Origin of the sequence: Pseudobacter ginsenosidimutans (assembly GCF_007970185.1) — a bacterium.
Lineage (GTDB): Bacteria > Bacteroidota > Bacteroidia > Chitinophagales > Chitinophagaceae > Pseudobacter > Pseudobacter ginsenosidimutans.
Genome location: NZ_CP042431.1, coordinates 5,190,433 through 6,113,178 on the forward strand (window position 1 = coordinate 5,190,433; position 922,746 = coordinate 6,113,178).

733 protein-coding genes, 5 tRNA genes, 5 pseudogenes and 1 riboswitch (2 of these 744 cut by a window edge) are annotated in these 922,746 nt (G+C 46.7%); of the genes and pseudogenes, 409 read left to right on the forward strand and 334 right to left on the reverse strand.

From position 1 onward, the window contains the following. Positions 1-74, reverse strand: the start of a protein-coding gene (locus FSB84_RS20440) for a MoxR family ATPase (protein WP_130539735.1). Its footprint begins 1,474 nt before the window's first position; only the first 74 of its 1,548 coding nucleotides appear in the window; the start codon lies at positions 72-74; its stop codon lies off the left edge, out of view. Next, entirely contained in the window at positions 74-1,183 is a 1,110-nt protein-coding gene (locus FSB84_RS20445) for a vWA domain-containing protein (protein WP_225979839.1), read from the reverse strand. The genes FSB84_RS20440 and FSB84_RS20445 overlap by 1 nt, the downstream gene beginning before the upstream one ends. A gap of 254 nt (positions 1,184-1,437) precedes the next feature. On the opposite strand from FSB84_RS20445, the gene FSB84_RS20450 reads away from it, so the two are divergent. Next, complete coding sequence (locus tag FSB84_RS20450; RefSeq protein WP_130539736.1) at positions 1,438-2,271, forward strand: hypothetical protein; 834 nt, start codon at positions 1,438-1,440, stop codon at positions 2,269-2,271. A gap of 230 nt (positions 2,272-2,501) precedes the next feature. On the opposite strand, the gene FSB84_RS20455 is transcribed toward FSB84_RS20450, so the two are convergent. The 4 genes from FSB84_RS20455 to FSB84_RS20470 all read right to left on the reverse strand — a co-directional run bounded on the left by FSB84_RS20455 (position 2,502) and on the right by FSB84_RS20470 (position 8,800). Beyond that, a complete protein-coding gene (locus FSB84_RS20455; RefSeq protein ID WP_130539737.1) occupies positions 2,502-5,888 on the reverse strand; it encodes a glycosyltransferase family 117 protein in 3,387 nt (1,128 codons plus the stop codon). Between the two features lie 634 nt (positions 5,889-6,522). Next, positions 6,523-7,338, reverse strand: a complete 816-nt coding sequence (locus FSB84_RS20460; protein WP_130539738.1) for an SAM hydrolase/SAM-dependent halogenase family protein — start codon at positions 7,336-7,338, stop codon at positions 6,523-6,525. Positions 7,339-7,353: 15 nt separating this feature from the next. Then, positions 7,354-8,160, reverse strand: a complete 807-nt coding sequence (locus tag FSB84_RS20465) for an SDR family oxidoreductase (protein WP_130539739.1) — start codon at positions 8,158-8,160, stop codon at positions 7,354-7,356. Positions 8,161-8,251: 91 nt separating this feature from the next. Further along, positions 8,252-8,800, reverse strand: a complete 549-nt coding sequence (locus FSB84_RS20470) for an HdeD family acid-resistance protein (protein ID WP_130539740.1) — start codon at positions 8,798-8,800, stop codon at positions 8,252-8,254. A gap of 480 nt (positions 8,801-9,280) precedes the next feature. Between FSB84_RS20470 and FSB84_RS20475 the strand changes: the two genes are divergently transcribed. The 5 genes from FSB84_RS20475 (at position 9,281) to FSB84_RS20495 (ending at position 23,990) form a co-directional block, all read left to right on the forward strand. Then, the gene (locus tag FSB84_RS20475; RefSeq protein ID WP_130539741.1) at positions 9,281-11,635 is read left to right on the forward strand and encodes a CBM96 family carbohydrate-binding protein; all 2,355 of its coding nucleotides are present in this window, start codon (positions 9,281-9,283) and stop codon (positions 11,633-11,635) included. 38 nt (positions 11,636-11,673) lie between these two features. Next, a complete protein-coding gene (locus tag FSB84_RS20480) occupies positions 11,674-14,991 on the forward strand; it encodes a CBM96 family carbohydrate-binding protein (RefSeq protein WP_130539742.1) in 3,318 nt (1,105 codons plus the stop codon). A 70-nt stretch (positions 14,992-15,061) separates the two neighbouring features. Further along, complete coding sequence (locus FSB84_RS20485) at positions 15,062-19,717, forward strand: CBM96 family carbohydrate-binding protein (RefSeq protein ID WP_158644027.1); 4,656 nt, start codon at positions 15,062-15,064, stop codon at positions 19,715-19,717. Between the two features lie 75 nt (positions 19,718-19,792). After that, entirely contained in the window at positions 19,793-22,720 is a 2,928-nt protein-coding gene (locus tag FSB84_RS20490; RefSeq protein WP_130539744.1) for a cellulase family glycosylhydrolase, read from the forward strand. Positions 22,721-23,186: 466 nt separating this feature from the next. Beyond that, on the forward strand, positions 23,187-23,990 hold the full coding sequence (locus tag FSB84_RS20495; protein ID WP_130539745.1) for a hypothetical protein: 804 nt from the start codon (positions 23,187-23,189) through the stop codon (positions 23,988-23,990). A 2-nt stretch (positions 23,991-23,992) separates the two neighbouring features. Here the strand turns inward: FSB84_RS20495 and FSB84_RS20500 are convergent, their stop codons facing one another. Next, the gene (locus FSB84_RS20500; protein WP_130539746.1) at positions 23,993-25,231 is read right to left on the reverse strand and encodes an NAD(P)/FAD-dependent oxidoreductase; all 1,239 of its coding nucleotides are present in this window, start codon (positions 25,229-25,231) and stop codon (positions 23,993-23,995) included. 116 nt (positions 25,232-25,347) lie between these two features. Between FSB84_RS20500 and FSB84_RS20505 the strand changes: the two genes are divergently transcribed. Further along, on the forward strand, positions 25,348-27,051 hold the full coding sequence (locus FSB84_RS20505; RefSeq protein ID WP_130539747.1) for a glycoside hydrolase family 28 protein: 1,704 nt from the start codon (positions 25,348-25,350) through the stop codon (positions 27,049-27,051). Between the two features lie 96 nt (positions 27,052-27,147). Here FSB84_RS20505 and FSB84_RS20510 read toward each other — a convergent pair whose 3' ends face one another. The 7 genes from FSB84_RS20510 to FSB84_RS20540 form a co-directional block, all read right to left on the reverse strand. Beyond that, positions 27,148-28,521: a TlpA family protein disulfide reductase gene (locus FSB84_RS20510; protein WP_130539748.1), complete on the reverse strand. Its 1,374-nt coding sequence runs from the start codon at positions 28,519-28,521 to the stop codon at positions 27,148-27,150. Between the two features lie 79 nt (positions 28,522-28,600). Then, on the reverse strand, positions 28,601-30,037 hold the full coding sequence (locus FSB84_RS20515; protein ID WP_130539749.1) for a PKD-like family lipoprotein: 1,437 nt from the start codon (positions 30,035-30,037) through the stop codon (positions 28,601-28,603). A gap of 29 nt (positions 30,038-30,066) precedes the next feature. Further along, positions 30,067-30,831, reverse strand: a complete 765-nt coding sequence (locus FSB84_RS20520) for a DUF4843 domain-containing protein (RefSeq protein WP_130539750.1) — start codon at positions 30,829-30,831, stop codon at positions 30,067-30,069. 18 nt (positions 30,832-30,849) lie between these two features. Next, positions 30,850-32,295 (reverse strand): RagB/SusD family nutrient uptake outer membrane protein, encoded by a 1,446-nt coding sequence (locus FSB84_RS20525; protein ID WP_130539751.1) that lies wholly within the window; start codon positions 32,293-32,295, stop codon positions 30,850-30,852. 21 nt (positions 32,296-32,316) lie between these two features. Beyond that, positions 32,317-35,763 (reverse strand): SusC/RagA family TonB-linked outer membrane protein, encoded by a 3,447-nt coding sequence (locus FSB84_RS20530; protein ID WP_158644028.1) that lies wholly within the window; start codon positions 35,761-35,763, stop codon positions 32,317-32,319. A 212-nt stretch (positions 35,764-35,975) separates the two neighbouring features. After that, positions 35,976-36,974: a FecR family protein gene (locus FSB84_RS20535; protein ID WP_158644029.1), complete on the reverse strand. Its 999-nt coding sequence runs from the start codon at positions 36,972-36,974 to the stop codon at positions 35,976-35,978. 129 nt (positions 36,975-37,103) lie between these two features. Next, positions 37,104-37,688, reverse strand: coding sequence for an RNA polymerase sigma-70 factor (locus FSB84_RS20540; RefSeq protein WP_158644030.1), 585 nt, complete (start codon positions 37,686-37,688; stop codon positions 37,104-37,106). A 236-nt stretch (positions 37,689-37,924) separates the two neighbouring features. On the opposite strand from FSB84_RS20540, the gene FSB84_RS20545 reads away from it, so the two are divergent. Beyond that, on the forward strand, positions 37,925-38,155 hold the full coding sequence (locus FSB84_RS20545) for a hypothetical protein (RefSeq protein WP_130539755.1): 231 nt from the start codon (positions 37,925-37,927) through the stop codon (positions 38,153-38,155). 274 nt (positions 38,156-38,429) lie between these two features. Here the strand turns inward: FSB84_RS20545 and FSB84_RS20550 are convergent, their stop codons facing one another. Continuing rightward, positions 38,430-38,966, reverse strand: coding sequence for a pyridoxamine 5'-phosphate oxidase family protein (locus tag FSB84_RS20550; RefSeq protein WP_130539756.1), 537 nt, complete (start codon positions 38,964-38,966; stop codon positions 38,430-38,432). Between the two features lie 281 nt (positions 38,967-39,247). On the opposite strand from FSB84_RS20550, the gene FSB84_RS20555 reads away from it, so the two are divergent. Together FSB84_RS20555 and FSB84_RS20560 are read left to right on the forward strand one after the other, a co-directional pair. Further along, positions 39,248-40,624, forward strand: a complete 1,377-nt coding sequence (locus FSB84_RS20555) for a S41 family peptidase (protein WP_158644031.1) — start codon at positions 39,248-39,250, stop codon at positions 40,622-40,624. A 22-nt stretch (positions 40,625-40,646) separates the two neighbouring features. Further along, entirely contained in the window at positions 40,647-40,892 is a 246-nt protein-coding gene (locus tag FSB84_RS20560; protein WP_130539758.1) for a hypothetical protein, read from the forward strand. A gap of 61 nt (positions 40,893-40,953) precedes the next feature. Here the strand turns inward: FSB84_RS20560 and FSB84_RS31190 are convergent. Next, positions 40,954-41,796, reverse strand: a pseudogene (locus FSB84_RS31190) (TonB-dependent receptor domain-containing protein); the annotation flags it as partial. A gap of 1,250 nt (positions 41,797-43,046) precedes the next feature. Next, positions 43,047-43,724, reverse strand: a pseudogene (locus FSB84_RS31195) (carboxypeptidase regulatory-like domain-containing protein); the annotation flags it as partial. A gap of 347 nt (positions 43,725-44,071) precedes the next feature. On the opposite strand from FSB84_RS31195, the gene FSB84_RS20570 reads away from it, so the two are divergent. The 11 genes from FSB84_RS20570 to FSB84_RS20620 all read left to right on the forward strand — a co-directional run bounded on the left by FSB84_RS20570 (position 44,072) and on the right by FSB84_RS20620 (position 60,735). Continuing rightward, the gene (locus FSB84_RS20570) at positions 44,072-44,344 is read left to right on the forward strand and encodes a DUF4242 domain-containing protein (protein ID WP_130539760.1); all 273 of its coding nucleotides are present in this window, start codon (positions 44,072-44,074) and stop codon (positions 44,342-44,344) included. Positions 44,345-44,518: 174 nt separating this feature from the next. Beyond that, entirely contained in the window at positions 44,519-45,202 is a 684-nt protein-coding gene (locus FSB84_RS20575) for an RNA polymerase sigma factor (RefSeq protein ID WP_130539761.1), read from the forward strand. 67 nt (positions 45,203-45,269) lie between these two features. Then, positions 45,270-46,484 carry a FecR family protein gene (locus FSB84_RS20580; protein WP_130539762.1) on the forward strand — a complete coding sequence of 405 codons (1,215 nt, stop codon included), beginning with the start codon at positions 45,270-45,272 and terminating at the stop codon, positions 46,482-46,484. A 274-nt stretch (positions 46,485-46,758) separates the two neighbouring features. Then, positions 46,759-50,169 (forward strand): SusC/RagA family TonB-linked outer membrane protein, encoded by a 3,411-nt coding sequence (locus FSB84_RS20585; protein WP_158644032.1) that lies wholly within the window; start codon positions 46,759-46,761, stop codon positions 50,167-50,169. Positions 50,170-50,179: 10 nt separating this feature from the next. Continuing rightward, on the forward strand, positions 50,180-51,625 hold the full coding sequence (locus tag FSB84_RS20590; protein ID WP_158644033.1) for a RagB/SusD family nutrient uptake outer membrane protein: 1,446 nt from the start codon (positions 50,180-50,182) through the stop codon (positions 51,623-51,625). A gap of 41 nt (positions 51,626-51,666) precedes the next feature. After that, positions 51,667-52,461, forward strand: a complete 795-nt coding sequence (locus FSB84_RS20595) for a DUF4397 domain-containing protein (protein WP_130539765.1) — start codon at positions 51,667-51,669, stop codon at positions 52,459-52,461. Between the two features lie 41 nt (positions 52,462-52,502). Further along, the gene (locus FSB84_RS20600) at positions 52,503-53,423 is read left to right on the forward strand and encodes an ABC transporter ATP-binding protein (RefSeq protein ID WP_130539766.1); all 921 of its coding nucleotides are present in this window, start codon (positions 52,503-52,505) and stop codon (positions 53,421-53,423) included. Between the two features lie 11 nt (positions 53,424-53,434). Continuing rightward, a complete protein-coding gene (locus FSB84_RS20605) occupies positions 53,435-55,756 on the forward strand; it encodes an ABC transporter permease subunit (RefSeq protein ID WP_130539767.1) in 2,322 nt (773 codons plus the stop codon). 31 nt (positions 55,757-55,787) lie between these two features. Beyond that, a complete protein-coding gene (locus FSB84_RS20610; protein WP_225979841.1) occupies positions 55,788-57,071 on the forward strand; it encodes a MutS-related protein in 1,284 nt (427 codons plus the stop codon). Between the two features lie 199 nt (positions 57,072-57,270). Then, entirely contained in the window at positions 57,271-58,383 is a 1,113-nt protein-coding gene (locus tag FSB84_RS20615; RefSeq protein WP_158644034.1) for a MutS-related protein, read from the forward strand. Between the two features lie 42 nt (positions 58,384-58,425). Beyond that, positions 58,426-60,735: an ABC transporter permease subunit gene (locus FSB84_RS20620; RefSeq protein ID WP_130539769.1), complete on the forward strand. Its 2,310-nt coding sequence runs from the start codon at positions 58,426-58,428 to the stop codon at positions 60,733-60,735. A 184-nt stretch (positions 60,736-60,919) separates the two neighbouring features. On the opposite strand, the gene FSB84_RS20625 is transcribed toward FSB84_RS20620, so the two are convergent. The 4 genes from FSB84_RS20625 to FSB84_RS20640 form a co-directional block, all read right to left on the reverse strand. Next, positions 60,920-62,365 carry an efflux transporter outer membrane subunit gene (locus FSB84_RS20625; protein ID WP_130539770.1) on the reverse strand — a complete coding sequence of 482 codons (1,446 nt, stop codon included), beginning with the start codon at positions 62,363-62,365 and terminating at the stop codon, positions 60,920-60,922. Between the two features lie 14 nt (positions 62,366-62,379). Further along, a complete protein-coding gene (locus FSB84_RS20630) occupies positions 62,380-65,535 on the reverse strand; it encodes an efflux RND transporter permease subunit (RefSeq protein WP_130539771.1) in 3,156 nt (1,051 codons plus the stop codon). 91 nt (positions 65,536-65,626) lie between these two features. After that, positions 65,627-66,838 carry an efflux RND transporter periplasmic adaptor subunit gene (locus FSB84_RS20635; RefSeq protein ID WP_130539772.1) on the reverse strand — a complete coding sequence of 404 codons (1,212 nt, stop codon included), beginning with the start codon at positions 66,836-66,838 and terminating at the stop codon, positions 65,627-65,629. A gap of 197 nt (positions 66,839-67,035) precedes the next feature. Then, positions 67,036-67,635, reverse strand: coding sequence for a TetR/AcrR family transcriptional regulator (locus tag FSB84_RS20640; protein ID WP_130539773.1), 600 nt, complete (start codon positions 67,633-67,635; stop codon positions 67,036-67,038). Between the two features lie 208 nt (positions 67,636-67,843). Between FSB84_RS20640 and FSB84_RS20645 the strand changes: the two genes are divergently transcribed. Continuing rightward, the gene (locus FSB84_RS20645; RefSeq protein WP_225979842.1) at positions 67,844-69,214 is read left to right on the forward strand and encodes an MATE family efflux transporter; all 1,371 of its coding nucleotides are present in this window, start codon (positions 67,844-67,846) and stop codon (positions 69,212-69,214) included. Here the strand turns inward: FSB84_RS20645 and FSB84_RS20650 are convergent. Next, positions 69,211-70,206 carry a phosphotransferase enzyme family protein gene (locus tag FSB84_RS20650; protein ID WP_130539774.1) on the reverse strand — a complete coding sequence of 332 codons (996 nt, stop codon included), beginning with the start codon at positions 70,204-70,206 and terminating at the stop codon, positions 69,211-69,213. The two genes, FSB84_RS20645 and FSB84_RS20650, sit on opposite strands and share 4 nt — an antisense overlap. A gap of 356 nt (positions 70,207-70,562) precedes the next feature. On the opposite strand from FSB84_RS20650, the gene FSB84_RS20655 reads away from it, so the two are divergent. The 11 genes from FSB84_RS20655 (at position 70,563) to FSB84_RS20705 (ending at position 87,333) form a co-directional block, all read left to right on the forward strand. Next, positions 70,563-71,192 carry a YceI family protein gene (locus FSB84_RS20655; protein ID WP_130539775.1) on the forward strand — a complete coding sequence of 210 codons (630 nt, stop codon included), beginning with the start codon at positions 70,563-70,565 and terminating at the stop codon, positions 71,190-71,192. Positions 71,193-71,333: 141 nt separating this feature from the next. Then, on the forward strand, positions 71,334-72,068 hold the full coding sequence (locus FSB84_RS20660; RefSeq protein WP_130539776.1) for a GntR family transcriptional regulator: 735 nt from the start codon (positions 71,334-71,336) through the stop codon (positions 72,066-72,068). 102 nt (positions 72,069-72,170) lie between these two features. Then, entirely contained in the window at positions 72,171-75,305 is a 3,135-nt protein-coding gene (locus tag FSB84_RS20665) for a SusC/RagA family TonB-linked outer membrane protein (RefSeq protein WP_130539777.1), read from the forward strand. 19 nt (positions 75,306-75,324) lie between these two features. After that, positions 75,325-76,803, forward strand: a complete 1,479-nt coding sequence (locus tag FSB84_RS20670; RefSeq protein WP_130539778.1) for a RagB/SusD family nutrient uptake outer membrane protein — start codon at positions 75,325-75,327, stop codon at positions 76,801-76,803. A 45-nt stretch (positions 76,804-76,848) separates the two neighbouring features. Further along, on the forward strand, positions 76,849-78,627 hold the full coding sequence (locus FSB84_RS20675) for a class I mannose-6-phosphate isomerase (RefSeq protein WP_130539779.1): 1,779 nt from the start codon (positions 76,849-76,851) through the stop codon (positions 78,625-78,627). A gap of 12 nt (positions 78,628-78,639) precedes the next feature. Beyond that, positions 78,640-80,004, forward strand: a complete 1,365-nt coding sequence (locus tag FSB84_RS20680) for a sugar porter family MFS transporter (protein ID WP_130539780.1) — start codon at positions 78,640-78,642, stop codon at positions 80,002-80,004. Between the two features lie 40 nt (positions 80,005-80,044). Beyond that, positions 80,045-80,833 (forward strand): hypothetical protein, encoded by a 789-nt coding sequence (locus tag FSB84_RS20685; RefSeq protein ID WP_130539781.1) that lies wholly within the window; start codon positions 80,045-80,047, stop codon positions 80,831-80,833. Positions 80,834-80,845: 12 nt separating this feature from the next. After that, the gene (locus FSB84_RS20690) at positions 80,846-82,078 is read left to right on the forward strand and encodes a DUF4185 domain-containing protein (RefSeq protein ID WP_130539782.1); all 1,233 of its coding nucleotides are present in this window, start codon (positions 80,846-80,848) and stop codon (positions 82,076-82,078) included. A gap of 1 nt (position 82,079) precedes the next feature. Further along, complete coding sequence (locus FSB84_RS20695) at positions 82,080-83,585, forward strand: sialate O-acetylesterase (RefSeq protein ID WP_130539783.1); 1,506 nt, start codon at positions 82,080-82,082, stop codon at positions 83,583-83,585. Between the two features lie 15 nt (positions 83,586-83,600). After that, a complete protein-coding gene (locus tag FSB84_RS20700; RefSeq protein ID WP_130539784.1) occupies positions 83,601-86,309 on the forward strand; it encodes a GH92 family glycosyl hydrolase in 2,709 nt (902 codons plus the stop codon). Between the two features lie 169 nt (positions 86,310-86,478). After that, complete coding sequence (locus FSB84_RS20705; protein WP_130539785.1) at positions 86,479-87,333, forward strand: ROK family protein; 855 nt, start codon at positions 86,479-86,481, stop codon at positions 87,331-87,333. 1 nt (position 87,334) lies between these two features. Here the strand turns inward: FSB84_RS20705 and FSB84_RS20710 are convergent, their stop codons facing one another. The 4 genes from FSB84_RS20710 to FSB84_RS20725 form a co-directional block, all read right to left on the reverse strand. Further along, positions 87,335-88,303 (reverse strand): Kelch repeat-containing protein, encoded by a 969-nt coding sequence (locus tag FSB84_RS20710; protein ID WP_130539786.1) that lies wholly within the window; start codon positions 88,301-88,303, stop codon positions 87,335-87,337. A 135-nt stretch (positions 88,304-88,438) separates the two neighbouring features. Then, positions 88,439-88,915 carry a Kelch repeat-containing protein gene (locus FSB84_RS20715; RefSeq protein ID WP_147122288.1) on the reverse strand — a complete coding sequence of 159 codons (477 nt, stop codon included), beginning with the start codon at positions 88,913-88,915 and terminating at the stop codon, positions 88,439-88,441. Further along, positions 88,912-89,382 (reverse strand): kelch repeat-containing protein, encoded by a 471-nt coding sequence (locus FSB84_RS20720; RefSeq protein WP_147122290.1) that lies wholly within the window; start codon positions 89,380-89,382, stop codon positions 88,912-88,914. Before FSB84_RS20720 ends, FSB84_RS20715 begins: the two co-directional genes overlap by 4 nt. 95 nt (positions 89,383-89,477) lie before the next feature. Further along, complete coding sequence (locus FSB84_RS20725) at positions 89,478-91,772, reverse strand: FUSC family membrane protein (RefSeq protein ID WP_130539788.1); 2,295 nt, start codon at positions 91,770-91,772, stop codon at positions 89,478-89,480. A gap of 210 nt (positions 91,773-91,982) precedes the next feature. Here FSB84_RS20725 and FSB84_RS20730 point away from each other — a divergent pair. Continuing rightward, a tRNA-Lys gene (locus FSB84_RS20730) sits at positions 91,983-92,055 on the forward strand. 83 nt (positions 92,056-92,138) lie between these two features. Here the strand turns inward: FSB84_RS20730 and FSB84_RS20735 are convergent. Both FSB84_RS20735 and FSB84_RS20740 read right to left on the reverse strand, forming a co-directional pair. Continuing rightward, the gene (locus FSB84_RS20735; RefSeq protein WP_130539789.1) at positions 92,139-92,957 is read right to left on the reverse strand and encodes a DUF4249 family protein; all 819 of its coding nucleotides are present in this window, start codon (positions 92,955-92,957) and stop codon (positions 92,139-92,141) included. Between the two features lie 513 nt (positions 92,958-93,470). Continuing rightward, entirely contained in the window at positions 93,471-95,345 is a 1,875-nt protein-coding gene (locus tag FSB84_RS20740) for a TonB-dependent receptor (RefSeq protein ID WP_225979843.1), read from the reverse strand. A 247-nt stretch (positions 95,346-95,592) separates the two neighbouring features. Between FSB84_RS20740 and FSB84_RS31200 the strand changes: the two genes are divergently transcribed. The 10 genes from FSB84_RS31200 to FSB84_RS20785 all read left to right on the forward strand — a co-directional run bounded on the left by FSB84_RS31200 (position 95,593) and on the right by FSB84_RS20785 (position 104,063). After that, the gene (locus FSB84_RS31200; RefSeq protein ID WP_225979844.1) at positions 95,593-96,114 is read left to right on the forward strand and encodes a LytS family sensor histidine kinase; all 522 of its coding nucleotides are present in this window, start codon (positions 95,593-95,595) and stop codon (positions 96,112-96,114) included. Then, on the forward strand, positions 96,108-96,602 hold the full coding sequence (locus FSB84_RS31205) for a sensor histidine kinase (protein ID WP_262713765.1): 495 nt from the start codon (positions 96,108-96,110) through the stop codon (positions 96,600-96,602). Before FSB84_RS31200 ends, FSB84_RS31205 begins: the two co-directional genes overlap by 7 nt. A gap of 3 nt (positions 96,603-96,605) precedes the next feature. Beyond that, positions 96,606-97,328, forward strand: coding sequence for a LytR/AlgR family response regulator transcription factor (locus tag FSB84_RS20750; RefSeq protein WP_130539791.1), 723 nt, complete (start codon positions 96,606-96,608; stop codon positions 97,326-97,328). 128 nt (positions 97,329-97,456) lie between these two features. Continuing rightward, complete coding sequence (locus FSB84_RS20755; RefSeq protein ID WP_130539792.1) at positions 97,457-98,596, forward strand: hypothetical protein; 1,140 nt, start codon at positions 97,457-97,459, stop codon at positions 98,594-98,596. Between the two features lies 1 nt (position 98,597). Continuing rightward, positions 98,598-99,587, forward strand: coding sequence for a hypothetical protein (locus tag FSB84_RS20760; protein WP_130539793.1), 990 nt, complete (start codon positions 98,598-98,600; stop codon positions 99,585-99,587). A 22-nt stretch (positions 99,588-99,609) separates the two neighbouring features. Next, on the forward strand, positions 99,610-100,038 hold the full coding sequence (locus FSB84_RS20765; RefSeq protein WP_130539794.1) for a hypothetical protein: 429 nt from the start codon (positions 99,610-99,612) through the stop codon (positions 100,036-100,038). Positions 100,039-100,076: 38 nt separating this feature from the next. Further along, complete coding sequence (locus FSB84_RS20770) at positions 100,077-101,258, forward strand: ankyrin repeat domain-containing protein (RefSeq protein WP_130539795.1); 1,182 nt, start codon at positions 100,077-100,079, stop codon at positions 101,256-101,258. 9 nt (positions 101,259-101,267) lie between these two features. After that, positions 101,268-102,470, forward strand: a complete 1,203-nt coding sequence (locus tag FSB84_RS20775) for an ankyrin repeat domain-containing protein (RefSeq protein ID WP_207234199.1) — start codon at positions 101,268-101,270, stop codon at positions 102,468-102,470. 67 nt (positions 102,471-102,537) lie between these two features. Next, complete coding sequence (locus FSB84_RS20780; protein WP_158644035.1) at positions 102,538-103,320, forward strand: LytTR family DNA-binding domain-containing protein; 783 nt, start codon at positions 102,538-102,540, stop codon at positions 103,318-103,320. A gap of 293 nt (positions 103,321-103,613) precedes the next feature. After that, complete coding sequence (locus tag FSB84_RS20785; protein ID WP_207234200.1) at positions 103,614-104,063, forward strand: dioxygenase family protein; 450 nt, start codon at positions 103,614-103,616, stop codon at positions 104,061-104,063. 38 nt (positions 104,064-104,101) lie between these two features. Here FSB84_RS20785 and FSB84_RS20790 read toward each other — a convergent pair whose 3' ends face one another. Beyond that, on the reverse strand, positions 104,102-104,857 hold the full coding sequence (locus tag FSB84_RS20790) for a LytR/AlgR family response regulator transcription factor (RefSeq protein WP_158644036.1): 756 nt from the start codon (positions 104,855-104,857) through the stop codon (positions 104,102-104,104). 12 nt (positions 104,858-104,869) lie between these two features. Further along, positions 104,870-106,966, reverse strand: coding sequence for a histidine kinase (locus tag FSB84_RS20795; protein ID WP_130539800.1), 2,097 nt, complete (start codon positions 106,964-106,966; stop codon positions 104,870-104,872). Positions 106,967-107,161: 195 nt separating this feature from the next. Between FSB84_RS20795 and FSB84_RS20800 the strand changes: the two genes are divergently transcribed. The 8 genes from FSB84_RS20800 (at position 107,162) to FSB84_RS20835 (ending at position 114,112) form a co-directional block, all read left to right on the forward strand. Beyond that, a complete protein-coding gene (locus FSB84_RS20800) occupies positions 107,162-108,097 on the forward strand; it encodes a hypothetical protein (RefSeq protein ID WP_130539801.1) in 936 nt (311 codons plus the stop codon). Between the two features lie 22 nt (positions 108,098-108,119). Then, a complete protein-coding gene (locus FSB84_RS20805) occupies positions 108,120-108,839 on the forward strand; it encodes a hypothetical protein (protein WP_130539802.1) in 720 nt (239 codons plus the stop codon). Between the two features lie 11 nt (positions 108,840-108,850). After that, a complete protein-coding gene (locus FSB84_RS20810) occupies positions 108,851-109,690 on the forward strand; it encodes a hypothetical protein (protein ID WP_130539803.1) in 840 nt (279 codons plus the stop codon). A gap of 10 nt (positions 109,691-109,700) precedes the next feature. Beyond that, complete coding sequence (locus FSB84_RS20815; RefSeq protein ID WP_130539804.1) at positions 109,701-110,456, forward strand: hypothetical protein; 756 nt, start codon at positions 109,701-109,703, stop codon at positions 110,454-110,456. Between the two features lie 55 nt (positions 110,457-110,511). Next, a complete protein-coding gene (locus FSB84_RS20820) occupies positions 110,512-111,351 on the forward strand; it encodes a hypothetical protein (protein ID WP_130539805.1) in 840 nt (279 codons plus the stop codon). Further along, positions 111,348-112,169, forward strand: a complete 822-nt coding sequence (locus FSB84_RS20825) for an FAD-dependent oxidoreductase (RefSeq protein WP_158644037.1) — start codon at positions 111,348-111,350, stop codon at positions 112,167-112,169. The genes FSB84_RS20820 and FSB84_RS20825 overlap by 4 nt, the downstream gene beginning before the upstream one ends. Before the next feature lie 125 nt (positions 112,170-112,294). Further along, positions 112,295-113,263, forward strand: a complete 969-nt coding sequence (locus FSB84_RS20830; protein ID WP_130539807.1) for a hypothetical protein — start codon at positions 112,295-112,297, stop codon at positions 113,261-113,263. Between the two features lie 15 nt (positions 113,264-113,278). Then, positions 113,279-114,112, forward strand: a complete 834-nt coding sequence (locus tag FSB84_RS20835; RefSeq protein ID WP_130539808.1) for a hypothetical protein — start codon at positions 113,279-113,281, stop codon at positions 114,110-114,112. Between the two features lie 29 nt (positions 114,113-114,141). Here the strand turns inward: FSB84_RS20835 and FSB84_RS20840 are convergent, their stop codons facing one another. The 11 genes from FSB84_RS20840 to FSB84_RS20885 form a co-directional block, all read right to left on the reverse strand. Then, the gene (locus tag FSB84_RS20840) at positions 114,142-115,458 is read right to left on the reverse strand and encodes a MutS-related protein (RefSeq protein ID WP_130539809.1); all 1,317 of its coding nucleotides are present in this window, start codon (positions 115,456-115,458) and stop codon (positions 114,142-114,144) included. Between the two features lie 205 nt (positions 115,459-115,663). Continuing rightward, entirely contained in the window at positions 115,664-116,968 is a 1,305-nt protein-coding gene (locus tag FSB84_RS20845) for a MutS-related protein (RefSeq protein WP_130539810.1), read from the reverse strand. Positions 116,969-116,974: 6 nt separating this feature from the next. Next, positions 116,975-119,314: a Gldg family protein gene (locus FSB84_RS20850; protein WP_130539811.1), complete on the reverse strand. Its 2,340-nt coding sequence runs from the start codon at positions 119,312-119,314 to the stop codon at positions 116,975-116,977. Between the two features lie 13 nt (positions 119,315-119,327). Further along, positions 119,328-121,667 carry an ABC transporter permease subunit gene (locus FSB84_RS20855; RefSeq protein WP_130539812.1) on the reverse strand — a complete coding sequence of 780 codons (2,340 nt, stop codon included), beginning with the start codon at positions 121,665-121,667 and terminating at the stop codon, positions 119,328-119,330. A 21-nt stretch (positions 121,668-121,688) separates the two neighbouring features. Continuing rightward, on the reverse strand, positions 121,689-122,606 hold the full coding sequence (locus FSB84_RS20860) for an ABC transporter ATP-binding protein (protein ID WP_130539813.1): 918 nt from the start codon (positions 122,604-122,606) through the stop codon (positions 121,689-121,691). 105 nt (positions 122,607-122,711) lie between these two features. Continuing rightward, positions 122,712-123,458 carry an RNA polymerase sigma factor gene (locus FSB84_RS20865; protein ID WP_158644038.1) on the reverse strand — a complete coding sequence of 249 codons (747 nt, stop codon included), beginning with the start codon at positions 123,456-123,458 and terminating at the stop codon, positions 122,712-122,714. Between the two features lie 10 nt (positions 123,459-123,468). Beyond that, a complete protein-coding gene (locus tag FSB84_RS30705; RefSeq protein ID WP_158644039.1) occupies positions 123,469-124,434 on the reverse strand; it encodes a hypothetical protein in 966 nt (321 codons plus the stop codon). Between the two features lie 34 nt (positions 124,435-124,468). Next, positions 124,469-125,983 carry a RagB/SusD family nutrient uptake outer membrane protein gene (locus FSB84_RS20870; protein WP_158644040.1) on the reverse strand — a complete coding sequence of 505 codons (1,515 nt, stop codon included), beginning with the start codon at positions 125,981-125,983 and terminating at the stop codon, positions 124,469-124,471. A gap of 10 nt (positions 125,984-125,993) precedes the next feature. After that, positions 125,994-129,626, reverse strand: coding sequence for a SusC/RagA family TonB-linked outer membrane protein (locus FSB84_RS20875; protein ID WP_130539816.1), 3,633 nt, complete (start codon positions 129,624-129,626; stop codon positions 125,994-125,996). A gap of 150 nt (positions 129,627-129,776) precedes the next feature. Further along, positions 129,777-131,009: a FecR family protein gene (locus tag FSB84_RS20880; RefSeq protein ID WP_130539817.1), complete on the reverse strand. Its 1,233-nt coding sequence runs from the start codon at positions 131,007-131,009 to the stop codon at positions 129,777-129,779. A 51-nt stretch (positions 131,010-131,060) separates the two neighbouring features. After that, a complete protein-coding gene (locus tag FSB84_RS20885; protein WP_130539818.1) occupies positions 131,061-131,657 on the reverse strand; it encodes an RNA polymerase sigma factor in 597 nt (198 codons plus the stop codon). Between the two features lie 141 nt (positions 131,658-131,798). Between FSB84_RS20885 and FSB84_RS20890 the strand changes: the two genes are divergently transcribed. The 4 genes from FSB84_RS20890 to FSB84_RS20905 are packed head-to-tail and all read left to right on the forward strand — an operon-like array spanning position 131,799 to position 135,220. Further along, a complete protein-coding gene (locus FSB84_RS20890) occupies positions 131,799-132,938 on the forward strand; it encodes a serine hydrolase domain-containing protein (RefSeq protein WP_130539819.1) in 1,140 nt (379 codons plus the stop codon). 57 nt (positions 132,939-132,995) lie between these two features. Continuing rightward, on the forward strand, positions 132,996-133,526 hold the full coding sequence (locus FSB84_RS20895) for a hypothetical protein (protein WP_130539820.1): 531 nt from the start codon (positions 132,996-132,998) through the stop codon (positions 133,524-133,526). Positions 133,527-133,560: 34 nt separating this feature from the next. After that, on the forward strand, positions 133,561-134,643 hold the full coding sequence (locus FSB84_RS20900) for a transglutaminase domain-containing protein (RefSeq protein WP_130539821.1): 1,083 nt from the start codon (positions 133,561-133,563) through the stop codon (positions 134,641-134,643). After that, the gene (locus FSB84_RS20905; protein ID WP_130539822.1) at positions 134,633-135,220 is read left to right on the forward strand and encodes a hypothetical protein; all 588 of its coding nucleotides are present in this window, start codon (positions 134,633-134,635) and stop codon (positions 135,218-135,220) included. Before FSB84_RS20900 ends, FSB84_RS20905 begins: the two co-directional genes overlap by 11 nt. Here the strand turns inward: FSB84_RS20905 and FSB84_RS20910 are convergent. Both FSB84_RS20910 and FSB84_RS20915 read right to left on the reverse strand, forming a co-directional pair. Then, on the reverse strand, positions 135,180-136,067 hold the full coding sequence (locus FSB84_RS20910) for an alpha/beta fold hydrolase (RefSeq protein ID WP_158644041.1): 888 nt from the start codon (positions 136,065-136,067) through the stop codon (positions 135,180-135,182). The two genes, FSB84_RS20905 and FSB84_RS20910, sit on opposite strands and share 41 nt — an antisense overlap. 114 nt (positions 136,068-136,181) lie before the next feature. Next, on the reverse strand, positions 136,182-140,387 hold the full coding sequence (locus FSB84_RS20915) for a hybrid sensor histidine kinase/response regulator transcription factor (RefSeq protein WP_130539824.1): 4,206 nt from the start codon (positions 140,385-140,387) through the stop codon (positions 136,182-136,184). Positions 140,388-140,601: 214 nt separating this feature from the next. On the opposite strand from FSB84_RS20915, the gene FSB84_RS20920 reads away from it, so the two are divergent. From FSB84_RS20920 to FSB84_RS20975, 13 genes are all read left to right on the forward strand, one after another. Further along, on the forward strand, positions 140,602-143,568 hold the full coding sequence (locus FSB84_RS20920) for a SusC/RagA family TonB-linked outer membrane protein (RefSeq protein ID WP_130539825.1): 2,967 nt from the start codon (positions 140,602-140,604) through the stop codon (positions 143,566-143,568). Positions 143,569-143,580: 12 nt separating this feature from the next. Then, complete coding sequence (locus tag FSB84_RS20925) at positions 143,581-145,170, forward strand: RagB/SusD family nutrient uptake outer membrane protein (protein ID WP_130539826.1); 1,590 nt, start codon at positions 143,581-143,583, stop codon at positions 145,168-145,170. 45 nt (positions 145,171-145,215) lie between these two features. Beyond that, positions 145,216-146,244 (forward strand): DUF5111 domain-containing protein, encoded by a 1,029-nt coding sequence (locus FSB84_RS20930; protein WP_147122294.1) that lies wholly within the window; start codon positions 145,216-145,218, stop codon positions 146,242-146,244. 8 nt (positions 146,245-146,252) lie between these two features. Next, positions 146,253-147,404, forward strand: a complete 1,152-nt coding sequence (locus tag FSB84_RS20935) for a glycoside hydrolase family 53 protein (protein WP_130539828.1) — start codon at positions 146,253-146,255, stop codon at positions 147,402-147,404. Positions 147,405-147,434: 30 nt separating this feature from the next. Further along, positions 147,435-149,417: a glycoside hydrolase family 2 protein gene (locus FSB84_RS20940; protein ID WP_147122296.1), complete on the forward strand. Its 1,983-nt coding sequence runs from the start codon at positions 147,435-147,437 to the stop codon at positions 149,415-149,417. A gap of 29 nt (positions 149,418-149,446) precedes the next feature. After that, positions 149,447-149,731: a hypothetical protein gene (locus FSB84_RS20945; protein WP_147122297.1), complete on the forward strand. Its 285-nt coding sequence runs from the start codon at positions 149,447-149,449 to the stop codon at positions 149,729-149,731. 59 nt (positions 149,732-149,790) lie between these two features. Next, positions 149,791-152,307 (forward strand): glycoside hydrolase 5 family protein, encoded by a 2,517-nt coding sequence (locus FSB84_RS20950; RefSeq protein ID WP_130539830.1) that lies wholly within the window; start codon positions 149,791-149,793, stop codon positions 152,305-152,307. A 273-nt stretch (positions 152,308-152,580) separates the two neighbouring features. Further along, a complete protein-coding gene (locus FSB84_RS20955) occupies positions 152,581-153,006 on the forward strand; it encodes a hypothetical protein (protein ID WP_130539831.1) in 426 nt (141 codons plus the stop codon). A 753-nt stretch (positions 153,007-153,759) separates the two neighbouring features. After that, a complete protein-coding gene (locus FSB84_RS31210; RefSeq protein ID WP_225979845.1) occupies positions 153,760-154,209 on the forward strand; it encodes a carboxypeptidase-like regulatory domain-containing protein in 450 nt (149 codons plus the stop codon). After that, complete coding sequence (locus FSB84_RS20960; RefSeq protein WP_225979846.1) at positions 154,172-156,925, forward strand: SusC/RagA family TonB-linked outer membrane protein; 2,754 nt, start codon at positions 154,172-154,174, stop codon at positions 156,923-156,925. Before FSB84_RS31210 ends, FSB84_RS20960 begins: the two co-directional genes overlap by 38 nt. 18 nt (positions 156,926-156,943) lie before the next feature. Beyond that, positions 156,944-158,737, forward strand: a complete 1,794-nt coding sequence (locus tag FSB84_RS20965; protein WP_130539833.1) for a RagB/SusD family nutrient uptake outer membrane protein — start codon at positions 156,944-156,946, stop codon at positions 158,735-158,737. 19 nt (positions 158,738-158,756) lie between these two features. Further along, entirely contained in the window at positions 158,757-159,665 is a 909-nt protein-coding gene (locus FSB84_RS20970; RefSeq protein WP_130539834.1) for a hypothetical protein, read from the forward strand. A 21-nt stretch (positions 159,666-159,686) separates the two neighbouring features. Then, the gene (locus FSB84_RS20975; protein ID WP_130539835.1) at positions 159,687-160,802 is read left to right on the forward strand and encodes a glycosyl hydrolase family 18 protein; all 1,116 of its coding nucleotides are present in this window, start codon (positions 159,687-159,689) and stop codon (positions 160,800-160,802) included. 1 nt (position 160,803) lies between these two features. Here the strand turns inward: FSB84_RS20975 and FSB84_RS20980 are convergent, their stop codons facing one another. Beyond that, positions 160,804-161,547, reverse strand: coding sequence for a DeoR/GlpR family DNA-binding transcription regulator (locus FSB84_RS20980; RefSeq protein WP_130539836.1), 744 nt, complete (start codon positions 161,545-161,547; stop codon positions 160,804-160,806). A 113-nt stretch (positions 161,548-161,660) separates the two neighbouring features. Here FSB84_RS20980 and FSB84_RS20985 point away from each other — a divergent pair, with 113 nt between their 5' ends. The 15 genes from FSB84_RS20985 to FSB84_RS21055 all read left to right on the forward strand — a co-directional run bounded on the left by FSB84_RS20985 (position 161,661) and on the right by FSB84_RS21055 (position 182,680). Continuing rightward, the gene (locus tag FSB84_RS20985) at positions 161,661-163,448 is read left to right on the forward strand and encodes a glycoside hydrolase family 9 protein (RefSeq protein WP_225979847.1); all 1,788 of its coding nucleotides are present in this window, start codon (positions 161,661-161,663) and stop codon (positions 163,446-163,448) included. Positions 163,449-163,486: 38 nt separating this feature from the next. Further along, positions 163,487-164,431 carry an ROK family protein gene (locus FSB84_RS20990; RefSeq protein WP_130539837.1) on the forward strand — a complete coding sequence of 315 codons (945 nt, stop codon included), beginning with the start codon at positions 163,487-163,489 and terminating at the stop codon, positions 164,429-164,431. Positions 164,432-164,442: 11 nt separating this feature from the next. Next, positions 164,443-165,600 (forward strand): MFS transporter, encoded by a 1,158-nt coding sequence (locus tag FSB84_RS20995; protein WP_158644042.1) that lies wholly within the window; start codon positions 164,443-164,445, stop codon positions 165,598-165,600. A gap of 6 nt (positions 165,601-165,606) precedes the next feature. Next, positions 165,607-166,368, forward strand: coding sequence for a sugar isomerase domain-containing protein (locus FSB84_RS21000; RefSeq protein WP_130539839.1), 762 nt, complete (start codon positions 165,607-165,609; stop codon positions 166,366-166,368). 11 nt (positions 166,369-166,379) lie between these two features. Continuing rightward, on the forward strand, positions 166,380-167,486 hold the full coding sequence (gene nagA / locus FSB84_RS21005) for an N-acetylglucosamine-6-phosphate deacetylase (protein ID WP_130539840.1): 1,107 nt from the start codon (positions 166,380-166,382) through the stop codon (positions 167,484-167,486). Positions 167,487-167,583: 97 nt separating this feature from the next. Continuing rightward, positions 167,584-168,150 carry an RNA polymerase sigma factor gene (locus FSB84_RS21010; RefSeq protein ID WP_130539841.1) on the forward strand — a complete coding sequence of 189 codons (567 nt, stop codon included), beginning with the start codon at positions 167,584-167,586 and terminating at the stop codon, positions 168,148-168,150. A 106-nt stretch (positions 168,151-168,256) separates the two neighbouring features. Continuing rightward, on the forward strand, positions 168,257-169,417 hold the full coding sequence (locus FSB84_RS21015; RefSeq protein WP_147122299.1) for a FecR family protein: 1,161 nt from the start codon (positions 168,257-168,259) through the stop codon (positions 169,415-169,417). Positions 169,418-169,601: 184 nt separating this feature from the next. After that, positions 169,602-173,174 carry a SusC/RagA family TonB-linked outer membrane protein gene (locus tag FSB84_RS21020; protein WP_158644043.1) on the forward strand — a complete coding sequence of 1,191 codons (3,573 nt, stop codon included), beginning with the start codon at positions 169,602-169,604 and terminating at the stop codon, positions 173,172-173,174. A 41-nt stretch (positions 173,175-173,215) separates the two neighbouring features. Next, positions 173,216-174,733 carry a RagB/SusD family nutrient uptake outer membrane protein gene (locus FSB84_RS21025; RefSeq protein ID WP_158644044.1) on the forward strand — a complete coding sequence of 506 codons (1,518 nt, stop codon included), beginning with the start codon at positions 173,216-173,218 and terminating at the stop codon, positions 174,731-174,733. 26 nt (positions 174,734-174,759) lie between these two features. Then, positions 174,760-175,668 carry a hypothetical protein gene (locus FSB84_RS21030; protein ID WP_130539845.1) on the forward strand — a complete coding sequence of 303 codons (909 nt, stop codon included), beginning with the start codon at positions 174,760-174,762 and terminating at the stop codon, positions 175,666-175,668. Between the two features lie 38 nt (positions 175,669-175,706). Further along, the gene (locus FSB84_RS21035; RefSeq protein ID WP_130539846.1) at positions 175,707-178,337 is read left to right on the forward strand and encodes a zinc-dependent metalloprotease; all 2,631 of its coding nucleotides are present in this window, start codon (positions 175,707-175,709) and stop codon (positions 178,335-178,337) included. A gap of 40 nt (positions 178,338-178,377) precedes the next feature. After that, on the forward strand, positions 178,378-180,018 hold the full coding sequence (locus FSB84_RS21040) for a S8 family serine peptidase (protein WP_130539847.1): 1,641 nt from the start codon (positions 178,378-178,380) through the stop codon (positions 180,016-180,018). 231 nt (positions 180,019-180,249) lie between these two features. Beyond that, positions 180,250-181,242 (forward strand): 2-hydroxyacid dehydrogenase, encoded by a 993-nt coding sequence (locus tag FSB84_RS21045; protein WP_130539848.1) that lies wholly within the window; start codon positions 180,250-180,252, stop codon positions 181,240-181,242. A gap of 5 nt (positions 181,243-181,247) precedes the next feature. Next, positions 181,248-181,634 (forward strand): barstar family protein, encoded by a 387-nt coding sequence (locus tag FSB84_RS21050; RefSeq protein ID WP_130539849.1) that lies wholly within the window; start codon positions 181,248-181,250, stop codon positions 181,632-181,634. A gap of 224 nt (positions 181,635-181,858) precedes the next feature. After that, a complete protein-coding gene (locus tag FSB84_RS21055) occupies positions 181,859-182,680 on the forward strand; it encodes an alpha/beta fold hydrolase (protein ID WP_130539850.1) in 822 nt (273 codons plus the stop codon). Positions 182,681-182,750: 70 nt separating this feature from the next. Here the strand turns inward: FSB84_RS21055 and katG are convergent, their stop codons facing one another. The 3 genes from katG to FSB84_RS21070 all read right to left on the reverse strand — a co-directional run bounded on the left by katG (position 182,751) and on the right by FSB84_RS21070 (position 186,407). After that, positions 182,751-185,018: a catalase/peroxidase HPI gene (katG, locus tag FSB84_RS21060; protein WP_130539851.1), complete on the reverse strand. Its 2,268-nt coding sequence runs from the start codon at positions 185,016-185,018 to the stop codon at positions 182,751-182,753. Positions 185,019-185,261: 243 nt separating this feature from the next. Then, entirely contained in the window at positions 185,262-185,759 is a 498-nt protein-coding gene (locus FSB84_RS21065; protein WP_130539852.1) for a YdeI/OmpD-associated family protein, read from the reverse strand. Between the two features lie 18 nt (positions 185,760-185,777). After that, a complete protein-coding gene (locus tag FSB84_RS21070) occupies positions 185,778-186,407 on the reverse strand; it encodes a hypothetical protein (protein WP_130539853.1) in 630 nt (209 codons plus the stop codon). Positions 186,408-186,564: 157 nt separating this feature from the next. Here FSB84_RS21070 and FSB84_RS21075 point away from each other — a divergent pair, with 157 nt between their 5' ends. Further along, complete coding sequence (locus FSB84_RS21075; protein WP_130539854.1) at positions 186,565-188,172, forward strand: hypothetical protein; 1,608 nt, start codon at positions 186,565-186,567, stop codon at positions 188,170-188,172. 113 nt (positions 188,173-188,285) lie between these two features. Beyond that, a tRNA-Lys gene (locus tag FSB84_RS21080) sits at positions 188,286-188,358 on the forward strand. Positions 188,359-188,820: 462 nt separating this feature from the next. Here FSB84_RS21080 and FSB84_RS21085 read toward each other — a convergent pair. After that, positions 188,821-189,345 carry a hypothetical protein gene (locus FSB84_RS21085; protein ID WP_130539855.1) on the reverse strand — a complete coding sequence of 175 codons (525 nt, stop codon included), beginning with the start codon at positions 189,343-189,345 and terminating at the stop codon, positions 188,821-188,823. A 120-nt stretch (positions 189,346-189,465) separates the two neighbouring features. Next, positions 189,466-190,212, reverse strand: a complete 747-nt coding sequence (locus FSB84_RS21090) for a glycoside hydrolase family 11 protein (protein WP_130539856.1) — start codon at positions 190,210-190,212, stop codon at positions 189,466-189,468. Positions 190,213-190,633: 421 nt separating this feature from the next. Here FSB84_RS21090 and FSB84_RS21095 point away from each other — a divergent pair, with 421 nt between their 5' ends. The 3 genes from FSB84_RS21095 to FSB84_RS21105 all read left to right on the forward strand — a co-directional run bounded on the left by FSB84_RS21095 (position 190,634) and on the right by FSB84_RS21105 (position 193,513). Then, on the forward strand, positions 190,634-191,011 hold the full coding sequence (locus FSB84_RS21095) for a 5-carboxymethyl-2-hydroxymuconate Delta-isomerase (protein ID WP_130539857.1): 378 nt from the start codon (positions 190,634-190,636) through the stop codon (positions 191,009-191,011). Positions 191,012-191,135: 124 nt separating this feature from the next. Continuing rightward, positions 191,136-192,407: a hypothetical protein gene (locus FSB84_RS21100; RefSeq protein ID WP_130539858.1), complete on the forward strand. Its 1,272-nt coding sequence runs from the start codon at positions 191,136-191,138 to the stop codon at positions 192,405-192,407. Between the two features lie 50 nt (positions 192,408-192,457). Then, positions 192,458-193,513 carry a hypothetical protein gene (locus tag FSB84_RS21105; RefSeq protein ID WP_130539859.1) on the forward strand — a complete coding sequence of 352 codons (1,056 nt, stop codon included), beginning with the start codon at positions 192,458-192,460 and terminating at the stop codon, positions 193,511-193,513. A 64-nt stretch (positions 193,514-193,577) separates the two neighbouring features. On the opposite strand, the gene FSB84_RS21110 is transcribed toward FSB84_RS21105, so the two are convergent. The 5 genes from FSB84_RS21110 to FSB84_RS21130 form a co-directional block, all read right to left on the reverse strand. After that, positions 193,578-193,985: a hypothetical protein gene (locus FSB84_RS21110; protein ID WP_130539860.1), complete on the reverse strand. Its 408-nt coding sequence runs from the start codon at positions 193,983-193,985 to the stop codon at positions 193,578-193,580. Positions 193,986-194,067: 82 nt separating this feature from the next. Continuing rightward, positions 194,068-194,325 carry a glycosyl hydrolase family 18 protein gene (locus tag FSB84_RS21115; RefSeq protein ID WP_130539861.1) on the reverse strand — a complete coding sequence of 86 codons (258 nt, stop codon included), beginning with the start codon at positions 194,323-194,325 and terminating at the stop codon, positions 194,068-194,070. Further along, entirely contained in the window at positions 194,322-194,654 is a 333-nt protein-coding gene (locus FSB84_RS21120) for a glycosyl hydrolase family 18 protein (protein ID WP_130539862.1), read from the reverse strand. The genes FSB84_RS21115 and FSB84_RS21120 overlap by 4 nt, the downstream gene beginning before the upstream one ends. Then, entirely contained in the window at positions 194,630-194,818 is a 189-nt protein-coding gene (locus FSB84_RS21125) for a hypothetical protein (RefSeq protein WP_130539863.1), read from the reverse strand. Before FSB84_RS21125 ends, FSB84_RS21120 begins: the two co-directional genes overlap by 25 nt. Before the next feature lie 120 nt (positions 194,819-194,938). Continuing rightward, complete coding sequence (locus FSB84_RS21130) at positions 194,939-195,682, reverse strand: SDR family oxidoreductase (protein ID WP_130539864.1); 744 nt, start codon at positions 195,680-195,682, stop codon at positions 194,939-194,941. 75 nt (positions 195,683-195,757) lie between these two features. On the opposite strand from FSB84_RS21130, the gene FSB84_RS21135 reads away from it, so the two are divergent. Then, positions 195,758-196,102 carry a winged helix-turn-helix transcriptional regulator gene (locus FSB84_RS21135; protein WP_130539865.1) on the forward strand — a complete coding sequence of 115 codons (345 nt, stop codon included), beginning with the start codon at positions 195,758-195,760 and terminating at the stop codon, positions 196,100-196,102. A gap of 5 nt (positions 196,103-196,107) precedes the next feature. Continuing rightward, positions 196,108-196,788 carry a class I SAM-dependent methyltransferase gene (locus FSB84_RS21140; protein ID WP_130539866.1) on the forward strand — a complete coding sequence of 227 codons (681 nt, stop codon included), beginning with the start codon at positions 196,108-196,110 and terminating at the stop codon, positions 196,786-196,788. Here the strand turns inward: FSB84_RS21140 and FSB84_RS21145 are convergent. After that, positions 196,782-197,714, reverse strand: coding sequence for an AraC family transcriptional regulator (locus tag FSB84_RS21145; protein ID WP_130539867.1), 933 nt, complete (start codon positions 197,712-197,714; stop codon positions 196,782-196,784). The genes FSB84_RS21140 and FSB84_RS21145 overlap by 7 nt on opposite strands. A 152-nt stretch (positions 197,715-197,866) precedes the next feature. Between FSB84_RS21145 and FSB84_RS21150 the strand changes: the two genes are divergently transcribed. Both FSB84_RS21150 and FSB84_RS31720 read left to right on the forward strand, forming a co-directional pair. Next, a complete protein-coding gene (locus FSB84_RS21150; RefSeq protein ID WP_130539868.1) occupies positions 197,867-199,399 on the forward strand; it encodes an aldehyde dehydrogenase family protein in 1,533 nt (510 codons plus the stop codon). An 87-nt stretch (positions 199,400-199,486) separates the two neighbouring features. Further along, positions 199,487-199,792, forward strand: coding sequence for a DUF779 domain-containing protein (locus tag FSB84_RS31720; RefSeq protein ID WP_147122481.1), 306 nt, complete (start codon positions 199,487-199,489; stop codon positions 199,790-199,792). Positions 199,793-199,898: 106 nt separating this feature from the next. Here the strand turns inward: FSB84_RS31720 and FSB84_RS21160 are convergent, their stop codons facing one another. Beyond that, on the reverse strand, positions 199,899-201,167 hold the full coding sequence (locus tag FSB84_RS21160) for a T9SS type A sorting domain-containing protein (RefSeq protein WP_130539870.1): 1,269 nt from the start codon (positions 201,165-201,167) through the stop codon (positions 199,899-199,901). Positions 201,168-201,913: 746 nt separating this feature from the next. Here FSB84_RS21160 and FSB84_RS21165 point away from each other — a divergent pair. After that, complete coding sequence (locus FSB84_RS21165) at positions 201,914-202,348, forward strand: hypothetical protein (protein ID WP_130539871.1); 435 nt, start codon at positions 201,914-201,916, stop codon at positions 202,346-202,348. A gap of 2 nt (positions 202,349-202,350) precedes the next feature. Here FSB84_RS21165 and FSB84_RS21170 read toward each other — a convergent pair whose 3' ends face one another. From FSB84_RS21170 to FSB84_RS21185, 4 genes are read right to left on the reverse strand one after another with little or no spacing between them, the layout of a single operon-like run. Beyond that, positions 202,351-203,490 (reverse strand): FAD-dependent oxidoreductase, encoded by a 1,140-nt coding sequence (locus FSB84_RS21170; protein ID WP_130539872.1) that lies wholly within the window; start codon positions 203,488-203,490, stop codon positions 202,351-202,353. 9 nt (positions 203,491-203,499) lie between these two features. Next, entirely contained in the window at positions 203,500-204,246 is a 747-nt protein-coding gene (locus tag FSB84_RS21175; RefSeq protein WP_130539873.1) for a helix-turn-helix domain-containing protein, read from the reverse strand. A gap of 10 nt (positions 204,247-204,256) precedes the next feature. Further along, the gene (locus FSB84_RS21180; protein ID WP_130539874.1) at positions 204,257-205,177 is read right to left on the reverse strand and encodes a phosphotransferase family protein; all 921 of its coding nucleotides are present in this window, start codon (positions 205,175-205,177) and stop codon (positions 204,257-204,259) included. Positions 205,178-205,192: 15 nt separating this feature from the next. Beyond that, on the reverse strand, positions 205,193-206,395 hold the full coding sequence (locus FSB84_RS21185; RefSeq protein WP_130539875.1) for an MFS transporter: 1,203 nt from the start codon (positions 206,393-206,395) through the stop codon (positions 205,193-205,195). Positions 206,396-206,619: 224 nt separating this feature from the next. Here FSB84_RS21185 and FSB84_RS30710 point away from each other — a divergent pair, with 224 nt between their 5' ends. From FSB84_RS30710 to FSB84_RS21230, 10 genes are all read left to right on the forward strand, one after another. Beyond that, entirely contained in the window at positions 206,620-206,796 is a 177-nt protein-coding gene (locus FSB84_RS30710) for a hypothetical protein (RefSeq protein ID WP_158644045.1), read from the forward strand. 148 nt (positions 206,797-206,944) lie between these two features. Beyond that, entirely contained in the window at positions 206,945-207,934 is a 990-nt protein-coding gene (locus FSB84_RS21190; protein ID WP_130539876.1) for an Ig-like domain-containing protein, read from the forward strand. A 189-nt stretch (positions 207,935-208,123) separates the two neighbouring features. Beyond that, on the forward strand, positions 208,124-209,191 hold the full coding sequence (locus tag FSB84_RS21195) for a right-handed parallel beta-helix repeat-containing protein (protein WP_130539877.1): 1,068 nt from the start codon (positions 208,124-208,126) through the stop codon (positions 209,189-209,191). A 22-nt stretch (positions 209,192-209,213) separates the two neighbouring features. Then, positions 209,214-214,823 (forward strand): CARDB domain-containing protein, encoded by a 5,610-nt coding sequence (locus tag FSB84_RS21200; protein WP_130539878.1) that lies wholly within the window; start codon positions 209,214-209,216, stop codon positions 214,821-214,823. Continuing rightward, entirely contained in the window at positions 214,820-215,968 is a 1,149-nt protein-coding gene (locus FSB84_RS21205; RefSeq protein WP_130539879.1) for a hypothetical protein, read from the forward strand. Before FSB84_RS21200 ends, FSB84_RS21205 begins: the two co-directional genes overlap by 4 nt. A gap of 250 nt (positions 215,969-216,218) precedes the next feature. Then, a complete protein-coding gene (locus tag FSB84_RS31725) occupies positions 216,219-218,726 on the forward strand; it encodes a MopE-related protein (protein ID WP_158644046.1) in 2,508 nt (835 codons plus the stop codon). 99 nt (positions 218,727-218,825) lie between these two features. Next, on the forward strand, positions 218,826-219,413 hold the full coding sequence (locus tag FSB84_RS21215) for a hypothetical protein (RefSeq protein WP_130539881.1): 588 nt from the start codon (positions 218,826-218,828) through the stop codon (positions 219,411-219,413). 82 nt (positions 219,414-219,495) lie between these two features. After that, entirely contained in the window at positions 219,496-221,619 is a 2,124-nt protein-coding gene (locus FSB84_RS21220) for a carboxy terminal-processing peptidase (protein ID WP_130539882.1), read from the forward strand. A gap of 19 nt (positions 221,620-221,638) precedes the next feature. Further along, positions 221,639-222,781 (forward strand): AhpC/TSA family protein, encoded by a 1,143-nt coding sequence (locus FSB84_RS21225; protein ID WP_130539883.1) that lies wholly within the window; start codon positions 221,639-221,641, stop codon positions 222,779-222,781. A 20-nt stretch (positions 222,782-222,801) separates the two neighbouring features. After that, the gene (locus FSB84_RS21230; protein WP_130539884.1) at positions 222,802-223,794 is read left to right on the forward strand and encodes a TlpA disulfide reductase family protein; all 993 of its coding nucleotides are present in this window, start codon (positions 222,802-222,804) and stop codon (positions 223,792-223,794) included. A gap of 271 nt (positions 223,795-224,065) precedes the next feature. On the opposite strand, the gene FSB84_RS21235 is transcribed toward FSB84_RS21230, so the two are convergent. Next, positions 224,066-224,476 (reverse strand): hypothetical protein, encoded by a 411-nt coding sequence (locus FSB84_RS21235; RefSeq protein ID WP_130539885.1) that lies wholly within the window; start codon positions 224,474-224,476, stop codon positions 224,066-224,068. A gap of 158 nt (positions 224,477-224,634) precedes the next feature. Between FSB84_RS21235 and FSB84_RS21240 the strand changes: the two genes are divergently transcribed. From FSB84_RS21240 to FSB84_RS21360, 25 genes are all read left to right on the forward strand, one after another. After that, positions 224,635-226,635: a sensor histidine kinase gene (locus tag FSB84_RS21240; protein ID WP_130539886.1), complete on the forward strand. Its 2,001-nt coding sequence runs from the start codon at positions 224,635-224,637 to the stop codon at positions 226,633-226,635. Beyond that, complete coding sequence (locus FSB84_RS21245; protein WP_130539887.1) at positions 226,622-227,263, forward strand: response regulator transcription factor; 642 nt, start codon at positions 226,622-226,624, stop codon at positions 227,261-227,263. The genes FSB84_RS21240 and FSB84_RS21245 overlap by 14 nt, the downstream gene beginning before the upstream one ends. Positions 227,264-227,715: 452 nt before the next feature. Beyond that, complete coding sequence (locus FSB84_RS21250) at positions 227,716-230,922, forward strand: SusC/RagA family TonB-linked outer membrane protein (protein WP_130539888.1); 3,207 nt, start codon at positions 227,716-227,718, stop codon at positions 230,920-230,922. Between the two features lie 19 nt (positions 230,923-230,941). Then, a complete protein-coding gene (locus FSB84_RS21255) occupies positions 230,942-232,513 on the forward strand; it encodes a RagB/SusD family nutrient uptake outer membrane protein (protein WP_130539889.1) in 1,572 nt (523 codons plus the stop codon). Positions 232,514-232,543: 30 nt separating this feature from the next. Further along, positions 232,544-234,115, forward strand: coding sequence for a hypothetical protein (locus FSB84_RS21260; RefSeq protein ID WP_130539890.1), 1,572 nt, complete (start codon positions 232,544-232,546; stop codon positions 234,113-234,115). A gap of 10 nt (positions 234,116-234,125) precedes the next feature. Continuing rightward, positions 234,126-234,848 carry a FadR/GntR family transcriptional regulator gene (locus tag FSB84_RS21265; RefSeq protein WP_130539891.1) on the forward strand — a complete coding sequence of 241 codons (723 nt, stop codon included), beginning with the start codon at positions 234,126-234,128 and terminating at the stop codon, positions 234,846-234,848. Positions 234,849-234,866: 18 nt separating this feature from the next. Next, positions 234,867-237,200: a polysaccharide lyase 6 family protein gene (locus FSB84_RS21270; RefSeq protein WP_207234202.1), complete on the forward strand. Its 2,334-nt coding sequence runs from the start codon at positions 234,867-234,869 to the stop codon at positions 237,198-237,200. Positions 237,201-237,214: 14 nt separating this feature from the next. Beyond that, entirely contained in the window at positions 237,215-239,338 is a 2,124-nt protein-coding gene (locus FSB84_RS21275) for a heparinase II/III domain-containing protein (RefSeq protein ID WP_225979849.1), read from the forward strand. Between the two features lie 11 nt (positions 239,339-239,349). Beyond that, entirely contained in the window at positions 239,350-239,688 is a 339-nt protein-coding gene (locus FSB84_RS21280; RefSeq protein ID WP_130539893.1) for a cupin domain-containing protein, read from the forward strand. Positions 239,689-239,710: 22 nt separating this feature from the next. Continuing rightward, a complete protein-coding gene (locus FSB84_RS21285) occupies positions 239,711-240,607 on the forward strand; it encodes an alpha/beta hydrolase (protein ID WP_130539894.1) in 897 nt (298 codons plus the stop codon). A 292-nt stretch (positions 240,608-240,899) separates the two neighbouring features. Next, positions 240,900-242,237, forward strand: coding sequence for an MFS transporter (locus FSB84_RS21290; protein ID WP_130539895.1), 1,338 nt, complete (start codon positions 240,900-240,902; stop codon positions 242,235-242,237). Beyond that, positions 242,234-242,986: an SDR family NAD(P)-dependent oxidoreductase gene (locus tag FSB84_RS21295; RefSeq protein WP_130539896.1), complete on the forward strand. Its 753-nt coding sequence runs from the start codon at positions 242,234-242,236 to the stop codon at positions 242,984-242,986. The genes FSB84_RS21290 and FSB84_RS21295 overlap by 4 nt, the downstream gene beginning before the upstream one ends. 167 nt (positions 242,987-243,153) lie before the next feature. After that, a complete protein-coding gene (locus FSB84_RS21300; RefSeq protein ID WP_130539897.1) occupies positions 243,154-243,906 on the forward strand; it encodes a class I SAM-dependent methyltransferase in 753 nt (250 codons plus the stop codon). 138 nt (positions 243,907-244,044) lie between these two features. Next, complete coding sequence (locus FSB84_RS21305; protein ID WP_130539898.1) at positions 244,045-244,677, forward strand: RNA polymerase sigma-70 factor; 633 nt, start codon at positions 244,045-244,047, stop codon at positions 244,675-244,677. A gap of 57 nt (positions 244,678-244,734) precedes the next feature. Continuing rightward, positions 244,735-245,913 carry a FecR family protein gene (locus FSB84_RS21310; protein WP_130539899.1) on the forward strand — a complete coding sequence of 393 codons (1,179 nt, stop codon included), beginning with the start codon at positions 244,735-244,737 and terminating at the stop codon, positions 245,911-245,913. Between the two features lie 90 nt (positions 245,914-246,003). Further along, positions 246,004-249,600, forward strand: a complete 3,597-nt coding sequence (locus tag FSB84_RS21315) for a SusC/RagA family TonB-linked outer membrane protein (RefSeq protein ID WP_130539900.1) — start codon at positions 246,004-246,006, stop codon at positions 249,598-249,600. 22 nt (positions 249,601-249,622) lie between these two features. After that, positions 249,623-251,110, forward strand: a complete 1,488-nt coding sequence (locus FSB84_RS21320) for a RagB/SusD family nutrient uptake outer membrane protein (RefSeq protein WP_130539901.1) — start codon at positions 249,623-249,625, stop codon at positions 251,108-251,110. 21 nt (positions 251,111-251,131) lie between these two features. Continuing rightward, on the forward strand, positions 251,132-251,983 hold the full coding sequence (locus FSB84_RS21325) for a putative zinc-binding metallopeptidase (protein WP_130539902.1): 852 nt from the start codon (positions 251,132-251,134) through the stop codon (positions 251,981-251,983). Between the two features lie 33 nt (positions 251,984-252,016). Beyond that, positions 252,017-252,499: an NDR1/HIN1-like protein gene (locus FSB84_RS21330; protein WP_130539903.1), complete on the forward strand. Its 483-nt coding sequence runs from the start codon at positions 252,017-252,019 to the stop codon at positions 252,497-252,499. 124 nt (positions 252,500-252,623) lie between these two features. Next, entirely contained in the window at positions 252,624-253,355 is a 732-nt protein-coding gene (locus FSB84_RS21335) for a porin family protein (RefSeq protein ID WP_130539904.1), read from the forward strand. After that, on the forward strand, positions 253,352-254,497 hold the full coding sequence (locus tag FSB84_RS21340; RefSeq protein ID WP_130539905.1) for a S41 family peptidase: 1,146 nt from the start codon (positions 253,352-253,354) through the stop codon (positions 254,495-254,497). Before FSB84_RS21335 ends, FSB84_RS21340 begins: the two co-directional genes overlap by 4 nt. 95 nt (positions 254,498-254,592) lie before the next feature. After that, a complete protein-coding gene (locus FSB84_RS21345; RefSeq protein ID WP_130539906.1) occupies positions 254,593-255,165 on the forward strand; it encodes a hypothetical protein in 573 nt (190 codons plus the stop codon). Positions 255,166-255,167: 2 nt separating this feature from the next. Continuing rightward, a complete protein-coding gene (locus FSB84_RS21350; RefSeq protein ID WP_130539907.1) occupies positions 255,168-255,452 on the forward strand; it encodes a winged helix-turn-helix domain-containing protein in 285 nt (94 codons plus the stop codon). A 110-nt stretch (positions 255,453-255,562) separates the two neighbouring features. Further along, positions 255,563-256,234 carry a hypothetical protein gene (locus tag FSB84_RS21355; protein ID WP_130539908.1) on the forward strand — a complete coding sequence of 224 codons (672 nt, stop codon included), beginning with the start codon at positions 255,563-255,565 and terminating at the stop codon, positions 256,232-256,234. 131 nt (positions 256,235-256,365) lie between these two features. Continuing rightward, on the forward strand, positions 256,366-256,686 hold the full coding sequence (locus tag FSB84_RS21360; protein WP_130539909.1) for a hypothetical protein: 321 nt from the start codon (positions 256,366-256,368) through the stop codon (positions 256,684-256,686). Here the strand turns inward: FSB84_RS21360 and FSB84_RS21365 are convergent, their stop codons facing one another. Then, positions 256,687-257,142 (reverse strand): DoxX family protein, encoded by a 456-nt coding sequence (locus FSB84_RS21365; protein ID WP_130539910.1) that lies wholly within the window; start codon positions 257,140-257,142, stop codon positions 256,687-256,689. Positions 257,143-257,267: 125 nt separating this feature from the next. Continuing rightward, positions 257,268-259,478, reverse strand: coding sequence for a TonB-dependent receptor (locus tag FSB84_RS21370; protein WP_130539911.1), 2,211 nt, complete (start codon positions 259,476-259,478; stop codon positions 257,268-257,270). 158 nt (positions 259,479-259,636) lie between these two features. Here FSB84_RS21370 and FSB84_RS21375 point away from each other — a divergent pair, with 158 nt between their 5' ends. Further along, on the forward strand, positions 259,637-260,875 hold the full coding sequence (locus FSB84_RS21375; RefSeq protein ID WP_130539912.1) for an exo-beta-N-acetylmuramidase NamZ family protein: 1,239 nt from the start codon (positions 259,637-259,639) through the stop codon (positions 260,873-260,875). Positions 260,876-261,005: 130 nt separating this feature from the next. Here the strand turns inward: FSB84_RS21375 and FSB84_RS21380 are convergent, their stop codons facing one another. After that, positions 261,006-262,457 carry an AMP-binding protein gene (locus FSB84_RS21380; RefSeq protein ID WP_130539913.1) on the reverse strand — a complete coding sequence of 484 codons (1,452 nt, stop codon included), beginning with the start codon at positions 262,455-262,457 and terminating at the stop codon, positions 261,006-261,008. Positions 262,458-262,535: 78 nt separating this feature from the next. Next, entirely contained in the window at positions 262,536-263,366 is an 831-nt protein-coding gene (locus FSB84_RS21385) for a polysaccharide deacetylase family protein (protein ID WP_207234203.1), read from the reverse strand. 31 nt (positions 263,367-263,397) lie between these two features. Here FSB84_RS21385 and FSB84_RS21390 point away from each other — a divergent pair, with 31 nt between their 5' ends. Next, positions 263,398-263,958, forward strand: coding sequence for a GNAT family N-acetyltransferase (locus tag FSB84_RS21390; RefSeq protein ID WP_130539914.1), 561 nt, complete (start codon positions 263,398-263,400; stop codon positions 263,956-263,958). Between the two features lie 364 nt (positions 263,959-264,322). Here the strand turns inward: FSB84_RS21390 and FSB84_RS21395 are convergent, their stop codons facing one another. Continuing rightward, positions 264,323-264,697, reverse strand: coding sequence for a DUF488 domain-containing protein (locus FSB84_RS21395; RefSeq protein WP_207234204.1), 375 nt, complete (start codon positions 264,695-264,697; stop codon positions 264,323-264,325). Between the two features lie 287 nt (positions 264,698-264,984). Between FSB84_RS21395 and FSB84_RS21400 the strand changes: the two genes are divergently transcribed. The 4 genes from FSB84_RS21400 (at position 264,985) to FSB84_RS21415 (ending at position 272,594) form a co-directional block, all read left to right on the forward strand. Next, positions 264,985-266,211: an ROK family protein gene (locus tag FSB84_RS21400; protein ID WP_130539915.1), complete on the forward strand. Its 1,227-nt coding sequence runs from the start codon at positions 264,985-264,987 to the stop codon at positions 266,209-266,211. A 206-nt stretch (positions 266,212-266,417) separates the two neighbouring features. Beyond that, positions 266,418-269,573, forward strand: a complete 3,156-nt coding sequence (locus FSB84_RS21405) for a SusC/RagA family TonB-linked outer membrane protein (protein WP_130539916.1) — start codon at positions 266,418-266,420, stop codon at positions 269,571-269,573. 19 nt (positions 269,574-269,592) lie between these two features. Then, positions 269,593-271,194, forward strand: coding sequence for a SusD/RagB family nutrient-binding outer membrane lipoprotein (locus tag FSB84_RS21410; protein ID WP_130539917.1), 1,602 nt, complete (start codon positions 269,593-269,595; stop codon positions 271,192-271,194). A gap of 65 nt (positions 271,195-271,259) precedes the next feature. Continuing rightward, positions 271,260-272,594, forward strand: a complete 1,335-nt coding sequence (locus FSB84_RS21415; protein WP_158644048.1) for an aryl-sulfate sulfotransferase — start codon at positions 271,260-271,262, stop codon at positions 272,592-272,594. Positions 272,595-272,674: 80 nt separating this feature from the next. Here FSB84_RS21415 and FSB84_RS21420 read toward each other — a convergent pair whose 3' ends face one another. Further along, a complete protein-coding gene (locus tag FSB84_RS21420; protein ID WP_130539919.1) occupies positions 272,675-274,300 on the reverse strand; it encodes a tetratricopeptide repeat protein in 1,626 nt (541 codons plus the stop codon). Between the two features lie 184 nt (positions 274,301-274,484). On the opposite strand from FSB84_RS21420, the gene FSB84_RS21425 reads away from it, so the two are divergent. The 3 genes from FSB84_RS21425 to FSB84_RS21435 all read left to right on the forward strand — a co-directional run bounded on the left by FSB84_RS21425 (position 274,485) and on the right by FSB84_RS21435 (position 277,341). Beyond that, complete coding sequence (locus FSB84_RS21425; protein WP_130539920.1) at positions 274,485-275,180, forward strand: response regulator transcription factor; 696 nt, start codon at positions 274,485-274,487, stop codon at positions 275,178-275,180. Beyond that, positions 275,177-276,556: a sensor histidine kinase gene (locus FSB84_RS21430; protein WP_225979850.1), complete on the forward strand. Its 1,380-nt coding sequence runs from the start codon at positions 275,177-275,179 to the stop codon at positions 276,554-276,556. Before FSB84_RS21425 ends, FSB84_RS21430 begins: the two co-directional genes overlap by 4 nt. A gap of 95 nt (positions 276,557-276,651) precedes the next feature. Beyond that, a complete protein-coding gene (locus FSB84_RS21435; RefSeq protein ID WP_130539921.1) occupies positions 276,652-277,341 on the forward strand; it encodes a cell division ATP-binding protein FtsE in 690 nt (229 codons plus the stop codon). A 476-nt stretch (positions 277,342-277,817) separates the two neighbouring features. On the opposite strand, the gene FSB84_RS21440 is transcribed toward FSB84_RS21435, so the two are convergent. From FSB84_RS21440 to FSB84_RS21450, 3 genes are read right to left on the reverse strand one after another with little or no spacing between them, the layout of a single operon-like run. Then, complete coding sequence (locus FSB84_RS21440; protein ID WP_130539922.1) at positions 277,818-278,960, reverse strand: glycosyltransferase family 4 protein; 1,143 nt, start codon at positions 278,958-278,960, stop codon at positions 277,818-277,820. Between the two features lie 5 nt (positions 278,961-278,965). Beyond that, on the reverse strand, positions 278,966-280,051 hold the full coding sequence (locus FSB84_RS21445; protein ID WP_225979851.1) for a glycosyltransferase family 4 protein: 1,086 nt from the start codon (positions 280,049-280,051) through the stop codon (positions 278,966-278,968). A gap of 13 nt (positions 280,052-280,064) precedes the next feature. Continuing rightward, positions 280,065-281,072 (reverse strand): Gfo/Idh/MocA family protein, encoded by a 1,008-nt coding sequence (locus FSB84_RS21450; protein WP_130539923.1) that lies wholly within the window; start codon positions 281,070-281,072, stop codon positions 280,065-280,067. 133 nt (positions 281,073-281,205) lie between these two features. On the opposite strand from FSB84_RS21450, the gene rpsO reads away from it, so the two are divergent. Then, a complete protein-coding gene (rpsO, locus tag FSB84_RS21455; RefSeq protein ID WP_130539924.1) occupies positions 281,206-281,478 on the forward strand; it encodes a 30S ribosomal protein S15 in 273 nt (90 codons plus the stop codon). Positions 281,479-281,644: 166 nt separating this feature from the next. Next, entirely contained in the window at positions 281,645-283,801 is a 2,157-nt protein-coding gene (pnp, locus tag FSB84_RS21460; RefSeq protein WP_130539925.1) for a polyribonucleotide nucleotidyltransferase, read from the forward strand. Positions 283,802-283,882: 81 nt separating this feature from the next. On the opposite strand, the gene FSB84_RS21465 is transcribed toward pnp, so the two are convergent. From FSB84_RS21465 to FSB84_RS21490, 6 genes are all read right to left on the reverse strand, one after another. Next, positions 283,883-284,353 (reverse strand): protein-disulfide reductase DsbD domain-containing protein, encoded by a 471-nt coding sequence (locus tag FSB84_RS21465; protein WP_130539926.1) that lies wholly within the window; start codon positions 284,351-284,353, stop codon positions 283,883-283,885. Between the two features lie 13 nt (positions 284,354-284,366). Next, the gene (locus FSB84_RS21470; RefSeq protein WP_130539927.1) at positions 284,367-285,809 is read right to left on the reverse strand and encodes an FG-GAP repeat domain-containing protein; all 1,443 of its coding nucleotides are present in this window, start codon (positions 285,807-285,809) and stop codon (positions 284,367-284,369) included. A gap of 4 nt (positions 285,810-285,813) precedes the next feature. Further along, on the reverse strand, positions 285,814-287,199 hold the full coding sequence (locus FSB84_RS21475; protein ID WP_158644049.1) for a RagB/SusD family nutrient uptake outer membrane protein: 1,386 nt from the start codon (positions 287,197-287,199) through the stop codon (positions 285,814-285,816). Between the two features lie 25 nt (positions 287,200-287,224). Continuing rightward, the gene (locus tag FSB84_RS21480; protein ID WP_158644050.1) at positions 287,225-290,593 is read right to left on the reverse strand and encodes a SusC/RagA family TonB-linked outer membrane protein; all 3,369 of its coding nucleotides are present in this window, start codon (positions 290,591-290,593) and stop codon (positions 287,225-287,227) included. Between the two features lie 204 nt (positions 290,594-290,797). Then, positions 290,798-291,973, reverse strand: a complete 1,176-nt coding sequence (locus FSB84_RS21485) for a FecR family protein (protein ID WP_130539930.1) — start codon at positions 291,971-291,973, stop codon at positions 290,798-290,800. A 67-nt stretch (positions 291,974-292,040) separates the two neighbouring features. Beyond that, positions 292,041-292,616 (reverse strand): RNA polymerase sigma factor, encoded by a 576-nt coding sequence (locus FSB84_RS21490; protein ID WP_130539931.1) that lies wholly within the window; start codon positions 292,614-292,616, stop codon positions 292,041-292,043. A gap of 169 nt (positions 292,617-292,785) precedes the next feature. On the opposite strand from FSB84_RS21490, the gene prmA reads away from it, so the two are divergent. The 5 genes from prmA (at position 292,786) to FSB84_RS21515 (ending at position 299,302) form a co-directional block, all read left to right on the forward strand. After that, positions 292,786-293,601, forward strand: a complete 816-nt coding sequence (gene prmA, locus FSB84_RS21495; protein ID WP_130539932.1) for a 50S ribosomal protein L11 methyltransferase — start codon at positions 292,786-292,788, stop codon at positions 293,599-293,601. Between the two features lie 96 nt (positions 293,602-293,697). Further along, positions 293,698-294,363, forward strand: coding sequence for a glycerol-3-phosphate 1-O-acyltransferase PlsY (gene plsY, locus FSB84_RS21500; RefSeq protein WP_130539933.1), 666 nt, complete (start codon positions 293,698-293,700; stop codon positions 294,361-294,363). A 130-nt stretch (positions 294,364-294,493) separates the two neighbouring features. Beyond that, a complete protein-coding gene (locus tag FSB84_RS21505; protein ID WP_130539934.1) occupies positions 294,494-295,303 on the forward strand; it encodes a M48 family metallopeptidase in 810 nt (269 codons plus the stop codon). Positions 295,304-295,457: 154 nt separating this feature from the next. Beyond that, positions 295,458-295,922, forward strand: a complete 465-nt coding sequence (locus FSB84_RS21510; RefSeq protein ID WP_192909881.1) for a hypothetical protein — start codon at positions 295,458-295,460, stop codon at positions 295,920-295,922. Positions 295,923-296,101: 179 nt separating this feature from the next. Further along, positions 296,102-299,302: a choice-of-anchor tandem repeat GloVer-containing protein gene (locus tag FSB84_RS21515; RefSeq protein WP_130539935.1), complete on the forward strand. Its 3,201-nt coding sequence runs from the start codon at positions 296,102-296,104 to the stop codon at positions 299,300-299,302. Positions 299,303-299,376: 74 nt separating this feature from the next. Here FSB84_RS21515 and dnaG read toward each other — a convergent pair whose 3' ends face one another. Further along, positions 299,377-301,476 carry a DNA primase gene (gene dnaG / locus FSB84_RS21520; protein ID WP_225979852.1) on the reverse strand — a complete coding sequence of 700 codons (2,100 nt, stop codon included), beginning with the start codon at positions 301,474-301,476 and terminating at the stop codon, positions 299,377-299,379. Positions 301,477-301,705: 229 nt separating this feature from the next. On the opposite strand from dnaG, the gene FSB84_RS21525 reads away from it, so the two are divergent. After that, the gene (locus FSB84_RS21525; RefSeq protein WP_130539936.1) at positions 301,706-302,086 is read left to right on the forward strand and encodes a hypothetical protein; all 381 of its coding nucleotides are present in this window, start codon (positions 301,706-301,708) and stop codon (positions 302,084-302,086) included. Positions 302,087-302,209: 123 nt separating this feature from the next. Further along, positions 302,210-304,342 carry an elongation factor G gene (locus FSB84_RS21530; RefSeq protein ID WP_130539937.1) on the forward strand — a complete coding sequence of 711 codons (2,133 nt, stop codon included), beginning with the start codon at positions 302,210-302,212 and terminating at the stop codon, positions 304,340-304,342. Between the two features lie 149 nt (positions 304,343-304,491). Here the strand turns inward: FSB84_RS21530 and nhaA are convergent, their stop codons facing one another. From nhaA to FSB84_RS21555, 5 genes are all read right to left on the reverse strand, one after another. Continuing rightward, positions 304,492-305,688: a Na+/H+ antiporter NhaA gene (gene nhaA / locus FSB84_RS21535; protein ID WP_207234205.1), complete on the reverse strand. Its 1,197-nt coding sequence runs from the start codon at positions 305,686-305,688 to the stop codon at positions 304,492-304,494. 6 nt (positions 305,689-305,694) lie between these two features. Further along, a complete protein-coding gene (locus FSB84_RS21540; RefSeq protein WP_130539938.1) occupies positions 305,695-307,332 on the reverse strand; it encodes a sensor histidine kinase in 1,638 nt (545 codons plus the stop codon). 148 nt (positions 307,333-307,480) lie between these two features. Next, on the reverse strand, positions 307,481-308,143 hold the full coding sequence (locus FSB84_RS21545; protein ID WP_130539939.1) for a gluconate 2-dehydrogenase subunit 3 family protein: 663 nt from the start codon (positions 308,141-308,143) through the stop codon (positions 307,481-307,483). Positions 308,144-308,179: 36 nt separating this feature from the next. After that, positions 308,180-309,925, reverse strand: a complete 1,746-nt coding sequence (locus tag FSB84_RS21550) for a GMC family oxidoreductase (protein WP_130539940.1) — start codon at positions 309,923-309,925, stop codon at positions 308,180-308,182. Positions 309,926-310,174: 249 nt separating this feature from the next. Further along, on the reverse strand, positions 310,175-310,378 hold the full coding sequence (locus FSB84_RS21555; RefSeq protein ID WP_130539941.1) for a dodecin family protein: 204 nt from the start codon (positions 310,376-310,378) through the stop codon (positions 310,175-310,177). Between the two features lie 174 nt (positions 310,379-310,552). Between FSB84_RS21555 and FSB84_RS21560 the strand changes: the two genes are divergently transcribed. Continuing rightward, on the forward strand, positions 310,553-310,807 hold the full coding sequence (locus FSB84_RS21560) for a hypothetical protein (protein WP_130539942.1): 255 nt from the start codon (positions 310,553-310,555) through the stop codon (positions 310,805-310,807). Between the two features lie 13 nt (positions 310,808-310,820). On the opposite strand, the gene FSB84_RS21565 is transcribed toward FSB84_RS21560, so the two are convergent. Further along, entirely contained in the window at positions 310,821-311,099 is a 279-nt protein-coding gene (locus FSB84_RS21565) for a hypothetical protein (RefSeq protein ID WP_130539943.1), read from the reverse strand. Positions 311,100-311,296: 197 nt separating this feature from the next. On the opposite strand from FSB84_RS21565, the gene FSB84_RS21570 reads away from it, so the two are divergent. Continuing rightward, positions 311,297-312,019: a YgaP-like transmembrane domain gene (locus FSB84_RS21570; RefSeq protein WP_130539944.1), complete on the forward strand. Its 723-nt coding sequence runs from the start codon at positions 311,297-311,299 to the stop codon at positions 312,017-312,019. Between the two features lie 19 nt (positions 312,020-312,038). Here the strand turns inward: FSB84_RS21570 and FSB84_RS21575 are convergent, their stop codons facing one another. Continuing rightward, positions 312,039-313,070, reverse strand: a complete 1,032-nt coding sequence (locus FSB84_RS21575; protein WP_130539945.1) for a S41 family peptidase — start codon at positions 313,068-313,070, stop codon at positions 312,039-312,041. A 69-nt stretch (positions 313,071-313,139) separates the two neighbouring features. Next, entirely contained in the window at positions 313,140-314,033 is an 894-nt protein-coding gene (locus FSB84_RS21580) for a hypothetical protein (RefSeq protein WP_130539946.1), read from the reverse strand. Between the two features lie 161 nt (positions 314,034-314,194). On the opposite strand from FSB84_RS21580, the gene FSB84_RS21585 reads away from it, so the two are divergent. The 5 genes from FSB84_RS21585 (at position 314,195) to FSB84_RS21605 (ending at position 318,389) form a co-directional block, all read left to right on the forward strand. Beyond that, complete coding sequence (locus FSB84_RS21585; protein ID WP_130539947.1) at positions 314,195-314,707, forward strand: GNAT family N-acetyltransferase; 513 nt, start codon at positions 314,195-314,197, stop codon at positions 314,705-314,707. A 94-nt stretch (positions 314,708-314,801) separates the two neighbouring features. Then, positions 314,802-315,986 (forward strand): acetyl-CoA C-acyltransferase, encoded by a 1,185-nt coding sequence (locus FSB84_RS21590; protein ID WP_130539948.1) that lies wholly within the window; start codon positions 314,802-314,804, stop codon positions 315,984-315,986. Positions 315,987-316,391: 405 nt separating this feature from the next. Continuing rightward, positions 316,392-317,390, forward strand: coding sequence for a GlxA family transcriptional regulator (locus tag FSB84_RS21595; RefSeq protein WP_130539949.1), 999 nt, complete (start codon positions 316,392-316,394; stop codon positions 317,388-317,390). Positions 317,391-317,436: 46 nt separating this feature from the next. Then, positions 317,437-317,853 (forward strand): DoxX family protein, encoded by a 417-nt coding sequence (locus FSB84_RS21600; protein WP_130539950.1) that lies wholly within the window; start codon positions 317,437-317,439, stop codon positions 317,851-317,853. A gap of 17 nt (positions 317,854-317,870) precedes the next feature. Continuing rightward, a complete protein-coding gene (locus FSB84_RS21605) occupies positions 317,871-318,389 on the forward strand; it encodes a GNAT family N-acetyltransferase (protein ID WP_158644051.1) in 519 nt (172 codons plus the stop codon). Between the two features lie 110 nt (positions 318,390-318,499). Here FSB84_RS21605 and FSB84_RS21610 read toward each other — a convergent pair whose 3' ends face one another. The 4 genes from FSB84_RS21610 to FSB84_RS21625 all read right to left on the reverse strand — a co-directional run bounded on the left by FSB84_RS21610 (position 318,500) and on the right by FSB84_RS21625 (position 322,263). Then, positions 318,500-318,988, reverse strand: coding sequence for a lipocalin family protein (locus FSB84_RS21610; RefSeq protein WP_130539952.1), 489 nt, complete (start codon positions 318,986-318,988; stop codon positions 318,500-318,502). Positions 318,989-319,376: 388 nt separating this feature from the next. Continuing rightward, a complete protein-coding gene (locus FSB84_RS21615; RefSeq protein WP_130539953.1) occupies positions 319,377-320,087 on the reverse strand; it encodes a LytR/AlgR family response regulator transcription factor in 711 nt (236 codons plus the stop codon). A 14-nt stretch (positions 320,088-320,101) separates the two neighbouring features. Next, positions 320,102-321,124, reverse strand: coding sequence for a sensor histidine kinase (locus FSB84_RS21620; RefSeq protein WP_130539954.1), 1,023 nt, complete (start codon positions 321,122-321,124; stop codon positions 320,102-320,104). Next, entirely contained in the window at positions 321,124-322,263 is a 1,140-nt protein-coding gene (locus FSB84_RS21625) for an acyltransferase family protein (protein ID WP_130539955.1), read from the reverse strand. The genes FSB84_RS21620 and FSB84_RS21625 overlap by 1 nt, the downstream gene beginning before the upstream one ends. Before the next feature lie 160 nt (positions 322,264-322,423). On the opposite strand from FSB84_RS21625, the gene FSB84_RS21630 reads away from it, so the two are divergent. Both FSB84_RS21630 and FSB84_RS21635 read left to right on the forward strand, forming a co-directional pair. Beyond that, positions 322,424-323,410, forward strand: a complete 987-nt coding sequence (locus FSB84_RS21630) for a pyruvate dehydrogenase complex E1 component subunit beta (RefSeq protein WP_130539956.1) — start codon at positions 322,424-322,426, stop codon at positions 323,408-323,410. A gap of 109 nt (positions 323,411-323,519) precedes the next feature. Then, positions 323,520-323,720 carry a hypothetical protein gene (locus tag FSB84_RS21635; RefSeq protein WP_130539957.1) on the forward strand — a complete coding sequence of 67 codons (201 nt, stop codon included), beginning with the start codon at positions 323,520-323,522 and terminating at the stop codon, positions 323,718-323,720. A gap of 4 nt (positions 323,721-323,724) precedes the next feature. On the opposite strand, the gene FSB84_RS21640 is transcribed toward FSB84_RS21635, so the two are convergent. Both FSB84_RS21640 and FSB84_RS21645 read right to left on the reverse strand, forming a co-directional pair. Continuing rightward, a complete protein-coding gene (locus FSB84_RS21640; protein ID WP_130539958.1) occupies positions 323,725-324,555 on the reverse strand; it encodes a HEPN domain-containing protein in 831 nt (276 codons plus the stop codon). A gap of 6 nt (positions 324,556-324,561) precedes the next feature. Beyond that, entirely contained in the window at positions 324,562-324,813 is a 252-nt protein-coding gene (locus FSB84_RS21645; protein WP_130539959.1) for a hypothetical protein, read from the reverse strand. 209 nt (positions 324,814-325,022) lie between these two features. Between FSB84_RS21645 and FSB84_RS21650 the strand changes: the two genes are divergently transcribed. After that, positions 325,023-325,451 carry a helix-turn-helix transcriptional regulator gene (locus FSB84_RS21650; RefSeq protein ID WP_130539960.1) on the forward strand — a complete coding sequence of 143 codons (429 nt, stop codon included), beginning with the start codon at positions 325,023-325,025 and terminating at the stop codon, positions 325,449-325,451. A 558-nt stretch (positions 325,452-326,009) separates the two neighbouring features. Here FSB84_RS21650 and FSB84_RS21655 read toward each other — a convergent pair. From FSB84_RS21655 to FSB84_RS21675, 5 genes are all read right to left on the reverse strand, one after another. After that, positions 326,010-326,897 carry a hypothetical protein gene (locus tag FSB84_RS21655; RefSeq protein WP_130539961.1) on the reverse strand — a complete coding sequence of 296 codons (888 nt, stop codon included), beginning with the start codon at positions 326,895-326,897 and terminating at the stop codon, positions 326,010-326,012. 246 nt (positions 326,898-327,143) lie between these two features. Further along, positions 327,144-327,326 (reverse strand): hypothetical protein, encoded by a 183-nt coding sequence (locus FSB84_RS21660; protein ID WP_130539962.1) that lies wholly within the window; start codon positions 327,324-327,326, stop codon positions 327,144-327,146. Continuing rightward, positions 327,316-327,900, reverse strand: coding sequence for a zeta toxin family protein (locus tag FSB84_RS21665; RefSeq protein WP_130539963.1), 585 nt, complete (start codon positions 327,898-327,900; stop codon positions 327,316-327,318). Before FSB84_RS21665 ends, FSB84_RS21660 begins: the two co-directional genes overlap by 11 nt. 221 nt (positions 327,901-328,121) lie before the next feature. Continuing rightward, the gene (locus FSB84_RS21670) at positions 328,122-328,430 is read right to left on the reverse strand and encodes a hypothetical protein (RefSeq protein ID WP_127129858.1); all 309 of its coding nucleotides are present in this window, start codon (positions 328,428-328,430) and stop codon (positions 328,122-328,124) included. Between the two features lie 369 nt (positions 328,431-328,799). Further along, positions 328,800-329,582 carry a DUF4846 domain-containing protein gene (locus FSB84_RS21675; RefSeq protein ID WP_130539964.1) on the reverse strand — a complete coding sequence of 261 codons (783 nt, stop codon included), beginning with the start codon at positions 329,580-329,582 and terminating at the stop codon, positions 328,800-328,802. 75 nt (positions 329,583-329,657) lie between these two features. On the opposite strand from FSB84_RS21675, the gene FSB84_RS21680 reads away from it, so the two are divergent. The 3 genes from FSB84_RS21680 (at position 329,658) to FSB84_RS31220 (ending at position 331,529) form a co-directional block, all read left to right on the forward strand. Then, the gene (locus FSB84_RS21680) at positions 329,658-330,821 is read left to right on the forward strand and encodes a sigma-54-dependent transcriptional regulator (RefSeq protein ID WP_130539965.1); all 1,164 of its coding nucleotides are present in this window, start codon (positions 329,658-329,660) and stop codon (positions 330,819-330,821) included. Positions 330,822-330,918: 97 nt separating this feature from the next. Next, positions 330,919-331,107, forward strand: a complete 189-nt coding sequence (locus tag FSB84_RS31730) for a KilA-N domain-containing protein (protein WP_225980114.1) — start codon at positions 330,919-330,921, stop codon at positions 331,105-331,107. Positions 331,108-331,157: 50 nt separating this feature from the next. Further along, positions 331,158-331,529 (forward strand): hypothetical protein, encoded by a 372-nt coding sequence (locus FSB84_RS31220; RefSeq protein WP_207234207.1) that lies wholly within the window; start codon positions 331,158-331,160, stop codon positions 331,527-331,529. A gap of 30 nt (positions 331,530-331,559) precedes the next feature. Here the strand turns inward: FSB84_RS31220 and FSB84_RS21690 are convergent, their stop codons facing one another. Continuing rightward, a complete protein-coding gene (locus tag FSB84_RS21690; RefSeq protein ID WP_130539966.1) occupies positions 331,560-332,435 on the reverse strand; it encodes a MerR family transcriptional regulator in 876 nt (291 codons plus the stop codon). Positions 332,436-332,661: 226 nt separating this feature from the next. Here FSB84_RS21690 and lepB point away from each other — a divergent pair, with 226 nt between their 5' ends. After that, positions 332,662-334,167, forward strand: a complete 1,506-nt coding sequence (gene lepB / locus FSB84_RS21695) for a signal peptidase I (protein ID WP_130539967.1) — start codon at positions 332,662-332,664, stop codon at positions 334,165-334,167. A gap of 1 nt (position 334,168) precedes the next feature. Continuing rightward, positions 334,169-334,654 (forward strand): cytidine deaminase, encoded by a 486-nt coding sequence (locus tag FSB84_RS21700; protein WP_130539968.1) that lies wholly within the window; start codon positions 334,169-334,171, stop codon positions 334,652-334,654. A 24-nt stretch (positions 334,655-334,678) separates the two neighbouring features. On the opposite strand, the gene FSB84_RS21705 is transcribed toward FSB84_RS21700, so the two are convergent. The 7 genes from FSB84_RS21705 to FSB84_RS21725 form a co-directional block, all read right to left on the reverse strand. Beyond that, positions 334,679-335,065: a hypothetical protein gene (locus FSB84_RS21705; RefSeq protein WP_130539969.1), complete on the reverse strand. Its 387-nt coding sequence runs from the start codon at positions 335,063-335,065 to the stop codon at positions 334,679-334,681. Between the two features lie 108 nt (positions 335,066-335,173). Then, on the reverse strand, positions 335,174-335,326 hold the full coding sequence (locus FSB84_RS30715) for a hypothetical protein (RefSeq protein WP_158644052.1): 153 nt from the start codon (positions 335,324-335,326) through the stop codon (positions 335,174-335,176). Next, the gene (locus FSB84_RS30720) at positions 335,326-335,484 is read right to left on the reverse strand and encodes a hypothetical protein (protein WP_158644053.1); all 159 of its coding nucleotides are present in this window, start codon (positions 335,482-335,484) and stop codon (positions 335,326-335,328) included. The genes FSB84_RS30715 and FSB84_RS30720 overlap by 1 nt, the downstream gene beginning before the upstream one ends. A 16-nt stretch (positions 335,485-335,500) precedes the next feature. Continuing rightward, positions 335,501-336,565: a ferredoxin--NADP reductase gene (locus tag FSB84_RS21710; protein WP_130539970.1), complete on the reverse strand. Its 1,065-nt coding sequence runs from the start codon at positions 336,563-336,565 to the stop codon at positions 335,501-335,503. Between the two features lie 2 nt (positions 336,566-336,567). Continuing rightward, a complete protein-coding gene (locus FSB84_RS21715) occupies positions 336,568-337,569 on the reverse strand; it encodes a YhdH/YhfP family quinone oxidoreductase (RefSeq protein WP_130539971.1) in 1,002 nt (333 codons plus the stop codon). Positions 337,570-337,637: 68 nt separating this feature from the next. Then, complete coding sequence (locus FSB84_RS21720) at positions 337,638-338,141, reverse strand: methylated-DNA--[protein]-cysteine S-methyltransferase (RefSeq protein WP_130539972.1); 504 nt, start codon at positions 338,139-338,141, stop codon at positions 337,638-337,640. Between the two features lie 61 nt (positions 338,142-338,202). Continuing rightward, positions 338,203-338,487, reverse strand: a complete 285-nt coding sequence (locus FSB84_RS21725) for a tRNA-binding protein (protein WP_225979853.1) — start codon at positions 338,485-338,487, stop codon at positions 338,203-338,205. 29 nt (positions 338,488-338,516) lie between these two features. Between FSB84_RS21725 and FSB84_RS21730 the strand changes: the two genes are divergently transcribed. The 3 genes from FSB84_RS21730 to FSB84_RS21740 all read left to right on the forward strand — a co-directional run bounded on the left by FSB84_RS21730 (position 338,517) and on the right by FSB84_RS21740 (position 342,023). After that, positions 338,517-338,927, forward strand: coding sequence for an OsmC family protein (locus FSB84_RS21730; RefSeq protein WP_130539974.1), 411 nt, complete (start codon positions 338,517-338,519; stop codon positions 338,925-338,927). Positions 338,928-339,164: 237 nt separating this feature from the next. Beyond that, positions 339,165-340,604 carry a Gfo/Idh/MocA family protein gene (locus tag FSB84_RS21735; RefSeq protein WP_130539975.1) on the forward strand — a complete coding sequence of 480 codons (1,440 nt, stop codon included), beginning with the start codon at positions 339,165-339,167 and terminating at the stop codon, positions 340,602-340,604. Positions 340,605-340,763: 159 nt separating this feature from the next. After that, positions 340,764-342,023, forward strand: a complete 1,260-nt coding sequence (locus tag FSB84_RS21740; RefSeq protein ID WP_130539976.1) for a hypothetical protein — start codon at positions 340,764-340,766, stop codon at positions 342,021-342,023. A 77-nt stretch (positions 342,024-342,100) separates the two neighbouring features. On the opposite strand, the gene FSB84_RS21745 is transcribed toward FSB84_RS21740, so the two are convergent. The 6 genes from FSB84_RS21745 to FSB84_RS21770 all read right to left on the reverse strand — a co-directional run bounded on the left by FSB84_RS21745 (position 342,101) and on the right by FSB84_RS21770 (position 349,193). Beyond that, positions 342,101-342,571, reverse strand: coding sequence for a Dps family protein (locus FSB84_RS21745; RefSeq protein ID WP_130539977.1), 471 nt, complete (start codon positions 342,569-342,571; stop codon positions 342,101-342,103). 179 nt (positions 342,572-342,750) lie between these two features. After that, complete coding sequence (locus FSB84_RS21750) at positions 342,751-343,686, reverse strand: transglutaminase-like domain-containing protein (protein WP_130539978.1); 936 nt, start codon at positions 343,684-343,686, stop codon at positions 342,751-342,753. A 119-nt stretch (positions 343,687-343,805) separates the two neighbouring features. Then, entirely contained in the window at positions 343,806-344,351 is a 546-nt protein-coding gene (locus tag FSB84_RS21755; RefSeq protein ID WP_130539979.1) for a YcxB family protein, read from the reverse strand. Beyond that, on the reverse strand, positions 344,351-346,930 hold the full coding sequence (topA, locus tag FSB84_RS21760; protein ID WP_130539980.1) for a type I DNA topoisomerase: 2,580 nt from the start codon (positions 346,928-346,930) through the stop codon (positions 344,351-344,353). Before topA ends, FSB84_RS21755 begins: the two co-directional genes overlap by 1 nt. Before the next feature lie 276 nt (positions 346,931-347,206). Further along, positions 347,207-348,955: a carboxypeptidase-like regulatory domain-containing protein gene (locus FSB84_RS21765; RefSeq protein WP_130539981.1), complete on the reverse strand. Its 1,749-nt coding sequence runs from the start codon at positions 348,953-348,955 to the stop codon at positions 347,207-347,209. 13 nt (positions 348,956-348,968) lie between these two features. Next, positions 348,969-349,193, reverse strand: coding sequence for a hypothetical protein (locus FSB84_RS21770; protein WP_147122302.1), 225 nt, complete (start codon positions 349,191-349,193; stop codon positions 348,969-348,971). Between the two features lie 28 nt (positions 349,194-349,221). On the opposite strand from FSB84_RS21770, the gene pxpB reads away from it, so the two are divergent. The 6 genes from pxpB (at position 349,222) to FSB84_RS21800 (ending at position 354,865) form a co-directional block, all read left to right on the forward strand. After that, positions 349,222-349,848 carry a 5-oxoprolinase subunit PxpB gene (pxpB, locus tag FSB84_RS21775; RefSeq protein ID WP_242626709.1) on the forward strand — a complete coding sequence of 209 codons (627 nt, stop codon included), beginning with the start codon at positions 349,222-349,224 and terminating at the stop codon, positions 349,846-349,848. Between the two features lie 63 nt (positions 349,849-349,911). Continuing rightward, a complete protein-coding gene (locus FSB84_RS21780; protein ID WP_130539983.1) occupies positions 349,912-350,904 on the forward strand; it encodes a 5-oxoprolinase subunit C family protein in 993 nt (330 codons plus the stop codon). After that, positions 350,898-351,668, forward strand: coding sequence for a 5-oxoprolinase subunit PxpA (locus FSB84_RS21785; protein ID WP_130539984.1), 771 nt, complete (start codon positions 350,898-350,900; stop codon positions 351,666-351,668). Before FSB84_RS21780 ends, FSB84_RS21785 begins: the two co-directional genes overlap by 7 nt. A gap of 4 nt (positions 351,669-351,672) precedes the next feature. After that, a complete protein-coding gene (locus FSB84_RS21790; RefSeq protein WP_225979854.1) occupies positions 351,673-352,881 on the forward strand; it encodes an NRAMP family divalent metal transporter in 1,209 nt (402 codons plus the stop codon). Positions 352,882-352,973: 92 nt separating this feature from the next. Beyond that, positions 352,974-353,450 (forward strand): hypothetical protein, encoded by a 477-nt coding sequence (locus FSB84_RS21795; RefSeq protein WP_130539985.1) that lies wholly within the window; start codon positions 352,974-352,976, stop codon positions 353,448-353,450. A gap of 152 nt (positions 353,451-353,602) precedes the next feature. Further along, the gene (locus FSB84_RS21800) at positions 353,603-354,865 is read left to right on the forward strand and encodes a DUF4407 domain-containing protein (protein ID WP_130539986.1); all 1,263 of its coding nucleotides are present in this window, start codon (positions 353,603-353,605) and stop codon (positions 354,863-354,865) included. 12 nt (positions 354,866-354,877) lie between these two features. Here the strand turns inward: FSB84_RS21800 and FSB84_RS30835 are convergent, their stop codons facing one another. The 10 genes from FSB84_RS30835 to FSB84_RS21850 all read right to left on the reverse strand — a co-directional run bounded on the left by FSB84_RS30835 (position 354,878) and on the right by FSB84_RS21850 (position 365,367). Beyond that, a complete protein-coding gene (locus FSB84_RS30835) occupies positions 354,878-355,363 on the reverse strand; it encodes a hypothetical protein (RefSeq protein ID WP_165434887.1) in 486 nt (161 codons plus the stop codon). Positions 355,364-355,469: 106 nt separating this feature from the next. Next, a complete protein-coding gene (locus FSB84_RS21810; protein ID WP_225979855.1) occupies positions 355,470-356,084 on the reverse strand; it encodes an SGNH/GDSL hydrolase family protein in 615 nt (204 codons plus the stop codon). A 283-nt stretch (positions 356,085-356,367) separates the two neighbouring features. Continuing rightward, positions 356,368-359,025: an outer membrane beta-barrel protein gene (locus tag FSB84_RS21815; RefSeq protein WP_225979856.1), complete on the reverse strand. Its 2,658-nt coding sequence runs from the start codon at positions 359,023-359,025 to the stop codon at positions 356,368-356,370. A gap of 83 nt (positions 359,026-359,108) precedes the next feature. After that, entirely contained in the window at positions 359,109-359,675 is a 567-nt protein-coding gene (locus tag FSB84_RS21820; RefSeq protein WP_130539988.1) for a DUF445 domain-containing protein, read from the reverse strand. A 62-nt stretch (positions 359,676-359,737) separates the two neighbouring features. Further along, positions 359,738-359,811 (reverse strand) — tRNA-His (locus FSB84_RS21825). A gap of 203 nt (positions 359,812-360,014) precedes the next feature. Next, a complete protein-coding gene (locus FSB84_RS21830) occupies positions 360,015-361,043 on the reverse strand; it encodes a DUF5018 domain-containing protein (protein ID WP_130539989.1) in 1,029 nt (342 codons plus the stop codon). 22 nt (positions 361,044-361,065) lie between these two features. Beyond that, positions 361,066-361,809, reverse strand: a complete 744-nt coding sequence (locus FSB84_RS21835; protein WP_130539990.1) for a hypothetical protein — start codon at positions 361,807-361,809, stop codon at positions 361,066-361,068. Between the two features lie 9 nt (positions 361,810-361,818). Further along, positions 361,819-362,610, reverse strand: coding sequence for an HmuY family protein (locus tag FSB84_RS21840; protein ID WP_130539991.1), 792 nt, complete (start codon positions 362,608-362,610; stop codon positions 361,819-361,821). A 16-nt stretch (positions 362,611-362,626) separates the two neighbouring features. After that, a complete protein-coding gene (locus FSB84_RS21845) occupies positions 362,627-363,340 on the reverse strand; it encodes an HmuY family protein (protein ID WP_225979857.1) in 714 nt (237 codons plus the stop codon). Next, on the reverse strand, positions 363,337-365,367 hold the full coding sequence (locus FSB84_RS21850) for a TonB-dependent receptor plug domain-containing protein (RefSeq protein WP_158644054.1): 2,031 nt from the start codon (positions 365,365-365,367) through the stop codon (positions 363,337-363,339). Before FSB84_RS21850 ends, FSB84_RS21845 begins: the two co-directional genes overlap by 4 nt. A 337-nt stretch (positions 365,368-365,704) precedes the next feature. Between FSB84_RS21850 and FSB84_RS21855 the strand changes: the two genes are divergently transcribed. Beyond that, on the forward strand, positions 365,705-366,706 hold the full coding sequence (locus FSB84_RS21855; RefSeq protein WP_130539993.1) for a helix-turn-helix transcriptional regulator: 1,002 nt from the start codon (positions 365,705-365,707) through the stop codon (positions 366,704-366,706). A 64-nt stretch (positions 366,707-366,770) separates the two neighbouring features. Here FSB84_RS21855 and FSB84_RS21860 read toward each other — a convergent pair whose 3' ends face one another. Together FSB84_RS21860 and FSB84_RS21865 are read right to left on the reverse strand one after the other, a co-directional pair. Continuing rightward, on the reverse strand, positions 366,771-366,899 hold the full coding sequence (locus FSB84_RS21860; RefSeq protein ID WP_207234208.1) for an alanyl-tRNA synthetase: 129 nt from the start codon (positions 366,897-366,899) through the stop codon (positions 366,771-366,773). A 2-nt stretch (positions 366,900-366,901) separates the two neighbouring features. Further along, a complete protein-coding gene (locus tag FSB84_RS21865; RefSeq protein ID WP_130539995.1) occupies positions 366,902-367,231 on the reverse strand; it encodes an antibiotic biosynthesis monooxygenase family protein in 330 nt (109 codons plus the stop codon). A gap of 298 nt (positions 367,232-367,529) precedes the next feature. Here FSB84_RS21865 and FSB84_RS31735 point away from each other — a divergent pair, with 298 nt between their 5' ends. The 7 genes from FSB84_RS31735 (at position 367,530) to FSB84_RS21900 (ending at position 373,843) form a co-directional block, all read left to right on the forward strand. After that, positions 367,530-367,829: a type II toxin-antitoxin system RelE/ParE family toxin gene (locus FSB84_RS31735; protein WP_130539996.1), complete on the forward strand. Its 300-nt coding sequence runs from the start codon at positions 367,530-367,532 to the stop codon at positions 367,827-367,829. Next, complete coding sequence (locus FSB84_RS21875; protein ID WP_207234209.1) at positions 367,826-368,137, forward strand: HigA family addiction module antitoxin; 312 nt, start codon at positions 367,826-367,828, stop codon at positions 368,135-368,137. The genes FSB84_RS31735 and FSB84_RS21875 overlap by 4 nt, the downstream gene beginning before the upstream one ends. A gap of 98 nt (positions 368,138-368,235) precedes the next feature. Next, a complete protein-coding gene (locus FSB84_RS21880) occupies positions 368,236-370,380 on the forward strand; it encodes a carboxy terminal-processing peptidase (protein WP_130539997.1) in 2,145 nt (714 codons plus the stop codon). Positions 370,381-370,401: 21 nt separating this feature from the next. Further along, entirely contained in the window at positions 370,402-370,923 is a 522-nt protein-coding gene (locus FSB84_RS21885) for a KdsC family phosphatase (protein WP_130539998.1), read from the forward strand. A 22-nt stretch (positions 370,924-370,945) separates the two neighbouring features. Further along, a complete protein-coding gene (locus FSB84_RS21890; protein WP_130539999.1) occupies positions 370,946-371,890 on the forward strand; it encodes a geranylgeranylglycerol-phosphate geranylgeranyltransferase in 945 nt (314 codons plus the stop codon). Further along, on the forward strand, positions 371,890-372,474 hold the full coding sequence (locus FSB84_RS21895) for a Maf family protein (protein WP_130540000.1): 585 nt from the start codon (positions 371,890-371,892) through the stop codon (positions 372,472-372,474). The genes FSB84_RS21890 and FSB84_RS21895 overlap by 1 nt, the downstream gene beginning before the upstream one ends. Before the next feature lie 94 nt (positions 372,475-372,568). Beyond that, entirely contained in the window at positions 372,569-373,843 is a 1,275-nt protein-coding gene (locus FSB84_RS21900; RefSeq protein WP_130540001.1) for a DUF2851 family protein, read from the forward strand. Here FSB84_RS21900 and FSB84_RS21905 read toward each other — a convergent pair. Further along, entirely contained in the window at positions 373,818-374,240 is a 423-nt protein-coding gene (locus FSB84_RS21905) for an OsmC family protein (RefSeq protein WP_130540002.1), read from the reverse strand. The two genes, FSB84_RS21900 and FSB84_RS21905, sit on opposite strands and share 26 nt — an antisense overlap. A gap of 49 nt (positions 374,241-374,289) precedes the next feature. Between FSB84_RS21905 and FSB84_RS21910 the strand changes: the two genes are divergently transcribed. The 3 genes from FSB84_RS21910 (at position 374,290) to FSB84_RS21920 (ending at position 377,102) form a co-directional block, all read left to right on the forward strand. Continuing rightward, positions 374,290-375,096 (forward strand): hypothetical protein, encoded by an 807-nt coding sequence (locus FSB84_RS21910; protein WP_130540003.1) that lies wholly within the window; start codon positions 374,290-374,292, stop codon positions 375,094-375,096. A gap of 87 nt (positions 375,097-375,183) precedes the next feature. Further along, the gene (lipA, locus tag FSB84_RS21915; RefSeq protein ID WP_130540004.1) at positions 375,184-376,119 is read left to right on the forward strand and encodes a lipoyl synthase; all 936 of its coding nucleotides are present in this window, start codon (positions 375,184-375,186) and stop codon (positions 376,117-376,119) included. 11 nt (positions 376,120-376,130) lie between these two features. Beyond that, on the forward strand, positions 376,131-377,102 hold the full coding sequence (locus FSB84_RS21920; RefSeq protein WP_158644055.1) for a phosphodiester glycosidase family protein: 972 nt from the start codon (positions 376,131-376,133) through the stop codon (positions 377,100-377,102). On the opposite strand, the gene FSB84_RS21925 is transcribed toward FSB84_RS21920, so the two are convergent. Both FSB84_RS21925 and FSB84_RS21930 read right to left on the reverse strand, forming a co-directional pair. Beyond that, entirely contained in the window at positions 377,099-378,073 is a 975-nt protein-coding gene (locus FSB84_RS21925) for an ROK family protein (protein WP_130540006.1), read from the reverse strand. The two genes, FSB84_RS21920 and FSB84_RS21925, sit on opposite strands and share 4 nt — an antisense overlap. A gap of 76 nt (positions 378,074-378,149) precedes the next feature. Next, positions 378,150-379,787 (reverse strand): MFS transporter, encoded by a 1,638-nt coding sequence (locus FSB84_RS21930; protein WP_130540007.1) that lies wholly within the window; start codon positions 379,785-379,787, stop codon positions 378,150-378,152. A 192-nt stretch (positions 379,788-379,979) separates the two neighbouring features. On the opposite strand from FSB84_RS21930, the gene FSB84_RS21935 reads away from it, so the two are divergent. Continuing rightward, a complete protein-coding gene (locus FSB84_RS21935) occupies positions 379,980-381,392 on the forward strand; it encodes a glycogen synthase (RefSeq protein ID WP_130540008.1) in 1,413 nt (470 codons plus the stop codon). 10 nt (positions 381,393-381,402) lie between these two features. After that, complete coding sequence (locus tag FSB84_RS21940) at positions 381,403-382,677, forward strand: glucose-1-phosphate adenylyltransferase (RefSeq protein WP_130540009.1); 1,275 nt, start codon at positions 381,403-381,405, stop codon at positions 382,675-382,677. Positions 382,678-382,925: 248 nt separating this feature from the next. Here FSB84_RS21940 and FSB84_RS21945 read toward each other — a convergent pair whose 3' ends face one another. Genes FSB84_RS21945 through FSB84_RS21980 form a run of 8 tightly spaced genes read right to left on the reverse strand, consistent with a single transcriptional unit; the run spans position 382,926 to position 392,984 of the window. Then, on the reverse strand, positions 382,926-384,173 hold the full coding sequence (locus FSB84_RS21945) for a TlpA family protein disulfide reductase (RefSeq protein ID WP_130540010.1): 1,248 nt from the start codon (positions 384,171-384,173) through the stop codon (positions 382,926-382,928). Between the two features lie 45 nt (positions 384,174-384,218). Further along, positions 384,219-384,659, reverse strand: a complete 441-nt coding sequence (locus FSB84_RS21950; RefSeq protein WP_130540011.1) for a hypothetical protein — start codon at positions 384,657-384,659, stop codon at positions 384,219-384,221. Positions 384,660-384,662: 3 nt separating this feature from the next. Then, positions 384,663-386,114: an FG-GAP repeat domain-containing protein gene (locus FSB84_RS21955; protein ID WP_130540012.1), complete on the reverse strand. Its 1,452-nt coding sequence runs from the start codon at positions 386,112-386,114 to the stop codon at positions 384,663-384,665. Positions 386,115-386,156: 42 nt separating this feature from the next. Beyond that, positions 386,157-387,542, reverse strand: coding sequence for a RagB/SusD family nutrient uptake outer membrane protein (locus FSB84_RS21960; protein WP_130540013.1), 1,386 nt, complete (start codon positions 387,540-387,542; stop codon positions 386,157-386,159). A 10-nt stretch (positions 387,543-387,552) separates the two neighbouring features. Then, entirely contained in the window at positions 387,553-390,828 is a 3,276-nt protein-coding gene (locus FSB84_RS21965; protein WP_207234210.1) for a SusC/RagA family TonB-linked outer membrane protein, read from the reverse strand. A gap of 17 nt (positions 390,829-390,845) precedes the next feature. Further along, entirely contained in the window at positions 390,846-391,100 is a 255-nt protein-coding gene (locus FSB84_RS21970; protein WP_130540014.1) for a hypothetical protein, read from the reverse strand. A 57-nt stretch (positions 391,101-391,157) separates the two neighbouring features. Then, positions 391,158-392,333 (reverse strand): FecR family protein, encoded by a 1,176-nt coding sequence (locus tag FSB84_RS21975; RefSeq protein WP_130540015.1) that lies wholly within the window; start codon positions 392,331-392,333, stop codon positions 391,158-391,160. A 54-nt stretch (positions 392,334-392,387) separates the two neighbouring features. Beyond that, a complete protein-coding gene (locus FSB84_RS21980) occupies positions 392,388-392,984 on the reverse strand; it encodes an RNA polymerase sigma factor (protein ID WP_130540016.1) in 597 nt (198 codons plus the stop codon). A 130-nt stretch (positions 392,985-393,114) separates the two neighbouring features. Here FSB84_RS21980 and FSB84_RS21985 point away from each other — a divergent pair, with 130 nt between their 5' ends. From FSB84_RS21985 to FSB84_RS22000, 4 genes are read left to right on the forward strand one after another with little or no spacing between them, the layout of a single operon-like run. Next, positions 393,115-394,491, forward strand: a complete 1,377-nt coding sequence (locus tag FSB84_RS21985) for an MFS transporter (RefSeq protein WP_207234211.1) — start codon at positions 393,115-393,117, stop codon at positions 394,489-394,491. Beyond that, the gene (locus tag FSB84_RS21990; RefSeq protein WP_130540017.1) at positions 394,488-396,338 is read left to right on the forward strand and encodes a glycoside hydrolase family 13 protein; all 1,851 of its coding nucleotides are present in this window, start codon (positions 394,488-394,490) and stop codon (positions 396,336-396,338) included. Before FSB84_RS21985 ends, FSB84_RS21990 begins: the two co-directional genes overlap by 4 nt. Positions 396,339-396,358: 20 nt before the next feature. Next, entirely contained in the window at positions 396,359-398,308 is a 1,950-nt protein-coding gene (gene glgB, locus FSB84_RS21995) for a 1,4-alpha-glucan branching protein GlgB (RefSeq protein WP_130540018.1), read from the forward strand. Between the two features lie 52 nt (positions 398,309-398,360). Beyond that, positions 398,361-399,389: a tetratricopeptide repeat protein gene (locus FSB84_RS22000; RefSeq protein WP_130540019.1), complete on the forward strand. Its 1,029-nt coding sequence runs from the start codon at positions 398,361-398,363 to the stop codon at positions 399,387-399,389. A 5-nt stretch (positions 399,390-399,394) separates the two neighbouring features. Here the strand turns inward: FSB84_RS22000 and FSB84_RS22005 are convergent, their stop codons facing one another. From FSB84_RS22005 to FSB84_RS22030, 6 genes are all read right to left on the reverse strand, one after another. Continuing rightward, positions 399,395-400,405, reverse strand: a complete 1,011-nt coding sequence (locus tag FSB84_RS22005; RefSeq protein ID WP_158644056.1) for a DUF4249 family protein — start codon at positions 400,403-400,405, stop codon at positions 399,395-399,397. Between the two features lie 32 nt (positions 400,406-400,437). Then, positions 400,438-402,972, reverse strand: coding sequence for a TonB-dependent receptor (locus FSB84_RS22010; RefSeq protein ID WP_158644057.1), 2,535 nt, complete (start codon positions 402,970-402,972; stop codon positions 400,438-400,440). A gap of 109 nt (positions 402,973-403,081) precedes the next feature. Next, positions 403,082-404,047: a FecR family protein gene (locus FSB84_RS22015; RefSeq protein WP_130540022.1), complete on the reverse strand. Its 966-nt coding sequence runs from the start codon at positions 404,045-404,047 to the stop codon at positions 403,082-403,084. A 20-nt stretch (positions 404,048-404,067) separates the two neighbouring features. Continuing rightward, the gene (locus FSB84_RS22020; RefSeq protein WP_130540023.1) at positions 404,068-404,658 is read right to left on the reverse strand and encodes an RNA polymerase sigma-70 factor; all 591 of its coding nucleotides are present in this window, start codon (positions 404,656-404,658) and stop codon (positions 404,068-404,070) included. A gap of 99 nt (positions 404,659-404,757) precedes the next feature. Further along, on the reverse strand, positions 404,758-407,193 hold the full coding sequence (locus tag FSB84_RS22025) for a T9SS type A sorting domain-containing protein (RefSeq protein ID WP_130540024.1): 2,436 nt from the start codon (positions 407,191-407,193) through the stop codon (positions 404,758-404,760). 206 nt (positions 407,194-407,399) lie between these two features. Further along, on the reverse strand, positions 407,400-408,914 hold the full coding sequence (locus FSB84_RS22030; RefSeq protein WP_130540025.1) for an NAD(P)H-hydrate dehydratase: 1,515 nt from the start codon (positions 408,912-408,914) through the stop codon (positions 407,400-407,402). Positions 408,915-409,085: 171 nt separating this feature from the next. On the opposite strand from FSB84_RS22030, the gene FSB84_RS22035 reads away from it, so the two are divergent. Continuing rightward, the gene (locus FSB84_RS22035) at positions 409,086-410,483 is read left to right on the forward strand and encodes a Fic family protein (RefSeq protein WP_207234212.1); all 1,398 of its coding nucleotides are present in this window, start codon (positions 409,086-409,088) and stop codon (positions 410,481-410,483) included. 6 nt (positions 410,484-410,489) lie between these two features. On the opposite strand, the gene FSB84_RS22040 is transcribed toward FSB84_RS22035, so the two are convergent. Further along, positions 410,490-411,794 (reverse strand): serine hydrolase domain-containing protein, encoded by a 1,305-nt coding sequence (locus FSB84_RS22040; RefSeq protein WP_158644058.1) that lies wholly within the window; start codon positions 411,792-411,794, stop codon positions 410,490-410,492. 182 nt (positions 411,795-411,976) lie between these two features. Here FSB84_RS22040 and serA point away from each other — a divergent pair, with 182 nt between their 5' ends. The 11 genes from serA (at position 411,977) to FSB84_RS22095 (ending at position 425,838) form a co-directional block, all read left to right on the forward strand. Then, the gene (gene serA / locus FSB84_RS22045) at positions 411,977-413,215 is read left to right on the forward strand and encodes a phosphoglycerate dehydrogenase (protein WP_130540027.1); all 1,239 of its coding nucleotides are present in this window, start codon (positions 411,977-411,979) and stop codon (positions 413,213-413,215) included. A gap of 9 nt (positions 413,216-413,224) precedes the next feature. Then, the gene (locus FSB84_RS22050) at positions 413,225-414,559 is read left to right on the forward strand and encodes an ATP-binding protein (protein WP_130540028.1); all 1,335 of its coding nucleotides are present in this window, start codon (positions 413,225-413,227) and stop codon (positions 414,557-414,559) included. Between the two features lie 2 nt (positions 414,560-414,561). Continuing rightward, on the forward strand, positions 414,562-415,821 hold the full coding sequence (locus tag FSB84_RS22055; RefSeq protein WP_130540029.1) for a tetratricopeptide repeat protein: 1,260 nt from the start codon (positions 414,562-414,564) through the stop codon (positions 415,819-415,821). A gap of 204 nt (positions 415,822-416,025) precedes the next feature. After that, positions 416,026-417,351, forward strand: a complete 1,326-nt coding sequence (locus FSB84_RS22060; protein ID WP_130540030.1) for an NAD(P)/FAD-dependent oxidoreductase — start codon at positions 416,026-416,028, stop codon at positions 417,349-417,351. Continuing rightward, on the forward strand, positions 417,302-418,024 hold the full coding sequence (locus FSB84_RS22065) for a YqjF family protein (protein ID WP_130540031.1): 723 nt from the start codon (positions 417,302-417,304) through the stop codon (positions 418,022-418,024). The genes FSB84_RS22060 and FSB84_RS22065 overlap by 50 nt, the downstream gene beginning before the upstream one ends. Before the next feature lie 149 nt (positions 418,025-418,173). Further along, positions 418,174-418,386, forward strand: coding sequence for a hypothetical protein (locus tag FSB84_RS22070; protein ID WP_130540032.1), 213 nt, complete (start codon positions 418,174-418,176; stop codon positions 418,384-418,386). Positions 418,387-418,492: 106 nt separating this feature from the next. Further along, the gene (locus tag FSB84_RS22075) at positions 418,493-419,074 is read left to right on the forward strand and encodes an RNA polymerase sigma factor (protein WP_130540033.1); all 582 of its coding nucleotides are present in this window, start codon (positions 418,493-418,495) and stop codon (positions 419,072-419,074) included. Positions 419,075-419,159: 85 nt separating this feature from the next. Continuing rightward, positions 419,160-420,371 carry a FecR family protein gene (locus tag FSB84_RS22080; RefSeq protein ID WP_130540034.1) on the forward strand — a complete coding sequence of 404 codons (1,212 nt, stop codon included), beginning with the start codon at positions 419,160-419,162 and terminating at the stop codon, positions 420,369-420,371. Between the two features lie 212 nt (positions 420,372-420,583). Then, positions 420,584-423,823: a SusC/RagA family TonB-linked outer membrane protein gene (locus tag FSB84_RS22085; protein WP_158644059.1), complete on the forward strand. Its 3,240-nt coding sequence runs from the start codon at positions 420,584-420,586 to the stop codon at positions 423,821-423,823. Positions 423,824-423,844: 21 nt separating this feature from the next. Next, complete coding sequence (locus FSB84_RS22090; RefSeq protein ID WP_130540036.1) at positions 423,845-425,305, forward strand: RagB/SusD family nutrient uptake outer membrane protein; 1,461 nt, start codon at positions 423,845-423,847, stop codon at positions 425,303-425,305. 170 nt (positions 425,306-425,475) lie between these two features. Next, on the forward strand, positions 425,476-425,838 hold the full coding sequence (locus tag FSB84_RS22095) for a hypothetical protein (protein ID WP_130540037.1): 363 nt from the start codon (positions 425,476-425,478) through the stop codon (positions 425,836-425,838). 46 nt (positions 425,839-425,884) lie between these two features. Here the strand turns inward: FSB84_RS22095 and FSB84_RS22100 are convergent, their stop codons facing one another. After that, complete coding sequence (locus FSB84_RS22100) at positions 425,885-426,502, reverse strand: hypothetical protein (protein WP_130540038.1); 618 nt, start codon at positions 426,500-426,502, stop codon at positions 425,885-425,887. 379 nt (positions 426,503-426,881) lie between these two features. Here FSB84_RS22100 and rpmI point away from each other — a divergent pair, with 379 nt between their 5' ends. The 3 genes from rpmI to FSB84_RS22115 all read left to right on the forward strand — a co-directional run bounded on the left by rpmI (position 426,882) and on the right by FSB84_RS22115 (position 429,016). Next, positions 426,882-427,079, forward strand: a complete 198-nt coding sequence (gene rpmI, locus FSB84_RS22105; RefSeq protein ID WP_127129738.1) for a 50S ribosomal protein L35 — start codon at positions 426,882-426,884, stop codon at positions 427,077-427,079. 43 nt (positions 427,080-427,122) lie between these two features. Beyond that, positions 427,123-427,467 carry a 50S ribosomal protein L20 gene (gene rplT, locus FSB84_RS22110; protein WP_130540039.1) on the forward strand — a complete coding sequence of 115 codons (345 nt, stop codon included), beginning with the start codon at positions 427,123-427,125 and terminating at the stop codon, positions 427,465-427,467. A gap of 154 nt (positions 427,468-427,621) precedes the next feature. Beyond that, entirely contained in the window at positions 427,622-429,016 is a 1,395-nt protein-coding gene (locus tag FSB84_RS22115) for a type III PLP-dependent enzyme domain-containing protein (RefSeq protein WP_130540040.1), read from the forward strand. A gap of 107 nt (positions 429,017-429,123) precedes the next feature. On the opposite strand, the gene FSB84_RS22120 is transcribed toward FSB84_RS22115, so the two are convergent. After that, positions 429,124-429,606 carry a hypothetical protein gene (locus tag FSB84_RS22120; RefSeq protein WP_130540041.1) on the reverse strand — a complete coding sequence of 161 codons (483 nt, stop codon included), beginning with the start codon at positions 429,604-429,606 and terminating at the stop codon, positions 429,124-429,126. Positions 429,607-429,666: 60 nt separating this feature from the next. Between FSB84_RS22120 and FSB84_RS22125 the strand changes: the two genes are divergently transcribed. Continuing rightward, complete coding sequence (locus FSB84_RS22125) at positions 429,667-430,122, forward strand: nuclear transport factor 2 family protein (protein WP_130540042.1); 456 nt, start codon at positions 429,667-429,669, stop codon at positions 430,120-430,122. Positions 430,123-430,157: 35 nt separating this feature from the next. On the opposite strand, the gene FSB84_RS22130 is transcribed toward FSB84_RS22125, so the two are convergent. Further along, positions 430,158-431,450, reverse strand: a complete 1,293-nt coding sequence (locus FSB84_RS22130; RefSeq protein ID WP_225979858.1) for a hypothetical protein — start codon at positions 431,448-431,450, stop codon at positions 430,158-430,160. 170 nt (positions 431,451-431,620) lie between these two features. Further along, positions 431,621-432,040, reverse strand: a complete 420-nt coding sequence (locus tag FSB84_RS22135; protein WP_130540043.1) for an Hsp20/alpha crystallin family protein — start codon at positions 432,038-432,040, stop codon at positions 431,621-431,623. 241 nt (positions 432,041-432,281) lie between these two features. On the opposite strand from FSB84_RS22135, the gene FSB84_RS22140 reads away from it, so the two are divergent. The 13 genes from FSB84_RS22140 (at position 432,282) to tpiA (ending at position 449,040) form a co-directional block, all read left to right on the forward strand. Further along, a complete protein-coding gene (locus FSB84_RS22140) occupies positions 432,282-432,695 on the forward strand; it encodes a BrxA/BrxB family bacilliredoxin (protein WP_130540044.1) in 414 nt (137 codons plus the stop codon). Between the two features lie 125 nt (positions 432,696-432,820). Beyond that, positions 432,821-434,119 (forward strand): prolipoprotein diacylglyceryl transferase, encoded by a 1,299-nt coding sequence (locus FSB84_RS22145; protein ID WP_130540045.1) that lies wholly within the window; start codon positions 432,821-432,823, stop codon positions 434,117-434,119. A 910-nt stretch (positions 434,120-435,029) separates the two neighbouring features. Next, positions 435,030-437,516: a TonB-dependent receptor domain-containing protein gene (locus FSB84_RS22150; RefSeq protein WP_130540046.1), complete on the forward strand. Its 2,487-nt coding sequence runs from the start codon at positions 435,030-435,032 to the stop codon at positions 437,514-437,516. A 381-nt stretch (positions 437,517-437,897) separates the two neighbouring features. Further along, the gene (locus FSB84_RS22155) at positions 437,898-438,464 is read left to right on the forward strand and encodes an RNA polymerase sigma factor (RefSeq protein WP_158644060.1); all 567 of its coding nucleotides are present in this window, start codon (positions 437,898-437,900) and stop codon (positions 438,462-438,464) included. A gap of 68 nt (positions 438,465-438,532) precedes the next feature. Continuing rightward, the gene (locus tag FSB84_RS22160) at positions 438,533-439,723 is read left to right on the forward strand and encodes a FecR family protein (protein ID WP_130540048.1); all 1,191 of its coding nucleotides are present in this window, start codon (positions 438,533-438,535) and stop codon (positions 439,721-439,723) included. Between the two features lie 145 nt (positions 439,724-439,868). Further along, the gene (locus FSB84_RS22165; protein ID WP_158644061.1) at positions 439,869-442,007 is read left to right on the forward strand and encodes a SusC/RagA family TonB-linked outer membrane protein; all 2,139 of its coding nucleotides are present in this window, start codon (positions 439,869-439,871) and stop codon (positions 442,005-442,007) included. Further along, complete coding sequence (locus FSB84_RS22170) at positions 441,947-443,314, forward strand: TonB-dependent receptor domain-containing protein (RefSeq protein ID WP_225979859.1); 1,368 nt, start codon at positions 441,947-441,949, stop codon at positions 443,312-443,314. Before FSB84_RS22165 ends, FSB84_RS22170 begins: the two co-directional genes overlap by 61 nt. A gap of 18 nt (positions 443,315-443,332) precedes the next feature. Further along, entirely contained in the window at positions 443,333-444,733 is a 1,401-nt protein-coding gene (locus FSB84_RS22175; RefSeq protein WP_130540050.1) for a RagB/SusD family nutrient uptake outer membrane protein, read from the forward strand. 16 nt (positions 444,734-444,749) lie between these two features. Next, positions 444,750-445,862 carry a TlpA disulfide reductase family protein gene (locus FSB84_RS22180; RefSeq protein WP_130540051.1) on the forward strand — a complete coding sequence of 371 codons (1,113 nt, stop codon included), beginning with the start codon at positions 444,750-444,752 and terminating at the stop codon, positions 445,860-445,862. A 31-nt stretch (positions 445,863-445,893) separates the two neighbouring features. Next, positions 445,894-446,385, forward strand: a complete 492-nt coding sequence (locus FSB84_RS22185) for a YajQ family cyclic di-GMP-binding protein (protein ID WP_130540052.1) — start codon at positions 445,894-445,896, stop codon at positions 446,383-446,385. Between the two features lie 419 nt (positions 446,386-446,804). Next, positions 446,805-447,056 carry a type B 50S ribosomal protein L31 gene (locus FSB84_RS22190; protein WP_130540053.1) on the forward strand — a complete coding sequence of 84 codons (252 nt, stop codon included), beginning with the start codon at positions 446,805-446,807 and terminating at the stop codon, positions 447,054-447,056. Between the two features lie 144 nt (positions 447,057-447,200). Further along, complete coding sequence (locus tag FSB84_RS22195; protein WP_130540054.1) at positions 447,201-448,247, forward strand: putative sugar nucleotidyl transferase; 1,047 nt, start codon at positions 447,201-447,203, stop codon at positions 448,245-448,247. 31 nt (positions 448,248-448,278) lie between these two features. Further along, positions 448,279-449,040: a triose-phosphate isomerase gene (gene tpiA / locus FSB84_RS22200; RefSeq protein ID WP_130540055.1), complete on the forward strand. Its 762-nt coding sequence runs from the start codon at positions 448,279-448,281 to the stop codon at positions 449,038-449,040. On the opposite strand, the gene FSB84_RS22205 is transcribed toward tpiA, so the two are convergent. Continuing rightward, entirely contained in the window at positions 449,024-450,166 is a 1,143-nt protein-coding gene (locus tag FSB84_RS22205) for a glycosyltransferase family protein (RefSeq protein ID WP_130540056.1), read from the reverse strand. The two genes, tpiA and FSB84_RS22205, sit on opposite strands and share 17 nt — an antisense overlap. A gap of 144 nt (positions 450,167-450,310) precedes the next feature. Between FSB84_RS22205 and FSB84_RS22210 the strand changes: the two genes are divergently transcribed. After that, positions 450,311-451,780: an oligosaccharide flippase family protein gene (locus FSB84_RS22210; protein ID WP_158644062.1), complete on the forward strand. Its 1,470-nt coding sequence runs from the start codon at positions 450,311-450,313 to the stop codon at positions 451,778-451,780. A gap of 50 nt (positions 451,781-451,830) precedes the next feature. Here FSB84_RS22210 and FSB84_RS22215 read toward each other — a convergent pair whose 3' ends face one another. Both FSB84_RS22215 and FSB84_RS22220 read right to left on the reverse strand, forming a co-directional pair. Then, positions 451,831-452,088, reverse strand: a complete 258-nt coding sequence (locus tag FSB84_RS22215; protein WP_130540058.1) for an acyl-CoA-binding protein — start codon at positions 452,086-452,088, stop codon at positions 451,831-451,833. 46 nt (positions 452,089-452,134) lie between these two features. Continuing rightward, positions 452,135-453,142, reverse strand: coding sequence for a DUF2279 domain-containing protein (locus tag FSB84_RS22220; protein WP_130540059.1), 1,008 nt, complete (start codon positions 453,140-453,142; stop codon positions 452,135-452,137). Positions 453,143-453,242: 100 nt separating this feature from the next. On the opposite strand from FSB84_RS22220, the gene FSB84_RS22225 reads away from it, so the two are divergent. The 3 genes from FSB84_RS22225 to FSB84_RS22235 all read left to right on the forward strand — a co-directional run bounded on the left by FSB84_RS22225 (position 453,243) and on the right by FSB84_RS22235 (position 455,859). Beyond that, positions 453,243-454,967, forward strand: coding sequence for a phospho-sugar mutase (locus FSB84_RS22225; RefSeq protein WP_130540060.1), 1,725 nt, complete (start codon positions 453,243-453,245; stop codon positions 454,965-454,967). Between the two features lie 24 nt (positions 454,968-454,991). Beyond that, positions 454,992-455,549, forward strand: coding sequence for an OmpH family outer membrane protein (locus FSB84_RS22230; RefSeq protein WP_130540061.1), 558 nt, complete (start codon positions 454,992-454,994; stop codon positions 455,547-455,549). 115 nt (positions 455,550-455,664) lie between these two features. Further along, on the forward strand, positions 455,665-455,859 hold the full coding sequence (locus tag FSB84_RS22235; RefSeq protein WP_130540062.1) for a hypothetical protein: 195 nt from the start codon (positions 455,665-455,667) through the stop codon (positions 455,857-455,859). Between the two features lie 174 nt (positions 455,860-456,033). Here the strand turns inward: FSB84_RS22235 and FSB84_RS22240 are convergent, their stop codons facing one another. Together FSB84_RS22240 and FSB84_RS22245 are read right to left on the reverse strand one after the other, a co-directional pair. Next, the gene (locus FSB84_RS22240; RefSeq protein ID WP_130540063.1) at positions 456,034-457,227 is read right to left on the reverse strand and encodes a Gfo/Idh/MocA family protein; all 1,194 of its coding nucleotides are present in this window, start codon (positions 457,225-457,227) and stop codon (positions 456,034-456,036) included. Positions 457,228-457,262: 35 nt separating this feature from the next. Next, the gene (locus FSB84_RS22245) at positions 457,263-458,465 is read right to left on the reverse strand and encodes a nucleoside permease (RefSeq protein WP_130540064.1); all 1,203 of its coding nucleotides are present in this window, start codon (positions 458,463-458,465) and stop codon (positions 457,263-457,265) included. A 220-nt stretch (positions 458,466-458,685) separates the two neighbouring features. Here FSB84_RS22245 and FSB84_RS22250 point away from each other — a divergent pair, with 220 nt between their 5' ends. The 4 genes from FSB84_RS22250 (at position 458,686) to FSB84_RS22265 (ending at position 463,065) form a co-directional block, all read left to right on the forward strand. Then, entirely contained in the window at positions 458,686-459,171 is a 486-nt protein-coding gene (locus FSB84_RS22250) for a MarR family winged helix-turn-helix transcriptional regulator (protein WP_130540065.1), read from the forward strand. Between the two features lie 18 nt (positions 459,172-459,189). Continuing rightward, positions 459,190-460,764, forward strand: coding sequence for a histidine ammonia-lyase (hutH, locus tag FSB84_RS22255; RefSeq protein ID WP_130540066.1), 1,575 nt, complete (start codon positions 459,190-459,192; stop codon positions 460,762-460,764). Between the two features lie 11 nt (positions 460,765-460,775). Continuing rightward, positions 460,776-462,443, forward strand: coding sequence for a urocanate hydratase (gene hutU, locus FSB84_RS22260; protein ID WP_130540067.1), 1,668 nt, complete (start codon positions 460,776-460,778; stop codon positions 462,441-462,443). A 139-nt stretch (positions 462,444-462,582) separates the two neighbouring features. Then, positions 462,583-463,065, forward strand: a complete 483-nt coding sequence (locus tag FSB84_RS22265) for a hypothetical protein (protein ID WP_130540068.1) — start codon at positions 462,583-462,585, stop codon at positions 463,063-463,065. A gap of 15 nt (positions 463,066-463,080) precedes the next feature. On the opposite strand, the gene FSB84_RS22270 is transcribed toward FSB84_RS22265, so the two are convergent. Further along, positions 463,081-463,839 (reverse strand): hypothetical protein, encoded by a 759-nt coding sequence (locus FSB84_RS22270; RefSeq protein ID WP_130540069.1) that lies wholly within the window; start codon positions 463,837-463,839, stop codon positions 463,081-463,083. 382 nt (positions 463,840-464,221) lie between these two features. Here FSB84_RS22270 and FSB84_RS22275 point away from each other — a divergent pair, with 382 nt between their 5' ends. The 7 genes from FSB84_RS22275 (at position 464,222) to FSB84_RS22305 (ending at position 475,457) form a co-directional block, all read left to right on the forward strand. Beyond that, complete coding sequence (locus FSB84_RS22275; protein ID WP_130540070.1) at positions 464,222-466,456, forward strand: bifunctional alpha,alpha-trehalose-phosphate synthase (UDP-forming)/trehalose-phosphatase; 2,235 nt, start codon at positions 464,222-464,224, stop codon at positions 466,454-466,456. After that, positions 466,443-468,224 (forward strand): glycoside hydrolase family 15 protein, encoded by a 1,782-nt coding sequence (locus tag FSB84_RS22280; protein WP_130540071.1) that lies wholly within the window; start codon positions 466,443-466,445, stop codon positions 468,222-468,224. The genes FSB84_RS22275 and FSB84_RS22280 overlap by 14 nt, the downstream gene beginning before the upstream one ends. Positions 468,225-468,270: 46 nt before the next feature. Then, entirely contained in the window at positions 468,271-469,515 is a 1,245-nt protein-coding gene (gene hutI, locus FSB84_RS22285) for an imidazolonepropionase (protein ID WP_130540072.1), read from the forward strand. Between the two features lie 14 nt (positions 469,516-469,529). After that, positions 469,530-471,548 carry a site-specific recombinase gene (locus tag FSB84_RS22290; RefSeq protein ID WP_130540073.1) on the forward strand — a complete coding sequence of 673 codons (2,019 nt, stop codon included), beginning with the start codon at positions 469,530-469,532 and terminating at the stop codon, positions 471,546-471,548. Between the two features lie 27 nt (positions 471,549-471,575). After that, the gene (locus FSB84_RS22295) at positions 471,576-472,616 is read left to right on the forward strand and encodes a formimidoylglutamase (RefSeq protein WP_130540074.1); all 1,041 of its coding nucleotides are present in this window, start codon (positions 471,576-471,578) and stop codon (positions 472,614-472,616) included. Between the two features lie 321 nt (positions 472,617-472,937). Beyond that, positions 472,938-474,068 (forward strand): 4-hydroxyphenylpyruvate dioxygenase, encoded by a 1,131-nt coding sequence (gene hppD, locus FSB84_RS22300; RefSeq protein WP_130540075.1) that lies wholly within the window; start codon positions 472,938-472,940, stop codon positions 474,066-474,068. 225 nt (positions 474,069-474,293) lie between these two features. Then, positions 474,294-475,457 (forward strand): L,D-transpeptidase family protein, encoded by a 1,164-nt coding sequence (locus FSB84_RS22305; protein WP_130540076.1) that lies wholly within the window; start codon positions 474,294-474,296, stop codon positions 475,455-475,457. An 83-nt stretch (positions 475,458-475,540) separates the two neighbouring features. On the opposite strand, the gene FSB84_RS30840 is transcribed toward FSB84_RS22305, so the two are convergent. Further along, positions 475,541-475,696: a hypothetical protein gene (locus tag FSB84_RS30840; protein WP_165434889.1), complete on the reverse strand. Its 156-nt coding sequence runs from the start codon at positions 475,694-475,696 to the stop codon at positions 475,541-475,543. A 318-nt stretch (positions 475,697-476,014) separates the two neighbouring features. Here FSB84_RS30840 and FSB84_RS22310 point away from each other — a divergent pair, with 318 nt between their 5' ends. The 5 genes from FSB84_RS22310 to FSB84_RS22330 all read left to right on the forward strand — a co-directional run bounded on the left by FSB84_RS22310 (position 476,015) and on the right by FSB84_RS22330 (position 485,290). Beyond that, complete coding sequence (locus tag FSB84_RS22310; protein ID WP_130540077.1) at positions 476,015-478,708, forward strand: 4-alpha-glucanotransferase; 2,694 nt, start codon at positions 476,015-476,017, stop codon at positions 478,706-478,708. Positions 478,709-478,722: 14 nt separating this feature from the next. Beyond that, positions 478,723-479,733 carry a dipeptide epimerase gene (locus FSB84_RS22315; protein WP_130540078.1) on the forward strand — a complete coding sequence of 337 codons (1,011 nt, stop codon included), beginning with the start codon at positions 478,723-478,725 and terminating at the stop codon, positions 479,731-479,733. A gap of 127 nt (positions 479,734-479,860) precedes the next feature. Next, positions 479,861-482,137, forward strand: a complete 2,277-nt coding sequence (locus tag FSB84_RS22320; RefSeq protein ID WP_130540079.1) for a serine hydrolase — start codon at positions 479,861-479,863, stop codon at positions 482,135-482,137. A 48-nt stretch (positions 482,138-482,185) separates the two neighbouring features. Continuing rightward, the gene (locus FSB84_RS22325) at positions 482,186-484,696 is read left to right on the forward strand and encodes a mechanosensitive ion channel domain-containing protein (RefSeq protein WP_130540080.1); all 2,511 of its coding nucleotides are present in this window, start codon (positions 482,186-482,188) and stop codon (positions 484,694-484,696) included. A 93-nt stretch (positions 484,697-484,789) separates the two neighbouring features. After that, positions 484,790-485,290 (forward strand): GNAT family N-acetyltransferase, encoded by a 501-nt coding sequence (locus tag FSB84_RS22330; RefSeq protein WP_130540081.1) that lies wholly within the window; start codon positions 484,790-484,792, stop codon positions 485,288-485,290. 61 nt (positions 485,291-485,351) lie between these two features. Here the strand turns inward: FSB84_RS22330 and FSB84_RS22335 are convergent, their stop codons facing one another. From FSB84_RS22335 to FSB84_RS22355, 5 genes are all read right to left on the reverse strand, one after another. After that, positions 485,352-485,849 (reverse strand): MarR family winged helix-turn-helix transcriptional regulator, encoded by a 498-nt coding sequence (locus FSB84_RS22335; protein WP_130540082.1) that lies wholly within the window; start codon positions 485,847-485,849, stop codon positions 485,352-485,354. A 63-nt stretch (positions 485,850-485,912) separates the two neighbouring features. Continuing rightward, a complete protein-coding gene (locus FSB84_RS22340) occupies positions 485,913-486,362 on the reverse strand; it encodes a GNAT family N-acetyltransferase (RefSeq protein WP_130540083.1) in 450 nt (149 codons plus the stop codon). Positions 486,363-486,423: 61 nt separating this feature from the next. Further along, positions 486,424-486,879, reverse strand: a complete 456-nt coding sequence (locus FSB84_RS22345) for a hypothetical protein (RefSeq protein WP_130540084.1) — start codon at positions 486,877-486,879, stop codon at positions 486,424-486,426. A gap of 150 nt (positions 486,880-487,029) precedes the next feature. Continuing rightward, on the reverse strand, positions 487,030-489,150 hold the full coding sequence (locus FSB84_RS22350) for a zinc-dependent metalloprotease (protein WP_130540085.1): 2,121 nt from the start codon (positions 489,148-489,150) through the stop codon (positions 487,030-487,032). Between the two features lie 182 nt (positions 489,151-489,332). Next, complete coding sequence (locus tag FSB84_RS22355) at positions 489,333-489,887, reverse strand: dihydrofolate reductase family protein (protein ID WP_130540086.1); 555 nt, start codon at positions 489,885-489,887, stop codon at positions 489,333-489,335. A 164-nt stretch (positions 489,888-490,051) separates the two neighbouring features. Between FSB84_RS22355 and FSB84_RS22360 the strand changes: the two genes are divergently transcribed. The 5 genes from FSB84_RS22360 (at position 490,052) to FSB84_RS22380 (ending at position 493,619) form a co-directional block, all read left to right on the forward strand. Next, entirely contained in the window at positions 490,052-490,630 is a 579-nt protein-coding gene (locus FSB84_RS22360; RefSeq protein ID WP_130540087.1) for a pentapeptide repeat-containing protein, read from the forward strand. A 147-nt stretch (positions 490,631-490,777) separates the two neighbouring features. After that, positions 490,778-491,176: a lysozyme inhibitor LprI family protein gene (locus FSB84_RS22365; RefSeq protein WP_130540088.1), complete on the forward strand. Its 399-nt coding sequence runs from the start codon at positions 490,778-490,780 to the stop codon at positions 491,174-491,176. A gap of 34 nt (positions 491,177-491,210) precedes the next feature. Beyond that, on the forward strand, positions 491,211-492,575 hold the full coding sequence (locus FSB84_RS22370; protein ID WP_130540089.1) for a phosphatase PAP2 family protein: 1,365 nt from the start codon (positions 491,211-491,213) through the stop codon (positions 492,573-492,575). Positions 492,576-492,629: 54 nt separating this feature from the next. Next, positions 492,630-493,109 carry a YdeI/OmpD-associated family protein gene (locus FSB84_RS22375; RefSeq protein WP_130540090.1) on the forward strand — a complete coding sequence of 160 codons (480 nt, stop codon included), beginning with the start codon at positions 492,630-492,632 and terminating at the stop codon, positions 493,107-493,109. 9 nt (positions 493,110-493,118) lie between these two features. Beyond that, on the forward strand, positions 493,119-493,619 hold the full coding sequence (locus tag FSB84_RS22380) for a DUF2004 domain-containing protein (RefSeq protein WP_130540091.1): 501 nt from the start codon (positions 493,119-493,121) through the stop codon (positions 493,617-493,619). A gap of 59 nt (positions 493,620-493,678) precedes the next feature. On the opposite strand, the gene FSB84_RS22385 is transcribed toward FSB84_RS22380, so the two are convergent. After that, on the reverse strand, positions 493,679-495,538 hold the full coding sequence (locus FSB84_RS22385; RefSeq protein WP_130540092.1) for a tetratricopeptide repeat protein: 1,860 nt from the start codon (positions 495,536-495,538) through the stop codon (positions 493,679-493,681). A gap of 279 nt (positions 495,539-495,817) precedes the next feature. Here FSB84_RS22385 and FSB84_RS22390 point away from each other — a divergent pair, with 279 nt between their 5' ends. Further along, positions 495,818-497,686, forward strand: coding sequence for an outer membrane protein assembly factor BamB family protein (locus tag FSB84_RS22390; RefSeq protein ID WP_130540093.1), 1,869 nt, complete (start codon positions 495,818-495,820; stop codon positions 497,684-497,686). Between the two features lie 46 nt (positions 497,687-497,732). Here the strand turns inward: FSB84_RS22390 and FSB84_RS22395 are convergent, their stop codons facing one another. Beyond that, complete coding sequence (locus FSB84_RS22395) at positions 497,733-498,512, reverse strand: DUF3050 domain-containing protein (RefSeq protein ID WP_130540094.1); 780 nt, start codon at positions 498,510-498,512, stop codon at positions 497,733-497,735. Between the two features lie 143 nt (positions 498,513-498,655). Between FSB84_RS22395 and FSB84_RS22400 the strand changes: the two genes are divergently transcribed. Next, entirely contained in the window at positions 498,656-499,237 is a 582-nt protein-coding gene (locus FSB84_RS22400; RefSeq protein WP_130540095.1) for a YdeI/OmpD-associated family protein, read from the forward strand. A gap of 3 nt (positions 499,238-499,240) precedes the next feature. Here FSB84_RS22400 and FSB84_RS22405 read toward each other — a convergent pair whose 3' ends face one another. The 6 genes from FSB84_RS22405 to FSB84_RS22430 all read right to left on the reverse strand — a co-directional run bounded on the left by FSB84_RS22405 (position 499,241) and on the right by FSB84_RS22430 (position 504,734). Further along, positions 499,241-500,191, reverse strand: a complete 951-nt coding sequence (locus FSB84_RS22405) for a nitrilase family protein (RefSeq protein WP_130540096.1) — start codon at positions 500,189-500,191, stop codon at positions 499,241-499,243. A 67-nt stretch (positions 500,192-500,258) separates the two neighbouring features. After that, complete coding sequence (locus FSB84_RS22410; RefSeq protein ID WP_130540097.1) at positions 500,259-501,056, reverse strand: helix-turn-helix transcriptional regulator; 798 nt, start codon at positions 501,054-501,056, stop codon at positions 500,259-500,261. A 53-nt stretch (positions 501,057-501,109) separates the two neighbouring features. After that, positions 501,110-501,997 (reverse strand): NAD(P)-dependent oxidoreductase, encoded by an 888-nt coding sequence (locus FSB84_RS22415; RefSeq protein ID WP_130540098.1) that lies wholly within the window; start codon positions 501,995-501,997, stop codon positions 501,110-501,112. A gap of 119 nt (positions 501,998-502,116) precedes the next feature. Then, complete coding sequence (locus FSB84_RS22420; protein WP_130540099.1) at positions 502,117-502,755, reverse strand: M949_RS01915 family surface polysaccharide biosynthesis protein; 639 nt, start codon at positions 502,753-502,755, stop codon at positions 502,117-502,119. Between the two features lie 40 nt (positions 502,756-502,795). Continuing rightward, the gene (locus FSB84_RS22425) at positions 502,796-504,010 is read right to left on the reverse strand and encodes a hypothetical protein (RefSeq protein WP_130540100.1); all 1,215 of its coding nucleotides are present in this window, start codon (positions 504,008-504,010) and stop codon (positions 502,796-502,798) included. Between the two features lie 25 nt (positions 504,011-504,035). Further along, positions 504,036-504,734: a phytanoyl-CoA dioxygenase family protein gene (locus tag FSB84_RS22430; RefSeq protein WP_130540101.1), complete on the reverse strand. Its 699-nt coding sequence runs from the start codon at positions 504,732-504,734 to the stop codon at positions 504,036-504,038. A 443-nt stretch (positions 504,735-505,177) separates the two neighbouring features. On the opposite strand from FSB84_RS22430, the gene FSB84_RS22435 reads away from it, so the two are divergent. Both FSB84_RS22435 and FSB84_RS22440 read left to right on the forward strand, forming a co-directional pair. Then, on the forward strand, positions 505,178-505,360 hold the full coding sequence (locus tag FSB84_RS22435; RefSeq protein ID WP_130540102.1) for a hypothetical protein: 183 nt from the start codon (positions 505,178-505,180) through the stop codon (positions 505,358-505,360). Positions 505,361-505,378: 18 nt separating this feature from the next. Continuing rightward, on the forward strand, positions 505,379-505,795 hold the full coding sequence (locus FSB84_RS22440) for a hypothetical protein (protein WP_130540103.1): 417 nt from the start codon (positions 505,379-505,381) through the stop codon (positions 505,793-505,795). 14 nt (positions 505,796-505,809) lie between these two features. Here the strand turns inward: FSB84_RS22440 and FSB84_RS22445 are convergent, their stop codons facing one another. Then, positions 505,810-506,631 (reverse strand): AraC family transcriptional regulator, encoded by an 822-nt coding sequence (locus FSB84_RS22445; RefSeq protein WP_130540104.1) that lies wholly within the window; start codon positions 506,629-506,631, stop codon positions 505,810-505,812. Between the two features lie 116 nt (positions 506,632-506,747). Here FSB84_RS22445 and FSB84_RS22450 point away from each other — a divergent pair, with 116 nt between their 5' ends. Continuing rightward, positions 506,748-507,803, forward strand: coding sequence for an SDR family oxidoreductase (locus FSB84_RS22450; protein WP_130540105.1), 1,056 nt, complete (start codon positions 506,748-506,750; stop codon positions 507,801-507,803). 92 nt (positions 507,804-507,895) lie between these two features. Next, positions 507,896-508,291 carry a hypothetical protein gene (locus tag FSB84_RS22455; RefSeq protein ID WP_130540106.1) on the forward strand — a complete coding sequence of 132 codons (396 nt, stop codon included), beginning with the start codon at positions 507,896-507,898 and terminating at the stop codon, positions 508,289-508,291. Between the two features lie 109 nt (positions 508,292-508,400). Here the strand turns inward: FSB84_RS22455 and FSB84_RS22460 are convergent, their stop codons facing one another. After that, positions 508,401-509,072: a hypothetical protein gene (locus FSB84_RS22460; protein WP_130540107.1), complete on the reverse strand. Its 672-nt coding sequence runs from the start codon at positions 509,070-509,072 to the stop codon at positions 508,401-508,403. 325 nt (positions 509,073-509,397) lie between these two features. Between FSB84_RS22460 and FSB84_RS22465 the strand changes: the two genes are divergently transcribed. After that, positions 509,398-510,336, forward strand: coding sequence for a hypothetical protein (locus FSB84_RS22465; protein WP_130540108.1), 939 nt, complete (start codon positions 509,398-509,400; stop codon positions 510,334-510,336). A gap of 69 nt (positions 510,337-510,405) precedes the next feature. Here FSB84_RS22465 and FSB84_RS22470 read toward each other — a convergent pair whose 3' ends face one another. The 7 genes from FSB84_RS22470 to FSB84_RS22500 all read right to left on the reverse strand — a co-directional run bounded on the left by FSB84_RS22470 (position 510,406) and on the right by FSB84_RS22500 (position 522,814). Beyond that, entirely contained in the window at positions 510,406-512,622 is a 2,217-nt protein-coding gene (locus FSB84_RS22470; RefSeq protein ID WP_130540109.1) for an alpha-N-acetylglucosaminidase, read from the reverse strand. Between the two features lie 29 nt (positions 512,623-512,651). Further along, complete coding sequence (locus FSB84_RS22475) at positions 512,652-514,823, reverse strand: alpha-N-acetylglucosaminidase (protein WP_130540110.1); 2,172 nt, start codon at positions 514,821-514,823, stop codon at positions 512,652-512,654. A gap of 3 nt (positions 514,824-514,826) precedes the next feature. Beyond that, a complete protein-coding gene (locus FSB84_RS22480; RefSeq protein ID WP_130540111.1) occupies positions 514,827-515,612 on the reverse strand; it encodes an endonuclease/exonuclease/phosphatase family protein in 786 nt (261 codons plus the stop codon). 14 nt (positions 515,613-515,626) lie between these two features. Next, complete coding sequence (locus FSB84_RS22485) at positions 515,627-516,343, reverse strand: endonuclease/exonuclease/phosphatase family protein (RefSeq protein ID WP_158644064.1); 717 nt, start codon at positions 516,341-516,343, stop codon at positions 515,627-515,629. A gap of 116 nt (positions 516,344-516,459) precedes the next feature. After that, the gene (locus FSB84_RS22490; RefSeq protein WP_130540113.1) at positions 516,460-518,031 is read right to left on the reverse strand and encodes a DUF5689 domain-containing protein; all 1,572 of its coding nucleotides are present in this window, start codon (positions 518,029-518,031) and stop codon (positions 516,460-516,462) included. A gap of 38 nt (positions 518,032-518,069) precedes the next feature. Continuing rightward, complete coding sequence (locus FSB84_RS22495; RefSeq protein ID WP_130540114.1) at positions 518,070-519,623, reverse strand: SusD/RagB family nutrient-binding outer membrane lipoprotein; 1,554 nt, start codon at positions 519,621-519,623, stop codon at positions 518,070-518,072. 8 nt (positions 519,624-519,631) lie between these two features. Beyond that, positions 519,632-522,814, reverse strand: coding sequence for a SusC/RagA family TonB-linked outer membrane protein (locus FSB84_RS22500; RefSeq protein WP_225979860.1), 3,183 nt, complete (start codon positions 522,812-522,814; stop codon positions 519,632-519,634). A gap of 391 nt (positions 522,815-523,205) precedes the next feature. Here FSB84_RS22500 and FSB84_RS22505 point away from each other — a divergent pair, with 391 nt between their 5' ends. Beyond that, on the forward strand, positions 523,206-524,315 hold the full coding sequence (locus FSB84_RS22505) for an ROK family protein (protein WP_317132461.1): 1,110 nt from the start codon (positions 523,206-523,208) through the stop codon (positions 524,313-524,315). Between the two features lie 14 nt (positions 524,316-524,329). Here the strand turns inward: FSB84_RS22505 and FSB84_RS22510 are convergent, their stop codons facing one another. Then, positions 524,330-524,566 carry an RNA recognition motif domain-containing protein gene (locus FSB84_RS22510; RefSeq protein ID WP_158644065.1) on the reverse strand — a complete coding sequence of 79 codons (237 nt, stop codon included), beginning with the start codon at positions 524,564-524,566 and terminating at the stop codon, positions 524,330-524,332. A 273-nt stretch (positions 524,567-524,839) separates the two neighbouring features. On the opposite strand from FSB84_RS22510, the gene FSB84_RS22515 reads away from it, so the two are divergent. The 4 genes from FSB84_RS22515 to FSB84_RS22530 all read left to right on the forward strand — a co-directional run bounded on the left by FSB84_RS22515 (position 524,840) and on the right by FSB84_RS22530 (position 531,941). Beyond that, positions 524,840-525,364, forward strand: coding sequence for an RNA polymerase sigma factor (locus FSB84_RS22515; protein WP_130540118.1), 525 nt, complete (start codon positions 524,840-524,842; stop codon positions 525,362-525,364). An 81-nt stretch (positions 525,365-525,445) separates the two neighbouring features. After that, positions 525,446-526,663, forward strand: a complete 1,218-nt coding sequence (locus FSB84_RS22520; RefSeq protein WP_130540119.1) for a FecR family protein — start codon at positions 525,446-525,448, stop codon at positions 526,661-526,663. 146 nt (positions 526,664-526,809) lie between these two features. Further along, positions 526,810-530,397, forward strand: a complete 3,588-nt coding sequence (locus FSB84_RS22525) for a SusC/RagA family TonB-linked outer membrane protein (RefSeq protein ID WP_158644066.1) — start codon at positions 526,810-526,812, stop codon at positions 530,395-530,397. A gap of 11 nt (positions 530,398-530,408) precedes the next feature. Beyond that, positions 530,409-531,941 carry a RagB/SusD family nutrient uptake outer membrane protein gene (locus tag FSB84_RS22530; protein WP_130540121.1) on the forward strand — a complete coding sequence of 511 codons (1,533 nt, stop codon included), beginning with the start codon at positions 530,409-530,411 and terminating at the stop codon, positions 531,939-531,941. A gap of 55 nt (positions 531,942-531,996) precedes the next feature. Here the strand turns inward: FSB84_RS22530 and FSB84_RS22535 are convergent, their stop codons facing one another. The 3 genes from FSB84_RS22535 to FSB84_RS22545 are packed head-to-tail and all read right to left on the reverse strand — an operon-like array spanning position 531,997 to position 535,033. Then, positions 531,997-533,628, reverse strand: coding sequence for an ATP-binding protein (locus FSB84_RS22535; protein ID WP_130540122.1), 1,632 nt, complete (start codon positions 533,626-533,628; stop codon positions 531,997-531,999). 39 nt (positions 533,629-533,667) lie between these two features. Then, positions 533,668-534,024: a TfoX/Sxy family protein gene (locus FSB84_RS22540; RefSeq protein ID WP_130540123.1), complete on the reverse strand. Its 357-nt coding sequence runs from the start codon at positions 534,022-534,024 to the stop codon at positions 533,668-533,670. Positions 534,025-534,070: 46 nt separating this feature from the next. Beyond that, positions 534,071-535,033, reverse strand: a complete 963-nt coding sequence (locus FSB84_RS22545; protein WP_130540124.1) for a glycoside hydrolase family 5 protein — start codon at positions 535,031-535,033, stop codon at positions 534,071-534,073. 133 nt (positions 535,034-535,166) lie between these two features. Between FSB84_RS22545 and FSB84_RS22550 the strand changes: the two genes are divergently transcribed. The 11 genes from FSB84_RS22550 (at position 535,167) to FSB84_RS22600 (ending at position 551,617) form a co-directional block, all read left to right on the forward strand. Beyond that, a complete protein-coding gene (locus FSB84_RS22550) occupies positions 535,167-536,963 on the forward strand; it encodes a carboxypeptidase-like regulatory domain-containing protein (RefSeq protein WP_130540125.1) in 1,797 nt (598 codons plus the stop codon). A gap of 128 nt (positions 536,964-537,091) precedes the next feature. Continuing rightward, on the forward strand, positions 537,092-537,694 hold the full coding sequence (locus FSB84_RS22555) for an RNA polymerase sigma factor (protein WP_158644067.1): 603 nt from the start codon (positions 537,092-537,094) through the stop codon (positions 537,692-537,694). Positions 537,695-537,762: 68 nt separating this feature from the next. Continuing rightward, a complete protein-coding gene (locus FSB84_RS22560; RefSeq protein WP_130540127.1) occupies positions 537,763-538,974 on the forward strand; it encodes a FecR family protein in 1,212 nt (403 codons plus the stop codon). Between the two features lie 293 nt (positions 538,975-539,267). Continuing rightward, on the forward strand, positions 539,268-542,666 hold the full coding sequence (locus tag FSB84_RS22565; RefSeq protein WP_225979862.1) for a SusC/RagA family TonB-linked outer membrane protein: 3,399 nt from the start codon (positions 539,268-539,270) through the stop codon (positions 542,664-542,666). A 2-nt stretch (positions 542,667-542,668) separates the two neighbouring features. Further along, a complete protein-coding gene (locus tag FSB84_RS22570) occupies positions 542,669-544,186 on the forward strand; it encodes a RagB/SusD family nutrient uptake outer membrane protein (protein WP_225979863.1) in 1,518 nt (505 codons plus the stop codon). 11 nt (positions 544,187-544,197) lie between these two features. Beyond that, positions 544,198-545,025, forward strand: coding sequence for a DUF4843 domain-containing protein (locus FSB84_RS22575; protein WP_130540128.1), 828 nt, complete (start codon positions 544,198-544,200; stop codon positions 545,023-545,025). Positions 545,026-545,043: 18 nt separating this feature from the next. Then, positions 545,044-546,531, forward strand: coding sequence for a PKD-like family lipoprotein (locus FSB84_RS22580; RefSeq protein WP_130540129.1), 1,488 nt, complete (start codon positions 545,044-545,046; stop codon positions 546,529-546,531). Positions 546,532-546,563: 32 nt separating this feature from the next. Then, positions 546,564-547,433, forward strand: a complete 870-nt coding sequence (locus FSB84_RS22585) for a peroxiredoxin family protein (protein WP_130540130.1) — start codon at positions 546,564-546,566, stop codon at positions 547,431-547,433. A gap of 8 nt (positions 547,434-547,441) precedes the next feature. Then, positions 547,442-549,967, forward strand: a complete 2,526-nt coding sequence (locus FSB84_RS22590) for a zinc-dependent metalloprotease (protein WP_130540131.1) — start codon at positions 547,442-547,444, stop codon at positions 549,965-549,967. Between the two features lie 134 nt (positions 549,968-550,101). Further along, positions 550,102-550,344 (forward strand): RNA recognition motif domain-containing protein, encoded by a 243-nt coding sequence (locus FSB84_RS22595; RefSeq protein WP_130540132.1) that lies wholly within the window; start codon positions 550,102-550,104, stop codon positions 550,342-550,344. 19 nt (positions 550,345-550,363) lie between these two features. Beyond that, on the forward strand, positions 550,364-551,617 hold the full coding sequence (locus FSB84_RS22600) for a glycoside hydrolase family 130 protein (protein ID WP_130540133.1): 1,254 nt from the start codon (positions 550,364-550,366) through the stop codon (positions 551,615-551,617). Here the strand turns inward: FSB84_RS22600 and FSB84_RS22605 are convergent. The 4 genes from FSB84_RS22605 to FSB84_RS31225 all read right to left on the reverse strand — a co-directional run bounded on the left by FSB84_RS22605 (position 551,606) and on the right by FSB84_RS31225 (position 555,280). Beyond that, complete coding sequence (locus tag FSB84_RS22605) at positions 551,606-552,673, reverse strand: glycosyltransferase (RefSeq protein WP_225979864.1); 1,068 nt, start codon at positions 552,671-552,673, stop codon at positions 551,606-551,608. The genes FSB84_RS22600 and FSB84_RS22605 overlap by 12 nt on opposite strands. Before the next feature lie 44 nt (positions 552,674-552,717). Next, a complete protein-coding gene (locus tag FSB84_RS22610) occupies positions 552,718-553,920 on the reverse strand; it encodes a glycosyltransferase (protein WP_130540135.1) in 1,203 nt (400 codons plus the stop codon). 284 nt (positions 553,921-554,204) lie between these two features. Next, a complete protein-coding gene (locus FSB84_RS22615) occupies positions 554,205-554,954 on the reverse strand; it encodes a fatty acid desaturase family protein (protein ID WP_225980115.1) in 750 nt (249 codons plus the stop codon). Beyond that, on the reverse strand, positions 554,888-555,280 hold the full coding sequence (locus FSB84_RS31225) for a hypothetical protein (protein ID WP_225979865.1): 393 nt from the start codon (positions 555,278-555,280) through the stop codon (positions 554,888-554,890). The genes FSB84_RS22615 and FSB84_RS31225 overlap by 67 nt, the downstream gene beginning before the upstream one ends. A gap of 169 nt (positions 555,281-555,449) precedes the next feature. On the opposite strand from FSB84_RS31225, the gene FSB84_RS22620 reads away from it, so the two are divergent. Further along, positions 555,450-555,526: transfer RNA gene (locus tag FSB84_RS22620), tRNA-Pro, on the forward strand. 35 nt (positions 555,527-555,561) lie between these two features. Here the strand turns inward: FSB84_RS22620 and FSB84_RS31740 are convergent. Both FSB84_RS31740 and FSB84_RS22630 read right to left on the reverse strand, forming a co-directional pair. After that, positions 555,562-556,634, reverse strand: a pseudogene (locus FSB84_RS31740) (AI-2E family transporter). A gap of 70 nt (positions 556,635-556,704) precedes the next feature. Further along, positions 556,705-558,924 (reverse strand): DUF5723 family protein, encoded by a 2,220-nt coding sequence (locus FSB84_RS22630; protein ID WP_130540138.1) that lies wholly within the window; start codon positions 558,922-558,924, stop codon positions 556,705-556,707. Positions 558,925-558,976: 52 nt separating this feature from the next. Here FSB84_RS22630 and FSB84_RS22635 point away from each other — a divergent pair, with 52 nt between their 5' ends. After that, on the forward strand, positions 558,977-559,420 hold the full coding sequence (locus FSB84_RS22635) for a hypothetical protein (RefSeq protein ID WP_130540139.1): 444 nt from the start codon (positions 558,977-558,979) through the stop codon (positions 559,418-559,420). A gap of 33 nt (positions 559,421-559,453) precedes the next feature. Here FSB84_RS22635 and FSB84_RS22640 read toward each other — a convergent pair whose 3' ends face one another. Both FSB84_RS22640 and FSB84_RS22645 read right to left on the reverse strand, forming a co-directional pair. Continuing rightward, complete coding sequence (locus FSB84_RS22640; RefSeq protein WP_130540140.1) at positions 559,454-560,413, reverse strand: YybH family protein; 960 nt, start codon at positions 560,411-560,413, stop codon at positions 559,454-559,456. 100 nt (positions 560,414-560,513) lie between these two features. Further along, on the reverse strand, positions 560,514-560,795 hold the full coding sequence (locus FSB84_RS22645) for a glyceraldehyde-3-phosphate dehydrogenase (RefSeq protein WP_130540141.1): 282 nt from the start codon (positions 560,793-560,795) through the stop codon (positions 560,514-560,516). 63 nt (positions 560,796-560,858) lie between these two features. Between FSB84_RS22645 and FSB84_RS22650 the strand changes: the two genes are divergently transcribed. The 3 genes from FSB84_RS22650 (at position 560,859) to FSB84_RS22660 (ending at position 562,435) form a co-directional block, all read left to right on the forward strand. After that, entirely contained in the window at positions 560,859-561,419 is a 561-nt protein-coding gene (locus FSB84_RS22650) for a Crp/Fnr family transcriptional regulator (RefSeq protein ID WP_158644068.1), read from the forward strand. A 65-nt stretch (positions 561,420-561,484) separates the two neighbouring features. Next, the gene (locus tag FSB84_RS22655) at positions 561,485-561,940 is read left to right on the forward strand and encodes a hypothetical protein (protein ID WP_130540143.1); all 456 of its coding nucleotides are present in this window, start codon (positions 561,485-561,487) and stop codon (positions 561,938-561,940) included. A 90-nt stretch (positions 561,941-562,030) separates the two neighbouring features. Beyond that, positions 562,031-562,435: a DoxX family protein gene (locus tag FSB84_RS22660; RefSeq protein ID WP_130540144.1), complete on the forward strand. Its 405-nt coding sequence runs from the start codon at positions 562,031-562,033 to the stop codon at positions 562,433-562,435. On the opposite strand, the gene FSB84_RS22665 is transcribed toward FSB84_RS22660, so the two are convergent. The 21 genes from FSB84_RS22665 to FSB84_RS22765 all read right to left on the reverse strand — a co-directional run bounded on the left by FSB84_RS22665 (position 562,406) and on the right by FSB84_RS22765 (position 585,417). Then, complete coding sequence (locus tag FSB84_RS22665) at positions 562,406-562,819, reverse strand: hypothetical protein (protein WP_130540145.1); 414 nt, start codon at positions 562,817-562,819, stop codon at positions 562,406-562,408. The two genes, FSB84_RS22660 and FSB84_RS22665, sit on opposite strands and share 30 nt — an antisense overlap. A gap of 339 nt (positions 562,820-563,158) precedes the next feature. After that, complete coding sequence (locus FSB84_RS22670; protein WP_130540146.1) at positions 563,159-563,509, reverse strand: DUF2200 domain-containing protein; 351 nt, start codon at positions 563,507-563,509, stop codon at positions 563,159-563,161. Between the two features lie 437 nt (positions 563,510-563,946). After that, positions 563,947-564,717 (reverse strand): LytR/AlgR family response regulator transcription factor, encoded by a 771-nt coding sequence (locus FSB84_RS22675; protein ID WP_130540147.1) that lies wholly within the window; start codon positions 564,715-564,717, stop codon positions 563,947-563,949. Positions 564,718-564,740: 23 nt separating this feature from the next. After that, positions 564,741-567,761 carry a ligand-binding sensor domain-containing protein gene (locus FSB84_RS22680; RefSeq protein WP_130540148.1) on the reverse strand — a complete coding sequence of 1,007 codons (3,021 nt, stop codon included), beginning with the start codon at positions 567,759-567,761 and terminating at the stop codon, positions 564,741-564,743. A gap of 258 nt (positions 567,762-568,019) precedes the next feature. Beyond that, complete coding sequence (locus FSB84_RS22685) at positions 568,020-568,814, reverse strand: NADAR family protein (RefSeq protein ID WP_130540149.1); 795 nt, start codon at positions 568,812-568,814, stop codon at positions 568,020-568,022. Positions 568,815-568,920: 106 nt separating this feature from the next. Next, positions 568,921-569,376 (reverse strand): VOC family protein, encoded by a 456-nt coding sequence (locus FSB84_RS22690; RefSeq protein WP_225979866.1) that lies wholly within the window; start codon positions 569,374-569,376, stop codon positions 568,921-568,923. Next, the gene (locus FSB84_RS22695; RefSeq protein WP_225979867.1) at positions 569,366-570,250 is read right to left on the reverse strand and encodes an AraC family transcriptional regulator; all 885 of its coding nucleotides are present in this window, start codon (positions 570,248-570,250) and stop codon (positions 569,366-569,368) included. The genes FSB84_RS22690 and FSB84_RS22695 overlap by 11 nt, the downstream gene beginning before the upstream one ends. Then, a complete protein-coding gene (locus FSB84_RS22700; RefSeq protein ID WP_130540150.1) occupies positions 570,207-570,581 on the reverse strand; it encodes a rhodanese-like domain-containing protein in 375 nt (124 codons plus the stop codon). Before FSB84_RS22700 ends, FSB84_RS22695 begins: the two co-directional genes overlap by 44 nt. Positions 570,582-570,757: 176 nt before the next feature. After that, positions 570,758-571,858, reverse strand: a complete 1,101-nt coding sequence (locus tag FSB84_RS22705) for a DUF5074 domain-containing protein (RefSeq protein ID WP_130540151.1) — start codon at positions 571,856-571,858, stop codon at positions 570,758-570,760. 179 nt (positions 571,859-572,037) lie between these two features. Continuing rightward, positions 572,038-572,257: riboswitch (cobalamin riboswitch) on the reverse strand. A gap of 11 nt (positions 572,258-572,268) precedes the next feature. Continuing rightward, positions 572,269-572,958 (reverse strand): GNAT family N-acetyltransferase, encoded by a 690-nt coding sequence (locus FSB84_RS22710; RefSeq protein WP_130540152.1) that lies wholly within the window; start codon positions 572,956-572,958, stop codon positions 572,269-572,271. A 52-nt stretch (positions 572,959-573,010) separates the two neighbouring features. Then, positions 573,011-574,102 carry a serine hydrolase domain-containing protein gene (locus tag FSB84_RS22715; protein ID WP_130540153.1) on the reverse strand — a complete coding sequence of 364 codons (1,092 nt, stop codon included), beginning with the start codon at positions 574,100-574,102 and terminating at the stop codon, positions 573,011-573,013. 69 nt (positions 574,103-574,171) lie between these two features. Next, positions 574,172-575,086 carry a DinB family protein gene (locus FSB84_RS22720; protein WP_158644069.1) on the reverse strand — a complete coding sequence of 305 codons (915 nt, stop codon included), beginning with the start codon at positions 575,084-575,086 and terminating at the stop codon, positions 574,172-574,174. 414 nt (positions 575,087-575,500) lie between these two features. Next, positions 575,501-576,652 carry an MFS transporter gene (locus FSB84_RS22725; protein ID WP_130540155.1) on the reverse strand — a complete coding sequence of 384 codons (1,152 nt, stop codon included), beginning with the start codon at positions 576,650-576,652 and terminating at the stop codon, positions 575,501-575,503. Positions 576,653-576,757: 105 nt separating this feature from the next. After that, positions 576,758-577,324, reverse strand: a complete 567-nt coding sequence (locus FSB84_RS22730; protein WP_130540156.1) for a DUF3347 domain-containing protein — start codon at positions 577,322-577,324, stop codon at positions 576,758-576,760. Positions 577,325-577,354: 30 nt separating this feature from the next. Beyond that, positions 577,355-578,575 carry an efflux RND transporter periplasmic adaptor subunit gene (locus FSB84_RS22735; RefSeq protein ID WP_130540157.1) on the reverse strand — a complete coding sequence of 407 codons (1,221 nt, stop codon included), beginning with the start codon at positions 578,573-578,575 and terminating at the stop codon, positions 577,355-577,357. Between the two features lie 5 nt (positions 578,576-578,580). Then, a complete protein-coding gene (locus tag FSB84_RS22740; protein ID WP_130540158.1) occupies positions 578,581-579,771 on the reverse strand; it encodes an efflux RND transporter periplasmic adaptor subunit in 1,191 nt (396 codons plus the stop codon). Then, positions 579,749-581,002: a TolC family protein gene (locus FSB84_RS22745; protein ID WP_207234213.1), complete on the reverse strand. Its 1,254-nt coding sequence runs from the start codon at positions 581,000-581,002 to the stop codon at positions 579,749-579,751. The genes FSB84_RS22740 and FSB84_RS22745 overlap by 23 nt, the downstream gene beginning before the upstream one ends. After that, positions 580,986-582,917 carry an efflux RND transporter permease subunit gene (locus FSB84_RS31495; RefSeq protein ID WP_130540160.1) on the reverse strand — a complete coding sequence of 644 codons (1,932 nt, stop codon included), beginning with the start codon at positions 582,915-582,917 and terminating at the stop codon, positions 580,986-580,988. The genes FSB84_RS22745 and FSB84_RS31495 overlap by 17 nt, the downstream gene beginning before the upstream one ends. After that, entirely contained in the window at positions 582,914-584,209 is a 1,296-nt protein-coding gene (locus FSB84_RS31500) for an efflux RND transporter permease subunit (RefSeq protein ID WP_130540161.1), read from the reverse strand. Before FSB84_RS31500 ends, FSB84_RS31495 begins: the two co-directional genes overlap by 4 nt. A gap of 166 nt (positions 584,210-584,375) precedes the next feature. Continuing rightward, positions 584,376-584,783 carry an HYC_CC_PP family protein gene (locus tag FSB84_RS22760; RefSeq protein WP_130540162.1) on the reverse strand — a complete coding sequence of 136 codons (408 nt, stop codon included), beginning with the start codon at positions 584,781-584,783 and terminating at the stop codon, positions 584,376-584,378. Between the two features lie 85 nt (positions 584,784-584,868). Continuing rightward, positions 584,869-585,417: a DUF305 domain-containing protein gene (locus tag FSB84_RS22765; RefSeq protein ID WP_130540163.1), complete on the reverse strand. Its 549-nt coding sequence runs from the start codon at positions 585,415-585,417 to the stop codon at positions 584,869-584,871. A 195-nt stretch (positions 585,418-585,612) separates the two neighbouring features. On the opposite strand from FSB84_RS22765, the gene FSB84_RS22770 reads away from it, so the two are divergent. After that, positions 585,613-586,485, forward strand: coding sequence for a hypothetical protein (locus FSB84_RS22770; protein WP_130540164.1), 873 nt, complete (start codon positions 585,613-585,615; stop codon positions 586,483-586,485). Positions 586,486-586,545: 60 nt separating this feature from the next. On the opposite strand, the gene FSB84_RS22775 is transcribed toward FSB84_RS22770, so the two are convergent. Continuing rightward, on the reverse strand, positions 586,546-587,580 hold the full coding sequence (locus tag FSB84_RS22775) for an LLM class flavin-dependent oxidoreductase (protein ID WP_130540165.1): 1,035 nt from the start codon (positions 587,578-587,580) through the stop codon (positions 586,546-586,548). Between the two features lie 154 nt (positions 587,581-587,734). Here FSB84_RS22775 and FSB84_RS31505 point away from each other — a divergent pair, with 154 nt between their 5' ends. From FSB84_RS31505 to FSB84_RS22820, 10 genes are all read left to right on the forward strand, one after another. Beyond that, positions 587,735-587,869: a hypothetical protein gene (locus tag FSB84_RS31505; RefSeq protein WP_262713768.1), complete on the forward strand. Its 135-nt coding sequence runs from the start codon at positions 587,735-587,737 to the stop codon at positions 587,867-587,869. Next, positions 587,856-588,293, forward strand: a complete 438-nt coding sequence (locus tag FSB84_RS22780) for a hypothetical protein (RefSeq protein WP_130540166.1) — start codon at positions 587,856-587,858, stop codon at positions 588,291-588,293. The genes FSB84_RS31505 and FSB84_RS22780 overlap by 14 nt, the downstream gene beginning before the upstream one ends. Next, entirely contained in the window at positions 588,266-588,841 is a 576-nt protein-coding gene (locus tag FSB84_RS22785; protein WP_158644070.1) for an RNA polymerase sigma factor, read from the forward strand. The genes FSB84_RS22780 and FSB84_RS22785 overlap by 28 nt, the downstream gene beginning before the upstream one ends. 88 nt (positions 588,842-588,929) lie before the next feature. Continuing rightward, on the forward strand, positions 588,930-590,117 hold the full coding sequence (locus FSB84_RS22790) for a FecR family protein (protein ID WP_130540168.1): 1,188 nt from the start codon (positions 588,930-588,932) through the stop codon (positions 590,115-590,117). 219 nt (positions 590,118-590,336) lie between these two features. Then, entirely contained in the window at positions 590,337-593,729 is a 3,393-nt protein-coding gene (locus tag FSB84_RS22795; RefSeq protein ID WP_130540169.1) for a SusC/RagA family TonB-linked outer membrane protein, read from the forward strand. 12 nt (positions 593,730-593,741) lie between these two features. Beyond that, positions 593,742-594,917: a RagB/SusD family nutrient uptake outer membrane protein gene (locus FSB84_RS22800; RefSeq protein WP_147122308.1), complete on the forward strand. Its 1,176-nt coding sequence runs from the start codon at positions 593,742-593,744 to the stop codon at positions 594,915-594,917. Next, positions 594,863-595,150, forward strand: coding sequence for a RagB/SusD family nutrient uptake outer membrane protein (locus FSB84_RS22805; RefSeq protein ID WP_192909883.1), 288 nt, complete (start codon positions 594,863-594,865; stop codon positions 595,148-595,150). The genes FSB84_RS22800 and FSB84_RS22805 overlap by 55 nt, the downstream gene beginning before the upstream one ends. Positions 595,151-595,160: 10 nt before the next feature. After that, positions 595,161-595,850, forward strand: a complete 690-nt coding sequence (locus FSB84_RS22810) for a DUF4843 domain-containing protein (protein WP_158644071.1) — start codon at positions 595,161-595,163, stop codon at positions 595,848-595,850. An 18-nt stretch (positions 595,851-595,868) separates the two neighbouring features. After that, positions 595,869-597,317 (forward strand): PKD-like family lipoprotein, encoded by a 1,449-nt coding sequence (locus FSB84_RS22815; RefSeq protein WP_130540172.1) that lies wholly within the window; start codon positions 595,869-595,871, stop codon positions 597,315-597,317. Next, positions 597,317-599,362, forward strand: a complete 2,046-nt coding sequence (locus FSB84_RS22820) for a TlpA disulfide reductase family protein (protein WP_130540173.1) — start codon at positions 597,317-597,319, stop codon at positions 599,360-599,362. Before FSB84_RS22815 ends, FSB84_RS22820 begins: the two co-directional genes overlap by 1 nt. A gap of 169 nt (positions 599,363-599,531) precedes the next feature. On the opposite strand, the gene FSB84_RS22825 is transcribed toward FSB84_RS22820, so the two are convergent. Next, positions 599,532-600,584: a tetratricopeptide repeat protein gene (locus FSB84_RS22825; RefSeq protein WP_130540174.1), complete on the reverse strand. Its 1,053-nt coding sequence runs from the start codon at positions 600,582-600,584 to the stop codon at positions 599,532-599,534. Between the two features lie 171 nt (positions 600,585-600,755). Here FSB84_RS22825 and FSB84_RS22830 point away from each other — a divergent pair, with 171 nt between their 5' ends. Continuing rightward, entirely contained in the window at positions 600,756-601,319 is a 564-nt protein-coding gene (locus FSB84_RS22830) for a hypothetical protein (RefSeq protein ID WP_130540175.1), read from the forward strand. Between the two features lie 76 nt (positions 601,320-601,395). On the opposite strand, the gene FSB84_RS22835 is transcribed toward FSB84_RS22830, so the two are convergent. Then, positions 601,396-602,220, reverse strand: coding sequence for a hypothetical protein (locus FSB84_RS22835; protein ID WP_130540176.1), 825 nt, complete (start codon positions 602,218-602,220; stop codon positions 601,396-601,398). Positions 602,221-602,430: 210 nt separating this feature from the next. On the opposite strand from FSB84_RS22835, the gene FSB84_RS22840 reads away from it, so the two are divergent. Further along, positions 602,431-604,455 carry a tetratricopeptide repeat-containing sensor histidine kinase gene (locus FSB84_RS22840; RefSeq protein ID WP_130540177.1) on the forward strand — a complete coding sequence of 675 codons (2,025 nt, stop codon included), beginning with the start codon at positions 602,431-602,433 and terminating at the stop codon, positions 604,453-604,455. Here the strand turns inward: FSB84_RS22840 and FSB84_RS22845 are convergent. Further along, positions 604,448-605,341 carry a helix-turn-helix domain-containing protein gene (locus tag FSB84_RS22845; RefSeq protein ID WP_130540178.1) on the reverse strand — a complete coding sequence of 298 codons (894 nt, stop codon included), beginning with the start codon at positions 605,339-605,341 and terminating at the stop codon, positions 604,448-604,450. The two genes, FSB84_RS22840 and FSB84_RS22845, sit on opposite strands and share 8 nt — an antisense overlap. A 227-nt stretch (positions 605,342-605,568) precedes the next feature. Between FSB84_RS22845 and FSB84_RS22850 the strand changes: the two genes are divergently transcribed. The 4 genes from FSB84_RS22850 to FSB84_RS22865 are packed head-to-tail and all read left to right on the forward strand — an operon-like array spanning position 605,569 to position 612,761. Next, positions 605,569-608,745, forward strand: a complete 3,177-nt coding sequence (locus FSB84_RS22850) for a SusC/RagA family TonB-linked outer membrane protein (RefSeq protein ID WP_130540179.1) — start codon at positions 605,569-605,571, stop codon at positions 608,743-608,745. Positions 608,746-608,772: 27 nt separating this feature from the next. After that, positions 608,773-610,383, forward strand: coding sequence for a RagB/SusD family nutrient uptake outer membrane protein (locus FSB84_RS22855; protein WP_130540180.1), 1,611 nt, complete (start codon positions 608,773-608,775; stop codon positions 610,381-610,383). A gap of 24 nt (positions 610,384-610,407) precedes the next feature. Next, positions 610,408-611,532, forward strand: a complete 1,125-nt coding sequence (locus tag FSB84_RS22860; RefSeq protein ID WP_130540181.1) for a glycan-binding surface protein — start codon at positions 610,408-610,410, stop codon at positions 611,530-611,532. Between the two features lie 23 nt (positions 611,533-611,555). Next, positions 611,556-612,761 carry a glycoside hydrolase family 130 protein gene (locus FSB84_RS22865; protein ID WP_225979868.1) on the forward strand — a complete coding sequence of 402 codons (1,206 nt, stop codon included), beginning with the start codon at positions 611,556-611,558 and terminating at the stop codon, positions 612,759-612,761. A gap of 122 nt (positions 612,762-612,883) precedes the next feature. Here FSB84_RS22865 and FSB84_RS22870 read toward each other — a convergent pair whose 3' ends face one another. Next, entirely contained in the window at positions 612,884-614,128 is a 1,245-nt protein-coding gene (locus FSB84_RS22870) for an ROK family transcriptional regulator (RefSeq protein ID WP_130540183.1), read from the reverse strand. 265 nt (positions 614,129-614,393) lie between these two features. Between FSB84_RS22870 and FSB84_RS22875 the strand changes: the two genes are divergently transcribed. From FSB84_RS22875 to FSB84_RS22940, 14 genes and pseudogenes are all read left to right on the forward strand, one after another. Next, positions 614,394-615,644, forward strand: coding sequence for an AGE family epimerase/isomerase (locus FSB84_RS22875; RefSeq protein WP_225979869.1), 1,251 nt, complete (start codon positions 614,394-614,396; stop codon positions 615,642-615,644). Between the two features lie 71 nt (positions 615,645-615,715). Next, positions 615,716-616,932 (forward strand): annotated as a pseudogene (locus tag FSB84_RS22880) (alpha amylase family protein). A gap of 41 nt (positions 616,933-616,973) precedes the next feature. After that, a complete protein-coding gene (locus FSB84_RS22885) occupies positions 616,974-618,950 on the forward strand; it encodes an FAD-dependent oxidoreductase (protein ID WP_130540184.1) in 1,977 nt (658 codons plus the stop codon). A gap of 53 nt (positions 618,951-619,003) precedes the next feature. Further along, positions 619,004-622,168 carry a SusC/RagA family TonB-linked outer membrane protein gene (locus FSB84_RS22890; RefSeq protein ID WP_130540185.1) on the forward strand — a complete coding sequence of 1,055 codons (3,165 nt, stop codon included), beginning with the start codon at positions 619,004-619,006 and terminating at the stop codon, positions 622,166-622,168. A gap of 20 nt (positions 622,169-622,188) precedes the next feature. Further along, positions 622,189-623,784 carry a RagB/SusD family nutrient uptake outer membrane protein gene (locus FSB84_RS22895; RefSeq protein ID WP_130540186.1) on the forward strand — a complete coding sequence of 532 codons (1,596 nt, stop codon included), beginning with the start codon at positions 622,189-622,191 and terminating at the stop codon, positions 623,782-623,784. 30 nt (positions 623,785-623,814) lie between these two features. Then, positions 623,815-624,738, forward strand: a complete 924-nt coding sequence (locus FSB84_RS22900) for a DUF5017 domain-containing protein (RefSeq protein ID WP_130540187.1) — start codon at positions 623,815-623,817, stop codon at positions 624,736-624,738. A gap of 42 nt (positions 624,739-624,780) precedes the next feature. Beyond that, positions 624,781-626,175 (forward strand): DUF5009 domain-containing protein, encoded by a 1,395-nt coding sequence (locus FSB84_RS22905; protein WP_130540188.1) that lies wholly within the window; start codon positions 624,781-624,783, stop codon positions 626,173-626,175. A 4-nt stretch (positions 626,176-626,179) separates the two neighbouring features. Continuing rightward, positions 626,180-628,192, forward strand: coding sequence for a beta-N-acetylhexosaminidase (locus tag FSB84_RS22910; RefSeq protein WP_130540189.1), 2,013 nt, complete (start codon positions 626,180-626,182; stop codon positions 628,190-628,192). A gap of 40 nt (positions 628,193-628,232) precedes the next feature. Continuing rightward, entirely contained in the window at positions 628,233-630,134 is a 1,902-nt protein-coding gene (locus FSB84_RS22915; protein ID WP_130540190.1) for a sodium:solute symporter family protein, read from the forward strand. A 191-nt stretch (positions 630,135-630,325) separates the two neighbouring features. Continuing rightward, positions 630,326-631,009, forward strand: a complete 684-nt coding sequence (locus FSB84_RS22920; protein WP_130540191.1) for a GDSL-type esterase/lipase family protein — start codon at positions 630,326-630,328, stop codon at positions 631,007-631,009. A 6-nt stretch (positions 631,010-631,015) separates the two neighbouring features. Then, positions 631,016-631,741, forward strand: a complete 726-nt coding sequence (locus tag FSB84_RS22925; RefSeq protein ID WP_207234215.1) for a GDSL-type esterase/lipase family protein — start codon at positions 631,016-631,018, stop codon at positions 631,739-631,741. Between the two features lie 11 nt (positions 631,742-631,752). Beyond that, positions 631,753-632,691, forward strand: coding sequence for a DUF4434 domain-containing protein (locus FSB84_RS22930; protein ID WP_130540192.1), 939 nt, complete (start codon positions 631,753-631,755; stop codon positions 632,689-632,691). Positions 632,692-632,695: 4 nt separating this feature from the next. Further along, positions 632,696-633,580: an alpha/beta hydrolase gene (locus tag FSB84_RS22935; protein ID WP_130540193.1), complete on the forward strand. Its 885-nt coding sequence runs from the start codon at positions 632,696-632,698 to the stop codon at positions 633,578-633,580. A gap of 56 nt (positions 633,581-633,636) precedes the next feature. After that, on the forward strand, positions 633,637-634,815 hold the full coding sequence (locus tag FSB84_RS22940) for a copper amine oxidase (protein WP_130540194.1): 1,179 nt from the start codon (positions 633,637-633,639) through the stop codon (positions 634,813-634,815). A gap of 396 nt (positions 634,816-635,211) precedes the next feature. Here the strand turns inward: FSB84_RS22940 and FSB84_RS22945 are convergent, their stop codons facing one another. Further along, positions 635,212-638,070 carry an endopygalactorunase gene (locus FSB84_RS22945; RefSeq protein WP_130540195.1) on the reverse strand — a complete coding sequence of 953 codons (2,859 nt, stop codon included), beginning with the start codon at positions 638,068-638,070 and terminating at the stop codon, positions 635,212-635,214. Between the two features lie 473 nt (positions 638,071-638,543). On the opposite strand from FSB84_RS22945, the gene FSB84_RS22950 reads away from it, so the two are divergent. The 5 genes from FSB84_RS22950 to FSB84_RS22970 all read left to right on the forward strand — a co-directional run bounded on the left by FSB84_RS22950 (position 638,544) and on the right by FSB84_RS22970 (position 642,340). After that, the gene (locus tag FSB84_RS22950) at positions 638,544-639,932 is read left to right on the forward strand and encodes an RHS repeat domain-containing protein (RefSeq protein WP_130540196.1); all 1,389 of its coding nucleotides are present in this window, start codon (positions 638,544-638,546) and stop codon (positions 639,930-639,932) included. A gap of 10 nt (positions 639,933-639,942) precedes the next feature. Beyond that, on the forward strand, positions 639,943-640,266 hold the full coding sequence (locus FSB84_RS22955; protein WP_130540197.1) for a hypothetical protein: 324 nt from the start codon (positions 639,943-639,945) through the stop codon (positions 640,264-640,266). A 131-nt stretch (positions 640,267-640,397) separates the two neighbouring features. After that, positions 640,398-641,489, forward strand: coding sequence for an RHS repeat-associated core domain-containing protein (locus FSB84_RS22960; RefSeq protein ID WP_158644072.1), 1,092 nt, complete (start codon positions 640,398-640,400; stop codon positions 641,487-641,489). A 2-nt stretch (positions 641,490-641,491) separates the two neighbouring features. Beyond that, on the forward strand, positions 641,492-641,869 hold the full coding sequence (locus tag FSB84_RS22965; protein WP_130540199.1) for a hypothetical protein: 378 nt from the start codon (positions 641,492-641,494) through the stop codon (positions 641,867-641,869). 219 nt (positions 641,870-642,088) lie between these two features. Then, positions 642,089-642,340, forward strand: coding sequence for a hypothetical protein (locus FSB84_RS22970; protein WP_130540200.1), 252 nt, complete (start codon positions 642,089-642,091; stop codon positions 642,338-642,340). A gap of 112 nt (positions 642,341-642,452) precedes the next feature. Here FSB84_RS22970 and FSB84_RS22975 read toward each other — a convergent pair whose 3' ends face one another. After that, positions 642,453-642,986, reverse strand: coding sequence for an NUMOD4 domain-containing protein (locus FSB84_RS22975; protein WP_130540201.1), 534 nt, complete (start codon positions 642,984-642,986; stop codon positions 642,453-642,455). Between the two features lie 183 nt (positions 642,987-643,169). Then, positions 643,170-644,027 carry a hypothetical protein gene (locus FSB84_RS22980; RefSeq protein ID WP_130540202.1) on the reverse strand — a complete coding sequence of 286 codons (858 nt, stop codon included), beginning with the start codon at positions 644,025-644,027 and terminating at the stop codon, positions 643,170-643,172. Between the two features lie 415 nt (positions 644,028-644,442). On the opposite strand from FSB84_RS22980, the gene FSB84_RS22985 reads away from it, so the two are divergent. Then, positions 644,443-645,060 (forward strand): hypothetical protein, encoded by a 618-nt coding sequence (locus FSB84_RS22985; RefSeq protein WP_130540203.1) that lies wholly within the window; start codon positions 644,443-644,445, stop codon positions 645,058-645,060. A 7-nt stretch (positions 645,061-645,067) separates the two neighbouring features. Here FSB84_RS22985 and FSB84_RS31745 read toward each other — a convergent pair whose 3' ends face one another. The 3 genes from FSB84_RS31745 to FSB84_RS23000 all read right to left on the reverse strand — a co-directional run bounded on the left by FSB84_RS31745 (position 645,068) and on the right by FSB84_RS23000 (position 645,956). Next, complete coding sequence (locus tag FSB84_RS31745) at positions 645,068-645,277, reverse strand: helix-turn-helix domain-containing protein (protein WP_130540204.1); 210 nt, start codon at positions 645,275-645,277, stop codon at positions 645,068-645,070. Positions 645,278-645,361: 84 nt separating this feature from the next. Further along, positions 645,362-645,625 (reverse strand): helix-turn-helix transcriptional regulator, encoded by a 264-nt coding sequence (locus FSB84_RS22995; RefSeq protein WP_130540205.1) that lies wholly within the window; start codon positions 645,623-645,625, stop codon positions 645,362-645,364. A 40-nt stretch (positions 645,626-645,665) separates the two neighbouring features. Then, the gene (locus tag FSB84_RS23000) at positions 645,666-645,956 is read right to left on the reverse strand and encodes a hypothetical protein (protein ID WP_130540206.1); all 291 of its coding nucleotides are present in this window, start codon (positions 645,954-645,956) and stop codon (positions 645,666-645,668) included. A 145-nt stretch (positions 645,957-646,101) separates the two neighbouring features. On the opposite strand from FSB84_RS23000, the gene FSB84_RS23005 reads away from it, so the two are divergent. From FSB84_RS23005 to FSB84_RS23055, 11 genes are all read left to right on the forward strand, one after another. Continuing rightward, positions 646,102-646,464: a helix-turn-helix domain-containing protein gene (locus FSB84_RS23005; RefSeq protein ID WP_130540207.1), complete on the forward strand. Its 363-nt coding sequence runs from the start codon at positions 646,102-646,104 to the stop codon at positions 646,462-646,464. A 251-nt stretch (positions 646,465-646,715) separates the two neighbouring features. Next, entirely contained in the window at positions 646,716-647,063 is a 348-nt protein-coding gene (locus FSB84_RS23010) for a hypothetical protein (protein WP_130540208.1), read from the forward strand. Positions 647,064-647,120: 57 nt separating this feature from the next. Continuing rightward, the gene (locus tag FSB84_RS23015; protein ID WP_130540209.1) at positions 647,121-648,011 is read left to right on the forward strand and encodes an AAA family ATPase; all 891 of its coding nucleotides are present in this window, start codon (positions 647,121-647,123) and stop codon (positions 648,009-648,011) included. Continuing rightward, a complete protein-coding gene (locus FSB84_RS23020) occupies positions 647,992-648,981 on the forward strand; it encodes a DUF3871 family protein (protein WP_130540210.1) in 990 nt (329 codons plus the stop codon). Before FSB84_RS23015 ends, FSB84_RS23020 begins: the two co-directional genes overlap by 20 nt. Positions 648,982-649,019: 38 nt before the next feature. After that, positions 649,020-649,265, forward strand: coding sequence for a hypothetical protein (locus FSB84_RS23025; RefSeq protein WP_130540211.1), 246 nt, complete (start codon positions 649,020-649,022; stop codon positions 649,263-649,265). Then, positions 649,265-650,869 (forward strand): hypothetical protein, encoded by a 1,605-nt coding sequence (locus tag FSB84_RS23030; RefSeq protein WP_192909884.1) that lies wholly within the window; start codon positions 649,265-649,267, stop codon positions 650,867-650,869. The genes FSB84_RS23025 and FSB84_RS23030 overlap by 1 nt, the downstream gene beginning before the upstream one ends. Positions 650,870-650,921: 52 nt before the next feature. Further along, the gene (locus tag FSB84_RS23035; RefSeq protein ID WP_130540212.1) at positions 650,922-651,899 is read left to right on the forward strand and encodes a tyrosine-type recombinase/integrase; all 978 of its coding nucleotides are present in this window, start codon (positions 650,922-650,924) and stop codon (positions 651,897-651,899) included. Continuing rightward, the gene (locus tag FSB84_RS23040) at positions 651,886-652,752 is read left to right on the forward strand and encodes a tyrosine-type recombinase/integrase (protein ID WP_130540213.1); all 867 of its coding nucleotides are present in this window, start codon (positions 651,886-651,888) and stop codon (positions 652,750-652,752) included. Before FSB84_RS23035 ends, FSB84_RS23040 begins: the two co-directional genes overlap by 14 nt. 112 nt (positions 652,753-652,864) lie before the next feature. After that, positions 652,865-654,115, forward strand: coding sequence for an RHS repeat-associated core domain-containing protein (locus FSB84_RS23045; RefSeq protein WP_130540214.1), 1,251 nt, complete (start codon positions 652,865-652,867; stop codon positions 654,113-654,115). Positions 654,116-654,118: 3 nt separating this feature from the next. After that, complete coding sequence (locus FSB84_RS23050) at positions 654,119-654,511, forward strand: hypothetical protein (protein ID WP_130540215.1); 393 nt, start codon at positions 654,119-654,121, stop codon at positions 654,509-654,511. Between the two features lie 517 nt (positions 654,512-655,028). Continuing rightward, complete coding sequence (locus tag FSB84_RS23055; protein ID WP_130540216.1) at positions 655,029-655,532, forward strand: DUF6617 family protein; 504 nt, start codon at positions 655,029-655,031, stop codon at positions 655,530-655,532. A gap of 254 nt (positions 655,533-655,786) precedes the next feature. Here FSB84_RS23055 and FSB84_RS23060 read toward each other — a convergent pair whose 3' ends face one another. The 3 genes from FSB84_RS23060 to FSB84_RS23070 form a co-directional block, all read right to left on the reverse strand. Further along, positions 655,787-656,755, reverse strand: a complete 969-nt coding sequence (locus FSB84_RS23060) for an IS481 family transposase (protein ID WP_130540217.1) — start codon at positions 656,753-656,755, stop codon at positions 655,787-655,789. A 266-nt stretch (positions 656,756-657,021) separates the two neighbouring features. After that, positions 657,022-659,238 (reverse strand): DUF5723 family protein, encoded by a 2,217-nt coding sequence (locus FSB84_RS23065; protein WP_158644074.1) that lies wholly within the window; start codon positions 659,236-659,238, stop codon positions 657,022-657,024. A gap of 180 nt (positions 659,239-659,418) precedes the next feature. Then, complete coding sequence (locus FSB84_RS23070) at positions 659,419-660,309, reverse strand: LytR/AlgR family response regulator transcription factor (protein ID WP_130540219.1); 891 nt, start codon at positions 660,307-660,309, stop codon at positions 659,419-659,421. 335 nt (positions 660,310-660,644) lie between these two features. On the opposite strand from FSB84_RS23070, the gene FSB84_RS23075 reads away from it, so the two are divergent. From FSB84_RS23075 to FSB84_RS23120, 10 genes are all read left to right on the forward strand, one after another. Further along, positions 660,645-663,797 (forward strand): SusC/RagA family TonB-linked outer membrane protein, encoded by a 3,153-nt coding sequence (locus FSB84_RS23075; RefSeq protein WP_130540220.1) that lies wholly within the window; start codon positions 660,645-660,647, stop codon positions 663,795-663,797. 23 nt (positions 663,798-663,820) lie between these two features. Next, the gene (locus tag FSB84_RS23080) at positions 663,821-665,305 is read left to right on the forward strand and encodes a SusD/RagB family nutrient-binding outer membrane lipoprotein (protein WP_130540221.1); all 1,485 of its coding nucleotides are present in this window, start codon (positions 663,821-663,823) and stop codon (positions 665,303-665,305) included. Between the two features lie 26 nt (positions 665,306-665,331). Beyond that, a complete protein-coding gene (locus FSB84_RS23085) occupies positions 665,332-665,835 on the forward strand; it encodes a hypothetical protein (protein WP_130540222.1) in 504 nt (167 codons plus the stop codon). Positions 665,836-665,984: 149 nt separating this feature from the next. Beyond that, positions 665,985-667,373 (forward strand): Gfo/Idh/MocA family protein, encoded by a 1,389-nt coding sequence (locus FSB84_RS23090; RefSeq protein ID WP_130540223.1) that lies wholly within the window; start codon positions 665,985-665,987, stop codon positions 667,371-667,373. Positions 667,374-667,518: 145 nt separating this feature from the next. Continuing rightward, on the forward strand, positions 667,519-668,421 hold the full coding sequence (locus FSB84_RS23095; RefSeq protein WP_130540224.1) for a DnaJ C-terminal domain-containing protein: 903 nt from the start codon (positions 667,519-667,521) through the stop codon (positions 668,419-668,421). A 41-nt stretch (positions 668,422-668,462) separates the two neighbouring features. Continuing rightward, complete coding sequence (locus FSB84_RS23100) at positions 668,463-668,840, forward strand: hypothetical protein (protein WP_130540225.1); 378 nt, start codon at positions 668,463-668,465, stop codon at positions 668,838-668,840. A 9-nt stretch (positions 668,841-668,849) separates the two neighbouring features. Further along, positions 668,850-669,146, forward strand: coding sequence for a thioredoxin (gene trxA / locus FSB84_RS23105; protein WP_130540226.1), 297 nt, complete (start codon positions 668,850-668,852; stop codon positions 669,144-669,146). A gap of 86 nt (positions 669,147-669,232) precedes the next feature. Continuing rightward, positions 669,233-670,054: a hypothetical protein gene (locus FSB84_RS23110; RefSeq protein ID WP_130540227.1), complete on the forward strand. Its 822-nt coding sequence runs from the start codon at positions 669,233-669,235 to the stop codon at positions 670,052-670,054. Positions 670,055-670,056: 2 nt separating this feature from the next. Beyond that, entirely contained in the window at positions 670,057-670,401 is a 345-nt protein-coding gene (locus FSB84_RS23115; protein ID WP_130540228.1) for a hypothetical protein, read from the forward strand. 131 nt (positions 670,402-670,532) lie between these two features. After that, entirely contained in the window at positions 670,533-672,653 is a 2,121-nt protein-coding gene (locus tag FSB84_RS23120) for a copper-translocating P-type ATPase (RefSeq protein ID WP_130540229.1), read from the forward strand. Between the two features lie 8 nt (positions 672,654-672,661). On the opposite strand, the gene FSB84_RS23125 is transcribed toward FSB84_RS23120, so the two are convergent. Continuing rightward, positions 672,662-673,456 carry a polysaccharide deacetylase family protein gene (locus FSB84_RS23125; RefSeq protein ID WP_130540230.1) on the reverse strand — a complete coding sequence of 265 codons (795 nt, stop codon included), beginning with the start codon at positions 673,454-673,456 and terminating at the stop codon, positions 672,662-672,664. 1 nt (position 673,457) lies between these two features. Further along, positions 673,458-674,285, reverse strand: coding sequence for a glycosyltransferase family 2 protein (locus FSB84_RS23130; protein ID WP_130540231.1), 828 nt, complete (start codon positions 674,283-674,285; stop codon positions 673,458-673,460). Between the two features lie 166 nt (positions 674,286-674,451). On the opposite strand from FSB84_RS23130, the gene lepA reads away from it, so the two are divergent. The 12 genes from lepA (at position 674,452) to FSB84_RS23190 (ending at position 696,143) form a co-directional block, all read left to right on the forward strand. Continuing rightward, the gene (gene lepA / locus FSB84_RS23135; RefSeq protein ID WP_130540232.1) at positions 674,452-676,245 is read left to right on the forward strand and encodes a translation elongation factor 4; all 1,794 of its coding nucleotides are present in this window, start codon (positions 674,452-674,454) and stop codon (positions 676,243-676,245) included. Between the two features lie 206 nt (positions 676,246-676,451). Continuing rightward, positions 676,452-680,024, forward strand: coding sequence for a choice-of-anchor Q domain-containing protein (locus FSB84_RS23140; RefSeq protein ID WP_130540233.1), 3,573 nt, complete (start codon positions 676,452-676,454; stop codon positions 680,022-680,024). Positions 680,025-680,171: 147 nt separating this feature from the next. Next, the gene (locus FSB84_RS23145; RefSeq protein ID WP_130540234.1) at positions 680,172-680,762 is read left to right on the forward strand and encodes an RNA polymerase sigma factor; all 591 of its coding nucleotides are present in this window, start codon (positions 680,172-680,174) and stop codon (positions 680,760-680,762) included. A gap of 76 nt (positions 680,763-680,838) precedes the next feature. Next, positions 680,839-682,014 carry a FecR family protein gene (locus FSB84_RS23150; protein ID WP_130540235.1) on the forward strand — a complete coding sequence of 392 codons (1,176 nt, stop codon included), beginning with the start codon at positions 680,839-680,841 and terminating at the stop codon, positions 682,012-682,014. Positions 682,015-682,213: 199 nt separating this feature from the next. Then, positions 682,214-685,645 carry a SusC/RagA family TonB-linked outer membrane protein gene (locus FSB84_RS23155; RefSeq protein WP_158644076.1) on the forward strand — a complete coding sequence of 1,144 codons (3,432 nt, stop codon included), beginning with the start codon at positions 682,214-682,216 and terminating at the stop codon, positions 685,643-685,645. Between the two features lie 10 nt (positions 685,646-685,655). Beyond that, positions 685,656-687,107, forward strand: a complete 1,452-nt coding sequence (locus FSB84_RS23160; protein ID WP_130540237.1) for a RagB/SusD family nutrient uptake outer membrane protein — start codon at positions 685,656-685,658, stop codon at positions 687,105-687,107. A gap of 11 nt (positions 687,108-687,118) precedes the next feature. After that, positions 687,119-687,871 (forward strand): hypothetical protein, encoded by a 753-nt coding sequence (locus tag FSB84_RS23165; RefSeq protein WP_130540238.1) that lies wholly within the window; start codon positions 687,119-687,121, stop codon positions 687,869-687,871. 41 nt (positions 687,872-687,912) lie between these two features. Further along, positions 687,913-688,833, forward strand: a complete 921-nt coding sequence (locus FSB84_RS23170) for an ABC transporter ATP-binding protein (protein WP_207234216.1) — start codon at positions 687,913-687,915, stop codon at positions 688,831-688,833. Positions 688,834-688,844: 11 nt separating this feature from the next. Beyond that, a complete protein-coding gene (locus FSB84_RS23175; protein WP_130540240.1) occupies positions 688,845-691,166 on the forward strand; it encodes a Gldg family protein in 2,322 nt (773 codons plus the stop codon). Positions 691,167-691,192: 26 nt separating this feature from the next. Beyond that, the gene (locus FSB84_RS23180) at positions 691,193-692,482 is read left to right on the forward strand and encodes a MutS-related protein (protein ID WP_130540241.1); all 1,290 of its coding nucleotides are present in this window, start codon (positions 691,193-691,195) and stop codon (positions 692,480-692,482) included. Between the two features lie 5 nt (positions 692,483-692,487). Next, positions 692,488-693,804 carry a MutS-related protein gene (locus tag FSB84_RS23185; protein WP_130540242.1) on the forward strand — a complete coding sequence of 439 codons (1,317 nt, stop codon included), beginning with the start codon at positions 692,488-692,490 and terminating at the stop codon, positions 693,802-693,804. Positions 693,805-693,827: 23 nt separating this feature from the next. Beyond that, positions 693,828-696,143, forward strand: coding sequence for a Gldg family protein (locus FSB84_RS23190; protein ID WP_130540243.1), 2,316 nt, complete (start codon positions 693,828-693,830; stop codon positions 696,141-696,143). A 59-nt stretch (positions 696,144-696,202) separates the two neighbouring features. Here FSB84_RS23190 and FSB84_RS23195 read toward each other — a convergent pair whose 3' ends face one another. The 12 genes from FSB84_RS23195 to FSB84_RS23250 all read right to left on the reverse strand — a co-directional run bounded on the left by FSB84_RS23195 (position 696,203) and on the right by FSB84_RS23250 (position 707,155). Continuing rightward, complete coding sequence (locus FSB84_RS23195; RefSeq protein ID WP_130540244.1) at positions 696,203-696,808, reverse strand: hypothetical protein; 606 nt, start codon at positions 696,806-696,808, stop codon at positions 696,203-696,205. A gap of 81 nt (positions 696,809-696,889) precedes the next feature. Continuing rightward, complete coding sequence (locus tag FSB84_RS23200; RefSeq protein ID WP_130540245.1) at positions 696,890-697,918, reverse strand: hypothetical protein; 1,029 nt, start codon at positions 697,916-697,918, stop codon at positions 696,890-696,892. Positions 697,919-697,999: 81 nt separating this feature from the next. After that, the gene (locus tag FSB84_RS23205) at positions 698,000-698,548 is read right to left on the reverse strand and encodes a D-glycero-alpha-D-manno-heptose-1,7-bisphosphate 7-phosphatase (RefSeq protein ID WP_130540246.1); all 549 of its coding nucleotides are present in this window, start codon (positions 698,546-698,548) and stop codon (positions 698,000-698,002) included. 4 nt (positions 698,549-698,552) lie between these two features. Beyond that, on the reverse strand, positions 698,553-699,257 hold the full coding sequence (locus FSB84_RS23210; RefSeq protein ID WP_192909885.1) for a nucleotidyltransferase family protein: 705 nt from the start codon (positions 699,255-699,257) through the stop codon (positions 698,553-698,555). Position 699,258: 1 nt separating this feature from the next. Next, positions 699,259-699,834 (reverse strand): D-sedoheptulose-7-phosphate isomerase, encoded by a 576-nt coding sequence (locus FSB84_RS23215; RefSeq protein WP_130540247.1) that lies wholly within the window; start codon positions 699,832-699,834, stop codon positions 699,259-699,261. Between the two features lie 30 nt (positions 699,835-699,864). Further along, positions 699,865-700,887, reverse strand: a complete 1,023-nt coding sequence (locus FSB84_RS23220) for a GHMP family kinase ATP-binding protein (RefSeq protein ID WP_130540248.1) — start codon at positions 700,885-700,887, stop codon at positions 699,865-699,867. Positions 700,888-700,893: 6 nt separating this feature from the next. Further along, complete coding sequence (locus tag FSB84_RS23225) at positions 700,894-702,033, reverse strand: glycosyltransferase (protein WP_130540249.1); 1,140 nt, start codon at positions 702,031-702,033, stop codon at positions 700,894-700,896. Further along, positions 702,033-702,977: a glycosyltransferase family 2 protein gene (locus FSB84_RS23230; protein WP_130540250.1), complete on the reverse strand. Its 945-nt coding sequence runs from the start codon at positions 702,975-702,977 to the stop codon at positions 702,033-702,035. Before FSB84_RS23230 ends, FSB84_RS23225 begins: the two co-directional genes overlap by 1 nt. 7 nt (positions 702,978-702,984) lie before the next feature. Beyond that, a complete protein-coding gene (locus FSB84_RS23235) occupies positions 702,985-703,545 on the reverse strand; it encodes a DUF4199 domain-containing protein (RefSeq protein WP_158644077.1) in 561 nt (186 codons plus the stop codon). Between the two features lie 10 nt (positions 703,546-703,555). Continuing rightward, positions 703,556-704,827 (reverse strand): dihydroorotase, encoded by a 1,272-nt coding sequence (locus FSB84_RS23240; RefSeq protein WP_130540252.1) that lies wholly within the window; start codon positions 704,825-704,827, stop codon positions 703,556-703,558. 956 nt (positions 704,828-705,783) lie between these two features. Further along, positions 705,784-706,329, reverse strand: a complete 546-nt coding sequence (locus FSB84_RS23245) for a hypothetical protein (protein ID WP_130540253.1) — start codon at positions 706,327-706,329, stop codon at positions 705,784-705,786. A gap of 55 nt (positions 706,330-706,384) precedes the next feature. Further along, positions 706,385-707,155: an HNH endonuclease gene (locus FSB84_RS23250; RefSeq protein ID WP_158644078.1), complete on the reverse strand. Its 771-nt coding sequence runs from the start codon at positions 707,153-707,155 to the stop codon at positions 706,385-706,387. Positions 707,156-707,333: 178 nt separating this feature from the next. Between FSB84_RS23250 and FSB84_RS23255 the strand changes: the two genes are divergently transcribed. Then, positions 707,334-708,251 (forward strand): Dyp-type peroxidase, encoded by a 918-nt coding sequence (locus tag FSB84_RS23255; RefSeq protein WP_130540255.1) that lies wholly within the window; start codon positions 707,334-707,336, stop codon positions 708,249-708,251. 26 nt (positions 708,252-708,277) lie between these two features. On the opposite strand, the gene FSB84_RS23260 is transcribed toward FSB84_RS23255, so the two are convergent. From FSB84_RS23260 to FSB84_RS23370, 23 genes are all read right to left on the reverse strand, one after another. Beyond that, positions 708,278-709,597: a MutS-related protein gene (locus FSB84_RS23260; protein WP_130540256.1), complete on the reverse strand. Its 1,320-nt coding sequence runs from the start codon at positions 709,595-709,597 to the stop codon at positions 708,278-708,280. A 106-nt stretch (positions 709,598-709,703) separates the two neighbouring features. Beyond that, positions 709,704-711,047, reverse strand: coding sequence for a MutS-related protein (locus FSB84_RS23265; protein WP_130540257.1), 1,344 nt, complete (start codon positions 711,045-711,047; stop codon positions 709,704-709,706). A 6-nt stretch (positions 711,048-711,053) separates the two neighbouring features. Then, positions 711,054-713,393, reverse strand: a complete 2,340-nt coding sequence (locus FSB84_RS23270) for a Gldg family protein (RefSeq protein WP_130540258.1) — start codon at positions 713,391-713,393, stop codon at positions 711,054-711,056. A 13-nt stretch (positions 713,394-713,406) separates the two neighbouring features. Continuing rightward, entirely contained in the window at positions 713,407-715,407 is a 2,001-nt protein-coding gene (locus tag FSB84_RS23275) for a Gldg family protein (RefSeq protein ID WP_262713769.1), read from the reverse strand. Further along, positions 715,404-715,745 (reverse strand): hypothetical protein, encoded by a 342-nt coding sequence (locus FSB84_RS23280; protein WP_147122314.1) that lies wholly within the window; start codon positions 715,743-715,745, stop codon positions 715,404-715,406. Before FSB84_RS23280 ends, FSB84_RS23275 begins: the two co-directional genes overlap by 4 nt. A gap of 22 nt (positions 715,746-715,767) precedes the next feature. Next, positions 715,768-716,685, reverse strand: coding sequence for an ABC transporter ATP-binding protein (locus FSB84_RS23285; protein WP_225979870.1), 918 nt, complete (start codon positions 716,683-716,685; stop codon positions 715,768-715,770). Between the two features lie 106 nt (positions 716,686-716,791). Further along, positions 716,792-717,538, reverse strand: a complete 747-nt coding sequence (locus tag FSB84_RS23290) for an RNA polymerase sigma factor (RefSeq protein WP_130540260.1) — start codon at positions 717,536-717,538, stop codon at positions 716,792-716,794. 36 nt (positions 717,539-717,574) lie between these two features. Then, positions 717,575-718,540, reverse strand: coding sequence for a hypothetical protein (locus FSB84_RS23295; protein ID WP_130540261.1), 966 nt, complete (start codon positions 718,538-718,540; stop codon positions 717,575-717,577). A 34-nt stretch (positions 718,541-718,574) separates the two neighbouring features. Beyond that, the gene (locus FSB84_RS23300) at positions 718,575-720,083 is read right to left on the reverse strand and encodes a RagB/SusD family nutrient uptake outer membrane protein (protein ID WP_158644079.1); all 1,509 of its coding nucleotides are present in this window, start codon (positions 720,081-720,083) and stop codon (positions 718,575-718,577) included. A 10-nt stretch (positions 720,084-720,093) separates the two neighbouring features. After that, complete coding sequence (locus FSB84_RS23305) at positions 720,094-723,786, reverse strand: SusC/RagA family TonB-linked outer membrane protein (RefSeq protein WP_130540263.1); 3,693 nt, start codon at positions 723,784-723,786, stop codon at positions 720,094-720,096. A 95-nt stretch (positions 723,787-723,881) separates the two neighbouring features. After that, positions 723,882-725,105 carry a FecR family protein gene (locus tag FSB84_RS23310; RefSeq protein WP_130540264.1) on the reverse strand — a complete coding sequence of 408 codons (1,224 nt, stop codon included), beginning with the start codon at positions 725,103-725,105 and terminating at the stop codon, positions 723,882-723,884. A gap of 54 nt (positions 725,106-725,159) precedes the next feature. Further along, positions 725,160-725,729, reverse strand: a complete 570-nt coding sequence (locus FSB84_RS23315) for an RNA polymerase sigma-70 factor (RefSeq protein WP_130540265.1) — start codon at positions 725,727-725,729, stop codon at positions 725,160-725,162. 193 nt (positions 725,730-725,922) lie between these two features. Beyond that, complete coding sequence (locus FSB84_RS23320; RefSeq protein WP_130540266.1) at positions 725,923-727,239, reverse strand: MutS-related protein; 1,317 nt, start codon at positions 727,237-727,239, stop codon at positions 725,923-725,925. A 99-nt stretch (positions 727,240-727,338) separates the two neighbouring features. Next, positions 727,339-728,682, reverse strand: coding sequence for a MutS-related protein (locus FSB84_RS23325; protein WP_130540267.1), 1,344 nt, complete (start codon positions 728,680-728,682; stop codon positions 727,339-727,341). A gap of 6 nt (positions 728,683-728,688) precedes the next feature. After that, the gene (locus tag FSB84_RS23330; RefSeq protein WP_130540268.1) at positions 728,689-731,028 is read right to left on the reverse strand and encodes a Gldg family protein; all 2,340 of its coding nucleotides are present in this window, start codon (positions 731,026-731,028) and stop codon (positions 728,689-728,691) included. An 11-nt stretch (positions 731,029-731,039) separates the two neighbouring features. Further along, positions 731,040-733,379: a Gldg family protein gene (locus FSB84_RS23335; protein ID WP_130540269.1), complete on the reverse strand. Its 2,340-nt coding sequence runs from the start codon at positions 733,377-733,379 to the stop codon at positions 731,040-731,042. A 20-nt stretch (positions 733,380-733,399) separates the two neighbouring features. Next, the gene (locus FSB84_RS23340) at positions 733,400-734,320 is read right to left on the reverse strand and encodes an ABC transporter ATP-binding protein (protein WP_207234217.1); all 921 of its coding nucleotides are present in this window, start codon (positions 734,318-734,320) and stop codon (positions 733,400-733,402) included. A 97-nt stretch (positions 734,321-734,417) separates the two neighbouring features. Further along, complete coding sequence (locus FSB84_RS23345) at positions 734,418-735,110, reverse strand: RNA polymerase sigma factor (RefSeq protein WP_130540271.1); 693 nt, start codon at positions 735,108-735,110, stop codon at positions 734,418-734,420. Between the two features lie 36 nt (positions 735,111-735,146). Beyond that, positions 735,147-736,112 (reverse strand): hypothetical protein, encoded by a 966-nt coding sequence (locus tag FSB84_RS23350; protein WP_130540272.1) that lies wholly within the window; start codon positions 736,110-736,112, stop codon positions 735,147-735,149. 34 nt (positions 736,113-736,146) lie between these two features. After that, positions 736,147-737,655 carry a RagB/SusD family nutrient uptake outer membrane protein gene (locus FSB84_RS23355; RefSeq protein WP_158644080.1) on the reverse strand — a complete coding sequence of 503 codons (1,509 nt, stop codon included), beginning with the start codon at positions 737,653-737,655 and terminating at the stop codon, positions 736,147-736,149. Between the two features lie 10 nt (positions 737,656-737,665). Then, positions 737,666-741,328: a SusC/RagA family TonB-linked outer membrane protein gene (locus FSB84_RS23360; protein WP_130540274.1), complete on the reverse strand. Its 3,663-nt coding sequence runs from the start codon at positions 741,326-741,328 to the stop codon at positions 737,666-737,668. Positions 741,329-741,438: 110 nt separating this feature from the next. After that, a complete protein-coding gene (locus FSB84_RS23365) occupies positions 741,439-742,581 on the reverse strand; it encodes a FecR family protein (protein ID WP_130540275.1) in 1,143 nt (380 codons plus the stop codon). A 67-nt stretch (positions 742,582-742,648) separates the two neighbouring features. Beyond that, entirely contained in the window at positions 742,649-743,212 is a 564-nt protein-coding gene (locus FSB84_RS23370; protein WP_158644081.1) for an RNA polymerase sigma factor, read from the reverse strand. A 227-nt stretch (positions 743,213-743,439) separates the two neighbouring features. Between FSB84_RS23370 and FSB84_RS23375 the strand changes: the two genes are divergently transcribed. The 3 genes from FSB84_RS23375 (at position 743,440) to msrA (ending at position 746,502) form a co-directional block, all read left to right on the forward strand. Then, complete coding sequence (locus FSB84_RS23375; RefSeq protein WP_130540277.1) at positions 743,440-744,756, forward strand: DUF4407 domain-containing protein; 1,317 nt, start codon at positions 743,440-743,442, stop codon at positions 744,754-744,756. Beyond that, entirely contained in the window at positions 744,740-745,906 is a 1,167-nt protein-coding gene (locus FSB84_RS23380) for a hypothetical protein (protein WP_130540278.1), read from the forward strand. The genes FSB84_RS23375 and FSB84_RS23380 overlap by 17 nt, the downstream gene beginning before the upstream one ends. A 95-nt stretch (positions 745,907-746,001) precedes the next feature. After that, positions 746,002-746,502 carry a peptide-methionine (S)-S-oxide reductase MsrA gene (gene msrA, locus FSB84_RS23385; RefSeq protein ID WP_130540279.1) on the forward strand — a complete coding sequence of 167 codons (501 nt, stop codon included), beginning with the start codon at positions 746,002-746,004 and terminating at the stop codon, positions 746,500-746,502. Positions 746,503-746,587: 85 nt separating this feature from the next. Here msrA and FSB84_RS23390 read toward each other — a convergent pair whose 3' ends face one another. The 5 genes from FSB84_RS23390 to FSB84_RS23410 form a co-directional block, all read right to left on the reverse strand. After that, entirely contained in the window at positions 746,588-748,219 is a 1,632-nt protein-coding gene (locus tag FSB84_RS23390; RefSeq protein ID WP_225979871.1) for a DUF5689 domain-containing protein, read from the reverse strand. 24 nt (positions 748,220-748,243) lie between these two features. Next, positions 748,244-749,809: a SusD/RagB family nutrient-binding outer membrane lipoprotein gene (locus tag FSB84_RS23395; RefSeq protein WP_130540281.1), complete on the reverse strand. Its 1,566-nt coding sequence runs from the start codon at positions 749,807-749,809 to the stop codon at positions 748,244-748,246. Between the two features lie 38 nt (positions 749,810-749,847). Then, entirely contained in the window at positions 749,848-753,123 is a 3,276-nt protein-coding gene (locus FSB84_RS23400; protein WP_130540282.1) for a SusC/RagA family TonB-linked outer membrane protein, read from the reverse strand. An 85-nt stretch (positions 753,124-753,208) separates the two neighbouring features. Then, the gene (locus tag FSB84_RS23405; protein WP_130540283.1) at positions 753,209-754,255 is read right to left on the reverse strand and encodes a FecR family protein; all 1,047 of its coding nucleotides are present in this window, start codon (positions 754,253-754,255) and stop codon (positions 753,209-753,211) included. A 58-nt stretch (positions 754,256-754,313) separates the two neighbouring features. After that, entirely contained in the window at positions 754,314-754,868 is a 555-nt protein-coding gene (locus FSB84_RS23410; protein WP_130540284.1) for an RNA polymerase sigma factor, read from the reverse strand. A gap of 304 nt (positions 754,869-755,172) precedes the next feature. On the opposite strand from FSB84_RS23410, the gene FSB84_RS23415 reads away from it, so the two are divergent. The 7 genes from FSB84_RS23415 to FSB84_RS23445 all read left to right on the forward strand — a co-directional run bounded on the left by FSB84_RS23415 (position 755,173) and on the right by FSB84_RS23445 (position 760,499). Then, positions 755,173-755,607 (forward strand): DUF1810 domain-containing protein, encoded by a 435-nt coding sequence (locus tag FSB84_RS23415; RefSeq protein WP_130540285.1) that lies wholly within the window; start codon positions 755,173-755,175, stop codon positions 755,605-755,607. A 3-nt stretch (positions 755,608-755,610) separates the two neighbouring features. After that, positions 755,611-756,399, forward strand: coding sequence for a class I SAM-dependent methyltransferase (locus FSB84_RS23420; protein WP_130540286.1), 789 nt, complete (start codon positions 755,611-755,613; stop codon positions 756,397-756,399). Beyond that, complete coding sequence (locus FSB84_RS23425; RefSeq protein ID WP_130540287.1) at positions 756,396-757,322, forward strand: SLATT domain-containing protein; 927 nt, start codon at positions 756,396-756,398, stop codon at positions 757,320-757,322. Before FSB84_RS23420 ends, FSB84_RS23425 begins: the two co-directional genes overlap by 4 nt. Beyond that, positions 757,315-758,301 carry a hypothetical protein gene (locus FSB84_RS23430; RefSeq protein ID WP_130540288.1) on the forward strand — a complete coding sequence of 329 codons (987 nt, stop codon included), beginning with the start codon at positions 757,315-757,317 and terminating at the stop codon, positions 758,299-758,301. The genes FSB84_RS23425 and FSB84_RS23430 overlap by 8 nt, the downstream gene beginning before the upstream one ends. Before the next feature lie 4 nt (positions 758,302-758,305). After that, positions 758,306-758,863: a phospholipase D family protein gene (locus FSB84_RS23435; RefSeq protein WP_130540289.1), complete on the forward strand. Its 558-nt coding sequence runs from the start codon at positions 758,306-758,308 to the stop codon at positions 758,861-758,863. 18 nt (positions 758,864-758,881) lie between these two features. Further along, positions 758,882-759,685 (forward strand): hypothetical protein, encoded by an 804-nt coding sequence (locus FSB84_RS23440; protein ID WP_130540290.1) that lies wholly within the window; start codon positions 758,882-758,884, stop codon positions 759,683-759,685. 130 nt (positions 759,686-759,815) lie between these two features. Continuing rightward, positions 759,816-760,499 (forward strand): DUF2461 domain-containing protein, encoded by a 684-nt coding sequence (locus FSB84_RS23445; protein WP_130540291.1) that lies wholly within the window; start codon positions 759,816-759,818, stop codon positions 760,497-760,499. A 12-nt stretch (positions 760,500-760,511) separates the two neighbouring features. Here FSB84_RS23445 and FSB84_RS23450 read toward each other — a convergent pair whose 3' ends face one another. Then, positions 760,512-761,786: a restriction endonuclease gene (locus FSB84_RS23450; RefSeq protein ID WP_158644082.1), complete on the reverse strand. Its 1,275-nt coding sequence runs from the start codon at positions 761,784-761,786 to the stop codon at positions 760,512-760,514. Positions 761,787-761,889: 103 nt separating this feature from the next. Between FSB84_RS23450 and FSB84_RS23455 the strand changes: the two genes are divergently transcribed. Genes FSB84_RS23455 through FSB84_RS23470 form a run of 4 tightly spaced genes read left to right on the forward strand, consistent with a single transcriptional unit; the run spans position 761,890 to position 766,364 of the window. Next, on the forward strand, positions 761,890-762,474 hold the full coding sequence (locus tag FSB84_RS23455) for a Crp/Fnr family transcriptional regulator (protein ID WP_130540293.1): 585 nt from the start codon (positions 761,890-761,892) through the stop codon (positions 762,472-762,474). Positions 762,475-762,532: 58 nt separating this feature from the next. Further along, positions 762,533-763,333 (forward strand): DUF2306 domain-containing protein, encoded by an 801-nt coding sequence (locus tag FSB84_RS23460; RefSeq protein WP_130540294.1) that lies wholly within the window; start codon positions 762,533-762,535, stop codon positions 763,331-763,333. Positions 763,334-763,393: 60 nt separating this feature from the next. Further along, positions 763,394-765,961, forward strand: a complete 2,568-nt coding sequence (locus tag FSB84_RS23465; RefSeq protein ID WP_158644083.1) for a S8 family serine peptidase — start codon at positions 763,394-763,396, stop codon at positions 765,959-765,961. A 37-nt stretch (positions 765,962-765,998) separates the two neighbouring features. After that, a complete protein-coding gene (locus FSB84_RS23470; protein ID WP_147122316.1) occupies positions 765,999-766,364 on the forward strand; it encodes a hypothetical protein in 366 nt (121 codons plus the stop codon). 21 nt (positions 766,365-766,385) lie between these two features. On the opposite strand, the gene FSB84_RS23475 is transcribed toward FSB84_RS23470, so the two are convergent. The 5 genes from FSB84_RS23475 to FSB84_RS23495 all read right to left on the reverse strand — a co-directional run bounded on the left by FSB84_RS23475 (position 766,386) and on the right by FSB84_RS23495 (position 771,392). Beyond that, entirely contained in the window at positions 766,386-767,579 is a 1,194-nt protein-coding gene (locus FSB84_RS23475; protein ID WP_147122318.1) for a phospholipase C/P1 nuclease family protein, read from the reverse strand. Further along, entirely contained in the window at positions 767,543-768,676 is a 1,134-nt protein-coding gene (locus tag FSB84_RS23480) for a Nal1-like putative serine protease (RefSeq protein ID WP_147122320.1), read from the reverse strand. Before FSB84_RS23480 ends, FSB84_RS23475 begins: the two co-directional genes overlap by 37 nt. Before the next feature lie 148 nt (positions 768,677-768,824). Then, entirely contained in the window at positions 768,825-769,424 is a 600-nt protein-coding gene (locus FSB84_RS23485) for an RNA polymerase sigma factor (protein ID WP_130540298.1), read from the reverse strand. A 109-nt stretch (positions 769,425-769,533) separates the two neighbouring features. Continuing rightward, positions 769,534-770,274 carry a LytR/AlgR family response regulator transcription factor gene (locus FSB84_RS23490; RefSeq protein WP_225979872.1) on the reverse strand — a complete coding sequence of 247 codons (741 nt, stop codon included), beginning with the start codon at positions 770,272-770,274 and terminating at the stop codon, positions 769,534-769,536. Next, on the reverse strand, positions 770,271-771,392 hold the full coding sequence (locus FSB84_RS23495; RefSeq protein ID WP_130540299.1) for a sensor histidine kinase: 1,122 nt from the start codon (positions 771,390-771,392) through the stop codon (positions 770,271-770,273). Before FSB84_RS23495 ends, FSB84_RS23490 begins: the two co-directional genes overlap by 4 nt. Before the next feature lie 227 nt (positions 771,393-771,619). Here FSB84_RS23495 and FSB84_RS23500 point away from each other — a divergent pair, with 227 nt between their 5' ends. Continuing rightward, positions 771,620-772,126 (forward strand): hypothetical protein, encoded by a 507-nt coding sequence (locus tag FSB84_RS23500; RefSeq protein WP_158644084.1) that lies wholly within the window; start codon positions 771,620-771,622, stop codon positions 772,124-772,126. Positions 772,127-772,179: 53 nt separating this feature from the next. Then, on the forward strand, positions 772,180-772,782 hold the full coding sequence (locus FSB84_RS23505; RefSeq protein WP_147122325.1) for a TlpA family protein disulfide reductase: 603 nt from the start codon (positions 772,180-772,182) through the stop codon (positions 772,780-772,782). A gap of 64 nt (positions 772,783-772,846) precedes the next feature. Here the strand turns inward: FSB84_RS23505 and FSB84_RS23510 are convergent, their stop codons facing one another. Beyond that, positions 772,847-773,305, reverse strand: coding sequence for a hypothetical protein (locus tag FSB84_RS23510; protein WP_130540301.1), 459 nt, complete (start codon positions 773,303-773,305; stop codon positions 772,847-772,849). Positions 773,306-773,394: 89 nt separating this feature from the next. Between FSB84_RS23510 and FSB84_RS23515 the strand changes: the two genes are divergently transcribed. Together FSB84_RS23515 and FSB84_RS23520 are read left to right on the forward strand one after the other, a co-directional pair. Next, positions 773,395-774,051: a protein-L-isoaspartate(D-aspartate) O-methyltransferase gene (locus FSB84_RS23515; RefSeq protein ID WP_130540302.1), complete on the forward strand. Its 657-nt coding sequence runs from the start codon at positions 773,395-773,397 to the stop codon at positions 774,049-774,051. A gap of 17 nt (positions 774,052-774,068) precedes the next feature. Further along, entirely contained in the window at positions 774,069-774,839 is a 771-nt protein-coding gene (locus tag FSB84_RS23520) for a Rossmann-like and DUF2520 domain-containing protein (protein WP_130540303.1), read from the forward strand. 53 nt (positions 774,840-774,892) lie between these two features. Here the strand turns inward: FSB84_RS23520 and FSB84_RS23525 are convergent, their stop codons facing one another. The 8 genes from FSB84_RS23525 to ppk1 form a co-directional block, all read right to left on the reverse strand. Next, positions 774,893-775,672 carry a DinB family protein gene (locus tag FSB84_RS23525; RefSeq protein ID WP_158644085.1) on the reverse strand — a complete coding sequence of 260 codons (780 nt, stop codon included), beginning with the start codon at positions 775,670-775,672 and terminating at the stop codon, positions 774,893-774,895. 53 nt (positions 775,673-775,725) lie between these two features. After that, on the reverse strand, positions 775,726-778,674 hold the full coding sequence (locus tag FSB84_RS23530) for a hypothetical protein (RefSeq protein ID WP_130540305.1): 2,949 nt from the start codon (positions 778,672-778,674) through the stop codon (positions 775,726-775,728). Between the two features lie 129 nt (positions 778,675-778,803). Continuing rightward, positions 778,804-780,504: a S8 family peptidase gene (locus FSB84_RS23535; protein ID WP_130540306.1), complete on the reverse strand. Its 1,701-nt coding sequence runs from the start codon at positions 780,502-780,504 to the stop codon at positions 778,804-778,806. A 471-nt stretch (positions 780,505-780,975) separates the two neighbouring features. Further along, positions 780,976-782,544 (reverse strand): OmpA family protein, encoded by a 1,569-nt coding sequence (locus FSB84_RS23540; RefSeq protein ID WP_130540307.1) that lies wholly within the window; start codon positions 782,542-782,544, stop codon positions 780,976-780,978. 318 nt (positions 782,545-782,862) lie between these two features. Beyond that, complete coding sequence (amaB, locus tag FSB84_RS23545; protein WP_225979873.1) at positions 782,863-784,389, reverse strand: L-piperidine-6-carboxylate dehydrogenase; 1,527 nt, start codon at positions 784,387-784,389, stop codon at positions 782,863-782,865. A gap of 856 nt (positions 784,390-785,245) precedes the next feature. Then, a complete protein-coding gene (panB, locus tag FSB84_RS23550; protein ID WP_130540308.1) occupies positions 785,246-786,061 on the reverse strand; it encodes a 3-methyl-2-oxobutanoate hydroxymethyltransferase in 816 nt (271 codons plus the stop codon). 132 nt (positions 786,062-786,193) lie between these two features. Further along, positions 786,194-787,102, reverse strand: a complete 909-nt coding sequence (locus tag FSB84_RS23555) for a Ppx/GppA phosphatase family protein (RefSeq protein WP_130540309.1) — start codon at positions 787,100-787,102, stop codon at positions 786,194-786,196. Between the two features lie 6 nt (positions 787,103-787,108). Beyond that, complete coding sequence (gene ppk1 / locus FSB84_RS23560; RefSeq protein ID WP_130540310.1) at positions 787,109-789,226, reverse strand: polyphosphate kinase 1; 2,118 nt, start codon at positions 789,224-789,226, stop codon at positions 787,109-787,111. A 337-nt stretch (positions 789,227-789,563) separates the two neighbouring features. Between ppk1 and rpmB the strand changes: the two genes are divergently transcribed. The 7 genes from rpmB (at position 789,564) to FSB84_RS23595 (ending at position 794,051) form a co-directional block, all read left to right on the forward strand. Then, positions 789,564-789,800, forward strand: coding sequence for a 50S ribosomal protein L28 (rpmB, locus tag FSB84_RS23565; protein ID WP_127125003.1), 237 nt, complete (start codon positions 789,564-789,566; stop codon positions 789,798-789,800). Positions 789,801-789,829: 29 nt separating this feature from the next. Beyond that, positions 789,830-790,012 (forward strand): 50S ribosomal protein L33, encoded by a 183-nt coding sequence (gene rpmG / locus FSB84_RS23570; protein WP_127125004.1) that lies wholly within the window; start codon positions 789,830-789,832, stop codon positions 790,010-790,012. Positions 790,013-790,031: 19 nt separating this feature from the next. Beyond that, positions 790,032-790,205 carry a DUF4295 family protein gene (locus FSB84_RS23575; protein WP_127125005.1) on the forward strand — a complete coding sequence of 58 codons (174 nt, stop codon included), beginning with the start codon at positions 790,032-790,034 and terminating at the stop codon, positions 790,203-790,205. A gap of 80 nt (positions 790,206-790,285) precedes the next feature. After that, positions 790,286-791,251, forward strand: coding sequence for a signal recognition particle-docking protein FtsY (gene ftsY, locus FSB84_RS23580; RefSeq protein ID WP_130540311.1), 966 nt, complete (start codon positions 790,286-790,288; stop codon positions 791,249-791,251). A 389-nt stretch (positions 791,252-791,640) separates the two neighbouring features. Next, a complete protein-coding gene (locus FSB84_RS23585; RefSeq protein ID WP_130540312.1) occupies positions 791,641-792,054 on the forward strand; it encodes an EVE domain-containing protein in 414 nt (137 codons plus the stop codon). Positions 792,055-792,161: 107 nt separating this feature from the next. Continuing rightward, positions 792,162-793,136 carry a DUF4349 domain-containing protein gene (locus FSB84_RS23590; RefSeq protein ID WP_130540313.1) on the forward strand — a complete coding sequence of 325 codons (975 nt, stop codon included), beginning with the start codon at positions 792,162-792,164 and terminating at the stop codon, positions 793,134-793,136. Between the two features lie 225 nt (positions 793,137-793,361). After that, complete coding sequence (locus FSB84_RS23595; RefSeq protein ID WP_130540314.1) at positions 793,362-794,051, forward strand: SIR2 family NAD-dependent protein deacylase; 690 nt, start codon at positions 793,362-793,364, stop codon at positions 794,049-794,051. A gap of 228 nt (positions 794,052-794,279) precedes the next feature. On the opposite strand, the pseudogene FSB84_RS31750 reads toward FSB84_RS23595, so the two are convergent. The 3 genes and pseudogenes from FSB84_RS31750 to FSB84_RS23610 form a co-directional block, all read right to left on the reverse strand. Beyond that, a pseudogene (locus tag FSB84_RS31750) lies at positions 794,280-795,589 on the reverse strand (saccharopine dehydrogenase C-terminal domain-containing protein). Positions 795,590-795,689: 100 nt separating this feature from the next. Beyond that, entirely contained in the window at positions 795,690-796,001 is a 312-nt protein-coding gene (locus FSB84_RS23605) for a hypothetical protein (RefSeq protein WP_130540316.1), read from the reverse strand. A gap of 166 nt (positions 796,002-796,167) precedes the next feature. Next, complete coding sequence (locus tag FSB84_RS23610) at positions 796,168-797,781, reverse strand: DUF4339 domain-containing protein (RefSeq protein ID WP_130540317.1); 1,614 nt, start codon at positions 797,779-797,781, stop codon at positions 796,168-796,170. 391 nt (positions 797,782-798,172) lie between these two features. On the opposite strand from FSB84_RS23610, the gene gyrA reads away from it, so the two are divergent. Next, positions 798,173-800,806 carry a DNA gyrase subunit A gene (gyrA, locus tag FSB84_RS23615; protein WP_130540318.1) on the forward strand — a complete coding sequence of 878 codons (2,634 nt, stop codon included), beginning with the start codon at positions 798,173-798,175 and terminating at the stop codon, positions 800,804-800,806. 43 nt (positions 800,807-800,849) lie between these two features. Then, positions 800,850-802,232, forward strand: a complete 1,383-nt coding sequence (locus tag FSB84_RS23620; protein ID WP_130540319.1) for a tetratricopeptide repeat protein — start codon at positions 800,850-800,852, stop codon at positions 802,230-802,232. Between the two features lie 365 nt (positions 802,233-802,597). Here the strand turns inward: FSB84_RS23620 and FSB84_RS23625 are convergent, their stop codons facing one another. From FSB84_RS23625 to FSB84_RS23650, 6 genes are all read right to left on the reverse strand, one after another. After that, positions 802,598-803,881, reverse strand: a complete 1,284-nt coding sequence (locus FSB84_RS23625; protein WP_130540320.1) for an McrC family protein — start codon at positions 803,879-803,881, stop codon at positions 802,598-802,600. After that, positions 803,874-806,435 (reverse strand): McrB family protein, encoded by a 2,562-nt coding sequence (locus FSB84_RS23630; protein ID WP_130540321.1) that lies wholly within the window; start codon positions 806,433-806,435, stop codon positions 803,874-803,876. The genes FSB84_RS23625 and FSB84_RS23630 overlap by 8 nt, the downstream gene beginning before the upstream one ends. A 716-nt stretch (positions 806,436-807,151) precedes the next feature. Beyond that, positions 807,152-809,533, reverse strand: a complete 2,382-nt coding sequence (locus FSB84_RS23635; protein WP_207234219.1) for a TonB-dependent receptor — start codon at positions 809,531-809,533, stop codon at positions 807,152-807,154. Positions 809,534-809,770: 237 nt separating this feature from the next. Next, complete coding sequence (locus FSB84_RS23640) at positions 809,771-810,595, reverse strand: LytR/AlgR family response regulator transcription factor (protein ID WP_130540322.1); 825 nt, start codon at positions 810,593-810,595, stop codon at positions 809,771-809,773. Further along, the gene (locus tag FSB84_RS23645; RefSeq protein ID WP_158644086.1) at positions 810,588-811,562 is read right to left on the reverse strand and encodes a sensor histidine kinase; all 975 of its coding nucleotides are present in this window, start codon (positions 811,560-811,562) and stop codon (positions 810,588-810,590) included. Before FSB84_RS23645 ends, FSB84_RS23640 begins: the two co-directional genes overlap by 8 nt. Before the next feature lie 395 nt (positions 811,563-811,957). Beyond that, positions 811,958-812,557 (reverse strand): nitroreductase family protein, encoded by a 600-nt coding sequence (locus FSB84_RS23650; protein WP_225979874.1) that lies wholly within the window; start codon positions 812,555-812,557, stop codon positions 811,958-811,960. A 57-nt stretch (positions 812,558-812,614) separates the two neighbouring features. Between FSB84_RS23650 and FSB84_RS23655 the strand changes: the two genes are divergently transcribed. The 7 genes from FSB84_RS23655 to FSB84_RS23685 all read left to right on the forward strand — a co-directional run bounded on the left by FSB84_RS23655 (position 812,615) and on the right by FSB84_RS23685 (position 821,467). Then, positions 812,615-813,739, forward strand: coding sequence for a 5-(carboxyamino)imidazole ribonucleotide synthase (locus FSB84_RS23655; RefSeq protein ID WP_225979875.1), 1,125 nt, complete (start codon positions 812,615-812,617; stop codon positions 813,737-813,739). Positions 813,740-813,840: 101 nt separating this feature from the next. Beyond that, complete coding sequence (locus tag FSB84_RS23660; RefSeq protein WP_130540324.1) at positions 813,841-814,890, forward strand: efflux RND transporter periplasmic adaptor subunit; 1,050 nt, start codon at positions 813,841-813,843, stop codon at positions 814,888-814,890. A gap of 9 nt (positions 814,891-814,899) precedes the next feature. Next, positions 814,900-818,028 carry an efflux RND transporter permease subunit gene (locus FSB84_RS23665; protein WP_130540325.1) on the forward strand — a complete coding sequence of 1,043 codons (3,129 nt, stop codon included), beginning with the start codon at positions 814,900-814,902 and terminating at the stop codon, positions 818,026-818,028. 11 nt (positions 818,029-818,039) lie between these two features. Beyond that, positions 818,040-819,353, forward strand: a complete 1,314-nt coding sequence (locus tag FSB84_RS23670) for a TolC family protein (RefSeq protein WP_130540326.1) — start codon at positions 818,040-818,042, stop codon at positions 819,351-819,353. 113 nt (positions 819,354-819,466) lie between these two features. Then, complete coding sequence (gene purE / locus FSB84_RS23675; protein WP_394367085.1) at positions 819,467-819,928, forward strand: 5-(carboxyamino)imidazole ribonucleotide mutase; 462 nt, start codon at positions 819,467-819,469, stop codon at positions 819,926-819,928. A gap of 10 nt (positions 819,929-819,938) precedes the next feature. Further along, entirely contained in the window at positions 819,939-820,817 is an 879-nt protein-coding gene (locus tag FSB84_RS23680; protein ID WP_130540328.1) for a DUF6929 family protein, read from the forward strand. A 242-nt stretch (positions 820,818-821,059) separates the two neighbouring features. Next, entirely contained in the window at positions 821,060-821,467 is a 408-nt protein-coding gene (locus tag FSB84_RS23685) for a hypothetical protein (RefSeq protein ID WP_130540329.1), read from the forward strand. Positions 821,468-821,496: 29 nt separating this feature from the next. Here the strand turns inward: FSB84_RS23685 and bshC are convergent, their stop codons facing one another. The 4 genes from bshC to rimO form a co-directional block, all read right to left on the reverse strand. Further along, on the reverse strand, positions 821,497-823,092 hold the full coding sequence (bshC, locus tag FSB84_RS23690; RefSeq protein ID WP_130540330.1) for a bacillithiol biosynthesis cysteine-adding enzyme BshC: 1,596 nt from the start codon (positions 823,090-823,092) through the stop codon (positions 821,497-821,499). Between the two features lie 86 nt (positions 823,093-823,178). Beyond that, positions 823,179-824,426 (reverse strand): NAD(P)/FAD-dependent oxidoreductase, encoded by a 1,248-nt coding sequence (locus FSB84_RS23695; protein ID WP_130540331.1) that lies wholly within the window; start codon positions 824,424-824,426, stop codon positions 823,179-823,181. Between the two features lie 41 nt (positions 824,427-824,467). Further along, complete coding sequence (locus FSB84_RS23700) at positions 824,468-825,955, reverse strand: aldehyde dehydrogenase (NADP(+)) (RefSeq protein ID WP_130540332.1); 1,488 nt, start codon at positions 825,953-825,955, stop codon at positions 824,468-824,470. Between the two features lie 327 nt (positions 825,956-826,282). Then, positions 826,283-827,593 carry a 30S ribosomal protein S12 methylthiotransferase RimO gene (gene rimO / locus FSB84_RS23705; RefSeq protein ID WP_130540333.1) on the reverse strand — a complete coding sequence of 437 codons (1,311 nt, stop codon included), beginning with the start codon at positions 827,591-827,593 and terminating at the stop codon, positions 826,283-826,285. A 170-nt stretch (positions 827,594-827,763) separates the two neighbouring features. On the opposite strand from rimO, the gene FSB84_RS23710 reads away from it, so the two are divergent. The 3 genes from FSB84_RS23710 (at position 827,764) to FSB84_RS23720 (ending at position 829,550) form a co-directional block, all read left to right on the forward strand. Beyond that, positions 827,764-828,249 carry a hypothetical protein gene (locus FSB84_RS23710; RefSeq protein ID WP_130540334.1) on the forward strand — a complete coding sequence of 162 codons (486 nt, stop codon included), beginning with the start codon at positions 827,764-827,766 and terminating at the stop codon, positions 828,247-828,249. Positions 828,250-828,379: 130 nt separating this feature from the next. Next, positions 828,380-828,754 carry an SMI1/KNR4 family protein gene (locus FSB84_RS23715; protein WP_130540335.1) on the forward strand — a complete coding sequence of 125 codons (375 nt, stop codon included), beginning with the start codon at positions 828,380-828,382 and terminating at the stop codon, positions 828,752-828,754. Positions 828,755-828,854: 100 nt separating this feature from the next. Then, positions 828,855-829,550 carry a hypothetical protein gene (locus FSB84_RS23720; RefSeq protein ID WP_130540336.1) on the forward strand — a complete coding sequence of 232 codons (696 nt, stop codon included), beginning with the start codon at positions 828,855-828,857 and terminating at the stop codon, positions 829,548-829,550. 56 nt (positions 829,551-829,606) lie between these two features. Here FSB84_RS23720 and FSB84_RS23725 read toward each other — a convergent pair whose 3' ends face one another. Genes FSB84_RS23725 through FSB84_RS23740 form a run of 4 tightly spaced genes read right to left on the reverse strand, consistent with a single transcriptional unit; the run spans position 829,607 to position 836,629 of the window. Then, a complete protein-coding gene (locus FSB84_RS23725) occupies positions 829,607-830,788 on the reverse strand; it encodes a glycoside hydrolase family 130 protein (RefSeq protein ID WP_130540337.1) in 1,182 nt (393 codons plus the stop codon). A gap of 21 nt (positions 830,789-830,809) precedes the next feature. Then, positions 830,810-831,838, reverse strand: coding sequence for an IPT/TIG domain-containing protein (locus FSB84_RS23730; RefSeq protein ID WP_130540338.1), 1,029 nt, complete (start codon positions 831,836-831,838; stop codon positions 830,810-830,812). A 27-nt stretch (positions 831,839-831,865) separates the two neighbouring features. Continuing rightward, positions 831,866-833,497, reverse strand: a complete 1,632-nt coding sequence (locus FSB84_RS23735; protein ID WP_130540339.1) for a RagB/SusD family nutrient uptake outer membrane protein — start codon at positions 833,495-833,497, stop codon at positions 831,866-831,868. A gap of 12 nt (positions 833,498-833,509) precedes the next feature. After that, the gene (locus tag FSB84_RS23740) at positions 833,510-836,629 is read right to left on the reverse strand and encodes a SusC/RagA family TonB-linked outer membrane protein (RefSeq protein ID WP_130540340.1); all 3,120 of its coding nucleotides are present in this window, start codon (positions 836,627-836,629) and stop codon (positions 833,510-833,512) included. Positions 836,630-836,838: 209 nt separating this feature from the next. Here FSB84_RS23740 and FSB84_RS23745 point away from each other — a divergent pair, with 209 nt between their 5' ends. Next, positions 836,839-837,705: a helix-turn-helix domain-containing protein gene (locus FSB84_RS23745; RefSeq protein WP_130540341.1), complete on the forward strand. Its 867-nt coding sequence runs from the start codon at positions 836,839-836,841 to the stop codon at positions 837,703-837,705. A gap of 67 nt (positions 837,706-837,772) precedes the next feature. Here FSB84_RS23745 and FSB84_RS23750 read toward each other — a convergent pair whose 3' ends face one another. The 5 genes from FSB84_RS23750 to pdhA all read right to left on the reverse strand — a co-directional run bounded on the left by FSB84_RS23750 (position 837,773) and on the right by pdhA (position 843,429). After that, complete coding sequence (locus tag FSB84_RS23750) at positions 837,773-840,373, reverse strand: zinc-dependent metalloprotease (RefSeq protein ID WP_130540342.1); 2,601 nt, start codon at positions 840,371-840,373, stop codon at positions 837,773-837,775. A gap of 81 nt (positions 840,374-840,454) precedes the next feature. Further along, a complete protein-coding gene (locus FSB84_RS23755) occupies positions 840,455-841,174 on the reverse strand; it encodes a (Fe-S)-binding protein (RefSeq protein WP_130540343.1) in 720 nt (239 codons plus the stop codon). A gap of 1 nt (position 841,175) precedes the next feature. Then, on the reverse strand, positions 841,176-841,676 hold the full coding sequence (gene ribH, locus FSB84_RS23760) for a 6,7-dimethyl-8-ribityllumazine synthase (RefSeq protein WP_130540344.1): 501 nt from the start codon (positions 841,674-841,676) through the stop codon (positions 841,176-841,178). 11 nt (positions 841,677-841,687) lie between these two features. Next, positions 841,688-842,395, reverse strand: a complete 708-nt coding sequence (locus FSB84_RS23765; protein WP_130540345.1) for a tetratricopeptide repeat protein — start codon at positions 842,393-842,395, stop codon at positions 841,688-841,690. Positions 842,396-842,433: 38 nt separating this feature from the next. Next, complete coding sequence (gene pdhA, locus FSB84_RS23770) at positions 842,434-843,429, reverse strand: pyruvate dehydrogenase (acetyl-transferring) E1 component subunit alpha (RefSeq protein ID WP_130540346.1); 996 nt, start codon at positions 843,427-843,429, stop codon at positions 842,434-842,436. Between the two features lie 55 nt (positions 843,430-843,484). On the opposite strand from pdhA, the gene recF reads away from it, so the two are divergent. Then, positions 843,485-844,648, forward strand: coding sequence for a DNA replication/repair protein RecF (gene recF, locus FSB84_RS23775; protein WP_225979876.1), 1,164 nt, complete (start codon positions 843,485-843,487; stop codon positions 844,646-844,648). 31 nt (positions 844,649-844,679) lie between these two features. After that, a complete protein-coding gene (locus tag FSB84_RS23780; RefSeq protein WP_130540347.1) occupies positions 844,680-844,961 on the forward strand; it encodes a DUF721 domain-containing protein in 282 nt (93 codons plus the stop codon). Positions 844,962-845,065: 104 nt separating this feature from the next. Here the strand turns inward: FSB84_RS23780 and FSB84_RS23785 are convergent, their stop codons facing one another. From FSB84_RS23785 to FSB84_RS23800, 4 genes are read right to left on the reverse strand one after another with little or no spacing between them, the layout of a single operon-like run. Next, entirely contained in the window at positions 845,066-845,503 is a 438-nt protein-coding gene (locus FSB84_RS23785; RefSeq protein WP_130540348.1) for a hypothetical protein, read from the reverse strand. Between the two features lie 44 nt (positions 845,504-845,547). Beyond that, positions 845,548-846,597 (reverse strand): ABC transporter permease, encoded by a 1,050-nt coding sequence (locus FSB84_RS23790; RefSeq protein WP_130540349.1) that lies wholly within the window; start codon positions 846,595-846,597, stop codon positions 845,548-845,550. Between the two features lie 54 nt (positions 846,598-846,651). Then, complete coding sequence (locus tag FSB84_RS23795; protein WP_130540350.1) at positions 846,652-847,866, reverse strand: BT_3928 family protein; 1,215 nt, start codon at positions 847,864-847,866, stop codon at positions 846,652-846,654. Between the two features lie 42 nt (positions 847,867-847,908). Continuing rightward, a complete protein-coding gene (locus tag FSB84_RS23800) occupies positions 847,909-848,454 on the reverse strand; it encodes a DUF1599 domain-containing protein (protein ID WP_130540351.1) in 546 nt (181 codons plus the stop codon). Positions 848,455-848,504: 50 nt separating this feature from the next. Here FSB84_RS23800 and folP point away from each other — a divergent pair, with 50 nt between their 5' ends. Continuing rightward, positions 848,505-849,329: a dihydropteroate synthase gene (folP, locus tag FSB84_RS23805; RefSeq protein ID WP_130540352.1), complete on the forward strand. Its 825-nt coding sequence runs from the start codon at positions 848,505-848,507 to the stop codon at positions 849,327-849,329. 69 nt (positions 849,330-849,398) lie between these two features. On the opposite strand, the gene FSB84_RS23810 is transcribed toward folP, so the two are convergent. From FSB84_RS23810 to FSB84_RS23830, 5 genes are all read right to left on the reverse strand, one after another. Beyond that, positions 849,399-850,202, reverse strand: a complete 804-nt coding sequence (locus FSB84_RS23810; protein ID WP_147122328.1) for a T9SS type A sorting domain-containing protein — start codon at positions 850,200-850,202, stop codon at positions 849,399-849,401. Beyond that, complete coding sequence (locus FSB84_RS23815; RefSeq protein WP_147122330.1) at positions 850,178-853,984, reverse strand: FG-GAP-like repeat-containing protein; 3,807 nt, start codon at positions 853,982-853,984, stop codon at positions 850,178-850,180. Before FSB84_RS23815 ends, FSB84_RS23810 begins: the two co-directional genes overlap by 25 nt. A gap of 133 nt (positions 853,985-854,117) precedes the next feature. Then, on the reverse strand, positions 854,118-855,080 hold the full coding sequence (locus FSB84_RS23820) for an FKBP-type peptidyl-prolyl cis-trans isomerase (protein ID WP_130540354.1): 963 nt from the start codon (positions 855,078-855,080) through the stop codon (positions 854,118-854,120). 25 nt (positions 855,081-855,105) lie between these two features. Then, positions 855,106-856,143: a DHH family phosphoesterase gene (locus FSB84_RS23825; RefSeq protein WP_130540355.1), complete on the reverse strand. Its 1,038-nt coding sequence runs from the start codon at positions 856,141-856,143 to the stop codon at positions 855,106-855,108. Positions 856,144-856,239: 96 nt separating this feature from the next. Then, a complete protein-coding gene (locus tag FSB84_RS23830; RefSeq protein ID WP_130540356.1) occupies positions 856,240-857,169 on the reverse strand; it encodes a TraB/GumN family protein in 930 nt (309 codons plus the stop codon). Between the two features lie 119 nt (positions 857,170-857,288). On the opposite strand from FSB84_RS23830, the gene FSB84_RS30725 reads away from it, so the two are divergent. From FSB84_RS30725 to FSB84_RS23850, 5 genes are all read left to right on the forward strand, one after another. Continuing rightward, complete coding sequence (locus FSB84_RS30725) at positions 857,289-857,456, forward strand: hypothetical protein (RefSeq protein ID WP_158644087.1); 168 nt, start codon at positions 857,289-857,291, stop codon at positions 857,454-857,456. A gap of 9 nt (positions 857,457-857,465) precedes the next feature. Next, positions 857,466-857,711 carry a hypothetical protein gene (locus FSB84_RS23835; RefSeq protein ID WP_130540357.1) on the forward strand — a complete coding sequence of 82 codons (246 nt, stop codon included), beginning with the start codon at positions 857,466-857,468 and terminating at the stop codon, positions 857,709-857,711. A 237-nt stretch (positions 857,712-857,948) separates the two neighbouring features. Then, a complete protein-coding gene (locus FSB84_RS23840) occupies positions 857,949-861,218 on the forward strand; it encodes a SusC/RagA family TonB-linked outer membrane protein (RefSeq protein ID WP_130540358.1) in 3,270 nt (1,089 codons plus the stop codon). Between the two features lie 38 nt (positions 861,219-861,256). After that, positions 861,257-862,804 carry a RagB/SusD family nutrient uptake outer membrane protein gene (locus FSB84_RS23845; RefSeq protein ID WP_130540359.1) on the forward strand — a complete coding sequence of 516 codons (1,548 nt, stop codon included), beginning with the start codon at positions 861,257-861,259 and terminating at the stop codon, positions 862,802-862,804. Positions 862,805-862,977: 173 nt separating this feature from the next. After that, positions 862,978-863,051, forward strand: a tRNA-Pro gene (locus FSB84_RS23850). Between the two features lie 175 nt (positions 863,052-863,226). Here the strand turns inward: FSB84_RS23850 and FSB84_RS23855 are convergent. Next, a complete protein-coding gene (locus tag FSB84_RS23855; RefSeq protein ID WP_130540360.1) occupies positions 863,227-863,682 on the reverse strand; it encodes a carboxymuconolactone decarboxylase family protein in 456 nt (151 codons plus the stop codon). Between the two features lie 68 nt (positions 863,683-863,750). Beyond that, a complete protein-coding gene (locus FSB84_RS23860; RefSeq protein ID WP_130540361.1) occupies positions 863,751-864,326 on the reverse strand; it encodes a Crp/Fnr family transcriptional regulator in 576 nt (191 codons plus the stop codon). Between the two features lie 468 nt (positions 864,327-864,794). On the opposite strand from FSB84_RS23860, the gene FSB84_RS23865 reads away from it, so the two are divergent. Continuing rightward, positions 864,795-865,103: a hypothetical protein gene (locus FSB84_RS23865; RefSeq protein ID WP_130540362.1), complete on the forward strand. Its 309-nt coding sequence runs from the start codon at positions 864,795-864,797 to the stop codon at positions 865,101-865,103. A 123-nt stretch (positions 865,104-865,226) separates the two neighbouring features. Here the strand turns inward: FSB84_RS23865 and FSB84_RS23870 are convergent, their stop codons facing one another. The 5 genes from FSB84_RS23870 to FSB84_RS23890 all read right to left on the reverse strand — a co-directional run bounded on the left by FSB84_RS23870 (position 865,227) and on the right by FSB84_RS23890 (position 868,907). Beyond that, positions 865,227-865,898 carry a DUF5677 domain-containing protein gene (locus FSB84_RS23870; RefSeq protein WP_130540363.1) on the reverse strand — a complete coding sequence of 224 codons (672 nt, stop codon included), beginning with the start codon at positions 865,896-865,898 and terminating at the stop codon, positions 865,227-865,229. Positions 865,899-866,034: 136 nt separating this feature from the next. After that, a complete protein-coding gene (locus FSB84_RS23875) occupies positions 866,035-866,490 on the reverse strand; it encodes an energy transducer TonB (protein ID WP_130540364.1) in 456 nt (151 codons plus the stop codon). A 77-nt stretch (positions 866,491-866,567) separates the two neighbouring features. Beyond that, positions 866,568-867,140, reverse strand: a complete 573-nt coding sequence (locus FSB84_RS23880; RefSeq protein ID WP_130540365.1) for a hypothetical protein — start codon at positions 867,138-867,140, stop codon at positions 866,568-866,570. Positions 867,141-867,351: 211 nt separating this feature from the next. Next, positions 867,352-868,389: a hypothetical protein gene (locus FSB84_RS23885; RefSeq protein ID WP_130540366.1), complete on the reverse strand. Its 1,038-nt coding sequence runs from the start codon at positions 868,387-868,389 to the stop codon at positions 867,352-867,354. A 131-nt stretch (positions 868,390-868,520) separates the two neighbouring features. Then, positions 868,521-868,907: a helix-turn-helix domain-containing protein gene (locus FSB84_RS23890; protein ID WP_130540367.1), complete on the reverse strand. Its 387-nt coding sequence runs from the start codon at positions 868,905-868,907 to the stop codon at positions 868,521-868,523. A gap of 210 nt (positions 868,908-869,117) precedes the next feature. Between FSB84_RS23890 and FSB84_RS23895 the strand changes: the two genes are divergently transcribed. The 7 genes from FSB84_RS23895 to FSB84_RS23925 all read left to right on the forward strand — a co-directional run bounded on the left by FSB84_RS23895 (position 869,118) and on the right by FSB84_RS23925 (position 874,131). Beyond that, complete coding sequence (locus tag FSB84_RS23895; protein WP_130540368.1) at positions 869,118-869,393, forward strand: hypothetical protein; 276 nt, start codon at positions 869,118-869,120, stop codon at positions 869,391-869,393. A 118-nt stretch (positions 869,394-869,511) separates the two neighbouring features. Beyond that, positions 869,512-870,354, forward strand: coding sequence for a HEPN domain-containing protein (locus FSB84_RS23900; protein WP_130540369.1), 843 nt, complete (start codon positions 869,512-869,514; stop codon positions 870,352-870,354). Between the two features lie 342 nt (positions 870,355-870,696). Continuing rightward, positions 870,697-871,572, forward strand: coding sequence for an RteC domain-containing protein (locus FSB84_RS23905; protein WP_130540370.1), 876 nt, complete (start codon positions 870,697-870,699; stop codon positions 871,570-871,572). Positions 871,573-871,930: 358 nt separating this feature from the next. After that, positions 871,931-872,629, forward strand: a complete 699-nt coding sequence (locus tag FSB84_RS23910) for a hypothetical protein (protein WP_130540371.1) — start codon at positions 871,931-871,933, stop codon at positions 872,627-872,629. A gap of 71 nt (positions 872,630-872,700) precedes the next feature. Next, positions 872,701-872,913 (forward strand): hypothetical protein, encoded by a 213-nt coding sequence (locus FSB84_RS23915; protein WP_130540372.1) that lies wholly within the window; start codon positions 872,701-872,703, stop codon positions 872,911-872,913. Positions 872,914-872,917: 4 nt separating this feature from the next. Beyond that, on the forward strand, positions 872,918-873,493 hold the full coding sequence (locus FSB84_RS23920) for a hypothetical protein (RefSeq protein WP_130540373.1): 576 nt from the start codon (positions 872,918-872,920) through the stop codon (positions 873,491-873,493). Beyond that, positions 873,490-874,131, forward strand: a complete 642-nt coding sequence (locus tag FSB84_RS23925) for a glycoside hydrolase family 19 protein (RefSeq protein WP_130540374.1) — start codon at positions 873,490-873,492, stop codon at positions 874,129-874,131. Before FSB84_RS23920 ends, FSB84_RS23925 begins: the two co-directional genes overlap by 4 nt. A 95-nt stretch (positions 874,132-874,226) precedes the next feature. Here the strand turns inward: FSB84_RS23925 and FSB84_RS23930 are convergent, their stop codons facing one another. The 4 genes from FSB84_RS23930 to FSB84_RS23945 all read right to left on the reverse strand — a co-directional run bounded on the left by FSB84_RS23930 (position 874,227) and on the right by FSB84_RS23945 (position 877,004). Beyond that, complete coding sequence (locus tag FSB84_RS23930) at positions 874,227-875,441, reverse strand: IS256 family transposase (protein ID WP_130540375.1); 1,215 nt, start codon at positions 875,439-875,441, stop codon at positions 874,227-874,229. A 98-nt stretch (positions 875,442-875,539) separates the two neighbouring features. Then, positions 875,540-875,839 (reverse strand): type II toxin-antitoxin system RelE/ParE family toxin, encoded by a 300-nt coding sequence (locus FSB84_RS23935; RefSeq protein ID WP_130540376.1) that lies wholly within the window; start codon positions 875,837-875,839, stop codon positions 875,540-875,542. Then, positions 875,832-876,083: a type II toxin-antitoxin system ParD family antitoxin gene (locus tag FSB84_RS23940; RefSeq protein ID WP_130540377.1), complete on the reverse strand. Its 252-nt coding sequence runs from the start codon at positions 876,081-876,083 to the stop codon at positions 875,832-875,834. Before FSB84_RS23940 ends, FSB84_RS23935 begins: the two co-directional genes overlap by 8 nt. Positions 876,084-876,269: 186 nt before the next feature. Beyond that, positions 876,270-877,004: a protein phosphatase 2C domain-containing protein gene (locus tag FSB84_RS23945; RefSeq protein ID WP_130540378.1), complete on the reverse strand. Its 735-nt coding sequence runs from the start codon at positions 877,002-877,004 to the stop codon at positions 876,270-876,272. A gap of 507 nt (positions 877,005-877,511) precedes the next feature. Between FSB84_RS23945 and FSB84_RS23950 the strand changes: the two genes are divergently transcribed. After that, a complete protein-coding gene (locus FSB84_RS23950; protein WP_130540379.1) occupies positions 877,512-886,631 on the forward strand; it encodes a T9SS type A sorting domain-containing protein in 9,120 nt (3,039 codons plus the stop codon). Between the two features lie 113 nt (positions 886,632-886,744). On the opposite strand, the gene FSB84_RS23955 is transcribed toward FSB84_RS23950, so the two are convergent. Both FSB84_RS23955 and FSB84_RS23960 read right to left on the reverse strand, forming a co-directional pair. Next, positions 886,745-888,910, reverse strand: a complete 2,166-nt coding sequence (locus tag FSB84_RS23955) for an ATP-binding protein (protein ID WP_130540380.1) — start codon at positions 888,908-888,910, stop codon at positions 886,745-886,747. Continuing rightward, positions 888,891-889,622: a LytR/AlgR family response regulator transcription factor gene (locus FSB84_RS23960; RefSeq protein WP_130540381.1), complete on the reverse strand. Its 732-nt coding sequence runs from the start codon at positions 889,620-889,622 to the stop codon at positions 888,891-888,893. Before FSB84_RS23960 ends, FSB84_RS23955 begins: the two co-directional genes overlap by 20 nt. Before the next feature lie 156 nt (positions 889,623-889,778). Between FSB84_RS23960 and FSB84_RS23965 the strand changes: the two genes are divergently transcribed. The 4 genes from FSB84_RS23965 (at position 889,779) to FSB84_RS23980 (ending at position 893,724) form a co-directional block, all read left to right on the forward strand. Next, entirely contained in the window at positions 889,779-890,405 is a 627-nt protein-coding gene (locus FSB84_RS23965) for a hypothetical protein (RefSeq protein ID WP_130540382.1), read from the forward strand. 17 nt (positions 890,406-890,422) lie between these two features. Further along, a complete protein-coding gene (locus FSB84_RS23970) occupies positions 890,423-891,769 on the forward strand; it encodes an OmpA family protein (RefSeq protein WP_130540383.1) in 1,347 nt (448 codons plus the stop codon). 59 nt (positions 891,770-891,828) lie between these two features. Beyond that, positions 891,829-892,686, forward strand: a complete 858-nt coding sequence (locus tag FSB84_RS23975) for a hypothetical protein (RefSeq protein ID WP_130540384.1) — start codon at positions 891,829-891,831, stop codon at positions 892,684-892,686. 81 nt (positions 892,687-892,767) lie between these two features. After that, positions 892,768-893,724 carry a hypothetical protein gene (locus FSB84_RS23980; protein ID WP_130540385.1) on the forward strand — a complete coding sequence of 319 codons (957 nt, stop codon included), beginning with the start codon at positions 892,768-892,770 and terminating at the stop codon, positions 893,722-893,724. Between the two features lie 69 nt (positions 893,725-893,793). Here the strand turns inward: FSB84_RS23980 and FSB84_RS23985 are convergent, their stop codons facing one another. After that, positions 893,794-895,173, reverse strand: a complete 1,380-nt coding sequence (locus FSB84_RS23985; protein ID WP_130540386.1) for a T9SS type A sorting domain-containing protein — start codon at positions 895,171-895,173, stop codon at positions 893,794-893,796. Positions 895,174-895,210: 37 nt separating this feature from the next. Then, positions 895,211-898,108, reverse strand: a complete 2,898-nt coding sequence (locus FSB84_RS23990) for a beta strand repeat-containing protein (RefSeq protein ID WP_158644088.1) — start codon at positions 898,106-898,108, stop codon at positions 895,211-895,213. A gap of 272 nt (positions 898,109-898,380) precedes the next feature. Here FSB84_RS23990 and FSB84_RS23995 point away from each other — a divergent pair, with 272 nt between their 5' ends. Then, positions 898,381-900,162 carry a LuxR C-terminal-related transcriptional regulator gene (locus tag FSB84_RS23995; RefSeq protein WP_158644089.1) on the forward strand — a complete coding sequence of 594 codons (1,782 nt, stop codon included), beginning with the start codon at positions 898,381-898,383 and terminating at the stop codon, positions 900,160-900,162. A 28-nt stretch (positions 900,163-900,190) separates the two neighbouring features. On the opposite strand, the gene FSB84_RS24000 is transcribed toward FSB84_RS23995, so the two are convergent. From FSB84_RS24000 to FSB84_RS24015, 4 genes are all read right to left on the reverse strand, one after another. After that, positions 900,191-900,757: a hypothetical protein gene (locus FSB84_RS24000; protein ID WP_130540389.1), complete on the reverse strand. Its 567-nt coding sequence runs from the start codon at positions 900,755-900,757 to the stop codon at positions 900,191-900,193. Positions 900,758-900,864: 107 nt separating this feature from the next. After that, positions 900,865-904,845 (reverse strand): hybrid sensor histidine kinase/response regulator transcription factor, encoded by a 3,981-nt coding sequence (locus tag FSB84_RS24005; RefSeq protein WP_130540390.1) that lies wholly within the window; start codon positions 904,843-904,845, stop codon positions 900,865-900,867. A gap of 96 nt (positions 904,846-904,941) precedes the next feature. Beyond that, on the reverse strand, positions 904,942-905,445 hold the full coding sequence (locus FSB84_RS24010; protein WP_130540391.1) for an SRPBCC family protein: 504 nt from the start codon (positions 905,443-905,445) through the stop codon (positions 904,942-904,944). Then, positions 905,442-905,768: an ArsR/SmtB family transcription factor gene (locus tag FSB84_RS24015; protein ID WP_130540392.1), complete on the reverse strand. Its 327-nt coding sequence runs from the start codon at positions 905,766-905,768 to the stop codon at positions 905,442-905,444. The genes FSB84_RS24010 and FSB84_RS24015 overlap by 4 nt, the downstream gene beginning before the upstream one ends. A gap of 166 nt (positions 905,769-905,934) precedes the next feature. On the opposite strand from FSB84_RS24015, the gene FSB84_RS24020 reads away from it, so the two are divergent. From FSB84_RS24020 to FSB84_RS24040, 6 genes are all read left to right on the forward strand, one after another. Further along, entirely contained in the window at positions 905,935-907,098 is a 1,164-nt protein-coding gene (locus tag FSB84_RS24020) for a hypothetical protein (protein ID WP_130540393.1), read from the forward strand. Further along, on the forward strand, positions 907,088-908,461 hold the full coding sequence (locus FSB84_RS24025; protein ID WP_130540394.1) for a T9SS type A sorting domain-containing protein: 1,374 nt from the start codon (positions 907,088-907,090) through the stop codon (positions 908,459-908,461). Before FSB84_RS24020 ends, FSB84_RS24025 begins: the two co-directional genes overlap by 11 nt. A 30-nt stretch (positions 908,462-908,491) precedes the next feature. Next, on the forward strand, positions 908,492-908,653 hold the full coding sequence (locus FSB84_RS30730) for a hypothetical protein (protein ID WP_158644090.1): 162 nt from the start codon (positions 908,492-908,494) through the stop codon (positions 908,651-908,653). Positions 908,654-908,977: 324 nt separating this feature from the next. Beyond that, positions 908,978-910,024, forward strand: a complete 1,047-nt coding sequence (locus FSB84_RS24030) for a CshA/CshB family fibrillar adhesin-related protein (protein WP_147122332.1) — start codon at positions 908,978-908,980, stop codon at positions 910,022-910,024. 11 nt (positions 910,025-910,035) lie between these two features. Continuing rightward, on the forward strand, positions 910,036-911,400 hold the full coding sequence (locus tag FSB84_RS24035) for a gliding motility-associated C-terminal domain-containing protein (RefSeq protein WP_147122334.1): 1,365 nt from the start codon (positions 910,036-910,038) through the stop codon (positions 911,398-911,400). A 71-nt stretch (positions 911,401-911,471) separates the two neighbouring features. Continuing rightward, entirely contained in the window at positions 911,472-912,104 is a 633-nt protein-coding gene (locus FSB84_RS24040; RefSeq protein ID WP_130540396.1) for a histidine phosphatase family protein, read from the forward strand. A gap of 108 nt (positions 912,105-912,212) precedes the next feature. On the opposite strand, the gene FSB84_RS24045 is transcribed toward FSB84_RS24040, so the two are convergent. After that, positions 912,213-912,527 carry a hypothetical protein gene (locus tag FSB84_RS24045; RefSeq protein ID WP_130540397.1) on the reverse strand — a complete coding sequence of 105 codons (315 nt, stop codon included), beginning with the start codon at positions 912,525-912,527 and terminating at the stop codon, positions 912,213-912,215. Between the two features lie 106 nt (positions 912,528-912,633). Between FSB84_RS24045 and FSB84_RS24050 the strand changes: the two genes are divergently transcribed. After that, a complete protein-coding gene (locus FSB84_RS24050) occupies positions 912,634-914,358 on the forward strand; it encodes an amidohydrolase family protein (RefSeq protein WP_130540398.1) in 1,725 nt (574 codons plus the stop codon). An 80-nt stretch (positions 914,359-914,438) separates the two neighbouring features. On the opposite strand, the gene FSB84_RS24055 is transcribed toward FSB84_RS24050, so the two are convergent. The 6 genes from FSB84_RS24055 to FSB84_RS24080 all read right to left on the reverse strand — a co-directional run bounded on the left by FSB84_RS24055 (position 914,439) and on the right by FSB84_RS24080 (position 922,606). Beyond that, entirely contained in the window at positions 914,439-915,545 is a 1,107-nt protein-coding gene (locus tag FSB84_RS24055; protein WP_130540399.1) for a TlpA disulfide reductase family protein, read from the reverse strand. Between the two features lie 6 nt (positions 915,546-915,551). Continuing rightward, positions 915,552-916,046 carry a RagB/SusD family nutrient uptake outer membrane protein gene (locus tag FSB84_RS24060; RefSeq protein WP_158644091.1) on the reverse strand — a complete coding sequence of 165 codons (495 nt, stop codon included), beginning with the start codon at positions 916,044-916,046 and terminating at the stop codon, positions 915,552-915,554. Next, entirely contained in the window at positions 916,016-917,008 is a 993-nt protein-coding gene (locus FSB84_RS24065) for a RagB/SusD family nutrient uptake outer membrane protein (protein ID WP_158644092.1), read from the reverse strand. The genes FSB84_RS24060 and FSB84_RS24065 overlap by 31 nt, the downstream gene beginning before the upstream one ends. A gap of 37 nt (positions 917,009-917,045) precedes the next feature. Continuing rightward, a complete protein-coding gene (locus FSB84_RS24070; protein ID WP_130540401.1) occupies positions 917,046-920,582 on the reverse strand; it encodes a SusC/RagA family TonB-linked outer membrane protein in 3,537 nt (1,178 codons plus the stop codon). 152 nt (positions 920,583-920,734) lie between these two features. Beyond that, positions 920,735-921,916 carry a FecR family protein gene (locus tag FSB84_RS24075; RefSeq protein WP_130540402.1) on the reverse strand — a complete coding sequence of 394 codons (1,182 nt, stop codon included), beginning with the start codon at positions 921,914-921,916 and terminating at the stop codon, positions 920,735-920,737. 87 nt (positions 921,917-922,003) lie between these two features. Further along, the gene (locus tag FSB84_RS24080) at positions 922,004-922,606 is read right to left on the reverse strand and encodes an RNA polymerase sigma factor (RefSeq protein WP_130540403.1); all 603 of its coding nucleotides are present in this window, start codon (positions 922,604-922,606) and stop codon (positions 922,004-922,006) included. Positions 922,607-922,719: 113 nt separating this feature from the next. On the opposite strand from FSB84_RS24080, the gene FSB84_RS24085 reads away from it, so the two are divergent. Further along, on the forward strand, positions 922,720-922,746 hold the 5' portion of the coding sequence (locus FSB84_RS24085; RefSeq protein ID WP_130540404.1) for a FecR family protein. The gene runs 1,143 nt beyond the window's last position; only the first 27 of its 1,170 coding nucleotides appear in the window; it begins with the start codon at positions 922,720-922,722; the stop codon falls past the right edge of the window.

Below are 922,746 nucleotides of genomic sequence, written 5' to 3' on the forward strand. Positions count from 1 at the left end.
TTATACCCGCTCGATTTCAATTGTCCGAGAGTAGTAATGCTATTCCCGATCTTTGTTGTATTATTCTTTTTCATTAAAACACAGTCTTTCTTTTACCGCTCTCAAAGTCACGGAAGATAAAGGCACCCAATCTGTCGAGCGATGCAAAGAACGCCTTACCGCTGTTGGTTTCTGTAAATTCCTGTACAAAGCGCTGCAGATACGGATCTGTAGCGATCATGAAAGTGGTGATGGGTATTTTGAGTTTTTTACATTGTGCGGCCAGGTTGAGGCAGCGGCTGGTAATCTTTCTGTCCAGCCCGTAACTGTTCTTGTAGTAGCGTTTTCCACTTTTCAAACAGGTAGGCTTACCGTCTGTGATCATGAAGATCTGCTTGTTGGGGTTCTTCCTTCTGCGAAGCAGGTCCATGGCCAGTTCCAGCCCTGCCACGGTATTGGTGTGATAAGGTCCTACCTGAAGATAGGGAAGGTCTTTTATTTCCACAGGCCATGCGTCGTTACCGAACACAACGATGTCCAGTGTGTCCTTCGGATATTTTGTGGTGATGAGCTCGCTGAGCGCCATGGCCACTTTCTTGGCAGGCGTGATGCGGTCTTCACCGTAGAGGATCATGGAATGGGAGATATCGATCATCAGTACAGTTGAGGTCTGCGCCTTGAAATCCGTTTCGCGTATGGCCAGGTCATCTTCCTGCATATTGAATGCCTCGATGCCGTGGTTGATCTGCGCATTGCGGATACTGGTGGTGAAATCGATCTGCTCCAGCATATCCCCGAACTGAAAGGGCCTTGTTTCAGGATTCTGTTCATCGCCCTGACCGGGTTTGAAAGAATGATGATCGCCTGCCTTTGTTTTTTTGAGTTTGCCGAATATTTCTTCCAGCGAGCGTTTGCGGATGCCCTGTTCTGTTTTTGGGGTGATGGTGATCTCCCCGTTGACGGAATTCTCCTGGATATAGCCTTTGTTGCGAAGATCTTCAATGAAATCGCCCATGCCATACTCATTGTTGGTGAGCTCGTATTCTTTGTCCAGCTGGTTCATCCAGCTGAGGGCTTCGTTAACGTCTCCGTTGGTGTAGGTGAGCAGTTGCATGAATGCGTCCAGCAACTGGTCGAACTTACTTTTCCCGTTCTGATTGGGATCGAATTTATTGAACCTGAATCCTATCACTGCACTAATCATTTAAATGGTTACGATCACTTACCTCAATTTAAGGATATTTTGGGGTATGGGATGAGAATAGTACGAAACGTATCTATCTAATTACAAATCAGCGATGAATTTGTTTGACGGGGTATTATCCGGGCAATTGGAAACGAAATTCAGGCGCCGGGACTGCAAAAAGCGGCAACCGGGTATGGTGGCGGATCAGCAGGCCCTGCATTGGGGTTAATTTCAGGCAAATTGAGACATTAATCAAAAACCTTGAAATGATCATGAAAAAAATCATGTTGTACCTGTTGCTGTTGGTTTCTTCAGGTATGCTCCTCTCATTTTCGTATGTGTATTACCGTTTTAATGAAGTGCTGAAGAGTTTAGATCTTACCGATGAAAGAGCGCAGCGATATGTGCTGGAGAATTTGGAGAGCGGAGGTTTCAGCGCACCTGTAACAGCAGCGGCCATGGCCATTCCCGTGGGTAAGCGGGCGGATATCGTGAACAAACTGGGAGATTATGTGAAAGCATATGTGAACAGTCCTGCATTCAAAAAGCAATACCAGGAGAAAAGGGATGCCTGGAATATCAGGTCCTGGGACGATCTGATAGATGAGCAGATCCAGCAGGAATTGAAAGATATTGAGGAGGACCTGGAAAATGCGCCCTCCGTTATTGCCAATGCCAGCGCTGCCATGAAGCCTGTATATGAAAAAGGGTTGAAGGAAACAAAGGAGCGAAAGGCGGCGCTCATCGATCCCAAACATCCAAAGCATGCGCAATACCGCAGGGAATCGGAAGCAGACCTGATGGAACGGGAAGACAAGCAGGCATTCATGGAAAACTATAAAAATGAAATGGCCGACCTGGAGAAAAAGTTACCGGCAGACTTCAATGTATTGCTGAGAAAACGCCTCCGGGAGTTTTTGCAGGAGACCGCCAATATTCCCTGGGATGCAAAGCTGGAGAAGAAAGGACGTAAGATGGTTTTTACTGATCCGGAGCTGGAGAAAAAGAGCTTTGCCTGGAAGGCCCGTTTCCGTTCCGGGAAGGAAGTGGTAGAGGCTGCGAGGAGCTATGCGCAAAGCTGGCTGAAAGCATTGCCTGCGAAATAAGCTTGTTCATTGAGCAGAGGGTATCTGCCAACGCCTCTTTCACTACTAAACTACGCTTTTACCTGTGCGGTAGTACGCTTTTACTATAGCTGTCTAAGGCATCTCATACACTGGTCAGGCGTACTTTTCAGCAGTATCCAATACGCTCATAACGCTATTTGAATACTTATCTCCTAAAAAGAGGAACGGCCCGCGCTGGCGGACCGTTCCTCTTTTACATTTATTGAAACCTATGGTTTGGTTGTATCGATAACCGGTTTCTCAGGAGTGCTCAGGCTATCGGGTGCGAGTTCGGCGCTACCGCCTTTGCCGCCTGGTTTGAATTGCTTCTCCCATTCTCCGATCTGGTTCAGCATCTGGAATGAGGAGAGGATGTCATTGGCGAAATCGAATTGTTTGTCTGACAGGTTACCGCCTCTGCCATTCATGATAGCGGCTGCTTCCATGGCCAGTTTTTCGTTTGGCATTGCATCGCCGAGTGAGCGGTAGTAAGACATCTGCTGTTCCAGGTCACGTTTCAGTGATTTGGAAACTTTATCGGCCAGTGTCCAGTCTTCTGAGCGGAGGGCCGCCAGGAGGAAGGTCATGCTGACACGGTTGTGGAAATTGCCCCTGTTGCTGGTGAAGCCATAGGGAAGGTTTTCCTGCAATACGTTCTTGTCGTATTTGTTTAGAACATTGCGGGCAGAGTCTTTCTTCCCGTTTTCTGCGAGATGCAATCCGAGGAACGCATGTGCCTGACGGATGCTGTTGAGGTGTCTGCGGTTCTCTTCGTCGAAGTAAACACCGGGTCTTTCAGCACCGCCGTATACGAATTTCTCCATCACGTTCTTGTAGCTGTCGTCTACGCCTATCTGTGAGTTCTCGATGGGCACCAGTCTGTAGGAGAGGCCTTCCATGCGTGCATATTTTTCGAGGCCCAGGTCTTCCAGTTCCTGTGTGGAAGTGAAGTAGATGGGGCGTTTCCAGTTATTGGCAGCGATCAGCGCCAGTACAGCGAGATCATTCTTGTAGAGGTAGCTCTTCTTGATATCCAGTTTCAGTTCGCTCACGATGCTGTCGCCGGGATTGAGTTTGAGGGCTTTCCTTGCGGCTTCCACATCAACGGGGATGCTCACTTTATTGGAAGGAAGGATGTTGGCCCTGGACTCTTCGTCCATCTGCATGCTGGTGTTGGGAGCATCGCTGGCGGTAACATTCTTCAGTACTGTATAGAGATCATAGTATTGATTGGGATCATATCCTGTGAGGAGGTTGTTGTAACCACCGCGACGGAGATAGTCAGCCGTGAATGTGATATCGCGTTTGCTGCCCTGGATCTGGTCAGGTGTAAAGATCACATCCATTGCAGGGCTTTCGTTCACTTTATACCTGAGCTGGTTGATGTACCAGTCGGTACCCAGGAGGCTGTAGTTCACAACGCGGAGGTCTTTGCGGATGCCTTCCACTTCCTGTGTGTACCAGAGGGGATAGGTATCATTATCACCGAAGGAGATGAGAAGTGCATTGGGGGCGCAGCTTTCAAGGTAGTCTTTACCGAGATCGCGGGCCAGCACTTTCTTGCTGCGGTCGTGATCATCCCATTCCTGCGATGCCATCAATACGGGAACTGCCAGCAGTGTTGCACCGAAGGCAATATAACCGGCAACATCAGGCGAAAGGAATTTTTGCAGTTTTTCTTTCACCCAGAGAACGCCGAGACCGATCCACACAGCGAAAGCGTAGAATGATCCTACATATGCGTAATCACGCTCACGGGGCTGGTAGCCGCTCTGGTTGAGGTAGATCACGATGGCGAAACCGGTGAAGAAGAAAAGGAGGAAGTTCACCAGGAAATCCCTTCTGGTCTTGTTCAGCTGGAATATGAATCCAACCACACCCAGGAGGAAGGGCAGGAGGAAGAGTTTGTTATTGGCTTTGTTTTCGGAGCCTGCTGTTGCGGGCAGCACATCTGGCGTACTATGTCCGAAAAGCTTATCGATAAAGGTGATGCCACTGTTCCAGTTTCCGTCGCGGATATTGCCGAAGCCCTGGAGGTCGTTCTGTTTACCGGCGAAGTTCCACATGAAGTAGCGCCAGTACATCCAGCGGAACTGGTAATCCGCGAAGTAGCGGATATTGTTCCCGAAAGTGGGTTGCTGGCCTTCCATCATACCACCGAATGCGCGGTACACGTATTCCTGGTTACGTTCATTGCCGTTATCGTACATACGCGGGAAGATATGCGGTCCGATCTTGCTCACATCCCAGTCAGGATGTTGCTGCTGGAGTGCATCGAGATCGCGTTGCTCGGGTTGAGCGCCATAATCCTGTTTGCGATTCTTTCCAACCACTTCGTATTTATCTTCTCCTTTCGCATATTGGTCACCGGTAACTACATACGGCGGGCGGTATACGAAATCAGGACCATAAAGAATGGGCCAGTCGCCATACTGATCACGGCTCAGGTATCCTGTCAGACTCACCGGATTGTCTACATTATACATGTCAACTGATGGGTTGGCAGTAGAGCGAACCAGTGTGGTGAAATAAGTGGAGTAACCGAGGATCACGAAGATGGTGCTCCATACGCCGATCTTCAGGAAAGACCCGATACGTTCTTTATTGTAATAGCAAAGGGCTACCACGCCACCCAGCAGCAGGAGGAGGAGGAAGAAGGTTCCGCCGGATTTGATGAAGGGGAAGCAGAATAAAAGAATGATAGCGCAAAGCCATACGGGGAAGAGTGTGAATTTCCTGATGCTGGCATCGTTGAAACGCAGGCCTGCAATCAACAGCAGGGCCAGCAATGCGAAGTAAACGCCGAAGCCAACAAAGAACGGAGCTCCCATTTCATTCACGAAGAAGATATCGAAGGAGCCTGCGCCTCTGATAGACCATTGGATCACTACCACCTGAACGATACCTGTGAGAACACAGCCGATCAGGAAGGCGAAGAACGTGCCCCATTGGGAAACCTTATAGCGTTTGAAATAATAAACGAGAACGATGGCGGGGATGGTCAACAGGTTCAGCAAGTGAACGCCGATAGACAGACCCATCATGAAGAATATGAAGATGATCCATCGGTCTGCGCGTGAGAACTTGTGGCCATCGGTCTTGCTTTCGAGGTCCACTTCATGCTCCCATTTAAGGATGGCCCAGAAAACGATGGCAGTGAAGAAGGAGGAGAGGGCATATACCTCACCTTCCACAGCGCTGTACCAGAATGAATCGGAGAAAGTATAAGCGAGTGCGCCAACAACACCGGCAGCCATCACGATGAACAGCTGGCCTTTGTCCAGCAGCTCAGCGCCTTTCTGCACGATCTTACGAGCAAAGTGTGTGATGGTCCAGAAGAGGAAGAGGATGGTGAAACCACTGGCGATCGCATTCATGAAGTTCACGCCCCTTGCGGCAGATGTGGGGTCGTCGCCAAAAAGGATGATGAAGAATCTTCCCAGGAGCACAAAGAGGGGGGCGCCCGGTGGGTGGGGGATCTGTAATTTATAAGCACTGGAAACAAACTCACCGCAGTCCCAGAAACTGCCGGTAGCCTCCATGGTCATAATATACACAGTGCAGGCAATCAAACAGACTATCCAACCTACTATGTTATTTACCCGGTTGAAATTCATAATGGATTAATTTTTAAAAAACTTGGGCAAATATAGGGTTTCTCGCGTGCTGGCAAAATGGGGCTGGAAAACAAACCACCGCATTTGGATGTTTTTTGAGCTTTGGGTTGGTTGGGTTGGGCGGTGGTAACTGAGCCGGGCTTTTTCGCTTTTGTTTTCAAGGCGCATTTTGCCAGCATGCTCGAAACCATGGGCCCCCGAATGTGCAACAGGAGCTACCCCGAATGCGGCTTTGAAATGATCAGGTGATTGTTGAGATAAATTCCTGAATGCTTTGAAGTTCTTTTTAGTGGCACTTCACCGATGCCAACAGAAGCATCTCATATACCTCAAAAAAATATCTGTTGCCATTACTCCCGCTGACGCACTCTTACCCCATCTCTCCCCAACTATCAGACGGATGGTCTTCTTTGAATAGTAGCAGAACTCCTGCATACTTCAGGTGCCCTGGCGCAAACGGCGGTATGGAATCAGCGGCCTTGAAAACATAAGCGAAGGAGCCCGGCCCACCTGCCACCGCCCAATCTCACCAATCCACAGCTGAACAATAATCCTCCCGCGCTGGTTTGTTTTCCAGCCGCGTTCCATACCGCCTTTGCGCCCCCATTAAACCTAATTATCATCAGAGTGACTGCTATTCAAAGAAGATCCGGACGGTCTGATAAAACAGCCTGTTCTGCATGGAGGCGCTTTGCTCGGTGAATCCCTGAAGACCGAAGAGGCCGGCGGCATTGCCTTTGTTGATGGCGATCTCGAGATAGCCGGCAGAGTTGAAGATGGCGAGTTTTTCGCCTTCGGGCACGTCTGCGTAGGTTTCGCTGACGGTGGAGATCGTTTCGTTCCGTTTGAATACGATCTTGAAGCTGCGGCCGCGGCGCTGCATTTCAAATTGCTCGCGGGTCACATTAACGATGATGTTCTCGAAATTGTCGATGAAGATGATCTGTCCTTCTATCCAGTTCTCGCCGAGGAGTGGGCGCAGGTGATTTTTTTCGGTGAAGCTCACATCGGGGATACCGATATGCTGGAGGCTGGTGCCATTGAGCAGTTCCTGGATGGCTTCTCCCATTATGCGGGCGCAGTAGAGAGTGTTCTTGATGGCGGAACGGCTGAGCTGGAGGCCGATCACCATTTCGGGTTTGTCTTCCAGGATCATGGTGAGAAGGCCGTTGTCTGCACAGAGAATGTACTGGTCGTTGTGGTAGGCCAGCAGCAGTTGCTCGGGTTTCTTCTCAAAAAGGTTGACGAGCAGGATATGATAAGATAGAGGAGGGAAGTTTTTGATGGCATTACGGCAAACGTAGGCGGCCTGGGGAAGATTGAAAGGGGAGATGGTATGTGAAATATCCACCAGGTTGAACTGTGGGTTCACCTGTAACAGTTGTCCTTTCACCGCCCCCACGAGGTAATCCTGCTGACCTATATCAGATGTGAGGGTGATGATAGCCATTTACTGAGGGTAATTTTATTTGACCAGGTCTCCGTTTTTGTAAAAGAATTTATGCACCAGTTTGTCGGCCAGTGAAGGGAAGAAGCGATTCATGAACACGGTTCGTTTACCGGTTCCTGTGAGAACGAGTGTGCGCTTTCTTTTTTCAACGGCCCTGAGGATATGCTGGGCACATTCTTCGGCAGTCATCATCTTTCCTTCTTCCATGGAAGATTCGCCCTGGGGCTGACCGTCCTGGTTAAGGGCAACATGGCGTATGTTGGAGGCCGTGAAACCCGGACAAACCCACATCACGTGTACGCCTGTTTCCAGCATTTCGGTGCGAAGGGCTTCCATCCAGCCCTGGAGGGCGAATTTGGAAGCGGAGTAGCCGGTCCTGCCCGGGAGTCCGCGATAGCCGGCGATGGAGCTCACACCCACAATAGTGCCTTTCCGCTCCAGGAGGGAGGGCAATGCAAACTTGGTACAGTATACGGAGCCATAGAAATTGATGTCCATCACTTTCCTTAGCACGTCCAGGTCCATATCCTTGAACAGGGCCCGCATGCTGATGCCGGCATTATTGATGAGGATATCGATACCACCGAAGGTTTTGATGGTGGATTCGATAAAACGTTTGGCGTCGTTCTCTTTGGAGATATCGCAGGTCATGGTATGCAGCAATACATTGGTGTGCTGCATCTGGAGGGTATACAGTTTGTCGTGATTGCGGCCGCAGGTGGCTACGCGTGCGCCCTGATCGATGAATGCTTCTACCAGCGCTCTGCCTATTCCATCGCTACCGCCTGTGATGACTACTACCTTATCTTTAAAAAACGACATGACCTTTGTTTATATCACAAAAATAGGGAATGGATAGCAGATTGCCGCTATGAAAGTGTTGAATACCATAACGTGATCGTTCAGGGTATCTTTACCTGACCACCTGACCTTTCCGCTGTTTCAGTTTGATGCCAAGGTAGATGAGCATGATACCGAAGATCAGCGCGTAGATGCCGAAGATCATGGTGAGAGTGAGGGCTCCGGCGATGGGGTTCACCAGGATGAGGATGCCGAAGATCACGGTGAGCAGGCCGCCAACAATGTACCAGCCTTCGCCCCTGATCTCCTTGCGCAGCCTGATGGCGATCACGATCTCGATGATGCCCGCCACAATCACCCAGAAAGAGATAAGATAGAGCAGGGCCAGTGCAGTGGCGAATGGATTGTAAAATGTGATGATGCCTACCAGCAGGCTGAAGATGCCCGATGCCAGGTACCAGCCCCAGGCGTCAAGCGTTTTGCGGGCATTAATGGCTGCCACGATGCTGAAGATACCATCGATGAGCAGGTAAGCCCCCAGGAAAATGATGAGGGTGGTAAAAGTTACGCCCGGCATGAATAAGGCCATCAGGCCCAGGATCACGCCAAATATGCCCCTCAGCAGGAACAACCACCAGTATTCACTGAAAAATCGGTTCATGATTAATCCGTTTGATGATAGAATGGAATTGTTGAATGAGATCAACCGGAAGGGAATGGGGAAGAGGAACTTACAGGGCGAAGTGATGAATAAATTTACGGGTTGACCACGTAAATGCCAAATCCATTTAGTTTGTTTACTACTGGTACTGCGGCTTTCCACATATCCGCGTTGAGCATATCCCTCACCGTTAGTATCCCATCTATTTGCTAATATAGCTTAGTAGTCTGTTAATCTCTCTGACGCAGGTACAGGAATAAATTATTTATTTCACGTATACCGTTGCAGGTAATTTCTGTTCCGGACAACACTCCTCTGGTGTTATCTGCCCGGCTGTTCCATGAAGTTTATTGTGATTGGCGCATTTCCTGATGCACCCTGTTCCAGTAGCAACTCCCCGACTATTAAGCCTATTCCGTGGGCGCCTGCCATTATTGGCAGGAAGTGACGCCATGAATACTCACAATTAAACTTTATCAGATGAAACATCTTTACATTGCTGCTATTACACTATTGCTCACCGTTAGTACCACTGCATTAAAGGCACAGGTGACGCTTAGCGCCAACGGATCTGCGGATACGTATGCGCTCATCGAATCAAAAGGATTTGGTGTTGAGAATCCCGATTGCCAGCATACTACTTTCGGGCAGCACGTAACCCAGATCTTCGACAACACTCTCAACAAGTATGTTTTCGTTTTTCACAGTCATCATATCCTGGATAACGACCGCTGCACCAATGAAGACAGGGTGAGGATGGAGATCAAAGGCGGCAACGGCTCACCGGCTGACCTGCAGCATACCAGCGGGCAGACTGCTTATTATCGCTGGAAATTCAAGCTGGATGCAGGCTTCAAACCGAGCAGCCGATTTACGCATATCTTCCAGATCAAGGCCATAGATGGGGATGCGGGTGCTCCGCTGATCACCATCACACCCCGCGCAGGCAGCCCGGAAAAAATGCAGATCATCCATAGTTCAGGCTCCGGCTCAGGTGGACTGGGTACTGTGCACCAGGTTGACCTGGCTCCGTTCAAAGGAGAATGGGTGGAAGCCTATATGAAATATAAAAGCTCCGAAGGAAGCGGAGGTAGTTTCGAGATCACGTTGAAAAGACTTTCAGACGGAGTCACACTGCTCAGCTATAGCAATGCAAGCCTGGATATGTGGCGCGAAGGTGCTTCCTACAATCGTCCCAAATGGGGCGTATACCGCGGAAAGGATGCTGTGCTGCGCGATGAGCAGGTCCGCTTTGCTGATTTCTGTGTTACGGAAAGCAGTGCCAGCCTTTGTCCCAGCGATATCGGCAATACCAATCAGCCCCCTGTGGTCAGCATTTCTTCTCCTTCCAATAATGCCAGCTTTGCAGCACCGGCCAATATAACCATCAACGCAACAGCCGACGATAGCGATGGCAGTGTAAGCAATGTGGAATTCTTCAACGGAGCCACAAAGCTCGGAGAAGCTACATCATCTCCCTACACCTATACCTGGAACAATGTAGCCGCGGGTAGTTATGTGCTCACGGCAAAAGCAACCGATAATGGTAATGCCGTTACCACTTCCACAGCAGTGAACATCTCTGTAACGCCGCCTCCGGGTTGCGATCCGGTTACAGCCAGTGGTGATGACGGCAATGTGCCGGCAAATGTGTTGGACAATAACCTCAGCACAAGATGGTCTGCCAGCGGAGACGGACAATGGATCCAGTTCTGCCTGGGCAGTTCGCCAGTGTCCGTGTCGGGCGTTCAGATAGCTTTCTACAATGGCAATACGCGCACTTCCACTTTCGATGTACTGGTAGGCAATGATGGCATTAGCTGGACTACAGCAGCCTCCGGACGCGTGAGCAGCGGCACATCCACAGCGCTGGAAACTTTCAGCTTCACTCCGGTAACGGGTAAGTATGTACGAATTGTGGGCCATGGCAATAGTGTGAATGCCTGGAACAGTTATACCGAAGTAAAGATACAAACGGCAACAGGCGGCGGACAAACCTATACGCTCAATCCCGTGGCCGATGCCTATGTGCGCGATGGAAGCAATGCCTCCATTACACATGGCACTACAGACAGTACTTTGCTGATCACCAAGGTATCGCCATCAGGCCAGCTCAACAATGCACGGGAAGCTTATCTGCGCTTCAATCTTTCGCAGGTGAGCGGCACCGTTACAAGTGCAACGCTCCGCGTCTATGGCAAAATAGATGGCACTACAACTCCCAGTGTTCCTGTAGCTGTATTTCCCTGCTCCAATACCAGCTGGACGGAGAATGCGATCACCTGGAACAACAAACCTGCTGCAGGAAGCACAGGGCTGGACACCACTACTGTCACCAATACCGCCTATGTTTATTTCAACTGGGATATCACAAATTATGTTGCCACTGAACTGGCGGCCAGCCGCAGCAATATCTCCCTGGTATTGAAAAGCCTTGCCGCGCATGATCCACGCATCTTCTTCAATTCCTCAGAAGCTGCAGCCAATCCGCCGCAACTGGTGGTAACCGTTAGTGATGAGGAAGAAGCCCGCCAGGCTCCCAAAACACTCGTGATGCCGTTGGTGGAAAATCAACAAAGCCGTCAGGCCAGCATTCGCATGCTGCCCAATCCATTCAGGCAATCAGGCACTATTCAGTTCCATCTTCCTGAAGCCGGACAAACCAGCGTGGTGGTATATGATCTGATGGGAAGGGAAGTGGCAAAACTGGTGAATGCTCAATTACCGGCAGGTGATCATCGCGTGCCCTTCCATGCCAAAGGCAATAGCGGCGTGTTCATCCTGAAACTGGTGCACAATGGAAAAACTGTAACAGCTAAAATACAGCAGGATTAACCCTCCTGCTTTCTTCTCTTTCTAAAATAGAATGCCACATGAAAAAAACATCAGCCCGGTCTTTATTCAGTAAAAAGCTACAGTTCAGAAAGATGATACTGTTGCTGCTATGCATCACCGTTATGCTGGGTGCAAATGCCGCCACCATTACAGTGTCTTCTCTGAGTGCGCTTCAAACAGCTATCAACAATGCCAGTCCCGGTGATGTGATCATTCTCAGTAATGGTGTGTACACTACTACTGCGGATATCACCATCAGCAAGCAGGGAACGGCATCACAGCCCATCACCATCCAGGCCCAATCCATATTGGGTGCGGAGATCAAGGGCTCCTTCGGCTTTGCAGTGAACAGTCCTGCCCAGTATGTGATCATCAAAGGATTCAAATTCACACATGCTGCATCACAGGCCACCATGGCCAGCGGAACCAGTTTCATCCGCTGGACGCAAAACCTTTTCCAGAACACCGGCGATGGTGATTATCTCCTGCTCAATGGTAACGATCACCAGGTTGATTACAATACTTTCCAGAACAAGACAGGCCTGGGGAAATTCATCATTGTGAGAGGAACGGGCAGCCAGATCGCGCAACGCCTCTGGGTGCATCATAATTATTTCTCCAATCAGCCTCAGCAGTCGGGCAACGGAAATGAAACCATTCAATTCGGATTGAGTGGCTACAGCATGAGCAGCACCAACAGTATATTCGAATACAATCTATTCGAGAATTGCGCCGGCGAGAATGAGCTGCTTTCAGTGAAAGCTTCAAGGCTGGTGATCCGCTTCAATACCGTGCGGGATTGCCCGGCACAGCTTACGCTGCGTCATGGCAATTTCTGTGAAGTGTATGGCAACTATTTTATCAATACACCAGGTCTCCGCATTTTTGGCGATGACCATAAGATCTACAGCAATCACTATGAAAGCTGCAGTGTGGCTATCAATATAGGAAACGGCGATGGTGAAGTGGCGGATGGCGATGCATTAACGGTGCATGACAGACCTGATCGTTGTTTCATTGTGTACAATACACTTGTGAACAACACTGCCAATTACAGGATGGACGGAAGAACCAATGGATTGGGCGCTACCAATACAACATTCGCCAACAATATCATCCAGGGCGGAGGCGCTGCGGCCACCATCGGCGGGCCGAATACCGGTGCAGTGTGGAGTAATAATATTATCTACCAGACCAGTGGGGCAGGGGCGATGCCATCCGGTAGTTACACTACCGTGAATCCTTTGCTGGCCCGCGACGCCACGGGCACTTTCCATTTGCAAAGCGGAAGTCCTGCTATCAATGCAGGTACAGGATCTTATTCCTGGGCCAATAAGGATATGGATGGACAATCAAGAACAGGCAGTTTCGATATAGGCGCAGATGAAGTGTCTGCTGCCACTGTAACGGCGCAGATCTTATCGCCATCGATGGTGGGGCCGAATGCCGGTACGCCTCCTGTTGGTGGATGCGATCCGGTTTCTGCAAGTGGTGATGATGGTAATGTGGCAGGCAATGTACTGGACAATGATCTGAACACCCGCTGGTCTGCCAGCGGCGATGGCCAGTGGATCCAGTTCTGCCTGGGGGATACAGTTGCCGTTTCTGCTGTGAAGATCGCGTTCTACAATGGTAATGTACGTGCTTCCCTTTTCGATCTTCAGGTGAGCAATAACGGTAGCAGCTGGACCAATGTGGCTACCGGGCTTCAAAGCAGCGGTACTTCCACTGCGCTGGAAACATTTTCTTTCACTCAGGTACAAACGAAATACGTTCGCATACTCGGTCATGGTAATACTGTGAATGCCTGGAACAGTTATACCGAAGTGGTGATTGTTCAGCAAACCAATAATGCACCAACGGTGAGCATCAGCTCACCGGCCAATAATGCAGGCTTTACGGCGCCTGCAACTGTTGGGATCACTGCTGTTGCTGCGGACAGTGACGGCACCATCTCCAAAGTTGAATTCTTCAACGGTGCTACCAAACTGGGAGAAGCGCTCTCATCCCCCTATACATTCAACTGGAGCAATGTTGCTGCAGGAAATTATGTGCTTACTGCAAAAGCAACGGATAATGGAAATGCCAGCACCACCAGCGCTGCGGTGAATATCAGCGTGGCTGCGGCTCCGGCCTGCGCGCCGGTTTCCGCCAGCGCGGATGATGGCAATATCCCTGCCAATGTACTGGATAATGATCTGAACACCCGCTGGTCCGCCACTGGCGATGGTCAGTGGATCCAGTTCTGCCTGAATGATACGGTATCTGTTACAGGAGTACAGATCGCGTTCTTCAGTGGCGATGTTCGCACTTCCACTTTTGATGTGCTGGTAGGGAATAATGGATCAACCTGGACAACCGCTGCATCAGGTCGTGTCAGCAGCGGCACTTCAACGGCACTGGAAACATTCAGCTTCACTCCTGTAACAGGGAAGTATGTACGAATTGTGGGGCATGGTAACAGTGTGAATGCCTGGAACAGTTATACCGAAGTGAAAATACAAACAGGTAACGGCGGTGCACAAACGTTTACGCTTGCACCTGAAGCGGATGCTTATGTGCGCGATGGCACCAATGGCGATATCACCCATGGTACTACTGACGGCTCATTGCTGATCACAAAGCTGTCTCCGGCCGGTCAACTCAACAATGCCCGCGAATCATATCTCCGTTTTGACCTTACATCAGTGAGCGGCACTGTTTCATCAGCCACCCTGCGTGTGTACGGTAAGATCGATCTCACCACTGTTCCATCTGTGCCAATTGGTGTGTACGCTGTATCCAATACCACCTGGAATGAATCCACGCTTACCTGGAACAATAAACCCGCTTCAGGTACAGGGCTTGACACCAATACTGTTACCAATACAGCCTATGCATATATCACATTCGATGTAACCAGTTACGTGCAGAGTGAGCTGGCGGCATCGCGCATCAAACTCAGCTTTGCGATGAAAAGCCTTACGGCCCACGATCCGCGCGTGTTCTGGAATTCAAAGGAAGCTGGATCCAATCCACCTCAACTGGTGGTGCAAACAGCAGAAAGCCTGGTAACCAATGCTGCGCCAATATCATTGCAGGCAGAGCATAAACCGGAACTGCGTTCATCCATCTTCGCATATCCCAACCCGTTCCGCGCCAGCAGTAAGATCACATTCCGTGTGCAGCAATCGGGAAATACGGAACTCACGGTGTTCGATATCCAGGGAAGAAGGGTGGCTGTGCTGGTGAATGGTTATTTGTCGGCAGGTGAGCACAGAACACAATTCACACCTCCGGCAGGCGCCAAAGGTATTTACCTGTTACGGCTGGTGAATGGCGGTAAAGCTGTCACCCATCGCATCGTTCAGGAATAAGAAAACAAACCTGGCTTGTATGCCAATGGCATGCAGCTATATACAAGAGCTCCATTTAAACCTATCTTATATGAAAGAACAGAACCAACCAAAAACCTGGCGGCTGCTGATGCTTTGCTGCCTTGTATTCCTGATGTTGTTCCGGCACGCGCAGGCACAAACATTACCTTCCAACTTCACGCGCGTGCAGGTGGCCACAGGGCTTACCAGTCCAACTGCCATGGCATTCACACCGGATAATCGAATTCTTGTTTGTCAGAAAGGAGGACAGCTTCGGGTGATCAAGAACGGTAGCCTGCTGAGTACTCCGGCCATTTCACTCTCCGTGAATACCAGTGGCGAACGCGGCCTGATTGGTGTGGCCGTGGATCCCAATTTCGCTACCAACAATTATATCTATCTCCATTACACCCACACTTCTGGTCCACATAACAGGGTAAGCCGTTTCACGCTTGGTTCCAATGATCTCGCCACCGGCGAAACAGCCCTCCTTGATCTGCCAACGCTCAGCGGTATCTATCATAACGGGGGCGGACTTGCCTTCGGACTGGATGGAAAACTGTTTGTGGCAGTAGGAGAGAACCAGGTGGGATCGAATTCCCAGAACCTGGACAATTACCTCGGCAAGATCCTGCGCATCAATACAGACGGATCTGTGCCGGCTGGCAATCCATTCACCGGAAACGCAGCCCGGAGCCGCATCTGGGCATATGGTCTCCGTAATCCTTTCACCATTGCTGTAGATCCCGTGAGCGGAAGATTACTGGTGAACGATGTAGGTAATGCTACCTGGGAAGAGATCAACGATGCTACTTCAGGTGGACAGAATTTCGGATGGCCCACCAAAGAAGGCATGTGTACCAGCGGCTGTTCCGGCTTTGTGAATCCGCTGTATGTATATGCCACCAACCGGACCGATCCGCCACCTAACGGTCAGGGTTGTGCGATCAATGGCGGCACTTTCTTCAATGGCGCTATCAGTAATTATCCTTCCACCTATAACGGGAAATATTTTTTCCTGGATTATTGCGGCGCCTGGATCGATTATATCACACCTTCCGGCGGCGCCAGCAGAACGGGTTTTGCTTCAGGTTTGAGTGCAGACAATGCAGGTATCAAACAAGGGCCTGATGGTAACCTGTACTACCTGCGCATCGGCAATAATACATTGTACAAGATCGTATATGCCGGTGGAACCTCTGCACCGATTATCACTACACAGCCTGCCAATACAGTAGCGCCCGCAGGTGGCAATGCCAGTTTCTCTGTAACAGCCACCGGTAACCCGGCGCCCACTTATCAATGGCGCAAAGGCACTACCAATATTTCAGGTGCTACCAGCGCCACCTATACCATCAGCAATGTACAGGCCGGCAATGCCGGTACTTACAATGTTGTTGTAACCAATAGTGTGGGCAGTGTTACCAGTAACAATGCCACGCTCACGGTGAGTCAGCCACCCACCGCTACTATCACCAGTCCGGCAAACGGTACGCAGTTCAGGTCCGGTGACCAGATCAATTTCTCCGGTACGGGATCGGATCCGGAAGATGGCGCTATCCCGGTTGCGAAATACAAATGGTGGATAGCCTTCCACCATGCAACGCATACGCATCCTGGTCCACAAGTGCCCAATGGTGTGGCTGCTGCTTCCTTTGTGGCAGACCTTGCGGGTCATAATGAAACAAATATCTGGTATCGTATATACCTCTCCGTTGAGGATTCGCAGGGAGTGATCGATACGGCATATGTGGAAGTATTCCCCATTACTTCCAATCTTACACTGGCCACCAATCCGGCAGGCTTGCAGGTAACGCTGGATGCAGTACCATTCACAGCTCCCTACACAACAGAAGCTGTATCAGGAATGGCCAGGAGTATTTCAGCCGTTTCTCCGCAAACCCTGAATGGGGTCACTTATGTATATGATCACTGGAGCCAGGGTGGCAATGCATCGCAGACTGTAACGCTGGGTGATAACGATGTTACTTTAACGGCGCATTATCGCGTAGCGCCTGCACCTACCAATCTAACGCCCACGCATGATGCTTATGTAAGGGATGGAACCAATGCCGCCATTACACATGGCACCACGGATCCAACTTTGCTGATCACCAAAGTATCGCCGGCTGGTCAGGTGAATAATGCGCGCGAGACTTATCTTATGTTCGATGCTGCCAGCATTACGGGCAATATCGATAATGTTACACTCAAAGTTTATGGAAAAGTGGACGGCACAGCAGTTCCTTCAGTACTTACCGGAGTGTACTCCGTTGCCAATACTACCTGGACTGAAAGCGCCATCACCTGGAACAATAAACCCGCAACCGGTACAACAGAACTGGCTACAGCGGCGGTAGGCAATACAAACTACTCCTATATCAATTTCGATGTTACCAGTTATGTGAAGAGCGAGATCGCAGCAGGCAGAACCAAAGTGGCATTCGCCCTGAAGAGCCTTGTGGCTCACGATCCGCGCGTATTCTGGAATTCAAAAGAGTTCGGCAGCAATGCGCCGCAATTGAGTTTCATCACGCAGGGCGGTAACAGCAGTCCAACAGTGAGCATCACATCACCCGCCAGCGGAGCCAGTTTCACGGCGCCGGCCAGCATCACTATCAATGCTACTGCCAATGATGCCGATGGTAATGTGACCCTCGTGGAGTTCTTCAATGGCACTACCAAACTGGGAGAAGATAATACGGCTCCTTATACCTTCACCTGGAACAATGTGCCGCAGGGCGCTTACAGTCTCACGGCAAAAGCAACGGACGACAGCAGCGCTACTACCACCTCTCCTGTTGTAAGCATTACTGTAGGAGCTGCGCCTCCCTGCGATCCGGTAACAGCCAGCGGAGATGATGGCAATGTGGCTGCCAATGTACTGGACAATGACCTCAACACACGCTGGTCAGCCAGTGGAGATGGTCAATGGATCCAGTTCTGCCTGGGCAATATTGTGCCTGTATCAGGCGTACGCATCGCATTCTACAATGGCAATGTACGTGCTTCCCTTTTCGATATTCAGGTGAGCAATAACGGTAGTAGCTGGACAAATGTAGCAACAGGACTGCAAAGCAGCGGCACCAGCACAGCGCTGGAGACATTCAGCTTTGCAACTGTTCAAACGAAATATCTTCGCATCCTCGGTCATGGTAATACCGTGAACGCATGGAACAGTTATACGGAAGTGCAGATCGTGCAACAACAGAGCAATCTGCCTCCGACTGTAAGCATCACTTCTCCGGTCAACAATGCCAGCTTCACCGCGCCGGCTTCAGTTACTATCACAGCCAATGCGGCCGATAGCGATGGCACTGTTTCCAAAGTTGAATTCTTCAACGGCGCCACCAAACTGGGTGAAGCCACTGCGGTTCCCTATACTTATACCTGGAACAATGTAGCTGCCGGAAATTATGTGCTCACTGCAAAAGCAACGGATAACGGTACTGCCAGCACCACCAGTTCTCCAATTAATATCAGTGTGGCGGCAGCGCCTTCCTGCACGCCGGTTACAGCAAGTTCAGATGATGGCAATGTACCTGCAAATGTGCTGGACAATGATTTCAATACACGCTGGTCTGCCAGTGGTGACGGGCAATGGATCCAATTCTGTCTTGAAACTCCCGCTTCCGTTACCGGTGTGCAGATCGCATTCCATAGCGGTAATGTGCGCACCTCTACATTCGATGTGCTGGTGGGCAATGATGGCAGTAACTGGACCACCGCTGCCTCCGGCCGCGTAAGCAGCGGAACCAGCACTGCGCTGGAAACATTCACCTTCACACCGGTGAGTGGTAAATACGTTCGTATTGTTGGGCACGGTAACAGTGTGAATCTCTGGAACAGTTATACCGAAGTGAGGATCCAGACAGGATCCGGTTCCGGCGGCACTTTCACCCTGACCCCTGAAGCCGATGCCTACGTACGGGATGGCACAAACGCTGCTATCACCCATGGCACTACCGATCCAACATTGCTGATCACCAAACTATCGCCGTCAGGGCAGCTCAACAATGCACGTGAATCTTACCTGCGTTTCGATCTGTCCACCGTAAGTGGAAATGTGAACTCGGCTACACTTCGTGTTTATGGAAAACTGGACCTCACTACGGTGCCCAGTGTGCCTGTAACAGTGTATGCAGTAGCCAATACAACCTGGAGTGAATCTGCGCTTACCTGGAACAATAAACCTGCTACCGGTGCTGCGCTGGATACCAGCACAGTCACCAATGCAGCTTATGGCTATATCACCTGGGATGTAACCAGCTATGTGCAAAGCGAACTGGGTGCATCGCGCAGCAAGGTCAGCTTAGCGCTGAAGAGCCTGACTGCCCACGATCCGCGCGTGTTCTGGAATTCCAAAGAGTTTGGCAGCAACCCGCCGCGGTTGGTGGTGCAAACCAATACAGGTCAGCAAAGCCTGGTGAACCGTCCGCTTACCGTTGAAATGGATAAACCGGCAGTAGCTAAACTCAAGCTGGCTGCATTGCCCAATCCGTTCCGCGGCAACAGCACCATCACCTTCCACCTGGAAAAAGCATCACAGACCAATGTGACTGTGTTCGACATTACAGGAAGGAGAGTGGCTGTGCTGGTGAACAACAGGCTGAGTGCCGGAAATCACAGGGTGATCTTCAATTCAGGCGCCAATACAGCAGGAATATATATCGTACATGTGACTATCGATGGAAAAGTCACAACAAAGAAGCTGCTCAGAGAATAAGCAGTCAATCACAATAAGCAGGGCCTTTCCAGGTCCTGCTCTTTTGTTTTTATTAAACCTTCAATACACATCCTCATGAAAAAGTTTACACTGTTTTTCTATGGTTGCGTTATGCTGCTCCTGGCAGGCTTCCATAACGCAAAGGCGCAAACGCCCGTGCAACAGAATGGACAATTACAGGTGATCGGGTTGAAACTTTGTAACCAGTATGGCAATCCCATTCAGTTGCGTGGTATGAGCACGCATGGTCTGCAATGGTACGGGCTAGGCGATTGTATCACCGATGCATCGCTGGATGCGCTGGCCAATGATTGGGAGGCGGATATCCTCCGTATCTCGCTCTATGTACAGGAAGGCGGCTATGATACCGATCCTGCCGGCTTTACACAGATGGTGAGCACCATCATCGATAAGGTGACGGCCCGTGGCATGTATGCACTGGTAGACTGGCACCAGCTTACACCCGGTGACCCCAATGCCAATCTTGCCAAGGCAAAGACTTTCTTCACTGCCATTGCCAATGCACATAAGAACAAGAACAATATCCTGTATGATATCTGTAACGAGCCCAATAACGTGAGCTGGTCTGCTATCAGGAATTATGCCAATGAACTGATCCCTGTGATCCGCGCCATCGATGTAGATGCGCCCATCCTGATCGGTACTCATGGCTGGGCTTCTTTTGGTGTTTCATCCGGCGGCTCGGCGCAGGACATCCTCAATAATCCGGTGAACCATTCCAATATCATGTACACCTTTCACTTTTATGCAGCCAGTCATGGCACCAGTTACCTGAATGAATTGAGCTGGGCTGCAGACAGGATGCCGGTATTTGTAACGGAGTTCGGAACACAGGAAGCATCGGGTGATGGCGGAAACAATTTTATCAGGAGTCAGCAGTATCTCGATCTGATGCGGACAAAAAAGATCAGCTGGTGTAACTGGAATTATTCTGATGATAGCCGCAGCGGAGCGGTGTGGACTTCCGGCACCTGCTCGAATGGGCCGTGGACAGTTGCCCGCCTCAAACCTGCCGGCGCCTGGGTTCGCGAGCGTATCAAATCTCCGGCCGATGATTTCCCGGGTGGCAGTAATCCCAATCCCCCTTGTCTGCCTGTAGCTGCCAGTGGCGATGACGGCAATGTGCCGGCCAATGTGCTGGACAATGATCTGAATACAAGATGGTCTGCCAGTGGCGATGGTCAGTGGATCTCCTTCTGCCTGGGCGACACAGTGGGCGTGTCTGGTGTGCAGATCGCATTCTATAACGGTAACGTACGTGCGTCGTTATTCGATGTACAATACAGTCTCGATGGCAGCAGCTGGCTCAATGCCTCCGTTGGAAGACAAAGCAGTGGCGCCGGCACTGCACTGGAAACATTCAACTTTACTCCTGTGCAGGCAAAATGGATACGCATCCTGGGGCATGGCAATACCGTGAATGCCTGGAACAGCTACACGGAAGTGAAAGTGCAGCAACAACAGGGGAATATTGCTCCAACAGTGAGTATTACCTCGCCCGCCAATAATGCCAGCTTTACTGCGCCGGCATCGGTTGTGATCAATGCAAATGCTGCTGATGCAGATGGTACTGTTACCAAAGTGGAATTTTTCAATGGAGCTACTAAGCTGGGCGAAGCCAGTTCATCTCCCTATTCATATACATGGAATAATGTATCAGCAGGAAATTATCTGCTCACAGCAAAAGCAACTGATAACAGTAATGCCACCACTACTTCTGCAGCCGTGAATATCAGTGTGGCTGCGCCTCCATCCTGTTCGCCGGTTACGGCCAGTGCCGATGATGGTAATGTGCCTGCCAATGTGCTGGACAATGATCTCAATACACGCTGGTCTGCCAGTGGTGATGGACAATGGATCCAGTTCTGTCTGGGTACTGATCCTGTTTCAGTAACAGGCGTGCAGATCGCCTTCTACAATGGCAATGTTCGTGCTTCCACTTTTGATGTGCTGGTGGGTAATGATGGAAATACCTGGACTACCGCTGCCTCCGACCGTGTAAGCAGTGGAACCAGCACGGCGCTGGAAACATTCAGCTTTACACCTTTGAGTGGCAAATACGTTCGAATTGTTGGTCATGGTAACAGCGTGAATCTCTGGAACAGTTATACCGAAGTGAAGATACAGACAGGTTCAGGCAGTGGTGGTTCATTCACACTCATACCTGAAGCAGATGCTTACGTACGGGATGGCACAAACGCAGCCATCACGCATGGTACAACCGATCCAACATTACTGATCACGAAACTCTCACCTTCAGGGCAGCTCAACAATGCAAGGGAATCTTATCTGCGTTTCGATCTTTCTTCCGTTAATGGAAATGTCAGCTCGGCCACACTTCGTGTATATGGAAAGATCGATCTCACTACTGTGCCCAGTGTGCCCATTGGCGTGTATGCCGTGGCCAGCACAACCTGGAGTGAATCCGCGCTCACCTGGGACAATAAGCCGGTTTCTGGTGCAGGGCTGGATACAAATACGGTTACCAATTCAGCCTATGCGTATATTACGTTTGATGTTACCGGTTATGTGCAGAGCGAACTGGCTGCGTCTCGCAATAAAGTCAGCTTTGCGATGAAAAGCCTTACAGCTCACGATCCCCGCGTGTTCTGGAATTCCAAAGAGTTCGGCAGTAATCCGCCGCAACTGGTAGTGCAAACGAGCACCGGCCAGCAGGCAGTGGCGGATCGTCCGCTTACTGTTGAACTGGATGCGCCGGCAGCAGAGCGCTTGAGATTTGCTGTATTCCCGAATCCGTTCCGCGGCAACAGCACTATCACATTCCATCTCGATAAAGCCTCGCAAACCAATCTGACGGTGTACGATATCACCGGAAGGAGGGTAGCGGTGCTGGTGAACAAAGTATTGAGTGCAGGTAGTCACAAAGTAATGTTCAGTCCGGAAGCGAATGCACATGGCGTGTATATCCTTCGCATGGATATAGATGGAAAGACCTTTACGAAGAAGCTGGTAAAAGAATAATCGAATTGACTTTTGATAAGTAAAAGAGGGCCCGCAAGGGTCCTCTTTTTTACATTTCTACTTTTCCATTTTTTGCGTATATTTATTCAAGCGACAGCCTACACTACTATCCGGCCAGGCTGAGAGCCGGAAAAATTACCTCATAAAACTTACAGTGCTTGCTTTCTGATGGAGCAATCCCCCTTGCATCCGGGGAACCTCATGGATCCTCATATTACCATCTGAAGGCGCTTGGAGAAGCAGTGCTCCCGTATAGAGCGCTGGCTGCATCTCTGTTTACTGCATCCATTCAAATCCCTCTGCGTAACACGGGTTAAAGTCCCGAACGGCCTTGTATTGCTGCAACCTGCATGCGTTGCCTCCTGCTTTTGCTGCTGCAAATGCAACAGGAATTCCCATGCATTACCGGTGATGCATAGCTGCCCATCATGCAACTGATCATTTCACATTAACCTTAACCTAAGGAATGAAACCTTTTATCCTTGTTGCATTGCTGTGTGTATTATGCAGCAGCCAACCCTCACGCAATGATTTATCACCGGAAGATTTCGGAGCCTACCTGGTTACTGACCAGAATGGTAAACGGGAAATTGTAATCAGATCGAATTATTATGTAACCGAAGGTAAACCCGATGACCTCAAGGCCGCAAAACTCGGAATCGATTTCTGGAATAACCTGAGCGGTCAATTCATATTATTGGAAATGGACAGTACAGGTAAACTGACTGATGAATACCTGCCAATAAGATTTGAATTGAAAATTGAAACCTGCAATGACCCTTTGAGCACTCAAAAGCTCAATGACTCATTGGGACGAAACAAGATCCCCGGAGCTGTTATTCTCAATACATTTCTCCTGGTGGATACCATCGAAAATGATGTGGATGGCTGCAGGGTAAAAAATCCTGGTATTTCGGCAGGCCTCACCTGCAAAGCATCATTTACGAGGGTGAAATTACACTACAAGGACAGTGTAAAGGTGATTGCCCATGAAATCGGCCATACGCTTGGACTTCTGGATATGGAAAGGAAAGAAGCCCTGATGCACGAAGATACAAGCGGTGGAATTGAGTTGTACGAATTCGAGATACGGAAGATCCTGGATCACGCTTATGGTTTCAAGGCGAACTGGTTCCGGAATCACTTCGATCCTTCTATTCCCGAAGGAGATATTGTGCATATATCTGCAAGAGACCGGGACTGGCAGCCCTGCAGTTCTGAATTCCTGAAAAGCAAGCCGCAAAAGGATAAAAAAAGAAAACGGAAATAATACTACCGATTGAAAAGCAGTTTCAGATAGAAAACAGGACTGGCCAGTTTTTTTCTCACATCCACTTCATAGAACATGCAGGAAACCAGGTCCCTCAACTGCCTGTTCTTAGTGGCCATTTTCATCAGGAAATTGAACAGCCAACGGTATCTTACCAGTTTTTGCAAACGATGGCTCAGGCTCAATTCCGCGCCCAGCACACGATACACATGATCAGTGTAGGAAGCCAGGGCATCAGCGGAAAAATCATTTGCCTGAATGGCATCCCTGGCATGTTCTGCTGCGATCCTGCCTGTATACAATGCATTGCCGATGCCTTCACCTGTGAACGGATCTATCAGGTAAGCAGCATCTCCGGTGAGCAGGTATCGCTCCCCCGCGAGGGGACGGCGCTTGCTGCCTAACGGTAATCCATATCCTTCAATTGGGCTGATAGCGCTGGCATCCCTGAATCGCTCCTTCAGAACAGGATCTTCCTGTATAGTGGTCTGCAATAATTGTTTGAGGTTCACTTTCTTCTTTTTCACTGCGCTGCTGATCATATCCAGCCCTACATTGGCCTCTCCATTGGGCAGCGGGAATATCCAGAGATAGCCGGGCAATAAGGGTTTAAGGAAATGAAGCTCGATGAAATTATCCTTGTGCATGCCCGTTACATTCCTGTAATACGCTCTCACACCTGCGGCATGATGTGCAGGCTCGATAGTAAAATTGGCCACATGCCTGGTGAAGGATGAATGCGCTCCATTGGCCACAATCACCAGTTTCGCCTTGATATGCAATGAGCCTCCGGCTTCGGAGAGCAGGTAGCCATCATCTTCCAGTTTATACTGATCTATGGATACACCTTCAATGAAACTGATCTCGGGCCTTCTTTTGATCTCATCCACCAGGAACTGATCGAAGCTGATGCGCTTGCAAACGAAACCGATGGGCGCATCTTCCTCTGTGTTGTATTGGGGCTTGTAAGGAACGTCCATGCTTACACCACCCGGAGAAACGAATGTTACGCCCCAGCTATTGATCTTGTCTGTATACTGTTGCAATCTTTCTGCAATGGAAGGATCGATGCGGGTAAGTGCAGTGATCACTTTACCACTGAGGCCATCGCCACAGACTTTGTCGCGCGGGAAAAATGCCTTGTCCACTATCACAGAGTGAATGCCGTATTGTGCCAATTGCAATGCTGCTGCAGCCCCGGCAGGGCCTGCGCCGATAATACAAACTGTGGTTTCTGTCATCCGTCCGGGTGTAAGAACATTAAAAATATCCACCTCCGGCCGCTTTGCCAAAATAACTTATTGGAATGCCAGCATCAGGGGAATGAATTCATGTAGATTTATGAAAACCTGGAATCATGAAAAACGAAAATCCTGACCCGATCACACGCCGGCAATTGCTGGGAAAGATCACAGTTCCTGCATTGTCTCTGGCAGGGCTTTCTGCCATCAGCACATATGCCGTTGCCAATGAATACCCGCCGAAAACGCAGGCTGCATCTCATCTTCCCCCCACTGCATTTCCGGTTTACAATGTGCGTGACTATGGCGCCAAAGGAGACGGCACAACAAACGACAGCGCTGCCTTGCAGGCCGCCATCGATGCATGCCATCAGCAAAACGGCGGCATCGTGCTGGTGCCGGCAGGAGATTTCATGATCGGTACGGTGCAATTGAGATCTTTTGTGACCCTGCACCTGGCTCCCAAAGCCAGATTGCTGGGAAGTACATTGAAAAGCGATTACAAAGCGGGCGAAGGAATCCCTCCGGGTAACGGGAATATGGTATTGCTCTTTGCCGCCAATGCGGAAAGGATCAGCGTAGAAGGGCAGGGCGCCATCGATGGCAGTGGCGCAGCTTTCAACAATGGAAGGGGAGATGGCACCGGTCCTGGTGGAACACCCGGTAATATGGACCGCCCGCATTTACTGATCCTCTACAAATGCAAACATGTGCTGGTGCGCGATGCCTTTCTCACCAACAGCGCTTATCATTGCTTCCGCATTTTACATTGCAGCAACGTACAGATCCATGGTGTACGCATCCATAACCGGGTAAACCGCAATAACGACGGTTTCCATTTCAACGACTCTTCCTATGTACATATCTCCAACTGCGATATTGCCTGCCAGGACGATGCCTGCGCACTTTTCGGCAGCAACCAGTTTGTGACGGTCACCAATTGCACTTTCAGTACGCGCTGGTCCATCTTCCGCTTTGGTGGCGGCAAATCCCAGAATATCACCGTCACCAATTGCGTGATCATGGAGTCATATGGCTGCCCTGTCAAGATCAGTACGGGAAGAGGACAACTGGAGAATTTCATCTTTTCCAATATCATCATGCGGAATGTGACAGGTCCTATCGGCATCGGTTTCAGCGGAACGTCACGGAATAATAACAATAATAATACGCCGGCCTCTGAACCATCTTTTGTAAGGAATATCCAGTTCAGCAATATACAGGCAACAGTGGTCACCAGGCCGGTAGACCATCCTGAGATCCCGTTCGTGGTAAAGCCATTCCCGGGCGAAGACAATAGCTGCATCACATTAAATGCGATGAATGATGTATACCTGGAGAACATCCGGTTCTCGGACATACATATCAGTTATGCAGGCGGCGGAACGGCTGCGCAGGCTGCCAAAAGAGAGATCCCTGCTGTGGCTTCAGAGTATTTTGGCGTATGGGGAACGGAACCCTATGGCCCTCCGGCTTACGGACTTTATGCGAGGAATGTGAAAGGACTGACCATACAAAATGTACGTTTCGAATTTCAGCAAAAGGACCTCAGACCAGCTGTGGTGATGGATAATGTGCAGGATGCCTATATCAGCGGATTGCAGGTGATGGCGGATAAAGAGGGAGAATCCGTGTTGAGGCTGATCGATTGTAAAGAGATATTCCTTTCGGCTGCGCGCCTGCTGAATCCTGCGAAAGTATTCCTGCAGCTGGAAGGAAAGAATTGTGAAGCGATAACATTGCAGGGTGGTGAGTTGAGAAAGGCCGAAAAACAAATTGCCTTTACCCGTGGTGCTGATAAGAAAGCTATAACGGGCTGATCAAAAATCGGGGCCGCCTGTCCGGCACTGCTTCACAGGCAAGCCCCTTACTGAAACCAAAACTGCATCTGCTATGTAGCGGATGCAGTGGGATGATCACAAATATTGTTCAATCAGTTTTTTCAGATCGGGTGTGCTGGGGCGCGGTGCATCCACAGACACGATATTACCGGCTTTGTCGAACACCATGAAGCGGGGAATGCCAGGGATCTTGTAATAGCTGATCACTGATTTGCCGGAAGGATCATAGAGCTGAACGCCGTCCAGTTCCTTTTCTGCAACAAATTGTTTCCATTTTTCCTTATCAGCTTCCTTGTCTGTGCTGATGCTGACGAACACCACATCTTTACCTTTCATTTCTTCTGTGAGCGTTTTCAGATGAGGGATCTCGGCTTTGCAGGGACCGCACCAGGTAGCCCAAACATCTACAACCACTATCTTTCCTGCGAGTGATTTCAGGCTCACTTTTTTGTTGTTGATGTCAGCAAGATCGAAATTATAGCCAGGTGCGCCCTTCTGGTATTTCACCAGTTTTTCCATGGCTTCTTCTTTCATTGCCAATTGTCTTTCTGTTTTCAGGAACTGCCCATACTTGTCAACGTTAGTCAGCACTTCTTCAAATGAATTGGCGCGAACGAGTCGTCTGGCAACCAAATCACCTTTGAGGGTATCGTTGGTAACCTGTTCCAGCGTGAAGTCGAATATTTTTTCTCTTTCAGGCATCTGAGTGGCCTGTAACATTTTGAAGGTAGTGAAGCTGCTGATAAAATCCTGTCCTTCTCCAAGTGCGTAGATCCTTGTTGTGTTCAGGATACCGGACTTGCTGATATTTTGATAGTAGGCGGGGTATTCTGTTTTTTGGGGATGTATGGTCCTGGGTTGCAGGAGGAACATCACAGCCATCGATTGCATATCGGCATCAACAGTGAAGCGAAGCAGCTCATTGAACGATTTGTTCGGACTGCTGATCTTCTTTTTGAATGCTTCGGCTTTGGGCAGCATTGCTTCGAGCATGGGGAAGAAACTGCGATAAGTGCCGGTATCTGCCATGCGGCGGTATTGGGGATTGTCGTTGAACATTCCCCGGCTCATTGCGCGCAGGGGAGCGCGCAGTGTTTCCCATTCCAGCAGCAATTTACTTTCTGCAGAAGCATTGTTCACCTGGTAGCCGGAATCTGTTACCAGCAGGTTGAGCTTTGCTCCGGGCGACAGGTAAATGCGAAAACCACCTCTCTGGGGATCATTGCCGAGATAATAGAAGCCTGTTTTGGCTGCGGGCAATTGAAAGGCGAAATGATTGCCTGCGCTGAGTTTGGTTTTGGCGAACTCCTCGCGTTCTCCATCTTTTACTTCGTATAAGGATACGGCAACAGCTTTAGTCTTATTGTAAACTCCCTGCACAATAGCGGGTGCCTGCTGTGCTGCAGCCGCAAAGGGGAACAGCAAAGGCAGGAAAAAATGTTTTTTCATGAATGATGATCATTTTCTGAATGAGAGAAAAGCCGGCTACCTGAAAGCGGGTGCAGGTAGCCGGCATTGGTAAACAGGGTTAGGGTTGGGGTTTATAGGTTACATCATGGATCAATCCGAATCCGCCGAATGTTTGCCTGTAAGTGCCTCCGGTAAAGTCTCCTGTGGCTTCCACACCAAACAGGTATACTTTCCCTTCATTCCCTTCTTTGGTAGCAGCCATGAGCACACGGTTGTTATCGGGATCGGAAAAGTTCCTGGTATTCACATACCATTTGAGGCTTCTTATTTCCGTACCTGCCGGGAATGTATATACGAGGCGCTGAAGTCTTCCGGGAATATCCCAGATGTATAACTGGTTATTGTATGCGAAATAGATATGCGGCACCATGCGGGAACTGAGGTACCTGCTGGCTGACTGCAACGGCAGTCCTGCCGGTAAGGTATCAGCTGCTGTTCCCTTGCTGTTGGTGCCACCGGAAAGGCCAGTGCAAACGAAAAGGGAATCCTTTCCGTTGCTTTCAAATACAGAAACAAAAGTTTGCCCTGTGTTCATCCCTGCATAAAGCAATCGCTTCCCAACATTGTTGAGGTTCCATACATCTGTGGATTTGGCGCCGGCCACGGTCTGCAATGAGAAATCGCTGCCAGAGTGGTACCAGAACCTTTGTGCAATAGTATCGTAGAAAATGAAGCCCAATGGGTCTGATATCTGGTAGGGCGCCAGGTAATAATTGCCAACGGCAGCCACACCATATTTGTATGGAGCGGGCGTGATCAGGTTAACGCCGTATGCCCTTGTTTTGGTGAGGAAATGTTCCTCGCTGCCATTGGTATAAACAGCCAGAGGGGCTTCTTCAGCAGGAGGGATGAAGAACCAGTCCCTGAACCTGCTTTCGATAGAGAAATTGGTAACGCTGGCCTGTAACCCGCTGCCAGGCGTGAACAGGTACACCATCTGTGCAGTCTTTCTCTGGAATACAGTAATGGAGCCATTTCCCGGTGTAAGGAACTGGTTGTTGTTCGCTTTTGAAAAGATGTTGTGTATGATATCGTTGGTGGGCAGGATCATCGATATATCATTATGCCCGTCTTTTTCATTCATCACCAGCCAGCCCTGGTTGAAGGCGCTCATCACATTTACATAGAATTTCTTGTAAAGTGTCACGTTTGTTTTCTTATCAGTGATGAAGAGGTCCAGATCATAAGTGGCAGGAGCGTCACTGATCAGGGCGCGGAGATTGGCGCTATTGCCAACATGCCTGCGGTAGGGAGCTGTATTACCGGGATACAGAACCCAGTCGTAGGTGAGGCCTGCTGTATCAGGCAAGGACTGGCTCACTTCCAGGTCTACTTTCAGTGTATCCTGCACCATCACATAGAATGTGTCTGGCAGTGTCCGCTGGATGGATAGTTTATTGATTTCGTTATAGGAATAATTGCCTTTATCTTTTATACAACCCTGCATCAGCGCCAGCGTAAGGATGGCCATGCATAGGGAATAGAATGATTTCATACTGTTTGATTTAATCTGTAGTGAAAGGATCAGAACTCCACGATGTCTCCGTTCTCATCAAGCATGTGTCCATGTTCGGCTTCATATTCATTCAGCGCCTGGACCATGAGTTGCTGGTAGGCCACAAACTGGCCGTAGGGCAAACTGCCGGCGCCACCGCCTGAAGGGAAATCCCCGCGGCCGGTAACCTCAATGATAAACCGGTATTTCCTCTGGCTGTAATCTCCAAAGAAATAGACCAGCCATGAATCCCAGTTGGAAGGCTTGGTGAGAAAATCGTTGATCTTGACCAGCATGCGAACTGATCCTCCGGAAAGCTTCACTACTCCATCTGCGGATGGTGTGTTATAAAGACCTGGATCGAAATCTTCGGAAGGCACGATCTCCAGCATCAAACGTTTGTCTTTTGTTTTCATTTCAGCACTGCGCATTACCACCAATACGATGGAATCGTTATAATGTCCTGCGCGTATGGTAGAGGAGAGGATGGAGTAGTCTGTTCCTTCCACCGCATTGGTGCTGTCAGCAACAGGTTTGAGATTTATTTTCCTGTCCTTGTCAACTGAAAGCCCTGAAATGCGAACTGGTATTTTGATGGTGTCTTTCATTCGCGACGCCTGCATGATGGCGAAGGAATAGAGAACACTGTCTTTTTTGGGATCGTCGAACCTTTTATAAAAATAGACCATGGGCTTCTCTTCAAAAGAAATGAGCTCACTTTTCTTACAGGAAGAGAATGCTGCCAGTATCAGCACCGGAAGTATGATATATAATGAATGTTTTCTGCAAAACATATAACTCGGTTTTAGGAATTAATAATCTCCGTATTCTTTTTCCACTTCAGGAATAGGCAACAGGTAGTTGGCAGGCACCACGGTGAGGCTGCCGTTGGCAATGGTAGTGATCTTGCCGGCGTTCTTCCTTTTGAAATAATAGAAGTTCTGGCCTTCGGCATAACATTCTTTCTTGATCTCTTTCCTGAGCTCATTGTCGAGCGTAGTCACAGTCTGGTTCAATGGCAACTGGGAGATGCCGCGCGCCTGTCTGATCACATTGAGATAAGCTGTACCTTCTTCAGGAGTGGGCGCTGCTTCGGCAGCGATATAGTATATTTCGGAGATCCTGATCAATGGTATATGCGTACGCAGGTAATCGCTTTCAGGGTTGTTGGAAACGATATTGAACTGGCTGTACTTCATGGTAGCCCATGCTGAACCGGTGGCACCGAAGAGATAGTTGTAACGGATATCGGTACTGTTGCCGGCAGCCGTTTCATACATGGTTTTCAGGTGCGTTTCAGTGAGCGGAAGAATGGCGGGACCGCCTTGAATGTTGCCAAGAAAATGAGCGTCGGACAAAGACTTCAGGTTATTGATAAAAACGGCAAACAGATGTTCATTGGCGTAAGTATAGTCCCTGTTGTAGGTGGTGGACGCCTGGGGCAATGTTACGAAAGGGAAATGGGTGGCCTGGTTGCTGATCACTTCTCTGGCGGCGGTCAGCGCTGCGGGCTTATCTCCCTTGTACAGATGGATCCTCGCCTGCAATCCCTTCACCGCCCAGAAATTCATGTGATGGCGTGTGAATGATCTATAGGGATCGGCAAGGTCATAGGTCTTCACAATCGATTTGTCTTCCGCCAGTAATCCTTCTGCAATTGCCAGGTCGGCGAGACATTTTTCCATCACTTCTTTCACGGTAAGGGCAGGGAAGACCTTCACTTTAAAAAGTGTAACGTAGGGAATAGACTTTGCCTCGGGATTTAATGCAGGCGATGTACCGAACATCCTCAGCAGGTCAAAATGCAGGAAGGCGCGCATAGCCAGGGCTTCACCCTTCAGCTGATTTTTGTAACGGCCGCTGAACTTAATATTGGTTGAGTCCAGGTGTGATAAGATCTGGTTCACGTTTCCGATATTGGCATACATATCCTGCCAGATACTATCTACGTATTTCCTGGCAGAAGGATCGAGGAAATTCAACTTGACGGCCTGTGCGTAGTTGGCATCCGCTGTATTGATATTGTAGCATTGGCCTACCACATCCATGAAGCCGAAAGTGAGGTTCCTGCCATAGGTTCTGGCATCGCTGAGTTTTACGTATACGCCCAGCATGGCGTCCTTGAAGCCGGATTCGGTAGCAAACTGGTCACGTTCACTGATGGTGGTTTCCGGTTGTACGTCCAGCCATTTGTTACATCCCGTAATCAGCATCAGGGACAGGGCAGTAACAGTGTATATGATTTTGTTGAGTTTCATGCTTTGAAAAAATTGTCCGGTTTAGAAATTGGTAACCAGGTTGAAGGTGAACACTCTCGCGAAAGGATAGTCAAGTCCGCGTTCCATTTCAATACTGGACCAGCGTGTGATATTATTGGCGATGAGTGAAAGCCTGGTGGTTTTGAGCTTTGCCTTTTTACTGATATTGTCCGGCAGTTGATAGCTGGCGGAAATGGAACTCAGATTGATGAAATTGTTTTTTTGAAGGAACCTGCTGGTAACATAGGTTTTGGTAGTAACGGTATAGCCGTTTTCATCGCGCAGGCCTTTGTATTTGGTAATGTCTCCGGGATTTTTCCAGCGTTCATTCAATACCCTTTTGTCTGCCTGCCAGGTGAGGTTCAGGTTCTCAACACGATCAGCCAGTGTTTGGTTATAGATCTGCACATCTGTCTGGAAGCTGCAGGCAATGTTGAATGTGATATTCTTAAAGGAGACGCTGCTGCCGAAGTTTCCAAAAAGGCCGCCGCTTGGATCTCCGATGATCACTTTGTCCCTGGCATCCCATACATAGGTCAGTTTGTTATCGGCTGTCAGGAACATTTCGCGGCCGGTGCTGGGGTCGATACCGAGTGAACGTACACCCCAGATAGCATCGGGGCTATAGCCTTCCACATATTTGTTCTGAGGACGAACCTGTTTGAATTGTTCGCTGCCCGATGTTGGATTCCGGTCGTTCAGTTCATTCAGTTTCTTCAGCGAATTGGAGATGCTCAGGATCTTGGATTTGTTGGAATTGCCGTTCAGGAATATTGTCCAGTAGAAACTCTCTTTTGTTTTGTGGATGATATTGTACTTCACGGAGAACTCGTACCCGATATTCTGCAGACTGCCGATATTCTCTTTATAACTGGTAACACCAACCGAAGGTGGCGTATTCACGTCCAGCAGTAGCCTGTCTGTATTCGTAACGTAGAAATCGCCATTCACCTGCAACCTTTCATTGAACATGGTGAGGTCCATGCCGATATTCTTTTTCACGGCCTGCTGCCAGCTGAGGTCAGGGTTGCCATAGGTAGAGAGATTGGTACCGGGAACTCCATGGAAGCTGGTATTGGTGAAATAATTATAGGTAGTGATGGCCTGGTTGGTATTGAAACGGTCATCACCCGTTGTTCCGATAGAACCGCGGACCCTGAATTGATTTATTTGTGGCAGCCCGGTGAAGAATTCTTCCTTGTGCAGGTTCCAGGAACCGCCAAGGCTCCAGAAAGCGGCAAAGCGGTTGTTGCTGCCGAACTGCGAAGCTCCATCAAAACGGAGGCTGCCTTCCACTGCATAGCGCTGGTCCCAGGTGAAACTGAAGTTCTCTCCGAAAGAGACCCTCCTGGAAATATCCTTGTAACCTATCGGTTTTGTATTCTCCGGATAACCATTGCCGAAAAGGATATCGTCCAGTCTTTCATGCGGGAAACCGATCACTGTATATGATATTCCATTCCTGGTGGACTGGTTGATCTCAGTAAGTGCGGTATTGAAAATCTGACCACGACCTATCCGTTTACTGTAGTCGAATTTCAAACGGGTTTGCAGGTTGAAAAACTTAGTGTAGCTCTTGGTATAAGATCCTCGCCTGAGCGGATTGTTCTCGGTTACGAATGAGGTATGCTGTGCTGGCAGGAACTCATCATATTCTTCCGTTTGTTTGCTGATGCCAACACTGCCGGTGATCCTGAAACCGTTACCCACGTTCCATTCTATTTCTGTATTGTTGTTGATATTGTTGTATTCATTCTTGTCTATCACGTTGAGCGTTGAGTTGAACAGAGGATTGGTATAAGCTGTTCCTTCCTCAAACTGTTCCAGCACCTTTACGGGATTACCGGCATCATCGTATGGCGCCCAGTAAGGATTCTGTTTGCTGTAGTCACTGAAATTTCCATAAGGGGAGTTGTTCGCTTTTCCAAAACCGAGGCTCATAGCATTGCGGAAATTGAGACCGCGGTAACGATAGGAAAGCGTCATGTCGCCGGAATAAACATCACGGCTGCTTCCTTTCATTACACCTGCATCGCTTTTGTAATTGACGTTAAGCTGATAGCGCATGTACTGGTCGCCGCCACCGAGGTTCAGCGAGTGATTGCTGCCAACACCATTCCGGAGGGGGAGCGACATCCAGTCTGTATTCACTCCTTTTGCCACCAGTGATTCGCGGTAGGAGAGCAGTCTTCTCCAGTATGCATCCAGGTATGCGCCTGATCCTGTTTGTCCTTCATAGGTAGTGTAGATACCAGCTATCTTTTCCACTTCCAGTTTTTCTTTTGCATTCAGGAGATTGTATACGGAGAGGTCTGGTCCTGTGATGTTGAGGCTTCCGCTGTAGGATGCCTGCAGCTTTCCAGGCGCAGGTTGTTTGGTGTCTACGATGATAACGCCATTGGATGCGCGTGAACCATACATGCTGGTTGCAGCCGCATCCTTCAGAATGGTGTAGGAGGCAATACGGTTGATGTCCAGGTCATAGATCTTCTGCAGGCTTACTTCAAATCCGTCCAGGATGAAGATCGGTTGGTTTGGATTGGAACTATAGCTGGCCATGAAATCGGCGCCGGATTGAGGCACAGAAGAATTGCTCCCCAATGATTGTGAAAAGTTATTGGTGCCGCGGATACTGATATTCGGCAGTTGGTTGGGGTCACTTCCGAACTGGATATTGTCCGGGATCCTGATAGAAGGATCGAATATTTTGATGGCAGAAAGTGCATTGGTCATGCTCATGGCCCTGATCTGGTCACCGGTAATGGTGGTGGCTGCACCGGTGAAGCTTTCTTTCGGGCGTTTATAGATCCCCGTGGTGATCACTTCCGTCATGGCTTGTGCGCGGGGTTTCATGGAAATGAACATCTGACCGTCGAAATCGATACGCGCTTCCACGGGCTCATATCCAACCTGTGTAAAAGTGAGAAGAATTGCGCCTTTCGGTATTTTGATGGTGAAGTATCCGTCTGGGTCGGTCATGGTGCTGATGCGTCTGCCCTTTACCGTTACTGTGGCATTGGGAACAGGCTCGTTCAGTTTTTCTGAACTGGTGATCCGTCCTTTGACAGTGTAAACCGGCACCGTATCATAAAGGGGATAGAGAATGGTCACCAGTTTATTGTCCACTTCGGTGGCAACGGGCAGGAATGGAGTGGCCGGCCTGCGGACGAGCACGATATTGTTTCCACGCTGCACAAATGAAAGCCCCGCGGGCTCCAGAACATTTCCAAGCACCCTGAACAGGAATTCGTTCGTAGCTGTATAAGTGATGTTGGGGCTATTGGCCACATCATTACTTCGCCAGGTAAAATTCAACTTCGTGGTTCTCTCCAGTTCCCGCAATACCTTTTTCAGTGGCATATCCGAAAAACGGACAGTCACTTTCTCCCTGGTATTTTGCCCTGAACTGGTGCCGGCCAACGTCACCAGGCAGGTCAGGAACGCTACCGATAGCAAGGTTACACGCATAAGCAGTTTGGAATTGAAGCAGTTAATTTTGGACAAGGCAAATACCCTGTCCCGGCCTTTGCCGGAAACCAATAAAAGCATAGCTTTACTAAGTTTTGTTAATTCGAAATGGGGTTAATAAAACATCCACCGTTATCGGGTGCCACCGGTAGCGGTTTCTTTTTGGGATCAATCCCTTGTTTTGGTCATCAGTTGATTTGGTTTAATAGTTTTTATTTCTGTTTTATAATGTATTTGCCATTCTTCTTTTCAAAAGCTGCCCCAAGCGATAGACAGATATTATCCAAAGCATTTTCCAGTCCCGAGTTTTTATCGCAGGTGCTGCTCAGGCTCTCATTCAACAGGGCTTCGTCTTCCACTTCGATCTTCGTACTGAAATGACGCTCGAGGTCGAGCAGGATCTCCTTGAGCGACTGGTCCCTGTAATGCAGTTTGCCTGCTTTCCATTCCGCTACTTCATCTTCTTTCACCTGTTTCAGTTCGGCCTCTTCCTTTGCAACGGAAGGCACCATCACAGCCTGACCGGGCGTTAATGTGGCCATCACTTTGTTGGCCTTGCTCACCTGAACTTTTCCACGTTTCACTTCCACGCGTACATCGTGCTGATCAGGATAGGCGCGGATATTGAAAGCGGTGCCCAATACTTTGGTAACTACATTGCCTGTGTAGATCAGGAAAGGGATTTTCTCTGCATGCTTCACGTCGAAGTAGGCTTCTCCCTTGAGGTATACCACGCGGGTGGCGCCATCGAAAGAAGGAGGATAGGTGAGCTCACTGGCGGCATTGAGCCAGACCTGTGTGCCATCGGAAAGCACGAGATGTTTCTGTTCTTTCTTTTCAGTGGATTTGGTTACAGTCTGCGCCAGATGGGTTGTTTGCACATTGTCGCTTTGTTTCAGCAATGCCCATGTGAGCAGTGATGCTACCAGCAGGATGGCTGCTGCTGCGGCCAGCCGGAATGGACTGCGCACCAGGCGTTTCGGCTCGGGCTCGGTCTGTACCGGCTGTTCGGGCAACAGGCTGCCTGTTGCATCCACCCAGGTATGCGAGGGGAGGGTTTGCTCCACCTGTTTGTAAACTTTTTGCAGCATGGCACGCACTGACTCTTCCTGCTGATTGTTCTGCAGCAGGTCCATCAGCTCGTTGAACTCCTGTTGTGTACAGGTCCCATCCAGGAATTTCTGAAAAAGGATCTCGGTTCTGTTCGTCATATGCATGTGTGACGGACAGCTTACAAAAATCTACCAGTGGAATTGAAAAAAAATTTTGAATGACCAGAAATGATAACCGTATCCTGTTCAATACGGGCTGGAAACGGTACAGGCGTCAGCAGTTCAGAATTATGGAAGAATGGAAAGGAATCCGGAAATATTCCGCTTAACGTAGGACCCGATCTGTTTGATGGCTTCGGCCAGATGATTGCGCACAGTATTGGGAGAAAGCTGGAGCTTATCTGCAATCTCTTTTTGCTTCAGTCCCTCATCCTTGTTCATCAGGTACACGATGCGGCGCTGGGGAGGGAGTTGTTTGATGGCATCGCGGATGATACTATGGTATTCTTTTTTCTCCAGAAGCTGCTCTTCCCCGTTGTTGGCGCGCTGCAACTGTTCCCACAATGCCTGACGGTATTCCTTGCGGGTGGCGGTTGCGCGTAAGTGGTCGTAGACGCGGTTTTCAGTAAGCCTGTAAAGGAATGCATTGATGTTCTCGATATCCGGAAGTTTGCTGCGGATGATCCATAATTTCAGGAACACATCCTGAATGATATCCCTGGCTGTAGCATCGGAACGAAGGATCTTCATGATGAACACGTAGAGGCGTTGCTCATATTCACGGAATAGCTCCTGGAACAGTTGTTCCTGAAGATCCTCATGGTGACCCGGGTCGTTATTGGCATTAGGGGTGTTCACTTGCAGTCCGGCCAAAATACAATTTATTTCAATGTGATCATGAAAATTTAATATAGCGTAAGTGCTTTTCCAGGACATAAGAAATCTGTGCAGTCGTAATTAATTGATATTAAATATTGTAAAGGTTTAATATATTGCTATCCCTCCCTGGTCCCTGCTGACCGCCCCTTCCATCATGTTTTAGCTCGTCCTGTATTTCTATTTATCGCACCAGTAAATTCTTACTTTATGCTAAAACAATTCTATTTCGGTTGTGCCTTATTGTTATTTTCAGGATACAGGTGCAGTCGGCATCGCAGGAGAATGCAATGATCAGTGTGGTGAGCGCTTCCGGCTCGAGACTGTACACAGGAAAACATTCGCTTAATCCTGGCAGTAATATGATTGTGATCCCGGCGGGTTCTTATCCCAAAGGTTTGCAGGTTGTGACGCTGCAGAGAAGCGGGGGAGAATTGAAACGGGAAAAGATCTTACTGCGATAACCGGACACTCACCAGTCTTGGAATTTTAGCCCTGGCAGGGCTGAACCTATCCAATGGAGTTCTTTCCGGTTTTTCAGATCCTGGAGGAACGAGGTATTGTGATTGTTCCGGAAGATAATTGAAAAAGCCGTCCTGTAACGGACGGCGCCCTATGTAGATCGACCCCTGCTGAAATCAATGTTGATGATATAAAGATGTACTTTCCTGCCAGCTTTATGCAATCCGCTTATTTTCCGGTCAGTTCCGGTTATTGAACGGTAAAAACAGGACCGCTCTAGGTGCTGAGCTGTCCTTCAATGGAATCATCCAGGGTTTTGCCCATGATGGCGCCTGCCAGTCTTTTCGCGAAGCCTGCAAGCTGATTATGTTTGGTATCCCAGTAATAACCTTCATCGGGTTCAAATCTGATCACTGAAATACGGGGATCGTCTTTCCCTTCCGTGAACCAGGTTTTGAAAATAGGTTCCCAGAGCTCATCGATGAGTGCCTTGTCTGTACTGATGTATGCCTGACCATACAGCGTTACGAAATCTGAATAAGCGGATCCCTGGAACAGCAACTGAACCATTGGGTCTTCTTCGATCTGTTTATTCTTGTGGCTGTCGGTAGCACTGAGCAGCCAGCAGGTACCGTTTTCATCCACCTTCTGAACGGTCATCGGCCTGGGATTGAATGCGGAACCTGTTTTGATCCCGGTGCAGAAGAAACAGGTCTTCGCTTTTTCTATCAGCTCTTTGATCTTCTTTCCCGCTTCACGGCCCTGCAGGTCCTCATGATTATTTTCCTGTTGCTGGCGATTGATGCTGTCCATATGTTTTTTGAAGCAGGAGCAAAATTATCGTGCCAGGGAAATGGCTCCGGAAGGAATGCTCAGAAGACTGTCTCCCTGTGGAGTTTTGGAAGCGAATTCCCCATCAGCAAGAAAGGTAACTGTTGTATATTGTTATAAATATCGTTGAAGCTATGAGCGGAAATAAAGGATGGACCTATTTGATCGGGGGATGTTTGAGTATATGCTTCTTTGGGGCAGGATGTAATTCGGGTACACCAGAAAAAAAGATTGATAAGATATCTGCGGAAAATAAAGACAGTTTGCTTTCTGTAGAAGACATGAAGACAGACCTCGCCTTCCTCTGGACTGCTTTGCAGGAAATGCATCCGGGATTCGGAATCTATATCAGCGGAGACAGTCTTTTGGCAAAGTATGAAGATGCTGGTTCATCTCTGCGGGAACCAGGGACTGAAGATGATTTCATTTTACATGCATACCCTTTTTTGAGTGCGTTGGGTTGTGGCCATACCCAATTACTGCATTCGCTCAATTATCAACAGGCGCCTCAGCAAACAGCTTCCCTGCCTTTCGATGTATTGGTAAACAAACAAAATGCCTGGGTCACCAACAGCCGAATAAAGGAATTGACTACGGGCGATGAGATCATCAGTGTAAATGATATTCCCGTACCTGCGATCATTGAAGCAGGCAGTTCGCTTTATTGCGGAGATGGATATGTAAGCACATTTAAGGAACTGTTCCTGTCTGAGTATGGTGGATTCAGTGATGCCTGTGTGAAGCATTTTCATTTGAAGCCACCTTTCAGGGTTGTCATTTCCACTTCAGGCGGAATAACCAAAACAATAAGCGCAGGTGCGCCGGATACAAGTCTGGCAGAGAAGAAAAATGATCCTGAAAAATATGCCGGATGGGACAGGAGCGAAACCTCTGAAGGCACAGGTTTTTATATCCATAAGAACAATCGGATTGCGTTATTGGAAGTCAGGCAGCTTGTATACGGTGATACACTGGTCTATGAAAAATGCTTTGAAGAGATCTCGAAAAAGAATATCGGGAAACTGATACTGGATATGCGGCATAATGGAGGCGGCGATCTGCGCATCACCATTAAATTATTGTCCTACCTCATGAATGATGATTTCGGCATGATCAAAGACCTGTATTCACGAATTCCTGATCCTTCCTCCAGCGGGTTTGCAAGTTCGTTCGACAGTGGATTATCCAGGAATTTTGATCGCATCTGCATACCTGCACGGAAAGCAGGAGATGAATATCACAAGAATGCCAGTCCGGAATTCGGACAGGTGTTCAGTCCAATCGCAGCTGCAAAGACCAACCGGTTCAATGGGAAGTTGATAGTTCTCATTGATGGCGCCACTTTTTCTTCTGCTGCACTTTTTGTAGCTGCGCTTAAAGCCCAGCGCAACAATGTACAGTTTCTTGGAAGTGAAACTGCCGGTACAGAAGAGGGATGCAATGGTTTTGCCATGCAGATACTTACGCTGCCCAACACGGGGATCAGGGTACAATTTCCATTGTTGAGGGTGGAGTCTATGGCTAAGGCTCCGGTGCATGGAAGAGGTTTGATCCCGGACCATCCGGTAATATATACTCCGGCGGATATAGTGCAGGGAAATGATCCGGTGCTCAAAAAGGCAATGAATTTGATTAAGTGAAGTGAGGCGCATCAAAAGGATCATGGAGGAAGCTACCGGTTTCAAAACTGCTGATGGCATTGCTCCGGGAGTTTCACTGCCTGAAATAGAAAAGAAATATCAAATAAAACAGGTAGATGATCCTGTGGCAAGGAGCAAAGTATTACTGGTGTATGAGGGTATCAACAAAGGGATCATCTTTGATATCGATAGCATCAGTAAAACATGCAAGGCAATCTCAGTGCATAAAGCTGGCGATAGCGCATCCACTTATATCAACATGCATTAATGAAAGAGCTGCCAGCTTCCTCAGGTATGCGGTCTGCCGGCAGCTCCCGATTGAATGACTGCTATAAATTCAACTCCAGTCTCGCAAACACAAACCTGCCATTGTACCCGAACTGCGTAACCCTTCTGCTGTAGAGGAACTGACCATTAGTTGTGTTGTTGATGTTCTCTACTTTATCAGGATATACATCCAGGAGATTGTTGGAGCCGATACTGAGGCGCAGAGCGCGACTGATCCTGTAGCCGAGTGTAAGATCAGTGATCACCTTGCCGTCGTAGGTTTGGAAAAATAGCGGGTTATTGGTGGCTTCATCCACAGAGCCGAAATACACGTTGCGGAGGAAGACTGAAAATTTTCCGGTGGAGTAATTCAGAGACAGGTTCAGTTTTGTTCTCGGTACTGATTTTTCGAGATAGGTCCTGCTGGTCTGGCTGAAATAGATATTCTCTTTCCCTTTTAGTTTTTCCGATGCTTTGATGGGACCTACCTGGTGTGTGTTGGCCCAGGTGCCTGCCAGGTCTGCCCTGAGATTACCAGCTCCCAGTTTCATATTGTAAGTAAGTACAAGGTCCACACCTTTTGTTTCGCTGTTGATGGCATTGGCGAAGAAGGCCGCCTGGTTGGCATTGGCATTGCGCAGCAGCTCATAGATCTCGCGATCGATGGGAGAGGCGCCGGGCGCATTGCTTCCGGAGAAAAGATCGGTATAAACGATCCGGTCCGTGATGCGTGTGAAATAGCCGTCGATAGTAAGATTGAACCGGCCAAGTGTGCCCGTGAATCCTGCGCTGGCTGCAATGGATTTCTCAGGCTTGAGCTTTGGAATGCCCAGCAGTTCTGCAGGGCGGCTGTCGTTGGTGAAAGTGCCCACTTCGTAAGGAACACCATCCACAAAGAGTGTACTGGTATTGGAGTAGAAGCGCTGGTGTAAGGAAGGTGCCCGGAAGCCTGTGCTGACGGATCCCGGATACTCATGTTCCTGTTTAGCTTATACCTGGCCGTTAGTTTGCCATTGACGGTGCTTCCGAAATCATTGTAGTTTTCGAATCTGCCTGCAATGCCCATCAGGAATTTTTCCGTGAAACTGGCTTCCAGATCAACATACCCTGCGATGGCGCTACGTGTGGCATTCACGGCATTCTCAGGACGAAAACCGGGAAATACCTGCGCACCACCCGCACGTGCAGAGCCATCCGGACCGAATTTTGTATTGATATTTCCTTTCGGATCGGGAACGAGAATGTCTGAGCCATCCTGGCTCACGCCTATCTTTCGCGCGCGGCCATAATCAGTGTAAGAATTTTCTGCCCCTGCAATGAGCTGGTATCTTTCAAAGCGATGCTCGGCACCGAAGCCGATATCCAATCCTTCCAACACTTCGAAATGCCTGCTGAAATCCAGGTTGGTAGTGTTTTGTGTGAAAACCGGACCACCTGCGTTGAAGCGGGTGGGAGAAGCTTTTTCAAGCGATGCATTCAATGAATTTTCCACTCGGAAAATGAATTGGTTCTGTCCATAAGTATTGCTCACATCGGCCTTCCATTTCCCTACGTTTCCGCGGATACCGAATGCGAGTGATTTATCGTAAATATCGGAATGGATCTCGGGCAGAAATCCGAGCGGATAGATGTCGAGAATATTGCGGCTGTCCGATGGTAAACGATATACGCCTGCCGCTTGTCCGTTGCGATATCCGAGGCCTCCGAAAAAATAGAATTCTGCACCGCTTTCCATGGGGATATTCGCGTTGAGGAAGAGCTGACCGCTGCGAAGACGGCTCTGCCCCGCGCGCATGCGGATATCATCGCGGGTGATCTTGTTGGCGTTCAGGAAGCTGTCTGTTTTATCCACTGCACCAGGATAAGTGCGATAGATCGGGCCGATCCAGGGGCCGGAGCGATTGGTGTAATTCCTGTAATCATATGAGCCGCCGATATTGAGAAAGCCTCCGCGCTCACCCAGCGGGATACCATAGTTAAGACCTGTCTGAACCGTTTGGCCATCCAGGTTGTCGTCAGCTTTGGAAGTGTAATTTCCGCCAGTAGTAACGTTCACGTTCAACCGATTTACAGAGCTTTTCAAAATGATATTGATCACGCCTGCAATGGCATCGGAACCGTATTGCGCGGCAGCGCCATCGCGGAGGATCTCGATTCGGTCGATTGCTGAAGTAGGAATGGAGTTCATATCGGTGCCTACAGAGCCTCTGCCGAATGTGCCATTCACATTCACCAGTGCGGTGTTATGCCGCCGTTTGCCGTTGATCAGCACCAGCACCTGGTCCGGACCCAGCCCACGCAATGATGCGGGATCGATATGGTCTGTTCCATCAGCCACTGTTTGTGTGCCGGAAGAAAAGGAGGGAGCGATATAATTCAATAATTGGTTCACGCTTACCTGCGGCGCATCGCCGATGATACGTTTGATATCGATCACATCAACGGGAACGGGGGTGGCGGTTTGTGTACGGGGCAGGCTCCTGGAACCCAGTACCACCAGGGTGTTCAGCGTGGTACCGGCTTCGAGCGCGAACTCGAGACTGGCTGTCTGACCTGCGGTGATGGTCACGGATTTCGAGAGCAGGGTATAGCCCACAAAACTGGCAGATACATCATAGCTGCCCGCATTGAGCTCTGTACTGTAACGCCCGTTGGCGTTGGTATAACCACCACGGTTAACTGGACTGATCTGAATGCTGGCTCCTGCGAGCGGAGCTTTGCCGTCGGTTACGGATACCTGTAAGGTCCCTGTTTGGGCGCGGAGAGCAGTTACAAAGGAAAGCAATGCCAATAGGCAGGCGATTCGCCTGCAAGAGGGTAAAGTCTTTTGCATACGAAAGAGTTTTAGTTCAAAATAAAATTGCCAACCGGGGAACGGATTGTATGGCTGCGTTCATGAACGCGCAAGCAATTGATGAGAGGGTACAAGCTGTTGTAACAATCAGTCAGTGTTAATGAGAGCGATGCAGGAGGAAATGTAATATAAGCAATGAATTGCGAAATGTCAAGCAGGATGACTGCGGAAAGTCGCCAAAAAAAGAAACCTTAATCCTCTGTTACAGAATTATTGCGTAATTTCAGGGTACATTTTTTTACTACTCCACGGCCATTCGCACATCGCCAGATCCCACAGTTCCTGACAGGTGTCAGGTTATATCTTTCACAACAAAACTGAATACTATGCCTAAGTATGTTATCGAACGGGAAATATCCGGTGCTGGTAAATTGTCCGCAGAACAATTGAAGGCGATCTCACAAACATCCTGTGGTGTGCTGAGCAAAATGGGATCGCAGATCCAATGGGTAAACAGTTACGTAACGGGTGATAAGATCTACTGTGTTTACATCGCACCCGATGAAGAGATGATCCGCGAACATGCAAGGCTGGGAGGGTTTCCTGCTAACCGTGTCAGTGAGGTGGCTGCTGTGATTGATCCAACAACTGCAGAGTAAAGCATAACAATCTTGTTCAGATCAGTTTGCTGTCTTCAATGAAAACACCTGTGAACAGTAATGTTCACAGGCTGTTGCTTCTTTTTGCCAATCCTAAAATTCAGTAACCCCGCAACAGGCGTTCCCCAATTTTTCCGGGTAAAACCCCGGTAATGATGGTAAAAAAGTATATTCTTGCATTTATTACTCAACCCATGCAAGTTCGTCCCGGAAAACGCATCGTATGCTTCCGGATACTGGTGGATCATGACAGGAAGCGCTTCTACATATCAGCAATTGGATAACAAGGATCTCTTTGCCATGGTGGCAGCAGGTGATGAAGCTGCGTTCAGACAACTCTTCAATAAATTCCTCCCGGAAATTGGTTCGGCCATCAAAAGTGTTGTTCATTCCGAAACAGCAACAAAAGATATCATCCAGGAAGTATTCATTCAGATATGGATCTCCAGGGATAAACTCACAGCAGTGGACCTTCCCAGGAACTGGCTTTTCCAGGTTACCTATTTTTTATCCTACAAATGGCTCAGGAGTCAGAAGAACCAGGAAAAGCTGCAATCGGGATTGCAGCAGGTAAGCCATTCTGATAATTCCAATGCAGTGTGGGAACAACTTGATTTCAATGAAACCACCCGACTGATCAGGGAAGCAGTAGTGCTGCTGCCTGAAAAAGCGAAGAAGATCTATACACTCAGCCGGGAAAAAAATCTGAAGATCAGCGAGATCGCTGTAACCCTGGGCATCTCGGAACAGACTGTCAAGAACTCATTGACACGTTCCTTATCCAGCATCCGCGAACACCTGCTGGCACACGGAATTTCCATTCCAGTATTTATTCTCTGTTTTTTTTCAAACCAATAGGTACTATCCTTTTCCACAGGGTACGTATTAGTATAAACCTTTCCTCACTTTACTAAACTTTATTCTCTTGGAACACAGGATTGATCATTTATTGAATAAACTGTCGGAGAACTCGGCAACAGAGGCTGACTGGAACGAACTGTTAGATGCGATCCGGAATGATCATTCCGGAGAAGTGATCGCAGGCATTGAACAGTTTAAGAACAGGAAGGCAGATGTGAAAGGGTTTGATCCGGAAACGCCTGAATGGGACGATGTTTTCAAAAGGGCCGTGGCTGCAGACAAACCGGAACAGTCAGCAACCGGAAAACTGAGGCGCATCCATATCATGCGGTGGACGGCCGCTGCTGCCGTGGTACTGTTATCGTTGGTGTCGGTTCTTTATTTCCTGCTACCGGAAAATAAACAAGTGGCGCCGACAAACAAACAGATCACTATCATCAACCCTGGTTCTGAAGGCGCGGTTCTTACATTGGCAGATGGTGTACAAATGGTGATTGATACAACCCTGAATGGTGTTGTTGCTGCACAGAACGGAAGTGAGGTGGTGGTAGCTGACGGCGCTATGCGCTATCGCCCGCAGGAAGGGAAACAAGGACTGGTGGAATACAATACCATGACCACTCCAACAGGGAAACAATTCCAGTTCACGCTTCCCGACGGCACAAAGGTTTGGCTGAACGCAGCGAGTTCAATAAAATATCCTACGAGTTTCAAAGGAAACACAAGGGAAGTGGAAGTGAGTGGTGAAGCATATTTTGATGTAACACACAATGCAAAGCAGCCATTCATTGTGCAGGCAGGCAAGGATGCCAGGATAGAAGTGCTGGGAACATCCTTTAATGTGAACGCCTACCCGGATGAGCAGGATATCAGAACAACACTGGAAAGTGGACTGGTCATGATAAGGGCCACAGGCCATAACCGGTCTGCCAACACAATAAAAGAAACCCTCTTAAAACCAGGACAGCAGGCCGTTGTAGCGGTTCTGAGTAATGGCAGTAAAGAAAAAGGGATCACTATCAATACTGAAGTGAAGATAGAAAAAGTCACTGCTTGGAAAAAAGGTCTTTTCAATTTTGAAGGCTCCAGCCTGGTTGAAGTGATGAAGGAGCTGGAAAGATGGTACAATATCGAAGTTGTGTATGAAGGTGCACCGCCAACAATGAAGTTCTATGGGAAGATCGGTAAGCAACTTCCGCTGAACGATCTGCTGGAAGTGCTGGACAAATCGAAAGTAAAATTTATGATCGAAGGAAGAAAACTGATCGTTAAACCATAACCAATTCATTCAACAGACCAACGTTTTTCAATCATCTGTTTTTATGTAGGCATGATCAATAAAAAAACCGGAAGTGTTTGCTCCACTCCCGGCTACAGTTGAGTTGATCATAATCTGACTGGTATCATTTTAATTCACAACTAACTTACCCAAAGGTATGACAAAAACTGCTTTTGAGTGCGCTGACCATTTATTCCCTGAACTGAACCACCTTAAACATGGTAACCTGTCAGGTGGTATTAAATGGCGGCGGACCCTAACCAAAACTCTGGTCATGAAACTGGCTATTTTCTTACTGACTGCTGCACTCTTCCAGGCCCGGGGCAATTTGCTGGCCCAGAAAGTGACTATCTCCGGGAAGTCGATCACCCTGAAACAGGTATTCGATGCCATCGAGAAACAAACAGACTTTGTTGTTTTTTCCAATGAGAGTTTTCTGAAGAACACAAAACCTGTTTCCATTACCGTACATGATGTTTCTGTATCGGAACTGCTGGAGCTGGTATTGAAAGATCAGCCGGTGCAATTCTCCATCAAATACAATACGATATTTCTCAGTCCCAGGGCTGAATCGAAACCAGGGCCGGTTCCTGCGCTCCTTCAGTCTACAGCTCCTCCGTTGATCATTCAGGGAGCTTTGCGATCTGCTGAAGGAGAAATCTTATCCGGCGCTTCGGTGAGGGTGAAACAATCCGGACATGGTGCCATTACAGATAGCAAGGGGAGTTTCCAGTTGAAAACCGATGAGGAGTCGCCCGTTTTGCAGATCACGATGGTTGGTTATGAAATGGTGGAAGCGGTGCTCAAAAAAACAGCTTCAGGCTATGATGTGGCAAAGGTTACCGGTGGCATCTTCACCATTAACAACAATGCACCAGGCAATATCCAGATCAACATAGCGATGAAGAAGGCAGCCAGTATGCTTGATGAAACGCAGATCACGGCCTATGGAAAAACCAACAGGCGAATGGCAACGGGCAATATCGGTACTGTTACTGCTGAAGAGATCGAAAGACAGCCTGTAATGACAGCGCTCGAAGCCATCATCGGAAGAGTACCGGGAGTAGAGGTAAAACAAGTGTCGGGCAATAGTGCAGCTCCAATGTCTATTACGATCAGGGGAGGCAAATCTATCAACAGTTCGGCGAATAATGACCCTTTGTATGTAATCGATGGCATTCCAATGAATAACCTGAATGCAAATTTTTTGCTTGAAGGATCCGGTTTTAGTATAGGGTCAGTGCAGGGCGGAATGGTGAATACCCTCAGAGGTGAAAATATGCTGCTGGGTATCAATCCTGGAGATATCGAAAGCATCAGCATTCTCAAAGATGCGGATGCAACAGCTATTTATGGTTCAAGAGGTTCCAATGGCGTTATTCTGATCACTACTAAAAAAGCCAAACAGGGACCAACCCGCTTTGCATTAAGTGTGAATAATGGTACAAAATCGATTCAACGCTATCCAACGCTATTGCATACAGCAGAGTACCTGGCCATCAGAAGAGAAGCGTTCAGGAATGATGGGATCACGCCAACCAGGGACAATGCGCCTGATCTCACAATATGGGATCAGAACAAATATACCGACTGGCAGAAAACCATGGTCGGAACTGGCTCTATGACCACTATCAATGCTGATGTCAGCGGCGGTATGCGTCAAACCACTTACAGGCTTTCTGCCAGCTACACTACGCAGAAAGAGATCATGAACAATGGAGGCAAAAATCTGCGGGGTACGTTCATGTCTGCCATCAACCATACCAGCACTGATCAGAAATTTAATTTTACACTCAGCAATTCGCTGGCACTAACAGAAGTGAAAGCATATAATCTGAAAGACTTCGGCAACATGGCTCCCAATGCCCCGGATATTTATAATTCAAAAGGGGAGTTCAATTTTGAGCCATACAGAATCCAGGGCAGGTCTGATTTTGCTTTTAACGGATTGAAATCGCCCAGCGAAAGTCAAACATATTTCTCCAATAATACCATGTACCTGAGTTATGAAATTCTCCGCGGATTGAGTATTTCCACCAGGGCAGGATATCAGTTCTCCAATAACAGTAACGCTAATTACACCCCACCATCATCCATCGATCAAACCATCCAGCCTCAGCCTTTCTCGTCAATGGCATATTATGGCAGCTCTTCCATCAAAAACCTGCAGGTGGAACCACAATTGAAATACAGAACCAATGTTGGAAGAGGGGTGCTGGATGTTCAATTGATTGCCACCTGGCAATCTGCTCAAACACGCAGTACCACTATCATTGCACAGAATTTCCCCAACGATGCCATGCTGAAAAGCTATAACAATGCAGCCACTGTTGATCCAACTGATAATTATATTGCCTACAAATACCTTTCCGCAGCAGCTATTATCCGATATGAGTGGGACAGAAAATATATAGTAAACCTGAATGGCAGAAGAGATGGTTCATCGCGCTTTGGACCTGGTAAGCAATTCGGCAACTTTGGCTCCGTTGGATTGGCATGGATAGTTTCCGAAGAGAACTGGCTGAAAACATTGCTTCCTTCATGGATAAGCCTGCTCAAGTTAAGAGGAAGTTATGGAATCACCGGGAGTGACAGAATGAGAGACTATGAGTATTTGTCACGCTGGTCAAAGAACGCATCTTTGATTTCTTCAAGGTCTGTGTATCCATACGATGGCATAACATCCTTCCATGTGCTCACTCCTTTGAATCAGCAATTCCAATGGGAATCGAACAGGAAGTCAGAAATAGGAGCCAGTGTCAGTTTCCTGAAAGATAAAATGAACCTGGAAGTTGTGTATTACTCAGAACTATCCGGCAATCAGTTAACTACTTTACCTATTCCACGTATGTCGGGTTTTGAAAAAACAGCCAAAAACTGGCCCGCAGAAATACGCAATTCAGGTATTGAGATTTCAGCAAATGCCAGACTGCTGCAATCAAATAACTGGGGGCTTGATGTAGGATTTAATATCGGACGCAATAGAAATAAAGTGATCCATTTTCCTGATTTTGAAAACTCATCTTATTATGGACAGTTGAAAGTTGGCTATTCCACCTCCACTGTATTCGCTTTGCGGTACACTGGTATCGATCCGCTGACCGGCTCCTATACTTTTGAAGACTACAATAAAGACGGAGTAATCTATAAGGACGCAAACGCTTTCCCTACCAGTAATACAGATGATCGCTACCTGGCTATTGAAACCATGCCCAAATTTACAGGAGGCTTTTCCCTGAACCTTAGTTACAAAACTTTGAGGCTACACTCCAGTTTCGCGTTCAAAAACGGATTAAGGGTTGATCCGTATATAAATACTGTTCCCGGTGACATGACCAATTTTGTGTTAACCAATGAAATCAGGAACAACCATTGGAAAAATCCGGGCGATGCTGCCAGATATCCAAGGTATACCACCAGCAAATCAACACTTGGTCCTATCGAGTATTCCGACGCCAATTACACGAATGGCTCTTATGTACGACTGACCAACCTGAGCATTGCCTGGAGTATCCCATCTGAATGGATCAGCAAGATCAGGATTAAAAATGCAACCTTCTCGATTCAGGCTCAAAACCTGTTTGTACTGTCGCCCTATAAAGGACTGGATCCGGAAATATCAACTTTTTATATGACCACCCCGGTTCCCAGAACGATCACTACCAATCTTTCATTTAATTTTTAAAATGAAGATCATGCGAAACAAAAGCAACATATCAACCCTCTGCCTGATCGTATTATCGATGGCTATATCATCCTGTAATAAATTGCTGGAAGTACCGCCACCCATCAACAGCATTACCACGGAAGAAGTTTTTAGTAATAATGCACAGGCTGAATGGACATTGGCAGCCATCTATTCAAAAATGATCAATGGTTACAATACCAGCACTAGAAGCACTACCATTACAGAAGAAATATTTTCATCAGGATTAGCAACAATCCTGGGCGGACTTTCTGCTGATGAACTGACTTATCCTGTGGTGCTTGCCAACCCCAATTATATCGCTTTCAGCAACAAGCTCACAGTAGCCAACAGTGATAAAACGTCAAAGATCTGGAACTCTGCTTACCGGTTCATCTTCGATGCCAATGCTGCTATTGCAGGGCTGAGTGCAGCTACTGCCCTTACAGACAGTGTGAAAAAGCAATTGACCGGAGAAGCACTGGCGCTGCGGGCATTCTGTTATTTTTATCTGGTCAATTTCTTTGGTGATGTTCCTTTGATGTTGAATCCAGACTTCCACGAAGCACAGAATTTTGCCAGAACCCCTACCGCAAAAGTGTATACGCAGATAAAAAAAGACCTGGTGGATGCCAAGGCAATGCTGGCAGGTGATTATTCAGTCAGTAATAATGAAAGAATAAGAGCGAACAAATGGTTTGCAGAGGCAATGCTCGCAAGGGTGTATCTCTATACCGGAGAATACCAGCTGGCCATTAACAGCGCTACAGCAGTGATCAACCATACTTCATTATTTACCGTGGAGCAGGATCTCACCAAAACCTTTCTGCCCAATAACACTGAAGCCATTCTGCAACTCAAGCCGGCCAAAGAAAATACGGGTATCGTAAATGGAACTCCGGAAGGCTATACATTGTACACTGCTCCCGTGAACAATGGACCCTATAACCGGACTTTCGAGATCAGTACACAACTGGCAAATGCCTTTGAAGCAAATGACCTGCGGAAAACAACCTGGACTGTTCCTGCAGGTACAGCTTCGGTTTCTTCAAAATATACCCGGAACCAGCGTGTGCAATATTATAATGTGATCCGGTTAGCTGAATTACACCTGATCAGGGCGGAAGCCATTGCCCGTCATGTACCGGGCAACAAATCTGCTGCCATCGAAGATATCAATGTGCTCCGAAGAAGAGCAGGAGTAACCGAACTTGATGAACAGCTTACTGCAGAACAGGTGATCGATGCCGTTGCCCACGAACGACAGGTAGAATTATTCCTTGAGTGGGGCCATCGCTGGTTGGATCTCAAAAGAACAGGCAAGGCAGGCACTGTGCTGGGCGCAATTCCTGCGAAGCAGCCCTGGTGGGGAGATTATCAATTGCTGTATCCGATTCCGGCATACGAAATAAGAAACAACAGCCACCTGCAGCAAAACCCTGAATACAATCTCTAGGAACAAACACCGGAAATTAATTCATCTCACAAAATCACACTATGATCTCCACATATTGCAAGCGTAACCGGTCAGCTAATGGCCGGAACAGGATCTTTATTTTATTTCCTTTCCTGGCCATATTGCTCATCACCAGCTCCTGCAAAAAGAATCGGTTCGATGGAAATCCTGCCACCGTACAAGTTTTCAATGCGATGGATGATGGTATTTCTTTCTATACTTACCTGGGAAACAAGCGGCCTGCATTGTTTAAAACATCACTGGAGATCAGGAATAAAAGCTACGAACAGAAAAACAATCTCCTGTATATAAGTAGTTTTCCGCAACAGATCGATTTCTATGCGAAGCCTGACACGATGCCTCACGACCAGCCTGCACTGTCGATGCTGGCTGAGTTGAAAGACGGAGCAATGTATTCTCTGTTTATTCATGGAGAAAAATCAGCACCCGCATTTTCCCTGTTCCAGGATATTATCCCTGCCATCAACTGGCAGGACAGTACCTCCCATATTCGCATTGCCAACTTCAGTGAATCACAGGCGATCAGTGTGAACATAAAAGGGGAGGCCGAAGGAAGCCTGGTTCAAAACCTGCCCTATAAATCACTGTCGGATTTCATTGAACGCAGCGCAGGTAAATCTGTAGCAGGTTATGAGTTCGAGATCAGGAACCAGGCTACAGGTGAACTGCTTGCCAGTTATGCAACATCAGGTTTGTATCCGCTGGATGGTACACCTAATCTATGGCTCGGCAAATCGAATACACTTGTATTTACCGGTAAGTACGGAGCGGCCTATCCCAATCAGCAAACAATCACTCTTATGAACCACAGGTAACAAATACTCCTGGCGTTCAAAAAAAAATTACCAATAAACATATGAGCATCGTATTAAAAGTGGAGAAACTCTCCCACAGGTATGCTACTGCCTGGGCTATCCGTGATATCAATTTCGAGATCAGTCAAAATGGTGTGATCGGTTTGCTCGGCTCCAATGGAGCCGGCAAATCAACCACCATGAATATCATTTGTGGTGTACTGAATCAAACGGAAGGCGACGTATACATCAATGGCATCAACAAAAGAGAGCAACCCAAACTCGCTAAAAAACAGCTGGGTTTTCTGCCACAGACACCACCACTGTATACAGATTTTACCGTGAATGAATACCTTACCTACACGGCTGATCTGCGTTTTATCGAAAAGAAGCAGGTGAAACGTTCTGTTGACGAAGTGATGGACAGGGTAGGCATCACCCATTTCAGTTCGAGGCTCATCAAAAACCTGTCAGGTGGCTACAAACAAAGAGTGGGCATTGCACAGGCCATCATTCACAAACCCAGTATCGTGATACTTGATGAACCTACCACCGGCCTCGATCCCAACCAGATCATCGAAGCGAGAAAACTGATCAGGGAAATTTCTCAGGACCATACCATCTTATTGTCTTCCCACGTACTGTCTGAGATCAATTTGTTATGCCGGGATATTATTATGATCGAAGGAGGAAGAATGGTGTTCTCCGACTCCATGGAATCTTTCAACAATTATATTCAGCCCAGTGCCGTACTGGTTCGGATGGAGAATGCACCACCAGAGGCTGAATTGCTGAAAATTAACGGTGTCACAAAAGTGCAGTCGCTCTCCGACAAGCAATACAGGATCTATTTCAGTGGCAATAATTCAATTTCAGAATCCATCATCGCCGCAAGTATGCAGCAGAACTGGAAACTCACTGAGATCAATCTGGAAAGATCCATGCTGGATGATGTGTTCAAACAATTATCACAAAATTCCTAAAGCGGGCATCGATGAAAATAATATATAAGATTGCAAAAGCAGAGTTGAGAAACCTGTTCTATTCTCCTGTGGCCTGGTTTGTGATATTCCTGTTCTTCCTGACTGTATCTCTCATTTTTACCAAATCGCTGGATTTTATCAGCAATATGCAGGAAGCAATGTCTGACCTGGACAGCAACTGGTCTGGGATCGACTCCAGCATAAGCAGCATGCTGTTCGACAATATAACGGATACGGGCAATCAGTATTTTTATCTTTTCATTCCCTTACTCACCATGGGACTGATCAACCGGGAGATCAGCAATGGTACCATCAGGTTGCTGTATTCCTCTCCCGTTACCACCCGCGAAATTGTGTTGGGTAAATACCTGGGGATCGTACTCTTCAATATGTTGCTGATTGGTATTATCGCCATTTTCCTGCTGGCATCCACAACATTGATACCGGCGGCTGAATTCAAGCTGGCCCTGTCGATCATATTCATGTATTTCCTGATGGTGAATGCCATGGCAGCGATCGGTTTGTTCATATCCTGCTTAACGGGTTACCAGATTGTAGCTGCTATCATCACTTTTGCTGTATTCTATCTGCTGGCCAACATCTCCAACCTCTGGCAGCAATATGATCTGATCCGGGATATCACACATTACCTTGCCATCACCCGCAAAGGAAGCAATCTGCTGAAAGGGCTCATAACCAGCAGGGATATTATTTACTTTTTGATGGTGATCAGCCTCTTCCTGGGTTATACCATGATCAGGCTGAAAAATACACAGCAACCGCAAAGCTGGTCCATGAATGCATTCAGGTATGCATCACTCACGCTCATCGTTATTATTGTGGGGTACTTCACTTCCAGACCAGGTTATATCGCCTATTACGATGCCACCAACCGGCAAACCAATACACTCCACCCTGCTATTCAGGAAACCATCAAAGAAATGGACGGATCACCATTGACAGTTACACTGTATACGAATTTGCTGGATGGAAATGCAACAAGCCATGGACTGCCACAAAACCGGAATACATATATCTGGGAAGTCTGGGAACCCTATATCAGGTTCTATCCCAATATCAAATTCAGGTATGAATATTATTATGATGTAACGCAAAGGAACCATGATTTTTATACCAGGAAATATCCGGGTAAATCACTGGAGGAGATCGTAGCGATTGAAGCAGAAATGCTGGAGATCCGCCCGTCCATTTTCAAAACGCCGGAGGAGATGAGGAAAATAATCAACCTCATGCCCGAAGACGTGCATTTGGTGATGCAACTGGAGTATAAAGGGAAAAAAGAATTTCTGAGAACATACGAAGGGAACAGTCCCTGGCCATTACCAAACCATTTTGCGGCTACTTTCAAAAGACTGACCCGCCATAAAGAAGTTAAGATGGCATTTGTAACCGGGCATTATGAACGGAATATATTGAGCTGGGCAGGAAGAGAGTTTGGCTGGAATACCACCAGCAAGAAAGGGAAAAGGGCATTGATCAATGAAGGAGTGGATGCTGATACCATCTCGCTGCTCCATCAGGAAATACCATCCGGCATCGATGCATTGGTGGTAGCAGACCCTAAATCACCCTATAGTCAGGAAGAACAGCAAAAGCTCATTGACTATCTCAGGAAAGGTGGTAATGCTGTCTTCTTTACGGAAATAAAGAAGCAGTTCATACTGGCGCCCGTTCTTCAATCCATTGGCGTATATCCGGAAAACGGCGTCATTGTCAGACCAGACAAACATGAAATGCCGCATATTTTCCAAACGATGCTGACAGACAGTGGTAATTACCTCGCAAAGGAACTCGTTATGGAAAACTTCCAGCGTTACAGGAAGGGCGGCGCATATGTGATGAATGAGGGAGCGCTGAACCTCAGCTACCAGGAAATCGATGGCTTCAAAATAGAGCCCATCATCAGTAAGTCCGGCAACGATGGTACCTGGATCGAAAACGGATTGCTCACGGTAGATTCGGCCCCACCTGTATTCTCTCCGGTTGAAGGCGATATCAAAAAAAACGAGTATGTCATTGGCCTGAAACTTTCCCGGAAAATCGGCAATAAGGAACAAAGGATCATTGTAACCGGTGATGCGGATTTTATGACAAGTACCCGTGGACGCAAGGGCGGACATAATCTTGCCTTGTACAGCTGGCCGCTTTACAACCAATATCCCGTATATGGTAACCTCGCGGAACCTGAAGACAGGATGGTGAAAATTTCCAATCACAAAGCCAGGCTGCTCACCCTCATTGCAGCTTATGGATGCTCCGCGCTGTTACTGTTGTTCGCCATCGTATTACTGGTTCGCAGAAAAAGAAAGTAATCATCTAACAGTCACCTATAAATATTTCATCATGTTCCTCACGGATGATCAAACCATTGAAGACCTCCGGCTGTTTGCTAAAAGAGAAAGGACTGGTATCTATGATATCTACAACAATACTTCCACACGCGGTGGTGAAATATTGCTGGGCAATATGTTCAGAAATCCATTGTCCGATCTGCAGGCTATAACCAAACGCTCCACTGCCATTTCTGCGTTTGCCCGGCTGCAAACAGCTTTCCCATTCAATCCCGGCCTGCTGGATAGTGTGGAGAAATACATCTTGCAGGATGAAGTGAATCACACACAGAAAGGAGTACTGGGAGAAAAGGAGATCAGTGCCGGCGTAACGGCGCTGATCGAACTGCTGCATGCCATCAGAAATTTTCTGGAATCAGGCTCCATCGTTCAGGTGCCCATGCTGGATGAAGAAAGAAAAGAAACCTTACAAATACTGTTACACGCTTCCCTCGAACCGATATTCAGAGAGAAGCCCGGCCATAAACTGAGTTTCGGAGCATTGACCGCCTTCGATGTTTTGCTGCGCATGAAAGAGCGGGAGAAAGTAATGGAAGTGCTCAATTTCATTTATCTGCTGGATGTTTATATCTCTGTTGCACAGGTGGCCAATAAAAGGAAGTTCGTGTTTCCCGTGGCGTATTCCAAAGGCAGTAATGTTTTGAAAGTGGAGGGAGTGTATCATCCTGAACTAAAAAATCCTGTTGCGAACGACCTGCACATGCACACCGGAAAATCAGTAGTATTCCTCACAGGAGCGAATATGGCCGGTAAATCCACTTTCCTGCGTTCATTCAGTACTGCTGTGTATGTAGCGCATATGGGCTTTCCTGTAGCTGCTCAGCGTCTTGAGTTTTCAGTGATGGATGGCGTGCTAACCACCATCAACCTGCCCGATAATTTAGGCATTGGTGCTTCTCATTTTTATGCAGAAGTATTGCGGGTGAAGAAAGTTGCTACGGAACTGCATGCAGGAAAATCACTGTTTGTACTTTTCGATGAACTGTTCAGAGGCACCAACGTAAAAGATGCACACGAAGGAACCGTGGCGGTGACGAAAGCATTTGCCGGGAAAAAAGACAGCCTCTTTTTGATCTCATCGCATATCGTAGAAGCAGGAGATGAGCTGAAACAAAAAAACAATATCGGTTTTCATTTCCTCCCAACACGTATGAACGGAACTGTCCCCGAATATACATACACGTTGCAAGAAGGCATCACCGATGATCGCCACGGCATGATCATCATCCATAACGAAGGAATATTGGAAACATTAAAAAACGGACGCAAATCATGAGTTTTACTATAGACAGACAGTCGCAGGACGAATTAAACCTGATGGGAAAGTTCAGACAGGGGTCAGTGTACTTCCTGTTCAATCAGGTTAAATCACGCGGGGGGAACAGCTGCTCGAAAGACTGTACAAAAATCCGCTGACCAACGCGCAGGCTATCAACGAAAGAAGCAGCATTTTCTCTTTCTTTCAGAAGGCTGAATTGCAATGGCCATTTGATGCACAGCAAGTGCAGCAAATGCAGGAGTACACAGATGCCAGCAGTGGAAAAGGACAATTGTTCAATTACCTGCATATCATCGTCAGAAAATCATTGGCTGCGCTCACCCGTGATGAGCGATACAAAAAACTCATTCAGGGTTTACAGGCCACCATCGTTACCCTTAAGAAATGCCAGTCGATCGTGGAGTTGCTATATCAACAACCCGGGCCTTACCAGTCCAGAGCTGCTACGATGAGAACGGTGCTCAGCCAGGCAACTTTCACACAACTGATAGAAACAGATATTTATGCCGCGATCTCTGTAAAGAAACTTGCAGAGTACGATCATTTGCTGAAAAGCAAACTCAGCAATGATATACGTATACTGCTTCAGTTCATTGCGGAACTCGATGTCAATATTGCTGTTGGCCGGGTAGCTGCAAAAAATGGTCTTGCATGGGCGCATGCACAGCCTGAAGAAGCCAATATTTTCAATGCTACCAACCTCAGGCATCCCTGTATTGAGAAAGCGATCGGTAACGATATCGCCATGCAGGCAAAGAGCAATGTGGTTTTTCTCACCGGGGCCAATATGGCCGGTAAATCTACCTGGATGAAAACCATCGGCATCTCTGTGTACCTCGCCCATATCGGATTTCCGGTAGCGGCAGATACCATGGAGTTTTCTGTAAGAGAAGGCATTTATTCCAGTATCAACGTGGCGGATAATATCGCACTTGGCTACAGCCATTTTTATGCAGAAGTGGTGCGGGTGAAAAATGCTGCTGATGCTACAGCCACCGGAAAGCATCTGCTGCTGATGTTTGATGAATTGTTCAAAGGCACGAATGTGAAAGATGCATTCGATGGCACCCTGGCCGTAACAGAAGCTTTTGCTGAATACAGGAACTGTCTGTTCATCGTGAGTACGCATATCATTGAAGTGGGAGAGAAGCTGACAAACAAACCAAATATTCAATTCAAATTTATGCCCACTGTGCTGGAAGGAAGCGTACCACGATATACTTACCAACTCAAAGACGGTATCACAGAAGACAGACAGGGCATGATGATCATCAGCAATGAAGGTATCCTGCAGCTGATTGAAGGGTAAATGCCCATCCTCCATAAACTATCATAGTAATAAAAGAAAACAATGAAAATAATTTTCAAGATTGCCCGGGCGGAGCTGAGGAACCTGTTCTATTCTCCGATTGCATGGGTTACCCTCGTGGTGTTTTTTGTGATCAGCGGAATGCAATTCATCAACCCGCTGAGAACGATGGCTATCCAACAGGAATTGTTACAAGCCAACAGTCCCGGTTGGAACGGGTTCAGAGGCCCGCTGACCTTTGCTTTGTTCAACGATACCATCAAGCACATGTTGCAATATCTGTATTTCTTCCTGCCCCTGCTCACCATGGGAGTGATCAACCGGGAAGTGAATTCAGGCACCATGAAACTGTTGAATTCTTCTCCCGTAAGTATCCGGGAGATTGTGATGGGTAAATTTCTGGGACTCACCGGATTCAACCTCGCACTGATGTCGGTGATCGCTCTCATGCTGTTCACGGGTTACTTCACCATTCAGCATGCAGAGTTTGCGTGGTACTGTTCCATGTTGTTAGGGTTCTTTCTGCTCACCAGCACTTATATGGCCATCGGCCTGTATATTTCTACGCTTACCAGTTACCAGATCGTGGCGGGTATTGCTACTTTCTTCGCATTCATCATACTTGGAATGATGGGAAAAATCGGACAGGAATATGATCTCTTCAGAGATATCACCTGGTTCATTTCACTCGCAGGCAGAACCGATTTTATGTTCAACGGCCTCATCACTACCAGAGATCTGTTCTATTTTCTGCTGGTGATTGTGCTCTTCCTTGGATTGACCACACTTAAACTGAAAAGTTTGCAGGAGTCGAAAAAATGGACGGTTTCCTTTACGAGACACCTACTATTGATCCTGACAGTACTGACCCTGGGATATTTCAGTTCCAGACCTGGCCATATAGGCTATCTGGACGTTACCAGTAACAAATTGAATACGCTTGACTCCACCACTCAGGGTGTGTTGAAAGAACTCGACGGATCTCCTCTTACCGTAACCCTTTATGCAAATTTACTGGGACGCGGTTACGACGCAGGATCGCCGGCATCCAGGAATGCCTATATCTGGGGCTTCTGGGAAAAATACATCCGCTTCTATCCGAACATACAATTCAAATACGAATATTATTATGATATAAAAAAAGGAGATAGCGGTTTATTCAAAAGTTATCCGGGCAAAACAATCCATCAGATCGCCAAACAGGTAGCCAGGATGTTTAAGGTTGACCTGGCAGATTTAAAAAAACCAGGAGCCATCGACACCATGACAGATCTCAGCAGGGAAGATCAGTGGAAACTGATCATGGAGTTGGAGTACAAAGGGAATAAATCACTTTTGCGAATCTATGATATGCCGATCTGGCCAGATCCATCACATGTTTCAGCCAGCATCCGCAAACTGACCAGGAATAATATTCCCAAAGTGATGTTTACTACAGGTAATTGGGAACGCAGCCCCTGGAGAAATGGCGAAAGAGAATATGGATTGCATACCAATCTTCAGGCTAAGCGAGAAGCCATGACGAATATGGGCCTGGACGCCGATACCATTTCTTTATTGCGCCATGATATTCCAGCCAATACAAAATTACTGGCAGTTGCCGATCCCCGTTCGGCCCTCCAGCCATCGGAGCAAGAAAAAATCCTTCAATATATCGAGAATGGCGGTAATGCAATTTTTTACGGTGAAGCAGGAAAGCAGCAAATCCTTAACCCGATATTGAACACCATGGGTGTTACATTGGAGAATGGAAGACTGGTTAGGCCCCACCTTCACGCAGCATCGGATGCATTCAGGCTGATGCTGAACAAGGCCGGTGTTTACCTGGCCCAAACTTCCTATATGCAGTCGGCACAAAAATTCGGGGTAGAGAAAGCAGCTCCTAATGCTGTTTTTTCAGGATTTTGCGATATCAGTTTTAAGGACACGAATGGATTCAAAATAGAACCGATCATTCAAATGCCTGGTGCGAAAAATATCTGGATTGAAAATGGTTTATACGTAGCAGACTCGGCTAAACCAATTTTTTCCCCGGAAGAAGGTGATCTGCAAAAAGAAGTTTACACCATCGGTCTAAAACTGACCCGGATGATCAACAACAAAGAACAACGGATCATCGTAACAAGTGACGCCGATTTTATGACCGTAATTAACTCCATTGAATTGGGGTTGTACAGCTGGCTGGTGTATAATGAATACCCGGTGTACATTCCAAATATTTATCACAAAGACAGATGGCTGACCATCGGAAAAAATCCGGCTAAAGTACTATGGTACGTTTATGCGTATGGATTGCCTGGTTTGCTGTTACTCACAGGAACCATTTTGCTGATCAGAAGAAAAAGAAAGTAATAGCCATAAAAACCAATGCCTGACATGAAGCATGGAAACCCGCTCACTCCGGTGATTGCGGGTTTTTTTGTATCCTAATAAAATCCCCAAAAAATAAACCTAACTCAACAACTGAAAATTGAAAAAGGGTGCCTCAATTACTTTTGAGACACCCACTTCAACTTCAACCGATACCCATACATATTTATTTGTAACCCCCGCCCAGTGAACGGTAGAGCTCAACAACAACGCCGAGCTGGCTGCGCTGGATGGTGGCTACATTAAGCTCTGCCTGCAGTGCATTGGTCTGCGCGGTGATCACTTCAAGATAATTCGCCATGTCTGATTTGAACAGCAACTGTGCATTCTGCACAGCGGAACGCAATGTGTCTACCTGTGCATCGGCAATCACACGCTGTTCTTTGAGTTTCACAGTCCGGGTAAGTGCATTGCTCACTTCTGAAGTGGCCTGCAATACACTCTGACGGAAATTAGCTACTGCTTCATCACGCTGTGATTTAGCCACCTCATAGTTGGTCTTGAGATTGCGGCGATTGAAGATAGGCTGCAAAAGGGTTCCTGTTGCCAGTCCAAACAATGAATTGGGAACACTCCACCAGTTGCTGGCCTTGAATGATTCAAGACCGCCACCTGCTGTGATATTGAGCGCAGGATACATATTTGCCTGCTGCAATCCCACACGTGCATTCGCAACGGTGAGAGCCATTTCGCTGCTGCGAACATCGGGCCTGCGACTTACCATGGCAATGGGAAGACCGGCAGACAATTGTTCGCGCAGTGTTTGCTGGCTCAGCGTGCTTCTGCCTTCGATGGTGCCGGGATTTTGTCCGGTTAATAACTGCAATGCATTTTCCTGCAATACGATGCTCTCTTCCAGTTGCGGGATCAGCAGGGCAGTGGCCTGCCTTTGTGATTCCACCTGCTGAACGGCCAGTGTGGTAACGGAGCCGCCATCGCGGAGTGCGCGGGTGGCCAGCACCAGGCTGTCGTTCAGCAAAAGATTGTTCTTCGTGATCTCGAGCTGCTTATCCAGCATCAGGAGATTATAATAACCCTGAGCAATATCCGAAATGAGTTGTGTCTGAACAGCTTTCACTGCTTCCTGTTGCTGCAGGTAAGAAGCGATGGTCACTTCCTGCTGACGGCGGATCTTTCCCCAGATATCGGCTTCCCAGCTGAAGTTCAGCGATGTCACATAATTCTCCACATAAGATTTGCCGAGGAATGTGCCTACGCTGAGGCCGTTCAAACTATTGTCAGACGGACGGTTGATGCTTCCCTGGATCTGAAGGTTCACATCCGGTAGCTGAAGCAGCTTCGCCTGTCTTACCTGTTGTTGGGCCTGATCCATTCTTTTGATGGCGGCCTGCAGGTTATTGTTATACGTGATGCCTTTACTGATCAGGCCCTGAAGGGCCGGATCAGTAAAGAATTCTTTCCATTGTATATCCGCAATGCTGCTGGTATCTGCATAGCTCACTGCATTAGCGGAGTCCGCAGCAATGAACTGTTGCGGCAAAGGCAGTTCAGGACGCTGATAGTTCTTGCCCACTTTGCAGGCAGATAGGAATCCTGCAAAGGCCAGCGCCACAGCAATGCTTTTATATAATTTGGTGTTGATGGTTGTCATACTTCGATTATTAATTATTCAGCAACAAACACTTCTTTCTCTTCTTTCTTCCTGGATACTTTTTCCTGGAGGTACTGGAAAATAATGTACAGTACCGGTACGATGAATACGCCCAGGAGTACACCGGTAAGCATACCGCCTGCGGCGCCGAAGCTGATACTCCGGTTACCCTGTGCAGATGATCCTGTTGCGCGCATCAGCGGGGTGATACCCACAATGAAGGCGAAGGAGGTCATGAGGATGGGGCGTAAGCGCAGCTTTGCCGCTTCCAGTGCGGCATCCAGCCTGCTCATACCAGTTCGTCTCCGCTGTACCGCATATTCCACAATCAGGATGGCGTTCTTCGCCAGCAGACCGATCAGCATGATCAATCCTACCTGTACATAGATATTGTTATCGATACCTACCAGTTTGATGAAGAGGAACACTCCAAAGATCCCGAAGGGAATACTCAGGATAACGGCAAATGGAAGCAGGTAGCTTTCGTATTGCGCTGCCAGCAGGAAGTATACGAAGATCACGCAGAGGAGGAAGATCACTCCTGATTGTCCGCCTGCGGCGATCTCTTCTTTACTCATACCTGTCCACTCGTGTTTGAATCCGCGGGGCAGGAATTTTGCTGCCACTTCATCCACCGCCTTGATGGCATCACCGGTACTGTACCCGGGATTCGGCATACCGTTGATGGTAACGGCATTGAAAAGGTTGTTGCGTGTTACTGTTTCAGGGCCGTATGTTTTCCGGAGTGTTACCACTGTATTCAGCGGCACCATTTCTCCATAGCTGTTCTTGATATACATATTGCCCAGTGATTCAGGATTGGTGCGGTACTCCACATCGGCCTGCACCACTACACGGTAGAATTTACCGAAGCGGTTGAAGTCGGATGCGAAAGTACTGCCGTACATCACCTGCATGGTATTGAGGATATCACTAACGGAAACGCCTATCTGTTTTGCTTTGGCTTCATTGATGTCCACCATGTATTGCGGGTTACCGGCATTGAAGGTGGTGAAGGCCATCGCGATCTCAGGACGCTTCATCAGCTCGCCTGCAAAGGCCCAGGCCATGCCGCCGAGTTTGTCAACGGGTCCGTTGTTACGGTCCTGCAAAATGAACTCGAAACCTTCCACGTTACCGAAGCCCTGTACGGTGGGGAAGGCGAAGGTGAAGATGCTGGCTTCCTTGATGGCGCCCAGCGCACCCTGCAATGCTCCCATATTATCCGCGAGTTTCTTCACGGCTCCGCGGTCTGCAAACTTCTTCAGTCTCACAAATCCGATAGCGTAGTTGGAGCTGGCGGAGTTGCTCAGCAGGTTGAAGCCGGTAACGCTGAAATAGGCTTCAACGGACTCCATCTTGCTGATGATACCTTCGGCTTTCGTGATCACTTCCTTGGTACGGTCCAGTGATGAACCTGCCGGCAGTGTAACGTTGTAAAGGATGAACCCCTGGTCTTCTGCAGGGATAAAGCCTGTTGGTGTTGTCTTGGCCATCCAGTAGGTGGCGCCTGTTACCAGCAGCAGGCCGGTGATGGCGATCCATTTGAATTTTGCCAGGAATTTCACACTGCGTCCGTAGCGGTCCGTCATGGCATTGAAGCCGCGATTGAAACCGGTGAAGAAGCGCTGGGTGAATCCTTTCTTCGGCGCATGACCATGCTCGTCATTCAGATGCGGGTTCTTCAGGAAGAGCGCAGAGAGCGCAGGGCTCAGCGTCAACGCGTTCACCGCAGAGATCAGGATGGCGATGGCAAGCGTGAAGGCGAACTGCCTGTAGAACACGCCGGCAGGGCCCTGCATGAAACCAACGGGAATGAATACTGCAGCCATCACGAGCGTGATAGATATGATGGCGCCGGAGATCTCCTGCATCGATTTGATAGTGGCTTCACGCGCCGGCAATCTGCTATGTTCCATCTTCGTGTGCACCGCTTCCACCACCACGATGGCATCATCCACCACGATACCGATGGCGAGCACGAGTGCGAAAAGCGTCAGCAGGTTGATGCTGAAACCAAAGAGCTGCATGAAGAAGAAAGTACCGATAATGGCCACCGGCACTGCGATGGCAGGGATCAGCGTGGAGCGGAAATCCTGCAGGAAGATGAACACCACGATGAACACGAGGATAAAGGCTTCGATCAAAGTATGTTTTACCTGATCGATGGATTCATCCAGGTACTCTTTGGTAGAGTACATGTTCATGTAATGCACTCCTTTGGGGAAGAGCTCGGCATTCTTTTTCAATACATCGTTGATGGCGATCTGGATCTCGTTGGCATTGGAACCGGCGGTCTGGAAGATAGCGATACCAATGGCGGGATTGCCGCCCCATTTATTATCAACGGTGTAATTGAATGATCCGAATTCTACACGGGCCACATCTTTCAATCTCAGGATAGAGCCGTCTGCACTGGCTTTCAGCACCATGTTCTCATAGTCTTCGCCATGATTGCCCTTGCCTTTGTATTTGAGTACGTATTCGAAACTTTCAGTACTGTTCTGTCCGAATCGGCCGGGAGCTGCTTCCATATTCTGTTCCTGGATGGCGCGGAGCACATCCTGGGGAGAGAGATTATTGGCTGCGAGCCTGTCGGGTTTCAGCCAGATCCGCATGGCGTAGTCTTTGGAACCGAAGCTCATGGCCTGTCCTACGCCTGGCACACGCTGAATCTCGGGGATCAGGTTGATGCGGGCATAGTTCTGGAGGAAGGTCTCGTCGAAGAGACTATCGGTAGAGTAGAGGGCCGGCACCATGATCATGGAGTTCTGTTGCTTCTGGGTGCTGATACCGGCGGTAACCACTTCAGCAGGCAGGAGACTCACGGCCTTGGACACACGGTTTTGAACGTTCACCGCTGCAAGGTCTGGGTCAGTGCCCAGCTTGAAGAAAACGGAGAGCGTCATGGAACCGTCGTTGTTGGAGTTGGAGGTCATGTAGGTCATGTTCTCCACGCCGTTGACGGCTTCTTCGATAGGAGTGGCCACTGCCCGCGCTACCACTTCGGCATTGGCGCCGGGATAGTTGGCAGTAACGGTAACACTGGGCGGTGCGATGTCCGGGAACTGTGTTACCGGCAGGGTGGTCAGTGAGATGATCCCCAGCAGCACCAGTATGATGGATACAACCGTTGATAGTACCGGTCGTTCAATGAATTTCTTAAACATGGGAATATGATTTTGGTCTGCCGAACTTTTGTTCAGCTGATAAGTCTTGTTCTAAGCGTGCGTGATGCATGTAAACTGCTGTGCGTGCGGCTTACAGCGGTTTTGCCTTCAGCAGGCTGTCAGCGGAGATAGGCTGGGGCACAATGGTCATACCATCGCGGAGATTGCCTACTCCGGAGAACACGATCTTTTCACCGGCTGTGATACCGGACGACACGAAATAATAATTGGCTGTTTTGCCGGAGATAGCCAGCGGTTTGCTCACCACTTTATTGCTGTCTGCCAGTGCGAATACGAACACTTTGTCCTGGATCTCGAAAGTAGCTTCCTGCGGAACCACCAGTGCAGACTGTTCCAGCTGCGGGATGCGGACCCTTCCGGTATTGCCTGTGCGGAGCGTGCCGCCTGCATTGGGGAAGGAGGCGCGGAAACTGATAGCGCCCATCGTTCTGTCGAACTGACCGTCAACGGTGCTCAATCTTCCTTTCTGCGTATATACGCTACCGTCAGCCAGCAGCAATTCAACAGCAGGGACCTTTCTTACTTTTTCTTCCAGTGTATTGCCTGCGAACTGATTCTTGAATGCGATGAAATCAGGTTCGCTGAGAGAGAAGTAAGCATACATCTCGCTCACATCAGACAATACGGTGAGTGGCTGTGCTTCGCCTTTTCCAACCAGCGCTCCGGTCTTGAAAGGGATTCGGCCGATATATCCGCTCACCGGGGCTTTGATAAGAGTGTACCCGATATTGATCTGGGAGCTTCCCAAAACTGCTTTGGCCTGATCGGCTGCAGCAACGGCTGCATCGTAATTTGCCTGTGCGGTTTTGAGCTGCACTTCAGAGATCACTTTGGCGGCAACCAGTGGCGTGAGGCGGTCTACTTCCACTTTCGCGCGCTGGATATTAGCCTGTGCTGCACTGAGACTGGCTTTGGCATTGTTGGAAACCTCGCTGTATTCCCTGTCGTTGATCTTGAAGAGTGGTTGGCCCGCTCTCACGAAAGCGCCTTCGTCTACATAGATCTTTTCCAGGAAGCCTGCTACCTGCGGGCGGATCTCCACATTCACTTTGCCTTCCAGGGCAGCAGCATACTCACGGTAGGTGGTGGCTGGCGCGGTGGTAACGGCAACTACCGGTAATTCCGGTGGTGGCGGCGCGGCAAATCCCTGTCCGGGATTGGCAGATGAACCGCAAGCGGAAAATATAATGGAGGTGATGAGTACGCCGGCAATAAGGGCGTATGATTGGACAGTCAGAAACGGTTTCAAGGCTCGTCCATTGGTCTTCAGTAATGGTTGCATAACATGGTTGTTTTGGGGGAGAAAACTCCCCGCGTTTGTAATTACAATTTTCACGGATCTATTGTGTCTGTTCTGTTTTACTGTTCAGTGTTTACCGGAGGTTAAGTTTCCATTCAGGCAGGCGGATCGCGTCAGTTAATGTTGTAACGCTGCTATATTTCCTAACAGTGTTAGCGTTTTTGGCAAAAAAATTTCCGTTAAGGAGCCAGGTTTTTGATGAAGCCGTTGATGGCATCATCCAAAACCATTTTATTCAGTTCATCGCACATATCTGAAGTGCGCATCATTTTGATAGAGATGAGCCCATGCAGGATGGACCAGAACGTATGACTTTTGAGACAGGCATTGTCTTCACTCGCATTCTTTCCGAGGATGGCATTGATGGGTTGTATCATCAGTTCCCTGAAGCCCACTTTCTCGGGAAGGCATTTTTCCTGCTCGATGCAGGGGATGCCGAGATCGAACATCACCTGGTAGTATTCCTTATTGCGGAACGCGAAATTCCAATAGGCGTCTGCCATTGCTTTGATCTGGTCGGCAGGAGCGGTATGTTTGTTCCTGGCCTGGTCCATTTTCTTTGTCAGCAGTCTGAATCCATCCCGTGCAAACTCTAACAGGATATCTTCCTTGCTGCCAAAGTGATCATAGATGACCGGCACACTGTACTCGATGGCGTCGGCGATTTTACGGATGGAGAGTGATTGCCATCCCTCTTCCGTTACGATCCTCCATGCGGTAGCCAGAATGCTTGAGCGCACCTCGTCACGCTGCCGCAGCCGTCTTTCTGTTATGCCCATATTTGAATTTTACCTAACAGTGTTAGCAAAAGTAGTGATGTTTTGAATTCTACAAAAATATTCTCGAAGAAAAAATTATTAAGCCCCTGTAAAAGGCTACAGGAGCGGATTTTGAGGAGATGAAAGTTGAACCGCCGAAAAACCGGGGTCAAACAATTGGACATTTGTCCTGTTATTCCCCCTGAACAATTTTATTTTTGCCGATTCTATGAACAAAGAGCGTATTGGACTGAGAACAGAAGCGTCAGCTACTATCAAGCTCGCCATTCCCATCATTATCGGGGAACTGGCGCAGATGGCTTTGCATATTATAGACAGCGCCATGGTGGGTTCCATCGATTATCACCAGCTTGCCGCTGTAGCCCTGGTGATCAACACCATCAATATACCATTGGTGTTTGGGATCGGCATGACTATCGCCGTTTCGCAGATGGTGAGCATGGCCAATGGCAGGAATGATGACGGACAGGTTTCGCACTATCTCTTCAATGGATTTGTGCTCTGCTCCGTGATGGGCATCGTAATATCGCTGGCACTTTGTTTCGGTACAGGTATATTGTATCATCTGGGCCAGGACCCTGAAGTGGTGCATCATGCAGTTCCATTCATGAAACTCATGAGCCTTTCGATGATCCCCATGCTCATGTTCATGACCCTCAAACAGTTCACTGACGGTCTGGAATATACGAAAACAGCGATGGTGCTGTCGCTCATATCACTTCCTCTCAATGTATTCATCAACTGGCTGCTGGTTTACGGCAACTGGGGTGCACCCAGGCTGGAGCTGGTAGGAGCGGGATGGGGCACGCTGATCACACGTACACTGATGTTCTTTGTATTGTTGATAGTGGTGTTCCGTCATAAGATCTTCCAGCCCTATATTTCCGTTCGCAGTTCACAATGGAAAATTCGCCGCAAAACAATGGGCGAGTTATTGCATATCGGTACCGCCAGCAGTTTGCAGCTGGGCATGGAAGCCGGCGCCTTTGCGGTGAGTGGAATTATTATCGGTACTCTCGGCGCCGTAGCGCAGGCTGCACACCAGATTGCACTCAGTCTTGCCGCATTCACTTTCATGGTGAGCATGGGACTGGCGCAGGCAGGCAGTATCAGGGTGAGCAATTCTTTTGGCAGAAAGGACTGGGGCCTGATCAATCTTATAGGTAAAAGCACCATGATCACAGCCCTGATCTATGGCGTACTCTGCGCCATCATCTTCGCCAGTTTCCGTTTCCTGCTTCCGCAGTTGTTCAACGATAACACAGAAGTGATTGCGCTGGCTGCTACCTTGTTGCTCTTTGCAGCTGTGTTCCAGATCAGCGATGCCACACAGGCCATCAGTGCAGGACTACTTCGTGGTATCAAGGACGTTAAAACACCTACGCTGCTGATTGCAGTGGCTTACTGGGTGATCGGTATTCCGGTTGGCTGGTTCTTTGCATTCCAGCTGGATTTGGGAGCATCGGGTATGTGGCTGGGACTGATCACAGGGCTCACCTTTGCAGCAGGTTTCCTGGCTTTCCGTTTTTTGAAAATGGTGAAGAAGGAGAACAGGAGCCTGGTGCAGGCTTTGGATTAGAATAAGCCTTCTGTGAAGCTCAGGTAATACTCAATTTGTTTCATTCTTTCCCTCAGGAATCTTGGACCGAAATATACATTGGTATGGTCTTCAAAATTCTCATATTGGTATTTAAGATAAAAGAGAATGAACAGGAAACCGAGTTGTGGCAAGGCTTTCAGTTCATCCGGATGCAGCGCCCTGATTTTCGTGTATGCATCGATGAACAACAGAAGCCTTCTTTGAGCATCATCTTTATGCGGACTGAGGAGCGAAAGATAAATGCCATAGGAAGCGATATCATTCAGCAGCCAGCCATAGCCTGCAAAATCGAAATCGAATAAAGTGATAGTGCCTTGCTGATTGTGGTGCCAGTTCTTGGGCATGAAATCATAATGGCAATATCCTGTGCTGAATGTGGATGTGTTCAGTTTATCGAGTGTTTCAAGTTGTTTTGCGGCTGTTGTTTCCAATTGATGATAGATGTCCATCAGATTGAAATATGCATAGGCTGGCCTGATTGCGTGCAAAGGTTCATGCAATAGCGTATTGATCGTATATGCCTGCCTGTTATAAGACAGTACCAGTTTTTCTGTTTTTTGATGGAGCCGCGCCAGGTATTGGGCGGATTGGATGATCTGTTCATCGTTCTGTTCGATGATAGGAGAGCCCGGAGCAAACTGATACAGGATACCGTGACGAATACCTTCAATGGCCTGAAAGGATTGGAGTGTATTCCCGGACAGGTCGCTTACCGGAGAGGCCACCTGAATCTCGTTTTCTGTGAGATATTCCAGCAATGCTATTTCCCCCAGCAATTCTTCCTGGTTCCTGTGCTTGGAACGAAAGATCTTCAGGATAAATTCTCCTGCCTCCGATTGAACATGGTAGGTGTCGCTAACCCCGCGCAGTTTATAACGGCATTGCACAGCTGAAATGCCATACCGCTGTTCGATAAATGTGCCGAGTGCAGGAGCGGAAAGGGTAGAGTAGTGGGTTGGGAAGATGGTCATGTTGTATGATTGAAGGACTGGAAAAAGGGGATGCAATGTAAACCAATTTTTCTGGCGGAATTGCCCCGGTTAAGCCTGAATGAATCAATCAACTCGTTTTGCGTTGAATTTTCTCAGAGAATTCTAAAAAAAGTTTTTGGTCGATGTTTAGCGGTTTAATTTGTATTCAATTGATTAAGAAGGTATAATAGTGGTTTTTTCATTCTGCAAAACATCGAAAAAAATAAATACGATGTTTCAACAACAAAAACTGTTTGGCGTTTGTTTTGTTGTAAGTCATTCTTGGAATCGGTCTCTTTCACCCTTTGACGGAGCCCGGTTGCATTTTTTCAACATTCAATCTTAAAAAGGAAAACATGAAAAAACTTCTCTTTGTGCTGTTAGGCGGATCTGTATTCCTGACAAGCTGCGTTGACAACCCTGAAGGAAAAAAGGCTGAAACCACAGACAGCGTTTCAACCACTCAACCTGTTGCCGGTGCAGGTCTGGCTGTTGATCCTGCTGCGAGCAGCATCGCCTGGCTGGGTAACAAGGTAACGGGCAAGCACAATGGTACTATCAAGATCTCCGGTGGCACCCTGAATGTGCAGGACGGAAAACTGACTGGCGGCAAATTCACTATCGACATGAATTCTCTGTCGAATCTGGACATCACAGACACTGCTTACAAGGCTAAGCTGGAAGGTCACCTGAAGTCCCCCGACTTCTTCGATGTAGCAAAATATCCCGAAGCAAATTTCGAGATCACTTCTGTTACTGATTCCGGTTCCAACAAGCTGAAGATCTCTGGTAACCTCACACTGAAAGGTATCAGCAAGAACATCACATTCGATGCTGATGTTGTTGAAAGCACTCCAACTTCTTTCAAAGCGAAAGCTGATTTCAATATCAATCGTCACGACTGGGGCATTACCTATCCTGGTCAGAAAGACGATGCCATCAGCCAGGAGATCAACCTGAAAGTTGACCTGCAGGCGAAAGCATAAGGATCACAGATTACATGAGAATTTCTATACTGGGGCGCTGACCTGATGGTCGGCGCTTTTTTTTGTGCGCCAGGCAAAAAAAATTTGGCGTTTTCCCAAATCTCCCTAATTTAGTATGTACGAACATATAAACAAGCTCACATGGATAAGTTGGAAATTGATCATCAGAGTGCGCTTCCTTTACATGCCCAGGTGGAAGATCTGCTGCGTAGGCTGATTGCCAAGCCCGAGTACCAGAATGGCAAACTTTTACCCAACGAGATCAATATGGCCAAGAAGCTGGGCGTAAGCCGCAGCACCGTTCGCCAGGCCACCAATAAGCTGGTATATGAACGTTTACTGGTGAGAAAGAAAGGAGTAGGTACTTCCGTTGCCCGCAACAATATTTCCACCAAGCTCGACAAATGGAGCAGCTTCACACACGAAATGGACGAGAAGGGAATGACCTTCCGCAACTACAGTATCAAGGTCTCCAATGTAGTTCCGGACAAAGAGATCCAGCAACTGTTCAAACTCGCTCCGGGCGCTACTGTACTGAAGATGGAGCGTGTGAAGGGGCTCGACGGCGAACCTATTGTCCACTTCATTTCCTATTTCCATCCCCGTACCGGTCTTACCACAGACGACGATTTCAACAAACCATTATACGAGATGCTGGAGAACGATCATCATATTGTGGCCTCCGTATCCAAGGAAGGGATCAGCGCTATCCTTGCCGACAAACGGATCAGCAAGCTGCTGGCCGTTGAACCCGGCGCGCCCATCCTCTTCCGTAAACGTGTGGTATGTGATGCAGGCGACCGTCCCATCGAATATAATCTCGGCCATTACAGGGCCGACAGGTTCACGTATACTATCGACATAGAACGTCACTAATCTGGTTTTCTGAATCTTATCCACAGAACCTTAAAAAAATTTATGCCTTAATATGTACGAACATTCGGACATTTGATCCCTACACTCTTCAATGCTTATTTAATGAGAAAGTATTCATCTAACGACAAGCTTGCTGCCCTGTTCACCGCATTCTTCCTATGGTGCATCATCCCGGCCATCGCCCAGGATTCACCCGGAAAGGTAACAGGTAAAATCACCAGCGCCGCCGGCAGTCCTATCGAAGGAGCTACCATTACTGTGAAAGGCCTCACGCAGAGCGTGGCCTCCAACAAAACCGGTCAGTTCTCCATCACAGTGCCTGCAGGAAAAGATACCCTGGTGATCTCACACATCGGTTTTGTAACGCAGGAGATAGCACTGCGCAACAGGACCTCCCTCAACATTACTTTGACAGACGTAAATGCCGAGCTGGACCAGGTGGTGGTGATCGCTTACGGAACAGCCCGCAAGAGCGATCTCACCGGAGCCGTAGTGTCCGTGAAAGCGGATGAGCTCAAGGCAATCCCTGCAACCTCCTTCGACCAGGCCCTCCAGGGCCGCGCCGCAGGTGTGCAGGTAACCACACTTTCGGGTAAGCCTGGTGGTGAGCCATCCATCCGAATCCGCGGTACCAGCTCCATCAATGCCGCCAATGAACCACTCTATGTGGTAGATGGTATGCTGGTGAACAGCGATGGCGGAGATGTAAGTGGCGGTGTTACCCGCGGCCCCAGGCTCGGGCCATTATCGAGCATTAACCCGGGAGACATTGAATCGATCGAGATCCTCAAAGACGCTTCCGCCACCGCCATGTACGGCGCCCGCGGCGCCAACGGCGTAGTGCTCATCACCACCAAACGCGGTCGCGCAGGTCAGGGCCAGGTGAATATTGAAGCCTACCATGGTTATCAGAAGATCGCCAATCAGCTGGACCTGCTCAATGCAGAACAGTTCGCCAATTTCTACAACGAAGCCAGGATGAATGCCAACCAGATGCCAGTGTATGTGAACCCAAAGAACCTCGGCAGCGGCACCAATTGGCAGGATGAGCTCTTCCGCACAGCGCCCATCAGCAATCTCCAGGCTTCCGTCAGCGGAGGTGATGAAAAAACAAAATACAGCATCACGGGATCGCTGTTCTCTCAGGATGGTATTATCCTCAATTCTGATTTCAAACGTTATTCCTTCCGCGCCAACCTGGATCGGCAGATCAATGATAAACTCACGGTTGGGACCAGTCTCGCATACTCACGCGTGAACAGCAAAGGCGTACTCACCAACGACCAGCAGATAGTGCCGGGTGTTGTGCTCAGCGCTATTCAGTTCAATCCGGTTTTCCCTGTGTATGATCCCAACGGACCCGGAGGTTATACTTTTGAAAACAGGAGAGAAGATTTCTATTTGGGAAAGACCCTTGGCAATCCCATTGCCGAAGCAAAGGAATATATTTCCAATACGGCCATGTCGCGTTTTCTCGGTAATGCATACGTGAAATATGCTTTCAGCAAACAACTGGAATTCCGCAGCAGCTTTGGTGTTGATGCTTTCTCCAATGACGAAGGCAGCTTCGGTCCCAATTTCCTCAAACGTACACAGGCCAGTGAAGGCGAAGCTTCGCTTGCCAAATCGGATGGTATGACCTGGCTGAACGAGAATACGCTCACCTACAACAATACCTTCGCCGGCAAACACCGCGTGAATGCTTTGTTGGGTTATACGATGCAGCGATTCAATATGGACAGGCTGAATGTGATCTCTTTCGGATTTCCCAGCAACCACACGGGTTATCACGATATTTACGCCGGACAAAAACCGCAGAAGCCCGTCAATAGCGAAAGCAGTTGGAGCATGATCTCTTACCTGGGACGTCTGAACTATACTTTCAATAACAAATATCTTTTCACGCTCACAGGCCGTATAGATGGCAGCTCCAAATTCGGTATCAACAACAAATACGCTTTCTTCCCTTCAGGCGCTTTTGCATGGCGTGTGTCTGAAGAAGATTTCATGAAAGATAATGATCAGATCAGCGATCTGAAGCTGCGTACCAGTTATGGAGTGATCGGAAACCAATCGATCCCGCCTTATCAGTCGCTTGCTGTAGTGAGTACATTCGGAGAAGGCGTGTTCAACAGTAACCAGGGAAGTGAAGTGTATACCGGGCTCGAACCAAAGACTTATGTGAACCCAAATCTCAAATGGGAAACCACCCGTCAGTTCGATATCGGCTTCGATCTCGGTCTCTTTAACAATCGCGTGGCCATTACCGCGGATTTCTATCATAAGAAAACGAATGACCTGCTGCTGAATGCGCCGATTCCAACAACTTCCGGATTTGGATTTGCAGTGATGAATATCGGTAATATCGAGAACCATGGTTTCGATTTCGATATCCGTACAGAGAATATAAAAGGGGAATTCAGCTGGAACAGCGCCATCAATGTTTCCATCAACCGTAACAAGATCACCAACCTCAATTCAGAGAACGATATTCCGCTGATGGGTGGACTGATCCTCCGTCAGGGACTCTCTGTTGGCGCCTTCTACGGCTATATAGCTGATGGCATCTTCCAGACAGATGCAGAAGCTGCTTCCAGCCCTGTACTGGTAGGGCAGGAGCCAACAGGACCTAACGCTGCCTCACATGCGAAAGCAGGCGACCGCAAATACAAAGACCTGAATGGTGATAAGAAGATCGATGTGAATGACCGTGAGATCATCGGTTATGCCACACCGAAATTCACCTGGGGCTTCTCCAACAATTTCAGCTACCGCAACTGGAGCCTGGCTGTTTTCTTCCAGGGATCACAGGGCAACAAAATGGCCAACCTGAATAATCTCGATCTGCTCAATTTCAATGGTCAGACCAACCTGCTGGCAGAAGCTGCATTGAACAGGTGGACGCCCACCAATCCCAGTAACAAATATCCACGTGCGCTGGCGGCTGGTAGCCTGGATAATGGCCTCATCTCCACCAATATCGTGGAAGATGCTTCCTATATCCGCCTCAAGAATATTCAACTGGGCTATGAATTCAGCACCAGGTTGCTGAAAAAGATGCACCTGAAGAGACTGCGTTTGTATGCAAGCGCCACCAACCTCTTCACCATCACCGATTATTCAGGTTTTGATCCGGAAGCCAATGCCTTTGGTCAGTCTACCACATTAATGGGACTCGACCTGGGCGGTTATCCCCAGGCAAAGACCTTTCTCTTCGGCATCAACCTCGGGCTCTAAAAAAGTAAACTGCTGAAAAATGAAAACAAGAAAAACATCATTCGCCATAATGCTCGGTATCGGCTTACTGAGCCTGGGTTCCTGCTCCAAATTCCTGGAAGAGGATCCCAAACACCTGGTCAACATCAACAATTTCTATAAAACAGAACAGGATGCGATCTCCGCTGTGAATTCCATCTATGCTTATCTGAACTCCATCAATACGGGATCAACGGCAGGCGTGTATCACAGCACGTTCTGGGTAACAGCCGGACTGGCTTCCGATGAACTCATCAATAACCAGGTGGGCGCTCCGCAATTCGATCAGCTGGGCACATTCACGTATACTTCGCAGAATGTTGCATTGCAGGAGATCTGGGCGATGCATTACAAAACCATCACCCTGGCCAATATCGCCATCGAGCGCATACCCCTCATCGATATGAATACCAGTTTGCGCAGCCGACTGGTAGGCGAAGCAAAATTCCTGAGAGCGCTCATGTACTTCAACATGGTGCGTATGTTCAACAAGATCCCGCTGGTATTGAAAGAGGTGGAGCCACTGAGGCCAACCGTAGCGGAAGTGGCTGATATCTACGCACAGATCCACAATGACCTGAAAGCGGCTCAGACCGATCTGCCGCTCAGCTTCGAGCCAAAACAGGGCAGGGGCCGTGCTACTAAAGGCGCCGCCTATGCGCTGGATGCTAAAGTGTATCTCACCGAGAAGAACTGGCCCAAAGCTGCAGAACAGGCCAAAGTGGTGATCGATTCCAAACAATACGATCTCTGGGAAGATTTTGCCGACGCTTTCAAGCTCTCCAGCAGAGGTGGTAAAGAAGCCGTATTCTCCGTTGGATTCGGAGATGCAGGTGGACAGATCATTTTCTGGGAAGTAGGTCAATTCCTCGTTCGCCTCCTGCCTCCGGCACTTGGCGACGCTGGTGTGATCAACGCACAGGGATGGCAGATCCCAACACAGCAATTGTACGACAGCTATGATGTGGAGGATCGCAGAAGAGCTGTGACCTTCATCACCAGCGTTACAAAAACCGATGGCTCTGTAGTGACGATCCGCCCGTATATCCAGAAATACTGGGACAGGGTAGCCGAGCCCAAAGGCAATGAGAGCTCACAGGATTTCCCTGTGATCCGCTACTCTGATGTACTGTTGATGTACGCTGAAGCGATGAATGAAGACAATCACCCGGATGAAGCGCATGAGTATATCAATAAAGTGCGCAAGCGCGCCCGCTTTGATGGCACTACTTACAGGAATACCGTGCCTGATTATACAGGTCTGAATAAAGATGCTTTCCGTGCAGCTGTGCTGAAAGAAAGAAGACTGGAGCTGACTTGCGAAGGGCATCGCTGGTTCGACCTGGTGCGCACCAATACCCTGGAAACACTGGTTCCGCAAGCCAAGCCCGGCGTGGTTCCTGCAGCAAGAAATTATCTTTTCCCTATACCGCAGACAGAACGTGAACTCAATTCCAATCTGCCCAACAACGGATATTAGCGTAAAGACGAATCAAGATATTGTTTCACTATTAAAGACCGAGCATTGGAAATTTCAAATTTTGACAAGTACCCCGCCATCAATGTAGATGGTTACGAAGGATGGAGCGGCTGGTCATCCGTGATGACAGCCCTGGAGCAGCAGGCTATTGCTGCCGGAAAGAAACGCACTGTGATTGCCGTGGAATGTTATCATGGCGTGCAATTGACTGAAGTGGTAACGCAAATTCGTAAAGGACTCCCAACTGCCCGGATCTTTGAGACTTCATCCGCTCTGTTGCCAGAGCAAACCATCAATGAGATGGTATACCCCTATGTAACTGATGATCCTGTTTTCGGTTATATCTCTCCGTTGAAACTGGAACAGTTCTTCGATGCAAAACTCCTGACCGGGATGGAACAGGAAGTGGAAGCTGTAGCAGAAGGATTGGTGGTGGTGATCGGTATTGGCGCTACGCTCGCAGTTCCCAAACCGGATATGCTGGTGTATGCCGATATGCCCCGCTGGGAGATCCAGCTTCGCTTCCGTAGGAACGAAGTGGGCAACCTGGGTGTGACCAATTTCTCCGACAGTTTTGCTTACAAATACAAACGCTCCTTCTTTGTTGACTGGCGTGTATGCGACCGTCACAAGGTTGAGCTCATGGAACGCTGGGATTTTGCACTGGACACTGTTATTGCCGGTGAACCGAAGATGGTCCGCGGAGCCGCGCTGCTGGCTGCTTTCAAACAGGCCGTGCATCAGCCTTTCCGCGTAGTTCCTTATTTCGATCCCGGTCCCTGGGGAGGACAATGGCTCAAAAAAGTGATCGGCCTCGATCCCAACCAGGTGAATTTTGCCTGGGGCTTCGACTGTGTTCCGGAAGAGAACAGCCTGCTGCTGAAATTCGGAGATATGATCTTCGAAACGCCCAGCATCAATCTCGTGTTCAATCAGCCCCAGCAACTGCTCGGGAAAAAAGTGTACGAAGCATTCGGTGCAGAATTCCCTATCCGTTTCGATTTCCTGGATACGATGGAAGGCGGCAACCTCAGCCTCCAGGTGCATCCGCTGAAAGAATATATCCGCGAAAAATTCGGCATGGCCTATACGCAGGACGAGAGCTATTATTTTCTCGAAGCCAAAGACGACGCATTCGTATACCTGGGGCTGAAGGATAATGTAGTTCCGGAAAAAATGATCGATGCCCTGAAAGATGCACAGGACAATGGCTCAGACTTCGATGCCGAAGCCTATGTGCAGAAATGGCCGATCAAAAAACATGATCACGTGCTCATTCCTTCCGGCACCGTGCATTGCTCCGGATCAAACAGCGTTGTACTGGAGATCAGCGCCACACCGTACATTTTTACATTTAAATTGTGGGACTGGGGCCGTATGGGACTCGATGGAAAACCACGCCCTATTTCCCTGGAGCATGGCAAGAATGTGATCCAGTGGAACCGTACCACAGAATGGACGCGTGAGCATATCCTGGACAAAACGGAACTGATCACAGAAGGCGATGGCTGGAAAGAAGAACGGACAGGATTGGATGAATTCTCTTTTATTGAAACAAGAAGACACTGGTTCACAAAGAAAGTCACACATCATACCGAAGGAAGATTCAATGTGCTGAACCTGATAGAAGGCAGGGAAGCCATTGTGGAAAGTCCTTCCAATGCATTCAAACCATTTATTGTTCACTATGCTGAAACCTTTATTGTACCTGCCGATGCAGGTGAGTACACCATCAGGCCATATGGGAAAAGTGAAGGGCAGCAGTGCGCCACTATCAAAGCATATGTGCGCACAGAGCATCTTATTGATCACAGAATAAACTAACTACTAACGATTATGCACAAACAAGGATTACAATACGTTTACAAATGTACCTATGTGGCGGCAGTGGGAGGATTGCTGTTCGGTTACGACACAGCAGTGGTTGCAGGCGCCATCGGGTTCATTCAGCAGAAATACGGACTGTCGCCCGCCATGATGGGATGGGTGGCCAGTTGCGCGCTGGTAGGCTGTGTGATCGGAGCGATGTTTGCCGGAAGCCTGAGCGACCGCATTGGCAGGAAGAAAGTGCTGATGATCTCAGCCTTCGCTTTCGCCATCTCCTCCCTCGGTATCATGCTTCCCATGGGATTGAATTCATTCATTATTTTCAGGCTCATAGGAGGCGTCGGTATCGGCATCGCTTCCATGTTATCTCCATTGTATATTTCTGAGATCGCCCCGGCTAATATCCGCGGGCGACTCATTTCCATTTACCAGATGGGCATCGTACTCGGTATCCTGCTCATCTATTTCGTGAATGCCTGGATCGCAGGTATGCACGATGAATCCTGGAACGTGGATAGTGGCTGGAGATGGATGTTTGGCAGCGGATTACTGCCTTCCCTTTTATTCATTATTCTATTATTGAATGTGCCGGAAAGCCCGCGCTGGCTGGCGCAGCAGAACAGGCTTGACGAAGCCGAAGATGTACTCACCAAAGTGAACGGAGAGGAAAAAGCGAAAGAAGAACTGCAGTCCATTCGCGCCACCATGCAGGCAGATGCACAGCAGGCTGGCTTCGGATCCCTGCTGCAACCCGGCCTTCGTTATGTGCTGCTCATCGGGATCTTTCTCGCCATCCTTTCACAGGTTACAGGTATCAATGCCATTATGTACTACGCGCCGGAGATCTTCAAATCCAGTGGCGACGGTTCTTCCAGCGCCATGATGCAAACCGTGCTCGTTGGTGTGATCAATACCTTGTTTACGATTGTGGCTATCCGTTATGTAGACAAATGGGGCCGCAAAACCTTGCTGCTGATCGGCGCCGCAGGTATGACCATCTGCCTGGCGCTGGTGGGAGCAGCTTTTCATTTCGGGTTCAACCAGGGACCGATGATCCTGGTGGCCATCCTGGCATATATCGCATTCTTCGCCATTTCGCTCGGACCGCTCACGTTTGTGGTGGTAGCCGAGATCTTCCCCACTAATGTGCGCGGAAGAGCCATGTCCGTAGCCATTTTCTTTCTCTGGGTAGCGGTATTTGCCGTATCCCAGACCTTCCCGATGCTGCAGTCCTCCGTTGGTCCGGCCATTACTTTCTGGATCTATGGGGTAATGTCTGTGATCGCTTTCTTTTTCGTGTGGCGGCTGGTGCCTGAAACCAAAGAGAAATCGCTCGAAGAGATCGAGCAGTTCTGGAAAACCAAAGGCTTATAAACTAAACAACTGTTTTCTTAAAATATTAAATCTAACGATCATGCGCCTATACCCATTCACACTGCTGATAGCAGTCAGTCTGTTTGTTTTCACAGGCTGTGATAAAAATGATGCTGATCCAAACAGGCCGATACTGGATATCTCCACAGATTTCGTGAAGAACAAATCTGACCGCGATGTGGAAGTTGTACTGGAAATGACTGTTCCTGGTGGTATCAAAAATTTCCTGATCACCAAAGGAGTGAACCTGAAACCCGACGCCGATTTCGGAACGGATACCGTGGCGCCGGCTTCACTGGGTGATAATAAATTCAGGTACATTTTCCATTATACTTTGCAGAGACCTGAAATAGATAAACTGGTTGGTTTCAATTTCAAGCTCATCGACAATGCCGGAAGGATCGTGGAAAAAGATCTTACCGTGCATACCGAAGCCAACGGAGCCGAAACCATTTATAACAGAAGATGGAACCTGACCTCCACACTAAGGATCACGGCCACTCCAGCGGCAGAAGAGCTGGATCCCTGTTTGAAAGACAATATTTACTCTTTTGCGAAAGACAGCACCATGAGCGTTAACTACGGCCCATCCTGCGGATTCGACGGGCTTAATGTTCATGATAAATGGCAGCTGAGCGAAGATGAGAAAACTTTCACCTGGGAATATTTCAACCTGTTCAATCCCGCACAAAGAACAACCGAAGTGTTCAATGTCCGCAGTATTTCCAGCTCCCAGCTGGTGATGGACATTACCATCGATCTGTCGTGGCTCGGGCCTCCCTATACAGATAAGGAGCAATTCGTTTATACTTTCAAACCTGCACCTTAATACCTTACCGCTATGCAAAAAACAAAAAAACAAAACATATTGGCTGCATCCGCCTTCGCTTTCGCATCTCTCCTGATGGCCGGCTGCACCAGCAACACGGAAAAGCCTGCTGAAGAAAAGAAGCAGCTTAGCCTGGATTCTGTTTCCTTCACTGCTGAAGAAGCGCCAGAATGGAGCCGCTTGTTCAAACGCACTTTCGGTTGGTTCGGCGGTGATGGCATCTTTGCCGTAACCCGCAATGGCCGCGAGAATCCCAATTCTTCAGCCGGCAGTGAAACCATCATCTGGTTCAGCGATACCATGCTGGGAGAGATAGGAGAGGATGGAAAATTGAAACCTGGTTACGAAATGATCCACAATTCCATTTCCGTTTTGAAAGGATCAGAACCTGACAGCAACCGCATCAATTTCTACTGGCCGAAAGAAAGTGGAAAGAACAAATCGCTCTTTGTACCCAATACACCAGGCACCGGAGCTGATGAATATTACTGGATGGGAGATGGCTTCGTGAACCAGGCCAGGAACAATGATCTCTATATCTTCGGTTACCGCATCAAAGATACCCACGATGGTTCCCCTTTTCCATTTAAAGAAATGGGCAATACCCTGGTGGTATTACCAGGCAACAGTCAGCCCCCCTTCACTTCCCAAAGACAGATCGATATTCCATTTTTCCTGGGGAAAAAAGTAGACAGCACAGGTTCATTCGGCGCAGGAATTTTTGTGAATACGAAAGAAGCAGGCGCTACCGATCCTGATGGATATGTATATGTCTACGGCATCCGGGGAATGAAGAAGGAGCTGATGATCGCACGCGTGGAGCCCGCCTCCATAGAGGACTTCGGCCAATGGCGTTTCTTTGATGGTAATGGCTGGACCAATGATCTCACGAAGATCAAAACGGTTACAGACAGTCTCTCCAATGAGCTCGGCATGATGCGACTGAAAGATGGCCGCTATGCACTGGTATTCCAGGAAGAAGGACTGGGAAAATATGTGGCCATGCGTTTGTCCAATTCTCCCGTTGGTCCGTTCGGCAAAGTGATCAGGCTCTTCGATTGCAGCGCTTCTGTTGCAGAAGATAAGGACTTCTTTCCTTACAATGCCAAAGTGCATCCTGTGCTCTCGCAGCCCAATGAATTGCTGATCAGCTATAACGTAAACTCTTTCGATTTCTTCAACGACGTGAAAGAGCATCCGCAATTGTACCGTCCACGTTTCGTTCGCGTAAAAATAAACGAATAGCATGCGCGCTCTGATACTTTATACAGCATTCTCTGGCTGGGCTGTGTTTGGCGGCCCGGCCGCTTTTGCTGCACCGCCTTCGTTCACGCTGGCCAACACCATCCAGTCCAATATGGTGCTGCAACAGGCAAAGCCTTTTAATGTATGGGGTAATGCTGCTGCCGGTACAAAGGTAGAAGTGCAGGCAGATTGGATGCAGCAACCTGTTTCCACTACGGCTGCTCAACAGGAATGGTTAACCGAAATTCCAGTCCCTAAAGCAAAGCCCGGTGATTTTACGCCGCATACCATCCGCATTTCTTCGGGTAAGGATACTGTTTGGCTAAGGAATGTTCTGATCGGGGAAGTGTGGGTGTGCAGCGGACAAAGTAATATGGACATGGAATTGAAGCCATTCATTCCCTGGCTGCGTGGCGTGGTGAATTTTGAACAGGAGATACAGCATGCGGATTACCCGGCAATCCGATTATATAATGTGCGCACTGATTTTAGATCGAAGCCGGAGAATGATTGCATCAATGGTTCCTGGAAGATCTGTTCGCCCGCTAACGCAGCGGATTTTAGCGGTGTGGCTTATTTCTTTGGCCGCGAATTGTTCCAGCAATTGAATTTACCTGTAGGCCTTGTGGTGAGCAGCGTAGGCGGCTCCAGCTGTCAGGCATGGACCAGCAGGGAAACCATGGAAGCTGAACCTGAACTGAATCAAAAATTTTTATACCCTTACGATACCAGCGCCCGCGCAAAAGAGCCGCTGGACTCTGTGGTCACTTTCGAGAAAGTGGTTCGTCCCACATTGTTCTATAATGCCATGATCTACCCGCTGCGTCACCTGAGCATCAGTGGCTTTCTCTGGTACCAGGGAGAGAGTAATCGTTTTGAAAGAGAATCCTATACAAAGCTCACCAGCGCCATGATCAACAACTGGCGTGAATTGTTCAAACAGGGCGATCTGCCTTTCTATTATGTGCAGGTGGCTCCATTCAAATGGGAAGGTGATACTACCTGGACCAACTACTATGCTTATTTCCGGGAAGCGCAGGATAAGATCCGTGGCCAGCAAAAGAATACAGATATGGCTGTGATCCTTGATCTGGGTGAAGCTGATGATCTGCATCCGCGGAACAAACAACTGGTTGGTATCCGTTTGGCTAAAATGGCGCTGAACAATCAATACAGGAAGCCACGCGTACACCAGGGACCTGCTTACAAAAGTATGCGCGTGGAAGGAAATTGGGTGAAGATCTCGTTTGACACAAATGCGGGGCTTACTACCAATGATGCACAAGCGCCATTGCACTTTTATATTGCAGGAGTGGACAAACAATTTCTTCCCGCCAAAGCGGAGATTCACGGCAATGAAGTGTGGGTAAAGGCTGCGGCTGTTCCCAAACCCGTTGCTGTCAGGTATGCTTTTACCAATTACCCGGTAACCAATTTATGTAACAAGGAGGGATGGCCTGCTTATCCGTTTCGTACTGATAACTGGGCCGAGCAATCCAAACAATAAACTATTGCGTTGGCTATGAAAAAATATTTTCTGTTTTTTATTACAATTTTTTTGGTTGAGGTTCTGATGGCCGGCCCTGGCAATATCGCTCCGAACGCCACTGTTACGGTTTCCACTTCAAAGGATGCTGATTCCGGAGGAGGCAACGTAACAGATGGCCGGATCGGTATCGACGGCATTGGCGAATGGGCCTGTGAAGGTGTTACCACAGACTGGGGGTATATCCGTTTTCCCTGGGTGCAGCTTGAATGGAAAACACCACAGGTGATCAACCGCATAGTGTTGTATGATCGCGCTTCACTGAAGGAGCATATTGCCGGTGGCAGGCTGGAGTTCAGTGATGGTAGCCGGATCTGGGTGAACCAGTTGCCGAATGATGGAACCGGAAAGTCAATTTCTTTTCCGGACAAAACAGTTACCTGGGTAAAGTTTGTTGTTACCGATGGTAATGGCAGTGACCTTGGTTTCTCCGAAATTGAAGTATATGAATCTCCCGTACAAAGTAAAGACTATGTGAGCTGGGTGGATCCTTATATCGAAACCAACCGGGGGCGTTATATTTTCTTCATCACCGGCAACAGGCCCTTCGGTATGGTAGGCGCTGCTCCACACACACGCAATAAGAATCAAAATGGTGGTGGTTATAATTACAATGAAGATCATATCCTCGGATTTGGTCAGATCCATTGCTGGATGTTGTCAGGTGTTGATGTGATGCCGGTTGCTCCATCGGTGGATCCCACCAGGGGGCCATCTGCCTGGAAAGCCCGTTTCAATCATGATGATGAAATTGTGCAGCCAGGATATCAGCGCGTATTTCTCCATGAGCCGAAATCCTGGGTGGAACTGACTTCCACGGAGCGGGTGAGTTTTTACCGTTTCACCTGGACGCAGGATATGAAAGCGCGCATACTCACCAACCTGGGCACGCATGTAAGCAATGCCACGATGGCCAATGTAGATGTACGGAAAGTGAATGATCATGAGATTGAAGGCTCTTTCAGTTCTATCAAACGTTACTGGGGCGGACCAAAGGATGTGAAGATATTTTTCGTGATGCAATTTGATAAACCGATCGAAGAGCTCGATGGTTGGAATGGAAGCAAAGCTTCAAAAGGTATTAACACCATTCAAGGCGATAGTGCCGGATATGCTGCAGCTTTCAATTTGAAGGCCGGCGACCAGGTGAAGATGAAGATCGCTATCTCTTACACAACCATCGATAATGCCAGGAAAAATCTGAATGCGGAATGCAGCACCTGGGATTTCGATAAAGTGAAAAAAGAGTCACAGGAAATATGGAATGAATGGTTGGGTAAGATGGATGTACAGGGGGGAACTGTTGCACAAAAAGTAAAATTCTATACAGACCTCTGGCATGTATTGCTGGGCAGACATAAGATCAATGATGTTTCCGGTGATTATCCAGATCGAACAGAAGGTAAGCGCGACGGTACTTTCACCGATGCCGTGTTCAAAATAAAAACAGTTCCGAAGAATGCTGATGGCAGTCTGAAGTTCAATATGTACAATTCCGATGCCTGGTGGCTCACGCAATGGAACCTGAATGTATTGTGGGGACTGGCATGGCCTGAAGTGCAGGATGAAATGAGCGCCAGCATGATTGAATATGCGAATAATGGAGGACTCCTGCCAAGAGGTCCTTCAGGCGGTGGCTACTCTTATATCATGACCGGTAATCCCGCTGCCAGTCTGATTGTGAGCACCTGCATGAAAGGATTGCTCACCAAAGCTGCCCCTGCAAAAGCATACGAGATCATCAAACGAAACCAAATGCCCGGCGGTATGCTGGGTGGAGGCAGCGGTCCATTCAGCAGATCGCAGGACGTGGAGTTCTACATCAAAAAAGGATGGTGGCCCGGCAATGCAGGCATCACAATCGAAGCCGCATTCCAGGACTGGGGCGCCGCGCAGATGGCGCAAAAGCTTGGAAAGAAAAAAGACTATGCTTATTTCATGAAGCGTTCTGCCAGTTGGAAGAACTGCTTCGATACCACGCAGAAATTACTATTCCCGAAAGATGCGAATGGGAAATTCGTACACAGCAATCCGCTCAGTGGTGAAGGCTGGGTGGAAGCCAATGCCTGGCAGGGAAGTTTCGGTGTGTCGCATGATATTACAGGACTTGCAAAATTGATGGGTGGGGAAGATGTGTTGTGTGAGAAACTCAACTACGCATTTGAAAAAGCAGCTGCCAGTGATTTCGTATTTGCCTACAACGATGGTTATGTGAGTTATGCCAATCAGCCCGGATGCTCCAATGCCCATGTATTCAATCATGCAGGCCAGCCCTGGCTCAGTCAGTATTGGGTACGCAGGGTGAAGGAGCAGGCTTACGGAGGAATAACGCCAGACATGGGTTATGGCGGTCATGATGAAGACCAGGGGCAAATGGGCGGCGTGAGCGCGTTGATGGCAATCGGCCTATTCAGTCTTACAGGCAATGAAGCAATAACGCCAACTTATGATATTACTTCGCCCATCTTCGATAAGATCACTATCAGACTGGATAACCGTTATTACAAAGGCAAACAGTTCGTGATCAGAACGCATAACAACAGTGCTGCAAATTGCTATATCCAGCGCGCAACGCTGAACGGGGCAAACCAGCAGCTGGTCAGCTTTCCGCATGAGGCATTTGCCAATGGGGGAGAGCTGGAGATCTGGTTGGGAGATCAACCAAATAAGAATTGGGGTAAGTAGAAAAATAGAATATTGGAATACAGTTCGCCGGAAGCGAACAAATTAAAATCACTCGCCGGGAGGCAAGCGATTGGGCACTGCGAAAGTAAGAGCGGAGAGCCGCCAGCCACTCGCCTCCCGGTTAGTGGCAACTATTTCAGTAGCCTCCGGCTACGATTCAATTAAGAAAATGAAAGTCCTCGGAATAGATATCGGTGGTTCACATATCAGCACCTGTATAGTGGAGTTGAACAATGCCAGTTTTCTAAGGGAAACGGAAGTGCATGCAAAAGTTGATCCTTCAGGTTCTTCAGAAAACCTTATCAGCGCCTGGGCTGCTGTTATCAGGGAAAGTTTTGAAAAAGCGGGTGAGCCTGTGGGTTATATCGGAATCGCCATGCCCGGTCCATTCGATTATGAGAAAGGGATCAGCCTGGTAACCGGCCTTCACAAATTTGAGTCCTTATACGGGCTCAATGTAAAAGAATTGCTTGCTGGTTCTTTAGGGATAGATCCTGATAAGATCCGTTTCATCAACGATGCTTCCGCCTTCCTCCTGGGAGAAGTGAAAGGCGGCGCCGGCAAAGGATTCGCCAATGCCGCCGGCATCACACTGGGTACCGGTCTTGGTTCTGCCGGTTATTTCCTGCATACTTTGCAGGATGGCGATCTCTGGTGTACACCATTCAAGGCGTCAAGGGCAGAAGATTATCTCTGTAGCCGGTGGGTGGTGCAGGAATACAAAAGAATATCCGGAAAAACCATTTCCGGTGTAAAAGACCTGATGCATGATGATTACAGGGATGAATATGCGAAACAGGTATTCGATGTATTCGGGCAGCACCTGGGTGAGGTATTGCTGATGAAATATCCGCCTTCCATTCAGGATGTGGTGGTGATCGGTGGTAATATCGCAAAGGCATGGGATTGCTTCATACCAGCTGCACAGCAGTATCTTGCAGCACAGGGCGCAAGCATGAACCTGCAACCAGCCTTGCTGGGAGAGGATGCCGCTATCATGGGAGCCGCCTGTCTCTGGAGCTAGATCAGCCGGGAATGTATTCGTACAGTTTTCCCTTTGTGGTGAAACCGAAAACCTTGTTGTTGTACATGTGAAGGTAAGTGACAGGGCCCAATGCAGCCTGCTCCGGAACTTTGTTCATTTCTCTCCATTTGTTGGCAGCAGGATCAAACTCGAACAATTCTTTATGCTGACCCAATACATAACCTTTACCATTTTGTGTAAAGGTTATGGCATTTTCAGCCCTTTGCATTTCAACAGGGAACTGAGCGATCTTTGTTGTTTGCTGATCGGCAGGATTGTAAACGGCGCATTCTTTGGTGAACACACTGCCGGGCACATTATTATTGTATCCTGCTCCGAAATGAAGTTTGTTGTTGAGCAGGAAGGCGAATCCGCTACTGCCGCAATTGGCGCCAACCTGATTGAAGTTCTGACTCCATGATTCAGTAGCCAGATCAAACACATATACTCTTCGCTGAATGGTTTCGTTCCCCTGTCTTTCATCTATCTGTAAAGTGTTGTGCAGTTTTCCTTCATGGATGAAAGCGGTGCCATCGCCTCCGGCAACGGGACAATCAGGCAAACGACGCCAGGGATTGGAAGCTTCAGGATCGAATTCCCACCAGTCGCTGAGGAACTGGCCGGCTCCATATCTTCCATTACCGATATATGCTTTGTTATTGTGTACGGCTACAGCGCAGGCCCAGCGGGACTCAAATTCTGAGGGCAGTGTGAAACTACCTGTCCAGTCCTTACGCGAAAAATCATAGATATGCAAGTCTCCTTCAGTACTGCCGAAAAATGCTTTATCGTTGATCACGAAGCTCCATTTGGCTGTTCCGATATTCCTTTCCTTCCCGCTGTTGATGGTTTCCCAACGATCATGAGGAGGCGAAGGGTTTTCATTTTTATCTTTTTTACAATACGATCCGGTGATGGCGATCACCAGTGCGCAGAGTAGGATGCCAAGTTGATCAGGTAATTGTCTCATACAATCAGGTTATGCTTGATTAGGTGAATACCTGACAACAAAATTGGGCTAAGTGTTGGGTGGGTAAATGTTAAAACAGTCCGGAGTGTTGAAAACTCCGGACTGTATTGTAGTGTTTGTGGGTCCTGGTGTTGATCAGAGATACTCGAAAGCCGAGCCGGCCTGGGTAAATGAGATCACCCTGTTGCCCACCTGGAAACTGTAAAGGATCCCATGTCCTTCATCATCTTCGGGTAGATTGTTGTAGTGGGTCCAGCTGTTCAACGCCGGATCATATACGATCATCCTGGTTCCGACTACGCCGTACATTTTTTCTTTAAGGATAAAAGTATTCGGTCTTGCATTTTCAATGTAAGTAGTGGGCATATCAGCCAACCGTGTATGCGCACCGGTTCTGAGATTGTATTTGTAGAATGTTTTGGGATTTGGATCGGATGCGGTATAACCATAACCGCCACCGTAATAAACGTCTTCACCTTTTTGAAAGGTGATGCCATCGGTTCCTGCATAGCTGTTCAACTCGATGTTTGTGTTTTCCCAGGCGTTGCTTGCAAAGGAATATTTGTATATCCAGCGCTGGGATTGAGGATTGTGAGGAGTTGTAGCGCTCATGCCAACATAAAATTATTATTGTACACGTATATATTCCCGCCAGTGAGTGGAACAGGCAGGTCTGGTAGCCTTTTCCATTCTGAATTGGCCGGGTTGAATTCCCAAAAATCCCTGAGTTTACCACCCATGTTTTGTCCACCGGCGATGTACACTTTATTATTATGTTGCGCAAGCAGGCAATTGTAGCGTAACATGAAATCTGTGGGGAATGCTTTTTTTTCTTCTGTCCATTTTTTCTGTTGTACATCATAAACATGGAACCAGGGATCGAAAGCGGTCATATAGATCTTGTTATTGGCCTGAAAGCCCCAGGCGTCATCACCAAAGTCTTTCTGGTCTTTGCTCAGCACAACCCATTCATCCTTGGTGCCTGCAATGGGCTGGTCCTTGTTCTTGTCTTTCTTGCATTGTGTGGTAAGCACTGTTATGGATAACAGTATTGCTATACGGTTGAATAATGTTTTCATGGCGCAAGACTACAAATCAAATCCGCAATCAGGAAGCAGGCAACAAATCAATTGCTGATAATTAAGAATAGAATGATGGAATAATGGAATGAATATCAGGAAGGCTGTGGCTCAACCGCATCGCGCGTTCTGGCGAATTCGCGGAGCTTGTCCAGGATCTTCACCTGTTCTGCCGAGATGGTGCTGATCAGCTGGAACTGATCGGTGATGGCTTTGAGGTCGGAGAGAGTTTTGCGTACGGAATTCTGTTCTTCCTCTTCCAGTTGTTTGCCACTCATTTCATCTCTTCTGATCTCGAGCAATTCCAGTACTTTCTGGCGTATGGGATCTTCCATCAGCTTTTGTTCTGCAACGGAGCTGGTGCGATTGTCAAGGATGGCCGTTGCCAGTTCAAACTGCGCTTCCACCTGGTTTACGAGTGGCTGGAAATCCATCGATCCATATTGTTGTCCGGAGCGGTGTGCATAGTATGACAATGATGCGATACCAGAAGTAAGCAAATGGGATGTGGCAACAAACTGGTGATAGTTCTCCAGGTTGTATTGTTTGCTTTTCGGTTCGGACATCATACGCTGAAAGTGGTCTGACATATTTGCCAGCGCCACAAAAGCGCCTTTCCGCGCCACTTTATAATTGGTGATATCGAAACCATTGCCGGTAAAGGCTTTGGACACTGTGCTGAAATAAGACCTGTTGGCAACGATGGATTGTTCCAGGTAAGTAGCGATCTGTTCCTTCTCCCAAACGGGAAGCACAAACGAAGATGCCAGGAACGCGATCACGCAGCCGATGGCGGTATCTATCACGCGATCGTGCAATACCACGCCGAGGCCGCTGGGATTGAGAAAATGGAAGCTGATGATCACGTAAAGGGTGATGCCTGCAGAGCTGACGAGGTAATTCAGCTTCAGCATGCTGTAGGAAATGATCATTGCCAGCAGCATGATGATGAATAATATGGTAGTGTCTTCTGTGATGAAGATAGCTGCAAATCCAAGGAGGGCGCCGGTGATGGTGCCGATGATCCGTTGCCCGTTCCTTTTTTTCGAAATACTGTAAGCAGGTTTCAGGATAGTAGTGATGGTGAGGAGTATCCAGTAGCCATGTCCGAGCGGGAACAATAAAGAGATCACATAGCCGGCCACCAGCGCCAGCGTGAGGCGGGCCGCATGCCGGAAGGTGGATGATTCGAGCGACAGGTTATCGAAGAGCAGGTTTGGATCCAGGTCCTGTCGTGTAATGAAACGGTCCAGGTGCATTTCCCTTTTTGGTTGATTCTTCAATGCCTTGCTGATGGAGCGGTCGTAGCTTGTGTATTGCGACAACACTTTGATGCGCTCCGCAAGGTCCTGCAGGCTGAAAAGGATATGCCTGAGTTTGATGAACCCTTCTATATTGTCGGCATTGAGTTTTTTATTGCGCATGGAAAAGAAGGCATCCCTGGCATTCTCTATGAGGCGGTCGATGCGCTTTTCATTGCGGTAGGGAAGTCCGTCCTGGATGGCGAGGCCGATATCATTGAGTGTATCTGCCATTTCGAGTATGGTCCGGTGGTAGACCTGTAAGATCTCTTCCTGTTCAAATTCCTTGTGGAGGGCTTCATAATCCTGCTGGGTGGTCATGATCCGCTCAAAGAGATCGATACTGTCCAGGAACATCTGCATCAGTACGCGGCCTTTGCTGGTGGACTCACGTACAACACTACGCGCTTTGAAAAGCATCTCGCGCAGCTCATCCTGGTGCTGTTGGATGGCAATCTGGTGACGCATGAGGGATCGGTACAGTTCCTTGTATTGCGGATCTTTTTTGTAGAAGGCAGCCTTTACATCCAGGTAACGGGCGGTTTCCATCAGGCTTTCGCCGAGGAGCTGCTGAATGAGCTTGTAAGGACGCAATGTATGCAACAGGAGGCTGAGCACAGCATACCAGAGTCCACCGGCTGTGAACCAGCCTGCATTGATGAGAATATCCCTGAAATCGTTGCCGGCAGGAGAGAGGTGGGCATCGATATTGAAAATGAACACCAGTAAAGCGATAGAGCCAATGGAATTGGCGCGGTTCCCATAAACCCCCAGCAGAGAGAAGAACATGCTGAAAGCCACCAGCTCGATCCCGATCATCCAGGAATGCCCGCGACTAAGCCCGGCGATCATGGCCGCCACAAAATTGAAACCGATACTGAGGAAGATGGCATTGCGCCGGTGCTGGATAGGGCCGGGATTATCGGTGAAGCCGACACAGAGCGCGCCGAGCGGCACTGCCATCATCGATCCCAATAGCCCGTATTGATAGAGGATGAGCGCCGGAATTACTGCACCTGCTGTAATACGAACGCCTGCATACAGATATTGACTGCTGATAAATTTCCTGAACTCCTGTGCATAATCCATAACTCCAATTCAATACAAACTTACATTTAAATGGTTTTTAAATAGATGATCAATTGAGCCAGAAGCAGATGGTTTGAAAAAATCTTTAAAAAAAGGGATAAAAAATTTGGTGCAAAGTGTTTTTCACTTACTTTTGCACTCCCAACGACAAACGCACAAATGCATCAGAGGTCGTTTAAGATCAAAGAGTTGTGTGTTATGAAGGTGGAAGATTCCGTAGCTCAGTTGGTAGAGCAATACACTTTTAATGTATGGGTCCTGGGTTCGAGTCCCAGCGGGATCACAAAATGGGGCAAGTCTAAAATTTAGATTTGCCCCATTTTCTTTTATATGATTCAGTGTTTTTTTTACGGATATGCATTGACGTTACTGTATCGTATAACCCCTCACGTCCACTTCCGATAATCTGAAATATCCATAAGCGAAATTTGCAGGATGGGTCTGATTGATGATATTCCCTCTCACAGAACCTGGTGTTGTTTGAAAAGGACCGGTATCAGCCCCGGATGCTGCTAATAGTTTTCTGAAATAGTCATAATATCTTTTGGTAATGCCATACAGCCTGATGTTTATCTTATCTCCGGCCTTCAGGTCTTTGTCAGAAAAGTATTCCTGCATCAGGTTGCCCTGACTATTCCCGTCATCCTGTACTTTATAATCCGGAAATATTGATACAGGTGAAAGGATGCGGTGCAGATAATGGTTTTCCGCATTGCCATTATCCTGGTAGTAGTATGTGATTTCCACTTCATCTCCCCCAAATCCGCCGGTATTATTCTGTGCAATATTATTCTCAATATCGGGCACACCTGTACAGGTTTCTGTTGCGGTATACGTCTCCCCGTTCAATACCACTCTTAAAGTATAGGTTTGCCCGATAACCGGATGGAAATTGGAGCAGGTATATTCTCCTGTACCAGGATTTTCCATAAAACTAAAAACAGTATTTGCTGAATTTGTTATAACTATATCCGCTCCTGAAACCGTTGGAAATGTGGTACTGTAATATCCCGTTGTGGTGGAGAGTTTGATCTTCTGTTCATTGCCTGCTGTGCCCTTTATCCAATCGATCGATGCGTCAATTACCAGTTCAGGTGCTGCTGTTTCCAGGTCCACTTTCACTACTTTGGTGCAAGACAAGAGAAAACAGAAAGAAATGAGCAGGTACGCTGGTATGTTTTTCATTATTTTATTATTGGAATTAGAATCTGAAATTGTAGGTCACACCGGGAATGATTCCGAAAATGGATATCTTCTTTGCTTCACTCAATCCTGTTTCCCTGTTTTGTTCAAACATGATCGATGCGGCATTGTTTCTGCCGTAAACATTGTAAAGACTGAATACCCATTCGCTTTTCCACTTTTTTTTGCTGTCAGGTTTTGGTGTGAAGGTTGCCGACAGGTCCAGATGATGGTAAGCCGGAAGCGAATTGATATTTCGCTCTCCGTAATTCGCAATCGTAATGCCCTGATACTGGTATTTGCCGATGGGATAGGTAGCAGCTTTCCCGGATTGGTAGGTAAATATGCCGCCAAAACTCCATTTTTTTGTTAGCTGATATGCGGCCGTAAGTGAAAGGTTATGCGTTTTATCGTAATTGGCGCGATACCATTTGCCATTGTTAATGCCGGGCTCTCCTGCGCTTCTGCCCGGCGTGCGCTGCTCTGCTTTTGAAATAGTATAAGAAAGCCAGCCTGTCAGCTTGCCGGTATTTTCTTCAGCATCATCTCAAGCCCGTAAGCCCTTGCCTCCCCGTTTAGCAGTACCTGTTCTATGGCTTTGTGTGCAATCAATTCGGCGCCGTCGATGTAATCTGCTTTGTTCCTGGTCTTCTTGTAAAAAGCTTCTGTTTCCAATGAATATTTTCCATTGCGGAAATTCCTGAAATAGCCCAATGCAACCTGATCAAGGATTTCGGGTTTCAAATATTGGTCGCCCGGCGCCCAGATATCGAGTGGAGAAACGGAAGCTGTGTTGGAAATTAAATGGATATATTGGCTCATCCGGTTATAACTCGCCTTTACAGACTGGTTGTCATTTATTGTAAAAGAAACCGCCAGCCTGGGTTCCAGGTTTCCAAAACCAATTATCTTTTTATTTTTGTTGAAGCGTGTTATATCCACAGGCGTTCCTTCTTCATAGATTTGTAAGTCGGGATTGAATACAACCGCCTGATCATTGGCATAATTATTTACATTCTGTTCTCCCAATCGCAGGAAATTGCTGTATCGCAATCCATAATTCAGTGATATTCTATCTGTGAGTTTTTGCTCTGCACTCACATACAATGCATTCTCCCAGGCAATTTTTTTTTCTATCTGGTCGGGATTTACAGGCGATTTGGCATCCATAGGTTTTATGGTGCCGGGATTGAATTTATAGTAAATGGAATTGATACCGTAATTCAAAACCAGCCTTTCAGACAGATGATGACTGATATTGTACTTCAGATTATAATTGCGGATGTCTGATGCCCAGTCAATGCCAACATATTTTATCTTCAGGCCATAATCGTATTTGCTGTAAATGACAGATGCATTGGAAAAGAATTTCTCGGAAAAGTTATGATTCCATCGAAGATTAAAGAATGAGTTCCCATAATTGTTGCTGAAAAAGTTGCTGAAATCCATATTGTCTTTCCCAAAATATCCTGAAAGAAAGATCCTGTTATTTTCATTGATCTTATAATTCAGTTTAGCGTTCAGGTCATAAAAGGAAACAGAATTAGGATTGTCAGCCAGTTTCATCAACAAATGAGCATAAGAAGCACGGCCAGCAACCACAAACGAGCTTTTATCTTTTACAATTGGGCCTTCCGCCAGTAACCTGCCCGAAACTGCCCCTATTCCGCCTGTGATGTGATATTCTTTGTTGTTCCCTTCTTTTTGATAAATATCCAAAACAGAGGAAGTGCGTCCACCGAAATTAGCCGGTATTCCTCCTTTATACAATTTCAGATCTTTGATCACATCTGCATTGAAAACGGAGAAAAATCCAAACAGGTGAGAAATATTGTAAACAACGGCTTCATCCAACAATACCAGATTGCCATCAACCGGGCCACCCCTCACATTAAAGCCTGTTGATCCTTCCTGTGCATTGGAAACCCCCGGAAGCTGCAGGATAGTTTTCAAAATATCAACCTCGCCCATCACTGCCGGTAACTTTTTGATTGTGGAGATAGAGAGCTTATTCACGCTCATTTCCGGTTTCCGGATATTGATTACTGAACTGTTGTGTTTTATCACTACTTCATCTAAAGTCTTTACTTTCTCAGTCATCGAATAGTTTTTCCTGAGGTTCTCTGTCAGAAAGATATGTTCTTCGATATTTTCAAATCCTACACAACTGATAATGATTGTATATTTCCCTTTGGGGAGGGTGATAGAATACAGGCCATACGCATTGCTTACTGTTGAAACTTTTGCTTCAGGAATGAATATGCTTGCGCCGCTTATTGTTTCAGTATTTGTTTTTATGGAGATGGTTCCACTCAATGTGACTTTCTCCTGCGAATAGCCCCCAAATGAAATGCCCAAAAACAGCAGTGTATAAAGGATTTTGTATCTCATCTTTTAAAAATCGGGTTAACAATTACAATCTGGATACAAAGCTATCCCCTGGAATAACCGGCTTTTTTTAATTATAACAAATGCGGTATCTTTTATAGCAAAGTATGCCGGAGCACTACAAAACATGGTTCCTGTTTTATACGTTTTTCATAATGCTTCCTTATTTCGTATAAAAAGCACTCTGTTTCGTATAAAGCAGGTGATACCATTGCCTTAAATGTTAAGTTTGTTCTATACAATTTTATAAATGAATGATCTTACCCGTCAACAGCTAATCAGCGAAAACGTGCTTTTTCGTTTCCTGGTTTCACCGGACCACAGGGTATACCGGCATTTGCTGCTCATTGTTTCTATAGGTACCGTGTTGTACAACAGCCCTTCCGTAATTGCCAGCCCAACGACGATTTTTGTATATTTTATTGTATTGTTCTATGTGAATATGTATGTGCTTGTTCCAAAGTTTTTGTTCAGGAATAAGAATCTGGAATACTGCCTGGCTGTGATCAGCATCCTTATTCTGATGGCTGTCTGTGGCTATTTTTTCAATCCTTTTAACAGGGAAAACGAGCTGAACATTCCACTTTTTTCCTTCCTTACCCTGCTGTTGCTGGCGGCTTCCTCTTCCATAAAACTGTTTCAGGAGGGAATGATGGACAAGCAATTGATCCACGATCTGGAACAGTCTAGAACGTATGCAGAACTGGAGCAGTTGAAAAATCAGATCAATCCGCATTTTTGTTTAATATGCTTAACAATGCCAATGTGCTGACAAAGACTAATCCTGAAAAAGCATCGCAGGTGTTGATGAAGTTGAGTGATTTGCTTCGCTACCAGCTTTATGACAGTGCAAGGGATAAAGTGTTGTTAACTTCGGATATTCATTTCCTGGAAGATCTTTTGAATCTGGAAAAGGTAAGAAGGGATAGTTTTGATTTCCTGATCTCAAAAGAGGGAGATCTAAGCGGCGTGCAAATCCCTCCTTTATTGTTCATTTCGTTTGTGGAAAATGCTGTGAAGCACAATAATGATGCAACAAAATCATCTTATGTAAATCTCTATTTCGATGTTAGAAACAATGAGCTTTTCTTTAGATGCGTCAACTCCAGGCCAATGCTTAAGCCCGTTAATAATACAGGCGGATTGGGATTGACAAATATCAGGCGAAGGCTGGAGCTTCTGTTCCCGGCAACACATGATTTGCATATCGAAGATGACCCGGAAAGGTATAGCGTAACCTTAACCATAAAGCTGAATTAGATTATGAATTGCATTATCATAGATGATGAGCCATTGGCAAGGGAAGCCATAGGGATGTTGATCAGCCAGACTTATGATCTGCATCTGATCGGTTCGTTCAACAGCCCCGAAGCCGCTGCCGGTTTTTTGGAAAACAATACAGTAGAATTGATCTTTCTGGACATACAAATGCCAGGAATTAACGGGATTGAATTTGCCCGGACAATTCCGAAAGAAACATTTGTGATCTTTACAACCGCCTATTCAGAATTTGCTACGGACAGCTACGAAGTAGATGCTATTGACTACCTGATAAAACCTGTAAAGTCAGAACGGTTTCAAAAGGCTGTAGAAAAAGCCCATACCTATTCGAGATTGTTTAAGGCGGATTATGCCAATAACAATATCGAACAGGTTGCAGACGATTATTTCTTTGTGAAAGCAGACCGGAGAATGTTCAAAGTCTATTTCAATAATATACTTTTTATTCAGGGATTGAAAGATTATGTGGTGATACACAGCGAAAATCAGAAAGTGATTACGGCGATGAATATCAAAACCATCTGCGATCAATTGCCCAAAGACATGTTTGTAAGAGTTAGCAAATCCTATATCATCAATGTTAAGCATATCAGTTCCGTAGATAATAACACGGTATACATAGGTACAAACGAAATTCCTATCGGAAGTATTTACCGGGATTTCTTTTTCACCGGATTTGTAACAAAAAAGATAGTGAACAGGTAAATTGATAATTCATCAATGAATTTGTTAAATTAGGAGATTGTCTGACTGACCGGTCCGGTTGAGACACCTTCTTTTTATTCCACATTTGGAAATACATTGTATATTCATGTTCACCATTAAATCGATCAATGGAATCCGTTCACCTTGAAAGAATCAACGCCGATAAACAGCGCATCATAGACCAGATGTATGCAGAGCTTGAGAATACTCCGGTAGAGGATAGGTTTTATACATCCGGCAATATCGAATCCTGCTCCACTGATCTCGATACATACATCAAAAAGCTTTCGCAAAATCCGGACAGCAAAAGCATTTCAAAAAGTATCAAATGGATATTCCAGTCGCTGTCCACTTTCAATCAGGAAGACGAGAGCCCGGAATACTTATGGGGCTTTATCTACAATGGTTATACAAAGGAACTTACTGAATTTATCCTGCATAGTGCCTTTGCATTTGGCTTGCAGAAGGGAGAACCGAAAATGATCAGGCCGGCGAATATCCACCTCAAACATAATCCGCATTCAACTGACAGGTTCAGGGTTTATATCGGATCCACCTCAAATGATGGCATTGTCCTGGATTATAATGTGAGAAGCTCTCAATTCGAATACCTCGAAAATATATATGGAGAAAGCTATGGTCTCCCGGTTTTCGATCTTACTATCAATAAGGATCATTCAGAACTCTCATTCGATGTACTCGCTTCCGGTGTTTACGAAACCATAACATTGAAGGCACAGCAGCCAACAGACAGCGTTCTGTTCAATGCTGTCTATTCCCTTCATAATAGTGAACAACTGAAAAATGATCCGCCACCAGATCATTGCAGTCTGGAACTGGAGCTGACCAAAGGCGTGCTAACGAGGCTCACCACCATGAACTATGATACCAATAACCGTATCATCAATATGTTCACGGAAGGCACAGGAATAAAGGTATTTGTGCAGGAGCTCGACGCGAATGGCTGCTTCCGGAACAGTGATAACATGGCTTCGCATCCGGAGATCGTGGATGAAAAGTTCGTGATCGTAGATGCTGTTCCGAATTGGAAATATTATGAGATCGATGAACTGGTGATGCAACAGGATATCATCTCTGTTCGTACAAAAAAACAACGGTTCGAATACGAGAATGATGAACGAAAGAAAGTGATTGCCCATGAATCAGCTGGCAGAAATATCAGTTATCCCATCAAATCATATGATCTTATAAAAGCACTGCTCCATGAACTGCTTCTTTTGAGAAAACCTTTTAAATCGCGTTACTGACATGAAGCTGGAACTAAGAAAAGAATATACAATAGAGGATGCCGGATCAAAGCAGTTCCACCGGCTTGTTTTACTGGAAAGTGGCACCATCGTTGGATTCTTCGACAATGAAGATGCCTGTTCATTATTGTGGATCGATGAAAATGGAACAACGGAAACCGGAACAGGACTGATAGATTGCAATCCATTCGATACGCCTGCATTGTTCCATTTCCAGGGATATGCGGGCATCTATTCGTCGAATAATGACTATGTAGTATTATATCATGAGGAAGATAAATCCAATCCGGTAAAACTGCCGATCAGGAACAACCTGCCGCAGATCGGTTTCCCGCAATTCAGTAAGTCGTTATCCAATTATAAGTATGCCGGAAATTCTGATGATAATATCGTACCGATCCTGTTCACAGACTCCGGTCTGTTGCCTGTCTATATTGCCCAATTGCAGATCGATGTAGAGAACTCAGAAGCCAGCTGGCTGAATATTCAATATTGGGACAATAAAACTGGTATCGATTTGGAAGCTGCATCTTTCCAGAGGCCGGCCAGGCCTTTTGCCATATTACATGCGTTGCGAAAGCAGGAGTCCACCTATACCTTCGGTATCGGACACCGCGATAGTGGCTACCTGAAGTCCGGCATGGATTACTCAGACCTGGTAACTATCAATAACACCGGGGCCATCAACGATACGCTGTTTACATTGGGAAGATTGTATAAGGAAGATAAGAAAGGAGGGAAAGAATGTATCTTTTCCTCATCAGGCCGCTATGCAATACTGACACCCGTTTACAAGTCGGACGACTGGAAGAACAGGCAACGGCTTTTTGATCTGCAGACGCACGAACTGATAGAGGTTACATTGCCTGGGGAAGTTTCCGGTTTCAGGATCATAGATCATCACCATGATCAATTCCTGATGGCGGATAACTACATCAATCAAACCTTTGCCGGTACCGCTAATATTACTGTTTCGGGTGAATTACCCTGAGGCACACACTAAATAAATGAATATGTCTGATTTTAAAAACCTGCAATTGGAAGAAGAATTATTGAGGGGAAATTATACCTCCGCCATTACCGGAGATATTACTGTTCAGTTTGACCTGGAAGAAGAAGCGCCCGGATTGGATGATTTCAAGGCATTGGTGGAAGAAGCGAATGCATGGATCAAAACATTCACAAAGGAATCATTGGAAGAGCTGAAGCGTCAGGTGGCAGCAGAATTGACTGATTCGGCTTACGGTGGATCGGACTACCAGCCCACTGCTGAAGATTACAACAATCTTGCAGAAGAACTAACGCTTAAAGAGATCAGGTTTTATCCGGATGAAATGTATTCCCTCGTACTGGAAGCAAAAAAAGAATATCCGGATTCGCTGATCTATTGTCAGATTAGCACAGACTTTGATATAGAAGACCTGATCGTAAGCGAAAGCTGAATATTCTACCTTAGTTGAATCAAACCATATAAATAGCCATGACCGCTTTGTTGAATGCATTAAAGACCCGTGACCTGGATCTGGCAACCACCCTGGCCGGCCAGGGAGAGAAACTACCCGGCAACCTGCCTGATTATGAGATCCGCCAATTGTTCGGAAATCTACTGCAGGCTAAAGCCTTCCAGTTGCTGCTGGACCTGATCAGTAACGGATTGATCGAAACCGATATCTACGAATACGATAAACTGGAAAACGGTGTATTTGAAGTGCTGTTCCGATGGGTGAATGAAGAAGAGGACCGCCTGCAATTCCTGCGCGACTTCCTTTCCAGGCTGGATAATGTTGGCGATGCCGTGCAGGACAAAACCCTCCTGGATCTCGCTTTTGCACTGCAAGTGCCTGTGGCCGTTATACAGCTATTGGTCGATGCCGGCTGTGACCTTCGCCGCAGGAACAATGCCGAAGCCAATCATCTTTATAAAGTAGTGCAGGAATTCAGTATCAAAGAGGAACGGGGATTGCAATACATTAACTTCCTGTTGGACGGAGGGATCGATGTAAACGAAGGAAATGTTGTGGGTGAAACGCCCCTGCACCTGTCGATCAGTAAAAATAAAAAACCTTATATCCGTTTGTTGCTGGAGAAAGGCGCGGACCTTAACCAGCCGGACGCCAAAGGTGAAACGCCACTATACTGCGCCGTTGTACACCAGGTCTGCGATAAGGATACTTACAGGTCTCTCACTGCTTTTGCTTCGCCGGATTTCGAACGCACAACTAAGGATGGTGAAACCCTTTTGCTCGGCGCCGTGCGCATGCGACGCAGCGGAAATGAGGAAGAAACCGGTCTGCTGACTGCCCTGATTGAAGATGGCGCCGATCTGTACCAGACCTCTCCCCATTACGGAAAAGCCAAATCAGCGCTCGACTGGATCTGCGAAAAACCTTCCGGCCTGCTGAACGCTGCTCTCTCCGCCGGTGCTGCTGATGTACACCGCCGGAACGATGAAGGCAATACGCTTCTGCACCAGGTATGCGCCTACAACGTGAACTATGATCAGGAAGCCGCCAGGCAACTGTATCAAAAGGTAAAGCTCCTCATCGCTGCAGGCGCTGATCCCAATGCCACGAACGACCAGGATCAAACACCAATGATGCTGGCCGCACAAGACAATCTCAAAGTAAAAACAGTTGAACTATTGCTCAAACATAAAGTGTAAGCCATGTCGATGTCTTTTATCATAGCCTGCGAAAGCGGCAAACGAAAAATTGCTGAAATACTGCTCGCCAATAAAGAAGTGGATGTAACCTATACCGATGAAAAAGGCCGCACAGCCATCCATTATGCTGCACACCGCGGTTATCTCGATCTCGTGAAATTGCTGGCAGAAGCTGGCTCTGATATCGACTATGAAGATCATAGCGGCGAAACACCCTTGTATTTTGCGTGCCTGCAGAAACAGAAACAAACTGCCGTTTATCTCATCGATAAAGGTGCGCGCACTGATATAAACGACAACCTGGGCAACAGCCTCTTGCACCTCACTGCCCGAACCGGCCAAAACGAAGTGGTTGCCAGGCTGCTGGAACTTGGAATGGACGTGAACCTGGAGAATAATGAAGCTGAAACACCGCTCATGATTGCTGTTACTGCCCGTTCCAAAGAAATAGCAGATCTGCTTCTTCGCCAGGGCGCCAATGTGGATGCCACCAATAAAGCCGGTGATACACCACTGCTGATGGCCGTGCGTACAAAGAACCAGCCAATGGTTTCCTTCCTGCTGGAAAACGGCGCAAATATCAATCACGTAAACCATGCCGGTGAATCCGCACTGCTGATCGCCTGCTATGATACCAACCGCGCACTCACCAACCTGCTGGTGCAACATGGTGCGGATGTACTGGTCACTTCCAAAGAAGGATTGTCGCCCATCTGGTATGCCTGTGCCAAAAATCAGAAAGAGATCGTGGCCTTGTTCCTGGATAATGGTGTGAGCGCGGATTTCAGTCAACCCGTTTCCGGAAGTACAGAAAGTATGAATAGCTACCTAAGCTGGGTGGAAACTGCCAATAATCTTTCTATGGAGGCGAGCTTCAATTTCCATCACAGCTATAGCTATGGCGGCGAAAGCCTGTTGCATGTGGCCGCAAAGAACGGACACCTGAGCATGGTGAAACTGCTGCAGGAACGCGGGGCCAACGTGAACATACAGGATGAGTCCGGTAATACGGCTTTGCATTATGCCAGTTCCGCCGGAAAAAAGGATGTGGTAAAATACCTGCTTGAGCAAGGCGCGGATATTACTGTAGTAAATGCGAAAGAGCAGAAGGCGATCGATTACGCTACTATCAAGGGCCTGAATGAAATTGCCATCCTGCTGTTGGGGGCCGCAAAGCCGCAACAAACAACCACTCCCGATGTAAAGAGTTAAAACCAGTTCGATTCATATGGCCGGTACCATCACAAACAAACAAGGGGATCCAGGAGTTTCCGTTAGTATGCGAAAACTCCTTTTCGTACTTTCTAATCTATTCCTGTCTGTTGCAGGGCTGGCCATGTTGCAGGATTTTCTGGAATCAAAAAGGAATGGCTTCACTTTTTACTTCGATGAATCTCTCTTGTACAAAACGGTTTGGACCTTATTTATCCCAATACTGGCCTTTCTTTATCGCAGATTACAAAAAGCCTCATTGAAAACTGCAGCACAAACTGCCATTTTCATTGTTACGCCCATCCTGATTCATCTTTTCTGCCTGCCACTAATAGCTGTGATGTTCTCGGAGCTGTTTTATGGTGGCAGGTATGACCTGTACAAGTTTTTCAGCTATACGTTGATAAACCATCTCTCCGTCTTGTTCCTTGTTTATACGATCTTTGTGCTTGGTTTCAGCTATTGGCTGAAAACTCCCCTTAGAATAAACGAGGCACAAAACAATACCACTTTAGCCACCATCATCATCAATAACGGGAAAGATAATGTGGTGGTGAATATCGATGAGATCATACAAATCACTTCAGCTACTCCCTATATCTATATCCATCTTGAAAACAGAAAATACCTGCACCCGGAAACTTTGAGAGCTCTTTCTGAGCAACTGGACAGCAATGTATTTGTTCGTGTGCATAAATCCACCCTGGTGAACATCACAAAGGTCAGCTCTTTCAGATCAAGGCTAAACGGCGATTATGATCTGGAAATGACAACAGGGGAGCTTGTGAGGTTAAGCAGAACATATGCGGCTGGTTTCAAAAAAACGATCCGGGCCAGGTCATCAGGTTAGCCTGTAAACTCATCAGCTTACAATATCCGGCATTTTCCCCTCTTTCCGGAGCGATAGTTTTGTGATCATACAATTATTAAATACCACAAACTATGAATGTCAGGTCCATTACAATTCACTTGAACCTCTTGTTGGCTGTATGGTTATGCGCATCCTGCAATGCCCAGACCAGGCAGGCGACGGCAAGGTTGGTTGGAGGCAGCTGCGAAGGCTGCGAAGCAATTCGTGAATATGGGAACAAAAGACTTACTCCCGTTGACACTTTGCCTGAATTTGAAAACAATCAACCTCAAATGAAGATATCGGGGACCGTCTTCATGCAGGACGGGAAAACACCCGCAAAGGATGTTATCGTTTACATCTATCATACCAACCGGCAGGGTATTTATCAAACCAGGGGCAATGAAACGGGTTGGGCAAAAAGACATGGTTTTATCAGGGGATGGATTAAAACCGGAGAAGATGGTAGATATACTTTCTATACCTTCAGGCCGGCAACCTATCCGGACAGGAGTGAGCCCGGGCATATTCACGTTACCGTAAAAGAGCCTGATAAGAACGAATACTACATCGATGAATATCTGTTTGATGATGATCCGCTATTGACGCAAGCCAAAAGAGGCAAGCTTGAAAACCGGGCGGGATCAGGAATTGTGAAACCCAAACTCGTAAATGGAATGCTCATTATAGAAAGGGATCTGTTCCTGGGAAAGAATATTCCGGATTATCCAAACGGCAAATGAATCGTGTAAAGTGGATTCTGTATTGGATTGGTTGCTGACTATTTCCCATATTGAGCGAGAGCGCCGATAATAAGATCCTTTCTGCGCCGGGACACGATAATGCCGGTACCGTTATTCAGCCACAATATCCCTTCTTTATCCAGCCTTTCAATTTCACTGATATTAACCAGGTGGCTTTTATGTACACGTACAAACCCGTGATCGCTGAGGATATCTTCAAATTCTTTGAGTGTCCGCGAGATCAGCAATGGCTTCTTTTCTTTAAAATAGAAATGGGTGTAATTATTGATGCCTTCACATCGTACTATCTCAGCAGGGCTGCAAAAATAGTAGCCATCCTGTGTGCTAAGCGCCAGTTTAAAAGCAGCGGATGATTTTTCTTTCAAATTATTCATCAGGTTGTCCACAAGCTTCTGCCGGCCTGCGGCGTAATCATTGTTGCGTGCAATATGCCGGTTGATGGCATTTTGCAGTTCCTCGGCATCGATAGGTTTTAGCAGGTAATCCAATGCGCTGAAACGAATTGCTTTAATGGCATACTTGTCATAGGCCGTAGTGAAGATCACATCGATACCCGTACTGTCTATCCGGCTCAGCAGATCAAAACCGCTCATAGCGGGCATTTCAACATCCAGCAATAACAGTGAAGGCCGGTATCGTTCGATGAGGTCTACTGCTTCCTCGGGTGAATTGCTGGTAAGTACTTCCTTCTCGAATGAAGCGAGATGGTGTATCAGTACCTGCAAAATATTGGCTGCTGCCGGTTCATCATCCACTATCAGGATCTTTATCATCTGCATGCATTTTTATAAAGGAACTATTTCTATGATCACGGTGGTGCCTGTGGCAATGTTGTTGTCATCATACCGGTCTTCTATTCTTACGAATGCATCTTTTACCAGTCCTTCGCGGAGCATGGCCATTCTTTGTTCTGCAAGAATAGTGCCCTTCGATTCAAAATGCTCCGCGCCGATTTTGGCTGCTTTTATCTGTCCGGCGGCTATGCGCCCAATACCATTGTCGCTAATGGTACAGCGTATACTGTCGCCTGCTTCCTCAAAATGCACCAGCAGGCGCTTTTCTCCTTTCTTATTGGAAAGCCCGTGCCAGATGGCATTTTCGATATAGGGCTGAACCAGCAGTGTAGGGAACAGGATGGCATCCACATCCAGTTTCTCATCCACGGTGATGCTATAGTCAAAAGTATTTTTTAAGCGAAGGGCTTCCAGCGCCACGTATAGCCGGCATATTTCGATCTCCTTCTGCAAGGTGATGAAATTCTTATCGGCCATATCCAGTACCATGCGCAGCAGTCGCGAAAACTTACTGAGGTATTGCGATGACAGCAGATAGTCTTTGGTTACGATCAGGTCCTGAATGGCATTAAGGCAGTTGAAAATAAAATGGGGTTTCATTTGTGTCCGCAGGGCCTTTAATTCCAATTCATTTTTTACGCGCTCCAGTTCGCGTCGCTGCAGTTTGCGCCGGTAATAATAAACAAGGCCAAACAGCGTCATTAGTAAAAGGGTCCCTGAAATATAGAATAAACGCAGGCGTCTGGCTTCAGTTAATTGCAGCTCCTGGATGCGATTGTTTTTTTGCAGCAGAATAATTTGCTGGTTCTTTTTACCTGTTTGGTATTTGGCATCCGTTTCCGCCATGGTGCGCATGGCTTTCACGGTATTCAATGAATCCTGATGATCTTTGACCAGTGTATAATAATGCAGCGCTTCCGGGTAGCGCCCGCTTTCTTTGTACACCCGGTACAGGGACCCGTATAGTTTTATTTTCAGCTCCAGTGCAGTAGCAGGGGGCAATCCCTTTGCAACTGCCAGCAGTATCCCGTTTGCAGCCTGCCATTGCCTGCCGTCAATAAAAAAATCAGCCAGTGCCAGCTGGCTTTCTGTTACCAGGTTTGTCAGCTTGCTTTCATGTGCCAGGCGGAGGCTTTGCTGCAGGTATTGTTCGCCCTGCTTTCTGTTGCCGTTTGCTGCCAGTAATATGCCATAGCTTCTCGCTGCGAAGGAGCGGTGACGCCTGAAGACCCAGCCCGTATCTGTTCTTTCAAGCGCCAGCCGGAGATATTTGTAAGCAGAATCCAGCCTGCCCAGTTTTGCATAACAGTTACCCTTACCTGTATAGATTAATGGATTATGAGGTTTTCTTCTTTCAGGAACCATCGCTTCCAATTCATTATAATAAGCCAGGCTTTTGACAAAATCATTATGATCATATTGATAACTGGCCATACTGTATAACAATACCATGAACTGGAACCGGATTTTCTTTGATTCTTTGTCATCACCTTCCGGATTGAACCTGTTTTTGATGACGCTGTAAATATCCATTGACCTGGACAGGTATTGAAATTCCATTTCGGGATTTCCTTTTTCGTGATAACATAAGCGGAGCAACTGATACAAATCGAGCAGCGCAATGCTGTCTTTCAGTTCATTGGCCAGCAGAAAGGCCGGTGTGCTTAAATTGATAGCAGAGTCATATTGTTTTGAAGAGTACAAACTTTCAACCAGGTTATTCAATATATATGACTGAAGCTTTTTGTTGCCGGAAAGCTGTGCATGTTTGTCGGCAAGTACTTTATAATACTGCTGGCTGTCTTTTTGCGGAGAAGATTTGTATCGAAAATACAGATTTGCCATCCAGTAGAACCTGGATAGCATCGAATCATTCTTTTCAGCAGCAGCATCGCCGATGCCCTCCCTTACCAGCACGATGCCCTGTTCAAATTTACCGGTAGTGATCAGTTCGTTTGTCCTGATATATAAACTGTCCAGTTGTTTTATAGCAATACCGCCTTTTTTCTTGTCTTTACCGGATGGATGGCATCCAATAAAAAGAAGCAGGCATAATATCCATGGTATTATTCTGAAGCTGATTTTCATATAACCATTATCGTCATCATACAGGCATATTACAAAAGTACACAACTGCCTGTCAGAAAAGTTACCGTTTTCTCATTCCAGGTTACCGTTTCCTCATTGTGTGGCCGCTCCCCATCACCCGGCGCGGCCATTGCCTCATTGGCGCTGCTGCAACTGGTTGAGGCAGCTAGTTTTATTGTCGAAAACCATAAACATATGAAGGCGCACCAACCCTCTTTTCGATTGCTTAATGGATGCCTGCCGGTTATTATCCTGTTGCTGGCATCCTGCTCCAAACAAGATGGCTCCGGAGCACCCGATCCTGATTACGATGAACAACGAATCGCCACCATAACCATCAAAGACGAGGTACTGACGGCCACGTTTGCATACGACGACCAAAAACGCCTGAGCCGTATTGATTATAGTGATATGGGCAGCCCATCCCTGCGTTTTTCCTACAACGGGCAAACTATCACGGCCCGGTATTACAAGGGCGCTGCCCCCGATCCGCAGCGGGAGAAATACGTGTTCACCCTGCTCAACAATCATGTGGTAAACACCCGCATGACCCGACCCGACAACTCTTACTACGATACGTATTTCGAATATGATGCACAGAACAGAATGACGGAGATCGGTTTTCGTGCCGTATCGTCCAACGGAAGCATTGGCGCAACACTCGATTGCTATTATACTTACCCTGCCCAGGGCAATACGCAGGAACTGAAAATGTATGGACAATATCTGCTTAAGGAAACCGACACAATCACCCAAAGCAAAACCTGGCATACCGATAAACAATTTGTAAGTCTCAGCAATCTGGGCTTTGATTATTTTGGTAAAGCTCCTGCTGGTATTGCCTATGATATTGCAGGCATTCTGCCTGCAATAGAACCTTTCCCTTTTATCAGGAACACCAGGTTTATTGCTTCGTTCGATCAGGTGCCTTACCTGCTGCCTTCACCCACTGCGCTAAAAGTTTTGAAAGGACAAAAAAAATACCTGGATTACTCATCTGGCCCCTTCAATGTTCAGTGGGAATACAGCGGATGGGACTGGACTGATCCCGATAACAGCACAAGCCCTTACAAGTTCGATGAACTGGGCAGGCTTACCACATACTTCAATTACAATCTTACCTGGAAATAATGGCAACCACAATTTTAATATTATGAAAAAGAAAAAGCTGCTGAAGATACTATTACTGTGTTTGTACATCATCTCCTGCAAAAAAAATGAAGGAGGCCAGCCGAACATGCCTTTACGCGTAAAAGCTGAAACTGATGCCGGCGGAAGCATGCTGTATACTTACAATGCAGCCCACAATATTGTAAAAGCGGAATTTGACAATGGCTTTAAAAAACTGGAATATCTGTATGAGCCCGGGAAAATAATGCACACCATTGTTGAAGCCGATCATACATATATCATCCATTATTCGCTCAATGAAAAAGGATACGTTAGTAACCAGCAATTTGAAGGTGAAACTGAAAAGAGGTTTTACGAATATAACGGGAACGATTTCCTGATACGCACATTTAATGATCAAACACCCCGGTGGGAATCAAACTACCACTACAATGCTAGCACCGGACTGCTGGACAGTATTCGCAGTACAGTGGGGGATACCTGGAGCGGAACCAGTGTGTTCCTGTATTATACCGATAAGGCCAATAGTCTTGGCGATGAAAATTTCGGCCGGTATTTTTTCGGTAAATCATCTCAGCATCCCGTTAAATCCGTTGCCTCACGGCGGCCCGAGGGCAATCTGGTAAAAGTAAGCGTAACCAATTTTACCTATACCTACGATAGCAGGGGGAGGATCAGCAGCAGAGGCTTTACCACATCCGGCGGACAAAGCGGCAACACAACGTATACTTATTACGAGTAAAAAGAAACCGTATGAACACTACAATTACAAAGAAGACTTTTATACCGGTTGCTGCATGCATGTTGCTGGTGGCGGCTTCCTGCAAAAAAGAGAGCAACGACAGATCGAAAAAAGAAAACCGGATTGCAGCCATAAAGACTTCCACCTTCAATCATATTTATCAGTACGATGCACAAAACCGGCTGGCAGGAATCGATTATAGCGTATCGTCACGCATGAAGGCAAGCTATAACGCCTCCGGCATAGTGCTGCAGTGGTACGATGGCGCAGGTGATCCTACTGATCACAGAATTGAGATCAACCTGGTGGATGGCAGGGCCATCTCCGTAAAAGAGAACAATGCCACTTACAGGAACGATCATTTTTATACCTATGATAACGAAGGTAAAATGATACAGGCCCAGGTTACCAGGACTGCATTGGCCAATAACCAGGTGGAGAACAGGGGAGAAGCTACCATGAGCTGGGATGGGAATTTGCTGCAGCGCGTATTGCTGCAGGTAAGCAACCGCTTTGGTGAAAAAACGGACTCTATCATTAATGTTTTCACTTACTACAACGATAAGAAATTCATAACCTGGGACGATACAGGCTTTTCATATTTCGGGAAAATGCCCATTGGCGGCTTTCCCAACGGCTTCGGCTGGAGGCTGCCCATTAATTTCTTATCCGAAGATATCATGCCTTCTGCTGCGGCCATGAAAGGGGCTTCCCGGAAAAGTTATTATCGGAATGGCGGTGCATGGAGCCTTTCACAAGGCAGTAGCAATTATCCCGAAGACGACTACCTTCACGATGAACAAGGAAGGCTGAACAAATGGAGGACCGGGATAGAAATTACATGGAAATAAAATCTTGACCATGAAAGTGAAGACACAACTACTACTATCATCGATAGTAATGAACTGCCTGCTATTGGCAGCCTGTAAAAAAAACGGCAGTGGCTCCAATAACTGGCCGGCGCCGATGATAAAAACTGAAACGACCAATAATAACATCACGTCTTACCGGTACGATAAACAGGGACGTATTGTGGAACTGGTAAACGGCGACTGGGTAAGGGTCGACTATTCTTATACCAGGGATTCCCTTTTTTACAAAACAACGGAGATTGCCACCAACGCAGTTCAAAAAGTAGCTGCGAAGCTGGATCCCAATGGAATGCTGGCAGCCCAGGAAGGAACAGTACGTAAATACGACGACGATGGCCGGCCTGTAGAAGAATTGTCGCCTCCCAATAGTAACGGATGGCAAAAACGATACAAATATTACTACAACAGTGCCACCGGCTTATTGGACAGCACGCGGCAAACTGAAAGCAAATTGCTGCAGACCCGTTGGCTTCAGACTACAGTGTATACCTACTATCCCGATCAAAATAACACCATCGGCAATGAGAACAGGGGAATGGGTTTTATGGGTAAGAACAGCCCTCGTCCTGTAAAAATTTCAGAGATCTGGCGGCCAAAATCGGTTGACCCTTTCCGGGAGATCACCAATATCATGAAATTACAGTATGGCTATGATGAGCAGGGGCGCATTGTAGTAGAGGATCATACCGAAGACAGGGCCGATAATACTGTTGTGCAATGGCGAACGGTATACACCTATTATTGATGCGCTACCATTGAATTGATAATTACGACAACAGCTACACTAAAAATCAGTAAAAATGAAACAGATCGTCCTGTATAGTATAATATTGTTCACCATCCTTGCCTCCTGCAAAAAAAATAATGACCGCAACGGAAAAGAGAAAAAAATATCCGCTGCGGTGGTAAACAATATCAATAATGTATTCAGTTATGATGCGCAGGGGAGACTGCAACGTATCGACTATGGAGTAAGTCACTATTTACTGGTAGAGTACAAGGCAGCCGGCACCGTGCTGCAGTGGTATTTAGCGGATGGTACTCCTATTGCCACCAGGCGTTATGAGTTCAACTTGCTGGATGGCCGGATCGTTTCGGGTAAAGAAAGCAAGGCGAACAGCCGCATTGTTACCCATTCCTATGGATATGATAATGAAGGGCGGCTTACCGAACACTCAGCCCGGGATGTGTACGAGCCCACTAACGAGGAAGCGCACAGGGTAATATTCACTTACAGCTATACCGGCAACAATGCCGGTAAGATCACCTATCTGCATTTCGACCAGGGACTGCGGCGCGATTCGGCAGTAATAACACAGACCTATTACACAAATAAGAAATTATTTACCTGGCAGGCTGTCGGCTTTGGCTTTTTCGGGCAAACCGCTTCCGGCCTGCCACACCAGGGGCTGGGTATTTCATCGCCCATTACTATATTGCCCTTCCAGGCATACTATCCCTCCGTCAATGCGCTGAAAGAAACTACAAGGGACCAATATGAATGGAACATTGCTCAGAACAAATGGGTGTATAAAAATACAAGCGGCTACACGCTGCCTGAAACAGATTATGAATATAACGGAGAAGGTTACCTGATTTCTTTTAGTGGTGCGGAAAAAATTGAATGGAACCAAAAATGAAACAAGTGGCAGTTGTTGGCGCGGGTATCAGCGGACTGGTAACGGCAAATGCCATGCAGCAGCAGGGATACAAAGTAACCGTATTTGAAAAAGCCTCCACCATCGGTGAATCATGGGAGCGTGGAACTTACTATACTGGCGAAGTGGCACAGTCAGTAAGAAAAGACTATACCTTTTACGGTTCGGATATTCCTCCGCTCTCCGGCGAATGGCCCGATGGTGAAGAAATGCAGGAGTATCTTGAAGCTTATGCCTTAAAAACCGGGGTGCACCAACTCATTTCTTTTCAAACAAATGTTCAGAATGTCTATAGTAACGCCTCCGGATGGAAAATATCAGCCAGGAAGGATAAGGAAAACCAATACAGGGAACTGCAGTTTGATGCAGTGGTGATATGTACAGGGATGGAGTGGGGCAGTTTTAGCTATTGGCCTTTACATCGCAATATCGCTGTTGCCAATTCCGGAAGCATCGGCTTTGTTGGCATGAACGGAAGCCTTTTCTTTACACTTACTGCAATCATCGCGGCGCATTGGATGGCAGCTTACCTGAGCGGAGGCATACAATTATCCACCCATCAGTCAACCAGGTACCAACCCAAACAATACAATAAGAGGAGACAGGTTTCGCAACTCATACATTACCTGAACCAGCTCTTAAAGGATATGGGCGGTAAGCCACCGGCCAGCAGTAATCTCTTGTTTCGTCTGTTGGGCACTCCCTTCAAGCCCGGAATTTATGCTGCTCTGGCAAAGAAATTGACAAACAGCCATGCTTCTCTTTTTCACGGACCTTATTCACGCTCCTGCTTTTCCTGAACAGCACTATCGAATGGATACATTGAATAGACCAGCGCTACCGTTTTCTCATTCAGAAAACCACTCCCTCATTTGTTTGACAGGCTGATTGTAACCCGCTTTATTTTTAGACAAAATACCAGCCAATGATGAAACAAAGCTCCGTTATCAATTCATTTGTTTCTGCCGGTATCAGCCAATATCATATTGCCGTAATGACCATAGCAAATAACCATACAGGAAAAATGATGAAACCAATAGCTCTCATACCAGTTTTCGCTGCACTCTTTGCAGGCGCTTTTCTGTCTTGTAAAAAAGATAAGGACAATAACCCTCAACCTGGTTCATCTTACCGGATAAAAACAACATTGGACGGAGGGGACAAAAAGACATTTATATACGATAATGAAAACAGGCTTACGCGTATTGAATTTTCCGGGGGAACTTACCAGCTCGTGTATTCAGCTGTAGAGATCAAGGCGCAGACCTATTTTGCCAATGGCAATCCCGACCCCAATTGGAAATACCTGTTCTCCGTGAACAATAACCGGATCAATGGCGGATTCCGCTATCTTCCCAACGGAGCTGTAGGTCGTGATTACCGTTTTGAATATGATATCGATGGACGACTGCAATTAACCTTAATGCGTCTGTTCGACTTTACTGGTGATGTATCGGAGTCCCACCGTTATTATTTTTTGTACGATGCAGAGAATAATCTGCAACAGGTTGCCTACACCAGAGAGAACCGGAATGGCGCTGTCATGGAGAAAGCGGACTCTGTAGCTGCAATGATTAGTTATTATACCCGCAGGGATTTCATTCGATGGAAACAAACGGGCTTTGATTTCTTCGGGAAATCTACAGGCGGCATCCGGTTTACGGGTCTTGACATCATCCCATTTTCATTTTTATTCCAGGAAAATATTATTCTGTCTGAAAAAGCCATTCAGACAATCGGTACTAAAAAATTCAACTGGAACCAGGGAACTCATTCATGGAGTCCTGTATCGTCAAACAATCAAAACTATCCTGAATCAGATTATCAATATAACGATCAGGGACTTCCCGTAAAGTTCAAGAATATTTCCATAGAGTGGGAGTCCTACAAATAGATAAATAAGATGTGTATGAGAAAGATCATTTATTTCCTGTTATCATTTGTGATATTGGGATTGTTCAGCGAGTGCAAAAAGGGGAAACAATCCAAGCTGGAAAATCCCTTTGGGCTCCTGCAGTTAGGATCTGATACGAGTCTGCCTGATGGGCGCTATGTTATTCGTACGGCTAACGGATGTACAATACCTGCGGCTACCTTACGCTGCGATTATACATCAGACCGTGTGATCGGCATCAATGGCAGCCTGCCGGCAATCGATCATATCAGGCTTGAAGATATCGATTCAGCAGATGTCTGGTATGTCAAAAAGGTGAGGTACGTATCGCCCGACCCGGATTATGCATTGGCGTTTGGATACCGGATCTATCAACGTATGTCCGATGGCAGTTATCGATTTCTTTCGCTTTCTGCTACCGCCAGCACTTTACAGTGGACAGATGATGAAATCGGGGATACCTACACCGATGATCGTGCCAAAAGTGTAAAAGCAGCCGCACACTATTTAGAAAAATACCCGGCAGATCCGCCTGTTCCTACTTCTTTCGCCACCAGCAATGATACCCTCCCGGAAATAAAAACGAGATTCCTGTTCCAGCTATACGCATCGGAAAAAGAAAAGGGGGCTTTCTTTATTAAAACCGGCGGCATAAGTGCAACCACTGGAAGTACACCAGTTGCCCGATGGAACTTTTGCCTTGCTTGTATTGAAGATGATAAATGTGATCCAGGCAATCTGTATCCGCATTTCAGGGATGAAGATCCCCGCTGTCAAACATGGCGCGAAGGTGGTAACGATACACGCAGATGCTATATCAGGGAATATTATTTTCAAAAAGTATATTAAGATGTGGCGGAAAGCTTAGGATTGAAAAATCATCCTTCCAGCATTTCCAGTATTCCTTCATTCCTGATGATCATCATACCCTGACGATCTTCTGTAACGCCTTCCTGTAACCGGTAAGTATACCTGGGTTTCGAACCTTCCATGATGGTGGGCATGAATACGGAATGGATATTCCCTCTTTGCTTCAATGCCTCGCCCACTTCAATGATATGAGTGGATACAATGAACAGGCAGTCATTGTAATCCGCAAATCCTTCTGTTACTGCCAATGTTCCATCATAAGCATCTTTTACATTGGTGCCTTTGAACAGTTCATCGAACATCAGTAACAGGCGTTTTCCACTGGCGGCTGCATTGGCGGCCTGCTTTACGCGTACCACTTCTGCATAGAAATGGCTGTAGCCAAGTCCGATATTATCCGCCACATTGATAGACGAGTATAAGCCTTCCCTTACGGAAAAATCCATTCTTTCTGCGGCCACCGGGAATCCCATCTGTGCCAGGTAGAGGCCGATGCCGATCGATTTCATTAATGTACTCTTACCGGCCATATTTGCTCCGGTGAGAAAAATAACATTGTGCCTTTCGCTCATGAGAATATCATTGCCGATAGCTTTATCGATACAGGGATGCGCCAGGTTTGCAGCCCGCAGTATATTTTGTTCAGGAGCCAGTGCCTTTGCATAAGTGAATCCCTTCTTACGCGCAACACTGCTTACTGCGATATAGAGATCCAACTCATAGATGAACTGCAGCAGTTCTTCCATTTCAGCATGGAAGCGGCTTTTCAGCAGGTGGTCATATTGAGCAAGGGTAGTTACAGAAATATCGGTATAGATATCTGTAGTACGTAACTTCTCCAGTTGTTTATCAGAAAGCAGTTGGAGGAGTTGGTTGATACGATTGTGCAGCGGGCTTTGTAGTTTTTGTAATACTTCCAGTATCCCATGACAACGGTTCAACGTAACGATGGTGGCCTGCAATCCCTGCACAGATTTCTTGTACCGTTCATCGCGGGTAAGCTTGCTAAGTAATTTCTGTGTGAACATACTGCAGAGAATGGCAAATGCACGCTTTCCCGTTCCTGCATCGAGGTATTCCCGCATGATATTGAGTTGCTGCACATCGAAGGAAAAACCCAGGTTCGATTGCTGAAAGAACTGGAAGATACTACTGCGTTGATTGATACTGTCAGCATCGAGCAAAGGGTTGCGGAACATCTGATCCAGCATCTGTTCTCCGCCTCTCGTTTTTACCTCATTGAACAAGTGATATACCGAGCCCTGTCTGAATTTCCCCAACAGGTTCAGTTCTTCCACCGTTTGCTTATCTGTATAAAATTGCATTGTTGTTAAATTTATTCAGCGTGTGCCCAGTCGATCGCCTCCCGGCGAGGGACTTATATTGGGGGCTGACTAAAAAGGTTAACGAAGGCTCTGAGAATCGCGTAATCGAGCTTTTGTCTCCATCACCTACCCGGGTGAGGGGGCACCCTTTTTAGTCAGCCCCACTATGTCGCCGGAGGCGAGCGACTGGCGCCACGCCGATGTTTTATTGTACAGCCCGTTTACGGCCATGCTTCAGCGTCTCAAGGATGCCTTCATTGCGGATAATGATCATACCGTGGCGATCAGCGGTAATTCCTCGTTCTAACGTGTAAGTATATTCGGGAACATTGCCATTCATGCGTGTAGGCAGGTACTGAAAACCAATTGATGGGACCTGCTGTAAACGCTCACCGGCTTCCACAATATGGGAAGAGATGATGAACATACTATTCTTCTTTGCAGCAAAGGCCACCGTGATCTCCACCGTGGCTTCATGCGCATCTTTCACATTGGTGCCGCGGAACATTTCATCGAAAATGATAAACAGTGATTTGTTGGCCTGCAACTCTGCCGCCACTTTCTTCACCCGCAATACTTCTGCATAGAAATGGCTGGCGCCAATCCCTAAATTATCCGGTAAGTTGATGGTAGTGTAAATGCCATCCAGTACGGAGAACTCCATTTCTTCTGCCGCTACCGGAAAGCCGATATGCGCCACATATACTGCAGTACTCACGGATCGCAGGAAGGTGGATTTTCCCGCCATATTCGCTCCGGTGAGAAACACCACGTTATTTGCGGCATCCATGGTAAAATTATTACTCACGGGCTTCGCCAGCTCCGGGTGATACACACCTTTGAGCCGGAGAATGCTTGTGCCTTTTTCTAACGCTTTGGGAAATACGAATTTCCTTTCCTGTGCAACTCTGGCCACTGAGAGATAAACATCCAGCTGATAGATCTGCGCCAGCAGTTTTTCTATTTTATTTCGTTCCCGATGCCGGAACAGGAGATCGTAAGCCGTGATGGCTGCATAGCTCAATTTTGCTTTGCCCTGTTCCCGCATTACCGGTTCAAAAGCAGGGTCGAGGAGGAGGGAGGCAATCGCCTCCCTTTCCTTTGACCAGGATTTCATGGCTATGACCTCCTTTGAATCGATGAAAGTTTTGATCTGTTGCACCAGTGAAATCAGCGCCGTTACGCCATTGCTGATCTCTTTTTCACTCAACACCGCCTGTTGTGTGCCCTGCTTTTTCTGTTCATCGGCCGCCAGCAAATATTTCTCTGCCATATCGAACAAAGCTCCTTCAAAAGGAAAGCGCATATTCATCATCGAAAAATTGCGGATGATATCGCTTCTACGGTTGATCTCCTGTTGGTCACACAATGGTTTGGTGAACATTTCTTTCAATACTGCTTCTGCGCCGCGGGTATGTGAGTGATTGTAGAGATCGAATAATCCCTGGCTGTCCCGCTTCCCGAAGATCCGCAGATCTTCTATCGTTTGTTCATCGGTTTGTAAGTACATCTTTTATTATTTTCTTTTCCGGCGGATCAGGAGTACGGTGCCACCAATGAATATAAGGGCAGGTAAAACCCACACTAATGCAATTTTTTGATAGTAGGCGGTTCTTTCACCGATGGTCAGGAAGAGATCTTTTGGCTGCGGTCTTGGCATATAAACAGGGAACTGATCATACACCAACCAGCTATAGGATGACATCAGCATACCTGAATTGGCGGGAAGCATGCTGATTCGCAGGTTGTTGGCATAATCTGCGTCCCCGGCAATCATCACCCGTTGTTCTTTGCCATTAACGGTGCGCGTCAATTTTTGCAGGAGTTTAAACGATTGCCCGCTGATATCGCCTTCCATGGGATTGAAGGGAGGCAGAATGGAGTCGATCACAACAGGGCCGGCTTTCAGCCAGGTTTTATCAGCCAGCGTAACAGCCAGTGAATCTGCCCTGAATCCTTTTTCACCGGTAACAGTAATACCTGTGACGCCAGGCATCAGGATCTTAATGGTATCACCGCTTTTTAGATTTCTCGATGCGGCCATTGCTTCCGAAAGGCCACGGCAGGCCTTTGTCAATAAGGGAAGTACTTTGTCAGGTGTTTCGTTGAGGGTGGGTTCCAGTATTTGTCCATGCATCAACTGAACGCCGAGATGCGACAATAAGGGGTTAACAACATATTGTTTTCCTGGTTCACTGCTTACCATCAGATTGCCTCCCTTGTTGATATGGTCCTTTAATTTTTCCATCGCTATTGGGGGCAGGTCCATTTTGGGGTCGGCTAAAACCAGCGCAGTCAGATCATTTGGAATATCCTGCGAAGAAAGGTTGATGGTGTCTACATCATAACCGATATTCAGCAGGGACCCGCGGGAGCCTTTATACGCAGAATGAAGGGCATACTCACGTTCTCCGGTTTTAATAGTACTTCGTTCCAATCCGCCAGTTACAAATCCTACCTGCGGCATATCAGTACCTAACAAACGGTTAAACGCTGCTATCATGTTTGTTTCGTCCGGCCAGAAACGCGGATCATCGAAAGTGCGTACGAAAGCAGTGCGCCCTTTGTACTTCAGTTGCATCACCAGGCGGTACTCTTCGGGCTTGAGGTCAATCACCTGACGTATCTCATCAGGTGCTTTAAACATATCCAGGTTGGCGTCGATCACCATTGCTACCTCTGATGCTATCTCAGGCAACGGCTTACCCGGGAATGCCCTGTACAATGAACTATCGTCTTTTGCCGGATCATTGTCATAATAATACTCGTATTTAAATCGGATATCCGGTTTGAAACGGAGGTAACGCTCCCAGAGACCATCCAGATACAGGGAATTACGCGCTTCGGGCAGGCCTTCTCCGAGACCACCTCCCAATAAATTAGTGTAGAGTGTAACTTCGAGTGTACTGTCCTTACTGAACTCTCCTAAGGTGGCCTGTGTTTTCGGATGAATGGTGTGGATTTGCCCGGCAGTAGTATCCCAATAACCAGTCAAAGCAGGTCGGGAACTAACATAACCAATACATACTACCACTACGAACACCGCAAGATACCTGCTCATTTTGAGAAAGGAGGATTTGGATTCCCTGTTGTTTTGCAGCCTGATGAATGAGAAAGCGATAAACAGGAATGTAACCACTACAAAATAGATCACATCTTTTGTAACAATCAATCCGTTGGTCATTTTCTCTGTCCGGTTTTGCAGCGAGAGAAAGTAAGTAAGGTCGCGTACAAAATCGTACCGTTGCCATAAACTTCCAATATGAGTCAGTATGAATATCGCCACGAAAGTAGCGAGGGCAGATACGATCTGGTAAGCGCTTAAACAACTCATGAACATACCTATGGCTGAATAGGTACAGATCAACAGGTAAAAGCCCAGCCCTGCTGACAACAACATCCCATAATCTGCGTGTTTGATCTCTACAATACCGGCTACAAGAAAAATGGCAACGATCAGCAGCAACAACAGGTTGTACAGCATGATACCAATATATTTACCAAGGATCACTCTTCGTAAATTGATTGGGGAAGAGAAAAGCAGGGCAGTGGTGCCATTATTCACTTCCCGGCTGATCAAACCCATGGTAAGGATAGGAATAAACAGGTACAGGTTGCTGATGATATTATGGAAAAACGGTTTGGTATGAAAAATTTCTTTGGTAAGAGCGGTGGAAAATCCACCGAATGACGACGAATTGTTGATTGAGACTTCCTGGACAATGGCGAAATTATATACCGTGCCGCTAAAAAGAGCGGCACACTGCACCAGGAAGACGATGAGGAAAAACCAGGCAATAGGTGAGTAAAACAAGTATCGGAACTCGTTCTTTGCTATACTGAATATAACCTTCATGGCAACGATTTATTTATTTTCTTTTTCTTCTGATTAAAATAACAGTACCTGTTACCAGCACTACTGCAGGTAAAATCCACAGCAATAGCATTTTTTGAACATCTGCAGCAGTCGGGCTCAGCAGGAAGACAGTGTCCGGAGCCCGTGGGTAGGGAGTATACACTGGAAATCGGTTGTAGGAAAGCCAGCTATAAAGAGGATCAATAAGATTGTTCATTTGCCGAAAATTACTGAGGAAATCCGCGTCGCCGGCGATGATGATGCGCTGTTCTTTGTTATTGTGTTGTCTTGATAAAGCTATTGCAGTAGCGAAAGAGTTTGACTTGATATCGCCCTCTTGCGGATTGAAAACCGGCGTAATGGAATCTATCACCAGCTTGCCTGCTTTCAGCCATGCTCTTCCCGGGCTGGTCATATACAGGGGTTTAACGGTAAAGCTGCTACTGTCAGACCAGGGTATTCCTGTTGCTCCCTCAAAACCATTTCTTAAACTGTCTTTCCTGCTGCCGTGTTTCCAGATATATTTTCGCTTTACCAATTCGGTATGCTCTGCCAGATCAAAGGCATCAAATGTGTAATAGTTGGTTATTTTATCCGGTGTTTCGTCCCTGCTGGGTTGCACCAGCTGGCCATTACTGAACTGAACGCCCGTTTGAGACAAAAGCGGATTCAACACATACTGCTTGCCGGGTTCGCCCAGCACCAGCATGTTACCTCCGGTATTGATATGGGTTTGTAGCTTGTTCAATACCGTTGGCGTCAAATCCATTTTTGGATCCGCCATTACCAGCAGGGAAGTTGAATCCGGTATCGGCTGCGTAGAGAGATTAAGACTATCGGCATCAAAACCTGTATTGATCAGCGCGTAACGATTACTCTTGTCCAGCACATGTGTAAAGTATTCCCTTTCTCCTTTTTTATGGATATTGCGTTCTAATGCTCCCGTAACAAAATACAGGTTGGGAATTGGATCCTCCAGCAATCTGCTGAAAGCTGCATTCATATTTTGCTGATCAGGCAGCGTCCTTGAATCATTATAAAATCTTACTAATGTACTTCGCCCCTTGTATTTCAACTGCATCACTACCTGGTAATCCTCGAGTGCAAGATCGATCTCCTTACTTATCTTTTCGTATGGCTTGAACATCGCTGAATCTACCCTGTTCATTTTCGAAATCACCCCCACAATTTGTTGCAGGCTTTTCCCGGGGTACACATCAAAAATAGTTTCCTGGTTTTTGGTTAGTGCATAATAATATTCATATTTGAAATCGATATCAGTCTTGAATCGCTGGTACCCCTCCCATAATTGAGTAATATAATTGTTGCGTTCTCTCGGAAAGCCAAAGCTTGCGTTACTTGCAAATATGTTGGTATACAATGTTACTTCCAGTGGCGCTTCGTTTAACCTTTTTAATAATTGCTGTGTTCTCGGATGAAGCGTATTTGTTTTGGTAGCTGTAGTGTCAAGATAACCTGTAAACACTGGTCTTGCACTGATATAACCAATTACAAGCGCACCAACAACAATGGCCATGTATCTGCTCATTTTCAGATACCAGGGTTTGGTTTCCTGCCCGGCCTTTAATTTCAACAAGGTAAATCCTATGAACATGGCCATGATGATTAGGTAGTATAACACATCTTTGGATGTGAGCAATCCCAGGATCATCTTTTCCAATCTTCCCCTCAGGGAAAGAAAAAGGGTCAGGTCCCTTACAAAATCGTATTGCTGCCATAAGCTGCCGATATTACTCAAAATGAACAGTACAATAAAGGTGGATATAGCCGACACTACCTGGTAAGTGGTCAGGGAAGACATAAAGATGCCGATGGCGGTCAGTGCGGTAAAAAACAGGTAGAGTCCCAGACTGGCACATAGCAAGGGTGGAACATCCAGTGATTGAATGCCGGCAAATCCGGCTACCATAAAAATACCCACTACCGATACCAACAGGAGGTTATAAATAGCCATCCCCAGAAATTTTCCCAGTACAAGGGTACGAAGCTTCACGGGGGAAGAATACAATAGCCTGATGGTGCCATTGTTGAACTCACGGCCGATGACCCCCATGGTCAAGAGTGGCACAAACAGAAAGAGGTGCGGCAGTATGGTGATGATGAAACCATGTGATATATTCAGGTAGAGGCCATGGGTCATAGAATCGAAAAAAGAAAGCGATGCGTCCGGATTGTTTTTATAGTTCAGGTGAAAAACTTTTGCCGTGAAGGAAGTAGTCTCTGTAAAATAAAAGGCACACATCACCATCATCACAACAGTAACAAACCAGGCTATGGGTGAATAGAACAGGTTCCGGAGCTCATTCTTGGCTATTTGAAATATAATGCGCATGGATATTTTTTTAATAAATGATTATGCAGACTGAGCGGATAACTGTTTAAATACATCATCGAGAAGACCTTTATCAAATCCTATTTCACTTAACCGCCATCCATACTGTACACTGGCGGTTACCAGCCTTTCCCTGATGTCCGCATCGCCATCGTAGTAAATGCGCACCTGCGTAGGCGTTAGGAACTCAACGGAGCTTATGCCCTTCACCTGCAGCAGGTCTTCTTTCGAAGGAGGATTCTCCAGGGTAACGAGAACGGTGCTGGCCTTTGAATAATTATTGAACGCCTCCATGGTATCTGAAAACACGATCCTGCCGCTTTCTACCATGATGATCTCCCGGCAGAGCAGGTTGATCTCTGATAAGATATGCGAGGACAACAGCACTGTATGTTCCTGGGAAATTTCCCGGATCAGTTTGCGGGCTTCGATCAGTTGATTCGGGTCGAGTCCATTGGTTGGTTCATCCATCACCACCAGTTTTGGTTTATGGATAATGGACTGGGCGATACCTACCCGCTGGCGATAGCCTCCTGATAGATTTTTGATCAGCCTGGAACTGAAATGCGCTATACCACAACGCTCTTTGACTTCCTCTACAGCAGGTTTTATTTTATGTTTCTCTATCAGTCTAAGAGTGGCGCAGTAAGTAAGGTATTCATCGATAGTGAGGTCGGTATACAAAGGCGGTGTTTGTGGCAGGAAGCCGATCTCTCTCTTGGCTGCTTCCGGATCTTTTCGGGTATCGATCCCATTTATATAAACATTGCCTTCCGTCTGGTTGAGCGTACCACAAATGATATTCATGGTAGTTGATTTGCCGGCGCCATTGGAGCCCAGTAAACCAATGATGCCATGCTCCGCAATCTCGATATTGATATCACGGATGGCCCAGCTGCTGCTATAACGATGAGAGAGGTTTTCTGTTTTTAAGATCATACATTGAGTGTTTATTAATATTTGATTAGGGCATAGGATGGCCTGGCCGGTACAGTATACTGCATCAACCGGGTTTGTTGTCAGGCTGCCTGAGGCTGCCTTGTTTTACTGTTTACATGAATGGGTAGTTGCCTGTGTGATCGTTTTTAATAGTGGCATAATTTGAACAGATTCAGCAATAGCGCTACTCAGATCCTTCTTTATAAAGAGTTCCATAAGTTCTGCTTTCGTACTACTTCTTTTGAAAAAAATATTGTTACAAATAAAAAGCAGTACAAACAAGGAAATGCAGGCAAGATTGTCTTTCAAAAATCGAACGGCGCGATGTAAATGTAGTTTCACCGTATTCGGCGATAGTTGTAAAGAGGCAGCGATCTCTGCGCGCCTCCATCCTTTTTCCTTACTGAGGTGCAGTACGATCTTTTGCTGCTCAGGGAGCTGGTTGAAGATATTTTTGAGCAGGGCATATTTCTCCTTCACGATCAAATGATCTTCTGTTTCAGTGACGGATGTTTTCTTTTCATCACTTAACAATTCATGTATGCGAACCTGGATGTTCATATTTCGAATATGCCTGGCTGATAGATTGGTCACTACCCTGATCAGCCAGCCTACGGGGTTATCCGGGATGGTCTTTGCTGTTTGCTGCCATAAGGCAAGAAATGCTTCCTGAACAATATCTTCCGCTACATGTTGGTTTTTGGTGATCTGCCAGGCCCTGTAATGCAGGTGCGGCGTCCAGTCCTGAACGATCTTTGTAAACTGTGAACGAAATAGTTGCAGGGGACGATCACTTTGTGGATGATCGGCTGACGGAAAAGGTACAGATGGATAACAGGTGATGCTGCTCATGAGTGTTCTTTTATTCCGGAATGCTGAACCCGGCATCTTTGACAAAGCGTCTGATAATATTGAACTTTTGCAGAACAAGTGTTTCCTGCTGGTGCAGGTCAGTAAATTCCGCGGTAGTATAGTAAAAAGCTGCTGTGAGAAAAGCCCTGAGATCATCCACTTCACGGGGCTGATTAGGGTAGTCTCCCGGTAAGAAAACAGTAGTTGGATAGAACAGAAATCCGATATCCAGTGGCGCGGGCTCCATACCGGGAGTCAACAGCAGAAACCATGGATAGTTTGAATAGATATCAACCGGTAAGGTAGCGCTGGTTGCCGCTCTCGATATGCTGAAGAATTCCTTTTGCAACTGACCGGCATAGAGCTCGTTGATCTTTGTTACTGCAATTCCGGCTAGGATGGATGCTGCATACATTTTTCTTTCTTCATTGTTCATCATTTCCACCTCCGCCACAGTAATACCAACAGTATTGAATCCACAAATGGACGTAAGCCCATGCGGGATCTGAACGTTTTTATAGGTATGGTCCGAAAAAGAATCGATTAACAGGATGCTGGGGATGATGGCAGCGGATGGAAGTTTAGGGATTATGTCAGTTTCCAGCAAATGCAGCAGGGACTGGATATTAGCCCTCGATGAAAGTAGCTCTGAGTAAACATCCGGGTTACCCAAAGGAGTATAATTTAAAGTCAGCTTAATATAGGCAAAGCGTTCCGGAATCTCCCCCTCCCTGCTGACCCGCTTTTTGTAAATGGAATCAGTATAGAAAGTGGCAATACCGGTGCTTTTATAGAATGTATAGATCGAATGATCTACGGGATCACTGGGATTGTCTTCGATAACAAAATAGTTTTTGTCGAGGTTGCTGGGTTCAGGGGCTTTTTCTTTGCGGCAACTAACAATGAACAGCAAGCTGGTTAGCAGACAGCAGCTAAGTATCAATGTTGCAGGTTTCTGACGATTGTATAGTTTCATGTTACAGTGCAATTGGGATGAATAATAGCGCCGGTCATTGTTTCAGCGGACGGGCGGGTCTTGGCTCATTGGTCAGCAGCCCATTGTTGAATTCGATCTCATCATTGGCGATGGGCACAACATAGGCTGCTGCATCCTGTTCATAAGGCCCCAGTTCATAATAGCCGTTATCTATGTATCCGTTTCCTCCGAATACTACGGAACGATGGGTAATGGATTTGCTGAATGGATATTTGCTGTTTACTCCGTAACGGCGAAGATCAAACCAGCGGTGTGCTTCAAAGCAAAGCTCGAGCCTGCGCTCATCCCGGATGGTATTAACGAGCGCTTCGCCTGTTGCATTTACCGGAGGAAGCTCTGACGGTTTGAAGCGCGTTTTCCTGAATTCCTGTAAAGTGTTGCGGGCTTCTTCGGAACGATCGAGTGCCGCTAATGCTTCTGCTTTGTTCAGGTAAGTTTCAGACAAACGAAGCAGAAAAATATCACCTACATCGTCTGTGGAAGGGCCGCCTTGCGTTCTTCTTTTTGTTACTCTCATTTCTCCTCTGCTGTTCCTCTGAAAGAAAACCTGGAGCCGCAGATCTGCCGGGGAATAGCCCAGAATAAGGTCTTCAGATGCCTTGTAGGCAATTGTCGGAGGGATATCATAGTCCAATGCCATGATCACTGATATTATATAGTTTGTTCTCATCGTGAAGATTACTTCTTCATCCTTATTATTGAGAAAATTGTCACCTGTGTTGTATGTATTCAGGTCCTTTAAGTGGTAAGTACTGGTATTGATCACCTGGTCCGCATAATAAACAGCCTTCTCATAATTTTCCATGTAGAGATAAACCCTGCTGAGAAATGCCTGCGCGGCTGCCTGGTTAACACGGATGGTAGAAGACGCATTGGCGCCTGCCAGCGCTTTCTCTGCCTCCAGCAGATCTGCAATGACCTGATCATATACCTGCCTGGTAGTATTGCGGGCAACAAACTGGTCTTTGATAGCAGGATCTGTTTTCAGCGGAACGCCAAAATCAGTGGAGGCGGTAGCGGGTGTATAGGGCTTCCCGTAAGTATTCACCAGCATGAAATAATAGAATGCTCTCAGGAATAGGGCTTCTCCGGATATTCTTTTCAAAGTAGCGGCAGGTTCACCTTTTTCCTGCAACGATGGTACAATATGAAGTATGGAATTGATGTGGGCAATCTTGCTAAACAGACTGTTGAAAAAGATATCGTTTGTGACGATTTTTCCATCCGTGGTGATGCGTGGTTGCGCCTGCCAGTAATGAAATCCTGTTCCCTGAAGTACAGTATTGCTATTGTTGCCCTCGGGTATAACAGCCGCAATATCATCATCCATCAGGTGCAGCATTTCAGGAGTGTAGAATAGTTGATAATCTGTATATACCTCTCCTACCAGCAATTCATCCAGATCGGCTGCCGATTCAACAAAACTGTCGTTCTGTGAATATGTGGCCAGGAATTTTTTGCAGGAAGAAACACCTGCAAACAATATGCAAAGCAAAAGGATCCATGTTCTTTTTATATGTGATGGCATAATAGTGGATTTAGAAACTGATATTGAGGTTGAGTGCATAAACCGGCCTGATGGAAAGGTTGATATTAGAGGCAGAACCAGACTGGGAAGGATCCTGACCACGCAATGCTTTATTGGCAAATGTATATAGGTTGCTGCCACTGACATTTACGATAGCTCCCTTACAATTCAATTTTCTGCAGAGTTCATTGGAGAGCCGGTAGCTCAGTGATACATACTGGAGTTTGAGATAATCGCCTTTTACCACCCGCAAGTCTGAGAAATCGTACATCTGGTAGTAGTCCTGAGCAAAGTTGGTAAGCAGGCTGTAGCTTTTCCACCAGAAAAACTGGTCGTCCTGTATGGAATGCGAAGCTCCCTGAATAGCCGGGATATTGGTGAATTTTTCGTCTCCCGGATAGCGCCATCTATTGGTAAATTCTTTGCGAAGGTTTTGTTGTGAACTGGGTCTGAAAGTGCCGTAATTCCCTGAAGCCATCTGCAGCAACCGGATCTTGTTACCTACACTATAGGTGAAGGAGACATTAAGTGTCCAGTTCCCATATACGAAGGAATTATTGATACCGCCCTGCAATACTGGCTCTCTTCTTCCGGATTCCACCATTACCATATTGAAAACCTGGTCTTTCGTCAGCTTATTATATTGCGCCACCAGCTCGTCTTTATTTTCAGGTTCAACACCATAGAAAACCGGAAAACCATATTGGGGATCGAGTCCTTTAAATCGGTAAGAATAGAAAGTGTTGACAGCTTTTCCATTGACAGGCACTTTACCATCCAGGTAGTTCTGGTAGGTGAGCGTAGCGGCATCCACCATTACATTGCGGCTGTTCAGGTTGTCATTGATCAGCTTGTTGAATACCTGTCCCAGCTGCGGATCAAAGCGCCACATGAACCTTTTGTTACCGGCGCCCATATTGTCGATGAACTTGAAGTTCAGGCTCAGTTCCACGCCCTGGTTTTCCAATGTTCCTCCATTCACCACATAAGTATTACCCGGAGCTCCGTTCACAGCAGACACCTGCTTTGTAAGGAATGCATTGGTTGTTTTGCTATAGAAGTAAGCCAGTGAGCCATTGATCCTGCCTTTCAATAAGGTGAATTCAAGCGAGCCATTGTAATCCTGCGTTTTTTCCCAGGCCAGGTCAGGGTTGGGATAGGATACAGTAGTGGAGGAAAAAGAATTATAGAAAGTATTAAGACTCCCTTTCCGGATGGTCATATAAGGTGTTTGACCGGCCAGCATATTCCCGCGTGTGCCCAAAGATAAAAGCAATGCCGCCCTGTCTACCCATGATACACTACGCAGCAGGTCTTCCTGCATATTCCATCTGCCAGACAAAGCCCAGGTGGGAAGGAATTTTTCATTGCTCCTTGTACCAAATGAATTGGAGAATTCCTGGCTGGCAGTGGCAGAGATCACATAGCGGTCATTAAAGATCCAGGTGGATGTCAGATAAGGCCGGACTGAATTTTGTATACCTTCTGTGATGGTGGGAAAGCTATTGGCCGACAGCCAGGCACCATATGTTTGGTATTTCGATACATCTACCAGTGCGAAGCTATGCCCTCTGCCTGGATAATATCCCCTGCTTGTTAATTCAGTTGAATTGACCCGATTGGATTGCAGGTCAGCAGCCACTTCTACAGTAAGCTGGTGTTTGTTTTGCTGATCGAGGAACCTGCTGAAATTGAGACGGCCATTGATGATATAGTTCTGTCTCCTGACCTGCTGCCCGCGAAGCTCTCCTCCGAAAGGCATCGGATCACTGACTGGTTGGATTATATTCAGGATGGGATCGTATGCATATTGCCTGAGCTGGGAGGCCCATTCTGTATTTTCTTCAAACCACATATCCTGACTGGAATTACCGCCTGTATACGCAAGCCTGGTTTGAAACTGAAAGCCTTTGGCGATCTCATAACTGAGGTCGATACTGGCGTTGTATTCATTACTTTCAACCCTTTGCATGGTATGGTCCATCTCATTGAGGATGTTCATCGTTTTGAAATCCCCGAAGAGTGAAACAACCCTGGAGTTGATGGTTGAATAGAAATAGCGAGATCCATCTTGATTGTACAATGGGATAGCACGACTGGTGCCATACACATAATTGAGCAGACCTACCTCTGAAGGCGTATACCTTCTTTTCTCTTTGTTTAGTTGAATATTAAAATCGACTTTGAATTTTCGGTAGTTCATCTGCATATTCAGCATACCGGTATACCGGGCGTTGCTTTCTTTCTTAATCACGCCCGATTCATTTTGGTAGCCAACAGAAGCGCGATAGGAGACAGTGCTGGTCCCTCCTGAAACACTCAACGAGTGATTGGTGGCGAACACATCGCGCATCGTATGGCCCATCCAGTCTGTATTCATGGATTCAGCCCTGTCCACTCTTTTTTTGAATGTCTCATAATCGATCCTGCCTGCATAGTAGTCAACAATATCCTTTTCATAGGCTTCCAAAGCGCCTCCACGCAACGTCAATTGTTTTTCTATCATCTCCCGTGAAACGTCTATTCGCTCGCGGGAATCCATCATGTAAACGGATCTGTCAGTATATCTGGGCCTTCGGGTATAGGTTCCTGTTACATTGTAGGTAACAGTAGGAGGCCCGGGTTTTCCTCTCTTGGTAGTGATCACGATCACGCCATTGGCTGCTCTTACGCCATATAGCGCAGCGGCCGTGGCATCTTTCAATACATCTACCTGTTCAATGTCGTAAGGATTTAATCCTGAGATAGCATTGCCCAGCAGGTTTACGAAATCCGGATCATTGATCCTTTCTGCTGGAATGGGGAAGGGGTTGGTGCGAATGATCCCATCCACTACCCAAAGTGGCTCTCTCGAACCGAGGTAAGTATTGGTTCCCCGGATGCGCAGCTTGGGAGCGGCTCCAGCCTGTCCGGAGTTTTGCATGAACATGATGCCGGGTACACGCCCCTCCAGCATTTTGTCTACTGTATTCAAACCCGGTTGAATGATTGAATCCATTTTCAAAGAGGTAACAGAGCCTGTCAGGTATTTCTGCTTGATCTTTTGATAGCCATTGTACACCACTGCATCATCCAGTTGCTTGTTTCCCGGTACCATCTTTACTATGATCCGGCTGCGGCTGTTCACATTTTCCACTAACTGTTCGAAGCCCACATAGCTGAATACCAGTATGGCTTTCTCCCCAATATCACGAATTGTGAATTCTCCGTTCTGGTCTGTAGACGTTCCTGTTTGTGTTCCTTTGACAGTTATGCTCACTCCCTGCATCGCTTGCTGGTTATTGTCCACTACCTTTCCCGTAATGCTGATCTGTTGTGAGAAAGGAAAGATGGTGATCATCTTGTTTGAAATAGTGTAGGAGTATGGCTTATCGTTCAGGCAGATGCGGATTACCTCATCAACAGCCGTATTTTTTACATCGAGCGTAATCCGCCCGATATCTTTGGCCCATTCTTCCTTACAGACAAAATAGAATCCTGTTTGATCCCTGATATCTTTAAGGATTTTCACGAAAGGCAGGTTTTTACCCGTCAGGGTCACCTGTTGTGCATCGACCTTATTGCTCATGAATGAAATAATAATGAAGATGGCCAGGTACAGCAGTTTCCCGGGCTGCTTTTCTTGCCAGATAGCAAAATACATAGTGGCAGTAGTTTTAGTAATAAAATGATAAGTTCTATCAGGCAGATAAGGTAGTCAATACCCAATAGGTGCGGGGTATTGCATGATGATGCAAAAAAACAGGCAGGTTTAATGGAAAATTCTAAGCAGTGAAAATTGTAACACAGATAGCTATCGTTGTATAATAATTCTTCCTGGCTTGATATTGTTTTCTATTTTGAATTTGATCCCGGTGGTGAGTTCAAAGCTTTTCAGCATATCGCTCAGATTGGTATTCCGGCTCATGATGCCGAGAATTTTTACATCCGGGATTTTATCTTCGTACACTATTTTCATATCGTACCAGCGGGCAATCTGGTTCATTACAGATTCAAATGGCTGGTCTCGGAAATCGAAAGTTCCATTCTTCCAGGCGACTACCTGTTCGGTATCGATATTTTCTGAGAAGTTGAGCGTATTGCTGTTTTCGCGGAACCAGACCTGTTGTCCGGGTTTCATGATTTTTCGTTCGTTCCCCTTTTTCAAACTGATGCTGCCTTCCAGCAGGGTGATCCTTGAAATGGGCTCCTCCGCATAGGCATTCACGTTAAAGGCCGTACCCACAACATCGATCAAAGCATCTTTCACTTTTACCCTGAATGGCTGCGAACTGTTTTTTGCCACCTGCAGGTATACTTCTCCCTGAACAGTTACTGTTCTTTCGTTTCCCCTGAAGGCAGTAGGAAAACTGATGCTGGATGCGGCATTCAACCAGGCAATACTTCCATCAGGCAATGTGATGGTATATTCTCCGCCTCTTGGCGTGGATACTGTATTGGTATCGATCGTCTGCTGTGAGGCAGTGATTGAATCGTTCAACTGATAAATTATCTGTCCGTTCTCCGATTTAATTACTTCAGCGCCGCTTTGCTGCGCCAGCTTGCCATTGGCGGAAGTATCCAGGATGATCTGCTGTCCGCTACCGAGTGTAAGTATGGCCTTATTGTTGTCTGATTGCTGCGAAGCTCTGCCAGGACTGGTTTCTGTTATCTTTTCATTAGCAGGGTGATCCTTGCCGGTATTGAAAAAATAAAAACCTCCTGCTGCAAAGAGGACCAGTATCGCCGCTGCTACTGCATATTTCCGCCAGGGGCGCATATGCCTTACCGGTGCAGCCGGCATCAGTCCGGGTTCTGTTTCGATCAGGTTCTGGTATACTTTATCAAAGATGGCCGCGTGTTGCTGTTCTATCAGTTCAGGCTGCATTTCGTCCGGCAATTCAAACAGTAAGGATTGCCAGGTTTCCTGCAACTCAGAGTCCTCCGCCAGTTCAGACAGCCTGTTGATAATGGTTTCGTTGCCATTATTGTGCAGCCACTGGCTGAAGAGAGAACGAAGTTCCTGTTCTTTTTGATGAAGGGCCATATATATGAATACGTTGGTGGAAGAAAAGTTAACTACTCTGCCGGAAAAAAATTATTCGAAGAGCCAGAAAAGCAGCAGAATGCCTGCCATATCCGGGTTTTCGGCGGCAAATGCGCGAAGGTTTTGGATCGCTTTTACCAGGTGATTGTTTACGGTAGCACGGGAGATGTTCAGTAATTGGGCTGTTTCCTCATGTGATTTGTTCTCCAGCTTGCAAAGTTTGAAGACCATTTGCCTTTGGGCAGGCAGTCGTTCTATAGCTTTGTGCAGCCATCCTTCATTCTCTTTCCGGAACAACCAATCCTCGGTGTTTTCCATCTCCTGCAGACCGGCATGTATCAGGTGATCGATCAATTGCTGATCGCGTTTGGCTTTCCTGAATACGTCAATCACCAGGTTATGGGAGATCCTGAACAGGTAAGCGTTGAACGATTTATCCGGATCGATGCCCGCTCTTTTCTGCCAGATGATGGCAAAAAGTTCCTGAAGTATGTCCGCTGCCAGTTCTTTCGACTTCAGCACTTTCAGCAATTTACCATAAACGCGCGGACTGTAGTATTTGTAGATGGCGTGGAATGCAGCCTGGTCACCCCGGGACAGGCGGACGATCAATTCTTTTTCATATTCGGGGTCAAGCTGCAAAGACATGTAGGGTAGGTTGGTACCAGTCCCAATATTAGGTTTTTTTAAGCAAATGCAATGAAGCTATGGCCTTTGGCTCAGAAATTAGCGGGAGTATGACAAGTAATAATTAAGCATTACCTTGAGAAAAAGGAACTGAAATAAACCATGCCTGTTATAAAGAAGAAACTAATTGGATTTCTCATCTGTGGCTTCCTCCTAAGCTTTTCCATTTGCTATGGGCAGGAAGTGAAGAAGTCAACTCTACAATTTACAGGTGATAACCCATTGCGTACAGCCCTGGATTCAGCTATTGATCAGAGTGTGCGGCAGTATTTACAAGACAAACGGGCAGTTGGGATCTCCATTGGTGTTCTCGTTAACAATAAAGCATCTTTTTACAATTACGGAGAAACAAAGGCTGGCAATAAAAAACTACCGGGTAAAAATACTCTTTACGAAATCGGTTCTATCACCAAAGCATTTACCGGCATCTTGTTGGCAGGGGCTGTACTGGATCAAAAGATAGATCCGGAGAATGATATCCGTGAGTATCTCGAAGGTGACTACCCCAATCTTGAATACAATGGTGCTTCGATCCTTGTGAAGGATCTTGCCAATCATACCTCAACCATCACCAGGATCTTTCCCAACATGTGGGAGCGTCCGGAATATGATTCACTGAACCCATTGAAAGGATACGACCGTACTTTGTTATACGAAGGCCTGCACGCCATGAAAATGGATACTTTCCCCGGCAGGGTTTCATCTTATTCGAATATGGCCGTAGCCTTGCTGGGCACCATACTGGAAGATGTTTATGAGCAGCCATGGTTTCAACTGCTGTCTGAAGAGATCCTAGAACCTTTGCAGATGAAAGAAACCCGGATCGATCTTAGAGGATCACCGGATGCTGTAATTGCTTTACCGCATAATGATCAGCGTGAGCCATGCCCGCTTTGGGATATTTCCCGGCTGCCTGCGATGGGGGCCCTGCGATCTACTACCAGCGATCTTATCCGTTTCATCCAGGCCAATAATGATGATGAGTTGCCGGCCATTGCCTTGTCGCACCAGACAACTTATGGCACTATCCGGGAGGGGTTGGGATTCAACTGGTTCATACATACAACTCCGGAAGGCTACCAGGTATTTGAACATGGGGGAGGAACGGGCGGCTCACGCAGCTCCCTGGAATGCCTGCCGGGACTACGTTCCGGATTTGTGATCCTCACCAATAGCCTCGCCAACCGGAAAGAACTGGAAAAGCAACTGGAGTCCATTGTTATTAAACTCGCCCGGAACTGAGTGTGTTCCGGCAATAAGTATATTTGTTTTATTCCATCCAAAAACCCGAATCAATAAATGAAAAATTTACTAAGTATCATTTTCGTTCTGTTTTGCCTGAGCTCCGTTAATAGCCAACAAACCATAAAAGACCATTCAAAATCGATAAAAGAGCAAGCCGAAAAAATGGGAGAGCTCCTGGTGAAAAAGGAATACGATTCATTTGCCAGATACAATCATCCTACGATCCTTGAGATGATGGGAGGCAAGCAGAAAATGATTGAGGTGCTGGAAAAAAGTATCAATGAAATGGAAGCTGAAGGTATAAGTTTTACGAAAGTAAGTTTTGGTCAGCCGTCTACGGTTATTCCAGTAAAAAATGAACTTCAATGTACGGTTCCACAGGAAATAGAAATGAAAATGCCAAACGGAAGAATGGTTACGAAGTCAACATTGATTGCGGTTTCAGAAGATAATGGTAAAACATGGTGGTTCCTGGATACTGCAGGCAAAGACATTTCCGTGATGAAACAAATATTGCCGAATCTGAGCTCCAAAATTGTGATACCGGAGAAAGAAGAACCGGTTATTTTCAAGGATGAACAATAAACATAGCAATTAATAACCTTATTCCGGGCAGTGCATGAACAAGCGAAAACAATTACTGCTGCTTATCTTTCTGTATCCGATCTTTTCCTTCGCGCAACTGTCGATCAAATTTGCTTCGGTAGATAGTTTTGCTTCACAGGTAAAATACAGAAAAGACTTCAGGACATTGACGGAAGATTTGACCAGCCCTTATTCCGAACCTTTACTCAAAGCAAGATCGATTTTCAAATGGATCACGGAAAATATCCGGTACAACTACAAATACTACAACAAATATTACTACCAGGGGCGTGAACCAAAATCCTTTACCTGCAAAGACAATAAAGATTGTGAATCCAAAAGGATCGCCTGGGAGATCAATTACATAGAAACCATCCTGCGAAAGAAAAAAGCCGTGTGCTATGGCTATGCCATGCTCTTTAAGAAAATGTGTGATATCGCCGGACTTCAATCTGAAATAATTCCCGGTTATGTCAGGACCGAATATTACCAGGTGGGTACGGCCGGAACCCTTGATCATGCCTGGAATGCAGTCTGGGTCGATAGCACCTGGCATTTGCTTGACCCTACCTGGGCCGCGGGTGGCTGCGCCAAAAATGACGATGGAAAAATGCTTTCCTTCACTAAGAAATTCAACAATTATTACTGGCTCACATCCCCGGAAAATTTTGCAAGGAATCATTTTCCTAAAAACAACAAATGGACATTGTTGCAAAACTATACTAAGGATAGCTTTGCCCTTAACCCGTATTACGCCGCTAATGCGATCAGTAAGATCAGGCTTATGGCGCCCGGATCCGGAGTGATCCATTCGAAAAAAGGGGACACGGTTCATTTCAGGATCGGTTATGAAGGACCTGTTCAGGATATACAGATCAACTCTAATTATTTTCGAAACCCTGAGATCTGGGTTTATGAAGAAGTTTCCAAAAGGAAAAAAGTCCGCAAGCTGGATTCCGGCGCTGTGAAGAAACAGCAATACATACAATACCAAAGGGTAGGAAATACTTATGAGTTTTACTATCTTATCCCTGATAATTCATTGTATTACCTGGATATCCTGTTCAACAGGAACCGGGTAATGAGATTTAAAGTTGTTACCAGTCATGGCAAATAGAAAACAGGAAATCAAAGAATATGACCTGATGCTCCAAAAGCATATCGATAAAAAAGATTTCATAAAGATCAGCCGGACTTTCAAAGACAGGGAAGAGAACATAGCAGGATTCCTTCTTGCTATTTCTAAGGATTTCTTACTGTTACAAATCGATAATGAATTCCTCCTGGATGGCTACGCTATCATTCCGAAAACTAAGTTCGACAGTATTCGTTGCAACAGGTACGAAAAAACCTTGAAAAAGATCCATAAGAAGGAAGGACATTTGGACAGCCAATATGGAATCTATCAAAATATCTCTATAAAGACCTGGCAGGACTTGTTCACTGACCTGAAAAAAGCAGACTATCATGTAATAGTTGAATGTGAGGACAATGATGAGCCGGATTTTACAATAGGACCAATCAAGAAAATATATAAGAACAAGGTTGGGATACAATATTATGATCCCACAGGCAAACTTGATGTAGAGTTAACATCAGTACCTTACAATGAGATCACAATTATCAAGTTTGGAGACCGTTACTCTACCACGTTCAGGAAATACCTGAGAGAAAGTACCCGCAAGAAAAGCTAAGCTTTGCTTTTGATCTTTCGATCCAGGAAATCCAGAATAACATGAGCCAATTCTTCGAAGTGGCTTTCCAGCACTTTATGACCTGCTTCCAAACATGTATCTCCGCATCAGGATTATCCCTCTTATAACAAGGCGCCTCCGCCACACTATAGAAGGCGTCATATTTTCCCCATATTACAAGTGTGGGTGGTTGAACTGTTCTAAAGAAATTATGGAATTCAGGAAACATTGCCCTGTTATCAGGATAGTCTTTAAACAATGCATACAGTGAATCAATATGCCCTGGGCGATTCATCAGGTTCCAGTCTAGTGTCCATGCATCAGGTGTGAATAGGGCCTGTTGATCTTCCGGTACCCCGGCCAGATATTGCTGGCGACAACTTTCTTCATTCAAGAAGTCCCCAATTTTATCCCAGTTCTCTTTTGTAGGATGATCCCAGTAAACCTTGCAGGCATCCCATTCCTTGCCGAGACCTTCTTCATAAGCATTGCTATCCTGAAACATAAGTGCAGTGATCTTTTCAGGATGCATCAACGCAACGCGCATGCCTATCAGTGATCCATAATCATGCAGGTAAATAGCGAATTTCTCCAACTGCATTTTTTCAGTAAAAGAAGAAATGATGTTTGCATAATTCCTGAATGTATATTGAAATTCATCTGCGGATGGATAAGAGCTGTAGCCCATTCCTGGGAAGTCCGGGGCAATTGCGTAATAGTTTTCCGCAGCAAGCGCCGGTAATAATCTCCTGTATAAAAAAGAGGAATTCGGATAGCCGTGCATGAGCAAAACGGCGGGGTTGGAAGGATCTCCGGCCTCCCGGTAAAAAATATCCAGTCCGTCCACTTTCACGGTACGATGAAAGATCTTTTGGTTCTGTGTTGCATCCATAAGATATCTTTTGGGGAGATACTTCAAATGCGGTGCCAGGGCTGGAACAGCTAAAAAGATTTGATAAAATCACTTCTTCAATTCCTGTAAAAACTGGCTCGGCGTTTTGCCAAATTCTTTCTTGAAAGCTTTCGTGAAATACGACTGCGTTTGAATTCCCACGCGGTAGGTCACTTCCGTAAGCGGCACATCTTCCTCGGTCATGATCTTTACGGCCTGTCTTAAACGAACCGAGCGAACAAATTCCCCGATCGATTGCCCTGTGATGCTTTTGATCTTCTGGTATAGTTTGGTGCGACTCATTCCTGCCTGCTGGCAAATATAATCCACATCCATATCGGGATTGGTGAGTTGTTCAGTGATGATGCTCAACAGTTGGTCCATGAAAGCCTTATCCTTTGCAGAATGTACCATATCCCGGGCTTCAGCGAACTGGTCCTGCGCGTAGCGCTCTTTGAGCTTCTGGCGTTGGTCCAGGATATTGCGGATGGTGAGTTGAAGCAGGTCCACACTGATGGGTTTGGCGAAATAGAAATCGGCGCCCGAGCCAACGCCTTCCAGTTGCGCATCCAGGCTATCGCGCGAAGTGAGGATCAAAAAAGGAACATGACTGGTCTCGATATTGTCCTTCACCGCGCGGCATAATTCTATACCATCCATCACAGGCATCATCACATCGCTGATGATGAGATCGGGAAAGCTGTCCTGTAAATAGTCCAGCGCTTCCTGTCCGTTTGCTGCTTCGGCTATTGTATACTGTTGTTGAAGGTTGTCCTTTAAGAAATTTCGAAGCTCATCGCTGTCTTCCACCAATAGTATTACGGGTTTCTGTCCATTGCTATCAGCGGGAGGCGATTGCTGGTCATTGTGAGTAACCGGAGGGATTACTGCTGTTTGTTGTGTCGTTGTTGCATCACGATCCAATGCAGGTAATTGCTGCTCGTATTTGTAATGGATGCTTTCCAGCCTTACACCGGCTTCTTCATGGTTTTGTTCCCATTGTTCCGCTGCTGCATAATCTGCTTCACCTACCGGAATGGCGATGATGATCTCCGTGCCTTCGCTTCGTTCACTATACACTTTAATGCCTCCTTTGTGAAGATGTGTAAGACTTTTCACGAAAGCCAGACCAATACCAGAGCCGAGGTGGGATTCACTGATCTTGTAATAACGTTCGAACAAATGCCTGATGGATTCCTTTGAAATGCCGATACCATTATCGGCTACACGGATGTATAAGGAGTCAACAGCTTTGTAGTCGCCGGGTAATAAGAGATCATTTCCGAACGAAGGTTTGAAGCCATCGAGGCTGGTCATGATTTCCAGGGTGATCTGGCCGCCATCACTGGTATACTTGAAAGAGTTGCTGACGAGGTTGAGTACGATCTTTTCCAGCACCTGCCGGTCGAACCAGGCAGTGGACAGGCCTTCTGGGATCAGTACATCGAAACGGATATTCTTCTGGATAGCCAGCTCGCTGAATTCGTCGGCCAGCTCGCGAAGGAAAAGGCCGATATTACCGGGCATCACTTTCAGTTCGAGCGCGCCAGATTCCACTTTGCGGAAATCCATCAGTTCATTGATCAGCCCGGTAAGGCGATTGATATTCCTGAAGATGATCTTATAATGATGACTGGACGCGGACCGCGGGGATTCTTTCTGTAACAGTTCCAGGGAGCCGAGTATCAAAGAAAGAGGGGTGCGGAACTCATGACTGATATTGGTGAACAGTTGTAACTGCAGACGGTGCAGTTCTTCTTTTTTCTGTTCTTCGAGTCTGTGCAATTGCTGACGCTGACGGAATCGATACCAGGCCAGCGCGCCATAGATGAGGAGGCCGATAAGGATCGTTTTGAACCACCAGGTATTCCAGAAGGGCGGATGGATCACGATATCGATACTGGCGCCCTGTTCATTCCAGATCCCGTCATTGTTGGCGGCTTTCACATGGAAAGTGTATTTGCCGGGATCGAGGTTGGTATAAGTGGCTTTGCGTTCGTGGCCTACATAGTTCCAGTCTTTATCCCAGCCATCGAGCTTGTACGCATACTGGTTGTTCTCGGAGGCTGTATAATTGAGCGCGGCAAAGCTGATACTGAAGGCTGTTTGATCGTAGCTGAGCGTGATTGCTTTTGCAAGACTGACGTCTTCCTGCAATGGTCCTTTCTTTTCCGGCAGGATGGTTTGATTGAATACCTGCAGTTCAGTCAGGTAAACCGGCGGCAGGAAATTATTGGCGCGGATCTGGGCAGGGTAGAAGCTGTTGAAGCCATTGATGCCGCCAAAGAACATTTCCCCTGATTTCGTTTGCAGGTAAGCGTTGGCTTCAAACTCAAGCCCCTGCAGGCCATCGCCGGTATTGTATTTCTTGAATTCTTTTGTATCGGGATGGAAACGGGTAATGCCATTGGAAGTAGCGATCCAGAAATTTCCGTTCTTGTCTTCCGTGATGCCTTTGATGAATTCTGTGCCGAGCCCGGCCTTATCAGTGAAGAGCGAAAAAGATTTGCGGGCCGGATCGAACAAATACAATCCTACCTGTCCGATCCATACGCGATGCTTGCTATCGGTGAAGATCACGCGCAGGTCGGGTAGTTTGTCGTCATTGGTGAAGTAGTGAGAGAAGCGGTGGTTAACAGGATCATAGCAGTTGAGACCGCCATCGTCCGTACCGATCCAGAGGTTGCCGGATGCGTCTTCGCGCAGCGATACGATATTATTACCGATCAGTTTTGTTTTGCCTTCCGGGTCCTGCGTGATGCGGGTAAATTTTTTTGATTTGCGATCGAATAAATGCAGGCCACCATAATAGGTAGCCACCCAGAGCTGGTGTTGCCGGTCCTCATAGATCTGTTGCACATAATTGGAACTGATGGAACCGGCAACCGCAGGGTTATGTGTATACCGGGTAAAGCGCCCTGTACTTCTGTTGAACAGATTGAGACCACCGCCCCAGGTACCTGCCCAGAGATTACCTTCACTGTCCTCCATTACATGCAATACTTCATTCGAACCGATACTGCCGGCATCGTAGGGGTTGTATTTATAATGTGTGAACTGGTTACGGTTCCTGTCGAGACGATTGAGGCCGCCGCCATCAGTACCGATCCAGATATTGCCCTGACTGTCTTCACAGAATGCCTTCACATCGTTATAACTAAGGCTGTTGTTTGACAATGTTTGACGATATAGCCTGAATTTTTCAGTGCCAGGTGTATAAAGATTGATGCCGCCGCGGTGTGTGCCGATCCATAAGTTTCCCTGGATATCTTCCAGTAAAGCTGAAACTGTACGCTGGGAGAGGCTCGCAGGATTACCTTCTTCATATTGGTAGCGCCAGAAATTATTCGCAGGTGGATTGAACAATTGTAGTCCGCCATTGATACTGCCGATCCACACATTCCCCTGGTTGTCTGACATGATGCAACGGACCTGGTTGCTGCCGAGACTGTATGGATCGGTTTCAGAATGACGGTAACGGGTGGTTTGTTTGCGAATGAGGTTGATCACAAAGAGCCCGTCATCTTCAGTACCTATCCAAACATTGCCCTGCTGATCTTCATGAATGGCGCGGATACTGAAGGATTCATCAGGGATGGTCAGCGGATGGATAGAGGATAGGTCCTGTTGTGGGTTGTATTGATAGAGATGGCGTCCGGTGCCAATCCAGATATTGCCTTTGGCATCCTCATAGATCACCTGTACCGATTCGCCGGGAGCGAGTTGTTCCAGTGGAAAGCGATCGAAGCCCGATCCATCGGTGCGGATGAAAGTCAGTCCTCCGGCGGCAGTGCCTGCCCAGAGTTTGCCCGACCTGTCTTTGAACAAAGTGTTCACCTGGTTATTGGGCAGACTATGCGGATTGGCTGCATCATGTTTGAAGCGGGTGAATTGCTGGTCCTTTTCATTGAAGCGATTGAGCCCATTGCTTGTACCTACCCATAATACTTTGTTGCTGTCTTCCCCGATGCTCTTAATATAATTATCACTGATGCTGCCGGGGACCCTGGGATCATACCGGTATACAGTGAGCTGGTAACCGTCGTAACGGTTGAGTCCGTCTCGGGTGCCGAACCAGAGAAAACCTTTGCTATCCTGGAAGATGCATTCGATGGTGCTGTTGCTGAGTCCTTGTTCGTTTTGGATATGTTTGAAACTGATGGACGGTTTTTGTGCAAAAACGTCAGTAGTCCCCGGAAGATGAAAGAAGAGGGCAACCGCTAACAGGATGATGCGGCAGAGCAGTCGGCAGAGTGATGAACGATCCAATGGCATAATACAGGACCAAAATAGGTCAATTGGAGCGGAAAATGTGCTGTTGATCAACAAAAAGTCAGATCGGACTAAAATTATGAACGGGTGGACTACTGCCTGATCCACTTCATGCGCTAATATTGTTACAGCTCAGCTTGCCTTGTTCAACACGTTTTGCAGAGCGATCCGGGAATCGCGTTTTCATTGCCCCGGGTAGTATCTTAAAATGTAACTAATGAAAAAAAGAGAACGATTGCGACATCTTGTCATTGCCCTATGTGCTATTTGCTTTCTGCTTTTGGGTAATGCGGGATTTTCCCAACCAACTAACCGCACAGTAACCGGAACTATCAATTCCCCCGACAGCCTGCCGCTCAGCGGCGCCACCGTAACGGTGAAGGAAACACGACAATCAGCACGCACAGACGACAAAGGCCAGTTCACCATCACGGTACCTGCCGGCCAGGTGACCCTGGAGATCACGTATGTGGGATATGCCCCCGGGCAGATCATTGTTGCACCCACGGCCACCCAGGTGAGCCTGGTAATGAAGAGGCCGGACAACAACCTGAACGAAGTGATCGTGATCGGTTATGGCGCCACCCGCAAAAAAGATCTGACGGGAGCTGTGACCAGTATCACCGAAAAAGATTTCAATCCCGGTGTGATGGGATCTCCCGAACAACTGATCAATGGCAAGGCCGCTGGTGTACAGATCATGAGCAACAACGGTTCTCCCAGCTCAGGCAATACCGTACGTATCCGCGGCGGCGCTTCACTTAGCGCCAGCAATGATCCACTCATTGTAGTGGATGGCGTGCCGCTGGAGATCGGTGGCATCAGTGGCAATGGCAATAACTTCCTCGCATTGCTGAACCCGAATGATATCGAGTCCATCAATATTCTGAAAGATGCGTCGGCTACTGCTATCTATGGTTCCCGCGCAAGCAATGGCGTAATGATCATCACTACAAAAAAAGGCGCCAGCGGCCCGCTGAAGGTTACCTTCAATTCTTTGCTCTCCATGCAAACGGTAACGCGATTACCGGAAATGCTCTCTGCACAACAGTTCCGCGATCTCATCAACACCAAAGGATCAGGTGCGCAGAAAGCGCTGCTGGGAAACAGTACAACCGATTGGACCGACCAGGTATTCGAGAATGCCATCGGCAACGATAATAATATCAGCGTGTCTGGTTCCATCGCGAAGAAATTACCCTTCCGCGCTTCACTCGGCTATCTCTACCAGGATGGACTGCTGAAGACCGATAACCTCAAAAGATTTTCAGGTAGCCTGGTGCTGAGCCCGAGTTTCTTCGACCGGCACCTGAAGATCGATATCAATCTCAAAGGTTCGGTGAACGATAATAGCTTCGCCAACCAGGATGCTGTATGGGCTGCGTCTGCATTCGATCCCACGCAGGCAGTGCGTACAGACAAGCCGGAATTCGGAGGCTATTACGAGAGGATCGATAATGCCGGTGTGCCTGTTGTACGCGCACTGCGTAATCCGCTTGGATTACTTGAACAGGAAAGTCATAAGAGCACTGTACGACGCAGCATCGGTACCGCAGAAGTGGATTACAAATTCCATTTCCTGCCTGATCTTCGTGCACACGCCATCGTTGGCTATGATATTGCCGAAGGCGAAGGCACCAATTATGTTCCCGATTACGCGGCTGCACAATACACACGCGGCGGCATTCAGAACAGCTACTCACAGAAAAAGACCAATAAGCTTTTCACCGCTTATCTGAATTATACAAAGAACCTGCCCGGACTGAAAAGCAGGGTAGACGTTACGGCTGGTTATGATTACCAGAACTGGATGGCCACCAATCCGGCTTTCATCGATTACAATGTAAAAGGAGAAGTACAGGCCAGCACGCCGGCCGATTCACAGCGCCATGTATTGCTTTCGTACTACGGCCGTCTTAACTATACATTCAACAACAAATACCTGCTCACCGCCACTATTCGCCGCGACGGTACTTCCCGCTTCAACAAGGATAACCGCTGGGGCGTATTCCCATCACTGGCGCTGGCCTGGAAGATCAAGGAGGAGAATTTCCTGGTCAACAGCGATCTCATCAGTGATCTGAAACTTCGTTTAGGCTTTGGCGTTACCGGGCAACAGGAAGGCATCGGCAACTACAGTTACCTGCCCAACTATACCATCGGTAATGAATTTGCGCGCTATCGCTTCGGCAATACTTATTACCAGACCTACAGGCCGCAGGCTTATGTGTCGGACCTGAAATGGGAATCAACGGAAGCCTGGAACGCAGGACTGGACTTCGGTCTCTTCAGCAATAAAGTGACCGGTACCGTTGATTATTATTACAGGAAAACGAAAGACCTCCTGGCTTATGTATCTGTGCCTGCCGGTTCCAATCTTACCAACAGCATTACCACCAATGTGGGAAATATCACCAGCAAGGGATTGGAATTATCGTTGAACACTACATTGATCAGCAATAACCAGCTTACCTGGACTGTGGGCGCCAATGCCACCTGGCAGGATGTAAAGATCACCAACCTCAGCCTGGTGCCGGATACTGCTTCTCCCGGTTCCTTCACCGGTCCTGAAGTGGGCAGCAGGGGATTGCAGATCCTCAGTCCCGGTTATGCGCCTTATATGTTCTATGTATACAAACAGGTATACGATAATAAAGGAAAACCAATCGAAGGCATGTATGCTGATCTCAATAAGGACGGTGTGATCAACGATAAGGATTTTTATCGATACCATTCTCCCATGCCGGAATTCATGCTGGGTTTCAATACGCAGGTCACATATGGCAAATGGAGCGCCAGCACTGTATTGCGCGCCAGCTTCGGTAATTATGTGTACAACGATGTGAAGGCCAACCAGGGGAGCTGGGAAACTTTACAATACAATCCTTACGAGCTGATCAATCTCTCTACTGATTATCTGAATACAGGGTTCACGGCGCGCCAGTTCTTTTCCGATTATTTCGTGGAGAATGCGAGCTTCCTGAAAATGGATAATATTTCCATCGGATACGATTTTGGGAATGTGTGGAAGAATACAGCCAGGCTGCGTGTAGGCATGCTGGTGCAGAACGTGTTCACCATTACAAAATATGATGGAGTGGATCCCGAGATCCAGAATGGATTCGACAATAGTTTCTATCCACGTCCAAGGACTTTCTCACTCAACCTGAACCTGAGCTTCTAAAAATTGCATGCAATGAAAAAGATCAATCAAATATATAGCGGGTTTGCACTGATGATGCTGTTGCTGCTGGGCAGTTGTGTGAAGGACCTGGACCAGCAACCCTATGTGCAGGAAACCTCCGCTTCAGTTTATGCAAAAGCGGAAAACTATAAAAAGGTAATGGCAAAAGTGTACGCATCACTGGCCATTGGCGGACAGGAGAAGGGGGATGGTAATGCCGATCTCTCAGGCAGGGCTGCAAATGCTTACCTGCGCATATACTTCAACGTTCAGGAACTGCCCACCGACGAAGCAGTATATACCTGGGGCGGGGGAGATGCCTTGAATCCTGTTCAGTTCATTAACTGGAATACCACCGATGAATGGTCCTCTGCCATGTACTATCGCATATTGTATACCGTTGGCCTCTGTAATGAATTCCTGCGCAATGCGAAGGATGATAAGATCAGTAAGTTCACCGACGCTGAAGTGGCGGATATACAGGCCCAGCGTAATGATGTCCGTTTTATCAGGGCCGTTGCCTGGAGCCATGCGCTGGACCTGTTCGGCATTCCTCCATTCATTACGGAAGATGATCCTGTAGGCGCTTTCTTCCCTCCACAGATCAAACGTGCCGATCTCTTCAGTTACGTGGAAAAAGAATTGAAAGAAATTGCTGCTGCATTGCCGGACCGCGCACAGGCTGAAGATGGCCGCGCCAATAAGGGCGCTGCTTATGCGCTGCTGGCAAAGCTGTACCTGAATGCGGAAGTGTATACCGGAACGGGTAAATACACAGAGTGTATCGCAGCCGCCAACGAAGTGATCGGTCAGGGATATACGTTAGAGCCAACTTACAGCAAACTGTTCAATGCGGATAACGATAAACGTACCAACGAGATCATTTTCGCCATTCAGCAGGATGGACAAAACACTACCACCTGGGGCGGCACTACCTACCTGGTCTGCGGACCGATAGTAGGAAGCATGGCTGCCACTGACCTGGGTGTGCAATCCGGCTGGAGCAGTATCCGCACCACGCCGCAGTTTGTAAGCCTGTTCCCTGATGTTACGGGTGCAACAGATACCAGAGCGCGCTTTCATACAGACGGACAATCGTTGCAGATCAATGATCCTACTCTGCAAACCGATGGCTATGGCCTTACCAAATACACCAACAAGACCGATGCCGGCGGCAATGGTTCCAACTATGCGGAAGGTTTGGTAGATACAGATTTCCCGATGCTGCGCCTGGCTGATGTTTACCTGATGTATGCAGAAGCCGTGCTGCGTGGTGGAACAGGTGGTAATACAGGCACTGCACTGAACTACGTGAACCTGATCCGCACAAGGGCTTACAATGGCAGTAATGCAGGGAATATCAATCAGTCCGACTTCAACCTGAATTTCATTTTGGCGGAAAGAGGCCGTGAACTGTTCTGGGAATGCACCCGCCGTACCGATCTGATCCGCTATGGCCGCTTTACCGGCAATACCTATCTCTGGCAATGGAAGGGCGGAGTGAAAGATGGTACGTCTGTGGCTCAGCGTTATAATGTATATCCGATCCCTGCTGCCGACAGAGCCGCCAATCCCAATCTCGACCAGAACCAGGATTACTGATCAATCAAAAAATGAACAAATGAACTGCTGTAAAAATATTTCATCATGCTGTTGCTGCCTCTGCTGGCATTAACAGGATGTAAAAAAGATGGCGACAGAGTTACACTGGAACATATCGCCAATAATGAACTGGTGGCATCGGCTTCAGAATTAGTGCTGACCAATGCCACGGCGGGCTCCAATGTATTTTCTTTATCATGGAGCAAGGATAGTCTGCGCATCTCCAATTCCGGTAAATACGGACTGGCCACCACGGCGCTTTCCAATACACTCCAGTTTGATACCGTGAATACTTTCACGCATCCCAAAGAATCCGTAGAGACCGGTGTGCAGAAATTGTTTACCGGAACCTCACTGAATATGCTGGTGCTGAGCATGGGCATGGTACCGGAAGAAACAAAGACCATTTATATCCGGCTGAAAACGTTGGTTGGTGCTAATCTGGAGCCGCTGTACACACCAACGGTTGCTTTGAAAGTAACGCCATTCAATCTCGTGAGCTTCCTGTATATGCCGGGCGATCTCAGCGGTGGCTGGAACAGCTATACTACCAAACTCTGTTCACCAACCAGTGACGGTAAGTATGAGGGATATGTGAATGCTGCCCAGTGGAATAATTTCAAATTATCGGAGCAGTCAAATGGCAGTGGCGTTGTGTATGGTTCGCTTCCCAATGAACTGTACAAGCTGGATCCCAGCGCAGCTCAATGGAATATCTGGTTCGATGAGGGCGGCTACTTCCTGGTGAAAGCAAATACAAATGACCTCAGCTGGAGCAAAACAAAGATCAATTCCTTCCATATCTCCGGTGATTTTAACGACTGGAGCACTTCGGCTACTCCAATGAGTTATGATGCCGTAAACAAGGTTTGGACTGCAACCGCCAATTTCCAGGCGGGACAATGGGGCAACAGTTTCCAGATCATTGCTAACGGCGACTGGGTAATTGTTTATGGAGATGAGGACGGAGATGGAAAGATCGGAGCCGGAGAAAAAGTGTATCCGCCCACGGGTACGCATACCGTTACGATGAACCTGAGCAATCCTGAGAAATACACGATCACTATTCAGTAACAATATTTATGAAGTATTCTTTTCGACTTTTTTCAACGGGGTTGTTTTTTGCGCTGCTGTTCATGACAGCCTGTAACAAGAATGATGGAGATGCAGGTTCTGTGACCCCACCAGAAGAGAAAGTGTTATACGACTGGACCAAACTGGTGATGGGAGCTGACCTTAGTTCCGTGAACATGGTGCAGGCTAATGGTGGCCGTTATGAAGATTCTGGTCGCGCCAAAGATCCATACCTGTTGTTCAGGCAGTACGGCTGTAACTCAGTACGGTTAAGGCTCTTTCATAACCCGGCCGCTCCGGGCGGCTATAGCGCCGATGGATATTGCGGGCTGGAAGATGTGGTCCGCAGTATCCGTCGCGCCAAAGACCTGGGCATGGCGGTGAATCTCGATTTTCATTATTCCGATACCTGGGCAGATCCCGGCGTGCAGAAAATTCCTGCTGCATGGGCCGGGAAATCAATCAGTGTTTTGAAAGATTCTGTTTACAATTACACTATTGGCGTACTGGAACATTTGAAGGCGTTAAATCTCACACCTGAGATGGTGCAGATCGGCAACGAGATACAACCCGGTATGCTGCTGCCCGAAGGAAAGATCACCAACAATGATTTCTCCAGCCTGGCCGTATTGCTGAACAGTGGTATCAAAGCAGTGCGCGATTTTTCAGAGCAATCCACCATCAAGCCGCTGATCATTTTACATCCTGCCAGTGCACAGGTACAACAGTGGTGGTTCAATGGCATCACCGCAGCCGGAGTAACCGATTTCGATATCATCGGTATCTCTTATTACGAAGAGTTCACTACTGTGAAGCTGGAACCATTGAAAGCACTCATCGCACAACTCAAATCAACTTTCAATAAAAAAGTGCTGATCGTAGAAACCAATTACCAATGGACCAATGCCTCACAGGATGGAGTGGTATATCATGAACAGACTGTGTTGAATGGGTTTGAGGTGAGTGCGGCCGGGCAACTGGCTTACCACAAGGCCCTGACCCAGGCCGTTATCGATGGAGGCGGCATGGGCGTGATGGTATGGGAGCCGGCCTGGATCAGCAATGCACAAAACTGGGGTCAGGAACTGATCGCGTTCTTCGACTTCACCGGGAAGGCGCTGCCCGGTCTGCAGTTCATGCATCAGCCATACAAATTTTAGCGAAGCGCTTATTTACATAATACATACCTGATGAAATATTTTTGCTGGATTATCGTGTTGTGCTGCCTGGCAGCGCCGGAAGGTCATGCCCAGAAGATCCCATTCAGTGATCAGTGGCAGTTTAGTAAAGAAGAGAAACTGGCTGGCAACCCGCTGCTGATGGCGCTGGGTAATGCTGTTACACCGGATGCCGGCTGGCAGCATGTGAACCTGCCGCATACCGCCAACCTGGAACCACTGGTGATTCAATCACAGTGGGTAGGACTGAGCTGGTACAGGAAAGATTTTACGGCAAAAAAAGAATGGAAAAGCAAACAGGTCTTCCTTCATTTCGAAGGAGCCATGCAAACCGCTACGGTATATTTGAACGGCAAGGAATTGCTCACGCACACGGGTGGTTATCTTCCTTTCTCCATCAATATCTCTTCCGCGTTATCTTTCGATAATAACAATGTATTACTGGTTCGTCTCAATAACCAGGACAGTCCATTGGTACCGCCCGGCAAACCGCTGAAGGATCTTGATTTCTGTTATTACAGTGGTATCTACCGCAATGTGTGGCTGGAAATAAAAAATGACCTGCATATCACCGATCCGGTAATGGAAGCCATTCCGGCAGGTGGCGGATTACATGTCTGGTATTCCGGAGTTTCCGATAAACAGGCTAACGTTCACGTAGCTACGCATATTCGTAATGCAGGAGGCCAGTCCGCAGACTATTCATTGCAGTGGCAATTGCTGGATAAGAAAGGGAAGATGGTTGTCAAAGAAACAACTGCCGGCCTGAAGCTGGCTCCCGGAGAAGCTTTACAGACCACTGGTTTGTTGAAGGTGCTGACGCCGCAACTCTGGCATCCTGATAACCCGTACCTGTACACGCTGAAAGTTCAGATTCGTAAAGAAGGGATATTGCAGGATGAGCAAAATATCCGCATCGGGATCCGTGAGTTTGCACTGCGTGATGGTAGGTTCTATGTGAATGGTAAGCCGCTTTTGTTCCGTGGCACCAACCGTCACCAGGAATATCCTTATATCGGGAATGCTTTATCTGATAATGCACAATACAGGGATGCCGTAAAGATCAAAGATGCAGGTTTCAATATTGTGCGGCTTTCCCATTATCCGCAGGCCAATGCGTTCATGGATGCCTGTGATGAGCTGGGATTGCTCACCATTGCCGCCATTCCGGGCTGGCAGTTCATCGGTAACGATAGTTTCATGACGCATGCTTACAGGGATGCACAGGAACTGATGCGCCGCGACAGGAACCATGCGAGCGTGGCAATCTGGGAACTATCGCTCAATGAGACCGCAATGCCGGACCATTTTATGGAACGCATGGTGGCCATCGCCAAAGAAGAATCTCCCGCCTCACCCGCACTCACCGCTGGCTGGATCGACAAATATTATGATGTATTCTTCCCGGCGCGCCAGCATGGCAAATTCCCGGATTACTGGAAGAAGTATACAGGGAAGATCCCATTGTTCACTGCGGAGTATGGCGACTGGGAATATTTTGCGCAGGATGCAGGTCTCAACCAGGCAGGCTATGCTGGTCTGAAAGGTTCAGAGCGCAGCAGCAGACAGTTAAGGGGAGACGGAGAGAAGCGCCTCCTGCAGCAGGCACTCAATTTCCAGGAAGCGCATAACGATAACCTTCATAATCCACACCTGGGCGACGCCAACTGGCTGATGTTCGATTATAACCGCGGCTATTCACCCGATATCGAAGCATCGGGGATCATGGACCTGTTCAGGTTACCCAAATTCTCTTATTATTTCTACAAAAGCCAGGCGCCTCCCGGCAAGGAGCCGCTGGTGAATATCGCAACCTGGTGGAATGAAAGATCCGATCCCTCTGCCATCAAAGTTTACAGCAACTGCGAAGAGGTGGCGCTTTACCTGAATGGCAAATTAATAGAAAAAAGAAAGCTGGTCGCGACAGGATCTCGGATAAACTTCGTTATCCGCCCTTTGTTTTCGATCTTCAGCAATTCTCGCCCGGTGAATTAAAGGCAATTGGCTATATTGGAAACAAAGTGGTGGCGGAAGACAAGGTGATCACGGCCGGAGAACCAACTGCTATCCGTTTGCACTGGGACCGCAGTGGCCGCGACCTGAAAGCCGATGGCGCAGACAAAGTGTTCTTGTATGCAAGCATCACAGATAGCAGGGGGAACACCTGTTACCTGTCGAATGCCAGGCTGAATTTTTCCGTGTCCGGAAATGGACAACTGGTAGGGGGGCGGCAGTGCAGGCTGAATCAGGTATCGCTACAGTGTTGCTGCAATCCACCAGCCAGGCAGGGCCTGTTACCATCACAGTAAGTGGTGAAGGACTGAAGCCTCAATCCATTACTATTCGTTCTCAACCATAATCTCCAGCTATGCGTTTGTGTGTATTCGTTATACTTGTTTGTTTTTCCCTTCCGCTGCTGGCGCAATCCGATCTGTTGTATGTTGACAAAGAAGGCGTACTCAGGCGGAAATCCGATCAGCAGGAGCAATCCTTCTTCGGCGTGAATTATACATTGCCCTTTGCATACGCCTACAGGCATGTGAAAGCTATGGGGCTGAATCCCGAGCAGGTGATCGATGCTGATGTGTATCATTTTGCGCGCCTGGGGCTGGACGCTTTCCGTGTGCATGTATGGGATACGGAGATCTCCGATGCTGAAGGTAATTTGTTGAATAATGAACACCTGCGGCTCTTCGATTACCTCATCAAAAAACTGAAAGAAAGGAATATCCGCATACTGATCACACCCATTGCTTATTGGGGCAATGGCTATCCGGATAGGAACGAAGAAACGCAGGGATTCTCCAATAAATTCCGCTACAACAAAAAGAAACTCGTTACCAACGATACCGCTATTGCAGCACAGGAGAATTATATCAAACAATTGCTGCTGCATGTCAATCCCTACACAAAATTGTCTTACCGCGATGATCCGGGTATCATTGCCTGCGAGATCAACAATGAGCCGGATCATGGGGAAGATAATAAACAGACAACTGCTTACATCAATCGTATGGCTGATGCCGTTCGCAGCATCAACTGGAAGAAACCTGTCTTCTATAATATTTCGCAGGCTTATCGCAATGAAGAAGCCTTCCTGGCGGCGCGTGTAGATGGGTTTACCTATCAGTGGTACTCCAACGGACTGGTGGCCAATCATACCACGCCCGGCAATACGCTGCCTTACGTAGATAACTATGCGATCCCTTACAAGGACTGGCCCGGCTTTGCAGATAAAGCGAAGATCATCTATGAGTTCGATGCCGCCGATGTGCGGAGCTCATATATGTATCCCGCTATGGCGCGCAGTTTCCGGACTGCCGGTTTTCAATGGGCTACCCAGTTTGCCTGGGACCCCACGCCACTGGCTTATGCGAATACCGAATACCAGACCCATTATCTCAACCTGGCCTATACACCAGCAAAGGCCATCAGCTTCATGATAGCTGGCAAGGCCTTTCACCGGGTACCCAGATTTAAGACCTATGGCGGTTTTCCTGCAGATACTTCATTTGAACAATTCCGCGTTTCTTACAAAGAGGACCTGAGTGAATTGAATTCCGGTACAGAATTCTATTATTCCAATAACACAAATACGAAACCTGTAACCCCATCCAAACTGCAGCATATAGCAGGTGTGGGCAATTCGCCGCTGGTCAGTTACAGCGGAACTGGAGCGTATTTCCTGGATCGCGTAGCGCCAGGCGTATGGCGGCTGGAGCTGATGCCTGACGCAGTTGGTATGAAAGACCCTTTTACGAGTGCAGCGCTGAATGATACTGCTACGTACATCGTATGGAAGCAACAAAACATGCAAGTGCAACTACCGGACCTGGGCAAACGCTTTCGCATAATGCCGCTGAACCAGGATAATAAGAATAAAAGCCTCAGCACAACTGATGGCCGTTTCACTGCAGGACCGGGTGTTTACCTGCTTTCTGCAAAGGAGGTGAACCCGGCAACGCTTAAGCTGCATTCATTGCCATTAGGCATGCGCGAATTCTATGCTCCGCCTTCCATGCAGTTGCCCGCAGTAAAGGTATTTGCCGAACCGCCGCGCGAATTTCCTGCTGGTCAGGATCTACCTGTTTCAGCGACTGTATTATCCTTGCCTGAGGGGGAAGAGTTGGAACTGCAGGTCAATTCAAACTTTTTGCCACTGACAAAGCAAACTGTTTACAATTATGCAGCAATAATTCCTGCCAGTATGGTGGATGAAGGAGAGCTGAGATTAGCCATCCGTTTGAAGAAATCAGGATATGTGGTCCAGAACCTCAGATCGGTGCGGGTGTTGGATCAAACAGCGCGTCTTGAATTGTTCAATGCGCGAAAAGTACAGGAGGATACAGTGCTGAAATCCTGGTGGCGTATCAAGAATTTTCCCGACTGGAACCGTCGTACACACTATAAATTTGACACAAGTGAAAATGGTGTTGTGAGCTACAAGGCCAGTGCTGATACTTTCAATTTCGATATCCCATTTATCGGCTGGCAGTACAGTTGCAATATGACGGATATTACATTGCAGGGAGAGAACATATATTCCACTATTAAATTGACAGGCGCACCAGCCAACGGCAAAGCTGCCAGCATCAGGCTGATCCTGGTAGATCATAACGGGAATGCCTACGGTAGGAATCTCACCCTGGAAGGAACCAGTAAAACATACGAGCTGAGCATAAGCTCATTCAGCAAATCTCCATTCCTGCTCATCCCGAGGCCTTACCCGATGTTCCTTCCATTATGGTTTAACAGTACTGTGTATCCTCCGCTTCAACTGCCTTCGATAGAAAAAATACAGGTATTGTATATGCCTGAGGAAAACGAAAAAGCGGAAAAGGAGAAGGGGTACCTGATTGAAGCGATTTGGGGAGCAAAGGATTGAGGTGAAAATTTTCAGATCTGTCTATCGGCTAATAACCATCTTCCCTGACGGGAAAAATCCGGAAAGTTCACCATGATATATCCCTTTGTATTGCCAAACTTTACAAGTCAGGACTGGTTGTAATTGTTTTCCTTCCTTCTAAAATGCGGTTATATAATATTGAAAGTAATGAATGCGCTGCTTATTTTCTGATTGCGGCAGGCAAATTGCTGATCATTTGTGATCATTTGGTTGCAGCACCCATTGGGAAAGGATAATCAAAAAATCAACAAAATGAAAACATTATTTGCAATATCGTTCTTTCTGATCTGTCTTTCCAATACAAGTTGCGGACAGCAAAAGAAACAAAAAACATCTCAATCTAAAACGGCACAGGTAATGGATTTATCAAAGATCACCAATGAAAAGGTAAAGCAGGCTATCGAAGCGCTGCAATCAGGAGATAAAGGCTGGTATTTGTTTTTTACAGAATCTCCTGTGATGACCGATGATGGCAATACCGTTGATTTCAAATCTTTTTTCGCAAAGGCGTTGGGCAATGAAAAGTTCCTGACCATCGACAAAGTGGAGAACGAAGGCAAAGATGTGTATGGTAATTTCAAAGCCGGTCAATGGGGAACATTCAAAGTGTTCTTCAAATTCCATCAAAATGCAGAAGGGAAGTTCAACAGGCTGGACATTGGCCAGGCAAAGTATTGATTTAAACAACACTTCAATTTCCCCTGTAAATATGTGCTGCTCGCAGGCGCCGTTTTTATCAATGGCGATAGGGATATGGGCTCATTCTGCCAATATAAGAAATTCGAATGCATCGATCTTGAGACCGGTGAAAGGCGGAGCCTGATGAAAGAGTATTATGAGTAAGTCAGTCGATTGTTGATATTCCCTGATGTAATGATACGATAAGATCGTTTTATTGAATGTGGGAAAGCCCGCTCACCCGCCTCCCGGCGAGTGATTATTATTCCGTCGCTCCCGGCAACACAGCGCTCGCCGGAAGCGAGCGACTACCATCACTCCGACCTTATTGGTCAGCTCCCATTTATTTTTTCAGCATGTCAAAATACCGGTTCGGGTTATGGAGCGGAAAGGGGAGATTTCTGCATAACGGTGTATTCTGGCTGTGCGGTAAAATGCTGTAAAATAATAATTGAGTATAAAAGCGTACAAAACGGCAAATTCAAGAGTTTGGATTATAGTGTTGAAATTCAGTTTATAATGCCTGTCAATGACTGTATAGAATATTTATTCGTAAGTTATTTTGCGTTTTTGATTTCATATGCATACCTTTAAAGCAGCATGGAATATTAGAATAATGAATCGTGTTTATGGTTTTGTGTGGTGCAAAGAATGGGTGTAAAAATCTTCCGGGTGATGCGTTGGCACTTTCGGGGAAGACCTTCGGTCACCATTAATCTGAGGAGCTTTTTTCTCATTACAAATACCAAAATAATGCGACAATTACTTCGATCTGTAGTATCGCTGCTGCTGCTTATGTTCCTTCTCTCTTATGCGATAGCTCAGAACCAGTCATTGAAAGGGACCGTCACGGGTTCCGGTGGCATTCCATTATCAGGGGCCACTATCCGGATAAAGAATTCAACCATCACTTCACTTACGGATGCAAACGGAAACTTCACTATCACCGCCGCCAATGGGCAGGTGCTGGAGATCTCGTATGTAGGTTATCAGACACTTGAGCTAACGGTGTCCGGAACTGAGCCATTGATCGTAGCGCTCAGGCCCGCAAAGTCAGACCTCGAAGAAGTAGTGGTAGTGGGCTATGGAACGCAAAAGAAAAAACTGGTCACGGGCGCCACCGTGCAGGTGAAAGGAGAGGATATTGCGCGATTGAACACCGTAGATGTGCTGGGGGCCTTCAGTCGCAGGCTGCCGGTGTAAATATCATTCAGAACAATGGTTTCCTGGACAGGGCTTCAAGGTGAATATACGCGGCATCGGCACTAATGGCAACTCATCTCCCTTGTATGTGATAGATGGTGTTGCCAACGGAAGTATCGATGGATTGAATCCTGCTGATATTGAGTCCATCGATATCCTGAAAGACGCTGCTTCTTCTGCCATTTATGGAGCAAGGGCCGCCAACGGTGTTATCCTTGTTACCACCAAACGCGGCAAGGCAGGTATGTTCCGGGTTATGTATGATGGTTATTATGGCGTACAGAATCTTTACAAGATCCCCACCATCCTCCATGCAAAAGAGTATATGATGATACAGGACGAAGGCCGCCTGATGGATGGCCTTGCTCCTTACAATTGGGAAAGCTATTTGCCGGCAGCTGATTGGGAGGCCATCAATAACGGCAGCTGGAAAGGCACCAACTGGCTCAAGGAGATTCTGAATGAAAATGCCAGCCAGCAAAACCATTCACTGAATTTTACCGGTGGCACAGATCGCTCCACTTATTCACTCGGTCTCTCTTATACCAATCAGCAGGCCACCATGGGAGCGCCCGGGAAGATGCCGGATATGGACCGGTTCAATCTTCGCATCAATTCAGATCATATCGCCATCCGGAAAAACGATCTGAATGTTCTTCGCATAGGCGAAACCGTTAATTATAAATATTCTGAGGTCAACGGTTCTTTCGCTACAGGTGGTATTTATTGGAATAGTGTACACAATATGCTGGTGATGAGTCCGCTCATGCATGCCTATAACAAAGAAGGGGATTACTATACGTATAAAGACCGTCTGGCTGATGGCTATAACTGGGATATCTCCAATGGAGCAGACAAGAATCCCATTGCTTATATGGATTACCTGATGAACCAGAACAAGAGTAAGTCGCATTACTTGCAATCCAGCTTCTATGCTGAGTTACAGCCGGTAAAAAGATTGAAGTTCCGCACGCAGTTCGGTTATATCATGGGAGCTTCCAGCTACCGGGCATATACACCTGCCTATGAGCTTACGCAGGCGATCACCAGCGCCAACGACAGGGTGATACAATCACTGTCTTTATTCAACCGCTTTACCTGGGAAAATACAGCCAACTATACTTTCAAGGTGAAAGACCATAGTTTCGATGCATTGCTGGGGCAGTCGATCGAAAAATGGGGGATGGGTGAATCCATGAGCGGCACCAAGGCCGGTTCCAATTTCGATGATTTCGAACATGCCTATCTCTCCAACGTGGCTACCAATGCCACCAGTGTGCAGGCGCTCACCGGATTGCCAAGCAGCCAGGGAGCGCTGGTCTCTTTCTTCGGACGACTGAATTATAACTACAAGGAAAAATACATGGCATCACTGATCGCCAGATATGATGGTTCTTCTGTATTTGCGAACGGGCACAGGTTTGGTTTCTTCCCATCGGTTTCCGCGGGCTGGACCATCTCCAATGAATCGTTCATGGAAGATGCATCGTTTATCGATTTCCTGAAACTGAGAGGTTCCTGGGGACAAAACGGGAACAATGCCGTGTCTTCTTTTCAATGGCTCGCATTGGTGACATCCAATAATACCTATGGCGGTTATTCATTCGGCAATTCCATGAATAATGTTTCCATCGGATCATACGCGTACAAACTTACCAACCCTGATCTTACCTGGGAAACGCAGGAGCAAACGAATATTGGTATCGATGCGCGTTTCCTGAACAACAGGCTGGGTATGGAACTCGACTGGTACAAAAAAACAACCAAAGACTGGCTGGTGACGGCTCCGGTATTGTATTCCTTCGGTGCTGAAGCGCCTGCAGTGAATGGTGGCGACATTGTCAATAAAGGCATCGAGCTGGCCCTGCACTGGCAGGATAGAATTCTGCCTGATCTTCGCTATGGAGTTGATTTCAATATTGCATTCAATAAGAATAAAGTCACAAGGATCGCCAACCAGGATGGTATCATTCACGGTCCGGGCAGCATTCCATGGGAAGGCGCCGATGAAAGCTACCGGGTACAGGTAGGGTATCCCATCGGTTATTTTTATGGCTACCAGTCTGAAGGAATTTTCCAAAACCAGTCGCAGATAAAGAACCACAAAGGCCCGTTGCTGAATGGAGATAAAACGCAGCCAGGAGATGTGATATGGAAAGATGTGAACAATGACCAGGTGATAGATGAAAAGGACCGCACCATGATCGGTAACCCGCATCCTGATTATACGATGGGGCTTATATTCAATGTAGGCTGGAAGGCTTTTGATTTCTCGGTGAATGCCTACGGTGCATTCGGTCAGCAGATCCTGAAAGTATATCGCGATTTCGCCACATCGCCATTGAGCAATTTCTCTACCGATATATTGGAAAGATGGAATGGGGAAGGGAGCTCCAATAAACTGCCAAGGCTTACCAGCAGCGCCAGCTCCAACTGGTCCAGGGTTTCGGATATCTTCATTGAAGATGGCGACTATCTGAAAATAAAGAATATAACGATGGGTGTCGATATTAAAAAACTGTACAAAAAACTGCCTTTGAATATGTGCAGATTTTATGTGTCTGTGCAGAACCTTCACACCTTCACGAAATATTCGGGCATGGACCCGGAGATCGGATTCGGTGGCGAAGATGCGGCAGATTATGCCAGGGGTATCGACCTTGGCTTTTATCCCGGCGCACGCACTGTAATGGCTGGTGTAAATATTCAATTCTAACGTCCTAAAAATTGCAACATGAAATCCCGATATATTTTACCCATCATCATACTGACGGTGCTGCTGGCCGGCTGCAACAAATTCCTCGATACAGATAATCTCACAGCAAAGACCACCGCTAATTTTCCATTGACGGAAAAAGATGCCAGTGAAATGATCACTTCCATCTATGCCAATCTTTTATATGAAAGTCCTGAAACCTCTTCCGAGATATATGTAGCGCAACTGGCGGGCGACGATTGCCTGGGAGGCAATCTGAGTTTCTCCGGCAACTGTGCCGTGAATTTCCTGCTCTACAAAGATAACCTGAATGGCTTGCTTGGCTTATGGAGCCGCTGCTACCGCATGGTCAACCGCGCCAACAATGCCATTGCCACACTTGATAATGTAAAGAAATGGTCTGATGGTGCTGAGCGCCTGCGACATTTCGGTGAAGCGCATTTTCTCAGGGCGTTGGCCTATTATGAACTGGTGAGGATCTTCGGTGGCGTGCCGCTGCGCACCAACCTTGAAACGGAAAATCTTCCCAGGGCTACTGTGGACGAAGTGTTTGAATTGATAGCGTCTGACCTGAAAGATGCGATCGAGATGATGCCCGATAAAATTTATCCGGCAGGATCGGAGATGGCAGGGCATGCAACCAAATATGCTGCAGAAGCATTGATGGCAAGAGTGTTCCTGTTTTACACCGGCAGGTATGCAAAACAGGAATTGCCAGGCGGTATTACAAAAGCCCAGGTGATAGGATGGATCGATGACTGTGTAAATAATTCGGGTCATGACCTGGTGCCCGATCAGCGTAATATCTGGTCTTACACCAATGAGGCTACCGAAAGCAACACCACCGGTAATCGCTACAATTATGTGGTGAACAACAATCTGAAATGGACAGGCAATAGTTCCGTTGAATCGGTATTTGCCACCAAGTACAATATGAAAGCCGACTGGACCTATACCTGGTTCAGCAATACCAATTGTTTGTTCTATTCTCCTTCCGGTGATAACTACTCGAAGTCTGCCAGTTATCCCTTTGGCGCCGGATGGGGCGCGGGGCCTGTTTCTCCTGCCATGGTGAACGAATGGAAAACATGGGCTGCGGCCCAAACCTACACTGGAGGATATACAACAGATGCACGTCTTACAGGGTCCGTGTGGAGCTATCGTGCCCTCGATCCCAATCAGGCAGGTGCTGTACTGATGGATACCAAACTCGATGCCGGGGAACCTGACTACACTGTGTCTTACCGTTATTATGAGAACACCGGATATTTCCAGAAGAAATACATCAATATCAATTCTTCTTTCAACAACAATATCCTGTCGTTTGCGCTGCAGATGTTTCCCGGTATTTCAAGCCAGACCTCTGCCTCCCTGTTGCAGATTGCAGACCTGATCCATATCCGTTTTGCCGATGTGTTGCTGATGCAGTCTGAGTTGAAAGAAGATGCCGCAGGATTGAACAGGGTACGGGCCCGTTCTCACCTGGCGCCAGTAGGTTATTCGCTGGATGCTATCAAGAATGAACGCAGATGGGAGCTGGCTTTTGAGTCGATCCGTTATTGGGACCTGCTTCGCTGGTCGGGCCCATCGCTGGAAGAGATCGGGAATGCATTGAATAAGCAGACAGGATTCAATGTGGTGAATGCAGCGGTAGTTGTGCCCATGGTAAATTACAATTACAAGGACCGCATCAAGAAAACGGAAGGCTACTGGCCCATCCCCCAAACGGAGATCGATATCTCCAATGGCCTGATCAAACAGAATCCCGGCTGGGACCCGTCTGCACAATTCACAGACTGGAACAATTATTAAAACTGCCAAACCAGATTATATGAAACGGAACCTTTTTTTACATTGTATTGCGATGGCAGTATGTTTTATTACTGCCTGCACTGCAAAGGAAGATACCTACCTCAGGGAAAAATATATAGATAATGCAGGAACGCCTGTTACCAGGGAAGCGCTGCAAAATGCCATCACCGTTTCTCAGCCATTTCCAAATAAGGAAGGCGAAGTGAAAGGTGATCAGTATGTAGTGATAAAGAACAGCAGGCCGGAAATAGGCGGAGTCTGGCATTTGGGATGGGGTGGAGGAGAGAAAACGATTGTGACGGATAATGATACTATCGTGTATGAGTCCAACGGAACTTTTCAAATATACTATACCGGTATATCCGCCAATACAAGGGTGAGTACAGATCCCATAACCATTACCGTTACCAATGTGTTCGATCCATGGTCGGGCTTCCTTACCGGCGCGAAAGACAAAGCAGATGTCTCTGCCGAAAAGAAATGGAAATTCAGGAATGTGAGCTGGGGCTCTGTGTGCAATATGGGAGCTTATGGAGGCTGGAAATATACCAGTGCAGGATATGTGCCTGAATCCAATTTCATGTGGTGGGCCAATGTAACCGAAGCCACGGCAGGCAATCAGTCAATGACCTTTAAATTCAACGGCAACAAATTGCTGGTGTATAAAGCCGATGGCAGTCTTGCAGGTGAAGGAAGCTATGCCTTCACGCATACCGTTGCTGATCAGGGGGTGATGGGGGAGCTGATCACATCGAGGCCCATTATTGGCGGTAACTACGATGAATGTGGTCAGAACAATACCTCCAATAAATTCTGGATCCTTACTTTGAACGAAGAATATCTCACCATATTCCATCCTGTGAAATACACCGGTGGCAAGGATTGGGAGGATTACGGATGGTATGCGTATTTCAAAGCGGATAACTAAACCTAAACCTGGAGATACACTATGAAAAAAATTGCTGCTTATGCGATGTCCCTACTGGTGTTCATTGCATCCTGTAAAAAAGACGACTATGAGACCGGAGTGAGAAGTCCGGACCCCAAACAACTTCTGGAGCGGGTACCCGGCCGTAATGTGATCGCCTATGTTACACACTATGGCACACAGATCCCAGACCCTGCTTTTGTAACACATATCAATTATGCTTTTGCGGAAATATATGTTCAGGGCGGTGTATATCAAAAGTTCAAACTGCAGGGGGCTGAGGCAAGATTCCAAAAGATCGTTGATCTGAAGAAGCTCAACCCCGATCTGAAGATTTCCATTTCGTTCATTAATGCGGCTGAGAATGCAGATAATGTAAAGGATGGCGGATTTTCCGCCATCGCCAAATCTGGTGCAGACCGGAAAAAGTTCGCACAGGATTGCAAAGCATTCCTGGAAAAATGGAATATCGATGGAGTGGATATGGATTGGGAATTCCCCGGCATGTCTTTCAGCGGAATGCCCTTCGATGTGGCGGTGGACGTGGAAAATCATGTGCTGCTGATGAAAGAGCTGAGAGAAACACTTGGCTCTAAATACCTGCTCACCTATGCAGGGTATTGCCTGAACAAACAGGCTGTGACCGGAGGTTACAGGTATATCGATATCCAGGCAGTTGATCCCTATGTTGACTTTGTGAATATCATGTCGTATGATCTGGATGAATCGCCCCGGCATCATTCTGCGCTTCGTGCGCCTGGCGCTTACAGCGATTGTGAGCGGGCTGTGAATACCTATCTGAATGCAGGCGTAGCGCCAGAGAAGCTGGTGCTGGGCATTCCGTTCTATGGCAGGCGTGCATTCTCCGGATCAGAAACGGCGATCAATTACAATAAGATCATCCTGCTGGACAGATCGGTCTACAAGATCGATAACTGGGACGAAGCCGCCAGTGTTCCTTATGTTACGAAAAACGGACAATTCTGGTGTGGGTACGATAATGCCAAAAGCATCGGGGTGAAAGCAGGATGGATGCTGGGAAAATCGATGAAGGGAATGATGTTCTGGGACTATGATGGCGATGATAGCCAGGGAACCCTCCGAAGGGCTGTATGGCAGTCTGTGATGAAGAAATAGCTTACAGCACTTTCATCGACTTTGAATATTTCTGTAATCGTTTGTCCGTAGGGGAGAGCTCGGTGATCAGGGCTTCGATGGCGCGCAGTGGGTTCACCACCAGTTTCTGGGAGATGTCCAGTTTTTCTGAAATGCACATCACAGCTGTTTTATCTGCAGCTTTCATCAGCGCTTTCTTTACCTGTACCACATCCCAGTCGTGATCAGTGAGGCCTTCCTTTACAGACAAGCCATTGGCGCCGATGAAGGCGATATCAACATGCAGCTCCGATAACTGGCTGATCACTGTTGGGCCGGTGCAAACATAGGCGTCGTGCGAAACCTCGCCGCCGATCAGTATAACGCGGATGTTTGAGCGCTGTGCAACTTCCAGGGCAACCAGCGGACTCACCGTGAATACAGTGCCTTTTTGATTTTTAGGAATGATGCGCGCCAGCTCCAGCATAATGGTACCGCCGCCCATCAGTATGTTCATGCCATCTTTGAAAAGTGACAATGCTTTGTGCGCCACCTCTCTTTTTTCTTCCCTGGCATAGACCCTGGGCTGCTGGAAAGGGATATGGAAAGACTTGGATACAGCACCGCCATGCACTTTCACGATGCGTCCGCTTTCTTCCAGCTCATGCAGGTCGCGGCGAACGGTATCGAGCGAAACATTCAGTAACTTACTGAGATCAGTGGTCAGCACTTTGTGATGGAGGTTGATCTGGTTGATGATGATGTTCTGGCGTTCTTCCTGAAGCATGGCTGTTAGTATTGTTCAACAAATATAAAAACTGTATGAAACCAGATCTGATTTTATTTTGCTGATTCGTGCATTATTAATAATTTACACCTATCAAAACAGCAAAAAACAGCATGTTGCATAAAACATATCCGTTCCGGGTCAGGAAGAAATACTTTACCTGGATATTGCCTGTATTATTCCCGTTTGCTGCTGCCATGGCCCAGAATGCCGACTCTGCCTGGATCCGCATCAATCAGCTTGGTTACACACCTGCCGGTGTAAAAGTAGCCGTGTATGGAAGCAAGGGTACAGGATCGATCAGCACATTCCACCTGGTGGATTCAGCAACCGGTAAAAAAGTCCTCAGTAAAACAGCAGGCAGGGCGATGGGCGCTTACGGTCCTTTTCAGCAGACATGGCGCTTGAATTTTTCTTCCTATACCAGGCCCGGCACATACTATTTACAGTCGGGTAAGACCAGGTCGCCCTTTTTCAGGATAGGAAAAGATGTGTACGATGGTGCGGCCGATTTCTGTTTGCGTTATATGCGCCAGCAGCGGTCTGGTTTCAACCCTTTTCTGAAAGACAGCTGTCATATGTACGATGGCTTCACCTTATACGGTCCGATGCCGGACAGCACATTCGTTCCTGTGAGTGGAGGCTGGCATGATGCCAGTGATTACCTGCAGTATTCCACTACTTCCGCCAATGCCACTTCGCATTTGCTGATGGCCTGGCGGGATTTTCCTTCTGTGTTCACCGATCATCATGCAGCCAATGGATTGCCCGGTAGTAACGGTATTGCCGATGTGCTGGATGAGGCCAGGTGGGGGCTCGACTGGCTACTTAAAATGCATCCGAAAGATGAGTGGATGTTCAACCAGATCGCGGACGACAGGGACCATGCAGGAATGCGCATACCCGGCCTCGATACTATGTATGGCCGTGGATATGAGCGTCCGGTTTACTTCATCAGCGGTGAGCCACAGGTGAGGGGCAAATTCATGAACAATACTACCGGTACATCCAGTACGGCTGGCAAATTTGCCAGTGCGTTCGCCATTGCATCCGGTATCTATAAGAACATCGATCATGACTTTAGTAAATTGATGCAATACAAAGCCGGCACTGCTTACCAGTTCGCTTTGCGTAAGCCCGGTGTTACGCAAACCGCTTCGGTGAAATCTCCATATATCTATGCGGAGGACAACTGGGTGGATGATATGGAATTTGCAGCAGCCACTTTGCAACGCAATGGTGAGGCTATGCATTATGCAAGGCAGGAGCCGGTTACACCCTGGCTTGGCGACGATACCGCCAAACATTACCAGTGGTATCCCTTCATCAACCTGGGCCATTATGAACTGGGCAGGAACCTGAAAGGCAAGCAACGTGATTCTGTTCTTCAATACTATCGTACCGGTATCGTTCGTGTTTGGAACAAGGCGAAGACCAATGCTTTTTACCGCGGCATTCCCTTCATCTGGTGCAGCAACAATCTCACCACTTCCTTTGCGATCCAGTGTTACTGGTACAGGCAGCTTACCAACGACCAGCAATTCCGTGAACTGGAGCAGGCCAATTTCGACTGGCTCTTCGGATGCAATCCCTGGGGCACTTCGATGGTGTACGGATTGCCGGCAAATGGCGATACGCCTGTTGATCCGCATGCCGCTTTCACCCATCTCATGAAAGCGCCGATCGATGGCGGCCTGGTAGATGGCCCGGTATATGGGAATATTTACAATAATCTTATCGGTATCAGATTGAATAACCCCGACACCTATGCGCCTTTTCAAAGCCAACTGGCTGTATACCACGATGACTACGGGGATTATTCCACCAATGAACCTACGATGGATGGAACGGCTTCACTCGTCTACCTGCTGGCAGCCTTTCAATGGGCAGCAGGAAAATGATCTCGACACAACCTTTTCACTGATCTGAAATAAATGATATGTCGTTATTAGGGATCGATCTGGGAGGTACAAAACTGGCAACAGCTGTTTTCTCTGAAGAAGCTGAATTGCTGGGCAGGGAAAGTCTTCCCCTTGAGAAGCGTACCGGCGCTGCTGTTGGTGAATTGCTGACAACACAGGTCTCGAAACTGGTGCAGGAGCAATTGCAGAAGGGAGACCCAGTGGCGGCCATCGGCGTTTGCATACCAGGGATCAGTAACCGAAGTGAAGGAACTGTTTGGGCGCCGAATATTCCCGGCTGGGAGCAGTATCCTCTGGCAGCAGAAATTGCTGCAGTAGCTCCCGGTATCCCGGTTTCCATCGATAGCGACAGAACCTGTTATATCATGGGCGAAGCCTGGAAGGGCGCCGCGCATGGCTGTACCGATGCGATCTTCATTGGCGTGGGTACCGGCATTGGCGCGGGCATACTGGCTGATGGACATTTTCTCAGGGGACGTAACGATACTGCCGGTGCCATCGGATGGATGGCAATGGAAAGACCCTGGCTTCCCAAATACAGGCAGTGCGGGCATTTTGAGACCCTTGCTTCCGGCGACGGTATTGCCAAAGTAACCCGTGATATGCTGGAAACGGACCCTTCCTATAACGGAGCACTACAAACGAATTCAGATGCCGCGGCCGTCTTTGCTGCCTGGGAGCAGGGAGACACGCTGGCAAAAAAGATCATATCGCAATGTGTGGAATGGTGGGGAATGGCTGTGGCCAATCTCGTGAGCATATTCAATCCTGAAAAGATCATCATGGGTGGCGGCGTATTCGGACCGGCCATTCCATTGATCCCTTCTATTTATGAAGAGGCCGCCAAATGGGCGCAGCCGCTGAGTATACAGAAGGTGCAGATAGTGCCTTCGCAACTCGGGCCTGCGGCCGGTTGCTGGGGAGCAGGATTGCTGGCGCTTCAGGCGAAAGCTGCCCGATAACGATTAGCTCCATGTATAAAAAGAACCTTGTTTTCCTGGCCGCCTGTCTGGGCATGCTGCTCTTTGGCATTAGTCTGATCACACTTGGCTCTGTGGCCGGCTTTCTCAAACAGAAATTCCAACTGGATGGGATTGCGGCCGGAACTATTTTTTCGCTGTTGCCCGTGGGCATCCTGACCGGCTCACTGGTATTCGGGCCGGTTTGCGACCGCTATGGTTACAAATGGTTGCTGGTTCTGGCCTGTATAGGAATGTTCGCCGGGTTTGAAGGGATCGCATATGCGGGCTCGTTATCCTGGCTCAAACTCAGCGTGCTTGTGTTTGGTGTAGGTTCCGGTATCGTGAATGGCGCTACCAACGCAGTAGTGGCCGATATCAGCACCAGGAACAAGGGCGCAGACCTCAGCCTGCTGGGTGTTTTTTTCGGCATTGGCGCGCTGGGAATGCCGTTGCTCCTGGGTTTATTGGCAGGCCGCTTTGCTGCCGACCAGGTAGTGGCCGGCGTAGGCATATTCACAGCGCTTATTGCCGGGGTTTATATTTTCGTCAGGTTTCCCGGCGCCAAACCGAAAGAACCCGGGCAGTCCGCCGCCTGGAAACAATTGCTGGACGGCACTTTGATGCTGATTGCATTTTTCCTGTTCTTCCAGAGCAGTATCGAAGCCATCATCAACAACTGGGCCACCACTTACCTGGTTGAAAAGGGCGGGATGGATGAAACGGCCGCGCTCTTTGCACTCACCCTGCATGTGGCGGGAATGGTGCTGATGCGGCTGCTGAACGGAAGTATTCTGAGCAATGTATCGCCAAAGACCAGCATCTATACCTGCCTGTTATTACTGGCAACAGGTGTGCTGCTGATGCAATACGGGCACTATAAGCCCCTGATGATTGCAGGGCTTGTTCTTTCAGGAGCAGGAGTGGCAGCGGGTTTTCCCGTGATGCTGGGCATGGTGGGAGAGCGCTTCCCAAAACAAAGTGGTACCGCATTCAGCTTCGTATTCGCTTTTGCGTTAGTGGGCAATATGCTGCTCAATTACCTGATGGGTGTGGTGGTGCATGATCATGGTATCGCTCATCTTACCACCGTATCATACCTGGTGATCGCCTGTATGATGATCATCAGCCTGATACTGTTTCGCAACAATCAATCTACTATCAATAAATAAACAATTATGTTAGCAAAACAATGGCTTTCGAATGCAAGGGATGTAATGACCCGGATCGAAGAAACACAGATGGATAATATCAGGAAAGCCGCCGAAGTGATGGCTGCCAGTATCGGGTGTGGAAGATGGGTACATACTTTCGGTTGCGGCCATGCCACTATTCCCATCGAAGAAATGTATCCGCGTATCGGAGGATTTGTAGGGTTCCATCCCATGGTGGAGCTGCCACTGACCTTCTTTACCCGTATCACCGGCGAAATGGGCGTTCACCAGTTCGTTTTCCTGGAAAGAGTGGAAGGATATGGCGTTGAGATCATGAAAGGTTATACCTTCGACTCCCGCGATACGATGTGGCTCTTCTCGCATTCCGGAATCAATAACGTGAATATCGATGTGGCCATCGAAGCCAGAAAAAAAGGAATGAAAGTGATCGCTTTTGGTTCCGCTGCTGAAGCTGAAGGGAAGCAGACACGTCACTCCAGTGGCAAGACCATTTTCGAGCTGGCCGATATTGTGGTGGATACCTGTGCGCCGATCGGAGATGCTTCCGTGGCCATCAAGAACCACCAGGATAAGCTGGGACCTGTGTCTACAATGGCTTTCATCACCTGTGTGTGGATGACCGTTATCACTGTGGCTGAGATCCTGGTTGAGAAAGGCGTGAAGCTGCATATTCATCCGTCTCACAATGTGCCAGGGGATACCACGGCGCGTGAGAGGCTGGAAGATGCACTGGCAGAATACAAGAGACGCATCGCTGGCGTTTAAATCTGAAATGAATGATCACAGCAATCAACAATGCAACTATCTATACCGGTGAGCAGGTTTTGCAGGGGCAGAGCCTGCTCATCGGTAATGGGCGTATACTCGATGTCGTTAGTAATGATGCAGTTCCTGCAGATGCCACTGTTACAGATGCTTCCGGTCACCTGCTCAACGCCGGTTTTATCGACCTGCAGATCTATGGCGCCGGAGGTTATCTTTTCAGCAATGCGCCTTCCCCGGCTGCATTGCAGGCCGTGACCAATGCCATCGTTCGCAGCGGCACTACAACATATATGCTCACCTTCGCCACCAATGAGATGGATATCTATCTCAAAAGTTTTGAGATCGTTCAGCAACATCCTCATCCGGCACTGGCAGGCATTCACCTGGAAGGCCCGTATTTCAATCCGGTGAAAAGGGGTGCGCATATTGCGCATCTTATCCGTAATCCCACGGTACAGGAAATAAACTCATTGCTTTCCGCTGCCGGCGGCACACTCAAAATGATGACGCTGGCCCCGGAAGTGACCAATGATGAAGTACTTCGTTTATTGAACGATCATGGTGTGATCATTTCCGCTGGTCATAGTAATGCCACTTTTTCCAAAGCGATGCACGGCTTTGCCAACGGCATCCGTACCGTTACCCATCTATTCAATGCCATGAGCCCGCTGCATCACCGCGATACCGGACTTCCCGGAGCGGCTTTCCTTTCTGATCACGCTTATGCCAGCATCATTCCTGATGGCGTGCATGTGGACTGGCAGGCGTTCAGGGTCGCGAAGCAAATGATGGGACGTAGATTGTTCTTCATTACCGATGCTGTTCAGGAAGTATTGCAGGGCCCTTATATGCATGTGCGCAAATCAGACCGTTATACTTTGCCTGATGGAACTTTGTCCGGTTCCTGTATTACCATGGTGGAGGGCGTACGCAATGCCGTGAAATTTGGTTCCGTGTCGCTGGAAGAAGCATTGCGGATGGCCAGCCTGTATCCTGCAGAAGTGATGGGTGCTACCGATATCGGCAGGATCCAAAAAGGCGCCAGGGCAAACCTGGTAATGTTGAATGAAGAACTGGAATTGAAAAAGGTCTGGCTGGAAGGACGGGAAATTGCCTGATCGCAGCGGTAATGTCCATCTTTTTACTTTTTGCAAAAAGGAAATATTTCAATTTCTTTGAAGGCTGTTACATTAGAACTAACAGGCCGGATCTTATTTGTCTCCTTTCTTATCATACAACGATCAGGAGCTGCTCGCCCAGATGACCCAGAACAATCACAAAGCTTTTGAAGAACTTTGGAACCGTTATTGGGAATTGGCATTTAATGTGGCATATAAACGTCTCAAAGATGAAGATCAATGTCAGGATTTGGTGCAGGACCTGTTCATAGATCTCTGGGACCGCAGGGCCAAACTCTTCATCGATAATTTTCCCGCCTACCTCAACAGCGCCATCCGCTATAAAGTATACAAGGTATTATCCAGAAAAAATACAGATGCTCCTTATTACGAGGCATTCGATGAACTGGTGGCAACGGCCATGGGCGCAGACAATGCTGTAGTGGAAAAGGAATTGCAGGACCTGGCGACAGCCTGGCTCAACACCCTTCCTGCCAAAAGAAAAGAGATCTTCCTGTTATACTTCCGGGAGAATCTGTCTACAAAGGAAATTGCAGACCGGCTCAATATCTCACAAAAAACAGTACAGAACCAGATCGGTACTTCCTCCAAAGAGCTTAGAAAGAAGTTGTTGACAGCCATTTCAATCATGCCGGGGATCTGAATTCACCCTGCATTTTTCCTGTCGACCGCCCCCCGGCAAAAAATAATTATTAATTCTTTTTGGGAGTTTCTGCAAAAATGGACACATAGGGGAAAAGAACCTATCTGTGAGACCAGTTGACCAACTCAGAAACGATCTAAATAGAATGATCCGCCGCTTCCTTAATGGCAAAGCCACGGAAGCGGAAAAACATTTTTTAGATGCTTACGAAGCTTATGCAGATAAGCAGCCCGATATTACCGATTCCTATTCTGCCGATAAAAAAGAACAGCTCAGCGCGCAAATGCTGGAAGTGGTACGAAGGAAAACGGCTGCCACTATTCCTTTTGCGCGTTTGCGGAGCACAAGATGGATCGCCGCTGCCTCCATACTGGTGGTCCTGGCGACAGGGATAATCCTGTATCAAACCAATAAAACAAACTCTCCCCGGGTAGCAGTGAATCCTGTTCCGGAAGATCGTCCGCCTGCTTCCAGCTCGGCACAATTGACACTGGCAGACGGTTCCCGTGTTAACCTGGACAGTAATGGCCTTGCCGTATTGCCCAACCAGGGTAATGTAAATCTTTCCTATAAAAATGGACAACTGGAATACAGGGGCAGCAGCAATGCCAATCTGTACAATACTATTTCAACGCCCAGGGGCGCCACTTACGAAGTTACCCTGGCCGATGGCACCAAAGTGTGGCTGAACGCAGCTTCTGCTTTGAGATATCCTGTTGCCTTTGCCGGAAATGAGCGCAGTGTAACACTTTCCGGTGAAGCCTATTTTGAAGTGGCCAGGAACCAGGTGCCTTTCAAAGTGATCGCAAATGGAAAAAGCGAAGTGGAGGTGCTGGGCACGCATTTCAATGTAAACGCCTATCCTGATGAAAGCGTTGTTGCCACCACCTTGCTGGAAGGCAAAGTGAGAGTGGCTGTTCTGGTGAACGATCAACCCGAAAAACAAAGTACACTGTTGCTGTCTCCGGGACAGCAGGCTGTTACCACGGCAGGCAAGAACCAGTTGAAGAAGGAGGCAGACCTGAACAGCGTAATGGCATGGAAAAGCGGAAAGTTCTATTTCGAAAATGAAAAACTGGAAACCATCATGAAAGAGTTCTCAAGATGGTATGATGTGGAAGTGGTGTATCAGGGTAATGATGAACTGAAAAACCGCAGGTTCTTTATGATCGTGGACCGCAAGCTTCCGCTCCGCGAAGTATTGAAATCCCTGGAGAACAGTGGCGTTCAATTCCAGATCGAAAACAAAAAACTGATCATCCGATGAATAAACCTGCTTTGCGAAAAAGCCCCTTGCTGCGAACAGGGGGCCGGATCTCAGGCAAAGCAAGATAAAAGCCTGCCAGACCTTTATTGTTTTACCTAAAACTAATTGCGAATTTATGCAATCTGTCCTGTTTTTTCAAAGGATACGATGTTTTCCGTATCCCTCCAGCCAAATTGTAAAAGTTATGAGATTGATTTCTTTCTTCATGCTTGTTCTTTGTTTGCAGGTGGCTGCAAAGACCGAAGGGCAAACTGTGAGTCTCTCAGCAAAGAACTCGAAGATCATCGAGGTGCTGAAAGCCATCCAGACCCAAACCGGGTACAGCATCATTGCCGGCCAAAAGGAACTGGATAAGGTAGGCCAGGTCAGCATTTCGGTAAAAGACATGCCCCTGGCCGATGCTTTGAAACTGGCGCTGAAAGGAAGCGGCATCGATTTTATCATTCAGGGCCGCACCATCACGCTGGTTGAAAGCAAAACTCCTTTGCCGGGAAATGCAGCAGAACCGGAAGTAGTGGTGATGCAGATCACGGGAAAAGTGATCACCTCTGCCGGTGTGCCGCTTTCCAATGTTTCCGTAATCAATCTCACAACAAAAAAAGGAACAGTCACCACGGCAGATGGCAGTTACAAGATCGAAGCCCTGCAGGGCGAGATACTGCTGTTCACCTATGTGGGTTATAAACAGCAACAGGTTAAAGTGGGCAGGTCTGCCACCGTCAATGTTGAGATGGAAATGGTGGGCACTGCAATGGAAGAATATGTTGTTACCGGTTATCAGACCGTGAACAAAAGAGATATGGTGGGCTCTTCCGCAACAGTGAAAGCAAAGGATATCTTCAATCCTGCTTCTACCACCATTGATGAAATGCTGCAGGGACAGATCGCAGGGGTGATGGTCACCAATTCCGGAAGCAGGGCAGGTAATACACCCACGGTAGAGATTCGCGGAACTTCCACCTTCCTGGGCAATAAATCACCGCTCTGGGTAGTGGATGGTATCATACAGCCTGACCCGCTGAAACTGGAAGGCAATGCCTCCCTGATGAGTGAGCTGAGAAATATCATCGGTAACCAGGTTTCCTGGCTGAATCCACTGGACATTGAATCGATCACTGTACTGAAAGATGCATCTGCCACTGCCATCTATGGCTCGAAGGCGTCCAATGGCGTTATCGTTATCACAACCAGGAAGATCGCAAGGGACAGAACTTCGGTCAACTATAACGGTTATGTTTCCATGACTGACCGTCCTGATTACAGCCGCTTCAACGTGATGAATTCCCAGGAACGCATCCTCACTTCCGAAGAAGCGCTCAACTGGGGCACACCCTATACATTCGTGCCGCTGAAACAAATGAATACTTTCGAAGGCATCCACAGGATGTATCTCGAAGGGAATATTTCACTGGAAACCTATCTCGCACAAAGAAAAAAACTGGAAAGCGCCAATACTGACTGGCTGGATATCCTTACACGCAACGCCGTTTCCCAAACCCATAACGTGAGTGTATCAGGTGGTACATTCAAAAACAGTTACCGTTTTTCACTTGGTTACAATAATGAACAAGGACAGGAAACAGGCAATGACAATAAACGATATACCGCTAACCTGGTGATCAATTCCCGTTTGTCTGACAAGATCACACTGAACACCTACCTCAACGGAACGATGACCCAAACCAATAGTTTCGCTCCGTCTGTGAATCCTATGACGTATGCACTGAGTACCAGTCGCGCCATTCCTGCCTATGAAGACGATGGCTCCCTGCTTTTCTACAATACTAGGGCATCTTATTTCCTGAATACGAACCGTGAAGCTTACGGCTTTAATTTATTGAATGAAAGGAATAATAGTGGCACTTCTGCAAAGAATACACAGATCAATGCAGCGATCGATTTTCAATGGAAACTCACGCCCTGGCTGACCTATCAGTTGAGAGGCGGTGTGTCTGTTTCCAATCTGACAGGTGAAAGTTATTTAGGTGCCAGGACCAATTATATCGCAAAAACATATCGCGGCTACGATTACAATGAATTCGGCCCGGGCACACCTGAATTCAAATCTGCGATCCTGCCATACGGAGGTCAGTTGTATACCAATAATGCAAAACAAACCACCAGTAATATCACCAATCTCCTGCAGTTCACGAAAGAGTTCAACAGGGACCATCGCATCAATGCGATGGCAGGGCAGGAGATCAGGTCAAATGAAGAGACCACCATCGCGAATACGGTATGGGGATACATGCCAGAGAATGGCAACCTGCTGGCGAAACCTACACCTATCAAAAACCTGGTTCCGATCACCGGGTCCTATTCATCGGACTGGGGCGTGTTCGATGCGTTGTATTCCGATCTGAACCCTTCCTGGAGCAAGAACAGGAACCTGACCAATTTCGCTTCCTATTTCGCCACATTCGCGTATTCCTTCAAGAACCGTTATGTGTTGAATGCAAATATCCGGAACGATATGTCTAATCGCTTCGGACAGGATGTAACCAAACGTTTCGATCCCAACTATTCATTTGGTTTATCATGGGATGTTTCGAGAGAGCCCTGGATCGAAAACAAATTGCCCTTCGTTGATATGATGCGCATTCGCGGATCCTATGGCATCAGGGGAAATGCGCTCACCAACAGGAGCAATGAATTAATACTCCGCCTCGGTTCGCTCGACAATACCTATTACGATTTCCTGAACAGGATCTACCAGTTACCGAATTTCAATTTGTCCTGGGAGAAAACCACCGACTGGAATATCGGTTTCGATATGGGTCTCTTCAAGGGAGTGAATGTTGTATTCGATTATTATTCCAAGAAATCGGACGTGATCCTGCCGCAGGATCTTCCGTATGAATATGGATTAGGCCTCAATACCATGGACATCAACGGCGGCCTTATCAATAACCGCGGTGCTGAGATCTCGATCGAGTTCATGCCCATCAACAAGAAAGACCTGTACCTGATGGTTCGCGTCAATTCTTCCAAAAATTTCAACAAGGTTGGAAAGGCTGTAACAACTGCCACGATGTATGAGTTGTTGCAGGGAAGCAGCAGCAAGATCTTGCGTGAAGGTTATCCTGTGTCTGGGTTCTGGTCCTTTTCCTATGCAGGTTTGAGTGGTGTGGATGGAAGGCCGCTCTTCAACAATATCGATGTACCTGCCGATCAGAAAAGTACTTTTGTAGACCCGCTCAGTTTTCTCGTTTATTCAGGGGAATCTGTTCCCAATTTCACTGGTGGCCTCAATATCAATTTCAGGTATAAGAATTTACTCTTCACCAGCCAGTTCGCTGCTTTGTTTGGGGCGAAGAAACGACTCTCTTCTCCTTATTCCAGTTTTTCCGGAGATGGCAGAATGCCTGCACCTGAAGCGAATCTCGACAGGGAATTGCTGGGCCGCTGGAAAAATCCGGGTGATGAAGCCTTTACCAATATTCCTGCAATGATCCGCGGAACGGATTATCGCTATGAGTTACCCAATCTGATCAGGTATTCCTGGTTGGATATGTGGGCGAGATCGGATATGAGAGTGATAGATGCCTCTTTCCTGCGATGCCGTCAACTGACGCTTGCCTGGGAGTTCGACGAGAAATTTTGCAAGCGGATCGGCGCTACCAAACTCAATGTGAATGCCAGTGTGGCCAATCCTTTCGTGATTGCCAGCAGCAGGCTCAATGGCTTCGATCCTGAGCTGCCCGGCAACCAGGTGATGCCGCGTACATACACGCTTGGATTAAATGTTAACTTTTAATGGTGTCTGCAATGAATACGAAATCGAAACTTATCATACTGATGATCATACTGGGATCCGCTGCGTCCTGCAAGAAATTCCTTGAACCGCAATCCCAGCAATATTTTGTACCGAAAGACGCCAGCGCTATCAACAGCATGTTGCTCGGCAATGGCTATCCGCGCAATCAACTGGATTGCGGTGAGATCACTGCCGGCCTCCAGGTACTGGATGATGATATCGCTCTTACTACCGGTACTGCTGCATTTGTAAGTGATGCTAATTTTTACAATGCATTGTTCCATACGTTCACCTGGCAGGCTGAGATGCATACGCAGATGCGGGACAATGGAGGATATGGAAAGTATAAAAATCTCTGGGATCTCACGTATAAGCTGATCCTGGGAACCAATGCGGCACTCGATTATGTAGATATCGTGGAAGGAACAAAACTGGAAAAGAATAAAATCAAAGCACAGGCTTATGCTTTAAGAGGATTTTACTTTTTCCATCTGGTGAATCTGTTCGGCGAGCCTTATAACCATAATCCACAAGCGCCGGGCGTGCCATTGAAATTATCGAGCAAGATAGAAAATGAGGAAATTCCGAGGAATACGGTTAAAGAAGTATATGACCAGGTGGTGAAGGACCTGAAAGAAGCAGAGAGTTATTACCTGCAATTGCCGGAGTCTTCACAGTTTGCGCCTGATTTCCGCACCAGCCTGCCGATGGTCCAACTGTTGCTGTCCAGGGTTTATCTGTACATGGAAAACTGGAAAGAAGCGGCCAGCTATGCGCAACAGGTGATCAGGGATAACCGGTTCTCGCTGCTCGATCTCAATACGCTTCAGTTGGCGCCTGTTGGAGGCAGAAGACTTTATCATCCTTTCACTTCTTTCAAATCCCCTGAAGTGATCTGGCTCTATGGGCTCAACGGTCAGGATATCACCCCCTGGGTATTCACCAATACTTACCTCACTGCAGCATTTAAAACAGAGCGATATTTTCTTGCGGCCCCTGAACTGGTGAACAGCTTTGAAACTGGCGATCTCAGGAAAGAATGGTATATCAGCCGGGACCAGGACAATGACAATGTATTCCTGGCATATGGAAAGGGAGTACCTTATCTGACCAATTCCAATCTTTTGCTGGCAGAAGTCTTTTCACGCGCTTTCCGTCTTTCAGAAGCCTACCTGAATCTCGCCGAGGCGGGCGCAAAGTCTGCTGAAGTAGGTGTTAACGTGGCAACCGATGCACTGAATGCGCTTCGCATCAAACGTTTCAAACCGGAAAACTATGTTCCTGTTTCAGGTGTCACCGGAGATGCGCTGGTGCAGATGGTGCGTGAAGAGCGTCGTATGGAATTATGCTATGAAGCCCATCGCTGGTTTGATCTGCGCCGTTATGGAATGCCCGGCATTACCCATACATGGCGCGTAGGGCTCAACGCCGCGAATCCGTTGAATACCTATACGCTCAAAGAAAAAGACCCTGCCTATACACTTCCCATACCTGAAGAAGTGATGAACAGGAACCGGGCGCTGGAACAAAATAAACTGGCTCCCAAAAGAGACAACTAGTATCAGGAAAACAGAAATACTGTAAAATGAAAAAAAACTTTATATATATATCGATCGCAGGAATGTTCCTACTGGCTTCCTGTTCCAAAGAAGATGCAATTGTTCCGAGAGAGGATTCTCCTTTCGGTACGCGCTATGAGTTCCCGCAGGGGAACCATGCGTATGATGCAACGGCCAAAGAGATTTTCGATCAGTTCGGCATCCGTTTTATCTATACGGGTTTCGATTCCACCCATCTGAACCGCGCATGGCAGGGATCCACCCAGATCTACAGTGGAAAGCCGCTCAATGATGAGCAGGCAATTTATCATATCAATTTCATGAAAGAACAGGTGTTCAGTTTTCTCAAACCTGAATATGCAAAAGATATCTTTCCCCCTTACCTGTATTTAGTGAACAACTATTACTATCCCTCGGGTACCAATAAGGTGTATAGCACCGTGTACCTGGGTGGCGTTGATTTCTGGGTGAACTCGCTGTTCACGGATGCGCAAAGTACGCCTCCGGTGCCAGCTGCAAAACTAAAAGAGACCAGGGTGAGGATCCTGGCCAATGCCATTAAGATCGCATACGACAGGAAAAAGATAAATGATGCGCCCGCATTCCATTCTTTGTTTGATTATGTAACAGAGATCAAACAATACTCTTTCGAGGGAGAACATTTTTTCAGGTACAGGGGATTCCTGGGTGACCTGGATGCAACAGGTTATGCATTCTCCACTTACCTGCCTACAGGAGCCACTATCAAATACCTGACACCTGCTTATAATTTCAAAGGGTATGTATTTCTGTGCATGCGCTATACTGCCGCAGAATTGCAATCGCTCTTCCCGATAGCCACCTATCCGAAAATTCACCAGGCAAGAACTGCCATGCTCAATTATTTTAAAGACAACTATGATCTGGACCTGGAGGCCATAGCTCAACCTCTGTAAACTGATTCCCTAAATAAGGCGATTAAATAGTAAAGTGTATGAAAAAGAATCTATTTGCATTCTTCGGGGCATTATTGTGCCTGCTAAGTCACAAGAATGCTTCCGCTCAATTGTTTGGTAAGAAAAAAAAGCAGGCGCCCGTAACGAATGCTGCTCCCGCAAAACCCTATGTACGGGAATCTGATTATGACAGGCTTTTGAAAGGCGCACAGAAAGCAACCAGCAATTTTGTGACCCTTTACAAGGTGAAGGAAAAACTGTATTTCGAGATCCCGGTGAAATACCTCAACCGGGAGATGCTGGTGGCATCCACTCTCAGTGAAGTATCCGACAATGCTTTTGGTGCGGTTGGTTATAAAGCAAACAATCCACTCCATGTGAAATTTGTGGTGGAAGATTCAGTCGCATTCATCCAGCAATTGAATGTAAGGGTTACTTCAGATGATAATACTGATGGAGGAAAAGAAGCTATCAGCAAGAACTTTGGAACTTCTGTTATTGCCAAAAGCAGGATCGAAGCCTGGAGCAAGGACAGCAGCGCCATTGTAGTGGATTTCACCAATTTGTTTGTGTCTGATTTCAAACCATTCGGTTTTCTTCCAAAAGGTGGATTCCTCTCGGGTGAATTCAAAAGAGACAATTCAGCCCTGGGAGCCATCAAGGCATTTGATGATAATTTTTCCATTACATCAACCATGTCCTATGACTTGTCTATCACAGTACTGTTCTTCACTTTGTTAGACAAGTATCCCATGTCTGCAAAAGTAACAAGGTCTTTCCTTTTACTTCCCGAGGAGAAAATGAAACCGCGTATCGCCGATGCGCGTGTTGGTATTTTCCCAACCGATAAATTACAGTTCTCCCAGCAAAAAGATGGAAGCTTCAAATATGCACTGGCTAACCGCTGGCGCCTGGAGCCTTCTAACCCTGAGGCTTATGCGAGGGGAGAGAAAGTAGCGCCGGTAAAGCCAATCCTGTTTTATGTTGACAACGCATTTCCTGAAAAATGGAAAGAGCCCATCCGCAAATCTGTGCTTCGCTGGAATACTGCTTTTGAAGCCATCGGTTTCAAAGATGCAGTACAGGTGAAAGATTTTCCGGTGAATGATCCGGGCTTCGATCCGGACAACCTGAAATACTCCTGTATCCGTTACCTGCCTTCTTCCACAGAGAATGCCATGGGGCCTTCCTGGGTTGATCCTGCTACCGGTGAGATCATTTCGGCCACGGTGCTGGTATACAATGATGTGGTGCGCTTGCTGAACAAATGGCGTTACGTGCAGACGGCACAATTGGATGAAAGCATTCGCAGCGGTAAATTGACTGATGAACTTTTCAATGAATCACTGGAATATGTGGTAGGCCATGAAGTGGGCCATTGTCTTGGTTTCATGCACAATATGGCTTCTTCCAATGCTTTCCCGGTTGATTCCCTGAGGTCTGCAAGTTTTACGCAGCAATATGGCACAACGCCTTCCATCATGGATTATGCGCGTTTCAACTATGTAGCACAGCCGCAGGACAAACAGGTGAAACTGACGCCTCCGGTACTGGGTGAGTATGATTATTTCCTGGTAAAATGGAATTATCAACCTGTGTCCGGAACTAAGAACGAATGGGATGAGCAGGCAACCCTGGAAAGCTGGGTGGATGCCAAAGCAGGTGATCCGATCTATCGCTATGGTAAGCAGCAGATCCTTTCCCGCTATGATCCCAGTTCTATCGAAGAAGACCTTGGTAATGATCCTGTAAAGGCCAGTGAGTATGGTATTCTGAACCTGAAATATATCCTCTCCAATCTCGATAACTGGGTGAAGGATGATCCTGATTTCAGTTACCGCCAGGGGATCTATGACGAAATTTCGCTTCAGTATTACCGTTATATTCGCAACGTCCTGTACAATATAGGAGGAATTTACCTGAATGATGTTAAAGATGGTACGGCAGGAAAACTGCACCAGTCTGTTCCCAAAGACCTGCAGCAGAATGCACTTAAATGGACGCTCAAAGAATACCGGAATGCAGACTGGCTGAACAATGCACAATTGAGAAAAAAACTGCCACTGGGCCTGGACCCTTCCGTTTCAATCAGGGGGAAATTCCTTGGCGATCTCAAAAAACTTACAAAGAATGTATTGTTGTCTTCCCATATTTCCGATAGCCCATATGGAGTAGGAGAGTACCTCAATGATCTGTTTGCAGGTGCTTTCGAAGGAGCCATTGCAGGACGCAAATTAAGCGCCAGTGATATCGGATTGCAGAATTTCATTGCAGACATGACGCTGGAGCCTTTTGAAGAAAAGAAATCCGCCGGGCTTTTTGGACTGACTGACCAGGCTTTCTCCCCTTCAATAGATGAGGTTATTGCATATGACCTGGATCCAACAGGATTCGTGAAAAAATATGCAAGTCAAATAAGGGAAATCGAAAGCAAGGAAGGCGACGGTGCGCTTACAACAAAGATATTGTTACAGCAATTCGGGGACAGCCCTGGTTTCCAGAAGGAAATTACTACAGCAGCCATCGACAATACAAAGTTGTACCTGCTGGATATTGCACAGAAAATTCAAAAGCTGGTAAATGCAAAAGCGAAAACTGCAACTGGTGATGACAGGCTGCACTACCAGGCATTGGCTCTGCGTATCAACAAAGTGCTGAAGAATAATTAAAGAGATCATCTGCTTATTAATGCTCATCTAAAATAGAATAATGAAACGAGTTCAACTGATCGTATTGTTTTTTGTTTCGTCTTTAGCAGCTCATTCACAGGTAAAATCCCTTTTGAAAGCTCCTCTTGGCTGGGAACACCTTGACCTGGAGCAGGACTCGGTTTGGGGTTGCTCCATCAACAAAGCGTACGAATTCCTGAAGCAATTCACACCCAGGCAAAAAGTGGTGGTAGCCATTGTGGATGCCGGCGGAGATGTAAATCATGAGGATCTTAAAAATAAATTGTGGGTAAATAAAGGTGAGATCCCTGGTGATCATATCGATAATGATAAAAACGGTTATATAGATGATATACATGGCTGGAATTTTGTTGGCTATCCTGACGGAAAGCAACAGGTGAGAGGCATCCTGGAGGTGAATCGCGAGTTATTAAGATTGAAAGACCGGTTCCTGGATGCAGACTCAACAAAGCTTTCAAAAAAAGAAATGAAGGAGTACCGGTATTTCCGGGATGTTGTGATGACCAAACCCGGCCTGCCAAGTACATTCCGCAAGGTGGCCGAAACGGAACAGTATTTAAAGTATATCCCGGATTTTACTGCCCAGTTGAAGGAGAAATGTTCCAATCCTGATGAAGTATTCAGGTATGCTTTCAGTTATAAGATCAGTCCGTCCGATAAGGGCGATAAAACTGCTGGCAATGCATTCTATTTCTTTGAAAGTAAATTACGAGGGCTGCCGGTTTCAAAATGGGATTCCATAGTTTCACAAAAAGAAAACTGGAAAAAAGAAGTACGCCAGGAATTTGAAGATGCTTGTAAGACGAATCAAAAATATATAGATAGTCTTGCCATCATCGATCCACATCAAACAAATCTGAAAGAACGTTACTACGGTAATTCCAATCTGTATGCCAGGGGAGCAGACCATGGTACGCATGTAGGCGGCACAATTGGCGCGGAGCGGAATAACGGGATCGGCATGAATGGTATTGCCGATGCGGCGTTGATGTTTGTTCGCATCCTTGCTTATTTCGAAGATGAAACAGATAAGAATGTAGCCGCAGGTATCATGTATGCAGTGGAGAATGGCGCCAAAGTAATCAATATGAGTTTTGGAAAGTACCTGACCCCTCATCCTGAACTGGTGTATGCTGCCTTTCGCTATGCTGAAAAGAAAGGTGTGCTGCTGGTTCATGCAGCTGGTAATGATTCAAGGGATGTGGACACGCAGGTCCATTATCCTTATAAGAAGATTGCAAAAAAGCGCGCTGTAAGAAATGTGATAGAAGTAGGGGCTTCCACCTGGGAGGGACAACCGTCTTCTTTCAGTAATTATGGAAAAAATACAGTGGATGTGTTTGCTCCCGGCAGTGATATCTATTCCACTATTCCAGACAACAAATATTTGCCGCAAAGTGGTACCAGCATGGCCACGCCTGTTGTATCCGGAATTGCGGCCTTGATCTGGACTTATTTCCCTGATCTGTCGGCGGAACAAATGATCGATATTTTGAAGAGGAGTGTGGTGTCCCGTAAAGGTGTGCAGGTAATGGCTCCCGGAGGATCAGTACAGGGGAAATCTACAATCGATTTTGGAGAGCTTTGCAGCTCCGGCGGAATTGTGAATGCTTATCGTGCTGCGCAACTTGCGGCAGAGGTAAGCAAGGGAAAGAAATAGTAGAATAATGGAAAACATCCGGTAATCATTTTTGTCGGAGCATGGTTATGAAAAAGAAATATAACGGCCCCGTTGCACATTCGCAGCGTGGCCGTTATGATTTAATACGGGCTTACAAAAATCTTACACAATACCGTAAGAATAGTTGCTGAATATGGCAGTTCGTGATCAGAAAATGATGGCCTGTTGAATCGGAGCTTCCTGATAGTATTATTGTAGTATATTCATCTTATGAAAATCGTTTTCTTTTCTGCCAAACCTTACGATAAGCAATTTTTCAGCAGGCACAATGCGTCTTATGATTTCGGGCTTGAATTCCTGGAAACACATCTCGGGCCGCATATCGTGAATGCAGTTGAGCCGGGCACTGCTGCTGTATGTGTGTTTGTGAATGACCGTCTAACCAAAGAAGTGATCGAAGTGCTGGCGGCAAAGGGCGTAAAGATCATCGCACTTCGTTGTGCAGGCTTCAATAATGTGGACCTCAAAGCTGCGCAGCAGGCCGGTATCCATGTATGCCGCGTTCCTGCGTATTCTCCTGAAGCCGTTGCTGAACATGCTGTAGCGATGTTGCTTACACTAAATAGAAAAATACACAAAGCATATAACCGGGTACGTGAGCAGAACTTTGCATTGAACGGATTACTTGGTTTCAACCTGCATGGAAAAACGATCGGTGTGATCGGAATGGGAAAGATCGGGCAGGCATTCTGCCGCATCGTGAAAGGTTTTGGCTGTACGATCGTTGCTTATGATCCATACGCAAATGCAAAGTTGATACCGGATGTTGAATTCACCTCGCTGGAAGAGCTCCTGAAAAGGTCGGACATCATTTCCCTGCATTGCCCGCTGACGCCGGACAATCATCATTTCATCAATGCAACTACTATTGCACAAATGAAAAAAGGTGTGACGATAGTCAATACAAGTCGTGGTGCATTGATCGATACAAAAGATGCCATTGAAGCATTGAAATCCGGCCATATCGGCAACCTGGCGATTGATGTGTACGAGCAGGAAGAGAACTTATTCTTCAGGGATCTTTCAGCAGAGATCATTCCTGATGATATGATCCAGCGCTTGATGAGTTTTCCCAATGTGCTTGTGACAGGGCATCAGGCTTTTTTTACTGTCGAGGCACTGGACCAGATCGCGGCCACTACGCTACATTCGGTGAATGAATTGAGTAATGGGCGCATACCTGCAGACGTTATGGTAAAATAAAAGCTATGAAGCAGTTGATCATTGAAGGCAGCCGTATCCACGATATCCGATCTTTCTACGATGAGATCAATCGTGTATTCATGGCTGCGGAAGACTGGAAGCTCGGGCCGAGTCTGGATGCTTTCAATGATCTGCTGTATGGCGGGTTTGGCGCTATCGGAAACAATGAGCCAGTGGAATTGATCTGGAACAATATTGAAGCCTGCAAAGCAGCGCTTGGTTACGAAACCACAAAAAGATACTACGAAGAAAAGCTCCTGCCCGGATCGCCTTTCAATAAAATATATTTCCAGGAGAAACTGGAAGAGCTCAATCAGGGGAAAGGACAAACTTATTTCGATATTTTGATGGAGATCATTGCAGGGCACCCGAACATAACGCTCAGGAGCTAAAGAAATATTTCATTTTTATCGTTCTCTTTTTTATCTTCATTGTCCCCTTCTCATAAACGCTGAAAATTTATCCCTGCAAGCCATAATTCAGCCCGGTATTGATTCCTGTTCAATAGTAGGGAACAATTGTATGCTTTTATCCGTCCTGCCAACATTGATTGCTGCTTCGTCTTGCTATCTGAAACGTCCAACTCAACCATAGTCATAACTCAAAAACTAATCAAATGAGCAAGATCAAAGTAAAAGATGGTACCGAGATTTTCTACAAGGATTGGGGTACTGGCCAACCGATCGTATTCCATCATGGCTGGCCATTGTCTTCCGATGACTGGGATGCACAAATGTTCTTTTTCCTGGAAAATGGTTTCAGGGTGATCGCGCACGATAGAAGAGGGCATGGACGCTCAACCCAAACACCGAACGGGCATGAAATGGATACCTATGCAGCTGATGTTGCGGAGCTGGTGAAAGCGCTCGATCTGAAAGATGCGATCCATGTTGGTCATTCTACCGGCGGTGGAGAAGTGATCCGCTATGCGAACAAATTCGGCAAGGGACGTATTGCAAGAGCCGTGCTGATCAGCGCTGTGCCGCCGGTGATGGTGAAGTCTGCCACCAATCCGGATGGAGTGGACATTTCAGTTTTTGATGATATCCGGAACAATACGGCTAAACATCGTGCACAATTCTACCAGGATATCACTTTCCCGTTCTACGGTTATAACAGGCCGGGAGCCAGGGTTTCACAGGGGATTCAGGACAATTGGTGGAGACAGGGAATGATGGGATCCATCAAGGCGCATTATGATTGTATCAAGGCATTTTCTGAAACGGATTTTACGGAAGACCTGAAAGGTGTGGATATTCCGGTGCTGGTGATGCATGGAGAAGATGATCAGATAGTGCCTTATGCGAATTCTGCACCGAAGTCGGCTAAACTTGCGAAGAACGGTAAACTGATCTCTTATCCGGGCTTTCCGCATGGTATGCCAACTACAGAACATGAAACCATCAACAAGGACCTGCTGGCGTGGATCAGATCATAGAAAAGGGAAAAAATATAAAACAGTAAAAAGGCGCGGAACTCCGCGCCTTTTTTATACATGCTACTTCTTGTTACTGAATGTCGAATCTGTCGAGGTTCATCACTTTGTTCCAGGCGGCAACAAAGTCTCTCACGAATTTCTCTTTTCCATCTGCACTTCCATACACTTCTGCAATGGCGCGTAGTTCTGCATTGGAACCGAATACGAGATCCGCGCGGGTGGCTGTCCATTTGGCTGCACCTGACTTGCGATCGCTGCCCTCATAAAGCTCCTGGTCCGGAGATGCGGCTTTCCAGGCAGTATTCATGTCCAGCAGGTTGGTGAAGAAATCGTTAGTGAGTTGTCCGGGACGGGTGGTGAGCACGCCATGTTTCGATCCGTCGAAATTGGCGTTCAGTACGCGTAAGCCACCAACCAGCACTGTCAGCTCGGGGGCAGAGAGTGTGAGCAGCTGCGCTTTGTCTATCAGCCATTCTTCCGTTGATACATGCGATCTGTGCTTGCGGTAGTTGCGGAAACCATCTGCTAACGGTTCCAGGTAACCGATAGACTCAACATCTGTCTGTTCCTGCGTTGCGTCGGTACGGCCTGGAGTAAATGGAACATTGATGGAATGTCCTGCATCCTTTGCTGCTTTTTCCACGCCTGCGCAACCTGCGAGAACGATCAGGTCAGCCAGGGAAACTTTCTTATTACCGGCATTGAATTCTTTCTGTATGCTTTCAAGCGTTGAGAGTACTTTCTGCAGTTGTGAAGGGTTGTTCACCTGCCAGTATTTTTGCGGAGCGAGACGGATGCGTGCACCATTGGCGCCCCCGCGTTTATCGGAACCGCGGAATGTGGAAGCGGAAGCCCATGCGGTGGATACGAGCTCGGATACGTTCAATCCTGAAGCGAGTACTTTTGCTTTGAGTGAAGCGATATCATTGTTGTCGATCAGCGGATGGTCTACTTCAGGGAGCGGGTCCTGCCAGATCAAAACCTCGGACGGTACGTCCGGGCCGAGATAACGGACACGCGGGCCCATATCGCGGTGCGTGAGCTTGAACCAGGCGCGTGCGAATGCATCTGCAAAAGCATCGGGATTTTCCAGGAAATGCCTGGAAATTTTTTCATACACCGGATCGAATCTCAGTGAGAGATCGGTGGTGAGCATGGTTGGACGATGTTTTTTTGAAGCGTCGAATGCATCGGGAATGATATTCTCAGCATTCTTTGCCACCCACTGATGCGCACCAGCCGGGCTTTTGGTGAGCTCGTATTCGAAGTTGAAGAGATTCTCGAAAAAGTTATTGCTCCATTTGGTAGGCGTGGTGGTCCAGGTTACTTCAAGGCCACTGGTGATTGTGTCAGCACCTTTACCCGAACCGAAGCTGTTGCTCCATCCCAGGCCCTGCGCTTCCAGTCCTGCTGCTTCCGGTTCTTTCCCAACATGCGTTGCAGGCGCTGCGCCATGGGTTTTACCGAAGCTGTGGCCACCAGCGATCAATGCCACCGTTTCTTCATCATTCATTGCCATTCTGCTGAATGTATCACGGATATCCTTAGCTGCTGCAATAGGATCGGGATTTCCATCAGGCCCTTCAGGGTTCACATAGATCAGTCCCATCTGTACAGCAGCGAGTGGTTTCTCGAGGTTGCGGCCATGTATATGACCATCGGCATCATCATCGGAAGATACTACGCCGTGCGCTTCGGCAACGCCGGGAGAGCCATGTGCATAACGGATATCGCCACCGAGCCATTTCTGCTCAGAGCCCCAGTATACATCTTCATCCGGTTCCCAAACATCAGGGCGGCCACCGGCAAAACCGAAAGTTTTGAAGCCCATGGATTCCAGCGCCACGTTCCCGGTAAGGATCAACAGGTCTGCCCAGGATATTTTATTACCATATTTCTGTTTGATGGGCCACAGGAGCCTGCGCGCCTTGTCGAGGCTCACATTATCGGGCCAGCTATTGAGAGGTGCGAATCTCTGTTGACCGGAACCTGCGCCACCGCGGCCATCGAATACACGGTAGGTGCCGGCACTATGCCAGGCCATCCGGATGAAGAGGGGGCCATAATGACCAAAGTCTGCGGGCCACCAGTCCTGCGAATCGGTCATGAGTGCATGCAGGTCTTTTTTTACTGCTTCCAGGTCCAGGGTCCTGAAGGCTTCGGCATAGTTGAAGTCTTCATCCATCGGATCTGATTTTGTGGAGTGCTGGCGAAGGATATTCAGCTTGAGCTGATTGGGCCACCAGTCGCGGTTCCTGGTTCCGCCACCACCAACGTTCGGCTTCAGGCTGCCATTGTGGAAAGGGCATTTGCTGAGGTCTTTAGTTTCTTTTTCCATTTTTATCAGTTTATGGTATTGAATGAATATGGAGCCACCTGTATGTGGTGCAGGGCATAAAAGTATGCTTTCAGAATTATAGTTGTTATCGATTAATTCTATACTTCAATAGTTAAAAACTATCAGGAAGATCGGGCGGTTCCAGAAATACTGATCCTGCGTCCGGGTGTGAAGGGGAAAATGTGTTATATGAACTGCTGTCTGTTCAAATATACTGGAATTTGCGGACTGGCGATATTAAGCTCAGGGTTTATCCCTGCCTATGAATCTTTCCTCTCCGAGGAGGAACCTGATGGCTCTGTTGATATTCTTTTGAAGGCTTTCCGGTGTTTTCAGATTTGCCAGGTACTTTACAATTTCCTTTTGCGTGGAGTTGTTCAATTGCTTAAAAACCTTCGCGGCATCTTTATTGGCTTTTAGTGCCTTTGTGAAAGCGGGAGGCGTTTCGATGGTTCGCGGCTCAGGATCGAATGCGATACTGATACTGATCCGTTCCCCGATCCTTTCCGGAGATTTTTTCAGCATAGTGGTGTTGATGTACAGGCGCCATACACCCAGGTGCCGCACGAGATTCTGTTTGTAAGCATGATTCTTGATGCTTCCTTTGACGGGAATTGGGCTGCGGTCTTTTCCTGCCTGTTTGAAAATGGCAGTGAGCACCTTTTCCGGCACCGGCACAAATGGGTTGATGCCGATGATCTCAATGGTTGCTTTGAAAGAGTATTCCTTTCCGTTCTGCATCCTGTAAACTTATGGCTTTTAATGATCAATTCCAGCCAGCCAGTCTTCCAGCCGCCTGCGGCAGATATCCTGAGGATTGTATCTTTCTTTACCTCCGATGGATGCATCGCTTTGCGTGGCCAGCCATTCCACAAAAGAAGGTTCGTCCTGAAAGCTCAGTTTGGGTATGATGTCTCCGTCCCAGATCGGACCAAAATAGAAAACGCCATCACGCTTTTCAAGGCCGGTGCCGCAATAATCGCGGTGCGCATATCCGATATTGTTATGGTTGAGTGCAGTGGCTACCGCCTGCGCCAGTTCAGGGCCGAAGGGAACTACAGACAATTCCACTTTTGGAGGTTTTACCGGCCCGGGTTTGATATATGGACTGGTACTGTAATGGAATTGGTTTTCCCTGAGGTTGATGCTGATGCTGAAATTGAGCGGATCAGGATTATCGAACCATTCATCGATATCGTTCCTGAAACGCTGATCGAGATTCCAGAAGATGGAAATACTGCCGTCTTCCCGTGTGCCGTTGACTGTTAGTAAGGTGAGTGCATCGGGCCTGTATTCGCCGGTCACATGGCCTTTGATGCATTTCGCTTTTTCCAGTTTTTGCAACAGGTAGCGTTCGATGGCTTCTTTCAGTTCAGTTTTTGATCTCATAAGTATACAGCGCAATAAAATAAACGAATATTGTCCGGACTCCCGGCAAAATTTTATGCTGATATCAGAATCGGACATAAAAAACATGCCGGGCGGCAGGTTTCCCGTTATGGGTTCTTTCATTATCTTCATTGCCATTTAATCCATTAAAGTCCCCATGATAAGCAGAAACTTACATCCTGGTAAAATCATCTTCGTTCATTTTCTTCTCATTTCTGTATTCCTGGCATGTAATAATGAGCCGCAATCATCCGGAAACAAAACATCAGGCAATAATTCAGCCCAGGCAGATCCTGTTGGGAAAAAGGAACCAGATGTTCCTGAGCTGAGCACAGAGCAGTACGTGACCAACCTGGTCAACAGGAGAGAAGCTATCAAAAAACAACTTCACGGTATCAGCCATGCAGCTGCAGTTCAATTGTATCAATCCCTGGTTTTGTACATGGATACAGTGATCACCGGTATTACGAAGAATGAAGGGAACTGGCTGGTTGAATACGTGAATTATTATGATGAAAAGAAGAAAGACATAGTATTGCCTGTAACGATACAGTCGCGGGTGGACCTGCTGGCCACTGCCGGACTTGAGCCCTGGCCGATAGGCGAGGGTATGACTGACCTTCGCACTGTGCCCCGTTTCTATACAGATATTTTCAAGTCGTCGCTGCCGGCCGATTACCGGCAGTTCTTAGGGATCAGGGCTGATGAGGATACTATCCTGTACAGTGCAGATGCAGGCATCATCATTCCGCTGGAAATGGTAGGGATAAGGGTATTGAACTGGGAAAGATTCCTGGCCAATTTCCCGAACAGTGTATTCTGGGGTGAAGCAAGAGATCATTTCCAGCGTTACCTGCGGGATTACCTGTTAGGGGAGGACAATACGCCTTCGTTTTCTGAAATCGATGACATCAAAAGCCTGCTGCCGGATAACAGGAAGGAATACCTGCTTTTCCTGGAACGCTATGGTAATACTACTGCTGCCGGAACGGTCAGATGGTTCATTGAAAAACTGGAAAACGAAAAATCGCTGCCGGAGTTCAAACGTAAACTGCACCGGGAGATCGATCTGCTGTATTCTACTGAAATAGCATCGTCAGTTGGTGAAACAGTTCTGTTACCCGAAACAATAGAAAAATTGACTAAACCGGTATACGATACTGTCCCACTGAAAATAGAAATGGGCAACGATGTAACGGAAGAGGTTAACCGGGCATTGGATACTGTGTTGTACCTGCAGCAGGATAATAACCTGTACAGTTTTGCTGTTTTCACCAATCGGGGTGAAAGCGGAGGCGCCCCGTTTTCAGGCTGGTGCGATGTATGGGCTTTCAAATATTCCAATGGGAACTGGCAGCTTATCGATTACCGGTTACATGCAGGCGGTGGGGGCATGTATGGCAATTCCGGTTACTTCGATAAGCTGGTCCGGATGGGCGATAATGCAGCAGGCATCGTGATTACAGGCGGCATTACGCATATGGGAAGCAGTATATCATGGGATGATATCATTCCATTCTCTGGTGAAAAATTGCAGACGCCGGTGGACATCGTAACAAACGATGCATACGAAAATCATGAAGGCCTGGTAAGAGCGAATGAAACAAAATGGTTCTTCCGGAAAAAAGCAGCAGCAGGATGGTATGACCTTGTGATCATTCCTGTGAGCCGCATTTATCATGTGTTGCCATTGGAACGTGTAGTGGTTACCGGAGTGAATGGAAAGTACCAGGTGCCAGAAAAATTCCTCGACAGAGGGATCTGAAAATAATTACGCCGCAGTGTTTGAGAAAAAAGTTTCAATAACATTTGTGTTGTTTTGTTTTGCTCCTTACATTTGCAGCCTGATTCGATTCTACAGAATAGGATCATTGGTAAGATTCCGTAGCTCAGTTGGTAGAGCAATACACTTTTAATGTATGGGTCCTGGGTTCGAGTCCCAGCGGGATCACAGAAAGATGGTATCAAACCCGCGCCAGCCGCGGGTTTTTTCTTTCCATGGCGGCACTGACATTCCGGAAGGATCAAATCGAAGGAGACCGCCTTTATTGGACTAAAAATGGGAAAGTGCATCACTCCGTCCGAATTCATAGCCGTCTTTTGGTGATCATCAAAAAGTATATCAATCTTCCGGGACAATTTTTGTTTCCCTTGAAAGCCCCCGCTGATATGATTGCGCGGAAAAGGTTTGATCAGTTTTTCTGTTTTTTTCTGGCTTAATAAAAACCACTCTAAAAACAATAAGAGAGCGTCATTTGCATCAGGCTCAATAGTGACCGCTCAATCCGTGAAAAATTCCTTTTCTGGACAGTGTGCCAGATGTAAGGGCATAAATGTATCAGTACTCCATCTGTCTAAAATTTATCCTGCTGCTGAATTAGATCGGAACTTTTATGATTTACATGCTCTTTTTTTATTTGTTATTGCTTTTTATTAACAGTTCTTCATACACAGGCCCCTCAGGCTTTTCCATGCCATTAGAAATTTTTATTCCGGCTTTCTCAAGTTCCCTGATTATTCTTTTATCGAAACCAGCGATGTATGATGCAAATGACAAAGAATCTCCTGCTTCAGGTATTGTCTTGAAAGGAACATACGGTTCTTTAAACCTATATAAAGTGGCTTTTGTACTATCGTTGCCTTCAAGAAATACAGAGTCCCCGTAGTCTGTAATCTTAGCTGCATAATGATTTGTAAGGTATTTCAAAGAATCATTTTCTATTTTGTAAGGAAGCCCCAACCGACCAACTTTCTGATTATAAAAAACTATGTATTGCGAATCAATATCAAATTCGCTATATCCATTTGCCATTGAAAATCTATGCCATTTTCCAATTAGAATTTTTTTATTCCCTTCAATGTTTCTAAGATTCGGTGAATCGCAAGCAGAAAGAGAAAAAATGAAAAATGAAAGGAAAAAAAGTATTGATCTCATCATAACTAAGTATTATTAAAGAGGCATTTTTAATCCGGGTAAGTGATAGGAAATACCCGCACTAAATACTGCCTTACCTTCTGCCCGGCAGTATTTAGTGCGGGTATTAATTTAAACCAGTGTTTATTGCGCCCAAATAGTACAGTTAATATTGCCATTAGTATTAGAGCCCCAAGTCTCTGCCACCATAATAGCAGGAATATTTAACTGACCAAGAGTATATCCCAAACTACTCCACTTGTTATAGTGGTTGGCAAAAGTAATGACGCGATTTTGTCCGGTAGTAACTTTCGTAACTCTGGAGCTATAAATCTGTCTGAAGCCATCACCACCATCGATATTTTTACCTGTCACCCAACGGGTCCAAACATTATAACCTGCTCCATCGCTTTCAAATGTCCCTAAGTAAGTGCCGGTATGAGGCGATACTGCACCCCATGTTTCATTCACATAATACTCATAATAAGGGTTTCTGGTCCATCCGTACCAGCCGAAAGTACCACCACCAGAATTTGAATAAATACCGAGATTATATCCTATTTTGTAGGATGCAGAACCTACCGAATAGCCTTTTCCGCACGTAAAATTGCCATTAAACCCGTTCCAGTTAACGCTGTAATTTCCCCCGGAGCCATTTACATAATTAACTGTGCCGGTAGCACCATCACTTTTCCAAAGAGACCAAAAGAAGCCGTTATGTGTACCCGATTGGTAGGAGGCCGCGGCTTGCCCGTCAATAGCAACAACATTGGGCCTGTTGGTTCTATCTTTTTTACAGCTTGTAAAAATTGCAGAGCCTGCAAGTACAAGAATTGCAGCAGCACCAAAAGAAACCCTGGTTACTTTTGTGAGTGTGTTTTGCTTTTTCATACATGGTTAATTTGATTAGAGAAGCAAAAAAAGCATGTTTAAAAATGGGACAATGCTATTAATCACCAAATTTGTTACACAAATGTTTATACGCTGCTATTTGTTAATCTGCATTCAAAAATGTCACAATAACCACAGAAAGTATTGGGAAATCCTGATTTTCAGGGTACGGGAAAATATTTATTTTCTAAAATACTGGCTAATGGCGTTTTAGCAATGATGTTATTGATTAGAGAATTTCTGCTATTTTCCGCAGTTCATATATAAAAGGTTCGAGTTTTGAACCATAGGATCATAAAATGGGGCGAGTCCGAAATCAACGGATTTGCCCCATTCTTTTTCTACTGAAGCACTTACCGAAAAATTTCTCAACTTTACTTTGTTCGCTTCCTGATTGTTCATCCTGTAAATGCTTCAGCATATGCCTCATTTTGTAATAGAATGTTCAAGCAATGTTTTTGCTATGCAACCGGCTGCTATTATTTTGAACACAGTTTATGACGCTGCTGATTCCTCCGGTTTATTTGCTCCGAACGACATTAAGGTTAGGATCAATAGTTATGATAATTACAAACTTGGAGAGGGGAAGAATAGCTTTTTGCACATTTATGCAAGTATAATGGAAGGCAGGACCACTGCTCAGAAGGCAGCGCTTTCCAATCTTATAATAGAAAGACTGGCGCCGCTGCTTGCCGGTATTTCATTTTTATCCATGAATGTGAGCGAATTTGAAGAGGCCACGTATTGTAACAAATCCCTGATCAATCCGCTCAATACAGACAGGAACAGGCATTTCTGATTTCCTTTTGTTCCCGGATTTGCTACCCTTCTCAAAAATCATCCTTTTCCGGGATAGATCACTTTCCCAACGCACACTACTTTCATCTCCTGATTACATTGGAAATGAAAAAAGTAGTCTTCGAATGAAAAGATTTTTTCTCTTGCTGATCATTCCGGCTGTCTGCAATATGGCCAATGCGCAAAAAGTATCCAAAGCAGATGCGCCGGTCCCCTGTAACGGTAATGCAGACCTGCTTCCCGGAAAATATACTGATCATACAAACCCTAAATATCCAAGCAGTCTCAAAGGCGCAAGCCTGGAAAAAGCAGCCATGCTCAAACAGCTGATTGCTATTGAAAAAGTAGAAGAGAAAAGCCGCAGCGATTTTGAACTGAAAGGTTGTGTGGCCAGGGTGAGTTTCAGCGGAGGTAGTAAATACAATTGCGGGAGCCGATCTGTTAACAGGTATGGATATCAGTTGGGAATATACCAGAATGTATGTCATGTTACAGAGCATATTGTAAAAACTGTGGGTGAATACCGGACAGTTCTGAGAGTTGATGTAAATCCTTCGTTTGCTGGCGGAAGTTTTCATGGAGAGTATGGTGATTTTTATGTAACCAGTAAAACTGTCCGGTATGAAATTGCTATTGATGCCAAAACCGGCCCGGGCTATGATAAAGACAGGATCAGTAACAGAAGCCGGATTGCACAATTCATTTCAGAGGAAATGGTTCTGACCGGCCGGTCAGATAATCATGCAGACAAGCAGGGAGATTTCTTAAAGCTGATCAATGGTGAAAGCTATGTGGAGAATTGGGTGATAGGATACAGATATGATAAGCCCAGTCCGAAATCATACAGGTTGATAAGCAGGCACTATTTGATAACCAAGCCCGGCATTCCTTTGCTGGTGCCTGTTACACGCAAAGAGTATCTGGAAGCACTGCTGGAATATTATGAAATTGAAAAAAATAATTTCGCTATCGCTGTAGCTGATAAAATGGGAAGCAGTACCCGGGATCTGAGTATTATTAAGGCCGATCAGATCGCGTATGAGAAGATCTACCAAACTAAAAAGGAAAAAGTAAAGCAGCTGCTGGCCAGCAAAAATGAGGCATGGCTGCAAAAACAGGCTGTTGCAAGAAAGCATCTCAAAAGAGACGATTACACTGTTGCATCCAATGGTCTGCTCGACTTTGATAATTTTGATGATAGTGATGAAAAAAGCGAAAGGCTTTACCAATATAATCCCCGGTATTTTGCAACAGACAAGAGCCCGTCCACGAAAGCCATGTTCATGGAAATTCAGTTCCGCTACGAGGTCGGTGGAGATTATGGTTTCTCTGAAAGGCTCTTCGCCAATTTTCTCAGGCATTATGATATGGAGGCGCTGAAAAAAATGCTTGAATAGTCTGACAGTTTTATGATCAACCCGCGTCTGTAAATCAATAAATGAAATCAATGAAACGAATAACTGTTTTGCTAATGCTCAATGTAATGATGCTTATTAGCTGTACCGGTATCGCCCAGAAACAAACATTTGATGTGATCTCGTATGAGGTTCCCCGAGGCTGGGAGCAAAAACAGAATGATGCTTCTGTTCAGTTAACTGCAACTGATAAATCCTCGGGCGCTTACGTAATGGCAATTATTACCAGGGCAAAACCATCAGCAGCATCGGCAGGAGATAATTTTACTGATCAGTGGAGTAAAGCCATCAAGGAGCAGGTGGAACTAGACGGTGAACCGGTTATGCAAGCGCCTTCAAAAGGGAATGGCTGGGATATTGTAACTGGCGGTGCAGGTTATACAGACAATGGGACCAAGGGGAATATAGCCTTGTTGTCTGCTACCGGTAACGGACAAACGGTAAGTGTGATCGTTATGACCAACTCAAAGAAATATGAGCAGGATTTATCCGTTTTTCTGAATTCACTGGAGTTATCAAAAACTGTACAAAAGAGTGAGGCCAGTTCTGCCGAGTCCAGTACCGGAAACAATGTTAATCCCTCTTCGCTGGTCGGATTGTGGGTGGATTATAAAGCCGAAGTAAGCGGATATTCCAATGGTGTTCCAATGTACTCTGCCGGATACTTCAGAAAGGAATATCTTTTTAAAGAAAACGGTACCTATGTTTTTCGTGTCAAGAACTGGTCCGCTACCATGAAAGAAATCCTGTTTATTTATGAAACCGGGACCTGGAAGGTGAACGGGAATCAACTCACTATTGCACCAACGGGTGGAAAAGGTGAGTGGTGGGGCAAGGCAGCCAGCGGAAGAACAACAGGATGGGGCAGCCGCATTAGATTGGCAGCCATAAAAAAGGAGACAGTCGCCTACAATTTTGAGCTGCACTATTATGAAGGAGTAAAAGAAACGCATCTGCTGCTTTCAAGCAACTTGCCTACCGAGCGGGAAGGAAGCAGTAATAACGGGAGCCAGAAGAATAGCTGGAGTTATGTTCCAAGAAAGCAGGGTAATTCAATGATCGATAATCCCCCGGGTTTCAAACCATGATCGGTTTCAATAGAAAAGGAGATACGGAATGGTATCTCCTTTTCTCAAATCAGGAAAACTGGAATTATTTTTTTGTAACGATAAAGTCTCCCATTCCTGCATCTTCCTTTCCGAAGCCCCAGCTGCCTGTAAGTTCTGTTTTCGCTTCATTCAGCTTTGCTGCAAGGTTCAGGTCTTCATTATCATCTGAATGATAAACTACCTTGAAAACATCTTCCTGAAGGGTCCAGGTGCCTGCTGATACATACGGGTTGTTCTTATCTCCGGACTTGACCTGTAGTGTACCGTTACTGTTGATCTCAAGTGCGAAATAGGTGTCTGGTTCTGCATTTCCATAACCATATTTTCCTTCCCAGTTGCCTTGCATGAATGCATTGGGGGCCGGTGTGTCTTTGTCTTTCTTACAGGAAACAAATGTAGATGCTGCGATAAGGATGGCTACTGCCATGGTTAAAATGTTGAACGATTTCATAGCTGTTTTTTTTCTTTTCATGTTTTGTTTGATCACACAAAATTGTGCTCCTGTGAGCGGGAAAAAACAGCAGCTTAACCAATCAGTCATTTGGCTTAACGGCAACCTGCATCTTCACTTCGTAAATTGCGTCCAGCAATCCTTCTCTGGGCCTGTCCTGCCTTAATTCCCAGAACATGAGACCCTGTAATCTCTCATTTATCGCATATTGGGTTTTCAATATTACAGAGCGCCTGTTATCGAAAGTGGCGAACTGTTTCTTCTGTTTGTTGTAACACCAGGGCGCGAGATCATAGGTATGAGGTGAAAACGATCTATCAATGGCGCCAGTTTTTCTCATTCGAGACTTTTCCGGAGGAAATCAGTGAATGCACCTGCTGCTACGCTGATCTCTTTCGTTTCGCCAATGGCTGTTCTCAATGCAAGTACCAATTCTGTGAAAGTCTGTTTATCTCGCGGAGAGAAAGGGTGACCAACCGGGCCCTGAATAGCCGGGTATTCCCAGTCGAGATCAATGCCGTCCGGTTGATATTGCAGCAAGATGGTTTTCACAGATTGTGCAAATGCTTCCCTGTTAACAGCCTGGGTGAATAGTTCCGAACAGGTTTTGCATCCTCCCCAGCCACCGAAAGCAATGGATACATTTAGTGCAGGATTCCTTTTTTCAATCCGACGAGATTTTTGAGGATGATGGCGGCCTGCGGACTCACCTGCAGTTTATTCCCCATCAGTACCAGGAAGCTGTAGATTATATGCGTGAGCTTTTCGATCTCATATTTGTAAACATCCGTTGCGTTGCCGGAGTAATAAGCGATCACTGCTAAAGGCTTCATATTATCACTGCCTTTTTGTGCCCATGCAAAAAAAGGAAAAAAGAAAGCGGCCAGTATTGTTAATAGTTGCCTCATTGAAGCAGCTGTCAAAAATCCTGTGCCACCTTCCTTTCAGGAAGATCATAATGTCATTCCACCATCGAGAACAAATTCTGATCCTGTGATAAAGCTGGCTTCTGCGCTGCTCAGGTAGCAAACCATTTGTGCAACATGTTCTGCTGTTCCGATCTGTTTGAGCGGGATCTTTTCCTGCAAGGTTTCGTACAGTGCTTCCACGCCGGCGGGGTCAAGTCCAGCTTTGCCCAGAACTTCGGTACGGGTAGGGCCGGGGCTTACCATATTCACCCTGATCCTGCGGGCTGCCAGTTCATTGGCGGCGGTTTTGGAAATGGAATTCAATGCTGCCTTGCTGGCCTGGTATACTGAACTGTTGGCGCTGTGCATATTGGCTACGATAGAGGAGAGCATCACCACGGAAGCGCCGTCTTTCAGCAATGGAATGAATTGCTGAAGTGTAAAATAAGCGCCCCTGAAATTGATGTTCATCACATTGTCGAAGTTCTCAATGCTGGTGGTTTCGATGGGGCCGCGGGTTCCTGTAATGCCTGCATTTACAAAGAGTATGTCCACTTTTCCATAATTAGCCTCAATATGGGTTTTCAGTTGCTGTATGTCCTGCAGACTGGCCTGATCAGTCACGAAGGGGATGGCGCCCAGTTCGGTTGCTGCTTTTTCAACAGCTTCTTTCCGTCTTCCGGTAATGATCACCTTTGCGCCTTCATTTATCAATGCCTTTGCTGTGGCATAGCCGATGCCACTGTTCCCGCCGGTTACTATTGCCAGCTTATCGGTAAATCTTTTCATTTTCTGAATTTTAATGCAAAGCTATGGAGAAGGTGGTATAATTTTGTAACCAGTATCATCAAGTATACCACATCTATGTACAGAGATCAATCGGAAGAATACCAGGCTTTGCAGGACACGCTGTATGTGATCGGCGGCAAATGGAGGATCCCTATCATCAATTCCATTTGCAACGGCAATACACGTTTCAGGGAAATAGAAAGAAGTATTCCGGGCATTACAAGAAGAATGCTGTCCAGGGAATTGAAGGATATGGAACTGAACAAGCTGGTGAAAAGGACCGTGTATGCCGGCCCTCCGGTGCAGGTAGAATATGAATCCACCGAATACTGTAAATCTTTTGGCGGTATTATCCTGGAAATGATCAGGTGGGGCAGGGAACATCGTAAAGTGGTAACAAAAAAAAGGAACAGTAAATAAGTAATATGGACCAATCATCAGTTATTCTTGATTCCTGGCATGCAAATGCCGGCAACTGGATCGCTACTATCGATAACAATGAAATCGAGTCGCGGTCACTGGTCACGAATAATGCGATCCTGCAGGTGATCAGCGAATATGGTCCTGCATCCATACTTGATATTGGATGTGGGGAAGGGTGGCTGACCCGTGCTTTGCGGGCGCAGGGTATAGATGCCGCAGGAGTGGATGCTGTTGATACCCTTGTGACTAATGCCATCGAAAAAGGTGGAGCGCATTATGCAGTGGCGGGTTTCCGGGAAATCGCCAACGGTTCTTTTGAACTCAGTGAAAAAATGGCTGCAGCCGTTATCAATTTCGCTTTGCTGGATGAAGAGGATGCTGCGAATTTGATGAAGAATATGGACCGCATCCTGCAAAATGGTGGACTGCTTTTCGTCCAAACCCTTCACCCTTTTTCGATGACAGGACAGGAACCTTATATATCAGGATGGAAAAATGGAAGCTGGAAAGGGCTAAAACGTGACTTCGCTCAACCATACCAGTGGTATTTCCGGACAATGGGCGATTGGGTGAAACTTTTCATTGCTTCCGGCCTTACCATAAGGGAAGTCCGTGAGCCATTACACCCTGTAAATCATCATCCTGCTTCTGTGATCTTTGTTCTTTCCCTGAAAGGTCATTGACGCGTGTACATGATGCAGTCTTTATACGCTTTGGGCGTGATCCCTTCCAGCTTTCTGAACAGCCTGATGAAATAGTTCACATCACTGAAACCACATTGCATGCTCACTGAGCTCACGCTGTTGCTGGAATCTGCCAATAGTTGTTTTGCCAGTTTCACCCGCTCGCTGTTGATATAATCCAGCGGTGTGATACCGAATTGTTCCTTGAACCATTTGAAGAATACATTACGGCTGAGATATACTTGTCTGCTCAGTGCATCCACTGCAATCTTTTCGGTTAGGTGTTCCTGTATGTAATGGAGTATGAAATGGGCTTTGCCCTGATTGTTATTGCTGTCTTTCTCTGCAGAAATGCGTTTCAGATACTGACTTTGGACCAGCCTGATCAATAGTTCCTTCATAGCCAGGTCAGCAAAAATATCCTTGGCCAGCTCACCGCTGCTGCAAACGCGGATCAATTTATTGATGATATCGGAGATCTCATTGTCGTTGGAAAAATGATATTGGCTGAACTGGAGTGTCCATTCATGATTGTCTGTCTCCGTGTTGTAATAGGAGTTCATGAAGTTCATGGTTTGTTTCACATAGGAAGCGTCTATCGCGAGGGCGATGCATTGCGTGGGATTTTGCATATCAGCTTCCGGGAAATCGATCACCATCGATTTGTTTGCGGGAACGATCAGTGTTTCGCCGGGCAGGTATTCAAATGCAGGCTCATCATAGAGGTGCATCATCTTCTTTCCTCTCACCATGCTGGTAATCACCAGGTCGTTAAAAGTGAGGGGGATATGGTAGGCGTTCTGATAGGTCTCGAAAACATTGAGTTCACAGTTTTGCATATTGAACACCCGCCTGTTCTCCACGAGTGTCTGCAACTGTTTAGGGTGAGTAAGGTTGATTTTGGTGAGGTAGCTCTTGATCGGCATTCATGTAAGTTGTACAAACAAGTTAAGGAATATTATAATACGGTGTGGCAAGAAAAGTACGATCGTGCTATTAAAAAACACGAAAGTGAGGCGGGTTTATGGAGGAATCAATGAAATTCATATTGCAAAATCTAACGATAAATCTTGCCGATATGAGTACCTCAACTGCATCAGAGCCCAGGTCCGCTGTGGTATCCCGCCCACAGTTCAAGGAAAAATACGATCACTACATTGGAGGCGCCTGGGTGGCCCCATCGGGCGGGGATTACTTCGACAATATTTCTCCCATCGACGGCAAAGTGTTCACAAGGGCCGCGAGGGGCAATTCAAAAGATATAGATCTCGCAATCGATGCTGCAGCAGAAGCATTCAAATCATGGAGCAAAACGTCGGCTGGTTACCGCAGTAACCTGTTATTGAAGATTGCCCAGGTGATTGAGGATAACCAGGAATACCTGGCTATCGTAGAGACCATCGACAATGGAAAAGCCCTCCGGGAAACAAGGGCTGCCGATATCCCGCTGGTGGTGGATCATTTCCGGTATTTCGCCGGAGTGATCAGAAGTGAGGAAGGTTCTATCAGTGAGCTGGATGAAACCACCGTAAGCATCAATCTGCATGAGCCGATCGGGGTGGTTGGACAGATCATTCCCTGGAATTTTCCATTGTTGATGGCGGCCTGGAAGATAGCGCCTGCGCTCGCTGCAGGCTGTACCGTGGTAGTGAAACCGGCAGAGCAGACACCAACCAGCATCATGGTACTCATGGAGCTGGTTGGCCATCTGTTACCAAATGGTGTACTGAATATCGTTACCGGTTTCGGTATCGAAGCTGGCAAGCCGCTGGCCTCTTCCCCGCGCATTAATAAAGTTGCATTTACCGGCGAGACCACAACAGGCAGGCTGATCATGCAGTATGCTTCGGAAAACCTGATCCCCGTAACGATGGAGCTGGGTGGAAAGAGCCCCAATATATTCTTTGAATCCGTTGCCGATGCAGACGACGAATATTTCGATAAAGCTATTGAGGGCGCAGTGATGTTTGCCCTGAACCAGGGTGAAGTGTGTACATGTCCATCGCGCATCCTGGTACAGGAAAACATCTTTGATACCTTCATGAACAGGGTGGTGCAGCGCACAAAAGCCATCAAAATGGGCAATCCGCTTGACGGCACTGTAATGATGGGCGCACAGGCCAGTGAAGACCAGTACAACAAGATCCTGAGTTATATCGATATCGGCAAACAGGAAGGGGCCGAGATCCTTTGCGGTGGTGAAGCCTTTCACCAGAACAGCGGACTGGAGCACGGATACTATATTCAACCGACCATTTTCAAAGGACATAACAGGATGCGGATCTTCCAGGAAGAAATATTCGGACCTGTTACATCCGTTACCACATTCAAAACAAAAGAAGAGGCGATAGCGATCGCAAACGATACATTGTATGGCCTGGGTGCAGGTGTATGGACGAGAGATACGCATGAAATGTTCCAGGTACCACGCGCCATCCAGGCGGGGAGGGTTTGGGTGAACTGTTATCATGCTTATCCTGCGCATGCACCATTCGGAGGTTATAAGAAAAGCGGATTTGGAAGAGAAACGCATAAGATGATGCTGAACCACTATCGTCAGACCAAGAACATGCTTATATCCTACAGCAAAGAGAAGTTGGGATTCTTTTAAAACCAGCGTTATGCCTGTTCCCAGAGTTGTTGCTACTGACAGAGCCGTTTATTGATCAACAGTCTGATCGAATTGCATGGTCCATTGATGTTTCACCAGAGCGGTGGTTGCTGCGATGGAAGTCAGCCAATGTGCTTTCAGGAAGGAGAATTCAAAACAGGTGGCAGTGATGTTTGCCTGGGGCAGGTGCAGGGTTGCAAATTTTACATGAGTGCAGACCAGTTCGAATACTGGAAACATACCCAACTTATATTGGACGTTACTCCGGGAAGGGGGAGCAGCTTTTCACTGGAAATCCCGATGGGTGTAAGGTTTTACATTCTGTCGGTTCTCTTTTCAGAAGAGGAGCTGAAGAACCTGGCGCCTTTGATGGAGCCTGTTGAGGAAGGATGATCTTCCCGTGTTGTTCGTTGTTTTGTGGTGCATACAGCATGTTATAAGGGGTGTTCCTGATAATGAATCAGGACACCCCTTTTGCTGTTATTTCAATTGTGCAGAATTACATTTTTATGAGCGAGACCGTTTGGCTGCGGTCCTGGCTTCCCTGGAAATAGAGGAAGTACTGTCCGTTGTTCACGCCGGAAAGGTCCATCGCCACTCTGTTGTCGCCTTTTTGTACAGTAACAGGAGTTCGGCGTACCATGCGTCCACTATTGTCGATCACCATTATGTTGCCTTGTTGTGCCTGCTGTGTGGAGATCACTACTGCTGTATTGCTTCCGCGAACTGGATTGGATTGCAGCGCCAGCTGAAATCCGGTAGTGAGCTGCTGTACCATCACGATGGGAGAATAGGTGGTAGTACCATCGATGTCTACCATCCGTAACCTGAACCAGGAATTATTGGGAAGTGCAACAATGCTGCGGTATACAGAAGGACGGTTGTTGGCCGGTACTTCTTTCACGGCTGCGTAATCACGTCCGTTGCTGCTTTGTTCGATGAAGAAGGATCTTACCTGCTCTTCATAGCTGGTGCTCCAGGCAAGTTCTGCCTGATCGCCTTTGCGGCTTCCTGTGAATGATGTGAGCGTCAAGGGTAACGATGTGGCACAACCGGCGCTATTGGAAGTTACCGGAGCAGGACCAGTGATGCTGGAGGATGGTGACGATGCACCAGTCTTCTGCTGGATTTTCAGATTTGCAGTATTGGTTATCCTGCCATTACCGCCGAGGGAAACATCAAAACTCAAACAGGCAGATCCAACAGGAACGGTAATGAAATCAGTTGGGTTATTGAAAATTGTTCTTGCGTGGAACTGTGATCCGGAGCCCATTTGCATAGTGCCGCTGTTCACAGTAACATTCACGAAATTCATTGCGCCATTATTGTAGAACATACCACCATTCAAATGTGATGTAGAACCTGCAACAGTGAGGGAAGCGCCGTTATGGTTATATATCATTCCTCCAAGAAAGGCATTGGTGCCGAGGGTGAGATTGCCATAATTGATCAGTTGCATGCTTCCGCCCATATTGAACTGGGAGTTGATGGTAACTGTTGCTCCGTTATTGATAATGAGCTGTCCGTTGTTGAAATTGAAATTGCTGAAAGTGGCATTACCACAGATGATCAGTCTTCCTCCGTTAAGAGAAACATTTGAAAAATTACCGCCGGAAGCACTAACATAGTAGTCGCCTGAATTGATCGATGTATTCGAAGTAAGCGGTGTTCCTGAACAGGTGAATGCAGGAAGATTTGGGGTAGTCTGAGACATGACCTTGCTGCCTGCGCAAATGCACAGCATCAGGATCCAAAGGGTACGATGCATAATAATAGTTTTAGGAATGGTAATTCCCAGGACGATGGTGATCAACGATGGCTTTCAACGGATGGAATTAATCCAACAGATAACTATTGAGACAGGACTAATGGTTACATAGCGATTACATAGGAGAGATAGAGAACGATAGGTAGTGATAATGGTACTGTGAGATAAGGAGGGTCTTCTAAGGAGATTTCGATTATGATGCAAAGCTAATACTTTCTTTGAAAATTGCAATATGTAAGCCCTTACAGACCCTGTTAAAATTTTCTAATTAACGGAACCGTAAAGATGATTATTGTTTCGCGTAATTTATTATTGGCAATTATCAATTCAATTTGATAATTGATAAGATATAGTCTGGTAAAGGGTTTGCGGCTATCCGTAAAATTTGATTTGCGTCAGATTAAATAAAATGCCGCTGTTGTTCTTTACCATTTTTGTTGAAAGATCTTCTACATGTTTTTAGAATTTCTACTACAAGGATGGTGTTCGTTTTTTATAGACCCCGGGGTCTTTTTTTCATTTTGTTCCAGGTTGTAGTATAACGTTGAATAGTAAACGAAGTTTTATTGAAAATGGGAGATGCATCATCGAAAAAGATTCAATGTTGTCAACGGTAAATGTGTGTTCTTTCAGTAAGGGGAGATAAAAACCGCTTGCCGCAGATTTTTATACCTTTATGCAGGAATTCTCATCCAAAGTGATCCGGAAACGGAGAGCCGGTTCTAAACCTTGTAAGAAAGAGAAATATGTTGTCTTCAAAAGTCATAGAATATTGTAAAATAAAAGGCTGGTGGTTCGAGGAGCTTTCACAGTCCTATGCGGATGTGATGAGGGATCTGGGTATTCCGGCCGGTTCTGCGTTTGCGCAGTTTTACAGCCATGCCGAGGATGGTCCTGTATTTCACAGCAGGCGCCGCGATATTTACCAGATTGGATGGTTCTCAATCAATTCACAGTATAAGCTCGATATAAAACGTACGCGGGAATTGCTCCATCTTCCGGACGAATACCTTCCGCTGGACAGTTTTGAGGCTGAATCGGGTTTCTTCTACAACCGTGTTACCGGTGAAGTGGCGGAACTAAGTGCTGGCAGGAAACTGAATGAGTTTCTTGTGGGAGACGTATCTCCGCAATGGAGATCGTTCAACGATTTCCTGGAATGGTATTTCGATCTGAATTAGTATTATCCTTCAAAGAGTCTGGTCATCCAACCAACAGGATCGGTGGAATGCAGCATAGCGGTTGATTCCAATGTGATCTGCGTAACAGCGGCAGCGCGTATCAGCATCCTGCTTTCATAGGCGTGAATGGCCTGTTCGCTGGTGAGGTACTCATTGCTGCATAGGCACTCTGCCAGTTCAAGCGCATCCTGCATGGCCATGTTCACTCCTTCACCTGCGTATGGCGGCATGCGATGCGCCGCGTCTCCAAGCATGGTGAGATTGTTTTGCGTTTTCCATTGCTGATTAAATGGAAAGTGGTATTGTGGACGTGGAACGAAGCTGATCTTTTCGCCATTGAATAATTGTTGCCAAAGAGGGCCCCAGGTTCCGAATGCTCCCCGGAACCATTGCAGCACCTGGTCTTTATCTGAAAAATCGATACGGCTTTTTGTAACCCAGTCTTCCGCGGTTTTACAGCCTGTATAGAAGGCCAGGCTGCCATCTCCTTTCTGGCTCAGGATGAGGGATTGTTCATCTCCGAATGCAAACACTTTTCCTCCGTTCACCAGCTTAAATAATTCCGGCGCATTTTCTGCGGCATCATAAAGATTGCCTTCAACGATAGTAATGCCGGAATACACAGGGGAGATAGAGGTCAGCCAGGGACGTATCTTTGAATTGGCTCCGTCGGCGGCAATCACAATATCTACATATGCTGTGTTGTTGTTACTGAAATGTAAACGCCATCCATTATTCTCTTTTTCCATTCTTAGAAAATGACTATCCCATACAACAGTTCCTGGTTCTAGGGATTCCAGCAGGAGTTTGCGGAGTGGTCCGCGATCGATTTCCGGACGGTTATTGTCTTCTCCTGAATCGTGATCATCCAGTTTGATTTGGCCGTATTTATCAGTGATCCGCAATTTGCCTGCTTCGGGTCTGTATAGTTCATAGAACTGTTGGATGAGTCCAGCTTTGCGCAGGGCTTCCAGTCCTGATTCTTCATGCAGGTCAAGTGTGGCGCCCTGTACACGCACATCTTTGTTCAGGTCTCTTTCGTACACTTTTACATTGAGCTCTTGTTGTTGCAGCAGGCGCGCCAGCGTAAGGCCACCCGGGCCTCCGCCTACAATGGCGATGGATTTGTTTTGTATTGGCATGATGCAAAACTACCGTTTCGGTAAAGTGGAAAATTGGATAAATCGGTCGTTTTGGTTGCGTGATAATTCCTTCGGATTAACACCGGAGAATTTCTTGATCTCGCGGATAAAATGTGATTGATCTGCGAAATGGTCTTCCGGAAAAAGTTTGCCTTCTTTGATCTGGTGAAAGGAAGCCCGGAAGCGCAGGATATTGCAGTAGGTCTTTAAGGGAATACCGATCATCTGCTTGCAGTAACGGTTGATCTGCCTGCTGCTCCAGTACACTTTTCCTGAAATTTCTTCTACACTAATGTTTCCGTTGGATGCGAATACAAGGTCGAAGAGTTCCTTTTTTCTGTTATCTGTTGTTGCAGGTAGTCTCTTGTTGAGGATGGAAATGAATTGTGAGACGATGGTTTCTGGTGGTTGCTGCAGGTCTGGCAGTATTTCCAGGAAATGGTCCGGCAATTGCGTGGCTGTATTGGGTTTCACTGGCGCATAATCACTGAATAAATATTCCACTGCAAGTGGCTTGAAGCTGATGGTGAACATGGAAAGGAGGGCAGGGATGGTAGTGAGGGACGGTCCGGTTTCAAGCCCCAGGAGTGTAACACCGGTATGCGGATTGAAAGAGAGATCGATCCTGCCATCGGGAAGGATGATCACCGGTTTTTCCTGTTGACTGTGATTGGTGAGGAGCCAGTAGCTTTCAATGAAACTGCTCAGTTTTTCGTCTGGCTTTATGATTTGCAGTTCAATGCCCGGATCTTGCATGATTCAGATTTTACAAATTCTCCATCGCCCATCTTTCCACTTCCCTGTATTCTTTCTCTTCCTTCCGGACCGTGTGAATATGCATATGGAATAAAGTATAGTGGATATTGTAGCACTGTAATCTTTCTTCAAAATTCAATATCTCATTGGGCTTTTCTTCTTTTCTCTTTTTCCATAGATCGATATAGGTTATGCCTGAGCGTTGTATCCAGGGTTCGCACATATGCACGAGGTCATATAATGGATCCCCTAGCATCATTTCAGCCCAGTCGATCACGGCCGCTACTTTGCCTTCTGGCGTAAGTAAAAGATTATCGAATCCGTAATCACCATGAAGTACCTTTTTTTCTTTGGGCAAGAAAGGAAACCAGGTTTTCATTTTATCCAGGAGTTTTTCGAATAAAGGGCCATTCAGCCAGGTTTTGCCGGCGAGCTCCTGCCAGCTGACGGCATATTTTGAATTGTGGATCGATAAGAGAAATGCTTCCCAGGATTCGAAGAGGCCGTTGCCATTGGGGCCGGTGTAGCCCCAGCCCTGTAATTGGGTGGTGGGTAGCTGATGGATGAGATCGAGCTGGTTGAGAATAATATCAGCCAATGGCAGATGCAAAGGGAGATGATCTGCCGCCAGAACACGATCTGATGGGATCCCATCTACAAATTCCGATACACAGTAAAAATAATTCCCGTTGAAATTGCCGGTGGATTTGATCTCCGGAACGCGTAAGTCTGCACTGTTGAAATGCTCCCAGGCAAATACATCTTTCTGGAAATCCGCCGGATGCTGGTTGATGCGCAGCACCAGTTTCTCTTCACCAGAAAAAAATGTAAGCGCCTGCGACCACCATCCATCGGCCACAGGCTCTACATCGTGTACATAATTATATTTTGTTTCCAGGAATTCCTGGATCGTATTTGTATCGAAATGCATTATTCAAATATACGGCTACTCGCTGAGAACGGGCTCCGGCTGCTTGTTGCTGACGGCGTCTTCATTGAATTCAGCAGTAGCCACAGTTTTCTTCTGTGTGTAAAAACTCATGCCATAGGCCAGCAGGAGTAAAGGCACCGCCATCCAGATCACCTGCTTTGTGCCGTAGTGCGCAATTACATAGCCTCCCATTAAAGAACCTACAGTGATACCTGCATTGTAGAAAGAAGGCAACAGGCTGTTCACCAGCTCCAGCGATTGTTGCGGAACATAAGCGGTAAGATGGATATTCGCTGCCAGGAATCCGCCGGTATGAATAAAGCCCCAGATGCTCAGAATGATCACCATCGGTACAAAATATCCGCCGAACTGAAAAGCCAGGATATGAGTCAGTACAAGCGACAACAAGAAGACGCGGGTGGTGAGCATCACGTTCCTGCTGAGCCAGATGCCCATTGCCCAGTTTCCGGCAATGCCTGCTCCACCAAATACAAGTAACATGATGCTGATCTCTGCGCCGCTCATTTGTGTGATCTTGCTCAGGAATTCTGCCAGGTAACTATATGTGGCAAACATACCGGCAAGCATCACAAGTGTGGTGCTCAGTTTTATCCAGAGAAATGGACTGCGCAGGATGGAGTCAGACACATTGCTGCTGCGCTCTTTAGAAACCGGCATGCTGGGCACCAGCAATATCATTCCTGCAAACGCAATGAGGTTGATGAAAGCGGCCAGATAGAAGGATGCCTGCCAGTTGAAAAGGTCTGCCATATAAGTTGTGAGCGGAACGCCCAGAACTGTTGCGATGCTCAGCCCGGCCATTACTGTAGCCACTGCTTTTGGCGCATCTTTCGGTCCTGCTTCACGGGCTGCTACTGAAGCCGCCACGGCCCAGAATACAGGATGCAGAAAGGCCGGGAGTATTCGCGCGATCATCATAAAGGTAAAGCTGGGAGCAAATGCCGAAAGGATATTCGATACAACAAAAACCGCCAGCACCATGGCAAGGATCGTTTTGCGGTTGATCCTGGCTGTTAGGGCAGTTGTGAATGGTCCTGTGAGGGCCACGGTGAGCGCAAATGCACTCAGGAGCCAGCCTGCTGTATCGATCGAAATACTGAATTCTTTTGCCAGTGCGGGAAGTATGCCGATCACTCCAAACTCTGTGGTGATAATTCCGAACGCTCCCAGTGCCATTATATAAATCGACCTGTTCATTTTTTGTTGCTTTGATTAAGTGAATGAAATAGCTGCCTCCCGGTTGGGAGAGATTTCATATAGCATCGTTGATGTGTGGATGGCTGTTCTGCAATAAGAGGATACAAAAATATAGAAACATTGAAATATTTCAATGAATTATTTTTTTGAAGCGGGCTGAAGAGCTTCGTACTTCTTTTTTTAACAGTGAAACTGACCGGTGGAGTAACATTGGTCAGGAAAAAATGCCCTGGCTGCAGGCCATTTCAGCAGAAGCTTTCAAAGAGCATGGGTTGAGGAGATCATTCGGTTTCGATTATATCCCGCACCTGGTGGTGATCGGAAAGGATGGGCGCATTGCCGCCAACCTGAACTTCTATAAAAAAGAGCAGTTGCAGCAGGTATTGAAAAAATTGAATTGATACAGTTTTTCTGTTCAGGTACAGATCGCTGAACAGCTTTATAGTTCGATGAATGGCATTGCCGGTATTCCGGCGATGCCATTTGCATTTGAACGAAACCTGGAACTCCGCCCCGCATTTACGTTGTAATTATGCCGATTATACCTTTATGAAAAAGTTCATTCTAACAGGGATTACGGCTGCGGTGCTGGTGCATGCCTGTTCAAATACAGAAACGGATGTTGCAGCTGAAACGATGGCTGCCAGCTTGCAGGTTCCCTTCGATCAGCTTCCTGTTACAAATGCCGTATTTGTGGTGGACGGCACTACCAATTATGTGAACGTAATGGGCAATCAACGGAAACCAATCCCCACCTTTCCTTCGGTTGCTCAAAAGAAAGGATGGGCCGTTGGTTATGTAAAAGACACATATGGAAAACCCGTTCCGGGTGCAGTGATCGGAGTTCGTTCATCTGCATATGGAGGATTCACATCCGGTTCCTCTGCTGTAACCAATGAGAAAGGATATTATGAAGTGATGATACCCTGGGGCGTTGCGGATTTTTATGCTGGTGCCGCTATGGTGGATTATGAAGGTAGTCCTGTATCCATGAGTCTCTTTCCTGCGGACAGCAGCCTGGGTAGTTTCCCTGGTCCTGCAGGAATTGTGAAGAATTGGGTTTTATTGCCGTATGGACAATGCAGGCGGGCATCTGTTGCCAGCCAGCCGCATTTTTCTTCCAACTATTTTGGTGCTTCTATCAGTATCGAATATGCCTCCTATGATAAAGGAGATTTCTTTGCACAACCGGATCAGTTCGAAAGGAATTCCGAGTTTGAGATCAAACTGATTCCGCAGGAACTTATGCATGCCACTGAAAAGCGTTCCTTCACTATCCGGAAAACTGTTTATTACAATTCGCTCAATGTCCTGAATATCCCTGTTGGCAAATATAAGATCGAAGCGCGTAAACTGCCTGGTGGCGAGCCTTTGAAGCTGAAGTCCACATTCTACAATCCAAGACCGGAATATGGCATGAAACCTTCTGAGGCAACAGGCTCGGCAATGATCACGTTCATTCCAAAGTCCTCCGATGCCGGCACCACTATACCATATGGCGGCAACTGGGAGGATGTGCGAATATTGGTCAGTCAATAGAATAGTATTGTGTAAAATACCAATCAGTTCAGCTGCGTATTAACGCATATTGGTAACCGGTGGTTATGAGCAAAACGCTTTTTGAATTTGTTTTGTGGTTGAAAATCCCAACGCTTTATATCCGATTCCTGCTCTGAAAGTGGATCATCCGAAATAACCTGATCAACATAAATCTCAAATCAATCAAATATGAAATTGTTCCAGTTTACCGGATCAATACTCTTGTGTATTATTGTTTCCGTACCCGCCACCGCCAAAATATGGCGTGTAAATAACAATCCCGGGATCGATGCCGATTTTACGAGCGTGCAGGCAGCGCATAATGCAGCTGAAGGAGGAGATACGATCCATGTTGAAGGATCTGCCTCAAGATATGGGAGATTAACTATTTCCAAAAGAGTTTACATCATTGGCCCGGGTTACTACCTGGACCAGGTGCCCAATACCCAGGTAAATATGTTTTCAGCTGTTATCGAAGCGATCGATTTCAATACGGGTGCTGAAAACTCGGTGGTCATGGGAATAGAATGCCCCAGCGATGTCAATATCAATTGCCATAAGATAACGCTTATGCGTAACCGCCTGATGGCAGGAGGTATCGGAGAAGAGCGGCCATCTACCCCGATCAGGATCGGCTATGGTGCAGGAACAGAACCAGCAAACGATATCATCATTTCCCAGAATTATGGAGGCAACATACTTGTTCTGTATGGATCTACTCGTATCCTGATCTCCAATAATTACCTCACCCGGTCCACCAATGAAGGTGATGCAACAACCTTCGATGTGATCGGAGCTCCGTCATCCGCTATACTAATTGTCAAGAACAATGTTTTGCGCAGAGGCAGGCTTACTACTTACAATAGCTCCTATAGCAACAATATCATGATAAATGGTTCTGTCAATAATACTACTACCGGGAACCTGTTCCTCAACAATATCGGCTCAGAAGCACAGTTTGGTACAGCAAACGGTAATCAGTCGAATGTGAGCATGGCCAACGTTTTTGTGGGCAGGCAAACTGGTGTTTCCTGGGATGGAGAGTATATGCTTCGTGCCGGATCTCCCGCCATCGGCGCCGGTGAAGGCAGTACTCCACAAAATCCGATCGATTGCGGCATGTTTGGTGGCCTTACCAAATATGTGCTGGCCGGGCAGCCGCCAATGCCTGCCATTTATTCACTGGAAGTTTCCCCTGTAGGCTCATTGAATGAGCCTGTAAAAGTGAAAGCGAAAGTGAAATCTGCCGGTAAATAATTTTTTGGCCCAGCAACTTTTTATGAAATCAATACTACTTACAGCTTCTTTCTTAGTAGCTGCTTTGTTCCTGCTGCCAGCACAGCAGGCCATTGCGCAGCAGATAACGAAGGGAGAATATTTTATAGACGATGATCCCGGCTTCGGAAGAGGAAAACCTTTTTCCTTCACAGCCGGGGAAGATGTCACCAATGCTGCGTTCAATGTAGATTTTGCGGGTATAGCCGATGGGTTTCATCGGCTATACATGCGGTTTAGGAATGACGCAGGTACCTGGAGCATCACCAGTTCCAGAACTTTCTACAAACAACCAGCTCCGCCAACGGCTCCCGTCAATATCCTGAGGGGCGAGACCTTTATGGACAAAGACCCGGGCTTTGGAAAAGGGAATCCGCTTTTCACTGTTCAACAGAATGGTGAATCTGTGGCTTTGGTTTCTTACACAATGGAAGCCGGTCTGGCAGAAGGTTTCCATATGATGAGCACCAGGTTCCTGGATGCCAATGGCGTTTGGGGCCATACCAGTACCCGTTATTTCTTCAATCAGAAAATTCCTGTGGATCAGGCCAATGTCAGGATCCATCGGCTCGAATATTCGATAGATTTCGATCAGGGCCCCGGTCATGGAAAAGTGTACAATATTCCTGAAGCAGACAGATCAGGTAATGTAACCAATATTGTTTTCGAACCTGATCTCACCGGAGTGGAGATCGGTGCTCATAAATTATATGTTCGCGGACAGGACCAGTATGGCAAATGGGGGATCACTCAGATAGTTGATTTCAGGCTGGAACCACCTGGTGGAACTTTCATCACGATGGGCACCCTTCCGGAATTCCTTTGTGAAAATGGATTTACCCCTATACCATTTACCCTGAACGCGCCGATCCAGGCGAACAATATTTTCTATGCAGAACTGTCGGATGAATTCGGCAGTTTCGAAAATCCTGAACGGGGTGTAACCCGGATCGGTGAACTGATCGGTAATCAGCCAGGCATCATTCCTGCAAGGATCCCGAGATCCATGCGTTTGGGAACGAATTACAGGATCCGTATCGTTTCCACCAATCCACGTGATACCAGTGCTGAAAGTATTGGGCTGAACTTACATGCCAAACCCGGAGTGATAGCCATTGCCGGCGATACCATTACCTGTCTGGGCAAATATGATTACACTTTGAGCAATGGTGTACCCGGCTCTGCCAACTATAGCTGGAAACTGGTGTCAGGTGGCGTGCTCTCACCCAATGCAGAAAAAGTTTCGGTAGATTGGGTGGCAGCAGGCGTTCACAAGTTGGAAGTGACCGACCATACCATTTGCGCCTATGAAGATTCCGTGAAAACGTTGGAAGTGGATGTAGCCATTGCAGAGTTGGAAGGCGTTTTCTGGGATGCGCAGATGCTGCCGAAAGATAACCAGATCAATATCACTTTCCCGGTCACTTTCTCCTGGAATCCTATCAGCAATGCTGTTTCCTATGATCTTTACGTGTGGGAAGATGGCGCACAAAAACCTGCTGCCCCCACTGTGAGCAATCTTACAGGTGTAAGTTTTGTTTTCCAACACGATGGTGCCTTCTTCAAATACGGAAAGTCCTACAGATGGTGCATCGTAGCCAAACGAGCCTGTCAGAAAGTAGAAAGCCGTGTCTATTTGTTCCGCTTCCTCATTCATCCCAATCTCATTACCACGGAAGTAACGGGACCGGCCACTGTTTTCTCGGAAGGCTCCATTACCGTGAACTATAAAGTAAAGAACACAGGCGCCGGTGAAGCCGCCAATCAAACCTGGTCTGACCTGGTGTATCTTTCAACCGACAGGATCCTGGATAAGCAGGTTGATCATTACCTTGGTTCTGTTCCCAGCACTACTGCTGTTGCTCCGGGTGCAACCTATTCCGGTACCGGTACATTTGTAGTGCCGGTAGGATTGAACGGTGACTATCATATCATCGTTGTACCAAATGGCCTGGGCAGCTTACCGGAAACCGATCAGGAAGACAATGCCGGAGCCAGTAATCAGGCCACGGATGTACAGCTTACCCCGCCACCCGATCTGCAGGTGACCGCCATCGTTAGACCAGGCATCACTGCTTTCTCCGGCCAGTTCTATGATTTTTCCTGGACGGTCACCAACAAAGGAACCGGGCCCATGCGGGTGGATCATTGGTGGGATAATCTTTATATCTCACCTGACAGATCAACCGATCTTACCAATGCCATCAAACTGACCTCTGCGGTAAATGGTCCGCTGCTGGAAGTTGGTAAAGAAGGTAAACGTGGTGTGAATGTGAGGATCCCCAACGGCCTTTCAGGTAAGTACTACCTGATTGTACAAACCGATGTGCAGAGAGATGTGTATGAGCACTCCAATGAAGATAACAATATCATGGTGGGAGATGAGATCAACCTGGTATTGACGCCGCCCATCGACATGATCCCGGTTTCCATGCAGATCCAGGAAACTGCTACTTCATTTGACCAGATCCCGGTGAAATGGAGAGTGATGAACGATGGAGGGTCAACCACCAATGGCTGGAACTATTCCGATGTTTTCCTGCTGAGCAGGGATGCTGTGCTGGACAAGAGCAAGGCCATCCAGATCGGTGGAGCAGGAAAGAATTACAAACTCGATCCCGATCAATTCGATGATTCCGAATCCAAACTTTATATCAACGACACACTTCATGGCCTGTACTATGTTTACCTGGTAACAGATTTTTATGACCAGTTGTACGAGCATGACAATGAGAATAATAACGTACTCAAACACACGAAACAGCTGCTTGTCAAAACGCCCAATCTCCAGGTGAGCGAAGTGCGTATCCCTGCAAGCGCCGTTTCAGGATCACCCGTAACCATCGAATGGACAGTGAAGAACACGGGTGATGGCAGGGCGCGCAACCAGGCCATTACAGACAAGATCTATATCTCAACATTCCCGGAGATCACGGAAGAGAACAAAGGAACCTTTGTTGGGCAATTCACCTATGCGTCCGGCGACCTCGATGCCGGCAATTCAACTCCGCTCAACAAGCTGGACCTGAGATTGCCCAATGGTATTTCAGGACAATACTATGTTTTTGTGGTAACGGATACGGACGACCGAATCAAAGAACCTGCTCCCGGTGCAAAGAATGATAATACTACCCGCAGCACCACTGCTATGCAGGTGACTTTGCAATCCCTTCCGGATCTGGTGGTAACACAGATCGCTGCTACAGGGACTGTGCAGGCTGGCGCACCCATGAGCATTTCGTACAAAGTGCAAAACAGGGGAGATGAGGTCATATCCGGAAGATGGACAGATTACCTGTTCATCTCCAAAGAGCCTGTATGGGATGTGAACAAAGCCATTCATTTGAAAGATTTCCCGCAAGTAAGGGATATGTTGAAAATGGAAGAATACGGAAGCAACCATACGATGAAATGTCCGTCAACACTTCCTGCCGGTACCTATTATCTCTACCTGTTGGCTGACTTCAATGATGAATTGTATGAAAAAGATAATGAAACGGACAATATCCGCAGATCGGCTGCATTTGAAGTAGCAGCCTATCCTCCGGTTGATCTGCGTATGCAATCAGTGAGCAGTCCCGAACCTGCAATGAACGATACGAAAATTACGGTGGAATGGATAGTGAGGAATGCAGGATCCAACCATCCCGTTTCCGAATACTGGGTGGATGGCGTTTACCTTTCCCGCGACGAGCAATTTGGTGCAGATGATATTCTCATCGGTGGCGCAGAACACAATGAACCAATGGAACCCGGTGGAGCTTATACCAGGAAACAGTCATTCATACTGCCACGCAGGCTTCCGGCTGGCATCTACAATATCATTGTGGTAGCAGATCATATCAATACGCAGCAAGACAATAATCTTGCAAACAACTGGAAGCTTAGTCTCTTACAGGATGGCACTGTGGCGAAATTGCATATCCGCAGGGCTGAACCTGCAGACCTGCAACCTGTGTTGCTGTTGGCGCCTCCTGTGATCACAGCCGGTCAGGTGCCAGTAATCAGCTGGAGAGTAGCCAATGCCGGCGCCAATACCACCAGTGATAAAAACTGGGTAGACAGATTGTTCCTGTCTTCAGACAGGGTTTATGATCATGGAGATATTCCTGTCGGACAATATGGAAGGAACGATTCCCTGAAAGCAGGAGAAACCTATGAGCTGACTTCCCTGGAAAGTGTTGTTCCGCTCACAGCCAAAGGGAACTACTATCTCATTTTGAAAGTGGATGCAACCGACCGTGTTTTTGAAAATGACAAGGAAGGGAATAATGAGATGTCTGTGGCCATCACTGTTGTGGAGCCACAGAAGACAGATCTGAAAGTGCAGCCATTCACTGTTGCGGATACCATGCGGATCAAAGACAGGTTCAGGCTTTACTACACGGTGGAAAATGCCGGAGGTTATCCGGCAGAAGGCAGGATGAGAATGTCTTATTACCTGTCGAGGGATCCGGTGAAAGATCCATCTGACATCCTTATCGGGAGCGATTTTGCGCATTCAGGTATCCCTGCCGGCAAAGAGAAGAATTATGGCAGCAATGAATTGTCGATGGTGGGCGCCACAGGAGATTATTTCATTCTGGTGGAAGTGGATGCACAAAACCATATCGCGGAAACGGATGATGCGAACAATGTAACGGCATCTTCATTAATGGTGCACATAAAAGTGGATAGTCTTGAATTGAACAAGAGCAAAAGGATTGAGCAGTTCAGTGAAGTGCCACAATATTACAGGATCAATATTCCTGAAGAGCTGGACGGGCAGGCATTGCTCATCTCAACCAGCAGGATCACCGGAAAAGGAGAAGTGGAATTATATGTGAGGTATGAAGAAGTGCCTACAGCCGGCATCCACGATTATTCTCATCAATATGCATTGAACACCAACCAGGAATTGATGATCCCTGATCTGGAGGCTGGTACCTACTATCTGATGGTGCTCAGCAGGAATCATGTGAACCAGTTGCAGACGGTAGATCTGGGTGTGCATATCCGGAATTTCGAGATCAGGAAAGTGGAAACCAATAAAGGTGGAAATACCGGAAATGTAACGGTGAAGATCAGTGGATCAAAGTTCGAAGTCACTACCGATGTGTATCTGAGGAACGATGCCGGTATCACCATCAATGCTTCAAAGATCGTGTATATAGATCAGGCCACGGTTTTCGCCACTTTCCCTCTGGCAGGTGCAACAGCAGGAGCCTATGATGTAGTGGCAACAAATGAAGAGGGTACAGAAGTGCTATTGCCGAAGGGGTTCAATATTGAAGCAGGTAAGCAAACTGCCGTGGTGACCGCGGTGAAACATGCGGAATCTGTCCGGATGAATGCTTTGACCGCCATGACAATCGAGTTCAGTAACGAAGGCAATGTAGATATACCACTGACACAACGCGCCATTATCAGTTTGTTCAGAGCTCCATTGGGTCTTACAGCTGATCTGCCGGCAAATACATTGCCAGGTGTTACCATCACCCTGCTGGATTCGCGCGAACCCATAAAAGTATTGAGACCCGGCGCCAAAGGTTCCGTAAAGCTCTTTGCAAGGGCATCGCGGGAATTGGAATTTGGTATGTTCCATCTCGAAACCCAAGAACAGGCAAATCCATGAAGACTATTCAAATCATATTAATGACCCTCCTGGTCCACCTGTTGCAGGCGCAACAGGTGACCAGGCCACTGGTAGCGGAATGGGACCGTGTTCATACATGGGAAGATCAGTTGCTGTATTCTATAAAATGCGCCAATGGCGATATCGTCCTGTTCTGTCAGCCTGCCGACAGGAATCTGCATATGCTCCGTTTGAATGCAGCTGGTAAGCAATTATCAGATATCTCATTTCCTGCTTTTCGTCCATTCGGCAGACTGGAGATCTCATCAGTGAAAGAAAGCAAAGATGGCAACTTGTATGTGCTGCTCAATACGCCTGAGAGAGATCCGATGATTGCTAAGTTTTCCGTGAAAGGGCAATTGTTATTGGCGCAATCCTTACTCACGGAATTGAAGAGAACCAGTTTGTCTTACAGCTCGTCTTTATTCCTTAAAGACAGCACAGTGGTTTGTTACGGGATCAAGGGCGGAGATCTCTGGGAAGCTGTACTGGATCACAAGGGCTCAGTGATCACTGAAACGATTTATGCATGGGAAGATGATCACTATATCATGGACATCATTACTGCTGCCGATGGTAATCCGCTGATTCTTGCCAAAAGTGAAACCAGCGATGAAACAGGTAACAATATCGGCGTCACCCACCTCATCAGGATTAACAACCAGCGGCACACCCTTGAAAAATGGAATAGTTTTCCCGGAAGGAATGCCAGTATATGCCTGACCTCAAATGGAGGATATGCATTGACGGTAGATACCGCCACGGTTTCCCTCAATCAATCCTTTGTGCTGCATTTGCTGGACCATCAGCTGGTACTCAGGAATTCAGTGAAACTGTTCGACAATGAAACAGGCATTTCACCCGCAAAGATCAGTCCCTGGGCAAATGGGCTCTTAGCCATTACTGCAATAGAATCCGGAAAGCTCAGTTTACTTGTAATGGACCGGGAAGCGAGGCTGCAGGCAAAATTCTCTCAGGAGAATAAAGAGAAAGTGATGCTCCTCAGAACAGTTTTCCTGGATGAAGAAAAATTGGGTTGCCTGTATGAGTTTGATGCAGGTATTACTTCCGGTTCTGCAAACATGGACTGGTTCAGAGGAAAGCAAATCGTTTTTCCCCTGAACAAATTAACTGGTAAAGAATAATGCAATTATGAAAAGATATTTAATTGTTCTGTTGGTAATACTGTGTGGTTCTAATGGGATGACGCAAGACAGATTCCCGGTTCCGAACCCGGACCACAAACCAGTAAAAAATGGTTGTGTGAGTCAGTTCAGGATGGCAGGACTTAAAAAAGTTCCTTATAATTTTTCTGCAATGTGCGACGACCATACGGAATGCATCAATTCCTGTGGGGCTGATCTGGGTTTTTGCGGAGATAAGCTTTGGGCGTCAATGTCTCAATCCTGTAACGGAGATGAGAAGTGCAGGGACATTGCCAATCTTATCAATCTTTCAGTGCAGCGGTCCTCTGCTGCACAAAAAGCCTATTCAAGGGCGCAGAAGAAAGCCTGTTTGACCTGTGATGATGTGTTCAGATTTGCCGGTTCAAAAATGATCAATACTTATTGCGCAGATGCGCCGCTCACTATCAATGACTCTGTAACACTTGATATGGAAATCCACCCGGAGGTAAAGAAGAACCTGAAGAACTTTGAGGTGGGTTCCGTTTCCCGGACATTTGATGTTAAATCAGGGGAAAGTCCGAGATTAAGGATCGGTGATCTGGGATCGTCCCGGGTGTTTTATGTGAAAGGTACTTTCTCGCTCAATAATCAGAATATCACCTGTGGATCTACCGTGAGTATCGAGTTCAAATCCGTCGATTGTGGGAAGCCTGCACATAGATGGCGGATCCCGGTACGCGCATCCGTAGACCCCAACGATATCATCGGTCCGGAAGGTTTTGGCGATGGAAAAATGGTGAGCAGCCGCCTGCCGCAACCCTATACGATCCGTTTCGAGAATGATTCCAACCTGGCCACAGCACCGGCGCAGATCGTTCATATTACCCATCCGCTCGATAAGAATGTAGATCCTTTTTCCATTCGCTTAGGCAATTTCGGATTCGGTAAGTATGTATTTGAAATACCTGAAGACCGGACTTTCTACAATACCCGCCTCGATCTCAATGCAGATCTCGGTATTGTAGTGGACCTGACTGCAGGTATCAATACAGAAACCCGTGAAGCATTCTGGATCTTCGAATCCAAAGAGTCTGCTACAGGATTTCCTCCCACAGATGTGATGAAGGGTTTCCTGCCTGTGAACGATCCTGAACATGCAGGCGAAGGATTCATTACGTATACCATCAAAGGTGCACCTAATGCAGCTACCGGTGATACGGTACATGCGAAAGCTTCCATCGTTTTCGACGATAATGCGCCCATTGAAACGCCTCCCATCTGGAATACACTCGATGCCGGCGATCCACATAGCAGCATGAAGCCGCTTCCGGCCAAAGCAGAAGGCTCATCGCTCAAACTGGAATGGACAGGTGCAGATGATCCGGAAGGATCAGGTATCAGACATTACGATCTCTACATGTCGAAAGACAATGGACCCTTTCTGGTTTATAAAGAAGGCATCAAAGAAACATTCGTTGACTTCAACGAAGAAGGAGGGCACTATAAATTCTTCGTTATTGCAACCGATAATGTTGGCCACCGCGAAGCACAGAAAACCGCTGCAGAAGTATCCGTTGAATGGAGACCTTCTTTGGGATGTCCTTCCAATAAAATTGCAGAACCCGATGCAGGTGTGTGTACTGCCGTGGTAACGGGTATCGATCCGGACAGAGGCGCTCTTTCTTCCACTGTTGTGATCAGCTACACGCTCAGCGGCGCAACTACCGCCACTGGGACGGGTTCAGCCAGTGGGCTCAGTTTCAACAAAGGAGTAACCACTGTTACCTATTCCGCCAACACCAATCCGGTGGTGACCTGCTCCTTTACAGTAACCGTGAACGAAAGGGCAGAGATCTGTAACAACCAGATCGATGATGATTGCGATGGCCAGGTGGACGAAGATTGCCCAACAGGCGCAGTGCTCTGGTACCGCGATGCCGATAACGATGGCTATGGCGACATCAACAATACTGTTCTTGCCGTGAGCAAACCCGATGGCTATGTTGCCGATCTCAGGGATTGTAACGATGGCGATGCTACCGTGCATCCCGGCGCTACCGAAATCTGCAACAACAATGTAGATGATGATTGCGATGGTCAGGTAGATGAGGATTGCCCCACCAACGAAACTACCTGGTACCGGGACGCTGATAACGATTCCTATGGCGATCCCAACAATACCCGCCGTGCTGCCAGCAAACCCGATGGCTATGTAGCAGACAACAGGGATTGCAATGATAATAACGCCAATATTCATCCGGGCGCTACGGAGATCTGTGGCAATAACCAGGATGATGATTGCGATGGACAGGTAGATGAGAATTGTCCTGCATCGAAAACCTGGTACCGCGACAATGATAACGATGGTTATGGTGATGAAGCACATTCGGTGCAGTCCGCAGACAAGCCAGCCGGATATGTAGACAGGAAAGGCGATTGCAACGATAATAACCCGAATATCCATCCCGGCGCTACGGAGGTTTGTGATGGTGTTGATAATAACTGTGATGGCAGAGGTGATGATTGCGCTCCAGGTCTTTATGCCAGGGCGATGCCCAACCCCAGCAACCGTTTCTTCCGCATCGTTATGCAGAGCGATCAACGCGAAGCAGTGACCATTACCATCCGTAACAGCAATGGCAAAGTGATGGAAGTGATCCGGACAGCTGTAACGGCCACACCTGAGTTTGGCGCCAACTATACTTCCGGTATCTACTATGCGGAAATAGTGCAGGGCGGCAGAAGAACAGTACTGAAACTGATCAAGCTTCCCTGATCATAATGATTGAGAAGGAGAGGGGCTGACCTCATTTTGATGTCAGCCCCTTTTAATTGCTCCGATCTTCTTAAATTAGCGCACCCATAACTATACTGTATGAAATGGAAAGGCTATCTAATTGGGATCGTTATTGCTGTTATTGCGCTGATATTACTCTTCACCCGCATGAACAACAGGATCAGGAATAAGATCAGTAAGGAAGAGGCCGCGCAGAAAGCAGCTCACCAGGACCTTCCCGTGTATACGCCTCCCATCGATTCCTTTCCATATCTCTACAAACCTTATGATACCATGAGCATCACACCTAACAGCTGGGCCCTTGTATTGAAAGGCAGCAAAGCCGATGTGGATCCCAAAAACAAACGGCTGGTGGAAGCGGATGGCGATATGATATTTGTGATCCACAAAAAAGATATTCCATTTGTTGTGAATACCCGTATCCTTCAACTCAAGGTCCTGAAGCCGGGGATCTTCCGTGTGGAAGCATTTCGTGTTGACAATGGCGAGAAAGTGGATGTGCTGGAAGGAGTGGTCCGTGCGCAAAAAAGATACAAATCTCCCTTCCCGGAACCCGATACTGTGCGCAGTTCCGAAATGGTGATGATCAACGACAAGATCGACCTGATGGAAAAAGAAAAAGAAGACCTCGCTCAATTTGCCCAATGGTGGCGATCCAGGAAATAAAGTTTCATTTCGCTTCACCCTAATTGTACCATGCAGTGTTTGATGGAAAGGCGCCGGTATAAAAACAGGCGGCTTTTCGAGTATGGTATATTTCCAACATTCCCGCGCTGCCCTGATGGCAGGATGCATGCTCCTGGGTGCAGGGCTTTCGGGCCAGGCCCAATCCAAAAAAGATACGATCAGCGCTGACGGACTCCGCAAAGGCATCGTAAAAGCAGTTGCTCAAAAACTGCAAAAAAGTCATTTTGCTCCCAAAGCTTTCGACGATAAATTCTCCACTGAGATCTGGGATAGTTTTCTCCGTAACCTCGATGGTCGCCGGAATGTTTTCCTGGCCGGCGATATTGAAAAGCTGAACAAATACAGGCTCCTGCTGGATGATGAGATCAATGAAGGCAGTATTGCATTTTTCGACGAAGCCTGGAAGATCTATTCCCGGCGTTTGCTGGAGGCAAAAGCCCTTGTTGAGAAATCACTGCAGCAACCTTTCAGCTTTACTTCCAAAGAAGTGTTGGAAACGGAAAGAAAAGACAGTCCATATCCCACTACCATAGCCGAAAGAGATAAGATCTGGTACGCATTCCTGAAATATGCAGTGCTCAGGGCATATACAGACCTGGAAACAAATACAGGCTCTGCAACCATCGATCCTGTTCTGGAAAAGAAAGCGCGTGAAAATGTTGCTGCCCAGTATCGCCGCTTCTTTATCACACAACAAAAAGAAACTGCTGTAAACGAGAAGTTCGCCATGTACGTTAATGCGATTGCATTGAACATGGACCCTCATACCACTTACACTTTTCCAACCATGAAAGATCCCGTGCGTGCCCAGTTGTCCGGCCAGTACTTTGGCATCGGTATGGAACTGGGGATCGGGGAAATGGATGTTTTTGTGAAAAGACTGGTACCCGGAGGCTCTGCTTATAAAAGTGGCCTGCTGAAAGAGAACGACAGAATCCTGGCAGTGATCGATAATAAAGGGAAGATGGTACCTACTGCAGACCTCGATCCCAATGATATCAGTAGTATGATCAGGGGAGAAGAAGGTACTTCCGTTACCATGCTGGTAATGCAGCCGGGTTCTCCTGAAAGAACGGTTACTATTCCCCGTGAGAAGATCTCCGAGATCGCCAACAAGGCAAAAAGCGCCGTGATCAACCAGAATGGAAAAAAGATCGGCTATCTCTACCTGCCTTTGTTCTATTTGAACTCCGGCAATGAACAACTGCCTGGCTGCTCGGCAGACGTGGCGGCTGAGCTGGATAAACTCCGAGACCAGGAAGTGGAAGGGATCGTATTTGACCTGCGTGGAAATGGCGGTGGCTCCCTCACCGAAGTGGTTAGGATGGGAGCCAGCTTCATGCCAGCCACACCGATGAGCCTCCTGCGTTCAAGGGATAAAGTAGACGTTTATACCTCTCCGGTAGTGAACGCGCCGAAGTTCCAGGGACCACTGGTAGTTTTGGTTGACGAAGGCAGCGCCTCCGCATCAGAAATTTTTGCTGCTGCTATTCAGGACCATCAGCGTGGCCTGGTGATCGGAACTTCCTCTTCATTCGGAAAAGGCACTGCACAAACGATGACGAATATCGGTAAGATGGGAGACCCCGCCAATGGCATTCCCGATATCAATTACGGAAGCATGCGCATCACCTTACAAAAGTTCTATCGTGCAAGTGGCGCCACTACTCAATTGCAGGGCGTTAAGCCCGATGTGGTGCTGGCAGACAGACTGGTGCTCAATAGTGTGAGGGAGATCGAAATGCCCGCTGCCATGGCGGTGGATACACTTGCTGTTGATAAAGCTCCGGAAAAATTCAATACCATCGATTATGCGCCGCTGATCAACAAAGCTCAGCAAAGAGCCATGGAAAACAGTACGCTTCAGATGATCGGTAAGAACATGAGCAGACTGCAATACCTGCAGAAAGCCCCGGTTAACATGGAGCTGGGCAGTTACAGGAAATTGAAACAGGAGATGAAAGACCTGGAGCAGCAAATTGCAAAGGCAAAAGAACTGCCATCTTCAGGTATGCAACTCTCCGCTTCTTTTTACACAAACATCAATCCTGCATTACAGAAAAAAGATGAATACCAGGAAAAACTATACAATAACTGGCTGGAAAGCCTGAGTAAAGACCTTTTCTTATCCGAAGCTGTACAACTGGTACAGGATATGATCAAAGCGCCTCAAATAAAAAAATAAATACCAAACACAAATTCCAATGATGAAGAAATTGCTATCTGCTGCTCTTTGCTTGCTGGCACTGAGTGCACGCAGCCAGGACGAACTCACTATCGAAGCCGATATGAAGTGGTTGCCCAACGATACAGTAGTGTATGTTTATGATCCTTATTCAGGTGAAAGTGATTCCACTTTTGTGAAAAATCACAAATTCAACCTGACCATGAAAATGCCTAAAGGTGGTTGTGCCTATATCCTGCAGGTTGGCCGTGATGTTTCGAATATTGAAAAAACTGCAACAGTACAATACCTCGAGCCAGGAAAAATGGTGATCAAAGACGGAAAAGAACCCGGATTCAAGCATGCAAAATATTCAGGCAGCCAGTTTGTAAAGGACTGGGTGTATGTAATGGATAATATTTCAGAGACCTCTCCACGTTACCTCAAATTGAATGAGCTGGAAGCAATACAGATCAAGGCTACCCAGATCGGTGATGAAGATGCTGCTGAAAAAGCAAGGAACGAAGCCAGTGTGCTGCTCAAGAAAAGGAACGAAGACGCCCTGACCTGGGTAAGACAAAATTCCAACTCCGGCGTGGCTTCCTACGTGATCATGGCCTGGTTCAATAAGAGCAGGGATTCCCTGATCCGTTCTCTGGGTGCACATGCACAGAAAAGCAGGATCTCCCAAAGGATCCTCAATCCCGGAAAAACAGATCCACTGCCAGTTTCATTCAGCATGGGCGCTCCTGCTGAAGATAAACTGGCTCCCGGTAAAGAAGCTCCTGCCTTTACCACTCTGGATGAGAATGGAAAGGAAGTAAAGCTGTCTGACTTCAAAGGAAAATATGTATTCCTGGATTTCTGGGCAAGCTGGTGCGGACCCTGCAAACCGCAGATCCCCTTCCTGAAAGCGGCCAATGATAAATTCAAATCGAAGAATTTTGTAATGATCGCTATTTCACTTGATGGTAACCGTGATGCCTGGCTGAAAGCCGTAGCCAGCCATAAAATGGATTGGCTCCAGCTCTCTTCCCTGAAATCCTGGAAAGAGCCTGCTGCTACAGCTTATGAAGTGAATGCCATTCCTTTCAATGTACTGATCGGACCTGACGGAAAGATCCTGGCGAAAGGACTCTACAATGAAGATATCGACAAGAAGCTTTCCGAACTGGTGAAATAAACCAATCAACCGAACCGCACATGAAAAACAGAATAGTATATGTTCTGATGATGATGCTTCTTCCGGCTTTTTCCTTTGCACAGGGATTTGTGATCAAAGGAAAAGTGCCGGGCATCATCAGCGGCTATGCCAGGATCGATGCGCATCAGCATGATGGCGAAGCTGTGCAGGATGTAATGCCTGAAAGGATCAGGATCGTGAATGGCGAATTTGAACTGAAGGGAAAAATAAGCCAGCCTGAAATGATAAGTGTGTACATCAGTACAAAAAAAGTGAGTATTTTCCTGGAGAATACGGATTATTCCATCGAGACCTCCTTCGCTGACCTCAACGAAACTTCCGTGAAGGGAGGTGCTTTGAATGCTTCAAGATTGAAATTCATCGAAGAGAAATTATCGCCGGAAGGGTTTGTTAGAAAATATCCTGCAGATCCTTTCTCTGCCTGGCTGTTGAAGATGTACCTGAAGGATAAGCCTGATGATTTGGGCAAGCTGTATGAACTGCTCAGCGCTGAAGTGAAAGCCTCCATATTCGGACAGGAAGTTAAAGCCATGTTCGATCCGGAACTGAGGCCTTCACTCACCGGTAAACCCGCTCCGGCGGCTATTTTAACGGATGTGGACGGTAAACAGTTTTCCTGGGACCGCTTTGCCGGCAAATTGCTGGTAGTGGATTTCTGGGCATCCTGGTGCGGACCTTGCAGGTATTTCATTCCAAAACTGAAAAAGACCTACGAGGCTTATGCACCGAAAGGTGTAGCGTTCATCAGTGTTTCGGTTGATGATAAAGTTGATCTCTGGAAGAATGCGGTGATGGAAGAAAAGATGCCCTGGCACCAGGGGCTGGGCCAGCATGGCTTCAGCGATGCCGGACTGAAAACTCCTTTCCTTTTCAGCTCGATCCCTTATATGGTGATCATCGGGCCTGATGGGAAAGTAGTGGCTGAACTTGATTTCTATAAGAAAGAAAGATTGGAGAACGAACTGGACCGTTTGCTTTCCGAACACAAATAAGTCTTTTTTTTTCTGTAGTTCGATAAGGGGTTGACTTTAGCGGTCAACCCCTTTCTTTTTGAATCAAAATAACACCCTTGATAGCCCTTATTACCTTAAAGAAACCTGAATATGTTTCAGATTGACCACACAAAGAAAAGGAGGGAAGCGATGTGAAGGAATGTCCGTTTAACGGATGGGGCAGTTCACTTAACAGCTTCGGTGATCCAACAAAAAAGCGAAGGCCGCTCCAGGTGGAACGGCCTTACACAGGTTGGTATTACAAAAGTAATTAACGTACGAAGGAATGTGAAACGATGCCTGAAGTAGTTGAGTTGCTGTTGAATTCCTGGGCAGCTACGGATTTACCGTTCACAATGATCTCCAGTTTCAGGTTGCCACCAACAAAAGAGGCGCCGGTAAGGCCGATGCCTACAGGCTCGGTCAATTTGATTTCCACTTTCTTGTTGAAGGGAATGGCAGCATCGTTGATATCTGTCTCACCCAATGTTTCATTGGTGAACATGATATCGGCTTTGTTCAGGCCGCTGTTGCTGCTCACTTTGTACTCTACGGTTACAGTGCGTGGAAAGCCGCTGTCTTTTTTGTCGTCTTTATCCTTACTGCAGGAAGTTCCGAGCAGCGCTACTGCCATTAAAAGCGTAAAAAATCTCATAGGGTGTCTCAATAATGGTGTCTTCATCTTCGAATAGTTTTAATAGCTGATACGATAATTAACTGCAAAAATATTGGCGTCGTAACTGCGTTCCAATCCTATGAAACATGGTTTTTCAACTACCTGTTTCCCGGTATTTTTCCACTATTTGATTTTTGAAGCCCAATTATTGTTTATTTGCTCCCATGATGCAGAAAATCCGTCTCACCACCCTCATGTTTTTTGTTTCCGCCTGCTGCTTTGCACAATTGCCGGCGAAACCAAACAGGTATACAGACAGTTTGAATGCAGTTGTGCAGAATGGGAACGACAGCAGCAAATCCGCTGCAGCACTACTGCTTTCCTACTACTGGGTTGCCCGTGATACCAGTAAGAGCCAGCAGTTCATAGACCTCGCAAGGATCGCCGGAAAGCAGTATCCTTATCAGCTTGCACTCTCATATTTCTATGAAGGCGTGTTGTTTTATATGAAGTCAGACATCGCTTCCAGTGAAAGGTCCTTCCAGGAAGCCATTAAAAGACTCGAAGTATTCGATACACGCGAAGCGCTCAGCTTCCGCTCCCAGGCCTGGCATAATTACGGCATCCTGCAACAGGCGAAAGGAGATGAAGAAGGCTTCGCCAGGATCATGATCGATGAAAGCATTCCGCTGGCGCAGCAGGCGCAGGATACAGCTTATCTTGGCAAGAACTATCTCGATCTTGCCATCGTATTCAAGAATACGCAGCAATACGATAAAGCCACCACTTATCTCCTGGATGCAATCAACACTTTATCTGCCCATAAATCGAACAAAGCCACCAACAATTCCACGCTGAACCTCATCAATGCCTATACCACGCTTGCCGAGAACTATGTGCTGGGCGGCAATCATGAAATGGCAAAGCCGGTGCTGGACAGCGCCATGGCATGGCTTACCCGCAAGCCCAATGATCATTTGATTGTGGATTACTATTCGGCAGAAGCGCTTTACAATGTGGCGATGAAACAATACAGGGAAGCGCTGGTGAGTGTAGACAGTGGTGTTGCCAAAGCTAAGGAGCAGGGAAGGACCTATGATGAGCAAAGACTGTTACTGCAAAAATATTATGCGCTGCACAATTTGAAAAGATACAGGGAAGCGGCCTCGGTAATGGACTGGCTCTCGCAGCAACCCGAGATGATGACCCTGCTCAGCAGCAAACTGGAAGTTTTCAAAGGCATGTCTGAAACACAGGCTGCACTTGGTAATTTCAAGCCCGCTTATGAATGGTCTGTCCGATACAGTCAGCTGAGCGACAGTATCAATGGCAGCCGCCTGAAAAATGAGATCCACAACATGGAGATCAAATACGGGAATGCAGAAAAACAGAAAGCCATCGATGCCCTGAAACTGGAAAACGAGAAATCCTCTCTCTCAGCCAGGAATACACGACTGATGATCTGGTTCCTTGCTTCGGTCTGTATACTGTTGTTCATCCTGGCCGTGGTAACGTTCCTGTATATGCGTAACAATAAGAGGCTGTCGCAACAGAAAGATCTTTTCCATCAGCAGCAGCTCCGGGAAATTGAGCAACAGCAGCAGATACATGTGGGCCATGCATTGCTGCAGGGCGAAGAGCGGGAGCGGCGCCGCGTGGCCGGTGATCTGCATGACGGACTGGGTGGACTTTTGGCCGGAGTGAAAATGAACCTCACGGGTATGGCCACCGAAACCAAAACGAAGGACCTGAACAGGGTGGTGGACCAGCTTGACCATTCTATCAGTGAATTGCGCCGCATCGCCAGGAACATGATGCCTGAAGCATTGCTGAAGTTCGGACTGGAAACAGCTTTGAAAGAAGCCTGCGAAAACCTAATCTCCGATAAAGTGAATATCCGCTTTCAATCTTATGGGATCCGCTCCAATATTCCCCACGAAAAGCAGCTCACCATTTATCGTGTGGTGCAGGAGCTGCTGAACAATGCCATCAAACATGCATACGCCAGCGAGATTCTCCTGCAATGCAGTCAGAACAATGATACATTTTTCATTACCCTGGAAGATAACGGCAGGGGCTTCGATACCAGCGCCATCAGGAGTTTCAAAGGGATCGGCCTCAGCAATGTAAAGAACCGCGTGGATTATCTCAGCGGAAAGCTCGAGATCAATTCCACTGTCAATGAAGGAACTTCCATAAACATAGAATTGAATGTTGCAGAATAGTGAACTGATACAACTCGCAATCGTGGATGATCATCCTGTGGTGATCGAAGGATTGCAAAGACTGCTGGGCAGTAAGGATTATCTGAATGTTGCAGGAACTTTTACGTCCGGCAATGAATTCCTGCTCTACCTGAAAACGAACAGAACGGATATTGTTCTGCTGGATATCTCCCTGCCGGACTCCAATGGAATGGAGCTTTGCAAGGAGATCAAGAAACGCTCTCCCGGCACCTGTGTGCTGGCGCTCAGTAACCATAGTGAACGCAGCATCATTATGCAGATGCTGCAGAATGGCGCCAGTGGTTACCTGCTGAAAAATGCATCGGCAGATGAATTGCTGAATTGCATCAATGAAGCATTGAATGGACAGATCACTTTCAGTAATGAGATCAAGCAGATCATTGCAAGACCTTCTGCACATGAACTCAAGGAGGTGCCGCAGCTGACGCGCCGAGAAAAAGAAATTCTCGCATTGATCTCAGATGGAATGACCACGCCGCAGATCGCGGAAAAACTGAACCTGAGCCAGCTTACCATCGAAACTCATCGTCGTAATCTTCTGCAGAAATTTGAAGTGAATAATGTGGCGGCCCTGATCAAAGTGGCTGTGCAGCAGGGACTGGTGTAATAGAGTTAGAGATTTCCACTGTTTTTGATATGTTTGCCGGAACTCAAAAACCTTATTTCTGGAATTAGCTATGCTGCTAATACTCTTCGCCTCCGTTCTAACCGGATGTCTGAAGCGCGCCGAAAAAATACTAAGGTAGTACCTTCGGTACGGCACCTACCACGTCAATGGAAGTTAACTGATCAGGTATTTGCGCCAATCCCCTATTCTCAATGGGTGATCATAATTCCCTCATCTTTCTTTTTCTCTTAATGCTTTGAAAATCAGTTTTCAATACAGGGTACTTTATCCAATTACGGAACTCCGCAAAAAAATATTTTGGTCGAATCGTAAAAAGCCTAAATTTGGTTATCCAGAAATTGGTCAACCAATTTGTTGGGATATTCAAAACGAAACGATTGTTAACCCCCAAACGCTGACTTCCGATTGGGTCATGCAAACAAGCTTGCTTTATGGGAAAAATCAACTTTCTGCTTCTCTGCCTTTTGTTCAGCCTGCCTGTGGCTGCCCAAACCCTGAAAGGTAGTGTAACAGACTCCAAAACCGGTGCCCCGGTTGCAGCCACCATCAGTGTGGCAGGTGGCAAGAACGCCTATGCCGCCACTGACGACAATGGCAATTTCCGCCTCAAAGTTCCCAGTTTAAAAACGAGTAGCATCATGATCACAGCAGTAGGGTATAAATCCCAGCTGCTGGCTCTCGATGGAAAAGATTCAGTTACCATCAAACTGGTGAACAGTTCTGCTGTGCTGGACGATGTGATCGTGATCGGTTACGGCGCACAACGGAAATCACATCTGACAGGTGCCATCTCAAAACTCAAGAATGAAAACCTGGATGAGATCCCTACCAGCAGTCTCGACAGAGCGCTGATCGGAAAGATCGCAGGCGTTACCGTTCAGAATCTCAGTTCGGAAACAGGCACCAGTCCACGCGTTCGCGTTCGCGGACTAAGTTCCATCAGCGCCAATTCCGATCCGCTGGTGGTGGTGGACGGGCATCCGGTCCCTGATGGATTGAGTATGGTGAACCCCTTCGATGTGGAGTCTGTGGAAGTATTGAAAGACGCGGCATCTGCAGCGATCTATGGATCCAGAGGCGCCAATGGAGTGATCATCATCACTACCAAAAGCGGCAAGACCAATAAACCACGTTATACAGTTAAAGCTTATACCGGTGTGAAGTCGGCTTACAAACTGCATCCGATCATGAGCACCACTGACTATACGGAAAAGCTCTACAGGGAAGCGGCGCTGCGCGAAAACGATCCAACAGTTTCGGCGGCAGATAAGAATCTCGTAACACCGCAGGAGCTGGCAAGATACCTGGTAGAAAGCACACTGCGCAACGGACAGGGAACAGACTGGCAGAATGAAGCCATGCAGGATGCCAGGATGCAGAATGTGCAGATCGGTGTTTCAGGTGGCAAAGAGATCCGTTATTATGTTTCCGGTAACTACCAGCATGATGAGGGTATCATGATCCACAACTCATACGATCGCATCAACATGAAGGCCAAGATCGATGGTAATCTCAGCAAGGCCGTGAAGTTTGGTATCAACTTCAATCCTTCCTATACCAAAACCGAACTGCCTGCTGTTAATTTTACGGATTACTATCGTTTTTATTCAGGACTTCCTGTTAAACATACGGCGGCCACTGCAGCTTTCGTGAACCAGAATCCAACATGGGCGAATATACGTCAGGGCGACTGGGCTCAGCCTGCACATTTCTCCAACCTGGCCTACCAGGGATACCTGCCTGATGGCTCCTTCTATAACAGTTATGATGAACCGAACCTGACCGAAGGAAAAGTGATCCCTTTTTCTTCCGGTAATAATACGCCACGTTCAGTGGCCGACAGGCAGGAGCGTTATTCCTACAATTATCGCTTACTCACAGGCGCTGACCTCAGCATCAATTTCATGAAGAACCTGGACCTGAAATCCAGTCTGAGTGTATATTTCAATCAAACTGAGACCAACACTTTCGAAGGAAAGAATTCAAAACAGGACGGTCTTGCCAACAAAGGCATTCAAAATATCCGCAGGATGATCGACCTGCTATGGGAGAATACACTGAACTATAACAAGAGCTTTGGTGATCATAACTTCACCGGTTTGCTCGGTTTCACGGCGCAGAAGACAAATACCAGCGAGAACCAGATCACTGGTATGAACCTGCCTACGGACGATATCAAAACTCTGAATCTCGCTACGGCCATCGATATGTCGGGAACCTATACACTCAGAACACCGGTTGGTCTTTTGAGTTATCTCGGCCGTGTCACTTACGATTACAAAGGTAAATACCTGATGTCTGCTTCACTGCGTACAGACGGTAGCGGCTATTTCCCGAAAGGACATAAATACGGATGGTTCCCTGCAGCATCACTCGGCTGGAGGATCAGCAGCGAGCCTTTCATGGAAAATATCGACTGGCTCAGCAACCTGAAGCTCCGCACCAGTTACGGCGCCACCGGTAATAACAGGATTGAGCCCTTCGCTTACCTGGAATTGCTGAACCCTGCCAACTATTCCTTTGGCGGCGGCACTGGTACTGTCAATAACGGACAGGCGCCCAACAATGATGTGTTGCCCAATATCCTTACCTGGGAAAGGACCTTCCAATACAATGCCGGCATCGATGCGGGACTGTTCAAAGACCGCATCACCATGAGCCTCGAATATTATAACGGCACAACTGATCGCCTGCTGTTCAAACAAGGCACCATGAGCTTTTCCGGTTCCAACCAGTACTGGAACAATATCGGGAAAGTAAGGAACGAAGGATTCGAGATCGAGCTCACTTCACACAACGTGAAGAACAAGAACATCGAATGGTCTACCTCCATTAATCTTTCTGCCAATAAGAATACATTGCTCGATCTCGGTGGAGAGCCGCATCAGTACAATATCGGCGAGCGCCAGGAAACCTATGCAGCTTTTCCAGGCGGTCCTTCCATTCAGTTCTTTGGCTACAAGACCGATGGTGTCTGGCTTTCCGATGCGGATATCGTCAAGGCACAGGCCGAAGGATATAAGAGTGATGCCTTTTCAAAATATTTCGTAGCAGGCGGATTGAAGCTGGTTGATGTGAATGGTGATAAGAATATCGATGAAAAAGACAGGACCACATTAGGGTCTCCCTTCCCTGATTTCACCTGGGGCTTTGTGAACAATGTGAAGTACAAGGGCTTTGACCTGAATGTGGTGATCCAGGGCGTACAGGGAAACAAGATCCTGAATGGCGATGCTTTTTACAATGAATCCAGGTTTTTCAACAAGAGCTACAATACTGGATCACGCTGGGTCAGCGCCGCCAATCCCGGTGATGGCAAAACGCCATACGCAACCAACGGTGTAGACTGGATGGTGACAGATTATGTAATTGAAGACGGTTCTTATGCGGCTTTGCGTAGCGTGATCCTCGGATATACAGCTCCTGCAAAACTGGTGAAAAGACTGAAGCTCGGCAATGTCCGCTTTTATGCTGCGGGCGAGAACCTGCTGTTCGTATGGGCAAAGAACTACCGCGGTGTGAACCCCGAAGCCCGGACAACTTCAGGCGTTTATGGATCACCGTTGATAGATGGCTACCAGCGCGGCGGTTTCCCCATGAGCAGAACTGTAACATTCGGTGTTGACATTCTTTTTTAACCAGCATCAAACTACAATCATGAAAGCATTTAAATATATCCTTCCGATCGCTCTCCTTGCTACAGGCATCTCGTCCTGCAGCAAGATCATCGATCTGAAACCGGAATCAAACGTTACCGTTGACCAGTATTACAGGAACTATGACGAGGTGAAAGCCGCTCTGACAGGAGCTTACAACGGTATGCAGGGGCCACTCAAAAATGAATGGAGCCTTACCGAGCTTCGCTCAGATATCAGCAAGCAGGGCGCTCCCAACAGTACTGCCGTTGCCAATATCAATTACAATAACCTGAATACCTATTTACAGAGCTCTATACACCCGGGCGTATACGATTACTGGTTTGCTGCTTATAAGAATATCCGCAGCGCCAATTATGTGCTCAGAAGCCTGGGCGTGAAATATGAGAATGGCCAGACCACCATGGGCGAGGGAACGGCAGTGATGACGGAAGATCAGAAAAAACAACTGGCGGGTGAAGCCCTCTTCATCAGGGCATATCATTATTACAACCTCGTCAGATTGTATGGCGGCATCTTCATCATCGTTGATCAGCAAACACCTGCGCAGGTGAAGAAGATCCCACGCTCATCTGTAGCCGATGTATTGAATTTCATTGAAGCCGACCTGGAAGCTGCTGTTGGGTTCCTCCCCACAGTGCCTTACAGTGCACAGAAAACGGAAGACCTGGGGCATGTTACCAAATGGGCTGCAGAAAGCCTGCTGGCAAAACTCTATCTTCAGCTCAATAAGAAAGCGGAAGCCCTCACGCTCCTGAACGACGTGATCGATAACAGTGGTCATGATCTCCTGCCTTCTTATGCTGATGTATTTTCTGTTGCCAACGAAGTAAATAAAGAGATCATATTTGCTGTCCGCTACAAATCCGGTGGGGCAGGGCTGGGCAACCATATGGCCAATTCCTTTGCGGCCCTGAACAGCGGCAGCACTATCGTTAATGGAAATGGTTCGGGTTTGAATTATCCTACCGCCAATATGGAAGCGAAATACATTGCTCCCGCTACAGGATTTGTTGACAAGCGCAAAGCAGCTACTATCGACAGGTACAATGCACTGACTTACGTGAAGAAATTCATTTCCCCTGTGATGGTGAAAGATGATGCAGAGAACGATTTTCCCGTGCTGCGCTTTTCCGATGTACTGCTGCTGAAGGCTGAAGCCCTGGGCTTTACCCCTGAAGCAGTGGCCCTCATCAACCGGGTACGTGCAAGGGCAGGAGCCGGTGCTTATCCCGGCGCAGGTAATTTCAATGCGCAGTTCTATCTCTACCCGGAGTCTGGCGCTGAGGCCATCACGGCCGATAATTTCATTTACAAATTGCTGGAGGAAAGAAGAATCGAGCTGGCCTTCGAGAACCATCGTCTGTTTGATCTGCATCGTACCGGCAAGTTCATAGAGCTGATGGAACTGTATTACGAATCGGAGTACGATAGCCATTACAAAAGGTTCAAACCTGCCGTTCCGCTGCAGGAGCTGAAAGATAACCTGGCGGTACGTCCCTTGCTACCGATCCCGCAACGCGAGCTTGATACGAACAATGAGATCGAGATCGGTCAAAACGATGGCTACTAAACAACCCTTAATCACACTGAACGCAGTCATATGAAATCATTACTCAAACTATTGTCGTTACTGCCTTTGCTGCTGCTGGTGATGTGTAAGAAAAAAGATACACTGATCCCTGAGGGAACGCTCACTGCAAAGGATTATGTATACAATAATGCCATCAAGAGATTTGAACCTGATGAAACTGTAAGTGGTTCTCTCAGCGCCAATTTTGAAATGAGAACAGTTTACTATTACCTGCAGCGCCAGGGAAAAACAGATACGCTTTTGCAGATCGATTTTCTCAGGAACGATGCAAGCAGCAATTATGAGTTTGCATTGAAATCAGAATCCTGGTCGGGCGTGAACATGAATGGCTCCAAAGGCTTGAAAGTGCTGGCTGTAAGGGATAATAATACGAGTATCGAGAAGATCATTGCCATTAATTATTTCGATCCCGCTGCACCGGTAGTGGGCGAAGTGCCGGAAACAATCACTCCCAATCTCACAGGCGTAACCGCTATCACCGGCAAGATCACATCGCCCACAGGAATTGCAAAAGTGGACATTTTCGACAATGCCAATGGTGACTTCGAGCTGGTAGGCACTGTTCCCGGTAACAATGCAAAGGACCTCCAACTGAACTACCAGTATGAATACAATGACGGCGCAGGCCAGCTTAAGATCGAGGTAACGGACATTTATGGCTTAAAAGCTGAAAAAGTTGTACAGTTTGTAAATATTCCTTTCAAACCAGTGATTACTTTTGCATCAACCACTTTGAAGGTGGCATTGCCGGATGGAACACCGGAGGTGAAGGGAACTATCAAGTCTTTCACCGCCCTTACTACCGTGAATGCCTACGTGGTAACGGCTGGTGGCAGCACCCTGCACCAGGTGGTAACACCCGAGCTGGAAAACAGCGTACCCAATGAATTCAATTATAGTTTTACGGTAACAAGCTTCCCCTTTGCTGAAAATGTGACCAGCTGCAGACTGGAAGTGACTGATGCTACCGGTACATCCACCGCCAATGCAAATGTGCAAATCCTGCCGTATTACTACTGGAAGAACCTGACCATGATGGCGCAGGGTAATGCCACCACCACATCGTCCACCTGTTTCTTTACGGGCGATCTGGCTGATCCGCTGATCGGGCCCTGTGATGCGAATGCTAACCCTGAGCTGCATACGAAGATCGATTTCGCGATCTTCACCAACAGTACGCCATTGCTGGCATTCCAGAATCCGTCGAATATTTCGTCTGGTACGCTCACAACCTTCAAGTGCAATGGCACCAACTGGGATCCGCCGTTGCCGAATGCCACCACCCTGATGAAAACAACTTTCAGGGTACTGACAGATGCACAGGATGCATTGTTGCGTCCCAGGCTGGAAGCGATGAGCATGGATGACCTGAGCGATGCATTCTTTACCGGTGTGCAGGCCCCCACTGCCAGCGCGCCCAACAGCGGCACGTTCAGGGAGAACTCCCTGCTCTATGTGAAAGCAGTGACCCAGGCCGGCGTAACGAAGAATATCCTGATCAGAGTGGTGAACGTGAATGTTGTGGCCGTGCCCAACCAGGCAACTTCCACCATCACTTTCGATATATTGAAGCAAAAGTAAAACAACAAATATGGCTCAATCTTCTATCATTGAAACCATTAAAGCTATCGAAGTAGAATCCCCGGTAGACAAGATCATCCGGCAGTTGAAGCAACTGATGAGCGACGGGCACCTGAAGCCCGGCGACCGCCTGCCGGCGGAACGCATCCTGGCCGAGAAGTTCGGCGTGGGCAGAACCTATGTGCGCGATGCCATCCGCAAACTGGAATTCTACGGGCTCCTCAAAACTTCGCCCCAGAGCGGCACCTACGTGGCCCATTACAATATCCAGATGATGGAAGGGATCCTGAACGATATCATCAATTTCAATAAGGATGATTTCTCTGCGCTTATTGAAGCGCGTTACTATATGGAGATCAATGCAGCCAGGCTGGCCGCACAGCGCAGGACCGATGATGATCTCGCTGCCCTCAAAGCTGCGGTGGACGCCTATGATGCAAAGATCAACGCGAGGGAGAACGCTGTACAGGAAGACATGTTCATTCACCTCCGTATCGCCAATGCGGCCAAGAATTCCGTGATGGAATCCATGCTGCTTTTATTACTGCCTGATATCATCCGCAACATCATCGAAAAGAAGATCTGCGGCGATTACCGGAGCGGTGAAGCAATGGCCGAACACCATGAAATACTGAAAGCTATTGCCGATCAGGATGCAGATGCAGCAGGCCTCGCCATGGCCAATCACCTGGACGATATCCTGCGCATCAGCCGGACCAAAACCACCTGGTAACCTCTAAACACTCAGGCTTTGAAAAAACGAAACAATCCGTTGTTGCTCATCGCAACCCTGCTGCTGGCCATGAACGCAGGTTACAGCCAGCGAATACCCGTGAAAGATAATCAGGAGTTGAAATCGGCGCTGAATAAAGCAAAGCCGGGAGACAGCATCGTGCTCGCCAATGGCACCTGGAAGGATATGCCATTGTTCATTACCACCAGCGGCTCCGCAGAAAAGCCCATCGTGATAATGGCAGAAACGCCCGGCGGCGTGAAATGCACCGGCAATTCTTTCATCCGCTTCGGAAGTGATCATGTGACTGTTTCCGGATTGCATTTTACCGATGGCTATGCCGTGAAGGAGTCCATCGTCGATTTCAGAAAAGGAGACAATCTCGCCAATCATTGCAGGCTCACCCAATGTGTGTTCGAGAACTTCAGCAAACCCAGCCGGTCTGATGATGATCACTGGATCACGCTCTGGGGAAAGAAGAACCGGATCGATCACTGTGTGATCGGCAATAAGCTCAATACAGGCACTACTCTCATTGTTGAGCTGAACGATGAAAGGTCTCAGCACAATGAGCATAGCATAGACAGCAATTATTTCAAGGGCCGTGAACCACTTGGCTCCAATGGTGGCGAAACCATCCGTATCGGCGTGAGCCGATACTCGCTCACCAGCAGCAATACCCTGGTGCATCACAATTATTTTGAAAGATGCAATGGGGAGGTGGAGATCATCTCCGTGAAAAGCTGCAACAACCGTCTCACAGAAAACACTTTCTTCGAAAGCGAAGGCGGACTGGTACTTAGACATGGCTCAGGCAATATCGTGCTCAACAATATTTTCATCGGTAACAATAAACCCTATACCGGTGGCGTGCGGGTGATCAATCCGGGTCATACCGTTGCCAATAATCTTTTCATAGACCTGGCCGGAAAAGGCTTCCATGGCGGTTTTACCGTATTGAATGGTGTGCCCGGTTCTCCATTGAACAGGTATATGCAGGTAACGGATACAGACATTCATCATAATACATTCGTGAACTGCAAGACCATCCTTTTCGGCGCGGGAAAAGATGAGGAGCGAACCCTGCCTCCGGCACGGGTAACCTTCAGGGATAATTTCATTCAGACCAATAATGCAACGGTGTATGAAGATGCCAATAAAGATGGCGGCATCACGTTCACCAATAATCGCTATTCCGCCAAAACCGTTGCCGCAGCCCCGGCGGGTTTTGTTGCTGAAAAACCAACGCTCACTGCAATTACCTGGGCTGGTCAGCAATTCAAAATTCCCACCGGGAAATATGGAGCTGATCTCAGTAAACTGAACTGGATGAGCGCCGCAAATACCGGCGCCGTCTGGTTCAGGCCGGAGCAGTCTGTTGTCCGCAAGCCCTCCGTGCATACCGTTGCTGCTGCGGACAGCCAGCAACTGAATGCGATCATCAATAATGCTGCTCCCGGCGATATCATTGAATTGACAGAGGTAGGTTTGTACAAGATCACTGATCCACTGGTGATCAGCAAGCCGGTAGTGATACAATCAGCTGCCGGCCTTAAAGCAAAGCCTGAGCTGGTGAGCATCGCCACCACTGGTTTGCCCGCTTTTATGGTGATCGAATCCGGTGGCAGTTTGAATGCCGGTGGAATCATTTTCAACAGCGCCTATGAGAATTATGGTGCGGTGAGATCCGGCATTGCAACGGCCAGCAAACCTACAAGCGCTCACTATATCCTCAAAGTGGACGGATGCGAATTCATCAATTTTGGCGAGGGTGGTCATGTTTGCATCAAAGCCTCCAAAGGAACTTATGCAGACTCTGTGCTGATCAGCAATTGCATTTTTCGCAATAATGCCGGTATGGGCATCGATTATGGTGCAGAAAAAGACGACAAAGGCATTTACAACGTAGCCTACATGCGCGTGGAGAATTCCGTTTTTGCCAATACACTCAGCGGCGCCATCAATGTATACAGGGGTGGGAACGATGAAAGCACTACAGGTCCATCGGTCCATATCAATCATTGCACTTTTCATAATGTAGAGAATCGTATGCAGGGAACCGTGGTGAAACTGATCGGAGTGCAGGTGGCCAGCATCACCAACAGTGTGTTCAACTTCAGTGGCAAAGGCGGCAGGATCATCTGGTTGGAAGAAATGGCCTGGGATGATCTCAAAGTGGATTATTGCAATGTGTACGATAGTGGCCGTATCAGCACCTTCTTCGGCAAAGCCACCGGCAAAAATATCCGGAACAGGAAACCATCGTTCAAAGACGCTGCCAGCAATGATTTCAGGCTGGCGCAAACCAACGGCCTAATTGGTAACGACAATAAGCCGATGGGTGTACTCTAATGAAGACTATTATCATGAAGACATTCTTTCTTTCCATATCACTCGTTATTTCAGTTTTGGTTGTGCAGGGCCAATCGCATCCCTCCATAATGCTCACGCAGAAAAATATCGAAGCCGTGCGCAAAGGGATCAAAGATTATCCCATCATGGCATCCAGCTACAAAACTGTAAAAAAGGACGCGGAGAAAGCCCTGAAATCCGGCATCGAAGTGCCCACACCGGCAGATGGCGGTGGCGGCGTAACCCACGAAAAACACAAAAAGAATTACCAGCAGGCGCTTGCCTGCGGCATCGCATACCAGGTTACCAACGATGAGCGCTATGCGAAATTCGTGAAGGACCTCCTCCTGGAATATGCAAAACAGTACAATACCTGGGGCCGTCATCCCAAACGAAAACAGGAGCCCGGCGGAAAGATCTTCTGGCAGAACCTGAACGACTGCGTCTGGCAGGTATACATGATCCAGGCATACGACTGCGTGTACGGTGCCCTCAGTGCAGCCGACAGGAAAAAAATAGAGAACGATCTCTTCGCAAACGTGGTAAAAGAACTGAGCGAAGTGAACGGTTCCATTTTCAATAAAGTACATAACCACGGCACCTGGAGCGCAGCAGCAGTGGGCATGACCGGCTATGTATGCGGAAAAAAAGAATGGGTGCAGGCCGCATTGCATGGCAGCAAACAGGATGATAAAGGTGGTTTTCTCGCGCAGCTCAACCAGTTGTTCTCGCCCGATGGCTACTACGCCGAAGGACCTTACTACCAGCGTTATGCGATCCTGCCCTTTATGATCTTCGCCAAAGCCATTCACCAATACGATCCGAAATTCGGCATCTATGATTTCAGAGATGGACTACTGAAGAAAGCAGTGAACACTGCCTTGCAATGCACTTATACCAATAAGGTCTTCTTTCCGCTCAACGATGCCATCAAGGACAAAACCTACGAAACGGAAGAAATGGTATACGCGGTGGATATTGCCTACAGTGATATGCAGGCCGGAGATGACCTGCTTGACATTGCACAGCAGCAGGACCGTGTGATCATCAGCGATGCCGGATTACAGGTGGCGCAGGCCATTGACGCGGGCAAGACAAATCCATTTGCCTACAAGCCCATGTGGATCAAGGATGGCGCAGATGGCAAAGGCGGCGGCATCGGTATCCTTCGCAGCGGCGCCAATGCAGACCAGTTGGCAGTAGTGATGAAAGCCGGCACACAGGGCATGGGGCATGGACATTTCGATCGTCTCAACCTGCTCGTGTACGACAATGGCACGGAAGTATTCAGCGATTACGGTGCCGTTCGCTTCCTCAATGTGGAAACCAAGAACGGTGGTAACTATACCAAAGAGAACGATACCTGGGGCAAGCAAACTATTGCCCACAATACAATTACTGCGGACCAGACCTCCCATTTCAACGGCAACGAAAAGAAAGGGGAGGAGACCACTCCATCACTGGTGAACTTCACAGCCAACGAAAAATTCCAGGTGGTGAGCGCCGAGGAAAAGAATGCATACAAAGGAGTAACACTCTGGCGCACGGCCATTCTCTTCACTCCCGAAGGTGCTGACAAAGCCCTGCTGCTGGATGTATTCTCCGTTAACAGTGACCAGCCGCACCAGTACGATCTTCCTTTCTGGTACCAGGGTCATATCACCGACCTGCCTTTCCCTTCCGAAATGAACGGCAAACAACTGCCAGCCCTCGGAACCAGCAATGGTTATCAGCATCTCTGGCTGAACGGTACCGGCATACCTGCAAATGGAAAACAGTACATAACAGTACTGAACAACCGCAGATTCTATACTACTTCATTTTTAGCCGATACTGCCATCCGTGTAAAGCTGGTGACCCTCGGCGCGCAGGATCCCAACCTGAACCTGCGCAATGAAAAAGCATTCATTTTGTCTCAGCCCGCTGCCACCAACCACACATTCATCAGTATTACCGAGCCGCATGGCAGGAACAATACCGTCGCGGAAGTGACCACCGGCGCCAGTGCTGCCGTGAAAGAGTTGAAGCTGGTAAGCGCCACGAAGGAAGCAGTGCAGTTCCGTTTTACTTACAAAAAGAAATCATATACCGTCAGCATCAGGAAAAATGATCCAGGATCATTTCTGGTGATTGACTAAAAAACAAGATCATGAAAGCAAGCAGTGAATTTCAGTTTGAGCAGGAGATACCCTGGGAAGACCTTAACAATGGCATTCAAAGACAGGTGTACGGCTATGATGATAAGATCATGCTGGTGAAAGCGAAGTTCGATAAAGGCGCCGTTGGTACCCTGCACGAGCACCATCATTCACAGGTGACCTATGTGGAAAGTGGTGTATTCGAAATGACCATCGGCAATGAAAAAAAGATCATCCGCAAAGGCGATGGCTACTATGTTCCACCGCATGTGATCCATGGCTGTGTTTGCCTGGAGCCCGGGCTGCTCATCGATGTTTTCAGTCCGCTCAGAGAAGATTTTTTACCCTGATCCCTTCAATAAAATCATTACAATGAGAAAGATCATTTTCGCATTTGCCCTGTTCTTATCGGCCTCTGCCATGGCCCAGGAAGATACAAAGGACACAGTGAAGAAAGTTCAGTTACTTCCCGGTTATACATCACAGATAGATGTGGTGTACACAAAGGGTAAGGACTGGGAACAGAAGCTGGACCTCTATCTTCCACCCAACAATGGCAAGCCCACACCCGTGCTGATCAATATCCACGGTGGTGGCTGGAACCATGGCACCAAGGAATCGCAGACCGGCTTCAGCACATTCTTCAAGATGGGCTTTGCTGTTTGCAATATCGAGTACCGCCTGACTCAGCAGGCTACGGCTCCCGCAGCAGTTGAAGATGCGCGTTGTGCCCTGATCTACCTGATCAAAAATGCAGCAGCCCTCAATATCGATGTGAACAGGATCGTGGTAATGGGTGGCAGCGCCGGGGGCCATCTGGCCCTGATGACAGGACTGCTCGGCAATGATCATCGTTTCGATACAAATTGTCCAGGCACAGAAAATATAAAAGTGGCTGCCATCATCAACAAGTACGGCATCGCTGACGTGAACGACTGGGCTTATGGCAAAGACATCACCAGCAAATCAGCTACGCGCTGGCTGGGCAGCAAAGCCACAGATGCAGACTTCGTCAAATCCGTTTCGCCGATCAATTTCGTGAACAGGAACAGCCCGCCTGTATTCATCGTTCACGGCGATGCTGATCCAACCGTTCCCTATCAGCAATCTGTGGTCCTTCACAAGAAATTGCAGGAAGCCGGTGTAAAAACAGAGTTCATGACCATCGAAGGCGGCAAGCACGGCGGCTTTCCGAGAGAGCAGAACACCGAGTTGAACAAAGCCATCACCAAATTCCTGAAGGATCTGGGGATTCCTGATAAGAAGTAGGTTAAGTATTGTGGATTGTACCGTGATTTGATTTGGAATGGTGAAATAAGAATCAATGTGATAAATTGATTTTAGATGAATCAAAATGTGAAGCCTTGATATTGTAGGGCAGGCCGGGAATATGCCAGGTAAGTCGGGCCATGGAAACGTAAGCGAAGAAGCTCATCAAAGATCCTTCGCTCATCTTTCCAACCCATCTCTGAATCATCATTCTCCCGCGCCGGTTCGTTTCCCAGCCCACCTTACCTGGCATATCACGGCCGCAACTCCCAAATACAAGCTCATCAAAAAAATGAACGATTTGAAACCAATAGAACAAATAAAAAACAATCGCTTCCAACTTAAAGGACTGCGTTGGTGGATCATTTCGCTGATCGGGCTGGCTACTATCATCAATTATATAGACCGTGGCGCCATCAATTTCATGTGGCCCTATATCTATAAAGACTTCGGCATTGCCGACGAAGACAGTAAGAACACACTGGCGCTGATCACCACCTTCTTCATGATTGCTTACGCCATCGGGCAAACAGTAACAGGAAAGATGATGGACGCTATCGGAACGCGATTAGGCATGGCTGTTAGTATCATCGGATGGAGCATTTCCATCGGGCTGCATGCGTTGGCCAAAAGCATTCTCAGCTTCAATATTTTCCGGTTCCTGCTTGGCATCAGCGAAGCCGGCAACTGGCCCGGCGCCACCAAGAGCAATGCCGAATGGTTCCCTCCAAAGGAGCGGGCCATTGCACAGGGCATTTTCGGTGCAGGCGCCAGTATTGGCGGCGTGATCGCAGCACCCGTGATCGCTGCGCTCTTCCTGGCCTTTGGCTGGAAGATGACATTCCTTGTGATTGGCGTGCTGGGCTTTCTCTGGCTGATCCCCTGGTTGTGGATCAACAAGAACACGCCCGATAAGCATCCCTGGATCACTGAAGAAGAAAAAGCGCATATACAGGGCGGTCAGATGGAAGCATCGAAGCCAAAGGCAACAGCTGTAGTGTATTCCTGGAAAGAATTATTGCAATTCAGGAATACCTGGGGCATTCTCACCAGCAGGTTCTTCATCGATCCTGTATGGTGGATGTTCGTTACCTGGCTGCCTACTTTCCTGAAGGAGCAATACCAGTTTGATATGAAACAGATCGGGGCTTTTGCCTGGGTGCCTTATTTTTTTGCGGCAGTGGGCGGATTGACCGGCGGTTTCTATTCATCGGCGCGCATCAAACGTGGCGTGGATGCGGCGAAAGCGCGGAAGAGCGCCATTACCATCGGCAGTGTGATCATGCTGATCTCGCTCACGGTGATTGCGTATTATCTCGATGAACTGAAGAACCAGCCATCGATGGCTATTGCCTGTATCAGTGCAACCTTATTCGGATTTCAGTTCCTGATCAATAACCTGCAGACATTGCCCGGAGATTATTTCCATGGGAAGAATGTGGGTGTGGTTGCGGGCATGGGCGGCACCACTGCTGTTGCAGGAACGCTGATCACAACCTGGATCGTTCCCGTGATCACCAAAGTAAGTTATACATCATTCTTCATCATGGGCGCACTGATGGTGCCGCTGGCATGGTGTTGCATCATGTTCATTTCATCCAAAAAACAATTTAAACAAGAGAATATATGAGACTAAAGGGAAAAGTTGCCATTGTATCCGGTGGTGCAAGGGATATTGGCCAGGCCGTATCCGTAAAGCTGGCAAAGGAAGGAGCCAGGGTGGTAGTGAATTATTTCAGCAGTGAGCAACAGGCGCAGGAAACCCTGGCGGCTATCAGTGCGATCGGTGGAGAAGCGATTGCTGTGAAAGGCGATATGAGCAAAGGAGAGGATGTTGCCAATGTAGTGAGTGCTGCACAAAAAGCATTCGGTAACGAGATCCATATCCTGGTGAATGTGGCTGGTGGAATGGTGGCGCGTAAACTGATTGCAGACATGGATGAAAATTTCTGGGACCATGTGATGGGCCTCAATGTAAAATCCGCTTTCCTGCTCACCAGGCAGGTAGTACCCCATATGCCGGCAGGCAGTGCTGTAGTGAACTTCTCATCCCAGGCAGGCCGGGATGGCGGCGGATTTGGAGCTTCTGCCTATGCAACTGCCAAAGGTGCTGTGGCTACTTTTACCAAAGCAATGGCCAAAGAGCTCGGCCCGAAAGGTATCCGCGTGAATGCAGTGGACCCTGGTATGATCGCTACATTCTTCCACGACAGTTTCACCAAACCCGAAGTGCGCCAGAACGTGGCCAATTCCACACCGCTGCGCAGGGAAGGTAAGGCCGGTGAAGTGGCCGACCTGGTGGCTTATCTCGCCAGCGATGAAGCCAGCTTTATCACAGGTGCCAATATCGATATCAACGGGGGAACTTATTTCTCCTAGAACGCGTTAATCCGTATTCTTCATATTGTTCATTATTTTCCTGGTTATGTAGCAGGGCTGCACAAAAGTGCAGCCCTTTTCTTATCTTGGAACAGGTAGTAACCGGCCTACAAAGGGATTCGACCGCATGATGTAATTTTGATTGTATAACCAGGAAAAGAAAGTATATGGACAGTACCAAAAGATTCAGCAACCGGGTGGAAGATTATGTGAAATACAGACCGCATTATCCAGGGGAAATCGTTTCTTTCTTAGCCGATCAATATGATCTAAGTGCTGATAAAATAATCGCAGATATTGGAGCTGGTACCGGGATCTCTTCGAAACCCTTTCTGGAAGAAGGTTACAAAGTGATAGCAGTAGAGCCTAACAAGGAAATGCTCGATAAAGCCATTGAGCTGCTGGGGGATTACCCGGAATTCTCACCGGTATCAGGTACAGCCGAAAAGACCACTCTCAAAGCGCATAGCGTGGATGCCATCATCGCAGGTCAGGCCTTCCACTGGTTCAATCGCGAAAAATGTAAAACAGAATTCAGGCGCATCCTTAAAAATGCAGGACTGCTTGCCGTGATCTGGAACGAAAGGCTGATAGAATCTCCCTTCGAAGTGGAATACGATGCCCTCATTGTGAAACATGCCAGGGATTATGTAAAAGTGGACCACCGCAATATAAATATGGAAGACATGGTGCTTTTCTTCGATCCTGCGCCCGTTGAGTTGAACGTTTTCTCCAATAAACAGGTTTTCGATTTTGAAGGACTGAAGGGCAGGCTGCTTTCGTCTTCCTATATGCCCGTAAAAGGTGAGGACGGCTATGAAACCATGGTAGAAGACCTGGAACTGCTTTTCGACCGCTTCAAGGAAAATGAGCTGATCGTGATCAATTACGCCACCAAAGTCTATTCCGGCATCCTGTAGACGGCTTCCCTTAAAAATTAAGAAAAAAATATCGTTACCGGCTTCACCCTCCCGCGTGAGGCCGGTGTTGTGTTATTGCGGGACCTGAAAAAGGGGAGGATATGCTGATCATTTTTTATATTTGAAAGCTCATGCCTTATGGCTGCCATCCATTTTACCTTGCCTCAACCACAACAACAAACCAAATGCTTATTTGTGCGCGCCCCGCTTATGGAAGGTAAGATTGGAAATATCATTGATCTCTCGCACCTGGAATCCCTTTTCCGGGAATACTATCACCGTCTCTGCAACGCTTCCTATTATATCACCGGCAATGAAGACGCTGCCAAGGATATTGTACAGGATTTCTTTTTTCATTGCTGGAATAAAAAAGAAGAACTGGCCATTACCGGCGACTTCAAGTATTACGCATTACGGGCCGTGAAGAATGCGAGCATCAATTATATCCGGGACAACAAAAAGTTCACTTCTGTGAAAGACCCTGAAAACAATCTTAAGGTAGCCGAACAACCAGTGCCTTCTTTCGACGATATGGGGGAGGAAGAAAAGAACAGGGAGCTATGGAATGCAATCGAGAGGCTGCCTGCACAAAGAAAGGCCATCTTTCTTTCGTCCAACAAGGACGGTCTTACCTATGCGCAGACGGCGGAGAGAATGGGCGTATCTGTAAACACTGTCAAAACCCAGATCAGACTGGCTTATCAGTTCCTGCGTGAAGAATGCGCATGGCTGCTCCATTTCCTGATCTTATGGATCGGACTAAAAAAATAAACAAACTGCTTCACCCTTCAATGAGGGTATAGTGTTATACAATTCAAGCAGCACAAGATGCAACAAAACGAAAACGATAATATCCGTTGGGAGAAACTGGAAGAACAGTTGGATCAGCCTCAGATCAACCCGGAACAGGAAGGTCTGAGCAAAGAAGAACGGAATGTGCTTCATTTCTTCAAGCGGCTGCGCAACAGGCTGCATCCCGTGGATGAACAGAAAAGCTTTCCGCTGGAAGATGGCTGGAATAGTCTTTCTGCCAGAATTGCCATGGAAGAAAATACTGGTGCCCGTAAAGGACGCTTTGTAAAATGGAGACAATTCAGTCTGGTGGCCGCAGCGGTGCTGCTGCTGGCCGTGGCTGGCATTTTCTGGATGCTGAATAAACCTGCCGGCAACAAACAACAGGAACTGGCGGGGAAAACACAATCAACTCAAAAAGCAGATCTGCCCCCTTCAAAACAGGTGGAACTGATCCTGGCAGATGGCAGTAAGATTGAACTGGGACAAAAACAATCCATCACCGAAAAGAATGGAGTAGGCATTGTGGCCTCAGATGAAAAACTGCAATACGAGACTGATGTAAAAAGCGACAAATTACTTTACAATACCCTGATGGTGCCAAGAGGGAAGAAGTCGCAGATCAGCCTGCCGGACGGCACCACCGTGTGGGTGAATGCTGCCTCGAAGATCACCTATCCGGTTGCATTCATCGGGGCTACTCGGGAAGTTACCCTGGAAGGCGAAGCTTATTTTGATGTGAAACAGAATACGGAGAAACCTTTCATCGTGCATACAGTCAATATCGATGTAGAAGTATTGGGTACTGCTTTCAACCTGAATGCCTATGCGAAAACGATTCGCACCACCCTGGAAAAAGGAAAAGTGCGGGTGAAAAATAAAACGGCTTCCATCGAGCTGATGCCTGGTGAGCAGGCGATGTACGACCTGCAGTCAGCACAAATGAAGAAAGCTCCCGTATACACCAGGTTGTTTACCGGCTGGAAAGATGGAGAGCTCTACCTGGAAGACCTTACGCTCCGGGAGATCACTGAACAACTGAGCCGTGATTTCGACTATGAATTTGAATTTGCGGAAGCATCCCTGAAAGAGCTCCGCTTTACCGTAGACATGGCCGCCGCTGATAATCTCCAGGCCGTGCTCGACCATATCAGCAGTACCACGGAAGGTCTCCGTTTCTCAGTAAATGGCCGCCTGGTAAGTATTTCACGATAATGTTTGCTACAGTTCTACTGATTATGATATAAACCTGCCATCCTTTCCGGAAACATACCGGAAACCGATCAATATTAAACTGCTTTTCAAATGAGAAATGTTGTTACAACACCTGTATCATTGCGGGTAAGAGGGCATTTTGTGTGCGCCATCCTTTCCCTGCTCCTGTTGGGAGCTTCCATCCCGCTCTTTGCACAAACGAAGAGACCGCTGGATAAAAAGATCAGTTTCAAAGTTACCAATGTTAGTCTTGCTGAAGCCCTGAAGAAATTCCGGGCCGCATCCGGTGTGCACATGACCTTCAACCAGGAGGATGTGAACAGTCAGCCTGCTGTAAGTATTGATGTAGCTGACAGATCCGGACGTGAAGTACTGGAGAGATTATTGTCTAATACAGCTATCAGGTTTGCCGAAGCAACAGATGGCAACGTTTTGCTGATCCTTAAAACCAGCAAAAAAGACAATACGCGGGCGGGTAAGTTCTTTGACGTGAATGGCCAGATAGTGGATAACCAGGGGCAGGCGCTTTCCAATGCCACCATCATGGTATTGCCGGAAAAGAGAGGACTTACTGCCGATAAGAATGGAATGTTCAATCTTACCGCCAAAGAAAATGATATCCTTCGTTTCAGTTACCTGGGCATGAAGAGTTACGAAGTGAAGATCAGGAAAGATGAGTTCCTGAAAATTGCGCTGGATACTGCTCCGTCGGTAATGACTGAATATGTTGTAACAGGATATCAGACCATCGAGAAACGCATGCTCACAGGTGCAGTCACTACGCTGACGCCTGATAAATTCCTCAGGCCAGGTGCGGCAAGCATTGATCAGATGCTGCAGGGAAAAGTTCCCGGCATGGTAGTCACTTTCAACAGTGGAAGCCCTTCCGCTGCTCCAAAGATCCGCATCCGCGGCACCAGCACCATTTTAGGAAATGCATCTCCGCTCTGGGTGGTAGACAATATCATCCGCACCGATCCTGTGAACCTGAGCCCGCTCCAGGTGAACACGGTACTGGCTGCCGCACAGGAATCGAATTTCAGCATGGTGGGCAATGCCATTTCCGGCATCAACCCATATGATATTGAAAGCATCACATTTTTGAAAGATGCTGCTGCCACCTCCATTTACGGTGTACAGGCTGCCAACGGTGTGATTGTTGTTAAAACAAAAAGAGGAAAACCCGGACCGGTAGCCATCAATTATAATCTGAGTCTTGGATTCACCGGCAGACCGCGGTATACGCAAATGAACCTGATGAATTCCAAGGAGAGGGTAGACGTTTCAAGGGAAATGCTGCAGAACGGGATCTATTATCCCAATGGACTTCGTTCTGTATCTTACGAACAACTCGTTGATCAGCTCTCTGCACGCAAGATCACCCAGGAAGAGTTTTCTGAAAAAGTAGGACAGCTGGAAACGATGAATACAGACTGGTTTGATCTGTTGACGCAAAATGCTTTCAACCAGACGCACTCCATCGGATTCAGTGGTGGAGCCGGCAAAACGAATTATTACGCTTCGGTGAGCTTCTTCGATAACAAAGGAGCATTCAAAGGAGATAATCTGCAGAGTTATTCCGGCAGGTTGAATCTTGAATCCAACCTAAGCAGCAAACTGAACGTGAACTTATTGATCGATGCCTCCTACAGGAAAGCGAAAGGTTACTATAATGTAAACCCTTTCGATTATGCATTGCAGACCTCCCGTACTATCCATCCTGATTCTTTCTATATTGCCCAGGTCTCTACCAATATGAGAACGCCCTGGGTAAATCCTGATCCGATCCGATACAATATCCGTAATGAAATTGATCAAACAGGTTCTACCACTACTACACAAAGTTTCAATATCAATACCGGCATCAACTACAGGTTAATGAGAGGACTGAGTTTCCAGGGAACCTATAATCTTGAAGCTTCCGGGAATTCCAATTTCAATTTCATCACAGCCCGCAGTTATGCAGCTGCCGTGATCAGGGGATTCGACTATAATGCGTATAAGAAAGGAGATTTCAAGTTTGAAAAATCGCCGCTTCCTTATGGTGGTATTGGATATCCTGCATCAACTCAAAATCTCGCGCTTAATATCCGTAACCAGTTTAACTATAACCTGAGTCTTTTTGAAGGAAGGGATAACCTGTCTGCCATGGTATCGCAGGAAATGCGTTCTGTAAAACAAGACGGAACGATGTCGCTGGAACCTGGCTATTTTCCTGAACGGGGAAACACTTACTATTCCGGATACTACAATACCCGCTCTGCCATTGGATCACAGGCATACCACCAGGTAGTGAACACCAACACCGTTACCAATACATTATCCTGGATGGCCGGTTTCAATTACCAATTCAACAGGAAGTACACCATCAGTTCCAGTATTCGCACAGATGGTTCAAACCGTTTTGGCCAGTATTCCAACCAGCGTTTCCTTCCCAACTGGCATGTTGGCGCCATGTGGAATATCACGGCAGAACCATTCATGGAAAGAGTGAACTGGGTTGAACAGGCTGCGTTGCGCGCTTCCTATGGCTCACAGGGAAATGTGGTATCTCAGGTAGGTCCGCAGTTGATTGCAAGTTACCCGTCTGCCCCCGTGGATGATGTATCCAATGAATTTGTATTGGACCTGAAGAGCCTGCCTTATCCTGACCTTCGTTGGGAAAAATCGAAATCCTTCAACCTGGGAATGGATCTGATGCTATTCAAGGGGAGATTACAGATCAATGCAAATGCCTACTATAACAGGACCACCGATCTGATCGTTACCGTAGCGCTTCCGCTTGAATATGGTGTAAAGAATATGTACATGAACAATGGCAGCATGAACAACAAGGGGTGGGATCTGGGTGTAACGGTAGTGCCTATACGATCAAAATCAGGTGTAACCTGGAACCAGACTTTCAATTATTCGATGAACTATAATAAAGTGGTAAGGTCCGGCATCGTCAACAATTATGCCGAGTACCTGAGTGGTTCTGCCGTGGTGCCCGGAATGCCATTTGGTTCCTTCTATTCATTCGGATTTGCAGGCCTCAGCCCTGTGAATGGAATGCCATTGTATGATTTTTATGAAAAGAACCCGGGCTTCAATAAAGATGATCCTTCCACCTGGTTGAAATATTCCGGAAGAGTAGATCCAATATTGGATATGGGTACCACCAGCACCATCACCTACAAATCATTTTCTCTGAATGCTTCGTTCCTGCTGAGGTTAGGTCATCATAAACGCCTGAATCCATTGTATCCGAGAAATGCTTCCGAAATAGCGCCGACTCCCGAGATGAACCTGTCGAGGGAAATGCTTGACCGCTGGCGTAAACCCGGTGATGAAACCCGTACTACAATTCCTGGTTATGCCAACTGGGACAGGACTTCCTATATCCCGCTGGAAGTAGGGAATGTAGTGGGTGGGGCCAGCCCTTATTCTATCTATGACAGATCCTCCGTACGTGTGGTGAAAGGTGATTTCTTCCGTTGCACCAATGTCAGCCTGGGATATGCGTTACCGGCAGCCAGCGTAAGAAGGTTTGGCGCCCGTGGCATGACTGTTGGGTTCTCGGTGAACAATCCGTTCATCATTACCAGCAAGGCGTTCCATGGACAAGATCCGGAGACCGTAGGAACCGGAGGAACGTCATTGCCGATCACGGCTTCCTATACAATGAGCCTGAACGTTTCTTTCTGATCACCATTCAAAAAATAATTCAATGAGAATTTCGATCATATTCTTGTTCCTGGCCGGCATCCATTTCTCCTCCTGCAAAAAATTCCTGGAGGAAAGAACACAGAGTGAGATGACTCCTGTGTCAACAGAAGATTACAGCCAGCTTTTGTTTGGAACATCCTATCCGAGAGGCGGCACCGTTCTGATGCCGGGTGTTACGCTGATGAGCGATGATATGCAGTATTATGCCCATCAGATCGATCACGACTATGAAGCCAAAACAGGCTATCCTGCCTTTACCTGGCAATACAATTTCGATGATCTTGCCAGGACATCAGGCCTCACAAATCCTTTCAAGGATTCCTGGACAGTTTTGTACAATCATATCACCGGCTGCAATATTGCTATCGATGCAACGCCTGAGTCCAAAGGAACTGCCAGTGAAAAAGACCAGTTGATGGGAGAGGCATATGCACTCAGGGCATTTCTCTACTGGCACCTGGTCAACCTCTATAGCCGTCCATTCAATGATTCTACCACTACACCCGATAAGTTACCTGGTGTTCCCCTGCTGATCTCTGCGGACCTAAGGAATGAACTGCCAGCACGCAGCACTGTAGCTGAAGTGTATACAAAGATCAGGAAAGACATCGAACAGGCGGTAACTTATTTCAGCGTCGATAAGAGAAAAGACAATCTTCATCGATTCAATTATCCTGCTGCGCATCTCCTGGCCTCCCGCATCTATCTCTATACAGAAGAATGGGAGAAAGTGATCGAACATGCAACGGCTTCCATCGCTGTACAACCTTTGGTTCTCGATCTGAACGACTGGCCAGCCGATTACTATTATGATGAATCGATGTACAGGCCGATACATGCGCAAAAGAATCAGGAAACCCTTTTCCTTTATGGTACGGCGAGTGAAATGAGAACGGGGGCAGATTTTGTGGCGGGTATGTCTGAGGACCTGGCCAGCAAATTCGAAGCAAATGATCTCCGCGCCACTATCTACTTTTCTCCTTTGCCCGAATTCATGCTGATGTTCACTCCCTTGAAATATGGTACGCAAAAAAGGGATATAAAGGTAAACGCTGTTGAGAACGCTACATCACTCAGAACAAGCGAAGCCTATCTAAACAGGGCAGAGGCTTATGCTCAATTGTATGCTACCAAAAACAATCCGGCAGATGCACAGCGTGCACTGGACGATCTCAATTTCATACGTCAGAGAAGATTCAGTCCTGCTAACTTCCAACCAGTAACCATGATGCCTGCTGCAGAACTGCTCCAGTTCTGCCGCGATGAAAGAAGAAGGGAATTCTTCGAGGAAAATCAGCGCTGGTTCGATCTTCGCCGTTACGGTATGCCCGAGATCATTCATATTTATGCACTCTTCGCTGAAGTGCAAAGGTTCAAACTCTCCAAAGGCGATCCTGCGTATACTCTGTTGATCCCAACTGAAGCTATCCGTCTCAATCCGCGTCTGGAGCAGAATCCGGCAGCGCCTCCAAGAAATCCTTTTTATTAATCACTCCAAATTCTTGAAGCAATGCAATTATTGAAAAATATCACCCGCATCGCAACCTGCGGCCTGCTCCTTGCCTTTTGCTCCTGCAAGAAGGAAGCTGCCCTCACTCCAACTGAAGACAATCGCCTGTATAAACTTCCCCAGGGCGATCAGCCCTATGATCAGGAGATCGTAAATTTTTATGAGGAATACAGAACCGTGATCCTGTATAAATTCAGCAAACTCGATTTCCTGTATTCACCCAATGGCGACAATCCTGCCTACGCCAGTTTCACGCCGGCAGAAGGCAGCCAGGTGCAGGAATCACTCGATTTCCTTCATGAACAATGGTTCGATCTCTACAATGAAGATTTCCTGAAGAAAACACTTCCATTCAAGATATTGCTGGCCTCCGACCTTAAGAGAGTAGTACCTCCCTATACAAGTTTGCCGGTTGGCACTACCTATCCCAGGGCCATCAAGGGTTACAATCATGTTACCTTCGGAAGGGCCGGCAGGATCAGTTCCATGACGGCAGCCGAAAAAGATACTGTGCGCGGCGAATTGCACAAAGCATACTGGCATCTCGCAACTCTCAACCGTATGATAGAATTACCTCCGGCTTTTACTTCCCTGATGCCGGATTACACCAGTGTGCATGCCTGGTATCCTGAAAGGTCCGGCGTTTTCACCCTGTACAACGGCATGACCCATTTTGATGATATTGCCGACTATATCTATAAGATCACGACCACCGATTATGCCACGCTCACGAGCACCCTGTTTACCCCTTCCAGGGATCCCAATGGTATGTTCAGGAAAAAATATGATGCTATAGTGCAGTATTACCTGGAGAATTACAATATCGATCTTCAGGCCATAGGAAATATGTAACCGATCTTCAAACACTATAACGCAGACCCGTACATGAAGTTTTCATTTTGCAGAACAAGTATTGCTGGAATGGCGCTTTCGGGCGTCCTTTCCTTCTCGTCCTGTACCGTGTTCGATACGCCGGAGATCAGGGAACCGGATGAAATGACTGTTCAGATACTTTCTTTCCAGGATGCAAAGGCGAATATCCGGATCGAATCACATTGTCATAATCAGAATGGGATCGGTTTCACTTTCAAGGGAGGGGAGCTTGACCTGATGCTGGACAGCTTCAAACTGGGCCGCGCTATCATCGATACCAGTTTCAAAGTGGCGGCCCATTCAGATTTCATGGTGCCGATCCAACTCACCATCGATGCGGCGGAGATGGGCAAAACGAATATGGATTTCACCAAAGGGGTAAACGTGACTGTAGATGGAAAAATGAAAGGCTCGGCGTTTGGTATCAACCGTGAATTGCCCATTCATTATGAAAAGAAGCATACCATCAACCTGATCCTTCCCTATAAATTATGAGACCCCAAAGCTTACAGGCCGGATGAACAAATTGGAAATTCATCCGGCTTTTTCCTGCTATGACGTTTCTCCTGCTTATATTGTGTAGCCAATCCCCCCTCTTTCCGGTTCACAGAAGGCAGTTATGAAAAGAAAATATACTTTGATAATACTGATGCCTGCATTGCTGCTGCTTTGCAGGCATTCTACCGGGCAGTGGTCCGCAGGCGTTTCTGCGGGTTTCACGCTCAATCAACCCAGCAAAGATCCCGGTCAGGCTTATTCCAAATACCTTCCTGCAGGTGGTTTTGCCCTGGGCATTCCTGTTCAGTACAATCTTACTGAGCATTGGGGACTGCGTGCGGAGCCGGGACTGTTTCAAAAGAATATCAGCTTCGAACGCGGCAATAATTATTCCGGCACCTGGGAAAAAAGATACAATAACTACCTGCAATTGCCGCTGATGCTGCAATACAGAACAGGCGGCGAACACAAATTTACCGGCTTCGCACAGGCCGGCTTCTACGCAGGCAGATGGATCTCTGGCAGACAGCAGGGAGCTGTTCCGGATATCTATGATCTGATCAACGAACCTGATCCTGATGGAGGCTCCACTTCCTATTTCCGCATCAGGGAATACGATCATAAATATGAATTCGATGCAGAAAAAGATCAGCGGATGGATTGGGGAGCTGTTGCCGGCATTGGACTGAACTACCAGTATAACAGCCGGATCCATTTCTACCTGGAACTCAGGTACAGCCAGTCTTTCATGAGTTATGAAAAAGAATACATGACCGGTCAGCAAAAGCCGGTACACCAGACGGCCGCTGCTATGCTGGGATGTATGATGAACCTGTTCAACCGTAATAAATGATGGCCAGACTCTCACTATATACTATTCCATTGTTGGTAGTGATCTTATTCTCATCCTGCCGGAAAGAGACTGGTGCAGTGAATGCAAAAGCGCCTGAGAATTTCAGTGAAGTATTCGATCAGTTCTGGAACAATATGAACAAGCGCTATGTTTTCTGGAAGGAAGACAGTACAGACTGGGATGCCATGCACCGGAAGTATAAGCCATTATTCGAAGGGCTGGATTTCAATAATGTGAGCGACCTGAAAAGATCTGTGCAGTATTTCCGGGAAATGACCGCCAACCTGATGGATGGGCATTATTACATCAGGTTCACGCATCCTGTATTGAAGGACTCGGTGGTTTATCCTTCGCGTGACAGAAAACAGCGATCTCCCTGGTATCATAACGCTTATAACTACTCGAAAGTGGTCCGTTACAAACTGGACCCCAATTACAATGTTGGTGTAAATAGTTCAACCAGTGTAACATTCGGTACCATCAGACAGAATATCCTGTATTTCAGTTGCAGCTATTTTTACCTTTATGATGCTTACACATCCGGTGAAAACAACAATGTAAAACCAGTGCTGGAGCTTTTCTTCAACGAGCTGGCCAAAACGCCTTCGCCCTACAAGGCAGTGATCATCGATGTGCGCGGGAACGGTGGAGGCGATATCAGTGACCTGAACTTTCTGGTTGGCAGGTTGACCGCTACACCGCTGGCCTTTGGCTCAACCCGTTATAAGACAGGGCCGGGCAGACTGGAGTATACGCCCTGGATCGGTTCTTTCATCACTCCTGTGAAAGGCAGTAAGGGAGTCACAATCCCCATCATTGCACTGGCGGATAATTACTCTGCCTCACTGGCGGAAAGTGTTACAATGGCAATACAGGAAATGCCCAATGGGAAATTCATAGGCGAACCAACCTGGGGCGCCAACGGGCCGTATGCTTCCAACGAATTCCTTTACAATGCCGGGCCCTTTGAATTGAATAGCTTCATGAAAGTGCAGACAGCTTCTGCAGCATTCAGGACCTTGAATGGCCGGTTTTCTGAAAGTGTTGGTATTGTTCCCGATCTTTTTGTTCCATTTGATCCGATAGCGATGCAGGAGGGGAGGGACCCCATCCTGGAAGCAGCCATGCAGCTCTTCGAGTAAGCCAGTTCATCAATGTGACGCCATCGGTAAAATTTCGGTGAACAATTTGGTTTGTATCGTAAACCATATTTACATTTGATTGTCAATTCAAACATATGAAACAAGCAGAACCAGTTCTCACACCCGCCGAAAGCCTGCAACTGATTGCCGGTGTAATGGCTGATAGCAGGCATACCTTCCGTCCCTGGCGTTTTGTTTTCCTGTTATGGGGATGGCTGATTGCAGCGGCCAGTCTCTTCTTCTTTTTTTTGAAAGAGTACACGGATTTCCGGGCTTACTTCCTGCCTTTCCCTTTGCTGGTGGCTGTTGGTGTATTACTCACCATCCGTCATTTCCGGCAACAGAAGCATAACAGTGAAGGATATGCGGACCATTATGTAAAACAGCTCTGGACTGTATTGGGAATTGCCTTTATGGTGGTGGTACTGGTGAGTATAATCAGGCAAGTGCCTCCATTTACCTATACTATGGTGCTGGGCGGGATCGGAACACTGGTAACTGGCCGGCTGATCCGTTTCGGACCTTTGGTGGCGGGCGGTGTATTTTTCCTCGCACTGGCTGTTGGCAGTGTGTTCATACCGGATGCATACAAGCCGCTGCTGCAAGCTGCTGCCGTAATACTGGGATATCTGGCGCCAGGTTATTTATTGAAGAAGGTAAAAGCATAAGCATGTTCAATGAACTGGATCCCGTGCTCAGCACACAGGTGCGTCTCGCCATCGTATCCGTGCTGGTGAAAATGAAAAAAGCTGATTTCAATCATCTGATGGAAGTTACCGGAACCACGCAGGGGAACCTTAGCCATCAGATCAAGAAACTGCAGGAAGCAGGGTATATCGAAGTGGTAAAGACCTTTAAAGGCAATTATCCGCAAACGGTCTGCTCCCTTACTGCAAAGGGAAAAAAGGCATTTGAAAGGTATGTGAATGATATCAAAGGTTACCTGCATCTCTGATCCACCGGAACTCCAGCCAAAGGCCAAGGGCCTTTTTTTATCCAAATCTAGTTTGTAATACAAACTAGATGAATAATTGAAACCAAATATTTAAAGTAAAATCTATCATTATGTTAGTAGACAAACACAAGGGGCCGAACCCTGGCATCACTGCCATCGTTTATGTAGCGTTGTTCGCACTGAGTCTGATCACTTATTTCAGTTTATCTAATGGGAGTGGTTATCCGATGCCACTGGGTCCTGTAGATGTATCGCAATCCATTTTCCTGCAGCATCCCGATGCCTTTCTGGCCAATGCATTTTTCGGATTTGGAACGGCATTCCCGCTGGGTTTGTTCACGGCAGCGGTAACCAGCAGGCTGAGCTTTCTGGGTGTGCGGGCCACCGGTGTATCGATAGCCCTGTTTGGCGGAATAGCCGCGTCTGTATTTGTGGCATTATCATCCATCAGTACCTGGGTGCTCTCACAGCCTGGTATAGCCGTAAACAAGGAGCTGATGCATGCCCTGCAATTGTTCGGTTTTCTGAATGGAGGTCCTGCGTTTGCCGTGAGCATGGGCCTGTTGATGGCGGGCGTATCTGTGCCTGCATTGCTGCTCCGGCTTACTCCACGATGGATCGCCATTCAGGGACTGGTGCTGGCTGCATTTGGCGTGCTCAGTACACTTAGCCTGGTATTCTTTCCGCTGATGTACCTGTTGCCTGCCGTGAGATTCGGGTCCATGATTTGGATGATCGCTGTTGGTTTTTCTTTACCGAAAACGACGCCGGTTCATGCGTAGGCGCAATGTCTCAGTATTGGAATGACACTTGTTAATGAGCAATCGCATAGAGGAAACCAGGGAGCCCGGCTGTAAATTGCGGGCTCCCCTCCAATGGTGTCTGCTTTATTTTACCATGCAAATCATCAATTATGCCGATTGCCAAAAACTGGGATGCGAAGGCCATCAATGGTATGGCGGGTAATGAACTGGTAGTATCGGGCGAAGCCAATACTGGCTTGCTAACGGTAATGCCTGACCTGAAAAAACATGTGCCGCAGGGAATCAATCCTGCGGTGTTATTGCTGGATCTGATAGGAGCGTCGGATATCCTTCCTGAACATTTTCAACCTGTGCAATACAACGAAAAGATCGGCAGGCTGGACCAGTATTCGGAAGTGTCAATTTTCTACCAGGACAAACAGATCGCCTGTATCAAAGTGATCATGGCTCCTGTGAATGTGGAAGGATGATCAAGACCTGAGAATGGAAAAATAGACGAGCCAGGCAACCAGGAAGAGTTGCATCGGGATCCTGAACCAGAGATAGGACGGGCCTTTGCCATCATATGTTCCCTTTTCATAGTCCACATGATGAAGGGCTGCATAAATATTGGCAGGCAACATCAGCACCAGCATGATGATCAGAAGGATGGCCGCGATATACCGGGTGACCGGAAAAAGCAGCGCTATCCCCAATAATATTTCTGCAACGCCACTGATGAATACAGCTGCTCCTTTTGCAGGCAGGGCAGGAGGCAGCATCATCGTCATCCCTTTACGGAATTTGAAATGGCCGATGGCCGTGAAGCAGAACATCAGGGCCATACTGAGGTTGCCGTTGAAACTGAGATGCGGATCGCCTTTGAGCACATAAGCGATCAATATTCCCAAAAGAAATGAAAAGAGGAGCAGGAATAATGGTTTCATGGGACAAAGATAAATGCTGGCAATGCTTTTCTCTGTCGTACTATGGCGAGGAGCATGCTTTCACCGGTAAATGCCGGCATTTTTTCGGTGAGCGACCGGGCATACTCCTGAGCAAAAGCGTTTCCCTAAAACCTGTAACTGATCATCGCTCTCAGATTGAAAGGTGTTCCGGGAGTAAAGTGAATTTCCGTTACAGGCCCGGGTTCGTTCTTCAATCTGCTGGTTGTGGCAAATTGTGTTTCGTTCCACTCCTTATTGAAAATATTCTCTGTAATAATGCCGAAGCCAAAATGTCCCCATTGGAAATTCAGGCTTGCATCTGTGATCCAGTATCCTTTGGCAATAATGCTATTGTCTTCATTGGCTGGTCTGTCGTCCAGGTACCTTGTTTTCAGGCTCGCAGAAAATCCTGACGGATGTTTGAAACTGATGCCTCCGGCTGTGGTGATACGTGGCGCAAGCGGTATGCGGTCTTCCCCCTTCGGTTCTTCTGTAGCGCGCGCATAGGTATACGTTAGATCTCCGTTCAGGAAAAGGTATTTTCCCAACTGGTATCTTGCGCCAAAGTCGAAGCCCTGTCTGCGTGTTTTGCCACTGGGCTCTACTACACCTTCATCACCCACATACACGAACTCCTGCTCCAGGTAAAGGTACCAGGCGGCTGCATTGAGCATGAGGCGGGGCAATGGTTTCCAAAGGATGCCCAGATCTGCGCCATAAGCAGCGGGTAATATTTTGTGCCCTTCCTGCGCCACTACTACGCGGGTATCATTGCTGTGGAATCCTTTGCCGAGTTTCAGGAAATATTGTAAACGATGGTCTTGATTGAAGATGAAGTTCAGTTTAGGACTGAAGGCTGCCTTGCTTTGGGACTGTTGTTTGTAAGTGCCGGACAGGTGATCGGTATAATCGAATTTGAGATGATCGATTCGAATACCGGGATTGATCACCCATTTGCCTGCCCTGATCTCAGCATTGGCATATCCGAAGAGGTTGGTCTCGTTGATATCACCGAGCATGACCGGCTCGATGGTGGTCTTACGGTTCACAGTATGCGATAATTCGATATTATCAATGGCATCATTTCTCAATCCAACTGCCGCCTGAAAATCGATCACTGTCTTCTTCCAGTAAAAATTCCTGTTGAGCTCGGATTGAAAGCCGATGATATTCCTTTTTTCTTTCTGCCTGATCTGATCGCCATTGACGGGATCATTGAGGAAGAAAGTGAAATTGCTGTAGAGCTCGAAATCATAATGACTGAAATATGCGGTGTTCTTTACAAAAGTGTTTTCATCCACCTGTTTGAGGAATTGCAGGTTGATATTGGTTCTGGAAGTATTACCGCCTTCTGTATCGTCGATGGCGCCGAAACGTCCGATGCTGCCGTCTTTCACGGCTCGTTCAGGGATCTGTCCACTGGCATTCCATTCACTGTTGAAATGGGAGAAAGCGATGCTGAGCTTATCGTTGCCCGGCAGCCAGGCGCTGTATTTGCCCATCAGATTGAGGCGGTTGAAATTTTGTGGTGAATCGAAGAAACCATCCGTTTTGATATAGTCGGCAGCAAACCAGGCAGCATTCTTTTCATTGTTCACAATATTGAACATACCCAGTGTACGGAAGCTGTTGAATTTGCCGGCTTCCAGTTGTACAAGGCTATGATCGAGCCTGTCCTTTGTTTCGAAAGCCACATAACCCGCGGTGGCGAGATTGCCTTTGTTGGCATAGTAGGGGCCTTTATCGAAGTCTATTTTTCCAATTGTTTCAGGAATAAGGAAATGGAGATCTGCATAGCCCTGTCCATGTGCATGGCTCACCATGTTCACGGGCATACCGTCCACACTGATATTGATATCAGTACCATGATCGATATCGAAGCCACGCAGGAAGATCTGTTCTGCTTTGCCGCCGCCTGCATGCTGACCTATAAAAAGCCCCGGTACTTTGCGCAGCAGCTCCTGTGAAGAGTTCACCGGATTGGTTTGCAAATCTGCATCGGAAATGATATTGAGGTGACGGACCGCGGCCGTAATGGTTACGTTCTCCAGTTGGAAAGCTGATGGCTGCAGGATGATCCGCAATGTGTCCTGGTCCGCAAGGATAGTGAGGGGGGAACAGGAAACATGCGTGATGCGGAGTGAATCTCCTTTGTGTGCACCGCGAAGCAGGAAGAACCCATTTTCATTGCTGTGTTCATGTGCCCCTGTTTGAAGATTGTAGACTGTTGCATTGGTCAGCGGTTTTTTATCATGGCTCAATACAAAGCCGCGAACTCCCTGCGCAAAAGAGGAAGCAGAAAATAGAATAAGCGAAAAGAATAATATCTGTTTCATGCAATTGGTTTTGGACCGGCAATCAGAATTTGCGGTTTTTTGCGGGCCAAATATAACGATGTGATCTGCTTCTTGCAGGAATGATTATTTAAACGGCGCAATTGATGGCAGAAACACTTAAATTGCCGCCAGTTCAAATGATCATAAAAAAATCTGCTATGACCTACCGGTTTCCCATTGTGCTGGCCTTTTGTGCCATAACAGGCATTGGCGCAGCCTCCCTGCGAAATGTTGAAAGCAATCCCTTTCCAGTGATCGATGAAAGCGCCGCCAAACAAATAGTTACAGGTGCGGACCAGCTCAATGCCTACCTGCCATACCTCAAAGGAAAGCGCATAGGCATGCTCGTGAACCAGACCAGTATCATCGGCAAAAAACCGCTGGTGGATAGTTTACACGCACTGGGCGTAAAGATCCAGACCATTTTCGGTCCCGAGCACGGTTTCAGGGGCAATGCCAGTAATGGTGCACATGTAGGTGATGAAGTGGACCCTGCAACAGGCATCCGGGTGGTATCACTCTACGGAAAGCAACGCAAACCATCCAAAGAACAAATGGCAAAGATCGATCTCATGATCTTCGACCTGCAGGATGTGGGCTGCCGCTTCTACACTACCATCAATTCCCTGCGAGATATCATGGAAGCCTGTGCAGATAATAACAAGGAACTGCTGATCCTCGACCGTCCCAATCCCAATGGTTATGTTGACGGCGCTGTGCTGAAGATGGAACATAAATCAGGTATCGGTCAGTTCCCTATTCCATTTACGCATGGAATGACCATTGGTGAGTTTGCAAAAATGATCAATGGTGAAGGTTGGTTGCCCGGGAAAAAGCAATGTAAGATCAGGATCATCCCTGTGAAGAACTATGCACACAATATGGATTACACATTGCCTGTGTTCCCTTCGCCCAATCTTAACTCACAACAATCCGTGCTGTTGTATCCAAGCATCTGCATGTTTGAAGGAACCATCGTGAGCCAGGGCCGCGGAACTTATGTTCCTTTCACTGTATTGGGCGCGCCTGCTCTCAAAGGCAAATATGATTTCAGTTTCACTCCCGTGAGCATTCCCGGAAAATCTGAAACACCGCTGCATCAGGATCAGGCCTGTTATGGACTTGACCTGGGCAATTTCAAGACAGACAGTTTCAGAAAAGCCGGTAAGATCAATATCCGCTGGATGATGGAGATGTATAAAGCCTATCCGGAAAAAGAGAAATTCTTCGACAGGAGCTTCAGCAGTCAGATTGGAAATATCGATTTTCTGAGCGGTTACTCTGAATTCAAACAACAGATCATTTCCGGCGCCAGTGAAGCAGAGATCCGTAAGAGCTGGGAGCCTGCTTTGAGCAATTACAAGAAGATGAGATTGAAATACCTGTTGTATCCGTAGCAGAATGCAGCCAATCGCCCGCCTCCCGGCGAGTGATAAATATTCTTTAATCGCCTCCGCGGATCAGTCAGGTATTGCAGGCTGCTGGTTCGCCGGAGGCGAACTTATTGGGAACCACTCTGAATGATTGTTATTGCTGCGAAGGATATTTTTTCTCCAGGTACCTGTTGTAAAATGTTTCTAACGCTGAATAATCTGTTTTGAAATTGGCATTGAGCGGAAATTCCGGAGTGGGAAAATAATGCGTGGGCCTGAGCCAGTTGGGAATATGCTGCAAGAGGTGCATATTCTCTTCAAGTTTGAATCCCGGTGTGCTGGTGAAGAATAAGCCGATGGTCATGTATTTGCGCGAAAAGATAGCGGCTGCATCACTGATGGGGCCGATTCCCGAGAAAACGTATTCCAGGTTATTGAGGTTGATGCGATGCCCGTAGTACTTCACTTCCCGGTCTACCCGGCCTGCATAATAGTAGCGGTCCTCTTCCTGGTTGTAGATCACTTTGTCGCCAGTTTTGTAAAATTGTTCTCCATCGTATTCAAAGAATCCTGTGCCTTCAGGGAGATTGATATATCCGTTGAAGGTTTGTTCTCCGCTCACATAGAGCTCACCTTCCAGGTTACCATCTTCCAAAAGCATCGCATTGCCCAGGTAGGCTTTGCTGCCGATATTGAGCTGACCGATGCTCACCACCCGGTTCCAGGTATGGAATTCAGTCTCTACTTTGTAAGCTGAGCAATAGATGCTGAGTTCCGTGGGGCCGTAACAATTGTAAATGCCTGCGCGTGGAAAATATTCTCTCAACAATTGCACATCTGAATCGTAAAGGGGTTCTCCGCAAAACAGGAAATGCTTTGTTCGGTTGGGAGAAATGGAAAACAGTAATTGTTGTTTTTGCAGGATGCGCAGCATGGAAGGCAGCATACAGAAGATGGTGCAATGCGCATACTGTTCATGGTTAAGCAGGTGGTCCGTATCTATATGCGATATGGCTGCTCCATTGGTCCAGGCCATCAGCATGGCCCAGATACTGAGATCGAAGGAGAACTTGAAAGTATTGGCTATCACGGCTGTTTCCTCCACTTCGAATAACTGCTGCATATTATCTGTGAACGCGGCGATATTGGCATTACTGATGGGAACTGCTTTTGCTGCGCCCGTAGTGCCGGAAGTGAAGAGGATATAACGGAGATCAACAGTTGAAAATCCGTCCGCAATCTCGGTTTCCTGGAAACAGAGAAAACAGGAGCCGAAGGAGGGGAGATGCAGCGGTTCGTACACCTGTTCCTTTTCCCTCCAGTGAGAGAGGAAGAAGTTTTCGTTGGTGATGATCACACCGGGATTGATGATCTCGATCTTGTTTTCGATCATCGGGATGGTATCATCGATATTGATGGGACAATAAATAAAATCATGTGTGAAGCAGAAATAGAATGCGAAGTAGTAAAGTTCCGGATGGGAAGATAAGACCACTACTTTCCTGTTGCTGCCGGAAGGGAGTTTTTTCCGGAGCGCCGCGCAGGCAGTATCGAAATCATGGTAGCTGTACCGTTTCGATCTGTTGTATAAAAATATCTGATCCATAGACAAGGTATTGCTGAAAAGCAAGGGGCACGGTCAGAAATGGGTCAGTGATCATAAATTTAATCAAAATAACAATATTTACTGTTTTCCTCTAATCCATTCTGCTAATTCGAGAAAAGTGGTTGTGCATATTTCCTTTTCCTGTTCTTTCAGGAATTGCAGCAGCTGCCTGTGCGCTTCCAGCGATACGTTGATCGGATGCCCGCCACCTACGCCATGGAAGAGGAATACGATAGCCTTACCGGATGCCATCGCCTTCTTCACTTCATTGATCAGTTGTTCCCCTGTATGTCCGTTCACGCCGAAACAGCCAAGGCTGTACAGGTTTTTTTCATTGATGGAAATAAGTTGTTCACCGGTAGCCCTTGCTGCAACAAAATCATGTGGATCGAGGTATAGACTATCCTGTAACCTTTGATCGCCGCAGGGATAAGCGAAGGTCCTCTGTTGTTTGCCATCGACTGAGAAAAGCACGGCATTGGTCATGCGCATTTCATCCTGCATTCGTCGTATACTGTAATTACGCAGATCATATTCGGGTATTACCCAATCCCTGCCGGGCTTGCCGCCTTCGCAGGGATGGAAGAGGGTATGATTGCCAAGCTCATGTCCGGTTACTGCTACCTGTTTCCACTCAGCGATACGTTTTGTAAATGCCGGCGATGAGCAGGTAAGAAAAAAGGTTGCTTTCAATCCCAGCGAATCCAGCAATGGAATGGCCTGGTCCAGATGCGGGTCAATGGCATCATCATACGTGAGCGTCACTGCACATTTATGTTGTTTCCAGGATCCCGTGGATTGTGCAAATGAATGAATGCAGAAAAGCAAAAAGAAAAAGGGGGAGAGCCGGCGCATGTACATGGCATTGAATTGTGTATTTGAAAGGTACTCAATTTCAGCAGCAGACAAAAGGAGCGAAGCCTTATTTTTGCCTTATCAGATGAACAATTCTTACATATTTCAATCCGCCCGCCTGGGCTTCCGCAACTGGCGGGATACAGACATCCCTCCGTTTGCAGCGATGAACGCCGATCCCGTTGTGATGGAATTCTTCCCATCAACAAGAACCTTTGAAGAAACAGTTGTGCTGGTTGAAAAATTCCGGCAGCATTTTGAACAGCACGGTTATTGTTTCTTTGCTGTGGACCGTGTTGATACCGGGCAATTCATCGGCTTCATCGGCTTGAACAATGTGAACTTCTCCGCCACTTTCACACCCTGCGTGGAGATCGGCTGGAGATTGATGCAGCCGGCCTGGGGACAGGGATTTGCCACTGAAGGCGCACAACGATGTCTTCAATTCGCATTCGATGATTTGCACCTGGCTGCCGTCCTCTCTTTCACTGCCCTCTCCAATAAAAGGTCTGAGCGCATCATGCAGAAAGCCGGCATGCGCGCCATCGGAGAGTTTGCACATCCTGCCCTGCCGAAAGGGCATCCGCTGCAACAGCATTCGCTCTACCGTTTGACCGTCTCGGAATTTGACCGTCTCGGGATATAAAAAATGTGTCTGTTGAAATGAACCGGCGCGGGAGAATTTTCTTGAGCTGTGGATTGGAAGGATGGGGCGGAGGAATGATTGCCATACTGCATCGCTTACATTTCAAAGGCCACATTTTTCATATCACTCGCCGGATGGAACCGAAAATGTGCAGCAGATAAATGAAATGCAATCAAGGGCTGTGTAATAGTGAAATAATGAAGAAATGATCTGTTGCACCTGTTATCGTGATGGAGCAAAAAGTGATATGATAAGCCGGTCCTGGAAACATAAGCGAAAAAGCCTGGCTAAGCACCAAAGCCCAACCCAACCAATAAAAAGCTCATAATTATTCTCCCGCGCCGGTTTGTTTCCCAACCGGCGTTCATATCCTTTTTGCGGGAGATATCCTTTTTGCGGGAGAAGAAATTAAGCTCTGCAACACAACTGCATTATTGTGTTCTTCATCATGCGCAGCATACACAAGTGTAACCACCGGATTCGTTTTCGCCAATGTGCGCAGCTCTTTCAATGCGTCACTGCCTTTCAGTTCAGCTTTATACCGTCTGATGAATTCTTTCCACTTTTCAGGATCATGATTGAACCATTTGCGAAGCTCTGTGGATGGCGCTACTTCTTTCAGCCATTGATCGGCATGAAGCGTGGCTTTGCTGAGCCCGCGCGGCCAGAGCCGGTCTACCAGGATGCGATAGCCATCAGTCTGCTCCCGTTTTTCATAGGCTCGTTTGATCTGGATCATATGAATAGTTTGAAGTGATCTTTCGGTTTTATGTAACAGCCGATCTTTCAAAGGGTTCGGATTTGCTATGGCCTCAGCAGAAAAACGCAGAAGACCAGGGGCGAAGACGACGGATTCAGGGCAGGGATTTAATAAGTATCAATACTTTCAAAATTTTTACCGGAAGTCTTGTGAATTTAAAAACAATTTTTCTAAGTTTAAGCTCCGGACTCTTTCTGCCTGCCCAGGTCCGGCTTCACCTTGATGATCGTTTTCGTCTCATTGCATCAAAGAATAAGTGAACCACTATGTTTGATACTGCAGAAAACAGGTCTCCCTTGTATTACGAGATCATTCGCCAGTTATATTATGGCAAGGTGTTGTCCTGTACAGACCTGAGCGAAAGGATCAGCAAAAGTATTCCGCTGGTCACTACTGCCATCAATTCCCTGATCAAGTCGGGCTTTGTGGAGAAGAAAGGATATGCTCCGTCGAGCGGCGGACGCAGGCCGCTGATGTATGCGTTGAAGCAGGACAGGCTCTATGTGGTCACCATCGCGATGGACCAGTTGAGTGCGCGTATCGGGATTGTTGACATGCAGAACCATTACGTGTCTGGCGTGGAAGTGGTGGAGCTGCGGCTGCTGAATAATCCGGAGGCGCTGGATACATTGGTGCAGGCTATCAGCAGTCATATCGATCAGTCCGGTATCCCTCGCAGCAAGATCATTGGAGCGGGCATTGGCATGCCCGGACTGGTGAATGCCATCGATGGCATCAACTACTCTTATCTTCCTGTAACAGGCAAAAGCCTCAGTCAGTATCTCAGTGATGCATTGGGTATGAAAGTGTTCATAGATAACGATTCCAGTCTTATTGCCCTGGCAGAGCACCGTTTCGGGAAGGCCCGCGAATTCAGGAATGTGATGGTGATCAATATGGGGTGGGGCATCGGTTTGGGCATGATCATAAACGGACAACTCTATCGCGGCGATGATGGTTTCGCCGGCGAGTTCAGTCATATCCCTATCTCTGAAAAAGGATCACTGTGTTATTGTGGCAAACAGGGATGTCTTGAATCCGAAGCATCACTGTTAGCAGTAGCCGATAAAGCATTGCAGGGCATCAGTAAGGGAAGGCTCAGCAGGCTGGCTTTTCTGACTGACCAGAATCAGCTGGTGATCGGCAATGCGTTGATGGACCTGGCCAATCAGGGTGATCAATACGCCATCGAGCTCTTCATGGAAGCGGCTTACAAGATCGGAAGAGGCTTATCTATTCTTATTCATATCAATAATCCCAAAGCCATTGTGCTCAGCGGACGTGGCGCCAAAGTGGGCAAGCTGGTGACCGCGCCGATACAACAGGCCATTACCAGTTACTGCATCCCAAGACTGGCCAATAATACTGAATTGCTGATCTCCGATTTCGGTTATGAAGCCGAACTGATCGGTGCCGCCATCCTGGTAATGGAGCATTTCTCTCCCAATATATTTGCAACATCTGCAAATTCTGTCCGCAAAATCGGCAAATAAATGCCTGATCCTCAATCGTAATTCACTGATTTTCTGTGAATCGGCATATCATTTATCAAAAAGTGCGTAAAACTTTGTAAGAATTTTAAAAAGTTGCGGGTCTTTTTTATAGATTTATGTTGAAGGAAATGATGACCCTTCGTGACATGGTTTTGTGACTGTATGACCTTATCATCAACGATTGAACAACCAAAACCTAACATACCATGCACAAATTGCTAATGCTAGTGCCAATGGCATTGCTATCCATGTATTCCTGGGCGCAGGTGAAAGTGGAGGGCAGTGTCACGGATGCTGCCGATGGGCAGCCGCTTTCCGGGGCCACCGTCCTGATCAAGGGCAAAACAGGTGGCGCCAGCACCAACTCCGCTGGAAAATTTTCAATTACAGTTCCGAACGACAATGCGATCCTCGTTTTCTCTTCTCTCGGCTTCGTTACCAAAGAAGTACCGGTGAAAGGGCAGGCAACTTTCAACATCACGCTGAGCAGGGAAGAGTCTGAACTGCGTTCCGTGGTGGTGACCGCATTGAACATCAAGAGACAAAAAGGTGCACTCGGTTATGCTGTGGCGGAAGCTACAGCCAAAGACATTGCTGGTTTTGGTGAAACCAATGCCATGCAATCACTGGCAGGTAAACTCGCTGGGGTATCCATCACCGGTACTACGGCAGGTCCTACAGGATCTTCGCGTATCACTATCCGTGGTGTACGCGAATTACTGGGCAATAACCAGCCACTCTACGTGATAGATGGTGTGCCGGCAGTGAATGGCAATATCGGCAGCGCCGATCAGAATGGAGGCTTTGACCTCGGCGACGGTCTGTCTGATCTCAACCCCAATGATGTGGAATCCATCACCGTTCTCAAAGGCGCCTCCGCAGCTGTATTGTATGGAAGCCGTGCCCTGAACGGCGTTGTGCTCATCACTACCAAGAGCGGCAGAGGAAGAAAAGGATTGGGCGTGGAATTCAGCAGCAATATGACCATCGACCGCGTGAACACAAAACTGGATGAAGTTCAGAAATTGTACGGGCAGGGTAATAATGGACTTACTCCAAGAACTGTTGGTGATGCGCCGAATATCGTAGATAGCTGGGGGCCGCGTTATACTGAAGTGGACTCGATCCTGCAACGCGATGGAACAAAGAGACCTTATAAATATCTTGAAGACAATATGAAGGGGTTCTTCCGTAATGGCGTTACCTGGATGAATACCGTTGCCGTTACCGGAGGAAACGAAAATGCCAATATGCGTTTCTCATACTCCAACATCAGCAATACAGATGTTAATCCGAAAGCTGGTTTCAGCCGGAATACATTTTCGCTTCGCGGGGAATTGAAAGTTACAGAAAAGCTTACTGTAGAAGCCAAGGGTAACCTCCTGCTGGAAGATGTGACCAACAGACCGGCACTTACGGATGATGTGAATAATATCGGTAATGGCCTGCTTTCCATTGCAGGCAACTTCGATCAGGCCTGGCTGAAAAACTACCAGAATGAGGATGGTAGTTATATCAATTACACGGGCAATCCCTATCGCGCAAATCCTTATTGGACCATCAACAAAACCACCAATAACAGTGATAAGAAAAGGGTAGGTGGCGCTCTAACGGCGAAGTATCAGTTTAATGAAAAACTGAGCGCACAGGTGAGTGCGGGTACAGATTTTTATACTTTCAATTTCGAGAACTTCTACGACAAATACACTCCTTCCCGCGATGGCGGTGTTCTTCAGCTGAGAAGCATTTCCATGAAGGAAGAGAACTACCAGGCCATGATCAATTATGTTACGCCGCTCTTCGGTGATTTCAAACTGAATGCAATGGCGGGTGGCAACCTGATGCGGGCCAGGAACACCAACCGTGAGATCACGGGGCAGGAAATAGTAGAGCCAGGCAAGAATATCATTGCCAACTTCAAATCCATCAGGGTGATCGATGCGCCTGCCGGTAATACCAGCAGGGCTATTCATTCCGTATTCGGTAATGCTGAATTCAGCTGGAGAGACCAGGTCTTCGTTAATTTCCAGGCAAGGAACGACTGGTCTTCAACCCTGCCACCCAGCAACTGGTCTTATTTCTATCCATCACTCGATCTGAGCTGGGTAGTGTCAAAGAGCCTGGATCTTTCGAATACCCCTGTCAGTTATGCCAAGCTGCGTGCTTCTTTCGGTAAGGTGGGCAGCGATGCTATTCCGGGCAGCGCCGATTTTTATTATGCATTAACAGGGTTGACTTTCGACGGGAAGCCAATGGGTGAGATCCTTGGCACAACGGTACCCAATGATAATATCAAACCAACTTTCAAAGTATCGCAGGAACTGGGTGCTGAGATCGGATTCCTCAAAGACCGTCTCAGTGTTGATTTCACCTGGTACAATGAAGAAACTAAAGATGCTATCGTGATCCTGCCGATTGCATCTTCTTCAGGTTACAATGATGCGTTGCTGAATGCAGCCACGCTGAAAAACCAGGGTGTAGAGATCCTCGTAAGAGCAACGCCGGTTAAGCTGAGTGACTTCCGCTGGGATCTTTCTTTCAACTATGCACGGAACAGGAACAAGGTGGTTAAACTGGCCGAGGGACTGGAAACATTCACCATTGCCCAGGCCCGTTGGGCCGGCGCTACCATCACAGGTGATGTAGGTGAAAAATTCGGATCGATCTATGGCGTGGATTTTACGTATAACGATAAGGGAGAAATGATAATCGCCGGAGATGGCAAACCTGTGTATTCTTCAACACCCATGTTGCTCGGCAATACAACGCCTGACTGGACCGGTGGTATCACCAACAGTTTTACCTGGAGAGGTCTTGAACTGAGGGCTGTGATCGATATCAGGGTAGGCGGCGATCTGTTCTCCATGAGCAACCTCAATATGTATGGACAGGGCACAGCGCCAGCAACTTTACCAGGACGTGATGGATGGAATGAATACAGCCGTGAGATCCGTGCCTGGCAAGACGGCGGTAGCGTAGGCGCTGAGCCGACTCAGCAGAACCGCGGCTATATTGCGCCCGGAGCGAAAGATGATGGAACACCCAATGATGTGGCCATCAGCCCTTCTGTTTATTGGAGATCCGTTTCTGAGACCACACCCAGGCCTTTCATCTATGACGGAGGTTTTGTAAAGCTTCGTGATATCGGCCTCAACTACACTTTGCCGAAATCCCTTTACAAAAGAGTTCCTGTGCAAAATATAACAGTGGGACTGATCGGGCGTAACCTTTGGATCATTTCAAAGAATACACCCAATATCGATCCTGAATCCAACTATAATAACGGTAATGGTCAGGGTTTTGAATATGGTTCATTGCCGGGCAGAAAACGTTACGGATTCAATGTGCTGATCAAACTCTAACCTTTAAAAGTCTGAAAAAATGAAATGCATTCAATATATAACCCTTGCCGGATGTATACTCGCCATTCAGGCCTGTACAAGGGGATTCGAAGATCTGAACGTGAACAAAGCCGGCTACACGCAGTTGGATGGGCAATACCAGCTTACAAAAGTGCAGGCTGATATGAGTGGAGACAGGGAAGATGTATGGAGATATGATCTCGGTATTGCCTCTCCACTTATTCAACATCTTGGCGGTTCCTGGTGGACGCAGCATGGAGGCATGTACCAGATAGCCGACAAGACCCATTGGTACAGTCACTGGGAAACTACTTATCCCCGCGAATTGAAAAACCTGCAGGACATGATCGAGAAAACTGCCGGTGATCCTAAACAAGTGAACCTGCATGCAGTGGCGAGGATCGTAAAAGTGATGGTGTTCTCCAAAATAACAGACTTGTATGGAGATGTGCCCTATACAGATGCGATGCAGGGTTACCCCATCAGGAACTTCCTGCCCAAATACGATAAGCAGGAAGATATTTACAAAGACTTTTTCAAGGAGCTGGATGAGGCATTCAAAGAACTTGATGTGAATGGACCAGTCATCAATGGTGATCTCTGGTTCAATGGCAATGTGACCAAATGGAAAAAACTCGCCAACTCCATGAGAATGCGCCTCGGCTTCCGCCTCACCAGACGTGATCTTGCTGAAGCGAAAAAACAGGTAGAAGCTGCTATCGCAGGTGGTGTAATGACAGATATGGCAGATATCTGCATGACCCGTCACGAAGCATTTTCCTGGGTGTCCGGATCAGGTGATAGTCGTGGTAACGGCCGCTCACAGGTATTCAAAGCCTCTCCAAGATCTGAAGGCTTCCGACTGGTAAGAACCCTGGTGGATACACTGGTGAAATACCAGGATCCCAGGCTCTACATATATGGCGGAACTTATTTCGGCAACAAGATCATAGGTGATCCTACTTTGATGGACATCAGTGGACTGATGCCTGCAATCGGTACATCACCCGGCGCTATGGCCTGGAATGAATGGGGAGATTATGGTACTGTGAATTTACCTGGTGGAGGATCCATCTGGGTTGGCCAGGACGACAGGTTCATGCAACCCAGCAAATATGTTTCCGCACTCAATGCACCTTTCTTCCATGTAACGCCTGCCGAAGTGGAATTCCTGCTGGCAGAAGCTGCCCTCAGGGGATGGGGTGGAATTACCGATGCCGAAGGACATTTCAAAAAAGGATTACAATTCGCCTGCGAAGCTGCTCAGTTCTATCCGGGTGTGCCGGCGATGGGGCAGGCAGCTATCGACAATTTCAAAAGTAAATTCGATCCATTCCCCACGATTTATGATTCTGCCATGAACAGGATCCACACGCAGATGTGGGTGAATTTCTTCCTCAATGGAACTGAAGCTTATGCCAACTGGCGCAGGACCGGACTCCCTGACCTGAAGAGATTCAAAGGCGTTGACTGGTATGCTCCCGGAGCTGATACCATTCCACGCAGGTTCTTCTATCCGGAATCAGAATTTCTGCAGAATCCGAAGAACTACCAGGAAGCCATCGGCAGGATGGACAATAAAAATGATATGATGACGCCCGTATGGTGGGATAAACAATAGTTGCTTCAAAAAACAATAAGTGCCGGCGGATGCAGATCCGCCGCACTTCATTTTATCTATGTGATATGAAACAATGGCTTTTCATCATTTGTACCATCAGCCTCTTTGCCTGCAAAAAGAACGGGGGTGAGGTTGCCATCAGTAAGCTCGTTGTTTTGAACGACTCAGCATCCGCGCTCAGCGCAAGGATAAAATTTACGCTCAACCGCCTGACAGACGCCAGTATCAGCATAACAGATCAAAGCACCGGAGAAACGAAACGTACAGCCATTTCGAAAGAAAAGATCAATCACAATATCACTGTTACACAACTCAAAGAGAATACTACTTACAGTTTTCGTGTACACGTTCCCGTAGGTGGCGCCGGTGATGAATGGAGCAGTGTTGAACAAAGTTTTACCACGGCCAGGATCCCTGCATTTGTGAAAGCATTCTATGATCCGGCTGTCAATACATTGAATGAATCTGAAGGCAGTCATTTTCTTTTCAATAACAGGGGAACGCCCAGGGGCTGCATTTACATGATCGATCACAAAGGCAGGATGGTCTGGTACCGTACCACAAAAAATCCTTTGAAAGTGGTGAGGCTCACAAATAAGAACACCCTGCTTTGCCTGGAAGACGAAAACAATACTCCTTATGGCGATGGCAATGTGATCATGGAGCTTAGTCTGGGTGGCGACACATTATTCTATGTGAAACAAAACACGAAGGATTTCACCAGGTCTGCTCACCATGATCTCTGCCGCAATCACCGCGGTAATATCGTGGCAGTTACCAATGTAATAAAATCCGGCGGCAGCATACCGGGCGATGGGCTCCTGGAACTTGATCGCAATGGAAAGAAAGTATGGGAGTGGACAACCTTCGATTCACCCGATGCAGCGGAGACCGGTATCCACAACCAGCCCTGGATCAATTCTGTGGTGCAGGATTCTGACAACAATTACATCGTGTCGCTCCGTTCATTCTCGCAGGTCTGGAAGATCAGGGCATCAGATGGCGTTATCATGTGGAAGCTTGGCAAAGGAGGAAATGTGGAGATGAATGCAGCTGATGAATTCATGTTCCAGCATTATGCTCACCGGAATCCGGCAGGGGACCTGATGTTGTTCGATAATGGCAGTGCGGAGCGGCCACTGAGCAGGCTGATGAGTTTCTCCATCGATGAACAACAGAAAAAGGCAACTACTAAAATAAAAACAGTTTTGCCATCTTCTCTTTATTCAAATATCATGGGCAGTTCCATGCTATTGCCTGATCAAAATTTACTTACGGCCAGTTCCACCAATAGTAAGTTTGTGAAGACCGATGCAGCAGGCACTGTGCTCTGGAGCATCAAGGTAGCAGAGCCTTTTTATCGCGCTGAATTCGTTGGCAACCCTTTCGCTAATCTATAAAAAAAACAGCCTCCGGATTTCCGGAGACTGCCTGGTGCTTACACCCCTGTTTTTCGATGGAATGACAATTCAATAAAAAATTATTTTCCGCCGGGTGTAGGTTGTTTTGATCCAACATTTTTTTCCAGTACGGAAATATATCGTTGAGCGTCTTTGTTATCGGGATCGATAGCCAGGATTTTCTGGAGGTAAGTGATTGCTTCCGGGAAGTCCTTTTCTTTATTGGTTTCATAAGCCGCTACATAACCATATGCTTCGATCAGCCATTTTTTATTGGTGGCATTGCTGGTATCTTTTTCCAGGATAGCGATCAGGTTATGATAATGGGGGATGGCAGTACCTGCTTCCATGGTGGAATCGTGCATGGAGTTGGCGCGCGCACGCCAGTAGTAACCGAATGCCTGCTCCGGATATTTGGCGATATAAGAACCAAACACCGTATCGGCCTGAATATATTCTTCCGCTCTGAAATGCGCCAGGCCCCAGTTGAAGAGGTCCAGGTTGGTGGCCTGATCATTGCCGGTATAGAACCTGCCTGAGTATTTCGCTTCGAGGCTATAGTTCTTCAGTTTCTTGCTGATGTCTGTGAGTTTCTTATAATAAGCGTAAGCAGCAGTGCTGTCTGTCTGACGTTCGGCAGCTTTCTCGTAATAGGCGATGGCGCTGTCTTCCATGCCGGCCTGTGTGCCGTACAGCTCGGCCATCGTTTCAAAATCCTTCGCTACATAATTGCTGTCGTGACCCGTTGCGAAATACTGTTTCATGGTAGACATGGCAGTAGCAGTATCGCTGAGGCCGAGATAGCTATAAGCAAGGAGTTTGTACAGTCTCGCATTGTTGGGAGAAGTAGCGATGAGTGTTTTTGCTTTTTCGATAGCCGGCTCATAATTCTTTGTGAGGTAGAGCAGGTCTGTGAGCTGGTATTCATTATCATCGCTGGGATCGCTGTGGCGTTTGTATTTGAGGAAATAGCTCATAGCCTCTGGCAGATCGCGGTAATAATAATGATAGTAAAGTTCGTAGTAAGCGGGCGCGTACAATGAATCTGCAGCGATGGCTTTATCGAAATATTCTACGTAGAGCTGGTCGTTCTTCTGGGCAACGAAGATCTTGCCCAGTTGATAGAGTGCAGCTGCACAATCCTTGTTCTTGTTCAGCGCTTCGGAGTAGGCTTTGTAAGCGGCGGTACCGTCGCCGATCCTGCGCCATGCATCACCCTGCAATGCGGAGAGCTCAGCATCTTTCTTTTCGCGCTTGATGGCTTTATCCAGCACTGCGAGTGCAAACTGGGGGTCGCCGTTCTTTGCGTCCAGGTGGGCATTGGCTACACCGGCCAGTACGTTTGCATCTTTTTCTTTAGTAGCTTCCATGGCGTGGTTGAAGAGAGCAGCGGCGCTGTCTTTCTTATCTTCCTTCAGCAGCAGGGCTCCGTAAGCCACTTCGAACATGGGTTGGTTACGAACCTCAGCAGGTGCTGCATTGAGCTCCTGGCGAAGGGCAGCAGCGTTGTCGTTTCCCGGAAAGGTCTGGGAGAGCAGATACCAGTTACCCGCATTGTTGGGGTCGGCTTTCAGGGATGCGTGTAAAACCTCGCGGGCGCTGGTATAGCGCTGATGGTAAATGAGATTCTTTGCATCTGGTTGTTCCTGTGCAAAGCTGCTGGTGGCGCCGCAGATCAGCGCAATAGCTGTAACAGTTTTTTTCATTTAAGCACTTTTATTGTCCCTTCAGCAGGGCTGAATGGGGGATGACTACTAAATTCAGAGAACGCTAAAATTAAAAATCTCAATTCAGTGTTGAATTAATATAGGATTAGAATGATATTAGAATTGCCGCTTACCCGTTCTGCGGACCGTCTATAGGTTATTTTTAAGCATGTAACTTTGTACAATGGAGGAAAGGAAAATATTGATTGTGGAAGATGAGAAAAAGATCGCGGACACACTGAAGATCGGTCTCATCGAAAACGGCTATCACGCTGAAGTGGCTTATGACGGAAAGATCGGGGAAAGGCTGTTTTTTCAACACGATTTCAACCTGGTAATACTGGATATCAACCTGCCCGGTATCAATGGATACGAGCTTTGCCGGATCATCCGCGCCCACCATCCCGGCATCCCCGTGATCATGCTCACCAGTCTCAGCAGGCTGACGGATAAGGTAGAGGGCTATAATGCCGGAGCTGACGATTACCTGGTGAAGCCTTTCGAATTCAAGGAACTGCTGCTGAAGATACAGGTTTTGCTAAAAAGAACCATGTACCAGCAGATACCTGTTGGAAACCTGCTCCGGGCAGGCGACCTGGAAATGAACCTCGACAATAAGGAAGTCCGCCGCGGCGAACGCAGGATCAATCTCACCGCCAAAGAATTCCAGCTGCTGGAGTTCCTTTTGCGTAACAAGAACAGGGTGGTGAGCCGTGCCGATATTTCCATCAATGTCTGGGATATCGATTTCGATACAAATACAAATATCATCGACGTATACATCAGCTATCTCCGGAACAAGATCGATAAGGAACACAATCACAAGCTCATTCAAACACAGATCGGAATGGGGTATATCTTAAAAACGACTGAACGATGATGCCTGTTCGCATACGGATCACCGTTCTTTTCGGCAGCATCGTGTTTGTGCTGCTGGCGCTTGTATGCAGTGCAGTTTTCTATTTTTATTATACCAACCGCGAACACGATATCCGGAGAAGGCTCACCAACCGCGCCATCACCACTGCCCGTATGCTCCAGCAGCCGGAAGTGTTTGATCCACGCACCCTGCAGAAGATCGATTCCAGCACGGCCATGACCATGAAGAAAAAAGTGATGGAAGTGTATACCGGCGATGGTCAGCTGATCTATCGTTCCAGCGATCAACCCAACGACACACTGAGCTTCGATCCCTCCATCTTTGAGCAGGTGAAGAAGAAAAGTCCTGTCTATTTTTTTTCCGGCGTCAATGACGCCATTGCCTGGAGACCGGCAGACAGTACAGTGAATATGGTGATGGTATCCGCCGCCTATGATGAAGATGGGCTTACCAAACTCGGGCAGCTCAAGATCATTCTCTGGCTTTGCTTTGGTGGCGGAGTAGTGGCCGCTTTTGCCGCCGGTTATATTTTCTCCGAAAGATTATTGCGTCCCGTCCGACAGATCACAGACGATATCAAAGATATCTCCGCCCGCAACCTCGCACGGCGTATCAATACCGGAAAGGTGCGCGACGAATGGTTTTACCTGTCGGACACCCTCAACAAATTGTTGAACCGCCTGCAGGAGAGCTTCGAGATCCAGCGTCGTTTCATCGCCAATGCATCTCACGAGCTGAGCACGCCGCTTACCGCTATTTCCAGTCAGCTCGAAGTCAGCCTGCAGAAGAACCGCGAAGCCGGTCAGTACCGCGGCACCATGGAATCCGTTTACCAGGACGTGCAATACCTAAGCAAGCTCACGCAGACCCTCCTGGAATTTGCACAGGCTTCAGAAGATCCCGGCGGACTGGAAATTGAACAGATACGGATAGACGAAATCCTCATGCAATTGCCTGCCGCATTGAACAAACTGAACCTTCAATACAGCATGGTATTGAGTTTCGAAGGTTTGCCCGAGAAAGAGGAACGTTTGATCGTGGCCGGAAATGCAGAACTGCTTTTCTCCGCCATCAAGAACCTGGTGTCCAACGCCTGTAAATATTCATCCGATCACAAAGCCTGGGTAAGGCTTTCCGTGGAAGAGGAAAATATCATCATTACTATCCGCGACAAAGGCAAGGGCATTCCCAAAGAAGACCTTCCCTATATCTTCCAGCCTTTTTACCGGGGCGCGAATACCTGGGAGGAAAGTGGTTTCGGATTGGGGCTTTCCCTGGTGAGCCGCATCATCAAACTCCACAAGGGCGAGCTTTCCGTGGCATCCTCCGAAGGCGAGGGCTCTGTATTCACCATCACTTTGCCATCGCATTATTGACATTCGTGCAAAAATTGCTGTACCAATCCTGCCGCCAAATAGGGAAACCATAATGATCTTTCTGTACATTTGTTTCTTATTAAGGCACTTAACCTATGCAGGAAGCAATCATCGAGCTCAGGCACGCAAATATCTACCAGGGCAAAAACCTGGTACTGCAGGATGTGAACCTCCGTGTCAACCGCGGCGAATTCGTGTACCTGGTTGGAAAGACAGGCACCGGTAAATCAAGCTTACTGAAAACGCTTTATGGCGATCTCCCGCTCAAAGAAGGAGACTGTACCGTAGTGGGTTTCGATCTCAATAAAATGGACTGGAAGAAAGTTCCTTTCCTGCGCCGCAACCTGGGCGTGGTTTTCCAGGACTTCCAACTGCTCACAGACCGTAACGTGAACGATAACCTGAAATTCGTGCTGAGAGCCACCGGCTGGAAAGACGAAAAACTGATGGATGAAAAGATCGTTGACGTACTGGACAAAGTAGGGCTGAAAGCAAAAGGGTTCAAAATGCCATACGAGCTTTCCGGCGGAGAGCAGCAAAGGGTAGACATTGCCCGGGCGCTCCTCAACTCACCCAAACTGATCCTGGCGGATGAACCTACAGGTAACCTCGATCCGGAAACCTCCGACGAAATCATGCAATTACTGGTGCAGATCAGCCGCGATTACGGCACTGCTATCGTAATGGCAACACATGATTACATCGTGATCAATAAATTCCCTGCCCGTCTCGTGCGAACAGAGCGCGGCCGTGTGATTGACAATGCCTCCATCTCTATGAGTTAATTGCCATCCCGCAGTTGCAAAGGGATATGAACCGGCGATGTGAAAACAAACCGCCGCGGGAGGATGTCTTCTGAGCTTTGTGGGGAAAGATGAGGAGGTTGGTAATGCTATTGGACTGTTTCGCTTATGTTTTCAAGACGCCTTGTCCATATCCCTTCGACAACTGCTCTTCGAGAGTGCAGCTTCAAAAAAAGAAATCATTAAGACATAGATAAAAAAGTAACGGCCATCTGCACTTACAGATGGCCGTTACTATTAATAAGGTTTCCAGAAATATTTATCATTAGGGCCACGCACTATCGGGTAACTGTTGACAAAGTGATATGGACAAGGCGTCTTGAAAACATAAGCGAAGAAGCCTGGCTCTGCACCACCGCTCAATCCAACCAATTACAGCCCATCAATATTCTCCCTCGGCGGTTTGTTTTCACATCGCCGGTTCATATCCTTTGGCAACTACAAAGCAGATAAGAGCATTATCCGGTAACTCTTTCCTGCCAGATCACCTGACTAAGCTGCCTTGCATTTCGTTCGTTATTGAACATCGGTTCCAACAATTGCTGACGAAGCGTAATTTCTTCCTGCGTAAAAGGATTGTGATACAATTGCGCCACGATCTGTTTGAAGGATTCGGCATTGGTGCCGATATGACAAGCAGGACTGATACTACTGTCTTTCACAGCGGCATCATTCACCACGCAGTGACGCCCATTGAAGAGGGCATTGAGCAGTTTCAGTTTTACACCGGTGCAGTTGAAACTGGGAAGGATATTGATCTGTGCTTTGCTGATCATGTCCTGCATTTCATCTTCCGAAGGATTGGCCACCACGCAGGCATGACCTGAACGTTCAGCCGCTTTTTCCAGTTTGCGGGAAGGATCTTTTCCTGCCACGATGAAGTGAGCGGGAATTTCATTGAATACTTCCTCGATGAGCCAGATGGCAGCCTTTTCATTTTCGTCAACGGAAAGATTGCCCTGGTATAGACAAAAACAGCCGATGCCTTCTTTGGAGCTGATATGATTGTAGGGAAGGAACACCGGCAGGTGCATGATATTCTTTACTCCAAATTTGGTGCGATAGGTCTGTACGTCCTGCTCCGATACGGCCAGGATCACAGAAGCCTTTTCAGCAATGGCTGCTTCGTATGAGCGTAGCAGTTTGCTTTCGTGGAGATAGTATAATTTTTTGAAAACGGAATGAGTGGAATCGGCCAGCTGGCGGTAGTACTGGTATTCCACATTGTGCAGGCGGAGGATGGTCTTGCGTCTGGCAAAACGTTCATCCTGCAGGATGCTGCTGCAATGAATGCCTTCGAGGAGGATGGGATGTTCATCGTTCAGCAGATTGTTCACCAGCTCTGCGCTGCAGCGGGAAGCTACAATGTAGGGCAGTTTGTGCGAGAAGCCCTTGTGGCCGCACTGGCGTTCATAATACTGTACCGATGCGCAATACTGTTCCAGCTCGGGTTGTGGGCCGCGGCCATATTCGAAACAATGCAGGTGGATCTTCACACCTGCCTGGTGCAGGGCCACGAGCTTATAAAAGAGATCGAACATCCCACCGTGATTAACGGGATAGGGTACGTCCAGGGAAACGATATGTAAGTGCCTTTCCAAAATGCTTAAAAAATATTAGAATAAAATGAGATTAGTTTTTTTTCTTCTTCCTGCCAGTTGAGTTGGGTCCTTGCTTTCAGACAGTTTTCCTGCAGCTCTTTGTATAATTGTTCATCATTCAGCAGTGTGTTCAGGCCTTTTGCGATTGTGTCCGGTTCCAGATCGTGAATAAGAACAGCAATTTGGTACTGATTGTTTATTTCACGGTAAACGGGATAATCAACGCATAATTGTGGGAGGCCCGAATGGAAATAATCAGAGAACCTGTTGGCCAGGGAGAAATAGTTGCTAATGCCTTCTTTATCAAAGAGTGTTACACCTGCCCAGGCGTTATGTGTGATGCTGCTGAGCTCTTCAGGAACGAGCTTGCCAAGGAAAATTATTTTTTCTTCCAAACCATGTTCCTTCGTCAGTTGTATGGCCTGTTCCATGAAATTTCCATTGCCGCAGATCAGGAGTTGGGCATCCACCATTTTCATGGCGGGGATCAGTGTTTCGAAGCTCCTGCCTTCATTCACCGCTCCCTGGTAGAGGATATATTTTTCCTTTTTTTCCGGGATGGTCAGCGGGCGGAGTACAGGCATGTTGCGGATCACTTCGAACTGTTTCCCGTACATTTTCCTGAATTCATCTGCAATGGGCGTATTCACTGTATAGTTATGATCGAAACGGGGAACGCTGATGCGTTCGATGCGTTTCCAGAACTTATAGATGCCGGGCCTGGTGGCTATTTCCTTCATTTCACAGAAAAGCTCGTGTGCATCATAAACTCTTTTGCTGCCTTTCAGTTTGGTGGCCATCAGCACGGGCAGGATGGTGTCCAGGTCTATCGCGCAAACCAGGTCGGCTTTCCGGAACAAGAGGTAAAAAAACAGTCGCAGGTTGTATTCGATATAAAAACTTTTTCCTTTCCGGAAGAAACAGTTGAGGCGTTTTTGCCGGAATGGTTGTTCTTTCAGGGGTATGGAATTCTTTTCTTTTCTTCCTACCAGTTCCACTGCATAACCTGCACGGGCAAGCGAAGTACAGATCCGGATCATGCGTTGATCGAAAGTACAGTCGTTGGTGATGGTGAAGATCAGTTTTTTCATCGAAGGCCTGAAGTTAGGGAATCAGCGGGGAGGATTGATAGATATGTTCAATCAGCCGGATAGTATGCAGCGCTTCTTCCGCTTCCAGCAGGTATTGATTGGGGTCATTCAGCGCTGCGATCAACTGATCATATACTTTATCGTGATTGCTCATGCTGCCCTGGTAGTGGCCGTAGTTGTTGGCGCCATTGCCTACGGGAAGATGAGGCCGTTCCATTCCTTCCACGGAAAAATGTTCCAGTTCATTGAGGTATTGTCCACCTACTTTCACTGTGCCTTTTGATCCGAAGACAGTGATGGATCCTTCCATATTGGAAGCATGACTATTGATACTGTACTGAAGGGTGCCGCGTGCGCCATTGGAAAGCTGGAGAATGGCAGCGCCGCTGTCTTCGAACTGGATCACGCCCTGGTGCAAAGTATTCTGGCGAAAACCGCTGACAACGGTTGTATCACCGAGCAGCCAGTAAAGCAGATCAATAAAATGACTGAATTGCGTATAAAGGATGCCGCCATCAAGGTCCATAGTGCCGTGCCAGCTGTTGGCGAAGTAGGAGGGGGGGCGGTTCCAGAAGCAGTTGAGCTGGAAGCCGAGTATTTCTCCGAGTTTGTTTTCAACCAGCAATTGTTTGAGCGCCATTACCGGCGGATTGTACCGGTTCTGTTTCACTACAAAGAGTTTTTTGCCTGTTCTGCGGGCGGTTTCGGCCATTAGCTGACCGCTGGCGGTGCTCAGGCTCATGGGTTTTTCGCAAAGAACATGGCAACCGGCTTCCAGGGCTTCGATGGCATGGGGGGCATGGAGGCCGTTGGGGGTACAAACACTCACCAGGTCCGGTTGCTGGTGATGGAGCAGTTCCGTGAAAGAATGGTAGCTTTGGGCTCCGTATTCGCGGGCCAGCCGGCCGGCTTTTTCCGGGTCGATATCACAGACGGCCAGCAGATTACCATGGCTGGCGATCTGGGCAGCATGGCGGGCGCCGATACGGCCGCATCCGAGAAGGGCAAAACGGTAACTCATTGTATTCAAGAACGGAATGGCTTCTTTTTTTAAAAAATCAGGCCAGCAAGATATTAAAATCAGGATTAATTACATACCTTTGCCGCCAAAATAAGAAGAAGCAATCTTTGGATGCATTTAAAAAAAATTTGAGATGCCGTATTTAACAAAAGAAAAAGTAGCTGATATTTTCACAACTTATGGTGGCAATGCCGCTAACACTGGTTCTATCGAAGGCCAGATCGCTTTACTGACAGAGCGTATTAACAGCATTTCCAAACATCTTCAGCAAAACAAACACGATTTCTCTACTCACCGTGGACTGATGAAACTGGTTGGTCAGCGCAAGCGCCTCCTGACCTATCTCAGCAAGCACAACCTGCAAGGTTACCGTGCGCTGATTGAGAAACTCGGTATCAGAAAGTAACCATCGGATAATGATAATAACTAATTCCCAACCTCAGACCTGGTTGGGAATAGTTCTTTTTATCCGGAGGTTTTTTGCGTTTTGTATTTAAGTTTTTAACCAGGCTGTTGGTCCTGCAAATTCGATTCCCGCCTTTTCTGATCAGCAGTCTTAAATTGAGATTACTATGCTCTCACAACCTACAGGTGTGACCTTCGACATAGGTGGCGGCCGTATGGTTACCGTTGAAACCGGTAAACTCGCTCGCCAGGCACATGGTGCCGTAACCGTTCGTCAGGGCAACTGCATTATCCTCGCTACTGTTGTAGCCAACAAAGAACCCAGAGAAGGACAAGAGTTCTTTCCCCTGGTAGTGGATTATAATGAGAAATTCGCTTCAGCAGGCCGTATCCCTGGCTCTTTCTTCAAACGTGAAGGAAAGCTCAATGATTACGAAGTACTGGTAAGCCGTCTGATCGACCGTTCCCTTCGTCCATTATTCCCTGAAGATTATTTCTGCGATGTACAGGTACTGGTTACCCTGGTATCTTCCGACAAGGAAGTGATGCCGGATGCACTGGCCTGCCTGGCTGCATCTGCCGCCCTCGCAGTTTCTGATATTCCCATTAAAGAGATCATTTCACAGGTTCGCGTTGCGCGCGTGGAAGGTGAGTTCATTGTGAACCCGCTCCGTGCACAGCTCGAGAAAGCTGATATGGATTTCCTCATCGCAGCAACTGAAAAGAACCTGATGATGGTGGAAGGCGAAGCAGAAGAGTGCGCTGAAGAGGACCTGGTGAAGGCCCTCGAGATCGCTCATGAAGCTATCCGCATCCAGATCAAAGCTCAGGCTGAACTGCGCGACAAAGCCGGTGTTGCCGGAAAACGCGACTATACCAAACCGGTAGTAAATGAAGAACTGCAGGCTAAAGTGAAAGCTTTCGCCGGCGATCAGATCTCTGCCATCGCACGTTCTGCCTCCGGCAAGAACGAGCGCTCCGATGCATTCGATACGCTGAAGAAAGCGCTGATCGAAAGCCTCGGCGAAGAAGTGGAAGATGATGTGAAGAAACTGGCCAAGAAATATTTCGAGGACCTGAAATGGGAGAACGTTCGTAACGTGATCCTCGATGAGCGCATCCGCCTCGATGGCCGTAAGCTGGACGAGGTCCGTCAGCTGGCAATGGAAGTAGATGTTTTGCCTTCTCCGCACGGTTCTGCACTCTTCACCCGTGGTGAAACACAATCGCTCACTACCGTAACCCTGGGTACTCCCCTGGACGAACTGCTGGTAGAAAGCGCTGCCACTTCCGATTACACTAAATTCATCCTTCACTATAATTTCCCTCCCTTCTCAACCGGTGAGGTGAAAATGATGCGTGGCCCCGGCCGCCGCGAAGTTGGTCACGGTAACCTGGCCATGCGCTCCCTGAAGCAGATGATGCCCGGAACTGAATATCCTTACACAGTTCGCATAGTGAGTGATATCCTGGAATCCAACGGTTCCTCTTCCATGGCAACAGTTTGCGCAGGTTCACTGGCGCTGATGGATGCAGGTGTTCCTTTCCCCAAACACGTAGGCGGTATCGCCATGGGATTGATCACCCGCGCTGACAACAAATACGCGATCCTGTCTGATATCCTCGGTGATGAAGATCACCTCGGAGATATGGACTTCAAAGTTACCGGTACACGCGAAGGTATCTGCGGCGTACAAATGGACATCAAGGTGGATGGTCTCAGCATGGACATCATGCGCGAAGCGCTTGATCAGGCCCGCAGAGGACGTCTTCATATCCTGAGCGCCATGTACGAAGCATTGCCTGCTCACCGCGAAGAGGTTAAACCTCACGCTCCACGTATGGAGAAACTGTTCATCGATAAGGAATTCATCGGTGCAGTGATCGGACCACAAGGAAAGATCATCCAGGAGATCCAGCGCGAAACGGGTACTACCATCAATATCGAAGAAGTAGGCAACTACGGTGAAGTAAGCGTATTCAGCCCTGCGAAAGAAGGTCTGGATAAAGCTGTTGCCTGGATCAAGGGTATTGTTGCAGTTCCTGAAGTAGGTTCTGTTTACGAAGCCACTGTGAAAGGTATCAAGGAGTTCGGCGCATTTGTTGAGTTCCTGCCTGGCAAACAAGGTTTGCTCCACATCAGTGAGATTTCATGGAAACGTCTCGAAAGCATGGAAGGTGTATTGAAAGAAGGCGATAAAGTGAAAGTGAAACTGATCGGTATCGATCACAAGACCGGTAAGTTCAAGCTGAGCCGCAAAGCGCTCATGCCTAAGCCGGAAGGCAAACGTCCTGAGAATAACGGAGCGCCTGCAGGAGAGTAATTCTGCAGCGTTTTGAAAGATAAAAGGGAGCTTCATTCAGTTGAAGCTCCCTTTCTGTTTTGATTACAACAAGGTCTATTGTTATAGTTTCTTTGACTTCTTACCTGATAGTTTTTGCAGTGTTATAGTGAATGTTTTTTCCTGTGGCGGAAAACACATTTCGTCATTGCATGCCTGGAAATACAAAACTCCTTTGATCAATGCAGGTGTCCGTTTGGCTTTTCCTGTAAACCTGCAAATGATCGTATGTCCCTCTCCGGTATACACTTCACCACCTCCCGTTAAAACAGGTTCCGGCCATTGGTGGTCAGGAAATAGCACTAACCCTTCCGGAATACTATCTATATCCAGTTTCATGATGATGTATCCCTGTGACTGGTTGAGGGAAGATGGAGCATACACATGCATTCCCGGTGCAACGTCAAACATTAGCCTTAATTCAAGCGTGTCAGCCTTTTGTTGCGTATATGTTTTGATCGTTATCACTTCCTGACCTATCAGCAGGGCAGACGCAAAGCATAACGCCAGGCTAAGCATTCCTTTCTTCATCATACATTTGATTTTTTTACTTCTTGCCTAAGAAAACATACACGTAGCCAACATGCTTCAGCGTTTTGTATTCGGATTTAACATAGGCGTTATTGAAGATGCTTTTACTGGAAACAAAACGTTTTGCATCCAACTCTTCTTCTGTAAGCCCTGTTTTTTTGCGGGCTGCGTCAGCTGCTTCCATTTCTTTCTTCAGTCTTCTTTTACGAGGTTCGGTGAAGTAGCCAGGGTTCAACTGGTAGATGCCGGTTTCTAACTCCCATTGCCAGGAGAGGGCTGCATCGAACTGGTCGTTGAGGGTAGCAACTGCGGTGCCCATCACGATATCCATTACGCCATCTCCATTCCAGTCGGTGATGGTGATGGCTGGGTGGCTGCCGGGCAATGCCTTACCTCCATCATTGGCGGTGATCAATGGAATGCCTTTTTCAAAGCGGAATTCGCCATTTTGTTTAACGCCTTTATAGAACATGATGGTGGCACTAGCCCTACCGAGATAAGCGAAGGTGGCCAGCAGATCAGGTATGCCATCATTGTCCCAGTCGAATATAACCGGATTGATCGCGCCACCATGTTGTTCACCATTTTTACCGGATGCTACTGTGCTTCCATCAGTATGCAGTAGTGGTTTTCGCAATCCAAACCTGGGATCTGTTTTTGTACCGATATTTTTGCTGATCCGGATGCAAGAACCGCCGAGGATCAGATCGTCGAGACCATCGCCGGTGAGATCGGCCACAGCAACAGTGTTGTAATACCAGTACATGGAGTTTTCCGGGTTGATGTCTTCATCATCACCCTCGAATTTCTTTTTACCGAGCGGGTCGCCTTCCTGGAAAAGCCTGTCCCCCGGCATGTAACCTTTTTTTGTGCCTTTGAAGAGGATGATATCTCCGGGGTTATATTGTCCGGCAACAATATCTGTGATCCCGTCATTATTCAGGTCTGCAAACGTTGGCTTGAAACCCATACAGCACCAGACCCACAAACTGAGTGGGGTGCCATAGCCATAATCATTATCAGGTCTCAGGTAATAGAACTCGTCGTCGAATGCAGGTATGCCTTTACCGTTTTCGGAGATATTGGGATAGACCCTGATGAAATTGCCAACAGGACGGCCATGCTCGAGGCCGGAACCGAATTCTCCTATCAATAGGTCTTTCTTTCCATCCTGGTCCATATCTCTGAATTCGGGATAGGCCCAGCCAGTGCCCCTGGTTTCAACAGGGCCGTATTGGGTTGTTACCATAGTGGGGGGCGTTAATGTAGGAGCGCCTTTTATTTTTGCAAATGTCAGCGGCGGGAAATCGACAGCTTTCAAATGGCTCCTTGCCTTGATCTGTTCATCGGTTGAAATTTTTCTGATCGGTATCTTCTGCGCTTGCACTTCTGCGTTATGTAACGTACATAACGATACCATGCAGCCGGTGACGGCCGCAAACAATGAATGTTTTTTCATGACACTATTTTAAATTGGGATTAAGTAATTTTTGTTTTTCAGATATGGGGAAGTCGATGTCTGCGTCTGTCCAGTTTGGCTTTTTGGGACCCAGCACCTGTGTGATGGTGCCAGTACGTTTCAGGTCGAAGAAGCGGTGTGCATATTCACAGAAGAGTTCATGTCTTCTTTCCTGCATAACGGCTTCGCGTAAGGAAGCTTTGTCGGCGGCTGTTGTGTTGGGAAGCCCGGCTTTGCTTCTGATGGCATCGATATCTTCCTGGGCCCCCGGGAAATTTTCTCTTTCGGCCCTTGCTTCGGCTCTTATCAGGTACATCTCACTCAGGCGCATCACAATATAGATTTCAGGAGAACCGGTAGAGACCATTTTTGTTTCTTTGTATTTGTATACAAAATTCCAGCTTTTGGGACCAAGGGTAAAAGTGCCTGTCCAGTTTGTTTTTCGTTTATCTCCTGTTTCAAAACTGTTCATCAGGTCATCGGTAAGTACGCCATAGGCAACATTGTCTTCAGGCGACACATTAAGTCTATAAGCAAGCGCATCCTGCGTAGGAACGCCTGGGTTGGCTTCTGCAAACTGCCAGATGGCTTCTTTTGAATCTTTTAGAAAGGTTCTGTTGATATCGGTTTCCAGGCTATACGTACTGCTGGCTGAAATGAGGTTGGTGGCCATTTCTTCGGCTTCCTTCCATTGTTTTCTGAATAAATAGATCTGCGCCAGAAAAGCCTCCGCGCATTTTTTATTTACCCTTACACGCCCTGTTGTGGGATAATTGTCGGGTAATAAGGTAGCAGCGAGCTCTACATCTTTCTGTACCATTTCAAATACTTTTTCCCTGGGCGATTTCACAGCATTGGTATTCACTCTGTAATCGGTGGCAGTGATATAAGGCACATCGCCAAATGTATTGGCCAGCCTCCAGTATAACAATGCCCGGAGAAACAATGCTTCCCCTTTCAGTTGGTTCCTGGAAGCAGTAGCTAGTTTGCCGGCGTTTTCCAGGCCGGCAAGCAATTTGTTGGCTTTGTAAATAGCGCTATACGGCACGTCCCAATGAACGGCTAGTTCGGATTCATCGGTTTCTGCAAGCAGGTTATTGAAAAACTTGTATGTGCCATGTGTAGGATCATTACTGTAACAATGCATATCATCTACATAGAATTGAAAATTGCGTCCGGTGCTGTTGGCAAGATAACTGGAGCGGAGATCGATGTATACCTGTAACAGGGCGGTTTCTGCTGTGCCGAAATCCTGGAAAACGAGGGAGTCGAGCAACTGTGTTTTGGGGTGGCCAACATCCACGAATTTTTCGCAACTGGTAAAACTCATGCTGGAAAAAAGCAGCATTACAAACCAGGCAACGCCTGTCTTTGTGATGGATTGTATCATGATAAATGAATTCATGGTGTCTGCATTAAAAAATTAAGGATGCCCCGAACGTGATCGTTCTTAAAGTGGGGAGATAATTGAATTCTGTTTCCGGATCGGCTCCCGGATACCTGGAGATCGTCAAAAGATTCTGTCCCTGCAAAAACAGTTTGCATCCAATGGACGACTTGCCCAATTCAGGAATGGAGTAAGCGAGCGACAGGTTCCTTAGCTTCACATAGTTTGCGGAAACAGGACTGAGCGTGGAGCTGTACGACATCGTATTGGCCGTTAAAACTGCAGGGCTGTAAGCAATAATGCCCGCACGCTGATACGTACCTGTTTTTGCACCCGGAATACTTCTGTCTGTAAGGACCTCCGGCAGGTTGGACATATTGCCGATAACGCCGGTATAGGCAGAAACGAAACGTTTGTTTTGTTGAACGTACTGAAAGAAGAAGTCGAAGCTCCAGTTCTTAAATGTGAACTGATTTCCCATACCACCTGTGAATAAAGTGCCCAGTCTGCCTACCTGCGTTCTGTCGACAATATTATAGACCCCATCTTTATTTACATCTTTAAATGTGTACAGCCCGGTATTGAAATCGATGCCGGTAAATTCATAGAGTCTTAAAATGTCAAGAGGCTGGCCAACGATATATTTGCTGGCATTGGTAGAGTAGGCGAGATCGGGGTAAGACAACAGTTTGTTGCGTGGGATGGAAGCGTTGAGATACGTCCTCCATTTGATATTTTTCTTATCGATATTGATCGTATTCAATTCAAATTCCCAACCTGAGTTTTCGATCAGTGCGCCGATATTCTGCAACACATTATTGAAACCCGTGATGGAAGGAAGTGGATAACTGAGCAGTTGGTTTCCAGATCTGTTACGGAACCAGGCAACGGAAGTAGTGATCCTGTCGTTGAACAGGCCGAGCTCAAGGGCTATTTCCAGTTTTTTGTTTTCTTCCCATCCGAGCACGGGATTTTCGAATCTGACGGGTCCCAGGCCGGTTCCTGTCTGGTATTTTTCCTGACCGCTTGCATACACGCTGAGGTAAGAATAATCAGCTATCTGATCGTTACCGGTAGTGCCATAGCTGGCTCTCAGTTTTCCAAAATTCAGGAAAGGAAGAAGACGATCGATGAATTTTTCACGGCTGAATATCCAGGCGCCTCCGATGGCGGCAAAATTAGCCGAACGGTTTTCGGGCCCGAACCTGCTGGATGCATCTCTTCTGGCAGTGAGGTTCAGGATATATTTGCCATCGTAATTATAATTGATCCTGCCGAAACCTGCGCTGTAAGCATATTTGATGTCATCTGCCGAATAGATGGAGGAAGTGAGTGCGGCTTTGAAATCATAGATGAGGTAATCGCTGGGGAAGCCTATAGCAGATCTGGTGGTTCCGCTGGTAATACTTTTCTGGAAACTCATACCTGCCAGCAACTCAATTCTGCTGCGTCCGAAATCCTTTCCGAAATTCAGTTGCGGCTCGAAGTTCCAGTTGCCTCTATTACTGATATTGGCATAGGTAGAAGAACTGGCGCTGGAAGGATTCAGGCCCGGATTGAACAACAATGTGTAAGGGAAAATTCTTTGTTCGTCGAGCCGGTAATCTGAGTACCCTGCGCTTACTTTGGCTGTGAGATTTTCCAGGAATTTATATTCGATGGTCGCATTCGTGTTAAGGCTTTTGGCATGCGACTCATAACGCTGATTGAGGTTTCTCAGCGGATTTTCTCTGGAGCCGAGATCCCAGTTAAGGCTACCGTCTGGCAACAACAGGTCGGGCGTATTGGGGGGAAGTGATAGGGCATACCTGTACAGGTCTACTGCTATAGCGTTGTTGTTGTCGGAACTGTACATAGCGGAAAAGTTGATCGAGAATTTATTGTCGGTCGACCGGTGATTGATATTCACCAATCCCGATCCTCTTCCATATTTCAGGTTGCCGGGGAATACGGTGGTTTCCCTTTCATAGGTCCCTTTCAGCAATAACCGGGTTCTGTCTGTACCTCCGGAAATGGAGGCGTAATACCTGCTCCGGCGGGCAGTATTGCCCGCCAGTTCTTTCTGCCAGTCAGTGTTTTTTGTATCACCCCAGGTTCCATTTACATCCGGGTCGGCAGCGCCGGGTGTTTTGCCTTCATTGGCGAAAGCTTCCCTGCGCATTTGCAAATATTGTTCGGTATTCATCAACTTGGTACGGCGGCTGATTTTACTGAAGCCGGCTGAATATCCAACTTCATATTTCGTTTTTCCGCCAGTGCCTTTTTTGGTGGTGATGAGGATCACCCCATTGGATCCTCGTGAACCATAGATTGCGGTAGCATCCGCATCTTTTAATACTTCGATACTTTCTATGTCTTGCGGGTTGATAGAATTCATCGGACTGATAGCGCCAATTCCAACGCCGGAGACCAGATGTAATGATACCTGTGAGCTACCAATGGATTCAAGTGGAAAAGGGACGCCATCGATAATCATCAGAGGGTTGTTACCAGATGAGATACTGTTCTGCCCGCGGATCTGCACTTTGAAGCCTGCTCCTACTTGCCCGCTTGCCTGCACGATCTCCAGTCCGGGTACCCGGCCTGCCAATGCAGACAAGGGATTGGTGACTGGTTGTTGCTCGATTGTTTTGGTGGATACTTTCGAGATGGAACCCGTGCGCTCTCTTGCTTTGACCGTATAATACCCCGCATTCACTTTCACCTCATTCAATTCAGCCAATGCCTTGTTGAGTGAAACGCTGATCATTCCCGAAGAGATCATAGCTGCAGTGATCTTAATTTCCTTGCTTTCATGCTCCACATAACTGATCACGATCACATCTCCTTCATCAACATTTACAGAAAAACTACCATCAGCTTCTGTGATGCCAACAGTCTTTGCGTTCTTTACTGAGATGGAAGCGCCTGCCAGTGCTTGTCCGTTCTCATCGGTCACTTTTCCGCGTACCGGTTTGGGAGGAGCGAAGAGTACAAGGCCCGGGGCTTTAGCCACAGGAATTATTCTCGTTGAAAGGATAATTGTTTTCCCCTGGATAATATATTCGATGGGCCGCTCCCTGAAAAGCAAATCCAGCAAAGAAGGGACCGGCATATCCTTTACCTGCAGAGAGACCTTCCTGCTGATCTCATCAAACATATCCTGGTTGAGAAAAACTACATAGCCTGTTTGTTTTTCTACCGAAGCAAACACCTGTTTTAAAGTGAGCTCCTTACCATTGATACTCACATTCTGGGCAACTCCTTCTGCCTTTACAGAAAGGAAAGCAACAAAAAGGAGAAAAGAAAGCATCCTCATAATTCTCAGCATTTGAGCCGGCAGCCGTATTCCCAACCCTGCCGGCGCTTTGGAAATGCCAACAGGAAATAACCAACTACCATAAGCAGTTTTTTGCATAATTTGTGAATAGTTTAGGTTGTAAAAATGGTGACAAGTCATTCGATCAGCCCAAACATTGCCGGGAGTGTTCGTTGCACTTCCGGTTTGTTTTTTTACGGACAGACCATTTTGTTTTTCATGGCAATAAAAAGATGCAATGGTCATGCTGCTACGGCATGATGCCATTTCAATTTCATATGATAAGTGTATTGAGGGTGAATGCTAGGGCAGTACTACCAGTGTTCTGTTGTTTTCCATCTTGAAATGTACCTTTGTCTTTTCCAGGGCAATCAGCATACCGCTGAGTGGAACATCCCTGGTGATCTTTCCCCAGAATTTTATATCAGGTATTCCATTCTTGTAAATTACATCGATATCATACCATCGTTCAATCTCTTTCATAACATGCTCCAGGGAAGCATTCTCGAAATTGAAGACACCGTTTTTCCAGGCCATCACTTTCTCTACATCCACATTGCTGTTGAGTGTTAATGCGGAGCCATTTGCCTGTACAGCCTGCTGTGCAGGTTTTAATATTGTACTGTTACCTGATTGTGCAGCAGTAACCCGTACGGCGCCATCGATCAAAGTTGTATAGCTGTTATTATCATCCTGGTATGCGTTTATATTGAAACTGGTGCCCAATACCGCTACCTTCATTCCGTTGTCTACTGTCACCCGGAATGGTTGTGACGAATTCTTCGCCACTTCAAAATATGCTTCCCCGCTTATCTGTACATTGCGTTCCTGGCCTGTAAACGCCGTAGGATATTTGATAGAGCTGGCAGCATTCAGCCAAACCTTTGATCCGTCTGGTAAGGTCAGTTGATATTGCCTGCCTTTGGGAGTGGACATAGTATTGTACAATATTCTATTTCCTTTGCCTTCGTACACAAGTGCGCCATTTACCACTTTTGCAGTAACGCCATCCTGCAAAGCAACAATTCCATTCCGCACTGAGTCAAGCGATAACCGGCTTCCATCTGCCAGTGTGAGTATGGCGCCATCGCGGCCCGGTTGTATCTGTGCTGCGTTGACCGATGCCACCGGCTCTTGCGGGCCATTCCTGTTTTCCATTAATAAGTAAGCACCGATACCCAGCACAAAGATTACCGATGCCGCTATCCATTTCCATTTGTTCATACGCAGTATCCGGCCGGGGGAAGTTGTCTTCTGCTCCTGGATAAATTGCTCCAGCTGTGTGCTGATCCTCTTATTCCGTTCAGTACGGTCCCTGAATTCAAGTGCGATCTGCTCAGCGCTGCTGTATTGATCGTACAGTTGCTGATTGGCCTCAGAGGATTGCCTCCAGGCTTCCAGTTCCTGTTTTTCCGTTTCAGTCAATGTGCCCAGCAGATCCCTGATGATATAGGATGCTATTGTTGCTTCGTTGGTCATGCATGTGATTATTCTAACCTATTACAACAGGCTTGCATGATTGTCACACGCAAAAACAAAGTTTTTTTTAGAATAACTGGCAGAACATGATCCAGGAGCGGAAACTGAGACGTAATTGTTTCAATGCCTGGCTCTTTTGGTTGCGTACGGTATGTTCATTGATATTGAGCAGGGCCGCAATCTCCTGGTTGGACCTGCCTTCCAGGAAGGCCATCGAAAAGATATTTGCGGTTTGTGGGGATAGTCTTTTCAGCGCGGTTTCTATCTCGCGCATTAATTCTTCCATGAATTCATGCGCAGCAAAATCATTTTCCCCGCCGGCATGTAAGAGGCGAAGGGCTTCAGCTTCCCTCGCTGTTCTTCGTTGCGATAATTTCAAATGATTGAGACAAAGATTGCGTGCAACGGTATATAGCCAGGGACGTAAGGGTTTCTGCGGATCGATGGAATTCTTTTGCAGCCAGAGTTTCTGGAACACGGAAGAAGTGAGGTCTTCTGCATCCTGCAGGATGAAAATATACTTGCGGATAAAATAGAAAATAGCGTCCAGGTGACGATGATACAATACTGTATAAGCCTGCTCATCACCGTCGATAATGCGCCGGAGAAGTCTGTTCTCATCATATGTTTGGTTGTCTGACACCTTAACCGGGTACCTGGATTTATTCGTTACATTGGAACGTAAAGGAAAATTATTTCAATTGAAAGGGAAAAAAAGGAAGGATAAGTGGCTGCATTATACACAAAAAAAATCGAGAGTACGTAAAATGTAAATGGATATTTTATTTTTGCGGCTTACTTAATATATCATCATGAATTACTGGCAATATTCATTCAGGCCATTGGGGCAGGAGCAAAGAGAGGTTTTTGTAGCGCAATTGTCTATGATCGGTTTCGAAGGATTTGAAGAAGCAGGGGACACGCTGCATGCATTCATTCCCGAGCAGGACCTTAATGAAGCTGCGCTGAATGAATTGCTTTCAGAAGGACTGGAAGTTTCCAGGAAGCTGATCCCGCCCACCAACTGGAATGCTGAATGGGAAAAGGATTTCGAGCCGGTGATCGTACATGATTTTGCAAGCATACGTGCGCATTTCCATGCGCCCATTCCCAATGTGCAGCATGAAGTGATCATCACACCGAAAATGAGTTTCGGCACCGGACACCATGCCACTACTTTCATGATGATCGATTATATGCGCAGCATCGATCTAAATAATAAAACGGTTCTCGATTTCGGTACAGGTACCGGGGTACTGGCCATTCTCGCAGAAAAACTCGGTGCAAAAGAAATTGTGGCGATCGACAATGACGACTGGAGCATCGATAATGCAAAAGAGAACATCGAAGTGAACGCTTGTAAAAAAATAGAATTATTGAAAGCTGATTCACTTCATCTGGGCAGGACCTTTGATGTGATCCTTGCGAATATCAACAAAAACGTATTACTTGTTAATATGACGGGAATCAGACAACATTTGCAGGATGGGGGTGTTGTAATCATGAGCGGGTTACTGAGTGGCGACAGAAAGGATATCGAAGCAGCAGTAGTGAAAGAAATGTTAAAGGTGGATGATCAGAAGGACCGGCAGAACTGGATAGCCCTGCAAATAAGTGGAAAACCTTAGTTCAACAGGATTTTCCGGTGATTTAGTTACCGGAAAGACAATAAGTTGAGTGGTTTTTCCGTATTTTCGTTTTCCAACTTCAACTTAAACTATTCAATGAAAGAGGTACTACTCATTGTAATAGCGTATTTGATAGGCTCTGTTCCGACCGCAGTTTGGGTCAGTAAGGCTTTCTTCGGTATTGACATCCGCGAATATGGAAGCGGCAATGCCGGCGCTACGAACACATTCCGCGTTTTAGGTCCCCGCTGGGGAACTTTCGTGATGGCAATCGATGTTATCAAGGGAGTTATCGCTACAAGTCTCTACATCGTTTTACCGTATTATATGACCAATGAGTGGGACAGGACCAACCTGATGATCGGTTTGGGACTGGCTGCTGTATTGGGACATATCTTCCCCATCTGGGCTGACTTCCGTGGAGGAAAGGGGGTAGCTACTTTGTTCGGTATGATCCTGGCCATTCAGCCACTGGTGGCTGTTTGCTGTGTGGGCGTTTTCCTGCTGGTACTGTACCTGACAAGGTTCGTATCACTGAGCTCCATCCTTGCCAGTGTTGCCTTTGCCGTTCTCATCCTTTTTATTTTCAGGGCTGAAGAACCACTGTACAGAGCCTTTGCCATTGCGGTGGCCCTGTTGGTGATCCTGACGCACCAAAAGAATATCACCCGTTTACTCAGGGGCAGCGAAAGCAAAGTGCCCATCCTGAAATACCGCGACCGCCGTAAGAGCCGCCGCAGGGAAAGTAAGGGAGAGGAGTAAGGTTTACTTATAATTTCCATTTGTCATTTGTTTCAATTTCACCCTTTTTACAGTGCAAGGTTAGGGTAACTATCAATATTTCACTGATTGGTACAAGAATTGATTTTCTAACTTTGTCAAAACATCCTCCATGCAAAAGACACTCATTGCGGCTACGCTGGCGTTAGGGCTTGTAAGCTGCAGCCAGAATGCCATCACCGGTAAGAATCAGCTCACACTTTACAGTGATGCTGACATTCAAAACATGGCCGCACAACAATATCGTCAGTTCCTTTCAGAAAACAAGGTGGTGAGCACCAGTACCAGTAAAGATGCTGAAATGGTGAGGAGAATCGGTCAGCGACTGACAACAGCCATCAACAATTATTATACTCAAAAAGGTCTTGGCTCAGAGCTTTCAGGCTACCAGTGGGAGTACAACCTGGTGAATTCGAATGAGGTGAATGCCTGGTGTATGCCTGGAGGTAAGATCGTCGTTTATACCGGACTGTTACCTATCACACAGAATGAAGCGGCCCTGGCTGTTGTAATGGGTCACGAGATCGCACATGCGCTGGCCAAACATGGTAATGAGCGCATGAGCCGCGCTTCACTGGCAGAACTGGGTGGTCAGGCTTTATCTGTTGCATTGGCCAACAAAAGTCCGATAGCCCAGAATATTTTCATGAGCGCTTATGGTGTAGGAACCAATGTGGGAGTGATGTTGCCATTCGGCAGGAACCAGGAACTGGAGGCAGATAAGTTCGGACTGATGTTTTCCGCTATGGCAGGATACAATCCACAGGAAGCAATTCCATTGTGGGAAAGAATGGAAAAAGCAGGCGGAGGCAATAAACCACCTGAGTTTTTGAGCACTCACCCATCAGAGGGAAGACGCATAGAAGAGCTCAAAAAGCTGATGCCTGAGGCACTTACATATTATAAGCCGGTTGGCAAATAATTATATAAGAACTTAATCAGATTTTAAGAAAAGCCCGTCCAGTCTCACTGGTACGGGCTTTTGTTTTTAAAATAAGTTTCACTTATTATATTTTTTAACTACCTTTGCAATCCCGTCTTTTTAAACCCTAAGCAATATCAAAAACTTCTCAGGCATGTCGCAAAACTTATTAGATAAGCTTCAGCTCCAGGAAGAAAAGAATGTACTGATTCAGGGTCTTCCTTCTTCAATTGAGAAACAATTCGTGAAATTGTCTTTCGCCAAGAATGTAACGCCATTGTTGAAATCGCGTAAGATCGATTTTGCACTGGTATTTGCGGTGAACGAGAATCAACTGAGCTGCATTCTCAAAGATGTGCTTCCGGCACTGAGAGAGGAAGGCAAATTCTGGATCGCTTATCCCAAATCAACCTCCAAGATCGTGACAGACCTCAACCGTTCATGCAGCTGGAACTGCGTGTGCGATGCAGGTTTTGAAAGATCAGAAGAAGTGGCCCTCGACCATGTGTGGGTGGCCATTCGTTTTAACCGGGTGAATATGACGAAGCCGGCAGCCACGCCAGCTACACGTCGCGTGAGTGCAGGCAAGAGAGCTCCGTCTCCGGTGATGGCAGAGTAATTGTTATTGTGTTCAATAATTTTAGATGTTGAAGGGTTCCTGTTGTTCCGGGAACCCTTCATTTTTTTTGCCCTTCCCATACTTCTTCACCTCATTGGTTAAGCTATCTTCCCCAACCGTTAAGTACAGGTGAGCCAGCTTCGGTGTGCAGACTAATTTGCCTCCACAATCAAACCTTTATGAAGAAGTTATACTTTCTTGCGCTTACCCTCACCGTTACGCTAACAGGCATGGACGCCTTCTCCCAGGGGATCTACCAGTTCTGGGGCGTAACTCCGTTAGGTGGCGGATCAAATGACCAGGGTGCATTGTATTCCGCCCGCTTCGATGGAACGGGTATCACCGGCAGAAAGGCTTTTGAAATTTATACGCACCAGTCAAGTTATTTTGCCAAGGGCTTTAAGGCGCTCAATGGCAAAATATATGGTTTCCTGGAGAACGAAGGCCCATACGCAAAAGGGATTATCTATGAATTTGATCCTGCCAATAATACCTACACAAAAAAACTGGACCTCGCATCCTATGATCTCTTTAGTTACTCGGAGTTTGAATTTGAATACAACAACAAATTATACGGCACCACCAGCGGCAATAAATTCTATGAATATGATCCTGCTGCCAATACACTTGTATTAAAGGGAACTGCAGATTCTTACTATTCCAGCTTCACTTTTTACAATAATAAATATTACGGAACAACCTACCTGGGAGGCGCCAACAATTATGGATACATCTTCAGTTTCGACCCTGCCACGCTCACCACTACCAAGCTGATGGACCTTCCACTTTGGAGTGGCAAGGTTCAAGGCTTTGTATTGTTCAACAACAAACTGTATGGTATAGCCGAAAAGATCAACCAGGACTTTGAAGGCGGTATAGTGGAGTACAATCCTGCTACCAATCAGCTCATTGGAAAGGCCCCATTTGGTGATGCCGGAGGCCAGGACGGCGTTATGCCATTGCGCTTATTGAATGGAAAGATCTATGGCACCACTGCCAAAAACCTGCCTGGCGATCCAACGGGCGTGGTGTTTGAATATGATCCCCTTCAAAACACGATGGTGAAGAAAATGGATATTACTGCATCCAATCCCATCATCAATTTTCCGGTGATGGTCAATAATAAGTTCTATGGCGTTACAATGAGCGGAGGAAACTTCGATAAGGGCCTTATTTACGAATACGATCCTCTGGCTAATACCTATACCAAGAAGATCCATTTCTCTGGGCTCCTGGGAGAAAAACCGCATCCTTTATTTACACAGATCGGAGGAAAGATTTATGGCCTCACTGCGGCAGGCGGACAATACAAAGGAGGAGTCATCTATGAATATAACCCTGTAGCCAATTCCATTGGCCCAAAGGTGAATATGGGATACAGCAATGGGTACCGGCCTTACGGCAAGCTGCAGTACTTCCAGGGGAAACTGTTCGGTTTCACAACAAATGGCGGTTACAACAACAAGGGAGTGATCTATGCTTATGACCTCGCTACGCACTCTTATAGCGCGTATCACCATATGCAGGAGGCTACAGGTTATGGCGTTCAGGAAGGATCACTGGTGTTGCACAACAATAAATTTTATGGAGTTACCCAATCCAGCACCAATGGAAGAGGCGTTATTTTCGAGTATGATCCACTGAACTTTACATATACAGTGAAGCATGAGTTCGATGGCCCTTCGGGAGCAAGCCCCAAAGGCAGACCTGTAATTCATAACAACAAAATATATGGTACTACCATCTTTGGGGGCAATACCAACAGTGGTGTATTGTATGAATATGATCTTGCTACCAATACATACGCAGTGAAACTCCATTTCAGTAATGCATTCGGCACCAATCCTCATGCTACGCTCTGTTTGTATAAAAACAAACTCTATGGAGCCTGCTCCAATGGCGGCACCTACGGTAATGGCACTTTGTTTGAATACACACCGGCCATCAATGGCATCGTTATCAAACATCATTTTACAACAGAGGAAGGCAATTCACCAACATCCGGAATGACGGTACTGAATGATAAACTGTATGGTACGCTGGATCAGGTTGATCCACAGGTTTACATCGGTGCCCTGTATGAGCTGGAACCTGTTTCAGGAGTAGTGGCCATCAAACATAAATTCACATATCCTGCCGGCAGCTATCCAAAGAACGATCTGATCACACATAACAAAAAACTTTACGGAGTAACTGCAGCAGGTGGTGGTATCGATTACGGAGGCGTTTTCTTTGAGTTTGATCCTGCGCTAAACAAATGGACAGCCAAAGAAGCTTTCAATTTTGATAACGGCCGTTTCCCGCAGTCAACTGCTCCTACACTGGTTCCTGCGCTGGTTTCACCAGGAGATCCCGGCACATGCATGGCCACTAATGCAGCGCTTATCAACACTACCAATGCAAATGACTGGATCGCTTTTACAGACAAGGAAGGCAATGCTGTAATGGAGATCAATGCCAACGGAAATCTTCTGGGTTCTGTTCGCGTGTCATTCTATGTTCATGATGGAGAAACGAGAAAAGATCAGGCCAATCGATTTTACCTCAACAGGAATATCTCGGTTACAGTGGAAAACCAGCCTGCCACGCCTGTGAGCATTCGTTTGTATATCCGCAAAACGGAATTTGAAGCGCTGAAGAATACAGCAGGCTCTGGCGTGCAGGCTTTAAGTGATATCACTGTTTTCAAGAATGAGGACGTCTGCTCCAATAGCATCCAATCCCTTGCTGTTCCTGTAAATGCTACCGCTACAACATGGGGGATCGACTATGTATACTCGGCACAGGTGTCTTCTTTTTCATCTTTTTATTTTGCCAGCAAGGCCTATACATCACTTCCGGTAAAACTGGAATATTTCAAAGGCAGTGCAGAAGCGAACAGGAACAAACTGGAATGGAAAGCATCCTGTACAGACAATGCGGAATTCAGGATCGAAAGGAGTGCAGACGGAATGCAATTCAGTGAGATTGGATCAGTACAGGCAACGGCAGGAGACTGCAATTATCCTTTTACATTTTTTGACCAGCAACCAGTTAATGGAAAAACATACTATCGCGTGCAGATGAAAGATGAAAAGGGAGTGATCAGTTATTCAAATATCGTAATCATAGACAGAAGGAATGCACAGGAACTGGTGATCTTGCTTCATCCCAACCCGGTGCAGGGGGGCATCGCCAATTTCAGTATTCAAAGCCCCGAACATTGTACAATTCCTGTTGCTATTTACGATGTCAGCGGACGCATGATCACAAGGAAAGAATGGACCATATCGAAAGGATCACAAACCAGACAGATCGATCTGCAGCATACGCCACCGGGCATGTACACGGCAGTGTTCCCGGGCTCAACGCAAAAGCCTGTAAAGTTCATAAGGAAATAATTGAAGCTAAACGTAAACAGCCCCCTGTTCTTGTTATGCAAGCAGGAGGCTGTTCAATTATTTAATTATGAGTATTATTTCATGATCACTGTGCCCAGTTTCTTCACCAGTTCAATTTCCATTTGTTTGAGATGCACATGGGTTTGCAATAATACCAATTGTTCTTCGGGCGTATGTTCTTTAGCCATATCGCGCTGGTTCTCTTCCATGATCCTCCTGATCTTGCGGAGTTTGAGATAATGGATACAGGAGTTCACGGCATTCAGGTGCGTGGCTTCCTGTTCTTTGAAGCTTTGCTGGTCCAGTACTTCCGTCCACTTTCCACTCAATTCATAGGGGAAGTCCATTATTTTCACAATCAGTTGCGATAACTGCTGGTCTTCGTGATAGAGAAAGTTCTTTACACCGGGTTCCAGCCCTGCTTCATACCAGGTCTTATACATTTCCAGGATACGCATATATTCCGGGTTGTCCAGCAACTGGTTTTCCAGTACTTCAGCGATCATATAACTGGCAACAGTACTCGCTTCTTCCCAGGCTTTGCTTCCATGTTCCAGCAATACCTGGATCACGGCCTTCTCGCTTTGCTCGTCTTTGGTGAGTAATGCGAGGGTATCGTCTCCGGGAAACTGACCAGTGGATGCAGGCGCTCCACCACCATCAGGAAAAGAACCCTGGTCCCAGTCGCCGTCCTCGGCATAGAAAGTATCTTCAGGAAAGAAGCCATCTTCGCCGGTGGGAGCAGCGTTGAAATTATGAGGCTGCCCTGCAGCGCCTTTATTGCCGGTGCTGCGATTTCCCTGTTGTTGCTGGGCTTGCTGTTTCTGCTGTTGCTGATTCTCTTTGGTGACCTTGTCGCGGATGAATTTGTTCACCAGGTTATTGAAACCATCTTCTTCCACGCGTAAAAGCTCGGAGCAGCGACGGATATAATCCTGCTGCTTGGTAAAATCCTCAGCCTTATTGAGTTTGGAGATGGTCTCGGCCATCTGGTTTACCACAGCAGCCTTCTTGTTGGTATCGTTACCGGCATCTTTCAGCATCACTTCCAGCTGGAAGATGATGAACTCTTTCTTGTTGGCCTTTACAAATTCCTGGAAAGCGGCTGCGCCCACTTTGTTCACGTAGCTGTCCGGATCCTCATTGTCAGGGATCAGCACCAGCTGAACATTCAGTCCTTCCATGAGCGCGAGCTCAAGACCGCGGAGTGCCGCTTTTACACCGGCACCGTCGCCATCGTAAATGATGGTGAGGTTATTGGTGTATTTGTGAATGAGTCGGAGCTGATCGGGCGTGAGAGAAGTGCCGCCGGATGCCACTACGTTCTCGATACCTGCCTGGTGCAGGGAGATCACATCGGTATAGCCTTCCACCAGCAGGCATTCATCGAGTTTGTCGATCGACTGGCGGGCCTGGTAGGAACCATAGAGGATCTTGCTTTTATGGTAGAGCTCGTTCTCCGGTGTGTTGATGTATTTGGGAGCGCGTTCGGCTTTGCCGATCACGCGTGCGCCAAAGCCAATGATCTTACCGCTCTGGTTGTGAACGGGGAAGATGATACGGCCTCTGTAATTATCGTAACTGCGTCCGTCACGCTGGGCAACCAGGCCGCTCTTCACCAGCAGTTCGATATTGTATTGTGCGTTGAGAGCAGTGGTAACGAAGCTCTGACTATCCTGCAGGCTGTAACCCACCTGGAATTTGCGAAGGACCTCTTCGCGGAAGCCGCGCTCTTTGAGATAGGAGAGTGCGATATCCTGACCTTCATCCGAATTGAAAAGTTTCTCCTCGAAGTATTTCTGTCCGAACTGGTTGATGATATAAAGACTGTCCGCCACCTGGCGCTGAGCCACTACTTCCGGACTGACAGCCGTTTCCTCCACTTCAACCCCATACTTGTTGGCGAGCCAGCGAAGGGCTTCCACATAGGAGTATTTCTCCAGGTCCATGAGAAAGCCGATGGCATTGCCGCTCTTGCCGCAACCGAAACATTTGTAGATCTCCTTGTTGGCGGAGACGGTGAAACTCGGTGTTTTCTCATTGTGGAACGGACAAAGCCCAAGGTAGTTGATACCCCGCTTCTTGAGTTTCACATAACTGCCCACGATCTCCACGATATCGATGCGGCTGAGGATCTGTTGTATGGTATGCTGACTGATCACTTTGACCTGCAAATATATGCTTTAGAGGTGCATATCCCGTGCATAATTTAATCTTCGATCCTTACCCAAATACCCTCAATCTTTAGTAATTTAGATCAACTTACTTACCCATTATTCTTACCAGGTCGAAAACAAGCAGCAGCACACTCCAACATGCTCTTCCTTCCCTTATTGCGCTGCAAGCCCGATCCTATCCATAGAAGGCTATCAGTTCTTTATTTCTTCACTTAAATTTTTCCCCATGGTTACTACTGATGTTGCACAGCTTTCAAGAGAATGCGATGCCTGGCGGGAGACATTGCGTTCCAACAAAGCATCCGTCTCTGAATTAGACACCCGCCTCCAGGAAATGGCCGGAAAACAAAGTACTGAAGAAGTACTCATCGAGATTGATCATTATCACAACCAGTTCTACATCCAGAAACTGAACATCCACGATCTCAAACACGCCATCCGCTCTCATCAACAACAGATCGACGCCGAAATGAAACTCCATCACGGCCAGGTGAATGACGACACAATCAATGATCACGAAAGGCTTTACGACAACTTCCAGCAACTGGAACATACCCTCAAGGACCTGAAGGACGATTTCGCCGTGTTCATAGACCGGAACCGATAGCTTATTATTTTGAATGGCCAGACCCAGCCATGGCAACACCTTCAGGGCAGTTGCCAACTGTTCCGTATTCCCTTGCGGACAAGGTTTGCTAATCATTCCATTTCACTATAAAAATCTATTGCTATGCCAGAATTTGATACCTCACACGTAAAAAATATTGTCTTGCTGGGGCATGCCGGCTCCGGCAAGACAACTCTAGCGGAATGCATGCTATTCGAAGCAGGCATCACCAACCGCCGCGGTTCCATTGCGGAACGCAATACCACCGGAGATTATCATGAACTGGAACAGGAGAGGGCCAGTACTGTTTTCTCCAAACTTCTTCACACCAAATGGAGAGGCTACAAGATCAATATCATCGATACACCGGGATACGACGACTTTGCCGGTGAAGTAGTATCTGCACTTCGTGTAGCCGACACCGGTATCATGCTGCTCAATGCCGCCAATGGTGTGGAAGTGGGCACAGATATCATCTGGAACTACACCGAAGCATTCAGAACGCCCATGATCTTTGCCGTGAACAAACTGGATGACGACAATGCAGATTTCGATGCCACCGTGGAAGAAGCCAAAACTCATTTCGGCAGCAAGGTAGTGGTGGTGCAGTATCCGCAGCAGCAGGGCGTGGGCTTCCATGCCATCATCGATGTGCTGCGCATGACCATGTACAAATTCAAAGATGCCGGCGGCAAACCGGAAAAACTGCCCATTCCTCCCGAAGAAAAAGAGAAGGCTGATGCACTGCACCGCGAACTGGTGGAAGCTATCGCCAGCAACGATGAATCCCTGATGGAAAAATATTTCGACAAAGGCGAGCTGGACGAAGATGAAATGAAGGAAGGCATGAAGAAAGCCATGATCAATCATGATCTCTTCCCGCTGTTCTGCCTCTCTGCAGAACGCAATATGGGCAGCGGCAGGTTGATGGGCTTTATAGATAATGTTTGTCCATCTGCCAATGAAATGCCTCCGCAAACCACGCGAAGCGGCGCTTCACTCACCTGCGATGCCAAAGGACCAGCCTGCATTTTTGTTTACAAGACCGTCTCTGAACCGCATGTAGGCGAGCTCAGTTTCTTCAAAGTCTATTCCGGCACCATCAAGAGCGGTTCAGAACTGGTGAACGAAACCACCGGCGCTTCCGAAAAGCTTAACCAGCTCTTTGTAGTGGAAGGCAACAAACGCACAGCAGTGAATGAACTGGCTGCCGGCGATATCGGCGCCACGCTCAAACTACGGAATACACATGTGAACAATACCCTGCATGAAAAAGGAAAGAATATCGAACTGGAGCCGATCGTTTTCCCCGTTTCAAATATGAGCATGGCCATCGAATCCCTGAAGAAAGGAGAGGAAGAGAAATTATCTGTGGCCCTGCACCAACTGCTGGAAGAAGATCCCACGGTGAAGATCGAATTCTCGCAGGAGCTCAAACAAACCATCATTCACTGTTTGGGTGAACTGCACCTGAGCGTGATCCGCTGGAAGCTGGAACATTTACACAATGTGGAAGTTCGTTTTGTAAGGCCGCGTATCCCTTACCGTGAGACCATCCGTAAAATGGCGGAGAGCAATTATCGTCACAAAAAACAATCCGGAGGAGCAGGTCAGTTTGGAGAAGTATTCATGCGGATCGAGCCCTGGTATGATGGCATGAATGATCCCAAAGGACTGAACGTGCGTGCCCGTGAAGAATTCCCGCTGGATTGGGGCGGCAAGCTCGTATTCTATAATTGCATTGTGGGAGGCGCCATCGACGCGCGTTTCCTGCCTTCCATCCTCAAAGGGGTGATGGAAAAAATGCACGAAGGCCCGTTGACCGGATCCTATGTACGCGATGTACGCGTGAGCGTTTATGATGGAAAAATGCACCCGGTGGATTCCAATGATATCTCTTTCAAGATCGCCGGACTGATGGCATTCAAACAGGCATTCCAGGAAGCTGATCCGCAGATCCTGGAGCCGATCTGTCATGTGGAAGTGCTCTGCCCGGAAGATCTTACCGGATCTGTGATCGGTGATCTGCAGACGCGACGTGGCATCGTGGAAGGAATGGAAAGTGAAGGACATTTCACCAAAGTGATCGCGCATGTTCCGTTGTCTGAGATGCATGATTATTCATCATCACTACGGTCCATAACGCAGGGGCGCGCCAGGTTTACGATGAAGTTTAAAGAGTACCAGACTGTTCCTTTCGAGATCCAGAAGAAATTGCAGGAAGATTATATGAAGCTGGCAAAGGAAGAAGTGTAAAACCTCTATCAATATACGCGCCGCAAGTCACTCGCTCCACGCAGTGACTTTTTCTTTTATCCGGGTGCCCACCCGCTCGCCTCTGGCGAGTGAAGTTTATACCGCCGGTGCTGGTGAAATAGTGTTGGGCGGAGGCGGGCAAACAGAAATCACCCGCGGGGACGCGAGCTATCTGGTAAACCTGGAGTAATAGCTTTCAGGTAAAGGAATCCTGCGGCTCCTGCAATCACAGATGCGCTGAGTACGGCTATCTTGGCATTCACGATAGTAGTGGCATCATTGAACGCCAGTAAGGTAATGAAGATGCTCATGGTGAAGCCAATCCCTGCCAGCATGCCTGCGCCTGTAATATGCTTCCAGCTTAGTTCTGAGGGCAGACGGCATATTTTCGTTTTCACTGCTGCATAACAGAAAAGGAAGATGCCGATGGGTTTTCCCAGGATCAGTCCGCTCATGATGCCCAATGTATTTTTTGTGCCGAAACCTTTCTGCCATCCTGGCTCAAACACAATTCCTGTATTTGCTAAAGCGAAAACAGGAAGAATGAAAAAAGCGACAGGCTTGTGCAGGAAATGCTGCAGCTTGTAGGAGATTGACTTCTCACTGCCATCACCAAACGGGATGGCAAAAGCCAGGAGTATGCCGGAGATAGTAGCATGCACGCCGCTCTTCAGCATGAAGTACCACATGAAAACTCCCGGTATCAGGTATACGATAAGATAGTTGATACGAAGCCGGTTGAAGATGATCAGCAAAGTGAAGATGCCCATGGCCGATCCGAAATATGCGAGGGAGAATCCTTCTGTATAGAATACAGCAATCACAATGATGGCGCCCAGGTCATCGATGATGGCGAGGGCCGCGAGAAATATCTTCAGCGATGCCGGCACCCTGTTGCCGAGCAATGAAAGTATGCCCAATGCAAAAGCGATATCCGTGGCCATGGGAATGCCGATACCAGCTTGTTCGGTTGTGCCGTGGTTCCACAAAAAATGGAAAAGTGCAGGGGTGAGCATACCGCCCATTGCGGCTATTACCGGTAATAGAGCATTGCGCACATTCGATAATTCACCGGCATATAATTCCCTTTCAATTTCCAGGCCGATCATGAGGAAGAAGATAGCCATCAGGCCATCATTCACCCAATACTCCACCGGGTGATGCATATCGATGCTGCCCACATTGAAGCCGATGCTCTGGTGCCAGAAATGAAGGTAAGTTTCTCCGAAAGTGGAATTCGCGATCAGGATGGAGAGCACCGTACACACTATCAAAACTATTCCGCCTGTTTTTTCGCTGTGAAAGAAGTCTGTGAATAGTTTCGATAACTGGATCCGTTTCATCATGCTGCTTTATTTTTCTTCCTGAATTCCTGGCGGGACCTCCGAGATGGTGAAGTAGAATGTACTTCCGATGCCGGGTATGGATTCTACCCAGATCTCTCCGCCGTGCAATTCTACGATTTTTTTACAATGCGCCAGCCCGATACCTGAGCCTTCATAGTCCTTTTTATTGTGAAGACGCTGGAAGATCACGAAGATCCTGTCCCGGTGCTGCTGATCGATACCAATGCCATTATCGCTTATAGCAAATTTCCAGAAGCCGGGGATCTTCGTAACAGTGATGCTGATCTCCGGTTGAACGCCGCGCTTCCTGAATTTGATGGCATTGCTGATCAGGTTCTGGAAGAGCAGTTTCAGTTCAGTAGGGAAGGTATAGAGTACAGGCAGTTGTTCTGTATGGATCTTTGCCTTGTTCTCTTTTATATTATTGTCCATATCCGCCAGCACTTCATGCAAAAGGATATTGCAGTCAGCCAGCACAAATGCGATGGCCCTTCCAATGCGCGAATACACCAGCAGGTCCTTGATCAGTGTTTTCATCCGGTCTGATGCATTCAGGATATATTCGAGGTATTTATCTGCATTCTCATCCAGCCGGCCTTTGTATTGTTTATTGAGCAGACCAACAAAGCCGGAAACAGTTTTGAGTGGTTCCTGAAGATCGTGTGAAGCAACGTAAGCGAATTGTTCCAGCTCTTTGTTCTTCCGCTCCAGTTCCATTGTTCTGCTTTCTACTTTTTTCTCCAGGTCTGCATTGGCTTCCTTGATCTCGTTCTGTAGTTTCTCCAGTTCGAGGGCCATGGCATTGAAATCATTCGCCAGCACACCGATCTCATCTTTGGAATATACTTTGGCTTTCACACTGAAGTCTCCTTTACCAACAGCATTTGCTGATTTTAGAATGGTATCGATACCCTTGGATATGCCCCGGCTTACTACGATGGCAAGGATAAGACCTGTGAATTCAACGGTAATAGCGATACCAAGCAGGATACGCAGGATCAGCCTTTCCAACCAACGGGAGCCTTCACCCAATTGCATGCTGAACTCATTCTCAAGTATGGTAAACCGGTTGTTCATGGTTTCCATTTCATCCATAATGGCGTTTATACGTTCCTGTGAGCGGGCAGGATTTTTGATTTCGGCGTGCAGCTTTTCACCAATAGCAATAAATTGGGGCAACATGCCATCTGCTTCCATCCAAGCAACGATGGCTTTATTTATATATTTCACCCAGTAAAAACGGGAGAACAGGTTGAGCATGCCTGTACCATCGTCCGGATGATTACCGCCTTCAATGAAACTCTCCCTGATGATAGATTCATTCCGCTCACCGGCAGGCTTGCTGAACTCCACAAGAGCTTTATGGTCTGCAATCGGAACAGCCAGGCTCAGTTTGAATTTTGTAAAATTATCTTCATTGTAGGTACGTGCATAACTAACCAGTTGATATAAAGCATCCTTCTGTCCTTTGGACCAGAGAGCCTCACCGTTCACATAGGCCCGCACGGAAGATAGAGTATGAATTGAAAAGGCCAATGCCACCAGTTCAATGGCGATCAAAGCAGCCATAATTCCCACTGTGAAATACAGTTTTGTTTTGATGGATAGGTTCTTGAACCACCTGCCTATTGATTTTTTTGCCATGAAAGAATCGTTGTTTAAACCCAGACGGGGAGAAAGTTATGGAATTTAAACGAAAAGAGGAAGTAATGGGCTGTGGTTGCCCGTAGGTCAATTGGCAGGGGCAATTGCGTAAAAAAGAAAAACCCGCCAGGAGAGCGGGTTTTAATATTTAATGTTTAACGCATTCGTTCAATTCCTTCTCCGTGTACGCCACGCCGTATTGTTTGAGCACGTCCCCGGGAACTCCGTTCCACTGGTTGGGCGCATTGCCGGTGTATCCAACATCCTTTACACCTATTTCAGTGGTGTAAAAGCCACTGGCGGTGAGATTACGCATCAGGTTGAAGAAGGCCACGCCCTGTGCAAACCGGGGTTTGGCTTTTGCAGGCCAGGCAATATCATCCACCACCTGCAGTCGCTGCTTTTCATCACAGTCCACAAATGTTTTTTCGAAACGGTTGAGGCATTGCAGGTCCAGCCAGCGGAGACCTCCGCGCATGGGTGTCTGGTGCTGGGGCATATCTTTCACGATGAACTCGATCCATTCCGGCACTTTGGCATCGGAAGCGCTGCCGCTCACTTCATCGCGTGGGATAATGATATCCGCGAGTATGGTAATGGTAGCCATTTCGTGTTGGGTGAAGAATGTTTTCGAAACAACTTCTTTATAATGTTCCACTTCTTCCTTCATCCTGTCGATGTTGGAAGCGTCGCCGGTAGTGACGGCAGGAGTGGTGGTCTTTGCTTGTTTATCATCTTTACAGGCTTCCAGCAGCACACCTGAAGCGATCGTACCGATGGCCAGCGCTTTGAGTGATTTCCTTCTATCCATACAAATCTGATTTTGGGGTGATGATTGACGTTATGATTACAATTGCTGCTTTTTCATTTGGTCCATGATGTATTCACTGGCGCGCATGGAAAGGGCCAGGATGGTCCAGGTGATGTTCTTATCGGCCTGGCTGGTAAATTGTCCGCCATCCACACAGAATACATTCTTACAATCATGCGCCTGGCTCCATTTGTTGAGCGCCGATGTTTTGGGATCGTTGCCCATGCGCACAGTGCCTGCTTCGTGGATGATCCGGCCGGGTGTTTCCAGTCCATAATTACTTTCTTTTCCTGCAATGCCCCAGGTGATCACGGCGCCCATTTCATGCATGATCTCCTGGAAGGTCTCCTGCATATGTTTGGCCTGGTTGATCTCATGTTCGCTCCATTTTACATCGAAGCGAAGAACGGGGATACCGTATTTGTCCACCACATTCGGATCGATCTCACATTTGTTGTGTTCGTAGGAGATAGCTTCACCTCTGCCAGCCATTCCAACACTGGCGCCATAGAAGAAACGGAAATCTTCTTTAAGTGATTTACCATAGCCACCGGCTTCTTTTTGCTGACCATTCACCAGGTATTTACCGTTGAGACTTTCCACGCCCCATCCGAATCCGTATGCAGGCTGGCCCATGCCGCCCCAGTATTCGATATGATAGCCGCGTGGGAAATCGAGTTTCTTATTGTCCAGCCACCAGGGAGAGTATACGTGCATACCGCCTACACCGTCTTCGTTGTATCGTTTTCTACCGAAGAGTTGTGGAAGAACGCCACCCATGGCAACGCCGGTGGAGTCGTGCAGGTATTTGCCCACTACATTACTGGAGTTGGCGAGACCGTTCTCGTGACGGACTGATTTTGAATTGAGGAGCAGACGTGCGGATTCGCAGGCGCTGGCAGCGAGGATCACAACGCGGCCACTCACCTGGTATTCCTGGAGATCGTCTTTGCTCACATAGGAAACGCCTGTAGCCAGACCTTCTTTATTGGTGAGCACTTCGCGTGCCATTGCATTGGCAACAACATCTACATTGCCTGTCATCAATGCAGGTTTCACCAGTACGGAACTGGAAGAGAAATCTGCATACATGGTACTGCAGGCGCGCGCACATTGTCCGCAGTAAATACAAACGCCGCGTTCGATAGTGCTTTCGATGGGTTTGGTAAGAATACTGAGGCGGGAGGGGATCACGGGAACGCCCGCCTTCACCGCGGCATTCTTCACGAAGATCTCGTGCAGCCTGGGTTTGGGAGGAGGAAGAAAGAATCCGTCAGGATCATTTTCCAATCCCTCGTTGGTGCCGAACACACCAATGAGTTTATCTACGCGATCGTAGAATGGTTTGATATCATCATAACCGATGGGCCAGTCTTCACCGAGACCATCGATGCTTTTGCGTTTGAAATCTTTAGGACCGAAGCGGAGTGAAATTCGTCCCCAGTGATTGGTGCGGCCACCGAGCATCCTGGCGCGGAACCAGTCCCATTGTGTGCCGCTGGCTTTGGTGTAGGGCTCACCTTCGATTTCCCATCCGCAGTAACAGGCGTCGAAATCCCCGAATGGACGGAACTTGGTAGCGGCGCCGCGGCGTGGAGAATCCCATGGATTTTTGAACTGGGTAACATTGGTCTTGGGGTCGTACATCGGACCGGCTTCGATTAAACAAACTTTCAATCCGGCCTTTGCCAGCATATAAGTTGCCATGCCTCCACCAGCGCCGGATCCCACAATAACTACATCGTACTGCTTTGCATTTTTCTTGATCTGCAGATCTCCCATAATTGCAATTTGTTTGGGGGTATTATGTCCTTAAAATAACATGAGGAGGTAAATATAATGGAAAAGGTTTTAAAATGCTGTAAAGCGCGTGCTAAATCAATTTAGCTATTGAAAGGGGAGTAGTACAGATCGTTATGGATTGATGGTAAAATTGAGGCGGGACAGGTAGTACAGAAAAACTTCCGTCATGCCGGGTTGGATGGCGGAAGTTTTGCTGATAAAAAAACATTGGGAATGAATAATACTTCATCATTCATCAACCCGGAAAGCCACTTTGCAGATCACGCCGAAAGAAGTGATCTTGTCGCCCTTCACATGGGCCTTGATGTCTTTCACGTAAATGGAATCGATGTTACGGACAGTTTTGGAAACTTCTTTGAGGCCATTCTTCACGGCATCGTCGATACTCTTTTCGGAGGAGGCGATTACTTCAATAACTTTAACGATAGACATAGCATTCCGGTTTTAATAGTTAAGAAATAAAGGAAGCCGTTGACGGAGTGGGAGGGAGGTGGGATTCAGGGAATTAAAGCTACTATTTTTTATGGAGATGAGTGGCTTAAACAATTTTATTTCAACTGGTTCGTTGTAAAATACGACCAATTCCATTGAAAACCCACTGACCCTATGAGCCCGTTTACCCAAAACGACCAGGACTACCTGGCTGAAAGATTTCAGATACTGGAAAACCATATTGTCCATTCCAGTAAGATCGCGTTATTGAAGATCCAGAGCTGGAAATTTGCGATGCGCACGCCTGAGGTAGGCAGCAATTACCAGCAGGCAGCAGAAGCCATGGTGAGGGAATCCCTGCTGAGTATTGTTCCCAATTCATTTGTATTGTGCGAAGAGGGCTATTACCTGAGCCCGACGGATAACTGAGACTGTGGCCGGGCTATTTGCCTTTGGCCGCCATCCTGTCCATACCTTGTCCTATAAAATATCCTGTTACTGCGCCCAGCAGTGCGCCGCCGGCGATCCAGGTGGTATTTGCTCCTGCTGAAAGGAATGCTATCCCTGCTCCGAAAATGGCCAGCAGCACTACCATGATGGTAACGGCGCTGCGGCGGGCTTTTGTGTTGGTGGCTGCATGAGCTGCATGACCTTGTTTCGGTTGTGCTTTGGGGTGGTATTGGTGGTGCTTGTGTTTGCGCCTGTTTTTACTGATAGGCATAAAGTCTTTTTTTTATAAGGTACAAAATATTAAAGGAAATGTCAACCGGCTGAAGGCCGGTTTTTTGATTTCAGGGCAGGAACTGCCAGCACTCCGAGGATTTAGTACTGTTCTATTGGGCACAGCCCGCCACATTTTGTCAGTCAGAAAAGCAGGCAGGATTTTGGTATGATATATTCAAACCAAATAATCCGATTATGAAGCATGAGACAAAATCAATGTCTGCCAACTGGCATGAATCAGAAGAGTCCCATGATTACGACAGAAAGGAACACGTGATCAATGTTGGTGACACAGAAAGGGTAATATCCGGCATTGCAGGTGGTTACCTGCTTTACAGCGGACTTTCAGGCGTGGGAAGGAACCCCGTGGGTGGATTGCTCAAAACCCTGATCGGTGGATTCCTGCTGTACAGGGGTGCATCCGGTACTTGTCCGGTATATACAGCATTGGGCAAAACGGAAAATGTTCACAGGACGAAAGCGATGACCGTACGCAGCTCCATTGTTGTTGAAAAACCGCGTGAAGAAGTGTATGCTTTCTGGCGCAAACTTGAAAATCTTCCACTGTTCATGAAGCACCTGATCCGGGTGCAGGAACACGATGAGATCAATTCCACCTGGAGTGCAGACCTGCCGGGATTTGGCCGATTGATCTGGGATGCCGAGATCGTAAAAGATGTTCCGGGTTTCCTGATCGGGTGGGTTTCCACCGAAGGCGCTCCCATGGAAAATGCAGGAAAAGTGGAATTCATGGATGCAGGTCCGGGCCGCACACAGGTAAAGGTGATCATCACTTACAGACCGCCGGCAGGCGATATCGGTGTAGTGATTGCCAGTGCGCTCAATCCTTCTTTCAAAAAAGTGGTGCAGGATGAAATTGCAGGTTTCAAGGAAAGGATCGAAAAAGTGGTATGGTAAAAAATATAATGGTTAATGATTACAAACTCTGCAGCCACATCACAGCTGCGATCCTCGCCGCATCTTCGGAAGTGGAAGGCGCAATCCTGTCGTCCGGCTGCAGCTTTCCTTCCACTATCACTCCCTTCCTGTCAGCTTCCCTGCAAACAGATAAGATCAGCAGGGAGCCATCCAGCATTGTATAGGGAGCATTGCCGGTGGTGAGGCCAGCTGTTGGTTCTCCCATAGTACGCACATTGGGCATGCCGCGGAATGCCAGCGCCAATATCTCTCCGGCGCTGCTGGTTTTTGGTCCTGTAAGTATTACAATATTCTTCTTTTCCATTTCCGATAAAGTAAGAGGCGATGACACAGTGCACATGGCAGTTTTGCCATGCCAGGCTGTTCCATTATTGTAACTGATGGTGGTGCTGCGATCCGGTTTTACAAAATAGCCGCATACGCCTTCGCCGATCAATGGCCCCATGCCGGCAAGCATGGGCCAGCAATTGCCGCCGGTATTGCTGCGGAGATCGATGATCCAGTTCACAGCTCCCTGTTGGGCCAGTTTCCTTATTTGTTTTTGAAGACTGTCCGCCAGCAGGCGGCAACTGGCCTCGTCTGTAGTGCTGATATAGGGAACGCTGATATAACCAACGCCATCCGCAGTAAGCTCTGCCTGTATCTTACCCACCAGCTCACGTAATGCAGGTGTTCTTTTGAGTGTGACTGTATCGTTTGAATAAACAGATACTTTGGCCTTCGGCATGAGGAAACTGTGATTGAGGTTAGCCTGTGCAGCGCACCAGTTGATCACGGCATGCGCATCCTTACTGCAACTGGCAGTGATGAGTTGGTTGCGGGCAGCAGATTTCAGTGAATCCCAACCGATGGCCGGTTTGCTGAACGGGCTCCTCTGCATCAGCTCCAGCGCATCTTCCAGTAATGCATAAGCGCTATCCTGTCCCCTCATACTGGTATTGGCAGCAAAGGAGCTGCCGGTGGATGATTGTGCGTTTACACAGCAAATAGAAAACAGTAAAACTGAAATGAGGGAAACAGCTCTGATCATACGGGTGTTTTCAGTGATGGATGTTGGAAGATGGGATGCAACTATTCTTAAATTCCATACTGACTTGCATTATCGTATCAGTTCCAGCTGAACATTCCGTTGAATGGTGAATGGGAAAGTATTTTGACAATCAGAATAATCTGTATTACAATTCAGTTTCAGATTAAGGCGGAGCGTATTGTTCATGGCGGCTGTGTGCAGTTTCCCATCTTTCAGATCCACTGTGCTGGCGATGGTGAATACTTCTTTACCATAGAAGAGGTTTACCTTGCTGGGGCCTGCAAAGCGTACCATCTGGAAATTATTGATGGTGTCTCCGGCTACCGGTTGCCTCATATCAGGTGAATAGTAGTTGAGGCAGGTGTCGGCAGGCGCCTTGAATTCAGTTTTGATCCATGCCTGCGCGAAATCTGTTTTGAGCAAGGTGCTGGTGACAGCAAGGCAATCTTCTCCTTTGAGGATGTCTTTGCCATTGGAGAAATTACCTTTTACTGGTTCTGGTTTGAAGAAAGTATCCTTCGCTTTGTGCAGATCATTGATGCCGAGTTTTGGACTGATGGCCACGAAGAAAGTATTGAAGTCTGTGATCTCACCGGTCATGCCGGCATCCTGTATAACAGGTAAGTCCAGTTTCCCATTTTTATGTAATGAAATACGATAAGGGGATGTGTTCCGGATCTCATCGTCATGATCAGTGGTATCCCTTGTGGTGTACACTTTTTTCGAAATCCATTTTATTTCGTCATAGGGAATTTGGGCGCTATCTGTTACAACCGTGAGTTCACAAACGGCAATGATTGAGCTTTGCCATTTACCGTTATGCATAACATCGGTGGTCATGCGATATCGATAGGTTTCTCCGGATTTGTATCGCCGGGCAAGTGATAATTGTTGAGACAGGGAACAGAGTGGAATGATGATTGAAAGTAAAGGCAGGAGCAGCACTATAGCAGAACGTAACATCGGTAAGGTTTTAAACAAATCTACCTAAAGAATCGATACATTGCAGGTAAATCCGGACACGCGCAGGTATTGCCGCGATCGCCATCCAACGGCATAATCCGGAAATGTTCCCATCGTAAAGCTGAATACTCATTCCTGCATGGCAGGCAATAAACAATAATATGAAACCTGTTATCCCGTCCAATCTTACCATCCGCCATGATCTTCGTCCGGGTGATCTGGGATCTGTGATCCATCTTCATGGCGTGCTGTATGCTGAAGAATACAATTTTGGAATTGCTTTTGAATCCTATGTTGCAGCAGGGCTTGCGGAATTCTACCAGCAATATGATCCGCTTCGCGATAGAGTATGGATTGTTGAAGACGAAGGAAAGATGGTGGGCTTCATGCTGCTGATGCATCGCGGTGGAAAATCATCACAGCTTCGATACTATTTGCTCCTGGCTCCGTACCGTGGCATTGGCCTCGGCAAGAAACTGATGGAAGATTATATGCAATGGCTGGAAGAGAAGGGATATGATCATTCTTATCTCTGGACCACCAATGAACTCCCGGCAGCAGCTTCTCTCTATACCCGCTATGGTTTTACACTTACAGAAGAAAAACCTTCTGATACTTTTGGAAAGCCAGTGACTGAGCAGCGCTACGATTGGTATTTGAGCCCCGGATATTAACTAAATTTCACTAACAACTGTTAGTGAAAATAATTATCTTTGGTCTTTGCCAACTTAATCGTAAACCTTCAAAAGCATTTATAAAGCTCTGTATATGAATAAACGCGAAGTGTATATTATTGCGGCTGTACGTACTCCGATAGGTAGTTTCGGCGGAAAGCTCAAGGATTTTACTGCAACCCAGCTGGGTGCATTTGCCATCAAAGGCGCGCTGGAGAAAGCGGGTGTAAAACCCGAACAGGTGCAGGATGTACTGATGGGCTCTGTGATCCAGGCCAATCTCGGACAGGCGCCTGCCCGCCAGGCAGCGAAGTTTGCCGGTCTTCCCAACGAAGTGAATTGCACAACAGTGAACAAAGTTTGCGCAAGTGGTATGAAAGCCATTTCACAGGCAGCACAGAGCATTGCCCTCGGCGATGCGGACATTGTTGTTGCCGGTGGTATGGAGAGCATGAGCAATGTTCCCTTCTATGTAGAGAACCTGCGCTGGGGCAACAAATATGGAAATACGAATCTGATCGACGGTCTTGCGAAAGACGGTCTTACTGATGTATACGATGGTAAGGCAATGGGTAATGCTGCTGAGCTCTGCGCGCGTGAATGTGGTATCAGTCGTGAGGACCAGGATACATTTGCCATCGAAAGCTACAAGCGTTCACAGGCGGCCTGGAATGAAGGTAAATTCACAGAAGAAGTGATCCCTGTTTCCATTCCTTCCCGCAAAGGCGATCCGGAGATCTTTTCAAAAGATGAAGAGCCTTTCAATGTGAAATTCGATAAGATCCCTGAGCTGAAACCTGCATTCCAGAAAGACGGTACCGTTACTGCCGCCAATGCCTCCACGATGAATGATGGCGCGGCTGCACTGGTGCTGATGAGCAAGGAAAAAGCAGATGAGCTGGGATTGAAACCAATTGCTAAAGTAGTATCTTATGCAGATGCAGAGCAGGCGCCCGAGTGGTTCACAACCACGCCTGCAATTGCTGTTCCGAAAGCAGTGGCCAAAGCAGGACTGAAGATGGAAGATATCAGTTATTTCGAGCTCAACGAAGCATTTGCAGTGGTTGGGATCGAGAATACAAAACGCATGAAACTGGATCCTTCCAAAGTGAACGTGAATGGTGGTGCAGTAAGTGTGGGTCATCCTTTGGGAGCCAGCGGCGCCAGGATCATCGTTACACTGATCAATGTTCTGAAGCAGAACAAAGCGAAGTACGGCGCTGCAGGGATCTGCAACGGCGGCGGCGGCGCAAGCGCGATGGTGATCGAGAATGTGTAAATAGAGAAATGGAATTAGAGAAAGATAGAAAGGGCCTTCGGGCCCTTTTGTTATTTTGCGAAAAGAGCAGAGAATTCCTGTTTTCGAAATTTCTACTTTTCTGAATATTTTACTGTGTATGTCTGGCCGGCAAATATTGGAATGCTGGCAATCTTTCGCGTTTCGGCAGCTCACAATATTCCGGAAAGCGGAGTTGATGAGGATGCTTTTTGTTGAAGCCCGCATAAAAATGATTGTCCTGATCCTACCACTGAATCCGTGTTTTGACAAATTCATACCTCGGGTCTTATGAGTAATTGGCTTTAAAAGCCTGTTGAGGGCTGCATTTGCTCAAACTTCTCCGGTTTATTTAAGAGGTGAATCAACGCAAACAATTGCGTTGTAATTTTATTCAAAATTCCTCTCATGAAAAAGCTCATCATTGTTGTGCCGGCAGGACAGAACAATCTCAGCAGTGTGGTTGGTCCTTATAAATTCTTCGTGAAGGCCAACGAGTATTTTAAAACGAGAGGATTGCCGCGGGTATTTGATGTGCAACTAGCTGGAATAAATGAAAAAGAAGAATTGTACGATGGCTTGTTTTCGATAAAACCGCATACATATATCCGTTTGATTGACAAGGCAGATTTTGTGATCATTCCTGCGCTGGCCCATCATAATCTTTTGGAAGTAGTGAGTATGAACCAGGAACTTATTGCCTGGTTGAAGCAACAATACAATCTGGGCGCTGAACTGGCCAGTATCTGTACCGGAGCTTTTATTCTTGCATCAACCGGGCTGCTGGATGGGAAAAGCTGCTCTACTCACTGGAACGCAGCAGCGCTTTTCAGACAAGCTTTTCCGGAAGTACAACTTCAGACTGATAAGATCCTCACGGATGAACAGGGTATTTACACTAACGGTGGCGCTTACTCTTTTCTCAATCTCATGCTCTACCTGGTAGAAAAATATTACGACAGGGAAACAGCCTTGTTCTGCGCCAAAGTCTTCCAGGTTGATATCGAAAGGAACAGCCAGTCGGTCTTCATCATGTTCAACGGGCAAAAAGACCATATGGATGATGTGATCCGCGATGCGCAACATTATATCGAACAAAACTTCCAGGAGAAATTCTCCATGGAGGAACTGGCCGGCAGGTTTGCATTGAGCCGTCGGAATTTCGACAGGCGGTTCTTGCATGCAACCGGCAATACGCCGGGGGAATACCAGCAAAGGGTAAGAGTAGAGCAGGCGAAGAAGATGCTGGAATCGGGTCGTAGCAATGTTTCTGAGGTAATGTATGAAGTGGGGTATACCGATCTGAAGGCTTTTCGCGGCACATTCAAGAAAGTTACCGGTCTTACTCCACTGGATTACCGGAACAAATTCAGCAGGCGATCCATTGCTGTGGTGAAATCAGATTAGGGTTTCCCGGGGTAATTGTGTAGTTTATAGGTCTAAACCTTTACTTATGCCACGCTTCTTTCAATGGCTGGATCGCAACAGCGATACCGGGATTTTCCTGCTGCGGCTTTTTGTTGGCTTCAGGTTACTGGAGGGAGTTTTTGATAATATTCTCAGCTGGCAGCGAATGCAGGAGTTCAGTGATTTCCTGGATAAATTCAGCTTCCCTTTTCCACTTTTTTGTGCTGTGTTGTCTGTATACGCCCAGGCAGTTGCCGGGCTGATGATCATTCTCGGATGGCAGATACGGTATGCAGCAATGCTGATGATCATTAACTTTGCGGTGGCATTGATAATGGTACACTGGGGACAGAGCCTGGAAGAAATGACCGTTCCATTATTACTGTTATTTGTTTTTGTGCTTTTTCTGTTCCAGGGCGCGGGGAGTATTACGGTTTCCTCGCTGTCAGGGAAGAAACGTTAATGTATAACCGGATTTGTATGTCAGATGTTTTGATCAGGTATGGTACCCGCGAGGATGCCATGGAAATTGCGGCCCTCAGCAGGGAGACATTTTACAGCGCGTTTGCAAAGGATAACAGTGTAGAAGACATGGAGAAATTCATGACGGAGCAGTTTAGCACGGCACGACTGATGGCGCAGGTAGGTGCGCCGGGGAATATCTTTTTGCTGGCTTATGTGGGCGAGCAGCTGGCGGGATATGTACGATTGCTGGATGGATTTCCGCCGTCGGAATTGAAGGATTTTCCTACGATCGAGATAGCCAGGATCTATGCCAGGCAGGATGCAATAGGCAAAGGAGTGGGGAGAGCGCTGATGCAGAGATCCATAGAAATTGCAACCAGTATGAATAAGCGCAGTATCTGGCTGGGCGTTTGGGAAAAGAATGACCGGGCTATTGCGTTTTATACAAAATGGGGATTTGAGAAATTTGGGGAGCATGATTTTTTACTGGGTAATGATGTGCAAAGGGATTGGATGATGCGAAAGTTGTTATGAAGGCTTTGACCTGGAATTAATAAAGTCCGCATCCGGCTCCGGTTGATGCCTGATAAAACAAAAGGCCGCTCCATCGGAACAGCCTTCTGTTTTTCGCATAACGAAGCGGTTTACCTCGTAAACGTATAATTGATATATACGGTCTTTCCTTCAAAGTTCACGGCGCTTTGCAGCAGCATGCTGTTAGCGGTGAGTGATTTCAGTTCGAGGCGGTAACCTTCAGATACCCTATTGGGTTTTACACCTGTGCCCAGGTTCTTGAACTGGAAGTATTTCACACCACCGATGGTTTGAACACTCCAGTAGATATTACGCTGACCACCGGTGCAATCGCCGGAAGCGGGAACGGTGTAGGAGCCGTTGCCATTGGGGACCAGGCTCCACTGGCTACCTATGTAGCAGGTATACAGAGCATCATCAAACACAGTTACTTTAAATCCGTTCTTGGAAACGCCGTCCAGGTCTACATTGCTCACCGTCCAGGTACCTTTCAGGTTTACCTTGTCTCCCTCAGGGCTGGCTACTTTGCTGGGTGAACAGGCTGTGAAGAACAGGACCAGGCTCAGGGATGCTGCGGCTAACAACTTAATTCTTTTCATAGTCGTCTTGTTTTTTGTGATTAATGCAGGTTAACGAATACAAATCTGATACCAGTATTACTGATAATACAAAGATATAAGATTTCCAATTCGTTAGGAATAATCCCCACAGGAATCGACCGCCCCATTCCCATAAATGAAGAGGCGGATATGGAAATATCCGCCTGGTAAAAAACTGACTGTATTGTTAATTCGTGCTACCACGGAATTGTTCTTTTTTTAATATCAGAACAGTTTTCCTCATGCACTTACTTAAATGTAGGCTACTTGCTACAGTAAGGAAAACTTAATCAACCAGGCACGTGTATGCGTCAACAGACGACTGTCCTGTTTTATCATTTTCCTTTTGTGTACTTTCTTATGTGATTGGTAGGGAAGAAACGGAAGTTCATTTTTTCAGCAGGCGGTTATTGATGATCTTTTCCATCACTGCTTCGCGCAGGTATTTCGATACCGGCACCTGGTACTCCCGTATATGCAGTACATTGCCTTCGATAGCGCGAATGGCATCAAGGTTGATAATATATGATTTGTGAGGTTGAATGAAATTGACAGCAGGCAAACTATCCAGCAAAGATCTCATTGTTGAGTGAATGATGAGTTTACGGCTTTCTGTATAAATGCGCACATAATTTTCCATCGCTTCAGCAAACAAAATCTCAGCAAAGAAAAGTTTCTCCAGCCGGTTATCGACTTTTACAAAAAGATAATCCTGTTTTCCTTCTGATTGCTGCAGGCGGAAATAATCGTAAGCCTTGTTGGCAGCTTTGAGGAAACGTTCAAACGCGATCGGTTTCCACAGGTAGTCCAGCACATCCAGCTCATAACCACTCAGCGCATACTGGTCATAGGCAGTGGTGAAGATCACGCGTGGCGGGTTTATGGCATTCTTCAGAAAATCGATACCTGATAAATAAGGCATTTCAATATCGAGGAACAACAGATCGGCGCTTTGTGTTTTGAGCAGCTGGTTCAATTGCAGGGCATCTTCACAAACGCCGGTGAGCGTGAGGAATCCTGTTTTTTCGATATAACCCTGCAGGCCCTTTCGGGCCATGGGTTCGTCGTCTGTAATGATGCACCTGATTGGTGTTGTCATAGTCGATATATCGGTTAATGAAGTGGTATGATCAGCTTCGCGATGAATGTATCGTTTTCTCTTTTTACATCTAATTTTGCATTGCCGGGATACAACAGGTCTAATCTTCTTTTTACATTTTCCAGTCCGATGCCACTGGCGCTGTGTTGCGGAACCTCCGATGGAACTGCGTTGGCAACAGTAAATTCCAGGTGATCATTCTCCAGTGTTGCATTGATATCAATGGTCCAGCTGCCGCCTGCATATTTGAAAGCATTCTCCACCAATGGCAAAAGCAGGAGCGGGTAGAGCTGCTGCTGTTGCAGACCCGGATCAAAATTAACGGATAGTTGCAGCTTTTCCGAGCTCCGTATTTTTTGTAAATCGATAAATTGCTGCAGGTAACCTAGCTCTTTGCTGATAGTTACGGTCTGTTGCTGATCATACAATTGATAGCGCAGCAATCCGCTGAACTGTTCAATGCTTCGCTTGGCGCCGGGCAGGTCTTCATCCATCTGGAAATAGATGGTGTTAAGTGCATTGAAAAGGAAATGCGGATGGTATTGTGCTTTCAGGAATTTCAATTCTGTCTGCAACTGGTCGTTGGTGATGCGTTCGAGTTTTAATTGCTGATCGATATAGGCCTGCACAAAATTGTTTCCCCGCGCGATGGAATAATATAAAAGGATATACAGGGCCACTACTACATTGGCGATGCTGAAATCACTCAAGGTTACAGGGTCTTCGATGAGGTAATGAATGAAGAACAGCATGGGATTCATACTCAGCAGGGCAACCAGCAGAATAATGAAGAACTCGCGCATCACATTACCGATATTGAACACCGATGTTCTTTTACTGAATTGCTGAACCAGTTTATGTAAAAATGGAAGAGTGATACAGGTGATAATTACCACGCAGACGATCTCGATGGCGTTTTGTTTCCAGGGCCTTAACCAGAACTTCGTTCCATCATTGGTATCGGTAACCACCCGGATGGAAAAATAGATCAGCAGGCCGAACACTACCGGGAATGCATATCTCCAGAACCATTTCATTATTGTTGTTTTAGGTTACCGGCTTTCATCCCGAACAGCCATCTGCTCAATCCAAATGGCCGGATGAATACATGAATTAAAATTATACTAATGAAGAATGTCAGCAAAACAGTGAACAGGTATTTCATCAGGATCGTATCTGTGGTGCGGATCACGTAAAATGTAAGGATCACGATCACGGTCTGGTGCAAGATATAAAAAGGATACACCATTTGATTGAGATAATTCAGGCTGCGGTGCGGACGATTAAGGTATCGTTTTCCATATCCTACCAGCGAGAAAACCCAGGCATAGGCCATTACCGGATACACGGCAGTATAAAATTTGGTATGGATCCCATCTTCCAAACCATTCCATCTCCAGTAATTGATAAAAAGAATGCTGGCGATGCCAACAGCCAGTGAAATACGCCGATTGCGTTCCAGGCTGTTCATCAGACCGGGATAGCAAATGCAGATGAATCCGGTGAGCAGGAAGAAGAGCCAGTAGAAGAAATAACAGTAATCGTGGATCAGATCGTTGGTGGCAGGATTATCCCAGGCGAAAAAAGTGTAAATCAGAACACCGGGAATGGCCAGCAGGTAAATATTCCATCCGGTGGACAACCAGTTGAACAGTTTTGTCAATCCCGGCCGCTGGTGGTTGCGCACCATCCAGCTGAAGAGTGGCGCAAAGATCACATCATAAACGAAGAGATAGGCGATGAACCAGAGATGGTGCCAGCTGAAATTGCCATTGGGATAGGGCTGGAATTTGAAAACAGAAGGGTAGAAGTCCCGGTAGCTACCGGTATAGCCCTGCGAAACCCTCTCCAGGTACACCTGGGGTGGCACAATCAGGAGCGTACCGGCCAGCAGGGGAATGAACAGCCTGCGGAAACGGAGGCCGATAAAGGCCGTTCCGTTTCGTTTCTGGAGCATGAACCAGGTTACGGTGCCTGAAATGAAGAAAAGAAGGGGCATTCTGAACCTGCTGAGCCAGAAATTAAATTCCATCAGCAAGTTACTGGTCTGGTTATTCTTGAGGTGCCAACCCCATTCAGCCACGTAGGGCATGGCGGAATGGAAGAAGAGAACACCGAGGATGGCGAGGATCCGGAGCCAGTCCAGATAAGCCTGACGGGCGGTTTGTGTTTGCATACATTGGTTGTTTCAGCAAACTTAATCCCGGGCCGGGGAGGGGTAAAATGCGTTTGACGACAGGACGGTTTGAGCTGACAACAGGAAAATGTATTGTGTACGATTTGTTTATCTGACACATGACCAGTAATTTTGCCCCTCTTTAAAACCATAAAACCGGATGGCAAGAATAATAGCATTTCGTGATGCACTGCGGGAAGCAATGAGCGAAGAGATGAGAAAAGATCAGAATGTGTTTCTGATGGGAGAGGAAGTTGCTGAATACAACGGTGCATACAAAGTAAGCCAGGGCATGCTGGATGAATTCGGCCCCAAGCGCATTATCGATACCCCGATTGCAGAATTGGGCTTTACAGGTATTGCAGTAGGCGCTGCCCAGAACGGGCTTCGCCCCATTGTAGAGTTCATGACCTGGAACTTCGCTGTTCTGGCAATGGACCAGATCCTGAATACAGCATCCAAGATGCTGGCGATGAGTGGCGGTCAGATCAGTTGTCCGATCGTATTCCGCGGAGCCAATGGTTCTGCCGGACAGCTCGGCGCTCAGCACTCTACAGCTTTCGAAAGCTATTATGCCAATATCCCGGGCATCAAAGTGATCTCTCCCTCCAATCCATATGACGCGAAAGGCTTGCTGAAAGCAGCTATCCGCGACAATGATCCCGTAGTGTTCATGGAAAGTGAAGTGATGTACGGAGAGAAAGGTGAAGTTCCTGAAGAAGAGTATATCATCGAGATCGGAAAGGCCGACATCAAAAGACCAGGCACCGATGTTACCATCGTTAGCTTCAATAAAATGATGAAGGTTGCCCTGGGTGCTGCTGCCGAACTGGAAAAAGAAGGCATCAGTGCTGAGGTGATAGATCTTCGCACCATCCGTCCGCTGGACTGGTACACGATCCTCGAGAGCGTGAAGAAAACCAATCGCCTGGTGATCGTGGAAGAGCAATGGCCTATGTGCGGTGTTTCTGCCGAGATCGCTTATCGGATCCAGAAAGAAGGATTTGATTATCTGGATGCTCCGATCCGTAGGATCACAGCTGCTGATGCTCCGCTGCACTACGCACCAAACCTGGTGGCAGCTGCATTGCCTGATGTGCCACGTACAGTGAAGCTGGTTCAGGAAGTGATGTATATGAAGAAGTAAAAGAGAAGAATATTAATAGAAAATCCCGGATCATATCCGGGATTTTTTGTTTTTAGGAAGCGATTGGATATCCCTGTTTTTACCCTTAAATTTATCTAAATTGAGAATTATGAAAACATCAGGGAAAGGGACTTTTTTGAAAATGGAAGATGGGCTCATAGCAGAATTCGAATGGTGGAAGGATAAAACGATTGTAAAGGAAATACGCACCAGATATGATGCCTGGGCTGCTGGAAAGGAGAAAGGATATACCCAGGACCAATTAAATGCGTCAATTGAGGAATTAAGGAAAAGACGCTTGTCCGAATGAACAATTAATAGGTCTCAGTTTTTTGGACTTCTCTGAAGTAGAATACCTGATCAGCCATTTGCTGGAGTTTATTAAGCTCAGAAAAGTAATAATTGATATCATCTTTACCAATTATTATGTCCGAATGGTATCGATAGGAGATATAGGTCTTTCTCAGTAATAATAACCGATCCCTTTCCTGTGAAGTTTCTTTCGAAAACACACTGGCGGCTTCGTCATTATGAAAGCGAAGTATACATAGCATTCTGTCCAGATTATGCAACCCATACCTGAATCCTGTGATATTCGCAAACAGCATGATCAGTAATTGCTCTACTGCCTGATGTATACAAAAGGCAGCCATCCCAAAATTGCCGAATCGAAATTGTACACCTGCCATTTGGCTGAATATTTGCGATCTTTCGTACCAGGGGAAGAGTTCCGATTTGTCTGCTTGTGTTTCCGTTTTTTTATTGATGGCGGTTTGGATATGGTCAGCCGGTTGCCATTTTTGATAAAGGATTGTGCCGGATTGAAGGGCGCGGATTGCAAAAGGAGTATTTTGTTCAAGTTGATTGTTGAATGCAGCAGGAGATACCCATATGATTGCGAGTCGGCATAATGTTTTACATCGTTGTTCAAGCATATCCAATACATTGTTGCGATCAATATTGCTGCAGTCTGCAATTACTAGCAGGTTCATATCTTCCGGATCATTTATTTCACTGAATGAATGATCGAAAATTGAGAATCTTTTTCTGTGCTTATCGATATAACCTAATACAATAATTTTATCAGGAGATATAGTATTGACAATTTTACTGAGGATTGTTTCTAAGATTGGATTCAAATTCATCTTCGCTTATTTTGTGGTTAGTAAATGCGCAGCTTCTACTAAACCAGCAATTCGACGGAGAAATTCTATAAGCAGCCATTTGTCTTCTTTGTCTAATTCGCCATAAGATTCGGTAATCGTTGTATCACGGAGCTGTTCAAGGTCAATGCGGATCTTTTCGATGGAATCGCCGTTGAAGAATTTTTGGATCTGAAGAAGAGATTCGGAGAGCGTTTCGTTGTTTGGCAATAGAGGAGCCGTGTTTGTAGTAGATTTCATGCAGAGAGATTTTGAAGTGAATGAAAGGAGATAATTGATTTTCTCCAACAAAGAAACGGTGCATGAAAGCCGTAACCTACCGCCGGACTGCCGTAGTTTACGGATAAAAAAAGATTTGCCTGACGCTATTGTGTAGCCGTTTTCCCGATGTTAATCCACAGTCATAATTCGATTGGATTTAATATATTTGTTCTAATAGAAAATTAATCATGGAACAATCCTTCGCCAAACGCCCGGTTCATATGGGCCAAAACATTCAGAAGTTCAGGCTTATTCGTGAGAAAAGTCAGGGTGATGTTGCCGCAGAGCTGGAGGTTAAGAGAGGTAAGGCAGTGAGCCAGCAATTTGTTTCTGATCTGGAGAATAAGGAAACGATAGAAGATGATGAGTTGTTGAGGCAGATTGCAGAGATATTAAGAGTAGATCCTGAGGTTATAAAATCTATGGATTGGAATGCAGCTATTAATATTATTAGTTGCACGTTCAAGGATAACTCAAATGCAGCCCATACAGTCAATCAAACAATCTATCCGTTAGATAAACTCCTGGAATTTTTCGAGAAAGAAAAGAAAGAATGGAAGAGTGAAACTGAAGCCCTCAAAGCAGAACTTGCAAAACTTAGAGGAGAAATGAAATAAAAAAATTGAGCCGTCCACGTGGACGGCTTTTTCTTTCTTAAGGATGGGACAGGAGGATCAGAGTAGAAAGTAAAATTTGGCCTCGATAACAACCACCACAGGAATCTCATTTTTTCCAGACACTTGGAATCTCATTTGACAGCACTATACCCGCACTACAAGTTATTACCAACTTCATACGTCGATCATTCTACTGTCATTCTAATCTCTCACTACCTTACAGTGTATATTTCTGCGGTGTTACTGGGAGTATATATTACTTACTGTCAGGATAATCTAAGGAAACACGTAGAGATCAGGTGGACTTGATCAGAAATTGTAATGAAGGGGAAATGGATAGCAATAAAATGAAGATGGGGAGCTGATAAATAAGAGATTGTTGCAAGATGGTAGTGTGATTTAGCAAGAAAATGTGCGTTAGGATTGAAATGGAAGTGAAGAAGTGTAGGATAATGCAATAATCCTGTCGCATCGGCAATAGAAGGCTTAGGGAAGAATGTCCCGGAAGTAAGTTTCGATACCAGATTCAATAAAAAAAATCTTTTCCGAAGCGTTTACCTATTCCAGTTGCTCTAAAGTACCTGCAATATGAGAAGCGGCAGACCAGTTGACATATACGATCGGATCGATAGTAACCTTTCGGTTGAAATTATTGGAAGTATGTTGCAGCGGTTCTCTCTTATTCAACAGCATCGGGCGATGCTTACCTGGCCAGGGTCTGGCAAGCTTCTTTTTATACTTTGTTCCGGCCTGTTGTGTTACAGGAGTTAATACCGCAATCAGGTCAGCGGCAAAATACCGTCTGTCTTTCGTGAACCAGCTTGAATTTGCCGGTGCTTTTGGATCACGCCTTTCTTTGGCGGGAAGATCACTATGGATCAATCTGACCTGTAAAGTCATCATGAGAGTTCCATTGCCATTTACCTGCGCTTCCATATTCAAGCCGGTAAATGGCAGATCAAGGTTGATAATAGCCACGGTACTAACGGAGTCTATTACCCGCCGTGTGGTAAAATCGATTTTCACAGCGATGAGCTTAACCTCCAGGCTGGCCGCTTTTATCGAAAACCCAGGCAATGTTTGCGCAGGAATATGAAGGTTGTTGTTTTCATCCAGGACAGGAGCAGTCCTGAAGAATTTGCGGATACTGGTAAACTGGTTGAACTGGTAGCCCTGCAAGCCCTGTATTTCTGATTCGATCAGAGTTTTGTTGAGCCGGTTCACGCGTCCCCTGTCTCCGTAAACATCCAGATGCTGCGCAAATGCTCTTCGGACCAGGCTGCCTTTACTACTGGCAATACCGAAATTTTTTGCGGCCTTTCTGGTGGCAATGGTCTGTTGTACTTCATCGGGCATGCTCCGTATGAAATGAACGCCATTGCGCTTATATCCGATCACATTTCCGATCCTTCCCGTGAAAGGGAATTGTCCTGTTTGTTTAGCCATAACGAAATGGTTTTACAGTTTAATCAGTAATGATTTTTAGTGGTCGGGAGTGAGGGGAAGTTAGTATGAGTATCTCAGAGATTATCCAGTAACGATATACGGTAAAAAGAGCAGATCTTCAGCAATAGGGGGCTAAAACATTAATAATATCCTGAATATTATTATGCCCAATATCAAAAAAGAGGGACTTTAATTGTTGAGCATTTGAACAGAAATTATTAGCAAGGCATTGGCACTTTCATAAAGTTATTTCTGTAGTGTCTCCAATAAGTCCTTTGCTGGGATTCTTTTGATATTACCATCCTTATCCCCAATAACTAGAGACTCACCATTAGCTGCGCTGGTTTCAACAAGTTTACGCAAAGCTTTTCCAATTCCTTGTAAAAGCTTTTCTGATAGTTCGGCAAAATTAGCAGGTTTATTTTCCATGTTGCTTGCTTTGAATTCGAATTACTTCCCAAATATCGGCTTTTTCGATCATAGTTTCGGTGAGGAAGCCTCCCTGAGCTATCATAACAGGCTGAATATATACATTATTGACAACTATCCAGTTGTTGCAAATTGGGATATAAAGATTGAGAAGATTAAATATTCCACGATAGTATCTTCGTTTAATTACATCGACGGGAATGTTATGCCCTCCCTTCCTCACTCGCTCAGCAACTCTTTCAGTTGCTAATTCCGGAGAGTGTAGCCAAAAAAACAGCAAAGTTACCTCATACCCATTTGCTTGAGCTCTTTTAATAAATGAGGTATAGCTTCTGGTTGCTAATGTAGTCTCAAATGCGAAATCAATTCTCTCATCAATTAATTGATTTATTCGATGAAGCATAATTCTGCCTGATTCGAACGAAACGCTTTCGGGATTAAAAGGGGATAGGCCTGCAGCGATACTATCCGCATTTACAAATTCTTTGCAGTTGAGAATTTCCGGGAGTATGGTATAGCTTGCCGTCGTTTTCCCAGCACCATTGCATCCTGCTATTATGTATAGATTGGGCATTCTTCAATTTATGCCTTTATTCTTAATCCCATTATGTTACCGAGTAAGTATTATTAAATCAGAGTGCCCCTGCGACGAGCATTTGTAAAAATGAGGCCTCGGAAACATAAGCGAAACAGCTGAAAAAAGATCTTCTGTCCCATCTTTCCATCCACAGTCAAATTCATATTCTCCTGCGGCGGTATGTTTCCCAGTCTCATTTTTACAATGCGAGGAGTCAATTAATTAGGCTGCAGCCTGCTATCCACCGGATCGCCCCATTCCACAGAATCCAGGCAAGGCACAAAATTAGGATACCTCGGAGTCACCCATTCTTTGAACGCTTCAGCAGTTTTGATGATCGTTCGCTCATGCGTTACATCGTCCACAATCGTAAGTGTGAAATCACCAGTTCTCAACACCTGGTAAACAGTAAAGAACCTTCTTGCTCCGGTAGAAAAATAGACTTTCTTGTTATTGTAGTAATCGTCAGGCCAAAGGCTTTCGAGCCAAACATCATTGATGTACAATTTGTACTGTGGGTTTAACATGGGATTGATCCGGGTGTTGTGTTAATGAAAAAACGTATAAAAACAAAAACATGCCGGCGCTTCTACGCAACCCGGCATGTTTGCTTGCTGATATGTCAGATCGACTATTCTAAGATCTTAAAAGCGGTAGAACACAGTAGAAGGAATGCATAGATGCATCCGAGTACTAATCCGCCTAATATTGTTAATCGCATTACAACCTTGCCAACTCTTGGCTGCGGTTGAAGGTTCAAATGGGTAGCCTTCATAAGGACATTTTGGGGTTAATAATTGTTTTCAAAGGATCTTGATTCTGTAACAGCTCTAAAATACTATTACCGCTTCGTTTATGCAAGGGAGTTTTACTATCTTATTGTTGTTTTTTTACGGTTACCATCTTTTCAGCTCATCTTTATAAAAACCCCATTCCGGCGTGGAAATGAGCCTGTTAGCCTGTTGAACATCATACCAGGGACTACCATCTTTATTGGCGTAATTCTTCAATATATGAATGCTTTGAGCAGGCATATAGCTCTGGGCCAGCATATAGTATTTTTCGTTCATATTATTGTTGTTAACTACCACGTCCATTACTATCACTGCATGGCCGGGAGACCCGCCGCGGATCAACACGTCGCCGGGTTGAATGTCGTTGAACCAATGTACAGTTCGCAATTGCTGTGCCAGTGAAATGGTGCCGCACCAGGAGTAGACCGTTTGCAGGTAGCGTTCAAATGCGGAGGAATCGGGGGAAGGTGGACAAACATACATCCTTCCATTATTGTCCGCGAATCTGATCTCATCGTACCGCCCCTGGCTAAACAACCAGGAGGCGCGGAGGCGCATTACGGCATCGGCGCATTGCTGAAGGTCTTTATGGCCAACGGGAATGTCCAGCACTGCATATTGGGCATCCTGGTTGCCTTTGAGCTGACCGTTGTAGAGGTAAACGGCATTATCTTTTTTGAGGGAAACATTTCGGAGCCAGGTGGCGAAGCCGGTATCGGTTCCATTGTAGCGCCTGCAGCCTTCCGGCGGCGGGATCTCTGAAACCCGTGTGGGGACTGACTTTGACGAAGTCTTTCCTGATTGTCGGCCGGCGGTGGAAGCTGCTTCCTGACAACTGCTTAAAACCGGCAAAATAATTGATAGTAAGAAGAGCTTGTGCTTCATGGAGGTTTGTTATTTTTACTCAACCTGAAGGATCATCAACCGGCATTATTCCACAGCAATAACCTGTTAATTATTATGTCAAATATTTTAATCATCGACGACGAAAAAGCGATCCGCAAAACCCTCTCCGAAATCCTTTCTTATGAAGGCTACAAGATCGAGGAAGCAAGTGACGGAGAAGAAGGATTGAAGAAGTTCAAGGAAAGAACCTTTGATGTGGTGCTTTGTGATATCAAGATGCCCAAACTGGACGGCATCGAGTTCCTGGACAAAGCCCGTGAAGTGAATCCCGATGTTCCGGTGATCATGATCTCCGGTCACGGTACCATCGAAACGGCTGTGGAAGCAGTAAAGAAAGGCGCCTATGATTATATCGCCAAACCACCAGACCTCAACAGACTGCTGATCACTATCCGCAACGCTACCGATAAAACCAACCTGGTTGCGGAAACAAAAGTGCTCAAACGCAAAGTGAGCAAAGTGGAAGAAATGATCGGTGAGTCCGGCCCCATCCTTCGTATCAAAGAAACCATCGATAAAGTGGCGCCTACCGATGCCCGTATCCTCGTAATGGGTGAAAACGGAGTAGGTAAGGAGCTGGTGGCCCGCTGGGTGCATGAGAAAAGCAACCGCGCTGCCGGCCCGCTCATTGAAGTGAATTGCGCGGCCATTCCCAGCGAACTGATCGAGAGCGAGCTCTTCGGTCATGAAAAAGGTTCCTTCACCTCCGCTGTTAAACAAAGGATCGGCAAATTTGAATCTGCCCATGGCGGTACACTCTTCCTGGATGAGATCGGCGATATGAGCCTGAATGCACAGGCCAAAGTGCTGCGCGCGCTCCAGGAAGGCAAGATCACCCGGGTGGGCGGCGATAAAGATATCAGTGTGGACGTTCGCGTTATTGCGGCTACCAATAAAGACCTGCTGCGCGAAGTGGACGAGAAGAATTTCCGTCTCGATCTTTATCATCGTCTCAGTGTGATCATCATCCATGTTCCATCGCTCAATGATAGACGTGATGATATCCCGTTACTGGTAGATAAATTCCTGGCAGACGTTTGCTCGGATTATGGCATCGCTAAAAAGTCCATCGATAATGAAGCACTGGAAGCGCTGAAAACCCATAACTGGACGGGCAATATCCGCGAACTGCGTAATGTGGTGGAGCGGCTTATAATACTCTCCGGCAAAAATATCACTGCGGAAGACGTTTATGCATATGTGCTACCGAGGAAGTAGTAACAAGGATTTTAGTCAACCATCTTTTTGCTAGTAATTATCAGTTAAGGGCCACAACAGGTTCAAACTTTGCATTTTTTTAGTTGAAAGCGGGCAGATATGGGGGACGTATGCTCATAAAGACATTGCATTTGAATTTGGCACCTGGATCAGTCCAGCTTTCAAATTGTATTTGATTAAGGAATTTCAGCGTCTGAAAGATCAAGAAGCTAAAACCTTAAACAGTGAGTGGGATTTTAGAAGGTTTTTATCAAGGTTAACTATCGGATTCAAACAGACGCTATAAAGAACGTTCTCATCCCAATTGCAAATATTACAAAGGACCAGGAAGGCATCGTGTATGCAAATGAAGCAGAACTATTAAATGTGGCGATGTTCGGCACAACATCTAAGGAGTGGAAAAAAAGTAATCCCGAAAAAGCATTGTCAGGCTTAAATATTCGAGATTTTGCCGATGTACCTCAACTAACAGTCCTGGCTAACCTTGAAAGCCATAATGCTGATCTTATTCGTCAAGGACTACCACCCAAAGAGAGGATTTTGAAACTTAGAGAACTTGCAATAATTCAATTGAAATCATTACGTAACATTAATTTCACCTATCCTATTGAAAGTCCACATATTTCTCCTTTTTCTAATCAGAACCATGTTGACAATAGCTTAAAAGATCTTTTATCAGAATCTCCCAAAAAAGATATGGACGAATAAGGCTAATGATTTATTCAATTTTGTTACCCGCTAAATAGTAGCAAAAGCCAGCAACGCATCCTTCCCATTCAGCAATTTCACATTATGCGGAATATGATGCACCAAACTGGAAGAAGAAAAATAGATCTGCTGTCCGGAGAACAGCGTCGATAATTTCTGAAGATATTGTTTCAGATCACAACGGATCAGGTTGGTCACCAGGTGGAAGTACACCTGTGTGATCCCTTTCTGTGTGTTCTTCATCACTTCCAACACTTCCAGTGATACATTCCTGCCCACGTACACAGTGGGAACCCCTTGTTTCTTTAGCAAATACTGCATGAAAAGAATGGAGATCTCATGGTATTCAAATTCGGGAGTAAACAGTAACACTTTTCTTTCAGGATGGCATTGTGCCGGGCAATCCAGTCCATCTATAGCCAAATGGATCTTCTTAATGATAAGCGCACTGGCGAAATGTTCCTGGCAAGGATGCGCCTTGCCGGCCAGCCAGAGCAACCCGATTTGACTTAGCAACGGAAACACCACATTGAACATGCCGCGCTCAAAACCTGCATGCAGCAGGATTGTATTCAATATTTTCTCAAACCGGGGCTGGTCAAAGTCAAGCGCGGCCTCGGTCAGCTGGTTAACGTAGATCTCGTAATTCTCAGTGTCCGGGCGCAGCTCCAGTGCGTGCTGACGGATCTCTTCCTGGGTCATACCCGCGATCCGGCTGATCTTCATGCCCCTGTTATAGAGATAGGCCACACGAAGGATATACTTCAGGTCCTCACAATCATAGAACCTGTGTTTGCTTTCCTTCCTTTTGGGATTGAAGATATTATGCCTTTGCTCCCAGATGCGGAGGGTGTGGGCCTTGATGCCCGTCATGTTCTCAATGTCGCGGATGGAAAAATTATTCATATAATGTGTAACGGGTGGGAATTTATTACAACTAATGATAATGAGCAAATTCTGTTTGCCTGGGGAAAACTATGCAAACCTGCGGCCAGTGGTGGAATATTACCTTCAGAATCAGGCTTTGGTGTTCAAGGATATAGCCTTATTTTAGCAAATAATTGGTTTTTACCCTCCAGTCAACGTTACACGGAGTGGTAATTTTGTAAGATTCTTCATAAACAAAGACAGCATGAGTTTACATGATCTGAGCATTATTATCCTGATATCCCTTTTGATCGTACTGCTGCCCGCTATTGGGTTGGCAAAACTGTTCGAGAAAGCAGGTATCCCTTCCTGGAAAGCATGGGTGCCCTTCCTCAACACCTGGGAAATGCTCAAAGCTGCCCGTTACAAACAATACTGGTTCTGGATACAATTCATTCCTGTACTCGGTTGGTTCATCAGTATCTGGATACTGGTGGAATTTGTGAAACTGTTTGGTAAATATGGTTTCCTGGAGCATGCCGCCGCCGTATTGTTGCCCTTCATCTATTTCCCGTATATCGGTTACAGTGATAAAACAAAATACCTGGGATACGAAACTGCCCGCAAGCATCGCAAGAGCGCTGTGCGCGAATGGGTGGACGCTGCCGTGTTCGCCATCGTGGCCGCCACACTGATCCGCACTTTCGTGTTCGAAGCATATACCATCCCTACAGGCTCTATGGAAAAGACCCTGCTGGTGAATGATTTCCTCTTCGTGAGCAAACTGAGCTATGGTCCGCGTATTCCCAATACACCACTGGCATTTCCATTTGTACATCATACCATGCCGGTAGTGGGAGGCAAGTCCTATTCAGAAGCTATCCATCTTCCTTATACGCGCTGGTTCTCCAGTCCTGTAAAGAGGAATGATGTAGTGGTATTCAATTTCCCTGCCGGTGATACGCTTACGGTGGAATATGATTCGAGGATACCTTATTATGATCTTGTGAGAGAACAGGGCCGCGACAGGGTTTGGAACGAGAACACAGTGATCACACGTCCGGTTGACAAACGCGAGAACTATATCAAACGCTGTGTGGCCATTGGAGGCGATACCATCGAACTGAAAAATGGAATTCTGTACGTGAACAATGAGCCCGGCTTTGTAAGTCCCACTGCCGCTACTTATTATCATGTTCGTTTCAACAATGTGATCATCGAGCCGGAAACACTTCGTGAACAGGGCATCCTGCTCAATATGGCCGAAGGCGATGCAGACCTGCAGCCGTTGGGCGGATTTGATTATCGCATCAATCTTACTTTGAATGAGCTGGAGATCGTGAAGAAGATCCCGGGATTCGTTTCTGCCGACAAGGAGATCCTGCCTGCATCGGAAGATATCTTCCCCAACAATCCCGGCATGTTCCCCTGGAGCGCTGATAATTTCGGTAAGCTCTGGATCCCGAAGAAAGGCGCCACCATTCAACTCACACCTCAGAATATCGTGCTGTACAAACGCGCTATCAGCGTGTATGAAGGCAATACCTGGGAAGAACAGGGAGGAAAGATCTATATCAACGGCGAGCCCGCTACCAGCTATACATTCAAGATGGATTATTTCTGGATGATGGGCGACAACCGTCATAAATCACAGGACAGCCGCTACTGGGGATACGTACCCGAAGACCATGTGGTAGGTGAAGCATGGATGATCTGGATGAGCTGGGATAAAGGCGTTCGCTGGAACAGGCTGTTCAAGACGATCCACTAACATGAAGTCAGCAAACTATCAGTTCTCTTACATTGTATATGATTCCATCAGCGAACTGGAACCACCCGATGCCTGGTTACTCAATGAGGCCAGGGATGTGAGCCAGTATGCTTATGCACCTTATTCAAACTTCCTGGTTGGAGCAGTAGCCAAACTTGCCAATGGCGAGATTGTGGCCGGTTCCAACCAGGAAAATGCCAGCTACCCCGCAGGCATATGCGCAGAACGCGTGCTGCTCAGCACCGCTGCCAGTATGTATCCCGGCATTCCTATCGATACCATCGCTATCAGTTATCAGCAGGCAAATGGTCCCAGTGATCATCCGGTAGCGCCTTGTGGGATCTGCAGACAAAGTTTGCAGGAGTTCGAAGGCCGGGTGAACCAGCCGATACGCCTGATCCTCGCAGGCATGGAAGGAAAAGTTTTTGTAATAGAGAAAGCAAGCTCATTACTGCCGTTGGCGTTTACGCAGGAAGAATTGTTGTGATTTCATTACTGACATCTGAGAAGTTCAGGATCGTTCTGCCTTTTTATGATTTAATACAATGATCTCCGACAGTATACTACCACACAGGAACAAAGATGTAATCAGACCCAGCAGAACAGAATTCCTTTGAATCGCCAGATAAAAGAGCAGGGCAGAAAATGAAAGCACAACTATTGAAGAAAGGATCAGAACACCATAACTATTGTCTGGTATTAACGCATGGATGTCCTTAGTTTTTTTGTAGACGATAAAACTAAGAATGTATGCTGTAAGAAGTGTGAGGCCTGCCATTGCCAAATAGAAATTCGCGGACAGGTTCAGGAATGTACCTTCCCCGGAACGAAAGGCATTATTATAAGCGATAGAAAAGAATAGTCCGGGAATGAATAAAAATCTTGATAGATTTCTCATGATGGAGTAAGGTTGCATTGATAAAAAGATAATAAGAAAATCTGGATCTTCCTAATCTGTTCACTGAGCACTCTTGTACAAGATCATACACAGGAAGAGTTGTTGTAATTAGTTGATTGTAGTAACCTGGCCGATCTGATGTTGTGGTTTATCTTTCGCAATCCAGGAAAGGGTTACAATTCCCTTGACGAAATATGGTACTACCAGGTTATAATAAAACACCATGATCAGAATGCCCAATGGAATAGCTGCGATATCCATCAGGCCGTTGAGTATCCATCCGGACCAGTTGCATACGCGATATTAGAGAATCGTGGAATAAGATAATTGAGATAATCATGCAGGGGAAGGATCTGTAAGATCCATACAATTGGAATAAAAACGATGCCAATAGCAATGGCTTTGTAATCTACAGACATATACTGAGGTTAAGGTTTACAGTCCTCCAAACTCCAGTTGCACATCTGTGGCGGCATAACCAACACAGGTGAGGATCAGTCCTTTTCCGGTGTCCTTATCCGTTAGCACTTCATTATTCGTCATCTTTACTTCTCCACTCACACATCTTGCGGTACAGGTGGCGCATCTTCCGGCTTTGCAACTGTAGGGCAGTTCTATCTGCAGGTTGAGGGCTGCCTGCAAAATAGAGGTAGGATAAGATACATCAAATTCGTAATCTTTTCCCTGATATTTCAGCAATACTTTTTTGGGGCCGGGATCGATCACCAGTGCCGGAGGCGGTAATACAGGAATGGTGAAATGTTCCTTGAAGATCTGGTCTTCTTCGTATCCCATCACGCGCAGCGTGAATTGTACCATCCGCATGAAGGCGGGAGGTCCGCAGGTATAGAAGAGTGTGGGAGGTCTGTTTTGATGATGACGAAATGGCTTTGGCTCGTGGTAGCCTACGAGCTGTTCCAGCAGTCCGTTGTTGAGCCTGCGTGAAGGCAGCTCATGCAATAATGGATGGCTGAGCAGATCGATGCGGGTGAACTGCTGCGGATATTGTTCTTCCAGCAACTGCAACTCACGATGATAGATGATGGTGGTTTCATCGTGGTTTTGATACAGCATCGTGATATGCGTCTTTGGCTCGGATACCAATACAGATTTGATCAGCGAGAACACAGGTACGATGCCGCTTCCGGCAGCGAGAAAGAACAAGTGTCTTTGTTCAGCGGGATCTGTCTCTATAGTGAAACGGCCGGATGGCGGCACAGCCAGCACTTTGGTGCCGGGTTGCCAGTGTTCCAGGATATGCCTGGAGATCTCACCATTCTCTTTCCTTTTAACGGTGATGAACAATCGATCATCGGTACCGGGTGAAGAGCCCATGGAGTAGGAGCGTCTTACTTCATGACCATTGAACTCTATCAGGAGCGTGAGGAATTGTCCGGCTTCATAGGTGATGGGATTTCCATTCACCTGTTCCAGCACATAACTTTTGGCCTCTTTTGTTTCGGGCACTACTTCTTTTACGATCAGTTCCAAAAAATCCATGATCACTTATCACTAAGGTTTACTACGATCCTGCCCATGACCTTTCCTTCAAGAATGGAATCGATATAGATATCACTGAGCTCTTCCAGGCTTACTTCTTTGGCAATGCCATTGAGCTTGTCTTTTATATTCCAGGCGGTGCTGAGTTTGTCCCAGATGGCCATACGCCGGATCATGGGCGTTTCTGCGGAGCCAACGCCGAGAAGGTTCACACCATTGAGGATAAAAGGATACACGGTGGTAGCCAGTTGCGAGCTGCCCACAAGTCCCGTACTTACTACATTGCCTTCGATCTGGCAGGCTTTGAGCAGGGTAGCGAGTGTATTGCCGCCAACGGTATCGATAGCGCCGGCCCACTGCGAACGGAGCAGGGCTTTACCGGTAGTATCGTACACCCATTCACGGGATTGTATATGCGTAGCGCCGAGGCTGGTGAGATATGCTTCTGCATTGGCCTTGCCGGTAATGGCGATCACTTCGTAACCGGCTTTGCCAAGAATGGCAACAGCCATGCTGCCCACGCCGCCGGTGGACCCTGTTACAACGATGGGGCCCTGTTGCGGATGCTGCCCAAGCAGTTCCATCTTGAAGAGGGCAGAAGCAGCGGTGAATCCTGCAGTACCGAGGATCATACATTCCTTCAGCGTATAACCATCGGGTTTACGAACCACCCAGGCGGCCGGAACGCGGATGTATTCACCAAATCCGCCACAGGTGTTCATACCGAGATCGTAACCGGTAACGATCACTTCTTCGCCGACGGTGAAGAGTTCACTGCGACTGATCTCAACAGTGCCTGCAGCATCGATGCCGGGAGTATGGGGGAACTTGCGGGTAATGCCTTTATTGCCGGTGGCGGAGAGTGCGTCTTTATAATTCAGTGCGGAATAATGGACCCTGATCACCACTTCGCCGGGCGGCAGGTCGTCTATCATTCTCTCAACGATATTCCTTTCAAATTTTCCTTCTGCTGTTTCTGTTATCCATAGTGCTTTGAATGGCATAAACTTATTTCCTCCTTTCTGATTTTAAAATATAACTGCAAAATTCAGACCTGCCTTTGAATGCCGGGTCAGAAAAGGGTTTGAACGCCGTGGGCCACACGCTTTTCCATCGCCAGCAGCCATTTCTTTCTCCACAATCCACCTGCATAGCCCACCAGTTCTCCATTGGAACCGATCACGCGGTGGCAGGGCACAATGATGGCCACATGATTGCGGCCGTTGGCAGATGCCGCAGCGCGGATGGTCTTGGGATCGCCCAGCCTGCGGGCGATATCCAGGTAGCTGGTGGTCTTGCCGAAGGGAATATTCATCAGTTCGTTCCAGACCTTCAGCTGGAACTCTGTTCCTTCCTGGCTCACAGGGATGTCAAAAATACGGCGATGGCCCTGAAAATATTCAATCAGTTCTTCGGTGACCTGGATGGCGAGGGGAGGCAGTTCCGGAGTAGGGGGTTGCTGCAAGGCTTCTTCGTCGTTATCCACAAAGTGCAGTTCACTGAGATACTGGTCCGTACCCGATAACCGGAGCAATCCGACCGGGCTCTGGTAATATGTGGTAAAACTGGCAGGCATAGTTTTGATGGTTACCCGATCTTCCAGCCATTTTCCACTTTCCGTTCGGGTTGTAATAAAACTACGTCTTTTTATCAGTGTATACGCCCATGATCAGGCACTCGCTGAAAAAGTTGGCGATCTGTTTTGGTGGAAAATTCACCACAGCCACCACCTGCCTGCCGATCAGGCTCTCTTTGTCGTACAGCGCCGTGATCTGCGCCGAGGTCTTTTTAATGCCCAGCTCTCCAAAATCCACGGTAATTTGGTAGGCAGGCTTTTTCGCTTTGGGAAAATCTGTAACTTCCATGATTGTTCCAACACGCATTTCGATCTTTTCGAAATCATCCCAGGTAATGCTCATCATTAATTTTTTTTCAAATAAAGACAAATAATATGAAAAGAACAGCAACAGCCGTATGGAACGGCTCCGGAAAAGAAGGCAATGGACATCTGACTACTCAAAGCACTACCCTGAACAAAACCCAGTACTCATACAAATCAAGGTTTGAAGAAGGCGTTGGCACCAACCCTGAAGAGCTGATCGCAGCTGCACATGCAGGCTGCTTCACCATGAAGCTCAGCTTCGTTCTCGGCGGTGCAGGATTCACTCCTGATTCCATTGAAACAACATCTACCATTACGCTCGACAATGGCGTGATCACTACCTCACACCTGGTTGTGAAAGCTACTGTTCCCGGTATCACTGCCGAAAAATTCCAGGAAGCGGTGAAAGACGCAGAACAGAACTGTCCGGTGAGCAAGGCGCTGAACGTGACCATCACTACAGAAGCCACACTGGGTTAATCCAAATCAGCACGTAACAGCTTTCTTTTTCAGGCATTCACGATTAAGTTTTTGTGAAATGCGGGGAAGAAAACTGCACCATAGTACGGTCAACTCCGGAATGGGCCTCGGGCATCAATGTTTGAGGTTTGTTCCGGAGTTGCCGTTTATGAAATTAATGGCTCCTCTTCTTTGCTAAATCGTTTTACCATCGTATTTTCAGTTCTTCTACTCATACAAAACCAGATGGACTGAAACATGGAAAAGAAGCAAACGTCAGATCATGGCCGGCGGGATTTTATCCGCAACACATCGTTGGCAGCAGCAGGATTTTTTATCGTTCCCCGTCATGTGCTTGGCCGTGGCTATGTAGCGCCGAGCGATAAGCTCCGCATAGCCGGTATCGGCGTTGGCGGCAAGGGTGCAAGCGATCTTGCTGAATTTGTAAAGAGCCCGAATGCGCAGATCGTTGCACTCTGTGATGTGGATGACCGCGAAGCAGCCAAGAGCCGCAAGCGATTCGACAAAGCTCCTTACTACCGCGATTTCCGCGAGATGCTGGACAAGGAAGGAAAGAACATCGATGCAGTTTCTGTATCCACTCCGGATAATACACATGCCGTAGCAGCCATTGCCGCCATGCAATTAGGCAAACATGTGTATGTGCAGAAACCACTCGCTCACGATATTTACGAAGCGCGTATGCTAACGGAAGCAGCTAAACGTTATAAGGTGGTGACCCAGATGGGCAACCAGGGCGGCTCCGGCGACGGCGTTCGCAAAATGAAAGAGATCGTGGATGCAGGCCTGATTGGCCAGGTGCATACAGTGCATTGCTGGACCAACCGTCCTGTATGGCCTCAGGGAGTTCCCACACCATCAGGCACACACGAAATTCCCAAAGAGCTCGACTGGGACCTCTGGCTCGGTCCGGCTAAGAAAATAGATTTCAATCCCGCATACCTGCCCTTCAACTGGCGTGGCTGGTGGGCATTCGGAACGGGCGCACTGGGCGATATGGCCTGCCATATCATGGACCCTGTGTACCGCATCCTGCCTATCCTGTATCCCTCCGATGTGGAGTGCAGCGTGGCTACCATCTGGCAGAAGATGTGGGACGATTCGGCTAACCCAGACAGTTGTCCACCCAGCACCATCATCCGTTTGTCTTATCCCACCAATGATGGCAAACATGTGATCAAAGTGAACTGGTACGATGGTGGTCTCTTACCTGCAAGGCCAGACGAACTTTTACCTGATGAAGAGATGGGCAACTGGGATGGCGGCGTGATCTTCGAAGGCAGCAAAGGAAAGATCATGGCCGATTGTTATGGCGCCAATCCACGACTGCTTCCCACCAGGCTGATGAAAGAAAAGAAGATGCCGAAGGAAACCATCAAACGCGTTCCTGAAGGGCATTACGTGCAGTGGGTGAACGCCTGTATTGCAGGTCATGGTAAAGGTGAGACCAGTTCTCCGTTCGAGTTTGCAGGTCCGTTTACGGAAAGCATTCTTATCGGCAACCTGGCGATAAGGAGTTTCCTGATGAAGAACCCCAACCTGAAAGGATGGGGCGATAAATATCTTGGCAGAAAGAAATTGTTATGGGATGCGAAGAATATGCGCATCACCAATTTTGAAGAAGCGAACCAGTTTGTGAAGAGAGAATACAGGGAAGGCTGGACGCTGGGCGTGTAAGAAACCGGAATGATTTAGGAAACAGTGCAGGCAACTGCACTGTTTTTTTGTGCCTATGCACATGATTCCAATCAATTTTTATTAGAAAGATTGTTGGCAGTATAAATGTTTGAGGAGTGAAGGCGTAACATCACACCTTTATTAATCAAACCGATATTTATGGAGCACGTGACCATGAACAAAGCAGAATCACTCACAGAAGGATTCTTGAAATTTTTTGAAACAATCCGGATAACTGCGCGGCATCCCCGCAAGCTTTTTGCGATGATCAAAAAGAATGATTTCAGCAAGATATATAAACCATTGCCTGTTTATATTTTTACAGTATTTCTATTCTTTCTCGTAACGCAGTTGATCCCTCTGACTTCAACATATGCACCTTATTATGCACCTTGGGTCAAAGGTGAACAAACGCATCTTACTGAAACGATCAGCCTTAATATGTTGATATTTGTAATGATCAATCTGATAGTAGGGCTAGTACAAATTTCCATTACAGCAGCTATTTTCAGCAGGCGGCATTTCCAGACTTTGGTGAAATTATTCTTGTATGCGGGTATGGTGGTTACTCTATTCAAAATGCTGTATGTAGTCGTTTTTCCTTTACTGGTTGCCTGGATAAACCCGAATGCACGTGAATCAGGCATTTTCATTCATCCTTATTGGCTAATGGCCTTTGATATCATTTTCTACTTTGTTTTGGCTTTTTACGTTTATCTGTTGCCCCAAAAAGTGAAGGAACGTGATAATAATTTACACAGTCAGCTTTTACAGATATCTCCAAACAAAGTTCCGGGGCGTTCACAGAAATGGATTTACGGGGTAAGTTTGTGGTTCATTTTATGTTTATCCAATTATTCTCATGATCGTCTGAATTCATTTACATACGGGTACCTGAATAAGTTTGGCGACACACCGGGGGTTGATATGACAGACAAGAACGAGGCCAGCAGGAAGGCTCTTTTTCTCTCCGCCTCATATAACCCAAATGATTCTGTGGACATACAGGGTATGATTATGATCAAACTGGAATCACCTGGCTATATACCCTCAAACAGTAATAGAAAGTTGTATTTCGAAATAGAAGAAACTCGTGAACGGAGATGGGTTATAACCTGCCCGTACCTGGATATGGATTTTCAGGTTCATCCTGCAGAAAACGGGACTATTGAATTCAATTCCGGGAAATTATATCCCGTTACCCTAAAAGCAAGAATGTCGTCGGAACAGTTTGGTAGATTCAGAAAAAGATTTGATAAAAAAATGGCACATATAGGATTTCAATTGTATCTCAATGAAACCAGACATTGCAACAGGAGGTATTCCCGTCAAATAATTATCGATATCGACTCCACCCACCTAAACACCAGCTTCGCAACAATGAGAAAAAATATCACCCAATCGCGTGGTAAATATTAATTTCATTCCTGGATACTTTCATAAAAAATCCCGGTTGAAATCATCAACCGGGATTTTCATTTATAGTACACTAACAATTATTTACCAAGATAAGACCTCAGCATCCAGGCGGCTTTTTCATGCTTCTGGATCAGTTGTGTGAGGTAATCCACCGTGCCCACATCTTTCAGTTTGTCTACTTCTGTGATCTTCTCACGGATGTAACGGGCCATTGTTTCGTGGTCATCCAGGAGATTTCTAACCTGTTCGCCCTGTTTGGTAGTGGTGGAGGGCTCAGTGAGATCGGTGAGCTTCAGGTATTCTTTCAGACGGCCTTCGGCATAGTGCCCGATCTTACGTACTCTTTCTGCAATTTCATCTATCACATCTTCCAGTTCCGTGTATAAGCTTTCAAAGAATTTGTGCATTTCGATGAAGTTGTCGCCTTCATAATTCCAGTGGTAATTCCTGGTTTTGGCATACAACACAAATTCATCGGCCAGGAGTTTGTTCAGTATGAGAGCAATTTGCTGTGCGTTCTTTTCAATAAGGCCAATGTTCGCTTTCATGTCTTATGAATTTTAGTGTATAGATAATAGTTATCATCATTCCGATGAAGTAACAAAATTGCGACAGTAAAAGTTTGTACTAAGGTATTCGAGCCGGCGGCCCGGGCAGGGATATACGTTGCCAGGGGGCAAGCGTATTCAAATGTACTAATTACATTGATACAAAATCATGATCCTGGTCAGATGGAGGGATCGTCGTTTTCTCCGGTTTCGTCCACCTCACCTGTAAAGGGATCTTCATCCGGTGTATCCAGGATGGCGGCAAGGTCCAGCAATTCCTTTTGTTTGTAGCGGTATTTATCGTTGTCGAAGCATTTGGAGAATTCTTCCATCAGCATCCTGATCACGGCTTTATTGGAAAGCGGTTTGAAGTAGGAGGCCACCGGTGGCACATTGATGCGCTTGAAGTAATTTTCAACGTCTTTGTGGGTGAACACCTGTCCGCTCATCGGATCGATAAAGAATTCCGTTTTGTATTGCGGATTTTCGTTCACTCTCGTGAAGTCATATTCCGGCTTGAAATAGCCCAGCACGAATTGCCGGGGGATATTGATGGCGCGAATGGGAACGTCCAGCAATTCGCTTACAATGAGGTAGAGGATGCCGTTGGCAATAGCGTTACCCCTTTTGCTTTCGAGTTGCTTATTGATGAGGAACTCTTCGGGTTGCTGGTAAGCGATCTCGGAGCCCCTGAGATTATAATAATTGTAGAGGATGCTGGTGAGCACATTCACCTGTTCGAGAGGAGTGAGGTAGTTGTTGAGCTCGAGCCAGATATTGCGGCGGAGTTTTTCGATCTCCTGGTAGATGGTGCTGGTGACAAGTTCCGGATATTGAAAACGGGCTACCAGCAGGGCGCCCGTCAGCAAATCCTGGTGCAGATTCCTGCCCCATTGCTGCGTTTCCCCGGTGAGATCGCGATAGTGAAGCCGATGAATCAGAAGCTCGATCCTTTCCTGCACATCTTCGCTGACGGTATTCTCCCACAGGTGCTCGAGATTGGGGATGATACCTTTTCCAAAATCGATGATGCGGGTGGACACCACATTAAAGACCTCCTCATCCGGATCATCAATCAGGTGGAACAACGCTGATATTTCTTTATTTTCCTCCATAGGCCGGGGATTCTCCCTGATATTAGACAACGCAATCACGTTGTCAATTTCGGAGAAATGATTAAAATCCTTGTAAAAATCTTTTCCACAAATTCACAGAAAATTCATCTGTGTGATTATCAAAGCAATTCACTTGCCAGCGGGAGATGCTGATCGAGCAGGCGTTTCAGGAGCTTCTTTTCCTCCGCGTTTGTAACGGCGCGCATGGGGATAAGAATTGCATGGTAAGAACTTGTATAGAGATAGTAGCAGTCTTTCGTTTCCACTTTTTTGACAATTGCCTCCCAGTTGTACCTGCTTTCGGAGGCGCTGTCCTTATCGATGATACCCTGTTGGCTGAGGGTGATCTCGGAAGTTTGAAGGATATGCTGGTTCTCCGGTTCGCGGAGCATCGTATTCACCCGGCTTTTGATGGAGCGTTTCACTAGCATGGGAACAATCAGCGCATAGATGAGACCGATAGCTCCAAAAACAAAGGCATCTACCAGGAAATCATGACGGAAACGGTTGATGTAAACGTAACCTGCGGCCACTGCTCCATAAAGCGCCAATACCCGGGTAAAATACCTGATACGATACGCCCGCCGGTCCGGCGAAGACCAGCTGGTGTAATAGTTGTATTCCAGGAACTCTTCCCGGGTAAGGTTAAATCGTAAGGTGAGCACTATTTTTTCTTAGCCGACTTTTTGGGAGCGGCTTTTTTGGTGGCGGTTTTCTTTGCGGCCGCTTTTTTGGCGGGCTTTGAAAATGCATTGGGAACCTGCGCCTCGATCATCTTCTTCACTTCTTCCAAAGGAATGGTGGCGGCTTCTTCAGCAGTGTACTTGCTGTCGTCAGCTTTCTTACCCAGCTTCAGCATCTTCTTGCCGAATTTGATGAGCGGACCCCAGCGACCATTTTCGATGGAGATCTTTTCATCAGGCCAGTGTTGGATATATCGGTTGGCTTCTTTCTCCACCTTGGCGCCGATCAGCTCCCCGATGTCCGACTGGGAGAGATTATCGAAATCGTAGCGCCTGGGCACATTGATGAACATCTCATTCCATTTGATGAATGGACCGAAACGTCCTTTGCCTTTGGTTACACCTTTGCCTTCGTACATGGCGATAGGAGCATCGGCCTGCTGTTTTTCATTGATCAGTTCGATAGCGCGCTCCAGGGTCACTTCCAGTGGATCTTCCCCACGGGGAATGGAGATGAATTGCTCACCGAATTTTACATATGGTCCAAATCTTCCAACGTTCACGGCTACTTCCTGGTCTTCATAATTGCCAAGTGTTCTCGGCAGTTTGAAAAGGTCAAGCGCTTCTTCGTAGGAGATGGTTTCGATGCTCTGATCTCTTTTGAGACTGGCGAAACGCGGCTTCTCTTCATCGTTCACATCACCGATCTGAACCATTGGACCGAAGCGGCCCATCCTGGCAACGATCTTCTTGCCGCTTTCCGGATCAACGCCAAGCTCGCGCTCGCCTTTGATACGTTCTGCATTCACGATAGTATCGTCCACTTCCTTTTTGAAAGGCACGTAGAACTGATCGATCATATTATTCCACTTCAGTTTGCCTGCAGCTACTTCATCGAATTCATTCTCGATGCGGGCAGTGAAACCATAGTCCATGATATCATCGAAATACTGTTTCAGAAAATCCGTCACTACCAGTCCGAGGTCGGAAGGGAAGAGCTTGGATTTCTCTGCACCTGTATTTTCAGATTCAGTGATCTTAGTGATATTATCTTTCACCAGGCTGAAGATGCGGTATTCTCTTTTTACACCTTCTTTATCGCGTTTCTCAACGTATCCGCGTTTTTGAATAGTGGAGATGGTGGGAGCGTAGGTGGAAGGTCTGCCGATGCCGAGCTCTTCGAGTTTCTTTACCAGGGAAGCCTCCGTGTAACGCGGGCTGGGCCTGCTGAAGCGCTCGATGGCTTTCATTTCTTTGAGTGGCAGTTGCTGGTTCACAGTGAGTGGCGGCAGCATGCCTTCGGCCTGTTCATCGTCATTGATATCTTCTTCATCGCGGTCTTCACGGTATACTTTGAGGAAGCCGTCGAACTTGAGCACTTCACCGCTGGCGGTGAGCTCTTCCCTATTGGTGGAGATATTGATCTTGGCGATGGTCCTTTCCAGTTCCGCATCAGCCATTTGAGAAGCCATGGTGCGTTTCCAGATCAGCTCGTATAATTTTCTTGTTTCAGGATCGTCCACGTCGTGATTATCCATATAAGTAGGGCGAATCGCTTCGTGTGCTTCCTGTGCGGATTCGTTCTTATTCTTGTATTTGCGTGGCTGGTGGTAACGTTCTCCGTATTGGCTGATGATCTGATTGCGGGCGTCTCCCATGGCGGTATCGGAGAGGTTCACACTATCCGTACGCATGTAGGTGATCTTACCACTTTCGTAAAGCTTCTGCGCCAGTTGCATGGTACGACTAACGGAGTAGCCAAACTTACGGGAGGCTTCCTGCTGCAGAGTGGAAGTGGTGAAGGGGGCGGCAGGCGATTTGCGGGCCGGTTTCACCTGGATGTCTGTTACCTTATAATCCGCGCCTACACAGCTTTTCAGGAAGTTTTCCGCGTCATCGGCGCCGGAATATTTTTTGCCTTCCGCTGCAAATGTTACGGCTTTGCCGGTAACATCGTTATGCGTGAAGAGGGCTTCTATTTTGAAAGTGCTGGTAGCGGTGAATGCGTTGATCTCTCTTTCCCTTTCGGCAATGAGTCTAACGGCAACGCTCTGCACACGTCCTGCGCTGAGGTTGTTCTTCATGCTCATTTTGCGCCAGAGCACGGGGCTGAGCTCGAAGCCCACGATACGGTCGAGCACGCGGCGTGCCTGCTGGGCATTCACGAGGTTCATGTCCACTGTGCGTGGATTGTCCACCGCTTTCCGGATGGCCGGTTTGGTGATCTCGTGGAATACGATGCGTTTGGTGTTGCGGGGATCCAGACCGAGTACTTCGCAAAGGTGCCAGCTGATAGCTTCCCCTTCGCGGTCCTCATCCGTTGCGAGCCAAACCTCATCGGATTTTTTAGCTAAGGTTCGCAACTCTCTTACTACCCGTTCCTTATCGTCAGGAATTATATATCTGGGTTGGTAATTATTCTTCAGATCGATACCCATATCGTCCTTCTCGAGATCCCTTATATGGCCATAACAGCTCTTAACTTCGAAATCCGATCCAAGGATCTTTTCGATGGTTTTTGCCTTTGCAGGAGACTCCACGATCAATAAATTCTTCGCCATACGTTGATTAAGCGGTTTAAAATAGGCCTGTTGGCGTGCAAGTTTAGTGTATAACGGTGAAAACAACAAATTGGTGCCAGGGGTAGGGTCAAGAATTGGGCCGGATATGAGATAAGGTTGATTAGGGTCAATGAGGCTGATAATCAGTTGACAAAGGAGGTTGGGAGGCTGACGGAACGGCGGGTTTGCTAATTTTTTTGGAAGGGACCGGGCCTGTCCAATTAAAGAGGGCGCAGTCAACCACGCCCTTAGATTATGAATTTGATATATATCAGATCACATCCTTTTCAATCTGAATCTTCCATTGATAGGCAGGATGGCGTTATTCTCAGCTCTCATTTTGCCACTGAATTTGCCGGCAATATATTCTCCCTGAGCTCCATATTCTGTTATCTGAAGAGTAATCGGTTCTATTCCCAGGTACATGATCTTTCTGACATACACGTAAGAATAGCCAGGCGTGAATACTGTTCCGCTGGCATCCGGGGTAAATTGCAGGTAAAATGCATCACTGGTATCCCGTTTGGCATGATATACATAATGATATAGCTCGGAAGTATAAACGCCTGCTGTGTCAGCAGGGGGGAGGAATTGACGAGAGATAGTGTCCATTGTGTAGATCAGGTATTCTCCAAGGTCCTCTTCGCAAACGGTGATCTCTCCGAGTGATGCTACGTTTGCAATAACGTCCGCTTCTTTGATCCCGCCAATAATGCTATTGCCTATATCAGTTATGCGTACACTGGCTTTTGTATCATTGCTTCCACAACGAATAAAAGAATAATTCAATACACCATTTACGATAGGCGCTCTTTCGAATTTGCCCTGGATCCCGATATCAGCAAAACCATTTTGCAAAGGAGAACCACTACAGTTAAGGATCTCCCCGGTGAATGTAACTTTGCTGTCTGCGGGAATGTTGACGGTAATATTTCCCAGATCAGTTGCTGCTGAAAAAGGCCCGATCTCCTGCGATAACAGTTCATCATTACATTTGCCGAATACTGTCATTTTCAATCTTCTTCCGGCTGGGATCAAACCAGCCACAACGCCGGCTGTATCAGTATAACTGGAAGCAGTAGGTCCTGTTTCATCGTCGGCAGTTTTCAATACCACTCTGAAGCCTTTTACAGGATTACCATCCTGGCCTTTCAATGTTGCTTTGAAATCAACCAATGTAAACGGCGCATCACAATTCCAGAAAGAGAAATGCGATGCCTTTCCGATGTATTCATTTCCTTGTCTTGTTGCCATGCCTTCCTGTTTCCATAAGCCTGTTGTATCGTTGAAGCTCCAGAAAGCAATAGTAGCGGGTGCGCTTGCCTGTTGTGCAGGCGCAATGGGAAACTTCATGGTAGCAGGTTTTGATCCTGTCAGTTGAAGTTTCTCGCCTGATGCACCAGTCAATTCCACCACCATCATTCCAAATGATTGCAGTCCTACCTGCTTATCATTTTCATCCACACCACGCAGTTCACCTGGCATGATCTCGAGGAAATTATCAACTGTTGGGTTAAGCCAGAAAGCACTCACAGAAACAGTTCCGGTATAGGGAGACTTTGTTTGTGCATCGATGATACTGCCAGCTTCAAAACTGACGCTGCCTCCATTAGGTACAGTGATATCACCGCCTGCATCGCTTGCAAAGGAGCCCGCGTCATTCTTTTTGATCAGTTGAATGGAAACATAATGTGTACTTCCTTTTGTGCCTTTGAAAGTCCGGCTGCCACTGAAGAATCCAGCTTTCTCCACTTTTACGAAACTGGCATTTGCATCCAGCGTTACATTCTTTATCTGGAAATTCCCATTGAGGTCAGTATTTGCGGTGAGGTTCCCGGCTTTTACAAGAGCGCCATTAACAGGTAAATTCTCATCATCCAGAACCCTACCACTGATAGATATCTGTGTTTTTTCAGCAGGATTGGGGCCGGATGGAAGACTTCCATAATCATCGCGCTGACAGGCTATATAAATTGAAACCAAAGAAGCGAGGAGTAATAAGGGGAGGAGGCGTGTTTTTTTCATGACAAGGTGTATCTTAATACTTTGTAATCAGGCCCAAAGTTGTTTCATTTTTTTCAATTTTCATAATCCAGGAAGGCTTGGGAACTGGGTAAATATCAAATCCTAACCTTATAAATTCTGTAAAAAGCCCGGATTTTGCGTTTTGCATTGGATTTTTCAGCATATTTGATACCATATTAATTACAAGACTGAACACTTTCCCGGCGATATTCCCCCTCAACGATGCAGCAGCCACCATTGAGCTGGGTAATAAGTTAGACGAAACGATAAACAGGAAAGTGATGGCAATGGCAGCATGGCTTCGCAAGCATGCATTCGATGGGCTCAATAACATCATCCCGGCATACAGCTCCTTAACGGTTTCCTACGATCCCTACCTTATCAAAACCAGGTATCAGCCTGCGAGCACCGCATTCGATTGGATAAAAGATCTACTCCAGGCAGCGTATAACCAGTCAAACGAAAATTCAACAGCGAGTCCTGCGTTACACCGCATTCCTGTTTGTTACGAAGAGGAATATGCGCCCGACCTGGACACGCTTGCTTTACACCTTCAGATAACCACCAGTGAGATCATCGCCCTGCATACAGCAGTGGTTTACCGGGTATACATGATCGGGTTCCTTCCCGGATTTGCTTACCTGGGTACAGTGGACGACAAGATTGCCGCTCCGCGAAAAGCACAGCCGTCTTCAGTAATGGCCGGCAGTGTAGGCATCGCAGGAAAACAAACCGGCATCTATCCGCTGAACAGCCCCGGCGGATGGAATATCATCGGCCGCATACCACTGAAAATGTTCGATCCCCATGCGGAACAGCCCGTATGGATGCAGCCAGGCGATGCAGTACAATTCTTCCCGATCACTGCCCGGGAATTCAAAACGCGGCAGTAAGCGTTTAGTACAACGCTCACCCTAAACCGAAATTTTAGTCCAGAACTCCAAACACATCCCTGCATGTCTCTCACTATCATCAAACCAGGCCTTTGCGACACCATCCAGGACGCGGGCCGCCATGGTCAGGCTCATCTCGGCATCAATGCCGGTGGCGCTATGGATACCTACGCAGCCGGCGTAGCCAACCTGCTGGCCGGTAATCAACGCTGCGAAGCTGTACTGGAAGTTCATTTCCCGGGCCCGCAGATCCTCTTCGAACAAAATGCACTCATCAGTATCACCGGCGGGGATTTCACACCCTACCTCAACGACGAACCGCTTCCGCTCTGGAGGCCCATCGTAGTGAGAAGAAATACAATATTACATTTCGATAAACTGCAGCAGGGTGCGCGCTGCTATATCGCCATCCACGGCGGCTTCAATGTAGAGCCCTGGCTTGGCAGCTACTCCACCAATCTCAAAGCCGGCGCCGGCGGTTATGAAGGCCGCAAACTGGCGAAAGGAGATGAGCTCTGCTTCCGCGAGAATACCGTTTACTTTGCCGGGCTCCTCAAAGAAGGAAAGGATTTCCAGGTGCTCAACTGGCGCGTAGACATGCGTCGCATCTATGAGAACCCGCACGAGATCTGCTTCACCTGCGGACATGAATTCAGTGAACTCTGTCCAAATTCACAACAGGATCTTCTGCAGAATAATTTCATCATCCATCCATTCTCCGACAGGATGGGATATCGCCTCAAGGGCGTTCCGCTCAAAAGAAAACATGATTACGAACTGATATCATCCGGAGTTGGATTCGGCACCATGCAACTGCTGCCGGACGGACAACTCATCGTACTGATGGCCGACCACCAGACCACAGGCGGATATCCGCGGATCGGACATATAGTGTCTGCCCATCTTCCCAAACTGGCTCAGCTCAGGCCGAGCGATACTATTCAATTCAAACGTGTCGACATTCAGACAGCAGAAGATTTGCTATATTCACAACAACAGGAAATGGTGATCCTTCAAAGGGCCTGCCATGATCACCTGAATGAACTGGTATGCTGAAAACAGACATCAACTGCGATATGGGCGAGAGCTCGCCATTATGGGATTATTCATTGGAAAGGGACCTCAGTATCCTTCCCTTCATAAGTTCGGTCAACCTTGCCTGTGGGTACCATGCCGGTGATCCGCATGTAATGCACACGATGGTAGAAGCAGCTATGAAAGCAGGCATCGCCATCGGCGCACATCCTTCATTTCCAGATAAAGAAAACTTTGGCAGATCGGATATGCAACTGGCGCCGGAAAAGGTTTATGATATTGTATTATACCAGCTCGGCGCACTGAGTGCTTTCTTACAGGTGAACGGCGCTTCATTACATCATGTGAAGCCTCATGGAGCGCTTTACAATATGGCTGCCAAAGACGCTGTTCTGGCAAGGGCTATAGCAGATGCCGTATATGATTTCGATGGCTCACTGATCCTGTACGGGCTCAGCGGCAGTGAACTGATAGAAACAGGTCGTCATGATTTTTTAACTACCTGCAATGAAGTGTTCGCCGACAGAACTTACCAGGATGATGGCAGCCTCACGACGCGCTCTCATCCCGATGCATTACTCAAAAGCGAAGAAGCAGTGGTGGCGCAGGTATTGCAGATGGTGCAGCAGCAAACCGTAACAACCATTTCCGGTAAGACCATTCCGGTGAAAGCGGAAACCATTTGCATACATGGTGATGGACTTCATGCACTCCAATTTGCAAAAGCCATCCATCATGCTTTGACAAGTGCCAATATCAATGTAACTTCTCCCGTCAAAAACTAACTGCTTGAGCTCATCCAATACAAGATCCGCTTTACTCGGCGCTGCATTCCTTATGGCAACATCCGCCATTGGTCCGGGTTTCATCACACAAACAACCGTTTTTACACAGCAACTGCTGACCAGTTTCGGCTTTGTTATCCTTATTTCGATTTTGCTGGATATAGCCGGCCAGTTGAATATCTGGCGGGTGATAACGGTTTCGGGTATGCGTGCACAGGACCTGGCTAATAATTTGTTGCCAGGGTCAGGGTACCTGCTGGCGGTATTGGTATTACTGGGCGGACTAGCCTTCAATATCGGCAATGTGGCCGGAGCAGGGCTGGGGCTCGATATCCTCTTTCCGCTGGATGCAGATGCCACCAGGCCCGTGATCGGCGCCTGCCTGTCTGCAGCACTGGCGCTGGTGATCTTCTGGGTAAAGGAAGTAGGCACAGCGATGGACTGGTTCACAAGGATACTCGGGTTTGTGATGATCGCCCTGACGCTGTATGTGGCTATTGCCTCGCATCCGCCGGTAGGAGAGGCTGTACTTCGTACGTTCGTGCCCGTTAAAATAGATACTACTGCCATCGTAACATTGGTAGGTGGAACTGTTGGGGGCTATATCAGCTTTGCAGGCGCACACAGGTTGCTGGATGCAGGTATAAAAGGACAGGACAAACTTCCGCTGGTGACCAGGAGCAGTGTGAATGCCATCCTGCTTGCCTCCGCCATGCGGATATTGTTGTTCCTGGCTTCGCTGGGTGTGATCGTAGGTGGCGGAATCATCAATAAGGATAATCCTGCCGGTTCCGTATTTCAACTGGCAGCAGGACAAACTGGATATTACATTTTCGGCGTAGTACTATGGGCTGCTGCGATCACTTCGGTTGTTGGCTCTGCCTATACTTCCATTTCTTTCCTTCGCACTTTTCATCCGTTCCTGGATAAGCATTACAGGATGCTCACCACTTTTTTCATCGTTATCTCAACTGCTGTATTTGCATTCATGGGTAAACCGCCGGTGAAAGTGCTGGTGCTGGCCGGAGCGCTCAATGGCCTGATACTGCCGCTGGCGCTGGGCCTGATGCTGCTGGCTGTATACAAACAAAAACTGGTGGGCAGCTATAAACATCCGGTCTGGATGAGCGCAATGGGCTGGCTGGTGGTGATTGTGATGGCATGGATGGGAGTGAAGGCCGTGATCTATGATCTGGCTACGCTGTGGAAATAATACAGGCTGTGCCCAATCGCCGGGAGGCGAGCGACTGGCAACACTCTGCACAGATTTGAACTTTTCCGAAAAGTTGATTACCTTATGATATCATGAAACCTTTATTCTTTCTTCTTCTATTAGCGTTCACATCACAGCTCCATGCGCAGGACCTTATTGGCCATTCACCCAAACAGGTCAGGAAACATATGCTGATCTATATGCAGCAAAATCGTTACAATAAATTCCTTGTAGAAGAGAAGGACACAGAGATCATTTTCAGGCTCCGCGAAGATTCCGTGCAACCTGTAAACTTCCGCTATGAATTTGATTCGAAAGGAAAATGTTTTGCCTTCAGCACATTGGCGCATTGCCGGGAATGCGTTGAGAGCGCACTAAAAACAACACTTGCCAACAATAAATTCGGATGGACGAAACTCAACGATTCCACCTGGATCTCCAGCTATCGCCACAGCCTGCAAATGGTATTGAAAAAGAACGAAGAGGAGGGCGCCGTTCATACACTCGATATCCGTAAAATGCTGTGGAGCAGAACCTGGTATAATGATCAACTTGCCGGTAAAAAATAATCCATTGCTTTAGCTTTTCATTTGCAATTAACGGACTATTTTGCCGTTTAATAGTTCGTTCCTACACTTCAACCACCAATTATTCAGGATTTATACTCTTAACTCCGTGTTGCGTTAATTGAGCTCTTCCGGAGCAACAAAACGTATTTACTATGACTGACAACAACCAGGGTCATTCGGATGGCTTGTATACCTATGAGTCGTTTGGTGGCGGCACAACCCAAAAGTCTGACAGCCGTTTTCTTTGGTGGTGCGCGGGCGCACACCAGGACCTTCTCAGGCAATTCCCTTCCGAGCATAGCAAGTACAGTGGCCTGGGAGGTGTGATCCTTGCCACTTTCATCCTCGCTTCCATTTCCGCCGGATATGCCGTGTACAGCGTGTTCGGCAACTGGGGCTGGACTATCCTTTTCGGCCTGATCTGGGGTGTGATCATTTTCAACTTCGACCGTTTCCTCGTATCCACCATGCGCAAGTATGGCGTGAGTAAGCGAAAACAGGTAATGATGGCCATTCCCCGTGTATTCCTCGCGCTGCTCATCGGTATCACCATCGCAAGGCCGCTTGAATTGAAAATATTCGAAAAGGAGATCGATACACAGGTAACAAAGAACCTGCACCAAAAAGTGCAGGAGAACGACAGCCTGCTTCGCATCGAACACAAAGCCCAGCTCGATAATGCACTGGCAGAACGCGCAAGGCTGCAGGCCCGCAAACTGTCTGTTGAAGACACACTTCACAGCCTGCAACTCAGTTATATCCGCGAAGCCGATGGCACCGGCGGATCACAGCAACGCGGCATCGATCAGCTTGCCAGGCTGAAGATGGAAGCATATAATGCAGCCCTTCTGCAATTCAGACCAGAACTGGCTTCGCTGGAACTTGGGATGAAACAACAGGACAGTATCTTAGCGGCCACCAATACCGGACTGGAAGCAAAGAGAAAAGAATATGAAGCCGCCGCAAAGAACAATGTTGGTTTTCTCGAACGCAATAAAGCGCTCAGTGATCTGGCGGATACTGAGCCCAGCGTTTTCTGGACCAGCCTGCTGCTTTCTTTACTGATCATCCTGATTGAAGTAGGGCCTATCTTATCCAAACTCATCATGCCGGTTGGGCCATATGATATCGCGCTCGCCAAAGAGGAGCTCACCAGTATGGCTGCAGCTGAAAATGAAATGCGCAAGGATAAAGAGCTGACCTCTGAAAGAAAGCGCAGCTACTATCGCAAACAAAAAGAAATGAGCGATCAGCTCGTAGATAAACTCAGTGCGTTACAGCAAAAACATATCGATGAAGAGCTCGACAAATGGGAGCGGGGCGAATGGAACCCGAAAGACCATCGCGCCAGCATGGATGAAGTGATGCGCAAGCTCAAAGAACGCTACCAGGTGAACGAGGACGATATTTTGTGAGACTAATTCCTGCTACTGCAAAAAGAAAAATAATGCACTTATAGCCAGGAGAAAAACCAGGGTTAGCAGTATCGTATTACTGCTGACCCTATATTTTTGGCGGGTGCCGGGCAGTACAAGGAAAATAACGGAGATCAGTCCCAGGAGAAATGAAAAAGATACAGCACCCATTTCAGCTTTCATACCCAGACTGAAAAGGAACCATGTCAGGTAACCTGTAATAACGATATGCAGCAGGAGCACCGTTATACAAAACACCCATCCGATCCTGCGAAGTTTCAGCAATGCAAAAGCTCCGATCAAACTGAGCAGCACACCGGCACAAACCCTCAGGTACATGAAGAGCGCAGAGCGGCTGATCACGATATTACCATCAGTGGAGCTCACGGAGCTGGCGCGTGAAGAAATGAAATCGAATATGAGTAGACCCAGGAAAAAGAGGCCGATGATCAGGGTAAAGATGCCTGCGAATTTCTCGCGCCAGTTGGTTGTTTGCATAGCGTGCAAAATAATAAAGGAATACACTTCCTCCAACAGTTTGCTGTTGTGTGGACTGTAAATTAACAATCGTAATAATTCAGGAATTGGCTAGTTCAAAAAGCCATCAAGGGTGTAGTTCCGCTTCGATGCCCGCTGCCAGTAGCCTGGCCCAGAAACTATACTCTTTACCTGAAGGGTGCAGGTTATCTGCAGCCAGCAGGGTCCTGTTATGCAAAGCCTCCCTGGTTCCCGGGGTGATATCGATATAGTGAACCAGGTATTTTTCGGCAACGGTTTTATTGGCAGCATTGTACTGGTCAATTTCATCAGCGATCAGCTGGCGGTCCCTTCCCTCAGCGAAAGGTGTTACGCCCCAGTCCGGGATGGACAATACGAATACATGGGCAGGATTATCGCCTGCATAATTGATGGCCTGTTTTAACAATGATTCAAATTCCCCTGCATAATCCTGAACCGAACGTCCGCGGTACTGGTTATTCACCCCGATCAGGAGGGTAACCATATCATACTGTTTTTTGAGCAGGGTGGTATCGATGCCTTTCTGGAGCTCATCGGTGGTCCAGCCTGTTTTGGCAACGATCTCCGCTGCATGGAAGTCGTGGCCCGATTTTCGCAATAACTGAATTGTCTGGTAAGGAAAGTTTTCGGCTACCGGCACGCCTTCACCAATGGTATAGGAATCGCCAAGCGCCAGGTAAGTATAAGAGTGTGACAGCATACTGGGAGATAATGTAGCTGGTAAAATACTAAAACTAATGTAAAGGAAGAGCCACTTTCTTCTCATACTCAAATCTTTTCTTACGATATATACGTAAATAGTACAGGAAAGATTTCCCATCATACCCCTCGCAATAATTCCTAATCTCTGCATTCGTTTTTGACCGTACCCATGATTCCCTTTTTAACTCCCCCTGTGACTTGTCGGTTACAAAAAAAGTCCGGGAGCATATCACAACAGTAATATCCTCCCGGACCTTATTGAATCCAATACTTTTTGAAAGCTATTGCTGCATTCCCTGCATGCCATTCTGCATGCCTTCCATGTCGCCCTTTGTATTCTTTCTCTTGAACAATGCAACATCGAATTTGCCAAAACGGTAACTGAAGTTCACGCGCACTACCTGCGGGTCCCGGCGTCTCCAGTCGTCCTGCACAAAGCCGTCTGCTTCGGAATGAACGAAGTACCTGCGCGTGCGGAGCACATCGCCCCAGTTGATGGAGATGGATGCTGTATTCTTTTTGATCTGGAAATCTTTTTTAAGGCCCAGGTCCATTCCGTAGTTGTCATCGATATATCCCTGCGTTGTAGATGGAGTGCCGCCAAACATGCCTCCGCCACCACCGGGTCCGCCGCGGCCACCGCTGCCCTGACCACTGTTACTGGTGCTTACGGGCAATGCACTGCGGCTCTGGTAATCGCCACTGACCTGGAAGCTCCATCCTTTACCAAATTTGAAAGTGTGGTTGGTCTTCACGTTCCAGGAAGTACGCTCATTCTCGAGATTCTTAACCACATTGTCTCCCTCGATCTTCGAGTAATAGATATTGGTGTTGAAATTCATCTCCCACCATTTGGTCCAGTTGTTCCTGAAGATCAGCTCCAGACCGCTGGCGTAGGCATTGCTGGCATTCACATAAGTTGAAACGAAAGCTGAATCACCGCTGCCTGCAAGCTGTTGCCAGCTCTGGTAGCGGGAGATCAGATCGGTAGTGTATTTGCCGAAGAGAGTTGCCAGGAAAGTATGGTTCTTCTCTCCGTAAGTTTTCTGATAGCTCAGTTCCAGTGAATGGGTGAACTCAGGTTTCAGTCCGGGATTACCGGTCTGGTAATTGAGCGGATCAGTGTAATCAGTGTTTGGCATCAACTGGAAGAAGTTGGGACGATTGATCCTGCGGCTGTAATTCAGTTGAAGGTCCTGCCTGTTCTCGAAACTGCGCGTCAGGAACACTGAAGGGAAGAGACTGATGGGGAAATCGTTTGAATATTTGTCCTTGCCGATCTGCTTTCCTTCATAGCTGGAACTTTCTGCGCGTAACCCTACCTGGTAGCTGAAATTATCTTTCACCTTTTGGGAGAAAGTGGCATATCCCGCATATACATAGTCAGTATACTCGAATTCATTGCTGAGCTCGGGTTTATAATCGCCATTGAGATAGTTGAGCTGGCGGCTTTCGAAATTCCTAACCTGTGCGCGGAGGCCTGCTTCCCATTTCATTTTATCGTTGATGGGATTCACGAAATCAGTTTGTGCGATCAGGAAATTGTTTTTGCCACCGCCATCTGTTTTCTGTAAGAATTCAGGGCCTATAGGGCTCTGTTGTTTGGGATCGGTGAAATACCGGTAACGGATATCGGTACCGTTACTATTCTTGCTCTGGTTGTAATTGAGATCGGCAGACCATTCTTTACCTGGCTTGGCGAAGATATGCTTGAAAGCGAGCTGGGTGCCGTAGTTGCGGAAATTGTTATCGTTACCATTGATTCGGCGCTGGGAACGGAAGGCATTGGCAATGCCGAGTGTATCGGTATTGATGTTCTGATTGTTCTCTCCGTTGAAATTCCCGTCCACGATGGACTGCGAAAGAGTAATGGTGTTTCGGTTGTCTATGAAATAATCCAGTCCGATCCTTCCGAAAGCGAAGCTACCATCGAATTCTCCTTTACTGTCCTGTAATGTGGAAATGGAATTACCTCTTTCTACACTCATCCTGTCCATCTCGCCCCAGCTTTTTGACTTGCGCTGGTTGTAGTTTCCATTGGCGAAGAGATTGAACTTTCCCTGACGCATATTGATATCGCCGCCGCCGTTGATACGTCCACGTGAGTCGATGCCTGCACGGACACTTCCACTGTAGCCGGCTTTGCGGTTCTTCTTCAATACGATATTGATGATACCGCTCTGTCCGCCGCTGGCGTCGTATTTGGCGGAAGGGTTGGTGATCAGTTCAACACTCTGGATAGCGTCGGCGGGGATCTGGTCGAGCGAAAGGGTAGTGGGCCTTCCGTCTACAAAGATCTGTGGTGCTGCGTTGCGGAGACTCACGTTACCATCGATGTCAACATTGATGCTGGGCACATTGCGCATTACATCGATGGCGGAGCCGCCGGCAGCTGTAATATTTTTTTCTACGTTGATGATCTTTCTATCGATCCCCATTTGAATGAGGGGCTTGGAAGCCGAAACTGTAACGGCATCCAGGGTTTGTGCATCCTGTTCCAGTTTGATATTGCCGAGGTCTTTGTCTACTGCCGCCATTGCCTGGCTCATATCCTGACCCTGTCCGAGTTTCAGATCGAATTGAACTTTCTGCTCGGTGGTCTTGTAGCCGATGGCGGTGATCACCAGGCGGAACTGTCCGAATATGGGGAGATTATCAAGACTGAAATCGCCATTTGAGCGTGTGAGCATGCCACCGAATATGGTATCTTTCCTTTTGCGGGTAGTGGAATCGAATTTGGAACCGATGAGTTGAATGGAAGCGGCGTCGATGCCCTTATTGGTTTTGCCGTCAACGATCTTACCATAAAAATGACCAATGCTGGGGATCTGGCCACCGCCCCTGCGGGCGCCGCCACCGGGACCGCCCATTCCGGGCATCTGTGCAAAGCTGGCTATACAAGAGAAAAAAGCGACTAACGTCAGTAGATATGATCTCATGATAATGTGGAATTGAACGATTAGACGTAAAATAGCCTGCCGGCTTGCGAAGCAAATAACCAATATGATGAGCGGTAAATAGATCAGGCAATGACCAGGGTCAGCAGAACCTGGACGATCCCAATCAGGAATCCTGAACCTGCGCCTACCAGTTCGAAACTGCGTAATTCTTTTCCGAGGTTTTGACGGATGCCGGCCTCCAGTTTCTCCGGAGGAAAGGATGCAATCTTTTGACTGACCATCTTTTCAATATCGATATCGGAACGAAGATTTTGAACGTAGCTCTTCATCAGTTGCGGGAAGATCTCCTGCATTTCTTTCATGAAGATCTCTTTCAACTGGTTGATGGTTTTATCACCAATGAACATGCTGATCATCGGAAAAGCCTGTCCCAGCTTATTCCGCAGGAAGTTATCGATATGACCTTCCACCAGGGGCATGATCTTGTCCATGGCTTCCGGACCGGCGATCTTCTTTTCGATCTCATCAAAAGACACCATTTCACTGGCGGCGAGTTTCCCCACCTGTTGGGCAACGGAGGATTGTTTAGAAGGGAGGATGCGTTTGATCAGGGTGTTCACCACCATCCGGTTTGCCATCCAGCCAATAAAAGCGCCTACTACGGGAATCAGCAAAAGCCACCAGTTCATTTGATATGTTTTGTTTTAAAAGAAAACGGTGAAACTCTCAGAAGAATTTCACCGTTTCGGTGGGTACCCAACCGGGTTCGAACCGGCGACCCTCAGAACCACAATCTGATGCTCTAACCAGCTGAGCTATGGGTACCATTTGGAATGCAAATGTAGAGCAAAAATAAATTCCACCAAAAAATCTTGTTTATTTTTTTGATACACAGTGTGGTAGCTGATTTTTTGCAGGGCCGAAATTCGCATCTGTGCTGCATTCTGTAATGCTCATAAAAAAACGTAACCCCTGCCGCAAATAAATGGACAGGAGTTACGCCGTTGTTTTTCAGGGGTGTTAATGTGTTATTCTGTAACTGTAAAAGTTCCTGATCCCTGCGGATATACGTAAATAGGATTTGACTTTGTATAGTTCCAGCCGGAGAAGAAATCAGATGTGCGTAAACCAATGGTAATTCCAACACCGGGTTGCCAGTCGCCCAGGTTGTAGGTACCAACAGGAAAATTGGAGGGCACACGGTAAACAGCAGCTGTTGCGGTATGGCTCACATAGGTAAGCTTACCTATTTCCACTTCGGCCCAGTTCTCATTGTATGTTATTACGCTGGCATCTTTCATATCAACAAAATCCTTTCCGGTAAAAGTGATCTCATCACCACGTTTTACAGTAACGGGTCCATTATAGGCATCAGCCTTTGGATAAACAGTGTTCAGGATGCCATACTGCGCTTTCTCAGTGGTTTTGGTGCGGGCGCCACTCTGAATTTTGAGTTTGTAAGCGCCGATGGGAACTCCATCTGCCGGCCAGCCTATTACCATTACTGGCCTGCCGGGATAGCCATTATATGTTTCGGAGAATGAAACAGGCATCGCATATTCCTTTCCGGCAGGATCTATCAGCCAAACTTTTGTTTTGGCCGGATCGGGAATGATATAGCGCATACTGTGCGACAATATTTCCAATGGTTTTTCAACACCCTGTGGTTGTCCGAAAGTAGTTTCATTGATCCAGATATCGGGTTGGTTGATCACCAGTTTCAGGTAGTATTTTTTAGTAGTGCCATCCTGTGCTTTTACTGTCCAGGCAATTCCATCTTTCAACTCCACTGATTCTCCACTGGCCGGGGAGATACTGGCATTTTCAGAAATGGTGATCTCTGGTTTGATACTGGCGGGAACATTATCCCAGGATGGCCAGTAGAGGACCACACTGTCTTCAGTAACAGCTGCGCTTACGGGTCCTTCTTCTGCTGTTACATTGAAAGCAGTAATGGCATGATATGGGTAAGGTGTATATTCTTTTTCCTTTTTGCAGGAGAAACTTAGTGTTGCTGTTGTCAACAATAACGCAACTGTAGTTCTGTTCAGTAACATGATAAACCTTATTAAGTTTGAATTATTGTTTGATGATGCGGATCGGGTTCTTAAGTGTAACGGTCTGTCCGTAGTTGTACACTTTTATTTTATACAGTCCATCTGCGGCTAATGCAGCATACACAGGAGATGTACGGTAAACCTGTGCTTCAAAGGCCTTATGGGTTGCATATAAATAGTATGGGCCTCCACCGGGAATGGCCGGGAGCTCATTACCTGCTGCATCAATCAGTACGATGCTCACCATTTCTTCCCGGTTCTCAACTATGATATTCTCGCTGGTGAATTTGAGAGCGATGTAAGTGTATTGATCGGTGGTGAGAGTATATGTTTCCGGGCTGGAAGGATCTGCCGTCAACTCATTCACTACTGTTTTGGGTTGTTGCGAGATGACGTTGAGCGCATAGATCTTTTCTTTTCCATCTTTTCCTTTTACTGTATAGCTGAGCTTTTCGCCTTTTCGGATCTTTGTGAGCAGATCATTAATCTGAGTGCCGCTTGCGGGCGTTACTGTTGCACCTTCTGTTACATTGATCTCCGGCATCAGCACGGGTAATTGAAGGTAAGCAGGCAGGTAAATGGTCACAGTAGCGGCATCGTGGTCCACCGCGCCACGGATGACGGGTTCCGATTCCGGAACATTGGTGATGGAGAATTCCAATATCTGTGCCGAAGGAAGCGCAGGAGGCGCAATGGTTTCCGTTTTCTTGCAGGCAGAGGCCAGCAGTACGCACACTAACCCATGCCTGAGTTGCTTTCTGATCATAATCGAATATTAAGAGGGGTTATTTGTTATATCGAGGTTTTTGCTGCCATCCATCTGGATAGCGAACTTGAGCGTTACGAAGCCGGGCCTGTTATCACGGGTGGGATTTTCAGGGCTGTCTTTGTAGATGCTTTTGATGGTCACTTTCGCATACTTGCCTTTGGCGGTGCGGATGATCATGGTTCTCGGTAATGTATATACGATATGCGATTTCTTCGGGTTTCCGGGAAAAAGGGATCCATAGAAATCATAATAGCCCCAGCCATCGAGGCTGCCCTGGAAATGATCGAGGGAAACGGCATCCTTTGTGTTGAACTGGTCATCTGCTACAGGAACAGTTTTTACTGCGGCAAAGGCATCATCGAAGAGGCTTTGCGGGATGGGCAATACAGTTGGCTTATGCGCTTCCGTATCATATCCATAGGATTTATCAAAGGCTTCATCCACCACCAGGTAAATGCCTCCGTTACCCGGACCGCCATATCCCGGGGTGCCTTTCGCTTTTCCGTTATTCGCATGTACACTACTGTTATAGATACTGGAGAAACAGATATCCCAGTTGGTGGTGTATCTTTCCGATTCCGGAACAATTTTGTTCTGTTCCAGGCTGAAATAGAGTGGTCTGGCATCACTGGCCGAAGTGGCTAATGTGTCTGCAGCGAGGTTCACAATTGAATACACGCCGGTACTGACGGTTGTTGGTTTGTCTGTATCAGGGGCGGCATCATTGCTCTTGGAACATGCCGCCATGCTGGCTGCTGCGAGGCAGCAACAGAACATTTTGAAGATCGATTTCTGCATCTTTTGAAATTATTGGTTAGAGAGTGCTGATATTCCTGCTGCCATCCTGTTGCACATAGTAACGGAAAGTGAAGTAGGGGGCAGGCCAGAAGAGATCCACCACCAGCGGGGGATTGCCTTTATAAACATTGATCAGTTCCAGTTTCGCGAATTTTCCATCGGCAGTTTTCAATACGAACGTGCGGTTCTTTACAGGCACCACCAGGTGATTGCTGAGTGAATAGAAGAACCAGCCATTACCGTTGCCGGGATCCCAGCCAACACCTGGCCTTCCTTCATGAATGAAAATATCATCGGCTGGTGCTTCATGTACCTGCTCATAGGGCTTATCGATGATCACGATGGCTGCACCCTTACCTGGTCCGCCAAGACCCGGACTGCCTTTCAAAGTGCCGCTGTTGCAGCTCACGAGCGAATTGTAGATATCGCCAAAGCATAAGTCCCAGTCGCCTGTTTTCAGGAAGCCGGAGCTGTCTTTTGCTGTTTTCAGGAATACCTGTTTTTGATCTGAGAAGCGGAACAGGAAAGGATAGAAAGGGCGTTGTTCTTTTCCTTCCACGCCTTCGCCCATGGAGGCCAGGGTATCTCCGGCCAGGTCTTTGATCAAAGTACTTTTAGTGTGTTCCGGATTATAGGGGTCGTTGCTTTTTTTACAGGACGTCGTCATTAGCAGTAACCCGGCGAGCAGGTAAACGAGTGTGCATATATTGTATTTCATGTGTTGTATCATTGTGCTTGTTTGAAACATCTCCAGACCAAACCGGCCAGGATCATTCTTCCGGGTTGTGCAGGCATGAGATAGTCTGTATAATCATTGATATTCTCTGCCGTAAGTTGCAGTGTTAGCCTTTCTTTCAATATTTTTTTCTGAACGGAGGCATTCAATAACGCGAATCCATCCACGAAGGCATCGTACCGGTCGATATAGCCATTATTATCCATGTCCTGGAATCCTGCTTTGCTGCGGTAATTCATGCGTACGCTGAGTGCAAGTCCCAATGGCTTGTATTCATAAAAGATCTGCAGGTTTGCCATATGACGGCTTCTGTCAGGCAGGCCGAAGTAATCTGAAACACCGGCGGGCCTTACAGCATTGGGAGCGCGTACGGTCCTGTATTTGCTGCCGCCATTTTTGATGGAATCGATCACGGTCTGGTCCTTTGCATAGAGCAACTGGTAACCTCCGGAGATCACCAGTCCTTTCATAGGATTCCAGTGTATTCCAGCTTCAGCTCCATAAGTGTAAGCCTTCGCGATATTGAACCAGCTGAATAATTGTGAGCCATTCTTTTTCAATCCCACCTGCTGGTTCACGATCTGGTTGTAGATAGTATTGTAAAAGCCGTTGAAGTTGATCTTGAGTTTTTCAACAGGTTTGATGATAACGCCACCATTCCAGGAAGTAGAGGTTTCAGGCTTGAGATCCGTGATTGCACCGGCAATCTCCCACACAGCCTGTACCTGTCCGGCCGCTTTCAGATCTGCAATACTTTGTTCGAACACATTCGCACCAACAATGGTATACCCCTGTGTTACATTGGTGAATACCTGGTAAAGCTGTTTGTAAGTGGGTGATTTGAAACCACGCCCCACCGACATTTTTGCCGTGAGCCAGGAGTTCAGCGCATAACTGATACCGGCAGCAGGAGAGACTTTTTGTCCGTATACAGAATTGCCATCGAGCCTGAATCCTGCAATGATGTTCAATGCATTTACCGGTTGCCAGCTGGCCTGCGTATAGGCGAAATAGTTAGTCATGTTGCCGCCGGCACCTTTCGCTTCTGCGATATTTTGCATCCAGGCACCACCGGCGCCTCCGATCAGGGAAAGTTTTTGAGGTTTGAAATCATGGGACGCCTGCATTTCAACGCGATGAATATTCTCTTTGAAATCATTGTTCTGAAGTGTAATGCCATTTTCCCGGAGCGTTACTTCCTGCGAAGATTTGTAGGTAGTGAAGTAGTAACGGCTGATGATCCTTGTATTGACTCCCAGCTTCAGGTTATGCGCCAGCATAGCGTTGAGATCGTCTTCGTCCAGCACATCCCTTGTTGGCATAGCACCATAGGAACGATCCATAATGGAATGACGATTGGCATATCTCGCTGTGAAATGCAGTGAGCCAGCTTTGTCGAAATCATAATTGGTCCTGGCCATGAACGAGAGATTATCGTAGGGTGGGGATGTTTTTCCTTCCCTGAGATATTTCGTGTTCACATTGAAGCCATCGGTCCTGTAATAATTCGCGGTAAGCCAGGCGCCTCCTTTCTTTTTGGCGAAAGGCGTTTCCGCTTCAATAGTGGCATCAGTTGTTTTGTATGTGCCGTGCTGTAATGAAACCAGGGCCTGTGTTTGTGTAACTTGTTGCCTGGTGATGATGTTTACCACTCCACCAAGCGCTTCGCTTCCAAAGAGACTGCTGGAGGCGCCTTTGATCACTTCAATTCTTTCGATATCTGAAACGGAAATTCGGCTGAGATCGAGGTTCCCGCTGTTCCTGCCAGCAATGGGTTGTCCGTTGATGAGGATGGTAATGTATTCAGAAGAAAAACCCTGCATTTGCAAACCGATGCTCCGGTTGCCGGAGCCGAGATCGCTCACGATGGCCATCCCTGTTTGTTCGCGCAACACCTCATCCAGTCTGCGGCTGCCCATGATAGCGATCGTCTTCTTATCGATAATGGTAACAGGCGCTGGCACTTTGTGAATATTGATCACATTATCCAAATTACGTGTACGGCTTTCCGTTATAATCACTTCCTGAAGTTTTTTGGCACTGTCCTGTGCATGGACGGGTTCTAAGCATAACAGCAGAAACAGTGTGCAGCTTAGCGATGATATGGATGACGAAATGTTCAATGGAAAGTGATTTGAATCCGCAAATTTCAAACATCACCAACATCAGTACGGGAGAATTACTTACCTGATCCGGTAAATGAGCTTATCATAAACGGGAATTTATTTACCATTTCCGGGCAAACTTTTAATATGTTATTGAATGTGGTAAACTCTTTTTCCTTTTTCGGTATTCTATTTCCGCTTTTCGGGTGAATTGCAATTATGAATTCAATATTATTGTGCATGAATATCTCACATGATTAATACCGTGAATATCCAGAACCTTGCTGCTGAAAAGATGTTTTGTCCGTTTACAATACAATCAGAAGGAGGCATGATCCGTGAGAGTCGCCGTCAGGTAGACAAAGGAGGTCATGCGGGGAGCATTTATGAAGTAAGCACACCGGACGGCATCAATCTTGGTTACTACAATGTTGCCTCCACGAAGAATGGTGAAGTGGTGATCAATAATCAACAGGCATTCTTACAACTCAGCTATACGATCAGTGGAAAGAAAAGTTATCGTGTGAATGATGGCAGTAATCACCTGGTGAGTTTTGTAAAGCAGGAATACAATTATCTGTTCCTGCCGGAGCAGCGGATCCATCTTTGCTGGGAGCCGGGAGAGCGGCTGGAGACTTTTGAGATCGGCATCAGTCCTGACCTGATGATGCGATTCCTTCCTGAAGAACATCCTTTCTTTCCGGTATTGAAAAAAAGCATCACTGAGAACGTGCCTGCCCTGATGAGCCCGATCAATTTATCGCTGCCCACCAGGAGCAGCGCCATTCTTTATGATATGCTGCAATGCCCGTTGGAAGGGCGCTACAAGCAACTATACCTGAAAGGTAAGATCACAGAACTGATGGCGCTGCAGCTGGAAGAATACGAGCAATTCATGGACCGCAACATGAAGGCTGCAGGTAAGGCGCTGAAGCAGGAAGAGATCATGCGCATGTATATGGTGAGAGATATCGTGGTGTCTAACCTGCAACGTCCCTGTTCCCTTATAGATCTGGCGCACCAGGTAGGCACCAATGAAGCATACCTGAAAAAACAATTCAAACAGGTATTTGGAACTACCGTATTCGGCTACCTGCAGGTGATCAAAATGGGAGAGGCGAGGAAAATGCTACTGATGGGACAAAGTGTTTCCGAAGTGGCTTATCTGACAGGATACAAACATGTGGCGCATTTCACGAGGGCCTTCAAGAAACATTTTGGTGTTGCTCCCCATGTGATCAGAAGTAAAACATAATGAAAAGTCGCGGCCTCCCGGCGCGCGACTTCAATAATAAACGCTGGATAAATTATTGCCGGACCTACTTCGCAATCCACCAGGCCAGCACCAGCCAAAGCAATCCTTTGATCAGAAAGAACATGAATCCCCAGAAGCCGATCTTCTTGATCCATTTGATAATGGCCTGTTTTTTTGTGGTGGTTGTTTCCATGATCATTCGCTGATGATCTGATAGGTTTTGAAATCGCTAGACATCGGCGCAGGTTTTCCTTCAGCCTTTGCTTTGGCAATGTCTTCAAATCCGCGTTTGTGGCCCTGGATAAAAGTTTCCGAGCGCGTCCAGTCCTTAAATGCCTGCTCGTGTTCCCAATAGCTTACGATCAGATAGGGATCACCTTCCTTACCCGGACGAAGCACATGCATATTAAGAAAGCCAGGCATGGTGTCGATGGCATGCGCCCTGGTGGCAAAAAGTTGTTCAAAGCGGTGGCGGTATTCAGCATTACAGTTGATGTAATTGATGGCTACAAAGTGATTTTTCATCTTTTTTTGAGTTTGTGAATCAAAAATAAGTTTGTCACAGAACTGTCATGCGCCATCCCGGGAGAATCAGTTACCCCAAAAGGAAAACTTCATTTTATACGAATTTCTTTCCAAATAACAGCGGGAAAAAAAACGGGAAATGGCGTTTTTTTTCCCGCTGTTATGCAGTCCTGTACAGCTAACATTGTATTGCTAATGGTACTGATGATGTATAAGGCAGGATATACCCAGTAGTACTGATTTTTAAAAAAAAGGGGCGAAAAATTTGTAACCCCGGAGGTTACGGCATATCTTTGTTATGATTATTTCAATAACCCATAAAGGCCTGCGGCAATTTTGGGAAAACGATGATCCTTCGCTGCTACCAACGGCCTATATTGAAAAGATCAGGAGAATCTTGTACTTGTTGAACCATCAGTCTCCTTTGAGGGAACTTCAATTATTAAGAAGGTACAGGCTTCATCGCCTGACCGGAAATTTAGAGGATTACTGGTCATTGCACATCACGCCAAATTACAGGATCATCTTCAGGATAGTTGATGATGATGTGCACCTGGTTAACTTTTTGGATTACCATAATAAAAAATCAAAATTATGAAGAGAGGAATGAGACCTCCGCAGCCGGGCCCTGCTATACTTGATCTGCTGATCGAAGACAGGGGCCTTACCATCACGGCAGCTGCCAGACTGATGGACGTCAGTCGTAAGCAGTTGTCCGAGGTAGTGAATGGTATTGCCGCTCTTACCCCTGAGATGGCCATTCGTATTGAGCGTGTGTTCGGCTCTTCCGCCGATCTCTGGATGAAGATGCAGGCGGATTATGATCTCTGGCTTGCCGATAACTCCGGCAAGCTGGATCATCTTAAGCCCATTGATGGTAAACAACCTCAGAAACAGGCTTCCTGACCGCTCCTCACATCTCCTTTGTTAATATTGTTTTACAGCCGCAACAACGCAGCCTATTTATCGTTATTTTTGGTACAATGACCAAAGTTTTCAATTATATGTTTAGCAAAAGGAATCTGCCGGTTGTGTTGATTTTCCTGGCCGCAGGAGTATTTGTGGCCTTCCGTTCCCTCGGGCTCGGTGGAGGAAAGAACAATGAGACCAAATATGATAAAATTCTTCACACAGTAGGAGAAATGCTTACCCAGATCCACTATAGCCCCAAGAAAGTGGATGATGCCTTCTCCAAAGAAGTATTCAAAAAATACCTTGGAGAGAAGATAGATGATCAGAAGAATATCCTCTTACTCTCAGACGTGAATCAACTGAAAACAGCATACGAAACCAAACTGGATGATGAGATCCGGGGTGGCTCTGTTCAATTCGTTCCTGCCGTTAGTACTGTTTTCAAGACAAGAATAGCAGAAACAGAAGCGATCTATAAAGATATTCTCTCCAAACCATTCGATTTCACAAAGGACGAATCTGTCAATCTCAATTCAGAGAAAGCGGACTATCCCAAAAACGAAGCTGAGCGTCAGGAGTCCTGGAGGAAGCGCCTGAAATATATGGCCCTCGATCGTTATGCCGAACTGATCGCTGACCGCGAAAAGAATGCCGGTAAAGAAGGCTTCGTAAAAAAGACCGACGCTGAGCTTGAAGCAGAAGCTCGCGAAAGAGTGTTGAAGATCCTGAACAGGACATACGACCGTCTCAAATTCAAAGTGACCGATGATGACCGCTTCAATGAATATGTGAAGACAGTAGCAGAATACATGGATCCGCATACTACCTTCTTTCCACCTGTTGATAAACGTTACTTCGATGAACAGATGAGCGGCCAGTTCTTCGGTATCGGCGCTTCACTCCGTGAAGAGGATGGATTCATCAAGATCGTTACCCTTGTAGCCGGTAGCCCTGCCTGGAAATCCGGCGTATTCAATGTTGGTGATATCATTCTCAAAGTAGCGGAAGGAAAAGAAGGAGAGTGGGTTGACCTTACCGGTTATATTGTAGAAGATGCTGTGAAACTTATCAGGGGCAAGAAAGGCTCCGAGGTCAGACTGACTTTGAAAAAAGCAGACGGGTCACTGAAAGTGGTAAACCTGATCCGCGACAAAATACTACAGGATGAAACCTTTGCCAGAAGCGTGGTGATCAATACAACCCGCGGTAAAGTTGGCATGATCTACCTGCCGGAGTTCTATGCCAACTTCGACGATCCCCAGGGAGCACGTTGCTCTGAGGATGTGCGCAAAGAGATCATTAAGCTGAAGGAACAGAAAGTAGATGGCATCATTATGGACCTCCGCAATAATGGTGGGGGCTCACTCTATGATGTAGTGCAGATGGTGGGGCTTTTCATTGAAGGCGGCCCCATTGTTCAGGTGAAAGACCGCGATGGCAAACCCCAGGTGTATTACGACCGCGACAAATCAGTTCTGTATGATGGTCCGCTTGCCGTAATGGTGAATGAATTCAGTGCCTCTGCCTCTGAGATCTTTGCAGCCGCTATCCAGGATTACGATCGTGGCCTGATCATCGGCAGTACTTCCACTTATGGAAAAGGAACTGTTCAGCGTAATATCGGTCTTGATAAGACCATGGGAATGCTGGACCCGAACAGTGATCTCGGCACACTCAAAGTAACACTGCAGAAATTCTACCGCATCAATGGTGGCTCAACTCAGCTGCGTGGTGTAAGTTCAGATATCACCCTCCCCGATATCTATGAATTCTCCAAGCTGCGTGAAAAGGACAATCCTGATGCATTGCCCTGGGATGAGATCCAGCAGGCAGGTTACAATCGTTGGAAATACGGACTGGACCTGGCGCCTATTCAGAAATCCAGCGAAGCAAGGTTAAGGAACAATGATGCTTTCAATCTGATCCGTACCAATGCAGAATGGCTGACCAAACAGAACGATAAGGTGGCAAGTCTCAACCTGAAGAAATACCAGGATGAGCAGAAACAGATCAAAGCTACCGTGAAGCAGATCGAAACATTGAGCAAATCGTCCCATGAACTGGATGCACAAGCGCTTGTGGAGGATTTGAAGAAATACGAAAATGATCCTGCCAAGCTGGAGCGTTTCAAACAATGGGTAAAGAACCTTCGCTCCAATGATATATACCTCAATGAAGCAGTGAATGTGGTGAATGATATGATCATCCAGAAGAATCTTGTTTACAGCGGTAAGTAATTCATTAACCATTTTCAATTCATGAGTCTGTTAACGCATTTTAAAGCGATCACTACTTTTATATTCGATATGGATGGTGTGCTCACTGATGGCACACTACTGATACTTGACAATGGTCAATTCATCCGGCGTATGAACATCAAGGATGGTTATGCGCTGCAACTGGCCATCAAAAAAGGTTATCGTGTTGCTGTTATTTCCGGCAGTACTTCCGATCCGGCGGTTATACGTCTGGGAAAGTTGGGTATCACAGATGTGTTCATGGGAGTGAAGAACAAAACCGAAATATTCCAGCAATACCTTGCCCAGCACGGCATACAGCCATCACAGGTATTGTACATGGGCGATGATATTCCCGATCTTGCAGTGATGAAACTGGCAGGAATGCCCTGCGCCCCCGCAGATGCTGTAACCGAGATCCGTCAGGCAGCCAGGTATATTTCACATTCATCAGGAGGAATGGGATGTGTAAGGGATGTGATCGAACGTGTAATGAAACTGAACGACCACTGGGATCTGCATACGGATGTGGCGAGTAAATAGTTCTTTCTTATCTTAGCGTTGCATGAAACTTCTGACCGCATTTTTACGGCTTATCAGAACTTTGAACCTTCTGTTCATCGCGGTTACCCAGTTGTTGTTTTACTATTGCATTGTTGTGCCCGTTTTTGCACAAGCCAATGCAACACTGCCACTGACATTCCCGCTTTTTATCATATTGATGACCGCTTCGGTACTGATTGCCGCAGGCGGTTATATCATCAATGACTATTTCGACAGGAATATCGATCAGGTGAACAAGCCTGGTAAACTGGTTGTGGAGAAGATCATCAACCGCCGCTGGGTGATCTGGTGGCATATGGTATTATCTGTTGCCGGTATCATTCTCAGTTTGTATGTAGCCTGGAAAACCCGGGCCTGGTGGCTGGCATTTGTGAATACCGGTTGTGTGATCGCACTCTGGTTCTATTCCACCAATTTCAAACGCAAATTACTTTCAGGCAATATTATCATTTCCCTGCTCACCGCATGGGTTGTACTGGTAGTAGGTTTCCTGAGTCATTACCTCGCCACCATCAAACCTGATATTTGGCTTGGCTACAATGCCAGTAAACTGATGCGGCTAACCTTTCTTTATGGTGGCTTTGCCTTTATCATTTCACTGATCCGGGAAGTGATCAAAGACATAGAAGATATGCATGGAGATGCCCGTTACGGGTGCCGCACCATGCCTATCGTATGGGGTATTCAAAGCAGCAAGGTTTTTGTAGCCACCTGGATGGTGGTGCTGATAGCTGCTTTGGTAATCGTACAGGCCTATACGTTACCTTTCAAATGGTGGTGGTCTCTGATCTATTGCATCACCCTGGTGATAATCCCGCTGATCTATATTTTCCGGAAGCTCTTCCCTGCGCAATCGCCACAGGATTTTCATTCCCTCAGCAGTTGGGTGAAACTGGTGATGGCCACGGGTATCTTTTCTATGGTGTTCTTTAAAATTTATTCCTGATGACGAATGCATACAATATTGTACTGGCTTCACAAAGCCCACGCCGCAAGCAATTGATGGAATGGGCGGAAGTGAATTTTGATGTGATCGCTCCGGTAACGGATGAGGCTTTCCCGGAAACCATGCCGGTAGAAGAAGTGCCCGTACATATTGCACGCAATAAAGCGCTGGCTGTAAAGGATGGTTACGACTATAACCGTTACGATATACAATCGCCCATTGTTGCGGCCGACACTATTGTTGTACTCAACAACCAGATCATCGGTAAACCGGAAAGCAGGAACGATGCCATCCGCATCCTTAGCTCACTTTCAGGAAAGCGTCACCAGGTGATCACGGGAGTAGTGATCCTGGCAGGAGAGAAGGAAGTATCCTTTGCCGATATCACTTCTGTATGGTTCCATGAACTCACGGAAGAACAGATCATTTTTTATGTAGACAAATATGAGCCTTACGATAAAGCCGGCGCCTATGCCATCCAGGAATGGATTGGCGTTACCGGTATTAAATCCATAGAAGGGGATTTTTACAATGTGATGGGGCTACCCGTCAGCCGCGTGCTCCAGGCATTGCAAACCCTTTGATTTTTTTCTGATATCGATTCCTTAATGCCACTGTAAGAAAATGCCTGATCAGGCAAGGTGCTCTCTATTCTATCACCTCAATCAATTCCTGATCATGCAAGAAAGATTATTGCAGTTCATCTGGCAATTCCGTTATTTCAATCAACAGCAATTATTGTCAACCAATGGCAATGTGCTGGAACTGGTCCATCCCGGAACCCTCAATCATAACCAGGGTCCGGACTTTCAACAGGCGATGCTCCGCATCGATGGAATGCTTTGGGTAGGACAGGTGGAACTGCATATCCGCAGCTCTGACTGGTATGCACATGCGCACCATCATGACTCCCTCTACCGTAACGTGATCCTGCACGTGGTATGGGAAGATGATGTGAACAATCCGCATGATCCTGTTCCCATCCTTGTGTTGCAGGACAGGGTGCCGAAGCTCTTATTGAATCAATACCAGGAGTGGATGTTGAGCAGGCAGTTCATACCCTGTCAGTCGCAACTCAACAGTATCGACCGGCTTGTATTCATGGCCTGGAAAGAAAGATTGATGGTGGAGCGGCTGCAGCGAAAAACAGAACTGGTATATTCCTTCCTGGAAAGCACAAAACATCACTGGGACGAGACCTGCTGGTGGTTACTGGCCAGGAATTTTGGCATGAAGATCAATGCTGACGCCTTTGAGCAGATTGCCAGAAGCCTGCCTGGAGCATTGATCCAAAGGCATCGTCAGCAACTGGTGCAACTGGAAGCCCTGTTGTTGGGACAGGCCGGCTTGCTGAACAAATCCTTTCAGCACGCATATCCATCACAGTTAAAAAGGGAATATGAGTTCTATCGAGCCAAATACGGATTGCGGCCCGTTCATATTCCCGTGTACTTCCTGCGTATGCGCCCGCCTGCATTTCCAACCGTTCGGCTGGCGCAGCTCGCGATGCTTCTGCATTCATCCGAGCGGCTATTCCATTATATACTGGAAACCGAAAACCTGGAGCAATTGCGCTTACTATTGAACGTTACTGCGGCTCCTTTCTGGGATGACCATTATACACTGGAAGAATCAGCTCCGCCCAAACCCAAGCATCTGGGTGAACAATTTACAGATAACCTGCTGGTGAATTCAGTGATACCACTGCTTTTCGCATATGGTTGCTGGAAACGGGAACAGGTGTATAAAGACAGGGCCATTCGATGGCTGCAGCAATTACCGGCTGAGCAGAACAGCATCATCAATTCATTCCGGATGTTGGGCGCGGGTTGTGAAGATGCGTTCGATAGTCAGGCACTGCTGGAAATGAAATCGCAGTATTGTGACCGTAAGAGATGTCTGGATTGCGCAATCGGCAATAACCTGATCAACTCACAGTGGCTGTCCAGTTGAATACCACTTTCACCTCTATATCCGGGTGAATGCTGTAGATAACCGGGCATGTATGAGCAGCTCTTTCGAGGATAGTCTTTTGTTTATCATCCAGTTGCTGCAATGCATCAGGGAAATGAAATGTTAAATTTATGCCGCCGATCCTGCGGGGATCCGCTTTCATGATTTTCTGAGTTTCGATCCTGGTGCCCTCCAGGTTGATCTGCATGTCACGGGCCTTGATCCCCATGATGGTCATCATGCAGGCGCCCAGTGCGGTTGCCACGAGGTCAGTAGGAGAGAATCTTTCGCCCTGCCCCTGGTTATCGGTGGGGGCGTCTGTCTGAATTTGATTGCCTGACTGGAGATGTGTACAAACCGTTCTGAGATTTCCTTCGTAAACTACTTCAGAAGTCATTATGTAGAATTTTGCCTTAAATTTACGTTGAATAATTAAATCATTGCCGGTGAAGAAAATTGTTTTGCTCCTTTTGACAGGTACTATCTCATATGTTGGGCTGGCACAGGAAACTCCCAGGCCAAAATCGCCCACAGCAAAGGAAGAGAAGAGGAATGCCCGGCGCGAACGCATCAATCAGTTGATCAGGCAGGAAGAGGAGGGTGAGATCATTTTCGCCAAACAAAGCATTTTCGGCTTCAAGCTGGCTTCAGACGGCTACGGCCTGTCTTACGAGTTCGGCCGCTTCCACAGCCCGCGCGTGGCCATGATCTACCAGATCGAGCTCAACGAGAAGAAAACACGCACGGAAAAGCGCTATTCCGTTGTAAGCGGTGGCTTCAATACCAACTCCGTGGTATTTGGCAAGACCAATAATTTCTACCAGCTCAAATTCGGCGTAGGCCAGCAACGCATCATCGGCGGAAAGGGCAACAAGAACGGCGTTGCCGTGATGGCCATCTATGCCGGCGGCGTTAGTGCAGGACTGCAAAAGCCATATATGATCAATGTTACCAGAAACGGGGAAGACTTCCGTTTCAAATCCACCTATCCCGAGATCCTGGACAGTGGCTTTGTTGAAAGAGGCGCAGCGGGTCCGTTTGCAGGATGGGGCGACGTAAAAGTACGTCCGGGTGCTCATGCCAAACTCGCTCTCCGGTTCGACTGGGGCCGTTTCAATGAAACCGTTTCAGCCGTGGAAGCGGGCGTAAATGCTGAATTCTATTCTTCCAAGATAGACCAGGTAATGAAAATGCCCCCCAAACAGTTTTTCTTCAATGCATACGTTACCCTCCTCCTGGGTAAGCGAAAGTGATGAAAGTGATGTACTTTTACGGCGGTAAACTTTCAGTCTCCGGATTTGTTAGTTATACCTGGAGCATTTTTACTTGAAAACGAACGTATGCAGGAATTACCGATCATCAATAAGGTAGCAGAGACAGAAACTAAGATCAAAAAGCCCAACTGGCTTCGTGTGAAGCTGCCTACAGGCGAAAACTATAAACATGTACGCGGTCTGGTGGACAATCATAAATTGCACACCATCTGCGAGAGCGGCAACTGCCCCAATATGGGCGAATGCTGGGGTGAAGGAACAGCTACATTCATGATCCTGGGCAATGTCTGTACCCGGAGCTGCGGTTTTTGCGCAGTAGCCACCGGACGCCCCGAGCCGGTTGACTGGGATGAGCCCCAGCGCGTGGCTGAAGCCATCTACCTCATGAAAGTGAAACATGCCGTTATCACTTCCGTTGACCGTGATGAACTGAAAGACCAGGGAAGCATCATCTGGCAGAATACCATCAAAGCCGTGAAAACACTCACGCCCGATACAACACTGGAAACACTGATCCCCGATTTCAAAGGTAAAGCCGAAGATATTCAGCGTGTGATCGATGCCGCTCCAGAAGTAGTATCCCACAATATCGAAACAGTGGAAAGGCTTACCCGTCAGGTACGCATCCAGGCAAAATACTGGAGAAGCATGGAAACGCTCAAGATCCTGAAAGCAGGAGGTATGCGCACTAAAAGCGGTATCATGCTTGGATTGGGCGAAACAAAAGAAGAAGTGGTGCAGACACTGAAAGACCTTCGCAACAGCGGAGTGGATGTAATTACCATGGGGCAGTACCTCCAACCAACCCGCAAACACCTGCCTGTGATCCGCTTTGTTCACCCCGATGAATTTGCGGAGCTCCGCGAGATCGGTTACCAGCTTGGATTCGATTATGTGGAAAGCGGTCCGTTGGTGCGTTCTTCCTATCACAGCGACAAACATGTATTGCCCGGATACGGAAGAGGCGTGTGGGAAGCTGAGAAAGCAGCTATCGTATCATAAAAACATATTCATTGAAAAGATCATTCTTGCTGGGGAGCATTCTGTTTGTACTGAATGTTCCCTTTTCTTTTGCCCGGCAAAACTGGCAAAGAGCTGATTCCTTATTTGCACCGTTACCTCCCGGCATCAAAGTTTTCTATTCAAAGGATTCTCTGAATGGCCGGCCCTTTTCTGCATATTTTGTGGAGGCCGACCTGAAAGACAAAAAACTTGATTTCACTGCGCAGACCGGTCACGGCAAAAGGTATACGCCCTCACAGTATTACGCAAACGAAAACCAGCCATACCTGGTGGTGAACGCAACTTTCTTTTCCTTCAATACCAATCAAAACCTCAATCTCGTGATGAAAGATGGTGTGCAGGTTGCATATAACAATCCATCGCTGAAGAGCAAGGGGGTAGATTCCTTTTATTATCCAACATACGGTGCTATCGGCATCAACAAACGTCGTAATGCAGATGTAGCCTGGATTTTCACGGATACCACTATGCGCTGGCCATATGCCTTCCAGGAGCGGCCCGTTGTAGCGAAAGGCACAACACCCGATCCCACGATCCGCAACCTGAATACGCTTGACAGATGGAAATGGTGGAGAATGAAAACTGCAGTAGGAGGTGGGCCGGTATTGGTGAAGGACCATGAGATCTTCATTCCGTTCAGGGAGGAACAGAAATTCGTGAATGGTGAAAACGACCGTCACCCGAGAACCGCGATGGGTTATACGGCTAATGGGCAACTCATCATACTGGTGGTGCAGGGAAGAACGCCCGGTGTTGCAGAAGGAACAACCCTCAAGGAAACAGCCATCATTCTGAGGGACCTGGGCTGTGTGGAGGCGGTGAATCTGGATGGAGGAGGCAGCAGTTGCATGCTGGTGAATGGAAAGGAGACCATCAAGCCATCAGATAAGGAAGGACAGCGGCCTGTACCGGCTGTATTCATTATACAAAGAAAGTATTCAAAAAAGGAAATGAAGCCCTAAAGCTTCATTTCCCATACCAGTGCACTCGCGCCGAGTATCGCAGCATCTGCTTCTTTCAGCTCCGAGAACAATAATTTCACTTTATCGCGGAAGATCGGTAACAGGTTCTTCTCCATGTGTTCGCGCGTGGGATCGAGGATCAGATCACCGGCTTTGGTCATACCACCGAAGAGAATGATCGCTTCGGGAGACGAGAACATCACGAAGTTGGCCAATGCCAGCCCCAGTACTTTGCCGGTGAATGCATACACTTCACCGGCCAGTTTATCTCCCTGCATTGCGCAATCATATACCACTTTTGAATCGATGGCTTCCTTTGCGAAATTGCGGAGAAGACTGGGAACAGCTGGATCCCTTTCGAGAAACTCATTGGCGGTCAAAGCCACGCCGGTTGCGGATGCATAAGCTTCCAGCGAACCATGCAGGCCGGTGCCTTTGTGCAGCCTGCCGTCAGGGATGATGGTAACATGACCGAGTTCGCCGGCAAATCCGTCGTGACCATAGATCAACTGACCATTGGCTACGATGCCGCTTCCCACACCCGTTCCGAGTGTGATCATGATGAAGTCTTTCATTCCGCGTGCTACGCCGTACATCATTTCACCTACTGCCGCGGCATTGGCGTCGTTGGTGAGAGAGCAGGGACTTTGAAAGCGGGCTGTCATCAGATCGCGGAGAGGAACAACGCCTCTCCAGGGAAGATTGGGTGCGTACTCGATTGTACCATTATAATAATTACCATTCGGTGCACCCACTCCGATACCGCGGATGGAATCCATTCCACCCACCTGGTCGATTGCAGGTTGCAGCGCGTGGTACAACTCTTCGATAAAATCATTCGGATTATCGTGCTTCCTTGTAGAGATGGCGCCGCGATAAGAAATATCGCCGCGATGATCTACAATGCCAAATACAGTATTGGTTCCACCGATATCGATACCAATCGCAAAATCCTGTCGTTGACTTACCATGTCCGTTACCTGGTTTGTTAAATGTGTGTGCATGTTGTTACAGAGAACATTCGGTTTAGAGATCCATTTTCACTGACTAGTGTCCGGCAGCCACCTGCGCGTCTACATCCAATCCCTGTTTCTTCAGAACAGATTTTGTTTTCAGCGTATGCCATGCAAGATAAGCGAAACAAAGCAAGGGAACGATATAAGAGAAGTGAGTGAAGGAAGTGCCCATCACTGTTGAACCAGGACTAACCTTATCAATATCTATGATAGCTCCCTGTGCGGGTGGCAGGATAGCGCCACCGAGGATCATCATGATCAGGAATGCAGAACCCTGGCTGGTATATTTGCCCAGGCCGCTGACAGCCAGCGCAAAGATACAGGGCCACATCACTGAAGCGCAGAGACCGCAACTGATGATGGCGAAATTAGCTACCATACCGGTATTGGTAAGCGCAATCACCATGGCGATTGCACCTAATACTGAAACGGTAAGCAAAAGCTTCACAGGTTTCTCATTTGCAAAAAGGAATGCGCCAACTGCAATGGCAATACAGATAGGATAGAGCAGGAAATCATCTACCTTGTTACCCTTGATCAGGTTCACCAGTAAAATGATCCCGAATGCTGCAAAAGGTACTACGATGCCCAGCACTTTTTTAACTCCCTTGCTGAAATTGAAAACGCTCACCGCTCCGGTCCAGCGCCCAATCATCAAACTACCCCAATACAATGAGATCAGGTGGGAGATATGTGCTTCATCGTATCCTCCGAATTCCTGCAGCTTGAGCAGCGCGCCGAAATTATTATCAACCGTTACTTCCACACCTACATATACAAAGATGGCGATCATGCCCAGCACCAGCTGTGGGTAAGCCATGGCTCCCCATCCGGATTTATTCCTGGCGGCCAGTAACATGCTCACGAACAGCACCAGCAATATGAGTACAAGGGAAGTAACAATAGTAGTGGATTTTGTAATACCGAATTGCAGATGGATCTGGTCTGCAAACAAAACGGGAGGGAACAACAGGCCGATGATCACCAGTGCGATCATGGCTTTGGGGCTTTTCTCCAAAGTTTCGTTGGAGGTTGTCTTCGGCAATTTGGCTACTGCAAAAACCAGTGATGCCAATATGAACAGTCCGGAGAGGAAGAAATACAAGGTTTGTATATTGGAAATATTCGCAGGTGAACTTTCTCCCTCTTTCACTGTGCCGAAAAGCAGCCAGCTTACTACCAGCGGCCCCAGCAAGGTACCGAAAGAGTTCACACCACCGGCCATGTTCAAACGATGTGCGCCGGATTCCACGGGACCCAATGCTATGGCGAATGGTTGCGCGGCGGTTTGTTGCAATGAAAAGCCCAGTGCTATAATAAAGAAAGCGATCAATACGGCAGCAAAAGTAGGAGCTTCAGATCCACTGATAAAGGCCAGCGCAATGGCGCCTACCACAGAGATCAGCAGGCCGTAGATAATGCCTTTTTTATATCCGATCTTGTTCAGTACATCAATGCCACTTACAGTGGATACGATGAAAAGGATCAATGAACCATAAAAATAAGCGCCATAAAAGGCGGAACCAATGAGCTGAGACTGGATCTGGTCCAGGTGAAAAAATTCCTTACAGAATGGGATAAAGATACTGTTGGAGGCTGCTACAAACCCCCAGAAAAAAAACACGGTGATCAGAACCCCAAATTGGGACCATTTTGTTGGTTGACTCATGAACAATCGTTTGATTTGAAAAGATTTTTTAAAAATAGTTGTTTTTTATGATCAGCCGCAAGGATTGTATTTAAAAATTATAATCTCACTAATCATCAGTGCGTCTGATTAGATTTTTGTAATGCCTGAACGGCGTTCGGCCCTTTTTTCCTAAATTCAATCAGTATTTCATCAAACACCAGATACAACAGCATGGAGATCTTACACGTAAGCGCAGAATGTTACCCGGTAGCAAAGGCAGGAGGACTGGGAGATGTAGTAGGCGCATTACCTAAATATTTGAATGAACAGGGCCAGATAGCCAAAGTGGTGCTCCCGATGTACCGCACCCGCTTCCTGTACACACATCAATGGGAAGTAGTGCACAAAGGCGGCACCAATATGGGCAACTGGTATTTCGATTTTACCGTGATCCGCGAACAGTCCAACGAACTCGGCTTCGATCTCTACCTCGTAGACATCAACGGACTGCTGGACAGGGAAAAGATTTATGGCTACGATGATGACACGGAAAGATTCACTGCCTTCCAGATCGCAGTGCTGGACTGGGTTTCAGCCTGGCAGGATAAACCGGATGTGATCCACGTGCACGATCATCAGGCTGCGCTGATACCATTTATGATGAAGTATTGTTACAAGTATCAATCGCTCAAAAACATTCCATCCGTACTCACCATTCACAATGCCCAGTACCAGGGCTGGATGGGCTGGGATAAAAGTGTATACCTCCCTCAATGGGATACCTGGCATTGGGGTATGCTCGACTGGAACAACAACATCAATCCATTGGCCGCAGGTATCAGGTGCGCCTGGAAAGTAACAACTGTTAGTCCAAGTTACCTCGCTGAACTGCGCTACAACAGCAATGGACTGGAAGCCCTCTTCGAATATGAGAAAGGAAAATGTGTGGGCATCCTCAATGGTATCGATGTGGATGTGTGGGACCCGGAAACCGATCATTATCTCAATGATCATTATGATACCGTTGAAGTGGAAAAAGGAAAGGCCGCCAGTAAGAAACTGCTCTGCGAACAGTTCGGACTGGATACTGAGAAGCCCCTGATCAGTTTCATCGGCAGACTGGTAGGAGAGAAAGGCGCTGACCTGCTGGCGCAAGCCATCGGTGATTCGTTCTATTATATAGGCAGAAAGATGAATTTCCTGGTGCTGGGCAGTGGCTTTCCTGAAGTGGAAGCTGCGCTCACCGCATTGAAGCCATTGGCTCAATATGATTACAATGTTTATATCGGGTACAATGAAGCGCTTAGTCACCTCATGTATGCCGGATCCGATTTCCTCCTGATGCCTTCCCGCGTGGAGCCCTGCGGCCTCAACCAGATGTACTCCATGCGCTATGGCACCGTGCCAATGGTCAGAAAAACCGGAGGTCTTATAGATACAGTTGTTGATCTTGGCGAACCGGATGGCTATGGCATCTGTTACAACAATGCCAGCGTGGGAGACATTACCCAGGCAGTTTGGCGGGCAACAGATTTGTATGAAAAGAAAGACAAACTGAAAGAGATCCGTCAACGAATGATGCAACTCGATTTTAGCTGGGAATCCAGCGTTGAACAATATATTCAGGTATACCGATCATTCTAAAAATTCCATTATGAGCAAAGAAGTGATTGCTGTCATTTTAGGAGGAGGAGCAGGAACAAGATTATATCCCCTTACCGCCAGCCGTTCCAAACCTGCCGTGCCTATCGCCGGCAAATACCGCCTAGTAGATATTCCGATCTCCAACTGTATCAACTCGAGCATCACTCGTATGTTCGTGCTCACGCAGTTCAATTCGGCCTCGCTCAACAAACATATCAAGAACACTTATCACTTCAGCGTTTTCAGCAGCGCGTTCGTAGACATTCTCGCTGCTGAACAAACCCCTGAAAGCACCGCCTGGTACCAGGGAACGGCAGACGCAGTAAGACAAAGCCTTCGTCATCTCAGTCAACACGATTGCGAATACGTACTCATCCTTTCAGGCGATCAGCTCTACCAGATGGACTTCCAGAAAATGCTGGACGATCACAAGGCAAAAGGAGCGGATATCTCCATCGCCACCATTCCCGTGGGTGATCGCGAAGCATCCGACTTCGGTATTCTAAAAGCCGACGAGAACAATACCATCACTGCTTTTATCGAGAAGCCCAAAAAAGACCTGCTGCCGGACTGGATCAGCGATACAGGTCCTGATATGCAGGCGCAGGGCAGGAACTATCTCGCCAGCATGGGCATCTATATCTTCAACCGCAAACTGCTGATTGATCTGTTAATGGACCTCTATAAAGATTATACAGATTTCGGTAAAGAGATCCTGCCGCGCGCACTCAAGGAATATAAGGTCACCAGCTACCAATATGATGGTTACTGGACAGATATCGGTCATATCTATTCGTTCTTCGAAGCCAATCTGGCACTCACACAAGAGATCCCACCATTCAATCTCTTCGATAAATCAAATGCGGTGTATACCCGCGCGCGCATGCTGCCACCCGCCAAGATCAGCGGCACCACACTCGAGAAAACCATCATCGCCGAAGGCTGCATCATCAATGCCAGCCGCATCGAGAACTCCGTGATCGGTATCAGAAGCAGGGTAGGGCATGGCACCACCATGGTCAGCTGCTATATGATGGGATCGGATTATTTCGAGACCATCGAAGAAATGGAATACTCAAAAGAACGCGGACTGCCTAAACTCGGGATCGGCGACAGATGCTATATCAAGAATGCGATCATCGATAAGAATTGTCGCATAGGCAATGACGTCAGGATCAATGGCAGCATCCATATGGAGAATGCAGATCATTCACTCTACACTATCAGAGACGGAATAGTTGTAATAAAGAAGGGAGCGATCCTGCCGGACGGCTTCGTCATTTAATGCTATTTAGGGTTAGATTTTTTGGGGGTACATGTAAAACACGGCTGGCAAAACCTGCCGGAGTGTTGATTGCTATTGGGCTATTAGTGATATGGATTAAGCGGTGGTAGTGAAGCCAGGCTTTCGAGCAACAGTTTTTGAGGCCGGTTCTTACATGTACCCCCAAAAAATCTAACCCGACCCTCCGGGGGCGCATCTTTGGGGAACCAACTCAGATTACACTGAGTAATGACGGGGAAGGATGGATATTACTTCTCATTCAGGTATTTTTGAATAAGTGGTTCAAGCTTTGCACCGCGGGCATCTGTTGATACGATTCTTCCTGATTTATCCAGCAACCAGACAGTTGGTAAGGAATTGATGCCGTATAGCAAACGGTAGGTGTCACTGTGGAATCCCTTCCCTTCAAAACGCTGTGGCCACGTGATCTTATTCTCCTGAATAATTTCTTTCACACGGGGGAGAGCAGATTCATTATCGAGGCAGATTCCTGCAATTTCAAATCCATCTCTATTGTATTTTTCCAGCATCGTTCTTAGATGAGGAAATTCATTTAGACAGGGCTTGCACCAGGATGCCCAAAAATCTATCAATACCACTTTCCCGCGTAATTTTTCCAGTTGGAATTCAGTTTTATCTAATGCAGTAAAGGACATCTTGAGTGCTTCTTCTCCACGCTCCAGTTTAAGCGCCATCAATTGTTCTGTTGCTGTTTGATACAATAATTTGAGTCCATCCTGATTGGCTTTGCTGGTTTCTTTTTGAAGTTCATTCCAAAATATAGCAGCTACAGCAGGGGAGTAGCCTTTCAGAGCAGACAGAAAATCTTTTGCCCGCTCAGGCAGCACCGCTAGTTCTGCAAACTGTTGCATGTGTTCACGGAATCTTTGCAAGAAGGATTTCCAGTAAACCTGCTCAAATGCAGACCAATAATCTGCTTCAGCTTCTTTTCGCGGAAGCAGTCCAAAGTTTCCCGATGCCAGTCTGAAATCCCGGGCGAAAAGTGAAAAGGCCGCTTTCTCTTTTTCTTCTTTAGTGCCGGCACCATTTAATATTGAAAACACGATCCGGTTGCCAGTGGTCAGCCATTTCTGCCTGGCGGCAGTATCGATCACTGCTGAACGCAAAATGGCCGCCCAATCCATCCCAGGCTGTTTCTCAATGGTGTCCAGGGATTCATTTCCACTGGCTGCTATGAAGTAAGGATTGGCAGATAGAAACATTCTCAATGCATCCTGGCGCCTGGAATGCAACGGATAGCTTTGCCAGAAAGCCTCTGCCAGTTGCATTCTCGTTAGCAAATGCTGGTCTTCGTACCTTTTCTTTCCCAGTGGCCGCAGTTGCAGATACTCCTGATAGGCTTCTTTACCTGCCGGGATCTGTCCACCCATTTTTTCAAGTCTTGCCCAGGCAGCATCTCCGCTTTCCTGTAAAGCTATGCCCGACTGCCCTAATGTGATAAGGGGCATCAAAATGATACATATTATCAATCTCATTGCTGTTATCGATTTTATCAGAGAATTCAAGATCAATCAGTTTTTCTACAAGTTCGTTTTGAATAGCGCTTCATCGGGAGGAAAACAACGGTCTTCCAGACAGCCCTGGAAATGTATTTTGCCCTCCAGCATCCCGGGCGATTTTCTTTTCTTCTTTGTGATAACGAATACCTGTTTCACTGAATAATCTCCTTCCGTGAATACTGAACTCTGTCCATGATAATTGGAGAGAGGCCATACAACGCTGTTGACTAACCGTAAATGGTCAGGAATACTGGTCCATGTAATTTTCATGGGGAAACCTGTACCGTCATCGATATTATCGGGTGCCAAAACATAGAAACCTTTTTCAACAGTGAATTCCATCGTCCAGGTTGCGCTGTCCTTGCTATAGATAATTTTGGAGGATTGAACATTTACCTGTGCCGTTGCACAGGTAAATGTTATAAATGAAATGACAGATGCCAATGCTTTTTTGATTTTCATACATTATAATTTTTTATTGGAGCCTAATAATACATACACACGTCCATCGTGAGCAACACCTTCTCTTCCGTAGGTTCCATAAACATTTTTATACATCATATCAGGAACAAACATATTTTTCTTTACAGCTTCGTCATGGGAATATCCCCTTTCTATCATGAGCCTTTCCGCTGCTTTCATACGTTCTCCCAGCTGGAGGATCTCTTCTGTGGTTTGATAGGCCGGATACTTTTTGTATGTTTTTGCTTCTTCTTCCCATTGCCAGGAAAGGTCCGCATCGTAGCGGCCATAATTGGTAGTTACACAAGCTCCGATAACCAGGTCCTTTATTCCATCATTGTTCCAATCGGCTACACATATATTGGGATGCGAACCAGGAAATATTTTGTCGCCAATATTGGCTCTTTCAAACAAAGGAACACCGGGGAGAAAGGACAATCTTTTTCCTTTTCTTATGCCCTTAAAAAAAGTGATAAAATGGAAGCCTGGTTTATAATAGCCATTTGTGACCAGCAGGTCTTCCACATTATCATTGTCCCAATCCACTATATAGGGCACCATATGCGTGCCGGTAATTTCAGATTTCATCAGACGTTGTAATGCCTCTTTGTCTGTAAAGCTGGCAGTATCGATCGTTCCCATAAACGCACCTTTGGTATCTTTCAGTGGTGTTCTTATGCCGAAGACCGGCGACTGCCTTGTGCCGATATTCATTGCCGAACGCAGGATAGCGCCACCCAGGATCATGTCCTGTTTTCCATCGCCATCCAGATCAACAAAAGCGGTTGTGGCATAACTCCAGTATTCTAAATCAGCAGTATCAACTTCCGATTCCTTTTTCTTCCAGGCTGAGCGTTTTATGGAAAGTTCTTCACCCAAACCTGTTTGCGGAATTCTTTTTCCCAGATCAAAAGACTCATCCATTTTCTTATAGAGAAGGATCTCCCCTGTATCAAATTGTCCCGCTACGAGATCGGCTTTTCCATCACCATCCAGGTCTGCAAGGCGGGGCGTGAATGCCATGCAGCACCAAACATTTATGGAGATTGGTGTAGCATATAGATTACTCTTCTTATCATAGCGCAGATAGTATGATGGTTTGTTGTAAGCGGGCTCGGTTTTGGTGCCAGTGTTCTCAAATACCCTCAGGAAATTTCCTACAGCAGCATTATGCTCGAAACCCGACCCAAACTCTCCCAATACGAGGTCGTCCAGACCATCATTGTTTACATCAAAGATTGCCGGAGAAGCCCAGCCCAGTCCTTTGGTAAACAGAGGGCCTTTGGAATTCTCAAGTAAAATAGGTTTACCCAGCTTTGGCGCACCGGGGATATCCCGGCTTGCCAGTCTCTTAAAAGCTGAAAGTTCAATGTCTGCCGGAGATACCTGCGCATCTGCAGAATGGGCAATAGCAAAGCCTGCTATTATCAATAGCGTTTTTCTTATTGACATCATGTAATGAATTATTTAATAGATTTTATTTAGTCAACCAATAAATCAATACCCATAATTCTGGGGAAGAAGATTGGAATTGAGCAATAGTTCTTTTTGTGGCAAGGGCCATATGATGTGATAATCTTTCCAGTTCGGTTTGGCTGTAACGAGTATGGGTAACCGGTTCAGTCTTTTAAGATCCAAAAATCGATGTCCCATTTCAGAGAAGAATTCTTTTCTGCTCTCAACAATGATCTCGCTCAGTAAATCTTCTTTTGAATATTGACCATTTAGAATCGGAATGCCTGCACGATCCTTTATTGCATTCACATAAGTGAGTGCTTCGGTGATCTTGTCCGGCAGGTTCTGTTGTGCATAGGCTTCTGCAAGCAGCAGGTATACTTCTTCCAACCGGAATACGATTGAATATTCACTGGTATTGTCAAGGCGCACCTGATATTTCCAGGGCAAGTGCCAGGTCTGCTGATTAAACGTAGCAATCAGCATCCAGTTCTTTTTCCGCAGATCATCGTCGCTGAAGGCATTTACCAGGTTTTCCGACAAGGCATAACCTGTAGGAGCGGCATTATTGTGATAATACTGCTGTACCTCTTTTGTTGCAGCTCCATTGGCAAGTGGTTTAAGCTGCCATATGATATGTTTGCCGGATTTTTTAAATACCTGGGTGATATCGTTCTGAAACTGATACATCGGGCTTTGTACAATTGTTTTCAGCAGCAATTCTGCTTCAATCCATTTATGCTGGAGCAGGTACACTTTAGCCAGCATCAATTCGGCTACTTTCCGGTTAGGAATGATCCGTTCCGCACTCCGGTAATTATCGCTGAGCAATGCGATAGCTTCTGTCAGATCCTGTTGTAATTTCGACAACAGTTCCGTTGCAGGCGTTCTGGATATAGTTTGGTTAAACTGGTAATTCGTAGTTGTTGTATAGGGAATGTCACCGAAGAGCTGTTGCAAATAAAAGTACACAACAGACCTTACCAGGAGCGCTTCACCTTTGATCGAATTCTTATCCGATTCCTTTAAGCTCCTGGAATTTACAATACCCTCTATTATGATATTCGCTTTATAGATATGTTGATAACAGTTCAGCCAGAGCGTATTTATCGTTGTGTTTGTTTCGATCTGTTGATTCAGAAAGATCTGATAGTCTGCATTGGATGCTGCATAATAATCCATGTCATCGGTATAAACTCCCAATATAGCGCCGGTTCCACCCGAGCCGCCGGATATCGGGGAATTGTCAAAGAGGCCCGAATATAAACCTGCAAGAGCGGCATTGGCAGTTTGTAAATTTTCAAAAACCTGGTTCTTGTCAATCTGGTTATCCGGCATATCTACAGCAATCAATTTTTCGCATGATGTAAACGCAAGCTGAATAAGAAGCAGGATTGTTATGACGAGATGATTGTATGATGATTTCATTGGAATTTCTTTAGAAATTAATTTGGAGGCCGAAAGAATATGATTTCAATGGCGGCAGATAACCCAGTGTAAAAAATTCAGGATCAATTCCAAAATAATTGGTCCATGTGAGCATGTTCTGTCCCTGGAAATAGATCTTCAGATCCCTGAACACAGACTTTCCGGAGAACCGGTAGGAGAGTTGTACATTTTTCAGGCGGACATAAGAAGCATCCGATACAGTAATATCACTTCGTTCAAAAAAAGTTTGCTGAGGTCTGGCTGTATTGAGATAAGGACTATATATGCCATCGGGATTTTGTGGCGACCAAACATTCAGCACTTCAACCGGCTGATTGAACATCAACCCAGGATTGCCCATTGTAGCATTGTAATTCTTTTGCTTCTGTTTTACAAATTGAAGCAAGAACGATAATTCCCAGTTCTTGTATTGAATTGTATTATTCCATCCACCAAAAAATCTCGCTCCAATATTTTCGATAATCTTGTTATCATCAGGAGAAGCCACCTTGCCATCATGATTGTAATCTGTAAAGCGATAAAGACCAGTAGCGGGATCAACTCCTTCCAGGTGGTATAGTTTCAGGATGGTGGTAGGATATCCTACAATAAAACTGGAGGCGTATGGAGAACCTTCCAACCCGGGAAAAGAGATCAGTTTGGTTCTTGGTAAGCTCAGGTTCAACGACGATTTCCACTGGATAACCGAAGCAGACGGTAATGGATCAGCGCTTAACTCGATCTCAACACCACTGTTTTGAACGATCGCCGGCAGGTTGGCCTGTACAGATTCAAAACCGGTAACAGCAGACAGCTGGTAGCCCACCAACTGGTTTGAAGAACGGTTTCGATACCAGTTGAATGAAGCATTGATCCTATCATCCAGGAAACCCAATTCCAGCGCGATATCCCATTTAACGGTTTTCTCCCAGCTGTAATCCCCATTATAGAGTTTGGTAGGATTCAGACTGGTAACGCCATCATACATAGCGGATGAAATGGTATAGGTATCCAAATACTGGTAATCCCCAATATTATCACTACCTGCTGAACCGTAACTGCTGCGGAGCTTTCCAAAACTCAACCAGTTAAGATCCCTGAAGAACTTTTCTTCAGAGAACACCCAGGCAGCGCCTGCTGCACCAAAATTCCCGAATCGTTTATTGGGCCCAAAACGGCTGCTGCCGTCCCTTCTTGCAGTTATGTTGAAGATATACCTGTCTTTGAACTGGTAATTCAATCTGCTGAAAACAGCAGCATACTTGTATACAGTTTGCACCTGGTCAGAGATGATCTTTGTAGTGGCTGCTCCTATATTCCTGATGAATACATTGCTTTGAAAGCCGACGCCCTGCATTGAACCCTGACGGTTCTTATCCTGCTGGAATGTGCCACCTGCAAGGATATCCAAACGATGGTCTTCTTTTTTGTAACTCCAGTTCACCTGTGGCTCCGTAATGATCGTAAAACGATCCTGGTTATTTTTGGAAGTGTTGGAATAGGCAGCAGATTGTCCTGTTACATAGGCCGGGTTATAGATGGTATTGGGATTGATCCGCCATTCTTCAAAATCCTGGTAATTTATCCCGCCGCTTAATTTCAGTTGGAAGTTATTGAACAGTTCATACTGCAGATTAATGTTTGTGAGAAACTGTTTGCTATCGTTGGAATAAGTGCTTTGAAAAGCAGCAACAGGATTGGTAAAAGTGTTGTTCTCCCAGTTCAGGCTGCCGTCTTCCTTATAAAGCGCAGGAGCATTAGGCGATAATGTATGTGATGATTTGGTTACATCACTGCTGATAACATTATTTTGAAGGAGTGAAAACGAATTGGAGATGTTCAGCCGAAAACGATTATCTCTTGATCGATGCCCGATACTATTGGAGATGGTATTGGTCTTGTATTTGAAGTCTTTATTGAACACGGTGGTCTGTTCGTTATGGGAAAGCGTCAATAAATAACTGGTGGTTTCATTGCCACCGTTAACAGAAACCTGTGTGTTCATGGAGGTGGCTGTATTGCCGATCAGTTCCTTCCGCCAATTGGTATACCTGCTTTGATCCCAGGTGCCATTCACATCATAAGCATTTGCCGGATACTGGGTAATTCCAGCGTTGGCAAAAGCCTGTCTCCGCATATCCAGGTACTGCTCTGTATTCATCATCTTCAGTCTTGAACTGGCTTTACTCAGCGCAAATGCGGAATTCAAACTAATGCTCGCCTTTCCCGATCTGCCTTTTTTAGTGGTAATGAGCACAACGCCATTGGCGCCCCTGGAACCATAGATGGCTGTAGCATCTGCATCTTTGAGGATCTCGATACTACCAATGGTATTGATATCGATGCTGTTCAAAGGATTGATGCGGCTCAGCGGGAACAGTGAATTATTGGCATCGGATTTCATTTCACTGATAGGAATGCCATCGATCACGTACAGCGGCTGGTTCCCATCCGAATTTATCACTCCGCCACCAAGCACCCTTAAACTATTGCGTCCCCTGATCTGGATATCATACCCACCACCAGGCACACCTGTGTATTGAGTAATGCTGACGCCGGCCATACGGCCCTGGATAGCCGATAACAGATTAGTGACAGGCTGATTCTCGATATCCTTTGTAGTTACCCTGGAAATACTGCCGGTACGTTGTTTGTCTTTTACAGAATAATAGCCCGCATTGAAAACAACTTCCTGCATATCATTCGGACTTTGTTTCAAACGTATGGTCCGGAATAATTGGGAACTTCCAATATCAGCAGCTGTAACGCGGTAGTCAACCGGTTCAAATCCTATAAAGGAGATGGTCAATACATCGCCTTCCGCCACATCAACATTTGCCCAACCATCTTTGTCTGTTACTACACTGTGTTTATTCTTTATTACGATCGATGCACCATGCAATGGCTTACCTGTTGAATCCACAACATGGATCCTTAACGGAGGCAATTCAGGGTAGAGGAGAAGCCGCTTCTCCCGGTTCAGTACGGCTTGTTTCTTTTCTTTAATGAAAATGGTTTTGGAGCGGATCGTAAATTCGTAACCGAGATCCTTCAATATCATTCCCAGGAAATCCCTGAGTTGCATATTCTTTACGCTTATACTGATCTTATGAGAGCTTACAGGATTGGTGTTTTCTCTCATTACGAAATAGCCGGTCTTCTCCTTAATAACATTGAATATCTTCTCCATCGGAACGTTCGTGCCGGAGTAAGTGATGGTTTGCGATGAAGTACTGGCAGACAACGATAAACAAAAAATCAATAAGAAGCCCGCAGTCAATTGCATAATCCTCCAGGTTTGGGTTACGGAAGAAAGCCTCTCAGCAGTATAGCCGCTTTCGGCTTCAACCGGTTTGTTAAATAACCGGAGCGCATGCCGGTTTTCCCTGATAGCAATGCGATTCCGATTACAAAAAGCAGTAAATAACATACTTTTGCAGCAGCCTGTTTACCACAGGCAGGTTTTGGGTTGATGAATAAACTTTCGCTAAATGGTTTTTCGTTTATATCCCGAAACTTTTCCGGGAATGTTTGCCCATTCCCGGTTTTCTTTCTCACGCTGAGGGCGTTTGACGTCGCTCGAAACATAAATAAAATTCCGAGGACAAGGCTTAATTATTGTAGAGCACGTACGTGCAAAATTCTTCCTTCAATTCTGAAACTGGCGCCCATACCATCCAATCCGTCCAGGGCATCTTTCAATGATAAATCCCTGTCCATTTCTCCATCCAGCATCTTTTTGGGAACTCCGGCATCGTAGACTATTTCCATATCGTACCATCTTGCCAGTTGACGCATGGCTTTGTCGAATGGAATATTCCTGAAATTGAATACACCGTTCTTCCAGGCCAGGTCCTGATCTATATCTGTTGCTGCAATATGCCCGTTAAGGAAAGCTTGCCCGGGCACCAATATCTTTTCTCCAATTTTCACCCTGCCATTGAGCAGCGAGGTTTTCACCCCGTTCTCGTCAGGATAGGCATTGACGTTAAATGCAGTTCCCAATACTACTATTTCCTCCTCAGGTGTTCTTACCACGAAAGACTTCGAGGCATTGGGCGCAACTTCGAAAAATACTTCGCCAGTAATATTCACTTCCCGTTTTTTGTCTGTAAATGCTGTAGGATAAGTAATGGAACTGGCGGCATTCAGCCAAACCTTTGTACCATCGGCCAGTGTAAGCTGGAATTGTCCTCCCTTCGGTGTGGTGATAGTATTGATGAGGACTATGCCTGTATTTGAATAGGATATTGATCCCTGGCTGTTTTCAATGGATAATGCTCCATCGCGGATGGTACCTGCGGCGGAACTGTCCAGCACCACTTGTTGTCCGCCGGATAATGTAAGCACTGCACGATTGGTTCCGGGAAGAATATCTTTCTTATTGGTTGATGGTCCTGTACCGGTTATTTGCGTATCCTGCTTTAGCTGCCTGAAATAAAAATAAGTACCTGCACCAAACAGGAGTATGATTGCAGCTGCGTAGCGGAGCCAGGCAGTTCTCAGAATAGATACACGGCGTACAACTTTGGAAACCTGCGGCAAATCAATGGCCGGTTTCATCTCAGGGAACTGTTGCTGCAATATTGCAAGCGCGCGCTCCTTGTTGAGCAATTGTTTTCGGTGAAGCCAGTCAGACAGGTATTGACCATCCAGCAGTTCCTCAAATGCAGCATCATGGCGCGGACTGACCTGCCGCCAGCTTTCCAGTTCCTCCAATTCAGCAGGAGAAATTTCTCCTTTCAGGTACTTGTCAAATAATCGGGCGATATGTTCAGAGCGTGGAGTCATTCTTCAGTAAAACGACCAACTTTTAAAAGTATACCCGTCTCGCTAAAAATATTTTTATTTCTTTTCCAGCAGCGATAGTGTGAGCCAAAGCCCGGCAGAGGTGAGCCATTTATTTCCCAGAAGATGCAGCCGCATCAGTTCGAGTGCACGTGCCTTGTAATTCTGAACGGTATTATAGGAAAGCTGCATTTCTGCAGCCACTTCGGTCAATTTCATTCCCTCAACAAATGAAAGACGGATCACCCGCTGAAGCTGGGAGGGCAGGGCTTCAATGGCGGCATTGACTGCAAGTATGGCTTCAGACCTGATATAGTTCAGCTCTGCATCATCCATTTCATTCTGCAGGTATTTGATTTCCTGGTGCGCCCTGGAATGTCTTTTCTGGGTTTTGATATAATCGAGCGCAGCATTGTTTGCTGAAGTGAACAGAAATGATTTGAGTTTTGCCAGCGTCTCAAAATCCTGGTGCCTGGTGAAACTTTTTGCGAGCGCCTGTATGGCGATGTCTTCGGCAACCTGCGTGTCCCTGACCATATGATCTGCAAAAACGAACAGCCCTTCAATGAAGTGTTCGTAAATAGCCTCATAAGCCGTACCCTGGCCTTCCCGGAAAGCCCTTAATAATTCTGTATCATTAACACTTAAACGCAACGACCAAAAGTAGTCAAAAAAATATTCCGTAGATTTCCTGCTCTCGTTGTCTGCATCCGGATAAGAAAAAACTAATGCGTATTAATTACACAATAATCCCTATCTTCCAACTCTCAAATCAACGATTGCCATGGTTTCAGCCAAAACAAACAGCATTCTCCCCAAGCCCAAACTCACTGCTGCCCAGATCTTCAATATGAGCTTCGGATTCCTCGGGATCCAGTTCGGATTTGCTTTGCAGAACTCCAATGCCAGCGGGATCCTCCGCAATTATGGTGCGGAAGTGGAACACCTGAGCTGGTTCTGGCTGGCGGCGCCGCTGATCGGATTGATCGTTCAGCCCATTGTTGGCCATTATTCCGACAGAACCTGGAACAGGCTCGGAAGACGCAGACCTTATTTTCTCGCAGGAGCCATCCTCAGTTCCAGCGCACTCGCGCTGATGCCCAATGCAAATATCTTAGGGAATATCGCACCACTGGTGATCATCGGGGCAGGATTCCTCATGATCATGGACGCCTGTTTCAACCTGGCTATGGAACCATTCAGGGCATTGGTGGCAGATAATCTTCCGGATTCACAACGAACAAAAGGATTTGCAGTACAGACCTGCCTGATAGGAGTAGGAGCTGTATTGGGATCTGCGCTGCCTGAAATTTTAAGCAAATGGTTCGGCGTGAATGCAGAAGCGCCTGCAGGAGTGGTGGCTGATAATGTGAAGCTGGCTTTCTATATCGGCTCCAGCGTGTTTGTACTGAGTGTGCTCTGGACCGTTTTTAAAACGAAGGAATATCCCCCTGAGGAGTATGCGAAATACCACGGAGAACATGAGGTGAAGAAAGAAGGGCTGAGCGTTATCCTGAAAGATTTTGCAAAGATGCCGCGCACCATGAAGCAACTTGGACTGGTGCAGTTCTTCAGCTGGTTTGCCTTGTTCGGGATGTGGGTGTTCACAACTGATACTATCTCCACACATATTTTCGGATTGTCCATCGATGATAAAAGCTCCAAACTGTACAGGGAAGCACAGGGCTGGACAGGCGTGATCTTCGCCGTGTACAATGGCGTGTCTGCCGTATATGCATTACTGTTACCTGCCATTGCGAAGAAGATCGGAAGGAAACAGACGCATGCCATCAGCCTGCTGATCGGCGGGATAGGTCTGATCAGCATCTATTTTGCACCAAACAAGGAATTCCTCATCGGATCGATGGTTTGTGTGGGCATTGCCTGGGCCAGTATCCTGGCCATGCCTTATGTGATCCTCTCAGGATCCATTCCCGCAGGGAAGATGGGCATCTACATGGGGATCTTCAATTTCTTCATCACTATTCCACAGATATTGAATGGCATCATCGGAGGACCGATCGTAAAATATGTGTACAATAACGAGCCGGTATATGCGCTGGTTCTGGCAGGAGTATTCATGCTCTGCGCAGCTATCAGCGTGATCTATGTATACGACCCGGGTGCCATTCGCATCAAAGAAGAAAAAAATATTGCATGAGACTGATCTATTTCGTATGTGCATTACTGTTGACTGCCTCCGTGCAGTCGCAGCAAACATTGAATGTTTATCCAACGCATTGGTGGGCAGGCATGAAGAACCAGCAATTGCAATTGCTGGTAAAATCTCCGGGCATCGGGAAAACGAATGTAGCCCTGAAACCCTATGCTGGCGTACAATTGAAAGGTACTCATACATTCAAGAACCCTGATTACCTGGCTATCGATCTCCAGATCGGAGGCACTGCAAAGCCCGGAGAGTTGCAATTCAGTTTTGCAGAAAAAGGGAAATCTGCAAAGCAGGTCAAATATATCCTGAAAGCGCGCGATAAAGGCAATGGCCGCACACGGATCAAAGGCGTAGGTACGGAAGACTTTATCTATCTCATCATGCCGGACCGCTTCAGCAATGGCGACCCTTCCAACGATAAGGTGCCGGGCATGCTGGACCAAAGCCTCGACAGATCGGATATCTGGCACAGGCATGGAGGCGACCTGAAAGGGATCGAAAATCAACTGGACTATCTGCAGGACATCGGCGTAACGGCACTCTGGCTGAATCCAGTCCTGGAGAACGATATGCCCAACCGTACGGAACACGGCTATGCAGCCACCGATCATTACAGCATCGATCCCCGTCTTGGAGGCATCAAAGCCTATCACAGCCTGATCAACGCACTGCACAAACGCGACATGAAGATCATCCAGGATGCTGTATACAACCATGTTGGCATCCATCATTTCCTGTATAAGGAAATGCCGGACAGCAGCTGGTTCCACTGGTGGCCATCGTATACCAATACTACCTATAAGGATCAAACGCTGATGGATCCCTATGCGGCAGCTATCGATAAAAAGAAAATGAGCGATGGCTGGTTCGTGCCCGGCATGCCTGATCTCAATCAGCACAATCCTTTCATGGCGAATTTTCTCATTCAGCACGCTATCTGGTGCACGGAAGAATTCGGACTGGACGGATGGCGCATCGATACCTACGCCTACAATGATCTCGAATTCATGAACCGCTGCAACAAAGCCCTGCTGGATGAATATCCGCAACTGCATATCTTCGGCGAAACATGGGTGCACGGAGTGGCCAACCAGAGCTATTTTGCAGCCAACAATATCGATATTCCCTATAAAAGCAACCTGCCTGGCGTTACGGATTTCCAGCTCAATCTCTATGGTATCGTACCTGCACTCACACAGGCTTTCGGCTGGACGGATGGCGTGAACAAATTGTACAGCACCGCTGCCAAAGATTTTCTGTATAAAGATCCCAAACGCAATGTGATCTTTTTGGATAATCATGATATCAGCCGTTTCTATTCTCAGGTAGGAGAGAGCATCCCCAAACTGAAAATGGGACTAAGCTGGCTGCTCACGTACAGGGGCATCCCACAACTCTATTACGGAACTGAAGTTCTGCTCAAAGGATTTGCCAACCCTGACGGACTGGTGCGCCAGGATTTCCCGGGCGGATGGGCAGGAGATTCCAGCAACAAATTCACAGCAGCCGGAAGAACACCTGAAGAGAATGAGGTATTCAATCATATGCGCAGCCTGTCGAGGTTCAGGCTTGGTTCCCCTGCATTGCAACATGGAAAAATGATGCAATATGTTCCGGAAGATGGCGTGTATGTTTACTTCCGTTATGATGCAAAGCAGACCATCCTCTGCATCATGAACACCAACGATCAACCCAAAACCATTGCTGCATCCCGTTTTGAAGAGCGATTCAAAGGATTCAGCAGTGCCAGGGACATCATCACCAATCAAGATATCAGTATCAGAGATTCTATTACCATTCCGTCATATACCTTGCTCACTGCTGAATTGGTTCGATAATTCCTGTATCTTTAAGTACCATGGTACCACCCTTGAAGTATGAGGAATTGCATTTTGTAGATACCACCCGTCCGGTGTGGAATTATTCGCTTTTTTCAGATGAGGACATCAGCAATTATCAGCAGGGAACGAATTACTCACTCTATGAGCTTTTCGGATCGCATGCGATAACTGTATTGGAACAGCCCGGTTATTATTTTGCCGTGTGGGCACCCAATGCCACGTATGTGTCTGTGATCGGGAACTTCAATCACTGGGATACAGAGTCCCACCCGCTGACTGTGCGATTGGACAATTCAGGCATCTGGGAAGGTTTCATTCCCGGTATGGCAAAGGGCGAAGTGTACAAGTACCATATCCATGGTTACAAGGGACGCAGGCTTGATAAAGGAGATCCCTATGCGAATTTCTGGGAACGAAGGCCGCAAACAGCCAGTATCACCTGGAACCTGGATTATGAATGGAAGGACAGTGAATGGATGGAAAATCGTGCTGCACACAATGCTACTGATGCGCCCTGGAGCGTGTATGAGATGCATCTCGCCAGCTGGATGCGCCCGCATCCGAACGACGAAGAAAGCTACAATACCTACGATCAGATACGTGAAAGACTGGTGCCCTATCTTTTGGAAATGCAATTCACGCATGTTGAGTTCATGCCCGTGATGGAACATCCGTTCGATGGAAGCTGGGGCTACCAGGGCACAGGTTACTTTGCGCCAACATCCCGCTTTGGAGATCCGCAGGCATTCATGGAACTGATCAATGCATTGCACCAGGCAGGCATTGGCGTGATACTGGATTGGGTGCCTTCACATTTTCCCTACGATGCGCATGGCCTCTTCATGTTCGATGGAAATCATACCTATGAATATGCTGACATGCGCAAGGGATTTCACCCGGACTGGAACAGTTATATCTTCAACTATAAACGCGGAGAAATAAAATCATTCCTCATCAGCAGCGCAAGATTCTGGTTCGATCTTTTCCATATCGATGGTATCCGCGTTGATGCAGTGAGCTCCGTGATCAAGCTCAACTACTCCCGTACTCACGGTCAATGGGAACCGAATGAGTTCGGCGGCGATGGCAATATCGAAGCCATTGCTTTCATCCGCGATCTCAACGAAACCATCTACCGCGATTTCCCGGATGTACAAACCATTGCCGAAGAAGCAACAGACTGGCCGGGAGTATCGAGACCCACTTATGCAGACGGGCTCGGATTCGGCATGAAATGGATGATGGGCTGGATGCACGATACACTGGACTACTTCCATATGGACCCGTTGTTCAGAAGCCATTACCAGGATAAATTCGCCTTCAGCATGATGTACTACTATGATGAGAATTTCATGCTGCCCCTCAGTCATGATGAAGTAGTACACGGCAAAAGCCCCATGCTTTACAAAATGCCCGGCGATGAATGGCAGAAACATGCCAATCTCCGGACACTCTACACTTACATGTTCACACATCCCGGAGGCAAACTCCTGTTCATGGGCAACGAATTCGGAGCTACGGAAGAATGGAATTACAAATCCGAACTGCAATGGTACCTGCTGCAATATGAACCGCATAGCAAGCTGAAAGATTGCGTACGGGATCTCAATAAACTGCTTCGGTCAGAACCTGCATTATACGAATACCAGTTCAGTGAAAAAGGATTCGAATGGATCGATCTCAACCATCGCGATGAATGTGTGGTGGCTTACAGACGAAAAGGCAAACTTCCTGAAAACGACATCCTGGTAATTCTTAACCTTACTCCTGAAGTGAGGCGCGACTGGAAGCTGTATGCCAAAGGGAAAAAGTCGTGGAAAGAGGTCTACAATTCAGATGATAAAAAGTATTGGGGAACGGGAGACGTGTTCAATCCTGAAATTAATACCATTTTAGTGGACAAAAATCAGCTCCTTTACGAAATAAACGTACATTTACCGGCGTTGGGAGCAGTGGTTTTACGTTGATCTCAACCTTTACACGTACACGTATACCTTATAAGATCCAATACTCTGAAACATGGTTAAGTACCTCGTTATTGCAGGTGGCTTGCTAATGTCCGCAGCCGCCTACAGTCAAGCAGACAGCGCCGCTTTCTATCAACAGAAAGGCAATGCAGAAAAACAAGCCCGGCGTTATAAGGAAGCAGAAAAGAACTTCCTGAAGGCTTCTCAATTCGATCCCAAAAACACAGCTGTTCAAATTGATCTTGCTGCCGTATTGCAGGAGATGAATCGCTATGCAGAAGCGAGAGAAAAGCTGCTGGCAGTGGAAAGGGCAGATCCCAACAATCTGACTGTTGTGGAGAATCTCGCTGATCTGAGTGTGAACATGCGCAAATGGGAAGACCTGATCCGTCTTGCGGATCGCATGAAACAACTCGGCAGCAAGAAATCGAACAACTTCTATCTCGCCAAGGCACACTACGAGCTGGAGCACTACGGAGACGCACTAAAATACTGTGAACTCGCTTTCAAAGACGATCCCAATAAAGCAGAAACGCCCTATATCGCAGCGCGCGCCTTCATCGAGATGAGCAATTACAAACGCGCCGCCGGTTGTTATGAACAAGCCATCGAAAGGGATACTTCCAATGCACGATGGATGTACGAAGCAGGTCTTGCTTATTACGCCATCCCTGATGATAAGAAAGCGATCTACTGGTTCGAAAGAGCAGGAGCAAAAGGCTACAAGAAAACGAACGATTACCTCGAAAATCTCGGCAACGCCTATCTCAATACCGGTCAGTTCAACAAGGGAATGGAGATCATGGACCAGATGCTGAAGAACAGGCCAGGCGATAAAGAACTGATGTATACTATCGGCGAAGCTTACTACAAGGCAGGAAAATTCCAGGACGCCATCAATATGTGGGACAGGATATTTACCATCGATCCGAAGAATGCCAATGCACTCTTCATGATCGGTATGGCCTATATGAAAAAAGGGGAAAAAGAGAAAGGGCAACAACTCTGCGATAAGGCTATCGAACTGGATCCGGGCCTTGCCAGGCAACGTACCGAAAAGAAGATGCCGAACGGGTTGTAAGCCGCTTACAGTTCGTCGAAATAATATACTTTCTCAAGTTGCGTAGCACCGCCAAACACACCGAGGCCATATTGTACATTGCCTGCTGGTGAACCCAGCTGGTTGGCGGGAATGGAACCGAAATCGGTTTTGTATTTCTCATAAGTTATGAGATACCTGTACAGTTCCCGGCTGGCGGATTTAACCTGTAGTAATACACGGCCTTTCTGGTCCTCTTTTTCAGATATGAAGAATGATTTATCGATACTGAATTTCAGTTCGTATCTATTGGCCGTAAAATACTGATCAGACAGGAAGATGCGACGGAAAGGATTATCCGCTCCGTCGAAACGCAGGTTCTCGATGTGAATGTCTTTCGAATACAGATTGAGACGAAGGAATTGCTGTAAAGGGATTGTATCTTTTTCCGTTTTTACCGCAGGATCATTCTTCACCTGTTCATACAATTTTTTTCCCTCCTCCGTATCGCAATTATATTTGGTTCCGTTGTAAGTAAAGCTGATACTGATCTTCAACACTTGTTTCACTGCTTCTATCACATAATTTTCCAATTGATCGGGCAGGTCTTTCAGCACAAGCTTCACTTCCAGTACAGGTTTTCCCTGTCTTAGTGCAGATGCCGTATCCAGCTTTTCCACCTGTACAGGATTTGGTACAGAAGTTACAGCCCGGGCGTTGCCCAATACGGGATGGCTCACCTCCAGTGTATAGTTGGTATTGGGCCTGTAATAATGCCTGACAGTAAATACAGAGGCAGGGTTATTGGCGAATTGTGTTGATTTGTCGGCCCGCAGGATCCATTTATGTCCACTCTCTTCACTGAGCACAACTGTAGCATCGTTCACTTTTTCAAAATTGATGAGATTGCCACTGCCTGCACGGATGGTGCGGGCTACAGGAATACGCACAAGGTCGCCGGCAGTGACTTCCGCCAGTACCACCAGTTTATCTTCGTCGTCTGTATCGGGCAGGAAATTCTTCTTGCAGCCTGGTCCGCTACTGATCAACAGTAACAACAAAAACGGATATAGTAATTTAACCGGCTGCATCAGAAACTGATATTGTAGGATAAATAAGGAGTGATACTGAAGAACTGGTAACGGGTACTCACCACCAATGATCTTCTGCCCATCGATCCTTCCAGGTCATACACATACTGGCTGGGCGCGCCATAGACATTGTAAATGCCGATGATCAGTTTTGCGGGCAATGCAGGTTTCAACAGGTGATGGAAACCTGCAGAAACATCCAGCCGGTGATAGGAGGGTGTGCGATAGGCTTTGGAGCTGGTGTACTGGTAGATCAACCTGTATTCATCAGGCGCCAGTGGGTCTTTGATCTGCTGCGCATCATCGAAATCGGGATACACCAGGCTGGGAAGCGTGAACACATCGCCTGTAGCGAAAGTCCACAGGGCTGCGCAATTCCATCTCTTCCCGATCCGGTAGGAGGCTGCAATATTGAGATCATGCCTGCGATCATACTTGAATGGGAATTTCGCGCCCTTATTCACAGACCTGAACTGACGCCAGTTCCACGATAAAGTATAACTGAGCTGGGCAGTCCATTTTTCCGTTTTTTTGAAGAACATGAATTCTCCTCCATAGCTCCAGCCTTTTCCTGTTTGTACCGATTGTTCCCAACCGGTATTGTTCAGGAAAAGATTTTTGCCCTCAATATAGTTGGTAACGTTTTGCAGTTTCTTGTAATAGAATTCTGCACTGAATGTGCCCAGCTTCTTATTCTGATAGAGATAGCCGGCATTCACCATCCTGCTTTGTTCCGGCTGCAGTTTCCTTGTTGCCGGCACCCAGGCATCGCTGTTCACGCCCATATAGGGATTGGTGACCTGGTGAAGGTATTGTCCCATCTGGCTCCAGGCAATGCTAAGCTGCTGATGTGCATCCAGTCTGTAAGCTGCATAGAACCTGGGTTGCCAGCTATTGAAACTGAAATCCCTGTAGATATAATGCGAATAATGTATACCGGGCCGCACAGTCAATCGCCTGCCTGCTTTGAATTCAGATTCATAGAACAATACATATTCGCGGAAAGACAAAGCAGGGAAGGTGCTGAACTCATCAGGGTCATCAATGAAGTCCTGTGTTACATTCCTGGTGAATGGTTTGATCTTGGTGTAAGACATCTTTCCACCCATATTCATACGCCAGTTATTGGACGGCGTTAGTTCCAGCACGGACCTTATGTTGTACTGCCTGATACTGGAAAAGATATTGTACACTTTGTTTTGCACCATCACACCGGAGCTGTCGTACAAACTGTACCGGAAGCCGGCAATATTATTATAACTGCTTAGATTAACCGAAGTATTCACGAATGCTTTTGGTCCGAGCAATCTGTTCCATGTAAGCGCCATATTCTTATTGCCCCACTGGTGGCGATTATCGGTATTGCCTTCCCAGAGGTGCAGGTTATCATCGCCTGCATATACATTCAGCATCAGTTTATCTTTCTTTCCTATCAGTTGTGTGGCTTTGAACTGAAGATCGTAAAAGTTAAGGTTTACGCCGCGCTGAATGAGACGGAGAAATGGATTCACCCAGCTATGGCGGAAGCTTAGCATGATGGCAGTTCTGTCTTTTTTCACAGGCCCTTCAATGGTGAAAGACCCAGCCAGTACGCCCGCATTGATCTCTCCTTTCCATTTTTTCATATTTCCATCTTTCGTGTTCACATCCATCACAGAGCTGAGGCCGCCGCCAAAGCGGGATGGGAAATTGCTCTTGTACACGTACATATTCTTGAGCGCGGTCTGGTTCACGATCGGTAATGAGCCCAACAGGTGCATAGGATTGAAAACAGGATTGCCATCCAGCAGGAATAAGTTCTCACCGGGATTGCCGCCGCGCACGAGAATGCCATTGGGAATATCGGCTACATTCTTCACACCCGGTAACTGGTACAGGCTCCGCAGCACATCGGGTTCACCAAGTACATTGTTGTAATCTTCGGCATTCACTTTATCGGCTCCTTCTTTCTTTTGCCTTTGTTCCTCCGAGATCACCACTTCAGGGATCGGAGGAACAGTTTGCAGCTTTATATCCTTCCTGCTGTCTTGCTGAAGATCGGAGAGTGCAATGGTAACTGTTGTATACCCTGCATAGCTGAATTGTAATGTTTGTTTTCCTTCCGGAAGTTTGATGGTGAAATAGCCGTGCTGATTGGCATAGGCTCCACGATGGCGGACAGGGTCCCACACTGAGGCATCGGTAAGAGGCTCGCCACTGGCTTCGTCTTTCACAAAGCCGAATACTGTGTACCAGCTGAGAAGTGCATCTTCGGGAAGGGGAGTGGATGCAGGTGTGAGGATGATCTTACCATTCCTTTCTGTTATTCGGACTTTTTGCGAATTCAAAACCTGTTGCAACAAAGCGCCAATTGTGGTGGGCTTATCATAGATCACTATCACCTTACCTGTATCTACAACCGAAGATGCATATTCTATGATAATCTGACTGCGCTGATTGATATCTTCCAGGAAGGAGTGGATGCTTCCCTTATCGAAAGCAGGAGAGAAGGGCGTACTCAAAATCCTTTGCTGTGCATGAAGCGCGGAGTTCATGCACAGAAACAGGAAAAATAATGTGGAGAGTAAGCCCTTCATGCGTCAACGCTGATCCAGCGGGAGGTTTAGGCTGGGCAATATGGCATTTTTTGGCAATATTCCGCGCCTAATTCCGGAAAAAAATAATGCGTCCGGCTTCATCTTTTGTCTGCAATCCGGTGGTCAACCTTAGTTCTTCCAGCACTTCCGATACTGGTTGGTTCAGAAACCTTGCATTGATGTTCAACTGTTGAAATGAGGGAAGCAGTGTATCGGGAATGATCAGCTGAAGACCGTAGTAATCAGAGAGATCGTCCAGCACATCCGGAAGCGGTGTGTTCCTGAATTCCAGTATACCTGTTTTCCATGCGAGATAGTTGCTGTCGGAAACAGCTTCCTGAAGCAGTTCTCCCTCGCTGAGCAGGGCTTTTTGTCCGGCAGTAAGGATCACCTGTTTGCCTTCTTTTTGTTTGCCGGCCATACTTACCTTTCCGGTGGAGACGATCACTTCGTCTCCTTCATCTGTTGCATTCACCAGGAAGGAAGTTCCGAGTACTTTGATGGTGGAATGATCGGTGGAAATCAGGAAAGGTTGTTGTGTATCGGGTTGCACCTGGAACCAGGCTTCACCTTTCAGCTCAACGCGTCTTACAGAACCATTGAACCTGCTTGCATATTGAATGGTTGTTCCTTTGCGAAGCACCACGGAAGAACCATCGGGGAGCGTAACGGGCTGATTGGCATTGGTGGCTTTTACCAGCTGCATGGAAGCATCGCCGGACTTCCAGATGTACCAGGCGGTGAAGATGGCTGCCAGAAAGCCAACGGCAATGGCCAGTCGCTTGATGGGAAATACAGCAGATCTTTTTTCTTTCTTGCGGATGGTATGGTCCACTTTCTCCCAGGCGGGGCCGTTATTGAAAGTAGTGAGCTGGAAAAGCTCTGCGCCTTTGTTCCAGATCTGTTCCAGCTGTTCAAATTCCTGGCGGTTCTCTGCTGCTGCATCCAGCCATTGCTCCAGGAGTGCAAGATCCTGCTGACTGGCAGTTCCCTGGAATTTACGGGCGATTATTTCTGTGATCTGGTCATCCATACGGGGTATGTGCTAAATTACTATAACATGAAACGGGCATAAACCCCTATCATGATAAGCGAATAAAAAATAGAAAACAACAAAACAGTAAGATAAGCCTGCCGTTCCCTGATGAAATTTCTTAATATCCTGAGGGCTTTGCCCATTTGGTTTTCCACTGTTTTCACGGAGATGCCCTGTGTATCTGCAATTTCCTGGTAGGTGAGTTTGCTCATGCGGCTGAGCACAAATACCTCCCTGCATTTTGGCGGGAGTTTATCAAGTGCGGATTGCATCAAAGTATGAAAGTCCGTTTCAGTTTTTTCCTTCCGGTATTCTTCCGGTGCGGTCTGCAGCCCCTCCTGGCCGGTAAGGGTTGTTACCACTGATCTTTTATTCCTTTGTAACCAGGTAAGACAATTATTGCGGACAGCAGTGAAGAGGTAATAACGCATGCCTTCATTGCCCACCAGGCTTTGCTTTTTTTCCCATACATGCACAAAAATGTCCTGCACTATGTCTTCAGCTGCATGAATTTCCTTCACGAAGGAAAATGCGTATTGACAAAGAGGTTCGTAATGATGCGAGAACTCTTGCTGGAACTGATGGTATAGTGGGCTATTGGTAGACATTCCGGTATAACGGGCACGTAAAAATAATGTAAAGGCTGTAAAAAAATGAGGGAGGTCTTTTAAACCTCCCTCTTAACCCTATTTGTTCTATTTGTTCTTTTATTGTTTGATCACCTGTTGTTTCAGGCTGATGGAGCTTCCTGTAAGCTCAAGTGTATAATTTCCGGCGGGCAGATTACCCAGATCCGTGAAGCTGGTAGTATTAACGCCTGCATTACCCTTAATGTTGTATGTTCTTACCAAAGCTCCGCTAAAACTGTACAATTTAACACGGATCGATTCTTCGCGGTCCAGTTTATAGCTTAGATTGATGTAGGAGCCGAATGGATTGGGAGCGGCTTTGAGGGTTATGGTGTTCTGATCGGCACGCACCACCAGGATCTTTGAATCGGTTGTACGGCCATCGATATCTACCTGCCTCAGTTTATACATATTCACCCGTTCAGGGTTATTGTCAATGAACTGATAACTGCTGTTGCTTCCTTTGGCTGCGATAGTTGCAATAGAATTGTATTGTGAACCATCTGTAGCTTTCAATATCTCGAAATGATCGTTATTGATCTCTTCAGCAGTCTTCCACCTGATGTACACTTTTCCATTGTTCAACGTTGCATCGAGAGATAATAATCGTACAGGAGTTGCCACTATGGAACTTACCGGCCCGAACTCGGATGTATTTCCTGCGCCGCTTGCGTTCATATATGCGAGTGCAGTGATACGTGTTCCTGCGGTTACTGCAGCGGGCAAACTGGCAACAGGAATAGTGAAACTGAACCTGGCTTCGGTGCGGTCACTACCGGTTCCGGTGCCTTCCTGTGTAGCCGTGTATGTTCCGGAAGTTCCAGACTGTGCATCGGGTGCATCCAGTGTGGCATCATCCTGACCACGGAACAGGTAAGTCTGACCTTCACCGAAATCGGTAGTGTATCCGCCGGGTAATGGGTTAGGGTTGGGGCCTGCATCAGCAATGTAGAACTCGATCACGCTGTTGGGACGGCTGAATCCCTGTATGGTCAGATTGCCGCCATTCACTGTTACTGACGTGATCACGGGGAAATTGAGCAAAGTATTGGGGCCATTGTCTGTATCGCCATCATCATTGGAGGTAACCAGGTTGGCGCCAAGATCGATGCCCAACTGGCCATTATTACTGAAGATCCTGTTACGGCTGAATTTATTGTCGAGAACAGTTAGACTGGCTGCAGCATCCACAACGATGCCGCCACTATTGTTATTGGCAATTCGATTCCCCTCTGCTGCATCTTCACTGCCATCATTATTTGATCCGATAATATTACCTGAAAGCGATAATGAAGCGAAGTCTCCATCATGCAACAAACGAACTCCACTTCCCTGGTTGCCGGCATCAAGTGTTCCTGCCAGATCGGTTCCGATACCATTTCCTGCAACGATATTACCGGTAGTGTTATCTGTATTTCCAAGACCATAATTCAGGAAGTTATCGTTTGCAATCCTTACTCCGTCACTGATATTGAAACCGATGAGATTGGCTTCCACAGCGGCATTGCCGCCGCTACCATTTGTACCAACCCGGTTATTCTGGCAGTTCACCAGGAGAATACCCTGCTCTGCATTGGGGGCAGCAGCATTGTTGATGTCCAGGCCAACTCTATTCCCTGCAATCACATTGCCATTACTGAGCCAGTTCAGGATACCTCTTCCGGTATTGTTGCCGATGATATTTCCTTCCAGTGCATCACTAACGCCGTTTCCATTTGTTCCTACCACATTATTATTTGCAGAAACGGTCAGGAGGATCCCATTGCGTGCATTTCCAAATGAACCAGCGGTGCCATTTCTCGTAACACCTATATAGTTTCCTGCAATAATTGAATTCTGTGTATTCCAGAAGATGACGCCATCACCTTCACTGTTTCCGGTTGCAGCGGAGATCAGGTTGCCTTCATTGGCATCATTCGTATTATCACCATTCGTTCCCACAACAACCCCTGTGGTACCTGGGCCACTCAGCGCACCATTGAGGTCTACTGCAACACCAGCACCGGTATTTCCATTTGCAACCAGACCGGTGGCATCAGTACCAATGAAGTTTCCCCAGATGAATGCATTGTTGGCGCCTTGCTGAACAAAGATACCCGAACGTGTTGCGCGCGAAATTGCCAGACCGGATATGCTTACATTCTGTGAAGCGATAGTAAAAATATTATTGCTGCCGCCCATGGCATTTCCATCCACCTGCACCAGGATGGTGCGAGCGGAAATACTGCCCTGTGCAGCTCCCGGCTGCGAGTAGCCTTCAATGGAAAGCTCGCCTGTAATAGCGGGAAGCGGACTTGTAAGACTGATCACCAGCGAACCTGCAGGCAGGTTGAACCGGATGATATCCGCCCCTGGATTTGTATTGGCATCTATAATGGCCTGCGCCAATGAGCCAGCACCAGACGATGCATTGGAATTTACTATGAACGTTGCTGAATATGCCGTTGTAGACAGGCAAACTGGTACAATAAGATTGCATGCAATCCTTGTAAGGGTCTTGTAGAGATTTGACATAAATATCCTTTAGGTGATCAGAGACAGAGTTCAATAAGCTGAGAGGAGGAAAATGGACTTTGAGGTCTCTTAATAGGAAGTGGAAGTATGTAAAGAAATCTACGTTGCTAATATAGAAATAGTTTGTCAAAAGTCAAGGGAAATTCTAAAACAGTTTGGGTACATTTTTTTCGAATTCCAGAAAATAGACAGACAACTAAAAGTACTCATTCACCAGTTGAGGATTCCTGCAGTTGCAGGAAAGCATCACCCAGGAAAGCGGTGATATCCGACGCAATCAATGCCTGTTCGGAAATTGCTGCGGCAGCGAGATCGCCTGCCAGACCATGGAGGAAAACACCGGCGATGGCTGCCTGTTCGGGAATATATCCCTGCGCTGCCAGCCCGGTGATGATGCCTGTAAGTACATCGCCACTGCCACCTGTTGCCATCCCGGGATTACCGGTACTGTTGAACCAGGCCATACCACCAGGTGTTGCCACCAAAGAATAAGCGCCCTTGAGTACAATGGTGATGCCGAGTTCTTTTGACCTTTCCCTTGCCATCTCCATTCTTTCAAAATCGCCGGATACGGCGCCGAAAAGTCTTTCCAGTTCTTTTACATGCGGAGTGATCACTGTTCTGCGGGGCAACTCTTCCATCAATGCTTTGTTACCGGATAAAACATTCAGCGCATCTGCATCCAGCACAAGCGTGGCATTGCTTTGCAGAAAAAGCGACTGCAGCATCCGCTGGATCTCATCTTCCCGTCCCAATCCCGGTCCCGCACCAATAGCCGAATAACCTTCAAAGCTGTCGATAGCACCAATATGATCAGTACCGGCAATCCTGCACATGGCTTCAGGCACCCTTGATTGAATGATCTCGTAACCAATTCTGGGAATGAAACAGGTGAGTTTGCCTGCGCCGCTTCTGAGACATGCTTTGGCACTGAGCAATGCAGCTCCCATCATTCCCACACTTCCTGCTATCAGTGCCGCATGACCGAAGTTGCCTTTATGCGCAAACTTCTTCCGCGGTTGCAGGATGGCATTTACGATACTCTCATCAATGAACTGGTATTCCGGCGTAATGGTTGAAAGATAATCAGGATGCAGTCCGATATCAAGAATATGTATTGCTCCCAGCCTGTCTGCATTCTCCGCTACCAGGAAAGCTGTTTTATAACATTGAAAGCTGAGTGTATATGTTGCTTCGATCGCCGTTTGGTCTTTGGAACTTTTATCTGCAAACAAACCACTGGGAATATCGATAGCTATAACGGTATTGCCTGATCGATTTATATGCTGCACAACTGCGCTGGTAAGTCCGTCGGGCGGACGGTTGAGGCCTGTTCCCAGCAAAGCATCGATCACAATGGCGTTTGCATCGATGGGGTGGAGGGTGTCAACAGTGGAAATGAATTTGATCACCGCATCGGTCTGGTGGATCCGCGCCAGATTTGTTTGAAAGTCTGCTGTGCCTTTTGCGCCAAATTCAAGTATATACACCGTTACTGCATGACCAGTCTGTGATAACATTCTTGCGATAGCAAGGCCATCACCGCCGTTATTGCCCTTGCCGCAGAAGACAGTGAAAGCATTTTGCTTGAAGCCGTTTTCCATCAGCCAGTCGAAACAGGCAGCGGAAGCACGCTCCATGAGATCGATGCTTTGGATGGGAAGCTCCCTGATGGTGTATTCATCCCATTCGCGGATCCGGGCAGCAGTGAGGATTTGCATAAATGATAGTTGATACGGTAAATCTTGCTGTTTGTTTACGATTACCCGGAACAAAAATAGCAATCCCGGGGCAATAATTATATGTCGCAATCTCCATTTATATGACACATAATTTAAAATATTGCGTCACATAATTTACCTGTGTCGTATATTTGAGGAAAGAAAATTAGTGTGAAACCTACTTATAGTCAAATAGAAGAAGAGCTGGAAAAGCTGAAAGCGGTACTTCGCATATTCATAGATGGTGCTTCCCTTGAAACCATCGGCTCTGCTTCTGGTTTGGATCTGGAGCTGCGCACACTGCAACGGAGATTGGCAAGCCTGGTCAGTCAGGGGCAGGCAAGAACCACGGGAATCAAACGTTCAACCAGGTATTATCCTGTTTTTTCTGAAATGATCGTTGCCGAAGACGAGGTGAAGTATATTACCACAAAGGATCAGAGCCAGGTTTACCTGAGTGTGAACAGTCAACAGATACTGGCATCCGTATCACAACCAATTGCCAAACGCAGGGCCATTGGTTATGATCGTAAATTCCTGGAATCCTACAAACCCAATTTCACCGGTTATCTTACAAAAGAAGAGAAAGAAAAGCTGGCAAAAACCGGTAAAACCAACAGTGACAATCAGCCAGCGGGTACCTATGCACGTGAGATCCTCAACAGATTGCTCATAGATCTTTCCTGGAACTCCAGCCGGCTGGAAGGAAATACTTATTCACTCCTGGATACCGAGCGCCTGATCGCATTTGGGGAAGTGGCAGAGCACAAGTCGGCACTGGAAGCGCAGATGATCATCAATCACAAGGAAGCCATTGAATTCCTGGTACAGTCATCACCGGATATCGGTTTCAACCGGTATACCATTTTGAACCTTCATGGATTGCTTTCCAATAACCTGCTGCCCAATCCTGCAGCATCGGGGAGGCTTCGAACCCTGGGTGTGAGCATTGGCAAATCTGTGTTCACTCCACTGGCTATTCCGCAACTGATTGAGGCCATGTTCAATACTATCCTGGAAAAAACTATCCAGATCAAAGATCCGTTTGAACAGGCATTCTTTCTGATGGTGCAGCTGCCTTACCTGCAGCCTTTTGATGATGTGAACAAACGCGTATCGAGGCTGGCTGCCAATATTTCATTGAACCGGCATAATCTCTCGCCATTATCATTCGTGGATGTTCCCAATGATCTTTACACGCAGAGTATGCTGGCAATATATGAGCTCAATAAAGTGGAGCCTTTGAAGGAATTGTTCATGTGGGCATACGAAAGGTCTGCATTGCGCTATGCAGCCATACAGCAATCACTCGGGGATCCTGATCCTTTCAAGCTGAGATACAGGAATACCATTCGTACTTTAATTGCAGATGTTATTTCACAGGCTGCCTCCAGAACAGCCACAGGAAAGATGATTGAAGAAAGAGCCAGGCTGCTTCCTTTGGCAGACAGGTCTCAATTTGTGAATGTGATTGAAACCGAACTGCTCTCACTGCATGAAGGAAATTTTGCACGCTACTTTGTAAGTCCTGCTGAATTTGCGAAATGGAGGAAAGCCTGGAAACGATAGGCAATCTTACTTCTTCGCTGCATACTTTGTGGAAGTGGTCCGCTTGCCTTTCGTTTTCTTCGATGCAGATTTGGAAGCATAAACAGCGGAACTTTTCTTCTTCACAACCGGCGATTTCTTTCTTACAGGAGCAGCTGTTTTAACCACTGCTTCTTCGTCGCCTTCATCCAGCCCCTGCATGTAATCACCGAAGATATCGGCCATCTCACGGACCTTATAGATCTTCTTGCTGTCGTTATTGCAAAGCGCGATGATAGTGGTGTTCTCGTCAATCAGGCGATAGAACGCAGTTCTGTTGCCATGCCACCAGCCGTTGTGGTAGATCAGTTTCTTACCATTCTTAAGCACATACATTCTCCAGCCGAGGCCATAGTTATGTGTGCCCGGCTTTTCGTTGGAGTAGGGCGTATAGGCTGCTTCCAGGGTTGCCTGGTTGAAGAACCTTCCGCTGCGCAGGGCCTCGTCCCATTTCATCAGGTCGCGGGGGGTGGAGTAGATGTTCTTGTCGCCATACACCAGGTCAAGGAAATCCAGCGGATATAGCTTGCCGTTATTGAAGTAGGAAGGAAGATAATGATTCGCATAGGCATTGGTGAAAACATAAGTGTCTTTCATGCCGATGCTGTCGAAGAAAGTTTGTTTGAGGTAATCGCCATAGAACATGCCGGTCACTTTTTCGATCATGAGTGCCAGCAGGGCGTAGTTGGTATTACTGTAGCTAAAGCCCCTGTTGGGTGTGCCACAGGGGATCTGCTTTCTTTTGGCGATAAGAAAATCCAGCACATCCTGGTTACTGATCTGTTTGTGGCGATCCCACCCCATACTGCCCATGTAGTGATCATACTTTGGAATGCCGCTGCGATGGTTGAGCAGCATGCGTACCGTTACGCCGCTGAGCGGAAATCCGGTAAGGTAGGTTCCCACGCTGTCATCGATATTGATCTTTCCTTCTTCCCAGAGCTTACACACGGCCATGCCGGTGAATGTTTTGGAAACGGATGCCAGGTGAATGGGAGTATGTGCGTGGATACTGTCAGCAGGAATGCGGGGATTGGCATATCCGCCATATTTCTCATAAATGATCTCACCATCTTTGGCAACAAGTATGCTGCCATTGAAACCATTCTTGTAATTGGTATCAACAAACTGTTTTACTTTATCCAGGTACAGATCTCTGTTACGCGATGTATTGGAGATCGCGCTGGTCAGAGCTGTTTGCGTTGCTTTATTCTCTAATGCTTCCTTGTCTGTTACATGACCGCAGCTGAATGCGAAAACCAGTAACGGAACGAGCCTTGTTACGTTCTTCAAAAGGGTGTCTGTTTTGAATAGGTTATTGAGCGGCAAAAGTACAACAAACGAACAATCGTTCAGTTATGCAATCCGTTTTTTCCGTTTCAAATTTAAGGGACATCTTTGCAAACCTGAACCAAAACTCATTTGTTTTTCCTCATGTGCCATAGGCAATAACGCAAAAGAGAAGCCAACCATATATGACTGACAAAAAAAATACAAGCTACCCCAAGGAAAAAGTGAACATCCTGTTCCTGGAGAACATCAGCGACAAAGCCGTGAAACACTTTACAGAAGCAGGTTACGCCTCCGTAAAGAAACTCAGCGGCGCCCTTTCGGAAGAAGAACTGATCAAGGCAGTGAAAGACGTGCATCTGCTCGGAATCCGCTCCAAGTCACAGATCACACCGGCTGTACTGGATGCCGCCAAAAAGCTCCAGGCCATCGGTTGTTTCTGTATCGGTGTGAACCAGGTAGACCTGCAATCCGCAACAGAACATGGTGTAGTTGTATTCAATGCTCCTTATTCCAATACCCGCTCCGTAGCTGAATTGGTGATAGGTTTGTCTGTTATGCTGATCCGCCGCATCCCGGACAAGAACAAGGCTGCGCACGAAGGCGTCTGGAACAAAGATGCCAAGGGCAGTTTTGAGCTCCGCGGAAAAACGCTGGGCATCATCGGTTATGGAAATATCGGATCGCAGGTGAGTGTACTGGCGGAAGCGCTCGGTATGAAAGTGATCTTCTATGATGCAGTTACCAAGCTCCCCCTGGGCAATGCCGTTGCCAAAAGAACGTTAAAGGATGTATTGAATCAGGCGGATATTGTAACCTTGCATGTTCCCGATAACGATTCAACCAGGAACCTGATCAATAAAACCACTCTCAAACATTTGAAGAAAGGAGCGATCCTGCTCAACTATGCAAGAGGCGAAGTGGTGGACCTGGATGCACTGGCAAACGCTATTAAAGAAGGACAGGTTGGTGGCGCTGCCATTGACGTGTTCCCCTGGGAGCCTGAAAAGAATGGCGACAAATTCACGTCACCACTCATGGGCCTGCCCAACGTGATTCTCACCCCGCATATCGGCGGTTCTACCGAGGAAGCACAGATGAATATCGGGGACGATGTGAGCAACAAACTTTTCCAGTTCCTTGAAATGGGCGTCACCATTGGTTCCCATACGGTACCATCTCTCAGCCTGCCGCCGCAGGAAGGCACACACCGTATCCTGCACGTGCACCGCAACGTGCCCGGCGTACTGAGCGAGATCAATACAACTTTGAGCAAGAACAATATCAACATCCTGGGCCAATACCTCAAAACGAACGACGAGATCGGGTATGTGGTGCTGGATGTAGACAGAAAAATATCCAATACAGCCTTCCAGCTATTGAAAGATGTGAAGGAGACGATCAAGGTGAGGCTGTTGTACTAAAGCATACTCATGGACAACGAAACCATCAGACAGTTAAAAGAAGCAGTAGAATTATCTCCTGAGAATGTACCCCTGCGCCTTCACCTGGCGGAAGTGATGCTGAAAGCAAAAATGTATGCGGATGCATCCTCCCAGTTCAGTGAAGTGCTGGCAAGAAGTTACGGAAATCTCAAAGCGAAGCTCGGCCTGGCCGAAGCTTCGTTCTATCAGCACAAATATTCAACAGCGCTCATCATCTATGAAGAGATACAGGATAGTATGCCTGTTCCCGCCATGGTGCTCTACGTGAAATGCCTGTTGAAAGAAAACTCACGCGCACAGGCTGTGGAAGTGTACCAGAAAGTGATTGCCCTTCATCCTGAATTCAGGGATGAGGAGATCGATCAGATGCTGCGTATGTCCGGCCACGGTAGTGCTTCCGATCATGAGGAAGAAGAGGAGGAAGATTATGCACGAACCGACTCAGACAGCAAATATTTCCTGCAGAAACCCGATGTGAAATTCTCCGATGTAGGAGGGATGAAGCGCATCAAGGACGAGATCGCCATCAAGATCATCCAGCCGCTGAAGAACCCGGAGCTCTACAAGGCTTTCGGCAAGAAAACAGGAGGCGGGATATTGTTGTATGGGCCTCCGGGTTGCGGAAAGACTTTCATTGCCAAAGCTACGGCAGGGGAGATCGATGCGAAATTCATCAGCATTGGTCTGCATGATATTCTCGACATGTGGATCGGCAACAGTGAAAAGAACCTGCACGCCATATTTGAACTGGCCCGCAAGAATGCGCCCTGTGTGCTTTTCTTTGATGAGGTGGATGCCATGGGCGCCAGCCGTAACGATATGAAGCAGTCGGCCATGCGTCATGTGATCAACCAGTTCCTTTCTGAAATGGATGGCGTGAACAGCAGCAATGAAGGCGTACTGATCCTTGCCGCTACCAATGCTCCCTGGAGCGTGGACCCGGCATTCCGCCGTCCCGGCCGCTTCGACCGCGTGATCTTTGTAGAGCCACCGGACGAAAAAGCGCGTGAAGAGATCATGGAAAGCATGCTGCAGAATAAACCTGTGCAGGATGTGGATGTGAAGAAAATAGCGAAGGAAACGAATGATTATTCCGGCGCTGACCTGCAGGCCGTGATCGATATCGCCATCGAAGATAAGCTCCGCGAATCCCTCAGCAGCGGTGTATTACAGCCTATCGGCACCAAAGATCTGCTGAAAGGAGTGAAAGCACATCGCCCCACAACCCTGGAATGGTTTGCCTCCGCGCGCAATTACGCACTCTACGCAAACGAGTCCGGCCTCTATGATGATATCCTGAAATTCCTTAAGATCAAAAAGTAAGCATGGCGGACACTATCGTTTTGATACAAAGAGCGCATCTGCTGCTCTCGCAGGGAAGGTCAGAAGACGCCATCAGGCAACTCAGTGAAGTGCTGCAGGCCGATCCCAATAATGATCATGCCCTTTCGCTCATGGCCCGCGCCCGCTTTGATCAGAAAAGATACAAGGAGGGAATGGATCTGGCGCAGCGCGCCATCAGCCTGGAACCTACAGAAAGTTATTACTATTATCTGCTGGCTTTCGGTTTTTACAGCGTGGACAATAACGCTCATGCACAGTTGAATATTCGCAAGGCTATCGAACTGCATCCTTATCAACCTGATTATTTCGGGCTATGGGCATTGCTCTTGCTGGAAAAGAATATGTTCAGCGATGCGCTGGAAAAAGCAAATGACGGGCTCAGCATCGATCCTGAAAATATCAGTTGTCTCAATGCACGCGCCACTGCACTCAATAAACTGGACCGAACCGATGAGAGTATCGATACGATGCGGACCGTACTGGACCAGGACCCGGAGAATTATTACACGCATATCACTGTAGGCTGGAACCTGCTGGAAAAAGGAAAGCAGAAAGAAGCGACCGTACATTTCCGCGAAGCGCTTCGTCTCAATCCCAATGCAGAGGCCGCCAGGGCAGGATTGAAGCAATCGCTCAAAGCGAATATCCCTCCTTACAAGTGGTTACTGCAATACAGTTTCTGGATCAATAACAAGAGCAAGAATGCCAAATGGGCGATACCTATCGGCATCTACCTGGGTGTAAGAGCCATCGATATCCTTTCCAAACATGCTTCACCCGCTGTAGCGATGGCTGGAAAGGTCATTGTTGGGCTGTATATCCTGGTGGCACTGGCTTCCTGGTTCATCAATCCACTGGCGAATATTTTTCTATTTTTCCATAAAGACGGGAAGCATGCACTTACCGGCAGTGAGAAATGGGGTGCAGTGCTCACCACTTCTGCTTTGTTATCGGGCGTAGGGCTCCTGATCTATCATCTGGCTACACAAACCGGCGATGAATCCGTGTATTTCATTTCCGGCGTGATAGCGCTGACGCTGGCATTACCGCTGAGCGTTCTCGAACTTCCGTTACGCCTCCGCAACAATACAATCGGGCAACTCTATGCGATGGCGCTGATACTGACCGGACTGGTGTTCATCGGTTTGACTTTTGCAGGGCTGATGACCATCAACCTGTTCTGGGTATATGTTATTGCAGCGATCGCATTTACCTGGGTTGCATCGTTTGTGCGCAGATAAAATCAAAAGATCATTCATATGCAACTGCCCGGATTTTGAAAGAAAATCCGGGCAGTTCCTTTTAATAAGGTACACAAAAGAAACGCAGAAAAGTTCTGCCGTGTCTGCCTGGTTAAACAAATGATAAAAAACATCCAAATACTTTCTAACTTTCAATAAATATTGAAAAATATGTAACTTTACACCGCATTTAAAGCATCCCTTATGAAAGTTGTGATAGTAGGAGGCGGCTTCGGTGGCCTCCGGTTAGCCCGGAAACTGAACAACAAACCCGGATTTGAAGTAACCCTGTTAGACAGATTCAATTATCACCAGTTTCAACCTTTGTTCTACCAGGTAGCTACGGCAGGCCTCGATGCCAGCAATATTTCCTTCCCGCTTCGGAAAGTATTCCACAAATCAAAGAATGTACGCATCCGTTTGGGTGAGCTCAAAGAAGTGGTGCACGATCAGAACCTGATCCGAACTTCCATTGGAGATATGGAATACGATGTACTGGTGCTGGCCACCGGCGCAGGCACTAATTTCTTCGGCAACAAAGCCCTGGAAGAACATGCATTCCCGATGAAAAGCACCATCGAAGCGCTGCAGCTGCGTCATACGCTGATCCAGCATTTTGAAGATGCCCTGCAGGCAACAACACCCGAAGAAATGGAACAACTGCTCACGCTGGTGGTAGTGGGTGGTGGCCCTACAGGCGTGGAGCTCAGCGGCGCACTGGCTGAATTGAAAAGATATGTGCTGCCCAAGGACTTCCCTGAGATCGACTTCACCAAAATGAAGATCTATCTTCTCGAAGGCTCTCCCCGCACGCTGGCGGCCATGAGCGAAAAATCTTCCGCCGATTCACGCAAATACCTGGAAAAGCTGGGCGTTACCGTTATGACAGGCACAGCCGTGCAGGATTACGATGGTGAAACTGTACTGCTGAAAAATGGTTCCGTCATCCGTTCCAAACTGGTGATCTGGGCCGCTGGTATCAAGGGTAACCTGCCCGCAGGTATCAGGCCTGAGCTGATAGCAAGAGGCAACAGGGTAAAGGTGGACGGCTTCAACAAAGTACTGGATACCGCCAACGTATATGCGATCGGCGATATCGCCAGTATGGAACTGCCTGACTATCCTAACGGTCACCCTCAGGTGGCCGCCGTGGCTATTCAACAGGCCGACCAGTTAGCAGCCAACCTGATAAGGATCGAGAGCAAGAGCAGCGCAAAACATATCAAAAGCTTCAGCTATTATGATAAGGGCTCCATGGCTACTGTAGGCCGTAACCTGGCGGTGGTGGACATTCCCCGCCCAAAATTGCACATGAAGGGATTCCCTGCCTGGATGGTTTGGATGGGATTGCACCTGATGCTGATCCTGGGCGTGAAGAACAGGTTGTTCGTATTTTTGAACTGGTTGTACAGCTACTTTACTTACGACCAAAGCCTGAGATTATTGTTCAATAATACCAAACCACCGAAAAGGACAGCCCATGTCAAAGCCATTCCTAACCGCCGCCTGGAAGAATTTAGTGCTAATTAATTACAGTGTTGATCCTTCAATACTGAAGCCTTATCTGCCTTATGGCGTGGAACTGGATACCTTCAATGGTATCCACTACCTGAGCCTGGTGGGTTTCATGTTCCGCGATACCAGTGTGATGGGTATGAAAATTCCTTTTCATGTAAACTTCCCGGAAGTGAATCTTCGCTTCTATGTAAAGTATAATGATCTTGGAAAATGGAAAAGAGGAGTGGTGTTCCTGAGTGAGATCGTACCGAAACATGCAGTGGCCTTTATCGCCAACAGCATTTATAGAGAGAATTACCGCCGTATGCCAATGCGGGTGACCGAAGAAATAGATGCGCACCGGATCAGTGCCAGTTACGAATGGAAATTCCGAAATTCCTGGAACCAGGTGGCTGTGTCTGCTCTCAACCAGCCAATTGTTTTACAGGAAGGATCCGAAGAAGAATTCATTACAGAACATTTCTGGGGCTATGCTAAATACTCAGCTGAAGAAGCTTCGGAATATCAGGTGAAGCATCCACGCTGGAATACTTTTAATGTAGATTCATATAATATTGAATGTGATTTCAGCTCCTTATACGGAAAGGCTTTTAGCGAACTCAACAACCAGGAGCCGGTTTCTGTTTTCTTTGCAGAAGGTTCCGCCATTGAAGTATATCCAAAACGTCTTGTATCCAGGTTTTGATTTGTTGCCGCCGGAAATCCAGCTTGCTATTCCAGCCCCAATTTCTTATTTTTGGTTAGCCTCTGCATTCAGTCCTGTATATCTCATATCCTGCCGTCACGAAAAGCTTTTACCTCCCTTGAAATCACTTCACCAGAAAATGATTTCTTATGCAGGAAATTGTAGACATCTCAAAAAGGCCACCGGGAAAACCTACTGACTGGATCCCCATCACTATTGCACTGAGCATTTTCTTTGCCGCAGCCATTACTGTTTTATTTTTTATGGAGCCCCCACAACCTCCCGGCGAACCTTCGCAGAAAGGAACAGGAACAGACAGCGCCCTGAACATAGATACACCCCAGGATCATCGGAACCACTGATCAGGTCTGCTATTCATGAGCATCCCTGCGCATTTGCTGCCGGAATGATTAGGGATAGTTTCTTTTCCCTATTTTTATCGCTCCGTCTGACCCACGGATCTGAACATTGAGCACCCATAACCAGGATAACCAACTGCTGCTGCGCATTGCTCAAGGCGACGAATCCGCCTTCCGGCAACTGTTTGACCAATACCGGGATCTCATCTATTCCTTTTCTTATCATCTTACCCAATCGGATATCATCGCAAAAGACGTTGTGCAGGATATCTTCGTAAAGATCTGGACCACCCGTTCCACGCTGGACCAGATTGTGAGCATCCGCGCCTGGATGCTGCGCCTCACGCGTAATCATGTGCTCAATGGCCTTAAAAGAAAAGCACATGAAGAAGCCCTGCTGCGCGAGATCGGCTCCAGGCTCTCACATTCTCTTCAGCCTACCGAAGAAGCCGTTCATTACCGCGAACTGGAAAAGCAATTGCAGCAAGCCATTGCTCAGCTTCCGCAACAGCAACAGCGTTGCTACCTTCTTAGCAGGGACGCAGGCATGAAGCACGATGAAATAGCCACTACACTTGGCATTTCACAGGAGACCGTAAAGAAGCATATCATGGCCGCCATCCAATCCATCAAAAAATACCTCACCCGCAGCGGCAACCTGCTGCCTGAATTCTTTCTCTTTTTCCTGTAATTTATTTTTCTGACAACTACCCCTGTGCTTTTTCCTGTTTGTCTGTTTACAGGATACCATCCTATATTCTTAACAAACAGAAAAAATGGACACAAACAGGATCGATTGGCTATTCAGGAAATATTTCGATGCCAGTTGTACAGAAGAGGAGAGAAGGGAGTTCCTTGAACTGGTGGCGCAGGGCCGGCAGGACGAAAACCTGCAACAATTGCTGGAAGAGAAATTACAGGAATATGCACCTGACAGAAAACTGGACCAGCTCAGCGCAGATGCTTTGTTCAATACCATCATGCAAAAAACAGATCAAAGAGAACCTGCACGCGTGGTGGAACTGAACAGGAGATCACCGCCTTATAAATGGCTGGTGGGTATTGCTGTTGCCATTGCCGTAGTGTGCCTGAACATCTGGTTCTGGGACAAGGATAATTATTCCGGTAACGATCCGCAGCAAGTGGAAGTCTTCAAAGAAAAAGACACTACACATCCCGTTCCCGGCACCAACAAAGCGATGCTGGTACTGGCCGATGGCAGTATCGTTGCGCTGGATTCCGCAAGCGATGGCACCATCGCCACACAAGGCAATACACGGGTATTGAAACAAGGTAAAGGCGAGCTTAGTTACGAAGCCGGTAACCATTCACAAAATGGAGAAGTGCAATTCAACACACTCTCCACACCTTACGGAGGACAGTATCGCATCAAACTGCCGGACGGTAGCCGTGTATGGCTGAATGCCGCCTCCAGCATACGTTATCCCACAGCATTCACCGGCAAAACAAGATCTGTTTCTATCACCGGCGAAGCCTATTTTGAAGTGGAAAGAAATACAGCAAAGCCCTTTGTGGTGCAGACAGGCAAAATGGGAGTTGAGGTGCTGGGCACTCACTTCAATGTGAATAGTTATGATGATGAACCTGTCAGCAGAACAACCCTGGTGGAAGGCAGTGTGAGAGTGAATACAGCAGGTTCCGCGCAGGATATAGCCGTTCTGAAACCTGGTGAACAGGCACAATGGAAACCGGAAGATGCAAAAATGAATATTAGAAAAGTGGACGTGGAATCCGTTACGGCGTGGAAGAATGGTTATTTCCATTTCGATGGAACGCCGGGAGCAGAAGTGATGAGACAGGTGAGCCGATGGTACGATGTGAACATCGAAATAAATGGAAAAGTGGGCAGGCACTTCAGAGGCATGATACCCCGCAATGCCTCGCTGGATGAAGTACTGCACATGCTGAGCCTGACAGGGGAATTCAAATACAAAACAGAAGGGAGGACCGTGCGGATCTTACCATAAGAATTGTTGACAGACATATAAAAATGGACTAACAAAAAAGCCGGTTTCAGATGGCGGTCTGACCCCGGCGAACGTAAAGGCTAATCCATTTTCCCGGAATACCGGGACTGCTTATTGTTTAACCTAAACTACACAAATGTATGTATTTAAACCTTCGCGGTAAAGGCCGTCCATTAACCGGCCTTTCACCAGTAGCCAAAACCTTGCGGATTATGAAATTGATTGCAATACTGCTGTTAGTTGGCTGTTTGCAGGTGAGCGCAAAAGGGTACGCTCAGAAGATCACACTGCATGAGAAAAACGCCCCGCTTCAGAAGATCTTCAAAGAGATCAGAAAGCAAAGCGGGTATCTTTTTTTGTACACTGACGAATTAATCAGGGATGCCAGGAATACCGATGTGGTAGTGAAGGAAGTTCCGCTGGAAGAAGCGCTGAGAGCGGCTTTCAAAGAACAGCCCCTCACTTTCACCATCGTGAACAAAACAATTATCGTTAGAAGAAAAGAGGAACCGGCCCCGGTACCAGCGGTTACTTTGGAGATCTTTGCCAAACATTCCATCAAAGGAACGGTAGTGGATGAAGACAATACGCCCATCAGCGGCGCTTCCGTTGTACTTAACGGCTCCAAACACGGCACCAGCACCGGCGCTGCCGGCGAATTTGTACTGAACGATGTGAACTCCGGAGAATACGAGATCGTAGTTACTTCCGTGGGATTTGCCAGGCTCACGCAAAAGATCAGGGTTAGGGACGAAAGCCTGAACCTGACGCTCACCCTCACAAAAAGCGCTTCCCGCCTCGATGAGATAGTGGTAACAGCATATGGCAGCGGCAGGCAGGGTAGTATCACAGGCTCCGTGAGCACCATGACCTCCAAACAACTGGAACACTCACCACGCGCATCAGTGCAGGATAACCTGCAGGGTAATGTGAGCGGTGTGATGGTATCTACAGGTTCAGGACAACCGGGATATTCCGGTAATGTTCGCATACGCGGTATCGGTAGTATCAATGCAGGCAACGTGCCCCTTTACGTGGTGGACGGAGTGCCGCTCTACGCCAGCGACCTCAACAGTCTCAATACTTCCGATGTGGCCAGCATCTCAGTACTGAAAGATGCTTCCGCCGCAACGCTCTATGGTTCCCGCGCCGCCAACGGGGTGATCATCATTACCACCAAAAAAGGAGTGGCCGGTAAAACGCAGTTCAGCGCTTCCGCTCAGACCGGCTCCAATACCATCACCAATGTGCAGGGCTCAACTCCTCTCAATACGAATGAAATGCTGGAACTGCTGAAAGAAGGTTGGGTGAATACAGGAAAGAATGCCGCGGACTTCGAAGCAGAAATGAAAGCGAACGGCGTTGATCCCACTATCAATACAGACTGGTTCGATGCACTGATCCGCAGAGGAGCCTACCAGCAATTTGACCTCTCTGCCAGCGGGGGTAACGATAAATCCAAATTCTATGCTTCAGCCAGCTACTACAACGCCAAAGCGCCCATGCTGGGCAGTGATTTCAAAAGATATACCACCAAGATCAATCTCAGCAACCAGGCCACTTCCAGATTCTCCTTCTCGCTCGGATTACTCGCCAGCGCCACCAAGTCGAATCTTGTGAAGGACGAAGGCAGCAATGCCAATCCCGTTCGCGCTTATAAACGCTACCAGCCCTGGCTGAGGATCTACAAAGACGATGGCTCCTATGATCTCAGTTATTCCAACAACTACAATCCCGTGGCATTCGTGAAAGAGAACCGGCTCACGCAGGACAGGTATAATTTCCTCGGAAATATCGGCGCCAAACTGGTGATCATAAATGGCCTTACACTGGAAACGCAGAACAGCGTTGACTTTCAGTATTCTGAAAATTTCGATTATGCAAAGTCGGGCATCGGTACAGCAAGGACCAATGGTGGTATCGCCGATTACGGAACCGGCAAGATCATAAACTTTGTGAGCACTAATATCCTTCGTTATAAAAAAGACTGGGGCGTACATGGCCTCGAAACTTTTATCGGTTATGAAGGACAAAAAATCCAGTCCTCCGGTGTTACCCTCACCAAAAGGAATTTCATACCCAACACGTATACGCTGGACAATGCATCCGTACTGGTTTCCGGAGGAAGCTCCGGCACCAGCAATACATTGATGGGCGGCTTCAGCAATGTTTCCTATAATTACGACGGCAGGTATTATTTATCCGGCTCATTCAGAAGGGATGGTTCCTCCCGCTTCGGAGAGGACCAGAAATTCGGTAATTTCTGGTCAGTAGGCGCCAGCTGGAATGTAGCTGCCGAAAAATTCATGCACACGCAGAAGCTTTTCTCCGATCTGCGTCTCCGTGTAACCTATGGCAGCAATGGCAACCAGAGCATCGGAGATTTTGAGTCGAGAGGTTTGTATGGCAATACCTATTCCTACGATAATAACCCCGGCTTTGCTTTGATCCAGTATGGCAATGAGCTGCTTACCTGGGAAAAGAACAAACCTTTCAATGTTGGTGTGGATTTCGGGATCCTGAATTCCCGTATCCAGGGCTCGCTGGAATATTATGTGCGAACCACTTCAGCGCTGTTGCTGGAGCGTCCGGTTTCCGCTACCAACGGTGTTACCAGTGTGATGCAGAATATCGGATCGATGGAGAACAGTGGGATCGAACTGGAGATGAACAGTCTGAATATCCAGTCCAAAGAGAACGGCTTCAGCTGGAATACACGATTCATGTTCGCTACGCTCAAAAACAAGATCACCAGGCTGCAAAGCCCGATAGTAGGCACTTTCAACCGTTACGAAGGCGGCGATTTCTACCAGTATTACCTGCCCGGATTTGCAGGAGCTGATGAGAACAATGGTGAATCGCTCTGGTATACAGACGGCACCAAGAGCACTACCACCAATGTATACGGAAATGCGGCGCGCTTCAACCAGGGCTCGGCATTGCCGGACTGGTATGCAGGCATCACCAATACTTTTGCATTCAAAGGTATCAGTCTCAGCTTCCAGTTCTATGGCAATTTCGGTAACAAACTCTATGATAACTGGGGCTCCAACTCTTATGGCGACGGATCAGCCGGTTTCGGTCCTACATCAGCGTTACCCCGCTACTATTACGAGAACAGATGGCAGAAGGCAGGCGATAAAGGCAAACAACCCAAAGTGATGTACCGCGGCTCGCAAAGCGGCTCCAGCAACCATTCCAGCACGAGGTTCCTCTATGATGGCGACTATATCCGTCTCCGTGATATCACTGTTGGCTACGAACTCCCCAAACAATGGATCAACAACCTGCACCTCGGCAGCGCACGCATCTATCTTCGTTCCAACAACCTTTATACCTGGCTGAAGGACGACCGCCTCAGTTTCGATCCGGAAGTTGGCGTGGATGGCTATGTAGACCAGAATGCGCCTATCTACAAAACGATCCTGGTTGGTCTCGATATCAAGTTCTGATAAATAGAAAAATGAACAACAATGAAACATCTTACCATACATAAAATATTACCGGCACTATTATTGACCGCTGCCTTCGGCTCCTGTACCAAAGGATTCCTGAGCACATCGCCTCAGCAATCCACTGCGCTGGACAAAGTGATTGTTGACCTGCCATCCACCCGCGGCGCCATCAACGGCATCTACTCTTTGCTGAAAAGTGCAGATTATTACGGACGTACCATGTTCGTGAATGCAGACCTGCTGGCCGATAACGCTTATATCAGCAAGAAGAATTCAGGCCGTTACCTGCCCAACGACCAGTATGGGATCACCAGTAACGACAGCCGCGTTCGCGCCACCTGGAACCAGCTCTACCTGCTGATCGCGAATGCGAATATCCTGATCCGGAAAGGTGAGGCTTTGCAGTTGCCTGCTTCCGAAGAGCCCGAGAAGAACCATATTCTCGGTGAGGCCTATACGCTGCGGGCACTCGCTTACCTTGACCTGGCAAGGACCTATGCGCAGCCTTATAATTTCACGCCCGATGCTTCGCACCTGGGAGTGCCCGTGGTTACCCAAACCATCCCAGACAACAGTAATATCATTTCTCCCAAACGCAATACGGCGAAAGAAACCTACAAGCAGATCGTGGATGACCTGGTGAAAGCCACCACCTTACTAACGGCAACGCCTATAGGATTCAGTGCCTCCAACAAAGGTAAAGTAACACTGAACGGAGCCAGGGCCTTATTGAGCAGGGTGTATCTTTACATGGAAGACTGGCCCAATGCGGAAGCCATGGCCACCGAAGTGATCGGCGCCAATAAGCATAGCCTGATAGCACGGGACAAGCTGCTCACTGATTTCGGGCTGCAGAACAACAGTGAAACTATTTTCGAAGTGCATTATCTCACCACCGATAATCTCGGTAGTGATCAGCTCACCAATTTCACTTTACAGTCCGGCAGCTACGGAGACCTGCTCGCCACAGACGATCTTTACAATGCTTATGAAGCAACCGATGCCCGGAGAGCTTTCCTCATCAAGGGCAAACGTTCAGGCAGCGGGGGAGAGAACCCGGCTGTGATCATCAACAAATACACGAATATTTCCACTTTCGAAGAGGGCATCAAAATAATGCGCCTGGCAGAAGTTTATCTCAACCGCGCTGAAGCACGCGCCATGCAGCCCGGCAAGGAAGCCGATGCCGTGGCGGATATCGATGTGATCAAAAAACGCGCGTTTGCCACTCCCGCACCCACAACGGAAACAGGCGCTGCACTGTTACAACTGATCAAAAACGAAAGAAGAAGGGAGCTGCCATTTGAAGGGCAAAGGCTCTTCGATCTCACAAGATGGAAACAAGGTTTCACCAAGTATCGCTCGGGTAATGTTACTATCAGTATCGACTATCCGAATCTCAGGACCATCATGCCGATACCGCTGGCTGAGATCAATGCCAATCCGAATATCGAGCCCAATGATGGATACGGGAATTAAATTATAGTTAAGGCTCTTATCTTGAAACCGCATCTCCCGCAGGTGCGGTTTTCGTTTTGGTGTGCCCGGTCACTCGCCGGGAGGCAGCTGACTGGCTGCTCCCGGTTTTTTTGTATCTTTAGAAACCTGCCCTGGCACGATCTTTTTGAATCAGAATAAAAAGTACAATTATGAATACCAGCGGTCGCCCGGATCAAATGAATACATTATTGGAAGTGCTCAACAAATGCAAGGACCGGAGCATGGATATTGCATTTGAATATACGCCACAAGGCCTTACAGCAGGAAAAGATGGCAAGAAGGTTTATCAGCCTTCAGATCTCAGGATCCTTAAAACCTATCGTTTTGAGGGTATGAGCAATCCCGATGACAGTTCCATCCTCTACATCATCGAAGCCAATGACGGCACCAAAGGATACGTAATAGATTCTTATGGCGCTTATTCCAACCATGACGACCAGGCGGGATATGATAATTTCATCCGCCAGATTGAAGTGGAAGACAGGGATGAACAGCTTCTTTTCTCGCTATAATCATTGCAATCATATTGGGATCATCCGGCAATACCGGATGATTTTTTTATTCCTGCAATCGGAAATAAGTCTTTACTGCTTCATAATTGCTGTAATCCACCGGCGGCCTGGCCACTGAATTGGCGGCAGCATTCCCTGCTATCACCACGTATTTGAACTCCTGGGTGGGAACCACCACATCACCGATATACGGCGCTGTTCCTATACTTGCATTATCTGTATACTGGAAATAATAATACAATTGAAGCAGTCCAACTCTATAAGTGTAATTCCGCATGATCATGTAGCCGTAATTGCCCGAGGGATTGGAGTGGGGAAGCGGGGTCCAGCTATCCGGGAGCATGGCGGAGCCGGCGGGGATCTTCATATATACCAGTACGGTCCCGTTATTGAATATATCCTGTGTTAGCGATGCAACGGATACATTGGCCATTTTAGCGGGATAGGAAGTGGTAGCATTCCCGTTCCTGATGCTCCAGGAATCTCTTGCATATTTGCTGTTGTCCAGGATAAAAGCTCCTGTGATCACGTTGGCATTTCCGTTGGCGCCATCCTGTCCATTCTTCCCGTTTTCGCCGGCTGGTCCCTGCGGGCCTTCCTTTGAGCAGGAAAAAAGAAAAAATGAAAAGAAGAAAAGGAGGATCAGCTGTTTGAGAGCGCTCATGTTGATGGTATTTTGATTGTTTCCCCGGGAATTCCGGACCGTCAAGATTAGGCAAAGCCCGGAGGGCATAACATACCCAAAAGGGGGATTTTGATCCTTTACAGGGAAAATATCCGAGATTTGTACTGCCATCCCGTAATAAAAAGTCTTTGAAACAGGGCCGGTTCTGCCGCTTAACAGGCTGGGAGAGATGGGTTCCGGTAGATCTGGCAAAAAATCTCCGCCATACTGCACGCTATTTCACTGAATTTCCTACCTTTGCGCTCCATTTCGAGTATTTGAGCAATCAACCATTGCCATACTCCATTGCCCACAAGGCCCAAAAAGTTCTCCGACTGTTCGGGGGCGCCAGCAGGGTATCACAAGAAAAGGTAGTACAATGCCAAAGGTTAAAACCAACTCCAGTGCTAAAAAGAGGTTTAAAGTTACCGGCACCGGAAAGATCACGCATCAGAAGTCTTTCAAACGTCACATCCTGACAAAAAAATCTAACAAGCGTAAACGCGCTCTCCGTAAAGACGGCGTAGTTCACAAATCCAATTTAGATTTTGTACAGCGTCTGCTGCGTCTGAAATAATCCGGGAATTCAATTATCAACACAACTTTAAACTTATTTAGATATGCCACGTTCAGTAAATGCCGTAGCAAGCAGGGCACGCCGCAAACGGATCCTGAAAGCCGCAAAAGGTTACTACGGTAAACGTAAAAATGTATACACCGTTGCGAAAAACGTAATGGAAAAAGGCCTCCAGTATAAATATGTTGGCCGCAAACTGAAGAAAAGAGAATACCGCGCGCTGTGGATCGCACGTATCAACGCCGCTGTAAGAGAAGAAGGACTGACCTATTCCGAGTTCATCTACAAGCTGAACCAGAAAGGTATCACCCTCGATCGTAAGATCCTGGCTGATCTGGCTATGAACGAGCCTGCAACTTTCAAGAACATCGTCGCTTCCGTGAAATAATCGTTAAGCGATCAACAATACAAAGCCGGGTAATTTATACCCGGTTTTTTTTATTTGTAAAATCGTACAAACATTTACTTTTGTGTAACTTTTTTGGTATGCGCTTTTTCATTCACTACTAAAACTCATAGCCATCAGCAATCCGAATCAGTACATGAACAACTCTTATACCGACCTGATAAAGCAGACTTTCAACTGGCCCCAGGAAGGTATAGATGTTAAAGACGGCAATCTCTATTTCAATGGCCTCGATCTAAACGCTTTGATCGATAAGTATGGCACGCCGCTCAAGCTCAGCTATCTACCCAAAATTGGTAACCAGATCAACAAGGCGAAAAAGATGTTTGCCAATGCTATGAAAAAGCATCGTTATGAAGGCAAATACAACTATTGCTATTGTACCAAGAGTTCCCATTTCTCCTTTGTGGTAGAGGAAGCACTGAAGCATGATATCCATCTCGAAACCTCGTACGCCTACGATATCGAGATCATCAAAAGATTGTACGCCCGCAAAAAGATCAACAAGGAAACATTCATCATCTGCAACGGTTACAAGCAAAAGACCTATACCACGCGTATAGCCCAGCTGCTCAATACCGGGTTCAAGAATGTGATCCCTGTGCTGGACAACAAGGATGAATTGCAGCAGTACAAGAAGTCTGTGAAAGTGCCTTTCAAGCTCGGTATCCGTATCGCGGCAGAAGAAGAGCCCACTTTCCCCTTCTACACATCCCGCCTCGGCTTCAGGGCCCGCGATGTACTGGAGTTCTATGTAGATAAGATCGAAGGAAACGAAGACCGCTTCCAGCTCAAGATGCTCCATATCTTCCTGAACAAGGGGATCAAGGACGATATCTATTACTGGAGTGAGCTCAATAAAGTGATCAACCTGTACTGTCAGCTCAAAAAGATCTGTCCCGAACTGGATTCCATCAATATCGGCGGCGGATTCCCCATCAAGCACTCGCTGGGATTTGAGTATGACTACCAGTTCATGATCAATGAAATTGTAGGTAATATCAAAAAGGCCTGCAAGAAGAACAATGTACCCATGCCCAATATCTTCACCGAGTTCGGCAGCTATACCGTTGGTGAGAGCATGGCGCATATCTACAGCGTGATAGGGGAGAAGATCCAGAATGATCGTGAGATCTGGTATATGATCGACTCTTCTTTCATCACTACACTGCCTGATACCTGGGGTATCGGAGAGAAATTCCTGATGTTGCCCGTGAACAAATGGGACCAGGAATACCAGCGGGTAGTGCTTGGAGGTATCACTTGCGACAGTCATGATTACTACGATTCAGAAGAGCACGTGAATGAAGTGTTCCTGCCCAAGACAAACGGGGCGGAACCACTGCGCGTAGGCTTCTTCCATACCGGTGCTTACCAGGACCAGATCAGCGGATATGGTGGTATCAAGCACTGCCTCATCCCTTCACCCAAGCACGTGATTGTGGGATACGATAAAAATGGAAAGCTCGTAGACTGGCTGCATGCCAAGGAGCAAAGCGCTCAGGCTATGCTGAAGATACTCGGATACTAAAGCATTCAGCAATAAAAAAGAGAACGGGATAAGCATTACACTTATCCCGTTTTTTATTTTCAGGTAATTTTCGGTTGTACTTTGTGGTTGGAGCTGAGCAGCCGGGATCAATCATCATCCCAATTGCGATCGTGGCCTCTGCCATGTCCGCGTCCATGACCATTTCCATGACCATGACCGTGGCCGTGTTTCTTGTACTTTTTGTAGTGATGGCGGTCGCGGCAATCCCAGTCGCGGTACGCGCGGCGATCATAATCCACATAACGAACATACCTTTCATCCAGGTAGAACCGGCCGTCACGGCCTTCCCAGTAATAATAACCTGCCGGGTTGCGGTAGCAACGACGGCCATTATCACCGATGGTAATACTGATTCCGGGTGTTCTCACGATAATAAGTGGATACCTCCTGTAGCCAGGCTGATCGTAAGCAGCGGCAACTGCGCTTTGGCTGTTTGCCGCAAAGTTGATGGCGGCTTTGGCCGGAGCAGCAGAATTACTGCGCGTATTGCTGTACGTGGTACCGGAACTGAAGAGCACGGTGGCCAGTGTAAGAGCGGCAACCGCTGGTGTAAAAACTGGGGCTTTCATAATTGCTGGTTTTATATTTATCAAGCCAACTATTTGCCAGAAAACCTTAAAAGCATTAACATGGATCGAATTGTATTACTATTAACAATCATGCTGTTGTACCTGGTTGACGTAAGTGCGCAGAATAAAGCAGAGGATTCAGTGAAGCAGACCGTGAACAATTTATTTGAAGGAATGAAGGCCGGCGACGGCGCAAAAGTGAAAGCCGCTTTTGCAGACAGCGCCCTGTTGCAAACCATCGTGGTAAAGGAAGGTACAGTTTCGATCCGTAATCTGCAGCCTTCCGCTTTCTCGGATTTTGTCAGCAAACAAAAGGCCGGCGCTGCGGATGAACGCATCGAATTTGGAACGATAAGAATCGACGATAACCTTGCCAGTGTATGGACGCCGTATAAATTCTTTTACAATGGAAAGTTCAGTCATTGCGGCGTAAACTCATTTCAGCTCATCAGGCTGAACGGAGAATGGAAAATACAATACCTGATCGATACAAGAAGAAAGGACGGCTGCGAATAGCCGTCCCTGTTAGTATGATATTGCATGCAGGCTGATTATCTTTTCAGCCTGTATTTTTTATTTACTTTCGGACTGTTGAAATACTGGTTCAGTTCTTCCTCAGTCATGTCGTTGGTATCCACAATGGGAATATCGATCAGCTGGATCTGGATCTGTTTCAGTTCTTCTTTCAGTTTGGCTGTCTTCTTCGCAATGTCCGGATCACGTTCACCCACCAGGGTATTATCGCGGATCATATATTCCAGCCGCTTGATGGATGTTCTCACCAGTGAAGCCTGGTTCTGATCGAATACTTTCTGCGGCGACACGGCCTCTTTGATCGGCACCAGTGAAACACCTACACTGGGCATCACTTTACCAACCTGCTGACTCTTATCATCCTTGGACGAAGCCAGGATACTTCCGGTAAGGGCTGTGGTGGAACTGGTGATATCGAAAACAGTCCGCGTATTCTTGGAGCCCTTCACCCGCTTGTCAAGCTGCAGGAAGGAATATTTCAGCTGTAATATATAGGTGTTCACATTCCTGACTGCCAGGCTATAGTCCTGCACCGCCAGCGGATAGTTCAATGCATCGCGTACGATGAGCTTTACAATGGCCGTGTCTTTGTTCATGAATTTATTGGCGCCCACAAAACTCAGGTTCAACACTTTCACTTTTCCTGAATCCGATTCTTTTACAAAATCGAAAGGAATGGCCCAGATAAAATCATCATCACATTTCTTTACCTGCGAGAGCACTTTGAGTGGCATATTGGAAAAGAAGGTGATGTTTTCGATAGGGAAGTTGCCGTTCTCGCATTGTACTTTGAATGCAACGGTATCGCCTTCCTCCACCATCAGGGTTGAGCTGACGGATGGCTTCACCCGGCTGGGGATGATCTCTGTATTGTAAAAGAGGATCGAAAAGAAAGTGTCTACCCGGTCGGCGGGATTATCCAGGTTCTGAACTCCGAGGAATACCTTGTATTCATTATCATAGCGAAGGCGGCCAGACAGGAAGAAACTTTTCTCCGCTTTGAAGGTCAACTGGCCATTGTCTTTGTTGATGCGTAATCCCACCGGGGAATTGCGCAGGTACCAGTAATACTTCGATTGGTCTTTGTTGATCTCCAGTTTATAATTGAGGGTGGAGTCAACGGGAAGGGTCACATAAGGGTTCAGGTTCTTGATCCGGAGAACAGTTTCTACCGAATCAACAGGAAATGGAATAGTATCTGTGGGCTTCTTCAGCGTATCAACACGGATCTCCTGTGCAAAGAGCTGTGTGAAAGGACTAATCAGGAAGCAAACCAACAGTAGGTTTTGTACGATACGGTTTTTCACCATGTGCGTCATGTTGTTGTAATCGTGGCCGAAGTTAACACAAAACAATAAAAAACCCATCCCGGTAGACACCGGGATGGGTACTTAACCAAAACCAACTGCTTAGGTCGCCCGCCCATTTTGGATCGGGCAACTTGTATGAAAAAGCTTTTTAACTTTTCTTTAATCTTTAATTACTGAATATTAATCTGTTTGGTGGCAGGTTTAGCTGCTTCCTTCTTGGGCAGATGTAATTTCAGGACGCCATTTTCGTATTTTGCAACGATGTTCTCAACATCCACCTGCTCATCCAGGTTAAAGCTGCGTTTGAAACTACGCTGGCTGAATTCTTTCCTGATCACTTTCTGATCTTCTGATTTCTTTTCTTCTTTCTTCTCGTAAGAAATGGTCAGCTGGCCATCTTCGAGGTTAATTTTGAAGTCTTCCTTGGAAAGACCGGCAGCGCTGAGCTCGATATCAAATGCATTCGGAGACTCAAGCACATTCACCGGAGGAAAATGGAAACTGTCTTTCCACTGAGTAGGGAAATGGTTGAAGAACTCATCAAATACTGAATTGGCTACGGGTCTGTTGTTCAATTTTACAAGTGTCATAGTAGTATTCTTTTAGTTTTTTGATTTTCTGTTGAACGAAATACAAGGATCAAATGCCATACCGGTGCTTTTTCAGGGGCCAGATACTGCCGCATCAACAGAAAACGCAAATTTAATGCGCCATAATGACCGTTCAACTCGAATAAGAGCGCCAGAATGCCAGCCCAAGGAATCCATCGGGCCGGAATCAACCTTTTTCTATAGTTTTGTGTTTTAGGAATTGAAATAAAACAAATCAAAAATGTATCCCGCAGAAATAGTTATTCCGATGAAAGAAGAGCTGACTGAGAATGGATTTTCAGAGCTCCTTACCCCTCAGGAGGTAGATGTGCAATTGCAGAAAGATGGCACCACACTGGTTATGATCAATTCAGTTTGTGGTTGCTCAGCTGGCTCAGCCCGTCCGGGAGTGCTGATGGCAGTAGCCAATTCAGCCAAGAAACCCACGCATCTGGCCACCAGCTTTGCAGGTTTTGATGTGGATGCAGTAAAGAAACTGCGTGAGCACCTGTTGCCTTATCCTCCTTCTTCACCAGCTATCGCGCTGTTCAAGAATGGAGAACTGGTACATTTCATAGAAAGACACCAGATCGAGGGCCGTCCCGCTCAAATGATCGCGCACAACCTGATTGCTGCGTTTGATCAGTACTGTTAAGGAATTATGCTGACAAGTTCAGCTTTGTTCATAGTGATCACCCTCTCATTCATGGGAGGGTTTTTTTTCTTATCATTGCAGATCAAACACATCACAACCCTCTAATTACAACTCATCAAAACGGCATGTATCCTAACCTTTACTATGCGTTCAAAGACATATTTGGGCTTAATCTTCCCGGTCTCAGGTTCGTCAACTCGTTTGGCTTCTTTGTAGCCCTGGCTTTTCTGGCAGCTGCATGGGTGCTTACGCAGGAATTGAAAAGAAAAGAGAGGGCTGGTTTACTCACAGGCAAAGAAGTGAAGATAACGGTAGGAAAGTCTGCTTCGCTGGCTGAGCTGCTGCTCAATTTTATTCTCGGTTTTATTCTTGGCTATAAGATAATTGGATTATTCCTGGCCGATAATGAGCAAAGCGCCGACCCGCAGGCATTCATTTTTTCCGGTGAAGGGAATCTTCCTGTAGGTCTTGCATTAGGTATCCTCTTTGCCGGATTGAAATGGTGGGAAAAGAATAAACAAAAACTGGAAAAACCCGAAGAGCGAACCATCCGCATCTGGCCACACGACAGGGTAGGAGACCTCGTGATCTACGCAGCTTTCTTCGGATTCCTTGGCGCCAAGATCTTCCATAACCTCGAGAACTGGAATGATTTTGTAAAGAACCCCATCGAAGCGCTGCTCTCATTCAGCGGCCTCACATTTTATGGAGGTTTGATCTGCGCTGCCGCTGCTATTTATTATTACGCGAAAAAACATAATATTGGCTTCAAACATCTGGCCGACGCTGCCGCACCCGGATTACTGCTGGCATATGCCGTAGGCCGAATCGGCTGCCAGGTGGCTGGTGATGGCGACTGGGGCATTCTCAACAGCGCCTACGTAACCGGCCCCGACAGTAAAGCTGTACTGGCAGACACCAGCACTTTCAAGCAGGCCCTGGAATCCAACAGCAATTTCTATCTCAAAACATTCAAGTCCGTTGGTGTAACCAGTATCGATCAGGTACCCCATACATCTGCAGTGGCACCTTCCTGGCTTCCCGACTGGATGGTAGCCTACAGCTACCCTCACAACGTGATCAATGAAGGCGTAACCATTCCAGGCTGCGTGGATGAACAGTACTGCAGTCATCTGCCTGTTCCTGTATTTCCCACGCCTTTCTACGAAACAGTTGTCTGCCTGATCTTCTTCTTCCTGCTCTGGGCGTTCCGTAAGCGCTTATCCGCCCCCGGTAGTATGTTTGCCGTTTATCTGATCGTGAATGGCATCGAGCGATTCCTGGTAGAAAAGATCCGCGTGAACACCAAATACGATTTCGGATGGATCCATCCCACACAGGCTGAACTGATCTCCACCGGACTGGTGATTGCCGGTCTCGCGCTCTATTTCTACGTGAACCGTAAAAAGAAGGCCACTGCCTGATCACCTCTCTGAAAAATATCCAAATGGCCGGCTCATCAAGCCGGCCATTTTTCTATAACCCTTCCCCCAATCATCTTTCTTCCTTCCTTCTTTCTCCCATACCCCGCTCAGCCAGCTCCAGACACTCCCTGGTAGCCTTTCCATACCTCCGACAGCAATCCGGCATACACTCCGCAGCCATTAACAGGCAACTCCTCCCCAATAAACCACCAACTATAGGCACTCAACGTTCTGAAAATGAAAACCTTACACAAAATAACCGAAAAAATAAATTATCTATAAACCTGAAAATCAAATAACTGTCGCGTTTGTTTAACAAAAGACATTCGATATTTTTCCAGTTTCATAGCACGGTATGGTTCAATTCACTTTTTGTTCAACAGTCCGGTCAGGATCTTCTTTTATACCAATTTTCAATCTATACCAGAACACCCCTTTTCACTACCTCTGCGCTACCATCTCATCACCATCCTTAACCCATCCAGCTTTATTTCACCAGAATCTCTCTGGCATCTCTACCATAACACTACTTTTCTACCCAATTTCGGACAACTAAAAATTATCAACTCAAGCGTCTCGCACCTCCGGCCCATCAGGTTAAAGGGGTATTGGCTACAGGCCTATGAAACGTAAGCGAAGAAGTCCGGCCCTGCACTCCGCCCAATCAAACCATCCCAAGCCCAATCCCTGTACAACCGCGTTGGTTCGTTTCACAGACCGTAACAATGTCCCCTTTAACCGCCCCCTTGTAACCTTTGCAGCGGCTCACTCGTCAAACAATCATTCCCTATTATTTCCGGTGATCAGATTTATCAACCATTCAGCCCAATACCCTGTACTATGCAACACCAAGTACCTACTTTTGAATTGTAATAATTAAAACAAAGTATTGAACATTATACAAACAGCCATGAGAAAGCTACACGTTCAAATCCTGACAATCGCTTTGATCTTTACAACAACCAGTATAGCCATCGCACAGACCGGCAAGGTTTCCGGAAAAGTGCTCGACAACAAACAGGCACCGCTGGCCGCCGCCACGGTTGCCATTCTGAAGCAGTCCGATTCAAGTTCCATAGCCATGAAAGCCACAGACAGATCGGGACGCTTCCTGGTAGGCGGGTTGCCTGCAGGCCGGTTCTTCCTGCAGGTATCTGCTACCGGTCACCAAACAACTTATTCCAAAATATTCGATATCAGTTCCGGGACTACTGATATTGAATTACCTGTAATTACATTGACAGCCGAATCCAAAGAGCTGGGCAGCGTAACGGTGGTAGCCACCAGGCCGGCGGTAGAACAGAAGATCGACCGCACTGTAGTGAACGTAGACGCCACTATCAGTAATATCGGCACCAATGCCCTGGATGTGCTGGAGAAATCGCCGGGCGTGCAGGTGGACAAGGACGGCAATATCAGCCTCAAGGGAAAGCAGGGAGTGATGGTATTGATAGATGGAAGGCCCAGCTACCTCAGCGCCGCCGACCTGGCCAATATGCTCCGCGGCATGCAAAGCTCACAGCTTGACCAGATCGAGATCATGACCAATCCTCCCGCCAAATATGATGCTTCCGGCAACTCGGGGATCATCAATATCAAAACAAAGAAGAATAAGGCCCGCGGCTTCAACGGCTCCGTGAACCTGGGAGCCGGACAGGGAAAATATTTCAAAACCTGGGAGAGCATCAGCCTGAATTACAGGGACGCCAAATTCAATCTCTTTGCCAATTACGGATTTGATCGCTCCAACAATTTCCAGCAACTCGATATCCACCGTGATTACTGGAACAAAGAGCATTCTGAAATGACCGGCATGATCGATCAGCTGAGCTACAATCGCAGAAAATTCATCAACCATAACCTGAAACTGGGAATGGATATCTTTCTGAGCAAATCCACCACAGTAGGTTTTGTACTCTCAGGATTCACCAACCAGCGAAACGCGATTGGAGAAAATACAAGCTGGCTGAAGAATGCTGCCGGTGTGCCAGACTCTTCAGTAGATGCAGACTCAGACACGAAAGAGCAATGGAAGAACGGAAGCGTCAACCTCAACTTGCGTCACCAGTTCGATACATCCGGCCGTGAACTCACAGTTGATCTGGATTATATTACATACAGAGCCTCCAACGATCAAGACTTCATTAATACCAGCAGGAACACTACAGGAGAACTTATGAACCAGGATTTCCTGAAAGGCGATCTTCCTGCAGAGATCACCATCAGAACAGCCAAGTTCGATTATACGCATCCGTTAAACAAGAATACCCGCTTTGAAGCCGGGGCCAAAACAGGCTACGTGACCAACGACAGCAAAGCAAATTATTTCAATGGAAGTCAAAATGGACATGGTGTAGCGTATATCATTGACTACGACAAAACAAATTTCTTCGATTATAAAGAAAACATCAACGCAGCCTATATCAATTTAAATCACAAGTTCAATGATAAATGGGGTGTGCAGGCAGGACTTCGTTACGAGAATACCAATTACAAAGGATTCCAGTATGGCAATCCCACAAAACCCGACTCTTCTTTCACCAACTCTTACAACAGTCTTTTCCCAACTTTCTACCTGAGCTATGCGCCTGTGAAGAAACACCAGTTTGGTCTCTCTTTCGGCAGAAGGATCGAAAGGCCCGCTTACCAGGATATGAACCCCTTCATGTTCTTTATAGACAAGTTCACATATGGCAGGGGCAATCCATTCCTTCGTCCTCAATACGCCAGCAATTTTGAGTTGAACCATATCTGGAATGGCATGCTCACCACATCATTCCAGTACAGTGAAACCCGCGATGTAATGAACGAACTCTTCCAACAAGCTAGAGGAGGAAATGGAAAAGACAGTCTGGCAACAATTGTAACCAGAGGGAATATCGGCAAAAAGAGATTCGTTGGCGGATCCATGAACCTTCAATGGCAGGTGACAAAATGGTACAGCACCAATGTATATGTTAACTATGGTTACAATGAGTATAAAGGTTGGAATGGAGGTTCAGAGATCAATATCAGTCGTGCCAACCTCTTTGCCAAGATCAACAACCAGTTCCGTTTCGAGAAAGGATGGAGTGCAGAGATCAGCGGCTGGTGGAGCAGCAGACAGGTGGAAGGTCAGATCATGCTCGAACCGATGGGCAGGGTAGATATGGCAGTAGGTAAGCAGGTGCTGAAGAGCAAGGGCACCATCAAACTGTCTGTTCGTGATCTCTTCTTCACACAAGTTGTTAATGGCAAAATGAGCTTCAACGATACGGATGCCACATTCAGGAATACAAGAGACAATCGCGTGGTGAGCATCAATTTCAATTATCGTTTCGGGAAACAAATGAACAACAACAATCAGCGCAAACGCAGCAGCAGCGAGGAACAGAACCGCGTGCGGGCAGGAGAGTAGCAGTCAATTTTTGTTTTAATTAATAGTTTGAAAAACAGCGGGCCCTATTTCCATAGGGCCCTTTACAAAATCTTTAACAGTAATCAGCGAAACTTATCGGCCCTTCAAGCGTCATATATATGTACATGCGCAAGCGGTACAAAATAGATAGAACAAAGTCATAATACAGTCATACAGTTTTTCTCATAAGCAGTTAGTTTTGGTTAACGCCCCCCATTTCCATGGGGGGCTTCTTTTTTACTGTGCGATTAATTATTTTACCAATTGGGCAGGTACTTAACCGGATATCCGCCATTGCGATTTTTAGCGTAGTTTGCGGCCTCACCAGGAAATCCGCACCCACTGGCACCAAACCGCACATATGACGAGCAAGAACTGTTATTGAAGATAGCAGCAGGAGATGAAATAAGTTTCGCGGAACTGACAAAGCTCCACTGGCCACAGGTTTACGGTACCGCAGTACGGATAACCAAATCCCCCGAGCAGGCCAAAGACCTTGCACAGGAAATGTTCATCAAACTTTGGAACAACAGGAATAAACTGCCTGGGGTTGAAAATATCAAAGCCTATATCTACGTATCAGCGCGGAATCTCGTGATGGATTTCATGGAGAAGAAAGTACTCCACCCCTCAAATATCCAGAACCTGTCTGATTATTTCACAGATGATTCCATCCATCATCCTCTTGCCAGCCTCGAACTGAAAGAACTTGAGCAGACTGTAGCCGCCGCGATACGGTCCTTACCTGAGAAGACGAGACGGGTGTTCGAGCTCCACCGGTTTGGTGGAAAAAGCCATAAAGAAATTGCAGTCCTGCTCGATATCTCCGAAGTAAGCTCCAAGACCTATATTGTAAGAGCACTCAAAGACATTCGTCTTTATCTCTCTAAACATGCCGGCGACAATCCTTTGCTGCTGGTGTTCCTCCTCGGTAAATTTTTCTATTAATTTTTTTTCGGTAACCTGTCTTACCCCCTCGCTTCTTTTCCGTCCTGCATCTATATAAACCTTACATCATGACCGGGATTACGGTTAAAGTATTATGGGAGAAATACCTGCAGGGAACAGCCACGCTTGCTGAACTGGAACAGTTGAGATCATCTTTCAGCCAGCCTGAATACCGCGCTGTATTTGATGGCTTGCTGCAGGATGCATTTACAGATCCCCGCAACATTGAAACTGGCGATTACAATGTTGATGAAATGGTAAGCAGCCTGATGCTGAAACTGAAAGAGGAAAACAACAGTCAACCAGTTGTACGCAGGATGACACCCAAACGCTGGATCTGGATGGCAGCTTCCCTGTTATTGTTTGCTGTTGCCGGAATGTATCTGTGGAGCAATAAGGCTTCGCAGCATAACCAAAGCAATCCTTCAATAGCAGTCAAAGAAGATCTGCCGCCAGGAGATGATGGCGCCATTCTTACTTTGTCTGACGGCAGGCAGGTGGTGCTTGACAGTCTGGGCAATGGCCTGGTAGCGCATCAGAATGGCAGTGATGTGATGCTGGAGAACGGCAGGCTGTTATACGATCCCAAGGGAGAAGGAATGCATGCGCCTTCCTACAATACCATGTCCACTCCCAGGGGCCGTCAGTTCCAGATGATCTTGCCCGATGGCAGTAAGGTATGGCTCAATGCCGCATCGAGTATCCGTTATCCTGTAGCGTTCAACGGAACTGAAAGAAAAGTGGAAATAACAGGTGAAGTGTATATCGAAGTGAAAAAGAATGCTGCCCGTCCATTTGTTGTGCAGGGTAATGATTTTGAGTTACAGGTACTGGGAACTGGTTTCAATATCAATTCCTATGCTGACAATGGGGCTGTGAAAGCCACGCTGGTGGAAGGTTCCGTGAAGATGCGACTGGTATCGGACAGCATTGGTGTGTTGCTCAGACCTGGTGAACAATGGATATACAACGCAAATACTGGAAACCCTAAAGTGGTACGGTCTGCCGATATGGACCATGTGCTCGCCTGGAAAGAAAAGCGATTTTCCTTCAACGGAAATATCCGCAGCATCATGAATGAGCTGGCCAGGTGGTACGATGTGGAACTGAACTATGAAGGCAATATCCCCGATAAAGAATTGGAAGGAGGCTTCACCCGTGAAATAGAATTGCAGAAAGTGCTGGAGATCCTGAAAGTAGTGGCAGGAGCGGAATTTGAACTGAAAGGAAAACTGCTCACCATCAGAGCATCGAAATAATGGGCCTTAAAAAACCGCACCGGTTGGTACCCGGGCGGTTCTGCAAGGCTAACGAGTTTGTAACCCACTGTACGGAACGAGTTGAGAGGCGAACCGTATAGTTTTTATTAACCTAAACGAAAATAAAGTTATGCATTTTATGCTTATGAGATCCCCTCTGCCCGGAAGGGCTGATGGGAGAGGTCTGAAATGGATGCATCCATGGAAAGACCGGCTAACCAAAACGATCCTGGTAATGAAAATGATCAGTGTATTACTCCTCGTTTCTTTGATGACTGCTTACGGTAATGGTAAAGCGCAAACCGTTACGCTGTCAGGAAAAGACATCCCCATGAAACAGGTGTTTGAGAAGATCCGTATCCAAACGGGTTTTGAATTCATCTGGGACAAGAACACGCTGGAAGAAGCGAGTCCGGTTACAGTGGATATCAGGAACATGCCCCTGAAACAGGCGCTGGACATCTGTTTCGAGGGCCAGCCTCTCCGGTATTCATTTATCGATAAGGTAATTGCTATCACCCGGAAGCCAGTTTCACTATTGCAGGTATTCCAGGAAGCTGCAGTAATTACGGGCCGTGTACTGGCTGAAGATAAAAAGCTGCCACTCGAAGGAGTGAACATTGCAGTGAAAGGAACGGGCCTGGGAACAACTACCGATGCGCAGGGTAATTTCGTAATTGCTGCTGAGCCCGGGCAGGTGCTCGTGATCAGCTTCGTAGGCTATACCACGCAGGAAGTGAAAGTAGGTTCAGCAACCAGCTATATCGTGAATCTCAAGGTAGCGGTCACCAATCTGGATCAAACTGTGGTGGTGGGCTATGGCACCCAAAGCAAAAGGAATGTAACAGGTTCCATTGCCAAAGTAGCAGAATTGAAAGCTGAAGAGAATATCACCGGGAACGTATTCAACGCCATGCAGGGCAGGGTAGCGGGCCTGCAGGTAAGAGGCTTCGATGGCACTCCTGGCTCTCAACCCAATTTCAGTATCCGTGGTGTTCAAACCATCAACAGCTCAAATATCAGTCCGCTGATAGTGGTGGATGGACTGATAGTTGATGCCGGTGCAGGCACCGTAACAACCAATGCTCCCAATTTCAATTTCAGTAATATCAACCCGCAGGATATAGAATCCATAGAAGTATTGAAAGACGCATCCTCCTCTGCTATCTACGGCGCAAGAGGTGCACAGGGTGTGATCCTGATCACCACCAAAAGAGGTAAGGCAAACAGTAGGTCTGCCGTGAATGTGAATACTTATTACGGTCTTACCAACTCTACGCTCGGATACAGGGCAATGAACACCCAGCAGTATGAAGCAGCTTTCAAGGAAGCCCGGCAGAACAGGATCGGGGATATCGATAAGCTGTTGAATGCGGGTGGGCTCACTCCCGGAAGGATACAGGTACTGGAGGATGAGAAAGACCTGCTCGAATATGAGATCAACTCTTTCAAACTGGGCACATCAAGCGGTGTTTATGAAAACGATTGGGTGAAAAAGATCACCAACAAGAATGCCGTTACGCAAAATATTCAGGCAAGCCTGTCTGGCGGCAATCTCAACAATACCTATTATTTTTCTTTCGGCAGATACTCTGAAGAAAATACCATCGGACGTGGCCGCTTCAACCGCTATTCAGGTAAATTGGCGCTTACGCAGAAAGTGAACAAATGGTTGAAAATAGGAGCTGATCTTAATGTGTCACTTTCTGAAAGTAAAGACCTGAATTCTCCATTGATCGACGCCTTTGGCGCCCGCCCGGATATGCCTGATTCCATTCCTTTCAACCCGGATGGAACTGTGGGATATTGGATCGAATTAACTACCCATCCATTGGCAGGAAATTACCAGACCAGCCTTGTTACCAGGAACTGGAATTACCTGGGAAATGCTTTTGGCGAAGTTTCCATTATGCCCGGGCTCACTTTCAAATCAACACTGGCCGGAGTGCGAAGCCAATCCGGCACCATCGGCTTCTATAGCCCCTTATCAATGTACGGTCAATACAATAGTGGACAGCATAATGATAACGGAAGTAGCGGTCTTCAATATACTTTCAATAACACGCTCACATATCAACTGGCTGTTAGCAGCCTGCGCGGGATATCCTTCTGGGGCAGGAGTATTATCAGAACAAACTTACAACCACAGGTTTTTCCATTTTTGGCTTCCCGTCAAGTGAGGGGCTCTGGTATCCCGGTAATGGTTCTTCCTATGGAAGCAATATGTATGAGAACCGCACTTATTCCGAAGCGGGCGAATCCTATTTCATGCGTACCAACCTGAGCTGGGATAACAAATACCTGCTCAGCGCAAGTATGCGTAGAGACGGTACATCCAAACTAACAGGTAAGAACAGGTATTCCTGGTTCCCCGCACTGTCTGCAGGATGGATCATTTCCGATGAAGCTTTCTTCAGCAGCAATCCGATCATTTCTTTCCTGAAACTGAAATCAGGTATTGGACTTACCGGCAATATCCGTACGCTGGGGTATTTCGACTTCGCGGATATGGTGAATACCGGCACCTACCTGGGAAAGCCAACATTACAGCTCAACAATATCCGCGGGAACCGCGACCTCAATTGGGAAAGGACCAAACAATTTGATGCAGGTATTGAAGCAAGGTTCCTGAACAATAAGCTCTCCATGACCCTCGAGTTCTATCAGAAAAGAACGGATGGTCTGCTTACAACGCTGAACACTCCATTGTCTTCCGGCGGTTACTCATCACAGAGAGGAAACCTCGGCACCGTGCAGAACAAGGGTATCGATCTCGAATTGTCTTACAACAGCAAAGCCACCAGCAGGGACCAGTTCTCCTGGAATGCAGGAATCGCCCTCAACTTCAACAGGAACAAGATCATTTATCTCCGCGACTCCATAATGGGGTATGGTTATTATATGCCAGGCGGTCCTATGCCTTTTGTGAAAAAAGGACAATCAGTAGGATCACTCCGTTTGTACAAGTCGCTGGGCGTGGATCCCAATACCGGCGATCTTATGTATGAAGACAGGAACAAGGATGGAAAGATCAGCGCAGCAGATCAGGATTATATCCCTGTGGCACAACCGAAACTTGCCGGAGGTTTCAATCTCGGTGCCAGCTGGCATGGCTTCTCCCTGAATACCAGCTTCACCTTCAGTGTGGGCAACAAACTGTACAATCTTGACGATCAGTACAGCCGCGTGTACAGCATCGACTGGTCAGGCGTAATGTCCAACAGGCCTGAGTTTGCTACGGACAGGTGGAGAAAGCCCGGAGACAACAGCTATTATCCCCGCGCCATCGTAGGGCCGCATGGAGCCGGTCAGACGGAAGACTGGAATACGCTTCCTTCTACTCATTATCTTTTCGATGCATCTTACCTGCGCCTGAGGAATGTGACCCTCGCTTACCAGTTCGATGAAAAACTGCTGAAGCGGGCCGGCATCCCTGCCATTCGCTTGTACACCTCATTCCAGAATGTGTTCGTGATCAAGAACAGGAACCTGAAACTGGCCGACCCCGAAGTGGGGATCGAAACAGGCATTCAGTATTCCTTCGTGCCCATTCCAAGGACCATCGCATTCGGAATCGATATCACTTTATAATCAGTAAAAAATCCAGAAATGAAACGGAGATATTTCTTCCCCATACATATATGCGTATTCTTCTGCTGCATTTTTTCATCCTGCAGCAAAATGCTGGACGATCCATATCCTGACATGAGTATTGGTGAGAACCAGATCAGGCCTGCCGATATCCCTTTGCTGGTGAACGGAGCCTACTCAAAGATCCAGGGCATCAGTAACCAGACCTATCCCTTATTTGATATCTATGCCGATGATGTGATCTCCATACAGGGAGGAACATCCACCATGTTCAATCCTCAAAGCTATGAGGCCTGCAACGTGAACCCCGCCGATGGTTTTGGGAATGGTTCCTATTACAACTCTTCGTATACTGCTATCGGTAATGCCAATTTCATTATCAACTTCATCAGGTCAAGGGACCTGTCAAGTTTGAACAAGGAACTTGGCGAAGCACTGGCCATCCGCGCATTCTGTTATTACCGGCTGGTGCAGGCATACAGCGGGGTAGTGATAACACTGGGCCCAAATGAAGATCCGGCCGAGCTCAAACGTCCGAAGAACAGTGAAGAAGAAGTATACGCCCGCATTTTCACTGATCTCACCGATGCGGAGAAACTACTGCCATCCTTTACTACAGCCAATGCGATGTCTAAAGAAGCATTGCAGTTATTACGCGCCAGGATCCATCTGAACAGGGGAGAGAGAACAGAAGCGAAGAAATATGCAGAACTGGTGATCGGTTCATCAGCAACAGCGCTGTCCGCTGATTTCACCAGCAATTTCAGGTACGGGAATTCCGGAAATAAAGAAATGCTCTTTCGTTTGATAGAAGGCCCGGCTGTATATGGCTATGACCGCGCAGGCATGTTCCCCTTGTTCAGTCCCGGACTTCCTTACCGCCGGCCAACCGGTGCTACCGGTAATGGACAGACCTGGCTCAACCCCGATCTGGTAAATGCATACGAACCTGGCGATACACGCGCAGTAATGTTGAAAGAGCAGTTTGCCAGCAGCGCCGGAAAGGTAGTTACCTTCCTCATGAAATTCTCTACAGATACAGTTCAGCAATCCAACGCCTTTGTGGTATACCCGATGATCAGGCTCAGTGAGGCCTATCTTATCTCCGCTGAAGTGGATGCACGCGATGGTGTTGTGAATGTAGCCCGCTACAATGAGCTCAGGCAGAAAAGGAACCTGCCCGGTAAATCAACAGCTGACTTCACCGATGCCAATGATTTTTTGAATGAGATCGAATGGGAACGCAGAAGGGAATTTGTGGGCGAAGGCCTGCGCTGGCAGGATATGAAGCGGTTTGGCAAAGCCGTTAGCTGGCTCACTTCGAAAGGACAACCCGATACAAAGACCCTTCTTCCGTTTCCCAACTCTGAACTGGTGAGGAATCCAAAACTGGAACAGAACGAAGGATATAATCTGTAAAAGAATAAAAATAGAAATGATGAAGAGAATATGGATGTTGCAGGTTTTGATCCTTTTGGTGATCGCTAATGCAACTGCGCAGAAATTCAAGCTCAACGGTAAATTGGGAAAGAAGGCAGAAGGTCAGAAGCTGATGCTCTCCTGGCAAAAAGGAAATACCTATCATGCCGATTCAGCGATCGTCAAAAATGGTAAGTTCACCATTGCCGGTGAGCTGGTTGATCCGGTTAAGGGATATCTGAGGGTGGTCAAAGCTGATGCTGACGAACAGCAGGATACCGATAACGCAGAACTGTTCCTGGAACCAGGTAATATCACACTCATTGCTGTAAACGGGAGGCTGGGTTCCGCCACCATCAAAGGCGGTCCGGGACAATCAGACTTCATAGAATTGCAGAAGCGGTTGAGACCAGCCAATGATAAGGTGGCGCTGATCATTGATAGCATGGCGAGTGGCTTCGGGATAAATGAAGAAGTCATTCGGAGGTTCCAGAAATCGTATCATGATATTTATGCAGAAATGCGTGTAACGAAAGCTGCATTTGTGGCTGATTATCCCGATTCCTACCTGAGCCTTGATCTCGTAAGGGAACAGAGCGCCATTATCGAATATGAAAAATTCGGTCCGCTTTTCTATACACTCAGTGAGCGTCTCAGGAAAACGGCTTCGGCAAATGCCATGGAAGCAAGACTGGAGATCGCAAAAAAGACGGCCATCGGTCAGCCGGCCATGGACTTTGTTTTGAACGATACTACAGGAACTCCACTTTCTCTTTCTTCACTGAAAGGTAAATATGTACTGGTTGATTTCTGGGCCAGCTGGTGCGGGCCATGTCGCCAGGAAAATCCTTACCTGGTGAAGGCTTATGAAAAATTCAGCAACAGTGGATTCCAGATCCTTAGTGTTTCGATAGACACACAGAAACCAGCCTGGCTGAAAGCTATCCGTGAAGATGGCCTGAACTGGCTGCATGCAAGTGATCTGAAAGGAGGAAAGGGCGAAGTGGCCAGGATGTACGATATCAGGGCAGTGCCCCAGAATTTCCTGGTAGACCCCAATGGCGTGATCATCGCAAAGAATCTGCGATCACAACAACTGGAAGAAAAATTGAATGAAGTATTGAAATGATTTGCTCTTAAATTTGCACAAATTTGTTCCCATGCCTTCATTCGATATCGTCAGCAAGGTAGATGCCCAGATGCTGGACAATGCCGTTAATGTTGTAACCAAAGAAATCACCAACCGTTTCGATTTCAAGAATTCCCATGTGGTGATCGACCTCGATAAAAAAGAATATAAGATCAAGCTGGAAGCCGATGATGATATGAAGCTCCGGCAGATCATCGATGTGCTCATCAGCAGGGCGCACAAGCAGGGCATTGCTCCGCAGGCTTTCGACTTCAGCAAGGACTCTTATCATAGTGGCAAATACCAGAAACAGGAAGTGAGTGTAAGAAACGGACTGAAACAGGAAGATGCCAAGAAGATCGTGAAGCTGATCAAGGATTCAGGATTGAAAGTGCAGGCGAGCATCAATGATGATATGGTAAGGGTAACTGGTAAAAAGATCGATGATCTGCAGGAAGTGATCAAGCTCTGCAGGGAAGCTGATCTGGGTTTGGCGCTTCAGTACGAGAATATGCGTAGCTAGTACACCTTGTGCATAACCAGGTGCAGAACTGGTGCATACCGGAAGGCCCTGAAATTTGGAATGCGTAGTATCGGAAACGTATCTTTAGTATACAAAATCGCTGGAAGATTCAGTAAAATGAAAAAGAAAGCGGTTAACGAAAAGCATTGGTTCAAAAGTATATTAGCGAAAGCAAGTATATAACAGATCCAATGCTTTTCCATTTTACAGATCCCTCAATTTTTCCCGTCTTTTGTTTCTTTTATTCACTGATAATCATTATCTTGATCTAAATCAATATTTGCAGGATTTGCACCCGGAAATTGGAAAGACCGGGGAATAAATTTAATTTGGCAGAGCGCCTGCATAGAGCTAATTTTGCGGCTTTGCAAATTACAATTGTACGGCAAAATCCGTACAACCTTTTAAATCAAAAGTTTATGAAAAAGGAACTCCACCCCGGTAGTTACCGGTTTGTTATTTTTAAGGACATGTCAAATGGCGTAACATTTCTCAGCCGCTCTACCGCTCCGAGCAAGGAGACCCTGAAATGGGAAGATGGCAATGAGTATCCGCTGATCAAGCTTGAGATTTCTTCTACATCTCACCCTTTCTTCACCGGACAGAATGTACTGGTTGATACAGCAGGTAGAATTGACAAGTTCAAGAAGCGTTACGAAAAGAAAAAATAATCTTAATTTCAAGATAACATTTTTGTTTTTCATGGCTATACTTTCCCTTTCCTGTTCTCAGGAAGGGGATTTTTTTTGCCCCGTATCTTTTGCTCGTTACATTTGGGCGCCCAATATTGGCGAATAAATCATTCCATTCCCCGTATGCAGGTTTATCTGAATGAATCGGAAGTCCGGGATCAGCTGTTTCCTTTTTCGCAGGTCCGCTCCGTGCCCGACATCAGGGTTGGTATCCTTACCATTCGTGAGAAATGGGAAATGCTGCTGGGATATCCCGTGCAGCTGGCTGATTCAGCAAATGGAATCCCTGCAGGAGCACAGCTCATCGCCGCCAATATCATTCCTACAAAGGCTTTTGTGGCATCGCTCAAGACAAACCCGGCGGAACCCGACTGGGAATCGGTAAGGGTGTTACAATATCCCTGGCATATCTTTCAATTCAATGACTGGGCCATCAGAGAGGATTTTGAATTGATAACAGCCGACAGGAGTTCAACTCCTGTCCGGGATACTTCAGTTCAAGCCATCAATCCTTCACAGATCTTCATCGAGCCCGGCGCCAGGCTTCAGCACTGTATCCTCAATGCGGCTACTGGTCCCATTTATATCGGCCGCAATGCCGAGATCATGGAAGGCTCCCTGATCCGTGGGCCATTTGCATTGGGTGAAGATGGCGTAGTGAAGATGGGAGCGAAGATATACGGCGCTACAACTATTGGCCCCGGTTGCGTGGCAGGAGGAGAGATCAAGAACAGCGTAATGATGGGCTATTCCAACAAAGCGCACGATGGTTACCTGGGTGATGCAGTATTGGGTGAATGGTGCAATCTTGGCGCAGGTACCTCCAATTCCAATCTCAAGAACAATGCCTCCGATGTAAAAGTTTGGCATCAGCCTTCCAAGCAATACCTTGCCGCGGGCATCAAATGCGGATTGCTGATGGGCGATTATTCCCGTGCAGCCATCAACACATCTTTCTACACCGGCACAGTGGTGGGCATCTGCGCCAATGTATTTGGAGATGGTATTCCTCCCAGGTTCGTGCCCAGCTTTACCTGGGGCAATAAGGGACTGAGCAAATATGAATTCGAAAAAGCACTCACCGATATTGAGGTCTGGAAGAAATTCAAACACCAGCACCTCACGGAAGAGGAAATAAAACGATTGCGGACTATTTTTGAAGGATCATAACAGCGAACTCATTTAAAAACATCATAAGAACATGCGGAAAAAAATAGCTGCAGCTAACTGGAAAATGAACTGTACCTATCAGCAGGGAGAACAACTGCTGCAGGATATTCTCGGCGCCAACATCGCGCTGCAAGATCATCAACAGGCCATCTTTGCCGTTCCATTTCCTTACCTGATCATGGCCGGCGCCAAAGTGGAAGGGAAGAAAGGATACAGCATTTCAGCCCAAAACGTGTACAACAAAAAATCCGGGGCTTATACCGGTGAGGTTTCCGCGGAGATGCTTAAGTCCATCGATATCAAATACTGTCTGGTTGGGCATAGCGAACGCCGCGAATATTTCCAGGAAAGCAACCAGGCACTGGCTGAAAAACTCGATCTGCTGCTGGCCAATGGCATCACGCCCATCTTCTGTTGCGGCGAGCCCCTGGAGATCAGGGAAGCGGGTACACAGAACAGTTATGTTGCCAAACAACTGGAAGAGTCCCTGTTCCATCTCAGCGCTGAAGTGATCTCAACTATTGTGATCGCGTATGAGCCCATCTGGGCCATCGGAACCGGTAAAACTGCTACGGCAGCACAGGCACAGGAGATCCATGCTTACCTGCGCAGTGTACTGGCAGGAAAATACGGTGCAGCAGTTGCTGACGCTATCCCTGTATTGTACGGAGGAAGTGTGAAAGGAAATAATGCTGCTGAGCTCTTCGCCTGCCCCGATGTAGACGGTGGCCTTGTAGGAGGCGCTTCTCTCAATGCAGAAGAGTTTGCTACCATTATCAGGAGCCTGCCTTAGTGAAGAGATCAGGATAGCGTGTGTAGAAAACCTCAGCCCTGAACTGCAGGGAACATACATAAGCCGCTTCCTTCAACATGATATATTTTGATGGATCATCCCGGATTTGCGCAAGCTGGTCCGGGATTTCATTTATATGTTCATAACGCATCACACAGGCAGAGAATTCAGGAGAAAGACGCAGGTCTTTCGGAACGATGGCCGGCCTGGCAAAGCGGATCATATCACCCACATTGCCGGAAGATTTTGTTATTCCGTATTTTTCCTGCACGTCGTCGAAGATCACAGTTTCAACAACCGTAGGCGAAAAGATAAAATGCGACTCCTGCATTACCCTGTCGAATTCGGGTTGTTCCACTATTTCACTTTCATACCAGTACAGATTATTGTGCAAAGCTCTATAGGCTTTGGCTCTGCCCAATACCCGCGAACCATAAAGATTGGAGATGCCACCCAGCAGTGTGATTTTCACTTTTATATTTTGCTGATGGCAGGAATCCAGTAAGTTAAAAACGGCATCGTAATTCCTTCTCTTTTCATCTACCGTTCCCGGCACCACGATATGAATCTCATCTTCAATCGCGCCCGGCTGCCTGTATTGTGTTTCATCGAAAATGGCGCCCGGAATATTGCGTACAATTTTTCCTGCCGGGAGTTTGGAGCAAAGGGCGTCTTCAAGGGTACTGCTCAGCACGGTGAATTCATGCACAGCCCTGACCAGTCTCTTTTTTCCGTAATTCCTTACAAAACGACGCAGGGAACCATTGTTATGATATTCAAAATAATTGTTGATGTCATGAAGTGTGAGAATGGTCCTTACTCCCGGGAGTAACCGAACCATACGGGCATAGTGGATGAAGTTGTCTTCCACCGAGTCCAACAGCAGCATTTCAATGCCGGCGCTATCAATTTCATTCCTGATAACTCTTACAAAGTGTGCCTTCGACATGGCTTCAGGCCTGATCACCCAATTGAAACGCTGCTGTTCATCTTTCAACAGGTATTTCAATTGTTCCGCAGCGGGGACATAGCAGAAAACAGTGAGCTGGTTGTCCGGATGATTGAACAACCTGATCAGGGTATACGCCACTTCAAAATGAGTAGTTTCAAATATGCCTATGCGCATGAACGTTAGTGATGAATAATAAAATCCCTTTCCAATTAAACAAATGTAATCAATCCTGCCTGTAAAAGAATGCAAGCCTGCCATTGACGGGAATCGTGTATGTTTGTACCATTGGTCTCTTGCCAACAACCAAACTGAATACCATTGCCGAGTATCCGGAAAAATCTGGCCTATAATTTTCTGCTGTCTGCCAGCCAGGTACTATTGCCATTGGTGTCTATCCCATATTTGAGCAGGGTTTTGTCGCCGGAGGGCATTGGCCGGGTGAGCTTCATCGATTCCTTCACATATTATTTCCTTTTCATTGCCGAGTACGGGATCATTCTGTATGGCATCAGGGAAGTGGCTAAAAAGAAGCAGGATAAAGCTGCCCGTGATGTACTGGTGTCGGAACTGCTGGCGCTGCACCTGATCACTTCTTTGATGGCGACCATATTGTACGCAATAGCCGTGTACCTGTTGTGGGATAAGATCAGGGATATCCGGCTCCTGCTGTTTTCCATAAGCTACCTGCTGATCAACAGCTTTGCCTGTGAATGGTATTTTATGGGAATGGAGCGTTTCCGTTTTATCACCCTGAGATCATTGATAACGCGGCTGCTGGCGCTGGGCTCTCTTTTCATACTGGTGAAGGGAGGAGACGATTACTGGATCTATTACGGTATTATGGTGGTGGCGGCCATCGTCAACAGTCTCTGGAACAATCTTAACCTGTTCAGGGAGGTAAAGGTCTCTTTCAGGAATATCGATTGGAAAAAGCATCTTAAGTATACTCATATCACTAATGGGATTAACCTTGCCATGGGAGTAACATTGTTACTGGATAATGTGTTGCTGCGGCTGGTAAGCACAGCGGCAGTGGTGGGTATCTATGCACTATCCGCCAAAATACTCAGGATGGCTACATTGCTGATCACGGATTCCCTGCAGGTATTTTACCCAAGGATCGCTGCATTAAAGGGAGAGGGGAACGATGATAGAAAACAGGAAGTGATGCAGAAGAATCTGCAGTTCCTGGTCTTCTTTGCTGTTCCCATGTCTGCAGGTATTTGCCTGCTGGCCGGCCCGCTGGTGCGATTGCTATTCGGCGATGGATATACCGAAGCCATCCCAACGATCCGCATCTTGTCTTGTTTTCCACTTTTGCGCGGACTCAGCCTGTTTTTCTGCAACCAGGTGTTGATAGCGCATCACCAGGAGAAGAAAGCGTTCATCAGCCTGGCTATCGGCAATCTCTTATACATCCCTGTAATGCTATTGCTTTCCTTGCAATGGCAGTACAGGGGGGCGGCTGCTTCCCTGATTATTGGGGAGATCCTGGTATTATCTTTAGCCTATGTTTTAGCCTCCCGCACATTTCCCTTGCTGCGGTTGTTTGACAGAAAAACATTCTTCCAGTCTATTCTTTCCGCATCGCTCTTCATTCCAGTTTTCTATTTATTGAATGAGCTCCGGTTGCCGGATCTGATAGTTCTTCTTATCAGCATTCCCGCTTGTACCTTTTTCTATTTTATAATGCAGTTGTATGTTCTGCGCAATGAGTTTGCGCGCGCTATCCTTCAATGGGTCAGCAATAGTTTCATAAAAAAAGAAACTGGCAGTCCATCCGCATAAAATGCAAAAAGCCCTCCAAAGAGGGCTCTCACAATAATGTGTACCTGAAACTAGCCTTTCAGTTTTTCAATCAGTTCTACATATTCTTCCATGGCATTATCCTTGGACTTTCCTTTCAGGGCAGCCCAGGCTTCAAACTTGGCTTTCGATACAAAATCGAATGGATTGGAAGGCGGGTCCACGTTGATGTCCCCTTCGGTGGCCTGCTTGTAATAAGAGTACAATTGCAAAAGCGTGTCATTGCTGGGACGGTCAGTAAGGTTTTTGCTGTCTGCAACTGCTTGCTCGAAGCGGGATTTCAAATCCATAAAAATGTTGATTTGTTGCGAATGTAAGGAATTGTTCAGAATCTGTTCACCAATAGAGTACATGGGCACTGAACTTTCCTTTATTGCTGAGTTCCAGCGCAGGGGCGGGGATCTTGATCATATTCGCAACAAATAATACAGAACGCAGCCATTTTTTATTGGTGCGGATACGGGTAAGATCGATGTCAGGCGAAAGGAAGAAATGCCTGGTCCTTTCAAGTTGAGGATAGGTATAATCATTCCCATCGGGCCCTTTCCATTTGTTCTCTTCTCCGCCCAGCATTCCGCGTGCATTGTAACCCACGGCCAGGTTGAGCCATTTCGGAAGTCTGCTTTCAGGAATGAATGAATTGATATTGAAACTGACCCAGTAGGTCTGTGAATTATAATCTTTCAACAACCGCTCGTAGAGGGGTTTGCCAAAAAGCTGATTGCGCCTGTTCTTCATTTCCTGAGTGGAATAATCATAAGCCGTATAACCCAGTTTGATCTGGATCCTTTGTTCGTTCCATGCAAGGTCCTGGGCCAGGTAAGCAGCTGCGCCGGCAGCATTGGCCGCCATATCGCCCCAGCTGAAGCCCCATTCCGCGGAATAGCCATCCTGGATCTCGATGATACTTTGATAGGCTACAGCACTGAAGGCGCCAAGCCAGGCACTCTTTTTGCGACCCAGTCCCGTCCAATGCCAGGCTTCGGTGGACACCCTGCTTAACTGGTAGGCAGTCCAGGTGTGCCCGGCTTTATCCATTTGCTGCCATTCTTTGTTATCATTGAAAAAATGGAAATGGGTTTTCTCATATCCTTCGTACCAGGCTTTGTTGAGTGCAATGAAGGAGCCGGTCCATAATCCAACATGAGCGCCTGTAACCAGCCAGAGCCTGGGCTGTGAAACTGTGCGGACCGGTGCAGTGTTGAGGGAGGAAGTGGCAACAGTATCTCCGGAATGTCCGGACTGATACAAATCAACCTGAACTTCCTGCGCATGGAGGTGCACCAGGGGCAGCAACAGACATGCGATGAAGAGAAGGGGTTTTCTCCTGCGGCGCTGGGTCATAACATAAAAAATACGTTTGTAACACGAGGTTGTCAATCCATAAAATTCAATAACTTCAGACCTTCAACCCGTCATAGAACGTGCAAATTAAAAAGTTAGTATGGAAGCTAAGATCAAGGAAAATGTGAATGCCTGGCTGAATGGAAATTTTGATCAGGATACAAAAAATGAAATCAGGAGGCTGGAAGCGGAGAACCCCAATGAACTGGCCGATGCATTTTACCGGAACCTGGAATTCGGTACCGGCGGACTGCGCGGCATCATGGGCGTAGGCACCAACCGTATGAACAAATACACGGTGGGCATGAGTACACAGGGATATGCCAATTATCTTAAGCAAACATATCCCGGCGGTGATGTCCGTGTGGCCATTGCACATGATCCACGCAATAACAGCCGCAATTTCGCCGAGATCACCGCCAATGTGATGGCGGCCAACGGCATCAAAGTATTTCTCTTTGAATCCCTCAGGCCAACGCCTGAACTGAGTTTCACCATCCGAAAACTCGGTTGTCAGGGAGGCGTGGTTTGTACAGCTTCCCATAACCCGAAAGAATACAACGGATACAAAGCATACTGGAATGATGGCGGACAACTGGTACCACCGCATGATAAAAACGTTATACGGGAGGTAGACAAGATCGCTTCTGTTGACGATGTGAAATGGAGTGGTGGCGAAGCCAATATCCAGATCATCGGAAAGGAGATGGACGATGCCTATATCAAAATGGTAAAGGGCCTCAGTGTTTATCCTGAAGTGATTGCACAGCAACATGATCTGAAGATCGTGTATACTCCAATTCATGGTACAGGCATCATGCTGGTGCCGCAGGTATTGAGGGAGTTCGGTTTCACCAATGTTACGATAGTGGAAGAGCAGGCAAAGCCCGATGGCAATTTCCCTACCGTGGTATATCCGAATCCTGAAGAGTCCGAAGCCATGAGCATCGGTCTCAAAAAAGCAAAGGCACTGGACGCGGATATCCTGCTGGGTACCGATCCTGATGCTGACCGCGTTGGTATCGGCATCAAAGACAATAATGGCAACTGGGTGCTCATGAATGGCAACCAGACTGCCGTACTCGCTTTCAACTACCTGCTGGAAGCACGACGTACTAAAGGTGTGGCACAACCGAACGACATGGTGGTGAAGACCATCGTTACCACAGATATGATCGACAGGATCGCGGCCCATTACAATGTTGCCTGTTACAATGTGCTCACCGGCTTCAAATGGATCGCTGAACTGATCAAGGAAAAAGAAGGAAAAGAGAATTATGTAATTGGCGGTGAAGAAAGTTATGGATTGATGATTGGCGACCAGCTCAGGGATAAAGACGCCGTAAGCGCAGTAGCCCTGCTTTGCGAAATGGCTGCTTACGAAAAAGCGAAAGGACGCAGCCTCTACGATAAACTGCTTGACCTCTACATTCAGTTCGGTTATTTCCAGGAACACCTGATCTCCATCACAAAGAAGGGGATGAACGGACAACAGGAGATTGCCGGTATGATGGAGCAGTATCGTAAAACACCGCCTGCATCACTGAACAATACACCTGTGGTACAGTTATTGGATTACCAGCTGAAACGCGGACGCAATCTGCAAACAGGAGAGGAGTGGGATATCAGTTTGCCCGGCTCCAATGTATTGCAGTTCATCCTGGCCGATGGAAGCAAGATCTCTGCCCGCCCCAGCGGAACAGAGCCCAAAATAAAATTCTATTTCAGCGTGAATACGCAACTCAGCAATGCCAACGGGTTTCCTGAAGCGCAGGCTGCAGCAAAAAGCAAGATCGACGGGATCATTCAAGGCCTGTCTTTATAAAAACCAATAAAAAAAACAACTACAATGAAGAGATTATTTTCATGCTTACTTGTGACAATGGTTTTGATGAGTGTGGGTACAGGCTCTCAGGCTCAGACCAAGATTGGATATATCAGCCTGCAGGAACTGATAGTTGCCATGCCTGAATACAAAAAGGCCAATGGCGATATGCAGGAGCATCAGAAAGCTTTGCAGGAGCAGGCAAACGATTACCAGGTGGAATTCCAGCGGAAAGACAGCATTTTCAATGTTGACTCAGTCAAATGGACGCCGGCTATGCGTGAGATAAAAAGAAAGGAACTGAACGAACTATATATCAAGATCGTGAACTTCAACCAGACCGCACAGCAGTCCATGCAGAAGAAAGAGCAGGAATTGCTGGAGCCCATTCAGCAAAAAGCCGTGCAAACCACACAGGCTGTTGCCAAGGAGAACGGGTATGCCTATATTCTCAGCAAAGAGCAACTGATCGCTTTCCCTGCTGCCGATGACATACTACCGCTTGTGGCAAAGAAACTGGGGATCAACCTGAGCGCTGCGCCGCCGCCGGCAGGTGCACCAGGTGGGGTAAGAAGACCGTAACAGGGATATAAATTTATAATGGAGAAGCCGTTCTGTACAGAGCGGCTTTTTCTTTTTTGAACAGTGGGACCACTCACCGGGCACAGGATTTGAAGCCATTCCACAAAACAGCATCATGGAAAAGAGGATTCTTGGAATTTTTTTCTCCCTGCTGGGAACCGTTGGACTGATCCTGGCAGCAGCCAATTTCGTAAGTGGCGCCAGTAAGACCAAAGACATAAAGCTGATGGCCATTTATGCTATACTGGGACTGGTATTCTTTATCGCAGGCATCGGGTTGATCAGAAATACGAAGGACAGGCCTTCCTGAAAATACCGGCTCAATGCAGGAACATTCAGCTATATCTTCCTAAAAGACAGTTCGCTCATCCTCGGTTATGAACAGGCAGATGCACTGAAATATTTTCTCTCAAAGCCTGAATGGCCCAAATAAAAAAGTGACCGCCAGATGGCAATCACTCTTCTACTAAAATATCGATAACAATTATTCTATCGTTCTTTCACTGATCTTTCCAGTAGTCTTGTTTTTCAGGATCAGTTTTTTTGCACCGTAATGCGTTACTTCTTCTTTCACCAGGTAATGGTCTTTATCAAATTCCACCAGGTGACTGTCTTTTGTAACGCCGGTCTTGCCACGCCAGATGTCGAGCTTCACCGGTTCCCATTGTTTCGATTTGGCGGAGCGGTAGGCTGCATCCAGTATACAGTTCACCACATAACCATCATAGAAGGTTTCTTTGGGAGATGAGCCGTTTTCCATGGCGTTGAACATATCCATGAACATATGGTTGTAACCGAGCTCATTCAGTTCATCACCTACCGGGAACAACCAACCGCTGTTGCTTTCAGCTTTTTCAGCAACATAGTCGGCGCCTTTGCCGGTGGTGAACATATCGAAACCGGTACGGAGGAAACTATTGATCCAGATAGTGCCTTCAGTGCCCATCACTTCATCACGAAGATCGAGGCCACCACGGAAGGTCCAACTGACTTCGAATTGTCCGATAGCGCCGTTCTCATATTTTACCAGACCGATAGCATGGTCTTCCGCATCGATGGGTTTCACCTGCGTGTCGGCCCAGCACATCACTTCAACCGGTTTGATGTCTTTACCAATATAGCTGCGGCTGATCTCCACGCAATGACAACCGAGGTCGAGGATGCAACCACCGCCGGCCAGCTCCATGTCCCAGAACCAGTCGCTATGCGGCCCGGGATGCGTTTCCCGGCTCTTGGCCCAGAGGATGCGGCCCAAAGCCCCGTTCTGCACGGATTCCAGCGCTTTGATGAATTTGGGCGTATAAACAAGGTCTTCCAGGTATCCGTTGAAGATGCCTGCTTTCTCCACTGCTTCCAGCATACGCCTCGCTTCCTCACCATTACGGCCAAGTGGTTTGGTGGTGATCACCGCTTTCTGGTGTTTGCAACAAAGCATCACAGCTTCTTCGTGCATATGATTCGGCAATGAAATACAAACCACATCCACTTCCGGACGGGCGATGGCTTCTTCCAGATTGGTAGTATAAAAACCAACATTGTAATCGTCTGCAAACTTCTTTGCACTTTCCTTTCTGCGGGAATAGATGCTAACGATCTTGTCCCTGCTTCTGTATCCTTGAATCGAATCCGCATAGAAGCGTCCGATAAACCCGGAACCGAGCATCGCAATTCTTTTCATAATGTTTGTTCGTATTAGGTTCTTGAAGTATTCTGTTATGCCTTCTCAGCAAGCTGTTTTTTCTCGCGGAAGAAGAGAATGAAATAGATCAGCACTGCAATAGCAATGTAAGCAGGAACGAACCAGATACTCTTCCAGTCGTGCCCGCCTTCGGTTGCATAACTGTTGGTTACATATCCTGAGAACTTCGTGCCGATTACCATACCGAGGCCATAAGTAGCAAAGGTGAAAAGCCCCTGAGCAGCGCTCTTGATTTTTTCTCCTGCTTTCTTTTCGGTATACATATATCCGGTAACGAAGAAGAAGTCATAACATACGCCATGCAGGATGATGCCCGCATACAACAACCAGGTGCCTGTACCGGCATCGCCATAAGCAAAAGCCACATAACGCAGGATCCACGCCAGCATTCCGATGATGAGCATATTCTTTACACCGATCCTGTTAAAGAGGAAAGGAATGGCCAGAATGAAAAGCCCTTCGGAGAACTGACCGATGATCATTTTACTGGCAGGTTTATCCATCCCCACTTCATTCAGGAATGGATTGGCAAATCCATAGTAGAAGGAGAGCGGGATGCAGATCAGAATGGCAGCAATGAAGAAGACCAGGTAAGATTTATTTTTCAACAGAGCGAAAGCTTCTACTCCAAGCGCTTTGGATGCAGAACCAGTTGCATCTCTTTTAGGAGGCGTATTGGGTAAAATGAAACTGTACAAACCCAAAACAACCGAAGCGCCTGCAGCGATCAGGAAAGTAGTGGAGGTTTTTTCGATCTGCAATTGTCCAACCAGAAAACCGGCTACGATCCAGCCGATCGTACCAAATACCCTGATCCAGGGGAATTGTTTGCCGGGATCGCTCATGTGCTGGAAGGCGATGCTATTACTGAGTGCGATAGTAGGCATGTAAAGAATGGAATACAATAATACCACCCAGAAGAATACGTCTGCGTCCGTCACCATTGTGGACAGATAAAGTATTACAGCGCCACCCAGGTGAAGCAGGCCCATCATTTTTTGAGCAGCGAAGTACCGGTCTGCGATCATTCCCACAAAAAAGGGAGAGATCATGGTGGCAATGGCCAGCGCCATATAAGCATCGCCAATTTTTTTATCGATTCCAGCTGTTTGCATATGCTCTCCCATATAAGTTCCGAGCGTAACATACCAGGCGCACCAGATAAAGTACTGGAGGAACATCATAATGGCAAGCGAAATCCCCGTGTTAGTTTTCATCAGTCTGTATTGGTTTAGTAGAAGTTATGTTTGATTAAGAGGGAAATTTACAAAACAATTTGATAGTGGCGTCAGTACACAGTGAAAAACTCTTCCACATTACGAATAATATTACGGGGATAAATAATGCATGCTATAACGACTGCCGGCACCCTGCACAAATTTTTCATGCTGCTTGATCCAAATTCCTATATTTGTATAAGTGCTTATACAATTATCTATGAACTTTTACGAATCACTCGGATTTCTTGTGCTGGGCAGCCGCCTCCGCCGCCTCAGTGAAACATTTCTGGCAGACGTGAACAGGGTTTACGCTGAACATCAACTGAAGTTCGACGCCAGCTGGTTTCCCGTTTTCTATATTCTCAGTAAACAGAAACAGGTTTCCATCCGCTATATAGCCGATGAACTGGCCGTTTCCCATTCCGCCATCAGCCAGCTCGTGAGCAGCCTGCAGGATAAAGGTCTGGTGAAGACCACAGCCTCAGCAGATGATGGTAGAAAGAAGGTAGTCACCTTTACTGCAAAAGGATTAAAACTTCAGCAACAGATAGAGCCTGTTTGGAGCGCCCTGAGCAAAGCCATGGAAGAACTGGCGAAGGAAGGTAACCACAGCAAACATTTCCTCAAGGCCATTGGCGAATTCGAATCAGGACTGTCATCTGCTTCACTTTTCGAAAGAGTGGAAAAACATCTCGATCAATAATCTTACAAATCCAAATACATGAACGAGTTTCAATACGGCATCGATCAACTCACCGTCAGCAGCGCCCTTGCCATTGCTTCCGGCAGTCTGAAAGGCGTGCTGGGAAAAGCTTCCCGAGAGAAGGTGCTAAGCAGCCAGCAGCATGTGCAGGAGATCGTGAACACCAACCGCACAGTTTATGGCGTGAACACAGGTTTCGGCATTCTCGCATCCGCCAGCATCTCCGATGAAGACACCAGGCTGCTGCAGCATAAGATCCTGCAAAGCCATAGTGTAGGCGTAGGCGATCCCATTCCAACTGAGGTAGCCAGGATCATGCTCATCACCAAGATGCAGGCATTGGCGCAGGGTTTTTCAGGTGTACAACTGGAAACACTGGAACGCATCAACTGGCATATCGAAAACGATGTGATCCCCGTAGTACCGGAAAAGGGTAGTGTGGGCGCATCGGGAGATCTTGCTCCTTTATCGCATTTGTTCCTGCCGCTGATTGGACTGGGGGAAGTGTTTTACAAAGGAGAACGCCTGCCTTCACAGAAAGTATTGCAGCAATTCAACATGCATGCCATTCAGCTGGGACCGAAAGAAGGACTGGCGCTGATCAACGGAACACAATTCATTTTGTCGTTTGCTGTGAAAGCCGTGCAACGTATGCACAATTGCCTGGAAGCTGCCGATATCATCGGAGCGATGAGCCTCGAAGCCCTCACCGGCACCAAAGCCCCGTTTGATGAACGACTGCACCAGCTGCGTCCATATGCAGGCAGCAAACTGGTAGCGCAAAGACTTCGTTTATTATTACATGATTCCAATATTATGCAAAGCCATATGGACTGTGGACGTGTGCAGGACCCATACAGCCTGCGTTGCATGCCACAGGTACATGGCGCCAGCCGCAATGCCTGGCTGCACCTGAAAGAACTCACCGAGATCGAGCTCAACTCAGTTACAGACAATCCTATCATTCTTGCTGCAGACGATACTATCAGTGGTGGTAACTTCCATGGACAACCGATGGCGCTTCCTCTCGACTATGCCTGCTTTGCAGCAGCGGAGATAGGTAATATTGCCGACCGCCGTTGTTATCTTTTGCTGGAAGGAAAATGGGGACTGCCCATGCTGCTGATGAAGAATGTAGGGCTCAACAGCGGCTTCATGATCCCGCAATATACCACTGCTGCACTGGTAACAGAGAACAAAACGCTTTGCTTTCCCGCCAGCGCCGATTCCATTCCCACTTCACTTGGTCAGGAAGACCATGTGAGCATGGGCAGCATCAGCGGCCGCAAGCTGAATAAAGTGATCGATAACCTGGAATACATTTTGGCCATCGAACTGCTCAGCGCCTGCCAGGCCATCGAGTTCCGCCGCCCGCTCAAAAGCAGCGCCATCCTGGAATTTGCGCATGACTATGTACGTAAGTATGTGTCCTTTGCAGAAGAAGACAGGATCTTCGCCAATGATATCAACCAGATCCGCGAGATCATCCATGATTTCTCTTTCGTGGGCCAGGTGAACAGTTTTGCCAGTGCCGGTAAATCCATGCTCAATGAAGGATACGAACAATTTGAACTGACATCATCATCCAACTAAAATCATTCGTTATGATCAAAACATACGATCCCGCAAAATATAAAACGCCCACCGGCTCCACCCTCAACTGCAAAGGATGGGTGCAGGAAGCGGCACTGCGCATGTTACTCAACAATCTCGATCCCGATGTGGCCGAACGTCCTGAAGAACTGATCGTGTACGGAGGAAGAGGCAAGGCCGCCAGGAATTTCGAAGCGCTTGACCTCATCATCAAAGGACTGAAAGACCTGGAAGAGAACGAGACCCTGCTCATTCAGAGCGGAAAGCCCGTTGGCATTCTCAGAACGCATAAGGATGCGCCCCGCGTGCTGCTCAGCAATTCACAGCTCGTTCCCAACTGGGCCAACTGGCAACATTTTGATGAACTGGAGAAAAAAGGACTGATGATGTACGGCCAGATGACCGCCGGCTCCTGGATCTATATCGGATCGCAGGGCATCGTTCAGGGCACTTATGAAACCTATGCAGCTGCGGCCGATAAACATTTCGGAGGAACACTTCGTGGTACCTTCAACGTTACTGCTGGCCTCGGTGGCATGGGTGGCGCTCAGCCACTCGCCATCACCATGAATGAAGGCGTGGCCCTGGTAGCGGAAGTGGAAAAATGGAGGATCGAAAAAAGATTGCAGACAAAATATCTGGATGTGATGATCGAAGATATCGATGCCGCTATCGACCGTGCGCTGGAAGCCCGCGCAAAAGGAGAAGTGCTGAGCATCGGTGTTCTCTGCAATGCCGTAGACCTTCTGCAAAGACTGGTTGACCGCAACATAACCCCGGATACACTTACAGACCAGACTTCCGCGCACGATCCGCTGATCGGTTACTGGCCACACGAAATTTCCTATGAGCAGGCGAAAGTACTGCGCACGGAAAATCCACAGCAGTACATCGATTATGCTTACAATTCCATGTACCGTCATGTTGAACTGATGCTGGAGCTGCAAAAGCGCGGCGCTATCACATTCGATTACGGCAACAATATCCGCGCACGCGCCAAAGAAAAAGGATTGCAGAACGCATTCGATTTCCCAGGTTTTGTTCCGGCCTATATCCGTCCGCTTTTCTGCGAAGGTAAAGGACCTTTTCGCTGGGCGGCGCTCAGCGGCGATCCTGTTGATATTGCTGTAACCGATGAACTGATCGGCAATATGTTCCCCGAAAACAAATCCTTGCAGCGCTGGCTGAAACTCGCAAAGGAAAAGATCGCCTTCCAGGGACTGCCTGCCCGCATTTGCTGGCTGGGACAGGGAGAGCGCGAACGCGCAGGACTGGCCTTCAATGAACTGGTGAAAAATGGAAAAGTGAAAGCGCCGATCGTGATCGGGCGTGATCACCTGGATACAGGTTCAGTAGCATCGCCCAACCGCGAAACCGAAGCCATGCTCGATGGCAGCGATGCAGTAGCCGACTGGCCATTACTCAATGCACTGGTGAATACTGCCGGCGGCGCCAGTTGGGTAAGCCTCCACCACGGTGGTGGAGTAGGAATGGGCTACAGCATTCACGCAGGCATGGTGATAGTGGCTGATGGAACCGAAGATGCTGCACAAAGACTCGCCCGTGTGCTGAGGAACGATCCTGGTATGGGCGTGATCAGGCATGCCGATGCCGGTTATGAACTGGCGATAGAAACAGCAAAAGAAAATGGACTTGACCTGAAAGAAAGATTGGGTTAAGCTTTTCAGATAAGATCATAAGCCGCTTGTGAATTACAGGCGGCTTTTCTATTTTGTGGAAAGCTGGCCAGGAAAATGCTCCAATAGCATCTGTTCATAAATCAGCTACTTTCATTGTATGAAGCATCTATCCTTTTGTTTGTTAATTTTGCTAGCAGCCTGTACAGATATTTTTGCACAGACCGGCAAAGAAGAATCCATTATCCTCGATATCCGGAAGGAATTCACTGCTATCAATGCTGCTGAGAAAAAATACAAAGTATTGGCTTCCGAAGTGGAAGGGCTTTCTACTGAAGGCGGCGACATCAAAAAATACTACGACAGTACCGAACTGAAAAAAGCGATCCTTACATTGTACGGCGAATCCGGAAAAATGATCGTTGATTATTACTTCTCCAACAATAACCTGATCTTCGCTTTCGAGAAAAATGAAAGCTACGACAAACTGATCTATCAGGGAAAAGTGAAAGTGGTGAGCACTATTGAGAACAGGTTCTATTTCGATAAAAAGAAACTGATCCGCTGGGTACAGGACAAAAAAATTAAGGATAAAAGTCTATATCCAGCACGCGAACAGGAGATCCTGGCAGACCTTGCGGGAGATCTGAAATTGATTGAATAATAAAAAGGAACAAAATCATTTGAGATCATAATACATATCTTCTCCATTTTCTCCTTTAACACAGATCAACATCGGAGAGATTTTTATGATCTTATAATTCTTTTGACTGAGCACAGTACCATCAAAATTATAGCGTGTTACTTTTGTAGCCAGATTCTTCGAGTAATAATTTCTGAACATAACAGGAGACCCCAGTTTATATTCCGGGTTAACTATGCTTCCATAAATATATTCATCGGTATGACTGGCAACCCAATTGGTTTGATCGGGGGAAAAAGATGATTGGGTAAGGATGCTTCCTTCACCATCTCTTGAGAAAGTATAAAGCTGATAAGGATTTTCCACGCCCAATCTTGTTATAAACACTATGCAGGAATCAAAATATGGATCACTGTCTTTATATCTGAATTCGTGCCTTAGCATTGTTTCTGGTCTTCCGTCAACCACTTCCTCTGTCATGCTCTTTAAGCGGCCATCTTCGAAATACGTTATCTTTTCAACGGTTCGCCAAAAACCGGCTATACTAACATGACTGTTCATTATCTCTGACAATTGCCCATCTTCATAAATAAATGAAGTACCACCACCTGCGTCTGTCACACCTGTAAAATCAACATACCTGTTGCTCAATAACCCTTTTTCATCGTATTCAAAAATTGTGGGGAAACCGAATCCATTTGCGTAGATCTTTACAAGTCTGAACTTTCGATCTGTGCTTTTATTACACGCAATCAATCCAATAAAACAGAAGAAATACAATAATGACCATCTCATAAGAAAAGGCATTTTCAGTTAGTAGTTGGGGCTGGTACAAACCTGACAATGCATCATTCGTCAACGTTGCATCATCTTACCGCAACGGTGTGAATTCCCATAACGCTGCCGCATATACGATCTCCCATACCCGATATTAATATCATTTTAATTATCCCTCAATGGGCACCCACAAAGCGTTACGGCGCTTTAACACCCCGTTAAACCTCATTATGTTTGCCTCTTCCGGCCTTAGGTTCTATCTTTGCATCACTTCCGTAAGGCATTATTCTATAATGTTTTATTAGCCCCAAGCTCCATGCCGGTGCATGGCCCTTTTTTTGAACCGGGAAATAAGGTACATTTTTCTAAGTTCCGTACTCCCCAAAATCTGAATAGTATTATGGCTAGACTGATCATCATTTCGAACCGATTACCTTTTTCCGTAGATCATGATGGTGACCAGGTGAGCATCCGTCAGAGTTCGGGCGGACTGGTATCCGCTATCAAAAGTTATTTTGAATCCGACGCAGCCAAAAACAGCAATATCACAGAGAAGATATGGATGGGCGTAGCTGACTTCTCCAGGGAGGATTTCGATAGGGAAGTGGTGCCCAAACTGGATAAGTATGATTTTACCGCATTGCCAATATTCATAGATAAAGCACTATACAAAGACTATTACAATGGCTTCTCCAATTCAACGCTGTGGCCACTTTTCCATTATTTCCCTTCCGTAGTGGAATACCATTCTCATTATTTCGAAGCCTATTCCAAAGTGAATTCTTTGTTCGCGGAAACCCTGTTGCCTATTCTGCAGCCGGACGATGTGATCTGGATACACGATTACCAACTCATGTTGCTGCCCGGAATGCTGCGTGCACGAGCACCAAAGGCTACCATTGGCTTCTTTTTACATATTCCTTTTCCCAGCTACGAGATCTTCAGAACATTACCCACAGATTGGAAAATGAACCTGCTCCGCGGCCTCATGGGCGCAGATCTGGTGGGATTCCATACCTACGATTATGTGGAGCATTTTGTACAATCTGTCCGTATGGTGCTGGGAGCCGATAATAGTTTCAGAAGTATCCAATACCAGAACCGTCTCGTGAAAGCTGATCTTTTTCCCATCGGCATCGATTATAAGAAATTCAGCAACGCCGGTAATGAACCTGAAGTGCAGGAGCTCAGAGCCGAAGTGCAAAAGAATTTCGAAGGGAAAAAGATCATCTTCTCGGTAGACAGACTCGATTATACCAAAGGATTGATGGACCGTCTCATCGGCTTTGAATATTTCCTCAATCAACACCCTGAATGGCAGGAGCGGGTTGTGTTCATGCTGAACGTAGTGCCTTCGCGTGATGATATCATCGCATACACGAGAAGAAAAAGAACCATCGAAGAAAAAGTGAGCAGCATCAACGGTAAATTTTCCAGCATCAGCTGGCAGCCGGTAATCTATCGTTACATGCACCTTCCGTTCAATGAACTGGCGGCATTGTATCAATCCGCTGATGTGGCATTGATCACACCGCTGCGCGATGGCATGAACCTCGTTGCCAAAGAATATGTGGCCAGTACCGTGAACCAGCGTGGCGTGCTGATCCTTAGCGAGCTCGCGGGAGCAGCCAGTGAGCTGAATGAAGCCCTGCTGGTGAATCCCACCGATGTGCAGGATGTCAGCAATGCCATCGCAAGAGCACTGGCCATGCCCATTCCGGAACAAAAACAAAGAATGGCGCTGATGCAAAAAAGACTCATCGATTACGATGTGATCCGCTGGGTGAACGATTTCCTGGACCAGCTCTCCAATGTGAAAACAGAACAGAACAAACAACAAACGAAACTCCTGGACGATAAGATCACTGATCATATCCACCAGGCATATCAAAAAGCAAAAAAGAGAACTCTGCTGCTCGACTATGACGGTACACTCGTACAATTTGCCCGCCTGCCGCAGGATGCAAAGCCTACTAAAGAATTGCTGAAAGCTCTCACCAAACTGGCGGCAGACAAAAAGAACGAGGTTGTGATCATCAGCGGCAGGGAAGCAGATACCCTCGAAGAATGGCTCGGTAAATTACCAGTGACACTGGTAGCCGAACACGGAGCCAGCTATAAAATGAAAGGGGAAAAATGGACGCATTCCGAAACCATTTCAGACAAATGGAAAGAAGAGATCCGTCCCGTGATGCAGACATTCGTCAGCAGGTGCGTAGGCTCTTTCGTGGAAGAAAAGAAGAACACCATCGCATGGCATTACAGGAATACCCACCCGGACCTCGGTTTCAGCCGCTCACGCGAGCTGATCAATAACCTCAATATGCTGCTGCAAAACACTTTGCTGCAGGTGATAGATGGCAATAAAGTAGTGGAAGTTCGCATGACCGGCGTAGACAAGGGAGTGATGGCGAGAAAGATAGTGCAGGAAATGGACCCGGACTTTGTACTGTGCATCGGCGATGATACCACAGATGAGGATATGTTCAAAGCGCTCGATGAAAGAGCATTCACAATAAAAGTTAGTAACGGACCAACGGCAGCACAGTTCACAGTACTTTCCCAACAGAATGTACTGCCTTTACTGGAAGAACTTACCCTGCCAATAACCAATTCAGCCTATGCCGGTTCATAAGTACAACCTTGGCATCGTAGGGAATTGTTCCTACCTCGCCTATATCGACACAAAAGCAGATGTTAAATGGATGTGCCTCCCAAAATTCGACAGCAGCTTCCTCTTCGGATCACTGCTTGACGAAAAAAAGGGAGGGCATTTCAGCATTCAACCTGCAACAGAGAATTACACCAGCCGCCAGTATTACATTCCCAACACCAATGTGCTGTGCACGGAATTCACCGCGCCGGACGGAGTGTTCCGGGTGGAAGACTGCGCCCCGCGCATGATCGTGCACGAAAGACAGTTCAGACCCCTCATGCTGGTGCGCAAGATCAAGCTCATACAGGGTGAGCCCGCCATCCGTATCGTTTGCCAGCCAACCGGTAATTACGGACGCATGGCGCCCGAGATCTATACAGGCAGTAACCATCTCCGTTATATGGGGTTCGAGCAGCAGGTGCGCCTTACCACAGATGTGCCACTCAACTGGATCATCAAGGAACAACAGTTTGTGCTGGACCAGGACCGCTACCTGGTGCTCACCTACGGCGAGCCGCTGGAAGCTCCGCTCAGGGAAACAGCCGAATCATTCATCAACCAGACCATCAAATACTGGCTGAAGTGGATCAAGAGTTCCTATATCCCGGAGATCTACCAGGATGAGATCATCCGCTCCGCACTGGTACTGAAACTTCACCAGTATGAGGACACCGGAGGCATCATCGCTTCCGGCACCACCAGTCTTCCTGAATTCCATGATTCCACCCGCAACTGGGATTACCGCTACTGCTGGTTCCGTGATGCTCACTACACACTCAAGGCATTTAACCAGATCGGTCACTTTGAGGAGCTTGAAAAATATTTCGATTTCATCCAGAATATCCTTCGAAACAACAATTCAGATACACTGCAACCACTGTACAGTATCACAGGTGAAAAAGATATCGAAGAGATCACTATTGACCTCCATGGCTATCTCGGTAACCGCCCCGTACGCGTAGGCAACAAAGCTTATGTGCAGGTGCAGCATGACGTATATGGACAAGTGCTGGTGAGCCTCCTGCCACTGTACACTGATAAACGTTTGACATTTACCAAAAAGAGCAGTTACAAATCCATCGTGCCATGGCTGCTCGCCCAGATTGAAAGAACGCTTACAATGCCCGATTCCGGATTATGGGAATTCAGGAATACAGTACAGGTGCATACCTATACCTTGCTCTTCCATTGGGCTGGCGCCAAAGCCGCATTCAAGATCGCACAGGCATTCAACGATGTGGAACTGATGAAGAAGGCAGATGCCATCGCACGCGAAGCAGACAGGCTGCTGGATACATCTTACGATAAAACGAGAAAAGTGTACCCGCAGGCAATCGGCACGCCCAACCTGGATGCCAGCACTCTCAGTATGGTCACCATGGGTTATATAGATCAGAGCTCCGAAAAAGCAAAGCAACATATCGCCGAACTCGAAAAGGAACTGCTGGCCGATCACGGACTTTTTTATCGATATAAACACTATGATGATTTCGGTTTCCCGGATACCACTTTTCTCGTTTGCGCTTTCTGGTATGTGGATGCTCTGGCCTGCGTAGGCAGGGTGGACGACGCCATCAAAAACCTCAACCAGCTGCTGACATTCAGCAATCACCTGGGCATCTTCAGTGAAGATGTAGGTACTGATGGTTCCCAGTGGGGCAATTTCCCCCAAACCTACAGCCATGTGGGACTGATCAATGCCGCTTTGAGGATCGCCAAAAAACTCGACAGACCGGAATTTCTATAAGCGCTTATATAAATAAACAATATTATCTTGCGGTAAATTAACCTGCATGCCCGGCACCATTTTTACCAATATCAGGATACTCGTCAATACACGTACAGAATCCCATTTGTTGTACGGAAAGGAACTGGCAGAACTGCCATCTATCCAAAATGGCTGGCTGCTGGTGGAAGATGATACCATTGCCGCCTACGGCTCCATGGATAACATGCCTTCCAGTTACAATTCCGTAAAAGAAATGGTGGACGCGAAAGGTGGCCTGGTACTGCCTGCCTGGTGCGACAGCCATACACATATCGTTTTTGCAGGAAGCAGGGAAAATGAATTTGTAGACAAGATCAGGGGGCTCAGCTATGCAGAGATCGCAGCAAGGGGAGGAGGGATCCTGAACTCCGCCGGAAAGCTAAGAGAAGCCTCCGAAGATGAACTCTTCAATCAGGCCTGGCAAAGACTGGATGAGATCAGCAAACAAGGCACAGGAGCGGTAGAGATCAAAAGCGGCTACGGATTAACGGTAGAGAGCGAACTGAAGATGCTCCGCGTGATAAAAAAGCTCAGGGAGAAATCGCCTCTCAGTATCAAATCCACTTTCCTCGGCGCACATACCTATCCACCTGAATTCAGAGAGAACCACCAGGGATATATCGATCTGATCATCAATGAAATGTTGCCAGTGATCGGAAGGGAAAAACTGGCCGACTATATCGATGTGTTCTGCGAAACGGGATTCTTCTCTCCCGAAGAAACGGCTACCATTTGCAGGGCAGGCATGGAATACGGACTTAAACCGAAGATCCACGCCAATCAGTTGAATCTTTCCGGTGGAACGCAGGTGGGCGTAGCGCTTGGCGCCGTGAGCGTTGATCACCTGGAAACAATGGATGATTACGCCATCAAAACACTGGCCGCTTCCAAAACGATCGGCACACTCTTGCCAACTGCTGCATTCTTCCTGCGCATGGGTTTTCAGCCAGCCCGTCAACTGATTGATGCCGGCTGTGCCATTGCACTGGCCAGCGATTTCAATCCCGGTTCTTCACCCAGCGGCAATATGAACCTGGTGCTGGCAATGAGCTGCATCCAGATGCGCATGTTGCCGGAAGAAGCTATCAATGCGGCTACGATTAACGGCGCTTTCGCAATGGAACTATCGCAGGAGCTGGGCAGCATCACCGTTGGCAAAAAAGCTAATTTGCTTTTAACGCGTTCTGTGCCGTCAATATCTTATCTTCCCTACGCATTCGGTTCACCGCTGGTGAGCAGGGTAATGCTTGGAGGTAACTGGATCAGTTAATGTAATTCGATAGCATGGCGTTTAAAAAGAAAAAGAAAGCAGACCCCGTATATGCCTTCCTCGAAAATAGTCCGGCAGTGTCGGTCAGAGACAGGGAAGGCGCATTGAACTATCTCGTATCCTTTGTGAATTTACTTCGTCCGAAACCATCGGACACGGCTGAACAGACAGATCAAAATTTTTCCACCGTCATACGGTTATTGTACCAGTTTCCCGCATCGCTCAATGCGCTGCGCACAGCCATGATCGCCCAGCTGGTGAACAGCAACCTGGTGCCCATGTTCACAGAAAGCGGCATCACCGTTTCGCGGGGTGTTGGCCGTGAGCTCTATGCAAGACTCAAACACAAGTTCCTGCCTGCATTGCAGGACCATAACGACTTCCTCTACCTGCTGGACCGCATCTTCTATAAAAAGGCCGATTATGTTTGGGTGGAATCCATTCCACGCGAAAGATGGATCCAGTTCTTCGAGCTCATCAAACTACCACTCAGCTCCAATGAACCAGTGATCATCAACCAGGCGATGGTATCACTGCAGATCCTCGGAGCCGGCGTGGCGCAGCTCGGATGGGAGAAAGAGATCATCACCAATACCAATGTGAAATGGATGCAGGCGGAAAATCCATTCGAAACACAACAGTTCCTGATCTATGAATTAAGGGAACTGATGATCAGTGAAGCGCCTGTTGAAAAGATCAAATCATTGTCCGTCCGCATCAGGGATGTACTGAAAGAAGCACGTCTACTGGTGGATAGTATCCGCAGCAGCACCAATGAAAAAGGCACCAGTCTCTCACAAACATTCATCCTCTTCCAGATCGAACAGAAGCTGAACCGCATGGAGCTGCTGCTGGATATCGTGGATGGAGACGAACATATCAATACCACGCGTTTTGTAGACCTCTTCCATTCCGTGGTCCGCTACGAAAACCGCAAGAACAGTCTTCGTGAATTCCTTTCACAGACCACCGGATATGTTGCATACCAGATTGCCGAGCATAAAGGCAAGAAGGGCGGCAAATACATCACCTCATCACCCAAAGAATACTGGGCCATGATGGTGAGCGCCATGTTCGGCGGACTGATCATTGTATTTGTAGCGATACTCAAAACATTATTGCATCATCTGCCACTGGCCCCTTTCTGGCAGGGATTTGTGTACAGCGTCAATTACAGTGTGGGCTTCATTGCCATCGAGGAAACAAAATCCACACTCGCCACCAAACAACCCGCATTCACTGCCAGCGCTGTGGCCAGCTCACTGGATACAAAGAAAGATGAGAAACCGAATCTCTATAACCTGGCAGTTACCGTATCCAAAGTGTTCAGAAGCCAGACGGCCAGTTTCATCGGTAACCTCATCATCGTATTCCCTGTTACCTATATCATGGCCTGGCTTTTCGATATCTGTTTCGGTCATCCGCTGGTGGGCAGGGAAGAAGGGATACAGATGCTTCAGGACCAGCATCCCTGGCAAAGCCTTTCTCTGCTCTACGCCTGCAACACCGGTGTGTTCCTCTTCATCAGCGGCATCATTGCCGGATACGTTCAGAACAAAATGAATTATGGAAAAATAGAAAGAAGGCTGGTGGAGCATCCGGTGCTGAGATTATATTTCGCACCAAAGAGATTGCAGCACATCGCATCCTATCTCAATCATCATGCAGGAAGCCTGGTAGGTAATATTTCGCTGGGTTTCTTCCTGGGCACTGCCGCCATCATCGGAAAGATCTTCGGCGTACCTTTCGATATCCGTCACATCACCATCTCTGCCGCCAATACTTCACTGGGACTATATGGAGTGGGATGGGAGAGTATCAACGGCAGCTTCCTGCTTACCGTGTTCATCGGTGTGCTCTTCATCGGCTTCCTGAACTTCCTGGTAAGTTTTTCTTTGGCATTTATAGTGGCCGTGAGGTCCAGAGGCATACATTTGCGTGATTACCCTGAGTTCCTGCAGATCCTCTGGAAATATTTCAGAACCCATCCGCTGGATTTCTTCAGGCCCAGGAAACGCATCACCAATAACTGATTTCAATTCCGGAAAAACGATTAGCATATGAAACACTTCGAATTCTACGACAAAGCTGAAATACTCAAATACACTAAGATCAGGCGTTTTGAAACCAAGTTGGGCGAATGTGTGGAAGTACTGGCCGGAGATCAGCACTGGGAAACAAACCTGAGCCAGAGCAAAGCGAAATTCGTGCTGTTCGGAATACCGGAAGACATTGGTGTAAAAGCGAACAGCGGTGTGGGAGGCACAGAATCCAGCTGGCAACCATTCCTCCGCAGCTTTCTCAATATTCAGAGCAATGATTTCCTGATCGGCGATGAGATCCTGGTGCTGGGACATTTCGATTTTGGCGATTTGCACCAGCTCATTCAAAACAATGCACACAACGAGGAAGAAAGCCTGACTGCTTACCGCCATGCTGTGAACGCGATCGACGATGCAGTGGAAGCATTGGTGAAAGTGATCACTGCACATAATAAAATCCCCATCGCCATCGGCGGAGGTCACAATAATGCCTACCCGATGTTGAAAGGGTCTGCCAAGGGACTGCATAAGGCTGGCATCATTCCCCTGGCGCAGATCAATTGCGTGAACCTCGATGCACATTCCGATTACAGGCCCGCAGAAGGACGCCACAGCGGTAATGGATTCCGTTATGCTGAAGAAGATGGCTACCTGCAGAAATACTGTATCGTTGGTATCCATGAGAACTATCTCCCGCAGAATGTATGGATGGATATCGTGAACAATCCTTTCATCGATTGCGTCACCTATGAGGATATTTTCATAAGACAAAAAAGAACATTCGTACAGTCGATCACCGATGCACTTGACTTCATGGATGATCAGCCAACAGGAGTGGAGCTGGACCTGGACAGCATCGAAGGTGTATTGTCCAGCGCAACAACGCCTGCCGGACTGAATTCGCTGCATGCCCGCCAGTACGTTTCCCTGTTTGCAGCAAGCGGCAAACCTGCCTACCTGCATATCTGCGAAGGCGCAACGCGCCTGGAAGATGGCAGAAAAGACGAGTCCACCGGCAAGCTCATCAGCTACCTGGTCAGCGATTTCGTGAAGGCTTAGAGGCACTGATGAATAGGCCTGGCCTGCGCCAGGTCGCTCGCCTCCCGGGAGTGACTGCCACCCTGCGATTACACTTTGAAATACCCCTGTATTTGCTTTATCTTTGTGTATACATGCGACCAGACTATCCGCATAAGATTTTCGACGATAAGCGCCACAACTACTGTCTGTTGATGGAGGCGCTTGCCATGACAGCGCCCGCCGCATAATAACTGCATCGGGAACAATAAACTGTTCCACTTTTCTCTTTTTACACCAACTGATTTATTGCCGGTCTCCTGCTGACCATTCATCCATTGCAGATAAAAAAAACATTTAGCTATGTCAACGCTTACTGCGGTTAATGCCAATAATGAAACCAATATCGATTTCCTGCCATTACAGGGAACGGATTACGTAGAATTCTATGTGGGCAATGCCAAACAGGCCGCTCATTATTATAAAACAGCTTTCGGTTTCCAGAGCCTGGCCTATGCAGGTCCTGAAACTGGTGTGAAGGACCGCGCATCTTATGCTGTACGTCAGGACAAACTCACTTTCGTTTTCACTACACCGTTACGCGCCAACAACGAGATCGCCGATCATGTTTACAAACACGGTGATGGCGTGAAAATGCTGGCACTCCGCGTGGACGATGCCACCAGCAGCTGGGAAGAGACCACCAAACGCGGCGCAAAGAGCTATATGGAGCCCACACGCAGCAAAGACGAATTTGGTGAAGTGGTAATGAGCGGTATCCACACTTACGGAGAAACCATTCACCTTTTCATCGAACGGAAGAATTATACCGGCGCATTCATGCCCGGCTACAAAGCCTGGAACACCATCTACAACCCGCCTGCAACCGGCCTCATGTATGTTGACCACTGCGTGGGAAATGTAGGCTGGAACCAGATGGACAAATGGGTAAGCTTCTATGAAGATGTGATGGGCTTCCGCAATATCCTCAGCTTCGACGATAAGGATATCTCCACCGAATACTCTGCACTCATGAGCAAGGTGATGAGCAATGGCAACGGCTTTGTGAAATTCCCCATCAATGAGCCTGCAGAAGGTAAGAAGAAATCACAGGTGGAAGAGTACCTTGAATTCTACGACGGCGAAGGTTGTCAGCACGTGGCGCTCGCAACTGCAGACATCGTAACCACCGTTACTGACCTGCGTAATCGCGGCGTTGAATTCCTGAAAGTGCCAACCACTTATTACGATGAACTGGAAGAAAGAGTAGGGAAGATCGATGAGGATATCGAGCCGCTGAAAGAGCTCGGCATCCTGGTGGACCGCGACAATGAAGGGTATCTTCTCCAGATTTTCACCAAGCCAGTGGAAGACAGACCAACCCTCTTTTTTGAGATAATACAGCGCAAAGGCGCCAAAAGCTTCGGTAAAGGGAACTTCAAAGCTCTCTTCGAAGCCATTGAGCGCGAACAGGAACTTAGGGGAAATCTCTGATTTTTGTTCAATCGGGGCTGTTGATTGTTGAGCAGACGATCAACTTCAATGGCTCCAACTTATTGAGGCCGTTGCCACTGAAGTGCGCAACGGCCTTGTTTTTCCACAATGTTAACAACAACGGTTGTCCTTCGCTTTTCTTTATTTGTTAATTTTACCCGACCCAACCATTTTCCTAAAATATACCGGTCCTGAAAACGTTATACAATTGTGCGATTAAGAACCATGAGATATCTTCTGATTGTAGCAGCTTTCCTGTTTCTCCACGGAACAGCAAGATCGCAGGCATCTGCTTCCTCCCTCAACTTTGTTGAATACCAAAAATCTTTCCCCCGTTCCGGCGATGCCTGGAAACGCAAGGAAGATACTTTGATGAAGCAGTTCCAGGCGAAGAACCTGAAATGGCCTTTCAAATTCATGTATGTGCGCTCCTTCAAGTACGACAGCAAACTTGAAGTATGGGTGAAAAGCGAATACACTGAAAAGTTCCAGCTCTTCAAAACATATAAGGTCTGCGCACTTGCCGGCACACTCGGCCCCAAGCGCATGATGGGCGATTTCCAGGTGCCCGAAGGCCTTTACTATATCAATGAATTCAATCCGAGAAGTAATTACCACCTGAGCCTGGGCCTCAACTATCCCAATGCTTCAGATAAAATACTTTCCGATTCCCTCCAGCCCGGCGGCGATATCTATATTCACGGCAGCTGCGTTACCACCGGTTGTATTCCTGTTAATGATGATCAGATAGAAGAGCTGTATGTGCTGGCATCGCTGGCCCGCGGACAGGGACAGGATTTCATTCCCGTGCATATTTTTCCCATTCAGTTCAATAATCAGAAAAGTGTGGATTACCTCACCAAATACCTCAGGGATTATCCAGAATACAAAATGATGACCGAAGAACTGAAAGACGTTTACGAATACTTCAACAGAACACAGCAGATACCCGTTGTTTCCGTGAACAAAAAAGGAAACTACCGGATGGAAAACGAAATGCCGCCCCTTGTTGAGAAAGATGCCAAACCTGTGAAGAAGAAAAGGCCGGCGCGTGTTGTGGAAGAATATACCGGGGAGATTGCCGGCGTTGTTAATACATTGCCCGTGTTTCCAGGAGGCAACCAGGAATTTCAGTCATTCATCGATAAACTGAGCAGTGAAATGAGTGAGCACCTCGAAGAAGGCCAGACAAAGACCTATGTGATGATGGAGTTCGTGATCGACAGCGCAGGCGCTACCCATGCAGTGAAAGTACTGAAAGGAGGGAATGATGAGATCAATCACCGCCTGGCAGAAGCCTTTGAGAAAATGCCCCGCTGGTCTCCCGCCATCCGCCTTGAAAAGAAAGTTGCAGTGAAACTCAAGCAATCGATCTTCATTGAAAAGTGATTTACTTGAAGGACATAAGAAAAACACAAATGCCCTGCCGGAAGGCGGGGCATTTGATTTGTATAAAGAAGTTGAAAATTAACTCAAATGATGTCCATAGCCAACACGAAGAACGTGCACACGAAAGGAAGGATCATTGTCAGGTACTCCCATCTTGCTATGATGGCATAGATAAAGAGGATCGTGAAAACAAAGAATAACAACCAGTATAAGCCTCTGTATTTTGCGGACGTTGTCATGTTCTAAAAAATTTGTGCAAAAATAAGGGGAAAGCGTTAATTATTCGCGTTTTAGACTAATTTCATTCATACCCACCCTAAAAATTGTTCAAAACCGTTATCAGGGTGACGCCGATGCCCGCGCCAGGCGCAGGTCCGTTTTCAACTCCGGCGCCCCCTGTACCTGACAAAACCTTAGTCCTGAAAATCCCTGACCGGGAATCCTTAAAAACTATATTGTGTAATTATTACACTTTGTAATAAATTCGCTGAGTGGACAAGTTCCGGAGGATACATATTTCCTTTTAAAACGATGTCTGCCGTGAAAAAAATGCATTGATGAAGATTCACTTTTATATTCGCTTCCATACCCGTTTCGGACAACAACTGGCAGTAACGGGAAATGCCGAAGCACTGGGAAATGACACGATTGCGAATGCCTTTCAACTCACTTACCTGAATGATGAATTCTGGCATGGGACCATTGAGATCCCTTTGCAGAAACATTCATCCCTCCGATACAAATACATCCTGCTCAACGATGATGGCCACCATGTAATGGAATGGGGAGAAGACCGTGCCCTGGAAATCCATTCTGCACAACTGGAAGAAGTACAGGTGGTAGACACCTGGAACCATGCAGGCGAATTTGAGAATGCGTTCTATACCGCGCCTTTTCAAAATGTATTGCTGTCAGGCAACAAACCGAAGAAGCAAGGCAAATGGCCGAAACACTTCAGTCATGTTTTCAAAGTGAAAGCCCCCTTGTTGAAAAAGAACGAAGTGATCTGCATTACCGGAAGCAGCATCACTACCGGTGAATGGGATGAGAAAAAATCATTGCTGCTTTCACCGGAGAATGGCTGGTGGACACTCAAGCTTGATATTTCGAAAGATGAGTTCCCGCTCCATTACAAATACGGTGTCTACAATACCAAAGAAGATCATTTTGTACTATTCGAAGCAGGGGAGAACCGTTCGCTCTTCGGAGATGCGCATAATTACCAGCTCACGCAGGTACATGATGGATTTGTACATATCCCCAACAACAACTGGAAAGGAGCAGGCGTTTCCGTTCCCGTGTTCAGCCTGCGCAGCAAAAATTCTTTCGGCACCGGCGAGTTCACTGACCTGAAGCTGCTGGCGGACTGGGCTTCCAGATGCGGATTGAAACTGGTCCAGATCCTTCCCGTGAATGATACCATCGCAACACATACCTGGATCGATACCTATCCGTATGCTGCTATTTCCGCCTTTGCATTGCATCCGCTCTATCTGAATCTGTCCGCTGTAGCCGGAAAAAAATACGCAGACATCATCAAGCCGCTGAAGAAAAAACAACAGGAGCTCAATGCACTGCCGGATATGGATTATGAAGAAGTGATGAAATACAAGCTGGGCACCATCCGCGAACTGTACGCCGTACAGAAGGAAGAATGGTTGCAGAACGAAGACTATATCGCTTTCTTCAAAGACAATGAGCATTGGCTTGTTCCCTATGCCGCCTTCTCTTACCTGCGCGACAAGAACAAGACTGTCGATTTCAACCAGTGGAAAACTCATAGCGCTTACGATAAGACCGCCATTCAAAAACTGGTGTCGCCATCCGCCAAACATTTCGACCAGGTGGCCATTCATTATTTCACACAGTATCACCTGCACCTGCAACTGAAAGATGCAGCGGAATACGCACACAAACATGGCGTGATCCTCAAAGGCGATATTCCCATCGGCGTATACCGCTATGGCTGCGATGCCTGGATGGAGCCCGAGCTCTATCATATGGACCAGCAGGCCGGCGCACCACCGGATGATTTTGCCGTAAAAGGTCAGAACTGGGGATTCCCCACCTACAACTGGGCGCACATGGCAGGCGATGGTTTTGAATGGTGGCATCGTCGCTTTGTACAGATGGGCAATTACTTCGACGCTTTCCGCATCGATCATATCCTCGGCTTCTTCCGCATCTGGAGCATTCCCGTGCATGCCGTGGAAGGTATCATGGGCACTTTCTCTCCAGCATTGCCCGTAATGGTGAGCGAATTATACCAGCGTAATATAGCGTTTGACTATAACCGTTATTGCAAGCCATATATCACCGATACTGTACTCTGGGAACTGTTTGGACCAAACCATGAAAAGATCCGCGCATTCCTTCGTCCATCAGGTGAAGGCCGTTATGAACTGCTGCCGGAATTCAGCACACAAAAACAGGTGCAGGACCATTTCAGCAACCGTGAAGCATCGGAAGACAATCTCCATATCAAACAGGGGCTTTATGATCTTATCTCCAATGTGATCTTCTTTGAACATCCCGGCTCCAACAGGGAGGGCCTCCATTTCAGGATCGCGATGGACCAGATCACCAGCTTCCGTCACCTCGATGGTTATACGCAGCAGCAACTGCAGGAGCTCTACTGGAACTACTTCTATCATCGCCAGGATGAAACCTGGATGGATGAGGCCATGAAAAAATTGCCTGCGCTCAAACGCAGCACCAATATGCTGATCTGTGGTGAAGATCTCGGGATGGTGCCCCATTGCGTTCCTGACGCCATGAAACAGCTCGGCATCCTGAGCCTTGAGATCCAGCGGATGCCCAAGGAAGCAGCCCGTGAATTCCTCAGACTGCCTGCAGTACCTTATCTCTCTGTAGTTACACCCAGTACTCACGATATGAGCACCATCAGGGGATGGTGGGAAGAAGACCATGAGCGCACACAACATTTCTTTCAGCAGGAATTGGAACAGTGGGGCGAGGCTCCGTATTTTTGTGAGCCCTGGATCAACAAGGCCATCGTGATGCAACACCTGCAGGCGCCAGCCATGTGGGCTATCTTCCAGTTACAGGACCTGTTGGGAATGGATGAGAAACTTCGAAGGGATAATCCCGATGAAGAGCGAATCAATATCCCGGCTATCACCGGCCATTACTGGAAGTACCGCATGCATTTCACACTGGAGGAACTGATCGGGGAGAAACAATTTAACGAAGCGCTGGAACAGGCTGTGGAAGCCAGTGGGAGAGCATAGCACCAATTATTACCATGAAAGTAACTTATCAATCGCAGAACCTTCCGTTCCGTTATCCTTTTACCATTTCGAAAGGCACAAAAACACATCAGCCTTCCCTGATCGTAACACTGGACCATCGTGGCATTACCGGCCTTGGCGAAGCACCTGCCATCACTTACTACAATATCACTGTAGAAAAGATGATCGAAGACCTGGAAAGGAAGAAGAAATTCGTTGAACAGTTTGCTTTCATGGAGCCGGACCGCTACTGGCATTACCTGCATCATCTGTATCCCCGGAATAATTTCCTCGTTTGCGCGCTCGATATTGCCGCCTGGGACATCTACGGAAAGATCAGGCAGCAACCGCTTTACAAACTCTGGAATCTCGATATGGCCAATGCGCCGCTCACCGACTACACCATCGGCATCGATACCATCGATAAGATGGTGGAGAAGATGAAAGAAAAGCCCTGGCCAATCTACAAGATCAAACTCGGCACACCTGAAGACATTGCCATCGTTACAGCATTGCGCAAACACACGGAGGCCATCTTCCGCGTAGACGCCAATGCCGGCTGGACAACCGAAGAAGCGCTGGAGAAGATTCCCGTGCTCGCAGACCTCGGCGTGGAAATGATCGAACAGCCATTGGCGAAAGACAATTGGGAAGGGATGAAGAAATTATTCGCCGTCAGCAAAGTTCCGCTCATTGCAGATGAAGCCTGTGTGGTGGAACAGGATGTGGAAAGATGTGCTGGTCACTTCCATGGCATCAATATCAAACTCACCAAATGCAGTGGCATAACACCTGCTTTACGGATGATCAGCAAGGCAAGATCGCTGAACATGAAAGTGATGGTGGGAAGTATGAATGAAAGTACGGTTGGCAGTGCCGCTATTGCACATCTCAGTCCCATGCTGGATTATATCGATGCAGACGGGCCATTGCTCTTATCAGAAGACATTGCAACTGGTCTCACTTATGAAGCAGGGCGTGTATCCGTTTCAGAAGAATTTGGCCTCGGCATTAAGTTGAAATAAAATACGCAGCGCCCACTAGCCCGCCTCCCGGCGAACAAATAAAAGTCACTCGCCGGGAGACGAGCAACTGCCACTCCTTGTGTTTAACAAAAGCTTTGAACTTCAGCCTTTATATTTAGAAAAAAGAATGTCCGCCAAAGCTGTAGCTTTTTCCTTTTTTCTATTTTTCGTCAATTACATTTTTGCCCAGGACAATAAGCTATTGCTTCAGGGAGCAGTATTTGCGGAAGATGGCAAACCTGTTCCTTACGCCAGCATATCACTGGTAAAGGATGGACTCGGCACCATCACCAATCAATCCGGAAGTTTCGCACTCTATATTCCCGCTGTTCCCAAAGATGATCATCTCATGGTCACCATGCTGGGCTATGAGCCGCAGAAAGTTTTGCTCAGCGCTTTCAAACCTGCATCAGCCCTGCGGATCACACTTAAACTACAGGTATCACAATTGGAGGAAGTGGTGGTAACACCACCGGACCCGCTGCAACTGATCAGAAATGCCATTGCACGCATACCACAGAATTACTTCAACCAGCCGCATGTACTCAACGGATTCTATCGCGTAGACACAAGAAAAGGACAACAACATATCATGCTCTCCGAGGCCGTATTCGATATTTTCAATCCTGATTACACTTCCGCAAAGAAGAGCCGTTTCAGGTTGACCAAAATGCGTTCCATCCAGGACGAGCAGGCTTCACAGGGACTGGACCTGGGTCTCACGCCAACCAGCCTTTACGCATACGATATAGTGAAAGAACTGGAATCATCAGACCTGCTGAGCAAGGAAGGATTGAAACAACACGATTTCAAATTCAAAGGCAATACAAGTTACAATGGCATCGATGCCTATCTGATCACATTCGATCAGAAAGATGAGATCAAACAATCCCTGCTTAAAGGGAAGCTATGGCTGGATGCAGGTTCCCTGGCTTTTATCGCATTCGAGTTTCAGCGCAGTCCGAAAGGCATCACCTGGGCGCAATATGGCAATGGCGCCACCCGCGCGCTGCTGAAGATACTTGGCCTGCAGATAGATGTAAAAAAAGAAACCCATCTGATCAGGTATAAAAAATTCGGCGCCAAATGGATCTTATCTGATGTGCGGAATGATCATATCCTCCGCTTCAAAAGCAACCGCAACGGCAAACGATTCCACTTCGATGCAGATATTCGTGTAGACTACCTCGTTACAGCCGCAGACACTTTGCATACAGGCGATTTTGCATCCGGAGAAAAACTCGGCAACAACAAATTCATAGAATTCCAGACAAACAGTTATAACGATACATTCTGGCTGAACTACAATACCATTCTCCCTGACTTCAACACGAATGAAGCAGCCAAACAGATCCAACAGAACAATCAAACGTTCGTGCTGAAGAACAAGGCTAAAAAATTCCTGGCGAAATTACCAGCATCGCCAGTGGTAAAGCTGGATTCCTTGTTCAGTTTCTTCCACACGCAGGGCGCTTTTTCCGGATCGGTGCTGGTGAAACAAAAAGGCGCTGTCATCTTTCAAAGGAGCTATGGCCTGGCCGATGAAGGAAAACAATGGCCCAATACAGATTCTACGCGGTTCCGAATCGGTTCGCTTACCAAAACCTTTACCAGTATGCTGATCAGGCAACTGGAACAGGAGGGGAAACTGAGCCTGCATGACAGTATCGGTAAATTCTTTCCAGGCCATGTTCATGGCCATGTGATGATTGAACAATTGCTCACACATACTTCCGGCATTCCCAATTACACGGTAAAAGATGAATACCTGGCAGAGCTGATGAGCCGCCCGCTTAGTACAGAATATATCATCAGAAACTTCTGCAGCGATCCGCTGGAATTCAGCAGTGGCAAAGGTTTCCGCTACAGCAATTCAGGTTATGTGATCCTGGCCGGCATTATTGAAAAAGTATCAGGCCAGTCATATGCCAGCCGTTTGCAGGAAAAGATATTTACGCCGCTGAATATGCGCTCCTCCGGCTTCAGCAATGCGCTGCTGAATTCAAAAGGATACTGGCTGAAGGAGATCGAGCCCGCTTATCCCGTGTCCAATACCGTTGGGGCAGGAGGGATCTGGTCTGCCACCGGCGACCTTGAAAAATGGGACGAAGCTTTGTACAGCAACAAACTGCTGCCGCAGGAAAAGATCCAGGAGGGTTTTCAGGCCCATGCGGATTATAGCGACTGGGATGCTAATTACGGTTATGGATGGATGATAGACCGGCTGCTTTTCAATCAATCGAAAAAACACAGGATCATTTACCATCCGGGTACCGATTTCGGTTACTACTCCATGTTTGTAAGGCAGCCAGACCAGCAAAACCTGCTGGTGATGCTCAGCAACCACGGGGATTTTCCCCGCTTCGAACTCACGGACCTGGTGCTGGATATTCTCAATCAATAGTGACTGCTCCCGTTCATATGCACAGGAAATATTTGTATATTCATACATATGAGCACATTAATGGTTTGTTGGTCCCTGCAACGGAACAGACATGCAGCAGTTCTGCTGACTGCATTGCTTACATTATTTTGTTTTTCCATTTCAGCGCAGCAAATTCCCGACAGTTCCAGACATATCGATACAGATTCCCTGGTTAAGCTGTTGCGCCAGGCAACGAACAAAGACCGTGCAGTCAGCATACAAAAATACCAGGAGGGAAAGATGGCCCTCCGGCAGGAAGCCCTCACCCAGGACTTCAAAACAACCCTTCTCCACGCAAAAACTTTTCTCAACCGTGCGCCGGATACCAATGCCATCAATGCCGAGCTCAGCCGCCTCGAACATTGGTTCCAGATCGGCCGCGATGGCATCTTCGAGAACAAAGGCTCGGCACAATCCCATAGGAACCTCACCACCTCGGGCATTCTTCTGAATGAGCTGCTCAGAAAAACAGAAGGCCGCAAACTGTCGATAGACAAATACGAACATGAGCTGAACAATTTCAGACTGCGGCTGGATTCCCTGAACTCAGATTCCCTGCTGTACTATTTTTCCAGCGATTCGGCCACACTCATGCAGTACCTGGCCACGCTGATCATGCTCAGTAAACAGGTTGGTCCGGCCGACAGTAATCTCACCCAGGCATTATTTCATGCAAGGGCTTTGCAGGCAAGGACCAATCTCCTGCAAAGCCGCATCAGCGCTTCATTGGAAGAGATCAATACTTATCACAGGGAACTGTCTGATCACACACTCAACCGCGAGTTCTCCAATCTCTGGGGTGAAATAAAAAGCAGCCGGCCGATCGGGGAGATTCTCAAATTCTCCAGAGAAAAGAACCAGCTTGCTTTTTGGTTCTATGCGCAAAACCATTGGGGAAGATTGGTTTTGCTGGGCCTGCTGTTGATAGCAGCAACTTTTTTTCTCAATTCCCTGAAGAAGAAACTGGCAGAAGAAAATTCAGCACCGGAAAATCATCATGGAAGACTGGCGCTGCGATATCCGTTCCTGTCTGCACTCACTATTGTGTTCAGCATTTTCCAGTTCATGTTCCCTGATCCTCCTTTTATCTTCTGCTGCATTTTCTGGGTGCCAGCAGCTATCAGCCTTACCATCATCTTCCGCGGCTTCATTACCCGTTACTGGATGATCGTGTGGCTGATGATGTTTGCACAATTCCTGTTTGCCAGTTTCGATAATCTCATACTGCAGGCATCACGCATCGAGCGTTATTACATTTTTACATTTTCCTTGCTGGGTGTGATCTATGGTTTGATGGTGCTGCTGCGCGGCCGCCGTTCAGAGCTTCGCGAAAAACATATCCTCTGGTTCATTGCATTTGTGGTGGTATTGGAGTTTGCAGCTACGCTGTTCAATCTCTCAGGCAGGTACAATTATGCCAAAACCCTTTATGTAAGCGGCTTTGTGAACGTGATAATAGCTATTACTTTCCTTTGGGTTGTAAGACTGGTGAATGAAACCCTGATGCTGGCATCAGAGATTTACAAGCGACCGGAAAAAAAATCTTTCTATATCAATTTCGAGCGTGTAGGCAAACAGGCGCCGGGTATTTTCTATATTTTCCTGGTAACCGGATGGTTCATCATCTTCGGCAGGAATTTCTACGCATTCAAACTGATTGCCGATCCCATCCAGGACTTCCTGTTCACGGAAAGGACGATCGGGCAATACAGTTTCAGCATCAAAGGCATAGTGCTTTTCTTTGGTATACTCTTCATTGCTGCCATCGTCTCCCGCGTAGTTTCCTACTTTGCATCAGACAAGATCCCTGTACATTCATCTTCCGCCGATCAACGCCGCATCGGCCTGGGAAGCTGGATCCTGCTGGTACGTATCGCCATCATCAGCATGGGCCTGTTCCTGGCCGTTGCAGCCGCCGGAATGCCGCTAGACAGGATCACCATCATTCTGGGCGCGCTGGGCGTAGGTGTTGGACTTGGCCTGCAGGCGCTGGTGAGCAACCTGGTGAGCGGACTGATACTGGCATTCGAAAAACCCGTGAATGTAGGCGATCTTATTGAAGTAGCGGGAAAGACCGGCACTATCAGGTCCATCGGTTTCCGCAGCAGTGTGGTCACTTCAATTGATGGTTCCAGTGTGATCATCCCCAATGGCGATCTCCTGAACGGCAATCTCGTCAACTGGTCACAGGGCATGGGACTGCGCCGTATAGACCTGTTGGTAGGTGTGGCTTATGGTACCGATGTGAATGCATTGCTGCCACAGATCAATGAACTGTTGCAAGCCAACAAGCGGGTATTGAGCACACCGACGCCGGTAGCATTTGCAGAAGCTTTCAACGATAGTTCCATCGATCTCAAACTGATTTTCTGGACACCTCATCCCAGGGAATACCTGTCTATCAAAAGTGAAGTGATAGGGCAGGTCCTTGCATTGTTCGATCAGAAAGGGATAGTGATACCATTCCCGCAGCGCGACCTGCACATTTACAATCACCCTGACAATAAACAAGATAAGGGATCGCCCTCCGGCGGGTAATAATCCGTTCTGTTTTCCAGGAACCTGTTATCATAAATTTCATATTTTATGTAGTTAACTACGTATCTTTGGACATAAATAAGAAAACAGGTCATGCAGACGAAATTCACTATTGAACAAATCCACAACCAACACGGCAAACAGGCTGTGGACCTGATATTGCCTATCCAGCAGATCGAATTCAATGTGCCCGTTACCCTGGAGGCGCAACCAGATCTGCTGAACATCGATGAATTCTATTACAGGGATGGCGGAGCGTTCTGGGGAGCATTCCACCACGGCGAACTGGTGGGCACCATCGCATTACTGAATATCGGCCACAACAGCGGCGCTATCCGGAAGATGTTCGTAAAGAAAGAATACAGGGGAAAAGAAAACGGCATCGCACAATCTTTGCTCGACACATTGTTTGCTTACTGTGCGGACAAACGTATTCATCATATCTACCTTGGTACGGTAGATGCGCTGAAAGCCGCCCAGAGATTTTATGAAAAGAATGGATTTACAAGAGTGGAGGTGAACCTCCTGCCATCTTATTTCCCAAGAATGGCGGTAGACCATATCTTTTACCAGTTCAGTTGTTCAGAAAAATAGGCGCTTAAAAATGGACAGGAAAGGTCTGAAAAGGAAGCGGAGATCATAATTCGCTCTTCATTCAGGCTTTTTTCTTTTTTGTGCCGGATGCTTTTTCTTCCAGGGCTCTCTCAGCAAAACCTTTCTTTCGCAGCGCAGCTTCCACTTCATCCAGTGCACGCATGAGGTTGTTCTTTGTGTTGGTGATCTCCGTGATGGTTTTGACCATCAGGTTCCAGACAGGTCCCATTTTACCTACCAGCTCTTTTCCTTTTTCGGTCAGCTGGATCAGCCGCTTCCGTTCATCTGTTTTATCTTTTCCAGACCGGATCATTTTTTGTTTTTCCAGTTCCTTCAGCAGGGTGATGGTGCTGGGATGGGTATATCCGATTTCCATGGCAATTTCCACAACGCTCAGTATACCCTTGTTGTGCAACACATAGATAACCGGGAACCATTTCGGTTCGAAATCGATACCATGGTCTTTGTAGATCAGCAATCCGTCTTTCCGGAGCTGCTCGGCCAGCCGTTGAAGTCGTGTTGAAATGGCCAGCACACCTGCATTATCGATAATATTCATTTGCATCCGGTTTTGCCAAATATACGTAGCTAACTACATTTCTACAAACCTGATTCCACTGTGTTACAGGAGTTTCACGAAACAAACACTATTGTCTACGCCCACATAAGGCTCATAGTTTGGCGTTACCTGGTACCCTTTGGCCAGATAAAGGCTCACTGCTTCCGTGTTGCGCTTTCCTGTTTCGAGTATCAGTTTCGTATAGCCGAGTTCCTTTGCCCATCCTTCCAGTTCTGCCAGCACTTTCGATGCCAGGCCTTTGCCACGCAAATCAGGAACGGTGAACATTCTTTTTACTTCCATAACACCAGGCTGGTATTCCCTGATAGCCCCGCTGGCAACAGCATCTCCGTTGTAATAAGCCACGATCGCGTGTTTGATAGCTGCGATCTTGTTGTACCGGGAATAAAATGCAGTGTCTTTACCATCCCTTCCGGCGAGGTCCAGATCCAATAGCCGGATGAGTGCTATGAAATCGGGATGCGAGGAATCAGTTCTTTGAAGATGTACCATAAGAGTTGCCTTAGTAGATTTTCTGCTACTAAAATTACAGAAAACCGGACAGATCGATCTTTCAATCGATCAGCCCATGTTCTTTCATCACGCCACGTTCATCGCCTGTGATATAGGCGAAGATTTTCAGCTTCTGACCAATATCCTGCAGAAAATAGATCACATCGAATTCGATCAACAGATCATCCTTGTCCTTTTGCCTGTAGGTGGCGCGCCAATGCACTTTGGCCAGGTAGTGAAGCGGGTCCAGTGTGGTGATGGACAGGTTTCCCACTTCCATGGATTTGGTGCCGATCTCCCGGTAGAATTCCATACCCTTTGGAATTACTTTCCTGAGCTCTTCATCGTTCCTGCCTGCATGCACACCGAAGGGATTGGCTTCAATGAACTCTTCCGCAAATGCTGCAGCGGTTGCTTCAACATCGATGCTCCCGGCAAGAGCGTCTGCATAGCGTTTTTCGTAGGCAGTAAAGAATGCTTTGATGCGGCTTTCAATGGTTGATTTTTCCTGCTTCATTGCTGCTTGATTTAAGATGCAGGGTTCAATAGTTATGCCAGTTGCAGAAACAACAAAGAAGGCATTCCTGCGGGTGCAAATTGGCGCGGGTATGCCACAAAAAAGCCCGGCAGGTTCAACCATACCGGGCTATGTTTTTTTGCATTTCCGTTATTGGGTAATGATGATCTTTTTGTTCCAGCGCGCTTGTCCTGCAATAATGGTCAGGTAATACATTCCGGCAGGGAGGCCGCTTTTGATGGTGATACCTGTTTCCATTGAGCGTTTGCCGGTCCATACACGCCGTCCCTGTGTATCTGAAAGTTCCAGCCTGACCGGTAAGCCGGGTGGGAGTGGCAAGAACACATTGAAATCTCCTCTGGAAGGATTCGGAAAGATCCTTACCTGTTCTTTGTTTTGAACATTTCCTGAAGGTTTGCCGAGGATCCGGGAGTAGTATTGGCTGCCATCTTGTTGTGTGGCCAGTATACGGTACCAGACGGCATCGCCCGGAAGATCATCGGTAATGGTATATTCGTTTGCAGATTGCAGTGAGGGCCCGGGACCGGTCTCCTGCACATTCGAAAATACTTTTCCGGCGCCCGCTGCTCGTTGTAGCGTATAGTGCTTCACGTTATTTTCATCACCGGCTTTGAAAGAGAACTGGATCGATCCGTTTTCCATCGCTATGCGTTCGTCGAAAAGTTTTACAGGCAATACACCTGCAGGCAGGATGGTCAGGCTATAATCTTCTGTTTGCCCATACATCTGTCCGTCGCAGGAAAGAATAGGGTAGTTGTTGATGAAATCAGCCAGCACCCTCAATCGCAGCGGCCTGTTCAATACTGCGGCGGCGGGAATGGTTACCGGCTGCGTATGTGTATACATGTTATCAGTCAATCCCGAAGCGGGTGTATAGGATTCCATTATTTGCTCTTCTGCTTCAAAATTGCCGTTATCGTTGAAATCTATCCAGGCCTTTGCCACCTGCATATTGGTCCTGGTGCTCAATTGCAGGTCATAGGTTTGTCCCTCCAGCACGGAAGTGCCCAGGTTACAGGTATTGTCCTGATAGAAAAGGTAGTCCCTTGAATACGAGAGTGAGGAATCATCCAGCGTATTGAATTGGATTCTTACCGGCCCCATATCAAAGGGGTTCTCGAAGAACGTGATGGAGGTTGGCTCACAGGCGGCTGGCCTGACCAGTAATGCAGGCGGGGGCCTTAGTGCCGCAGATGTAAGCAGTCCAACACGAACGGTATTTACGGAAGCGATCATCCTGTCTCGTTGCCCTGGTGTGAACCGCTGGTCGGCGCAGGAAGTGTAATGCATGAAATTGAATTGTTGTCCGTTCCATGGAGTGCCTGTGCAGGGGTTGATGGCAATCGCCGAAGGGCATGTAAAGAAAGCTTCTTCATTGGTAGGATCTGTATCGCAGACCCGGTCGCCTTCCTGGCTGCAATCCCCGTTGGTAGGGCAATCGATGCCATCAGCGTCCTGAAATGTATGATAGAGATTGAATGCATGTCCCATTTCATGCGGCAGGGTTGATTGTCCTGCAACAGCCTGCGAAGCCAGCATCACTGTGCCATCGCGATTTGCATGTGCTCCGGGAAAATACGCATAACCGGCAATGAAAGGGCCTACAGTTCCTGCATAACCATCTTTCCCTTCAATTCTGTTCACGATCCAGATATTGTAATATTGGTTGGAAGGCCAGATGCTCATAGCTTTCAGTTCCTGCTCCGGAGCGCCGGTGGTAGACGCAACTCTGATACCAAAAGCCGGATAATCAGGAACGGAGCTCGCATTTACCCGCACAATCCCCGTAGTGGGCGTGCAATCCGGTGCGCGTTGCGCCAGCACAAAACGGAAGGGAACTCTGGTACCTCCCGCAGACGGGCCTGAGTATGCGGCCCAGGTGGCCTGGAACGACTGGTTAAGATAATCGATCATACCGGTCAGCTGTGCATCGCCGGGATTATACTGCGTGCCTACTGATCCTCCGGTATGCATTACATGGATCACAACGGGGATTTCATAAATGGTTTCTGAACCATTGGCCACGCGGCCATCCGTTGCAACTCTGGCAGCAGCCTGCTTTTCCTGCAGCCAATGACGGATACGCTGATCGTTTTGCGAGGTTTGTTCTTTGTAATCCGGGGATTGAATCAGATGCCGCTGATGGACCTGATCAAATCCACATTTCGGCTGGGCATGAACGATAAAATGGAAAAAGAGAATCAAAAGGGTACAGAGCAATGACCAATAGGGCTGGGTTCGGGTTCTCATAAAGGGTTAGATCGGGTATTGAGGGTTTTCCTGTCTGCTGTATCAAAACCACCTTTATCACCCCTTTACAACGTTGATTTAAAGCAAAAAGTATCAGTTCGGTTTGATTTTATGTTTCATTCAGCGGTTGCGCCGCTGATTATTGCGGGATTATCACTTTATTATTGCTGGCATTCACTTGATCAGGATATGGAATATTTCAGCAAAACACCTCCCGCTGCAAAGGGAAATACTTCAGGTTTGTTCAGTTTTACAAAATGGTCCAGCCCGGCTGCCAGTTGTTTGCCATTGCCGAGCAGGATCGGAGAGATCATGATATAGAAATGGTCCACCAGGTTTAAACTGATCAATCTGCCAACAACGCTGCCACTTCCATACACAATGATGTCCTTCCCGGGCTGCTCTTTCAATTCCTTTACCGCTGCAGGATCGATTTCTTTTTCTACCTCAGTATTATTCCAGTTTGTGGTTGCTAACGTTTCTGAATAGACGATCTTCTTCGATTCATTCATGTGTGCGATAATGGAAGGGTCCTCAGCAGCAGATTGTGCAGTTGGCCAGTATGCTGCCATAATCTCATAGGTCTTTCTGCCGAAGAGTATCGTATCCACTGTTGAGTGAATCTGTTTGTAGAAAACAGCAATTTCATCACTCCAGGAAAACCAGTCAGTTTCCCCCTTCGGGCCTGCAATGAACCCATCCAGGGAAAGCCAGTTGCAAACGATGATCGAGCGCATATGGGAAGTTTTATGTTTTACATAAAATTACGAACCAACTGATATCCCATGCAGTGCCGATCCCGTCAAAAAAATCATCAGGCCGGGGAGGCTGATACCATTGCGTTTGCAGCAGATCAATAAAAATTCCATCAACAATAAGAATTCTGCTGCAAATTTGCTGCATGGAAAAACGCTACTTTGAAGATGAGACCTTCGAGAAGATCAATTACCGGGAAACACCATTGAGCAAAGGTGAATATGAAGCCTGCAGCTTTAAGAACTGCAACTTCTCGGAAACCGATCTCTCCGGGATACTTTTTATCGATTGCGATTTTACAGGCTGCAACCTGAGCCTGGCCAAATTGGTAAGAACGGGATTCCAGGGTGTGAAATTCAAAGAGTGTAAGATGCTGGGACTGCATTTTGAGCAATGCAGCGAATTCGGGCTGGCTTTCTCCTTCCATCATTCCGTGCTCAATCACTGTTCTTTCTACGGTGTTAAGATCAAAAAGACCTTCTTCGAACATTGCCAGCTGCATGAAATAGACCTTACCGATGCAGACCTGTCAGAATCGAAATTTATCGCCTGCGATCTGCTGAATGCCAGCTTCAATAATACCAATCTTGAAAAAGCCGATCTGACCGGCGCCACCAACTTCACTATCGATCCGGAAAGGAACAGGATCAAAAAAGCCATTTTCCATTTGTATGAACTGGCGGGATTGCTGGTGAAATACGATATTAAGATCATACAGAAATAACCTCCGCTCCATCGTCCCCAAAACAATTTCTGCGTATATCCCTGGCAGTTATCCGTGAGGGCTCATAAATTCAGCTTGTCCTGATCTCACCACGAACATATAAGCGAAAAAATACTTATATTTCAGTAACCATTAAATCAGACAGCCATGAAGCGCACATCCATTTCCATTATTCTTGTATTCTTCTTTTCAATTTGTTATGCCCAATCGCAGTCCGGGATGAATCAAAGCTCAGGTGATGATTTCAAACAGGCCGACAAGGAATTGAACCAGGTGTACCAGAAGATCCAGCAGGAATACAAGGGACAGACGGATTTCCTCAAAAGCCTGAAAGCCTCACAGCAGCTCTGGATCAAATTCCGTGATGCGGAAATGCTGGTGAAATATCCCAAAAGCAAACAGGCGGGTTATGGCAGCGTATTCCCAATGTGCTGGAGTGGGTACAAAGCAGAGCTGACGCGCCAAAGGACCAAAACTTTACAGGTCTGGCTGGATGGTATCGAAGAAGGGGATACCTGCAGCGGCTCCGTGAAAACGAAACAATAGTCCATTCTCCCCGTCATATACAAACAACCAAACCATGCTGAAGACCATTGCAACGGCCATCCTGACCTTTTGCACTGCTTACCTTTTTGGCCAACAGGATCTGCCCGATACCTTACCTGCACCCAAAAAGGATTTCTGGCATAGCAAAACAGTGAACATTTCCCTGGCGCCAGCGGGATTCTTTGCAGCCAGCGCACTTACCTGGAACCAAAGAGGTGAAGTAAGGAAATTCAGGAACCGTTATATTCCCACATTCCGTCATCATTACGATGATTACCTGCAATACCTGCCTGCTGTAACCGTTTTCGGATTGAATGCAGCAGGGGTAAAAGGAAAACATACCGTTAAACGCGCCTTTGTTTCCTATGCATTCTCCGCCGTGATCATGGGCTCCATCGTGAATACCATTAAATACACAGCCAAAGTGGAAAGGCCCGATGGAAGTTCCAACAATTCATTCCCTTCCGGCCATACTGCCAACTCATTCATGAATGCCAGTTTCCTTCACAAAGAGTACGGGCAGTACCGTAATCCGCTCTACAGCGTAGGCGCTTACGCAGCCAGCACCGCTACCGCCATTGGCCGGCAGATGAACAACCGCCACTGGATCTCCGACGTACTGGCCGGTGCGGGCATCGGCATTCTTTCCACTGAAGTGGGTTACCTGATCGCAGACCAGGTGTTTAAAGACAGAGGCGCCAGGCCCATCCTGCACAAAGATCCCATACCGGTAGACGGGAAACCGAGCTTCGTTGAAATGCGTATAGGCTTCGCTGTTATGACCAGCAAAGACCTCATGAAACATCATAGTGATGTTTACGCTACCAATGGATTCAATCTCGGTGTGGAAGGAGCCTGGTTCTTTCACCGGAACATCGGAGTGGGAGCGGAGTTTGCCTTTACCAGCTTTCCTATCAACGACAACAATGCCGGTTTTGATGATCCGGATATCCCCATTATCAGTACAGGTCATTATACTCAGCCTATGGGTGTGCGTTATCTTCATGCCGGACCTTTCTTCAATTATCCATTGCCCCGCAACTGGTTCATCACCGGTAAATTCCTGGCCGGTACTTCCGTGGGCGCTGAAGGCAATATCATGCTTCCCCTGCGGGAAGAATTCCAGGATATTTTCCAGGCCAAAGAATTACCCTATATCCGCTACAAACCTGAGCGGGCCTTCGGTTGGTCCTCAGGGCTGGGCATAATGAAAAGGATCGGGCGCAACCTTGGTCTCAAAGCCTATACCAACTATTTCCACTCCAAACACGATTTCAAATTCGATATCATCCACGACGTGGACCAGAATGGTCATGTAAGCTTCTCTGATCTGGCCACGGAAAAGATCAGCTTCAATCATATCACATTCGGCCTGGCGCTTACAGCCATTCTCTGGTAATGCACAGCGACGGTTTTAATGTGACTGAACTATGATTTTTTGTAATTTGCTTTTATGGTGACTGCAAAACCATTGGTGAACAAAAAATACAAACTGGAAAGATTTCAGGCCAGGGGAGGCTGGACATACGCGCTGATCCCGGATGTAAAAATGGAAAAAAAGAAAGCCTTCGGCATGATCCGCGTCCGGGGAACTATTGATGGCATTGAGTTTGCCGCTGCACACCTGATGCCCATGGGAAAGGGCGGATTGTTCCTTCCCGTTAAAGCAGCCATCAGGAAAAAGATAAAAAAAGAAGAAGGTGATATGGTGCATATCATCTTATATGAAGACAATCTTCCTACAGAAATACCAGAAGAGCTACAGGAATGCCTGGCCGATGAGCCCATTGCGCAAAAGGCCTTCATACAGCTGACCAATGGAGAAAAAAAGGCCATGATCGAATGGATCTACTCCGCTAAAACAATAGCAACCAGAACAGACCGGATGGCTAAAATGATCAACCAGCTTGCCGGCATCCAATCAGAAAAATAATCTTTAATCATGCCCATTGTTGAACTTCCATTCTTCGGCCCCATCAACACTGCCTCCGTTGAAGAATATTATGAATCAGATTTTCAGCACAACTCCAGAACAGTATCTGTCGATCTCAATTTCGAGAACAATACCATCGATGAAGAGCGATTGCTCACTGTAAAAAAATTCCTTCGGAACATCCCCGACTGGCTCAGCCGGAATAACCGTTATATACTGGATAGCCTGGATGATGACGATGATGATACCGTAAGAGAATATGCGGAATACCTGAAAGAAGTTTTAGAAGCAGATGTACTGGCACGCCTGATCCAGATTGATGCAGATCCCGAAGATCAGATTGCACAGATCGCAGAAAAGCTGCACCTGGTGCGGATCGGACTGTACCCAGACGGTGGCGGGCAGTTCGCTGTTTTCGATTACACCATCGGACAGGATATTGTAGATTACCTGGTGGTGATCAACACAGATGAGTACGGTGTACTCGAATACATGACGATGGAAAGCTGATAAAAAAAACGACCCGTTGCCGGGTCGCTTCTTCTTACTCAAAACTGTAATGTTTGCTCTTACAGGGTACAGCTTTTGATAACGCCATTGGCGAGCGTAACACGTTTGCTGTCGCCGGCATCCTTGATATCAACAAATTTTTCAAGCCTCTTTGATCTGGCTACTGTATAATCCTGATCGTAATAATAATTGGTGGTGGTCCTTACAGGTCCGTTCTGGGAAACATCAGAGCCGGTGTAGATCCTGGCAGTTTTTGCCTGGTTGAATTCGTGCATCACCTGGATAAAATATTTACCAGGCTTCAATCCCTGGAACTGGAAATTCCCCTCGTAATCGGTGGTGACCTCCATCTTATACCTGCTGGCTTCTTTTGACATGAATACACCCGTTCTCTTTCCTTCTTTTTTCTCGCGCAACTCATACCACGCTTCCAGGTAAGGAGTAACAGGGTAGAGGACCACTTTTACACCCTTTGCATAGTAGATGCCTCCATCCACTTTGGTGCATGCCCTTCCGCGAATGGTGCAATTGCCACGTTCCAGCTTGCTTTTCGCCAGGTTGGCATCGAACTCCATTTCAGGATACATGTTCCTGTACACATTTTTACCTACGGCCTGCTGTTCACCACCCATCTCCACATATTTCTTACGTTCAGCATCAGCCGCTTTTTTGTTGCCGAGGGCATCAAAAGCATAGGCTTTGTTCAGGTAGGCATCTAAATTCTTTGGATCGATATCGATAGCTTTCTGGAAATAACTGATCGCTTCGGAAAACTTTTGATCTCCCTGCAGTGCAAGCGCAGCATTGAAATAAGCACCTGACCATTTCGGGCTGAGTTCGATCACTTTCTTATAATCCTTCAAAGCATCTTCATACATTTCTGCATTGTAGAAAACATTGCCACGGTTCAGGTAAACATCACTCAATTTAGGATCGAGATTCTGCGCCATCAGGAAATCCATCAGGCATTTTTCCGCATCGCCCATTCTTGAATAAGTATTGGCCCTGTAAACGTAGGAGATGGCTTCCTTTGGCTTTTTCTGAATGGCCGTAGTATACTCCTGCACCGCACTCTGCCAGTATTCCTGCTGATAATAAATATGGCCTTTACGATTGTAGATCTGCCAGTAGTCTGGCTCCAGCTTTTCCACTTTTTCATAATCGTAGAGTGCATCATTGAAGTTCCTCAGGTTGGCGGAACTGATACCCCTGTTGAGATAGGCATCAGTATAAGATGCATCCACCTTGATCACACTGGAAAAATCTTCGATCGCATTTTTGTACCTGCCCTGGTCCATATAGATCAGGCCGCGATAATAGAAACCAGCCGTGTAATCGGGCGAGAGGTTCGTACACATGGTGTAATCGAAGATCGCTTCAGTTGCTTTCTTGTTATCATAATAAATGCCTGCCCTCTTGCCATAGGCACGAACGAAATTCGGTTTCATCTGAATGGCCGCAGTATAATCGGCGATCGCTTCATCGGACCTGTTCAGGCGGGAGTTCACGGTACCGCGTGCAAAATAATCGAAAGCGGTTTTGGGAGAGCGGAGAGCCACAAACGCTTTTTCAGCTGCTTTTTTGGCATTCGCTTCCTGTCCGAGTCCATTGTAAACATCGGCGAGCATCGAGAGATAGAGTCCGTTATCAGGACTGAGCTTAGTTGCTTTTTCGAGATCGGGAAGACCGCTTTTCCAGCCGGAGATCATGGTGAGTGAGTTCCCGCGTACCGCATAGGCCAGGGAGTTATTCCTGTCCGAAGCGATCGCTTCATCGGCAGTGGATTTGGCCAGCCTTGCATTTCCTTCCATTAATTGATTGAGGGCAGTCTCGGCTTTAGAGCCGCTTTGAGCAAAAGACCGTGAAACCACCCCACTGGTAAGCACCAGGATAACAAAAATTGACAAACTACGTATCATGTGTTTCAGGAATTTTTTCTAACGTCAAAACTAGGAATTTAAGCATTCCACGACTAGAAAAAGGCAACGGATTTTGTGCACAATTACGTTAATTTTCAATCAGTTACCTTGTTTCAGGTAGTGAAATCTACTGGTTTCCCGGGAGGCGAAATTAAAGAAGTTTGTATACTAAACGCAAAGTTCACACAACTAATACCCAAAAACCGGCAGTCCGGCATTGCAGAATTACATTTCGCTCACTATTTTCCCCGCGCTTAATAAACCCAAAAACCTGATCACATGAAAAGCGCATTATTGTCCATTTCCCTTTTAACAGCACTGGTTACTAACGCCCAGGTACAACCGGAATTCGAGTTCCAGCTGGGCACAACCATCTCAAAGATCAAATGGATGCAGCAGAGCAATACCGGCTCATTGATAGCTGCAACAGACCAGAACCTCGTAGGTATCGATCCACAGACCAAAAAGATCAACTGGGAGATCAAAGAACTGGGCTCCGCAACAGAAGACAAATTCGAGAACATCCCCGGTACGCCGTACTTCATCGTGGAAACAAAACAATCCCTTGGACTGGGAACGCCTCAGCTGAGCATCATTGAATCCGAAAGCGGCAAGATCATCTTCAACAGCAAGGAAGCCGACATGAAGATCTACAGCAAGCGCCCTCTTTACAAACTGGGCGGACTCCTCCTCGATGGAAAAAAAGGAAAAAGGGATTTCATCTCCCTCCTTGACTTCAGCACAGGAAAGGAAAGATGGACTAAGGATCTGGGAGAATCCCGCAGCGGTGGTTTCGGCCAGATGGTTAAAAAATGGACCAGCTCAATGATGAGCGTGCTGGAGATCCCACCCATGGTAGACAGGAACGGTAATATGATCATCGTGAATCGAAAAGTGGTAACCTGCATCAATAGCGCAGACGGCACCGAGGTATGGAAAAAAGAATTCAAGGACAATATCGATCATGCATTGCTCACATATGATCAGAGCAACCTTTTTGTTGCATACGAGAACCGTATCGACCTTCTCAACACCAGCAACGGCAACAGTGCCTACGGTGAAAAACTGCTCAAACTGAACGGCAAATGCAATGGCCTTGTTCCTTACGACCAGAATACTTATATCCTGAAACATTCAGAGGGCGTGAACCTCATTGATGCATCCTCCGGAGCATTGCGCTGGAAAAAGGAGAGCGGGCTGGACAATATCAATGATGTGCGTATCACCCCGTATGGACTGCTCGCCATCAGCGCCAGGGAAAAAGAAACAAAATTCTACCTCATCAACGATGAAGGAAAGAAAGTCTGGACCTTCGACCTCAGTGATCCTACCGTAATGATCGAACCTACAGAAAAAGGAATTCTCTACTTCACTGAAAGACGCGCCAACCTGGTAGGCTACGATAAAGGAAAGGAATTATGGAAAAGGGATATCAAGATCAAGAAGCGGCCTGCCTTTGGCTTCGATAATGAGAGAAGCAGGCTGCTGGTATATTCAGACGACAAGCTGAACTCTTTCAGCCTTACCGATGGCAATATGAGCATATTGAATGAGGAGTTCCCATTGAAAGATTATGATGAAGACAGGGAACTCGCTTCCATCGAAGTGCGTAAGAATGGCTACTTCATCAGCTCATTGCAGAATACTGCCATGGTGGACTTCGACGGAAAAATGCTCTACAATAATAATTTCAGGGAAGCGGGCCTGAGCAAAGGCGTACGTGGACTGATGAAAGGAGTTGGTTATGCAGCCGGCGCCTATTCTGCCGTTAGCGGCCTGCAATCCCTGCGTGCCCGCCCGATGAAAGATCAGAACGGTAAATCCATCGCCAATAACTATGAGCTCTATCAGGATGAAAGCTCTTCTGCCTACAAACGCTCCGCAGCATCTGACGTTGCCTCTGCCGGCGTGTTTGAACTGGCCAGTAAAAGATATAACGCCACCAAACAATCGAAAGACGCCATCTTCATCCTTACCAGCCTGGAAGGTATTTCAGGGCTTGTGAAAATAGATAAAGATTCAGGCAAAACCCTTGCCAGCATTCCGTTTGGCGACAAGGATCCTGCCTATATCATCGATGAAGCCGAGAATAAATTGTACGTGGTGATCAAAGACAAATTTGTACAGGGATATAACCTGAACCAATAAACGAATCCGCTGCCGGTGATCAAAGTCAGTCTGTTAAAGGCTGACTTTAATTTTTCCTTGCAACGATGGCATCATACACACCATTCCAGAGATTGATGCGGAACTGAAGAGCAGCCTTTACAACAGCTTCTGCCTGCTGCCAGTATTCTTCATTATCACCGCAGAGTTTGGCTACCATCTGCAGGGCCAGCTCACTATGAAGGCCGCCGTCCATTTCAATGTGGCGTTTGAGATAATACTGGAAAAGTGAAATATTTTCCGGAGTGCCTTCGCTGATATCGTTCACAATGGAATGGAACATTTCCGGGATCAGGTCTTCTCTTCCAAAACAGAATACAGCCGCCTGCAGGTGAGGCTGGTCAGTAGCTATCACATGGAAAGTGAAGGTAACAAAATCACGCACGGTGGAGGGCAGGCCGGATGCTTCAAATGCGGGCAACAGGTTGCTGCTTTCCTGTAATGTTGTAATGAACTGTTTGATCGGCTCTGTTGACGCTCCGCATTGCTCCATCGCCTGCATATAAAGCTCAAAATGGCTCATTCTTTTCCCGTTCGGATCAACATCGGATTCTTCACCCGTAACGATCTCATTGATCAGATACCTTGTTTCCGCGTCTCCTTTGGGAAACCAGGGAATAGTAGTACAGGTAAGATTATATTGTAAAGATTTGAGAAGGCTCATGAAGTCCCATACCGCATACACATGGTGTTGCATAAAGGTCCTTATATCCCCGATGTTTTCGATTACGGAGTAGAGTTTGTGATTGATGATTTCCTGCTTCAAAGGTTCCACGCTTCCCCGGAGCTTCTCGATATTACTGTTCATTTCCAAAATTTGCGCAAATGTACATCAACAGCCCATTCAATCCCAGTTATTATTCTGCTGTATTGGCCGGGCAGCAAAAAATATTTCTGATTTCCTGAATTATACTGACATAAGGTTGTCACCAGGAACTTTTAGTTTTGGGTATGACTAAAGAAATCACCATCATCGATCCGGGCAGCCGAACCAAATGGAGGTCGTGGCTGGAAAAGAACCACGAAAAAACCGGCATTACCATTTGGGTGAAGATCGCAAAGAAAAACCCGGAAAAACGCGGACTGCCGTATGATGCAGCCGTTGAAGAAGCCCTTTGCTTCGGCTGGATCGACAGTACCACCCGCAGTTACGATGAAGCGCATTTCATCCAATCCTTCACTGTCCGCAAACCTAAAAGCCCCTGGTCACCGATCAATAAGGAAAGAGTAAAAAGACTGATCAGGGACGGACTGATGATGCCCGCGGGACATAACAGCATCAAGGCTGCAAGGGCCAACGGTTACTGGTCCATCATGGATGAAGTGGAGCAATTGAAAGTTCCCGCAGACCTGCAGGCCGCATTCAGGAAAAATAGAAAAGCGGAAAAATTCTTCGAAACAATGAGCAAGTCAGATAAAAAACTCGCGCTTAAATGGCTGGTGCTTGCTCAAAAACAGGAAACCAGGGAAAAGAGGATCCTTGCACTAATAGAGAACGGGAACGAAGGGCTAAAACCAAAACAATTGCAGTAGATCTTATTTCTTTTCTATCCACGCTACTTTCTGTACCGGCTGATGTGGCGCAGCTAAGATGGCGCCATACAATTCCGGCCGTCTTGCATTCCTGTACCGGTGGCCGCCTGCCAGCGTGAGCTTTTCCGGCGTCAACGTTGCAATGGCAATATCATTTCCCAGTGTTCTGCATTCCGCCAGGATCTCGCCGAATGGATCCAGGATCATGGAGCATCCATTCTTCAACTGATCATCATCCATGCCAATTGGATTGGAGAACACAGCATACACAGCATTGTCATATGCCCGGGCAGGTAACCATTTCATCAGCCAGCTTCGTCCCTTTGGACCATCGAATTCCTCCCTGAGCTTTTCGGCATTGGCTTCCCGGTCAAGCCAGAGTGAAGCATCAACAAAACCCGCACCAGGTCTGGGTGAAGGCGTACACATGGTTACATGCGGCATAAAAATGATATCAGCGCCGAGCAGGGCAGTGGCCCTCACGTTTTCAATGATATTATTGTCGTAACAGATCAGGATACTGCATTTCCATCCCAGCAGGTTAAACAGCAGGTATTCATTACCGGGAGTGAGATAGGGATTGATGAAAGGATGCAGCTTCCGGAATTTCGCTATCATTCCAGAACCATTCACACATACATAGGTTTTGTACATTTTTTTATCTTCCGTTCTCTCGAACAAACCCGCCAGCAGGATAATATCGTGCATTCCTGCAATTCGTATCAATTCCTGCACACTATTTCCATCCGGAACGGGCTCGGCAATTTCCCACAACTGTTCCCTGCTGAGATGCCTGGCAAAACTGTAACCGGTAACAGAGCATTCATGAAAAGCGATCACCTGCGCTCCGCGGGATTTGGCTGCTGCCGCCAGATTGCTGATCTGTTGCAGGTTCCAGGCTTTATCATTATTCCGGTTCTCGAATTGTGCAGTGGCTATTTTGATCGGTTCCATTACTTTTCAGTTATGGACGCAAATTAATATGTACACTTTGTTGCCGATTGTAAAAAACCGACAAGTCTTATAATCGCAGGAAATTGAGTGCGAGGGGAGCTACAGTGTGCTGGTACTGCCAGGGAGTGATGCCTGTATACTTTCTGAAGTCTTTGATGAAATGCGCCTGATCGAAATAATTGTTTTCATAAGCTATGGCGGTGAGGCTTTCTTTGTATTGCAGCTGTTTCAATTTTCTGGCGCTTGCATTCATCCGCACGATACCGGAATATTGTTTGGGTGTGACGCCGGTATTCAGTTTGAATTTTCTTTCCAGCATCCGTTCATTCACCTGCAATTGTTTCAATAATACATGCACGGGAAGACTGCCTTTGCCGGCCCTGATCTGCTGAATGGCCTGCAGCATCAGGGGATCAGGTTGTTTCATTTTTTCAGAGATCCGGAACAGCCATGCGTTCAGCAATCCGATACAATCACTTACGGAAGCAGCTTGCTGCAAACGGCTGCCTATGTTCTCAACAGCGTTGCCCAATACTTCCTGTGCCGGAAAGAAACTGTCTTTCCATTCCGTTGCAGGCACATTCCAGAGATGATAAGCACCGTATGGTTGCAATACCACGATCACCCAATGGATAGAGCCACTGAGAGTAAGATCCCGGAAGCTGTTCAATTGCCCATATAACCAGCAACTATGCATTGAAGCCGCATCGCTGCTTGATTTCAGGGATGCGGCTGCAAGATTGAAAACAATACCCGTATTGCCATCTGCAAACAAACGGTGCACAGAATCCCCGTGACCGCCTGCTTTCAGCACAAGGTAATGCTTTACGATATGTGCAATATGGGGAGATGGAGGCAATTGCATTTTTTCATTATTGCATCAGCACAAAGATAGATCAACTTCCGGCGATCATTGCCTTATTTCTCCGGGGTGTTGATCACTTTCAATACCGCAGTAACTTCCTGGTTTTCGAATCCCCTTGCTTGTGCTTTCTGAAGCAGTCCGGCCATTACGTTGGTGAATGCAGTATCCAGTTTAGCAGCCGATGCTGCCTCAGCAATCCGTTGCGTGGCGCCCACACTGATGATCAGCGGGCTCTGCGTGATATTGTAATTGCCTTCCTGGATCATATTCACTTCATGCCTGAAAAATTCAACAAAGGAAGGCGCTATCTCTCCAACAATATCCCTGAAGTCCTGCAATTGCATGCCTTCTGCCTGCACCAGGGCCGCTCCATACAGCAATCCGATATAAGAACCATATACCCATGAAAGTGTTGCCAGGTCCATCGCAGGTGAAGCGGACGCATTCGCTCCCAGGAATTTGATATTGCCGCCCAATACATCCAGTGCTGCTTTGACTTCATTGAATCTCTCTTTATTGCCCGCCATCAGTATAGTAGTATCAGGTTGCCCCATCTGTTCGGGAGCTACCTGAATGGCGCCATTGAGATAAACGCCACCATGCGCTGTAAGTCTGCTTTCCAGTTCTTTTGCCTCCTGAGGGTTTCCGGTAGTGAGATTGATAAGCGTTTTTTTGCTGAAAACAAATTCACCTGCCTGGCCCAGAATGTCGGATACAGCTTTATTGTCCAGTACACAGATGATGATGATCTCGTTGTCTGCAATTGCCTGCTCTACAGATGTTGCTACTATTACACCACTGAGATCTTTTGCTTTTGAAAGATTTCGATTCCACACAGTTACCTGATAACCTTGCTCTACGTACATTTCAGCCATCCTGCGTCCCATTTGTCCAAGTCCAAGAACAGCAATCCGTCTTTCCAGAATTCTCTTTTCCATCATTTTCTTTTTTTGATTTGATGGAGTAAAATTCAGGCAGGGGAGGCGCTCAAACAATAAGGGAGGATTTATTCAGGCAGGGAATAATTCTTCCCTGTCCGGCTGGTGGGCATTTCAGCGTATCATCCTTCGTGAAGGATCAGATCCTGTTCTTTCCTGAGCTTTGCCATCAGCTTATCGATATACTGCCGGATAGAGGCGGGGAGTGTTTTGAAATTAGGATCGAAGCTGAGATGACGGCAATAATCAAGTACACATTCAACAGCGCGCACAGGGTATTTTTTGTTTTTGTGAATGGTGATGATCTTTACTCTCTGCACTTCATCGTCTTCCGTGTTACTGCCATAAACGATCACAGGATCGATGTATCCATCTCCATCGAGATCTGTAAAACTGGAATATTTGCTCCAGAACCAAATATGTTTTTCCGTTTTCGGTTCATGCACCAGCCAATCGCTGATCTTCCATTTTTCCATGAATCCGCCATGATCACTGATCAAACAAACGGCTTTGAGTTTTGTATTGGCTGTATCGTTTTCTTTAATAGTGGCATTGTCCTCGCAGAGCAATACTTCATATACACCACCTTTATCCTGGTATTGGTATGCTCTGAATACCGGCATGCCTTCAAACTGTAAACTATCCCCGAATTTGGCGGACATTTCCGTTCTTGAAAGAAGCCTGGCAGGGTCAGGTTGCTGAGCAATTGAAGAAAAATAGAAAAGAGGAAAAATGAAAAATACAGGTATACGGATAATCATGTAACGAAAATAGAAAATTGCTTTAAATACGCAAAGGCTTCTAGCGATGCGAATGAACTGCCGAAACACTCCCGTCTGATGTTCGTACATTCACCCAGGGCGCTTCCAGCAGGCCTTTGCGAAAGTCCAGCAATACTTCATCTCCTTTTTGAACTGTACTGTAAATCTCCCTGGGCACTTTCAATTCCAGGGGACCATCCGTGGCATTCCCATTACGGACGCTGATGTAATAAGAATAAGACTTCCCTTTACTGCTTCTGCTGTCTGTGACAGTTACCTTTTTTGTTTCAGGAGCGGAATCATCAAAACCACAATTGATTACAGTGATGGCGCCGAAGCCATATCCGAAATAGAACAACATCATCAGAAAAAACACAAAGGCGCCACCATTCTTTTTCGTAGGCATGAGATTCCTGCCGGAAAATACAAGTCCGCCCAAAATGATGGTCAACACAATTGCCGGCAGCCAGATCTTATCGTAATTCAAAATATTGAATTCGTACAATGCTGCAAGCGCCAGGCCGAAAGCAGGTCCCAGAAATGCGAAGTTCAGTTTTCCGTAAGCAGCTTTGTCTTTCACATCCAGGCGTAGCAAGCCGCTGTATTTCCTCATGATCAAAGCAGCCATCAGGGGAAACAAAATGGCTACAGTGGCAGCCAGCTTATAGGGCTGCGGCCAGAAGAAGATCCAACCACCGGCAATAGCACCTGTGAAGTTTAGGAAGGATGCCGTCTTTTTAGCTTTTTCCAGCTTTTCGGCCCGGTCAATTTCTGTTCTTCCATACTCCTCATTGTCCATCATCTCCCTGTATTCATTATAGGATTCCCGTGCATCCACATCATCATAACGAGTATTCAGCCAGGCAATGATCTCCTGTGATCTGCCATAATATTTGCTGATCCTTAGTTTCTTTTTTTCACGTGTAGTTGGCAGAATGTGGATGTATTGATCGTCTACCCGGTAACCTTTGATCTCACTGAACAATAATTCCCTTCTGGAAAACGGATATTCTGTAAAAACAGAATTCCCGGTGATCACGAATCTTCCTTTGATGGCATCCCACATGGCGTAGATCATCAGCAATACCAGGAACAGGCACCCCAATGGAATGATCCAGGTTAACACAGGCATTTGTTTTTCGATCATTGCCTGCTGCTGCAAATAGATACATAGCCAGGCAAACAGGACAATAAAAAGTGTGGCAATGAAAAAAGTGGTGATCACCCAACCTTTGGAGAGTTTATATTCTTTCATCGGAAGGTTTTGAAAAAAAGTATAGTTATTGATAGTTGATTCTTTCAGACCAATGCAATCCAGCCGGAAGTTCCTGGTTACTGAATTCGATATGCAATACTCTCCTGGACTGAGCGGCCGTACTTTTCCCCGAAGCGTGAAACAGGAGCGGATGCATTAGCATGATGCCACCTTCGTTCACACAGCAGAACTGTTCTGTGCTCATATTATCAACCTGCTCCATTCTGCGGATACCCGCGAGATGAGAAGCAGGAATTACCCGCAGTGCCCCATTGGATTCATCTGTATGATCGAGATGGATCCTGACAGTGAAATTTTTCTCCAGAAAAGCAACTGGTGGTTGAACAGCAAATTGGTCCTGTTTTTTAGTATATGGGCCAAACCCATTTGTCAGTACTTTATCTCTCACGGAGATGGTCAGGTCCTGGTGATATGCTACAAACCAATTGGAGTTTCCGGGTTTATCAAAATAAATGGATTTCGACACAAAATAATTCTCACCAAATGTAGCAGTGATCAACTTTTTGAGCTTTTCATCCAAAACGAGCTTTATCAGTTGCGGGATTTCTTTCAATACCTGCCTGATGGCAAACAGATCATTTGACCTGCGGAATGTTGGCCTGTTGCTCATTGCATTTTCTATTGCCAAAACCATTTCACTTACTTCCTGTGGTGAATAGAAATCATTCAGAATAGCGAAACCATTTTTCTTGAACCCGTTCATGACATGAAGATAATACTAACATCCGTTTATCGCTAATTGGGTTAAAACACGGTGCGCAGAAAGAGAGTGTTTAAATAGTTTTGACCTGTCCAGCAAAATTGCACGGCGGGATCTTCATCCCCTGTGAGCGTATGTAGTTTTAGAATCAGTAGTGTCCGTAAAGCAGGAGCCCGGCAACCAAACATGCGATTAGCCCTGATGCATATCAGAAGAAAGCGTGCTGTCCGCGGATCCTGCTTCTTCTTTTACATTTTCCGGGATCGAAACTTTTATTAATTTGTTTCCGGGAATTCGCAACAATGGTAAATAAAGTTCTGGTATTGTTCCTCATCCTGCTGCTGGCCCCGCTTATTGGCGGTATCTACGTAATCCTTCACGATCAGATCACTTACACCATTGCCCCGGAATATTATACTTAATTCAAATTTTATCATTTCGGTCTGGTGGAAGAAGGAGCTGCTGCTCCCGGTGAACAGCACAGTCTATTAGCAGCAGTAGTTGGCTTTATGGCCAAACAAATGTTCAGGGTTGCCATGCAATCGATACTGGTTGTTGTATTGGTGGCGGCCCTGTTTTTCAGTAACTACCGGAGTGGTTTGTTTGCACAAACAAAAACTGTAAATTAGTATTCAAACCTTTTCACTATGCTTGACTTTTTTACCGCCAAATTGTATGAAGATTTTCAATACAGGAATCCATACAATGCAGCCAGAAGAGTTACCGGATACCTGACTGCTTTCTATCTTTTTTTTGCTCTCAGTCTACTGGTCCCTGTTGTGAAATATTTCAATTACAAATACCTGAATCTCCATATCAATGGATGGTTCATCTTTGCAGCCATTGCGGTGTTGGCGGTTGTTCTGTACAATATCGTTTACAGGAGGCTTTTCAATACCAACCGTATTGAAACAATGGTAAGAAGATATGAGCATATCCTTATGCCGGCATTGATCCTGTATTTTGGATTATTCTTTTCCATTCCAATGTTTTTATACATCTACTCCATCATGGATCAATGGTTGAATGATAGCAGCATGTTTAACATGGTCTTCAATAACTAATACTCTTCCTTTCCTCATTTTCCAACACTTCGTTTCCGCCGCTTCGGTTCAGGACGCTTCAATAATTTGCTCACATGACTTTCATCCGTGAGACCAAATTCTGCTGCGATCTGTTTCAGACTGTATTCCCCATTGTCAAGTCTTTTCCTGATCAGGGTGTTGCGATATTCCTGCACGTAATCTCTCAATGTTATGCCTGCATGCTTCCTGAAGTACCTTCCGATATAATCCTCAGTGGAGTTGAATTGCCTTGCCAGTACCGTAGCACGCAATTTTGCAGGCGAATAAATGAATTTGTGGATATAGCAGAACAGGGCCTGCATATTCTTCGGCTGGCCTGCTGTATCCATCATTTCCGGCAAGTTCCTCTGAAGGATGCTGGCAATGGAGATCAACTGCATCCAGATCAGGTGTTCATTGCCTGCAGGATCATCTTTCAGTGACATGATCACCCTGAAGAGATGATTCACTGTTTGCTGGTCCGACGAAGAAAATCGAAAACCGGAAAAATGTACGTCCCTTCGTTTGATCAGGTATTCCAGCTGGCGGATGCCACTGAAATAATGCGTATCCAGTTGATGCATGTATTCATCGGTAAATTTCACATATACGAACCGGGTAGTTTGATGAATATCGAAGTAATGTTCATCATCTGGTCCGATGAAGAATACGTTACCGGCGCCGTAGGCCAGTGACGACTGGTTCACATGATGAATACCTTTGCCTTTGCTGATATAGATGATCTCGTAATGATTGTGTGTGTGAACAGGGTGATGCCATTCTTTCACTTCAAAATCGGAAACCAAAACCGGCTCAAATTGCCTGTACTGCTTCATGCCGGCAATTTACCAATAATACGCGGAATTATACAAAGCCCTTTAAGTTGCTTTTTTCCAATTTTACATCCTGAGGTTGGCCACCCGTTTATAGAAAATCAAACAAAAAGAATCAGATGAAATCAAAATATACAGCGCTGGTAGCAGGCGCCAATGGAGTTATAGGCAGCAGTCTCATCGAATATTTACTTACACTGGATAACTGGCAGGTGATCGGACTTTCACGGAAAGGAGGACAAAACAGTGACAGGCTCCGCTATATTTCGGTGGACCTTTTGAACAAAAAAGAAACATCAGAAAAGCTGCAACAGCTCACTGATGTAACACATATTTTTTATGCAGCTTATCAGGACCGGTCCAGCTGGGCAGAACTGGTGCCACCCAACCTGACCATGCTGGTCAATGTGGTGGAGGTAATAGAACCTGTTGCCAGTGACTTGCATCATATCAGCCTGATGCAGGGCTACAAAGTTTATGGCGCACATCTCGGTCCTTTCAAAACGCCTGCACGTGAAACTGATGCCGCGCATATGCCACCGGAATTCAATGCAGACCAGCAACAATTCCTGGAAGAAAAACAAAAAGGGAAAAAATGGACATGGTCCGCCATCCGTCCATCGGTAGTTGGAGGAGCTACCACTGGTAATCCAATGAACCTGGCTATGGTAATTGCTGTATATGCGAGCATTTCTAAAGAACTGGGATTACCATTGCGTTTTCCCGGCAAACCCGGCGCTTATAATAAACTTCTCGAAATGACTGATGCAGGGCTCCTCGCCAAAGCCACTGTTTGGGCAGCTACTGATCCACGTGGTGCCAACCAGGCATTCAATATCACCAATGGCGATCTCTTTCGCTGGGAAGAGCTCTGGCCTAAACTGGCGGCCTGGTTCAATCTTGAAACCGCGCCGCCTTTACCCATGCAACTGCAAGTGATCATGGCAGATAAAAAAGAATTGTGGAAATCGATACAGGAAAAATACAACCTTGAAGGACATTCATGGGAAGCAGTCTCCTCATGGACATTCGGGGACTTCGTTTTCGGATGGGATTATGATATGTTCGCAGACAGCAGCAAATCCCGGCGATCCGGTTTTCATGAATATATAGAAACTGAAACCATGTTCTACAAGTTATTCGATGAATTGCGGAATAAAAAGATCATTCCATGATTGCAATTATTCGAAAAGAAGCAGTTTTCCGCCTCTTTCTTTTTGTAACTGGACTTACATTTGTATTCCACTTTTCATCAATACTTCCACTCATGCCTTATACAATCAAAAACAACCGGGCCCTCCGGCAAATATTATGGCTCGACTTTATCCTGGGTGGTTCCACCGCTCTGGTTGGAATTCTTTTCAGCGAGCCACTGACAGGCTTCCTGGGCTTCTCACAGCAATTCATCCTCACAGTAAGCATCATAACGGGACTATATGCCCTGCTGGCTTTACGCCTGGCCCTCCAGACAGTTATCTCTGTGAGGATGCTCAGACTATTGATCCTTGCCAACTGGATATGGGCATTAATAAGTATAGGATTACTCTTCTTTTATTTTAAACCCGCAACCATCCCGGGTAAGATCTTCCTCATTCTTCAGGTGCTGGTAGTTGGCGGATTAGCCTGGTTCGAAAACAAGCAATTGAAGCATCCGGTTAGTTAGTTGTTGCTCAATCAACCATCCGACAGCCCGATAAAATTTGATTGTTTCAAAATGTAAAGATGGAAAACGATAATAGTGATGTGTATCCTGTGAATAGAGAATTCCCGGTTCAGGGTGTGGGCAAAAATGCGCCATCCGTTTCGCATACCAGCTCGCGTTTGTCGTTCGTCATAAGCTGGGATTTGGGAAAGCGGATCACCTTGTAATCCAATGCAGGGTGGGAATTGCCATTGGCATCCTGCACACGTAATACCAGTGAAACCTTATCCAACTTCCAGGCATCCGCCATGAAATTGGGGCTGTACCTGATAGTGAGGCGCAGTCCATTTTTTTCTATCTGCCCAATGCCCAGCTCATGCAAACTGTTTTGAGTTGTAAACAGGCTTTGCAATACAATATCATTCGAAGTATTGATCCTGAATTCGGTATTCTTATGTAATTGTGAAGGAGAGGAGGCGAAAAGCGGAACATCAGGGTTCGGTTGTCCATTCGTGATAGTATTCAATTTTTCTCCTTTTCTTGATAGAGTGATGCTGATAGTTGAAAGCATCTCCTTATTATCGTTGCCGGTATACATCACTACAGTGGCTGCACGCAGGTAATAAGGCACAACCGATGGTCCGGGATTCAGTGGTGCAACCGGCGTTGCATTTTTCTCCGAAGCATGAGGGGCCAGCTTCACCGGTTTCTGTTGCGTTACCGGTTTAGAGGTTTCTTTTATAACCTGACCGCGGCTAACCATGGATGATAGGATGGTAATGATCAGGAACAGCTTTCTCATGTTGCAGTAATTTAAAATGTAAAACTGAACATAATAGCTTTAGTCCACCATCCCTCAAATACGGGATATTTTGTATGAACCGCCTTCCGGCAAAACTGGCCGCATTCATAACATATTATTTTTATACAATACACAACCCGCTATAGCAGCGGGGTTTATTGTGCCCTCAATGTCCATTATTCCAATATCAACAAAACCGTTAAAACACGGTGAGCCCTTTCAGTGATTTCTGTGTATTTTTCTATAATCCTCACCCTCCGGAAAATACCGCTGATTGTGCTTTTCCTCATCATTCGCCATTACTGCTAAATTTAAACCAGCTATTATGAAAGCACTATTATGCCTGTTCCTGATCATTTCCGGGTCAACCCTTATTGCACAGAAAAAATGTAATTCAAGTCATGTTCTATTCAGCCCGCCATCAGGCACTCTGCCGCAACCCATCAAAAGCCTGGGTAATAATCCGCAGATAAAATGTTTACGTAATGTCCGCACCAAACAGCAATTCCTCAATGCCATCAAAACCTGCCTGAGCAAAGAAATCTATAAACAAGACCTGGATGAGCTCAATGAACTGCTTCAGCAGATCGGCCTCAGCAATGGCACAGCAGATCTTACTGAAGAGAACCTGAATTTCGGGACCATTCCATTTGGAACCCGTGGCATGCTTGGATACAAGAAAAATAAACAGATTGGTTATCTCTATGCGGAACTGGTGCCCGAAGGGCAGGAGGGGGTGAAAGGATGGAAAATCACCGGACCTGATGGTTGTTTTCTCTACATATTCACAGCCTGTGGCAATGCCTTCTATCCTGAACAGCCCTGTCCGGGTTGCCCAACAGTGAATATCTCCACGCCGGCTGATGAAGTAAAAATAGAATGCGAAGCAAAAACAAAATTGAAAGAAGTGGTGACTGAACTGGTATTGGTCCGTCAGAAAAAAACAAGGATACCCAAAACGAAAACCTCGGGTGCACGCAGAGAATTAAGGGATATTGATAGCTTTGTTGTCAGCTCTCAACGGAGAACCTTCGAAGTAGCCGATGGAGTAAAAACGAACTACTCCGTCAAATTATCTCCTTATACTTTCAATGGTGAGATCTGTACGGATAGCACCATCAATATTCCCCTTAAACTGGAAAAACTGGAAACCGCTACAGCAGCAGTAGAAAGCAGTTCCTCCACAGAATACATCAGGATCAGGGAATATGTGAACAGAAGAACATTAAAGTATTTCAGAAAGATCAAAAAAGTAACAAACTAAATACTGAATAGAATTGTAGAGCTGCCAGCCGCCCGCCGGAGGGCAGGCCACTGGCAGCATACTGCATTATCAGTAAGCAGCACGCAATATTTCACGGTACTTTCCATGAAGCTGCTTTGCAGCATCTACTGGATTTCCTGTTGCCTTTACTGGATAATCTTTCTTTTCATTCACCCAATTCCATTCCCACTCCTTCATTTCTTTCTCGAAAGCTTTCTGATCATATGCTTTACCATTATCGAAAACGGCGTCAGCAACTGCATAGAATTGCATCCACCGTGGTTTGTAGAAATCGTTCAGCATGCCTGACCATTGTTTGCAGGCATATTCATGCAATCCGCTATTCTTATCGCCCCAGAGCGTGATCAGGTTGCGTGCATTCTTTTCATAGAGCGCTTTTTCATCAGCATTCGTTCCCCATTTCTTCGCATCGTTCAGCCAGCGTCCGAGCAGGAAATCATCCTGTGTAGCCAGTAATGCTTCCATATCATCGATCACACCTATGAACTGTTTGAACAATTGACGGAACTGTTCCCTTTTGCCCGACAGGTAAGCCGCGGCAAAACTGCGCTGCAGCGTATCCGCATAATTAGCGAGCACCTGGCGCGTGAGATCGGTGAGATCATAACGGTAACCCTCACTCTGTTTCAGCTCATCCGACGCTGCCAATAACTGGTCCCAGGCTTGCAACAACTCTCCGGGTTTATATCCTTTTTTCGTATTTGTACAGGCGGCTTTTTCTGCAAAGGTGGGCCGTGCCGTTATAATGCTTTCCGGGCCACCGTTGGAAACCCCTGCATTGTATACGGTATTCTTCATCACCACCCATGCCTGTTCAGCATTGGCATTGGCTTTTCCATAACGGCGGGTGGTATAATCCTTCAGCCATTCATCGAGATGAATGGGCTGATCACGCCATACGTTTTCCAGCATCAACGCATACATCACCGGATTCTGTTCAATGGCTTCAGGCGTCAGACCGATCCCGCAAAGATTGCCGGCTGCCGGATCATTCAATAAGGAAGCAGGTTTCAGCGCTACTTCATCCATTCGTCCATACATGCTGATATTGCCGCCGAAATTATGCAGCATGCACCAGATCCAGGGCTTGCCATAATAAGCCTCGGTCTTATTCCAGACAGGATTGTTCTCACTCCAGAGATCGAGCACGATCATTTTGTTGTCCGGCACTGCGTTCAGCAATGCTTTTATCTGTGGCGTTTTCCAGAAATTTGCCTGAAAATGAAATAACCATCCCTGGATGATCCATTTTGCTTTCGGATCAGCGGACCACATTGCCTGGTATACTTTTTTACTTACTTCACTCAGGAATGTACTGTCGTCGGTAGGAGGTTTGTTCTCATTGAAGGTATCGGAAGAATACAGGTGATCTGTTCCGAAAGTTTTGGTTTGTTCTTCGATGAACTTCTTTCCGATCTCTATGAACAGAGGATCATTCGGATCCAGAATGGACACCTGCGGAAATCCGGACCATTTGGTTTGCTTCAGCATTGCATTGGGAAATTTCTCTTTGAATGCCGGCGGTACATGTCCTGTAAATGCAGGCAGGATCGGCGTCATGCCCAACTCACGCTGACGGGCGAGGATCTTTTTTTGCAGTTTTTCATGACTGATCATCCAGCTCATTGGCAGCGGGCCGCCCCAGCCATCAAGATTGCCCATCCAGAACCAGTTGAAATAAGCAGGGCCGCTGAAAAAACCTTCCAGGTCCTTTTCGGAAAAGCCAAGGCCCTTGTAAACGCGATGCCAGATGATATTTTGTCCGGTCAGCGCCAGCGGCATATTGATGCCATTCAACGCCATAAAATCGATTTCTTTCTCCCATCGCGTCCAATCCCACCAGCTCATGGTATAATTGAACGTGCAATAATTTAGATAGTAACGGTAATCGTAAGGTGTTTTGCTGACAACCTTTGCTGGCACCTGTGGCAATGGATCAGGAATGTTCAGGTTAGTGCCGTTCCAGCCGATATCGCAGCGGGCAAAGTTTTTCAGATAATAGTTCAACGCACTTGCGATGGCAATTCCATTGGAACCTGCCAGTACTATCCTGTTGTTCTTCGAATACAGTTCAAATACATCTTTCCCTTTTCCTGTATTGATGATCTTCACTTCAAAGCTGCTATGCAGCCTGGCAGGGAGAATACGCTTTACAAGGCTATAGGCAGCTGCTTCTGCTTTCTTACTGTTGGGGGTTCCGGCCTGTACATTCAGGGCCAGCATGGCTATCAAAGTAATAGCCAGCACCATTCGTTTAGCATTCATAATTTTCCTGATATTGTATGCGGTGGATCTTAGTTTTGATTTACCAGCTCAATCGCTTTTTGCAATGGATCCGGATAGGGGGAAATTTTGCTGATGCCCGGACGGGTCACCCATTTTTCTTCCCAGCTCTTACGATCGAAGTTCTTATTGAACAGGGTTTCCCTTACTCTCGGCACATAGTAATCCCTGATCAGGCCGCTCCAGATCCGCGCTGCATAATCATCCTGGAATCCGCCCCAGGTAGTGATCAGACGCTTTGCGTTTGACTCGTAATAGTCTTTGTCTTTTTCATTATTTCCATGCAGTCGCGCATAATCCACCCAGCTTTGCAGCCTGTTCATCGGGTGCGATTCCAGTAATGAATCAACCTGCAACATCAACAACATGGCTTTATTGCCCAGGGATGTTTTCAATGCATCGTTGCCTGCGGAATCAGCCTGCAATGCCTGTTTGTAATATTCATCAGCCTTCAGTCCGAGATAGAGGGAACTAAGCTCCAGGGCATCGTACCGGTACATTTTGTTTCCCTTCATCACATCCGCAGCGGCCAGGAAATCCTTCACGCCCTTGAAGAAAGCGGGGTCATCGTTCACTGATCCTTTTCTTCTTGTATCGTATTTCACTGTTTGCCATACAAAGCGGGGATAGGACCCGAAGGAATTATAACAGGAAGAAAACAATGCCTGCCCGGCGGACAAAATCGATGCATTCGCATCGCCATATCTTGCCCGGCAATATTCCAGTCCCCAGTCTTCCAGGTTGATCTCTGTATTGGTCCAGCCCATATCGGAGATCAGCTCATAGATCAGTTCATTGTTCTCGATGCCTTCAGGTGCATGACCATAACCGATCATGCTTTTGGAATAAGGCGACTTCAATGCCTCGATAGGTGCGGAGGCATAAAAAGATACCACGCCGGTATAAGGCGTCTTACCACCGAAGTTGGGAACGAAGCTGTAGATCCATTGTTTTCCGTAGAAGCCGGCATGTGTTTTCCAAACCGGATCGATATGCCATACGTAAGGAGGATAATCATTCCCCAGATCGATGATCATCATTTTATCATCGGGCACTTTGGAGAGGAGCGATTGCAAAGTGGGCTTGTCCCAGAACTTATGTTGATACCCGAAGGTCCAACCCTGTGTAACCCATACAGCATCCGGATTCCCGCTGATAATGGATTCGTACACAGACCTTCCGTAATTGGCGAGATAGCTGTATTTCTTTTCAGGATGATCATTGTCTACCGGTACATCCATTTCATTGAAACAGTCGGCCAGGTAGTATTTATTTTTTCCGAATTCCTTTTCCCATTCTTCGATGAACAGCTTACCGATCTTTTTGAACCAGTCTGTTTCGGGCGACAATACATAACCGTTATCCTCAGGTGCAAATCCGCCCCATTTCAGCGGATTGAGTTTCAGCTCCGGATGCAGTTTCGCAAATGCCGGCGGCACGAAACCCGCAAAGGCTGGAGTGATGGGTGTGAAGCCCAGCTCTTTTATCCTGCCCATGATCTTTTTTTGCAATTGCAGTTGACTGCTATGCCATCCGTCAGGGATGGGGCCATCCCATTTGTTCAGATTTCCCATTCTATGCCAGGGCAGGTGTGCAGGGCCTGTGAAGAAATCGTCCATATCTTTTTTCTTCAATCCCAGTTTCAGCCAGACCCGTTCAGCAATGGCTTCACTGGCAACGGTGGCCAATGGCATATTGATGCCATGCATCGCCATCCAGTCCAGTTCCTTTTCCCAGCGGGTCCAGTCCCAATACGGAGTTGTATAACCGAAAGTGACCACATTGAGATAATAGCGATACTGGTAAGGCGTTCCGCCGATGAGATCTGCGTTGGGCCAGGAGGCAGGCGGAGTAATGGTCCCGCTGCTCCAGGTATACATAATGTTGCAATATTTTTTAAGGTACTGATGGAAACCGAAACAAATGGCAGATACGCTGTTTCCCGAAACAGTCAGTTGTCCGTTCTCTGCTTTCACGCGGAAACTGTCGATCCCATTGGCAGTAGCAGCATAACTTATCTTCACATTTGTGATCCTGTTCCCTGTTACGCGTTCCAGAACAGCTTTGGATGCGTCCACAACCTGGCTGGCATCGACAGTTTGTCCATTTTTTTGCTGCGCGAAATTTTGCAGGCTTACTGAAAAAACAACACAGCAAAAGAGCAATCGAGTGAATACCCTCATAGGTTACCTGATTTTGAATGTAGCAATGATAGGCCGATGATCGGATGCATATGTTTCTGCGATCACATCATATGAGATCAGCGACCAGTTCCAGTTCTTTGTTGCAATATAATCGATGGTACGGCGCGGTGTTTCAACAGGCACCGTTCCGGCGCAATTGTCGATGCAGGTACGTTTGAATGCCGTGTCCAGCAGGTTAATGGCATCGCTGCCCGCCACACTGTTGAGATCGCCACATAGTACCACCGGCAGTTTTTCGTTTTTGAAATGGTCCAGTATATGCTGCATCTGCAGATTTCTGTTGGAATGGTCCTTACTGGCGTCCAGGTGTGTATTGGCAAAAATGAATTTCTGTTTTCCTGTTTTGATGGTGGCCATCGCCAGGATCCTTTCTTCTGCCTTTACTTTTTGAGGCAGCCGTTCAAGCTTCAGTTTCTTCAGAGGCAGTTTGCTGAGAATGGCCAGGCCGTATTGCCCTCCATCATGATCGATAGCCTTGAAGAAATGATAACGCATGCCTGTTTTTTCAGCAATCAGTTTCGCTTCGTTCACATTTCCACTTCGTTTGGTATTCATGTCCACCTCCTGCAGGGCAACAATATCGGCCTTGCTCTCAGTGATCACTCTTGAAACCGCATCCAGGTCTATCAATCCCGGCCTGGATGGTGGATTGGCATGATGGATATTGTAGCTCATGATGATCAGCGACTGTTCTTCCTGCGCAATGGTGTCGCTGCCAAAAAACAGGCTCAAAAGAAATGTAATAATGTACACAGTATGCCTTACCATATTCTGATTGTGATTTATTTTTCTTTGAATTCCACCACCAGGGGATAATGATCGGATAACTGATCGGTGACGCTATCCCTGATAATGGTTGCTGTAATCAACTTCTCTGCCAGAATACTGTTTACGAATATATAATCGATCCTTACCGGTTGTTTCGTTTTCACTTTCGTAACATAAGCAGCAGTAGGGAAGCTGGATCCGAATGGCTTATTGATCTTTTTATAACTATCTGTAAATCCTTTATCGATCAGCATTTGCACCACGCCATATTTGCGGGCAGGGGAATAATGTACACTGTCTTCCGGCGAAAATGAATTGAGATCCCCCATGATCAGGATCCCTTTTCCTGAAGGGATCTTCGCCGCACTGTCTAGTATCTCCTTTATTTCTTCCAGGCATTTGACATAGCTGAATGGCGACAAATGTGTGATAAAAAGATGATGCCCGTTCACCTCAGCATGAATGCAGCCGTGGTGCATGGTTTCAGTCATTTTTTCCAGGTTGGTGACCGGGTATTTCGAAGTGATGCCAACAGGTGCATTCTTCCCTTTAAGCAGCACGGCATAGGAATGCCCATAACGGTGAGCCAGGCGCTCCAGTGAATCCCGGGTAAAGGTACTCAGTTCCTGCAGCCCGATCACATCGGGGTCCACTACTTTCACCCATTCCACAAAACGATCTGCCTGTTGCGGATTCTTCTGGAAACCGGTGAGTACATTATAACTGAGCACACGCAGTTTTTCAGGATGTGTACTGTCACTCGCTTCCCGGCGAGTGACTGCTCCCCGATTGATTGGTGCAGAGCAACCAAGCATCAACAGGCATCCTAAAAGAATAAAGCTCCGCATCAATCGATCACTTTGGTGGGTTGTAATCCTTCTGTAACGCCATCTCCCAGAGGGAATTCTTCTTCCAGTTCACTGAGCGTGGAATTTTTGGTGAGATCCACCGCGCGCTGAGCTCTTGCTTTCACCCAACGGCCAAGTCGCACATTGTACACGCCCCCCATTTTGTAGAACCAGCCAGCATCTGCCGGTGTACCATAAGCGAGACAGATCGTATTGGAGCCCTGTTTGTAAAACGGTTGTGATTCCAGCGTTACCGGGTTCACCACATCATACCAGTCGGTATTGGTGATGCGCAGTCCCACGGGAGGATTGGCATTCGCATTGAGTACAGAACCGTTATAACCGATGAAGACCACATCGATGGGAATAGAATTCTTATCAACCGTTGTGCCTTCAAACACTGCAATACCACAGGTGAAAGTGCCACTGTTAATGAAGAGATTGGTATTCTGCTGGCCGAATCCATCACCGGGCGTACCGCCATAATTTTTGGAAAGGATCCAGTTGGCATGCGCCATGCTGGTGGAGTTCTGCCCATTGATAAGTTTGGAAAGATTGCCTACATAGAAATAAGTTCCCTTGGCTGCAAAACCTGAAGTGAGATTGAACTTGTAATTACGCAAACCACCTGTTGCCCATCCATTCACCGGGAAACCGGTAGGCGTATAGCTGGAAGTATTGTTGCTGGTAACAACGGAGAATGGAGTTACTGAGAAATCGATATCACGCGTTGCCAGGAACTGCATGTATTCCCCGTCAAGGTCGGTGCCTTCCACATCGGTCACGAAACCAGATACCACAATAGCAGCCTGTGTAACGGTAGAGCTGAGAACCGTAATATCTTCATCTCTTCTGATACGCAGATGGGGCGTGGGTTTCCCGTTAACTGAAGCATATTGCAATACCCCTTTGAAATTGGCCATACCAGGCAATGGTGTATTGGCGAAAGTAGCGTCGGGTTCTGTATGCAATATAAAATTTTCGAAGCCATCATTCACTACTCTGTCGCCACTATAAGTTTCAGTGGGAGCGGGGATCGGATCGAAACCACCTTTCACGATCACGAGCTCTGTACTCTCATAGATCTCTGGATTTTCCAGGATATAACTGCTGGGCACACGATTGATGGCGATCGGCACATCGGAAGCTATTTTGGTAACGGCTGCGCCACTAAGGCCGGTCACCTGCAGTAATCCATCCACGCGTTTCATCACTCCACCTTCAAGGTTAACAGTGACGGAATCTCCTGGTACATATTTTTCTGCATCGGCGCCGATATTGATGGTGATGCCACGCAATTGGTTCAGTCGTAATTTATCCTGCACCATCAGCAATCCCGCGGGCAGGTTCTTTCCCCTGTGATCAGATACTACCACGCCGGCAATACTGGTATAACCCAGCATGGAAGATTTGGAAAGCGGATAGTCATCACCTTTATAATAACTTCTCAGGTCATAGATGGCAACATAGGGGCTTACTTCAGCGCCGGGGAAATTACCGGTCTTCTCGCAGCCCATCAATGCCAGCAGTGCTGAACTGATCCATGATATATTTAGAATTAATTGTTTCATGCTTCTGTTTTTTAACTATTGATCACTCTTTGATTGATTTATGGTTTCTGCCACCAAACCTGTGTACTTACAGCATCGCCACCCATGCTTTCCACGGCCAGTTTGTAATTGGTGGGATTGGCAGCCTGCACATAAACAGGATAGTTCAACCTGGCAGGCATCACACCTCCGTTGAACAATCCTTCACCTTTCGGAAGGATAGGGTGACCTGTGCGGCGGAATTCGAACCATTGTTGAAAATCGGTCATGAAGAGACTATAGTATTTCTGCAGGTGAATGCGTTCCATTTTACTATCGCCTGTGGTTGCATCCAGCGGCAACGCATCATCCCAGCCGATATTGGCTGCAGTTACATAATCCGTGAACTCTGCATTGGCGATATCGGTGGTGAAAACCGGCACCCAGTAATTTATCGCATTGGCGATACCGTTATGATAGTAAGTACCTGCATCTCCTGTGATCCATCCTTTGGCGGCAGCTTCTGCAAAAATGAACTGCAGTTCCGCGTAGGTCATGATGATGCCGGTAAGCGGATTTTTCTGCAAAGAATAATCAGAGGCGCCCATGGAATAGAAGAAAGCCTGCTTGGGCTCGCCGCCACCAACAGGATAACCACTGTTCACACCGGCGAATCCATTACTGCCGGGAGCAATCCCGATCCTGTTACGGGTTCCATTGCCATATTTGGTACTGAGATCCAGACGGGGATCATTCCATTCCCTCAAGGGTCCGATAAAGAAATTGCAGAGCGAGGGAATATTGAAATCCGCTTCACGCAGTGAGGTCACAAATGGACTGGAGAGCGCCACACCAGGCACTGTAGTGCCGTTCCATTTCAGTACTGCCGATTCATCATTGGAAGTGAACACAGGATATTTCGAAGGATTGCCGATGATCTCTTTGATCTTATCGATCATCACAGTAGCTGTTTCCTGTTTGCCGGACAAACGGAGAAGCAGTCGCAAATGCAGGCTGTTGGCCAGTTTCCGCCAGCGGCTCACATCCCCGTTGTATACAGGATCGGCAGCAGCAACGATTACCTTATTGCCTGAAAGTAATTCATTCGCTTTTTCCAGTTTATCCAGGAGACCATTGTAGATATCTTTCTGTTTGTCGAATGCAGGTTCTACAATTCCTTCTTTGCCCCTGTTGGCTTCAGTGAAAGGTATATCGCCATATGAGTCTGTCAGCAGAGAAAATACCCATGCTTCCAGTGCGAGGGAAATTCCTTTCCAGGAATCATTTTCGTACTCAGGCATGGAGGCGACAGTGAAGATCTCTTTGAAATTGGTCAGCTCGGAATACCAGGCGTTCCAGGTGAGGTCGGCCACATTTGGACGGAAATCGTACCTGAATATCGCGTTCTCATCTTCACTTTGCGTTACCGTCACCTGCATCAGTTCATTATTGAAATTCCTGTTCCGGGTGAGGTTGGCAGACAAAGTATTCACCAATGCAGGTGTGAGGAATTTTTCCGGCGGTGCATCAGTGATGCCAATGGGATCAGTGTTTTCTTTCTCGAATCCCTTTTTGCAGGCAGTGAAAGAAAGTGCTGCCAGTGCTATGATTGATAGTATGAATATCTTTTTCATGATTCTTCTTAATTAATACCAACAACTAAGTTGAAGCCAACAGTGCGGGTGGAAGGGAATTGTCCTACTTCAAAGCCCTGCACGATATCAGTACCGCTTAGTGTACCGAATTCAGGATCGAACATGGGCCATTTAGACCAGATGAAGAGGTTGCGTCCGTAAACGCCTACAGTTACCCTTGTTAATCCAAGGGCTTTCAGAGTGTTCTTTGGAAGTGTATAATCCAGTCTGGCTTCTCTCAGTTTGATGAAGTCGGTTTTATAGGTAGCGCCTTCTCCGTTGGCCGTGCCCATGGAGTTCTGGTAGAATGTGGTGATATCTTTCGCAATCACATCATTCTTCCTGTAATGATCTCCGTCCTGGATCACGCCGTTCCCGATAATGCCACTGTAGCGGCCGGGCAGGGTAGCCGTGAGCTTGCCGAAATCAGCCAAACGGCCATGTGTATACGAATGCGCCACACCGCCGGCCTGACCATCAAACAGAACATTGAAGCGGAAAGATTTGTAGCGGAATTCATTCCCGAAACTGAATTTATATTTCGGAATGGTATTGCCGAGATATACGGGCGAAGAAGTGATCTTCGGAAGACCTGTTGCTGCATCATAGATCACCTGTCCATCCGGAGAACGTTCAAATCCGATCCCGTACATATCACCCATACTGCCGCCTACTTTCGCTACGATCTGCACACCGCCTACAGCACCGCTCCGGAGCAAAAAGAGACTGTCGTCATTGGCCAGGGAAACCACTTTGTTCTTATTGGTGGAGAAAGTGGCGAACATGCTCCATTTGAAATCTTTGGTTTCAACAGGCGTGCCATTGAGCGATACTTCCAGTCCGGAGTTATCAACCTGGCCTGCGTTCACCACCTGTCTTGTAAAACCGGAAGAACGGTCAACAATGCGTTGCAGGATCTGGTCTTTCGTTTGTCCCTTATATACAGCCACGTCGAAGCCTAACCGATTTTTGAAGAATTTCATTTCAGCTCCCAGTTCATAGGTAGTTGTCTTCAGCGGTTTCAGGTTGGGATTGGGAATGGTGGCAGGATTCTGCACTGCGCTATCTGTATACACTTTATCGGTAGGATAGAGGTAAGCATAAGAAGTGAGATAGGGCAGGGTTCCGCCGCTACCCACAGAAGCTACCGACAATCTCAGTTTGGCATAATTGATCACTTCAGGCATTTTGAAATATTCCGAAGCAATGAAACTTACACTGGCAGAAGGATAGAAGAAGCCCACATTATCGGTACGATAAGGAGTGGCCAGAACACTGCTCCAGTCCTGCCTGCCTGTAAGGTCCATATACAGGTAGTTCTTGTAACTGAGCGAGAACAATCCGTAAAAACTGTTGATGCGGAAACGGCTGGTATCCGGCAGGTACACCAGGTCATACATGGAGTTACCAAAATTATAGATGCCCGGTTCTTTCATTCCGTCAGCCCTTGTTTCAATCCTGTTGTATTTGTTGCGAAGCATGCTTCCACCAACGGAGCTGGTTATGCGGAAATCTTTGTTCAGTTGCTTATCATATTTCAGGAGGAAATCGCCGGAGAGTTCCTGAACACCGATATCCTGTGTACGATAAGAACCATTGGCGAAGCGGGCTGCAGTCCAGGGACGGTGCTGCCACCTGTCTTCCCCCGAACGGTCGATGGTCCCTCTCAGTTGCAGGCTCAGTTCTTTGGTGAAATTGTAGTTCAACTGGATATTACCGGTGAGGTTGTTGCGGTTGGCGCCGTTGATGAACTCATAAGCCACCGCATAGGGGTTCTCGGGAGATGTGGTAAAAAGATCCTTCAGTTCCTGGTTCTCTTTTCCTGTTGTCCAGTAATTCCTGAGCCAGTTCATATCTGCATTGGGCACCCAGAACACATACCAGTACATCACAGACTGGTTGCCATAGCCAACGCCCGGCAGATTGTTGCTGTGCTTGTTGGTATAGTTTGCTTTCAAAGACACATTGAATTTGGATGTGACTTTGGTAGTAGTTGAAAGTGTAAGATTTGTTCTGTTGAAACCCGTGTTGGGCAATATCCAGGTATTATCGCTATGGGTAGCCGAAAAGCGGAAAGAAGTTGTTTTGAAGAGATTGCCATCCACACTAACGGAGTTGGACAGTGATTTTCCTGTTTCGAAGAAGTCCCTGATCTGGTTCTTGTAAGGCACCCAGGGAGTTCTTTCGGTTGCGGTAGTTTGTGTATTGGGATCGTACTGGTAGAATTGCTGTCCATTGAACCGCGGGCCCCAGCTAAGGCTGGTATTGCTGGTGGAAGGACCATCTGCAGTAGAACCATAAGAGTAAGTGGCGGCGCCATTCAGGCCCTGACCGTATTCATATTGCAGGTCCGGCCAGCGGTTGGGAGTTTCCAGTGAGCCATTGGAACTAACGGTGATGCCCAGCTTTTTCTTTTTTGAACCGGACCTGGTGGTGATGATCAACGCCCCATTGGCGCCACGCTGCCCATACAATGCAGATGCAGCAGGGCCTTTCAGCACGGTAACGCTTTCGATATCTTCTGGATTGATATCATTGAGTCCGCTTCCGAAATCCGTGGGTTGGATGCCATCGGTTGGACCGGAAGCGCTGCCACCTGTAGCGGTGCGTCTTGCGCTGCCACTGCTTACAACCACACCATCCACAACAATGAGGGCTTCATTGTCGCCCGTAAGATTGTTCTCACCACGTAAGATCACTTTGATGGAACCACCGGGCCCGCTGTTGGAGCGGACCATATTGAGGCCCGCCACTTTTCCGGAGAGTGCGTCCATCCAGTTGGTGGATGCTGCATTGGTGAGCTGTTCCGTGTTGATCTTGGTAACTGCATAACCAAGCGCTCTTTCTTCACGCTTGATACCGAGTGCAGTCACCACTACTTCGCCGAGCTGACCGGTAGCGGCTTTCAGCCTGATCACGAGATTTTCGTGGTCCTTACTGAAGGTCTCCGTAACTGATTCGTATCCTACTGAAGAGAAGGTGACGGAAGCGCCGGGAGCAATTTTTACCGAGAAGCTTCCTTTGGAGTCAGACATGCCAACATCTTTTTTCTGAACGATGATAGAAACAGCCGGAAGCAGTTCTCCATTCTGATCGTTCACAACAGTACCGCTGACGGTAATGGTTGCGGGCGTTTGTGCATTGAGGTGAGAAGCGAAGGAAATCATACAGAGCAGCAGAAGCAGTGCCAATTCCCTATGCCTTTTTTTTAGCGAGAAACGTCCTAAACACCCGGGGGTTGCTGTAGTGTTCATTATGGGGCTTTTTTCGAGTTTTTTCAACCGTTTTGGTTAAATATTTGGAATTCCTTTAAGACTTTGATTCAAATTTAACAGTCTTAATTAAAAATTCAACAGTATTTATCCACAAAAAGCAAATAATTAATATAACAGTAATAACTTCTTTAAAAATTTAACAGAAGATTCATAATGAATTTTCTGAATCTTTTGTATCTATGCAACACAATCTTATGTAGTGGAAAAGAAAGAATTAAAGAAACTGGAGATTTTAAGGTCATTACTCGAATCGGAAAAAAGCATCGCCGGGCTCTGTGAGCACATCAACATAAGTACCCCAACCTGTTTGAATTTCGTATCCGCACTCCTGGAAGAGGGGGCGATCATGAAAAGCGGACAGGGGCAATCCATCGGCGGCCGTAAACCGGACCTGTATGCACTGATGCCTGGTAAATATTTTGTGCTGGCCATCGAGCTGGAGCGTTACCAAACCAGGATGACGATACTGGACAACAGCTACCGGTACAGCATACCCGTAAAGACCTTTCACCTCAATATCGCCACAGAAGCCGATCCTGTTTCGCAATTACACAATATGGCCTCTGCGCTGATCAGTGAAGCAGGTATCGATAAGGAAAGCCTGATCGGGATCGGGATCAGCATGCCCGGTCTGGTAGATTCCAAAAGAGGAGAGAACTATACTTTTATCATTTCCACCAACCAGCTTCGTTCCCTGCAACAGGAGCTGGAAGACACATTCAGTAAGCCCGTCTTCATTCAGAACGACGTGAAATGCTATGCCATCGCAGAAAAACGTTTTGGCCTGGCAAGAGAAAAACGCGATGTGATGGTCTTGCTGATGGACTGGGGCATTGGCCTTGGTATCATCATGGATGGAGAGCTGCGGGGCGGCACAGCAGGCTTTTCCGGGGAGATCGGGCATATTCCGCTGATAGACGATGGCATCCTTTGCTACTGCGGCAAACGCGGTTGTCTGGAAACGGTAGCTTCCGGTGTGGCGCTTGCCAAGATGGCCAAGGAAGGGATCCTCTCCGGACAAGATTCTTTACTGAACAGAATATCCAATAGTGAGATAGATAAGATCGAGCCGCATGTGGTGATCGATGCTGCCAATCTCGGTGATCAGTATGCGATCAATATCCTCGCGGATGTGGGCGCCAAAATGGGGAAGGGCATCGCTACAGTAATTCAATTGTTCAATCCGGAGCTTATCATATTGGGCGGCAAGATGGCAAAAGCGCGTCAGTACATCACCATTCCCATGCAACAGGCCATCAACACCTATTGTATGACGCAGATCAGGGAGAAAGCAAGCATACAGGTGTCTGAGCTCGGCACAGATGCCAGCATACTGGGTGTAACGAGTATGGTACTGGAAAATTATTTCGATCAGCAGATCGAAATGGCAACTCCGGGAAAACAAAAGAAGAAATAGAAGTAGTTCAGCGTTTACAGGCCCAGTTCAAATACTTCGAGATAATGATCCATGAAGAGGAGTTTATCGAGGGACGCGATCGCCACGAGTCCGGCGGGATAATCGATCCTCACGATACCGTAACAGGAAGTCCTGCCTGCGGGATCATCCCTCATAATTTTAACTGATCTCACATTACCAAAAGGAAGGAAAAGTCGTTGCAGGTGTGCCGCCGTAGTGCGGCGATTCAAATTGGTGATGGCGATTTTCATAGCAATAATTTGGAACTGCAAGGATGGTTTAACTGAAGTTACCATTTTTTGCGGCTCCGGCCAATTCCATTTTTGGTAATTTTTCCTGGCCGAAATCCTTTACTGGTAGCTGTTTTATCGCCTCATACTATCGTTTTTTTGCCGCTCAGGTAAATTAAAACTTCATTTAACTATATCATTTACATTTGTTTGGCCTGTTAATTGCTGTAAGGCGCACCAAAACCGGACCGCTTAGTGAAGCCCAAAGAATCATCGTACGAAAAATTCTTGCTGATGCAGGTTGCATCGGGCGATGAACAGGCATTCAGAACACTCACCCATCATTACTCCGGGCTTGTTTTTAAATTCATTTATCAGCATCTGGAAGACCGGTCCCTGGCCGAGGAGATCGTTCAGGACATCTTTGTGAAGCTTTGGCTCACCCGGGAAACACTGGCGCAGATCGAGAGCTTCAGGTCTTTCTTACTCATTATTTGCAGGAACCATGCATTCAACGCCCTGAAGAAAATGGTGAGAGAAAAGAACCGGGCATGGGAGTGGAGCCAGGATTCACTGCAGGAGGCCGGTGAAGATATTTACAAGCAGGAACACCTGTTGCTGCTGATCGATGAAGCAGTGGAGATGCTGCCTCCGCAACAACAGAAAGCATGGATACTCTGCAGGCGTAATGGCTTGAAATATGATCAGGCTGCCGACGAAATGAAGATATCCAAAGATGCCATCAAGAAATATCTCCAGTACGCGAACAACGCAATCAAGAAATATGTTTCAGGCAAATTGCCCATCTATCATCCCTGATTGTATATTATTCCAGAATTTTTCTTCGCACGATATCCCCTTTTTTTCTTTCCTGTTGTCTCTCGATATACAATCAAATTTATGCAAGCTGGCAATTCCAGACTGGAAGAGTTGTACATCCGATGGTTCAACAAAACAGCCACGCCTGAAGAAAGGGCGGAGCTGATAAAGTTACTGGAAACAGGAGCTTCCAGGGAGGAGTTGTTGCCTGGCATGGAAAAGATCTGGGACGAACTGGATGCAGACGATGGATTTTCCTTCCGCGAAAAAGACCAGCTGGCAGATAAGATCCTTCAACAATGGCCTGCAGAACCTGTGATCAGGGCACGCAGAAGGCTGCCACCTTTCCGCTGGATGGCGGCAGCGGCCGTTTTACTATTGGCTGGCGCCATCACAGTATGGCAATGGCCGCGAGCGGGCGCTTCTAACGAGCAGGCGCAAACGCCTTCAACTCCTGTGATAGAATCCATCGGCCCGGGTCGTAACGGCGCTATCCTCATTTTGGCCGACGGGCGTGAGATTCTGCTGGACAGTGCCTCCAATGGCGTGTTTGCCAGCCAGGGCACTACCGAAATTTCCTTACAGAATAATCAACTCATTTACCAGGCTGGCGACGAAGCCGACTCCTCCAGTATTGCCTACAATACCATGGCAACTCCCAGGGGGAGACAATTCCAGTTATTGCTCCCGGATGGCACCAGGGTTTGGCTGAATGCCGCCAGCAGTATCAGGTATCCTGTTTCTTTCCAGGGCACAGATAGAAAAGTGGAATTGAAAGGCGAAGCGTATTTCGAAGTTGTGCCGGACCTGTCCAAACCGTTCAAGGTAGAAACCCCCAACCAACTGGTCCAGGCTCTGGGAACCAGTTTCAATATCCATGCTTTCGGGAATGAAACAGCAGAGCTTACCACACTTATTGAAGGTAGTGTAAAAGTGAATGTTGCCGGGGGCAAACATGCGCCCAGGGGCGAAACACTGTACGCCGTACTGCATCCCGGCCAGCAGGCTAACCTCAACACACAACGCCAGTCCCTTTCCATTGCTGAAGGCCAGAGTGAAGCTGCCATTGCCTGGAAGAACGGCTATTTCTATCTGGAGAACAAATCTTTCGACAGGGTGATGAAACAACTGGAAAGATGGTACGATATAGAAGTGATCTATGCCAACGGAATTCCTGAATTACAATTTTATGGAGGATTGAGCAGGAATCTGACGCTCGATGCATTGATCAGGGCATTGAAAGTATCGGAAGTACATTTCAGGATCGAAGCCGGGCGCCGGCTGATCGTGTATAAATAGAAATAACACCAAAACTCCCGTAAGTTATGCAAAAAACCGGCTATCCTATTTCGGAACGCGCTTTCAGCATTCTGACAAGGATTTCCCGTATGCTGACGGAAAAAAACAATTCCGCCGGAAATGCAGGAAGCAAAATTTGTAAGGTCATGAAACTAAGTTCAATTTTTGTTCTGGCATTCTGCCTGCAGGTATCCGCCAGCGCGAGCTCGCAAACGGTTACCCTGACCGGCAGGAACATGTCGCTCCAAAAAGTTTTTTCCGAAGTGAAAAAACAAACAGGTTATATCGTTTTCGCCAACAAGGAATTGCTGGTGAACACAAGGCCTGTGAGTATCGATGCAACCAATATGCCCCTGCAGGAATTTATGAACAGGGCGTTAAATGGTCAGCCGTTATCGTTCATAGTAGAAGACAAAACCATCGTGCTGATGCGCAAGACTCCATCAAGGGAAGATGCAGACAGTGTGATGGCGCGTGCAGTGACGATCTCGGGGCAACTGATCGATTCAGAATCGAAAGAGCCCATCAATGGTGCATCCATCTCTGTAAAAAATACCAGGCAAGGCACCACCACTACAGCAACGGGACAATTCACATTGTCCAACGTTCCGGAATCAGCTATCATTGTGATCAGCTCCGTTGGCTTTACTCCACTGGAGGTTCCTGTTTCACAACTGATAGCGATTCCAAACGATGGTGCATTACCGTTAGGAGACAATACGATCCTGAAATCCGGCGCCAGCTTCACTTTCCAACTGAAGGCCCTCCCTGCAGCCCTGAATGAAGTGGTGGTACTGGCTTTCGGTCAGGCGAAGAGGAAAGACCTCACCGGTTCCGTGAGTACCATGACTGGCGCAACGATCAGTCAGCAACATGTTTCCACCGTGTCACGAGCACTGGAAGGCATGGTGTCCGGTGTGCAATTATCTACCAGTTCCGGCCAGCCCGGAAGTGAATCTGCGATCCGTATCCGGGGCCTCGGTTCACTGTCGGCAGGTTCTGATCCGCTCATCGTCATCGACGGTGTTCCCAGCAATGTGCCGCTGGCTTCTCTCAATCCTGCCGATATAGAAAACCTCGTGGTTTCAAAAGATGCGGCCTCCAATTCCCTCTACGGTTCCCGGGCCTCCAATGGCGTGATACTCGTAACCACCAAGAAGGGAGCAAAAGGAAAAACGAAAATCAATTTCGATGTACGCCTCGGACAGAACAGCCAGGGTGTTCCTGATTTCGATATCGTAAAGGATCCGAAAGAATACTATGAACTGGTCTGGAAAGGTATCTACAATTATGTCCGCTTCAGCAATGAAGCCGGCGCACCACATCTCAATGATGCAGATGCAAGACAATACGCCAGCAATAATCTTTTCACTGCAACAGGATCCACTTTGCAGCCCACCAATGCACTCGGTAATTACATGTTGTACAAGATACCCGATGGCACCACGCTCATCGATCCTGCAACAGGAAAGCTGAGGTCCGATGCAAAGCGCCTGTACTATGACGACTGGAATGATTACTTCATCAAGAAATCTTTCAGCCAGCAATACAATGTAAGCCTTAGCGGCGGTAACGAGAAAACCGATTACTTCCTGTCTGCCGGTTATATGAGTGATCCTTCTTACGTGATGGCATCAGATTTCAACCGTTATAATGCGAGACTGAAAGTGAACACCACCATCACCAACTGGCTGAAAGGCGGGATGAACATTGCTTATACGCGTCGTTACAGCAATGCTCCCAACTATTCGGGTGGTACCGTGAACACGAACGTATTTCTCTTTAAGGATTTCTTTGCGCCCACCTGGCCCATTTTTGCGCACGGAGAAGATGGCAGTGTGAAACGCGATGCACTCGGCAGGATCATGTACGATCTCGGCACCGGAGAAACTTATAGTCCATTGGGGGCAACAAGACGAACCACTTTCCCGGGATACAGCCCGGCTGTGTATTTCGACAAAGACCTCAACGAACTCACCTCCGATGATTTCTCCAGCCGCGCATTCCTGGAAGCCACTGTACTGAAGAATTTCCGTGTAAGGCTCGACTTCTCGCTCGACAATACCTATTCCAACAGCAGGGTATACGGCAACAATGAGAGCGGTTCCGCAGCAAGGGATTATCAGGGAACCATTCAGAATGTCTGGTCAAAACAGATGTACCTCAATACCGTTCAAACCATCAATTATACAAGAGAAATCGGTTTGCACAATATTGATGTGCTGGCAGGACATGAATATCGCTGGGTGCGCAGGGATAATATGAACGGATTAAAATCCCTCATGTTTGCTCCCGACAACCCGGACCTGACCAATGCCATCCGGATCATGAGCCTCACAGGTAACGGCTCCAGCGAAGCACTCGAAGGCTATCTGTCCAGGCTCGCTTACAACTACAACAGCAAATATTTCCTCACTGCCAGTATCCGCACAGATGGTTCTTCCAATTTCCGTTACGACAAATGGGGAACATTCTGGTCTGTAGGCGGCGCCTGGAGGATCAGCCAGGAAAGCTTCATGAACAAAACTTCCAAATGGCTCACCGAATTGAAAGTACGCGCCAGCTATGGTACACTGGGCAACCAGAACGTGGGCGCCAACCGCTGGACAGATATTTATGGCATCTCCAATGCAGGAACGCTCGACAACCCTTTACTGGCCATTGCGCAGCAATCATGGGGCAATCCTGCACTCACCTGGGAAAGCAATAATATCGTTGACGCAGGTATCGATTTCCGCCTCTTCGATCGTATATACGGCACCGTTGATTATTTCCGCCGCAAGACCATCGACATGATCTGGGCCAAACCATTACCCGCTTCTACCGGGCAGCCCTCCAAACTGGAGAATGTGGCTTCTCTGCTGAATACCGGTTATGAAATTGAGCTGGGTATGGATGTAATCCGGAATAAAGACTGGAACTGGACCGTTAGCCTGCGCGCCTCCAACTACAAGAACAAACTGCTGGAAATCCCACCGGGAGTTGGAACAAAAGCCCTGAACGGGAATTATGAAGAAGGCAACTTCCTCCGTGGCGAAGGCAAAGATTATTACAATCTCTACATGTACAAATATGCAGGTGTTGACAAAGCAACAGGTGAAGGCATGCTCTACAAACAGTTAAGGGCAACCGATAATCTGGCATTGTATCCCGGTAAAAAAGTAGGGGATATCGTTACTACCAAAGGAAACGACGCCACTAAATTCGAAGTGGGCTCTGCAGCTCCTGACCTGGTAGGCGGCTTCAATACCAATCTTCAGTACAAGGACTTCGATCTCTCTGTACTCACTAGCTGGCAGATCGGTGGTAAAACCATTTCATTGACCTATCAGAACCTGACCACGCAAAAGATCGGGGGCATTCACAGGGACCTGGCCAATGGATGGTCACCTGAAAATCCTGATTCCAATGTACCTATGTACATGAGCGCCGGGCAAAGCTACTTCAACAGGCCTGTTGGTGGCGCTGCCGGTCAGTACTCGGACTGGTCACTTTTCGACGCTTCCTATTTAGCTATCAGGAATATTACATTAGGCTACAGGTTACCACAGCATATCGCAGCAAAGAACGGGATAGAAGCAGCGAGGATCTTCTTCAGTGTGGACAATCTTCATCTGTTCTCTGCCAAGAAAGGGCTCGACCCCAGGCAATCTTTTGATGGAGGCACCACACTGGCAGCCTTTGGTTTCCCTCAAACCCGTACCATCACCTTTGGTATCAACCTTACCCTCTAAATGGAAAAATCATGAAGAAACTCATCATCATAACAGGAAGCATCATCACCATTTTTGCATCCTGCTCAAAGAATCTGGACATCGATCCGGAAGGGACAATGACCAGGGAACAATTACAGCAGATCATCAAAACCAAACCTGCCACAGTTCTGGAGCCGATGGTCACCAGCATGGTTGCTCAGTTCAACGGGCTCTCACCGGTGAACTCTGTAGACACCAGGAATTTCCTGGTAGTGAACCTTCTGCTCAGCCTCAAAGGAAATGATATGGTGCAGGCCCGCGCAAGCGGTGGCTGGATGGTAGAAGATTATCAAATGCTGAACTATCGCGAAGAAAATCAGGCACGCACTGCCATCTACTGGGGCATGTATTATAAATACATTTTCTACGCCAACCAGATCCTGGATCTCATTCCTCCTGATTTCGATCCTTCACAAGCCACTGATGTGAACAAGCTCATCATGAAATACAAGGCTGCTGCACTCACCATGCGCGCACTTAGCTACACTTATCTGATGTGGCTCTACCAGGATGATTACATGCATGGCGGAAATACCAAACCCGGCGTTCCGCTGTATACAACAGTAGGAAGTGAGGAAGACCGTGCACCTTCACAGGACGTATGGAACCAGATCATCGCAGACGCAACCGAAGCAGTTGACCTCTTCACTAAATCCGGGCTCAGCAATACAGCCAGCAAAACAGATTTTGATGCATCCGTTGCTTCAGTAGTACTGGCGCGCGCAGCGATCACTATCGGCGATTGGCCCAAAGCCATTGCCGCTGCAGATTATGTGATGACTGCCTATCCTACACTGATCAATGAAACAGATTATACCACCAAAGGCATGAGCAATCTCAGCCTGACTGAAACCATTTTCGGATACGATTATTCCAGCGCTACCGGAAGAGGCAACAGCTCTTTCCCCGGTTGGGTGAACATCAAAGGCGATGGTGGTTACGGCGGCAGCCAGGGCGGCTGGCTGGCGATCGATCAGCGATTGTATGATCAGATCAGCGCTACCGATTACAGGAAAAAGAATTTTGTAGCAGATGATTTTGTGGAGTTCAAATATCCCAGCGCTCAGGAACCGGATAAGCATTTTAAATATTATAACTACAAGTTCGCAGCGCCGCCCATCGATGGCACTACACCTGCCTATAACCAGGATGATATTTACATGCGTACTTCCGAAATGATCCTCACCAAAGCTGAAGCTGAAGCGCGTGACGGACAGGATGAAAATGCACAGAACACATTGTACATTCTCGCGCATGAAAGAGATCCGTCTTACGTGAAATCAACCAGCACCGGTGATGCCTTGCTGAAGGAGATCCAGCTGCAGCGCAGGATCGAGCTTTGGGGAGAATCCGGATTTGAATTCTTCGATAACAAACGGTGGGGGATAGGCGTAGACCGCAACGGCTCTGCGAACCACACCAATACGAAAGTAGTGGCTGCAGGCAAACTGTTTACTTTGCAGATCCCGCTGACCATCGAATTGAATTATAATCCTTTTATCACCGAGCAGAATCCACTATAAATACTTTGGGTGCCGGCAGCCGTTCGCCTCCCGGCGAGTGACTGCCGGCAACTAACTATTCCGGTAAAACAAATGGAATGGAAAAATGGAATACACTGCCTTGGCCAGGCTCTGACTCCGCCCAGATATTGCCGCCATGCATCTCCACGATCTTGCGACAGTGCGCCAGCCCAATTCCACTGCCTTCATAAGCAGATTGGTTGTGCAGTCTTTTGAAAAGATGAAAGATCTTGTCGAGATGTATCGCTTCCATTCCGATGCCATTGTCCGCTATGGAGAAAGTCCAATGTTTTCGTTCTCTCGTAGCCGTGATAGTTATTGCAGGCGGAACACCAGGTTTTCTGAATTTGATGGCATTGCTGATCAGGTTCTGGAACAGCAGTTTCAGTTCCAGAGGATAGGCGGAGATCACCGGCAATTCACTAAAGTGTATCATGGCATGGTGTTGTTCAATGGTGGCGCCCAGGTCAGCCAGCACATCATTGAGTACTGCATTACAATCCACTTCCTGGTGTATCTTTTTGTTGCCAAGCCGTGAATATTCCAATAGTTCCCTCACCAGAGTTTTCATGCGTTCATTTGCAAGGGTGATATAGCTAAAGTATTGTTCCGTGTGTTTGTCTGACTGATCCCTGAACTTCTGTTTCAGTAATCCGATAAAACCCATGGTGGTGTTCAGCGGTTCCTGAAGATCATGTGAAGCAAAATAAGTGAACTGCTCAATTTCCTTAGCCTTCAGCACCAGTTGATGTGTTTTGTTCTTCACTTTTTCTTCCAGCTCTTCATTGAATTTCCTGAGCTGCATTTCCAGTTTTCGCGTTTCTGTTACATCACGGCCCACTGCAAAAATATGGCGGAACCGTCCTTTCTCATCCCTGTACAGAGCAGCATTGAACAGCAGTTCTACCGGTTCCGTATCAGCGCGGATGATGCGGAGTGGAAAATTTACTGCTTTCCCATCTTTTACGATTTGCTGGCAAAAAGCACCGGCCGCTGCCGGTTCACTGAAATGCGAGGAGAATTCACTTCCTTTCAGTTGTTGAAATGGCAGACCCATGATCTTTTCCGTGGCTTTGTTCACATCACTGATCCTGCCGTCCGGCCCGATGGTAAAAAAGGGATCGATACTGGATTCAAGCAGGCTCTGCGTGTAATCCACTACTTCCTTATAATTGAGCGCTTTTTGCTTGATGAAATAATTACAGGATAGAAAAACGATCAGGCAGGCAAAGAAATTGAGAATGGCGATGCCTGACCAGGGCTGGGGGATAACGCCCGTTACCTGTAATAAAGCTGCTATACCACAACCAGCCACCAGGGCGAGAATCCAGTAAATTCCCTTGCCCGGTTCAGCCAGATAGAATATAAAAGGCAAAAAAGCGAAGGGCCAGAGGAAACCTGTTCCATCCCAACCGCCCGAAGCGAACATACAAACCACTACCACCGTTCCGATGGTCATGATGATATCGATGCGTTCGTAATTACCCGTCTTTCTGAGAATGAAATAATTGGCCGTAACGGCCAGGAAGGCTGCGGCATGCAATACCGCAAGGAAATTACTGCTCAATACATAATAATACAGCAGGCTGAAAACACCGCAATAGATAAGCGCAATAACAGTATAAGCATTAATAACAGCCAGACCTGACAAGGCCCCGGACTTGTGGTATTTTAGGTTTGGTTCCATGGATATGCCTGGAAAAAAGCAGGCCGCTGAAGATACGTTTTATTTTTTCTTCCCCGGCTTCTTTGATGCCTTTGCCTTACTGTTGAAATCCAGGCAAAGATTCACCCAGTATTCAAAATCCCTTTTGGTTTTGAATCCTTCCAGACTCACATAACAATAACCAATGAGCTCGCGACCTTTCATGATCATCGGCTCGTAACCATTCCTGCCCACCACTACTTCCTGCAGTGCAGGATCGAATCGGCACATCAGGTTATCGCCACTAACGTTTATGCACATCTTACCATTCACCATGAATGCCATTCCACTGAACATCCTCTTTTCTTCGATCCTTATCCCCGGTACCGAAGCCAGGTACTCCCTTAATCTATCGGCAAGTTTTGTATTGAAGGCCATAAGAATGCTTTTGGATAGGATACAATGTAAGATTTCCGGACGATCCTCAAAAATGGGTCCCCCGGGAGGCCAATTGCCGAAGGTATTGTCTTGTTTTGATTCCTGACTCCCGCAGGTCGCTGGTTTTCCAGTGGCCTGTTGAGGCGGCGCTTTTCAGTAAAACAGAACAGGTTTCCTCTTTATCGGAAACAGACCAGGAGATCCAGCTGAGTTTGTTTTTGACAATCCAGTCGATATACTTCTTCCATTCCACATCGTCTATTTTTCCATCACCACTGGCTTCCATTCCGGCAGATTCAGAAATGAAGACCGGAATACCGTTACGGATAGCCTCATCCGTTCTGTCGCGCAGCCATTGCTTATGCGTGCCTGCATAGAAGTGGACAGTATACATGATATTGCTCACGTCTTTGATAGGGTCCTGCTGCACCAGGTCGATGCGCTGGTCCCATTCCGTATTGCCCACCAGGATGATATTATCAGGATCATTTTTCCTGATGGCATTGATCAGTTCGATTGAATATGCTTTTACTTCTTTCCAGGTCTGATCTCTTGTTGGCTCGTTGAAAATCTCATAGATCACATTGGGATATTGTCCGTATTTCCTGGACATGCTATCGAAAAACAATTTTGCATCCCTGGTAAAAATATTATGGCTATGCCAGTCGATAATCACATAGAGACCTTCTTCGATCGCCGCATCCACCACTGTTTCCACGCGTTGAATATTACCATTGGGATTACGCAGGTAACCATCCTCATGCTCTACACCCATGGCAGCCCGCACCACATTCACTTTCCAATCATCTTTCAGCCATTGTACTGCTCCTTTTGTGTAGAAGCGGGGATGGAAGCAGCTCCAGCCGAAACTCATGCCATAGAGCGAAACGGATTCGCCTTTTGAATTGGACAACTGTGTGCCTGTTACCTGTAAAGGCGCTACAGTGTTTACCATCTGCCCCTTTGAAATGAAGGGAAATAAAATGATGATGAATAAGGCAGCTTTCATATCGTTGGTTTTACCGGATCTAAATGTATACAAATCCTGCCGGCGGATATAATACAATAAAAGTGAACGATAGTATTTTTTTAACCTTTTGTGTAATTCCACTATTCCTGTCATCCAAAGGGAAATACTGTTTATGAGATTCTTCTACACTGCACTCATCCTGCTTGCGGGACACAGCCTCTGTTTTTCCCAAATCGCCTCTATACATGGAAAAGTAACGGATGAACGCGATAGCGCATTGGCAGGAATTACTGTTTTTGAAAAAGACTCTAAAAGCGTTGTACAGACAGATAAGAAGGGAACATTCAAATTAATTGTTTCGGAATTTCCAACCACCATAATATTTTACGCCGCTGGGTTCAAAACGAAAGAGCTGCAGCTGAAAGCAACAGACAGCAATCACAACATCATTATCAGACTCTATCCTGTTGATGTAACGCTGGATGAAGTGGTGGTGGTAGGACATGGTACTGTCAAGAGAACTGTCGCAACAGGCTCTGTGGCAACCACAGCAGCTTATTCGCTTTCAGGGAAAGTGGCTGGTGTGGTAGCAAGCGATCCTAAGCCGCACAAAAGGTCTGTTTCCGGAAATCCGGCAGAGAAATTCACCCCCGGTCATTCAAATGAAGGCAGTGCACATGTTCTTACTGCAGGTGAACTGAGCGATTTCAAAAAATGGAAAATGTGGGAAGGATATTCAAAACACGAGTTCAATGATTGGAGCAAACACTGGGGCATATCACCGGTAAACCGTTATTGCGTGCAGATCATGAACGAAGACCGCAAAGCAATTGCAGGCCAAAAAGTTTATCTCATTAACCGGAATACAAATGATACAGTCTGGTGTGGCGTTTCGGACAATACAGGTAAGGCTGAATTATGGGCTGGTTTTGATAACAACCAGGAGCAACAGAACGCCTATGTTGTTGCTTGTGAAAGCAGACTGCTGGACCAACTCGTAAAATTCGAGAATGGTATCAATTTCCTCACCATCAGAGAAAATTGTGCGCCATCCAATATTGTAGACATCGCCTTTGTGGTAGATGCCACAGGCAGCATGTCTGACGAAATAGCCTACCTGCAAAAAGAACTGGAAGACGTTATTGGCAATACAACGGCAAAGTTCAATGATATCGATCTCCGGATCGGTTCTGTTTTTTACCGGGACCATGCAGACACCTATCTCACCCGCTTCATCGGGTTCACCAATGATATTCCTTCACTGAAGCAGTTCATCAATAAACAATCCGCCGATGGCGGTGGCGACTATCCTGAAGCAGTAGACGAAGCGCTTACTGTAGCGCTTAACACCCTGCAATGGAGGCCTGCCGCAAGGTCCAGGATCCTTTTCCTGATCCTCGATGCACCGCCCCCCGTCACTGCTGCCCGGAAAATGAACCTACTGATCAAACAGGCAGCCACAATGGGTGTGCGCGTGGTTCCTGTAGTATGCAGCGGCGTTGACAAATCCACCGAATACCTGATGCGGGCAATAGCCCTGGCCACCAACGGCAGCTACGTATTCCTCACAGACGATAGCGGCATAGGCAACAAACATATCAAACCAACCACTGATACCTGGAAAGTGGAATTGCTCAACGTTCTTTTACAACGGATGATGGGAGAGATGATAGCTGTGGCTTCCTGTAATGAATATCCGGCAACAGATGAAGTAAAACAGAAAAAAGAGAAGAATAATCTCATCGTTTATCCCAATCCTACTAAGGGACAGGTACAGATCAAATCGCCATTAGATGTGAAGGAGCTTTACATCACAGACTTTGCAGGTAAAGTGTTGTTGAGGCCGGATGCCCGGTCCCGAAAATCCTGGCAGGCAGACCTGAGTGGCTTTCCTTCAGGCAGCTACCTGGTCACTTATCTTGTAGAAGATATGGGCTGGAACTCAGAAAAGATTATCCTGATAAAATAGCCTGAACAATGGAAAAATGGGATCCTGTAATGCTTTTTTATTGTTATCCCGTTTTATATAAACAACTCTGATTAATTTTATTCAACCTTAGTCCTCAGGATGGCTTTAATAAAAACAATATTAAGAGATTGGATAATAACGCGTTACAGAGCGACCGGGTACTGTTTCAACGCATCGCCCGGGGCGATGCACAGGCATTTGCCGGCTTCTACGAAGCTTATGCAGCCAAACTGGCCCTCTATGTTTCCCGGTTCCTGGGTTCGGAATTATGGGCTGAGGAAATTGTGCACGATACTTTCCTGAAATTATGGTCGGTTCGCGAAACCATCGGCGATGTGGAATATCCCGCCAGTTTCGTTTATCGTATGGTAGCCAACCGCACCAAAGACCATCTCAAGCGTCGCAGCCATGAAGTTAAGCTGCAGCAACATCTTCTTCACCACCTTCAGCAAGCCAATACCAATACCACCGAAGCACAGGTGGATTACCAGATAGGAGAACAATTGTTCCGCAAAGCCGTGCAGCAATTGCCGGCCCAGCGCGCCCTCGTGTTCAGGATGCGTCATGAAAAAGGACTCAGTTATGAAGAAATCGCCAATGAGCTCGGCCTTTCCAAAAATACTGTCCGCAACCTCCTCAACCTGGCTTTACAGAATATCAGGGCCTACCTGGCAGAACATGGAGACATCACCGGTGTACTGGTATTGATCATTTTTTCAATTTTTTTTTAATCCCTTTGGTACTTTCCACTTTGCCGATCGTTTCATAGGGCAGTGGTTGTTGCACAATCATAAAAAACATGAACTCAGGAAACCAACATATCGTTCAATTACTGGAAAAGTTTTCCCGCGGAGAAGCCAGTCCGGCGGATACCGATCAATTGCTGAGCCTCCTGCAGCAGCAGGGAGAAGATGAAAAAATGATCGCTTTCATGGAACAACAATTGAACGGCTATCAACCGGAAAATGCAGAGGAGCTTGCTTACTGGAAGGAAAAATTGAAAGAAGGCGCAGCTGCTATCACAGGTATTACTGAAGAAAATACTGCAAGACCTGTTCCTCGCATGCAGTTCCTCCGCAAATGGGGATGGGCCGCAGCCGCAGTGATCGTAACCGTTAGTGTTGGCGCTTATCTTTATACCAATAACTCATCCAAACCTGCCGCACCCGCTGTGGTGGCTCAGGCAACGCACATTGCGCCAGGAAAGAGCGGAGCAGTGCTGACATTGGCAGATGGTTCACAGGTAGTGCTGGACAGCCTCGGCAACGGAATGGTGGCCACACAAAACGGTTCGCAGGTAATGCTGAAAGGAGGAGAACTGGCTTATGCTCCAGCCGGAACTGCCTCCGGGGAGACCACCTACAATACCATGACCACACCCAAAGGAAGACAATTCCAATTGACGCTTCCGGATGGCACCCGGGTATGGCTCAATGCTGCCAGCTCATTACGCTATCCTACAGCATTCAATGGAAATGAGCGACTGGTGGCCGTTACAGGCGAAGCCTACTTTGAAGTGGCCCGCAACAACAGGCAGCCATTCAAGGTAATGGTGAACGAAAAAGCAACAGTGGAAGTATTGGGCACCAGCTTCAATGTGAATGCTTACGATAATGAGACCAGCATTCAAACCACCTTGCTGAATGGAAGCGTTCGCGTAGCCAATATCAACACTACACAATCTTCTGCTGTTACACTCAAACCCGGACAACAGGCGAGCCTGAACAATCACGCAGCCAACAACATAAAAGTTATCAACGATATCGATATCAATAAAGTGATGTCATGGAAAAATGGACTCTTCAATTTTGAAGGAGCCAATCTTGGAGAAGTGATGAGACAGATAGAACGCTGGTACGATATCGAAGTGGTGTATGAGAAAGGTATTCCCAATGTGGAATTTGAAGGAAAGATGACGAAAGACGTGCCATTGAAAGACCTGCTGACGATGCTGGACAGATCTGATGTCCATTTTCGCATCGAAAACAGGAAGCTGATAGTGCTTCCCTGATAACAGGAAAACAGGATTACCCTTATCAAATTGAAAATTCGGATCATGGCCCGCAATTGCGCTGCGGTGCCGTCCAGGATCTTTTTGCAGTAATGGGACCAGGTGATGTTTTGTAACAGTCCTGCTCCAATAAATGGACAAAGCTAAAAAGCAAACCGGAAGTGATTGCGCCACCTCCGGTTCTGTTCAGGCTGAGCCAAATGAGTGTGTATTATCATTTTTTAATCAACCAAAACTGTTCACAAGTTATGCAAAAAACTGCGCGCCACAAGCTCGCCCAAATCCTGCTGGTTATGAGACTGACCATCATGTTAATGACTGTAGCCCTGGTTCATGCACACGCCTCCGGAAGAGCCCAGAGCATCACGCTCTCCGGAAAGGACCTGACCCTGAAACAGGTATTTGCAGACATCGAAAAGCAAACAGGGTATGTTGTATTCAGCAAGAAAGGGACCCTTGCCGAAACCAAAACCGTTACCTTCTCCGCGCAGAACATGCCGTTGAAGAATTTCCTGGACCTGGTATTGAAAGACCAGCCACTGGGTTATGTGATCTCCGGTAAAACCATCCATCTTTCCAGGAAAGTGGAAACGCCTGCGCAACCCACACATCAGTTCATCACACTCTACCCTGAAGAAACGAGATTACCCATCACAGGCCGTATTACAGACAGTACCGGTGCTCCGCTGGCTGGCGCCACTATCGCCATACGCGGAGGCAAAATAACAGTCACCACTGATGCCAGTGGAAAATTCACCATCCAGGCAGAAGCCGGGGATGTACTCGTGATCAGCTATGTAGGGTTCGCTACTGAGAACTTCAAAGTGAAAGCGGGAACAAAAGACATCCAGATCTCCCTTTCTCCTGCAGCATCCGTGATAGAGAACGTTGTGGTAACAGGCATTTTCAATAAACCCAAAGAAAGCTATACAGGCGCCACCCGCACCATCAGCGAAAAAGAGATCCGCGAATTCCAGGGTCGTAACATCTTTGTGACCCTCGGAAATATCGATCCCGCTTTCAATGTGGTAGCCAATAATTCCATCGGCTCCGATCCCAACCGTATCCCGGAAATACAACTGCGCGGCACCAGGAACCTGCCAAATATCGATCAGTTCCAGGCCGGTACCGATGCAGGACAACTCGCCATGCGTGATCAGCAGTTCCAGTACCAGGCAGCCGCCCTGAATGCACCGCTCGTGATCATGGACGGATTTCCCATTTCATTGCAAAGGATGATGGACCTCAACATGAATGAGATTGCTTCCATCACTTTGCTGAAGGATGGTTCTGCTACCGCTCTTTACGGTTCACAGGGCGCCAATGGCGTGATCGTGATCACAACCAAACAGCCCGCTCCCGGAAAACTCAGGCTAACCTACCGGGGAGGCATCAACGTAAGTCTTCCTGATCTCAGCAGCTATAACCTCCTCAATGCGCGCGACAAACTCGCACTGGAAAAAGCATCGGGTTATTTCAGCAATGGCACAATGGATCCCGCCAATAACCTGCTGCTGGAAAAATATTATAACGATGTGCTGGCCCTGGTGGAAAGTGGCGTGAATACAGACTGGCTCTCCAAACCACTGCGCACTCAGGTTGACCAGAACCATTCAGTTCGCCTCGAAGGTGGGGATAACGCTTTCCGTTATGCGATGGAAGGACAATACAACCGTATCAATGGTGTGATGAAAGGCTCCAGTCGCGAAACCGTGAACGGTACCGTTACACTTTCTTACCGCCTCAACAAACTCAACTTCAGCAATAACCTGCGTGTAGGCAACAGCAAGAGCAACGAGTCTCCCTGGGGTTCATTCAGCTCCTACGCAAAGCTCAATCCCTATTGGAGTCCATACGATGCAAATGGCAATATAGTGCAGACATTCAGGCCATTCGAGCGCCAGTACTGGCAACAAGGGGAATACAGTAACCCGATTGCCAATCCCATGTACGATGCCACGCTGAACACTTTCAACAAATCCGCCTATACCAGCATCGTGAACAATTTCCAGGTGGAATGGCGCCCCATCAACCGCGTTACGCTCAATGGAGGTATCAGCATCAACAGCAATCAAAGCACCGGTGATAATTTCAAACCTGCTTCCCATTCAGCCTTCTCACAATATGCACTGGCCGATGTATTCCGCAAAGGCACCTATGATTACAGCACAGGTAAGGATTTCAGCTTCACCAGCCGGATTTCCGCCAACTATTACAACCTGTTCAATGGTGTGCATGGACTGACAGTTGGATTGAGCGGTGAATTATTCGAATCCAAAACCACCAACTATGGTTTTTCAGCTGAAGGTTTTCCCGATGAAACAGTGGACTTTCTCGGACGCGCCCTGCAATACGCGCAGAACGGGGCTCCCAGGGGAACTGAATCAACGGTAAGAAGGGTAGGAACAGTGGGCTCTGTGAACTACGTTTATGATAACCGTTATTTCGCCGATGTCACCTACAGGATCGATGGTGCTTCACAATTCGGCAGCAACAACAGGTATGCGCCTTTCTACTCCTTAGGCGCCGGCTGGAACCTGCATGAAGAAGCATTCCTGAGACATCTCGATTATATCGACAGACTCAGACTGCGTGGATCCTTTGGCGTTACCGGCAATCAGGCATTCTCTGCCTACCAGCCACTGGCCACATATTCCTACATCATGAGAGACCGTTACAAGAACTGGATCGGCGCTACACAATCCACACTTGGCAATTCAAACCTGAAATGGCAGGAAACAAATAAGATGGACATCGGCCTGGAAGCCAGCTTCCTCGGTGATCGCATCTATATCATGGCGGATTATTACAAAGAGAATACCTCCAATCTTTTGTCATCCGTTGAGCTGCCTTTTTCCAATGGCTTTACAGATTATGTGGAGAATATCGGAGAATTGCAGCAACGCGGCTGGGAACTCTCCGCACGCATCACCATCATTCGTAATGATGCTACCAGACTGCTCTGGTCTGTAAGCGGTAATATTGCACACAATGAAGACAAGATCGTAAAACTGTCGCAGGCCATGAAAGCCGCCAATGATAAGCTGGCGCTGCAATACGACTACACAGCCAATACGCCCAACAAGATCATCCGTGAAGGCGAATCACAGAATATCATCTATGCAGTTCGTTCACTCGGCATCGATCCCAGTACCGGCAAAGAACTTTACCTTAACAGGTTTGGACAGGTGACCTATTCCTGGAATTCCGCAGACCGCGTGAACGTAGGCCTTTCACAACCCAAATACCGCGGCAATTTCAGCACCATGCTCCGTTACCAGGGCTTCACGCTGAACGCTTCATTCGGATACCGTTTTGGTGGACAGATCTACAACCAGACGCTTATAGACAAGATCGAGAATGCAGACAGGTTCTTCAACGTGGATGCACGTGTGTACTATGACCGCTGGCAGAAACCCGGAGACATCGTGGCTTTCCGCGGATTGAACGAAACATCGAGAGTGGATCCTTCTTCCCGTTTTGTACAGAATGAATCCACCCTTATCTGCCAGAACGTGAATCTCGCCTATGATGTTACCAGCAGGCAGCTCCTCCAGCGCATGCGCATGAAAGCGCTTCAGCTCACTGTGAATACCGGCGAGCTGTTCTATATCTCTACCGTACGCCAGGAACGCGGCCTCGATTTTCCATTCACCAGACAGATCAGTTTCCAACTGTTTGCAACATTTTAATTATGAGAAAAATGAACAAACTCACCATCACTATACTGATTACCGGCCTGGGTCTGCTGACCGGTTGCAACAAATGGCTCGATGTAAAACCAGAAGGGCAGAGCACCAGGGAACAGATGTTCCAGAGCCAGAAAGGATTCCGTGATGCACTTACCGGCGCCTACCTCGACCTCAAAAGCGGCGATGCCTATGGTAACGCACTCACCTGGGGTACTATCGAATACCTTGCGCGTAACTGGGATGTGATCGCCACTTCAAATACAACCCTCAATAATTTAGTTGCCGCCAACTACAATGATGCCGGTGTGAAAGACAGGGTTGCAGGCATCTATGCAAAAGAATACAAGATCATTGCCGATGTGAACAGTATCCTGGAATTCATCGATGGAAAGAAGAATATTTTTGAGGACGATAACTATGCATTGATCAAAGGCGAAGCCCTTGCGCTGCGCGCCTTTGCACATTTCGATGTGCTGCGCATGTTCGGTCCAATGCCCGGTAACCCTGGCGGTATAGACGTACTGCCATATGTAACCGAAGTGTCCAGGAATATTGTTCCGCTTTCCAATTTCGACATGTTTGCCGCACAGGTGCTCAGGGACCTGGACCAGGCCGAAGCATTGCTCAAAGACGTAGATCCGATCACGAAATTCACCATCACAGAACTGAACCCCGATCCGAATTACACTGGTGAGACCGTTGTTCGTGATAATTTTTATCTGTACCGTCAGGTACGCCTGAACTACTATGCAGTGCTGGCGCTCAAGGCAAGGGTATACAACTGGCTGGTGCCACGTGGCGACGCCAACCGTGCTAACGCCGCCAAATATGCGCAGATGGTGATCGATGCAAAGGATGCAGCAGGTTTACCCGTTTTCACACTGGGCGGACTTTCCGATAACCAGCTGGGCAATTACACCATGCCATCTGAACAGATCGCAGCGCTCAGTGTACATGATCTCAAATTGCAGGCTGAGAATAATTTCGATGAGAAGGGACAATTCGCCCGTTATGATTTCAAGATCCAGGACAATTTCTATTATATCAATAACCTGTTCCCCGTTGGCGAAAGAGCCACCGATACAAGATGGGTGGGCATGTGGAGCTACAAGACCACTTCCGGGCAAACCGATTTTGTGAAGTACAAAAAGTACATACAAAAAGAAACCAATCCATTGTTGCAAATTCCGCTGTTACGCCTCAGCGAAATGTACCTGATCCTCACAGAATCCGCTACCAGCAAGGCTGAAGCAGAGAACTGGTATAAATTCTATTGTGATAAGAAAGGGATCCCCTTTACCAATGGCTTCAGCTCCGGTGGATGGGAGGCAGACCGCAGGAACAAAATGATCCGGGAATATGTACGCGAATTCTATGCAGAAGGGCAAACCTTCTTCACCTACAAACGCTACAATGTGACCGCATTGCCTGCCAGCTGGACCTATATCGGATTTACCGGCTCGCCGGCCAGATATATCGTTCCCAAGCCCGATCGTGAAATCTCATACCATAACAACTGATCAGTACAGCAATGAAAAAATATATCTTCATATCTTTCTTATTACCGGCCCTGATTGCAGGTTGCAAAAGAAATGAGTACCTGCTTTTTTCAGATATTGCCAGGATACAACAGGCAGATACAACCGAAATAACCTATACATTCGTATACGAAGGGACTTCTGTTGTCAGAGACACTGTTTACATTCCCGTGAATACCATCGGTGGCATTACCGACAAAGACAGACCGGTAAAACTGGAGCAGCTCACGGAATACGATTATACCTATGTGCGTGATCCCGTCACCAACCAGATCACGGACACCATCGCAACCGAACGCCCGTTCAAAGCCATACCCGGCAAACATTACGTGCCATTCGACGATCCAGCCATCACAGCTCTGATGGTAGTCAAAGCCAATCAGCCTTCAGCCAGCCTTCCCGTGATACTGCTACGCGATCCCAGTCTCAAAGACAATACCTGGCGGCTGCGTGTGCAACTGGCGCCTAACAGTGATTTTGCAATAGGAGAGACCAGGTTCACACAGAGAGCCGTAGTTTTCTCAGACAGACTGGAACGTTTCTACTCCTGGAGATTCGATAACGGTGTGGCATCAGCCTGGGGCAACTTCGGGAACTACAGCATCCGGAAGCACCAGTTCATGATCGATGTACTGAATGTTCAGATTGACGAAAACTGGTACCAGGCTATTTTACAGGCCGGCGCTGCCAATCACTACAAGCTGCTGCTGAAAGATGCTCTGGCAGCTTACAACAGCGATCCTTCCAATATCGCGTCCGGAAAAGCGCCCATGCGTGAAACCGATTCGCCCACCAGTCCGCTGATCTCTTTCCCTAACTAATCCCATCACCGAACTACAATGAAAAGAATATATATCATCACCGCCTGCCTGCTGTCTCTGCTGGCTGCATGCAAAAAAGATGACAGTACCTCCGGCACTCCCAAGCCCGCTGTAAAAGTGAGCGGATTGCAGACGAGCTACAATGTATACACTCACCAGGACTTCCTGACTGTACAGCCCGTAGTGGAAAACGAGAATGAATACAATTATTACTGGACACTTTTCAATTCTGCGCATACCGCCAACCAGGGCCTCGTGATTCCCGATACACTCGCGCTAACAAAAGACCTGCACTATGAAGTAATGAAAGACCCCGGTTCTTATATTCTTGTATTCAATGTGAAAGATAAAAAGACCGGCGTTACCACTCAATTCAAGTCCACCACCATCATTTCCACGCTGAACATGAATGGATGGTACCTGCTGAAAGACAATGCCGGCAAAACCGATCTCGACTTCATTTACAATACAGGCAGGATCGATAACTGGATATCTTTCTACAACAATAACAAGAGTCTCGATGGCAATGCCGTGAAAATGCTCTTTGTGCCAGGAATGAAGAAAACGCCAACTGCTGCAGATCCATACAACACCCTGATGGTATTGTCTGAGAACGATGCTGCCGTATACCGTATAGACAATGGCACCATGGTAATGGACTTCAACAATATGTTCTTTACCAAACCCGCTGTGCGCAAGCCCCAGGGTGCATTCCAGCCCACCGCGCTCAACACGGTGTTCTTCATGAACAATGGCAGAACCTACTTCATGAGCAAGGGCACACTCTTTGCCAATATGCCCACTGATGCCAATGGAATCAACTACACCAATATCAGTCCTGTTTCCACAACAGTGGCGGCAGAACTGCTCTGGAACAGGAATACCAAAAGCATATTCACCATCACCGGCGCCAACTATTCAGAACTGAAATTCAATACAGGCGGTGGCAGACTGATGAACCTGAATGCAGAACTGGAATGGGCTGCAGGCTATCCCAACAACCGTGGCGTGGCATTGCTGCTGTTCCGCAATCCAAAAGATACAGGTTATATCTTCAAGGTGGATGGCAGGTTCGGCCCGCTTGCCGGTTATCCACCGGATTCTGTAGTGATTGCCCGTGATACCATCGTTCCTGAACATTCGCTGATGCATGCAGGTAAGATCTGTGGCAATTATGATGTAGACATCATTTACTATTCAGTTGGCAACAATATTTACATGATGGACCTGGCCACCCAAACACCTGCACTGCAATTCACACTGCCGGCAGGAGAGGAAGTGACAGCCTTCCAGCATATCAAATATCCTGTGCCCGCCAGTGGAGTGGTCAATACACAGAACTGGATCGTGATAGCCACCTACAAGGATGGACGATACAAAATATACAAACACGCCCCGGGTAGCACTTTCACCATTCAGGCAAAGGCTCAGCCAGACTTTGAAGGAGAGGGGCGCGTAACATCTGTGATGTACATGGAGCAGGGGAACGGCACACGAAGTTTCTAAGATTACATTTTTACAAAAACAAACATGATCCAATGAGGAGAATAATGCTGGCAACAGCAGCCTGCTGCTTCTATGCAGCAGGTCTGCTGGCGCAATCGAAAACGGATTCTGCATTGATAGAAAAACAAGAGCTGGAACTGAAACAGGCACTGGCCGATGCAGACAGGAAACTGGAAGAGCGTCAGAAACTTTATCAGGAAGTGCAAAACAAGAAAGTGAAATATGATACCATCGGACTGGCCCAATACCGTTTTGAAATGGCGCAACTCAAGCAGGAACGAAGGTTACAGGCTATCGAATTTGTGAAAGCACACCCTGATTACAAGGTGAGCGTTGATGCCCTGAAAGACGTGGTTGGTCATCTTCCAGACAATATCGTTGCTTACAACAAATTATTCAACAGGCTCAGCAAGTCTGTTCGCAAGAGTAAAGAAGGACTGGAGCTTAAGAAATCCATCGATGGCTTCATGGCCGTGCGTACCGGCGCTAAAGCCCCGTTATTTTCGTCAACCGATACTGCCGGCCATGCAGTTGATCTGAAAGGCTTCAGGGGAAAATATGTTCTGATCGATTTCTGGGCAAGCTGGTGCTATCCCTGCAGGGATGAAAACCCCAACCTGGTGAAAGCATTTGAAAAATACAAAAACAGGAATTTCACTGTACTCGGTGTTTCACTGGATCAGCCCGGTAAACATGATGCCTGGACCAAAGCCATCAAAGACGACGGGCTTACCTGGCAGCATGTTTCCGATCTCAAATACTGGAAAAATGAAGTGGCTTTGTTGTACAGCGTACGTTCCATTCCACAGAACTTCCTGCTGGATCCGAAAGGAAAAATCATTGCAGCCAATCTGAGAGGAGAGGAGCTGCACCGGAAATTACAAGAATTGCTCCCACATTAAATATTGTTATGTCAAAAATGAACATCCTTCCCATCGTTCTGATGATGGGCTTACCCTCTTTTGCGCTGGCCCAAAAGAAAGGCGCGGTGAAAAACAATACAGCCGTCAAAGATTCCATTCCGAAAGTGGAAAACACGAAAACCGCAGATGGCCTGAAGCCTTATGACGAAGTGATCACAAAGAAAGCTGTCAGCAGATCCGGTATGTTCCGCATCCATCAGATTGATGAACAATATTTCTTCGAAATCCCTGACAGCCTGTTGAACCGCGATATCCTGGTGGTGAACCGCATCTCCAAAGCGCCAGCAGGGCTTCGTCCAAACCTGAATGTCTATGCCGGTGATCAGGTAGCCGAGAACGTTATACGCTTCGAGAAAGGGCCCAACAACCGCATCTTCATGAAGCGAATGATCTTCCGCGAGAAATCTGCGGACAGCACCGAGAACGGCATGTACAGATCTGTGCTCAATTCAAGCCTGCAGCCCATTGTGGCATCCTTTCCCGTAAAAGCACTGGGAAAAGACAGCAGTTCTTATGTACTGGACCTGACCTCTTTCATTCAAACCGAGAACGAGATCCTGCATTTTGGCCCCGAAGCGAAAAAAGGACTGGCCCTCGGCGCCATTCAAACAGACAAATCATATGTAGTGAGCATCAACGCATTTCCCATCAACGTGGAAGTGAAAACCATGCGTACCTATATGCCCGCTGCACCAGGTTCCACTCTGCCTGCCACCTATGAGCTCAACAGCTCCCTGGTGTTGCTGCCTGCTGTTCCCATGCAGCCACGCTTTGCCGATGCAAGGGTTGGCTTCTTCTCCAGGGGAATTGTAGACTTCGATGCAGAGCCGCAACGCGTTTCCTCCCGCTACTACGCCACACGCTGGCGCCTGGAGCCAAAGCCGGAAGACCGCGCAAAATATCTGCGTGGCGAACTGGTAGAACCTCAGAAACCCATCATCTATTATATCGATCCCGCCACGCCGAAAAAATGGGTGCCCTATCTCATCGCCGGGGTGAACGACTGGCAGGCAGCATTCGAACAGGCTGGTTTCAGGAATGCCATCAAAGCATTGCCCGCACCGGAAAACGACAGCACCTGGAGCATCGACGATGCCAGGCATAATGTAATAGTGTACAAACCTTCAGCCATCGCAAATGCAAGCGGACCGCATGTGCACGATCCACGCAGCGGGGAGATCATCGAAACGCATATCAACTGGTACCACAATATCATGGCGCTGGTGCACGACTGGTACATGATCCAGGCAGGAGCCATCGACCCGCGCGCACGCACCATGCAGTTCGACGATGAACTGATGGGGCAGCTCATCCGCTTCGTATCTTCTCACGAGGTAGGACATACGCTCGGGCTCATGCACAACTATGGTTCCAGCTCTACCGTGCCTGTAGAAAAACTCCGTGACAAAAAATATGTGGAAGAGCACGGACATACACCTTCCATCATGGATTATGCCCGTTTCAATTATGTAGCGCAACCGGAAGACAAGATCTCCGAACGCGGCATCTTCCCGCGCATCGGCGCATACGACAAATGGGCCATCCAATGGGGCTACCGCTGGTTGCCACAATTCACTTCTGCCGACGCAGAAACTCCTTACCTTAATCAACTGATCATCGACAGCCTGGGCAAAAACAATCAACTCTTCTTCGGTTTCGAAATGGATGCCTACGATCCACGCTCTCAAAGCGAAGACCTTGGAGACGATGCCGTACTCGCCAGCACCTATGGCATCAAAAACCTCCAGCGCATCCTGCCTCAACTGCCTGAATGGACACGCAAACCCAATGAAGGATACGAGAACCTGCGCGAAATGAGCGCGCAATTATTCCGTCAGTATAATCTCTACATGGCCCATGTACTGAAAACTGTGGGAGGTTCTTATACCACGCCGAAAAGTGTTGAGCAAGCTGGTCCTGTTTTCGAGCCCGTACCCTACAAGAAACAGAAAGAAGCTATGAAGTTCCTGGACAATTATCTTTGGAATATTCCCGAATGGCTTAGCAACGACCAAAGCTTCCAGCTTACCGGCTCCACTGCCGAGCCTTTTTTCGGCACTATCCAGTTTACAGCAATTTCACGACTGCTCGGCTCCGGCACGCTGATCAATTTCATCAAAAACGAGAACAGGTATAAAGACAGGAAGCTGTACACTTGTACAGAATTCCTCACTGATCTGCGCAAGAGTGTTTGGACGGAGCTCTATTCCGGTAAATCTATCGGCCTGAACAGGCGCAACCTCCAGAGGACCTATATCGATGCGGCTTTTACAGCATTCCGTGCGGTAAATGAGATCGTAGGAAGGAACAGTGGCAATGGTTTACAATTGTACATTAATCCTGATCCCACCAAATCCGATGTGGCCAGCCTGATGCGCAGGCATTTACTGATGCTGAAGAAGGATATCGCCACTGCAATTCCTTACCAGACCGGCTTTGCAAAAGACCATCTGGAAAATATCGTAGCCCGGATAGACAAGGCGCTCAAAGAAGGGAACGAAATTCCGAAATAATAAGAACCCGCCTTACCTGATCGTTTGGCAGCCATCATGCTCCGGCATGGTGGCTTTTTCTTTTCCATTATTATCCGGTTATTTTCGATACATTGCACAGGATGGTCAATTTTGAGAACTCTAAAGATTCAGTTATGACGATTCAGGTTCATAATCTAAGCGCGGACATGACTGACCGGCAATTGAGAAAGATATTCGAAACTTTTGGTGTTGTAGTAACTGCCACTGTTTCCCGCAATCAATTCAATGGCCGCTCCAACAGGCATGGACTGGTTGAGATGTTGAAACTGGCCGACGGAGAAAATGCCATCAATTCACTGGACAGATCTATCATTGACGGAAAGATCATTTCAGTTTCAGTCTCTAATGAATACTGATCAACTTCCTTCAATCCCCATGAAGCTCCAGGTAAAAAGGTTCGATCTGAGATTGAACCCTGACGTTAAGAAAGTAATCCCACGTTTTTTTAATACAGGCGCGGAAAGGTCACTGGCATTGATCAACAGGGTAATGCAGCTTTCGAAAAATGAAGTACAGGAATTGCTGCAGCATCTTCTCGCAGAATTCCAGGACCGCTACTCAAATATTCAGCTGGTTTTTGAAAATCATTATGAAGCGGTACAACATCTGATCCCGTCTCCTCAGCAACCAGCTATTTCCTACGAGATGAAACTGCTCATCGGTTCTTACTTCACCATGGAATATTCCCTGGAACATGCAGCCTTGTTCAATCCTTCGATTGTAGAAGACCCGGACCAGTCGGGAGCAGGCGAAGGAGAAAAGAATGTGATACTGAGCTTCAGGGCCACGGGGGAAGGCCATGTATCTTCCCTTGTATTCAAACGTGCGAAACTCACCAGCAGTGCAGGTATCCAATTCGATCCCCCGGGCAAATACATGAATCCCGGCAAAGTGATCAAGTCGGAGAATGGTTACGAATTGCATTTCGAACCCGGATCATTATTATCCGAGCGTGTGATCTTCCCCGTTAGCTTCTCTGAAAAAAATGGAATTGAAGACGCCAGGTTCACCCGGTTCATTAACGAAGACGGATCTGGTATTTACCTGGCAACCTATACAGCTTATGATGGAACATTCATCATTCCCCATCTCATAGAGACCCAGGATTTCCTGCATTTCAAAATGACTCCGCTCCAGGGAAAGACAGCCATCAACAAGAACCTCGCTTTATTCCCAAGAAAGGTCAATGGCCAGTATGTGATGATCTCCCGTATCGATGGCGTGAACAATTATATCATGTTCTCGGATGATCTTTACCGTTGGGACAATGCCATCTTATTGCAAAGGCCGGAAAATCCCTGGGAGTTTGTTCAGATTGGCAATGCAGGCTCACCGTTGGAAACACCGGAAGGCTGGCTGATGATCACGCACGGAGTAGGGCCCATGCGCAAATACTGCCTGGGAGCCAGTTTGCTGGACCTTAATGATCCTACCAAAGAATTGGGCAGATTGAAAGAGCCATTGCTGATGCCTGAAGAAGAAGAGAGATATGGTTATGTGCCGAATGTTGTGTACTCCTGCGGCACCATCATTCATGGAGATCAGTTGTTCATTCCCTATGCAGTATCTGATTACGCTACTTCATTTGCCACCGTTCCGCTCAAAGACCTGCTGGCTTTACTCCGATAAACCAAGGACCACTACCATATGTGAGATCCAGTAGGCCAGGGTACTTTCAGCGCCCTGATTCAGATTCACGGCATCTTCCTGTAAACCGTCTGCACAGCCTCCCGTGGATGTATCATAGAGGGACAAACCCAGATCGTTCTCTCCGATGAACCATTGGTAAGCTTGCTGCATGCGTTGCAGGTATTGATCATCCCTGGTGATCCTGAAAGCTTGCTGGTACAGCAAAACCATCGCCATAACATCGATACCCTGCTGGTCAAATTGAGCAGGCTTTCCGCCGCGTTCATACCAACCTCTGTTACCCACCGGTCTGCATTTATCGTCTACAAAAACTTTCGATTCCAGGAATGCCATTGCTTCCAGACCGATCGTCAGGTATTCTTCATCCTGTGTGATCTCGTACGCATTCAGGAGTGCCAGCGGCAGCATCGCGTTGTCGTAGGTGAGAACCGGTTCAAACCAGCTCCAGCCAGGTCTTTTGCTCGCTTTATACATGGCAATCATCTTATCGGAAAGTGTAACCACCATTTCTGTTTTCCGGTCATCCGGGTAATGATATTTGATGTACTGGCAAATTCCGATGATCGAATTTGCCATACCCCTGATGGAAACCAGACTACTTACATGCGGATATGCTTTCGCAAATATTTCCTGTCCTGTTTTCACGGCAAAATGCGAAGGGCCCTCATTGATCAGGAAACCCAGCGCCATCATCGTTCTTCCGAAGGAATCTTCCGATCCCCTGTGTTCAGTGATCTCCTTGGCGTAAGTAAGGAAATTACAGAAATAGCCGTCATCCGATTGCATGAAATGGATGAATCCTAAATATACCGGAAGTAAGGATTGAGCAATTTCATCTTTCCTGTTAAACTTACAGGCCAGCACTGTGAAAAAAAGTGCACGGGCATTATCATCTATACAGTAGCCTTCTTTTCGGTTAGGCATGGAGAACAATGCATGCTGAATGATCCCTGTTAGGTCTGTGAGATTGACGATATGCTTGAAGTTCAGATCAGGCATCTGATCACTCCGGAAGGGAATTGTATTACTTGCCATTGAAACGGCTTCTTGTGTCATAAAAAAATATGGTATTAAAGAAATTAATTCATCCAATAAAAACTTGATGCAACTTCCTGGGTTGGTTTCCGAAACAATTGGTCGAACAGCTCCAGGTGTTTCTCTGCAACGATATTCCAGGGAGTATTCCTGGTTTTCAGGAATGCCTGACGGCCCATCTCAGTTCTGATATCTTTGTTTTGAAGCAGGAACAGGGCGCTTTGAGCAAGTGCCAGTTCCTGGCCTGGTTCGATGATGATACCTGTGTGCTCGTCCAGCATTTCTTTCGCCAGTACAAAGTCGTTGGAAATGATGGCGCACCCGGCGCTCATCGCGTACAGGAAGGTTCCGCTGACAGCCTGGTTGGGATCTTTGGAAGTGAAAAGGTAAACATCTGTCAATGTCAGGTATTCCATCAGCATTTCTGTTGGAACATATTCGTTCACCAGCCGTACATTTTCCTGCAGGTCATGTTCATCTATCAATGCCTGTAATGACTGCCTGTATCTTTCACCTTCCTGCAATAACAGGTTGGGGTGAGTGAGTCCCAATACGATGTAAACCGATTGAGGGTATTTCAGCCTGATCTTTTTCATGGCAAGGATCCCGTTCTCAACGCCTTTGTTAGGACTCAGCAGCCCGAATGTTGTAAGTACCAGTTTGTCTTCCAGGCTGTATTTCTTTTTCAGCTCTTCCGGATGCACCGAACTGTTCTGGTGCGTGCCATGCGGAATGATGCTGATCTTTTCAGGTTCTAACTGATAATCTTCGATCAACAGTTTCGCTGAATTGGCTGTCATCACAATTACTTTTTCTGCCAGCAATCCTATTGTTCTTACCAGTTGTAGTCTTTTCGGAACAGGGGAGGGCAGTACAGTATGAAACCGGATGATGAATGGTTTTTCCAGGAACGAGAGGAATCTCAATAAATGCGATCCCATTTCACCACCATACAACCCGAACTCATGTTCAATACAAACCAGTCCGATAGCGGGATCCTGGTTTACTGCACGCGCTGTTTCGATACAGGAATCGATGGAATGTCCATCCATTACCATTGTTACCGGGCGTTCATAATCTTTCAATGTGTTCACTTTATCGAGGGCACAGATCACTATTTCAGTATCATTCCTGATATCATCACCGATAGACTTAATGAGATCGTTTGTAAAACTGGCGATGCCGCATTTCAATGGAGGAAAAGTGCTGATAAAAAGAATACTGGAAAACCGGTCGGCTATAGACATAATTATATTTTTAGCAATAAAGAAATACTGTGGCAACACACAATGTTGTTTGCCAGTTCAGATTAATGATCCCAGGCTTGTCAGGAAGGGCAATTAAACAGTTAAAGGTCTCGTGCGGTTTACGAAATTGAGAAGGACATGAGGTAAACTACCGGAAGGTCATACAATAAAGGTAACCTTTTAAAATGGTATGAACTATTAAAATATAGACCTGACGCTAAACACAGCAGGCAGCACAAATGATGCTGCCTGCTGTGTTTGATGAAAGTTAATAACCTGTATGATCACATTTCAGGTTTTCTTCCCAATGTTTTTATGAATCTGAAATGAGAAACTACTGCAGCTCCGAAAGTAGGAAGATTGTTGTAAGGCAACTGAAACGCCGCACATTTCGATCTCACCAGTTTACTGATGGCCGGATAATGTATATGACTGATGCGGGGAAACAGATGATGCTCTATCTGGTAATTCAACCCTCCTGCAAACCAGGCTATGATCTTGCTATTGGGCGAGAAGTTTGCTGTTGTTCTCACCTGGTGCATAGCCCATTCATTGTCGATATTCTTACCGTTGGCGCCAACAGCATCAAACTCTGTTTCCTCCACCACATGCGCCAATTGGAATACGATGGACAAAGTCAATCCCAACCCGATATGTAAACACACAAAAAACAGTAACCAGGATTGCCATCCCATCAGCACAACAGGGATAATAATGTAAAACAAGATATAGAGGACCTTGCTGATCCAGAATATCAGGTGATCATTGGAAGACATCCTTGAAAGAGGTGTGTTCACTATTTTCTTTCTGAAATATTTCTCAAAATCCTGGAAGAGTATCCAGATCATGGAACTGAATGCATACAGCAGGGGAGTATATAGATGTTGTATCCTATGTGCGGGTACCCATGGCTGTGAGCTGCACATCCGGATGAAAGGGCTTTTGGCAATATCATCATCAACGCCGTCTATATTGGTATAAGTGTGGTGAATGATATTGTGCTTTTGTTTCCAGATGAAACTATTGCCCCCAATGCATTCAGGGTGAGTCCCAGCGTTTCATTTACCCATTTGCGGGAAGAGTAACTTCCGTGGTTGGCGTCGTGCATAACATTGAAGCCAATACAGGCAAGAACAAAGCCCTGGAGCAAACTAATGAGGATGATGGGCACAATTCCCAATGGAGCCAGCAGGAGCGTGGTATATAAGCCAATAGCAGCAAGAATGAACACAGTTGATTTGAAGTATAACTTGAAATTTCCTGTTTTCCTTTGTTGTGAATGCTCGAAATATTTGTCTACATCCGATTTAAGAGATGTATAGAAAACCTGATTTCGATTATTGAAGCTCACTTTTGCCATGCCTGGTATTTGTCTAAATGTCGTCTATTTTTGGGGATCAGGCTTGTTAAATTGCGGAATTGGCTAAATATGGGCAGGGTATTGCTTCAGGAATTGTAAGCGTGTATAGTAAATGAAGAGAACTGAAAAAACAGAATTTGCCTTATATTTGATCCCGTAAAATTGAAATCGGGTAGTAGCGCAGCCCGGTAGCGCACTACGTTCGGGACGTAGGGGTCGCTGGTTCGAATCCAGTCTACCCGACCAGGCAACAAGGCAGCAGGAATGCTGCCTTGCTTGTTTCAGGGATTTCTGAGACCTGCACCCTTGAAATCTTTTTCGGCTCCAAGCAACACTCCCCATTTTCTCAGGTTTGTGGAATGGTCGAAGATAATTTTTAGTACTGCTAATACAGGCAGAGCAAGGAACATTCCGGCAATTCCGGTCATAGTACCAGCCAGAATAATCCCCAGGATAGAAGCAAGGGCATTGAGTTTGACGCGGGAACCGACAATACGTGGCATCAGTATATTATTATCCAGCAATTGCACCAATGCAATAGCGCCTAAGACATATAATATGTGAATACTTTTATCAGATGAAGCAAGGGTGATAAGCACTCCAATAATATTTCCGATCAGGGCACCGAGGTAAGGGATCAAATTTAGAAAAGCAAAGATAATTCCAATTAATAAAGCGTGATCTATGCCAAGCAAGGCAAGTATCCCCAAAGCAGCAGCGTTATATAACAGATCTGAATCAGCAGTCCCAGGAGATAGCTCTTAACAACTACCTGAGTTTGCAACAATACCCTGGCTACATTATTGTGATCTTCCGCAGGAAACCACATCAAAAGGAATCTCAGGAAAATGCTTCTGTACAATATGATCAGAAAAATATATACAGGCAGTAATCCGAAAAAAAGCAAGGTGCCCGAGGCTGACCCCGCAGCTCCGCTGGCTATATTGCCTGCATAACTAAATCCTTTGCTGCTTTGTCTTTTTACAAAAAGGACTTGTTCAGCAGCAGAAACTCCAAATGTTTTATTGATCCATGCCTGCAGAGCATCGAAATGCCCGGAAATATGCTGTTCAATTTTATTGTAATCATGCACCAAAATCCTTATCTGGCTTGTAAATAGCCATATCACCAGTACGAGCGCCATTATCACCAACAGGATGCATAACACGATCGATATAGTTTCAGGTACTTTTAGTCTTCTGAAGAAACGGAATACGGGCAGCAACATTACACTAATGAAAAAGGCCATCAGGAGCGGCATTATTACAGTATGGCCTATCACAAGGATAACACCTATAAGGAAAAGCCCCATCAGTTCGATTGAGCGTTTTATGGTTGGTGCAACTTCTTTCATAAAACATACCTAAGGAGAAAAAATATAAAATCCGGACTTGCTCCGGATTTATTTATCAGTTCCACTTTATTTATGGGTTAATTCTAATACTCTTTTGTTCTTCTTTTTGGTTTACATTCCTTATCACAACTTCAACTCTTCTGTTGCATTGCCTGCCTTCTTCCGTTTTATTATCGCAAATAGGATTATCCTTTCCGAATCCGCGGACCTTGATGCGTGACTTATCCACACCGTTGACAATAAGTGCATTTGCCACTGCCTGTGCCCTTGCCGTTGATAATTTCTTATTGAAGGCTGCGCTTCCCTTATTATCAGTGTAGCCATCGATATAGAAATCGGAGTTTCCAATCTGCTCTGTCATCGTCCTTGCAGCTTTGCTCAAAATGGAGTCTGATTCACTCCTGATGGTTGCCTTACCAAAATCAAACAGGATATTCTTGAAGTCGGCTGTAATCTGAACCACAATCTTTTCCACCGGACAGCCTCTTGAAGATGCAGGCCCCGGCTCGTTTGGACAAAGATCATCGTCGTCATTCACACCGTCTTTATCCGTGTCGGGAACCGGGCAACCGCCATATTTTTCAGTACCTGCTACCGTTGGACATTTATCATCTTTGTCCATTATATTATCACCATCTGTATCAGGGCATCCATTGAATTTCTTTAAACCGGAAACATCTTTACAGGAATCTTCTTCATCATTAATACCATCCCCATCAGTATCGGGTACCGGGCAACCATTGTATCTTTCTACGCCGGGCAATGTTTTACAAGAATCCATTTCATCATTAATGCCATCTCCATCAGTGTCAGGGATCGGGCAACCGTCATAACGGGCAAGACCAGCAATGTCCGGACATTTATCAACATCATCGTAAACACCGTCACGATCCCTGTCTGGTTTGATCTTCTTTTTGTGTGTCATCCCGAAGTGAAATCCGACATGCAGATCAGCCTGCCTGGAGTCGTGCACCAGCGCAGAAAGAGCAGTTCCGGAACCGATGAAGAATGGACCCACCCTGAAAGCCAGACCAGCATTGAATTGTGTCAGCTCATTATAGCTCATGGGGATCTCAACGCTGAACAGGCTGTTTTCCCATCTTGGCGTTAAACTGTAAGCATTATAATAATAGAGAGAGAGTGAATTCTTTTTGTTGGTTGTAAACTGACCAGCAGCATTGACCCCAAACCCGCTACCGATCATATAATCGATCTCTGCATGAATTGTAGTGGGCAGGGTTATCTTATAAGAATTACTGACAGGAGTGCCGGAAAAATATGGACTTTCATCCAGTATAGACTTGTATTCTTTTACTGATTTGTCTTTAAACCTGTTGAGTTCAAAAGCTTCACTTTCCGGGATATTCACTGTATAATTGGCTGCTTCATTATTGCTCCTGTTGAAATTGATCCTGCCGACATCCAATAAAGAAGCCGCGATCTTCAATTTATACTTATTTGCAAAACGGTCTGTTTCATACATCGAATAGTCAGCTGCTGGTCGCCATTCGTAAACAAATCCAATATCACCGCTTACACCATGACCATTGAATTTGAAAAAATCTTTGAATTTGTAATCACTGAAGTTTGCATCAGTGGTATTCAATGAAAGTGATCCTGTAGTTCCGGTCAGATAGTTATTCCCGGAACCATTGATTGTTCCTGAAAAATTATTGGCAGACAAATAAGAATCAGCCGTCCCGGCCAGGTATTTCAGGGAGATACCTGCCTTGAAAAAGTTGCGGCTGTTTTTCGGAGTCAACACCTGGCCCACTGAAGCACCGATTTCAGTCCAGCCAGTTGCGTGCACCAGCATGTTATTATTATCAATGGAGAAAGGAAGATCAGTTGTAGTTGTTCCGCCATTGATAAGAGCATTCGCAAGATTGCCATTGATGTCACTGCCATTGGCAAATACACGTGAGCGGGTAGTGAATGCCAGGGAGGTTTTTGGAGTAATTCCGAACATCACTGAAGGCCCTAATATATCAACATAAGCCAGGCTATTGATGTGATCGTTCCCTGTCAACAGTCTTGATTTTAACGAATCAGCATTGAAAGAACGCGTGATATCCTTGAATCGAAGTCCCGATTGATCTGTGCCTGCGAATCCATTGATGGCGAAAATGTTAACGTCCCACTTGTACCGGTTATCCGCTATGTTTGCGGGATTAAATACTACTCCGTTTACACCTGTATAATTCCCGGTTCTGTAACCAGGAAAGGTTTGTGATTGAATTGTGCCTGTAATCGTCAACAAAAAACAAAAGACTAAGTAATGTTTTTTCATACACTCATTTAGTCTGTTGCTTCAATAAGTATACCCTGCTAATTAATAAGTTTTGATTGATTTTATTACAGGAAGGGGGCTTTTGTTACTCTCCCTGAGAAGAATGTATGAGTTATGGGTCAATCATTCCTCACAAATAATAAAACAGTTTTCTATTTTAATAGGTTTACCTTTAGAAATGTCGAACAATTCAGATAGTAGCCTGGAAGTTTTTAGTCCTGCAAAATTTCCAAAGGCGATGAATGAGCTTTCAGCTTTACTTGAGGCAATAGCCGCCACTTCCATTTACTTTAAGGCAGAGATTGTTGTTTCTTATATAAAAAGTCATAGTTTACGAATCGAATGGATTGAAGCTAACCCGGCACTTGCCAAAATAGTCACGTCCGGCTTATTAAAGACTTTTAGTTTAGAAACATTATTTGAAGCCAACCGCAACAATAAAAATTTTCTCAGGGATGTCGAAAACCATATCAGTAAGCAATTGCTTGCTGGCTAGTTTCGCCGGTTGATTGTTCATAGCCTGGACATTTCAATCATGATTGGTCATTTGCCAGTGCAGCCGCCATTTCCCATCCTGTTCCCTTTTCCAGATATTGATGCTTTTCCCGGTAACCAGTCCGGAATGCTCACCCGCCCGCCAGTTAACACGATAGAATCCATTAACCAGCGCATAGTCGCCGGCCGGCAATACCCGCGACATATTGATCTGTACGGTGTCAATAGTAACAGCGGGATCCTCATGCACTACATAATACTGATGAATGCTGTCTTTCCCAATAACCATGGGCATATAGTAAGGCATATAGATCGCGTCATTAGTATAGTATGCCGAAAAAGCAGCTCCATTGCGTTCTTTCACCAACTGAGCGATCTGCACATTGTAATGATTGATGCTATCGGCCTGGATACTGTATCCCTGCTTTATGGGAGCCGGCAAGACCGGAGAAGTATTATCAGACGACAACGGGAGGGAGGCACGATCAAATCCGGAAGCGGCGCCCCAAATCTCACCAACAAGCGTCAACGATTTATTTTCACCGATCCGCCACACATGAATATACTTTCCGGAGTAGCGAAAGGGCTTATGTCCTGCCTGTACAAAATCATGCGTAAAAGTTCCCGCCTCCAACAGAAAGCCTTCAACAATTTTTACAGAGTATATTAAACGCTTGCAGCGATTATCACTGGTTGCCGCCAGCCAGCGTTGATAATAATCTGCTATGGATTTCGGAGAAAAAAGAGTAGCATGATGCTCCGGCATACTTACAGCATCAGCAGCATAATACTGCATCATCGCCGGCACATCGCCTTTTTCCAAAGCTTTGGTAAATTGAAGATTCAATTTTTCCACTTTTTGTTGCCAATCCTCTTTGACTGACCTGTATGTTTTTCCGTCCGCATGGGCAGACATCAGGAAACCAAAAAGGACCAGCAACTGCGCAGAAAAAGCAGCTGATTTACATGGGATAAGAGTTATTAAGCGTTGCATGTACCATTTTTTTTGTACAAAAGTAAAATATTGAATTCAGGGTTGAGATCAAAGCCTGGACGGATATTTAACTTTTTCTCCTGATATATACCAGGCCAGGTCAGGCTTCTGCCGTAGTGGTCATCTTAGCGGCGAGCTCAACCGCCAGTTCTGCAATCCTGTTCGAGATCCCCGCTACATTATCATACCAGGACACAATTTTTACCAGTTTGTCTATTGAACGTGTTAGTGTACCATCAACGATGGAAGAGTGGGGGTTGCCCAGTATATCAGCCGATACAAAAGGTTCTTCAGTATATTCCAATACGCCTTTCAAATCAGTATGCGCATGGTGTTTCAGTAGTTCATTGATCTCACCTGACCACCGTTCCCTTTGTTGCATACCGGCTAATAATCGTACATTACCTGAATATCTCACTAAAGAATGGAACAGATAATTAACAATATGAAACCGTTTGCTGAACTATCGGCGGATAGTCTGGAATATTTGTTCCCGCATTTTGTAAAACTGGAATTCAATAGAGGCTCAGAACTGATTCAATCCGGAAAACCATGCCAGTCGCTATACCTGATCGAACAAGGGTATTGCAGGGCTTATAATATCCAGGATGGATTGGAAGTAAATCTCAATTTCTATTTTGAATTTGAAACTGTCACAAACCTTAACAGTTATATATTCAACACTCCTTCTAATTTCACGGTAGTAGCCTGCGAACCCATGCTGGTATACCGGATCGATAAAAAAAATTTGTTGGCAGCAATACAACAATCGCCTGAAATCGATATAGCCGGGAAAAAGAACCTGCAATTGATAGCCGCCAAACAGGAAAGGCAACTGCAGCTATACCGTATATTGACGGCGAAAGGCCGATATGAATTCCTGGAAAACACCGACCCTGCTTTACTCCAGCGTGTCCCCATCTCTCAACTGGCTTCCTATCTGGGCGTGAAACGTGAAACCTTAAGCAGGATTCGAAATAAAAGACGAAGCTCTAAAACTTTGTGACCTTTATCACAGGTGCATGCAACCTGCCTGGATCAACTTTGTGTTCATAATAAAACACAAATCATATGGCAGGATATCACTATTTTCTCATTGTTCATCTTTCCGGATTTGCATTATTTACCGGTGCTTTGGTAAGCGATATCATTATCCACAATCAGTTATGGTCTAACCGGCAAACAGATGCCACTCTTTCTAAAACGCTTCTATCAACCACTACGAAGTTATCCCGGCTGATGGGGGTTTCCCTGGGTATTACACTCCTGGCCGGCATTGTTATGATGAGCAAAATGCACCTTGTATACGGGCCACAATCGTGGATAAGAATCAAGATCTCCCTGGTTGTAATACTACTGATATTAAGAGTATTGAACAGTCGTAATAATAAACGGCTCAAAGAAAAGATACTGGTCAATCCAGTCCTGCCACATGCTTCTTTAAAGTACAGGATAACCGGTTTTCAATGGCTGCAGTTACTGCTGGTAGCAGGTATCATAATATTAAGTGTAAAAAAATTCAATTGATAGCATAGCCTTTGCATTTATTGCGCATATAAGCGGGTAATCTTCGTTTATTTTTATCTAAATTGGCTGTAGAAAAAGACAGCTGAAATCATGAATCACAAGATCATTACAATTTTTCTACGCCTTGCTCTTGCTGCAGGGCTTTTGTCTGCGGTAGCTGACAGATTTGGGATCTGGAACAAAGAAGTGGCAGTATGGGGAAACTGGAACGCTTTTTTAGAATATACGCAGACACTCAATCCCTGGCTTCCTGTTGCAGTTATTCCTGCTGTTGGGATCATTGCAACAGCAGCAGAGATTGTATTTGGTCTGGGCCTGCTCATTGGAATCAAAACAGAGATTTTTGCCAAACTCACAGGATTCTTATTGCTATTATTCGCCTTGTCGATGAGCTTTTCCACAGGTATAAAGGCTCCATTGGATTTTTCAGTGTTCGCCGCCTCAGGGGCAGCATTCGCGTTAGCTTTACTGACAGCAAAACGAAAAGAGGCTTAATGGCTTGCATGGCTCAAATGAGGAACAGATATTGATCAATTTCTTACATAAATCTCTAAAATCAGGTACGGCTCCCAGGGCCATCGCTACAGCCGCTTTCCAACCTTCCCTTGAGTTATTGGCCAGCACTTTTATTTCTTCAATGACCTCTATTGGGGAAAGAGAATATTGATAATAATTATTGTCGTTAAACTTATGATCATAAGAAAAGGAAAATACCCGGTGACAATTTTGAAACTCTCCATCCTGATCAATTTTGTCGGTATTAGAGCCATGGTTTGCAAACCTGCAAATAATATGATCATCAACCATACTGCCATTGTCTTCACAAATCCTTTTGAGCAAATAGAAATCAAATGGCTGGGAGTAAGTCTTGTATTCCATCCCACCAAAGTAATATTCATCTTTATCGTTTCACCTCCGGTATAGCTGAATTCTCCAATCAAAATATCCTGCTCCAGCTGCGGATTATTTTCATACCAGATCGAAGATAATGACCTGCCAGATGACTCTTCCTGGATGTTTATTTTCAAGCCGTTGTCACAACGGATAATCTTCAGCATAATCTTTTCAATCATAAGCTGATTATCAGATAAGATTCGGTGAAGAAATTTACATTTTTCTTTATTCAAAAATCATTTTCGTCTCTTTTATGATCAACCTATTACATAAAGAAACCTATTCAATGAGTGGGTTTCCTGTTTGAATTTCCTGCAAATCCGTTCATTGCCTCAATATTTTTTCTATTTTCTTTCCCTTGGCCAGTTCATCCACCAGTTTATCCATATACCGGATCTTTTGCATGAGTTTATCTTCAATTTCTTCAACCCGGTAACCACAGATCAAGCCCGTAATTTTAGAAACATTAGGATTCAATTGCGGGGCCTGCGTAAAGAAAGTCTCAAGATCAGTTTTCATATCTATCTGCTGCTGCAGGCTTTTCGCATTATGTCCCGTAAGCCAGCATAGTACCTCATCCAATTCAGATTTTGTGCGCCCCTTTCTCTCTACTTTTTCGATATACAGGGGATAGATATTTGCAAACTTCATTTTGAACACTCTGGCATTATCCATTTTTCCAGATTTTGATACTCGAAATTAATTATTGTGCAGGGTTTGAGACCTTAAAATAAAAGAATTCCGCTGAATTTTCAACCTGGAAAAGAAAAATCCGACAGCTGATATTTTTAGAAAATCACCAATGCCGGTCTACCCACTGGCTTCAACATTCGACTTCAAAACAATGGCGCAGGAAATCCCGCGCCGTTTTGATAGCCCTAAACCTGATTGCCCTTATTGAATCAATATTTTTGTACGAAATCTTTGTCTTGCTACAGAAGACTGATTAATTCATCCTTCTGACGTAAAATTGATCATCCTGTACCATCACAAAAAACTTATTCAAACGAAACGGGGTGAATTTCAAATAAAGCCTCAGGAAAGGAAAACCGATATAGGCAACCGTAGAAAATAGTACTGCTCTGATCTGCGTTTAACCGGGCCTGATACCATTACCTGTCGAACCACTTCTTGAAAGCAGGGGCTTTTTCCCGACTGATATCCCACTGCATTTTCAGGGGTTGTTTCAGAAAAACAGTCAGTTTTTGATTTTCGTGCAGTTGTATGCTCTGTATTGCATCCATATGTATGATGGCCTGCCTGTTGACACGGTAAAATAAGGCTGGGTCCAGCAGCTCTTCAATTTCATCCAGTGTAGTGAAATCGAGAATATGTTTTTCGCCGCCAAATGTCAGGATATAATTCAGGTTTTCGCGGTAAAAACAGGCGATGTCTTTGGATTGGACAGGGATCCATTGCTGACGGTGATTCACGATGAATTTCTCTTTGTATCCTGGCTGATGCAATCCGGAATTGGTGATCACTTTCAATAGCTGCTGAATATCCTTCGGATACTGGCTTCTGCTTTCTACAATTACACGGCATTTCTCGATGGCTTTCTGAAGATCATCTGTATCAACAGGCTTCAGCAGGTAATCCACACCGTTAGATTTGAAAGCACGGATGGCATATTCATCGTATGCAGTGGTAAACACTATGGGGCATTTCAGATCATACCGTTCAAACACCTGGAAGCTGACGCCATCACTGAGTTGGATGTCCGCGAATACGATATCCGGTTCACTGTTTTCCATGAACCATTTGGTTGCAGTTTTCACGCTGGGCAACACTTCCACAATTTTCATATCAGGCGCCACCTGGGCAATTTTATCGATCAACTGACGGGCAATAAGCTTTTCGTCTTCCATTATTATTGCATTCATAGCAATTCAATTTTTTCATTTTTCTATAATAAGGGTACGGTGATTGTGAAATATTGTTCATCTTCCGTGATCAGCAGGGGACGGGAACTGAGGAAAGCATACAGGGATTGCATGCTGGCCAGCCCCTGCTTATTGCTGGTTTCCACAAAACTTTTCTTTTGAAGATTATTACGAACTACCAGGTTATCATCTTTTACAAAGAGATCGATCACCAGCGGGGAGTCACTGTCGGCTATATTATGCTTGATAGCATTTTCGACGAGGTTCTGCAGCGTAACGGGCGCAATCTTCCTGTGGAGGTATTCTTCATCGATTTCGATATTCACCCTGATGCCATCTTCAAATCTTGTTTTCAGCAGGTGGATATACAACTGAACAAATTTCAGTTCTTCATTCAACGGAACCACTTCATTTTCCCGGTTCTTCAGGATATACCGGTACACCTTACTCATTTTGTCCAGGAAATTGACAGCCATTTTTTGATCAATTGTGATCAGGCTGCTGAGTGAGGTAAGTGAATTGAAGAGGAAATGAGGGTTCAGGTGTTGTTTCAGATTTTCGTACATCACAAGAGCTTTCTCTTTTTCCAGTAACTGTGCTTTGCTTTGAAGCTCGCCCAGTCTCCTGGTATTGCGGATCCTGTTCTTGTAAACGAGGTAGAATATTATTAATACGAGGGAAAGCGCGAGCCAGGGGAACCACCATTTCTTGAAGAAAGGCGCAGCGATATGGATCCTTAGACTGGTTTCCATCGATTGCCAGTTTCCATCGCGCGCAACTGCTTTAACAGAAAAAGTATAATTGCCTGGCCGGAGTTGATTGTAGTTCGCTTCAAAATCGTTACCTGCGCTGCGCCATTGGTCTTCAGCGCCATCCAGCCTGAACAGCATATCATAAGGGTAAGCTTCTGCATCGGTAAGCAGTCCGAATTTCAACCGGAGATTGTTCTCTTCAGGGGCCAGGTGCAGTGCACTGTTATGTTCCGGAAAAAGCAGACTGTCGTTGATCTCCACCTGGCTGATGTTGGGCTGGTTGATCACTTTGGCGGAACTCAGCCGGTCAGGAAAGAACTCCACGGCATACCCGGATAAAGTTTCCACAATATTCCCGTTGTTCAATCTGATCATCCTGTTCTGGTAGCCATAATTGTTATTGGCCAGCGGTAATGTGAATTTATAAAACCGGTCGAATGCCGGATTGAAGATAGCCACCTGATTAAAAGTAGCGCACCATATCTTGTTCTGCCCGTCTGCCTTCAGAGCCATTACGCGATCTATTTCATGCGTCCAGCTTCTTTGTATTCCTGTTTTGGTATCATAAAAGTAAAGTCCATCGCCGGGTTTTGCAGCCCAGAGATTTCCGTTGACATCCACCTCCAAAGCGGTGTAATAAGCGTATTTCTCTTTTACACTTTTGGAAATCCGGAATAGCTCCGGTTGATTTTGCCGGTTGATCCTGCTCACCCAGTCGTGCCCATTGACAACCCACAATGGCGATCCCTGTGCAGAGGCCATGATTTCCGATTCCGGCGGATGTCCATCAAAGCTGAGTCCGTCAGGGTACTTTACCTGGGTGGCTTTATTGGTAAAGCAGTTCCATTCAACAAGGTTATATCTGTCTGAGAAATAATAACTGCTGTCGTTGTATTGATGAACAACAGTGAACAGAAGTTTATGGAAGGGTGGGGGCAGGTTGAAAGGAACGAAATTATCTTTAGCCGCATCATATCGCCAAACACCGTTGGTGGTGGCGATAACCGGTTTGCCTTTCACAAAGCATATCTGGTGTATGCCAGTAGGTTTTTCGATATTGCGGGCAGCGATAAATTTTTCCGGTTCGTATTTCCTGTAACCTGTTTTTACGGGATCATATCGAATGAGGGCGGGCGCATCAGTTGATATCCACCAGGAGCTGTCCATTTTGTTTTCCGCAATCCAGTGTATGGAAATATTCTTACTGCCATGTACAAGTGAACAAATGGAATGCACTTTGTAGAAAGAGCGGTCAGGATTACAAATACTGATACCTCCAACTGTACCCAGCCATATGTTACCATCAGTATCCTGCATGGCTGCCCAAAAGAAATCACCTGCAATACTCTTGGTAGTTTCATTGGAATGACTGATAGGAGTGATTGTATTGGACCCAAGATAATCCAGGGTGAACATTTCATAATTCCAGTTACAGACCCAGAGCCGATGGTTCTTGTCTTCCAGGATGGTAGCGCCAAGCCCGCCTGTGATGGCGGGTTTCAGCTTCCTGGTATATTTCACTTTTTTTGTCAATGGATCAAAGGCCACCAGTTGCTGGTCCTTATTGTCGTAATACCAGAAATGACCAAAGGGAGTAGCGGAAAGGGCTGCAGCGCTATGTCCGTTGAACAGTGAATATCCCTGATTATTGGAAACGTTCAGCCATTGCTGTTCCTGAATGAGGTAGCACATGAGCCCTTCTCTGGTAACAAGCCAGATCGATTTCTTATCCGGTCCGGCAACCATTCCATTTTTCCTGATACTGTTATCTGAAAACGAGATTCCATTATTCCTGTTTTCCTGAATTTTCCTGAACTTTCTTTCTCCGGTGGGAAGATGATAGAACCCTTTGAGGGAGCTGGCCCAAACGGATCCGTCTTCAGTACAAAGAATACTGAAGGTATTTGCAACTACCGGCGAATCCGAGATCTGGTATTTTCTGAAACGGTTATCTTTCCGGTTCCAGCAAAACACGCCATAATCTGTTCCTCCCCATATATTCCCATTTTTATCCTCTGCAAGAGCGTGCACCATATTATGCGGGAGACTGTTGCTGTCCTCACTGCTATGATAACTGTAAAAATGCCTTCCGTCATAGCGATTGAGACCATTGAGCGTGCCAATCCAAAGGATACCACGACTATCTTTCAGGAGACAGTTGATAAAGTTGCTGCTGAGGCCGTCCTTTTCTGTAAGATGATGGAAAACGATGTCCGGCGTTTGGGCCGCAACGGTAGAAATGACCAGCCTGGAACAGAAGGCCCAAACCATCAAAATGCGAACGACATGCATATTTCCGAAAATAAGTACAAAACCCCGGGTTGCAAAGTGAAAGGAATAATCCGGGTGTGGATCCAAATGAAATGTAGTAAAAATGAAATGAACCGTATTCCGGGAGAAACGGAATCATACGCTTTCCTGTCACTGTTACCCTGAACCGGATTCAAATCCTGACTAGTAAACAGTTGCTTATACTGCCATCAACCTCAATGATGTGCAAGCAGGGTTTCCACCGACCTTATATGATCGTTGAGATTGAAGGGCAGGTAGTCAGAAGTCTGAATAATAATCACTCCACTCAACAGGCGCAGGATTGTTCAGGAAATATGCGATACGCGTTTGCGAATCTAGTTGCAGGCCTTGATTGTGAAGGGACATAATATACTGCTCACCACTCCCCATTCTCCAGAACATATCATTCGGGCTGATCTCTGGAAATCGCATCCAGGGCGGAGGTAACAGATCACTGGTATCTTTCACCGTTCCGTACTCCAGGAAAAAGTCCCGAACTTCCATCAACGCAAAGCCTAACAGGTTGGTTCCGGGCCATGCATATGGTTTATCGATCAAAGGGGAATCTTTTGCAATCCCGGCTCCCCAAATCTTATCAAGCGGACTTGCTTCCACCAGAACCCTGCTGGCTGTACCAAGCAAAAAATCCAGCAATGCCTTTTGCTGATTGAATTTGTGAATATTCCCCAATTTCACAATATCGAATTTCGCTGCATTCCAAACCAGATCATCATATCCCATTATTTGTCTTCCAAGATCCTTTGCCTCTCCGGGTTTTTCAGACCCGATTATTCTTTGAAAAATTCCTCTATCGCCAAACAAATTCGCCTTTTGAGCCATCATCCAATGCTCTGCAGTTTTGTACCGAATTCCATTGACGGTAAATGGGCTCGGGTACCATTGACTGAAACACTCTTTGCCCACATTGACTGGGGAATTTGACGTGTGACCCCAGAAATTAATGTACCTAGGGTGTGTGCCAGATTCGGTTTCATTGATCAACCATTCGATATCATAGTGCTTATATCCTTGCAGAAGATCCTTTAATTCCATTTTTTCAATTTCTATTATTTCATTCCTCCAGGAAAGATATAAAAATTGGACAACGTAATTCCACTTATAATAGCCATTCCATTTAACAAATCCCTGCTTGTTGTGATCATTGTCCAGAATATTTTACCAGGTCGATACCCACCCCGTTCGGATCACGGATGGCGAAATGCCTGTCGCCCCAGGGTTCATCACGGATCCCGATCATGATTTCCACATTCTTCTTTTTCATTTCTTCATAGAGCGTATCTACATCATCCACCTCAATGGTCAAATATACTCCCTGGCCGCCAAATGCAGTCTGGAACAAGGGTTGTTGTGAAGGGTGATTGGGCAGCAGGAAGCTGAGCTCGCTGGTATGCCCTGGCGTATGCATCAGCAGATAGAATTCATTTTCAAAGGTTATACCAAATCCGAGAATCTCTGTATAGAAGGCTTTGGTGGCTGCCAGTTTTTCTGTTATTATACCTGCATTCAGTTTCATGATCGTTTGTTTTGTTTTCTCCACAAAGTTGCGATAAGCCAGCTTGTTGTTATTGTAAAAAACGGACATTCTATCTTCCAAAAGCCTTCGAAGGTGTTACACCATAAAAATTCCTGAATTCCTTGATGAAATGTGCCTGATCGTAATACCCCACATCGAAGAACAGTTTGTTGTTGCGAAGGCTTTGCGTACTTGGTTTGGCGCGAAGGATATTCTGAAATCGCACTACCTTACTGAATGTCTTTGGCGTATCGCCAATATAGAATTCAAACAACCGGCGAAGTTGACGGGGACTGATCCCGGTATTCAGATCCGCTTCCACATTCAATACGCCTGACTGCTGCAAAATGATGCCGATGGCCTCATACAGCCGGTTATCCTCATCAAACTCTGCCGCCAGGATCACTTTCGCAAACCAGTTATCGAACAGCCCAGACATCTCTGTAACGTTCATGTCTGAGTGAAATCGGCTGGCAATGAATCGGGCCGTTTCAGGAACAACAACATTCAGTTCCTCATACCTGTTACTTAACGTAGATGCATCAACGCGGAATAATTGGGGGAACATGGTTGGAAGAAACCGGACGCCCACGTAATGGAACTGATTGCCGATCGGAAACTCGGTGTATTTTTTGCAGAATCCCATCACCCAGTTCTCTGCAGGGTTTCCTAGTTCAAAATAAATATCGATACACCCATCCGCCACCACACGATAGATGAATGCTTCATTCAATGGAGCCAATGTTTTCAACTCCCAGTAACAGTAAATATATTGCTGAAGCGAAGGATGGGGAAGGAATTCCAGGTAAGCGACATTGTCAGCGGACTGCTTTACCGTCGGCTGAATGGGGATGTACAGGTTCCTGATACTTTCAATGGCATTCACTCCTGCAAGATACGCGATGGTCTTCTTATTCAACAGGCAGGCCAGCTTCTTTCCATGCCTTGATACCACCGTCCAGATGCGCAATATTCTCGTATCCCATTTCTTTCAAAGTACGGACTGCAAGCGCAGAACGCCCACCAGAGGCGCAATGCAGGATGATCCGGTTACTTTTTTCGAATTCCTGTTTGTGATAGGGTGTGGATTCATCTGCGTAGAATTCGATCAGCCCACGGGGCGCATGCACAGAACCTGGGATCTTTCCGATACTGCCGATCTCCTCGGTTTCACGGATGTCTATCAAAGTAGCGCCCTGTTTCACTTCTTTGTTCACCTGAACAGGTGTCAGGTTCTCTGCTTGTAGTTTAGCTTCTTTTATAAGTTCTGCTGCTGTTTTTGCCATTATAACCGGTTTGATGGTAAATGATTGGACTTAGAGCCGGAATTAAGAGGGGAGCGTTTTCGGGTCCTGGTGGGTGCGGATAGGGAAGTTACACTATTTTATGATAGAAAAATGGAAAAGAAGAAGCCATCCCTCCCGGGATGGCTCTTGCACCACAATACAACTATTGGTCTACGTTAGTTGAACACCGGTAGCGCCGGAAAATAGAAATATTCGTAAGAAATTGTTTTCGTCAGACTCCCGTTGGTACTGTAGAAGTACAGTTTGTTGTACTTATAGTTTTGTCCATACCCTGACTGCACAGCGGTTACCACCAGATTATGCTGACTGGGATCATAGCGAACGCCGGCCCCGTAGAATTCCTGATTGGCAGGCAGGGTGGCGAGTGGGGTAGATAAAGAAGCCAGGTTACCAGGGATATACTTGTACAATCTGTTACCACCCGCTCCCCAGGAATTGGTACGGGCAAGGTATACGGCCGTATCGATGGTAGAGCAGGTAACAGTGCCTTCATTCCACGCAAACCAGGGATTCCCCAATGAGAATGGCATGGTAATGCGCGTTGTGTCCAGTGTGGTCACATTCAGTCTCGCGAGTGTGCTGCCACCGGCAATCCAAAGGCTGCCATCGGAAGTCTTGCACAATCCCTGCTGAAGCCCTGCAATCTTTTTCACGATCGCTTTTGTTGTTGCATTGAGAATGATCAGCCCTTCAGATTGCGAAAGGATAAAAATGTAATTACCTTCTTTGCGCATGGTGCCTGTTTCACCACTGATGCCGCTTAGTTTGGAGCCAACTGATAATGGAGAAAGGTTCAGGTTGTACACTCCGTCCAGTGTACTGATCAGTCCTGTTGTGGAAGTAAGACCCAGGAAGGCGCGGCCATCTGCAGGTAAGGTTGCGATCCTGCCGGTTTCCACCAGCGTTTTGGAATCGGTAACCACCAAAGGCCCCTGCTTGGCCATGATGTACAGTTTTCCATCCCAGACTGCGCCGGACTGTGTGGTCACGCCAAGCTGATTACCGGGATTTTCGAGTTGATACACCATCTGTTCGATGGTATCCCTGCCGTACTTGTAAAAATTCACATTGCCGTTGTCGTGGCCGAACCAACCTTCATTGATTAGGATGATGCCGTCCTCATACTTTCCCGGCGTCAGTAGTGCTTTGCCTTCGGAAGGAGCAGAAACAAGTTGGTCTTTTTTACTGCAGGATGCAATGGATACTACCACTGCAAGGGCTACCATGCCCCGTAAGATGTAATGGCGGTTGTTCATATCTGATAGTTTGGTGAAAAAAAACAAAACCAATTACATACCTGATCCAACAACGCCTTGTAAAAACACCGGTATAGCCACGCAACCCCAGCTCCGGAAGAGCGGGAACAAAATGGCAATACAGGTAGAAAGCTGAATAGATGGCATCAACTCACTGCTTTTGACCCGAAAGCTATGAATCAAGTATGAAGCCTCTGGCAGGTCTCCTGGCTCGTTCCATTTTCGGATGCCTTCCCATCATTGCTGACAGTGGCTTGAAGATCCGTCAATCCATGAGCTTACTCATGAAGGAACTTACAGTTGCGGGACAGCTCCGGATTCCTTCCTTTCGGAAGCCACCGGATTCCCTTTTAATCATTACCGGATGCGGGGTAATGAACCAAAGACTTTACAAATATAGGCAGGAGGAATCAGTTCTTTTGCAATTTCCAGAAAGAGATGGTCCTTCTTGTTTCAAACCCCATGAACTCATAGAGTTTTACCGCGCGTTCATTCGTATCCAGAACATGTAAAAATGGGATGATGCCTTTGGCGTGATTTGCATTGCAGATTTTGATGATCAGGTGCTGCGCATACTTGCGACCGGTATATGCGGGATCTGTGCAGATGGCGCTAAGCTCGCTCATACCGTTCACGCGCATACGCTCTCCGGCCATGGCCACCAGCTTTCCATCCTGCCAGATGCCATAATAGTCGCCCAGCTGATAGGTATCAGGTGCAAAATAACCTGGCTGCACCCGTTGCACCAGATCGATCATGTCTTGCTTCTGGCCTTCGCCCAATGGCAATATCTCCGGTGCATCAGGAAGAGGAGTAATGGGTATATGATTGATCATTTGCAGACAGGTGAGCTCTGCCAGTATGATCCAGTTTGGAGGAAGTGTTGGAATGGAGCCGATTAGAAAGAATATTTCCCCGGATTGAAGTTGCTGGTCCAGTAGTGGCAGTTGATCCTTATGCTGATGATCATAGGCCGCAAACGGAAGGTTATTCGTTTTATATCTTTTTACTTTTCCATTTCCCGTGGAAAAGGATTGCTGCGGGCCGGTCAATGCAAACCATGCAGGATTATCCAACTGATAATATAGATCTGAGCTCATACCTCCATAAACAATCAATGACCATGAGGGTTCAGTTTTTTCTAAAAAAGGATCAGTAACCGATCACAGGTTTGAGCTTTCCCCACAATTCATTGTCGAAGCTGGAGACTGCCAGCTGTACGTTTCCGGCAGATTCCCCCATTCTGATCACTACCAGTTTTTGTGAAGGGACTACATAGATCTTCTGATCGTTCTTGCCGAGTGCACAAAACATATCGGATGGCGCATTCGGAGCCAAAGCTCCGTTGAAAACCACCTGCAGGGTGGGGAGCATGTATTTCGTTTTTCCATTCAACCAGGTAAGATAACCATATGAAGGATTGAGTTGCTGGGAACTGTTGATCTGGGCATTGAAGAATTCCTGGTCTTTCAGTATCTCCGTCTCACCCCATTTTCCTTTATTGAGCAGCAGCAGTCCGAAGCGCGCCATGCTTCTGGCATCGCTTCCATACACATTGTTATAGCCGCTTTTCAGCCAGATGCCTTTCATGCCGATCCTGTCCCTTATTTTCTGTTGGAAATAAGTCTGAAAAGTTTTGCCGGTTGCCGCTTCGATCACCTTATCCATCAGCGTATATGGTGCATTGTGATAGGCCCAGCGGGTGCCTGCATCGGCTTTGCGCTTGAGACAATCGGGCGTGGTGCAGTCACTGTCGGCCACGCCATCATCCAGTCCGGTTGTCATGGTGAGCTGGTGACGAATGGTGATGAGGTCTTCTTCTGCAGTTGTAAGTGATGTCCAGCCTGTGCCGAGATACTTTGAAGTTTTATCGGAAAGCCTTAGTAAACCTTCTTCCTGTGCAATGCCCGTTAGCAGGGCCGTCATGGTCTTGCCGGCTGAAGCCCAATACCAGTCCGAGCTCTGCGTAAAGGTTCCGAAATATTTCTCCAATACTATTTTTCCATCCTTTAAAACGATAAAGGCTTTTGTACTTTTTGCATCCAGGTAAGTGTACAATTGATCAATGGCCGGTTGGTTCCATTTCAGTGAAGCAGCGCTGGTGGTTTGCCATTCCGTTCCGGATACAGGCGGAAAATACAAAGCGGCAGAATCAGGAGGATTTCCTTCATCGCCGCTATTATCTTTTTTACAGGAGAAGATCAGAAATAATGGAATCGCCAGCAGCAGTTGGTATTTCGTCATAATTGCATTTTCTTGTTCTATCGGACGGGAATCAGTGTTTACGGTTTAATGCACTTATAACGAAAATTATTATACCGCATTGTGGATCTTCTTCAATTGATGGATATGACGGGTAGTATGATAGCCGATGAACTTCAGCCATTCGTAGCGGGTAAGCGTTCCCCAAACCGGCATTTCAAAATCCAGGCAGATGGCAAAGAGATCCTTATCACGGATGGACTGCATATGCTGGTCGCGGATCCCTTCAATAGTTTTAACCTGTTCATCCCTGTTATAATCCCTTTGTTCAGGTTGAAGGAAATCAGGCGCCTGCATTTTTGTATCGAAATTCAGGAAAGCAGAACGGGTCATTTCATCTTTCTCGGAATAGAGCCGGTCTGTATCCATGGTATACTGATCAGGCAGTCCGCCGGTGGCCTGAATGATATGGTCCACTACCTGCGCGGGGCTCCAGCCGCCGCTGAACGGCCGCTTGTTGTAGTCCTTTTCTTTGAAAGACAGAATAGTGGACAAAAGGTTTTCATACAATGCACCGTACTCTTTTGCCAGTTCTTTCCGGTGCATGTCCTGCACTTTATCATCATCCAGGGTAACCATACAGATCATATTCTTTTCATCCGGATATTCTTCCAGGCAATAGCCATCGTGGTCCACACGCGGGTCTTTCACCAGGTGCTCGAAAGTTTTCTGGATAGATGGGATATTATCCATGAAATTATGGATCGTGCTGCTGAGGAAGAGGCCCTTTTTGATCACGAACCTTTCAAACCTGTCTGTAACAGGCTGTTCGCCGGGAGCAAGGCTCACAGCGGCTTTGTATTCGATCTCACCGTTCACGGGGCGGGAAATGCCAAAGAAATGCCGGCCCTCGGAAGAAGGATAGATCTGGTGGAGGAGCTGGTGCGCCTTGAGCACACCCTCAGGGAAAGAGGCTGCGGTATTACAATAAACGGTGGTGGCTTCAGTTCTAGCTATGATTTGCATGATCATTCGTTTTATGAACATAAAATTGAATGATTTCAGCTGCAAAGTAGGGGTATGAACGCGACTAATACTGTTCATTTTGCGACAGAAGCTGGAACACAGGTTGCTGCGATTGCCAGTGTGCCCGTCCGGGTGGCTGCCCGGGTGAGTTAGAAATGCGGGAAAATCACTCACACCACTGGTGCGCAGGATCCGCATTGACTACAACCCATTTTTTGCCCAGCACTACTAATGAGCAAATCATTGTCAGCACACGCGTATTGGTTTACCTGTACCAAAATCTTCCTTGCAGGTACAACTGGTGTGGGGAGGGATAAAAATGTAATTCAGAAATAACGGTTGGAGAGAGCTGCATTCAAATATACGAAATTAATAATGCGAAAGATTTTATTTTAAAGTGTGTTGACCACCCCATTATTGTTCTTTCATCTTTGGCACCATCCAGATGATCAGTACGCCCAGAAGGCTCATCAATGCAAAAGACCATTGGAGGCTGAATGCTTCTGCGATGAAACCCACTACGGGAGGAACAATGAGAAAACCGAAATATCCGACTGTGGAAACGGCTGCAATGGCAGGACCGCCGCTCATATTCTTTACCTTGCCAGCCATGCTGAACACCATTGGCACCACACAGCTCACGCCAAAACCAATAAGGATAAAACTGAAATAAGTAGTAATGGTCCAGGGAAGGATAGCCGCCATCAGCAGGCCGGTGAACATCATGATACCACAATATCGCAGGAGGCTTTTAACGCCAATGGCATTGGCCACTTTATCCCCTAGAAAACGGCCGAGCGTCATCGCCACCATGTACACGGCATATCCGGCAGTAGCCACTTCTTTGGAAGTACCCACCGCTTTTTTCAGGTAGATGGCGCTCCAGTCATACATCGTTCCTTCACAGGCCATACAGGCAAAGCAGATGAATCCATAAGCCAGCATGGAACGTTGCGGCAAAGCAAAACTCTGTTTTCGTTCATGCGCCGCCGGTAGTTGCTGCACTGTATCTTTGAAATAGACTATCGCAAGCGTGGAAAGCGCAATACTCACTGCGGCAAAATGCCAGTGGGGCAACACGCCCCAGTTCACCATCAGCGCACCGAGCGCGGCAGCCAGAAAGCCTGCGATGCTCCAGATACCATGTAAAGATGCAATAATGGATTTCGGGAATAATGCCTGCACGGCAATGGACTGCGCATTGGCCGAGATATTCATCAGGTTGCGCGAAGAGCCGAAGAAGAACAGCACGGTGGCGAACTGCCAGGTCTCTGTTACCTGTCCGATCAGGCACATCATGGTATTGAACATGAGTGCGCCTGCCAGCATAATATATCGGCTGCTGAACCTGCGAAGCAGGAATCCGGTGAGCGGGAGAGTAGCCATCAGTCCTGCCGGCATCGCAAAGAGCACCGCGCCCAGCTCCGCTTCATTCAGGTGCAGTTTCTGCTGCAGCCCGGGGATACGGGACGCCCAGGTGGCAAAACCAAAACCTGAGAGAAAAAAGAAAACAGCTATAGCGATACGGGCCTTCCTGGCGGATTCACTGACCGGGGCTTCAACCATACTTTCGGTTCTTTGAAGCTGCGAAGGTAAAAATTCATCGTCATATGACCCGTATCGCGTACACAAATGGCTGCTTATGATCGTTCGTTCTGTAACTGCGATGGCTTATTGAATGGTCTCTTTCAGCTCGCCACAGTTCAGCATCTTATCACCGAAATAAGGATTCCTGATTTCCTTTATTCCACTTATCCAGTAAGCGCCTTTATCGTTCAATGCCATGGGACAATAATCAACATACAATTCCCCACTGCCCATGCCGGCCTTTTTTACCAGGCCTATCAGTTGATTGCTGAGATCGGAGAATGCAGCTCTTTGCGATTCGATATCTTTTGCACCTGCGATCTTTGCAGCAGATTTGCCAAGTGCATCTGCATTCTTCATTTCTTTGGCGCCGGCCTCTATAGCGTTAGCCGCAATCTTAGCCCTTGCCAAATCACTTTCCACCAGGGCTTTGGAGAGGGAAGAATATTGCTGGTAAACTGCATTCAGCAGATCGTCCTTTACCTGCGCAACAGTTGCAGTTCCTGCAGCAGGCGCAGCTTTTGCGTGATCCTGCCCTGAATGATCTGTACTGTCAGTTTGTACAGTTTTCTCTTTTTCTCCTGCATTGCCGCAGGCCACGAAAGTGAGCATCGCCATCAGTGCGAATGCAGTCAGGATCTGTGTTTTCATGATCTTGTTTTTATTGTTTTAAATGATTTATCAATGATTGTGTGCAGCCATGGGGTCGGAGCCTTTTTTCAGAATGAATTCGCTGTACAGGAGATAAGCGCCCGTTACCACTACCGTATCACCCGAAGCGATGCCTTCCAGGATCTCCACGCGGTCAGCATTCTCTATTCCTGTTTTTACCCGCCTTGGTTCAAATTTTCCTTTACCGGTCTGTACCCATACATGCGCGCCTTTCCCGTTGCGGATCACTGCATCCACCGGTAATGTGAGTGCATTGCCATCCCCCTGAACGGGTAAGATCACATTAGCCTGAAGGCCAGGCTGCCAGCGGTTTCCGGGGTTGGCGATCTCACCACGCACCTGCATCAGCTGGCTACCGCTCTGCAAAGCCGGACTGATAAAGTTGATGGTCATACGCTGTGGCTCCTGCTCATATCCTGACACCAGCACCATAACGGTCTGGCCTGTACGAACCAGCGGCGCTTCAGCCGGATAGAGATCGGCTTCCACCCATAATTTCCCGTAACCTTCCAGCCGCATAACAGGACTTCCCTGGGATACATATTGACCTTCGGTTACAGACAACTCCGCAACCATTCCGTTGCCGGTAGCAAAATAGTTCACGTAAGGATCCACTTTGCCGGATTGCAGCAACGCTGCCAGCTGCGCATCGGATTGATCATAGAGTTTGAGTTTTTGCTTCGCCGCTTTTCCGATCTCACTGAAACGTGCATTGCCCGGAAATTGCTTCGCCTGCGCAACAGCCATCAGGTATTCCTGCTGAAGTGCGGATAATTCTTCGGAATAGATCCGGTACAATAGTTGTCCTTTTTCCACTTTCACACCTGTCTCCCGCACATACAGGTTCTCCACTCTTCCTGCAACGCGGCTGCTCATGAACATGGTTTGTTCAGGGTTTGTAACGATGCGGCCATTCAGTGTTCTCGAATTGTTCATGACTGCACTGCCCGCGACTACGGTTGTAATGTTGGCCAATGCAATCTGACTCTCGCTGAGCGTAAGGCTTGCCTCTTTATTGTTCTTATCGAACAATACCAGGTCCATACCACAGATAGGGCAGGTGCCCATTTTGTTCTGAACTATCTGCGGATGCATCGGGCAGGTATAGGTTTGCACCACAGCAACGGTTGTATCGTTTTCCTTTTTTGTTGTTTCTCCGCAAGCAGCCAGGAAGACTGCCGGCAGCAATCCGGCAAACGCCATCAACTTCACGAATTGTTTTCTTTCCATAACTGTTATTGAAGGCTTTGATGTACTTTGATAAAACTTTCACTGTCCACCAGGTAATAAGCATTGGCTGCTATTTCCAGGCCATTGAGATCAGACAATACCTGAATCCATTCTTTATCTATCACGCCTGTTTTGATCTGCACAGGATTGAACACATTGTTCTCCCTGATGAAAACAACAGCCTGCTGTCCTTGCATCCAAACAGCTTCTTTGGGCAACCACCAGCTGTTCCTGTATACAACAGGCACAGAAGCAGTCAACAATTGACCAGCCTGAAACCCTTGCTGGTTCAGGTATACACGGGCCAGTGTAAAATTCTCGCCATTGCGGAATACTGGTTCTATCAACCCGATCTTACCGGAGAACATGTCTGTTTTGTTTGCATCTGACCAGAAGAGGATCGATTGTCCATTCCTGATCTTTGCAGCCATTGCAGGAGGAAAGGCAAACCCGGCCAGCAGTTGCTCCGATTGATAAATTGTAAAAATGCTTTGTCCGGCATTTACATATTGTCCTTCACGCAGCAACACAGGAGTTGCAGAGGGCGCGCTTACGCTACTATTAACAGGAACGCCCGTTCCTCCCATACCAGACATGCCATCACCGGCTGGCGCAGCAGTTTGCGGCACAGTCACAACCGGCGCAGCAGCCGTCTTCTCAAGAATATAGCCAGTTGCCGGACTGTACACAGGCACGCGGTATAAGATCTTTCCACTGCGCAGCACAGCAGTGATCTGTGCCGGCTGCATGCCTGCCAGTTGCAGCTTCTCTTTGGCCCGCTGCAACATGGCGTCATCGTTTGTACCTGCCAGGTAGAGCAGCTCCTGCTGAGCCGCTGCCAGATCGGGAGAGTAAAGCTCCATGATCAGTTCTCCTTTTTTTACCGGCTGATAATTGTATTTGATCAGCAATCTTTCAATCCTTCCGGATACACGGCTGCTGATACTGGTCTGATGCCTTGTATCATAGTTCACTATTCCATTTACTTCACTGGCGATAATCCGGCTTCCGGAAATTCCTTTCACTACTGGGATGGAGGCTATCACGCGCTGGTTTGCAGGTTGTGTGAGTTGCTTCACATCATTTCCAATGACTGTTTCCTTATGTCCGCCGCTATGCGCCGGCGCTGTTTTCTCTTTACAGGAAATGAAAAACAGCACAACTGCGATGACACTAACGATATAACTGTTTCTCATAATCAACTATCATTTCGTACAACTTTAATTTTTCGTCCAGCACATTCATCTGCATCATGGTCATGGCTTCCCAGGCGTCTATCACATTGCTGAGATTCATCTTGTTTTCCTGGTAGGAGAGGAAGTTCAGGTCCATGGTGCGTTGCAGTGCAGGAATGATCTTCTTTTCCATGCCTTCGATTCGTTGCTGCATGGTGTGCAGCTCATATTGCATACCATAGAGCATTCCTTGTGTTTCCTGCAGCATTGCAGCCCTTTCTTTTTCCATACCCTGTATGCTGAGCTGCATGGCCTTCACTTCATTCCTGTACATTTTTGCACTCCAGGGTGCAATGGGAATGCTCACCATACCCATGACGCTGTATGCCTGCGGCATCATCTTCGCCAGCGGGCTCATATGATCGAAGCGGATGCGGAAATCAGGTTTTCTGCCGAGCTTCATGCTTTCCACATTCAGTTGCATGCTCCGGATGCTCTCGTTCATTTTGAGGATATCTTTCCTTTGCAAAGCCAGAGAAGCCGTATCGTAACTGGCTGCGGGTGTGAATACGGGCTGGTAGGTGGTATCTATCTCGAACTGGCTGTTGCCTTCCGCATTCATCAGGCTGTTGAGCCAACTGCGCGCTTTGGCGATGGTGCCGTTTTGCATTTTTACCATATTCCTGTTTTCCTCTATTTTCGATTCCGCTTTATACACGTTGCCGGCCAGCGACTGATTGTAGGGATAGCGTACTTCTTCGATCTTCTTCATGGTAAGCATGATACTTTTATTCTCTTCCAGCACTTTTATCCTTTCCCTTGCAATGAGCCAGTTGAAATAAAGACGCCTTGCCTGCGCCTTCATTTCATTCAGCGTGATGGCACGGCTGGCCCTTTCCACCGCACCCTGCGAAGCGATGTATTGTTTCTTTGCGCGTTGTTTCGCCGGATTGGGAATGTCCTGTTCTATCTGCAACATCAGGTTGCCTTTGTCGCGGTCATCCATGAGCTTCTGCCCGGGATATGGCGTCATGAAAGTACCGAGCCCTACCATGGGCGCCATCCAGGCGGTGCTGGCCTCAGCGCTGTACCCATAGCTTTGTGCCTTCAGTTCGTAGGACTGCAACAGGATATTGTTCTGATCGATGCGTTTCAGAATACTGTCGAGACTCAGCACCGGCACTTGCCGGGCCTGCGTCATAGCAGGCAGCAACAACAATGCATATGCGAATATATTAGTGAGCCGTTTCATGTATTTCGAGTTTACCGTATTTGCGTAATTCATATTCTTTGGTCATGAGGAAGATGAGGGGCGTTACCAGCAGGATATGCGTGGAGCTGGTGAGCACGCCGCCGATCATCGGCAGAACGATCGGTTTCATTACATCTGTTCCAACGCCGGTTGCCCAGAGCACAGGTATGAGCCCGAACAGGGACACACAGACTGTCATCAGCTTCGGGCGTAATCTTCTGGCAGCTCCATAGATCACGTATTTCCTCAGATCCTCCTTAGTGATGCTGGCTGAAGAATTCCCTTTTTCCTTTACCAGTTGAGCCATGGCATCGTTGAGATAGATCACCATCACAATACCCGTTTCCACTGCAATGCCAAACAGGGCAATAAAACCTACGGCCACTGCCACTGATAAATTCACATCCCAGAACCAGATCATGTACGCGCCACCGATCAATGCAAAAGGCACGGTAATGAGGCTGAGAAAGGCTTCGCGCAATGAATGAAAAGCGAAGTAGAGGGAAAAGAAAATGATCAGCAATACTATGGGGGCAATCCAGAGCAGTGTCTGCTGGCCGCGGATCAGGTTTTCATATTGTCCGCTCCATTCAAGGAAATATCCCTGCGGCAAAATCCCTTTAGCGTTGTTCATTTTTTCTATGGCTTCCTTTACGGTACTGCCAAGGTCGCGGTCGCGAACATTGAAGAGCACTGCGCCACGCAGCATGGCATTCTCGGAGGTGATCATAGGCGGCCCATCTTCAAACACCACATCCGCCACAGCAGACAGCGGTACTTCACCCATAGAGGAAGACATCAGCGGTATGCGCTTGATGCGTTCGGGGCTATTCCTGTATTCCTGCGCCAGTCTAACGTTGATGGAGAAACGCTGACGTCCTTCAATGGTCTGCGCTACAGGAGCGCCGCCCAGTGTGGTTTCCACTGCCTGGTTCACATCGTCCACGGACAGGCCGTATCGCGCCAGTTGGTCGCGCTTCACATTGATGCTGAGATATTTTCCTCCGGTAACGGGTTCCACGTAGAGATCGGCTATGCCTGGTGTTCCCTCCAGCGATTGACGCACACGTTCAGAAACTGCTGCGATGGTATCGAGATTCTGACCGTACACTTTTACACCTACATCCGTTCTGATGCCGGTAGCCAGCATATTGATGCGGTTGATGATGGGCTGTGTCCACCCGTTCACAACTCCCGGTATCTGCAGCTTTGCATCCAGCTCGTTGATGATGTCTTTTTTGGTGATGCCTTCGCGCCACTTGACTTTCGGTTTTAGCATGATGATGGTCTCGATCATACTAATGGGAGAATTGTCCGTTGCAGTATTGGCGCGGCCTGCCTTGCCCAGCACTTTGTCTACTTCCGGTATGGTACGGATCAGTTTATCCTGCACCTGCAAAATTCGTTTTGCTTCACCGTTAGATACATCCGGCAATGTCACTGGCATGAAAAGGATACTCTGCTCATCCAGTGGCGGCATGAATTCGCTGCCGAGACTTTTGAGCAGGGGAATGGTGATCACCAGTGCGGCCAGGTTGATGGCCAGGGTAGTCTTTCTCCATTTCAACACCGTTTTGATGATGGGCTCATAGATCTTTTCCAGCACGCGGGTAACCGGGTTGGCGTTGTCCGGCCTGAATTTCCCTTTCATGAAAAAAGAGATGAGCACCGGCGCCAGCGTAATCACCAGAATGGCATCCACTATCATGATGAAGGTCTTGGTCCATGCCAGCGGATGGAAGAGTTTGCCTTCCTGTCCGGTCAGCATGAATACGGGGAGGAAGGAAGTGATGATGATCACGGTAGCGAAGAATACACCACGGCTCACCTGTTTACTGGCGTCTTCAACCACTTTCAGCCGCTCTTCCTCGGTGATCCATTTTTCCTTTTTTATCTTTTTGCTGAACCAGCTCATAATTGTTCATTTTTTTGTTTTTCCTGCCATATGGCATATCGTTCCGCAAGATGTTTGTAGGCGTTCTCGCTCATGATGATGCCATTGTCTACGATCACTCCGATGGCCAGTGCAATACCGGTAAGGCTCATGATATTTGAACTGATGCCAAATGCATTAAGCAGAATGAAACTGGCTGCGAGAGTAATGGGGATCTGGATGATAATACTGAGTGCGCTCCTCCAGTGGAACAGGAACACGATCACTACGATGGACACAACCAGCATTTCTTCCAGCAGCGTACGTTTGATGGACTCCACCGATTCCGTGATCAGTTCACCACGGTCATACACGATATCGAATTTCACTTTTTCGGGAAAGCCTTTCGCCACTTCTTTCATCTTCTCTTTCACACGGTCGATCACGGCAGCGGCATTCTCGCCATATCGCATCACCACGATGCCACCAACACGTTCACCTTCGCCATCCTGGTCGAAGATGCCAAGACGTGTTTCGCCCGTCATCTGAACCGTACCGATATCGGATACACGAACAGGTATACTGTTCTGATTCTTGACGGGAATATTGCCGATCTCTTCCATCGACTGCAAATAGCCGGAGGTTTTGATAATATAGCCGATATCGCTCAGTTCGAATTTCCGGCCTCCGGATTCATTGTTATTGGCGCGGATGGCATTCAATACTTCGTTCACAGATAAGCGATAGTAGAGGAGTTTATTGGGATCAAGCGTTACCTGGTATTGTTTCTGGAAGCCGCCGAAACTGGCGATCTCGCTTACTCCTTCAACATTTTGTAATGCGAATTTCACGTACCAGTCCTGCAGTGCCCTTTGTTCACCCAGGTCCATTTGCGGAGCGTCCAGGGTATACCAGAGGATATGCCCAACGCCGGTACCATCCGGCCCCAGCTGCGGTGTAACGCCGGTGGGCAGTGAGCGGGTAACGGTGCTGAGCCTTTCCAGTACGCGCTCGCGGGCCCAGTATACATCAACATCATCGTTAAAGATCACGTAGATGAAACTCATTCCGAACATGGAAGAGCCCCGCACATATTTGATTTTGGGAAGTCCCTGTAAATTGGTAACGAGGGGATAGGTGATCTGGTCTTCGATCAGTTGCGGTCCGCGTCCCATCCATTCTGTAAAAACGATCACCTGGTTTTCAGAAAGATCGGGAATGGCGTCCACCGGGTTTTTCTTCATGGCAAAGAATCCCCAGATAAACAGGATGGCGGCCAGCAACAGAACAATATAACGGTTCCTCAGAGACCATTCAATAATGCGATGTACCATACTGATAGATTTCAGTACAGCGCAACATGCAGACGGATGAACCATTAATGCATGATGCGTGTAAAATTGGAAAAGTGGAATAATGAAAAACTGGTCACAGCGCAGCAGGGCAGGAGAGAATGCTGCAAAATGCTGTACAAATCATTACCTGCCTGGGAGGCGGGTATCAAACACGGAAATTACAATGGAGAAGATGTAACTGAACGGAGTTGAACAGCGGTGGCGCATGCTTATCTGGAAGCACATGTTCGCTGCCGGATACAAATACGTCAGGGAGTTCAAAGTATGCAACGGGAAGTGCATGAAAGAAAGGTTGAACGAATTTGAACTGTACGTCACCGGCCTGCTGATGGTCTTTTTCCACTTTAAGCATCCGGTGCTCATCCTTGCAGCAGTTCTTCATGCATGGCTTTACAGTCTTCTTCGGAGCCTTACAACCATTGCATGATTTATTTTCCTTTTCGCCCAGCTGGATATCCACCAGCTCCCCCTTGCAGTAATGCAGGTGTACCGTGGCCCCTGCAGAGCTGCCCAGGTAAATGAAAGCCAGTATGAAAACCAGGAATTGTTTCATGCAACACAAAAATAGGGAGCTGCCCAAAGAAGCTGTTACATAATTATGGAGAAGTTTTCAGAATTGTGGAATAAAGGAAAACGGATCAATGGATACCCCTGCGTTCGTTCAGCCATTTCTGGAGCCATTGTATCTCGGCTTCCTGGTCTGTTTTGATCATGCCGGCCATCTTTTTGATAGCAGGATCTGCACCATGCCCAATCACCAGGTCGGCCATTTCGATGGCGGCCTGGTGGTGGTGCACCATCAGCGTGGCGAAATCCTGGTCAGGATCGCCTGTGAGGTTTTCCTGTTCTGCAAGAAGGTCCATATTGTCCATCACTTTTTTCATTTCCGTATTGAAGCCGGCATGCTCTGTATGCGGCATAGGACGGTGGTTATTGAGGAATAACTGCAGGGCGGCAATCTCTTCTTTCTGTTTTTGCATCATCGTTTTCACCATTTCGGCCATCGCCGGATCTCCATTATGTTCCAAAACCAGGTTCCCCATATTGAGTGCTCCAGCATGATGAAGCTGCATCATCCGGGCAAAATGATTATCCGGATCACCGTGTAAAGAGGCATTGCTCATTTCCTGCATCATCGCATGCATGGCCTCCATCATTTTATTGTCGTGCTGTACAGGCGTTTTCATAAAGCATACCTTTACTTCAACAGCCTAAAATATCATACCAGCCTTTTCTAAGCCGGGCAGTGGAATAGCATCTACAATCAATCAGGGTTCTTTCGAAAGGGTTAACAGTTCTGTTGTACATTTTTTTGTAAATTCAATACACCCTCCGAAAACTACGGTCCTTCACTTCTTCCATCTATCATTAAATCGCCTCACATGAAACGTCTGTTCCTGTTGATCTGGTTCGCAGCAGGTTGTACGCTGCCATCTTCATCCTGCTCTGAACAAAAAGGAAGCAATTCCATTCAGCTTACAGGCAGTACTCCCGGTGATGCAGCAGTCAAAACCTTCATGGGCATCGATACTGCCACCAGTATCGATTTCATGCGATGGGACCTTCAGTTGCTTTCCAACAATACAGAGGCAGGAAGCTTTGTACTGAATTTGCATTATGGTCTGAGCAAGCCCAACACGCAGGATTTCATCGATGGAGGAAAAAAGAGAAAAATAGAAGGCCGGTATGAGAACAAAGGATCGTTCATTCACTTCACCGGCAAAGAGGCAAAGTTCTCACTGCAGCGGATCGACACCAATGTTTATCATCTCTTAAATGCAAACCAGGTTTTGATGCAGGGCAATGCAGGATGGAGTTACAGTCTCAGCAGGATCCACCCTTTGACCACCGGCTCTTCCACAAGCATTCATTCTGCTTTTCTCAGGGAAGACACCGCTACTACCATTGAGTTCACAGGAAGAACACCCTGCCAGGTGATTGCGCAACAAATGAACTGGAAGGTGAGCAAAGAATGCTGGAAGATGAAATGGATACTCACCCTGAAGCGTGATGCAACAACACTCGAACCTGCCGGGTTCATCATGCGCCAGACAAATATTTCAGGGGAGCGCATTCAGGGAAAATGGAAAATCGATAAAACAGAACAAGGGAATATCCTTGCATTAAGGATGAAGGATACCGGGCAGGAACTCAACCTGCTCATAGGTAGTGACAATGTGCTATTCATCCTCAACAAACAAATGAGACCATTGCCCGGCAATAGTGAATTCAGCTTCACGCTTAACAGGGATTGAATACACAACAAAAAATTGCCTCACCGGAAACCAGTGAGGCAATCAGTATCAACAATGCATTTATTGTCCCTGATGCTTTTTCACAGCCGGCGCCACTTTGGTGCCCAGCAGTTCGATGGCATGCATCACCTGTTTATGCGGCAATGTGCCTACACTGATATGCAGGAGGAAACGCGTAAGTCCAAACAATTCATGATAGTGCAGGATCTTATCCGTCACCTCATTGGGATCGCCTACCAGCAGTGCGCCTTTTTTAGAACGTAATGCCTGGTATTGTTGCGGGCTCATGGGAGGCCATCCGCGTTCCTTTCCGAGCTGCGTCATCACATGCTGGTAAGGAGGATAGAATTCCAGCGCAGCCTGGTCGGAACTATCGGCTATATATCCATGTGAGTGAACACCGATCTGCATTTTTGCAGGATCATGTCCGGCTTTCGCGTATTCTTCCTTATACAATTTCACCAGGGGCACAAAATGATCAGGACTTCCGCCGATAATGGCCAATGCCAGTGGCAGTCCATATTTCGCGGCACGGATCACAGATTGGGGAGTGCCGCCCACTGCCACCCAAACAGGCAGTTCCTGCTGGAAAGGACGCGGGTAAATGCCCAGGTTACGGATAGCTGGACGGTGTTTACCCTGCCAGTTGATCTTTTCCGATTTGGTGAGCTGGATCAGTAATTCCAGTTTTTCTGCAAAGAGCTCATCATAATCGTCCAGGTTATAACCGAAGAGGGGAAAGGATTCGATGAAAGAACCGCGGCCAGCCATGATCTCTGCACGGCCTTCAGAGAGCAGGTCAAGCGTTGCAAAATCCTGGAACACACGTACAGGATCATCCGAACTGAGCACAGTGACTGCGCTGCTCAGTTTTATCTTTTTTGTTTTCGCTGCAATGGCAGCCAGGATCACGGCAGGAGAAGAGGCAACAAAATCCGGTCGATGGTGTTCGCCTACTGCAAAAACATCCAGCCCCACCTGTTCAAGCAGCACGGCTTCTTCCAGCAGATCGGCCAGCCTTTGCTGTGGTGAAATGGTAATGCCTGTAGACGGATCGGGAGTGCGCTCAACGAAAGTACTGATGCCTATTTCCATAATTCGTGATTTTGTACAGAGGTAACAAAATCCAATTGGTAATTGTTCAAACATTAAAATGTGGGGGCAAGGCAAAAATATTCCATAATTTTACTTAACTCCCTCTCTTCTCCATCCAGCCTGAAGTTCCCCGCGTTTCACCAATCAGTTTTCCATGAAAGGGATCACAATCATCAGCTTCCTGCTGCTGATAACAGCGGAGGTGCTGGCTCAGGGGCAGGCGGATACAAGTAAAGGGAAAGGGTTTTCGAGAAGCGATATAGAAAGCGGCTTGTATGCCGGGCAATAAAACCGGCTTCCAGCCATACGCCATCACCGTTCCATTCTTATACGAGACCAATACGGTATTCAGCGTTAAGCAAAGCAGGTTCACATTCACCGCCTATGGCATTTCGGATAGGCAGAACCGGCAGTTGAAAGCCAGTATAGAAATCGATTTTGCCAACAGCGCCACTTATGCGCCACGCCTTCAACATGCCTATATCCAGCATGGTAAATGGCTGTTCGGGCAAACCTGGGCCAATTTCATGGACGATAATATCTGGCCCAACGTAATGGACGCACAGGGGTCACAAGCCAGCTATCCAACCCAAAGCGCCCGTATGTTTTATCAGCCGGTTTTTCATACCCCGCTCCCCGCATCCGGTTTATTTTTCTATTTTTACAATTGCCCATGCCCGCTGAAATGCTACATACCAGTCAGGAATTGCTAAACCGTATTGCTGCAGGTGACCAGGAAGCTTTCGCTGCCCTGCACCATCAATATTGGGATGAATGTTATGGGCTGGCGCTGGCCTTTCTGAAATCTCCTGATCAGGCCGAGGATGTAGTACAGGATGTATTCATGAAGCTTTGGGTGAAGCGGAGCAGTCTTCCCGCCATCAATGATTTTACTCCTTATTTTATGGTGATGGTCCGTAATGAGATCATCAATTATCTCCGTCAACTGGCCCAGCGGCAGAAGAAACATGCGCAATATGTTTCAGACAACAGCGTCAATCTTCAGCAGTTCTTTGCTGTTTCCGATGAAGACACTGCCGCAGTTATCAGGAAAGCGCTGGGAGAATTGACAGATAGACAGCAACAGATCTTCTCCTTAAGCCGCGATGCAGGCCTCTCTCACGAAGAGATCGCTGAGCAGCTCGGCCTCTCCAAAAAAACCGTATCCAACACCATTACCCAGGTCCTCAACCATCTCCGGATAACCCTTTACCAACACGGCCTTATGGCCTGGCTGGCATGGGTGGTCCTGAAGCAGTAAAAACTTTTTTCAAAAAAAATAGAAAAACAGACGGGTGTACCTGCCTGTTTTTACGTGGTAGCTTACATACAGGCTGAATAATCAACCTATGAACCATCATTCAACATCTTTTCTGAACTTACTTACAGGTTATCTCACTGACGGGCTCAGTGCAGATGAGCATGCAGATTTCATACAGCAATTGCAGGAACCAGGCAATCAGCTATTGCTGGAGCAGGCCATCGATTCGCTCGCCGCTGAAAAAGCCTTCAATGGTGCAGGCAATGCAGCCCTGAAAGCGCGTAGCCTTCAACGGTTGTTACAGCAGATCGATACACTTCCGGAGAATCAGGAAACACCTGTGAGACCGATACAAGAAAGATGGATCGCGGCTGCAGCCATCGCCGTGATGATTGCGGCAGGCGCCTGGTTATGGTTCAGCAATCAGCCAGCGGATAATAAAGGAGCTACCATCACGGCCTCGAAAGCAGGCAACGACCTGGAGCCCGGTAAGGACGGCGCCATCCTGGTACTGGCCGATGGCAGGAAAGTATTGCTGGACAGTATGCCCAATGGAACAGTAGCGCAGGAAAAAGGAGCGGAGCTCACACTAAACAACGGCACCCTGCAATACAACGTAAAAGATTTGCCTGTAGCTGCTCAGGGTTTCAATACCGTAAGCACGCCCAGAGGCCGGCAGATTCAGCTTAACTTGCCAGATGGTACACGCGCCTGGCTGAATGCAGGTTCTTCATTGCATTTTCCCACCGCTTTCAGTGGCGTAGATAGAAAAGTGGAAATGACGGGAGAAGTGTTCTTCGAAGTGACGCAGGATGCTGCCCATCCGTTTATTGTAAAAATGAACAACAGCACCAGCGTGGAAGTATTGGGCACTTCCTTCAACGTAAATGCCTATGCGAATGAACCTGCCATCAGCACCACCCTGGCGGAAGGAGCGGTAAAGATGATGCACGGCCAGCAGGTCATCACTCTGAAGCCTGGCCAGCAGGGCTTTACAGCCGATGCAGCCCTGAAGATGAAAGAAGTGGATGTATCTGAAGTAACCGCCTGGAAAGACGGCCGCTTCGAGCTCTACGGGAATATCAAAGACATTATGCGCCAATTGCAGCGCTGGTACAATATCAACGAAGTGGATTACCAGGGCGGTACTGAGAACCGTATGCTGGTAGCCACCATTGCCAGATCGAAAAAACTCTCGGAAGTTCTTGCTATCCTGGAAAAAACAGGAACGGTGAATTTCAGTATCGAAGGAGAGAAAGTTATCGTTAAGCCTTAATCTTTCATTGGAGCAATAAAAAACCGGAAGTGTTGGAGCCACTCCCGGCGAGTATTGAGTTACCAATTCAATTTGTTGGAATTGAGACCAGCAGGCTTTTAAAGGCTTGCCGGAACTGTATTGTATAACCCAAAACTGTACAAAAGTATGTATTTAACTGCTTATTGTAAAGCCGCAAAAAGAAGGCAGCGGCTCTTACAATCCAAAACGGTTCTGATCATGAAGTTTACTGCGATCTTATTACTCAGTGCTTGTCTGCAGGTATCTGCCAACGGATATTCGCAACAGGTGACCATGAAAATGCGCAACGCATCCCTGAAGGAAGTGATCAGCGCATTTAAGAAACAAACGGGCTACTTCTTTGTGTACGACCTGCAACTGATTCGCCAACAACCCACACTGGACGTTGATTTCAGGAACACCAGGCTCACGGAGGCACTGAATACCTGCTTCCATTCACTGCCGCTGGAATATGAGATCACTGAAAAAACAGTGATCATCCGTCCACGCAGGCTCATCATCAATCCCGCTTTATCCATTTCCGAAAACAAGAATATTTCCGTTAAGGGAAAAATAGTGGATGATTCCGGCAAACCGGTGGAAGGTGCAACCATTACACTCAAGGGTGCTAAAAAAGGAACAGCATCCAATGTTCAGGGGATCTTCTCGCTGAACGATATTCCCGGAGACGGTGTACTGATCATTTCAAGCATTGGGTTCGAAAAGAAGGAAGTGAAGATCAATGGTCGTGCAGACATTGGAACTATTACCCTTCGCGCAGCGGCCGATAATATCGATGAAGTAGTGGTCACCACTGGTCTCTTCAAACGTCCTGTTGAAAATTTCACCGGCGTGGCTACTACCGTTTCCGGCGATCAGCTCCGCAACGTGAATGCCATGAGCGTTTTCGATGCTTTAAAGGTATTCGATCCCGCCATGCGTGTGCCGGACAACCTGCAGTTCGGTTCTGATCCCAACCGCCTGCCACAGCTAAGCCTCCGCGGTACCAACAATTTTCCTATCCAGGGAGATGCAGGTATCCCCGCATCCGGCGCCGATTTCACCGCCGCCTGGCAAAGCAATCCCAGCATGCCGCTCTTCATCCTGGACGGATTTGAAGTGAGCCTGCAAAAGATCTATGACCTCGATATCAACCGTATTGCTCAGATGACCATCCTCAAAGATGCTGTTGCCACTTCGGCTTATGGTTCACGTGCCGCCAATGGAGTGATTGTAGTGGAAACAAAACAACCACAACCAGGCAAGCTCACTGTTACCTACAGCAACAATATACAGATAACCGGACCTGATCTTACGTCGTACAAACTGCTTGATGCCCGCAGCAAACTGGAAGCGGAAAAGATAGGAGGGCTGTACACTGCCGGCGTAAACAAACCCGAATATCAGCTTCACTGGGACCAGTTGTATGCAGAAAGAAGAGCAGCAGTAGAAAGAGGCACCAATACCTACTGGCTTTCGCAGCCATTGCAAACAGGGGTTGGACAAAAACATTCGATCTATGCAGAAGGCGGCGATTCACATATCCGTTATGGTGTGAGCTTCGGTTACACCAGTAACAAAGGAGTGATGAAGGGATCCAACCGAGACACGTATGAAGGCGGCATGAACCTCAGCTATCGCAAGGGAAATATCCTAGTGCGTAACCAGCTAACGGTAACGGGCAATCGCGCCAACAATTCACCCTGGGGAGATTTCGCCACCTATACCAAACTCAACTCATACTGGAGCCCTTACGATGCCGACGGCAATGTACAGAAGGTTCTGGAAGAGCTTACCGTTCCCGGGTATGCAGGCATTACCACAGTGGCCAATCCGATGTACGATGCCACACTGGGTACCACCAATCGCTCCAAATATTTTGGTTTCAACAACAATACCTACCTGGAATACAGGTTCCGCGGAGGTCTCCGCCTTACCGGCAAGCTCGGCCTTACACAACAACAGGACCAGGGTGATATCTTCCTCCCGGCAGACCATACCAGCTTTGTGAGTATCACGGATTTCAATTCAACTGAATACCTCAACAGGGGATCCTATACACGTAACAACAGCAACTTCTTCAACTATGAAGCAAGCCTGGTGCTGGACTACAGCAAGAACTTCGGCAAAAGCCTCTTCTTTGCAACGCTTGGTTCCTCTGCTGCGCAACAGAACAGCAATGCCACTGCCGTGGTAGTAAGAGGATTTCCCAACAATACTTTCGACGAGATCTATTTCGGCAGGGAATATCTCCCCAACAGCCGCCCCACCGGCCAAAGCAATATCATCCGCCGGATGAGTACGTTCTCCAGTGTGAACTACACTTATGACCGTCGTTACCTGATGGACTTCTCACTGAACATGGATGGTTCGTCCCAGTTTGGATCGGATAACCGAATGGCGCCTTTCTGGGCTCTGGGCCTTGGCTGGAACCTACACGAAGAATCCTTCATGCAGCACCTGGTGAAAAGCAGGCTGGTGAACAGGTTCAAACTCCGTGCAGGCCTGGGAACCACCGGTAGTCAGCAATACCCGCCATCCATGGCTAAAAGCACTTATTCCTACAATACCACGCAGGAATATCTCGGTATGTTCGGCGCCAGCCTGATCACTTACGGAAACGAAGCGCTCAAATGGCAACAAACACTGAAGCAGAACATCGGTGCCGATATCACTATGTGGAATGAAAGGATCGTGCTTCGTCTGGATGCCTACCGTGAAACCACAAACGATTTGTTACTGGACATTACCACACCGCCCTCACTCGGCGTGAGCGCCTACAAGGAGAATATCGGAAAGCTGCTCAACACAGGGGTAGAAGGCACCCTCACGGCTTTCATTATCAAGAAAGACAAACAATCCATCTTCTGGAATGTAATGGTGAACGCCATTCACAACAAAAATGAGATCAAAGAGATCTCCAACTCACTGAGAACAATGAACGAAAAGAATGATGCCACTACCGGAACACTGCAAACCAGGCCACAGCTCCGTTTTGAAGAAGGGCAAAGTGTGAATGCCATCTGGGCTGTTCGTTCTGCCGGCATCGATCCCAGCAATGGTAAAGAAGTATACATCACCAGGAGCGGAGAACTCACCTATAACTGGAATGCCGCAGACAAAGTGATCGTAGGTGATGCACTGGCCAACATCAGCGGCAACCTGGGCACACAGTTCAGTTACAAAGGACTTCAGCTTAGTGTGTATGGCAGCTACCAGCTCGGTGGAAAACTGTACAACCAAACCCTGGCAGACCGGGTAGAGAATGCAGATATCAGGTACAATGTTGATGAACGCGTATTACTGGGCAGATGGATCAACCCGGGAGATGTTACCTTCTTCAAAGGGCTCAGGGATATTAATGGCAACACCGTAAGTACTGCCACCAATGCCACATCGCGTTTTGTGCAAACCAATAATTTCCTGGACCTGGAAAGCATCTCTCTTTCCTATATCATCCCCAACAGGATCACAGCTAAATGGAGTCTGCAGAACACGCGCGTGGGCTTCCAGGTGAATAACCTGGCCCGGGTCAGTTCCATCCAGGTGGAGCGCGGCCTCTCTTATCCCTTCGCCAGGAATTTCACTTTCAATTTGACCACTGCTTTCTAAAATATTACTATCATGAACATACGCACTCAATATTTAGGATGGCTGCTGCTGTTAGTGTTAACTGGTAGTAGTTGCAAAAAATGGCTGGATGTAAATCCGAAGTCGAACGTTACAGAACAAAAACTCTTCGAATCCGAACAGGGTTTCAAGGATGCACTCACCGGAGTATACGTTCAGCTGGGCGCCAGGCCATATTATGGGAAAGAGTTCACCATGGCCTTTATGGACGTGATTGCCCAGAACTACAATATCACCTCCAATTTCCATAATTACTATAATACAATCCAATACAACTATAAAGATGTAAACACCCGTCTGAAAATAGACAGCTTCTGGATCTGCGGCTACAAGGCCATTGCCAATATCAATAATATCCTGGAAGCCATCGATGGGAAAAAAGGAATATTCAGTGGCAACAATTATCGCATCGTAAAAGGGGAAGCGCTGGGCTTACGCGCACTGCTTCATTTCGATCTGCTCAGGGCTTTCGGTCCCATTCCTGCGGCTGGTAATGCTGCAACAGCCATTCCTTATATGACGAAGTTCGCCATGAATATCGAGCCTTCAAAAACAGCATCAGAAGTGATGGAACTCTGTATGAAAGATCTCAATGAAGCTACGGAGCTCTTATCTGTGAACAAAACCCTGGTGAACGGAGTGGAAGATGGTTTTCTTTCTTATACCCGCAACCACTTCAACTATTGGGCAGTTACCGGTCTGAAAGCCAGGATCAGCCTCTGGCGCGGCGACCTGCCTAACGCCTATACCTGGGCGAAAGAAGTGATCGATGCCAATGTATTTCCCTGGGTAAGCTCAACAGCCCTCAGCACTATCACCCTGGCATCCCGCACTTTTCATACCGAACATCTTTTCAGTGTTTACATAAGCAACCTGAAAGACATCAATACCGAGATCTTCAGGGCCAGCTCAGGCAATAACCTCCTGAACACCACTACCGCCAAGCTCAATACCCGTTTTGATGTAGCCAGCGGGGGATCAACTGATTTCCGTTATGTGTTCCTCTGGAAAACCGATGGCAGCACCAGTACAAAATTCCCTGCCAAATACCTGATAGACGATCTCCAGTATGTAGGTGTAGGGAGAGGAGAGTACCTATTATCCGCCTGGCGGAAATGTATTATATCGCTGCTGAAGCCAGCTCCAATAAGGATGAGAAGATCGGACTGATCAATGAAGTGCGCACACATCGCGGTCTTGCCGCCTTACCGCTCACCTTGTCCGATGCGGATGTTGTAGCGGAAACCTTCAAGGAGTACAAGAAAGAATTCTACCAGGAAGGACAGGTGTTCTACTACTACAAAAGGCTGAACATGGCAAAGATAGACGACACCAATATCCCCGGTTCTGAAGCCGTGTATGTGCTGCCCAAACCAGATGATGAAAATGAGTACAACAATTAAAAATCACATCATGAGATTCTATCCATATACAGGCATATTTTTCCTGGCCCTGCTGTTGGTGGCCTGCGAAAAAAAAGACCTGATGTCTTTTCAACTGGACCCAAAAGTGTATTTCTATAAAGACAATCGTACTACCAATAACGACAGTATCGTTTATTCATTTGCCATAAAGCCGGATGATCTGCAAACAGATACTATCAGGATCCCTATCCGTATCATGGGAGAGGCTGCTGCCAATGAAAGGAAAGTGAGTTATTCCATCGTTGCAGATAAATCAGATGCGATCCCTGCCAATTATGAACTGCTGCCGGCTTCGATCCCCGCTAACAGTTTCAGCAGTGTGATCCCGGTGAAGATCACGAGAACGGCAGATCTTAAATCGAAAGAATACAGGCTGCTGCTCCGGATCAACAACTCGGAAGGTTTAACCACTGGCGTGGACAACCAGCTCACTTACCTGATCCGCATCAACGATTTCCTCACCAGGCCCGCTTCCTGGTCAGATGCCTATTTTGGTAAGTACAGCGCAACCAAATTCGCATTGATCATCCGCGAAACCGGCTACACCCAGTTTGTGGGCCTTGGCTATAGCGGTCTGCGATTTATTGCACAAGCTACCGAGAATGCCATCCTTGCCTGGGAAGCCGAACATGGCACTACCATGCTGGATGAGAACGGAGAACCAGTTGTTATTCCCTGATCAAACTGTTGAAACATCATGAAAAAGTCAATCATCTTACTGAGTATACTAACTGCGCTTATTGCAGGCTGTTATAAAGACAAAGGCAATTATGACCTGTCTGACATCAATGAGCTTACCCTCAGTGGTTCTATTCCCGATACCATCAGGATTCTTCAAATGGATACACTGCGCATCAGCGCCGTGGTGGATCAATCCATTCCCGTTCCGGAAGAAAAACTGAGCTACAAATGGAGCATGTTCACCTGGCCCAATTCATCCGTTCCGGAGATCGTATTGGGCACTACCAAAGACCTTAAAGTAGCCATCTCGTCCAAACCCGAGATCTATGCATTGGTACTGAAAGTGACCGATACTGAAACCGGCGTGGATTATTTCAAACGCTTCTATCTGCAGGTGAACAGCATTCTCAGCGAAGGCTGGATGATGCTGGAAGACAGACCGGATGGTCATCCTGACGCATCCATCATCACACCTTCCGGGGATATCTTTCGTGATATCTACCGCGGCGCCAATGATGGTGAGCTACTTCCCGTCAATGCCAGCACTATCAGGATCCTCAACAGCTTAAGGATCGGTCAGAGTGTTTTCATTCTCACACCTGATAATGGCATTGAAGTGGACTACGCAGGTTTCAGGAAATTTGGTGAGGCAAAGGATTGGTTCTTCCAGGCGCCGGAAGTGATCAAACCGGAAGGATATATCTACACAAAACTGGGTGTAACGGCTTTCTTCCTGAATGATGGCTTCACACATATATATGCATTCTTCAACGATGGCCCCCAAAAGCTCGGTGCTGCACAAAAAGGAAACTGGCGCATCTCCAAATACATGATGCCCAACCTGAGCTCGGATGATATGTATTTTTATGACGATCTGAACCAGCGCTTCCTTAGTCACGCCAATGCCACCATCAATAGCTTCGCCAATCCTGGCGGCTCGGCATGGGACATGAACAATGTAGGCAAGCAACTCGTGTATGCCGGCCCCAGCATCAATACCTACTACAATTGTCTCATGAAGAACAATAACGAAGACAAATTCTTTGTTTACCGTGTGAACCAGGGAGCAGCCGTTCCTGCGGCTGAGATCCATGAAGTATTGAATGCGCCCGGCATCGCTTCCGGCAAGTTCTTCCAGAGCTCCGGCCTCTACCTGCATATGTACTATGCATCCGGTAATAATATCTACCTGCTGGACATTCCTGCACAGACTGCACGTCTCGTGTATTCATTCCCGGCAGGTACAGAGATCACCGCCATGGAACTGAAGCAATCGCCCACCAGCCTGATGTTCCCCTACACAGAAGATAACAGACAACTGGTGGCAGCCACTTACGAAGGCGGCGAAGGAAAATTCTATTCCTTCTCCATCGGCAATACAGGCGACTTCACCAACAATACCTATTCCAAAGTATACACAGGTTTCGGCCGTATCCGCGACCTGGAATTCAAATACAGAAAATAATGAAACAGCTTTTTTTAAGTACCCTTTTGATTGCCACCCTGCTCTCTGCAGCAAATGCACAGTCCAAAAGAAAAGACGATCCATTCTTTAAGAAATATGAAAAGACCTTTGCCAAAATTGACAAGAAGATAAAGGCAACGGACAAGGAGATATTTTCGGATACAGCCAGGCTGAAAAATGATTCAGCGTTCCGTTCACAATCTTTCAAAACCATAGGTACTCTCCGTAAAGAACGACAGGAGTTGGAAAAAGCTTTCGTGAAGCAGTATCCGAATTCCATGATCAGCTACGATATCGTGCGCAAACAACTGGGCAGTACTTCCAATGTAGACAGGATCAACAAGGAACTGAGTCAACTCGGTCCGGATGTGATGAAAAGTACTGATGCCATGGAATACCTGCAGGTAGTGGAGAAGATGAAGACCGTAGGCGTCGGCAATATAGCTCCCGATTTCACCATGACCGATACAGCAGGCAAACCTGTATCCCTATCCGATTTCAGGGGCAAATATGTATTGATCGATTTCTGGGCAAGCTGGTGCGGACCCTGTCGCGCAGAGAATCCTTTTGTTGTAAAGGCATACAAACAATTCAGGAACCAGAACTTCACTGTGCTGGGTGTTTCTCTCGACAAGGAGGGAGCAAAGGATGCCTGGCTGAAAGCCATCCACGATGATCAGTTGAAATGGACACATGTATCCGATCTGCAATGGTGGAAAAATGCAGCAGCCAAAAAGTATTTCGTGTCTGGCATCCCTGCCAATTTCCTCATCGATCCCAATGGAAAGATCATTGCCCGTGATCTCCGCGGACAAAAACTGATGGATACCCTTCACCAGAAATTGCCGGACTATAATGCTATCACCAGCGCCATCATCAAAACATCCAAAATGATGGGCGACAAGGAAAGCTCTGCAGAAGCAAGGGTTCTCTTCGATTCCATTTTTACAAAATATCCGCCGAAGGATTACGAACATATCCACTTTGCTTTTGAATTGCTACGGTATATCATGGCCAGCATTTACATGAAGGACAATCAACCCGCTGCCCTGGATATGCTCAGCCAGATCAGATACCCGCTTACCAGGCAACAAGCTGTGCCGCATATTGCCAACAGGATGATGGAAGCCGGCAAACTGAATGATGCGGAAGATCTCCTGCTGAAAGAGATCAATTCTCTGAAAGGGACAAATGGACAACTGATTGACAGTGGCCGCTATTATATCATGAGCGTTAGCTATGCTAAGGTTCTGTCCCTTCAGAAAAGATATGCCGAAGGCCTGCAATGGATCAAGCCCGCTGCCGATCACAAAGCAGTTAAGAGCAATGAAGAACAGGCACTGTACGGATTGCTGCTGGAGAAGAACGGTAAGAACAAAGAAGCTTTCGAGCTCTACTCGAAACTCACGCGGGATGGGAAAGCAGAAGCCGGAGTAAAGGAAGGGCTGAAAAATACCTGGATCGCCACCGGCAAAAAAGAGAAGGACTTCAATGCTTTCATGAAATCTTTGTCTGATTCACTGACGCAAAAAAAGGCAGGCACCATCCATGAAATGGAAGTGAACTATCCTGCGCCAACTTTCGCATTGCAAACCCTGGCCGGAAAGATCATTGACCTGGAAAAACTGAAAGGCAGGGTAGTGGTGTTGGATTTCTGGGCCACCTGGTGCGGTCCCTGTGTCGCCTCCTTTCCTGTAATGCAGGCTGCTGTTGACAAATACAAAGGCCAGCCTGTGGACTTCCTTTTCATAGACAGCTGGGAATCGCAGGCAGATGAAGAGAAAAGGAAACAACTGGTGCAGAATTTCGCAAACAAAAAAGAATTGCGTTTCGATATCCTGATGGACACGCCAAAGGACCCAGGCACAGAGCCCATTAAGTACAATGTGATAGAGCAATACAAAGTAAAAGGCATTCCTGCCAAATTCATCATCGACAAAAAAGGCGTGGTAAGATATGCACTCACCGGCTTCGATGGCAACTTTGATGCATCACTGGTGGAGCTGAGCCTGCTGATAGATAAACTGCAGAAAGAACCAGCATAGTTTTAGTCTCTGAACAATAATCATCGCCGGGGCAGTGAACATTCACTGCCCTTTTTGAATGTGGCATAATTCAAACATGTTTTGTATAGTTTTCCTGTTATCTACCGCAAACTGGAAGTGAACAGCAGGCATCTGCTGATCTCCGGTAGGTTTTCGAAGGATTGATCCATTATTTATTCACTACCTTATCAGTCCATTTATACTCCTGCAACCATTGGGAGAATGACTTCAGTTTATCCTCATGCGAGCTGAGCCATTGCTTTACCTGGTCATCATTGCTGCGCGCAAGGATCAGGTTGGCAGCGGTTTCCAGGTGACCTGCATCCTGCATGGCCCTGAAGAAACTTACATAGAACTGTGTAAAGAATCCTTTCTTTTCAACCGTGCTTATATCCGCAAAAATGCCCAGTTTCTTTTTCATTTTATCGGCCGGCGTCATAAACTGTTTGAGCGTATCGTTGAAATCCGTGGCAGAAGAAAGCGCCAGCGTCATTTCTGCAATGGAAAAATTATCGGGGTTGGAATCCTTCAGGTCAAGCATATGCGGGCTCATGGAAATTGTCACCTGGTTATCGCCCGTCTTCTTTGCATAACTGCTGAAGAGCTCCTGCAGGATCTTCAGGTTCTTATCGCTCCGTATTGTATTGCTTTCGATCACCAGGAAACTGGCAAGGCCCATCATAGAAGCCACTTTGTTCTGGCCGTACACAGCATAGCTGAGGTATTGATGTGAAGAGGCATGGAGTGGTTTCAGCAGCAGGGTTTGCTGGAAATCATTGATGGCATTGGTATTCTTTTTATTCATGAATTCCGTGATGCCCCTGTTGAAGAAAAGCAGGTAATGATTGTATTTCCGGATTCCCTGCGAATAGATCATGATGGCTTCCTCAGGCTTGCCGGCGGCATCCAGGGCGGAGCCGTAGTTGACATAGATATTGTCAAGCTCATCACCTTCTTTGAATTTACCGAGCACTTCTTTGCAAAGATCAATACAGGCTTCATAGCGTTTGGACACCAGCAGCGTGAGGCTTTTTTCATACCAGGCCAGCAGTCGCTTCGGATCTTTGGCGATCACCTGGTCGTACAGCCTGAGCGCACCATCATAATCACCTTTATCATGAAGGGCTACCGCTTCCAATAACAGGTTGTTCAAACTATCTTCCTGAGCCCGGGCAAGTCCTGCTGCACAAAACACAAATATGCATAATATGAGCTTCTTCATGTTGTAAAGTTTACACGTTTGATGCAGCTTCCTGTAAAATTACATATCCGCAAAATATCCGCGTTCACACACAATAAAATGTACTTTGCATACATTTATAAACCGCCCGCCATAGGAATGAAGATATTTGCCGGGCGAAAAACTATTACCCTTTTATCGAAAAACAAATTCATGAAACTTCGAAAACTGTCAACCGTATCCCTTGCTCTTCTTTTTTCTTTCGGAATGCTCAATTCGTCCTGCGACAAAGTAAAGGACCTGGTTTCTGTAAATATTCCGCTGCAAACCGTGGAATATGAGTTCGAGATCCCACCATTGGAAGAAGGTGAAGTTACTCTGGGCGATTTCAATATCCGTTTCGATATGGACAGCGCCATCAAGGCCAACGCTCCCCAGTTCAGCACAGAGAACATCCGCAAGGTTCGTGTCACCAGCGTGAATGTTTCCACTTCCAACAGCACAACAACCGACCATCTCGGTGTTTTCAGCACAGCCACTGCCAGGGCCAATTCAAATGTGAACACTGATATAACTACCATCGCGTCTCTCAGCAACAATCCAGACACAAAGGTACAGTCAGTTGACTTCACTGTAGACAAAGACAAAGAATTGAAAAGCTATTTCGTTAAAGCTACTTCATTTTCTTACGTCATTGCAGGTGTTGCCCGCAGGGCCACTACCACTACGTTGAACGCAACCGTTAAGGTGAAATTCGACATTGAAGTTGGGCCCTAGTAATAAATGATTTCAGAATAGAAAAACGCAACTGCCCGAAGAGCCAGTTGCGTTTTTTTATTCTGAAGAATTGTAATTATCCTGCTGACTGCATAAAAGATACAAATTTGTCTTTCAGTTGTTTTACGGCCTCTGCATCATTGCTGAATACCGTGATATAGCCGCCCTGGAAAGGCTCCGTTTTCACACCGGGAATATTCATCTTCCGGCTATGAAACACCACCATCAGCTCATTCCCCCTGAATACAGGCCAGAAGCGGGGTGCAGCGGTTGGGTCCAGGATCTCGCTCTCATAGAAAACAAATCCTTTGTACCCTTCGATCAAACCATTGAAGTCGTTGAATTTATAGTTTTCCAGAAAAGATTTTACATCGCTGAGCGTAAGGGCGGTTTTGTTTTTCGCCAGTTCCGTAAAAGCGTTTTCGGGAATAGTGGAAGGCCGGATATTACTTACTGATGTGAAGCCATTCAGCACTCCGCGCTTTTTATTGTTGATGGTAAAGGTTTCATAAAGATGAACATCCTCCAACGCTTTTCCGATGGCTTTACTATCACGGTAGATAGTACTTCCACGTTTCACTATTTTCTGATCATCGCTGTCCAGATCGATCCATACGCCGATCTCAACCCAGCCTTTCTCCGGCTCACGGGCTGTAACAGCCACATTGTTTTCTATGCTGAACAATGTTTTTCCATTTACTGCATTACGGATATTGGCAGGTCCATCTATCCGTTCACTGAGAACAGGCCCGTCGAAATCAACCTGAGCAGCAGTATTCGTATCCGGAGCAGGGATTGTTACCGCCGGACTGTCCACTTTCTTTTCTGAACTTACCTTTGCCGGCTCATCCTGGCAGGCAGCAAACATCAACAAACAGAGGGGGATACAGATACGTTTCATAGTCATTCATTAAGGTGTTTTCGTTACGTGGATTTCAAGATAGGCATGTATTTGCAAACATTCAAGAAATTCCGTGGCTGTCCAAACAACAGGAAATAAGCTCCTGACATCACATATAAGCCTCCCGATGGTAATCCGCGGACCCGGACAGCCGGATAGGTTTTGAACGAAGCTTTTTTTATTTTCACTGTTCAAACTCTTCGCAGCAAAATGGTAACCGCTTTCAGAAACCAAAAGATCTCATTTTTCATTTTTTCTCTTTTTATTTCATTGGCTTCCTTTTCACAAACGGTACAGGATATACACAACAAATACCGTCCACAACTGGATACCGTGCGTAACGACAGTGCCCGTATCAAAAAATGGGTATGGTATGTGTATGAAATGATGGAAGTGAATGTAGACAGTTCCGTTCCTGTTCTCGAACGGGCCGAAGCAGAAAGCAGACGCCTCAATTCCCATTACGGTATCGGTAAAACCATTTCCTATCGCGGACAGGTGGCCATTGCAAAGAATGATATCCAAACCGCGCTCGACCGCTATATCACTGCCATTCCGTTTTTCGAAGCCATTGGCGACAACCTGGAACTTGGTTATCAGTACAACAATATCGGTATCTGTTTCTACTACCAGGGTATGATAGAACAGGCAGCAGAGAATTTCCTGAAAGCAGCCACTCACCTGGAAAAAACGAAGGACACATCCACGCTGAGCGTAGTGTACAATGGCCTCGCCGTTACACTGGAGAGACTGAAGCAATTCCAGAAAGCCATCACCTGGTATGGAAAAGCAGAACAGATCTCCATTGCACAAAAAGACACAATCAACCTGATAAGCGTTCTCGTGAACAGGAGTATGGTGTATGGAGAGCTGGACAAATGGGACAGTGCCTTCAGTGAACTTCACCTGGCATTGGCCATGAGTAATAAGATAAGAGGCAATCCCCGCAAAGCCACGATACTGCTGAACCTGGGGATCACACATTCCTTTACCCGGAATTTCGATTCCTCTCAATATTATTTCCGGCTGGCCGAGCCGCTGCTTATCAATTCCCATGACGCCAACGACCTGGCATCACTTTACCGGGGCATGGCCAAAGATGCCATTTTCACCAAATCGTATGCGCTTGCACGTGATAAATCCTTATTGTCCATCCGTTATGCCGAAGAACTGGGAGATCCCGACGCTGCAGGAACTGCCTATGGCATCCTCTCTGAAGCCTATGAAGGACTGGGCCTTTACAAACAAAGCCTTGAAGCCTACAAAAAAAGAACAGAACTGGCAGACAGTGTGCTCAATCAGAAGAACACAAGTCAGGTGAACACCCTTGAAACAAAATACAGAACTGCACAAAAGGAAAAAGAGATTACTGAAAAAAAGCTGGCGCTGGAAAAACAGAAGGTGGCGCTGCGAAAAAAAGATTTCTTCCTGCTGATCAGCAGCTGTGTGCTGGTATTGCTGGTCAGTGCAGCATTTTACGTTTGGCGTTATTTAAGGCAAAAACAGAATTTACAACAGCAGCAACTGAGCATGCTTCAGAAAGAATATGAATTGCAGGCCACGCAGGCAATGATGGAGGGAGAGGAGAAGGAGCGTGCACGTATTGCCCGCAATCTTCATGATGGCGCTGGTAGTTTGCTTTCAGCGGCCAGGCTTTATATTGGATCGCTCGGCAAACTGCTGCATGCCCTTCCTGAAATTCCGGCCTACAGGGATACCGTGTCATTACTGGAAGATGCCAGTGCAGAGATCCGCGAAACCGCGCATAACCTCATGCCCAGGATATTGCATGAAGAAGGACTGAACGCTGCGGTGGAAGCCTTCTGCAGCAAATTCAACAAGCAGGGGCAATTGACTGTCGCCTTCCAGAGTTACGGCGAAGCGATACGTTTCAACCGCCACTTCGAGCTGATGGTTTACCGCACTATCCAGGAATTGATCAATAATAGTGTGAAGCATGCAGACGCTTCGGAGATCATTGTGCAATTGTCTTTCGATAAAGATCTTTTCAGCCTCACCGTGGAAGATGATGGCAAGGGTTTCAATATCGATATCATTTCCAAAACAAACGGTATGGGCATCAGTAATCTCCAGGAACGCATGCAGGCATTCAATGGGAATACAGATATCCAGAGCAGCGGAGAAGGCACTGTGGTGTACATTTCCTTTGAGCTCAACCCCATGCTGCGAGAAAGAAATGAAAGTGTAGCGGCAGGATTGGCAAGCACTAAATGAAGATCCTTCTACCCGAAAAACTTTCACGGAACTCCTTTGGAGTGCAACCTTTCTTCTTCCTGAAGATGCGGTTGAAATTGCTCATATTGTTGAAGCCGCAACGGTATGCGATCTCGGAAACAGAATGCGTGGTATCTATCAGCATGCGCGATGCATGTCCCAGGCGGATCTCCGTGAGACTGTCTATGAAAGTATTGCCCGTACGTTGTTTGAAGAAACGGCTGAAACTCACTTCAGACATATTCGCCAGCCTGGCCACATCCGCCAGTGTGATCACATTCTGAAAATGCTGGTTCATGTATTCGAATGTACTTTCGATACGACGGCTATTGTAGGTATATTTTTCAGTATTGTTGAATGTGGCATCTGAAAGGAAACGTTGATTGCGGCTGATGCTGAGATCATGCAAAATGCTCATCAGTTCCAGCACAGAATCAAAACCATGCTGCTGGTTCAGTTCCATGATCCGCGGTGCAAGCTGCAATGCGGTATCCCTGCTGAACAATATTCCGCGAACCGATTTCTCGAACATCGTTCTGATAAAACTCAGTTGATTGCGACGCAGGAATTTTTCATCAAACAGGTCGCGGTGAAACTGTATGGTCACTTCTTCTATCGCCTTACTGTTACACTTATGCGTAAACCACGCATGCTGCAGATTAGGCCCTACCAGTACCAGTTCTACATCATCGATCTCCTCCATATGATCTCCGATCACACGTTGCGACTGCTTTGCATTCCGGATAAAATTCAGTTCGAATTCTTCATGACTGTGAAGAGGAAAATCGAATCCGGTCTTCACGCGTGAGAACAGCGTAAAGCAATCGTGCTGTGTTAACGGCGTGATCTCACGTAGGATGGCTTTTCGGTTGGTGGCGGTCTGCATACAGATTCAGCATGATTTGCAGGTAAATTTATACAAAGAAAAGTAAATAAAATACCACAAATTAAATCGGTTGCATTTTTTGCATCAAAATCAATATGGTCAATGCTTTCAAGGCATACAGAACATATCGGCGGTGGGAACATCTTTAAAAAGTATGGACAAAAGATAAAAACGTACTACTTATTCATCAATGGGTAGGATAAATTTGTTTCAAACAATCTTGCTGTATGAGAAAGCATTTTTACCCAAGGGTGCTCCTGACCCTGCTATGCCTGGGCTTTTTATTGCCATCCTTTGCCCAGGTACGCACCATCACCGGAACGGTAAAGGATGAAAAGGGAGGCCCGCTTGCAGGCGCTACCATCAGATCGGTGGAAACTCCCTCCACCATTACTACTTCAGATGCCCGGGGCAACTTCACCTTACGTATAACCGAAAAAGACAAAAAGATCGAGGTCTCCTATGTTGGCCTGGATCCCGAAACAATTCCCATCAGATCAGAGAGCAATTATGATGTTACGCTGAAAGGCGGACAGAGCATGAACGATGTGATAGTGGTGGGGTACGGTACCATGCGCCGACGCGATGTAACAGGTGCAGTCACCAGTATCAAGGGAGCAGACATTTCCAAAGCAGCGCCCACCGATATGGTATCGGCCCTCCAGGGCCGCGCAGCCGGCGTGGTGGTGAGCACAAACGATGGCGCTCCCGGTGCCGGACTGGCCATCCAGGTACGCGGAACCAACTCTTTCCTCAGCGGCACATCGCCACTCTACGTGATCGATGGCATCCCTTACGGGACCAGCAACAGCGGCAATACGCCCAGCTCAGACGGAGGCAACAGCAAACAGTCCATCAACTCACTTGGATTCCTCAACCCTTCGGATATCGAGTCCATCGAAATATTGAAAGATGCATCCGCCACCGCTATCTACGGTTCCCGCGGCGCCAATGGTGTGATCCTCATCACCACAAAAAAAGGAAAAAGGGGAATGGATAAAGTGGAACTGAATTCCAATATGAGCGTGAATAGTGTGATCAAAAAGATAGATGTACTGGATGCTCATGAATACGCCCTCATGCAGAACGAAGCCTACCGCAACGCCAATTACTACGACGGTACTTCAATGGATATACCTTACGACGGCAGCATGAAATTTGATGTACGCTCCGGAAAATATTTCAAATCGAAAACACCCGAAGAATACATTGGCCACAATAACGACTGGCAGGATATCCTCTTCCGCAACGCCCTCACGCAAAATCATACCCTCACTATTTCAGGTGGTGGCGATGCAGGCAATCACCTGCTCAGTTTCAACTACGTGAACCAGCAGGGCGTGATCGTGGGATCGAAGTACCAGCGGTATGGTATACGCGCTAACCTGAACCGCAACCTGAAGAACTGGCTGGTTGTGGGCACCAACCTCGTATACGGACAGGAGATCAACAATATGGTAAAGACCAATACCACAGACAATGCGCATGCGGAAGGCGTTACCAGGAGCGCGCTCACTTACAACCCAACACAGGGCTTGTACGATACGCTCAGCGCCGGATTCTCACAGTCTGATCTCATTACCAATCCATACATCTACGCCACCACTTTGAAAGATGAAGTGAAGGCAATCACCTTTAACAGCTCCACCTACCTGGAAGCCACGCTGCTCAAGGGCCTCAGGTTCCGCCAGAATTTCGGTTACAATATTTACAATGCACGCCGCGAAAACTATATCCCGCGCACCGTGCACGAGGGAAGGGACAAAAATGGAATTGCCTTTGTGGCTTCCAATGAGTGGAACTCCCTGGTACTGGAAAGCATCATGAGCTACCTGGGAAGTGTGGGCGATCATACTTTCAATGCTACTGCAGGTTTCGTGTATGAGAAAAGCAATTTCCAGTACGTCAACAACCGCGCTACCAATTTCATCAACGATCTCCTGCAGAACTATAACCTGAAAGCAGCGCAGAACCCCGATCCGCCCGTCACCGGCAGGGGAGCGCAGGCGCTCGCCTCCGTACTCGGCAGACTGAACTACAACTACAAGAACCGTTACCTCGTCACCGTTTCCTGGCGTGCAGATGGTTCCAGCAAATTTGCCAGGAACAACAAATGGGCTTATTTCCCATCAGCTGCACTGGGCTGGAACCTCAAACAGGAACCGTTCATGAAACAGTTCGGCTTCATCAGTGAATTCAAATTCCGCCTTGGCTATGGCAAAACCGGTAACCAGGCCATCGGACCCTATCAGTCGCTCGACAGGCTCGCACCCTACAACTATAGCTTCAATGGCGCACTGTCATCAGGCTTCGCGGAAGACGTGAATGCCGGACCGGGCAACGATGATCTCAGGTGGGAACCAACCGAACAATACAATGCCGGTATCGATGCGGCCTTCCTCAACAACCGCATCACTTTCACGGCCGACTTCTATCATAAGGAAACCACCGACCTCTTACAGTTCCTCACCATTCCCGGCAGCAATGGTTTCACCAGGAAACTCGTGAACTCCGGAAGTGTCAGGAACAAAGGTTTTGAATTCGCCATCAACACCATTCCAGTTTCCAATAGTTTGTTCAGCTGGTCAATCGGAGGAAATATCTCTTTCAACCGAAACAAGATCCTGAGCCTTGGCGATGACTCCAAAGAACAGTTTGCCGCATCGCTCGATTACCGCGCGCAGAATGCGCCATTCATCCAACGCGTGGGACTTCCCATCGGCGCGCTTTACAGCTGGGTGGAAGATGGCATCTACCGCAATGAGGCAGAAGTAAGGGCCGATCCTGTGAAAGCTGGTCTGACAGATCCTTTCATCAGGAAGAACATTGGAGAGATCCGTTATGTGGATCTCAACAAAGATGGAATAATAGATGATAAGGACAGGACCATCATCGGAGATGTGAATCCCAAATTCACTTATGGCATCACCACCAATTTCAACTACAAACGTTTTGACCTGAACATTTTTGTGAATGGCCGTCAGGGCGGCAATATCGTGAACATGAACTACCGTCTCTTCAACGATGTAGGCAGCTACAACAACGTCACACAGGAAGCCTGGGACAATCGCTGGACGCCAGAGAACTGGGAACACGCTACCTATCCGAAAGCATGGAAAACGGAAGGCCGGCCCATGTACATCACCAAACGTTTCCTGGAGGACGGCAGTTTCATCCGCCTGCGCAATGTGGTGCTGGGTTACAATGTGCCATTGAGCAGCACCAGGATACTGGAAAGACTACGTATATACATCAGCGGTACCAACCTGCTCACCATTTCCAATTACAAGGGATTTGATCCGGATATCAATGGCTTTGGCGAGGATCCCGCACTCCGCGGTGTTGACCTCAGCGCCTATCCCAATTCAAAGACCTTCAATTTCGGTATTCAGGCATCATTCTAATTCCTGTTCATTTCAAAATAAACCGGTATGAAAAAACTGATCACGATACAGGCTTTTATGATGGCAGGGATCTTGCTCATATCATCCTGCAAAAAAGCGCTGGACGAAAAAGTATACGATTTCGTTTCTCCCAATAATTTCTATAAAACAGAAGCCGATGCCATTGCAGCGGGCAACGGTGTATACAATATGCTGCTCTCTTTCGGATTCTATAAGCAGAACCTGTGGACGGTTGATATGGATGCCGACCATTCCTCAGGTCCAACCTGGTTCATGGGAAGCATGGGCGCGGGCAACCCGCAGGACTACTGGGGTACGCCCAATATCTGGAACGATCATTACGTGATGATCGCCAGAGCCAATTCTGTTTTGCAGAATGTAGAACCCATGAATATCAGTGAAGCCGTGAAGAACCGGACACTCGGTGAAGCCTATTTCTTCCGGGCCTTCTCTTATTTCGATCTCGTGCGTTTGTATGGCGGCGTGCCCATCAAACTGATCACTGTTTCCGCAGGCGGCGATCTCTTTACGCCACGCTCAACCGTGATGGAAACATACCAGCAGATCATTTCAGATCTCAAACAGGCGCAGGCCCTGCTGTATCCCAGTGGTGATCAGCGAACCGGCGAACCCGGCCGCATCACCAAAGAAACTGCAGCAGCTTATCTCGCCAAAGTTTACCTCACCATCGCATCCGGTTCACTGGCCAGCGGCAACATAACAGTGAACACAGGAAAGCCTACAGAGTGGGGCGCTTACACTTTTGCCAAAACAGTTGTGGCCGGTCTCGAAGGTGTGAACAGCCAGCTCTATTTCGATTCTGCGCGCATCAAATGCGAGGAAGTGTTGAATACAGGCAAGTTTGAGCTCTATCCCGATTTCATGGATGTATGGAAGATACCCAACCGCAACAAAGGAGAGAATATGCTGATGGCAAATGCACGCGCAGGCGGCCTTTCTACCGACGACCTCTGGGGATATTTCTGCGCGGCTCGCCCGGACGGCTCCAACCAGGGCTGGGTATGGGCCACCAAAGGCGTGTACAAAAACTATGAAAAGGCCGATCATCGCGCACTCTACGGCATCAGCCACCAGTGGACAGTTTTCGGCACCAGTTTCTATTTCCCCGAAGAAGACACCGAATACCAGTCCGATGGCTCCAAAACCTATATCTGGAACAAGGATTACGACAGGGCCTATATCACCAAATACGCAGATGTCAGCGTGAAAGCCTTCCAGGATAATGATATGCCTTTCCCGATCCTTCGTTCCTCAGATGTATTCCTGATGCATGCAGAAGCAGTGAACGAACTGAACACTACACCACCCACAGCTGCTTTCACATCTTTGAATAAAGTAAGAACGAGAAGCCGCGCTACCGAAGCGCCCGCCAGTCTCAACAAGGAACAGTTCCGCTCATTTGTGCTGGAAGAAAGAGGAAGGGAATTATTGTTCGAGAACAACCGCCGTTTCGATCTCGTTCGGTGGGGTATTTATTTGCAGGTGATGAACAAGATGAGTGTAGACCAGTTCGATATCGTGAAAGCGAGGAATCCCAGGAACCTGCTGCTGCCCATTCCACTCACAGAGATCAACAGCAACAAAGGGCTGGAAGGCAAAAACAATCCCGGCTGGTAAAACATCATATCAAAATCTGCAAGAATGAAAAAGTCAATTATATTTTTCCTGTTTTTCGCTTTGCTGGCCGGCTTTGCGGGCTGCAGCAAGAACGATGATCCGCCACCCGGCGCACCAAAGATCACACGCGTAACCACCACTATCGACAGAACCACAGCGCTCACCAATGGCGAGCTCAACCAATGGCTGCTCATCTTCGGCGAGAATTTATCCGGTACACAAAAAGTGGAATTCAATGACCTGGTGGCTGAATACAGCAATATCTATTCGAACGATACGCTTATCTCCGTACAGATACCGCGCAAACTGCCGGGCAATACCAGCAACAAACTGGTGGTAACTACCAGTCATGGTTCAGCGAGTTTTGATTTTCCTATCGAGATCCCGCAACTGAGCAATAACGGCTTCGAATTCGATTATCCTGCCATTGGTTCAGAACTGGTGATCAACGGAGATAATTTCGATCTCTACGGTTTCACCAAAGAAGGCACCACCGTTACTTTCACAGGAGGCGTTACGGCATCACTTACTGAAGCCACCGCCACAACCTTGAAAATGCTGGTGCCTGCAGGGGCTCAGGCTGGAGCACTTACCGTGAAAGGATCAGCACCGCTGAGTTCCACTTTCACCACCAAAGCCTGGTATCTCGATAACAGGAATATATTACTGAGCATGGATCCGTTCACAGGATGGAATGGCGCAGCATTCATTTCCAATGGCCCCAATCCCACGACATTTGCCGGACAGAAATATTTCAAGATCACCAAGACCTTCGGCGGAGGCTGGGCCTGGGACCCCTTCATGAGCAACAGGATCCCTGTTCCTGCCGAACTGGTGAACAATCAGAATAACTTCAACAAATACACGCTCAAATTTGAAGTGTTTGCAGCTGCAGGAAGCGCAGGCATCCCTTCGCCCATCAATATCGTTTTCCAGGACCCTGGTTATAAGGAAACATGGTTCGATCCAAGTGGCAGAGGACAATACCCTTTCACCACCAACGGCAAATGGATGACCATGAGTTGTCCGATGACAAATTTTGCAGGACATAATTTTCCCGCAACGCCCATACTGGAGATCATGTTGAGGGGAGAGAATGCCGCCAATTCCGATTTCGCCATCACCAATTTCAGAATAGTACCCCAATAGCAACGCGAATGTATAAGCGATTTATGAAAAGATTGAAGAGTCTGGAAGAACAGTATGAGGAGTTGATCCGTACTCCCAATGAGAAAACCGGCAACAGTAACGGTATTGTGCAACGATACAGCAATCCCGTGCTCACAGCCGCACATACGCCATTGTTCTGGCGATACGATTTGAACGAGAACAGCAATCCATTCCTCATGGAGCGTTTCGGCATCAATGCCGTATTCAATGCAGGGGCTATTTACTGGCAGGGTAAATTCCTGCTGGTGGCCAGGGTGGAGGGTTCCGACAGGAAATCATTCTTTGCCGTGGCCGAGAGTGAGAACGGGATCGATAATTTCCGTTTTCATCCGCTGCCCATCCTGATGCCTTCTGCCGGAGAGCCCGATACCAATATTTACGATATGCGTGTGGTGCAGCATGAAGATGGCTGGATCTATGGCCTGTTCTGTACCGAGCGCCGCGATCCCAATGCGACGGTATCCGATCAGTCTGCCGCCATTGCACAATGCGGCATCGCCCGCACCAAAGACCTGCAACACTGGGAGCGCTTACCCGACCTGAGAACTCCTTCGCCTCAGCAGCGTAATGTGGTGTTGCACCCGGAATTCGTGCAGGGCAAATATGCCTTCTACACAAGGCCGCAGGATGGTTTCATCAATACCGGCAACGGAGGCGGTATCGGTTTCGGGCTTACTGCCTCCATGGAAAATGCTGTGATCACCGAAGAAACGGTGATAGACAAACGAATCTATCATACCATCTCCGAAGCAAAGAACGGACTGGGGCCCGCACCCATCAAAACAGCCCATGGTTGGCTGCACCTGGCGCACGGTGTTCGCAATACCGCAGCTGGACTGCGTTACACGCTCTACCTGTTCATGACCAGTCTGGAAAATCCCGCGGAACAGATCTATAAACCAGCAGGCTATTTCCTGGCGCCCGAAGGAGAGGAGCGGACAGGCGATGTGAGCAATGTGCTGTTCAGCAATGGCTGGATCGCCACCGATGACGGCAAGGTGTTCATTTATTATGCATCATCAGATACCCGCATGCATGTAGCCACCAGCACCATCGATCAGTTGGTGGACTATTGCATGAATACCGCGCCCGATCAATATAACTCTGAAGGCACCACGCAAACCCTGATGCAACTCATTCACAAGAACCAGGATTATATCGATCAGCAACAGGCTCCCGTAAGGATCCATAACAATAAGGATAGATAGCAGGTATATTCCCTTTTTCTGCAAATAAGAAACGGCTGTCAGGTTCAACCTGCAGCCGTTTTCCATTTTTATATTTTTAGTTGAGTAGCGCCCACCGGCGCGCAGGCAACACCGTAAGTATCTTAATCCTGCTGATTATTCATTGCTGTCAGTAAATTATTCCTCGCAATCAAGCATCCTCCGATCAAACCCGCTTTCTCTCCGAGTTTGGAGAGCTTTACCTGTGTATCGTTGTTCACCAGGCTGAGTGAGTATTTATTCAGCGCGCTTCGTATCGGCAAACGGATATAATCACCCGTTTCCGCCATCGTGCCCCCGAGTATCACCAGCTCAGGGTTGAAGATATTGATCAGTACTGCCAGCCCTCGACCGATCTTTTCACCGATCCCTGCTATCAGCTCGATGCTCAGCACATCTTCCTGACGTATCGCTTCCATGATATCTGCCAGGCGCACATCATTTACTTTCTTTCCATTCTTCATCACCGAAGAAGTGGACCCGTTGCCAATGCTTTCCCTGAAAACGCGCAGCAGGGCCTGTCCGGACGCTTCCGTTTCCAAACATCCTTTCTTTCCGCAATGACAAATGATCTCGTTGCTGAACACCGGTATATGCCCGAACTCACCACCGAATCCGGATTTTCCGTAGTACACTTTTCCATCGATGAGGATCCCAAGACCGATACCATAATCCAGGTTCACAAAAAGTACATTCCTTTCCTGGTGCACGATGCCATCGTGGAATTCGCCATAGGCCATCGCACGTGAATCATTCTCCAGGAAAGTGCGGATGCCCAGTTCCTTTTCCATGATTGCGCTTAACGGCTCTTCGTTGAAGTGGAAATAACTGTAACTATAACCGCTCTTTGTATTGATACGGCCTGAAAGGTTGAAACATACTGCCAGGATATTCCTGGTATCGATCGTCTGGTCTGCAATGAAACTCCTGATCGCCTGGATCAGCTGCTGTAAGGATGCCGGCGTGTTCTCCAGTTTGTAGGGTACACGCATCTTACTGCTCACCAGGTTCTTCTTGAAATCCAGCAGACCGATATTGATATAATCATGTTTTACATCAACGCCAATGAAGTAACAGCTTTCCGCAACCAGTCCATACATGCTGGCACGACGGCCACCCGTGGAATCGATCTTGCCATGGTCCCGGATCAGCCCATCCTGTATCAGCTCATTCACCAGGCTGGTGGTCTTCGGCACGCTGATGTTCAGCGCCTGCGCCATTTCTGTAATTGTGGAATTGCCGCTTTCATCCAGGTGATTGATGATGCCGCGTTTCAGCGATTTATTCTTATACGCCACTCCCGTGGCATTTTCCTCTGAGAAAACTTCAAAAATGGAGTGAGTGGTCATTGATCAATTAATAAAAAATATTAGGAAGCTCAGGGTAAAAATACAAATTCCCGGGAAAACTGCCAGCAGTTCTCCGCAAGAACCAGCGGCAGCACTACTGATCCCGATCGCGAATATCCATATTCCTGTGTATCCAACACATTATACTTATCATGATCCCGATTCCTTTCGCAGCAGTAAATAATTTTTTTTATTAAGTTTGAGTTAAGTGATAATTATTTTAATAATTTAGTCGCATCAATAATCAATCATTCACTGGTACCTCATGAACGGCAACACAAACAGTAATATGGAAAAAGAACTGGTGCAGGAAGCAACAACGGAGAATTTTGCCTTCGATCCTATCCTTTACGCAGCACAATACAAGAGTGAGCTCCTCGATAATATCCTTCCCTTCTGGATGGAACATAGCAAAGACGCCGTGAATGGCGGTTATTTCACCTGTCTCGATCGCGATGGTCGTGTATACGACACCGATAAATTCATCTGGCTCCAGGGCCGTCAGGTCTGGTGCTTCGCCTATATGTACAAGCAGATCGAACAAAACCCGGAATGGCTCGCCTTTGCAAAACATGGTGCTGATTTCCTGGAAAAGTTTGGTCGCGATGCAGAAGGCAACTGGTATTTTTCCATGACGGCAGACGGAAAGCCGCTGATCCAGCCCTATAATATTTTCAGCGATGCCTTTGCCACCATGGCCTTTGCAGCTATGGATAAAGCCGATCCAAACCCGCGATATAAACAAATTGCATTAGATACCTTTGCGCACATTATCCGCAGACAACACAACTGGAAAGGATCTTACAATAAAGCATATCCCGGAACAAGACCCCTCAGGAATTTCAGCCTTCCTATGATCCTGAGCAACCTTAGCCTCGAAATGGAACATATCCTGGGAGCAGAAAGGGTCAACAGCTTTATTCCAACAGTGATCCACGATGTGATGGAGGTTTTCTATCAACCTGAACATGGACTGATACTGGAGAATGTAAACCCGGACGGGAGCTTCTCAGACAGCTTCGAAGGAAGACTGATCAATCCTGGTCATGCTATCGAAGCCATGTGGTTCATCATGGACCTCGGTGAAAGACTGGGTGACAAAACGCTTATCCGCAAAGCTGTCAATATCATGCTCAACACCCTGGAATACGGGTGGGACAAGGAGTTCGGCGGACTTTATTATTTCCTTGATATCAAAGGTAATCCCACACAGCAACTGGAATGGGACCAGAAACTCTGGTGGGTGCATGTGGAAGCGCTGGTAGCATTGGCAAAAGCGTACATGCATACAGGTGATGCAGCCTGCGCTGAATGGTTCAACAGAGTGCATGCCTACACCTGGAAACATTTCAAAGACCCTGAGCATGGCGAATGGTTCGGTTATCTCAACAGGAGAGGAGAAGCTTATTTGCCGCTCAAAGGAGGAAAATGGAAAGGATGCTTCCATATACCAAGGGCCCTGTTCCAGGTTTGGAAGACGATGGAAAAGATTCAACAAAAAAACAACGCACAATGATGCCCCGTAAACCACTGCTGATACTGTTGCTGATCATGGCCGGACTTACCGCTTCCGCACAGAAGCGTGTGATGCTTTGGTTTGATGCGCATGCCAATTATAAAAGATTATCATCCGCAGACTCAATCAGATTTTACCTGGAAAAGTCCAAACAGGCAGGCGTAACCGATATTGTGGTGGATGTGAAACCCATCACCGGCTTCGTACTCTGGAAAAGCAAATACGCTCCTTACCTGGGAGAATGGCAGGGCCACAAAATGCCGCAGGATCTCAATTTCCTTCAAACCTTCATCGATGAAGGACATAAGTTCGGTCTCACCGTGCACGCCAGCATCAATGTTTTCTCCGGTGGTCATAATCATTTCAACAAGGGTATCATCTACGGGCAATACCCCGAATGGCAATCCATCAATTACCTGGATACGGGTCTTACAAAGATCTCTGCCATTAAATCCAAGTACAGCGGTATGCTGAACCCCGCCAATCCTGAAGTACAGAAATACCAGCTGAACCTGCTGAAAGAGTTGATCAAACAACATCCCGGACTGGATGGCGTGATCCTGGACAGGGTCAGATACGATGGTTTTGAATCAGATTTCTCCAATGTTTCCAGAAAATTGTTCGAGAAATATATCGGTAAGAAAGTGGCCAATTTCCCTGCTGACGTATACAGCTATACGAAGAAAGATGGGAAGCCGGTTAAGACACCTGGTCCGCTTTACAAGCAATGGATCGAGTGGAGGGCTTCCGTTATCTACAATTTCTTTGTGGACGCCAGGAAAACCGCGAAGAAAGCCAATAAGAAGATCATTTTCGGCGACTACACCGGCGCCTGGTATCCTACCTACTACGAAGTGGGAGTTAACTGGGCCAGCAACAAATTCGAGGTGGCCAGAGAATATAGCTGGGCCACTCCCAAATACCAGCAATACGGTTATGCAGAGCTGTTAGACCTCTACACTACCGGTTGCTACTATTATGAAGTGAGTAAAGAAGAAGTACATCAATCCAACACCTACCGCGCCGCCAGAACAGAGGCAGGTATGAGCACACAGCGTTCACCTGTGTATTCAGTGGAAGGATCTGCTGAAAGAGCGATGGAGCTCACCAAAGGGGCAGCGCCATTACTCGGGGATTGTATGTAGAACAGTACGAAAAGAATAAAGACCAGTTCATCAAAGCCATGCAGATGTGTATGGATAAGACCAATGGTCTGATGATTTTCGACCTGGTGCATATCGTGCAGCGCAACTGGTGGGATGCCATTCAACAGGTAACCGGAAAATAGGAAAATAGTTATATCGCCTAAACCCAATCGATCTGTAAGCCATGTTTGTAAAGAAGTATACTGTAGTAAGCGCACTGATTTTTGGAATGCTATTTGCCAATGCCCAGCAGAAGCTCAGCACCAAAGTGCTGGTGATAGGAGGAGGGACCGGTGGAACAGCCGCAGCTATCCAGGCTGCGCGAATGGGCGTTCCCGTTATGCTGGTGGAAGAGACTCCCTGGCTGGGAGGCATGCTTTCCGCAGCAGGCGTATCCGCCACCGATGGCAATCACCGCCTGCCTTCCGGCATCTGGCGCGAATTCCGCGGGCAACTCTACAAAGTATATGGAGGTCCGGCAGCCGTTGAAACCGGCTGGGTGAGCAATACCCAGTTTGAGCCCAGCGTGGCCGACAGTATCCTCAAAGCAATGGCAGCACCACTCAAATCGCTCGATATCCGCTTTGGATGGCGATTTGACAGAACCATCAAAAAAGGCAATACCATCACCGGCGCCAGGTTCATCAACAACAAAAAACAAACGCTTATCATTTCTGCCACCGTTACCATCGACGCCACAGAAATGGGCGATGCTTTCGCCAGCGCCAAAGTTCCATATGATCTCGGCATGGAAGCAGGATCGCTCACCGGAGAAACAGTGGGCATTACTGAAACCAATGATGTGGTGCAGGACCTCACCTATGTTGCCATCCTGAAAGATTATGGCGCAGCGGCAGACTGCACCATCGCTAAACCTGCCGGATATGATCCCGCCGAATTCGATGGCGCCTGTACAGACTATTATATCGATTCCACCAAACCGGCGCCCGCCGTCAACAGCAAGACCATGCTGGAATACGCGAAACTGCCGAACAACAAATACCTGCTCAACTGGCCCAAGGCCGGTAACGACACTTACCTCAATATCGTGGAGCTGACGCCTGAACAGCGCGCCAAAGAACTGGAAAAAGCGAAAGCCACCACCTGGAGATTCATCTATTTTATCCAGCACCAGCTGGGGTATAAAAATCTCGGTCTCACCAATGATGAATTCCCCACAGCTGATCGTTTTGCACTCATTCCATACTATCGTGAAGGCAGACGTGTGAAGGGCATCGTTCGTTACACCATGCGCCACCTGGCCGAACCCTTCGACTATGGTGAACCGTTATACAGGACCAGTATTTCCGTTGGCGATTATCCCATCGATCATCACCACAAAAAAAATCCTTCTGCTCCGCAGCACCTGGAATTCTATCCGGTACCATCTTTCTCCGTTCCGCTGGGAGCACTGATCCCAGAGAAAACAAATGGACTGATCATTGCAGAAAAAGGCATCAGCGTGAGCAATGTAGTGAATGGCACTACACGCCTGCAACCCTGTGTATTACTTACCGGGCAGGCAGCCGGCGTACTGGCCGCGCTCACCGTGCAGCAACGCACCACGCCAGCCAAAGTAAGCGTACGCGCTGTACAGAAAGGGCTGCTCGATGCAGGCGCTTATCTCATGCCTTATATCGATGTACCTTATGCGCATCCGCATTTCGCTGCCATTCAGCGCATAGGCGCTACCGGTATCCTTAAAGGAACGGGTATCGCTTATAAATGGGCTAACCAGACCTGGTTCTACCCGGATTCAGTTGCCGATGCCAACAGCTTTACAAAATACTGGCAGCAGTTCACCGGCAAAAAACCTGACCAGGGTAATGAAGTGATGACTGCATTTGCCGTTCCCGAAGGCTTTAAAGAAACAGCTCCCCAACCTGCAAAACCAGTGGTAAAGCCTCTTACCATCGGCGATGCAGCATCCGTACTCTTCGAATACCTGAAACAAAACTCCGCTGCCGGCGATCTCAAACCGGCTCCAATATCCCGCGAAGACTTTAATAAGAGGCTTTCTACAGCCTGGACTCAATGGAACCTTTCCAATTTCAACCTTACCCGCGCCATTACCAGGGCTGAACTGGCTGTAATGATTGATCACCTGGCCAATCCCTTCGCAACAGAGATTGACCACAAAGGCTATTCCAGAGTAAAATGAATACCAAACTAACATCAACGCATTTTCATTTCACGATTAAACACGATTGCTTTATGAAACGTACAGCGTATCTGTTGTTGCTGCTATTGTTCTCCACGCAGTTCGTCTGGGCGCAGGCACAGGCCCAGCCACAACAGGCAAAGATCACAGGTAAAGTTCTCGGCGAAGATGGCGAGCCATTGCCGGGTGTATCTGTAATGATCAAAGACTCCAAAACCGGAACCGTAACTGACGACCAGGGTGATTACTCCATTTCACTCCCCAAACTGCCGGGCATACTGGTTTTCACCAGCGCCGGCTATTTATCAAGGGATGTGAATTTCACCAGGGCCGGAAACTTCACCGTGAATATGTCCAGGGATCCCCAGTCACTCAAAGATGTGGTGGTAGTGGGATACGGACAGGTTCGCCGGAAAGACCTCACGGGCTCTGTGGGCAGTATCAATATTGCCGATCTGCAGAAAGCTCCTGTGAAATCTTTCGATGAAGCGCTCGCAGGCCGCATCGCCGGTGTGCAGGTGGTTTCCTCAGAAGGTAAACCCGGTTCGTCTATCAACGTGGTGATCCGCGGTGGCAACTCCGTAACACAGACCAACAGCCCGCTGTACGTGATCGATGGGTTCCCCTGGGAAGATCCCGGTAGTGAGTCAGCCAATATCATCAATGCCATCGATCCCGCAGATATCGAATCCATCGATATCCTGAAAGATGCTTCCGCTACCGCTATCTACGGTGCCCGCGGCGCCAACGGGGTAGTGGTGATCACCACCAAACGAGGCAAAGCCGGTAAAACAAAGATCAGCTACAATACTTACTACGGCTGGCAGGAAAGCAATAAACGACTGGATGTACTGAGCCCTTACGAGTTCGTGAAACTGCAAAAAGAGATCAATCCTGATCTTGCCACCACTATGTATCTCGCTTATACAGAGAATGGCGTGAAAGACACATTGCCACTCGATTACTATAAGAACATCAAAGGGATCGACTGGGAAGAACAGATCATGCGCAGAGCGCCCATGCAAAGCCATCACCTCAGCATCAACGGAGGTAATGCAAAAACCAAGCTGGCCGCTTCGGGTAGCTATCTCGGTCAGGATGGTATTGTACTCAATTCCGGATTCAAAAGATTGCAGGGACGTTTGGCCATTGACCATGAAGTGAACGATAAACTAAAGGTTGGCTTCAACATCGCTTACTCCAACTCCAAAACCTGGGGTACACCTACTTCCTCTTCCGGTTACAATAATGAGCTCAACCTGCTCTTCAGCGTATGGGCTTACCGTCCCATCGCACTGCTCAACTCCAATGTGGACCTGCTGGAATCCCCTACAGATCCGGAGATCGAACCTTCACAGGAGCATCGATATAACCCCATCGTTACCACGCAGAATGAGTTGAGACAAAACTTCAGCGAAAATCTCGTTCTCAATGGGTATGCAGAATACGCCATCACCCGCAACCTGAAATTCAAAACCACTGGTGGTTATACAAGAGGCATCACACGCGGTGAAGTTTTCAATAACTCACAATCCCGTGGTGGTAACCCTTCCACCAACAACAAAGTGAATGGCGGAATGACATTCTACAATAATTCAAGCTGGCTGAATGAGAATACCCTTACATGGAACCGGCGCTTCAATGCAGACCATAATCTGACCCTCCTGGGAGGTTTTACCATGCAGGAAACCCGGAGCAGTGCCTTTGGCGCATATGCCAAACTGTTACCCAGTGAAGGTCTTGGTCTCAGCGGCCTCGATGAAGGTACTCCGCTTTCCATAACTTCCACGAGTTCAGTAATGAGCATGGCTTCATTCCTGGCCCGTGCCAACTATACGCTCTTCTCTAAATATTTATTCACCGCTTCATTCCGCGCAGATGGTTCCTCCCGATTCATCGGCAGCAATACATGGGGGTATTTCCCTTCTGCTGCCTTCGCCTGGAGACTCGGATCTGAAAAATGGATGAAGGATATCAGGTTCCTGTCAGATGCCAAGCTTCGCGCCAGCTGGGGTGTTACCGGCAACAACGCTGTTGGTAACTTCGCTGCATACGCCGGCTATATTACACCGTTAGATGCAGGGTATTCCTGGGGTAACCAGCTCAACAACGGCAGCTATCCCAGCAGCATGGGTAACCCCAACCTGAAATGGGAACCAACAACGCAATATGACCTCGGCCTCGATTTGGAATTCTTTGCTGGCCGCCTGAGATTCACCACCGACGTATACCGCAAGACTACTCCCGACCTGCTGCTGAATGCCAGCCTCCCCGGCAATACCGGTTTCAGCCGCCAGTTCAAGAACATGGGAAAAGTGAGGAACGAAGGTCTTGAATTCGACCTCTCCGGCGATATCGTTAAAAACAAGGATTTCCGCTGGACATCCGGTGTTAACATCTCTTTCAACCGTAACAAAGTGCTGGCACTTGCAGAAGGTGAATACTCCCTGCTCACTTCACAGTACTGGGGAGACGACTGGGTTTTGATCCCCGGTTATATCGCCCGCCTGAACAGTCCGGTTGCACAGTTCTACGGACAGGTTTGGGATGGTGTTTACAATTATGATGATTTCGATAAGATCGGCGACAACTATATCCTGAAATCAACTGTGCCCAACAACGGTCAGGACCGCGCCAGCATCAAACCAGGTCATATCAAATACAAAGATCTCAACGGAGATAACCAGATCGATAACAACGACCGCACCGTGATCGGCAACCCGCTGCCCATTCACACCGGTGGCTGGTCCAACAATTTCGCCTACAAGAATTTCGACCTGAACGTACTGTTCCAGTGGTCTTATGGCAACGACATCTACAATGCCAATACCTGGGCGCTTGGTACCGGTTACAAATTCAACACCAACCAGTATGCGTACTATGCAGACCGATGGAGCCCCGAGAACCAGGATTCAAAGATCCCTGTTGCCAAAGGCTCTCTGAGCAAGTACTATTCTACGCGCATGGTGGAAGACGGTTCATTCCTCCGTCTCAAGACCGTGAGCCTGGGTTACAACTTCTCACCGGCGATCCTGAAGAAAGCAAAGATCAGCGCCATCCGCGTGTACGCAACAGCGCAGAACCTGATCACCTGGACCAATTACAGCGGTTACGATCCTGAAGTATCTGTGCGCAACTCCGCACTCACACCAGGTTTCGATTACTCTGCTTACCCCAGGGCTAAAACAATGGTCTTTGGTCTGAATGCAACTTTCTAATCAATTAAATGTATTTCGTTATGAAACGAATCATCTATAGCCTGCTTGCTTTATCAACCCTCACCGGTGCTGTGGGTTGTAAGAAATTCCTCGAGAAACTGCCTACCGACTTTGTGTCGCCCGAAAACTATTTCAAGAATGAGACAGATGTTATGACCGCGCTCGCCGGCGTGTATGATGTGATGGGCAAGACAAACACGTACTCACGGACAATGATATTCGAAAATGATATCAGCGATGAAGGATTCAACTCTCTCAGTTCATCACCCATCGATCTTTCATTCAACAACTTCGATGCCTCCCACGGCGGTATCAATAACATGTGGAACCTGCTCTACCAGGGCATCAACAGGGCCAATATGTTCCTCCAGAATATCGATAACGCAGACCTGGTGATGGACGAAGCCAAACGAAAGGCCGCAAAAGGAGATGCACTTTTCCTGAGAGCTTATTATTATTTCGTGCTCACCAGCAATTGGGGTGATGTGCCGCTTCGCCTGAAACCGCCGGTGGACGCAACTGACGTGAATATCGGCCGTACTGCCACTGCTACAATCATGGAGCAGATCGTGAAAGATATGGAGGCTGCTGCAGAACTGCTGCCTGTTTCCGGTACCTATGCACACAATGGTCGCGTTACCAAATCAACCGCCTGGGGCATCCTCGCAAGAGTGAATCTCAAATGGGCAGGAGAGCCACTGAAGAATACGGATAAGTTTGCAGAAGCAAAGAAATGGGCAGAGAAAGTGATGGATCCCGCCAATGGCCATGTGCTCAATCCCGATTACAAACAGATCTTCATCAATCATTCCGCTGACAAATATGATATCAAAGAATGTATCTGGGAAGTGGAATTCAGTAAACTTTCCACTGGCGGTCAGGAAGAGGAAGGCTCCATCGGCGTTATCACAGGCATCCCCAACAGCAACAAGGAATTCGGTTACAGCTATGGCGCATTGCACGTGCAGGCCAGCTACTACAATTCCTTTGAAGCAGGTGACCTGCGCCGCGACTGGACCATCAATCCTTTCTACTACGGAACGGTGGGCGGTGTTGCCAACTCCAAAGTGAACTACAGTGCATCACAGATCTACAACCGCTGCAATGCCAAATGGAGAAGGGAATATGAAACTGCCACTCCAAAGAACGTGAATACTTCCCCCATCAATTTCCCTTTACTGCGCTATGCTGATGTGCTGCTGATGTATGCCGAAGCAGAGAACGAAGTGAATGGCCCAACCACTGAAGCATACAATGCCATCAATGCAGTAAGGAAAAGGGCATTCGGTCTTACACTGACCACGCCTCCGGATCCAGCAGTAGTATATGAGCTTACTCCCGGACTGGATGCAAGCGACTTCAGGGCTGCTGTTCGTATGGAACGCACACACGAGCTCGGCTTTGAGGCTTTAAGGAAATTCGACCTGATCCGCTGGGGTATCTATCTCAGCACCATGAACGTTCTCGGCGCACAGGTGAATGCCACTGCTCCCGCAGAATGGAAACTCAGGGCCTCACTGGCTGGCGTAAACGCAGCTGAAAGACACCTGCTGCTGCCGATCCCCAGCGCGGAAATGTCGCTCAACAAAGCGCTCATCCAGAATCCAGAATGGTAAACCGATCTCTCCATCAATTAATGAAAGATTATGTTCAAACTTCGTCATATATCATCCCTGTTGGCAGTGGCTGCACTGATGGCCTCCTGCAACAAACGCGATAAACTGGACGCACCGGACTTCACTGTCAGCACTGCACAATCCACCTATAAAGTGGGAGACAGTGTGGTATTCAATTTCAGCAACTCACCCGATGTGATCACTTTCTTTTCCGGCGAGCCCGGTTCAGAATACCAATACAGGAACCGCACCGAGCTGGAAGGCGGCACTACATTCATGAGCTTCAGCAGCCGTGTGCTCTACGGCTCACAGGTGAACAATGTGCGCGTAATGGCCAGCACAGATTTCACCGGTAAATATGATACCAATGCTGTTAAAGCAGCCACCTGGACTGAGATCACAGACCGCTTTACCATGGCCACTGCTCCCAATGGAGCGGTTGGAGTGGAGATACAATCCGGCGTTGCCAATATTTCCGACCTCATCGTGAAAGGAAAGCCTATCTATCTTTCTTACCGGTATGTAGGGGAGAAGCCACCGGGCGCAACCGCCACACAACGTACCTGGCGCATCATGAGTTTCAATCTCAACAACACATACCCCGATGGAACAGTGGCATCATTATCGAATCTCTTCGGAGCGGGATGGGTGAACGTGGATTTCCAGAACCCCAACAATTTCTGGAAAAATGAAACAACGCTTGGTTACCTGCAGTTCGCTCCCAACAGCTCACTGGTGGAATCAGAGGACTGGGCTATTTCAAAACCTTTCTTTGTAGCGCAGGTTTCGCCTGACAAAGGAGTTGCCATCAAGGAATATATGGCCCGCAAGAACGAGCACGTATATATTTTCACGGAGCCTGGCACCTACAAAGTCACTTTCATTGGTTCCAATACCAATGCGAAAGAGGTGAAGACCGTGGTGAGAGAACTCGATATCACCATCACTAACTAACTGTAATCCGTACCCTAATACTCCCTAAACCCCGGAACAGCAATGCAGCAAAGAAACCAGTGCCTGGATGCTTTAAGAGGCTTCGCCATTCTGGCGATGGTGCTCTCCAGCAGTATCGCTTTTGGTATACTGCCGGCCTGGATGTATCATGCCCAGGTACCGCCGCCTTACCATGTTTACAAACCTGAAATACCCGGCATCACCTGGGTGGATCTTGTGTTCCCGTTCTTTTTATTCAGTATGGGAGCGGCCATACCACTGGCTTTGAACAAAAAAATAAAAGAGCAGGCCGGATTCTGGTCCGTGGCTTATATCGCAGGAAGAAGGTTCCTGTTACTGGTTTTCTTTGCGCTGTTCACTTTTCATATGCGCGCCTGGGTACAGGCAGCAAAACCCGAGCCCATTCATTACTGGCTTTCCGTTGCCAGTTTCGTTTTACTGTTTTTCCAGTTCTTTGAATCGAAAGGGAAATACAAACTGGTATTCCAGATCGCGAGAGGACTCGCATTTGCACTCGCTGCACTCTTATTGTACATCCTCCCATTCAAGGATGGTAAAGGATTTTCTTTGATGAAGGAAGATATCATCATCATCGTGCTGGGCAATATGGCCTTCTTCAGCACCCTGATCTGGTGGTTCACCAAGGGCAAGCCCTGGATCCGCATCGGAATCCTCGGATTTGTAATGGCCATCTTCCTCGGCAGCAAAACCGCCGGCAGTTGGAACGAAGCCCTGTTCAACTTCACGCCCGCTCCCTGGATGTATAAATTCTATTACCTCAAATACCTGTTCATCGTATTGCCCGGAACCCTGGCAGGAGATTGGTTGCTGGAAAGCAGCAAATCCAATCCGGTGGCAGGTCCGAATGAAAAGAACTATATAAGGCTGTTGGCATTCCTCAGCATTCTGCTGATCACATTGAATGTTTGTTTCTTATTCTCCAGGCAACTGGTGCTCAATCTCGGCGTCAGCGCCGCATTACTGGCTGCCATCTATTACTGCGTACAGAAACTCGATGCCACAGGTTACAAATTATTGCATCGCTTCTTCACAGCTGGTTGCTTCATGCTCTTGCTCGGCCTCAGCTTCGATGCCTTTGAAGGAGGAGTGAAGAAAGATCCCAGCACTTATAGTTACTACCTGATCACCAGCGGCCTCGCATTCTTTGCCCTGCTGGGATTTTATGGAATGCAAAACGAAAGAGGCTTCGGCAGCATCATCAACTATTTCAGCCTCAATGGCCGCAACCCAATGGTAGCCTATGTTACAGGCAACCTGCTGCTGATCCCGGTATTGCACCTGACCGGATTGTTCCAATATTACACCAATATCGGAACCGGTCCCTGGACCGGTTTCCTGGAAGGAGTATTATTCACCGGGGTAGTATCGCTCATCACTATTTTCTTTACCAAACGTCAGTGGTTCTGGAAAACATAAGATCATGCTGAAAGGAATTGCTACCATATTGATAATGTTGCTGACCGGATCAGCTTTTGCCTCAGAAGACTCGCTGCGTTTACTCACGCAGCCGGCAGTCGCTCGCGTGCCCGCGAGTGACTTATATTCTGTCGCCTCCGGCGACACGGTGCCCGCCGGGAGGCGGGCAAACAGCAGTCACCCGCGGGGACGCGAACGACTGGCAGCACCCGAAGTAAATATCGTACACGCTATTATTCCTGCACCCGCATACTTAACAACAGGAACAGGCAGCTTCAACCTGAGAACAGCAGGTAGCATCGTAGTACAACAGCAGCACCACCAGCACCGTGGCGTAGCCGAGCTCCTGGCGCAATCCATCGGAGAGCTCCGTGGAAAAAACATTCCCATAGTCACCAATAGTGGAAAACAGAACAATATTGTTTTTCGATTACTGGATACCGATAGCTCATTGAGATCAGAAGGTTACAGGCTCTCTGTTTCCTCCGGAAATATATTCATAGAGGCGGCGCAGCCGGCCGGCTGGTTCTATGCCGTGCAGACATTGCTGCAACTGCTGCCCGTCAAAGCAACAGCCCGCGAATCATTGCGCATAGCAGCAGTGACCATTCACGACAGTCCCCGTTTTGAATGGCGCGGGCTGATGCTGGATGTTAGCAGGCATTTCTTCTCCAAAGAAGTGATCAAGAATTATCTCGATCAGATGTCGAAATACAAATTCAATGTATTCCACTGGCACCTGACCGATAACCAGGGTTGGAGACTTGAGATCAAATCCATGCCCAACCTCACAAAAACCGGCGCCTGGCGCGTTCCCAGAACAGGCTACTGGCGCGGATTCAAAGGGCCCCAGCCCGGAGAAGCGGCTACGGATGGAGGTTATTACACACAGGAAGACGTAAAAGAGATCCTTGCATATGCAGCGCAAAGATTCATCACTGTTGTTCCCGAAATAGATGTGCCCGGTCATAGCCTGGCCCTGATTGCATCCTATCCGGAAATGAGCTGCACCAAAACACCGCAGCAGGTACTGGCCGGCGATCCATGGAATCCGGGCAGAACCAATGTGCTCTGTGCCGGAAATGATTCCACCTATGCCGCTCTCGACAAAATATTCGGGGAAGTGGCTGCGCTTTTCCCTTCCCGTTATATCCATATCGGCGGCGACGAAGTTTCACGCCAGTACTGGGAAAAATGCGAAGTATGCCAGCATCGGATCAAAACAGAAAAACTGAACAACACATCAGAGCTGCAGACATACTTCCTGAACCGCCTTGCCCGCATCATCGAAAGCAAAGGCAAGCTACCCATGAGCTGGTATGATAAACTCGATGGCGGCCTCGTGCCAGGTGTTGCCTACATGAGCTGGAAAGATCACAAAGGCGGGATACTCGCATCACAGAACGGACACAAAGCCGTGATGACGCCGGCCTTTTTCACTTATCTCGATTTCTACCAGAACGATCCTGTTTTCGAGAACGGCCCGTTTACCGTTACACGTCTCAATACGGCCTACGCTTTCGAGCCGGTGGCAGCAGGAGCGAAGGAAGAAAATATTCTGGGAGGACAGGGCAGTCTGTTTACCGAGCAGGTACCCAACGAACGTAAGGTCCAGTACATGACCTGGCCCCGCGGCATGGCCCTGTCAGAAGCGCTCTGGAGCCGGAAAGACAAAAGGAACTGGGACGATTTCGTAGTCCGCATGGAAAAACATTTTCCACGATTCCATCATGCAAAAGTGAACTACGCTACTGGATTCTATGAGCCAATCATTTCCGCAAAACGGAATGCAGACAGCAGTTACAGTATTATCATCGATACAGAGATCAAAGGACTGGATGTTTTCTATACTTTCGACGATACAAACGTGGACGAATTTTATCCTATGTACAAAGGCCGGCCACTGACCATCCCCACAGGAGCGCACCATATCCGTGCACGCTCTTACAGGAACGGACAACCGCTGGGCCGCGAGATCAACCTGGAACTGGCTGATCTAATCAAACGAGCACGCTGATATAACCACAGACCCTATTACCGCATAATAAACAGAACGCATGAACTTAGCGACGATCGACATTATTATCATTCTCTGCTACCTTGTAACCATCGTTGGTCTTGGTTTCTGGATCAGCCGCAAAGCATCCAAAAATATCCAGAGCTATTTCCTCGGCGATAACAATATCAAATGGTACTGGCTCGGCTTCAGCAACAGCTCGGGTATGTTCGATGTAAGCGGTACCGCCTTCTACGTGGCGCTGCTCTTCGTATACGGCTTCAAAGCCGCCTGGCTGCCCTGGCTCTGGCCCGTATGGAACCAGATCTTCGTAATGGTATTCCTCGCCATCTGGATCAGACGCTCCAATGCCATGACCGGCGCCGACTGGATCATCAAACGCTTTGGCGACGAGCGCGGCGGAAGGCTTGCACATATGATCGTGGTAGTATTCGCTATCGTCAGCGTGATCGGTTTTATCGGTTATGTATTCGTGGGGATCGGTAAGTTCGCTTCCAATATCCTGCCCTGGGATCTCAGTAATCCACTGCTCACCAGTCAGCAGACTTACGCATTTATCATTATCGCCCTCACCACTTTCTATACCGTGAAAGGCGGCATGTACAGTGTGGTTGCAACAGAAGTTCTGCAATACGGCATCCTGCTGGTCAGCTGCCTGCTCGTAGTCTCCTATGCCGTGCGCGATGTTGATTACAACGCTCTCCACCACCAGCTCCCTAAAGGCTGGAGCAATTTCTGGCCCGAATGGAAACTGGACGTGGACTGGGGGTCCAACTTCCCGCAGGCCGCACAGAAAGTGTCAGAAGATGGCTTCACCTGGTTCGGCGCACTACTGATGATGATGGTGGCCAAAGGCATTTTCGCCAGCCTCGCAGGACCCGTGCCAGGCTTCGACATGCAACGGATCCTCAGCGCCAAGAAACCCAGGGAAGCAGCCATGCTCACAGGTTTCACCAACCTGGTGCTCTTCATTCCGCTCTTCATGATGGTGAGCGCCCTCACACTAGTGGGCATTCACTACCTCATGCCCGAATTACAGGGACAAAGCAAACCTGATTTCGAGATCATCCTTAGTCGTGTTGTCGGCAGCTACCTGCCCGCCGGGATCCGCGGTATCGTACTCGCAGGATTACTGGCATCTTTCATGAGCACCTTCTCGGCCTTCGTGAATGCAGCGCCCGCTTACCTCGTAAATGATTTCTATAAAAAATATTTCAAGCCCGATGCGCCTCCCGCACACTACGTGAAATGGAGCTATATCGTTTCCATTTCTATCGTACTGGTGGGCTGTATCTTCGGTTTGTTCGCCACTTCGCTGAGCAGTCTCACCATCTGGATCACTTCGGCTCTCTATGGTGGTTATGCCGCCGCCAACGTACTCAAATGGATCTGGTGGCGCTTCAACGGCTATGGCTATTTCGCTGGTATGCTTACCGGCCTGATCGCCGCTACCTTCGTGCCTTCACTCATGGCATATCTGGCGGATAATTCAGCGTATAAAGATGTATTCGGCAGCGGTATCGGTACACTTGTTTCCTTTTTCATTATTCTCGTTTTGAGCATGACAGGCAGCATCGTTGGTTGCTTGCTTACACCCGCACCATCACAACAGATACTCACCAGTTTCTATACCAATACCAAACCCTGGGGCTGGTGGAAACCAGTACTGAATATGGTAAGGAAAGTGAATCCGGCATTCCAGCCAAACCAGCAGTTCAAATGGGATATGTTCAATGTTATCATCGGAATCGTTTGGCAGATGAGCATGATCATTATGCCGATACAGTTCGTGTTCGGATTCTTTACAAAAGGATTTATAGCGATGGGAGTTTGGCTGGTGACAATGACGATTCTGAAGTTCACCTGGTACGACCGTTTGCACTTAACCGCTTCGGATTCTTCCGCAACGTCTGCGGAAACTGCCGCACAGCCTGGAACTTAGATGGACGGAGGAATTGAGGGATGGAGCTGTAGGTTATTGATTAAGCGATGGGGCAACAGTTTCCGAGGTCGTTGCAGAAGAACCCTTCGCTTGATGGGGTCGGGAGTGCATCAGTCACTTCTGGTTCTGTTACAACTTTTCAGAGTGCGGGCAGTCGCTCACCTAAGGGGATGGTTCTAAAAAGAAATGGTATGATCAGATATTTTGCATTTTGGGTTTTACTGGCAACAGCTTCTAAGGGAGCGTTGGCGCAGGAGAAAGTAGTGATCGATAGCAGCTACAATAATGGACATTACAGGAACAGGCTTGAGTTTTTCAGGTTGATGCCGGATCAGAAAAAGGAGATCGTGTTTGTGGGCAACAGCATTACGGAGATGGGAGAGTGGCAGGAATTGTTGCCCGGGAAGCCGGTGGTGAACAGGGGAATCAGCGGTGATGTAACCTACGGCGTACTGGCAAGGATCGATGAAGTGCTGAGCTCGAAACCGGCGAAGATCTTTATATTGTCGGGAGTGAATGATCTGAAACGCGGGATACCGGTAGATACCATTGCGAAAACATTTGAGAGGATATTGGTGAAGATGAAAGTTGAATCGCCGAAGACGAAAGTGTATGTTGAAAGCGTACTGCCGGTTAATGAGAATATGCTGGCAGCACAGTATAAGAAAGTGACAAATGAAGTGATCGGACAATTGAACCTTCGGTTCAAGGCGCTGGCGGAGAAATTCGGTTATACATGGGTGGATATCGCGCCCGCTGTGGCAGACGAAAATGGACAACTGAAAAAAGAGAATACCCAGGACGGCCTGCACCTCTGGCCAGCTGCGTATATTAAGTGGGTGGCATTACTCAAAGCAAAGGGACACCTTAAATAGATTTTTATGAAGACAACCAATATCAGATGGGGGCTTACATTAACAGCAGCGCTGGTTTGTGGAATGGCGGTGGCACAAACACCTGCTCAGTCCGGAACAAATACGGCAGCAGCAGTAACTGTAAAAATAGACAGTAGCTACAATAACACCTACTACCAGCAACGCATGGAATTGTTCCGTGTATTGCCTGCACAAAAAAATGCAATCCTGTTCCTGGGTAACAGTATCACTGAGCGCGGACCATGGCAGGAACTGCTTCCCGGAAAGCCGGTGGTGAACAGGGGCATTGGAGGCGACAATACTTTTGGATTGCTGGCGAGACTTGATTCGCATTTGCTGATCAAACCTAAAGTCATCTTTTTACTGATCGGTATCAATGATATCGGAAGAGGCCTGCCCACAGAAGTGAGCGCCAACAATTATCGCAGGATCGTGGAGCGTATCAGAACGGTTTGCCCTAAGGCAAAACTGTACATCCAGAGCATCCTGCCCATGAACGAGAGGATCCTGACAGCGGCATACTTAAAAAACAAGAAAAACAAGGTGATTGCGTTGAACAATGAGATCAAAAAGATCGCAGCGGAATACGCACTCACCTTTATTGACCTTCACCCAGTGTTTGCAGATGAGCAGGGAGAACTGCATGCAAACATGACCATCGATGGCATTCACCTTCGCCCTGCTGCTTACGCCAAATGGGTGGAGTTCCTGAAAGCAAAAAAATATCTCTAATCTATCTGACCATGCAAATAACTGGTACTTTCCTCGATGAGATCAGTCATGATATCCCACACCAAAACTGGGGTGAGAACGAATGGCGTGCTGACTTCCGGCATATGAAAGCCGTTGGCATCGACACTGTGATACTGATCCGCAGCGGCTACCGCAAATTCATTACCTACCCATCAACTTACCTGCTGAACAATCATGGTTGCTATGAACCTCCGGTTGACCTGGTAGACCTGTTCCTCCGACTCGCCGATGAAGAAGGCATGAACTTCTACTTTGGCCTGTACGATAGCGGCAAATACTGGGATACCGGCGATATGCAACATGAGATCGACGCCAACCGCTTTGTGATTGACGAAGTATGGCAGCGTTATGGTCATTATAAAAGTTTCAAGGGCTGGTACCTGAGCATGGAGATCAGCAGAAAAACAAAGGGCGCTGCCCATGCATTCCAGACACTCGGACTGCAATGCAAACAGGTGAGCAATGGATTGCCTACACTCATCTCTCCCTGGATCGATGGCAAGAAAGCCGTAATGGCCGCCTCATCATCGCTCAGCAAAGAGGATGCTGTGAGTATCAGGGAACATGAATCCGAATGGAGCGAGATCTTCGATGGTATCCGCGGCGCCGTGGATGCAGTGGCATTCCAGGATGGGCATATCGATTACAATGAACTGGATGATTTCTTTGCCGTCAATAAAAGGATGGCCGATAAATACGGCCTGAAATGCTGGACCAACGCAGAGAGCTTCGACCGAGATATGCCTATTAAGTTCCTGCCCATCAAGTTCGAGAAACTGCGACTCAAGCTGGAAGCTGCGCGCAGAGCGGGTTACGACAAGGCCATTACTTTCGAGTTCTCGCATTTTATGAGCCCTCAATCGGCTTACCTGCAGGCAGGTCATCTCTATAACCGGTACAAGGAATACATTGCTCAATTGCCAAAATGATCTCATGATGAAAAGAATTTTCTTTTTATTGTTTTCCATTTTTTCATTGCTGGCAGTTTCAGCGCAGCAACCCGATAGTCTTACCTATGCCATTAAAGGCGCAGACACGCTCTGGATGCATTATTACAAGGCTGCAGGCCCTGCCAATGGCATTTCCGTTCTATTTGTGCATGGCGGTTCCTTCACCGGCGGTGAACCGAAGAACCAACGCCCCATGGCAGAAGGACTCACCAAAATGGGATACAATGTATTTGTGATCAAATACAGATTGTATCTGAAAGGAAAGGATTTCGGCTGCGGCACTGCCACTCCCGAAAAGCTCAAAGCCATACAGGTGGCTGTGGATGACGCCATGGACGCGAGTTTGTATATTGTGAAGAACGCAGCAACGCTGGGAGTGGATACTTCAAAATTCTTCATCGCCGGCAGCAGTGCAGGAGCTGAGACTGTTCTCAATCTTGTGTTCAATCCCTTCATCAATAAGAAAGATCCGCGCTTCGATTTCTTCAGCAAATTCCGTTTCACCGGTGTGTTGTCGTTCTCCGGTGCCTTGCTGGATCTGAACAGTATCAAGACTGATAACTGGATCCCTGTATTTCTCATGCACGGCACAAGAGACCAGCTTGTGCCTTTCGGAACCGCTGCCCATCGCTTCTGCAGGGCTATCGATCCCGGCTGGATGATTTTCTTCGGTTCACACAGCATTTATAAGTATGCAGTGGAAAACAGGAAACCATTGGTATTGTACAGTTTTCCCGGAGCAGGGCACGAAGTGAGCAATTTCATGTTCCGCCGCTTTGCGGAAATGGACAGCTTCATGCAGACCGCCGTGCAAAAGAAGAAAATGAAAGCGCGCGAGATCATCATTCAATTACCAGCTAAATCCTGATGAAAGTTTTTTATAACAGGCATCAAATTTTATAATCCGTTCAATCAAAGAAACAGATGAAAAGAAATTCCGTTCTGGCATTATCCCTGCTGCTGGCAGGATCACTGGGAAGCGCATCGGCACAAACCCTGCAACCCGCTTCAGCACAAGCTTTGCTGAAAGCTAAACAGGGTAGCATTGTAGAACTGCCTGGTTTCTTTTCAGGAAAATTCCAGGACCTCCAGTATAAGAAAATGGTATTGCCCGGACCTCAATATATCATCTCAGACGATCCTGAATACATCCGCGTCCCCGAAGCAGTGGCGCTGCGCGAAGCCGTTCAACCTGGTTCTGTGCGCGTGTACATGTACAATGTGAACGGCGTGAAGGAGCCGAAAATGGACCGAAGGATCAATACTGTGATCAAGAATACAGGCGACCAGAAAATGACCCTGCGCATGCTGAAATACTCTTCGCAGAAGCCAACTACCAATTATTTTGGCGCAGGCAAAAATGGATTGGCGGATTATTTCAAAGCAAAACCTGAAAGCAGATCACGCACTATCAAACCCGGGCAAACAGTAGTGCTGGATGAAGCGATGGAAAAACGCGTGGCCAAATACGATGAGCTGGTACATGGCTTCTATGAGTTCGTGATCGATCAGCCCGGCCTGATCAGCGTGGTGCAGACCTCTCCCGAAAAAGGTACCGCAAAAGCAAGTGAGCAGATCGACACGGTGCTGAGCAGCAGGCATTCCAATGCTGGTCGTGGTATCTTTGGCGTTAGTAACTACCAGGTGAACATATCCGAAGTTTTCGATACGAAGAATGGCGTTGCAGCACTCACCATTGCCGATGGCAACCTCGATCCCTGGGTATTGGGACAAGATGCAGCTACCGGTAAGATCGCAACCCTGGCCGGTAATTACGGCGTGATCTACAATATCGAAATGAAATGGAAAAGCACCGATGGTAAAGGACTGGCGCTGGTTACCTGGAATGCACGTTCTGCCGACAATAAATGGTGTGGCGGCATGGCCAATACCATGGTGGTAAGCGAAGGTAAATTCAAAGGAGGCGTGATACAGCTTCCTGCCGATCGTCTGACTACCAAAGCCGCTCCTGAAGCAGTGTTGGTGCAGATCTTCCCGCCTGCAAAGAATGGTGAGGAGCAAACCATCCGCATGACCTATTCGCCTCCCGGTGCAAGCTGTTTGCCAACACCACTGGTGTTCATTCCTATCGATATGGAATAAGATATTGCTGACTGTTATCCGGTTTCCGGTGGTTGTTGCAATCATTGCTGGTTGTTAGGCCGGATGCCGGATAATGGTAAAAAAGAAAAATGGACCGGCTGAATAGCCGGTCCATTTTTTGTTTATCTAATAAAGTACAATTGAAATTCTTCTCGATTATTATCACTGAAATGAAAAGAATCTTTGGATGCAATACAGCCGGGAATGATTATTTGAATAAGCACCATCCTGACCCGATCCGGGCATTAACGTTCCAATACAAGTCCGCTTCATCTCCGGATCAAGTCCACCTCATCTTCACTTACTCTTGCTATTTATCCTATTGATACTCAGTTTTTACCCGCTGATTACCCGCTATGACAGTACTGAACGGGTAGTCAGATAGCAGAATGCCTGCTAAAGGCCAGGGTTGTCGAACAGGCTCAGGTCTTTATTTTTCCAGTTATCAGTATATTCTTTGTTCTTTTCCCAGATAAGACCTGTAACCTGTTTCTTACCTATTGCAGAAGAGAGATTACCAGCCTTTACCATTTTATTCCCGCTGATTACTGCCTGCTTCACATCATCCAGGAAGATCACATAACGGTGATCAGTATCCTCATAATTGAAATTGCAGTTCTTCACCAGGAGATTGCTTGCATGCCGCACCCAGAGGCCGTAGGAGGGTTGTATTTTCAGGTTGGATACATTGTACTGACCAACTCCAAGTTCCGGCGGATTGGCGCTGGTATCGGCAAGAGGATTTGTGCCTTTCACGAGAATATGCACATCATTGAATTGTATGTTATCGATATAACCTGTGTGCAGTCCATTGGGTAGCTTGAAATCAAGTCCGCCTTCCACAACGTTAGAGATCGGGAGACTATAACCCGCTACTATCGCAGTGGCCCTGCGTTGTTTTCCATCTTTAGAATCATATGCTTTCCAGCGGTGACCGCTGTAGGAGCTTCCAGCATACACTTCAGCGATATCAATTCCATTCAGGATGATGTTCTCCACTTTTCCAATATTCACGTTTTTCACGAGCAGTTCATTGTGCTTTTCTCCGTTCTCTGTGAATGCATATTTTCCTACTTCTGCTCCAATGATTCTTCCACGGTTGGAAATGGAAATGAAGAAAGGTGAAAAAGTACGCAGCATTTTTGAACGCGAATGCAGTTTTCCTGTGTGGCCGCAGTTGAGATGGATATTTTTAATATGAGCACCATCGTTGGTGGAAATAGAGAAGCCCGCTTTGTTGGCGCCCAATACATAGATATTGTCTACACAGATATCCTGGATATCATCTGCCGTTTCCGATCCCACCTGGAAGAGATTGCAATTGGTATCGCCGATCACATTCCGCACTTTGTAGTTTTTGGCTGGACGGGTGAATCCAAGTGAACAATCCGATCCAGGTTTTACGATATCATCCGAGCTCACCTTCGAATAGATATTCGTAACCGTTACATTGTTGCAGGCCATGAAATCATAGATATCACGGGCATTGCGGCCATTTGCTTTTCCGAAATAGGTATCGTGAACATAGATATTATCGGTGCCTGTGGCCAGTAATACAAAATGCCCGCCCTGATCTATATGCAGCATATTATCCAGGAGGGTATCGCGTTGCCCGTTGGGGAGTATGTAATAGGGTTCGTCGCGTTTCTCATCGTACCAAAGATCTTCATTGCGCACCAGGCCACCGATCTCAATATTGGTGCAGAGTTTAAAAGTGAACATTTTGTCGGACCTGTTATCCGGCGCATTGTTCATCACTTTATCTCCTGTAACAAGATTGCCATTGCCTGTGATCCGTCCGTTGCCGGAGATGCGGATATTGTTTTCGCGGGTAGCAAAGAACATGGAATTATGGAAATAATGGTGACCTACATCCTGTTTGGTCATATAGTTTTCCGGATCATCGTAAGGACCGGGATCAGTGGGAGAGAGGCCCGATCGGTATTTCTTATCGCTGAACCAGGTTGTTTCCGGAGCGTCGCCTCCTTTCAAAGCCGCGATGGTACTCAGTTTGGCGACATACAAATGTACATTGCTTTTCAGGTGGATGGTGCGGACATTATAAGTGCCTTTTTCGAAAAGCAATGTGCCGCCTCCCATTCGATGAATGGAATCGATAGCCTGGTTGATGAGCTCAGTATAGTCCTTCGTTTCATCACCATCGATACCGAATGAAGAAGCAGGAATCATCCCGGAATAGTAGTGAATGGTATTGGTAGTACGCAAAACTTTCCCGTCGGCCACTCTTGCTTTGATCCAATACAGTTGATTGGCCTTCAGATTACGGAGAGTTATTACTGAATGCTGCATATCGTATGATGCAGCGGCTGTTTTCCATGTTTTTCCCTGATCAGTTGAAACAACGATAACGGGAGTTTTCATTCCTTTCAGTAGCGGCAGTTTGAGCCGGATGTTTGTATAATCAGTTGCCTGCGTACCGGATACAGTTTCATGGATCCTTTCCAATTCAACCAGGTCGCTAACTGCTTTGAGAACGGCTGTTTCAGCAGATGCGCCTGCACTGGTGAGGATTTCCGGCAACGTAGTACTATAATTCGATTTGAAAATATATTCTTTACCCTTTTGCACTATTACATCTTTTATGCGAAGTACAATATCCGCGCCATTGGAAGGACGGAGATCGAGACCGGAAAGGATCAGCCAGTTGCCGCCTTTTGCTGATTGCAGTTTTGCATTTCCAACTTGTGTATAGGAATATTTACTTCCGGTTCTTCCGATTGATTGTTTGTGAAGGTCTTTTAATAATACGGCTCCGCGACCAATCACATTGATGGTAGCATTATCCATACTTATAGGGATACCTGCCGGGATGAAGATCCTGACTGTTGTGTTGGGGGAACGCTGTCCGGCAGAGAAGGAAAGTTCCAGATCAGATTTAATGCCTGCAGTAACGGTTGACTTATGCAAAGTCAGATTCCCATTCAACGCCAGGGGACGAAGATGGAGGTAATATCGCTTCAGTACTGTTCCATTCGAAGCGTCAGATAAAACCAATTGATCGCCTTCGTTTATAAGTCCGGCTGATCTGAGAGAGCCATCTGTGCTTTCAATACTTGCCATTGAATGGTGCGGCAATTCAAATTGTTGCAATAAACTTCTTATATCAGGTAAAGTGCTTACCAGGCCACTATCGGCAGGAGTATCAACAGTAAATGTATAAGTGCTGCCTTTCGTGATCAGGATTGTATCACCGGCGAAACCCGCAACATGATTTGCTCCGGCGCGAGAATTCAATAAAGAAGAATTGGAATCCTGACCACTTGCCCTAATTGTAAACAATACACAAATGCAAAAAAAACGGAGATGTAATAAAGGTACTGCCATCAATCTATATTAATAATTTTCAGAATGATGAATGTAGAAACATTGTCTTTACTAAAAATATGACACATTGGCAAACCATTATCTAAAATTAACTGACAGAATAAAATTGATAAGAAAAACATTTACACAGTTGTTTACGATTCTGCGCATTTAATAACTGAAACTGTACACTTATAAATCCATGCATTTGTAAATAACACCCAGTTCCTATTTTTCAACATTGGTAGCATATTCTCTTATACCATAATGGTAAGATTACGGGTATTAGTAGAGGCGCAGGTATTCAGGTACCAGCCAGTGAGATAAGATATACTTATGATGCGGCGGGTACCCGGATCAGTAAATCAGTAGAAAAGAATGGAAGAAAAACCATCACCTGGTATGTGAGAGATGCGCAGGGGAATGTAATGGCGACGTATAACAGTGATACCACCACCGCCACTCCGTTGCAGGGATTTGTGTTAAACGAAAGTGAGCGTTATATTTACGGTAGCAGCAGGCTGGGAGTGGTGAATGCAATACAGCCGGTTGACAATGGAAATGCGGGCCCCGCAGCAGTGGTTGATACAGGTGGGTTATTTGTGAGAGGTGAAAGGATGTATGAGTTGAGTAACCACTTAGGCAATGTGCTGGTGACTATCTCCGATAGAAAGAAAGGCATAGCAGATCCATTGAATGCTGCCTTGATTAAGTTCTTTGAACCAATTGTGTTAAGCGGGACAGATTATTATCCTTTTGGTATGGCAATGAGGGTAGGAGGAGATAATAAGTATAAGTATGGGTTTAATGGGAAAGAGAATGATAATGAGGTGAAGGGAACTGGAAATCAAATTGATTTTGGTTCAAGGGTACATGATGTTCGTATTGGCAGATTCCTTTCTATGGATCCCTTACAAGCAAAATACCCGTCATTTACGCCTTACCATTTTGCAGGTAATAATCCAACAGCATCGATTGACTATGACGGCAAAGACACAATACGTTTCATCACAACTAGAGTCTATTATCCATCAATAACTGGTCCTAGTGGAGTCAAAATTGGCGGCGGAGGTTCTACATCTCGTTCAATAGTCGTAATACAAGCCCAAGGCAAAGATGTCTTTTACGATGAAGTGGTGATAAAAACCCTGTCTGCTCATGGTTTCTCCACAAATACGGGTAAAAAGGAGTTTTTCCCCAATGCACAACTTGGAGAGCCTGGAGGACCACTTCAAGGAACTGGCATTACTAAATCTGATGGTGCACTCCCGTTTACAAAAAGAAATGACGAGGATCAAATAGCACTTTGGAAATTAACAACTCCACAGTTGACTAGTTATCTGATGAAAAAGGACCCTGTTCTTTATGGAGCTTTAGCTCTAGGGGCAGCGGGTATGCAAGTTGCTGAAAGAGGTCGACAAATTGCAAATATTGCATTGTTATTCGAAGGATTTGCGATTGCACCGAGGACAGTAATTACTGCACAAAATATTAAGTTTATCGAACAACACCTTGCGCAATTCGGCAAAAAAGCAGAAAACGACATTATGCTTGATAGACTTCGAAAAATCGCAAACGGAGAAATAAAAGCTACACAGGTAGACGTTAACTTTGCTAAGCATGAATTACGTGAACGGGAATTAGTAGGTAAGGGTATGAAATATGAGGACGCACATGTACAGGTGTTAAAAGAGATGAATATGTTTCATCGTGATTACGACATGAAGCTCTATACTGAGGAAGCTATAAAAGCAGGAAACGCACAAATAGAGAAAGAAGTTATGAATAAATAATTTATTTTGTATGGAAATCAAAAAACATGAAAAGCTATTGTTTTTACTGTTATTAAATAAAATGAAAGCGTGGAACAATTCCATTGAATTAATCAGGGTACTAGAATTCAAATTTGGAATATTCTATTTTAATGATTTGGTGAATAGTATTCTTCATGAAGAATTCATTACTCGTGAATATGAGGGACAAGTGGGAAGCTATTTTCTAACTCAAAAAGGAATTGATGTCTTAAATAAGGATTATTTAGGAATCCAAAGATTGCTTCTAACTCAATATCCTGATCAAAACGACTTCTTAAACTCAATTTTCGCTAGAGAGAACTTGAATAAATAAAGTATAGTTGGTAGTATAAAACTAATCACCAGCTAAATAATCCTCAAAAGGATTGGCTTAACGGTCAATCCTTTTCTTAATAGAAGATAACAGATATTCAAAGTTCTTTGATAAGCCATTTTGAGCCGATAATGTTGAGTGGAACTGATTATTATCCATTTGGTATGGCGATGAGAGTGGGAGGGGATAATAAGTATAAGTTTGGGTTTAATGGACAGGAAATGTCTAATGAGATTAAAGGAGAAGGTAATAGTTATACTGCTGAGTTTTGGGAATATGATCCAAGGATAGGAAGGAGGTGGAATTTGGATCCCAGACCTGTTATGGGATACAGCCCTTATTCTGCTTATACAAATAATCCAATTGTTTTTAGTGACCCTTATGGTGATAATTCAGTTGTAGGTGCAACAGGAACTCATAAAGTAGAAATTGATGAAAAGACTAATAAGCTAGGATTTTATGAAGCTGGAAAAGATTATTTCTTAAGTGGAACAAAGACTAAGGTTCCAATAAAAGCTGGGCAGTTACGATCCTTTACAAATGAATTGGGTACATTTAGTGCGAGATGGACACAAATCACTGATAATTTCATAGGATTTGAAGGATATAAGAATGATGACGGGCTGACTTATGAACAGGCATTTAATAAGTTTTGGTCTAGCTGGGATACGAAGTTAGCACTATGGTTGAAGAATTTTGGAGAAGCGGGGCTTCGTAGTTATGAGGCAGATCCAGTAGCTCATAATCTTAAAGTTTCGACAAGCCTATTAATGATGGGATCATCTTCTATAGTTATGGAAGCTATGCCATTGAGCTTCTCCACGAAGGCAACAACAAAGCTAGATGACATGTCAGCCTTAGGAACACTGACATTTGCTCCTAAAAGAGCGGATTTGGCTTTTGGTCTATTAGATGATTTGCATTCATTTTCAGCAACAACTGGCTTCGCTAATTATCGGCAATTCTCAACAGGAGCATTTAATAAAGCAGAAATACAAGCAGCAATAATGAACCCTAATAACAACCTTCATTTTAACTTAGAAGGGTTCAAAAACTGGAAGTATCTAAAATATGCACAAAATCCTGTAGGCCCATCACCTGTATTAGGGAATGTGACAAATTGGGAAATGTATTTAATTAAGAATACACCGGGGGTTATCGATAGAACAACCTTCTATAAAAAAATAAATGGAGCATACCAGATTGCACCAAAACCTAGATAATTATGAACTATAAATCAGAACGAAAATTTAAGTTATGGGCATATGCAGCAAGTCATTCAATATTAGTTTTAAGAAGTTTGAATAATGAGGAAAACTATGAAGATGGCTTCAATATTGACGTGGAGTTTTGGGGAGTAATGTATTTGGATATCCCTTCTATAATGAATGGACTGACAATCAGTGAGATTAATAGTGAAATTCCTGAAAAATTATTGGATATCGTAGCTCCTCCAGATGCATATGTGTTTAAAATAGAGTCTGACAAAGTCTATTACATAGTTGCTGCAAATTGGCGTGCAGGATCAAATAATTGGATTGAAGAAAACAGAATAAATTCACCTGAATTGAATTATGATAAAATACTAGGATCATTTCGATAACATCCAATGGTCAGTGTACAATTTATCAACTGCTAAATAACACTCAAAAGGATTAGCTTAATGGTCAATTCTTTTAGTAAGTTCAGCATATTCTGAATAGTTCTGTATATGGATCCAGATTCACTGTTAATCTACCGACTTAGGTATGCGGAATACACGTAGACCTGCATAGGATGAAAAATATTTTATAAAGTAATTTTGGGGATGAATTTGAATTGCGTGGAAGCACCAACACTCGAATATGGTCAGATAGCCCTGTTATTGTGCGATAGCAGAACTGGGCATGTCTTACAAAAGAATGGAATAGATTTATTTCTTCAAGGTCAAGAGGAACCATTTTTTATAGAGGATTCAATTGAAAAAGCAAAGAGTAATATTATTAGACTTTTCCAAATCAATCCTAATCTTGAAATTCTAATGTATGATCATAATGGCGCTTTAATTGAAATACTTAGACAAGGTATGGTATGACTTATCACCTGAATAATACTCAAAAGGATTGGCTTAACTGTCAATCCTTTTTCTGTGTTCAGCATATTCTGAAACTAACAAAAGAAGCAGGCGCAATGCCTGCTTTGTTCTATTAGGCAGCCAATTGCAGACAAGTGTGATTTTTCGTCAGAGATCTCAGAATATACTTACAAGTGCTGTAAGGTATACCATACGCCTTTGCAGCCTCTCGTATGCTGTCATACTCCTGATTAGTACAATTGTCAATAACTTTTCTGTGGTTCTGATTAGGGGGCTTAGATAAGCCTGTATCGTGCGCATGTTTCATGTTGTTTGCCGGTGATGACCATTCTAAATTCTCGATTCTGTTATCTGTTTTTATTCCATTGAGGTGATTCACCTGTGAGAGATTGGCTGGATTTGGAATAAATGCCTCTGCAATGAGACGATGCAGAAAAGCAGACTTCTTTTTACCGTTCTTATATAGACGAGTGTCAAGATATCCGAAGTTGTTTAGTCTAATAGTAATGGACCTGCCTTTTATTCGACAGAGCTTCCCGTTTTTAGTCTTGATAATTCTGTCAATGCTCTTTAGGTTTCCCTGATCGCTGACGAAGTAGCCGTCAAATCCGACGACTGGTCTCCAAGTTTCTTTGATTTCTTCCATAAAATTGTTTTTTTCATACTCCTGAATGTTTTTGTGTACATCATGGAATGTTTGTGTTTAAATGTTTGTTTATTTCAGGTCCACAGACTGATGGTTTAATACTTATAGTGTTTCTAACTGTACAAAAAGAGGGAATATTATAAATGAGAGATTATAAGAGAGTATTATTTCAATCTTTTCTAATCAAGCCCTCACAAGTCGGTTTTTCAATGCTCTAATCACCGCTTTTTGGCTACTAAATCTCATACAACTTATTATTTCATCAAAAGTCCTTTCACGAAACAGATAAACTGTAGCTCCTTTAGATTTTCGCTTTTTTACATCATAGCGCCTGTTAGCTGGCAAATGCCTGAATAGTGAAAAATCTGGGCTATTTAAAGTTTGAATTACTTCGTAATGCTTCTTTCTCCTGATATAGTTTAGCCTTATTAGTCGGTTCTTAATTCGATCTGCCTGAGATTTACTTACATTCCATAATTGGCCCAGTTTTTCAAGTGAGATTCCAATATAGGCTGTGATATATTTCTTTGCTTTCAGTACTTGTAATGCACTCTCATTTTTTAATGCGGAACGTCCAGCCTTCTTTATTATCACAGCCCTTCTTGCATGCTCTCTCCTTTTTATCTCGAAGCAGAGGATAGTGGAGCTAATGAAATCAACGATATGCCTTGCATCTTCAACTACATCAAACTCTACAATAGAAGGTTCATACAAGCCATATTTCATTCTAAGCCACTTAAAGCTCCTTATATAAACTGTATTGCTCTTTTTGTCCAGCCCCACCCAGTTTTCATTAATGAGCATGCTCATATACTTATTAAAGGAACGAGTAGTCTTTATGTCTAAAGTATTCATTAAAAATGCCTTCCAATCATGATTAAATTCTGCATGTCCATCACAGGACGCTTTTAAGAGCAAATACAGGCCAAGAGCCTTTTGCAGCTTATTAGCATGCGCATACTTAATTAATTGAACAGGCACACAAAGGGTGGCGCGCTGTAACACAATAAATAGTTGAGGTGAGATAAATATTAATTCCAAAACTAGGAGACTTTAACTCCTCCCAAGCATCAGCATATTGCTTTGATATGGGGTCTATAAAGAGAAGAAATACAGCAGAAATGAACTACAAAATATTTATTTTCTTACGTCTGCAAAGTTAAATCAAATGATCTTTTTTCAAAATGTGTAATCAAAAATGCTTATTGTGGTTCGGCTCTATATACTGTAACTGAAATAATCAATTTTGGTTCCTTTGAATGCCTTTTCATTCCATTAGTAGAGTGACCTTAAATCATCGAAATTACTGTTCAGCAGTAAAGTTAATCCTGCCTATAAGTTTTAGACAGGTCGATATTACATACATAATTCCTGTCTTTACAAACAATACTATTTTCATATATTTGGTGTCATATTTGACACTCTATATGTGATACTTCTCTATAAAACAATTCTTATGAGCAAAAAAATCATACTACTGTTATTTGTCTCAAGCATTGTCATAATTGCTTGCAACGATTCATTAAAGGAAAGAGAATTAGCCTTAAAGGAGAGGGAGCTTTCAATCCGTGAAAAAGAATTAGCCAGTGAAAAGAAACCTATATCTGCGTCTACAGATAATAAGGCCACACCAACTGTAAGTAATCCACAAACTCGGGAAGTAAAAAAGAATAAGAAATACATTTTTGTTGTTTTGAAAGCCAAGCAGCCTGCTTTGCATACAGTTACCAATAAACAAGAGTATTCTACTGATGCTGGAGGTATTAGTGTGCCGATTGGAGACAGGTATAGTTATGTCACGTTGATGGAGACCAATTATTATACATCAGAAGTAATCGAAGTTGGGGATTACAGTATTGCTAAGCAATACAAGCTCATGGATCAATTTGAATTTCAGATCAAGGAGAAAATTGAGGAAGACGACAGGCAATATTATTTTGAAGTCAATACCAAAGTATATTCAAATAGAGATGGATATCATGCCTATGCCTCAGAAATTGTGAACCGAAAATGTTTTGTCTATGATTCCTATGAAAAGGCATCGATAGAATGCAAGAAATCGATCCGGTTTTAGCAGTCAATTAATATCTTCCCTCAATCAACACAGTGTAAGGTTTGATGTCGTAATATTTGCATAGATCAAATAAAGCCCAAATTCCTACATTTCCGCATTTGCCAGTTTCCAGTTTGTAAAGTGTGGTCATAGAGATATTCGCATGATAGGCTACAGTAGCTCTTGTCAATCCCTTTGATTTACGCAATCCAGAAAGATTTTGTCCAATAACAGCCATACAAGTTTCAGTGTGGCTTTTTCATTATTTTGAGATTTCATTGAATCGAAATATTTAAGAATGACAACGGCATACTAATGCAGATTATATGGGTGATCTATGTTCAAAAACAAAATCACTTTTCGACATTTCACCGGGCTTGTATCCGTAGAAAGCGCATATTTTCATGAATAACACAAACCTCCATTGTCCTTCAAACTTCCCTGCTTCCATTTTAACAAGGGTGGGCAAGGGGATGCCTGCTGATTTAGCCACCTGCTTCTGAGTAAAGCCACTTTTTTCACGACATAGACGGAGGTTTTTCGAGAATATTCTTTCAAATTCTTCAATAGAATGAGATGCTTTCATAATAGTGGATTTGAAATATGATTCAAATGTTAAGTAGAAATTATTCAAATGACTGCATGAGCAGTTTAAACTTTTCAACGATAACGTTTCGGTCAATATCGATTTGGGGAATTGCCTTTTTCAGCAGCCAAAGGAACAGTCCTTCCTGCTGCGGATCGTAGGTGTGAATAGCTGCTATTGCTGCTTTAAGCGCGTAATGCAATACCTTTTCTGACCTTTTATCATCTTCCACGATAAACAGGATCAGAAAGTACAAAGCGCCGGAATACTCGTCTACAAATTGCTGTAAAGCGACTCTTTCCTTCGCTCGCAGTCGATCCAGAAAATCCATATTGAAAGGTCGGTTCATTTGCAATGCACAGCTGTATGTTTATGTAATCACTGAACCAAAAGTAGGGCAGCTACTAAAAACCTTATGCGTACATCTGGTTCAGGGTGTACGACCAAATTGTTCATGAAATAAGTAAAGAAGTAATATGGATGGAATAATATCAATCATCAAAAAACTACGAAAGTTCAAAGGCATTACGCAAGAAGCAATGGCAGAACAACTACATCTGTCTGTTAGAGCCTATCAGAAGTTAGAAAGCGGACAGACACGTATAGATATTGATCGATTACAGCAAATGGCTGCAATACTGGAAGTTTCTATTTCTGATCTGGTGACTGCAAAATTCAATACGGAAAATCAACTTCTTCGTTCAAAGTCTTTGTGGAGATCGGAAACAGGTGTACAAAAGATTCTGGAAGAATGGACAGACAGGCTATTGCATGTCCTTATTAAAGGAAAAGGTGCAGAAATGGAATATTTGAATAGAGCCAAAGAGGAAGGATTGTAAAAATGCAATAGATAGCTGACCTACTCACATACCTATGAATTTGCAGATAAAAATAGCCTCTTCGCTGTACTCTATTTAATCATTAATACTATAGCATTTTTGATTTCAAAGAATTGAAATATGTGAAAGCAATACTACCCAGTGTCAACGGCTCCCCCTCCTTCACCTGATGCCGCCGGATAGCCCCCGTACTTGCTGTATGGGGATTTTTAGTTTGCGGCAATTCCTACAAATAATCAAAATTACTTATTATGGTTACTATTACTGGCTATGTTCTTCGTCAGAACAAGGAGGGGAAATCCTTTGTTGCATTGGAAATCTCAGGAGATATTGAAATGATCCAATCTTCCAGTTCCGGAAGATTTTACATGACTGCTAAACGATGCAGTATACCTTCCACCTTCACAGAAGAAACAGCAAAGCATCTTATCGGTAAAACGATGCCGGGACACATTGACAGGGTGCAAACTGAACCTTATGAATACACTGTGAAGGAAACAGGAGAAGTCATTACGTTGGTGCATACCTATGCGTATGTGCCGGAAGAAAGACCGCACCATAGTATAGCAATGGCTTCCGAAGCATTGTTGGGTGCGTAGGTACTAGGGAGTAGGGAAACCTGCTCCCTTATTTTCTAATTAATAAATCACTGATCAATGCAATTACATACAGCAGCCCGAAAAAGAGTGAAGCTGCGATTAAATATAGCTTCGCCTTCCGGATTTGGAAAGACTTATGGAGCCTTACTCTTGGCTTACGGAATCACTGGAAATTGGCAAAAGATTGCCGTCATCGATACAGAGAACGATTCAGCTTCTTTGTATGCACACTTAGGGAATTTTGAAACTGTTTCACTGAAACCACCTTTCTCACCTGATCGGTATATACAGGCCATACGCATGTGTGAAGAAGCAGGCATGGAAGTAATCATCATTGATTCCGTAACGCATGTCTGGAAAGGACAGGGTGGATTATTGGAATACCAGAACTCACTTGGTGGCAGGTATCAGGATTGGGCAAAAGCTACACCCTTATACCAGCAATGGCTAAATGCCATCCTGCAATCTCCCTGTCATGTGATTACTACCTGCAGAAAGAAACAAGCCTACAATATTATTACTGAAGGCAACAAAACCAAAGTGGAGAAAGCTGGTCTGGATGATGAGATCAGGGATGGTTATGAGTATGAAATGACCCTTGCTTTGGAGATCACCAATGACCAGCATATGGCAAGAGCCTCAAAAGATAGAACCGGCTTGTTTTCCGGAAAGCCTGAGTTTATCATTACTTCAGAAACCGGCAAGAAAATCCTTAACTGGTGCAATGAGGGTATTCATTCTACAGATCCCGGAAAGTCCGGTTTCTCAGATCGTATCAATGCCTGTAAAGATATTGGAGAATTAGGGCGCCTGTATATTCTGCATCCGGAATACCAACAGGAGTACCACGATCATTTCAGCAGGCGCAAGAAAGAATTGCAGCCCTTAGCTGCAATCGCACATTTATCTACTCAAAACACATACGCAAATGGAAGTAGCAATATTTAATGAACAGGAATTAGTCATGCTGGATGATCAGCAGCCTGTTCCTATCATATCATCTGATAAACCCTTCATACAGGCCAACACCATAGCATCTTCTGTAGAAGAGATCAGGCATAAGCATGTGATCCCTGTTTTTATTAAAGACAATGAGCCAGTAATCTCACAGTCAGATTTCATCGAAAGCACTATGGGGCTTGTATCTGATATATTTCAAAGAGAGACTATTTTAAAGCCCTCAGTAAGATTGTCTCACCCCATTAAGGGCAGAATCCCGGAAGCAAAGGATAAACCTGCCAGTGCCTTACAGGAGCATGAAAAGACCCTGTATTATGAAAGGATGGCCTTTGTCATAGAAATCCCTTCCATTCAGGACACCATTGCAGGCAATACCTTATCGCTGACTATTGGAGGTGTAAAGGCTTACAATCTGGATAACCTGTACAGCAGAAAAGGAGCTGATGAACATTTTAAAGTGTTTATTGGATTCCAGAACAAGGTTTGTACTAATTTATGTGTCTGGACTGATGGCTACCTGAGTGATCTGAAAATAAAGAATATTGCTCAGTTGAAATCCAGCATCCAGACTATGATTGAGGACTACAATGCCAGCCTGCATATCAAGGAATTGAAATCCTTCACAGGGTATGATTTATCAGAACAGCAATTTGCACAACTGATTGGCAGGTGCAGGATGTACAATTTCCTGCCTGCTAATATGAGGAATGAGATTGACCCTTTATTACTCAGTGACACCCAACTGGGGGCTGTAGTGAAAGATTACTACAGGGATGATTCTTTTTGCAGGGGAGAAGATGGCAATATCAATCTATGGAGATTGTATAACCTGTTCACTGGATCAAACAAGACTTCTTACATAGACACTTTTGTAGACAGGAGTGTAAATGCCTTCCAGTTTGTGGATCAATTGAAACATGGGCTGGATAACAGGAACAGTAATTGGTTTTTAAACTAATCAGAGAGCTGGCACATCACCAGCTCTTATTCTTTACTATGAAAGATCATTATACCATTAAATATTGTGATGCCAGCAGTATTCTGCTGATCAATCCACAGGGAATGCTGAAAAGGCTGTATTGTCCATTCAGGGTACAATGCAAGCAAAGTACAGGGCCATTTAAACAAGGCATGTGGGTATGGGTGGAAGAGGTTTCTGTAAATGCACAAGATCAGCTACTGTTCAGCATTCTGGACACCTTGTACCTGTATGCTCATTTTGATATTAAAACTGTATTCTGATGAAAGGAGCAACACTTAACACACAGAATACAGAATGCCTGACATGGAGCTATGAGCAGTTAACTGTGGCTGTACTGGGAGGATTAAAGAAAGAAGGACTGGACAGAATGAGGGTCACCCTGAAACTGGAATGGAAGGATAATACCATCAGGCACAGTTTGGACTTGTACAATGATACCCAGTTAGAAAAGCTGATCAGAAAATGTGCTGAAAGGTTTAGTCTGGGAACTGCTTTCATGACAGACCTGTTTGCTGCACTGGTGAATATATTAGAAGCCTACAGACTGGAATTATTAGCTAAACAGCAGGATGAAAGACCCAAACCCATTTCTTTATCTACTGAAGAGAGAAAGGCTGTGCAGCACTTCTTACAGCAGACTGATCTTCTTCAGCAAACCAATGAACTCATTGGACAATCAGGAGTAATAGGAGAAGAAGCCAACAGGCTATTGATGTATTTAATCTTCACCAGCAGAAAGAGAGAACACCCATTACATGTAATCAGTTTGGGAAGTAGTGGTACAGGAAAAAGTCACTTACAGGAGAAGGTGGGAGAACTGATGCCATCTGAAGATGTAATAGAGATCACCAGCCTCAGTGAAAATGCCTTCTATTATTTTGGCAAGCAGGAACTGAAGCACAAGCTGCTATTAATTGAAGATTTGGATGGAGCACAGGATGTACTCTATCCACTCAGGGAACTACAGAGTAAGAAGGTGATCAATAAAACAGTGGTCTACAAGAATGCAGCAGGAGAACCACAAACCACGACCCTGAGAGTAGAAGGGCCTGTTTGTATTGGAGGCTGCACCACTCAGGAATCAGTCTATGAAGACAATGCCAACAGGAGTTTTCTCCTGTATCTGGATGAAAGCAGGGAACAGGATGCAAGGATCATGGACTACCAGCGGAAAAGGAGTGCAGGAAAGATCAACACTCAAGAGGAAAAGAGAGTGAAGCAGTTCCTGCAAAATGTTCAGAGAGTATTGCAGCCTGTTTCAGTGAGAAATCCCTATGCTGAATATCTCCAACTCCCTGAGCATGTATTTAAGCCCAGAAGAACCAATGCACATTATCTGGCATTCATTGAAGCAGTGACTTTTTACCACCAGTTTCAAAGAAACCAGCAAACAGATAATGCAACAGGTGAAGTGTTCATTGAAACCATTGTTGAGGATATTAAGCAGGCTAATTTGCTCATGAAAGAAATCCTGCTGAGGAAATCAGATGATCTTTCAGGAGCCTGTAGAAACTATCTGGAAAGGCTTAGGATGTGGCTTGCCATGCAGTCCCTTTTTGTTTTTACTAACAGGGAGGTGAGCAACAGCTTACACATTCCTATTCCTACAGTGAAAAGGCATAATTTAGCGCTATTGAATGCAGGCTATTTGCAAAAACAGCTCACTGAGGAGAACAGAATGCACACCTATAGCCTGATTGAAGGGATCACCTACCAGCAATTAAGCCACTCCATCAGTACAGTGTTAGATTCCATTGTAGAAAATTTACCTTCTTATCAGCTCACTGGCTCACCACCAGCTCAGTTACCTACTGAGCCACTGAAACCCAGTACCAGCAAGAAAAAGAAGGTATCAGCTCAGTAGCTCACTGAAAAAGGTATACCCCCCCTCATTTATTATTATCAATTCAGACACTATGAAATCACTCTCATTACAGTCTGCTCATTTCCTGTATCTGGAAAAGAGTTATCAGGAATGGTTGAAGACTATTGGCTATGCTGACCCTACAGTCAATAACTGGCCTGCTCATGTACATGAACTATTGCATTATCTGGAAGGAAAGGGAGTACAACACATCACTACAGTCAGTCATTTGCAGATACAGGACTTTATCTTTCATATCAAATACAGGAAGAATCATTCCAGAGCAGGTACATTAAGTAGCAGTAGCATCAACACCATCATCAATGCAATCAACAGCTTTGCCAGATACCTGAATAGTACTGGCAGGTATGTACTGGACCTAACTTTAGAAAGAGCAGAGAATGATCAGGAAATACCTGTAGTACTATCTGTACAGGAGATCAAAGAACTCTATGAAGCCACATTTTATCCTTCCAGAGAAAACCCTATAGCTATGGGGCAAAGAGACAGGGCTATGATTGCTATCTTCTATGGCTGTGGCCTCAGAAAGATGGAAGGAACCATGCTCAACCTGTCAGATATTGACCTTCAGAAAAGCAGGGTCTTTGTAAGAAAAGGAAAAGGCAATAAACAAAGGTATGTTCCTCTGGCAGCCAAGCCAGCAGAAGACCTCAGAGCCTACATTCAGGAAGGTAGGGATTGGTTCCAGTATGAACACTATGCCAAGAGATACACTGATAAATATGCCAGTAAGAAAGGAGCCTCCAACAGTGAGGCTCTTTTCATTGGTAAACATGGAGACAGAATGAGCAAGTTTTATCAGAGGTTAGCCATCCTGAAGGAAAGAGCAGGCATAGAGAAACAGTTTGGTCCTCATACTCTGAGACACAGCATAGCCACCCATTTAGCCATGAGTGGAATGGAGATCGAGGAAATATCCAAGTTCTTAGGGCATAGCTCACTGGATTCAACACAACTATATGTACACCTTGCTCATGAATTAAAACAGGAAGAAGATGGAAGATTTTAAGAAGTATCTACAGGCTCAGAAGCTAAAAAGCAGTACTGTAGAGGAACACAGCAAGAATGTAGGTTACTTCACCCAATGGCTGAAACAGGAAGGCTATGATACAGGAACCACCATTCAGTATGCTGATCTGTTAGGCTACATCCAGTTTGAGAAGGAGAAAGGCATTACACCTGCTACAATTAATCTCAGGCTATCCAGTATCAAGTATTATTTTGAATATCTGAAAAGCATAGGTGAAGTAGTAAAGAATCCTGCAAAGACCATCAGGGTGAAAGGAACTATCAACACTATCATTGAAAACCCTCTGAGTACCCCAGAGCTGGAAATCCTGTATCAGCAGTATGCTCAGTTGGCTGTTCCTGATCATCTGCTTATGATCCACAAAAGAAGTATAGTGATACTAGGCTTAATGATCTGGCAGGGTGTACACTCAGGAGAACTACAGAAAATGGAGATCAGCCATATTGATCTGAATAATGCATCAGTGTATATTCCCTCCACCAGCCAGAGCAATAGCAGGCAGATCAGTATTCACAGCAAACAGTTACTGAGCCTGCATGAATATGTATCAACCATCAGGCTTTTATTGAAGCCAAAGGGTAATGAATTGATTGCAGGAAGTGTGAGAAATCATGTACAGAGAGTGTTACAGGAGATACAAGGCATCAATCCCATGATCAGGAATGCCCAACAAATCAGAGGCTCAGTGATCATCAACTGGCTGAAACAGCACTCCAAAAGGCAGGTGCAATATATGGCAGGACACAAGTATATCAGCAGTACAGAGAAGTACGAGCAGCAGGAGATAGATTCACTGAAAGATGTACTGTCAAAGCATCATCCATTTGGCTAAACATTCACTTAGCACATACCCCTAGTGGTTATTTTTTTGTATTCTTTCCACCTGTGCCTATATTTATTGCTCAGGATCAGAAAGTGTGCAGTTAAGTAACCACCTGGGGAATGTGCTGGTGACGGTGTCAGATAGAAAGAAGGGCATTGCTGATCCATTGAATGCTGCATTGATTAAGTTCTTTGAACCAGTGATGTTGAGTGGGACCGATTATTATCCTTTTGGAATGACTATGAGAGTGGGAGGGGATAATAAGTATAAGTATGGGTTTAATGGCAAGGAGAATGATAATGAGGTGAAGGGGGGAGATGGGTTGCAGCAGGACTTTACTGCAAGAGCATACGATCCAAGAATTGGAAGGTGGTTTGCAACAGATGAAATGATCAAGCCACATTTAACCCCTTATAATTTTGTACAAAATAATCCAGCTAACAATATCGATCCAGATGGGAAGGACGATATTCATTTTCACTTTGTCACTAAAGTGGTTGCATATACAATTGGCGCGGGAAGTTCTGCTTGCTCAACTGTATATAAGAATGTAACTACAGCAAGAGTGGAAATAGTCAAAACCAATGGCCCTGACAGGTTTTATCATCATAAACATTTTGTGGCTGCAAATGGAATGACTTCGGAAAAGATCAAAGAGTTCCATCCTTTTGTTGCATCAGCAAGAAGTGGGTTAACAACAACAGAAATTCCATTTACATTTGGATTGCTTAATAAGGATGATCGTGATATTCATACGCTGAGTAAGTATTATGATGCATTCCCTGCTTTTAAGTCTTATTTGGATGACAGACTAAAGGGGCCTGTTGACGGAACTGGTAATTCTAGCAATTACACTGAACTGTTTTTCCCGAATCGAGAACATTACAATTCTGCTGGAAATGTAGTTAAGACAGCGGAAACTGTAGCTGCTGTGGCAAGTGTAGTTGATCTAGGATTAGGAGCCTTTCAATTATACAGATCAGGTGGATTATGGTTGGAAGGTGCGGCATATGGTTCAGACAAAGCAACTGTAAAAAGTTTCAACAACGTAGTTCCCAAGAAAGGGTGGTTTGATGTGGTTGTACACGGAGACTCTAAATATCCGGGGATGCTTTTTAATGCAGATGGTCAAGTATTTAATGCTGAAACGTTGTTTAAAATGATGCAAGAAAGTGGATTTAAGGAAGGGATGAAAATAAGATTAATTTCCTGCAATGGTGGTCTAGGAGGCGCTGGTAGTGCCGCACAAGAATTGTCAAATATTTCAAATACTACGGTAATTTCGCCAGCAGCAAGAACTAAAGTTGGTGAATTTGGAAAGTTGATCACTGAAGACAATAGTAAATACAAAGTATTTAAACCAAACCCATAAGAAATGAAATTTATAGGCTTTCTAAAGACTGAAGATAAAAACATTAGGGGAGGATTAGAGTTGAATGAATTAATCAATCAGAATATTTCCGAACCTGATATCAGGAGTAAAGTATTGCAATATTTAAATGAAGGTGTATTCCTAACTGGGATAATGAGCTTCCTTTATGACAATGATGGTCAACCAATTGGAAATTTGGACTATTTTACTGATGGAGAGTTGGTATGGCCAATTTATTATAGGTACTATCTTGCGAAGTATGAGAGTTGCTATATTGACCCCGATCTTTTAAGAGCTGCGAGTAATAATAGTCAAATAACTATAAGTAATGAAAGATTAGTTGAGTTAGAAAACATCTTTGACAAAGAATGGAGTGGAGCATGGAAGAAAGGATAGTGTAGGTGGAGGTATTGTACTACTCACCAACTAAATAACACTCAATAGGATTGGCTTAACGGTCAATCCTTTTTGCTTGGAGAGAGATGAATATGGATTTATTGAAAAATGATTATTTTCAGTGATTCAATCAGTCGGTTACTGCTAGGTAAATTCTGCGCTGACTAAATCATTTTTTATATGGCGAGGAAGCAAGCGGAAATAATATTTAATCTAAGGAAGTTTATTCAGCAAGGACTGAGAGAGCAGATTGATCGCTTCAGGGATATTTGTGATGAATATGAGTTTGCAGCATCAGGCATATTATCATGAGCCTTCAGATGCAATTAGAGAACATCATTATGGGTTTGATGAATTTCCGTATGAATACTGTACAATTCGATACTTCAGTGATGTACTTTCCAAGCAGCTTGCCTCATATGAATTCGAATTTTAAAAGCACATAGAAAATATTAGAAAGAATAAGAAATTTAATGAGCAGGGGCGTAAGGAATTATTTGCAAGCTTATATACAGGTTTGAATGAAATATCTGTTTTGGTAAGTGAAAATGCTTTAATAAACCAGTATCTTCAGCCATTAACCAATTTCATTGATCGGTTAAAGAACTTGTTTGTGGAAGATGCCACCAAGAAAATTGCCTTGTCTTTTAAATACAAGTGTGATAATGATATTTTCTTGGAAAAGGTTTTCAATATGGAAATTAATGGCATATGGTTCATTGATAAGGTAGAAACAAGTTTTCCTGTTTATAAGGCGATAATGACTTCTAAAAACATCTATGATATTGATCCTGCTTACAAAATACAATTGCAGTGCAATACTAGGATGGCAGCTTATATTCTTAGAAAAATGGAGAGCTATTTTTCAAGTTTTTACTTTTCAAATATCATTAGTTCCCAAAGATTTTATTCAAGAAACGGAGTGCTTCTAAAGGGTAGTAATCTGGATGTTTCTCTAAAGAGAGGCGGTAAGCCACCTCCGAATAAAAAGGCGATCGATTGTTTTTTTGACCGTTTATAAAAACAGTAATTTTTATTACTGAAACGTTCTCATTTTCAGCACATTAATAATTTTGCATCAGAAACTGGTATTAAACAGTTGCCGTTAATACCAGAATAGGCAGCGGTTAATCAAAATCAAATTATTAATGTAAACTGTAAGCAATGAACATTCCACAAATAAATGAAGGCGAGAGAGCGCAAAAACAACTCGCAAAAGATATAAAGGTCAATGTATAAAATGTGATATTTCAACACATGTGAGACAAAATTGAACTATTTTTTTCGATAGTACCAACTGCTGTTTCTTGAGTGAATTTGCTCCTCCTTTTCCCAGTATTTTGCAGTAACATCGGGCTGTATCGGTATAAGATTTTCTACGGATAATAATTTTTCATGCGGAGTCATGCCGTTCAATGAAGCGTGCGGTCGCTTGTAATTATAAAAATTCTGCCATTCGAGAAGCTTGTCAGCCAATTCAAGTGTTCGTTCTTTTCTAGGGATTGTACTATAAAACTCTGCTTTATCAGTCAATTGCGATCTTTCAACTTTTCCATTTAAGTGAGGGCTCCGAGGCTTAATTGGTCTGAATTTTATAAAATGATCCATAAGCTCTTCCTGAAACTTATCATTGAAGAATTCTGTTCCCCAATCGGTCTGGATCCTATGAACTGGAAACAGAAAAGTATCCAGGATATGGCCAAGAAAATTAACTGTCGATTCTGCTTTTTTATTTGGATATAAGCGGAGAGTTCTAAACCTGGTGCAATCATCAATGGCAGTAAACTGATAGCATTTGGGGCCAATCTTTGTCACATCAATTTGAACTCTATCGCCTGGAATAGGTCGATTGTACCTGGTGAAATCGCTATGCTTACGATATTTCTTGATATTGGGGAGATTGTTAGCCTTTAACACCCTCCAGACCGTTGGGCCTGAAATTTCAATGTTGTGCAGCCTTGAAAGGTGAAGGCTAATTCTCTGCGGGCCAAAATTGAATTCCTGTCTAATGGACTTTATCAATTCGGTGATTTCAGCAGTTATTCTTTGTCTTGCAAGGGTTTTAGGTCTTCTGGATCGTCCTGCTAAACCATCTTTTCCTTCATTCTTAACTCTTTTAATCCAACGATACAGGGTAGACCGTGGAATACCACATTTTCGGGCTGCCTTGCTCACTGAGCCAAGTTCCTCGTAACATTTTAACCAGGTTTCTCTTGCTTTGATTGACCTTCTCTTTGAAATCATAATACGTATGGAAGCGATTGCCTATCGTCGTTAGGTTTTAACAAAATGCTTTATCCACAACAGCTCATTCCAATTTTTAAGGATTTTCATTCGCTGTTGTGGATAAAGCCGAGGATCGTACTTCAACATTTGATCTCTAATCAGCGAATAATATCCTTATGAAAGGACCACAATATAGGAAAAAGAAAATGTAGCGAATGTCATGAAACTTCACATATAAAAACCCGGGGATATGCTTCCCCGGGTTTTCTTATATCTAATCCACCTTACGGATTCGTCCCTGTCTTTTGCTGAGCTATATTCCTGATCACAACTTCCACTCTTCTGTTACAAGCCCTTCCTTCTTCGGTCTTATTACTGCATTTCGGATTATCCTTACCAAATCCACGTGCAATCAACCTGCTCTTATCAACGCCTGCTGCCGTAAGCGCATCTGCAACAGCCTGTGCACGCAATCTGGAGATCTTCTTATTGGCAGCTACACTACCGATATTATCTGTGAAGCCGTCTATGAAGAAATTGGAATTCGGGATCACTTCATTCATCGTTTTCGCAGCATTCTCGATGATTGACCTGGATTCTGCCTTGATGGTAGCCTTATTGAAATCGAACAGGATATTCTTGAAGTCTGCAGTGATCTGCACCACCACATCTTCAACTGGACATCCTTTGGATGATGCCGGTCCTGGTTTATCCGGACATAGATCCTCTTCATCATTCACACCGTCGCCGTCACGATCAGGGATCGGACAACCCTGATATTTCGGAACGCCGGGAACAGTAGGACATTTATCATCCTTATCAGGAATGCCATCGCCATCAGTATCAGGACAACCCTTGAACTGACCGGAGCCAGGCTGATCAGGACATTCATCGATCTCATCATTTACGCCATCGCCATCTCTGTCAGGGATCGGACAACCATTGTATTTGGCCAATCCAGGCACAGTTCTGCAACTATCCATTTCATCGTTCACACCATCACCATCCGTATCCGGGATCGGACAACCATGATAACGGGCAACGCCTGGAATGGTAACACAGCTGTCTTCATTGTCGTAAATGCCATCCTGGTCTGTATCCTTACGCAGTTTCTTCTTCGCCTGCAGACCAAAACGGATGCCTATATGCAGGTCAGCCTGTTTTGATTTATCGAAGATGGCGGTCCACAAACTTCCGGAACCGAGGAATACAGGGCCCGCACGCAACGAGATACCGGCATTCCACTGTGTGAGCTCGCTGTAATTGATGGGCAATGCCACACCGAATTTTGCAACCTCCCAGCGTGGTGTAACGGTATAACTGTTCCAGGCAAAGAGATTGAGATTTCCTGTTTTACTGGTAGTGATCTGTGCATTCGCATTTGCATACAGCCCCTTCACGATCAGGTAATCCACATTGAACTGGAAAGAAGTAGGCAAAGAGATCTTGTAACTATTGTCTACCGAAGCATCTGGTGTGAAGTAAGGACTTGCATCCAGGATGCCTTTGAAGTCCTTCACAGACTTATCCTTGAACTGGCTAAGCAGGAATTGCTGGCCCGCAGGTACATTCATGGTATAAGCTCCTGACTGGTTACTGCTCTCATTGAATTTGATCTCGCCAATGTCCAGCGCGGCAATGCTTATTTTCAATTTGTATTTGTTGGCAAAACGGTCGTTCTCGAATTTTGAATAATCGAGGTTCGGACGATATTCGTACACAACACCGATATCTCCACCAAAACCATGACCATTGAATTTGAAGAAATCTCCAAAATCATAGTCTTTGAAATTGGCGTCTGTAGTGTTCAGGAATACGCGGCCTGTAGCATCAGTGATATACGTGCCGGAGCCGCCTGTATTGACTGTTCCATTGAAGTTCTCCATGCGAAGGTAAGCATCGGCTACGCCTGCCAGGTATTTCAGCGTAAGCCCCACTTTTACGAAGTGATGCGATTTGGATGGAGTAAGGATCTGGCCAACTGATGCGCCGATCTCCGTCCAGGCAGCTGAGTTGAGGATCGCTTTTTGCTGAGCAAAGTTGAAAGGATAATTATCTTTCGCTTCGCCTGCATCGATCACTGCTCTTGCCAGTTTGCCATCCGCATCACGCGCATTACCGAAGATCCGCGCACGGGTAGTGAACGCCACACCGGTCCTTGAACCTGCATTGAACAATACGGAAGGGCCCAGGATATCAACCCTTGCCATACCGTTCAGACCACCTCCACTTCCTGAAAGTAATTTTGATTTTAATGAATCTGAATTGAAAGATGATTTGGTGATGTCTTTAAAACTGAGACTGTTTTGGTTATTACCCGCAAAACCATCGATCGAAAAAAGATTGATATCCCAGCGGGAACGGCTATCAGCCGCATTGGCAGGATTGAAGAAAACACCGTTCACCCCGGTATAATTACTCGTTCGGTAGCCGGGATAACTTTGCGCATACGCGCCAACGGTAGCTGCCATCAATAAGGCGCACAGGTAAACTTTTCTCATACTAAATAGATTTAATGAGTGCATAGCGTGAAATAATATCACAACATTCTACGCCTGTAGTAAGGGGAAAAACTTATGCAGGTCAGAGCTAAATCTATAAGTAGAGAGAGTAGGGGGGAAATGTTATAACACAAATATATACAAATATATTGCCATGCCGGCAGTTTTGACAAAAATCGTTCACGCTTCGCTCATCCATTTACGGAAGGCCGGCGCCGTTTCCTGACTGATGATCACCAGTACATCTGAAACGGTGAGGTCTACCTGTAGTTTCACTTTTTCAAATGGCTTGAACCCTTTAATGAAGTTGAGGCCGATAATGTATTGCCTGTTAGCCCTGAAAAAGAGATCGGTATTGAGTTCCGCTTCAAGTTCGCTTAGCTTTTTGTCGGCCAGATATTTTTTACCGCTGCCATCCACAGCATACACGATCTTGTTTTCAGTGTAGAACAATGCAATATCCTCCAGCTTCACAGGAATGTTCTCATACCCTTTGCGCAACAACAGCCTGCTTTTACGCCGGTGGTTAGCTGAATCGATGATTACTGAACCGTTTTCAATCAACGAAGGAAGATCTTCCTGATTATCCTGTTGAAGGACCGCCCCAACAGGTGGTAAAGACTCCGCAACCAGTGCCTGCGGCCCATGCTGCGCGATCTTCTTTTCACGGTTCAGCATCAGCAACTCTTCACAGAGTGTAAGGATGATAATGCCCAGTACCATATCCGCGAGGTATTGCAGCACAATACCTGTTGATATTCGCTGCCCGGTAAACAAGATCCAGATATATACCAATATACCGGCAATGAACACACTAATAAGAGCATTCACGGCGGCGGTGGCGCTTATCTTTTTAAGCAGATTGTGGTTTAACCAGGATTGTTCACGTAGCCGCAACTGCACTATGCGGGTAACGGTAACGATCAGAAAGGTCAGAGCTATAAAAAAGAAACAGGTGATCAGTAACGCTGCAGGATGGTAATGAGCAGGCACAAATAAACCTGAAAGAAGAGGAATGATCACTCCCAGCAGAACAGTTACAGACAATCGCAGGTAATTATTCCGGTTCATACAACTACAAATTTTTCAAATGTGAATTGTGCAATTCGGAATAGACTCATGTGACGATATTTTGAACACTTGCTAACTCGACAACTTGACTCAAGCTTTCGGTAACATTTGATCTTAGTTTTCTAAGGTATTCAATTACTGTAGAATAGCAGTAATTAACGATACAGTCCGGTCTAATAGTAGGGGAGTTGGTTGTAAATATAGAGCACTTCGCGCAATAAAATGCTGCTTCAGGTTCTAAAATTCATGGTTCGGGAACAAAACGCTGTTAAATAGAAGCGTAGCCACGCCTTTTGTTGCCTTAGTTTTTTATTCCAAACAAAAATCGCAGGCAAATGAAACGCTTATTACTTGTTTTTACATGTCTCCTGTCTGTATTGTTTGCTGTTGCACAAACGAGAAGTATTTCCGGTATCGTCAAGGACGATAAAGGAGATCCTGTTGCTGCAGCTACAGTGCGGGCAAAAGGAGCGAGATCAGGAACAACTACGAAAGGCGATGGCAGCTTTACGTTGACGATTCCTCAAACTGCCCAGACACTGGTAGTGTCATCAGTAGGATTTACAGAACAGGAGATCCCACTGACACCGGCACTCACCTATGACATCACGCTTCAAAAAAGTTCAGGTCAGGAACTCAGTGAAGTGGTAGTAACCGCACAGGGCATCAGTCGCGACCGGCGCTCACTGGGTTATGCCACCACCAATCTGAAAACAGACCAGATCGCCAACAAGGGTGAGGTGAACCTGGTAAACTCCCTTCAGGGTAAGGTAGCCGGTGTGAACATCACTGGCGCTTCCGGTAGCCCCGGCGCATCCTCTAATATCAATATCCGTGGTATCACGTCTTTCCTGGGTAGTAACCAACCGCTCTTTGTAGTGGATGGCGTTCCCGTTAGTAACGACCTGGACCGTACAAACGGAGGCCCGATCTCTTCTCTCGGTGATGCACAACCCTCCAACCGGATTGCAGACCTCAACCTGAACAATATCGAGTCTGTGAACGTTCTGAAAGGACCAGCAGCCGCTGTTTTGTATGGTTCACGCGCATCCAATGGCGCCATCATCATCACAACCAAGAAAGGTGCAGGCGGCAGAGGGAAAATGGATATTTCGCTTGGCAGCTCCTATTCCATTCAAAAGGTAAGCGGCCTGCCAGAATTACAAAATGAATACGGCCAGGGCTTGAATGGTGTTTACAATCCGATCAGCGGCAACTCATTTGGCCCAAAGTTCGGCGCTACACCCACCACTGCCAATGGCCTGATAGACGCACAGGGTAATACAGTGCCTTATCAGTTGTATAAAGACAATATCAAAGATTTCTTTGAAACCGGCAACCTGAATGAAAACAACCTGAACATCAACTTCGGGGATGCAACTCAGAATGCTACACTGAACATCGGACACTTATCACAACATGGTATCATCCCTGCAACGTCACTGAAAAGGACCAACATTCAGTTTGGTGGCAATACCACTGTTGGTAAAATGAAAATTGGCGGTACTGTTACTTATATCAATACCGGCAATCAGGGAGCGCTTGGTGGAAACAGCGCCGGTGGTGGTACCGGTTTCGGTTACCTGGTGAATATCCCCAGAAGCTTCGATCTGCAGGCATATGAAAATGACTGGAAGTTCCCCAATGGCCAGCAGAAATTTGCATTGCTGGCAAACGGTATTGAGAATCCATATTTCACTGCACATGAAAACCCTGTAACAGGAAACCTGAGCAGGTTCCTGGGATCAGCAACACTCAGTTACGATATCACTCCATGGTTAAATGCCACTTATCGTTTCGGAGCGGACGTTTATACTGACAGAAGAAAACAAATCTATGCTGTGTCTTCCCGCGTAATTCCGCAAGGTCTGGTATTGGAAGATCAGTTTTATCGTCAGGAGCTGAACAGCGATCTTTTCGTTACCGCTAAGAAAAAAGACATATTCACGGAAGGTTTGAACGCTACTGCCATGTTAGGCTGGGGCGTTAACCAGCGAAAATTCCAAAACGTATTTGCGCAGGGAGATGAACTGGTAATAAACAATTTCTATAACCTGAGCAGCGCTACGGTATTCTCCAATGGAACAGGCGAAACTCATTCACTGAGAAGACTGGTAGGTTATTACGGCCAGATCTCATTGGACTGGAACAATTATCTTTTTCTTGAGTTGACAGGTCGCGTTGACCAGAGCTCAACTTTGCCCAAGAACAAGAACACCTATCTGTATCCGGGCGGAGCTTTGAGTTTCGTTTTCACGGATGCATTTGATATTAGCAACGATGTGCTTTCATATGGCAAACTGCGTTTCAGTGCCGCCCAGGTGGGACGTGATGCAGACCCATATCAGTTACAGAATATTTTTGTCAACAACAGTCTCGGTAACAACGTGGCAGGTGTTACATTCCCTCTTGCTGTAGGAGCTAAACCGCTTCCAGGATTTACACCAAGCAATATTATTCGTAATCCGGATATCAAACCAGAGTTTACAACCTCTTACGAAGTAGGCGTAAACCTCGGTCTCTTCAAGAACAGGGTAACAATTGATGCGGCATATTTTAATACTGTGAGTAAAGACCAGATCTTCCAGGTTGCACTTCCTGCTTCAACAGGGTTTACAGCCCGCTTTGCCAACGTAGGAAAGATGACCAATAAAGGTATTGAACTGGCACTTACCGGTTCGCCCTTCAATGGCAAGAACTTCCAATGGGATATCAACGCCAACTTTACCAGGATAAGGAATAAAGTAGTGGATATTTTTGAAGGAGTAGAGAATTTCGCCATCGCTTCCGGCCAGAGCTTCAGCGGTGTTGTTCCCTCTATCGCCAAGGGATATGCGTACGGTGTTGTAATAGGAAATAAATTACCCAGAACACCCGATGGACAATTTATCATCAACCCCCTCACCGGAACATTTGCTGCAGGTATTGGAAACTCCATCCTGTCTGATCCCAATCCTGACTGGACTGCCGGTATCACCAATACCTTCCGCTTCCATGGGATATCACTGCAATTCCTTTGGGATTACACATCCGGTGGTGACATTTTCTCCTTCACAGTTCCTGCACTTCGCAGTTCCGGGGCTTTGAAGGAAACAGGTGTGAACAGGGATCAACCAATGATCATTCCCGGCGTAATTGAAGATCCGGCAGGTTCCGGAAAATACGTTCAAAACACTATCCAGATCCCTGCACAGGCTTATTGGAGAGCTGCTGGTCTGGCTACCGATCTCAGTGTGTTTGATGCAACTGTTCTCAGATTAAGGGAACTGGCGCTGGGTTACGATCTCCCTGCCAATGTGCTGCAAAAAACACCATTGAGCCTGGTTCGCTTTACTGCATTCGCGAGGAATCTCTGGTTCCATGCTCCTAACTATCCAATGGATCCGGAAGTGAATACGCAGGGTGCAGGCAACCTTCGTGGCCTGGATCTGATGGGTGCGCCCAATGTTAAAACAATGGGCATTAGCCTGAAGGTTACTTTTAAATAATTGATAAGAATAATTCTATTGTTATGAATAATAAGATTTTTCTATGGTTGCTGTGCGTTCTGATGATCGCTTCAGCAGGGTGTAGTAAAAGTGCATTCCTGGATATAAACGAAAATCCCAATAATCCATTAGATGTACCTCCAAATGTTCTGCTGTCTTCAGCAACATATACAACAGCATTTGCAAATGCAAATGAACTCTCCAGGGTAGCCAGTCTGCTCATTCAACATAATGCAGGCGTAGCCAATCAGGCAGTGGGATTTGATATTTATAACCTGGACGGAAATTTCGATAACTCCTGGAATTTTGAAATCTATGCAGGAGCTTTGCCTGCTATCCAGGCATTGATCGATAAGACTGATACCACGGGCCTTGGTCCCAATTATGCAGGTATCGGCAAAATTCTGAAGGCATATCTTCTTGCTATGGCTACAGATCTCTGGGGTGATGTGCCTTATTCTCAGGCCGGATATGGATTGAAATTTCAGCAACCCAGATTCGATAAACAGGAAGATATTTATCAGGGTAATGCATCACTCGGAATACAAAGTCTGTTCGATCTGGTTAAAGCAGGAATTGCCGATCTCAAAAAAACTACCCCAACCGGTGGTTTCCCTGTTACTTCTGACGCAGACAGGGTTTATGGTGGAAGTACTGCAAACTGGGTCAGGGCAGGAAACACTTTGCTGCTGAAATTAGCAATGACAATTTCAAACGTCAATCCAACGCTTGCAAAAAGTGTGATCGATGGTGTAATAGCAGATAATCAAATGATCTCCGTAAATGGGCAGGACCTTGAGGTTCCCTACGGAACTTCTGTTGGTAGTCAAAGCCCGCTCTATAGTTTCAACGAAGTGAACAGACCTACTGATATGATGCTGAGCACCCGTTTCCTGAATTTGATGACGACAGGACTGAATGCCAAAGCCTATCTTCAGAAAATGTATTCCGATACTTCCGGCGTTTTCGTTCCTTATGAAAACGGTTCGGGGGTTACGCCTCCCGGAATTGACTTCAGGTCAAAATACCATGAATATGTTCTGATCTCTTCGGATTCAACCACAACTCCGGTTAGGTTACTGACCAATTCCCAACGGGCATTCATACTCGCAGAAAGTGCATTGATCCTTAATACTGCCGGTGATCCCAATACGCTGTTCCGGGAAGGTATTTTCACTGCGATGCTGAAAGCCGGCTTTGATTCCGCAGCTATTAACACCTATTTTGCTGCCAACCCTGCAAAGGTTACTTTGACTGGTTCAATTGAAAACAAAAGGGAACAGATCATTACCTGGAAATACGCTGCCAATATCGTGAATCCTTTGGAAGCTTATAACGACTACAGGAGAACAGGCTATCCGGAACTGCAGCCTGCATTGAATGCTTCCGGCGACGATCCTTCTGTGATCCCCAAACGTTTCACTTATCCACCCAATGAGACTTCCGCCAATCCAAACATGCCGAAGCCTCGTCCGCTTACCAATCAAAAAGTCTGGTGGGGTAAATAAAGTGATCACCATTAAAATGATGAATTATGAAAATATTGAAATATAGTCTGATCTGCATAGCGCTTATGGCGGGCGCCTCCTCCTGTGAAAAGGATGGGTTTGTTCCACTTTCGGATGTGAGACCGGCCATACCACTGATTGTTTCCAATGGTATGGAATTTAGACCTGGTTATACCGTTCGGGCATCCCGCGCTGATGGCAATTTCAAATTCGATCTTGAAATTCCGGCTTCAAGCGGAAGAAGTATTAAAGAGATCACGAATATAGTTGCAGGTACCGGCCCTGGCAGGTTCTTCAGCCGCACACCTTCAACAGATTTCGTATACATCAATACGCCAATTGCAGGAACTGGTAACAAAGCAAGCTTTGCTTCCACTCTTACCCAGTTCACCGCAATCACCAAAAGAGCTGTGCCGGCCAACAATGCAGCCAATGCTGTAGAACTGCCGCTTCAATTCTTTTTCCTTGTAACCCTCGATGATAATTCCACTTTGGTGTCTGAACCAGTACGAGTTCTCGTTGTTCCATAGTAACAACGCGTTTCTCTGCCATGCCGGGTTCGCCCGGCGTGGCAGTTGAAAACGCAGTTCCATTTATTTTCGATTCCTTTCATTTCTCCTTTCGTTTATTTCCATTTTTATACTATTATTGTTGTAATTCCACATTACAACACATACCTATGAACAGGAGAAATCTGATCAAATCATTAGGCATCGGCGTTGGCGCTGTAGTATTAGGAAAAGACGCACTCGCCGATCTCGGTAACAACACCTACGCCTACACGCTTCCTCCCGATCCGCTTCACAAAAAATTAGACAAACCCGTTACCGCCATTACGCTCGGCGCAGGCAGTCGCGGTAACGTATATGGCAATTTCGGGTTGAAATTCCCTGATCAGCTGGATATAATCGGTGTGGCTGAGCCAATTGCGCTCCGCAATGAGCGCTATGCCGCCAAGCACAGGATCCCCGATGCCAATCGCTTCAATACATGGGAAGATGTATTCAAACGGCCGAAATTCGCCGATGCCATTATCATCACCACACCAGATAACCTCCATTATGGCCCCTGCATGAAAGCGTTGCAGATGGGTTACGATATCCTGCTGGAAAAGCCCATCGCGCCCACAGAAAAAGAATGCCGCGATATCCTGGCTCTTGCAAAGAAAACAGGCCGCATCGTAGCCGTATGTCACGTGCTCCGTTATGCGCCATATTTTGTGAAGATGAAAGAACTGCTGCAGGCAGGCGCCATCGGAGAGATCATCAGCATTCAGCATTTCGAGCCTATCGAACATACGCATATGGCGCACTCTTATGTGCGCGGCAACTGGCATAACTCCAAAGCCACCACGCCGATATTGCTGGCCAAATCATGTCATGATCTCGATATCATCAAGTGGGTGATCAACAAACCCGCAAAGCAGATCTCCGCCATGGGAGATCTCAAATGGTTCCGCAAAGAAAATGCTCCCGCAGGCAGCACCGCCCGCTGTACAGACGGCTGTGCAGTGGAAAAGACCTGCCCGTATTCCGCCATCAGGAACTATTACGAGAAACGCCAGCGCCTGTATGTGTTCGATCTTCCGGAAGACAAAAGCAAACAACCGGAATTCATCATGGAGCAGCTGAAAACAACCAATTACGGCCGTTGCGTATACCGGATGGACAATGATCAGCCTGATCATTATATCACCAATATCCGCTTCGCTGATAATGTGACCGCCAGTTTCAGTATGGAAGCCTTCACTTCCTACCACGGCAGAAGAACACGCATCATGGGTTCCATGGGAGATATGGTGGGCGATATGGAAGAACTGGTGCTGACAGACTTTCGCACCGGCAAAGTCACCAAACTGGTGCCGAAGGCTGAAGACGTGGACGATTACAAGAACAGCGGTCACGGCGGCGGCGACTGGGGCCTCGCGCGCGACTTTGTTCAGGCCGTATCCCAGCAGAACCCCAATTTGCTCACCAGCACTATCGACGAAAGCATCGAAAGCCATATCATGGGATTCATGGCCGAGGCCAGTCGCAAATCAGACAAAGTGATGTCCATTAAGATGTAATGAATTCATCATACCGCTTACCGGCATGTTCTTTGGAAGATGCCGGTATTTTTTGTATATTGGATTAGCAACTTGAAATCCCCTTATTCAGACCTTTCTGTAGACACTACCCGGAGTTCTATTCTCACATAAAATACCAGGCAAGATGGCCAGAGACTTTTATGCCATACTGGGGGTTGGCAGGGATGCATCAGAAGCCGATATTAAGAAAGCATATCGCAAACTGGCAGTAAAATATCATCCCGACAAGAACCCCAACAACAAAGAAGCAGAGAACAAATTCAAAGAGATCAACGAAGCCTATGAAGTGTTGTCCGATGCAGATAAAAGAAAGAAATATGATCAGTTCGGCGAGAACTGGAATCGTATGAATGAACAGGGACCACCACCCGGAGGGGGCGGACAATATCAATATTACAGCAATGATCCCGGAGGGGAGGGTTTTCATTTCGAAGGCGATCCCAACGATATCTTCGAATCCTTTTTCGGTGGCGGAGGCCGCAGAAGAAGCGGCAAATCAAAAGGAGGGGATTACCAATCGGAAACCACCATCACACTCGAAGAAGCTTTTCACGGAACAACACGCTTACTGCAATTGAACGAACAAAAACTGCGCATCAAGCTCAAACCAGGCACCTACGATGGGCTTGTGATCAAGCTGGGCGGCAAAGGCGCACCAGGAGTGAACGGAGGACCAGCAGGCGATCTTTATATCACCATTCATGTGATGCCGCATGCCCAGTTCAGAAGGGAAGGAGATAATCTCGTTCAACCATTGCAGTCAGATCTTTTTACGGCGGTGCTCGGAGGCAAGCAGGAAGTGAGCACACTCACAGGCAAGATCAATATCACCATTCCTCCCGGCACACAGAACGGAAAACTGCTGCGCATCAAAGGCAAGGGAATGCCCGTGTATGACCACCCAGACCAGCACGGCGATTTGCTCCTGGAGATCCAGGTGAATATCCCTGAAAACCTGACGGAACAACAAAAGGAATTATTCAGGCAATTGCAGGACAGTTTCAATCAGTCCAAAACTTTTGCCTGATCAGATCATAACCACGGCATTGTTGAACTAAACTCAGTCAGATGGAAAGCAATACATTTACACGTAGCATCATTCCGCACTTCTTTACCCACGACGATTACGATTCAGTAATGGATGCGGTGGCAGACAGGATCATTACCAGTCATCTTACCCATTACACCAGTACTCTAATCGGGGATGAATTGTTCGATGAAGAAGCGCTGGAACAGGCGCTGCACAAAGCCATGGAAACATGCTCCGCTGCCGGAATGCCGCTCAGCAATCATTTCCGAATGATCTTTATCAGTTCAGGTGGTAACTTGCGCCGCGACTGGCTGGTATCCGATCTCGGATTTCATCTCGTGATCCTCAATTTGGAAGTGAGCAGCCCGCTCGCAGCCAAACTGAAGATCCAGATACTGACCAGAACTGTGCACTAATTTGCAATTATGGAAACCTTCAATGAACTCATACAGTCCGAAACACCCGTGCTGGTAGACTTCTATGCAGACTGGTGCGGACCCTGCAAAGCTATGGACCCCGTGATCAAAGACGTGGCCGGCGCCGTGAAAGGCAAGGCGCGGATCGTAAGGGTGAATATCGATAAGAACACAGCCGCACCCAGGGCATACCAGGTACAGGCAGTGCCCACTTTTATACTTTTCAAAAATGGAAAAGTGCTCTGGCGCCATCCGGGAATGATAGATAAAACATCATTGATATCCGTCATCGAACAATATTCCTGATCAGGATTTTTGCCGCTTACTGTTTGAACATATCTTTATGCTCCGGCCTGGTCATAACAGGAACCGGCAACCGCCCAACCCAAACTATGAGCATATTGGACCTGTTCCGTAAACCCACGGAAGAAAAAAGTAAAATAGACAAAGGAGAGATGGAATTCAGGTGCTGCCTGCAGCCCGGATCAATACAATTGATACCACTACTGGAAACAATTCAGCAGGCAGAAGATTTCAAACCATTTTATATCGAAATTGACGGAGTTGATCATGTGATCACGAAAGCTGTAATTGAACAACTTCGCAATAATGACGAAGAGTCCAATAAACTGTTATTGGAAGAGGGAAGAATTCATTTCAAAGACAGATCAGGGTATGATAATGTAACCCTGCACCAGTTCAAAGCAAGGCAAGGCGACTGGCAGGTGCTCTACTGGAAAACGATGCAACCCTGGCTGATGAACAATCCAATGATGCATTATTTCTTTGCTCATCCAGGTTTCATCGCTGCCTTTTGCTACAATTCAGAAGATAACCAGATGCAGAATACCACCCATCTTTTCGATTTTGAAAGGGCCGGTATGAAACCCGCAAAAGTTCGTAAGAATGAATATGGAGATAAGCAGGCAGTGCCGGATAATAACCCTGGAAAGACTTTCACCATCTCCAATACCTGGCTGATGAGTTCCTGGAAAATGTGGTTCGGCAACAGTTTCTTCAACAAGGTCAGCAAAGAAAAATTACTGGGTTTCAGAGTAGCAGAACTTGTATCAGAACAGGGGAACAATATTGTACATATCCAACTATACGAAAATCCACAGGAATATCATCTCGTACCCAACAGGAAGCTACAACAGGCTTTCAGAGAATATATCGATATCCCTTCACTGGCCAAACAATTCCCCGCACATTGAACATGAGTACGAGTATAACCATTCGCAAAACGTTGCGCGGATCACTTTCCCCGAAGAAGATAAGGCAGGAGGAATTCATTGAAATGATAGAAGCTGATCCCGGCTTTTCCTGGGAAGAAAGTTCCAATAAATTAACCGCCACCTGGCATGATGAGGAAATGCCGGGCCCGCTTGACTTCACGCTTCAACATGATGGCACAATCGATATTTATTTCCGTGGCAGTAAGTATGACCTGATCGTTTTAGAAAAGATGATCCAACTGGCCGGAAAACTGAAAGCGTATGTAGAAGATAGTGAAGGCACTGTATTCTATGATCCCGTCACCGGAAAACGGAAAGCTTATTGATATTTTCGGCCTGAACTGGCATCTATTCCTGATGCAACTGTCCCGGCATGGCAATATCTTAACTTTTATCCAGAATTATGAAAGGGTAGTTCCCGGGCCTTGACTACTTTTAGTCCAGTCAAATCTTGCTTATGGAACACCATCATCATCACGACGATAAAGACCAACACAAGCCAGCAGAGCAATCACCCAAAGAAAAAGATCAGCACGGTCATGAACATACGCAATCCAATGCACAGCAAATGCATCCGGACCAGGAGCATGCTCATCATCATATGCATGACATGGCTGCAGAACCGGGCGGCTATGATGAACATGCAGGCCATCACACCGCCAATTTCCTGAAGCGTTTCTGGATCAGCCTCATTCTCACTATTCCATTATTGTTGCTTTCCAAAATGATCCAGCACTGGGCCGGATTTGAACTTTCATTTCCCGGTGACCAATATGCGCTGTTTGCTTTGGGCACAGCCATCTTCTTTTACGGCGGCTGGCCCTTTCTTACCGGCCTTGTGAATGAACTGAAACACCGCAATCCTGGAATGATGACACTGGTGGCCGTTGCCATCACTACAGCATATCTCTACAGTACTGCCGTTGTATTCGGATTACCGGGAATGGATTTCTTCTGGGAACTGGCCACGCTGATCGTGATCATGCTGCTGGGCCACTGGCTGGAAATGAAGTCCCAAATGGCCGCCAGTAACGCTTTGGAATCACTCGTAAAACTATTGCCTTCTGTTGTTCACCTCAAAACAGCACAGGGAGAAAAAGATATTCCGCTGGAACAATTGAAACAGGAAGATATCATTACAGTAAAACCCGGTGAGAAGATCCCCGCAGACGGTCTGGTGACAGATGGTTCCTCCTATGTGAACGAAAGCATGCTCACAGGTGAAAGCGTTCCCGTTAAAAAAGAGAAGAATGGAAAACTGATAGGTGGCAGTATCAACGGTGATGGCGTACTGCATGTTCGGGTAACCGGAACAGGTAGTAACAGCTATCTGAATAAAGTGATCGGAATGGTGAAGTCCGCGCAGGGAGCCAAATCGCGTACGCAAAACCTGGCAGGGAAAGTGGCGAAATGGCTGACGATCATTTCCATCAGTGTAGGGTTGATCACTTTTATCGTCTGGCTGTTTGCCGGCAAGGAGCTCTCATTTGCCCTTGAGAGGATGGTAACGGTGATGGTCACCAGTTGTCCGCATGCATTGGGAGTAGCCATTCCGCTGGTAGTGGCCATTTCAACTATCTTGTCTGCAACTCATGGACTGCTGATCCGCAACCGGACAGCCTTTGAGAATGCGCGCCTGCTGAACCTGATCATCTTCGATAAAACAGGAACACTTACCAAAGGCTCACACGAAGTGCAGCAGATCATTCCGCTGCAATCCGGCATCAGCGATCTGGAATTATTGCAATACGCAGCAGCAGTGCAGCAAAACTCCGAGCACCATATTGCACGGGGCATCATCAGGAAATTAAATGAGAGGAATCTCGAATTATGGCCCAGCACAGATTTTGAATACATGCAGGGCATGGGAGTGAGCGGGGTAGTGAAGGGTAAGAAAATTGTAGCGGCAGGCCCGAATTATTTCAGCAACCATCATCTTTCTACACCTGCAGTTCCTGCTTCAATTGATCAGTCTGCAGAAACCATCACTTATGTTTTGATCGATGGAGAACCCGCAGGCATCATCACGCTGGCCGACAGCATCCGCGAAAGTGCACCGAAGGCCATTGCCGGATTGCAGCAAATGGGCATCAAAACCTATCTGCTTACCGGCGACAATGAGAAAGTGGCCGCATCGGTTTCCAAAAAACTGAAAATGGACGGTTATATCGCCAATGTGCTGCCACACGAAAAACAGGAAAAAGTGAAAGCATTTCAGGCGCAGGGTTATATTGTTGCCATGACAGGCGATGGCGTGAATGATGCGCCGGCGCTGGCCCAGGCCGATGTTGGCATTGCAGTGGGCTCAGGCACGGATGTGGCGGCTGAAACCGCTGATATCATTTTGGTGGACAGTGATCCGGAAGATGTTGTGCAATTGATCAGCTTCGGTAAAGCCACTTACAAGAAGATGGTGCAGAATCTGGTATGGGCCGCGGGTTATAATATCATTGCCATTCCGCTGGCTGCCGGTATCCTGTATCCGAATTTCATGCTGAGCCCGGCAATGGGAGCAGTGTTGATGAGCGTTAGTACGATAGTGGTTGCGATCAATGCAAAATTATTGCGGGTTAAATAGAATAACCATCAAAACACCGCTTTCCCTTTCTTCACCAACCTTACAAAATCCTCAAAACTATCATCACCTCTTATATCAAGCCTTTGCACCAGCAAAGGCTTTTTCAATGGCATTGCATTCAACCGGTTCCCGATCCTGAACGCCAGAACCATTCCACTTTTTTCCAGGGCTTCCGTAAAGCGCTTATACTTCACCGGGTTCTTTTTGGGATAGGCGCCATAGGGAAAAGCAATACAGGGCTGAAATGGGATGCCCTGTGCAGACAACCAATCAGCAGTCTTCCGGATATCGAGTTGCAAAGCTTCAGGAGATAGAGTTTTATAGCTCTGGTGGTCGTATGAATGCAGTCCGAATTCCACCAGTGAAGATTTCATTATTCTGATCTCAGAAAGATCAAGATAAACTCCGTCGGAAGAATGCATCTGTTGCTTCAGATATCCCGGTACCAGGAAGATATTCGCTTTCATGCCCAGGTGCTGCAAGATGGGATACATCACTTCGTAATTGTCTTTGTACCCGTCGTCGAAAGTAAGGAGTACAGGTTTTGGGGGCAATGCTTTTCCCTGCTGTACAAATTGCACGAGATCACTGAACAGGATGGGAGAGTAGCCTTCGCTCTTCAGGTATTTCCATTGCGTGCTGAGCTGGTCCGCAGTAACGGTGAGGAAATCCCTTTCCCCGTTCCCGGAAACCTTATGATACATGAGCACGCGAAGACAAGGCCCTGCAGGGCGACTGACCTTAATAAAAAGAAAAGTAACCAATCCCAGGATGGCTACCATCAGAATATACCAGTACATCATATCAGGCTTTGGACAAGGTAGTGGATGAAATCGTTGCGTGCTGGCGGCAGGCCTGACGCAGTTCTTTCAGTTTTACATGTTTCGAAAAATGATAATAGCTGCTGAATACACTCCAGTAAAAGCCTTTCACGCCATTCAGCATATTTCTTTCCAGGAAATAATATTTGAAAAAATTGAAAGGCAGCCCCAGCAGGATCACCAGCATGGATTTGTCCTTTCCCTTGCTGAAAGCCATTTCCGCCGAGTAGGTTGAGTAGCGGTTATTCTTTTCAAGACATTGGTGAAGGCTGCTGTAACTGTAATGAAGGATGATATGGTTCAGTTTTTTCACCGGCCCGTCCACACGGATGGCTTCATGCACTTTATCATTGGTGAAACCACCCTTTTGTTTATTGAAGAGCCGGGTAAAATAGCGGCCGCTTTCTTTCCCATGTTTGAACTCCTTCCCAAGGAACACGAGGTTCATGCGGAAACTGAAACCATTGCTGGCCACCGCATCGGCCGGTGAAATTTGCATGATCTCATCCACCAGCTCATTGCTCAGCACTTCGTCCGCATCGATACAAAGCACCCAGTTGTGACTGGCTTTGCTCACGGCGAAACGCTTCTGGACGCCATACCCTTCAAATTCCTTAAAAAAGATGGTACAGTTGAACTCCCGGCAAATGGCAACGGTCTTGTCTGTACTGTAGCTGTCTACGATCACAATCTCATCGCACCAGTGAAGCTTTTGCAGCGTTCTCCTGATATTGGCTTCCTCATTATAGGTGATAATCACTGCACTTACCCCACCGAAGGCGGGCTTTTCCTTGTCCATTGTCCTCTTCATAATACCTTTAAAACAGTCTTTTCAGGGAATACCCCTATCCGGAAGCCCCTGTTTTTTGCCCCGGGAAGCTCCGGGAAAAACCGCCAAAATCTTTTACCTTTGCGTCCGCCCTCGCTAAATTGACAGCAGCCGCGGCTGCTCCTGAAAATGAAGGCATAAGGAAACAATGAAGAATATCAGAAATTTCTGCATCATCGCGCATATCGACCACGGTAAGAGTACCCTGGCTGACCGTTTATTGCAAAGCACCAATACCATTTCTGAAAGGGAAATGATGGATCAGGTACTGGACGATATGGACCTTGAAAGGGAGAAGGGCATTACCATCAAAAGCCACGCCATCCAGATCAATTACAAGCATACAGACGGACAGGAATATATTCTGAACCTGATTGATACGCCCGGGCACGTAGACTTCAGTTATGAAGTGAGCCGCGCACTGGCAGCCTGCGAAGGCGCCCTGCTGCTGGTAGATGCCACCCAGGGTATCCAGGCACAAACCATTTCCAACCTCTACCTGGCTATCGATAACGACCTCGAGATCATTCCCGTGATCAACAAGATCGATATGGACGGCGCCATGATCGAGGAAGTACAGGACCAGATCATTGAACTGATCGGTTGCAAACCAGAAGATATCCTGCTGGCTTCCGGTCGCGCAGGTATCGGTATCGACGGCATTCTCGCTGCCATCGTAGATAAGATCCCTGCCCCCAAGGGCGATCCTGAAGCACCGCTGCAGGCCCTGATCTTCGACTCCGTTTTCAACTCCTTCCGCGGTATCATCGTTTACTACCGTATCCTGAATGGTACGCTGAAAAAAGGCGATAAAGTAAAATTCGTACACACTGAAACAGAATACGAAGCTGATGAAGTAGGTGTACTGAAATTAACACTCAGCCCGCGCAAAGAAGTACGCGCCGGTGATGTAGGCTATATCATTACTGGTATCAAGAACGCCAAAGAAGTGAAAGTAGGGGATACGCTCACACTATCAAAGAACCCTACTCCGGAAATGATCAAAGGTTTCGAAGAAGTGAAACCGATGGTATTCGCTGGGATCTTCCCGGTAGAAACAGACGATTTTGAAGAGCTTCGCGATTGCATGGATAAACTCCAGCTCAACGATGCCTCTCTCACATACGAGCTCGAAACCTCACAGGCCCTTGGTTTCGGTTTCCGTTGCGGATTCCTCGGAATGCTGCACATGGAGATCATCCAGGAAAGACTGGAGCGCGAGTTCAACCAGACCGTGATCACCACCGTTCCCAACGTAGGTTTCATTGGTTACACCACACGTGGAGAAAAGATCATCATCAACAATCCCAGCGAAATGCCCGAGCCCACACAGCTCGATCGTTGTGAAGAACCTTTCATCAAAGCGCAGATCATCACCAAGCCCGAATATATCGGTAATATCATGACCCTCTGTCTTGGTAAACGCGGGATCCTCATCAACCAGAGCTACCTCACGCAAACCCGCGTGGAGCTGATCTTTGAGATGCCCATGACCGAGATCGTATTCGACTTCTACGATAAGCTGAAGAGCCAGACCCGTGGTTATGCGAGCTTCGATTACCATCCCATCGGTCACCGCGAAAGCGATATCGTGAAGATGGATATCCTCCTGAACGGCGACAAAGTGGATGCCCTCAGCGCACTGATCCACCGCGCACGCGCAGAAGACTTCGGCCGCAAGCTCTGCGAGAAGCTGAAAGAATTGCTCACCCGTCACCAGTTCCAGATCGCGATCCAGGCAGCCATCGGCGCCAAGATCGTGGCCCGCGAAACCATCTCCGCATTACGTAAAGACGTAACCGCCAAATGTTATGGTGGTGATATCAGCCGTAAGCGTAAACTGCTGGAAAAACAGAAAGAAGGTAAAAAGAGAATGAGACAGATCGGAAACGTGGAAGTTCCGCAGGAAGCATTCCTGGCGGTGCTGAAACTGAACGATTAATAGATCATACAAATTTATAGTAAAGGGTATCTCCAACGTATAACCGGAGATACCCTTTCTTATTTATTGGTTTTCAGGCTCTGGACCACCCGATAGCATTTGTCCGTTTTTTGTCCGCCCCCATTTTCCCCTCTCAGCAGCCCCGGTAATTAGCTTGCAGGTTTACTGACAAAAGTCAATCAGTAACCACTTACAAATCCCTCGTTATGAAATTGACCTCATTGATCCTGGTCGCCTGCATGATCGCCGTACCTTCATCTGCCCAAAACATCCGCTATGTAAAGCCCGTGAGCAGCGGATCAGGTGATGGCAGTTCCTGGCTCAACGCCTCTTCGGATATCCAGGCAATGATCAATATTTCTGCATCAGGCGATGAGATCTGGGTCGCAACCGGAACCTATAAACCAAACAGGAGATCGGATAATGCAAACACCATAACTCCCGGCAATATTCATAATGCATTCGTTCCGAAACCCGGTTTGAAACTATACGGAGGGTTTTCAGGGAACGAAACAACTATTGCACAACGCAATGCTGCCAACCTGAACAGTTCCATACTCAGCGGCGATTACAACGATAATGATGTGGTCACAGGAGAAGGAGGTTTCCTTTCCATGTCCGGATTTACAGAGAACACCAATCATATCATGATGCTCGTTGCCGTTTCTAATGTAACGATAGATGGATTTGTGCTGAAAGGTGGAAACGAATATAATACAACCGCTCCGGTTGTGAACGGCCTAATCACGAGCACTGGAATAGGAACAGGCTTATATTTCAATGGAAGCAATAATATCAACATCACCAATTGTAAAATAGAAAACAATCAGGGCTCCGGAGTGTATCTGACCAATGGCAGCATTGCATTTGAGAATTGCCAGTTCATTCGCAATAAGGCTTTGGCAGGAGCTGCGATGTTTTTGGAAAATACATCCCCTTCATTTAACCACTGCCATTTTTTCGGGAACTGGGGAAGTGGCGCAGGGATGTATAACCGAAATGCTCACCCTATACTTACTCACTGCAGCTTCACGTATAATTTTGCCGGCAATTCCGGTGGTGCGATCTATAATATTGAAGGGTCAGCACCCATGATCATCAATTGCGTGTTTGCACATAACCAGGCTATAACACAGGGAGGCGCTATTTTCAACGATAGATCAGGCGACTTTACCATTTCCAGTTCAACCTTTGCCGGCAATCAGGTACCTGTTCCCGGCGGGATGCAGGGCCATGCCATTGGCGGTAATTTCGGTTCCGCTGCCGGCACCAAAACAGTCACACTTGATAATTGTATCATTTGGGTTTCGCCTTCTTTTTCCGGGAACAATGCCCTCGCCGAAAATTTCGGACGCTATGTAATTAATAATTGCTTGTTACAGTATACAGGTTCAGGTTATAATGTTACTGGCACCTGGAGTAACCTGGATCCTCAATTCATGAATTATATGTCGCCAGCCGGTCTGGACAACTTAATAGGAACAAAGGACGATGGCTTGCAGGTGAATCCCGCCTCTCCTGCGGTGAATGCAGGCAATCAGTCTTTGATCCCATCCGGCCTCACTACTGATCTTAAACAGGATCCCCGCATATCAGGGACACAAACTGATATAGGCGCTTATGAAAGCAATCCTGTTTCCTACACCGTTCTGCATGTGGACTCGGCCACGGGGAACGACAACAATACCGGCACAAGTTGGGGATGGCCATTGAAGACTTTGCAGAAAGCAGTTCAGATAGCCCAGGTAACGCATCCTGAAGTAGACAGCATATTGGTGGCCAAAGGCACTTATTATCCTGGCACCTGGTTATACGATTACCTCACCATTACTGCAGGCGGATTGAAAATATATGGAGGTTACGATATATACGGTAACCGGAATATCCATCAAAAGCCAACTGTTTTAAGCGCAGAGATAGGGAGTCCGGGTACTGCAGATAACCCGATGCATATTCTGGTGATCGGCAATATTCCGGCCAATGCCGACAGCCTGGTGATCGATGGGTTTACATTTGCCAATGGTAACGCAGGCAATACAGGTGGGGCAAGCTCTTCCGGTGTTTCCACCCTTAACCATTCCGGAGGTGCCCTGTACATCACCAATGTTCTGAATGGCAATAAAACAAGGTTCAGGTATTGCTCTTTCATCAATAACAACGCAATCACAGGCGGGGGAGCACTATATAACGAAAATGCACAGCCGCTTTTTGAGCATTGTATTTTCAGGAACAATACTGCTGCCGCAGGCGATGCCATCGTTTTCAGGAACGGAGGGGCTGCGGATTTCGTGAACTCGGTTTTTACAGGAGGCGGCAATTCACTGATCGATATTGCTGCGGGTTGTTCGCTGTCTTTGTCAAGTTCCACACTGGCAGGCAATACAGCAGCTGCTATTCTAAATAATGGAAATTGTTCTGTACAGAATTCCATTCTTTTCAAAAATGGCGGAGGTATTTCAGGGACCGGTTCAAGTCAGATCCAATATAGCCTTGTACAAGGGCACGCAGGGGGCACGGGCAATCTTGATGGAAACACCATCACTGATGTGCGCTTCGCGAACATGACTGATGGAGACTACCGCCTGCAACCCTGCAGTCCTGCCATCAATGCAGGGAATGACCTGCTGATTCCCTCAAACCTGCTCTCTGATCTCGACCGTCTTCCCCGAATCCAACTGGGTACAACAGACCTTGGCGCTTTTGAAGCCAACAGTCTTTCCGGTCAACTGGCCACTGGCCTTTCAAATGCACAGGAATCAGTTACGCAATTTCAGCTCAACAACGATACAACTTTCTATGCATCGGACTGCAACACTCTGATTGCAGCAGTGGCAGGCGATAGCTCCGCCACAAGCATCAGAGGAAATACAACTGTGAAGAATTGGGTGGAAGCCTCACAGCCTGCCGACTTTGTAAAGAGACATGTAGAGATCACACCTGCAGATAATCCTTTATCCGCAACGGGAAGGATCATCCTGTATTTTACACAACAGGATTTTGATAACTTCAATTCAGTGAATGCCATTAAGCTGCCTGCTGCTCCGGAAGATGCAACAGGCATTGCCAATCTTCTCATTGAAAAAAGAAGCGGGATAAGTTCCAACGGAACAGGTCATCCTCAATCTTATCCCGGCGCACCCGTTACTATCAATCCCGTTGATACAGCCATCAAATGGAATGCAGGCAGATCAAGATGGGAAATCAGTTTCAGCGCCAGCAGCTTCAGTGGATTCTTTGTAAAGACCCAACTGCAGGCGCTTCCATTACAACTGTTGTTTTTCCATGTCCAGAGGAATGAAAAAGAAATCCTGTTGCAATGGAATACCGGCAATGAAATGAACACAAAGCAGTTCGATATCGAAAGAGGCAACGATGGAGCGAAGTTTGAACGCATTGGAATGGTCAGGGCAAAAGGAAATGGAGACAATGCTTACCAGTTCAAAGATAATTTCCAGCGTGCAGGTCTTCTTTATTATAGATTAAAGATCACAGATCAGGATGGCAGGTACAGTTATTCACCGATTCTTATACTACGTCAATCAGCTGTTCAGGAAGATGTTATAGTTTACCCCAATCCGGTTCATGATCTGCTGAACATTCAATTCACTAAAAGGGCACTGGCAGGAACAACCGTTCAGTTGTTCAACGCTGAGGGCAGGATGGTCCGTACCGATCAATTGCGCGGCGGATCACACAGCATTAATATGGAGGCGCTCAAACCGGGTATCTATCTTCTCCTTTTCCAGGATGGAAGCATTAAAAGGATTGTGAAACCCTGAAAATAAAAGCTGCTTACCCCTTTTCATTTTTTGTTTCAGATAATGGAGGCTGTCTCGAAAATTTTGAGCAGTCTCCTTTTTTCATTTACAGAAGCATATATGGATTATTTCCTTTAGTTTGCAACCATCAACACTGTTAAGCGCTGAGTGGCAACTACCCAACCATACCCTGAAAGCGAACTGCTCTTACGCCTGGCTGCCGGAGAAGAAGGCGCCATGAAAGCGCTGTATGAAAGCTATTTCTCCAGGCTCTACTATTTTGCCTTCAAGATGATCGGAGTGGAAAGGGAAGCCGAAGATATCGCACAGGAAGCTTTGATGAGCTTCTGGCAACGCAGGGACCAGTTCACCCACAGTACGCTGAAGGAAGCCGGATCCTATCTTTTCACCATCGCCAGGAATCGTTGTTATAATTATACCCGGGATAAAAATACACGCATCAGCAAACATGCTGAAATAGCCGCAGAGCAGGAGATATCCGAAGACTCACTCACATTGAATATTATCCGTGAAGATATCTTCAACCGTATTTACCAGGAGATCCAACAATTAGCGCCAGCCCAGGTAGCCCTCCTGAAAATGATCTTTATCGAAAACCTGGATACAGCCGAGATTGCAGAAAGATTGCAGACCACACCCAACAACGTTCGCAACCAGAAGGCCCGCGCATTGGAAAAACTAAAAACAGCCCTGCTCCGTAAAAAACTCCTTACACAAATTCTTTTACTTTTTTACTGATAGTTGTGATGCTTTGCCTTGCTGGCGTGTTTACATAATAGTAACAGGCTTTTAGCCACCTAAAACCTTCCATCTTATGCATACAGACAGCAACAATATTAATGACCTTATCTATAAGCATCTTCGCGATGAAGCACTTTCTCAGGAAGAACAGGCAAGTTTGGATCATTGGCTGGAGCAGTCGGCGGCAAACCGGCAACTGTTATCGGAACTGACGAACGAGCATGAATGGAATGCCTACTGGCAGATCAGAACAGATGAAGCAAGAACGAATAGTGCTTACAACAGATTCAGGGAAGCAGTATTTATTCCTCCGCAGGAAGAGCAGGGATCTGCCACTGAACCCCGGATCCGTTCCATCGGCAGCTGGAAATGGGTAGCGGCAGCAGCAGCAGTACTGATCATGATATCAGTTGGCGCTTATCTCTGGATCAACACGGGTAAGCAAATGGATACAGACCTTCCCACGGCCGCAAAACAAGTCGCACCAGGAAAGAATGGCGCAATCCTTACACTGGCAGATGGCTCCACCATTGTGCTGGACAGCCTGAACAACGGGATCATCGCATCACAGCAGGGAGCAAAGGTTCACCTGGAGAACAGTAAACTGGTGTATGATCCTGCCGGTAAAACCTCCGGCGATATATCGTACAATATCATGACCACACCAAGAGGCCGGCAGTTCCAGGTCAGTTTACCGGATGGTACAAAAGTATGGTTGAATGCGGGAAGCTCTTTACGCTACCCAACTGCATTTGAAGGCAATGATCGCACAGTGGAAATAGCAGGCGAGGCTTTTTTTGAAGTGGCTAAGAACAAGCAAAAGCCTTTCATCGTGAAAACACATGCAGACAGGATCACAGTAACAGGCACACAGTTCAACGTGAATGCTTATGCGAATGAGCCCTTCATGAAAACTACCCTCGTGGAAGGTTCCGTAATGATCAACAATGCAGTGCTGAAACCCGGTCAGGCATATATGAATGGACAGATCCTGAAGACTGATGCCGACCAGGATATAGCCTGGAAAAATGGATTCTTCAATTTCACCAACCAGGACCTGCCTGCCGTAATGCGCCAGCTGGAAAGATGGTATGATATCGATGTGAAATTTGTGGGCGCAGCAAAGCCATTCAGTTTTAATGGAAAGATGGACCGCGGCATGCAACTGAGCGATGTATTGTTCTTCCTGGATGAAATGAAGATAACGTACAAACTGGAGGGTAGGACCCTCACCATCTCAAATGAATAAATACCTTTTACCATAACACCTCCAATCCTGCCATTCAATCACCTAAATGCACCAACCATGGCAACTTAAAAGCATTGGGCAAGCTCCATAAAAAAACCGAAGGTGGGGAAACACCTTCGGCGAAATGAATGGGCTGACCCCAATAACAAGATTCCTTTTCAAGCTGCTCATTATTCATCAACCCAAACATTGCAAAGGTATGCCAAAAACTGCTTTTTGCAGGTGTTATGTACTTCCCATGTCTATACCCGAAAGAGGAGGTAAGCGCCTGCTGACCAAAACCCTGTTAGTGATGAAACTAACGATCCTGCTTCTGACAGTATCCATTCTCCACGCCAATGCTGGAGGATTTGCGCAAAGCATCAGTCTTCAAGGCAAAAATCTGCCGGTGGAACAAGTGATCAAGAGCGTGGAAAAACAAACAGGATATGTTTTCCTGTATTCACGCGAAGTGCTGGCCAACACACGCACTATCACTATCGATGCTTCCAATACACCATTGAAGGAATTCCTGCAACAGGCATTCAGGGACCAACCATTCCGTTTTTCTATCCGGAGTAAGACCATCTTGCTTTTACAGAAAACAATGGCCCTGGAAAGTATCGATCTGCCTAAAGATTCCATACAGAACATACCCGAAGCAATCAAAGTAAACGGCCAGGTATTTGGCGTGAATAATCAGCCGCTGATAGGCGCCAGTGTGCGAAAGCAGGGCACAAAAGAATTTGTGTTGACTGACCACAACGGAAGATTTGTGATCAATGCCGAAATAGGAAGCAAGTTGCTTGTGTCGTATGTAGGCTATGAACTGTACGAATGGAAAGTGACCGGCCCGCAGGTGAGGATCCCGCTTCAGCTTGTAGTGAATGATCTCGATCAGACAGTGGTGACTGCATATGGCAAAACAACCAAAAGACTGGCAACAGGAAATATCAGCACCGTGAAGGGAGAAGATATCCAGCGGCAACCAGTGATGACTGTTCTGGAAGCATTGGTTGGCCGTGTTCCCGGCCTGATAGTTAATCAAACCTCAGGCAATGGTGCAGCGCCGGTGAGTCTTTTGATCCGCGGAAGAAATACGATCAACTCCACTGTGCCAACTGACCCGCTCTATGTGATAGATGGTGTGCCGCTTACTTATCTCAACGTAAGCACGTCTACCAGTGCACTGGATTTTAGTCCTGGAGCAGTACAATCCGGTGTATCCAATACCAATGGAGAAAATCCACTGCTGAGCATAAATCCAAACGATATTGAACGTGTAGATGTACTCAAGGATGCTGATGCAACAGCCATCTATGGTTCGAGAGGCGCCAATGGCGTTGTACTGATCACCACTAAAAAAGCAAAAGCCGGCCCTCCCAGTTTCAATATCAGCATTGGCAATGGTCTTAAGTTCAACCAACGCTATCCAAAACTGCTGAGCACTCCTGAATATCTCGCCATCCGGAGAGAAGCGCTTCAGAACGATGGTATTGCTGCAGACATCTACAGCGCCCCGGACCTGATGCTCTGGGATACCACCAAATACACAGACTGGCAAAGGGAAATGATCGGAGTGGGCAATATGCTCAACGTGAACATTGGTGTTGGAGGTGGTACCACGCAAACCAGTTATGCACTGTCAGCAGGTTTTCGATCACAAAAAGAGCTCATGAACAATGATGGGAAAAACAACGTTGTGAACCTCCTCACTTCTGTGAACCATAGCGGACTGAACCAAAAATTCAAGCTGTCATTCGGCAATTCAATGGCAGTAAGCGATGTGAAATCATATGCGTTGGGTTTGCTTACCGATATTCCACCCAATGCTCCCGATATCTATACTGAAAAAGGTGATTTCAACTTTATCCCATACAGGGGACGAACTTCCAGTTTATTTTATTTTTCCAGACTCAAATCACCCAGTGAAAGCAAGTCGATCAAATTAGGCTCTCAACTGAATATCAGTTATCAGATCATAAAGGGCCTGATCATTTCTGCAAGCGGCGGACATAACTTCAGTAATAACCAGAACAGGGCCATTACTCCTGCTGCTTCGCGGGACACGCTGTACAGAAACGCTCCCGGCGCATACTATGGAAGAAGCACTCAAAATGATTTTAACATCGAACCTCAACTGGCATATTCAACAATGTTGGGCAAAGGGAATTTATCAGTTCAGCTGATAGGAACATATTTCACCAGTACCGCCAGGGCTGAAACCATTCACGGGACGGATTTTACCAATGATGCATTGATGAAGAGCTACAACAATGCAGGTACTAAAACAGTCAGTGAAGGATTCAGACAATACAAATATCTTTCGGCAGCAGCCATCCTCAGGTATATATGGGATAATAAATACATCATTAACCTGAATGCTAAAAGAGATGGCTCCTCAAGGTTCGGACCTGGCAAGCAATTTGGGAATTTTGCTTCTGTAGGCGCCGCATGGATCTCGTCTGACGAGCGCTGGATGAAAGCAGTATTGCCCAAATGGATCAGCCTGCTAAAATTCAGAGGCAGTGTTGGCGCTACAGGCAGCGATAATGTAGGAGAGTTTGAGTACTTATCCCAATGGGGCACTGCTCCTGCAGATCTGAATCCATTAAAGCTTTTCAGGTACAACGGAGTAGATGCTTACCATGTACTGAAACCTTTGAACCAGGAATTTCAATGGGAAACTACTTTCAAATCCGAATTTGGTGCAAGCCTGGGATTCCTGAATGACCGCGTATTGCTGGAGTTTGCTGCTTACAGGAATATATCCAGTAATCAACTCACCAATATGCCAACGGGATTGTTTACAGGTTTTGCTTCAACTGTAACTAACCTGGCCGCAAAAATTGCCAACACAGGTATTGAATTTCAGATGACTGCTAAATTGATCGAGCGAAAAGATTTCAATCTCTCGGTAGATTTCAATATCAGCAGGAACAGGAACCGTCTCCTCGAATTTCCCGGTATCGAAAATTCAATATACAATAACAGGTTGAGGGTAGGGCAGCCAACCACTGTGGAATATCTCCTTCGCTATACCGGCATAGATCCGCTCACTGGTTCGCATAGTTTTGAAGACTACAATAAGGATGGTGTGATCACTGCCGGATCCAGGTTCTTTCTTCCAACACTTCCCAACGAGGACAGGTATATAACCATCGATAAAGCTCCAAAATATTTCGGGTCTACAGGATTGAATATATCCTACAAAGATTTTTCAATCTCTACCAGACTTGATTTTAAGAATCAACTGAGGGAAGATCCTTACCTGACGGCCATTGTAGGAAGCATGAAGAATATTTCACTCCCTGCTGAGATCCTGAACAACCATTGGAGGAATCCGGGTGATATAGTTAAGTATCCCAGGTTTACCACAGAAGGCACAAGGATCAACAGCAATAACCTTGACAGGTCAGATGCCAAATATGTTAACGGATCTTTCCTGCGCATGAATAATCTTTCCATCGCCTACAGGTTCCCGCAAAGCTGGTGCAAAAAGATCGGCGTCAAGAACATTGGGATCTCTATCAATACCCAAAATCTCTTTACGATAAGTCCCTACAAAGGCCTGGAGCCGGATCTCCAGACTTCCATCTACGCCACTCCGATCCCGAGGACCATCAGCACCAATCTCCGACTCAATTTCTAAAACACTGCTCATGCGTAAACAAACCTTCATACATACAATTTGCATCCTGATCTCAGCATCGGTGCTGGTTAGCAGCTGCAAAAAACTACTGGAAACAGAACCTCCGATCTCGAGCATTTCCACGGAAGAAATGTTTTCCAATAACCAGCAGGCCGAACTGGCTATAGCCGGTATCTACTCAAAGATGATCAATGGCATTGACATGGTATCCACATCGGGGATAACCAATACTTGCTTTGCAGCAGGACTCACTACCATTACAGCCGGTTTGTCGTCTGATGAGTTGATGATCACTGGAAACAATATTGCCGATGATCTGGCGCTTTCACAGAATAAGATCCTGCCGTCAAACACCAGGCGGACAGATGCTATCTGGAATTCTGCATTCAGGACTGCATATGATGCCACTGCCGTTATAGATGGTATCGCTGCATCAACTTCAGAAGAACTGGTAGAGAGCGTAAGGAATCAACTGACGGGAGAAGCGCTGGCCATCCGCGCCTTCAGTTATTTCTACCTGGTGAATTCTTTTGGCGATGTTCCGCTGGTGCTCAGTTCCGATTCAAAGAAAAACGTTGCATTGCCAAGAGCGCCTGTTTCAAAAATATATGAGCAGATCATTGCAGACCTCGTAAAGGCCCGCTCATTATTGAGCAGTGATTTTGCTTTCGCGAAAAATGAAAAAGTGAGGGTCAGCAAATGGTTTGCCGAAGCATTGCTGGCACGTGTATACCTGTACACTGGTCAATACCAGTCGGCCATCAGCAGCGCAACGGAAGTGATCAATCAGAAAGCCCTTTTTGACCTCGAACCGGACCTTGGAAAAGTGTTCCTGAAACAAAGCAAGGAAGCCATCTTCCAACTGAAGCAAACTAGCGAAAATGCATACCAGAAACTGGGGACGCCGGAAGGTCTTGCTTTTTTGTATAATGCCAATACCGCAGGAACGCCGCCTTATATAGTATTGAGCGATCAACTGCTCGGCAGTTTTGAAGCTAATGATCAACGCCGTACTTCCTGGGTTGCTTCCTATCCTCCCTACCTGGCGCCTGCCAAGTATAAGAATGGAGAAGGTTTGGAATATTATATCGTGATGCGATTGGCTGAGCTGTACCTGATCCGCGCAGAAGCCACCGTACTGGGCTCACCGGCAAATGTAAACGCTGCCATTGCCGATATCAACCAGCTCAGAAAAAGGGCCAATGTAACAGAGCTGGAATTGGATCTGCCTGCTGCAACTGTAATCGATGCCATCGCACATGAACGAAAGATAGAGCTGTTTGCAGAATGGGGCCATCGCTGGTTTGATCTGAAGAGAACAGGCAAAGCACATGATACCCTGTCTGCCATTCCCAACAAGCAACCCTGGTGGGGTGATTTCCAGTTACTCTATCCCATTCCGGAGAAAGAGATCAATGTGAATGGACAGTTGATTCAAAACCCCGAATACAATACGCTCTAAAAAGATATTCAATGCAAAATAATTTCTTATTGTTATGTACTGCATTCCTGCTTATAACGGTAATGAATGCATGCAGCAAACGCGAACTGAATCCCGGCTCTCCAGCCACCATACAGGTTTACAATGCCCTCAATGATGGTTCTGCAGTATACATGGATTTTTCAGGCAAACGCCCTGCAGTATTCAGAACAACCCGCCTTTTCAGTGTCAACACTTCCGGCAGGCTTACACTGGATGCATCGCCTCTGCCCGTGCAACTGTACAGCAGACCTGATACGATGGCTAAGGATGGTCCGATATTGACAGCCAGTCTTGATTTTGAAAAAGGCGCTATTTATTCCATGTTCATCTATGGTTCCAAATCAACGGCAAAATACAGCTGGCATAAAGATGTGATACCACCACTCGGCATGTCTGACAGCACCACACATATCAGGTTTGCCAATTTCAGCGAAGAACACAATATCAGCGTGAACCTGAAAGGCCAGCCAACCGGTAGTTTCATTCAGCAATTACAACTGAGGTCTTTTTCTGATTTCACAGAACTGAGCGCCAACAAATCTGTTGCGAAATACGAATTTGAAATAAAAGACCTCAATACCGGAACCATCATCGCCACCTATGTTGCCGATAAGGTGAACGATTTCACCGGCAATGGCGGAAACAATGCCTGGTTCAACAAATCCAATACCCTGGTGCTGGTTGGGAAACAGGGTGGTACCGGTACCGTACAACCGAAAGTGGTTGTTATGCCTCACCGATAAATATTCACTTTCATCAGTATTTAATTTATCCATTACATATTATGAGTACAGTGTTAAAAGTGGAGAACCTCTCCCATAGGTATTCCTCTGCCTGGGCTATCCGTGACCTTAACTTCGAGATCAGCCAAACAGGCGTGATCGGACTGCTCGGCTCCAATGGAGCCGGCAAGTCCACCACCATGAATATCATTTGTGGCGTACTGAAACAAACGGAAGGAGATGTATACATCAATGGCATCAATAAGAAGAATGATCCGAGGCTGGCCAAAAGACAGCTGGGATTCCTTCCGCAAACTCCGCCGCTCTACGCAGACTTTACCGTGAACGAGTACCTGACCTATGCGGCAGACCTTCGTTTCATTGAAAAAACTCAGGTAAAGAAGGCAGTGGCTGAAGCCATGGACAAAACCGGGATCTCACATTTCAGTTCCCGGCTGATCAAAAACCTGTCTGGTGGCTATAAGCAACGCGTAGGCATTGCACAGGCCATCATTCACAAACCAAGTGTTGTAATATTGGATGAGCCAACCAACGGACTTGATCCCAACCAGATCATCGAAGCCAGAAAACTGATCCGGGAGATCGGCAATGATCATATCGTATTGCTGAGCTCACATGTTTTGTCTGAGATCAACCTGCTATGCCGTGATATCATCATGATTGAAGGAGGCCGCATCGTTTTCTCAGATTCAATGGATTCATTCAATAACTACCTGCAGCCATCCAGCGTGATCGCCATTATGGAAAACCCACCACCGGAAACCGAGCTGACAAAAATTGCAGGAGTGACCCGCGTGGAATTCCTTACCGGTAAACAGTGCCGGATCTTCTTCAATGGCAACACCAATATCACAGAAACCATTATTGCCGCCAGCATGCAGCACCAATGGAGACTGCAGGAGATCCACCTGGAAAGATCCCTGCTGGATGATGTGTTCAAACAATTATCCAGACAATCCTAAATCCTGCGACCATGAAAATATATTTGAAAATAGCCCGGGCAGAATTACGATACCTGTTCTACTCGCCGGTAGCCTGGTTTGTGCTGCTGGTGTTCTATACATTCGCTGCCTACCTTTTCTTTTTTCCGCAGGAAAGCAAAACCATCGTACAGGAAGAGATCCTGGATACAACGCTCGACTGGATGGGAGTTGCTCCGGGGTTATATGGCGACATGATCGGCCCGATTGTGAAGCAATTGACAGATAACCTGTATCTGTTCATTCCTCTACTCACTATGGGTGTGATCAACAGGGAAACCACCAGCGGCTCCATCAAGCTCCTGTATTCATCTCCCATCAGGACAAGAGAGATCGTTTTGGGAAAATACCTGGGGATGGTTTGCTTCAATGCCTTTCTGCTGCTGGGTTTTGGAGTAGTGCTGGCCACTGCCAGTTTCACTATCAGCGATCCGGAAACGGGCTGGATGATCTCTGCACTGTTCGGCATGTTCCTCATTGCGAATGCCTATACAGCAATCGGTATTTTTATCAGCTCCCTCACCAATTACCAGATAGTGGCAGCAGCACTGACCTTTGTCGTTTTCTTTGCCATGAATCAATTGTCAGGACTCTGGCAGCAATACGACCTGGTGCGCGATCTCACTTACTCATTTTCTTTGAAGACCAAAGCAATAATGCTACTGAGAGGAATGCTCACCAGCAGGGATATTATTTATTTCCTGCTCATCGCAGCCCTTTTCCTGTTCTTTACTTTGATCAGGTTGAAAAGCATGCAGGAATCGAAAACAAGAAAACTGGTTTTCTCCAGGTATGCACTGGCCTTCCTTGCAGTGGTAATGCTGAGCTATCTTTCTTCCAGACCTGGTTATATCCTGTACCACGATCTCACAAAAAACAAGAACAACACTTTACATCCTGTTTTGCAGGATGTGGTAAAAAAACTGGATGGATCACCTCTTACTGTAACGCTTTATGCCAACCTGTTCCACCCGCGAGCGTACGCGGCACTGCCACAGAACAGGGTCAATTATTTCCTGGATCTCTGGGAAGAATATATCAGGTTCTATCCAAACCTGAAGTTCAAATTTGAATACTATTATGATATCAACGAGGGAGACAGCAGTTTGTATAAAAAGTACCCGGGAAAAAGCATGGATGAAATTGCTGCAATCAGATGCGAGATCCTGGACATCCGTAAGTCGCTTTTCAAAAAGCCTTCGGAGATGAAGAACATGGCGGAGCTGCGTGATGAAGAGCTCAGGATGCTGATGGAACTGGATTACAAAGGACGCAAAACCATTTTGAGGGCTTTCGATGATGGCAAAACCTGGCCCAAAGAAGAAAATATTGCAGGCTCTTTGATGAGACTGGTCCGCGACAACGATGTGAAAACAACATTTCTCACCGGCCATATCGAACGCAGCCCGTATAGATTCACGCCAAAAGATTTTGGGGGTATGGTCACCAATAAGGATTTCCGGAATTCCCTGATCAATAAAGGTGTGGACGCAGATACAATTTCCATTGCCGATAAAGAAATTCCTGACAACCTGGACCTGTTGGTAGTGGCTGATCCCAGAACTCCCTACAATGAAGCAGAATTGAACCGCCTCTCGAAATATATCGATGCAGGGGGAAATGCAATTGTATTAACAGAGCCGGGCAGGCAACAATTCCTGGATCCAATTTTGAAGAAGCTCGGCGTGCAGGTAGATCATGGAACCATTGTGCGTATCGATAAAGATGAAAAGCCCACAATTTTCTCCAACAGATTTACGGATGAAGCCAACCTGATGGCTGATGAATTATACTGGCAATATTATAATTGGTACCGGAAATGGTACCTCGGAGGATGGGCTATGAACGATGGAGCCGCCAGTCTGAATGTTGAGCCTGTAAATGGTTTCAAGCCAACGCCTATCCTGATCATGCCCGGCGATCAAAACACCTGGATCGAGAATGGCTTGTTTGTAGTGGATTCCGCAGCACCGGTATTTTCTGAGCAGGAAGGTGATATCAGGAAACCAGCTTACAATATTGTGGTAAGTCTGACAAGAACGATCAACAACAAAGAACAACGGATCATCGTTGCCGGTGATGCCGATTTCATGAATACAAAAAGAGTTCCACAAGGCAAGATCTGGCAGGCGCTCTACAGCTGGGGATTGAATAACCAGTATCCCGTATACGCCAACAAGCGAATGCCACCGGACAGGTTTTTCTCCATCAGCAACAAAACAGCCGGGATCTTACTAGGCATCTATGTTTATTTGATTCCGGCAGCATTGTTATTGATAGCTGCCATCATCCTCGTGAGAAGAAAGAGAAAATAAAATACTGTATTAAAAACAACGAGACGATGTTCCTGCAAACGGATGATCAAACGATCGAAGACCTCAGGCTATTTGCCAAAAAAGAACAAAAAGGAATCTACGATATCTACAATAATGCCGCAACCCGCGGCGGAGAATTGCTGCTGGAAAAAATGTTCAGGAATCCATTGTCTGACCTGGAAGCTATCACCGAAAGAAGCGGCATCATTGGATCATTTGCAAAAATGAGAACAATATTCCCTTTTCAACCGGCAATCCTGGATAGCGTGGAGAAATACCTCAGCCAGGATCAGGAACAGCGGGATGGGCAAAAGTCAACGCTCGGCGAACGCGAGATGGCCAATGGCATTGCCGCGATCATCGAGTTGCTGCATGCCCTGCATTCATTCCTTGAAAAAGGAGATATAACGAAGGTCAGCGGATTGAAAAGGGAAAGTATAGCCATGATCAACCTCTTGAACGATCCCGGTCTTGAACCTGCTTTCAAAGAGAAACCCGGATCGAAACTTTCCTATGCTGCCATCACAGCTTTTGATATTCTCTTCCGGGTAAAAGAAAGGACCCGGATTACAACTGCACTGAATTTCATCTACCAACTGGATGTATACATTGCCGTTGGTGCAGTTGCCAATAAAAGGGATTTCACTTTTCCACTTGCAAGGCCCAAAGGCAGCAACCTGCTGAAGATAGAAGGCGTGTATCATCCCGAGTTGAACTCTCCTGTGCCCAACAGTCTTCATATGCATGCAGGCAAATCAGTTGTGTTTCTTACAGGAGCCAATATGGCGGGCAAGTCCACTTTTCTCAGATCATATAGTACAGCAGTGTATATCGCGCATATGGGATTCCCTGTTGCAGCTGCTTCCGTGGAGTTTTCGGTTATGGATGGGATTTATACAACCATTAACCTGCCGGACAATCTTGGCATCGGGGCCAGTCACTTTTATGCGGAAGTACTGAGGGTAAAGAAAGTAGCCACCGAATTGGGAGCCGGAAAATCTCTTTTCATCCTGTTCGATGAATTGTTCAGAGGCACCAATGTAAAGGACGCGCATGAAGGTACTGTGGCCATCACACATGCTTTTGCGGGCAAGGGGACAAGTATGTTCATCATTTCTTCCCATATAGTGGAAGCAGGGGATGAGCTGAAACAGAAAAGGAATATTGCTTTCCATTATTTGCCCACCAGGATGAAGGGCACTGTTCCCGAATATACCTATACGTTGGAAGAAGGGATCACGGACGACCGGCATGGCATGATCATCATTCGCAATGAAGGCATTTTGGAAACACTGAAAAACGGGAAGAAAAACTAACTGATATGAATTTTACCATCGATAAGCAATCACTGGATGAATTGAACCTCCTGGGTAAGTTCAGACAAGGATCTGTGTATTCTCTTTTTAACCAGGTGAAGACGCGTGGCGGTGAACAATTGCTGGATCAGCTGTTCCGTACACCCTTGACAGATGCTGAAGCCATCAATCGCCGGACTGCCGTTTTTCGTTTTTTCCAGGAATCGAAATTCCAATTTCCATTCGATGCGCAACAGGTAGTGCTGATGCGGGAATATGTGGATGCAGAAAGCAGTAAGAATTACATGCAGACCTGGGCAGGGGTGCTGCTGAAAAAATGCTTGTCGTCCCTCACGCGCGATGAGCGATACAAGGCGCTTATCCAGGGGCTGCAGGCAACCATCGTTACGATGAAGAAATGTTTCGGCTTCGCCAGTTCTTTATCAGCAATGACCGGCCCTTACCAGCAGGAGGCATCAGCCATCTTGCAGATCCTGCAATCTCCGGAGATCAGCAGGCTGATCGATACGGATATCTATACAGACATTTCCGTTGGAAATATTGCCAGGTATGATCATCTGCTGAAAAATAAACTCAACAAAGAGATCAGGCTGATCCTGGACTTTATTGCCGCATCGGATGTAAATATCGCTGTAGGAAATATTGCCGCGGAAAAAGGATTTACTTATGCCAGAGCCATGCCAAAAGAAAGGAATATTTTAAGAGCTATCGATCTGAAACATCCCTCCATTGGTGGCGCTATTGGCAATACCATTGAAATGGCGGCGCAACAGAATGTGATCTTTCTCACCGGCGCTAATATGGCAGGTAAATCAACCTGGATGAAGAGCATCGGTATCGGGATGTACCTGGCGCATATCGGATTTCCTGTGGCGGCAAAGTCCATGGAATTCTCGGTAAGGGAGGGCATTTATTCCAGCATCAATGTTGCGGATAATATTGCGCTTGGCTATAGCCATTTCTACGCAGAAGTGGTAAGGGTTAAGAATGCTGCTGATGCAACTGCTACCGGAAAACACCTGCTGCTGATGTTCGATGAACTGTTCAAAGGCACCAATGTAAAAGATGCATTCGATGGCACGCTGGCGGTAACGGAATCATTTGCAGAATATACCAACTGTCTCTTCATTGTGAGCACACATATCATAGAAGTGGGCGCTGCATTGAAAAACAGGAATAATATACAATTCACTTTCATGCCTACAGTACTGGAAGGAAGCGTGCCCAGGTATACGTATCGTTTACAGGAAGGCATAACCGAAGACCGGCAGGGAATGATGATCATCAGGAATGAAGGCATTCTTGAACTGATCGGCAATTAATATCAATCTTAATTATCACTGACATGAAAATCATATTTAAAATCGCCAGGGCAGAGCTCAGAACATTGTTTTATTCTCCCATTGCCTGGGTGATCCTGGTTACTTTCTTTGTTGTTACCGGCGTATTTTTTGTAACACCGCTTATGAACATGGCCAGGGCGCAGGAAGTGCAATTGGCCAACAGTCCATCCTGGACAGGGTTCCAGGGGCCATTGACATTATCTATGTTCAGTGTTACGCTTGAGAACGCCATGTCTTATCTCTACCTGTTCATTCCATTGCTGACCATGGGAACCATCAGCAGGGAAGTGAATTCCGGGTCGATGAACCTGTTGAGCTCTTCTCCCATCAGGATCAGGGAGATCATTGCAGGCAAATACCTGGGTCTGATGTTATTTGGCCTGGTATTGATGTCGTCCATCGCATTGCTGTTGCTCACAGGTTATTTCAGTATCGTGAATGCAGAATTGAAATGGTATATGTCCATAATGCTGGGGTTCTGGTTGCTTTCCAGCACTTACCTGGCCATCGGTTTATTTATTTCCTGTTTGACCAATTACCAGATCATGGCAGGTATCGCCACTTTTGTGGTATTCTTCCTGCTGAGTATTATGGGGACTGTTTGGCAGCAATATGATTTCGTGCGTGATATTACCTGGTTCCTGAGCATCGATGGAAGAGTAAAGTCGATGACGATGGGTTTGATCACTACCAAAGACGTATTTTATTTCCTGCTCATCATTGCTTTATTCCTGGGGCTCTCCATGATCAAATTGAAAACGAGACAGGAATCTGCAAAATGGACAGTCCCATTTTCCAGGAGCATTGCCTGGGTGGTGCTGATCCTCACGATCGGGTATTTCTCATCCCGTCCGGGTTATATCGGTTACCTGGATGTAACCAGGGACCAGCGCAATACCATCGACTCCGCTACCCGGGCAGTGTTGAAAGAACTGGACGGTTCGCCGCTCACCGTAACATTGTTCACCAATTTATTTGGCGGGAATTTTCCGATCGGACTTCCTGAAGCAAGGAACAATTACGTATGGGGCGTCTGGGATAAATATGTGCGGTTCTATCCCAATATCAAATTGCAATACGAGTATTACTATGACACGGAAAAAGGCGACAGCACAGCGTATCTCGGGTATAAAAATAAAACCCTGCATCAGATCGCAAAGTCGAAAGTGAGGATGTATAAGATTGATATCAACGATTTCAAAAAACCGGAAGAGATCAGGAAAATAATTGATTTTGGCGATGAGCCTTTGAGGATGTTGATGCTACTGGAGTATAAAGGAAAGAAAGAATTCCTGCGCACTTACAGCGCCAGTGATCCCTGGCCCACGCAACCGAATGTTTCCGGAACCATCAGGCGATTGACAAGGGAAAAAGTCCCCAATATTACTTTCATAACGGGGCACTATGAGCGAAGTCCCTGGCGGAATGGTGAAAGAGAGTTTGGTTCTCATACCAACAGTAAGCTGGAAAAACCCGCCCTCATCAATCTGGGCGTCAATACAGATACTGTTTCTCTTTTGCATTCGGAAATCCCTGATTCCACAGACCTGCTGGTGGTGGCTGATCCCAGGTCTGCATTGCTGCAAGGTGAGCAACAGAAGATCCTGGAATACCTGAACAAAGGAGGCAATGCCATTTTCTATGCCGAACCGGGTAAGCAGCAAATGCTGAATCCGATACTGAACCAGCTGGCAGTGAACATCGATTCCGGAATATTGGTATCACCGCGAAAACACAGGGAAGGGGAAATATTCAATGGTATCATGACCAGGGCCGGAAATTACATGGCGGCGGAAGGCATGATGCAGCTCTATCAACGGTTTGGTAAAATTGGAGCATCGGCTAGTTTCAGTGGAAGCAGCACCGTGAGTTTCCTGGAAAAGAATGGATTTACAATTGAGCCGATCGTTTCGGTGGCAGGTAACAAAAATACATGGATCGAAAAAGGGATTTTCGTGTCGGATTCTGCAGCGCCAATATTTGCAGCCAGTGAAGGAGATTTGAAAAAAGAGGAATATGTGCTGGCGGTGAAGATGTCCAGAAAAATAAATGACAGGGAGCAAAGGATCGTGGTGAGCGGAGATGCAGATTTTATGTCGTTGGACCAGAAAAATGGGATGTCGATCGGAACAGGTTTGTACAGCTGGCTGATGAATAATGAATACCCGGTGTATACGAAAGTGAGATTGCCAACGGATAAGATGCTGACAATAGGGAGGACCGCAGGAAAAATGATCTGGTATGTTTATGTGTATATTATTCCGGGATTGTTGCTGGCGCTGGGAGCAATTATTATTATCAGGAGAATGAGAAAGTAAATTCAGCGCGAAGGCTCCTCTGATAGAGGCGCCTTCGCGCAATTTGAAAGCGTTATATATCAGAAGCTTTTCCGCACATTCTTTTTATCGTAAGTCCTGTTGTAATTTTTGATACACTCGTCATAGTGCTTATTGGAATACCGAACATAAGCGCGATAAACATTTTTCACCAGCGGTAAGATCTTTTCAGGCTCCCAGGATTCGATAGGGCCACCATCGATACTTAGCCCCTTATACATAAATGAATTGGATTGACTGCCTTCCGCAAACGGCGAGTACACAGATATCTTTCCATCGATGAGCTTGAAAAGCCAGCAACTGTCGTTTGCCACACCTTCCTTTACACCAACATCATAGCTCTTTCTTGTGATGGAAACAGTTGAATCCACATAAATCTTCATGATCCTGTTTTCATAACTTTTACGGGCATCCTTATTTGTATGGAGGAGATAACTTTTCTTAAGTACTGTATCCATATAGATCTTTGAGGATACCAGCAGCCTGGTGCTGTCTTTGAACAATACATGGTAATCATGTTTCAGGTTCACTTCCTGGCGGATACGCAAGCCTTGCATCCAGTTCTCCAGCGGCAGATGCTGAGCGAAGACTAATTGGAGGGAAAATGAAAAAAGCGAAAACAGGACAAACGGTTTAATGAATTTCATTTGGTTGGGGTTTATGATCCGGGCGCAAAAATCGTTTTTTCCTGAAACAAAAAAGCGCCCGCAGGCGCTTTTCATATTTTATTAAGGCTTTTTCTTTATCGGGCTTGGTGGCGTTGGGCTTCCGCCATTCTTCTTCCTTTCTTTTTCATAATTCTTCCTGCTTTGTTCTTCCAGCTTCTGTTCATCTGCCTTTCCGGCATCATCCAAAATCTTGGCATCAGTCGGGAACTGACCATCCTTGAGCTTTTGATTGAAGAACTTGGTCACGTGCACCCAGCGTCCATTTTTCCATTTGAAGGCCTCATAGTCACCGTCAGGTACATACGTATTCTTCCTGGCTGGCTCATCAGTTTCTGAGATCAGGTGATCAACAATGATCAGGTCCAGTTCAGGATCATAATTGAAGAATGCTTTCGCTTCTTTTTTGAACTCGATGCTAAAACGGTGCTGGGGCTTGCGTTTCTCCTCATCATCTTCAAATGAAATGGCAGGATTGCCAAATACCGGCTGTCCATTTTCGAAACTGAGCACTTCCATCCATTTCTTGGAGCTGCCTACGCTGAATTCATCGAAACCGATCAGCGTATAATATTTTTTCCCTTTATATTCTTTGAGGATGATCTTGTAATAAATAGCGCCGATCCAGTTTTCATTGCTGCGTACGGAATCCATCGGATTTTTAGTGAACATGCTCTGATCATGAAGCGGGATCAGTTTGAGTTTGCCATCGGGCGTGCGCATCTGGATAGCGCCTCGCTGCATCACTACATATTCATCTTTCTTGGCCTGCCAGGTGAAGATGCGGAACGCACTGTCCGGAGCATACAGTTTGGAAATATTCACTGAATCGAAAGGGTAGTAGAAGGAATTGGTGAACTGCAGGGCGCGCACGAAACTGCGGATAAACAAACTATCATAGCGGAACCTTTCAGCGGGCTCCTGGGCCATCACCATCTGCCTGCTGTATTCCTTAAGGGTATCTTCCCTCATTTTGAGCGCAGCCCGGAAGCCAGGCGTTATTTTCTGCACCTGCGCAGATACTTGCAGGGGCATCAATCCGGCAGACGATAAAACACCAATCAATAAACTAAAACAGAGGGAACGATTCATATGCATACTTTTCCTGTGCGGCAAAGGTACAATCCCTTTACCAATGCTTGCAAACGGAAAAGCTTTGGGAAAATTTTATGCTTATTGCAAAGATTTTGCAAAATCGGCCAGGTCGTTGAAGGCCAGGTCAATGGCAGGATCGGGGCCTTGTTCAGGGTGCGTGTTACGCACGTAAACGGTATGCATACCGGCATTGCGGCCGAACTGCATATCGCTGAGCTTATTGCCCACAATGAGGGAGCGGTGCAGATCGATCTCGGGATAATCCTTTTTGGCGCTGAAAGCCATGCCGGGATTGGGTTTGCGACTGGGATCGGATTTATCTGCAGCCGGACAGTAATAGATCTTGTCGATGCGGCCGCCGGCTTTATTGATGGCGGCCATCATATTGGTATGGATCGCATGGAGGTCTGCATCGGTCATGAGCCCACGGCCGATCCCGCGCTGGTTGGTCACCATCACGATCCTGCCGAAAACACCGTTAAGGGTTTTGAGTGCTTCCAGCACGCCATCGTAAAAAACGAATTCGTCCCAGTTGTAGATATAATCTTCTTTCTTCTCGTGATTGATCACTCCATCACGGTCCAGGAACAAAGTCCAGCTCTTGTCGATACGTTGCAGGTCCAGCATAATCTTAAAAAACCTTGTTGCGGAATTCCTGGTTGGCCCGCTCGAAGTCGGAAGGAATTCCAATATCAATGAAATATTCGTCCTGGACCAGTCCAAACATATTCTGTTGGGTATAGTACTTTTCCAGGTAATCTTTTTCGAAAGAGAATTTTTCGTCGAAAGGCAGTTCCAGGAAGGCATTCACATTCAGCGCATATACACCACCGTTGATAAGCCCTTCTTCATAGTGTTGTTTCTCTTTGAAGCTTTCGATGCGCTGATCGGGGAGAAGGGATACTACTCCGTATCGATCGAAGTCCTTCATCGGTTTCAAACTGAGTGTGCAATCTGATTGCACGGAATCGTGGAAAGCAGTCAACTCATCCATTTTCACGGTAAAGATGGTATCACCATTCAATACCAGCACATCATCACTGAAAGTATGTGCACAGGCAAGACGGATGGCACCTCCTGTTCCCAGCGGTTCGTACTCGATGCTCACGGCCGTTTCCAGTTCAGGGTATTCGGAAGCGATAAATGCTTCGATCACTTCGTGCATATAACCCAGCGCCAGCACAAAACGCGTAATGCCCTGCTGACGGTAATAATCGATCACCCAGCCCAGGAAGGGCCTGCCGGCCACGGGAGCCATGCATTTGGGAAGATCGGGCACGGCGCTGCGAAGCCTTGTGCCCAATCCGCCGGCGAGAATGATGCATTCATTGATCATCTTAGCCGAAATATTTTTCTTCCACCAGCTGACAATAGATATGTCCGAGGAGGATATGACTTTCCTGGATGCGTGGCGTGTCTTTGGAAGGAACGTTCACGAGATAATCGCTCAGTTCTTTCATCTTACCCCCTGATTCACCGGTGAAGCCGATAGTGGTAACGCCTTTTTCGCGCGCCACTTCAAAAGCCTTCACGATATTGCCGGAATTGCCGGAAGTGGAGAGGCCGATCAGCACATCGCCTTTATTGCAGATGCCTTTCACCAGGCGGGCGTAAACAACATCATAGCTGTAGTCGTTGGCAACGGCAGTGAGGTAAGATGTGTTCACGTGCAAAGCCTCTGCAGGCAATGCGTCGCGGTCTTTGTAGAATCTTCCGGAGAATTCAGCGGCCAGGTGTTGTGCATCGGCTGCACTTCCGCCGTTACCACAGAAATATACACGGTTGCCGTTCTTAAGAGCAGCAACAGTGAGATTGGTAATGTCTTCGATCACTTTCACAATGGCTTCGTCCTGCAGTACTTTTTCTTTCACTGCGATGGATGCGGAAATTATTTCCTTGATCTTGCTCTGCATACCTTGATATGTTTTAGAAAAGGTGTTTGTTTAAATGGTCCAGGTAGTGAGGCCATGCTTCACAAACTGGTATTGCTTTACATAACCTCCGAATTTTCCGAGGGCTGATTCCACGGCGTATTTGGTGGTGCCCGGGCAATAGAAGGTCATGAAACCGCCGCCGCCTGCTCCGGAGATCTTGCCACCGGTAGCGCCGGCTTCTTTGGCGGTGTTGTAAATATCGTCCATCAGGCTGTTGCTGATGCCTTCAGCCATTTGTTTTTTTTGCTGGAATCCGAAATCGAGGATATTACCCACTTCGTGCACTTTCCCTTTGAGCAGCGCTTCCTTCATCATCTGCGCCTGCGCTTTGAGCTGGTGCATGGCTTCGATGGATTTCTCTTTCTTGTTCACCACGTTCTGGCTCTGCTTTTCGATGATGCGTGCAGACTCCCGACTGGTGCTTGTATAATAGAGGAGAAGATTGTTCTCCAGTTCAAACAGGTATTGTTGTTTGATGCGAAGCGGATTCACGATCACTTTCTCATCGGCATAGAACTCCATGAAGTTGACGCCACCAAAAGTGGCTGCATACTGGTCCTGTCGGCCGCCGGCCATATTGAGGTCTTTGCGTTCGATCTCATATGCCAGGTGCGCGATATCATATTCGCCGAGGGGCAGCCTGCACATTTCGGCAAAGGCGCCGATGATGGCTACCACCAAAGTGGAAGAGGTACCAAGACCAGAACCTGCAGGTGCGTCTACATAAGTGCTGAGACGGAAACCCGTTTCAGCTACTCCAAAATCCCGCTGGATCCGGTTGTACACGCCGGTGTGGAGGTCCAGCGTTCCCTGCAGTGGTAACTGTTGGGCATAGTCGAAGCTGATGATCTCTTTCCTGTCGAGCGCTTCGAAGATGATCTTCTTTTCCGCAATCGGTTCTATATTGGCGTAAGCATAGAGAGATACAGTGGCATTGAGGATGGCGCCATTGTACATATCGCAATAGGGACTTACATCGGTGCCACCACCGGCGAGGCCAATACGGAGCGGAGCTTTGCTTCTATAGATCATAACTGATTATCCTTTTGTTTCAGCGGCAATGGTTTCGATGGTTTCCACCAGCGAATGCCAGCTGTATTTTTGCTTCTCCATACGCAGGGCAGGGAGAAAATATTGTTCTCCCTTGTTAAAATATTCACTGATGGCTGCGGCGATGGCTTTGGGCTCAGGCTCGCAGACCAGTCCAACCTTATCATGCGGCACCAGTGATGGCAGTCCGCCTACATTGGTCACCACCATCGGCACTTCAAAGTGATAGGCCAGTGGCGTTACGCCGCTTTGCGTGGCGTTGCGGTAGGGCTGCACCACTACATCAGCGGCACAAAGGTAATATTTCACTTCACTGTCGGGTATGAATTGCGTGCGCATGATCAGCGAATCCGAAATCCCGAGTTTACTGATCAGCTCATTGTATTCTTTTTCGTCATCATAGAATTCACCCGCCACCATCAGTTTGATGTTGCGGGGATCATTTTTCAGTTCCTTCATGGCTTCCAGCAGGAGGTCCAGCCCCTTGTATTTGCGGATGAACCCGAAGAAGAGTGCGATCTTATCATCTTCCCTCAATCCCAGTTTTTTCCTTGCTTCAGCTTTTGAAATGGGATCGCCGAAATTATCGTACAGGGGATGGGAAGCGAGCCTGGCCGGTTTGGAAGCTTCAAACTGCCGGAGGTCTTTCATCACTTTATCGCTCATCGTTACAAAACCGTCGCAGGCTTTGAGGAAGTAGCGTGTGAAGGGCGTATCGCCGGGACGTTTCTCGTGCGGGATCACATTGTCTGTGATAGCCACGATCCGTGTATGTTTGTTTTTCTTCACCCTTCGCAGGATAGTGCCGAGCGCAGGCCCCATGAAGGGAAGCCAGAAACGGACAACAATCAGATCAGGACGAATATTCTTCAATGTATTCCCGATCTGGATCCAGTTGGGGGGATAGATGGAATTGATCACGGAAAAGATCTCGATGCCTTCCGGCGCAGGTTCCGTGGTAAATTGACTGGTGCCGGGAAAGAGAATGGAAGGGTATTGTAAAGAGAAAGAATAGATACTGCAATCATATCCTTCGGCTGCGAATTGTTTGCAGAGGCGATGGTCAAAAGTGCTGAGGCCGCCGCGGAGCGGGTGAGCCGGGCCGATGATCACTACTTGCTTTGCCATTACTCAACCCCCAGTTTCTGTTCTATTAGATAAGCATTCCTGCCAGGCGCATTGCGGGCAATGAGTTCGCCGAGAAAGCCTGCCAGGAACAGTTGTGTGCCCATGATCATGGTGGCGAGCGCGATATAGAAAGGCGGCCTGTTCACCAGACTGTTGGCGGGATCATAGATCCTTGCAATGATCAGGTACATCGTCATCACAAATCCAACCAGGAAGCAGAGCGTGCCGATCAGTCCGAAAAAGTGCATCGGACGTTTGCCGTATTTGCTCACGAACATGATACTGGCCAGGTCGAGAAAGCCATTCACGAACCTTTCCCACCCGAATTTGGTAGTGCCGTATTTGCGGGCGCGATGTTCCACCACTTTCTCGCCGATCTTACGGAAGCCGGCCCATTTGGCCAGCACAGGAATATAGCGGTGCATTTCGCCGTACACTTCCACACTCTTCACTACTTTCTTTCTGTAGGATTTGAGCCCGCAGTTGAAATCGTGCAGGTTTATTTTGGAAGCCTTACGGGTTGCCCAGTTGAAGAATTTGGAGGGAATATTCTTGGTGAGGGTATTGTCGAAGCGTTTTTTCTTCCATCCGCTCACCATATCGAATCCGTCTTCCACAATCATGCGGCGGAGTTCCGGGATCTCATCCGGACTATCCTGCAGATCAGCGTCCATCGTGATCACCACATCGCCACTGGCGGCTTTGAAGCCTTCATTGAGGGCAGCGGATTTTCCATAATTGCGCTGGAAACGGATGCCTTTGATATTGGGATTGGCAGCGCGGAGTTTTTCCACAACAGACCAGGAATCGTCCGTGCTGCCATCGTCTATTAATATGATCTCGTAAGAGAGTTTGTTGGCGTTCACCACGCGTTCTATCCATGCGCACAATTCAGGCAGGGACTCATCTTCATTGAACAAAGGAACTACGATGGTAACATCCATACTATTGTTATTCTTTAAATGCATTGTCAAATGGCGGCCTGTTCTTTTTGATAATGGCTGCGATGACCAGTGAAATCAGGCAGAAAAGGATACACATCGTTCCATATCCGAGCAGCATTTTGGCGAAGGTATAATTATCGGCGCTGGCTGCTCCTTCCATAGCTTTTTCGATATCACTGTCCGGTGCGCCAAGCCTTCTCATTATTCCCTCCAGCTTCTCCATTGTAGCCTGCGCCATCTGGTCACGGAAACCGGGGTCAATATAATTCAATAATACAAAATTGAAAATAGTAGACAACAGGAATGCGAGTACGAAGGTGAGGAAGACAGTTTTGAGAGCTTCCGCAAAACTCAGATAACCTCCCTGCAATTTCTTTTGTTTGAGACCGGCCAGGACAGCAATGAAAATGATGATGCCATAAACGAGAAAGGCAAGACCAAAGTTCATGAAAGCCTGTATCCCTACCAGGTATAGACAGAGGGTATACACGATCATGGCGATGCCGCCGATAAGGCCATAAGTAAGTCCTACGTTTGATTTAGCGGTTGTTCCGGTTGGTGATGTCATCACTAAAGTTTTAAAGTGAATGGAGTGATGCATGATCTCCGTTGATCACGCCGAGCACTTTACCTGGCAGGGTCATTCCTGAATAGGCCGAGTTGCGTGAGCGGGAGCGGAAGAACGCATCATTGACAGTAATATGTGCCGCGGCATCCCAAATTGTTACATGCGCAGATGCATCTTTTTGGATACTGGCGGCAGGCAGACCGAAAATTTTACGCGGATTGGTACTGAGCAGTTCCACCCATCTTGCTTCCGGAACAGCTGGCATGGCCAGTCTGAGTGCGGAATAGCAGGTTTCCAGACCCGTCATGCCGTATTTGGCATATTCGAATTCCAGCACTTTACTGTCTTTCTCATGCGGCCTGTGATGGGATGTGATACAGTCGATAGTGCCATCGGCTACGGCGTCCCGCAGAATATTGCGTTCTTTTTCGGGACGCAGGTGCGGGTACACTTTGAGGTTAGTATCGTAACCTTTCATCAGATCTTCATCAGTGAAGAGCAGGTGATAGGGGGTAACCGAGCAGGTGATGGGCAGACCGGCCTCTTTGGCGCGGCGGATATATTCCAGGGAGCGTGGAGATGTAACGCCGGTGAAGTGCAGCCTGGATTCCGCGTAGCGGGCCAGCTTGATATCGCGCGCTACCAGCAGCTCTTCGGCCATCATGGGCTTGCCGGGAAGGCCGAGACGGGTAGACACAACGCCTTCGTGCACCAGTCCGTTTGGACCAACGCTGCGATCGTCCGGGATCTGGATCAGTATGCCATCGAATGTCTTCACATATTGAAGGGCTTTCAGGAGTACGCCGGACGACTGAACAGGATTCAATCCGTCCGAGAAGGCGAGGGCGCCGGCATTGCGCATATCGTACATTTCGGCGAGCTCCTTTCCTTCAGCCCCACGGGAAATGGCGCCGATGGGATGGATATTCACCGGAAGGGATGCACTTTTGCCTTTGATATAACTTACCTGGGTCTTATTGTCGATAACAGGTTTGGTATTGGGAACCACCAATACGTCTGTGAATCCACCAGCCGCAGCTGCTGCAGCCCCTGTTTCCAGGGTTTCCTTGTATTCGTATCCGGGATCGCCGAATTCGGCAAATATATCAACCCAACCCGGGGAAATATACAGGTCCTGGCCGGAGATTACCCGGTCCGCACTGGCCTGAATAGAGGGTTGGATGTCTTTGATAACACCGGATTCAATTAAAATATCCTGCTTTTTGCCTTCAAGAGGTGATAGTGGATCAGTAACCTTAGCTTGTTGTATGAGAAACTTCATTGCAGAAAAAGTTGTGCGAAGTTAAGGTTTTTGGAAGTATTTGGCAGAGGAATGGAAAAAATTGATAGTCAGGGTGCTGCAGGGAGCTGAGCGATTGCGGAACCCAGTTAGGTTATGGGCAAAAAAAATGGCCGGTAGTAAAAACCACTGGCCTGTTTTAGCTCTGAAACCTTAACGAAACGATTTGAATCGCAAAAGGACTGATTGAAAGTTTGGAAAAATGACCGGTAGTAAAAACTACCGGCCCGATTTAGCCCTGAAGTCCTAGCGAAAAATATCTTTATTGTATCAGAATATCGCATACCATTCCTGGGCAATATCCTGAGAGAATATGCAATTGGTTGGAAATTTCCGGTACAGATCAAAAATGGCAATCTACGGTAACACCATTCCTGATATACAGGTGCTGTAAATCTTAAATTGGAACCAAGTAAAACGTCTAAGCTAATCAGAGTAACCTACGGGTATTTCGCAATCGGAATAATTGCTAGAATAAGGGCTTAAGTGAAGATTGGAGTATCGTGCGTTTGATGCTTAATCAAATATACGTATACTTTGATATGTTTTCCAAAAAAATCTTAACAATTTCTATAGATTTCTGAAAGTTTTTTCCTGCTGTTGAATGATACCGGCAGAATTATACCCGCTTGCTTCAACAAACCGGGGAACGGCGCAATGCCAGTCTGGGTGCAGATTCCCCAAACACCTTTGGAGTATAACGTTTACGGATAGGCTGAATAACGTTTACAGATATACGAAATTTAGGCCTGCAGAATTCCATGGCATCTTTGCCATCGATATGGATACTGTCCTGTTACAGAAAAAATTGAAAAACGATACCAGTGCTGATGGCGGGTCTTGAGAATGAAATCCCGGAACTGAAAGTAGTACTTGTTATTGCAGGTGATCAGGAAAAATTTTCTCATCCCGTAGCGCAGATAGAGATCAATAGTTGCTTATTGTTTGCTGTTCCTGATCGCTGGAGGATGACCAGGCGTATAGGTTGGGAAGCGGCCAAAATAATCACTTCTCCCTACACCGATGCTGCCGGAAATAGAAAAAGTTCTTTCATTGTTGATATACATCAGGCCCATTTGCGCAGTTGAATAAGTGCCAAACCTGTTCGGGTTCATAAATGGATTGCTCTTATCGTAACCCGTCTGAAAAGGCATATTGAAACCGGCGATACCAGGGAAATAAGTTGGAGCCACTGTAACGCCCGCAAAAGCAAGTACATTATTGCTCAGGGACCGGTTGAGCTGAATCCCCATCGGAGCCGATAAAAAGCTGCTGCTGCCTCCATTGAAAGCAAGCAGGCCAGCTGAAATACCTGCATACTTTGTGAGGAACCATTTCTTTTGAATATGGCTGGTATCGATCCGCTGATTGAAATTCCTGAAACCTGGCTGCATCCCATTCATAGCACCAAAGCCCAAAGGCAACTGGGCCTGCACCACTGCAGCCGAAAACAGGATCGAAGTAATGAAGATTATCCGTTTCATCTGTATAAAGATAAGCTTTCCTTCCAGATGTAAAAACTGAGCGTTTTCTTAAATATTACCGGCCTTGAATTATCCGCAACAATCTTTCAAAACGCGGAAACAATCTCTCCTCCATGTCTGCAGATGACATCCCCGGATGCTCCAGTTGTTCCCTGGTAAGATGAAGTTGTACATCTTTTGTCAAATCCGCGTTCGTTATCACATCACGGCACCAGGTGACATCGATATCCCTCTCATCATATTCCATGGAAAAAATGAAGATCAGGTTCTGCATATTGAACAGCTCGATATAAGCATACAACAGGCCTGATTGTTTGTTGCCATGGATGTGCAACACATGTGAGACTTCATTTTCACTGAGCTGGTGAATGGAGACGCTTTCCGGAGCATAATACTGAAATATATTATCCGGAGTCCCGCTCCGGATGAATGCCTTTATTGTTTCGCAATATTGTTTGGGATAGCCTTTAGACAAATAGTAGTTCAGGCAGATCTTGGCGATCGCCCGGAAATAATCTTTGCTGCCCGCAAAGGACCTGTTCTTCTTTACCCGGGCAATGAATTTTTCATGCAAAGCTATTTTTCCATCTTTCCTGTTTCCGGATACATTGGTTGCCGGCAGCACCGGCTCGCCGGAATTCAATAAAGTATAGAAACGCGTTAACCTGGAAGCAAGTTCATTATCGATGGTTCTGCCGAATTGCTCATTGCATGACTTACATAAAAGATTGTAGGCAATCCTTTTCCCGCCAATCGATCTTGGTAAGATATGTTCTGCCGACCTGGTCTTTCTATTCAGTGTGGCCCCGCAATTGTAACAATCCATCCTTGCTGCTTTGACGCGAAAATAGCACATAGGGATCGATGTGCTCTAACTTTTACACGCGCCGGGGAATACATTGGATAGTTTTACTTCCGAAATAGTTTCTGTGGTAAATTTGTACATTAGCTTTTTCAGGATCATACTCCGGCATTAAAAACAGCATCGAACCATCAGGAAGTATATGAGCATTAATTCACAAAACGTACTGGATTATCCCAATAACAATACCATTTTCATGGTATGGAATTTTAAAGAAGGTATAGCCGTCAAAGAAGCTTTCCAAAACCTATGTGCCCTGATCAGTAACCTGAACAATTCGGCCCGTACAAGGTTCCCCGATGCCAGAGCCAGTGTGGTGCTGGGAATTGGGTTTGAAGCCTGGCATTTGCTGGAATTGCCTTCACCGGTCCCGAAAGAATTTGAAACATTTTCGCCCATTGCAGGAGCCAAACATATGGCAGTAGCAACCAGGGGTGATTTGCATTTGCATATCCGCTCAGATGCTTTTAGCTACTGCGTGGATGCCGCTTCTGCAATAACAGATATATTACGGACTGTGGCTGTAAATGCGCAGGAAGTACATGGCTTCAGATATTGGGATAGCAGAAGTATTTTAGGATTTGTAGATGGAACTGAAAACCCGCATGGAGAAGACAGGGCGTATTTTGGACTTATCGGTGATGATGATCCCGTCTACAAAGGCGGCAGTTATCTCTTTGTACAAAAATATCTCCATGACCTGCAGGCATGGAAGTCCTTGCCGGTCATGGAGCAGGAAAAAGTAATGGGCAGATCGAAAGCCGACGATATTGAAATGCCTGATGGTGTGAAGCCTTCCAATGCCCATTCCGCGCTGGCAAATGTGGGCGATGATGCCAGGATCGTAAGGGATAATATGCCATTTGGCAATATCGCCAGCAATGAAATGGGTACTTATTTCATCGCCTATGCCAGTTCATTTCAGACCGTAAAAAAAATGCTGACCAATATGTTTGTTGGTGTGCCGGAAGGCAACTACGACCGCATACTGGATTTCAGCACTCCCCATACCGGCAGTTTGTTTTTTGTACCAACTTTTGAAATGCTGGAAAGCTTTTGATGGGGGGTGTTAACCCTGTTTTCCTGTTAATTTGTTTGCAGCATTTCGAGAATGCGCTCATTCCTTATGATCATCATTCCCTGCCTGTCTTCCGTAATGCCTTCTTCCACTTTATAGGTATACCTGGGCCTGGCACCATCCATGATGGTGGGCATGAATCTGAATTGTATATTTTTCGTTTCTTTCAATGCTTCGCCAACCTCGATGATATGGGTACTCACAATGAACAAACAATCCTGGTATTCGGCAAATGCTTCCGTTACAGCCAGCGTTCCATCGTAAGCATCTTTCACATTGGTGCCTTTGAACAGTTCATCGAACATGAGCAATAAGCGTTTTCCGCTGCTGGCTGCATCCGCAGCTTGTTTTACGCGCACCACCTCCGCATAGAAATGGCTATAACCAAGGCCGATATTATCTGCAACGTTGATAGAGGAATACATGCCTTCACGTACCGAGAATTCAAATTGTGAAGCTGCCACCGGGAAGCCCATATGCGCGAGGTAGATGCCAATACCGATCGATTTCATTAATGTTGATTTACCAGCCATATTTGCACCGGTGAGAAAGATCACATTTTGCGCTTCACTCATATGAATATCGTTACCGATGGCTTTATCAATGCAGGGGTGTGCCAGATTTTTTACCTGCAATACATTCCGTTCAGGAGCTAACGCTTTCGCATACGTGAATCCTTTCTTCCTGGCAACATTACTCACGGCAATGTATAGGTCAAGTTCATAGATGAACTGAAGCAGGTTATCCATTTCAGCGGGGAAACGGCTCTTCAGCAGATGGGCATATTGAGCAAGAAGGGTAACCGGCAGGTCTTTGTAGATATCGGTGTTACGTAATTTTTCAAGTTGTTTGTCTGACAAAACCCGGAGAAGCTGGTTGATGCGATCGGCAAGCGGGCTCTGTAGTTTCTGCAAAACTTCCAAAATACCATGACAACGGTTTATGGTAACGATAGTTGCCTGCAATCCCTGCACCGATTTCTTATACCGTTCATCGCGGGTGAGCTTGCTGAGCAGTTTCTGGGTGAGTAAGCTGGTAATGGTGGTGAAAGCACTCTTTCCGGTGCCTGCATCGAGGTATTCCCGCATGATATTCAGTTGCTGCACATCAAAGGAAAAGCTTAGGTTCGATTGCTGAAAGAAGCTGAAAACCTTACTTCGTTGATTGATGCTTTCTGCATCCAGCAGGGGATTGCGGAACATCGTATCCAGCAATTGTTCTCCGCCACGGGTTTTAACTTCATTGAAAAGATGGTAAACCGATCCCTGCCTGAATTTTCCCAGCAGGTTCAGCTCATCCACCGTTTGTTTATCTGTATTGAATTGCATTATTTAAGATTTAATCAGCGTGTGCCCAGTCGCTCGCCTCCGGCGAGTGACTTTTGTTTGTTCGCCTCCGGCGAACACGGTGTCGCCGGAGGCGACAAAATAGTGGTCACTCACCGGAGGCGAGCGACTGCGGCACTCCGACAATTCGTTGGACTGCCCGCTTGCGGCCATTCTTCAAGGTTTCCAGGATGCCTTCATTCCGGATGATGATCATACCGTGGCGGTCAGCAGTAATGCCGCGCTCTAACGTATAGGTATATTCGGGTACGTTTCCGTTCATTCTTGTAGGCAAAAACTGGAAACCGATACTCGGCACCTGCTTCAAACGTTCTCCTGCTTCCACAATATGGGAAGAGATGATGAACATACTGTTCTTCTTTGCCGCAAAGGCAATGGTGATCTCCACAGTGGCTTCATGCGCATCTTTCACATTGGTGCCGCGGAACATTTCATCAAAAATGATGAAGAGCGATTTATTCGCCTGCAGTTCCGACGCCACTTTCTTCACTCTTAACACTTCCGCATAGAAATGGCTGGCGCCGATGCCGAGATTGTCAGGCAGGTTAATAGTGGTATAAATACCATCAAGTACAGAGAATTCCATCTCGGATGCCGCTACCGGAAAACCAATATGCGCCACATATACTGCTGTACTCACAGATCTTAAAAACGTAGACTTACCTGCCATGTTTGCGCCAGTGAGAAAAACCACGTTATTTGAGGCATCCATCGAAAAATCATTGCTCACCGGTTTCGCCAGCTCAGGATGATAAACACCTTTGAGGCGAAGAATGCTTTTTCCCTTTTCTAAGGCTTTGGGAAATACGAAATTTCTTTCACGCGCTACTTTGGCCACAGAAAGATAAACATCCAGTTGATAGATCTGCGCCAATAATTGTTCAATCTTGCCACGCTCACGATGCCGGAACAACAGGTCATAAGCTGTGATGGCGGCATAGGAGAGCTTCCCTTTTTGCTGCTCCCGCAGTACCGGTTCAAAAGCAGGGTCGAGGAGGAGGGAGGCAATCGCCTCCCTTTCCTTTGACCAGGATTTCATGGCTATGACCTCCTTTGTATCTATGAAAGTTTTGATCTGCTGCACCAATGTGATCAGTGCCGTGACGCCATTGCTGATCTCTTTTTCACTCAATACGGAATGTTGTGTTCCTTGTTTTTTCTGTTCATCCGCCGCAAGCAAATATTTTTCCGCCATATCAAATAGTGCGCCTTCAAAAGGGAAGCGCATATTCATGCCCGCGAAACTTTTGATGATATCGCTTCTTCGGTTGATCTCCTGCTGATCACACAATGGTTTAGTGAACATCTCTTTCAATACTGCTTCTGCACCGCGGGTATGTGAATAATTGTAGAGATCAAATAATCCCTGGCTGTCGCGCTTTCCGAAGATCCGCAGATCTTCTATCGTTTGTTCATCAGTTTGTAAATACATCTTTTATTATTTTCTTTTCCGGCGGATCAGGAGTACGGTGCCGCCTATTAATATGATTGCCGGCAATACCCATACAAATGCAATTTTTTGATAGTAGGCGGTGCGTTCACCAATGGTCATAAAGAGGTCCCGGGGATCTGGTCTAGGCATAAAGACAGGGAATTGATTATTCGTTAACCAGCTATAGGATGACATCAGAATAGTAAAGTTGACCGGAAGATCGCCGACTCGCAGGTTGCCGGCAAAATCAGCATCCCCGGCAATCACCACCCGTTGTTCTTTGCCATTGACGGTGCGCGTCATTTTTTGCAGGGGCTTGAACGAATGCCCTCCGATATCGCCTTCCATTGGATTGAAGGGAGGTAGAATGGAATCTATCACAACAGGGCCGGCTTTCAGCCATGTTTTGTCAGCCAACGTAACAGCCAGTGAATCTGACCTGAATCCCTTTTCACCGGTAACAGTAATACCTGTGACGCCAGGCATCAGGAGACGAATTGTATCACCCCTCTTTAGCTTTTTCGATGCTGCCAGGTCTTCCGAAAGTCCACCGCAGGCCTTCGTCAATAAAGGGAATACCTTGTCAGGTGTTTCGTCGGGGGTGGGCTGCAGTATTTGTCCATGCATCAGCTGAACGCCGAGATGCGACAATAATGGATTCACCACATATTGTTTTCCTGGTTCACTGCTTACCATCAGATTGCCTCCCTTATCGATATAGTTCTTCAATTTGTCCATCACTACCGGGCCCAGGTCCATTTTGGGATCGGCCAAAATCAGCGCATTCAAATCATTTGGAATATCCTGTGAAGAAAGGTTGATAGTATCAACATCAAAACCGGTATTCAGCAGGGAAACCCGCATGCCTTTATGGGCAGAATGAAGCGCATACTCACGTTCTCCCGTCTTAATGATACTGCGTTCCAATTCACCAGTTACAAATCCTACCTGCGGCATATCTGTCCCCAACACGCGTTTGAGCGCCGCTATCATATTTGATTCGTCCGGCCAGCAACGGGTATCAGCGTAAGTCCGGAGGAAAGTGGTGCGCCCCTTGTACTTCAGTTGCATCACCAGATGGTACCCTTCAGGATTGAGGTCAATAACCTTGCGCATTTCATCTGGTGCTTTGAACATATCCAGGCTGGCGTCGATCAACTCTGCCGTCTCTGTTGCTATCTCAGTCAAAGGCTTACCCGGGAATCCACGGTATAATGCACTATCGTCATGTGCAGGATCATTGTCATAATAATACTCATACTTAAAACGAATATCCGGTTTGAAACGGAGGTAAGGCTCCCAGAGACCATCCAGGTAATTTGAATTACGCGCTTCGGGCATACCCCGCCCGAGCCCCCTTCCCAATAAATTAGTGTAGAGTGTAACTTCCAGTGCACTGTCCTTACTGAACTCACGTAAGGTGGCTTGTGTTTTGGCATGAATGGTATTCTGATTCCCGGCAGAAGTATCCCAATAACCAGTCAAAGCCGGCCGTGAACTGACATAACCAATGCATACTACCACTACAAACACCGCAAGGTATCTTCCCACTTTGATGAATGAGGATTTGGATTGTCTGTTATTTTGTAGCCTGATGAATGTGAAAGCCATGAACATGAACGTAATCACTACAAAATAAATCACATCCTTTGTTACAATCAATCCATAAAGCATTTTATTGGTCCGGTTTTGCAGCGAAAGCAGGTATGTAAGGTCACGTACAAAATCGTACCGTTGCCATAAGCTCCCAATATGAGTCAGTATGAATAACACCACAAAAGTAGCGAGGGCAGATACGATCTGGTACGAGCTCAGGCAGCTCATGAACATACCGATAGCAGAATAGGTACAGATCAACAGGTAAAAGCCCAGCGCTGCCGACAACAACATCCCATGATCTGCGTGTTTGATCTCCACGATACCGGCTACAAGAAAAAGTGTAATGATCAGCAGCAACAACAGGTTGTACAGCATGATGCCAATATATTTACCAAGGACCACCCTTCGCAGGTTTACCGGGGAGGAAAAAAGTAAGGCAGTGGTGCCGCTATTCACTTCCCGGCTGATCAAACCCATAGTAAGAATAGGAATGAACAAGTACAGGTTGCGTGTGATAATATGGAGAAACGATTTAGTATAAAAAATATCTTTTGTCAGAGATTCCGCCGCCCCTGTATAAGAGGGCATATTTTTCAAAAGAATTTCCTGGGTATTAGCCCAATCATAAACCGGTCCGGTAAAGAAAACGGCACACTGGACCAGGAAGACGAGGAGGAAGAACCAGGCAATAGGTGAGTAAAACAAGTATCGAAACTCGTTTTTTGCTATACTGAATATAACCTTCATGGCAACGATTTATTTATTTTCTTTTTCTTCTGATTAAAATGACAGTACCTGTTACCAGTACTACTGCTGGCAGGATCCAAAGCAATAGTATTCTTTGAACGCTTGCACCAGCCGGGCTCAACAGGAAGACATTGTCATTAGCTCTTGGGTAGGGAGTGTATACAGGAAATTGGTTGTAGGATAGCCAGCTATAAAGAGGATCAATAAGACTATTCTTTTGCCGAAAATTACTGAGGAAATCCGCGTCTCCCGCAATGATGATGCGTTGTTCTTTGTTATTGCGTTGTCTTGATAACGCTATAGCAGTAGCGAAAGATGTTGACTTGATATCGCCCTCATGCGAACTGAACACGGGCGTAATGGAATCCAACACCAGCTTGCCTGCTTTCAGCCATGCCCTTCCCGGGCTGGTCATGTACAGGGGTTTAACGGTAAAGCCGCTACTGTCAGACCAGGAAATCCCTGTTGCTCCTGCAAAACCGGCTCTCAAACTGTCTGCCCTGCTGCCGTGTTCCCATATATATTTGCGTTGTAACAATGCAGTATGCTCTGCCAGATCAAAAGCACCAAACGTATAGTAATAGGTTATTTTATCCGGTGTTTCGTCCCTGCTGGGCTCCACCAGCTGGCCATTGCTGAACTGAACGCCCGTTTGAGACAGCAGCGGGTTCAGCACATACTGCTTGCCAGGCTCGCCCGTCACCAGCATGTTACCACCATTATCGATATAATTTTGCAGCTTGTTCAATACCGTTGGCGTCAGATCCATTTTTGGATCCGCCATTACCAGGAGGGATGCCGAATCCGGTATTGGCTGAGTAGAGAGATTAAGACTATCGGCATCAAAGCCTGTATTGATCAGAGCGAAACGATTACCCTTGTCCAGCACATGAGTAAAGTATTCCCTTTCTCCTGTTTTGTAGACACTGCGCTCTAAGTTTCCCGTAACAAAGTACACTTTGGGAATTGGCTCCTCCAGCAATCTGCTGAAAGCTGCATTCATATTTTGCTGATCAGGCAGCATCTTTGAATCAATATAAAATCTTACCAGCGTACTACGTCCCTTGTATTTCAGCTTCATCACTATCTGGTAATCCTCTGGGGCAAGATCGATCTCCTTACTTATCTTTTCGTATGGTTTGAACATCGCTGAGTCTACCTTTTTTAGTTTCGCAGTCAGCCCCACAATTTCCTGCAGGCTTTTCCCGGGGTATATATCAAAAATGTTCTCAGTGGATTCGGTTAATGCATAATAATATTCATACTTAAAATCGATATCAGTCTTGAAACGTTGGTATCCCTCCCATAATCCGGCAATATAAAAATTGCGGGAACTCGGAAAGCCCAATGATCCATGAATAGCAAAGAGGTTGGTATACAATGTTACTTCCAACGGCGCCTCGTTGAACCTTTTTAATAATTGTTGTGTTCTTGGATGGACCGTATTTGATTTAGTAGCCGTAGTGTCAAAATAACCTGTGAACAGTGGCCGTGAACTGATATAACCAAGTACAAGCGCTCCGGCAACTATGGCCATGTATCTGCTCATTTTCAGATACCAGGGCCTGGTTTCCTGCCCGGCCTTCAATTTCAACAAGGTGAATCCTGTGAACATGGCCATGATAATGAGGTAGTACAAAACATCTTTGGTAGTGAGCAATCCCAGGATCATCTTTTCCAATCGTCCGCCCAGGGAAAGAAACGAGGTCAGGTCCCTTATAAAATCGTACTGCTGCCATAATCCGCCGATACTACTCAAAAAGAACAGTACAATAAAGGTGGCTACAGCCGACACTACCTGGTAAGTAGTCAGGGAAGACATAAAGATGCCGATGGCGGTCAGTGTGGTAAAAAACAGGTAGAGCCCCAGACTCGCACATAGCAAGGGTGGAACATCCAATGATTTGATGGTGGTAAATCCTGCTACCATAAAAATGCCAACAACCGATACCAACAGGAGATTATAAATAGCCATCCCCAGAAATTTTCCCAGTACTATGTTACGGAGCTTCACAGGGGAAGAATACAATAGCCTGATGGTGCCATTATTGAATTCCCGGCCGATGACCCCATGGTCAATAGCGGTACAAACAGAAAGAGATGTGGCAGTATGGTGAAGATGAAACCTCCCTGCATATTCAGGTAGAAGCCACTGGTGAAAGAATCGAAAAACGAAAGTGTTATATCCGGATGGTTTTTATAGGTCAGGTGCATCATTTTTGCAGTGAAGGAAATGATGTTGGTATAATAAAAGGCACACATCGCCATCATCACAACGGTAACAAACCAGGCGATGGGTGAATAGAACAGGTTCCGGAGCTCATTCTTGGCTATTTGAAATATAATGCGCATGGATTATTTTTTGGATAGATGATTATGCGTGCTGAGAGGATAGCTGTTTGAATATGTCATCGAGAAGACCTTTATCAAATCCTATTTCAGTCAACCGCCATCCATACTGTACACTGGCGGTTACCAGTCTTTCCCTGATGTCCGGATCGCCATCGTAATAAATGCGTACCTGCGTAGGCGTTAGGAACTCAACGGAGCTTACACCCTTTACCTGCTGCAGGTCTTCTTTCGAAGGGGGATTCTCCAGGGTGACGAGAACGGTGCTGGCCTTTGAATAATTATTGAATGCCTCCATGGTATCTGAAAACACGATCCTTCCGCTTTCTACCATGATGATCTCCCGGCAGAGCAGGTTGATCTCTGATAAGATATGTGAGGACAACAGCACTGTATGTTCCTGGGAAATTTCCCGGATCAGCTTGCGCGCTTCGATCAGTTGATTCGGGTCCAGTCCATTGGTTGGTTCATCCATCACCACCAGTTTGGGTTTATGGATAATGGATTGGGCGATGCCTACCCGCTGGCGATAACCTCCTGATAGATTTTTGATCAGCCGGGAACTGAAATGCGCAATACCACAACGCTCTTTCACTTCCTCTACAGCAGGTTTTATTTTATGTTTCTCTATCAGTCGAAGGTTCGCACAGTAGGTGAGGTATTCATCGATAGTAAGGTCAGTATACAAAGGCGGTGTTTGTGGCAGGAAGCCGATCTCTCTCTTGGCTGCTTCCGGATCTTTTCGGGCATCTATGCCATTTATATAAACATTGCCTTCCGTCTGGTTGAGCGTACCACAAATGATATTCATGGTAGTGGATTTTCCGGCGCCATTGGAGCCCAGTAAACCAATGATGCCATGTTCCGCGATCTCAATATTGATATCACGAATGGCCCAGCTACTACTATAGCGATGAGAGAGATTTTCAGTTTTTAAGATCATACATTGAATGTTTATGAGTATTTGACAAGGGTATGAGCTGGCCTGACCGATACAGTAAACCGTATCAACCGGGGTGTTTGTCAGACTGCCCGAAAGCAAGCTGGCATTATTGTTTCATTGAATTGACCGCTACCTGTGCGATATTTTTCAGAAGCGGATTTTTGGGAGTTCCTTCAACATTTTCACTGCTCAGCACCTTCTTTATATATGGTTCCATAAAGCATTGTTTTGTACTACTGTTGCTGAAAAAAATATTGTTGCAAATAAAGAGCAGTACAAATATGGAAATGCAGACAAGATTGTCCTTCATAAATCGCATGGCGCGATGCAAATGCAGTTTCACCGTATTGGGCGATAGTTGCAAACAGGCGGCGATCTCAGCTCGTCTCCATCCTTTTTCCTTACTGAGGTGCAGTACGATCTTTTGCTGCTCAGGCAGCCGGTTGAAGATATTTTTGAGCAGCGCATATTTCTCCTTCACGATCAAATAATCTTCAGTTTCAGTGAAGGATGTATTCTTTTCATCACTTAACGATTCATGTATGCGAACCTGTATGTTCATATTTCGAATATACCTGGCTGATAGATTGGTGACTACCCTGATCAGCCAGCCTACAGGTTTATCCGGGATGCTCTTTGCTGTTTGCTGCCATAAAGCCAGAAATGCTTCCTGCACAATATCTTCTGCTGCATGTTGGTTTTGGGTGATCTGCCAGGCTCTGTACTGCAGATGCGGCGTCCAGTCCTGAACGATCTTTGTAAACTGTGCATGAAATATTTGCAGGGGAAGATCATTTTGTGGATGATCCGCTGCCGGGAAAGGTACAGAAGGATAACAGGTGGTGCTGTTCATGAGCTTTCTTTTATTCGCCTGCTGTCAGCGATCATATCAATCCGGGATCCTGAACCCGGCATCTTTGATGAAGCGTCTGATAATATTGAACTTTTGCAGAACAAGTGTTTCATTCGGATGCAGGTCAGTAAACTCCTGGGGAGTATAATTAAAACCTGCCGTGAGAAAAGCCCTGAGATCATCAACTTCCCGGGGCATACACGGATAATCTCCAAACGGAGAATTAAAAGTTGGATAGAACAGGAAGCCGATACCCTGTGGCGCGGGCTCCTCACCGGGAGGCAGCAGCAGCAGCCATGGTGCGTTTGAATAGATATCCAACGGAATGGTAGCTTGTGTTGCGGCTCTCGAAATGCTGTAGAATTCTTTTTGCAACTGAGCTTCGTTGAGATCGCTGAGCCTTCTTGCTGCGATCCCTGCCAGGATGGATGCTGTGTACATTTTTCTTTCTTCACTATTCATCATTTCCACATCTTCTACAGTAATACCAACGGTATTGAATCCGCAAATGGACGTAAACCCATGCGGGATCTGAACGTTTTTGTAGGTATGGTCCGAAAACGAATCGAGCAGCAGGATGCTGGGGATGATGCTGGCAGATGGAAGTTTAGGGATCATTTCAGTTTCCAGCAATTGAAGCAGGGCTTGAATATTGCCCCTCGATGAAAGTAGCTTTGAGTAAAAAGCATTCGTGTAACCAAATGGTGCATAAGTAAAAGTCAGTTTTATATAGGCAAAGCGTTCCGGAATTTCCCCCTCCCTGCTGACCCGCTTTTTGTAAATGGAATCAGTATAGAAAGTGGCAATACCGGTGCTTTTATAGAATGTATAGATCGAATGATCTACGGGATCACTGGGATTGTCTTCGATAACAAAATAGTTTTTGTCGAGGTTGCTGGGTTCAGGGGCTTTTTCTTTGCGGCAACCGGTAAATAGCATACCTGCCAACAGATAGAAGGCAAGTACAAGTGTTGCAGGATTCTGGTGATTGTATAGTTTCATGATGAATAGTGATTGGGATGAATGATAGCGCTGGTCATTGTTTCAGCGGACGGGCGGGTCTTGGTTCATTGGTCAGCAGCCCATTGTTGAATTCGATCTCATCATTGGCGATGGGAACAATCCAGGCTGCAGCATCCTGTTCATAGGGGCCCAGTTCATAATAACCGTTATCTATGTATCCGTTTCCTGCGAACACTACGGAACGATGGGTAATGGATTTGCTGAAAGGATATTTGCTGTTCACTGCATAACGGCGAAGATCAAACCAGCGATGTACTTCAAGGCAAAGTTCGAGCCTTCGCTCATCGCGGATAGCGTTTACGAGTGCGGCGCCTGTTGCATCTACCGGAGGGAGCTCTGACGGTTTGAAGCGCGTTTTCCTGAACTCCTGTAAAGTGTTGCGGGCTTCTTCTGAACGGTCGAGAGCCGCCAATGCTTCTGCTTTGTTAAGGAACATTTCAGACAAACGGAGCAGAAAAATATCACCTGCATCGTCTGCGGCGGGGTTCCTTATTATTCTCCTTTTTGCCACTCTCATTTCTCCTCTGCTGCTCCTCTGGAAGAAAACCTGAAGACGCAGATCAGCAGGGGAATAACTCAGCAAAAGATTTTCGGATGCTTTGTAGGCAGGCTTTGAAGGAATATCATAGTCCAATGCCATAAGATAGGGCACCACCGCGCCGGATCCCATCGTGAATATCACTTCTTCAGCATTCCTGTTGAGAAAATCTTCTCCTGTATTGTATGAGTTCAGGTCTTTCAAATGGTATGTACCGGTATTGATCACCTGGTCTGCATAATAAATGGCCCGCTCATAATTTTCCATGTAGAGATAAACCCTGCTGAGCAATGCCTGTGCGGCTGCCTGGTTAACGCGTATGGTAGAAGACGCATTGGCGCCTGCCAGCGCTTTCTCTGCCTCCAGCAGGTCTGCAATGATCTGGTCATATACCTGTTTAGTAGTACTGCGGACAACAAACTGGTCTTTGATAACAGGATCTGTTTTCAGCGGAACACCAAAATCGGTTGATGCAGTAGCGGATTTATAGGGCTTCCCATAAGTATTCACCAACATGAAATAGTAATACGCTCTCAGGAAAAAAGCTTCTCCGGATATTCTTTTCAAAGTAGCAGCCGGTTCACCTTTTTCTTCCAATAATGGCACATTATGAAGTATGGAATTGATCCGGGCTATCCTGTTGTACAGACCGTTGAAAAAGATATCGCTTTGGACTATTTTTCCATCCGTATTCATACGTGGCTGTAACTGCCAGTAATGAAACCCTGACTCATGTGTTGCATTATAGGTATTTTCAGGTATAATGGCCGCAATATCATCATCCATTACATGCAGCATTTCAGGAGTATTGAATTGAAGATAATCTGCATATACCTCTCCAACCAGCAATTCATCCAGATCGGCTGCCGATTCAATAAAACTGTTGTTCTGTGAATAAGTAGCCAGAAATTTTTTGCAGGAAGAAGTACATACAAACAAGATGCAAAGCAAAAAGATCCGTGTTCTGGTTAGATATGATGGCATAGTGGTGGATTTAGAAACTGATATTGAGGGTGAGTGCATAGACCGGTCTGATGGAAAGACCGATATTGGGAGCGGAGCCGGACTGGGAGGGATCCTGACCACGCAATGCCTTATTGGCAAATGTGTACAGGTTGCTGCCACTGACGGTTATATCAGCTCCCTTGCAACTCAATTTCCTGCATAGCTCATTGGAGAACCGGTAGCCTAGTGAAACATACTGGAGTTTGAGATAATCGCCTTTTACCACCCGCAGGTCTGAGAAATCGTACATCTGGTAGTAATCAGTAGCGAAGCTGGAGGTCAGGTTTTGAATTGCCCACCACGCAATCTGATCATTCTCAATATTCGAAGCTCCCTGTATAGCCGGGATATTGGTAAATTTTTCGTCTCCCGGATAGCGCCATCTATTGGTAAATTCTTTGCGAAGATTCTGTTGTGAACTGGGCCTGAAAGTGCCATAATTCCCTGATGCGATCTGCAGCAACCGGATCTTGCTGCCTACACTATAGCTGAACATAACATTGAGCGTCCAGTTGCCGTAGATGAAGGTATTGCTGATACCGCCCTGCAATACGGGTTCTCTTCTTCCGGACTCCACCATTACCATACTGAAAACCTGGTCTTTCGTCATCTTATTATATTGCGCGAATAGCTCGTCTTTATTTTCGGGTTCAGCGCCATAGAAAACGGGGAAGCCATATTGGGGATCGAGTCCTTTAAAGCGGTATGAATAAAAGGTGTTGACAGATTTTCCATTGACAGGCACTTTACCATCCAGGAAGTCCTGGTAGGTGAGGGTAGCGGCATCCACCATTACATTGCGGCTGTTCAGGTTGTCGTTGATCAGCTTATTGAATACCTGTCCCAGTTGCGGATCGAAGCGCCACAAAAACCTTTTTTTACCGGCTCCCATATTGTCGATAAGCTTGAAGTTCAGACTCAGTTCCACGCCCTGGTTTTCCAATGTTCCTCCATTCACCACATAGTTATTACCCGGTGCTCCGTTCACTGCGGATACTTTCTTTTTAAGGAATGTATTGGTCGTTTTTCTGTAGAAGTATCCCAGTGAGCCGGTGATCCTTCCTTTCAATAAGGTGAATTCAAGCGAGCCATTGTAATCCTGTGTTTTTTCCCAGGCCAGGTCGGGGTTGGGAAAAAACACAGTTGTAGCAGAAAAAGCATCATAAGTAGTATTGACATTTCCTTTTTGGATGATCGTATAAGGTGTTTGACCTTCCAGCATATTCCCGCTCGTACCGAAACCTACACGCAATGCCGCCATATTTACCCACGATACATTCCGCAGCAGGTCTTCATGCAGATTCCATCTGCCAGACAAAGCCCAGGTGGGAAGGAATTTTTCATTGCTCCTTGTACCAAATGAATTGGAGAATTCCTGGCTGGCAGTGGCAGAGATAATATAGCGGTCGTTGAAAACATAGTTAGCCGTCAGATAGGGACGGACGAAATTTTGTATGCTTTCTGTGATGAGAGGAAAGCCATTGGTCGACAGCCAGGAAGCATAGAGTAAGTATTTTGTTACATCTACCTGTGCGAAGCTATGGCCTCTGCCCGGATAATACCCCCTGCTGGTGAGTGTAGTTGAATTGGCCCGAAGGGATCGTAGTTCGGTAGCCGCTTCTACAGTGAGCAGGTGCTTACTTTGCTGATCAAGGAACCTGCTGAAATGGAGACGGCCATTGATACTATAGTTCTGATTCCTGACCTGCTGTCCGCGAAGCTGCCCTCCGAAAGGCATCGGATCTCTGTTTGGATCAATTATATTAAGAAGGGGATTGAATGCACTGTATCTAAGCTGGGTGGCCCATTCTGTATTTTCTTCGAACCAGGCATCCTCACTGGAATTGCCTCCCGAGTAGGCGAGCGTTGACCGGAACTGGATGCCTTTGGCAATCTCATAATTGAGGTCGATACCGGCGGTGTATTCAAAGCTTTCAATTCTTTGCCCGGTATGGTCCATCTCATTGAGGATGTTCATCGTTTTAAAATCCCCGAAGAGTGAGTAACCGACGGTTGAGTAGAAATAGCGCGATCCATCTTCATTATACAATGGGATAGCGCGACTGGTACCATACACATAGTTCAGCAGACCTACCTCTGCGGGAGTATACCTTTTTTTCAATTTGCTCAGCTGAATATTAAAATCGACTTTGAATTTTCGGTAGTTCATCTGCAAGTTCAGTATACCGGTATAGCGGTCGTTGCTTTCTTTTTTGATCACGCCCGGTGCATTATTGTAGCCTACAGAAGCGCGATAGAAGACGGAATTGTTACCACCGGAAACACTCAGCGTGTGACTGGTGGCGAATACATCACGCATCGTATGGCCCATCCAGTCTGTATTGATAGCTTCAGCCCTGTCTACGCTTTTTTTGAATGTCTCATAATCGATCCGGCCGGAATAGTAATCAACAATATCCTTTTCATAAGCTTCCAAAGCGCCACCGCGCAACGGCAATTCTTTTTCGATCATTTCACGGGATACATCAACGCGTTCGCGGGAATCCATCATGTAAACGGACCTGTCGGTATATCTTGGCCTTCGTGTATATGTTCCTGTTATATTGTAGAAAACAGTGGGAGGTCCTGGCTTTCCTCTCTTTGTAGTGATCACGATTACACCATTGGCCGCTCTTACGCCGTACAAGGCAGTGGCTGTAGCATCTTTCAAAACATCTACCTGTTCAATGTCGTAGGGATTTAATCCGGAAATAGCATTGCCCAGCAGGTTTACAAAATCAGGATCGTTGATCCGTTCTGCAGGAATCGGGAAAGGATTGGTGCGTACGATGCCATCCACTACCCAAAGCGGTTCCCTCGATCCCAGGTAAGTGGAAGTTCCCCTGATCCGCAGTTTGGGCGCAGCGCCTGACTGCCCGGAGTTTTGCATGAACATGAGACCAGGCACACGTCCCTCCAGCATCTTATCAACTGTAGTCAAACCCGGTTGAATAATTGAGTCCATCTTCAAAGAGGTAACTGCACCTGTCAGGTATTTCTGTTTGATCTTCTGGTAGCCGTTATACACTACTGCATCTTCCAGCACTGCATTCGCGCGAGACAGCGCTACGATCACAGTCTTACGGCCACCTACAGGCATTGCTCTTGAATCGAATCCTACGTAAGAAATGAGCAGCTTTGAAGCGGGAAGCATGGGAAGTAATGCCTGACCATTTGCATCGGTAATACGAACGTTTGAAAAATCCGCTGCGTCTGCTACAGTGGCTCCCTGTAATGGATCACCTTCTTCATTCTTCACGATCACAGTAACCGGCATTAATGAAACCTCTTCTGAGGTCCCCGGCTGAACCTGCGCCCCGGCTTTCTTCCGGATGATCACCACACTCTTGTTGATCACATATTCAAGTCCTGTATTGACCAGCATTTTGTCCAGCACTTCGGAAAGCGGCACATCTACCAGGTTGAACGGTGCACTTTTTGATTTACCAGAAACACCCGCATCGATAATGAATTGCAGCTTCACCACCTTGCGTAACTTTTTCAATACCTCTTCAATAGAAGCATTCTCTATCTTCAGGGTAACAAGCTGATTAGCGGGGGCAGGGGGCACTTGTGCATGTGCCGGATGAAACAGACACAGAAGCAGCATGAGATGGGGAAGGAGCAGCCACCTGTATAACGGCCGGGCATAGACTTCCCTGATGAGAAATTTGATCCTCATAATAAACAGTTTTAGTTCGGTTCGATAAAAGCAGGAAAGGTCTATGTAGGATGAACGAGGCCGGGGCCTGATCGTGGAAGCTTTATGATCAATGGTTATTTTTCGTAGGGCAGCACTGTGATCTTTTTGTTCTTAACACTGAAGCGTACAAGCCCTGTCTGTTCAATGGTTTCTAGCATATCTGCCACTTGTGGAGTAAGGTGCAGGGCCGCAGAATATTCAATTTTTTTCAACGCCTCATCGCTGAAACTGAGTTGAACATCATATCTTCTTTCCAGTATGGCAGCCAGTTCTTCCAGGGACATTTTATTCATCACCAGTTCATCATTTCTCCAGCTGGTAAGATCTTCGGAAGAAACATTTCTCAGCGCACTTGTGCCTGATCCTGTTTCATAAATTGCCTGCTGATCAGGTGATAATTTCATTGGCTTGCCGGCAGAAGGCCGGAATAACACCATACCCGTAGCGAGCGTTGTATAAATAGTATTGTTGTATGCTTTAACGTTGAAAGAGGTACCCAGAACCTGTACTTCCGCATCAGGTGTATTTTGAAAATCATGTCCGGGCTGATGAACAGACACAATAAAGGGCCATTGTGCACTACTATTTACTTCAAGATAAACTTCGCCCTGTACAAATACTCTTCTTTCCTGCTTATTGAACCTTACAGGAAAGCTGATCTTACTGTCGGCATTGAGCCAAACTTTCGTTCCGTCTGACAATACCAGCGATTGCAGATGGCCTCTTGGAACGATGAGCGTATTCATCAGTGCATTACCTTTATTGTTACTGCCATTCACTGAAGCAGGTTTATCTGCCTGGTAAGTCATGGTACCTTCCTGCTGCTGGATGGTAGTGCCATCTTTTTCACTGAACTGTTTCAGTGAATCCACTTCGATGGTTTGTCCGGCTGCCGTGATCAGCTGCACTTTTGAAGAAGGCATATGTGCTGCCAATCCTTGCTGAATGGATAGCTCTTGTGCATCCTTATCCGGCTTTGGACGCAATACCAGCCAGGCGGCTCCGCCGAGAATGATGAAGCAGGCGGCAGCTGCCCACCTATTCCATGGCCGCTGAATTCCGCGTACCGGCCTCACCGGCGTTTCGCCGATAGTGAGCAGGGTCTTCTTCCAGGCTTCCCCTGTATTGATCTGAAGGGCGCCTGTAAGTAATTCATCGGTACGCAATTGAAGCACCTGGTCCAGGGCCTTCTTTTCTTCCGGTGATAGTTGTTCTACCAGGGAGATCCTTTCCTGTTCAGGCTTTTCGAGGATCATCTCCAGCTTATCCCAGTCTATATTGAATTGTTCCTGTTCCATATGCTTCTATAGTGTGACAAGAGGATCTGTAAATAGGGTGTATGCCCGGGCGAATTATTTAATAAAAAAGTAAAAAAAGATGAGAGCGCTTTCCAAAACTTTGCGCAATTCCTGGTAGGAGAGACGAATATGCATCTTTACCGTATTCACAGAAATGCCCAGCAGGGATGCTATATCCGTATACCGAAGATCAGGGCGACGGCTCAGCAGGAAGACCTTTCGTCTTTGCTCAGGTAATTGATTGATGGCATTGATCAGTTTGAGATAACGCAGTTCTTCCTCAGTATCAGGTCCCGCATTTTCCTGATGGGCTTCAGTTGTGTATTGAGCAGCGTTTTCATGTTTATGCCGGATGTTTTCTTTCTGGAGCTGGTTGAGGGCGGCATTTCTTACGGAGCGGGCGGCAAAGGCTTTCCAGGATTCTTTGATCACTATTGAATCACGTTTCTGCCAGCTGCGGGCAAAGAAATCCTGCACCAGGTCTTCTGCTTCATTCCAGTTACGGGTGATCTTAAAGCAGAGCAGGCAAAGCCATTGATAGTGTTGTTGAAAAAGGGATTCGAATTCCCGGATATCGAGACTGGCAAGATTGAAGGGGCCATCATGATTGTTACTAATCGGCATGCAGCAGCGAATCGGTTGATACGGGAATAATGGAATAAAAGTATTAAAATAAGTTAGAAATGAAACTTTTATCTCCCGGATGAAAACTATTCAACCGCAGGGAATGGTCAGGGACTACCTGCACTTCAACAGCCTGTAATGGAAATGCCCCCGGGATCCGGAGGCATTTCATTATTATACCTGATTAAACTTGTCAGCTTTTCAGCATCTCCAGTATTCCTTCATTCCGTATGATCATCATGCCCTGCCTGTCTTCTGTAATGCCTTCTTCCACTTTATAGGTATACCTGGGCCTGACGCCATCCATGATGGTAGGCATGAACCTGAACTGGATATTTTCCGTTTCTTTCAATGCTTCACCAACCTCGATGATATGGGTGCTCACGATGAACAAACAGTCATGGTATTCGGCAAAGGCTTCTGTAACGGCCAGTGTGCCGTCAAAAGCATCTTTTACGTTGGTGCCTTTGAACAGTTCATCGAACATCAATAATAATCTTTTGCCGCTCGCTGCTGCATCGGCGGCCTGCTTCACGCGCACTACTTCTGCATAGAAATGGCTGTAGCCAAGGCCGATATTATCCGCTACGTTGATGGAGGAGTACATTCCTTCACGAACAGAAAACTCAAAGCTTTTGGCAGCCACCGGGAAGCCCATATGCGCCAGGTAGATCCCAATGCCAATGGATTTCATGAGAGTTGATTTCCCTGCCATATTCGCGCCGGTGAGAAAGATCACATTCAACTCTTCATGCATGAAGAGATCGTTACCGATAGCTTTATCGATGCAGGGATGTTTCAGGTCTTTTGCCTGCAATACATTCTGAACAGGAGCTAACGCTTTCGCATAAGTGAAACCTTTTTTCCTGGCAACATTGCTCACGGCAATGTATAGGTCCAGTTCATAGATGAACTGAAGCAGGTTATCCATTTCAGCAGGGAAGCGGCTTTTCAGCAAATGATCATACTGCGACAGGATGCCTACCGGCAGATCTTTATAAATATCGGTATTGCGCAGTTTGTCAAGCTGCTTATCTGCCAGTATGGCTAAGAGTTGGTTCACCCGGGCATCCAGCGGACTTTTCAATTGTTGTAACAACTCCAGCATCCCATGGCAGCGGTTCAACGTAACGATGGTGGCCTGCAGCCCCTGAACGGATTTTTTGTACCGTTCATCGCGGGTGAGTTTGCTGAGCATCTTCTGGGTGAGCAAGCTGGTAATTGTGGTGAATGCACTCTTTCCGGTGCCTGCATCGAGATATTCCCGCATGATATTCAGTTGCTGCACATCAAAGGAAAAGCTCAGGTTCGATTGCTGGAAAAAATGGAAGATGCTACTGCGTTGATTGATACTCTCCGCATCCAGCAGGGGATTGCGGAACATCTGGTCCAGCAATTGTTCTCCTCCGCGCGTTTTGACTTCATTGAACAGGTGGTAGACCGATCCCTGTCTGAATTTTCCGAGCAGGTTCAGCTCATCAACCGTTTGTTTATCTGTATTGAATTGCATTATTGTTAGATTTAATCAGCGTGTGCACAGTCGCTTGCCTCCGGGCAAGTGACTTTTATTTGTTCGCCTCCGGCGAACACGGTGTCGCCGGAGGCGACGTCACTCGCCGGAGGCGAGCGGCTGCGGCACTCCGCCAATTCGTTGAACTGCGCGTTTGCGGCCATTCCGAAGTGTTTCCAGGATGCCTTCATTGCGGATAATGATCATACCATGCCGATCCGCTGTAATTCCTCGTTCTAACGTATAGGTATATTCGGGAACATTGCCGTTCATGCGTGTGGGCAGGTACTGAAAACCAATTGATGGGACCTGCTGTAAGCGTTCGCCTGCCTCCACAATATGGGAAGAGATGATGAACATGCTGTTCTTCTTTGCAGCAAAAGCAATGGTGATCTCCACCGTTGCTTCATGCGCGTCTTTCACATTGGTGCCGCGGAACATCTCATCGAAAATGATAAAAAGAGATTTATTGGCCTGTAATTCAGCCGCTACTTTTTTCACCCGCAACACTTCCGCGTAAAAATGGCTGGCGCCGATTCCTAAATTATCAGGCAGATTGATAGTAGTGTAGATTCCATCCAGTACAGAGAATTCCATTTCTTCCGCGGCCACCGGAAAGCCGATATGCGCTACATACACCGCTGTGCTTACGGATCGCAGGAAGGTGGATTTTCCTGCCATGTTTGCTCCGGTGAGGAACACCACGTTATTTGAGGCATCCATCGAAAAATCATTGCTCACCGGCTTTGCCAGCTCCGGGTGATATACACCTTTGAGCCGGAGTATACTTTTACCCTTCTCTAACGCCTTGGGAAATACGAAATTTCTTTCCCTCGCCACTTTAGCAACTGAAAGGAATACATCCAGCTGATAGATCTGCATCAGTAATTGTTCGATCTTGTTCCGCTCGCGATAGCGGAAAAGCAGGTCATACGCCGTGATGGCAGCATAAGATAATTTCGCTTTTTGTTGTTCGCGTAATACAGGTCCAAAAGCCGGGTCGAGGAGGAGGGAGGCAATCGCCTCCCTTTCCTTTGACCAGGACTCCATGGCTATGATTTCTTTCTTTTCAATGAATGCTTTGATCTGTTGCACCAGGCTGATCAGCGCTGTTACGCCATTGCTGATCTCTTTTTCACTGAGTACGGAATGTTGTGTACCCTGCTTTTTTTGTTCATCCGCCGCCACCAGATATTTTTCAGCCATATCGAATAATGCCCCTTCAAAAGGAAAGCGCATATCCATGCCCGCGAAACTTTTAATGATATCACTTCTGCGGTTGATCTCCTGCTGATCACTCAAAGGCTTGCTGAACATCTCTTTCAATACTGCTTCTGCGCCGCGGGTATGCGAGTGATTATAGAGATCGAATAATCCCTGGCTGTCTCGCTTGCCGAAGATCCGCAAATCTTCTATCGTTTGTTCATCGGTTTGTAAATACATCTTTTATTATTTTCTTTTCCGGCGGATCAGGAGTATGGCGCCACTGATGAATATAAGGGCAGGCAATACCCATACAAATATTATTTTCTGATAGTGAGCGGTTCTTTCCCCAATGTTCATAAAAATGTCTTCGGGATCTGGCCGGGCAGTAAAAATGGGGAACTGGTTATAGGCCAGCCAGCTATAGGCTGAAACCAGCCAGCGGAAATTCGTTGGACTAAGGCCCAATCGCATATTGCTGGCATAATCTGCGTCCCCGGCAATCAACACGCGTTGCTCTTTTCCATTGATATTTCTTGTCAGTTGTTTAATGGTTGTGAAAGAGGGGCCCTTGATATCTCCTTCCTGCGGGCTAAAGGGAGGCATCGTAGAGTCGATAACAATGGGCGCTACTTTCAGCCAGGTTCTCCCAATCTTTGTTGCAACAAGTGAATCCGACCGGAAGCCTTTATCGCTGGTCCAGGCAATTCCTGTAACGCCAGGCATAGATATAGTGGAAGTATCACCGGGCCTCAGATTTTTGAATCTTGCCATGTTCTCCGAAAGTCCACCAGTGCCGCGAGTCAAATAAGGAAATACCTTGTCCGGTGTTTCGTCGAAGGAAGGTTCCAGGATTTGCCCATTCATCAACTGAACGCCGAGATGCAACAATAAGGGATTCACTACATATTGTTTTCCTGGTTCACTGCTGACCATCAGATTGCCCCCGCTGGCGATATAGTTCTTTAGCTTTTCCATTGCTACCGGGCTCAGATCTACTTTTGGATCAGCCAGTACAAGGGCAGTAAGATCATTGGGAATATCCTGCGTGGAAAGGTTGATGGTATCTACATCAAAACCGGTATTCTGCATTGAAGCCCGGAATCCTTTGTGCGCAGTATGAAGCGCATATTCCCGTTCTCCGGTCTTACTGGTACTACGCTCCAATCCACCTGTCACAAATCCAATCTGTGGTATTTCGGCGCCTAATACGCGCTTGAATACTGCTGCCATATTTCTTTCGTCGGGCCAGAATTGCTCATCATCGAAAGTGCGTACAAACGCTGTGCGCCCCTGATATTTTAGTTGCATCACCAGGCGGTACGCTTCCGGTTTGAGGTTGATCATCCGGCGCATTTCATCCGGAGATCTGAACATGGAAAGGTCCGCATCGATCAGTTCTGCAGTCTCAGTTGCAATCTCTTTCAGTTGTTTACCCTGGAATTGCCGGTACAGTAAACTGTCGTCCTGTGCCGGATCGTTATCATAATAAAATTCATATTTGAACCTGATATCAGGTTTAAACCGGAGGTATTTCTCCCAAAACCCACCCAGGTAACGCGTGTTCCGGGACTCAGGCATGCCCGCTCCGAGCCCGCGTCCCACCAAATTGGTGAAGAGTGTAACTTCGAGCGTACTGTCTTTGCTGAACTCACGTAAGATGGCCTGTGTTTTCGGATGTATGGTATTGAGCTGCCCGGCACTGGTATCCCAATAACCAGTTAAGGCCGGTCTCGAGCTGGCATAACCGAGAAATAATACCACCAGGAAAACGGCGAGGTACCTGCCTGTTTTGATGAAGGGCGATATGGATTCCCTGCTATTTCTTAACCTGATGAATGTAAATGCCATGAACATCAGCGTAACCAACACAAAATAGATCACATCTTTTGTAACGATCAACCCGGTAAGCATTTTACCTGTCCGGTTTTGAAGGGATAGAAAGTAAGTAAGGTCACGTACGAAGTCGTACCGTTGCCATAAGCTTCCAATATGACCCAGTATAAATATCGCAACGAAAGTAGAAAGGGCAGATACGATCTGGTAAGAACTGAGACAACTCATGAACATACCAATAGCCGAATAGGTACAGATCAGCAGGTATAAACCCAACGCTGCGGAAAGCAATGGACCATAATCCGCCTTTTCGATCTCAACAATACCGGCAGTAATGAATATGCCAACGATCAGTAACAACAGGAGATTGTACATCATGATGCCGATATATTTACCAATGACAACTTTTCTCAGGCTCACCGGGGAAGAGAAAAGTAATGCAGCAGTACTATTATTGACTTCCCTGCTGATCAATCCCATGGTAAGAATAGGTATAAAAAAATACAGGTTGCTGATAATATTCTGGAAAAACTGTTTGGTTAAAAAGATATTATTCGTTAGGGAAAGACTAAAGCCTGCAAAAGATTGCATGTTCTTTTCCGAGAGTTCCTGCACATTAGCCAAATAATACACTGGTCCGCTAAAGAGAAGCGCGCATTGCACCAGGAAAACAATGAGTACGAACCAGGCAATGGGTGAGTAAAACAAGTACCGGAACTCGTTTTTTGCTATGCCGAAAATAACTTTCATGGCAGTATAATTTATTTTCTTTTTCTTCTGATTAAAATAACAGTACCTGTTACCAGCACTACAGCCGGTAGTACCCACAGTAACAGGATTTTTTGAAAACCTGCTCCTGCGGGGCTCAACAGGAATACATTGTCATTAGCCCTCGGGTAAGGTGTGTAAACAGGAAATTTGTTGTAACAAAGCCAGCTGAAAAGCGGAAGCAGGCTTGCATCCTTGTTCCTTAGGTTACTGAGAAAATCCGCATCACCGGCCACAATGATGCGCTGTTCCTTGTGATGGGTCTGCCTGGATAATTCAATAGCAGTGGTGAATGACCTTTCGCGAATATCTCCTTCTGCGGGACTGAAAACCGGTGTAGCCGAATCTATTACCAGTTTGCCGGCTTTCAGCCATGCCTTCCCGGGACTTGTCAAAAACAAAGGTTTAACCACAAAGCTGTTTTCCCCGGAATTTGAAATACCTGCTGCTCCGGCAAAACCTATCCTTAAACTGTCGGCAGTACTGCCGTGTTCCCATACATATTTGTGTTGAACCAGTTTGATATACTCTGCCAGATCAAAACCATCAGTGGTATAGTAGTTGGTTATTTTGTCCGGCGTTTCGTTAGCACTGGGCTCCACCAGTTGCCCGCTGCTGAGCTGAACGCCTGTTAGAGACAATAAAGGATTCAATACAGACTGTTTTCCCGGCTCACCCAGCATCAGCATATTGCCTCCGTTACCGATATAGCGTTGTAGTTTATTCAATACCGTTGTATCCATTGCCATCTTCGGATCTGCCATTACCAGGACAGATGCTGAATCCGGAATGTTCTGCGTAGAAAGATTAAGCGTATCTGTATCAAAACCATAATTGACCAAAGCCGCGCGATTCTTTTTATTCAGGGCAAGATCGAAATAATCACGCTCTCCCTTTTTATGGATATTGCGTTCAAGCTCACCCGAAACAAAATAAACTGCCGGAATTGTTTCCCCCGCTAATCTGCTGAACGCGGCATTCATATTCTGCTGATCCGGCCAGTGGCTGCCATCATTATAAAATCTAACCAGGGTAGTGCGGCCTTTGTATTTCAATTGCATGATCAGCTGGTAGTCCTCTGGTTCAAGATCGATCTGTTTACTGATTGCTGCGTATGGTTTGAACATGGCCGAATCTGTCTGGTACATTTTTGCTTTTATTCCTACTATTTGCTGCAGGGTCTTTCCTGGATAAGTTTCAAAGAGCGAACGCTCATTACTGGTTATGGCATAATAGTACTCATACTTATAGTTGATATCAGGCTTGAAGCGCTGGTATCCTTCCCACATTTGAGTAAGGTAATTATTGCGTTGCTGAGGAAGACCAAGTGTTGCTTTATCGGCAAACAGGTTGGTGAACAGTGTTACTTCCAGCGGTTCATCGTTGATTCTTTTCAACAGTTGCTGTGTCCGGGGATGAACAGTATTTGATTTGATGGCAGTAGCGTCGTAATACCCGGTAAACACCGGCCTCGAACTGATATAGCCAATGGCAAGTCCTCCTATAATGATCACCAGGCATCTGGCTGTTTTCACATACCAGGGTTTGGCTTCACGCCCGGCTTTCAGTTTCAGCAAAGTAAAGCCCAGGAACATGGCAATGATTATGAGATAATACATCAGGTCCCTGCTAGTGAACAATCCTACTACAAACTTCTCTGTTCGTCCTGCCAGCGACAGGAAAAAGGTCAGGTCTCTTATGAGATCATATTGTTGCCATAAGCTTCCGATTCTACTCAGGATGAACAATACAGCAAAGCTGGCGATAGCAGACACCACCTGGTAGGTAGTCAGGGAAGACATAAAGATCCCGATGGCAGTCAATGCCGTTAGAAACAGGTAAATACCCAGGCTTGCACAAAGCAATGGAGGAACATCCAGGGACTTGATGGTTGAAAATCCGGCTACCAGGAAAACTCCCACTACTGCTACCAGCAGGAAGTTATAAATGGCCATCCCCAAAAATTTTCCCAGTACGATGGTGCTGAGCTTCACAGGGGAGGAATACAATAGCCTGATAGTGCCGCTGTTGAACTCACGTCCGATAATGCCCATTGTCAATAGTGGTACAAACAGGTAGAGGTGCGGCAATATGGCGAACAGAAAACCTCCATTCATGTTCATGTAGAGGCCATTTGTGAATGAGTCGAATGCCCAGAGCGTTATGTTTGGATTGTTCTTGTAAATCAGGTGCATATGTTTTGCAACGAAGGTTATGGTGCCGGTATAAAAAAAAGCACACATCACCATCATAACAACCGTAAGGAACCAGGCTATGGGTGAATAGAACAGATTCCGGAGCTCATTCTTTGCTATTTGAAATATGATACGCATGATTGATTTTTTGGAATTGATTATTGGGCGGATTGTGATGACAGCTGTTTGAAAACGTCATCGAGTAGACCTTTATCAAATCCTATATCACTCAGGCGCCACCCGTTTTGCACACTGGCAGTTACCAGTCTTTCCTTTACATCCTTGTCCCCATCAAAAAAGATACGCGCCTGTGTATGCGTTATGAACTCAACAGCGCTTACCCCTTTTACCTGCATCAATTCTTCCTTCGGTGGCGGATTTTCCAGTGTAACAAGTATGGTGCTGGCCTTAGAATAATTGTTGAATGCCTCCATGCTGTCTGAAAAAACGATCCTGCCGTTTTCAATCATAATGATCTCGCGGCAAAGCAGGTTGATCTCTGATAAGATATGTGAGGACAATAACACGGTATGTTCCTGAGAGATCTCCCGGATCAGCTTGCGTGCTTCGATCAGTTGATTGGGGTCCAGTCCATTGGTAGGCTCATCCATCACTACCAGTTTGGGTTTATGGATGATAGACTGAGCAATGCCAACACGCTGGCGATAACCTCCGGATAAGTTTTTGATCAGCCTGGAGCTGAAATGCCCGATCCCGCAACGTTCTTTCACTTCCTCCACTGCGGGCCTGATCTTGCGTTTGTGGATCAGACGAAGGGTAGCGCAGTAAGTAAGGTATTCATCGATAGTGAGGTCTGTATACAATGGCGGTGTTTGTGGCAAAAAGCCGATTTCTCTCCTGGCTGCTTCCGGTTCTTTTCGGCTATCGATACCGTTTATATAAACCTTTCCTTCCGTCTGGTTCAGTGTACCACAAATGATATTCATGGTGGTGGACTTTCCGGCTCCATTGGAGCCCAGTAAACCAATGATGCCATGTGCCGCGATCTCGATATTGATATCGCGGATGGCCCAGCTGCTGCTATATCGGTGCGAGAGATTCTCAGTTTTTAATATCATGTATTGTATGATTTTGAATAATAGAAAAGGACATAAGATTTCCTGATCGATACTATCTGTTGTATCAACCTGTCCGAATACAGACCGTGATTATTTTTTATTGAATTGGTGGCGGCGTCAGACTGCTCAGGTGCGTCTTCATAAATAATTCCCTGACGGTTTCGTTTGTACTACTCTTTCTGAAAAAAATAATGTTGCAGATAAAGAATAGCAGGAAGATGGCAATGCAGGTGAAATTTTCTTTCATGTATTGCATGGCGCGGTGTAAATGCATTCTCACGGTATTGGGTGAGAGCTGCAAGCAGGCAGCGATCTCTGCCCGCTTCCAGCCTTTTTCCTTACTGAGGTGCAGCACCAGCTGCTGCCGGGCAGGCAGCTGATTGAAAATGTTTTTCAGCAGGATATGCTTTTCTTTTCCGGTGATGTATTCTTCCACTTCGAAGCTGGCAATATTTTTTTCTTCACTCAATGCCTTGTATATGCGAAGTTTTACATTCTTATGCCTGAGGTGCCTGGCAGACAGATTGGCTACAACCCTGATCAGCCATCCCACCGGGTTTTCCGGGATGATCTTTGCCCTTTGTTCCCATAATGCCAGGAATGCTTCCTGTACGATATCTTCTGCTACCTGTTGGTTCCTGGTGATCTGCCAGGCAGTGTATTGAAGGTGTGGGGTCCAGTCATCCACGATGCTGGTGAACTGGAAATGAAAAAACTGTTCAGGAACATCCTCACAGGGATATTCCTGCAACAGCCCAGGTACAGGTTTGTATTGCATGGAAATTGTCATGGCAGATATTTATCCGTTGTGGTTTCAGCGCTGTATTTAATCCGGTATTTTGAAACCTGCTTCTTTGGCGATATTCCTGATGATGCCAAACTTTTTCAGCACCAGGGTTTCGTTGGGATGCAGATCAGTAAACTCCTGCGGCGTATAGTAGAATACTGCTGTAAGAAAAGCTCTGAGATCTTCCGTCTCCAGCGGCATATTGGGGTAATCTCCCAGCGGAAAATCGAATATTGGATAAAAAAGGAAACCGATATCCTTTGGCGAAGGTTCCATGCCGGGAGCCAGGATAAGCAGCCACACATATCCTGAATAGATATCCACCGGAATGATAGCTCTTGTGGCCTCCCTCGATAGGCTGAAGAATTCCTTTTGCAACTGACTACCATAGCCGTCTGTGATCCTTCTTACTGCGATCCCCGCCAGAAGGGATGCTGCATACATTTTTCTTTCTTCTTCATTCATCGTTCCCACATCCTCTACTTTAATACCAACGGTATTGAATCCACTGATTGAAGTGATGCCATGAAAGATCTGGATCTTCCCGACCTGGTTATATGAAAATGAATCGAGCAGATAGATGCTGGGGATAATGCCTGCCGATGGAAGTTTAGGGACCATCTCGGTTTCCATCAATTGTAGCAGGGGCTGGATATTGTTCCTTGATGTAAGCGGCTTCGAGAAAACATTCGCACTACCAACCGGAGAATAATTCAGCGACAGTTTTATATAGGCATAACGGGCAGGTGTTTCTCCTTCTTTGCTGACCCGTTTTTTGTAAATGGAATCATTATAGAAAGTGGCAATGCCAGTGTTTTTAAAGAATGTATAGATCGAATGATCAACGGGGTCATTGGGATTGTCTTCAATGACGAAATAATTCTTGTCCTCATTGCTCGGCGCAGGTGATTTTTCCTTGCGGCAACTAACAGTGAACAATAAGCCGGCCAGCAGACAGCAGCTCAGTATCAATGTTGCAGGTTTCTGACGATTGTATAGTTTCATGTTACAGTGCAATTGAAATGAATGATAGAGCCGGTTATTGTTTCAGCGGACGGGCGGGCCTTGGTTCATTGGTCAGCAGTCCATTGTTGAATTCTATCTCATCGTTTGCGATGGGAACAATATAGGCTGCAGCATCCTGTTCATAGGGCCCGAGTTCATAATAACCATTGTCTATGTATTCGTTTCCGGAGAATACTACGGAACGATGTATAATGGATTTGCTGAACGGGTATTTACTGTTCACTGCATAACGGCGGAGATCGAACCAGCGGTGTGTTTCAAAACAAAGTTCCAGCCTGCGTTCATCACGGATAGTGTTGACGAGTGCGGCTCCTGTTGCATTTACCGGAGGAAGCTCTGATGGCTTGAAGCGTGTTTTTCTGAATTCCTGCAAAATGTTGCGGGCTTCCCCGGGGCGATCAAGGGCGGCCAGTGCTTCTGCCTTGTTCAGAAAAACTTCAGACAAACGCAGCAGGAACATATCACCCACATCATCAACCGATGCGTCGGGTGTTGCTCTCTTTTTTGCCCCTCTCATTTCTCCTCTGCTGTTCCTGTGAAAGAAAGCCTGCAGTCGCAGATCTCCCGGGGAATAGCCGAGGATAAGGTTTTCAGATGCTTTGTAGGCAGGTAGTGGAGCAACATCATATCTCAATGCCATAAGATGGGGCACCACCGCGCCGGATCCCATCGTGAATATCACTTCTTCAGCATTCCTGGTGAGAAAATCTGTCCCTGCCATGTGTACGTTCAGGTCTTTCAAACGGTAAGTACCGGTATTGATCACCTGGTCAGCATAATAAATGGCCCGCTCATAATTTTCCATGTAGAGATAAACCCTGCTGAGCAATGCCTGCGCTGCTGCCTGGTTAACGCGAATGGTGGAGGCTTCATTGGCGCCGGCCAATGCTTTCTCTGCTTCCAGCAGATCTGCTATGATCTGATCATATACCTGTTTGGTTGTGCTGCGGGTAGCGAACTGGTCTTTGATGGCAGCCTCTGTTTTCAGCGGAACGCCAAAATCAGTGGAGGCCGTTGCAGGCTTAAAGGGCTTCCCATAAGTATTCACCAGCATGAAGTAGTAATATGCTCTCAGAAAAAAAGCTTCTCCGGATATTCTTTTCAAAGTAGCGGCAGGTTCACCTTTTTCCTGCAATAATGGAACATTATGAAGTATGGAATTGATCCGGGCAATCCTGCTGTACAAGTCATTAAAAAATCTGTCGGTAACGGCAAGTTCTCCTTCGGTATTGATACGGGGCTGTGCCTGCCAGTAATGAAACCCGGTTTCATCGGGCATCCTGTTGGACCTGACGGGTACAACGGCCAGCAAATCATCATCCATTACGTGCAGTATTTCAGGATTGGAGAACTTCTGATAATCTGCATATACCTCTCCAACCAGCAATTCATCCAGATCATTGGCCGATTCAATAAAGCTGTTGTTCTGTGAATAGGTAGCCAGAAATTTTTTGCAGGATGAAGTACATACAAACAATATGCAAAGCAAAAGGATCCATGTTATGGTATTGTGTGATTGCATAGTGATGGATTTAGAAACTGATATTGAGGTTGATGGCATATACCGGTCTGATTGAAAGATTGATATTAGGGGAGGAGCCAGTCTGGGAAGGGTCCTGGCCACGAAGCGCTTTATGAGCAAATGTGTGAAGGTTGCTGCCGCTGAGATTTACGATAGCTCCCTTGCAGCTCAATTTCCTGCAGATTTCATTGGAGAAGCGGTAGCTTAATGAAACATACTGGAGTTTGAGGTAATCTCCTTTCACCACCCGCAGGTCTGAGAAATCATACATCTGATAGTAGTCTGTAGCAAATATGGTCATCTGATTAGGGACTCCCCTCCACCAGGCAAATTGATCATATTGAAGTGGAAAGCTGGTGGCTCCCTGTATGGCCGGGATATTGGTGAATTTCTCATCCCCGGGATAACGCCATCTTTCAGTAAATTCTTTGCGCAGGTTCTGTTGTGAACTCGGCCTGAAAGTGCCGTAGTTACCTGATGCGATCTGCAGCAACCTGATCTTGTTGCCTACACTATAGGTGAACGTTATATTGAGCGTCCAGTTCCCGTAAACGAAGGAGTTGTTGATACCGCCCTGCAGTACAGGTTCCCTTCTTCCAGACTCCACCATTACTGTACTGAAAACCTGGTCCTTCGTCATCTTGATATATTGTGCAAGGAGCTCCTCTTTATTTTCCGGTTCAGCGCCATAAAAAACAGGGAAGCCATATTCCGGATCGAGACCTTTAAAGCGATAAGAATAAAAAGTGTTTACAGCTTTCCCGGTGAGGGGTACTTTGCCACTCAAATAATCCTGGAAGTTGAGCGTGGCTGCGTCGATCATAACATTGCGGCTGTTGATATTGCTATTGATCAGCCTGTTGAATACCTGTCCCAGTTGCGGATCGAAGCGCCACATGAATCTTTTATTTCCGGCGCCCAGATTGTCGATGAACTTGAAGTTCAGGCTCAGTTCCACACCCTGGTTTTCCAATGTTCCTCCATTCACCACGTAAGTATTTCCCGGAGCTCCATTCACACCAGTTACTTTCTTTTCAAGGAATGCATTGGTGGTTTTGCTGTAGAAGTAACCCAGTGAGCCATTGATCCTTCCTTTCAGTATGGTGAAATCAAGCGAGCCATTGTAATCCTGTGTTTTTTCCCAGGCCAGGTCAGGGTTAGGAAATGATACAGTTGTGGAAGTATAGGCATTGTAAAAAGTACTGGCATTTCCTTTCCTGATAATAGTATAAGGTGTTTGACCGGGGAGCATATTCCCGCGTGTACCGAAAGATAAGCGCAGTGCCGCCATGTCTACCCAGGATACATTACGAAGTAAGTCTTCATGCACATTCCATCTGCCAGACAGCGCCCAGGTGGGAAGGAATTTTTCATTGCTTCGTGAACCGAATGAATTCGAAAATTCCTGACCGGTAGTGGCAGTGATCACATAGCGGTCGTTAAAAATATAGCTGGTAGTGAGATAAGGACGAACTGAATTTTGAATGCTCTCTATGATCTCGGGATCGCTATTGTTAGATAACCAGTTGCGATAGTCCGGATACTTGACCAGGTCTATCTGAGCGAAACTATGTCCACGCTCCGGGTAATATCCCCTGCTGATGGCTGAAGTTGAGTTGACCCGGTTGGAAAGTAATTCGGCAGCCACTTCTACAGTGAGCTGGTGTTTATTTTGCTGATCGAGGAACCTTCTGAAATTTAGACGGCCATTGATGATATAGTTCTGCCTCCTGACCTGTTGTGCGCGAAGCTCTCCTCCGAATGGCATCGGATCAAGTCTCGGATCGAATATTTTCAGTTTGTGATCGTATGCATTTTGTCTGAGCTGGCTGGCCCAGTCTGTATTTTCTTCAAACCAGATATCCTGACTGGAATTGCCACCGGTGTATGCGAGCGTGGACCGGAACTGGATCCCTTTGGCAATTTCATAACTGAGGTCTATGCTGGCGTTGTATTCATTGCTTTCGGCTCTCTGCATGGTATGATCCATTTCATGCAGGATATTCATCGTTTTGAAGTCTTTGAAATATTGGGGCGCATCACCGGTGCCGGAGCCAATGGTTGAATAGAAATAGGGCGATCCATCTTCATTGTACAGCGGGATGGCCCGGCTGGTACCATAGGCATAATTGAGCAGGCCAATCTCTGAAGGTGTATATCTTCTTTTTTCTTTGTTGAGCTGAACGTTGAACTCGACTTTGAATTTCCTGTAATTCATTTGAAGGTTCAGCATACCTGTATACCGGTCGTTGCTTTCCTTTTTGATGACTCCCGGTTCATTTTGGTAGCCAACAGAAGCGCGATAAGAGGCGGAACCGGTACCACCCGAAACACTTAGCGAGTGATTGGTGGCAAATACATCGCGCATCGTATTGCCCAGCCAGTCTGTATTCATGGATTCAGCCCTGTCTACGTTTTTTTTGAATGTCTCATAATCTGTCCGGCCGGCATAATAGTCAATAATATCTTTTTCATAAGCTTCCAGCGCTCCTCCCCGAAATGGCAATTGTTTTTCGATCATTTCACGGGATACATCTATGCGCTCACGGGAATCCATCATGTAAACGGATCTGTCTGTATACCTGGGTCTTCGTGTGTAGGTTCCTGTTACATTGTAGGTAACAGTGGGAGGGCCTGGTTTTCCTCTTTTGGTGGTGATCACGATCACGCCATTGGCCGCTCTTACGCCATACAGGGCAGCGGCAGTTGCATCTTTCAATACATCTATCTGCTCGATGTCGTAAGGATTTAATCCGGAAATGGCATTGCCCAGCAGGTTCACGAAATCCGGATCATTGATCCTTTCCGCAGGAATAGGGAAGGGATTGGTGCGAATGATACCGTCCACTACCCACAATGGTTCTCTCGAACCGAGGTAAGTGTTGGTGCCCCTGATCCGTAATTTTGGTGCAGCGCCCGCCTGCCCGGAATTTTGCATGAACATCATACCGGGCACACGGCCTTCCAGCATTTTATCTACTGTATTCAAACCAGGCTGAATGATTGAATCCATTCTCAGGGAGGTAACAGAACCGGTCAGGTATTTCTGTTTGATCTTCTGATACCCGTTATATACTACTGCATCTTCCAGCACTGCATTGGGTTCCAGCTTAATGATAAGACCACCGCCGGCCTTCACTTTTTCCTGAACACTGTTGTGCCCTACATAACTGATCTGCAGGTGACCGTCCGGGTTAGCCATGATAGAAAATGCACCTTTCTCATCACTCAGTGTTTGTATATTCTTACCTCTCACTTTGATGGTTGCATTGGAAAGCGGCTGGCCATTGGTACCGAATACGAATCCTGAAACCCTGATCAGTCCGGGGTTTGTATTGTCCGGTTCAGCATCGCTTTCAGGCGAAGCCTTTTCAGCAGCCGGTTTGGGCGATAGCACGATCTGTTTATTACTTAATACTTTGTAGAGGATCGGTTGGTTGCTGAAACAATGCGCCAGTACCGATTCAATGGAAGCATTCTTCACATCGATGGTGACCTTGCCTGTGTTCCTCAACAATTGCTGCTTGTAAAAGAACCTGAAATCTGTTTGCTTTTCTATTTCCTTCAGCACGGAACTCAGTGAAACATCCTTTCTGCTGATGGAAATAGACTGCGAGAAACCTGTTGCGCCAACAAGCAGCGCCATGATCAATAATGCAGTTCTGAGGGTCATAAATAAATCAGTTTTCTCTGAAAGTTTTGGTTAATAGGTAGCCATCGGCAACCTGGGCTGCGCGCTGTACCTCGTTCTGATAAAAGGTACCTGAATGATTGATCAATGTGTTATTGTGGTAATACTGTCAGCTGCCTGCCCTGGAATGAGAATTTAACCCCGGTGATCTCAAGCATGCTCAACAATTCGGACAGGTTCATGTTGCGGCTGATAGTGCCTTCAAATGCTTCCGGATTGATATTGCCCTGGTAAACCACTTCGATATCATACCAGCGGGTTACCTGCCGGAGGATTGCCTTCAGGTCTTTGCCATTGCAAACGAAGAATCCGTTTTTCCAGGCGATCACATCATTGGGGTCAGCAACCTGCCTAACCTGCAGTGCTCTTCCGGATAAGCTGAATTGCGCTTCCTGTCCGGGCGCCAGCATTTGTTGCTGATCACCGGCTTTTACGCGAACAGCGCCTTCCAGGAGGGTTGTGCTGATCTGTTCTTCATTCGTATAAGCATTTACGTTAAAGCTGGTACCGAGCACTTCGATCGCCTGGCCGCCTTCCACATCAACAACAAACGGTTGCCTGGGATTTTTAGCGATCTCGAAATAAGCTTCGCCTTTGATGGAAACCCTTCTTTCCCTGCCGGGAAATGAGGTAGGATAGGTGAGAGAGGATAAGGAGTTCAACCACACTTTGGTCCCATCCGCCAGTACAAGGCTGTACACACCTTTGCGTGGAACTTCCAGCGTGTTGAAGAAAACGGAATTACCCGTTGAAGAAGAGGTATAGGATAACTGGTGGCCATCATTACTGATCAACACACCATTTTTTTCATTGATAGGTTGATGACTGTTCTTGCCCAGCTGGATCTTTCTGCCATCGGATGTGGTGAGGATGGCTTGTTCAAAGCCAGGATTGGTGCCGGTTTGCGACGCAACCTGTGTTGAATCGTTGGAACGGTCATGCATAAGATACCATCCTCCGGCAGAGACCAGGGCCACAATGGAAGCGGCTGCTGCAAGCTTCTTCCACATGGGCGTTACTCTGGCAGGTAGCGTAGCATGCAGGGTAGTTCGCAGCCTGCTGAGTATCTTATCATGCAGCTCCTGTTCGGATCCTTCTTCCTCATTGCCTACATACACTTCCAGGTTACGGTCATAATCCTGGTACCATTGTTCCAATGATTTCATTTCCTCTGTTGTGGCAGTGCCGGAAAGATATTTCCTGATCAGTATGTTCAATTGTTCCTGGGTCATCATTATTATAGTATGAATAAATTGTTACCTCCCTACCCGGGGAGCTGTTTATTTTTCCATTTTTTTTGAATCAGAAAGAAAAGAAGGCGGAGAAGAAGTCCTTCAGGTTGAGACGGAGCTGCCGTAATGCAGTACTGATATGCTTTTCAACGGTCTTGCGGGAAATATTCAGGTCCCGCGCAATCTCAGGGTTCGATTTCCCCTCCAGGCGGCTTTGCTCAAATACAATGCGGCATTTTTCCGGGAGTTGATGGATCTTCTGACTGAGCAGGGAAGCAAGTATCCGCGCATCCAGTTGATCGGAAGGCAGGATAGTGGCGAGGTTTTCATGCGAGTCCTCCGAAACCGGCACATGCTGCATGGACTTGTTGATGTATTCCAGGATCTTATACTTTACAGCAACAGCCAGGTAGGCTTCGAGTGATTTGATATCGAGCTCAGCCCTGCGCAACCAGATGCTGGCAAAAATATCATGGACGATATCTTCCGCATCATGCTTCGATTGTAATTTATGGAAAGCCAGTGTGAAGAGTTTTTTCCAGTAACGTGAGTAGATCTGCTCAAATGCAAGCTGGTCGCCATCTTTCAGGAGTGCTAATAATTGCTCTTCGCTATATGTTTGATAGACCTGCAAGGGGAGTCCTCTATAAGAGTTACGATAGTGTTTAGGTAGTAGGACAGGTCTTGGTATTTCAAATATAGGGAAAGCAAATGAGCCTTTGAACATATAAAATTTATAATTAATTTCCAGTATTCATCAGAAAAGGTGTAAACACGGATGATACGTTAAACAGAACACGTTATTTTCATAACGTTATGAGCGGGGTGGATCGCCTGCACCGGAAAAATAACCAAGACTAAATGCAAATCGAAACATCAGAGTTCCCGGTAATAAAATCGAAAGAAGCAAAACCCCGGGCCAAAGCAATAACCTTATCATACTGGAAGCAATTTTTTCTTTACCTGTCCGGTACCGATCTCAGAACTATCCGGCAATGTTCTCCGGACCTGGCTACCCGTTATGCAATTTTAGGTGGTCTGCTGTGCATACCTGCCATGGTAGCTTTTTTCTCTTCGTCATATGCATTTTCCATTCTTTTCGAAAACTCAGGCTACAGCTGGATAGCAGGGATCTTCTGGGCCCTGATCATTCTTATGATCGACAGAAGCATTATTGCCCAGAACCCGGAGATCGAAGGCGATCCTGTTACAGTGGGAACAGAAAACCTGAGCAAAGGTGCAGGAAGAAGGACCAGGACCTTCTATGCTGGCCGGATCATCATCAGCATAGTCCTCGGCTGTGTAATGGCTGAACCACTTTGCATCAGGATCTTTGACGATGAAATAAAAGAACAGCTTGCAAAAAGCAAAAAGGAACAGTTCGCAGATCAGAAAAGACCGCTGGAGCTTGCCATTGCAGCCATCGATACTGCTATCGCGAAAGAAAAAGAGAAATGGGATAATAATGAAGATGCCGCTGTAGCCGAAGCCAATGGATCATCAGGCTCACCAAGAGGAACAAGGGAAGTGTGGCGGGCCATAAAGGATCGCGCCAACGAACAGAAAACATTCTTTGAGGATTTCAGGAAAAAGAAATCCGCAGAGCAGGATTCCCTGGTACAACTCATTACAAAACTGAAAAACGATATCAATGCGAATAAGGCTGTTGGCTTAACGGGCCAGATGAATGCATTGCATGACCTGTCTTCCAAAGAATTGAATTTACTGATCAGCATCTGGGCCCTGCGCATTCTTTTATTCTGCATCGAACTGATCCCGCTGCTTCTGAAATCATCCCTGAAAAGGAAGTCCGATAGTTATGTGGTACTCTGCCATCAAAACAATAAAAAGACCATCGGCCTGAATCAAAACGACAAGCATAGTTTGGCTGTGAAGAATATGCTCAAGGCCCGTATGGAGGAAGATCTCCGGATCAACAATATGCTGAGGAAACGCAGCATGACCAATATAGCAGAAGACCTCGGCTTCTACCTCACCATCAACCAGCAGGCGGCAGAAAGCTTTGAAAAGGAAAAATCGCTACTGGAAAGAACTATATTGGACCAGGAGTTAAGAAAGAAAGCGATAGCAGCTCTTGCTGTTTCTTATGAAAATTTCGTCAGCAACCTCAAAGAATTGTATAACAGCGAAGAACCCATCAATGATAAACAAAGTTAGAGAACTATCCCTCCGCTTGCTGGAAGATAAAGTGATCGGCATATTCCTTAGTCTGATCGCTATTATCTGGCTGGCATTCAATTTCTCAACGGATGTGAAAACCGCCAATGATTATTGGACTGGCAAGGAGCGATTTTCATTACTTTCGGGAACAGCTTTTTTACTACTGTTGACCATCGGCATCTTAAAGCTGCTGTACAAACGAAAAAAATACAAAACAGAAGGCATCCACACCTACCGCACAGCCGAATACAACGAGAAAGCATATGCGCTTGCCTATGAAATAGTCAATAACTACAGGAGGTCAGAAGCATTCAATCATATCGTAAACACACACAGGGATAATGTCAGGGATTACTTCAATGATCTGATCAGTACTTTGCAGGAAAAGATCAACAGCCATATCACGGAGGAAACACTCCGTGGTTTCGATAAAGTGAAAAACAATGTGGAAGGGCAGAAAGCCATGATCTCATCTGTATTCAGGCAGTTTGCCAATATCCCGGCCATCGAATCTTATCTGACAGGGCAACACAGGAACTGCCTGAGCGAGCTTAGAAATGACCTGCTGAAAAAGATCCGCTCTAATGCTTTATTCGCTTCCTTCACTCATTTCAGGAACAATAAAGGAGAAGGACCAGTCACCGCTGAATTCGACCTGGATGCGGCAGATATCGCATTTGAAATAGATTCCATACTGAAACAAATACCCGACCTGTCTTTCCAAAACCTCTTATCGAAAGAGAAGCAGGACAACGATATGACCATCGCCGGCCTGATGGCGGCCGGCATGACGGCCGATGATATTGCACATATCCTGAGCGATGTTATCGGAGGCGAATCGGCAGATTATATCCTTCATGAATTGATGGAATATGCCGGCACCTTTATCCCGGTCATAGGTCAGGTATTTGTGGTAATAAAAATATTCAAGTTTCTGTATGCTATGCGAGACAGGGCTGAAGACCTGCAACAATTGAGAACGGAGATCTATCAATCTTCCCTGAGCTTTTACCAGGGGATCAGCAAAAGGGCCAGTGCAGCCATTTATGCAGACAGCTCACTGTACATGGAAAAGCTGTCGGTGTCTTTTAAGGACAATTATGAAAGGGCCAGGAAATTCAAGAAGCGGAGCGAATGGTACAAATGATCCAAAGAATGTGGTTCTGACAGGCAACATGCTAAACTGTCAACCCAAACTGCAATGGCACGAAAGATGCTTCTTAAGAAATAAAACAAGGGAATATGACAAATCAAATGGCAGTACTGGCTGGTGGTTGTTTCTGGGGAGTTGAAGAGCTGATTCGCGCCCTTCCCGGAGTGATCAAAACCAGGGTAGGTTATACAGGAGGCGACGTTCCCAATGCAACCTATCGCAACCACGGAACGCATGCAGAAGCAATAAGAATAGAATTCGATCCAAACCGGATCAGTTACCGGCAGATCCTTGAATTCTTCTTCACGCTTCACGATCCCACTACTTTGAACCGCCAGGGAAATGATATCGGCACATCCTATCGTTCAGCCATCTTCTATCTGAATGATGAGCAGAAGCAAACGGCAACGGAACTGATAGCAGAACTGACCGCCGCCAATGTTTACAAAAAGCCCATCGTTACAGAAGTTACAGCGGTTTCAGATTTCTGGGATGCAGAAGAAGAACACCAGGATTACCTGCAAAAACATCCTTACGGATATACTTGCCACTTTGTCCGCCCGGAATGGAAATTGAAAACAGCGGAGTGATAGCGTTAACATAAATATTATATAAAAGGAAAACAGGACAAGAGGAATATTCCCTTTGTCCTGTTTTCTTTTAGATGAGTATTCTTTACTCTACCAATTTTGTTACGCTGATATGTTTTTCCAGTGTATCGATGGTAGCAGCGGTTTGTACCAGTTCCACCACCACTTGTTTACGCGCAGTTGTCCAGCGCCCCAGTGTAATATTGTATACTCCTCCCATCATATTGTATAGTCCTGCATCAGTAGGAGCTACGGGATATTTTTCATTGATAGGATAAGGCATATTGTTGGTATTGCCTGCGGAACGATAATGCAGGTAAGGAACAATTACAGGCTTATAGGTATTGGGATCGATGCTTACTGAGTACATGGAGTACCAGTCGTTGTTACAGATCCGGTAACCTAATATTGGATCTTTCGCGGGATCGAAGATAGCGGCACTACCACCGGTTGCAATAAACAATACATCCTCCGGAACTGATGTTTCGGTAATAGTAGTTCCCTTGAATATAGCCAGGCCACAGGAGTTTCCATTGTTGGGGAAAGGGCCGGAAGTACCGAATTCACTGGTATGCACCAGGCCTCCGTCTCCAAGATTAGGAAGCGTACTGCCGGTTACAGCATTGTTGCCACTGGTCAGGTAAGTTTTCTGGTACCAGTTGGTGGAAGCAGGGAATGCATAAGTGCCTGCAGAGCCATTGATCTTCTTACCCTGGAATCCGAAATAGAAGAACTGTCCTTTTTGAACGCTGCCTGTATTGATATCATATTTGATGGTACGCTGTCCGCCCGTGGCCCATCCGGCATCGAGCAGGGTAGCAGAGCTGGCTCCTCCTGAATTGACGCAGAAAACGATACAGTAAGGAGTGGCTGCAAAATCAATATCCTTTGTGGCGAGCATTTGAACATATTCCTGTCCTCCGTCCCCGCCCTTTGGATCGCTCTGGAATCCGGAGATGAGGAGATCCTGCACGGAAGAGCCCATGTTCACGATATCATCCCCGTTCCTTGTTCTGAGTGTAACTTTATCTTCAGAAGTCATGAAGGGAATGCCAACATATGCAGCAAGACTGAATGGCGTATTGTTGGCATAGTCCACTGCAGGATCAGTATACAGATCGAGATCACCAAAACCATCATTGATCTTTTTGGAGCCACTGATCACTTCACCTGGCAGGGGAGCGGGATTGAAGCTTGACTTATTGACGATGCAAAGAGAGCTTTCATAATTGTTGGGATTTGCCTGCAACTGCGCTACTGTAACCGCGTTGATATCCACCACACCTTTTCCGGCAGGATGGATATGCGACTCCGTTAGTCCCGTAATAGTGAGGATACCATTCTTACGGGTGAGCATGCCGCTATTGATATCGATCACAAGGGAATCACCGGGATGATATTTTTCGGCGGCAGCGCCAAGCTCAATTGAGATGCCCCGTAAGGTTGCCAGTCGACGGCTATCCTGCACTATCAGCAAGCCTTCAGGCAGATTTCCAGTTTCATGTTCGGAGATCACCACTACAGCAATTTTGGTGGCGCCATAAACAGTCTCTTTCGTAAGCGCAACATCCTTTCCCTTGTAAATCGGACGAATGTCCAGCACTGACACGATTTCAAACGGCACGCCGCCGGGGTAATTCTCGTAGGTCTCTTTATTGCAACTACCAATAATGGTAATGCTTATCGCAATGGAGAAAATATATAAGAAGCATTTCATCGTCATGATTTTTTGATTGTTTCATTAAGGTCTCTGCCACCAGACATTGGTGAATATTTCGTCAGGGCCCTGTGCGGCTACAGCAGCTTTGTAATTCACAGGATTGGCTGCCTGAACATAAACAGGGTAGACCAGTCTTGCCGGCATTACTCCACCATTCATCAGGCCTGGTCCTTTCGGTAAAACAGGATGACCGGTGCGCCTGTATTCAAACCACTGTTGCAGATCGGTCATGAACAATGCATAATATTTCTGTAAATGGATCATTTCCATTTTTGTTTCCAGTGGCAGATTATCATCCCAGAGCTCACCGGCTGCATCCAGGTTGGTAAGATGCGTGGCAAAATTGGCATGGGTAATGCTCTCATTGAAATTAGGCACCCAGTAATTGATGGCGGATGCGATGCCCTGATAATAGAATGTTTTTGTATCGCCGGTGATCCATCCTTTGGCAGCGGCTTCCGCGAGTATGAACTGCACTTCAGCATACTGCATGATGATACCTGTATTGGCATTTTGCTGGAGAGACCAGGTGCCGCCGGTACTGGTATTATCATAGCTTTGGAAATAACAACCCTTGGTATCGCCATTGCCGGGAATATATCCGCTTGGTACGCCATACCATCCACCACCGCTGGCCTGTGAAATTCCAAGTCTTCCAATGCTTCCCGATCCGTACGGTGTAGAGGAAACATAACGGGGATCAGACCACGAAACAAGGTTGTCGAGGAAGAAACTGCAAAGGGCCGGGCCGCGAAAATCCTGCGCACGTATGCCATTCACGAATGGCGAAGTATAAGGATCGGTAGTGCTGGTGCCGCCGGTCCAGAGTAACCTGGCGCAATCCGCATTGCTTTGAAAGATGGGATACTGGCCAGGGTTCTCCACTATCTCTTTGATCTTGGCAATGCACTGATCCTGCACTTCCGGTTTACCGGAAATACGCAGCAGCAATCGCAGGTAAAGGGAATTACCAAATTTTCTCCATTTGGCAATATCTCCCTTATACATGGGATCGCTGGAAACCACGATGGTGCTGCCTCCTGCAAGTAAAGTATTGGCTTCTTCCAGTTGTTTGAACAGATCGAGATAGATATCTTTTTGTTTATCGAAAACCGGGATCAGGTTTCCCTGATCTCCTTCCAGTGCGTCTGAGTAAGGGATATCGCCATAGATATCTGTGAGGTTGGCAAACAGCCAGACCTTGCCGATCTTACCGATACCCTGGTAAGAAGTGTTGGGCGTTTTGGCTGTACGCGCCAGGCTATCCACCTGCTTGAAATTGGTGAGCTGTACAAACCATGCATTCCATAAATAGTCAGACATGCTGGTCCTGAATGCATACCTGAACACGGTATTGTCGCCATCACTTTGCGATACTGTAACCTGCATCAGTTCATTATTGAAACTCCGGTTACGGCTCATGCCGGGCCAGATGGAATTCACAAGCGCCGGCGCCAGCAGCTTGTCTGAAGTTGTTTCCAGGAAATTGATAGGATCTGTATTCAGGTCCTCAAATCCCTTGTTGCATGAATAGAATGCCGGCAACGCCATCAACACCATACATGCTGTAAATATTTTCTTTCTCATCTCTGTGCTTTTATATTGATCAGCTTTTTACGAATTGGTTAGAACCCGATGGTTAAATTGAAACCCATCGTACGGCTGGAAGGGAACTGTCCTACTTCAAAACCTCTCACTACATCTGTTCCGCTCAAGGTGCCAAACTCAGGATCGAAGATGGGCCAGGGCGACCAGATGAACAGGTCACGGCCAAACACGCCCACACTGGCAGAGCTCAATCCGAACTTCTTCAGGAACCCTGGTTTGAAATTGTACATCAGTGAAGCTTCGCGGAATTTCAGGAAGTCAGTACTGAATGTGCTTCCTTCTGCATTGTAACTACCGATGCTGTATTGATAATACTGGTCGATATCAGTTGCCACCACATCGTTCTTACGGTAGCTGCCATCAGGATTCTGAATTACACCGTTACCGATGATCCCGTTGTACCTGCCGGGCAGTGTTGATTTCAATTTACCCTGCTCTGCCAGTTTGTAATGTGTAAGCGAATAAGCAACGGCGCCGATCTGCGCATCGAACAACATGCTCAGTGTGAAATTCCTGAACTGGAATTTATTACCCAGGCTGAATTTGAATTTTGGTGTGGTGTTTCCGAGATAGATGATGCTGTCTGTGATCCTGGGGAAACCGGTTGCAGGATCGAAGATCACCTGTCCGTCCGGGCTGCGCATATATCCGAGGCCATACAGGTCGCCCATGCTGCCACCCACGGACGCCACGATCTGTCCGCTGGCCACCTGGCCGGCTCTCAGCAGGATGGCGCTATCCGGCATGGAGAGGATCTTGTTCTGGTTGTAAGAAAAAGTTCCGAACAGGTTCCAGTTGAAACCACCTTTTTTGCCAACAACTGGTTTTGCATTGAGGCTGATCTCGATCCCATTATTCCTCACTTTTCCAGCATTGATACGTGCGGCGCTATAGCCTGATGAAGCATCCACGGTTCTGGTGAAGATCTGTCTTCTCGTATTGCCGAAATAGGCAGACAGATCCAATGCGATCCTGCCATTGAAGAATTGTATTTCTGTACCAAACTCGTAAGTGGTGGTAAGCAGTGGTTTTAAATTGGGATTGGGTAAGATTGTGGGGCTCACCAGCGCACTGTCCGGATAGATCCCACCGCTGGCAACAGGATAGGAGTAGGCCGTCGTGTAGGCATAGGTGTCAGAGCTTCCTACCATGGCGTAAGAAGCGCGTAATTTCAGATAGTTGATCAGTTCCGGCAATTTCACTACATCAGACAAAACGAAGCCGGTATTGATGGAAGGATAGGAAAAGCCAACGGGATTCTTTCTTTTGGGAGAAGCCAGGATCGAGCTCCAGTCCTGACGTCCGGTAAGTTCGGCAAACAGGAAATTCTTATAGCTAAGGTTCACGATGCCGTACAAACTGTTGAGCTGGTACCGGCTTGTATCGGGAAAATACACCAGGCCATATTCTGTATTCTCCATTGTATAGATACCCGGCAGATGCAATCCATCATTCCTTATATCTGTTTTATCGTATTCGTTCTTCAACTGGCTTCCTCCAAAGGTTACACCCAGTTTCCAGTCGGGGTTCAGCTCTTTGAAGTATTTGGCCATGATATCGTAGCTCTTTTCCCTGGAGTAGATATTCTGTCTTCTCACAGATCCTCTGGGCAGGCGTGTGCCGGCATCGAAAGGTCTGTCCTGTTCACGTTTATCGTTCATCCAGTCATAGTTGCCACGCAGCATCACACTCAATTCTTTGGTCACCTGGTAATTCAGTGTAACGTTGCCGGTCAGGTTATTTCTTCTTGTTTTGTTAAGGAACTCATTGGTGATGGCATATGGATTTTCCGGGAAGGAGGAAAAAGGATAGCGGATGAATTTGTAAAGGCTGTCGTACACACTGCCGGGCCCGCCTGCCCAGTAGTTCTTAAGCCAGTTATGATCAGCGCTGGGTTGCCAGAAAATGTACCAGTACATTAAGCTCTGGTTGCCATAACCTGCTGCGGGGAGATTATCACTTTTCCTGAAACCGTAGTTGGCCTTCACAGCCAGTTTCAATTTTTTGGTGATGTCTGTATTGGTGGACAGGCCGATGTTCTGGCGAACGAAACCGGTATTGGGCACGATCCATTTATTGTTTTCCGAACCCAGTGTAATGCGAACGCCTGTAGAGCCGATCTTACCATCGATGCTGAGATTGTTCCTGAGGTCGCGGCCCATGTCCCAGAAATCATTGATATTGTCGTAAGCCTTCCAGGGAGTGCGTTGCAGGCCTACTGTTTGTCTAACCGGATCGTATTGATAGAATGATTGTCCATCAAATTTTGGCCCATAAGCAGAACTTGTACCGCTGGTGCTGGCGCCATCTTCGGTGGCTCCATATGAATAATAAAGAGCGCCCCCCAGGCCCTGTCCGTATTCATATTGCAGATCAGGGAACCTGTTCACCTGTTCGATACTACCGTTCACGGTATAGCGAACATTGAAGTGTCCGCCTTTTTTCTGTGTGGCGGATTTGGTAGTGATGATCACGGCGCCGTTGGCAGCGCGCTGTCCGTACAACGCAGCTGCAGCGGGCCCGAGAAGTACTGAAACGCTTTCGATATCCTGTGGGTTGATATCATTCACTGCGCTGCCGTAGTCTGCGGGCAGGTTATCCGAGTTGGTGGCATATACCTGGTCGCTGCCGTTGGCAGAGCGTCTGCCACTGCCACTGCTCACAACCACACCATCGATGATGATCAGGGCTTCGTTGTTTCCTGTAAGGTTGTTCTCTCCGCGCAGGATGATCTTGCTGGTGGCCGCCGGACCGGAGCCGGAACGGACCAGGTTCAGGCCTGCCACTTTACCGGAAAGGGCATCCATCCAGTTGAGGCTGGCTGCATCAGTCAGTTGGTTGCTGTCTACTTTCGTTAACGCATAACCGAGAGAGCGCTGTGATTTTTTGATGCCCAGGGCAGTTACCACCACTTCACCGAGATCCTTCGATTTACTTTTCATACGGATCAGCAGGGTATTGGAATTACCCGGCTGTTTTACCGTAAATCCTTTATGAACGTGGGTTTCATAGCCTATAGAAGAGAAAGTGAAATCATACACTTCACCCAGCCTCAGTTGGGGAAAGGTAAAGATGCCTTTCTCGTTGGTAACGGCGGACAGTGTTTGACGCCCATTGTCTGCTCTTCGTGTAGCGATAACAGTTACCGCAGGCAGCACTTCACCTTTCTCTGTGATAACGGTGCCGCTTACGGCAACCGTTTCCTGTGCAATTGCTGATACATTGAAAAATAAAAGGAACAAAACCCACATCAACTGTATGTTGCTTTGCCCTTTTTTCTTTGTTGATCTCATAAGTTTTTTATTGTTTGACTTATACGCATGGGATAGACAGGCCGCCGGTAAGCAGCTAGCAAGCACCTGTTCGTTTCCTGTATGTTTACTTAGATTTCGTGATTATATAGCCGTCATCTTTTTTTGAAATCTGCAGACCGTTCATGTTTGCAATCAGATTCAGCAATACGGATAATGAGTCTCCTTTGATCACTTCGCCGGAAAAGAATTTTCCTTTCAATAGTTCTTCATCATAGGATATTGGACAATTATATTTGGTCATCAATGTTTTCATCACCACCGGCAAAGGTGTGTTATCGAAGATCATGGCATCATCGTCAGTGACGGAATGATCAGTGCCGGCGGGTTGGGGGCGGGGACCTGGCTCAACAATGAATCGATTCACAGACATGTTTCCTTTTTCGATGCTATAGTTCATTTCATTGCCGGGCATCAGGATGAGATCCTGTTTCCAGCCTTTCAGCGAATCCTTCAGTGATTTGATCAGCACCTTACCCTGAAATAGTTTTATGTTGCAGGCCATCGCCGATTCTGATACCCTGAATGAAGTGCCCAATACCGTGGTTGAAAACAATCTGGAATGTACAGTGAATGGATTTCCTTTATTATTAGCTACATCAAAATCAACCACACCTTCCATATAGATATTCCGCTGCGTAAGTATTCCGAATGGTTCCTGGTACCTGATCTTCGCTTTGGGCGCCAGTTTCACGATGGTACCATCATCCAGTTTTATCTTCCGGCTCTTTGCGGAATTGTTTGTTTGTGTTGTCCAGTTTGATTTTACAGCCGGTCCCTGTACTGAATTTGCCTGTGCCGGCGCAGGAGTTTTATTATCGGGGACCAACAACCAAACAGCAATTGCCACCACCAGTAATGAAGCGGCTATTGATATCCTGCGGAATCGGACACTGCGTGTTTGCTTTCCGATCTGCTTATTGATCACCTCGCGCATTTCATCTTCATAACCTGCAGGCACGGTGTTTTCCTTTCCGGCAGCATCCCATGAAGACTTCAGGTACATCGCCATCAGCTCAGGGTGTTGCTTCAGGTGGCGGGCAACGGCCTCTGCTTCAGTGGCGGTACACTGGTTCTCAAAAAACTTCTGTATAAGCGTATACGTGATCTTCATGATGGTGCATTAGGAGATACGAAGGGCACCAGAATTTACCCCTGCTGATAATATTAAATTAATACTGGGAAAAAAGGATATGCAGAAAAAGCAGGATGGTAACGAGGGAGCGTACATGCTTCAATGCCTTGGAATAGTGGTCCTCCACCGTTTTGATACTTACAGAAAGCTGTTCTGCTATTTCCTTGTTGGAATAGCCCTTGGCGATCTTCAGCATGAAAACATTCCTGCGGATGGGTGGAAGGTCTTCCGAAACGGCATCGAGGTAATCGGCGGATTCGTAGTCTGTATTGGAGTGACAGACCAGTGCAGGTTGCTCGCAGAGATCATCTTCCAGGCGATGCTGGTATTTGCGTTCAGCAGCCTGTTTGCGCAGGTGATCCACAAAAATGGAGCTGGCAATGGTGAAGAGCTGTGTATCGAGGGAATATGCATCAGAGAGAGTATGCCTTGATTTCCAGAGTTTGATAAACGATTGCTGGGTTAGATCCTTCGCCTGCTCTTTTATGCGGGTACGCTTCAGGAAATAATGAAACAATTTAGCGTGATACAGGTCGTATACCGCCTGGTATGCAACCTGATCGCCTTTCTTTATTTCAGTTATCTGGATCAAATCCTTTTGTGTTTAGAAGGTAGAAATTTCCGGTGCAAAATTGGAAAAATTGAGGAGAAAAAGAAGATTATTTATGTGTTAAGTAATCTGGCAGGTCCGGGTAATCACCTGAACCATGATATTTCTTGAAACTCTTTAGAAATGGGAAAATATTTCTATATTGGGTACACTCCGTCCGAAGTATAATCTGCCCCATGTAAAATACTGTTATGCGTCAGCGTTACGCCATTCCCGGCATTGATCCTGATCAAATGGCGCGCCCGGCAATCATTTTCCAGACAATATCTAAGAACTTATCATAAACATGACATACAAAAACAACTTGACAAGGTTCCTGAAAGCACAGGAGGGAGTTTATGATATAGCCTTGACTGAGATCAGGAATGGTAAGAAAAGCAGCAGATGGATGTGGTTTATTTTCCCACAGATTTATGGGCTGGGGTCCAGTGAAACTTCCAATCACTATGCCATCAGGAATATGAGCGAAGCAAGGGAATATCTTGATCATGAAATTTTAGGCCCACGGCTGACGGGGATCAGCAACGCGTTATTAAAGTTACCTGGCAGCAACCCCATCGACATATTTGGAAGTATCGACAGTATGAAGTTACAGTCGTCAATGACCTTGTTTTCACTGCTTGCCCATAACATTCCGGTTTTCGAACAAGTCCTGAATAAATATTTTGATGGGGTAAAAGATGAAAAAACGGTTGAATTGCTAAACATAGATATTGAATAAAGTATGAATGATGACCAGACCAAACTGTATTGGGAGGCCAATGCCGACACCTGGAGCCACCTGAGCAGGGCAGGAGCGGATATTTACCGGGACGAGATCAATACTCCTGAATTCTTAAAACATCTGCCTGATATCGATGGCCTGACTGGCCTGGATATTGGATGCGGCGATGGCTACAATACAAGGCTGTTGGCAGACAAAGGAGCTAAGATGACCGGCCTCGACATATCCGAGAAATTCATTACCAATGCATCCCTGAACAATCCACATGCTTCCATTGAATACAAAACTGGAACTGCGCTCCATACATCGTTTCCGAATGGAACATTCGATTTTGCAACAGGATTCATGAGTTTCATGGATGTATCAGATATCGATCAACTGTTCAGGGAGTTGAACAGGATATTGAAGCCAGGCGCTTTTGTGCAATTTTCGATATCACATCCCTGCTTCAATCCGCTGAACAGGAAAAACCTGAAAGATGAAAATGGAAAAGTGTACGCTGTAGAGCTCAGTAGTTATTTTGATACAGACAATGTAATCATCGAGGAATGGCTGTTCGATATTAATACAGGCGCTGTTCAGCCAGGAATGCAGCCTTTCCGGATCCCAAGGTTCATCCGGACACTTAGCCAATGGTTCAATGCGATGGCAGGGAATGGATTTACGATCGAAATGATGAATGAGCCCCGGCCCACACCTGCCTCCATCAAAAGAAAGCCAAAGCTGATCAATGCTACGGTTGTAGCCTATTTTCTTCACATTCGCTGCCGAAAATCTTACAATAAATGAGAACTATAAAATGGAATGACTGGGACCGGGAATTGAAAGGACCCGCCACATATGAAAAGTACAATGCTCTGGCCAAGCTGCACAAACAGTATTATCATAATATACTCAAGTCACAACTGATCACCTTACTGGTGATATCCCTGTTATCTTCTATTCCTGATCCTGATATCCAGGGCATGAAGCTGATCCAATACCTCATTTTGTTCCTGATCATTTTCTACATGTGTTTAATGATCATGCAATTCAGATCCAACTATATGCCCAAATGGCAAAAATCCAGGTTCCTGGCTGAAAGCACACTGAGCGAAGCCTGGTTCTTTGCATTCGGATTCGATATCTATGAAAATGCAGAGCAGGCCAAAGAAGCTTTTTTGAAACGCATAAAGTATATCAAGGCCGAACTAAAAATGCCTGAAATAGGAATTGTATTCGATACACAGGTTGAAAGTATCAGGTCAGTCCTCAACAATGAATTCTCTGCCTGGATCATAGACACACAAAGCAAGAGCATGCAGGATAAAATAGACTTCTATATAACCAACCGGGTAGAGAACCAGATAAAGTATTATAGCAGGAGGGCGGAATTGAATTCCCGGAACAGCACTCTTTATTTTTATACTGGTCTTGTGTTCAATGTTATTGGAATTACCCTGGCAATTCTCAGTATAGGCGGTTCTGTACCTGCATATACTTATATCGCCCTGTTCACCACGCTATCAGCTGCATTTCTATCCTGGACCCAAACAAAACAGCACGAGGAAGTAAGTATTAAATCAAGTGTGGCCATCGATGAACTGAGTTCAGCCAAAGATGAACTTCTAATCCTAAAAGACACCAATAACCTCACGCGTGTGAGAAGTAAAATTTATGAAATTGAAAAACTCATTAGTCGTGAACACAAAGTAAAAAGGAATAATGAGTAAAGTGAGACCCACATACCTGGAATTGCCTTTTGCTAACAACTTCAATGAAGCGGCAGTGATCAAGGCCGGTAATGATTTGCTCGACCTGTTCAGGCTGACAGGGAAAACAGTTGTCATTCATACATCTGCTGAAAATGCCATCGGTATCGAAAGGAATTTCCGGCTTTCCTGGTGGGCAAACAAAAATGATGTTCTCCGGTTAGCAATGCATAACCTCGGAAAACAATTGGATGTGCTTGCAGGTGCAGATCCGGTTTCACGGGATAAATTATCAATGGCCTGGCATCAGGCAAACTCCATAACAAACTCAAGCGAATGGAGAGAGGCTGTTAAACAAAAATGCATCTCTACATCCGGCACTATCTACTACCAGGTCTTTTTCAGGATAGCCCAGCAATGCATCAACAGAGCCGTCAGGTGGGAGGCTGTTTTTGACAAGATCACTTCTCCATACTTCTACTTCTGGCAGCTGATTTCTTTAGGAGTATTACCACTCGGAATGATGGATTCCACTTTTTATGTACTCAGGGATTGCGGGAATGATCATGATCCCGGGAATTTCGGATCAGTTGAATTTGATTTCAACCTCCATACAATACAACCTGGGAACAAAAAGATTTTTATCGCACATGAGTTCAATAATGAAAATATAAAAGAGATCATCGGGAAGTTACAATTCTACCAATTTGATATCGACCTTGGTCCGGTAGCCAGTACTGACATCCCGATCGAACACCAGTTGTTTGACAGGATCAGACAGTGCTCACATATGCTGGTGCTGATTGATCAGGTAGATATCGATTTTGGCCTGCCAGTTTGGATCTCCCAGGAAGTAGACCTGGCAAAAGCACTGGGCATTCCGGTGCTGATGATCACCAACGATACCGGCAACCTGTACAAACATCCTGCCCTGAAACAACTCAACGTTATTCAGCCTGATATTACTCACGAAGAAATAAATAAACTATTAAGCGTATAGTTCTATGAAACTCGTATTAGACCAATGGCACACTGTATTTGAAGAAAAGCTCAGTACCGCCGCCAGCGTGAAGATCATTTCACCATCCTGTTCCATGTTCACCATGGAGATATTGGCGAAATACAATTTGCTGGAAAAATCGGAATTCATTACAAGGTTCAGCCTGTATGACTTTTTCGTAAAACTATCTGACCTGAAAGCTTTAAGACTGGCAGTGGAGAATGGAATGAGAATTTTTGGAGTAAAACATTTGCATTGCAAAGCTTATATCTTCAATGATAAGGAAGCCATCATTTCTTCGTCCAATTTCACCTGGGGAGGAATGTTCAGGAATCATGAATGTGGCATCCTGTTCAATAACACCGAAGAGATAAATGAATTATTGGATTATTTCTCTTTATTGAAAAATGGTGCAGCGCCGGCACTATCCCTGACGGATTGCGACAAATGGGAACAAGAGCTATCCTTTTATAAGGCGGATATCCTTACACCTTACATGATGCCTGACTACAGCAAAGAAGTTCCGGTACCCATGAATGAATCTTCAACAGAAACCAACTAACAGGAACAATCAGTGATTATGAGCATAAGTAAACTGGTTACCATACTTTTACTGATCCTTATCTTCTCGCTCTTATTTATTTTTTTTCTTGTTTTCCGCTTCGATCGCAATTTTATTCCACTGCTGGATGACAATTCAATTAAAGACACTGTCCGTTTTGAATTGATCAAGAACCTGCTGAACCTGTCACTTCTAACTATTGTTGGGGGATTGATAGCCTACCTGTTCAAGTCCAGGGAAATTGCACAGAAAAGGGAACAGGATATCAAGGATGAACTAAGAAAACAGGAACAGATAAGAATTGAGATCCGTATGGATTATTTCAAGCGCCTGGGAAATATTTACCGCAATATCAAGAATGCGAGGAGAGCGTTGCGGGCTGGCGGCCTAACCACAGCTTATCTCAATGGGCAGGATGATCCTCCCGCATTGCTTATCCGTGGTGTTTACCTGGATCTGTACAGGGAACAAATGGAGGTGGTGAATAAATATCAGCTTGAGCTCGAAGGCCTGAAGCTTGAATCAAGAAGCTTACCTGCATTTGTTCATCTCAGCAATGTACATATCTATCTGGGCACAATGGAAGATTACCTGAGAAAGATCCTGAATGAGTTTGAAGCTGTTAGTCCGTTACTGAAAAGCGGAAAGGCAGTACACTTCAAACAACTGGAACGGCTGGACGAATTTACCGGAAGGGTAACCAAAAACCGGGAGTTCTGCTTTTCAAAAGGTAAACCACCTAATATCGATTACCGTTTTACAGAAAGCTTCTCCGATCTCTATGATGAAGTGATAGAAGAGATCGGGAAGAACCTCAGTTAGGAGCTCCTAAATCATTCAAATGATACCGCATCAAATAAAAACAGGATTTGGTTTTAGAATGAATCTATTTCCAGTATGATCAACACCGTATCTTTGTTCGCCTCCTGCAACAGATTGCAGGTAATTCAATATGCAAAAACAGCCTCAGATATCAGCTTCCGGCCTCCGGTTCTTAAATACCCTTAAAAAGAATAATAACAGGGATTGGTTCCAGTTACATAAAGAAGAATTTCAACTGGAACAGGAAAAGATGGCCATTTTCGCAGAAACTTTATTACTGGCGCTAAGCCGGCACGATCAGCTGGAAACGAGGTCCGGCAAAGAAAGTCTGCACCGCATTTACCGTGATACCCGTTTCTCCCAGGACAAAACACCGTACAAAACCAACTGGAGCGGCCGATTCAAACGGGCTACCAAATATCGAAGGGGCGGATACTATTACAATATCGAACCAGGCAATAGTTTTATCGCCGGCGGTTTCTGGGGACCAGTACCGGCAGACCTTAAACGGATCAGGGAAGATATTGCCTTCGATGACCAGCCATTGAGAAAGATCATCAACAGCAAAACGTTCAAGGCTTCATTCGGCGCCCTGAAAGGAGAGCAGGTAAAGACTGCCCCAAAAGGTTTTGATTCAAACCATGAAGCCATAGACCTGCTACGCTACAAGCAATTCCTGCTGATCCGCCCGTTTACAGATGAAGAGGTGCTAAGCACCGGCTTTTTGAAAGAAGCTGATCTTACCTTCAGGCATATGCGCCCGTTCTTCGATTATATGAGCGAGTTATTGAGTTCCGACGCCAATGGAGAATAAGAAAAAAGTCCATTACCTGGATCCTATGATATCCTCGATAGGAACAAAGAAACTATTCCTTTCACCAGCCAGTCTGACTTTTTTCTTGATGGCCTCTTTGAGTGAGATCTTGTTTTCAAGGATGAGAAGCAGATCCTTGCCATCCATACCGATGATGCTCAAACGCTTTCCGGTCACAAATCCTTTCACTGCTTCCTCCGAAAAACCGGAATAGCAAACGATAATGCCCCTGGCCCAGCTGGCTTTCCCTTCCACTTTACCGTTGAAGTCGCGGAGCGGGCTGCCGCTGCAGCTTTCCTGCTGCCACTTGGCTTCCAGCAGGTATACATTGCCATCCAGCTCAAAGCTGCCATCGATCTCTTCGCCTGTTACGCGAAAGGCGGAATGGGCATCCAGTCCGCTCTCATTGAAGAGGCGGATCAGGAAATGCTGGAAGGCGTAGCCACGCTGATGTGCACCCATTTTGGCCAGTTGTTTGAATTCATCCAGCAATGAATAACTAACTGTTGTGGGTTCAATTTCCTTTTCTTCAACCACAGGCTCAGTTTCCGGTTCAATGTCCACAGCTGCTATTGGGCTTGCATCAGGCACAGCCGGCGCAACAGCAGTGGCAGGTATCACTATATGTGCGGGAAGGGCGGGAGTGAAGCTTGTTTCCGGTGTTGGCTCTCCCGGCTCGATACCCCAAAGCAATTGCTTTACGGAAGGGCGGATGATCAGTTGATCCCGTTTAGCCCATAGCGTTAGTGGTACAGCCAGGGTAAACAACAATCCAAGAGCATAGAATACATGCCCTGTAACAAACGCTGATTTCAGATATAATCCGAAACAACAAAACAGGAAGAACATTCCTGCATTCCTCGCAATCACCAGCCTGGTATGGATCCTTTTTACCTTTGCATATTCAGCCTGGTCCTTTACAAGGTATCCTCCATGATAGAACACCAGATTGGAAAGCGGGGAGAAAAGCATGATACCCATTGTGAGCACAATGGAGGCGTTTGCATAGTCTTTATCCATGAAACCACCGATACTGCTTGTAAGAAATATGATCCCCAGTATTGCCCGGATCAATGCAAAAGCTCCTGCCATCCATTTGTCTGAGCCGGAATAACTCATCGCATAGCCAGGATTGACCTGAATTTGCGGCCCCATAATACCAATAAAGAAACTACCGATCATCAAGGCCACGGAAAGGGAATATTCGGCTTTGAACATACCTGCCACGGCAATGGAGAATAAGGCAAGGGACAATAAGATCTTAATTACTCGTAGAAATGAATTCATGTTGTGAACGCATAGGATTGGGCTAAAGATAATAAATTGCTGCAATTGCAGGTATACTTCGGAATCCTCCGTCTTCTCTGTATATTTATAGTAAACCCGATCCATGCACCATTATCACGATATACTGTTTGATTATATCTCCCTGATAATCGATATTCCTGAGCACGACAGAGCACAATGCCGCGAAACATTCAAGCCCTTAAGGGTGGCCAGGGATACCATGCTGGAAGTAGCCGGTAAGATCCCTGTGAATCATAATTTCATAGTCTCAGGATTCATGAGGAAGTTTTATATCAATGATAAAGGGGAGGAGGTAACTGTTGACCTGAACAATGGCCCCAGGTTCTTTACTTCCTATTACCATTTTGTGAACCAGACCAGCTCCCATGAATATCTCCATTGCATCACGGATTGCGAATTACTCCGGATCTCCAAAACCGATGCAGACCGTACAGCCAAAACCAGCATAACACAAAAGGACTACACCATCAGGTTGTTTGAGCAGATCCAGGAAGAAGACAGGCAACGGATGAATGACCTGGCCACGCTTACAGCTGAACAGCGGTATGTGAAACTCATGAAAGGATCCCCGGAAATCATCAAACATGTTCCACTTAAATTCATTGCTTCCTATCTTGGAATAAAACCTGAAAGCCTTAGCAGGATCAGGCGAGAGATCATTTCTTAACAATTGTTAGGTGGGAATCATATTGTTGAAATTAACTTTAAGCAATCACTTCAACGATATGAGAATACCCCGATCTGCAGCCTTACACCTGCTTAAGTATATTACACGATTTTGGTTTGTGGTAACTTTTCTGGGACAGTTGATGTTCGCCTGGTATATCCTGATGGTCTATTACAGATCTACTGCCCTGGGTAATCTGGAAAAATGGAATTCCGTTAATCCTCATTTCTACATTAAAGGCGATATTACCGGGAATCTGATCTTTGGGGTCCATGTGGCCCTGGCCGCCATCATCACCATCCTTGGACCACTGCAATTGATTGATCAGCTCCGGAGGAAAGCTCCCCGGTTTCACAGGATCAGCGGCAGGATCTATATTTTTTCAGCATTCCTGATCAGTATTGCTGGTTTGTATCTCGCCTGGGTAAGAGGAACAGTTGGAGGATTGTTCAGCGCCATCACAATCTCCATCAATGCGCTGATCATTATTGTATGCGCTTACTTTACGATCCGCTATGCCATACAAAGGAAGATCCATTTGCATAACCAATGGGCAGTACACCTTTTATTGGGAGTGAGCGGTGTTTGGCTGTTTCGTGTATTTTTCATGCTATGGATGCTTATTCACCAGGCCCCTGTGGGTTTTGATCCGGAAACCTTTACCGGGCCCTTCCTGTATGCACTGGGAATATTTGTTTATATTCTCCCACAGGGGATAGTGGCTTTATACTTCAGAGCGAAATTCTCAAAATGGTCCTATAAGAAATATGCTTTTTCGATTTTACTTTTTGTTCTTACGATCGGCATTGCAGCAGGTACAGCAGGTGCCATGATGGGAATGTGGCTTCCGAGGATTTGATATTGGATGAGTTTTGTATATTTGGAACTAAGGTCTAACAACCCCAAATCAACTTATTCCATGAAAATCTTTTCCTTCCTCCTGCTCATCTTCCCATTCATCTTCTTTAGCTGTAATACACACTCTGTACCAAAAGGCATGCAGCGTACAGATCAACAGCATTATGCCGATGATAAATTCAGTGAAGCATTTTTGTGGAAAGATCAGGGAAAGGATATACTGGTATTTCACGAATACCTGAAAGGAACGGGAGACTCCATACTGCGTACCTCGTACTACCCGGCAAATGAATTGCTCGTAAAAATGAAAAAGGGGAAAACCCTGAATGACCTTAATCAATTCAAGGATCTCATAAAAAAAGAAACAGGAAATGAGTTCACTGTCTTTGACAGTCTGACCAAAAGGGATCTGTATGCAATAAGATTTAATGGTGATGATTTAGTAGACCTGAAAGGGCTGAAGACCTGGTTCAGCGATACAACTATTTTCCTGTATTCAGAGCCGAACTACCTGTATTTCAACCAGAGTAACCAGTTTGGCTGCCCGGTAGATATTACACAATGGGGGCTGCAAAACAAAGCCGTCATCATCAACTCGGTTACCGGCGCTTATGATGCGGATGCGGATGGGATTGAAGCCATTTCACGTTTCAAATATGGGAGAGAAACAAAAACTACTGTACTGGTGGGCGTTATAGATGGAGGCGCCAATATCTATCATCCCGCACTTACCGCATCACTTTTTGTAAATGAAAAAGAAATTGCCGGCAACGGTAAAGATGATGATGGCAATGGATACAAAGATGATATTCACGGTTGGAATTTTGCCTCCAATAATATGAGCCTGGTAGACAATAAAGGACATGGCACCCATGTAACAGGCATCATTACAGCCAATCCTACTTCCGTTTCATGGGTTACCGGGGCCTTCCCCGGAGTGAAAGTACTGATCTGTAAAACCACGGAAGATACTTCTCATTCCAATATGGCCCTGGTGAAAGCCCTGAACTATGCTGCCGAAATGAAATGTGATGTGATCAATATGTCGCTCGGATCCTATTCCTTCAATCAGTCACTGGCGGATGAAGTGAAAGCAACAATAGCTAAAAACATTGTGGTGGTTGCAGCATCAGGCAACGATGGAAAAGATATATTTCAATACCGCGTATACCCTGCAACGTTACCCAATGTGATCTCTGTATCTGCCAGTAATCACAAAGACGAGCTCGCTTATTTTTCGAATTATCATGCAGCAGAAGCTCACCTGGCGGCGCCGGGCGAAGCGATCTATTCAACAATACCCGGAGGATATGGATGGAAAAATGGCACTTCCATGGCAGCGCCTCTTGTTACTGCAACTGCTGCTATGATCCGAAGCCTTTATCCCAATGAGAAAGTATTATCGGTAAGACAAAGGCTGTATGGCGGAGCTGACCGGATACCCCAACTGGTGAATAAAGTACTGATGGGAAACAGGCTGAACATTTACAAATCGATCTTTCAACCATTGGAGACCTTTGATGCCAATGGTACACCATACAGTCAGCAGGTTGTTAACGGAAGAATGCGTGAATCGTTAACCCCTTATGCCAATTCCGGAGACCCCGGCATCGATGGAAAAAGTTTCGAAACGGCTTATACCATCGCAAATATCAAGCAGCTGATGAACATCAGGGATGAAGACCTGAACGCGCATTTCAGGATCATGAATAATCTGGACTGGCATGGGTTACACCCCAATTACAGGGAACCATTTCAAAAAACCTTTAATGGTGTTATCTACGGTCAGGGTTATTCCATTGTGAACTTCGACTATCAAAGCGCATACCCTGCTGGCTTGTTCCTTCGCCTTGGCCGCAATGCAAGTATTTCAAACCTGAAACTTAGTGGCGTTGATCTTAAAGGCAGGGAAAATGTAGGCGCCCTTGCTTCAGTAATGGAAGGCGGCATCATCAATAATGTGCAGGTGGAAGGGAAAATCACTGGCAATGAAAATGTAGGTGGCATCATCGGGAATTGTATGGGTGGTCAGATCCTCAACTCTTATTTTGAAGGAGTAATTGAAGTGGGTCGTTACGGAGGCGGCATTGCAGGGACTAACCGGGCGCAATTAAGCAGATGTCATGTACAGGCACGGATAAATGCCTTGCAATGGGCCGGAGGGATTGCAGGCAATACTTCAGGCAGTTTGCTTGAAGAATGTTTTGCGAATGTGCAATTGGCCGGCACACAAAATTCAGAAGGTTTGGCTGGCCTGGTGGGCAACTGTGTCAATTCGGATATCCGTAATTGTTATTCAGAGGGTAACATAAAATCTTCAAAAACAGGTGCAGGACTGATTGGTCATATCCGAAGAACGGCAGTAGTGAATTGTTATTCCTTATGTGAAGTATCGCTCACACCCGGTAGTGGCGGGCTTCTGGGTGATGGACTGGAATTCAATATTCAAAAAAGCTATTTTGCACATGGTAACCTGTCCGGAATAGGTGGTATAGCCAAAAGCCAGAGCGAAATGAAAATGAAAGAAACTTTTGCAGGCTGGTGGGGGCCCGGAGTCAACTGGACGATGATCAATAATTTTAGTCCCGGCCTTGCGCTTATTCCAAGATCATTAACCTCTTCATACTAATGATGGAAAAAACTTACAATCAGAAGGCTGCAGTACCATGGATCTGCAACCTGAACCAATGAATGCCGGTGATGAGCGGGTGATATGGAATTTTGGCACATTGACCGCTACCGGCTATTTTGAAGCACGTGATATCAAAGTAACCATTACTTCGGAAGGACTGGTAACGATCGCCTTTCAATTTGTGTCGTTGAATAAGCGATCGGTAACAAAACATCCGGGTTTCAAGGTCACCCTAAAAGACAGGCAGGGCGATGTGCTGGTGGACTGGTTATCGGGAACCCAGCCATTTACCTGTAATACCAATATCGCTTATTCCAAATCGGCCAGCTTTCCCGGAATTTATACCAGTATTTTTTATGGTAGTATATTAGCAACGCAGTTTGATTACAGGCCTTGTTGAGCAGGTTACATCAATTGTAAGCTACTCCTTCAGATATTGTTTTATCTCTTTGATATTTACAGAGGGAATAAAATCCTGGCTTTCATATAAGGCAACAACATCATCTGTGTTCACCAGGTCCAGCTCGGTAACATGAGTTGATCCTTTGCCCGCTTTCCATGCGCCTTCCCAGATGGAAGCGAGATAATACGCGCCATATACAAATATTTCCGCCATGGCTTCTGCGCCAACTTTCTCCCACATTTTTTCCGCAGTGGCGGCATCGCCCATTCCCTGCTGATCCCTGAACTTATATACTACATCCACCAGCTTCCGCGGAGGCACCAGTTTGAATGTTTTCTTCATCATTTCCACTGTTGCTCCGGCAGCTTCCTTTCCTTTTGTAATGGGAAGGATGGTTTTGAAACCGGTTTCCTTACTGCGGGTACGCGCCAACGGTAGTATGTCTCCAATGAACTTATTGATCATGGTGGTTTCGAAAATCGAGTGTACATGTTCCCCTTTTTTTGTGCCGTTTGGCAAAGGCTCACCATCGAACATGTAAGAAATATGGAGAGGCTGGCAGGCATCGCCAACATAGTGCGATAAAATACCCGCTGCTGTTACAAAGCCGGTGGCATCTCCCAGTTCTGCATATTCTTTCATGGCATCGAAGAACTGCCAGATGCGGAAGGGTAGGATACCTTTGCTTTTATCCATTACTGCCGGATCGGTGTAATAACCCAACCATTCTTCCGGCGTCAGGAATTTCATATTATCATACTTGCCTTTACAATAGTCAAGCAGGGTTTTACCATCTGAATCTTTTTTGTCCATATCCGCAAAATGGTTGGGACTTTCCTTTCCTCTTTTGATCCCTGCAATTTTGCTTTTCCAGACAAGGTCCGGCACATCGGCCAGGGGTACAAACCCGAATTCCTGTTTCATTCTTTTAAGGCCACTGTCGATGTCTTTGATGTTGAGATCATCGTAACCAAAAGTGATCACTTCAAGGTTGGCCAGGAGCAGGGATTTTAGTTTTTGATTCTTTACCATCTGGCAGGCGAGATGAGCGATAGAGAAATGTCCGAGTTTCCCCCAGGTATAATCATTGTCGAGGTTCCAGCCGCGGACCAGGTCCACTTCCAATGCCCTGAGCACATTGCTCAGACAGGTAGCCAGTCCGTAAGCTCCTTTGGTTACGCCATTGCCATCGATGAATGTATGCTGACCCACTGCACTGCAATGGGCATGAGTACCTTTGTATTTTCTTTTTTATCGCCATTGCTCTCTTCTGTTTCCAGCAACCAAAGCGCGCCTGAATCCCCCTGTTTGGTTTCGATGCCGGGCTGACCGCTGCCGGTTCTTGGACCGATCAGGAAATCAGAAGCATATTCATATCCGCCTACTGATTTGAAACGATAGAAGAGCGCTGCAATTTCTCCTTCCATTTTTCCTGATACCGCACCGAATCCAACAACGCGGCTGCCGATCAGTTTCAGTGTAAAGTTCTGTGAATTGAGATCAGCAAGCTTGCCATACTGGCCGATCTTCTCCAGGCCAAAAACATCCGTCCTCCACATCCTGATATCATCTATCTCTATCAATCCAATATCGGAATTGATGTACAGGTTCTTACTGCTCCATTCGGGGTACACTGCATCGAATGGCATATTCCCGAGATTCCTGCCGCTGCTTTTGCCGATAGGAGTCAATACTCCTTTTAATCGTGTATAGATCACCGTTCCTTCATCGCCGGCAACATGCCTGTTGGTGAGAGCGTAGTATTTATTTCCATTTGTTACTATGCAGGTGATGGTGGCAATGCGCTGTACGCCCTGAGATTCCACTATCAGCGGAAATCCGCCGCTGATCAGGTTATTGGGGAAAGTGATCTCAGTGCCAATGGGAATGATTTCCACTCTTCCATCTTTGGGAGCTTCAACAACGCAGATGGGAACAATCTTGCCATCCGGCATATACACATTCTTCGGCACGATCTCATTCAGGTTCTCATACTTACTGAGCTCTTCATCTTTCATCCATTCTTTTACAAAGACGAGGATGCAGGGCCATGAATACTGCCTTACTTCCGAGTTCTGCAAAGTTTTGGGGCCACGGTTAGGCATATTCGAAACAGTATTATATGTCTTTTCCCAGGGCAGGGGATCAGTCTTCCTGATCCTGTACCTGCCAATTGCCGTGGCGATAACATTCTTTTTATTCAGCAGGTGGAAATGGAACATTTCCCTGGCCCGGATCAGGTCTGTAAGCGACAGATCATTGAAATCCCTGTCGGGCGATAACACTTCATTTTTGTTGATGATGAACATAGATGTTGGTTTAATGGACGGGAGGCTTCAATCAGGGAAGGATGTGATGAGGACAATACAAGTATAGCCATAATTTGTCCGCGGGGAAAGGGTGTTTTCCCGGTATGTTGGAGGTCTTAATACCCGGGTAACATTATTAAAGGTGTACTCAGGGCATTACAGTGAGCAGGGAAAAGAAAAGATGGCTGAATTTCTTCACTTCGCCTCTCACCATTTTGTTGGCGAGATAGAGCTGCTTGATCACAACGGATTTGGAAAGCCCAAGCGCTGCGGCAATCTCATCCAGGGATCTGTCCTGGAACACACTCATTTCATAAATGATGCGCTGCCTTTCCGGAAGGCGTGCAATGGCGCGGAGCGCGTATTCATAGAATTCCTTGCTTTCGAGCGGGTTCATACCGGAAGGTTCAGGATCCGCGCTGGTGGCGGTTTCTCGCTCCTGCCTGGCGCGGTTGCTCTTGTGCAGGTCCAGCAACCTGTTGCGGGCCATACGGAACAAATATTGAGGAAGGGAACGAACGGCTGTAAGCGATTCCCGTTTAGCCCAGAGTTTGAGGAAAATGTCCTGTATCACTTCATCGGGATCTTCCACCATCCGGAAGGGCTGCAGATAACGATGCAGCAGTGGCTGGTATCTTTTGTACAGCAACTGGAAAGCAGTCATGCTGCCTGCTGCGAGCTGTTGTACCAGTTCTTCGTCCAGGGGCATGGGGGCTTCATTGACCGTATGTGAACGTTCATGCTGCAATGCGTATCCGGTTTTACTTGAGTGTGAAAACAGGTGGTTTAATGGGCGGACAAGATCGTGATGGGCTGTAAACTTAATCAATACAGGTGTAACGTAAAACTTTTGTTCATCAGGCTTTCAGCCTGTTCAGCTGCTTGAAAAAGTTCTCAGCATAAGTGCTTCCCACAGGAATGATGGTGCTGCCGATATGGATCTCCTGCCTTTCCACTGAATTGATCTTATCCATCGCTACCAGGTAGGATTTGTGTACACGCAGGAAACGATTGGGAGGCAATGCCTCTTCCAATTGTTTCATGCTTTGCAAAGTGATGATGCGCTGGGCGCGGGTGTGAATGGAAAGATAATTCTTCAATCCTTCCACATACAAAATGTCATCCAGTTCCACTCTTACCATTTTCGTTTCCACTTTTACAAAAATGTAACCGCCTGTGCCAGGATACAGGTCCGGCGTGGCCGGCAGCCTGTCTGTAGGGTTGGCGATCTTCCAGGCTTTTTCCACGGCGCGATAGAATCTTTCAAAGGAGATAGGCTTCAGCAGATAGTCCACCACATTGTATTCGAATCCATCGAAAGCATATTCCTGGAAGGCGGATGTGATGATCACCTGCGCGCGATTCTGCAGCAGTTGCATGAATTGCACGCCATTGAGCTGCGGCATCTGGATATCGAGAAAGATAAGGTCAACAGGCTGCTGATTGAACTGTATCAGGGCTTCCAGCGGATTCGTATTCACGCCTGCCAGTTTCAGGAAGGGCACACGGCTGATATGGTCTTCCAGCAGTTTAATGGCCAGTGGCTCATCGTCTATCACCAGGCAGTTCAGCATCCTTATCTCATTTGTTGGGCTCATAAAGGTAAATCTAATTGTACTTGAAATTCCTTCCTGGTGTTCAGTATTTGCAAGAGGTCCTGTTGCGGATACAGCAGGCTCAGCCGCTTCTGCACGTTCACCAGCCCGATTCCGCCGGTCTGGTCTTTGAGAAACTCGTGTTTGAAATTATGGATCGAAAAAGACAGTTTTTTATCTGTAACAGTCATCTGTATGGTTACAGGTCTGTTGGGGTCCTGCAGGATGCCGTGCTTGCAGGCATTTTCGATCAGCGGGAAAAGCAGCAGTGGCGGGATCTTCTTGCCGGCAACATTGCCTTCGATGGTGAAGTGCAGGTAGAGATCGCCTTCATAGCGCAGCTTCTGCAGATCGATATAGTTATTGATATGGGTGATCTCCTTGTCCAGCGTTACACGATACTGTTCATCTTCTTTTTCATATAGCATGTAGCGGATCATTTCGGAGAGCTTCATGATGCCGTTGCCGGTTTTCTGTGCCCTTTCCAAAACGGCCATGCTGTAAATATTGTTGAGCGCATTGAAGAGGAAATGCGGATTGATCTGCATTTTGAGAAAAGACAACTCCGCCTGTAATTTCTGGTTCTCTAAATCTTTACGCACTTTTTCATGACCGTACCAAACCAATAGCAGGCGGTAAGCGAACGCAATGATGATGATCAGGAAACTGAACCAGATATAGGCCCTGAGATAAGCGGGGAGCGGCATCGGGCTCATGGGTATGGCAGGGAATGCACGGTTGACCTTCACTGGCGGTGGTGTTTCAGTAACGGGCTGCGCCTCCATCATAGCCTTTATTTCGGTAAACCTGATTTGAAAATTCCAGATTTCCAGTTTTTGCTTTACGATGGTGAACAGGAATGCCAGCGCAATGCATATGATCACCAGTAATAGTGTTTTCTTTTTTTTGATGAAGAGGGCAGGGATGAGCCAGAAAGCGCATCCGTAAAAAAGCAGGAAGTTCACTATTCCCAACAGTCCGTAATTGAAAAAGAAATTGTCCCAGTTCTTATATTGCGCCGCCAGTATGGTGGGCAGTCCCATGATAAAATAAAGAGCTTCCCAGGCAAGCAGGTGTACCAGGAAAGAAACCGAAGGTCTTTTGAATAATTCCACTGTCATCAGTTAATTCATCTTTTCTCTGTCTATGAAGTTTGCAAAAATATAGTTCTGTTGCCTGATTGTATGACCAGTTGCAGCAAACGAAGGATGAAACCGGGAAAATGCTTTACATCTTTTGGAGGCCTGCGGCAGTAGTTGGTCAACCGGAATCCGTAATTGGTGTAATGGCCGGGAATGCGGACCGATTCACCATTACCTTTCGATCCAATTTAAATGCATTTACTCCAATGAAGAAATTTTTTGTATTCGCTTTAGCCCTTACTGCTGCGGCAACAGCTGGGGCCCAGACCAAAGCAAAAAAGAAGAACATCGTGATAAAGGGACAGGTACAGTTCCTCAATCCCGAGAAATATGCCGCAAACAACAAGGTCTGGATCGGTTTCAGGGATGGAAGGGAGTACAAAGCCATCGACTCCGTTGTAGTGAAGGAGGATGGCAAATGGCAGTTCACGGTAGATGCCAGCAGGCCCAGGTTCTATGACCTGGAGATCCTGAAATGGGACCGCATCACGGTCTGGGGCGATGCAGACGCCACCATCAACTGCCGCGGCTATGATACCGCCAAAATGAAGATCAAGAACAATCCCTATATCTTCATCGAAGGATCTGCCGATAACCAGTTCCTCAACCTGCTGAACCATATCGTTTACCGCGATTACCAAACGATGATCGCTGTGAGCAAGGAAATGTATTATGCCGGTAAATCCACAGATACTACTGGAGCGCTTATCTGAAAGGGCTCGATCCGTACAGGACACTGGGAGACGATTTCCGCGACCGGCTCAAAGTGCTGATCCGTGCGTACCAGGACAGGCCCGTTGCCCTCGCAGGCATCAAGATGCTGAACTGGGAAAAGAACCAGGACTTCATCATGCCTATACTCACCAATCTCAAGGCAAAATATCCCTGGTTCACAGAGATTGCCGAGCATAAGAAAAAAGTGGAGGACAATATCGCGCAGGCCAAATTGCTGAAGCCTGGTATGCCTGTTCCGGTTGTGAGCTATCCTGATGTAAATGGAAAGAATATCGGCACAGCCGATTATAAAGGCAAGTACCTGCTCATCGATTTCTGGGCAAGCTGGTGCGGGCCCTGCCGCCAGGCCATCCCGAAGGTTCGTGCGTTGTATGATCTGTACAAAGAGAAAGGTTTCGATGTTCTCAGCATCAGTATCGATACAGACCGCAAAGCCTGGATCAAAGCGATGGACGATGAACAAATGCCATGGGCTCAAACACTCAGCCCGGACAAAAATAAAACAATGGACAAGTTCCTGTTCAGCGGTATTCCTACACTGTATCTGATAGACAGGGAAGGGAAGATCGTTCAGAGCTATACAGGTTATTCAACCGATCTGGAAGCGAAACTGAAAGAAGCGTTTTCGAAATAGAAATTGCTTGTTGTGTTTTAGTGCTGCCGTCTGCAATATGCAGGCGGCATTTTTTTTACAGGAACTAATACAATTCCATTATTCTATTTTTCCCTTTGAATTCGAATTCATCGCCTGACTTTTTTTGCATCAATGATTTTGCGAGTGGGGAGATGGGGGAGAGGAATACAATTGTTTCCCCATTCACTGATTGCTGCCCCAGCCCGGCAGCTATGAAGAAAGATATGGTAGCCGTGCGGATGAAAGCTCCCGGTAATGGAGAATCGAGAATAATGGAAACATTGATGGCGCGCAATGCATTCAGGTCCTGCTGATGCGCCAGCAATTGCCGCGCATGCATGTCCTTTTCCAGGTGGCTCATAGCCCTGGAGGTTTCGTATTTATCGCCTGCGGAACTTTTCTCTTCCTGGTTGGCAGCGGCCTGTGCTTCGTTCATGGCCTGAATTGTGATTGCAATACGTTGAGTAATAACCTGCTCACCGAATTGTTTCAATTGTTGCTTATATGCTATTCTTTCATCCATAACTCATACAAATATCAAACATAAATAACAAATTGAAATTGCACAGGGCCGGATAACAGCCTGCTCATTTTTTATATAACTTGCGGGCGATGAGAACCTACGAAGATTCATACAGGCACAAGGGATTACGGAAGCAATTGGTGGAATTATTGCGGACTAAAGGCATTACGGATGAACGCGTGCTGGCGGCGATCAATAATATCCCCCGGCATTATTTTCTCGACTCGGCATTTGACAAGGTAGCGTATGAAGACAGGGCTTTCCCTATCGAAGCGGATCAGACCATTTCTCAGCCCTACACAGTAGCGTACCAGACACAGCTCCTGGACCTCCGCACGTTTGAGAAGGTACTGGAGATCGGCACCGGCAGCGGATACCAGAGCATGGTGCTGGCGGAGATGCAGGTGCAGGTATTCACTATCGAACGACAAAAGAAATTGTTTGAAGTGCACAAGAAATTTGAACTGCGGAAGCGATATCCCGGTATCAAATATTTTTATGGCGATGGCTATGAAGGACTGCCAACCTATGGCCCTTTCGATAAAGTGATCGTTACGGCAGCAGCGCCATACATTCCCCCAAAACTGATAGAACAACTGAAACCCGGTGGAAAGATGGTGATACCGGTAGGTGCGGGCGATATCCAGCGGATGAAGAGGCTGACCAAAAAATCAGACGGCAGCGTGCAGGAGGAATTGTTCGAGAACTTTTCCTTTGTTCCCATGCTGGATGGTAAGAACGGATAACCGTTATTCAATAATACATGCGATACACACTGGTCATTATCGGTACCGGCAATGTAGCCACCGCGCTGAGTCTCCTGTTTGGAGAGGAAGGTCATACCATTGTGCAGGTGTATGGTCGTGACAGGGCAAAGGCCGTAGCATTGGCCAAACGCTGCAATGCAGAACCAGTCAGCGATCTGGCATTGCTGAGCAAAGATGCGGACCTGTACATTATTGCAGTTTCCGACAATGCTGTACCTGCTATTGCCGCTTCGTTGCAACTGGGCGATAAACTGCTGGTGCATACTGCGGGTTCAGTATCGCGCGAAGTGCTGAAGCACAGCAGCAAAAATTACGGTGTGCTCTATCCGCTGCAAAGCCTTCGTGCAGAACTTGATCATGTAACGGATATTCCTTTCCTGGTAGATGCCAACACTGCTGAAAAAACAGCCTGGCTGAAAGACATAGCCATGACGGTTTCCATGCAGGTGCAGACGGCAACGGATGAACAGCGCTTACACCTGCACGTTGCAGCAGTGGTGGTGAGCAATTTCACCAATCATCTGTATGCCCTGGCGGAATCTTATTGTAATAAAGAGAATGTGGATTTCAGGATGTTATTGCCGCTGATCAGTGAAGTGGCCAATAGGATTCAACATGTGTCTCCCCATGAAGTACAGACCGGACCGGCGGTCCGCAATGATCAAAGCACTATCGGCAAGCACCTGGAGTTATTGCAGGATTTTCCGGAGCTGCAGCAATTGTACGCTGCATTCAGTTCCAGTATAGAAAAAATGTACAGAAAATAATTTCGCAGCTGGCAGTCGCTCGCCTCCCGGCGAGCGACTGGGCACACACTGAGTTATTTCTTCTTTGCTGATTTCAAAGGAGCGTTTTTCTTTTTTGTTGTAACTGTTCCTTCCTTTTTGCCGGAGCCCTTTGCTTTCACAGATTTTCCTTTTACTGCTTTGCCCGGTGTGATAAAGCCAACATCTTTTTTCAGTACATCGGTTTTGGTTTTGGAAGCTTTGGCTGTATTCTTCTTTGTAGTTTTTTTCTGAATTTCAGCTTTCTTTTTTCCTGCTTTCTTCCTGCTTTTGGTGGCGCTCTTATCAAGCGCAGCAGGATAGGGCTGCAGATACCTGGTGAGGATTATATTCATATGATGGTCCAGGTGGCCTGCCGTTACAAAAGCAAGGGTAGCCACGCTTACCTGACTGTTATTGGCAACACCTGCATGCTGGAGCTGCTGGTCATCCAGGGTGGAAAAAAGCATTTCATTGGCATTACGCACTGTAAAGAATTCCTCGATGAGATCTTTCCATTTTCTCGTATTGGCTTTGGAATTGTCAGCCCAGGAGTTCTCGTCGAAACCGGGAAGAGGATTGATATCCTTGCGTGCGATATGCAGGGCGCGGAAAGCGAAGACCCGCTCTGCATCGATAATATGCTGCAACATTTCCTTGAGTGTCCATTTGCCTGGAGCGTAGGCGTAATCGGCTTTTTTGCCGGGAATATTTTTGAGCAGTTTGCGGAATGCTTTGGTATTGCGGGAAACGGCTTTTGCCGGATCTTTTTCTTTGACACGATTTACATATCCTTCCATGGAAGGAGGAATGGCTAAATTCTCCCTGTTGATCATGCGCTTTTCTTTTAAAGCTACGGAAATAAATGGTTGATCAATCAGTGTAAATATTATCCGCCTGTTACCAACAATACAGGTTTGGTCTGACCTTCCCATAACCTGCCTGCAGCCTGCACTTTGTTACCGGGCTGAAGGTCCCAATCTCCCAGCTGCGCACCAAATGCATGGCCGGTATAGCACCTCGGCTGCATGTTTTCGTCAAAACCCATCAAACCGATACCCCATCCGCTCCGGATGATGAACACAGCTCCAGGCTGATCAGGATGGAGTTGTCCTGCCTGCTGTACGGTATTGAAGGCAGGCTCTACCAGCCATCCATCGATTCGTGAACGGCCAATGGAATAACGGAGCTTTAATACGCCATCAACCAGGGCCAGGAAACGAAGGCCTGTTCCATCATTCACAAGAATGGCTTTTGAAGCGGCACTGAAATAATGATCTGCAATGAAAGTATGACTGCTCTGCATGGGATAGCTTCCCACCAATTTGCCGTTGGGATAAATGCCAATAGGTTGTAGCTGACCGTTAGTAAGCCGGAAGATGCCGGTCTTATCTGCGGAAGCGAGTACAATCTCATCGATGCCATCTCCGTCGAGATCTGCGATCAGTTTTACGGCATCTTTCCCCGGAGCGGTATCCAGTGTCCAGGCGCCGATAGCGCTGCCGGATGGCACCATGCAAAGGGACTGGTTTTTCATCAATGAAAGTATGATAAGGCCATCGGCGCCCATCACCACGATACCTGTTCCTGACTCACTGCCGAATACACCTTTGCCGGCATATCGGTTATGGTTTGTATTTACACTCCAGTTGCCGATAGGGTGATTATTGTAGTAATGTGCTATCGTGGTGAGAACTCCGTTTTGCAATCCCAGTACCGCTAAGCCTGAGCTGTTCCACACCAGCATATCTTTTTGTGCCTGCCTTATAAAATCAGCAACGCCGAAAATGGGGTCGGTGACGCCAAGTGTCCAGGTGCCGGCGTTGCTGCCATGTGCCAGACGGCTCAGCAGCTTGAATTTGCCATGATAGTATTTTACGATGGCAAGGCCGGTTGCAGATCGTATAAGTATCTCGTCTACGCCATCCCCATCGAGATCTCCAGTACCTGCGATGTGCTGATCATTTATATTGTACAGCCAGTTGCCGATCATGGAATGATCAGGTACAATCGACAGTGGCTTCATCGCCGGCTCTGAAACAAAGATGCCGATGCCGTTACGGTTGCGCAGGCGGAGGGTCCAGTCGCCACAGATCCCCCAGAAATAAGCACGTTTCCTGCCCACATTCATATGAGCGAGTGCAGCTGTACCGGACTCGGTTTTAAAATAATTGAGCCAGCAATCACCGAATGTTGTGGTGGGGCCATTCCTGAATGTGGGGGCAAAACTTTCAGGTGCGTCATTGAAAAATTTTGCCCGGGCCATCAGGGCAACACAATTGGTGAAAAAGAGGATGCCCTCAGCATTGTGCCAATGTCCGTAATGATGTTCCGTGTATCGGTGCGTGAATACTTCGGCTATACTGTTCACATTGCAACCACCGTGGATTACGAGGCTGCCAGCGGAATTTTCAAATTGTTTGTATTGCCAGAGTGGCCTGTACACGAACATGTCGGCAGCGCTGTCCTTTGTCTTGAAATTGGGCGTATAAGCCCCGTTCTCGTAGGTCCAGCGGAAAGGCGTTCCACCAACAGCAGTTTCCAGCTGAGTATTCGTGTAGCCGGCAGCGTTGAACCAGGAGCAGCGGTTGAAAGAATGGGAAAGGATGTATTTCAATACTGCCGGTGTTTTCAGGAAATCAACATATTGCAGCAGGTTGGCATTATTCACTTTCAGTGTTGGTTTGAAATCAGTTGCTGCGTTGTTGATGAATTTTTCATAATACGCGGTATTGAAGTCCGTTGATCCCGAAATAATCGCCGCTCTCCAGGATTGCGTTGCAAAAGCGCCCATTCGGAAACTGTGGTTCCTTTTGAAGTAGGAAACCAGCAACTCTTTTTCCAATTCACTATCATGCCAGGTAAAAAGATTGTCTTCCTGCAAACCACCAAACAAGGGCGTTGCACTGGTAACGGTAACGGGAAGGCCATTGGCATCGAGGAAACGGTTACCATCACTGCCGGTGAAGGATGGATGCGGATTCACAGCTGCATGCCATGCGTTGATGCGGCACACAGCCAGCTCAGGCTTTGCCATTATGTTTGGGTAATTGTAATCAACTGCACTGATCTCCCTGTTCCGCTCATTTTGATGTAGCCGGATTCGCAGGAAGGATTCCGATTTTTCCATGGAGTAGATGGGATCGTCAATGAAGAACACATCCCTGAATGGTCCTTCACGTTTGATTTCAAAGGAGCTGGACGTGAATTCACAGTCTATCACATCTTCGCCTGCATACCATCCTCTCGCCGAGGTGTCAGCATCGGGGAGAGCGGCTATATCGTCCATCCAAAAATCATTTTGGACGTAAAGCTCTTCCCAGTTGCCGAACATATCACCAAGAATATGGTCAGCACGTTCACACATGATGCCGGTCTGCAGGGCCAGTTGTCTGGGTTGTACAAATCCCGGTGCCCAGGTAACCCTTCGCACGATGGCGGCATCGGGAAACCTGCCGATGAGCACGAGTCCTTTCATTAGATTGAAATCATCGTATACGAAGCGTACGAACCTGCGAAGGGCCAGTATGATCTGTCCATCTTTCTGAACAGGACCGTCGTACAATTTTGCACTGATGAAGCGAGCCTTGAATCCTGCCAGGGTCAGGTCATCGCGGTATTGTTGCAGGCTTGCACGTAATGCAGTGTCGCCGGCAGAGGTTGTGCCACTCTCTAACAGTCGCCATTCCACGAAAACCAGTATAAGCGGATCAGTTGCACCTAAAGGCGCATGATCTTCTTCAAAACAAAATTTGAGCTGAATGATTTCGGGGAAGCCATCGCCTGTGATTCCATAATTGGCGAACTGCTCCACGAGGGTTGCAAGTTGATTTACCATATGCACACAAAAGTATATTGCATACTTTCTGTCTGAAAGCTGCAACAGTGGCAGGGCATACCTAATAAAAGAAAAAGGTGTCCCAGCTGTAGCCGGAACACCTTTTTCGATACAATATATTTCGTCAGATCAACCTTTCTTATTCTTCATGGTTGGTTTCACTGAGGATTTTTTCTTCTCAGGAACTTTGCCACCCTGAAGGGTAGAAGCGATCTTAGCCGCTTCATACACATTGATCACACCGCCGGTTACAGCCAGTTCGTTCATGGGAACCATTTCGTCTGTACCTGGTTTTCTCACCTGCTCTGTTGGAACCTGTGCTGACTTTTCGATGCAATATTTGATCTGCTGAGGGCTGAGCTTAGGGAAATAAGACTTCAGGAAAGCAGCAGTACCGGCCACTACAGGAGAAGCCATACTGGTACCCTGAGCATCACCGTAAGTGTTGCCGCCGGGGATGGTGGAGTAGATCTTCACGCCGGGTGCAAATACGTCCACTTCTTTTTTACCGTAGTTGGAAAAAGAAGCAGTAAGGCCGCCTGCAGCTGCGTCGCCGCTGGCGCCAACAGTGATCCAGTTTGAAGCTTTACCTGAACTGTCGCGGTAAATAGGGCTGGGGAAATTGTCCTTAACATCTACGTTCTTGGCGTCGTTACCTGCTGCATGCACCAGCAGCACACCTTTGCTGGCAGCGTATTGAACGGCTTCGTCAACCCATTTCTTCTGGGGAGAGTAGTCTTTGCCGAAGCTCATGTTGATGATCTGTGCGCCGTTGTCTACTGCATAGCGGATAGCAAGGGCAATATCTTTATCGTGCTCATCACCGTCAGGTACTGCGCGAACGGCCATGATGCGGACATTGTCTGCAACGCCATCCATTCCGATGCCGTTGTTACGAACTGCGCCGATGATGCCGGCCACGTGCGTTCCGTGGAAAGGCGTGTTGGCCATCACATCTGGGTTACCGTAGTATTTGTCGTTGATATCATCTTCGTTATCGCCGGTGATGGCAGCGCGGAAGTTTTCAGGAGCTTTATCTTTTGCTTCAGCTTTTTTGGATTCCATGCCTACATATTCTCCAAAGCCTTCGATGAATTCCTTGTTGGTGGTTTCCATCATTTTGTTGGCGCGGAAGAGATAGAGGAAGCCTGCCTTGGCATTTTTCTCAGCCTGTGAAACAGCAGTGAAAGTGTCCAGGTCATTGCCGGTATAAACATCTTTCTTCATGGCAACACGGATAACGCTGTCGCTTTTCTCTGCGTTCCTGAGGGCAGTTTTGAGCATGAACAGGTCTGCACCGCTGCCGCCATCGCTGTCGATCCTGGCTTTTGCTTTGGCCCACATCTCGTAGGTTATAGCATCATCACCGGTGAGGGTAGCAGGATCTGCGTTCTCGAATTTGCTTTTGTATTTGTGGTAAACGCGGGCGCCTTCGTAGCTGTCTTGTTTCAGATTGCGACCGTCTTTTCCGCCGATGAAGTTCCATCCATGTACATCATCCACATAACCGTTCTTGTCGTCATCGATGCCGTTGCCGGGGATCTCTTTGGGATTCACCCAGAGAACGGATTTCAAGTCTTCATGAAGGGTATCGATACCGGAGTCGATTACTGCAACAACTACCGTTTTGCCTTTGATGTTCTTTGATTTTACGAATTCATAGGCTTTATCGAGGCTGATACCACTGTAGCCATCTTTGGCTTTGTCCAGCAGATGCCAGCCTTTGGGTACGGAACCTTGTTTGGCTCCTTCCTGTTGTTGTGCCATGGCAAGCATACCAGTGATCACGAGGGCTGAAGTAAGCCCCATAGTCTTTCCCAATTTCATCATTTGTAATTGTTTTATTAGCTATGCAAACAGATGGAAATTAGCACGGATCCGTTTGCACAAAGGGGCAAATATCCCCATTTTTTGCTCTAGTTTAACGTTATTTTTCAACAGGCAGAGGGCCTGAATGTGCTTAAAATTATGCAATTCGGCTTCACCCTGCCTTCAAACTACATGAATGGCAATTTGATTGAGTAGAAATGCCACAGTTTCAGTTTGTTCCGAATGCCGGGTGTATGCGGAGTGCACCAAGGGTTGCCTGTTTACCGGGGAAGAATGGCTGCCGGAGGTATGCGGGAGTGTAGTCAGAGTGCTGTGAGAGTGTAGTCGGAGTGCTGCAGGTGTGTAGTCGGGGGGGTGCCGTCACTCGCCGGGAGGCGAGCAACCGGGCACAGCGAAATGAAATCTAAAAGGGCTGACCTTGTTACGGGTCAGCCCTGGGTTTAGTTATGTTGGCGAAAAAGGGGAAAACAATTATCGTGAGGCGGCACTGGCCTTCCAGCTGGCGGATGGGCGGATATAGCCCCAGTCGCTCGCCAGCCTGAGTTCCACACGGCGGTTCTTCGCTCTTCCTGCTTCCGTTTTATTGTCGGCTATCGGTTTCGTCTGACCGAATCCGCTGGCATCGAGACGGAGCTGGTTGATACCACGTTGCACCAGGTAAGACTTCACTGCGTTGGCGCGTTTGGCGCTCAGGTTCAGGTTCCTTTGTGCATTACCGGTATTATCACTGTGACCATCGATGGCCATTACCAGGTGCGGGTTATTGTTCATGATCGCCACTACTTCGTCCAGCGCTTTTTTGCTGGAAGGAGTGAGGCTTTCGCTGCCGTTATCGAAGAAGATCTGCTTGGCCACATAGTTCACTTTATCGATCAGTTCTTTCTGCAGCTCAGGACAGCCTTTGTTGGATCTCGGACCTCTGACTGTGGGGCATTTGTCTTCTTTATCAGGGATGCCATCGCCATCTGTATCGAGCAGCGGACAACCATTGTTCTCTTTGTTGCCGGCGAGGGTTGGACATTTATCTTCTTCATCGTTCACACCATCACGATCGGTATCGGGGATGGGGCAACCTCTGTATTTCTGTGTGCCGGGAACATCCGGGCATTTGTCTTCCTCATCGGGAATACCATCACCATCGCGGTCAGGCGGCGGACAACCACCGTATTTTCTCAGTCCTGCAATATCCGGGCACTGGTCTACCTTGTCGGCAACACCATCACCATCGCGGTCAGGACAACCACCTGCGGCGAGTGTACCGGGCTCGGTTGGGCAGGCATCGTCCTTATCGATGATACCATCATTGTCCTTATCCTTTGGTTTGCCTTCGAAGATCGGAGCTTTGCCGAGCCAGATGCCAAGTGTGGCGCCCATCACCTGGTTATTGAATTTGGCTTCGTAGGGGGCAGTATAAAAATCGTTGAAGCCCTGGCTGAAGAAGCCGGATACGAATACATTGCCAAATTCAAGTCCAGCCCTGGCATTCACACCGTAATCGATGGTCTTCACCTTCCAGGTCTCATTGCCTGATTCGATAGGTTGTTCGTTTGTTTTCAGTTTAACAACATCATCCTGTTCAACGATTCGGGTTTCGGTTCTTTGCTTACCTGTATAGAAGAAACCGATATAAGGTCCCGCGCTGACGAAGAAGCTGGTCTTGCGTCCTAACGGTAACTTATAAGTGAGATTCACGGGGATGTCGATGTAATTGGGAGAGAACTGCTGCTTGTAGGAGAGGCTGTCTGTCTGAACAGATGCGGTATCATATGTGTGGGAGAATTTTCTTCCCTTGGTCATATAAAAGATACCGGGCTGAATATGCCAGCGTTTGTTTTCGCTGATCGGGAACTCAGCCAGCACACCAAGGTGGAATCCGCTGCGTCCGGAATAACCTGGTTTGGTGAGATCAGTCCAGCCCGGGAGATTATTACTCTCCAGGATCTTGGATTGATGGGGGCCTCCTGCTAAGGCCAGGCGGAGCTGGCCGAAACATACAGAAGCAAGCACAGTAAAACACAACAGTGTAAACAGTTTTTTCATCTGTAAAATTTTGTCTTGTATAAGGTCAGGATCGACAGAAAACTTCCAGACTAATAAACTGTTGGCATGTTCGTGTTTGGCATGCACTTTGCCTTACAGGGCAGGGGTTAGTTATTATAGTTTGGCCGTTTCAAACCGATATAGGATTTCCAATGCACTCTAACGCTTTGGAGGCCAATCTTATTTTGTGAGTTGGAAGGAAAGAGAAAGAAAGTGAGATATATCAAAAAAAGGAACCGGGATACAGTCCGTGGCGCATAATAACGATAAAAAGCGTATATCGATTGTGCGTTAGGGTTTGTATCCCGGTATATTTATTTAAATGTCAAACTTAATACCCTGTGCCAATGGCAATTGAGTAGAATAATTGATGGTATTGGTTTGTCTGCGCATATAGGCTTTCCATGCATCGCTTCCGCTTTCGCGTCCACCGCCTGTTTCTTTTTCGCCTCCAAAAGCTCCTCCGATCTCAGCTCCTGATGTTCCGATATTCACGTTGGCAATACCGCAATCACTTCCTGCTGCAGAAAGGAATTGTTCTGCTTCGCGAAGGTTGAGGGTCATGATACTGGAGCTCAATCCCTGGGGCACGCCATTCTGGATAGCGATGGCCTCTTCCATGGTTGAATATTTTAATAAGTAGAGGATGGGAGCGAAGGTCTCATGCTGCACAATGGCATACTGCGGTTGCGCCTCGGCGATAGCTGGCTTCACATAGCAGCCGCTTTCAAATCCTGCACCTTCCAGAACACCGCCTTCCACAATAAAGCTGCCACCCTCTTTCTTACAGGCTTCTATAGCCGAAAGATACATTTTAACGGCATCCTTATCTATCAAAGGTCCTACATGGTTCTTCTCATTGAGGGGATCACCGATCACCAGTTGTTTGTAAGCAGCTACCAGTTTGGATTTCACGGCATCGTACACGGATTCATGAACAATCAGCCTGCGGGTGGTGGTGCAACGTTGCCCTGCTGTTCCCACCGCACCAAATACGGCTCCGCGAATGGCGATATCAATGTCGGCATCCCTTGAAATGATGATGGCATTGTTGCCTCCCAGTTCCAGCAGCGCCCTTCCAAGTCTGGCACCCAGAGCAGCACCCACAGCCTTGCCCATACGGGTAGAACCAGTAGCTGATACCAGAGGGATACGGGTATCGTTACTCATCCATTCGCCTACTTCCCGACCGCCCACTACCAGTCCACAAACGCCTTCAGGCACATTATTCTTCGCAAAAACCTCTGCAATGATATGCTGACAGGCGATAGCGCACAACGGTGTTTTCTCGGATGGCTTCCAGATACAAACATCGCCACAAACCCAGGCCAGCATCGTGTTCCAGCTCCATACAGCCACGGGGAAATTGAAAGCGGAGATGATGCCCACCAACCCAAGAGGATGGTATTGCTCATACATCCTGTGACCGGGACGCTCGCTGTGCATGGTGAATCCATGCAACTGACGGCTAAGCCCAACCGCAAAATCACATATATCGATCATTTCCTGTACTTCACCATAACCTTCCTGCAGGCTCTTACCCATTTCATAGGAAACGAGCTTGCCCAGGGGCTCCTTGTAAGCACGCAGCGCTTCACCGATCTGGCGGACCACTTCACCACGCCTGGGAGCCGGCCAGCTGCGCCATTCCAGGAAAGCGGATTGCGCTTTCGCGATCACTTCTTCATAGTTCTGCTTGTCGGCAGCTTTCACAGATCCGATCAGTTTGCCATCCACCGGGGAATAAGAACTGATCATTTCACCACCGGCTTTGAGCCATTGCTGGCCAGTGGCTGCGCCGGCATTCTCTGCCTGTATTTTGAGAGAGGAAAGAAAATCCATCATGAGGAATGCATTTAAGAGGGCGAATTTACGATAAATCTTTGTGGTGGTTGTTCTGGGTTGATTGATGGATGTTAAGTGACGATAATCATTGTTGTGATCTTGGTGGCCCGTGGGGATATGTGAAGGGTGGCTGACGAAACGAACCAACGCTTATGTGGTTTTGATGGGCTGTGGGTAGTTTGATGGGACAGTGGTGCATAGCCAGGCTTCTTCGCTTACGTTTCGTAGGCCCGCCTTCACATATCCCGCACGGGCCCTGGCACCTCAAGGATGCATCATTTTTTGATCACCCGGCAATGCATCCCATCACGATGGATTGGGGGGAGGGGAGGGTTGTCCTCTGTGCAGCAGCGGAAGTAAGCAGGTGCAGTGGATGCCTGAGCTAACAGGCTCTTGAATTGAAAAGTAACATGCTAACAATACAGCAGTCAAGAAAAGCAATGATGCCGTATTGAAAACAGTAATGAAATGGAATTTTGATTGGACTTGAAATTGAAATTGGAAGGAAAATGGGAGTTGAAATAGAAATCTAAAATCTGTTTATAATGGATTATGGATTATGCTTTTGAAAGTGCCCTGCAACCATATATCAGCACTGATGTGAAGGTTAGCCCTTTGTTTTTTTAAACAGCATTATTACAAGATGGTAAAATCAAGTGCAAAATCAGGGAACTGATCTGCTGCACTATCAGGGAAATGAGGCAAAGGTGGTTGGGGCAGGTCGGCCTTCGAAACGTAAGCGAAAAAGCCCGGCCATATTCTACAGCCCCGTCACACCAACTCAAAGCTCAGAAAAACCCAACTGCGTTGGTACGTTTCACAGCCGTCCTGCCCCAACCCCTTTGCCGGGAAAAAACTAATACTGTTCCTGATCGTTCGGGAAATCATTTGATTTTACATCGCGGATATAATGCTGCACCGCCCCCGTGATTTGTTCGTTGAGATTGAGATACTGACGGAGGAATCTCGGTTTGAATTCTGTATTGATGCCGAGCATATCATGCATCACCAGCACCTGGCCATCGCAATGTTTTCCTGCGCCGATGCCGATGGTGGGGATGATCAGGCTTTCTGATACTTCTTTGGCCAGTTGCGCGGGGATCTTTTCCAGTACTGCGGCGAATGCGCCTGCCTGTTCCAGCAGTTTGGCGTCGTTACGGAGTTTGTTGGCTTCGGCTTCTTCGCGTGCGCGTACGGTATAGGTGCCGAATTTGTAAATGGATTGGGGAGTGAGGCCCAGGTGTCCCATCACCGGGATACCTGCTGCCACAATGCGTTTTACGGATTCCAGGATCTCTTCGCCGCCTTCGAGTTTCACGGCGTGGGCGCCGGTCTCTTTCATGATGCGAACGGCGGAGATAAGGGCTTCCTTTGAATTGCCCTGGTAGCAACCGAATGGAAGGTCCACTACCACCAGTGCACGAGAAACGCCGCGGATCACAGAAGAAGCATGATAGATCATCTGGTCCAGTGTGATAGGCAGGGTAGTTTCATGACCAGCCATTACATTGGAGGCAGAGTCGCCAACGAGGATCACGTCGATGCCTGCGCCATCAAAGGTTTTGGCGAATGAGAAATCGTAGGCAGTGAGCATGGAGATCTTCTCGCCCTGTGATTTCATTTTCTGGAGCGTGTTGGTAGTGATACGCTTGATTTCTTTGCTGATTGACATAACTGGAGTTTTTAGCGCTGAGCGGGAGGGAATATGGCTCTGCATTAGAATAAAACACATTCATAATGCTCCTCGCAGTTTGTTAATAAGAATGGCGAAGGTAGGGGAAAACGATAAAACTGCGATTGCCGCTCAGAAAATCGCCTGGCGGCTCCTGACCAGCTCTTCGTAGAGATGCTGGATCAAACCGTCGGCCAGTCCGATCTTGGGCACATAGATCTCTTTGATATTGGCCCATCGCATGATGTTCACATAGATCTGCAGGGCAGGTACGATCACGTCTGCACGGTCTTCACGCAATTTGTAAAGCCTTTGTCTTTCCTGCACGGAGAAACTGCTGAATTCCTTGTAGTAGTCTTTCAGCATATCGAAGGTGAGGGGCTTGCCTTCCTTTCGTTTGGAGAGGGAGAAGATCTTATTGATATTACCGCCGGAGCCAATACCGATGATGTCTTCCATATGTCCACGCGTTTCACGGCGCAGCGCATCTTTCATATCGTCCCAATGCTTTTCCTCCACCTGTCTCTTGAGCAGGCGGATGGTTCCTATATTGAAGCTCTTGCGGAATTTGAGTTTGCCTTCGGCGAAGAAAGACAGCTCGGTGCTGCCGCCACCTACATCGATATAGAGATAAGTATGGTCCTTGTCCATATTCTCGGCCACATGGTTCTCATAGATGAGCGTGGCTTCAGTATCGCCGGTGATGATCTCGATATCGATCCCTGTTTCTTCCTTCACGCGTGCAAGGATCTCCGTGCCGTTACCGGCATCGCGCATGGCGGAGGTAGCGGCGGCCTTCAGATGATGCAGGCCCACGCCATAAGCATCCAGCAGGAGCTTGTAAGCTTTGATGGTGCTGAGGATCATCGATTCTTTTTCAGGAGAGATTGTTTTCTTTTCAAAAACGTCGAAACCGAGCCGGAGCGGCACGCGTACGAGATTGATCTTCTGGAACTCAGGCTTGCCAGTGTCCGAATGGAATACATCGGAGATCAATAAACGCGCTGCATTACTTCCAATATCGATGGCCGCCAGTCTCATGGGTAATTAGGCATCCGATGCAGCGAGCGATTCCATCGAAGGCGAATGCGCGGGATCTGCATGGATGATGGTTTTTTGATGTAAATATTGATAGGTCTCTACCTGACTCCGGACCTTCTTCTGCTTTCTGTCGCGCACATACCGGTTGCTCAGTTCATTGTCCAAAATTCTGGCTTTTACATTATCCCGCAACTGAATTTCCAGTATATTTTTCAACACACGCCTGATCTTGTCGTCCAATATCGGGCAAGTGGCTTCCACACGGTGATCCAGGTTGCGCACCATCCAGTCGGCAGATGAAATATAAACCTTTTCATCGCCTCCATTGTGGAAAATAAATACCCTTGCATGTTCCAGGTACTCGTCAATTATACTGACTGCTTTCACGGGAATCTTGAATTTCTTGCTCTCGGAATACATGCAGAAGATACCGCGGATGATCAGGCGGATTTCCACACCGGCCCTTGCGGCATCATACAATTTATTGATCAGGTCCTCATCTGAGAGGGAGTTCATCTTGAGTGTGATGGATGCGGGCTTTTTGGCGCGCGCATTGCGGATCTCCTTATTCACGAGCTTGTACAGTTCCCGCCTGAGGCTGGTAGGGCAGGGGATCAGGGTTTTGCAGGCTTTGAGGAATTTATCGCCGTCTTTGGGGTTCTCCAGGTAATTGAAGATGCGGTTCACATCGGCCATGATGAACCGGTCAGAAGTGAGCAGGCAGTGATCGCCGTATACATGCGCTGTTTTCTCGTTGAGATTGCCGGTGCTCACGAAGCCGTAGTGAATGGTATGGTTGTTCACGCGCTTCTTGATCATGAGCAGTTTCGCGTGTACTTTCATGTTAGGTATGCCGATCAGTACTTTCACACCTTCTTCCTCCAGTCTTTCTTTCCATTCCAGGTTGGCTTCTTCATCAAAGCGGGCGCGGAGCTCCAGCATAACGGTCACCTGTTTGCCGTTGCGCACGGCATTGATGAGGGCGTTGATCACTTTGGAATTGGAAGCGAGGCGGTAGGCGGTGATCTTGATGGCCGTCACTTCCGGATCGATGGCGGCTTCACGCAGCAGATCGATCACGGGGTTGAAAGAGTGATATGGGAAATTGAGCATGATGTCTTTTTCCAGTACCACATCGGTCACACGCATGGTATGCTTCAGCAGCTGGTGCTGGAAGGGCTTCTTCCGCGCGCTCTTTTTCTGGAACACATCGGGGAAGTCCATAAAGTGACGGAAATTATGGATACGTCCGCCGGGGATCACGCTTTCCTTACGGCTGAGATTGAGTTTGCGGATGAGGAAGTCCAGCAGGCCATCGTCCATTTCCTTATCGTACACGAAGCGCACGGGCTTGCCTTTGCGTCGGTTGCGGAGGCCTTTTTCGATCTTCTGGATCATGGTAGTGCTCACATCATTGTCCAGGTCAATTTCAGCATCCTTGGTGATCTTGAATACCCAGGAGCCAAAACGATCGTAACCGAAATAGGAGAAGATGCTTTTGAGATTGAAGCGGATCACATCTTCCAATAAAATAATATGTTGTTCTCCTTCCGGTGAAGGCAACTTGCAGAAGCGGCCCACGGACTTGGAAGGAACTTCAATGAGCGAGTATTTGCGGCGCAGGCTCTGGTCGCGGCGGCTCAGCACCACACCGAGATACAATGATTTCTCGCGCAGGTAGGGGAGCTGCGGAACGTTCTCCACCATGATGGGGATGATATTGGAACGGACCTCTTCTTCGAAATAGGTCTGTACGAATTTCTGCTGCTCTTTGTTGAGCTGTTTTTCGTTAACGAGGAAGATCTTTTCCTTTTCCAGTTCGCGGCGAACACTTTCCCAGATGGTGTTGAAAGATTGTTGCTGTTCCAGCACAACCTGCTGGATCTCGTCCAGGATCTTGCCGGGCGCCTGTTCCAGGTGCATATTTTTGAGCTTGCGGCCGAACTCGTTCATTCTTTTGAGGGTAGCTACACGAACACGAAAGAATTCATCCATATTGTTGGAGAAGATACCGAGGAACTTGATCCGTTCCCGGAGCGGTACAGTTGGGTCGGCGGCTTCCTGGAGCACACGGCCATTGAAGCTGAGCCAGCTGATATCTCTTGCGATTGTTTTGCGTTTCATGCTGAGCATTGGGTCAGGCGATTTTTGTCAAAGTTGGTGCGCCTGAAATCAACTTTAAATTAAGTAATTATTAATTATTTGCCTCAGAATCATGCAAGTAAGTTTCTGAGCGGGATAGGCAATCCCTAATGAAAAACGGAGAATTCAGGAGTATTCGGCAAATGTACGTTGCGCCTCCTGCATTTTTGTGTATATTTGCGCCTTTGGCACTGGGAGTTAGGTGATTGAAAAGAGCGGGTTATCCACAATGTTGATAATCATTATTTGAAAAATCAGCATTTTCTTTTTGATTATTAATTGCATTTACCGACCTTTGCCGTCCCAAAATTTTTAAGTCATGGCAAGAGTATGTCAGGTGACAGGTAAAGTTCCGGTAACCGGAAATCGTGTATCACACTCAAATATCAAGACAAAGCGCCGGTTTTTACCAAACCTGCAAGTGAAACGCTATTACCTCGCCGAAGAAGAAAAATGGATTACTTTGAAGCTCTCTACTGAGGCTATCCGCACAATCAACAAGAATGGTCTGATGAGTGTGGTGAAAGAACTGAGAGCAAGAGGAGAGAAGATCTAATTAATTAGTCAAATTTTCAATGTTCATATATGGCAAAGAAAGGTAACAGGGTACAGGTGATTCTGGAATGTACCGAGCACAAGACCAGCGGTCAGCCCGGAACCAGCCGGTATATCACTACCAAAAACAAAAAGAACAATCCTGAGCGTATGGAGCTCAAGAAGTTCAACCCGATCCTGAAGAAGGTTACGGTTCACAAAGAGATTAAATAATATCTTCAATTAAATAATCATGGCAAAAGCAGCTTCCAAGAACGCGAAAGTGAAAGATGCGAAAGCATCTGCTGAAGCGAAGAACTATACCAAAGTGATCCGTGCTGTTCGCAGTCCAAAGACCGGCGCCTATACTTTTAAAGAGGCGATCGTTCACAAGGACAAGATCAAGGATTTCATGGCAAAAAAATAAGTGGATAGTAAGTACAATATTAAAAGCTGTTCTCCGGCGAGGACGGCTTTTTGTATTTTATATTTGCACAAATTCTGAGTATGGGATTTTTCGGAAAACTATTCGGTAAGAAGGAAAAAGAATCGCTCGACCAGGGATTGCAAAAAACCAAGGAAGGCTTTCTTTCCAAGATAACGAAGGCGATAGCAGGCAAAAGTACTGTTGATGATGAAGTGCTCGATAACCTCGAAGAAGCGCTCGTTAGCGCGGATGTAGGCATCGACACTACTGTTCAGATCATCAGCCGCATCGAGAAGCGCGTAGCCAAAGACAAATATCTTAATACCAGTGAGCTCAACGGGCTGCTGCAGCAGGAGATCGAAGCCGTACTGGTGGATGCCGACCAGGCCTCTTCCTACACCTTCGAATCAGAAATGCCAGCCAAACCCTATGTGATCCTGGTTGTAGGCGTGAATGGAGTAGGGAAGACCACAACTATCGGCAAACTGGCCTATAATTTCAAGAAGGCCGGTAAGTCGGTTTTGCTCGGCGCTGCTGACACTTTCCGTGCAGCTGCTGTTGACCAGCTCACTATCTGGAGTGAGCGCGTGGGCGTTCCCATCGTAAAGCAGGCCATGGGCTCAGATCCCGCCTCTGTTGCTTTTGATACCGTTCAAAGCGGTGTGGCCAAAGGCTCGGATGTGGTGATCATCGATACCGCCGGCCGTTTGCACAACAAGGCGCACCTGATGGACGAGCTCAGCAAGATCAAACGCGTTATCCAGAAACATATCCCCGAAGCGCCACATGAAGTGCTGCTGGTACTGGATGGATCTACCGGACAGAACGCGCTGGAACAGGCCAAACATTTTACCGCTGCCACAGATGTATCTGCTCTCGCTATCACCAAGCTTGACGGCACTGCCAAAGGCGGCGTGGTATTGGCCATCGCCAACCAGTTCAAGATCCCCGTGAAATTCATCGGAGTGGGAGAGAAGATGGAAGACCTGCTGGTATTCGATAAACATGAGTTTGTTGACAGTCTGTTCAATCTCGATAAGAAGTAATCTTTCAATAAATATTTTTGCAAGGGCCGGCCTTATCAGGTTGGCCCTTTTACTTTCGCAGCCGCCAGTTATTCGGCTCCGGGGAGTGATGGATATTTGTTCGCCTCCGGTGAGCGGCTGCCTTACCCTAACAGTGTCGCCTATACGCAATAAAAAAGGAAGACCGGTAAATGCCGGTCTTCGATAGTGAGCTTTTTTAGCTCCTGGGTAACACCACATGATCGGTTAGGTAATTTCTTACCTGAATAGTTTTTTGACGGGGAAATGATTGGTTGGGGAGTTGGCAGTAATACTTACGGCCGGCAGGCCCTGGTTGGATTTTTTATGGATAAATTTTTTCCCGGTACATTTGCTGTACATACTATTCATATTACCGCAATTGCTTTATTATGGCTTACTGGCTGGTGAAATCGGAACCATTCAAATATTCATGGGATCAGTTTGTAAAAGACAAAAAGACCTTCTGGGATGGGGTGCGCAACTATGCTGCCCGAAATTTTCTCAGGGACATGAAAAAAGGGGATCAGGTATTTTTCTACCACAGCAATGAAGGACTGGAGATTGTAGGCATTGCCCGCGTTGCCAAAGAGTCTTACCAGGATCCCACCACCGATGAGGATGCATGGGTAGTGGTTGACCTGGAACCGGTAAAGCGATTAGCCCACCCCGTTAGCCTGAAACAGATCAAGGCTGAGCCCCGTCTGGCCTCCATGGCGCTCATCAAACTCAGCCGTCTTTCCGTTAGTCCCGTCACCCCGGCGGAATGGAAAGTGATCCTTGAACTGGCAGGCGACAAGGGTTAAACCCTTTTTAACAAGTTTACCGGGTTACATGCTGCGGGTAACTGGAATCAATTTGTGTAAAATCACTTACACAGGCATCTCAGTTATACCACTTTAAAAATTGCAGTATGAAAACCTTCCTTACTGTATCAGCGTTCGCGCTGGTACTGGCATCATCTTGCCAAAACGCAGCTGAAAAAGCACCTGCTGACACGGTAATGTCCATCGCGCCGCAAAAAGCTGAAGAAGCATCCCCTGAGCTTTTTGATGCAGCATCAGACACCATTGCAGAGCGGGCTCCCTCTCCGGAGCAAGAGTCCGGCAATCAAACCGGTCAGCAACCCGGACAAAAACAAAAGCCAGCTCCCGCACCTCCCGCACCTGTGCGATCCGACTGGAACAAAAAGATCATCAAGAACGCCAGCCTGGAACTGGAAATAAAGAATTTCAAGGAATTCGAAAGACTTGTAAGCGCCATTACGGGTAAGTATGCAGGTTATATCGCCGAAGAGAACCAGGAAAGCTCCGATTACAAGCTGCAGTCCAAAGTCAATATCCGTGTGCCGGTGGATTTGTTCGAACAGGCAGTGAATGAATTCACCGGTAATGCAGAAAAGATCCTTACCAAAAATATTACCAGTAAAGATGTGACAGGTGAAGTGGTGGATGTTCGCTCCCGGCTGGAAGCCAAGCGCCAGGCTCGTTTGCGTTACCTGGAACTGATGAAGCAGGCAAAGAATATGGAAGAGGTTTTCCAGGTACAGAAAGAAGTGGACGAGATCCAGGAAGAGATCGAAGCGGCTGCCGGCAGGATGGGGTATCTCAATCATTCATCTGCCTACAGTACCATCCAGCTTGTTTATTTCCAGATCCTGAACCCTGACCTGGTGAATAACAACAACCATGAGCCTTCTTTTGGAACCCGTGTTCTGGATGCATTCGGAGCAGGATTCAAATGGCTGGGCGATGTAATGGTGGCATTGATCACACTATGGCCTATGATCCTGGGTGTGGGACTGGTAGTGTACGCTGTGAGGAAGACAATCAGGCGGAATCGAACCAAACCCACTGCCAGTGCAGTTGTGGACCCGGTGAATGTTTGATGGGCGCAGTTGGCATATGGTAATAAGAATTTTGTCGCCCCAACAGATCAGACAGGTATTGAATCCTCTGATCTGTTGGAGGCGATTTTTTGGGCAGGCAATCAGTTCAATTTCCTGTAAATTAAAACTTACCTTAACCATCACTGTTAGCAGTGGACTGTTGCCAGATACAAGTTCCACAGGCCGCTGAAATTTCGTAAATTGAAGTCTGATAACACAAGCTTCATGTCAAAGAAAAAATTAGTGGTACTTACCGGCGCCGGCATCAGCGCGGAGAGCGGATTGAAAACATTCAGGGACAGTGATGGCCTCTGGGAAGGATATGATGTAAGGGAAGTGGCTACGCCCCGCGCCTGGAGGAAGAACCCATCGCTGGTGCTCGACTTCTACAATATGCGCCGCAAGAACGTGATCGATGCAAAACCCAATGCAGCGCATTTCGGTCTGGCTGATCTGCAGAATGATTTCGATGTACAGATCATCACCCAAAACATAGACGACCTGCATGAACGTGCCGGCTCTGAAAAAATACTTCACCTCCATGGCGAGATCCTCAAAATGCGCAGCGTGGGCGATGAATCGCTGATCTATCCCATTACCGGTGATATCAATATCGGCGATCTGGCGGAAGATGGCGAACAGCTTCGTCCGCATATCGTTTGGTTTGAAGAACCTGTGCCAATGATCGCTGAGGCTGTACCGTTAGTGAAGGCTGCCGATATCTTTGTGGTGGTTGGCACTTCGCTGGTGGTGTATCCTGCAGCGGGACTGGTGGACTTTGTTCAACCGAGGGTTCCGAAATATATCGTTGATAAGAAGATCCCTTCAACGGAAGGCTTCTATGGCGTTCATCCTATTGAAATGCCGGCAACAACCGGGGTTGAGGAATTGATGCGGATACTTCGTGGAGAATAATATTCCATTTGATTTTGTTTGTTTGAGAGGGTATGAAATGCCGGTTGGAAAACGAACCGGCGCTTGGGTGGCTTTGATCAACTGTTGTTGGTTGGATGGAACAGGGGAATGCTAATGAGCTTTTTCGCTTACGTTTTCAAGGCCTCCATTTCAGACCCCGCTCAAACAATGGGCTGCGGAACTGTGCCGGAGTTAATTATTTCAAGATTTAGATTTCTTCACTTCATATCAGGCTTCTTCTTCGTGGAAGATGATACCGTTCTGGTACAATTCTTTCAGCACAGGTTCATAGATCTCCGGCAGGATAGGAATGTGGAGACCTGTGAGTTTTATTTCATTTAGAAGAATTAGTTTGGCGGCAATACCTAGTGGCAGTCCAACCGTTTTTGCCATGGCCGTGCGAAGCTGGTCTTCTCCTTTCACTAACAGACAGCTTTTAATGTGCTGGATCTGACCGTTAAGAAGATAGTCTATTTCATGTAACATCACGATCATGTCTTTGTCGTGCGAAGCCAATACCAGCTTTTGTTCCAGGGCAAACTGAAGTACGTCGGCGGCAGTGCAGAGGCCCTTGTTGATACGTGTTGCTTCATCATTCAGTCCAAGAAAATCGAGTTGCTGATAGAATGGATCTTCTTTGGAGAGAGCGGCAATCACATCTGTTGTATCGTGTACCCTGAAATGTTCACGGAAGAATGCGGAAAGCGGGAGACCATCTGTATTGTACATGACTGTTTCATCTGTAAGGTGCAGCCAGATGATCTGCTTCCAGCCTGCATTGAAAGCTGGGTAACGGAGCGTGGTGCGGAGAAAGGTGAGCGATTCCTCAAGTCCGTATATGGGGATGTAACTTAACGAGTCGCGGTTCGCATACCAGGCAAGCTCTCCAAGACCAGGCGTTTGCACAGTATTGTTGACATTGAATAAAGCCGTGTAAGGGATTTCCACTTTTTCATTATTCTCCTTGTATACAGCGCCTGCCTTACCAGCCATTACCACGTTGCGCGGGTTCCAGCTGATCTTGTAATGCCAGGGGTTGTTATCGCTTTCAGGAGCTACCAGTCCCCGCAATGCGATTTGAAAGAAGTGATGGCGCCGCCTTTGGCGCGGATGGCACTGATCAGTTGCATCGCACTCATATGATCAATGCCGGGATCCAGGCCCATCTCACAGAGAAAGAACAATCCTTTTGCTGCGATCTCATCTTTCAGCGCTTTTATCTTTTCATCCACATAAGAAGCTGTGAGCAGGTGCTTACCATACTGAACACAATCCTTGGCTACCAGGTAATGCAGGAATGGCGGCAACAGCGAGATCACGATATCTGCGGAGTATACCAGCGCGCGCCTGGCTTCGTCCTGCTCCACATTGATGGCAACGGCTTTCACGTGTGGCGCACCGGCCGTTTTTGAGCTGGCAAGTTCAAGGTTTCCATCCACAACGGTAAGCGCCCAACGATGCGTATCCGTTTCCTTTATGAGGTAATCGATCAGGCATGTAGCTGACTTTCCTGCACCGAAGACGAGAATATGCTTCATTGGCACAAGATAGTAAAAACGGTAATAGGGGGAAATGGGAGCAATCGCAGGAATGGCAGCTATTGTTGAAGTGTGGATATTGCAGCGCTGCCTGTAACAATTATTGGTGGAGTGTGATCACACCAATATCAGTGGTCTGACGGTCTTGAACCTGCACCTCCACATCCCTATCTTTTAATGGAGATCTGGCATCGATACGGAGTTTCCAGGTGCCTGGTTTGAGATTGCAGGTGAAGGCTCCATTATCTGAGAAAATCCTTGTAGTATCATTACCCTGAATGGCCCAGATGGTCTTGGCTCCATAGCTCGGCTGAATACTACCGGTAACGGATGCGTGTTGCATGGCCCTGAAGGCATGCAGACTGGCTACCGCTATGATGATGGCAATAAGCGTGGCAAGAGTATTCTTCATGGCGTACGTGTTTTTATTTAGAGAAGAATAAACTATTCATTTATCAGCAAGTTACTGAAGGTCAGGATGAAATGGGTTGGTTTTAATACGTTTTTAATCCTTACCGGGGTGTTCGGGTAGTCTGCATCGTGATAATGCAGGATATAGCGGGAAGGGGCATACGCAATCAGAAGCCTGTACGGGCGATACCCAGCGCTCTTGAATTGATTTTGGTTATAACATAATCGATCGATACGCCACGTGAAGTGCGTGGGGCTTCCAGCGTTTTTTGTGCGCCGGCCCCAACATCGTTGAAGAGTAAACGCTGCACTTTTACCACTCTGTTTTCTGGACCGAGGTATTTTATCTCCAGTTCGATCTGGTCCAGTGGAAATGAACTGGTATTGGAAACAGTGAAGTATAAATTGGAAATGCCTCCCAGTACGCCGGTGCGGAATGGACTGGCAGCCACCTGAACCATCTGGTAGATCTTTTCACGGGCTGCGGCCACATCTGCTTCCCGAACGGGCCTGGGCTCGTCCTTCCTGGTAATCACTGCCTGGGTGACTTTCATTTCCTGCGGGTCTTTTTCCTGGAAGGTAACCGCAGCATCATTATTGTTCACAACAGGAGGGAGCTGCTTATCTTTTTCAGCCAGTTGCCGGCCGGAATTGTTATCCTGGATATGGCTTTGCTCCCCATCAGGAGGCGTACTTTCTTCTGCATATTCTGCATTGTTTGGAGCGGTAGTTTCACCGGCTTTTTGCTCCGGCTGAATTCCAGCCTGACGCTGGGCTTCCCTTTCCTGCAGGCGCTGCACCAGCTGGTCGAGCGCTTTCTGGTTCTCACTGCCGCTCTTGCTGTACGTCAGCGCCATCCCAATGACGATACCACCCAGCAACAGACATGCAGCAACGATGCTGCGCATGAGCAGAAGATGTTTCCTTCCTGACTGATTGCGCATAGGGATCACCGGAACAGTCTCTTCCTGTTGCTTATTGATAAGGGACGAGAAATTGGCGGGTTGCTCAACAGGAGTTTTGGCCTGTTGGGTTTTTGAAGTATTGGATTGCTGGTTCCATTGCTGAATGGCCTGCTGTGCTGTTTGTTTTTTGGAAGCAGCAGCGGCAGCGGCCTGAATGGATTCTGCCAATGCAGCGGCACGGGCTTCCAGTGCTTTGGCGGCTTCCTGAGATACACGCGCTTCTTCCTGTTTATCGGATTCCATATTGCCGGAGAAAGCCTGCGTTACCGGAACGGTAGTTTCTTTTTTTGCCTGAACAGGTTGAGTCTTTACAATTTCCTCAGAGCCTGTCTGCTGAACAGCCTGCTTTTGCCTGAATCCAGCAGGCAGCGTTACATATACTTTTCCGGTACCGGTTTTCACCACAGGTTTGGAAACGGGAATATTTTCGCTGGTTTCTTTGGGGCTGTTCACTGCAGCAGCGATCGTCTGTTCAGTATTGCCCTGGACAGCTGTATTTGTTTGTGCAGTGAAAGCGGGAGTGGAAGTATGTTCAACGGCGGGCAGGGATTGTTCCTGTTTGCCGAGTTGTTGCTGTGCTGCATGGATGGCATGCTGCTGAGCGGAACTGCTGCGTTTGTAGAACCTGTCGTACGGCTGCTCTTCCACCACCGGGGCGAAGGCCTTGAGTTCATCAATTTCACTGGGATACCGCCAGGCTGCGCTCCTGCCTTCGAGCCATACGAGGTCGTAAGGCTTGATTCCCTTCTTCACCAGTTCCTCAACCGTGTAAGGCCCGGTCTGTTTATTATCTCGCAGCAATAAATACTTGTTCATAGATCACCGATAAGCGTGCAAAAATAGTTTTACCACAGGGGGATCATGGCGCAAAACGCTGACTGATGGCTTATTCCACAGCAGGGTAGGATCAATAGAGGATATTGGAGGGTATTGGAGTTTTGTAAGGTAATTGCAAGTTAACTGTTGAGTAGGGTTAAACCAAAAACCAGGCCACTTAAATTATGAAAGCGACGTTAAAAAACGTGGCGGAATTTCCCCTTCAAAACCCATTGAAAATCTGCATAAGTTGCTCACATCAGTGGATAAAATAGGAGGGTAAAAACAGGCTTTATTCCGCGGTTTTACGATGCAAATAAGGTAAATTTGCGCCTTCACGTTCCGCCTTCCGGGCGGAAAAAAAACGGATCAAAAAATACAGGAAGCAAGTATGGAAGAGAATCTTATACCACAAGAAACGAATGACCAGAACCGGATCGTTCCTGTGAACATCGAAGAGCAGATGAAAACGGCTTATATCGATTACTCCATGAGCGTGATCGTAGGCCGTGCATTACCGGATGCGCGCGACGGATTCAAACCTGTTCACCGCCGCATTCTGTTTGCCATGAATGAACTGGGTGTGCATTTCAATAAACCCCACAAGAAATCCGCCCGTATCGTGGGTGAGGTGTTGGGGAAATACCACCCGCACGGTGACAGTTCTGTATACGATGCCATGGTGAGAATGGCCCAGGAATGGAGCATGCGTTATACACTGGTAGACGGTCAGGGTAACTTCGGTAGCCAGGATGGTGATCAGCCGGCTGCCATGCGTTATACCGAGGTGCGCCTGCAACGTGCAGCAGAAAGCATGCTGATGGATATCGATAAGGACACTGTGGACTTCCAGCTCAACTTCGACGACTCCCTTGAAGAACCAACTGTATTGCCTACACGCTTACCCAACCTGCTCCTCAACGGATCAAGTGGTATTGCGGTGGGTATGGCCACCAATATGATGCCCCATAACCTTTCCGAGGTGATCGACGGCTGTGTGGCGTATATTGATAAACGTGATATCACCGTAGATGAGATGATGCATTATATCAAGGCTCCTGACTTCCCAACAGGTGGCATCATCTACGGTATGGAAGGTATCAAATCCGGTTATCATACCGGCCGGGGCAGGGTTGTACTCCGCGGACGTGTTCATGTTGACACCAAAAGCAGCGGACGCGAACAGATCATCATTACAGAAGTGCCTTTCCAGGTGAACCGTGACGCGCTCTGCGATCGCATCGGTCAACTGGTGAACGAAAAAGTACTGGAAGGCATCGCCCATATCAATAACGAATCCAACAATAAGGAAGGTACCCGTATTGTGGTAGACCTGAAAAGGGATGCGATCTCCAATGTGGTGATCAACCAGCTCTACAAATTCACCGAGCTGCAGACTTCATACGGTATTAACAACGTAGCACTCGTAAAAGGCCGCCCACGTACCCTGAACGTTATTGAAATTATTGCTGAGTTCATCGAATTCCGCCACGAAGTGGTAGTCCGCCGTACTAAATTCGAACTGAAGGAAGCTCAGAAGAAAGCGCATATCCTGCAGGGTTATCTTATCGCACTGGACCACCTGGACGAAGTGATCGCCCTGATCCGCGCATCCGCTACGCCGGAGATCGCAAAGGAAAGTCTCGTGAACGCAGGCTGGGGACTGGACGAGATCCAGGCCAAAGCCATCCTCGAATTACGTCTCCAGCGTTTGACAGGCATGGAACGTGAGAAGATCAAAGAAGAATATGATGAATTGATGAAATTGATCAACTATCTCACAGAACTGCTTAGCAACGAAGGAATGAGGTATGATGTGATCAAGAACGAGCTCCTCGAGGTGAAAGACAAATTCGGTGATGAACGCAAAACCGAGATCACTTTCCTGGACGATGAAGTGAGCATCAAAGACCTGATCAAGGAAGAAGATGTGGTGATCACCATCTCACATCTCGGTTATATCAAACGTACACCCGCATCCGAATTCCGCGCACAACGCCGTGGAGGTCGTGGCGTACAGGGAGGCAAAACCCGCGAGGAAGATTATATCGAACATCTCTTCGTGGCCAGCACCCACCACACTATGCTCTTCTTCACAGAAAAGGGAAGGGTTTACTGGCTTAACGTTTACCAGATCCCCGATGGTGAGAAAACCGGCAAGGGACGCGCCATCCAGAACATGATCCAGATCGCTCCGGACGATAAGGTCCGCGCCATCATCGATGTGAAGGACTTCGCCGACAAGGATTATGTGAATGGCCATAATATTGTACTTTGTACGAAGAAGGGTATCATCAAAAAGACAGCGCTGGAAGATTTCAGCCGCCCGCGTCAAACCGGTGTGAATGCCATCACCATCAATGAAGGCGATGAACTGCTGGAAGCCAGACTGACTGACGGTAACAGCGAGATCATGATGGCTGTGAAAAGTGGAAGGGCCATCCGTTTCCCTGAAGAAAAAGTAAGGGCTACCGGCCGTGGCGCCATCGGTGTAACTGGTATTGAAGTGGATGACAATAATGATGAAGTAATTGGCATGATATGTGTCAACAGTGGAGATACAACTCGTACAGTGTTGGTAGTGAGCGAAAAAGGATATGGAAAGAGAACGCAGGTTGAAGAATATCGCGTTACCAACCGCGGTGGTAAAGGGGTGAAAACCATCAGTGTTACTGATAAGACCGGATCCCTGGTAGGAATCCTGGATGTTACCGAAAAGGAAGACCTCATGATCACCTGTAAGAGTGGTATCATCATCCGTATGCCGGTTGGCGGCATCAGTGAGCTGGGCCGCGCAACACAGGGTGTGAAACTGATCCGTGTGGAAGATGGAGACGAAATTGCCGCCATCACCAAACTGGACGAATCTGAAGATGATGAAACCCCTGTTATCGAGGGAGCGGTTGTTGAAGGTGCGGAAGGTGTTGAAGCTGCCGGCGAAACAACTGGTGAAGCAGGTAATAATGAAGATGCTGCAACCGGAGAAGCCGCAGAAGCATCTGAAGAAGGACCTGACAATAACTAAGGCAGATAAAAACCTCTTATACTATTAAATAAATAAGCAAACAATGAAAAAAGTATTGCTGTTAGCGTTGCTCGCCGCACCAGGGTTGGGTTTGTATGCGCAGAAGCTGGACAAAGCGAAAGACTTACTGGGCAAGAAGAAGATCACTGAAGCAAAAACGGAGATCGACAACGTGCTGGCCGTAGAAAAGAACCAGTCTAATCCAGAGGCCTGGTACACAAAAGCTAAAGTATATGTTGCCGTTGCAGGTGATTCTGTACTCCGCAGCTCCGTGCCCGATGCACGCGAAGTAGCGTTCGAGTCACTGAAAAAATATATGGCGATGGAAGAAACACGTGAGAAGGACGCAGCCAAAAGGAACGTTCTGCTGACGCTGGATAACAGCCAGCCTTTGCTGGACCTGTATTCCGGTTATTCTTCTGCAGGCGCTACCTATTATAACGCAGGCAATTTCAACGAAGCGCTCAACAACTTCAAGAAATGTCTCGGCATCTTCGAATTCATGAGTGGCAAAAATCTCACCACGCTGAAACTGGATACTACTACAACACTGTATGCAGGTATCTCTGCTGAAAAAGCCAGCAAGCCCGATGAAGCTGCGGTTTACTACGGTATGATCGCTGATCAGAAAGCAAAAGGTGAAGGTTTTGCAGAATTATACAAATGGCTGGCTGATTACTATCGTCAGAAGAACGATGTAACCAAGGCCCAGCATTATTCACAGCTCGGCAGGGAAGTGTATCCGCAGGATCCGTTCTGGACCGGCTTCGAGCTGGAACTGATGCGTGAAAAAGGTTCCAAGGAAGAGCTATTCAAAAAATACGACCAGGTTCTGGCAGAGAATCCCAATAACCACCTGTTCCTCTTCAACTATGCAGTAGAAGTGTACCAGGTCGGATACAATCAGGATGCTGCACAGCGCCCGGCCAATTCCAAAGAGCTGATCGCCAAAGCAACCGAACTGATCAAAAAATGCCTGGAGATCCAGCCTGATTATCCTAATGCCAATATGGTACTCGGACAGATCATCTATAACCAGGGTGTAGATATCAACAATGAGAACAAAGCGATCCGTCCTCAGGGTGGTGTAAAACTCACTGCTGATCAACTGAAAAAGAAAGAAGAGCTCCGTGCCCAGGTGGTTACGAAGTTCGATGAAGCTGCTCCTTATTTTGAGAAAGTAGCCAGCAAACTGGAATCAGAAGGCAAATTGAAAATGGACGACAAAGACATTCTGAAAAACTCACTCGATCTGCTGATCACGATCAACGAAGAGAAAGTGAGCCAGCTGGAGCAAAAGAAGAATGCTGCTGAAGCCAAGAAGAACGCTGCCGAAGTGAAAAGCCTGGAAGCCGATATCAAAAAACTCTCCGATAAAACTACCGAGTACACTGAAAAATTCAACAACGTAGACCGGAAACACTAATAAGATATAGTGGTAAAATTTAATGAGGAAACCCCTGAAGTGTCAGGGGTTTTTTCTATTTTAGAGTTGTAACCCCGTTTTTTTACCCAACAACCTTTTGCCATACCAAATGTCAGTGAACTCTAACGATCTGCTGCTGATTCTTTTTGTACTGGTGACCGTACCTTGTTTTTGTTACTGGATGGGCTACAGAAGTGGCGAGAAGTCCGGCGAGCTAAAAGTTTACAAGAACATGCAAGAAAAAGAAGATGCACAAGTAAGCCCTGAATAGGGGTGCAGTCTTGATAAAATAATTGAAGGCTGAACGTGATTGGATCACGCTCAGCCTTTTTTATGAGGTTCTGAAAACAGCGAGCATTGCCAATCTATTTGGACTGAATCCAGTTAATAAGGTATTCATGAATACAGTTTTGCCAGGTTCTGATGGTTAGGATTTGCTCAGAATATTCATCATACGGGACATGAATGAAAATTACACTACACTCCTTGTCCATTTTATCATAGGATGGTGTACGATGAAAATGGCCACTGCTTTTGTGACTTACGGAACCAGGGTAAATCAAAGCAACTTTACTTGCTCCCAAAAACTCATGGTAAGCATACATCTGTCTTAAATCTTCAGAGGAAGGGTGGAGGCCATTCAGATTTTTCCATTTCGTATCTATTACTATATTGGTACCTTCCAAATTCTTTATTAAGATATCGGGCCTGATATTGCTGCTTGAACCTTTTTCTGGCTTCCAGAAATTGACAGTATGCTGTGCGGTGATGGTTGTTCCGTTAATTTTATGCTTACGCAAACTCACATATACGAACTGCTCCCATAAATTATTCATATCAAACATCAGGGCCAGTACATGATTTCGTCCCCGACTTACATCAGGATGATATTGCAATAACAGGTGTTTGGAAATTTCAATGGCTTTCTTATAGAATTGGTTCTTTCGCGAAAATTCCAGTTTTGCAAAAGTTGACTCAGTGACTTTTATATCCGCCATTTCCGGAAAAGAGAGGAGCAGCGCTCCAATCCGGCTTTGGAGTACACTATTAGTATTAATTTGCTTTAAGAGGCAAATGGTTTTGTAAAGGATCTGGTTCAATAGATGTTGCACGTTATAGGCAGTGTGCTTTACAAAAAACCTTTCCTGATGTATAAGATTATGTTGGATTTGCTTTGCGAAAAGTAGCCTTCCTTTCAATGCGGAGACATTGCCCTGCTTATGGTTATATTTCTTTATCAATCCCAGATGTAACATTGATTCTATTTCAGTAACAAACAGTTCAAAGTACAGATCCAGAATAGTATTTGACTTTATTCTTAAATTACTGCTGCTGGTTGAATAAATATCAATAATGCCTGAAGTCCTTAACATGCCAATCAGAAGGTTCCTCCATTTGGTAACAGACCTGTCTGCTTTATCAGCTTTGGGCAAAACTTCAATCAAAGTATTTCCTATCTGAATTACCCCAACATGCTCATTGAATCGCACGCCATTTTTAATGAGGGAGTAATAAGGGACACCTTCTTTTCCGTAGTAGTTTTCCAGGGCCTGCAAAGTATCTGCCTGAAAAGTGATACCATTTATTATTTGGCCAAGCTGAAGGATTTCATGCTCGAAAACGCTAATATGTACTGAAGGTTTAGTCAAAATTTTCTTTCATTAAGCGATTTAATGCTTTTTCAAATGTCATCCTTATCTTATTGATTTCATAGAAATGATCCGGGTTCCGAAAATCTATAATTTCATATAATACCTTATCATCAAATTCACTGGCAATATCCGAGTCGAAGTCTGCAAATATGTTGTTATCTATTTTTACATTTTTAGCTCTTACAAATCCATCACCCAACACTAATCCTATTTTTTCGTAGCTGCTGAAGAAATATTCCTGAAGTAAGGGAATGATCTTATTGTAAAAAACCGATTCCAAAACATTCATATTTGCATGATCAAATATTAAGTAACTATGACCGATAAGATGATCTTTGTCTAACAGCTTTTCTATTCTATTATTGATAGTGCTCAGGAGTTTTTGCAAGTTGACAGAGCCAATGAATGCAGGTAGCTTTTTATCATCAATAATCAATTCAGGACGTGGCGGCATTTCTTCAAAACTAAAACGTCGGCGCAATGCAGTGTCAAGAGCTTCTGCACTACGGTCCGCGGTGTTCATAGTTCCAATAATATAAAGATTATTAGGAACACCAAATGTTTCCTTACTATACGGAAGCAGAACTTCCAGTGCGTCTTTTGCACCAAGCCTTTTATCTTCTTCAATTAGTGTGATTAGTTCTCCAAAAATCTCAGATATATTGCCTCGATTAATTTCGTCGATTATCAGGACGTATTTCTGGGGGACCACCTTTTGGGCCTCTTCCTTGATTTCCGATTCCCATTTTTTCATTTGTTCTACAAGCGCTTTGTAATAAGTGCGCATCCCCCCGGTAATAATTTGACTGAGAATTTGAGGGGCTTCATAAATCCGTTGCAGGGTAGACTTTGTCATTGAAAGATCTCTATTTCCTGTCCTTGTCATCATTCTGATTGAGCTTCCATTGATTCCTGTTATACTAAAAAAGGAAGTTGTAAGCTTTATCTCAAGGCCTTCCCTTTTTTCATTCGAAGGTTGTTCAATAGCATTGATCTCTGACTCAGTTGAAGCGGTCAGGGAGTCCTCAATTTCTCTTTTTAATCTTTCAAATACAATATCAAAAGAGGGCTTTATATCATGGCTTGCATTTAAAAGGGAATACTCATTGTTCGCCTTTGCCCGTGCTGCAATGGTTTTGAAAATACCATCTTCAATTCCATAACCAACTCCCATTCCTTCCTGCTTTGGAGCAATCGGTTTGAGGCCCTCTACGAAATCCTCATAGCTCATGCTTTGATGAAATGTGGTGAATATGATTTGGCCTTCCTGTACTTTCTTATCAAATATTTTTCTGATTTCCTTCCGTTCTTTACCAGCGATGTTTTCATCAATTGCTTCCAAAGCTCTATTTACTGTATGATAGGTTTTCCCTGTACCAGGAGGTCCAAACAATATTTGATTTAAAGGAGGCATAACCAAGTTTAGATGATTAGGTGTAGTTAATTGATTCGACAATGAGATTTTCTCAGTTTCAGGTTCAGCTTTCAGCGGCGCCAGATTGTCGTGCCTTGGATAATCATAATCACTATATAGCTTAAAGTCAGTAATAGGGAGGGGGATTATTTTATCAAACTCACTTACAAGAAAAATTATTCTGGCTGTTTTTCCATCTTCATATTCCTCAAAACGGGGGGAATATCCCATTATTCTGAGTTGGTCTTCCCAGTTTTTTTTGTCTAATTCCTCTTGATTTGTTGCAAAATCGATTACAGTAGCCTTGTAGTTTACATATCCACCAGACGAATAATAAAGGTTGAAAGATCGGTTTTCATCAATAATTTTAGTGAGAAATTCTATTGTTTCGGCTCCGCCACTGGGGCGCTTACTGTTCCAGACTATACTGGCATCGAAATCGTCGGAAAAGGATTCTATGTGCTCATCCTGCCACATTGTAGAATCAGACGCCATTAAAGCAATTACTTCTTCCTGCCATTTATCTGTAATAGAATAAATGATGCGGGAAAGAAGATGAGTATAATTGATTGGATTGGTTATCGAAAGTTGAAATTCTTCAAAGAATGATTTAATATCCTTTACAAAATTTTCAGGATTATAATCCATTCCCAATAAATTCCTGGCAATCAGATTGCGATGCCCCTCACTTAATATTGTCAGATTATTTTCGGGGTCCAAAAGATATTTGAAGGCATTTAAGGTTGACCCTGAATTATTGTCCATCCGAGAAAACTTAAAAAGAATCAGATGCTTTATCCAGGCATTCATTCTAACATTAGCCCTGGCAAGGACTCTTTTGTCTGGGTATAGATTTCTATTGCTTTTCTCTTTTGCTTTTGAATCACAATATGATGTGATTTCCAGCAGCAGGTTAAACAGATTTTGGATGTCCTTATCAACTGCGGCTTCCTCTTTGAATTGTTGATAGTTGTCAGATAAACGAGAGATTCTCTGTATTAATTCTTCAGGAACATCCATTTCGATCCAGCTTCTCAAGGCATCGGTTCCTTTCTGAAAATAGAAATCCTCCGATTTTATGATAGCCTGTTCATTTTTGATTATAAGGTCTAATTGGTCTCGCTCAATCTTTGGCATTAATATTAATTTTCATTGGAATCGGCAGCAGCTATCACTGGCCAGTTTAAGGTTTAATGAAGCATACAAAAGTATTAATTTAAGTGAGATGATTGAATTGGTGAAAGAAGCTTTGATATCTATTTTATGTCTATAATTTATGTTATGTTAAATAGAGTAGAAATGAAAAAGAGAGCTTATTAGCTCTCCCTTTTTCTTGATAATTAATCGTTTATTGCAGAACAGTAAAATGATTGCTCTTTTACTAATTATCTAATCCCCCTCTTTCAGTCGCCAGAAATTATTGATTTCAACTCTTTCTTTTTAAGCTTCTGTATCGCCAAAATCGCGTGATCATTTCTGATATTTTTTGCTCCCCGGCAACCGTACGCTCCAGCCTGTTAAAGCCAGTTCTTACACCAATAAAACCGCCACCGGCCCCAGGCCAATGACGGTTAAGAAACCCCGTACTTAACTGTGGCAACCTTCAGCCACATTCTTCAACGGAATTGATTCCGAAATGACCTCGCGGTGCCCTTTTTATCTGCCCTTCGGAGAGCGTGTTTGTGAATAGATAACCATTACTGGTATCAACATCCAAAGTATGGTCAGGAACGTTTTCATATATGCATTTACACTATATGTTATTATCAAAAACGAAGGATAATAAATTCTGTGGACACCAATTGTATTACCATATTGATCTGTTTATGTTACAGATACAAGGGTTACCTCTTTTAAAATTGAATCCGATACAATATATCCGGGAAGAAGCCGATCTGGTTTACTATCCCAACTTTGCCCAAGGCCCTATTGTACCGCTGAATGAATACATTATCCCTGGCAGTTACATTCTGGAGGTCCAGGTAAATGGTTTGAGAGATTTTCTTATTCGAGTTATTCAGTCGGAAACCGAACCGAACATCAGCCCGGAAATAGTTATCGAACCTGAGAGAATTATAATGCTGCTCATCGAGTTTTTCTACCCCGGCGGCAATGCTTGCGGGCAGGTCCACGGGTGTGTAGTATCGCCCACCGGCGGTAGCAAGTTTGAAATCTATTGTGAAAGCGTTCTTGCCGCCACGTCCCATTTTCCATTCTTTACCCGCCAGAATGTTCCCTACCAGCTTGTTGTTAAAGGTTGAGTTTCTTTCTACTCCATCGCTTCCTTTGTATTTCGCACTAAAGATGGACGCTGTAGTGAGCAGGTAAAAACCGCGACTAAAAAACTTCTCCAGGGTCAGCTCAACCCCTGTATTTGTTCCTGTCCCCTTGCTCACAAGTCCGGCTTTGTCAGGAAAACTGAAGTCCGCTCCTGCATTCAAAATGGAAAATCCACTGGGAGTTGATTCCACCGGGGCATCGTAAATATATTGGTGGTAAGCCTCAGCCTTGAGACGCCAGTCCTTCGCGAAATTCCAGTCGTAACCAAGCACGTAGTGCTGGGCCTTGGTTAGGTCGAGGTCCCTGTTGGATTGATCATAAGTGCCGTCGGGTTTCAGTTGCTGGAAGAGATATACCGGAAGCGGTTGCTGCTGACTGTGAATTCCGTAACTGAAAGTAATGGTCTTTGTTGGGTCGATGGCATAGCTGATGGATGCCCGGGGCTCGATATTGGAGGTTTCATTGAGATCGTAATAAATGCCATGAACACCTGCATTGAGCGACAGCTTTTCGCTGAACCGGTACCTGCCCTGCACAAAGGGTTGCACCAGGAGAGCACTTCCATCATAGTCGCGGAGACGACGCCAGTCAGGGTATTCTTCGCGGCTGTCCCTAACGGTGTTGAGTGATTGCATTTCTGCCATTATACCTCCCCGTAAGGTAAACCGCGCATTGATTTTGGAATTGAGAAATGAAGAGATCCTGAAGTCGCCGGTAGTGGTGCTTTGTTGCGAAACATGTTTCCTATCTGTCATGTTTTCATTATACTTATACATCTCACCTTCATTATTAGTGTAAGCATATGAAATGATGGAACGGAGATAGGATTTCGATCCGATATCGATCGTGTGCTTAAGTCCGATCACACCCAGGCGACTCTTGAAATAAGTGTCCTCATCCATATTGGCGAACATATCTGTAGAGTCCAGGTCCTTCCCGATCATATCGATACTACTGATCCCGCCCATGCCGAACAGGTTGAACTTACCGAGTTTTGATGGCGCGAAATTGAGATTGAAGATAAGGTCCTGATATTTGGGAACTGCTTCGGTGCCGATATTGAATCCAAGCGACTGCCCTATCTGCGCAAAAGAATACCGGTAACCGACAAGAAAAGAGCTTCCATTTTTCTTCTTGCTCATCGGGCCTTCGATCATTGCCTCCAGGCCGGAAAACATATTGAGCTGGATTGTCTTTTCCAGTTTATCTTTATTTCCATTCCTCAGCGAGAGGTCGAACACGGCTCCCGTGGCATTACCGTACTCTGCGGAAAAAGCGCCTGTGTAGAAGTCAGATGTTTTCAGCGCGTTCGTATTGAGGGCGCTCACTGGTCCGCCGGTGGTGCCGAGCGTTGAAAAGTGATTGGGGTTTGGGATGGGAATGCCTTCCATTCTCCAGAGAACTGCCGTGGGAGCATTGCCTCTTACAACGATATCATTACGGGAGTCATTGGTGGTAGCAACGCCTGCAAAATTGCTGACGAGTCGGGACGGATCATTGCGCCCACCAGCATAGCGGGTGACTTCATCCATGGAAAAGGAACGGGCACTGCTGCCGGCAAACTCGTTAGAGGCCATCCCTTTCCGGGTGCGTCTGCTGGTGACCGTTACTTCCGCCAGGGAACTGATCTGTTGTTCCAGTGGTATATCCAGTACCACCTGCTTACCGGCAGTGATCAGGATCTCAGGGATAACGATTGTTTTATAACCGATACAGGTAAACGAAATCTGTTGCCTGCCGAGCGGGACATTATGCAATACAAATCTACCCGTTGAATCCGTTCGCCCGCCAATGGCACTGCCCATCAGCTGCACTGATACATTGGATAATGGCCGCTCGGAAGCTTTATCGATAACCATACCCGTTACCGTTTGGGTATTGGTTTGCGCTGAAGCCCCGGCGAGCATCAGCAGGTTCAGGAAGAAGAGCCAGAACAGTAAGGGGAATCTTTTCATAGCAAAGATGTTTGATGGTTTGTTCCTCAAAATTGCCCTGCTATGAAAACTGTAAAAACTGAAGTATATCAGTAAAGAAAACACCGCGACCAGTACAGCAATTTTGTAGACAAATGGATGGTCGACACCTTCAATTTAAATTTAAGTTGCAACGCTGAAGTAAAGACCTGTGGCGGGTTTAAGGCAATGAAGAAAATCCAGAAAAACTGTATTCCAGACTTTATGAACTATAAATGATCACAGCTCTCCCCTTTGCTCCGGCGTGATCCTTTTGTAAAACTCATCTTTATAAGAATCACTCACCGGGATCACAAACTGTCCGATATAGATCCGGTTCTTTCTGATGGAACTGATCTTATCCATCGAAATGATATAGGATTTATGCACCCTCATAAATTGCTTCACCGGTAATTTATCCGTGATGGATTTCATGCTCATCCTCGTGATAACGGGTTTCGGTTGTTGGTGAAGGTGAATCTTGATATAGTCTTTCAACCCTTCAATATAACTGATCTCTCTAAACGAAATCCTCACCAGGTTATACTCCACATTCACGAAGAAATGCTCAGCCGCAGGATCTGCAATGGTTTGAGAATCAGTATTGGGTGCAGCTTGTTGTTGATTTTCTATTGAACTGCCGGCGCTTAGTGATGACTGTTGTACCTGCTCGTGGAGGGCGGGTATTACCGGCGTTCCCATTTTCATGGTATGATATGCAGCAGCCTTGTTCACGGCTTTCACGAACCGCTCGAACGGAACGGGTTTCACGAGGTAATCCAACACATCCAGATCAAACCCGTCGAGTGCATATTTCTTATAGGCTGTAACGAAGATCACCATGGGACGATGGGAAGCAAGACTTTCCAGGAACTGCACCCCGGTAAGACCGGGCATCTGTATATCGAGAAAGATCAGGTCCACCCGCTCACGCTGCATCAGGCTCAACGCTTCGAATGCATTGGAGCATTTTCCCATCAGCTGTAAAAAAGGGATCCGCCGGATATTGTCTTCCAACAGATCCAGCGATAACATTTCATCATCTACGGCCAGGCACCTAAGCATGCATTTGAATTTTTAAGCTTGCGTTGTAGTAAGTTCCGTTTGAAGCCATTTGCAGGACATGGCGATTGGGATACAGCAATTTCAGTCTGCGGTCGAGGTTGGTGAGACCGATTCCGGAGGTCTTATCTTTTGTTTCGCCCGAGCCGCGATTGAATTTGTTCTGCACCATCAGCAGCACTTCGTCTTCGATCACTTTGAGCTGAACAATGATCTCGGGATCTTCGATCATACCTATCCCGTGCTTGAAAGCGTTTTCGATCAGGGGGATCAGTAACATCGGTTCGATATTGAAATCATCCTGCGGCTTTACTGCCTCGAAACTGATCCGGACATGGTGACCGAACCGAAGTGTCTGCAGATCGATATAACTCTGGATATAATCAATCTCCTTGCTGATGCTCACTTTCTCTTCATCGGATTCATACAACATATAATGCAGCAGGTTGGAAAGCTCCAGTAGTGCGGGTTCCAGCTTGTCGGATTTTTTTCGCGCCAGCGATACCAGGCTGTTGAGAGTATTGAACATGAAATGTGGGCTTACCTGTGAACGGAGAAACCCCAGTTCTGTCCGGAGGTTTTCGGATTGCAGTCGCTGTTCCTGAATTACATAAGTGATCAAAAGGAATGCAGTACCTGTTGCCATAACGGCAATGGATATGAGAAATTTAACCGATATGCCTGCAATGAAATTCGGGTATTCGAACTTACCATCGATCCATGTATGAATATATGCACTGAATATGGCGATAAAAAGGCAAAGCGCTATGATTGTCAACAGGTAGGTCTTGATCCTGCGCTTTAAAAAAAACTTCGGATACAGGTAGTAGATCATAATATAGAACACTCCTATCTGCATCAGGGTAAAAGGGATCTTACCAAAGGAATAGGTATCGGGTTTGAGTCCGTCTTTCAAAGGCATCAGCACCAATGGAACCAGGATACTTGGCACCCACAGTATCGTATGCATCAATATATTGATCCGTTTATTCGACAGCATCGCAGAAGTATATTGATTAAAATTACTGCTTCCCTTTCATCCTTAACAGCCTTTCCTCCCACTCCTTTTATATGTTGCGACGAACAGGCGGAATGTGCCGACAACTCATGGTGTGCCCGGTAGTAAAAGTGTGTCGGGGCAAAGCAACGAGTTTGTGGTGCACCAGCGCGTGTCTTGCCGGAGCAGTGTGTGACCAGCCGCCCGCCTCCGGGCGAGAGGCTGCTAAGTAGTTCGCCTCCGGCAAACCGACCCGGTGCTGCACCTGATCGGTCGCCGGAGGCGACAATTATATTTCTCAATCGCCGAAGGCGAGCGAGTAAGCTCTCAGAAACGCGGAGAGCCGTTAATTAATCAACAGAAATCTTCTACTCCCTCACCCAGGTAATCTTTTCCATCACCGGCTTAGGCGTACGTGGCGCAGAAGGCACGCGCACATAACCCAGGTAAAAGAATCCCATCAGCTTATCATCCGGGCCGAGATCAAACATAGCTTTCGCCTGCTCGAAGAATGTAATACCACCAGTGCTCCAATAACCGCCAATGCCATACGCAGTAGCGCTGAGATAGATATTCTGCACAGCGCAAGCCACGGCCGCAATTTCTTCGATCTCCGGAATATCTGCATGCCGCTTCATACCTATAGCAATAACATGGCTGCAGAGCATCGGTGTGATCAGCAGTGAATCGTATTTGCCCTGTTTGAATTTTTGTCCTGCATGCGCTTTGTAGATCGCTGCCTGGCGGTCGGCCAGCGATTGCAATCCGTTACCACTGTATACGGTGAAGCGCCAGGGCTCGGTGAGTTTATGATTGGGCGCCTGGTTGGCGTTTTCCAGTAATTGAAGAATGATCTCGTCCGGGATCGTCTTTCCTGGTTCAAACTGTGATGTGAATACGCTTCTGCGTTGCCTGATTACTTCGTTGATCATCTGTGCCTGGGGCGTCAATTCCATGGAGCCGTTCATATTTTCTATTTGACCGCAAATATATAGGATTATCTTTGGCGCCTTAACCACCAATCAATGATGAAAAAAGTAGGTATCCTGGGCGGCGGACAGTTAGGAAGAATGTTGCTCCAGGCAGCAGCCAATTATCCGGTTGAAACCTTTGTGATGGAAAATGACTCCGAATGCCCATCAGCCCATCTCTGTCATCATTTTACAAAAGGAGATATCAGGAATTATGACGATGTGTTCAATTTTGGGAAAGACCTCGATGCCATCACCATCGAAATAGAATCGGTTAATGAAGATGCCCTCGAAGCGCTGGAACAAAAAGGTGTAAAAGTATATCCCAGTCCTGCTGCCCTTCGTATCATCAAAAACAAGATCACGCAAAAGCAATATTATAAAGACAATCAAATCCCCAGTCCGGAGTTTGCCGTAACGCAGAATTTGTCAGAGCTCAATCAACATACCGGTCTCCTTCCCGCAGTTCACAAGATCGGACAGGGTGGATACGACGGCAAAGGTGTACAGGTACTCAAAACCGCTTCGGATCTCAATAAAGGATTCGACGCTCCCGGCGTTCTGGAAAAAATGGTGAACATCCACAAAGAGATCGCGCAGATCGTAGCCATTAATGAAAAAGGAGAAACCGCACTCTATCCTCCCGTGGATATGGTGATGGACCCAATGCTCAATCTGCTCGACTACCAGATAAGTCCCGCCGAGATCCCGCAGCAAACGCTCTGGAAGATCGAAGCCATTGCACTTGCAGTGGTGAAAGGATTGAAAAGCGCCGGCATCTTTGCCGTGGAAATGTTCATCGATAAGAACGGAGATGTGCTGGTCAACGAAACTGCTCCGCGCGTTCACAACAGCGGCCATCACACCATTGAAGCCAATTATAGTTCCCAGTTCGATATGTTATGGAGAGTGATGCTCGGTTACCCGCTCGGTAATACAGATCATATCCTGCCCGCCAGTATCGTGAACCTGGTAGGCGCAGAAGGATTCAGCGGTCCCGCCGTTTATGAAGGCCTCGATGAAGTATTGAAAATGGAAAATGTTTTCGTTCACATCTATGGGAAAAAAGAAACAAAGCCAGGCCGCAAGATGGGACATATCACCATCGTCTCAAAAGACAGGCAGGAATTGAGTTTCAAGGCTCACCGGATTAAAAACATATTAAAAGTGATTGCTTAGCTGAGTTCCTGCTGCCGTTCATAACCTTTTTACTGTCTGCTGTCTTGAAAAGATTAATTTTAGCAGCCCGTAATTTTTAAACTACTATTCCATAGATTCCAATGAAAGGTTTACGCTGGATAGCAACAGGATTACTACTCAGTACTTCTATTATTGCGTGTAAAGAAGAAAAGAAAGATGAAAAACCTGCGGGTCCTGCACGTGGCAATGCCAATCTGCAGGCAGACGGTTTCGTTGTAAGGACCACTTCCCTGAGCGAGAACCTGGAAGTCCCAGGCACCATCCTGCCCTACGAGCAAACAGAGATCAGACCAGAAATTTCAGGTAGAGTTGTGCAACTCAATATCAATGAAGGCAATTTCGTGCAGAAAGGAAGTTTGCTGGTGAAGCTTTTCGATGCTGACCTTCAGGCACAGCTGAAGAAATTACAGGTGCAGTTGCAGATAGCAGAAAAAACTGCAGAACGTTACCAGGCCCTGCTCAAGATCAATGGCGTGAGCCAGCAGGAATATGATCTCAGCGAGCTCGATGCCAACAATCTCCGCGCTGATATCGATCTTGTAAAGGTCAATATCGCCAAAACTGAGATCCGCGCCCCCTTCAATGGCCGCATGGGCCTTCGCCAGATCAGTCTGGGGGCTTATATCACTCCTACCACTCTCATTTCAACCATTAGTCAGGTAGGACAATTGAAAATGGAATTTGCTGTACCCGAAAAATACAGCGATGAAATGCGTAAAGGCCGCACTGTTACTTTCACAGTGGCCGGCGCCAACCAAAAATTCAATGCCAGCATTCTCGCAACCGAATCACTGATCGAAGCCAATACACGTACGCTGAAAGTGAGAACGGTAGTCGGCGGCAATAATCCCCTGCTTGTGCCCGGCGCCTTCGCCAAAGTGGCCCTGCAACTGGGAGAGAACGATGAAGCGCTGATCATTCCCACACAAGCCGTGATCCCCCAGGCCCGCAACAAACGCGTGATCCTGTACAGAGGCGGCGTTGCACAATTCCAGGAAGTGAAAACAGGAATTCGCGACTCATCGTTTGTACAGATCACAGAAGGATTGCAGAAAGGTGATACTGTTGTTACCACTGCCCTGCTCTCCATCCGCGAAAACAGCAAAATCAAATTAGCCAAAGTTCAATAATAACCGGTTATGAATATCTCTGAACTGAGTTTACGCAGGCCGGTACTGGCAACGGTACTGAACATCATGATCGTGCTGTTCGGTATCATCGGTTTCACGTTCCTGGGTATACGCGATTATCCCGCCATCGATCCGCCGAACGTGAGTGTGAGTACGTCCTATCCCGGCGCCAACGCAGAGATCGTGGAATCACAGATCACCGAACCGCTGGAAAAAGCCATCAACGGTATCGCAGGTGTAAAGAATATCACCAGCACCAGCAGCCAGGGCACCAGCCGTATCAACGTGGAATTCGATCTCAGCATCGACCTGGAAGCTGCGGCTAATGATGTACGTGATAAGGTGTCGCAGGCATCACGTTCACTGCCTGACGATCTTCCCGCCCCACCCGTAGTATCCAAGGCAGACGCCAGCTCGGACGCCATCATCTCCATGACCGTGCAGAGCAATACCCGCAACCAGTTGCAGGTAACGGAATATGCCAACAACGTGCTCGTTGAAAGATTGCAGACCATTCCCGGTGTAAGCGCCATCCAGATCTGGGGTGAAAAAAGATATGCCATGCGTATCTGGTTCAATCCCGCCAGGCTCAGCGCCTACAGCCTCACGCCTACCGATGTGCAAACCGCCCTCGCCCGCGAGAACGTGGAACTGCCTTCCGGTAAGATCGCCGGTAACGCAACGGAACTTTCCATCCGCACCTTCGGCCGCCTTTTCACCGAAGAGGATTTCAATAATGTGATCATCAAGAATGTGGGTGGGAATGATATCCGCCTCAAGGATGTTGCCGAAGCAGTACTGGGCCCGGAGAATGAAGAGACCATCCTGAAAGAATCCGGCGTGCCCATGATCGCACTGGCGCTGGTGCCGCAGCCGGGCTCCAATTATGTATCCATCTCCGATGAATTCTATAAACGCTACGACCAATTAAAGAAAGAAGTTCCCGCAGATATTTCGCTCAATATCGCGATGGACCAGACCAGGTTCATCAAGCAGTCCATTTCCGAAGTAGAAGAAACCCTCATCATCGCCCTCATCCTGGTGGTATTGATCATCTACCTCTTCTTCAGAAGCTGGCTGATTGCCGTGCGCCCGCTGATAGATATCCCCGTGGCATTGATCGGCGCCTTCTTCATCATGTACCTGAGCGGCTTCACCATCAACGTACTCTCATTGCTCGGAATCGTACTGGCAACAGGACTTGTGGTGGACGATGGTATCGTGGTAACGGAAAATATCTTCAAGAAAATGGAACAGGGCATGGATAAATACCGTGCTGCCAAAGAAGGTTCCAAGGAAATATACTTTGCCGTAATCTCCACCAGTATCACACTGGCGGTGGTATTCCTGCCGATCATCTTCCTGGAAGGTTTTGTAGGACGCTTGTTCCGCGAGTTCGGCATCGTGGTGGCCGGTGCGGTACTGATCTCCGCCCTGGTATCACTCACACTCACACCTGTACTCAACGTGAAGCTCACACGAAATGTACATCAGCATGGCTGGTTCTATCGTGTTACCGAACCGCTTTTCCAGGGAATGGAGCGAGGCTACTACAATTCACTGAAAGGCTTCATGAAAGTGAGATGGATAGCCTTCCTGATCATCGCCGGCTGTCTGGCTATCATTTTCGGCATCGGAAGTCAATTGCAATCCGAGCTGGCGCCGCTCGAAGACAGAAGCCAGTTCCGTTTATCGCTCACCGCACCGGAGGGCACGTCCTTCGACTATATGGACAATTACGTTGACCAGATCGGTCAGCTGATGATCGATTCCGTTCCTGAAAAAAGGATCGTGCTCACCATTACCGCTCCGGGCTTCAGTGGCGCAGGTTCCGTGAACTCAGGCACTGTGCGTGTAACCCTGGTGGATCCGAAAGATCGTACCCGCTCGCAGGACGAGATCGTAGCGATGGTGAACCGCAATCTTCCCAAATACACTGCAGGCCGCGCTTTCACCGTACAGGAGCAAACCATCTCCGTGAACCGCCGCGCCGGTCAGCCCGTGCAGTTCGTAATCCAGAACAACGATTTTGAAAAGATAAAAGCCATCCTTCCCAAATTCCTCGAAGAAGCACACAAAAGCAATGTGCTTACTAACGTGGATGCAGACCTGAAATTCAATAAACCCGAATTGCAGATCGATGTGGACCGGATCAAGGCCAGCCAGCTGGGCGTGAGCATTGCCGATGTGAGCCAAACCCTGCAACTGGCGCTCAGTAACCTTCGCCTCGGTTATTTCTACCGCGAAGGAAAACAATACCAGGTGATCGGACAGGTGGCAAGAAGCGACCGCGATGATCCCACCGACCTCAAGAATATCTATGTGCGCAATAACAGGGGCGAGATCATTTCCATGGACAACCTCGTATCTATCCGGGAAGAGACCACGCCTCCCACCCTCTACCATTTCAACCGTTACAAATCGGCTACCATTTCTGCCGGTACAGCGCCTGGTAAGACTTTGGGCGATGGTATCAAGGTAATGGAAGAGATCGCGCAAAAACTGCTGGACGATACTTTCGCCACTTCGCTTTCAGGTCCTTCGCGCGATTTTGCCGAAAGCTCCGGTAATATCCTCTTTGCGTTTGTGCTGGCCGTAGTGCTGATCTACCTGGTACTGGCGGCGCAATTCGAAAGCTTCATCGATCCATTCGTGATCCTGATCACCATGGCCCTGGCCATTGCCGGCGCCGTGCTCAGTCTCTGGATCTTCAACCAGACACTCAATATCTTTTCGCAGATCGGTATGATCATGCTGATTGGTCTGGTTACCAAGAATGGTATCCTGATTGTGGAGTTCGCCAACCAGAAACAAATGGCTGGCCTGCCGAAGAAACAGGCCGTAACAGAAGCGGCGCAGGCGCGTCTGAGGCCGATCCTCATGACCAACCTCGCGATGGCGCTTGGAGCATTGCCCATTGCATTATCGCTTGGTGCGGCAGCCACCAGCCGGATCCCGCTCGGTATCGTGATCGTAGGCGGTATCCTCTTTGCGTTGATACTGACCCTGTATGTGATCCCGGCCATGTATACTTATATGGTGGGCACCAAAAAGAAAAGTGCCATGGAGCTCGCCGAAGAAGCATTCGCTGAAAACGGAACTGAGCATACGCCGCATCAGGATGCAACACATGCATAAATGAATTTAAAATGATGAGATCCCTTTGTTTGATAGTTTCTTTCTTCACCATCACCGCTGTTCAGGCGCAGGACATCATGAGCCTGCAGGATGCCGTCGCGCTGGCGCTGAAGAACAATTACGATATACGCATGAGCCGGAACGACTCCGCATCTTATGCACTGGATAACGATTATGCCTACGCGGCATTCCTGCCAAAGCTAAACGCCACGGCCACCAAAGTATGGAACAACAATGCGCAAAAACAGGAATTGCAGAATGGCAACAAACCCTCCGCTACCGGTATCCGCAGCAATAACCTGCAGGCATCGGTGAACCTGCAATGGACCTTGTTCGATGGTCTCAAAATGTTTGTGACCCGCGATAAACTGGAAGAGTTCGAACGCCTCGGTTCCCTTGGCGTAAAAACACAGGTGGTGAATACCGTAGCCTCAGTAGTAAATGGTTATTTCGATATCGTTCGCCAGAAACAACAACTGAAAGCCATCGAAGAGCAGATCAGCATCAATGAAGAGAGAGTGAAACTGGCTGATAAGAAATTATCGGTTGGCCTTGGCAGTAAGCCCGAGCTGCTGCAGGCGCGAGTAGACCTCAATGCGCAACGCGCGCAGCGATTGACACAGCAAACACTCATCGCACAGCTTCGCGATAACCTCAACCAGCTGATCGGTTTCAAGTCCGGTTCCGTGTACGAAGTGAATGATAGCATCCCTATCAATACAACATTGCAATACGGCGACCTGAAGAACAACCTGGAGCAAAGCAATCCGGGACTGCTCTTCGCCAAAAAGAACATCGATATCGCACAACTCACAGTAAAGGAAAGAAAGGCTGAATTGTTTCCCACTCTCAATTTCAATTCGGCCTATAACTTCTCCCAGACCCGCAATACAACGGTGATCAATACCTTCACCGCCCTCTTCAACCAGAACAAAGGCTTCAACTATGGTTTCGGTATCAATGTACCCATCCTGAACGGCTTCAATACCAACCGCCTGATCAAACAGGCAAAGCTGGATGTACAGTATCAGCAACTGGTATACGAGAACGAGTTCACCAAAGTGGATGTTGGTCTCAGTAACGCTTTCAAAGATTATGAACTCCAGAAACAGTTGCTGGTACTGGAGGAAGACAATATCACGCTCGCCAAGGAAAATGTTTTCATTGCTTTGGAGAGGTTCCGTCAGGGTGTTAGCACCTGGCTGGAGCTCCGGGATGCCCAGCAGAGCCTGGAACTTAGCTACAACCGCCTGATCGCGGCCCGCTACAATACCAAGCTGGCGGAGACAGAATTACTGCGTCTCAAAGGCGATCTGGTACATTAATATTATTTCTAAGGTGGTTCCACCGTTTTTTTTCTTTTCTTTGCGGTTCAAACCACGCTATACATGAGTCCCAGGTAGGAATAATAATGGGAAGTGACAGTGATCTGAACATTATGCAGGCAGCTGCGGATGTGCTGAAGAGCTTTGGCATATCCTTTGAGTTGACTGTGGTATCAGCACACCGGACCCCCATGCGCATGGTGAAATACGCCGCTGCGGCCAAAGAGAGAGGATTGAAAGTGATCATTGCCGGCGCCGGTGGCGCTGCGCATTTGCCCGGGATGGTAGCATCCATCACTCCCCTTCCTGTGATTGGCGTTCCGATCAAATCTTCCAACTCAATCGACGGATGGGACTCTGTATTGTCGATCCTTCAAATGCCTAATGGCATCCCCGTTGCTACTGTAGCCCTCAATGCTGCAAAAAATGCAGGCATCCTGGCAGCCAGTATCATCGGCGCCTTCGATGCAGACCTCGGCGAAAAAGTAACCGCATACAAACAACAACTGGAAAGCGAAGTTTTACATAAGGTAGATAAGCTAAAATCGGAAGGCTGGTCCAACAGCTTTGATTAACAGGTGAAGTATGAAAATTAAATTGATCGAATACAAGGAAGTTCCTTCATTTCCTTCCGGATCTGGTATTGAGTTTTATGACGACAAGGTTTTTCTTGTAGGTGATGATTCCAGGGAAGTGATGGTGCTGAACAAAAGGTGGAAGGAAATTGAACGCGTCCCCCTGCTCCCGGGTACGGAAGCGCGCGTACCCAAAGCAGTAAAATCCGACCTCGAAGCCACCACCGTAGTTACGGTCAACCGGATCCCGCGACTCCTCATCCTCGGCTCAGGATCGCTCGATAAGAACCGCAACAAAGCCATCCTCTTCAATCTCGACAGCTATCTCAAAGACGAATTCGATCTCACTCCTTTCTATAACCGAATTGCCAAAGCGGGCGTAAAGAATATGAATATCGAAGCGGCTGCTCTGGTAGAAGATCATATCATCCTGGGTAACCGCGGCAATCGCAAGAATCCCGTAAACCAGCTGATCATCACCCGCAACGCTTTCTGGAAACACCAGCAACAGGCCGAGATCACACTCATCGATCTCGAACTGCCGGTAAAAGACAGCAAAGGCATCGGCATCTCCGGAATGGCTTACTCCCTCCTCAACGACACACTCATCTTCACTGCTTCCACAGAACAAACCGACAATGCAGTAGATGACGGCTCCATCGGCGACAGCTACATGGGCATCATCGAAAATGCATCCCGCAAGATCGGAAGAAAAAGCCTCAAAGTAAATGAACTGATCAATCTCGGAGAAGTGCATGAGCTCTTCAAGGGATTCAAGATCGAATCTGTTTGTATACAGTCTGAGAAATCAAACAGAATGAAATTGCATTTGGTGGCGGATAATGATACCGGGAAGAGCTACTTGTTCAAAGTGCGTGTAAAATGGTAGATTTTTCTCTTGAAGTTTTTTTTCTCGCGAAGGGATATGAAACGCCGGCTGTAAAACATACCGCCGCGGGAGAATATATTTGAGCTATTGATGGTTGGATTGAGCTATGGTTATGCTATTGAGCTTTATCGCTTATGTTTTGAAGGCCGGGGTTTCATATCCCGTTCGCTCAATGCGATGACAGGGCGAGAGGCGGTAGACTAACTTCTGGCAACTCTTCTAAATACTCTCAATTTACTGATATGCCAAATATTTCAGATCAACAGTATCAGCAATTACTTGACTCTCTTATTGGGCAGGCTAAATACTTTCTTGAAGAAGCCGGCGAATTCTATCCATACGGCTCTGTACTGGATGCAGACATGCAAGTACGGCCGGTCGGTTTCTATTCTGAAAACGAATACCCGGAATCAAATGAAGTACTGAAACAATTGGAAACAGCAATAAAAGATGGCCTGAAGAATGGAAAATACCTGCTGGCAATGATTGGTGTGGATGTTATGATCCCTGCACCTGCCAGAGGAACCACAGAAAAAAGATCAGCGCTGCAAATACGCATTTATAGAGATAGTGAGGATGTTACAATAATGTATTCAATCTATGAGCAGACTGCTGATGGTTTTGTTTTCAGCGAGCTGTTTGAACTTTAGCATCATATCACTTTGCCGCCCCCAAAAGCTCAGCTTTCTTTGATGATCACAAACTCCTGCTCCAACGACAGACTGCTTTTATAGATGCAGTCAATGAACTGTCTTCCCCATTTCGCATAATAAGGCATGAAATTCTCTACGCGCTCCTGCAATCCGCCGGTTGGGAATAATGCCTGCCTGATCTGCTGGATCTGCTGTTGCTCGGCTTCGTATTTTCTTTTTTCTGCCCGAAGCATTTTCTTCTCCAGCTCTTGCAAAGGCTTTACCGTACGGGCTTTCAGCGCTTCGATATGCGCAACCAGGGTTTCATCCACCTGTGAGGCTTTTACGCGGATGGCTTCATAGAGTTGCGAAGTGGCTTCCAATTCCTGCGCCAGCTTCAGGTGACCATTCGCCTGGCGGGTGACCAGTGACGTTAGCAATTGCTGCTCGCCCTGGAAAAAATCACTGATCTGCAATCCCATCCTTTCGATCTTTTCTTCCCATTTCTTCTCCACCATCAAAAAAGAATTACGCACTACCAGTACCGGATAAGGCACTTTGTAATGATGGAAGAGGTCCTTCAGTTCCAGCCAGTAACTTGTTTCGCCGCCACCACCGATGAAAGCGATATTCGGCAGCAATGTTTCCTGGTAGAGACCGCGAAGGATCACATTCGGACTGAAACGGTCAGGATGCTCATTCAGTTCCACGGCAAGTTCCGCCTTTGTGAATCGGAGCTGCGTGTTACGTACTTCGTAATGATCGTTCTTCCATTCGATCAGTTCACGAATACCATCTTTCAGGTAAAAAAGATTGATGGCGCGGGGATTGGCCTGTACTTTATAATGTTCGCCCAGTTTGGCGATCGTTTTTTCAACGATGGTGCCGGGCGTCTGGTGATAAAGATCATCTTCAAACACAGATACCATCAGCCTTTTGAGCAGGGCAGTGTCAGGAATGATGGTAACCAGTCCATATTCGGCAAACAGCTCATGGATCAGTTTGAAAGTGGCAGTTTGGATATCAGGACTGTTGAGATAAGCCTCCCTGATCATTTTGATCAGCTCTTCTCCATGTGGTAATACAGACAATTCACCGGAGATGCGGTGAATCATTTGATCCAGGCCCTTTGTGTTCATGCGGCCAACGGCGCCGGTCTGGCGTGTATTCCAAACGAGTTTGTCGCCACTCAGCCAGATATTGCCGAGCTCGTCCAGATCAGCATCTTCACTACCCATCCAGAAAACAGGCACGAAATTGTATTCGGGCAGTTCCTTTTTTAGCTGGTCTGCCAGCCGGATAGTGTGAACGATCTTATAAATGAAATACAAATGACCAGTAAAGATAGCGGGCTGATGCGCTGTGGTAATGGTAAATGTATTATCGAGAAGAAGAGATTGAATGTTCCGCTGCACTTTCTCTGCGGGCGATAGAGATTTGTATTGCTCCTGCAGTCCTTCTACCAGCAGTTTCCTTTCCTGGATGAATTGCTGACGCTGCCCGATGGCCGCTTTGATGCCTTCGATATTGGGCAGATGCTCATAGAACGGGCGTAATTCCGGCGATCCATTCAGATAATCGATCACCACTTTGGAAAAGTATCCCGTATTGCTGTAAGGTAGTTGTGTAGTGCTACAATTCATAAGCGGACATAAAAGTACGACTTGCCTATCTTTAAAAAATCCTTTGGCCATATTTAACAAAGACTAAGAGAATTTTGTTCGGCCGCTTATTTCCTTTCTACGCTAAAAGCGCTGTAATTGATACTGGGCGTGGCTCCTGTGATGATCTCCTCCACCAGCTTGCCTGTTCCCGCAGCCAATGAGAGCCCCAGCATGGCATGACCGCAGGCGATCACGAGGTTGCTGTACCGGCTGTGACGCCCGATATAGGGAAGCCCGTCCGGCGTCAATGGACGGTAACCATGCCATATTCTTTCGGTGGACGGGAATTGAACAGGCAGATCGGGATAATACAGTTTGGCGGCATTGTAAATGGCCTGCGCGCGTTTCACCAGTGTAGGCGAGCCAAGCCCGCTGATCTCCATGGTGCCGCCCATACGGAGGTCTGCCCCCATCGGGGTCATGGCGGTGCGATGATCTACCAGGATGGCGGGATATTGTAAATTACGTTCCACTTTTTCGAAGGTCATACTATATCCTTTGCCTCCCTGCAATAATAAATGGATGCCGAGTTCTTTATTGAGAATCGGCAGCCAGGATCCCGGGGCCAGCACCAGTTCATCACAATCGAATTTACCTTTATCAGTGATCACTGCCGTTACCTTACTGCCTTGTTTTTCAAAACCGGTGATATTGGTATTGAGCTGGAATCTCACGCCGGCTTTTACCAGGGCTTCATGCAGTGTGCGCATGAAATCACCGGGATGTAAATGGCAATCGATGGGATACAATACTCCTCCCCTCACATTGATCTCCACTTCGGTCTCCATATCCTGCACTTCTTTTCCGTTGCAGATAATGGTTTCCAGTCCGAGTGCATTGGCTTCCTTCGCCAACTCGTGTTCATGTTTTTCGGTAGCCGGACTCTTGTACATCATGAAGATACCTTTCTCCTCCATGCGAAAACGGTTTCCCAGTTCTTCTTTCATGTCGCTGGTGAGCTCGCGGCTCAGCATCAGGATGTCGAAGAGTGGCGGGATATTCCTGTTCATGGTTGTATGATTGGCATTGCGCCAGAAAGCGAGACACCACCTGATCAGGTCTGCATTCAATCTTGGTTTGATATAGAACGGGCTGGTGGAACTAAGCATCCAGCGGAGCCCTTTGGCAATGATGCCCGGCGATGACAGTGGAATGATATGACTGGGAGAAACATAACCTGCATTACCAAACGAAGTTCCTTTGGTAATATCGTTACGGTCTATAACAGTTACCTGTAGTCCTTTTTTCTGAAGATACCAGGCGCAGCATAAGCCGATCACACCACCGCCTGCAATTGTTACTTGTTGGGTCATGGAAGAAAGGGATAGTCCCAACAATATACAAAAAAAGTGGACTATTGAATGGCCTCTCTTGTAAGAACATCGTTCACGGTTCTCCAGATGCCGAGTGGATTGGCGTTCTTCAGTTCATCGGGCAGCAGGCTGTCCGGCCAGCCCTGGTAGCAAACGGGTCTGGCGAATCTTTTGATGCCATCCGCGCCCACAGCGGAAAAGCGGCTGTCTGTAGTTGCAGGGAAAGGTCCGCCGTGCTGCATACTAAGTGCAACGGTAACGCCTGTAGGCACACCATTCATGATGAATCTTCCTGCAATATTTTTTATGGATTCCACCAATGCGGGATTATGCAGGATGTCCTGCTCCGTTGCCATCAGTGATGCAGTAAGCTGACCTTCCAGTTTCAAAACCAGCAGGTGCATCTCCGTTAGATCGGCACATCTTACTACAATCGAGTAAGGACCAAAAACTTCCTGATGCAGTACGGGATTGCTTAGAAAGGCCGATGCCGGTGCAGTAGCGATGGTGGCAATGCCCTGGGCGCCTTCTGATGTATTGCGGCTTTCTGCCACTTCGGTTACTGATTGCTGGGAGAGTGCAGTCTGACGCTTCTCTGCATAGGCTTTGGCAATGCCCGGGTGCAGCATGGCTGCAGGGGGTGTTTGGGCGATGCCTTCGCCGAGTAATTCGATGAACTGGTCCAGTTCCTTGCTTTCCACTCCCACGATCAGTCCGGGATTGGTGCAGAATTGCCCAACACTGGTAGTAACGGATGCCGCATACATCTCCGCAATCTCCTTTGTTGCGTTTTTCAGTTTTTCAGGAAAAAGAAAAACAGGATTGATGCTTCCCATTTCCGAGAAAACAGGAATGGGCTCGGGCCTTGCATTGGCCCAGTCCCAAAGCTGCTTCCCACCAGCAAAAGAACCTGTGAAGCCAACAGCTTTCACGCGCGGATGTTCCACCAGGGCCTTCCCCACTTCGAAGGAACTGCCATGCACATGCGCAAAGACATGTTCAGGCATATTTGTTTCGCGGGCTGCTTCAAGGATGATATCTGCCACCATCTGTGAAGTGGCGGCATGCGCAGGATGCCCTTTCACGATCACCGGGCAACCGGCAGCAAAAGCGCAAGCAGTATCACCTCCTGCCGTACTATAAGCGAAAGGGAAATTACTGGCTCCGAAAACCACCACCGGACCAAGCGGTGTAAGCGTTTTCCTCAGATCAGGGATCACAGTATTCTTATCAGTATGAGTTGTATCTATCCTTGCATCCAGCCATGCACCGCGCTCGCAGGCCGCTGCATAGCTGGTAAGCTGAAATACGGTACGAGTTTTCTCAGATCTCAATCTCGCCTCAGGCAGATGCGTTTCTTCCATGGCCGTTTTCAGCAATGCCGCATCAGCATTATCCAGTCGCCTTGCAATAGCGCGCATAAAGTCAGCACGCCGCTTCAGACTCATCAAACGAAACTCATGAAATGCCATCCATGCATTATTGCAGATGGTATCGATAGCTTCCAGTGAGGCATCAGGATATGGCATACAAAGGAATTGAAAAATGAAAAAATGTACCTGCAATGTACGCGTTATCCGGCATTAATGTTTTATCACAGGCTGCGGCTGTTACTCATCATCAAACTCTCGCATATCGGCCATTCTGAGCAAAGGTGAAATGAATAAGCCGGCCTTCAAAACATAAGCGCAACAGTCAATAGAAATACCTAAGCCCCATCTCTCCTCACCACAGCCCGATAAATATCCTCCCGCGGCGGTATGTTTTACAGCCGGCGTTTCATTTCCCTTTGCGAAGTACCGCCATAAAAAAAGCCCGGCATCTCCGCCAGGCTTGTTATAAATTATGCAGCATTATCAAGGAACAATCTCTCCTTCCAGATCATAATCATATGCCTTCGTGATCTTCACATTCACAAACTCGCCTATCGTCAGTTTCTTATTCGTCTGGATGATCACTTCATTGTCCACTTCCACACTGTCGAATTCTGTCCTTCCCAGATAGCGGCCTGATTCTTTTTTATCGATGAGGGTCTTGAAGGTTTGCCCGATCTTTTCCTGGTTCTTTTCGAAGCTGATCTCCTGCTGCACTTCCATGATCTCCTGTGCGCGCGCTTCTTTTTCTTCAGCCGGGATCGTGTCTTCCAGATCGTAGGCGGAAGTATTCTCTTCATGAGAATAGGTGAAGATCCCTACCCTGTCGAACCTGTGTTGTTGCAGGAATGATTTCACGGTTTCCACATCATCGCGGGTTTCGCCGGGGAAGCCGGTGATGAGAGTGGTGCGCAGGTGAATGCCGGGAACGGTTTCGCGGATCGCGTGTATCAGCTCGTCCATTTCCGACTTGGTGATCTGGCGGCGCATGGCTTTGAGCATATTGTCGCTGGCATGCTGCAGGGGCATGTCGAGGTAATTACAGATATTATCACGCTGACGCATTGCATCCAGGATCTCGAGAGGGAACTTGGATGGATATGCGTAATGGAGGCGGATCCATTCCAGTCCTTTTACATCGGCCAGGCGATGCAGAAGATCATTCAGGCTGCGCTTCTTATAAATATCCAATCCGTAATAAGTGAGTTCCTGTGCAATCAGCATCACCTCTTTCACGCCCATGCTAACGAGTTTCCCGGCTTCCTTCACCAGGTCTTCCATGGTGCGGCTCACGTGTTTGCCACGCATGAGCGGGATGGCGCAGAAACTGCAGGTGCGGTTACAGCCTTCGGATATTTTGAGGTAAGCGTAATGTTTAGGAGTGGCCAGAAGGCGTTCGCCGATCAGTTCGGCCTTGTAGTCTGCCTCGAATTGTTTCAGGATCAGTGGGAGCTCCATGGTTCCGAAATAGGCGTCCACTTCGGGAATTTCGGTCTCGAGATTATTTTTGTAACGCTCACTCAGGCAGCCGGTTACATAAACCTTATCAAGTTTTCCTTTACGTTTGAGCTCAACCTGGTCCAGGATGGTATTGATGGATTCTTCCTTGGCCTTGTCTATAAAGCCACAGGTATTCACGATCACGATATTGTGGTCTTTTTTCTGGTTTTCATGCACCACATCGATCTCGTTGGCCAGTAGTTGTCCGCTCAGTACTTCACTGTCTACCATGTTCTTGCTGCAGCCGAGGGTAATGATATTTACCTTGTCCTGTTTTCTTGTTCTTGTTTTCATACCTGTGGGCGCAAAGGTAACTACATTTAAAATATGCGCCGAACCTATTATATTTACCGCGGATTTTGGGGATCCATATTATTGACTTTTATGGATTTAACTGATGATTGACGGTTTCAGGCAGGTTTGGCATAGTTTTTTAGAAGCATTCATCATTAAACAATCAAAGTATGAAAAAGTTATCGGTTGTGTTAGCCCTGGCGTTTGTGGTAGGAATGGGTTCTTCTGCTAAAGCGCAGGCGCTGGGTTCAGATTACAAGACGGCATTGGGTGTGAAATTCTACCCCGGCGCCATCACATTGAAACATTTTATCAAGGATGATGCAGCTCTCGAAGGATTGCTTTCATTCTGGAGATACGGTTTCCGCCTCACCGGTTTATACGAATACCACGGCGATATCAACAATGCTCCCGGACTGAAATGGTATGTAGGTGGCGGTGCGCATATCGGCGCCTGGAACAATGAGTGGAAAGACCGTTACCCAAACCGAGACAATGGGGTTCAATTCGGCGTTGATGGTGTTCTGGGTCTTGATTACAAGATCAAGGAAGCTCCGATAAACCTTAGCCTCGACTGGCAACCTTCGTTCAACCTTGTAGGTTATTCCTATTTTGAAGGCGGATGGTTTGGACTGGCCATCAGGTATACCTTTTAGATTTAGCTATTGAAAAAAAATCATTCGAAGGGTGTTGTGCAAACAGCACCCTTTCCTTTTTATTTAAGGTATGATCCTTTAACTTTAGTTGCTACGCCAGTACCCTCCATCTATCCCTAAAATAATTAACATGAATGAGGTTCAGTTGTTGGAAGCAACTATCAAAACAAGTATTCCGGATTCACTGAAAGCCATCATTATCGATCCTCCTCCGATCAACATTGGCAAAAACAGGTTCCTGCGGATCTCTGATGAGTTTGAACAGGAGAATACCCTCCATCAGTTTCTGACGGTGGATGAGATGCAGGCCGGCTGGCTGGCGCTCGCAGATGATGCTGATTTTGCCGGCGAACAAATCCTTCAGTTTGCAGAAACTTTGGGGAGTCCGATGATCTGTATCGGGATCGGCGATCACAACAAAGGCCAGATCATTGTTTTCGATTATGATCTGTATGCCAGCAAAGTTGCCGGTTCTATGGAGGAATTTTTGGCTATGCTTTACTGATTCCACAAAGTTTGACTGCTTTCAGGTATCGGACAATCGTTTAACTGGTTACATTCGCATCCTCCCCGCCTTCCAATCATTCCGAATCAAAACAAAATTCATGAGATCAGTTTTACTGACTGCGCTGTTTTGCCTGTCTGCCTGTTTGTTTTTCCAATGCTCAAAAGAAAACAAAGGTAATGTATCCGCTGCGCCACTCACCGCCAGGCCGCAACACAATACCAGCAATTATGGATTGTACAAGGGAGTGTTCACCGGTTCTACCGGTATCATCGTGATCAGTCTAAGAAACGAGAACGATAATGTTTTCGCAACGGCCCGCATCGATGGCGCCTTATACCATTTCACTGCTGTAGGGATCTTAGAATTGAACAAACCAACTTCCCTGCTATTCAGGAACAGTAACAGTTCATTCAATTTTATGGTTTATGGCGATGGAAGCACACCAACCATCTCAGGATTGACTATTGAAGCACATCCCGGCGCCAGCATCATCCTCTTCAAGGAAAGGTCCGATGCGCTGGTGAGATGTTATGAAGGAACTTTCACCGGTAGTCAGCAGGGCACCTGGAACCTCATTGTACGGAAACATGAATTGACAGGCCTGGTGAAAACAGCAGGTACTACAACTATTGCAAACGGTATCGTGAAAGCTGATCAGACCATTACCGGGGGACTGAACAACGGCGCCACTTTCGAAGGGAAATTTGTAAAGAACGATGTGGCCGGCACCTGGCAGAACAGTACGGGTGATTTAACAGAAAGCGGTGTATGGACCGGCATACGAACTTATTAGAATACGGAATGCCGGCAGTTGCCCGCCTCCCGGCGAGTGACTGCCGGCACTCTGATTTATTGTAATTGTGTAACCCTTGCAAGATTCGCCTCTGCAATCTGTTTCACCCTGCTTGCTGAAGCCGCCGAGTTGAATTCATCAGGAGCCGTGTGCAGCACATAATCCAGCAACTGCTCCACAGTAGAAACTGCCACATGCATGCGTGTATCGGAAGATGCATAATAGATGAACACCTTTCCATCTTCATCGGCGATCCAGCCATTACAGAATAATACATTCGATACATCGCCGGTACGTTCATCTCCTTCCGGCGCCATGAAATAACCGGCAGGTTTCGCTATCAGTTTCGTGAGATCATGCAGATCGGTGAGGAAAAGATAGAGTGTATAACGGAGACCAGCAGCCGTATTCCTCACGCCATGGGCCATATGCAGCCAGCCCTTTTCCGTTTTGATCGGAGCCGGACCGAGCCCGTTCTTCGCTTCATAGATGGTATGATATCTTTTCGGATCGATCACCCATTCTTCTGTGATCACAGCATTTTCGATATTGCTGCACAAACCAAAACCGATCCCGCCTCCATTGCCTGCTTCGATGAATCCATCCTGCGGCCTTGTATAAAAAGCGTATTGACCATTCACGAATTCAGGATGCAGCACCACATTGCGCTGCTGGGGTGATCCTGTTACCAGGTTGGGCAACCGCTCCCAATCCGTCAGGTCCTTTGTTCTGGCAATACCGCATTGTGCAATGGCGCTGCTCTGATCTCCTGGAGCTGCATTGGGATCACGTTTCTCGGTGCAGAAGATGCCGTAGATCCAGCCGTCTTCATGTTGCACCAGGCGGATATCGTAGAGATTGATGTCTCCATCCGGCAGCGCCGGCATCTGTATGGGATATTGACGGAACACGAAATTGTCTGTTCCGTTTTCGCTTTCCGCCACGGCGAAAAAAGATTTCCTGTCGGCCCCTTCCACCCTTGCCACCATCACATATTTATCATCCAACTTAATGGCTCCCGCATTGAATACGGCATTGATACCAAACCTTTCCATGAGAAAAGGATTGGTGCCTGGGTTGAGATCGTACCGCCAATACAGTGGCGTGTGCTCCGCTGTGAGCACGGGATGTCTGTATCGAACAAAAACACCATTGCCGGTTTCCTCAGGTATATTGGGCCTTTTGATCAGTGATGCATGTTCCTCCTTCAAGCGCTTCAATCTCAAATCGAAATTCATCTGTTATTCTTTTCTATTTTTTTAATACAATCCGATATCGTCCAGGTATACTTCCCGTGCAGCGCCGGAGAATTCTTTGATGATGATATTGGTCAATGTGGCAGGGTTTCCGAGATTGGTGAACGGGATCTGGAAATCGAGCCATTTGTCCGCTTCATTGATGGTAAGTGTATAGCCTGCTGTTTCGTTGCCGCTGGCAGATACTTTCACTTTTTTGCCGATGGAATTCTGCCCAACGTAAATGGAGAACTTGATACCTGTATAACCAGCCGTGCTCAGTGTGGGCGCATTTTTGGAGATGCGGAAAGCACCCCAGGCATTCCAGGTACATTTGACGGAATTGCTTCCACTTCTTACCGGCGTGGCATTGTTCAATACGAAAGTGCCGCCGAAAGAACTATTGTACCAGGTAGCTGCCGCTGCTTCATCAAATACCATATAAGCGTAACCGAAGATCAATCCTGATTTGACGGTACCGCTGGCCGTTGTAACATAGATATAGCCCAACTGCACGCCCGCCGGAACTTTCACCTTGATCTCGCTTTTGGTGGATGAAAGGATCTGCGCAGGTGTATTATCGAACCTTACTTCAGATACGCCTCCGAAATAGTCGCCTTTGATGGTTACTTCATCATCGGCCACCCCTCCTACCGGATCGAAGGAATAGATCACCGGTGCGGGCTGCAAAATGGTATACTGGTAAGTATCTGAGCCAAATGGCGTGGTAACGGTGATGGGGTTCTCGGATGGATGTGGCAGTATTGCCGGGATCTTCACAGTTACACTGGTATCGTCAGACCAGATCAGGGAATCGGCAGCAGCAACGGTGTTGAACACTACCGATTGTGTACCGGAAAGATGCTGTCCCTTGATCATGATCCAGGTGCCATAATCTGTTGCAGGGAGCTGATTGTTCCTGTCGGTAAGATTGGTAACGCCGGTGATCTTTGGCGGTAGCGCATCCACTGATTTGCTTTTCTTGCAACTAACTGCCAGTAATAACAGTACAGGTGCCATCAGCAGGTATATCGATTTGATCTGTTTTTTCATATGAGGCAATTTGAAATGAAGTATGAATTACCAGCCGGGATTATTTCCGGGGATCGACTGATTTGAATTGATCTCACTCAATGGTATGGGCAGCAGTAAATTCCTTGGCGCCCTTACCTTGGAGATATTGTTCTGACCTGTACCGATCTTGTTCATCACCTGGAGATAGATGCCCCAGCGCATGAGATCAAAACGGCGCACTCCTTCCAGTGCAAACTCGCGCGCACGTTCCGCGATCACGAAGCTGCGGAACTGTTCTTTGTCCATTCCTGCGGGAGCTTCAGTAGCATGAGCCCTGTCTCTCACCTTTTTCAGGTACGTATAAGCTTCGGTGGTAGGTCCGTCGTTGGCTTCATTGGCTGCTTCTGCGTAGATCAGGTAGATCTCAGAATAGCGCATCAGCGGAAAATAAGCGTCGCTGTTGGCCAGTGTGGGATCCGAAACATCTGCATATTTGATCACATAGGCGCGATCATCTGTAGTACCGTTATTATTGTAGGTCACTCCATTAATTGTTTTGTAGATGGCTGCCTGCCAGGAAGGATAGAAATATTTGGTGCCGGTATTGGTGGCATAATTGTGTACAACGCCATCGAGTACGCGAAGATCAGCATCTTCATAATCGAGGTAGTGATGGTTTGTGAACCAGGTGGCGCCACGGCCGAAAGTAGACAAAGCAGAGAAATAATTATGCAGGTTGTTCATGAAAGCCGTACCAGTCATGGATTGTACCTCCCACATATGCTCGCGCCTGTTGCGGCTTCCCTTCGCCCATAATTCTTTCCAGCTGTCGTAGAGCGAGTATTCATTATCCAGGATCAGCTCCATCGCCTTATCCCTTGCCAGTTCTGCATAATGTTTGCTGTCGATATTCTCATAACCGGCAACGATATTTTTCGCATAGGTATAGTAGCCATTGTCCTGCCCTCCCCGAACGCTCACATTGCCTGTTGCGGCACCGGATGCCATCGTGAGATAGGTTTTGGCCAGCATGCCTTTGGCCAGTCCGCGTGTAACGCGACCAAGCTCTCCGGCCTTGGCATGACCTGCCGGGAATAACATCGTCTCAGCTTTTTTGAAATCTGCGATGATGGCTGCGTATACCTCTTCTACGGATGCACGTGGCCTGTTCCTTTCGGGATCCTCGGAGAGTGTCATTGTTCTGATGGGCACTCCGCCATAGAGTTGTACCAGTTGGAAATAGGCCCAGCCGCGAAGGAAATAGCATTCACCCAGTATGCGTTGCTTGATCTCAGCATCGATATCCGTTTCCAGTTTTCCAACATTTTCGAGAACGGTATTGGCTCTGCCGATGATGGTATAACAACCTACCCATGGTCCGTCCACACCCCAGTATCCCTGCGGGTTTCCGGCTCCTGATGTACCCAGGAACCAGTCGGCCCCGGAAACATGATCATCATCAAGAACCGTCAGGTTCCAGAATGGCTGCTGATACATTTCCCAGGTGTTGAGTGCGCTGTAAACACCGTTCATCGCAATCTTCGCATCGCTTTCGTTCTTGTAGAAATTCCCGGGAGAATAGAATGAGTAAGGAGTTTCTTCCAGCGCTTTTGTACAGGAGCCCAGAGAAAGCAGGGCGGCCGGAATTACCAGGATCCTGCAGGCTTTATTGATATAATGAGAAATATTGTTATTCATGATAGTAATGTTTTAGAAACTGCAACGCAGACTGAGTGAGTAAGTACGGGAGTTGGGATAGCCGCCGAGGTCTACACCAAACATGGCGGGATTGTCGCCATAGCTGTTCACTTCAGGATCGAAGCCGCTGTAATCGGTGAATGTGAAGAGATTGTTCACGCCGAAAGCAAGACGGATATTGCGGATATTCCTGATCATGTTTTGCGGGAAATTATAGCCGATGGTCACATTCTTTACGCGAACGAAACTGCCGTCTTCAATGAACCGGCGGGTGAAGAGCATATTCCTCCAGAACTGGCGCATGGCTTTTGGGCCGGTGGCTTTGGAATTATCCTTCCCTTCCACCCAGGCGCCGTTGAGCATATCTTCCGTTACATTTTTGCCTGCTCCGAAATTATCGTTGAAGCGGGTATTCATATTGATGACGTCGTTGCCCTGCACGCCATTCACGAAAATGGACAAATCGAAATTCTGATAACGGAAATTGTTGGTGATCCCGAAAGTGTAATTGGGATTTACATCGCCGATGACAGTTTGATCGGAAACGGAAATGGAGCTGGGGTCTTTATCGAGGTTGCGGTATTTTACCTCACCGATCATTCTTCTGATGATGCTGTTATCATTTCCGGTGTAGAGCGGTGAGTTGCGTACTTCCGCTTCATTATCAAAGAAACCATCTTCAACATAGCCGTACAGCGCGCCGATAGGCAAGCCAACACGTTGAATGAATGGCGCGTCTCCGGTAGAGATATTGGCTGCAAATTGTTCCTTGAGCCCGCTGCCCAGTTCAAGTATCTTGTTCCTGTTGAAAGCGATATTGGCGGCGGCCTTCCATTCGAATTGCTTATTACTTACAAGTCTTGCGTCCAGCGCCAGTTCAATGCCTTTGTTCTCCACGGTGCCTGAGTTGCGCAGTTGTCTTTCGAAACTGGTGGAAGGCGCAGTGGTGATGTATTGTAAAAGGTCTTTCGTCTTTTTGTAATATGCGTCTGCATGGAAATTGATCCTGCCATCGAGCAAACCCAGGTCCACACCCAGGTTATAGGCGGTAGTGGTTTCCCAGATGAGTGAATCATTGGCGGGGCCGGCGTATACATCATCTGCAAGGCCGGTATATTGTGTTCCGTCGAAAGGATAATTGTACACAGCCAGTTTGGCAAGCGAAGAATAAGCGCCAATACCCTGGTTGCCTGTTTGTCCATAACTCACGCGAAGCCCCAGTTCATTGATCCATGAAACCTCTTTCATGAAATCTTCCCTGTGTATTTTCCAGGCAAATGCTGCTGAAGGGAAATTGGCCCATTTATTGGTCTTCCCGAATTTACTGGAACCGTCACGGCGAATGGATGCAGTGAGAAGGTACTTATCGAGCAGTGAATAATTGATCCTGCCCAGGAAGGAAACCAGCGCAGAGCTGTATCGGTTATTCGTGACCGGCATGATCAGCGCTGCGGCTTTGAAGTTCTCATTTTCCAGCTGATCGTTGGGGAAATCCTTGGCTTCCGCACGCTTCCACTGTCCTGATGTTTTTTCATAAGTAGCAGCGCCCATGAAATTCAGCGAATGCTCACCGAAGCTTTTTGCATAATTGATGATGCTTTCTGTAATCACGCTGGTCCAGAGATTATCCGATTTCAATCCCCATCCCCTGGCGCTAAAACCTTCGTATACAGTCCGGGGATAATACTGGTCCCTGGTATTACCGCCATAGTTGAAGCCCAGGTTCTGGCGGAATTTCAGGTCTTTGGTGAGGTTGATCTCGAGGAAATTGGAAGAGAAGATGTTCAGGGCATTTACCTTGTTGAGCACATCATTCGTATAGATGACAGGGTTAGTAATGAAGTACCCCTCCCCTGATCCATCATATTCTTCGATGGTGGAAATGGTGGTGGGATAAGTGAGTGCGGCCCTGATCACGCCGGCACTGGCGGCATCGGATTTATCCGTGCCCGTTTTCACCCCCCGTGTAATGCCATTGGATACAGCAGTACTGGTACCGATACGGAAGATCCTGCCCAGGTTCCTGTTAAGGTTGAGATTCAGACCCATCTTGCGATAGCCCGAGTTTTGAATGATACCTTCCTGGTCCATATAATTGAAGGAGATACTATGGTTTCCGTTCTCATTGGCGCCGGAGATATTGGCGGTGTATTGCTGCTGAAAGCCTTTTCTGAAGATCGAGTTCTGCCAGTCCGTATGATCATTCTCGAACTTTGAAAGATCGGGATAGGGATCGTTGAATGTGGCGCCTTCGTATTTCCTGGCATTGGCATAGGAAAGGTTCTGGAATTTCGCATATTCGAGAGGCGACAACATCTTCAGTTTTTTGGTCACTTCAGCAACGCCTACATTGGCGAGCACTTCTACTTTATCTCTTCCCACTTTCCCTTTCCTGGTGGTGATCAGCACCACACCGTTGGCGCCGCGTGAGCCGTAGATGGCGGTGGCGGAAGCATCTTTCAGCACATCGATCGATTCAATATCCGCGGGATTGAGGAATGCCAGCGCATTGAGACTTTGCTTTTCATCTTCACCAATCGCTGAAGGTGTAGAGCCACTGCTGCTGTTGTTGAAAGGAACGCCATCGATCACGTAGAGTGGTTCGGTGCCGCCCAGAACGGAATTGCTGCCGCGGATGCGAATACTGAGACCTGCACCGGGCGCGCCATCGTTCTGCGTTACATTCACACCGGCGAGCTTGCCCTGCATGGCCTGCAGTACATTACCGGGGTTATCGCGGATCAGGTCTTCCCTGCTGATCCTTTGAACAGATCCGGTGAGATCTGATTTCTTAACGGACCCATATCCCACTACAATCACGTCGGAAAGCGAGGAAGCCAGGGGCTTCAGTTGTATCGTGTATACAGCAGCGTTGGTGATTGGAACGATTGCACTGTCCATTCCCACATAGGTCACTACCAGCGTGGTAGCGCCTGCGGGAACTTCGAGGAAGAACTTACCCTGTGCATTTGTTTTGGTTACAAGGCTGGTTTTTCTGATGCTTACCGTAGCATTGGAAAGCGGTTCCCCGGTTTCGTTGGTAACGGTGCCGGCAATGGGTTTTGCCTGCGCCAGGCACTGAATCCCGGCAAGTACAAGCAACAGGAGGTTAAAGAAAAACTTTTTTCTCATAAAGCAATATCGTTTGACCAAAAGTATATCTTATACCCTCATACGAATAGTACTTTATTATCCTCCTTTTGTACTTTATCAGAGCATTTTCTCCTGGCGATTTATCAGACAATGCATATAGCTATGAATAAGATTGCGTAATATTGATTTGGATTGATGCGGATTCCCGCAAGTGAGATTGTATTTATTTAACTCATTTTAAGTAGGATATGCTCAAGGAGATAACCCCTCTCACCTCGAGTGATTGCTTCACCATCTTCACCCGAACCAAATCAGAGTTCAACTTCCCCCTTCATTATCACGAAGAGCTTGAACTTAACCTGGTGATCAACGCCAAAGGCGCCCGTCGTATAGTCGGGAGCGTTATGGAAGAGATAGATGATATCGATCTCGTACTGGTAGGCTCCAACCTGCCGCATGCCTGGAAGAACCACAAGTGTGAGAGTACAGAGATCCATGAGATCACGGTCCAGTTCCATAAAGACCTCTTCGATGAAAAGATGCTACGCAGGAACCAGCTCCATTTTATCCGCGAGATGTTCGAGCGTTCCAAATGCGGCATCCTCTTTTCCCGCGAAACAGCACAGGCGCTCAGCGGCCGGTTGAAAGACCTGCAAACGCGGCAGGGCTTCGACTCCGTGATGGAACTGATGAGCATCCTGCATGATCTGTCTGTATCGCGCAATGCCCGCCTGATCTCTGATGCAGCTTTTGCTCAGGTGCAACCCAGTCATAGCAGCAGAAGAGTTGAAAGAGTGATCGAATACATCAATCAGAACTTCGATAAATCAGTTCAGCTATCCGATGCGGCCAAACTCGCCAATATGACCAAGGTCTCCTTCAGCAGGTTCTTCAAGGCGCAGACAGGAATGAATTTTATCGATAGCCTGCTGGAGATCAGGCTGGGTCATGCTTCCAGGTTATTGATAGATACCAACAGATCGATTGCCGAAGTGGCTTATCATTGCGGGTTCAATAATATCTCCAATTTCAACAGGTTGTTCAAGAAAAAGAAAGGATGTACTCCGAAGGAGTTCAGGGAGAATTATACGTATGAGAAGAGGGTGTTTATCTGATCCATTATACAAAGAGAAGGCCGCATCACTGCGGCCTTCTTCATCAATATAAAAAATCAAACTGCTCTTATTTTGGATCAAGCGCCTTATTGATATTGAACAGCAACGCAGCTCTGTGCGCTTTTGTTTCTTCATTGGTAGAAACGGCTGTTGCCAGTTGAGTCTTGATCTTTTTGAGTGTGTTGAGGGCTGCAGCCTTTGACACATCATCAAATTCTTTCGAATCCAGCATGCTGCCCAGCGCACGAACAAAAATTCCCTGCAGGTACTGACGATATACATTCACGTTAGTGGCGATGTCTGCATTGAAGATCCCTTTTTGAAGATCGTTAAAAACATCGGCAACGCTGTAGTCGTTTCCGTACAGGCGGCTGTTGGTGATACGCTGCAAAGTGTTGGGGTGCAGGATATGCGCCAGAGCGCCGTTGGCCTGCATCTGCAGCACATTGGCGGTAGCGCGGAAGTCTTCACCAGCCTGGGGTTGGTTGAATCCACGACGCTGCATCTGCAGATAAGGATACACCTGTGCATCGGCATCGAAAGCATTGGGCGCGAACGCATATTTGGTCAGCACTTCCATCGCTTTCTTCTGTGTTGCCAGTGGAACGGGTGTAAATGGTTTGGTAGCAGATTTCTGCTCAGGGAAGCTCCTGTCTACATACACACCACCAATATAACGGCTCACGGCAGAGATCATGTTCATCCTTTGCGCAATGAGGTTGCCATAACGGGATCTTAGCTCGGCATAGGATTGACCATTTTTACTGTATTTGCCAACCAGCTTGGGGATCGTATTGTTCACGATCTTGAAGCGATCCTCAGCATAAGCGATGGCATCATTGGTATGATCCATGATGTTCACACGGGGATCGATGGCCTTACCGGGAGCGCGCATATCGTCTCCATCATTACCGAAAGTGAGTTGCGGATCGGTACTGCGGCTGAGGATCTTCTTCAGACCATCTGCTTCTTCAGCAGGTGAGAATTCCGCATAGCCGTACTCGATAGCCCAGATATCGTAAGGACCAGCTTTGGTAGTATAGTAATCGCCCTGTTTGGATTTGTCTGCTGCGATGTTCACGGCAGGGTAATCCATCACGGAGCCCATGGTTCCGATCTTGCGGGTGATGGCAGTGTTGTTGATCTCAGCCGGGCTCAGCATCTGTGATGCTTTCATGTTGTGGTTGAGACCGAGGGTGTGACCCATCTCGTGCATCACCAGGTAAGTGAGGAACTGTTTGTGCATCTCGCGCAATTCAGCAGGAGAAGCATCGGCAGCGTCCAGCATGGTGGTGCCGGCAATGAACTGAGCTTTCAGTTCCTGCGCCAGCGTACAGGTAGCGAGGTGATTGTGTTTCATACCTGGCACATGCATTTCTACTTCCTCTTCTTTGGCGAAGAGATCTTTCACCATCATCATGGAAGGACCAGCTTTGAAGAGCTCATCCTGGTTGATGGTGCCGCTTCCGGAAGCCCACTCGATGGTGATGTCCGCGCCAAGGATCTCCCCTGTTCTCGGATTCACGAAGCTGGGCCCGATAGCGCCGTAGCTCGGTTGTGCACTGGCTACCCAACGGATCACGTTATAACGGATATCGTCAGGGTTCCAGGTGGCATCATCAGGCATGATCTTCATCTGTACTGCATTTTTGAAGCCTGCTTTCTCGAAAGCTTCGTTCCATTTATGTCCTGCTTCAACAATGGCTTCACGGTATTCAACAGGCGTAGTGTTCTCCACCCAGTAAATGAGTGGTTGAACAGGTTCGCTCACGGCTGCATTGGGATCTTTCTTCTTCAGGTTCCAGCGATGGATCAGATCCTTGTATGGAGTTGGACTGATAGTAGTGAGATTGGTCACGTTCTCGGTAAAATAACCAACGCGTGGATCATCCAATCTTGGTTTGTAATCGTTCTGCGGCATCTCGATGAGCGTATGCTGCATGCGAACGCGAACATAACGGCCATCCGTAATGTCCGGACCGCTCTGCGCAGAGATCATGGGATTATCATAAGCCATGTCCACCACAATATCTGTGTTATTGGGGAAAGAACGGATGGCGTGGTATTTAGATTTGGCGGGGTTCAGTCCACCGAGGTTGAACATCATCGCGGCAAATGGACTGGGTCCGAAGTTCGGTTTTACAGCGTCCATTTTTTCACTGATGAAGAGACCGTCTGCATTCACCAGGTAACCATCAGCATCTTCACCATTCACTTTCTCTACATGGAAAACGGCTTCGGGTTTGTCTACGTTCCAGGTTTTGCTCACAGCATCTGCGGGATCGTAGTAGAAGTTGGTATTTACCTGCGAGAACTCCAGTTTATCAAATGCTTTCTCCACTTTGAACACGAAGGTGGTGCGGTGCATACCCTGGTTAAGGAAGAGTGTGGTAGGTCCATTCACGGAGAAGCTTTGATAGATATAATCCTTTCCGAGCTGGTTCTTTTTAATGTACAACTGCACGCTGCCGGTGGCAGTATCCTGGTAGATGGTGAAAAGGCCATCTACTTTACGGCTTGTCTTCACCTTATCTGTGATGCCGGCTGGTTTTTTGGGTTTGGCGGTGTCTGCTGCTGCACCGGGAGCTGGGGCTTTGCCTTTGTCCTGTGCATAGCTCACAAGCAGCACCGGTCCCGATAACAGAAATACTAATAGGAGTTTTTTCATGATAAATGCCGTTTTAGTGCCACTGAATATACAAACATAACCTCAAGCATGAGGAACAATTTGATAAATGGCTAAACGGAATTACCAGCCGCTGGCGAGTACGTCGGCGATATGCATGGTTTGCATGGGGAGTCCCTTGTGACGGATGTATCCGTCCAGGTGCATGAGACAGCTATGGTCGGTTGAAATGATGCACTGGGCGCCGCTTTCGCGGGCATTGCTTACTTTCTGATCTGCCATTCCGATGGAGATAGGCTCGAATTTCACTGCGAAAGTTCCGCCGAAACCGCAGCAGGTTTCCACATCTTTCATCTCCACCAGTTCCAGCCCCTTGACATTTCCCAATAATTTGCGGGGCTCTTCCTTGATCTTGCATTCGCGAAGACCGGCGCAGGAATCATGATAAGTGGCTTTGAGGTCCAGTTTCGCTCCCAGGTTATCGATCTTCAGTACGTTCACCAGGAACTCGGAGAACTCGAAAGTCCGGTCACGGAGGGCTTTCACATCATTGTGATAAGAAGAATTATCGAAGAGTTTCGGATAGTAATTACGAACGAAGCCGGTGCAGGAAGCGCTGGGTGCCACTACATAATCTGCTCCGTCAAAGTCTTTGAGGAATTTGGTGCAGACTTCCTTGGCATCGTCCCAGAAACCTGCATTGAATGCGGGCTGGCCGCAGCAGGTCTGATTGGAATTGTATTCAACAGTACAACCTGCTTTTTGCAAAACCTTCAACATATTGAAAGCGGTTTGCGGATAGAGCTGATCTATGAAGCAGGGTATAAAGAGTTGAACCTTCATTTTACTGTTTGAAAGAGTTGTTCAGCGCGATCATTTTCACAGCGGTGATAGCCGCTTCTTCTCCTTTGTGGCCATGGCGGCCTCCGATGCGTTCATCGGCCTGCAACTGGTTGTCTACCGTAAGTACTCCGAAGATAACGGGAACGGGCAGTTGCAGATTGAGTTGCAGCACGCCGTCAGTAACAGCGCGACAAACATATTCGAAATGCGGCGTATCTCCACGGAGTACACAACCGAATGTGATAACGGCGCAGGGGCGGTTGCTCTTGTGCTTATTGTTATCCCAGTAGGCTTTCACACCGAAGGGGATCTCGAAAGCGCCGGGCACCACAACAGTGCGGATATCGGTAATGCCCTGTTCATTCAAAACGCGGATGGCGCCCTTTTCAAGCTCATCCACAACAGTGGCATTCCATTCGGTCTTCACAATAACAATACAGGCATCCTTTTGAAGAATGCCCGTATCTATTTGAAATAACTTGCTGTTGCTTACTTCTGCCATATTGAATGGTTCTATTTTGTCTCACCGAGTTTGGCCATGAACTTGTCTGCCTCAACACCGCGTGGCGTCATCGGGAAGTTCTTTTTGATCTCCTTCAGGAGAGCGATGGCATCTGCGGTCTTGTTCTGATCGGCCAGCAGCACGGCTGCACGGTAAAGGTATTCAGATGAATTGAAAGTATCATCTGCAAAAGCTTTGCCGGCTTTTTTGTAATTCTCTACAGCCTGATCTTTCTTTCCCAGTTCAGAGTAAGCATCGCCGAGAAGGCCATACACTCTTACGTTCAGTACTTCTGAAGTGGAGGAATAATCGTTCAGGTATTTAACGGCGTTGTTGAAATCCCCGGTCTGGAGATAGCAGGCGCCTGCATAGAATTTAGCGAGGTTGGCAGATTTAGTGCCGCTGTATTTGCTGATCACTTTGAGGAAACCAGGATTGGCAGCGGAACCGTCGCCATTGAGCGCGAGTGCGAAAGAATCGTTCCTGAAACTGGATTCGGCTTTCCACATGGCATTGCCGGCTTTCACGTTCTCAGGCGCTTTCACGAAATTAATGTAAGCAAAATATCCGGCTACGACCAGTACAACCACCAGTATTCCGATGGATACTTTTTTGCCGTTCTTCTGCCAGAACCCTTCGAAGGTATTGGCAAATCTGTCTTCAGCAGATTTTTGTACTGGCGCTGTTGCTTGTTCGGTTTGCTTTACTTCTGTAGCCATTTGGCAAGAGTTGTGTTTAAGGTTGTTTAATAAGCAGATTAGTCCATGATGAATGGATAATCGGGTTGTAATACGATATCTTTCAGAACTTCGCTGTCATCCGGCCATGGAGATTCCTCGGCAAATTTCACGGATGCATCCACTTTCTCGGCCACGCGTTTGTCGATGGCTTCCAGGTCTGCTTCAGTAGCGAATTTATTTTTCAGGATGGTGGCTTTTACCAGGCTGATCGGATCGCGCTGTTTGTATTCTTCCACTTCTTCCTTGGTGCGGTATTTCTGAGGGTCAGAGATAGAGTGACCTTTATAACGATAGGTCTTGATCTCCAACAGGGTTGGACCATCTCCTTCGCGTGCTCTTTTCACTGCGCGGGAAACGGCTTCATGTACGGCTTCTGCGCTCATGCCATCCACTGAATCAGCAGGCATTTCATAAGCATCTGCCAGTTTATAGATGTCCACGATGTTGGAGGTGCGCTCAACGGAGGTACCCATTGCATAGTGGTTATTCTCACAAATGAAGATCACAGGGAGCTTCCAGGTCATTGCCATGTTGAACACTTCATGGAGCATACCCTGACGTGCGGCGCCGTCGCCAAAATAGGTCAGGCAAACATTGTCTGTGCCCTTGTATTTTTCAGCAAAAGCCAGTCCTGCACCTGTACCGATCTGTGCGCCCACGATACCGTGTCCGCCAAAGAAGTACTCATTCTTGCCGAAGAAGTGCATACTGCCACCTTTACCTTTAGAGCATCCGGTAGCTTTTCCATAGAGTTCAGCCATGCAGGATTCGGGGCTCATGCCTTTGGCGAGGCCCAGTCCATGATCACGGTAAGCGGTAACGAAGGGGTCTTCCTGACGGGTAGCGGTCATACAACCGGCGGCGATGGCTTCCTGGCCTACGTAGGCATGGAAAAAACCACGGATCTTGCCTTCCATCTTGTATTTTTCCTCGGCAGTCAGCTCAAACTGACGGATCAGTTGCATCAGCTCGTACCAGTACAGGTAAGTTTCTTTTGAGAATTTAGTGGCCACAGTACAAAAATTTGAGGGGCAAAGATAAGGGGATAAAGGGAAAAAAGGGCAATATTTGCAATTCGGTTTAATCCTTCGCAGAAAACGCTTAAAGGTTGATAACCTGTACAGTAATTTTGATCCATTGTTGTTTCTCCACTCCATATCGCTGGTACAGTTCAAGAACTATACCCACAGAGAGTTTGACTTCTCGGAAAGGATCGTAGGAATCTGCGGCCGGAACGGTGTGGGCAAGACCAACCTCCTGGATGCCATCTATTATTGCTGTTTTACCAAAAGTTATTTTGGAAGGTCAGACAACTCCCATGTGCAGCACGGGAGCTCCGGTTTTCGCCTTGTGGCCAATATGGAACTGCAGGGCCGCAAGGAAGAGGCGGTCTGCATCCTCCGGGAAAATGGAAAAAAGGAATTTTATCTCGAAGGGGAACTCTACGAGAAATTCGCCCGCCATGTGGGCCGCTACCCCTGCGTGATCATCGCCCCCGATGATATCCGCATCATCATGGAAGGCAGCGAAGAAAGAAGACGTTTCACAGACGCCCTCCTCTCCCAGCTGGATGCCCGCTACCTCCAGCAGCTCATCGATTACAACCGTGTACTCCAGCAACGCAATGGCTTCCTCAAATCCATGGCGGAAAAAAATATACGTGATACAAGTCTCCTGGATGTATATGATCAGCAACTCATCCAGTTCGGCGAATATATTTTCAGCAAACGAAAAGAATTCTTAGCCGAGTTGATCCCGGCTGTAAAGAATTTTTACAAACAGATCGCAGCTACCGATGAAGAACTGGAACTGGAATATGAAAGCCAGTTATTAAAAGAATCCTTCCCGCAATTGTTGCAAAGGATGCGACAAAAAGATGTATTACTGCAACGTACAAACGCCGGCGTGCACAAAGATGATCTCGATATCATGCTGAAGCAGCAGGCTTTCAAGAATCTTGCTTCACAGGGACAGAGAAAGAGTTTGCTCTTTGCTATGAAGCTGGCGGAATTTGAGCTGCTGAAAAAACACAAGGGCTTCGCTCCTCTCCTGTTGCTGGACGATGTTTTTGAAAAACTGGATGAACAGCGCATGCACAATCTGCTCGCCTGGGTCTGTGTGCAGAATGATGGACAGATTTTTCTCACGGACACACATGAAGAGCGCATCCGCAATCACTTCGATGCATTGAAGCAGCAATACCAGGTAATTTCATTACAGGAAGCAGAATAAGTTGTTTACCTTTGGTGCATAAGCAGTACGTATGGGTGAATATTCTATGGGCGATGCCATGAAACATTTCCTGAACCGCAGCAGGATCAAAGGCTCCATTCAGGCATTACAGATCGAAGATGTATGGGAACAGATCATGGGCAAGACGATCGCCAAGTACACCGAGAAGATCGAGATTCACGGAACCACACTTTATATCAATACTACAGTTGCCCCCCTCAAGCAGGAATTACTTTACCAGAAAGATCAGATCAAAACAAGAGTGAATGAATTGCTTGGTGAATATACCGTGCGGGAGGTGGTGATCAGGTAATCCACCTGCCTCATGAATTCTCTTCCGCAGACTCCTTCACTACAACTGGTTGGTTGGCAAATTGTCGGGATAATTATCATTGAAAATTTGAAGTTTCATAAATTTTATATGCCCGACCAATTAGATTCAATTAAAACCCATTGGTTCTCTTCACAAGAGTATTCAAACTTGATTTTGGCACCACCACCATTTAAGAAACTATAATTTTTTCTTCGATATGAAACATAAAAGTCCACTATAGTAATCAGCAATTGATTCTTAACTAAGACTGGCAAAATTTTCCATACTCTAATCCCACGTTTTATCAACTTTCTATTTTCTTTTGCTTCAATTGAAATTGACTTAAATTTTTGTTCACTTTTGTCAGATTCTAAAATGTAAGGTTGATTATTTTGATCGATCAAATAGACATTTCCTTCTAACTGAGCCGGCTGCATTATAATAGCAGAGTCAATCATTTTTTTGTATTCATTTACACCAGACTGCGCTAAAGACGCACAGCTAATAAAAGAATAAAATAATATCAAAAGGAACTTATTCATTTCGAATCATATAGGTATCAATGTAAACACCTGGCAATAACGAATTATTGGGTCTTCACCCTAGGATCAACAATTCCATACAACAGGTCTGCCAGAATCCCAATTACAATAAAGAAAAAAGAAGAAATCAGTACTGATCCCATCACCACCGGGAAATCCAGTTTTTCCAATGCATCCACCGTTACTTTCCCGATCCCTTTCCAGCCGAAGATATATTCCACAAAAAAAGCGCCGGCCAGCAGTTCCGCAAACCAGCCGGTTATGGCCGTGATCACAGGATTGAGCGCATTGCGGAGCGCATGACGCCAGATCACAATTCTTTTACTTAGTCCTTTTGCGTATGCAGTTCGGATATAGTCCTGCGTTAGTACGTCCAGCATGGAGCTGCGGGTGAGCTGTGTGATGATGGCCAGCGGGCGGATGCCCAATGTAAACGCCGGCAGTATCAGGTTCTGCATGCTCCAGTACCGCTCCCCTGTTGTTTCATCGATATCGAACCAGCTCCCGGTCATATGCAGACCGGTTACATCGCTCAATAAAAATCCAAAAATGTAAGCCACAACGATGCCCATGAAAAATGAAGGCGCTGAAATACCCAGCACACTGGTAAATACAGCACTGGTGTCCATCCAGGTGTTCTTCTTCACGGCAGCGAGTATGCCCAGTGGAATGCCCAATGCAATTGCGATGATCATGGCCGCAATCGCCAGGATGATGGTTCCTGGAAGGGCTTCCATCAAAAGCGTCCACACATCTTTCTTGGTTTGATAAGAGCGCCGGAGATACGGCACTTTCACGCCGACCTTCGTTTCACCACCTATAAAAAATCCCCTGAGTTGCTTCTTTTCAATATCAGCCCTGGTGTGAATGGCGATGGGCGAAATATCATTGAGGTATAAAAAGAATTGTTTGTATTTGGGTTGATCCAGGTACAGTTCCTTGCGGATATTCTCCTGGGTGGCGGCATCGGCGCGCTGCCCCATGATCAATCGACTGGGATCTCCGAAACCCTGGAACAGGAAGAATACTACCACTACCACGCCGAGCATCACGAGGATACCATAGAAGATCCGCCTGGTAATGTATTTGATCATGATTGCAGTTGATGGTTGAAGCTAAGCAATACGGACCGGTCCGCAAAACCTGGCCTATTCAGATGTAGAGAATTTCGGAGTGCTGCTTTGCTGCAGGCTATCCGGAATCGGCTCATAGGTCTGGGTATCGGCAGGCTGTCCGGGTTGAGCGGGCAGTTCCTGCAATACTTTCACGGCGCGTTCCAGGTCTGAGTAAGCCCATTTGCCGAGGATATTGCCATTCTTCACCAGCATCAGGGTTGGATTGGCCCTGGCGGCGGTTTTGATAGCAACGGCATCACAGGCAAGCGGGGTCATCTGGGTGAACACTTTCAGCGGGTTCTCTCTGAGCGTTTCGAAAGGAATGCTGGTAACGAGGAATGGTTCTATCTGTTTATTTCTCGCAGTAGTGATCACGATGTTCATGATGCCCGGCCAGTTGCCATGTTTGTAATCGTTCTTTACAAAGAGATAGAGCTGGTACCTGTCTTCAGCAAGTAAAGCATCGGTTGTATCGTTACCCCAGTAGGTTTTGAGGGCGAAGTCTTTGATCTTTGGAGATGCATTTCCTTTGCGCACTACTTTATCATATCGTTTCACGAAAGTATAGATGCTGTCATCGAAATCATCGGGGAATGATTCGGCGGTGAATTCCACTTCTTTTCCATCTTTCTTATATACAAAATTGATCACGGTGCTGTCGGGGATGGAGCCGGCAGGCGCTTTCATGTTCGCGGGGATATTGTTGCCGATCTTGTAAGGCAGACAATCCACCACCGGCAGATGCAGCAGCACAAACCATTGCAACGCAATGGTGAGCACAGTGGAGAAGAAAAGGATCAGTATGCTGTTCCTCACGCTGAGCGCGGGTTTGATGCGATTACTATAAAGGAAGATGGGGATAATGAGCACCAGCAGGAAGATATCTTTCATGAAGCTCTGGTCTGCTGTGAGGGGAATGCAATCGCCGAAGCAGCCGCATTCGCGCACTTTTCCGGAGAAAAGCGCATAACCGGTAAGGAAAGTAAAGAAGATGATGAGCAGCAGGAGCAACCAGCTGAAGAGTCGCATTTTGTAGCCCACCAGTACTGCCACACCTGCGATGATCTCGAAAGTGATCATGAGGATGGAGAATGTGAGGGTGTAATTGTTGAGCCAGTGCATGTTCCAGATCTCGAAGAACTCCTGCATTTTATAGCTGAGGCCGAGCGGATCATTGGCTTTTACAAGTCCTGAGAAAATGAATAGAACGCCTACGATAATGCGCGAAATGTTCAGGAAGGTTTTCATTGCTGTGAAAATTTTCAGTGATGAGGGTCGGATTATTTGGATTTATCCCTGGTGCTTACCCTCTCTGATGAGGATGAGCGCAAAGATGGAATAGTTGATAATGTCTACATAATTGGCGTCGATGCCTTCGCTGATGATGGTTTTGCCATCGTTCTGAAGGATCTGGCGGATGCGGATGAGCTTCACCAGGATGAGGTCTACCAGGCTTTCCTGGCTGAGTGAACGCCATGCTTCACCGTAATCGTGGTTCTTGGCTTCCATTACATTCTTTACGAAACCGATCTTCTGGTTGTACAGTCTTTCTACTTCAGTAACGGGAAGGTCTTCCACGGTGGCGTCTTTCTTATCCATCTGGATCAGCCCGATAATGCCGTAATTCACCATGGCCATGAATTCGCCGGTGATATCCTCCCCTACTTTATTGGTCTTGGTTTCCTGGATGGTGCGGATGCGCTGGGCCTTGATGAAGATCTGGTCCATGATGCTGATGGGCCGCAGCACGCGCCAACTGGTGCCGTAATCACTTGCCTTTTTCAGAAAGATATCTTTGCAGGATTGAACTACCTCGTCGTATTGCTGATTCGTCATAGTAAGAATGATGGTACCTTTAGGGCCTAAAAATAAGTAACAAAGTACAAATGTTTACACTGAATTGTTCAGGCAGGATGCTGATATTGGATAAACCTGTGGTGATGGGCATCATCAATGTAACGCCGGATTCCTTCTTTAGTGGAAGCCGTGTTACGGCAGATACGGCCGTACAGCAGGCGGAGCGTATGTTACAGGATGGCGCGGGGATGCTGGATATTGGCGGACAATCAACCCGTCCCGGAAGCGAGCGGATCTCTGCCCAGGAAGAGACAGACCGCGTGGTGCCGGCCATTGAAGCCATTGTAAAAGCTTTCCCTGATGTTAACATTTCCATCGATACCTATTATGCGAAAGTGGCGGAAGCCGCTGTAAAAGCCGGCGCTGCCATTGTGAACGATATCAGCAGCGGGGATATGGACGATGAGATGATCACAACGGTTGGTCGGTTATGCGTTCCTTATATCGCGATGCATATGCAGGGAACGCCTGATAATATGCAACAGGATCCCTTATACGAAGATGTGACCCGCGAAGTGCTGGATTATTTCATTCAGAAAATGGAAGTCTGCCGGAGAGCAGGAATAAATGATATCATCCTCGATCCCGGAATCGGTTTCGGAAAAACGGACGCACATAATTTTGAACTGATCCGCAATCTGAAAATAATCGGCGAACTGGGCAAGCCGGTGTTGCTCGGTATTTCAAGAAAAGGACTGATCAACAGAACGCTGGAGATCAAAGCTGCTGAAGCGTTGAATGGCACCACTGTACTTAATACGATGGGATTGATGAATGGCGCAAGTATTTTGCGTGTGCATGATGTGAAGGAAGCGGTAGAAGCAATGAAGTTGTACGATGCGTATGTTGGGTAACAACTGAATTCGCCATAATCAAAAAGCCGGACCCAGACAGGCCCGGCTTTTATTTTTCCTGATATCCTATTATTGCTTCACAAATTTCAAATACGCTTTCCTGCCCTCTCTCCTGTTCAATATCGCTACATAAATTCCCGGCGTCAACCGCTGTACGGGCAATTCAATCTTTCGCATATTCTTCACCGGTAATTCCATTATTTGCTTTCCGGAAATATCGTTTATCACAATCGTTTCCCATTTGTCCGATAAACTAAGTCCATCAATGATCAGTGTTTTGGGAACCGGATTGGGATAATACCGGATGCCCAGGCTTCCACCATTCACTGGGTCTATGCCGGTAGTAACGTTACTCACCTTGATGGTCAGCTTATTACTTTGAACAGTCACTTCGCCCACACAGTTGATAAAGCTTTGGTAGTGATACCGGAGCTTTACTTCTGCAACACCAGGCCAGTAATCGATTTCATACCTACCATTGGATCCGTCCACAGAATTCCAGCCCCTCGCAGCCACACTATCTTCCCAATAGATAAAGGCATCAATTCCGGGATTGACAATTTTGGCCGTGTAGGTGGCGCCTTCCCCGGGCTTGACAATTGTTTTTCCATCGATACTTGCCAATGGCAAAGGAGCGGGACCGGTACCCTGTGTAAGCGTAATGATATTGCTGAATGCAGGCTGCGTACATCTTTGTGTAGAAATGATCTTCACTTTTACCTGGTCGCCTCCTTTGAGTGTGCTTGTAGTGAAGATGGTGTTATTGCTGCCTGCACTGATATCATTCACCAGCCATTGGTATGCAGGCGTTTCGTTACTATGTACAAAGCCTGGCGTAGCCGTGAATGTCACTGGTATACCCGGACAAGCCATAGCCCCGAGGGTTTGATACTTACGTTACTGTTGAAGTTGGCGCGAACAGGCGCATCCAGGAAGGCGTCCACCGGCCCGTTATTGCAGATGGCAGCATTGCTGGTCATCTTCAGATAGATATATGTATAAGGAAGTGTAACAGGAATGGTCAATTCAGCGCTGTTACCACCAACGATCTCATCTTCATATTTCCATTGGAAAGATGGATTGCTGCCGCCATTCACCACCACCGCTTTGAAAGTGACAACTGAATCAGAACAAATGACCGACGATGTTGGCTGGATCACAGCCTTAGGCAGTTCTCCTTTCTGCGTCATCGTAAGCAGATTACTTATAGCGGGCAAACCAACTGAACATTTCTCACTGGAACTTAGTTTCACCTGCACCTTATCGCCCTGCTTTAGTTCTTTGGTGGAGAATTGAAGGTCTTCCCGCAACTGCACCAGTTCACCATTGATATACCAGTTCAGATAAGGTAAGAGGCCGGCATCGGTAACGGTGGCTGTGAAAGTGACCATTTCATCTTTACAGAAACTGGTGGAAGGAACGGATACACTTAGCCCCGGAGTTAAACTACCAGCAACGAACAAACGCCAGATACTGCTGTAACGGCCATCAGCCACACAGCGGATGGTGTAATCGTTCCAGCTTGCGGGAAGCTGTTTCAGTTCCAGTTTTGCAGTAGTAGCGCCAGTTACATTGGCATCATTGACGAGGTCCACAAATCCGCTGCCCCTGTTTACCTGCCACTGAAAATTGGTACCGGTAATATCGCATTGCAGCTCTCCTCCTTCACCGGTACAGATCCTGCTGGTGATGGGCACTCCGGTCATGTTCTCAAAAAAATTGAATGTTCTGGTGTCATAATCGTAGGCGGCGAGATCGGGCTTATTATCTCCGTTGAAGTCGGAAACGGTATTGTAGAATCTGTCAAATGGAGTTAAGGTTTCCCAATGAGTGGCTTCTTCCTGTTTGATCTGGCCGGGAGTAGAATAGTTCTTGTATGCCCAGAGTATCCTGGTGTCGCCGCCCAGTGCGAGATCTGCCTTTTTGCCGCCTGTGAAGTTAGCAACATGCATCGTTGCAAACTTGAATGGTCTTTCCAGTGTTATGGGAGTATCGAATGTGAAATTTCCGGGAGCTGTTGTTGTGTTGCGGTAGAAAATTAGGTTCTTGTCGTTAGCCAGGATAATGTCTGGCTTTCCATCTCCGTCGAAATCGACCAGCCGGATGAAATGAGCATTCAGCATGCCGCCTGAAGCCCTGAATTCAGTGCTGTGGACAAAGCTGATATTGCCGCGACTGCCCGTATTCCTGAGGATCTCCACCAGACCGGCTTCCGTAGCGTATTCACCGGAATAGGTAATTATCTCTTTTTTGCCATCGCCATCCAGATCGGCGCAGCCGATGTCTGAGGGGCGCCACAGCACACTGTATTGCTTTGGTTCGGCAAAAGCGATGGATCCGGATGAACTGGTATTCCGCAATACCTCCAGATATGGTTCGCCTTCTATGCCTGCAACAAGATCTGGTCTGCCATCACCATCCAGATCGTCAACGTTCAATGATTGGTGCGACCAAGTCCCTGGCAGATAACGGGTATTATCAAACGAAACATGACCAGGCGTGCTGGTATTACGCGCAACCTGCACTCCTCCCGATCCTGCAAATGGAATGAAATCGGGTTTGCCATCGCCATCCAGGTCTTTCAGGATCGCGACAGTGAATTCTGTACTCTTCATGGGAACAGATACCGGCTCTGCAAAAGAGAACTTATTGCCGGTACCCGTATTCAGGTATACAGTGAAATCTGAATTTCTGCCGGAGCCTGTATGCAACAGGTCGTTCTTTCCATCGCCGTCTATATCTCCTCCTATGATATTGCCGTATGCGGCATGATAGCTGATAGGCAGGTATAGCGCGGGTTTCCACGTAGTGGGTGTAAAATTGGAACTGTCGGGGAATGTTACATTGAAAGGCCGCGGTGAAGCGGCGCTCAATGAAGTGGTTTTATTGAGCACAGTGATCGGCCCATAAATCGCGCCGGCTGGTACCTGAACAGTGATCTGCGTGGATGATGCAGAGCTGATCACCGCTTTGATACTTCCAAAATTCACCTGGTTGTTGGCAGCGGACGCGCCAAAGTTCTGACCTGTCAGTGTGATGCTGTTCCCGGCATTGCCAAAATCTGCGCTCATGCCGGTAATAACAGGCGCATTGGCCGATGCTGTATAATATTGAAATCCGGGTTTGGAATGGGATGTATAGAAAGTACTCACGGTTACATTGCCGCTACTGCCGCTGGCAACAACCGCCAGCAGGATCTCCGATGATATGATCCTGAAAGAAGCAGCCGGCGCACCGCCGAAGCTCACTGCATTCACATAGTTGAAGCCAGTGCCGCGGATCTCTACCACTGTACCCGCACTTCCTGATTGTGGCGAGAAGGAACTGACCACAGGAGCAGGTAACTCGGGATAATCCTGCTGCCTGCGAAAAGTATCTGTCCGACTGCCTTTGATCACCACCAGCTCGATGATATCGGAAATATTTGAAAAGTGATGACGATAAGTAGTATGATAATCCGTACTGATCTGTACTCCATTCACAAACCATTTGTACAGATAATTGGGTTTGGAATAATTGACGAGTTTGGTAATGCCGGTATTGGAATAACCAGCGGTATCGATCCCGAACCTCGCTTGTGGCAAAGTTATGCCGCCGCCATTTGCCGTAAGTGCGATAGCGCTGTGTCCATCGCCACCTAACCAGATCTGGTCTTCATTCCTGATGAAAAACGACTGAAGCGTTGGCATCAGCTGCTCGTCCCCGTTAGCAAAAGGCAAGGGCTCCCAAACTTTGCCGGAGTCTGTTGTTTTGTAAAGAAGATTACCCCAGCTGAGCGCATAGCCGGAACTATCGTTCACAAACTGCATTTTGGGGCCGAAGAATGGACTGCCGGTTTCCGGGGCCATCTCTTTCCAGTTATTGCCTCCGTCTGATGTATACCAGGTGCTGTTATTGTTCACGTTCTCGGCTGTTTTCCTTGCATTCACCCAACCCTTGTCTTTTGAAATGAAAAAGGCATGGTTCACGTATGATAATGGTTTTGTAACCGGATTCCAGTTGAGACCAGCATTATCGGAACGCATGAGCCAGAGGCCACCCGACTGATCCCTTGAAAAAGCAAACACTAGATCAGTTGACGGAGATTGAAGATCAGAGAAAAAACCATTTTGTCTTTCGAGAACAGAGGACCAGCTCTGGCCGCCATCGGTTGTCTTCACTATGCGGTCAGGCTCTGTTGCATAACCGGTGGTTGCGCTGGTGAAAATGATCTTTGTAACACCGGTGAAGAGCTGCCCGGTGTTGAGGACCGTATGATGCACCAGCTTGAAAGTGGAGCCGCCATCGGTTGAATAGAGAATGGCGGGCACGGAGCCGTAATCGCCATACACCAGTAGTTTATTCTTATCGAATGCATACACGCCGGCAATACCGAAACCGAATGTCAGGTTCACGGAATAGCCATTATAGTTTACGTTGGCGTTGGTGATATTTTTTTGAATGAAGTGTTTGCCGCTATCGCTTGTATACCCGATCCATTTGTGGAAGGCCGCATAACCTTCATTGTGAGAAAAGAAATGGATCTCCCTGACGGCATTGGAAGCATCTTCCATGCGATGCGCCAGTCTGAATTGTGCTGCAGATTGCAGGGAGCAAAATACCATCATCAACAACAGGCAGAACCGGCCGGGGTTAAAGCGCAGGAAGTGGCTCATGGGACGAGGTTTCTTCCTGTAAATTAGCTTGTATTTTTCATATTTCAATAACGGTCATAAAATAGCAAACGGCCCACCAGAGCGGGCCGTTTGCTTTTATTCAAGTGCTGGCTTTGAAGCCAGGTGAACTGTATTAGTGTCCTGCGTGAGGAACTGCGCCTGGAGCCGGAGCTTCAGAACGTTTCTTCACATCCACCACTTCGATATCGAAGATCAGGTTCTCATTCGGCTTGATAGGGCCACCTGGTTGAGGGTTGGCGCCGTAAGCCAGAACAGATGGGATGAGCATGCGGCCTTTGTCTCCTTTCTTGAAGAAGAGGATGGCTTCAGTCATACCAGGGATAGCGCCCTGACCAGCGGCCTGGAAGCTGAATGGCTCCATGCTGTGTGGTTGGGTTTGCTTGGTGCTGTCCATGTTGGAATCGAAATATTTTCCTTCAGTAGTGTAGCCAGTGTATTTGATAGCTACAACATCGCCTGTATCGATAGCCGCACCATTCTGTGTGGAAGTGATGTGGTAGTAAACGCCGTTTGGAGTTTTCTGTACAGTGAGGTTGTTCTTCTTCACGTATGCGTCCAGACCAGCAGCGTCTTTCGTTTTCTGACCTTCTGCTTCAATTTTCATGCGGGCTTGTTCTTTCATCATCTCTGCGTTGCGGTCTACTTCGGCCAGGCTGTCGCTGGTGAATACGTCAGCTACGCGGAAGCTGAGAACGATCTTGTCTTTACGTTTGATGAAGGGAGGCAGTTGTGCTCCTTTCTTCAGGAGTGTATCGGGAACCAGCACTACAGTAGCGCTGTCGCCTTTACGCAGGAGAACGAAGATCTCTGCAGGGTTGTAAGTGGAACCAACAGAATCAACTGGTGCATACAGGGGCATTTTACCGTAGTTGTCGCCGAAAGTAGTGTCACCAGATTTTTGCTGGAAGTATAATTTGAGGATATTACCACGTTTAACCACAGGCTGGCTATTGTCGTCAGATTGGATCTTGTACATCAGACCGCTCTTGGTCTTTTTGAAAGAACCACCGCCTGAACAGGCTGCGAAACCAAGGGCGATTGCCAGGCCACTGAGAAGAATGGTTGTTTTTTTCATGCTGGAAAATTATTAATTACCTTCTTTATTGTTTTTTGTTAGATGATGTTCTTTCTTCCTGGAGGGCAGCTTCATTTTCCTGGATGGCCTGCATGAAATGCTCCACGGTCTCATCCAGTGATGCGCTGCTTCTGCCGCCTGCTGCGTTGAAGTGACCACCGCCTTCGAAATATTTCCGGGCGAAACTGTTCACGTCAAAGTCGCCTTTGCTGCGGAAGCTCCATTTTCTTTCTTCATCCCTGTCTATAACGATCGCGGCCAGCCGAATTCCCTGGATGCTGAGCGGATAGTTCACCAGACCTTCTGTATCGCCGGTTTTGATCTCATAGCGCAGGAGGTCTTTCTTGGGGATGGAGATGAGAGCAGTATTGTATTCATAGAACACTTCCATGCGATGCAGGAGTACATGGCCTATGAAGCGCAACCTGTTCTCGAGATAGTTATCGTAAATATGCTCATGAACTTTGGTATGGTCAAGTCCCTGGTCTTTAAAATCAGCAATCATACGGTGCACCGCTGCGCTTGCTGCGGGGAAACGAAATGAACCGGTGTCGGTCATTACGCCTGCATAAAGACATTGGGCCACTTCTTTATTCACGAGGTGTTTGTAACCTGCTTCCACGATGAAGTCGTAGATCATTTCGCTGGTAGAGCTCTTTTTGGTATCGGAGATACCATACGCGAAAGTGGGCGTATCGGGCTGTGCGTGGTGATCTATGAGAATACGTGTAACATTGAGCGCTTTGATGATAGGCGCCATATTCTTGGTGCGGAGCAGGATATTGAAGTCAAGACAAAAGATCCATTCGGCTTCTTTGAGAATGCCTTCGGCTTTGTCTCTCGTGAGTTCGAAGTCCACTACTTTATTGCATCCGGGCATCCAGTTGAGCCACTTGGCCCAGTTGGTTGGGGATACCACAGTAACGTGGTGGCCCAGTTGTACCAGGAAATGATAAAGTCCCAGGGCGGATCCCATGGCGTCTGCATCAGGCTTCTGATGCATGGTGATCACCACTTTGCGTGGTGTGTTGAGCAGCGGGTATAAATCTTGGATAGGTAGCATAAAACGGAGGCAAATTTGCGGAAATAAAGTCCAACGGCCAAAAGGAATATCCTTTTGACGGGATGTATCCGCAGGATTTGCGGCCGGACGGCCTTATCAGTTGGGCAGTGGCTTCAGTTTATACCCTTTTTTACGAAGCAAGGCCAGCACGCCTTTATCCCCGGCCAGGTGCCCCGCCCCTACGGCAAAAAGTACGGTCTGACGGCCATCCTGGGAGATATTGAAGATATCGTGGCTCCAGTTGAGGTTACGGTTGTAAAGGAGCACATCCATGTATTCCTCCATACCGGGATCGCTTTTGACAATGAGGGAGTCCATCTGGGAGAGGTCTTGTTTTTTATAGACTTCGGCCAGTTTGAGGGTGGTCTTTTTGTAGGTGTCGATGCTATCGATATAAGACAGGAGGTCTTTTGCCTGTTTTTTGTAAGGGATGCTGTCGAACAGGCCGGCCTGGTAGGCGACGGTCTCGATACCTTTGATCTCCTTATTGTATTTCCTGCCTTCGGTCATGATAAGCTCTTCCATGGATTTCTTTTTGGGGCAATCCATGAGCCTTTCTGAAATGATGCTGGAAATGAAATAAGGTTTGAAACGCGTGAGCATGCTGAGCGGCAGCATGGTCTTGTTATCTGAAAAGTATTTTTCGATGCGGGCGAATTCAGCTTCGGTGAGCAGGTCCTGCAGTTTCTGGTTATCGCTCATGCGGGCGTATTTCATGAAGCCCATGGTTTCTTCGGAATTGTCCATATCCAGTTCAAAACAGATGAAATCGCTGCTTTGGATGATCTTTTTGAGGTTTTCGCTCAGCGCGGCGTCTGCTTCGCAGAGGATATGCATGGTGCCGAAGAGATAGGAAGGCTTGGCCATTCCGTTACCGGAGATCTCCCAGAGGAGCGTTTTGGGGGTGGCGGAGGTTTTGGCAGCGGGTTTGGCTACTGCTTTGGGCTTTGCGGCGGTCTTGGGCGCCTGGGCAAAGGAAAAGAGCGAGCCGAGGGTTAACAATACTGCCAGTCCGGATGATTTCATAAACCTGTATTTTCAGCAAATTACAGAGAAAGAACGTTAAAACGTAATCCCGGGTGGCCCGAGTTCTTCCGAATTAACAGGGAACTATTATATTTGTTACGAACAAAAATTGTAACAGTATGTCCCTTACGTCTAACAACAATAAGAAGAACGACAAAAAAGGAAAAAAGAACAATAATAATATGGTAGGTGGCTCCGGCTCCAAGTTCATCAGCAAACCTGGTGGTAAAGTTGGCGGCGGATTCAATAAGAAGGTTACCAAAACCGGTGGCACAAGAGGTAGCTAATTAGTTTGTATGAGTGAACTTGAGATCCCGGTTACCTGGAAGGGTAAAGACCTCTCCTTCCCTGCCCGATTGCAGCAGACCGGTTATACGCACAGGATCCTGGTGGATGTGAATGGTGTTGAAGTGGCGCTGGAACCCGATGAAGAAAAGAATTATCGTGCAATACTGGTGGACCCCGATCACCCGGATGCGAAAAAGCTGGATGCCGGATTGATTGCGGCAATTGTGGAAGTGGTGGAATCTGTGGTAAGATGATCACCCGTTCTTAAAGATATCTTTTTATGCCGGCCGCTCTTCACAGAGCGGCCGTTTTCATTTCCTCCATTTTAAAATACAATTAAAAAATACGGGAAATGATGAAATGCTCTGCATAACAATGCTGTGTGTTTTCTGTAAGATGAATTTATAGGTATGACTTTTGATACGATGGCAGAAACGCCTCCGTAACCTTAGCCTGTAGAATTATCTAACACAAAACGAAACAAATTTGTTATGATCAATTCTACCCGGTCTTACAGACTGCTGCGGAGAAGTGTTGTGCGCGTATTCACCGGATGCCTGATTCTCTTCTCATTTTCTTATGCATCTAACGGACAGGACACAGCGAAACCGAAACAAGACAAGTTCCTTCTCAAAACAGATACTATCCCCCGAAAAGATCCTCCCCCTTCTGATACGATCCCTAAAAAAGATACTGTTCCCATATTGCAGGATACTATGCCAACGCAGGCAGACGATAGCCTCAGGCAGCAAACAGATACAGCACTCGTTACCGGCAGGGTATCGCTGCCTGCTGAATCCACTGACCTCTCGGGAACTTCGGTTCAGGTAAAAGGACAGCAGGCCGTGATCCTCACAGACAGTTCCGGCCGCTTCGCCATCAGGGCCAAACCCGGAGATGTACTCGTTTTCAGCAGGGTCGGTTTCAGAAGCACCGAGGTAAGGGTCAGTGCACAGAAACAGGTCACCGTCAGTTTGCAGGCCGCGGGCAGCGATGAGCTTGACCAGGTAGTGGTGGTCAGCTATGGCAAACAGCGGCAACGAAACATCACCGGTTCCATCGCAGTAGTGGAAGCAACGGATATCCGCGATATCCCCGCTGCTGAATTCGGACAAAGACTCAATGGTAAAGTGCCCGGCCTGCAGATCAACCAGGTGACCGGCAGACCCGGTCAGGCCATGACCTTCCGCCTCAGAGGCGCATCCTCTCTCAATTCAGGCAACCAGCCTTTGTTTGTAGTGGATGGTCAACCGGTAACTGATATCAATCTGCTGAATCCTGACGATATTGAAAGTTTCAGTGTGCTGAAAGACGCTTCCTCCACAGCGCTCTACGGGTCACGCGCAGCCAATGGCGTTGTGATGATCACCACAAGAACTGCCAAACCCAACAAGACCGTTGTTACTGTCAACAGCTCCGTTGGCTGGCAAAGCGTAGCAGAAAGAGGCAGGCCCAATACCATGAACGCAAGAGAATTTGCCACGTTCATGAAGGAATATTATGAAGATAAAAGACGCTACGAAGGAACGCCCACCGATCCTCCACGCGAACCAACACTGGATGATGTGCCGGAAGAATATCGTAATCCCTCACAATATGGAGAAGGAACCGACTGGTACGATGAGATGCTGAGAACTGCCCCCATGCAAACACACACCGTGAATGTATCCACGGGCACCAACAAGGTACTCAGCAGTATTACCGCTACCTACTTCAATCAACAGGGTGTGATGCTCAACACAGGGATGGAACGTTTTTCTTTTCGCGCCAATAACGAGTTCCGCCCCATCAAAGGACTCAAGCTTGGATTCAATATTGCGCCTTCGTTCCAGAATGATAAGAACACAAGAGCCAACCTGGATGGAAACCGGCAGATCCTTGTACTGGGTATGATCGCTTCACCACTCGTTCCCAAACAAAACCCGGATGGAAGCTTTCCGCTCAGAGGCAGCTCTACAGGCATGTATGCCATGCCCAATCCTTATCAGCAATTGCTCAATGCGAACGTAGATCAGAAAACCTTCAGGATGCTGGGTAATGCATATGCTGAACTGGAGATCATCAAAGACCTGAACTTTCGCACCAGCGTGAATGTAGACCTGGGGAATGCAGATTACAATGCATTCTACAATAAGAACTATGGTACATTCGGGTCTCCCCCACCCAATACCAATATCAACGCAGTGCACAGTTCCTTCAACTATACCTCCTGGTTGACGGAAAACACACTTACTTATAATTTCTTTCTCGGCGCCGATCATCATTTTGATGTACTGGCAGGATATGCTGCACAGAAATACAGTCGTAATCTCCGGAATATCTCAGGCACTAATTTTCCGAACGATCTTATTCCCTGGATCATTCAGGGCTCAGGCGTGAACAGCGGCAACACCAACAATACAGAATGGGATATGATCAGCTGGTTCGGAAGACTGAATTATGATTTCCAGAACAAGTATTTCATCACGGCTAATATTCGTCGCGATGCATCTTCACGATTCGGAACCGATAACAGGTGGGGATATTTCCCATCAGTTGCGGCTGGTTGGGTTGTGAGTGATGAGAAGTTTTTCCCCAAGAGCAAGCTGATGTCATTCCTCAAACTGCGCGGCAGCTATGGTCTTACAGGAAATAATAATATCGGGGATTATACACAGGTGTCGCTGCTGAGTCCCACTCCTTATACATTTGAAGGAGCCACCAGCAGTCCCGGTTATTCCATCACTTCTCTCGGTAATCCGCTGCTGAGCTGGGAAACCTCCAAACAACTTGATCTCGGATTGGAAGCATCTTTTCTTGACGACAGAATCCAACTCACTTACGATTATTACAGGAAAGAAACAGAAGACCTGTTGTATCGCATCGATCTACCTTCTTCTTCAGGATATACGCAGATCACTTCCAATGTTGGTTCTTTCAGGATGTGGGGTCATGAGATCTCACTCAGCACCCTCAACCTCACAGGAGCATTGAAATGGACCACCAATTTCAATATCGCTTTCAATGATAACAAAGTGCTTCGCCTCCAGAACGACAACCCTATCGGCGGCACAGGTACGTATAACGATTATAACCGTACCGCTGTGGGCCGCAGGATCGGTGAGTTCTGGGGCTATGTGTTCGACGGCGTTTATATGACACAGGAAGAATTTGATTCGCAACCCAAACACAATACTTCTGCTGTAGGTACCACAAGAATGAAAGATATCGATGGCAATAATGTGATAGATGCAAAGGATAAAGATTTTATCGGCAATCCCAACCCACGTTATCTCTACGGCATGACCAATACACTTAGCTGGAAAAACTGGGATTTCAATGTAGTGGTTTCAGGCGCTGCAGGACATGATATTATGTACGTGAATAATCAGAACCTTTTGAATATCGACGGCATTTTCAATGTAACGAAAGACATGGCCCAACGCTGGCGTTCACCCTCCAATCCCGGCAATGGCAAAGCGCCGCGCACACTCACAGGCACAACCGAATTGTACAGGCTCGGCAATTCCAATTGGGTCTCTCCCGGTGATTATCTTACTGTGCGTAACATAACGCTCGGATATACTTTCACGGATGTTCTGAAGTACGTGAAGTCGGCCCGCATCTATATCAGCGGCAACCAGCTTTTCGTTTTCACGAAATACAAAGAACAAAACCCAGAGGCCAACGACAGCCGGGATCAGGCCACAACAGGTGGTCTGGACAATGGATCCTTTCCCGTTCCCAGGAACTTTATCATTGGAGCCAATATCAGTTTCTAACCGGCAATTACAATTGAAGACCTATCTAATCTAATTATATGAAACGTTATCTTTTAATTTTACTGGTAGCCTGCACCGGACTTGGTTCCTGCAAGAAAGACTTCCTGGACCTGCTGCCCGAAGGCAGCATTCCTCCCGAAAATTATTTCAAGAATACAGAAGAGTTTCAGCAGGCGCTGACAGGTGCGTATGTGCCTTTGCGTGATATAGCCAATATTGCCTTCTTCATGGATGAAATGCGATCAGACAATACCCATTATGATTACAATGCGCAGGATCGTGGAGGGATCGGTTATGAACAGCTGGCGGATTTCATGGATGATGCCGGCAATAGCGTGATCAATACCAGGTACGCAGCCGCATTCAATGGCATATCCCGCACCAATGTGATCCTCGACAGACTGGAGACCATCCAGTTTGAGATGGCTGAGGAAGACAGAAAAAAGATCACTGGTGAAGCCAAAGCGCTTCGTGCACATTATTATTTCGACCTGATCCGTCATTTCGGTCCGGTTCCTCTGCACCTGCACGAAGTGCGCACTTCAGAGCAGGCATTCAGGCCCCGGAGCACAAGCGACAGCATCTACAATCAGATCATTGCCGACTTTACGGAGGCTATCAATTCGCTGGCTCCTCCGGCTGGCTTCCCTTCCTATGGCCGCTTCAACAAAGGATCAGCGTCAACGGAACTGGCTCTTGTGTATATGACCCGCAAACAGTTCGATCTGGCGGTACCGTTACTCCAGGATGTAACCACTATGGGGTACGATCTGTGGCCGGCATATAAAGATGCTTTCAATCCCGCCAATGAAAGCAATGCCATGAACAAGGAATCTATTTTGGAAGTGGGATATAAATCGGGAACCGATGGACAATCCAGTCAATTTATTTATCGGTTCTTACCATTGACGGTAGACCTGGCGCCCATTATCGGCTTCTCCTATAATAATGTGAATGGTGGCTGGAACACGCCCACCCAGGACCTGATTGATACTTACGAAGATGGTGATGCGCGACTGCCCGCCAGCATCAATATCCTGGAAGGAAGGATCAGGAGCGGTGATACAGGATGGTTACCAGATAAAGTGATCACAGATATTACTTCTTATACCCCTCCTGCCGGCACTACTCCGAAGGTTTTTGTGAGCAAGTATTTCTTTCCTCCGTATACTGCTCCGGGTTATAATACCGATCAGAACTGGCCGGTATTCCGGTTTGCAGGTGTGTTGTTGTGGCTGGCAGAATCGCTGAATGAAAGTGGAAGACCGGGTGATGCGTTGGCACCTCTTAATCGCGTAAGAAAAAGAGCCGGACTGGATCCGGTAAATGCCGGCGATCCTGGTTCACTCCGAACAATTATTGCAAATGAACAAAGAGTGGAACTGGCTTTTGAGAATTATCGCTGGCTGGATCTGGTGAGAACCGACAAAGCCATCGAAGTGATGACAACACATGGGGAGGAAATGAAATCATTGTATAGTTATCTTTTGCCTGGTTCGTATAATGTGAATGCGAATAAGTTGATCTATGCGATTCCGCTGCGGGAGGTGACGCTGAATAAATTGGATCAGAATGAGGGGTATTAAGTTTATCGTTCAAAATCAGAACCTGCTGTTTACCGGGGTTCGGCTGGGTAACTTCCACGATAAGAGATAGTTTGCTATGGTCCGATCAGGTGAAATTTTCTGAATAATTCTTTGGGAGATAACATAATACACCTATATTTGCACCCCGATTTAAGCCGATTGGCTTAAGGATTCGGGTGGTGGCGCAGCCCGGTAGCGCACTTGCATGGGGTGCAAGGGGTCGCTGGTTCGAATCCAGTCCACCCGACGAAAAGAAGCCCTTTCGCTTAGCGGAGGGGCTTCTTAGTTACAGTAACCTTTTGAAATTTATTTACTAAGGCGATCGGAAACCTCGGTGCAAACGAACTGTTCAAAAGAAAATATCCCTAAAAAAGTGTTTAACTTTTCGGCAGTGCAAGCCTCCGATTTTTTTATAATAGCTCTTATGCAAGACTTTGTCCTATCAGTAGATGGGTGCTTAATACAACCCTGTTCCAAAGATTGATAGTAATTACAGCCGTTATTATATCTGCGATTTGGGTCTCGCTAAAAAACTGTAAGGCGTTTGAATAGGTTTCATCCGACAATCCATTCCGATGGATTAATGTTATCTCTTCGGTTATTGCCAACACTGCTTTTTCTTCATCCGTAAAAATACCCTCAGCTTCTCTCCAGGTATTCAATAGAAAAATACGCTGATTTGTTTCACCATTTTTAATTGCGTCCTGAGTGTGAGTGTTGATACAATACGCACAGCCGTTGATTTGTGAAGCACGGATTTTTATAAGCTCTTTGGTTGTCCTGGATATAATAGATGATTGTGAAAGGTAGATTTCTAAACCAACCATCGCTTTTAGCGCATTTGGAGCAACTTCTTTAATGTTAAATCGTTTTTGCATTGTATTATTCTTTTAAAATTGTTCAATGCAAAATTGGAAAGTAAGAAATTGAAAAAACTTAAACTGGTTTAAGAAAGAAGTTTCTTTCGGATTTCACTTAAATATTCGGGGGTAAAACCCAGATAGGAAGCGATTAAGTATTGAGGAACTCGTTGCACGAATTCGGGGTGATTTCTAACGGCCTGGAAATAAAATTCTTCTTTTGAAAATGAAAAAAGAAATTTGATACGTTTTTGAGCTGCTGCATATGCCCGTTGGTAAACAAAACGGAAATAGCGTTCCATTACCGGAAACTCCTTTAATAGGTTCTCCTGTTTTTTTTGAGTGATGTAAAGTACAATAGATTTTTCTACAGCCTGAATATAAAATTCCGTAGGAACCTTGTTTTCGTAGGCAAAGTTATCTGTAAGCCACCAGGTTTCTATTGCAAATTCAGTGGTTTGTTCAATGCCTTTTTCGTTGATGTAAAACTTTCGCAATAAGCCGCTCAGAACAAAATAATGATGTCTGCAAATTTGTCCTTCCTGTAATAGGTTTTCTTTTTTAGCCACCTCTTTCGCATCAAAGTACTTTTTAATTTCTGCGAATTCATCGTCTGATACTTGTGCGAATTTGGCTATATGATTTTTAAATATATCCAGCATTTGGGTTAAAAGAGTGTTCGGTTTAGGATTGCACGTAACTCTTGTATGGGCAAAATCTCACCAAAGACTTTCGTAAATATAGCCATGTAGAGCCAGTTCCCGAAAGTTGTTTTAATGAATTTAATCATTTAATCGATGAGCTGATTGGTCTACTCTTTTTGGATCAGGCTCCTGGTCATAGAGGTTTCAATACTTTACAATGTCTCGAATTGGCTGAAAAACTTGAAATTTCCTTTAAATCCTCAATAAAACGGTTCGACATTTGTCCAGTCTTCCCGACTGAAACAGGAAACCCGCTCCGAGAGCGGGTTTCCTGTTTATTGGATTTTGTTGGAAAAATGCTTATCCATTGACTACCAAGATATTTCGAGTTCGAATCCGGTTGGATGTTATGTGATGCCACCCAACATTGATAAACGGAAATATATTCGCTAAATCAATTTCCACTTTGCATGCGAAATTATGAGCATGCACCAACCTAATAAAAGTAAATTAGGCTTCCCTGCTGACTTTAGAGTTAGATATACATTTTTTGTCAAAGAAAAGGGAGGCAGAAGTAAGCTCCCCTTCCAAGGCATCCGTTCAGATTTCTGGTATGATTTTGAAGGCCATAGCCAAAATCAACTTTATATGATTGGGCCCGAATTCGAGGACTCTTTGGGAAACATCATTTTGGATAATTCAAATCCTTTGCCCATAAATGGAACTGCTCTCATGTGGATTATAGTTCCTGAAAGACGACCTTATCATCAAGGCAAAGTTAAGGTTGGAATATAAGGCTATCGAAATACTTGGGCTCTTTACGAATCCTACACACTGACATAGTCTGAAGAAAACATTTAGTGGTTCTCATTTCATATCTGAGGTATTAATAACGTTAATCTCATGTCAGGCGATGGTTCAAGAATGTTGCTGTTCATATTTAGAACTAATTTTTAGTATACAGCTTGCATAATATTGTCCTTGCAGCAAAAAGACAGCCTTGAATGTTGGATTTTCATATTCATTTTCTTTTCCGTTTATTAACCAGGATGAAGGGTGAACATACTTAGAGTATAGCTTGAAAAACGCTTCATATTCTTCTCTATTTCCTGTGTGTGTCGCAAGCAAACCTACACTCCAATGTTTGGATTCTGTCAATTCGTGCTCTTTTACAATGTTTCTAATATGTTCCATTCTATCGAGAATTGGTTTAGCCGTCTCTTCAGTGGCCCCGTATTTTTTTAAAGTCAATATACCTTCATAAATTTCAATCTCATCAGTTGCTTTCTGAACTACAAATTCCTTCGCTTTCTCTGGATTGATTGTAATGTATTCAGCAATTAGATAGCATTCGAAGAGGTTTCTAGTGAGCCAAGCATTTAATTCAATAGGTAGTTCCAAAGAAGAAAGTAACCTATTTACAAGAATTGAAGAGTAATTGAGCACATTTTTTAATGTAACACCTAAAAAGTCATCCGGTTTACTGATTGATATTTTTGACGAACCTTCATTTAATTGCTGCTGTATTTTAATGAGGTTTGCCTTCAGGTCGTTAAAAGACCCAGCTATTATTTTATCTTCAAATTTCATGATTGTTAATTAACTATTGCCTAACTCTTGAATTTACGAAATCTAGTCAAAAACCTTTCTAAATACAGCTGAACATTCGAAAGGTTTTTATAGTATAGCTGGATTGGTGATTTTGATTTGCATTGCCCCTGGCATTCTAATCCGTTTCCAACTTTATGCAAATTGCCAGCGGGCGAATCACTTCTCCGGCAACTACTTTACCGTGGCACTTGCCAGGAATCCATTTAGGCATCTTATTAATAAGTTCCAGCGCAGCTTTTTCAAGGGAATTCAGTTGTAAAGAATCACTTCTATTTTGAATGCAAGGTTTTTTTATTTGCCCGTCTGTATCAACAATGAATTTTATCCTTGGCATTGGCAAGGAAGCTAAATCACCTTCGGTGTCCTGTAGAGTCAATAGATTTTTGTTTAAGAAACGAGCATATGCCGTGACTCCACCAGGAAATTCAGGTTCAATTTCCAAACTAGTATAAATTTTCTTTTTTAGGGACTTGCTGTAATAATAATCGCAATTGTTTGAGACATCGAAAGCCGATGTTTTACCATCTAACAACAGGTATGTTGCAAAAAATAAGAAGGATAGTATTTTCATCAAATCTGCTTTTTGTTAAAACGTGCGGCTTTATAAATGTAAGTGTATTGTACAGATCAAATACTTACTTCCACAGATTATTTCTCATAACTTATTGTCTCTCCATTATAATCGATCTTATACTTGCCTCCGCTAAAGTCAGTTAATTGAATAAAATCCTCATTCATTTCAAAAGGATTTCCCTCGTATAAGGATACAAATATATCTGCTCCTCCGAAACTCCAAATAACATTACCTTTTCTATCAATTCTTGAAACAGTTAATTCTCCATGTGAAATATAGGAATCTTTATATTTATGAATTGAAAAACATGTGGCCCAATCCACTTCAGTCATCCAATTCAGATTTAGGTCAGGAATTGTTAAGGAGAAAACGTTATTGCAGCACCTGATTATTAAACTATCATTGTCTATAATTACAGAATTGGAATTCACGGAAGTTGCACCAGCTACAGCTTGTAATATTGCACTAGCTTTTTTTATTTCACGTTGGTAAATTATGATTGCATGTTGTGAAGTCGGAATGCAGTCTTCGTCCTTAGCAGGGCGATAAGTATTCTCATATAAGCCTAAATGCTCTAATGTTTGACTGGATTTATACTCGTCAAATACTTCAATAATGAAATCTTTAAGGGATAGAGTTATTTTCATCGTAATCAACTCTTCGTTTAATTAGATTTAATCAGCATAATAAAAAGAGCCAATTTTTGTATTAACATTTCAACTGGCGATTGGGTAAAAACCTTTGGGTAATTTTAATCCAACCGACCGGAACAAAACCGACCTTACTCGTTCAGACTGGCACAGTTCATCTAAAAGAAAAGTATTGCTTGTTAATTATGCGAAAGTCAATTATTCATAATTACTCTATCCTTCCCCAGCCTATTGAATTCAGCCATTCTCTGTCAATATTTACAATTCTAAAAGGAAGGCTATTATTATTTTGAATAAAGATAAATACCTTAGAGAATAGCTCTTCTTTTATGTTAATCGCAATTTGCTTATCGAAATTTTGTTCTTTCCACATTTGAACAATTCTATCAGGTAAATAAAAACCCAATTTTAGCGTTTGATTTATTGTAATTGTCCAAAAGTCTAATTGAGCATCCCCACCTCTCAAATAATGAAACTGGGCATTTAATTGATTATTGCCTCTTAGTAATCCCCTGTTTATATCTTCATCTGAAATCAGGAATAACATATCGCCGCTTTCAAGTAACCCAATAATTACTCGGTTTTCAAAATGAGTAAAGGAATTTAGAATGGTTCTAAAGTGCGAATCCTTTTCTTCTGCAAAGTTTCTTCCATTTTCTGTTTCGTTACCTTTTAAAAATTGGAGTAAATCTGTTAAATCTTGTTGTTGAAATTGTCGAAGATAATTATCGGTAATTTCATGGAACAGACCACAAATATTGTCTGGCAAAAACCAGCGGAGAGATATTAATGGAATTTTATTATTAGCAGCAAACTCGAAAGCATCCTTGGTAAAATCTTCAATTGAAGCTACGCCAACCTGATAATTATACCTTTGCCGGTTATCGATCGCTAAGACACTTCTCCGATTATTTTGTCTATCTTGAATTAGGTCTCTTGTAACGATTTCAAATTCATTGATGTCATATCTTAAACCTAGTGCGTTTCTTATTATTGTTAACCCAGTCTTTTTATTATAAGCTTTGCATTCAAAGTTAATCCTATAAGGATAAGAGAATGGCATCTGGATAGGGGGAATCATTAGCACATCAGCATCATGTGCTGCACCTTTTCCATTTATAAAGTTTAGGCCACGTTGTTGAAAAATGAAAAGCCCATCTGGACGAACACGTCCAAAACCGCAATTTGACAATAACTTTCTAACAATGTACTCTAATAAACTTCCTTTTAATTTTGATGCACTCATATTGAATTAGGTCTTACTGTAATTGAGGCAAAATTTGTATTTCCGTAAATAGGGGATATCTAAATGATACGGTAGTATACTATTTCAGGAAGTAAAAATCTTCTTTGTAGAATTCATTTTAAGCGAGGTAACTACTGATTCAGCTTTTCCAACAACCTCATTATCTTCTCATTCATCGCCATCTGATTCTCAATCATCTTCGTCATCAGCGCCATCAGCTTTTCATCTACCCCATTATAATTATTTATCCCAGCCGCTGGTGAATTACTTCCTATCTCAATAAAATGCCCGGTCGAAGCTGTAATCAAATTTATCGGGTCAACTTTCAAATATTCAGCAACCTTCTGAATCAAATCAATAGTGATCTTACTCTCCCCTCTTTCATACTTGGTATAAGCAGCTTCGGTTATACCTATATGCTCGGCAACATCAGCAGCTTTCTTCTCTCTTATCTTCCTTATTTTATATAAGTTCCTTCCCACCATCTTATTCTCCAACACAGTAAATTCCTGCTCCATATTCAGTTGTTTTAAAGTTGAAATTATTCAGATACACAACCATCCAATCCCACCTTAACAAATATAATTAATCCAAATTTGCATAAGAAATAAGTTTAAGCAATGCCAGGCGGGTATGCCTCACAGATACCCTTCAGACTTCAGGAAACCAATACCAGGACATGCTACGTCAAACTGTATTTTTTAACCAGTTAAAATCTACTTTTTTTTATGTCCTGTTTTAATTCTACGGATCAGCAGATCCCATCAATTGCATTCCCTCCGGAAATTCAAGCCAATCCAGCCATTGGCATTCGTCAATTCTTCAACGGGGATTCCCTCCACAAAGTCCGCGCAGACCTGGAAAATCTCCGAAACACCACCATCACGGAATCCTACGGAGACCTGGACAAAGAAGACAAATGGCTTCTCGTCGATTTTCTCCGCCGGATCGGGATTCTTATTGAGCTCGCACATTTGATCAACTCCAAAGAGCCATCCAACTGATCATTTCTTTTCATCAATTTGTTCGTTGTTGCAGGGAAAATAATAATTTGTATCAGGCTTCTGCTACATGCAGAAGCTCCCTGCCCAACGAATCCAATCTTAAATTAAAACTTCATCCATGCAATCAAATCCGCTCCTGCAAAAGGTTTCAGACATCATTAACAACATCGTTCCTGCATCCAGGATAGTACTACTTGCCTACTGCAATAAGGAAAAACAATCCTTTTCCATTTTCACTGAAGCCGGTTTTCACCTCCATGATCCTGCAGAATTGCAGCTATTCGTACTCGCTGATGTCCCAAATATGGACATCAATGTTGCCGTCAATAAGATCGAACAAAACTGTCAGCACATCATTCCGGTTAGCATCATTCTCATGAACAAAAACGAATTTGCTGCGCTACTCCAGCAGGGTAACCGATTTGCCATAACGGTCACGAAATCTACCCAGTTGATCTATGACAATAACTCCAACCTGGAAGTGCTTCCTGTCGGTCAGGACACCATAAACCACAATTCGGAGTATATCACCTGGTACAGGCGGGGACTGGCTTTCCGGGAAATGGCAGGCACGCAATTCAAAGCAGGCGAATACGATACTGCCACTTACTGCATGCACGTTTCTGCAGAACATTTCCTCTGCATGCTAATTCAACTAAGCATCGGATATCGCTTAAACTCGCATGACCTCGACAGACAATTTCGCCTCCTGCAATTTTACGTACCTGAAACCCGCAATGTGTTTCGCAGAGAAACAGAGACCGACAAACAAAATTTTCAATCATTGAGAACCAACTTTGTTTGCTTTATGAACAAGTCTGAAAACACAGTAAATGATTACGAAGTGGAGGATTATCTTGCTGACCTCTACAAACTTCAACTCATAGCTGAAGGACTCTTCTATGTTCAGTCGGCATTATTCCAGCACGTGAATAAGCTGTCGGAAGAGCCACATATATGAGGTCTCCCCTACACAATCAATATTCCCTATTTGAAACCAATATCGTTAACAAAACACAAAACATTTGAAGTAAAAATTCTCCGGTATTTCATTTCTGCACATATTTGCTTTTGTTATACCCTACAGGATTTGAAAAAAACAGGTAAGAATTACCTTTTTGCTCAAAAAAAAATCCGACCTTAAACATAACCCCTGTTTATTTTTTTCACCACGCAGGTATTTTTACATCATCTGCGTAAAAGATCAGTCGGCAACACAAGGTTCTGAACTCATAGTAGCAGGTTTCTGAAAAACGGGTAGCATAGATAGTTAACTCATTTTCCAACAAAAAAGATCACGTCTATGAGAACCTTGATAGCAAACTCTGAACAGCTACTATCCAACCTGCGCGAGCAACTGGCGCAGGTAACCAACTCCCACAACAATCCCCTTCAACAGTCCCAGGCCGCTTTGCCCGTATGCATCGAGCATATTCGACAACTGCGAAAGCAGCTCAAAACCTTCCGGAACATTCCAAAAGATCAGGAGATCTATTTCTTCAAACACATCAAGCCGCGGTTTGTATGTGAGTTCTACTTCAACGCCATGGTGTACCGGCTTCACTACGCCTGGCCAATGGGTGACATCAAAAAACAACAAATTTATCTGGAAGAAAAGCTGCACCAGATCAACCAGTTTTTTGAAACCAATCATCATTTCTATTTCTACTACAGAACAAACAGCACGCACCTGGACAGTACATTCTTTGTACGCGGTCAACAGGATGTAGAGCCATCGCCAGAACATCTTATCTGCGGAACAGATCCCGCGTTCTACACGCCCAGGGATCTTATGATGGCGGAACTTCTGGCCAATTATCAATTCCAGGACTACCTGCAGGATCAACTGCACCAGCTTCTCCCCTCTCAAATGCCGGCATCAAAAGGTTCCAAAGACCCGGTACTGGTTTGGAGCGAAAGCAAGAGCGCATTCATGGAACTGATCTACGGCCTGCATCTGAGTCGTGCTTTCAATGGTGGTAAATGTGATATCAAAACGATTGTAGCGGTTATGAGTAAAACCTTCGGCGTGGAGCTCAGGAATATCTACGATTATATCTATCACATCAAAATGCGCAAACTGGAGCCCACCAAATTCACGGACAAAATGAAATCATGTTTACTCCAAAACTTCTCGGAACAACTGGATCTTCCGGATAGCGCAGCTGCTCCCCAATAGCAGCCAATAAAAAAATCCGGAAAATCTTATACGAGTCGTATACACCTATGAAAACGGATCGTTGTGAGCAGCGCAGCTTTGTGCTCACAACGATTTTTTTATGCGCACAAGGCAACAACACAAAAAGCAATCTGCTCAAACACTAAGGTCTCTCTGCTTTCTCAGTACTGTCTCAGTACAATCTCAGTACTATCCAGCCTGTTTTAAACAGGTTCTGACTACTATCTCTCTACTTTCCACCTATAATTTCTGCTTTCCCGATCTCAGTCTGCCTGATGGCAGCACATCCTCATTTTGCATTCCAGGAATCATCATAGTTGACCGGTCAAACATTTCATCATTCATTAAAAACAATGTTATGGCACAAAATCAATCCGGTAATTCAAAAAGCCTGAACAGGGCTAAGATCCAAAATCAGAATTCGTTCGAACGCACCAGGGAGAACCTTGCAGAGTTCAACAATGTTTCTGAAACAACACGACTTATCAGGAACGGTTTCCAGTCGCTCATCAAGAGCGCAGATCCCGGCAGGCATTTAACGGGCCGCCTGCAAAAACAGTTGATGGAGGTGTTGAAAACCGATTCCATCAATGATCGTGGGCTTCGTCTTGTTGCCAAAGGGAATTTTGGACTTATGAAGGATTTCGAGTTCAACAGGAATGCTTCATTGAGATCAGTGCTTTCACTGGATTTCACTTTTACTGTGGACAGGGCCACCGGAAAATTCGTGATCAGCTTTCCTCCTTTCATCCCGGCAAAAGAGCTGGCTACATACCAGAGCGCTACGCATTTCAGACTGGTAACAGCCGGTGCGGAACTGGACATACCCAATGCGGACGTGAATGTGAACATCGCGCAAACAGAGTACATCCCCATTCAAAAAGCTGAAGTAACAGTGGCTAACCTGGAGAACCAGCTTACGGCCAACACCCAGCTGACCTTGATGCTGGTAATGTCTGTTGAGTATTATCAGGAAGTAAATGGAAAAATGTACTTGCTGAGAGCAGACAAGCGCAATCCGATGAAGGTCATCTACGCTGAAAGTGCCATCGTATAAGCATTTGGCGTAATCCGGTTTGGGCGCTGGTTAGTAGCTATCATTCCATTTTTTCACCAAATCCAATTCAGATGTGGGAAAAGATCAATAAGGTGTCGGTGCAGGTGATCGTTGCCGTTACCTGCATCATCAGCCTCAATATCCTCGGCTTCCTGCTCTTCTTCAAAGGACTGCCGGAACAGAACAAGGAAATCGCCACTTACTATATCGGACAATTACAGGGCGCAATAGTGGCCGGTATTTTCGGATGGTTGTACAGGCATCAATCAAAAACTAAAATGTAAAAAGATGAAAACGCTCCTCTTCATTACGATGATCCTGTTGCTGTATAGCTGCAGGACCGTACAGAAAGCATCGGAAGATCAATACGTCTTATCGGAAAGTCATGATGCTGCTACCGGTATCAACTTGGATTCCCAGTCATTGGCAGCCACGCAGGTAAAGAACACCAACCTGTCTTCCCTATCCAGCTCCGGTCTTGATTTTGAAAGACTGATAGAAGAACAGGTACTGGAATACAGAATTCCGCGTGAAGACAGTAACACAGCTGGCAATTTAAACTTCAGCAAACTGGTGCACACCAGGCGGACTATAAAAGAACGAGGGAAACAAATAGTCCTGGGCTTTGAACAATCCACCACAAAAGACAGCCTCCAAAAGCAAGAATCCGCTCAATCCAGGCAGGAATTCCAGTCGGAAAGCAATAATGATCTAACGCTGGTGCAAAAACGAAGACTTACCAAAAGAACAGGCATCCCCTGGTATGTATGGGCCGGAAGCGGCGCTGGTATTACGCTTGGCCTCTGGTTGAAAAAGCGATACCAACTGAACAGGGCTCAGTACCATCAAATCCGGGAACAATGAACGCGCAACTCATTTCAGCAGAGTCGCTGAAGCGGATCTGTTGGAAAACCGGTGCGCCGGCTGCGAAAGAGATCGTTCCGGTGATCAATAAGATCTGTCCATTGTATGGGATGAGTACGCTGATCCTTCATGAGTTCCTGGCCAATGTGCTCCATGAATCCAATGAGTTCAGCAGGTATGAAGAGAATCTGAATTATTCAGCCAACCGGCTGATGGCTGTCTGGCCTTTTCGATTCAAAACGATCAAATCGGCCCTGCCATACGCCAACAACCCTCAACTGCTGGCTGCGAAAGTGTACAACGGGAGAATGGGAAATACAGCTCCATTAGATGGATGGGAATTCCGCGGCTCGGGCCCGATCCAAATGACAGGAAAGGACAATTTCACACGCTTCGCCAGTTGGATGGATAGAAAATTCAACATCACCAGATCCGAGCAGGAATGGGCCAGGTTGATACGAACAGATCATGAAGCAGGCATGCACTCGGCATGCTGGATCTTTTCAATTGCCAAAGGACTGAATGATGAAGCAGCCAGAAATGAAATGGAGCTCATCATTCAAAGGATCAATGGCGGGTATAATGGACTTATGGACAGGCTCAGGTATTATGAGTTGTGTAAGGAATTTCTGGTATAGTTGGAAACACAAAGAGTGTGTCTCCCTGCTTTCAAACAGTGGAGACACACTCCTGGTATAATTTTTCGGTAGTGTTACATTAAGTGTGTCACTTTTTAAAGATTGAGTTTTAATCTATCACTAAAGATAATGGATAATTGGGCCAATGTCTGGTTCCAGTTGTGGACAGGCTTATTCCACTTGGCACATATATTTTCCTGCACCAGGAATAAAAGCTTCATCAGGGCGTCTTCGGATTGGAAGGCGCCTTTTGATTTGGTGACAGCTCTTAGTTGACGATGGAAGCCTTCAATGATGTTAGTGGTGTACATGATCCTTCGGACATCCTTGTTATACTGGAAGTAATTGCTTAGTCTCGGCCAGTTCTTTCTCCAGGATTCTATGACCTTCGGATAACGCTCTCCCCAGTTGGATTCCAACTGATCAAGGCTGCGTTCCGCCAGTTCTATGGTAGTTGCTTTGTAGACGTTTTGCAAGTCCTTCATAAAAGGCTTGAGGTCTTTGTAAGAGAGATATTTTTGAGAGTTGCGGACCTGGTGCACAATACATAACTGAACTTCTGTTTTGGGAAAGACAGTTTCAATGGCATCGGCAAAGCCGGTCAGGTTATCGATACAGGCAATGAAGATATCTTCCAGACCCCGGTTTTGCAGATCAGTAAGTACCTGCAGCCAGAATTTTGCCCCTTCATTTTCCCCAATGTACATACCCAGTAGTTCCTTGTAGCCTTCCTGGGTGAGGCCGATTATACAGTATACAGCACGACTCACCACACGGCCTTCATGACGAACCTTGTAATGAATAGCATCCAGCCACACAAAAGGATAGACACGTTCCAACGGGCGGCTGCGCCACTCCTGGATCAGGGGCAGGATCTTATCAGTTACACGGCTGATCGTGGCTGTAGAAGCTTCAAGGCCATACATATCCATCAAATGGTCCCGGATATCGCTATAGCTGGCCCCACGAGCATACAAGGCTATGATCTGGCGGTCCAGATCTACTCCTAACGTCTTATGCCTTTTGGGAATCAGCTCCGGCTCGAAGCTACCATTGCGATCACGCGGTGGGTTGATGTCTACAGTACCAATCGAAGTCTTTACCTGTTTGCGGCCTTTGCCATTCTTACGATTGTTCTCTGCTGGATCCTCCTCTAAATGAGCTTCCAGCTCCCCATCCAGAGCCCCTTCCAGGAACTCTTTCAGCAATGGGGTCAGCACTCCATCCTTACCTAAAAGGCTTTCTCCGTTCTTCAAACGACTTGTTGCCTGCTTCTTGAAGCTCTCGAAATCAAAGTTTTTCTTTTCCATGTTGCCAGTTTAAAGTTATTAAACTTTTTACTGACACACTTTTTGTAATACTCTCAATTTTTCAGCTCTGAATTGACAATTTCGGAATTGAAGAGACTTCATTCCTTAATTCGGTTTTTCAAATCCATTCGCTCATGCAGGATTCTTGCAACTTCAATTCCACCGCCCTTCGCTTTTCTGTAAAATATGACGTGGCGCCCTACCTTAAATCCTAAGATTTCACTTCTTATTTCGGAATAAGATTTTCCTGAAAAATTGCCATCTGCTAAATCCTGGCAAGTATCCAAAAGCATATAGTAATATTTTTCTGCCTGGAGTTCCGACCAAACTTCGTAGGTGTACTCCCAAATTTTAGAGAGGTCTTCTAATGCCTTATTAGAAAGAGAGTACTTAGCCATTTTTTCTCTTTGCTGATTTCAACTTTGCGAGATGAGTTTTAGGATTAAATTTTTTGACAAATCCACTTTCAAAACCTTCATCAATTGCTTTTTGCAGAGCTACAATTTTAGTTTCTTCTTCTTCTAATAAACGAAGTCCAGCTCTTATTACTTCACTGGCATTTTTAAACCTACCAGTAGATACTTTACTATCCACAAAATTTTCAAAATGATCACCTAATGAGATTGAAGTATTTCTTCCCATAGTCCCAAGATTTTTATAAAGGTACCAAATTTTGGTAACATGGAAAATCCTGGGTGAGTCATATCCCCATTTTGTCATTTCACTTGTAATTCATTGCTTTGAATAAAGCTCAATTTTTCTATTATCCGGATCAGCAACTACTGCCATATCTATGTTTTAATCATTCAGAATACCCGCTTTCTTTTACTACATCTCTATTCTTATCATGGAAAAATCGTCGGTAGGCTTGAGTCCGTACTGAAACTCCAGTTTTTTTAATTTTAATTCGATCATGTCTTCCTTTTCACAAAAGCTCTGGTCAAATAATAAGTATTCCAGGACATCGATTTTGCTCTCAACTTTTACCGGACTTATTTTAGTGAAGGTATGAATTCCATCAGTTGCAAGGCTTATATGGGAATTTACTCCGAAAGTACATTTCTGAGTGTGACTGTTATACCACGTATCAAAATCTTCATGCAGGTGAAATCCCAGGTAATCTGGTTTATTATCCTGATCAAAATCAATTGTGGAATCGTCTATGCATATGAGGCCATCTCCAACAACTACATAAGCTCCTGTTTTTGCTTGTGCATCCACTAGTAATATCACGATAGTAGTTAAGAGTTCTCTTTTCCCTAACCCTAGTTGATTCCTGCATGAATTAAGCTCTAAGAACAAATTCTTCAGGATCTCTTTAAGTTCCTTCTCGATTGTAATTTGCTCAGTATGATTTTTGAATTCCTGATAGGTTTTTGTTTGGGCTATTTTACGAAGAAGCTTTTTTACGAGTGTAGAGGCAAAATAGCTTTCATCAGCCATAGTGCAACCATCCATAACAGCACAGAGTATTTTACTGTCTCCTATTGTCCCTGTAAAAAATTGGTCTTCGCAAAAATCCAGGTGATAATCACCCTTCTGTAGCGCAGTATATATTTTCATTAAGAACCTACAAGATACGTCAGAACTAATATTTATCTAATAGTTTCTACAAGGGCAAATTCGATTAAACAAATTGTATTGTTAAATATCTAGTGAGTTCAATACATTAAATATATGTGCAATTCGTTCTATTTTTGTCTATCCGTTCAATAATTATCGCTTATTGGTGTCAGTTACTAGTAGTTCTTATATTGCCAATAGTACTTCTTATGAGTAGAACCACTACACTTCATCTACCAACCACTCAAACACATTAATAACTACCAAATAATTTAGAAATTTTTAGCGCATAAAAATTGTTTTATAAATATTGTGTTTATTATTGCATGCGCATCTCCGTTAGTAAAATCCTTTTACAAGTTTTACCCGATTATTTGGTTACAGGCTTTCTCTGATTGTGGTTTTTCCATACCCCTATCCATAACTCATCTTTTTTGTTGCAGGCAATCGCCTTCAACAGTCATTGCATTTTCTTGAATATTCTATTTATAACCGCAACCTGCAATTATGATTAAGTTGGCTTTGCTAAAAACAATTGCCTGGATATTGGTAATAATATCCTGTGCACTCGCTCCGGTATCCGCACAAACACTCCTCACAGAAAGTTTCAACTATACCGGCGGCACTCCACTTACCAGTAACAACTGGACAGTCCGGGCATCAGGAACACCCGTTATTAATGTTTCTGCAGGCAACTTAAATCATAGTAGCAGCCTTACAAATGATATCGGCAATAAAGTACAGCTAACAAATACCGGCCAGGATGTATATCGTACATTCACATCCAGCAATACAACACTGTATGCCGGGATGGTGGTGAATGTTTCGGCAGCAGCTACCGGCGACTTCTTCTTTATACTAGGTAACAGCACGTCGCCGGAAACCTATGGCAGTAAGATCTATATCAGGTCTGATGGCAGCGGCGGATTCAACTTTGGAGTTGTTCGCGGTACTGGCGGAACACCGGTATACGAATCCACATCCCGTTCATTTGGGACCAACTATTTCCTGGTACTGAAATACGAAGTGGTGGCAGGCGCTACCAATGACGCCATAAAACTGTATGTTGACCCATCACCTGTTGCAACTGAACCAGGAGCAGCAGCTGTTCAATACAATGCCGCCACAGGCGCAGAGATCTCTGCCTCCTACCCTTTATCATCGGTTGGGTTGTACCAGGGAACAGCAGCCGCTGCCGCTACGCTCCAGATCGACAATATACATGTATCCACCACATGGGCAGGCATTACAACCGACCAATTTGATTACGGCGACGCCCCCAATACCTTCAACAATACTAAAGACGGTGTTTTTGCACCTGCCGTACACAAAACACTTGCCGGTCTAAGGATAGGCGCAACGCAGCCCGACGCAGAACCGGCTCCGGCCTCTGTAGCGTCCCCCAATAATAACAACGCTCCTAACGGTGACGGCACAGACGAAGATGGTATCGATGTTAGCACTGATATACTTAAAAAAGGTTTATTTTTTAGCATAAACGTCCCCGTTAGCAACCCGGCCAGCACAACATCGTATCTCTATGGCTGGATCGACTTCAACAATAACGGCGTATTCGAATTATCAGAAGCCGCAGATGCAGTTAAAACCATTACAACGGCAGGCAGCAGTACACAAGTGCTCACATGGGCAGCCGCCAAATCAGCTGCTATCCCCGATGGCATCGATAAGCTTTATCTCAGATTACGCGTCAGTAACCGGTCGCTGATCGACTTCACAACAGCCGCATCAGGCGGTGCACTGATAGATGAGCGAAGCATCGGCAACGGCGCCGCCAGCACAACCAATGCTGCCGACCATGCACAGGTGACTTCCGGCGAAGTAGAGGACTTCCAGATCGACGTTACACGTATCTACGATTTTGGAGATCTCCCGGCTAGTTTCGAAAACGATCTTTCCGGCGCCCCACGGCATGCCATACACGCAGAAGGAGGCCTGGTGCTGGGTAGCCTGATAGACCTTGAAACAGAAGCGGCTTCTGTAACAAGCCCACAGGAAAATAACGGCGCCGGAGATAATGCCAACGGACAGGACGACGAAGACGCGTTAACTTCTCCGCCCAGCGTAATCAAGAACGTAGCTTACAGCATTACTGTTCCTGTAAAGAATCCAACTGCTGCAGCTGCATCAGGATACCTGTATGCCTGGCTGGATCTGAATGGTGATGGAAAATTCACTTCCGATGAACTGGCATCCACCGGAACAGGAACTACCGGCAGTATTGCCATTGGCGCAACCACCAACCGCACACTCACCTGGAGCACCACACAAACCAATATCATCAACGCCGCCTCTTCAAATATTTACCTGAGGATCAGGCTCTCTTCTATAGCGCTTTCCGACTTTACTACAGGCACCAACAATGCGCTTGTTGACGAAAGAGCCATCGGAAATGGCGCTACCTCTACTTCCAACTCAGCCAATGCCACCACCGTATCGCTGGGCGAAGTGGAAGACTACCAGTTAAGTGTAAACGAATTTGATTTCGGAGATCTTCCTGCTGCGTATGAAAACGGACTTGCAGCAAGACAGATCGCCGTGTCTACCCGCCGCATCGGCACGCTGATCGATTATGAAACCTCGGCCGCTTCCGTTGCCGCAGGATTGGACAACAATAACAATAACGGAGACGGAGAAGATGAAGACGGTCTGAATGCAACCGATTTGCCTGTAATAAAAAAAGGCGCACCCTTTACTTTTAACATACCTGTTACCGTTAGCGCCACTTCGCAGCTGATAGCCTGGATAGATTTCAATGGCAACGGGCAGTTTGAACTTTCGGAAGCAGCCTATACAGCAGCTACCGGCGCCACGCAGGGCTATCGCGCAATTGCGGCAGGCGCCAGTACTCAGAGTATTTATTTCAGAGGATCACAAACCAACCTGCTCACCGGAAGCCATGCTTACCTGCGCATCCGTCTCACCAGCACCGCTGGCACAGATAACGCGGCAACAACCGGAGTAGATGAGCGCAGTATCGGTGATGGATTATCCACCGCTGTATATGGCACTCCACAGGAAGGTGAAATAGAAGATTACCAGCTGGCAGTAACCACTGATCTGGATTATGGAGATGCACCAGCCAGCTACGAGAACAATAACGCAGCGGCGGCTGTCCCTGCCCGTCAGTATACCACAGATGACCTGTTCATGGGAAATGCCTATGGCCTGGAAAGCAGTCCTTCGCCTGTTATCTCCCCCGCAGACAATAATGGAAATAATGGAGACGGAGAAGAAGAAGATGGACTGTCCGCTACACAGCTGTATATAAGAACAGGAAGCAATAATATTTACACGGTTACGGTAAATAATACTACCGGCGCCGCTGCAACTTTATATGCCTGGATAGACCTGAACAATAATGGAAGATTTGAAACAGGAGAAGCGGCAACCGCTGTATCGGTAGCCAATGGCGCCACTACAGCCAACATCACTTTTACGGCTGCCCAGGTGAATACCATAACGGTAGATAAAGTGTACATGCGCCTGAGGCTTTTACTGCCTAATACCGATGGTGCTATCGGCGATAATGCAGCCACCACCGCCATTGATGAACGCTCCATTGCAGACGGGCTCTCTACCGGTTTATATACCACGGTCTCCCTGGGAGAAATTGAAGATTACCAGCTGACCATCATCAAAGATTTTGGCGATGCTCCCGCTTCTTATGAAAATGGCGATCCGGCCTCTCAAACCAACAGTAGCGCTCCTTCCGTACTTACCCTGGGTAATACGATCGATTTTGAGCTGGCCCCTGCATCTGTTACAACACCTTCAGACAACAATACAACTAACGGCGATGGCGCTGACGAAGACGCTGTTACTACACCACAAACCATTACAAAGGGCGCGCCATTTGTATTGCAGGTGCCGGTAACAATCGGACAGACATTAGCAGCCGGCACAAAATACCTCTATGGCTGGATAGACCTTGACGGTGATGGCGAATTTGATGTAAACGAACAAACACAGGCTACATTCACCAATACTGCTGCAGGCTCTCTCTTACTGACATTGACATGGACCTCAGCACAAACCAATTCCTTAACACCTGCAGTGATCAGTTCGGGAAAAACCTATGTAAGACTAAGGCTTTCGTCTGTCAGCATAGCCAATGCCGCTGTAGGCACAGCCAGAGACCAGAGAAGTTATGGCAAAGGAAATGCAGATGGCGAAATTGAAGACTACCAGTTACTGGTAACCGATCTGGCAGATTTTGGCGATGCTCCCGCTGGTTACGAAAACGACCAGGCTGCTTTACCGGTTCCTGCAAGACAGGCGTCTTCCGCTAACCTTAAACTGGGAAATAATGCACCGGATGTGGAGAGCTCTTTAGCGAATGCTGTAACGGCTCCCGCCTCCAACAATAGTCCCAACGGAGATGGTACAGATGAAGATGGCATATTGGAACTGATACCTGTTTACGATGGCATTGCCTACAGTGCGAAAGTAAGTGTGTTCAATAATTCAGGCGCTGCCCGTACTCTGCATGGCTGGATCGATTTCAATAACAACGGTCGTTTTGAGAACACTGCCGGCGCCCTGGAATATGCCAGCGTGAGCGTGCCTGCGTCCGCATCACAACAAACGGTAACATTGACCTGGACAGCCGCGCAAACCGCCGCCATCCCCGCACTGACCAACAACCTGTATATGCGCTTACGCATTACCGATGGCGCTTCCGTGGCCGACAATACAACATCCGCAATAGTGGATGAACGGGCCATTGGTGATGGATTGTCCACCGGAATATACGGCACATTGGCACTCGGCGAAATAGAAGACTACCAGCTGCAGGTGATCACTGATCACGACTACGGCGATAACCCGGCAAGCTATGACAATGACCGCACCACTCCCACTCCATTGCCGGTACCGGCACGCCAGGCCATCAGCCAGGCATTGTACCTCGGCCAGCATCCCGCAGATGCTGAAGCCACAGCACAGCATTCAGCCAATGCCAATGGAGATAATATACTCGGTGTAAACGATGAAGACGCGGCCACTCCGGGCGTCATTACACGCGGTGGTGGTTATGTACTGAACGTTTCAGTCACCAACAACACAGGATCAGCTCAAACCTTACACGCCTGGATAGATTTCAATAATAACGGTCGTTTTGAAAATGCAGGAACTGCGCTTGAATATACCAGCGTATCCGTACCTGCATCTGCCAATCCACAAACGGTAACGCTCATCTGGAGCGCAGCACAAAGCAATGGCATTCCCGATCCCGCAACACCGGCACAGCTTCATATGCGATTGCGCATTACTGCAGGCGCCGTTGCCGACTTTACTGCAGGCACTAATAATGCCCTGGTAGACGAACGCGCCGTCGGCGATGGATTGAGCACCGGAGTATATGCAGCATTGGCATCCATTGGCGAAGTGGAAGATTATGTAATTCCTGTTAGCACCAATTACGATTATGGTGATGCCCCGGCCAGTTATGAAAATGGTTTGCCGGCAAGAAATATTTCCTCAGCCCTGTTACAGATAGGCGGCACCCCCGATGTGGAAGCCGCCGCACAAAGTGTAGCAGCCAATGCCGACAACAACGGAACTAACGGAGATGGCGCAGACGAAGACGGCATCGATCCATCGCTCCATAAAGTGAGCCCCAACACAGTTTTTTCTCTCCCTGTAAGGGTAACCAATACCTCTGGAACCACACGTGCCCTGATGGGATGGATCGACTTTAACAACAACGGAATATTTGAAGATGCGGAAGCAGCCACCTTCGCAAACGTTGTAACAGCTACTTTTGATGGTACTGCAACACTCACCTGGACTGCTGCGCAAAGCCGCAATGTGAATACAGCTCACCTGTACATGCGTTTACGATTCATCAATGCAGCGGCAACCAACAATGCCGGCACATCAATGGATGAACGCGCATATGCAGACGGCGATGCAACAGGGGTATATCTTGCAGGGCCCAGGGTGGGAGAAATTGAAGATTACCGGCTTGAAGTAAACCCAACGTATGACTTTGGTGACGTTCCTCTAACCTATGAGGCCAATGCTGCTGCTGCAACGGTTGCAGCACGCCACCAACCAGCATCCACATTGTTCATTGGTGCAGTGTATGACACGGAAGCAACAGCAAATACTGTAGCTGCCAATGCCAACAACAATAATCCAAATGGCGACGGCGCGGATGAAGATGGCATAACCATGAGTTTACCCACCCTGATACCTGGCGGCTCCTATAGCCTGGCAGTAAATGTATTCAAAAGCATTACCGGCACCGGCACACTGCATGGCTGGATAGACCTTAACAATGATGGAAGGTTCTCTGCCGGCGAATATGCATCAGTGCCCGTAACTGCTGCTACCGGCGCACAAACAGCTACCCTCTCCTGGTCGGCTACTCCTTACAGCGGAGTGAGACCCACAACCTATATGCGCATTCGATTTACCACTACTGCCCTGGCAGACAATGCAGCTACACCCGCAGTAGATGAACGCTCTATCGGAGATGGATTGAATACAGGCTTATATGGTACAACGCCACCGAATGGAGAAGTGGAAGATTATATTATTCCTGTAGATGAATCCGGCACTATTCTTCCACTGGCAGATTGCGGAGGACTTGGTAGTATGGATCCGGTGCAGGCAGGTTTTCATGCTACTATTGTAAGACCAGCCAGTGGCGGTTACCTGATCTTTGGCGAAAACACCCACGGTGATGGTTTAACCAATTTGACTTCTCCCACCCTGCTGGTATCCGGCAGTAATGGATTCAACTTTAATGGAGAAGTAAGAATGCTGACAACCGGTTCTTCCAGCGCCTATAACCTGGCTCAATATTTTGCATTGACCACAGCAGGCCTTTATGCATGGGGCACCCAGGGAAGAGTAGTAGCCACCAGTGTTACCAGCAGTACCGCTATGCAACCCATCAGCCTCCCTCCGGGCATTGCACCAGCACAGGTAAAAATGATAGATGCAGGCAGCTCTTATACAACCACTGGTGCAGCCGGAAGTTATTCAAGCCATAATGGTTCGCTGGCTTTATTGACTACCAGTGGCCAGGTTTGGATAAGAAGCAGTGTAAACAGCCCCAACACCACAGACGCATTCAATGCAGTTCAGGGAGATGGCAACCTCCTGCCTGATAACTCCAGCACAGGCTGGCACCTGGTACAAACCAGCGCCGGCGTACCGCTGACCGGCATGTTGGATGTTCGTACAACCGGCACCGTGGCCATGGCTACTGATGGCGTGAAGTTGTATACATGGGGACGGAATATGTTCACCGGAGACGGAACTGCAGCCACTACCCTGCATTACGCAACAGAAATGACAAGTCCTGCAGCACTTTCCACCCCTATTAAACAGATCGATATCGGCTACGGCAATAATATAGCAGCATCCTATTTTGTACTTGACCAGGCAGGTGTGGTGCATGTATTGGGCAATAACAATGCAGGACAATTGGGCATTGGAAATACAGTAACACAGTTGAGCTGGAACAGGATTACACAAAAGAATGAAGAGCCGGAAATAGCCGGCAACCAAACGGATATTACTACACCTATAGGTGTTGTAACCAAAATATCAACCAATAACCACGATGCGTTTCACGGTCGTCTCATGCTGATCACCGCTGATAAAAGAGCTTATCATACCGGAACCAGTAACGGCAGCACATCAGGCACCGTTTCGCCAACAAGTACGATGATCCCTACTGCTATGACCAGCTCCAATGGGACCACTCTATTACAGGGAAAGATCACCCATATTGAAGCAGGAGGACATATCAGCGTTATGGCGAAAGAAGGCAGCGATCGTTATGGATATGTTGGCCACACCGCCAGCGGCTCCGATGGCTGTAATGGTTGTACCGGAAGCCCCTCGGAATACAACTTCGATCAAACGCCGTCTACAGGCCCTCTGTGTGGTATCCAGGCCTTCGACTTCGGTGACCTGGATAACAGGTACAACCTGAAAGACAGTGCAAAACATGAGATCACTTATGCACAGCAATCCAACCCGTTAAAATTAGGCGCTCTTGCCGCTGACGCTGATGATGGACCGCAGATCTCTGTCGATGGTGCAGAGAACAATGCAGATGGAGACAATATAGACAGTAGAGGTAATGATGAGGATGCGTTTGTTTCATTACCAGCAAAAGTCCCCGGAGATTATACAATAGCAGTACCGCTCACCAATATCACTGGCAGCACGGCTTATTTATATGGATTCATAGACTGGAATGGTGATGGCGCTTTCAGTAGCAATGAAACGGTGGTTGTTCCTGTGCCCAGTTCAGCATCGCAACAAGTGATCAATATCACCTGGACCGATCCGGAACTAACGTTATCGGGTACCTGCGTAAGCGATGCCGAACAGCTCAGAAGCTTTGTACGCCTGCGCCTGACAACTGATGTGCTATTCGACCACACTGCTACCACCGCAGTAGATGAACGCAGCCACCTGCTGGCCAGCGATGGAGAAGTGGAAGATTATTATCTCGACTGGACTCCGCAATCAACGCAATTGGATTATGGCAATCTACCGCATGAAGGCAGCCCGGTAAACTGGAGCAGGGCCTCTGCCACACTGACTTCAATGGATCTCAGCACCAGCAGGATCTGGCTGGGAGATAACAACAACTATCCCGATCAGGGATGTGCTTCCAACCAGGCACGCAATGGCGGATTGGTGGTAAAAAAAGCAAGCACTGCAGTTCCGGGCAGCGGTACAGCAGCTGATCCATTCCTGTTGGATGTAGACAATCCTTCCGGCACCTTCAATTTTGAGATCACTGTAAATGGCAATGGTTCGCCCGCCAATGTATACTGGGGAGTTTGGGTGGATGCAAATGGTAATGGCAACTTTACAGATGCAGATGATGTGTTTACTTCGGGCGTAACACTGCACGGAAGCCCGGTAACAGTCACTGCACCACTAACCATACTCAACGGAGGAACCAATACCGGCGCTCTTAATGGCGCGATCCGTGTGGCAGCATCAGCCCAGGATGCAGGTTTCAGTAAACTGCAAAATGGCGCAGTAAATGTGGTGAATGGAGAAATAGAGGACTACTATATTGCATACCTGACAGCACTGCCGGTAACCCTGATCAGTTTTGACGCCGTCAAGGATGGTCGCAATACACAATTGACCTGGAAAACCGCCGAAGAATTGAACACGGCAACTTTCGAAATAGAACGTTTGTCTGGCAATTCCAATCAATGGATTACGATCGGTAAAGTAGCAGCGGCAGGCAACAGCACAGTTGAACGGCAATATCGATTCACTGACGACAATGTATATCCGGGTGCTAATTTTTACCGCTTGAAAATGATCGATCTGGATGGGAAACTGGCATATAGCAGGGTGCGCTTCGTAGATTTTGGAAATGAGGCATTCCCCATCACCATGTCGCCCAACCCCGCCAGCGATATAGTTACCATCAAGGGACTTACCGGTTCCAACAGGATCCAGCTGCTTGATGTAAGTGGCAGGCTGATCCAGCAGTTCAACAGCAATGATCCCATACAAAAGATCAACATAAGCAAACTCACGAAAGGCGTTTACATGGTAAGGATATTAAAAGATGGACAGGTTACGGTTACCTTAAAGTTGTTAAAGGGATAGGACTTAAGTAAGTTTTACTTTTGAAATCACAAAAGCAGAAAACCCACTCTGGTAGTGGGTTTTCTGCTTTTGTGATTATTATTTCTCTTTTGTAAACAAGAGCCTCATCTTTCTTAGCCTTTGACATGTTTCCAACTTATTTCAGCAACTGTTCTTGATTCGGAACTCAACCTGAATTGTATGGAAGCATTCAATTTCGCTGCAAGGTCCGCTACCAGCTGGAGCCCTAATCCGGTAATGCCAACTGCCTGTCCGGTATTATTAATGATTGATTCATATTCCTCCTGAGAGAATCCTTTGCCCTCATTGGTGATCGTTAGAATGGCCTGATCTGGGTTATCAGTAAAATCAAATTGAATGGTCCCGTTTTTCGGAGACGCTTTTATTGCATTTTGAAACAGATTGCGGATGATGGTTTGCAGGAAATAAGCATCTGTAATTACCAGGTCTCCCTCTTTTACACGATTATCAATATGGATGCCCCTTGACTCAATATCCAGCTGCAGCAAATCCTGACATTGATTAATGATGGGCAGCAACTCAGTTTCTTCCGGAACAATATTGAATTTTTCCATTTGAGTCTTGCTCCACAGGAGAAGATCCTCCATCGTATCAAGCAAAGCTCCTGTTGCCTCCTGTATTTTCGTACTCAACTTATTTCTCTCTTCCTGGTCTACCAGTTCTGGCGACATTTGATGAAGCCTTAAGAACTGATGCACCTGGTTGATGGGCGACCGAAGGTCGTGGCCAATGATGCTGAATAACTTAACCTTGGTTTGATTTGCCTGCTCAAGGTCTTTATTCAGCATGGCGAGCGCCTTGTTTTTTTCATCCAGCAGGTCCGCAGTGCGTTTTTTATTCCTGTAGATCATCAGGGCCAGCGCTGCAATGATGAGCAGGAGAACGATCCCTCCTGTAAGCCAAAGCCGCTGTTTTCGAGCGTCACTTAATTCCAGATCCTTTACTTTTAGTTGCTGGATCTTTTGTGAATTCTGATACTTTCCTTCTATCTCTACAAAATTCTTATCGGCAGCGGCAAGTTGCAGTGTATCCTTCAGTTCGCTATATCGATCCAGAAAATGATACGCGTCTTTCCACTGCCCCAAAGCTGCGTAGGACCGGGCCAAAGTATTCTGGATATTCGAAAGCGCAAACTTATCAAAATCAAAAGGGGCGTCCATTACGGGCCTTAAGAACTGTATGGCCTGCTTATATTTTCCTTCTTTATAAAGCACTTCTCCCAGTACAACATTTGCCTGGATCTGATCATCAACCTGCTGAGATATAAGTGCATTGGACTGTGCCAGGCGGGCATAGTGTTCAGCATTTTTTATATCTTCTTTCTTCAGATAATAGTCTGCATAAAGTCTGTTGGCTGTACTCAATACATTATATAGCGTATCGCCTGGAGGCATCTCCCTGTAAATCCGGTCATAATAAACAGCTGCACTGTCAGTCTTTTCCATCGCCAGATAAGCCCGGAAATAGCCGAGGTACAAGGATTCTTCCCCTTCACGCAGTGCAATATCACCAACGTATACCCGGGCTTCATCCAGGTATTGAATGGCTTTTTCATTTCTCCCCAATTCACTGTAGAGGTTGGCCAGATTGGTCAGATGATAACCCACATTCCGGGTGCTGGTGATCAGGGTGTCTGTTTGGAGGAGCTTCTTATACAATTCTATCGACTCCAATTTATACTTAATGGCATTTTCATAGTCGCTAATATCACTGTAGTAGGTGCCTAATGCTTCAAAAGTGAGTTGTTTGATATTGGGCTCATTAGAGGTAGCGGCAATTTTCTTCATCCTGTCAAGCGTGTGTTTACGCATACCTACGTTCAGTATGTAATCATAAACATAGTTCAGCCTGCTCAGACCGGTAATTTCATAATTGACCGCATCACACTTTTTTGCAAGCTCCACGGATTTTTCGAGGTAATAAGCTGCGCTGTCGAATTGCTTAAGTTTTTCGAAGGCACAGCCTGTAAATAAGAAAAACATGGAATGACGTCTGTAATCATTGGGAAGGCATAATTGCAGCCCGTATTTAGCTTCCTGGATCAATAATTTACTGTCAGACTTCCCGGAGGCATTATAGCCTAACAACTCATTGAGGTATTCTCTCCAGGCATCAATTTTATCTTCACGTGCAGGGATCTGTGAAAGATCAGGACGTGTTTGCGCCGTCAGTTGCTGCAAAGTGCACCAGGCAACTACTATAAAAATGAGACGTCGTAAGATGATCCGAAAGTCCTGATCAGGATTTTTTGCTTCCATGTATCGATTTAAGCTGTGCCAATGAAATACGGTAGGTTTTGCCAACAGGCAGATCTATATCGTTTACCCCAATGGTATTATGGGTTATGCGGCTAACTTTTGCTTTAGCTACTGCATAGCTGCGATGAATTCGTACAAATTTTTCAGACCGGAGATTTTCCAAAAAAGAACCGAGAGTAGCCAATGTCAGGTAGTCTTTACCGGAAGTAACAATTTTGGTATAATCTCCAAATGCTTCCAGGTAGCTGATCTCATTTACATTGAGATGGATCTCATGATGCCCGTCTTTGAAAACGATCTTCTCAGTTTCGATCAGTGTTACATATGCTTCTGCCTTTTGTTTGATCAACAGGAATGCTCTCAATCGTTTCAAAGCCTGATCAAATCTTTCAGTTGTCAATGGCTTCAGGATATAATCAAAAACATTGAGCTCAAAGCTTTCCAATGCGTACTCGGGATGCGAAGAAACAACAATACAAAGAGGCGCCCGGGCCCCAAGCCCTTTTAAGAATTGCAGTCCATTTAGGCCGGGCATATTAATATCAAGTAGTAAAATATCAGGTTTAAACTCCCTGATCGGACCAACTGCTTCCAGAGCCGAAGCAAAACTGCCTAATAGCCGTATGGAATCCCTTCCCGCCAATTCTGACTCAATAGCTAATCTGTCAAGGTAGTTATCGTCCAGGATAACACATGTCAGGAGATCGGTCATAAGGTTGGACTCATTTGAGATCAAATATATAAAAAAAAGACTATCCCTTTCCTTTACCGATTATTTCGTACCGGTCATCGATCCTCTTTGCCCCGCTGGTGCAGGCCCAGTAGTTTTATTATCGAAAACAGCCAAATCTAAATTAAGCTTTGACCCATGAAAAAGTATTTGATCGTTGCAGCAATTGCATTGCTCTCTGTATTGGTGGTGTATAGCTCTGGAAAGAAAATAGAACCAGCAGAGCCCCACATTTCAAACACCTATGATGGCACTGTCAATGCCACGCTCACAGCCGGCGGCAAAGAATTTAAAGTGACAGGATCCTGCGGCACATTGGAAGCCGGGTTCGGAGACAAAAAAGTAAAAAAAATAGCCGGTAACCATAAAGAAGTTCCCACACGCGCCATCAACATCACTTTCCTGGATAACCAGCTGCCGACCAAAACAACGAAGTATACTATTGTAAAAGCCAGGAAGATCGGAGAAGCCAGGGATACAGATCCATCGCATGTTACCATCTGGATAGGCGAGATCATCAACAAGTACGAGGCTGGTAAGATCGTCAGCACTACAAATACAAGCTGGTACTCCAGCAATAACTCCGGACAGATCACCATCAATGTGAATGGCAATAAGATTACTGCCAGCCTCGATGGGATTGTTCTCAAACCCAGAACCGCCGCCGATAACCCTATTCCCAGCAAGCTGGATGTACTGGGCAATACGGGCGCTTTTGCCAGTGATGGCAAATTAAGCGGCACTATTGACATAGCTAAGAAATAACGCTAAAAGCTGATCCCATGAAAAAGATAATAGCTACACTCAAAAGCCTGCATATACTGGTTTTGGTATGCTGGCTCAGTAATGCATCTGCTCAAAAAATAGATGTAAAGGAAAAAGCTAAAAATGCAGCAACCAACAGAGCTGACCGGAAAGTTGACAACTCTATAGACAAAGGTCTGGACAAGATCGAAGAAGGTATCGGAGGCCTGTTCAAAAAAAAGAACAAATCAAAAAAAGAGAACAACAAAGAAAAGAGCGATGAAGAAAGCAAGGGCAAAAATGGGAAAAAGAATGATGGAGATGCAGGGAATCAGTCGCAGCCCTCATTTGCCTCTTATAATAAATTTGATTTCATTCCTGGTGATAAGATCCTGGCCTTTGATGATTTCATGCAGGATGCCCCCGGTGATCTCCCCGCCAAATGGAATAGTACCGGGGCTGCAGAAATTGCTACCATCAACGGCTCTGCATTCAACTGGGTGCAATTAAGCGGTGGTGATGCATATTTCAATCCACAATACATTACCAAAATGCCAGATAACTGCACAGTGGATTTCGATATGATCATCAATTACAGCAAAGTGGAGTATGCTTATTACCAACTCAGGTTTGGCATCGAGATCATATCCTCTGCCGCCGCAAAAGCCCAAACGGAAAATGCCAATGTGAGCGCCAACACCGGCATCTGTTTTAACATCCATCCCTACCCTGATCAGGAAATATATGCTATCAGCTACGTAAAGGGAGAAACGCAACTTGAGACCAAAGCACAATTTGCAGCCCTCAGCAATCCCAAGCCCATACATGTTTCAATCATGCGCCAGCAACAAAGGATAAAGATCTATTTCAATGATAAGAAAGTGTATGATCTGCCGCAGGGATTACCGGCAGCGCCGAATTATTATCTGCGCTTCAGTGCGTTGATAGATAACCGTAATGATGATAAGAACACAGCAAAGATGTATGTTTCCAACCTGCGATATGCCGCAGGCAAGCCTGATATGCGCAACAAATTATTAACAGAAGGCAAACTGGTGACCCGTGGTATCCTGTTTGATCCGGGCTCGGCCATTGTGAAACCTGAATCGGCCGGTGTACTGAAAGAAATCGCGGCTATCCTGAACGACAATAAAGAACTGCGGGTAAAAATCGTAGGCCATACTGATAGCGATGGAGACAATACTAAGAATCAGCAGTTATCTGAAGCCAGAGCCATGGCCATCAAAAGTATATTGGTTGAACAGTACAATGTGAATGAGGATTATATGACTGCCGAAGGGAAAGGAGAAACACAACCTGTGGATGCCAATACCACTGCAGCCGGCAAAGCGAATAACCGAAGGGTTGAGCTGATCAAATTATGAACATCCCAATACTGACCGCTCTGAAACCAACCACTTTATTACCTCCGAAAGTCTGCAAAATGATGAAAACAAAAATTATAACATTTGTTGCTTTAATAGTGATCCTCGTCTCCTGTTCTAAAAGCAAGGATGGCTCCACTCCTGTTGAAAACAAGGAATGGCAATTCATGCACACGGTAAATATCCATCCTTCCAAAAATGGAATTGGCCTGGATTTTTATCAGTACAAGGGTGAGCAGGTGAGAATTCTTCAATTTGAATTCGACGACTACACTACCCTGTTTTTTTTGGATAGTTTAACCATAAAACCTGATGACCCGCGTTTTCCAATCAGCTCATTTGAGGGATATATAACCACGGATAATCAGTTTTTTGATAAGAAAGCAAACAAGGTATTTTTTCCGGGTTCTACCAAATGGACTAAGGGAGATGCGCCGCATTTCAGCACTTCCGTTGATTTTGAAACGAGATTCACTGCTATGTCCGCAGCCGATAAGAACGCTGCCAATTACGACGCCTGCCTGTACTCGTTTGAAAACCCGGCAACCGCTTCGGTTGCTCAGAAAACCTATCTGTTTTTTAACTTCAAAAATAACAAGACATCTTACTACGTACCAGGAAATACGCAATTCAACAAAAAGACAGGTACAATAGCCGAATTATTCCCTAATGGAAATACAGTTGACTGGACTAAAATAGATGCAGCCTGCACCAATACTGAAGTAGGATATACTGGTGGAGATGATATTTATTTTTTCGATTTCGAAGCTAAGAAGGTCTATCTCTCAGCCCGCATCAGTAAGACCAATGGAAATGCAAAAATGACACAAGTAGAAAAGGCGCTGGATTTTAGCGAAGTATTTAATAAAAGCCCTGGCAGTACGGGCAGCAAAGAACCTTTTGATTTTAGCAAATAGCATTATTCTTTACCAACACACTTATAATAATCCAGAATGAAACCAATAGTATTAATAGGTGCATTTGTTATAGCATCTGCTATGGCATGTTCCAAAAAGGATGACGGCAAACCTGCTCCTGTTGAAAAGAATGTGTATGTGGCAGGCTATGAATACGGCAATAATTTTGGCGTAGCAAAATTATGGAAAAATGGCGTAGGCACTGATCTGACCGATGGCAAACTCAATGCAAAGGCTATTGATGTATTTTTCAACAATAATGACTTATACGTAGTGGGATCACAATTGGAACCTAATAATATCAATGTAGCCAAATTGTGGAAAAACGGAGTGGTCAGTAATGTTTCTGGCAGTAAGAATTATACAGATGTAACTTCGGTATTTGTCAATAACAACAATGTATATGTAACCGGCACCGAAGAAATCAACGGGGTTACTGTAGCAACCGTTTGGAAAAATGGTAATGCCAATAATTTAACTACTACCAATATCATTGGCGGGGCTAATGATGTATTCTGCAGTGGTAACAACGAATATGTTGCCGGGTTTATCCGTAAAGGGAATGTATCAGTAGCCCGGATCTGGAAAAATGGTTCAAGTACTGATCTGAGCAATGGAAGCTTCAGTGCAAGTGTCCAGGCTATTTTTGTACGGGATAACGATGTATATGCAGTCGGGCGCGAAGCTACTGCCTCAGAATTTAGTATCGCAAAATTATGGAAGAATGGTGTAGCAACAGTTCTAAGCAAAAAAGAATCCGCCGCAATGGCAATTTTTGTTTCTGACAATACCGTGTATGTTACTGGCTTCGAAGGTGAAGCAGCCATGTTATGGACAAATGGTGTTCCAACCAAATTGTCAAAAGATGGCAATGATGCTTTTGGCTATTCAGTTTTTGTTGATGGAACGGATGTTTATGTAACGGGATATGAAAATATCGCGGGAACTCAAAAAGCTGTTATTTGGAAGAATGGCGTTTCAACCATTTTGTCCAATAGTCCGAATAGCTCAAGAGGTTTGAAGGTGTTTGTGAAATAGATATTTGCATAAAGAAAACCCGCTCTGAGAGCGGGTTTATAGTTCGCCTTATACCCTGAGAGCCTTTGCCTAATTTTTTTCGATTTTAACCACTTTTACTTTTCCATCGCTCCATGTAATTACCAGTACGTAGTTTCCTGTTGGTAAACCGTTCAGCAATAATGCAAACTGATTATTGCCCGTTTGTACAGCTACCGTTTTCCCATACATCAAAGCACCACGACTATCATACAACCGCAGCGTGGCAGCGCCGGCGGTTTCTGATTGTATGCTCACCCAACAATTTGTTTGCACGGGATTAGGATATACTTTGATACTTTCCGGCTGACCGCATCGGCTAATCAGGACCGGTGAATAAGATTGGCTGCCATCCAGGTCCCGTTGCATGATCTGGTAATAGCTGGTGGCCGAAGGTGATTGCGGATCAGTATATGAATAGGATGAGATAGCCTGGCTGTTGCCTGCTGCTGATATGGTTCCTATGGCCGTCCAGCTAAAGCCATCGGTACTGCGTCGCACCACAAAGGAAGCAGTGTTTTGTTCTTCCTGTGTTTTCCAGGTAATGCGTGTGCCGCCATTTATACATCGGGTATTGAACGAAACCCATTTTAGAGGAAGTGGGTTACCAGGCGATGAAAGCGTCCATCGGGAAAAATCGTTCAGCCCAGTTTTGCTCACATAGTTGTTGGTAGTATTACGTGTATCGTTACCCTGGCTGGACCAGTTGATATTATCCGTACTTTTCCAGAGCACCAGGCTGTTTTCATCGAGCCCGTTCAATTCAGCATCGAAATAGTTTAGTTGCAGCGTAGCGTTGAGCGAAACATTATTGGCGGGTGTGATATCGTAATAACGTAAAATACTGTTACCGGCACCCGAAGCATTAGTTTGCGATACATGCCCACGGCTGATAACGGTGTTGCCCAGATTTGCTGCCGAGGAAATAACAGCCCCCAGGTTACCCGGGTTCGCGGATGAAGGAGCATTGAGCACACTCGTGATCTGCACATAGCCACCATTGGTACCCGTTAGATAACTGGTTTCCGATTCGCCATCCAGCAATGCGTCAGGTTGCAGCAAAATATGCTGCGCATTCAGGTCAATGATCCCCGAAATGAAGTTAATAGCCGAACCTATTTCTATCCCCTGTTGCAGGATCAATTTGGCATTGCCGGTTTTGGCAATCTGCAATTTATCGAACAAGGGAACCGAGATGCCGGATATAGAATTGTTGGAGTTGCCATTAAATATGATGGTGCCCTGTCCGGCAGCCAGGCTGATGGCGCCATCGTTATCGAGGTCAGTGTTGTTCAGCGTGATCACAGCGCCTCCTGTACAGGAAATGGTTGCGCCGGATTGAACTTTCAATTGTGCCTGCGTGAAGCTAACTGTTAAGCAAACGATGCTTATCAGCAAGGTCAATCGGGCATTGTATATCTTACAATTCATAAGGTTCTTTTGTTGATGTTTCCATACTCCCCCTGGCTCATTGTTTTTTCAATTGCTCCAACCGTTTGAGCAGGTCAGCCATTTGTTCGCGGAGTTCCGTCCTCAACTTTAGATTCTCTGCTTTCAGGTTTTCTATTTCCCTGATCAATTGCTGTGTAGCGCTGATGTTCAGTGTGGTCAATGCATCATAATCCACATTCAACAGATCGTTTACCTTTTTACCATATACAAATATGTTTTCAGTGACAATCGCAGGTATGGTGAAACTATCGGGACCGTTAACTGTTATCACATACGTTCTTTCACCGCTTTTATCCAGGATCAGTTTTACTTCATCACCCGTGATGAATCCATGAGGTTTACTGGTAGTGATCACTGTTGACCCGTCAATATTTTTTACAGATCTCGCTAATTCCAAAATGGTAGGGATTGTTCCCCTGCCCTGGCTCACTGCAACCGGATATATTTCTTTTATCTGCTGCGCGATCACCTTTTTTTGCCGGCCACTCCCCTGGCTTATTTCATCTTTATAGGTATAGTCTGTTACCTGGATCTTCTCAAGAATAGCCAGGTCTGCCTGGTTATCGGTAATACTGATTATGTTTTTGATCCTTGCATCAGAGGTAGCCAGGTAGCCACCACCATTTGACCAGACCCAGCCATCAGCACGTAGTACGATGCCACCGGATGAGCTCACATCCTGCACAATATTGGAAGTGTTTACGTGAAAATAGGATCGCTGCTGGCTGGGCGCTCCGGCAGTTGATCCTCCGGTGATATGCAATTGCGCTCCGGGGCTTGTTGTACCTATACCCACCCAGCCATTGTCTGTAATGGAACTATTCACCAGCACACTGCCATTCCATTTTGAGATTTGGTTGGGGCTCATACTGCCCACCTTTGGATCTGCTTCCAGCCAATTGATAGCCGCCCAGCTCGCATTACCGGATGCATCTGTTCTTAATACATAATTATTAACGGCGCCTGTTGCCATTTGGAAATTGGTGGTTTTGGTAGTACCCGCCACATCAAGCTTGGTAGCCGGTGAGCCTGTACCTATTCCAACATTCCCTGCGCCTGAAATATCAGTGTTGATAGCATAAATAACATTGGCGATGCTTACCTGGTTGCTGGCGTTGCCGTTTGGTACCTGTGCGTTATAACCGATGGCAGTATTGTTTGAACCAGTAAAAAGAATTTGACCTGCCCGGTTACCCATTGCCGTGTTATTGATCCCTGTTGTATTATTGGCTAAAGCCCTTTCACCGATGGCGTGATTACCACTCCCTGTTGTATTTAAGCTCAAAGCCTCATTACCTATCGCAGTATTGTTATTCCCGGTTGTATTGGCGTTTAATGCAAAGCCGATAGCAGCATTATTATAGCCGGTTGTATTACTAAGCATAGTGGACCCACCAATAGCAGCATTACCGAAACCGATAGTATTCAGCCTTAATGCGTCCGCGCCTATAGCTACATTGTTCCAGCCTGTTGTATTTGTGAGTAAGGTATTATAGCCTACCGCGGTATTGGATGCTCCGGTAGTATTGGCTTTGAGAGAATTGCTTCCTGTTGCGGTATTATACCTCGCCGTAGTATTTGCAGCCAATGCATCAGATCCGATCGCTACGTTATTCCAGGCTGTAGAATTTGCTGCCAATGCACCTGCACCAATAGCTGTATTGAATCCTCCGGTGGTATTCACCACCAATGCATTTACTCCAAACGCAGAATTGGAATTACCATCTACATTCGATGCCAGTGCCCTGTAACCTACGGCTGTGCCGGATCCGCCAGTGGTGTTGGCAGCCAGCGCCCACATACCGTTAGCCACATTGTAAAGCCCTGTTGTGTTGGAAAGCATGCTTTCGAAACCAACAGCCGTATTCCCGGGAACTGTAGAAGCCATTAAGCTTCTTACTCCCATTGCAGTATTTTGCCCGCCTGTTACATTACTGGTTAAAGCCTCCAGTCCCACAGCAGTATTTTCATGACCGGCTGTAACACTTGCCAATGATCTTGTACCCAATGCAGTATTTGAAACACCCGTTCTATTACTGAACAGTGAACGGTAACCGAAAGCCGAATTCTCGGAAGTATTCATAGAATTACTCAGCGCCTCAAAACCTATGGCAGTGTTATTGTTTCCCTGCTGGTTGTACCTTAATGCATGATACCCCATAGCAACATTATAACTACCGCCTGAATTCAATTGCATGGCATTGGTGCCAATGGCCATATTTCCTGATCCGGTGGTATTATTGATCAGTGCATACGAACCAATGGCAACATTTGCGCCACCATTTGTATTGGAATAGAGCGTCCGATGACCGATAGCCGTATTTCCATACCCATCGTAATTTGAATAAAGTGCATTGTATCCGACAGCAACATTGTTTGATCCATTCCTGGTAGATGCCAGGGCATTAGCTCCTATACCGGTATTTTCAGCACCTGTAATGGGATTTAGTAATGTTCCGTTCCCGAATGAAGTATTGGACCAGCCAAGCCTGCCGGACAAAACTCCATTCCTCTTAAAAAAGATATCAATATCATCAGTTGTACCAATAAAATGTGCACCTGCACTGGTTCCTGCGTTACCTCCGATGTTCCACGTTGTGCCAATGGCAGCACCTGCCAGCGATACCCAACTTGTGCTGTTATTGTTCCAGTAATAAAAACCAGGCTGATTACCTCCAGCCGCAGTGGTCAGATATACCAACATGCCATGCTGAAGGATCGTAGGATTTATTGCCGGAAACGCATCAATCCTGGGAAAGATGATCCCATCTGTATTGGCAGGTGTGGCAGGATTAGTGGCCTTCACCTCTAATGTGGCATTTGGCGTTGTAGTGCCAACACCTACATTTTGTGCAATAAGACCGGCAGGAAGCAGTATACTGAAAAGTAAAGGATACAGTGTTTGGGGTCTCATGGAATTGTTTTTCAGTGGTGATTGTTTTTTTATAGGAGAAAGCATATAACTGAGCGCCCAAAACTAATAGATGAGATAAATCCCGCTGAATTTTTGCGGTGGACAAACATCCAAAACCCGGTGGACAAACGAAATTTTACAGATGAGTGGACAAATTCCCGTTCTTTCCTGTTTTATCTTTGAGTATGTCCACCGCCTTTCCGAAAAAACACCCAACATTGTTTCCTTCCCGTGGAATAATAAAGAAGCACTGGCTTATAGCCCTGCTTATCATGATTAATTGCGTACCGGCTACCCCTCAGACTCCGGTCAGTTCCGCAACCTCCGCCAGGCTGATACAGCATCCCGGTGATTACGACAGTCTTTATTCCGCCTGCAAACAGGCAGCGCCCGACAATGTGCATCGCATCTGCAGTGATTTTTTTCGCAGTCATGGTATAAGAAAATTTCCAGAAGAGATGGTGCAGTTTTGCAAACAACTGAAAGATCGTTGTCAAAAGGAAAACAATCAATCGCTTTTGCGAAGAATGGTCCTGGTGGAAAAGTCTGCACAACTGAAATATCAGCATGCTTCGCCGGAGGATGCCGACAAAGAATTTGAAGCCCTGTATAATGATTACATAAAAGAACTGGATCATTCAGCCGCACTGGAAACCCTGTTTGAGCTGGCGCAATACCAGCATCGAACATCGCGCAATATCCAGGCAATTAAAGTTTTGTTCTTTGCAGAAAAAATTGCCATAAAATATGGATTGCAGCAGGATATCTCTTTTCAGGCCATCCTGCATAAGATTGGTTATATATTATGGGAACTTGACAAACCGCAACGCTCTATTGACTATTTCAAAAGATCATTGGCAACAGGCAAGGGCATTACGATGGATTCTCTTGTATCACTGAATGGCATCGGAATCAATTACCAGAAAATGGATAGCCTGGCTGAATCAGTGCGCTATTTCGATGAAGCCTCGGCAACGGCTCTTGCATCAGGCAATACTGATTTCAATACCGTGGTACAGGGATCCTCCGCCGTTACTTTATATAAAATGGGCAGGTATGCAGAAGCCTATCACAATCTGATGAAGGAAAAAGAACTGAGCTTCAGGGAAAATCTTTGGGGTAATGCATCAGAAGACTTTTACTGGCTGGTAAAAATAGAATTGCAGCGCAATCGCCTGGCAGCTTGTAAAGCGCTGCTGGATTCATTCAATGCCATCACTCCTGCTATCAGGTCTGATGACTACGCTTCCTTTAAGAAAAAACATGAAGCAGCTTATCTCTACTACGAAAAATTGCAGGACCATAAGAACGCACTGGCCTCATACAAAGCCTTTGTTCGTTATGATTCGCTGTTCCAGGATCATGGCAATAAGAACAAGATCTCTGAACTGGAGCTGGATGCAGCAGTTCGCGTGTATGAAGATGAAATGGCATCTAAGGAAAGAGCAAAAAAAACAAGGGCTGCAGTGGAGCTCGTCATAGTAACAGTCATAACAACTTTCATCGGCCTGATCATCTATCTCCTTTATAGAAAAATAAAACGAATAGAGATCGACAAAACCAATACGGAAAAGATAAACCTTCAAAGGGAGGCCGAAATTCAGGCGCTTAAAGTTCAATTGCTCTCGCAGCTGGAAACGATCAGAAATGAAAATTCCAATTTCCAGGCTCCGCTTGCATTGAAAACGAACGCCGGCTCCGGCAATTCCCTGTATGATGAAATACCTGTTCTGCCAGGGGAAGAATTGGATCGGGAACCCGAAAGCCTTCTTTTCCTCAAAGAATTCAATCTCGCACAAAAGGAACAGTGGAATGAATTTAAAAACTCATTCAATAAGGTATATCCTGCTTTTGAAAAAAGTATTGTTCAAAGGATCGGTCCTGTCTCAGGAGCCGAACTCAGGTTAATGATGCTGCACAAACTGGGGCTCAACAACAAAGAAATAGCCCATACATTGCTCATATCACCCGATAGCGTGAAAAAAGCAAAGTACAGGCTGTACAAAAAGATCGGTATTAATTCAGCTGAAGAGCTGGACGAATTTTTAGCATGACAATAGAAAAAAGATCTTATTCCTTCTTCTAATCATTCAACTTCAGATAAGCTTTCACTGTCTCATATTCCGGCCATTTTACCTGGGCGGCTGAATTTGCTTTGGCATTGCCAGGCACAATCATATACCGGTATTGCTGAAATTTTTTACCCTTATTGTCAAGTACGGTGCCCACATCCCCGTTGGAATACAAAGAGATCGTCTTTTCATACGCACTCATTTGAATGTAAAGTCCATTTCCGCTGGAATAAGGCAGGGAATAAATTACAGGATCAGTAATATCACTGGAATTAATATACGCTTTTACATCTGCGATACTCAACATCTCTTTCGTAAGTTTCGGTACTTCAATATCAGCATAATAACCTATTGTATCGATTGAACCTCCGGCAGTATGTATTGTATCGGGCTTATATTTTACATCCAGCCAATCGGAATAGATCACACCATCAGCAACGCCTTCTCCTTTGGGTCCGGGAGGACCAGCAGGTCCCTCTGCTCCGGCAGGACCTTCTTTACTACAGGAGACCAGGAACATGACAAAAAGCAATCCTGACAGGAGCACTAACGGGGAACTAAGGGTTCGTCTTTTCATATTTGAACGGAAAAAAAACTGTCTCATAATTTCTTTTGAAGCACAAAATTACCTTCCGGACCTGCCGGAGGGGTGTAAATAATTCGTCAGAGACTATCAGTTTTTGGTCATTTCTGCTTTGAAACCCAGTCTGATGGCGATAATCCGAATTGTTCTTTAAAACATTGGCTGAAATAAGAGGGACTGCTGAAACCAGTCCGGTAGGCAGCAGTAGCAATATCGAGTCCGCCTGCTATCATGCCGGAGGCGCGCTGCAATCTGTACTGACGGATGAGGTCAACCGCTGTAATATTAAGCAGAGCTTTTATTTTCCGGTTGAGGGTGCTGCGGCTGGCCGCCATCACTTTACAGAGATGATCCACATCCAGCTCGGGATCGTCCAGCTTCGCTTCAATTTCCTGGTATAGTTTCTCGAGGAAAGGATCGGTAATTGTTGGCAGAGGTTCCTCCGGAGCAAGATTGGCTAATTGCATCTGCCATCTTTCCCTTTGCTTTTGCTGCAACTGGTAAAGATTGGCGGTACGCAGCTCCAGCTCCCGCAAACTGAAAGGCTTGGTAATATAATCGTCCGCACCAGCTCCCAGACCTTTCAGGCGGGCATCATGAGCGGATTTCGAGGTGAGTAAAATAAATCCGATATGCGAGGTCCGGCTGTCTTCCTTGCAGATCCTGCAAAGGTCAAATCCATTCTGTCCCGGCATCATCACATCGCAGATGACCATATCCGGTAGTTCCTGCAAAATGATCTCCCAGGCTTTGAGTCCATCCGATGCCTCCAGTACACGGTACCGACCGCTCAGGGTTTCCACCAGGAAGGCGCGTAACTCATCATTGTCTTCCACTACCAGCAATAAAGGCAGATCTTCCGGTGACGCCTGTACGCTTTTCTTAATTGTAAGCGGCTCCTCAGTTATTGTACTGGTTGGAGCAGCAGCCGTTTTTTCTAAAGGAACTGTAACTGTAAACCGGGTTTGTTTGCCGGGCTCGCTTTCCACGGTAATACTGCCCTTCATCAATGTTGTCAGTTCTTTTACCAACGACAAACCAATGCCGGTGCCCCCGTAATTGCGCAGGTCGGAATCATCCACCTGGTAAAAACGGGTGAATATTTTTTGCTGCAACGCTGCCGGTATACCCGGACCGTTATCGCATACTTCCAGCTTGAGCTGATTGTCTGTGGCAGACGAGAGGGTCACTGCTACTATCCCGTTTACCGGTGCAAATTTGAGGGCATTACTGAGCAGGTTGCTTACGATCTTCTCCCATTTTTCCTCGTCAAAAAGATAGAAGCCGCTTACAGTTGAAGTAAAACTAAGTGCAATATTCTTTTCTCTGGCATTGGCATCGAAAGCGCTCACGCAGCTGGCCGTAAACACATTTATTTCACCCGCAGCTGCTTTCAGCTTGAGTTGGCCGTTGTTCAGTTTGGCAAAATCAAGGAATTCATTCACCAGTCGTAATAATTGTGTTGAGTTCTTCCGGGCTGTGGTGATATTCTTTACAGTTGCCGGTGGTAATGCAGGATCATGCTCCAGGCTTTCAAGCGGAGTATGTATAAGGGTCAGAGGCGTTCTGAACTCATGGGTGATATTACTGAAGAAGCGGTCTTTCAGTTCATCGATCTCGCGTAAACGAAGGGCCTCTCTTTTTTCAAACAACAGGTTTTGCTGGATCTGCAGCCTGCGTTCCCTGAATACCAGGTACCATCTTATCAATGCCAACACAGCGAGTATGTACAGCGCCCATGCCCACCAGGTGCGCCAGAAAGGAGGTTCTATATTCACTTTTATGGAAGTGATGGCAGGGCTCCATTCACCATTGGGGTCAGTAGCATTCAGGAGTAAAGTATAATTGCCAGGCAACAGTGCAGAGTAGTTGGCAAGATTAGAGTATCCGGTCTCGATCCAACCTTTATCGGCGCCCAACAAACGATAACGGTATTTTATCTTTTGTGGCTGATTGTACATCAGTGCAGCAAACTCAAACGACAGATAATTCCTGTCGTACGGCAAACTGATAACAGATAAAGTACTGAGGGATTCTTTCACAATGCTACCGGGCAGGTTGATGTCCTGTTTTTCATTGTTGATCTGCAAACCGGTCAGCAAAACGGGTACGGGACTGGTTTTGCCGCTGGTCTCAAAATCGTCCGGATGGAAGATGGTATAGCCGTCGAGTCCTCCGAACAGCAATTGTCCGTCAGGGAGTTTTAGTTTGTGCGCCCGGTTGAATTCATTGCCTTGTAAGCCGTCGGTCTTTTCAAATACAGTGATATGGCTGGTCCTGGGATCGAGCCTGAAGATGCCTTTGTTGGTGCTGCACCAGATCTTTCCGGATCTATCCGGGAGGATACAGTAGATGGTATTGTTGGGCAGACCGTCTTCTTCTGTGTAGATGCGCTGCATTCCTTTTTGGGCATCCCATAACATCAATCCACCGCCACGGGAGCCAACCCAGAATTTATTCTTGTCGGACGGGTCTGCACAGATCTCGGTAAGCACATTGGGAACGATATGATCTCCTAACGGTCCGGTATACTTGCGGATGAGTTTCTTTCCATCAAACTGGAACAGTCCATGAGTATTGGTTGCCATCCAGATGAAGCCGCCGATGTATTTGGCGTCAGTCATCTGCACGTCTGTAAAATTTCCGGGATCGGGTTGCAGCTTTCTGGGCACAGCATCGGGATTGCTCCAGGCATACCACACTGCTTCAACCTGATCGAATGCCCAGATCTCATTGCCGGGCATCGTCACAATTCCTGTAAAGATCCTTTGCGCAGGCAGATGGGTAAATCGCCGGAATCCCTGTTTTGTAAATTGAAAAACAGCGGAACGATCATACCAGTTATTGCAGGAATAAAGTTGGCCTTTATCATCCCATGCCTGCCTGAAATAATACGCTGCATCAGGAATTCTCCAATCCGGCGGCAAGAGTTCTTTGCTGCTGCCAAGCAATTCCGTGGCCATTTCTATAAAGTTGCCGCTGTTTTTGTAGGATTGAAAATGAAGCGCCTGAAGATCTATTTTCAAGAGTCCCTGTGCGTTCAGGCTCACCCACAACACATCCGATCTGTCGATGTAAAAAGAGCTGATCCGGCTAGGTAATCCCGTGTGTTCCCAGAGTAATTCAAGCACTCCGCTTTCGGTAAGCCGGTAGATACATCCAAAATATTCAAAATAGATCCGGCCAGCCGGATCCACCTGTAATCCATTATTTCCCTCGATCGCATTGCTTTTGGGAGCCGGCAGAGGAATGATGACGCTGCTTTTTTTATCGATATCCAGTATGGTCAGCACATTCTTTTCCAGGATGGCCAGCTTATTGTCCTGAAAGGGTACGATGGAAAATTTCTCTCCAAAGATCTTGAACGGGTCAACAGTTTCGGACAATGGCGCCAGCCCTGTTTTAAAACCAACCCACCTGAAGCTTTTCCGCCCGGTATCACTTACATGTACACCCGATCTATTGACCACATAGATCCTTCCTTCGGGCGACTCTGCGATAGCACAAATTGTATCGTTCTGCAATTGCCCATTGGCTGTATTGGCGTATTGGATCTCCCCTGTTATTCTGTTCATCCAGCCTATCCCTTTGTGGCCGTTTACTGTGAAGAACCAATTGTTGGTAGTGTAACCGAACCTGTAAGACTGCCACCGGATCCCGGGTATGGCCGCCAGCTGCTTTCGAATATTATTACGGGAAGCCCTGAACGATCTCAGGTCAAATTCATCGTCTTTCCCCGCATCATAATAGATGGTAACGATATTATCGACCAGCTTGCCCAAACCACCGAGGGTATTGGCAGCGAGGCTTGAGCTGTCTTTGGGATTATACCGGAACGTCCTGAACTTCCTGCCATCATAACGGTTAAGCCCATCCATCGTGCTCAGCCAGATGAATCCGTCCGCATCCTGGATGATACCGGTGATATAACTTTGGGAGAGCCCGTCTTCCACTCCAAAATGTTGCTGATTGGAAAAGAGGCGTTGCTGTCCGGATACAGACAGGGATATAGTAAACAGGCAGCTGATCAGGAATAATCCGGCTCTGCCTGCGGGAAATGAATAGACAACCGTAGTTTTCAAATTGCGGGAGTTTGAAAGAATTTCCGGATCTGGCGTTGACCAGTATCCAGCTTGCAAAGAAAAGATTTTTCTTTGCTAAATACTCCCGGTTTCTTTCTACTTCCGTTGCGATAATGCCGCCAATAGTTCTTCCAGATTTCTCATCGACATAGCATATCCTTCCTTGAAGCCCATTTCAATCATTTTCTCCATACGCTCAAGCGATTCATTATAAATAGTAATGATCACTTTTGTAATCTCCCCCTGATCGCTGAAAGTGAAATCCCAGTCAGAACCTGGCAATTCAGGGTTTTCGTCTTTGTCTGCAAAAGTGTTGAACATTTTGAAATTGGTCTTCGGCGTAATGGAGGTGTATTTCTGAATGGCCCATCGCTCCAAACCATCCGGGCTTACCATCGCATAGAACCTGCGCCCCCCTACTTCAAAATTCATATGTTTTGTTCTTGCAGTCCAGGGTTTGGGCGCCCCCCATTGGTCGAGAAGTTCTGCTTTGGTAAATGCATCCCATACCAGCGAAAGCTCTGCATCAAATTCCCTTGTGATGAGTACTGTTTTCTTTGATTTGTCAACAGTAAAATCAAATAGCAATTCAGGTGTCATTTTTTTTGTTTTTTGAGTGTTGCCAATACGGTGTCAAGTTGATTGAACTGGGTTTCCCACAGCTTTCTGAATTGGTCTAGCCATTTATCGATCTCTTTCATTTTTTTGATCTGGAGCGAGTAGTAGATCTCCCTGCCCTGTTGTTCCTGCTTTACGAGCTCGCATTCTGTCAAAATTTTAATATGTTTTGAAACAGCCTGCCTGCTTGTATGGAAATGTTCGGCCAGAGCATTGGGGGTCATGGCCTGTAATGCGATCAGGGCGATGATGGCCCGCCTTGTAGGGTCGGCAATTGCCTGGAAAATGTCTCTTCTTGTTTCCATCTTTGGGGTATTTGCAACTATATGGTTGCTAATATACGTGCAATTATCTGGTTGCGCAAATTTTATTTATGCTCCCGCCTCTCACCCATATTCGCTATTGACCCGCCATGGCTGAATAAATAATTTTGGGCTGCAGGTACAGGATAAAAACAATAAAACTATACGGATGAAACTATTCTCTACACTTCTTTGTCTGTTGTGCATTGGATCAACTCTTTATGCACAGCAGCCCGGCGTGGCCATCAACACCAGTGGCCTGGCGCCACACAGCAGTGCTATGCTGGATATACAAAGCACCAGCAAAGGCTTTTTATTGCCACGTATGACCCAGGCACAACGCATGTCTATTAACAATCCTTCAAACGGGCTCATGGTGTTTGATACCGACGCACAGCGACTTTATCAATACCAGGACGATAGCTGGCGCTCCCTGATCGACAACAGCTATTGGGCGAAATCTGCGCTCCGCAAATGGGTGTACAATGGAGTGGACAGTATTGGCATTGGTATAGCATCGCCTCTTGCAAGGCTCCATGTAAATAACGGGGATCTCCGGGTGTCCAATGCCGATATCAATATTGTAAATGGCGATATCGTGCACAACAAAGCAGGCGCTACCATTCAACTGCAGGACGCATCGGTAAATAAAGGATTCTTCCAGATCTCCGGCGACGATCTGCGATTTGGCACCAATGCAGGCAACAGCGCCGGAAATGTGTATGTACGAATGAACGGAGCCAATCGTTTTCAATTCGCCGAATCCGGAAGAATGACCATCCTGGCTGATCAGAACCCAACATTGTATTTCAACACGGCGGGAATCAACAAAGCATACCTGCAACTACAGGGTGAAAATGTAAAACTGGATGCACCCGGCAACAGAGTTGATATAGGTGACGATTTCACAGTAAATGATGCCACCAACAGGATAGGAATTGGCACAACCTCCCCCGAGCAAAAATTACATGTAACAGGAAATGTAAAAGTGAACACTGGTAAGATATTGAATGCAGATAATGTAAACATGCTGCCTGTGGCTTATGGCTTTGTCAGAGGAAGTCAGGCCGGGGCACCGGTATTGAAAGGAACTCCAAACCTCTCAGCAAGCAGAACAACAGGTGTAAACGGGAACAAGGAAATAAGAGTACTGGTAAGCGGTGTGGATTTGACAAATGCTATTTTTCAGCTTACTTCGGTATACTCCCACTCTTTCATATCTGCCAATACCTCTGTATTAAACGCAGACGGCAGTGTAACGGTAAGCATATGGTCTACTATCCTTGAAGAGTATTCATATTCCGACTTTCAAATAGTTATTTATGTTCCGTAATACAATAGTCTTTCTATCATGTTTGATTTCTTTTCAGGCCATTGCACAAAGTACTATAAGGATTCAGGCCGGCACATCACTCAGACTTTCTTCCGGTGTAGTGGTTACTTTCAAAGATCTCGATCTCGTCAATAACGGAGACCTGAACGCAGCAACCGGCAATGGCAGGATCATTTTCAGTGGAAATACAAATAATAGGATCAGCGGCAGCAGCGTCACCGGCTTTGATGAACTGGAAATTGCCAAAACCAATAACAGATCTTTGCAGCTTGAGCAGGAACTGCAAGTTCGCTCCGGGATCTGGTTTACAGCAGGAGTAATTGATTTAAATGCACACAATATCACTTTGTTTGGCAATGCGGCCCTGCAAAATGAATCGGAAACCAGCCGCATCACAGGGATAAACGGTGGCCATGTACAACTCTCCATACAGTTGGCAGGCCCGCAGGCCGTCAATCCCGGTAATCTGGGCGCTACCATAACCTCATTGCAGAACCTGGGATTGACCACCATCCGTCGTGGACACCAGTCACAAACCAATGGCAGCGGTAACGGAAATTCTGTATTTCGTTATTATGATATCATTCCTTCCGGCAATACAGCTCTCGATGCCACCCTTCGATTTCAATACTGGAATTCTGAGCTGAATGGATTGGATGAGAACAGCCTGGTATTCTGGAAGAGTGACGACAATATCAAATGGACCAATGAAGGTTATAGCAGTCGTGATATAACAACGAATTATGCAGAGAAAACAGCCATTCCATCTTTTTACAGATGGACGCTTAGTTCTGTGGGTAATCCCTTACCAGTTACAGGTCTTCAATTTACAGGCCGCTGGCAAAACAACGCTGCGCAACTCAACTGGACAACACTAACCGAATACAATAACCGGTATTTTGATATCGAAAGGAAATACAGTAACGAAAATGACTTCTCCGTTATTGGTGTTAAAAACTCATTACATGCCGATGGCAATTCACAGTCGCCCTCCTGGTATCAGTTCATAGATCCTGCTGCTGCAAACAAGGGAAACATCAGCTACCGGCTAAAGCAGGTGGATAAGGATGGTCAGTTCGTTTATTCGAAAATCATTTTGATTAAGCCGCCACCATTGAACATTTTCATTCAACAGGTTTATCCCACTCAAAAAACAGGGCATCAATTGTATATTCAAACAGGTGACCTCACGCCTGGGGAAATGTATATCAGCATTTTCGATATGCAGGGCCGGCTCTGCATGAAAAGGAAAGCGCGTTACAGCCCGCAATGGATCAAGCTTCCATCGCTAGCTGCTGGTATTTATCAACTGGTAATCGAATCAGGTGAATGGAAATATTTCGGTAAATTTATCAGGGAGTAAAAAGGGATCGTTACATATCAAAACTACACCATGAAAAAGTTACTGCTGCTGTTCAACCTGTGTTTATTAGTTGCGGTTTCTGGCAATGCTCAACTGACCGAACAGAAAACCACGAATAAAAAATGGACCCTTTACGGTCAGGTAAAATATGTAGGTCCCGCCAAAGCTTCGGAAAAACAAAGACTACGTTAAGTTATTTAGACTGGGCGAAGAAAATGTATCGGTATTTAAAACGCCTGTAATAGGCACAAAAACCATCATGATCAAAACGGATAAAGGACGCATCGCCTTACGCAAAGGAGAAATAGAAAAACTGTTCAACAAAAAATAGATCAGGATATGATCTTTATCTACTTCTTTTTATTAGCTGCGGAATCTCTCCCGCTTATTTTATTTTTGATAAAAAGGAAAAAGTATGATCATATTCTTCCTTGCCCTGCCTACTCCTGCTTTGATTGATAAACAGGAATTATTATATTTGAATTACCAGCCCGTTTATCAATTCCATTCACAAGTATGAGGAAATTAACCTTTACCTTATTGCTATTCCTATTTCCATTCGTTCTTTTCTCGCAATATGCCACCAGGGGTGCAGGGGCATTGAAAAATGAGATCTGGTGGCTGGACTGGGCGGGAATACATATTGCAGACGGGGCCAGCCGGACTTTCAACACAGGTGATGGGATGACCGTTAAAGTGACTTTGTCCAATGTTACAGGATTGCTGGTACCTGATGTAATGAATACCTGGACTGCTGCCCTCCTGCACAATTTGTATGATTTTGACGATCCCGGGATCATGCCTACCATGCACAGTAAGGCTATGGCTTATGGAGACAGAACTGTGACCCTAACGATGGAAGCAACGCGAGGCGGCAATCTTGTTCCATTTTCATTTGTAGCTTCGGATGGCGAAGGCAGCTCTCCCGATGAGTGGACAATTCTCACTACTACCGGATCTGCCTGGCAGACCATAGAATATTATACCAATAATTCAGATCCGTCCAACCCGATTATGGGGTGCAATAACAAAACGATCCGCATTTATCAAACCGTCAACCATCCCACATTTAACGGAGGTAGAAATCCTGTTGTGGTGACCAACTCTTCAGACGGGAAATTGACAATAGATGTAAAATTTGAAAGGCATGTTCCGGGTGGTATGGCAATTGCATTTGGAGTGTTGGCACCAATTGACCGTGGTGACCTGCCTCCTTCCTATGGCACAGCCCAGCACCAGTTGTATTATCGCGTGATAGATGGTTGTAATTATCTTCCTCCCTTTCCTTCCCTGGAACTGGCGCAGCCATTATATATTGGTGATATTCCCGGTGATGCCGATGGCTATCAGACGAATGATGATAACGGAACAGGTAGCGATGAAGATGGAATAGACAATTTTCCACCCTATGATAATTCCGGCACTTATAGTTTACCGGTAAAAGTGTTCAACCAAACCGGTAATGATGCTTTTTTATCTGCTTATTTTGATTTCAACAGGAATGGACAATTCGATGCAGGCGAAGAAGTACATGCCATGGTCCCAACAATGCAACCAGTGTAAACATAAGCTGGGTGGGACTTCCAACCTGGCTGCCCCTGGGTACTTCCAAGGGTTATGGCTTTCGTTTCAGGATCAGCTCCGATATGGCCTCTGCGCAAAACGCAAGCGGTTCGGCGGTTGATGGAGAAGTGGAAGATTACTTTATCGATTTCGAAGACTTCTGCAATATAAAAGTCACCACGGTGAATGATACAAGCGTTTGCCCGGGAAAACCTGTACAACTTTTTACCAGCGGTGGAATCACTTACTCCTGGAATAAAACTGATTACCTGGATGATATCAATTCCCCAGCTCCTGTAGCCAATGCTGCAACTACCACCACCTATATTGTTACCGGCGCCAATCCCCAGGGGTGTATCGCAAAAGATACGATCACCATCGATATGTTGCCCGTTCCTGCACTTACTACTAGTGGTGATATCAATATTTGCAGGAATACTACCACAGTTTTGACCGCAACCGCTCCCGGCGCCATTAAATTCAGCTGGCAACCAGCTACTGGTTTGAATGACGAAACCATCAGCAATCCCTTAGCGAACCCTGCAACAGAAACAGAATACACAGTTACCGCAGAAGATATGAATGGATGTACCTCCAGCAGTAAACTGAAAGTGATGTTCTGGCCATTGCCTTCATTCAGCGTTTCGCCTTTACAAAAGGAAATTTGTGAAAAAGAAATAGTAGAATTTAAAGCTGAAGGCGCCGATGAGTATACGTGGTCATCGCAAGACAATACTCCATTGGGAACTTCGCCTGAGTTGAGCCTGCAGGCAACTGTTTCACAAGTATACAAAGTAGAGATGCGGTCATTGCGATGCGGAGAAAACAGTATCATCCATATTCCAGTGTTTGTAAATCCACTGCCCAAAACAATTGTAACTAAGAGCAATGATTTGAACTGCAGGGTCGGGCTAGCTACCTTGCACGCGTCTGGTGGTGATTATTATCGATGGGATGCCCTGCCCGGAATAGTCGATTTGAGATCTCCTGCTCCCACTGTAAATCCATTGGTGAATACAAAATACTATGTATCGGCGTTTTCCTATAAAGGATGCCAAACAAAAGACTCTGTAATGGTGGAAGTAAACTTTACTAATTCCGCAAGTAATTACCCCGTGCCTTCTGCGTTTACTCCCAACAATGATGGCAAAAATGATTGCTTCGGGCTGAAACAATGGGGAAATATCAAAGCGCTTGATTTTTCTGTTTTTAATCGCTGGGGACAACTACTGTTTCGCACCAATGATCCACTCAAATGCTGGGATGGCCGCTACAATGGTCAACTCCAGCCTGCAGCTGGGTATACCTATCAAATCAAGGCCACTACCGCTTGTGGTACGGTATTCAGGAAAGGAATTGTGATGCTGATCAGGTAAAAGTATCCCTTCATAATGCACCGCATGTTTTCCCATATTATAGTACCTTGCGGGACTTAACGAAGAAAATTATGGAGAAAGAGCTGTACATCATCAGACATGGGGAAACAGATTATAATAAGTTGGGCATTGTACAGGGAAGAGGCGTAAATACCGATCTCAATGCGTTGGGCCGGGAACAGGGAGAAGCATTTTACCAGTATTATAAGCATGTACCCTTTGATAAGGTTTACACATCTGCTCTGAAGCGTACCCACCAGACTGTAAAAAATTTCATAGAGGATGGTCTTCCCTGGGAGCAATTACCCGGGCTTGATGAGCTGTCTTTTGGTATTTGGGAAGGTAAGGAAAGTAAAGAAGACTGGGTAAGCGCATTCCGTGAAATGAATCTTTCCTGGCAAAGCGGACAATGTGATCTGGCCTTTGAAAAGGGGGAAAGTCCAAACCAGGTTTCCGAACGCTTGCAGGAAGCGATGGACATCATACTTTCCAGGCCATCAGAAAAGCGGGTGCTCGTTTGTATGCACGGTCGTTCACTGCTGGTATTGCTGTGCATGCTCAGTCAATCACCTATCAGTTGCATGACTAATTTCAGCCATAGCAATACCTGTCTTTACCGAGTGTCTGTTGCTGATGGGCAGTTCAATATACTGGAGGCAAATGATATTCGTCACCTGGCAAATTCTGTGAGAGTATATCCTTAATTGAATTTTAGGTTACAGAACGTTTTCGCAAGGAAAGTATACTTATATTTTTTCATCGTTTTATTTCCCAGGTTATTTTTGCTTCTTCCATATCGCTTTTTGTAATACTTATCCATGGAATGAACCGGAGAACTGAATGCCAGCCCCTTTTATTTTGAGGAGTTTTGACACAGAAAGTTTCTGCTGTTTACCCCGACTGGTCTTAGGAAGTAAGAATACCCGATCAATAGTATCAATAATTGTATCATATTCTAAATACCCCCAATCATAATTAATGATCTTTACAATCCGGTTGCGATCAAAATAAGCTGTAACCTTTGGGCTCAAGGGTAGTTTTTCCCAGCCATTCTCAATAGGAAGCAAACCAAAATACTTCCTCTGCTTATTGCTAAGCTCATATGGTGAGTCTACTGAAAGGTTCATTTTAGCAATATAGTAAAGAAAACTCCTCTTGCATATATTCAATATTTATTTATATTTTACTTTCGCAATGGTGTTTTGTAATAACTTCTTTATCTAAAAATTGGTTATGTTGAAACTATCCGCCTTCCTGCTCTCTATCATATCTGCCATCTCATTTACCGTTAACGCACAAACGATCATCACCAACACAACCATAGTTGATGTTGAAAAACAAAAACTGATCCCCAATGCTACTGTACTCATCAGGGGGAATAAGATCGAATCGATCAACACCAAAACAATCACCCCGGCGCCCGGTGCCACCATCATAGACGGCACAGGCAAATACCTGATCCCAGGCATGACGGATGCGCATGTACATTTCTTTCAAAGCGGCGGATTGTATACAAGACCAGATGCCATCGATCTTAGAAAACAGCGCAGCTACGAAGACGAGATTGCATTTTCCAAATCCAATATGAGTGATGTAATGAAGCGCAACCTGCTCAATGGTATCACCAGCGTAATTGATGTGGGAGCCACTTACAGTCTGCTTCAAAGAAGAAAAGAATTCGCCACTGATTCTGTATCTCCATCTGTTTACATGACAGGGCCTCTGCTAACTACTTTCGAGCCTCAGATCTACAAAGGTCTTGGAAATGATCGACCTTTCAGCCTGGTTCAAACAGAAGAAGACGCCAGGAAAATGGTGCAGGAACAGCTCCCCTATCAACCCGACTTCATTAAAATATGGTATATAGTTATCGGAGAGAACAAAGAAGAAATTGCCCGCAAACATTTACCGATCATAAAAGCAGTGATCAATGAAGCGCATAAAAACAATTTGAAAGTGGCAGTACACGCCACAGAAAGGATCACAGCCCAATTATCTGTTGAGAACGGCGCTGATTTTTTAGTCCACAGCGTGGAAGATGAAGTTATTTCAAATGATTTTGTAAAACTGCTCAAAGAAAAGAAAACAATACTCTGTCCTACACTGGTAGTGTATGACAACTACGGCAAGGTCTTCGGCCAGCAGTACAGATTTTCCAGCAGGGAGTTCACTACTTCCAACCCAATGATCCTGGGTTCCCTTTTTGATCTCAGGCATCTGAATGATCCGGTAATTCAGCAATACAAAACTTACATACAACACAATACTGCACACGACAAGAAACAGGATTCCATTTGCCTGATCAATCTCAAGAAACTAAGCGATGCCGGTGTTCGAATTGCAGCCGGCACCGATGCTGGCAATATCGGCACATTACATGGAGGCTCCTACCTCACAGAGTTACAAAAAATGAAAGAGGCAGGACTCAGCAACTGGAAAGTACTGGAAGCCGCCACCATCAGTCCCGCTTACTTCTTATCAAAGGAAAAACTTACAGGGAGCATAACAGCGGGAAAGACCGCAGACATGGTATTGCTGGATGGCAACCCAGTGGAAGACCTGAACAATCTGGCGAAGATCAGCGTGGTAGTAAATAAAGGCACTGTGCTGTATCCCGATTCGATCATTAAGGAAACGCCACTGGCATTGGTACAGCGACAGCTCAATGCATACAATGCAAAAGACCTGGAAGCATTTTTAGAGCCTTATGCTGAAGATGTAGAGCTTTATACCTTCCCCAACAAACTTGAATCAAAAGGGAAAGACGCCATGCGAAAAGCGTATAGCTTTTTCTCCAGAGTGCCGGGTTTGCACTGTGAGATATTGGAACGAATCGTACAAGGCAATACCATCATTGACAAAGAGAGTGTTTCGGGTTTTGGCGACAAGCCTGTGCAGGCAACGGCTATTTATCAGATCGATGGGAATAAAATAAAAAGAGTTTATTTCATAGAGTAAACTGCTTGTCAAAAAAACGCTAAAGGCCCGGGTGTCCGGGCCTTTAGCTCAGCGCTCTTTCCAACACACATATCATTTCTTTATTTTTCCTTCAACAACAATTCAAGCATCTCCTGCAAATCATCAACCAAACTTTTCCCTTTATAGGTCTGGATCTGCTCATACACAGCAAAACTCCTTATCTGCGACTGGATGATCTTCCCACTCGAATCAATCAGCAAATAACCAGGAATGCTTTTTATCCCGAAGATATTCTTACTTACCTCATCCAGGTTATCAAGGCCCTGAAACCAGATCGGATTTTCATCTTCTAAGGCTTTAAGCCAGTCAGGCTTTTTCTCATCGAGAGAAATGCCTACGATATTGAATCCTTTGCTATTGAATTTCTGATATACTTTATCAAGTTTTGGAAATGAAGCTCTGCAAGGACCACACCAACTGGCCCAGAAATCGATCAATGTATATTTATGTTTCGAGGCCACGGAAAGGATACTAACACTATCCCCATTTCTGTCGGAGAATTTGAAATCAGGGATGCTGTCGCGGGCAGCAAATCTGGTAACAGCATGATTTCGATCCACCAGTTTGGCGAGCTCCTGTCCTGCTGCGCTTTGCTTCACACGTTCACTCAGATGCTCATACGCTTTATTCTGTATTTCCGGAGGCTGCATACGTAATACAATTGGAGCAAATAAAGAATTAGTGTGCCTGTCAATATACTCCTGCATAGCAGGAATAGCCGGCCAGGCCGCTTCTTTCACATACCTGTCCTGCAAATTTTTGAATTCTTCCCAGTCGTGCTGCACTTCAGAACCTTTAAGATGCAACTGTTTCAAAGAATTTATCTTGCCGGTCAGTTCCATTTTTTCATTTACCAGCCATAATGTATTACTACGTCCATCTTCTGTGCTATGATACTTTGCAGTATCCAATGACAGAAAATAGAATCCGGTTTCCTGCTTCAGAATTCCTTTTAAAACAAATCGTGCGCCTTTACTGATCGTTTTTGAGAGTGTGTCATTTTCAAAACTCAACAGGCTGACCAATGAGCCATCTTTCAATCCGTCTATTTTGCCTTTCAGAACAAATCCTTTTCCGGACTGGGCTGTAACGTTGGTCAGCAAAAGCATGGCACCAATACCGGCAACCAACATACGACGGCTGCATCCATTTTTTTTCATCAACATAATAAGTTACAGGTTAGGATTGTTTTGCAGTTCGATATAGTAGATGGGATACCATTGCATTTCGTTCTTCCAAACCCCATCGGCTCTTTTAGCAGGCAACACCACTTCCATCACTTCATCGATCTTACCTGTTCTCTTCAGATCCAGCCAACGATGTCCCCATTCGGTAAAGAGCTCATGTTGTTTTTCAGTTAACACGGCGTTTAATAGTCCTGGTTTGTCGATACCAGGATCTACAGCTGAGATCAATGGCAATCCTGCTCTGCCGCGGATCTCATCAATATCATCGATGGCTCCGTCCAGATCATTCAATTGAGCCCTGGCTTCAGATCTGATCAGGTATAGTTCAGCCAACCGGAAAATGGTACTGTATTCACTCACGGGTGCCAGGTATGTATTTACCTTATACTTGTTGGCATGATAATAAGTTTCCCCGTATGCATCTACCCTGCCGATCCATTCCGTTTTTCTCAGATCTGCTGCATCGAAACTCTGTAACAATGCCTCATTGAGATAAACAGATTGCTCCCAGTTGGGGCCGTCAGGGGCAGTACAAAAAAGTATCCTTCCATGGCATTGAAGCCTTTGTTCACGGGTTGCAGTTGCCAGATCGCTTCTTTATTGTTCTTGAGGAAAGGGGTATTGAGAGTGCCCAATTCAAATTGACTCACATTATCCAGTACAATAGTAGACTGCGTTTCTGCATTTGCCCAATCGCCCGTATACAGGTAAGTCCTTGCCAGCAGCGCTGTTGCGGCCCATTTGGTTGGCCTCACCCTTTCTTCGTTCCCGTTGGGATAAGGGGTTAACAGGTCTGCGTTGAGATAATTTTCGCTCAGTAATGATTGGGCATCTTTCAGATCATTGATGATCTGCTGATAAACCACCTGGCGGGAAGACCTTGGGGCCACAGCATTTACTGCATAGTTGGTACCCAGTATCAGGGGAACATCGCCATACAAATTCACCAGGTAGAAATAATAAAATGCACGCATGAATTTAAGTTCACCCAGCAATTGATTTTTCACAGCGGGAGTAAGCGATTCAGAAGCGGTGATACCTTCCAGTGCAGCATTCACCCTGTACATGCTTTTATAAGCAGTACCCCAATAGTCGTTCGCATCCACAACCGTGCTGTTAAGGTCGTTTTTGTAATAGGCATCCAGTTTGGAATTGCCCGAACCGCTGTATAGTACCAATTCATCAGCGGACAGACCGGCATTTACCGAGAGTGTACTCAGTTCGCCGCCATACTGTGGCCAGGCTTCACTCATGCTTCCGTATAATGTGGTAACAGCGCCGATGGCTGTATTATCATACCGGAATACATCTTTATCCAACAGACTGGTGCCGGGGCCATCGGCTTCCACCAGCTTGCTGCATCCAGTTTGTACAAAGGTCATCCCGATACCTATGATCAGAAGGAATCTTTGTTTCAGTATTTGATTGATTATTGTTTTCATCCCTATAATTTTTATCGTGTCAATGATGGTCCCCATCTTAAAAGCTGAGTTTAGCGCCAAATGTTATTACCCTTAATGGAGGCAGGATGGTGGAACTTTTGGTTTCCGGATCCAGTCCTGAATAATTGGTGATGGTGAGCAGGTTCTGCGCCTGTACAAATACAGTTCCATTGTGCAGTTTTACAGTTTTTACCCAACGCTCAGGCAACTGCCAGGAGAAAGAAAGGTTCTTCAGTCTGATGTAGGATGCATCTGAAATACCACCGTCGCTCAACTCTTTGGCGAGATAAGCCGGAGTAAAATAATTGAACGTTGTAGAGTAGCGTTGTATCCTGGCTTCATCTCCCGGCTTCTGCCAGCGATCCAGCATTGAAGCAGGCTGATTGCCTTCTCCCTCTGCAAATCCGCCAACAGTGTATTGCAGGCTTCCATAGGAATAATTCTTCGCCTGCTGTTTAACGAATTGAAACAGCAGGTCCAGTGTAAATCCTTTATAACGGAAACTGTTCTGAAAACCACCGTAAGAAGTAGGGAATGGATTCACGATCACGTTTTGATCTTTCATAACAGGGCTGCTTGTTGGCTTGCCTTCACTGTCTTCGAAAATATAAACACCCGTTTGCGGATCCACACCCAGCAGATGGTAAGCATAGGTACTGCCCATTGGTTTGCCAATGATCTTTTTGCTGGCGTCCGAGGTTTTATCCACTCCGGGATAATCCATCAGCAAAGTTTTTGGAATAGTAAAATTGAAACTGCTGTTCCAGGTGAAGTCGCCTTTTTGAAGTACGGTTCCAGACAACATCAGTTCCCATCCTGTATTCTTGATTTTGTATTGTTGATTTTTATAGATGGATTCAAAACCGGAAGTTGCTGCAAGCAGGTAAGCACTTACCTGGTTATCGGACCTGTTCAGATAATAGTTCACATTCAGCTGTACCCTGTCCCTGAAAAATCCGAGCTCAAGTCCAGCCTGTGTTTTGCGGGTGGCTTCCCATTGCAGATCAGGGTTGGATAATTGCTCGGGGGCATAGGCAGGAATACCCTGATAAGGCAGTTCATAATTTACCGGCCTATATAAGCTCAGGAATTGATAATCCGGCATCTGGTCGCTTCCTGTAGTACCGTAGCTTGCTCTCAGTTTACCAAAACTCAGGAAAGGAAGATGTTCGCGTGTCCATTTTTCTTCTGTGATCACCCAGGCAGCGCCAACAGCTCCGAAGTTGTGGAAACGGCTGGCCGCGCCGAATCGGGAACTACCATCCCTGCGGGCAGTAAGATTGATGATATATTTATTCTCCCAGTTGTAATTCACTCTTCCGAAAACGGCATTGTACCTGTAGGTGGAATTGGCAGAGGAATAAGGCGTCACAGTTGGGGCGGAACGCACATCATCCATCACAATATCGTTACTGAAGCCGCTGGCCATTACGGATGATCCTTTACTTGCATTTTCCTGGAGGGCGCTTCCGATCAGTACTTCCAGCTTCCCGCCTCCAAGAGCACGCCTGTAGGTGATTTGCGGCTCCACCAGCCAGGTCTGGATCGCATTATTGCCGAATATGGTTGAGCGCTGGCGACCGCTCCTGATGGCCTCAGGAGGCGCAGAAGACAGGAACGTCTTGGAAACATAGTCAGACATCAGTGTGGTATAACCGAAACTGCTCTTTACTTCAAGCCCTGGCAAGATCTCATACCCGAGGGTTAGATTTCCGATAAGGGTATTGGTTTTATTGTTGAACTGGTCGTTCAGGAAACCGATGGGATTCTTGGAAAAGGTAGTTCCACCTGTTGCATCGGGTTGCCAGTTGACTTTTCCATCGGGCGTATACAATGCCGGGGCAACAGGAGAAAGCAACATCGCGTTCCTGGTGAGATCGATCCTTGGCAGACGGTTATTTCCCAACTGGTAATTGCCGGAGAAGCTCATCTTGAATTTCTTATTGGCAGAGCTGCTGTTCAGGTTAAAATGAACAGATCTTTTTACATCGGAAAAATCCCCGGGGAAAACAGTAGTTTCTTTGTGATAACCGGTGCTCAGTAAAAAGGATGTATTGGCATTTCCGCCAGAAACGGAGGCCTGGTAGTCATGATAGCGTGCAGTGCCGCCCAGGAGTTCCTCCTGCCAATCGGTTTCACGGGTATTGTCCCAGTTCCCGTTCAGGTCATTGTCGCCATTTCGGCCGGGTATTGGGGTTAGTCCATCATTCTGCAATGCTTCGCGGCGCATTTCGAGATATTGTTGCGCATTCATCAGCTCAAGTTTGTTGGGCATTCTGCCGCCGCCGGTTTGCACATTCAAATTCACGCGAATGGTTCCGGCACTCCCTTTCTTTGTGGTGATCAGGATGGCACCGTTCGCCGCGCGGGAGCCGTAAATGGCCGTGGCATCAGCATCAGACAACACTTCTATGCTTTCAATGTCAGCAGGATTCAACGCACTGAGTGGATTACCATTCACATTGAGCACCCTGAAAGAAGCACCTGAATTGCCCAATACCATATTGCCACCATCTGCCGGCAGCAGTTGTGATACAAATGGAACCCCATCTACGATATACAAGGGATCGTTACCGTTATGAATGCTGTTCTTACCCTGTATTTTCACTTTCACACCAGTGCCGGAGAACCCTGTTGACTGCTCGATGAATAAACCCGGCACCCTTCCCTGCAAGGCAAGCAAGGGATTATTCACGGGCTGTTTCTCGATATCCTTTGCCTTCACTGAATGCACATTGCCGGTATTCAATCTCCGGCTGGTCTTTCCATAGGCAATGATCTGCACTTCATCGAGTTTGCTTTCGGATATCGACAACACAATGCTTCCGTCGGATTGCAGGGAAGCCGCCTTAATTTCCTTTTCCTGGTACCCTGTAAAACTGATCACCAGTATATCGTTGGTATTGGCATCGATAGAAAACCTACCGGCCGCATCTGCGAATGTTCCTTTCCGTGAGCCCTTTACTTTTATGGAGGCGCCTTCCAGCGGAAGTCCATCCGCATTGAGGATCCGTCCTGTTATGGGCGCAGGTACAGATTGATCGGAAGAAGTAAGTTGTATTGTTTCTTTTTTCACTGCGCTGGACTCCTCAACAGGCAGCTTCCTGGAGATCACGATCGTTTTGTCCACGATCCGGTATTTCAGCGGCTGCTCTTTTAGGATCACATCCAGAAAATCCTCTAAAGGCAGATCAACCACAGAAAGCGTGATGGCGCGGGTCTCAGCCAGGTCACGTTTATTGGCAAAGACCACGTAACCTGTCTGTTTTTCTATTTCCTTCAGCACCTTTTGCAGCCTGAGGTCTTTCCCGGAGATTGAAAGATTTTGCGCCCTCCCATTGGCGCTCGCGGACAAGAATGCGACAATAAAAAAAACTAATGTCAGTTTCATCGCGAGAACAGTTGTTTTTCCGATGTGGTGATGAAGTTTCCACAAATTCCATTTCATCACCAGCAGCGTTTTGGTAATGGTTCCGGGGCTACAGTGCCGGAGACCGGATGCCAGCTGATCCATCGATGCAGCGCTGATCCGGCAGGGCATAGAATACCCGTTACCAATTGTTTTCTTTTGCATAAATTGCAAATGTTTGGTTGTTAAAAAATGAGAGATAACAGACTTATATTTTGATCAACTAAACTTTCCGGCCGGAAGTGCTTCGAACACTTCCGGCTTTTTTAGTTGGTCTTTCTGACCGGCGAAAATGAATAAGGTGGAATTGAATTGATCTATTGCTGTATCAGGAGCTTCCGGTTTTCCAGCCGGCATTTGACACCTATATCTTTCAATACACTCAGCAAACCGTCAAGTGTTACTCCTTTGGTGATCTTTCCGTATAGCTCGATATTTTTTGGAATGCCATTTTCGTAAACAACTTCGATATTATACCAGCGCTCCAATTGCCGCATTGCTTCATCGAAATCCATATTATCGAAATCGAATAGTCCATTCTTCCATGCCATGATCTTTTCGATATTGGCATGTCCAACGATCTTTATTTCAGTTCCGCTCAGCTGAGTAGTTTGCACCTGCGCCATCTGACCGGGTTTAAGCAATACCGACCGGCCGGAAACCACCTGCACACTGCCTTCCAGCAATGTGGTATTGATGCGTGGTTCATTATCATATCCATTCACATTGAATTTAGTGCCCAGCACTTCTACCAATGCTCTCTGGTTCACATTTACCCGGAAGGGCATTTTCATATTCTTCGCCACTTCAAAATATGCTTCACCGGTAATCACCACGCGTCGCTCAGTTCCAGTAAAAACAGTGGGATAGCTGATAGAGCTTGCGCTATTGAGCCATACTTCTGTTCCATCAGGCAATGTCAGCCGGAACTGCCGGCCCGCGGGTGTTGACATTGTATTGATCACTGCCTCATGGCCATTGGCTTCATACAACAATTTCCCGTTTTCCACTTTTGCCATTGCGCCACCCTGCAGGGCTACCACTCCGTTCTGAATAGTATCCAGGAGCACCCTCGTGCCATCGTGGAGGGTCAGAATAGCGCCATCTCTTCCGGGTTGGATCTGCGCAATGCCGGCAGGTTGTGTAGTTTTTGAATGGGTATTGAAAAAGAGGTAAGCTCCAATGCATAATACCAACAGGATGGATGCAGCTGCCCAATGCCAGTGGCGGAGAAAATACCGTCGAGTTGATGGTAATTGAATCAGATCCCCGGAAGGATGATCAACTTCTGTGATCTGGTTGATCAGTTCCTGGAGATGAGAATCATTGTAGGTGATGTTGATGTCCGCTGGATGCTCCATCATTAATTCTGTATATAACTGCACCAGCTCAGTATCGTTCTGGTCCTCCAGGGCCAGCACCAGCTCATTTCTTTCCTCAGGTGAAAGCTGATGATCATAAACACGCCCGATCAGGTATAGTAGTCGTTCCTTTTCCATTACAAATAGCTTATCCTTATGAAATCATGGTCCTTTCTAATAGATGCTGCTTTTGGGAAGCACTACTAATCCCCCCGTGAAAAAATCTTAGAAAATTTTCAGTAACAGGTAAATGAAAAGAGAAAAATTATATCCTGAACGTGTAAGATGTTCCCGGATTTGCCGAAGGGCGGCAGATAAGGTGTTATGAACAGTTTGAACAGAAAGGTTCAGCTCTGCTGCAATCTGGTGGGAAGTGTATCCTTTTTCACGGCTCAATTTGTAGATCCTTTGTCTTTGTTCTGAAAGGCTATTCACAGCTTCTGCAACCAGGGATTTGATTTCCCGGATCTCCATTCCGGTACCGGGTGAACCTTCTTCTGACAAAACAGTTCCCCGGGCCAGTAAGCGGTCAGCTTTTTCCTGTTGTCTTAATTCTTTCCGCAGGCGTTGGAGTTGCTGGCGGCTTGCAACAGTGAACAACCAGTTCCTGAAATTATTTATTTCAGGCAGTTGGTCCCTGTTCAGCCAAACCCTGAGAAAGGTTTCCTGTATTACTTCGTCCGCATTGGTTGGTGAACCTGAGATCTTCACCCAAAACGGATGCATGAGTGGTACATAATGCTTGTAAAGAATGGCAAAAGCCTTTTCATCGCCATCTGCAATACGGATCAGCAGTTCTTTTTCTTCGTATGATTGGTTGATCAGCAAGAGAACATCAGGTATTTGCCTGAATTACAATACTAGAATAAATAATTGATAATTTTTTCCATTTTTCCATCCATGATCTTTTCACGGCATCGTCCTTATAGTAATCAACGATTATGAACTATCTGGACTGGCTACCGAAA

Coding starts and splice junctions, on each gene's coding strand:
- FSB84_RS31725 (WP_158644046.1), top strand. CDS start 216,219: ATGTCTCAATCCTGTAACGGAGATGAGAAGTGCAGGGACATTGCCAAT.
- FSB84_RS20975 (WP_130539835.1), top strand. CDS start 159,687: ATGAAAAAAATTGCTGCTTATGCGATGTCCCTACTGGTGTTCATTGCA.
- FSB84_RS22565 (WP_225979862.1), top strand. CDS start 539,268: ATGAGACTGACCATCATGTTAATGACTGTAGCCCTGGTTCATGCACAC.
- FSB84_RS20560 (WP_130539758.1), top strand. CDS start 40,647: ATGGAGGAAGCTACCGGTTTCAAAACTGCTGATGGCATTGCTCCGGGA.
- katG (WP_130539851.1), bottom strand. CDS start 185,018: ATGGAAAAAGAAACTAAAGACCTCAGCAAATGCCCTTTCCACAATGGC.
- rpsO (WP_130539924.1), top strand. CDS start 281,206: ATGCCGTATTTAACAAAAGAAAAAGTAGCTGATATTTTCACAACTTAT.
- FSB84_RS23080 (WP_130540221.1), top strand. CDS start 663,821: ATGAATAATAAGATTTTTCTATGGTTGCTGTGCGTTCTGATGATCGCT.
- FSB84_RS23165 (WP_130540238.1), top strand. CDS start 687,119: ATGCAAAATAATTTCTTATTGTTATGTACTGCATTCCTGCTTATAACG.
- msrA (WP_130540279.1), top strand. CDS start 746,002: ATGACAAATCAAATGGCAGTACTGGCTGGTGGTTGTTTCTGGGGAGTT.
- FSB84_RS22810 (WP_158644071.1), top strand. CDS start 595,161: ATGAGATTCTATCCATATACAGGCATATTTTTCCTGGCCCTGCTGTTG.
- FSB84_RS21350 (WP_130539907.1), top strand. CDS start 255,168: ATGTTCAATGAACTGGATCCCGTGCTCAGCACACAGGTGCGTCTCGCC.
- FSB84_RS21215 (WP_130539881.1), top strand. CDS start 218,826: ATGAAATGGAAAGGCTATCTAATTGGGATCGTTATTGCTGTTATTGCG.
- FSB84_RS21720 (WP_130539972.1), bottom strand. CDS start 338,141: ATGCCTGCCAGTTTTACCACATATTACCAGAGCCCGGTCGGATTGCTC.
- FSB84_RS23970 (WP_130540383.1), top strand. CDS start 890,423: ATGAAAAAGATAATAGCTACACTCAAAAGCCTGCATATACTGGTTTTG.
- FSB84_RS22580 (WP_130540129.1), top strand. CDS start 545,044: ATGAAAAGAATATATATCATCACCGCCTGCCTGCTGTCTCTGCTGGCT.
- FSB84_RS21770 (WP_147122302.1), bottom strand. CDS start 349,193: ATGGTGGCTGCTGCATCGTTGAGGGGGAATATCGCCGGGAAAGTGTTC.
- FSB84_RS22675 (WP_130540147.1), bottom strand. CDS start 564,717: ATGAATGCAATAATAATGGAAGACGAAAAGCTTATTGCCCGTCAGTTG.
- FSB84_RS22095 (WP_130540037.1), top strand. CDS start 425,476: ATGAATACCAGCGGTCGCCCGGATCAAATGAATACATTATTGGAAGTG.
- lepA (WP_130540232.1), top strand. CDS start 674,452: ATGAAGAATATCAGAAATTTCTGCATCATCGCGCATATCGACCACGGT.
- folP (WP_130540352.1), top strand. CDS start 848,505: ATGTTTACACTGAATTGTTCAGGCAGGATGCTGATATTGGATAAACCT.
- FSB84_RS22515 (WP_130540118.1), top strand. CDS start 524,840: ATGCAGGTTGCATCGGGCGATGAACAGGCATTCAGAACACTCACCCAT.
- FSB84_RS23655 (WP_225979875.1), top strand. CDS start 812,615: ATGATGAAAAAAGTAGGTATCCTGGGCGGCGGACAGTTAGGAAGAATG.
- FSB84_RS22560 (WP_130540127.1), top strand. CDS start 537,763: ATGAACTCAGGAAACCAACATATCGTTCAATTACTGGAAAAGTTTTCC.
- FSB84_RS22835 (WP_130540176.1), bottom strand. CDS start 602,220: ATGAAACGTATCTGTATCCCCCTCTGTTTGTTGATGTTTGCTGCCTGC.
- FSB84_RS23555 (WP_130540309.1), bottom strand. CDS start 787,102: ATGAGACTGGCGGCCATCGATATTGGAAGTAATGCAGCGCGTTTATTG.
- FSB84_RS23665 (WP_130540325.1), top strand. CDS start 814,900: ATGAATATCTCTGAACTGAGTTTACGCAGGCCGGTACTGGCAACGGTA.
- FSB84_RS30720 (WP_158644053.1), bottom strand. CDS start 335,484: ATGTCTGTAGATTACAAAGCCATTGCTATTGGCATCGTTTTTATTCCA.
- FSB84_RS21235 (WP_130539885.1), bottom strand. CDS start 224,476: ATGAAGACACCATTATTGAGACACCCTATGAGATTTTTTACGCTTTTA.
- FSB84_RS31495 (WP_130540160.1), bottom strand. CDS start 582,917: ATGAGCTGGTTCAGCAAAAAGATAAAAAAGGAAAAATGGATCACCGAG.
- rimO (WP_130540333.1), bottom strand. CDS start 827,593: ATGAAAACAAGAACAAGAAAACAGGACAAGGTAAATATCATTACCCTC.
- FSB84_RS20825 (WP_158644037.1), top strand. CDS start 111,348: ATGAAACAAGTGGCAGTTGTTGGCGCGGGTATCAGCGGACTGGTAACG.
- FSB84_RS23895 (WP_130540368.1), top strand. CDS start 869,118: ATGTCCTGTTTTAATTCTACGGATCAGCAGATCCCATCAATTGCATTC.
- FSB84_RS23310 (WP_130540264.1), bottom strand. CDS start 725,105: ATGGAACAGGAACAATTCAATATAGACTGGGATAAGCTGGAGATGATC.
- FSB84_RS30710 (WP_158644045.1), top strand. CDS start 206,620: ATGCCCTGGCTGCAGGCCATTTCAGCAGAAGCTTTCAAAGAGCATGGG.
- FSB84_RS23635 (WP_207234219.1), bottom strand. CDS start 809,533: ATGAAAAGATTCCCCTTACTGTTCTGGCTCTTCTTCCTGAACCTGCTG.
- FSB84_RS22720 (WP_158644069.1), bottom strand. CDS start 575,086: ATGCAAATCATAGCTAGAACTGAAGCCACCACCGTTTATTGTAATACC.
- FSB84_RS20490 (WP_130539744.1), top strand. CDS start 19,793: ATGAAAAAGTTTACACTGTTTTTCTATGGTTGCGTTATGCTGCTCCTG.
- nhaA (WP_207234205.1), bottom strand. CDS start 305,688: ATGATGAAACGGATCCAGTTATCGAAACTATTCACAGACTTCTTTCAC.
- FSB84_RS23685 (WP_130540329.1), top strand. CDS start 821,060: ATGCCAAATATTTCAGATCAACAGTATCAGCAATTACTTGACTCTCTT.
- FSB84_RS24030 (WP_147122332.1), top strand. CDS start 908,978: ATGAGGAAATTAACCTTTACCTTATTGCTATTCCTATTTCCATTCGTT.
- FSB84_RS21025 (WP_158644044.1), top strand. CDS start 173,216: ATGATCATACTGGGATCCGCTGCGTCCTGCAAGAAATTCCTTGAACCG.
- FSB84_RS23175 (WP_130540240.1), top strand. CDS start 688,845: ATGAAAATATATTTGAAAATAGCCCGGGCAGAATTACGATACCTGTTC.
- topA (WP_130539980.1), bottom strand. CDS start 346,930: ATGGCGAAGAATTTATTGATCGTGGAGTCTCCTGCAAAGGCAAAAACC.
- FSB84_RS21525 (WP_130539936.1), top strand. CDS start 301,706: ATGGTTACTACTGATGTTGCACAGCTTTCAAGAGAATGCGATGCCTGG.
- FSB84_RS20605 (WP_130539767.1), top strand. CDS start 53,435: ATGAAAATAATATATAAGATTGCAAAAGCAGAGTTGAGAAACCTGTTC.
- FSB84_RS21925 (WP_130540006.1), bottom strand. CDS start 378,073: ATGGTAAGTCAACGACAGGATTTTGCGATTGGTATCGATATCGGTGGA.
- FSB84_RS23090 (WP_130540223.1), top strand. CDS start 665,985: ATGAACAGGAGAAATCTGATCAAATCATTAGGCATCGGCGTTGGCGCT.
- FSB84_RS21160 (WP_130539870.1), bottom strand. CDS start 201,167: ATGCATCGTACCCTTTGGATCCTGATGCTGTGCATTTGCGCAGGCAGC.
- FSB84_RS23215 (WP_130540247.1), bottom strand. CDS start 699,834: ATGCAGAGCAAGATCAAGGAAATAATTTCCGCATCCATCGCAGTGAAA.
- FSB84_RS22160 (WP_130540048.1), top strand. CDS start 438,533: ATGACCGGGATTACGGTTAAAGTATTATGGGAGAAATACCTGCAGGGA.
- FSB84_RS20500 (WP_130539746.1), bottom strand. CDS start 25,231: ATGACAGAAACCACAGTTTGTATTATCGGCGCAGGCCCTGCCGGGGCT.
- FSB84_RS20720 (WP_147122290.1), bottom strand. CDS start 89,382: ATGAAAACATTATTCAACCGTATAGCAATACTGTTATCCATAACAGTG.
- FSB84_RS21125 (WP_130539863.1), bottom strand. CDS start 194,818: ATGAAGCCTTTAGCAGTGATCGCTTATTACTCCGGCAACGCAACGGAT.
- FSB84_RS21195 (WP_130539877.1), top strand. CDS start 208,124: ATGAAATTGTTCCAGTTTACCGGATCAATACTCTTGTGTATTATTGTT.
- FSB84_RS23120 (WP_130540229.1), top strand. CDS start 670,533: ATGGAACACCATCATCATCACGACGATAAAGACCAACACAAGCCAGCA.
- FSB84_RS22270 (WP_130540069.1), bottom strand. CDS start 463,839: ATGAGATGGTCATTATTGTATTTCTTCTGTTTTATTGGATTGATTGCG.
- FSB84_RS22920 (WP_130540191.1), top strand. CDS start 630,326: ATGATCAGATATTTTGCATTTTGGGTTTTACTGGCAACAGCTTCTAAG.
- FSB84_RS23285 (WP_225979870.1), bottom strand. CDS start 716,685: ATGATCTTAAAAACTGAAAATCTCTCTCATCGCTATAGTAGTAGCTGG.
- FSB84_RS21065 (WP_130539852.1), bottom strand. CDS start 185,759: ATGCAGAACGGAAAGGAATACTCTTTCAAAGCAACCATTGAGATCATC.
- FSB84_RS23245 (WP_130540253.1), bottom strand. CDS start 706,329: ATGAAACGGATAATCTTCATTACTTCGATCCTGTTTTCGGCTGCAGTG.
- FSB84_RS23190 (WP_130540243.1), top strand. CDS start 693,828: ATGAAAATCATATTTAAAATCGCCAGGGCAGAGCTCAGAACATTGTTT.
- FSB84_RS22325 (WP_130540080.1), top strand. CDS start 482,186: ATGAGCACATTAATGGTTTGTTGGTCCCTGCAACGGAACAGACATGCA.
- FSB84_RS22245 (WP_130540064.1), bottom strand. CDS start 458,465: ATGAAAACTAACACGGGGATTTCGCTTGCCATTATGATGTTCCTCCAG.
- FSB84_RS20885 (WP_130539818.1), bottom strand. CDS start 131,657: ATGTCTTTGCAGCTTGACCCCGAATATGAAAAAGAATTGATCGTCCGC.
- FSB84_RS21050 (WP_130539849.1), top strand. CDS start 181,248: ATGAAGCAGTTGATCATTGAAGGCAGCCGTATCCACGATATCCGATCT.
- FSB84_RS23430 (WP_130540288.1), top strand. CDS start 757,315: ATGAGTAAAGTGAGACCCACATACCTGGAATTGCCTTTTGCTAACAAC.
- FSB84_RS31225 (WP_225979865.1), bottom strand. CDS start 555,280: ATGGCAAAAGTGAGCTTCAATAATCGAAATCAGGTTTTCTATACATCT.
- FSB84_RS21650 (WP_130539960.1), top strand. CDS start 325,023: ATGGAACAATCCTTCGCCAAACGCCCGGTTCATATGGGCCAAAACATT.
- FSB84_RS21595 (WP_130539949.1), top strand. CDS start 316,392: ATGAAAAAGCTCATCATTGTTGTGCCGGCAGGACAGAACAATCTCAGC.
- FSB84_RS21655 (WP_130539961.1), bottom strand. CDS start 326,897: ATGGCTAAACAAACAGGACAATTCCCTTTCACGGGAAGGATCGGAAAT.
- FSB84_RS21390 (WP_130539914.1), top strand. CDS start 263,398: ATGAACAATTCTTACATATTTCAATCCGCCCGCCTGGGCTTCCGCAAC.
- FSB84_RS20515 (WP_130539749.1), bottom strand. CDS start 30,037: ATGAAATCATTCTATTCCCTATGCATGGCCATCCTTACGCTGGCGCTG.
- FSB84_RS23660 (WP_130540324.1), top strand. CDS start 813,841: ATGAAAGGTTTACGCTGGATAGCAACAGGATTACTACTCAGTACTTCT.
- FSB84_RS21085 (WP_130539855.1), bottom strand. CDS start 189,345: ATGATGAGATCAATACTTTTTTTCCTTTCATTTTTCATTTTTTCTCTT.
- amaB (WP_225979873.1), bottom strand. CDS start 784,389: ATGATGGATTTTCTTTCCTCTCTCAAAATACAGGCAGAGAATGCCGGC.
- FSB84_RS22825 (WP_130540174.1), bottom strand. CDS start 600,584: ATGAAGAAGCTCATATTATGCATATTTGTGTTTTGTGCAGCAGGACTT.
- FSB84_RS22355 (WP_130540086.1), bottom strand. CDS start 489,887: ATGCGCTCGATCATCGTTTGCAACTGGCTTTCCCTGGATGGGTTCATT.
- FSB84_RS23250 (WP_158644078.1), bottom strand. CDS start 707,155: ATGGATTGTTACAATTGCGGGGCCACACTGAATAGAAAGACCAGGTCG.
- FSB84_RS22420 (WP_130540099.1), bottom strand. CDS start 502,755: ATGATTATCCGTATACCTGTATTTTTCATTTTTCCTCTTTTCTATTTT.
- FSB84_RS23800 (WP_130540351.1), bottom strand. CDS start 848,454: ATGACGAATCAGCAATACGACGAGGTAGTTCAATCCTGCAAAGATATC.
- FSB84_RS30835 (WP_165434887.1), bottom strand. CDS start 355,363: ATGCAAACAACCAACTGGCGCGAGAAATTCGCAGGCATCTTTACCCTG.
- FSB84_RS21110 (WP_130539860.1), bottom strand. CDS start 193,985: ATGAAATCGTTCAACATTTTAACCATGGCAGTAGCCATCCTTATCGCA.
- pnp (WP_130539925.1), top strand. CDS start 281,645: ATGCTCTCACAACCTACAGGTGTGACCTTCGACATAGGTGGCGGCCGT.
- FSB84_RS23130 (WP_130540231.1), bottom strand. CDS start 674,285: ATGAAGAGGACAATGGACAAGGAAAAGCCCGCCTTCGGTGGGGTAAGT.
- FSB84_RS20510 (WP_130539748.1), bottom strand. CDS start 28,521: ATGAAAAAACATTTTTTCCTGCCTTTGCTGTTCCCCTTTGCGGCTGCA.
- FSB84_RS23035 (WP_130540212.1), top strand. CDS start 650,922: ATGAAATCACTCTCATTACAGTCTGCTCATTTCCTGTATCTGGAAAAG.
- FSB84_RS21225 (WP_130539883.1), top strand. CDS start 221,639: ATGATGAAGAAATTGCTATCTGCTGCTCTTTGCTTGCTGGCACTGAGT.
- FSB84_RS21605 (WP_158644051.1), top strand. CDS start 317,871: ATGTCAGATGTTTTGATCAGGTATGGTACCCGCGAGGATGCCATGGAA.
- FSB84_RS23610 (WP_130540317.1), bottom strand. CDS start 797,781: ATGAACAAGTATTTATTGCTGCGAGATAATAAACAGACCGGGCCTTAC.
- FSB84_RS21105 (WP_130539859.1), top strand. CDS start 192,458: ATGAAACGAATAACTGTTTTGCTAATGCTCAATGTAATGATGCTTATT.
- FSB84_RS20520 (WP_130539750.1), bottom strand. CDS start 30,831: ATGTTTTGCAGAAAACATTCATTATATATCATACTTCCGGTGCTGATA.
- FSB84_RS23955 (WP_130540380.1), bottom strand. CDS start 888,910: ATGGAAGCAAAAAATCCTGATCAGGACTTTCGGATCATCTTACGACGT.
- FSB84_RS23345 (WP_130540271.1), bottom strand. CDS start 735,110: ATGACAATTTCCATGCAATACAAACCTGTACCTGGGCTGTTGCAGGAA.
- FSB84_RS20610 (WP_225979841.1), top strand. CDS start 55,788: ATGTTCCTCACGGATGATCAAACCATTGAAGACCTCCGGCTGTTTGCT.
- FSB84_RS23470 (WP_147122316.1), top strand. CDS start 765,999: ATGGATCTGCAACCTGAACCAATGAATGCCGGTGATGAGCGGGTGATA.
- FSB84_RS22470 (WP_130540109.1), bottom strand. CDS start 512,622: ATGAATGCTAAACGAATGGTGCTGGCTATTACTTTGATAGCCATGCTG.
- FSB84_RS22955 (WP_130540197.1), top strand. CDS start 639,943: ATGGAAATCAAAAAACATGAAAAGCTATTGTTTTTACTGTTATTAAAT.
- FSB84_RS23265 (WP_130540257.1), bottom strand. CDS start 711,047: ATGTATTTACAAACTGATGAACAAACGATAGAAGATCTGCGGATCTTC.
- FSB84_RS23935 (WP_130540376.1), bottom strand. CDS start 875,839: ATGGCTAAGTACTCTCTTTCTAATAAGGCATTAGAAGACCTCTCTAAA.
- FSB84_RS21795 (WP_130539985.1), top strand. CDS start 352,974: ATGAAACCTTTATTCTTTCTTCTTCTATTAGCGTTCACATCACAGCTC.
- FSB84_RS20705 (WP_130539785.1), top strand. CDS start 86,479: ATGAAAGTCCTCGGAATAGATATCGGTGGTTCACATATCAGCACCTGT.
- FSB84_RS20570 (WP_130539760.1), top strand. CDS start 44,072: ATGCCTAAGTATGTTATCGAACGGGAAATATCCGGTGCTGGTAAATTG.
- FSB84_RS21220 (WP_130539882.1), top strand. CDS start 219,496: ATGGTATATTTCCAACATTCCCGCGCTGCCCTGATGGCAGGATGCATG.
- FSB84_RS23050 (WP_130540215.1), top strand. CDS start 654,119: ATGAAATTTATAGGCTTTCTAAAGACTGAAGATAAAAACATTAGGGGA.
- FSB84_RS23695 (WP_130540331.1), bottom strand. CDS start 824,426: ATGACCCAACAAGTAACAATTGCAGGCGGTGGTGTGATCGGCTTATGC.
- FSB84_RS20590 (WP_158644033.1), top strand. CDS start 50,180: ATGCGAAACAAAAGCAACATATCAACCCTCTGCCTGATCGTATTATCG.
- FSB84_RS20770 (WP_130539795.1), top strand. CDS start 100,077: ATGACCGCTTTGTTGAATGCATTAAAGACCCGTGACCTGGATCTGGCA.
- FSB84_RS21585 (WP_130539947.1), top strand. CDS start 314,195: ATGAAACCTGTTATCCCGTCCAATCTTACCATCCGCCATGATCTTCGT.
- FSB84_RS31745 (WP_130540204.1), bottom strand. CDS start 645,277: ATGGCTGTTATTGGACAAAATCTTTCTGGATTGCGTAAATCAAAGGGA.
- FSB84_RS22570 (WP_225979863.1), top strand. CDS start 542,669: ATGAGAAAAATGAACAAACTCACCATCACTATACTGATTACCGGCCTG.
- FSB84_RS24055 (WP_130540399.1), bottom strand. CDS start 915,545: ATGTTGATGAAAAAAAATGGATGCAGCCGTCGTATGTTGGTTGCCGGT.
- FSB84_RS23590 (WP_130540313.1), top strand. CDS start 792,162: ATGAAAACCTTCCTTACTGTATCAGCGTTCGCGCTGGTACTGGCATCA.
- FSB84_RS21275 (WP_225979849.1), top strand. CDS start 237,215: ATGAAGACATTCTTTCTTTCCATATCACTCGTTATTTCAGTTTTGGTT.
- hppD (WP_130540075.1), top strand. CDS start 472,938: ATGTCAACGCTTACTGCGGTTAATGCCAATAATGAAACCAATATCGAT.
- FSB84_RS20790 (WP_158644036.1), bottom strand. CDS start 104,857: ATGATAAAGATCCTGATAGTGGATGATGAACCGGCAGCAGCCAATATT.
- FSB84_RS21290 (WP_130539895.1), top strand. CDS start 240,900: ATGAACGATTTGAAACCAATAGAACAAATAAAAAACAATCGCTTCCAA.
- FSB84_RS22890 (WP_130540185.1), top strand. CDS start 619,004: ATGAAACGTACAGCGTATCTGTTGTTGCTGCTATTGTTCTCCACGCAG.
- FSB84_RS20810 (WP_130539803.1), top strand. CDS start 108,851: ATGAACACTACAATTACAAAGAAGACTTTTATACCGGTTGCTGCATGC.
- panB (WP_130540308.1), bottom strand. CDS start 786,061: ATGTCAATCAGCAAAGAAATCAAGCGTATCACTACCAACACGCTCCAG.
- FSB84_RS21480 (WP_158644050.1), bottom strand. CDS start 290,593: ATGCAAAAAACTGCTTATGGTAGTTGGTTATTTCCTGTTGGCATTTCC.
- FSB84_RS23575 (WP_127125005.1), top strand. CDS start 790,032: ATGGCAAAAGCAGCTTCCAAGAACGCGAAAGTGAAAGATGCGAAAGCA.
- FSB84_RS20625 (WP_130539770.1), bottom strand. CDS start 62,365: ATGACAACCATCAACACCAAATTATATAAAAGCATTGCTGTGGCGCTG.
- FSB84_RS21575 (WP_130539945.1), bottom strand. CDS start 313,070: ATGATCAGAGCTGTTTCCCTCATTTCAGTTTTACTGTTTTCTATTTGC.
- FSB84_RS23960 (WP_130540381.1), bottom strand. CDS start 889,622: ATGACCGATCTCCTGACATGTGTTATCCTGGACGATAACTACCTTGAC.
- FSB84_RS22230 (WP_130540061.1), top strand. CDS start 454,992: ATGAAGAGATTATTTTCATGCTTACTTGTGACAATGGTTTTGATGAGT.
- FSB84_RS23535 (WP_130540306.1), bottom strand. CDS start 780,504: ATGATGAAATTGGGAAAGACTATGGGGCTTACTTCAGCCCTCGTGATC.
- FSB84_RS20760 (WP_130539793.1), top strand. CDS start 98,598: ATGAAGCTGGAACTAAGAAAAGAATATACAATAGAGGATGCCGGATCA.
- FSB84_RS21000 (WP_130539839.1), top strand. CDS start 165,607: ATGTTAGCAAAACAATGGCTTTCGAATGCAAGGGATGTAATGACCCGG.
- FSB84_RS22710 (WP_130540152.1), bottom strand. CDS start 572,958: ATGAGCTCAGATCTATATTATCAGTTGGATAATCCTGCATGGTTTGCA.
- FSB84_RS21540 (WP_130539938.1), bottom strand. CDS start 307,332: ATGGCAAAAAAATCAATAGGCAGGTGGTTCAAGAACCTATCCATCAAA.
- FSB84_RS20970 (WP_130539834.1), top strand. CDS start 158,757: ATGAAACGGAACCTTTTTTTACATTGTATTGCGATGGCAGTATGTTTT.
- FSB84_RS21890 (WP_130539999.1), top strand. CDS start 370,946: ATGAAACTTCTGACCGCATTTTTACGGCTTATCAGAACTTTGAACCTT.
- FSB84_RS20595 (WP_130539765.1), top strand. CDS start 51,667: ATGATCTCCACATATTGCAAGCGTAACCGGTCAGCTAATGGCCGGAAC.
- FSB84_RS23350 (WP_130540272.1), bottom strand. CDS start 736,112: ATGAAACTATACAATCGTCAGAAACCTGCAACATTGATACTGAGCTGC.
- FSB84_RS21625 (WP_130539955.1), bottom strand. CDS start 322,263: ATGCAAACACAAACCGCCCGTCAGGCTTATCTGGACTGGCTCCGGATC.
- FSB84_RS20535 (WP_158644029.1), bottom strand. CDS start 36,974: ATGACGAACAGAACCGAGATCCTTTTTCAGAAATTCCTGGATGGGACC.
- FSB84_RS23425 (WP_130540287.1), top strand. CDS start 756,396: ATGAGAACTATAAAATGGAATGACTGGGACCGGGAATTGAAAGGACCC.
- FSB84_RS21095 (WP_130539857.1), top strand. CDS start 190,634: ATGCCTCATTTTGTAATAGAATGTTCAAGCAATGTTTTTGCTATGCAA.
- FSB84_RS21045 (WP_130539848.1), top strand. CDS start 180,250: ATGAAAATCGTTTTCTTTTCTGCCAAACCTTACGATAAGCAATTTTTC.
- FSB84_RS21675 (WP_130539964.1), bottom strand. CDS start 329,582: ATGAAGCACAAGCTCTTCTTACTATCAATTATTTTGCCGGTTTTAAGC.
- FSB84_RS20525 (WP_130539751.1), bottom strand. CDS start 32,295: ATGAAACTCAACAAAATCATATACACTGTTACTGCCCTGTCCCTGATG.
- FSB84_RS22680 (WP_130540148.1), bottom strand. CDS start 567,761: ATGCATGTCGTTCGCATTTTGATGGTTTGGGCCTTCTGTTCCAGGCTG.
- FSB84_RS21640 (WP_130539958.1), bottom strand. CDS start 324,555: ATGAATTTGAATCCAATCTTAGAAACAATCCTCAGTAAAATTGTCAAT.
- FSB84_RS21835 (WP_130539990.1), bottom strand. CDS start 361,809: ATGATCAGAAAGCAACTCAGGCATGGGTTAGTGTGCGTACTGCTGGCC.
- FSB84_RS22310 (WP_130540077.1), top strand. CDS start 476,015: ATGAAGATTCACTTTTATATTCGCTTCCATACCCGTTTCGGACAACAA.
- FSB84_RS22630 (WP_130540138.1), bottom strand. CDS start 558,924: ATGAAAAAACATTACTTAGTCTTTTGTTTTTTGTTGACGATTACAGGC.
- FSB84_RS22220 (WP_130540059.1), bottom strand. CDS start 453,142: ATGACCCAGCGCCGCAGGAGAAAACCCCTTCTCTTCATCGCATGTCTG.
- FSB84_RS21260 (WP_130539890.1), top strand. CDS start 232,544: ATGAAATCATTACTCAAACTATTGTCGTTACTGCCTTTGCTGCTGCTG.
- FSB84_RS23375 (WP_130540277.1), top strand. CDS start 743,440: ATGCAAATCGAAACATCAGAGTTCCCGGTAATAAAATCGAAAGAAGCA.
- FSB84_RS23995 (WP_158644089.1), top strand. CDS start 898,381: ATGATTAATTGCGTACCGGCTACCCCTCAGACTCCGGTCAGTTCCGCA.
- FSB84_RS23065 (WP_158644074.1), bottom strand. CDS start 659,238: ATGAGAAAAGTTTACCTGTGCGCCTTATTGATGGCAGCTACCGTTGGC.
- FSB84_RS21310 (WP_130539899.1), top strand. CDS start 244,735: ATGCAACAAAACGAAAACGATAATATCCGTTGGGAGAAACTGGAAGAA.
- FSB84_RS23095 (WP_130540224.1), top strand. CDS start 667,519: ATGGCCAGAGACTTTTATGCCATACTGGGGGTTGGCAGGGATGCATCA.
- FSB84_RS23300 (WP_158644079.1), bottom strand. CDS start 720,083: ATGCCATCATATCTAACCAGAACACGGATCTTTTTGCTTTGCATCTTG.
- FSB84_RS22915 (WP_130540190.1), top strand. CDS start 628,233: ATGAACTTAGCGACGATCGACATTATTATCATTCTCTGCTACCTTGTA.
- FSB84_RS21475 (WP_158644049.1), bottom strand. CDS start 287,199: ATGATACAATCCATCACAAAGACAGGCGTTGCCTGGTTTGTAATGCTG.
- FSB84_RS20850 (WP_130539811.1), bottom strand. CDS start 119,314: ATGAAGGTTATATTCAGTATAGCAAAGAACGAGTTCCGATACTTGTTT.
- FSB84_RS22455 (WP_130540106.1), top strand. CDS start 507,896: ATGCCTTATACAATCAAAAACAACCGGGCCCTCCGGCAAATATTATGG.
- FSB84_RS22195 (WP_130540054.1), top strand. CDS start 447,201: ATGCAGGTTTATCTGAATGAATCGGAAGTCCGGGATCAGCTGTTTCCT.
- FSB84_RS21370 (WP_130539911.1), bottom strand. CDS start 259,478: ATGAAACAGATATTATTCTTTTCGCTTATTCTATTTTCTGCTTCCTCT.
- FSB84_RS21150 (WP_130539868.1), top strand. CDS start 197,867: ATGAGTACCTCAACTGCATCAGAGCCCAGGTCCGCTGTGGTATCCCGC.
- FSB84_RS21410 (WP_130539917.1), top strand. CDS start 269,593: ATGAAATGCATTCAATATATAACCCTTGCCGGATGTATACTCGCCATT.
- FSB84_RS24050 (WP_130540398.1), top strand. CDS start 912,634: ATGTTGAAACTATCCGCCTTCCTGCTCTCTATCATATCTGCCATCTCA.
- FSB84_RS21715 (WP_130539971.1), bottom strand. CDS start 337,569: ATGCCATTCAAAGCACTATGGATAACAGAAACAGCAGAAGGAAAATTT.
- FSB84_RS22870 (WP_130540183.1), bottom strand. CDS start 614,128: ATGACCACTCACTCCATTTTTGAAGTTTTCTCAGAGGAAAATGCCACG.
- FSB84_RS20465 (WP_130539739.1), bottom strand. CDS start 8,160: ATGTCGTTTTTTAAAGATAAGGTAGTAGTCATCACAGGCGGTAGCGAT.
- FSB84_RS22730 (WP_130540156.1), bottom strand. CDS start 577,324: ATGAAAACACAGATCCTGACTGCATTCGCACTGATGGCGATGCTCACT.
- FSB84_RS20630 (WP_130539771.1), bottom strand. CDS start 65,535: ATGTTTAAGAAATTCATTGAACGACCGGTACTATCAACGGTTGTATCC.
- FSB84_RS23815 (WP_147122330.1), bottom strand. CDS start 853,984: ATGAGCCACTTCCTGCGCTTTAACCCCGGCCGGTTCTGCCTGTTGTTG.
- FSB84_RS22165 (WP_158644061.1), top strand. CDS start 439,869: ATGAGATCCCCTCTGCCCGGAAGGGCTGATGGGAGAGGTCTGAAATGG.
- FSB84_RS22655 (WP_130540143.1), top strand. CDS start 561,485: ATGGCAGGATATCACTATTTTCTCATTGTTCATCTTTCCGGATTTGCA.
- FSB84_RS22000 (WP_130540019.1), top strand. CDS start 398,361: ATGGTTAAGTACCTCGTTATTGCAGGTGGCTTGCTAATGTCCGCAGCC.
- FSB84_RS21935 (WP_130540008.1), top strand. CDS start 379,980: ATGGAGATCTTACACGTAAGCGCAGAATGTTACCCGGTAGCAAAGGCA.
- FSB84_RS22400 (WP_130540095.1), top strand. CDS start 498,656: ATGACTAAAGAAATCACCATCATCGATCCGGGCAGCCGAACCAAATGG.
- FSB84_RS23835 (WP_130540357.1), top strand. CDS start 857,466: ATGAGTGAACTTGAGATCCCGGTTACCTGGAAGGGTAAAGACCTCTCC.
- FSB84_RS21565 (WP_130539943.1), bottom strand. CDS start 311,099: ATGCCTATCAGTAAAAACAGGCGCAAACACAAGCACCACCAATACCAC.
- FSB84_RS24040 (WP_130540396.1), top strand. CDS start 911,472: ATGGAGAAAGAGCTGTACATCATCAGACATGGGGAAACAGATTATAAT.
- FSB84_RS22815 (WP_130540172.1), top strand. CDS start 595,869: ATGAAAAAGTCAATCATCTTACTGAGTATACTAACTGCGCTTATTGCA.
- FSB84_RS22390 (WP_130540093.1), top strand. CDS start 495,818: ATGAAAAGCGCATTATTGTCCATTTCCCTTTTAACAGCACTGGTTACT.
- FSB84_RS20660 (WP_130539776.1), top strand. CDS start 71,334: ATGGATAAGTTGGAAATTGATCATCAGAGTGCGCTTCCTTTACATGCC.
- FSB84_RS22080 (WP_130540034.1), top strand. CDS start 419,160: ATGGACACAAACAGGATCGATTGGCTATTCAGGAAATATTTCGATGCC.
- FSB84_RS21355 (WP_130539908.1), top strand. CDS start 255,563: ATGTTAGTAGACAAACACAAGGGGCCGAACCCTGGCATCACTGCCATC.
- FSB84_RS21620 (WP_130539954.1), bottom strand. CDS start 321,124: ATGAAATGGTTCTGGAGATATGCATTCCCGGTAGTGTTCGGCCTGCTG.
- FSB84_RS21660 (WP_130539962.1), bottom strand. CDS start 327,326: ATGGAAAATAAACCTGCTAATTTTGCCGAACTATCAGAAAAGCTTTTA.
- FSB84_RS20505 (WP_130539747.1), top strand. CDS start 25,348: ATGAAAAACGAAAATCCTGACCCGATCACACGCCGGCAATTGCTGGGA.
- FSB84_RS22800 (WP_147122308.1), top strand. CDS start 593,742: ATGAACATACGCACTCAATATTTAGGATGGCTGCTGCTGTTAGTGTTA.
- FSB84_RS24015 (WP_130540392.1), bottom strand. CDS start 905,768: ATGGAAACAAGAAGAGACATTTTCCAGGCAATTGCCGACCCTACAAGG.
- FSB84_RS20635 (WP_130539772.1), bottom strand. CDS start 66,838: ATGCAACCATTACTGAAGACCAATGGACGAGCCTTGAAACCGTTTCTG.
- FSB84_RS22490 (WP_130540113.1), bottom strand. CDS start 518,031: ATGAAACAATTAATTCTAAATATATCATGGATCAGTTCAGCACTGCTG.
- FSB84_RS21555 (WP_130539941.1), bottom strand. CDS start 310,378: ATGTCTATCGTTAAAGTTATTGAAGTAATCGCCTCCTCCGAAAAGAGT.
- FSB84_RS22315 (WP_130540078.1), top strand. CDS start 478,723: ATGAAAGTAACTTATCAATCGCAGAACCTTCCGTTCCGTTATCCTTTT.
- FSB84_RS23280 (WP_147122314.1), bottom strand. CDS start 715,745: ATGCGCATTATATTTCAAATAGCCAAGAATGAGCTCCGGAACCTGTTC.
- FSB84_RS20935 (WP_130539828.1), top strand. CDS start 146,253: ATGAAGTATTCTTTTCGACTTTTTTCAACGGGGTTGTTTTTTGCGCTG.
- FSB84_RS22995 (WP_130540205.1), bottom strand. CDS start 645,625: ATGAAAGCATCTCATTCTATTGAAGAATTTGAAAGAATATTCTCGAAA.
- FSB84_RS23905 (WP_130540370.1), top strand. CDS start 870,697: ATGAGAACCTTGATAGCAAACTCTGAACAGCTACTATCCAACCTGCGC.
- FSB84_RS22235 (WP_130540062.1), top strand. CDS start 455,665: ATGGAAAAGAGGATTCTTGGAATTTTTTTCTCCCTGCTGGGAACCGTT.
- FSB84_RS21815 (WP_225979856.1), bottom strand. CDS start 359,025: ATGAGATCATATCTACTGACGTTAGTCGCTTTTTTCTCTTGTATAGCC.
- FSB84_RS22965 (WP_130540199.1), top strand. CDS start 641,492: ATGAACTATAAATCAGAACGAAAATTTAAGTTATGGGCATATGCAGCA.
- FSB84_RS21985 (WP_207234211.1), top strand. CDS start 393,115: ATGGTTTCAGCCAAAACAAACAGCATTCTCCCCAAGCCCAAACTCACT.
- FSB84_RS22020 (WP_130540023.1), bottom strand. CDS start 404,658: ATGTCTACCAATAGCCCACTATACCATCAGTTCCAGCAAGAGTTCTCG.
- FSB84_RS23180 (WP_130540241.1), top strand. CDS start 691,193: ATGTTCCTGCAAACGGATGATCAAACGATCGAAGACCTCAGGCTATTT.
- FSB84_RS23320 (WP_130540266.1), bottom strand. CDS start 727,239: ATGCAATTCAATACAGATAAACAAACGGTTGATGAGCTGAACCTGCTC.
- FSB84_RS20700 (WP_130539784.1), top strand. CDS start 83,601: ATGAAAAAATATTTTCTGTTTTTTATTACAATTTTTTTGGTTGAGGTT.
- FSB84_RS20775 (WP_207234199.1), top strand. CDS start 101,268: ATGTCTTTTATCATAGCCTGCGAAAGCGGCAAACGAAAAATTGCTGAA.
- FSB84_RS21145 (WP_130539867.1), bottom strand. CDS start 197,714: ATGCCGATCAAGAGCTACCTCACCAAAATCAACCTTACTCACCCTAAA.
- FSB84_RS21340 (WP_130539905.1), top strand. CDS start 253,352: ATGATGGCCAGACTCTCACTATATACTATTCCATTGTTGGTAGTGATC.
- FSB84_RS22215 (WP_130540058.1), bottom strand. CDS start 452,088: ATGGATTTGAAATCCCGCTTCGAGCAAGCAGTTGCAGACAGCAAAAAC.
- FSB84_RS23060 (WP_130540217.1), bottom strand. CDS start 656,755: ATGATTTCAAAGAGAAGGTCAATCAAAGCAAGAGAAACCTGGTTAAAA.
- FSB84_RS20880 (WP_130539817.1), bottom strand. CDS start 131,009: ATGGCCCTTCATCAAAAAGAACAGGAACTTCGTTCTCTCTTCAGCCAG.
- FSB84_RS21295 (WP_130539896.1), top strand. CDS start 242,234: ATGAGACTAAAGGGAAAAGTTGCCATTGTATCCGGTGGTGCAAGGGAT.
- FSB84_RS23330 (WP_130540268.1), bottom strand. CDS start 731,028: ATGAAAGTTATTTTCGGCATAGCAAAAAACGAGTTCCGGTACTTGTTT.
- hutH (WP_130540066.1), top strand. CDS start 459,190: ATGAACGAGTTTCAATACGGCATCGATCAACTCACCGTCAGCAGCGCC.
- FSB84_RS23170 (WP_207234216.1), top strand. CDS start 687,913: ATGAGTACAGTGTTAAAAGTGGAGAACCTCTCCCATAGGTATTCCTCT.
- FSB84_RS23745 (WP_130540341.1), top strand. CDS start 836,839: ATGCTCAAGGAGATAACCCCTCTCACCTCGAGTGATTGCTTCACCATC.
- FSB84_RS21830 (WP_130539989.1), bottom strand. CDS start 361,043: ATGTTACTGAACAGAACTACAGTTGCGTTATTGTTGACAACAGCAACA.
- FSB84_RS23295 (WP_130540261.1), bottom strand. CDS start 718,540: ATGAAACTATACAATCACCAGAATCCTGCAACACTTGTACTTGCCTTC.
- FSB84_RS22795 (WP_130540169.1), top strand. CDS start 590,337: ATGAAGTTTACTGCGATCTTATTACTCAGTGCTTGTCTGCAGGTATCT.
- FSB84_RS21710 (WP_130539970.1), bottom strand. CDS start 336,565: ATGGATTTTTTGGAACTGATCGTAAAAGAAGTAGTGCCCGAAACAAAA.
- FSB84_RS22595 (WP_130540132.1), top strand. CDS start 550,102: ATGACGATTCAGGTTCATAATCTAAGCGCGGACATGACTGACCGGCAA.
- FSB84_RS22440 (WP_130540103.1), top strand. CDS start 505,379: ATGCTTGACTTTTTTACCGCCAAATTGTATGAAGATTTTCAATACAGG.
- FSB84_RS21855 (WP_130539993.1), top strand. CDS start 365,705: ATGATTAATACCGTGAATATCCAGAACCTTGCTGCTGAAAAGATGTTT.
- FSB84_RS21420 (WP_130539919.1), bottom strand. CDS start 274,300: ATGAAAAAAACTGTTACAGCTATTGCGCTGATCTGCGGCGCCACCAGC.
- FSB84_RS21070 (WP_130539853.1), bottom strand. CDS start 186,407: ATGAGATCAAAAACTGAACTGAAAGAAGCCATCGAACGCTACCTGTTG.
- FSB84_RS23400 (WP_130540282.1), bottom strand. CDS start 753,123: ATGAGATCAACAAAGAAAAAAGGGCAAAGCAACATACAGTTGATGTGG.
- FSB84_RS21055 (WP_130539850.1), top strand. CDS start 181,859: ATGAGCAAGATCAAAGTAAAAGATGGTACCGAGATTTTCTACAAGGAT.
- FSB84_RS23620 (WP_130540319.1), top strand. CDS start 800,850: ATGAAAAAAGTATTGCTGTTAGCGTTGCTCGCCGCACCAGGGTTGGGT.
- FSB84_RS22450 (WP_130540105.1), top strand. CDS start 506,748: ATGAAATCAAAATATACAGCGCTGGTAGCAGGCGCCAATGGAGTTATA.
- FSB84_RS23360 (WP_130540274.1), bottom strand. CDS start 741,328: ATGACCCTCAGAACTGCATTATTGATCATGGCGCTGCTTGTTGGCGCA.
- FSB84_RS22960 (WP_158644072.1), top strand. CDS start 640,398: ATGTTGAGTGGAACTGATTATTATCCATTTGGTATGGCGATGAGAGTG.
- FSB84_RS23965 (WP_130540382.1), top strand. CDS start 889,779: ATGAAAAAGTATTTGATCGTTGCAGCAATTGCATTGCTCTCTGTATTG.
- FSB84_RS21975 (WP_130540015.1), bottom strand. CDS start 392,333: ATGACTCCACGCTCTGAACATATCGCCCGATTATTTGACAAGTACCTG.
- FSB84_RS20800 (WP_130539801.1), top strand. CDS start 107,162: ATGAAGGCGCACCAACCCTCTTTTCGATTGCTTAATGGATGCCTGCCG.
- FSB84_RS20695 (WP_130539783.1), top strand. CDS start 82,080: ATGCGCGCTCTGATACTTTATACAGCATTCTCTGGCTGGGCTGTGTTT.
- FSB84_RS23670 (WP_130540326.1), top strand. CDS start 818,040: ATGATGAGATCCCTTTGTTTGATAGTTTCTTTCTTCACCATCACCGCT.
- FSB84_RS22650 (WP_158644068.1), top strand. CDS start 560,859: ATGAAACCGTTTGCTGAACTATCGGCGGATAGTCTGGAATATTTGTTC.
- FSB84_RS30705 (WP_158644039.1), bottom strand. CDS start 124,434: ATGAAACTATACAATCGTCAGAAACCTGCAACATTGATACTTAGCTGC.
- FSB84_RS23155 (WP_158644076.1), top strand. CDS start 682,214: ATGCCAAAAACTGCTTTTTGCAGGTGTTATGTACTTCCCATGTCTATA.
- FSB84_RS20905 (WP_130539822.1), top strand. CDS start 134,633: ATGGCAAATAGAAAACAGGAAATCAAAGAATATGACCTGATGCTCCAA.
- FSB84_RS22745 (WP_207234213.1), bottom strand. CDS start 581,002: ATGAAACGGCTCACTAATATATTCGCATATGCATTGTTGTTGCTGCCT.
- FSB84_RS22380 (WP_130540091.1), top strand. CDS start 493,119: ATGCCCATTGTTGAACTTCCATTCTTCGGCCCCATCAACACTGCCTCC.
- ppk1 (WP_130540310.1), bottom strand. CDS start 789,226: ATGAAACGCAAAACAATCGCAAGAGATATCAGCTGGCTCAGCTTCAAT.
- FSB84_RS20815 (WP_130539804.1), top strand. CDS start 109,701: ATGAAAGTGAAGACACAACTACTACTATCATCGATAGTAATGAACTGC.
- FSB84_RS22895 (WP_130540186.1), top strand. CDS start 622,189: ATGAAACGAATCATCTATAGCCTGCTTGCTTTATCAACCCTCACCGGT.
- FSB84_RS23640 (WP_130540322.1), bottom strand. CDS start 810,595: ATGCTTAGGTGCCTGGCCGTAGATGATGAAATGTTATCGCTGGATCTG.
- FSB84_RS23495 (WP_130540299.1), bottom strand. CDS start 771,392: ATGACAGTGGAATTATTCAAAAGACCTTCGGTTTCTTTCCTGGTACAC.
- FSB84_RS20950 (WP_130539830.1), top strand. CDS start 149,791: ATGCGTTTGTGTGTATTCGTTATACTTGTTTGTTTTTCCCTTCCGCTG.
- FSB84_RS21740 (WP_130539976.1), top strand. CDS start 340,764: ATGGAGCACGTGACCATGAACAAAGCAGAATCACTCACAGAAGGATTC.
- FSB84_RS22120 (WP_130540041.1), bottom strand. CDS start 429,606: ATGAAAGCCCCAGTTTTTACACCAGCGGTTGCCGCTCTTACACTGGCC.
- FSB84_RS21960 (WP_130540013.1), bottom strand. CDS start 387,542: ATGAAATCATCATACAATCATCTCGTCATAACAATCCTGCTTCTTATT.
- FSB84_RS23255 (WP_130540255.1), top strand. CDS start 707,334: ATGAGCATTAATTCACAAAACGTACTGGATTATCCCAATAACAATACC.
- FSB84_RS20715 (WP_147122288.1), bottom strand. CDS start 88,915: ATGAGCGCTACAACTCCTCACAATCCTCAATCCCAGCGCTGGATATAC.
- FSB84_RS21185 (WP_130539875.1), bottom strand. CDS start 206,395: ATGAACAGGTCGATTTATATAATGGCACTGGGAGCGTTCGGAATTATC.
- FSB84_RS22875 (WP_225979869.1), top strand. CDS start 614,394: ATGAACGGCAACACAAACAGTAATATGGAAAAAGAACTGGTGCAGGAA.
- FSB84_RS21140 (WP_130539866.1), top strand. CDS start 196,108: ATGGACCAATCATCAGTTATTCTTGATTCCTGGCATGCAAATGCCGGC.
- FSB84_RS20960 (WP_225979846.1), top strand. CDS start 154,172: ATGTGCTGGGGGCCTTCAGTCGCAGGCTGCCGGTGTAAATATCATTCA.
- FSB84_RS22030 (WP_130540025.1), bottom strand. CDS start 408,914: ATGCAAATCCTCACTGCTGCCCGGATCCGCGAATGGGATGAATACACC.
- FSB84_RS22550 (WP_130540125.1), top strand. CDS start 535,167: ATGAGATTCTTCTACACTGCACTCATCCTGCTTGCGGGACACAGCCTC.
- FSB84_RS20735 (WP_130539789.1), bottom strand. CDS start 92,957: ATGAAAAACATACCAGCGTACCTGCTCATTTCTTTCTGTTTTCTCTTG.
- FSB84_RS21745 (WP_130539977.1), bottom strand. CDS start 342,571: ATGAAAGCGAACATTGGCCTTATTGAAAAGAACGCACAGCAAATTGCT.
- FSB84_RS23270 (WP_130540258.1), bottom strand. CDS start 713,393: ATGAAGGTTATATTCAGTATAGCAAAAAACGAGTTTCGATACTTGTTT.
- FSB84_RS23480 (WP_147122320.1), bottom strand. CDS start 768,676: ATGTTCATCATCAACAAAAATGAAGTGTTATCGCCCGACAGGGATTTC.
- FSB84_RS21615 (WP_130539953.1), bottom strand. CDS start 320,087: ATGACAACACCAATCAGGTGCATCATTACAGACGACGAACCCATGGCC.
- FSB84_RS22480 (WP_130540111.1), bottom strand. CDS start 515,612: ATGGTAAGGCATACTGTGTACATTATTACATTTCTTTTGAGCCTGTTT.
- FSB84_RS21945 (WP_130540010.1), bottom strand. CDS start 384,173: ATGAGATTGATAATATGTATCATTTTGATGCCCCTTATCACATTAGGG.
- FSB84_RS23020 (WP_130540210.1), top strand. CDS start 647,992: ATGGAAGTAGCAATATTTAATGAACAGGAATTAGTCATGCTGGATGAT.
- FSB84_RS22345 (WP_130540084.1), bottom strand. CDS start 486,879: ATGAAGCAGGAAAAATCAACCATTGAAAGCCGCATCAAAGCATTCTTT.
- FSB84_RS22785 (WP_158644070.1), top strand. CDS start 588,266: ATGCTACATACCAGTCAGGAATTGCTAAACCGTATTGCTGCAGGTGAC.
- FSB84_RS20710 (WP_130539786.1), bottom strand. CDS start 88,303: ATGAGACAATTACCTGATCAACTTGGCATCCTACTCTGCGCACTGGTG.
- FSB84_RS22125 (WP_130540042.1), top strand. CDS start 429,667: ATGGATCGAATTGTATTACTATTAACAATCATGCTGTTGTACCTGGTT.
- FSB84_RS20765 (WP_130539794.1), top strand. CDS start 99,610: ATGTCTGATTTTAAAAACCTGCAATTGGAAGAAGAATTATTGAGGGGA.
- FSB84_RS22145 (WP_130540045.1), top strand. CDS start 432,821: ATGTATCCTAACCTTTACTATGCGTTCAAAGACATATTTGGGCTTAAT.
- FSB84_RS21300 (WP_130539897.1), top strand. CDS start 243,154: ATGGACAGTACCAAAAGATTCAGCAACCGGGTGGAAGATTATGTGAAA.
- FSB84_RS21090 (WP_130539856.1), bottom strand. CDS start 190,212: ATGAAAAAGCAAAACACACTCACAAAAGTAACCAGGGTTTCTTTTGGT.
- FSB84_RS31505 (WP_262713768.1), top strand. CDS start 587,735: ATGAAAGGGATCACAATCATCAGCTTCCTGCTGCTGATAACAGCGGAG.
- FSB84_RS22840 (WP_130540177.1), top strand. CDS start 602,431: ATGGTAACCGCTTTCAGAAACCAAAAGATCTCATTTTTCATTTTTTCT.
- FSB84_RS22425 (WP_130540100.1), bottom strand. CDS start 504,010: ATGAAAGAATATAAACTCTCCAAAGGTTGGGTGATCACCACTTTTTTC.
- FSB84_RS31720 (WP_147122481.1), top strand. CDS start 199,487: ATGTTTCACCAGAGCGGTGGTTGCTGCGATGGAAGTCAGCCAATGTGC.
- FSB84_RS21810 (WP_225979855.1), bottom strand. CDS start 356,084: ATGCTGTCACACTCTTATACTTACCTGGCGCTTGGCGATTCCTATACC.
- FSB84_RS22940 (WP_130540194.1), top strand. CDS start 633,637: ATGAAAAGAAATTCCGTTCTGGCATTATCCCTGCTGCTGGCAGGATCA.
- FSB84_RS21645 (WP_130539959.1), bottom strand. CDS start 324,813: ATGAAATCTACTACAAACACGGCTCCTCTATTGCCAAACAACGAAACG.
- FSB84_RS20990 (WP_130539837.1), top strand. CDS start 163,487: ATGTCGTTATTAGGGATCGATCTGGGAGGTACAAAACTGGCAACAGCT.
- FSB84_RS21865 (WP_130539995.1), bottom strand. CDS start 367,231: ATGAAAAATCACTTTGTAGCCATCAATTACATCAACTGTAATGCTGAA.
- FSB84_RS20685 (WP_130539781.1), top strand. CDS start 80,045: ATGCGCCTATACCCATTCACACTGCTGATAGCAGTCAGTCTGTTTGTT.
- FSB84_RS23340 (WP_207234217.1), bottom strand. CDS start 734,320: ATGATATTAAAAACTGAGAATCTCTCGCACCGATATAGCAGCAGCTGG.
- FSB84_RS21130 (WP_130539864.1), bottom strand. CDS start 195,682: ATGAAAAGATTTACCGATAAGCTGGCAATAGTAACCGGCGGGAACAGT.
- FSB84_RS20460 (WP_130539738.1), bottom strand. CDS start 7,338: ATGGCTATCATCACCCTCACATCTGATATAGGTCAGCAGGATTACCTC.
- FSB84_RS22375 (WP_130540090.1), top strand. CDS start 492,630: ATGGTGACTGCAAAACCATTGGTGAACAAAAAATACAAACTGGAAAGA.
- FSB84_RS22600 (WP_130540133.1), top strand. CDS start 550,364: ATGAAGCTCCAGGTAAAAAGGTTCGATCTGAGATTGAACCCTGACGTT.
- FSB84_RS22930 (WP_130540192.1), top strand. CDS start 631,753: ATGCAAATAACTGGTACTTTCCTCGATGAGATCAGTCATGATATCCCA.
- FSB84_RS20755 (WP_130539792.1), top strand. CDS start 97,457: ATGGAATCCGTTCACCTTGAAAGAATCAACGCCGATAAACAGCGCATC.
- FSB84_RS21880 (WP_130539997.1), top strand. CDS start 368,236: ATGTTTAGCAAAAGGAATCTGCCGGTTGTGTTGATTTTCCTGGCCGCA.
- FSB84_RS20900 (WP_130539821.1), top strand. CDS start 133,561: ATGAACAAGCGAAAACAATTACTGCTGCTTATCTTTCTGTATCCGATC.
- FSB84_RS21780 (WP_130539983.1), top strand. CDS start 349,912: ATGTCTCTCACTATCATCAAACCAGGCCTTTGCGACACCATCCAGGAC.
- FSB84_RS23420 (WP_130540286.1), top strand. CDS start 755,611: ATGAATGATGACCAGACCAAACTGTATTGGGAGGCCAATGCCGACACC.
- FSB84_RS23225 (WP_130540249.1), bottom strand. CDS start 702,033: ATGGCAAAGCAAGTAGTGATCATCGGCCCGGCTCACCCGCTCCGCGGC.
- FSB84_RS22865 (WP_225979868.1), top strand. CDS start 611,556: ATGAAAAGATTGAAGAGTCTGGAAGAACAGTATGAGGAGTTGATCCGT.
- FSB84_RS20645 (WP_225979842.1), top strand. CDS start 67,844: ATGAACAAAGAGCGTATTGGACTGAGAACAGAAGCGTCAGCTACTATC.
- FSB84_RS20530 (WP_158644028.1), bottom strand. CDS start 35,763: ATGCGTGTAACCTTGCTATCGGTAGCGTTCCTGACCTGCCTGGTGACG.
- FSB84_RS24025 (WP_130540394.1), top strand. CDS start 907,088: ATGTTCCGTAATACAATAGTCTTTCTATCATGTTTGATTTCTTTTCAG.
- FSB84_RS20995 (WP_158644042.1), top strand. CDS start 164,443: ATGTATAAAAAGAACCTTGTTTTCCTGGCCGCCTGTCTGGGCATGCTG.
- FSB84_RS21900 (WP_130540001.1), top strand. CDS start 372,569: ATGCAAGAAAGATTATTGCAGTTCATCTGGCAATTCCGTTATTTCAAT.
- FSB84_RS21545 (WP_130539939.1), bottom strand. CDS start 308,143: ATGGATAGAAGGAAATCACTCAAAGCGCTGGCCATCGGTACGATCGCT.
- FSB84_RS22170 (WP_225979859.1), top strand. CDS start 441,947: ATGTATGAGAACCGCACTTATTCCGAAGCGGGCGAATCCTATTTCATG.
- FSB84_RS21320 (WP_130539901.1), top strand. CDS start 249,623: ATGAGAATTTCGATCATATTCTTGTTCCTGGCCGGCATCCATTTCTCC.
- FSB84_RS23710 (WP_130540334.1), top strand. CDS start 827,764: ATGAAAAAGTTATCGGTTGTGTTAGCCCTGGCGTTTGTGGTAGGAATG.
- FSB84_RS20875 (WP_130539816.1), bottom strand. CDS start 129,626: ATGTATTTTGCTATCTGGCAAGAAAAGCAGCCCGGGAAACTGCTGTAC.
- FSB84_RS20750 (WP_130539791.1), top strand. CDS start 96,606: ATGAATTGCATTATCATAGATGATGAGCCATTGGCAAGGGAAGCCATA.
- glgB (WP_130540018.1), top strand. CDS start 396,359: ATGGTACCACCCTTGAAGTATGAGGAATTGCATTTTGTAGATACCACC.
- FSB84_RS23365 (WP_130540275.1), bottom strand. CDS start 742,581: ATGATGACCCAGGAACAATTGAACATACTGATCAGGAAATATCTTTCC.
- FSB84_RS21445 (WP_225979851.1), bottom strand. CDS start 280,051: ATGAAAAAACTGATCTTCACCATCACCAACGACTGTACTTTCGATCAA.
- FSB84_RS22410 (WP_130540097.1), bottom strand. CDS start 501,056: ATGCAATTGCCTCCATCTCCCCATATTGCACATATCGTAAAGCATTAC.
- FSB84_RS23930 (WP_130540375.1), bottom strand. CDS start 875,441: ATGGAAAAGAAAAACTTTGATTTCGAGAGCTTCAAGAAGCAGGCAACA.
- FSB84_RS21450 (WP_130539923.1), bottom strand. CDS start 281,072: ATGAGTTACCGTTTTGCCCTTCTCGGATGCGGCCGTATCGGCGCCCGC.
- FSB84_RS23520 (WP_130540303.1), top strand. CDS start 774,069: ATGCGATACACACTGGTCATTATCGGTACCGGCAATGTAGCCACCGCG.
- FSB84_RS22280 (WP_130540071.1), top strand. CDS start 466,443: ATGCCGGTTCATAAGTACAACCTTGGCATCGTAGGGAATTGTTCCTAC.
- FSB84_RS20680 (WP_130539780.1), top strand. CDS start 78,640: ATGCACAAACAAGGATTACAATACGTTTACAAATGTACCTATGTGGCG.
- FSB84_RS31200 (WP_225979844.1), top strand. CDS start 95,593: ATGAATGATCTTACCCGTCAACAGCTAATCAGCGAAAACGTGCTTTTT.
- FSB84_RS22705 (WP_130540151.1), bottom strand. CDS start 571,858: ATGAACAACCGCCATTACATCTTACGGGGCATGGTAGCCCTTGCAGTG.
- FSB84_RS22540 (WP_130540123.1), bottom strand. CDS start 534,024: ATGGCCTTCAATACAAAACTTGCCGATAGATTAAGGGAGTACCTGGCT.
- FSB84_RS22050 (WP_130540028.1), top strand. CDS start 413,225: ATGGACAACGAAACCATCAGACAGTTAAAAGAAGCAGTAGAATTATCT.
- FSB84_RS22395 (WP_130540094.1), bottom strand. CDS start 498,512: ATGAACAGTAATATCGAGAAGCTCCGGGGAAGCGTGGAACCTTTGAAG.
- rpmI (WP_127129738.1), top strand. CDS start 426,882: ATGCCAAAGGTTAAAACCAACTCCAGTGCTAAAAAGAGGTTTAAAGTT.
- FSB84_RS21020 (WP_158644043.1), top strand. CDS start 169,602: ATGAGATTGATTTCTTTCTTCATGCTTGTTCTTTGTTTGCAGGTGGCT.
- FSB84_RS22225 (WP_130540060.1), top strand. CDS start 453,243: ATGGAAGCTAAGATCAAGGAAAATGTGAATGCCTGGCTGAATGGAAAT.
- FSB84_RS20980 (WP_130539836.1), bottom strand. CDS start 161,547: ATGCTTCAGGAAGAACGCCAGAACATCATCATCAACCAGATCAACCTC.
- FSB84_RS20965 (WP_130539833.1), top strand. CDS start 156,944: ATGAAATCCCGATATATTTTACCCATCATCATACTGACGGTGCTGCTG.
- FSB84_RS21415 (WP_158644048.1), top strand. CDS start 271,260: ATGAAACAATGGCTTTTCATCATTTGTACCATCAGCCTCTTTGCCTGC.
- FSB84_RS23980 (WP_130540385.1), top strand. CDS start 892,768: ATGGCATGTTCCAAAAAGGATGACGGCAAACCTGCTCCTGTTGAAAAG.
- FSB84_RS20925 (WP_130539826.1), top strand. CDS start 143,581: ATGAAAAAGATCAATCAAATATATAGCGGGTTTGCACTGATGATGCTG.
- FSB84_RS21425 (WP_130539920.1), top strand. CDS start 274,485: ATGGAGGAAAGGAAAATATTGATTGTGGAAGATGAGAAAAAGATCGCG.
- FSB84_RS23315 (WP_130540265.1), bottom strand. CDS start 725,729: ATGCCGATTAGTAACAATCATGATGGCCCCTTCAATCTTGCCAGTCTC.
- FSB84_RS21335 (WP_130539904.1), top strand. CDS start 252,624: ATGAAAAGAAAATATACTTTGATAATACTGATGCCTGCATTGCTGCTG.
- FSB84_RS22855 (WP_130540180.1), top strand. CDS start 608,773: ATGAAAAAACTGATCACGATACAGGCTTTTATGATGGCAGGGATCTTG.
- FSB84_RS22805 (WP_192909883.1), top strand. CDS start 594,863: ATGTATTATATCGCTGCTGAAGCCAGCTCCAATAAGGATGAGAAGATC.
- FSB84_RS22740 (WP_130540158.1), bottom strand. CDS start 579,771: ATGAGAAACAGTTATATCGTTAGTGTCATCGCAGTTGTGCTGTTTTTC.
- FSB84_RS21785 (WP_130539984.1), top strand. CDS start 350,898: ATGCTGAAAACAGACATCAACTGCGATATGGGCGAGAGCTCGCCATTA.
- FSB84_RS21610 (WP_130539952.1), bottom strand. CDS start 318,988: ATGAAAAGAATTAAGTTGTTAGCCGCAGCATCCCTGAGCCTGGTCCTG.
- FSB84_RS22350 (WP_130540085.1), bottom strand. CDS start 489,150: ATGAGAACCCGAACCCAGCCCTATTGGTCATTGCTCTGTACCCTTTTG.
- FSB84_RS21950 (WP_130540011.1), bottom strand. CDS start 384,659: ATGAAAATCAAAAAAGCATTGGCATCTGTCATTTCATTTATAACATTT.
- FSB84_RS23195 (WP_130540244.1), bottom strand. CDS start 696,808: ATGAAATTCATTAAACCGTTTGTCCTGTTTTCGCTTTTTTCATTTTCC.
- FSB84_RS22115 (WP_130540040.1), top strand. CDS start 427,622: ATGAACAACTCTTATACCGACCTGATAAAGCAGACTTTCAACTGGCCC.
- FSB84_RS21470 (WP_130539927.1), bottom strand. CDS start 285,809: ATGAAAAAACATTCATTGTTTGCGGCCGTCACCGGCTGCATGGTATCG.
- FSB84_RS20985 (WP_225979847.1), top strand. CDS start 161,661: ATGTTGCATAAAACATATCCGTTCCGGGTCAGGAAGAAATACTTTACC.
- FSB84_RS21240 (WP_130539886.1), top strand. CDS start 224,635: ATGATGCAGAAAATCCGTCTCACCACCCTCATGTTTTTTGTTTCCGCC.
- FSB84_RS21365 (WP_130539910.1), bottom strand. CDS start 257,142: ATGAAACCATTATTCCTGCTCCTCTTTTCATTTCTTTTGGGAATATTG.
- FSB84_RS20475 (WP_130539741.1), top strand. CDS start 9,281: ATGAAACATCTTTACATTGCTGCTATTACACTATTGCTCACCGTTAGT.
- FSB84_RS22520 (WP_130540119.1), top strand. CDS start 525,446: ATGCAAGCTGGCAATTCCAGACTGGAAGAGTTGTACATCCGATGGTTC.
- FSB84_RS23260 (WP_130540256.1), bottom strand. CDS start 709,597: ATGCAATTCAATACAGATAAACAAACGGTGGATGAGCTGAACCTGCTG.
- ftsY (WP_130540311.1), top strand. CDS start 790,286: ATGGGATTTTTCGGAAAACTATTCGGTAAGAAGGAAAAAGAATCGCTC.
- FSB84_RS21730 (WP_130539974.1), top strand. CDS start 338,517: ATGAAAAGAACAGCAACAGCCGTATGGAACGGCTCCGGAAAAGAAGGC.
- FSB84_RS22495 (WP_130540114.1), bottom strand. CDS start 519,623: ATGAAAAAGATATTCATACTATCAATCATAGCACTGGCAGCACTTTCT.
- FSB84_RS23785 (WP_130540348.1), bottom strand. CDS start 845,503: ATGAATAAGTTCCTTTTGATATTATTTTATTCTTTTATTAGCTGTGCG.
- FSB84_RS21180 (WP_130539874.1), bottom strand. CDS start 205,177: ATGCATTTCGATACAAATACGATCCAGGAATTCCTGGAAACAAAATAT.
- FSB84_RS23875 (WP_130540364.1), bottom strand. CDS start 866,490: ATGAAAATACTATCCTTCTTATTTTTTGCAACATACCTGTTGTTAGAT.
- FSB84_RS20470 (WP_130539740.1), bottom strand. CDS start 8,800: ATGAACCGATTTTTCAGTGAATACTGGTGGTTGTTCCTGCTGAGGGGC.
- FSB84_RS21465 (WP_130539926.1), bottom strand. CDS start 284,353: ATGATGAAGAAAGGAATGCTTAGCCTGGCGTTATGCTTTGCGTCTGCC.
- FSB84_RS23465 (WP_158644083.1), top strand. CDS start 763,394: ATGAAAATCTTTTCCTTCCTCCTGCTCATCTTCCCATTCATCTTCTTT.
- FSB84_RS20840 (WP_130539809.1), bottom strand. CDS start 115,458: ATGCAATTTTATACAGATAAGCAAACGGTGGAAGAACTGAACCTGTTG.
- FSB84_RS23530 (WP_130540305.1), bottom strand. CDS start 778,674: ATGGTAAATCAACTTGCAACCCTCGTGGAGCAGTTCGCCAATTATGGA.
- FSB84_RS23885 (WP_130540366.1), bottom strand. CDS start 868,389: ATGAGTGCATCAAAATTAAAAGGAAGTTTATTAGAGTACATTGTTAGA.
- FSB84_RS20450 (WP_130539736.1), top strand. CDS start 1,438: ATGAAAAAAATCATGTTGTACCTGTTGCTGTTGGTTTCTTCAGGTATG.
- FSB84_RS20835 (WP_130539808.1), top strand. CDS start 113,279: ATGAGAAAGATCATTTATTTCCTGTTATCATTTGTGATATTGGGATTG.
- FSB84_RS23110 (WP_130540227.1), top strand. CDS start 669,233: ATGAGCATATTGGACCTGTTCCGTAAACCCACGGAAGAAAAAAGTAAA.
- FSB84_RS23820 (WP_130540354.1), bottom strand. CDS start 855,080: ATGAAAAAAACAACCATTCTTCTCAGTGGCCTGGCAATCGCCCTTGGT.
- FSB84_RS20795 (WP_130539800.1), bottom strand. CDS start 106,966: ATGAAAATCAGCTTCAGAATAATACCATGGATATTATGCCTGCTTCTT.
- FSB84_RS22130 (WP_225979858.1), bottom strand. CDS start 431,450: ATGGTGAAAAACCGTATCGTACAAAACCTACTGTTGGTTTGCTTCCTG.
- prmA (WP_130539932.1), top strand. CDS start 292,786: ATGAATTACTGGCAATATTCATTCAGGCCATTGGGGCAGGAGCAAAGA.
- FSB84_RS30715 (WP_158644052.1), bottom strand. CDS start 335,326: ATGGATATCGCAGCTATTCCATTGGGCATTCTGATCATGGTGTTTTAT.
- FSB84_RS23725 (WP_130540337.1), bottom strand. CDS start 830,788: ATGAATTTCGATTTGAGATTGAAGCGCTTGAAGGAGGAACATGCATCA.
- FSB84_RS22460 (WP_130540107.1), bottom strand. CDS start 509,072: ATGAGAAAGCTGTTCCTGATCATTACCATCCTATCATCCATGGTTAGC.
- FSB84_RS21035 (WP_130539846.1), top strand. CDS start 175,707: ATGAAAAAGAATCTATTTGCATTCTTCGGGGCATTATTGTGCCTGCTA.
- FSB84_RS23115 (WP_130540228.1), top strand. CDS start 670,057: ATGAGTACGAGTATAACCATTCGCAAAACGTTGCGCGGATCACTTTCC.
- FSB84_RS23405 (WP_130540283.1), bottom strand. CDS start 754,255: ATGAAGATCACGTATACGCTTATACAGAAGTTTTTTGAGAACCAGTGT.
- FSB84_RS22845 (WP_130540178.1), bottom strand. CDS start 605,341: ATGCAGACCGCCACCAACCGAAAAGCCATCCTACGTGAGATCACGCCG.
- FSB84_RS20820 (WP_130539805.1), top strand. CDS start 110,512: ATGAAACAGATCGTCCTGTATAGTATAATATTGTTCACCATCCTTGCC.
- FSB84_RS23780 (WP_130540347.1), top strand. CDS start 844,680: ATGGGTGAATATTCTATGGGCGATGCCATGAAACATTTCCTGAACCGC.
- FSB84_RS22725 (WP_130540155.1), bottom strand. CDS start 576,652: ATGGTTGAAGCCCCGGTCAGTGAATCCGCCAGGAAGGCCCGTATCGCT.
- FSB84_RS23735 (WP_130540339.1), bottom strand. CDS start 833,497: ATGAATAACAATATTTCTCATTATATCAATAAAGCCTGCAGGATCCTG.
- FSB84_RS23490 (WP_225979872.1), bottom strand. CDS start 770,274: ATGAGCCCAACAAATGAGATAAGGATGCTGAACTGCCTGGTGATAGAC.
- FSB84_RS20855 (WP_130539812.1), bottom strand. CDS start 121,667: ATGCGCATTATATTTCAAATAGCCAAGAATGAGCTCCGGAACCTGTTC.
- FSB84_RS23510 (WP_130540301.1), bottom strand. CDS start 773,305: ATGGATGAAAGAATAGCATATAAGCAACAATTGAAACAATTCGGTGAG.
- FSB84_RS23140 (WP_130540233.1), top strand. CDS start 676,452: ATGAAATTGACCTCATTGATCCTGGTCGCCTGCATGATCGCCGTACCT.
- FSB84_RS24070 (WP_130540401.1), bottom strand. CDS start 920,582: ATGCAAAAGAAAACAATTGGTAACGGGTATTCTATGCCCTGCCGGATC.
- FSB84_RS22820 (WP_130540173.1), top strand. CDS start 597,317: ATGAAACAGCTTTTTTTAAGTACCCTTTTGATTGCCACCCTGCTCTCT.
- FSB84_RS21765 (WP_130539981.1), bottom strand. CDS start 348,955: ATGAAAAAAACACGCCTCCTCCCCTTATTACTCCTCGCTTCTTTGGTT.
- FSB84_RS20740 (WP_225979843.1), bottom strand. CDS start 95,345: ATGAGATACAAAATCCTTTATACACTGCTGTTTTTGGGCATTTCATTT.
- FSB84_RS22640 (WP_130540140.1), bottom strand. CDS start 560,413: ATGCAACGCTTAATAACTCTTATCCCATGTAAATCAGCTGCTTTTTCT.
- FSB84_RS21965 (WP_207234210.1), bottom strand. CDS start 390,828: ATGCAATTGACTGCGGGCTTCTTATTGATTTTTTGTTTATCGTTGTCT.
- FSB84_RS21205 (WP_130539879.1), top strand. CDS start 214,820: ATGAAGACTATTCAAATCATATTAATGACCCTCCTGGTCCACCTGTTG.
- FSB84_RS21230 (WP_130539884.1), top strand. CDS start 222,802: ATGAAAAACAGAATAGTATATGTTCTGATGATGATGCTTCTTCCGGCT.
- FSB84_RS22775 (WP_130540165.1), bottom strand. CDS start 587,580: ATGGAAATAGGCATCAGTACTTTCGTTGAGCGCACTCCCGATCCGTCT.
- FSB84_RS21840 (WP_130539991.1), bottom strand. CDS start 362,610: ATGCAGAAATCGATCTTCAAAATGTTCTGTTGCTGCCTCGCAGCAGCC.
- FSB84_RS31210 (WP_225979845.1), top strand. CDS start 153,760: ATGCGACAATTACTTCGATCTGTAGTATCGCTGCTGCTGCTTATGTTC.
- FSB84_RS20870 (WP_158644040.1), bottom strand. CDS start 125,983: ATGCCATCACATATAAAAAGAACATGGATCCTTTTGCTTTGCATATTG.
- FSB84_RS21725 (WP_225979853.1), bottom strand. CDS start 338,487: ATGATGAGCATTACCTGGGATGATTTCGAAAAGATCGAAATGCGTGTT.
- FSB84_RS23840 (WP_130540358.1), top strand. CDS start 857,949: ATGATCAATTCTACCCGGTCTTACAGACTGCTGCGGAGAAGTGTTGTG.
- FSB84_RS21400 (WP_130539915.1), top strand. CDS start 264,985: ATGTTTGATACTGCAGAAAACAGGTCTCCCTTGTATTACGAGATCATT.
- FSB84_RS23540 (WP_130540307.1), bottom strand. CDS start 782,544: ATGAAAAAACTGTTTACACTGTTGTGTTTTACTGTGCTTGCTTCTGTA.
- FSB84_RS21115 (WP_130539861.1), bottom strand. CDS start 194,325: ATGAGAAAAACTGGCGCCATTGATAGATCGTTTTCACCTCATACCTAT.
- FSB84_RS23595 (WP_130540314.1), top strand. CDS start 793,362: ATGTCAAAGAAAAAATTAGTGGTACTTACCGGCGCCGGCATCAGCGCG.
- FSB84_RS22290 (WP_130540073.1), top strand. CDS start 469,530: ATGGCGTTTAAAAAGAAAAAGAAAGCAGACCCCGTATATGCCTTCCTC.
- FSB84_RS22925 (WP_207234215.1), top strand. CDS start 631,016: ATGAAGACAACCAATATCAGATGGGGGCTTACATTAACAGCAGCGCTG.
- FSB84_RS22015 (WP_130540022.1), bottom strand. CDS start 404,047: ATGGATGACCAGATCACAGAAATAATCGCCCGTAAATTCCAGGGAACT.
- FSB84_RS23200 (WP_130540245.1), bottom strand. CDS start 697,918: ATGAATCGTTCCCTCTGTTTTAGTTTATTGATTGGTGTTTTATCGTCT.
- ribH (WP_130540344.1), bottom strand. CDS start 841,676: ATGGCAGAAGTAAGCAACAGCAAGTTATTTCAAATAGATACGGGCATT.
- FSB84_RS22535 (WP_130540122.1), bottom strand. CDS start 533,628: ATGGAACCAAACCTAAAATACCACAAGTCCGGGGCCTTGTCAGGTCTG.
- FSB84_RS24000 (WP_130540389.1), bottom strand. CDS start 900,757: ATGAAAAGACGAACCCTTAGTTCCCCGTTAGTGCTCCTGTCAGGATTG.
- FSB84_RS21430 (WP_225979850.1), top strand. CDS start 275,177: ATGATGCCTGTTCGCATACGGATCACCGTTCTTTTCGGCAGCATCGTG.
- rpmG (WP_127125004.1), top strand. CDS start 789,830: ATGGCAAAGAAAGGTAACAGGGTACAGGTGATTCTGGAATGTACCGAG.
- FSB84_RS21885 (WP_130539998.1), top strand. CDS start 370,402: ATGAGTCTGTTAACGCATTTTAAAGCGATCACTACTTTTATATTCGAT.
- FSB84_RS23870 (WP_130540363.1), bottom strand. CDS start 865,898: ATGAAATTTGAAGATAAAATAATAGCTGGGTCTTTTAACGACCTGAAG.
- FSB84_RS22445 (WP_130540104.1), bottom strand. CDS start 506,631: ATGAAGCAGTACAGGCAATTTGAGCCGGTTTTGGTTTCCGATTTTGAA.
- FSB84_RS23985 (WP_130540386.1), bottom strand. CDS start 895,173: ATGAATTGTAAGATATACAATGCCCGATTGACCTTGCTGATAAGCATC.
- FSB84_RS23440 (WP_130540290.1), top strand. CDS start 758,882: ATGAGCATAAGTAAACTGGTTACCATACTTTTACTGATCCTTATCTTC.
- FSB84_RS20805 (WP_130539802.1), top strand. CDS start 108,120: ATGAAAAAGAAAAAGCTGCTGAAGATACTATTACTGTGTTTGTACATC.
- rplT (WP_130540039.1), top strand. CDS start 427,123: ATGCCACGTTCAGTAAATGCCGTAGCAAGCAGGGCACGCCGCAAACGG.
- lepB (WP_130539967.1), top strand. CDS start 332,662: ATGAGTTTACATGATCTGAGCATTATTATCCTGATATCCCTTTTGATC.
- tpiA (WP_130540055.1), top strand. CDS start 448,279: ATGCGGAAAAAAATAGCTGCAGCTAACTGGAAAATGAACTGTACCTAT.
- FSB84_RS22900 (WP_130540187.1), top strand. CDS start 623,815: ATGTTCAAACTTCGTCATATATCATCCCTGTTGGCAGTGGCTGCACTG.
- FSB84_RS23925 (WP_130540374.1), top strand. CDS start 873,490: ATGAACGCGCAACTCATTTCAGCAGAGTCGCTGAAGCGGATCTGTTGG.
- FSB84_RS22175 (WP_130540050.1), top strand. CDS start 443,333: ATGAAACGGAGATATTTCTTCCCCATACATATATGCGTATTCTTCTGC.
- FSB84_RS23715 (WP_130540335.1), top strand. CDS start 828,380: ATGAATGAGGTTCAGTTGTTGGAAGCAACTATCAAAACAAGTATTCCG.
- FSB84_RS23210 (WP_192909885.1), bottom strand. CDS start 699,257: ATGATCAATGAATGCATCATTCTCGCCGGCGGATTGGGCACAAGGCTT.
- FSB84_RS21990 (WP_130540017.1), top strand. CDS start 394,488: ATGAGACTGATCTATTTCGTATGTGCATTACTGTTGACTGCCTCCGTG.
- FSB84_RS22025 (WP_130540024.1), bottom strand. CDS start 407,193: ATGTCAAATCTCTACAAGACCCTTACAAGGATTGCATGCAATCTTATT.
- FSB84_RS23125 (WP_130540230.1), bottom strand. CDS start 673,456: ATGATGTACTGGTATATTCTGATGGTAGCCATCCTGGGATTGGTTACT.
- FSB84_RS23185 (WP_130540242.1), top strand. CDS start 692,488: ATGAATTTTACCATCGATAAGCAATCACTGGATGAATTGAACCTCCTG.
- FSB84_RS21930 (WP_130540007.1), bottom strand. CDS start 379,787: ATGAGTCAACCAACAAAATGGTCCCAATTTGGGGTTCTGATCACCGTG.
- FSB84_RS23940 (WP_130540377.1), bottom strand. CDS start 876,083: ATGGGAAGAAATACTTCAATCTCATTAGGTGATCATTTTGAAAATTTT.
- FSB84_RS22665 (WP_130540145.1), bottom strand. CDS start 562,819: ATGGAATACAAGACTTACTCCCAGCCATTTGATTTCTATTTGCTCAAA.
- FSB84_RS21635 (WP_130539957.1), top strand. CDS start 323,520: ATGAAAACATCAGGGAAAGGGACTTTTTTGAAAATGGAAGATGGGCTC.
- FSB84_RS20895 (WP_130539820.1), top strand. CDS start 132,996: ATGAAAAATTTACTAAGTATCATTTTCGTTCTGTTTTGCCTGAGCTCC.
- FSB84_RS21315 (WP_130539900.1), top strand. CDS start 246,004: ATGAGAAATGTTGTTACAACACCTGTATCATTGCGGGTAAGAGGGCAT.
- FSB84_RS21570 (WP_130539944.1), top strand. CDS start 311,297: ATGAAGCATGAGACAAAATCAATGTCTGCCAACTGGCATGAATCAGAA.
- serA (WP_130540027.1), top strand. CDS start 411,977: ATGACTGACAAAAAAAATACAAGCTACCCCAAGGAAAAAGTGAACATC.
- FSB84_RS23650 (WP_225979874.1), bottom strand. CDS start 812,557: ATGAACGGCTCCATGGAATTGACGCCCCAGGCACAGATGATCAACGAA.
- FSB84_RS22645 (WP_130540141.1), bottom strand. CDS start 560,795: ATGCAACAAAGGGAACGGTGGTCAGGTGAGATCAATGAACTACTGAAA.
- FSB84_RS24020 (WP_130540393.1), top strand. CDS start 905,935: ATGAAACTATTCTCTACACTTCTTTGTCTGTTGTGCATTGGATCAACT.
- FSB84_RS20955 (WP_130539831.1), top strand. CDS start 152,581: ATGAAAACATTATTTGCAATATCGTTCTTTCTGATCTGTCTTTCCAAT.
- FSB84_RS22060 (WP_130540030.1), top strand. CDS start 416,026: ATGAAAGTTGTGATAGTAGGAGGCGGCTTCGGTGGCCTCCGGTTAGCC.
- FSB84_RS22475 (WP_130540110.1), bottom strand. CDS start 514,823: ATGAGGGTATTCACTCGATTGCTCTTTTGCTGTGTTGTTTTTTCAGTA.
- FSB84_RS23740 (WP_130540340.1), bottom strand. CDS start 836,629: ATGAGAAAAAAGTTTTTCTTTAACCTCCTGTTGCTTGTACTTGCCGGG.
- FSB84_RS21670 (WP_127129858.1), bottom strand. CDS start 328,430: ATGTTAAACCCACAGTACAAATTGTACATCAATGATGTTTGGCTCGAA.
- FSB84_RS23810 (WP_147122328.1), bottom strand. CDS start 850,202: ATGGCTTGTCCGGGTATACCAGTGACATTCACGGCTACGCCAGGCTTT.
- FSB84_RS22085 (WP_158644059.1), top strand. CDS start 420,584: ATGAAATTGATTGCAATACTGCTGTTAGTTGGCTGTTTGCAGGTGAGC.
- FSB84_RS23030 (WP_192909884.1), top strand. CDS start 649,265: ATGAAAGGAGCAACACTTAACACACAGAATACAGAATGCCTGACATGG.
- FSB84_RS21800 (WP_130539986.1), top strand. CDS start 353,603: ATGACTGACAACAACCAGGGTCATTCGGATGGCTTGTATACCTATGAG.
- FSB84_RS23900 (WP_130540369.1), top strand. CDS start 869,512: ATGCAATCAAATCCGCTCCTGCAAAAGGTTTCAGACATCATTAACAAC.
- FSB84_RS20640 (WP_130539773.1), bottom strand. CDS start 67,635: ATGGGCATAACAGAAAGACGGCTGCGGCAGCGTGACGAGGTGCGCTCA.
- FSB84_RS21135 (WP_130539865.1), top strand. CDS start 195,758: ATGTACAGAGATCAATCGGAAGAATACCAGGCTTTGCAGGACACGCTG.
- FSB84_RS21330 (WP_130539903.1), top strand. CDS start 252,017: ATGAAGTTTTCATTTTGCAGAACAAGTATTGCTGGAATGGCGCTTTCG.
- bshC (WP_130540330.1), bottom strand. CDS start 823,092: ATGAATTGTAGCACTACACAACTACCTTACAGCAATACGGGATACTTT.
- FSB84_RS23450 (WP_158644082.1), bottom strand. CDS start 761,786: ATGAATTCATTTCTACGAGTAATTAAGATCTTATTGTCCCTTGCCTTA.
- FSB84_RS20455 (WP_130539737.1), bottom strand. CDS start 5,888: ATGAATTTCAACCGGGTAAATAACATAGTAGGTTGGATAGTCTGTTTG.
- FSB84_RS21750 (WP_130539978.1), bottom strand. CDS start 343,686: ATGGAGGAAAATAAAGAAATATCAGCGTTGTTCCACCTGATTGATGAT.
- FSB84_RS23790 (WP_130540349.1), bottom strand. CDS start 846,597: ATGATCAAATACATTACCAGGCGGATCTTCTATGGTATCCTCGTGATG.
- FSB84_RS21325 (WP_130539902.1), top strand. CDS start 251,132: ATGCAATTATTGAAAAATATCACCCGCATCGCAACCTGCGGCCTGCTC.
- FSB84_RS23915 (WP_130540372.1), top strand. CDS start 872,701: ATGTGGGAAAAGATCAATAAGGTGTCGGTGCAGGTGATCGTTGCCGTT.
- FSB84_RS22610 (WP_130540135.1), bottom strand. CDS start 553,920: ATGTCTATAGCCGACCGGTTTTCCAGTATTCTTTTTATCAGCACTTTT.
- FSB84_RS23700 (WP_130540332.1), bottom strand. CDS start 825,955: ATGCCATATCCTGATGCCTCACTGGAAGCTATCGATACCATCTGCAAT.
- FSB84_RS21485 (WP_130539930.1), bottom strand. CDS start 291,973: ATGACCAACGAAGCAACAATAGCATCCTATATCATCAGGGATCTGCTG.
- FSB84_RS24075 (WP_130540402.1), bottom strand. CDS start 921,916: ATGGAAAAGGAACGACTACTATACCTGATCGGGCGTGTTTATGATCAT.
- FSB84_RS22010 (WP_158644057.1), bottom strand. CDS start 402,972: ATGAACTCCGCGCTTCATGCACAGCAAAGGATTTTGAGTACGCCCTTC.
- FSB84_RS22860 (WP_130540181.1), top strand. CDS start 610,408: ATGAAAAAGTCAATTATATTTTTCCTGTTTTTCGCTTTGCTGGCCGGC.
- FSB84_RS22055 (WP_130540029.1), top strand. CDS start 414,562: ATGGCGGACACTATCGTTTTGATACAAAGAGCGCATCTGCTGCTCTCG.
- FSB84_RS31735 (WP_130539996.1), top strand. CDS start 367,530: ATGATTATTTCAATAACCCATAAAGGCCTGCGGCAATTTTGGGAAAAC.
- FSB84_RS23720 (WP_130540336.1), top strand. CDS start 828,855: ATGAGATCAGTTTTACTGACTGCGCTGTTTTGCCTGTCTGCCTGTTTG.
- FSB84_RS23305 (WP_130540263.1), bottom strand. CDS start 723,786: ATGAGGATCAAATTTCTCATCAGGGAAGTCTATGCCCGGCCGTTATAC.
- FSB84_RS21405 (WP_130539916.1), top strand. CDS start 266,418: ATGCACAAATTGCTAATGCTAGTGCCAATGGCATTGCTATCCATGTAT.
- FSB84_RS23880 (WP_130540365.1), bottom strand. CDS start 867,140: ATGAAAATAACTCTATCCCTTAAAGATTTCATTATTGAAGTATTTGAC.
- FSB84_RS20620 (WP_130539769.1), top strand. CDS start 58,426: ATGAAAATAATTTTCAAGATTGCCCGGGCGGAGCTGAGGAACCTGTTC.
- FSB84_RS22250 (WP_130540065.1), top strand. CDS start 458,686: ATGAACTTTTACGAATCACTCGGATTTCTTGTGCTGGGCAGCCGCCTC.
- FSB84_RS23855 (WP_130540360.1), bottom strand. CDS start 863,682: ATGCAAAAACGATTTAACATTAAAGAAGTTGCTCCAAATGCGCTAAAA.
- FSB84_RS20780 (WP_158644035.1), top strand. CDS start 102,538: ATGCGAAAACTCCTTTTCGTACTTTCTAATCTATTCCTGTCTGTTGCA.
- FSB84_RS20650 (WP_130539774.1), bottom strand. CDS start 70,206: ATGACCATCTTCCCAACCCACTACTCTACCCTTTCCGCTCCTGCACTC.
- FSB84_RS22360 (WP_130540087.1), top strand. CDS start 490,052: ATGGAAAAACGCTACTTTGAAGATGAGACCTTCGAGAAGATCAATTAC.
- FSB84_RS20445 (WP_225979839.1), bottom strand. CDS start 1,183: ATGATTAGTGCAGTGATAGGATTCAGGTTCAATAAATTCGATCCCAAT.
- FSB84_RS24045 (WP_130540397.1), bottom strand. CDS start 912,527: ATGAACCTTTCAGTAGACTCACCATATGAGCTTAGCAATAAGCAGAGG.
- FSB84_RS21345 (WP_130539906.1), top strand. CDS start 254,593: ATGAAACAAGCAGAACCAGTTCTCACACCCGCCGAAAGCCTGCAACTG.
- FSB84_RS23860 (WP_130540361.1), bottom strand. CDS start 864,326: ATGCTGGATATATTTAAAAATCATATAGCCAAATTCGCACAAGTATCA.
- FSB84_RS21875 (WP_207234209.1), top strand. CDS start 367,826: ATGAAGAGAGGAATGAGACCTCCGCAGCCGGGCCCTGCTATACTTGAT.
- FSB84_RS23795 (WP_130540350.1), bottom strand. CDS start 847,866: ATGAAAACCTTCCTGAACATTTCGCGCATTATCGTAGGCGTTCTATTC.
- FSB84_RS23825 (WP_130540355.1), bottom strand. CDS start 856,143: ATGCTACCTATCCAAGATTTATACCCGCTGCTCAACACACCACGCAAA.
- FSB84_RS23920 (WP_130540373.1), top strand. CDS start 872,918: ATGAAAACGCTCCTCTTCATTACGATGATCCTGTTGCTGTATAGCTGC.
- FSB84_RS23010 (WP_130540208.1), top strand. CDS start 646,716: ATGGTTACTATTACTGGCTATGTTCTTCGTCAGAACAAGGAGGGGAAA.
- FSB84_RS21245 (WP_130539887.1), top strand. CDS start 226,622: ATGTTGCAGAATAGTGAACTGATACAACTCGCAATCGTGGATGATCAT.
- FSB84_RS22660 (WP_130540144.1), top strand. CDS start 562,031: ATGAATCACAAGATCATTACAATTTTTCTACGCCTTGCTCTTGCTGCA.
- FSB84_RS20785 (WP_207234200.1), top strand. CDS start 103,614: ATGAAGATATCGGGGACCGTCTTCATGCAGGACGGGAAAACACCCGCA.
- FSB84_RS23380 (WP_130540278.1), top strand. CDS start 744,740: ATGATAAACAAAGTTAGAGAACTATCCCTCCGCTTGCTGGAAGATAAA.
- FSB84_RS20830 (WP_130539807.1), top strand. CDS start 112,295: ATGATGAAACAAAGCTCCGTTATCAATTCATTTGTTTCTGCCGGTATC.
- FSB84_RS23040 (WP_130540213.1), top strand. CDS start 651,886: ATGGAAGATTTTAAGAAGTATCTACAGGCTCAGAAGCTAAAAAGCAGT.
- FSB84_RS22070 (WP_130540032.1), top strand. CDS start 418,174: ATGCAGGAAATTGTAGACATCTCAAAAAGGCCACCGGGAAAACCTACT.
- FSB84_RS21375 (WP_130539912.1), top strand. CDS start 259,637: ATGACCTACCGGTTTCCCATTGTGCTGGCCTTTTGTGCCATAACAGGC.
- FSB84_RS22850 (WP_130540179.1), top strand. CDS start 605,569: ATGAGAAAGCATTTTTACCCAAGGGTGCTCCTGACCCTGCTATGCCTG.
- FSB84_RS21190 (WP_130539876.1), top strand. CDS start 206,945: ATGAAAAAGTTCATTCTAACAGGGATTACGGCTGCGGTGCTGGTGCAT.
- lipA (WP_130540004.1), top strand. CDS start 375,184: ATGCAGGAATTACCGATCATCAATAAGGTAGCAGAGACAGAAACTAAG.
- FSB84_RS21680 (WP_130539965.1), top strand. CDS start 329,658: ATGTCAAATATTTTAATCATCGACGACGAAAAAGCGATCCGCAAAACC.
- FSB84_RS23230 (WP_130540250.1), bottom strand. CDS start 702,977: ATGGATGTTACCATCGTAGTTCCTTTGTTCAATGAAGATGAGTCCCTG.
- FSB84_RS20550 (WP_130539756.1), bottom strand. CDS start 38,966: ATGGACAGCATCAATCGCCAGCAACAGGAAAATAATCATGAGGACCTG.
- FSB84_RS23645 (WP_158644086.1), bottom strand. CDS start 811,562: ATGCATACGATACTGTGGGTGCCAAGTATCCTGGTTCCATTGGTGCTG.
- FSB84_RS23000 (WP_130540206.1), bottom strand. CDS start 645,956: ATGGATTTTCTGGATCGACTGCGAGCGAAGGAAAGAGTCGCTTTACAG.
- FSB84_RS21395 (WP_207234204.1), bottom strand. CDS start 264,697: ATGATCCAGATCAAACGAGCCTATGAAAAACGGGAGCAGACTGATGGC.
- FSB84_RS23005 (WP_130540207.1), top strand. CDS start 646,102: ATGGATGGAATAATATCAATCATCAAAAAACTACGAAAGTTCAAAGGC.
- FSB84_RS22295 (WP_130540074.1), top strand. CDS start 471,576: ATGAAACACTTCGAATTCTACGACAAAGCTGAAATACTCAAATACACT.
- FSB84_RS23445 (WP_130540291.1), top strand. CDS start 759,816: ATGCAAAAACAGCCTCAGATATCAGCTTCCGGCCTCCGGTTCTTAAAT.
- FSB84_RS21100 (WP_130539858.1), top strand. CDS start 191,136: ATGAAAAGATTTTTTCTCTTGCTGATCATTCCGGCTGTCTGCAATATG.
- FSB84_RS23025 (WP_130540211.1), top strand. CDS start 649,020: ATGAAAGATCATTATACCATTAAATATTGTGATGCCAGCAGTATTCTG.
- FSB84_RS23950 (WP_130540379.1), top strand. CDS start 877,512: ATGATTAAGTTGGCTTTGCTAAAAACAATTGCCTGGATATTGGTAATA.
- FSB84_RS21580 (WP_130539946.1), bottom strand. CDS start 314,033: ATGTTACGTTCTGCTATAGTGCTGCTCCTGCCTTTACTTTCAATCATC.
- FSB84_RS22385 (WP_130540092.1), bottom strand. CDS start 495,538: ATGATACGTAGTTTGTCAATTTTTGTTATCCTGGTGCTTACCAGTGGG.
- FSB84_RS21175 (WP_130539873.1), bottom strand. CDS start 204,246: ATGCAAGATCCGGGCATTGAACTGCAAATCATAAAGCCAGACGAAAAA.
- FSB84_RS23765 (WP_130540345.1), bottom strand. CDS start 842,395: ATGGCTACAGAAGTAAAGCAAACCGAACAAGCAACAGCGCCAGTACAA.
- FSB84_RS23160 (WP_130540237.1), top strand. CDS start 685,656: ATGCGTAAACAAACCTTCATACATACAATTTGCATCCTGATCTCAGCA.
- FSB84_RS22885 (WP_130540184.1), top strand. CDS start 616,974: ATGTTTGTAAAGAAGTATACTGTAGTAAGCGCACTGATTTTTGGAATG.
- FSB84_RS23085 (WP_130540222.1), top strand. CDS start 665,332: ATGAAAATATTGAAATATAGTCTGATCTGCATAGCGCTTATGGCGGGC.
- nagA (WP_130539840.1), top strand. CDS start 166,380: ATGATCACAGCAATCAACAATGCAACTATCTATACCGGTGAGCAGGTT.
- FSB84_RS23415 (WP_130540285.1), top strand. CDS start 755,173: ATGACATACAAAAACAACTTGACAAGGTTCCTGAAAGCACAGGAGGGA.
- FSB84_RS23355 (WP_158644080.1), bottom strand. CDS start 737,655: ATGCAATCACACAATACCATAACATGGATCCTTTTGCTTTGCATATTG.
- FSB84_RS21505 (WP_130539934.1), top strand. CDS start 294,494: ATGCAAAAGACACTCATTGCGGCTACGCTGGCGTTAGGGCTTGTAAGC.
- FSB84_RS23390 (WP_225979871.1), bottom strand. CDS start 748,219: ATGAAATGCTTCTTATATATTTTCTCCATTGCGATAAGCATTACCATT.
- FSB84_RS22335 (WP_130540082.1), bottom strand. CDS start 485,849: ATGAATATTATCGATAATGCAGGTGTGCTGGCCATTTCAACACGACTT.
- FSB84_RS22150 (WP_130540046.1), top strand. CDS start 435,030: ATGAGAAAGCTACACGTTCAAATCCTGACAATCGCTTTGATCTTTACA.
- FSB84_RS23680 (WP_130540328.1), top strand. CDS start 819,939: ATGAAAATTAAATTGATCGAATACAAGGAAGTTCCTTCATTTCCTTCC.
- FSB84_RS20480 (WP_130539742.1), top strand. CDS start 11,674: ATGAAAAAAACATCAGCCCGGTCTTTATTCAGTAAAAAGCTACAGTTC.
- FSB84_RS21630 (WP_130539956.1), top strand. CDS start 322,424: ATGGCAAGAATAATAGCATTTCGTGATGCACTGCGGGAAGCAATGAGC.
- FSB84_RS23220 (WP_130540248.1), bottom strand. CDS start 700,887: ATGATCTATAGAAGCAAAGCTCCGCTCCGTATTGGCCTCGCCGGTGGT.
- FSB84_RS22415 (WP_130540098.1), bottom strand. CDS start 501,997: ATGATGGAAAAGAGAATTCTGGAAAGACGGATTGCTGTTCTTGGACTT.
- FSB84_RS20930 (WP_147122294.1), top strand. CDS start 145,216: ATGCTGTTGCTGCCTCTGCTGGCATTAACAGGATGTAAAAAAGATGGC.
- FSB84_RS23755 (WP_130540343.1), bottom strand. CDS start 841,174: ATGAAGGTTCAACTCTTTATACCCTGCTTCATAGATCAGCTCTATCCG.
- FSB84_RS21590 (WP_130539948.1), top strand. CDS start 314,802: ATGAATAAACGCGAAGTGTATATTATTGCGGCTGTACGTACTCCGATA.
- FSB84_RS22305 (WP_130540076.1), top strand. CDS start 474,294: ATGAGATATCTTCTGATTGTAGCAGCTTTCCTGTTTCTCCACGGAACA.
- FSB84_RS22140 (WP_130540044.1), top strand. CDS start 432,282: ATGTATCCCGCAGAAATAGTTATTCCGATGAAAGAAGAGCTGACTGAG.
- FSB84_RS21255 (WP_130539889.1), top strand. CDS start 230,942: ATGAAAGCATTTAAATATATCCTTCCGATCGCTCTCCTTGCTACAGGC.
- FSB84_RS23515 (WP_130540302.1), top strand. CDS start 773,395: ATGAGAACCTACGAAGATTCATACAGGCACAAGGGATTACGGAAGCAA.
- FSB84_RS21820 (WP_130539988.1), bottom strand. CDS start 359,675: ATGAACTGGTGGCTTTTGCTGATTCCCGTAGTAGGCGCTTTTATTGGC.
- FSB84_RS20485 (WP_158644027.1), top strand. CDS start 15,062: ATGAAAGAACAGAACCAACCAAAAACCTGGCGGCTGCTGATGCTTTGC.
- FSB84_RS22430 (WP_130540101.1), bottom strand. CDS start 504,734: ATGAACGGGTTCAAGAAAAATGGTTTCGCTATTCTGAATGATTTCTAT.
- FSB84_RS23240 (WP_130540252.1), bottom strand. CDS start 704,827: ATGAAGTTTCTCATACAACAAGCTAAGGTTACTGATCCACTATCACCT.
- FSB84_RS20860 (WP_130539813.1), bottom strand. CDS start 122,606: ATGATCTTAAAAACAGAAAACCTCTCTCATCGTTATAGCAGCAGCTGG.
- FSB84_RS21550 (WP_130539940.1), bottom strand. CDS start 309,925: ATGGGAGATCTGCAGATCAAGAAAAATGCAAAGCAGTACGATGTAGTT.
- FSB84_RS20495 (WP_130539745.1), top strand. CDS start 23,187: ATGAAACCTTTTATCCTTGTTGCATTGCTGTGTGTATTATGCAGCAGC.
- FSB84_RS22790 (WP_130540168.1), top strand. CDS start 588,930: ATGAACCATCATTCAACATCTTTTCTGAACTTACTTACAGGTTATCTC.
- FSB84_RS23945 (WP_130540378.1), bottom strand. CDS start 877,004: ATGAAAATATATACTGCGCTACAGAAGGGTGATTATCACCTGGATTTT.
- FSB84_RS21560 (WP_130539942.1), top strand. CDS start 310,553: ATGAGCCCGTTTACCCAAAACGACCAGGACTACCTGGCTGAAAGATTT.
- FSB84_RS23990 (WP_158644088.1), bottom strand. CDS start 898,108: ATGAGACCCCAAACACTGTATCCTTTACTTTTCAGTATACTGCTTCCT.
- FSB84_RS22700 (WP_130540150.1), bottom strand. CDS start 570,581: ATGGCAAAAACAGCAGCAGAACTTATAAAAGAAGCTAAACTACAAGCA.
- FSB84_RS21040 (WP_130539847.1), top strand. CDS start 178,378: ATGAAACGAGTTCAACTGATCGTATTGTTTTTTGTTTCGTCTTTAGCA.
- FSB84_RS30730 (WP_158644090.1), top strand. CDS start 908,492: ATGAAAAAGTTACTGCTGCTGTTCAACCTGTGTTTATTAGTTGCGGTT.
- FSB84_RS22935 (WP_130540193.1), top strand. CDS start 632,696: ATGATGAAAAGAATTTTCTTTTTATTGTTTTCCATTTTTTCATTGCTG.
- FSB84_RS22340 (WP_130540083.1), bottom strand. CDS start 486,362: ATGGTACATCTTCAAAGAACTGATTCCTCGCATCCCGATTTCATAGCA.
- FSB84_RS22715 (WP_130540153.1), bottom strand. CDS start 574,102: ATGACGAAATACCAACTGCTGCTGGCGATTCCATTATTTCTGATCTTC.
- FSB84_RS22780 (WP_130540166.1), top strand. CDS start 587,856: ATGCCGGGCAATAAAACCGGCTTCCAGCCATACGCCATCACCGTTCCA.
- FSB84_RS23150 (WP_130540235.1), top strand. CDS start 680,839: ATGCATACAGACAGCAACAATATTAATGACCTTATCTATAAGCATCTT.
- FSB84_RS20665 (WP_130539777.1), top strand. CDS start 72,171: ATGAGAAAGTATTCATCTAACGACAAGCTTGCTGCCCTGTTCACCGCA.
- FSB84_RS23525 (WP_158644085.1), bottom strand. CDS start 775,672: ATGATCAACAGGGAGAATTTAGCCATTCCTCCTTCCATGGAAGGATAT.
- FSB84_RS21515 (WP_130539935.1), top strand. CDS start 296,102: ATGAAGAAGTTATACTTTCTTGCGCTTACCCTCACCGTTACGCTAACA.
- FSB84_RS23585 (WP_130540312.1), top strand. CDS start 791,641: ATGGCTTACTGGCTGGTGAAATCGGAACCATTCAAATATTCATGGGAT.
- FSB84_RS22510 (WP_158644065.1), bottom strand. CDS start 524,566: ATGAAAATCGCCATCACCAATTTGAATCGCCGCACTACGGCGGCACAC.
- FSB84_RS21165 (WP_130539871.1), top strand. CDS start 201,914: ATGTTGTCTTCAAAAGTCATAGAATATTGTAAAATAAAAGGCTGGTGG.
- FSB84_RS21265 (WP_130539891.1), top strand. CDS start 234,126: ATGGCTCAATCTTCTATCATTGAAACCATTAAAGCTATCGAAGTAGAA.
- FSB84_RS22760 (WP_130540162.1), bottom strand. CDS start 584,783: ATGAAACAATTCCTGGTTTTCATACTGGCTTTCATTTACCTGGGCAGC.
- FSB84_RS22405 (WP_130540096.1), bottom strand. CDS start 500,191: ATGGAACCGATCAAAATAGCCACTGCACAATTCGAGAACCGGAATAAT.
- FSB84_RS23075 (WP_130540220.1), top strand. CDS start 660,645: ATGAAACGCTTATTACTTGTTTTTACATGTCTCCTGTCTGTATTGTTT.
- FSB84_RS22320 (WP_130540079.1), top strand. CDS start 479,861: ATGTCCGCCAAAGCTGTAGCTTTTTCCTTTTTTCTATTTTTCGTCAAT.
- FSB84_RS23830 (WP_130540356.1), bottom strand. CDS start 857,169: ATGAAATCATCCGGACTGGCAGTATTGTTAACCCTCGGCTCGCTCTTT.
- FSB84_RS21735 (WP_130539975.1), top strand. CDS start 339,165: ATGGAAAAGAAGCAAACGTCAGATCATGGCCGGCGGGATTTTATCCGC.
- FSB84_RS23730 (WP_130540338.1), bottom strand. CDS start 831,838: ATGAAAAAACAGATCAAATCGATATACCTGCTGATGGCACCTGTACTG.
- FSB84_RS21700 (WP_130539968.1), top strand. CDS start 334,169: ATGAAGTCAGCAAACTATCAGTTCTCTTACATTGTATATGATTCCATC.
- FSB84_RS31500 (WP_130540161.1), bottom strand. CDS start 584,209: ATGGTACATCGCATTATTGAATGGTCTCTGAGGAACCGTTATATTGTT.
- FSB84_RS22605 (WP_225979864.1), bottom strand. CDS start 552,673: ATGGCAAGTAATACAATTCCCTTCCGGAGTGATCAGATGCCTGATCTG.
- FSB84_RS23890 (WP_130540367.1), bottom strand. CDS start 868,907: ATGGAGCAGGAATTTACTGTGTTGGAGAATAAGATGGTGGGAAGGAAC.
- FSB84_RS21360 (WP_130539909.1), top strand. CDS start 256,366: ATGCCGATTGCCAAAAACTGGGATGCGAAGGCCATCAATGGTATGGCG.
- FSB84_RS22530 (WP_130540121.1), top strand. CDS start 530,409: ATGAAGAAACTCATCATCATAACAGGAAGCATCATCACCATTTTTGCA.
- FSB84_RS23605 (WP_130540316.1), bottom strand. CDS start 796,001: ATGAAGAATACTCTTGCCACGCTTATTGCCATCATCATAGCGGTAGCC.
- FSB84_RS22585 (WP_130540130.1), top strand. CDS start 546,564: ATGAGGAGAATAATGCTGGCAACAGCAGCCTGCTGCTTCTATGCAGCA.
- FSB84_RS20865 (WP_158644038.1), bottom strand. CDS start 123,458: ATGAGCAGCATCACCTGTTATCCATCTGTACCTTTTCCGTCAGCCGAT.
- FSB84_RS21510 (WP_192909881.1), top strand. CDS start 295,458: ATGTCGCAAAACTTATTAGATAAGCTTCAGCTCCAGGAAGAAAAGAAT.
- FSB84_RS21905 (WP_130540002.1), bottom strand. CDS start 374,240: ATGACTTCTGAAGTAGTTTACGAAGGAAATCTCAGAACGGTTTGTACA.
- FSB84_RS23205 (WP_130540246.1), bottom strand. CDS start 698,548: ATGCTGGACCTGCAACGTATCGACAAGAGCTGGACTTTGTTCCTGGAC.
- FSB84_RS22090 (WP_130540036.1), top strand. CDS start 423,845: ATGAAACATCTTACCATACATAAAATATTACCGGCACTATTATTGACC.
- FSB84_RS21705 (WP_130539969.1), bottom strand. CDS start 335,065: ATGAGAAATCTATCAAGATTTTTATTCATTCCCGGACTATTCTTTTCT.
- FSB84_RS21860 (WP_207234208.1), bottom strand. CDS start 366,899: ATGGAAACAACCACCACAAAAAAACAGGCCATTATCAAATGGATCAAG.
- FSB84_RS22330 (WP_130540081.1), top strand. CDS start 484,790: ATGCAGACGAAATTCACTATTGAACAAATCCACAACCAACACGGCAAA.
- FSB84_RS23015 (WP_130540209.1), top strand. CDS start 647,121: ATGCAATTACATACAGCAGCCCGAAAAAGAGTGAAGCTGCGATTAAAT.
- FSB84_RS23435 (WP_130540289.1), top strand. CDS start 758,306: ATGAAACTCGTATTAGACCAATGGCACACTGTATTTGAAGAAAAGCTC.
- FSB84_RS22465 (WP_130540108.1), top strand. CDS start 509,398: ATGAAAGCACTATTATGCCTGTTCCTGATCATTTCCGGGTCAACCCTT.
- FSB84_RS21075 (WP_130539854.1), top strand. CDS start 186,565: ATGATAAGCAGAAACTTACATCCTGGTAAAATCATCTTCGTTCATTTT.
- FSB84_RS21530 (WP_130539937.1), top strand. CDS start 302,210: ATGCCAGAATTTGATACCTCACACGTAAAAAATATTGTCTTGCTGGGG.
- FSB84_RS21285 (WP_130539894.1), top strand. CDS start 239,711: ATGAGAAAGATCATTTTCGCATTTGCCCTGTTCTTATCGGCCTCTGCC.
- FSB84_RS21435 (WP_130539921.1), top strand. CDS start 276,652: ATGCAGGAAGCAATCATCGAGCTCAGGCACGCAAATATCTACCAGGGC.
- FSB84_RS20940 (WP_147122296.1), top strand. CDS start 147,435: ATGAAATATTTTTGCTGGATTATCGTGTTGTGCTGCCTGGCAGCGCCG.
- FSB84_RS23070 (WP_130540219.1), bottom strand. CDS start 660,309: ATGAACCGGAATAATTACCTGCGATTGTCTGTAACTGTTCTGCTGGGA.
- rpmB (WP_127125003.1), top strand. CDS start 789,564: ATGGCAAGAGTATGTCAGGTGACAGGTAAAGTTCCGGTAACCGGAAAT.
- FSB84_RS21940 (WP_130540009.1), top strand. CDS start 381,403: ATGAGCAAAGAAGTGATTGCTGTCATTTTAGGAGGAGGAGCAGGAACA.
- FSB84_RS20890 (WP_130539819.1), top strand. CDS start 131,799: ATGCCTGTTATAAAGAAGAAACTAATTGGATTTCTCATCTGTGGCTTC.
- FSB84_RS23455 (WP_130540293.1), top strand. CDS start 761,890: ATGCACCATTATCACGATATACTGTTTGATTATATCTCCCTGATAATC.
- FSB84_RS20725 (WP_130539788.1), bottom strand. CDS start 91,772: ATGGATTATGCACAGGAGTTCAGGAAATTTATCAGCAGTCAATATCTG.
- FSB84_RS22670 (WP_130540146.1), bottom strand. CDS start 563,509: ATGGATAATGCCAGAGTGTTCAAAATGAAGTTTGCAAATATCTATCCC.
- FSB84_RS23335 (WP_130540269.1), bottom strand. CDS start 733,379: ATGCGTATCATATTTCAAATAGCAAAGAATGAGCTCCGGAATCTGTTC.
- FSB84_RS21690 (WP_130539966.1), bottom strand. CDS start 332,435: ATGAATAATTTTTCCATCCGCGACATTGAGAACATGACGGGCATCAAG.
- FSB84_RS21305 (WP_130539898.1), top strand. CDS start 244,045: ATGGCTGCCATCCATTTTACCTTGCCTCAACCACAACAACAAACCAAA.
- FSB84_RS22135 (WP_130540043.1), bottom strand. CDS start 432,040: ATGACACTTGTAAAATTGAACAACAGACCCGTAGCCAATTCAGTATTT.
- trxA (WP_130540226.1), top strand. CDS start 668,850: ATGGAAACCTTCAATGAACTCATACAGTCCGAAACACCCGTGCTGGTA.
- FSB84_RS23290 (WP_130540260.1), bottom strand. CDS start 717,538: ATGAACAGCACCACCTGTTATCCTTCTGTACCTTTCCCGGCAGCGGAT.
- FSB84_RS21955 (WP_130540012.1), bottom strand. CDS start 386,114: ATGATGTCAATAAGAAAAACGCTATTGATAATAGCAGGCTTTGCTATT.
- FSB84_RS22365 (WP_130540088.1), top strand. CDS start 490,778: ATGAAGCGCACATCCATTTCCATTATTCTTGTATTCTTCTTTTCAATT.
- FSB84_RS20690 (WP_130539782.1), top strand. CDS start 80,846: ATGCAAAAAACAAAAAAACAAAACATATTGGCTGCATCCGCCTTCGCT.
- hutU (WP_130540067.1), top strand. CDS start 460,776: ATGATCAAAACATACGATCCCGCAAAATATAAAACGCCCACCGGCTCC.
- FSB84_RS22275 (WP_130540070.1), top strand. CDS start 464,222: ATGGCTAGACTGATCATCATTTCGAACCGATTACCTTTTTCCGTAGAT.
- FSB84_RS22590 (WP_130540131.1), top strand. CDS start 547,442: ATGTCAAAAATGAACATCCTTCCCATCGTTCTGATGATGGGCTTACCC.
- FSB84_RS20585 (WP_158644032.1), top strand. CDS start 46,759: ATGAAACTGGCTATTTTCTTACTGACTGCTGCACTCTTCCAGGCCCGG.
- FSB84_RS22185 (WP_130540052.1), top strand. CDS start 445,894: ATGCCTTCATTCGATATCGTCAGCAAGGTAGATGCCCAGATGCTGGAC.
- FSB84_RS20915 (WP_130539824.1), bottom strand. CDS start 140,387: ATGCCATTGGATCGTTCATCACTCTGCCGACTGCTCTGCCGCATCATC.
- FSB84_RS20655 (WP_130539775.1), top strand. CDS start 70,563: ATGAAAAAACTTCTCTTTGTGCTGTTAGGCGGATCTGTATTCCTGACA.
- FSB84_RS21280 (WP_130539893.1), top strand. CDS start 239,350: ATGAAAGCAAGCAGTGAATTTCAGTTTGAGCAGGAGATACCCTGGGAA.
- FSB84_RS23100 (WP_130540225.1), top strand. CDS start 668,463: ATGGAAAGCAATACATTTACACGTAGCATCATTCCGCACTTCTTTACC.
- FSB84_RS23975 (WP_130540384.1), top strand. CDS start 891,829: ATGATGAAAACAAAAATTATAACATTTGTTGCTTTAATAGTGATCCTC.
- FSB84_RS21170 (WP_130539872.1), bottom strand. CDS start 203,490: ATGCCAATACAAAACAAATCCATCGCCATTGTAGGCGGAGGCCCGGGT.
- FSB84_RS22100 (WP_130540038.1), bottom strand. CDS start 426,502: ATGAGCGCTCTCAAACAGCTGATCCTCCTTTTCTTCTTTTCATTTTTT.
- FSB84_RS20670 (WP_130539778.1), top strand. CDS start 75,325: ATGAAAACAAGAAAAACATCATTCGCCATAATGCTCGGTATCGGCTTA.
- gyrA (WP_130540318.1), top strand. CDS start 798,173: ATGGAAGAGAATCTTATACCACAAGAAACGAATGACCAGAACCGGATC.
- FSB84_RS22065 (WP_130540031.1), top strand. CDS start 417,302: ATGTCAAAGCCATTCCTAACCGCCGCCTGGAAGAATTTAGTGCTAATT.
- FSB84_RS23750 (WP_130540342.1), bottom strand. CDS start 840,373: ATGAAAAAACTCCTATTAGTATTTCTGTTATCGGGACCGGTGCTGCTT.
- FSB84_RS24010 (WP_130540391.1), bottom strand. CDS start 905,445: ATGACACCTGAATTGCTATTTGATTTTACTGTTGACAAATCAAAGAAA.
- purE (WP_394367085.1), top strand. CDS start 819,467: ATGCAGGCAGCTGCGGATGTGCTGAAGAGCTTTGGCATATCCTTTGAG.
- FSB84_RS22190 (WP_130540053.1), top strand. CDS start 446,805: ATGAAAAAGGAACTCCACCCCGGTAGTTACCGGTTTGTTATTTTTAAG.
- FSB84_RS23865 (WP_130540362.1), top strand. CDS start 864,795: ATGCACCAACCTAATAAAAGTAAATTAGGCTTCCCTGCTGACTTTAGA.
- FSB84_RS22525 (WP_158644066.1), top strand. CDS start 526,810: ATGAAACTAAGTTCAATTTTTGTTCTGGCATTCTGCCTGCAGGTATCC.
- FSB84_RS23460 (WP_130540294.1), top strand. CDS start 762,533: ATGAGAATACCCCGATCTGCAGCCTTACACCTGCTTAAGTATATTACA.
- hutI (WP_130540072.1), top strand. CDS start 468,271: ATGCCCGGCACCATTTTTACCAATATCAGGATACTCGTCAATACACGT.
- FSB84_RS21600 (WP_130539950.1), top strand. CDS start 317,437: ATGCCACGCTTCTTTCAATGGCTGGATCGCAACAGCGATACCGGGATT.
- FSB84_RS20920 (WP_130539825.1), top strand. CDS start 140,602: ATGAAAAAAAGAGAACGATTGCGACATCTTGTCATTGCCCTATGTGCT.
- FSB84_RS23395 (WP_130540281.1), bottom strand. CDS start 749,809: ATGAGAAAGAAAATATTTACAGCATGTATGGTGTTGATGGCGTTGCCG.
- FSB84_RS21250 (WP_130539888.1), top strand. CDS start 227,716: ATGGGAAAAATCAACTTTCTGCTTCTCTGCCTTTTGTTCAGCCTGCCT.
- plsY (WP_130539933.1), top strand. CDS start 293,698: ATGAAAGAGGTACTACTCATTGTAATAGCGTATTTGATAGGCTCTGTT.
- FSB84_RS22205 (WP_130540056.1), bottom strand. CDS start 450,166: ATGCGCATAGGCATATTTGAAACTACTCATTTTGAAGTGGCGTATACC.
- FSB84_RS22735 (WP_130540157.1), bottom strand. CDS start 578,575: ATGGAAAGAAAACAATTCGTGAAGTTGATGGCGTTTGCCGGATTGCTG.
- FSB84_RS22770 (WP_130540164.1), top strand. CDS start 585,613: ATGAAACGTCTGTTCCTGTTGATCTGGTTCGCAGCAGGTTGTACGCTG.
- FSB84_RS21200 (WP_130539878.1), top strand. CDS start 209,214: ATGAAATCAATACTACTTACAGCTTCTTTCTTAGTAGCTGCTTTGTTC.
- FSB84_RS23500 (WP_158644084.1), top strand. CDS start 771,620: ATGAAGAAATTTTTTGTATTCGCTTTAGCCCTTACTGCTGCGGCAACA.
- FSB84_RS21895 (WP_130540000.1), top strand. CDS start 371,890: ATGACGAATGCATACAATATTGTACTGGCTTCACAAAGCCCACGCCGC.
- FSB84_RS23910 (WP_130540371.1), top strand. CDS start 871,931: ATGGCACAAAATCAATCCGGTAATTCAAAAAGCCTGAACAGGGCTAAG.
- FSB84_RS30725 (WP_158644087.1), top strand. CDS start 857,289: ATGTCCCTTACGTCTAACAACAATAAGAAGAACGACAAAAAAGGAAAA.
- FSB84_RS22545 (WP_130540124.1), bottom strand. CDS start 535,033: ATGAAAGCTGCCTTATTCATCATCATTTTATTTCCCTTCATTTCAAAG.
- FSB84_RS22370 (WP_130540089.1), top strand. CDS start 491,211: ATGCTGAAGACCATTGCAACGGCCATCCTGACCTTTTGCACTGCTTAC.
- FSB84_RS30840 (WP_165434889.1), bottom strand. CDS start 475,696: ATGACAACGTCCGCAAAATACAGAGGCTTATACTGGTTGTTATTCTTT.
- FSB84_RS22905 (WP_130540188.1), top strand. CDS start 624,781: ATGCAGCAAAGAAACCAGTGCCTGGATGCTTTAAGAGGCTTCGCCATT.
- FSB84_RS21845 (WP_225979857.1), bottom strand. CDS start 363,340: ATGATACAACACATGAAATACAATATATGCACACTCGTTTACCTGCTC.
- FSB84_RS22765 (WP_130540163.1), bottom strand. CDS start 585,417: ATGAAAACGCCTGTACAGCACGACAATAAAATGATGGAGGCCATGCAT.
- FSB84_RS23235 (WP_158644077.1), bottom strand. CDS start 703,545: ATGACATCACCAACCGGAACAACCGCTAAATCAAACGTAGGACTTACT.
- FSB84_RS21030 (WP_130539845.1), top strand. CDS start 174,760: ATGAAAAAAAACTTTATATATATATCGATCGCAGGAATGTTCCTACTG.
- FSB84_RS20600 (WP_130539766.1), top strand. CDS start 52,503: ATGAGCATCGTATTAAAAGTGGAGAAACTCTCCCACAGGTATGCTACT.
- FSB84_RS22975 (WP_130540201.1), bottom strand. CDS start 642,986: ATGGAAGAAATCAAAGAAACTTGGAGACCAGTCGTCGGATTTGACGGC.
- FSB84_RS22575 (WP_130540128.1), top strand. CDS start 544,198: ATGAAAAAATATATCTTCATATCTTTCTTATTACCGGCCCTGATTGCA.
- FSB84_RS22910 (WP_130540189.1), top strand. CDS start 626,180: ATGCTGAAAGGAATTGCTACCATATTGATAATGTTGCTGACCGGATCA.
- FSB84_RS24065 (WP_158644092.1), bottom strand. CDS start 917,008: ATGAAAACAATAATCAATCAAATACTGAAACAAAGATTCCTTCTGATC.
- FSB84_RS21665 (WP_130539963.1), bottom strand. CDS start 327,900: ATGCCCAATCTATACATAATAGCAGGATGCAATGGTGCTGGGAAAACG.
- FSB84_RS22985 (WP_130540203.1), top strand. CDS start 644,443: ATGAGCAAAAAAATCATACTACTGTTATTTGTCTCAAGCATTGTCATA.
- FSB84_RS22830 (WP_130540175.1), top strand. CDS start 600,756: ATGAAACTTCGAAAACTGTCAACCGTATCCCTTGCTCTTCTTTTTTCT.
- FSB84_RS23325 (WP_130540267.1), bottom strand. CDS start 728,682: ATGTATTTACAAACCGATGAACAAACGATAGAAGATTTGCGGATCTTC.
- FSB84_RS22685 (WP_130540149.1), bottom strand. CDS start 568,814: ATGGAATTAAAGGATCTTCTGCAAGGATATAAGCACTATGATATCGAA.
- FSB84_RS22180 (WP_130540051.1), top strand. CDS start 444,750: ATGATGAAGAGAATATGGATGTTGCAGGTTTTGATCCTTTTGGTGATC.
- FSB84_RS23845 (WP_130540359.1), top strand. CDS start 861,257: ATGAAACGTTATCTTTTAATTTTACTGGTAGCCTGCACCGGACTTGGT.
- FSB84_RS21380 (WP_130539913.1), bottom strand. CDS start 262,457: ATGGATCAGATATTTTTATACAACAGATCGAAACGGTACAGCTACCAT.
- FSB84_RS23630 (WP_130540321.1), bottom strand. CDS start 806,435: ATGCCAAAGATTGAGCGAGACCAATTAGACCTTATAATCAAAAATGAA.
- FSB84_RS20845 (WP_130539810.1), bottom strand. CDS start 116,968: ATGTACTTACAAACCGATGAACAAACGATAGAAGATCTGCGGATCTTC.
- FSB84_RS22240 (WP_130540063.1), bottom strand. CDS start 457,227: ATGAAAAGAATTGCGATGCTCGGTTCCGGGTTTATCGGACGCTTCTAT.